This is a genomic window from Micromonospora pallida, from assembly GCF_900090325.1.
In the GTDB taxonomy this organism is placed as follows: domain Bacteria; phylum Actinomycetota; class Actinomycetes; order Mycobacteriales; family Micromonosporaceae; genus Micromonospora; species Micromonospora pallida.
This window is the reverse complement of record NZ_FMHW01000002.1, coordinates 6,625,341-7,462,500: the sequence shown is the minus strand read 5'-3', so window position 1 is coordinate 7,462,500 and position 837,160 is coordinate 6,625,341. Positions and strand designations below refer to the sequence as shown.

Sequence of the window (837,160 nt, the reverse complement as noted above, 5' to 3'; positions counted from 1 at the left end):
CGCCGAAGACGCGCTCCTGGGACTCCTCCTGCCGATCTGGCAGCTGGTCATCGCGCTCTTCGTGCTCTTCGCCGTCGTGGCCTCGGTGCGGCGGCTGGCCCGACGTGGTCCCTCCCGGATGACCACCGCGCTCCTGGTCACCGCCGCGGCCATCGCCGGGCTGGCCGTGGTCGGTGTCCTGCTCCAGGAGGCGTGACGCCGCCGGAAACTCCAGAGGGCGTGACGCCGCTCAGAGCCGGCGGTTCGCCAGGCTGGGCAGCTCGGCCCTGATCGTCCGGAGCCGTTCCAGGTCCAGGTCGGCGGTGGTGAGCCCGGTGCCGTCCGGGACCTGGGTGAGGACCGTGCCCCACGGGTCGACGACCATGCTGCGGCCGAAACACGTCCGGCCCGGCTCGTGGTCACCGGTCTGCCCGGCCGCCGCCACGAAGCACTGGTTCTCGATGGCCCGGGCCCGCAACAGGACCTCCCAGTGGTCCCGGCCGGTGTGCATCATGAACGCGGCCGGCACCACCAGCAGCTCGGCACCACCGGTGGTGGCCAGTTGCCGGTACAGCTCCGGGAACCGCAGGTCGTAGCAGATGGACAAGCCCACCCGCAGACCCTCGACCGACACCACCACCGGCTCGGTGCCGGGAGCGACCGTCGCGGACTCCAGGTACGAGACCCGTCCGGGGATCTCCACGTCGTACAGGTGGATCTTGCGGTAGCTGGCGGCCAGCGCACCGGAGCGGTCGAACACCAGGGACGTGTTGTACGTGTGCTCCGGGTCGGGCCCGCGCTCGTGGAACGAGCCCGCGATCACCCACATGTTAAGCCGTTCGGCGACCTTGGCGAAGAAGCTGCCCACCTCGCCGTCCACCGGCTCCGGCTCGGGGAGCCCGGCGCCCGGGCCGAGGTAGTCGACGTACTCGGGCAGGACGGCGAGGTCAGCGCCGGCTTCCGCGGCGCGGACCAGGAGACGCTCGGCGGTCGCGAGGTTGGCGGTCCGGTCCTCGCGGGCGTTCAGCTGACAGACGGCGACGCGCATGGGCACCAGCCTACGGCCGCAGCCCGGGTGCCCGCTGTCCCGAAAACGGGCGGCACTCCGGGCGACGAACGGCGGTCAGGCCGACTTCTCCTCGCGGTCCCGACGGGCCCGGCGACCGGTGAACTCGCGGGGCACGATCGTCGGGTTGACGTTCTCCAGGACCACCTCACGGGTGATCAGCACCCGCGCGGCGTCCGGGTTGCTCGGGACCTCGTACATCACGGAGAGGAGGACCTCTTCCATGATCGCGCGCAGGCCACGGGCGCCCGTGCCACGGAGCATCGCCTGGTCGGCGATCGCCTCCAGGGCGGGCTGCTCGAACTCCAGCTCGACCCCGTCGAGCTCGAAGAGGCGTTGGTACTGCCGAACCAGGGCGTTGCGTGGCTCGGTGAGGATCTGCACGAGGGCCTGGCGGTCCAGGCTACGGACATTGGTGATCACCGGAAGCCGGCCGATGAACTCGGGGATCAGCCCGAACTTGAGCATGTCCTCCGGCATGACCTGGCCGAAGATGTCGTCGGTCGAGCGCTCGGACACCGCCCGGAGCCGGGCGCCGAACCCGGTGCCCCCCTGCCCGGTGCGGGCCTCGATGATCTGGTCGAGGCCGGCGAAGGCGCCACCGCAGATGAACAACACGTTGGTGGTGTCGATCTGGATGAACTCCTGGTGGGGGTGTTTCCGGCCACCCTGCGGCGGCACGTTGGCCACCGTGCCTTCCAGGATCTTGAGCAGCGCCTGCTGGACACCCTCGCCGGAGACGTCCCGGGTGATCGAGGGGTTCTCGGACTTACGGGCGATCTTGTCGACCTCGTCGATGTAGATGATGCCCGTCTCGGCGCGCTTGATGTCGTAGTCGGCGGCCTGGATCAGCTTGAGGAGGATGTTCTCGACGTCCTCGCCGACGTAGCCCGCCTCGGTGAGCGCGGTGGCGTCGGCAATGGCGAACGGGACGTTGAGCATCCGGGCGAGGGTCTGCGCGAGGTGGGTCTTGCCGCAGCCCGTCGGCCCGATGAGCAGGATGTTGGACTTGGCCAGCTCGACGGCGTCGCTGCCGGAGCCCGGCGCGCCGGCCGCCTCGGCCTGGATCCGCTTGTAGTGGTTGTAGACCGCCACCGCCAGGGCCTTCTTGGCCTGGTCCTGGCCGACGACGTAGTTGTCGAGGAACTGGCAGATCTCCATCGGCTTGGGAAGCTCTTCCCACTTCACCTCGCCGGACTCGGCCAACTCCTCTTCGATGATCTCGTTACAGAGGTCGATGCACTCGTCGCAGATGTAGACCCCAGGGCCCGCGATGAGCTTCTTGACCTGCTTCTGCGACTTGCCGCAGAAAGAGCACTTCAGTAGGTCGCCGCCGTCACCGATCCGTGCCACCTACGTTCTCCCTGCACTCGTCGGCCGGCACGCCGGCCCTGGCTTGCGGACGTTGATCCCCGTGTCCGTGATCCCCGTGTCCGTGTCTGCACTCGCCGGTCCGACCCAGCGAAGGGGCACAGACCCGACGTTACCCGCTGCCGGGGGTTTCTCCGACCCCCAAAACCGGGTGTGTCAGAGGTCGGCCAGGGGCGCACCCCCGGGCCGACCTCTGACCCCTACTACTCAGCTGGCGGCGTTGGCGGCCAGCAGACCCTTCTTACGGCTGGTCAGGATGGTGTCGACCACGCCGTACTCGCGGGCCTCCTCCGCCGTAAGGATCTTGTCCCGGTCGATGTCCTTGCGGACCTTGTCCACCGGCTGGTTGCAGTGCTTGGAGTACATCTCCTCCAGCTGCGTACGCATCCGGAGGATCTCGCGGGCCTGGATCTCGATGTCCGAGCCCTGGCCGTAGCCACCCTCGGTGGCCGGCTGGTGCATGATGATCCGCGAGTTCGGCAGGGCCATCCGCTTGCCCGGCGTACCGGCCGCGAGCAGCACCGAGGCGGCGCTGGCCGCCTGGCCGAGGCAGACCGTCTGGATGTCCGGCCGGACGTACTGCATGGTGTCGTAGATCGCCGTCATCGCGGTGAACGAGCCACCCGGCGAGTTGATGTACATGATGATGTCGCGGTCCGGGTCGGTGCCCTCGAGCGTCAGCAGCTGCGCCATCACGTCGTTGGCCGACGCGTCGTCGACCTGGACGCCGAGGAAGATGATCCGGTCCTCGAAGAGCTTGTTGTACGGGTTCGACTCCTTCACCCCGTACGAGGTGCGCTCGACGAACGACGGCAGGACGTAGCGGTTGTGCACCGGCGCGAAACGCGGCGGCAGGCTCAGGTCGGTCATCGTCAGCTCCTCGATCAGCTCAGGGTCCCGGCGCCTTCCGGAACCTGGGTGGCTCCGGTGATCACCTTGTCGATGAAGCCGTAGTCCTTGGCCTCCTGCGCGGTGAACCAGCGGTCGCGGTCGGAGTCGGCCTCGATCTGCGGCTGCTCCTGCCCGGTGTGGAAGGCCACCCGCTCCTGGAACATCCGCTTCGTGTAGAGCATCTGCTCGGCCTGGATGGCGATGTCGGAGGCCGTACCGCCCATGCCACCGGACGGCTGGTGCATCATGATCCGCGCGTGCGGCAGGGCGTACCGCTTGCCCTTGGTGCCGGCGCAGAGCAGCAGCTGGCCCATGGAGGCCGCCATGCCCATCGCCACGGTCGACACGTCGTTGTCGATGAACTGCATGGTGTCGTAGATCGCCATGCCGGAGTAGACCGAGCCACCCGGCGAGTTGATCCAGAGGTTGATGTCGCGGTCCGGGTCCTCCGCCGCGAGCAGGAGCAACTGGGCGCAGATGCGGTTGGCGACCTGGTCGGTCACCTCGCTACCCAGGAAGATGATGCGCTCCTTGAGCAACCGGTTGTAGACCGAGTCGTCCAGGTTGCCAAGGGGGTCGCCACCGCGGGCTTCGATCGCCCGGAGCGGCATCGCTGGGATGTGCATGTCGGTCATGGCAGCCCTTCGCTCTCCGTACCGTCTTACCCGACACTAACCGCTCCACCGGTGGACAGACTCCCGGTCGGGGGCCTTTTCGCTCTAAGCGCAGCCACCCGGGATCCGTACCCGGAAAAGGGTTTCGGCCGCCGTCGCGCCGCGAGCGGCGGACGGCGGCCGAGCCGGTGATCAGTGCTCGTGGTCGTGGTCGTGGTCGTGCGCCTCGGCGCCCTCCGCCTTCAGGGCGTCGAGGGTGACCGGGTTGCCGGCCGAGTCCTTGATCGTGATGCGCTCCATCACGGCGGCCAGCGCCTTGCCCCGCCGGACGTCACCGAAGACGGCCGCTGCCGCGCCGGAGCGGACCAGCTGGTCGTAGTACTGCTGCGGCGGCATCCCGGCGCGCTGCGCCCGGTGGACGATCTCGTGGCCGAACTCGTCGTCGGAGACCTGGACGTCCTCGGCGTCGGCCAGGGTGTCCAGCAGAAGCTGGATCTTGACACCCTCGGTCGCCGCCGTGGTCAGCTCCTCGTCGATCTGCTCCTCGGTCTTCTCCTCGGCCGCGAGGTACTCCTCCAGCGAGGCGCCGATCCGCTCGAGCTGGTCGATCATCGCCTGCTTGCGGCTGGCGACCTCCTCGCGGACGACGCCCTCCGGCGCCGGCACCTCGGCCGCCTCGACGAGCTGCTCGAGGGCCTTGTCCCGGGCGGCGTAGATCTGCTCGACCCGCTTGCCCTTGGAGATCCGCTCACGCACGTCGCCCCGGAGCTCCTCGAGCGTGTCGAACTCGCTCGCCATCTGGGCGAACTCGTCGTTCAGCTCGGGCAGTTCCTTCTCCTTGACGGTGCGGACCGTCACCGCCACCTCGGCGTCCTTGCCGGCGAAGTCGCCGCCGACGAGCTGGGTGGTGAAGGTGGCGTTCTCGTCGGCGGCGAGGCCGACCACGGCCTCGTCCAGGCCCGGGAGAAGCTGCTTGCTGCCGACCTCGTGGGAGAGGTTGGTCGCCGACCCGCCCGGCACGTCCTCGCCGTCGACGGTGGCGTTCAGGTCGATCTGGACGAAGTCGCCCTCCTGGGCGGCGCGCTCGACGGTCTTCAGCGTGGCGAACCGCTCGCGCAGGTTCTTGACCTGCTCGTCGATCTCGCTGTCGTCGATCTGCAGCTCGTCGACGGTCACCTCGATGGTGGCCGCGTCGGGGAGGGTGAGCTCCGGACGGACGTCGACCTCGGCGGTGAAGTTCAGGCTGTCACCGTCGTTGAACTCGGTGATCTCCACCTCGGGGCGACCGAGCGTCTTCAGGTCGTGCTCGCGGACGGCGGCGAGGATGTTCTCCGGGATCGCCTCCTGCACCGCCTCGTTGAGGACGGCGCCCCGGCCGACCCGCTGGTCGATCACCGCGGCCGGAACCTTGCCCCGGCGGAAGCCGGGAACCTGGACCTGCTGGCCGATCTCCCGGTACGCCTTCCTGAGGCTCGGCTCGAGCTCGACGAACGGCACCTCGATGGCGAGCCGCACGCGCGTCGGGCTCAGAGTCTCGACGGTGCTCTTCACAGGCGTACTCCTTGAACGGATCTCGGTTTTTAGTCTGGGCGTGATTCAGCCCATCGAGTGTAGGCGAGCCGGCCTGGCACGCCGGCAGCCGCCCAGGTACCGCGACGACGGCACTTCGGCGACCCGGCCGCGGACGACAGTCGGGGTGGCGGGATTTGAACCCACGGCCCCTCGCTCCCAAAGCGAGTGCGCTACCAAGCTGCGCCACACCCCGTGGCGACAGAAGTGTATGCCGTCGGCACGGAGCCGGGACGTCCGGGCCGCGCAGTCAGTCACAGATTCCGACAAACCAGCCGGTGGGCGGGATGGTCCGCATGTCTTTCCGGGTACGCCGTGCGTTCGCCGGCTGGTTACGGAAGCCACACCTTCCCGCTGTTCTCCGCCAGCGGGTACGGCAGGTAGCGGAGCGGCCTGCTCGGGACGCGGCCATGGCGTGGCCGGCGGCCGAGGCGTCCGATGCGGCCCCGGGCGGGACGGCGCGCCGGGGGCAGGGTCGAACCGAAGGCGGATGCGCGGTGGAGTGGAACACGGGGTACGCTGTCGGCGCGACCCGGCGAGTCGGGGCGTACGCGGGCGTAGCTCAATGGCAGAGCTTCAGTCTTCCAAACTGACGGTGCGAGTTCGATTCTCGTCGCCCGCTCCACAAGCAAAGGCCCAGGTAGACCGCATGATCGCGGCACCTGGGCCTTTTGCCTCTCCCCCATGGTCGACTTTGCGGGCCATCCGTGGGCCACTAGCTTCCCTGGGCACCCTTGCGCCTGGCATGACGGGCGATCCGCTGGTCCATTGCCGAGGCGATTTCGCGGTCCCGTTCGTTGGTCGCGTGCTGGTAGATCCACGCGGCGCGCATGCTCGCGTGGCCCATCCGCTGCATCATCTCGCGGGTGCTGGCACCCGAGGCAGCAGCGAGGGTATTGCCGGTGTGGCGCAGGTCATGGAAGTGGAAGGCTGGCAAGCCCAGCGTTGCGACGGTCCGCGTCCACTTGACCGCTCGACCGAAGTTGCCGGAACGCAACAGCGCGCCCTTGTCGCCGGTGAAGACCAGGGCCTCAGCGTCGGCAGCGGTGAACTGGTCCAGGTGCACCCGGAGCGCATCCACCGCAGTAGCCGGCAGAGCGACGGCCCGTGCCCCGACGAGGAGATCCGCTTCAGCGCTAGCCGCCGTTGACACCACTCTTCGCCAAGTTAGTGAGGTACGTGCATGGTCGCTCGGCCCCCTGGTGCCAGGCGCTTCCCCTAACGGCGACGGGGTAGCTGACTTCTCTGACCTGTCGATCGGCGGTCTCAACCGAGAACCGTATCGACAATGGCTCGCTCTCGAACGCGGTAGAGCACTCGATACGCAGCTTGACACCGATCCAGCCGGTGCCGCCGGGGCGTAGCAACCGAGAGCGGCCGTTGTCACGAACCTGGATGCCTGGTCGTTGACCGGTAGCCGCACGAACCGTGATCGGCGCGGGGCCAGCGTTGATCACGGCCAGTTGCCCCTCCATCTGAAGGACGCCCGTGACGTCCGAACTCCCGCTACTGCTGGATGCAGGGAAGGCCACGAGCGAGACCGAAGCATTCCGCTTCCGCTCGTCCCGCGAGTCTCGCAGCTCGCTGACCCCGACACCGCCGAGCACAGCGCCGACCACGAAGGCAGCGACGAGCCGTGCATTCGTCTTTCGTCTGGCCATAAGGCGGTCAGGGGTGCCGCTCGACTCCGCCGGCCGTTGATCATGCTCGTCTAGGTCAATCACGTCGTGCTCCGCCGGCATGGGCGTCAGCCTAGGGCTCTCCCTGGCCACGCGTTGGCCGGCCGTACAGACAACACGGCCCGCAGACATCGGCGCTACCGGCAACCGCGGATGTACTGACCAGGGGTGCGCCGGACCACCATTCGCGATCTTCTTCTAATCCGAAGGCCAGCATGGGCCATCCGTGGGCCAGTAACCGTGGCGCGCAGCGGGCACGAGACGCAACCGGGCCGACCGCCGCGTCCTAATGAGTTCCGGCCGGGCTGCTCCCGGCCAGCGGCGCGGCAAAAGGCCGTAGCGTCCGAAGACCCGGAGCGCCGCCCGTCGGCAGCGTGAGCTTGACCGCTCGACCGATGTTGCCGGAACGCCAACAGCGCACCCTTGTCGCCAAGATCAGGGCGCACGACGGGGGCAGACTGGCGGCCATCCGTCCGAGGATCTGGACGGTCCACGACAGCATGTTGATCCAAAGGAGCAGCCTTGGACGTGAACAGCCGCGAATCAACGGTGACCGTCCCGCTTGACCGGGCGATCGAGGTAGCTCGCTTGCTCGAGTGCCTCACCCGCTCGATTGACCGAATCGGTTCACGGATGGCGGGCGGCGAAGCAGACGCCGAGACCCTCGACCGGTTCATCACCGAGTGGCTGATCGGCCCTCAAGCGTCTCGGGCGCGAATGGTCCTGTGGGATGCCATCAGCCAGGTGATCGGTGAGGAGGCGATGGAGGAAATCGCTGAAGCAGTGCCCAAGTTCCCGGACGCCCCACCTGAGGAGGTGAGACGGCTTCGGCAGAAGCTGTCGGCGTGGCAAGAGGCGGGCGGTGGGTAGCCGTCTCTCACGGGACGAGAGGGATGGGAGTCGGGCGCGTGCCAACCGCGTGCCATTCAGCGGCGGCGTCGGCCTCACCGGCAGCGCGACGACACGGACCAGCGTCGGCCCTCCTCAGAGATCCACAGCTCGCCTATTCCGTGCGGTAGACGAGGCGCCCAGTGTCGCTGAAGATCTTCGGGGCACCGCTTTCGGAAGGGCTGAAGACGAGGTAGTCGTAGCCGTCAGGTTGCGTCGCTGACGCCTCGGCGTAGTACCAGACCTGGCCGACGTACGCCCTGAACGTACGACTGGTTCCAGCTGGCACCTCGACCGCCTTGTATGGCTTGCAGTCAGCGTCCAGAAGCCAGAGCACGTATGGCTCACTGAATGTTGAGAGAGTGCCTCTAACCGGGTCTCCCCACCGGCTCTCAGGTATGTCGCGCAGGTAGAACTTGTACAGATCCTCGCTCTTGGTCTGCTTGATGCAAGCCTTGACGAGCTGCGCCTCAGGGGCCACCACGCCGGATGCCGGTTTCGCGGCCGGGTCTGGTCCAGGGGAAGCTGACGAAGACGGCCGGAGGCTGTTGAGGACGCCCCAGCCACCGCCGGTCGCGCCAGGGATCACCACCAGGAGGACCACGATTGCGGCGAGGGCTCCGCACAGCGCGATGGTGATAGCCAGACGGCGATGGCCCGCCGGGTTTGTGGGTGGCATCCGAGATGTCACGTCGCGCCCTCCAGCAGGTGCTTGCCCGGACCGTGTCACAGTGGCGGGAAACTTCCCAAGCCTTCACCCGAGCGCCGGGTCCAGAGTGTACGGCGCTTCCCGCCCGGGCGTTGTCCTGCGAAAGCGGTCTCCGTTGCGTGCGTGTCGGGCCGGAGTCCAGGGCAACGGCGGTCAGCTTCGCAGCCCAGAGGTCCAATGCACACCGGGCAAGAGCAACATGGCACAGTGGCATGCCCTCCTGGAGCCGTCGTGCGGGGGAAATGATGAGCAGAGCGACTGATCGCCACGTTGTTGGTGCGCTTGTCGCCTGGGTGGTGTTCGTCGCGCAGGCGCCCGTCATCTACGTCGGACTGCTCGTGTGGGCGTGGAACACCACCGGGGATCCAGGCGGTCCGCTCGCCGGGCCGGTGCTGTGCTGCTCGCTGGGGTGTTTGGGCGTCGCCCTGGTGCCGCTGCTGTTCGTGCCGGCGGGCTGGGTCGGCGAGGTTGCCGTGAAAAGCGGACGGCTCTCCATGAAGTTGCTGGTCGCGTCCGCCGTCGCCGCAGTGCTGGCAACGTTCTACGTGGCTGGCGTCGTAGTACTGACCGGCGGACCACCGGTCGGCACACTGTTGGCGTGCTTGGGTGGCGCCGTCGCTTCGCTTGGCCCTACTGCGGCCTACGTCGGCGTCGTCCACCGCAGGATGATTCCGAACTGACGGTGCGGATTCGATTCCCGTCGCCCGCTCCAGGCGGCTGTGGCCGAACGTGTGTGATCCTGCTGCCGTGGAAGTCTGGGATCACGACGGCAAGCTGTACGAGGTCAACTCGAACTACAGCCTGCCCGACGACGCGTGGCAGTACGAGCTGGTCGGACTGACCGGAGCACCGGGAACCGGGCCGTACATCGTTGTCACGATCCCGGACGCAACGCCGGATGATGGGCCGTTCACACCGCGCCCGGCAAACGAAGTGATGTTCAGAGCCGGTAGCGGCGAAGTCCCCTGGCCTATCCTGCGCCGTTTCATCGACCTGGTGGAGTCGTCCGGCGACATCGTCCAGGGCCGGTCCGCAGCGCCGCCAGTCAGTCCGCCGAGGTGAGCTGGGTGGGCTGGACGTTGCCGGTCTGTGCCCAGAGGCCGAGCAGCAGCCGGTTCACCTCGTTGGGGCGTTGTCGGTGTGGCGAGTGATCCGCCCCTGCGACCTGGTGGAAGCTGGCGCCGATGCGCGCGGCCACCGTCCGTGCTGTCGCCACCAGAGCGTCCCCGGTCGCCGACCGGTATTCCGCTGAGGCCGTCTCCCAGGTGCCGGCGAGCACCAGCTTCGGATAGCTGGTTCGGCGGATGTCGTCGACCGGTACCTCGGCCTCCCAGCAGGGCCGCTCCCGCATCGCGGTCCGCGCTGCCCGCAGGGCGTACTCGAACGGCTCGGGCATCGGCTCGTCGCTCCCGCTGTACGCCGTTCGCAGGTACTCTTCCGCCGACATCGATCGTGACGCGGCCACGTACCGCCGGTTGGCGTCGAGTGCTGCGGCGACGACGGGCTGGTCGGCCGCCACGGCGAGCGCCGACGGCTCGATGAGCGCCAAGGAACTCACTCGTTCCGGGCGGCGTGCCGCAGCGAGCATCGCGACCACCCCGCCGTACGAGTGTCCGACCAGGTGGCTGGGCCTGTCCATCAGCCCGACGATGTCGTCCGCGTCGACGTCGTAGTCGCTCTGGTCGGTGTCGGGACTGGCTCCGAAGCCTCGGCGATCCACGACGAGGATCCGCCGATCTTTCGCGAGCGAGCGCTGATGCGCGAACGACGCGAGCCCCCACGTCATGGTGCCGTGCACCAGGATGACCTGGTCACCGCGCTGAGCATGGTCGTCCCACACCGTCACGTGTATCGGCAACACGGGAATGATCGTACTGTGATGGCCGAACTACGCGCTGTCCGCGCAGGCGGCCGGCTGCCGACGGGGCCAGAGGGCACCGTCGGCAGCCGGCGTCAGTACGAAGGGGATCAGCGGCCGTTCAGCTTGCGCTGGACGAAGTCGTAGGCCCGGTCGCCGATCTGCGGCGCGTACTGCTTCGCGGCCTCGACCGACGACGGGAAGTTGTCACCGCCCCAGACCCTGCTCTGGCCACAGTCGCTGGCGAAGGCGCTCAGGCTGCTCCAGGACAGGGTCAGGTCGCTGGCCGGGGTAACGCCCGGTTCGACGAGCGAGGAACCCTTGGCCACCGGCCAGGCGATGTTCAACTGGTCGGTGCCGATGAAGCGTCGCGCCTGCTGGGTGTAGGCGAGGCAGAGCGCGGCGGAGGCGGACGGGTATTCGGGAGAGGCAAAGGCCAGGCTGCTCAGGTAGCCCTGCCACTCGTCACCGGTGATGTCGTTGACGGTGCCCTTCCCCGGGCCACCCCACGCCGTCAGCTTCTTCTCGCCGTACAGGTAACGGATCGCGCTGTACGGTCGCACCGAGTCGTACTTGCGCATCAGGTACCAGGAGGCGATGACCACGTCGACGCCGGCCACCACCGAGGCGGCGACGTAGCGGACGGTCTCCTCGGTGTTGAGGTGGACGTTCCCGCGGGCGATCGCGCCGGCGACGATCCCGAAGGGCCGGACGTTGTCGTTGAACAGCTCGGCGGTCACCTTCTGGCGGTCGTCCAGGTTCGCCGACGCCCTCAGGACGGCGTCGGCCTGACTGCGGTAGGCCCGGCGGTCGAGGTGGTTGCTGTTGGTCGGCGGAGCGACCCGAAACTCTTGGGGGCTGTCGTACGTGAACGGCTTCACCCGGCCGAACTGAGGGGTCGCGAACTCCTGGGCCGTGAAGACCTCCCGCGCCGAGGTGGTGTTCGGCTGCCAGCGGGACGGGTTGCGGAGCTGGTACGCCGTGTTGACCGGCCGGTAGCCCGTGTAGTCGGCGTAGGGCTGCTGGTTGTACTTGCGGTCGCCCGCGTCACCGTCCCGGTTGGAACCGTCGTTCTTCCTCGCCGCCGCGGCGTTCTTGGCGGCGAGAATGCCGATACCGCTGGCCGTGGTCGGGTCCTCCGCGGTGTTGTTCGGGTCGAGGCCCGCCAACTCCATCATTCCGAGCCAGGTCGACCGGTACTGCGGAAGGACCGCGTTGAACGAGGTGAAGGCCGAGTACGTGACGGCGATGTTCTTGTTACGCGTCGTGTGTTCCGCCGCCGGCCGCCGGCCGAGGTCCGAGAAGATGCCGACCGCCGTGGGGTGGTAAGGGGCGATGGCGTCGAACCACGGCAGTTCCAACAGCATGGCGTGGTCCAGGGTCCACGACTGTGGGCGGCCGAGGCTCTCCGTACGCGACACCATGTTGAAGGTCGGGTAGACGACCTCGAGCAGGACGTTCCCGTGGTCGAGGTCGAAGGCCGCCTCCTCCTGTGGCGCCGCCGACACGCCACTGGTCAGCGATCCCGCCAGGGCCATCGTCACGGCGAGGGCCACCACGCCCCCCAGGCGCCGTCTCCGTAGCCGCCTCAGAATCGTCACCGGAATTGTCCTTTCGATCGCCCGCCACGAGAAATCGCGCACCACAGCAAATATGATCAACGGAGTTTGATCGATATTAGTGGATTTGATTCGCCACCGTCCACTACCCGAACGGGTAGTGGGAACTACCCACAGTGGACGGGAAACGATGTTGCTCAGGCCGAGACCGCCCGCCATGATGCAGCAGGGCAGGCTTTCTGCTGCTCAGGGACGGCGTGTCAGAAGCGATGGTGACACCGGAACGGCCCCTGCCGCCAGCGGGACCGATTGCCGTACGTGCACGGGATCCTACCCATTGACAGGTGAGTGTTCGGATGTCGAGCAACCCGGAGATCCGGGAAATGGCCAGCGCCAGCAGGAAATTAGCCGGGCACGTAAATACGCAGGCCCCGATCGCGCCGGACGAGACGGATCCGGTTTCGGTACCGATATCGTCGCTGCGGCCCGGCTATTCACCCCGACTGGCCGGGGAGGATCCCGAACACGTACAACTGTTGGCTGCGGCGCAGAACCTTCCGCCGATTCTCGTACACCGGAGCACGATGCGGGTCATCGACGGCATGCACCGGCTCCGGGCGGCGCCGCCACCGGGCTGTCCCCGACCACGGTGAGCGCGGTCCGACGCCGCCTGTCCCTGCCCGAGGAGCGGGAGAGCAGTCGCGTGGGGAGAGACGGCCGGGTCCGTCCTCTGGACGGTTCGGCGGGACGGCTACGGGCGAGCGAGGTCATCGCCCGGGCGCCGCGCCCCTGCGCGCCATCGCCCGGGAGGCCGGCGTCTCGGTGGGGACGGCGCGCGACGTACGGGCTCGGCTACGAGCGGGCCAGGACCCGGTGTTGGCCTCGCAGCGCGGGACGTCCCTTCATGATCCGTACGGCCGTCCGCGTCCGGAGCCGACCGGCATCGTCGAGGAGCGCGAGCCATCCGTCGGTGGCCCGGCAGATTCGCAGCGTCGCAGAACGGGCATCGCCCGGCAGAGCATCGACTGGGCCTCGATGCGGGCCAACCTGAGCCGGGATCCGGCGGTGAAGTACACGGAGACCGGCCGCGCCGTCTTCCGCTGGCTCGACGGCCACGTGGTCGAGCCTGCGGAGTGGGGCGAACTCGTCGAGGCCGTGCCACCGCACTGGCGGAAGTCCGTCGCCGAGTGGCTCGGTCGTGCGCCGGGGCCTGGCTGGCGTTCGCGCAGAAGCTCGAGGACCGGACGTGAAGTCCGTACCGGAGCCCGGACGGACTCCCGGTCAGGAGCGGCCCGTCGTCGTTCCCGTGGCCCACGCCTCGATCAGCGCGGTGGCCTGGTTGACGTTGAGCCTCGGGTCACACAGCGAGGTGTAGTGGCGCGGTAGTTCGTCCTCGTTCTCGACGGATCCCCCGATGCACTCCGTCACGTCGTCCGCCGCCATCTCGATGTGGAGTCCGGCGGCGTGTTGCCGGTTCCCCTCGAGGATGTCGCGGAAGCGCAGCGCCTCGGTGATCACGTCGGTGAGGTGACGCGTCTTCAGGCCGACCTGCGACGTCACCGTGTTGCCGTGCATCGGGTCGCTCAGCCAGACGACCGGGTGTCCCGCGTTCACCACCGCGCGGACGATGGGCGGCAGGGCCTCCTGGATCCGGTCGCGGCCCATCCGGGGGATCAGGACGAGGCGGCCGGGTTCGCGCCGCGGATCGAGCGCCGCACACACCTCCAGGATGTCGTCGGGACTCGCGGTCGGTCCGATCTTGCAGCCCACCGGGTTGACCACGGCGGAGAGCAGGGCGACATGCGCCTCGGCCGGCTGACGGGTCCGCTCCCCCACCCAGGGCAGGTGGGTCGAGCCCAGGTACCGGTCGTCGGTGTCCGGGTCACGGCGGATCAGTCGGGACTCGTAGTCGACGACCAGGGCCTCGTGGCTCGACCAGGGCCCTTCCGTTGCCGCCGTGGGTCCGTTCTCCCGGCGGTACGTCCGCATCACCCGCTGCACCTGGTCGCTGGCCTCGTAGGCCCACACCATGCGCCGTGGGTTGGCCTTCCGGGCCACCGACGTGGCCAGATCCGAATTGATCATGTGCCCGCGGAAGGAGGGGATGCTGAGCGCGTCGTGCCACTCGAGCGCCTGCGACCGGGGTTTGGCGAACTGTCCGCCCATCCGGCCGACCCGGACGACACTCCGGCCGGTGAGTTCGCCGAGTCGGTCACCCAGCCAGTCGATGACCTTCAGCTTCTCCGCCGTGTGCCGAGGTGTGCACTCGTAGAAGCTCTCGGCGCAGTCGCCCAGTTGGAGCAGGAGGGCGCCGGTCGTCGCCAGTCTCGACAGCGCCTCCCGCAACTGCCGGATCTCGGTGGCCGTCACCAGGGGCGGAGCCGAGGCCAGCGACCGGCAGGCCTCCTGGTAGGCGGGGTGGTCACGCCAATCCGGTTGCTGGACTGCTGGTCGGCCCTCCCACGGCCCGAGCTGGATGGAGTCCGCCGTGAAGCTGGATTGCTGCATCTGTCCTCCGATCGAGAGATCAGCGACGGGCCCCGGGAGCCACGGCAGCCGTAGGCCGGTCGTCGGGCGGAATTCGTTCGCCCGGACCGGCCCGACCGCGCTGGAGCTTTCCGCCCGGTCGAGCAGTGTGCCGATAGCGTGCCCCAGCCGCCGAGGCCGGCACATCACGTCTTCGCGCTGCGGAAAGCGCCGTTTGCGGGCGCCTGGGCGCGACGTGGTCGACCGGACCGGGCGACTGCGTCCGGTGGACGGGTATGGCGCGTTCGCGCCATCGGTGCGAGGAAACCGCACCGGCCATCGTCGTCCCCGGACGTACTGCGATCCGGGCTCAGGTCGTCACCGGGCGGATCGGGTCACCGCGCACCTCGTACGCGATTCGGTCACCGCGTACCTCGTACGCGCCGAAGCACGGCGGCCGGGTCCGCGGGGGTCCGGTTTCCGCGCCAGGCCACGTGATGATCGGGGCGGAGCAGCACCAGGTCACGTTCCCAGACCTGCCGCGCGGCCGGGTCGGTCACCACGGTGTGGCTGACCGGCACGCTCTGGGCGGCGGCTTCGGCCAGGAGCGGGTCGGCGCGGCCGTCGCCGGTGAAGTCGACGAGGGTGAAGGACGGGGCGAAGCGATCGTAGATCGGGGTGCCGTCGGCGAGGAGGAGGCTGGGCGGACGGCTGCCGGGCCAGGTCGTCGGCGTGTACTCCCGAGGGCTCCACGGTGGTGCGGGGGAATCCTCGTGGCAGACGACGGGCGAGTCGTCGTACCGGTAGCCCAGCTCGATCCCCCGGTACTCGTTCTCGCCGCGCTCGGCCTGGAGGAGGGCTGCGACGGCCTCGCGCGACGCCCCCTCGCGCAGCAGTGTCCCTGCCCGGAGGTGCACCCCGAGGTGCCGGTGGGAGGTGTGCATGTTGCGCAGGCCCACCGGGCGGCGTTCCGCCTCGTAGCTGTCGAGCAGGCCGGGGCCGCCGAAGCCCTGGACGAGGGCGGCGAGCTTCCACGCCACGTCGACCGCGTCGCCGATGCCGGTGTTCATGCCGTAGGCGCCGGTCGGGAACATGCGGTGGGCGGAGTCGCCGGCGAGGAGCACCCGGCCGGCCCGGAAGCGGTCCGCGATCATGAAGCCGGGGCGCCAGCGGGAGGTCAGCAGCACCTTGTCGATCTTCAGGTCGGTCCGCATCGTGTCGAGCAGGAAGGCCGCCGGATCGGCTGGCGGGGTGTCGAACTCGGTGGGTTCCATCCCGTTGACGTGCGCGGTCCAGGTGTCCACCTCGTCCTGGGCGATGATGATGTACCGGAAGGCGAAGTAGTGCCAGAACCGCCCGTGCCGGTGCAGGGTGTCCAGGTCGCGGCTCTTGAAGTGCACCATGAATGCGCCCGGCAACCCGGGTACGTCGAAGCCCTCCTCGCCGATGCCCACCGCCCGGCGGACCTGGCTGGACGCGCCGTCGCACCCGATCACGTACCGGGAGCGCACCCGGACCTGGTCGTCGGTCAGCACGTCGACCAGGTGGCTGGTCACCGTGTCGTCGTCCTGGCTGAGGGAGTCGAACCGCAGCCCGCAGCGCAGGTCGACGAGCGGGTTGCGCCGGCAGTGGGCACGCAGCACCGGCTCCAGGTCGATCTGGGAGATCCGCTGGCCGGGCTCGGTGGGCTGGCTGCCGTCGTTCTGTTCGGCGATGCGTCGCCACTCCTCGGCCACCGAGGGAAGTCCCCACGTGGTGATCGGCTCACCGGCCAGGCCGGTCGACCAGATCACGTCGGCCCGGTGCTCGGGCGCGACCCCGGCGGACCGGACGTCGTCGGCGATGCCGAGTTGCCGGAGGAACTCCATGCTGCGGGCGTTGACGTAGTCGAGCTTGGGGTGGACGGACGTCTCGAAGCCCTGGTCGACGAGGACACAGGAAACACCCTGGCGGGCGAGCGCCAGGGCGGTGACCATGCCGACCGGGCCCGCGCCCACCACCAGAACCGGTACCGGATCCACGATTGGCCCTCCCGAAGGGGTGTGGGGCGGTGCGACCGCCCCACACCGTTCGCGGTCGTTCAGTTGGTTTCGCTGACCATCCGGGTCTCCCCGCCACGCTCGTCCGTGCCACGGACGGGCAGGTCCCTCCCGGCGGGCACGACGGCGCCCGTGAGGGCACGGACCTGCGCCTCGGCGAAGCGGGCGTCGTCGCGTTCCTTACTGGTGACCGAGCCGAGGTAGCCGAACAGGAAGCCGAGCGGCGCCCCGAGCAGGCCGGGCTCGAAGTCGACGAACTTGAAATCGGCGTCGGGGAAGATAGCGGTGGGGTCGCCCGACACCCCGTTGGAGAACAGGACCATGAAGAGGGTCACGGCGATTCCGCCGTAGACCGTCCACTGGAGTCCTCGGGTGTTGTAGCGCCGCCAGAACAGCGAGTAGACGACCGCGGGCAGGACACAGGCGGCACCCAGGTCGATCGACGTCGGGATGAAGATGTGGGTGAGCTGGGTCAGCATCACCACGCCGCCGACGAGGGAGGCGAGCCCGACGATCAGCACGTTGCGCCGGATGCTCTTGAGTTCGGCGGCCGGGTCCATCGTCCGGCCCCGCGCCGCGTTGAGGTCCTTGGTGATGGACGTGACCCCGTTGAGCAGCAGCGTCGCGAAGATCGCACCGGTCGCCATCAGGGCGATCCCGCCGAGCGCGCCGGTGGCCCAGCCGCCGCCGATCTCGTCTGCGATCTTGGGAAGGGTGATGTCGCGGTGGGCGGCGACCTGGCCGATGGCGTCCCCACCGAGGATCGCGACGGCGCCGAGGCCGAGGATGATCATGCACGTCCAGAACACGACGGTGATGATCGACGCCAGGCCGGCCGAGCGCCGCGACTCCCGCCCGTTGGGCGTCACGAAGTACCGCATGAACAGGAACGGCATCCCCAGTGCCCCGACGGCGATGGAGAAGGCCTTCGACAGGTGGACCCACGGGTCCTGGTCCGACGCGTAGGTGGAGCCCGGTTCGAACAGCCGGCCGGTGGTCAGCAGGTCGAGACCGCGCTTGTCCGGTCGCGCGTTGGCCTCGGCGTCGTTGAGCAGCTCGACGAGGTTGAGCTTGTACCGGGCGAGCACCACCGCGGTCAGCACCGCCACCAGGCCGCCCATCAGGACCACCTTGAGCACCAGGACCTTGGTGACGCCCTCCATGCCGCCCAGGTACACCCAGGCGATGGCGACCAGGCCGACGACGACGGTGATGCCGGCCACCAGCGGCGCGTTCACCGTGGAGCTGGTGGAGAACATCCGGGTGGCGACGAAGGCGACCGAGCCCACGGCGATGATCGTGAACATGCCGAAGATGAGCAGGGTGAGGACCGCCGACGCCATCCGCGCCGGCCGCTCCTGGGCACGCAGCGCGAACACGTCGCCCAGGGTGTACCCGCCCACGTTCCGCACCGGGCCGGCGTAGATCAGCACCCCGACCACGGTGGACATCGTGAAGGCGGTCAGCAGCAGGATGGCGTCGAAGCCGTTCAACGCGACGTGCCCGGTAATGATGATCACGGTCGAGTACATGATGGTCCCGCCGACCATCGCGAAGGCGTTCTCACCGGCGCCGATCCGCCGGCCGGCGAGGAGGAAGTCGTTCGGGTTGCGGATACGGCCACGGGCCGCGTTCGCCAGGACGAACACCAGGACACCGATGGCGACGGCGACCACGGTGGCGATCGCGGGCGCCGCCCAGGTGTTTTCGATCGGGGGTGGCGCGGGGGCCGCGAGAACACCGGTCATCGGAGGTCTCCTTCCAGGTCCGCCCGGATCTGCTCGCTGAGGGGATCGAGTCGTTCACGGGCGAAACGCAGGTACGAAACAGCGATCGCCACCACGAGGAGGAGCGACAGGAGGATGAACAGCAGGCCCACGTTCATCGGGCCGCCGAGTCCCGTCCGGAAGAAGTCCGGCACGAAGGCAGCGAGCGAGATGCCGACGAACCACCACCCGTAGAAGACGACGCTCGCCCAGACGATGAAGGAATTGGACCGACGCCGCAGGGTCTTGAACTGGGCGCTTTCATATACCGCAACATAACGGTCACCGTTCGCTGCCGAGTCCATCGTGCCCATGACACCTCCTCTACTGAGGACGCCGTGGTGACGGCGCCATGACATGGCGGTCGATCAATACGCGGCAGTCTGAGGCACCGATTGCCCCGTTGGCATGGCCCATTCACGGGATTTTCGGCGTGCAGTGGAGAAATGGCGCGCCGCTCCGGCCGAACCGCGTGAACGTGCGATGCCCATCGATGGCTGTGGGGCCGATCGTGTGGCCATGACCTCGGCGCTGGAGACGACCACCTGGACGTACGACGACTTCACGAGCGACAAGCTCGACCCCGCCCGCTGGCGGATCATGTCGATCGCGGGAGCCGACGGCGAGACGTACCGGTACCAGGACCGCAACGCCCGGATGCGGACCGGAGACGGGCACCTGGAGCTGACCGTCAACCCGTTCACCCGCTTCCACGACACCGACCCGAGGCAGAACAACGCCAAGCAGATGTACCGGTCCGTACGACGCCTCGCCGTACCGGCGGCGGGCCAGCTCGCGGTCGAGGTCGAGATGGCGGTACGGACCTACGGCCAGACCCCGTACGACCTGCTCGACGCCTACGGCACGGTGAACCTGTTCGACCTGCAGACCGGTGTCGTGCTCAACGCCGCCGCGACCAACGACACCGTGTACGCGGTCGTCGAGCGACTGGTGCTGCCCGGGGTGACCCGCCCCGACGAGTACTACATCCACCGGGTGGTCCTGGACGTGCCCACCGGGCCGGGGGACGCGCACGGCTACGCCATCACCTACCGGGCCGAGACGTCGGAGGTGGAGTTCCACGTCGACGGCCGGCTCGCCTACTGGACCCGGCTTCCGGTGCCGGTGACGGGCTTCACCGCCGGCATGGCCCTGTTCTCGGCCCGGAACCTCGCCCGCTACCCCCGCGCGCAGCGGGAGCACGGGCAGGGTGCGACCGGCCGGTGGGGGCCGTGGCGGGTCACGACCGGGATCAGATGAGCACCTCACCGCCGTCGATGTTCAGGTTGACCCCGTTGATCGAACGGTTCGTCAGCAGGAAGGTGATCGCCTCGGTACAGTCCTGCATCGTCACCGGCCGCCGGGTGAGCGCGCGAGTCGCGGCGGCCTCGCGGGCGGCCGGCTTGTCACTCCAGAAGGGCGTGTCGGCGACGATGCTCGGGTGCAGGGCGTTGACCCGGACCGGCGAGAGTTCCACCGCCAGCGTCCGAACCAGCGCGCCGATGCCACCGTTCGCGGTGGTCACGCTCGTGGAGCCCGGGTACGGCCGGTGGCTGGCCAGGCCACCGACCAGTACGACCGCGCTCTCGTCGGTCAGCCGTGGGGCGAGCGCCTGCAGGACCGCCGTGTAGCCGACGAGTTTCACCGTCAGCAGGCGCACCGCGTCGGCCGGGCGGTACTCGCGCACCGTGTTGTAGTCCCGGTCGAGCGCCGCGAGCACCAGGTGGTCGACGCGTGCCACGTCGGCCAGCGCGGTCACGACCTGCTCCGGCTCGGCCAGGTCCAGGGCGATCCCACGGGTCCGTCCGCCGATCTCGTCGGCGATGCCCTTGGTCCGATCCGCCGAACGGCCGGTGATGACGACGTCGTGTCCCTGTTCGGCGCAGGACTGGGCGAAGTGCCGCCCGATCCCCGACGTTCCACCGATGACGACGACCTGAGTGCGTTCGGACACGTGATTCCTCCGGGGTGGGTGATGGCCGGTGACCTGACGGACCCGGCCGGCTATTTCTCCAGCTCGGCCAGCACGCCGGCGGTGGAGAGCGGCACCGCGCAACGATCAGCCGCGTAGCGGAGCGCCATGAGATGGTCGTCGAGCGTGAGGTCGGCCAGCGCGTCCGCCACGAGGAACGGCTGGATGTCCCGGCTGAACGCGTCGCAGGCGGTGATCAGGCAGCCCATGTGCGCGTAGACGCCACAGACGAGAAGCTGGTCCCGGCCCGAGAGGCGCAGCCGGTCCTCGAGGTCGCTCCGGAAGAACGCGCTGTAGCGCCACTTGGTCAGCACCGTGTCGTCCGGCTCGGGGGCGACGTCGTCGACGATGCCGCGATCGGCGTCCTCGCTGCTCATACCGGGACCCCAGAGGTCGTGCAGCAGGCCCCGGTCCGCACGGCTCATGCCGCCCGGCTGCGCGGTGTAGAACACCGGCACGCCGGCCGCACGCGCCGCCGCGAGCAGTTTCATGACGTTGGCGACCAACTCGGTCAGCGGCGACTGCCCGGCCGGGAAGGGCCGCAGGAAGTACCGCTGCATGTCGTGCACCAGCACGGCGGCCCGGTCCGGACGCGGGCGCCAGGGCATCGCCGGGCTCGGCAGGTCGCCGTCGCCGGGCATCCGGTACGGCGCGATCGGAGCCATGGCCATGGTCCTTCGCCTCCTGGGTTCAGTCTGCGCTGTCACACGTACCGGCAAGCTCCGCCGTCACACGTGCGGGCAGTGCCGCCGTCACACGTGCAGGGCGGCTCCGCCTTCACACGTGCAGGGCGGCTCCGCCGTCCACGTACAGGTCGTGCATCGTGACGTGACCGGCCTGGTCGGACACGAGGTACGCGACCGCCTCGGCCACGTCCCGTGGCTGGGCCACCTTCCGCAGCGGGATGCCGACCTTGTACGCGGCCGGCGAGCCCTCGATCACCTGCCTCGGGTCACCGTCCTCGCCGAGCATCGCGCGCAGCATCGGGGTGTCGGTCGAGCCGGGCGAGACGACGTTGCACCGGATGCCGTAGTCCGCCAGCTCCAGCCCCAGGCACCGGGTGAAGTGGGCGGACGCGGCCTTCGAGGCGGCGTACGCGGCCATCTCCGTACGCGGCACGCCGGCGGCGTTCGACGCCACGGTCACGATCGCGCCCCGGCGGCGGGGGATCATCCGCCGGGCCACCGCCCGGGACAGGTGGAACACTCCGGTGGCGTTGACCGAGAAGGTCTCGCTCCACTGCCGGTCCGACAGCTCGACCACCCGGGCGGTGTGCAGCACACCGGCCGCGTTGACCAGGATGCCGATCGGCCCCAGCTCGTCCTCGACCCGCCGCACGAGCGCGTCCACGGCCGCGCTGTCGCACACGTCGACGCCGTAGCCACGGGCCGTCACGCCCTCGGCCTCGAGTTTGGTCACCACGGTGGCGAGCGCCTCGGCGTTGCGGTCCACCGCCGCGACGTGCGCTCCCGCACCGGCCAGGACGCCCGCCACGGCCGCCCCGATGCCCTGCGCCGCACCGGTGACCAGGGCGACGGTCGACTCGATTCCGGTCAGTTCCATCATGCGCTCCTGCTGGTCGTGGTGGCCTGCTCGGCGTCGTACCCGAAGAGCCACTCATGCCGGTCCAGACCCGACGCGGTCTGGGCAGAGGTGTCGCGGCGACGCTGCGCGTCCCCGTCGGCCAGGTGGAAGGTCTCCGCGTTGGCCCGGGACTGCTGCTGGATCCGCGTGGTGCGGGGCAGGCGGATCCGTTCGTAGCGGCGCAGGGCCGCGTCCAGGTCGTCCGGGCCGGCGTCGGCCAGGCAGAGCGCGAGCACGACAGCGTCCTCGATCGCCTGGTTCGCGCCCTGCGCCTGGAACGGCAGCATCGGGTGCGCGGCGTCGCCGATGACGACCACCCGTCCCGAGCTGAGCCGGTCGATGCTGTCCCGGTCGTGCAGGGCCCACCGGTTGACCGTCCCCGCCGCGCCGATCAGCCGGGCGACGTCCGGGTGCCAGCCCGCGTACGCCGCCGCGAGGTCGGCGACGTCACCCCGCGCCGACCACGACTCCGCCCGCCAGTCCGAGGCGGACACGGTCGCGCCGAAGCTCACCTGCCGGCCGGACGACACCGGGTAGCACACCAGGTGCTGGTCCGGTCCGAGCCACAACCGCACCCGGGGCTCGGTGAGCAGGAACGGCACCCGGTCGGCCGGGACCAGCCCCCGGTAGATCGTCTGCCCGGAGTACCGTGGCCGGTCGGCCACGATCTGGTCGCGCACGATCGAGTGGATGCCGTCGGCGCCGACGACCAGGTCGGCCGCGACCGTCGTACCGTCGGCCAGGTGCAGCCGGGCCTCGTCGGCGCGTTGCGTCACGGCGACGAGGCGGGCGCCGAGGTGCACCCGGTCCGGCGGCACGAGCGAGAGCAGGCCGGCGTGCAGGTCCGCCCGGTGCAGGGCGTAGTAGGGCGCCCCGAAGCGTTGGCGGCACAGGCTGCCCAACGGGGTGCGTTGCAGGATCCGGCCGTCGTCCCAGCGGCGCATCTCGATCGCCTGCGGGGCGACCGCGACGGCGCGCAGTTGCTCACGCAGGCCCAGTTGGTGCAGCAGCCGGGTGGCGTTGGGCGCCACCTGTACGCCCGCCCCCACCTCGGTCAGCCGCTCCGCCTGCTCGTAGACGTGGCAGTCGATGCCGGCCCGGCGCAGGGCGGCGGCGAGGGCGAGGCCGGCGATGCCGGCCCCGACCACGGCCACCCGGATCTGCCGCATGACGGCTCCCGTCAGTAGTAGAGGAGCGCTTTGCCCCAGTCCTCGTCGGGTCCGAACAGGCTGCGCGGCTTGACCACGTCCGGCATGTTGGTCAGTGCCTCGCGCGGTACCAGCGTCCCCGGGGCCAGCCCGACGACCTCGCTGTCGACCCCGAACGCGGCCCGTACCGAGGCGGTCAGCTCCGCCTGGGCGGCGGCCCGGTGTTCCTCGGCCACCTCAATCTCGATCCGCAGCGTCGTCGGTTCCGCCTTGGCCCGCCAGAACACCACCCCGTGGGACTCCGGCAGGGAGAAGACGATCTCCTCCAGCCGGTGCTGGGTGATCGTGGCGTTGCCGACCCGGTAGCCGAACGCCGCCCGGCCGAGCACCCGGACCGTGGGCAGCTTCCAGCCGCAGTCGCAGTCGTCGTAGGAGACCGACACGTCGTCCTCGAGGTTGTAGCGCAGCAGCGGCATCGCCTCGCGGAACAGCGGCGTGACCACCAGTTGGCCGTCCCCCTCCGCGCTGACCGTGCCGGTCTGCGGGTCGTACACCTCGAAGAGCGCCCGGTCGGCCCACAGGTGCATCCGGCCGTACTGGCACTCGCCGGCGAGGCTGCCGGTCTCCGTGGAGCCGTACTCCTCGATGACCGGCACCCCCCACAGCCGGCTGATCCGGCGACGGCGGGCGTCGGTGAGCGGCTCGCCGCCGACGAACAGCGCCCGCAGCGCGGGGAAGTCGGCGTCGGGGCGGTGTCCGGCCGCGGTCGCCGCGGCGGCCCAGATGAGGCATTCGGTCGGCACCGACCAGGTCAGCGTGACCTCCAGGTCGTGCATGACCCGGACCACCCGGGCGTACGGCATGGCCAGCGACCGGTTGTCGCCGGGCACCACGGTGGCCCCGCGCAGCCGTCCGGCGGCGTGCGCGAGATGCCCGGTCAGCAGCAGCGCGTACGGCGTACGCACCAGGAAGACGTCTTCGGCCGACATCCCGATCCACTTGCGGGCGAACCGCTCGGCCAGGTCGGTCCAGTCCTCTGCCGTGTAGTAGGAGGGCGTGGGCTTGCCGGCGGTCCCGCTCGACTCGTGATAGGTGGCCAGCCGTGCCTTCGGGACGGCGAGCATCCCGAAGGGGTAGTTGTCCCGTAGGTCCTGCTTGGTGGTCAGCGGCAGGCCGGCGAGGTCGGCGGCGGTGGCGGGCAGGGCCGCCGAGTTCAGCCGCTCGCGGTAGAACGGCGAGCGGGCCGCCCAGGTGACGGTCTGCGAAAGCTGCTTCTCCTGTAGGCGCTGCAGGTCTTCCGGCCCGTGCCACTGGCCGAGTTGGGGCAGGTCAGGGCTTAACTCGTTCACCGCTTCTCTTCTCCCAGCAGTCGATGCGCGTTGTCCCAGGCGACCTGCCGCCACTGCTCGGGCGGGATCCGCAGCGCCTGGTACTTGGCCAGTTCCACGGTCGGGTGCTGGAGCGGGTACTCGGAGCCGAACAGCACCCGACCGGCGCCGAGGCGGCGCAGCGCCGCCTCGACCACGCACGTGTAGCCGCCGGAGGTCTCCAGCAGGATGTTGGGTTCGTCCTGGATCAGGGTGAGCGCGTAGAGGTCGATGTTGCCGATGCCGCTGTGGCCGAGCACGAAGTTCACCTGTGGGAACCGGCGGCCCAGGGTGACCAGGTCGGCCACGCCCGCGCCCGGACGTTCCAGGCAGACCGTGTACACCGGGTGGTCGAACTCGGCCGCCACGGCGACGAGGTCGGCGACCCGGGGATCGGCCAGGGCGACGCCGTGCACGGCGGGCGAGACCTCCAGGCCGCGGAACTCGGCGGCCCTGGCGCGGTAGACCTCGGGCGGGCGGTACGGGTTGGCGAAGAAGAACGGCACCAGACGGCCGTCGGTGCCCGCGCAGGCGGCCAGCACCGCGTCGTTGTCGGCGTCGGTCTCGACGTGCCCGCCCTCGACGAGCTGGCGGGACAGCCGGTCCAGGTCGATGGTGCCGCCCGCGCAGACCACCGCCCGCTCCAGCCCGCACTCGTCCAACGTCGACAGCAGCCGCTCCCCGGCGCCCGGCCGGGGGCCAGGCGCACGTGGAAGTCGAGTACCTGCCCAATCATGGCTTGTTCCTCATCGCGCCGTCGCTCACTTCTCGATGCAGAACTCGTCGATCGGGTAGCCGACGTGCCGCTTCTCGACCGGTAGGTAGCCGAGGACCTTCGTGCCCGCGGTCAGCTCGGTGACGTTCAGCACCGTTCCGCCCGGCCCGAGCACCCGTACGTGCCAGTCGTCCTGGACGATGAGGTTCACCGTCACGCCCGACGGCGAGACCGCGTCGATCGCGAGCAGCGGACGCGTCTCGATCTTGACCCGGCCCACGGTGACGATCCGGGACTTCCCCTGCGAGTCGACGGCGAGCACCCGACCGCCGGAGGTCAACTCGCTGAGGTAGTTGGTCCGCCCGTTGGCCGACAGCGTGTACGAGTGCAGCGCGCCGGCGTTGACCCGGAACGGCCGGGTCGGCATGTACGGCAGGGGGTGGGTCTCGCTACAGCACAGGATCATGCCAGTGGAGTGCGAGCCGACCAGGATGCCCTCGTCCAGCCGGAAGTTCGTGCAGGTGTCCACGCAGGCGCGTTCGCCCATGCCCACCCGCCGGATTCCGGTGACCTCCAGCTCCACCAGTTCCAGGTCCGCCGCCCGGCTGACTGCGGCGGTCCGCAGCGCGGTGGCCTCCCCCGGGATGTGGGGGGCGAGCATCACGCCGTCGGAGCCGTGTTCGAGGACCCCGAAGACGATCTCCGCCTCCTCGACGTCGGCCACCTGGGTGATGATGCTGCCGTCCGCGCCGGCTGCGGCGGCCAGCACGATCTCCAGCGGGATCTTGGTGGGGTCCCGGAAGTACAGCAGGCTCCACCGCTCGTGGCGCGCGGCGCGGCAGGCGTCCTCGAGGCTGTCCGCGTCGACGATCTCCACGTACCGGCCGAACTCCACGTCCGGGTACTGCTGGGCCAGCGCGGCGGGATCCCCGTGCCGGGCCGGCTCGACGATGACCAGGTCGGCGGGGGCCAGCTTCTCCGGCAGCGGCTGGCCCTGCGGGAACAGCACCTTCTTCACCGTCGGGGGAAGCGGTTCCAGGTCGGCCGGGTCGGCCGCCACGATGGCGTCCACCCGCTGGTGGACGGCCTCCTCGACGATCGCCGCCTTGGCGCCGTCGACGTTACGAATGTCCAGCCAGCACAGCTTCACGGGGGTCTCCTCGGCGGAAGGGTCGGCGAGTCAGTAGGTGAGGGCGAGCCGGGTGTCGGCGTCGGCCCGGTCCGGGGCGTGCCGTGGTTCGTGCACCAGCCGCGCGACCTCGGCGGCCATCCAGCCGGGCCGGTCGGCCTGGAAGACGTTGCGCCCCATCGCCACTCCGACGGCACCGCCGCGCAGCGCGTCCGACACGTAGGCCAGTACGGTCGCGGGGTCGGTCGAGCGGGCGCCGCCGGCCACGATGAGCGGGATGGGACAGGCGCGGACGACGTCGGCCATCTGCTCGGGGGTGCCGGCGTAGTCGGTCTTGACGATGTCCGCGCCGAGGTCGGCGGCCAGGGTCGCGGCGTGTGCCACGAGTTCCGGTGCCCGTGGGTTGCTGATCTGCGGTCCCCGGGCGTACACCATGGCGAGCAGCGGGACGTTCCAGCGTTCACACTCCCCCGCCACGGCCGCCAGGTCGGCAATCTGCCGGGCCTCCTGGGGTGAGCCCAGGTTGACGTGCACGCTGACCGCGTCGGCGCCCAGCCGCAGCGCCTCCTCCACGTGCGCGACCAGGTACTTCGCGTCCGGATCCGGAGCGTGCCTGGTGCTCACGCTCAGGTGCAGGATCAGCGACATGTCGCCGAACCAGCCGTGGTCGACGTGGCGGAGACTGCCCTTGTGCAGGACCACGGCGTCGACCCCGGTGCCGGACAGTTCACCGAGCAGGGCGTTCAGGTCGCGACGCAGCGGCCCGTCGGTAACGGAATGGTCGAGCGGGACGACGAGCAGGCGGCCGTCGCCGTGCCGGAACAGGCGACGCAGGCGGAGGCCTCGGGCGAACGAGGCGTTGAGTACAGCCACTGGGTCCTGCCTCTCTCAAGCGGTGGCGGAACGGCCGGAGGTCGCGGACGTGCCGGTCTGCCGGGACGCGGTGGAGACGGCGGCTGCCGGCTCGTGCCGGTCGAGCTGGAACTCGCGGTGCAGGGTCTCGACGGCGTCGACGGTGCGTTCCAGCGGCACGATCACGGACAGCCGCAGCTGGGAGGTGGAGATCCAGCTTGTCGGGATCCCGGCCGCGGCCAGGGCCGCCATCAGCCGGGCGGTGTACTCGGGACGGCTGAGCAGGCCCATTCCGACCACCGACACCTTGCCGACGTTCTCGTCGAAGTGCACGCCCCCGCCGAAGGAGGCGGTCAGCTCGTGCAGGGCGGTCCGCACCGAGTTGGCCTGGCTGCGGCGGATGGTGAACCCCATCCGGAACTCGTTCTCGTACGGCCCGGACCGGGCCACCAGGTCCACCACCGTGCCCTGGGCGGCCAGCACCTCGAACACGTCGGGAGCCAGGTCCCGGTGGCTGTCCCGGCAGTGCACCAGCACCCGCGCCACGTCGGTGTCGTGGGTCACCGCCGTGACGGCCCGCCGGGTCTCCAGCGGCTGGCCGTCCGGGCGGTCCACGACGACGGTGCCGGGCGCCTGTGACGACGCGTTGCGGACGCGCACTTCGACCCCTTCCATGGCGGCGAGTTCGATGCAGCGGGAGTGCAGGATCCGCGCGCCGGCGAACGCCATCTCCGCCATGACGCCGGGCTGGACCCACGGCAGGCAGCGGGCCGCGGGCAGGATGCGGGGGTCGGCGCTGAAGACGCCGTCCACGTCGGTGTAGATCTCGCACGCCGAGGCACCGAGTCGCGCCGCCAGCGCGACGGCGGTGGTGTCGGAGCCACCCCGGCCGAGCGTGGCGACGTCCCCGGCGCGGTCCACCCCCTGGAAGCCCGTCACCACGGCGACCTCGCCACCGTCCAGTGCCGCCTGCACGCGGGTGGCCCCGATCCGCGAGATGAGCGCGTCGCCGTGCCGGTCGGTGGTCTGGATCCCGGCCTGGTGGCCGGTCAGCGAGACCGCCGGCACCCCCAGCCCGTTCAGGGTGAGCGCCATCAGCGCCGCCGACTCGCACTCGCCGACGGCCAGCAACTGGTCCAGTTCCCGGGACGGCTCGGTGGCACCGACGTCCGCTGCCAACCGCAGCAGCTCGTCGGTCCTGCTGCCGCGCGCCGAGACCACCACGGCCACCGCCGATCCGCACCGCCGCGCCGCCGCGACACGCAGGGCGGCCTGCCGAACGCAGTCCAGAGTCTGGAGCGAGGTACCGCCGTATTTCTGGACCAGCACATCCACAGTCGTATTCACCGCCCTCGTTGAACTGGTGTGCCGTTGACAGTAATCGCGGCACCCCTGTCCGGCTACGACCTGTGCGAGTAGTGGCCCCTCATTCATGTGTTTACGCCATACCGCTGGGGCGTTACCGGAGATACGGGACGGCGGCCTCACGTCATGTGCGACGTGTTTCGCCGCCGCAGTATCGACAGGGGCGATCCGAACTCATGCAAAGGGAGCGACATGGACGGGACGGATTCGCGCATGGCCAGCCTCCCGGACGTTCTGGCCGGCCTCGGCGAGGACGGGCGTGCCTTCGCCCTGCTGTACCGGCCCGGCTCGGACCGGGACGCGCGCGTGGAGGTGCTGACCGGCGAGGTATGCGGCGTGGACCGGCTCGCCGAACTGCCCCTGCCCGACGGGCTGGCGGGCGGCGCGCGGCACGACCTGCTCGTGGCGGTGCCGTACCGGCAGATCACCGAGCGCGGGTTCAGCTGCCACGACGACGGCGCGCCGCTGCTCGCCATGCGCGTCCACGAGCAGGCCGAACTCAGCCGCGACCAGGCCCTGGCCGGGCTGCCCGAGCAGGACGTGCCCGTCTCCGAGGCCGGCTTCGACATCAGCGACGAGCACTACGCGGAGATCGTCAAGCAGGTGCTGGGTGACGAGATCGGACAGGGCGCCGGGTCCAACTTCGTCATCCGGCGTTCCTTCACCGCACGGTTGGACGACCACTCGGTGCGTACCGAACTCGCCATCTTCCGGCGGCTGTTGACCGGCGAACTGGGGTCGTACTGGACGTTCCTGTTCCACACCGGCGCGGGAACGTTCATCGGCGCGTCGCCGGAACGGCACGTGAGCCTGACCGACGGCACCGTCTCGATGAACCCGATCAGCGGGACCTACCGGCACCCCGCGACCGGCCCGGAGATTTCCGGGATTCTGGAATTCCTGAACGACCAGAAAGAGGCCAACGAACTCTACATGGTCGTCGACGAGGAACTGAAAATGATGGCCCGGATGTGCATTTTCGGTGGCCGGGTGCACGGTCCGTTTCTCAAGGAAATGGCGCGCCTGACGCACTCCGAGTACATCCTGACCGGCGACAGCGACCTCGACGTACGGGACGTGCTGCGGGAGACCCTGCTGGCGCCGACCGTCACCGGCAGTCCACTCGAGAACGCCTTCCGGGTCATCACCCGGCACGAGACGACCGGCCGTGGGTACTACGGGGGCGTCCTCGCGCTGATCGGCCGGGACGCGGCGGGCAGCCGTACGCTCGACTCGGCGATCATGATCCGGACCGCCGAGATCGGCGACGGTGGCCGGCTGCGCCTGGGCGTCGGCGCCACCCTGGTCCGGGACTCCGACCCCGAGTCCGAGGTGGCCGAGACGAAGGCCAAGGCCGCCGGCATGCTCCGGGCGCTCGGCCTCGCACCCGCCGGCGCCGGAGGCGCGCCTGCCGCCCTGGCGGACCCGTCACCGGCCACCCATCCCCAGGTACGCCAGGCGCTGCGGGCCCGCAACACCACGCTGTCGCGGTTCTGGCTCGACGGGGCGCACCGGGCGGCCCCGGACCCGGCGCTGGACGGACGGCGCGTGCTGGTCGTCGACAACGAGGACCTGTTCACGGGGATGCTCGGCCACCAGTTGCGCGCCCTCGGGCTGCGGACCACGATCACCCGGTTCGACCGGCCGCTGCGTCCGGAGGGCTACGACCTCGTCGTCGTCGGTCCCGGCCCCGGCGACCCGAGCGACGCCACCGACCCGCGCATGAACACGCTCCGGGCCCTCACCCGGGAGCTGCTCGCCGGCACCGTGCCGTTCCTGGCCATCTGCCTGGGCCACCAGGTGCTCGCCGCCGAACTCGGCTTCGACATCGTCCGGCGCGCGCTGCCCAACCAGGGCGTCCAGAAGCGGATCGACCTGTTCGGCCGGTCCGAACTCGTGGGCTTCTACAACACCTACGCCGCCCGCGCCGAGCGTGACCTCGTACCCCACGGCCAGCAGAGGGCCATCGAGATCAGCCGGAACCCGGAGTCCGGCGAGGTGCACGCCCTACGCGGCGCGGGGTTCCGATCCGTGCAGTTCCACCTCGAATCCATCCTCACCCAGCACGGCCCGCAGATCCTCGGCGACCTGCTCGGCTCGCTGCTCAGCGAGGCGGGGGCCGGCGTTCCGGATGCCCGGGTGGCCGCGCCTCGCCGCTGAGCGGGCTGACCAGTCCGGTCTGGAAGGCGATGACCACCAGTTGTGCCCGGTCGCGGGCGCCCAGCTTGCCCATCGCGTGACTGACGTGCGTGCGGGCGGTGGCCGGGCTGAGAAAGAGCTCGGCGCCGATCTCGTCGTTGCTCAGGCCCTGTCCCACCAGGGCCAGCACCTCACGCTCACGTTGGGTCAGTACGGCCAGCCGGTCCTCGTTCACCCGGCTGACGGTCCGGGCGGCGGTGAACTGGGCGATGAGGCGGCGGGTGATCCGGGGCGCCAGCAACGCCTCGCCGGCGGCGACGACCCGGATGGCGTGCAGGAGTTCGGCCGGCCCGGCGTCCTTGAGCAGGAAGCCGGACGCGCCGGCCTGGAGCGCCTCGAAGACGTACGCGTCGGTTTCGTAGGTGGTCAGGATCAGCACGCGGACGTGTTGCAGCCCGACGGTCCGGGCGATCTCGTTGGTGGCCTGGATCCCGTCCAACCTGGGCATCCGGATGTCCATGAGGACGACGTCCGGGCGGGTGACCCGGACCTGTTCCACGGCTTCGGTGCCGGTGGTGGCCTCCCCCACCACCTCGATGTCGTCCTCGACGTCGAGCAGCAGCCGGAACCCCGATCGCACCAGCCGTTCGTCGTCGGCGAGCAGCACCCGGATCGGGGTGGACCCGTGCTCCGTCCTCACCGCCGTGCCGTTCCCGCCGGCGCGAGCGGCAGCCGGGCCTTGACCTCGAACCCGCCGTCCGGCAGCTCCTCGGCAGCCAGCTCGCCACCGAGGAGCTGACAACGTTCGCGCATGCCGAAGATGCCGTGACCGGGCTCGTCCGGGTCGCCGGGGCAGCCGCCGGCCACGGCGGTCGCCTGCCGGGGCGTACGGCCGTCGGTTGCCCCGGTGCGACCGGCCTCGTTGGTCACCCGGACCTCCAGAGTGTCGATTCCGTAGTCCAGCACCACGTTCACCCGGGTCGGGCCGACGTGACGGAGCACGTTGGTGATCGACTCCTGGAGGATGCGGTAGGCGGCGCTGCTCACCGCGCTCGGCGGCGGCGACGGCGGCGACGTCACCTCGAGGTTGATGTCGAGTCCGGCGTCCCGCGCCTTCGCGGTGAGCTCGTCGATCTCGGCCAGGCCGGGGGCGGGCGCCCGTTCCTCGTCGGAGTCACGCAGCATCCCGAGGATGGCCCGCATCTCCCGTAGCGCCTGGGAGCTCATCTGCTCAATGGTCCGCAGCGTCTCGCGGGCCAGTTCCGGGCGCTTGTCGAGCACGTACGCGGTGACCCCGGCCTGGACGTTGATGACGGCGATGGCGTGGGCGACGGTGTCGTGGACCTCGCGGGCGATCCGGAGCCGCTCGGCGTCGACCCGGGCCCGGGCCTCCTCATCCCGGGTCCGTTCGGCCGATTCGGCCCGTTCCAGTGCCCTGGCCGCGACGACCCGCCGGGACCGGACGGACTCGCCGAGGGCAGCGCTCATGATGCTGGCCCCGATCCGGAAGAACACCCAGCCGATCGCGGCACGGGGTTCGAGGTCGATCGCGGCGACCAGCCAGCACCCGGTCAACGCCGTGATGCCGACGCCGACGATCAGGAGGGACCGTTGCCCGTCGCCGAGAGCGGTGAGCGTGTAGGTGGCGACGAAGAGCCCGAGCCAGCCCGGACCGTCGGGAAAGTCGAGGGTGTAGTACGCCAGGCTGGCGAGCACGGTCGTGACGAACACCGCGAGCGGCCAGCGGCGGCGCACGGCCAGCACGGCGCCGCTGACGACCAACAGGACGAAGCCCAGGTGGCCGAGGTCGGCGAGTGGACGCAGCACCGTCTCGGGCTCCGCCGCCACCCGGCGGAGGGTCCCCTGGACCTGCATCGCGGTGACGAAGAGCGCGAGGATCAGATCCTGTGCCCACCCGGGCAGGCGAAGCGGCGTGGTGCGGTCCGGCATATCGCAATGGTAGATATCCAGGAGACGACGCGACTCCCGCCAGACACGCGGGCAACTACGACGAGAAGCGCGGTTCGAGCCGACCCGCTACGTCAGAACGCGTAGACACGTCCCATCCGCTGATGGAGGAATCACCCGATCCATCGTGCGAAACTCGCTTCCTTGGTACCACCGACGGGGCACCTGTGGCTGCACCACCTCGGCGTTCCGAACACCCCTCTGACCCAACCGACCTAAAGGGGTTTTCCCATGCGTAAAGCTTTCACGGGACTGGCGGCGTTGTTGATGTTCGTCGTCGTCGTGCAGTTCTTCCTGGCCGCCAGCGGCGCGATCAACAGCGCGCCCACCGACGAGGCATTCGGGCCCCACCGTGGCCTGGGATTCGTGACGATCCTCCTCGCCCTGGTGTTGACGGTGGTGGCCGCGGTGGTCCGGATGCCCGGTCGACTCATCGGCCTGTCCGGTCTGGTCGTGGGGCTCGGGATCCTGCAGCCCGTGATCGCGATCATCGCCAAGGCCCTCGGGGAATCGGGAGCCGGACAGCTCGTGTTCGGCCTGCACGGGGTCAACGGGCTGGCCATCATGGGCGTGGTGCTCATGATCATCCGGCGGTCGCAGGCGCTGACGGCCGCGCCCACCACGCCGGCCGGTACGGCTGCCGCCTCTCCGGCTGCCGGTTCGGCAGCGGGCCCGGCGCGATCGGCCTCATGACCACGGCCCAATGGATCCTTCTGGACCACGGGGTAGCACTGCTGGGGGTCGCCACCTGGTTCTCGACCGGGGTCACGGCGGCCCTCCGGCGCTATCGGCTCGCGTTCGGCCTGCTCGTCGGGGCGCTTCTGGTGACGGTGGCCCGGCTGGCCACCGTGGCGGCGCTGGCCGGTCAGGGCTGGTGGTTCGCGCAGGAGAAGGCGCTGCTGGGGCTTCCCCTGCTCGGAGCCGCCGGACTGGCCGCCGCGCTCATCGCCGGCCCCCGGCTGCGCACGGCGGGCCGGACGCCCGGTGCGGGCCTGCCGACCGGCGGTCTGGTCGCGCTCTTCACGGCCGGGTACGCCGCGCTGGCCGGCCTGGTGGTGACGTTCATCGCCGGGTCCCCACTGACCTGGAGCACGGCGCTGATCGCCGTGTCGTTCGTCTGCGCCGGTGCGCTGCTGACCTCGCGGGTGGTCACCGGACCGGCTGCCGAGCGCACCGAGGACCACACGCGAGCACCGGCACCGCCGGGTCGCTCGATGCTCTCGCGCCGTGGGTTCATCGGCATGGCCGGCGGAGTGGTCGCGGCGGGAGCCGGGCTAACCGGGGTCGGACTGCTGTTCCGGGCGCCCGAGGCGGTGGTCACCGGAGGTGGGCCGCGCCGCGCCGCCGGGTCGGGGGCCACGGTCTCGGTGGCGGACCTGCGCGGGGCTCGCGAACCGGCCCCGGGCGGCACCACCCGGCGACACACCCTCACCGCCCGGACCGCCACCGTGCGCCTCCCGTCGGGACATGACGTCGACGCGTGGACCTACGACGGCCAGTTGCCCGGCCCGGCGATCACCGCGACAGAGGGTGACCTGATCGAGTTGACGCTGCGCAACACCGACATCGAGGACGGCGTCACCCTGCACTGGCACGGGTACGACGTACCGTGCGGTGAGGACGGTGCGCCGGGCGCCACGCAGGACGCGGTGACTCCGGGCGGCGAGTTCGTCTACCGGTTCCGCGCCGACCAGGTGGGGACGTACTGGTACCACACCCACCAGACCTCGCACCCCGGTGTACGCAGAGGGCTGTACGGAACGCTCGTCGTCACACCACGGCAGGCCGAGCCGGCGGAGCTGGACCTGACGCTGCCCGTGCACACCTTCGACGACGCCGTGGTGATCGGAAACCAGGACGGACGCACCGTCCACCCGGCCCGCCCCGGCGCGCCCGTGCGCCTGCGACTGGTCAACACCGACTCGGATCCGCACCGGTTCGCGCTGACCGGCGCGGCGTTCCGCGTGGTGGCGGTCGACGGCCGTGACCTCAACCAACCGGGCGAGGTACGGGACGTCGGGCTTCGCCTGCCCGCCGGCGGACGGTACGACGTGGTGCTGACCATGCCGGACATCCCGGTGGCCCTCCTGCTCGACAACGACCGCGATCGGGGCGTGCTGCTACGCCCGACCGAACACACCGGAGACGACCCGGCCCCGCCGGACACCTCCGACTGGCCGGAACTCGACCTGCTGCACTACGGCGAACCCGCAGCCGTGCCGTTCGACGCGGACCACGCCGACCGGCACTTCACGGTCGTCCTGGACCGGGCGCTGACCCTGGTCGACGGCCGCCCGGCCTACGCCCAGGCCGTCAACGGTCGCGGGCATCCGTCGATCCCCGACCAGCTCGTCGCCGAGGGAGACCTCGTCCGCTTCACCGTGGTCAACCGGAGCCTCGAGACCCATCCCTGGCACCTGCACGGTCACCCCGTGCTGATCCTCTCCAGGGACGGGACCCGCTCCTCCGGCAGCCCGCTGTGGATGGACACCTTCGACGTACGGCCGGGCGAGGTCTGGGAGGTGGCGTTCCGGGCCGACAACCCGGGCATCTGGATAAACCACTGCCACAACCTGGTGCACCAGGACCAGGGCATGATGCTGCAGCTCGTCTACGACCGCGTCCGCACTCCCTTCGCGGACGCGAGCCACGGCCACTCCTGACCGGCCTGGCGTGCCGCTCCGATCCGAGGAGCCCGCGCCGCTCGACACCCTATTGTTTGCCGAGGGACGGTCCGATCCGCGATCGGACCGGAAGCCCCCTCGGCCCGACCCGACCACGGACGGAGGATCCCGATGACCGCACCCGACCCCAGCATGGCGAGCGTTCGCTACATCGTGGACGACGTACAGCAGGCGATCGACTTCTACACCGCCCACCTGGGTTTCACCGTGCTCAACGCCTTTCCGCCCGCCTTCGCCGACGTCGCACGTGGGCCGCTGCGACTGCTGCTGTCCGGGCCGCCCAGCTCAGGAGCCCGGGTCACGCCCGAGGACGTGGCCGGGGCCGGCCGGAACCGCATTCACCTCATCGTCGACGATCTCGACGCCGAGCGGGACCGGCTGCACCAGGCCGGGGTGGAGTTCCGCAGCGACATCATCTCCGGACCCGGTGGGCGTCAGATGCTGCTCGCCGACCCGGCCGGCAACCTCGTCGAGCTGTTCACCCCGGCCGCCCGCGGCTGAACCTGGTGGCGACCCCGCCCGCGACCGGCCAGCAGCGGCACCGGTAGCGCATCCGACCCCGCCTCGACGGAACGGACGCCCGGTCAGCGGGCTGCGTCACGGGCGGCGAGTCGCCTCGCCAGGATGGGGACGATCACCGCGGCGGCCAGCAGATGGGTCGCGCCCAGGACGAGCTGGGTGGACACGGCGGTGTCCTGGGCGAGGCCGGGTCCGGCGAGCGAGAGCAGGGTGAACCCGACGCAGGCCACCACGAAGGTGCGGGCGGGCCGCTTGGCCCAGCGGGCCAGGACCACCGCGAGGACGATCCCGCCGATCGACCAGAGCACGACGCTCTGGGCGACGGCGCCGACCCCGATCTTCTGCGCTTTCTCTTCCCAGACACCGGCTGCCGCCATCGGGACACCGGCACCTCGGGCGACGAGCGTGAAGGCCTCCGCCACGACCGCACCGACGAGGGCGGCCAGGACGCCGACCAGCCATACCGGGAGCGTGTCCAGGGACCAGGCCAACCGGGGCGAGGACGGGGATTGGGGAACGGACGCACCCACGGCAATGCCTCCTGTTCGGCGGCTGGGGCGATGTGTCTTTCGTAGCGTAGACGGGGCACCGCCGAGCCGCTAGATCCAGGCCAGCGAGAACATGAGATTTTCACTCACTCGCGTCGATCGGTAAATGCCGCCTTACCGGTACGTCGCACCGGCTATCGGCGCAGAAACCAGCCCCGGATGGCGGATTCCGACCAACCGCCAATGTGAGACCGTTCCGTGACCGAACCCGGCCCGTGGCCTTCGCCAACCAATTCGTCCCGGTAATTCGGAAAACGGCCGACCGGGCACCAGTCGAAGGTAGGTTGGCGGTAGGCCCGTGGTCGACTTCGGCATGCCGGCCGGCAACCACTCCATACGCACGCCGACGCCGGTGTCCGGCGTCCGGCCGAAGGGATCTTCGATGTCCGTCCGTGGTCTGCTCACTGCCGCCGTGGCTGCCCCGCTCGGCGGGTTCGCGCTCGCCGTACCGGCAGCGGCCCAGGTTCCGATCGCCGTCGACGGTGGTGGCGGCAGTGGCTCCGGACGGGCCGGGTCGGTGGTGGCCCTGGTCCTGGCGCTGATCGGGGTGGGCGTCGGCGCGTGGGCGCTGCGCTCCGCAGGTCGGGCCGGCGCCGGCAGCGGTCGGGGCGGTGCCATCGCGGCCGTGGTGCTGGGGCTGGTCGGCATGATCGTCGGCGTGCTGGCCGCCACCGGCTCCGGCGGCGCGGTCGGCACCGGCAACGGCCGAGGCGGCGCTGTCGCCGCCGTGGTGCTGGCACTCGTCGGCATCGTCCTCGGCGGACTGGCTCTCGCCCGTTCCCGCCGCACCGCCTGAACGCTTGATGCCACTCGTGCCGCGCCGCCGGAGCGGTCAGATGAAGTCCATCGCCCCGGGCTTCCACTTGTAGTGCGACTCGAGCTTGTAGTACTCGCCGTGCGGCGTCAACGCGACACCGTAGACGAACTTCCGATCCTCGCCACCGTACGGAACGCTCTTCACGAACGTCTCGATTTCCGGTTCGACCGGTACGGGAAGCGTCGTTAGATCCGTGGCGGCAGCGGCATAGCAGATCCGCTCGATGCGCGGTGAATCCCAGCCGAGCGTGACGTACAGGCCGAACGCCTGCTCGCCGAGCTTGAGCATCCGCTCACTCGGTTCGGCCATGCCGATCTCGCGGAGCGTCGACCGGATCGTCGACGATGCGAAGCATTCGGCCGGTACGTCGTTGAAGTAGACGTTCACCGTTCGGCTCGGGTAGTCGAATCCGAGCACGCCGACCCGGTCGTCCAGTCCGTGCCGGGCGAAGAACTCGCCGTTCTCGCCGAGACTGCGCGGCATGGTGGGGAGGTCGGCGAACCTCGACGCCTCCTGTAGGTCGTCCGGCCGGAAGAACGCGTAGATCTTCTTGAAGCCACCGACGGCTCCGAAGTCGATGCCGTAACTGTCGACGGAGCAACGCTTCTGGACGTCCGAGAGCAGGGTGCCGATGGGATGCTCCGTCTCCGGGGTGAGGCCGTTCGACCGGGCGAAGGCGTAGGGGTCCCGCTCGTCCGGGTGCGTCGTGAACCGGCAGTCCAGCTCACCGACGTGGCGTAACGCGGTCGCCACCCGGAACGCGACCACGGCGCCGGGGTGCGCGAACGCGTCTCCGAACGCGGAGAGAATGGGCCAGACCGTCTCCCGCGAACAGGCCACGTTCAGCAGCCGGGCCGATTCCTCGATGGTGGAGTAGAGCTCTGCGGCCTCAGAAGTTCCGGACATTGATCCTCCAATACCCCCGGTGGTACGTGACGACATCGGATCCCTAACCACCGATCTTCGCTGTCGTGCCCTTGCGTTCCAGTCGGACGTGCGCCCGCATGAGTTCGCCCGGATTGGTCTGCGCCGCGAGGAGGGAGAGTTCGCCGCAGAGCACCGTCGCGGCCGCGATCACCGCGAGCCGGCGGGCGTTCTCACCGGGTTCGCGGGCGGCCCGGCAGCCGAGTCGGGTCAGGTTCTCCTCGACGAACTCGATCCCCTTGCCGTTGCCGACGGTTCCCACGATCAGGTTCGGCAGGGTGCAGGAGAAGTAGAGGTCGCCGTCCCGGTCCTCGGCGACGGTCACCCCCTGTGAGCCTTCGACGATGTTGGCCGCGTCCTGGCCGGTCGCCAGATAGAACCCGAGCAGCATGTTCGCGTAGTGCGCGTTGGCCGAGCGGATGCCGCCGGCGAGCAGGGTGCCGATCATGTTCTTGTGCACGTTCAACTCGGCTATCGCGGCGGCCGTCGTGCGCAGCGACTTGTGCACGATCTCGCGCGGCACGAGCAGTTCGGTGACCACGTTCTTGCCCCGACCGAGGATGCCGTTGATCGCGGTGGCCTTCTTGTCGGTGCAGTAGTTTCCCGAGATAGAGCCGTACGAGATTCCCGGGATGCTCTGCAGGATGTGGGACAGGATCGCGTCGGCGGCCAGCGTCGCCATGTTGTGCCCGGAGGCGTCGCCGGTGCTGAAGTCGAACCGGAGAAACAGCAGGTTGGCCGTGATCTCGTGGTGGAAACCGATCAACTCGACGTACCTGCCGCAGGTCCGTACGATCTCGCGCAGTTCGTCCAGTCGCGCGTCGACCTCCAGCGAGGCCAGGTACGCGGTCCGCGCGTCCTTGGCCCGGACGAACACCGAGCGCGTCATCCGCTCGTCGACCAGGGTGGCGACGATGCCCGGCTCGACCATCATGGAGATCCTCGCCCCCCGGCCGACGGACGGCCAGAGCGGCGACTCGTAGGTAGCGAGCGGAACCTCCGTCTCGATCTCCGCCACATCTCCCGAAATGCGTACCGGACCCACCCATTTCATGGGAACGCCGGCGACCGCGTTCGTGTCGTTCAACGGATGCCTCCAATCGTCTCGTGGGTGGTGCCGTAAGACCTGGAACGGGTGGCGAGCCGGCTGGTCTCGATTCCCCGGTCGGCGCAGAACGCGCGCAGTTCGCCATGGACCAGCACGTCGCATCGGGCCAGGTCGGCCGGGGTCCGCGCGCCCAGCGCGGTCATCAGGGCGGCCAGTTGGTCGAGCCACCGGGAGATCAGCGCCACCAGCGCGGGCACGCCGCCGTCCAGCACCGTCTTGAGGAACAGGCCGGACACCCCGGCGGCGGACGCGCCGAGCGCCAGTCCCCGCACCACGTCCAGCGGATGGCGGATCCCGCCGGAGGCCAGCACCGGGATATCGACGCCCTGGGCGTCCAGCAGGCACGCGGGCGTGGACTGGCCCCAGCCGTTGAGGAAGGAGTAGTCGGCCCGGTCCCGCCGGTCGTTCTCGATGCGCGCGAAGTTCGTACCGCCGCTGCCGGCGACGTCGGCCACCCGTACGCCCAGGTCCCGCAGCGTCGACAGGGTTTCGCGGCTCAGCCCGAAGCCGACCTCCTTGACGATCACCGGGACGTCGACGCCGGCCACGATCTTCTCGATCCGCGGCCCCCACGAGGCGAACGACCGGTCGCCCTCCGGCATCACCGTCTCCTGGATGACGTTCAGGTGGATCTGGAGGGCGTCGGCCTGCAACAGGTCGACGGCCCGCCGCGCCTTCTCGACGGAGGCGGTCGCGTTGACGTTCGCCATGATGAACCCGGTCGGGTTCTCCCGGCGCATCACGCTGAAGGTGTGCGCCACCGACTCGTCGGCGAAGTACGCGCTCATGGAGCCCGTCGCGATGGGGACCCCGGTCTCGCGGGCGGCGATCGCCAGGTCGCGGTTGATGAGACCGGTCTTGACGCTGCCGCCGGTCATCGCGTTGATGCACAGTGGCACCGGCCATTCGAGGCCACCGAACCGGGTGGTCAGGGACACCTCGGACCGGTCGAGGCCAGCCAGGGCGTGGTGGACGAAGGACACCTCGTCGAACTGGTGGTGTCCGCCGAGTTGGCGTTGCTGCTCGGTGGCGAACCGGACGTGGTCGTCCTTGCGGTTGGCGATCATTCCGTGCTCCCGTTCGTCGGCTGGACATGAATCGGCATGGGGAGCACCCCTGCGGCGGCCCACTCCTTGTGTAGTTGCGAGATCTCCCGCTCCGCCGTGCCGTCCAGCAACGCGATGCCGCAGTCGCCGCCCCCGGCACCCGAGGGTTTGGCCGCCCCGCCGACGCTCTCGGCGGCGTCGCACAGCGCGGTCAGCCTGGTCGTGAAGATGCCCAGCCGAACCTCGTCGTCCAGCTCGGCGAGCACCTGGCGGGCATCACGGACCTGGTGCAGCAACTCGTGGTCGTCGCCCCGGTCCAGCGCGCGGATCGCGGCCCGCACGCACTCGTCGCTGCGCGCCAGGAAGCTCCGTTGGGACGTACTGCCCGGCCACTGGCCGGTGCGCAACCGCCCGGCCAGCGCGGCGGTGCTGACCGGTTGTCCCGTCCAGCCCACCTGTAGCGCAAGCCCGCGCGGCGGGGGCAGCCGGCGTACGGCGAACCCCGGCCACGGTGCCCGCAACGCCTCCTCGATGCCCCGGCGCTGCGCGAGGACGAGCACAGCGACCCGGTCGGGCGCGTGGTAGGCGATCCACCCGCCCCAGACGCTCGCGGCGAGATCGCCGCCGGAGGAGCCGGGATCGCGCCGCGCCGTCGCCAGCATCGCCAGCCGGAACCGCGCGTCGGGCGACAGCTCCACGCCGTGGTACGCGGCCACCGCCGTCACCACGGCGACGGTCACCGCGCCGCTCGACCCCAGGCCGAACTTGGTCCCGTCCCGGTGCAGCCGACTGGAGATCGAGACGTGGATCGGGGACGTGGGCAGTCCGCGCCCGGTCAGCAGCTCGTCGACCACGTCGATCGCCGACACCACGTGGCCGAGGCGGTCGGGCACCGGCTGCCCGTGGTCCGCGTCGAGCCCGCCCAGCCCGTCGGCGCCCCGGCGCAGTCGCGTCCGCCCCGGGCAGAGATCGGATTCGACCACGACGTCGGCGTCCCCGGCTTCGGCTCCGGCTCCGGCTTCGGCTCCGGCTTCGGCTCCGGCTCCGGCTCCGGCTCCGGCTCCGGACACGGTGACGGTGACCTGCCGATCCACCGCCACCAGGATCGCCGGGTGGCCCGGTTCCACCACCGCGTACTCGCCGGCGACGAAGAGCTTGCCGGGCGCGTGCCGGCGGACCGTGCCCCGGCCGGTCACCGCTCGGCCCCCGTTCGCAGGCGGGCGCCCGGCCCGCGCCGGGCGGTGACCACCGAGCACCCCGGGGCGGCGTCGCGCAGCGCCTCGGCCACCCGGGCGGCATCCGTGCGGTGGCAGAGCACCTTGACGTTCGGCCCGGCGTCCATGGTCGCGTAGGCCGGTACCCCGTTCGCTCGTAGCCACCCGACGCGGTCGAGCACGGCCACGGTGGCCGGCGACAGGTAGCGCACCGCCGGCCGTGCGGCCAGCATCGTCGCGTGCATGCCGAGGGCGTTCCGCTCGGCGATCTCTCCCACCGCGTCGAGATCGCCACGTCGCAGCGCCACCCGCATCTCGGTCAGGTCGGCCGCGCTCGAGGTCGCCCACGACCGGTAGAGCGGGGAGGTCTCGACGGTTCGCCGCATGGCGGCGCGGCTGGACACGGCCTTGGGGCCGGCGTCCACCAGCGCGATCACCAGCGCCGGGTCGAAGTCCGGGACCGGCACCGGCTCGGCGTAGGAGTCGAGGTCCGCGTCCTCGCTGGTCCCCCGGCCCGCGTGGCAGATCGCGAAGTCACCGAAGATCGACCGGGCGGCCGACACGGACCCGCGCCGGGCCAGGCGGGACAGCGCGGTGGGGTCGAGGTCGAGGCCGTACGCGGCGGCGCCGGCGAGGGCCAACGCGGCGAAGCCACTCGCCGAGGACGCCAGACCCGCTCCGGTGGGTACGGCGTTGCGGGTGTCGACCTCGGCCGGTTCGGTACGCCCCGCCAACTCCCGGACCAGGTCCAGGAAGGCGACGACGCGCCGCCGCTGTTCCCCCTCCGCAGGCGATCCGTCGAGCGTGACGCTGTCGGCCGGTGCCTCGGGACTGAGCCGGACGGTGGTGGTCGTCGGGAAGACGTCCAGGGTCATCGACAGGCTGTCGACGTACGGGATCATGAGTTGCTCGTCGCGCTTGCCCCAGTACTTGATCAGCGCGATGTTCGGATGGGCGACGGCGGTCGCGCCGGGGTCGAGGACCTGCCCAGCCGGTCCGGCCGGCGTCATCTGGTGGTCAATGGCCATGACTCGCGAACCTCCCCGTCGGTACGACCCAGGTCCGGATGGCGCCGGCTTCGTGCAGGCCCCGCACGACCGTCTCCGCCCGGCGGGGGTCCTCGGCCAGCGCGATCATGCAGCCACCCAACCCGCCGCCGGTGATCTTGGCGCCCAGACTGCCGGCCGCGAGCGCGGCGCCGACCAGCGCGTCGATCCGATCCGTGCTGATCCCGATCTCGCGGAGCAGCCGGTGGTTCTCGGTCAGCCGCGCGCCAAAGTCGGGCAACCGGCCGACGGTGAGGTCGCGCAGGGCCGCCCGGGTCAGGCTCGACACCTGACGTACGAAGGCCTCCTGCGTCTCCGCCTCGCGCTCGAACCGGTGCCGTACCAGCTCCACGGCGTCCTTGGTGCTGCCGCCGACACCGCTGTCCGCGATGACGAACAGCCCGTCGAAGCTGGTGGAGACGGGCGCCTGACGGCCGGCACGCGCGATCCGGTCGGGGTGGCCCTCGTCGGCGTGACCGTCGGCCCGCTCCGGTGGGTGCGCGGGGCACTGCCCCAGCATGGCGACGGGCAGTTCCCGGGCGGTGCCGGTGTGGAAGAGGAGGGGAGCCGTCGCACCGGTGGCGAGCGCGTCGATGCCGCTCGCCCGGCCGTGCGCCACCCGTTCCGAAGCCTGCACCAGATCGAACACCGTTCGCGCGTCGAGCCGGCGGTCGAAGACCTCCGCGAGTGCCAGCACGGCCGCTCGGGCGCACGCGGCACTGGAACCGAGTCCACGACCCTGCGGGATCGCGCTGTCGATGAGCACGTCGGCGCACATGCGCTCGACGACGGCAGCCCGCTCCTTGAACTCCGCCACCAGGTGTTGCAGGCCGTCGTTGGCCAGTGGTGTCACCGACGTGGTTCCCGGTCCCGTCATCGCGAAGGAGATCCGGTCCGCGCCGTCAGCCGGGATTCGCGTCGCGGTCGCGGTGACCGTCAACTGCGGAACCGGAATGACCAGCGCCGGAGCGCCGTACACGACGGCGTGTTCCCCGAGCAGGATGGCCTTGCCGTGGGCGCGGCCGACGCCGACCCGGCCGGGCGCGGCACCCGGGCCACCGGGACCACCGGGCACGGCGTCCGGGGCATCGGTACGGCCGTGGGCCGTACTCGGGGCATCGGTGCGGCCGTGGGCGACGCCCGGATCGCCGGCGGAGCTGGCGCGGCCGGCGAACGTGAGTGGATTCGTCGGTGACATCACTGGGCCCGCTGCGTTGCCTTGATCGCCATCTCGGCGAGCTGGTGTTTCGCGGCGCTGGTGGCGGTGCTGGCCGCCAGCACGGCCATGGCCCGGTCGAAGCGGAGCGCGATCTGCCCTTCGATGTGCTCGACGGCACCGACGCCGACCAGGATGGCCCGGGCGCGGGCCAGTTCCTCGTCGGAGAGGTCGGTGCCGACCGTCGCCCGGAGGAACGCCGCATCCGCCGGGTCGTGGGCGTCCGCCCGCTCGAGCGCCGTCGCCAGCAGCACCGTTCGCTTGCCCTCGCGCAGGTCGTCGCCGGACGGCTTGCCGGTCACCGTCGGGTCGCCGAACACGCCGAGCAGGTCGTCGCGGAGCTGGAACGCGATCCCGATGTCGGCCCCGAACGCCCGATAGGCCGCGACCAGGTCGGCGTCCGCGCCGGCGATCGCGGCACCGAACTGCAGCGGGCGTTCCACCGTGTACGAGGCCGTCTTGTACTGGTCGACGCGCAGTGCCGCGTCGACGTCCTCGTCGTCGCTCGCCTGGCTGACCAGGTCGAGGAGTTGGCCGTACATGACCTCCGAGCGGACCGCGCACCAGACCGGGGAGACCCGGGCGTGCGCGTCCGCCGACAGCCCGGAGGCGCGGACCAGGACGTCGGCCCAGATCAGGGCCAGGTCCCCGATCAGGATGGCGGTGCCCGTGCCGAAGGCGTCGGGGTCACCGGAGAACCGCCGCGCCCGATGCCGCTCGGCGTATGCCACGTGCGCGGCGGGATGGCCACGGCGGGTCCGGGACGCGTCGATGATGTCGTCGTGGATCAGGCACGCCGCGTGCAGCAGCTCGAATCCCGCACAGGCGCTCAGCACCGCCGTGGCGGCCGGGTCGTGGGGATCACCGCCGGCGCCGAGCCAGCCCAACCAGGCGAAGGCCGGCCGGATGCGTTTGCCGCCGCGCAGAACGTAGCCCTCGAGTTCCGCGACCATCGCCGCGAGGTCCGGACCGAGCGCCTCGGCTTCGGCGCGGCGTTCGGTGAAGAAGTCCCTGAGCGCGGCATCGACAGCAGCCACGTCCGCAGCCGCCCCGAGATAGCTGACGGTCATGTACCCCACTTCCGATCGAAGTGACGATCACCTTCACGCCCATACACCCCGGACTCCCACGAGTTGTCGGAAAACATGTAATTTCGGGCGCGAGACCTCTGGCCCGTTCCGGACGCACGAATCTCCGAGGAAAGCAGCACCAATTCCTGACCAGCACGACTACCATCTATGCACTGATCGACATCAACGACAGTAATCGCATCGCGCTGCCCTGCCCACTACTCACACGGGTAGTGCAGGCTAGTACATCCATTCACGTCACAGCGCCGTGAATCCCGTATAACTGAGGTGGCGCTTTCGCCGCGACGGTCGACCGAGCCCGACTCCGCGCCGGGTGTGCAACTGTCAGCTCCGGACAGTCGCACACCCGCGACGCTGGCCGGGCCCGTGGCACACGTTGGACGATCCACCAGAGATACCCGGGGTGGTAACCATGAATCCACTGGTAGGGCGTGAGCAGGTGCTGTCCTCGCTGGGCAGCCGGCTGGACGCCACCCTGCGGGGATCCAGCAGTTGCGTCATCGTCGACGGACCGTTCGGCGTGGGCAAGACCCACCTGCTGAAGGCCACGGGCGTGGAGGGGGCGGAACGCGGTCTGACCGTGGTCGCCGGGAGGGCCAGTATCACCGGCCAGCCGATCCCCATTCACCTGCTGATCAATTTCCTGCGACGGGTGATGTCCGGTGAAGCCGATTTCGACGATCTGGTCCGCCCGGACAGAAACCCCTTCTGGGTGATGGACCGGGTGGGTGAACTGGTCGAGAGCGCGGCCCGCAGACACCCCCTCGTGGTCGTACTGGACGACGCGCACCGGATCGACGACGTCAGTGCGCTGGCCCTCCGGGGGCTCGTCCAGTCGCTGGCCTCGTCACCGGTGCTGTGGCTGCTCGCCCGTCGACCGGTGCCCACCCAATCGCTGGCCCAGCACGCCATCGACTGGCTGATCGACCATGCCGCGGTACGGCTTCACCTCGGGGCGCTGGACGACGAGGCGGCAGCCGAGTTGTGCACCAGCATCCTCGGCGCCAAACCGGATGCGTCCGTACTCGACTGGGCGGCTCGGTGCGGCGGCAACCCGTGGCTGATGGAGCACGTGTTCAGCGCCCTCATCAAGGCCGGACAGATGATCATCATCGACGGGGCGGCCTCGGTGGTGGCCGAGCGGCTGCCCGAGGGCGTCCTCACCGCGGTGCACGGCCTGCTGGACGAGCTGTCGCCCGCGGTTCGGCGGCTGCTCGTGGCGGGCCGGGGGATCGGCCACACGTTCACGGTCGAGGAGGCGGCGGCCCTGCTCGACGATTCCGCCGAGCTGTCCTCCGGGGTCGACGAGGCGGTGCAGGTGGGCTTGGTACGACGGGTGGGCCCGGAGCTGACGTTCACCCACCAGGTGGTCGGCGAGGCACTTCAGCACGCCGCGTTCCGGGAGCGCTCCGCGGCCGGGCCCGCCCTCGGGTCGGCGGCCGGGCCGGGGACCAGCGCGGGAGACGCCGGCGGGGATCGGCGCGTACCGCGCTCGCCCGCTCCCGTGGTGCGCCCTTCCCTGGCCAGCGTGGCGGACACCCGTGTCGAACGGCCAGGCCCTGTCGCACCGGTCGGGACCTCCTCACCGGCACCCCAGCCGCCCGCCGGCTGCGACAACCTGGTGGCTCGGGCCGTCGCGCAACTGGGTGTTCTCTTCGACGACGCGCCGCGAACGCTGGCCCGTGCCCTGCGTCTGCTTGCCGGAGCGGGACGGGGCAGCGAAGCCTGCCGGCTGGCCGACATCGCCCTGCGCCCCGGTCTCGACGCGGCAGCCGAGTCGCAGTTGGTGCTCGAGCTGGGGCAGGGACTGCGGGACGCCGACAGCCCCGACACGGCGGCCGAGCTTCTCCAGCGGACGCTGGCGCGGCAGGACATCTGCGAGCTGGACCGCGCCAAGCTGAATCGGGCGTTCGCGGACACCGCGAAGCGCGTGCGCGACGTACCCGACCCGGTCCCGGCAGCGTGGCGCGGTGAGCCGGCGACGCCGCGATGCCACGGCGAACGGCCGCTCTGGACGTGGTTGGTCCGGGCGCTCGTCGCGGCCGACCAGTTCGAGGAGGCCACCGCCGTCCTCGCCGCCGTCCGGCAGGAGTCGGAGCCGCGCGGCGAGACCTGGTCGGAGTCCCTGTGGTACGGCCACCGCGCCGAACTCCTGGCTGCGGTGGGTCGACTCGAGGAGGCACGGGTCGACGCCGAGACGGCGCTTCGCCTGGTGGAGCGGTCGGCGCCGGAGGACGCCGTACCCGCGCGCCTCGTGCTGGCCCGGATCAGCATGGGTCGCGGCGATCTCGCCACGGCCAGCGACCAGTTGCGCCTGACCGAGCGGCTGACGACCGGTGACGCGCCAGCCGACCGGGCCCGCCTGGACTGGGCGCTCGCGCAGTTCCACGCCGCCAGTGGGCGCCCGGCGATGATGGTCCAGACGTTGATCAACATCGAGGGGCGGGTCGTACCCGATCCGCTGCTCTTCTCCGAGGCACCGACCGCGGCGGCGACGCTCGTTTGCCAGGCCCGGCAGGTGGGACTCGGCGCGGAGGCCGAACGGGCGGCCGAGTTCGCCCGGCGACTCGCCCAGCGCAACCCGCTGGTGCAGTCACTGGCGGGGGCCGCCGAACACGCCGAGGGCGTCCTGCGCAACGACCCGGTCGCGCTGCACCGGGCCGCTGATCTCCATCGGCTCGCCGGACGCCCGCTGGCGGCGGCCAGCGCGCTCGAGGACGCGGCGCGGGTCGAACAGGGCGTGCGGGACCGGACCCGGGCGGTTCGGCTCCTCGAGTCCGCCCTGGATCTCTATCTGGAATGCGGCGCGCAGTGCGACACAGACCGGGTGCAGCAGCAGCTTCGTCATCTCGACGCGCCCAACGTCCGTCGGCTCGCTGCGGAGCGGCCCAAGTCCGGCTGGGAGAGCCTCACGAGCGCGGAGCTGCGCGTCGTACGGGCAATCGTCGACGGCCGGACCAACCGGGAGGCGGCGAGCGTCCTGTTCCTGTCGCCGCACACCGTCGACAGTCATCTCCGGCGGGTGTTCTCGAAGCTCGACATCAACAGTCGCGTCGAACTGACCAAGCACTTCATCGCGCACGAGGCCTTCCCACCGGTACTGGCCGTCGCGCACCACCCGGCGTCCGCCGGCTGACCAACCCGGTCGGCGGACCGGGTCCCTACCCGGGTTGTCACCGTCGGTCAGACGGCCTCACCAGCGATGTGGCCGGAGTTCTCGTCGTCGCCCATCGAGTAGATCGCGACCTTGCTCGAGTAGCTCGCCGCTCCGTGCGCCAGTTCGACCCGGGTGTTGATGCCCAACTTCCGGTAGATCTTCCGGAGGTGGTAGTTCACGGTGTGCGCCGACAGATGCACCTGCTTGGCTATCTGTCGGTTCGTCAGGCCCACGCTCACCAGGTAGGCGATACGTCGCTCCATGTCCGAGAGAACGGACCAGCAGGCGGCGGTGTCCGGACCGACCTCTTCCGAGTAGGCCGGATCGGTACGCCGTGCGGCCAGCGGAGTTCTGGCGGCATAGAGCTTGGCGAGTTCCTCGGTCGCCAGGGCCACCGAGATCGGATCCGGCGACTGCACGATGATGAGCGCCAGGGCAGCCGAGGCGCTGTTCGCCAACGCTTTCGCGTGCATGGCGGTAAGACCGATGACCGAGATTCCGGGGTTGTCACCGGCGAGGCCGTCCACCGTCTCGAGCACGCTCCGCTCGAGGTCGCTGTCGCCCACGTCGCGGGCGAGCCGGACCAGGAACGCGGCGGCACTCGGATCCTCGATGTACAGGCTCCGCTGCGTCGGCAGATGGCCGTACCTGCCGGACAACAGTTGGGCAGCCGCCCGGGGCCCTTCCCGTTTGACGGTGATGAGCATGTCCGCCCAGGCGTACTGCACGGAGTCCAGCACCACCTGGCTCGCCACGGCACTGTGCGCCCGCCTCAGGTAGTCGACGGCGGCGGGGAGATCTCCCAGATAGAACGAGGCGGTGCTGAGCACGGAATAGGCGAGAGGTCGAAGCATGGGAACGGCGTCCTGCCCCGCCGCGGACGTCGCCAGCTCGGCCTCCCGGCGCGCCTCTCCTATTCGCCCGGCCTGGAGGGACAACCGGGACCGCATCACCGCCGGCGCCGCCGTCCAGACCGGCGTGGGCAGTCCGCGCAGGCCGGCCTCCGCATCGGCGATCAGCGACTCGGCCTTGTCGAAGTCACGGAGGTTCGCGAGTTTTCCGGCCAGCGCGAGCTGGAAGTGGAAACGCCAGACCGGATCGACATTTTCGCTGTTGTGCACCGCGGCACGCCCCAGGCTCAGGCTCTCCGCCAGCTTTCCCGCCCGCCAGAGCAGATTGGAACGCACCGCCAACGCCATCAGTGCGGCGACGTCCCCCGGCGCGGCCCCTCGTTCCCACAGAACCTTCTGGGCGACCTTCTCCGCTTCCTTCCTGCCGAGCAGGAAGTAACCCAGAATTACCGATGCCTCCGCGTCGAGCCGGTCGGCAGGCGACATGCCCGGGGTGGCGAGCATGCGCTCCGCGACACGTACCCCGGCTGCCGCGTCTCCGTTCATTATCAGCCGGTGCGCCCTCGAGCACGCTCCGCCCACGCCCTCCCTGTCCACACCGTCGGTCGGACGCTCGGTCATCCACAGGCTCTCGTACGACTGGGCGCCTCTCCCGGAGAGAGTCATCGCCTCACTCCGCAGGGCGTCGCGCGCGGGAACCGGGATCGACTCGATGATCCCCAGCAGGACGAACTCGCTCTGGAACGCGAGTTGCCGCTCGACCGCGACGACGAACCCCGCCGCCATCGCCTCGTCCAGTACGGTGAGCAGGGTAGCCGAGGATCGGCCCAGCAGACTGGACACGTCCGCCAGCATGAACGATCTGCCCAGTGCCGCCGCGACCTTGAGGAACTGCTGACAGTTCGCGCTCAGCTCACCCAACCGGCTCACCACGAATTCGAGGAGGCGACGCGGAACGCGGGGTTCGACCAATTGGACCACGCCACCGTTTTCCCTTACCAGCCCCTCCGCCACGAGACCGAGCGCGAGTTCGGCCAGCAGGCGCGGATTCCCGCCGGCCCCGGCCGCGAAATCAACCAGCTTCTGGTCCACCTCAGCCCCGAGGAGGTTACGCAGGGCCTGCTCGGTGCCATCCCCATCCAGCGGACCCGGTTCCAGTTCCTCGGTGACTCCCGCAGCGGCCGGTGTGCCCACTGGCTTCTGATTCCCTAGCATCGGTCTCGTCGCCATAATCCCCCCTCGAGATTATGTTCACGCTCCTGAAAACGGGTGCCGGTATGGTGTTATGTGGCGTCGCCGCCGTCGCCGGCGCTCGAAATTTGACCACCTTACCACACAGCAATGTCGTTCATCGATGCGCGCAACCCTGCCAACCGTCGGTTGACCGGCCATCGGGGGAAGCTATGAGATACCGGGAAGCCCGCCCGATAACGGGACCAACCGAACGATGCCAGGGGACGGGCTGACGGCACCCGGAAGGGAAGGGCCAGCGGCGGCCGCGGACCACCGACCCTGAAGTGGGCCAACAGGGTGATGTCGGCTACCGTCCGCGTCCGTGAAGCCATCTCGCCTCCTCTCCACTGTGCTCCTCTGCGCCTCTCTGACGACTCTCGCCGCCTGCGGCGGGGAGGACACCACGACGGAGTCCGCGCCCCCCGCCGCGTCGGCTCCCGCGTCGCCGACCACCTCCGCCGCCGAGCCGCCCTCCCCGTCGGCGGCAGCGGTCACCAAGAGCGACAAGGAACTCTGCGAAGCCACGAAGCAGATCGGGGAGGAGATGAAGGCATCCGTCGTCAAGGTCTTCCAGGGCGACGCGGCAGCGGCGCCGGCCGCGTTCGGCAAGATCCTGACCGACTTGGACCAGAAGATGACCGCCCTGGCCGCGTCCGGGGGTGACGGCGCGGTGACCGCCGGTCTGAAGCAGTTCGCGGCGGAGTCCGCCAAGGCGGCCAAGGCCGCGGACCCGGTGGCCGCCGCCGACAACCCCACCTTCGAGAAGGTCGGCACGGACCTCACCGCCGCCTGCAAGGCGGCTGGAGTCGACGTCAACTTCTGACGGCGCCCTCCCTCTCCCCACCCTCGCCCCAGGCGGCCCAGCCCGCCTGGGGCGACGCTGTTCCTACGCACCGGCCGGCGGACGCGGGGTGACAACCGCAGGGCCAGCCCACGGCGCCGGGCATGGCGACGTCCTGCCCGACAACTGGCCCAACCATCGTGTGTAACGCGTCCGTGACACCTGAGGCAATACCTAACGCTTAGAAGCTTGTCAATATCATCCTCATATCGCGAACATCGAAGAAATCCAGGTTCGTAAATATCGACGCTAGGATTCTCCCATCGTCCAGCGCCTCTGATGGGCCCCGAGTCCCACGAGAGGCCACCACAGTAGGAGGACCGGGAGATGACACTCCCCCGCACTCACCGGCGTACCTTCGCCGCGGTCGGCGCGCTTGCCGGCGCCGCCATGGTCACCGCCATGGTCGGCGTTCCCGCAACGGCAGCCCCGTCCGTCGGCGAGATCCGGAGCGCCGGTGGCGCGACGGCCGTGGCCGACAGCTACATCGTGGTACTCAAGGACAGCGCTGTCGGCGGCCGCGCCGGCACCCGGCAGGGCGCGGTGAAGAGCACCGCCAAGTCCCTGGCCGACCGCTTCGGCGGTACCGTCGGGAACGTCTACGGTGACGCCCTCAACGGCTTCTCGGTGAAGCTCTCGGAGCAGGCCGCCAAGCGCCTCGCCGCGCACCCGTCGGTCGACTACGTCGAGCAGAACCACACGGTGACGACGCAGGCCACCCAGTTCAACCCGCCGTGGGGCCTGGACCGCATCGACCAGCGGAACCGGCCGCTGAGCGCCTCGTACACCTACACCAGTACCGGCGCGGGCGTCACCGCGTACATCATCGACACCGGCATCCGGAAGAGCCACGTCGACTTCGCCGGCGCGGCCGTCGACGGCATCGACACGATCGACGGCGCGCTCCCGGCCGACGACTGCAACGGTCACGGCACCCACGTCGCCGGCACCGTCGGCGGCAACGCCTACGGTGTCGCCAAGGACGTCCGGCTGGTCGCCGTCCGGGTGCTGAACTGCGCGGGCAGCGGCACCTGGGACCAGGTCATCGCCGGCGTCAACTGGGTGACCGGCAACCACCTGCCGGGCCAGCCGGCGGTGGCGAACATGAGCCTCGGTGGCGGTCTCACCGCCGCCCTGAACACCGCCGTGGCCAACTCGATCGCCGACGGCGTCACCTACGCGGTGGCCTCCGGCAACTCGTACGGCGCCAACGCCTGCAACTACTCGCCGGCCTCGGTGTCGACCGCGCTGACCGTCAACGCGTCGGACAGCAACGACGCGCGGGCCACCTTCTCCAACATCGGCACCTGCACCGACCTCTTCGCCCCGGGCGTGAGCGTCCTGTCGGCCTGGTCCACCAGCGACACCGCCACCAACACCATCAGCGGCACCTCGATGGCCTCCCCGCACGTCGCGGGTGCGGCCGCCCGGGTGCTCCAGCTGAACCCGTCCTGGACCCCGGCCCAGGTGCACTCGTACATCGTCACCCAGGCCACGCCGAACGTGATCAGCAACGCGGGCACCGGTAGCCCGAACCGGCTGCTCTACGCGGCCCCCACCTCCTGACCCACCGCCACTCCACCGGCCCCGGGGCGACTCTCGCCCCGGGGCCGGACCCTCTTGGAGGAGAGATCATGATCAGATCACGCCTGCGGGGTCGACTGCTCGCCCTCGCCCTGGCGTCCGCCCTGACCGCCGTCCTCGCTCCGGTCGGCAGCGCCTCGGCCGCCCCGGCCGCCGAGGGCACGATCCGCCACGCCGGCGCCGCCGACGCCGTACGGGACAGCTACATCGTGGTGCTCCGCGAGGACGCGACGCGTCCGGCGGGCAGCGAGGTCACCCGGGTCGCGGAGCGACTCCGGGCCCGTTACGGCGGAACCGTCGGCCACGTCTACCGCAGCGCCCTGACCGGTTTCGAGGTACGCCTGTCGGAGCGGGCCGCCCGTCGCCTCGCCGCTGATCCGGCGGTCGCGTACGTGGAGCAGAACCGGGTGACTCCGCTGATCGGCCCCGGTACGCAGTTCGGCCCGCCGTCCTGGGGCCTGGACCGGATCGACCAGCGCGCCCTGCCGCTCGACAACCGGTACTCGTACCCGAACACCGCGCACAACGTGCACGCGTACGTCGTCGACACCGGCGTCCGGGCCACCCACCTGGACTTCGGCCCCCGGGTCACCGGTGGCATCGACCTGGTCGACGGCGCGCTGCCGGCGGACGACTGCAACGGCCACGGCACGCACCTGGCCGGCACCATCGGCGGCACCAGCCACGGCGTCGCCAAGGAAGTCATGATCCATCCGGTACGGGTGCTGAACTGCCAGGGCAGCGGCACCTTCGCCACGGTGATCGCCGGGATCGACTGGATCACCGCGAACGCCCTCCGGCCGGCGGTCGCGGAACTGGCCATCGGCGGGGGCGCCAACGCCACCCTGGACGCGGCGGTGACCAACTCGATCAACCACGGCATCACCTACGTCACGACCGGTGGCAGCTCGAACGGGAACGCCTGCAACTACTCGCCCGGCCGGGTGCCGGGCGCGCTCACCGTGGTCGGCGCCTCGGCGACCGACGCCCGGCTGTCCAGCGGCAACTACGGTAGCTGCATCGACCTGTTCGCCCCGGGCGTGAACATCACGTCCACCTGGCACACCAGCGACACCGCCGTCGCCACGATCAGCGGCGGCTCGACGGCCTCCGCGCATGTCGCCGGTTGCGCCGCGCTCGCCCTGTCGGCCAACCCGACCTGGTCCCCGGCGCAGGTGGCCAGCTACCTGACCAGCCGGGCGACGGCGAACGTCGTCACCGGCGTGCCCTCGGGCACCCCGAACCGGCTGCTCTACTGCGGCCCCTGATCCGGCCGTACCACGGCCCCGGGAACCCGTCCGGTGGCCGGCGGCGCGGCCCGTCCCCGCCGGGCATTGCCGCCGGCCATCAGCCCGACTACTGTCCAATACAGTGACGATTGACTATATGGTCATCGGTGGTGGCATCGCGGGCGCCACCGCCGGCTACCACCTCGCCCGGTACGGTCGCGTGCTGCTGGTCGAGATGGAGCAGGTACCGGGTCACCACTCGACCGGCCGCTCCGCCGCCCTGTTCTCCGAGTACTACGGCGGCCCGGCGGTCCGCGCGCTGACCCGGGCCAGCCGGGACTTCCTGGCCGACCCGCCCGCCGGTTTCGCCGCGCACCCGCTGCTCACCCCGCGTGGCACGCTGAGTCTCTGCCCACCCGGCGACGAGGACCTGTTCGACGCGTACCTGCGCGACGGGGCCGAGGTCGACCCGCCGGCCCGGGAGATCGACCTCGCCGAGGTCCCCGGCATCTGCCCGATCGTGCGGGTCGACCGGTTCCGGCGGGCGATGCTCAAGCCCGCCACCCGGGACGTCGACGTGGACGCGCTGCACCAGGGCTATCTGCGGGGCATCCGGGCGGCCGGCGGCACCATCGCCCGGCTGACCCGGGTCCGGTCCCTGCGCCGGGAACGGGACCGCTGGCGGGTCGACACCGACGGCGGGGAGGTGACCGCCCGTACCGTCGTCAACGCCGCCGGTGCCTGGGCCGACGAGATCGCCGAGGCCGCCAGCGTACGGCCGGTGGGTCTGACGCCGCTGCGGCGTACCGCCTTCCTGGTGGACGCGCCGCCCGGCCTGGACGTCACCGGCTGGCCGATGGTCGCCGACGTGGGCGGGACCTTCTACCTGAAACCGGAGTCCGGCCACCTGCTGGTGTCCCCGGTCGACGCCGCCCCTTGCCCGCCGGGCGACGCCCGACCGGACGACCTGGACGTGGCGCTCGGCGCGGCTCGGGTGGAGGAGGCGACGACACTGGCCATCCGGCGGATCCGGCACGCCTGGGCCGGGCTGCGCACCGCCGCCCCGGACGACGTACCGGTGATCGGGCCGGACCCGGACGCGCCCGGCTTCCTCTGGCTCGCCGGGCTCAGCGGTTACGGCGTGCAGACCGCCCCCGCCGCCGGCGCCCTCCTGGCCGCCCTCGCCACCGCCCAACCCCCACCCGTGGACCCCACCCCCCACTCCCCCGCCCGCCTGACCGGCGGCTGATCAAGGGGTTCGCGGCACCGTCCGGCCCGGACGGTGCCGCAAACCCCCCGGTCAACGCGACGCAGCAGGCGGCGGGATGCGGGAGAGGGGGGAGGCGGAGAGAAGGGCGGAGAGGAGGGCCGCCGCCAGGGTGGCCCAGAAGACCGCGGGGTAGCCGGCGGCGCTGGCGACCAGACCGGCGAGCGGCCCGCCGGCCACCAGGCCGATGTCCCAGAACGAGGTGAACGCCCCGAGCGCCGCGCCCTGGTGCGCCGGGTCCGTCCGGTTGATCACCAGCAGGGCCAGTGCCGGGAAGAGCAGCGAGAGCCCGGCCCCGATGACCAGCCCGCCGACGATCGCCACCCACAGGTTCTCCGCCACCGCCACCAGCAGCAGCCCGACCGCCTCCACCAGCGCGGACCAGAGCGCCACCCGGCCGGCACCGAGCCGGTCCGGCAGGCCACCGGCGAACAGCCGTACGCCGACGTAGGTGACGCCGAAGGCGTTGAACGCGGCGATGCCGTTCTCCACGCCCCGGTCCGCCAGGTGCAGCGCGGCGAAGGCGGCGAGGCCGGCGTACCCGAGACCGGCGAGCGAGAGCGCGACGCCCGGCGCGATCGCGCTGCGCGGCAGGAACCCGGCCCGACCGACAGCCGGGGCCTGGTCCGGTCGGGGCCGACCGGCGACCAGCGCCAGCCCGGCCGCCGCGGTCAGCACCGCGAAGACCCACACCGCCGGGTACCCGCCGGCGGCGCGGAGCAGGACCGTGCCGAGCAGCGCGCCGAGGGTGATCCCGGCCCACATGTGGATGCCGTAGAGCCCGACGATCCGGCCGCGCCGCTCGGCCGGCGCGAGCGCCACCAGCCAGGCCGCCCCGGCGGTGTAGACCGCGCCCTCCCCGACACCGTGCACGATCCGGACCGCGATCAGCCCCGGCACGTTCCCGGCGACCAGGTAGCCGAGTCCGGCGAGGCCGCAGAAGGCCGCCCCGGCGAGCATCACCGTCCGGTAGCCGTGCCGGTCGCCGAGGCGGCCGGCGATCGGCCGGGCGATCACCGCGGCGACCGCGATGGCCGCGACCACCACGCCCACCTCGAACCGGGTGCCGCCCAGTTCGTCGAGGACGAGGAAGGGCAGCACCGCCAGGGACGCGCCCACCCCGAGCAGGCAGCAGAAGATCGCCCCGAAGAGCGGCAGGTAGGGGCGGTAGAAGGTCAGGGTGCCGCCGGGCGCGGTCGCGGTCATCGGGCGGGCCTCTCCTAGGCGGGGACGACGTGGAAGAAGTGGGTCGGCAGGTGGATGGCGAGTCCTTCGTGGATCTCCGCGCAGACCGCCGGGCCGTCGGTGGCGAAGGTGCCGGGCGGCGGTATGGCGATCCGGATCGCCGAGCGCCCCGCGTCGAGCAGCCGGGCGGCCATCGCGAAGTCCCCCACCACCGCCTCCCCCGGCGCCACCATCCGGGTACGGGAGATCTGGACGCCGTTGCGGGCCAGGTCGTCGAGCAGGCCGCCCCGGCCGAGTAGGTGGGTGTAGTAGTCCCGGGGATTGACGATCATCGCGTGCGGGGTGGCCCCGGTCTGCTCGATCTCGTCGCAGGCGGCCAGCAGTCCGGTGAGGTAGTCGTGCCGGTACGGCAACTTCGCGATCTCCGGGTGCCGGAGCAGCCCGTGCTCGCCGATGGTGAGCGCCTGGTTCTCGGCGGTGGCGAGCCGGACCAGCAGCCGGTAGTCGACGAAGACCGCCAGCCCCTCCGGGTCCTTCGCCAGTTCCTCGGGGATCTGCACCCAGGCCCGGATCGGGTGCACGCCGGCCTCGGCCATGCCGAACCGGAAGGCGGCCTCCCGACGCAGGTCCGACTCGTGCACCGTCGCCGCCTCGCTGGCGTCCGGCCGGCCCTCGCACCAGAACCGGACCGGCTCCGTCCCGACCGACCGCTTCCGGAACAGGTTGCGGACGGTGACCCGGGGTCGTTCCTTGGTGGGCTGGAAGGCGTCGGTGATGGTGAAGTCGAAGCGGACCACGGCACCGGCCGGGTCAGCGGCGTAAGCCGCCGCGAACTCCTCGCCGGGCGATCGGGTGACGGGCGACGCGCTGACACTGGTCATGACGGCTCCTCGACCGGGATGGCGTGCTGGATGAGGCGCTGGTAGAAGGGGTGGTGGTGGTCGTAGTACGCGCGCAGGGTGGCGTTGTTCGCCACCGTCGTCGGGAAGTCCTTCGCCACCGGCTGGAAGCCGGAGGTGCGTTCGACGTCCAGGTGCCAGACGCGGGTACGGGCCCACTCCGTACGGTCCCCGGGGGCCCAGGTCAACGCCTCCGGCCGGTACGGCAGGTCGACCGCCGCGCACCAGGCCGCCACCGCCCGGGACGGGTCGCCCAGCAGCGCCTCGGCCGAGAGCACCACCGGCGGCCGGTGCGCGGTCGCCCGGACCAGCTCGAACAGCTCCCACTGGTGCTCGTAGCCGATCTCGTGGCAGGCCACCGTGGGTTTGATCGCGTAGTGCGAGCTGATCGTCCGGGCCGGGTGACGCACCAGGAAGGTGTGCGTGACGTCGGCGATCCGCTCCGGGGCGTCGAAGAGGTGCGCGTACCGGTACTCGAGGGTGTCCTTGACGAAGACCGGGCGGTCCCGGCCCAGCTCGAGCAGGTGTGCGGTGACCTCGTCGGGGCTGGTGACCGTCACCGTGCCCCCGTCAGCGGCGGGCAACTCGACCCGGCCGGTGTCCACCAGGGTCACCAGGGGTTCGTGCACCACCGTGACGTCGCCCCGGGCGATCATCATCCGCAGGAAGGCGGTGGAGACCGCCCGGGGATGCGCCCACATGGCGATCAGCGCCATACCGCCCCCACCGGCGCGAGCCGTCGGGCGGGGCGGGTGGGTGGAGTGGGCGCGGCCGGGCGGCGCGGGCCGGTCCGGACGGGCACACCGGGCGGCGGCGCGCAGCCTCCCGGCCGCCCCGGGGTCGCCGGGCTCACTGCGACCACCACGTCGGTTGGCGGTCCCAGCGGTGGGCGCGGAGCCGGGCCAGCAGGTCCGCATCGAGCGGCTGGCCGTCGCTGACCGCCAGGTTGGCCCGGACGTGCTCCGGCCGGCGCATGCCGGGGATCACCGTGCTCACCGCCGGGTGGTGCAGGATGAAGCGGAGCGCCAGCTCCGGCATGGTCGTCCCGGGCGGCACGTCGGCGGCGAGCTTCTCCGCGCGGGCCACGCTGGGCAGCAGGTTCTCCGGTCCGAAGTAGGTGTTGCGCCAGTCCTCCGGCGGCCAGGTGGTTTCGGCGGTGAGGGTGCCGGTGAGGGTGCCCTCGTCGAACGGGACCCGGGCGATGATGCCGATGTCGTCGCGCCGCGCCCGGTGGAACAGCTCGTCCTCGGGGGCCTGGTCGAAGATGTTGTAGATGACCTGGACGACGTCGATCAGGCCGGTGTCCAGGGCGGCCAGGCAGTTGGTCGGCTCCCAGCGATTGACGCTGATGCCCACCCCGTCGACCAGTCCCTCCCGCTTGAGGTCGGCGATCGTCTCCTGCCAGCGTCCGTCGGCGGCCCAGCGGTCCTCCCAGACGTGGAACTGCAGCAGGTCGATCCGCTCCACGCCCAGGTTGTCCAGGCTGTGCCGGGCGTACTCGCGGATGTGGTCGGCCGGGAAGACGTCGTCCAGGGTGTCCTGTGGGCCGGGCGGCCACTCCCGGTTCTTCGGCGGGATCTTGGTGGCCACGTGGAGCCGCCGGTCGGGGTGGCGGCGCAGCAGGTCGCCGAGGAGACGTTCGCTGACGCCCCGGCCGTACACCCAGGCGGTGTCGAAGAAGTTGCAGCCCTGCTCCACCGCCTCGTCCAGGCACCGGGGGGCAACGTCGTAGTCCCAGCCGGTGAAGCCGCCGGGACCGCCGCCGATGCCCCACATCCCGTACCCGACCTCGCTGACCTCCCAGCCGAGGCGACCCAACCTGCGATAGCGCATGCGCATGTCCCTTTCGTCACGCTGCTGGCAACGGGGTCAGTTCCCCGCCGGTCCGGTCCTGCCCGGTCAGCCATCTCCGGTACGCGTCGACCGACGGGCCGAGGTCCCCGTCGGTGAGGCCGTGCCGGCGTTCCAGCCGTGCACACTCGTCCCGACGGAACAGTCGGGGGTTGTCGGTGAGCAGCGCGGCGAAGACCGCCCGGAGCTGTTCCTCGTCCGCGCCGAGCCGGGTCGGGAAGAGCGCCAGCAGCGCCGCCGCGTCCCGGTCGCCGTCGGTCACCGCGTCGCGCAGCGCGGCGACGAACTGGGCGCAGCTCACCCGGGGTACGGCGGCACCGGGCGGCGGCCCGGTGAAGTCGACGCTGCGCGGGTGCAGCACGTGCAGCGCCCGTCCCCAGGTGCTCCGGTCGGCGACGCTGGCGACGATTCGGCGGGCCGCGTAGTCGACCGGGGTCCAGTCGGAGCGGACCGGCGCGTCGGGCCACATGCCGAGCCGGTGGCAGGCGGCGAGGAGCAGGTGGGTGAGAGCCCGCCGGTTCGGCGTCCCGTTGTCGCCCGCCGGCATGACCTCACCGAGGCGCAGCAGGGTGACCACCGCGCCCCGGCGGCGGGCGGCGGTCAGGTAGCGCTCGGCCACCCACTTGGAGCGGCTGTAGCCGCTGGTCGGCGCGGTGGCGGCGGCCGGGTCGAAGGTCTCGGCCAGCGGCATCCGGTGCCGGGCAGCCTCGGTGTCGAGGACGCCGAGGGTGGAGACGTGGTGCAGCGGCTTCGGCCGGTCCTGCATGGCCAGCCGGAGCAGTTCTGCGGTGCCGCGTACGTTGGCCAGCCGGTGGGCCCGGTAGTCGAAGAGGAAGTTGACCAGCGCGCCCACGTGCAGCACCAGGTCACAGTCACCGGTCAGGTACGCCCAGGTCCGCTCGTCGAGTCCGACGGCGGGCCGGGCCAGGTCGGCCGCGTAGCCGGCGAGCCGGTCGGCCAGGTGCGGCGCCCACAGACCCCGGTCGACCAGAGTGCGCACCACCCGGGCGGTGGCGTCGGCGTCGTCCGTGGCGCGGGTCAGGCAGTGCACCCGTACGTCGGTGGTGGTGAGCAGTTCGTGCACCAGGCGGCTGCCGACGAAGCCGGTGGCCCCGGTGACCAGCACACTGCGGATCTCGCGGCGCGGGTCGGCAGCGCGGACCAACAGGTCGACGGGGAGACGGGCGTCCCGCGCGACGAGGTCCGCCTCCGGCTCGACCGGGACGCGCCGACGCCGGGCGAGCAGGCCGGCCAACCGGCTGGGGGTGGGGTGGTCGAAGAGATCCTGGACGCCGATCGGGACACCGTGTTCCCCGGCGAGCGCGGTGGTGACCGCGAGGGCCTGGAGCGAGTCGCCCCCGGCGTCGATGAAGTCGGTGTCGGGATCGAGGTCGGGCTGGCCGAGGACGGCCCGAAACACCGCCAGCACCGCGTCCGGCAGCGAGCCGCCACCGTCACCGCCGGCGAGCCGGGTGGCCTGTTCCTGGAGCATCTCGGCGAGGCGGGCCTGCAACGCCCGCCGGTCCACCTTGCCGTTACGGGTCAGCGGGAGGGTGTCGAGGACCACCAGGTGCCGGGGCACGCTGGTCCGGGGCAGCAGCCGGCGCAGGTGTTCGCGCAGCGCCGGCCCGGGCACCTCGCGGTCGGCGGCGACGAAGAGGGCCAGGGACCGGGTGCCGCCGTCCCAGGCCACGATGACCTTGGCCTGGTGGATCCCGGGGAACCGGGTCGCCGCGGTCTCGATCTCACCGGCCTCGATCCGGACGCCGTTGACCTTGAGCTGGAAGTCCCGGCGGCCGGCGAAGTGCAGCCGCCCGTCCGCGTCGAGGCGACCCAGGTCGCCGGTGCGGTACAGCCGCCAACCGGGAATCTCCGGCAGCGGGTTGGACACGAACACCTCGGCGGTGCGCGCCGGCGCGCCGAGGTAGCCCGCGCCGAGGCAGACCCCACCGATGACGATCTCGCCGACCGCGCCGGGCGGCAGCGGACGCAGCTCGGCGTCGACCACCGCCGCGTAGCAGTTGTCGATCGGGCGGCCGATCGGGATGGCGTCGCCGTCGGCGGTGGTCACCGGATGGAAGACCATGCCGATGGACGCCTCGGTCGGGCCGTACCCGTTGGTGACCGCGATGGCCGGCAGCAGCTCGCCGAGTCGGTGCACGGTGGACGGATCGATCTCCTCCCCGCCCACGATCAGGTGACGGAGGGTGCCGATCGCCCGGCGGACGTCGGGATCCCGGTCCACCATGGCCACCAGCAGACCGAGGATGCTCGGTACGAAGTCGGTCACCGTGACCCGCTCGTCGGCGATGGTGCGGACGGTGGCCGCCACGTCAAGGAAACCGCCCTGCACCGGCACGACCACCCGGCCACCGATGGTGAGCGGCCAGAACAACTGCCACACCGAGGAGTCGAAGGTGTGCCGGCTGTTCTGGAGCACCACCTCGTCCCCGGTGGCCCGGAACCAGCGGGTCATGAAGCGGAACCGGTTGGCGAGTCCGGCGTGCCGGTTCATCGCGCACTTCGGAGTGCCGGTAGTGCCGGAGGTGAAGATCCCGTAGATCAGGTCGTCGGGCCCGACCGGCACACCGGGGCGGACGACGGTGGGCGTGATCGCGTCCAGCCGTACCGGCACCGTCGGCACGCCACCCGCAACGCCGCCGGCCACCGGGTCGGCGACGGCTCCGGCCAGGGCGGACACCAGGGCGTCCGGGTCGGGCGACGGGCCGGCCTGGGCGGACGACGCGCGGGCCTGGGCGAGCGACAGGCCGGCGGGGTCGGGCGACGGGTCGGCCTGGGCGAGCGACAGGCCGTCCGGTGCGGGCGGCGGGCCGGATCGGCTGGGGCCGGTGACCACCAGCCGGGGCTGGACCACTGCCAGCGCGGCCCGCAGCCGGTCGGCGGGCCAGCCCGGGTCGAAGGGGACGAACGCCGCCCCGAGCTTCATCAGCGCCAGGTACGCCACCGGCAGTTCCAGCCCGTCGGCGAGCAGGACGGGCACCACGTCACCACGGGCCACGCCCCGGGCGGCGAGCGCGGCGGCGAAGCCGTTGGCCAGCTCGTCGAGCTGGCGGTAGCTGAGCCGCCGGCCCCGGAAGGAGACGGCGGGCCGGTCCGGGTGCCGGTCCACCCGCTCCTCGATCATGGCGGGAATCGCCCGGAAGGGTGCGTCGTCGACGGGTCGCCCGGCCAGCCGGCCGAGCGCCAGCGTCCGGGTCGCCGGGCCGACCGCCGGGGCCCGGCCGGACGGCAGCCCGGGGTCAGCCAACAGCGCGGCGAACACCTCGGCGAAGATCTCGGCCACCGCCGGGACGCTCACCGACCACGGGTCGGCGGGGGCGCAGCGGACCACGACGGTGACCCCGTCGGCGGTCACCGTCGCGCCGACCAGCACCGGTACGGCGGCCAGGTCGGTGCGGGCGTCACCGTCGAGGAGCACGACCAGCGGGCCGGGGCGGTCGCCCTCGACGGATGGCCCCGGGGCGGGCCGGGGATCGTCGCGCGACGCCGTACGGGCGGCCAGCGACCGGACCGCGGCCCGGGCCGGTCCGCCGGGGAGCCGGCACAGGTCTGCCGGCCACTCGCATAGGTCCAGGGTCTCCGCGCCGGTCAGCACCCGGACGGGCAGTTCCCGGCCGAGCCGGTCGACCAGTTCGACGGCGGCCAGCAGCGCGACGGCGGCGTGATCGGCCGCGTGGTCGAGGGCGGCGTGATCGGTCACGGGATCGGTCGCGGGATCGGTCGCGGGATCGGTCGCGGGATCGGTCGCGTGGTCGGTCGCGTGGTCGAGGGCGGCGTGGTCGGCAGCGTGGTCGACGGCAGCGTGGTCGAGGGCCAACAACGCGTCGGCGACCCGACCGGCGGGGGCGTGGTCGGCGGGGGCGTGGTCGGTGGGGGCACGGTCGGCGGAAGCACGGGCCACCGGGCGGGCCACGGCGTACCGGTAGGTGAGGCCGTCGGCGGCGTGGACCGGTATCGCGGAGCCGGTGTCACCGGGTCTCATGCCGCCCTCCAACGTCCCGTGTCCGGGCCGGCCCGGACACCGACATCGATCGCGGGTGATCGATATCACTCCCCGCTGGGCAGGGACATTAGATGAGTCATTGAAGTATGGGAATATGTAACTTTCAGTGACGGGACTTTTGGGACGGAACTCCCTCGCACAGGGACGCCCGGATCACCCTCTGGACACACCGGCAGCCCGGTCGACGGGAGTTCCGTCGACCGGGCCACCGTACGAATCAGCCCGACCTGCCCGACCGGCCGGACGCGCCGGTCACCGGCGGTCAGCCACCGAGGCCGGCCGCCGCCGAAGCGATCGCCGAAGAGAAGTAGCTCACCTGCGTGTAGACGCCGGGGTAGCCCGCGCGGGCACAGCCGTAGCCCCAGCTCACGATGCCGATCTGGATCCAGGCGTTGCTGGCGTCCCGGCGGAACATCGGGCCACCGGAGTCACCCTGACAGGTGTCCACCCCACCGCTGGCGTAGCCGGCGCAGATCTCCTCGGCCGGGATGATGTCGCCGCCGTAGTTGGACTGGCAGGTGGCGTCGCTGACGAACGGCACGTTCGCCTTGAGCAGGTAGCGCTGCTGCGCCCCGCCCTCACGGTTGGCGCCCCAGCCGGCCACCGTGAACGTCCCGCTGTCGTACGCGGTGGTGTTCGCGATCTTCAGGGTCGGCAGCGTGGTGACCGGGGTGGCGAGTCGGATCAGCGCCCAGTCCTTGCCGGAGCCGTTGTAGCCGGGCGCCCGGTAGACGTAGTTCGAGCGGACCGTGATCCGGCTGGCCGACTGGAGGTCGACGACCCCGAGGGTGGCGGTGATGCTGGTGTTCGCGCCGGTCCCGCCGACGCAGTGCGCCGCGGTCAGCACCAGGTTCCGGCTGTAGAGCGAGCCACCACAGCCCATCGAGAGCCGGACCATCCACGGGAACTCGCCCTGGGCGGCCGGGGTGCCGCCGACGACCTGCGGCGCGATGTCGCCCTCGGGCTGGGCGGCGGCCGGAGCCGTCACGACGAACGAGCCGACGGTCACCGCCGCCAGTACGACCGCTGTGCGGTGGAGGAATCTGCGCCAACGTGCCATGGGAGCCTCCCGGACCTGGGGGTGGCACGCCGCTGGCGTGCCGGAGTCACGATGGCCGAAGCCTACGGCTTTTCATCGATGATTAACAATGGATGGCGACTATTCCGGATTCGTCATACCACGAGCCGACCCGCCCGAACGTTCACCAGCGAGCCGCGATCGACCCGGCGTTACGTATTGACGTTAATCGCTATACGGGGTGTGATGGGCGTAACCTGCCGGCCACCCGCTCCCGGAGGGTCCCATGCGTCCCCGACGTACGCGTACCGCGCTCCGCGCCGCCGTCCTGGCCCTGCTACTCGCCGGACCGACCGCCGCCGTCCCCGCACCGGCGCTCGCCACACCCCTGGCGGCCCCCACCGACACGGCCGCCGTGAGTCTCGCCGACGGCTGTGACCCGGTCGACCCGACCGCCTGCCTGCTGCCGTTCCCCAGCGATCTCCACACCGTGGCCGACCCGGCCACCGACACCGGAATCCGGGTCGACCTCCAGCGCTCCACGATGCCGGAGAACATCTTCGGCACCAACATCGACCCGACGGACTGGAACCGCAACGACGGATTCTCCCCCGGATCGATGTTGCTCACCCGGATACCGGGATTGGACCCGACGGTCTCCGGAATCGCCCCGGCCACCGACATCGGCCGCTCCCTCGCGCCGGACGCCCCGATCGTGCTGGTCAACACCCGCACCGGGGAGCGGCACCCCTACTGGGCCGAACTCGACGCGAACGCCGCCGACAACCCGGACCGCCAGGTGCTGGTCATCCGACCGGCCCGCAACCTCGACGAGAACACCCGGTACGCGGTGGGCCTGCGGCACCTGCGCGACTCCGCCGGCACGTCGATCCCGGCGTCGGACCTGTTCGCCACGCTGCGGGCGCCCACCGCACCGGCCGACCCGGCACTGCACCGCCGCTGGGAGTACGCGCAGCGCGCGATCGGCGCGCTGGACACCGCCGGTGTCGACCGGGCCAGCCTGTATCTCGCGTGGGACTTCACGGTGGCCAGCGGGCGCAGCCTGACCGAACGGATCCGGCACATGCGGGACGACGCGTTCGGCCAGCTCGGCACGCTCGCCCCGACGGTCACCGTCGACCGGGTCACCGACTACACCGCCGAACAGGACCCGGACGTCCGCCGGCAGGTCGAGGCGACCGTACGGGTGCCGAACTACCTCGACACCACGCTCGGCCTACCCGGTTCCCGGCTGAACTACGGCCCGGACGGGCTGCCCGAACGACGCGACCTGGCCATCTCGGCGAAGTTCTACTGCAACATCCCCCGCTCGGCGAGCGCCGCCACCCCGGCTCGACCGGCCCTGTACGGTCACGGCCTGCTCGGCTCCCCCACCGAGATCGACTCCCGCAAACTCAAGCAGTACGCCCGCGAGTCCAACTCGATGCTCTGCGCCACGCCGTGGATCGGCATGGCGACCGGGGACATCCCGAACGTCGCCCGCTCCCTCGGCGACTTCTCGCAGTTCGGCTCGATCCCGGACCGGACCCAGCAGTCCTTCCTGAACTTCCTCTACCTCGGCCGGGCCCTGATCCACGCCCGGGGCCTCACCGTCCGCGACGCCTTCCGGGACGAGACCGGACCGCTCACCCGCTCCGGCGCCGGGCAACTCGTCTACCTCGGCAACAGCCAGGGCGGGATCCTCGGCGGGGCACTCTGCGCCGTCGCCACCGACTTCACCCGCTGCTCCCTCGGCGTACCGGCGGCGAACTACTCCACACTGCTGGATCGCAGCGTCGACTTCGACCAGTTCCACCCGGTCTTCCACAATGCCTACCCCGACCCGGTCGACCGCCAGCTCTGCCTGGCCCTGGCCCAGATGCTCTGGGACCGAGGGGAGGCGAACGGCTACCTGCACCACCTGACCCGCGACCCACTGCCCGGCACCCCGACCAAGCGGGTGATCATGGTCGAGGCGTTCGGGGACCACCAGGTGGCCAACGTCGCGACCGAGGTGCAGGCCCGCACCATCGGGGCCCGCCTGCGTACCCCGGCGCTGGCGGCCGGACGGAGCGCCGACGTCGTACCGTTCTGGGGCATCCCGGCGGTCCCGGCGCTGCCCCACGCCGGTAGCGCGCTGGTCATGGTCGACAGCGGCTCACCGGCGCCCCCGGCCGGCAACACCCCGCCCCGCGAGGGCCCCGACCCGCACGGGCACCCCGCCAACTCACCGCAGATCCGGGCGATGATCGCGAACTTCCTCGACACCGGCGAACTGGTCGACACCTGCGCAGGAGCCCCCTGCACCGCCCCCACCGGCTGACCGCTCGGGTGCTTGGGTTTGGGGTTTGGGGTTTGGGTGTTTGGGTTTGGGTGTTTGCAGGGGTCCCCTGCTCGGCAAAAAGCGGTAACAGGGGACCCCTGCTACCGCCCACCACCCCCCGACGGGCCCGGTGGGATGAACTGCGGTCGGCCGGGTAAGCCCGGTCGACCTGGTGGAGGAGGACCGCTGTCGCGGTGGGCCGCGACGACGACGCCCGGGCGGGGCGGCACGGATGCCGACCTACCCGGGCGTCACGCCGGTCGCCGGTGGCCGGTCAGCCGCCGGTGACCCAGTTCCAGGCCGAGACCACCCAGTCGGTCTGCTGAAGGTAGGCGATCCCGACACCGACCAGGAAGATCGCGGTCACCGCATGGGCCCCCCGGGCGCTGCGCCGCACCCGGCCGAGCTGCCGCTCCCAGACCAGCCGTCCGAGCAGCCGGGCCAGCGCGAAGAGGCCACCGGCGACCAGGAGGGTCAGCAGGAAGGTCACCACCGGGGAGGTCAGGTCGCCCCGGGAGGAGATCGCCCAGATCCCCCAGCAGACGAAGGCGAAGAGGCCACCGGCGGCGGTCCACTCCGCCCCGTTGCGCCACTGCGCCAGGTACCAGCTCAGCGGGCGACTGGGGCCCGGCGAGAACCAGCCCGTCGGCTCCTGCTCGACCACGGGGAAGGGCTCGGTGCGCGACGTCTTGGGCCGGCCGACCGACGCCACCCCCCGCTGGAATCCGTCCCGCTGGGGAGGAACCACCGGGCCGGAGTCCTTCGGCACCTCGACGGTCCGCTCCGCCCACGGCTGGGTCTGGTCTGACATCTTGTTTCCTCCCTGACGCCGGGGTCGCCGGCCACCACCACGCCACCGTGATGGGCGCGCTGCGGATCGTTCTGTCCCTTTCGAGGGTAGCCAGCGCGCGCCGCACCCCCCGCGCGCGTACCCCCGGTGCGGTACCGTCGGCGGATGGCGGACACCGAGCGACGGCGACGGCGGCTGCGTCACCCGGCCGGGGCCGACCGCAGCCAGGCGAGCGGTTCGGCGGCGACCGCCGGGGTGCACGACGGGCCACCCACTCCGACCCGCCGGAGCGGCCCCGAGGAACGCGACGGCGACCGGGGCCTGCGCAGCCTGGTGGGTTCCGGCACCTCACAGGTCCGCATCACGGCCGCCCTGCGGGCGCGGGACGCCAGCCGGCCGACCGAGCAGGACGTGGCCGAGGCCGAGGCCCGGCTGGTACTGATCCGACGTAACTGGGTGCCGCGCGAGGACCTGCCCCGCCCCGGCCGCTGAGCTCCGGGCTCACGGTCGCGGGCAGCCGACGAAGCTCCCGGACCGCGCCGCTCCCCCCGGGGCGGGCGACGCGCCGCCCCGGGGTCGGTGGTGCGTCGTCAGGGCAGGTCGGGCAGTTGCTCCGAGGTCTCGTACGCGGCGACCTGGCCAATCCGACGGGAGTGCCGCTCGTTACCGGAGAAGGGCGTACCGAGAAACGCCTCGACGATCGCGGTGGCCTCGTCCAGGGTGTGCTGCCGGGCCCCGACCGCCACCACGTTGGCGTCGTTGTGCTGTCGGGCGAGCTGTGCGGTGTCGATGTTCCAGGCGAGCGCGGCCCGCACCCCGTGGATCTTGTTCGCGGCGATCTGCTCGCCGTTGCCGGAACCGCCGATGACCACCCCCAGGCTGCCCGGATCCTGCACCACCCGGTCTCCGGTGTGCAGGCAGAACGCGGGGTAGTCGTCGTCGGGGTCGAAGGCGTGCGGGCCGACGTCGACCAGCTCGTACCCCTGCTTGGCGAGGTGGCTGGCCAGGTGCACCTTCAACTCGAAACCGGCGTGGTCGGAACCCAGGTAGACGCGCATACCGCGCAGTCTGTCAGGCCGGTCTCCGCGGCGTCGCCGAGGGCGGCGCCACGGAGCCGGTTCGTCACATCACCCCGGTCCGGTCCCCGGTCCGGTCCCCGGTCCGGGTCAGCGGGACAGCTCCGCCAGCACCAGGCCGCCCCGGGCCTTCGGGGTGAACCAGGTGCTCTTGCGGGGCATCTTCTCCCGGGCCAGGTTGACCGCCACGAAGTCGTCCACGGTCACCGGGGCGATCAGGACGGCCAGTTCGGCGCGGCCCGCGTCGACCTCACCGGTCAGCCAGCTCGCCGGGTAGTCGCCGCCGACGTAGGTGATCCGCTTGTCACCCGGGTCGAGCCCGAGCGCGTCCCGCAGCAGCAGCCGCTCGACCAGCGCGTGGTCGAGGTTCTCCAACCGTTCGGCCCGCTCGTCGTGGGGCAGGGTGACCGCGTACCCCCGGCCGGCGAGGCGTAGGTGCACGGTGCCGCCGGCTGCCGGGACTTCGACCGGGCCGTCGATCGGGGTGACCTGGGCGCCCGTGGCGCGGAGCCGGTCGAGCAGCTCCTCCGGGGCGGTGGTCAGCTCGCTGACCAGCCGGTTGTAGGGCTGAATCGCCACCGAGCGGGGGGTGGTGACCACGGCCAGGAAGCGGGTTAGGCCGCCGGTCTGCGCGGCCAGGCTGCGGTGGTTGCCGTCCGCGACGACAAGTTCGCCCCCGCCGGCCAGCGCGGTCAGCTCGTCCTGCTCCGGACCCGGGCCGACCAGCCAGATCGCGTGGGTACGCCCGGCCTGGTCGGTGTCGGTGGCAGCGGGCGCGCCGGCCGCGTCGGTGGCCGCGGCGAGCCGGGCGTGCAGCTCCTCGCCCGTACCGGTCTGCAACAGCAGCACCGGCGAGAGCAGGTGGCCGAGCGACTCGGCCAGCGCGACCCGCTCCCGCACCTTGGCGATGAAGACGTCCTCGTTCCGGATGACCAGGCCCGGTTCGTCCCGGCTCGTGGAGATCTGGTCGGTGTCGACCATGGCGAAGATCCCGTACGCGGACTCCTCCCCCGCCGCGCTGATCCGGTAGAGGACCACCACCTGCTCAGCCGGGGTGTAGCTGCCGTCGGCCTTGGCCTCGGCGAGCCGGCCCACCGCGTCCGGCAGGGCGTCGAGGAACGACTTGCCCAGGCTGTCCGGCGCCCGGTGGGGCATCTCGATGCCCAGGGCACTCTGCGGATTCGCCTCGATGATCGCGGTGATCTCCGCGTCGTCGGCGAACTCGTCGTAGTTCTGCGCGCCGGTGCCGCCAGTGGTGATCCAGGCCCGGGCGATCGGATGCACGACCGTCATGTCCGTTGACGCTACCGGGTCCACCAGGTGAAAGGACGGGCCCCTGTCACCGCGGCCCGGAGCGCGGTACGCCCCCGCCGACGTGGTGCCCCGACCGACGGGGCGCCCGCGCCACCCCCACCACGATCGGCGGGGCCAGCAGGTCCACCAGATGCGCGGGCAGGCCTGGCCGCACCGACGACCAGGCCGCCCCGTCCACCGACCAGTACGACTCACCGGCCGGCTCGGCGACCGCCCGGTGGGCGGGCTCACGGGTGGACACACGGCGGTGGTTCGCCATCAGGATGCCTCCGGGTCGGGCACGGCCCGGTAAGGGCCGGCGGGAGCGACACCGGGTGCAACGACCACGCCGGTGGCCGGTGACGAGCTCTGGCCCCGTACCGGACACCGGGTGCGGCCCCCGGCCGTCCCCTCGGCGGGCGACGGCCGGGGCCCGAGGTCAGTCGAAGCTGGGCTCGACGTCCCGGGAGCGCTTCAGCTCGAAGAACCCGGGGGTGCCGGCGACCAGCAGGACGCCGTCCCAGAGCCGTCCGGCCGCCTCGCCCTTCGGGGCCGGGGTGACCACCGGGCCGAAGAAGGCGACCGGCTTGCCGTCCGGGCCGGGGGCGTGGATCACCGGCGTGCCCACGTCGTAGCCGACCGGGTCCATGCCGGCGTGGTGGCTGGCCCGTAGCGCGTCGTCGTAGTCGGTGCTGGTGGCCGCCGCGGCCAGCGCCGGGTCCAGCTCCGCGTCGGCCAGCGCCGCGGCGATGGTCTCCGGGCTGCGCTCCCCGCCGAGGTGGATCCGGGTGCCCAGCGCCGTGTAGAGCTTGCGGAGCACCTCCGGGCCGTACTTCTGCTCGGCGGCGACGCAGACCCGGACCGGACCCCAGGCGGACCGCATCAGCTCCTGGTAGCGCTCGGGCAGCTCACGTCCCTCGTTCAGGACCGACAGGCTCATCACGTGGAAGCGGACGTCCACGGGACGGACCTGCTCGACCTGCAACAGCCAGCGGGAGGTGACCCACGCCCACGGGCAGGTCGGGTCGAACCACATGTCGACGGTGACGCGTTCGGCCACGGTGATTCCCTTCGCGGTACCCGGCCGCGCCGGCGGCGCGGCACCTTCTTCGATCTTCGCGCCCCGCGCCACCGCCGGACACCGGATTCGACGGTGACCTCGGCCACCGACCGGGGACAACCTCCGCCACGGAACAGGGCGTCTCCATGGAAGACTCGAATCCGCTGTCGGTCCGGCCAACGGGCCGGCAAGCTGGCAAGGACGCCGTTTGACAGTGAGATGGAGACATACAGTGCCGGGAGTGCGCAACCTGACGCAGGTCGAGGCGGCCGAGCGAGCCCGCCTACTCGAGGTGACCGGGTACGACATCAGGCTCGACCTGTCGTCGGCGGTCCAACCGGCCGACGGCCACACGTTCAACTCGGTGACCGAGGTCCGGTTCCGGTGCGGCGAGCCGGGCGCGAGCACCTTCATCGAGGTGGCGGCCGAGTCGGTGCGTTCGGCGACGCTCAACGGCGCGTCCGTGGACACCGGCGGCTGGTCGGCGGAGAAGGGCCTGGTGCTGACCGACCTGGCCGCGGAGAACACGCTGGTGCTCGACGCCGACTTCGCGTACTCCACGAGCGGGCAGGGGCTGCACCGCACGGTCGACCCGGTGGACGGCGAGACGTACCTCTACAGCCAGTTCGAGACGGCCGACGCGCAGCGCGTCTTCGCCTGCTTCGACCAGCCCGACCTGAAGAGCGTCTACACCTGGCACGCCACCGTCCCGGAGCACTGGCGGGTGGTCTCCAACATGCCGGTCGAGCGGGAGGAACCGGCCGCCGACGGGTGCAAGACCGTCCACTTCGCCGAGTCCGCGCGGATGAGCACCTACATCACCGCACTCTGCGCCGGCCCCTACCACGAGGTGCGGGAGAGCCACGACGGCATCGACCTGGGCCTGTTCGTACGGGCGTCGATGGCGCAGTACCTCGACACGGACGACCTGTTCCTGGTCACCCGGCAGGGCTTCGACTTCTTCCACGAGCAGTTCGGGGTGCGGTACCCGCTGCCGAAGTACGACCAGCTCTGGGTGCCGGACTTCAACGCCGGAGCGATGGAGAACTTCGGCTGCGTCACGCACGCCGAGTCGCACTACATCTTCCGCTCGCAGGTCACCGACTACGAGTACGAGCAGCGCGCCAACACGATCCTGCACGAGCTGGCGCACATGTGGTTCGGTGACCTGGTCACCATGCGCTGGTGGAACGACCTGTGGCTGAACGAGTCGTTCGCCGAGTGGGCCAGCCACTGGTGCAACACCCACGCCACCCGGTTCACCGACGCCTGGACGACGTTCCTCTCCGTCCGGAAGAACTGGGGCTACCGCCAGGACCAGCTCTCCTCCACCCACCCGGTCTACTGCGAGATGCCGGACGTCGAGGCGGTCGAGGTCAACTTCGACGGCATCACGTACGCCAAGGGCGCCAGCGTGCTCAAGCAGCTCGTCGCGTACGTCGGGATCGAGCCGTTCCGGGACGGCCTGCGCAGCTACTTCGGCAAGCACGCGTGGGGCAACGCCACCTTCGACGACCTGCTCTCCGAGCTGGAGACCGCCTCCGGCCGCGAGCTGCGCAAGTTCGCCGCCCAGTGGCTGGAGACCGCCCAGGTCAACACGCTGCGGCCGGAGGTCGCCATCGGCGCCGACGGCAGCTACGAGCGGGTGGTGGTCCACCAGGACGCCCCCGCCGGGCACCCGACGCTGCGGACCCACCGGATCGGCGTGGGCCTCTACGAACTGACCGACGGCCGGCTGGTACGCCGGGACCGGCTCGAGGTCGACGTGACCGGCGAGCGCACCGAGCTCACCGCGCTGCACGGGCAGCCGGCCGCCGACGTGCTGCTGCTCAACGACGACGACCTCACCTACGCCAAGCTGCGCCTCGACGAGCGGTCGATGTCCATCGTGGTGCAGCACATCGCCGGGTTCGAGTCGTCGCTGGCCCGGGCGCTGTGCTGGACCGCCGCCTGGGACATGGTCCGGGACGCGGAACTCGCCGCCCGCGACTACGTCGCGCTGGTGCTCGCCGGACTGCCCGCCGAGACCGACATCAACCTGGTCACCGCGACGCTCCGGCAGGCGGCCAGCACGCTGATCTTCTACGCCGACCCGGCGTGGGCCCCGACCGGCTGGGCGGAGCTGGCCCGCACCGCCAAGACGGCGATGCAGGCCGCCGAGCCGGGCAGCGGCTTCCAGCTCACCTGGGCGCGGACGTACGCCTCGGCGGCCCGCTCCGCCGAGGACCTGGCCACCCTGCGCGGCTGGCTGGACGGGTCGAACGTGCCGACCGGGCTCACCATCGACACCGAGCTGCGCTGGTCGCTGCTCCAGTCGCTGGCCGCCAACGGTCGGGCCGGGGCCGCCGAGATCGAGGCCGAGCTGGCCCGGGACAAGACGGCCAGCGGCGAGCGGGAGGCGGCGTACGCGCACGCGCTGGTGCCGACGCCGGAGAACAAGGCCGCGGTCTGGGCCCAGCTCACCGGGGCGGCGGCGCTGCCGAACTGGCGTAACCGGGCGCTGCTCCAGGGTTTCGCGCACCCGACGCAGGTAGAGCTGGTCGCGCCGTACCGGGAGCGGTACTTCGCCACCGTGGCGCAGGTCTGGGCCAACCGGGACAGCGAGCCGGCGCAGGAGTTCACCCAGCTGGCGTACCCGGCGTACCTGGTCTCGGAGGACACGGTGGCCGCGACCGACGCCTGGCTGGCCGGCGCGGGACACCCGGCGTCGCTGCGCCGTCTGGTGGCCGAGGGACGCGACGGCGTGCTCCGGGCCCTGAAGGCCCGCGCGAAGGACACCCGCAGCGCCTGACACGCACGGACGGAACCGGGGCGGGCGCAGGGGTAACCCGCGCCCGCCCCGCCCCGTTACGGTTACCGACGGAGGTGGACGTGATGGCACAGCCAACCCACGGGTGGCAGTCGCCCGCGCGGGCCTGGCGCGAGGAGGACCTGCGCGGCCTGCCGGAGGACGGAAACCGCTACGAGATCGTCGACGGGAGCCTGCACGTGACCCCACCGGCCGAGGACGACCACCACGAGCTGGCGGACGACATCCGGATGGCGTTGCGGCAGGCCGCGCTGGAGGGGTGGCGGGTGATCCGGGAGATCGGGGTACGCGTCCCCGGCGGCAACCTGATCCCGGACGTGACGGTGCTCCGGCCTGGCGCACCACGAGGCCGCAGATGGGCCGAGCCGGCCGACGTCGCGCTCGTCGTCGAGGTGGAGTCCCCGAGCAGCCGGCGGCACGACCGGTTCACCAAGCCCGCGCTCTACGCCGAGGCCGGCATCCCGGCCTACTGGCGGGTGGAGCGGGGCGACTTCGGCCCGGTGGTCCACCGGTACGAGCTGGCCAAGGGAGACCACTACCGGCTACTCGGCACGGTCGGGCCAGACGACCCGGTCACGGTGACCGAGCCCTGGCCGCTGACCCTCGACCCGGCCGTCTGGCCCCGCTGAGTCACCCGACCACCTGGCCCTGCTGAGTCACCCGGCCGTCTGGCCTCGCTGGGTCCCCGGAACCCGAAGACACGGAACCCGGTCCGCCACGCGGCGGACCGGGTTTCGTCGTACCGGGGCCGGCTCAGCCCTTGCCGGCGTGCGTGGCGAGCTGGTCGAGACCGTTGATGATCCCGCCGGCCAGGTCGCCGCCGCCGAAGGCCGCGACCATGGAGAGGGCGGCGAGCTTGGCGTACGTGTCGGGGATCCGCTTGCGGGCCTGCTTGCCGGTGACGATCTCCAGCCGACGCTGGTTGGGCGACACGGCGATCAGGATCGAACGGTCCGGCTCGGCGAGCTGTCGGTGCAGCCGCTCGGCGTGCTCGCGGGTCGACTCGTCGAGGCCGCCGACGAAGATCGAGAAGACCAGCCCGGTGCCCTGGTCGGCGAGGCGCAGCGCCTCGTCGATACGGAGCAACTGCCGGGTGGTGAAGGGGCCGTCCAGCACCTCGGGCGGGTTGCCCGCCTCGATCTGCTTCTCACCAACGGTCACTTGCGCCTCCGGTTACCCCGACCGGCGCCTCGATGCCGGCCTGCTCCTGCTTGCGGCTGCTCAGCGCCGGCGCCTGCGCGCCCGCGGCCAGCGCCGTGCCGGCCGAGTCGGCCAGCTGCTCGGGCCGGCCGAGGAACCAGACCGGCGTGAAGTCGAAGGCCCGGCCGGGCCGGTAGCGCTTGGCGCCACCATGGCCGCCGCGACCACCACCGGCAAGGGCCAACCCGGCGATCACCAGCGTCGCCGCCGCCGGGATGCCGACGAAGACCAGCAACGTCTCGGTAACAGACAATCCCAACGCCCCCAGGCGGAAAGAGAAACCGGACCGACCGGGCCGATCGGACGTCAAGGTGCCGCCCGTCCGACCCCGTCGCTGTTCACGTTAGCGGAGCCCACGGCCCGCCATATCACGGGGTGGCGATGATCCCACCCCCCGTCGACCCGTTCCACCTCGGCGGCAGCCGCCAACAGCCGGGCGTCGTCACCGTACCGACCGGTCAACAGGACGCCGACCGGGAGGCCGGCGGCGGTGCGACCCACCGGGAGCGAGACGGACGGTTGACCGGTCAGGTTGAACACCGCGCAGTACGGCGAGAATCGCCGCTGCCGGTCGAAGTCCTCCGCCGGGTCGACGTCGGTGTGGAACCAGCCGACCGGCGCCTGCGGGGTGGCCAGGGTCGGGCAGAGCAGCAGGTCGTACCCGGCGCTGCGGCGGGCGGCCAGGCGGACCAGCGCCTGGAGTTCGGCGAGGGTGGCGGTCAGGGCGGCGACGCTGACCCGCGCGCCCCGCTCGCGCATCAGCCGGGTCAACGGCAGCAGGTCGGATTCCCGCTCCGGAGCGACCGGGGCGAGCGCCAGGACGTACCAGAGGGTCTCGAAGAGCGGCCACGACTCCGGGCCGACCGGCGGCTCCACCTCGACCACCTCGTGCCCGGCCCCGGCGAGCAGGGCGGCGGCCCGGTCGACGGCGGCCACGCAGTCCGGGTGCACCGGCCCGTCGACGAGCATCGGGCGGGTGAACCAACCCACCCGCAGCCGGCCGGGCGCGGCCCGCCGGGCGATCGCCAGGTGGCCGCCGGGCGGCGTCGGGGGTGGCAGGTAGGGCTCGCCGGGCACCGGGACGGCCAGCACGTCCAGCAGCGCGGCCACGTCGGCGACCGTTCGGCCGATCGGGCCGTTGGTGGGCAGCCCGAACGCGCCGAAGCCGAGCGGGCCACTGGAGACCAGGCCCCGGCTCGGCTTGTGCCCGACCAGGCCACACAGGGCGGCCGGGATACGCACCGAGCCGCCCCCGTCGGAGCCCTGGGCGACCGGCACCAGCCCGGCGGCCACCGCCGCGGCCGCGCCACCGCTGGACCCGCCCGCCGTGTACGCCAGGTCCCACGGGTTACGGGCCGGCGGCGCGACCAGCCCCTCCGAGTAGAGCGAGCAGCCCAGTTCGGAGGTGGTGGTCTTACCGAGGCTGACCAGCCCGGCGTCACGCAGGTGCCGCACCACGTCGGCGTCGACGGTGGGGACGAAGTCGGCGAAGGCGGCGGAGCCGAAAGTGGTGCGCACCCCGGCGGTAAGGGTCAGGTCCTTCACCGCCGTCGGGACGCCGTGCAGCGGCCCCCGCCCGCCGGCCGGCACCACGTCGGCGGCCCGGGCCGCGCGGCGGGCCTCGTCCGGGGTGACGGTGACGAACGCCCCGACGGTGTCGCCCAGCGCGTCCACCCGGGCGAGGTGGTGCTCGACCAGTTCGACGCTGGAGAGCTCGCCCCGGGCGACGGCGGCGGCCTGCTCCAACGCGGTCAGGTCGTGCGGCTCGGCCATGACGTCATCCTGCCCCGTCTGGGTGGTTTTGTGGTTGCAGGGGACCCCTCCTCATCGAAATTAGGTAACAGGGGACCCCTGCTACCACCTCAGCCGGGAGGTGGTCACATCGCGGTACGGGCAGACCAGAGTTCCGGGAAGACGACCCGTTCCATGCTGCGGCGCAGCCAGGTCAGCCCGGCCGAGCCGCCGCTGCCCACCTTGGCGCCCATGGCGCGTTGCACCGCCTTGAGGTGCTGGTACCGCCAGTCGCCGAACTGCTCGGCGACCGTGGTGAGCGCCTCGCCGAGCAGTCGGAGGTGGTTGTCCGGCCCGGCGTCGGCGTAGATCCGCACCCAGGCCGACTCGACCAGCGGGTGCGACTCGTGTTCCACCGTCACGTCCCGGTCGAGCAGGTCGGCCGGCAGGTCGAAGCCGTGCCGGCCGAGCAGGGCGAGCACGTCGTCCCACACGCTCGGCGCGTCGAGGGCGGCCCGCAGTTGCGCGTACACCTCGGTCTGCCGCCGGAACGGGCGGATCAGCGCCGGGTTACGGAGACCGAGCAGGAACTCCAGCTCCCGATACTTCGCCGACTGGAACCCGGAGCCCTCACCGAGCAGGTCGCGGAACCGGTTGAAGTCGGCCGGGGTCATCCACCGCAGGCTCTGCCAGGCGGCGTTGAGCCCCTCGAGGTGCAGGGCGGTACGGCGCAGCGGGGCCAGCGCGTCCCAGACCCGGTCGGCGCGGAGCAGCCGTTGGGCCTCCCGCAGCTCGTGGCAGGTCAGCCCGAAGTACAGCTCCATGATCTGGCTGACCATCAGGAAGGACATCTCGCCCGGGTCGCCGCTGAGCGGCTGTTGCAGCGTATGCAGGGTGCTGGCGTGCACATACGTGTCGTAGGGCACCCGCTCGGTGAACTCCAACGTCGGGCGGCCACCGTTGCGCGCCGCCCGCGCCGTGCGTTGCCGTGGGGTCAGCGGGCGCACCGTCGCGGCCAGGGCGGGCACCCGCAGGTCCGTCTTCTCCACCTGTCTCTCCCTCCGTGAGCCGGGATAACCTCATGATCTCGCGGTCGGAATGCCGAATGGAATGCCGGAACCGTGGTCCTACCCCTTCGTCCCCTGCCGAGGCGAAGGCGAAACCGCCAGCGGACTTCAGGAAAGGAAGGTCGGCCGTGGACGACATGGACTGGGCGCTGCTGCGGGAGTTGCAGGCCGACGCACGCCTGTCGTTCAGCGAACTCTCCCGCCGGGTCCACCTCTCCCCACCGGCGGTGGCCGAGCGGGTACGCCGCCTCGAGGAGTCCGGGGTGATCACCGGCTACCACGCCCACGTGGACCTGGCCCGCGCCGGACGGAGCGTCCTCGCCCTGATCCGGATGTCCTGCTACGGCCCGCGCTGCATCCTGCACGACCCGGCGGTCGCCGACTGGCCCGAGATCCTGGAGATCCACCGGATCACCGGCGACGCGTGCAGCATGCTCAAGGTCGCCGCCGGCTCGATGAACGGGTTCGAGGCGGTGATCGACCGGCTCGCCCCGTACGGCCAGCCGTCCAGCACCATGGTCCTCTCCACCCCGATGGGCTGGCAGTCGGTGACCCCGCTCGCCACGGACTCCGCCGACCGCCCGGACCCACCCGCCCGCCGCCGCTGACCTCGCCCGGAAACTCGTTGCCCGGTGCGAACGACGGCGCATAGCGTGCCCGGGGTGACCGTAGAGGTGCCGTTCTGTCCCCTTCCCGTGGACCAGTCGGACGTCCGCTATGCCCACGGTCCCGATTCGTATCGGCAGCCGGGCGTGCCCGCCGGTCAGACCATCGAGTTCGGCTGGGACGACAGCACCATCTATCCGGGCACCTCACGGAGGTTTTGGGTCCACCTGCCCGCTCAATACGACCCGTCGCAGCCCGCGTCGCTGATGGTGTTCCTGGACGGACAGTGGTATCTCGATCCGGAGGGCGAAGTCCGGGGCGCGACAGTCCTGGACAACCTCATCCACTGCGGTGACATCCCGGTCACCATCGGCCTTTTCGTCGACCCTGGCATCCGTGTTGGCGCCGAGAACCCCAAGAACCGCAACGTCGAGTACGACGCGTTCGACGATCGCCTGGTCACCTTCCTGCTGACCGAGATCATCCCGCAGGTCACGCAGCGCTACTCGATCACCGACGACGCAGACCAGTGGGGCATCTGTGGCGGCAGTAGCGGCGGCAACGGGGCATTCACTGCCGGATGGCTCCGCCCAGACAGGTTCCGTCGCGTGATGTGCTGCCTGTCCAGCTTCGTGCAGATGCCCCACGGAAACCCCTACCCTGAGTTGATCTCCAGCGTTGCCCGCAAGCCGCTACGCATCTTCCTGCAGGCAGGCCATCGAGATCTGCACTGGAACGAGCCCCAACGAAACTGGCTCGCCAACAACCTGCGCGTCGCGGCCGCCTTGGCGGAAGCGGGCTATGACTTCCGGCTCGTGCTCGGCGACGGCGGCCACAGCCCCAACCACGGCGGCGTCCTCCTGCCCGACGCGCTCCGATGGCTGTGGCGCCCCGCCGGCACCTGAACAGTCAACGCTCGACGTGACCACCCACCACCATCGGCCCTGGCGGGGTCGGACCGGGCCGGGTTTGCCACCGGGGCAGCGGGAATGCAGGGCGGGTCGCCCAGCACACCATCGGTGCCGGGAAGGGGAGGATCATGCGGGGTCACGGACCCGGCCGCGCCGGGTGGACGGCGCTGGTCATGATCGCGCTGGTCGGGGTCTTCGTCCTGGCCGGGCGCGCTCCCGCCCACGCGGGGGAGAACGTCTTCGTCGAGGTCAGGCCGAGCACGGTCCAGGCCGGCAGCCGGGTGGACATCCGGGCCAGTTGCGACCGGAACAACGACCGACAGGCGGAGGTGACGTCGGACGCCTTCGGTCGGGTGGTGCTCCGCCCGAACGACGACCGGTTGGGCAACGACCCCAACAGCGGTGGCGACCGTACCGACAACGGCTTCCTGACCGGCACGGTGACCGTGCCGAACGGCACCAACCCGGGTGATTTTCCGGTGGAGTTGCGCTGCCCGAACGGCAACCGGGCCAGCACCGTGCTGACGGTGCTCAACATGACCCAGCCGAGCAAGGGGCCGGCGACCGGCGGTGGGGGGACCGCCGACGGCCGGGGGATGGGCCCGCTGCTGCTGGTCGGCGGGCTGGTGGCCGTCGCCATCGTGGCCGGACTGGGTCTCTTCGGTGGCCGTCGCCGGCCCGGGAGCCCCTGACGGGGAACGCCATGGCCGGCTCCCGCCTGCGACGGCTGCTCGTACCGCTCGGCCGAAGCGCCGCCGGACTGATCCACCTCCTGTGCTGGTCGCTCGTCACGGTCACGCGGGGTCTACGGCAGGACGGCGTCCTGCTCGGGCTCGGCCTACGGCAAAGCGCCGCCCTGCTACGCCGCTCGGCCGTCGCCCTCGGTCGCGGAATCGTCGTCCTCGCTCAGGGTCTGGGGTGCTTCCTGGGCCGGCTCCGGAGGGTGGCGGCCCAGGCCAGCCAGGCGGGGGTACTGGTCGCCAATCCCGCCGGCCACCGGGGGCACCCCGGCCGCCAGGGACACCCCGACCGCCGGGGGCACACGGTCGCCCCGCGCCGGACACCGTTCCACCGCTGGGGACGCCGCCGGACGGCGCGCTCCGGGCCGGGCGCCCCGGTACTGGTGGTCGCCTCGTTGATGGTGCTGATCGTGGCGATGCTCGGGGTCGAGCAGGTCACCGGCACCAGCCTGCTGCCGGACCGGATCGGCGCCGGCCTGCGCCCGCCGCCCCGGAAGTTCCCGGTGCTGGCGGCCAGCCCGCCAGTGGAGCTCGAGATCCAGGCCCTGGACCTGCGTGCGCCCGTCCACCACGTCGGGCTCGCCGCCGACGGCACGATCGGCGTACCGGACGCGAAGCGCGCCCAGGAGGCCGCCTGGTACGACCAGGGTCCGACCCCGGGACAGTACGGCCCGGCAGTGATCGTCGGCCACGTGGACACCACGAACGGCCCGGCGGTCTTCCACGACCTGAAGCGGCTGCGGGCCGGGGACCGGATCGAGGTGGACCGGGCCGACCGGTCGGTGGCGGTCTTCGAGGTGAACGCGGTAGAGCGGTTCGGCAAGGAACGGCTGCCGGTGGACGAGGTCTTCGGCGACTTCAGCCGCCCCAACCTGCGATTGATCACGTGCGGTGGCCGCTGGGTGGGCGGCGCGACCGGCTACGCCGACAACGTCGTCGTCTTCGCCTCACTGGTCCAGGCCCGACACCCCTGACCCACCGACCAGCCACTGCCGTCTCCCACCCGAGCACCCAGACCCAGTCAGCTCTCACACACGATGCCGACCACCCGGCCACATCAGGGGTTCCGGGCAAACCGGTCAGCTCCCGCGTGCCGATCACCCGGACCAGGTCAGGGGTTCCGGGCAGCCCGACCCGCGCAGGGATCAAGCCTGACCGCCCGGAGCGGGTCGGGCTGCCCGGAACCCCACCCAGATCGACCCGGAACCCCCACACCCCACGGGGCGTCGTCAGGCAGCCGCCTCGCTCTCCCGCAGGTCGAGCCAGTCCGCCCACCGCGGATCGGGCGCGCGATGCCCGAGCACCCGCCAGGCCGTGCCCTTGGGGGCCGCCGGCATGGCGTTCAGCCGCCAGCCCATCTCCGCCGGCGTCTTGTCGCCCTTGGTGTGGTTGCAGCGGGCGCACGCGGCGACCACGTTCTCCCAGGCATGCCGGCCGCCCCGGCTACGCGGGAAGACGTGGTCGATGGTCTCGGCCGGCCCCCGGCAGTAGGCGCACCGCCAGCCGTCCCGAGCGAAGAGCGCCCGCCGGGAGAGCCCGACGTGGGTGCGGTACGGCACCCGGACGAACCGGGTCAGCCGGACCACCGAGGGGACCGGCAGCGCGTCGAAGGCGCTGTGCAGGACACCGTCACCGTCGGCCACACAGACGGCCTTGGCGGTGAGCACCAGGATCGCGGCCCGACGCACCGACACGACACACAACGGCTCGTAGGTGGCGTTGAGGACCAACGCGCCGGAGCCCATTGTGGGTCGTATGTCAGGCATCGTGCTCACCCTTCCGGTCCAGCCGCTTTCGCGTCCTTGCCCGGCCGGCCGCGGGCAACACGAGGCCAGCCGCGGTCGACGCCGGAAGGATCACCGACGTTCCGTGCGCCAATCGTCCCTGATCGGACCTCGGATTGCACGTACTAATCCGGGGTCCCTCGTGAAGCTTTTTGCGACTGTGCAAGGATGACCGGTTTCGCACCGGTTGATCTACGGTGCCGGCCCGGGGATCCGGGGCCAACCCCACCGATGGGCGGGGTGCCCGGCGGTCCCGGCGCACCGTGCGGTACGAAAGCAGACGTGACTGCTGCCCCGCTGACGCCGTTGGCCGCTGAGACCCCGAAGCCGGAGCTGAGCCCCGACTGTCTCTCCGACGCGCTCTGCAAGAACGTCTACGACCTGACCGGTTCCACCTGGTTCGCCGAGGGCAGCTACTGGATCCTCCTCAAACCGCTGCGGATCATGCTGATCCTCCTGCTGGCGGTCGCCGCCCGGTTCCTGTTGCAGCGGACGATCAGACGGCTGGTCCGGACCACCACCGAAGGCTCGGTGCCGACCCTGCTCAAGCCGCTGCGGGAGCGGATCCCCAGCACGGCGGCCGAAGGGGAGTTCGTCCCGGAGCGACGCCGGCAGCGGGCCGAGGCGATCGGGTCGGTGCTGAGCAGCCTGGTCACCGCGTTCGTGTTCGGCATCGCCCTGCTGATGGTCCTCCGGGAGTTCAGCTTCGACCTGGCCCCTCTGCTGGCCAGCGCCGGCATCGTCGGTGTGGCGCTGGGCTTCGGCGCGCAGAGCCTGGTCAAGGACCTGATCGCGGGGCTGTTCATGCTGCTGGAGGACCAGTACGGCGTGGGTGACACGGTGGACGTCGGCGAGGCGACCGGGGTGGTCGAGTCGGTGGGTCTGCGGGTCACCACGGTCCGTGACGCACGGGGCGTGCTGTGGTACATCCGCAACGGCGAGATCATCCGGGTCGGCAACAAGAGTCAGGGGTGGGCGCTGGTCGTGGTCGACCTGCCGATCGGCTTCGCCAGCACCGAGGAGGCCACTGCGGTGCTACGGACCGCGGCGGCGTCGGTGGCGCTCGACCCGGATCTGGCCCCGCACATCGTCGAGCCGCCGGAGGTGCTCGGCGTGGAGCAGGTGACGATCGACGGCGCGGTGATCCGTACGGTGGTCAAGACGAGCGCGGACGGACAGTTCGCGGTCGGTCGGGAGCTGCGTCGCCGGCTGGCCGAGTCGCTGGAGAACTCCGGCATCACCGCCAAGATCGCCGCAGCCCGCTTCTACCCCGGCATCCCCACGCCCGGGCCGGCCACCCCACCCTGACCTGCGGTTCTTCTGGTCGAACAGCCAGCGTCGAGGGAGCCGACCTCGGAGGGGTCGCGGTCCGCCCGGCCCCTCGGGTATCGTCCGTTCGTTCAGTCGGAGATGCGACGATCTATCCGTTCACCCTAGCCAGCCTTCAGACGATCGGGCAGAATCCGGAAACAAGCTCCTCGGAGCGTGATCACGTCCTCGCTGCTCCGTAGATCTGACGACGATTTCCGGCCAGGTCGCCACGAGTGGCCGCCGCCGGGAACGATGGAGGCCACGGTGTCCGACGAGCGACCCCTCCACGAAGGTCCGGCCACCTTCAGTGAAGTGTTCGCCCAGCGCGAGTACCGGGCGGTCCTCTCGGCCACCACCCTCTCCTGGATCGGTGACTACATCGCCAAGGCGGCGGTGACCGTCCTGGTCTACCGGGAAACCGACTCGGTGGCCCTCTCGGCGGCGGCGTTCGCGGTGAGCTACCTGCCGTGGCTGATCGGCGGTCCGCTGCTGTCCACGGTGGCCGACCGGTGCCGGTACCGGGCCGTGATGGTCAATTCCGACCTGCTTCGGATGGTGCTGATCGCGCTGGTCGCCATCCCGCACCTGCCGGTCTGGGCGATCCTCGCCCTGCTCTTCACCACCACGCTGGCCAACCCGCCGGCCCAGGCCGCGCGCTCCGCGCTCATGCCGGTGATCCTCACCGGCGACAAACTGGTGGTCGGCCTCTCCCTCAACAGCAGCGTCGGGCAGGCCGCCCAGGTGACCGGCTACCTGCTCGGCGCCGCCATCGCCACGGCCAGCCCCACCGCCGCGCTACTGGTCAACGCGGCCAGCTTCGGCGCGTCCGCGTTGCTCGTGCGGCTCGGCGTCCGCGACCACGCCCGGGTGAACACCGGCGAACCGCGCACGTCGCTGCTGCGGGAGACCGGGGCCGGCTTCCGGATCGTCTTCGGCACCCCGGTGCTGCGATCGATCGCCGTGCTGGTGTTCTGCTCGATGCTCTTCTCCATCGTCCCCGAGGGGCTGGCCGGCGCCTGGGCCGGTGAGCGCTCGGGCGCGGGCGTGGGCGCCGCCGCCACCCAAGCGGTGATCATGGCGGCCGCGCCGGTCGGTTTCATCCTCGGTGGCCTGATCATCGGGCGGGCCGTCCGGCCCACCCGTCGGGTGGCCCTGATCCGTCCGTTCGCCGTGCTGGCCCCCCTGGTGCTGGTGCCGGCCCTGTTCGACCCGCCGCCGGGCGTGGTGGCGCTGCTCGTCGCGGTCTGCGGCTTCTCGGTGGCCGGGCTGCTGCCGGTCGCCAACGGGCTCTTCGTCCGGGCTCTGCCCGACGGCTACCGCGCCCGGGCGTTCGGTGTGATGGCGACCGGCATGCAGGTGATCCAGGGCTTCGCGGTGATCGTCACTGGCCTGCTCGCCGAGCGGTTCTCCATCCCCGGGGTGGTCGGGCTGTGGAGCGCGGCCGGCGTGCTCCTGATGCTCGTGGTGGTGGCCCGCTGGCCGAGCGCCGCCGCCTTCGACGCCGCCATCGCCGCCGCGAAGGCACCCGGCGCACGCCCCCGCGGCGAGATGTCGACTACCGCCGGGACCGGGGCGACCGGAAGCGCCACGCCGACCGCGACCGCTGCCGGCACCGGGGCGACCGGCCGCGCCACGCCGGCCGGTGACGAGGGCCCGCTGGCGGGCCGGCGGGCGGCGGCGGGCGGCACCGCGACGCTGTGATCGAGCACGCATCCCGGCGCGGGCGACCGTACCCGCCGGGGCGAGGGACACCTGGCAGGATGGAACGGTGACTGCCGCAGGTGACTCCGACCGGACCCAGCCGACGACGACCCTCTTCGAGGCGGTCGGGGGTGAGCCGACCTTCCGCCGGCTGGTCGACGAGTTCTACGCCGGTGTTGCCACCGATCCGCTGCTGCGCCCGATGTACCCGGAGGAGGATCTGGGCCCGGCCGCCGACCGGCTGACGCTGTTCCTGATGCAGTACTGGGGCGGGCCGAACACCTACTCGGCCCAGCGCGGGCACCCACGGCTGCGGATGCGGCACGCGCCGTTCCGGGTCGGCCCCGCCGAGCGGGACGCCTGGTTGCTGCACATGCGTCGGGCGGTCGACTCCCTGGACCTGCCGTCCGACGTGGCGACGACGCTCTGGGACTACCTGGAGCGGGCGGCGTACTTCATGGTCAACGTGATGGAGGACCCGGCCGTCCGCTGACCTCGCCGACAGGCCGAGCGCCCGACGGCCCACGAGGCGCCCGGGCCGGCGGGCAGCCGACCAGCGGACCCCGCGGAACGACGCCGGCCGGAGGTCCGGCCGGCGTCGCCGACATCGTCGTCAGAGCAGAGCGCCCTCGTCGTGCAGCCAGTCGACGAAGTTCGTCGCGACCGCCGCACCGCAGTCGAGCAGCTCGACCAGGAGCGCGTCGTGCGTCCCCGCGCCGCGCGGCACCTGAAGTTCGGCGTAGATCGGCAGTTGCCCGCGCTCGGTCGGATCACCGATGTACGCCTTGCAGAACCGTCGGGTGTGGTTCCACTCGTTGACCACCCGGTAGGCCCGGTCGGCCCAGTCCGGTGGGACGGTCGCGTGTGGACGCGCCCGCATCACCAGGATCTCGTCCTCCGGCCCCTCCAGGGTGACCAGCACCGCGTGCCGTTCCCACATAGCCAGCAGGTTGCCGTCGCCGTCCGCCAGGTAACGGACGTCCAGCAGGTCGAGCGCGTCACAGACCCGACCGAGATTCACCGGCGCGACGGTGGCCGACATCTCCTTGCTGACCGGCCGGTCTGCGGCGGGGAGACAGTCGTCTCCCGGCTCGCGTGGTGCCGGTGGTCCGACCCGGACGCTGCCATCCACTGTGATCCCACTCCGACTTTCCGGCTCGCCACCACCGGCGTGACCGGGGCGCCATGACCACCACGGCATCGCTCGCGCACCTCACTCCCCAGCGGATCCATACGCCTACGGTGCGTTGGATCCGAGGATGGACGGTACCCGGACAGCCGGCGCGAAGCATCCCCCCAACGCCAGCCCCGGGACAGAAGAAGGATTAGGGGTCATCCGTTCGGATGATCACCCGATGGCTTTATGACAAGGTCTGCCACGTTCTGCGACCAACAGACTCCGTACGGCGCGGCCAGACCGACCCAGCGGTTGGCCAGGCGTACCTGTACCTCTCCCGGGACGGCCCCGGCGGCCGGTCCGAGGAAGCCCATCCGGACCACCCCCTGCACCAGCCGCTGGGGCACCTCGACCCGCTCCCCCGACTCGCCGGTGACGACCACCGCGACGTGGTCCAGCAGGGCGTCGCGGACCGCGCGCTGGCCGACCGCCCGCCCCGCCACGCCGTGCGTCGCGGCGGCGCGCAGGGTGCCGGCCGCCGCGTCGGCCACCCGACGCAGCTCGGCGGCGGGGATCGTCTCCACCACCCGTCCGGACCCCGACGGCAGCGGCCAGCGCCACTGCGCGTCCCGCCGCGCGGGCAGGGCGGTCCCGTCCCCGGCCAGTGCCGCCAGGAGGTCGGCGGCGGCGACCGTCGCGTCGCCCGGCCCCGGGCCGGCCACCGTCCGGCAGACCAGCACCCCCCAGGGCAGCCGGGCCCAGAGCGCCGTCGGCCCGGCTGGGTCGACCGGGCGGAGCCGGACCACCGTTGCCGGGTCGAACCGGACCAGCCGGGCCAGAAACGCACCGGCGTCGGCGACACCGACCAGGCCGTGCCCGCCCGACGCGACGGACGCCGCCCCGCCGGCCACCCCGGTCCCGGTCACGCCAGCGCCGGTCACGCCGGCTCCTCCGCCGGCGGCAGCAGGTAGTTGCCCAGGAAGGTCCGCTCGTCGTCGGTGAGCCGGCGCAGCCGCTTCTCCGCCAGGTCGTACGGGACCAGCACCGAGCGGGCCCGGCTGGCCAGCACCTCGCCGTCGTACAGCTCGTAGGCGATGGTGAAGGCGGACCGCCGGATCTCCTCCACCCAGAGTTCGATCCGGACGGTCGGGGCCGCGTCCGCGGTGGCCCGGCCGAGGGCGTAGTCGACCGGGCGCACGTAGTCGATCTCGTGCCGGGCGATCACCACGCCCTCGGCGAACGAGCCGACCCCCCACGCCCGGCCGCCGGCGAACATCAACGCCACCCGGGCCTCCTCGTAGAGGGTGAGGAAGCGGGCGTTGTTGACGTGGCCGTACGCGTCCAGGTCGGACCAGCGCAGCGTGCAGTGGTAGACGAACCGGTCGCTCATGGTCAGTCGCGGGTGAGCTTGCGGTAGGTGACCCGGTGCGGCCGGGCCGCCTCGGCGCCCAGCCGGTCGATCTTGTTCTTCTCGTACGCCTCGAAGTTGCCCTCGAACCAGAACCACTTGGACGGGTTCTCGTCGTCGCCCTCCCAGGCGAGCATGTGCGTGGCGACCCGGTCCAGGAACATCCGGTCGTGGGAGATGACCACGGCGCAGCCGGGGAACTCCAGCAGCGCGTTCTCCAGGCTGGAGAGGGTCTCCACGTCCAGGTCGTTGGTCGGCTCGTCGAGCAGGATCACGTTGCCGCCGATCTTGAGCGTCAACGCCAGGTTGAGCCGGTTGCGCTCACCGCCGGAGAGCACCTTGGTCGGCTTCTGCTGGTCCGGCCCCTTGAACCCGAAGGCGGCGATGTACGCCCGGGACGGCATCTCGACCTTGCCCACCATGAGGTGGTCCAGCCCGTCGGAGACGACCTCCCAGACCGTCTTGTCGCCGTCGAGGCCCTGCCGGTTCTGGTCGACGTACGACAGGGAGACCGTCTCGCCGACCCGCACCGCGCCGTCGGTCGGCTGCTCGAACCCGACGATGGTCTTGAACAGGGTGGTCTTGCCGACGCCGTTCGGGCCGATGATGCCGACGATGCCGTTGCGCGGCAGCGAGAAGGACAGGTTGTCGATCAGCACCCGGTCGCCGAAGCTCTTGGTCAGGTTGTTCGCCTCGATGACCGTGTTGCCCAGGCGCGGGCCCGGCGGGATCTGGATCTCCTCGAAGTCCAGCTTGCGGGTCTTCTCCGCCTCGGCGGCCATCTCGTCGTACCGGTCGAGCCGGGCCTTGGACTTGGTCTGCCGGGCCTTGGCGTTGGAGCGCACCCACTCCAGCTCGTCGGAGAGGCGCTTCTTCATCTTGGCGTCCCGGCGACCCTCGACGGAGAGCCGGGCGGCCTTCTTCTCCAGGTACGTGGAGTAGTTGCCCTCGTACGGGTATGCCCGGCCGCGGTCCAGCTCCAGGATCCAGTTGGCCACGTTGTCCAGGAAGTACCGGTCGTGGGTGATGGCGATGACCGTGCCGGCGTACTTGGCCAGGTGCTGCTCCAGCCACAGCACGCTCTCCGCGTCCAGGTGGTTGGTGGGCTCGTCGAGCAGCAGCAGGTCGGGAGCCTCCAGCAGCAGCTTGCACAGCGCGACCCGGCGGCGCTCGCCACCGGAGAGCTCGGTGACGTCGGCGTCCGGCGGCGGGCAGCGCAGCGCGTCCATGGCCAGTTCGAGCTTGGAGTCGATGTCCCACGCGTCGGCGTGGTCCAGCTCCTCCTGGAGCTTGCCCATCTCCTCCATCAGCTCGTCGGAGTAGTCGGTCGCCATCTCCTCGGCGATCTTGTTGAACCGCTCGAGCTTGGCCTTGGTCTCGGCGACCGCCTCCTCGACGTTGCCGAGCACGGTCTTGGCGTCGTTGAGCGGGGGCTCCTGCGCCAGCATCCCGACGGTGTAGCCGGGCATCAGCCGGGCCTCGCCGTTGCTCGGCCGGTCCAGCCCCGCCATGATCTTGAGCAGGCTGGACTTACCCGCGCCGTTCGGGCCGACCACACCGATCTTGACACCGGGCAGGAAGTTCAGCGTCACGTTGTCGAGCACGACCTTGTCGCCGTGCGCCTTGCGCGCCTTCTCCAGGACGTAGATGAACTGGGCCACGGTGCGGGCTACCTCCGTACGTTGCGATTGGGAGCCGGCGAGCGAAGGGCGGACCGGACCGCCCGCGTGCCGCCGGCCGGTCGGCCGCGCGCACGCACGCCGTCGTCAATCCTGACAGGTACGCCGTGCTCCGCCCACATCACCCCGCCCTCACCGGGGCATGTCACCCGGTACCGGTCGCCGAGGACCCGTCGCCGTCGTCGTGCCGGTCCGTCAAGGGAAGGTCGGGCAGATCACGTCCGGGTTCGAGGGCCGCTGACCGGGGAAGTAACTGCCGCACGGGGCCCCAGACAGCGCAGATACGCTCAGTACGCCGTGCGCTGGACCCGTCGTTGACCGGAGGTGGCCGATCGTGACCGTCCGTAGCTCCTTTGTCGTTGTGGCGAACCGTCTACCAGTCGACGAGGTGAGCACTCCGGAGGGCCGACAGTGGCGCCGCAGCCCGGGCGGTCTGGTCACCGCGCTGCACCCGGTCCTCGCCGAGCACCAGGGCACCTGGGTCGGCTGGGCGGGCGGTACCGGCGCCGCCCCCGACCCGTTCGAGGTGGAGGGCATCCGGCTGCACCCGGTGCCGCTGAGCGCCGAGGAGCTGGAGCGCTACTACGAGGGGCAGTCCAACGCCACGATCTGGCCGCTCTACCACGACGCGGTGGAGACCCCGGCGTACAAGCGGCGCTGGCGGGACGCGTACCGGCTGGTCAACGCCCGGTTCGCGGAGGCCGCAGCGGAGGTGGCGGCCGAGGGCGGGACGGTCTGGGTGCAGGACTACCAGCTCCAGCTCGTCCCGGCGATGCTCCGCGAGCTCCGGCCGGACCTCAAGATCGGCTTCTTCCTGCACATCCCGTTCCCGCCGATCGAGCTGTTCATGCAGATGCCGCTGCGGGCCGAGGTGCTGCGTGGCCTGCTCGGCGCCGACCTGGTCGGTTTCCAGCAGCGGCTGGCCGCGCAGAACTTCGTCCGGTTGGCCCGGCACCTGCTCGGCCTGCGCTACGAGGGGCAGATGATCCAGGTCGACGGCCGACGGGTCAAGGCCGGCGCGTTCCCGATCTCGATCGACGTCAAGGAGATGGAGCGGCTCGCCGCCGACCCGGGGATCCAGGCCCGGGCCAAGCAGATCCGCGAGGAGTTGGGCAACCCGAAGACGATCATCCTGGGCGTGGACCGGCTGGACTACACCAAGGGCATCGAGCTGCGCCTCAAGGCATTCCGCGAGCTGCTCTCTGACGGAAAGCTGACAGTTCCGGAGGCGGTCATGGTGCAGGTGGCCACCCCGAGTCGAGAACGGGTCGAGCACTATCAGGCGCTGCGGGTGAAGGTCGAACGAGAAGTCGGCCGGATCAACGGCGAGTACGGCCGGGTCGGCGTGCCGGCCGTCCACTATCTTCATCAGTCGTACTCTCGCAGTGAGCTCGCCGCGATGTATGTTGCGGCGGACGTGATGATGGTGACCCCGCTGCGAGACGGAATGAATTTGGTGGCCAAGGAGTACGTGGCATCGCGCGCCGACCAGGGCGGCGCGCTCGTGCTCAGTGAGTTTGCCGGTGCGGCGACGGAGCTGCGCCAGGCGTTTCTGTGTAACCCGCACGACCCCGAAGCGGTCAAGGAAGCCCTGCTGAAGGCTGTGCACGTGGAGCGGACGGAGGCCCGCCGCCGCATGCGAATCATGCAACGACACCTGCGTACCCACGATGTGGGCCATTGGGCCCGGTCGTTCCTCAGCGAACTCGGCACACCTGACGTGGAGGCGGCGTGAACACGACCGCCACCGAGACCACGCAGACCTCCGAGGTCATGGACCCCGAGCTGCGCGCGGCGATCGGCCGGATCGCCCGGGTCCCCCAACTTCTGGTCGCCTGCGACTACGACGGCACGCTCGCCCCGATCGTCGAGGATCCGAGCAAGGCCGTCCCGCTGCACGAGTCGGTGGCCGCCGTACGGGCGCTCGCCGCGCTGCCGCAGACCAGCGTCGCGGTGGTCTCCGGACGCGCGCTGCGCGACCTGGCCGCCCTGTCCCGGCTGCCCAGCGAGGTGCACCTGGTGGGCAGCCACGGCTCCGAGTTCGACATCGGCTTCGTCGAACGGCTCAGCCCCGAGCTGATCGCCGTACGGACCCGGATGCGCAACGAGCTGCGCGATATCGCCGCCGCCCACCCGGGCGTCCGGTTGGAACGCAAGCCGGCCAGCGTCGCGGTGCACACCCGGGGGGTGCCGCCGCAGATCGCGGCCCAGGCCGTCGAGGCGGTCCGCAACGGGCCGGCCACCTGGGACGGGGTCACGGTCACCCAGGGCAAGGAGGTCATCGAGCTGTCGGTGGTCGCCACCCACAAGGGCACCGCCATGGACCAGCTCCGGACCCAGCTCGCCGCGAGCGCGGTGCTGTTCATCGGGGACGACGTCACCGACGAGAACGCCTTCGGCAACCTGCACGGCCCCGACGTCGGCATCAAGATCGGCCCCGGGGAGACGAAGGCGCAGTACCGGGTCGCCGAGCCGATCGAGGCCGCCCGGGCGTTGGCCCTGCTGCTGGAGACCCGGCGGCACTGGCTGTTCGGTGAGCGGGCGGTGCCGATCGAGCGGCACTCAATGCTGGCGAACGGGCGGACCGTCGCGCTGCTCACCCCGGAAGCCAAGATCAGCTGGCTGTGCCACCCCAAGCCGGACTCGGCGGCCATCTTCGCCGACCTGGTCGGCGGCAGCCCGGCCGGGCACTTCAGCGTCGCCCCGGAGCGGGGCGGCATCCCGCTGGGGCAGCGCTACCGCAGCGGCACCATGACGGTGGAGACCCGTTGGTCGGGGCTGACCGTGACCGACTGGCTCGACCGGCCGTCCAGCGACCACGTGCCGAGCGAGTCGACCATGGTCTCCGGCGACTCGACCCTGATCCGGGTGCTCACCGGCTCCGGCCGGGTCCGGCTGGAGTTCGCCCCCCGGCCGGAGTTCGGCCAGGTGGCCGTGCAGCTCCAGCCGCTCGGTGACGGGCTGCTGGTGCTCGGCTCCAACGAGCCGGTGGCGCTCTACTCCCCCGGCGTGCAGTGGCAGGTGACCAACGACGGCGGGTACGAGACCGCCAAGGCGGTGGTCGACCTGGCCGCCGCCGGCGGGCAGGTCACCTGCGAGCTGCGCTTCGGCACGCACAGCCTGGAGCACCACCGGGTCCCGGTGCACGAGCGGCAGACGCTCGCCGAGCAGCCGTGGAAGGACTGGGCGGCCTCGCTGCGGCTGCCGCAGACCGCGCGTGACCTGGTCGTCCGCAGCGCGCTCACGCTGCGCGGGCTGTGTCACGAGGCGACCGGCTCGATCCTCGCGGCGGCGACCACCTCACTGCCGGAGGAGCTGGGCGGCGTCCGTAACTGGGACTACCGGTACTGCTGGCTGCGGGACGCGTCGATGACCGCGCGGGTGCTGGTCGACCTCGGCTCCATCGAGGAGGCCGAGGCGCTGCTGCGCTGGGTGGACGGCTGCATCGAGCGCACCGGTGGGCACCCGGAGCGGCTGCACCCGCTCTACACCGTCGACGGGTACGAGCTGGGCGCCGAGGCGGTCATCGACACCCTCCCCGGCTACGCCGGCTCCCGTCCGGTGCGGGTCGGCAACCTCGCCAACCACCAGCTCCAGCTCGACGTCTTCGGCCCGATCGCCGACCTGATCGCGGCCGTGGCCGACGCCCGAGGCTCGGTACGCGAGACCGAGTGGCGGGTGCTGGAGAACATGGTCGAGGCGGTCCGCCGCCGCTGGCACGAGCCCGACCACGGCATCTGGGAGGCCCGCCTCCCGCCCCGGCACCACATCTTCTCGAAGGTGATGTGCTGGATGACCGTCGACCGGGCACTGAACGTGATCCGGCAGCACGGCGAGGGCGACCGGCCGGAGTGGGTGGAGCTGCGCGAGCGGATCGCCGCGAACGTGCTCGAGCACGGCTGGCACGAGGGCGTCGAGGCGTACAGCGTCGCGTACGGGGACGAGGAGATGGATGCCTCGTCTCTCTGGATCGGCCTGTCCGGGCTGCTCCCCGGCGACGACCCGCGCTTCCTCTCCACCGTGCTCAAGATCGAGGCGGACCTGCGTAGCGGCCCGGTCGTCTACCGGTACCACTGGGACGACGGCCTGCCCGGCCGGGAGGGCGGCTTCCACATCTGCACGGCGTGGCTGATCGAGGCGTACCTGCGCACCGGTCGACGCACCGACGCGGAGGAGCTGTTCACCCAGATGATCGACACGGCGGGGCCGACCGGGCTGCTCCCGAGCAGTACGACCCGCTCGCCGAGCGTGGGCTGGGCAACCACCCGCAGGCGTACAGCCACCTCGGGCTGATCCGCTGCGCCCTGCTGCTGGACAACATGCTCAAGGTCTGACCCGACCCGACCGACGGCGGCGGGGGACTCCGGTCCCCCGCCGCCGTTCGTCGTCTCCGCCCTACGCGCCCCCCGCCCCGTGATCGACTCCGCCCCGCGCGCCGCCCGCCGGCCTCTCGGCCCCGTGATCGACTCCATTTCGCCGAAACGGGGGTGTCGCAGGGCTTCGGACACCGCCATTTCGGCGAGATGGCGACCCGGACAAGCCGGCCCGGACAGGCGGGCCGGGCGGGCGGGGCCGGGCCGGGGTCAGGGGTGGGGCCGGGGTCAGGGGTGGGGCAGGGCGGAGACGACGTCGCCGAGGACCACCACGGCGGGGGGACGCAGACCGGCAGCCGCCGCGTCGGCCGCCACGGTGGCGAGGGTGGAGTGGATGGTGCGCTGGGCGCTGGTGGTGCCCTCCTGCACCACAGCCGCCGGGGTGGCCGGATCACGGCCGTGCGCGAGCAGGGTGGCGGTGATCGCCGACAGGTTCTTCAGGCCCATCAGGATCACCAGCGTGCCACGCAGCGCGGCGAGCGCCGGCCAGTTCACCCGGGACTCCGGATGCTCCGGCGCGAGGTGCCCGGAGACCACGGTGAACTCGTGGGCCACCCCCCGGTGGGTGACCGGGATGCCGGCCAACGCCGGAACCGCGATCGAGCTGGTCACCCCGGGCACCACGGTCACCGGCACACCGGCCGCCGCGCAGGCCAGCAGTTCCTCGCCGCCCCGGCCGAAGACGTACGGGTCACCGCCCTTGAGCCGGACCACGAACGCGCCGGCCGACGCCCGCTCCACGAGGATCCGGTTGATCTCCTCCTGGGCCCGAGACGGCCCGTACGGGATCTTCGAGGCGTCGACCAGTTCCACGTCGGGGTGCAGTTCGTCGAGGAGCAGCCCGGGCACCAGCCGGTCGGCGATCACCACGTCCGCCTCGGCGAGCAGCCGCCAGCCCCGGAGGGTGATCAGCTCCGGGTCGCCCGGTCCCGCCCCGACCAGGGCCACCTGTCCGGCCCGCCGCCGTGTCCCCGTCCCCGCCTCCGGTCGCAGCGGGCTGTCCGGGCCGTCCAGCAGGTCGCGGACAGCGTCCCGGGTCGCCCGGGACCGGTGCGGGTCGCCGCCGCCGAGCACGCCGACGGTGACCGGGCCGTGCCGGGTGACCGCGGGGGTCCAGGCGGTGGCGGCGAACCGGTCGTCGGCGCGTACGCAGAAGATCCGACGTTCGGCGGCGACGGCACTGACCGCCGCCGCGGCGGCCCGGTCGTCCACGGCCACCTGGACCAGCCACGCCCCGTTCAGGTCGGCCGGGACGAACCGACGCGGCTCCCAGTGCAGCCGGCCGGCGTCGACGTGCGCCCGCAGCGCCGGGGTGAGTTCCGGGGCGACCAGCAGGACGTCCGCGCCGGCGTCCAGCAGCGCCGGCACCCGGCGGGTGGCGACCGTGCCACCGCCGACCACGACCACCCGCCGACCGGCCAGCCGCAACCCCAGCGGGTACGGATTCTCGCTCACGCCGCCGCCTCGCTTCGCTCCCCGGCAGCGCGAGGCGCCCCGCTACTGAGCCCCATGGTTCGCTCGCCCTGCTCGCTCACGCCGCCGCCTCGCTTCGCTCGCCCTGCTCGCTCATTTCTCGGCCACTCCTGCCGCGTCGAAGGTGGCCACCTCATGCAGTACCCGGGCCGCCCCGGTCACCACCGGCAGGGCGAGCAGCGCGCCGGTCCCCTCGCCGAGGCGCAGCCCCAGGTCGACCAGGGGGTCGAGGCCGAGGTGACGCAGTGCGACGGTGGCTCCCGGCTCGGCGGACCGGTGCCCGGCGATCATCGCGCCCACCGCGTGCGGGGTGAACGCGGCGGCGGCGAGCGCGGCGGAGACCGCGATCACCCCGTCCAGCAGCACCGGGGTCCGGCGGGCCGCCGCGGCCAGGATCAGCCCGGTCAGCGCGGCGTGTTCCAGGCCGCCGACGGCGGCGAGCACGCCGAGCGGGTCGGCCGGTTCGGGCTGGTGCCGGCGCAGCGCGCGCCGCACCACGTCCACCTTCCGCTGGTACGTCTCGTCGTCGACGCCGGTGCCGCGACCGGTAACCTCGGCCGGGTCGCTCCCGGTGAAGGCGGCGACCAGGGCGGCCGACGGAGTGGTGTTGCCGATGCCCATGTCGCCGGTGAGCAGGATGCCCGCCCCCGCCGCGATCAACTCGTCGGCGACCCGGATCCCGGTCTCCACCGCCGCCCGTGCCTCGTCCCGGGTGAGGGCGGCGGTGACGGTCAGGTCCCGGGTGCCGGCGCGGACCTTCGCCGCCACCAGCCGGGGCGCGTCGATCCCGGCCCCGGTCGCCGGTACGCCGGGAAGCACGTCAGCGACCGCCGGTGAACCGGGTGACGCGTCGGCGGCCGGCGGCGGGCCGGACACGGGCAGCGGGGTGGCCACGCCCACGTCGACCACGGTCACCGAAGCACCGGCCTGGCGGGCGAAGGCGTTCACCACCGCCCCGCCGGCCAGGAAGTTGCCGATCATCTGGGCGGTGACCTCCTGCGGCCAGGGAGTGACACCCTGGGCGTGGACGCCGTGGTCGCCCGCGAAGATCGCCACCGCCGCCGGTTCGGGCAGCGGCGGCGGGCAGGCGCCGGCCAGCCCGGCGAGGCGTACCGAAAGCTCCTCCAGGGTGCCGAGAGAGCCGGCCGGCTTGGTCAGCCGGGCCTGAAGGTCTCGGGCGGCGGCCATGGCCGCCTCGTCGAGCGGGCCGATCGCCGCGATCGTGGTCTCCACCGTTAAGCCTCCAGGATCTCCGCCAGTACCTCGGTGAACGCGTCGGTGGTCCGCGGGTCGCGGACCGCCACCCGCAGCCAGTCCGGGCCGAGCCCGGGGAAGGTGTCGCCCCGGCGCACCGCCCAGCCCCGCTCGCGCAGGGCGAGCCGGATCCGGTCCGCGCCGGTGATCTCCAAGAGTACGAACGCGCTGGCCGGACGGCCCGCGACGCGTACGCCGGGCAGGGCGGCGAGGCGGGCCACCAGGTGGTCGCGGTCGGTGGCCAGGCGCGCGGCGATGGCGCGTTCGGCGGCGACCGCTTCCGGTGCGGCACAGGCCGTCGCGGCGGCCAGCGCCGGGGTGGAGACCGCCCAGAGCGGCTGGACCCGCGCGAGCCGGGCCAGCAGGTCGGCCGCGCCGAGCAGGTAGCCGATCCGCAGCCCGGCCAGTCCCCAGGTCTTGGTGAGGCTGCGGAGCACCAGCAGGCCGGGCAGGTCGCGCCGGCTGGCGAGCGACTCCGGCTCGCCCGGCACACCCGGTACGGCGGTGGTGTCGGCGAACGCCTCGTCCACCACCAGGACCCGACCGGGGCGGGCCAGCGCGGCGATCGTGTCGGCCGGGTGCAGCACCGAGGTCGGGTTGGTGGGGTTGCCGATCACCACCAGGTCGGCGTCGGCGGGCACCCGGGCCGGGTCGAGCCGGAACCCGTCGGCCGCGTCGAGCAGCACCCGCTCCACCCGGTGACCGGCGGCGGCGAGCGCGGCCTCCGGCTCGGTGAACTGTGGATGCACCACCACCGGTCGGCGTACCCCGCGCAACGCCTGCGCGATCAGCACGAAGCCCTCGGCGGCCCCGGCGGTGAGCAGGACCTCCGCCGGGGGCCGGCGGTGCCGGGCGGCGACCGCCGCCCGGGCCGGGACCGGGTCGGGATAGCGGGCGAGGTCGCCCAGGGCGGCGGCGACGGGCTCGGCCAGCCAGGGCGGCATCGGGGCCTGACGGACGTTGACCGCGAGGTCGACCAGGCCGTCGCCGACCTCGGCGTCACCGTGGTGACCGAGGTCGGGTTCCGGCACGACGCCCACAGGCGCTCCGATCGGCTGACCACGCATGCCCGCGATCCTGCCGGGAAGCCGGCGCGCGGGACAGCGCATCGGAGAGTGTGGCGCGTCACCACCGCCGCAGGTCACCCTCCCGGGGCCGAAAATCCCTCGAGAGAATTATGAATACGACTCATCTCTTAACGGGATATGTCATAGCTTGACGGCGTGAGCATCCGACCCCTTGCTTCCCTTGGTCGTTGTGTCCCTCTCCTCCGCGCCGGGCTGATCGCCGGGATCATCACGGCGGCCGTGGCGTATCCGATCGTCGCCGCCGCCGGCATCGGCGCGCAGGCCGGCGCGGAGTTCTCCGAGCACAAGGCCGACCTGCTGCGCACCACGCTGCCCGCCGAGACGTCCTACCTCTACGCCGCCGACGGCAAGACCGTGCTGACCATGTTCTACGAGGAGTACCGGCAGTACACGAAACTCAAGGACATCGCGCCGAGCATGCAGCACGCCATGGTCGCCGCCGAGGACAATCGCTTCTACCAGCACCGGGGCGTGGACCCGAAGGGTGTGGTCCGGGCGTTCGTCGCCAACTCCCAGTCCGGTGGGGTCTCCCAGGGCGCATCGACGCTCACCATGCAGTACGTCCGGATGGCCCTGCGGGACAGCGCCACGACACCGCACGAGGTGCAGGCGGCCACCGCCCAGACCAGCATCCGCAAGGTCAGGGAGATGCGGCTCGCCCTCGACGTCGAGAAGCAGATGTCGAAGGAGGACATCCTCGAGCGCTACCTGAACTCGGCCTACTTCGGCCACCGGGCGTACGGTATCTACGCCGCCGCGCAGATCTTCTTCTCGAAGAAGCCGAAGGACCTGACCCCGGTCGAGTCCGCCACCCTGGCCGGCCTGGTCAAGTCCCCGTCCGAGTACGACCCGGTCACCTCCGACCAGAAGGACGCGACCGGCCGCCGCAACTACGTGCTGACCCGGATGAGCCAGCTCGGCTACCTCTCGCCGGAGGCCGCCGCGCAGGCCAGCACGGAACCGCTGCGGATAGACCAGAGCGACCCGCGCAACGACTGCGCCTCGATCCCGCAGCAGCACAACAGCCTCGGCTTCGCCTGCGACTACCTGAAGAACTGGTGGAGCGCCCAGCCCGCGTTCGGCGAGAACCGACTGGAACGCATCGACGAGCTACGCCGGGGCGGCTACCGGATCGTGCTCAGCATCGACCCGAAGATCCAGAAGGCCGCCGAGCAGAACATCGACGCGGAGGGCAGCACCGGCAGCCCGTACGCGCACGGGCTGGTCGTCGCCGAGCCGGGCACCGGCCGGGTGAAGGCGATGGCGGTGAACCGGACGTACTCCCTGGACACCAGCGAGAATCCGCCCACCTCCAACCCGGAGGCCGACCCGAAGGTCAAGGCCAACTTCCCGAACACGGTCGCCCCGCTGCTCGGTGGCGGCAGCCTTCCCGGCTACCAGGCCGGTTCGACGTTCAAGATGTTCCCGATGCTCGCCGCGCTGGACGCCGGGATGCCGCTCTCCACCTCGTTCAACGCCCCGCACAGGTACCGCTCCGAGATCTACGACGGCTGGGCGCCGTCGAACGCGAGTGGAGCGATGAGCGGTACGCAGACCATGTGGTCCGGCTTCGGCAAGTCGGTCAACACGTACTTCGTCTGGCTGGAGGAGCGGGTCGGCGCGGACCGGGCGGTCCGGCTGGCCGAGCAGCTCGGGCTGCGCTGGCGTACCGACGTCGACCGGCACCACGCGTCGCCGGAGAAGGCCAAGACGTGGGGCGCGTTCACCCTCGGCGTCTCCGACGCGACGCCGCTGGAGCTGGCCAACGCGTACGGGGCCATCGCCGCCGACGGCCGGTACTGCGAGGCGATCCCGGTGCTCTCGATCACCACCCGGGACGGCACCCCGGCGACCTACCGGACCCCGTCCGGGCTGACCCGGGAGGTGGCGAAGCCGCGCTGCCGGCAGGTGGTGGACGCCGGCGCGGCCCGCGCCGCCACCGACGCCGCCCGCTGCCCCACCGGCGACTCGCCGGCCCGGGGCGGGTGCGGGGGCTGGTCGACCGCGGACAGCGTCCGGGGCACCGTCGGCCGCCCGGTGGCCGGCAAGACCGGTACGACCGACAGCACCCGGTCCGCCTGGTTCGTCGGCTACACCCCGGAGCTGGCGGCGGCGAGCTTCATCGCCGACCCGGACAACCCGTTCAACGCGGTCGGTGACGGCCAGTCGCAGAAACCGATCAACGCGGTCGCCCAGACCCTGCGCGACGCCCTCAAGGACCAGCCCGTCCGCAACTTCACCCCACCTCCGGACCGCCTCGTCGGCTGATGCCGTCCGGAAGGCTGGCGGGTTGGCGCCCCCGCCAGCCTTCCCCGGTCCGGCCGGGAGGGCCGGAGTGCCGGGCGGGGAGAGCAGGCGGGCCGGAGGGCGGGGCGGCCAGGCGGGGCGGCCAGGCGGGGCGAAAGGCCAGGCGGGGAGGGCCGGAGGGCCCGGCAGGCGGGCGGTCAGCGGAGGTCGGCGGTGACGAAGGACCAGAGTTCGAGGTCGACGCGGTTGCCCCGGACGTAGCCAGCGTTACGCAGCAGTCCCTCGTAGCTGAACCCGGCCTTCTCGGCCACCCGGCGGGACGCCACATTGCCCGGGGCCACCCGCAGCTCGACCCGCTGGAACCCGTGCTCCATGATCAGCGCGATGGCCAGCGCGAGGACCGCCTCCGCCGCCAGGCCGAACCCGCGCGCCTCCGGCGCCATCGCGTACGAGATCTCGGTGAGCCGGGCCGCCCAGTCGGTCCGCTTGGTCCAGAGGCAGCCGATCACCCGGACGTCCTCCCGGCGTACCACCGCGAAGTGGTCGCCGTCGCCGCTGTCCCGCCGCTGCCGGGCCAGGTCGGTGCACCAGGACAGCCCGTCGATCTGCCCCGCCTCGTCGGCGATCGGCAGCCAGCGCTGGGTCAACCGGTCCGCGAAGATCGCCGAGACCGGTTCGGCGTCCAACGGGGTGTGCCGGCGCACCTCCGTACGCGGGGTGGAGACGGTCAGCCCCGGGAAGCGGCGCACCGCGACCTGGCCGATCACGCCGGGCCCCCGGGCCGGCGGCCCGCCTCGCCCGCAGCGGCGACCGACAGCCCGGCGGGCCTGGAGCCGGCAGGTGCCGAGGTGCGCTGGCCAGCGGGTCCGAAGCCGGTCGGGGCCGGGGCTCCAGCGGCCGGTGCCGGAGTACGGGCGGCGGCTCCGGAGCCGGCTACGTCACGCCGGGCGGCGGCCACGGCTGCGGCGACCAGTCGGGCGGCGATCTCCGGCGCGCCGGCCCAGTGCAGGGCGAGCTGGGAGCCGTAGCCGCCGGACCAGACGTACCCCTCCGGTGTGCCGCCGGGCCAACTCCACGCCGGGCGCTCCCCCGCCCGGGGCGTCAGCACGGCCCGATGCTGCTTGTAGCCGGAACGCACCGCGCCCCGGGGCGCCACCAGGCTCTCCGTCGCGGCCGTCGCCTCCCGGTAGCCGAGCACCACGCTGTCGCGGGTCACCCCGGCCGCGTCGAGCACCCCGCACATCGGCCGGCCGTCCCACTCCCGGGCCAGCCAGAGCAGCCCCGCCCCCTCCGCCAGCACCGGACGGCCGGCGCGGGCCAGCTCCGCCACCGCCTCGCGGAGCCGCCGGTTGGCGGAGAGCTGCTCCCCGTACGCCTCGGGAAGCCCGGCCCCGACGACCAGCGCGGCGGCGCCCGGCGGCAGGACCTCGTCACGGAGCGGGTCCACGGGGACCACCTCGGCCCCGGCGGCGGCGAGCAGTTCGGCGGTCTCGGCGTACCCGTAGCAGCCGCGCGGGGTGCCGGCGAGCGCGACCACCGGACGGTCCGGCCGGGCGACGGGCGCACCGGGCGACCAGGGTCCGACGGGGGTCGGTGCGCCGGGTGACCAGGGCTCGACGGCCAGCGGCGGCGCCGAGCGGGCCAGCCCGAGCAGTCCGTCCAGGTCGACCCGGTCGGTTATCCCCTCCCCCAGTCGCCGGACCGCCCGGGTCAGCTCCGGGTCTCCGGTCAGCGCCGGCACCAGCCCGGACGACCGGGCCGGGAACATCGGGGGCAGGTCGCCGGGGCGCAGCGTCCCGAAGACCGGTACGCCGATGTCGTCCAGCGCCTCCCCCAGCAGTTGCTCGTGTCGTGGCGAGGCGACCCGGTTCAGGATCACCCCACCCAGCCAGAGCAGTTCGTCGTACGAGCGGAAGCCGTGCACCAGGGCGGCCACCGACTGCCCCATCGCCGACACGTCGACCACCAGCACCACCGGGCTGCGCAGCGCGGTGGCGACCGCGGCGGTGGACTCGACCTCGGACGGGCCGACGACGCTGTCGTAGAGGCCCATGGTGCCCTGCACCAGGGCGATCTCCGCCCCGGACGCCCCGTGCGCGAAGAGCGGGGCGACACGTTCCGGCCCGACCAGCCGGGCGTCGAGGTTGCGGCCAGGCCGCCCCTCGGCGGCCACCCCGAGGTACCCGGCGTCGACGTGGTCCGGCCCCACCTTGAACCCGGCGACGTCCAGCCCACGTTTCCGGAAGGCGGCCACCAGACCGATCGAGACGGCGTTCTTGCCATGCCCCGACGAGGGCGCGGCGACCACGAGACGTGGCACGACGCTCATCAACGACTCCTCCGGGGCGGCGGTACGCGGCGAACGCGCACGGTCGGTGGCGGACGGGCGGCGGCCGTGTCACGCTGCTCGCCACGCCGCCCGGCGGTTCGTCCGCGTGACGATACCCAACCACCCCGCCGAATCGCGGTAACCGACCCGCCACGCAAACGACAGGTCCCGGACCCGCACCGCTCAGTGGCCACGGTCAAACGAGTAGCCTCGGGGCGTGTACCGGTTCCTCCTCACGCCACGCTGGCTGGGCTACCTCGTCCTGGCGCTGGTCGCCGCCGCCGCGATGGTGCAGCTCGGCAACTGGCAGCTCGACCGCTACCAGGGGCGCTCGGCGGCCAACGAGCGCATCGACGCGACCGCGCGGATGACGCCGGTGCCGCTACGCGACACACTCACCGCGCCGTCCGGCGCGGCGGGGCAGGTCGGAGCCGCGCCGGACGCGGAGGCCGTCTGGACCCGGGTCACCGTCACCGGCCGGTACGACGCGGCGAACTCCGTCTGGATCCGGCAGCGGACCCTCGAACGCCAGGTCGGGTTCGAGCTGCTCACCCCGCTGCTGCTGGCCGACGGCTCGGCCGTGCTGGTGAACCGGGGCTGGGTGCCGCCCGCCCCGGGCGGGGACGCGACCGCCCGGCCCGAGGTTCCCCCCACCCCGGCCGGTGAGGTGACCGTCGTCGGTCGCGTCCGGCCCAGCGAGAGCGGCGCGGGCACGGTCGAGCGGCGCGACGGACGGCTGGAGAGTCGGCGGATCGGCCTTCACCAGCTCGCCCGGGAGCTGCCCTACCCGGTCTACGGGGCGTACCTGCTGCTCGACGGGCAGACCCCGGCCGCCGACCCGGTCTTCGAGGCGGTGCCGGTGCGACACGAGAACAACTGGCAGAACCTCGGCTACGTGGTGCAGTGGTGGCTCTTCGCCGCGATGACGCTGGTCGCGTACGGCTGGGTGGCCCGCCGGGAGGCACACCGGCTGGCCGGCGTCCAACGTCCCTCGGGCGACCGCCTCGACGACAGTGACCAGGCCGGGGATGACGGCGGCCGGGCGGCCGAAGAGCCCACCCGGAGCGGCTCGGTCTGACCGCACCGGTCAGCCGCAGCCCGGCCCGGCGCAGGGCCGCCCCGAAGCCCGGCCCCGCTCCGGGGCGGGACCGGTCAGCCAGCAGCCGAGCCTGGGTGCAGGGCGCGGACCGCGTCGATGGTGTCCGCGTCGGCGGCGCTCTTGTCGTCGCGATAACGCACCACCCGGGCGAACCGCAACGCCACCCCGCCCGGATACCGGGAGCTGGTCTGCACCCCGTCGAAGGCAATCTCCACCACCTGCTCGGGGCGGACCCGCACCACGTGCTCGCCCCGGTCCACGGCCAGCGAGAGGAACCGCTCGGTCTGCCAGCGCAGCAGTTCGTCGGTGAGCCCCTTGAAGGTCTTGCCGAGCATGACGAACCCCCCGGTCGCCGGGTCGCGGGCCCCGAGGTGGAGGTTGGACAGCCAACCCCGACGCCGACCACTACCCCACTCCACCGCGAGGACGACCAGGTCGAGGGTGTGTCGGGGCTTCACCTTCACCCAGGCCGCGCCGCGCCGGCCGGCGTCGTACGGCGCGTCGGGAGACTTGACCACGACGCCCTCCTGGCCGGCGGCGAGCGCGGCGGTGAACGCCTCGGTCGCCGCCTCGGGGTCGTCGACCTCCGTCCGCCCGACCAGCAGCTCGGCGTCGACCGTGCCGGCCAGCGCGGCCCAGCGCTCGCGCCCCGGCGCGTCGATCAGATCCGCGCCGTCGAGGTGCAGCAGGTCGAAGAAGTACGGCGTCAGCACGGTGCCGCCGGTCGTGGCGGCGGCGGCGAGCACGGCCGGAGCGACCGGGGTACGGCCGGTGGTGCTGGCGGTGCTCCGGCGGGCGGCCCGGCTGGACGTCTCCTGGAACGGCAGCGGTCGCCCGTTGGCGTCGAGGCCGATCGCCTCCCCGTCCAGGACGAGTTCCCGGGCGGGCAGTGTGCGGACCGCCGCCACCACCTCGGGCACCCGCGCGGTGATCTCGTCGAGGCTGCGGGTGAAGACGGCGATGTCGGTGCCGGAGCGGTGCACCTGGATGCGGATGCCGTCGAGCTTGACGTCGACGACGGCGGGAGCGCCGGTGGCGGCGAGCGCCTCGGCCACCGTGGGCGCGCTCTGCGCCAGCATCGGGGCGAGCGGACGGCCGACCCGCAGCCCGAACCCGGCCAGGGCGGCGGCACCCCCGTCGCGGGCGGCGACCGCCACCGCGCGGAGGTCACCGGCGACGAGCAGGGCCCGGCGAACGGCGCTCAGCGGCACCTCGGCGGCCCGGGCGATGGCGTCGGCGAGCAGCCCGGCCTGCGCACCCTGGCGTAGCTCACCGCTGAACAGGCCGACCAGCATCCGCTGCTCGGCGGCGGTGGCCATGGCGAAGAGCGCGTGCAGCAGGGCCCGCCGACGGGCCTGGGAGCCGGTCCCGTGCACGGCGGCGATCTCGTCGATCGCCGCGTCGACCGCGGCGACGGTCAGGGTCGGCACGCCGGCCGGCGGTGGCAGGTCGCGCAGGCTGGCCCAGCCCACGCCGGTCTGGCGCTGCCGCAGTTCACCGGCGAGCCAGCCGGCACCGGCCGGCACCTCGGCCGGGTCGAGCGCGCGCAGCGCCCCCGCGAGCAGTTCCACCTTGGCCCGCCGGCCGCTGGTGGCGCTGACCGCGGCGGAGGTGGCCGCCAGGTCGAGGAACCGCACGGTCCCCATCCTGCCAGCCACCTCCGACAACGCCACCGATCCGGCCACAGGCCGAGCCGGGAACCGGCTGGCCCGGGCCGGTCGGAGTCGGGCTGGCAGGCGGAACCGGTGAGCCGGCCGGGGTGGGCGCGCTCAGGCCGAGACGGGCTCCTCGATCCGCAGACCCCGGTCCCGGACCTGGCCGGCGACCCGCGCCAGGAGGCCGTCGAGCGCGACCAGGGCGGTGGAAAGCTCGCCGAGCCGCTCGCGGAGCGTCTCGTCGGGCCAGGCGGAGACGTCGACGTCCCCCAGTGCGCTGACGGCGGCCTCCAGCCGCACCATCACCTCGTTCGTACTCATGTTCGAGAGGCTAGCGCACCACGGTCCGCGACGTGCCGTAATCCCGGAAATCGGACCCCGTGTCCGGTCAGTTCCGCTTCGTGCCCGCCTCGGCCACCCCGGCCAGCAGCAGCGCCTCGGCCAGGCAGACCCGGGCGAACTCGCCGAGGTGCAGGCTCTCGTTCGGCCCGTGCGCCCGCGAGTGCGGGTCCTCGACCCCGGTCACCATGATCGCCGCCTGCGGGAACATCTCCTGGAAGGTCGCGATGAACGGGATCGAGCCGCCGATCCCGGTCTCCACCGGCTCGGTGCCGTCCCAGGCGGTCCGGAAGGCCGCGCGGGCCGCGTCGAAGAGCGGGCCGGAGCAGTCGATGACGCAGGGCGCGCCGTCGTGCTCGAGGGTGACCTCCACCCGGGCACCCCAGGGGGCGTGCCGCTCCAGGTGGGCGCGGATCGCCTCGTACGCCCGCTTCGGTTCGTCACCGGCCGCCAGCCGTACGCTGAGCTTGGCCTTGGCCGCCGGGACCAGGGCGTTCGGGGCCTCGGCGGTGGCCGGGGCGTCGATGCCGAGCACCGCCACCGACGGACGCGCCCAGATCCGGTCGGTGATCCGGCCGGTGCCGATCAGCGACACCCCGTCGACCACCCCGGCCTCGGCGCGGAACCGGTCCTCCGGGTAGTCGACCGTCGCGTCCGGCGCGCGGGTCAGCCCCTCGACCGCCACGTCCCCCGCGTCGTCGTGCAGGCTGGCCAGGAGGCGGGACAGCGCGGTGAGCGCGTCCGGCACCGGACCGCCGAACATGCCGCTGTGCACGGGGTGCTCAAGGGTACGAAGTTCGACGAAGCAGTTGATGATGCCGCGCAGCGAGGTGGTCAGCGCCGGCACGCCGATGTCCCAGTTGGTGGAGTCGGCGATGACGATGACGTCGGCGGCGAGTTCGGTCCGGTGCTCGACGAGGAGACGCTCCAGGGAGTCCGAGCCGTACTCCTCCTCACCCTCGATGAACAGCACCACCCCGACCGGCAGCGCGTCACCGAAGGCACGCAGCGCGGCCACGTGCGCCATGATGCCCGCCTTGTCGTCGGCGGCGCCCCGGCCGTAGAGGCGGCCGTCCCGCTCGACCGGCTCGAACGGGTCGGACTCCCACAGCGACCGGTCACCGACCGGCTGGACGTCGTGGTGGGCGTAGAGCAGCACGGTGGGCGCGCCGGGCGGGGCGGGCCGCGTCCCGATCACCGCGGGCTGCCCGCCGGAGCGCACGATCCGTACCTCGAGTCCGCAGCCGCGCAGCAACTCGGCCACCGCCTCGGCGGAACGCTCCACCTGCGTGTGGTCGAAGCCGTCGAACGCGATGCCGGGGATGCGGACGAGGCGTTCCAGGTCCGCGCGGACGCCGGGCAGTTCCCGCTCGACGGCGGCCCGCAGCTCGGACTCGGTCATGATCGGAGGAGTCATGACCGGCATCGTATTCCGGCCTTACCGGATGTCGACCGCCGCACGCGCCGCCGCTCCCGACGCTGGTCCGTCGCCGCAACCGGCCCGGCCCACCCGGCATCGGCCCCGCGAACGCGCCACCGCCAGCCGTCATGTTCCGCCGCCGGGACCCCGCACGTAGTACCGCCGGTCGTCGTGCGGCAGCGTCGGTGCGCCGTCCACCACGAGGTCCACACCGGTGGCCGTCCCGTCGGCGGCGAAGTGGGCACCCTCCGCCGCGTGCCAGCGACGCAACTCCGGCAGGATCCCCGTACCGTCGCGGGCCACCGCCCGCGCCAACCGCAGCTCGGCCGGGGCGTCGACCAGGACCGTGAGGGTCGTCTCGGGCCGCACCGCCCGACGCCCCGCGCTGACCCCCTCGACGATCAGCACCGGCGTGACCGGCACCGGGACGACCCGGGGCAGGAACTCCCGGCGGACCCAGCTGTACCGCTGGTAGCCGCCGGGGCGGCCGGCGCGCAACGGCGCCAGCACCCGCACCTCGAGGCGGGGCCAGAAGGTGAACTGGTCGGCCCAGCCGTCGAGCAGGTCGTCGGTGTGCACCATCGGGGGTCGGCCACCGCCGGGCAGCGCGGCGAGGGCGTCCGCGAGCCGGTCGGCGAAGACGCTCTTGCCCGCGCCGCTCGGCCCGTCGACCGCCACCAGTCGGGTACGCCCCAACCGCGCCGGCCGGGCCAGCACCCGCCGGGCCAGTTCCGCGTACGCCTCCACCACCGCCACCACGTCCGCCGACGCTACCGATCGGGTGGCGGGACCGGGTTCGGCGGGCGGAACGCACACCGGCTCGGCATGCTCGGTTCGTGTCCCATTCCGTGATGAGTCCCGGTGTCGACGCCCTGCTCGAACAGGCGCGGGCCGGCGTACGTCGGTTGACCCCGCACGAGACGGTCCAGGCCGCCGGCCGAGGGGCGCTCGTGGTCGACACCCGTACCGATCTCCAGCGCCGTGAACAGGGCGAACTGCCCGGCGTGGTGGTGATCGAGCGGGTCGTGCTGGAGTGGCGACTGGATCCGGCCAGCGCCTGGCGGATCCCCGAGGCGACCGGGTACGACATGGAGATCGTCGTGGTGTGCCGGCAGGGCTACAGCTCCAGCCTGGCGGCGGCGAGCCTGCGGGCGCTCGGGCTGCACCGGGCGACGGACATGGTCGGCGGGGTCGACGCGTGGCGGGCGGCCGGGCTGCCGTTCTCCGAGCGCCCCGCCGACATCCGCCACTGAGTCGGCACCGCCACCGCCAGGCAAGTCCGACGGCAGGTCCGGGCGGTCAACCGCCGACCAGTTCGAGGGTCTGCCGCGCGTACCCGAGCAGGAGGGCCTCGACGTCGGCGACGGCCAGCGCGGTCCCACCACCGGTCCAGCGCACATGAAAGCGCACCGGCCCCTGAACGACCATGAGCGTGCCCGTCTGCGACTGGACCTGCTGGCCCTCGCGCACGGGGTTGTCCATGGCGAGGGTTTCAGCGATGTGGATCACCGCGTGGTCGCCCAGGTCCTTCACGGCCCGCTCTGGACCTCGCGGAGTCAACTCCTGGTCGGGGCCGTTCGCCGCATCGTCGAGTCGGATGTCGACCTGGACCGTGTAGACCCACGCTTTCTCCTTGTCTGCCGTCGACAGCCAGCAGCGCCGGTGCCGGTCTTCGGCGGACCGGACCGGCAGATATTTGGTCTCTGCGGTCGGGATGCCGGTCAGCGTGGTCAGTCCGGCGGGGTCGAGCCGGTCGCAGAGATCGTCGACCAGGCGGTATTCGCGGGCTGGCGTGGGGCTGGCGGCCTTCGGCGCCGGCGATCGGGATTCGGTCGCGCAGCCGGCGACGGCGAGGGACAGCAGCATCCCGACAAGCAGACACCGGACAGGCAGCATGTGCATCGGCAGATTCTCGCACCGTCCTTCGAGGACGGTTGTCCGACCCGAGGGACATGTCCGGTGCGTTGGGTCGGGCGTCTTCATCCCCCGCGTGCCACCCTCTCGGTGGTCCGGTCGACGCCTCTCGGAAGGGCCGGTGCCAGGGCCGGCGGACTCAGCGGGTGGGGGCGCCGGGCGGGATGAAGGGCAGGCCGGTCGGAGGGCCGGACTCGACGAGCTGCCAGAGCGCGTCGGTGTCCAGGTGTTCCTCGACCAGGTCACCGAGGAGGTCGAGGCTGCGTTCCCGGGCGGCGGCGAACGAGGTGGCCGGGGCCGGTCGGAAGCCGTGCCGCCCGGCCTGCCGCGCCACCTCGGCGAGGAACCGGCGGCGGAAGTCGTCGGACTCGAAGGCCCCGTGCCAGTGCGTGCCGTACACGGCACCGAGCAGGGCGCCCTCGCTCCGGCCGTCAGCGTAGGTGAGCAGCGGGGGCAGCTCCGGGTCGGCGGCGGAGACGTACCCGTGGTGGATCTCGTAGCCGTTGACCTCGACGCCACCGAAGGCGTTACCCGCCGACTGCCGGACCGTCTTGCGCGGGTCGAAGGTGATCTCGATGGGCAACAGCCCGAGCCCTGGCACGCTGCCGCGCCGGCTCTCCACCGGGTCGTGGATCGCCCGGCCGAGCATCTGGAAGCCGCCGCAGATGCCGAGCAGCGGCCTTCCCGCCGCCGCGTGGGCGAGGACCGCATCGGCGAGCCCGGTCTCCCGCAGCCAGGCCAGGTCGGCCACGGTGGACTTCGAGCCGGGCAGGACGACCAGGTCGGCGGCGGCGAGTTCGGCCGGCTCGACGGTCAGCCGGACCCGTACGCCCGGCTCGGTGGCGAGCGCCTCGACGTCGGTGGCGTTGCTGACCCGGGGTAGCCGGACGACGGCCACGTCGAGCCACTCGTCGCCGTACGGGGCGGCCGGCCGCCCAAGCACCCGGCCGTAGGCGAGCGAGTCCTCGGCATCCAGCCAGAGGTCCAGGTGCCAGGGCAGCACCCCGTACGTGGGGCGGCCGGTGACCTGACGCAGCATGTCCAGACCGGGCTGGAGCAGACCGAGGTCGCCCCGGAACTTGTTGATCACGAAGCCGGCGACGAGCGCCTGGTCGGCCGGGTCCAGCAGGGCCACCGTGCCGAACATCGAGGCGAACACCCCGCCCCGGTCGATGTCGCCGACGACGATCACCGGCAGCCCGGCGTGCCGGGCCAGCCCCATGTTCACGTAGTCGCCGTTACGCAGGTTGATCTCGGCCGGGCTGCCGGCGCCCTCGCAGATCACCACGTCGTACTCGGCGCGCAGTTCGGCGAGGGCGGCGTACGCCGTCTCCGCCAGTCGGGGGCGCAGCACCCGGAAGTTGCCCGCCGTGACCGTGTCGACCGCCTCGCCGAGGAGCACCACCTGGCTGGCCAGGTCGCTGCCGGGCTTGAGTAGCACCGGGTTGAACCGCAGGTCCGGGGTGAGCCCGCAGGCGGCGGCCTGCATGGCCTGGGCCCGACCGAGCTCACCGCCCCGGCCGTCCGGTCCGACCACCACGGCCGAGTTGTTGGACATGTTCTGCGCCTTGAACGGGGCCACCTTGACGCCCCGGCGGTGCAGCCACCGACAGATGCCGGCGGTCAGTACACTCTTGCCGGCGTCCGATGTGGTGCCGGCGACCAGCAGTCCGCCGCTCACGCCGCCCACCCCCGCCCCGCACCGGCCCGGGACACCCACGCCCGGATGCCGCGCGCCGACGTCACCGCGTCAGCGCCGCGTCCACACTGGTCGGCCAACCGCGAGCCCAGCACGGCCCGGGCCACCCCTCGTCGACCCCGGTCAGCCAACCGTGTGCCCAGTATCGCCCGGGTCACCGCGATGCCGGCGGCCAACGCGAGCGCGGACCGGCCGACCGCCCCGGAGATCCGGGCCGCCCGGCGCAGGTGTCGGGCCTCCGGACGCGGGCCGTCGCCGAGGAAGGGACGCGTCTCGGAGCGCCCGAAGTAGACGTTCCGCCCGCCCAGCCGGACCCCGAGCGCCCCGGCCATGGCCGACTCGCACTGCCCGGCGTTGGGGCTCGGATGGTCGTTGCGGTCCCGTCGCCACACGTGCCAGGCCCGCTCCCGGTCGCCCCGCGCCACCGGCGCCACCGCGATGGTGAGCAGCCCGGTCAGCCGCGCCGGAACCAGGTTGAGCAGGTCGTCGAGGCGGGCGGCGGGCGTGCCGAAGCGGGCGTACCGGGGTGAGCGGTGGCCGACCATGGCGTCCAGGGTGTTCACCGCGCGGTAGCCGAGCAGGCCGGGCAGCCCGGCGACCGCGCCCCAGAACAACGGGGCCACCACGGCGTCGGAGGTGTTCTCGGCGACCGACTCGACGGTGGCGCGGGCCAGTTCCGACTCGTCCAGGGCGGACGGATCGCGACCACAGAGGTGGCCGAGTCGACGGCGGGCGGCGGGCAGGTCACCGTCGCGCAGTGCCTCGCCCATCACCTCGGCCTCGTGGCGCAGGGTGCGACCGCCGAGCACCGTCCAGGTGCCGGCCGCCACCAGGACCGCGCGGGCCACCGGCCGCCGTCGGGTGGCGAGCACGCCGGCCACGCCGAGCAGCACGGGGGCTCCGACCGCGAGCGCGGTGAACGCCGCACCCGCCGTCCGGTCCGGACGGTAGAGGCGCCGTTCCAGCGCTCCGGCGGCCCGACCGAATCCGGCCACCGGATGCCACCGGCGCGGGTCGCCGAGCACCGCGTCCAGCGCGTACCCCGCCACCAGCCCGGCCGCGTCGGCGACGGTGACTGCCTGCCGCACCCGCACCACCTCCGGCCGTAGCGTAGCCCCCGCCGTCCGGCCTCCCCGGAGGACGCCGGGCTGATAACAAGGCTGCGAGAACCCGGTGGCGGAGCGTGCCCACCGGCCGGGTGGGGCGACGGCTGGTTGACGTCGTCGCCCCACCCCGACCCGGTCGCGCCGGCCGCCCGCCGTCGCCCTCGGCGAGTGCTCAGGCCGGCAGAGGTTGCCGGTCGGAGCCGGTCGCCCGCCGGAGCCTTCGGCGAGCGCTCAGACCGGTTCGGGTTGCCGGCCGAGCCGGCCGCCCGCCGGAACCCTGGACGAATGCTCAGGCCGGTACGGGTTGCCGGCTCCGACTGCCGTCGCCCCGGACCCCGCCGGCACCGCCACGGCCACCCCGCCGCGCCCGGCGCACCGGCGTCGCCGCCTCTCCGGCTTCCTCCGTCCCGCCGGGGAACCCGGCGTCCTCGGGCAACGGGTCGAGTTCCCCGACCGGGCTGTCCGACTCCACCCCGAGCGGCCCACCCAGCGCGCCCGGCCCCGTCCCGCCCGGCTCCGTCCCGGCCGGTACGCCCACCGCGACCGGCCGCTCGGGCAGTTCGGCCTCCTCGGGCAGCGCGGCCAGTTCGTCGTCGTCCTCGTCCCCGTCGAGAAGAGCGCTCGGGTGAGTGGTCGTCCGGATCGTCGAGCCACGCGCCGGCCCGTCGACACCGGCTCCGACCGGCTCGAACCCACCAGCCGGGGCGTCGAAGGGGTCGAGGTCGCCCGGGTCGACCGTGAAGCCGGAGGGGCGACGCGGGCCGCCCGGCACCAGCAGGTCGAAGTCGTCGTCCACCGGACGGTCGTCGAGGGAGACGGGCACCCGGTCGTCGGGCACCGGCTCGGTCAACTCGCCGTGGACCCGCCGCTCCGCCTCGGCGTCCTCCACCGCGCTGGTCGCCATGCTGGGCCGGTTGCGCAGGAACCGGCCCCGCCCCCGGGCGAGGTCGTGGCCGACGGTGACCGCCTCCAGTTCGTAGAGCGTGCGGTGGTTGCCGGCGTCGTCGATCCAGTCCCGGGTGTAGAGCCGGCCGGCGACCACCACCGGGTCGCCCACCATGACCGAGGCGGCGACCCCCTCGGCGAGCTTGCGCCAGCAGTTGACGCGCACCCGGAGGCTGTTGCCGTCGACCCAGCGCCCGCTCTCCCGGTCGAGCCGGCGGGCGGTCGAGGCGACCTTGAAGTTGGCGACCAGCGTCCCGCTCTGGGTGGTGCGCCGCCATTCCGGCGCGGTGAGGACGTTACCGACAATCGTTACATAGGTGTCGAACAATGTTCCTCCAGGGGAAGTCGGAAGATAACGGCAACGAGTCGACTCGGTTGCCGAGCCTGTCCGACCACTGGTTGCCGGTCCACCCACGCCCGCCAACCTGTGGACAACTCGACCGCCTGTGGAAAACGCCCTGATCAAGCCCCGATGTGGTAAGGCCATCGCCCGGTGCGGCGTACGGCACGACGGGCGACGACCGGATCACCAGGTCACCGGAGCGGTTTCCGCAGCGAGGACGGGTGGGTATGGACGCGATCAAGCGCGGAGCTTCCAGGCGTACCGCAGAAGAAGCCGACGCGACGCGGACCCGGAACCACACCGCGTCGTCCAACGGAAAGGTCAGCGACCATGTGCAGAACAGCCTCGTCGTCCGGTACCACCGTCGCCGCCCGGCGTGAGGTGACGCGATGAGCGCCGTGGCGAACCCCGCGACCGTCGCCGGGTGCCTGCGCGTGGGTGCCGGATTCTCCCAGGGTGACCGGAACTGGATCGCCGAGCGGTTCGCGCCGCTGGACGCCCGGCTGGCCACGTTCCACGCCGACGCCACCGAGCTGGAGGTGTCGGTGAAGAACCGGGAGGCCCGGGGGCAGAAAGTCACCCTGGAGTGCTGGGTCGCGGGTCGGCAGAAGATCGTCACCACCTCCTCGGAGGAGGACCTGCACGCGGCGCTCAGCGACGTCCGCGACGACCTGCGGCGGCGACTCAACGACGCCAAGACCCGGCAGGAGCCCCGGCACAACAAGCACCTGCGGGACGAGGGCCACCTCGGGAACACGTCGACCGCCGACCCCGGGCAGGAGGTTCCCGCCGACCCCGCGACCGCCTGACGACACCGCCCGTCGCCGCCGCCCGCCCGGGTGGCGGCGACGGTTCGTCCCGGGGATTCATCACGGGCAGAGGCGACGGTTCGTCCCGAGCAGGGGCGTCCGGAGCGGGACGGTTCATCGCGGCGGAGGCGTCCGGAGCAGGCTGGAGAGGCGGCCGGAAACCGAGGGCTACCGTCGGGTAACGAGGGCGCGTAGCGTGGCCGACGTGGAACTGGACGTGCTGGGATCGCCCTTCGAGCGGTACACGATCGAACTGGACCCGGACGACGAGGGCCCGGTCGTGGCGACGCTGGTCCGCCGCCGGGCCGAAGGGCCGAGCCGGCAGGCGGTGCTCTACGTGCACGGCTTCGTCGACTACTTCTTCCAGACCCACCTGGCCGACTTCTGGACCGAGCGGGGCTGGGACTTCTACGCCCTCGACCTGCGCAAGTACGGCCGCAGCCTGCTGTCGCACCAGACGCCGAACTTCTGCCGCGACCTCGCCGACTACTTCCCGGAACTGGACGCCGCCGCCGCGTTCGTCCGCGACCGGGACGACCACGACACCATGCTGGTGATGGGTCACTCCACCGGCGGTCTGCTCGCCGCCATCTGGGCCCACGCCCGACGCGACGCCGGCATCATCGACGGGCTGCTGCTCAACAGCCCCTTCTTCGACATCAACGCACCCTGGCTGATCCGCCGCCCGCTCGCCGCCGCCGTGACCCGGCTCGGCCGCGGCGCGCCGCACCGCGTCCTCCCCTTCGGCCTGGGCACCGTGTACGGCGAGTGCATACACGCCGACCACCGGGGCGAGTGGCGCTACGACCTGGCCTGGAAGCCGCTCGCCGGGTTCCCGGTCCGGATCGGCTGGTTGGCCGCGATCCGCCGGGCCCAGCGGCAACTCCGTGCCGGGCTGGACATCCCGGTGCCCGTGCTGGTCGCCTGCTCGACCCGCACCTTCCGGCAGCGACGCTGGCACGACTCGGCGATGCTCGCCGACGCCGTCCTGGACGTGGCGCACATCGTCCGCTGGGCACCCCGACTCGGACCCCAGGTGACCGTGGCCCGCATCGACGGTGGCATGCACGACCTGACTCTCTCCGGCCCCGCCGTACGCGGAAAGGTCTTCGCCGAGATCGAACGGTGGGTCGACACGGCGCTGGTCGGCGACCGGCGCTGACCGAGCCGGCAGGAGAGCGCGGCCCGCTCAGCCCCCGTACCAGCGCGACCCCACCGGTCAGCGGTACCCTCTTGGCGCACCACCGGTACGGCCCGACCTGTCGGACCAGACCACGCCATGCGCCTGTAGCTCAGCGGATAGAGCAGGGGACTTCTAATCCCAAGGCCGCAGGTTCGAATCCTGCCAGGCGCGCTGGACTTCGTTCAGTAGCACGATTCGCGTACGGCCAGGCGCGAACGAGCGCGCCACGGTTTGCCGCGTCGCGAGTTCACGCGCACGCCCCACTGAACTGAAAGGCGCTTGGAGCTACCGCGATTCGGCAGCCCCGCGCACACCCACTCGTCAGAGGTCAGGCCTCAGGTTCTTGGACCTCATCCAGGCGATGCCGCTCGCCGCACACGAACAATAAACCGAATCCCAGTAGTTGCCATCTGAGTCACGAGTCCAGTCACAGTTCCCGGTAACCCGGTCGCCGAGATTTTTGCGCTTCAAGATGGTCGCAGTCGTGTATGGCGACTTGCGGACCGGCGCACCGTCAGTCACAACGATGAACTCGCAAATCGCACTCACTCCCACCTGCGATTCGCTGGGCGAAACTGCGGCCCCCGCCGCAGGCGCTCCCACAGTCGCTCCTACCAGCGAAATCGCCAACATCAGGCTTGCCAGCTTCATTCGGGCTCCGCAAGATAGATTTCAATTTTTAACAGAGACACATCTATCACATAGTTTGATCCATGTCAACGTGAGCTCCCGCCGACCAGAAGATGGAACCGGCAGTCCCTGATTCCGACGCCATCCTCGCACCGCGCCTTGAGCAGCAGTTTCGCTGCATCTCGCCGCACACGCCTCAACGTACGCACATCCCGCCGGACTCCCCTTGCAACTACTCGGGAAGACGGGACGCCACCGAAAACCGACCGCCATGACAGAACCGCGCGAGGATAACCGCTTTCTCCTTCACATGCCCCACCGGCGGGCAAAACCCACCAACCCGGGCCACCCACAATCAATTCCGCCCTGCAAATATCCCCAACGCATGCGGCCTGCCCGTAAAGAACGCCACACGCTCCACTCTGCGATGTCGAAGCACGACCGGATTCTGGCTTTGCGTACGCGCCAGCCACATCCCTCGTAAGCTGACGGTAGGCGAACTGCGCGCCCAGACAGCGGAAGGGGAAAAAGGTGCAGAAAAAGCAACAGGTACAGGAAGAGAGGACGTACGGGCCGACGGTGGACAAGGAGTTCTTCGACGACCTGACCGCGCTATTCGCGAAGCATCCCGAAGCGAGGGGCAAGTACGCCATCAGCGCCCTCACCGAGAAAGAAAATCTGCAAGTCGACTACGGTCGGCAGTACGGAGTGACACGAATCGAAGACGGCCGGATGATCACGGAGTTCTACGATTTGGACGCTCCGCGAGCTGCCGGTGGCCGCCGGTGCTGCAAGTGGATAGACGAAGGAGGTCCCAGGTGCGTCGAGTACTGCTACATCCTGTTGTGATGTGACGTCACCAGCCAGCCTCGCGCCTGCGGTCGCCGTCTCTTACAGCACCAGCGCGGACGTGGCCCTCCGGGGGGCCGGTTGCACGATGTCTGGGCCACCGGTGTGCGGGGTCTGGACATACCCCGGGTACGGCTCGGGTAGCGCCGCCACACATGCCGCAGAACACGCGTTCACCAGAAACGGCAGCACGTCGGTGCCGACCAGGCCGGAAATCCAGACCTGACGAAGCTCGTTCTGGACCGGCCCGTCGCAGACGCTACAGTTTCGCACCGCATCGGTACCCCATACGAGCCTGTCGCACAGCTTTCGATCTTGAGTTGTCAAGCGGCCTTCGGTCTGGCGTCGTGACGAAAGATCTTGTTCAGGTTGTGCACGATGCCGAGCAGTTTGATCTCGGCGTCGACGTCGCTGGTGCCGCGGTGGTGCAGGCGGCGTCCGAACCGTTGGAAGAGTTGGGCGAAGCCGGGTTCGACGAGGGCGCCGCGGCGGGCGTAGAGCTGCTTGCCTTCGGTGGATGCCAGTCGGGCTGCCATGTCGCGGTGGCCGGCGGGGACGTCCTGGCTGCGTGGCGTGGTGGCCCTGGTCTGGTCGTACTCCTTGGTGAGCGACACGAGCAGCGGAAGGTCTGCCAGGGCGGTGAAGTTCGCGGTGCTGGCGTATCCGCTGTCGGCCAGCCACGCCTCGACATCGGCGGTGAGGCCTGCGGTCGCGCAGTTGTGCTGAGCGCGTCTGATGACCGGAACCAGGGCAGTGGTGTCGGACGGATTGTCGTGCAGCTCGATCGCGAGGAGGATCTGGTTGCGGGAGCAGGCGATCTGCACGTTGTAGCCCTGCACGTAGCCGCCGTGCTTGCCGAGCATGAGCCGCGACGCCGGATCGGTGAGTGATGCCCTGGCAGCCGCAGACGGGATTGGCCGAGGGTTGAGCGCATGGTGCAGCCCGGCCTGCGCCCTGGCCAGCCGGGCCTGCTGCCGGACGACCTTGGTCTTGGCCTCGATCGCAACTGGTGGGCGCCCGGTGGCGCGCCGCCGTCCCGCGGCCTGGTCCTGCAGGCTCCGGCGGGCGTAGTCGGCCAGCCGCTGCTGCTGGGCGGCGGTGACGTCGGCGAGGCGCTGGACGGCCCTGGCCACCATCCGCTCGGCGGCCTCGACCTTGATCCGGATCTCGCCGGCCGAGGGCAGCACGCGTTCATGCAGCTTGTCCCGGGCCATTCGGGCTCGCGCCAGGCGGTCGCCGAGTCGAGACAGCCGCCGCAGGCAGCTGCCGGCGGCGGTGTGCCAGGTGCTGTCTTCGGCGGCTGCTGGGGCGTCCATGTCACCCATCAACTGGTCAACCTCGGCTTCGCCATCGGCGATCATGGTCTCCAGCGCGTGGAGGCTGCGGTTGGTGGAGCGGGCGGCGGCGGCCTGCATCGGTGAACCGTCCACCGCCACCGCGGCCAGGTCCACCAGCCCACGCTGGGCGCAAAGCGCCAGGACCTGCACGAACAGCGCCTTCATACCGTCACGATGACGGCGCAGAAAACGCGCGACGGTGGCATGGTCGATGTGCTGGTTGCCGGTGATGATCCGGCAGCCCACATCGTCGAGGCACGCCGCCTCGATCCTGCGCGACGAGCGCACGCCCTTGCAGTAGCAGTACAACACCAAGGCCAGCAGCACCTGCGGTGGATACGCCGCCGCGCCCTGGCCATCGGCGCGGTAGCTCCGCAGGAACTCCGACAGGTCGAGCTCACCGACGACCTTCAGGACCTGCCAGCAAAGATGCTGCGGCGGCAGCCACCCGCGCAGGTCCTGCCGGGGCAAGAACGAGCCGTCCGAGCAGGAGATGAAGTTGTATGCCACGGCACGACATGATCGACCATCATGGACAAACCACAGCAACAACTCTTGACAACTCAAGATCGAAAGCTGTCCGACAGGCTCATACCGCCGGGTCGAGCGCACCGAAATCCGCCTCGCCTGCCTTGGTCACCGGCCGCAGCGTCGGAAACGGCGGCCGGAACTTGAAATTGCCGTAGAGGGCCCGCGTACTCACCCTGCTGTCGACCAACTTCGCGCACCTGGTCAGCTCGTACGGGTACCAGTGCAGCCGGTAGGACGTGTAGGGATCGAAGAATTCGAGGCTCGTCATGGCCCCGATCTCGGGTGGGATGCGAACCAGATTCGTGCCGTAGAGCACCAGACGTTTGACGGCGGTCAGCTTCGCGATCGTCGGCGGTAGCGTGACGATCTGCTGCCTTTCGGAGGAGCTCAGCTCCACGAACGGCTTGAACACCGTCCGTCCGTCCGCAACCGCCTCATCGATCAGCGCAAGCAGGTGCTGCCAGCCCGCCGCCTCGGTGTCGTGCCGCTCCCCGTGGAAGTAGACGGCAGGCGGAACCTCCTCCCAATCCCCAACGCACCGGCAGTGGTCGCGGGCAGGTCCGCCCCCACTGGGTCCGGCCGCATCCGCGAAGCGGTTCGGAAACACGTGCGGTGTGCCCTCGTCTGCTCCCACGCGCGGAGGATACCGAGTTTCCGTCGACCTGATGTGCACACCCGATCGGCACGACGGCGCACCCGCTGGCCGATGCGCGGACTCGGCGTGCCCCCTCCCACGCCGGTCTCGGAATCTGCGTTGAGGCCATCGATCGCGGGCACTAGCGTCGGGTGGCCGGGCGCGAGGAGGGTGTCGACTCGATGAGCACTTCGGAGCGGTGGTCCGACAGTTCTGAACCCGGGTTGTTCGCGGGCGACGTCGACGTCCGCGAAACCATGCGGTTGTTCGACTACGACGCGGACGTCCCCCTCGACGTGCAGGTCGGGTCCACCACCCAGGCCGACGACTTGTCCGCGGTGGACATTTCCTACGACGACTCGACCGGGCGTCGGGCCGTCGCCTCTCTCGTTTCCCGTCCTGGCGTACGTGGCCCGGGGATCGTCATTTCGCACGGGGGTTCGGCAGACGGGCGGCACTACTTCGTCCCGGAAGCGATCGCGCTCGCCGAGTTGGGCTTCACCGTACTGCTCACCGCCTCTTTCTTTCCCCGGCACGGCGACATCACGGCCTCCACCGACGCGACCCGGGCCAACATCCGGACCCAGCGACGCGGACTCGACGTCCTGGTCGAGTGGGCCGGGGCCGACCCCGCTCGCCTCGGTTTCTTCGGGCACAGTTCGGGCGCTTTCCAGGGGGCGTGGCTGTCGGCCGTCGAGCCCCGGTTGACCGGCCTGGTGCTCGTCTCCGGAGGAGCCGGCACCCTCGTCCGCGTGGCCGAATCCGACCTCACCGAGTCGGAGAAGACCGGTCCCTACCTCACCTACCTGCACCGATTCGACCCCGCGCACTTCGTGGCCGTGGCGGGTCGACGGCGACTCCTGTTCCAGCACGGCTCGAAAGATCCGGTCATCCCCCGCGCGGAGGCCCGGCGGCTGTACGAGGCCGCTGCCCCGCCGCGCCGATGGCTGGAGTATCCCTGCGACCACGGGATGACGGCGGTCCATCCGCAGGCGCGACGAGACCGGGCCGAGTTCTTCTCGTCCCTCTGACCCCCCTGCATCCTCGCCCGCCCGACTGCCCGACCGACCGGCCCGTCCGTCGTTGATCGACTCGGTCAGGCGGCCCGAGCGGTCAGCGGAGGTCGTCGAGAACCTGCGCGAGCGCGTGGGACGCCTGCCGGATCATGCCCGGGTTGGTGTCCCAGTAGTAGGGCAGCGCCGCCACCGCCTGCATCAGAGCCCAGCCCCGGCCCCGAAGCCAGGACGCGTCGTCGACGCCGAGTTCGGCACGGAACCGTTCCCGGCTGGTGCCCGTGAACACGTTCCAGGCCGGTTGCAGGTCGCAGGCGGGATCACCGACGTTCAGGCCACCGAAGTCGATGACCGCCGACAGCCGACCGTCGACGACGAGGAGGTTGCCCGGCAGCAGGTCGCCGTGCACCCAGACCTCCGGGCCGTCCCACACGGGCGCGTCGAGCGATTCCTGCCAGCAACGGAGCGTGGCGTCGCGGTCGATCCGGTCGCCGAGCTGCGCGATCGACCCTCGTACGCCTTCGTCGAACTCGGCCAGCGCGCCGCCCCGGTTGCCCGGCGGGCGCGGAAATGCCTCGCTGGTGTCGATACGACGGAGCGCGGCCACGAACCCGGCGAGGTCGACGGCGGCCTGGGCCAGGTCGTGGATCGTGCCGTTCGCGTTCTCGCCCGGCAGCCATTCGCAGACGGACCAGTCGAAGGGGTAGCCGTGCGCAGGACGTCCCATCGCCACGGGTACGGGCAGCGCGAGCGGTAGGTGCGGTGCCAGCTTCGGGAGCCACTCCGCCTCCCGCGCGGCCTGCTTGGTGGCCCAGCCGATCCGGGGCAGCCGAGCGACCAGTCGCTCACCGAGCCGGTAGATGTCGTGATCGGTCCCGTACGACTCCACCGGACGAATCGGTAGCCCGGACCAGTCCGGGAACTGCTCTGCCAACAGGCGACGCACCAGGTCGACGTCGGTCTCGATCTCATCGGCGTGCATCTTCATCGCGCCCATTCGGCTCATCCTCAGCGAGACGGCCCGACGCGGCAAACGGGTTTCGGAGCTTCGCGTACGGCCGGAAGGTGGCGCTAACCGTGGTGCGGGCGAGTCGTGCTCTCCAGCCAGAGGCGCTCGGTGAAGCCTCCGCGTTCGGCTCGTTTGCGGGCCGCAGCCGCCTCGACCTCGGCAGCGGTGAAGCCGAGCGCGGCCGTCAGCGCAGCCAGAACCTCGTGAAGGTCGGCGAGTTCTCCGAGCACCTCGGCCGCTCCGGCAGACCCGAGTTCCTCGGCTTCCTCGTGCAGCTTCGCGATGAGCGCCGGGACGAAGTCGTCCGGCCCGAGAACCCGGATCTCCGGTATCTCACCGCCGGCCCGGATGATCTCGGGTATGCGGTCACGCACGAGCTTGCCGTACGGAATCCTGCTGCCCTGAGCCATCCTGGCATCCTGCCACGACTGCCGTCGCCACCGAACGCGTCAGCGCAGGCGGACGTCCTCGATGACGGGGAAGTCGTACCAGGTCACGTCGAAGGACGACCCGGCTGCCGGCACCGCCGGGTAGAGCGCCCAGGTCGTCGCCTCGGCGCCGGACGCGAGGGTGAAGGACTTTCCGGGCCGCGTGGTGGCGCACCAACTGTTCTCGGGACGTACGGTCCGGCCGTCGGACAGGGTGACCTGTGAGGAGGTCCGGTCGACCTCGGCGGTCGGGCAGGCCAACGGCCAGTCGATCAGCGAGTCGTTGCGGTACCGGACGTTCAGCCGCAGCTTGCCGCCGCTGGTGACCTCGGCGCTGACCAGCGTGACGCTCAACGACAGCGCGTCGTAGACCTCCCGGTCGATCTGGTACGTCCGGGGTTCCGCCTCCCCGGCCGACTCGGACGGCTCCGGTGACTCCGACGAGTCGGGGTCAGCGGTCTCCGACGACGCGGGATCGATGGTCACCGACCTCGACGGGGTCGGGTCCACACTCGGGTCGTCCGACTGGGAATTGGCGCGGTTGGCGAGGTATGTGCCACCGACCGCACCGACGACGGCGAGGCACGCCATCAGCGCGATGACGGCCAACGTGCCGGCGTGCCTCTTCTCCACGATGGCTCCCACTATTCAGGGGGTGGCGACCGTCGTGAAGGTAGCACCGCCCGCACAGCCGAGGGCCCAACGCCCGCGCCGGAACTGACCACGCCGAAACCAGGGCTGTCCGCGCCGGGCTGGATACTCCAGGGCCCGGAACTCGGGCCACGGCCGAAGACGCCAGGCAGATGGCGAGGCCACGGCCTAACGTGTCGGGGCCGCAGGCTTCTGCGCCGGGGCCACGGCCCGCCGGGTCGACCGGCGGGGCGTGGGAGCCGGGATCGACCGCTGCACCCGCAGGCCAGCCGGCTGTACGAAGATCGAGCGCCGGGCGACCGCGTCGCCCTTCTTGTCGAGCTGGTAGCCGTCGAGCCACATCCACCCGTCGAAGGTGACCCAGTCGAGCACCCGGATCACCCGGAACAGCATCGGGTTGACGAACTGGACACTCGCCTCCCGGGTGACCTCCACCAGGTCACCGGCCTTGAGCCGCCAGGTCATTCTTCCTCCCCGGGCCAGCGGCGACGACTGATCGGGAGACGGTGGCGGACCTGGCAGGGCAGGTCCGCGCCACAGCGGCAGGTCAGCCGCCGGAGGAGGTGGTTCCAGACCGGACGGTGCCGACGCGCCAGGGTCAGCGCGGTGGCGGACAGGTAGTGGTCGTACGACACACGCATCGGGCGTCCTCCTTCCGGGAAATGGCGCCGCCCCGCCCGCGTGTCATTCCGGTGCAGGTTACGGCGGACTGTTGTCGACGCCATCTCGCCAGGGCCGCCGACAACCGCGCGATGTCGACAGAATGCGACACCCCGCACACCTTGCGCAACGATCCACCCCACTCCTACTCTCACTCCGAAACAATCCGCGATGAATGCAAGCGAAATGCGCGCGGAAAGAAACGTCCACGGTTGCATGAGGAGTGCGGTGATGTTGCATGACGGATGAAACAAGCGGTTCCACCGTCCCCCGACGGCAGCTCGGCCGCCTCCTCACTGAGCTGCGCGAGGATGCCGGCGTGACCCTCGACGCGGTGGCCGAGACGCTGGACTGTTCCCGGCAGAAGGTCTGGCGTATCGAGAAGGGGCTCGTTCCGGTACGGGTCGTGGACGCGCGGGCGATGTGCGACCGGTACGCCGTACCCGACGAGATGAGCGCCATTGTCGTCGGCCTGGCGAAGGAGACCCGCGCGAAGGGCTGGTGGCATTCGTACGGCGACGTGGTGCCGTCGTGGTTCTCGCTCTACGTCAGCCTGGAATCGTCCGCATCCCTGCTACGCCGATACGACTCCGAGTTGATTCCGGGATTGTTCCAGACCCGTGAGTACGCCACCGAACTGTTCCACCGGAAGAATCCGGCCCTGGGAGCGGAGGATCTGGAGAAACTGGTCGCGGTGCGGTTGCAGCGGCAGCACATCCTCGTCCGCCGGCTGCCCAGCGCCCCGGTCCTGAAGGTCGTGCTCAGCGAGGCCGTGCTGCGGCGCACCATCCCCGACCGGTCGGCGATGGCCGGGCAGTTGCGGCACCTGCTCGAAGTGGCCGCGCTGCCGAACGTCTCCCTGCGGGTACTCCCGTTCGCCGCCGGCCCGCCGCTGGCCAGCGAGAGCGGCACCTTCGTCCTGCTCGACTTCCCGCGCCCCTTCGGGCGGGCCGCCACCGAGCCGACCACGGTCTACGTCGAGAACATCACCGGCGCGCTGTACCTGGACAAGCCGGCGGAGGTCGCGGCGTACGAACACGTCTGGTCGGACCTCGAAACGCTCGCCTCGGATGAGGCAGAATCAAAGAGATTGATCAACAAGATCATCGAGGAGCATCATGACTGAGCTTGCCGGCGCCGTCTGGCGCAAGAGCACCCGCAGCGGCGGAAGCGGCGGCGACTGCGTCGAGGTCGCCGACAACCTGCCCGGCGTCGTCGCCGTACGGGACAGTAAGGACCCGCACGGCCCCGCGCTCGCCTTCGCCACCGGCTCGTGGTCCGCGTTCGTGCGCGGCCTTCCGCAACGCGGATAGCGGCGCACCTTCTTTCGATATTTCTGAGTCCGCAATCGCGAGGGGTCCCGCGGTCGGTGACCACGGGACCCCCGGCTCCAGCCGTCTGGATCAGCAGACGGTACGCGTGTAGTTCACGGTCCCCCAGTAGTGGGCCAGGTTGCCGTTGAACCGCACCTGGATGTCGCCGCCGTTCAGCCGCTGCTCGTAGTGCAGGTGCGAGCCGTCGGAGTTGCCGCTGTTACCCACGTAGCCGATGGTGGTGTTGTAACCGACGCTCTGGCCGACCGAGACGTTGAACCCGCTGAGGTGGGCGTAATAGGTGGTGTACCCGCCCCCGTGGTTGATCCGCACGTACCGGCCGTAGCTGGCGTTATCGAGGTCGGCGACGATGTCGACCGTGCCCGGGGCGCTGGCCTTGACCGCGTCACCGTGGTCGTTGGCCCGGTTGAAGTCGATCGCGTACGCCGGGCTGTGGTTGGTACGGGTCTCGCCGAGCCACGTCTGGCCGCACGGGAACGGCACCTTGAACGTCGGCGCGGCGGCGGCGGGCGACGCCGGGACCAGGAAGGCGGCGGTCGCCAGAGCGACAGCGCCGAGGAAACTCGCCAGACGGGTACGCATCGAAAAACCTCCACAATCACAGTCGTCGATCTTCCGCTGGGATGATGCCAGAAAGTCCGGCAGCCCGAAAGGCGATCATCGATCGACTCCACCGAGACTCCAGGCGAACACCTCCCACCCCGGGTGACCGACGCCGGCGCAACCACACCCCGGACCTATTGACGCATGACGTTCCATGCGTAAGATCACGCCCAGATAAATGGACGCCGATCTATAGGATCCGCGTCGCGACGAGAGGTGGAGCGCATGTCGATACTGCGTCGCATCGGTGCCGTGACGGTGGCGGTGGTCCTGGGCAGCACCGTGGCCGCCTCGGCCGCCCACGCGGACTTCACCTTCTATCGCACCGACCCCCACGTCGGGGCCTGCTGGAACAAGGTCACCGGCTACGGCGGGGTCTACCAGGTGGACAACAACCTGCTCAACAACACCGGTGGCTGGCACACCGCCCGGGTCGTGGTCAACCGCCCCGGCGTCGGCATCCAGTCCGACCAGACCTACACCGCCGCGCCCGGGGAGTGGAAGATCGGCGCGATCGCCCACGTGGCCATCGTCCCGAACGACGACTACCTGGTGTACCTCGACGGCGTCCAGGTGGTGGGCATCCCCGCCCACGGCATCCCGTACTACATGAACCACTGCAAGGTGAAGGAGTCGCCGTCGGTCAAGGTCCGGCAGGCGCTCAGCTACGGCCTGGCCCAGCTCGACTCGATCTACGTGGGCTGTGCGGCCGGGACGTACCGGTATGGGACCGTGCCCACCAGCACGCTCTACCACGACGGTAGGACCTGCGGTCAGAGCCGGGTCTACAAGCAGCCCGCCGGGGTCAAGGGCTTCGACTGCTCCGGCCTGATCTACAAGATGTTCCAGCACGCGGGGGTGTACTTTCCCTGGACCAGTTCCAGCGCCATGAAGTCGGGCATCCCCCAGGTCGCCAAGTCGCAGATCCAGGTCGGCGACCTCCTCGCCAAGAACGGCCACGTCGCGGTCTACCTCGGTGACGGGGACGGCGACGGGGTGCCGTCGGTCCTGGAGGCCACGCCCAAGTGGCAGAACCCGGACGGCACCTGGACGGGTGTGGTGATCAGCAATGCCACGACCTACCTGAACAGCTCCGAGTACACCGCCCACCGCGTCCCGGGAATCTGAGTCCGCACATGCCGGGGTCCCGCAGCACCGGCTGCGGGACCCCTGGCTCGAACCGGGTGGATCAGCAGCCGGCGGTACGGGTGTAGTTCTTGGTCCCCCAGTAGAGGGCCAGGTTGCCGCTGAACCGGACCTGGATGTCGTTGCCGTTGAGCCGCTGCTCGTAGTGCAGGTGCGAGCCGCTGGAGCCGCCGCTGTTACCCACGTAGCCGATGGTGGTGTTGTAGCCGACGGACTGGCCGACCGAGACGTTGAACCCGCTGAGGTGGGCGTAGTAGGTGGTGTACCCACCCCCGTGGTTGATCCGCACGTACCGGCCGTAGCTGGTGTCACCGAGGTTGGCGACCACGTCGACCGTGCCCGGGGCGCTGGCCTTGACCGGGTCGCCGTGGTCGTCGGTCCGGTTGAAGTCGATCGCGTACGCCGGGCTGTGTGTGGTGCGGGTCGACCCCGACCACGTCTGGTTGCACGGGAACGGCGTCCGGAACGAGGGCGCGGCCGAGGCCGGGGACGCCGGGACCAGGACGGTGGCAGCCAGCATCAGGCCAGCACTGAGGGCACCCGCCAAACGAAGACGCATCGAGAACCTCCACGATCAAAATTGTCGATCTTTCGCTGGATGATGCCAGAAAGTTTCGCCGACCAGAAGGTGATCTTCGATCAAATCCACCGGGCTAGCAGGTGAACGCGTTCCGCATCCCGGGTGACCGATGCCGGTGGGCGTCGCACCCCGGGCCTATGGTGGCCCGATGACCGAGATCCTGCTGTTCCACCACGCGCTGGGGCAGACCCCCGGCTTCATGGAGTTCGCCGACCGGTGGCGGGCCGCCGGACACACCGTGCACACCCCCGACCTGTACGACGGCACGACCTTCGGTTCGGTCGACGAGGGCGTGGCGCACGCCCGGTCCATCGGTTTCGACGAGATCGCGCGCCGGGGCACCGCCGCCGCCGAGGGGCTGTCGGCCGACCTGGTGTACGCCGGCTTCTCGCTGGGCGCGATGTCCGCCCAGTCGCTCACCCAGACCCGCCCCGGCGCACGCGGCGCGCTGATCATGGAGGGGGCCGCGCCGACCGCGACTTTCGACAGCCCCTGGCCCACTGGTACGCCCGTCCAGTTCCACGCGATGGCCGACGACGACTGGGCGGACGTCCCGGTCATGCAGCAACTCGTCCAGGAGATCGACACCGCCGAGCTGTTCCTCTACCCCGGCTCCGGGCACCTCTTCGCCGACCGCAGCAGCAAGGACTACGACGAGCAGGCGGCGGCCCTGCTCCTGACCCGCACCCTGGAGTTCCTCGGCCGCCTCGACTGATCGCCGGGACAGCCGCACGGCCGGTGGCGGGCGTGCCCCATCATGATCCGCATGTTCAAGAGCAAGGGCCACGACCACAACCGCAAACGGAAGAGCAGCTACGTCGGCGGGTGCGACGGCTGTGGCGGGTGCGACGGCTGCGACGGCTGCGACGGCCCGGGCGGCTGCAACTTCGGCCTCTTCTCGTTCCTGCTGACGCTCGGCGCGGCGACGGCCTCGGCGGTCCGCGTCCCGACGGTCGACCGGGCGGGCCGGGCAGCGATCCTCGGCTACCGCCGGTGGCTGTCGCACCGCTGGCCCGGCCAGTGCCGGTTCACGCCCACGTGCAGCGCGTACGGCCTCACCGCCGTCGAGCGGTACGGCCTCGCGCTGGGCGGCCGGATGGCCGCCGAGCGGGTCCGGCGCTGCCGGCCGGGCGTTCCCCGGGGCACCCACGACCCGGTCCGCTGACCCACCGCCACCCCGATGCCGCCTCCTGTGGGCGGCCGGCCTCGGACAACGCCTCCCCCTGATGGCCGCTCGTCCGGACACCGTCCGCGCCGGACGGGCCGCCACCAGGATCGCGTCCGGGTCCTTTCCGACCCGGAGCCGCTAGCATCCTTGGATGAGCCGGCACGCCGACCCGATCGAGGCCATGGAACGGTTCCTCGCCCGGACCGCCCCGTACGACGACCCGGCGGGTTCCCCGACGGCCACAGTGGAGCTGCGCACCGGGCGGCTACGGGAACGGTTCGAGCTGACCGACCGTCAGGCGGCGGCACTGGCCTCGGCGTTGGACGCCTGGCACGATCCGGACGACGTGGGACGCTGCGGGCACTGCCACGGTCACCTCGGGCGGGATCTGCGCTGCCGGGAGTGCGGCCACCTGGACGGGATCTTCGGCGCGACGGTCGCGCAGCACGCCGCCCGGGTCGCCGGCCGCACCGACTGATCCGACGTCATCACCATGGGCACACCGACCGGTCACCCGCCCACTGTCAGCCCGGCCGGCGACGCGTTGAACCGGGTCTTCACCACCCTGCCGATCATGGTCCGACTGACCTGTGGCCTCGCCGGTGCCGGCGCCGCCCTGGCGGTCCGTACCGAGCCGGTCGAGCCGGTGCTGCTGGTCGTCGCGGTCGTCGTGCTCACCGGCTGGTCGGTCTGGTTCGCCCAGTCCGGTCGCCGGTCCGGGCTCACCCCCGGGCTGATCGGGGTGGACGTGATGTTGACCGTGGCCGCGTGCCTGCTCCTCCCGCACCTGGTCGCCACGGAGGTGCTGCCCGGCGAGGTGAGCTGGGTGGCGATCCTGGCCAGCACCTCGGTGATCGTCGCCCAACTCGCCCTGCGTCCCCGCTGGGCGGTGCCCGCCGGGCTGCTGGTCACCGCCGCGTACGCGACCGGCGCCCACCTGGCCGGCAACGACACCGAGGCCGTCGCGCACGCGGTCACCCTGCTGGTGCAGACCGCCTCGACCACCGCCCTCACCACGGTGCTGCGCGGCAGCAGCCGCCGGGCGGACGCGGCCTTCGCCGAACGGCAGCGCGTGCTGCGGGAGGCCCTGATCGCCCGGACCGCCCGGGAGGTCGAACGGCGGCAGAACCGGGACCTGCACGACACGGTGCTCTCCACGCTGACCATGGTGGGGCTGGGTGCGGTCCGCTCCGGTTCCCCGCTGCTGCGCGAACGGGCCGCGGCGGACCTGCGTACCCTCGCCGCCACCGGGACTCCGACGGAGCACAAGTCGGACTCCCCGCCCGCTGGCGGCGACGCGACCCGGGCGGCCCTGGACGAGTGGCTGCGCCGAGCGGTCGCCCGTTTTCCGGACCTGCCGGTCGCCGTGGACCTCCCCGCCGGACACCCGGTGCCGATGGAGGTGGCCGTCGCGTTCGTGGAGGGCACCGCCGCCGCCCTGGCCAACGTGCTGCGGCACGCGCCGGGCGCGGCGGTGCGGGTGAGCCTGGACCGGGTCACCGACACCGTCGTGGTCGAGGTGGCCGACGACGGGCCGGGCTTCGCCCCGGCGCGGGTCCCGGCCCACCGGTACGGGCTACGCGAGTCGATCCGGGGCCGGATGGCGGCGGTGGGCGGACGGGCTCTGGTCGACACGGCTCCCGGGCGGGGCACCCGGATCCGGCTGGAGTGGCCGGATGCGGACTGACCCGCCGACCGCTGCCACCCCGCCGCCCGCCTGGCACGGCATGCCACCGCCCGCCGACCCGGCCGCCTGGGACGGCATGCCACCGGCCACCGACCCGATCGCCCCGGACGGCCTGTCGCCGGGGGTGGCCGGGGCGGTGGCCAGCGCCTCCGACCGGGGCGCCCGGATCGCGGCGGTGGTGATCGCGTACGGCTGGCACCTGCTGGTCAGCCTGCCGGCCGTACTGCTGGACTGGCCGGACCTGCGGTGGCCGTGGGTGGTCGGCGGCGGGTGGCTGGCGGTGGCGCTGGTCGGGGCGGTCGCGGCGGGACGGCTGCTGCGCGACGAGCCGCTGCCGGGGTGGCCGCTGGTGGTCGGGCTGCTGGTGGTCGACGCGGTGGTCTTCCCGGCCAGCGGCGCGGAGTTCCTGTTCTCCTCGGCGAACTGGGGTTGGGGAACGGTCGGCTGGTTCGCGGTGCTGTTCCTCTGGGGACGGCCGCTGCGGGAGCTGGTCGCCACCGTCACCGCCGGGGCGGTGATCGCGCTGGTCGCGGTGCTCGCCCAGGGCGCGGACGCCGCCGACCTGAGCCGCTACGCGATGTACGTCTATGGCGTGACGGTGCTGCCGTTGGCGCTCGCCGTCGGCGCCGCGACCCTCACCGCCCTCGCCGCCGAACGGGCCCACGCCGCGTCGGTCAACGCTGCCGTGACCGCCCAGCGACTGGCCGCCGCCCAGGCCCAGCGGGACCGGCGGGACCGGCTGGCCCTGGTCGACGCCACGGCCGGGGAGATCCTCACCGACCTCGCAGCCGGCCGGGCCGACCCCGGGGATCCGGCGGTGCAGCGACGCTGCGCCCTCGCTGCGGCCCGGCTGCGCCGGCTGATCGCCGAGTCCGACGACGTGCCCGACCCGCTGCTGCACGAGTTGCGGGCCAGCGCGGACCTGGCCGAACGGCGGGGCGTCGTGGTGGACCTGGTCGTCGTGGGGTCCCCGCCACCGTTGCCGGTGCAGGTACGCCGACGCCTGGTGGACCCGCTCGCCGCCGGCCTGGCCGACGCGCGGGACCAGGCCCGGCTCACCGTCGTGGCAGGACCGGACGCCGTGGAGATCAGTCTGATCGCGCCGGAACGGGGCATCCTGGAAGGCAGCCCGTTCCGGCGGGCCGACGACACGGTCGAATACGAGTACGAACGCGACGGGGAGGTCGGATGGACGCGGACACGGTGGCGGGCGCGGTGAGCGGTCCGGTACGCGTGGCAATCGTGGACGACCACCCGGTGGTGGTCGAGGGCATCCGGTCGTGGCTCGCCGTCGAGCCGCGACTGACGGTGGTGGCCACCGGGGACGATCCGGACGTGGTGCTGCGGGACGCCCCGGACGCCGACGTGGTCCTGCTGGACCTGCGCCTGCACGGCCGGATGGCGGTGGACTCCGTGGCCGGGCTCAGCGCGGCGGGCCGGCGGGTGGTGGTCTACTCCGAACACACCGAGCCGGAGACGATGCTCGCCGTGCTGGACGCGGGGGCGGTGGCGTTCCTCGCCAAGCACGAGGGGCGGGAACACTGCGTGGCCACGGTGCTGGCGGCGGCGAGCGACCGGGCGTACGTCCCGCCCACGCTGGCCGGGGCGATGGTCGGTGACGCCCGCCCGGACCGGCCGGCCCTGTCCGACAAGGAACGGGAGGCGCTGCTGCTCTGGTTCCAGTCGATGTCGAAGGCGTCGGTGGCCCGCCGGATGCGGATCAGCGAGCACACCGTGAAGCAGTACGTCGACCGGGCACGGATCAAGTACACCCGGGCCGGGCGTCCGGCCGCCACCAAGGCGGCGCTGCTCGCCCGGGCGATCGAGGACGGCCTGATCCGTCCGGAGGAGATCGGCGTCTACCAGTCGTACGCGTCGTCGGACCGGCCGACCCCCTAACGGCTGTCATGACAGCGGCCCGTCGGGCGGGAACGCTCGACGGCAGACCGCCCGCACGCCGTACGCCGGGAGGCCGTGGTGACATCCGACGACGGATCCCCGTTCTTCATCGCTCCGCACCGGTTCGACGCGGCCGGGACCGCCGACCGACCCGTGCTCGGCCGGCACCACGAGCCGGTCCCCGAGCCGGGCGAGCGGATGCTCGCGCGGCACCGGCTGACCCTCGCGGGCCACCTGCTCGGCCCGACCGTCGACCGTCGGCAGTGGCTGCTCGCCCCGACCGCCACGGTGACCGTCACCGACCGGCGGATCGTGTACGTCTGCGGTGACCTGGCCCTGGCCCCGGTCGATACCGGCCCCCGGCACCGGTCTCGCCCCCGGGCGGCCCGCCCGGCCAGTGGGCAGATCCGCTGGCAGTGGCCGTCCCGGCTGGACCTGCGGCCGACCGCCCCGGACGGTTCGGCCGACCTGCTGGTCGTCTGCGACTCGCTGCGGACCATCGCGCAGCCCGCGCTCGCCCTCAGTGGACCGACCCGGGAGATCGCCACGCTGACCCGGCTGGTCCGCCGCTCGGTGGCCGCGTTCCGGCTGGCCAACCCCGAGGTCGTGGAGTTGTCGGTCGCCGAGCGGGACGTGCTGCTCCGCCGGGCGGGCACCGGGGCGGCGGTACGTGGCGCGTCAGTCACCCTGCCCGCGTCGCTGCCGCTGGAGTTCCTCAGCCGCGACGACTACTACCCCGCCTCGGCCCGGCTCCGCCGCGTGCCCCGCCGGTCCCTCACCGACCGTCCCGGCTCGGCCTGCTGACGCCGTCCATCATGGACTGCGCCCTGGCCATCACCTAGGCTCCTCAACTCTGTGCCGGATGGCCTCCGGGTGGATCGGTCCACGGATGGGGAGCGTCGAATGCCGCTGATCGAAACCGCCGCGACCGGGTTGGCGAAGGCGGTGGTGACCCGCGCCGTCGGGCAGTGGCTGGGGCACCGACAGGCCAGGGACGCCCGCAGCCTCGACCTGTCGGAGCTGGTCGCCACGACGTTCCGGGACCGGATCGTGCGCCGCAAGGCCGAGACCCAGATGCAGAGCCTGGTCACGGAGGTCACCGAACGCATCGAGCAGACCTTCGAGACCGAGTACGGCAACCTGCCCGAGCACGAGGTCACGGCCACCCTCGACACGGTCAGTCGGGTGGTCACGGCGGGGGTGTCGTCCGACGAACAGCTCTTCGCCGCCGACGCCGACCCGGTCCGGCTCACCCGGGCACTCCAACCCGCCTACACCGCCGCCGCCGAACGGGCCGGGCTGAGCGAGGCGGCCACCCGGCTCGGCGAACGGGTGCTGGCCGACTGCGTACGCTGCCACGTCGAGCTGGTCCGGCACCTGCCGGAGTTCACCAACCGGGCCAGCCAGGAGATCCTCGCCCGGTTCTCCCGGCTCTCCGCCGACCTGGCCGAGGTGCTCGCCCGGCTGCCCGCTCCCCCGCGCACGGACGCGGGCGACGACGACTCCTTCGAGCAGCGGTACCTGCAGTTCGTCTCCAAGCACCATGACCAGCTCGAACTCTTCGGGGTGGACGTGCACAACTTCACCCCGGAGACGACGCTCAGCATCGCGTACCTCAGTCTCAGCGTCACCGACTCCAGCGGCGGCGCGGGTCGCCGGGCCTCCGCGGTCCGGCCACCCGTCCAGGGCGCCTTCGGCCGGCTGGTCAACGCCAGGTCCGGTAAGGGCCTGGTCGGTGACGGCCAGACCGGCCTGCGGGTGGAGGGAGCGCTCGGCCAGCACCGTCGCGTCCTGCTCCGGGGCGAGGCGGGCTCCGGCAAGAGCACTCTGCTGCGCTGGCTGGCGATCAACGCCGCCCGCCATGGGTTCACCGGCGAGCTTCAGGACTGGAACGGGCGGGTGCCCTTCCTCGTCAAGCTGCGCGCGTACGCCGACCGGCCGCTGCCCCTGGTCGGCCCGCAGCTCGGCGACGACATGGCCCAGTTCGCCACCGAGGCACCGGCCGGCTGGGTCGAGCGGATCTTCGCCGAGGGCCGGGCCCTGCTCCTCGTCGACGGGGTCGACGAACTGGTGCGCAGCCAGCGAGCCGCCGTCCGGGAGTGGCTGCGCCGGATCCTGCACCGGTATCCGGGGATAATTGTCGTGGTGACCTCCCGCCCCACGGCGGCCTCGGCCCGCTGGCTGGCCGGCAAGGACTTCGCCGCCCTGATGCTGGAACAGATGAGTCCCGCCGACATCGTGGTCTTCGTCGGCCGTTGGCACCAAGCCATCGGCGGCGCGCGCCACCTGCCGTGCCGGATCGACGAGCTGCCCCGGTACGAACGTCGGCTGTTGGCCCGGCTGGAAGCCAACCGGCACCTGCGGGGGCTGGCCACCAACCCGCTTATGTGCGCGATGCTCTGCGCGTTGAACCTCGACCGGGGCGACGACCTGCCGCACGACCGGATCAGCCTCTACCAGGCCGCCCTGGACATGCTGTTGGAACGGCGCGACACGGCCCGGAACGTGCCCGCGTACCGGCGGGTGGGGCTGGGCGCGCAGCACGCCCGGACGCTGCTCCAGGACCTGGCCTGGCGACTGGCGATCAGCAACCGGTCGGAGCTGGACACCGGGCAGGCCCAGGAGCACGTGACCCGGAAGCTGGCCACCATGCCGAAGGTCACCGCCGAACCAGCGGACGTGTTCGAGCATCTGCTGGACCGCAGCGGGGTACTCAAGGACGTCGCCGAGGACCGGCTCTCCTTCGTACACCGGACGTTCCAGGAATACCTGGCGGCGAAGGAGATCGCCGAGGAGAACTACATCGACGCGCTGCTGGAGATGGCCGGGCGGGACATCTGGCGGGAAACCGTCATCATGACCGCCGGCCTGGCCAACAGCGAGTACCGGCAGCGGCTGATCGGCGGACTCCTCGACCGAGCCGACGTCGCGCCCGGCCGGAAGCAGCGCTGGCTACGGCTGCTAGCGGCGGCCTGCGTGGAGACCGCCCCGGGGCTGAGCCCAACGATCCAGGACCGCATCGACGCCAGCCTGGTGGCGCTCCTGCCGCCCCGTAGCAAGGTGGAGGCACGTTCCCTCGCGCTGGCCGGGGATCGCGTCCTCGACTACCTCGCCGACGACCTCACCGAGCTCACCCCGTCGGTGGCGGCGGCCGTGGTTTTCACCGCCGCCTTCGTCGGCGGCCCCCGTGCGTTGGAAAAGCTCACCCGGTACGGCGCGGACGCCCGTACCCCGGTAGTCGATGCCCTGATCCAGGCCGCCGACTACTTCGAGCCCGACGAGTACGGCCGCCGTGTCCTCGTCGACTCCCCGCTACTGAATGGACGGATCACCGTTGACGAGTGGACCGCGCCGATGACCCATCACCTCCGGCACCTCCGCCACGTCCAGTTCAACGTCCAGCCCTCGCCGGAGGTCGTCCGCTCCCTTCCGCCGCTCCAAGGCCTGATCTTGGAGCGGGGGATCCGTGGACCCATCGACAGGGAGATCAGCGCCCTCCGTGCTCATCCCGCCCTGGAACAACTGGTCGTCCGCCTGCCGCTGGATCCCGCGGCGCTTCCCACCACCCTCGCCTCACTCCGAGACCTCAGCCTCGTTTTCCCGCCACCGCCCAGCGGAAGAACGGACCTGTCCTGGCTTGCCCGGTTCCCTCGGCTCACGTCGCTGGGCCTGTATGACATGTGTCGGCCGTACAGCTGGCGGCAGCTAACCAACCTGCCGGGCCTGCGTTCGATGGTCCTCAGCGCCGCTTCGGGCCGGCGCCCGCTGGACGACGTGGGATTCCTGCGGCAGCTTCCCGCGTTGGAGTTTCTCGGGCTCATCGGTTGCACGGACCCCCGCGTACTGGAGCACGTCGCCAACCTTCGGGGCCTGAAGACTCTGCTCCTGATGCAGCTCGACGTGCCAGGCCTGGATCTGGCGCTGTTACACGGCCTACCGCTCGATCACCTCGACCTCGACTCCTATCCTGGTCCACTCGATCTCGCCCCGCTGACCGGTCATCCCACCCTGGAGACGGTCGACCTGCAGAACTGCGCCGGTCTGACCGATCTGGGGCCGCTGACCACGATGCCCCGGCTGCGCACTCTGTACCTCGACGACGCGGGACCGCCCACCACCGGCCTCGACCTCGGGCCGCTCCGCGAACGCCGTCGCCTAACGGTGTTCGCCGACACTGACCAACGGCTTCACAATCGGGAGGGTGTCCGGGTCCGCTCGCGTTCCTGATTACTCAGCGGGCACGGCGCGCAGCCGGCGGGGCTTTCCTCAGCCCAGTCAGGCGGTTCGGGCGGGGCGTGGTGGCTTGCCGTCCAGGATGTCGGCCTCTTCGGGGGTGGGCGCGGTGCCGCCGAGGTGGGCCGGCTGCCACCAGGTGTCGTCCGGGCCGGATGGCTGCTCCGGGTACTCCCGCTGGGCCCGGTCGACCAGGGCGGCGAGTCGGGTCTTCAGGTCGGCGTTCATCTTGCCCGCGTACTGGTAGGCGGCCGGGTCCAGCGGCTCACCGATCAGGATGGTGATCGGCACGTGCCGGCGGGTGAGCGTACGCGGGCGGCCTTTGGTCCAGAGCCGCTGGCCGCCCCAGAGCGCGACCGGCAGTACGGGCACCCCGGCCTCCTGGGCCATCCGGACGGTGCCGGTCTTCAGGCTCTTCACGGTGAACGAGCGGCTGATCGTCGCCTCCGGGAAGACGCCGACCACCTCGCCGCGCCGCAGCGCGTCGACGGCCTCGTTGTACGAGCCGGTGCCGGCCTCCCGGTTCACCGGGATGTGTCGCATGCCGCGCATCAGCGGACCGGAGACCTTGTGCGTGAAGACCGACTCCTTGGCCATGAAGCGGACCAGCCGCTTCGACTCCTGCGCGCCGAGACCACAGAAGATGAAGTCGAGGTAGCTGACGTGGTTGCTGGCCAGAACCGCCCCGCCGGCGCGCGGCACGTGGTGCGCGCCCTCCACGGTGATACGCAGGTCGAGGACCCGGAACATCGTCTTGGCGGCGGCGATCACAGGCGGGTACACGAGTTCCGGCATGTCGTGACATTACCCTGCCGGCCGTGTCCCGAAGACCGAGCGGACGTCCGAGCGTGCCCGGCGCACGCCCCTGCGGGCCGGCGGTCACGCCCGGACGTCCCGGCTCACTCAGGGTGGTGCTCCAGCCGTAGCCGGCCCCGGGCGAAGGCGTCCACCCGGCCCCACCGACCGGGGATGTCCAGCACCTCGATCCGGCCCATGCCGACAGGCAGCCGGGGATCCACCGCGAGGTGCCCCTCGTGCGGCTCGATGCCGAGCATGGTCCGGATCAGCAGCAGCGGGGCTCCCGTCGACCAGGCCTGCGGGGAACAGGCCGTGGGGTACTCCACCGGGAACTTGGTCAGGTCGCGGTGGTAGCCGCCGAACGCCTCCGGCAGCCGCCCGTCGAAGTAGCCGGACGCCGCGATGATGCCGTCGGCGATCAGGGCCGCCTCCTCGGCGAAGCCATACCGGCGCAGACCCCAGGCGATGAACGAGTTCTCGAACGGCCAGATCGTGCCGTTGTGGTAGCCGATCGGGTTGTACCGGGCCTCTCCCTCGGCGAGGGTGCGCACCCCCCAGCCGGAGAAGAGCCGGGGTCCGACGAGGTGCTCGGCGACCTTCGCCGCGCGTTCCTCGGTCACGATCCCGCTCCACAGCAGGTGTCCGATGTTGGAGCTGAGCGTGTCCACCTGCCGCCCGTCGGGGTCCATGCCGATCGCGTAGTACTCGCCGTCCTCGACCCACCACTCGCGGTTGAACCGCTCCTTCAGCTCGGCGGCCTCACGTTCGAGCTGGTCGGCGTACGCCGGGTCGTCCCAGAACCGGCGGGCCAGTCGGGCGGCCCGTATCTTCGCGTCGTACGCGTACCCCTGCACCTCGCACGTCGCCCGAGGGAAGGGGGGCAGCCGGCCGTCCCGGTACGAGATCGAGTCCCAGGAGTCCTTCCAGCACTGGTTCTCCAGGCCGGTGTCGGTGTTGCGGCGTTCGTACCAGATGTAGCCGTTGCCCATCAGGTCGGCGTACTCGTCGATCCAGCGCAGCGCGGCCCGGCTCTCCCGCTCCAGTTCCTTGACCAGCGCGACGTCCCCGGTCCACTGCTCGTACTCGTCGAGCAGGATCAAAAACAGCGGGGTGGCGTCCACCGAGCCGTAGTAGGGCGAGTGGGGTTGTTCCTCGAACGCGGCCGTCTCGCCGTACCGCATCTCGTGCAGGATCCGACCGGGATCCTCGTCCCGGAAGTCGTCGAAGCGGCTGCCCTGCAGTGCGGCCAGCACCCGCAGCGTGGTCCGGGACATATCCGGGGTGAAGGGCAGTGTCTGGAGGCAGGTCAGGATGCTGTCCCGGCCGAACATGGTCATGAACCAGGGCAGGCCGGCGGCGGGGAGCGACCCCGGCACGGAGGTCGGCACGAACCGCAGCGCTGCCAGGTCGACCAGGCTCCGCTGGTACGTCCGGGCGAGCGTTTCCCACTCGCAGTTCACCTTCGGTGCCTGGGCGAGCCACTGCTGGAGGTCGTGCTCGAGCGCGAGCCGTTCGGTGGTGTGCGCCCGTACGCCGAGCCGCAGCTCCCGGCCGCCGGGGACCGGGATGAGCGTGTGCACCTCGATCTGGGTGTTCCACTGCTCGTTGGGTTCCAGCCGCACCGAGTACGCCAGGCCCCGCGCGTCGAACCGGGCGGCCTCGGACGACGTGACGACCGTCTCCCGGTTGAAGTTGCCGCGCCGGTAGCCCAGCCGGAGCCGGTCGGGCTGCACGTCGGTGTAGAGCTCGCCCTTCTTGTTCAGGATCTCGTCCTTGACCTGGAACAGGTCGGCGAAGTCCGAGGCCGCCTCGATCCGGATCTCCAGTTCCACCGGCTTCTCGTCGTGGTTGAGGACGGTCAGCTCCTCGCGGAAGCTGCCACCGACCGCCCGCTCCCGGATGATCGACAGCTTCGCGTCGGTGTAGTGGGTGGCCGTCCCCGGCACCAGGAAGAACCGGGCCTCGTAGTACTGGAGGTCGTCGTAGGAAAGCGCGTTGAGCCGTTCCCCGTTGACCGTCAGGACCCAGGTGGAGAGAAAACGCGTGTCGCTGTGGAAGAGCCCGGTCGGCTCGGTCGGCGTCGCCTCGATGTCGCCGGTGTCCTCACAGACCACGAAGGTGTTTCCGTCGAGGATCCGGACCATGTTGCTCTGTCCCATCAGGACACCTCCCTCACGTCGACCCGCCGCGGCCCCCGGGTGCCCGGCGCGCTGGGGAAGAGCCGCTCTATCCGCGCCATCAGCCCGTGGTCACCGGAGACGGTCAGGTCGCCGCGCAGCATCGACGCGATCCCGTCCTCCCGTCCGGTGACGAGTTGCTCGAACAGCGTCGGGTTCATCCCGATGACCGTGTCCGCCTCCCGGTCCTCCTGGTCGACCCGCACCCGCCCCCGGTCGATGTCGAGCAACCAGTGCGTCGTCCGCGCCCCTTCGTGCAGGTCGAAGCGGACCGTCCCGGACGTCGTCTCCAGCAACGGCTCGAATCCCCGTCGATTCAGTTCCTCGAAGAACCGAGTGATCGCGTCCGCCATCCGCCCTCCCCGTCGTTGCCGTCCGGTCTCCGGCGGCGGGCCTCGCTCCGCCGCCCGAGCAGGGTCCCCGCCGGGGAGCAGAGCAATCTCACCCGGATCGGGTGAAGGTCGCCCGCGAGGCGGGACACGCGGACGCGGCCGGCGCAGGGCCGGGCCCTGCGAACACGCGGGCCCAGGGCGGAGCACGCGGACGCGCCGGCCCCGTGGTGGGGACCGGCGCGTCCGCGTACGTGCTGCCGAGCGTCGTCGGCGGTCGGTCAGTTGTTCGGGTCGTCCGCGCTGATGTCGGCCAGCACCGACTGTGGCTCCCGCTCGACCGCGAGGTCGCCGATGGAGACCAGCCCGATCAGCCGGCCGTCCTCCATTACCGGCAGTCGGCGTACGGCATAGGTCCGCATCAGGTCGGTCGCGGCCACCGCGTCGTCGTGCTGGCTGACCGTGATCAGGTCGGTGCTGGTGATCTGGCGCAGCGTGGTGCGGTCCGGGTCCCGCTGCGCGGCCACCCCCCGTACCGTAATGTCCCGGTCCGTGACGATACCGACGACCTTGTCACCGTCGGTCACCACCACGTCCCCGATGGCACTGTCGCGCATCTCCTGGGCCGCCGCGGTGAGCGTGTCGTTGGCGTCCATGGTCACCAGACGGGTCGTCATGAATTCTCCGACGGTAGTCATGGTGCCTCCCTCTCTCCGGTGTCGGCCCGCCGTCTACCCGGCCCCGCCCCGGGGTAACACCCCGGAGCCGGAGGCAGGCCGGGGCCGGAGCAGGGCCGGAGCAGGAGGCAGGCCGAGACCGGGCGGGGGCCAGTCCCGGGCGGGGGTCAGTCCCGGGCGGGGGTCAGTCCCGGGCGGGGGTCAGTCCCGGGCGGGGATGCCGACCACCCGCTCGACACGCAGCCGCAGCACCATGCGGCCCTGCTCCACCATCGCGCGGCGATAGTCGTCCCAGTCCGGGTGTTCGCCCCGCACCGCGCGGTACAGCCCGACGAGTTCCTCGACCACCTCGTCGTGCGGGTCGGTGGCCACCCCGGTCAGTTCGGCCCGGACCTGCGCCGCCGTGTACGTCCAGCCGTCCCCGATGCTGACGTGGAAGCTGCCCCGGGGGTCACGGCGCAGGTTCGCCGTCTTGGCCCGGGTCCTGGTCACCGAGACGCGGATCAGGCGCTCGTCCCGGTCGAAGCTGTAGACCACGGTGGACTGCTGGGGACTGCCGTCCCGTCGGATCGTGGCCAGCACCCCCAGCGAGTGGGCGGCGATGGTGTCCAACAGCTTGCTCTCGCGCTCGGCGTCCGTCACGGATCTCCTCCAACGTCGCGGTCGGCCCGTTACCGCGTCCCATCCAACACGATCGACCTCGCGCGCCGCCGGAGGAGGGTGACCCCGGGTACGAGCGTGGCCACCCACCGTGGGGCGGCGGGTGGCCACGGGGCCGGCTCGGCGCGCGGGCGCTCGGCGTCTCAGGCGCGGGCGCTCGGTGTGCGGGCGCGTTCGGGGTCAGGCGCGTTCGGCGGCGACCAGCTCGGCGATCTGGACGGCGTTCAGCGCGGCGCCCTTGCGCAGGTTGTCGTTGGAGCAGAAGAACGCCAGTCCGTGCTCGACGGTCTCGTCGGCCCGGATCCGGCCCACGTACGTCGGGTCCTGTCCGGCGGCCCGCAACGGGGTCGGTACGTCGGCGAGCGTCACGCCCGGGGCGTCGGCGAGCAGCTCACGGGCGCGCTGCGGGGTGATCGGCCGGGCGAAGCGCGCGTGGATCTGCAACGAGTGACCGGTGAAGACGGGCACCCGTACGCAGGTGCCGGAGACCTTCAGCCCGGGGATTTCGAGGATCTTGCGACTCTCGTTGCGCAGCTTCTGCTCCTCGTCAGTCTCGCCGGACCCGTCGTCGACGATCGAGCCGGCCAGCGGGAGCACGTTGAAGGCGATCGGCTCGGCGAAGGACCGGGGCGCGGGGAACTCGACGGCGCGGCCGTCGTGGGTCAGCGCGGTCGCCTCACCGACCACCTTGCGGACCTGCTCGTCCAGCTCGGCCACGCCGGCCAGCCCGGCACCGGAGACCGCCTGGTAGGTGGCGACGACCAGGCTGAGCAGTTCGGCCTCGGCGTGCAGCGGACGCAGCACCGGCATCGCGGCCATCGTGGTGCAGTTCGGGTTGGCGATGATGCCCTTCGGGCGGACGGTGGCGGCGTGCGGGTTGACCTCCGCCACCACCAGCGGCACGTCCGGGTCCATCCGGTACGCCGACGAGTTGTCGATCACCACGGCCCCGGCCTCGGCGACCCGGGGGGCGAACTCCTTCGACGTGCCCTTGCCGGCCGAGAAGAGCACGATGTCCAGGCCCCGGAAGTCGGCGGTGGCCGCGTCCTCGACGGTGATCTCGCCGTCGCCCCACGGCAGGGAGCGCCCCGCCGACCGGGCCGAGGAGAACAGTCGCAGCTCGTCCACCGGGAAGCGCCGGTCCGCCAACACCTGCCGCATGACCCCACCGACCTGGCCGGTGGCGCCCACAATGCCGATCCTCATGTGGGCGAGGCTACCCAGGCCGGGGGCCGGACCGGGAACGCTTTCCCACGGCCCGGACCCCGGACGACGCACGTCACACCGCCAGCAGCAGCCTCGGCGGCGGTCAGAGCGTGGCGTCGACCACCTCGCCGAGGCCGGTGGCCACCAACTCGTCGCGGATGACCGCCGCGTCGCCCTCCACCACCAGGGTCAGCGCCTCGGGGCGCAGGTGCGCGGCGGCTGCCGCGGAGACCTGCTCGACGTCGGCGGAGAGCAGCGACTCCCGCAGCCGGGCGTGGTAGTCGTCGGGCAGCCCGTGCACCACCAGGGTGGTCAGGGCGGAGGCAATCGCCCGGGGGGACTGCAACTCGACCGAGAGCTGCCCGGCCCGCCAGGAGCGGGCCACCGCCAACTCCTCCTCGGTCACCCCGGTGAGCTGGGTACGCGCGATCTCCCCCACCGCCTCGACAAGCGCGGGGGCGGTCACCGCGGTCTGCACCCCGGAGGCGACCGCGAAGCGGCCGAACCGGCGGGAGGTGGCGAAGTCGCCCCGGATGCCGTACGTGTAGCCGTGCACCTCGCGGATCAGGTGGTTGAGCCGGGAGGTGAAGGCCCCGCCGAGGACCGTCCCGGCGAGGGTCGTCGGCACGTGGTCCGGGTGCGCCCGGTGCGGGGAGGGGTGGCCGAGCCGCAGCGTCGACTGCACCGACCCGGGACGGTCGACCAGCAGGATCCGCCGTCCCTCCCGCAGGGTCAGCGGGACCGGTCCCTCCTGCGGGGCCGGGCCGCCACCGGCACCGGCGAAGGCCGCCGCGCCGAGCGCGTCCAGGTCGATCCGTTCGAGGTCACCGGCGACGACCAGGGTGCCCGGCCGGAGGAACCACTCGGAGTGGAAGACCCGCACGTCGTCGACGTCGAGCCCGGCCACCGAGTCCGGGTCGCCGTACATCGGACGGCCGTGCCGGACGTCCGCGCCGTACAGGTCGGCGCGGAGCACCGCGTCGGCGCGCGGGCCCGGGTTCGCCCAGTCCATCCGCAGCGCGGTCGCCTCGTCGTCGCGGACCCGCAGGATGTCGGCCGGGTCTAGGCGCGGGGTGCGGACCGCCTCGGCGAGCAGTTCCACGGCGGCGCTCAGCCGGTCCACCGGCACCTGCACGCTGACCTGGAACGAGTCCCAGTCCAGCCCAATCACCAGCTCGGTGCCGAGGGCTTCGATGGCCAGCGCGTACGCGGTGGCGTCCCGCTGCGCGGTACCCTCCTCGACGGCCTTGGCGAGCACCCCGCCGAGCCCCTCCCGGCCGAGCGGTTCCCGGGCGGCCCCGGCGTCGAGCAGCAGCAACGCCACCGCCAGGTTCTGCCCGGGCAGGTGTGCGGCGACGACCTGCCCACCGGCCACCGTCCGGCGGGTCACCGTCGGGAACCGGTACGGGCGGGCGACCCCCGGACCCGGGCGTACGGCGATCAGGCTCATCGGGGCGTCCTTCCGTTCACGACTGCGGGCCCGGGGGTGGCGGCGGAGCTCACGCGCCCTCCTTGGGCAGGTAGGTCAGGACCGCCCGGTCACGGGCGGCGAGCACCTCGGCGGCGGCCTCGGCGATCTGGTCCGCGGTGACCGCGAGCCAGCCCGGCAGCCGCTCGGCGGCCCGGGCGGGGTCACCGAACTGCGTGGCGTACCGGCTCAGCGTGTCGGCCCGGCCGTCGACGGTGGACATCTGCCGCCACCAGGCCGTGGTGAGCAGCGCCTTGGCCCGGTCCAGCTCAGTGGCGGTGACCGGCACGGTGGCCAGCTCGTCGACCACCTCGGCCAGTCCGGCCTCGAGGCGGTCGGCGGTCACGCCGGGGCGGGCGGTGGCGGTGGCGATCAGCGGGGCGGGCGCGTGCGCCAGGTCCACCCCGTACGCGCCCACCAGGTCGGGCTGGGCGATCCGCTCCCCGTCGGCGAGGCGCTGGTAGAGGCGGCTGCCCCGACCGCTGCCGAGCACGGTGGCCAGGACGGTCACCACGTCGTACCCGGGGCTGCCGAAGGGGTGCGTGCGGTGCGCGAGGTACACGCGCGGCGCGGGAACGTCAGCGGTGACCACCTCCCGGACCGGCTCCCCGGCGCCGGCGACCGTGCGGCCGTCCGGCGCGGGCGGGATGTCGGCACGCGACGGGATCGCCCCGAAGTACCGCTCGGCCAGCGCGAAGACCTCGGCGACGCGGGCGTCGCCGACCACGGTCAGCACCGCGTTGTTCGGCGCGTAGTGGGTGCGGTGGAAGTCCTGGAAGGTAGCCAGGTCGGCGGCGTTCAGGTCGGCCATCGAGCCGATCGTGGCGTGGTGGTACGGGTGCCCGGGCGGGTAGAGCATCGGCAGCAGCCGCAGCCAGGCGTCGCCGTACGGAACGTTCTCGTAGCGCTGTCGCCGCTCGTTCTTGACCACGTCACGCTGGTTGTCCAGCGTCTCCTGGGTCAGCGCCGGCACCAGGCCGCCCATCCGGTCGGCCTCCAGCCAGAACGCCAGTTCCAGGTGCTCGGCCGGGACGGTCTCGAAGTAGTTGGTCCGGTCCGGGTTGGTGGTGGCGTTCAGCGAACCACCGGCACCCTGGATCAGCTTCATGTGTTCGGTCTTGGCGACGTTCACCGACCCCTCAAACATCAGGTGCTCGAAGAGGTGGGCGAATCCCGTCTGACCCGCCGGCTCGTGCCGGGAGCCGACGTCGTACCAGAGGTTCACCGCGACCGCCGGGGCGGTGCGGTCCTCGCTCACCACCACGCGCAGGCCGTTGTCCAGTCGGGTCGTCTCGATCGGCCAGGGGTAACCGCTGTCGGGCATGGCACGACGCTATCCGATCACCCCTGCCGATCAGGTGCCTACCGGCCCGGCACGCGGCGATCCCCGGCGGCGGGCGTCCCACTGCGCCACCGCGAGACACCGCGCCACCGCGAGACACTGCGCCACCGCGAGCTGACATCGCCCGCGTGCGGCATCGTCGCCGGCTACGTGCGGCATCGTCGGCGCCTGCGTGCGCATCTCCCCGAGCCGGCGCGGCCGGTCAGTCCGGCGGTTCGTTCGCGGTCACCGTCTCGTCCGAGGTACGCCGCTCCAGCGTGGTGTCCGGGGCGGCGTTGCGGCCCGCCTCCCGGAGGTCCGACTCGGCGAGGATGGCGGCGGCCTGCGCCTGGGGGTCATCGCTGCCCGCCGCCCGTTCCTCGGGCAGCAGGTGTCCGGCGCGGGACGCCACCCGGTCCTGGTCGATCGTCTGGTCGCTCATGGCGGCCCTGGTACCCCGATGGCCGCTCCACCAAGCCGCCCCGCCGGGTCCGCGTCCCACCATCCGGTACGCCCCGACGACAGGCTCCGCCGGCACCACGACGCACGTACCAGTGCCCCGGAACACACTCCTTCTCGAATACTGGAACACAAAACCCGGCTCCGGCCCGATCCGTCGGGTAGGGTGGTCGGCGTGACGCGCTCGTATCGATGGTTTAGCCAGCCGGCTCAGGAGCCGGTGACTCGACCATGAGCTGACGTCACCACTCTCCGAGCCGGCCAGGCGGGGACCACGCGGTCCCCCTGCCCCCTTGCCTACGAGCAGCCGGCTCGGTCCCGGGCGCCGGCCCCGGGAGTTGGTCGGCGGAAGGAACCTTCACCGTGACGACCCCGGACACCGGCCGCGTCATCGATCAACGGATCGAGCGCATCGTGCCGTTGACCACCCCGGCCCTGCTGCACCACGAGCTTCCCCTGGACGCCACGCTCACCTCGGCGGTGCTCACCGGCCGCCGGACGGTCAGCCGGGTGCTCGACCGCAGCGACGACCGGCTGCTGGTCGTGGTCGGCCCGTGCTCGGTGCACGACCCGGTCGCCGCTCTCGACTACGCCCACCGGCTGCGTGAGGCGGCCGAGCGGCACGCCGACGACCTGCTGGTGGTGATGCGCGTCTACTTCGAGAAGCCGCGCTCCACGGTGGGCTGGAAGGGCCTGATCAACGACCCGGACCTGGACGGTTCGGGTGACGTCAACCGGGGCCTGCGGCTCGCCCGGGCGCTCCTGCTCGACGTGCTCCGGCTCGGCCTCCCGGTGGGCTGCGAGTTCCTCGACCCGATCACCCCGCAGTACATCGCAGACACGGTGGCCTGGGGCGCGATCGGCGCCCGTACGGTGGAGAGCCAGGTGCACCGGCAGCTCGCCTCCGGCCTGTCCATGCCGATCGGGATGAAGAACCGCCCCGACGGCAGCATCGGCACGGCGGTGGACGCGATCCGCGCCGCCGGGGTGCCGCACGTCTTCCCCGGCATCGACGTCTCCGGTACGCCGGCCATCCTGCACACCCGGGGCAACGCCGACGGGCACCTGGTGCTGCGTGGCGGCAAGGGCCTGCCGAACTACGACGCCGACTCGGTGGCCGCCGCGCTGGCCCAGCTCGGGGCGGCGAACCTGCCAGAACGGCTGGTGATCGACGCCAGCCACGACAACAGCGGCAAGGACCACCGTCGCCAGCCGGTGGTCGCGGCGGACGTGGCCGCGCAGCTCGCCGCCGGTCAGCGCGGCATCGTCGGGATCATGCTGGAGTCGTTCCTGGAGCCGGGGCGGCAGGACCTGCACCCGACGCAGGAACTGACCTACGGCCAGTCGATCACCGACGCCTGCATCGGCTGGCAGGACACCGCCGAGGTGCTGGAGACCCTGGCCGGTGCCGTCCGGGCCCGCCGCGCCCACACCTCTCCGACCGCCCTGCCCACGCCCGCCTGAGAAGACAACGCCGCCCCGGGCAATGCCCGGGGCGGCGTTGGTGTCGGTGTGCAGGTCGCCTCTCGGCGAGTGGCGCGACGCGGCTCCAGCCGGACGGTATTCCGCGAAGGCATATTGGTGAGGCCCGGGGACACTGGACACACCGACACCTCAGTCAACCACCGGGGTGGCCGGGGTGTTCCGGAACCGAATGTGGCCTGGGTCACGTCCACTGCCCCGCGCGCGGCGGCCCGTTACGTCCACGTCCCGGACGGCCTCGGCCTCCGGACCACTGCCCGCGCGCGGCGGCCCGTTCGTCGGCGACCTGCGACCACGCCCCGCCTTTCGCCGACGGTCGCCGCGGGGTCCCGCGACAGCGGACGGGGTGGTCGTGACGTTTGACCGATTCCGGCACGGGTAGCCGATCGCCGTGACCGACGAACCAGGCAGCCGGATGATCGACGACCTGCTCGACGATATCTACCACGGGCAGGAACGGATCAGTCAGGCCGAGATCCAGCGCCGGGCGGTGGCCGCCGAGCTTCCCGCCGAACTGCTGACCCGGATCTCGGCGCTGCCCCAGGGCGAGTACGCGATGGACGAGGCGGCCGACCTGCTCGGCGGCTCGGCGGCCTGAGGCGCGGCCCACGGCCCGATCACGCTCAGGACAGCGAGCAGCCGACCACGGAGAGGACGACAGCGACCATGAGTGACCCGGACGACAAGCCGAAGCGGCCGACCGCACTCGGTCAGCCGACCGAGGAAGTGGACACCACCCCGGATCCCGACTTCGCCACCGAGCACGACCGTACCGCCGTCGACCGGGACATCATCACCGGCGAGGACGAGGAGGACCGGGAGCCGGAGTCACCGACCGGCTGGTCCGGCATGCAACGCTGACCACCCCGTCCCACCCGGCCCCCGGCACCCCGGCAGACACCTCGTCGATCATGGAGTTGAGGCACCGCACAAAGCTCACAATCGCCACCAATCCTGGCGCCACAACTTCATGATCGACGGGGTGTCAGTCCTCCTCCTGCTTGCCGCCCTCGGCGGCCTGCTGCGAGATGGCGTACGCCATCTGGAGGAAGTCGGAGGCGGCGACCGCGGTCAGCGCGGTGGCGACCAGCCGGGTCGTCCGGGGCGCGAGGACGAGCCCGCCGGTGAGTCCGGTGGCCACCCAGACGGCCAGACAGAACGGGCAGCTCAGCAGCTCGCCTATCGCGTGCCGGGTGGAGCTGCCCGAGTCCCGTACCTGCTCCATCACCTCACCGCTGCCACTCGGCCGGTCGTAGCGGGTGAACGGAGCGCGCAGCGGGCTGGTCACGGCGTCCTTGGAGAGCAGCCGGCTCAGCTTGTGGGTGGCGATGCCCAGCAGCACCACGTCGACGGTCGCCGGCCGCTCCGGAACCGGTCGGCCGGTGGCCTTGACCAGGGCGGCGAGCGCCCCGGCGACCCCGGCGTAGGTGCCCATCGCCGCGAGGTAACCGCCCAGCGGCCGGTGTTCGTGCGGCGCGTACGCCCGGCGCAACCGCGCCACCCTGTCCTTCAGGCCGCTCTGCGTCACCAGGTTCTCCTTGCCTCGATACGTCCGCCACGCCGATCCGGCGGACCGGCGTGGCTCGCGGCGGCCCGCACCGACGACCATGCCCGGACGGTGGGTCGGCGCGGGGCGGTCAGCCTGCGGCGAGGTTCTCGTCCACCTCGCGGGCGAGGTTGTCCAGGACCTCGCCGGCCAACGCGTCGGTGGCCTGGTGGTCGGCACCGCCGGTCAGCTCGAGCCGGACCCGGGCTCCGCCCGCGTCCTCCGATTCGACCCGGATCTCGGCCGACCATCCCGGTTCGGAGCCGCCGCCCCACCGGGCGCGTAGTTCGTCCGGCACGACCTCCGGCCGCTCGGCGCCGTCGGTGAGCAGCGGCTCCGGGAGCCAGGCCGACGCCCGGTCGGGGTCGGTGGCGGTGTTGAAGACCACCTCGGGCTCGGCGGACATGCCCCGCTCGACATGTGCCGCCATCAGACGTCCCGCAGCCGGCTCGGGTCGACCTCGCGGCCGGGGTGGCGCGCCAGGTACTCCGTCTCCAACTCGGCGGTACGCCGCAGGTGGGTGGCGAGCGCGGAGTCCGCCGCGTGGCGCAGCGTGTCCAGTCGGGTCCGGTGCAGGCTGTGCATCTCGCGGATCAGGTCCTCGTCACCCAGTTCGGTCGGGTCGACCCCGAGCAGTTCGGCCTCGGCTCCCCCGTCGGTGACGGCCATGTCGTGCAGGTGGTCGCCGTCCCACTCCGGTAGTCGCTGCTCGGGACTGGCCTCGGTCGCCCCGGCCTGCGGAAACCCGTTCTGTCGTACCGATCCGGTCATCGTCGCCCCCCTGATCTCGTTTGGGCTGGCAGCTAGACGGATGCCCACACCGGGGGGCACCAAACCACCCGCCCGGCACGGCACTACGACGTGGCGTCGGAGACACCGGACCGGCCCGGTACCCTCGATGCCATGAAGCGGCTCTGGACACCGGCGTGGATCGTCCGCCACGTGGCCATGGTCGCGCTGGTCGTCGGGTTCTGCGGGCTGGGCTGGTGGCAGATCAGCCGGGCCGCCGCCGGCAACACGCTGAGCTGGGCGTACGCGGTGGAGTGGCCGATCTTCGCGGCTTTCGTGGTCTTCGTCTGGTGGCGCGAGATCCGGCACACGCTGCGCGCCGCGTCGACTGCGGAAGACCCCGCCGATCCGGCTGTCACAGCGGCCTTGGAGCAGCCGGTCACGGCGGCGTCGGGGCAGCCGGTCACGGCCGCGGCGGGCGGTGGACCGGCCACCGCCGGGCCGTCGTCCCCGGCGTCCACCACCCCGGTGGTACGCCGCCCGGTGCGGGTCGCCCGGACGGCCGTACCGGCCGACGACGGCGAGGACGCCGACCTGACCGAGTACAACCGCTACCTGTCGTGGTTGACCGCCAACCCGGGCGCGCGACCCGGTGACTACCCCGGTTGAGCCGGGCGGAAGGACGGAAGGACCGTGGGCGCAGCCCTTACCCGGTACCGCGTGATCGCCTGGATCGTGGGCGTGGTGCTGATCCTGCTCGTGGTGATCGGGATGCCACTGAAGTACGGGTTCGACGAACCGGTCGTGGTCGAGACGATCGGGCCGGCCCACGGCTTCCTCTACATGGTGTACCTGGCCGCCGCGTTCGACCTGTCCCGTCGGGCCGACTGGTCGTTGAAGCGGATGGCGCTGGTGATGCTCGCCGGCACCGTGCCGTTCGTCTCGTTCTACGCCGAGCGCCGGGTCGGCCGCTGGGTCACCACGGACACGCGCACCCCCCAGCCGGTCGCCGGCTGACCCCCATCTCCGCCTTGTGGTAGCAGGGGTCCCTTGTTACTCATTAATGAGTAACAAGGGACCCCTGCTACCACCACAACGCTTTGTTCTCGGGAGAGGATTCGCCCCTCGTGTTGTCGTCGCCTCGGAACCTGCTGCGCTGCTTGGTGGTCGGCGGTCTGGTCGCCGTCCTGCTCGCCCCGGGCACGGTGGCCCGGGCGGAGCCGACACCGGCCGAGTTGACCCAGCGGATCGAACGCACCTCGACCGAGCTGGAACGGGTCGTCGAGTCCTGGAACAAGCTCAACGAGGACATCAAGGCGAACCGGGCGGCGGTGGCGAAGCTGACCGCCCGAATCGGACCGTTGGAGCGGCAGGTGGCGCAGGGGCGCGCCGACGTGGACCGGTACGCGGTGACCGCGTACAAGACCGGCGGGCTGACCACTGCGGAGGTGCTGCTGCGCAGCGGTGACCGGTCCGTCCTGCTCGCCCGGTTGGGCACCCTCGACCAGGTCGCCCGTCAGCGGGAGGCGCAGGTCGCCGACTTCGGCGCGGACCGCCAGCGGCTGGTCGACGCCAGGACGCGGCTGGAGGCCACCCTGACCCGGCAGGCCGCCCAGTCGCGGGAGCTGGCCGCCGGGAAGAAGCGGATCGAGCGTGACCTGAGCCGCCTCTACGAGCTGCGCCGACAGGCGTACGGGCGGGCCACCGAGAAGCCCGCGCCACCGACTGCCAGGCCGAAGACGCCCGCGGTCTCCGGTCAGGCCGGCGTCGCCGTCCGGTACGCCTACGGGGCGCTCGGCAAGCCGTACCGGTGGGGTGACGACGGTCCGAACGGGTACGACTGCTCCGGGCTGACCCTGGCCGCCTGGCGGGCAGCCGGGAAGTCGCTGCCGCACAACGCGGCGATGCAGTGGAACGCCACCGCCCGGGTCAGCCGCGCCAGTCTGCGCCCCGGTGACCTGGTGTTCTACCGGGGTCTCGGGCACGTGGCGCTCTATGTCGGCGACGGGAAGGTGATCCACGCCCCGACCTTCGGCCGGAACGTCGAGATTCGGGCCGTCGACCTGATGTCCCCGTACGGCTACGGCCGGGTGCGCTGAGTCCGCCCGAACGCGGGACGGCCGGCGTCCCCCTTCCGGACGCCGGCCGTACGCGGTTGCTCGCCTGTCGTTCGGGCGGGCGAACGCGGTTGCTCGCCTGTCGGGCGAACGCGGTGCTCGCCTGTTGTTCGGGCGGGGGTCAGGCCGCCTGGAGCCCTTCCGCCCGGGCCAGCTCACGCAGCCGGCCGAGCGCCTGGATCTCGAGCTGTCGGATCCGCTCGCGGGAGAGCGAGAAGCGCGACGCGACCTCGGTCAGCGAGTGCTCCCGCCCGTCCTCCAGGCCGTACCGGGCCCGCATGATGCCGGCGGACCGGTCGTCCAGGTGGTTGAGCAGGCCTTCGATGCGCTGCCGCTCCAACCCGGTGAGGACGATCTCCTCCGGCGAGGGGGCATCGCTGTCGGCCACCAGGTCACCGAGGTTGGTGTCCCCGTCGTCACCGACCGGGGTGTCCAGCGAGACGGTGTCCTGCGACCAGCGGATCAGCTCGTTGACCCGCTCGACGGTGACGCCGAGCGCGGCCGCGACCTGCTCCGGCTCCGGGTCGCTACCCAGCTCACGGGTGAGCTGACGGGCCACGTTGCGCATCCGGTTGACATCCTCGACCAGGTGCACCGGCAGTCGCACGGTGCGCTCCTGCTGGGCGATCGCCCGGCTGATCGCCTGGCGGATCCACCAGGTCGCGTAGGTGGAGAACTTGTAGCCCCGCTCGTAGTCGAACTTCTCGACCGCGCGCACGAGGCCGGTGTTGCCCTCCTGGATCAGGTCCAGCATGGGCATCCCGGACCGGACGTAGCGGCGGGCGATCGACACGACCAGCCGCAGGTTCGCCCGGATGAACAGGTCCTTGGCCCGCTCGCCCTCGACGACGATCCGCTCGAGGTCGTCCCGGTTTACGCCCTCGGGGACCCGGTCCTCGGCGAGCAGGTGCTCGGCGTAGAGACCTGCCTCGATCGCCTTGGAGAGGTCGACCTCCTTGGCGGCGTCCAGCAGCGGCGTCCGGGAGATCTCGTGAAGGTAGACTCCGACCAGGTCGCGCTCCTCGGCAACCTCGTCGGTTCGCATGCCGATGTTCTTGTCCACGTTACCCACGGTCCCCTCGCTCGCGCCGGTTGCCCGGTTCCTTGCCATCCCCACGTCCATCAGCCCTCCCCCGTAATCTCCGCTGTGCCCACCGGTCCTGACACCTACACAACAGATGGGACGCGTCGGGGATTCCATGTCATGAGTCGAAACTGTCACGAGTGCCTGAGTGCTAGCTGAAAGCAAGGTCTACGTTTGCTGTCAGCACCCCGCCGGATGGTCGTCGGCGGGCACGGCGCGGCGCTGCGGCGCGATCTGACGCCCCTATGACATGGCACCATCGGGCACCTTCCGCGCACAGCGACGCACATCACCAGCGAGCTGCGATTCCGGTCACTGTGACAGACGCACGGACTGAGCGGTCGGTTCATCCACGCCCGGATAGATACCCCGGCGCCCGGTGAAGTATCCCGATCGGGTGGGCACCCCGGCTGACCGCCGGGGTGGGCCGCCCGGCGGTCAGCCGGCGAGCAGGGCGAGCGCGCCGCGTACCTGGTCGGCGGAGCGGGCGAGCGCCACCCGGGCCGCCGCCACGTCGGCGCCGGACACCAGCGAGACCAGGGCGGTCTTCAGGTCACCGTCGGCCGCGTCCAGGGCCTGCCGGCAGATCTCCTCGTCGCACCCGGTCGCCTCGACCAGGATCGTGATCATCCGTCCCCGGAGCTTGGCGTTGGTGGCCACCACGTCGATCATCAGGTTCGAGTAGACCCGACCGAGACGGACCATCACGGCGGTGGAGAAGGCGTTCAGCACCAGTTTCTGCGCGGTGCCCGCCTTCATCCGGGTCGACCCGGTCACCACCTCGGGACCGGTGTCGACCCCGATGAAGACGTCCACGTCCCGGGCCGCCTCGGCCTCCGGGTTCGCGCAGAGCAGCACCGTCGCGGCCTGCCGGGCCCGGGACGCGGCCAGCGCCCCGAGAACGTACGGGGTGCGCCCGCTGGCCGCCACGCCGACCACGACGTCCCCGGCGGCCACACAGCCGGTCGCCTCGGCGGCCCCGGCCGGGTGGCTGTCCTCGGCGTTCTCGACCGCCTGCCACATGGCGTCCTGGCCGCCCGCGAGGTGGGCGCAGAACCAGTCCCGGGGAGAGCTGAAGGTGGGAATCAGCTCGACCGCGTCGAGCACCCCGAGGCGGCCCGAGGTGCCCGCGCCGAAGTAGTGCACCCGCCGCCCGTTGCGCAGCGCGGTCACCGCAAGGTCGACCACGGCGGCGATCTCGTCGAGCACCGCGCCCACGGCTACCGGCACCTGCTGGTCCGCCTGGTTGATGACCTCGAGCATGTCCCGGGTGGACATCAGGTCGAGATCGGCGCTGAGTGGGTTGCGACGTTCCGTCGGCGCCCCCACCCGCACCGTCGGTCGAACCTCGGACGGCACCTGGTCGGTGGTCATGCCTTCCTCCGGGTGGAGCCGACGCGGTGCGAGCGGACCGCGTCGGCGGTGACCTCCAGGGCCTTCCGGGCCCGGGCGCGGTTGCGGGCGGCGACCCCGACGAAGAGGCAGTCGACCACGGTGAGCTGGGCGAGGCGGCTGGCCATCGCCCCGGAGCGGTAGGTCGTCTCGCGGGCCGCCGTGGTGAGGACGAAATCCACACCTTCGGTGATCGGCGACCGGGGGTAGTTGGTCAGGGCGACGGTGACCGCGCCCTGGGCGCGCGCCTGCTCCAGCACCTCGATCACGTCGGAGGTCGTGCCGGTGTGCGAGATGCCCACCGCGACGTCCCCCCGGCCGAGCAGGGCGGCCGAGGTGAGCGCGGTGTGCACGTCCGGGAAGTAGAAGGCGGTGCGGCCGATCCGGTGCAGCTTCTGCTGGAAGTCCGAGGCGACGAAGCCGCTGGCCCCGGCGCCGTAGATGTCGACCCGACCGGCGTGGCAGATCGCCTCCACCACCTGCTCGCAGATGGCCGGGTCGAGTTGCTCGGCCGTCTCCTCGACGGCACGGGCGTCGTTGAAGGCGATGGTGGCGATGATCTGGGCGAGGTCGGCACCGGGTGGGATGTCGCCCCCGACGACCCGCGCGTCCGGTGGCTCGATCCGGCGCGCCGCCTCGGCGGCGAGCCGGATCCGCAGCTGTGGGTAACCGTCCATGCCGACCGAGCGGCAGAACCGGATCACCGTCGCCTCCGAGGTCTCGGCGGCGGTGGCGAGGTCGGTGATGGTCCGCCGCGCGGCGTCTGCCGGGTCGGCGACGACCAGACGGGCGACCCGTTGTTCGGCCGGCGAGAGCGAGGGCAGCAGGCCGCTGATGTGGACGATCAGGCCGCCGGGCTCGTGACTCTGACTGGCAGAACCGCCCGGTTCGTTTCGCGCTGAGCCACCGCGCTCGTTCCTTGCGGAAATCTTCGGACTCTTCGCCACGGATGAAACTTACTTTCATCAAGCGTAGGCGTCAACCACGATCCGCTTATCAGGGAAAACTCTGTGGGAGCGGTCACCCCTTACCGCCAGCGTGCCATTCCCGCAGGATGGCCGCCTCCTCCGCCGGCTCGAGTCCACCCTGCCGGACGGCCCCCGGGTGGGCGTCCATCCAGGTCAGGGTAGCCCGGGCGCTGTCGGCCACCGGCCGGGTGACCAGGCCTGCGGCGAGGGCAGGGGTGGCGTCCCGGGCGAGAAAACCAGCCCACTCCGTGCCGGGAACCCACAACGGCAGGGACCGCTTTCCCGACCACGGGCGGACCTCGTGGGCCTGGAGGAAGTCCGAGTCGACCCAGGTCAACCGGGGCTCGGGCGAGCCGACCCCGGCGGCGATCCCGCCCAGCGCCGCCACCCGGGGCACCGCCGCGCCGATGCCGTCGTAGGTGCCGGTCACGCCGGTGGCGGCGGCGTGCAGCAGCCAGGCGGCCAGGTCGTCGACGTCGACGTACTGCACCGGGTCGTCCGGCGCGCCCGGGGCGAGCACCTCACCGCCGGCCGCGAGCCGCCGCACCCAGTACGGGAACCGGTCGCTCGGGTCCTCGGGCCCGATGATCAGACCGGCCCGGCAGACGAAGAGCCGCTCGACCGCCTCCGCGTACAGGTTCTCGATGCTGACCTTGCACTCGCCGTACCACTGGAAGTCCGGTCCGGGACCGGTCACGCCGTCCGGGGCGGGCGGCAGCAGCGGGGTGTCCGCCACACCCCCGCCCGGGGCCGCGAAGCTGGCGTAGACGGAAATGCTGGAGACGAAGGTCCAGTGCCCGACCCGGTCGGCGAGGGCGGCGACGGTGTGCCGGGCCTGGTCCAACCACCGGGTCACGTCGATCGCCGCGTCGAACCGCTCGCCGTCGAGCGGGGCGAGCCCGGCGGGGTCGGACCGGTCCACCGGAACGAACCGGACGCCGGGTACGGGCGCACCGGAGGCGCCCCGGGCAACGCAGGTGACGTCGTACCCCCGGGCGAGGGCGAGGCGCGCCACCGCGCGGCCGAGGAACTGGGTGCCACCGAGGATGAGGAGTCGCATGGCGACGATGCTGCGCCCCGACGGGCGGGGCCGGCCAGGCCGGTTAGCCCTGGGCAGACGGGTTACGCCCTGAGCGCAACGGCTCCTGGGTTCGACGCGACCGGGTGTCCCGCCCGCAGCGCGACCGGCCTCGCGGCTCGGGCCGGTGCCGCGCACGGTCCCCCGACGCCCCGGGCCGCCGCCGGCACGGCGCCAACCACTAGCGTGGGGCGCATGGCGGAGCGGAGCGTACTGGTCACGGGTGGCTCGGGCGGACTGGGTGGCGCGGTGACCGCCGCCTTCACGGCGGCGGGGTGGCGGGTGGTCGTGGCCGACCTGCGGCCGGGCGACGGGGACGGCGCGCTCACCGTCGCCGCCGACCTCACCGACCCGGCCGGCGCGGCCCGGGCGGTGGAGGTGGCGGCGGGCGACCCGGAGGCGCCGCTGCGCGCGGTGGTCAACCTGGTGGGCGGGTACGCCAGCGGCGGGCTGGTGCACGAGACGCCGGTCGAGGAGTTCGACCGGATGTTCACCCTGAACCTGCGCCCGACGTACCTGGTCACCCGGGCGGCGCTGCCCCGACTGACGGCGGCCGGTGGCGGCGCGGTGGTCTGCGTGTCGGCCCGGGCCGCGCTCGCGCCCTTTCCGGGCGTCGCCGGTTACGTCACCGCCAAGGCGGCGGTGCTGGCGTTCGCCAACGCGGTCGCGGTGGAGTACCGCGCCAGCGGGGTGCGCTGCAACACCGTCCTGCCGAGCGTGATCGACACTCCGGCCAACCGGGCCGCCCAGCCGGACGCCGACCACAGCCGGTGGGTCGCCCCGGCGGAGATCGCCCCGGTGGTGCGGTTCCTGGCCAGCGACGAGTCGGCGCCGACCAGCGGCGCGGCCGTCCCGGTCCACGGCCGCGCCTGACCGCCGACCACCCCGGTCAGGAGGGGGCCGGCGCCGGCAGCGGTGCGAGCAGTGGCGGCCGGTGCACCGGGCACCCGGTCGCCGGCAGCCAGGCGGCCAGGTGGTCGCGGATCTGTCGGGTCACCTCGTCCGGGGTCCGGTTCGCGTCGATCACCACGAACGTCGGGAACTCCGGCAACGACCGGTACGCGGCGTCGGCCGCGACCAGGTAGTCGATCGGTTCGTGGTCGGTGCCGCGCCGTTCGATCCGCCGGTACGCCTCCCCCGGCTCCACCGCGAGCAGGAAGGTGACCTGCGGCGCCGGGAAGAGCCGGTAGGCCAGCCGGGCCAGCCGCTCACCGCGCCGCCGCCCCCCGTGGGCGCGGAGGCTGGCGTACTGGCAGACGGCGTACCGGTCCATCACCGCCGTCCGGCCGGTGAGCAGGGCGCCGAGCAGCGCCCGCGCGATGGCGAGCCAGCGCAGCACCGACTCGACGATGAGCATGCCCCGGTTGCCGAGCAGCGCCTGGGCGTCCCGGCGGCCGAGCCGTTGGGCGAGCCGGCCGAGCCAGGCCCGTCCGCCCGCGTTGCGGTGGTAGGTGGCCGGCAACCCGGCCACGGTGAGCACGTCGGCGAGCCGATGTGCCTGGGTCGTCTTGCCCGAGCCGTCGATGCCGATCAGGGCGACGGCACGCAGCCGGGCCGGGTCGCGCCGCGCCCGCAGTGATCTGACCACCTTCCCGAGGATATCCGAGTCACGCTTCATAAGTAGCCCAACTACTATTCAAACCGCCACTATCCGGATGTAGGGCTCTTTCTGCCCAGCCCCCGCCCGCGTGACAGGTGTGGCCGATCGGCTTGCCGGGTACGCAACTTCACTGCGAGCGCCTGTACCGCCCACCGACCAGGGAGAGTCCGATGGCCCAAAACGGGGACGCCAGTCTGTTGCACACCCTCAAGCGGGTCGCCGCTGTGCTGAAACAGTCCGACATCCCCTTCGCCCTGGGCGGCAGCTTCGCCGTCTACGCGCACGGCGGACACTCCAGCGAGCACGACGTGGACTTCCTGATCCGCCACCAGGACGTCGAGACGGCCCTCGAGGCGCTGGTGGCGGCCGGTTTCACCGCCGAGCGCCCGCCGGAGGACTGGCTGGTCAAGGTCTACGACGAGGGACGGATGGTGGACCTCATCCACCGCCCGATCGAGACCCCGGTGACCGAGGAGACCTTCGCCGACACCGTGGTCCGCCCGGTCGACGCGATCCACATGCCGGTGCTCTCGGCGACCCAGCTCATGGTGCACAAGCTGCTCAGCTTCTCCCAGCACTACTGCGACTTCGCCCGGGGTCTCCCCCTCGCCCGGTCCCTGCGGGAGCAGATCGACTGGGAACGGGTACGGAAGGAGACCCAGCACTCCCCGTACGCCGAGGCGTTCCTGGTGCTGCTGGACCGACTCGACGTGGTGCCGGACTCCGGCGCCCCGGACGGAAGGGAGACACCGTGACCGACCACCTCAGCGCCGCTGTCGGGCCGCCCGACGAGTACGTCGAGGCCGAGATCCAGCGCCTGCTGACCGAGGACCCGGACATCGCCGAGCAGGGCATCACCGTGGTCCGGCGGGAGCACGGCCTGGTGCTCTACGGCGAGGTGGAGAGCCCGCACCGCCGGGACGAGATCCTGCGCCGGGTGGCCGACCGCTTCCCGGACGTACCGGTCACCAGCGACATCGGGGTGACCCGCGCCCAGGCTCCGACGGAGATCGAGGAGCTGCCGTGAGGAGGACTGCGTCATGATCCGGATCGCCGCCGTCGGCGACGTACACGTCGACGAGGACGTGGTGGGCCGGTTCCGGCCGGCTCTGGAGGAGCTTCCCGAACACGCCGACGCGCTGCTGCTCGCCGGTGACCTCACCCGGCACGGCTCGGAGAGCGAGGCGCGCTGCGTGGCCGAGGAGTTCGGCGGGTTGGGCGTACCGGTGGTGACCGTGCTCGGCAACCACGACCACCAGTGCGACGAGGTCCCGCAGGTGGTGAAGGTGCTGGAGGACGCGGGCATCACCGTCCTGGAGGGCAACGGCGTCGTGCTGGACTGCGGCGGGCACCGGCTCGGGATCGCCGGGGTGAAGGGCTTCGGCGGCGGGTTCGCCGGGCGCTGCGCCAGTGACTTCGGCGAGCCGGAGATGAAGGCGTTCGTCCGGACCACCACCGACAGCGCCGACCAACTGGCCGCCGCCCTGCGCGGACTGGACTGCGACGTGCTGGTGGCGCTGACCCACTACGCGCCGGTGCCGGACACCCTCGCTGGCGAACCCCTGGAGATCTACCCGTTCCTCGGCTCGTACCAGCTCGGTCAGGCGATCGACTCGGCGCCCACCGCGCTGGCCCTGCACGGCCACGCGCACGCCGGCAGCGAGCGGGGCACCACGCCCGGCGGGGTACGGGTCCGCAACGTCGCGCACCCCGTGATCAAGCAGGCCTACAGCATCTTCCACCTGGGCAACCACACCGACTGAGCACAGGTTTCCCGAATCTGGCGGTCGGGTACCCAATCGTCATGGAGCTGATTCTCTGGATTCTCGCAGTCGTACTGGTGATCGCCGGCATCATGGCGTTGTTCCGCCGGCAGATCCTGTGGGGCGTCGTCCTCATCGTGGTGGGCCTGCTGGTGGGCCCGGGCGGCGTCAGCATCTTCACATGATGTGACGTCCGCCGTCCATACCCCCTGGACCCGCCGGGGTCGTCGTACCGGGTCTCCGTCCTCCCGACCTGAGACCCGGCACCGACGGCCCCGGCGCTTCGTTTCCGCGGGTTTGTTCCCGCACCGTACGGGGAGCATCCCGGCCATGACGACGACGCACGACGCCCGGCGGGCGCACAGGGCCCGGGCTTGGTGGGCCCTGCTCGGCTTCGGCACGGTGGTGGTCGTCGCCGCCGGGATCGGGGTGCTGGGCGTGTCGGACACCTCCGCCGAGTACGCGAGCCTGCGCCGGCCCGCCTGGGCGCCCCCGTCGTGGCTGTTCGGCCCGGTCTGGTCGGTGCTCTACGCGATGATCGCCGTCGCCGGCTGGCTGGTCTGGCGGCGGGTCGGTCTCGGCCCCGCGATCGGCGTCTGGACGGCGCAGCTCGCGCTCAACGCGGCATGGACCCCGATCTTCTTCGGCGCGGGCCGGTACGGGCTGGCCCTCGTCGACGTCGTCGTGCTCTGGCTGCTGATCGGGTTCACCGTCGTCCTGTTCCGACGGGTGTCCCGTCCGGCCACGCTGCTGATGCTCCCCTACTGGGCCTGGGTGGCCTTCGCCGCACTGTTGAACCTGGCCATCTGGCAGCTCAACTGACTGTGGCGGTGGGAATCGCGCGGCCGGAGCAGGGGTCGACGGTTGGGGGCGGGTGGTTGGGTTGGTAGCAGGGGTCCCTTGTTACCGCTTTCTGCCGAGCAGGGGTCCCCTGCAACCACCTCAGCCCGCACCGGCCGTGCCGGTGCGGACCGTGCCGGTGCGGGCTGTACCGCCGCCCCGACCGGGCTGTCGGCTCAGCTCTGCCGACAGCCGCGGATGAGGGCGGCGGGCGACGCTCAGCAGCGTGGTACGCCCGGGATGAACCCGTCGTAGCCGGTGTAGACGTAGGCGTCGGCGATGAACCGGCCGGAGCCGATCCGGTCCCAGATGTTGCTGGTGCCGTAGGTGCCCGTGACGGTGGTGCCGGTGGTCTGGCACTGGACGGTGACCCGGGTGCCGTCGGCCACGGTGCCCACCGCGGCGTAGCCGGTTCCGGGGCCGGAGCGGACGGTCAGCGGGCTGCCAGCCGTGTTGACCGTGGCGTTGCCGCCGCTGGAGCAGCCGTTGTCGCTGCCGTAGTTCTTGGTGCCCCAGTACAGCGCGAGGGCGCCGTTGAAGCGGACCTGGATGTCGCTGCCGTTGAGCCGCTGCTCGTAGTGCAGGTGCGGGCCGGTCGACCCGCCGGTGGTGCCGACGTAGCCGATGACCCTGCCGTAGCCCACGGACTGGCCCACCGAGACGTTGAACCCGTTGAGGTGGGCGTAGTAGGTGGTGTAGCCGCCCCCGTGGTTGATCCGGACGTACTTGCCGTAGCTGGTGCCGCCGAGGTCGGTCACCACGTCGACGGTGCCGGGGGCACTGGCCACCACCGGGTCGCCGAGGTCGTCGGTGCGGTTGAAATCGATGGCGTACGCCGGGCTGTGACCGGTCCTGGTCTGCCCCGACCAGGTCTGCCCACAGGGGAACGGCACCTTGAAGGTCGGGGCCGCCATCGCCGGGGCGGACGGCACCACGATCGCCGTGATCAGCAGCCCGGCAACCGCCGCCAAGCTGAGCAAACGCTTGCGCATCAACAGCCTCCTATGTTGAAAGCTTTCTATCCCTGAATGACAGGGTGGCAGAAAACTCCAGCCGTCGAAAGAGATCGATTGAGTCCTCTTTGGCTGACAGGAGCACGGTTAGGTAAACCTCGGGGTTTCCTGATTGTTACTTGCTCGTGTCCGGCAGGGGTCTGGACCCACGCCGATGCAAGCGCTTACATGTGGGAACGCCCAATCGGTTCGGCGAGGTCAGCGACGACGACCGCGCCGCCTAACGAAGGAGGACGGCATGGCGGTCTCTGCCAGACCACGCCAGGCCTTCGCGATCATCGGTGCGCTGGGGCTGGCGCTCGCCGCCACCGCCTGCAGCAGCGACGACGACAGCAGTGGCAACAACGCCGGCTCAGCCGAGTGCTCCGCATATGAGAAGTACGACGGCCACGACGGCAAGAAGGTCTCGATCTACGCGTCCATCCGGGACACCGAGGCGGACCTGCTCGAGCAGTCCTGGGAGCAGTTCGTGGACTGCACCGGCATCGAGATCGACTACGAGGGCAGCGGCGAGTTCGAGGCGCAGCTCCAGGTGCGCGTCGACGGCGGCAACGCCCCGGACATCGCGTTCGTCCCGCAGCCCGGCCTGCTGGCCCGGTTCGCCGAGGCCGGCAAGCTCAAGCCGGCGTCGGCCGACACCAAGGCGATGGCCGAGCAGAACTACTCGCCCGACTGGCTGAAGTACACCACCGTCGGCGGCCAGTTCTACGGCGCCCCGCTCGGCTCGAACGTGAAGTCGTTCGTCTGGTACTCCCCCAAGACCTTCAAGGAGAAGGGCTGGGAGGTCCCCACCACCTGGGACCAGCTCATCGCGCTGAGCGACAAGATCGCGGCGGACGGCACCAAGCCGTGGTGCGTCGGCATCGAGTCCGGTGACGCGACCGGCTGGCCGGCCACCGACTGGATCGAAGACCTGATGCTGCGGACGCAGACCCCCGAGGTCTACGACCAGTGGACCACCCACGGCATCCCGTTCAACGACCCGAAGGTCGCCGAGGCGCTCGACCGGGCCGGCACCATCATGAAGAACGAGAAGTACGTCAACGGCGGCTTCGGCGGCGTCAAGAGCATCGCCACCACCTCCTTCCAGGAGGCCGGCACGCCGATCCTCGAGAACAAGTGCGCCCTGCACCGGCAGGCGTCCTTCTACGCCAACATGTGGCCGGAGAACACCAAGGTGGCCGAGGACGGCGACGTCTTCGCCTTCTACTTCCCGGCCGTCGACGAGGCCAAGGGCAAGCCGGTGCTCGGTGGCGGCGAGTTCACCGTCGCCTTCGCCGACCGCCCGGAGGTCCAGGCGGTGCAGACGTACCTCGCCTCCGGTGAGCACGCCAACTCCCGCGCCAAGCTCGGCAACTGGGTGTCGGCGAACAACAAGCTCGACGTGGCGAACGTGGCCAACCCGATCGACAAGCTCTCCGTCCAGATCCTCCAGGACAAGGGCACGGTCTTCCGGTTCGACGGCTCCGACCTGATGCCCGGCGCGGTCGGCGCCGGCACCTTCTGGAAGGGCATGATCGACTGGATCAACGGCAAGGACACCGCCACGGTGCTCTCCACCATCGAGAGCAGCTGGCCCAAGTGAGTCGCCCGGGGGTCCGGTCCGCCACGTGCGGGCCGGACCCCCGGCACCGGGCCGTGATTCCCTGGGAGTGCGGATGAACTTCGAGTTCGCCGACGAGTCACCGAAGCTCGTCATGTTGCTGTACGGCCTGGTGGCCTTCGTCGTGGTGGTGGGTGGACTGCTCCTGCTGCTCGACGCGGTGCCGGCCTGGTTCGCCCGTCGTCGGGAAGCCCAACTGGTCGCCGCGTCGGCCAGCGGCACGCCCCTGCCCCGTCGCCGCGCAAAGCCCCGGGAGGGCGTCTTCGCGCTCTTCTTCCTGCTGCCCACCGTGCTGTTGCTCGCCATCGGCCTGGTCGTGCCGGCGGTCCGCACCACGCTCCTGTCGTTCATGGACGGCGGCAGCGAGAACTGGGTGGGGCTGCGCAACTACGGGTGGCTCTTCACCCAGGACGACATCCTGCGGGTGCTCATCAACACCATGGTCTGGGTGGTCCTCGTTCCGCTGATCGCCACCACGATCGGCCTGCTCTACGCGGTCATGGTGGACAAGGCGCGGATGGAGGCGCTCGCCAAGTCACTGATCTTCATGCCGATGGCGATCTCCTTCGTCGGCGCCAGCATCATCTGGAAGTTCGTCTACGCGTACCGCAGCGAGGAGCAGGAGCAGATCGGCCTGCTCAACCGCATCGTGGTGAGCCTCGGTGGGGAGCCGAAGCAGTGGCTGCTGGAGTCGCCGCTGAACACCCTGCTACTCATCGTGATCATGGTTTGGATCCAGGCCGGGTTCGCCATGGTGGTGCTCTCCGCGGCGATCAAGGCCATCCCCGCCGAGATCGTCGAGGCGGCCCGGCTGGACGGCGTCAACCCGTGGCAGATGTTCTGGCAGGTGACCATGCCGAGCATCCGGCCGGCGCTGATCGTCGTCGTGGTGACCATATCGATCGCTACGCTGAAGGTCTTCGACATCGTCCGGACCAGCACCAACGGCAATTACGACACCAGCGTGATCGCCAACGAGATGTACAACCAGGCGTTCCGGTACGGCCAGAACGGGCAGGGCGCCGCCCTGGCGGTCTTCCTCTTCGTCCTGGTCGTCCCGATCGTGATCTACCAGATCCGCAACCTGCGGCAGCAGCGGGAGGGCTGAGATGACCACCACCACTCCCCCGGTCGCCGCCGGCGCGCAGGCCGGCGCCCGGTCGACAACCGCCGCCGCCCGCGTCCGCAAGCGGCTGAGCAGTCGCACCGCGACGCTGGTCTCCATCGTCATCGCGGTGGTCTGGACCATCCCCACCTTCGGTCTGTTCGTCTCGTCCTTCCGTCCGGAGGACGAGATCAAGACCAGCGGCTGGTGGACGTTCTTCACCGACCCGCAGATCACCCTGGAGAACTACCAGCAGGTGCTCTTCGGACGGTCGTCCTCCTCCGGCCAGTTGGCGAGCTACTTCATCAACTCGCTGGTGATCACGCTGCCGTCGGTGCTGTTCCCGCTGGCCTTCGCGGCGCTCGCCGCGTACGCCCTCGCCTGGATCAACTTCCGGGGTCGGGACTGGGTCTACATCGCCATCTTCGCGTTGCAGATCGTGCCGCTCCAGATGGCCCTGGTGCCGCTGCTGAGCTTCTTCTCCAAGGGGGTCAGCGTCGGTGGAATCACCCTGATGCCGGCGTGGAACCTCGCCGACGAGGAGAAGTTCGTGCAGGTCTGGTTCGCGCACACCTGCTTCGCGCTGCCCCTGGCGGTGTTCCTGCTGCACAACTTCATCTCACAACTGCCGAAGGACCTGATGGAGGCGGCACGGGTCGACGGGGCCACCCACCCCAAGATCTTCCGCACCGTCGTGCTGCCGCTGATCACCCCGGCGCTGGCGGCCTTCGGCATCTTCCAGTTCCTCTGGGTCTGGAACGACCTGCTCGTCGCGCTGATCTTCGCCGGTGGCGGCGACGAGACGGCACCGCTCACCGTCCGGCTGGCCGAGATGGCCGGCACCCGGGGCAACGAATGGCAGCGGCTCACCGCCGGTGCGTTCGTCTCGATCGTCGTACCGCTGATCGTGTTCCTGTCCCTACAGCGCTACTTCGTGCGGGGCCTGCTCGCGGGAAGCGTCAAGGGCTGACCCCGGCGTCGGTCGCCGCCCGCGCATCCGGGCGGCGACCGACGCGGGCGGATCGGGGGAACCGTGACGAGGATTGATGATGTCGCCCGCCTCGCGGGAGTCTCCACGGCCACCGTGTCGCGGGCGCTGCGTGGACTTCCCACGGTCTCGGCGGCGACCCGGCGGCGGGTGCTCGCCGCCGCCGAGGAACTCGACTACGCCGTCTCGCCGAGCGCCTCCCGGTTGGCGGGGGGTCGCACCGGCACGGTCGCGGTGGTCGTCCCCCGGATCACCCGGTGGTTCTTCGGCACCGTGGTCGAGGCGGTCGAGGAGGTTCTCCACTCCGCCGGGTACGACCTGCTCCTCTACAACCTCGGTGGCCAGGCACAGGTCCGGCAGCGGGTGCTGCGGGCCGCCAACCTGCACAAGCGGGCCGACGCGGTGCTGCTGGTCGCCACCCCCCTGCGGTCCGCCGACCTGACCGCGCTCACCGCGCTCGACCGGCCCGGCGTCATCGTCAGCTCCGGCACCGTCGTCCCCGGCTGGCCGTGCGTACGGATCGACGACGTGGCCGCCGCCCGGACCGCCACCCAGCACCTGCTCGACCTCGGCCACCGGCGGATCGCGCACATCTCCGGCGACCCGGAGGACGAGCTGGCCTTCACCACACACGTCGACCGGCGGCGCGGCTACCACGAGGCGCTGCGCGCCGCCGGGGTGCGGCCGGACCCGAGCCTGGACGTGGAGTCCGAGTTCACCATCGACGGCGGCAACCAGGCCACCGTCGAGTTGCTGCGCCGGGGTGACCCGCCGACAGCGATCTTCGCCGCCTGCGACGAGATGGCGATGGGCGCGATCGCCGCGCTGCGCGAGGCCGGGCTACGGGTGCCGCAGGACATCAGCGTGATCGGCATCGACGACCACGACCTCGCCGCCGTGCTGGGGCTCAGCACCGTGGCCCAGCCCGCCGCCGAACAGGGCCGGCTCGCCGCCCAGATCGTGCTCGACCCGCTCGTCGGCACCCCGGGGAGCACACCCTCCGACTCGCCGGTGATTCTCCCCACTCGTCTGGTGGTGCGTGATTCCACCGCCCCGCCGAGGGCACACTGAACGGACTCGACCGCCCCTGCCGGGCAGGCCGGTCGGCACCGCCCGGCTCGACACTCGGGAGACGACCCTGAACACCCATCACGACCCGCAGGAAACCGTCAGCGACCCGGCCACCGGCTGGTGGACCGAAGCCGTCATCTACCAGGTCTACCCGCGTTCCTTCGCCGACTCCGGCGGCGACGGCGTCGGTGACCTGCCGGGCATCACCGCCCGCCTCGGACACCTCGCCGACCTCGGGGTGGACGCGGTCTGGTTGTCCCCGTTCTACCCGTCGCCGCAGGCCGACGCCGGCTACGACGTGGCCAACTACCGCGACGTCGAGCCGCTGTTCGGCACGCTCGCCGACGCGGACCGGCTGATCGCCGACGCGCACGCGCGGGGCCTGCGGGTGATCGTCGACCTGGTCCCCAACCACACCTCGTCGGCGCACGCCTGGTTCCGGGCCGCGCTGGAGGCCGGGCCGGGCAGCCCGGAACGGCAGCGGTACGTCTTCCGGGACGGCCTCGGTCCGGGCGGTGCCGAGCCGCCGAACGACTGGCAGAGCGTGTTCGGCGGGCCGGCCTGGACCCGGCTCGCCGACGGGCAGTGGTACCTGCACCTGTTCGACACCGCCCAGCCCGACCTGAACTGGGACAACCCCGAGGTCCGGACGGAGTTCCTGGAGGTGCTGCGGTTCTGGCTCGACCGGGGCGTCGACGGCTTCCGGGTCGACGTGGCGCACGGCCTGGTCAAGCAGGCCGACCTGGCGAACTGGCGGGAGCCGCAGGAGATCCTCTCCGGCCAGGAGGTCGACAAGCCCCGCCCGCCGATGTGGGACCAGGACGGGGTGCACGAGATCTACCGCGAGTGGCGACGGCTGCTGGAGACCTACGGCGGTGACCGCGTCCTGGTCGCCGAGGCGTGGGTGGAACCGGCCGAGCGGCTGGCCCGCTACGTCCGCCCCGACGAGATGCACCAGGCGTTCAACTTCGAGTACCTGCTCGCCGCCTGGACCGCGCCGGCCCAGTACGCGGTGATCACCCGCTCCCTGGAGGCCACCGACGCGGTCGGCGCCCCGACCACCTGGGTGCTGTCCAACCACGACGTGGTCCGGCACGCCTCCCGACTCGGGCTGCCGGTCGGTACCCCCCGGCCCAACGGCATCGGCGCGGACGACCCGCAGCCGGACGCCACCCTCGGCCTACGCCGGGCCCGCGCGGCCACCCTGCTGATGCTCGCCCTGCCCGGCTCGGCCTACCTCTACCAGGGTGAGGAGTTGGGGCTGCCGGAGCACACCACGCTGCCCGACGAGGTCCGGCAGGACCCGACCTGGGAGCGCAGCGGGCACACCGAACGTGGCCGGGACGGCTGCCGGGTGCCGATCCCGTGGGAGGCCGACGCCCCGTCGTACGGCTTCGGGCCCGCCGACGCGAGCTGGCTGCCGCAGCCGCCGTCCTGGGCCGAGTACGCGCTGGACCGGCAGCGCGGGGTGCCCGGCTCGACGTACGAGCTGTACCGGACCGCGCTGCGGCTACGCCGGGAGCACGGGCTGGGCCGGGGCACGCTGCGTTGGCTGGCCTCCGGCGACGAGGTGCTGCACTTCCGCAACGGCGCGTTGGGCGTGCTGACCAACTTCGGCGCAGCATCGGTGCCGCTGCCGGACGGCGTAGAGCCGCTGCACGCCAGCGGCCCCCTCGACGACGCCCTGGTCCCCACCGACGTCACCGTCTGGTACCGCGCCTGAGGGTTGTTTGGTTTCGTGGTTGGTTAGTTGGTTGGTAGCAGGGGTCCCCTGTTACCGCTTTTTGACGTGCAAGGGTCCCCTGCTACCACCCGACGGGTGCAGGGGACCCCTGCTACCACGCGGGCGGGGTGCAGGGGGTCAGAGGCGTTCGGCGCGGGTGTGCAGCAGGGTGTGCACGTTGGCGATGTCCCGGGGCGAGGTCCGTGAGGCGAACCAGTACATGATCCCGGTCGGGATGAAGAAGAGCTGGAACGCGGCCAGCCCGACGGCGAAGTTCAGCGGCGGCGGGAAGGCCCCCCGCAGGGCGTGGAAGGCCACCCCCACCAGGCCGTTCCCGGCCGCCCGGCCGACCCCGTTGACCAGGTTGCCGAGGCTGTAGACGGTGCCCCGGTGCTCCGGCGGGTTGACGTCGGCGATCAGGGCGAACCAGTTCGGCGAGTTCGCCGAGGTCAGCGCGAGCGCCAGCACCGCGGCGAGCAGGCTCAGCCCGACCGTCGGTTCGGTGAGGACACTGGCGAGCACCGCGCCGATCACCGCGCCAGCGCCCGCGCCGTCCGGCACGTCGATCCGGATCGGCACGAAGAAGAGCACCAGGTAGAACGGGACGGCCGCGAGGATGCCGACGGCCGCGACCATCGCCCGGCCCCGTGGGGTACGCCGTTGCAGCGCGTCGCCGACCAGCCCGCCGACGATGGAGAAGACCCCGCCGAGCTGGAACAGGGTGGCGAAGACACTGCCCACCACGATCGCGGTGGCCGGTGAGTAGCCCTGCTCCTCGGCCCGTTCGGTGAACAGCACCGGCAGCCAGACCAGCGAGCCGAAGGCGGCCTGCGCGGTGAGCCCCTGGAACACCAGCCAGAAGTTGGTCCGCCGGTGCAGGATCCGGGGCAGGTCGGCCCGGCTGATCCGGTAGTCGTACTCGGCGCCGTGGGCGAGCGCGCCGGCCAGCTCCGGTTCGCTCTGCCCGCGTCGCACGTCGTAGGTGAACACGTACGCCGCCGTGGCGGCCAGGCCGACCAGGCTGAGCAGCAGGAAGGGCCGACGCCAGTCCGCCGCGCCGAGGATCCCGCCGACCAGGGTGCCGGCGAGCGTACCGACGCCCTGGGACAGCCCCCAGAAGCTCATCACCAGACCCCGGCGGCGGGGCGAGATCAGGTCGGTGACCACCGAGAAGCCGACCGAGCCGACCGCGCCGAGCCCGACCGCCGCCACCATCTGGGCCACCAGGAAGAGCGGGTAGCCGGGAGCCACCGCGCTGCCCGCGGTGCCGGCCGCCCAGAGCAGGGTGCCGACCACGAGCAGCGGCTTCCGGTTGGTCCGGTCGCCCACGTACGCCCAGCCGACCGCAGCCACCGCGCTGACCAGGAAGCTGACCGCGGTTACCAGCCCGATCAGGCGCTGTGGCACGTCCAGCGAGTCGGCGATCGACCCGTACAGCGGGGGGACCAACCCGATCGCCACGTTGTCCAGCGATGCGAGGAGCACGAAGACGACGACGGTGTACAGCCGGTGGACCCGGGTACCGCCGCTGGTGGTGGTCATGTTCGTGCACTGAACCAGGATCAGATCACGACCGGGTGACGACGCGCGGAAGCCTCAGAGGTAACCGCCCAGTTCGTGCCGGTCGGTGGGCGGGGTGGGGGCTCCGGCGCGCAGCGCGTACAGCTCGGCGAGGGTGGCCCCGCTGGCCGGCACGGCGCTGGTGCCGTCGGATGCCACGGCGCTGGTGCCGCCGCCGCGCGCCACCCCGCCACCGCCGCGCGCCACCCCGCCACCGTCGGGCACCTCCCCGCCACCGCCGGACGCCACGCCGCCACCGTCGGGTGCCACTCCGGCGGAGGCGAGCCAACGGGTCGCCTCCGCGTACGACAGCGGGCCCACCTCGATCCGGGCGAGGCACCGGCCGGGGCGGGTCACCGCCGGGTGCAGCCGGGACAGATCCTCGTTGGTGGTGATCGCGACGAGCACGTCCCGGCCCTGGCCGAGCAGCCCGTCGGTGAGGTTGAGCAGCCGGGACAGGGCCTGGCCGGAGGTCTGCCGGGCCTCGCCCCGGATCAGTTCGTCGCAGTCCTCGACGATCAGCAGCCGCCAGCGGGGGCCGCCCTCCGGCTCGTCGTCGTTGCCGACCGCCACCTCGGACAGGTACCCGGCGTCGGCGAAGAGGACGTCCGGATCGAGGACGCAGTCGGCCTGACACCACTGCCGCCAGGCGTGCGCGAGGGCACGTAGCGCGGTCGTCTTGCCGGTGCCCGGCGCGCCGTGCAGCAGCACCAGCCGCCCCAGCACGTTTTCCGGGGTGACCGCCATCAGCCGGTCGAACTCCCGGCGGGCGGTGGCGGTGTAGTTGTCCCGGATGGTGGCCCACTCCGGGGTGGTCACGGTCCGGACGTCCCGCTGCGCGCCCCGGCGCGGACTCTGGTGCCAGAAGCCGATCCGGCCCGATCCGGCGTCCTCCGCAGCGGTCGCCCCGGCCACGATCCGGTCCAGCGCGGACTGGCCGACCTCGCCGCTCACCGCGGTGACGGTCACCTCCGCGCCGTGGCCCTTCCAGGTGACCACCCGTGCGGTCCAGCCGTCGCCGCCGAGGAGCTGGGAGCGTTGCCGGGCCTCGATGGCGGTACGCAGCAGGTGTCCGTCGGCGGGTACGAGCTGCGCGTCGGGGCGGGCCCGGGGCAGTCGGACGGTCTGCGACCAGGGGTGCCGCCCGGTGATGAAGTCGGCGAGCGCCAGGGCGTCGATGACGTCACACGGGGTGTCCGCGTCGTCGTAGCGCAGGACGGCCGGCAGGGGCACGACGGGCTCCGGCGGCGGTGCCGCACCGGGCAGGTCGAGCGGTGGGGTGGGAAGGTCGAGCGACGACATCTGTCGATAATCGCCAGTCCGGCCTTCCCCGTACAGTCTTTTACCCGTCAGTGGGACGGGCGAGGAACCGGTCCCGCGCCTCGGCGTACCGCTCGCGGATCGCCGGCACCGGATCGGCGGCGTACTCTTCGGTCTCGCCGACCGACCACTGTGGTGCTGTCGCGCCGCCCAGGGCGACCCAGGCGGCCTGCCGCGCCGCGCCGTCGGCGACGTACTCACCGGGCGGCGGGACCAGCACCGGGCAGCCGAAGACCTGCGGTGCGATGGCACGGACCGCCGCCGACCGGGCTCCCCCGCCGACCAGGATCACCCGGTCGGCCCGGGCACCCTGGGCGAGCAGGGCGTCGAGCCCGTCGGCCAGCGCGCAGAGCATCCCCTCGACGGCGGCCCGGGCCAGGTGCGCGGGGGTGGCGGTGCGCAGGGTGAGCCCGTGCACCGCCCCGGTGGCGTCCGGCCGGTTCGGGGTCCGCTCCCCCTCCAGGTACGGCACGAGGACCAGCCCGTCCGCCCCGGCCGGGGCGGCCAGCGCCAGATCGGCCAGGCCGGCCGGGTCGACCCGGAGCAGCGTGGCGGCGGCGTCCAGCACCCGGGCGGCGTTGAGCGTGCAGACCAGCGGCAGGTAGCGGCCGGTGGCGTCGGCGAACCCGGCGACCGCCCCGCTCGCGTCGGCGGCCGGGGTGTCGGCGACGCTGAACACGGTCCCGGAGGTGCCGATGGAGACGACCACATCGCCGGGGCGTGCCCCGACCCCGAGCGCCGCCCCGGCGTTGTCCCCGGCGCCGGGGCCGAGCAGCGGCCCACCGGAAGGCACCACGCCGGGGCCGAGCAGCGGCCCACCGGAAGGCACCGCGCCGGAGCCGGGCAGCGGCCCGCCGAGCCCCGCGAGGGTGCCGGCGGGCTCGGCGGGGCCGAGCACCACGGGCAGCTCCGGTCGCCGCCCGAGGGCCTGTTCCAGCAGATCGGGGCGGTACTCGCCGGTGGCCGGTGACCAGTAGCCGGTGCCGCTGGCGTCGCTGCGGTCGGTGCGCAGGGCGGACAGGTCGCGCGTACCGGCTCGGTTGTGGGCCGCGCCGCCGCCGAGCCGCCAGGTCAGCCAGTCGTGCGGCAGGCAGACCGCCGCCACCCGGTCGGCGTTGGCCGGCTCGTGCCGGGCCAGCCAGCGCAGCTTGGCGACGGTCAGGCTGGCCACCGGCACGGTGCCCACCGCGTCGGCCCAGAACCGCCGGCCGGCCTCCCCCGCGCCGGCCTCGGCGACCAGTTCGGCGGCGGCCCCGGCGGACCGGGTGTCGTTCCAGAGCAGCGCCGGCCGGACCACCCGGCCGGCGTCGTCCAGGCAGACCATGCCGTGCTGCTGGCCGGCGACCGAGACGGCGGCCACGTCGGCGAGCCCGCCGGCCGCGTCGACGGCCGTGGTCAACGCCCGCCACCAGGCCTCCGGGTCGACCTCGGTGCCGTCCGGGTGCGGGGCACGCCCCTGGCGGACCAGCACGCCGGTCTCGGCGTCCCGGACGACGACCTTGCAGGACTGCGTCGACGAGTCGACGCCGGCGACGAGCGGCATCCGGCCCCTCCTCAGCGCGCGCCGAGCAGGTGCTCGACGGCGAGCTGGTTGAGCCGGACGAAGCCGAAGCCCCGCGCGGCCACCGCGTCGACGTCCAGGTCCTCGAAGGCGGACCGGTCGGCGAGCAGGTCGGCGACACTTTCGCCGGGGGCGAGGGTCGGCTCGGCCAGCTCGGCGACCCGGCTGGCCGCAAGGGCGTCGGCCACCTCCGGGTCGGCGCGGAACGCCGCCGCGCGCTCCCTGAGCAGCAGGTACGTCCGCATGTTCGCCTCCGCCGACGCCCACACCCCGGCGACGTCCTCGGTACGGGATGGCTTGTAGTCGAAGTGTCGGGGGCCGTCGTAGCCGGATGCGCCGGTCACCCCGCCGTGCTCGAGCAGGTCGACCAGGGCGAACGCGTTGAGCAGGTCACCGTGGCCGAAGACGAGGTCCTGGTCGTACTTGACGCCGCGCTGGCCGTTGAGGTCGATGTGGAACAGCTTGTCCTGCCAGAGCGCCTGGGCGATGCCGTGCACGAAGTTCAGCCCGGCCATCTGCTCGTGCCCGACCTCGGGGTTGAGGCCGACCAGGTCGGGGTGAGCCAGGGTGGAGATGAACGCCAGCGCGTGTCCGACGGTGGGCAGCAGGATGTCGCCGCGCGGCTCGTTCGGCTTGGGTTCGAGGGCGAAGCGCAGGTCGTAGCCGGAGTCGACGACGTACTGGGTGAGCAGGTCGACGGCCTCCCGGTAGCGGTCCAGCGCGGCCCGGACGTCCTTGGCGACGTCGTACTCGCCGCCCTCCCGGCCACCCCACATGACGAACGTCTTCGCGCCCAGTTCGGCGGCGAGATCGATGTTGCGCAGCACCTTGCGCAACGCGTACCGGCGGACCTGCCGGTCGTTGCTGGTGAAGCCGCCGTCCTTGAAGACCGGGTGGGTGAAGAGGTTGGTGGTGACCATCGGCACGACCATGCCGGTGTCGGCCAGGGCCGTGCGGAACCGGGCGATCCGTCGGTCGCGGGTGGCCGTGTCCGCACCGAACGGCACGACGTCGTCGTCGTGGAAGGTGATCCCGTACGCGCCGAGTTCGGCGAGGCGGTGCACCGCCTCGACCGCGTCCAACTCGGGGCGGGTGGCGTCGCCGAACGGGTCGCGCCCCTGCCAGCCGACCGTCCAGAGGCCGAAGGAGAACTTGTCGGCGGGGGTAGGACGGGGTGCCATGGCGAACCTCCGGTGACGGGACGGGATATTTGTTCAGTGGTTGAATTATTTGATCGCCGTCGGTGTGGCAGTGTCAAGGGCGTGAGCAGCCCCGCCGACGCCGCGCCCGCCGGGGCGGTCCGTCAGGGCAGCCTCCGCGAGATCAACCTCGCCCTGCTGCTCGGCCGGATCGCCGCCGCGCCCCGGCCACCGTCCCGGGCCGAGTTGGCCACCGACACCGGGCTCACCCGGGCGACCGTCTCCGCCGTCGTCGACGACCTGATCGGCGGCGGGCTGGTCACCGAAGTCGACCCGACACCGCGTACCGGGGCCGGCCGACCCGCCCGGGGCCTGCTGCTGGCCAGCCGGGGTCCGGCCGGTCTCGGCCTGGAGATCAATGTCGACTACCTGGCGGTCTGCGTGCTCGACCTGGCCGGCGAGGTCCGGCACCGCACGGTGCACCGGGCCGACCTGCGTCCGGCCTCTCCCGCCGAGACCGTCGCCCTCGCCGCCGAGTTGGCCCAGCGGGCCCGGGCCGACGCCGCCGCCCAGGGGCTCACCCTGGCCGGGGCGGCGCTCGCCGTACCCGGTCTGGTAGCCGCCGACGGCGTGGTCCGGCTCGCTCCCAACCTCGGCTGGCGGGAGGTGGACGTACCGGTGTTGCTCGCCGCCCACCCGCCGCTGACCGATTCGGTGCCCGGCCTGCCCGCGCTGGTGGTCGACAACGAGGCCAACCTGGCCGCCCTGGGCGAACTGCACGCCGGGGAGCCGGGAGCCACCGACTTCCTGTACGTCTCCGGCGAGGTGGGCATCGGCGCGGGGATCGTGCTGGACGGCACGCTCTACCGGGGCGCTCGGGGGTTCAGCGGCGAGATCGGTCACCTCCCGGTCCATCCGGAGGGTCACCCCTGTCGGTGTGGCGGGCGGGGCTGCCTGGAGACCTACGCCGGCCAGGAGGCGATTCTCGCCGCCGCCGGGCTGGCCGGGACGGACGTGGCCGGCGACGCGGCCCGGCTGGCCCGACTCGCCGCCGGGGGCGACCCGGCGACCCTCGCCGCGCTGGGCGGGGCGGGGACGGCCCTCGGCGTGGCGGTCGCCGGGGTGGTGAACCTGCTCGACCTGGACACCGTGGTCCTCGGCGGCACCTACGCCCCGCTCGCCCGCTGGCTGAGCCCGGCGGTGACCGCCGAGATCTCCCGGCGGGTGCTCACCGCCGCCTGGCACCCGGTCACCGTCCGACCGACGGTGCTCGGTGCGGACGCCGCCGCGATCGGCGCGGCGGGTTCGGTGGTCCGCCGGGTCATCGCCCGACCTGCGGCCTGGCTGGCCGGAGCGGCTGACCCCGGCACCCGTCAGGGGCTCTCCTCGGCAGCAGCCGGCGGGCTCTACTCGGCCCCCGACCGGCGGGGCTGACGGCCGCTCTCCTCGGCCCCCGACCGGCGGGCGACCGAGCGATCTCCTCGGTACCCTTGCCGCAAGGCAACCATCCGCAGGCGAGGAGTTCCTTCCAGCATGGGCACAGGTCGGTGGCGCAGGGCAGCCGGCGCGCGATGGTGACCACCACCCGACGCGGCGGCCGCCCCAGCCCGGTCGGTGGCGAACCCACCGACTCCGCTCACCGCCGTGCCGGGAAGGCCGCCGTCCCCACCGACGCCGCGCTCGCCCGCGAACTGCTCGACGGGCTGGCCGAGGCGGTCGTCACCGTCGACTCCCGGGGCGTGGTGACCCTGGCCAACGCGATGGCCGCCGAACTGCTGCCCGAGGTCACCCCCGGTGGCCCGCTGGCGCTGGCCGCCGTGCCGGCGTTGGCCGAGGCGGCCCGCAGTGGGGCGGCCGGTTTCGAGGCCGAGCACCGGGGGCGGCGACTGCGCGGGATCTGCCGCCCGCTGCGCGCCAACGGCTGCGCCTGGTACGTCCGGGACGTCACCGAGGAGCAGGCCCGCACCGACGCGCTACGGGCCGAACGCGCCCACACCGCCTTCCTCGCCCAGGCCGGCAGCCGACTCGGGCTCTCCCTGCACCGTGACCAGACGCTGCGGGCCGCGGTGACGCTGGTCGTGCCGTACCTCGCCGACGCCGCGGTGGTGATCCACCGACCGCCGCTGCCGGCGCCACCCGACGCTGAGCCGCTCTGGGTACGCTTCGCCGACGGCGACCTGGAGCCGGTGTTCGGCAGCGGACCGGCCGACCTGGCCGACTCGGTACCCGGGCTCGCCGAGGCACTCGACGGGGACCACGTCGACGCCACCCCGTGGCTCGACACCGAACTCGCCGAACTCGGTCGGGTGCTGCCGGAGGACTTCGGCCGGTCCGGCGCCGTCCTGGTCACTCCGATGATCGGGACGAACGGCGCGGCGTTGGTCATGATGCGCCGGCCGGGCCAGGGTGGCTTCGACCAGCGGGACGTCGAGGTCGCCCGGGAGTTCGCCGCGCGGGCCGGGGCGGCCCTGGTCACCGCCGACCTGCACGGCGAGCAGACCCACCTGGCCCGGGTGCTCCAGGCGAGCCTGTTCCCGCCCGAACTGCCCGAGATCCCCGGCGTGGCGCTGGCCGGCGGTTACCGCGCGGCCGGCGACAGCCTGCGGATCGGCGGCGACTTCTACGCCGTCTCGGCCACCGCCGACGGCGGCACCTTCGCCCTCGGCGACGTCTGCGGCAAGGGCGTCGGCGCGGCCGTGCTCACCGGCCGGGTACGCCAGTCGTTGCAGACCCTGCGCCTGGTCGAACAGCGTCCGTTGGAGCTGATGGCCCTGCTCAACCGGGCCCTGTTCGACGCGCCCGAGGCGACCCGGCGCAGCCAGTTCACCACCCTGCTGCTCGGTACCTTCACCACCGAGGCCGACGGCGCGCTGTGCCTGCGCGTGGCCGGGGGCGGTCACCCGGCCCCGCTGGTCGTCGGGGTCGACGGGGCTGTCCGACCGGTCCCGGTCGGCGGGATGCCGGTCGGCGCGCTCAGCGACGCGCGGTTCGTCGAGACGCGGATCCGGCTGGCACCCGGTGAACTGCTGCTGGCGTACACCGACGGGGTGATCGAGGCACGCGGCGGCCCGGGGGCGCTCGAGATGTTCGGCGAGGACCGGTTGCGCCAGGCGCTGGCCGACGGGGCCGGACTGCCGCCCCGGGCCGTGGTCGACCGGGTACTGCGACTGCTCGACAAGTGGTTCGACGGCCAGAGCCAGGACGACATCGCCATGCTCGCCATCACCCCCGTCACCCCGCCCTCGGCCCGGCCCTGACCGATGGTCACCGGGACCGGTGGTCGCCGGGGCCGCTCGCACCGTCATGCGCCCGACGCCCGCGCGTCCGGTGGCTACGCCCGATGGTTCCGTCGTGGCATCGGTGGAAGTCAGGCGGGGCGGGCGGTGGGGGGCGCCGGAGGCGGAGCGGCGACCAGCGGGCGTGCCGGCCCCGGTCCGCTCGCCGGGCCGCGGGGTGCCGACACCGGGGCGCGCTGGCCCGCCCCCGCACCCGGATCGCCCGGCGTGGCCTGGGCCGACGGCTCGTACACCCGGTACGGCCCGGCCGGTGCCTGGTGCGGGTCGACCGGGGCGAGGTGCGGCCCGGCCGGTGCCTGGTGTTCGTCGGCGGGGGCGGGGGCCCGGTCGGCCGGTGTCTGGTGTTCGTCGGCGGGGGCATGGACCTGGTCGGCCGGTGCCTGGAGTTCGTCAGGCGCGGCGTGGGCCCGGTCGGCCGGCGGTGACCGGCGGGCGGCCGCCCGGAACTCGGCGAGTCCGTGCCGCAGTGCCTCCCGACCGGCCGGACTCATTCCGGCGAGCACCTCGGCCAGCCGCGCCTGCCGGGCGGCCCGCAGTTCGGCGAGGAACCGCGCGGCCTCCGGGGTCAGGTGCAGCGCGATCTCCCGCCGGTCGTACCGGCCGGGCTCCCGCTCGAGCATGCCGGCGGCGACCAGCCGGTCGCACAGCCGGCTGGCTGAGGGAAGCAGCGTTTTGAGGAGGGTGGCCAGGCGCCGGAGGTTGATCCCGTCGTGCTGCTCCACCACCATGACGGCCCGTAGCTGCGCGACGGAGAGCCGGTCCGTCGTCCGCTCCCGTGCTTCCTCCCACACAGACAGCAGGGTGGCCGCCGCGTCGTCGAGCGCGGCGACCATACTCGCTTCTGGTTCCGGCGGACGGGGTTCCTCGGCCATCGTGTGCCTGAGACTACCCCTGACCCGCAGGTGGTCGGGCTGTCAGAAGGAGCGACCATGAGCGAACCGGTCAACCAGGCACGGCGTGTCCTGACCGACGCACCAACGGATCTCCTGCTGGATCGGGTCGCCGCCGAGCTGGCCCGGTCGTACGCGATCACCAGCGCCGAGCTGTTCCAGGTCGACTACCGGTTGTCGGTGCTGCTGCCGCTGCGCGAGGGGGAGCCGCTGACCGAGCCCGGCCACCCGGCCTGGCGCTGCTTCGACCACCAGGAGCCGATCCTTGCCGCCGGAACGGGCTACTTCCCGGTCGGGATGCGGGGCGAGCGGCGCGGCGTGCTCCGGCTGACCCCGGTGCCGGACGACCGCACCGTCGTCGCCGACCTCGCCGAAATCGCCACCGCGCTCGGGCACGAACTGGCCGCCGTGTCGGATGGCACCGACGTCTACCGCACGGCCCGGCGCAGCCGGCGGCTCACCCTCGCCGCCGAGATGCAGTGGGAACTGCTGCCGGGGCGCAGCCGGATCCGGCCCTCGTTCAGCCTGGCCGGGCAGCTCGAACCGGCGTACGCGGTGCGCGGCGACAGCTTCGACTGGTCCGACGACGGCGATCGGCTCTGGCTGTCGGTCGTCAACGGGACGGGCGAGGGCGTCGCCGCCGCCATGCTGACCTCCCTCGCCGTACACGCGCTGCGCAACGCCCGGCGGGCCGGACTGCCCCTGGCCGACCAGGCCGCCCTGGCCGACCAGGCGGTCTACGCGATGCACCACGGCGACCAGTACCTCTCGGTGCTCCTGATCGAGCTGGACCTGCGCGCCGGAGCGGTGACCGTGGTCGACGCCGGATCGCCCCGGCTGGTGCTGCTGCGCCGGGGCGAGGTCGACGAGCTGCCGCTGGTGCCGCAGTTCCCGCTCGGCATGTTCGACGGGACCGACTACCAGCCCCAGCGGCTCCACCTGGAGCGGGACGACCGGATCTTCGTACTCAGCGACGGGGTGGTCGAGGCCGCCGGGCAGGACGTCCGGTACGGCGAGTCGGCGCTGGCCCGCTTCCTGCGCCGGACCGGCCCGATGGCACCGTTGGACGCCGTCCGGGCACTCATCGGCGACCTGCGGGCGTTCGTCGCCGGGGACCTGGTCGACGACGCCGTCGTGGTGTGCCTGGACTGGACCGGTCCCCAGCCCTGACCGGCCAGGCAGCGCCGCAGGCCCGGCGGGCCCGGCCGGGCCCGTCCCGGCCGGCTCTGTACGCACCGCGACTGTGCACGACCGCCTCAGTACGCGCCGCGACTGCGCAGGACCGCGCCGAAGGTCTTCCACAGGATGGTCAGGTCGGCGGCCAGCGACCAGTTCTCCACGTAGTACAGGTCGAGCCGGATGCCGTCCTCCCAGCTCAGGTCGGAGCGTCCGCTGACCTGCCAGAGCCCGGTCATGCCCGGCTTGACCAGCAGCCGGCGGGCGACGTCGCCGTCGTAGCGGGCCACCTCGGACGGGAGCGGCGGGCGCGGACCGACCAGGCTCATGTGTCCGATCAGCACGTTGGCGAGCTGGGGCAGTTCGTCCAGGGACCACTTGCGCAGCAGCCGGCCGACCCGGGTCACCCGGGGGTCGTCGCGCATCTTGAACAGCAGCCCGTCGGTTTCGTTGCGGGCGGCCAACTCGGCGAGCATCGCGTCGGCGTTGACCACCATCGTGCGGAACTTGAACACGCCGAACTCGCGTCCGCCCTGGCCGACCCGGGTCTGCCGGAACAGGACGGGGCCGGGGGTGTCCAGCCGGATCGCCAGGGCGATCAGCGCCAGCAGTGGCGCCAGCAGCGCCAGCGCGAGCAGCGAGAGCGAGCGGTCGACGAGCCCCTTGACCAGCTTGCGGGCTCCCCGGAACTCGGGGGCCTCGACGTGGATCAGCGGCAGCCCGGCGACCGGCCGGGTGTGGATGCGCGGGCCGGCCACGTCGGTCAGCGCCGGGGCCAGCACCATGTCGATCCCGGTGCCCTCCAACTGCCAGCCGAGCCGACGCAGCCGGGTCGCGGTCAGCTCGGCGGAGGCGGTGATGGCCACGGTGTCCGCCCCGATCGCGGCGGCGGCCTCCGGGATGCCCCGGATCGACCCGACGACGGGCACGTCCCCCAGCCGCTGCGGGACCGGGGCGAGCAAGGCGTCCGGGATGCAGGCGCCCACCACGTGGTAGCCGGCGTACGGCTCGCGGCGCAGGGTGTGCACGAGCTCCAGCACGTGCGGGGTGTCGCCGACCGCGAGCACCCGGCGCGACCAGCCGGCGCCCCGGCACCGGTCGAGGTGCAGCCGCTTGCGGGCGGCGAACCGGGCCACCAGCAGCAGGACCGTGCCGACCGCCAGGGTGATGGCGAGGAAGCCGCGCGAGACGCCCACGTCGGCGATGTAGCCGGTGATGGCGATCGTGGCGGCCAGCCGGAGGCTGGCGGAGGTGACCCGGCGGTACTCGTCCGCGCCGTAGCCGAGGACCCGGTCGTCATAGCAGCGCAGGATCTTGAGGGAGAGCAGCCAGGCGATCACCAGCCCGGGGGCCACCAGGACGTACGGCACCTCGGAGCCACTCGGTTCGTACTCGCTGAACCGGGTGACGTACCCCACCAGTACGGCCACGGCGATCATGGCGGTGTCGAGCAGCACCAAGGTGCGGACGTAGGCCCGTTCGTCGGCCCGGGTCGCCCGTGCCGGCCGGTCACCGGCGAACCTGGACGACGCCGAGGCGGGGGTCAGCAGCGCCGAGGTCAAACGACCCTCCCCAGTAGCGTCAGGTAGCGCTCCGCCAGGACCGGCCCTGGGTCGGCCGGTGGTGCGGAGCACCCGCACATCTTCCCCCGACAGGCCTTGTTCCCGGTAGCCACCGACAGAATGCCGTCAGTAGCACCATCTGATGTGGACACCATCGCCTGCCTCGGGTCGACCGGGTGGGGTTCCGGGCAGTCCGCTCCGGGTGGGTGGGTGGGTGGGTGGGGGTTCCGGGCAGCCCGACCCGCTCCGGGCGGTCAGGCTTGATCCCTGCGCGGGTCGGGCTGCCCGGAACCCCTGACGTGGTCCGGACTGGACGGGGACGGGGACGGGGACGGACTGCTGGCGTGGGCCGGACCGAGACGGGGTGCCCGGGCTGCTGGCGTGGGCGGGGCGGGACGGGGTGCCCGGGCTGCTGGCGTGGGCGGGGCGGGATGGGCTGCTGGAACTTAGATTGGACGGCGCGGGCGGGGAGCCGGCGCTTCGGTCAGCGCGGCGCGGTCGGACGGAGCGCGACCGCCCGGAGGAAGATCTCACCGATCTTGTTCGGGTCCTCGGTGACGAAGACCCCGCCGCCGGTGACCTTGGTGATCGCCTCCAGCTCGGTACGGCTGACGTCCCCGCCGATACCGATGATCACCACCTGGACGGGTCGTTCCGGGTCGGCGAGCCGGGCCAGTTCGGTGAGCAGTTCCCGCTGGCCGATCCCGTCGGCGTCCTCGTTCTTGCCGTCGGTGAAGAGCACGAGCGAGTTGACCCGGCCGGGCTCCCAGTCGTCCTGCACCGTCCGGTAGGCGGCGAGCACGGTGTCGTAGAGGCCGGTGTCGCCGTCCTGGGTGGGGCGGATCGAACCGAGCGCGGTCCTCAGTTTGCTCCGCTGGGTGGAGAGCGGCCCGATCGGGAGCAGTTCCCGGTAGTCGCGGCTGCCCACCATCTCGGTGGAGAAGGTCCACAGCCCGACCGCCCACGAGTCGTCGACGAGATCGAGACCCCGCAGGGCCGCGGCGACGGTGACCTGCTCGCGGGAGACGTTGCCGGCGGTCGGCACCGGTTGCCGCATCGAGCCGGAGACGTCGATCACGCAGAGCATCCGACCGGACTGGGTGGCGACCGACCAGCCGGACACGGCGGCGTCGAGCGCCGACGGGTCCGGCCCGCCGGCCGCCGTGCCGCCACCGGCGGCCAGCGGTGCCGGGCCGCCGGCCGGTGCCCCCACCGGAGCCTGGAAGCCGGCACCGCCGACCCCGTCCGGCCCGCGCAGCGCCTGTCCGACCAGCCGGTCCGGGAAGGTCGGGGCGGTGAGCGCCCCGAACAGGCCGGCCGCGGCGGACGCCTTGGCCGGCTCGATCCCGGGCAGCACCGCGTACGGGTAGTCCAGCGCCATCGGCGCCGGATCCAGGTAGAGCGCGGCGAGCGGGACCGGCGGCTGGGTCCGGTTGTAGGCGATCACGTCCTCTTCGGAGAGGGCGGCGGCGCCGAGACCGGCGGCGAGGGCGGCCGGGTCGGTGGAGCGGGGGAACCGGGCGAGCAGGTCCTGCCGCAGTGCGGACCGTCCGGTGGCCAGCGCCCGCAGGGCCGCCGTCCGGGCCTGCTGGCTGTCTCTCCCGCTCTTGCCCGCCGCCGCCGTCAGGGCGAGCAGCCCCGCCAGGCCGGCGGCGTCCCGGGTCGGTTCGACGATCCCGGTCCGCAGCTTCGTGTCGGTGTTCATCTGCCGCACCAGGTCCGCCCAGGTCAGCTTCTGCTGCGGCCAGCCAAGCCGGGTGGCGACCGGTTCCGGCATGGCGACCACGACCGGGCTCCGGGCGATCGACGCGCCGTTGGTCGGGTCGAAGGCGGCCGCGCCGCTGTTCTTGATGCGCAGCAGCCAGGTCGACGAGTCGGGCACCCAGACGTCGGGGGTGATCGCCGTACCGCTGGCCTGCCCCACCCCGGGCAGGGTGACGCCGTGCTTGCCGGCCACCGCCGCCGCCACCTCGACCGGCTCCTGCGTCGAGACCTCGACCGCGACGCAGGTGCCGTCGACCGCCGCGCCCTCGGCCACCCACCGCCCGGCGGCGGCCTGCACCACGGGCGCGATCTCGGGCGCGGCCGCGACCGTCAGTTTGACCTGCCCGGAGCAGGCCGGTCCGGTGAACTCTCGGTAGCCGAACCACGCCCCGGTGGCGACGACGGCAAGCGCCGTCGCCGAGGCGACGGCGCCTGCTCCGCGAAAACCCGAACGCATGCGATGGCGGCCCGACACTCTGACCATGTTGCGGACTGGTGAACGTCGCGGCTACCACCGTTCGGACGAAAGTCACGCAGGAGGAACAGTCGACCTGCGGTTTCGTGGAGAACGGTTACGCTGTGTGATCAATGGTGCGCAGACACCTCAGAGCAGGACGCAGGTCGGGCTCGGCACCGGCACCGGCTCACCCACCGGCTCGGGCACGCCGGTGGCCGGATCGACGCGAAACGTCCGGACCATGTCGGCCCGCTGGTCGGCCAGGTAGAGGTCGCGCCCGGACCAGACGAAGTGCCGGGGCCACTCCCCGCCGGTGTCCACTTCGGCGACGAGTTCCGGCAGCTCACCGTCGATGGCGAAGACGGCCAGCGTGCCGACCCCCCGGTTGGCGACGTACAGGAACCGCCCCTGCGGACCCACCGCGATCTCCGACGGCTGGACGTGACCGGTCCGCCCGCTCGCCGGCACCCGGCCCCGCTGGTGCAACGCGCCCTCGGCGTCCCGGTCCAGCGCGGTGACCGTGCCGTCCAACTCGCCGACCAGGTAGACCCGCCGTCCGTCAGGGTGCCGGGCCAGGTGCCGGGGACCGGTTCCGGCGGGCGTCCGCACCTGCGGGTCGCGGGGCACCAGCCGACCGGCCGCCAGGTCGTACCGGTACACCGAGTCGGTGCCGAGGTCGACGACGTAGAGCGGCCCTCCGGCCGGGTCCGGCGAGACCATGTGCACGTGCGGCGACCCCTGGCGCCCTGGGTCGGCCCCGTGCCCCTCGTGCACCACCAGGTCGCTCCGCCCGGCCGGCACGCCCGCCTCGTCGAGCGGGAAGACCGCCACGCTTCCGCCCCCGTAGTTGGCCGCGATCAGGTGCCGGCCGTCCGGCATGACGGCCAGGTGGCAGGGCTCGGCGCCGCCGGTGTCGCCGGTACCCAGCGGGGTCAGGTCACCGTCCGGCGCGATCCGCCAGGCGCTGACCTGCCCCTCCGGCAGTTCGTTCACCGCGTACAGCACCGGCAGGGTGGGGTGGCGGACCAGGAACGACGGTGACGCGGTGACCGCCACCGTGCCGAGCGGTGTCAGCGCGCCGGTGGCCGGGTCCCGCCGGGCCGCGACGATGCCGCTGCCCTTCCCGTCACTCTCCCTGGTGTAGCCGCCGATGTGGACGACGTCCCGCTGGTCGGTCACGGTGTCGCCTCTCCTCTCGTCCGGGTCGATCCCACCAGCCTTCCCGCGATCACCCGTCGGTGAACCCGGTTCCCGGATTTTCCGCCCCGGCCCCTATCCGGCGACCGTCTCGCCGCGCTGGGCGGCGACGTGCTCCACCAGGGCGACCAGCACCAGCTTGCCGGACTGGCGGTCGCGGGCGTCGCAGAGCACCAGCGGCACGTCCGGGTCGAGGTCCAGCGCCTGCCGTACGGAGTTGAGGCTGAACCGGCGGGCCCCGTCGAAGCAGTTCACCCCGACCACGAAGGGGATACCCCGCTGCTCGAAGTAGTCCACCGAGGGGAAGCAGTCGGCCAGCCGACGGGTGTCGGCGAGCACCACCGCGCCGAGCGCGCCGAACGCGAGTTCGTCCCAGAGGAACCAGAACCTGTCCTGCCCCGGCGTGCCGAAGAGGTAGACCTGGAGGTCCTCGTTGATGGTGATCCGACCGAAGTCCATGGCGACCGTGGTGGTGTTCTTGCCCTCCACGCCGTATGTGTCGTCGGTCCCGATGCTGGCGCTGGTGAGCACCTCCTCGGTCTGCAACGGACGGACCTCGCTCAGCGCACTCACCAGGGTCGTCTTGCCGGCACCGAAGCCTCCCGCGATCAGGATCTTCAGTGCCAGCGGAACCCGCTGGCCGGCTCCGTCACGGTCAGAGTGCACGGAGTCCATTCGCCACCGCCTTGAGGATGTTGTCGTCGGGAAGGTACGCAGTGGTCGGCGGCTCGTGCACGGTGACGAGTCCGCCGGTGAGCAGGTCGCCGAGGAGCACCCGGACCACGCCGATGGCGAGGTCGAGGTGCGCGGCGAGTTCCGCCACCGACACCGGCTCGGCCGCCAACTCCACCAGGTGTCGGTGTTCCGGGTGCAACTGGGGGTGGCCGTCCGGGTCGACATCCCCCGTGGCCAGCACGAACGCGACCAGGTCGAACTCACCGACGGCGGGCGCCACCCGACCGCCGGTGACCGCGTACGGGCGGACGACGGGCCCGGCCTCGTCGTCCAGCCACTCGTGCCGGGGCCCCGGCGACTCAGCCTGCATCGAGCACGCCCGCGGCGGATCGGGACGGGGTACTCAGCGTCTCGCCGACCCGGTTCACCAGCATCGCCATCTCGTAGGCGACCAGGCCGATGTCCGTGTCGGCGTCACTGAGCACGGCCAGGCACGCGCCCCGGCCGGCGGCGGTGACGAAGAGGTACGCCGACTCCATCTCGACCACCGTCTGCCGGACCGGACCGGCGGCGAAGTGTCGACTTGCTCCCTTCGCCAGGCTGGCGAAGCCGGACGCCATGGCGCAGAAGTGCTCGGCCGCGTCCCGGTCCAGCCCGGCGGAGGAGCCCACGAGCAACCCGTCGGCGGAGAGCACCACCGCCTGGCGCGCAGCCGGTACCCGGTCCACCAGTTCGTCCAGCAGCCAGTCGAGATCGGCCGCCTGCCTCGTGGGTTGCACCACTACCCGTCCCTTTCCGTTCCGCTGACAGTTTCGACGGTCGCTTCGCCGGGCCGCACCCGGGGTAGCTCCGTGGTCGGTTGGTCCGCCGTCGGACCGGCCGGCACGACCGGCATGGTCGGCACCGTGGGCGCGTCGACACCCTCGGTGGACGGGATCGGGTAGGCGGTCCCGCGTCGCCCCCGCTCGGTGCCGGACTGGAGCGCCGTCATCGCCGCCCGTACCTGCTCCGGCGTGCGCGCCGTCGGCTCGGCGGTGACCGGCCGCCGGGGCTGTCGGGCCGGGCCACGTTGCCGGATCCGGCGGGGCAAGCCGTCCGGGCCGACCGGTAGCTCCGTCGCCCCCAGCCGCGCCGGCGCCAGCGGCACCACCGAGGGGGACTCCGACCGCCGACGGGTCGAGCGGGCCGGACGGGGCCGGGGTAGGGTGCTCAGCTTCGTCACCTTGGCCATCCGCTCCGGACCCGACCGGTCGTCGGCCGGCCGGGGCGGCTCGGCCGTCACCAGTTCGGACGGCAGGAGCACGACAGCGGTCACCCCGCCCCGCGCGCCGGGCCGCAGGCGCACCTGGACACCGTGCCGGGCCGCGAGCCGCGCCACCACGAAGTGACCGAGTCGGGCGCTGACCGTCGGGTCGAACTCCGGGGAGCGGGCGAGCTGGCGGTTGGCCTCCTCGATCGCGTCGGCGGTCATCCCGAGGCCCTGGTCGGCGACCTCGACGACGTACCCGTGGGGCAGCAGCTCGCCGCGGACCTGCACCCGGGTGCGCGGTGACGAGAAGGAGGTGGCGTTCTCGACCAGCTCGGCCAGCAGGTGGATCGCGTCGCCGACGGCCCTACCGACCACCGCGGCGGGCCGTACCAGGGTGATGTCCACCCGGTGGTACGCCTCGACCTCGGAGATCGCGCCCCGGATCACGTCGAGCACGGGGATCGGGTTGCGCCAGCCCCGCCCCGGGGCCGCCCCGGCGAGAATGACCAGGTCCTCGGCGTGCCGACGCATCCGGGTGGCGAGGTGGTCAACCTGGAACAGTTCGGCCAGTTCCGTCGGGTCCTCGGTTCGGCGTTCCATCCGGTCGAGCAGGGCGAGTTGCCGGTGCACCAGCCCCTGGGTGCGCCGGGCGATGTTCAGGAAGACCTCGTTGAGCCCGTGCCGCAGGGCCGCCTCGTCCACCGCCGACCCGACGGCGGTCCGTTGCACGGCACCGAACGCCTGCCCGACCTGGCCGATCTCGTCGGTGCCGAACTCCGGAAGGAGCGGGGCTTCCCGGACGACATCGACCTCCTCGCCCCGGCGCAGCCGGGCCACCACGTCGGGCAGCCGCTGCTCGGCCAGCTCGGTGGCGGCCGTCCGGACCCAGGTCAACCGCTGGACCAGCGAGCGGCCGACCCGGAGCGCCACGGTCAGGGAGACCACGACGGCCACCAGACCGAGCAGCCCGGCGGCGGCGAGCCGGGCGAGGATGCCGAGGGCCGCCGGCACCGACCGCTCGGTGAGCGCCTTCGCCTCGGCCAGCTCGAAGTCACGCAGGTGGCGCTGGACGACGTCGTGGGTGGCCTGCCAGGTCCGCGCGTCCACCGGCGGCGGGGCGTCCGGGTCGGCGGCGATCAGTTCGTCCTGCATCTGCCGTAGCCGGAGGAAGTCCTCGCCCTCGATGAGGTGGTGGAAGGCGCTACGGGTGGGGCCCGGCAGGTCGTCGACGGCGATCGCGGTGGCGTACCGGTGCTGGCCGATGGTCTGCACGAGCGCGGCGTGCTCGCCCCGGGCGAACCGGCCGGCGGCGAACGCGCCGGCCGCCAGCGAGTCGGTCTGGCCGAGCAGGTCGCGGGCATGCCCGAGCGAGCTCAGCGCCCGCGCCTGCCGGTTCAGGCCACGGTCCGGTAGGGCAGCCATGGCGGAGAAGGTCTGGAACGTCGCGGTGAGCATTCCGGTGTAGAGACCGTGCGCGCTGGCCCGGTCCAGCTGCCGCCGGTCGATGAGCTGTCGGCCGGCGGGGAGCCCTTCCAGGGCGGTGAAGAGCCGGTCGACGCGGGCGTCGACCAGGTCGTCGGCGGCGTCCCGCAGGTCCTTGCTGCCGGCCCGTTGTCGCAGCTCGGCCACTGCCCGGTCGGTCCGCGGCCGTTGGTCGCGCAGTTCGGCCACCTCGCCGGCGCTGGCGAGCTGGATCACCGAAAGCCGGCGCTCCCGTTGCAGCTCGACCACCACCCGGTCGGCGGGCATGCCGAGCTCCCGCAGCAGGGTGCCGGCGGCGAGCAGGTCGAGAGCGGGGCCGAGAGCCAGGGTGGTGGCGAAGATCCACAGTGTCAGCAGGGCGGCCACCGGGACGACGACCAGCGCGGTCAGCTTGGTGCGGATCGGCCAGTCGCGGGAGTTCAATCAGCACCTCGCCCGGAGGGTGTAGCAGGAGTGGCGCCGGCAGCCGGCCGGGCAGCACCGCCCGACGTACCGGGCTCCGGTACGAGCACCTTGGGCAGGATACGTAATCGTGCGCTGATGCACTACCGTCCGCTCGGTTCCGGCCGGACCAGCTCCACGATGGACACGGGTACGCGGACACCCCGTCACGGGTGCGACGGGGTGTCCGGTGACGCGTTCCCGGTCGAGTACCGGTCAGTCGTCCTGGCCGGCGGCGGGCGGGGTCGCCATCTTGTGGTTCTGCCCCGGCGTGCAGAAGTGGTGGAACGTGACCGTGGCGCTCACGTCCAGCGCCTCCACCCAGTGCCACCAGCCCACCGGGACGAGCAGCATCTGACCGGGTTCCAGGACGGTTTCCAGCACGGTCGCCTCGGCGAACCGCGGGTGCCGGACGGGGTCCGGGTTGGCCGCGTCGACCGCGCTGAACGTGCCGCCCCGGGGGTAGACGAGGTGTCGTTCGTACGACGGCACGAGCCGGACGTGCTTGCGGCCGAACACCTGGCAGAGCAGCACGCTGCTGTTGTCCACGTGCAGCGGCGTGACCGTGCCGGCCGGACCGAGCAGCAGGTGTCCGACGGCCGTCGGATCCACGATGCCCGCCGGGTGCCGCACGTCGGCGGCGAGTGGCCGCAGCGGCCCGGACCAGTTCTCGTTGCGGGGGACCATGTAGTAGTCGTTGGTGCGGACGCCGGAGCCGAGGGCCGCCAGGTAGTCGCGGAACGACATGGTGGTGCGGTGCCGGTCGTACTGCCAGGCGTGGTCCGGGTTGGCGTCCCGACCGGTCATCACCTCGACCTGGGCGTCGCCGCACGCCGTGGCCAGGCTCTCCAGCGTCCAGTCGAGGGCGGGCCAGTCCGTCATCATGCCGTCGAGCACGACCGGGCGGTTCCCGAAGTAGTACCGGGAGAAGAACTCCTCCGGGGTGAGGTCCGCGCGGTGCTCCAGGGTCCGTCCCCCGTCGCTGTTGCGCAGCGACCGGTACGTGTCCAGCACGGACTCCATCCAGTCGTAGCGCAGCGCGAGCCGGCGACACACGGCGAAGTACGGATGGTCGGTGAGTTCCGCCAGTTCCGCGTCGACGGCGTCGGCGTCCCCGCACCCGGCGACGGCGGCCGCCCGCGCCTCCTCGACGGAGGCACCCATGGCCAGGTTCTCGGCGAGCCACTCCCGCCAAGTGCCGGCGAGCCGGGTGGGGGCGTGCAGCGTCGTCATGCCGCTGCGGGCGCGGCGGTGAGCTGCACCGTCCGCACCATCTCCTGGCAGGTCGGGTACGAGTTCTTGACGTGGGCCGGGAAGTGGTCGGCGGCCGGCGGCGGGGTGAGCCGCGCCTCACGGGCGTACTCGTAGCAGTTGACGTACGAGTTCTTGACGTGGGCCGGGAAGTGGTCGGCGGCCGGCGGCGGGGTGAGCCGCGCCTCACGGGCGTACTGGTCGCAGTTGATGTAGGAACCCTTGACGTGGGCCGGGATGTGGTCCGGAAGAGAGGTCATGACCGACAGTCAACGGGCCGCGCCGTCCCGGTCACCAGGGACCGGTGTCCCGTTCCGGCCGGGACACCCGGGATCATCCGAACGGCCGAACGGTGATCTGCGGCTGCCGGCGACGATCGACACAGTGGAGGGACCATGTCGACTCCCCGCACGTCCGACCGGATCGCCGCCTGGGTGGTCCTCGCCGTCACCGTCGGGTGCACCACCGGCGCGATCCTCGCCTGGTGTGTCGCGCTGCCCGCGTTCACCGACACCCAGCTGTACTCGCTGGTGGACCTCATGGACGGGATCGTCTACGGCGGCGTCGCCTGGCTCGTGCTGAGCCGGCGGCGGACCGGCGGCCGGCTCGCCGGGTGGATCGTCGCGGCCGCCGCGGTCGGCGGATCCCTGTCCGCGTTCGCCGCCCAGTGGGGCCTGCTGTCCACCGGCCCGTACTGGCTGCTGTCCGCGCACCACTGGGCCTGGGTTCCCGGTCTGTACGCGCTGGTCGTGGTGATGCCGTGGCTGCTGCCGGAACGGCCGCCGACCCGCGTCGAGCGGGTCGCGGTCGCCGTCGGCCTCGGGTACGTGGCCCTGACGTCGGTCCTCGTGCTGACCGCGCCGCCGCCGCGCGGGCTGGTCCCGCTCGGGCCCGCCGCCACGGCGGTCCGCGCCGCGCTCGCCGAGCCGGCCGGGTACGCCCTGGTACTGCTCGGTCTGCTCGCCGCGGCGGCCTGCGGTTGGCGCTGGCGGTACGGCCCGCCGGAGCAGCGCCACGGCATGGGCTGGGCGACCGCGGGTAGTACGCTGCTGACCCTCGCGTTCCTGGTCACCGTGCTGCCGCCGGTGCTGCCCGCCTCGGTGCCCGCCCTGCTGATGCTCGCCTCGCAGGCGTTCTTCCCGGCGGCGGTCGCCGTGGTGGTGCTCCGGCAGCAGATGTGGGGCCTGCGGTTGGCGGTCCGGCGGGCCCTGGTGTGGTACCTGTTGACCGCCGGGGTGATCGCCGGGTACGCCGCCGGGGTCACCGTGCTCGACCGGGTGCTGCCCGACGCATCGTCCGCGCCCCGGATCGTGGTGACCGCCGTCATCGCGGTCGCCTTCCAGCCGGTGCGGCAGTGGGTGCAGCGTGGCGTGGACCGGCTGGTGCACGGCGAGAGCCCGGAACCCCTGATGCGCCGGGTCGCCCACAGCCTGGACAGTTCCGCCGAGCTGGGTCCGGTGATCGCCGCCGCGCTGCGCCTCGCCGAGGTGCTGGTCACCGCCGACGGGCCCGAGCCGCCCCCGCGCGCCGGAGGGACGCCGGTGACCGTGCCACTGACCAGCGGGGGTCGCCAGGTCGGGTACCTGCACGCCTGGCCGCGGCCGGGGGAACTGCTCGGCGGCCGGGTCGCCGAAGCGCTCACCGGGCTCGCCCCGGTGGTCGCCGCCGTGGTGGATCTCGCCCGGACCAACGAGGAGCTGACCCGCTCGCGGCGGCGGCTCGCCGAGGCCCGCGACGAGGAGCGCCGGGCACTGCGTCGGGACCTGCACGACGGGCTCGGCCCGGCGCTCAGCGGCATCGGTCTCGGCCTCGCCGCCACCCGCAACCTGCTGCACCGCGACCCGGCCCGCGCGGACGAACTGTTGGAGCGGCTGATTGCCGAGCTGACCACACGCGCCGAGGACGTCCGGGATCTGGCGCACGGCCTGTTGCCGCCGGTGCTCGCCGACGGCGGCCTGGAACCTGCGGTGGACACCCTGCGCGACCAGTACGCGCGGGCCGGGCTGGACGTCGCCGTGCACGTCCCGGTGCCGCTCGACCCGCTGCCCGGCTCGGTCGCCACCGCCGCGTACGGGGTGACCGCGGAGGCGGTGCGCAACGTGCACCGGCATGCCGGGGTGGACCACTGCACGGTCACCCTGGACCGGCGGCCGGACCTGCTGCGGATCATCGTCACCGACCACGGTCAGGGGCCACCCGTCGGGCCGACCCGGGGCGTCGGCCTGCACGCGATGCGGGAACGGGCCGACGGCATCGGTGGGACACTCACAGTCGGCCCGGCCGACCCGCGCGGCACCATGGTGCGGCTGACCATCCCCCTGGAGTTGTCGTGAGCGCACCGATCCGGGTCGTCGTGGTGGACGATCACCCCGTCTTCCGGCTCGGCATGACGGCGTTGCTGTCCACGCTCGACGGTATCGACTGCGTGGGCGAGGCCGCCGACGTGGCGACCGCGTTGCAGGTCGTCACCCGCGTACGGCCCACGGTCGTGCTGATGGACCTGCACTTCGGGCAGGGGTCCGGCGTCGAGGCGACCCGGGTGCTCACCCGCGACCACCCCGACGTCGGCGTGCTGGTCGTCACCATGCTCTCCGACGACGCGTCGCTGGTCGCGGCGATGCGCGCCGGGGCCCGTGGCTACCTGCTCAAGGGCGCCAGCGCCGCCGACGTGGAGCGCAGCATCCGTGCGGTGGCCAGCGGGGACCTGGTTCTCGGCGCCGCTGTCGCGGGTCGCGCCGCGATGCTGTTCCGCGCCGGTCCCGGCCAACCGGAGCCGTTCCCGCAGCTCACCGACCGGGAACGGGAGATCCTCGGGCTGCTGGCCCGGGGCCTGCCCAACGCCGGGATCGCGCAGCGGCTCGGGCTGAGCCCCAAGACGGTACGCAACAACGTCTCCGCCATCCTGGTGAAGCTTCAGGTGAACAGCCGTGCCGAGGCGATCACCGCGGCCCGGGACGAGGGACTGGGCACCCCTTCGTCCGGGTGACGCCTCGGCGTGCCCGATGGCGGCAAACCGGCATAACTCAGCCCAAGCCAGCTTTCTTGAATCAATCAGGTTTTCGCGGAAGATCCGCATGTCGGCTCGGTCATGTCGGGCGCGTCAGCGGGAAAGTAGGCGCAATCGGGATTGGCGATCAGGTCGACGCGGGAATAGCTGGTGGCGAAGGAGGAGGCCATGTCGCCCACGCAGATAGTCGTCATCGTTCTCGTCGTACTCCTGATCGCCGCCGCCGTCGCGCTGGCCGTGCCCGCGAGTCGGCGCCGGCAGTTGCGCCGCCGGTTCGGCCCGGAGTACGACCGGCTCGTCGCCGAGCGGGCCAGCCGCAGTGAGGCGGAGAAGGAACTCCGCGACCGCGAACGCCGGCACGCCGAGCTGACCCTGACCCCGCTCAGCCCCGAGTCGCGCGCCCGGTACACGGCCGCGTGGGAGGAGGTCCAGCTCCGCTTCGTGGACACCCCCGCCGAGGCGGTCGGCGAGGCCGACGCGCTGGTCGCCCGGCTGGTCGCCGAGCGCGGCTACCCGACCGGGGACTTCGACGAGCAGGCCGCCCACCTCTCCGTCGCCCACGCCCGCACGCTGACCCGTTACCGGGAGGCGCACGAGATCCACCTGCGCAACGAGCGCGGCGAGGCGAGCACGGAGGAACTGCGGCAGGCGGTCGTCCACTACCGGGCGCTCGTCGCCGACCTGCTCGGCACCGAGCCCGTCCCGGCCCAGCCGTCGACGCCACACCGCACCGAGCCGGTCGCGGCCCAGCCGCCGGCGCAGCGCACCAAGACCGAGACCCCGGCCCAGCCGCCGGCGCAGCGCCGCACCGAGACCGAGACCCCGCACGACGTCACGAGCCGCTGAGGAGGCCGTTGCCATGCGCCAGCAGGAGCAGCAGACCGACCAGACCGAGGTCGTCCGTTCGGAGCCGGTGCCGATCCCACCGCCGGTCGCCACGGTCGACCGCCACGGCAACCGTGCCGGGCGGACCGAGGTGCCCGAGGACGCGCTCGACGACCGGGGCACCTTCGACGACCCGACCGGGACGGCCCGCCGGAACGGGAGCACCTCCGACGACGACGCCGTGGCAGACCGGCGGGAGCGGGGCCACCGGAGTCCTGCCGGCGCCGGTGCGGGACCCCGGGACGACCGGGATGGGGCCGACGGGCGGGCGGACTTCCACCCGCCGGGCCCGGTGCCGACCGCCTTCGGCGCGACCACCGTGGGCGGAGCGGTGGCCGCCTCGGCGCTGGCCAGCCCGATCCCCGCCGACGAGCCGGACCCCCGCGAGGAACGCACCGCGCGCCCCGGCGACGGCGCGGTCGGTGAACGGCGGGTCGACGGCCGCGCGGAGCCCACCCGGTTGCTGCACGGCCACCACCGCGCGCAGGTCACCGACGAGGCCGAGCCGGCCGTCCGGCACCGCGACGACGCGGCCGCCGACCGCCGCCCGGCCGCGACCGCCGCCCACCGGGACACCGGACCGCACTCGGACACCGGACCGCACTCGGACACCGGATCGCACCGGGACACGGGGGTACGCCGGAACGCCACGGCCGACGGTGCCGGCTACGGCAGTCCGGCCCCGGCGATGGTGGACCCGGACACCGCCCCGACGACGGCGGCTCCCACCGGTGCTCCGGACACGCTCACCGCCGCCGGTACCACCGGTTCCTCCGCGTCCGCCCTAGCCGAGCCGGCCACGCTCTTCGCCCCGGGCGCCGCGCAGGGGTTCCGGGACCGCTGGCGGGACGTCCAGCTCCGCTTCGTCGACGATCCCAAGGCGGCGGCCGGGCAGGCCCAGGGCCTGGTGGAGGAGGCGATCAACGCGCTCGCCACGGCGCTGGCCGAGCAGAAGAACCGGCTCGGCGGCTGGCAGGACGACGGCTCCGCCGACACCGAGCAGCTCCGGCAGGCGGTCCGCCGCTACCGCGACTTCCTCGACCGGGTCCTCGGGCGGTAACCCGACGGCCGGCGGCCAGACCGCCCGGTCCCGGCGACGGGGCCGGGCGGCCGGCCGTGGTGGCGAAGCCAAACTGCCCGGTCCCGGTCCCGGTCCCGGTGGCGGGGCCGGACGGCCGGCCGTGGTGGCGGGGCGGGCAGCGGTCGGGCGCATGGGGTGGGCTCTGCGGGGTACGCGAGAGGTTTCAGGTAACGCGCCTGGCGACAGGAGGGCAGAACCATGACGGATCGCGACCGCGCCGCCGACCGGCCGCTGGAGGAGAGCCCCGAGGTGGCCGCCGCGGTGGACGACGAGACGACGGTGCCACAGCTGGTGACCGGTGGCGGCCCGGACGAGGACACCCCGGCCTTCGTGACGCCCGGCGAGACCCCGGTGGAGCGCGCCGGCGCCGACGAGCTGATCGGTGACCCGTACGCCGGCACCAGCGGCGAGGGCCGCGTGTCCCTCCGTACCGGGGCGGAGCAGCCCTGGGACCCGGAGGACCTGGCGGCGGCCCGGGGCCAGGACCCGGACCGGAAGAACGTCGAACGGGCCCGGCGCGACCTGGAGCGGGACGGCCGGGCAGCGGTCGAGCGCACCGTGCCCTGACCTCGTACGAGCCCCGGCCGAGCCACCCGGTCGGCCGGGGCCGCGCGGGCGGCCTCCACCGCCGTACGACCCCGAGGCGGCGTTCCGAGCCGTCGACGTGACCGTCCAGGCCGGCCGTCACGCCCGGACCGGTGAACCGGTCCGGGTCACCCCAGCTGGTCGTCCCGCCCGGCCGGCCGGATAGCGCCACCCCAGGCTAACGCCGCGCCTGTTTCCCACCGTGCCGCCGAAGGCACGGTGGCCGTTCTGTTTCGGCCCTCCGCTCCGGACCGCCGTAGCCCGTTACCCGGGTCGTCACCGTTCCCCGCCGGGTAACCCACGCTCCTTTTTGCCGATCTCGCGGTGTCCGGGCCGGGGGAAGGCGCAGTATCGCCGAAAGGGAGTGGATCAACGCGAAGGCAGATGGGAGCGCTCCCGTCCGTTCCGGGCGATCGGCCGGTAACGACGCGTCGCAGGACCGGAAGAGCGGAACAGCCTGTACCACTCTGATCCCCCGATAGCCGAACCCACTCCTAAACACGAATCTTTCCCCGCAGAGTTCGCGAATCGGTCTAACGTCTGACCTAGCTCGGCTTCCGCCGGGTCAGGACGAAAAGGGATGGAGTGACGCAGGTCATGGCTATCAACAAGCTCGGGAAGGTCGTCGCAGGCGCCGCCCTCGGCGGGGCCTCCTTGCTGGTCTTCACGCCGGGGATCGCCTTCGCCGACAACGGCGGCGGGCACGACGACCACCACAAAAAGGGCAAGGTCTACGCCGATCCGCACGCCGTGAAGCCGGGCCACGATGTCTGGTTGATCGAGGTCTGCACGGAGCGCCAGGAGCACGCCGTCGTCTGGTCGGAGGTGACCGGCAAGGTCAAGCTCCACCCCCGGGACCACCACAAGAAGGACGGCAAGCACGACTGGAAGGGCGGCGGACACGACTGGAAGGGCGAGGAGTCCGGCAGCGGCGAGGAGTCCGGGGGCGACTGGTCCGGCAAGGACAAGGACCACAAGGGCAAGGACAAGGACCACAAGGACTCCGGCGGATGGGACGGCAGCGGCTCCCAGGACGACGGCGGATGGGGGAACGACGGGGGCTGGGGGAACGGCGGCAACACCGGGAACGGCAGCGCCACCGCGCCGAACGGCAACGCCACCGAGAACGGCAACACCACCGCGCCCAACGGCAACGCCAACCAGAACGGCAGCACCACCACGCCCAACGGCAGCACCACCACGCCCAACGGCAACGCCACCACGCCCAATGGCAACGCCACCGAGAACGGCAACACCACCGCGCCCAACGGCAACGCCAACCAGAACGGCAGCACCACCACGCCCAACGGCAGCACCACCACGCCCAACGGCAGCACCACCACGCCCAATGGCAACGCCACAGAGAACGGCAACACCACCACACCGAACGGCAACGCCAACCAGAACGGTGCCCCGGCCGGTAGCGGCTTGTCCAACGAGGGCAACCAGTCCGACGGGTGGGGCGACTCCGCCGACGAGGCCGGGCAGCCGAGCATGAACGGCGCTCCGGGCGGCGCGGGTGCCGGCGACGAGGTGAAGGACAAGGACGAGGAGGCCAAGAAGAAGGCCGACGAGGAGAAGAAGAAGGCCGACGAGGAGGCCGCGCGGAAGAAGACCGACGCCGAGGCCGCCGCCACCGGGGAGGAGGCTGCCGAGGAGGAGTCCGCCGAGGAGAAGTCGTGGCACAAGGAGCCGCGGTTCGTGTACTACGGCCGGGCCGAGATCCCGTGGGACGCCGAGCCGGGCAAGTACGAGCTCAAGGGCTCCTGCGGCGAGGGCACCCTGATCGTCACGCCTCGGGGGCACGTCAACGGCGGTGACGGCGGCGCCACCGGTGGCGTCGACCGCGATATGACCACCGGTGGAGCGGCGATGCTCGGTGCCGCCGCGCTCGGCGGCATCGTGCTGATGCGCCGTCGTCGGGCCGATGAACTGGTCTGACGTGAGGACGTCCGCCGGCGGCCGTCACGGGGTACCGTGGCGCGCCGCCGGCGCGGCCGTGGTGGTGGCCCTGATCGGGGTCATCGGTGCCGGACTGCTCGGCATGGGACTGACCGCATCGGAACCGTCCCGGCCGCCGCAGCCGGTGGTCGGGGCGGCCGCATCCGGCGCCGGCACCGAACCGGAGGCGACCTACCCGGACCCCACCGATCTGGCCAGCGACCTCGACCCGGACACCGATCCGGGGGCGATGGCCCCGTCCGAACCGACCACCATCTCCATTCCCCGAATCGGGGTGGACGCCAGGATCATGTCGCTCGGGGTGGAGGCGGACGGCACCGTGCAGGTGCCCCCGCTGGAGCAGGCGCAGCTCGCCGGCTGGTACCGGCTCGGTCCCACCCCCGGCGAGATCGGCAACGCGGTGATCGTCGGGCACGTCGACTCCAGCTACACCGGCCCGGCCGTCTTCTTCGACCTCGGCGCGCTGGTGCCCGGCGACACCATCTCGGTCGCCCGGAAGGACGGCAGCTCCGCCGTCTTCAAGGTCGACCTGGTACGGGCGTACCCGAAGACGGAGTTCCCGTCCGACCTGGTCTACGGCTACAACGACCGGGCCGCGCTGCGGGTGGTCACCTGCGGCGGGCAGTTCGACGAGGACACCCGTAACTACCCGGACAACATCATCGTCTTCGCCACCCTGGTGACGTGAGGGGGTGGCGGACGAAACGCGCCACGCGCCCGGTGACCGTCCCACCGGGCGCGTGGCGCGTCCGGCTCAGCTCGCCGAGGACGTACGCACCAGCGTACGGATCTGCCGGAGCAGGACGGAGAGCGCGGCGAGGTCCGCCCGGGACTCGTCGAACTCCCCCATCGCCCGGTTGGCCCGGTGGATCGACACGGCGTTGGACTCCTCCCAGACCTGCACCCGCTCCTGCGGCGGCAGGGCCGCGTCGGTGGAGTCCAGCACCTCGCTGGTGAGCGCGGCCAGGGCGGCGTAGAGGTCGTACCGCAACGCCATCCGGGCCAGGGTCTGCCAGCGGTCCTCCCGGGGCAACAGGGAGATCTTCGACAGCAGCGAGTCGACCCGGAACCGGTCGGAGAGGACGAAGTAGACCGAGGCCACCTCACCCACGTCCCGGCCGGTCTGCGCCGCCGTCTCCACCACGTCGAGCAGGCCGAAGCTGTACATCAGCCGGGTCGCCTGCTCGGCCAGGTCCCGGGGCAGCCCCCGCTTGGCCGTCATGTCGACGTGCGCGGCCAGGGCCTCCCGTTCGGCACCGTAGAAGAGGTGCTCCAGCTCCGGCAGGAGACGCGCCACGCCGTTCCGCAGACGGGCGATCTCGGCCGGCACGTCGATCGGCGAACGCCGGTTGGTGACCAGCCAGCGCACCGCCCGGTCCAGCAGCCGCCGGGTGTCCAGGTAGCCGCTGGTCTGCAACTCCGGGGCGACCCGGTTGTCCAGCGCCTCGACCGCGTCCCACAGCTCCCCGAGCCCGAAGACCTCGCGGACCACCACGTACGCCCGGATCACGTCCGCCGGGGAGGCCGCCGTCTCCTCGACCACCCGGAACACGAACGAGATGCCGCCCCGGTTGATCGCCTCGTTCACCAGCACGGTGGTGACGATGTCCCGGCGCAGCCGGTGCTGCCCCATCCGGTGGGCGAAGCGCTGCCGCATCGGGGTCGGGAAGTAGTTGACCAGAACGTCGGTCGTCCACTCCTCGTCGGCCAGCCCGTCGGTGAGGATCTCCCGCTCGAGCACGATCTTCACGTACGCGAGCAGCACCGCGAACTCCGGCGCGGTCAGCCCGGACTCGGCCCGGGCGGCCAGTTCCTCGTCCGACGGCAGCGCCTCCAGCGTGCGGTCCAGCGCACCCGAGCGTTCCAGGTCACTGATCATCCGCCGGTGCACCGGCAGCAGCGACGCGGACTGAGCCTGGGCGTTGTTCAACGCCCGCGCCTGGTCGTAGTTGTCCCGCAGCACCAGCTCGGCGACCTCGTCGGTCATCTCGGCGAGCAGCTCGTCCCGCTCCGGGACGGTCAGCTCCCCGTCGGCGACCGCCGTGTTGAGCAGGATCTTGATGTTCACCTCGTGGTCGGAGCAGTCCACCCCGGCCGCGTTGTCGATGAAGTCGGTGTAGATCCGCCCGCCGGCCTGGGCGTACTCGATCCGGCCGAGCTGGGTCCAGCCCAGGTTCCCGCCCTCGCCGGCCACCCGGCAGCGCAGGTCCCGGCCGTTGACCCGGATCGCGTCGTTGGACTTGTCCCCCACCTCGGCGTTGGTCTCGCTGGCCGCCTTGACGTAGGTGCCGATGCCGCCGTTCCAGAACAGGTCCACCGGAGCGGTCAGGATCGCCTTCATCAACTCCGGCGGCGCCATCTGGGTGACCCCGTCGTCGAGGCCGAGCGCCGCGCGGACCTGCGCCGAGATCGGCACCGACTTCGCGGTACGGGAGAACACCCCGCCGCCCTCGGAGATCAGCCCCTCGTCGTAGTCCTGCCACGACGAGCGGGACAGGTCGAACAACCGCTTCCGCTCGGCGTACGAGCTGGTTGGGTCCGGGTCCGGGTCGAGGAAGATGTGCCGGTGGTCGAAGGCGGCCACCAGCCGGATGTGCTCGCTGAGCAGCATCCCGTTGCCGAACACGTCGCCGGACATGTCGCCCACGCCGACCACGCTGAAGTCCTCGGACTGGGTGTCGTGCCCCAGCTCGCGGAAGTGCCGCTTGACCGACTCCCAGGCGCCCCGGGCGGTGATGCCCATCTTCTTGTGGTCGTAGCCGGCCGAGCCGCCGGAGGCGAAGGCGTCCCCCAGCCAGAAGTTGTGCGCGACGGAGATCTCGTTGGCGATGTCGGAGAAGGTGGCCGTCCCCTTGTCCGCCGCCACCACCAGGTACGGGTCGTCGCCGTCGTGGCGCACCACGTCGACCGGCGGCACCACGTCGCCGCTGACGATGTTGTCGGTGACGTCCAGCAGCGCCGAGATGAACTCCTGGTAGCAGGCCACCGCCTCGTCCCGGTCGCCCGGCTTCTGCTTGAGCACGAAGCCGCCCTTGGCACCCACCGGCACGATCACGGTGTTCTTCACCATCTGCGCCTTGACCAGGCCGAGCACCTCGGTACGGAAGTCCTCCCGCCGGTCGGACCAGCGCAGCCCACCCCGGGCCACCGGCCCGAACCGCAGGTGCACGCCCTCGAACCGCGGCGAGTAGACGAAGATCTCGTACTTCGGTCGGGGCGCGGGCAGGTCGGGGATGGCCTGCGGGTCCAGCTTGAAGGCCACGTACGACTTGGGCCGTCCGCCGTCCTCCATCTTCTGGAAGAAGCTGGTCCGCAGGGTGGCCCGGATCAGCGTCAGGTACGACCGCAGGATCCGGTCCTGGTCCAGGCTGGACACGTCGTCCAGGGCGGCGTTGATGGTGTCGACCAGCTCGTCGCCGCGCCGCTGACGCGCCTCGGCGTCCAGCTCGGCCGCCGGGTCGAAGCGCACCTCGAACAGTTCCACCAGCAGGGTGGCGATCCTCGGGTACGCGATGAAGGTGGACTCCATGTAGTCCTGCGAGAAGACCGTGCCCGCCTGGCGCAGGTACTTCGCGTACGCACGCAGCACCACCACCTGCCGCCAGGTCAGCCCGGAGCGCAGCACCAGCTCGTTGAAGCCGTCCACCTCTGCCTCGCCCCGCCAGGCGGCGGCGAAGGCGTTCTCCACGTGCGGGCGCACCTCGGCCAGCTCCTGGTGCCCCTCGGGCAGCCGCAGGCCGAAGTCGTAGAGGTAGATCCGCCCGTCGATCCGGTCCACCTCGTACGGGTGCTCGTCGACCACCCGTACGCCGAGCGAATGCAGCACCGGCAGCACGTCGGAGAGGAGCATCGGCTCGCCGTTGCGGTAGACCTTGAACCGGACGTCCATCGCCTCGTCGGCACCCGCCCGCCCGCCGTGGCGCGGCGCGAGCTGCTTGCGGAACAGGTGCATCTCGAGCTGGCCGGGTTCCTCCAGCAGCTCCAGCTTGGCCAGGTCCTTCATCGCCTCGTACGGCGTGTGCCCGTCCTTGTAGCCCTCCGGGAAGGCGTCGGCGTACCGGGTGAACAGGTGCTTGGCCTGCTCGTCGCCGAGCTTGCGTTCCAGCACCAGCCGGTAGTCGTCGTCCCACAGCCGGGTGGCGTCGGCCAGTTCCTCGGCGAGCAGGTCGGCGTCGACGTCCCCGGGGGGGTTGGTCGGGTCGGTCCGGACGATGAAGTGCACCCGGGCCAGCATCGACTCGGTGACCCGAGTGGTGTAGTCCACCCCGACGCCGTTCAGCTCGCGCAGCAGGATGTCCTGCATGCGCAGCCGGTTCTGGGTGGTGAAGCGGTCCCGGGGCAGGTAGATCAGGCAGGAGAGGAACCGACCGTAGCCGTCCCGCCGCAGGAACACCCGCAACTGCCGGCGGCCGGCCATCCGGAGCACGCCGATCACCGCGTGGTAGAGGTCGTCGGTCTTGATCTGGAACAGCTCGTCCCGGGGGTACGTCTCCAGGATCTGGAGCAGGTCCTTGCCGGAGTGGCTGCGCGGGCTCAGCCCGGAACGCTCCATCACCTCGGCGACCTTGCGGCGCACCACCGGCAGCTCACGCACGCTGGTCCGGTATGCCGCGGTGGAGAAGAGCCCGAGGAAGCGCCGCTCCCCGATCACCTCACCCGCGTCGTTGAAGATCTTGAAGCCGATGTAGTCGAGGTAGGCCGTCCGGTGCACGGTGGCCCGGGAGTTCGCCTTGGTGATGATGAGCAGGCGCTTCTCCAGCACCTTCTCGTGCGCCTCCGGCGTCATCGACGACAGCGTCCGGGGCTCGGTGCGGTCCTGCCGCAGGATGCCCAGGCCGGTGCCGAGCACCGCTTCGAGGGCCTGCCCGCCGGGCCGGTCGCCGTCCCCGCTCGGGATGTCGACGAGCTGGTACTCGCGGTAGCCGAGGAAGGTGAAGTGGTCGTGGGCCAGCCACCGCAGCAGCTCCACCGAGTCGGTGATGTCCTTCTCCGGCACCGGCGGCCGATGCTCCGAGGTACGCACCGCGGCCAGCTCGTCGGCGAGCGCGACGGCCCGCTGGCGCATCTTCGGCCAGTCCTCGACGGCCTCCCGCACATCGGTCAGCACCCGCTTCAACTCGGTGCGCAGCCGGTCCCGCTGGGCCGCGTCCCGGATCGGGTCGATCTCGATGTGCATCCAGCTCTCGACGATGTCACCGTCGATCGCGTCGTCCGGCTCGACGTCCGCCGCCACCTCGGCCAGCCGGCCCAGCGGCTCCCGCCGGACCACCACCAGCGGGTGCACCAGCAGATGCACGTCGAGGTGGTGGGAGTTGAGCAGGGAGGTCACCGAGTCGACCAGGAACGGCATGTCGTCGGTGACGATCTCGATGACCGTGTGGTGCTGCTCGGCGTCCGGTTCGTGGATGCGCAGTTTCAACTCGCCCGGGACCCGCTGCTCGGCCAGCTCCCGGTGGGCCCGGGCCGCGTCGAGCATCTCCTCGGCGGTGAACCCGATCAGCTCCTCGTCCGGCGCGAACCGCCAGAACCGGTCGACCAGGGTAGCCGCGCCATGGTCCCCGCCGGCCAGCGCGACCGCCTGGGCGACCAGGCGCTCCGCGTTGGGTACCGGCTCGTCGAGTTCGACGTCCTCCCCGTCGTAACCCACCGGTGGCAGGCCGGGGTCGATCAAGGTGTCGACACTCGCACCGGACATCCCGGTTGCTCCTGTATGAAGTCGGCCGTACCCGTTACGGTCGGTCGTCGACTCGAAACTGTCATCGCGGCCAGGGCCATCCGGCCGCAGGTCGGGTCCCGGTTTGATCGCCGGACGCCGGTCCATCGGTGCCACTCCCCTCGACCCACCGCGTTGTGGGTCACTCACCGCCCAGCCTAGGCCCTGTCGATCACGTTAGGTGCCGACCATCCACTGGCTGGACGTCCGGTTCGGGACTGTCGCCCATCCACCCGTTGCGGGTTCGAGGTAGCTGGCACACGAATACCCCGACGCGCGACGTTCATCACACCACCAACGGCGGACTTCGTGGGGCCACGGGAGGCGGGTTCGCGTACTACCGTGCAGGTCAGCCGAGATCGGAGGGTCCATGCCACTCACGTACCCGCCCCGGCGGTCGCGTACCCGTCGCCTGCTCGCCGCGGTCTTCGCGGTCGTCGTCACCGGCACCGTACTCGTCGGCTGCTCGGACAGCGACGGGCCGGAGGACAGCGTCGACGCGTTCCTCGCCGGATGGCGGTCCGGGGACCTCCACGCGGTCGGCTTCCGTGACCCGACCGGCGCCCGGGTGCCGGCCGAGCGGGTGGTCGAGGAGATCAGGGAGCTCTCCGGCGCGCTGGCCGACCAGCCGCCCACCCTGCGCCGGTCCGGGGAGCCGACGATCACCCGGGATTCGGCCGAGGGGCGGATCACCGTTGAGTGGACGCTACCGGGCGACACCCGGTGGGCGTACGAGCGACCGATCCGGTTGGTTCGGGGCGGGGACGACGCGTGGCAGGTCATCTGGGAGCCCTCCTTGGTCCACGAGGCGTTGCTGCGCGGCGACCGGCTCGCCGTACGCCGGGTCGTCGCGCCCCGCGCCGCCGTGCTCGACGGAGCGGGCGCGCCGATCGTCGCGGCCCGCCCGGTGGTACGGGTGGGCGTACAGCCCAACGAGGTCACCGACGCCGCGGCACTGGCCCGCCAGTTGGACGCCGCGTTCCGGGCCATTCGTCCGGCCATCACCCCGCCGGTCGACGTGTCCGACCTGCCCAAGCAACTGGCCGACGCGAAACCGGACGCGTTCGTCGAGGTGGTCACCCTGCGCGCGGAGGCGTACCAGCAGATCCGCCCGCGCATCTACGACCTGCCCGGCACCAAGTTCCGGGAAGAGAAGCTGGAGTTGGCGCCGACCCGGGAGTTCGCCCGCGCCCTGCTCGGCTCGGTCGACCCGGCCACCGCCGACGACCTGGCCGCCAAGCCCGACGTCTACGCCGAGGGTGACCAGGTCGGTCACGGCGGCCTCCAGGGCCGGTACGACGAGCGGCTGCGCGGCACCGTCGGACTCAGCGTGGGCACCGAACGCCGAGGGTCGGACGGCACCTGGGCCCGGACCGAGACCGAGGTGTTCCGGAAGGACCCGCAGCCTGGAGAGCCCCTCCGCACCACCCTCGACCCGGCGACCCAGAACGCGGCGGACGCCGCCCTGCGGGGTGAACGACGCCGGGCCGCCCTGGTCGCGGTCCGGATCAGCGACGGCGCGCTGCTCGCCGTGGCGAACGGCCCCGGCGCGGCCGGGGAGAACCTCGCGTTCAACGCCCAGGTGCCGCCCGGCTCGACCTTCAAGATGGTCAGCACGCTCGGCCTGCTCGACCGGGGCGCGGTGACCCTGGACGGCCCGGTCGACTGTCCGAAGACCTTCACCGTCGACGGCCGGACCTTCAAGAACTCGGACAACTTCGCCCTGGGCAAGGTGCCGTTCCGGACCGACTTCGCCAAGTCCTGCAACACCGCCTTCGCCGCGCTCGCCCCGAAACTCGACGCGAACGGCCTCGCCGACACCGGCCGGGCGCTCGGCCTGGAGGCCACCTGGAACCTCGGCGTGGACGCCTTCACCGGCAAGGTCTCCACCGGCGGCTCCCCCGCCGAGCTGGCCGCCGCCGCGTTCGGTCAGGGCACCACCCTGGTCAGCCCGGTCGCCATGGCCGCCGCCACCGCCGCCGTCGCCCGAGGCCGCTGGGAACAGCCGAAACTGCTGCTCGACCCGGCCCCCGGACAGCCCGCGCCGGCCGGCCCGCAACTCACGCCCGAGCATGTCGACCCGCTGCGCACGATGATGCGCGAGGTGGTCACCAAGGGCACCGCCACCGCCCTGCGCGGCGTACCCGGCGACCCGGTGCACGGCAAGACCGGCACCGCCGAGTACGACGACAACCCGGCCAACACGCACTCCTGGTTCGTCGGCTGGCAGGGCGACATCGCCGTCGCCGTCTTCGTCGAGAAGGGCGGCTCCAGCGCCGACTCGGCCGTCCCGATCACCGCCCGCTTCCTCCGCGCCCTCGCCTGAGGGTCGGTCCCCGAGGGCCGCTCCTGGCTCGGCGTGGACGAACCACGTGATGGCCCTGAGCGTCGACAATGGACCTGTGACGACGCGTGGTGGTAAGGGCTGGTGGCTGGCGGGCGTGGCCGTCGGGCTGCTGGTGTGTGTCCTGGGCGTGGTGCTGCTGGTACGGGCGGGGCTGGAGGACGCCGACCGGTGGGCCAGCGTTATCGGGGTGTTCCTGAACCTCGCTGGGGTGAGCGTGGCCGGGTACAGCGCAGTGCAGGCCCGCCGCGCGGCCACTGCCACGCCAGCAGTGGGCGGGGACGTGAATAACCGGATCGGCGGAGGCCAGTTCACCGGCGCAGTGGTGATGGGCCGGGACCTGGAACAGGTGAGCACCACCGGTGAACCGGCACCGGATCCGGCTGCGGGTCGGCCGCCGCTTGCGAGTGGCCCGCAGGCGGGGAACATGTCCAACACGATCGACGACGGCCGGTTCCACGGGCCGGTGGTCATGGGCCGGGACATGCGAGGCATCGTCCTGCCCCCTCCGACCAGCCAACAGCCTGACGCGGACGGAACGGCCCGGTGAGCGCCTCGACTCCTGATCCGCCGGGAGTGTCGAACCGGATCGCCGACGGGGTGTTCTTCAACGCGGTGGTGATGGGCCGCGACATCCAGGTGACCCTGCCGGCGGAGATCCGTCCCGCGTTGACCGGCCTACCCCGCCCGGCCGCGGTGTTCACCGGCCGCGAGCAACAGGTCGACGCCTTGCTTCGGAGCCTGTCCCCTGACGGTGAGGGTGGCAAGGTGCTGGTGTCGGCGGTGGCCGGAATGGCCGGGGTCGGCAAGACCGAACTGGTGGTGCAGACCGCGCAGCGGGCACTACGCGAGTCGGGCTGGTTTCCGGGCGGGGTGCTGTTCGTGGACATGTTCGGCTATGACCCCGACCGGTGTCTGTCCGCCGCTGACGCGCTGCAGGGCTGGTTGCAGGCCATCGGGATCCCCGGCGAACACATCCCCGCCAGCGAGCAGGACCGGGCCCGGCTGTGGCGCAGTGTCCTGGACGCCTACACCAGCCAGGACCGCCGGCTGCTGCTGGTCATCGACAACGCCCGCACCAGGGACCAAGTCGTTCCGCTGCTCCCGGCTGACCCGGCGATTGCGGTGCTGGTCACCTCTCGGCACACCCTGAACATCGACGCCCGCCTGCACGACCTCAATGTCCTCGATTCGGACGCAGCCGTTGCCCTGATCCGCGAGGTCATCGCGCAGCGGCGCGGTGCGGACGATCCGCGCCTGCACGCGCCGGACCAGCAACAGACGATGGCCGATCTGGCCGAGCTGTGCGCAGGTCTACCCCTGGCGTTGCGGGTCGTCGCCGCGCTGCTGGCCGACCGCCCACACCTGCAACCCGCCGCCCTGGCCGACCGGCTCCGCGACGACCAGGCCCGCCTCGACGGACTGTCCCGACAGGAAATCGCGGTGCGGGCCGCGTTCGACCTGTCATACCAGCACCTCACCGACGACCAAGCCCTGCTGTACCGGCTCATGCCGGTCAACCCCGGCCTCGACATCGCCACCGAAGCCGCCGCTGCCCTGACCGACCTGCCCACCGCTCGGGTCGCGGTGCTGCTGGAAGACCTGCACCGCGCGCACCTGGTCGACGAACCGGCCGCCGATCGGTGGCGCATGCACGACCTCGTCCGCCTGCATGCCGCCGGCCAATCCGCCACCAGCCCCGACGGGACCCACACCGCCCGGCACCGGCTGTTCACCCACTACCTGCACGCCACCCAAGCTGCGAGCACCCACCTGGTGCCGACCGGCCCGGCCGACACCACCCGGTTCCCCAGCCGGCAGGACGCCCTGCGCTGGCTCGACGCCGAACATGACAACCTGGTCAGCGCCTGCGTCAGCGCCCCCACCCACGACCTGCCACACATCGCCACCGGCCTCGCGTCCGCGCTCGGCCACTTCCTGTACTTCCGCCGCCACTTCATTGACTGGATCACCGTCGCCACCAACGCACGCGACATCTTTCACCAACTCGGCGACCGCCACGGCGAAGGCGCGACGTGGGGCAACCTCGGCATCGCCCTGCAACAGGTGCGCCGGTTCGACGAAGCCATCACGGCTCACACCAACGCACTCGACATCTTTCACCAGCTCGGCGACCACCACGGCGAAGGCCAGGTGTGGAGCAACCTCGGCATCGCCTTGGCCGAGGTGCGCCGGTACGACGAAGCCATCACCGCCCACACCTACGCACGCGACATCCTCCATCAGCTCGGCGACCGCCACGGCGAAGGCCAGGTGTGGGACAGCCTCGGCATCGCCCTGCAACAGGTGCGCCGGTTCGACGAAGCCATCACCGCCCACATCAACGCACGCGACATCCTCCATCAGCTCGGCGACCACCACGGCGAAGGAACGGCATGGGGCAACCTCGGCGTCGCCCTGACGGAGGTGCGCCGGTACGACGAAGCCATCACCGCCCACACCAACGCACTCGACATCCACCACCGGCTCGGCGACCACCACCGCGAAGGCCAGGCGTGGGGCAACCTCGGCATCGCCCTCCGGCAGGTGCACCGGTACGACGAAGCCATCACCGCCCACACCAACGACCTAGAGATCTGTCATCAGCTCGGCGACCGCCACGGCGAAGGCAGGGCATGGAACAACCTCGGCATCGCCCTCCGGCAGGTGCACCGGTACGACGAAGCCATCACCGCCCACACCAACGCACTCGACATCCACCACCGACTCGGCGACCACCACCGCGAAGGCCAGGCGTGGAGCAACCTCGGCATCGCCTTGGCCGAGGTGCGCCGGTACGACGAAGCCATCACCGCCCATACCAACGCACGCGACATCCTCCACCAGCTCGGCGACCACCACGGCGAAGGCCAGGTGTGGGACAGCCTCGGCAGCGCCCTGCAACAGGTAGGCCGGTTCGACGAAGCCATCACCGCCCACACCAATGCACGCGACATCCACCACCGGCTCGGCGACCGCCACCGCGAAGGCCAGGCGTGGGGCGCCCTTGGCATCGCCCTCGGGCAGGTGCGCCGGTTCGACGAGGCACGTAGCTGTTGGGAGCAGGCGGTGGATGCCTTCATCGAGACCGGAGACGCTGAAAGCGCCACACTGATCCGCACGCTCCTCGACCCACTGGAATCGTGAGGCCCAAGTGGCTGGATGTGGTCGGTCAGCGGTACAGGAACCATGCAGGATCCGTCCTCCGCAGCCACATAACATCACCAGCGGTCGTCTAGCGACGCGGTCCTTCAGCGCGAATCGATGGGGCGCGTCGGCGCCGCCGGCGACAACGCCGCCATGGAGTCCTTCTTCGGCCTCCTGCAGAACAACGTCCTGAACCGGCGCTCATGGGCCACCCGCGAGCAACTACGGATCGCGATCGTGACCTGGATCGAACGGACCTACCACCGCCGCAGACGACAACGGTCTCTGTCCCGGTTGACCCCCGTTGGATTCGAGACCACCCTGCACCCACCGGCCAGTCAGGCCGCGTGACTACACCTGTCACCTGTCGGTGCAGCAGACCCGACTGTACGGGCGCGCGGCCGTGCCGAGCGTCCCCGCCCACTCCGGTGCCACCGCCAGCCACCGCACCCGCCAGAGGAGGAAGCCGTGCCGCCGAACGACGGTCCATCGGACGATGTGCCCCTGCCGCCGTACGTCACGCGTGAGGACGTGCAGTTCGCGGTACGGGCGGTGGTCGTACACGCCAGGGAGGCCGGGCGGGACGGCCCAGTCTGGTGCGACTCCCGCACGACCGGCGGACGGTGTGTCCTACCCGCCGGTCACCTCGGCCCGTGCGGTCTGACGTCAAGCGGTAACGACCCGGAAGCCCGGACGTCGGCTGGCAACGACGGTCAGCGGCCGTAGACCTCGCCGTAGGTCATGCCCCCTCCAGGTTCCGCAGCACCTCGTCGAACGGAACCGGCTGCTGGCCATCCGCTACCCGCTCGCGCACCACGGCGAGGTCGTCGGCGTCATCCGGGGACGACCGGCTCGCAGTTGACGGGTCTGCGGCGGTCGGGAGCGACCGCTCCAGAAGGGCCTCGGGGAAGACGGCGGCGACGGCCGGGCGGGGTGTGGGGACCGGGGACGGCGGGAGCAGCCGGGGCGGGACCGCGCCCGGGGCGGTGACCGGGGCCAGGCCGGCGACCAGCGTGTTGACGATCTCGGCGGCGTAGGAGCCGTCCGGGTCGTAGTCGGGGTCGAAGACGGTGAGCTCGACGCCGAGGCAGTGCGGGGTGTCGACCAGGCCGGCGATCAGGATCTCCAGCTCGGCGAAGGCGATGCCACCCGGGTCGGGGGCGTCCACCGCCGGCATCACCGCCGGGTCGAGCACGTCCACGTCGACGTGCAGCCAGTAGCCGGCGCAGTCGGCGAGTTGCTCGTGGGCCCACTGCGCGGTGCGGGCCGCCCCCTCGGCGCGCAGCGCCGGCACCGGCCGGGTGACGATGCCGGCGGCCTGGAGGTCGAGGCGGTACTCGTCCTGGGCCCGGATGCCGAGCACCACCACGTCGACGTCCCGGAAGTACGGCCGGCGGCCCTCGATGGCGGCCAGGTCGGCCTGCCCGCGTCCGGTCACCAGGGCGAGGTCCTCGCCGGCGGCCGCGCCGACGTAGGAGGCGTTGCCGGGGTGCCGGAAGTCGGAGTGACCGTCCACGAAGACCAGGCCGATCCGGCCGCCGACCGCCTCACCGAGCCGGTGCATGGCCAGCGCGGAGCCGAGCAGGACGGAGCAGTCCCCGCCGAGCACCACCGGGAACTCACCCCGGTCGATGATGTCCCCGATCCGCCCGGCCAGCGCCACCGAGTACTCGGCGATCTCCCGGGCGTGGCACACCCCGTCGCCGGGGCGCCAGTCCTCCGGGTCGTACCGGGGTGGGGTGAGGCAGCCGGCGTCGCGGGCCCGCAGCCGGGCGAGCAGGCCCTGGTCACGCAGCGCCCCCGGGGCCTTGGCGCAGCCCGGCACGCTGGTCAGCGTGGGTGGGCGCAGGCCGAGGTTGGTCGGCGCGTCGAGGACGGCGATCCGGCGCATCATGGGCTCCCGTCCTCGGTCTGGTCGGGCGGGCCGGCCATCGCCGGCCCGCGCTGGCGTGAGGGGTGGTCAGAACAGGGCGCTGGCCAGGGCTCGGCGGGCCTTGCCGACTGCGGGGTCGTCCGGGCCGGCGATGGTGAACAGCGAGACCAGGTGCTGGCGGGCCTTCTCCCGGTCGTCGCCGGCCGTCCGCTTGACCAGGGCGATCAGCCGAGCGTACGCCGCTTCGGCCTGTCCGCTGAGCACCTCGACGTCGGCGGCGAGAAGTTGCGCCTCGACGTCGTCGTGGGCGGCCTCGGCGGCGGCGAAGACGGCGACCGGGTCGACGTTGCCCACCCGGCGGACCAGCCCGACCTGGGCCAGCCCGGCCTCGGCCGCGCCGTCCGCCGGGGTCTCGGCCAGGATCTTCCGGTACGCCGCCTCGGCCGCGTCGAGGTCGCCGGTCATCAGCGCGTCGTCGGCTTCGTCGAGGCGGGGGTCGCCGGCCGGCTCGACCGCGACGCCGCCGGCCTGGAGCACGGCCTGGATCCACTGCCGGAGCTGTGCCTCCGGCACCACGCCGGAGAAGGCGTCGATCGGCTGCCCGCCGACCACCGCGAAGACCATCGGAATGCCCTGCACCCGGAACATCTGGGCCAGCCGGGGGTTGGCCTCGACGTCGACCTTGGCGAGCACCCACGCGCCGCCGCCCTCAATGGCGAGCTTCTCCAGCACCGGGGAGAGCTGCTTGCAGGGTTCGCACCACTCGGCCCAGAAGTCGACCACGACCGGGGTGCTGAGGGAACGCTCCAGCACCTCGGACTGGAAGGTCGCCTCGGTGACGTCGATCACCGCGGCCCCGGCACCCGGTGTGGCACCGCCCGGCACGTTGGCGGGCGGGCCGCCCTGGGCGGGGGCGGTGGGGCGGGCGGGGGTGGAGGGGCGCAGGGCGCTGAGGTCGACCGCGCCGCGGGTGAAGATCGACGAGGTGATCCGTGGGTCGCTCATGGTTATCTAGTCTCGCACGTGCCACGCCCGGTTCAGTTCAGCCGACGTGCCGACACATGTGACTTCCACGGCTGGTCGTGGGCGGTGCGGGACGCCGGTGGGAGACCCGCACCGCCCACGCGGAAATCAGAACCGCGCCGGCTCCCGGTAGACGCCCCACTCGGCCCGCAGCGCGTCGCAGATCTCGCCGAGCGTCGCCTCGGCGCGGACCGCGTCGAGCATCGCCGGGATCATGTTCTCGTCGGTACGGCTGACCGCCACCATCCGCTCGACGGCGGCCCTGACCGCGTCGTTGTCCCGGCCGGCCTTGCGCTCGGCGAGCAGCTTGCGCTGCTCCAGCTCCACCTCGTGGGAGATGCGCAGGATCTCCAGCTCCTTGGCGATCGTGCCGGTGTGGCAGTTGACGCCGACGATCTTCTTCTCGCCCTTCTCCAGCGCCTGCTGGTAGACGAAGGCCGCCTCGGCGATCTGGCCGGTGAACCAGCCGTCCTCGATGCCCCGCAGGATGCCGGAGGTCATCGGGCCGATGGTGTGCGGACCGTCCCCGCCGAGCTGGCGGATCCGGGCGAAGATCTCCTCCGCCTCGGCCTCGATCCGGTCGGTGAGCGCCTCGACGTACCAGGAGCCGCCGAGCGGGTCGGCCACGTTGGTCACGCCGATCTCCTCCATCAGCACCTGCTGGGTACGCAGGGCGATCTCGGCGGACTCGTCGGTGGGCAGCGCGAGGGTCTCGTCTAGGGCGTTGGTGTGCAGCGAGTTGGTGCCGCCGAGCACCGCCGCCAGGGCCTCCACCGCCGTCCGGACCACGTTGTTGACCGGCTGCTGGGCGGTCAGCGACACCCCGGCGGTCTGCGTGTGGAACCGCATCCACATCGCCTTCTCGCTGGTGGCGCCGTAGACGTCCCGCAGCCAGCGGGCCCAGATCCGGCGGGCGGCGCGGAACTTGGCGATCTCCTCGAAGAAATCCACGTGCGAGTCGAAGAAGAAGCTCAGCCCGGGGGCGAAGACGTTCACGTCCAAGCCCCGGGACAGCCCCAGCTCGACGTAGCCGAAGCCGTCGGCGAGGGTGTACGCCAGCTCCTGCGCGGCGGTCGAGCCGGCCTCGCGGATGTGGTAGCCGGAGACCGACAGCGGCTTGTAGCGCGGGATGTCCCGGGCGCAGTACTCCATCAGGTCGCCGATCAGGCGCAGGTGCGGCTCGGGGTCGAAGAGCCACTCCTTCTGCGCGATGTACTCCTTGAAGATGTCGGTCTGGAGCGTGCCGTCGAGCGTGCCGATGTCGGCGCCCTGCCGCTCGGCGGCGACCAGGTACATGCAGAACACCGGCACCGCCGGGCCGGAGATGGTCATGCTGGTGGTGACCCCGGCCAGGTCGATGCCGTCGAAGAGCGCCTCCATGTCGACGGCGCTGTCGATGGCGACGCCGCAGTGGCCGACCTCGCCGAGCGACTGCGGGTCGTCGGAGTCCCGCCCCATCAGGGTGGGCATGTCGAAGGCCACGGAGAGGCCGCCGCCACCCGCGCCGAGGATCATCTTGTAGCGCTCGTTGGTCTGCTGGGCGTTGCCGAAGCCGGCGAACTGCCGGATCGTCCAGGCGCGTCCCCGGTAGCCGGTCGGGTGCAACCCCCGGGTGTACGGGTACTCCCCCGGCCAGCCGATGCGGTCGAAGCCCGGGTAGGCGACTCCCTCCGGCGGGCCGTAGACCGGCTCGACCTCCAGGCCGGAGAGCGTGGTGAAGTCCGCGTCCCGCTTGCGCGCGGCGTCGTACCGGGCCTGCCAGCGGGCCCGTCCGGCGGCGATCTCGTCGGCGTTCATGCGCAGGGCTCCTCCTCGGGTCCTTCGACTGCACGTCGAGTGTAGAGCGCAGCCTGAACGATCGCTAAGGCCAGTCGTGCCGTCCGCCCGGAGGCACGTCAGGCCGGCGGCGTCGCCAGGTCGCCCAGGGCCACGTCGTCGACCCGGATGTTGACCTCGTCGACCCGCAGCCCGTACGCCTCGACCGCCTGGGTGACGGCGGCCCGGACCCCGTTGGTCACCTCAGGCACCGGCCGACCGGCGTCGATCACGATCACCAGGTTCACCACCGCCGCGCCGTTGGTGACGTGCGCGGAGCAGCCGCGCCGAGCGTCGCCGACCTGGTCCAGACCGACCTTGTCGAGCACGGCGTTGAAGAACCGGGCCACGTCACCACCCAGCTCGGTCACCCCGGGGACGGACTTCGCGGCGGCCACCGCGATCTTCTCCACCACCTCGTCGGAGACCTGCGTCGTGCCACCCGCCACCGCGCCCGGCGTCCCGGTCAGCTCCTGTGTCGCCTCGTCAGCCATGCTCTCCCCCAAGACATCCATACCGCCCCAGGCCGTGCGGCGGTGCGAGCGTACTAGGCCGGGCGGGGCGACGGTGGACCTTCAGCTACCGAGCTGGGCCAGCAACTCGTCCGCCGCGGCGTACGGGTCCAGCGCCCCCTCGGCCACCCGGGCGGCGAGCGTCGGCAGCTCCGTACCGTCGCGCAGCGAGCCGATCCGGGCGCGGAGCACGCCGAGCGCGATCGCCTCGATCTCGGCGGCGGCCCGCGCCTCGCGCCGACGGCGCAGCTCACCGTGCTCGACCAGCCAGCCCCGGTGCTTGTCGATGGCGGCGGCGATGTCGTCGATCCCCTCGCCGCGCGCGGCGATCGAGCGGACCACCTGGGGCCGCCACTCGCCCGGCCCGCGCTCGCCCAGCGCGATCATGCCCTGGATGTCGCGGACGGTGGCGTCGGCGCCGTCCCGGTCGGCCTTGTTGACCACGAAGACGTCGGCGATCTCCAGGATGCCGGCCTTGACTGCCTGGATCGCGTCGCCCATGCCGGGAGCGAGCAGCACCAGCGTGGTGTCGGCGAGCGAGGCCACCTCGACCTCGGCCTGCCCGACCCCGACCGTCTCCACCAGCACCACGTCGCAGCCCGCGCCCTCCAGCACCCGGACCGCCTGCGGAGTGGCCGCCGAGAGCCCGCCGAGGTGCCCCCGGCTGGACATCGACCGGATGTAGACGCCGGGGTCGAGGGCGTGGTCCTGCATCCGGACCCGGTCGCCCAGGATCGCCCCGCCGGTGAACGGGCTGGACGGGTCCACGGCGAGTACCCCGACCCGGTGCCCGCGCGCCCGCAGCGCCCGGACCAGCTCGTTGGTGGTGGTCGACTTCCCCACCCCGGGCGAGCCGGTCAGCCCGACCACCTGGGCCTGCCCGGCGTACGGCGCGAGGGCCGCCGCGACCTGCGGCAGCACCTCGTCACCGGACTCGACCAGGGTGATCAGCCGGGCCACCGCGCGGGGGTCACCCGCGCGGGCCCGCTCGACCAGCAGGGGTACGTCCCGACTGCGCCGGATGGACGGCGCGGCGGTGCCCAGCTCGCTCACTGAGCGTTCTCGCCGGCACCGGGGACGTGGATGATCAGCGCGTCGCCCTGCCCGCCGCCACCGCAGAGCGCCGCCGCCCCGGTGCCGCCACCGCGCCGCTTCAACTCCAGCGCGAGGGTGAGCACCAGTCGGGCGCCGGACATGCCGATCGGGTGGCCGAGCGCGATCGCCCCGCCGTTCGGGTTGACGATCGCCGGGTCGACCCCGAGGTCGCGGGTGCTCTTGATGCCGACCGCCGCGAACGCCTCGTTGATCTCGATGAGGTCGAGATCCTCGATGCTCAACCCGCCCTTCTTCAGGGCGTGCACGATCGCGTTCGACGGCTGCGAGTGCAGGGAGTTGTCCGGCCCGGCCACGTTGCCGTGCGCGCCGACCTCGGCCAGCCAGGTCAGCCCCAGCTCCTTGGCCTTGGCCTTGCTCATCACCACCACGGCGGCGGCCCCGTCGGAGATCGGCGACGCGCTGCCCGCGGTGATCGTGCCGTCCTTGGTGAACGCCGGACGGAGCTTGGCCAGCGACTCGACGGTGGTGTCCGGGCGGATGCCCTCGTCCTCGCTGATCACCAGCGGGTCGCCCTTGCGCTGCGGGATCAGCACCGGGGTGATCTCGTCGGCGAAGTGGCCGTTCTTCTGCGCGGCGGCCGCCTTCTGGTGGCTGGCCGCGGCGAAGGCGTCCTGCTCCTCGCGGGTGATGTTGTGCTTCACGCCGTGCCGCTCGGTGGACTCGCCCATCGCGCAGCAGTCCCAGGCGTCGGTGAGGCCGTCCAGCGCCATGTGGTCCTTCACCGTCACGTCGCCGTACTTGTAGCCGCCGCGCTGACCGAGCAGCAGGTGCGGGGCGTTGGTCATCGACTCCATGCCGCCGGCCACCACGATGTCGAACTCGCCGGCCCGGATGAGCTGGTCGGCCAGGGCGATCGCGTCCAGCCCGGAGAGGCAGACCTTGTTGATGTTCAGCGCCGGTACGGACATCGGGATGCCCGCCTCGACCGCCGCCTGCCGGGCCGGCATCTGCCCCGCACCGGCCTGGAGCACCTGCCCCATGATCACGTACTGCACCTGTTCCGGGGCGACCCCGGCACGCTCCAACGCGGCCTTGATCGCTACTCCGCCGAGCTTCGTCGCGGAGAGGTCCTTGAGGTTGCCCAGCAGGCGCCCCATCGGGGTCCGCGCGCCGCTGACGATCACCGAAGCCATGTCTGCCTCCGAGGGGGTACCGAACCTGTACGCCTTAACGACTGTTCGGTCAGACTAACGCCATGGCAGAGATCTCCCCCGACAAGCCCGCTGCGGACTACGTCACAGACATCGGTATCCGCCGAATCGACCACGTGGGTGTGGCGGTCGCCGACCTTGACAAGGCGATCGACTTCTACCAGCAAACCTTCGGCATGCGCTGCGTGCACACCGAGACCAACACCGAGCAGGGGGTCCGCGAGGCGATGCTGGCGGTCGGCCCGACCACCGAGGGTGGCTGCCTGCAACTGCTCGCCCCGCTCACTCCGGAGTCGACGATCGCGAAGTTCCTGGACCGCAACGGGCCGGGGGTGCAGCAGGTCGCGTACACCGTCACCGACATCGACGCGGCCTGCGCGGCGCTGCGCGAGCGCGGCCTGCGGTTGCTTTACGACACCCCGCGCCGGGGCACCGCCGACTCCCGGATCAACTTCGTCCACCCGAAGGACGCCGGCGGCGTCCTCGTCGAGCTGGTCCAGCCCGCCTGAGGTGGCCGCCGGGGCCCCGGTCACCGCTCAGCGTCGGGCCGGGGCCCCGGCCACCGATCGAATCGAGGTCCCGGAGCCGGGCTCCGCCGCGCGGCGCCGGACGCGGTCGGCCGGTGGCGGCCATCGAGGACCTCCGGGGGAACCGGATCGTCATTGCGTGTCCGGCATTGGCTTTCGTCGGTGCTCGACCGGCACCGAATCGATCGATACCGACGGTGACCCGAAAAACGGCGACCCGGCGGGCGGCGGTTCTTTTCCGGTCTACCAGGTACGCCGCACACCCCGGCCCGGAGCTGCCAAGATCGCCTGTCCGGTACCGGCCACCGAGCGCGTGGGAGGTGACCAGGTAAAGAGGACAAAAAGCTCCGCACCGCTCTTGCGAAGCACCCCGGGGCGTCTGCGAGTATGGGCCAATGCCCCAGCAGCAGTCCTCCCCTCTCGCGTTCTTCGATAACGCGAACTCCCAGCCGGATTTCACCGTTGGCCTGCGCGGATACAACACAGGACAGGTCGACGACTTCATCGGACGGCTGACCGCCGCGCTGACCCAGTCCGAGCAGGCCCGCGCCGAGGCCGAGCAGCGGATGAACGACGCACAGCGTCGGCTCCGCCAGGCTGAGCAGCGGCTCGCGGCGCTGGAGCAGAAGCTCGCCGAGACCAACAAGCAGCTCGAGGAGAACAACCGGCCGACCCTCTCCGGCCTCGGTACCCGGGTCGAGCAGATCCTGCGGCTCGCCGAGGAGCAGGCCAACGACCACCGCAACGAGGCCAAGCGCGAGTCCGAGGGCATCCTCTCCGCGGCCCGCCTCGAAGCCCGCGAGATCACCGACAAGGCGCGGGCCGAGGCGGCGGCGATGAAGGCCACCGCCGAGCGGGAGGCGGGCGGCGTCCGCACCACCGCGGAGCGGGAGGCGGCCGAGGTCCGGGTGCAGGCCCGCCGCGAGGCCGACACGCTGCGCGCCGACGCCGAGCGGGAGACCAAGCAGCTCCGCACGGTCACCGCGCACGAGGTCGCCGAGCTGAAGTCCACTGTCGAGCGTGAGGTGGCCACCCTGCGCGCCACCGCCGAACGGGAGATCACCCAGCAGCGGGCCAAGGCCGCCCGCGAGGCCGAGGAGAAGCGCGCCGAGGCGACCAAGCTCCTCACCGACGCCCGCGACAAGCGGGACAAGGACCTCCAGGCCCTGGAGCTGCAGCTCGCCGAGCGGCGCGAGAAGGCCGAGCGCGAGGAGTCCGAGCGGCACGCCGCGCAGGTCGCACAGACCCAGAAGCTGGTCGGCGAGGCCGAGCAGCGGGCCCGCGCCGCGCAGGAGCGCGCCAAGGAAATCGAGCAGCGCGCCGAGACCCGCCGGGTCGAGTCCGAGCGCACCGCCGCCGACACCGTCGACAAGGCCAAGTCACTGGCCGAGAAGACCCTCAACGAGGCGAAGGCCGAGGCGCAGCGCCTGCTCACCGAGGCGCGCACCGAGGCGGAGCTGACCACCCAGGCCGCGCGTCGGGAGGTCGACGACCTCACCCGCCAGAAGGACGCGGTCACCGCGCAACTCGGTCAGATGCTCTCCGGTCTCGCCGGCATCGTGCCGGGCGTGCCCCCGCAGCAGAAGGCCGAGACGCCCGCCCCCAAGAAGGCCGAGGAGGCCGCCGCCGAGCCGGTGTCCGCGGAGAAGTCCAGCTGACGGCCCGCGCATCGATCGGGGCATGAGTCGTACGGCGCGGGGTGTCACCTTGAACGGGTGCACCCCGCGCCGTACGCTGCCCACCGAAGCCGATCGACACCTCCCCCCGCGCGGGTGAACTGGGTCCCATCGTCGCCGTGCGTATTGCCGCACCGGGGCCGAAGCCGTGTGAGGATGGGGATATGTCGCACGGCGAGGAACTGTTCGCTCTCGGCGGGGAAGTGACCACGGAGCCCAGCTTCGAGTCCGCCCTGCGGGGGTACGAGAAACGACAGGTCGACCGGTACGTGGCTCGTGCCGAGCACGAGATCGCGGCGCTGACAGCCGAACGGGAACAGGCGTACACACACATCCACAAGCTCGCGGGCCAGGTGGAGGTGCTCCAGCGCGACCTGGCGCAGGTGCGTAAGCAGAACGCCGTGGTGGACCGGGCGTCGTTCCGGCATCTGGGGCCCCGGGTGGAGCAGATCCTCACCCTCGCCGAGGAACAGGCCGACGACATCCTCGCCTCGGCCAGCGAAGAGATCGAGGCGCGGCGCACGGCGGCCGAGCACATCATCGAGGAAGCCCGTGAGCAGGCCGCGAAGGCCCTGAAGGACTTCGAACTCGCGCTGACCGTCCGGCGGGCCGAGGAGGAGCAGCACAGCAAGGCCCGACGGGCCGAGGCGGAGGCGACGGTCACCGCCGCCCGGGAGGAGGCGGCCCGGATCCGGGAGGCCGCGCAGACCGCGCTGACCAAGGCCCAGCAGGAGGCCACCCAGCTCCGCGACGCCGCCAAGGAGATCCACAACCGGGCTCAGCAGGAGGCGACGAAGCTGCGCGAGGCGGCCCGGGAGGCGCACGCCAAGGCCCAGCAGGAGGCCACCCAGCTCCGCGACGCGGCCAAAGAGGTGCATCTGAAGGCGCAGCAGGACGCCAAGCGCCTGACCGACCAGGCCACCGAGGCCGGCCGGGCGACGCACGCCAAGGCCCAGCAGGAGGCCAAGAAACTCACCGACCAGGCCGCCGAGGCGGCGCAGGCCACCCGGGCCAAGGCCCAGCAGGAAGCGGACCAGCTCACCAAGCAGACGGCCGAGACGGCCAAGCGCAACCGGGCCGAGACCGAGGCGTACGTGCAGCGGATGCGCACCGAAACCGAGGCGTACGTCCAGCAGGCCCGCGCGCAGACCCAGCAGGAACTGGGCACCTGGCGGGCCGGGGTGGAGAAGGAGCTCAAGGCGCAGCGGGAGACGGCCGAGCGGGAGCTGACCCAGCGCCGGGAGACCGCCGACCGGGAGTTCACGACCCGCCGCGAGGAGCTGGAGCGGGAGTACACCGCCCGCCGCGACGAGATCGAGCAGGGGGCGGCCGGGATCCGGCAGGAGGCCGAACAGGCTGCGGCGGCCCTGCGGCAGACCGCCGAACAGGAGGTCACGACGCTGCGCCGGGACACCGAGCAGGAGGTGGCGACGCTGCGCCGTGAGGCCGAGGAGCGGGCCGAGCAGGTGCTCCGCGAGGCCGAGGCGGAGGCCGTCACGAAGCGGCGCAAGGCCGACGAGCACATGGTGACGTCCCGCCGGCAGTTCGAGGAGTACGCGGCCACCACCCAGCAGCACCTGGCGACGACCCAGCAGCACCTGGCCGCCACCCAGCAGGAGGTCGCCGCCGGCCGGCAGCAGTTGGCCCAGGTGATGCTGGAGATCGCCCAGGCCCAGCAGGAGCTGGCCGACCTGCGGCAGGAGACCTGGCAGTCCCGGCAGGAGTCCGACGACCTCCAGCAGGCCCTGGAGGAGATCCGTCAGCAGCTCGGCGGCGAGCGGTCCCGGCTGGCCGAGACGGACACCTCGGTCCGGCAGGCCGGCGAGTCGGCGGCCCGGGCGCAGGCGGAGGCCCGCCGGATCGCCGAGGTCGCCGCCGACGGCGACGCCGGCAAGCCGAAGGCCCGGCCGGTGGCCGAACCGGTGACCACCCTGGACGGCGGGGCCGCCAGCTCGGGGGTCGACGGTGAGCCGACGGTGGCGGCGGTTCCCGGTGAGGGAGGCCGCGGTGCCACCCCGACGAAGATCACCAGCACCGGTGAGGGCGGGAAGCGACCGACCAAGCCGACCACCGACGAGCGCAGCGCGAAGCCGACGAAGGTAACGGTCGAGTCGGAGTAACCGATACTCCTGGCATGAATCCGACGAAACGCGTTCGGCTGGCGGTGGCGGGTGCCACCGCCGCCGGGCTCCTCGGGTTGGTCGCCTGCGGCACGGGGGTACCCGCCTCCCCTGCTCCGGCACCGACCAACGCCATCGCTCCGGTACCGACCAGCACCACCGGGTCGACACCGGCCGTGGACCCGGGGTTCGGTGCGCTGGAGGCACGGTTCGGGGCACGGCTCGGCGTCTACGCGGTCGACACCGGTTCCGGCGTCACCGTCGTCCACCGCCCCGACGAGCGCTTCGCCTACGCCTCCACGTTCAAGGCGCTGGCCGCCGCCGCCCTGCTGGACGCGACCAGCACCGCGGAACTCGGCCGGGTCGTCCGCTACACCCGGGACGACCTGGTGCCGCACTCCCCGGTCACCGAGCGGCACGTCACCACCGGCATGCCGCTGCGCGACCTCGCCGACGCGGCGGTGCGGTACAGCGACAACACCGCGGCCAACCTGGTGCTGGCCGAACTCGGCGGACCGCCCGGGTTCGCCGGACACCTGCGGGCACTCGGCGACCGGACGACCAGGCCGGCGCGTACCGAGCCCGCCCTCAACCGGACCGCCCCGGGCGACGACCGGGACACCAGCACGCCCCGGGCGCTCGCCACCAACCTGCACGCGTACGTGCTGGGCGACGCGCTGAGCGCCGAGGACCGCGCGCTGCTCACCGACTGGCTGCGCCGCAACACCACCGGCCACAAGCTGGTCCGGGCCGGCGTGCCGGCCGGCTGGACGGTCGGCGACAAGACCGGCACGGCCGGCTTCGGCACCCGGAACGACATCGCGGTGCTCTGGCCGCCCGAGGGCGCCCCGGTGGTGATGGCCGTGCTCTCCAGCCGGGACGTCCGGGACGCGAAACCCGACGACGCCCTGATCGCCGAGGCCACCCGGCTGACGATCGACGCCCTGGGCCGCTGACCCCCGGGCCGGGTGGCGGTCCGGCGCGGGGTCGGCCCGGCACCCGACCGGTCGCGGGCCCGGGTCCGCTCAGGGGTTGGGGCAGCTCAGGGATCGGCGGCCAGCGACACCGGCCGGCTTCAGCTCAGGAGTTGGGTCAGTTCGCGGGCGGGCCGGGGACCGGCCGGTCGGCGAACGAGGCCACCGTCCGATCGGCGTATGTGCTGGCGTCACCGGTCTCCATCGGGCCGTCCCAGGTGGTGGGCAGCGGCACCGGCACCGCCGGGTTCACCCGACGGACCACCTCGTCGAGGACGGTCTCGGCGTCCCCCACCCAGAGGTGCTTCGCCCCGGGCACCCCCACCACCTCGGCCTGCGGCACCGCCGCGAACCGCTGCCGGGCCTCGTCCGGGCGGAGGTAGTCGTCGAACTCGGGCACCAGCGCGACCAACGGCTTGCCGTTGGCGGCCCAGACGGCCAGGTCCTCCGGGGTGGAGAAGCGCAGTGGCGGGGAGAGCAGGATGGCACCGGTGACCGCCGGGTCGCAGCCGTACTTCAGGGTCAGGTCAGTACCGAAGGACCAGCCGAGCAGCCAGACGTTCGGCAGCTCGGCGAACTCGGCGTACTCGATCGCGGCGGCCACGTCGTACCGCTCGCCGACCGCGTTGTCGAACTCGCCCTCGCTGCTGCCCCGGACGCTGCTGGTGCCCCGCGTGTTGAACCGGAGCACGGCCAGGTCGGCCAGGGCCGGCAGCCGCCAGGCGGCCTTGCGGAGGACGTGGCTGTCCATCATCCCGCCGTGGGTGGGCAGCGGATGCAGGCAGACCAGGGTGGCCACCGGCGCGCGGTCGAGCGGTCGGGCCAGCTCGCCGACGAGGGTCAGGCCGTCCGCGGTGTGCAGTTCGATGTCCTCGCGGTGCCCCGGCAGGATCGAGGAGGCACGGATCGGGGTGCTCACCCGTCCAGTCTCCCGCCTGAGCGGTCCGCGCGTCGGGCGAGGGGCCACCGGGTGACCGAGATCGCTCAACCGTGGCGCGGGGCGCCGCGTCCGCGCTGGACCACCGGCCCGCGCCGGTCCCGGGCCCGCCAGCACCCGCTGTGCCAGTGCCGGCGGTCGGTGAGGTCGCCCCGCCCGTCCGCCGGCCAGGCCACCAGGTGCGCCACCCCCGGGCGGATCTCCTGGTCACACCCGGGGCAGCGGTACGTCTTGGTCGACGCGCCGCCGCTGATGCCGCGTACCTGCCACTCGCCGTCCCGCCACTGCTCCACGCTGGGGACACCGTGACGGGCCCGGTCGGAGTCCAGGTGGGCGGTGTCGTCACGGCGGGGGCGGTTGCGACGCGGGCTCACGCCGTCCAGCGTACGGGCGTGCGCCGACCCCCAGCACCACGGCCGGGTCCGGCCACCGCGCTGCCGCGACGGCCGTGCCCGGTGCGGTCAGCGCTGGGTGTGGTCGCGGAACCCGCGACCGCTTTCGCGGCCCAGGTAGCCGGCGGTGACTAGGTGTTCCAGCAGCGGCGCGGGCGCCAGGCCGGGCTCCCGCAGCTCCCGGTAGAGCGCCCGCTGGGTGTCCAGGGCGACGTCCAGGCCGACCGTGTCCAGCAGTTCGAAGGGACCCGTCGGGTAGCCGCAGCCCAGCTTCATCGCGTGGTCGACGTCGTCGACGGTGGAGTAGTTCGCCTCCAGCATCCGCACCGCGTCGTTCAGGTACGGGAAGAGCAGCGCGTTGACGATGAACCCGGCCCGGTCGCCGCAGACCACGCCGGTCCCGCCGAGCCGCTCGACGACCGCGCGGGCGGTCGCCAGCGCCTCCGCCGAGGTGCGGATGGTCCGGACGATCTCCACCAGCGGCACCATCGGGACCGGGTCGAAGAAGTGCAGCCCGACCACGTCGGCAGGGCGCTGGGTGGCCGTCGCCAGCTCGATCACCGACAGCGTGGCGGTGGTGGTGGCCAGCACCACGCCCGGCTTGCAGATCTCGTCGAGGCTGGCGAGGAGGGCCTTCTTGGCGCCGACCTCCTCGGCCACCGCCTCGATCACCAGGTCGACGTCGGCGAGGTGGTCGAGCGTCGTCGACCAGGTGATCCGGGCGAGCGCGGCGTCCCGGTCGGCCTCGGTGGACCGGCCCCCGGCCACGCCCTCGTCCAGCGCGGGCGTGAGCGCCGCCCGGACCGGACGCTCCTCGCCCCGGGTCACCGACACCACGTCGTAGCCGGCGTGGGCGAGGGCCTCGACGATCCCGGTGGCCGTCGGGCCGCCACCGACCACACCGATCTTGGCGACCGCCCGCGCGCCGTCGGCGGGCGCGGTCTCCGTCGCCACCGGCGTCCGGTCGTCCGGTACGACCACCGGCGAGCCCGGCCGCTCGTAGGTGTAGAAGCCCCGGCCGGACTTCCGGCCAAGCAGCCCCGCGGTGACCATCTGCCGGAGCAGCGGCGCGGGCGCGTGCCGCCGGTCCCGACCGCCCCGCCGGTACACCGTGTCGAGGATCTCGTACGCGACGTCTAGGCCGATCAGGTCCAGCAGCGTCAGCGGACCCATCGGCAGGCCGCCGCCGAGCTTCATCGCTGCGTCGATGTCCTCCCGGCTGGCGTACTGCGCCTCGAGCATCCCGATGGCCTGGTTGAGGTAGCCGAAGAGCAGGAAGTTGGCGATGAAGCCGGCCCGGTCACCGATGGTGACGCCAACCTTGCCCAGCCGGCGGCAGAACGCCTCGACGTCGGCCACCACCTCGGGGGCGGTGACCACCGTCCGGATCACCTCGACCAGCTTCATCACCGGTGCCGGGTTGAAGAAGTGGACGCCGACCACCCGCTGCGGGCGCTCGGTGGCGACGGCGATCTCGGTGACGCTCAGCGAGGAGGTGTTGGTGGCGAGGATGGCCTCCGGCCGGCAGATCCGGTCGAGTTCGGCGAAGAGTCGCCGCTTCAGGTCGAGTCGTTCGGGGACGGCCTCGATCACCAGGTCCACCGCGTCCAGGGCGGCCAGTCCGACGGCGAAGCGCACCCGGCCCAGCAGGGCGTCCCGGTCGGCGGGGGTGAGCCTGCCCCGGGCCACCGCCCGATCGGTCGACCGGGTCAGCGTCGCGCGGCCGCGCTCCAGCGCCTCCTCGGAGATCTCCACCGCCACGACGTCGACGCCGTTGCGGGCGAACACCTCGACGATTCCGGCACCCATGGTGCCCAGTCCGACAACGCCCACGCTGGTGAACTCGCGCGCCACGACCGGCCTCCCGTCGCTTCCGGACCGCCACATGAACGGTCGCTAAGGTTCTGCGCGCGAGTCTGCCACGTGGCGTCAGGTGACCGACACACGGTGCGCGATGTCACCGGTTCCGCTCGGCCACCTCGGGTGCCGCTGCGGACAGGGCCGGCGGCCCGGCGGCCGGCAACGGCAGGGACGGCGGGGCGGCGACCGGCAGCGTCTGGGCCGGCGGGTTGGCGACCGGCAGCGGCAGGGTCGGGCGCTGGTGCCGGCGCATCACGCCGAAGGTCAGCCCCACCGGGTCGGTCATGGCCACCCCGGGATCGAAGAAGCGCAGTTCCGTCCGGCCGAGCCGAACGACGTCGCCGTCGGTGAGCGGTTCCACGCCGCCGATGCGGCGGTCGTTGAGCCAGGTGCCGTTCGTCGAGCCGAGGTCGTTCAGGAGCACCAGAGCGCCCGCCAGCCGGATGACGGCGTGCCGCCGGCTCAGGTGCGCGTCGTCGACGACGATGTCCACGGTCGGCGCGCGACCGATCACCAGCGGACCGGGCCGGAGCCGGAACCGGGCTCCCCGCATCGGCCCACCAGCCACCGTCAACACCGGCACCAGCTCCGGGTGCTCCTCCATGGACAGTCCGCCCTTCACCCACGGGTACGCCCAATGGCCCAGCCTGCCACCGGACGGCCGCCGATCGCACCACCGGCCGGACACCTCGCCGACCACGGACGGCCACCACGCGTTCACCAATTCGGCCGGAACGTCCGCCACCCGGCCACCGGCCGACCGCCCCGGGGACGGCACCGCGCACCGGAACCCCGGGAGGTCGACGGCCGGGGGCGCGTCCGCACCGGAGGCGAACGGAACCGTGTGTGGCGGCAGCGCTCCGCGACGTGACCCTATCGACGGGTCTGGCTCCGGTCTAGACTTCGGCCATGACGGTTGCGAACGCCCCGGGGACGCCGGTCGTCGGCGACGGCCGACTCGTCTCGACCAGTCCCGCGACCGGTGTCGAGGTGGGCCGCCTCCCACTGGCCACTCCGGAGGACGTCCGCCAGGCGGTGGACCGGGCCCGGGTAGCGGGTGCCTGGTGGGCGGGGCTCGGCTTCACCGGCCGCCGTGCCCGGCTGCTGCGCTGGCGGACACTGCTGGCCCAGCGGATCGAGCAACTCGCGGAGCTGATGCACGCCGAGGGCGGCAAGCCGATCGCCGACGCCGTCGTCGAGGTGGTCACCGCCGTCGAGCACGTCGACTGGGCCGCCCGCAACGCCGCCCGGGTGCTCGGGCCACGCCGGGTCCGGTCCCGCCTGATCCTCGCCGAGTTCTCCGCCCACCTCGAATACCAGCCGTACGGCGTGGTCGGGGTGATCGGCCCGTGGAACTACCCCGTCTACACCCCAATCGGCTCCGTCGCGTACGCCCTGGCAGCCGGGAACGCGGTGGTGCTGAAGCCCAGCGAGTACACCCCCCTGGTCGGGCAGTGGCTGGTCGACAGCTTCGCCGAGGTCGTCGGCGAGCAGCCGGTGTTCACCGCCGTACACGGGCTCGGCGACGTGGGCGCGGCGCTCTGCCGGTCCGGTGTGGACAAGCTGGCCTTCACCGGCTCCGCCGCCACCGGCAAGAAGGTGATGGCGGCCTGCGCCGAGTCGCTGACCCCGGTACTGATCGAGGCCGGCGGCAAGGACGCAATGATCGTCGACGGCGACGCCGACCTGGACGCGGCCGCCGAGGCGTGCGTCTGGGGCGCGCTGACCAACGCGGGTCAGACCTGCATCGGCATCGAGCGGGTGTACGCGGTCGAGCCGGTCTTCGACAGCTTCGTGGCGAAGGTGGTGGAGCGCGCCGGCCGGTTGACCGTCGGCGCCGACGACGCGGACATCGGTCCGATCACCATGCCCGCCCAGATCGACGTCATCCGCCGCCACATCGACGACGCGCTCGCCCGGGGCGGCCGGGCCGTGCTCGGCGGGGCGGACGCGGTCCAGCCGCCCTTCGTCCACCCGACCGTGCTGGTCGACGTGCCGGAGGACTCGGCCGCCGTACGGGAGGAGACCTTCGGCCCGACGCTCACCGTCAACCGGGTCCGCGACATGGACGAGGCGGTGGCCCGCGTCAACGCCGTCCCGTACGGCCTGGGAGCTGCGGTCTTCGGCCGGCGGCGGGCGGTCGCGGTCGCGCGGCGGATGCGCTCCGGGATGACCTCGGTGAACTCGGTGCTCTCCTTCGCCGGCATGTCCACCCTCCCCTTCGGCGGCGTGGGCGAGTCCGGCTTCGGCCGGATCCACGGCGAGGACGGCCTGCGCGAGTTCGGCCGGGCGAAGTCGATCACCCGGCGGCGCGGCCCCTCGCTGCTGCCCGCGGCGACCTTCGAGCGGACCCCACGGGACATCGCCCGCATAGTCAAGGCCGCCAAGATGATGTACGGCCGCTGAGGGCCAGCCGCCGCCGGCCCCCGACGCGGTACGTCAGAAGAGGGTCAGGTCGTTGCGTTCGATGCCGCGCAGCTTGTCGTAGTCGACGACCACGCAGCGGATGCCCCGGTCGGTGGCGAGCACCCGCGCCTGGGGCTTGATCTCCTGGGCGGCGAAGACGCCGGCCACCGGGGCGAGCAGCGGGTCCCGGTTGAGCAGTTCCAGGTACCGGGTGAGCTGCTCGACGCCGTCGATCTCGCCGCGTCGCTTCACCTCGACCGCGACCGCGCCCTGGTCGGCGTCCCGGCAGAGCAGGTCGACCGGGCCGATCGCGGTCATGTACTCGCGCCGGACCAGGGTGTACCCCTCACCGAGGGTCTCCGGGCTGGCGGCGAGCAGCTCCTGGAGGTGCGCCTCGACCCCGTCCTTGCGCAGCCCCGGGTCGACGCCCAACTCGTACGAGGTGTCCTGGAAGATCTCCTCCAGGGTGATCCGCAGTTCCTCGCCCGCCTTGTTGACCACCCGCCACACGCCGGGGGCCTCCTCCAGCCGGCACGGCGGGCTCATCCAGTTCAACGGCTTGTACGCCCGGTCGTCGGCGTGGATCGACACCGACCCGTCCGCCTTCACCATCAGTAACCGGGTGGCCAAAGGCAGGTGGGCCGAGAGCCGTCCGACGTAGTCCACGGAGCACTTCGCAATCACCAGACGCACCCGACGAGGGTAGCGGAGCGGTCGGCCGTCGCCACCGAGCACCGCTGGCGCGCCGGTGCCATCCTGGACGGGTGTTCGAAGTCCTCACCGGAACCGGTCTGGCTGCCTCCGCCGGTCTGAACGCCTACATCCCGCTGCTCACCATGGGAGTGCTGGCGCGATACACCGACGTGATCACCCTGCCCGCCGGCTGGCAGTGGCTCGACGACGGGTGGGTCATGGCGATCCTGGCCGTCCTGTTGGCCGTGGAGGTGGTCGCGGACAAGGTGCCGGTGGTCGACCACGTCAACGACATCGTCCAGACGGTGGTCCGGCCGACCGCCGGTGGGCTCGCCTTCGGGGCCGGCTCCAGCTCGGAGACGGTCACCGTCAGCGACCCCGGGCAGTTCTTCGCCTCCAGTGACTGGGTGCCCGTGGTGGTGGGCGTGCTGATCGCGTTCGGGGTGCACCTGCTGAAGTCGGCGGCCCGACCCGTCGTCAACGCCACCACGGCGGGCGTCGGCGCGCCGGTCGCGAGCACCGCCGAGGACGCCACCAGTGTGGTGATGTCCGTCGTGGCGATCCTGCTGCCGGTGCTGGTGCTGGTCTTCCTGGTCGGGCTGCTCGCCTTCGTCTTCTGGTTCCTGCGCCGCCGCGCCGAGCGTCGGCGGCGCCGGCCATGATTCCTGGCCACCTGGCCGACGGGCGGGCGGGGCCGAGACTGCGATCATCTTCCGGTGTTCCTGAAGAAGTTCCACGTCCTCCTGCTCGCCACCGCCCTGGTCGCCGGGGTCGGTGTCGCCATCCTGAGCTGGGACGGTGGGCAGCGGCTCACCGAGACGGGCGCCTGGGTCACCCGGGCACCGGCCACACCCGAGCCGAGTGACGACCCCGCCTCCCGGCCGACCCCGGACGCCCCGGCTCAGCCGGAAGGTTCGACCGGAACCCCGGGACGGATCCCCGGTGCGACGCGGCCCGGGACCCGACCGCCGGTCGTCGACCACGGCCCCCGCACCGGCAACAAGGTCGCGCTCACCTTCGACGCGGACATGACGGACGGGATGCTGCACCAGTTACGGACCGGACGGGTGCGGTCGTACGCGAACATGCGGATCATCGAGCTGCTGGAGCGGGAGGAGGTGCCGGCCACCTTCTTCCTCACCGGCAAGTGGGTGGAGCGGTATCCGGAGGTGACCCGGCGGCTGGCCGGGAACCCACGCTTCGAACTGGCCAACCACACCTACGGACACCTGGCCTTCACGTCGGACTGCTACCAGCTGCCCCGGATCCCCGCCGCCCAGATGACCACAGACGTGGCGCGCACGTTCGAACTGGTGGAGGCGTACGGCGGTCGGCAGACCCGGTACTTCCGCTTTCCCGGACTCTGCCACGACGGCCCGGCGCTCGCCGCGCTCGCGCCGCTGGGCACGACCGTGGTCGACGGGGACGTGGTGAGCGGGGATCCGTTCGCCACCGCCTGGCGGCCGATCGTCCGGGCCGTACTCAGCCAGGTGAAGCCCGGTTCGGTGATCATCATGCACGTCACCGAGGCGAACGCCGCGATGACCGACGAGGCGTTGCCGCACATCCTCGCCGGGCTGGCCGAGCGCAATCTGACACCGGCTCCGCTCTCCGAGGTCCTCGGGGACTGACTTCCCGCCAAATCCTCCTGAACGGAAGGAACAAAGACGTAAAATCCGTTCATAACGACCAGAGGAGGCCACGATGACCAGCGCCGTCCAGATGCCCCCCGTCGAGGAGTGCACCGTCACCCGGTGCTCGTACAACGAGAACGGCTGTCGGGCCTTCGCCATCACGGTCGGCAGCAGCGACCACGCCCGCTGCCACACCTTCGTGGAGATGCCAGTACGGGGCGGCATCGAGATGCTCGTCGCCCAGGTCGGCGCGTGTCAGCGGGCGGACTGCCAACACAACGCCGAACTGGAGTGCCACGCCCCGGCCATCCGGGTGGGCGAGGCCAGCGCCGACTGCCTGACCTACGCGCCGGCCTGAACCAGCCCGCCGCCCCGGCCGCGCCCGGGCTGGCCGACGGGACGGGACGTGGGCAGGCCGTTCGCCGCCCGGATCACCGTGACCAGTTCGTCGACGATGCCGGTCAGCGCGAAGTCCTTCGGGGTGAAGACCCGGGCCACTCCGGCGGCCCGCAGGTGCTCCGCGTCGGCGGGCGGGACGATCCCGCCGACCACCACCGGCAGGTCTGGGCGACCGGCGGCGCGCAGCCCGGCCAGCACCGCCGGCACGGCGGCCAGGTGCGAGCCGGAGAGGACCGAGAGCCCGACCAGGTCCACGTCCTCCTCGACGGCAGCGGCCACGATCTGCCCGGCGGTCAGCCGGATGCCCTGGTAGACCACCTCGAAGCCGGCGTCGCGGGCGCGTACCGCGATCTGCTCCGCGCCGTTGGAGTGACCGTCCAGGCCGGGCTTGCCGACCAGCAGCCGCAACCGGCCGCTGCCCAGCTCCCGCGCGGTCGTCGCGACCCGCTCGCGGACCTCGGTCAGGGTGGCGTCGCCGCCGACCCCGGCAGCTCCGGAGAGCCCGGTGGGCGCGCGGTACTCGCCGAAGACCTCCCGCAGGGCGCCGGCCCACTCCCCCGTGGTCACCCCGGCCCGCACGCACTCGTACGTGGCCGGCACCAGGTTCGCCGTGGTCGCGGCGTCCGCGCGCAGCCGGGCGAGGGCGGCGTCCACCGCCGCCGTGTCCCGAGCCGCCCGCCACTCGCGTACGCGGGCCACGGCGACCGCCTCGGCGGCCGGGTCCACCGTCTCGACCGCGTTCGCGCCGGCCTCGGTCAGCGGGGAGGGTTCGGTCTCGGTGAACCGGTTGACGCCGACCACGACGTCCGCGCCGGACTCCATCCGGCGGCGCCGTTCGGCCAGGGAGGCGACCAGGGCGCTCTTCAGGTAGCCGGTCTCGACGGCGGCGACCACGCCCCCCATCCCCAGCACCGTCGCCAGCTCCTCCCGGGCTCCGGCGACGATGCCGTCGACCAGCGCGGTGACCACGTGCGAGCCGTCGAAGAGGTCCGGGTAATCCAGCAGGTCCGACTCGTGGGCGAGCACCTGCTGCATGCGCAACGACCACTGCTGGTCCCACGGCCGGGGCAGGCCGAGCGCCTCGTTCCAGGCGGGGAGCTGCACCGCGCGGGCCCGTGCGTCCCGGGAGAGGGTGACGCCGAGCATCTCCAGCACGATGCGCTGGACGTTGTTCTCCGGCTGCGCCTCGGTCAACCCCAGCGAGTTGACCTGGACGCCGTACCGGAAGCGGCGCTGCTTCGGGTCGGTGACGCCGTACCGCTCCCGGGTGATCTCGTCCCAGAGCCGGCCGAAGGCCCGCATCTTCGCCATCTCCTCGACGAAGCGCACCCCGGCGTTGACGAAGAAGGAGACCCGTCCCACCAGATCGCCCATCCGGTCGGCCGGCACCTGCCCGGAGTCGCGGACCGCGTCGAGCACGGCGACCGCGGTGGCGAGGGCGAAGCCGACCTCCTGCACCGGCGTCGCCCCGGCCTCCTGGAGGTGGTACGAGCAGATGTTCACCGGGTTCCAGCGCGGCATCTCGCGCAGCGCGTACGCCACGACGTCGGCGGTCAGCCGCAGCGAGGCGGCCGGCGGGAAGATGTACGTCCCCCGGGAGAGGTACTCCTTGACGATGTCGTTCTGGGTGGTGCCGACGCAGGTGGCCAGGTCGGCGCCCTGCTCGGTGGCGACTGTGCCGTAGAGGGCGAGCAGCCACATCGCCGGGGCGTTGATCGTCATCGAGGTGTTCGTGTCGGCGAGCGGGATGCCCTCGAAGAGGGCCCGCAGGTCGCCGAGATGGGCGACCGGGACGCCGACCCGGCCGACCTCACCGGTGGCGAGTTCGTGGTCGGGGTCGTACCCGGTCTGGGTGGGCAGGTCGAAGGCGACCGACAGGCCGGTCTGCCCCTTGGCCAGGTTGCGCCGGAAGAGCGCGTTGGTGGCGGCGGCCGAGGAGTGCCCGGCGTAGGTGCGCATCACCCAGGGGCGGTCGCGCTCCGGCAGCCGGCGGGAAGGGGTGCCCGGAAGGGAGTCCGGAGGGGCCTTCTCGTCCATAGGCGGGAGTCTAAGTTACCGGCGAGTCACCGAAGTCGGTGACAAACCACACAGGGCGGTGGCCTGGCGATGTGCCGGACACCATGCCCGAAACGGCGCGGAGTGATCTGGCCCCGGCGGCCGCGCTACGCAACGCGGGTCGCACACTTGACGGCATGGATGACGAGCTGGCGATCTCGGTACGGGGGCTGCGCAAGGCGTACGGCGACAACGTCGCGGTGGCCGGCGTGGACTTGGCCGTCCGGCGCGGTGAGGTGTTCGCGCTGCTCGGCCCGAACGGGGCGGGCAAGACCACCACCGTCGAGATCCTGGAGGGCTACCGGCAGCGGGACGCGGGCGAGGTGAGCGTGCTCGGCGCCGACCCCGCGCACCCGACCCCCGACTGGCGGGCCCGGATCGGCATCGTGCTCCAGGGCACCGGGGAGTTCGACGAGCTGACCGTCGCCGAGGTGGTCGGGCACTTCGCCGCGTTCTATCCGGACGCCGACGACCCGGCCAAGATCATCGAGCGGGTCGGGCTGACCGGCAAGGCGAAGGCCCGTACGCACACCCTCTCCGGCGGGCAGAAGCGCCGCCTCGACGTGGCGCTCGGCATCGTCGGCCGTCCCGAGCTGCTCTTCCTCGACGAGCCGACCACCGGCTTCGACCCGGAGGCCCGGCGCGAGTTCTGGGAGCTGATCCGGGACCTGAACGCCGCCGGCACCACCATCCTCCTGACCACCCACTATCTGGACGAGGCGGAGGCACTCGCCGACCGGGTCGGGGTGATCGCCGCCGGCCGGGTGGTCGAGGTGGCCACGCCGGGCCAGCTGGGCAACCGGCAGGAGGCCCTGGCGACGGTCTCCTGGCGTACGCCGGACGGGGTGGCGCAGAGCGCGGAGAGCGCGACGCCGACGGCGCTGGTGGCCGAACTGGCCGCGCGGTACGGCGGCGAGGTGCCCGGCCTCACCGTGACCCGGCCGACCCTGGAAGACGTCTACCTGCGCATGATCGGACAGCGATGACCACGACGACGAAGCCGGCCCCGACCGCCGCCGACGCGACCCGGACCCGGCGCGCGGGGCCAGTCGCCCTCGGCCTGCGTCAGGGGCGGCTGGAGATCACCCAGTTCCTGCGCAGCCGGGAGTCCGTCGTGTTCACGATGGGCTTCCCGGTCGTCATGGTCCTGATCTTCGCGGCGATCTTCAACGACGAGATCGCCCCCGGGGTCAGCTACACGCAGTACTTCGTGACCGGCATGATCGCGGCCGGGCTGATGACGGTGAGCTTCCAGAATCTCGGCATCTGGATCCCGATCGAGCGGGACCGGGGGGTGTTGAAGCGCTACCGGGGCACCCCGATGCCGAAGTGGGTCTACTTCGCCGGCAAGGTGATCATGGTGGTGGTGATCGGCGTCGCCGAGACCGCCCTGCTGCTCGCTGTCTCGGTGGCGCTGTTCGACCTGAAGCTGCCGGCCACCGCCGGGAAGTGGCTCACCTTCGGCTGGGTCTCGGTGCTCGGGGTGACCGCCTGCACCCTGTGCGGCATCGCCATCTCGTCGCTGGCCCGTACGGCGCGCAGCGGCTCGGCGGTGGTGACGCCGGTGGCCCTGGTGCTCCAGTTCATCTCCGGGGTCTTCTTCGTCTTCACCAACCTGCCAGGCTGGATGCAGCAGGTGGCCGCGCTGTTCCCGCTGAAGTGGATGTGCCAGGGGCTACGCGCGGTCTTCCTGCCCGACGGTTTCGGCGCCCGGGAGCCGGGCGGCTCCTTCGAACTGGACCGGGTCGCCCTGGTCCTCGCCGCGTGGTGCGTGATCGGGCTGCTGCTCTGCCTGGGCACCTTCCGCTGGACCACCCGCCGCGACGGCTGACGGTCGGGCTGAGGTGGTTGCAGGGGTCCCCTCCTACCGCATTTTGATGAGGAGGGGACCCCTGCTACCACTCAAGCCGCCCGCGGCGACCTCAGTACGTGTAGAAGCCCTTGCCGCTCTTGCGGCCGAGGTCACCGGCGGTGACCATGCGCTGGAGCAGCTCCGGCGGGAAGAACTTCTCGTCGGCGGTGTCGGTGTAGATGTTCTTCGTCGCGTGCATCAGCACGTCCACGCCGGTCAGGTCGGTGGTGGCCAGCGGACCCATGGCGTGCCCGAAGCCCAGCCGGCAGGCGGTGTCCAGGTCCTCCGCCGACACCACGCCGGACTCGACCAGCTTGACCGCCTCGACCACCAGCGCGGCGATCAGCCGGGTGGTGACGAAGCCAGCGATGTCCCGGTTGACCACCACCACGGTCTTGCCGATCTCCTCGGCGAAGGCCCGCACGGTCGCCAGCGTCTCGTCGCTGGTCTTGTAGCCCCGGACCAGCTCGCAGAGCTTCATCATCGGCACCGGCGAGAAGAAGTGCGTGCCGACGACCGACTCGGGCCGCCCGGTGACCGCGGCGATCTGGGTGACCGGAATGGCCGAGGTGTTGGTCGCCAGCACCGCGTCCGCCTTGCAGATCTTGTCCAGCGCCCGGAACACCTCGTGCTTGACCTCCAGCCGCTCGAAGACCGCCTCGACGACGATGTCCGCGTCGGCGGCGGCCTCCAGGTCGGTGGTCGGGGTGATCCGGCCCAGCGTCGCCTCGACCTCGGACGCCTCGATCCGGCCCTTCTCGGCGAACTTCTCCAGCGACTTCCGGATGCCGGCGACACCGCGTGCGGTGGCCGCGTCGTCCAGGTCCCGCAGGGTCACCTGCCAGCCCGCCTGTGCCGCCACCTGGGCGATGCCCGAACCCATCAGCCCGGCCCCGACGACCGCGAGTCGACCCGCCATCTGCTTCTCTCCCTCGCCTGGTGTTGAGTGCTCTCCCGAGCACCCTAGGGGACTCCTTAGCGAAGGTTAAGGCCGACCGGTCGCGTTCCGGCCGGGACGGGGACCGGCCGGGACGGGCAGCGGTGGGTGGACGCGGGTTGCGGTGACGGGTGGCCGTCGCGGCTGGGGACGGGGACGGTCAGATGGTGAGCGTGGGCTCCTCCGGGGCGCGGCCCCGCTCCACCTGTACGCCGAGCGCCCGCAGGTCGGCGACGAAGTCGGGATAGCCCCGGTCCACGTGGTGCACGTGGGAGACCTCGGTGTCCCCGTCGGCGCAGAGCCCCGCGATGATCAGACCGGCTCCGGCCCGGATGTCCGTGGCGCGGACCGGCGCGCCGGAGAGCCGTTCCCGACCGCGTACCACCGCGTGGTGGCCGTCGGTCTTGATGTCGGCGCCCAGCCGCATCATCTCGTTGGCGAACATGAACCGCCCGTCGAAGATGTTCTCGGTGATCAGCGACGCCCCGTCGCTGACCGAGGCGAGCCCGATCGCCATCGGCAGCAGGTCGGTGGCGAAGCCCGGGTACGGCAGGGTCACCACGTCCACCGCCCGGGGCCGGTCGTCCGTCCGGACCCGGAAGGCGTCCTCCCGGGTCTCCACCAGCGCACCGGCGGCGACCAGCTTGTCGAGTGCCACCTCCAGAAAGGCCGGGCTGACCCCGGTGACCGTGACGTCCCCCCGGGTCATCGCCGCGCCGAAGGCCCAGGTCCCGGCGACGATCCGGTCCCCCACCGTGGCGTGCCGCACCGGGCTCAACTCCGGTACGCCCTCGATCTCGATGGTCGACGTCCCGGCACCGGAGATCCGCGCGCCCATCTGGTCCAGCATCGAGCAGATGTCGACGATCTCCGGCTCCCGGGCGGCGTTCTCGATCACCGTCACTCCCCGGGCGAGCACCGCGGCCATCAGCAGGTTCTCGGTCGCGCCGACGCTGGGGAAGTCGAGGACGATCTCGGCGCCGTGCAGCCCGTGCGGGGCGGCGGCGATGACGAAGCCGTGCTCGCCGGAGATCTCGGCACCCATCCGGGTGAGCCCGGAGACGTGCATGTCCAGCCCCCGGGAGCCGATCGCGTCGCCGCCGGGATGCGCCACCCGGACGTATCCCCGGCGGGCCAGCAGCGGGCCCAGCACGCAGATCGAGGCACGCAGCCGGCGTACCAGCTCGTAGTCGGCCTCGGAGCCGGGCTGTGCCGGCACGTCGATGGCGACCGAACGGGACCGGGCCACCCCGCCGTACGCGACCATCGGGTCGACCGGGTCGTCGTCGGCGAAGCGGACGTCACAGCCCAGCCGGCGCAGCACCTCCCCCATGATCGCGATGTCGGTGATCCGGGGGACGTTGGTGATCACGCTCCGCCCGGGGGCGAGCAAGGCGGCGGCCATCAGCTTCAGGGCGGAGTTCTTCGCCCCGACGACGTGCACCGTTCCGGCGAGGCGGGCCCCGCCCCGGACCCGGATCACATCGATGTCTCTGATCCCCAGGTCGTCCCCGTCGCCGGGGCCCGGACCCACCAGGGTCGGAACGACCGGCTCCGGACGGGCCGGCATCTTCAGGTCAGGTATCCGTAGGCTGTGCGTCATGGCCGTCCACCTCACGCGCATCTACACCAGGGCCGGCGACGCCGGCACGACCAGGCTGAGCAACAACGAACAGGTAGCGAAGACCGATCCGCGGATCGCGGCGTACGCCGACGTCGACGAGGCCAACGCGGCGATCGGGGCGGCACTGGCACTGGGCCAGCTCCCGGAGGAGTTGCGGTCGGTCCTGGCGGCGATCCAGAACGACCTCTTCGACGTCGGCGCCGACCTGGCCACCCCGGTCGAGCCGGAGCCGGCGTACCCGCCCCTCCGGGTGACCGAGGGGTACGTGGAGCGCCTGGAGGGCTGGTGCGACGAGTTCAATGCGCGCCTGGGCAAGCTCGACTCCTTCATTCTTCCCGGCGGGACCCCCGGCGCGGCACTGCTGCACGTGGCCCGGACCGTCGCCCGGCGTGCCGAACGGGCAGCATGGGCCCTGGTCAGCTACGATCCCGAACGAACCAGCACTATTCCGGCAAAGTATCTCAACCGACTCTCGGATCTGCTCTTCATCCTGGCAAGAACGGCCAATCCGGACGGCGATGTGCTATGGGTTCCCGGCGGCAAGCGCTGACCGGCGACCGGCCCGGCAGTGTTGACCGCCGACCGGCCCGGCAAGCGCTGACCGGCGCACCAGCCCGGCAGTGTTGACCGCCGACCCGGTCCAGAAAGGCTGACCGGCGCACTCTGTCGAGGGCCGGATACCCGGATCGGCCGTCTCCAACCACGCCGGAACCGGCTGCCCCGGGCGTGCCCGGTGTCGACCGTCTCCGGGCCTGTTCACCGGAGAGGGCAGGTCAGGCGGCCGGCCAGTCCTGGTGGGCCAGACGCGGCGAGGCCGCCCCGGGCGGGGCGGCCTCGAGCCAGGAGAGGAAGCCGGTGACCGTGGAACGCTCCATGGCGATCTCGATGGGAGTCTGCTGACTCGTACAGTTCAGGATCACCCAGTCGGCGGGCATGGAGAACCGTTCCTGGCCCTCCGGTAGCCGCCGTCGGCGCACCACCAGGGTCTCCCGGGAGAGCACCCGCTTCGGGCGGATGGCGAAGCTGAACATCCGGTACCAGCGCAGTTCGTCACCGGCGAACCGGCCGAAGCCCGGCGACCAGCCTCGGCCGTCGAGCAGAGTGGAGACCCGGACGTGGAGTCGGATGGTGCCACCGGTGCGGGTCACCAGGGCCCGCCGGAGGAAGAGGATCAGAATCGCCCCGATCAGGACGCCGAGGCCGATTCCGATCCCTTCCACGATCTCCATCGGCGGGACGACTCAGCGACCCTGTGCGGCGGAGACCGGGGTAGCGCTCTCGGCGAGCACCGTGACGCCCTCGCGGGTGACGGAGAGGAAGCCGCCGGCCACCTCGTACGCGACCTGCTCGCCGCTGGGCAGCTTGATCCGGACCTGACCGGGCTCGGCGAGCTGACCGAGCAGCGGTGCGTGACCGGCCAGGACGCCCAGCTCACCCTCAGTCGTCCGGGCGACGACCATCTCGGCCTCGCCGGACCAGACCTTCTCCTCGACGGCTACGAGCTCGACGTGAAGCTGCTGTGCCACGCTGTCTCCTTGCTGCGGCGGGCGGTTGGCAAAAGTCTAGTCGCGCGCCCCATGACTCCCTAACGCGGGTGCCGAGAGCTGCGACACGCCCTACTTGGTGGTGTTCCGGAAATCCGGGTGCTCAAGCATGAACGCGTCGATCGTCCCGTTGTTGACTGAGGCGAAGAAGTCGTCCGCCCCGGGCAGGAACCGCTCCCCCGGTACGCCGACCCGGTGCCGATGCCCTCCGCCGGCAGCTTGACCATCTGGATCGCGTCCGGCCGCAGACCCTTGAGGGAGAAGGCGAAGTCGGCGATGCTGTTGCCCCGGCCGCTGAAGACCAGCGACTGCCCGGCGGCCCGGAGCACCCGGTCCAGCTTGATCGGATTGGTCACCACGTCCGCGCTGAACGCCTGGCTGGCCATCGCCTTGACGAACTGCTGCTGGTGCCGCTGCCGGCCGTAGTCGCCGTCCGGGACGCCGTTCTTGGGGTAGCGCTGCCGGACGTAGTCCAGCGCCTGCCAGCCCTTCAGCTGGTGGGTGCCCTTCTCGTACACCGCCTGCGGGCCGAGATAGCCGCCGCCGCCCGGCCGGGCCTTGCGGTGGGTGCCGTCCGGCTCACGGTGCTCGGAGCGCACTTCCCGCTCGACGTACATCTCGACGCCGCCCATCGCGTCGACGATCTTCTGGAAACCGCTGAAGTTGATGATCGCCCCGGCGTCGAAGCGCTTGATGCCGGTCTCCTGCTGGATGGTCTTGGCGAGCAACTCGAAACCGGTGTTGTGGTCCGGATTCCGGCCGGGCACCCGGCTGCCGTACGACATCGCGGCGTTGAGCTTGTCGGTGCCGCCGTCGAACCCGGTCTTGCTGAACGCGGGGATCTCCACCCGCAGGTCGCGGGGCATCGAAAAGAGGTACGCCCGGTCGTGTTCGGCCGGGATGTGCATGATCATGATCGAGTCGGCCAGCGGCGGGGCCTCCGGCGTCCGAGGGTCCACGCCGACCAGCAGAATGTTGAGCGGGCCCTCGATCTCCTTGCGCGGTTCCTCGGCTCCGGCGGCCTGGTCGCCGAAGAGGTCGCCCTTGCCGACCGAGCCCTCGTACCGGGAGAGCAGGGCCTCGTAACCCACCAGCACCGCGCCGCTGAGCATCAGCAGCACGGCGCCGAACACCGTGCACAGCCGAGCCCACCGGGGCACCCCCGTCCAGATGGACGGCTTCGCGCCACGCTTACCGCTCCGAGCCACGGACATCTCCATTCATCACGCCCATGAAGAGGAGACGGGCGCAAGCCACCAGATCACTGTGAGAGTCAACGCTGACAGGTGAATGTTGCGGATCGACGGTACCTCGCCGGCCCGGCAACTGTCGCATCGACCAACTCGGGCTTGTCAACGCGACACGCCGAAAGACCGAGGCCGCCCCGGCGAACCGGGACGGCCTCGGACAAAGCTGACCGAAGAGTCAGACTGATCGGTGGATCAGTCCTCCTTCATCAGCTCCGCAGCCTTACGCTCGAGGTCCTCGAGGCCACCGCACATGAAGAAGGCCTGCTCAGGGAAGTGGTCGTACTCACCCTCGGCAATCTTCTTGAACGCCTCGATGGTCTCCTTGATCGGGACCGTCGAGCCCGGCACGCCGGTGAACTGCTCGGCGGCGTAGGTGTTCTGCGACAGGAAGCGCTCGATCCGGCGGGCCCGGCCGACGGTGAGCTTGTCCTCCTCGGAGAGCTCCTCGATACCGAGGATGGCGATGATGTCCTGCAGGTCCTTGTACTTCTGGAGGATCCGCTTGACCTCGGTCGCGACCGCGAAGTGCTCGGCGCCGACGAACTCCGGGGCGAGGATCCGGGACGAGGACGCCAGCGGGTCCACCGCCGGGTAGATGCCCTTGTCGGAGATCGACCGCTCCAGGTTGGTGGTGGCGTCGAGGTGGGCGAACGTGGTGGCCGGGGCGGGGTCGGTGTAGTCGTCCGCCGGCACGTAGATCGCCTGCAACGAGGTGATGGCCTGGCCCCGGACGGAGGTGATCCGCTCCTGGAGCTCGCCCATCTCGTCGGCCAGGGTCGGCTGGTAACCCACCGCGCTCGGCATCCGGCCGAGCAGGGTGGAGACCTCGGAACCGGCCTGGGTGAAGCGGAAGATGTTGTCGATGAAGAGCAGCACCTCCTGCTTCTGCACGTCGCGGAAGTACTCCGCCATGGTCAGCGCGGAGAGGGCGACCCGCAGCCGGGTGCCCGGCGGCTCGTCCATCTGGCCGTAGACCAGCGCGGTCTTGTCGATGACGCCGGACTCGGTCATCTCGGCGATGAGGTCGTTGCCCTCACGGGTCCGCTCCCCCACGCCGGCGAAGACCGAGGTACCACCGAAGTTCCGGGCCACCCGGGTGATCATCTCCTGGATGAGCACCGTCTTGCCCACGCCCGCGCCGCCGAACAGGCCGATCTTGCCACCCTTGACGTACGGGGCGAGCAGGTCGATGACCTTGATGCCGGTCTCCAGCATCTCGGTCTTCGGCTCCAGGTCCGCGAAGGCCGGGGCCTTGCGGTGGATACCCCAGTGGTCGTCGGCCTGGAGGGTCTCGCCCTCGGGCAGGTTGAGGCACTCACCGATGGCGTTGAAGACCCGGCCCTTGACCGCGTTGCCCACCGGCACCCGGATCGGCGAGCCGGTGTCGCGCACCTCGGTGCCACGGACCAGACCGTCGGTCGGCTGCATCGAGATGGCGCGGACCAGGTTGTCACCCAGGTGCTGGGCGACCTCCAGGGTCAGCGTCTTCTCGCCACCGGAGAGGTTCACGTCGACGTGCAGGGCGTTGAACAGGTCCGGCATGCCGTCGCGCGGGAACTCGGCGTCGACGACCGGGCCGATGACCCGGACCACGCGACCCGTGGCCGTCTTGGTCTCAACTGCGGATACAGTCATCACACTTCACTTCCCGACGCGGCCAGCGCGTTCGCGCCGCCGACGATCTCACTGATCTCCTGGGTGATCCCGGCCTGGCGGGCCGAGTTCATCTCACGCGTGTACTTCTCGATCATCTCTTCGGCGTTGTCGGTGGCGCTCTTCATCGCCCGCCGTCGGGCCGCCGACTCGCTCGCCGCCGACTCCAGCAACGCCGCGTAGATCCGCGTGTTGATGTACTTCGGCAGCAGCCCGTCGAGCAGCGCCTCCGCATCCGGCTCGAACTCGTAGGCCGGCAGCAGACCCTCGGACCGCGGCCGGTCCTCGATCTGCATCGGGCCGATGACCTTCGCCACCGGAACCTGGGTGATGAGGGACTTGAACTCGGTGTAGACGATGTGCAACTCGTCCACCCCGCGCACCCCGTCCGCACCGGCCCCGCCGTCGACGTCGTCCGCACCGGCCGCGAACGCCCGGATCAGGGTCTCGCCGACCTCCCGGGCGGAGGCGAAGTCCGGCTGCTCCGAGAAGCCCGTCCAGCTCGCCTCGACCGGGCGGTTGCGGAACTTGTAGAAGCCCACGCCCTTACGGCCGATGACGTAGAGCACCGGCTCCTTGCCCTCGGCCTTGAGCCGGGCGACCAGCGATTCCGCCATCTTGATCGCGTTGGAGCTGTAACCGCCGGCCAGGCCCCGGTCGGAGGTCACCAGCAGGACGCCCGCCCGCCGCACCCGCTCACGCGGGGTGAGCAGCGGGTGGTCGATCCGCGCGTTGGAGGCCAGCGCCGTGAGCACGCCGGTGATGGCCTGGGCGTACGGCAGGGACGCCGCCACCCGGGCCTGGGCCTTGGCGATGCGGCTCGTCGCCACGAGCTCCATCGCCTTGGTGATCTTCTTCATCCCCTTCGCCGAGCGGATCCGTTGACGAAGAACGCGTACCTGGGCCGCCATCAGTCAGCCCTACTTCTTCTCGACGTCGCCGCTGTAGCGGGTGACCGACTCGCGGGCCTGCTCGCCCTCCATCGGCTTGGCCGGCGCCTCGTTGATCCGGGGCTCGTCCGCCTTGCTGAGGAAGCTCTGCTTGAACTCGCTGATCGCCGCGTCGAGCGAACCGATGATCTCGTCGTTCCATTGGTTGTCGCCGATGCCGGCCAGGATGCCCTCGTGCCGGTGCCGGAGGTGCTGGAGGAACTCCGACTCGAACCGCTTGATCTCGCCGACCGGGACGTCGTCCAGCTTGCCCTCGACGCCGGCCCAGACCAGGACGACCTGCTCCCGCACCGGGTACGGCGAGTAGTTCGGCTGCTTGAGCAGCTCGACCAGGCGGGAACCCCGCTCCAGCTGGGCGCGGGAGGCCCGGTCCAGGTCGGAGGCGAAGGCGGCGAACGCCTCCAGCTCGCGGTACTGGGCCAGGTTGAGCCGCAGCGAACCGGCGACCTTCTTCATCGGCTTGACCTGCGCGGCGCCACCCACCCGGGAGACCGAGGTACCGACGTTGATCGCCGGCCGGACGCCCTGGTTGAACAGGTCGGTCTCGAGGAAGATCTGACCGTCGGTGATGGAGATGACGTTGGTCGGGATGAAGGCGGAGATGTCGTTCGCCTTCGTCTCGATGATCGGCAGACCGGTCATCGAGCCGCCGCCCAGCTCGTCGGAGAGCTTCGCGCAGCGCTCCAGCAGCCGGGAGTGCAGGTAGAAGACGTCACCCGGGTACGCCTCACGGCCCGGCGGGCGGCGCAGCAGCAGCGAGACCGCGCGGTACGCCTCGGCCTGCTTGCTCAGGTCGTCGAAGACGATCAGGACGTGCTTGCCGCCGTACATCCAGTGCTGGCCGATGGACGAACCGGTGTACGGAGCGAGGTACTTGAAGCCGGCCGGGTCGGAGGCCGGGGAGGCGACGATGGTGGTGTACTCCATCGCGCCCGCCTCCTCCAGCACGCCCTTGATCGAGGCGATGGTGGAGGCCTTCTGACCGACCGCGACGTAGATGCAGCGGACCTGCTTCTTCGGGTCGCCGGAGCGCCAGTTGTCCCGCTGGTTGAGGATGGTGTCCAGGGCGACCGTGGTCTTGCCGGTCTTCCGGTCACCGATGATCAGCTGCCGCTGGCCCCGGCCGATCGGGGTCATCGCGTCGACCGCCTTGATACCGGTCTGCAGCGGCTCCTCGACCGACTTACGGGCCATCACGTTCGGAGCCTGCAGCTCCAGCTCGCGGTAGCCCTCGTTCGGGATGTCACCGAGGCCGTCGATCGCCTGACCGAGCGCGTTGACCACGCGGCCGAGGAACGCGTCGCCGACGGGCACGGAGAGCACCCGGTTGGTGCGCTTGACGCGCTGCCCCTCCTCGATCCCGGCGAAGTCGCCGAGGACGACGACACCGATCTCCCGGACGTCGAGGTTCAGCGCCACGCCGAGCGTGCCGTCCTCGAACTCCAGGAGCTCGTTGGTCATGGTCGAGGGCAGGCCCTCGACGTGGGCGATGCCGTCACCGGCGTCGGCGACGGTGCCGACCTCCTCGCGGGAGACGTCGGGCGAGTAGGAGGAGACGTAGCGCTCCAGGGCGCCGCGGATCTCCTCCGTCGAGATGGTCAGCTCGGCCATCCTCTGCTTCCTTAAGTATCAGGGGCCCGGGATACCTAGTACCGACCGGTCCGAATGGCGTCTGTCATTCAGGGCGCTGAGCGGTTTGGCTGGTCAGCGCTTCGCGAGCGCGTTGCGGGTCTCGTTGAGCCGGCGCAGGACGGTGCCGTCGTACAGGTCGGAACCGACCCGCACGCTCGCTCCACCGAGGATCTCGGGGTCCACCGTCTGCTTGACGGAGACCTCTCGACCGTATATCGCGGCGAGGCGGGCACCCAGGCGCTGCTCCTCGTCCTCGGTCAGCGGGGCCGCCACGGTCACGTAGGCGACCTGCCGGTCCCGGCGTTCCGCGACCAGCTCGACCAGCCGGGTGAGCGCACCGGTGAAGGAGCGCCCGCCGAACCCGCTCAGCGCCACCTCGACGAGGCGGACGGTGACCGGGCGGGCCTTGCCGGCGAGCAGGTCCCGGGTCAGGACGGCCCGCTGCTCGACCGGGGCCATCGGGTCGCCGAGCGCCACGGCCAGGCCCGGCTCGTTGGCGACCACCTGGCCGAAGCGGAACAGCTCGTCCTCGACCTCGCCCAGGTCACCCGCGGCGTCGGCGCTGGCGAGCAGCGCCTCCACCCCGAGCCGCTCGGCACCGTCGAGCAGTTCCGACGGCGCCGACCAACGGCCGGAGACCAGGGTGGAGAGCAGGTCGAGCGCGTCCGCGCCGATCTTGCCCCGCAACATGTCGCCGAGGAGCCCGGCCCGGTCCGAGCCGGCCCGAGCCGGCTCGGAGAGCGCCCGGCGCAGCCGGGGCTCCCGCCGCAGCAGACCCGCCACGGCGAGCAGCTCGTCCGCGGTGGCGGCCACAGCGTCCGGCTGCGCGCCGCGCGCGTACGTCGCCAGGTGCTCGGCGGCGACCCGGTACGACTCCCGGCTGGCGGCCTGCATCAGCGGGCCCCCGTGCTCTCGAGGTCGGTGAGGAACCGCTCGACGGTGCCCTTGCGACGGGCCTCGTCGGCCAGCGACTCGCCGACGATCTTGCTGGCCAGGTCGACCGCGATGGTGCCGACCTCGGTGCGCAGCTCACGAACGATGGTGGCCCGCTCGGCGGCGAGCTGCTCCTTGCCGGCCGCGATGATCCGGTCGGACTCCTCCCGCGCCTTGGCGAGGATGTCCTGCCGGATGCCCTCCGCGTCGGCCCGGGCGTCGTCCCGGATCTTGGCGGCGTCGGTGCGCGCCTCGGCGAGCTGCGCACGGTACTGCTCGAGGAGCTGGTTCGCCTCGGCCTGGGCGGCCTCGGCACGCTTGATACCGCCCTCGATGGCGTCGACCCGGGCCTGGTACATCTCCTCCATCTTGGGGAAGACGAACTTGCTCAGGACCCACAGGACGAGGCCGAACGCGACGAGACCGACGATGATCTCAGCCAGGGGCGGGAGCAGGATGTTCCCGCCCTCTTCCGCTGCTAGGTACATGGACACTCCCCTTCGCCGGCGGCCGACCACCAGGGGCCGGCCGGTTCAGCTGAATGCTGACCGGGCCTCAGCCCTGGAGGGCGAACGCGAGGACCAGACCGAGCAGGGCCAGCGCCTCGACCACGGCGAAGCCCACGAACATGTAGACCCGGGTCAGGCTGGCGCTCTCCGGCTGGCGGGCGGTCGCCTGGATGTAGGCGGCGAACACCAGACCCACACCGATGCCCGGGCCGAGCGCCGCGATGCCATAGCCGATGACGTTGACGTTGCCTGAGATCTCGGCCAGGAACATGGTTGGTTTCCTCCTGCGGGGAACGCGTGACCGTCACGCGTTCGACTAGGTGAACTTTTCAGTTGTCGTACCGGGGGGATGGAGCGGTGCGCGCGTCGACGGCTCAGTGGTCGTCGGCGAGCGAACTCTGCAGGTAGGTCGCCGTCAGCAGGGTGAACACGTACGCCTGCAGGACCAGGATGCCGAGCTCGAAGAAGGTCATCAGGATCGCCATGGCCCAGCTCAGCAGCGCGACCGGCTTGATGAAGATCGACTCCGCGTTCAGCAGCGCGACGCCACCGAGGGTGAAGACCAGCAGGATCATGTGGCCGGCGAACATGTTGGCGAACAACCGGACCGCGAGGGTGACCGGGCGCAGCACCAGGTTCGACACGAACTCGATCGGCACCAGGATCGGCTGGACCCAGAGCGGCGCACCACTGACCCAGCAGCTCGACTTGATGTAGCCGAGGACACCGTGCTTGCGGATACCGACCCCGATGTAGACCAGCCAGCTCGAGACGGCCAGCACGATCGGGAAGGCGATGTGCGAGTTCGGCGAGATCTGCGCGAACGGGAAGATGCCCCAGATGTTCAGCAGCAGGATGAAGACGAAGAGCGAGGCGAGGTACGGCGCGAAGCGCACGCCCTGGTGCCCGATGATGTCCTTGGCGATGTTGTCCCGGGCCAGGCCGTAGACCGACTCGGCCATCCACTGCCGCTTGGTCGGCACCAGCTGCGGGTTCCGGTAGCTCACCAGGAAGAAGATGATGGCGATGGCCGCCGCGATCCAGACCAGCAGGGCGATCTTGGTGAAGGCCGGCTCCAGGGCCGTCCCGTGGAAGCCGGGGATCAGGCTGCGGTAGTTGAAGCTGTCAACACCCGGGGGGAATTCCGCCGCCAGAATGTCCGCGGCGGCATAGGTCGGCAGCTCAGTCAACTCGAACCCTCCGTCGGTCGGGCATGGTCAGGCGCCCAGCCTCTTCATGGTCAGGTAGACCCCCGCAGCCGTGCCGCCGATCAGACCGATCAGCAACCCGACGTTCGGAAGATCCAGCCACCGGTCGACGAGCCAGCCGGCTCCGCCCCAGACGGCCATGCCGCCGAGGAGGTAACCGACCGCAGCCCAACCCGCGTCCGCACCCTGGGGTCCGGAACGTTTGTCGGATCGGTCGTCGGCCATGACGGAGCGAACGGTATCAGCCGCTTGAACGAGGCTGTGAGTCACCCCCCGCACAACCTCGTCGTGTGGGTCAGGGAAGCCTCGGCTGGCGGATAGGCTACGCCTGTCTCGCGTCTGACGAAACTCCATCCCCGGCGTGGCGACGGCAACCCGACAGTCGAATTCAGTCGCCAGTGGTGGTCACCTGCGGACGGTGGTCGCGGAACGTCCACCAGACCTGGGCGGACACCCAGCCGATGGTCGCCACGATCATCGCGGCGGCCATCATCCGGACGCCGCCCCAGTCACCGTCGACGAGACCGAACATCACCACCCCGAAGAGCATGAACTTGGTGATGTAGGTGGCCAGTCCGACGCTCATCACCATTTTCGGGTGGACCGAGTCGGCCCAGGCGATCGCCAGGCTCGACAGCGCGTACGAGAAGGTCACCAGGGCCACGCCCGCCGCCCCGCCGACCGCGCCAGGGCCACCGTCGAGCAGCCAGCCGGCGGCGGTGGCGAGCACCAGCAGCACCGCGGAACTGAGCAGCGGCACGACCAGGTGCCGCAGTCGCTGGCGGATCACCGGGGGTACGCCGGGAACTCGCGGACCAGCTCGGCCACCTCGCCGGCGACCCTGGTCAGTTCGGCCCGCCCGGTCGACCCGTCGGGGTCGGTCCGCACCGCCCGGGCGATCAGCGTCGCGATCCGCCCCATCTGCGGCTCGCGCATGCCCTGGGTGGTCACGCTGGGCGTGCCGACCCGGATCCCGGAGGCGACCATCGGCTTCTGCGGGTCGTACGGGATGGCGTTCTTGTTCAGGGTGATGCCGGCGGCGTCGCAGCGGGCCTCGGCGTCGGCCCCGGTCACTCCGACCCCGCGCAGGTCGACCAGCGCGAGGTGGGTGTCGGTGCCGCCGGAGACCGGCCGCATCCCCTCGGCGGCCAGCCCGTCGGCGAGCGCCCGCGCGTTGCGCACCACCTGTTCGGCGTACGCCCGGAACTCCGGCTGCGCGGCCTCGCGCAGCGCGACGGCCTTGGCCGCGACGGCGTGCATCAGCGGACCGCCCTGGGTGAACGGGAAGACCGCCTTGTCGATCCGGGCGGCCAGTGACTCCCGGCAGAGGATCATGCCGCCGCGTGGGCCGCGCAGCACCTTGTGGGTGGTCGCGCAGACCACGTCGGCGTACGGCACCGGGGAGGGCACGGCCCGCCCCGCGACCAGGCCGATGAAGTGCGCGGCGTCCACCATCAGGTACGCCCCGACCTCGTCGGCGATCTCCCGGAAACGGGCGAAATCGATCAGGCGTGGGTACGCGGTCGCGCCACAGATGATCATCTTCGGGCGGTGCGCGAGGGCCAGTTCCCGCACCTCGTCGTAGTCGATCAGCTCGGTGTCCGGCCGGACGGTGTAGCCGACCGTGGCGAACCACCGGCCGGAGAAGTTGACCCGGCTGCCGTGGGTGAGGTGGCCGCCGTGCGGCAGGTCCATCGCCAGCACGGTGTCGCCCGGCTGCACCAGGGCGGCGTACGCGGCCAGGTTGGCGCTCGCCCCGGAGTGCGGCTGGAGGTTGGCGTGCTCCGCCCCGAACAGCTCCCGTGCCCGGGCGATGCCGATCTCCTCGGCCCGGTCCACCTCGGCACAGCCGCCGTAGTAGCGGCGGCCCGGATAGCCCTCGGCGTACTTGTTGGTCAGCGTCGAGCCGAGCGCGGCGAGCACCGCCGGCGAGGTGAGGTTCTCGCTGGCGATCAACTGGAGGCCGCCGCGCAGCCGGTCCAGCTCGCCGAGCACCACCGACGCGATCTCCGGGTCGGTGGCCCTGAGCTGGTCGAAGTCCGGCCCCCAGAAGGTGGGCGTCGTATTGTCCACAACGCCAGAGTCTATTGGGCTCCGGACCGGAGGCCGTGAGCTGCCCGCTCACCGGCGCCAGCCTGACCGCCCGGCCCGCTCAGTCCCCCCGGCCGGTGCCGTACCGGGCGATCTGCTCGGTCGGTGGCGCGAAGTCGCGGACCGGCTGGTCGCGCAGGGCGGTGCCGAGGATGCCGCCGACCACGTTGACGACCCCGACCTGCGCCTGCTCGCCGGCCGGATCGCGGGGGTCGTCCGGGTTGGTGGCCATCGCGGCGACCACGAGCTGCGGGGTGGCGGCCACCACGGTCTCCGTGCCGTACCCCTCGGAGCTGCCGGTCTTGCCCATCACCGGGCGACCCAGCCGGGGCCGCAGGGTGGCGGCGGTGGCGCCGTCGCAGCGCCCGAACGCCGACTGGTCGCCGAGCGGACAGCGCGCCGCGTCGGTGGCGGCGCGGGCCACGTCCACGTCCAGCACCCGGCGGCAGTCCGGCCGGGCCACGTCGAGGGTCCGGCCCGCCCGGTCGGCGACCGAGTTGACCGGCAGCGGCGTGCAGCGGATCCCCTCCGCGGCCACCGTGGCGTACGCGCTGGCCAGGTCGAGCGGGGTGGTGGACGCCACCCCCAGCACGAACGGTCCCCAGTCCCGGGCGCTGTAGCGGGCGCGGCGGGCGTCGTCGTCGGAGCGGAACACGATGCCGAGCCGTTCGGCCATCTCCACCGCCCGGTCCGCGCCGACCTGCTCGGTCAGCCAGACGAAGTACGTGTTGACCGACCGGCCGAAGGCGGTCCACATGGTGCGGTCGCCGTCCATCCACTCCGGGTTGGCGTTCCCCGGACACCACTGTCCGCCACAGCTCACCGGCCCGGAGACCGGCCACCGGGTGACGATCCGCGACGGCGAGTCGAAGTGGGTGTTCAGCGGCATCCCGGCCTCGAGCGCGGCCAGCAGGGTGAACATCTTGAAGGTCGAACCGCCCTGGTAGCCCTCGATGCCGTCGCCCCCGGCGACCAACTGGTTGACGGTGTTCGGGCGGTTCTGCTGCCCGGCCGGGTTCGGCTCGACACCGTACGTGCGGTTGACCGCCATGGCGAGCACCCGCCCGGTGCCGGGTTGCACGACGGCGGTGGGCAGCGCGTGCGGGCTGTCCAGGTCGTACACCGTCAGCACCCGGTCCTGCGCGTCCCGCTGCACCTTCGGGTCGAGGGAGCTGACGATCCGGAAGCCACCCCGGCGCAGCGTTCGATGGCGTTCGTCCACCGACGCGCCGAACGCCGGCTGCGCGTTCCACCAGGTGGTGAAGTAGTCGCAGAAGAACGCCCAGTCGTTGCGGTCCTCGGGCACCGCCGCGCAGTCGTCGGGCTCCGAGCTCGTCTTCAGGGTGAGCCCCTCCGCCCGGGCGCGGGCCGCCTCGGCGGCCGGGATCGCCCCGGTCTCCACCATCCGGTCCAGCACGTGCGACCACTGGCGCAACGCCGCGTCGGCGTCGCCGTTGATCGGGTCGTCGGTGTGCGGCGACCGGACCAGCCCGGCGAGCAGCGCCGCCTCGGCCAGGGTGAGGTCGGCCGGGGACTTGGAGAAGTAGCGCCGGCTGGCCGCCCCGATGCCGTACGCCCCGGCGCCGAAGTAGACGATGTTGAGGTAGCGGCCCAGGATCTCGTCCTTGCCGAGTTCCCGTTCGAGCGCCAGGGCGTAACGGATCTCCTGGATCTTGCGGGCGGTGCTGACCTCGGTGGCCGCCTTGCGCTGCTCCTCGCTCAGGGTCGGGTCGCCGCTGAGCACGTTCCGGACGTACTGCATGGTGAGCGTCGAGCCACCCTGCCGGACCGGACCGCCCTGGTTGGCGGTGAACGCCCGCACGATGCCGCGCAGGTCGACGCCGCTGTGCTCGTAGAAGCGGGCGTCCTCGGCGGCGAGCAGCGCCTTCCGCATCACCGGGGCCACCTCGGTCAGCGGCACCTCGACCCGGTTCTCCTCGTAGAAGGAGGTGATCAGGGTGGCGCCGTCGGCGGCGTACAGCTCGGAGCGTTGCGCCGTGGGGGGCGTGACCAGGTGCTCGGGCAGCTCCGAGTACGGGGCGGCGAGGCTGGAGAAGCCCAGCCCCAGCACGAGTCCGAGCGGTAGGGCCGCTACGGCGAGCACCAACCCGGCCAACGTGCCGGCCATCGTGACGGTCAACAGCTTGTGCAGACGGGCCTGGATCATCAGCTCTCCCCCGCGCAGGAGCTGGGCTAGGACCCGTTCAGCATGGCCCGCAGCGTCCCCGGTCAGCCCGGTTTTCCCGCAAATCCGCAGAAAATTCGCAGAGCCTCACAAACCAGGACGGAAGCCAGACAGGCTCACGGCAACAGGACCGCGGCGAGCGGCTGCACCGTCTCCTCGATCTCGTCGGCGACCCGGCTGAAACACTGGTCCCCCCGGCCCCACGGGTCGTCCAGGTCGTCCCCGGACAGCGGAGCCACGCCCTCGCGGGCGGCGTGCGCCGCGGCGACCAGGGCCACCCCACGGGCGTACACCGCCTCCGGGGACCCCTCGGCCGGCGGCAGCGCGGCGGCGTCCACCACGCCGAGCAGCCGGCCGAACTCACCCAGCACGAAGGTCCGCGCGACGGCGTCCGGACGCAGGGCCAACACGTAGTCCTGCTGGTCGGCGGTGGCGGTGAGCACCAGGTCGGCGGCGTCGATCTGGTCGGAACGCAGCCGACGGGCGGCGAACCCGACGCTGTCCCCACCCCGGGCCGCGACCTGCCGGGCGGCCGGCGGGTTCATCTCCGACCCGACGTGCCAGCCGCCGGTGCCCGCGCTGTGGCTGTAGACCAGTTCCTCGGCCCGCTCGGGGTCGAGGTCGCGTCGGACCAACCGGTCCCGGACGGCCAGCACCAGCAGGCGCTCGGCCATCGGCGACCGGCAGATGTTCCCCATGCAGACGTGCAGGACGGTGAAGGGCGGCACCTACGCCACCCGGCTGTCGATGTCGGGGACCACGTCGCGCAGCTTGTCCAGCGAGATGGCGCCCTCCCGGACCACCAGCGGCACCTCGCCGGTCAGGTCCACGATGGTGCTCGGCACCGGGTCCGGACAGGGCCCGGCCTCCAGGTAGGCCCGGACCGCGTAGCCGAGCTGGTCACGGGCCTGCTCGGCGGTGACCGCGGCCGCCTGGCCGATCTTGTTGGCCGAGGAGACCGCCATCGGGCCGGTCTCCCGCAGCACCTCCAGCGCCACCGGGTGCAGCGGCATCCGGACGGCGACCGCGCCGTTGGTCTCGCCCAGGTCCCACTGGAGGCTGGGCGAGTGCTCCACGACGATGGTCAACGCCCCCGGCCAGAACGCCTCGACCAGGTCCCGGGCCGCGCGGGGCAGGGTGAACACCAGCCCGTCCAGGGTGTGCCGGGAACCGATCAGCACCGGCGGCGCCTGCCGCCCCTGGCCCTTCGCGTCCAGCAACGCCTTCACCGCGAACGGGGTGAAGGCGTCCGCGCCGATCCCGTACACCGTGTCGGTCGGCAGGACGACCAGCTCGCCGTTCTTGACGGCCTCGATCGCCGCGGCGATGCCGCGGTCCCGATCGGCCAGCGACCGGCAGTCGTAGAGCATCACGAGGAGCCAGTCTGCCACGCCGGGTCCGAGGAGTGGTCAGGGCGGCGCAGTGCGGTGGCGAACCGGGGCCGACCGGTGAGGTCGGCGCGGCCGGTGACCGCCTCGAACCGGCCGTCGGCGGTGATCAGCTCCGGCACCGCGCGGCCGTGCGTGTCGTCGTGCTCGACGGCCAGCGCGCCGCCGGGACGCAGCAGTCGGGCCGCCCGCGCGACCACCGGCCGGACCACGGCGAGACCGTCCGCCCCGCCGAAGACCGCCTCGGCCGGGTCGCCGGCCACCTCCGGCGGCACCACGGTCCCGGCCGGCACGTACGGCGGGTTGCAGAGCAGGACGTCGACCCGGCCGGTCAGCCCGTCGAGCAGCCCGGGATCGGTGACGTCCGCCTCGACGACCTCGATCGGCCGGTCCCCGGCGGCGGCCCGCTCCGCCGCGTTTCGCCGCAGCCAGGACAGCGCCGCCGCCGACCGTTCCACGGCCACCACCCGGGCCGTCGGCACCTCCTGCGCGACCGCGAGCGCGATCGCGCCCGATCCGCTGCACAGGTCCACCACTAGCGGCTCGGCGCTCCGCCGGGCCCGCGCGATCCCCCATTCGACGAGCAGCTCGGTCTCCGGCCGGGGGACGAAGACACCGGGGCCGACCGCCAGCTCCAGATGCCGGAACCCGGCGCTCCCGGTCAGATGCTGCAACGGCTCGCGGGCGGTCCGACGCGCCACCAGGGCGTCCAACCGGTCGAGCTGGTCGTCGGTGAGGCCGTCGGCCAGCAGCAGCCGGCCCCGAGGCACCCCGAGCACATGGGCGGCGAGCAGTTCCGCCTCGGCACGGGGGGCGTCGACGCCCGCCCCGGCGAGAATCCGGGACATCCGGGCGAGCACCGGCGGGCACGGGTGCCGGTTGTTCATACCTTCGGACGGCTGTTGCGGCTTGTTCGTCCCTTCGGACGGCTGTTGCGGCGTGGCGGTCACGACATAATCATGAAGCGTCGCGCACATCACCCCGAACGGGCGCGCCCGTTCCGGCGCGCCAACTGGCGTCGGTCGGGTGCCGGGCGGGGCTCACCGGGTATGTCACCGGGCGACCACGGTGCGGCGCCGAAGCCGGCGCGGACGGGAGGCTGCGGGTGGGTTGGCTCGACCGGGTCACCGACCAGGTTGACGCTCTCACGAAGGCGCGCGACCTCCAGGAAGCGAGCCGGTCCGCCGAGGCGTGCGGCCTCCTCGACCAGGTGATCCACACCACCGCCGACCCGTTCGCCCGGGCCGACGCCCGGGTCCAGCGCCTCTCCGCGCTGATCAACCTCGGTCGGACGGCCGAGTTCACCCGGGCCATCGAGGAGGCGTCCACCGCCGTCCGGGACCTCCCCGAGCCGTACCTGCACGGGCACCTGCACGCGCTGGCCGCGCTGGCCGCGCACCACCAGGGCGCCCTCGACCGGTGCGTCACCCACCTGGTCCGGGCCGCCCGGATGTTCGACGCGGTGGAGGACCCGGACCGGGACACCGCGTGGGGCTGGCACGACCTGGCGATGACGTACTCCTACCTCAGCTTCCACGGGTACGCGCTGACCGCCATCGAGAAGGCCCGGCAGCTCGGCCTGGCCGCCGGCATCCCGGAGGAGACCTTCGCCGCGCCCGGTATCCGGCTGCGCAACGCGGTCGCCCTGGACCACAACGGCGACAGCGACGGCTGCCTGCGGGTGCTCCGGGACATCGCGGCCGACCTGGACCGCCACCGGCGTACCGGGCGGGCCGGGCGGCTGCGTCCGAGCAGCCTCGCGGCGTACGGCTACGCCGCCGCGCGCCGGGCCGCCCTGGGTGACCCGGTGGAGACCGGCACCGAGAACGACCCGGTCCGGCTGCTCGGGTTCGGCGGGGACAGCGCCCGCGCCCGCGACTTCCGGCAGCTCGGGCAGGTCTGCCTCGCCATCGCCGCCGGTCGGCCGGCCGAGGCGGTCACCCGGCTGGACACCGCCTCGGTCTCCACCGAGACCCTCGGCGCGGCCGAGCCGGCCCGGTTGCGCAGCATCGCGCTCTCCTCGGCCGGGGACCACGCCGGGGCGCACCGGGCCGACCGGATGGCGTTCCGGCTCGCCGCGCAGCGCAACGACCGGCTGCGGGACGTCTACATCGACGGCGTGGCGGCCCGGATCGACCACGAGGAGATGCGCCGGGAGGCCGCCCGGTTCGAGGGCGAGGCGTTGACCGACCCGCTGACCGGGCTGCCCAACCGTCGCCGGTTGGAACGGCACATCGCCGGCCTGGTGAACCGGGGTGAGCGGCTGGTCATCGGCGTCTGCGACCTGGACGGCTTCAAGGCGGTCAACACGCGGCACGGGCACCACTCCGGCGACCTGGTGCTACAACGGGTGGCCGGGGTGATCAACCGGGTGATGCGACGCGGCGACTTCGTGGCCCGCTACGGCGGGGACGAGTTCGTGGTGGTGCTCTCCGGCACCTGCGTCGAGGAGGCGGCCGAGGTCTCCCGCCGGATCGACGCGGCGATCCGGACCGAGGACTGGGAGTCCCTGGTGCCGGGCACGCCGGTCCGGGTGACCATCGGCTTCGCCGAGGTCAACGCCGCCGCGCCGCTGGTCCGGGACGCCATCCGCGCCGCCTTCGACGCCGCCGACCAGCAGATGCTGCGGGCCAAGTCCCGCTCCCGCCCACACTGACCCCGGGCCGCCCAACCCCACCGGCACCACCGCCCGCACTTCCCGCTCGCGCGTGCCGCGTCCCCGCGCCGACGCCCGGGTGGTTGCAGGGGACCCTTCCTCGGCAGAAAGCGGTAACAGGGGACCCCTGCTACCACCCGACGGGCGGGTCGCCGCGCCCGCTCAGCGGCGGCCGAGTTCGGGGTCGCCGGCCAGGCGGGCGGCGCGGTCGGCCTCGGTGAGGGCGTCCAGCACCCCGTCCAGCTCGCCGGCGAGAGCCAGGTCCAGGTTGTACGCGGTGTAGCCGATCCGGTGGTCGGTGATCCGGTTCTGCGGGAAGTTGTAGGTGCGGATCCGCTCCGAACGGTCGACCGTCCGTACCTGCGCCTTGCGGGCGTCGGAGGCGGCGGCGTCGGCCTGCTCCTGGGCGACGGCCAGCAGCCGGGCCCGTAGGATCCGCATCGCCTGCTCCCGGTTCTGCAACTGGGACTTCTCGTTCTGGCAGGAGACCACGATCCCGGTGGGCACGTGGGTGATCCGGACCGCCGAGTCGGTGGTGTTGACCGACTGCCCGCCCGGCCCGGACGAACGAAACACGTCGATACGCAGCTCGTTCGGGTCGATGGTGACGTCGACCTCCTCGGCCTCGGGCAGCACCAGGACGCCGGCCGCGCTGGTGTGGATGCGGCCCTGCGACTCGGTGACCGGGACGCGCTGCACCCGGTGCACGCCGCCCTCCCACTTCAGCCGGGACCAGACCCCGTTGCCGCCCTCCGGGACTCCCTTGGTCTTGATGGCGAGAGAGACGTCCTTCACCCCGCCCAGGTCGGAGTCCTGCGCGTCGAGGACCTCGGTGAGCCAGCCGCGCCGCTCGGCGTACCGGGTGTACATCCGCAGCAGGTCGCCGGCGAACAGCGCCGACTCCTCGCCGCCTTCGCCGGCCTTGATCTCGACGATCACGTCCTTGGCGTCGTGCGGGTCGCGCGGGATCAGCAGCTCCGCCAGGCGCTCCTCGAGGGTGGGCAGGGTCACCGCGATGGAATCCACCTCGGCGGCGAAGGACGGGTCCTCGGCGGCCAGCTCCCGGGCGGCGGCCAGGTCGGCCCGCGCCTGCGCCAACTCGCCGGCCGCCTTGTGCAGCGGCACCAGCTCGGCGTACCGCCGCCCGACCCGGCGCGCCGTGCCCTGGTCGGCGTGGATGGCCGGATCGGCCAGCCGCTTCTCCAGGTCGGCGTACTCGTCGAGGAGGGCCGCCAGTCGCTCGCTGCTCATGTGCTCGTTCTCCCTGCGGGTCGGCGCGGAACGGGGGCGGATACGGACGACGCCCGCGCCCGGTGCGAAACCGGACGCGGGCGTCGAACGAACAGCTACTTGGCCTTCTTCGCCTGAACCTTGGCGTACTTCTGCTGGAACTTCGCGACCCGACCAGCGGTGTCGAGCACCCGCTGCTTGCCCGTGTAGAACGGGTGGCAGGCGCTGCACGTCTCGACGTGGATCGAGCCGCCCTTGGCGGTGCTGCGGGTCGTGAAGGAGTTGCCGCAGGAGCAGGTGACCTGCGTGGTCACGTACTCCGGGTGGATGTTGGCTTTCATGTCGCCTTCGGTCCTCTCGTGGATGGTCGCCGGGTCGCCATCCCCGCGCGTGATGCCCGCGCCGGGTCGGGCGTGAACCGGAACCGGTGGCCGATTGACCAGTGTGCCATGGGCCTCCGCCAGCCCGGAAACCGGGCCGCACAGCTCCCCCAACGCACTCCTCTCCACCCGCATTCCCGCCCCGGCCGGGCCCATTACCGTGACCGGAGTGACCCGTCTCATCGCCACCCGGGGGTTACCCGCCTCCGGCAAGACCACCTTCGCCCGGACGCTGCAACCCTCGGTCGTCCGGGTCAACCGGGACGACCTGCGTCGGATGCTGCACGGTGCCCGACTGTTCACCCAGTGGGCGGAGTCCCAGGTCAACACCGCCCAGCGGGCACAGGTGGAGGCACTGCTGCGGGCCCGGGTGGACGTCTGCGTGGACGACACCAACCTGCCCGCCCGGACCCTGCGCGAGTGGGCCCGGCTGGCCGCCCAGCACGGGGCCACCTTCGAGGTGCACGACTTCACCGACGTGCCACTCGAGGAGTGCCTCCGGCGAGACGCGGCCCGCCCGGCCGAGGACCGGGTCGGCGAGGAGCCCATCCGCCGGCTGCACGAGCGGTTCCTGGCCAACCGCCCGCTGCCGCTGCCGGTGCCCGAGGTGACCCCCGGCCGCCCGGCCGCCGTGCACCCGCCGACCGGGTCATCGGGTTCCTCGACGACCGCCTGACAACGCTTTCCCCGCCGGACACCTTTTCGACGATTTCCGCTCACCAACAATTCAGGAAATCGTCGACGCTGCCGCGACAATTGACTCCCGCTAATAGCCTGACAATGACCTGCTCCACCATTGGCAGAATTCGACAACGGGCGGTCGAGAAAGGTCCGGCGCGCATGAACGGGGTCCGGGACGCGGCACTGCAAGCCCTGCTGGGGCAGAGTTCGGCGCTGGGCCTGCTGGTGCTGCTGGCCGCCAGCGTCGGTTGGGGCACCTGGAAGGAGGTGCGGGCCCGGCGGGCCCAGCGCAAGGGACTGTCGTACAACGTGCTGTTCAACTCCCCGCTCGGCCCGCCGGAAACCGGCCGGCTGATCGAACTGCGGGACCGGGAGAGCGGCGCTGCCATCGCGGAGCCTTCGATGGCGGTAATCAGGATCACCAACGTCGGCAGCCGGGACATCGCCGAGGCCGACTACCAACTGCCGGTACGGGTCCACTTCGGACGACGCAAGGTCCAGTTGGTGGACGTCACCGACGGCCACCCGACGGACATCGAGCAGGTCTTCGTCCCCACCGTCGACGGCGACGGGACCGGGGTGGTCCTGCCGCCGGCCCACTTCAACGCCGGCTACCGTTTCAAACTGCTGGTCCTCCTCTCCGGGCACCACGACGACGGCACGGTCCGGGTCGGCGGCCTGCTCCGGGGCGGTGAGATCGTCGACGCCCGGGCACAGGACAAGAAGAACCGGATCTGGCGGTGGCGGATCGGCACCGCCGGCGTGGCGTCGCTCGCCGCCGGGGCACTGACCATGGTGATCCTCGCCCAGTCGGCCGATCTGCGCCCGCCCCGGCCCGGCGACCCGACCTGCGTACGCGGCACCGGACAGGTGGTCGGGTCAAGCGCCTTCGCCAGCGCCGCCCTCCAGGCGATCGGCTCGTACAACCGGTTCTGCGCCGACGCCGGCGCCCACCTCGGCTCGGACTTCGTGGACAGCGCGGACGGGATCCGGCGGGTCAGCATGCCCGAATCGCCGGACGTCGCCCTGCACGACGGCCCGGCCCTGCTCGACGACCAGCAGCGGCGGGACCTGGTCGGGCAGCCGGTGGCCATCGTGCCGTACAGCCTCGTGGTCAACGCCGGGGTCCGGGGCAGCGCCACCGGCCCGGTCGACCTCTCCCTGGCCCAGGTCCGGGACATCTTCGCCGGCCGGATCCGCACCTGGCGCGACATCGACGCCCGGTACTCCGCTGCCGAGATCATCCTCGTCGGGCGGAACAGCCGGTCCGGCAGCCGGCGAGTGTTCGAGCAGTACGTGCTGGGCGACGGGTCCACGCCGGGCCGACAGCGCGGGCTGAACGCGCCGGGCTGCCGCCCGCCCGGCCCCGGCGTCCCGCCGCCGTACCTCTGCGAGACGGACACCACCGGCGACCTGCTCGACCGGGTCGCCGGGGTGCCCGGGGCGATCGGGTACGCCGACACCCCGCAGGCCCGCAAGGCCGGCGACGACGTGATCGAGGTACGGATCGACGGGGTCAGCCCCAGCCCGGAGCAGCTCGACCGGTACCCCTTCTGGACCGTCGAGTACGCCTACCACCGCAGCCCGCCGGCCGGGACGTCGAGCCTGGCGGCGGAGTTCGTCCGGCACCTGACGTCAGCCGTCCCGGCGGACTCGGACACCACTCCGGCCCGTCTCCTCGAGCAGGAGGGCTACCCGCCCTGCGGGGACCACCGATTCCGCGACCTCTGCGCCCGCCGAGCCTGAGGGTTCGGACGGGACGGGCGGGCCCCCGCTGACGCGGGGACCCGCCCGGGAGGGGTCAGGGTCAGGCGGCGGGGGTAGCTGCGGCTGCGGCGGTCAGGGTGACCGTCGCCTCCGCGCGGACGCCGTTGACGGTCACCGCGAGCACCACCGAATCCGCCGGACGCAGCGCGGTGAGCGTGCCGGTGGCCGGGTCGAAGCGGGCCACGTGCCAGGGCTTCACCCCGTCCTCCGTACCGATGTGGACGCTCGGCGAGGCCGACCAGTCGGCGCTGACCGGACCGGCCACCGGCACCACCCGGTTACCGGGCTGGGTGATCGTGGCGGTGACCGACGCCGGGGTGCCGACCGCGACGGTGTCGGGCGCGGTCAGGGTGAGCCGGTCGACGTGCGCCCGGAACTCGACGGCCACCCAGCGCGGCCCCTCGACCAGCGGGTCACGGCGGGCCCGTTCGGCCTCCTGCCGGGTGACCGGGTCCACCCCGACCATCGTCCAGCCGGTGAAGCCGCCCTGGTCGGCGGGGCTGGACGGGCCCTTGCCGGCGTTGCCGTTGATCACGAACGGCACCCCGTCGACCCGCTCGGCGTGGAACGTGCCGACGTGGCCGCCGACGAAGAGCGCGCCCTTGCCGGTGCGGTGCTGGAAGTCGGTCAGCCACTGCTCCACCAGCGCCGCCTCCTTCCGGTCGGTGAGCTGGCTGGCCTTGGCCGCGCCGGGGTCCCGCGGCGGGTGGTGGTGCAGCACGACCACCGAACCGACCGCGTCGTCACCGGCGGCGGAGTCCAACGCGGTCCGCAGCGCACGGACCTGGTCGAAGCCGCCACCGCGCAGGGTTCCGGCCGAGGTGTTCAGCGTGACGAAGCGGGTTCCCCTGTGGTCGAACACCCGCGAGGGCGCGCCGAAGACCGCCTCGAAGTTGGCGATCGGGGCACCCATGATCTCGTGGTTGCCCGGCACGTAGTAGTAGGGCAGCTCGCCGCCGAGTTCCTCGTCGAGGATCCGCTTGGCCAGGGCGAAGTCCGCCGGGTAGGCGGTGTCCACGAAGTCTCCGTTGATGACGAGGAAGTCCGGCTTCGCCGCCTTCACCTCGCGCAGCGTCCGGCGGGCCTGGGCGACCAGGTCGCTGTCCGGGTTCGCCGCGACGAACTGCGCGTCGGAGAGGACCGCGAACCGCCAGGGCGCGCCGTCCACGGTGCCGTCGCGGAGTACCACCCGGTCGGTCCGGTGCGGCTCGGCCGGGACCTCCACCGTGGGCGACACCTTCGCCACCAGGTCGTCGATGACCACCTCGCTGGTGTACTTGGCGGCAGGGTCGGTCTCGGCCACGTAGAACCGGCGCACCCGCAGCGGGTACTGCACCCCGGCCGGCACGTCGAACTGGACGTACCGCCAGCCGGTCCAGGTGAGGTACGGGCCGCGCAGCACGTGCTGGGTGTCCTGTGCGTCGTGCAGGTGCAGGCTGGGCCACTCGCCACGACCGTTGCTCTTGATCCACATGCCGAACGCCTGTGGCTGCCCCGGCACGGTGATCCAGGCCGGCGGGTCGGCGTACGCGGCCCGGGTGCCGGTGGACTGACCGAAGTCGTACGACATCCGCAGGCCGGTGCCGGTGTACCCGGCCACCGGCGCGACCGAGCCGGTGGCGCGGGCGGCGCTGAACTTCCACTTCGCGGCGTCGTCGAACCCGGCGACCGGCACGTCGGCGAGACCGACGGTCACCGGCAGCACGGTGCGCTGCCCGGCCACGGTGACGGTGACCAGGGCCGAGCCGCTGTCCTTCAGCGCGACGACGGTCAGGTTGCCGTCGGCCGTGGGGGTGATCCGCAGCAGGTCCCGGTCGTAGTCGAGGGACAGGTCGGCGGACTCGATCGGCGCGGTGTTCCCCTCGGCGTCGTAGCCGACCACCCCGAAGACGCCGGTGCCGCCAGTGCCGTCGAGCCCCACCCGGTCGACGGTGGCGTCGACACGGGCCAGCGGGCCGAGCACGGTGAGGTCGAGGGTGCCCCGGGCCTCGTCGCGCCAGGCGGTGACGGTGGTCCGACCGGGACGGATGGCCCGGAAGACCCCGTCGGCGTCGACGGTGCCCTGGGCCGCCGGGTTGGCCCGCCACTTCGGCGTGCCGGCCGCCGGGCCGTACGTCTCGTCGTGGCCGGCGGCGGTGAGCCGGCGGGTCAGGCCGGGGAAGACCCGGTCGGGTCGGCCGCCCCGGACCGGGGCGACGCCGGGCGCGGCGGTCGGGTCGGTGGCGGTTTCCAGCCAGTAGCCGGTGAGCCGGCCGCTGCCCTTCGGCGCGTAGATGGCCAGGCCGTTGGGGACGGCCCGCTCGCTGCCGTCGGAGGGGCTGTTCTCCACCTGGACGGTGGCCGCGCCGGGCTCCCGGGCGAGCAGCGTGGAGGAGCCGCCGCCGTCGAGGTTGAGCGCGTGGTGCGCGCCGAGTTCGGCCATCATCCGGCCCATCTCGGTCTGGGTGACGCCCCGGCTGTCGACCTGCCGGCCGTCCACCGTGAGCATGATCATCTTGCGTCCGTCGGCGGTGAACCCGACCGAGGTACGGGGCGCCAGCGAGGCGTCCGCGATGTTCTGCACCACGCCGTCGCGGACCAGCACGTTGCCGCCGCCGACTGCGGCGTGCAGGCTGCTGCCGTCGGACGGCCTGGGCCGGTAGGCGACGGTGACCGCGTCGTCCGGTCGCAGCGCGGCGAGCGCGGCGGCCCCGGCGTCCCGGCCGAGCAGGATGGTGGTGCCGGCCGGGATGGGTCCGCTGCCGGCGCGGTCGGCGACCGTGGCGACCCGACCGTCGACCAGGGTGACCTCGGTGACCCGGGCGGCGCCCTCCACCGCCCGACCCCGGTCGTACGAGCCCCAGAGTGCGGTGAAGACGCCGATGCCGTTGCCCTGGACCATGTTGTTGAACTGGGTCAGGTTCACCGGCCCGCCGGGCAGGGTCGCGGTGCCCTCGAAGTGCACCTGGATCACCCGGCCGAGTCCCTCGGCGGTGACCGCCACCGCGTTGGTGTGCCCGGCGACCGGCGACTGGACCAGCTCGCCAGCGCGGATGCCGACGCCCTGGGCGGCACCAGAGTTGTTGATGTCGAAGAAGTCGCCGTTGACCGCGGCGACCGCGCGGGCGGCGTCCACCGCGCCGCGCAGTGGCTCGGCCCGGCTGACCGCGCCGGAGTTGACGTAGTCGACGGTGAGCCCGCCGGTCAGGTCGGCGGTGAGCGCGTCGGCACGCAGCCAGCCCTGCTGGTCGTACCGGTCGAAGGAGGTGAGGTCGAGCCCGGGGGCGACCGGGCGGGTGGTCTTCGCGGTCTCCAGGCCGTCGGCGGGCGCGACGCCCGCGGCGGCCAGGGTGGTGACCGTGCTCGGGTGGGAGGAGGCGCGGGGGACGTCCTCGGCGGCCGTGTCAACCTCGGGTGGCGCGGCGACGACCGGCATCGGCGCGGCCAGGCCGAGCAGCGGCGTCAGCAGCAGCACGCCGGCAAGTCGGGCGGATCGGGTACGCATGGATGCCAGTCAACCGGACAGCGAACAGAACTTTCAATACCCTGCCAGCCAACTGAAGGAAAACTTCAGCGGGCGATCTCTCGGTGAGCAGCGGAAAGGGGCACGACCGCGAACGGTCGTGCCCCTTTCCGCATGTGTGCCGACCGCCAGCGCCTCGACGTCGAGTGCGGCGGCCCTGCCGACGGGCTACTCGCCCGGCGTCGACTTGGCGATCTGCATCAGGAACTCGATGTTGGTCCGGGTCTGCTTGAGCTTGTCCAGCAGCAGGTCCAGCGCCGCCTGCGAGTCCAGCGAGTGCAGGACCTTGCGGAGCTTGCGATTGATGGCCAGCTCCTCCGGCGCGAGCAGGATCTCCTCCTTACGGGTGCCGGAGGTGTGGATGTCGATGGCCGGGAAGACCCGCTTGTCGGCGATCTTCCGGTCCAGCTTCAGCTCCGCGTTGCCGGTGCCCTTGAACTCCTCGAAGATGACCGTGTCCATCACCGACCCGGTCTCCACCAGGGCGGTGGCGAGGATGGTCAGCGAGCCGCCGTTCTCGATGTTCCGCGCCGCGCCGAGGAAGCGCTTCGGCGGGTAGAGCGCGGTCGAGTCGATACCACCGGACATGATCCGGCCGCTGGCCGGCGCCGCCAGGTTGTACGACCGGCCGAGCCGGGTCACCGAGTCGAGCAGCACGACCACGTCGTGCCCCAGCTCGACCAGGCGCTTGGCCCGCTCGATCGCCAGCTCGGCGACGGTGGTGTGGTCCTGCGGCGGACGGTCGAACGTGGCCGCGACGACCTCGCCCTTCACCGACCGCTGCATGTCGGTGACCTCTTCGGGCCGCTCGTCGATCAGCACCACCATCAGGTGGCACTCCGGGTTGTTGTGGGTGATCGCGTTGGCGATCGCCTGCAACACCATGGTCTTACCGGCCTTGGGCGGCGACATGATCAGCGCCCGTTGGCCCTTGCCGATCGGCGTGACCAGGTCGATGACCCGGGTGGTGAGGATGTGCGGCTCGGTCTCCAGCCGCAGCCGCTCCTGCGGGTACAGCGGGGTGAGCTTGTAGAACTCCGGACGGCGGCGGGCCTCCTCCGGCTCCATGCCGTTGACCGTGTCCAGCCGCACCAGCGGGTTGTACTTGTCCCGCCGCTGCTCACCGTCGCGTGCCGTGCGCACCGCACCGGTGATGGCGTCGCCGCGCCGCAGGCCGTACTTCTTGACCTGGGACATCGAGACGTACACGTCGTTCGGACCGGCCAGGTAGCCGGTGGTCCGGACGAAGGCGTAGTTGTCCAGCACGTCGATGATGCCGGCCACCGGGACGAGCACGTCGTCCTCGCTGACCTGCGGCTCGCGCCCGCCGCCGGTGTCGCCGGCCTCGGTGCGCTCGCCACGGCCCCGGCGACGGTCCCGGAACCGGCTGCGCCGGCCGCGCCGGCCGCCGCCCTCGCCGTCGTCGTCGGTGTCGGTGTCCCGGTCCCGGTCGCGATCCCGGTCGCCGCGCTGGCCCCGCTCGTTACGGTCGGCCCGCTCGCCCCGGTCGCCGCGCTCGTTGCGGTCCGCCCGCTCGCCGCGCTCGGCCCGTTCGCCACGCTCGGCCCGTTCGTTGCGCTCGGCCCGTTCGTTGCGGTCGCCACGCTCGGCCCGCTCGCCGCGTTCCGCGCGGTCACCGCGCTCGTTGCGCTCGGCCCGGTCGCCACGCTCCCCGCGCTCACCCCGCTCCGCCCGCTCGCCGCGGTCCGCACGCTCGGCCCGCTCCGGACGCTCGGTGCGCTCGGCGGTCTCCGGGGCGGCCTCACGCGGCGCCGCCTCGGTGCTGACCGGGGCGGCGGCCGCAGTCGCGGCGGCGCGCTCGGCGGTGGCGGCGGCCCGGCTGCGCCGGCTCCGCGGCCGGGGCTCGGCCTCGGCCGGCGGGGCCGCCGGCTCGGCGGTCTCCCGCACCTCCGCCCGGACCTCCTCGCGGACGGGGGTGGCTGCGGCGGCCGCGACCTCGGCACGCGGTCGAGGGGCCCCGGCGGCGGCGCCGCCCTGCCGCTCGGTGATGGCGCCGATCAGCTCGACCTTGCGCATCCGCGCGGTGCCGGAGATGCCGAGCGACGCGGCCAGGCTCTGCAGCTCCGGCAGCAGCATCGCGGACAGGCCGGTGCCGGTCCGCCGACGACGGGCAGGGGCGGCGGTGGCTTCGCCAGCGACGTTGGAAGCATCCGACGTCACGTCGGTGGTGTCGCTCAATGGATTCCTTCCCTCGATAGGCCGGGGTCGCCCGGAGTCAAGAACTCAGGTGGCCGGGCGGCCTCGGTGCACCCGTGTCGCGTGACGCGTCGCGGGAGTCTGTGACACAGCAGCCGGTCGGTTTCCCGACCCACCAAACCTCGGCGGGTAGGTCTCGCCGTCTGCGGCGACCTGCGGAAACTGCGGTACGGCGTGGGCCTAGGCAGGAGTGAGACGGGCTGACCGCCGATAGCTTCGGGGGTGCGCCGACCCGCAGGAAGATCGCATGCTTCGCGGCTGTGCTAAGTCTAGAGCGTAATCAACTCATACGACCTGCGGCAACAGGGTCCCGCTCGGCGTGTCCCAGTCTACCCCGACTGACCTGTGCGCCGCTGCCGTCCACTGGTAACCGCCAGACCTGCCATCCTGTTCCCGGCTCGAAGTCCGCGCCAGGATCGGTCAACGCCAGCACCGTCGGCCCCGCCCCACTGACCACGGCCGCCACACCCGCCTCCCGCAACGCGGTGACCAGGGCGTACGTCGCCGGCATCCCCTCGGCGCGGTAGTGCTGGTGCAGCCGGTCCTCGGTCGCCGGCAGCAGCAGCGCCGGCTCGGCGGTCAGCGCGTGCACCAGCAACGCGGCCCGACCAGCGGTCAGCGCGGCGTCCGCGTGCGGCACCGACGCCGGCAACGCCGCCCGGGCCGTCGCGGTCAGCCCGCGCTCGTCCGGCACGAAGACCATGGGGCTCACCCCGGCGGCCGGGGCGAGGGAGACCGCCCGCGCGCCGGTCGGCTCCGTCCATGCCACGGTGAAGCCGCCGAGCAGGCAGGGCGCCACATTGTCCGGATGGCCCTCGATGTCGGCGGCGAGCCGCAGCAGCGCGGCATCGTCCAGGCGTTCCGCCCCGTCGTCCACCAGCGCGCGGGCGAGCAGGACCCCGGCCACGATCGCCGCCGAGGAGGAGCCCAACCCCCGCGCCTGCGGGATCCGGTTGACACACTCCACGGCCAGTCCGGCGGGCTGTCCACCGAGGGCGTCGAAGGTGGCCCGCATGGCCCGCACCACCAGGTGCCGGTCGTCGGCGGGCAGCTCACCGGCCCCCTGGCCGGTGACCGCCACCCGGACGCCGTCGCTGGTCACCTCGGCGGCCACGTCGTCGTGGAGACCAAGCGCGAGGCCGAGCGCGTCGAAGCCCGGCCCCAGGTTGGCGCTGGTCGCGGGGACCCGGACCCGGACCGGGCCGGAGGCGAAGTTCAGGGGCACGGCTAGATGTTAGGGGGCGGGACCGACAGGTGGGGGCGCGGGACGCCCCGGGTTCACCGGGACGTGACCTGGTCCGTCACCGGGCCGGGACCGGACCCTTCACCAGGCCGGGACCGGACCCTTCACCGGGACGTGACCGGCTCCGCCGCCGACGGTTGCTCGGTCAGCGACAGCCGCCGGGTGGCGATCCGCCAGCCGACCGCGTACACGAGGGTGGTCAGGCCGCAGCCGGCCAGCACGATCCGCTCGTCGATGGTGTCGACCAGCGCGGCGACCACCAGTTGGCTGACCGAGATGGCCAACGTCGCCAGCATCATGTCGGTGGCGAAGACCCGGCCGCGCAGCCGGTCCGGCACCTCACCCTGGAGCGCGAAGTTCGACATCACCCAGTTGCCGCCACCGGCGAAGTGCGCCACAAAAACCAGCGCCAGGACCAGCGGGAACCAGCCGGTCACCGAGACGCCGACGTAGGCCAGGCCGTAGGTGGACATGGACAGTGCCAGCCCGGTCAGCAACCAGCGGCGGTTGGTCAGCACCCGGCGCATCAGGATCGGGCCGATCAGCGCCCCCGCGCCGCGCACGGCGAAGAGCAGTCCGGTGCCCACCGCGCCCACCCCGTACAGGCCGGCGAGCAGGGGGAAGACGGTCAACACCCCGTTACCGAGGCCGACCGCCGACTTCACGGTGACCAGGGCGAGCACCCGGGGGCGGTGGGCGATGTAGGCCAGCGCCTCGCGGATCGCCGCCCAGGTCCGCTGGACCGGCTCGGCGTGGTCGCGGGGCGCCTGCAACGGCCGGCGGATCAGCGTGGTCAGGCCGGCGGCCGTCAGCAGGGCCACCGCCGCCACCCAGAAGCAGACGTACGGGCCAAAGGCCGCGCTGATCAGACCGCCCAGGGACGCCCCGACCACGGTCATCGTGCCCCACGCGGAGCCGGCGACGGCGTTGCCGGCGGCCAGCTCGTCCGGGTCGAGGACGTTCGGCAGGGCGGCCTGCGCGGCGGGCGAGTAGAACGCCTTCGCCACCGCGATGATGGAGATCGCGAGCATCGCCAGCCAGGCCGTGCCGGAGCTGCGGACCGCGAGCAGCAGCAGCGCCCCGACCAGGGCGGCACCGTTCGCCGCCATGAGGATCCGCCGCCGGTCGAACCGGTCGGCGATGGTGCCGGTGTACGGCAGCAGCAGCGCCACGACCCCGGTGTCGACGGCGAGGACCAGCGCGCCCCACACCCCACTGCCGGTCAACTGCGGCAGGAGCACCAGCAGGGGCACCATGACGAACCAGTCAGCGCCGAAGACCACCAGTTCGGCGAGGAAGAGGGTGCGGAAGTTCCGGTTCCGGGTCAGGACGGAGAGGGTCGACGCCACGTGCCCAGACGCTACCCCCGCGACGGACGTCGGTGGGACACCGGTCGGCGCGGAGGTGGGGCCCGGTTCCGGTGGCACACCCGTACCCGATGCCCAGGGTGTCCCCGGTACGGCCTACCGCCGTACCGGGGACACCGTCGGTCAGTCCTGCGGGGGCAGCGGCGAGTGCCGGGTCTTCGGCAGCCGCAGCACCTCGAACTGGTCGGTGCCGTCGACCAGTGCCGCCGAGGGCGCCGGGCGGGCCGCCCCGTTGCCGGATCCCGACGTCGGTCCGGCGGCCACGGTGGCCGGCTCGGGCGCGGTGGCCTCCGCCGTGTCCCCGTCGGCCGGGACGGTGCCGTCGCCGGCTCCCACCCTCCGGGGCCGGGCCCGCTCCCTGCGGCCCTCCACCATGGTGTAGAGCGTCGGCACCAGCACCAGCGTGAGCAGTGTCGAGCTGATCAGGCCACCGATCACCACGATGGCCAGCGGCTGGGAGATGAACCCGCCCTCGCCGGTGAGGCCGAAGGCCATCGGCAACAGCGCGAAGATGGTCGCCACCGCGGTCATCAGGATCGGACGCAGCCGACGCCGGCCACCCTCGACGACCGCCTCCCGGACGCTCATCCCCTGGTCCCGGTACTGGTTGATCAGGTCCAGCAGGACGATCGCGTTGGTGACCACGATGCCGACCAGCATCAGCACGCCGATCAGGGCCGGCACGCCCATCGGGGTGCCGGTGACCAGCAGCAGTCCGATCGCGCCGGTCGCCGCGAACGGGATGGACACCAGCAGGATCAGCGGCTGCACCAGGCTGCGGAACGTCGCCACCATGATCAGGAAGACGATCGCGATCGCGGCCAGCACCGCCAGGCCCAGGTCGGCGAAGGCCTCCGCCTGGTCGGCGCTGACCCCGCCGACGCTCAGGGTCGCCCCCGGTACGTCGATCCCGTCCAGCTTGCGCTGCAACTCGGCAGTGATCGCGCCGAGGTTGGAGCCGCTCGCCGTACCGGTGACCGTGACGCTGCGCTCGCCGTCGATCCGGGTGACCTGCTGCGGCCCCTCGACCTGCTGGATGTCGGCGACGGCGTCCAGGGTGACCGCGCCGACCCGCATCTGGCGGAGCTGGTCCACCGAGGTCGGCGCGGGGGCGGTGAACCGCAGCACCACGTCGTGCTGTCCACTGTCGAGGTTCACCCTACCTACCGGGCTACCCCGGAACACCTGCCCGACGAGCTGCCCGACGGCCGCCTCGGTCAGGCCGGCCCGGGCCGCCGCGACCCGGTCGACGGTGACGTCGATCCGGGGCACCCGCTCGGCCAGGCTGGACGAAACGTCCTCGACGCCGTCCAGCTCGGCCATCGCCTTGCGGGCCTCCTCGGACGCGCGGGCGAGCACCTCCGGGTCACTGGCCTGGACGATCACCGCGAGCTGGTTGGCCGAGGTGCCGCCCTGGGCCGCACCGAAGCTGATCTCGCCAGCGCCCGCGCCGAGCGCGTCGAACTCCCGGCGCAGGTCCTCCCGGAGCTGCTCCGTGTCGGTGTCCTCGGCGAGCTGGACGACGTGGCTGGCGGTGCTGTTGCCGCCCCCGCCCTCCCAGGGCAGGCCGCTGCCACCGATGGTGACCTGGTACGTCTCGACGCCCTCGGTCCGCTCCAGCACCGCCTCGACCTGGCGGGCCGCCTCGTCGGTGCCGTCCAGCCCCGTCCCCACCGGCAGCTTCTGGCTGATGTTCAGGGTGCCCTGGCCGGAGTCGTCGATGAAGTTGGTCTCCAGCCGGGTGGCCAGCCCGAAGGTGCCCAGGAGCACCACCAGGCCGATAGCCACCGTGGTCCACCGCCGCCCGGTGGCGAACTCGATGACCGGCAGGTACGCCCGCTGGAGCGGGTTGCGCAGCTCCTTCTCCTCCGCCTCGCGGCGGACCGTCTCGGCGTCGACCGAACCGCCGGCCGGCTTGAGGAACCAGTACGCCAGCACCGGGATGACGGTCAGCGAGACCAGCAGCGAGGCGAGAAGCGCCACCGTGACGGTGATCGCGAACGGCGCGAAGAGCTGCCCGACGAAGCCCCCGACCAGAGCGATCGGCGCGAACACCGCGACCGTGGTGAGGGTCGAGGCGGTCACCGCGCCGGACACCTCCCGGACCGCGGTGAGGATCGCCTGGCGCTTCGGCTCGCCGTACTCCAGGTGACGCTTGATGTTCTCCAGCACCACGATCGAGTCGTCCACCACCCGGCCGACCGCGATGGTCAGCGCGCCGAGGGTGAGCAGGTTGAGCGAGTAGTCCCCGCGCCAGAGCGCCAGCAGGGCCACCAGCACCGACAGCGGGATGGAGACCGAGGTGACCAGGGTGGAGCGGACCGAGACCAGGAAGACCAGGATGACGATGACCGCCATGACCAGGCCGAGCAGCCCCTCGGTGGTGAGGCTCTCGATCGACTTCTCAACGAACGGCGCCTGGTCGAAGGTCACGGTCAGCTCGGTTCCGGAGGCGGCCTTCAGCTCGGCGAGCCGGTCCCGGATCTCGTGGGAGATGGTCACCGCGTCGCCGTCCGGAGCGGCGGTGATCGCGATGCCGAGGCTGTTCCGGCCGTCGGTGCGGGTGATCGAGGTGGGCGGCCCGAGCTGCTCGGTCACCGTGGCCACGTCGGCGAGGCGGACCGGGGCCGCGCCGGGCCGGGTGAGCACGATGCCGCGCAGGTCGTCCAGAGTGGCGAGCGGGGCGCCGACCTGGACGGTCAGCGACCGTCCACCCTCGACCACCGCACCGGCCGGCATGGTGACGCCGCTGGTCTGCAACGCGGTGCCGATCGCGGTGGGCTGCACCCCGGCGGCGGCCAGCTTGGCCGGGTCCGGTGTGATCACCACCAGTTCCTCGCGGGCGCCGGTCAGTTCGACGGTACGGACACCCTCGACCGCCTCCAGCTCGGGCACCACCGCGCTCTCCAGCTTGTCCGCCAGGGCACGCGGGTCGTCACCAGCACCGGACGCGGCGATCACGACGGCGGGCAGGTCGTCCGTGCCGCCAGCGAGCACCTGCGGTTCGACGCCTGCGGGGAGCTGCCCCTGGACCCGGTTCACCGCGGTCTGCATCTTGCTGACCATGTCGTCGACGTCGTTGCCGAACTCGTACTCCACGACGACGGTGGCGGAGCCCTCACGGGAGGTGGAGGTGATCTCCTGAACCCCGGGGATGCCCTGGAGGCTGGTCTCGATCGGCTCGGTGACCTGGGATTCGACCACCTCCGGACCGGCGCCGGGGTAGGTCGCCATCACGAAGGCGGCCGGGAACTCCAACGACGGTAGGAGTTGCTGCTTGAGCGACGGTACGGCGAACAACCCGAACGCCGTGGTCACCACCGCGATGAGGGCGACCAGCCCTCGGTTGGCGAGGCTCAATCTGGCGAGCAGCGACATCGGCGTGGCTCACTCCTGGAGTAAGGGTTGGCTCGGTACCCGTAGTCTGCCTGACCTGGGTACGGCTCCCCCCGCCGGGGTCACCACTCCAAAACCGACTGTGACCAGCTCTTTTCCCCTGCGTGTCCGGCCGGCGTCGGTCGAACGTCGGGCCGGGGCACGCCCGAATCCGGCCGAGGCCGGCCCGATCCAGACCGCGCCGCAGGCCGAGCCGGGCTCGGGCGGGCCGGGCGCAGGAGCTGGTCGGGCCAAGCCGGGGGGAGCTGGCCGAGCCTCAGGCCAGGTCGAGGGAGCGGGCCGCGGCGAGCGGGTCGTTGGCGATGGTGATCGGGGCGGGCGCGGTGGAGATCGCCCACTCCGGATCCTTCAGACCGTGCCCGGTCACCGTGCAGACCACCGTGGAGCCGGCCGGCACCCGGCCCGCCGCCGCCTGCTGGAGCAGCCCCGCCACGCTGGCCGCGCTGCCCAGCTCGACGAAGGCCCCGACCTCCCGGGCCAGCAGCCGGTACGCGGTGAGGATCTCCCGGTCAGTGACCGCGTCGATCAGGCCACCCGAGGCGTCCCGGGCGTCGATCGCCCTGGTCCAGCTCGCCGGGTTGCCGATCCGAATCGCGGTGGCGATGGTGGACGGCTCGTGCACCACCTGGCCGGTGACGATCGGGGCCGCGCCGGCCGCCTGGAAGCCGTACATCCGGGGGGCGCGGGTGGTGGTGCCGGCGGCCAGTTCCTCCGAGTAGCCCATCCAGTAGGCCGAGATGTTGCCGGCGTTGCCGACCGGCAGGCAGTGGATGTCCGGAGCGTCGCCGAGGGCGGCGACGATCTCGAAGGCGGCGGTCTTCTGCCCGTGCAGCCGGTCGATGTTGACCGAGTTGACCAGGGCGACCGGGTAGTCCTGGGCGAGCTTGGCGGCCAGCGCCAGGCAGTCGTCGAAGTTGCCCTGCACCTGGAGCAGCTTCGCGCCGTGCACCAGCGCCTGGGCCAGCTTGCCCAGCGCGATCTTGCCCTGGGGCACCAGGACCGCGCAGGTCAGCCCGGCCCGGGCCGCGTACGCCGCGGCGGAGGCACTGGTGTTGCCGGTGGAGGCGCAGATGATCGCCTTGTTCCCCGCCTCGATCGCCTTGGAGACGGCGAGGGTCATCCCCCGGTCCTTGAACGAGCCGGTCGGGTTCGCCCCCTCCACCTTGAGGTAGACGTCACAGCCGAGCCGGCTGGAGAGCACCGGCGCGGGCAGCAGGGGCGTGTTGCCCTCGTGCAGGGTGACGACGGGCGTGGCGTCGGTGACCGGCAGCCGCTCCCGGTACTCCTCGATCAGACCCCGCCACATATCGCTCTCCTCGTGTTCCGCGTCGACCCGCCGACCAGCCCAGCGTGGACCAGTCTCCCGGTGCGCGGGAGGGCGGACCCGGGAATAACCACCTGGCGGGACGGGGTGAGCCCGTCTCACCTACCGTCCGGCGACCGCCGGGCACAGCGGTCCGCCCCGGCGGATCCTGACCGGGCATCCGGCCATCCGCCCCGGCCGTCCGGCGACCGCCGGGCACAGCGGTCCGCCCAGGCCGGGTCCCCCGACCGGGCGTATGGTCACTCGCCGCCCTCGACCCGCAGCACGCTGGCGATCGAGCGGACCGCGTCCAGGCCGCGCAGGTCCTCGACAGTGGCGGCGAGGGCGGCGTCCGGCGCGGTGTGCGTCACGATCACCAGCACCGCGTCCGCGCCCCGACCGGCGGACTCGGTGCCGGCCGGTGCCTGGCGGACCGTGGCGATCGACACGTCGTGCCGGGCGAAGACACCGGCGACGGCGGCCAGCACACCCGGCTTGTCGGCCACGTCCAGGCTGACGTGGTACCGGGTGAGGGCCTCCCCCATCGGCCGGACCGCCAGGTCGGCGTAGGCGGACTCGCTGGGCGCGCGCACCCCGGCGAGCCGGTTGCGGCCGACCGCCACCACGTCGCCGAGGACGGCGCTCGCGGTGGCCGCGCCACCGGCGCCCCGGCCGTAGAACATCAGCGGCCCGGCCGCCTCCGCCTCGACGAAGACCGCGTTGTACGCGTCCCCGACGCTGGCCAGCGGGTGGCCGAGCGGGATCATCGCCGGGTGCACCCGGACGCTGACCGATTCCCGGCCGGTCGCGTCGGCACCCCGGGCGGCGATGCAGAGCAGCTTGATCGTGCAGCCCATCGCCTTGGCGCTGGCCACGTCGGCGGCGGTGACCTCGGTGATCCCCTCCCGGTACACGTCGGCCGCGCCGACCCGGGTGTGGAAGGCCAGCGAGGCGAGGATCGCCGCCTTCGCCGCCGCGTCGAAGCCCTCCACGTCGGCGGTCGGGTCGGCCTCGGCGTACCCGAGTTCGGTCGCCTCCTCCAGCGCCTCGGCGAAGCCGGCGCCGGTGGCGTCCATCGCGGAAAGGATGAAGTTGGTGGTGCCGTTGACGATGCCGGTGACCCGGTTGATCCGGTCGCCGTGCAGCGACTCGCGCAGCGGGCGCAGCAGCGGGATCGCCCCGGCCACGGCGGCCTCGTAGTAGAGGTCCGCGCCGCCGTCGGCCGCCGCGTCGTGCAGGGCCGCGCCGTCCTCGGCGAGCAGTGCCTTGTTGGCGGTCACCACGCTCTTGCCGGCCCGCAGGGCGTCGACCAGCCAGCTCCGGGCCGGCTCGATGCCGCCGACCACCTCGACGACCACGTCGACGTCGTCCCGTTTGATCAGGCCGAGCGCGTCGGTGGTGAAGAGCTCCGGGGCCACCGGCAGGTTGCCCCGGTCGCGGCCGAGCCGCCGTACGGCGATCCCGGCGATCTCCAGCGGCGCGCCGATCCGGGCCGCCAGGTCGGCCGACTGCTCGTGCAGCAGCCGGACCACCTCGCTGCCCACGGTGCCGCAGCCAAGTATCGCCAAACGCAGGGGTGAGGTCATCCGACATCCAATGCGAGCAGGTCCGCTTCCGTCTCCCGCCGGACGATCAGCCGGGCGCGCCCGTCCCGCACGGCCACGACCGGCGGCCGGGGCACGTGGTTGTAGTTGCTGGCCATGCTCCGGCAGTAGGCGCCCGTACCGGGCACCGCGACAAGATCTCCGGGCTGCACGTCGGCGGGCAGGAATTCATCCTTCACCACGATGTCCCCGGACTCACAGTGCTTTCCCACCACGCGGGCGAGCAGGGGCTCGACCGTCGATGCCCGGGAGGCCACCGTGGCCGAGTACGAGGCGTCGTAGAGGGCGGTCCGGATGTTGTCGCTCATCCCGCCGTCGACGCTGACGTACGTCCGGATGCCGTCCACATCCTTGACCGTGCCCACCTCGTAGAGGGTGAACACCGCCGGGCCGACGATCGCCCGGCCGGGCTCGATCGACAGGTGCGGCACGGCCAGCCGCTGGACCAGGCACTCCGCCTCGACGATCCGGCGCAGTCGCTTGGCCAGGTCCTGCGGGGTGGCCGGGTCGTCCTGGGTGGTGTACGCGATACCGAAGCCGCCGCCGAGGTCCAGCTCGGGCAGTTCGACGCCCCGGGCGTCGCGGATCTGCGCCTGGAGGTCGAGCACCCGTCGGGCGGAGACCTCGAAGCCGCTGGCGTCGAAGATCTGCGACCCGATGTGCGAGTGCAGGCCGCGCAGCTCCAGCACGTCCTCGTCGAGGACCCGGAAGGCCGCCGTGGCGGCGGCCCCGCCGGCCAGCGAGAAGCCGAACTTCTGGTCCTCGTGGGCGGTGGCGATGAACTCGTGGGTGTGCGCCTCCACGCCGACGGTGACCCGGACCAGCACCCGGGGCCGGACCCCCCGCTCCCGGGCCAGCGCGGTGAGCCGGTCGATCTCCTCGAACGAGTCGAGGATGATCCGGCCCACCCCGGCGTCCAACGCCCGGGCCAGCTCGGCCACGGACTTGTTGTTGCCGTGGAAGCCGATCCGCTCCGCCGGCATGCCGGCGGAGAGCGCGACCGCCAGCTCACCCCCGGTGCAGACGTCGAGGAACATGCCCTCCTCGGCGATCATCCGGACCACCGCGCGGCAGAGGAACGCCTTGCCCGCGTAGTAGACGTCCTCGGTGTCGAACGCGGACCGGAAGTCGCGGCAGCGCGAGCGGAGGTCGTCCTCGTCGAGCACGTACACCGGGGTGCCGAACTCGGCCGCCACCGTCCGGACGTCCAGGCCGGCGACGACCAGCGCGCCGTCCGCGCCGCGCGCCACGTTCCGCGGCCAGAGCTGCGGCACCAGGGCGTTGACGTCGGCCGGGGTACGCAGCCACGCCGGCCCCCGGCTGCCGATGTCACCGTGCAGCGCACCGGCCTCGTGTGCCCGCATTATTGGTCTCCGCTTCGCGACTGCGGGGCTCGCAAGCTCGCTCCTCGCGCTCGCACTACTTGATCCCCGCTTCGCGGCGAGTGGGCTCGCATCGGGTGTTACATCCTCTCCGGGGCGGTAACGCCGAGCAGGTGCAGCCCGTTGGCGATCACCGTGCGGGTGGCGTCGTTGAGCCAGAGCCGGGCCCGGTGCAGGTCGGTGACCTCCTCGTCGCCGCGCGGCAGGATCCGGCAGTTGTCGTAGAACCGGTGGTACGCCCCGGAGAGGTCGTCCTCCAGGTAGCGGGCCACCCGGTGCGGCTCGCGCAGCTCGGCGGCGGCGGCCACCACGGCGGGGAACTCGGCGAGCGCCTTGAGCAGCTCGTTCTCCTTCTCGTGGTCGAGCAGCTCCGGCCGGAACGCCTCGGCGTCGCCCCGGTCGAAGCCGACCTCGGCGGCGTTGCGCCCGACGCTGGCCGTCCGGGCCGCGACGTACTGCACGTAGTAGACCGGGTTGTCCCGGCTGGCCCGGGTCCACAGCTCGACGTCGATGTCGATCGGGGAGTCGGAGGAGTAGCGGGCCAGGGCGTACCGGGCCGCGTCCACGCCGATCGCGTCGACCAGGTCCTCCAGGGTGACCACGGTACCCGCCCGCTTGCTCATCCGGACCGGCACGCCGTCGCGGACCAGGTTGACGAGCTGCCCGATGAGGATCTCCAGGTTGCGGGCCGGGTCGTCGCCGAAGCAGGCGGCCATCGCCTTCATCCGGCCGATGTAGCCGTGGTGGTCGGCGCCAAGCATGATCACCACGCGCTCGAAGCCGCGCTCGCGCTTGTCGAGGTAGTACGCGCAGTCGGCGGCGAAGTACGTCCACTCGCCGTTGGACTTGCGCAGGACCCGGTCCTTGTCGTCACCGAAATCGGTGGTCCGCAGCCAGACGGCGCCCTCGGTGTCGTAGATGTGGCCCTGCTCACGCAGCCGGGCCAGGGCGGCGTCCAGTTCGCTCCGGTCGTGCAGCGACTTCTCGTTGAAGTAGGTGTCGAACTCCACCCCGAAGTCGCGCAGCGACGACTTGATCTCGGCGAACATCAGCTCGACGCCCTCGACCCGGAAGACCTCCTGGGCCGCCGCGTCGGCCAGGCCGAGCGTGTCCGGCCGGCGGGTGAGCACCTCGGCGGCGATCTCGGCGATGTACGCCCCGCCGTAGCCGTCCTCCGGGGCCGGCTCGCCCTTGGCGGCGGCGAGCAACGACCGGGCGAAGCGGTCGATCTGGGAGCCGGCGTCGTTGAAGTAGTACTCGGTGCCGACGTCGGCCCCGGTGGCGCGCAGCAGCCGGGACAGCGCGTCGCCGACCGCCGCCCACCGGACCCCGCCGATGTGCACCGGGCCGGTCGGGTTGGCCGAGACGAACTCCAGGTTGATCCGCTCGCCGGCGAGCCGGTCGCTACGGCCGTACGCCGGACCGGCCTGGACGATCGACCGGGCGAGCACCCCGGCGGCGGCGGCGTCGAGCCGGATGTTGAGGAAGCCCGGGCCGGCGATCTCCACCGACTTGATCCCCGGGGCGCGGCCGAGTTGCTCGGCGAGGGCGGCGGCGAGCTCCCGTGGCGGCTGCCCGACCTTCTTGGCGAGTTGCAGCGCCAGGGTCGAGGCGTAGTCGCCGTGCTCCGGGTTACGGGGTCGTTCCACCGTCGCTCGCTCCGGCAGCGCGGAGCGGTCGAGCCCACGGTCGGCGAAGACGGCGTGGGCAGCGGATAGGACGACCTCGGCGAGTTCTGCGGGAGTCACCGATCCATGTTATCGGGGGTAGACTCGGTCACTCGTGGGCGACCCTGCACGTCATCGGCCCGCCACACTCCCCTGACCGACCGACCTGACGAGGCACCATGAGCATCAGCACCCCGGGCGGCGACCAGCGCCGTCCGTCCGTGGTCAGCACCGGCAAGAAGCCGGCCGCCGGCAGGCCCGCGTCCGGCGGGAAGGCGTCCACCGGCAAGACCGCCGCCGCTCGCCCCGGAGGCAAGGGCCCCCGGAAGCCGATCGCCCCGGTGAAGGTCAGCCAGGGTCGCTCCTGGGGCCCGATCGCACTCTTCGCCGCGGTCGGTGTGCTGGCCGCCGCGATCCTCGGCTACGGCGGTTGGGCCGCCTTCCAGGGCTCCAAGCCGTGGGACGAGCGGGCTGCCGCCATCTCGGGCATCAGCAACTTCCGGGAGAGCGACCCGGAGCTGGTCAAGGGGGGCAACCACCAGACCGGCACGGTCCAGTACACGGTCCTCCCGCCGGTCGCGGGCGCACACAACGCCGCCTGGCAGAACTGCCAGGGTGACGTCTACGACGCCCCGATCGCCAACGAGCACGCGGTGCACAGCCTGGAGCACGGCGCGGTCTGGATCACCTACCGCCCCGACCTCCCGGCCGACCAGGTCGAGAAGCTCGCCGAGCGGGTGCGCGGCCAGGAGAAGACCCTGCTCAGCCCGTACGAGGGGCTCGACAAGCCGATCTCGCTGCAGGCGTGGGGTTACCAGCTCAAGGTCGACAACGCCGACGACGGCCGGATCGACGAGTTCGTCAAGACGCTGCGGATCAACGCCTCGATCGAGGGCCCGAACGCCAACTGTGGTCAGGGCGTCACCGCGACCGGCACCACCCCGCGCGAGCTCGGCACCCAGGGCTGAGTCGATGACCACGGCCATCACGAGGGAGAACACGAACCCGGCCGCCGGTGACGGCGGCCGGGGGACGGCCCCGGCACGACGCTGGGGCACCGTCGCGCTCGCCGTCGCCGTCGTGCTCGGGCTCCTCCTCGGGTACACGGCCGGACTGCTCACCCCCGGACTCACCAAGCCGGGCGACACCTCGGCGGAGGCCGGGTTCGCCCGGGACATGACCACCCACCACGCGCAGGCCGTGGAGATGGGGCTGATCGCGTTCGACCAGGGCACCGACTCCGAGGTACGCCAGATCGGCGGCGACATCGCCACCGCCCAGCAGGGCGAGATCGGTGCGATGCAGAGCTGGCTGCGCTCCTGGGATCTGGACCCGACCGGCTCCGGCAAGCGGATGGCCTGGATCCCGGACGGCACCGAGATGGTGCGCGACGGGCTGATGCCCGGCATGGCCACCCCCGAGCAGATGGCCCAGCTCCGCGCCGCCCAGGGCCGGGAGTTCGACATCCTCTTCCTGGACCTGATGATCAAGCACCACATCGGTGGGGTGCACATGATCGACGCGGTACTGAAGGCCACCGACGACCCCGAGGTGCGCCGGACCGCCCAGACCATGAAGAACACCCAGCAGAAGGACCTGACCAACCTGGAGAACGCGCTGAAGCGGCTGCGCGGCTGAGCCGCTCACCGACTGCACTCCGACGATCGCCGTCCCGACAGCGGGGCGGCGATCGTCGTTCCGGGAGGAGGCGTCCGAAGGCCCGGAAGGGGCCGCACCCGGGCCGCTAACGGTGGTGGCAGCCGCTCCCCACCCCCACCCCACCCCCACCCCACCCCCACCCCCACCCCCCGTCGATCATGGAGTTGTGGCTCCTGATTAGTGACGAATGTGAGGTTTGAGTGGTGCCACAAATCCATGATCGACAGGGCTACGACGGGGTCTTAGCGGGTCCGGAGTAGGGCTGCCAGGGCGTGGACGAGCAGGAGCAGGCCGGCGCCGGTCCCACCGTGCACACCTTCGCCACCTTTGACCGATTCGACGGGTTCAAGCTTTTTCTACCCACATATCGTGACCAGTAGTGATTCGGGGTCGTTGCGCAGGACGTGGGGGTTGCACTCAGAGACGCACGGCGCTCGGTCACCAGTTGGTGCCGGCGACACACCATTGGCGGTGACGGAACGGTGGCAGCCGTCCGTCGCGGACAGCGGTCGGGCGAGCCGGGATTGCTCAGCCGCGAACAGGAACTCGACCTGATCGACGCCCTGCGGGGCGTCCACCCCGACGAGTTCGACCTGGACGAGGAGCTGTGGACGCGGCAGAGCCTCACCAGCCTCATCCAGCGCCGCTACGACCGGACCATGGACACCGGGACGGTCGGGGCGTACCTGCGGGCCTGGGGGCTGGGCCCCCGGGAGCCGCGGGAGCGGGCCTGCGGGCTCTGCGTCGGCGCGGTGGAGCACTGGGTCCGGACCGAGTACCCGGCGATCACCCGGGCCGCCCAGGAGCACCTCGCGGAGGTCTACTGGCTCGGCCGGGTCCGGCTGCGCGGCACCATGCCGGCGGCGGACGTGGTCTCCGCGGTCTCGTCCCGGGGCCGGGTCCGCTTCATGATCACCACACCGTCGGTGGATCCGCCGCTCCCCCGGGACTTCGTGCTCCGGCTCAGCGGCGCGGAGGAGCGGACGGTGCACGTGATCGTGGACGGCTCCTGGCCACGGAACGAGTGGCCCCGGCGCCTACCTCGACGCATCGCGATGCACCCGCTGCCGAGCTGCGGACGCGCCGGGGCCTCCCGGCCCGGGCGACTCGGACCGGCGGCGTGACCGTCCCCGCCGCCAACGACCGACGGCCAGAGTCCCGTTGGACGGCGGCAACCACCTCCCCCGGTCGCTGCCGCCCGACGGGCCTGCCGCCGCCCGACGGGCGGTAGGCCCGTCGGGCGGGTCGAGGCACCGCGTCTGCCCAGCTACGGCGCGGTGCCGCAGGCTCGGCGGACGGATCGCCCGATACCGATTCGGCGCTTCCGGGAGGCGTTTGCTACGCTTTCCCGGTCGCTGAGCCCCCGTAGCTCAGGGGATAGAGCACCGCCCTCCGGAGGCGGGGGCGCAGGTTCGAATCCTGCCGGGGGCACCACCGATAAGCAGTACGAAAAGGCCGCTGACCAGGGCAAACCAGGTCAGCGGCCTTACTCGTGTGTCCGGCTGCGTCCGGCCGTTGGCGGCCCTCTGTGCCGACTACGTGCCGAACTCCGGGCGGCCTCAGCCGTGGCCGAGCGTGCGCTCCACCCGCTGGCCCAAGAGGCAGCACATCACCGACTTGGCCTGACCGTCGGGACACCCGGCAACTAGCCGGCGCTGGGGCAGGGGCGCCGTCAGGGGCACAGGCGACGCGGTGCCTGGCGGGACGCACGCGGAAGAGGAACTGGGAGCTCGCCGCCAGCGTTACCGCGCTGATCCGGGTTCCGCCCCCGGTATGTTTGGTGGCATCTTCGGGGACATCACTCGACAAGCCAATCCCCGACGAAATGCACCTCCTCCACGATCTTCCCCTTCTCGGTCTTCCGGTAACTGCGGTATTCCTTCTGCGGGTCGACGTCCGACCACTTTATCGATGCGATCAGGTCGTTCTTGTGGTGCTCCAGTCGATCTGTGCTCAGGTAACCCTCGTCGGGCTGCCAGTCCCTGGGCAGATCGTCGCTCTCCCGGTAGAAGTACATGTGGAAGAACCTGTTCTTGCCTTCCACCACCTTGACCTCTGCCTCAATCGGGTGGTCCCTGCCGTACCTCTCGGCCGCCTCTTTCAGTTCGGCCAGACCTTCGGGTGGGTTGAGAATCATGTAGTGCCTCCTCACCGTCACCCCTCCCTCATCCGGTTTACCGAAGACTTCCTCCGTGTTGTCGATCTCAAAAATCTCCACCTCCCCACCCGATTTCTCGCCCACCGCACATCCGGCCAGGCTCAACGGAATGAAGAGCGCACCAATGATCAGAGCCAGAATCTTCACATCAACCACCCGGTCTGCACGGATCGACGGCAGCGTTCCTCGTCGTCGTCGTCGCCGGCGGCGACAAAGAGCGCGGTCAGGATGGCGGGCGCGTGGACCATGAGCGCCTCCCGGGGCAGCACTCCGGTAATCGCCAGCATGGTCAGACCGTGGCCGGCGGCCCACATCTGCGTGGCGACGTCCTCCGGGTCCGCGCCCTTCGCGAAGCGGCCCTGCTCGCGGGCCCGGGCGGCGGCGGAGACGAGCACGCCGAAGGCCCCCGCCGCGGCCTGCGGGTCGTCGAGGTCGGCCACCGTGTCGTACATCGCCCGGTACAGGGCCGGGTTGGCGAGCGCGTTGTCGACGTAGGCGGCACCGAGCGCCGCCAGATCGTGCACCGGGTCGGACGTGGGCCGCACCTGATCCAGCCGAGCCGCCAATCGGGTGAACCCCTCCTGACGTACCGCGCGCCACAGCCCGGGCATGCCTCCGAAGTGCGTGTACACGGCCATCGTCGAGGCGCCCGTCCCCTCGACGAGCGCGCGCAGCGTGACCGGATCGCGGCGGGCGAGCAGCTCCGCCGCCCGCTCCACGAGGAGCAGACGGACAGCCGCTGAGGCGGTTCTCGGCACGCGCCAGATGATACATAGCACCGCTATGGCCTCCGATCCATAGCAGCGCTATGCTTCGGTCCACCGCACGGCCCAGCCGAGGCCGCGTGCCGGCGAAGGAGGACGCATGCCCGTACAACTGTTGAACCCCGACGGCCTGCCCAAGCCCGACATGTACCGACAGGTGGCGGTCGCGTCCGGCGCGCGCATGGTCTTCCTCGCCGGGCAGGTGGCCCGCGACGCCGAGGGCCGACCGGTCGGCGCCGGAGACCTCGCCGCCCAGGTCGAGCAGGCGTACCTCAACGTCGCCACGGCCCTGGCCGCGGTGGGCGCCAGCTTCGACGACGTGGTCAAGCTGACCGTGTACGTCGTGGAGTGGGACGGCGGGAAGCTGCCTGCACTCGGCGCGGGCGTCCAGCGTGCCGCCGCACAGCTCGGCGTCGACCTGATCAAGCCGATCACCCTGCTCGGCGTCGCCAGCCTCGGAGAGCCCGACCTCCTCGTCGAGGTCGAGGCGATCGCCGTCGCGGACTAACCCGTCCCGTCAGCAGTCTCCGCTGCGGCGGCCCGGCGGGCCCGGGCACGCCGCTTCCCCTCGTGCATGGCCTGGACCCGGGCCACCGGGATGGTGTGGCCCTCGGCCACCAGGTCCGCCGGGAGCCGCTGCGGCGCGGGCATCCCCGCCGACCACGGATCACGCCCGGCGACCAGCCCCGGCACGGTTCGGATGGTGAAGTCGCCCGGACTGACGTCGGCCAGGTCAGCCCAGTCGACCGGGAACGAGACCGGCACACCGGGACGCAGTCGCGGGCTGTACGCGGCGACCACGGTCGCGCCGCCGGCCCGGGTCGAGTCGACGAAGACGCGGCCACCCCGGTCCTCCCGGATGAAGGCGGTGGTGGCCAGCGCCGGGTCGATCCGGGCCGCGCGGACGGCGAGGGCCCGGGTGGCGGCGGCGATGTCCGCCGGGTCGGTCCCCGACTCCAGCGGGACGAAGACGTGCAGACCCTTCGCCCCACTGGTCTTGACCGCACCGGCGAGACCCGCGTCGGCGAGTGCCTGCCGGACCAGCCCGGCGGCGGCCACGACCAGCCGGAAGGCGTCCCCCTCCGGCGGGTCGAGGTCGAGCACCAGGTGGGTGGGGCGGTGCGGGTCGTCGGCGGTGGCCAGGGTCGGGTGGTACTCCACCGCGCGCTGGTTGGCGAACCAGAGCAGGGTGCGGCGGTCGTCGCAGAGGGCGTACGACACCTCGCGGTGGGACGCCTCCGCCCAGATCGTCACCCGGCGTACCCAGTCCGGGGTGTACCTGGGCACGTTCTTCTGCATGAAGGGGGCCTGGCCCCGGAGCACCCGGATCACCGAGAGCGGTCGGTTCCGCAGCTCCGGAAGGAGCCGGTCCCGGACGGCGTCGAGGTAGTCGACCAGATGCCGCTTGCTGAGGTCGGAGCCGGCGACGAGCGGCTGGTCCAGGTTGGTCAGGGGGACGCCGTCCCGCACCTCGTCCGCAGCCGCCATCAGCCCACCCTCCCGGCCACCCGGCCGGAGCGCAACCGGAACACGGCGTTTTCGCCGGCCCTCAGGCATGCGACGGCGGCCGAGTGGAGTGAGCCCCCGGATTCGAGCGGAACGTGGCGAAGGCCACGATCTTCGTCTGACCGATCGGTCAGCTCCTGACCGATCGGTCAGGAATGCTCGATGGTGGGAGGTGGCCAGGTTGGCACGGTCGGTACCGGAGACCCGGGACGGGATTCTCGCCGCAGCCGCGAGGCGGTTCGCGGTGACCGGTTACAAGGGCACGTCGTTGCAGGACATCGCCCGGGAGGTCGGCTGCTCCAAGGCAGCCGTGCTCTACCACTTCGCCAACAAGGAAGCCATCCTCACCGAACTGATGGCCCCCGCCATCGCCATGCTGCTGGCCCTCGACGAACGGTTGGCCGGGTCGACCGGGCCGGCCGCGCAACGCGACGCCGTCGAGGGCTTCGTCGAGCTGGCGCTGCGCTTCCGCCGGGAGATCGCGCTGCTGCACGGCGAGTTCCCGGAACTGCTCCAGCACCCCGCCTTCGCGCACGTCCAGCGCAGCTCCGACCGGCTCCGGGACGCCCTGGCCGGCGGATCCGGCCGGGCCGAGGCCCAGGTGGGCGCGCTGATCGTGCTCGCCGGGGTGGCCGCCGCCTGCGCGGAGTTCCCCGACCTGCCCGACGACGAACTGCGCGCCGCGCTACTGGCCGTCGCCCGCCGGGCCCTCGCGCCCCTCGACTGATCCCCCACGGCGTCCGTTTTGCATCCACGACCCCGAGGACAGGACTAGAAAACCATCATGGCGACCTTGTTGTACCGGCTCGGCCGGGGCGCGCTGCGCCAGCGGCGACTCGTCGTCGCGCTCTGGCTCGTCGCGCTCATCGGACTCGGTGGGGCTGCGGCGCTGTTCCGCGGCCCCACCTCGAGCGACTTCACCATGCGCGGCACCGAGTCGCAGAAGGCCCTCGACCTGCTGGCGAAGGAGTTCCCGGCGGCCAGCGGCGCCACCGGCACCATCGCGGTCAGGGCACCCGCCGACGGGCAGCTCGGCACCCCGCAGGGGCAGTCCGTGGTACGGGAGCTGGTGCAGGAGGCCAGCCGCCTGCCCGGCGTGGTCGGCGCGGTCGACCCGTTCCAGGCCGGCGCGGTCTCGCCGAACGCCCGGTACGCCCTGATCCAGGTGCAGTTCTCCGCCGGCGCGGACGAGATCACCGACGAGCAGCGCGAGGCGTACGAGGAGGTCGGCGCGCGGGCCGAGAGCCAGGGTTACCAGGTCGCCCCCGGCGGCGAGGTGCTCAACACCGAGCCGGAGGTCGGTTCCACCGAGGCGCTCGGCGTGGTGGTCGCCCTGCTCGTGCTGGTGGTGACCTTCGGCTCGCTGGTCGCGGCGGGGATGACCATGCTCAACGCGCTGATCGGCGTCGGCGCGGGCATGGCCGGGCTCTACGCGCTCAGCAGCGTGGTCGGCCTGACCAGCACGGCCCCCATCCTCGCGCTGATGCTGGGCCTCGCGGTCGGCATCGACTACTCCCTCTTCATCACCTCCCGGCACCGGCAGAACCTGCTCTCCGGGCTCTCCCCCGAGGAGGCCGTGGGGCGGGCGGTGGGGACCGCCGGCTCGGCCGTCGTCTTCGCCGGGGCGACCGTGGTCATCGCGCTCGCCGGGCTCGCCGTGGTCAACATCCCGTTCCTCACGGTCATGGGTCTCGCCGCAGCCGGCACGGTCACCGTGGCGGTGCTGGTCGCGATCACCCTTCAACCGGCGCTGCTCGGCTTCGCCGGTCGCCGGGCGCTGCCCCGCAGCCTCCGGAACGCCGTCCCCGCCGACACGGCCGCGCCGGGCGGGACCTCCACGCTCACCGGGACTTCCGCGCCGGCCGCCGGTGGCCCGACCGCCGGGCGCGCTTCCGCCGCCGAGGACCGTTCCGGGTTCGGATTCCGCTGGGCCGGGTGGGTCACCCGGCTGCGCATCCCGGTCATCCTGGTCGGCCTGCTCGGGCTGGGGCTGCTCGCCGTCCCGGCCACCGACATGCGGCTGGCCCTGCCGGACGCCGGCACCGCTCCGCTCGGCTCCCCGGCCCGGACCTCCAACGACCTGATCACCGAGGGCTTCGGGCCGGGCTTCACCGGCCGGCTCGTGGTGGTGGTCTCCGGTGACTCCGCCGAGCGGACCTCAGCCGCCCTGCCCCGGGTCACCCAGGAGGTGCAGGGCACCGGGGGCGTACTCGCGGTCGCCCCGCCGCAGCTCAGCCCGGACGGCCGGACCGCGCTGCTGGCGGTCGTGCCGAAGACCGGCCCGACCGACGAGGCGACCGAGAGGATGGTCCACGACATCCGTGGCGCGGTCCGCGGGACCGACGGGGTGGACGTACTGCTGACCGGCGTCACCGCGATCGGCATCGACGTGTCGGAAAAGCTGTCCGCCGCGCTCCCGGTCTACCTGCTGCTCGTCGTCGGTCTCTCCGTCCTGCTGCTGATGCTGGTGTTCCGGTCGATCCTGGTGCCGGTCAAGGCGGCCCTGGGCTTCCTGCTGACCGTCGCGGCGACCTTCGGCATCACCGTGGCCGTCTTCCAGCAGGGCACGCTGGCCGACCTGGTCGGTCTGGACACCCCCGGTCCGCTGATCAGCTTCCTGCCGATCCTGCTCATCGGCATCCTGTTCGGGCTGGCCATGGACTACGAGGTCTTCCTGGTCTCCCGGATGCGGGAGGACTTCGTACACGGGGACACCGCCGCGCAGGCCACCATCAGCGGGATGGGTCACGGGGCCCGGGTGGTCACCGCCGCCGCCCTGATCATGATCTCGGTCTTCGGTGGGTTCGTCTTCCTCGACGACCCGGTGATCAAGTCGATGGGTTTCGCGCTGGCCGTCGGCGTCGCCATCGACGCCTTCGTGGTACGGATGACCATCGTCCCGGCGGTGATGTCGCTCCTCGGCGACAAGGCGTGGTGGCTGCCCCGCTGGCTGCAACGGGTCCTGCCGAACGTCGACATCGAGGGCGAGGGCCTGCGCGCCCACCTCGACGAGAAGGCCGCAGCCGGCACCCGCTGATCTCCCCCACCCCGGCACCGGTCCGCACCAGACTGCGCGCTGGGGTGGGTTGGTTGGTAGCAGGGGTCCCCTGCACCGCAAAAAGCGGTAGCAGGGGACCCCTGCAAACACCCCAGCCGCATGCGGCCTACATGCCAGCCGGGTAGGTCTCCAGTTCCCCCGGGGCGGTCAGGGCGGGCAGCGGATGCAGCGCGGTGGTCTCGTCACACCAGACGAACGCGTCGTACCGCTCACCGAGCCGGGTCGGCACGTAGTTGGACTGTGCCTCCAGCGTCGGGTCGTAGACCACCCCGATCGCCCGGTGGTCCACGGTGCCGGTGACCCAGCCCGGCTGGTCCGCACCGCCGAAGACCAGCACCGCCCGCTCCGGCAGCAACTCGTGCAGCCGGTGTTCGAGGGAGCCGGGGCGGGCCGGTGGCGCGGTCATCGCCTCCGCCGCCGACCCCCAGCGTGGTGCGGCCACCACGCCGCCCCGGTAGCTGCCGAACCCGACCAGTACCACCGCGTCGTCACCGTGCCGCTCCCGGGCGACCTGCCCGAGGTTGACCAGGCCGGCGTCGGCCATGTCGGTCGCCCGGGCGTCGCCGACGTGGGTGTTGTGCGCCCAGACCACGGCCCGGGAGCCGGTGCCGTACCGCTCCAACAGCCGGTCCAGGGTGTCCGCCATGTGGACGTCCCGGACGTTCCAGGACTCTCCCCCGCCGGACACCATGGCCCGGTAGTACCGCTCCGCGCCGGCCACCACCTCCGCGTTCTGCCAGGCCGCGAAGCGGTCCGGTCCGTCGAGGGAGGCCTGTTCCCGGGTACGCGACAGCAGGCGGATCACCTCCTCCTCGCACCGCGCCGAGACGAACCGGCTGGCCAGCCCGTACTCCTCGGGTCGCTTGCCGTACGGCTCGAAGCAGCGGTACGCCTCCTGCGCGGCCTCCAGCGACGCCGGATCCTCCTCACCGAGGTAGTCGAAGATGGCCTGCATCGACTCCCAGAGGCTGTAGACGTCCAGCCCATGGAAGCCGGTGCGGCGGCCCTCCGACCGGTCCACGTTCCACGCGCGCAACCACCGGCAGAAGCGGGCCACCTCGGCGTTCGCCCACATCCAGGTCGGCCAGCGCTCGAAGCGTTCGAGGGCGGCCAGCGGGTCGGCGGCGCCGTGCCGGGCGGCGGTGACCGAGCGGTGCACCCGGTCGCAGTCCGGCCAGTCCCCCTCCACCGCCACGAAGGAGAACCCGCACTCGGCGACCAGCCGGCGGGTGAGCTGTTCCCGCAGCCGGTAGTAGTCGTAGGTGCCGTGTGTCGCCTCGCCCAGCATGACGATCCGGGCGTCGGCGACACGGGCCAGCAACGGGTCGAAGTCGCTCGGCGCGCCGAGCCGCTGGACCAGCATGCCCGCGGCTACCCGGGGCGGGTCCGGACAAACCAGGTGTGTCCCGACCGTCAGCGGGTAGCCGCCGTCCATGACGGGCAGCGGCGGGCAGTGGCTGGAGTACCTGGCCGGACTGGACTACCCGGTCTCCCGGGAGGACCTGGTGCGCCGGGCGCAGGAGTTCGGCGCGAGCACCGAACTCCTCCAGGCCCTCCGGGCGCTGCCGGTCGAGCAGTTCGCCTCCGCCGACGAGCTGGCCGACGCCCTGACCACCCTGGCCTGACCGACCGACCGGCCCGCCAGCCACCGGCCCGCCAGCCACCGGCCTGCCACCTGCCACCGACCCGCCACCTGCCAATGCCGGCGCGCCGGCTACCGGTCAGCCCCGTCGGGCGTGCAGCAGGCGGAACAGCACCAGCCACTGCTCGGGCCACACCTCGCCCACCGGAGTCGCCGGGTCGAGCCGGACCGCCCGCAGCGCGGCGTCCACCCGGGGCCGGGGATACGCCGTCCGCAGTGAGGCCGCGAGCGAGCCGCCGACCCCGCCGAAGCCCAGCTCCACCATGCCCCGGTACGCCGGCAGCGCCCGCGTCGGCAGCAGCGGCTCCGGTCGTCGTTCGACCCGCAGGATCCCGGCGTCGACCCGGGGCACCGGACGGAACGCTGTTCGGGGCACCCGACCGGCCAGCCGCCAGGTGAACTCGGGCCAGGTCGAGACGGTGAGCCGGGTCCACCGGCCGTAGTCGCCGCTGCGCTTACGGGCGTACTCGAGCTGGGTCAGCAGGGTCGCGGTTCGCAGTCGCGGGGCGGCGAGGCACCAGCGGACCACGGCGGCCGTCAACGACCAGGGAATGTTGCCGACCACGGCGAACGGCTCCCCCGGCGGGGCCGCCGCGAGGAAGTCCTCCGGCCGGTGGTCGACCCCGGGCAGGGCCGCGCAGACCGCGGCCAACTCGCCGGTGACGGCCGGATCGACCTCGTACGCGACCAGCCGGCGGCAGCGGGCGGCCAGTGGTCGGGTCAGTTGCCCCCGGCCGGCGCCCACCTCCAGCAGCAGGTCGTCCGGGTTCGGATCGGCGGCCCGGACGAACCGCGCGACGGCGGCCGGGTCGGTGAGAAAGTTCTGGGACAGTACGCGACGGGACCGGTCGCGTGCGGTGGTACGGATTCGGCGGGGCGCCACGGGTTCGTCCTGTCTGCCGCCGGGCGGCGGCGGGGCGGACAGGCAGCACGAGGCGGGGCCTGTCCGAGCGGATCGGGACTCGGACGACCCTGGGGACGGCGGGATACGCGGGCACCACACACCGGCGGCCCGCGAGGCGTGGGCCACGCGGGGACCGGTGGTTCAGGAACGCGTCAGCTCGGACGCGGAGCGGTCAGGCGCGGTGGGCGTACCGGCCGGCCAGGGCCGGACGCCGGACTCGCGGGCGGGCCGTCAACGACTGACCCCACGCGGCCGGCGTCACGGCCACGTCGATCAGGGCATGCGTGCACATGCCCGCACCGTAGCCCCCACCCCCGCACCCCCGCGCCCTGTTTTCCAGCGGTTGATCAAGAAGGCGGCGTCAGTGTCGAGCACCTGACGCAACCTTCTTGATCACCGGGGCGAAACGGGGTGGGGAGTGGTGCGGGAGTGTTCGGCGGCGGTGAGGACGGCGACCACGTCGCGGCCGAAGCGGACGTCGCAGCGGTGGTCCCGGGTGCCCGCGTCGATCTCCTCGAGAAGTTGGTCGACGGCGAGGCCGAAGGCGGTGACCGGGCTGCCGTCCCCGGTGGCACGGCCTCGGTGCCGTTCTCGCCGAAGAAGATGATGTCCCGGGCCCGCGCCTCCGGCGGCGCGTCCAGGGTCAGCGAGATGGAACTGGTCGCGCCACCCTCGTGGGTGAGCAGCAGGTGCACCAGGCCGCGCGGGCCGTCCACGGCGGTCACCCCGGTCACCCCGCCGAGCACCGGCAGGACCAGCGAGAGCGCGTGCGGGCCGACGTCCCAGAGCGCGCCGTGCTTCTGCCGCCAGGCCGAGTCCGCGTACGGGGTGCTCGGCTGGAAGATTGAGGAGAACATGGTGACCCGGGCGTGGTGCCAGCCGCCCGCCGCAGCGGTCGCCCCGAGGAAGCCCACCACGTTCGGGTGGAAGCGTTGGGTGAAGAAGACGACCGAGGCGACCCCGGACTGCTCGGCGGCAGCGACCACCCGGTCGGCGTCGGCCAGGTTCAGGGCCAACGGCTTGTCCAGCAGCAGGTGCCGGCCGGCGGTGGCGGCGCGGACCGCGATCTCCGCCTGCACGTCCGGGGGCAGGGCCACGGCGATCGCGTCCACCGCCTCGATCAGGGCGTCCGCCTCGCCGTACGTGGGCACGCCGTGCCGCTGCCCCAACGCGGCGGCCTTCTCCGGGTTGCGTCCCCAGACCCCGACCAGTTCGGCGCGCGGGTGCGCGGCCAGCGCCGCCGCGTGCGTCTCCGCCGCCCAGTAACCGGTGCCGAACAGTCCGAACCTCAGCAACCTGCACCCCCATCGTCGTCGACCCCGGCCCCTGCCCGGTCCGCGCTCCACGCTAGTGCGCCGGCGGAGCGGACGCAGCCGGCTGCATCAGCTCAGCCACCCCGGACGGGCCACTCCGGGGGTCACCGGGGAGCTGAGTACGCTGTCCCGATGACCAGTGCCGCCGCAGCCGGCTCACCGGTGGACGGGATCCTCGCGACCGTCACGATCGTGCTGTCGCTCGTACTCGCGGCGTGGAGCCTGGTGACGGCGGCGCGCAACCGACCCCCGGACCGTACCCATCTGCTGGGCCTGGTCGTGCTGGAGGTCGCGCTGCTGGCGCTGACCGTGGTCGCCCTGGTGGCGCTCGGCGGGGGCGAACGACCGGGCGAACCCGGCGCGTTCGCCGGCTACCTGGTGACGCTGGTCTTCCTGCCCCCGCTGGCGGCCGTGCTGGCGAAGATGGAGCCCACCCGGTGGGGCGCGGCGATCGTCGGCGTGGTCTGCCTGGTGCTGCCGGTGGTCGTTGTCCGGCTCCAGCAGACCTGGGCGGTCGCCGGTGGCTGAGACCCGGACGCCCGAGCGCGCCACCAGCCAGGGGCCGGGGCGGCTGTTGATCGCCGTCTACCTGCTCTTCGCGATCGCGGCGACCTCGCGGGCCGGGCTCCAGATCGTCACCAGGTTCAACGAGGCCCCGCTGGCCTACCTGCTCTCCGCGCTGGCCGCGGTGATCTACATCGTGGCCACCGTCGGGCTGGCCCGGGGCGGCCACACCGGTCGCCGGATCGCCCTGGCCTGCTGCACCGTCGAACTGGTCGGGGTGCTCGGCGTGGGCGTACTCAGCCTGGTCGACCCGGCGCTCTTCCCGGACGACACCGTCTGGTCCGGATTCGGCAGCGGTTACGGGTACATCCCACTGGTGCTGCCGGTGCTCGGCCTGGTCTGGCTCTACCACACCCGGCACGAGCGGGCCTGACCCCGCCGTGGTCCGGCGGACCACGCCACCGGACCACGAAACACGGACACACGGATCACCGGTCCGGGGTCGCGGGGAGCGTCCCGCGACCCGGACGACGGCTCAGTCGCGGGGACCGCCGGCGACGTAGACCACCTGGCCGGAGACGAAGCCGGCTCCCTCGCTGACCAGGAACGAGATGGTGTGGGCGATGTCGTCCGGCCGGCCGACCCGGCGGACGGGGATCTCGGCCGCGGAGTGCTTCTGGAGCGCGTCGAAGTCGACCTTCATGCGGGCGGCGGTCGCCGCGGTCATGTCGGTGACGATGAAGCCGGGGGCAACCGCGTTGACGGTCACCCCGAACGGGCCCAGTTCGATCGCGAGGGTCTTGGTGAAGCCCTGGAGCCCGGCCTTGGCCGCCGCGTAGTTCGCCTGCCCCCGGTTGCCCAGGGCGGAGGTGCTGGAGAGGTTGACGATCCGCCCCCACTTCTGCTCCACCATGTGCTTCTGAGCGGCCTGGCTGAACAGGAAGGCGCCGCGCAGGTGCACCCCCATGACCGTGTCCCAGTCGGTGTCGGTCATCTTGAACAGCAGGTTGTCCCGGAGCACCCCGGCGTTGTTGACCAGGACGGTCGGCGCGCCCAGTTCGGCGGCGACCCGCTCCACCGCCGCCTCCACCTGGCTCCGGTCGGAGACGTCCGCGCCGACGCCCAGCGCCGTGCCACCGGCCGCGCCGATCGCCGCCACCGTCTCCTTCGTCGCGGACTCCTCGATGTCCACCACGGCGACCGCCAGTCCGTCGGCGGCCAACCGGCGGGCGGTGGCCGCGCCGATTCCCCGCGCGCCTCCCGTGACGATCGCGACCCGCTGCGCCATACCTACCTCCCAGTAACAAAGCGACCCCCGCACCCTACCGCGCATGCCAGGGCGGCGCGGACCCCGCGCGGGAGGGCGCGCTGCGGCCGTCACCGCCGTCCCGCGGCGAATCCTCGCGGCCGTGGGAGGGTGCGCCCGCCTCAGGAGGACCAGGCGCGACGCAGCCGGATCCAGCGGTAGCCGTAGCCGGTGATCCGGAGTGCGTCGAGCTTGCCGACACCGCCGTAGTCCCGGTCGGTGAGCACGTCGTTCGGCAGGTCGGCCTCCGGCTGGAGCAGGCTGAGGTCCACCACCGCCTCCTGCGTGCCCAGGTTGTGCAGGAAGACCATCGTGCCGGTCGCTCCGTCGGCCCGGTGGGCGAGCACGCCGGGGGGCATCGGTACGTCGATGTGGGTGGTCGAGCCGGAGCCGATCTCGGGAGCCTCGCGCAGCGTACGGATCATGCGCTCGAACCAGGCCAGCAGGGAGTTACGGTCCGCGCGCTGCGCGGTGACGTTGACCTTCTCGTAGCTGAACTCACCCTTGTCGATCACCGGGCGGACCAGCTTCTCCGGGTCCGCCGTGGAGAAGCCGGCGTTCGGCTGGTACGACCACTGCATCGGGGTACGGATCGCCTGCCGCCCGGCCAGGGACAGGTCGTCCCCCATCCCGATCTCCTCGCCGTAGCGGAGCACCGGCGTGCCGCGCAGGGAGAACTGGAGGGCGTACGCCAGCTCGATCCGGCGACGCTCGTTGCCGAGCATCGGGGCGAGCCGGCGACGGATGCCCCGGTCGTAGATGCGCATGCTCTCGTCCGGGCCGAACTGCGTGTACACCTGCTCGCGCTGCTCGGCGGTGAGCCGGGACAGGTCGATCTCGTCGTGGTTGCGCAGGAAGGTGGCCCACTGTCCGCCCGATGGCAGGGCCGGGGTGTCCCGCAGCGCCTCGATCACCGGTTCCGGGTCCTGCCGGGCCAGGGCGAGCATCAGCCGCCCGTTGAGCATGAAGTCGAAGAGCATGTGCAGCCGGTTGGCCGAGCCGGCGGCGTCGCCGAAGAACTGCGGCAGTTGGTCCGGCTCCACGTTGGCCTCGGCGAGCAGGACCGCGTCGCCCCGACGCCACTGCACGTGCTGGCGCAGTTCGGTGAGGAACTCGAGGTCCTTGGGCGCGTTGGCGTTGCCCGGCTCGGTCAGCTCGATGATGAACGGGACGGCGTCCATCCGGAACCCGGAGACCCCGAGCTGGAGCCAGAACGACATGATCTTCTTGACCTCGTTCCGGACCTCCGGGTTGGCCATGTTCAGGTCCGGTTGGTACCCGTAGAACCGGTGGTAGAACCAGGCCTTCGCGGTCCGGTCGTAGGTCCAGGTCTCGTGCTGTTCGCCCGGGAAGACCATGCCCTGGAAGCGGTCCGCCGGCTCGTGCTCGGACCAGACGTACCAGTTCCGGTACGGCGAGTCCGGTGAGGAGCGGGCCGACTGGAACCAGGGGTGTTCGTTCGAGGTGTGGTTCACCACCAGGTCGATGATCACCCGGATGCCCCGGTTCTGGGCCTGGTGCAGCAATTCGGCGAAGTCGCCCAGGGTGCCGAAGCGCGGGTCCACGTTGTAGAAGTCGGTGACGTCGTACCCGTCGTCGCGGTTGGGCGACGGGTGGATCGGATGCAGCCAGAGGCACGTCACGCCCAGCCGGGCCAGGTAGTCGAGCCGGCCGATGAGGCCCCGGATGTCGCCGACCCCGTCACCGTCGGAGTCCGCGTACGTGTCGATGTCGAGGCAGTAGACGACGGCCTCGGAGTACCACCTGTCACCCATGCCGTCGTACCTTCTCCTGTCGATCGCCTCGACAAACCCGAGTACGCCTCGCCCGGCGGACAGCGGCGCGGTCCAGCCCGGACGGCCGGACGGATAACCTGCCGGTATGGAGCATGAGCAGGCGCCGCAGCCGGTCGACTGGACGGCGGGAAGCTGGCTGGGCCAGCCGGTACGCGTCGAAGCCACCCCGGCCGGTGAACTCCTCGTCGAACCCGCTGCCGGCAGCGACCTCTGGCGGCACACCAGCTACGGCTTCGTGCACGACGACGCCCCGGCCCTGCTCGCCCCGTTCGCCGTCGGCAGCGCGGTCGAGGTGAGCTTCCGGCTCGACTACACCGAGCAGTTCGACCAGGCCGGTGTGCTGGTCCGGGTGGACGAGGAGCACTGGGTCAAGGCCGGGGTCGAGGTCTCCGACGGCCAGCCGCAGGTCGGCGCGGTGGTCACCCGGGGCGTCTCGGACTGGTCGGTCGCGCCGGTGCCGGAGTGGGCCGGCCGGGAGGTGACGGTGCGGGTCAGCCGGGCCGGCGACGCGCTGACCGTACGGGCCCGGGTGGCCGGGCAGCCCTGGCGGCTGGTCCGGCTCGCGCCGCTGGCCCCGGAGGCGGTCGCCACCGCCGGGCCGTACTGCTGCGCGCCGACCCGGGGTGGCCTCACCGTACGCTTCACCGGCTGGCGGCACGGCCCGCCCGACGCCGCCCTGCACGAGTGACCCGGGGGTCGTCGAGGACGGCCGCCCCACCGCGCCGGGCCCCGGTTGATGGCGAGGTTTGCGGACCGATGCGGTCGCGGGTCGGTGGCGGGGCTCACGGACAGGTGTGGTCGCGGCCGAATCGGGTACGACCGTCGGATCGAGGGTCCCCGGTGGCGGAAGGACACGCATGGCACTCGCCGACAACGTCGACCCGGCTCAACTCGGCGGGCTGACCGGCTGGGTGGCCGGCGTCATCGAGGCGATGGGGACGCCCGGGGTGGCGCTGCTGGTCGCTCTGGAGAGCATCGTCCCACCGATCCCCAGCGAGATCGTCCTGGCGATGGCCGGTTACCTGGCCGGCGAGGGACGCTTCAACCTGGTGGTGGTCTGGCTGGCCGCCACCGTCGGTTCCCTGGTCGGCGCGCTCGTCCTCTACTGGATCGGCGCGGGGCTCGGCGAGGAGCGGCTCAAGCGCTGGCTGGACAAGCTTCCCCTGGTGGACCGGGACGACCTGGAACGCGCCGACCGCTGGTTCGAGCGGCACGGCCGCTGGGCGGTGCTGTTCGGCCGGATGGCGCCGGTGGTGCGCAGCCTGGTGTCGATCCCGGCCGGAACGAACCGGATGCCGCTGGTGGAGTTCAGCCTGCTGACCACGCTGGGCAGCGGGGCCTGGAATGCGATCTTCGTCGGGCTCGGGTACGCCCTCGGGTCGCGCTGGGAGCAGATCGACCGGTACAGCTCCTGGTTCGACTACGGCATCCTGGCCCTCTTCGCCCTCATGATCGCCCACTGGGCGGTGAAGAAGGCGCGCCGACGCCGAGCCCGGCGCGACCGGCAGTCGATGACCGCCGGCCGCTGAGCACGGCCGGGCACGGGTGACCATCAGCCGTTGACCACCGACCGGGCGTGGGTGACCGCCGGCCGCTGAGCACGGCCCGGACGCCGACGGCGGCTTCGACGTCCGGGCCGGTCGGGTCAGGGCAGCGTCGCCAGGTGCGGCTTCACCGTACGGGCGAAGCCGTTGCCGTTGCTGATGTCCCAGTTGATCGACCAGGTCATCGCCCCCCGCAGCGCGGGGTAGGTGCGCGGCGGCCGGAAGCTGCCGCAGTTGGTGCCCTTGGCGAGGCAGTCCAGCGCGGCGTTGACCACGCTGGGCGGGACGATTCCGCCACCGGCCGCGCCCGGACCGGCGGGCAGCCCGAGCGCCACCTGGTCGGGGCGGAGCCCGGCCTCCAGTTGGATGCAGGCCAGCGCGACGATGAAGTTCACCGTGCCCTGCGGGTACGCCGCGTTGTTGTCGCAGCCGAGCATCGCCCCGGAGTTGTAGTACTGGGTGTGCACGACGGTGAGGATGTCCCGAATGTCCAGGGCGAGCTTGAAGTAGCTGCCCGCCGGGGACTGCATGTCGATGGTCTGCGGCGCCATCGTGATGATCAGGTTCGCCCCGACCTTCGCCCGCAGCGAACGCAGCGCCTGGCCCATGTAGGTCGGGTTCAGGCCGTTCTCCAGGTCGATGTCGACCCCGTCGAAGCCGTACCGCTGGATGAGCGCGTGTGTGCTGTCGGCGAAGGCGGTCGCGCTGGCCGCGTCGTTGACCGCCACCCGGCCGGTCTCCCCGCCGACCGAGATGATCACCTTCTTGCCCCGGGAGCGGAGGGTCTGCACGTCGGCTCGGAAGTCGGCGTCGGTGTAGCCACCGAGGGACGCCGACAGCCCGGGGTCGACGGCGAAGGTGACCGCGCCCGGGGTGCTGGTCGCCTCGGCGAAGGCGACCGCGATCACGTCGTACTCGCCCGGCACGTCGCGCAGCCGCAGCTCGACCGCCGGGTTGTCGAAGTTGTGCCAGTACCCGGTGAGCGCGTGCCTCGGCAGGCCGGAGGTGGGCGGCGGGGTCGTCGGGGGTGGGGTGGTCGGGGGCGGAGTCGTCGGCGGCGGTGTGGTGGTGGGCGGCGGGGTGGTCGGTGGAGTGCCGCCGCCGCAGGCCGCGCCGTTGAGGGTGCAGTTACGCGGCGTGCCGGAGCCGGTGGCGATGAAACCGAACGACACCGACGCGCCCGGGGCGATGGTGCCGTTCCAGGAGCGGTTGGTGAAGGTGTACCGCTGCCCCGAGGAGGTGAGCAGGGCGTCCCAGTAGGTGCCGACGCTGGTTCCGGTCGGCAGGTCGAAAATCAGGCTCCAGCCGTTGACGGTGCTGCCGCCACCGTTGGTGATGGTGTACTTCCCCTCCCAACCGGTGCCCCAGTCGGCGGTCTTGGTGAAGGTCGCGGTGGCACCGGCGGCGAACGCGGGCAGCGCCGCCCAGGCCGCGCCGAGCGTCGCCACCAGGGCGGCGACCAGCGAGATGACAAGAGTTCGGGAACGCTTCATTCGGCCCTCCAGGCCCGGACAGGCATCCATGGACGTCGACAGGTGCGGTAATTATCAAGAAAGTTAACTGTTTCTGTCCAGGGTTGCCGGCGAGACCGTCTGGCCACGGCGCAACACGGTGTGCTCCAGAGCGGTGAAGGCCGTGGTGGTGACCAGGTAGAGCACGCCCGCCAGGGGCAGCACCACGGCGAACGGCACCGTGGCGTACGGCAGCAGCGGCATGATCCGGCCGATCACCGCCGCGCCCGCATCCCCGGCTGCCCCACCCGAACCCCTGCGTGGCGCCGAGCCACCACCCAGGGCGGCCGACCCACCGGGGACGGCCGGGCCACCGGGGACGGCCGGGCCACCGGGGAGGACGGCGCCACCGGGCAGCGCCGACCCGGCAGCCATGGTCCGGCGCATCCGCCGCGAGGCCAGCCAGGCCAGGGCCACCAACGCCGTCAGCAGTACGCCCCAGACCGGGCCGGCCGCCCCGGCCAGCCCGTCGGTGAGCTGGTGGCCCAGCGGCACCCCGGCCAGCCGTCCGGCCAGCGGCGCCTGGCCCTCGGTGCTGAACAGGCGGTACATGACCAGGAGGAACGGCGCCTGGAGCAGCGCCGGCAGGCAGCCCGCCAGCGGAGTCGACCCGGCGGAGCGGTACAGGTCGAGCAGTTCCCGCTGCAACCGGGCGGGGTCGCTGCCGTACCGGCGACGCAACTCGCCGACCTGCGGGGCGAGGGCCGCGCGCCGCCGCTCCCCCCGGACCTGGGCGACGGTGAGCGGCGCGATCAGCAACCGGACGATGACGGTGAATCCGACGATGGCGACGGCGGTGGCGGTCCCGCCGGCCAGCGGCGCGAGCGCGGTGGCGAGCGCGTGTACGGCCTCGGAGGCGACGCCGACAGCGGCGTCGAGTGGCGCGAAGGCGAGCATGAACGTACCCCTCGGTGCGATTCCGGTCGAATGTCCTCGATGGACGGATGACAGACGGAACCGACCGCGTGACGCGGAACGGGCGGACCGGACCCGATGGTGCGGTCCGGGCGGCAGGACGAAGAAACCGGCGGAGAGCCGGCGACGCGTTACGCGGTCGCGGGGCGTACGCCGGGCGCGCGGGGGCGGGGACGACCCGGCGCATCCGGGTCGAGCTGGCGGGGCATCCGCCGTCGGCGGGCGCGTTCCCGCAGCGAGCGGGCCTGCCGGACGGCGCGGGGCCCGGCCGGGCCGACCGCCGTCACCAGGATGGCCACCACCGTGGCGAGCAGCAGCGCGGCGCCGACCGCCGCACCGGCGAGCAACTCGGCCGGCCGGTCGGCGAGCACGACGACCTGGCTGAGCGCGTACGCCCATACCCAGGTCGTCAACGACAGCAGAGCCGGCACGCGCACAGCCTAGAACCCGCTGTCACGTTCCCGACCCCGGCGAGCCCGAACCGACACGCCGGGGTGACGTTTTCCGGCCGCGTACCCCTGGGTAGCCCAGAGCGCAGCCCCCGCGAGCGGCGCGGGCCGGAAAAAGGTGGTGAAGGCCGTGGCCGGCCAGGTGGCGACCCAGGACGTGACGAGCACGCCGGACGGACCCGACCTGCTCACCGTCGGCGTGGAGGAGGAGTTCCTCCTCGTCGACCCGCACACCGGCGTGGCCGTGCCCGCCGTCGACCTGGTGATGGAACAGGTGCCCCCGGAGCTGAGCGGCCAGGTCGAGCGGGAGTTCCAGACCAGCCAGATCGAGATCGGCAGCCCGCCCGGGCTGGACCTCGGGGCGATCCGGCACTCCCTCGGGCTGCTCCGCGCCGGACTCGCCGACGCCGCCGAACGGGCCGGCGTCCGGCTGCTCGCCATCGGCACCGGCCCGGTCGAGGGCCCGGTCCCCCCGGTGGTGGACAAGCCACGCTTCGACCGGATGGTCGAGCGGTTCCGGCTGCTCGCGCCCGGCCCGGGCAACAACGGCATGCACGTGCACGTCGGCATCCCCGACCCGGACACCGGCGTGCAGGTGCTCAACCACGTCCGGCCCTGGCTGCCGGTCCTGCACGCGCTCACCACCAACTCCCCGTTCTCCGCCGGCGAGGACACCGGGTACGCGAGCTGGCGCTCGATCGAGTGGGAACACTGGCCCTCGGTGGCCCCCACTCCCTGGCTCGACTCGTACGCGCACTACCAGCGGCTGATCCGGCAGCTCATCGACAGCGGCGTGATGCTGGACGAGGGGATGCTCTACTGGTACGCCCGACTGTCGGCGAAGTACCCGACGGTGGAAATCCGCATAGGCGACGTCTGCCCGTCCCTGGACGACACGATCCTGGTGGCCGCGCTGGTCCGGGCCCTGGTCGGCACCGCGCTGACGGAGATCGCCGCCGGCCGTCCCGCCTCCCGGGTCGACCACCACCTGATGGTCGCGGCGCACTGGCGGGCCGCGCACGACGGGCTGACCGGCAAGGCCGTCGACCCGCACTCCGGCAAGGTGGGTCCGGCGTGGGACCTGCTGGACCGTCTGGTCGACCACGTCCGCCCCGAACTGGACCGGCACGGCGACACCGACCAGGTCGACGAACTGCTCGCCGGGGTACGTCGGCACGGCACCGGCGCCGAGCGGCAGCGCGCGGTGTACGCCCGTACCGGACGCCTGCTCGACGTGGTCGAGGACGTGGCGCGACAGACGCGCGGCGGCTCCCCGACGGTGACAGACTGACCCGATGGCGGAACGGTTGATCGTGGTGGGCGCCGACGCCGGCGGCATGGCGGCGGCGTCCCAGGCGCGGCGGCGGCGCGGTCCGGACGACCTCGAGATCGTGGCGTTCGACCGGGGACGGTTCACGTCCTACTCGTCCTGCGGCATCCCGTACTGGATCAGCGGGCTGGTGGACGAGCGGGACGACCTGGTCGCCCGCGACCCGGCCACCTTCCGCGAGCAGTTCCACGTGGACGTCCGGCTCCGGCACGAGGTCACCGCCATCGACCTCGACCGGCGCGAGGTCGTCGCCCGGGACCTCACCGGCGGCGGCGACGTCCGCGAGCGGTTCGACACCCTGGTGTACGCCACCGGCGCGACCCCGGTGCACCCGAAGTGGGCCCGCACCGACGCGGCCGGAGTGTTCGGGGTGCAGACCCTCGACGACGGCGACGCGCTGCGCGACTGGCTGGAGGGCGACCCGCAGCCCCGCCGCGCGGTGGTGGTCGGCGGCGGCTACATCGGCGTGGAGATGGCCGAGGCGCTGATCGTGCGCGGGCTGTCGGTGATCCTCGTCGAGCAGGCCGACCAGCCGATGTCCACCGTGGATCCGGACATGGGCAAGCTGGTCGCCGACGCGATGCGGGGACTGGGCGTGGACATCCGTACCGGGGTGACGGTCACCGGGCTGGAGACCCACGACGGCCGGGTCACCGGTGTGTGCACGGACGCCGGCGAGTTCCCGGCCGACGTCGTCGTCCTCGGTCTCGGGGTACGCCCGAACACCGCGCTCGCCGAGGCGGCCGGCCTGCCGGTCGGTCCGTCCGGCGGGATCCGGGTGGACCGCCGGATGCGGGTGGTCGGGGTGGACGGGGTGTGGGCGGCCGGGGACTGCGTGGAGACCCTGCACCGGGTCAGCGGCCAACCGGTCCACATCCCCCTCGGCACGCACGCCAACAAGCAGGGCCGGGTGGCCGGCATCAACATCGGCGGCGGGTACGCCACCTTCCCCGGCGTGATCGGCACGGCGGTGACCAAGGTCTGCGACCTGGAGGTGGGGCGGACCGGCCTGCGGGAGTCCGACGCCGCCGCGGCCGGCTTCGAGTTCGTCTCGGTGGTCACCGAGTCGACCAACCGGGCCGGCTACTACCCCGGGGCCCGCACCATGACCGTCAAACTGATCGCCGAGAAGCCCAGCGGCCGGCTGCTCGGCGCGCAGATCGTCGGCTGGTCCGAGGCGGCCAAGCGGATCGACGCCCTGGCCGTGGCGCTGTGGAACGGCATGACGGTGGACGAGATGACCGGCCTCGACCTCGGCTACGCGCCGCCGTACGCTCCGGTCTGGGACCCGGTGCTGATCGCCGCCCGCAAGGCCGTCGACGCGCTCACCTGATCGGCTCCGGCCGGAAAACGGTTGTCCGACCGGGTCGGATCGGCCCGAGGATGGGCCGATGGAACTGGAGATCCCTCAGCGGCTGGACTGGATGCGGCGGGTGCCCGCCGGCCGGGAGTGGTTGGCGGTGCTGCCGGAGCGGCTGGCCGCCTGTGTGGACCGGTGGTCGCTGCGGCTCGGCCCGGCGTACCCGGGGTCGCTGGTGTCGCTGGCGCTCCCCGCCGAACTGCCGGACGGGACGTCGGTCGTGCTCAAGCTCCAGTATCCCGACTGGGACAGCGAGCACGAGGCGGCTGCGCTGGCAACCTGGGCCGGCGACGGCGCGGTCCGGCTGCTGGCGCACGAGCCGGCATGGCGAGCCCTGCTGATCGAGCGGTGCGCACCCGGGGAGCCGCTGTCCGGCCGCCCGCCCGAGGAGGCGCTCGGGGTGGTCGTCGACCTGCTCCCCCGCCTCTGGCAGCCGGCGGGCGCCCCCTTCACGTCGCTGGTTGACGAGGCCGCCGGCTGGGTGGAACGAATGCCGGGCAACTGGGAGCGGGCCGGCCGGCCGTACGAGCGGCGGCTGCTCGACGCGGCCCGTGACCTGCTCACCGACCTGGCCCCGAGCCAGGGTGACCAGGTGCTGGTCAACCAGGACCTGCACGCCGGGAACGTGCTGCGCGCCGAACGGGAGCCGTGGCTGGTGATCGACCCGAAGCCACTGGTGGGCGAGCGCGAGTTCAGCGTGGTGCCGATGGTGCGCGGCGCGGAGCTGGGTCACTCGGCGGCGGCGGTACGCCACCGGCTGGACCGGCTCACCGCCGAGCTGGGGCTGGACCGGGAACGGGTGCGGGGCTGGACGGTCGGCCAGACGCTGGCCTGGAGCATCGGCGAGGGGCAGGTCTTCCCGGCGCAGGTCGAGGTGGTCCGCTGGCTGCTCGACGACGCGTGAGGTTCCGCCCGCACGGCCGTTCCTTGTCGGTGGCGGGGGTTAGCGTGTGCGCGCTGTCGACGTACCGGTCGGATCGCCGCCGGTCGCCCCGCCCCCGGAGGATTCCCCATGCCGCAGGAGACGACCTACCTCGAGCTGTCCGAAGAGGGCGGTGGAGCGCACAAGTTCTACGAGACCGTCGTCGACGGCTCCGAGCTGACCGTCCGGTACGGCCGGATCGGTGACCAGGGGCAGGTCAAGACCAGCAGCTTCGCGGACAATGCCAAGGCCCGCGCCGCCGCCGCGAAGAAGATCGGCGAGAAGGTCCGCAAGGGGTACGCCCCGGCGGTGCCCGGCGTGCGCCAGAAGCGCGCGGTCAGCCGTCGCCAGATCGTCAGCACCCGCTCCACCGCGCGGACCGCCCCGGTGCTCTGGCGGTACCACTCGGGTGCCCCGGCGTTCGGCATCTTCGTTGACGACCAGCACTGCATGGTGGGCAACGAGCACGGGATGATCACCACCCTCGGCCACGACGCCCAGGTGCTCAGCCAGGTCCGACTGCCGGACGGGGTGAAGTGCATCGTCGCCGACGACGCCTGGATCTACGCCGGCTGCGACGACGGCAACGTGTACGACCTCTCCGGCAAGGTGCCCCGGGTGGCGTACGCCATCGCGCCGGAGATCGACATCTACTGGCTGGACATCCACGACGGGGTGCTCGGCGTCTCCGACGCGGGCGGCGGGATCTCTGCGGTCGACCACGAGGACGAGTTCCTCTGGCGGCGGCCGGGGCGCGGCTCGTCGGCGTGGATGGTGCGCTGCGACGACGACGCGATCTACCACGGCCACTCGGCCGGGGTGACCGGCTTCGACTGGCGTACCGGCCAGGAGTTGTGGAACACCCGTACCGGCTCGGTCCTCTTCGGCTGGCAGGAACGTGACCACGTCTTCGCCGGCACCGGCACCCGCCAGGTCGTCCGGCTGACCAAGCGCGGCCAGGCCGACCTGACGTACCACTGCGACGCCCCGGTCTTCTCCTGCGCCGCCACCGAGAACGGCCGGTACGTCTTCGCCGGGGACAACCACTCCTCGATCTACTGCTTCGACGAGGCCGGCAACCGACTCTGGAAGCTCGGCACCGGCTGCGGTTCGGCGTACTCGATGCAGTACCACGACGAACGCCTCTACGTGGTCACCACCGGCGGCTACCTGGCCTGCATCGACGCCAGCGAGCCGGCGATCCGGGCCGCCGAGTCGGGCAGCGTGCCGCAGGTGGTGGACGTCAAGGCACCGCCCCGGATGCCGGCCACGGCACCGTCGACCACGGTCGAGGTGGTCAACCACACCGACGGTGGAATCGTGGTGCAGTGCGTGGAGGTGCGGGGGCAGCTACGCATCCAGGTGATCTCCGACGGCTTCCACCGGGACTGGTCGGTGCAGTTCCCCAAGGGCATCCGCGAGCCGGGCGCCCGCTACCTGGTGACCGAGGTCCGCGAGTCCGGCCGGGGCGGCTTCTACCGCGCGTACGGCGACATCCGCCGCCTGCGTTGAGCCCGAGACGGGCAGAAACGGTGGCACGTCGCGCGCGGCCGGCACCACAGGCACGCCCGTCGGTACCGGGCCGTTCACCTCGTTGGCCGTCGAACGCCCTCGAACCTGCCACGGTGAGAGTCCCCGTTGGACGTACCGTATGGCAGGGGGAGGGAGGTGCCGGGTGCCGGATCGCCAGTGGCGGCGGATCGGGCTGCTGGTCGTGGCGTTCTCTGCGGCCGCTGCGGCGGTGACGATGACGTCTCTCGCGGTCAATGTGGCAACCGGCGGCAGTAGTCCCTGGTTTCCGGCGCTTGAGGCAAGGCCGTTGTGGTGGGTGGCCGGGATGACGACAGCGTCGGCTGGTGCGGGTCTGCTGGGGTGGTGGGCGCAGAGACTGGCTCATGACACCGGCAAGACCGTCAGGTCGACGACGAGCGGCGGCCGGCGAGACGCCGACCCGACGGGACCGGGGTCCTGGGGCAACAGCAGCACCGACCAGACCCCGTTCACCGTGGATGCCCTGCTGCCCCGGCTCTTCAGCACCGACAAAGCCATCAAGTTCGCCCGGGTCGCCGGAGGCGCTCGTCCCTGCCACCACGCGGCATCCGGCCCCGGCTCGCTCACTGCCAGCGACGTCGTCAGGGAACTCAACTACCGCGGTTGCACGCAGGTGATGACCGGGGTCTACCTGGAGTGTTCCAGCAGCATCACCATCGCCCGCAACCCCGTCCTGGTCGCGGTAACGGTCTTCGCGCTCCCCGACACAGCAGCGGCCAGCGACTTGTACAGCTACCTGAGCGGTCCCACAGGTGCGGTCTGGAATCTCACCCTCTGGCGCACCCGCAGGGGCGTCGGCAGCAAGCCGTGGACCACCGGCATGAATCCCGGCTACCGCCACCAGTACACCCGTTTCGGCCAACGCTATGTGGTCGCCGCAGTCGCCCACCGGGTCGACCTTTCCACGGACGGCAGACTCAAACCCCGGCTCGAATCGGCCGCTGTCGCCGCCGCGTACTGCAGTGGACCACAGAACCACCGGCGTGGCTGAACCGAACCGCACCGACTGGAAGATCAGGCGGTGGACGCCGAGCGGATCGGTCGAGCGAGGTCAGCGGCCTGGCAGGCGGCGCACCAGTAGAGGTTCCGCCCGCCCAGCTCGCCCCGGCCCGACCACCTCGCCCCGGGTATAGCGGTTGCTATACTCGCAGGATGGCGACCGACGAGTGGGATATCTACCTCGTCAACGAGGTACAGGAGTGGATTGAAAGCCTCGATCCACTCACCCACGCCCGCGTCGTGCAAGCCATCGACCTGCTCGCCCAGGCTGGCCCCGGACTCGGCCGGCCGCTGGTCGACACAATCCACGGCTCGTCGATCGCAAACCTCAAAGAGCTGCGCCCTGGCACCGTCCCCGCATCCTGTTCGCCTTCGACCCATGGCGCTCCAGCATCCTGCTCGTCGCCGGAGACAAGGCCGGACGTTGGCAGCAGTGGTACACCGAAGCGATCCCTCTGGCCGAGCATCGCTACGAGATCTACCTGAAGGAACGCGCCGAGGAGGGCCGACAGCCATGAGCAGCTACGTACGCTGGCGTGACATCCGCAGCGCCCACATCGAGCGCGCCGGCGGCGAGCAGGCCGTCGAAGCAGGCAAACAGGAACTACTCGCCACCGTCGTCGGACACCGCCTCGCCGAGGTACGCCGCGCCCGCGGCCTGACCCAGAAGCAGGTCGCCGACCGCATGGGCGTCACCAAGGGCCGCGTCTCCCAGATCGAACAGGGCAAGATCTCTGGCCAAGACGTCGTCGCCCGCTACGCCGCCGCTCTCGGCGGACGCCTCCACCAGGCGATCTACTTCGACGACGGCGACATCGCCGCTATCGCTTAGCCCACCCCACGATCCCGCCCCGTCAAGGTCGGCAGCTTCTACCGCGCGTACGGCGACATCCGCCGGCTGGTCTGAGCGGTGGCGGTGGTCGGGCCGGCGGTGCGGGGCTGGGCTACCCGGTCAGTGGCAGAGCACCGCCACGTTGGCGAAAAGGCCGCACGAGGCGATCGTCGTCAACGAGATCGCGCCGGCCGCCCGGAGTGCGAAGTCGGCGCGACCTCGTCCGCGCCGGGTGATCGACAACGTCTGTTCCATGAAGACCAGGAACACCCAGCCGAACAGCAGGGCCGTCAGGTAGAAGTCCCAGGCGGGGTTCGCGAACGCGCTCGCATTGCCGTTTCCGCCATAGTTGGGGCAGTCCTCGAAGCGGGTGATCGGCTGGAGGACCGCCAGCAACGCGAGAAAGAAGGCGCTGCCGAGGAAACAGACCCGGAAACCGCCGAGACGAGAGGGCCGCTGGCGGTCTTCGATCATCAGCTCAGCCTAGTGGCGTGCCGGTTCGCGACATCATGACCAGCATGGGCCTCGGCGCGGCAACCACCAGCCGCTATCGTGAGCCACCCTGCATGCCGTCGACCACCGGGCGGGACCACGAGCGGTCGGCCCGCCCAAGGCGCGGGGCACCGTCCGGGTCAGCCGGCCTGGCAGGCGGCGCACCAGTAGAGGTTCCGCCCGCCCAACTCGCCCCGGCTGACCGCTGTGCCACAGACGTGGCAGGCTGCGCCGGGGCGGCGGTAGACGTACACCTCGCCCCCATGCCGGTCGACGCGCGGGGCACGACCCATCGCCTCGGGCAGGTGGGCGGGACGGACGGTGTCGATCCGGCCCCGCTCGACGGCGAGGGTCATCAGCTCGACCAGGTCGGCCCAGAGCGCCTGCCAGCCCGCCGGGGTGAGGTTCCGACCGGGCAGCAGCGGTGGCAGCCCGGCCCGGAACAACGCCTCGGTCACGAAGATCAACCCGGTGCCGGCCACCACCGACTGGTCGAGCAGGAGCGCGGCGAGCGGCGTCGGGCTGCGGGAGATCCGCGCGTACGCCCGTGCCGGATCGGCGTCGGCGCGCAGCGGATCCGGGCCGAGCCGGACCCGCAGCGCGTCGACCTCACCGGGGGTGAGCACCTCGCAGGCGGTCGGGCCGCGCAGGTCCAGCCAGTGCCGGTCGCCGACCATCCGCAGCCGCACCTGCCCCACCGGGGGCGGCGGCTCCCCCGTCCCGTCGGTGAACTTGCCGTACAGCCCGAGGTGTACGTGCACGGTCAGGTCGTCGACGTAGTGGTGCAGCAGGTGCTTGCCGTACGCCTCGGTGCTCTCCAGCAGGGTGCCGGAGATGCGCGCCGCGCCCTCGGCGAACCGGCCCTGCGGGCTGCTGACCTGCGGCTTCTCCCCGGCGAACAACTCGGCGTGCCGGGCGGCCAGGCGGTGGATGGAATGTCCCTCGGGCACGACCACCAAGCGTAGTCACCCGTCGAACGTCGCCGACGAGGCACCGGGGCGTGGGATCAGGCGCGGCTCACCGGTGCCTGTAGCTCCGTCACCCAGTCGTCGCGGTCCGCCGGGCACTCCAGGTTGACCTCTCGCGGGTACCCGTTCGACTGGTAACCGTTGCCGTCGATCCAGCGGGCCAGGGCCTGGACGGTGGGAACGACCGCGTCCATCGCGCCCCGGTGCACGATGGTCGCCGCCTGCTCGATGGGCGGGAGGTCTAGCACCCGGACGTCACCGTCCTGGCAGGGGGCGGCGACCTGGACGGCGGCGTGCACGATGATCCGGCCGGTTGCCTGCGGCTCGTCCTGGTAGTAGGCGATCCCGGGGCCGGTGGGGGTGATGCCGGCCGCGTCGAGGCGGCGGAACAGTTCGTCGTACAGGGGCCCGATGACCGGGCCGATGTCCTCCGGGTCGAAGCTGGCGGCGGTCGCGGTCAGTTCGGCGACCCGAACCGCTGGGACGTTCTTGATGACGATGTCGTCGGTGGGCATCTGCCCCTCACTCTCGATCGCTCGGAGCCTCGCCTCGATCTGCACCATCCGGGCCGCTGCCGCCACCACGGTGCTCTCCAGCTCGGCCCGCCGCAGCCGCAGCATGCCGCGCAGTTCCTCGGTGGTGACGGTGCCGTCCACGATCTCCCGGACCTGCTGGAGCGTAAAGCCGAGATCCTTGAGCGCGATGATGCGGTTGAGCCGGGCGAGCTGGGCGGCCGTGTAGTAGCGGTAGCCAGTGGATGGGTCGACGTGGGCCGGGAGCAGCAGACCGGTCGCGTCGTAGTGACGCAGCATCCGGACCGATACGCGGCCGTGCCGGGCGAAGTCTCCGATGGTGAACATGATGTCCTCGAGTTGACCGCCTGACACGGTGTGAGAGTCAAGAAGCCACCAGCGCACCACCTGGTGGCCTGACGGTTTGGCATGAACCACCCATGGTCACACTAGGTGTCGATGGCCGGGCGGCGGGGGATCGTCACGGTGGGTGAACCTCCGTCGGACGGCACCGACCCTCAGGTTTTCCTTTGCTCTGCACCCATATACGCAACACCGGCTCCGAGCAGGCGTCTTAGCGTGTCGGAGAATTTCGATGTGGGGGATGCCGCTCACCGAGAGCGTCTGGCGCGTAGAGGGGTGCAGAGCAAAGGACACGCGGGGATGAGGCGGCATGCCGGTCTGTGTAACTCAGAGCGATACCCAGCCGTGGCCAGCAACAAAATCCGCGAAGCGGACCTGGGCCCGTTTGGCGGCTACGCGCCCGTGGCCTCGTCCTCATCAGGATCGGTCAGATGGGGGCGGTGCTTCCCGATCCATTCTTCGATGTCTTCCTTGCGCCAGACCGTCCCCATGGCCAGCCGGTCGTAGGGCGCGGGCCAGTCCGGGCGGAGGGTCAACTGTCGGACCCGCTCCCGCGAGACGCCGAGCCGGTCCCCAATTTCCTGCGGCCCGTACAGGTGCTCTGGCACGCCCGCAGGTTAGCCACGCGCAAAGTTGGCAAACGTGTAGTGCACGCATGACAAGTTGGCAAGCGCGGACTACACGCTTGACAAGGGGCCTGCTGGGCGAGAGCGTAGAGCCATGCTGCGATCCCAGAGAGAACAGCCGGTCCCGTTCGCCCCCACACACCGCCCGGTGCTGCGCCGCTGGCTGCGCCTCGGGTGTTCCTGCGGCCTCTCCTCCTGGCGGCGCTGCCCGGACCGCCGAACGCCGATCCCGCTCGGGCCTCTCGCCGACCGACCACGGCGCGAATCGCGTTCCTCGCGGCTGCCGCCGTCAGCCAGGTCGAACAATGCCTCCGGACGGGTTCACTCCCAGATCGGGCCGACTGATGACCTTCGCCGGACAAGGGTTACCGACTGGCAGGACGCACCGCGTGGGCGGCGCGAGGTGCCCTTCCTGGTGCAGTCGGCCTGGTACTGCCTGGACCACCACCGCCACAGCCGCTGCCAGAGATGCACAGCAACCGGGTTCTGTCCCGCTATCGAGGCTGCCCGTACCCGGATCCGCGAATGGCGCAGGTACCGCGCCCTGCTGGGCAGACGGTGAACGCTCCCCTGCCCGGAGCCGGTGACCTGGTGCTGGTGACGCGCGCGGCCAGCGTGCAGTTCGTCACGCCGATCATGTTCCGGGTGATCCGGGTGCTCGACTGGGTCACCTTCGACGGGTGGGTCTGGCTCGACGGCTACCAGCTCGACAAGAAAGGTGACGCGGTCGCCCGGCGGTCGATCTTCGTACAGCCGGCCGGGCTGCGGATGCAGCTCAGCCGGTCAGCCCGCCCGCGAACGGCGTCGACCGCCACTGCTCGATGAGCGGCCGGATGGCGTCTGCCAGCATCGGCAGTTGCGGCGCGAGCGCGAGACAGGCGACGCCCCGCAGCATCCCCACCGCGTTGACGAAGCCCAGGACGTCCTTGTTCAACTCCCGCATGCCCCTGCTCCGGGCCGCCTGGTCGTAGGCGGCCTCACAGTCGGGGCCGAGGCCGGCGAGGTCCCACTCGACGGGCCCCAACGTCACCATCTCGAAGTCGGCGTACAGGTGCCCGCGCACCTCCGGGACGATGTTCACCGCCGGGCAGTCGCCGTGGATGGGCTGGAGGTCGATCCCCGGGAACGTGCGCTCGAACGTCGCGCGGGAACGCACGACAGGTTCCAGGACCTGCCACTCGCGACGGGCGCGGTCCAGGTCGGCCGGGTCGAGGAGGTCGGGGTGATCCTTGAGCAGAACTAGGCCGTCCTCGATGAACCGGGGCTCGGCCGCCGACAGGAACGACAGGTCACCCGGATAGTCGCGCATGGCGGCGTGCAGGTCGGCGACGAGGCCGGCGTTCGCCACGTAGTCGGGCTCAGCGTCCGGGGCCACGTTGACGAGCTGCCAGAACGTCATCGAGAACCCGTCGCGCTGGACGGGTTCCCGTGGCACGAGCGGGCTGGGCGGGATGACGGGGGTGCCCCGGTCGGCGAGCCACCGGGTCACGCCCAACTCCGCCCGTTGCCGGACCGCCTGGCTGTCGAGGTCCGCGTAGTGCGGCAACACCGTGAGCACCCGGGCCACGACCGGTGACGGCGCGAGGTGGACGACCACCGAGAACGCCTCGTACAGCACCTTCGGCTCGGTCACGGTGAGCCCGAGGCCACGTCCGGCGTGGACAGCCGCGTCGACGGCACGGGCGGTTCGGTCGGCGATCTGCTCCGGTGGCATGAACACGGTCACGACATGATCGTCCCATTTCCGATTCAACGGTCAACGGGCAGCGGGCAGTAGGCAGCGATGACCCGGCCACGATGAATGGCAGCGATGTTCATCTGGGTGTGGGGTGGTCGCAAACTGCGTACGCCAGCGTGATGAGGCGTGAGCAGTGCTGACCTGTCCTCGGGACAGCCCCGGATCTCCGTCGTCGTGCCCGTCCACGGCGTGGAGGCGTACCTGGCGACCTGCCTCGACTCGATCCTCGCCGAGCCGTACGCGGACGTCGAGGTGGTCGCGGTCGACGACGCCTCGCCGGACGGCTGCGGCGCGATCCTCGACGGATACGCGGCGCGCGACCCCCGGGTCCGGGTCGTACACCTGGCCACCAACGTCGGTCTCGGTGGCGCCCGCAACGCCGGTCTGGCCCAGGCCACCGGCGAGTACGTCTGGTTCGTCGACGGTGACGACTGGCTGCCGGCGGGCTCGCTCGCTGCGGTCCGGGAGCGACTCGCGGCGACCCGTCCCGACGTACTGATCATCGACCACGCCGAGGTGTTCCCCGGTGGCCGGGTCGTGCCCCGTCCCTCGGCCGGGGCGCTCGCCGGGCATGCCACTCCGCTGCGGCTGGCCGACCGTCCGCACCTGCTCCGGCTGGCCCAGTCGGCCTGCACGAAGGTGGTCCGGCGCGGGCTGCTGGACGAGGCCGCGCTGCGCTTCCGGGGCGGCTGGTACGAGGACGTCGCCTACAGTCACCCGCTGCTGATGGCCGCCGACCGGATCGACGTGCTGGAGCGGGTCTGCTACCACTACCGGCAGCAGCCGCAGGGGCGGATCACGGTGACCCGCAGCGACCGGCACTTCGAGGTCTTCGACCAGTACGCGGCGGTCTTCGCCGCCGTGGACGCCGCTGGGGGACGGCACGACGTCTTCCGTCCCGAACTGTTCCGCCTGATGGTCAACCACTACCTGGTCATTCTCGGCAACGAGGCCCGGCTGCCCGACGCGTCCCGCCGGGAGTTCTTCCGCCGGATGGTCCTCGACCACCGGCGCTGGCTGCCGGCCGGCGGGTACGCCGTGCCCGACGGGGTGACCGGCCTGAAGCACCGGCTGGTCGAACGGGACAACTACCTCGCGTGGACGACCCTGCGGTCGGTCCACCGGACCCTCGGCCGGGTACGGCGGGGCCGTACCCCGAGCGCACCGGCTCCGGCCGCCGCCGCGACCACACCCGTACCGACAGTGTCGACCGGCTGAGGCCGGGCGGCGAAGCGAAGCGAGGAGGAGAGCCGGTGAAGGTGCTGATCACGGGCGGGGCCGGCTTCATCGGCAGCACCGTCGCGTCCGCTCTGCTCGACCGGGGGCACGTCCCGGTGATCCTGGACGACCTGAGCACCGGCCGGGAGTCGTTCACCGCCGGCCGGATCTTCTACCGGGGGGACATCTCGGACGGCCCGCTGGTCGACCGGATCTTCGCCGAGCACCCGGAGATCACCGCGACGGTGCACTGCGCCGGGGTGATCGTGGTGCCCGAGTCGGTCCGGGAACCGGTGCGCTACTACCGGGAGAACCTCGCCAAGGCGGTCAGCCTGGTCGGCCACCTGGCCCGCAACGACTGCCGGCGGCTGCTGTTCAGCTCCACCGCCGCGCTGTACCAGCCCGGCCCGGACTTCGCCGTCGACGAGTCCTCCCCGGTCGCCCCGGTCAGCCCGTACGCCCGGAGCAAGGCAATGGTGGAGACGGTGCTCGCCGACGCGGCGGCGGCCGGCGAGCTGAGCGCGGTCGCGCTGCGCTACTTCAACCCGATCGGCGCGGACCCGCAGTTCCGGACCGGCCTCCAGCTCCGCGACCCGAGTCACGCCCTCGGCCGGATGATCGAGGCGTGGTTCACCGGCGGGAAGTTCTGCCTGACCGGCACCGAGTGGCCGACCCGGGACGGCACCGCGATCCGGGACTACGTCCACGTCTGGGACCTCGCCGAGGCGCACGTGGCGGCCCTGACCCGCTTCGACGTGGTGACGGCCGACGGTGGCGGCTTCGCCGCGTTGAACGTCGGCACCGGCACCGGCACGACCGTCCGTGAGCTGGTCGACGCATTCTCCGAGGTCGTCGGAGAGCCGCTGCCGGTACGGGAGACCGGTCCCCGGCCCGGCGACGTGGCGGGGGTGTTCAACCGGAGCCGCCGGGGCCAGCACGTGCTGCGCTGGCAGCCCCGGTACACGGTCGCCGACGGCATCCGGCACGCGCTGCGCTGGCGGGAACTCGACGCCCGGGTCTGACCCGGACCGAACGACCGCTCCGGCCCGACGCGGGCCCAACCCCCGGACCACGCGCACCGACCCCCGGGCTACGCGCCGCCGGGCAACAAGACCGGCCGGCGGACGACGGGGGCGGGCGGTCAGCGGCGGCGGGTGAGCCGGGCGACGATGCGCCGGGGGGTGAACGGCACGACGGAGAGCATCAGCCGGCCCGAGTCGTCCCGGCTCGGGCTGACCGCGAACAGCCGTCGACCCCGCCGGACCAGCACCGGCCGGGGTGCCCGCAGCCGGGCCACCCGCAGGGGCGCGGCCCCGGTCCGGCCCGCCACGGTCGCCTCGGCCCGGACCGCCCGGCGTTGGCCGGTGACCGCGCTCGCCGCGACCAGCGCGTGCACGTCGAAGGAGACGGTCACCGAGGTCCCGCCGTCGACGGTGGTGATGCGCGCCGGCCCGCCGGCCACCTCCTCGGCGAGCAGCCGCAGATCGGTGCAGCGGTCCGCCAGGTCGGGACGGGGACTGCGCGCCTCGACGGTCAGCGCCGGCCGGCCGGTCGGCCCCCGGTCCCAGCCGACCGCCGTCACGTCGAGCGTGGCCAGCCACTCCGGCAGCCCGTCGGTGACCTCGAAGACCGTGTCGGGCAGCGCCCCGGCGCGGAAGCCCGGGTACGCCGCGTACCACCGGTCCCCGTCGACCACGCTGGCCGGTACGCCGTCCCCGGTGTCCTGCCGGAGTATGGCGAGCAGGTCGTCGAGGTCGCCGTGCCGGGTGACCGCCAGGCGCAGCCGGGTCCGTACCGTCAGCCGGGCGGCGACCGCCGGACTCAGGTGCCGTTCGGCCAGCGACCGGACTGCGTCGTGCAGTTTCTCCTGGGTCAGCCGGTCCAATCCGAGGAGGTCGTCGGGCAGCAGCGCCGCGATCTCCAGCGCGAAGTACCGGGCCATGACGGTGTCCCGCTCCGGTCCGGGTGGCAGCAGCCCATCGGCGAAGTCGACCAGGGCCTCGGCGCAGGCCAGCCGGTCCTCGACCCGGCTCAGGTAGGTGATGTTCCGGGCGTCGAGCCGGCGCACCGCGTAGTAGTAGTCGTAGTCGGCGAGCACCGAGATCCGCTTCGCCCGGTGGCACGCCTCCAGGGTGAAGGGCTGGTCGCTACCGATCGGCATGTCCTCCGGGTAGCGCAGCCCGTACCGCTCGATCAGGTCCCGGCGGAACAGCTTCGTGTTCGCCAGCGACCAGGACAGCCCCGGGTCGTCCAGGCCGATCTCGGCCCGGGTCTCGGCGAACACCTCCTGATGGATGAAGCGGCTGTTCACCCCGACCACCCGGCCGAGGACCACCTCGGCGTCGTACCGGTCGGCGGCGTCGACCAGTCGCCGCAACGCCTCCGGTCCCAGGTGGTCGTCGGCCCCGAGGAAGAAGACGTACCGGCCGGTGGCGTGCTCCAGCGCCCGGTTGCAGGGGGCGGCCGGGCCGCCGGAGTTGGCCTGCCGGAGCAGCTTCACCGTGCCGGGAAAGCGCCGCGCGAACCGGGCCAGCTCGCGCGGGCCGGTGTCGGTCGAGCCGTCGTCGACCGCCACCACCTCCATCCGCTGCGCGCCGATGGTCTGCGCGGCCAGGGAATCCAGGCACCGGGTCAGGTACGGCATGGCGTCGTATACCGGCAGCACCACGGTGACGTCCGGCGTGCTCACGCCTGCCCACCGCCGTCTAATGAGACCGCCGGCCGGTCCGGGAGCAGCGCGGTGTAGACCCGGTCGAGCACCGCCGCCTGCGCCGGCCAGGACCAGCTTTCCAGCAGCCCCGGGGCCTCGTATGCGGCCCGGTGCCGGCCCGGGTCGGCGAGCACCGCCCGGACCGCGCGGACCAGGTCGGCCGGGTCGCCGGCCCGGAAGACCTCCCCCTGACCGGTACGGCGGACCGTCTCCGCCATCGTCCGTACGTCGCTGACCACGATCGGCAGCCGGGCGTGCGAGTACTCGAAGAACTTGGTGATCAGAGCGATCTCGTGGTTCGGCCAGTGCTCGATCGGGATCACCCCGACATCCGCCCCGGCCAGCAGCGGCACCACCTCGTCGGCGGCGACGTACCCGCCGACGTGCAGCCGGTCGGCCACCCCCAGCTCGGCCGCGCGCCGGACCAGGCCCTGGACGTAGTCGCCGTCCGGCCGGTTCACCACGAACGCGACGTGCGCGTCGGGGAGCGCGGGCAGCGCCTCGACCAGGACGGCCAGGCCCCGCTGCGGTGCCGCCGCCCCGCTGTAGACCAACAGCGGCACGTCCGGGCCGATCCCGCACCGCTCCCGCAGCGACACCGGCCCGCCACCCGGGGCCCCGGCGTCACCCGGCCCGGCCGCCGCCGACGGCCCGGCCTCACCCGGTCCGGCGGTGGTGGACGGGGTGGTCAGGTCGGGGGCGTTGAGCACCACCGCCGGCCGTTCGGTCAGGCCGTGCTCGGCCTGCAACAGTCGGGCCAGTTCGTCGGAGACGGTCACCACCGCGTCGGCGTACGGGGCGTACTCCCGCTCGTGCGCGCGGTGGGCGGGCAGCCAGCGGACGTTGTCCCGCCACGGCTTGATGCCGGGGAGGAACTCGTGAGCGTCCCAGAGCAGCTTGACCGACCGGCCCTGGTCACGGGCCCGCAGCTTCGCCCGCGCGGCGACGCCGAGCATCCGGAAGTCGTGGGCGTGGATGAGGTCCGGGTCGAGCGCGTCCACCACCGGCCCGTACGCCCGCTCGTACTGCCACAGCGACGGCTCCAGCCGCCGCCACGCCCGCTCCCGCATGGCAACCGACCAGAACCGGGTGTACGCCAACTCCACCGGACGGCGCAGGCCACCGAGGGCGGCCACCGCACGTCGCCGCCGGGCCTGTGCCCCGGTGGACGGACCGCCCATCGGCAGCAGCCGTACCTCGGCGCGGCCGAGCCGCCACCGGCGCGGCTCGCCGTCCGGGGAGCGGCCCAGCAGCGTCACGTCCCAACCGGCCACGGCGGCCGACCGGGCCGCCTTCTGCACCCGCGAGTCGCCGTGCACCCCGTTGTCGACCAGCATCACCACGCGCCCCCGGGCTGCGGGAGCACGGCCGTTCTCTCTGCCCGCACCGGTCACGGCTGAGGATCCTACGGCCGCTTTCCCCGCGCCGGCGCACTCTGGGCGGAGCTGTCAACCCCCGTTCACCTAGACGTCGATTGGCCGACGCCGACAGCGACAGGTGTGCCGGAAGAGCGCGGAGGGTACGTCACGAGTATCACCGCGTGGCAGCCGCTGGCGCGTCCGAGGTCTCCACGCATCGACCAGGAGGTGTTCGTCGTGAAGATTCCTTCGCTGTCACGTCATAGCGAACCGGCCGCCCGGGACGGGGACGAGGCCGCCCCCGGCGCCGCCGACCGGGGCTCGTCGACCATGCTGGACACCGGTGACGGCCGGGTCGCCGCGCCGGTGGTCACCGACCGGGGCGAGGACCGCACCACGTACCGCAGCGCTGCCGCGACGGTTGACGGCCGGGACCAGCGGACCGGACCGGCGTCGACGGACGGCCGGCACCGTGACCCCCGGGACGCCGAGGCGGAGCGGCAGGCCGAGGCACGGGCGGCGGCCGCGCGGGCCGCGACCGCCCGGCCGGCGGAGGCGGACCGGATCGCCGACCGCGAGCCCACCGGACCGGGCCTGGACCCGGCCACCGGCACCCCGGACCGGACCGTCGATCTGGACGAGCAGACGCGGAAGCGCATCCTCCACCGTGCTCGCCCGGACATCGACCGGGACGCCAGCCATCCGGACCTCGACCGGGACGTCGCCGACCCCACCCGCGACGACGACCGCGTCCCGGAGCCTGCGACAGTGGCCGCGAAGAAGCCGCGCGCCAGCCTGCTCGCCACCCTGGGGCTGATCGTCGGTGTGGCCGGGCTGTTCTGCGTACTCACCGGCGCCCTCGCCGGGTACGGCATCGCGGTCGGCGCGATCGGCGCGGTCCTGTCCGTCCTCGGCCTGGTCGCCACCCGCCGCCGGCACGTCGCCGGCAAGACGGACGCGCTGCTCGGCATCGTGGCCGGCCTCGCCGCCGTGGTGCTCGGCGTGCTGGCGATGACCGGCCAGTACGACTGGCCGACCGCCGACGGCGACTGGATCAACCGCTTCCGGGAGTGGCTTGACTCACAGTTTGCCAACCGGCTCTGACGGGCACTGTTGGCGGCGCCGGTGGTGCACCGGCCGAGCCCGGTCAGAACTGGTGGTTCACCAGCGGGGGGAACATCTCTTTCGGGGGCGGCGGTCTCGCCGCCCCCGAAGTGTGTCCGGGCCGTCCGGCAGCGCAGCGAGCCGAACGCTTCGCCCTGGCCCCGCGCGCCACCGGGGCGCAACGCGTTCGTCTACCGGAGCACGGGTGTATCCGGCGGGTTGGTTCACCGAACCTCCAGATCGTCGGTCGCCACGCCTTTCATCCTCGTCGCGGGTGCCGGCCACCTGGGCACGCTGGGCGTACGCAACGAATCGCACATCTACTCCCCCACAGACGCAATGAACGTGCGCTTCACGCAATCCTCACGGGTGGTTATCGCCGCCACCGGGCGCATAGCGTTGGGACAACGGCGCCAGCCCGCAGGCCGGGAGTGGCCGGGCGCGCCCGACCCTCGGGAGCAGGACAATGACGATGGACGCCACCAGCCAGCGCTTCCTCATGTGCCGGCCGACGTACTTCGCCGTCGACTACGCGATCAACCCCTGGATGGACCCCACCGCACCGGTCGACGCCGACCTGGCGATCCGGCAGTGGGAGCAACTGCGGCAGACCTACCACGACCTCGGCCACACCGTCGAGGAGATCCCCCCGGTTCCCGGCCTGCCCGACATGGTCTTCGCCGCCAACGGCGGCACCGTGATCGACGGCAGGGCGATGGCCGTGCAGTTCCGCGACCCGCAGCGGGCCGACGAGGCCCCCGCCTACCGGGCCTGGTTCGAGGCCGCCGGCTTCGAGATGTACGACCCGAAGCACGTCAACGAGGGCGAGGGCGACATCCTGCTCGCCGGTGACCTGCTGCTCGCCGGCACCGGCTTCCGCACCGCGCACGCCTCGCACGCGCAGTTGCAGGAGGTCTTCGGCTATCCGGTGATCACCCTCCAGCTCGTCGACCCCCGCTTCTACCACCTGGACACCGCGCTCACCGTGCTCGACGAGCACACCGTGGCGTATCTTCCCGAGGCGTTCTCCCCCGGCAGCCAGGCCGCGCTGCGTCGGCTCTTCCCCGACGCGGTGCACGCCACCATGGCCGACGCCGAGGTGCTGGGGCTGAACGCGGTCAGCGACGGTCGGCACGTGGTGCTGCCCGTCCAGGCCACCGGTCTCGCCGCAAAGCTGCGTGACCGGGGCTACCAGACCATCGGTGTCGACCTGTCCGAGCTGCGCAAGGCCGGCGGTGGCCCGAAGTGCTGCACGTTGCGACTCCGTCAGGGAAAGAAGGCAGGCAAGTGATCGTCGACGACATGCTGCGGACGCCGGACGCGGTCCGGGACGCCGAGCGGTGGACCGCGCACAACTACCACCCGCTGCCGGTGGTGATCTCGTCCGCCGAGGGTGCCTGGCTCACCGACGTGGACGGGCGCCGCTATCTGGACTGCCTCGCCGGCTACTCCGCGCTGAACTTCGGCCACCGGCACCCGCAGCTCGTCGCCGCCGCACACGCCCAGCTCGACAAGCTGACCCTGACCAGCCGGGCGTTCATCCACGACCAGTTCGCCACCTTCTGCCGTGAGCTAGCCCAGCTCTGCGGCAAGGAGCTGGTGCTGCCGATGAACACCGGCGCGGAGGCGGTGGAGACCGCGATCAAGGTCGCCCGCAAGTGGGGCTACCAGGTCAAGGGCGTGCCGGCCGGGCAGGCGAACATCGTCGTCGCCGAGGGCAACTTCCACGGCCGGACGACCACCATCGTCAGCTTCTCCACCGACGCGGACGCCCGGGACGACTTCGGGCCGTACACCCCCGGGTTCACCGTGGTCCCGTACGGCGACCTGGCCGCGTTGACCGCCGCCATCGACGACAACACGGTCGCGGTGCTGATCGAGCCGATCCAGGGCGAGCAGGGCGTGGTGGTGCCCCCGGAGGGTTACCTGCCCGGCGTACGTCAGGTCTGCACCGAGCGCAACGTGCTCTTCCTGGCCGACGAGATCCAGTCCGGCCTCGGCCGCACCGGCACCACCTTCGCCTGCGACCACGAGGACGTCGTGCCGGACATGTACCTGCTCGGCAAGGCGCTCGGCGGCGGCATCGTGCCGGTCTCCGCGGTCGCCGCCAACGCCGACGTGCTGGGTGTGCTCAAGCCCGGCCAGCACGGCTCGACCTTCGGCGGCAACCCGCTGGCCTGCGCGGTCGCCACCGAGGTGGTGCGGCTGCTCGCCACCGGCGAGTTCCAGCAGCGCTCCGCCGAGCTGGGCGAACGCCTGCACGCCGGGCTGCGCGGGCTGATCGGCCAGGGCCTGGTCGCCGTCCGGGGTCGGGGTCTGTGGGCCGGTCTGGACATCGACCCGGCGCTGATGACCGGCCGGCAGGCCTGCGAGCGGCTGATGGAGCTGGGGATCCTCGCCAAGGACACCCACGGCTCCACGATCCGCCTGGCCCCGCCCCTGGTCATCACCCCCAACGAGATCGACCACGCCCTGACCCAGCTCACCACCGTCCTCACTGCCTGACCCTAAGTTTGATCAAGAGGTTTGCGTCACCGATCGGCGTTCCGCCTGACGCAAACCTCTTGATCAACATGGGACGGGTCAGGGGTGGGGGAGGCGGATGGCCATGGTGGGGGCTTCGGCCATCACCGAGGTCGGCGTGTAGGGGGCCCCTGCGGGCAGCTCACCCGGACGACCGATCTGCACCCCGGGATACAACTCGATCATGTCGCCCGGATCCAGTACCCGGGACTGCTTCGGGGCCAGCGGAATCCGCTCCGCCTCGTTCATCGAGCCGCCCGGCCGGATACCGCTGCCGTTGGTGCTCACGTCGGTGACCACCACCGTGCCCGCCCGCAGCTCGAACCTGACATGGCTGCGGCTGATCCAGCGTCGGGCCTCGTCGTTGAGCCACTGCCCGAGCATGATCCCGCCGGCCTGGTCCGGTGCCCGGCCGACCAGCACCGACTCGTCCGAGGTGAGCACGAACCGCCGCCGGACCAGCCCACCGATGCGGACCGCGAGAACCTCGGTCCGGGGCCGGGCCCCGGCGTCACCGAGCCGGGCGCCGTGCCGGGGGCAGGTCGGCGCGCCGGTCCGCAGGGTCGGCGGCGACTGGGCGGCCGGGCTCCGCTCCGTACGGGGAGACAGGTCGGCGAAGGCGCCCCCGCCGCCACCGGAGCCGAAGAGCGCACACCCCTGCTCGGGGCAGCGCCACAGCCGGGAGAGCAGCTTCGTCCCGACCGGCGACGGCTCACCGGCGACCGGGGTCGTCCCCGAGCCGACGTGCGCGACGAAGGTCGGTCCGCCCTGGCCCGGCACCGGCGCGACCACCCGACCTGGCTGCTCGACCACCCACGGGAAGCGTCCGCGCAGTCCGTCGAAGCGGGCCCGGCTGAGCACCGGCAGGCCGAGCAGGTCGGCGACCTCCAGGATCCGGTCGTTCGGTTGGTCCAGCACCTCCACCAGCCCGTCGTCGGCCCAGCGTCGGACCACCATCCGCTCGTTCGAGGTCAGGTCGGCGTCGGAGAGCAGGGCCCGGTGCACGACCGCGTAGACCGGGACGCTGTCCTCCTCGAGCTGGCGGGCCAGCGCGTCGATGACCATGCCGAGCCGCAGCAGGCTCGCCGGCCGACCGGCGTCCAGATCCTGGTAGCGGATCACCTCGGCCAGGTCGACGACCGCGCGGGCCAGGGCGGGGTCGGTGCAGACACGTCCCTCGATCGCGTCCAGCACCTTGCTGATCTCGAATCTCATCGCGCGCTCCGGACGATCTCGTCGATCCGCCGGGCCAGGTCGATGTCACGCTGCGTGACACCACCGGCGGAGTGAGTAGTGCAGCGGAACGTCACCGTCCGCCACCGAATGTCGATGTCGGGGTGGTGGTCCCGCGCCTCGGCTACCTCGGCGACCCGGTCGACGACCGCGATCGCCGCTGGGAAGCTACCGAGCTGAACGGTGCGACTGATGCCGGCAGGGTCGCCCGTCCAGTCCCCCAGCGCGGCCAGCTCGTCTCGTACCGCCTCCGCGGTGAGCACCTCTGCCATGGTCAGCACCCTACCGGGGCCATGCCGCCCACCGTCCGACCCGAACGCCGCCCAGCGGCAGCCGTCACCCTCCCGCTCCTGCCGGTCACGGCGGGTGCCCCCGGTTGGCTGGTAGCAGGGGACCCCTGTTACTCGTTTTTGTCGTGCAGGGGTCCCCTGCTACCACCACAGCGGCGGGCGGCGCGCGGCGGCGGAAGCGGGGAGGGTGGGGCTGGGACGGTCAGGGGCGTACCGGACGGCCGGCCTTGTGCAGATGGGCCAGCGCCTGCCGGTACGAGTCGGCCAGGCCGGTCTCGGCGTACGGGATGCCGTGCTCGGCGCAGTACGCGCGGACGATCGGCCGGGCCCGGCGCAGGTTGCCCCGGGGCATGTTCGGGAAGAGGTGGTGCTCGATCTGGTGGTTGAGGCCGCCGAGGGCGACGTCGATCAGCCAGTTGCCCCGTACGTTGCGCGAGGTGAGCACCTGCTTACGCAGGAAGTCGAGGTCGTCGGCGGCAGCCGGCATCGGCATGCCCTTGTGGTTCGGGGCGAACGAGCAGCCCATGTAGAGCCCCCAGAGCCCCTGGTGGACGGCGACGAACGCCAACGCCCGTACCGGCGACAGGACGGTGCCCACCAGCGCCAGGTAGCCGACGAGGTGCGCGGTCAGGAGCAGCCCCTCCACCGCCCGGTGCCGTATCGGCGTCTGGAACCGACCCTCCGGGCTCCGCCCGACGAGGGCCCGCACGCTCGCGACGTGCAGGGCGAACCCTTCCAGCAGCAGCATCGGGAAGAACAGCCACGCCTGCCATCGGGCCAGCCACCGGCCGAAACCCCGGGTCGCCGCCGCCTGTTCGTGGGTCCAGACCAGCGCGCCCGCGCCGACGTCCGGGTCCTCCCCCTCGTGGTTGGGGTTGGCGTGGTGCCGGTTGTGCTTGTCCACCCACCAGCCGTAGCTGAGCCCGACCGCCAGGTTGCCGGCGAGTAGCCCGACCACCTCGCTGGGGCCACGCCGGCGGAACATCTGCCGGTGCCCCGCGTCGTGCCCGAGGAAGGCGATCTGGGTGGTGGCGACGGCGAGCAGCACGGCGACGCCGATCTGGGCCCAACTGTCGCCGACCGCCACGAACACCGCCCAGCCGCCGACGAAGAGGGCCACGGTCAGCGCCACGCTCGTCACGTACCAGCCGGGTCGCCGCGCCAGCAGGCCGGCCTCGCTGATCCGCCGCGACAACCGCGCGTAGTCGCTGCCCCGCCGTACCGGCGGATCGGTCACCGGACCGAGCGTCATCTGTGTCCCCGTCTCCTCGGGCGGTCGGGCCGCCGGCCGGCGGCCCGACTCCAGTCTCCGCACGACGGTTGCGCTGGGTAATCCTGCGACCCCCCGAACAGCGGGTAGGGCAGGCCCTACCCCATCCTCCCCACCACGGACCGCAGCCGGGCCAGATCCCGGCGACGGCGTTCGTAGGTGGTGGCGAGTCCGAGCAGCGCGAGGCCGCCGACGGCGAGGAAGATCCACCGGGGCACCAGGTCCCAGCTACGGACGACCTCGTGCAGCGCGAGCGGGACGAGGACGGCCCCGCCGAGGACGACCGGGGCCTGCCAGCGCCGGACCGCGCCGAACAGCACCACACCGAGCGCGCCGGCCCCGAGCAGCAGCCGCCGCCACGGTTGCGGCTCCGCACCGACCAGCACCGACACCAGGCTCGGCAGCAGCGCCGCGGCAAGGCCCGGGCCGAGCGCGATCCAGCTCGTCAACCCCGGCCGGGTACGCAGCGCGACCAGCCCGGCGAGCACGGCCAACCCAGCCGCCGGCAGGGTGTACGCCTCCAGCAGGGTGACCTCGGCGACGGTCAGCAGCAGCCATGCGCCGAGCAGTTCGCTGCCCCCGGCGACGGCCGCGAAGATCCACCGTCGACCGACCGGCTCGCCCGGGCGCAGCGCCCGCAGCGCGACGGCGGCGCCCCAGAGCACGCAGAGCACGGCGGCGTGGCGGCGCGACCCGACGGCGAGCAGGAATGCCGTCAGGGCGATGCCCTGGGCGGCGGCGTCCAGCACCAGCCCCTCCGCCGGGCGGCGGTGCGGGCGACGCGGGGCGGCGGCTGGCGGCGAGGTCGAAGCCAGAGGGGCCAGCGGGACGGCGGGTGGCGACGGAGTCGAAGCCAGAGGAGCCAGCGGGACGGCGGGTGGCGACGAGGTCGAAGCCGAAGAGGCCAGCAGGGCGGCGGCACCCAGCACGAGTACGGCCACGGCGAGCACGGCGGAGCCGGCGGTACGCAGCGGCAGGTCGGCGGCGGCCGTGGCGGTGACCGCGAGGCCGGTGGCGGTGAGGGCAGCGCCCGCCCAGCCGACCGGACGGACCGCATTGGCCCGCCCGGCGATCCCGACCACGACCGCGACGACCAGCACCAGACCCAGCCCGGCGAGCGTGCCGGCGCGGGTCGGCAGCAGACCGGCCAGCCCGGCCCCGGCCAGCATCAGCCCGGTGCCGCCCAGCACCGGCAGCACCGGCCGGAGCGCGGGCGAGGCCGGGCTCACGGCGGCCGGAGCGACGGCCGGCGCGGGACTCCCGGTGGGGAATGCGGTGGGCGCGGCCACGGGTTTCGCAGGCGGCTCGACGGTGGGCCGACCGGGCGCCGGGGCCACCGCGCCCGACGGGGCCGGTGCACCCAGCGGGGCCAGTGCGCCCAGCGGGACCACCGCGCTCGACGGGATCGGGGTGAGCGTGGCGAGCAGCAGTAGGGCCGCGCCGAGCAGCAGGGAGGCCGCCGGCAGGGCCGGCCAGGGGGCGCCGGTCCCGGCGAGGAGCACCGGCACGGCGACCGCACCGAGCGGCGGGGCGAGTAGCAGCACGCCCTGGCGGCCGAGCGGGGTGGACCGGCCCGCCACCGCCACGGCCAGGAGCAGCACCAGGAACGCCACCCCGGCAGCCAGCCGTACCGGGGTCACGCCGGGGGCCAGCCCGACCCCGTCCGGGGCACCGGACCAGATCGACCCGAGCCAGCCGTACGGGGTGACCAGCACCCGGAAGCCGGCCGGAACGAGCGCCGCGCCGGCCGCCACCGCCAGGGCTAGCCCGACCCACCGCAGGCCGCCGTCCGGGCGGGCTACGGCGGATCCCACCACGGCCACCAGCGCCGCCACCGCGAGGTAGACCGCCACCGGCTCACCCGCCGGTACGACCAGCGGCGCGACGCCGACCAGCGGGAGCGCCCCGGCCAGCGCGGCGCCGGCGTACCGCTGGAGGTCGGGCCAGTGGCGACGGACCGCGACCAGAGCGACGGGCAGCAGCCCGACGGCGAGCCCCGGCCCCCGCAGTCGCCACGGCAGCGACGAACCCAGTTCGACCTGCGTCACCACCACCAGGGCCGGTACGGCGAGCAGCGCCACGGTCAGCGCCGGACCGGCGAGCCACCGGGCCGTCCCGGTGAGCCGCCGCGCCCGACCGGCCACCACCAGTCCGGTGAGCGACACCCCGACCAGGACCGCACCGGCCCCCACCGGCGCGGCGAGACCGACGAGCAGGGCGTGTCCGAGCAGGATCACGCCAGCGGCGGCGGTGAGCGGCGGCCGGTACGCCGGGCCGCCCGGCCGGAACACCGCGACCAGCAGCAGGGCCGCCCCGGCGACCAGCCCGAGCGCCACCACCGCCGGCCAGGGCGCGGGTCGTACGGCCGGCGCGGCGAGCACCGCGACCAAGCCCCCGCCGAGCGCGACCGGGAACCGGGCGGCCCGGGGCAGCAGGAGCAGCCCCGCCCCGACGGTCAGCAGCACGGCGGCCGGGAGCTGCCAGCCCCAGGGCAGGTCCGGCCCGTCCGCCGCACCCCGCCACGGCGGGACGGAGCCGAGCACCCCGGCGACCGCCAGCACCCCGGTCAGCACCAGGACCACGTGCGCCAGCACCCCGGTCACGACGAGCGCCCCGGCCCGGGGGCCGACCCGCAGCCGGCCGGGCAGCCCTCGGACGGCACCAGCGAGCGCGAGCACCACCACCGCCGCGACAACGAGCAGCACCGACCGGCGCAGCTCGGCCACCGGGCGGAGCACCGCCAGGGCCAGCAGGACCACCAGCAGCGCGGCAGCGACCGCCCGGAGGACCGGACCGCCGGCGACCAGTGCGGCCCCGAACAGGACCGCCCCCACCACCAGCAGCGGCAGTCCGGCGGCGAGCGTCGTACCGAAGGCCTCCCCCAGCACCAGGGCGGCCACCGCGCAGACCGCCGCCGTGGCCAGGGCCAGGGCGTATCCGATCCAGGCGGTGACCCGCCCGGCGACGACCAACGGTCCCGCCGAGCCGACCGGACCGCCCCACCGCACGATCTCGGTCGCACCGCCTGGCGGGACGGAGCGGGCCGGAGCGCCCCACGGGGCCGGCACGCCAGCTGGGGTCGGCGCCCCCGGTGAGGCCGGAGCACCCGACGGGGCTGCGGCGAGTCGGCCGGCGCCGAGCCGGCCCGACAGCACCCCGAGCACCGCCAGGTCGACCAGGGCGACCCCGGTGAACACCAGGGCCCAGCCGGCAACGCCCGGTCGGGCCTCGACGGCAAGCAGCGGCAGCACCGGCTGCGCGGCGACAAGCGCCCCGAACCAGGGCACCGCGAGCCGGGTGAGCAGCGCGTATCCGACCGCGATCGTCGCGCTGGCCCCCCCGACCAGCGCGACGTACCGGCTCGTCGGCCAACCGGCGACGCCGGCCAGGTCGACCGTCCAGGCGGCGTACCCGTCGAGGAGCACCAGCAGCAGGCCGACGGCGGCGACGGTCTCCGCGGTGCCCCGCAGTCCCCGCCGGACCACGAGCGGCGGCACGGCCAGCGCGAGCGCGGTGACCGCCGCCAGGATCGCCGCCCGGCCCACGAGACCGACCGCCGCCCAGGCGACCGCGGTGAAGACGATCGCGGCGGTGCCGAGCAGCAGTCCACCGAGGACGAAGAGCACGCCCTGCACCGTCCGGGTCGAGGTCTCCCGTCGCCCGGCGGCGGTGCCCCCCACCGCCGCCGGGCCGACCAGAGGCGGACCGGCCGGAACCGGCCCCGCCGGAACGGGACCGCCCAGAACCGGACCGCCCAGAACAAGGCCCGCCGGAACCGGACCGCCCGAAACCGGCCCCGCCGGAACGGGACCGCCCGAAACCGGGCCAGTCGGAACAGGGCCAGTCGAAACGGGGCCAGTCGAAACGGGGCCGCGAGGAACGGGGCCGGCCGGAACGGGGCCGCGCACCGCGAAGCCCGCCGGGGCTGTCCGGCTGGCCCGTACCCGCGCCGCCAGGTCCGCCCGGCGGCGCTGGGCCGCGTTTAGGGTCGCGCCGAGGTCCAGGTACGCCCGCCGCGCCTGCTCCACCCGTCCGGTGAGGACGGTGATCTCGGCGTCGAGGCGGACCACCTCGGCGGCGGTGGGGTCGGGGCCCCGGCCGCAGGCCCGGCAACCGACGATCAGGTCGGCCGGTGCCGCGCACCCGGGGCAGGGGTAGCCGCTGGTCTGCACGCGGTCATCCTGCCGTGGGTGGGCAACACCGACCCAGAGTGCGCGTACTCAGGGCCGGGTCTGCTCGTGCACCCAGGACGAGTAGTCCGGGTTGCCGCACTCCACCCGGCTGACCAGGATCTCCGGGACCTCGTACGGGTGGCTGGCGCGGATCTGGTCGACGAGGGCGGCCACCCGGTCCGGGGCGGTCTTGAACTGCACCGACCACTCGACGCTGGTCTCCATCCCGGACTGCCACCAGTAGGTGCTGTCCACCTGACCGCCCACCTGGGCACAGGCCGCCAACCGTCCGGCCACGGCGGTCGCCGCCAGTACGTCCGCGACCGAGCGCGCGTCCACCACGGTCGTCACCACGCAGATAAGATCCACACGCGCACCCTACGCGTCGACCGACCCGTCGTTGTCAGACGCGGCCGGGCCGTCGCGGTTGGCCGCGATCCACGCGTCGATCCGCGCCCACCAGTCGAAGAGCCACTCGATGCGCTCCTGCCGTCCGGTCGGGACGTCCTCCGGCGGGACCGACCAGAACCGCATGACGATCCGCTTGTCCATCGGCAGTTCCCGCCAGACGTCCGCCACGGTCAGCATCCGGTCCAGTCCGGTGTGCGCCACGAAGATGACCCCGGCTTCCGGGGCGGCGTCCAGAGCGGCGAGCACCCCGCCCGGCTGGGGCGCGAGCACATGCCGCATCCGCTCGGCGCGCCGCGCCATCCGCTCCAGGCCACGGGAGCGGAGCCGGTCGATCGCCCGCAGGCGCCGCCGGGGGGTGAAGTTGCCGCCCTCCGGGAAGATGACGAACGCGTCGTTGTCGTCGAGCCCGGTGGCGAGGTGCCCGATCTGCTCGAGCACCGTCCCGTCCCGGCGGGCCCCGGGGGCGAGGAAGCGGGTCGGCAGCCGGTTGAGCAGGACGTCGATCGCCGGATCCCACTGGAGGGCGTCCTTCAGCACGATCCTCGGCTCCCGGTAGAACCAGTTGACCAGCGCGTGGATCAGGATGAACGAGTCACCCGGTCCGGCATGCCGACAGAGCACCAGCTCCGGGCGACCGGGCAGGGCGGTGTCCGGGTCGGTGCCGGTCACGTCGATGGTCAGCCGCAGCGTCCACCGAGCCTGCCAGAAGAGCACCCGCAGGAACCAGCCGGCGAGTAGGTAGTGCGCCCGTTGGAAGGCCGGGGCGCGGGTCCGCCAGCCGAAGCCGGAGGCGATCCAGAGCCCGAAGAGCGCGAGCAACGCGACGGCGTCCCAGACGAGGTAGACGACGCCGATCCAGACCAGCCGCAACGGACGCAGCCGGCCGGGGACGAACGGCGACAGCCCCGCCGCGACCAGCAGCCAGACCGGCAGCGTGGTGACCACCGTGAAGGCGAGGAACACCACGGCCGGGGCGAGCAGCACCCGACGGAGCCACCTCGGCGGCAACGGCATCAGCGGTCCAGCGCGGCAAGGTAGTCGCGGGAGGCGGTGTACGCGCGGCTGATCCGCCGGCCCACCGCGGCCATGTCCCGGTACGCCCACGGCGAGTCCTCCCGGGGCTCCAGCCCTCCGGTCGGCAGGACGTGCACCTCGACCCCCTCGGGCAGCGCCGCCAACTCCCGGGCGAACCGGTGCCGGCGGGCGATCTCGAACGCGACCTGGGCCACCTCCCACGGCCGGCGGGGCGGGGTCAGCGCCCGTTCGATCCGGCCCACCTGGAGGACGAAGATCCGTTCCGCGCCGAGCGTCACCGCCTCGCCGACCGGGACCGAGTTGACGATGCCACCGTCCACGTAGTGCTCACCGTCGATCTCGCACGGCGGGAGCAGCCCCGGCACGGACGCCGAGGCGACCACGGCGGGCACCACCGGGCCGGTCGCGAACCAGTGCTCGGCGGCGCGTTCGATGCTCGCCGCGCAGCACCGGAACGGAACCTTCAGGTCCGCGAAGGTGGTCTCCGCGCCGAGTTCGCTCTCCAGCAGCCGGCGCAGCGGGCGGGGCGAGTGCAGGTGGGTCCGGGCGGCGAACCGGCGCAGCTGCCGGGCCACGGAGTCGCCGTACACCTCGCTCGCCTCGGGCGAGGCCCAGAGTCGGACCAGCCGATCGGTCACCGCCTCGGTCGGGTCGGCGGCCACCAGGGCCCCGTTGACCGCGCCGATCGAGGTGCCGAGCACCAGGTCGGGGCGGATCCCGGCGCGGAACAGGGCGCGCAGCATGCCCACCTCAACCGCGCCCAGCACTCCCCCGCCACCCAGTACGAACGCCACCGGACCGCCAGCCATGGCGTTCATCCTGGCACGTACGCGCCCGTCGGCAACTGACCGGTGGCCGGGGAGCGGCACCCGCTGGCCGGTGCGGCCGGTCAGGGGACGGGCGTGCGGACCGGCTCGGCGGGGACGGTGTGCGGTCGGGCGACCAAGCGCCGGTACACGGCCTCGTACCCGCGCGCCATCCCGGCGGTGGAGAAGTGCTCCGCCACGTGTGCCACGCAGTCCTCCGGCCGCAGCCGGCCCGCCTCACGCAACGCCGCCGGCAGCTCCTCCGAACGCTCGCAGACCAGCCCGGTCACCCCGGGCCGGAGCAGCTCGGGCACGGCGCCCCGGTTGAGCGCGACCACCGGCGTGCCGGTCGCCATCGCCTCGACCATCACCATGCCGAACGGCTCGTCCCACTGGATCGGCATGATCAGACAACGGGCGTCCACCAGCAGCCGCAGACAGGTGTCCCGGTCGGCGTTGACCACCACCCGCACGTCCGGTCCGAGCAGTGGCTCGACCACCTCCGCGAAGTGGCGGCGCTCGCCCGGCTCGTTGCACTTGCCGGCCAGCACCAGCGGCAGTCCCGCCGCCCGACAGGCCGCGACGGCCACCTCCGGGCCCTTGTCCGGGCTGAACCGGGCCAACCAGAGCACCGCGCCCCCGCCCGGTGCGCGTTTGCGCGGGAAGTCCGCCGTCTCCAGGGCGTTGTGCACGGTCCCGGCCCAGCCCAGGCCCGGGTTCAGCCGGCGCTGGGCGTGTGAGATGGCGACCAGCCCCACCGAGGGGTGCACCTGGCTCAACACGTCGCCGTACTCACCGACCGGGTTGCCGTGCACCGTCGCGACCGTGGGCAGGGTCCGCCGGTCGGCCAGCAGCGGTCCGATCGTGGTGTGGTCGTGGACCACGTCGAAGCGGGCCGGGTCGAGCTCACGGTGCACCCGGGCCAGGTGGGCCAGCTCCGGCAGGGACTCGCCCAGGCGTTCGTGCTGGAGTTCACCGACCGTCGGTACGTACGTCGCGCCGGTGCCGTGGCCGGGACCGGCGCCGAAGAGGGTCACCGAGTGCCCCCGGTCGACCAGCCCGTCGACCAGGCCGGCCACCACCTGTTCGAGACCGCCGTAGCCGGAGGGCGGCACCGGATACCAGGGTGGCACCACCATGGCGATCCGCAACGGCCCCTCCCGCACGGCGGACGAGTGGTTCACGACGACGACGCCTCCCCTGTCAGTCCCGGGCGGCGTCTTCCCGACACCACCGGAGGTAAACGACCGGACGGCGGGTCAGCCGGCGACGGTCACCTCGTTGCGGGCCTCCCGGACGCCCGGCGTCGACCAGGCGATCCGTTCCGCCTCGTCCCGGTCGGCCACGGTGGGCACCATGCCCACGAGCAGTACGGCGTCCCCGGCCACCTCGACCGTGACCCCCTCCGTGCCGGTGCGCCGCCGCAGCGTCCGCCGGATCCGCTGGCGCAGTTCCTGGCCGGTGGGCGCGCCGGTGGGGCGTACCCGGATCAGGTTGGTGATCCCCCGCACGCCCCGCAGGCGGCGCAGCTCGCGCTCGGCGGTGCGGCTCTGGTAGCCGAACTCCACCTGGCCGCGCAGCATCACCCACCCGTTGGCGACGGTGACGTCGAGCTGGTCGGCCGGCACGTAGCTGTCCCACTCCAGCGCGCGGACGACGGCGAGCGCGATCTCGGCGTCGGTACGCTCCGCGTCGGCGGTGAGGCGCACCTCCAGGTCGTCGGCGACCGCCCGGACCCCGCGCACCCGCTGCGCGCTCCGCTCGGCGGCCCACCGCTCCGCGTAGCTGCCCACCTGGCCGGTCAGCGTCACCACCCCGTCGTCGACGGTCACCCCGATGCCGGGCGACGGGACACCGGCCGCCCAGATCAGCTCCTCGGACACGTCCTGCTGGATCTGCCGGTCGGTATGCCGGACCGCCCTGGTCATGCCGTCCCCTCCCCTGCCGTCCCGGATGTCCCCCGACGTCGGCCGCCGCCGGTCGGACGTGGTCGATGCTGCCCACCGGCGGGGTGAGCGGGCCTCACCCGGTGCGGGTGGGCGACAAGAGACGGCGGGCGACGGAACCGACCCCCTCGGTACCCGTCGCCCGCCGTCAGCGGGAGGAGAAAGCTTCGGTCAGGACGCCTCGGCGAGCGTCGCGGTGGTGGTGGCGGCCGCGCCGTTCCGGCGGTACTCGATCTTCACCTGATCGCCGACCTTGCCGGCCTGCACCGCCGCCACCAGGTCGTTCGAGTCGTTGATGGCCTTGTCGCCGAACTTGGTGACCACGTCGCCCTGGCGCAGCCCGGCCTTCTCGGCGGCACTGCCCGGGGTGACCGAGCCGACCAGCGCCCCGCCGCCCTCGGCGCCGGTGACGCTGACGCCGAGCGACGGGTGGCTGACGTCCTCGCCCCGCTGGAGCTGCTCGGCGACGAGCTTGGCCTTGTTGCTCGGGATGGCGAAGCCGACCCCGATGTTGCCGCTGCTCTGCCCGCTGGTGGCGATCGCGGTGTTGATGCCGATCACCTCGCCCCGGGTGTTGACCAGTGCACCGCCGGAGTTGCCCGGGTTGATCGGGGCGTCGGTCTGGAGCAGCCCGGAGATGGAGCTGGCACCGGCCTGCGGGTCCTGCTGGCTGCCGGCCTGGATGGTCCGGTCCCGGGCGCTGATGATGCCGGCGGTGACCGAACCCTGGAGGCCGAGCGGGCTGCCCAGGGCGAGCACCTGGTCGCCGACCTGCATCGCGTCGCTGTCGCCGAGTTTGGCCGGCTGGAGGCCGGAGACGTTGGCCGCCTTCACCACCGCGAGGTCGGTCCGCGGATCGGTGCCGACGATCTCCGCGTTGGCCGTCTTGCCGTCGGCGAAGACCACCTGCACGGTGTCCCGGCCGGCGGAGGCGACCACGTGGTTGTTGGTCAGCACGAATCCGTCGGCGCTGAGGATGACCCCGGATCCCTCGCCGCTGCCGGCCTGGATCGAGACCACGCTGTCCTGCACGGCGGCGGCGATCTTCGGCAGGTCGGCGCTGTTGATCACCGGCGCTGCGGAGTAGGTACGGGTGGCGCCCTGCTCCTCGAAGAGGGCGAGGGCGAGCGCACCGCCGCCAACCCCGGAACCGAACATCAGGGCCACCACGGCGACCCCGGCCGCGGCGAACTTGGCCACCCGACCCGGCTGGGCGGGCCGGTGGGTCGGGCCCTGCGCCCAGGGCGGCACCGGCTGCCCGGCGGGCGGGTACGCCCCCGGCTGGCCGACGTATCCGGGCTGGCCGGCGTGACCCGGCTGGCCGACGGGTCCGGGCTGACCAACGGGTCCGGGCTGCTGGCCGGCGGCCCAGGGGCCGGCGTGTCCGGGCTGCCAGGCACCAGCGGGCGGGTACGGGCCCTGCGGGGAAGGGTGACCGGGGTGCCCGGCCACCTGCCCCGGGTACGACGGGGCCGGGCCGCTCGGACCGTCGGCCGGCCGCCAACCCGACGAGTCGCCGGTCGGGCTCGGGCCACCAGCCGGAGCTGTGGTCGGGGCAGCGCTCGGGCCGCCGATCGGGGTGCCGCTCGGGGCAGTGCTCGGTGCGCCGGAGGCGGCGGGGAAGGCGGAGGTGGGGGCATCAGCCGGGCTCGACCCGCCAGCCGAGGCTGCGGGAAAGCCGGAGGTAGGGGCGTCGGCCGGGGAGGCGGAGGCGGCCGGGAAGCCGGAGGTGGGGGCGTCAGCCGGGGTGGTGGCCCCGGGCGCCGGCGGGTCGGTGGCGGGGCGAGTCGCCGTGGGCTCGTCGGTGGCGGAAAGCGTCACCGTGGGCTCGTCGGCCCCGGAACGCTCGGCGGCCGCCGCGGTGGTGGCGTCCGGGGCGTACGGCGACGGCGCGTCCTCGGCGCGGGGCAGCTCGGCGGTGGGGTCCGCCGGCGCGGTGTCGGCCGGTCGCCGCTGCGGGTCGGTCTCGTACTCGGTCATGTAACCACCTTGCCCCCGGGGACTGCGTCCAGCCTGGAACCCGCCTGAATGTTGCCTGAAAATCACTGCCCGTCGCCGGCCGGCTCCTCCAGGGAGTCACCCGGCTCCTCGGCGGCGAGCGGCAGTCGTACCCGGAAGGTCGCCCCGCCGCCCGGGGTGGCGTCCACCTCGACGCTGCCCAGGTGGGCGGCGACCAGCGCGGCGACGATGGCCAGCCCCAGCCCGGTGCTGGTGGTCCCGCCGGCCCGCCGGGTCCGCGCGGCGTCGGCCCGGTAGAACCGCTCGAAGACCCGTTCGGCCTGCTCTTCGGAGAGCCCCGGCCCGGTGTCGGCGACCTCCACCACGGCCGACCCCTCCTCGACCCGCAGCCGCAGGGTCACCGAGGCGTCCGGCGGGGTGTGGGTCAGCGCGTTGGTCATCAGGTTGCCGATGATCTGGCGCAGCCGGGCGTCGTCGCCCCGGACCACCAGGGAGCCGGAACCCGGGGCGATGTCCAGGCTGATCCGGCGATCCGGGGCGACCACGCGGGCGGCCTGGACCGCGTCGGCGGCGAGCACCGGCAGCTCGACCGGGGCCAGCGACAGCGGACGCTCCCGGTCCAGCCGGGCCAGCAGCAGCAGGTCCTCCACGAGCAGCCCCATCCGGGCGGCCTCGTCCTCGATCCGGCGCAGCAGTCCGGCGGTCTGCTCCGGCTCGCGGGCCGCCCCCTGCCGGTACAGCTCGGCGAAGCCCCGGATGGTGGTCAGCGGGGTACGCAGCTCGTGCGAGGCGTCCGCGACGAACTGCCGCATCCGTTCCTCGGAGCGGATCGCCCGGGCCTCGGATGCCTTCGCCGCCTCGGCGGCGTCCCGGGCGGCGACCTCGGCATAGCGCGCCGACGCCTCGGACGCGGCCCGGGCGGTGAAGGCCGCCTCGATCTGGGTGAGCATCGAGTTCAGTGCCCGGGAGAGCCGGCCCAGCTCCGAGGTGGGGCACTCGTTGCCCTGTTCCGGGTCGGGTACCCGGCGGGTCAGGTCACCCCCGGCGATCGCGGCGGCCGTCCGCTCGATGTCGACCAGCGGTTTCAGGCTGGTTCGGACGATCGCCGCGCCGATCGAGGCGAGCAGCACCAGCACCGCGCCGCCGACCAGCAGATCTATCCAGATGAGTTGCTTGACCGCCTGGTCGACGTCGGTGAGGTGCTGCCCGATGGCGAGCACCGTGCCGTCAGGGAGCTGGATGAAGAGCATCCGCCAGCGGATGTCACTGCCCTGGGAGCGCACCGTGAACGGCTCGCCGACACGCTCCTGGGCCTTGGCGAGGTTGTCGGACAACGCGGGCAGGTCCTCGGGGTCCAGGTTGCTGCTGTACCGCACCACGGCGACCCGGTTGGCATCGATCACCGCGACCATGTAGTCGGTCGGGAGGTCCGCCTTCTGCCTGGTCCCCTCGGACATCAGCCGGTCGATTGCCCCCCGGATGGACGCCTCGCTGTTGCGTAGCTCCGCGTCCACCTGGTCGACCAGGTAGCTGCGCAGGAAGAAGGTGGTCAGCAGGCTGATCACCAGCAGCGCGGCGGCGACCAGGGTGAGTACGGCCGTGACCAGCTTGACCCGTAGCGGTACCTGCCGTAGTCGTCCCTTCGCCTGGTCGACGGCGTTCACGCCGGCGGCTTGCGCAGCACGTAGCCGACCCCGCGGAGAGTATGGATCAGTCGGGGCTGGGTGTTGTCGACCTTGCGCCGCAGGTAGGAGATGTAGGACTCGACGATGTTGTCGTCGCCCCGGAAGTCGTAGTTCCAGACGTGGTCGAGGATCTGCGCCTTGGACAGCACCCGGTTGGCGTTGAGCATCAGGTAGCGCAACAGCTTGAACTCGGTCGGCGAGAGCTGCACCCGCTGCCCGGCGCGGTGCACCTCGTGGGTCTCCTCGTCCAGCTCCAGGTCGGCGAAGGTGAGCCGGGAGGGGGCGTGCTCGCCGGTCACCGTACGCCGCAGCACGGCCCGGATCCGGGCGGTCAACTCCTCCAGGCTGAACGGCTTGGTGACGTAGTCGTCGCCGCCCAGGGTCAGCCCCCGGATCTTGTCGTCCGTGGCGTCCCGCGCGGTGAGGAAGACCACCGGTGTCCGGGTGCCCCCCTCGCGGAGCATCCGGATCACCTCGAAGCCGTCAAGGTCGGGCAGCATCACGTCGAGGACGACCAGGTCGGGGCGGTGGTCCTTGGCGGCGTTCAACGCCGCGCTGCCGCTGGTCGCCGTCGCCACGTCGAAGCCGGCGAAGCGCAGGCTCGCGGAGAGGAGTTCGAGGATGTTCGGGTCGTCCTCGACGACGAGCAGTCGCGCCTCGGTCTGGGTAGGGGCCATGCGTGCCATCATCCGCGACGACGCTGCGCCGGGGCTGGACGCTTCCTGCAAAAACCCTGAAAGCGTCGGCGGTGCGCGGAAACGGACTCAGGCACCACCCTTCCACACCGGCATCAGCCGCAGCGCGGACTCCGCCGTCCGAGCCAGGGCACGCCGGTCCGCGCCCGACGCCGGGTGCAGCGCCACACCGACCGTCACCGACACCACCAGGTCCCGCATGGCGAGCACCCGACGCATCGACCGCCAGAGGGTCTCCTCGCCGAGGAAGGCCGGGGCGGTGGTGTCGACGCCGGCGTCGGCGCACCGGTAGCCGATCCGGACCGGCACGACCGGCGTACCCGTGTCGACCGCCGCCTGGAACACCGCTGGCCGGAACCCCGGCCGGGGGCGGACGTGGACCGGGTCGACCGTACCGCACCAGGTGGTTCCCTCCGGATAGACCGCGACCGGCCGACCCGCGCGGAGCAGGTCGGCGACCCGCCGTACGGTCACCGGCAGCTCACGGGGCCGGGACCGGTCGACGAAGACCGTGCCGGCCGCCGCCGCCAGGAGGCCGACCAGCGGCCAGCCGCGTACCTCCCGCTTGGCCAGCATCCGGGCCGGGGTGACCGCGAGCAGCGCGACCACGTCCAGCCAGGAGACGTGGTTGGCGACCAGCAGCGCCCGGCCGCGCGGCGGCCGGCCCCGCACCACCAGCCGCGCCCCGAACGCCCGCACCGTACCGCGCGCCCAGGCCCGACACCCGGCCCGCCGGGCGACGGCGGGCAGCAGCGGGAACGCGGCCACCAGCCCGATCCCGGCCAGGAGCATGCCGAGTACGGCCAGCAGGCGGGCCGCCCGCCGGGTGACCGGTACGGCCGGCAGGTGCCCGGCGGCCGGCAGGCAGTCCGCGCCACACGCGGAGAGCGGACGCCACAGGTCGTACCCGACGGTGGTCACGTCGTGGCCCCGGCCCTGCGCCCGGGCGAGCCCCCGCCAGCCCGCAGCGCCGCCCCGGCGGTCACGGGTGCACCGGCGGGCCGGCTCCTCGCCGCGTCGGTCGCCGACTCGCCGAGGAAGTGCCGCAGGTAACGCGGGTTCATCCGGTCCAGGCTGAGCAGTACGTAGAAGTCGGCCACCGCGAAGTCCGGGTCGTACGCGGGTTCGCCGCAGACCCAGGCCCCCAGCCGCAGGTAACCGCGCAGCAGCGGTGGCACCACCGACCCGCTGGTGTCGAGGGCGACGCCCGACTGGTTCCGCTCCCGTTCCCCCGCGACCGCAGCCGCCTCGGCGAACCAGGGGCGGTGCGGCCGGACCCGCAGCGGCGGGGGCGCGAGGTGCCCGGCCCGGACCCGTTCCCACACCCCGGCAGCGGTGAGCCCGCCGTCGGCCACCGACACCGAGGCGCAGCCGCCGAGCCACCGACGGCCCCGCAGGTGCAGGTAGCGGACGATGCCGGCCCACATCAGGTTGATCACCGCACCGGAGCGGTGGTCCGGGTGCACGCAGGAACGGCCGACCTCGACCAGGTCGTCCCGGAGCGGGTCGAACGCGGTCAGGTCGAACTCCTGCTCGGCGTACCGCCGGTCGGTGCGCCCGGGCGGCAGCAGCCGGTACGTGCCGACCACCGCACCGGTCCGCTCCTCGCGGACGATCAGGTGGTCGCACCAGGGGTCGAGGTCGTCGGTGTCCAGCCCGACGGTCCCGGAACGCAGGGTCGCGCCGAGTTCGACGGCGAAGACCTCGTGCCGCAGCCGCTGGGCGGCTGCCACCTCGGCCGGGTCGTCGGCGATGTGCAGGGTGTATCCACTGGTCGTCAGTGGGGTGCCAGTGGCATGCGGAACGGCCATGAGCACTGTGTAGGCGACCCGGGTTGCCAGGTACCGGTTCGGCGGGTGTCGATCAAATGAACGCCCGCCAAGCGCCCGCCCCCGCCCGTCCCCGCCGGCGGGAGAGGTGGAAGGCTGCCGGATAGGGCGGCATCGGTGCCGACCTGGGGTACGGAGGGTCCACCGGATGATCATCGAGGCGCGCTACAACGGACCGCCCGGGTCGGGCAACGGCGGCTGGAGTGCCGGGGTCTTCGCCACCACCGTCGCGGGCGGTGGCCCGTCTGGTGCAGACAGCCTGACGGACGGCGCTCGCTCCGGCGGGGACGCCGTCGGCGCGCCGGGGCCGGTCGAGGTGACCCTGCGCCGACCGCCGCCCCTCGGTGTGCCGCTGCGCTCGGCGCCCTCCACGGACCGGCCCGGGCGACACGACGTCCAGGACCCGGACGGAACGTTGGTCGCCCAGGTGGAGCGGGTGGCGGGGTTCGCCCCGAGCGTGCCGGCGGTGGACCCGGCCACGGCGCGGGCCGCCGCCGCCGACTATCCCGGGTTCACCGACCATCCCTTCCCCGGCTGCTACGTCTGCGGTCCGGAGCACCCCGACGGGCTGCGGATCTTTCCGGGGCGCCTCCCCGACGGCCGGACGGCGGCACCGTTCCGGGCACCGGCCGAGGTGCGTCCGGAGACCGTCTGGGCGGCGCTGGACTGCCCCGGTGGCTGGGCCGTGATCGCGCCCGGCCGTCCGTACGTGCTGGGCCGGATCGCGGTGGCCGTCGCCGCGCTGCCCCGGCCCGGCGACGAGTGCGTGGTGACCGGTGCGGCGAGCGGTGGCGAGGGGCGCAAGGCCCTGGTGCACTCCAGCCTGTACGGCCCGGACGGCAGTCTCCTCGCCCACGCGCGGGCCACCTGGATCGCCCTCCCCGCGGGCTGACCACCGGCAAGCCGCGCTGGGCGGGCAGCACCAACACGCACAACGAGGCCCCTCCCGTGATGGAGCGACCACCGAAGGTGGTGCTGTAGTCCCTGCGGAGGACCGGCTCCTGCCTGAGGTGGAGACACATCTCGGAGTCGAGCGTGATTGACCTTGCCCGGCGCAGCCATCACGCTGGGTAACGGCGCTTCTCTGCGCCAGGGGAGGAGAAAGATGTCTGACGGGCAGCGGAGCCCCGCCGACAACGGTCGGATCGTGGTGTCCGGCCTGACGAAGCAGTATCGCAACGTGCGAGCGGTCGACAACCTGTCGTTCACCGTGCAGCCGGGCCGCGTGACCGGCTTCCTCGGTCCGAACGGCGCCGGGAAGACCACCACGTTGCGGATGCTGCTGAACCTGGTCACCCCGACCTCGGGTACGGCCACCATCAGCGGAGCGCGGTACGCCGACCTGGCTCAACCGCTCCGGCACGTCGGTGCGGTGCTGGAGGCGTCGAGCGCACACAAGGGGCGTACCGGAATCAACCACCTGCGGGTGATCTGCGCGGCGGCCGGTCTGCCGAAGCAGCGGGCCGACGAGGCGCTGGCCATGGTCGGCCTGACGCCGGCCGCGGAGCGCAAGTTCAAGGGCTACTCGCTCGGCATGAAGCAGCGGCTCGGCATCGCCGCGGCGATGCTCGGCGACCCCCGGGTGCTGATCCTGGACGAGCCGGCCAACGGCCTCGACCCGGAGGGAATCCGCTGGATGCGCGGCTTCCTCAAGGGGCTGGCCCAGCAGGGGCGGACCGTGCTGGTCTCCAGCCACCTGCTCTCGGAGATGCAGCTCCTCGCGGACGACGTGGTGATCATCGCGGCCGGCCGGCTGGTCCGGCAGGGGCCGGTGGACGAGGTCGCCGGGTCGATGGTCCAGGGCGCGCGCGTGCGGGTGCGCACGCCGCAGGCCGAGGAACTGACCACCGCGCTGCGGGAACTCTCCGCCACCGTCGAGCCGGACGGGCAGGGTGGCCTCCTGGTCGCCGGGGTGGACGCCCCAGCCGTCGGCCGGGCCGCGCTGACCGCCCGGGTCGAACTGCACGAACTGACGACCGAACGACCCGACCTGGAACGGGTCTTCCTGGACCTGACGGCCGGAAAGGCGGACATCCGATGATGAACCTGGTCCGCGCCGAACTGGTCAAGATCCGTACGACCAGCACCTGGTGGCTGCTGGCGATCGGGGCCTTCCTCGCGGTGGTGATCGCGTTCGCCTTCAACGCCTGGCTCGCCCACCTCGCCCTCTCCGGCGACGCCGGCGAGCTCGGCCTCCCCCCGGAGGCGGGTGCCCAGGCCGACGTGGCCGGGCAGGCGGCGAACATCTACACCTCCGGCCAGTTCTTCGGCCTGCTGTTCGTGATGCTGATCGGCATCCTGATGGTGACCAACGAGTTCTTCCACCAGACGGCCACCACCACGTTCCTCAGCACCCCCCGACGCACCTCGGTGATCCTCAGCAAGCTGGTCGCCGCGTCCCTGGTCGGCTTCGCCTACTGGCTGGTCACCACGGTGGTCGACCTGGTGGCGGGGGCGGTTTACCTGTCCCTCAACGACTACGGCACCCAGCTCGGCGAGTGGACCGTGCAGCGCGCCCTGCTGCTCAACCTGCTGGCGTACGCGATCTGGACGGTCCTCGGCGTCGGTCTGGGCACGCTGATCACCAACCAGCTCGGCGCGGTGATCACCGCCTCGGTGGTCTACCTGGTCGGCACGCAGGTCGTGGGGCTGCTCTTCCTGCTGCTGTCCAACCTGCTCAAGACCCAGAGCATCTTGGAGTGGCAGGTGCTCTGGCCCGCCATCGCCTCGCAGGTCATGATCAGCGGTGTCGACTCGCCGCTGCTGCCGGCCTGGTGGACCGGGGCCCTGGTATTGATCGGATACGCGATCGCCTCCGGCCTGGCCGGCATCCTGATCACCCGCCGCCGGGACATCTCCTGAGCGTGGGTGGGGGCGGCGCGCCAGCGCGCCGCCCCCACCCGGGGAAGAAGAGCCGCGCCCAGGAGGAGCCGCCCCACCGGGACGAACCGCACCGGCGAAGAGCCGCTCCACCCAGGGCAGACTCGCTAGCAGGCGGCGACACCGTACCCGGCAGTTGGTGAATTTCTTGCGCCTTCTGTGAAACGTGACACGGGTTGGAGGCGGCAATGCCTCCGGCAGGCGCACGGCGTAGCCTGGGACCCGTCTGTCCGCTCCCCCAGGGGATTAACCCGCGGACGTCGCGAGACACACAACGCGCGTGAAAGAGGCGATTACCGGCCGTGTCGACCCAGCAGACTTCGCAGGAGAACCCACTGGCGGGTTTCGGCCCGAACGAGTGGATCGTCGAGGAGATGTACCAGCGCTACCTCGCCGACCCCAATAGCGTCGATTCGGCCTGGCACGACTTCTTTGCCGACTACCGACCCGGTCCGGGCGCCGGCACCCCGGCGACGGCGCCGACGAAGACGCCACCGGCCCCGCCCGCGCAGGCGGAGCCGGCCGGGCAGCCGGAACCCGCAGCCGCCGTGGCCCAGCCCACCGCCCGCCCGGCCGCCGGTCAGCCGGACAACGGCCGCGCGGCCAAGCCGGCCGCCGAGCCCGCCAAGGCCACCAAGCCCGCTCCGGCGAAGCCGGCCGCCAAGGCCGCGCCCGCCAAGGTCAGCGCCCAGCCGTCGCCGAACGGCGCCCGCACCACCCCGCTGCGCGGCGTGGCCGCGAAGATCGTCCAGAACATGGACGCCTCGCTGGCCGTCCCCACCGCGACCAGCGTCCGGGCCGTGCCGGCGAAGCTCCTGGTGGACAACCGCATCGTGATCAACAACCACCTGGCCCGGGGGCGCGGTGGCAAGGTCAGCTTCACCCACCTGATCGGGTACGCGATGGTCCGGGCGCTGGTCCAGCACCCGGAGATGAACAACTCCTTCACCGAGGTCGACGGCAAGCCGGCGATGGTCTCGCCGGAGCACGTCAACCTCGGCATCGCGATCGACCTGACCAAGCCGGACGGCAGCCGCAACCTGGTGGTCCCCTCCATCAAGGCCTGCGAGCAGATGGACTTCCGGCAGTTCTGGCAGGCGTACGAGGACGTCGTTCGGCGCGCCCGCCGCAACGAGCTGACCATGGAGGACTACTCCGGCACCACGATCTCGCTGACCAACCCGGGCGGCATCGGCACCGTGCACTCGATGCCCCGGCTGATGCAGGGGCAGAGCGCGATCATCGGCGTCGGCGCGATGGAGTACCCGGCCCCGTACCAGGGCATGAGCGAGGCCACCCTGGCCGAGCTGGCGGTCAGCAAGGTGATCACGCTGACCAGCACGTACGACCACCGGATCATCCAGGGCGCGCAGTCCGGCGAGTTCCTCAAGGTCATGCACGAGCTGCTGCTCGGCGAGCACGGCTTCTACGACCAGCTCTTCACCTCGCTGCGCATCCCGTACGAGCCGGTGCGCTGGGTGCGCGACGTCGCGGTGAACAACGAGGGCCAGATCAACAAGACCGCCCGGGCGCACGAGCTGATCCACGCGTACCGGGTGCGCGGCCACCTGATGGCCGACACCGACCCGCTCGAGTTCAAGATCCGCAAGCACCCCGACCTGGACGTGCTCCAGCACGGGCTGACCCTGTGGGACCTGGACCGCGAGTTCCCGGTCAACGGCTTCGCCGGCCGGCAGCGGATGAAGCTGCGCGAGATCCTGGGCGTCCTGCGTGACTCCTACTGCCGTCGGGTCGGCGTGGAGTACATGCACATCCAGGACCCGGAGGAGCGGCGCTGGATCCAGGAGCGAATCGAGCGCAAGTACGAGAAGCCGACCGCCGACGAGCAGAAGCACGTGCTCAACCGGCTCAACGCGGCCGAGGCGTTCGAGACCTTCCTCCAGACCAAGTACGTCGGGCAGAAGCGCTTCTCGCTGGAGGGCGGCGAGTCGCTGATCCCGCTCCTCGGTGAGGTGCTGGAGTGCTCCGCCGAGGCGGGGCTGGACGAGGTCGTCATCGGCATGGCCCACCGGGGCCGGCTGAACGTGCTGGCCAACATCGTCGGCAAGCCGTACGAGAAGATCTTCTCGGAGTTCGAGGGGCACCTCGACCCGCGCTCGACGCAGGGCTCCGGCGACGTCAAGTACCACCTCGGCCAGAACGGCAAGTTCAGCACCCCGGACGGCGAGCACGCGGTCAAGGTCTCGGTGGTGGCGAACCCGTCGCACCTGGAGGCCGTCGACCCGGTGCTGGAGGGCATCGTCCGGGCCAAGCAGGACCGGATCGACCTGAAGCTGGAGGGGTACACCGTGCTGCCGCTGGCGGTGCACGGTGACGCCGCCTTCGCCGGCCAGGGTGTGGTCGCCGAGACGCTGAACCTCTCCCAGCTGCGCGGTTACCGCACCGGCGGCACGGTGCACGTGGTGGTCAACAACCAGGTCGGCTTCACCACCGCCCCGGAGTACAGCCGGTCCAGCCTCTACAGCAGCGACGTGGCCCGGATGATCCAGGCGCCGATCTTCCACGTCAACGGCGACGACCCCGAGGCCGTGGTCCGGGTCGCCCGGCTGGCGTTCGAGTACCGCCAAGCGTTCAACAAGGACGTCGTCGTCGACATGGTCTGCTACCGGCGGCGTGGGCACAACGAGGGCGACGACCCGTCGATGTCCAACCCGCAGATGTACCAGATCATCGACTCGAAGCGCTCGGTGCGGAAGCTCTACACCGAGGAGCTGATCGGTCGGGGCGACATCACCGTGGAGGACGCGGAGGAGCTGCTCCGCGACTACCAGGCCCAGCTCGAGCGGGTCTTCAAGGCCACCCGGGACGCCGCGTCGGCCCCGAAGCAGGTCACCCGACCGCGCCGGGAGGACGAGCCGGAGCCGCAGGTGGAGACCGCGACCAGCGCCGAGATCGTCAAGGCGATCGGCGACGCGCACGTCAACCTCCCCGAGGGCTTCAACCCGCACAAGCGGATCCAGCAGTTGCTCGACCGCCGGGCGAAGATGGCCGTCGAGGGGGCATCGACTGGGGCTTCGGCGAGATCATCGCCTTCGGCTCGCTGCTGCACGACGGGGTCACCGTCCGGCTCGCCGGGCAGGACTCCCGCCGGGGCACCTTCGTGCAGCGGCACGCGGCGGTGGTCGACTCGAAGACTGGTGAGGACTACCTCCCGCTGCGGTCGCTCACCGGCGACGGCGAGCGGTCCCGGTTCTTCGTGCACGACTCGCTGCTCAGCGAGTACGCCGCGATGGGCTTCGAGTACGGCTACTCGGTGGAGAACGTCAACGCGCTGGTCGCCTGGGAGGCCCAGTTCGGTGACTTCGTCAACGGCGCCCAGTCGGTGATCGACGAGTTCATCTCCTCGGGCGAGGTGAAGTGGGGCCAGCGCTCCGCGGTCACTCTGCTGCTGCCGCACGGCCACGAGGGCCAGGGCCCGGACCACACCTCCGGCCGGCCGGAGCGGTTCCTCCAGATGTGCGCCGAGGACAACATGCGGGTGTCCATCCCGACCACCCCGGCGAACTACTTCCACCTGCTGCGTCGCCAGGCGCTGTCGCCGAAGCGCAAGCCGCTGGTGGTGTTCACGCCGAAGTCGCTGCTGCGGCACAAGCTCTGCATCTCGCAGGTGGCGGACTTCACCTCGGGCACCTTCCAGCCGGTGCTGCGCGACGGGGCCGCGCCGGCTCCGGAGCAGGTGAAGCGGGTGCTGCTCTGCTCGGGCAAGGTCTACTACGACCTGTTCCAGGCACGCGCCGACCGGGGCGTCACGGACACCGCGATCGTCCGCCTCGAGCAGCTCTACCCGCTGCCGGTGGAGGAGATCCGGGCCGCCCTGGCCGAGTACCCGAACGCCGAGGACTTCGCCTGGGTGCAGGAGGAGCCGGCCAACCAGGGTGGCTGGAGCTTCGTCGCGCTCAACCTGCTGGAGCACCTGTCCGACGTCCGGCTGCGCCGGATCTCCCGCCCGGCGGCGGCGGCCCCGGCCGTCGGGTCGGCCAAGATGCACGACGTCGAGCAGACGGCGCTCATCGAGGCGGCCCTGCCCCGTCCCTGACCCCGTCCCACGCTGGGGCAGCGTCCGCCGACATCGGGCGGGCCTGCCCCAGCGGCATGTTCGAGGAGAACATCGTGTACTTCACCGACCGCGGTATCGAGGAGCTGGTCCAGCGGCGCGGAGAGGAGTCCGTGTCGGTCGAGTGGCTGGGCGAGCGGCTGCGCGACTTCGTCGACCTGAACCCGGAGTTCGAGACGCCGATCGAGCGGTTCGCCACCTGGCTGGCCCGGTTGGACGACGAGGACGACGACTGATCTCGCCAAGGGGGTGTCGACCCCGCGATTGACACCCAGCGTCACCGTCGGGTGCACTGGTAGGCAGCGACCACGGTCCGGTCCGTCCGGCCGGACCGTACGCCGCCCGAGCCAGGGAGGCGCAAGTGAGCCCCGAACCCCGCAAGCCGCCCCAGGACGCGGTCACCGTACGCCGGCTCCGGGTCGGCATCGGCTCCGTCGGTATCGCCCTGCCGATCGCGCTGATCGTCGGGTACGCCCTCGTCGCCGACCGGTTCGTCCTGCTCGGCTCGCTCAGCGGCTACTACCACAGCCCGCTGCGGGACGTCTTCGTCGGCGGGATGTGCGCGATCGGCGTCTTCCTGATCAGCTACCGGCACCGGCAACCCGACGACCTGATCAGCACGATCGCCGGGGTGTTGGCGATCGGGGTGGCACTGTTCCCGACCGCGACCGGTGACCCGACCGACACCGAACGGCTCGTCGGCGTGGTGCACCAGGTCTGCGCGGCGGTGCTGTTCCTGCTGCTCGCCGTCTTCTGCCTGGTCCTGTTCACCCGGTCCGACCCGACGGTCCGCCCCGACCCGGTGCCCGGGAACCGGTTCTACCGCACCTGCGGGTATCTGATCGTCGCGGCGATCGCGCTCGCCGTGGCCAGCAACGCCCTGCCCGACGACCTCCGCGACACGCTCCGGCCGGTGCTGTGGTGCGAGGCGGTGGCGGTGTTCGCCTTCGGCGCGGCGTGGCTGGCCCGCAGCGACGCGATCTTCCGGGCGGCCCAGCCGCCCCGGGAGGAGAGCAGCGCCGGCCGGGACCACGGACCCGGGCGTTGACCAGGCACGATCTTGTAACGTGAGGGCGTGGCGCGCAGTGTCTACCTCACCGGCGTGGGCGCGGGCGGCGGCAAGTCGACCATCGCGCTCGGGCTCGCCGAGCTTCTCTCCCGGCAGGTCGAGCGGATCGGCGCGTTCCGGCCCCTGGTGTCCGGCACCACGCCCGACCCGATCCTCACCCTGCTCGGCGACCGGTACCCGATCGACCTGCCGATGGCCGACCGGTACGGCACCACGTACGCGGAGGCGGCCACGCTGGTCGGCGAGGGCCGGCGGGAGGAGCTGATCGGCCGGATCGTCGAGCGGTACCGCGCGGTGGAGCGACGCTGCCCGGCCATGGTGGTGGTGGGCAGCGACTTCGACGACACCGGTGACCCGGGCAACCCCCGCGCGCTGGCCTTCAACGCCCGGCTGGCGACCGAGTTCGGCAGCGTGGTGGTGCCCGTGGTGGACGGCTTCGGGCAGGAGCCGGAGGCGGTCGCGGCGGCGGCGCGCGGGGCGTACCACGATCTGGCGGACCTGGGCGCGACGGTGCTGGCGGTGATCGCCAACCGGGTGTCCGGGCCGATGACGCTGCCGGAGCTGCCCGTCCCGGCGTACGCGATCCCGGAGGTGCCGACCGTGTCGGCGCCGACGGTGGCCGAGGTGGCGGCGGCGCTCGGCGCGACCCTGCTCGCCGGCGACGACGCCGCGCTCGGCCGGGACGTGCTCGACTACGTGGTCGGCGCGGCGCACGTGCCGACCGTGCTGGAGCACCTGACCGACGGCTGCCTGGTGATCACCCCCGGGGACCGGGACGACCTGCTGGTGGCGGCGAGCGCCGCGCACGTCGCCGGCCAGGTGTCGGTGGCCGGGTTGGTGCTCACCCTGGGCGCGCGGCCCGACCCCCGGGCGATGCGGGTCTTCGACGGCCTGAACACCGGGTTGGCGGTGCTGTCGGTGCCGACCGACAGCTACGACACCATCTCCGCGTCGAGCCGGATCCACGGCCGGCCCAGCCCGGCACACCCGCGCAAGGTGGAGGCCGCGCTCGGCGCGTTCGAGTCGCACGTGGACACCGTCGACCTGGCCCGCCGGCTGGCGGTCAGCCGCTCCGCGCGGGTCACCCCGCTGATGTTCGAGTACGACCTGATCGACCGGGCCCGGGCGCGGCGGCGACGGGTGGTGCTGCCCGAGGGGTCGGAGGAGCGGATCCTGCGGGCGGCGGAGGTGCTGCTGCGCCGGGGCGTGGCCGACCTGACCCTGCTGGGCCGCCCCGACGACATCGCCCGACGCACCCGTGAGCTGGGCATCGACGTCGGCGACGCGCAGGTGGTCGACCCAATCACCAGCGAGTGGCGGGACGAGTTCGCCGCCGGATACGCCAAGCTGCGGGCCCATCGGGGCATGACGGTCGAGTTGGCGCACGACGTGATGGCGCAGCCGAACTACTTCGGCACGATGATGGTGCAGGCCGGGCACGCCGACGGCATGGTCTCCGGGGCGACGCACACCACCGCCGCCACGATCCGCCCGGCCTTCGAGATCATCCGTACGCTGCCGGAGGTCTCGGTGGCTTCCAGCGTGTTCTTCATGCTGCTGGCCGACCGGGTGCTGGTCTACGGCGACTGCGCGGTCAACCCCGACCCGGACGCCGCCCAGCTCGCCGACATCGCGATCTCCTCGGCCGAGACCACCGCCCGGTTCGGCATCGAACCCCGGGTCGCCATGCTGTCCTACTCCACCGGTGGCTCCGGCGCGGGCGCAGACGTGGACAAGGTCGCGGCGGCCACCGAACTGGTCCGCCTGCGCCGGCCGGACCTGCTGGTCGAGGGGCCGATCCAGTACGACGCCGCGATCGACCCGCTGGTCGCTGCCACGAAGCTGCCGGGCAGCCCGGTGGCCGGACGCGCGACGGTGTTCGTCTTCCCGGACCTGAACACGGGCAACAACACGTACAAGGCGGTGCAGCGTTCGGCGGGCGCGGTCGCGGTCGGCCCGGTGATGCAGGGCCTCCGGCGGCCGGTGAACGACCTGTCCCGGGGCGCTACCGTCGCCGACATCGTCAACACGGTGGCGATCACCGCCATCCAGGCCGCCGGGGAGCCGTCGTGACCGATCGGGTGCTGGTGCTCAACTGCGGGTCGTCGTCGGTGAAGTACCGCCTCTACGCCGGGGACGCCGTCCTCGCCAAGGGCACCGTCGAGCGGATCGGCGAGCCCGGTGGTGGCCCCGCCGACCACACCGACGCCGTCCGGGCGGTGCTCGCCGGGCTGGACCTGACCGACCTGGTCGCGGTCGGGCACCGAGTGGTGCACGGCGGCCAGCGCTTCACCGAGCCGGTGCTGGTCGACGACGGGGTGCTCGCCGCGATCCGCGACCTGTTCCCGCTCGCCCCGCTGCACAACCCGGCGAACCTGGCCGGCATCGAGGTGGCCCGGCACCTGCTGCCGGAGACCCCGCAGGTCGCGGTCTTCGACACCGCGTTCCACCACACCCTGCCCGAGGCCGCCGCCACCTACGCGATCGACCGGGAGACCGCCCGGCGGTACGGCGTCCGCCGGTACGGCTTCCACGGCACCTCGCACGGGTACGTCTCCCGGCGCACCGCCGAACTGCTCGGCCGGGCGTACGAGGAGACCAACACCATCACCCTGCACCTGGGGAACGGGGCGAGCGTCTGCGCGGTGGCCGGCGGACGCAGCGTCGCCACCTCGATGGGCATGTCCCCACTGGAGGGCCTGGTGATGGGCACCCGCAGCGGTGACCTCGACCCGACGATCGTCTTCCACCTGCGCCGCGAGGGCGGTCTCGGCGTGGACGAGATCGACGACCTGCTCAACCACCGCAGCGGCCTGCTCGGACTGGCCGGGGCCAACGACATGCGGGAGGTACTCGCCCGCCGCGCCGACGGCGACGCGGCGGCGGTGCTCGCCTTCGACGTGTACTGCCGGCGGATCACCGGCTACGTGGGGGCGTACTACGCCCTGCTCGGGCGGGTCGACGCGGTCACCTTCACCGCCGGGGTGGGCGAGCACGCCGCGCCGGTCCGCGCCGCCGCGCTGGCCGGACTGGAGCGATTGGGGATCAGCGTCGACCCGGCCCGCAACGCCACCGGCGACGGGGACCGGATCATCTCGCCGGACGGTGCCGAGGTGGCGGTCTGCGTGGTCGGCACCGACGAGGAACGGGAGATCGCCCGCGCGGCCCGCGCCGTGGTCGCCGAAAGCTGAGCCGGCGGAGCGAGCCGGATACGCGGGGCGGGCCGGCCGATCGCCGGTTGCGCGGGCCGGCGGAGGTCGGCCGCCGGGCCGGCGGGGCGGTCAGCTCAGGGCGATCCAGAACGCCATGGCGAGCATGACCGCGGCCATCACGACCGCGACGGGCAGGGGCAGTCTCGACGGTTCCCGCACCGGATGGCCGGCCTGGGTGGCCAACTCCGGAGCGGGGACGAAGGCGCGGAACACCTCGCTGGTCCCGCTCGGGTCGACGTACTCGTCCGCCATGGTGACGACCCTAACGAAGCCGCGCCACCCCGGCCGGGCGAGCGCGCCGGGCGCCCACCCTGCGGACCGATGGTCGGGGCATCACGGGCCGATCGATGGTCCACCGGAGGGCCGGCGGGCGACGCGGGGCCGGTCGGCCCAACCGGGTCGGCGGGGTCGGGTCGGCCGGGTGGTGGGCGTACCCGGTCCGGAAGGCGGGACCGCGCCGCCCCGTCGCCACCTACCGTCGATTTATGAGGATGCCGCGCCTGCTCGTCGCGTTGCTGACGGCGCTGCTCGCCGGCTGCGGCCCGGCCACCGCCGCGACCGGGCTGAGCCCGTCGCCCCGCCCGGTCCCCCGGGAGGCGTACGCCGTCGGCGTGCGGACGCTCACCGTCGAGCCCGGGTCGGCCCGCCCGCTGCCCGTGACGGTCTGGTACCCGGCGGCCGGCCGGTCGGTCGCACCGGGCCGTTTCCCGTTGGTGCTGTACAGCCACGGACTGCACAGCCTGCCCGTGCTGCACGCCGAGGTGACCAGCCGGTGGGCGGCGGCGGGCTTCGTGGTGGCCGCGCCGGCGTACCCGCACACCAACCGCCGGTCGGCCCAGTTCGACCGGGCCGACGTCCGCAACCAGCCGGCGGACGCCTGGCGGGTGATCCGGCATCTGATCCGGTTGGACGGTCTCCGGGGCGATCCCCTCGCCGGGCACCTGGACACCGACCGGGTGGCCGCCGCCGGGCACTCCGCCGGAGGTTTCACCACCGCCGGCATGTTCACCTCGGGACACCCGGCCCGGCTGCGGGCGGGCATCGTCATCGCCGGGGGCGGCATGGCGGGCAGCTTCGCCGGCCCGCCGGCCACCCTGCTCTTCGTGCACGGCGAGGCCGATCGGATCGTGCCCTGGCACGTCGGCCGGGCCGGGTACGACCGCACGGACTGGCCCCGGGCCTTCCTGACCCTGCCCGGCCAGGGACACGGCGAGTACCTCACCCCCGGCCGTCCCGGGTTCGAACAGGTCATCGCCGCCACCACCGATCTGCTGCGCTGGCGGCTCTACGACGACCCGGCGGCCGGACGGCGAATCGCGACCGGCGCGCGGCTGCCCGGGGTGACCGCCTTCGAGGACCAGCTCGGCATCTCCCGCTGAGCCGCCCGACCGGCACGACCTCCCGACTGGCACGGCCTTCGTCGCTGAGCCGCCCGACCGGGGTCGGCTTTCGTCGCTGAGCCGCCCGACCGGGTCGGCCCGGGGGCGCGAGGCACAATCGAGGGCATGCCCCGCCGTCGTACCCCTGCACTGGTCGTCGCCGCGCTGCTCACGGTGGGCCTGGCCGCGTGCTCGACGGAGGCCGCCCCGGCCGTCTGGTCCCCGCCGGCCGAGCCGTCGCCGTCCGCCACGCCCACTGCCGCCGGGATCCCGCCGGGGCAGGCACCGGAGGAGGCGTTCGCGGTCGGGGTACGCCAGCTCCGGGTCAACCGGGACGGTGACCGGCCCCTGCCGGTGACCCTCTGGTATCCGGCCAGGGGCGAGGCCGGTGGGGCGGCGGAACGGTCGGCCCCGGTCGCCGGGGGCCGGTTCCCCGTGGTCGTGTTCAGCCACGGCCTCAACGCCCGCCCGACCGACTACGCCACCCTGCTCACCCGGTGGGCGGCGGCGGGCTTCGTGGTGGCCGCGCCGACCTTCCCGAACACCAGCCGGGGCGCCGCCCAGGTCAACCCGCTCGACGTGCTGAACCAGCCGGCCGACGTGTCGTACGTGCTGACCGAGGTGCTGGCGCTCGACCAGCGGGCGGGCGACCCGCTGCGCGGGCGGCTGGCAACCGACCGGGTGGCCGCCACCGGGCACTCGGCCGGCGGGGTGACCACCATCGGCCTGTTCACCCTCGGCCGCGACGAGCGGCTCGACGCCGGGGTGGTCCTCGCCGGCACCGCGCTCGGCGTGGGCAGCACGTTCGCCGGCACCGCCGCCCCGCAGCTCTTCGTGCACGGCGAACTCGACGAGGTGGTCGACTACTCCTCCGGCAAGGACGCCTACGACCGGGTGCCCTGGCCCAAGGCGATGCTGAGCCTGCCGCAGGGCGACCACGGGCGGGCCCTGCTCACCGACCGCGCGTCCCTGCGGGTCGTCTCGGACACCACCGTCGACTTCCTCCGCTGGAGCCTCTACGGCGACCAGGCGGCCAAGCGCCGACTGCCGGCGAACGCGACCCGGGGCGGCCTCGCCACCCTCGACAACCGCCTCTGAGGGCGTTCCCGGTGCCCCGGCTCGGGGCGGCCGGGGCGCTGCCACACGGAGTGGTGCTCGTACGTGTGAGGTGGTAGCAGGGGACCCTTGTTACCGCTTTTTGCGGAGGAAGGGTCCCCTGCTACCAACCCAGCCGGCGAGGTCAGCGGTTGTGGTCGACGACGACCTTGCCGAAGACGTCACCGGAGTGCAGCCGGGCGAACGCCTCCGACACCTGGCTGAACGGGTGCACGCTGTCGACGACCGGCCGCACGTCGCGCTCGGCGCAGAAGGCGAGCAGCTGCGCCAGGTCGTCCCGGGTGCCCATCGAGGTACCGAGGATCTGCAACTGCATGGCGAAGATCCGGCGCAGGTTGACCTTCGGCTCGTGCCCAGCGGTCGCCCCGGAGACGACGATCCGGGCCATCGGCGCAGCCGACTTCAGGGAGTGGTCGAAGGTGGCCGCGCCGACCGTCTCGACGACCACGTCGACCCGCTCCGGCAGCCGGGCTCCCGGCGGCACGGCGGTCGCGCCCAGCGCAGCGATCCGCTCGCGCTTGGCCTCGTCCCGACTGGTCGCGTAGACCCGCTTGCCCATCGCCAGGGCGAGCGCCACGGCCGCCGTGGCGACCCCGCCGCCGGCGCCCTGCACGAGCACCGCCTCGCCCTCGTCGACCCGCCCCATGGTCGTGAGCATCCGCCAGGCGGTGAGCCAGGCGGTGGGCAGGCAGGCGGCGTCGGTGGCGGAGAGCTTGTCGGGCAGCGGCAGCAGGTTCGACCGGGGTACGGCCACCCGCTCGGCGAGGGTGCCCTGGGCGTGCTCGGAGAGGAGGGAGGTGCCGCGCGGGTCGCCCGGGTCGGGGATCACCGGGTAGACGACGACCTCGTTGCCGTCCGGGTCGATGCCCACCGCGTCGCAGCCGAGGATCATCGGCAGCCGGTCCTCGCCCAGGCCGACGCCGCGAAGCGACCAGAGGTCGTGGTGGTTGAGCGAGCTGGCCACGACCTGGACGGTCACCCAGTCGTCGGCCCAGTGGGTCGGTTCGGGCTGCTCTCCCACGGTGAGCGCGGCGAGCGGGTCGGCGTCGTCGAAACGGGAGGCGAAGGCGGCACGCATGATCGGCACGGTAACAAGGATGGCGGTGCCGCGCAGCCCCCCAACCCGTGACGCTGAGCAGTCACCTCACTCCGCCGCGTCGAACGACGGTCGCCCCGTTTCACCCACCTCGTCCAACTTTCCGGCGGGGTCCCTCCCGGTCGGACGACGGTAGGGACCCCTTCGGACTTCGCGACGGGCCAGGCGCGGCCTCCCGGCGGGGTCAGGCGCGGGCAACGCCGTCGACGCGGGCCGCCTCGGCGACCGCCTCGGCTACGGCGGGGGCGACCCGGGGGTCGAGCGGGGAGGGCACGATCGCGTCCGCGGTCAACGTCTCACTGACCACCCCGGCGATCGCGTCGGCCGCCGCCACCTTCATGTTCTCGGTGATCCGGGTGGCCCGGGCATCCAGCGCGCCCCGGAACACGCCGGGGAAGGCGAGCACGTTGTTGATCTGGTTGGGGTAGTCGCTCCGGCCGGTGGCGACCACCTCGACGTGCCGGGCGGCCACCTCGGGGTGCACCTCCGGGGTGGGGTTGGCCAGGGCGAAGACGATGCCACCGGAGGCCATCCCGGCGACCGCCGCCTCCGGGATCTGACCGCCGGAGACGCCGATCAGGACGTCGGCGTCGCGCAGCGCCTCGGTGATGTCCCCACGCCGGCCGGCAGCGTTGGTGATGGCGGCCAACTCGGCCTTGGTCGCGGTGAGATCGGTGCGGTCCCGGCCGATGATGCCCCGCGAGTCGCAGACCACCACGTCGTCCGGGTTGACGCCGCCGGCGATCAGCATCTTGGTCACCGCGATGCCGGCCGCGCCCGCACCGCTGACCGCGACCCGCAGGTCACCGAGCTTGCGGTTGAGCAGGCGGGCGGCGTTACGCAGGGCGGCGAGCACGACGATGGCGGTGCCGTGCTGGTCGTCGTGGAAGACCGGGATGCCGAGGGCCTCGTCGAGGCGGCGTTCGATCTCGAAGCAGCGCGGCGCGCTGATGTCCTCCAGGTTGATCCCCCCGAACGACGGGGCGAGCGCGGTCACCGCCGCGACGATCTCGTCCGTGTCCTGTGTGTCCAGGCAGATCGGCACGGCGTCCACACCGCCGAACTGCTTGAACAGCACCGCCTTGCCCTCCATCACCGGCATCGCGGCGCGGGGCCCGATGTTGCCCAGGCCGAGCACGGCCGAGCCGTCGGTCACCACCGCGACTGTGTGCGACACCCAGGTGTAGTCGTCCACCAGGGCGGGGTCGGCGGCGATAGCCTCGCAGACCCGGGCCACCCCGGGGGTGTAGGCGAGGGAGAGGTCCTCGCGACTCGTCAGCGGCACCGTCGAGGCGACGGCCATCTTGCCGCCGGCGTGCAGCCGGAAGACGGGATCAGCGGGATCCACAGAAGACGATGACATGGTGACTCCAGGATCTGTCGAGGCAGATGGACCGGCCAACCGGGCCACGTGGTCAGCGGCAGCGGGCAGCGCGCGGTACGGGGGTCACCCGGACACTGCCCGAGCATAGTGTCCGACGCGAACCTCGAATGTGAGTAGGGTCATAACCGTCGCGCACTGAACCGTCGAGGTCGCGGCCAGTAGCGGGCCACCACCCGTCCCCGCACGTCGGCCACGCCGTGGACGCGGGAGTCGTCGGTGACGAGTTCGTTGTCGCCCCGTACCCACCAGCCGCCGTCAGCCGGACGGACCGCGCGCTTGACGACCAGCAGGTCCGGACGGCTACGGAAGACCGCGACCACGATGTCGCCCGGCCGGACGGCGCGGCCGCCGCACCGGACCAGCAACGCGTCGCCGTGCCGCAGCGTCGGGGCCATGGAGGGCCCGGTCACCAGTACGGCGGTGAGCGGTCCCCGCAGCCCGGGAGTTCCCGTGCCACCAGCGGTCACCGGGTTTCACCTCCGCGCCGTCGGGGAGCATCTCCAGGAGTAATGTCATCTCGGATCATCGCAAACGTCTCATGGAGGATCCCGATGCGTCTTCCTCGCATCTTCACGCCGCGCGTGATTGTCAGTGCCCACTGCGACCTGCCGTGCGGCGTCTACGACCCGGCCCAGGCCCGGATCGAGGCCGAGTCGGTCAAGGCGATCTGCGAGAAGTACCAGGCGAACACCGACCCGGAGTTCCGCACCCGCGCCCTGATCATCAAGGAGCAGCGCGCCGAGCTGGTCAAGCACCACCTCTGGGTGCTGTGGACGGACTACTTCAAGGCCCCGCACTTCGAGAAGTACCCGAACCTGCACACGCTGTTCAACGAGGCCACCAAGCTGGCCGGCGCCACCGGTGCCAAGGGCACCGTCGAGCCGGCCAAGGCCGACGAGCTGCTCCAGAAGATCGACGAGATCGCCAAGATCTTCTGGGAGACCAAGCAGGCGTGACCTCCGGCGCTGCCGCACCGAGGATCCGGCCGGTACGTCCCGCGGACGTACCGGCCGTCGTCGCCATGGTGCACGAGTTGGCCGAGTACGAGCGGGCCGCCGACCAGTGCCACCTGACCGTCGGGCAACTCGACGCGGCGCTGTTCGGTCCGGAGCCGGCTCTCTTCGGTGACGTGGCGGTCGACGAGACGGACCAGCCACTCGCGTTCGCCCTCTGGCTGCTCAACTTCTCCACCTGGGCGGGCACCCACGGCATCCACCTGGAGGACCTCTACGTCCGGCCGTCCGCCCGGGGCACCGGGGTGGGTCGGCGGCTGCTGGCGACCCTCGCCGCGCGCTGCGTCGAGCGGGGCTACCGGCGACTGGAGTGGATGATGCTCGACTGGAATCCGGCCGCGGGCTTCTACCGCGCGATCGACGCCAGCACGATCGACGACTGGGTGCCGTACCGGCTGGACGGGGCCGCGTTGCGGCGGCTCGCGGCGGAGGCCGCCGCTGACGAAGCGGCACCGGGCTCGACCGGGTAGAGTCCGCGACCGGGGGGATGAGCGTGACTCAACTGACCGGGCGGACGACGGCCGACGAGGACGTCGTACACCTCACCGTGCCCGCCGACGGCGGCTACCTCAGCGTGCTGCGGACCGCGACCGCGGGCCTCGCCGCGCGGCTCCAGTTCGCCCTCGACGAGATCGAGGACCTGCGGATCGCGGTCGACGAGGCCTGCGCCATGCTGCTCGCGATCGCCACCCGCGACGCCGAGTTGGAGTGTTCCTTCGCGGTCACCGAAGACGCGCTGACCGTCGAGGTGACCGTGCCCACGGTCCGGGGCGCGAAGCTGCCCGCCGAGTCCTCCTTCGCCTGGAAGGTGCTCACCGCGCTGACCACGGCCGCCGCCGCGACCGCCGCCGACGGCCGGGCGACCATCTCCCTGCTCACCCGTCGCGCCGCACACTGATTCCGCACGCCCCCGGCAGCAACGTCTCCACCCGCCGCGCCGCACACTGATCCCACGCGCCCCCGGCGGTGACGTCTCCACCCGCCGCGCCGCACACTGATCCCACGCGCCCCCGGCGGTGACGTCTCCACTCACCCGCCGCCCCGCCTGTCCCGTGCCCGGCGATGGCCGCCGTGGCCGTCCCAGGGTCAGTGCGGCAGACCGAGCGCCCGGGTGCTGGCCGGGGCGAGCAAAAGCGCGCACACCCCCACCCCGAGGACCATCAGCGGCACCCCGAGCCAGCCCAACCCGCCCTGGATCATGTACCAACCGACCGGCAGAAGCATGAGCTGGAGGACGATCGCGGGGGCCCGGGCGCCGGCCCGGCGGCGGGCCAGCGCGGTGCCGAGCGCCCAGAGCGCCAATGCGCCACCGGCCGCGAAGACGGTGATCAGCACAGCCGAGGCGAGGTCGAACGCGTCCGCGGTCAGGTTCTCGTAAGCCAGCCAGACGGCGACCAGCCCGAGGGCGACCGCCTCTCCCCACAGCAGACGGGCGGCCCAACTCAGCGTGGTGGGCAGCGGGTCCGAGTCGATCGTCACGGCGACACGATACCCGCGCGGCAGCGCGGTACAGTCCGGCCATGCGGGCCGTCCTGGTAGTCAATCCGAAGGCCACCACCACCAGCGAACGCAGCCGGGACGTGCTGGTCCGGGCGTTGCGCAGTGAGGTGGACCTCTCGGTGCGGTACACCCGACGCCGGGGGCACGCCACGGACCTGGCCCGGGAGGCGGCCGAGGAGGGCGTCGACCTGGTCGTCACTCTCGGTGGCGACGGCACGGTCAACGAGGTGGTCAACGGGCTGATGACCGCGGAGCCGCCGACCGTCACCGGCGGCACGTCCGCCGACCGGCTGCCCGCGCTCGCCACGGTGCCGGGCGGTTCTACCAACGTCTTCGCGCGGGCACTGGGTCTGCCCCGGGAATGGGCGGAGGGCACCAGCATGATCCTGGAAGGGCTCCGACTGGGCCGCTCCCGGACGATCGGGCTCGGCCGCGCCGACGACCGGTACTTCACCTTCTGCGCCGGCTTCGGGCTGGACGCGGCGGTCGTGCATCGCGTGGAAATGGCACGGAAGCGGGGCCGGGTTTCCACTCCCGCGCTATATCTGCGCGCCACGGTGAATCAGTACTTCCTCGCCTCCGACCGACGGCATCCGTCGATCCGACTGGAGCGTCCGGGGACGGAGTCAGAAGATGAGTTGGCGACGGTGATCATCCAGAACACCGCGCCGTGGACGTATCTCGGCGAGCGGGAGATCAACCCGAACCCGGACGCCTCATTCGACCTTGGTCTTGACGTCATGGCACTTCGTCAGCTAAAGGTGGCGAGTACGTCACGGACGGTCACTCAGATGTTCTCCCGCCAGCCGGACCCCCGGGGTCGACAGGTGCTCCGGCTCCATGACGTGGCCGAGTTCACCTTGGTCGCGAGCCGTCCGCAGGCGTTCCAACTCGATGGGGACTACCTTGGACAGCGGGAAAAAGTTAGATTCACATCCGCACCAGCCGCACTGAGAGTAATCTGCTGAGTCTGGGGTAACACCCTTGGCTGACGGTGGTGGCGACGCGCCGGAGGGTGAGGTGCCGGATATGCCTGCAATGTCGCGCGGACTGTACTATATTGATTCCCGGCTACGGGCGGCATCGCCGGGGCGGTTCGGGAAACCGGACAAATGGGTCGTGAGCCTGCTCACCTCCTAGAAGTTTTTCGGAGCGTCACCCTTGACATTCCAGTAGTTCGTGAAAGTATTCACAAGCGGACTTGAGTTACCGGGACATTGCGGGGATATGCTCGACATGTTGAGCCTCTCCACGTCGCCCCAGAGCCAACAGCCTGCTCACGCAATGCTGATTTGATGAACGCGAACCGTCACCATCGGCACTGCGGATGCATTTAGGAAAACGAAGCAAGAACTGCCACCCATCCAGAATGAGGAGTGTTGCCGCCATGGACTGGCGCCACCATGCTGCCTGCCGCGACGAGGACCCGGAGCTGTTCTTCCCGATCGGGACGTCCGGTCCGGCTCTGCTGCAGGTCGAGCAGGCCAAGGCCGTCTGCCGGCGTTGCTCCGTGACCGACGGGTGCCTGAAGTGGGCACTGGAGTCCGGTCAGGACGCCGGCGTCTGGGGTGGAATGAGCGAGGAGGAGCGTCGCGCCGTGAAGCGTCGCGGTGGCCTCCGCGTGCTGCGCGCTCACTCCGCCTCCTGACCACACACCACCGAACGCCCCGCCAGCCCACCCTGGCGGGGCGCTTCACTTCCCCACCCCCTAATTCAGCACGTTGATCAAGAAGCTGGCGTCAGGAATCCGCACCGGACCTGACGCCAGCTTCTTGATCAGCCGCTGAAAGCGTGGAGACGGCGGAGGATCAGGTGGGCCAGGTCGGGGGTGTCGGTCAGGGGGGCCGAGACGGCCACCGCGCTGGCCTCGCGGGCTGCCGTCGTGACTGCGTCGTGGAACAGGCCCGGGGCCAGGAAGTACGCCGACACCGCCACCCGTCGGGCCCCGTCGGCCCGGAACCGGGCCACTGCCGTACCGGTGGTCGGCGCGGCGGCCGAGGCGTACGCCACCCGACAGGGCACGCCGTAGCTCGCTCCGAGCGCAGCGGCGACCCGCCCCACCGAGGCCCGTGCGCCCGGATCCCGGGTACCCGCCGCCGCCAGCACCAGCGCGTCGAACCGCCCCGGCTCCGCCTCGGCCAGCCGCTGCCGCAGCCCGGCCAGCAGGAGGGGGTCCACCCGCTCCCCGACGGGGCCGAGCACATCGGTGACCCGTACCGCCATCGCGCGGCCGACGGCACCGGCCTCCGCCACCGCGGCCGGGATGTCCACCCGGCGGTGGTACGCGGCGGTCAACAGCAACGGCACCAGTACCGCCCGGGCGTGCCCGGCCTCGGCCAGCCCACACAGCACCTCGGCCGGGGTGGGCGCGGTGTGGTCCAGCCAGCTCGGCAGGACCACCGTGCCGGGACGGGCAGCGGCGACGGCCCGGGCCAGCGCCCGGGTCGCTGCGGCAGCCCGCGGATCCCGGCTGCCGTGGGCGACCAGGACCACCGGATCGGCCCCGGACACCGGCCCCCGAAACGCCGGCAGGCGCCCGGGTACCAGCACCGGGGACGCCGGTGCCGGCACCAGCGGGCTCAGGTGTGCAGTCCGCACTCGGTCTTCTCGAACATCGCCCAGCGGCCGGCGCGCGGGTCCTCCCCCGCCTTCGTCCGCCGGGTGCAGGGCCAGCAGCCGACCGAGCCGTAGCCCTGCCGGAACAGTTCGTTGACCGGCACCCGGTGCCGGGCGACATAGCCGTCCACGTCCGCTTGCGTCCAGGCCGCGATGGGGTTGACCTTCACCTTGCCGCGCCGCTCGTCGTACCCGACCACCGGGGTGTTCGCCCGGGTGGGCGACTCGTCCCGGCGCAGCCCGGCCGCCCAGGCGTCGTAGTCGCCCAGCGCGCGCTCCAGCGGCTCCACCTTGCGCAGCCGGCAGCACTCGTCCGGCGACTTGTTGAACAGCCGGGGACCGTACTCGCCGTCCTGCTGGCCGACGGTCAACCGGGGACGGATCGACCGGACGTTCACCGGCAGCGTACGGACCACCTCGTCGCGAACCCGCAGCGTCTCGGGGAAGTGCAGCCCGGTGTCGAGGAAGACCACGTCCACCCCGGGAGCCACCCGGGAGACCAGGTGGGCCAGGACGGCGTCCGCCATCGAACTGGTGACGCAGAGCCGGTCGCCGAAGGTCTCCGCCGCCCAGCGGACGATCTCCAGGGCGGGCGCACCCTCCAGTTCCCGGCCGGCCCGGGTGGCCAACTCGCGGAGTTCCTCGGGACCACGCCGGCCCGACCCGGCCGGAACGGTGTGGCCGGTGCCGACCAGTCCGAGCCCGGCCGCCGACACCAGGCCGCTCATCGTGTCACCGCCTCGGCCACCGGCCCGGAACCCGCCTCTTCCACCGGCCCGGACACCGCCCGGGAGAGCAGACCGGTGAACTTCACCGCGAAGACCCGGAGGCAGGCGTGGCACTCCCACGCGCCGTGCCCGGTCTCGTTGGGCCGCAGGTCCTCCTCGCCGCAGTACGGGCAGTACAGCGGCACCGATCGGGTTTCACTCATCGGAGTTCCTCCTCGTCGACCCGGATCACCCAGTTGGCGAACGTCTCACCTTCGGTCCGGCCGGCCAGGTACCGCCGGGCCACCCGCTCCACGTACTCGGGCAGTTCCTCGGCGGTGGTCTTCAGGCCCCGCAGCTTGCGGCCGAACCCGGCGGTCTGCCCCTGCGCCATGCCGAGCCCACCGCCCAGGTGCACCTGGAAGCCCTCGACCTGCCGGCCGTCCGGGCCGACCACGAGCTGCCCCTTCAGGCCGATGTCGGCGACCTGGGTACGGGCGCAGGCGTTCGGGCAGCCGTTGATGTGGATGGAGATGTCCGCGTCGAAGCCGCGCAGCCGCTCCTCCAGCCGGGCCACCAGCTCCTCGCCCCGGGCCTTGGTCTCGACGATCGCGAGCTTGCAGTACTCGATGCCGGTGCAGGCCATCGTGCCGCGCCGCCAGGCCGACGGATGGGCCTCCAGGCCGATCCCGCGCAGCGCCGCCACCAGCGAGTCGGTCCGCTCCGGCGCCACGTCCAGCACCAGCAGCTTCTGGTACGCGGTGAGCCGCACCCGGTCGCTGCCGTGCGCCTCGACCACGTCGGCGAGCTGGGCGAGCTGGGTGCCGGAGACCCGTCCGACCACCGGGGCGGCCCCGACGTAGTACCGGCCGTCGGCCTGCTCGTGCACGCCGATGTGGTCCACCGGCTTGGCCGGGAGCTGCGGAGCGGGGCCGTCCAGCAGGGCCCGGCCGAGGTACTCCTTCTCCAGCACCTCGCGGAACTTCTCCACGCCCCAGTCGGCCACCAGGAACTTCAGCCGCGCCCGGTTACGCAGCCGGCGGTAGCCGTAGTCGCGGAAGATGCCCACCACACCGGCCCAGACGTCGGGCACCTCGGCCAGCGGCACCCAGACCCCGAGCCGCTTGGCGAGCATCGGGTTGGTGGAGAGCCCACCGCCGACCCAGAGGTCGAAGCCGGGGCCGTGGTCGGGGTGCTCGACGCCGAGGAAGGCGATGTCGTTGGCCTCGTACGGGGTGTCGACCAGCCAGGAGATCGAGGACTTGAACTTGCGGGGCAGGTTGGCGTACTGCTTGTCGCCGACGTACCGGCGGACGATCTCGTCAAGCGCCGGGGTCGGGTCGAGCACCTCGTCCTTCGCCACCCCGGCGACCGGGCTGCCGAGGACGATCCGGGGACAGTCCCCGCACGCCTCGGTGGTCTGCAGGCCGACCGACTCCAGCCGTCGCCAGATCTCCGGCATGTCCTCGACCCGGATCCAGTGGTACTGGATGTTCTGCCGGTCGGTGATGTCGGCGGTGTCCCGGGCGAACTCCCGGGAGATGTCCGCGACCACCCGGAGCTGCGCCAGGCTGAGCTGCCCGCCGTCGACCCGCACCCGGAGCATGAAGAACTCGTCCTCCAGCTCGTGCGGCTCCAGCACGGCAGTCCGTCCGCCGTCGATGCCGGCCTTGCGCTGCGTGTAGAGGCCCCACCAACGGAACCGGCCGCGCAGGTCCTGCGGGTCGATCGAGGCGAACCCCCGGTGCGCGTAGATGTTCTCGATCCGGGCGCGGACGTTGAGCGGATCGTCGTCCTTCTTCATCCGCTCGTTGGGGTTGAGCGGCTCGCGGTGTCCGAGCGCCCACTGCCCCTCACCCCGAGGCCGGCGGGGAGCCCGGGCGGCGACTGCCGCCGGGCGCTCGGGCCGAGCCGGGGTGCTGTTGACGGCCATCGCGGCGTCCTCCGTTGTCTGGGTGGTCGCCTCGGTATGCGCGCGGGACGCGGCGGCTCGCCCGGGGTGCCGGGCGGAAAGACAACGGTGTCGTGGAGCCGGCGCGGATGCGCGCCCGAGACGGATGGGTCGGGCGTCGTCAGTAGGCCGGACAGATGGCGCTGCGAACGCGACCGTAGTCGACGTGGCGGCGGGCCACGAAGCGGCGCTCGACAGCGGCGGTCATGTCGACCATGCTGCCACACCTGCGAGAACCCGGCCAAGGTCCTGGTGCGCCATCCCACATCACGGGCCACCTCGGAACATGCGCGCCGGACGGCCCGGGGTGATCGACCTGTCCCGATCACTCCACGGGCGGGGCGCGGCCCGTGCGACGCTTCGGGGGTGGTCGGTGGATCCGACGTACCGGGCGGCGGGTGGCGGGAGCGGGTACGGCGCGCCGCTGGCCCGTTCCGGACACGCGAATCTCCGCGGAACGGCCGCCCGGTGTGGCTCTGGCCGACGGCGCTGACCCTCGTCGTCACCGCCACCGGCGTCGGGCACGCCCAGCCGTGGCGGGACGAGTTGGCCACCTGGAGCGCCGCCACCCGGCCGCTGCCCGACCTGGCCCGGCTGGCGGCCACCGTCGACGCCACGCTCGCCCCGTACTACCTGCTCATGCACGGCTGGGTGGCGGTCTTCGGCGACTCGCCACCGGCGCTGCGGGCCCCCGCTGTGCTGGCCATGACCGGGGCGGCCGGCCTCACCGCCGTCCTCGGGGAACGGCTCTTCGGCGACCGGGCCGGCCGGCTGGCGGGCTTGCTGTTCGCCGTGCTGCCGAGCACCTCCCGGTACGGGCAGGAGGCCCGGCCGTACGCGCTCGCCACGCTGCTCGCGGTCGCCGCGACCGTACTGCTGGTGGCGGCGCTGCGCCGGCCGGGCCGGGGCCGCTGGGCGGCGTACGCCGGGGCGGTGGCCGCCCTCGGCCTGACACACCTGGCCGCGCTGACTCTGCTCGCCGCCCACGCCCTGGCGGTACGCGGCGGGGGCCCGGCAGTGGGCGGGGGCCCGGCAGTACGCAGCGGGCCAGTGTTGCCCGCTGGGCCGGTGTTGCGCGGTGGCTTGGGAGTGCGCGGTGGGGCGGCGTGGCGTTGGTTGCTCGCCCTGCTGCCGGCGGCGGTGCTGCTGGCCCCGCTGGCGCTACTCGCCCGGGGGCAGCAGTCCCGCCAGTTGAGCTGGGTGGACCGTTCCCGCCTCGGTGACCTGGCCGGACTGCCCGGTTCGCTCACCGCCAGTGCGGTGGTGGGTGGACTGCTGGTCGGACTGGCCGTGCTCGGCGCCGCCCGTACCGGTCCAGTCGCCGACCGCGCCGGACCTCCTCGTACCGGCCCGGTCGCCGTCCGTACCGGACCTCGTACCGACCCGGTCGCCGCCGGCGCCCAGGAGCACGCGAACCCTCGTACCGACCCGGTCGGCTGTCCGGGGCGGTGGGGATGGCTCATGCTGGCGGCGGTGGCGGCACCGGTCGCGCTGCTCTTCGTCGCCGGGTTGGTGACCTCCGTCTGGGTGCCGCGCTACCTGGTCTTCACCACACCGTTCCTCTGCCTGCCGGCCGGGGCCCTACTCGCCTCGGTACGTCTGCCGCCCGCCCTGGCGGTGGTCGGCCTCGCCGCCGTCCTCGGCGCGCCGGCCCAGCTCGACCTGCGGCGTACCCACGACTGGCCGCGCTCCGCCCCGGTGGACTACCGGGCGGCGGCCCGCGTCGTCGCCGCCGGACAGCGCCCCGGCGACGCGGTCGTCTACGGGTCCCGGGACGGTTTCCTCTTCCTCGACCTCGGCCTGGCGTACCACCTGGGCGACGAGCGTCCCCGCGACGTGCTGGCGGTGCGGGACCCGCGCCGGGCCGGCGACCTGCGGGCGGTGGAGTGCGACCGGCCGGTCCACTGCCTGGCGGGGGTGGACCGGGTGTGGCTGGTGGTGGCCGGCCACCGGGCCGATCCGGTGGCCGCGCTGTCCCCGGCGAAGCGGGCGGCGCTCGACGCCTTCTCCCCCACCGACCGTTGGACGGTGCCAGGCGTCACCCTCGTTCTGCTCACCCAGCCGGGCTGAGGTGGTTGCAGGGGTGGTTGCAGGGGACCCCTGCTCCTCAAAAAGCGGTAGGAAGGGTCCCCTGCAACCACCTCAGCAGCAGCCGCGCAACCACCTCAGCGTGAACGGGGGCCAGCGAGGGGGACGACCAGCACCGCCTCGGTGCCGCCACCGGCCCGGTTGCGCAACTCGATGCTGCCCCGCAACTCCCCGGTAGCCAGGGCGCGGACGATCTGCAGGCCCAGGTTGCCACCGCGTTCGGCGTCGAAATCGGCGGGCAGCCCCCGACCGTTGTCGGCGACGGTGACGTGCAGTTGCTTGCGGAACCGGTGCGCGGAGACCACCACCTCGGCCGCCACAGGACCAGCGGCGGAGCCGGTGGGCGCCTCGGCGGAGCCGGTAGCGGGACCGGCGGCACCAAGCGACCCAGTGGCACCAAACGCCCCAGCGGCACCGGACGCTTCGGCGGCGCCGGACGCTTCGGCGGCGCCGGACGCTTCGGCGGCGCCGGACGCTTCGGCGGCGCCGGACGCTTCGACGGTGGGAGGGACCTCGGGGGCGGTGTCGCTGGGTGGGAAGCCGTGCTCCACCGCGTTGAGCAGCAGTTCGTTGAGGATCATCACCAGCGAGGTGGCGATCTCGGCGGGGAGCACGCCGAAGCTCCCCTCCCGACGCATCCGCACCGGGGTGTCGGTCGCCGCGACCTCGGCCGCCGCGCTGGCCACCCGGTCGACGATCCCGTCGAACTCCACCGCCTCGTCGCTGGACATGGAGAGGGTCTCGTGCACCAGCGCGATCGAGGCGACCCGGCGTACCGACTCCTCCAGCGCGGCCTTCGCGGCCGGGATGCCGACCCGGCGGGCCTGGAGTCGCAGCAGGGCCGCCACGGTCTGGAGGTTGTTCTTCACCCGGTGGTGGATCTCCCGGATGGTGGCGTCCTTGGTGATCAACGCGCGGTCCCGGCGACGGACCTCGGTGATGTCCCGCACCAGCACCAACGCGCCGATCGGCACCCCGGCCGGCATCAGCGGCAGTGCCCGGGTGAGCATGGTCGCGCCCCGGGCGTCGATCTCGCGGCGCGGCGGGGCCTCGCCGCGCAGGGCGGCGAGGATGCCGTTGGCCGCGTCGGTGCCCTCCAGCGGGTCGGTGGCGAGCCTGCGGTGCAGCGCCGCCAGGTCCTCGCCGACCAGGTGGGAGGCGGACCCGAGCCGCCGGTACGCCGACTGCGCGTTCGGGCTGGCGTAGGTGACCTTCCCGCTGGCGTCGAGGCGCACCAGCCCGTCGCCGACGCGGGGCGCGGAGGTCGTCTCGCCCTGGTGCCGGGGCGGTGGAAAGGTGCCGTCGGCGAGCATCTGCGCCAGGTCGTCGGCGGTGGTCAGGTAGTTCAGTTCGAGCTGGCTGGGGGTACGGGCGGTGGAGAGGTTGGTGTCCCGCCCCACCACGGCGATCACCTCGCCGGCCTCGCCGTCGGCGGTGCGCAGCCGCACCGGGATCGCCTCGTGCCGGGCCGGAACGTCGCCGTACCAGACCGGGTCGCCCTCCCGCCAGATCCGGCCCTCGCTGTACGCGATGGTCAGGTGTGCCACCTCCGGTCCGCCGACGATCCGTCCCACCTGGTCGTCCAGGTACGCGGTCGGGGCGGTCGTCGGGCGTACCTGGGCGACGCAGAGGAAGCTCTCGTCACCGTCGACCGGCACCCAGAGCAGCAGGTCGGCGAAGGAGAGGTCGGACAGGAGCTGCCAGTCACCGGCGATCCGGTGCAGGTGGTCGACGTCGGCCGGACGGAGCTGGGTGTGCTCGTCGGCGAGTTCGCGCAGCGTGGACACCCCAGAAGCGTGCCACGCCGAGCGGCCCGTCGCCCGGCCGGCCGTCGTCCGGGGGCCGCCGGTCACATCGTCGTGGTGACCTTCTTCAGGCCGCGCGGGGCGTCCGGGTCCTCGCCCCGGGCGAGCGCCAGGCTGAGCGCGAGCCGCTGCAACGGCAGGATGTCGAGCAGCGGCGCGTACCGCTCGTCGACCTCGGGCACGACCATCCGGGTGGCCCCCTCGACGTCGGCGGAGCCGACCACCACCACGTCGGCACGGCGTTCGCCGAGCCGGGGCAGCACCTCGCGCATGGCGCGCCCGCCGGGGCCGGAGCCGACCACGGCCAGCACCGGCACGTCCGGGTCGGTCATCGCCAGCGGACCGTGCAGCAGGTCGGCCCCGGAGAAGGCCAGCGCCGGCAGGTACGAAGTCTCCATCAGTTTCAGCGCCGCCTCCCGGGCGGTCGGGTAGGCGTACCCCCGGCCGGTGGTGACCAGGCGCGCGGCGAACCGGTAACGGGCGGCGAGCTGGGCCGGGGTGGGGTCGGCCAGGGTACGCGCGGCGAGGTCGGGCAGGGCGTCGAGCGCCGCGCGCTCGTCGGCCGGCAGCGTGCCGTCGCCGGCGCGGATCCCCTCGACCAGCAGCAGCAGCGCCAGCAGCTCGGCGGTGTACGTCTTGGTGGCGGCGACCGCCCGCTCGTGCCCGGCGGCGATGTCCACGCTCAGCTCGGCGGCCCCGGCCAGCGGAGACTGTGGCGCGTTGGTGACCGCGAGGGTGAGCGCCCCGGCGGCGCGGGCCACCCGGATCACCTCGACCAGGTCGGGTGAGCCGCCGCTCTGGCTGACCCCGACGACGAGGGCGTCGGAGAGATCGGGCCGGGCGCCGAAGACGGTGATCGTGCTCGGCGAGGCGAGGCCGGCGGGGATACCGAGGCGAATCTCGGTGAGGTACGCGGCGTAGAGCGCGGCGTGGTCGGAGGTGCCGCGCGCGGTGAACACCACGTGCCGGGGGCGGCGTCGGGCGACCGCCTCGGCCACCCGGGCGATCGGCCCGGTGTGCTCGGCGGAGAGCAGGCGCGCGTAGCCGGCCGGCTGCTCCTCGATGTCGGCGGTCATGCCAGCCCCCGGAACGGTCACCGGAACCTCCTCCTTCTGCGCGTTACCGCGCGCTTCATGCTCAGTCTTGCATCTTTTGCTCTGTCAGGGCAACGCAACGAGCAGGAACGCGCAAGGGGGGTCACAGGAGGTCCGTCAACCCCTACGCTGACCGCACACCCCAGAAACACACCGAGTGAAAGGTCACCGTGTCCGAGGGAGAGGACGACCCCCACCTTTCCGCCGAGGGCGAACTCGCCCTGGCCCGACTCGCGCTGGCCCAGGGCGACCTGCGGCACGCCGCCGGTCACGTCGCGGGCGCCATCGCGTACGCCCCGACCATGCCCGAGGTGCACGAGACCCTGGCCCGGATCGCCGCGGTCAGCGACGGCGGCATCGACCTCTTCCCCCTCGAACAGCACGTCTTCGTCGGGGCCGTGGTCGCCCGCGCGCACCTGCTCGCCGCCGCTGGCCGCCCCGGCGAGGGGCTGGAACTGCTCGCCGCCGCCACCGGCCACGCGCCACAGGCCGACTGGGCCGGCGTGCCCTGGGTCACCGCGCCCGAGCTGGCCGAACGACTCGACCCGGAGCGGAGCGCACGGATCCTCATGCAGGTCTGCGCGGCCGTGCCCGACCCGGTGCCGAAGGCCGCCCGGACGCCGCTGCGGCCGTACCTCACACTGGCCCGGCACGCCGTCACCGCGCACCCCGAGCACGGCCTGCTGCTGGGCGCGGCGTCCGCGCTGGCCCGCCGAGTCAGCGAGATCGAGCTGGCGATCCAATGGGCCAGCCGGGGGGTCCGCGCGCAGCCGTCCAAGCTGGGCGAGGTCTGGCTCGGGTACGCGTACCGCAGCGCCGGCCGCACCCGCGAGGCGCTCGCCGCGCTCGGCCGCGCCGTCGACCACGACCCCGACGACCTCGCGGTCTACGCGGACATCGCCGGCACCCTGGCCGACAACGGTCGCCTGGACGAGGCGCTGACCTGGATCGACCGGGCGCTGGCCCGGGACCCGACCTTCGACTGCGCGGTGCACACCGCCCACCGGCTGCGCCACCAGCGGGACGGCCGGGTCGGTCACCTGGTGGCGCTCGCCGACTTCGCCCGGGACCACCTCGACGACTCCCACGAGCACGGCGACCTCGCCGAGTGCTGCCGGGGCCGGCCCTGGCTCGGGCAGCTCACCCCGGCCGGCGGGCCGGCGGTGGAAGCCCTGCGCCGGCTCACCGCCACCGACCGGACCGCCGAGGGGCCGCCCCTGCGGCTGCCCGCCCCGCCCCCGCCGAGCGCACTGCGGACCCTCGCCGTGGCCCGGCCCGGGCTGCGGGTACTGACCGCCGGGGTGACCGGACCCGATCCCCGCCTGCCCCGACGGGCCGGGGTACGACCGCTGTGGCGCTACTCCGGCGACGGCGTCGTACCCCTGGTGTCGACGCCGTCGGCCGAGGCGGTGGAACGGATCCGGCAGCTCGCCCACCCGGCCTGGCCACATCCCCCGGCCGCGTACGACGCTGCGGTCGGGCTGGCCACCCTGGATGGCAGCGACCTGCTCGGCCTGCTGGCGCACCCACCGACCGCCCCGCCCACCGCGCTCGGCCGGGTGCTCGGCCAGGATCCGGCGCTCTGGGTGCGCTGCGTGCAGGTCTGGACCTGCCTGGGGCTGCTGCACCACCGCACCGACGAGCCGTGGCCCGACTCCGCCCGCCGTCGGATGCTGCTCGACCTGGTCTGGGGAGTGGAGGACTGGACCACCGAGGCCGCCCTGTTCGCGCTGGTCACCGCCGCCTGGGTCGACCCCTCGGTACGCCCCGACGTCGCCGGGGTGGTGGCCGCGCGACTCGCCGACGCGGTCGCCGTGGGCCGGGATCGTCCGGTGCCCATCCTCGTCTCCCTGGCCCACCTGGCGCTCGCCACGCCCGACCTGGACGAGGCCAGCACCCTGCTGGCCTGGCAGGCTGCCGGCGTTCCGCCGAGGAGGGGCCGGCTGCGCCGGCTCTGGGAACGACTCGCCCGGCCTTTCCGCCGCTGACACGACAGCCGGTCGGCGTGGTGCCGACCGGCTGTCGTGGCGCGAGGACGATGTCCGTCAGTTGAAGTTGTAGCAGTAGAGCTGGACGGTCGCGCTGTAGTAGTACTGCGAGATCTGCTGGACGTTGCTGTACGTGACCCGGCAGTCCAGGAACGAGTTGAACCCAGCCAGTTCCGCCTTCCACTCGGCGTCGTCCTGCGCCCACATGAGGGCCAGCGAGGAGGTGGAGCTCGACCCGTAACCGGTGTACCAACCGCTCGCGTTCGTGCCCTCGCTGGCGGCGGATGCCGGGGCGGCGCCGGCCAGCAGCGAGGCCGTGAACGCCCCGGCGACGGCGGTGGCCGCGAGGGCCTTGCGGAAGGTGCGCATGGCAGCTCCGTTCTGCTCGGTGGTTGGCTGCGCCGATCCTGCCATTCCCATCGACGTCAATCAACTTATGTAGAGAAACAAGTCGATGGGATTACCACGGTGTTTCGTTGGACGTGACTCAGTCGATCACCGCGATCAGGTCGCCGTCCTGGACGACGCCACCCTCGTTGACCGCGAACTGCTCGACCACGCCGCCACTCTCGGCCAGCACCACGTACGGCGCGCCCGTCGATGCCGACGGACGCGCCGTACGTGGTGGCGCCGAGGAGGGCCGCCGTCAGTTGAAGCAGCTGATGCGGACGGTCGCGTTGTAGTAGGTGGGAGTGACCTGGGTCGCGCTGCTGTAGGTCGTGAAGCAGTCGAAGAACGGGTCGAAGCCACTCATCGACGCCCACCGCTCCGCATCGAGTTCGGCCAGCCAGATGGCCTGCGAGGCGATCGAGCTCGACCCCCAGCCGGTGAAGGTGCCGAATCCGGCGGTCCCCTCGGTCGTGGCGGACGCGGGGGCCGCGCCGGCCAGCAGCGACGCGGTGAACGCCCCGGCGACGGCGGTGGCCGCGAGGACCTTGCGGATCGTGCGCATGGCAGCTCCGTTCTGTTGCGGTGGGATACCCGCGAGCCTGCCATCCCAATCGATATTGGTCAATCAGTCGAACGGAAGGGGTCGATCGGGTTGCCCGGGTTTTTCAGTGTCGTCCGATCGGACGCCGACGCGGGCGCGCCCGGTGACGCGCCCGCGTGTTCCCACTGCCCACGGAGTGTCGGAGGACGTCAGTCGATCACCGCGATCAGGTCGCCGTCCTGGACGACGTCACCCTCGTTGACCGCGAGCTGCTGGACCACACCGTCGCTCTCGGCCAGCACCGGGATCTCCATCTTCATCGACTCCAGGATCACCAGCGTGTCCCCTTCGGACACGGTGTCCCCGGCCGACGCGACGACCTTCCAGACATTGGCCACCATCTCGGCGCGGATCTCCTCGGCCATCGGACGGCCCTCCCTCTCCACGGATTGCTTCGCCGTATCCAATCACGTGGCGGCCCCTCCCGGGTCCCACCCGGACCGACCACGCGGCACCTCGGGAGAGTCGGGCCGGCGCCGGGCGGCACGGCCCGTCCGGCCGGATTCCGCCCCACCCGGTACGACGGACGCCAACCGCACTAGCATCAGCGGGTCGGACCGCAGGCGCCGGGAGACCGGTGCAGGGAGCGGCTCCACGGTCGCTCGGCGGCCGACAGAACGTCACGAGGAGGTCACCATGGCGAAGAAGGCCCGTAAGAAGAAGGCCCGTAAGAAGAGCGGCGCCAACCACGGCAAGCGCCCCAACTCCTGACCGTCGGCCACCAACCGCCGGTCGAGCTGACCGGTGGCACGGTGATCGGGTGTCAGGACAGCGGTGGCCCGGGTCGGACTCCGACCCGGGCCACCGGTATGTAGTAATCGTTTCCCAGCCGCCGCGTTCCCGTCCCGCCGGTTTCCCGCCTGGCGGCGTTCCGGGCCGGCGCGCTTCCCGGCCGGCGCGTTTTCCCGTCCGGCCGCGCGGCTGCGGTCGAGAGCTGCGGTCGACTGCGCGGGACCTGCGGTCAGTCGGTCAGTTCGCGGGACTCCGAAGACTCGAAGACCACCAGTTCGCTGATCCGGATCCGCAGCCTCTCACGCAGCTCGACGGGGGCGGTCTCGTTGCCGCAGCAGCGGGCCACCAGCGCCTTGACCTCCTGCTCGATGCCGTACTCCCGCAGGCACGGACCGCACTCGTCCAGGTGCTCGCTGATCAGCCGGCGGCGCTCGTCCGCGCACTCCAGATCCAGGTAGAGGTACATCTCCTCGAGCACCTCGCGGCAGTCCGTCTCGTGCGGCTCACCACAGCTCACGTCACACCTCCCGGCCGGCGCTGGTCGGACCACCGGAGGAACGGGCCGCGGAGAACCCGCGCTCCGCCGCGTAGCGCTCCAGCAGCTTTCGCAGATTACGCCGACCCCGGTGCAGACGGGACATCACGGTGCCGATCGGCGTACCCATGATGTCGGCGACCTCCTTGTACGAGAACCCCTCGACGTCGGTGAGGTAGACGGCCAGCCGGAACTCCTCGGGAAGCTGCTGGAGCGCTTCCTTGACGTCGGTGTCCGGGAGCCGGTCCAGCGCCTCGGTCTCGGCGGAACGCAGGCCGCTGGAGGTGTGCGACTCGGCCTCGGCGAGCTGCCAGTCGGTGATCTCCTCGGTCGGCGCCTGGACCGGCTGCCGCTGCCGCTTCCGGTACGAGTTGATGTAGGTGTTGGTCAGGATCCGGTAGAGCCAGGCCTTGAGGTTCGTCCCCTGCTCGAACTGGTGGAAGGCGGCGTACGCCTTCAGGAACGTCTCCTGGAGCAGGTCCTCGGCGTCGGCCGGGTTGCGGGTCATCCGCAGCGCGGCCGCGTAGAGCTGGTCGACGAAGGGCAGCGCGTCACGCTCGAAGCGCGCCCGGCGCTCGTCCGTCTTCTCGGTGGTCAACCGCGCTTCCCCTCGTGTCGGATGCCTTCTGGCCGAGGATACGCGCAAGTACCTGTCCGTAGATTCACTTTCCGCCGGTGTGCTCGTGCTCACCGCGCCGCGGACCGCCCCGACCGCGGCGGGCCACCCTGGCCCGTCCAGCAGCCGGCGCAGTCGGCGCGCGTCCTGCTCGTCCCGTTCCCGGCTCCGTGTCCCGGTCGACACCCGGTCACCCCCTCAGCTGTCCGCAACCGTCCAGGGGGTGCAACACCGCCTGACCGGCGCAACATTCCGCCCCCGTTCCCGGCCCCAGCGGCACCGGGGGGTGACGTTGGGACCAGGAAGGGCCTGGGAGGGCGGCGCCAGCCACGGGCCGGCACCAATCGATGCAACGACCCGCCGCCGTCGGGGGTCACGGTGGGACCGACCCCGGAGGGAAGCCGGCCCTGGGCAGGCAGCCGGGCCTGGAGGCCCGTCAGGGGTCACCCCAGGGCCCAGCCTCGGGCGTGCAGCCAGTCGAGAACCACGGCGGCGGCCCCCGCCGGATCACGGCGTAGCTCGTGCCGCTCCCCCGGGCGGACCACCACCCGCACCTCGGCTCCGGCGTTCGGCACCCCGAACGGGTCCAGGTCGCCGTTGACGACCAGGGTGGGCAGCCCGGTGTCGAGTTCCGCCGCCCGGGAACGCTCCGGCCGGCCCGGCGGATGCAGCGGAAACGCCAGGGCGACCACGCCGTCCGCGCCGACCGCCCGGGCCGTACGGCAGGCCACCCGCGCGCCGCTGGAGCGTCCACCCACCAGCAGCGTCGGCACGGCGGGGTGGCGGCGGCGCAGTTCGGCCAGCACCGCCGTCCAGGCTTCGTCGAGGTGACCGGCCGGGGCCGGGGCCCGCCGGCCGGCGACGCGATAGGGCTGGGTGACCCGGACGACGAGCACCCCGGCCCGGACCGCCGCGTCGCGGAGCGCGACCAGGTCGGGCGCGTCCACCCCGCCGCCGGCACCGTGTCCGAGCACGAGCAGGCTCGTCGGCTCTCCGGCGGGCGGATCGGTGTCCAGCCACGCTGGCCCCCGGGGCGTCTCGATCTCCACACGGTGCCGCACCGGCCCATTCTGCGCCGGCGCGCCCGACTGCCGTACGTGGTCCCCGTCGGACGAGGGGTCACCCGACCGCCCGGCGGCCTCGCCGGACGCCGTCACCCGGTGGCGGAACGGCGAGGCCGGCTGGTGGCTGGCGAGGCGGCCGGTGGCAGTCCGGCGACGCCGCCCGTCGCGGGCCGGCGAGGCGGCCGGCGGTCGCGATGGCCCGCCCGAGGGTCAGGCGAGCGGCACCAGGGCGAGCAGGTGGTCACGGACCGGCGGGCCGGCCTCGTCAGCCGCGTCCGGGTCCGGCTCCACCTCGCTACGCCAGGCGACGAGCATGGCCCGCCGTTCCCGGGGTGTGGTGCCACCCCACACGCCGTGATAGTCCCCGGCCTCCAACGCCCAGGCCAGGCAGGACCCCTGCACGTCGCAGGTACGGCAGAGCGCGACCGCCGCATCGGCTGGTTCGTTCGGCGCCGGAAAGAACGTCTCCGGATCCACGCTGCGGCAGGTTCCCTTGGTACGCCACGCGTCGTCCTGCCGTCGTTCGCGCAGGGCCCGCAAGAGTCGCGGATCGCGGCGCGCGGCGGCCACTTCGTGCGGGCGGGGCATTCGCGCCCGAGTCATCAACCCACCTCCCCCGTGGGACCGGCCATATCGGCGACAGTCGATCACACGGTGCGATCGACACCCACTACCGGCGCTGTGTTCTATCGCACTTGGACACACGGGGACAAGAGTCTGCCGGAAAAACGGCAAACATTCGTACGACGATTCGCCCGCAACTCTGGCAAATCAGCACCCGACAATGCGCTGACGCGGTTCAGAACAGCGTCATTTCGTCCGCCGTCTCCACGGTGGACGGACGGCGGCGCGGCAGCGGCACACCGGGCACCCGGGCGGTCAGTTCCGGCCCGTCGTTGCGGACGTTGCCCACCGCCGGCCCGACCGGACGGATCTCCAGCCCGGCCAGCCAGTCCTCGTCCGCGCCGAGCAGCGCGGTCGGGTCGGCGGTGGGGGCGAGCCACCGGCCCCACCGCTGCGGCGGGAGGAGCACCGGCATCCGGTCGTGCACGTCGGCCAGCGCGCCCACGGCGGAGGTGGTGAGCACGCTACAGGTGAGCCAGGGGCCGTCCGGGCCCCGCCACACCGACCAGATCCCGGCGAGGGCGAGCACGTCGCCGTCGGTCCGGGTCAGGTAGTAGGGCTGCTTGCCGCCATCGGTACGGGTCCACTCGTACCAGCCGTCGGCGGGAACCAGGCAGCGGCGGCGGGCGAACGGGGTGGCGTACGCCCGGCTGGTCGCGACCGTCTCCGCCCGAGCGTTGATCATGCGCGCCCCGGCGGACGGGGACGTCGCCCACGGCGGCAGCAGCCCCCAACGGGCCAGCGACAGGGCCCGGGTGCCCTTGTCGTCGACCCGGACCACCGGCACGGGTTTCGTCGGCGCGACGTTCCAGTCCGGCCGCAGCCGGCCGTCGGTGTCGTCGTACGCCTCGAAGAGCTGGCTCAGCGCCCCGGAGTCGCGGGTGGTCGCGTACCTGCCGCACATGACGGACACGCTAACCCGCCGGACCGACGCTGGCTGTCCCGTCGGTCAGCGACGACCCGTGCCGCCGACCGGCGACGACCTCGCGCCCGCCGGTCCGGAGACGCTTCACCCCGTCGGCCGTCCCGCCCGTCGAGGGCTGTCCGTCCCGTCCCGCCGGTCGAGGGCTGTCCTCCCGTCCCGCCGGTCGAGGGCCGCCCGCCCCCGGCTCGGCTGGCGGCGGACCTGTCCCGCCAGCCGGGAGACGACGCGACGAGTTCGTCCGCCGGTGCCGGGAACCGGCAGAATGTGACCGTGGGGAATCTGACCGCGACCCGTCCGTTGCAGCCGTGGACCGCGCCGACCGCCAGTGACCCGGTCACGGCCACGCTCCGCCTGCCCGGCTCCAAGTCGCTGACCGCGCGGGCCCTGGTGCTCAGCGCCCTGGCCAACGGCCCGTCCACCCTGTTGGGGGCGCTCCGGGCCCGGGACACCGAACTGATGGCCGGCGCGCTGCGGGCGATGGGCGCGCACATGTCGATCGCCGACGACGACCGGTGGCTGGTCCGGCCGCACCGCCTGGTCGGGCCGGCCCACGTGGACGTCGGCCTGGCCGGCACGGTGATGCGCTTCGTCCCGCCGGTGGCCGGGCTGACCGACGGCCGGGTCACCTTCGACGGCGACCCGGCGGCCCGGACCCGTCCGCTCGGCCCGTTGGTCGAGGCGCTGCGCTCGCTCGGCGTCCGGATCGACATCACCGGCCCGGGGAGCCTACCGCTGACCGTGCTCGGCACCGGCCGGGTGACCGGCGGCGAGGTGGTGATCGACGCCTCCGCGTCCAGCCAACTCGTCTCCGGGCTGCTGCTGGCCGCCGCGCGCTTCGACCGGGGCGTGGTGGTTCGGCACGTGGGTCCACCGGTCCCCTCCGCGCCGCACCTGCGGATGACCGTGCAGATGCTCCGGGCCGCCGGGGCGGCCGTGGACGACGGCACGCCGGACGTCTGGACGGTCGAGCCCGGTCCGCTCAGCGGGCGGGTCTGGGAGATCGAGCCGGACCTCTCCGGTGCGGTGCCCTTCTTCGCCGCCGCCCTGGTCACCGGCGGTGAGGTCACCCTGCGCGGCTGGCCGCGCAGCAGCGCCCAGCCGGTCGAGCGGCTGCGCTCGCTGCTGCACGAGATGGGCGGGCAGGTGAGCCTCTCCACCGCCGGGTTGACCGTCCGGGGCACCGGCCGGGTGCACGGCATCACCGGCGACCTCTCCGACGTCAGCGAGCTGACCCCGGTACTGACCGCGCTCGCCATGCTCGCCGACTCCCCGTCGACGTTCACCGGGATCGGGCACATCCGGGGTCACGAGACCGACCGGATCGCCGCGCTGGCCCGCGAGTTCACCACGCTCGGCGCGGACGTCACCGAGTCCGCCGACGGGCTGGAGATCCGCCCCCGGCCGCTGCGCGGCGGGATCTTCCACACCTACCACGACCACCGGATGGCGCACGCCGCCGCGGTGACCGGGCTGGCCGTGCCGGGCGTCGAACTCGACGACGTGTCGTGCACCTCCAAGACCATGCCGGAGTTCCCGGCACTATGGTCAGGGATGGTGACCGGGGGAACTGACGGACAGGGGGCGGTCCTGGCGACCAGACGACGCGAGTACGACGAGGAGGACGTCCGGGTCCGACCCGGCAGGTCCTCGCGTCCACGTACCCGAACCCGCCCCCGGCACGCCGACGCCGTCGACGGGTTCGTGGTCGCCGTCGACCGGGGCCGGTACACCTGCGTGCTCCCCGACGACGGCCCGGACGGGCCCACCATCACCGCGATGCGCGCCCGCGAGCTGGGCCGCCGGTCGGTGGTGGTCGGCGACCGGGTCGGGTTGGTCGGCGACACCTCCGGGGCACCCGGCGCGTTGGCCCGGATAGTCCGGATCGCCGAACGCAGCTCGGTGCTGCGACGCACCGCCGACGACGACGAGACCACCCCCGAGGGGCGGCTGGAGCGGGTCGTGGTGGCCAACGCCGACCAGTTGGTGATCGTCAGCTCGCTGTCCGACCCGCCGCCGCGTACCGGCTTCATCGACCGCTGCCTGGTCGCCGCGTACGACGCCGACGTCGAGCCGCTGCTCTGCCTCACCAAGGCCGACCTGGCCGGTCCGGAGGCGGTCCTCGACTACTACGCCGAGCTGGACCTGCCGCACGTGCTCGTCCGGCCGGACTCCGACCTGACCCGGGTACGCGAGCTGCTCGCCGGGCGGATCTCGGTGCTGGTCGGGCACTCCGGTGTGGGCAAGTCGACGCTGGTCAACCGGCTGGTGCCGGCGGCCGACCGGGCGGTGGGCACGGTCAGCGCGATCGGTCGGGGCCGGCACACGTCGACCAGCGCGGTGGCGCTGCGGCTGACCCCGGTGCCCGGCAGCGACGCCGACCCCGGCTGGATCGTCGACACACCCGGGGTGCGCAGCTTCGGCCTGGCACACGTGTCGGCGGAGAGCCTGCTGCACGGCTTCCCCGACCTGGTGGAGGCGACCGCCGACTGCCCGGCCAACTGCGAGCACACCGCCGACCAGGAGAACTGCGCGCTGGACGCCTGGGTGGCCGCCGGAAAGGCGGATCCGCGCCGACTGGCGTCGTACCGCCGGCTGCTCGCCTCGCGCGCCGGGGAGACCGACCCACGGGCGGAGACCGACCCGCCGGCCCCGGCCTGACCCCGGGCGGCGCGGTCTGACCCGGGCGGCGCGGTCTGACCCGGGCGGCGCGGTCTGACCCGGGCGGCGCGGTCTGACCCGGGCGGCGCTACCGTCTCCCCATGCCCGGGTACGCCGACGACCTCGCCCTCGCCCACCGGCTCGCCGACGCGGCCGACGCCGTCTCCACGGCCCGGTTCCGCGCGCTCGACCTGCGGGTCGAGGCGAAGCCCGACCTGACCCCGGTCTCCGACGCGGACACCGCCGTGGAACGGGAGATCCGCGCTCTGCTCGCCGCGCACCGCCCAGCGGACGGCCTGGTCGGCGAGGAGTACGGCGAGCAGCCGGCGACCGGCCCGGCGGGACGGCGCTGGGTGGTCGACCCGATCGACGGCACCAAGAACTTCGTCCGGGGGGTGCCGATCTGGGCCACCCTGATCGCGTTGCTGGAGGGCGACCAGCCGGTGCTCGGCCTGGTCTCCGCCCCGGCCCTCGGACGGCGCTGGTGGGCGGCGCGCGGCGCGGGCGCGTACGCCGGCCCGGACGCGGTGCACGGCGAGCCGATCCGGGTCTCCCGGGTGAGCCGCCTCGCCGACGCGAGTTTCTGCTACGCCTCGCTGGACGGCTGGGAGGCGACCGGCCGGCTGGACGCGATGCTCCAGATCATGCGGGACACCTGGCGCAGCCGGGCGTACGGGGACTTCTACGGCTACATGCTGCTGGCCGAGGGCGCACTGGACGTGATGGTCGAGCCGGAGCTGTCGCTGTGGGACATCGCCGCGCTGGTGCCCATCGTCACCGAGGCCGGCGGCACCCTCACCGACCTGGCCGGCGCCCCCGCTCCCGGTGACGGCAGCTCCGTGGCGACCAACGGCACCCTGCACCCGGACATCCTCGACCGGCTCCGTCGGCCTGCCGAGCGCTGACCCGGGACACCATCTATCCTCGCCGGGTGTCTTCCTCTGGTTGGTGTTTCCTCGCGGCGATGATCGTCGCGTACGGCATCGCCAACCTCCTCCAGTCCGTCGCCGCCACGCGGACGACCGTGCACCACAGCTTCCACCCGGGGCTGCTGCTGCGGCTGGCCTGCCACCCCACGTACCTGGTCGGGCTCTTCTGTCAGGTGGCCGGTTTCGTGCTGGCCTTCCTGGCCCGACGGGACCTGCCGTTGTTCCTGGTCCAGGCCAGCGTGGCCGCCGGGCTGGGGGTCACCGCGGTGCTCGGCGTGCTGGTGTTGAAATGGCGGCTACCGAGGGCCGAGGTGGCGCTGCTCGGCCTGCTCTTCGGTGGCATCACCGCGCTGGTGCTGGCCGCCCGTCCCGCCCCGTCCCGGCAGCTCGGCGCGGCCGGGCTGGTCGGCCTGACGGTCGCCCTGGCCGGCGTCGCGCTGCTCGGCTTCTTCGCGGTACGCCTGCACGGCGCGCCGGGCTCGGTGGCGCTCGGCTCCCTCGCCGGGCTGGCCTTCTCCGCCGCCGCGGTGGCCGCCCGCCCGCTGGCGTCGGCGGACTCGACGGAGGCGTTCCTCCGTGACCCGCTGCTCTACCTGCTGATCGCGCACTCGCTGGTCGGGCAGCTCCTGCTCGGGCTGGCCATGCAGCGCGGGTCGACCACGGCGGCGGTGGCCGCGATGGACGCCGCCGGGGCGGTGCCCGCCGCGATCGTCGGTCTGCTGCTGCTCAACGACAAGATCTGGCCCGGCCGGGAGTGGCTGGCCGCCGTCGGTTTCCTGGGCACGCTGGTCGCGGTGATCGGGCTGACCCGGTACGCCGAACCGCAGCACCACCGGCCGGCCGCCGAGCGCCGCACCCGCCCGACACTCCCCATCGCCCGGGTGCCGGGGGGTGCGGGTGCTGCTGCTGGTGCTGGTGCTGAGGTGGTAGCAGGGGTCCCCTCCTCATCACCAGGCGGGAACAGGGGACCCCTGCTACCAACCCGGCACGGCGCGCGCCCACACGTTTCTCACGCCTCCACCGGTTTGCGGCGGCCGACCACCCGTTCGTAGAGCCGCTCCAGCGCACCGGCCGTCCGTTCCCAGGTATAGCTGCACCGCACCCGGTCCACCGCCGCGTGTCCGTAGGCGAACCGGCCGGCGTGGTCGGCGAGCAGGCGACGCAGGGCCATCCCCAGGGCGCGAACCTCGCCGGGCGGCACCAGTTTGCCGGTGACCTCGTCCACCACGGCGTCGGCGATCCCGCCCCGGGCGTAGCCGACCACCGGCACGCCGCACGCCATCGCCTCCAGGGACACCCGACCGGCGGAGGCGTAGTGCGGGGTGCAGGCGACCACGTCGGCCGACCGGTACCAGGTGGCCATCTGGTCGTGCGGCACGTCACCGACCAGGTGTACCTGCTCGGCGACGCCGGCCCGTTCGGCCAGCTCGCGCAGCCGGCGGGCCTCGGCGTGGCCGTCGAGCCGCTCGGCCGGCGGTCCCCCGGCGATCACCAGTTCCGCGTCACCGACCAGGCGCAACGCCCGGACCAGGTCGTCGTGGCCGCTGGACGGCGTCAGCCCGCCGACGGTGAGGATCCGGGGCCGCTGGTCCCGGGGCGCGGCTTCCCCGTCCGGGTGGAACTGCTCGGTGTCCACCCCGGTGGGCACCAGCGCCACCGAGGCCCGTTGCAGCCCCATCCGGGTCAGTTCGTCGACCTCGTCGTTGCACTGGGCGACGGCCATGTCCACCGCGCGGGTCAGCGCCCGCTCCAGCGGGATCCGCTCCCCCGGGCCGGCGTACTCCCGGCCGAGGTGGCGCAGTTGCTCGATGCCGAGGGAGTGGAAGGTCTGGACCACCGGCACGTCGGTGCCCCGGGCGGCGTGCGCGGCGGCCAGTCCACCGACCCAGTAGTGCCCGTGCGCCACGTCGGGACGCCAGTCGCCGGCCCATCGGTCGGTCAGCCACTGTCCGAACTCGGCCACGTGGGGCACCAGCCGGGCGGTGGGGGTGGGCGAGGGCGGCCCGACCGGGACCAGCTCCAGCCGGTAGCCGTCCTGGTCCAGGAACGCGGGCGCGTCGGGGTCGTCGCGTCGTTCGTAGACCCGTACGTCGTGGCCCCGGCCGGCCAGTTCGGCGGCGATCCGGGCGATGTGCTGGTGGGTGCCGACGACCGGGCCGTCGGCACGCCGGCCCGGCCCGGCGTGCGCACAGACTAGGCCGACGAGCATGGTCACCTCCATGCGATCACGAGCTACGGTCCTCCGGTCAGAGGGTCCCATTAACCTGGGGCCAAGGAGTCGAAACCTGGCAGATCAGGATCGGTCGGACCAGTCGCGCCCCGCGTGCCAGCCGACCCGAGGGCGACCCGCGTGGCCGGCGGCAGGGCCGGATGGCCGGCCATGCCGGCGGCGAGGCCGGATCGCCGCCACCCTCGACGGCAGGCATGCAACCGGCGGACCGGGGTACGGGTGGAGGATGCCTCTCACCCGCAGCCTCGACGAGTCGACCGTGGTGGTCACCGGCGCGTCCAGCGGCATCGGTGCGGCCACCGCCTGCGCGTTGGCCCGCCGGGGCGCCGACGTGGTGCTCGCCGCGCGCAGCGCGGGCGCCCTGGCGGAGGTGGCCGAGCGTTGCCGGCGGCTGGGCGGCCGGGCGCTGGTCCTCCCCACCGACGTCACCGACCCGGAGCGGGTCGGGCACCTCGCCGCCCGCGCGGCGGCCGAGTTCGGCCGGATCGACGCCTGGGTGAACAACGCGGCGGTCAGCGCGGTGGGGCTGTTCGACGAGATCCCGGCCGACGAGTTCCGCCGGGTGGTGGAGGTGAACCTGCTCGGCGTGGTGCACGGCACCCGGGCCGCGCTGCCGCACCTGCTCGCTGCCGGCGGCGGGGTGGTGGTCAACAACGCCTCGGTGCTGGCCGAGGTGGCGATGCCGTACCAGTCGGCTTACAACGCCACCAAGCACGGGGTCCGGGGGTTCGCCGACACGGTCCGGCAGGAGCTCCGGGTCACCGGCCGGCACACTGTCTCGATCTGCACCGTGCTGCCGGCCAGCATCGACACGCCGTTCTTCGCGCACGCGGCGAACCACACCGGCCGGGAGCTGGCCCCGCCACCGCCGGTCTACCCGCCGGGTCTGGTGGCGGAGACGATCGTCCGGCTGATCCGCCGGCCCCGCCGGGAGGCGTACGCGGGCGGGGCCGCCCGCCTGCTCGGCCTGCAGTGGCGGATGGCCCCGGCGCTGACCGAACGGGCCCTCGGCTGGTACGCCGCGCATACCCAACTCGGCGCGGCGGCCCACCCCGACGACAGCGGCAACGTGTTCCGCGCCGACGCCACGGCCGAGCCGGAGGGCGGCTGGCACGGTCGCCGCCGGCAGCTGGTCCGGATGGGCACCGCGCTCGGCCTGGCCGCCGCCGGCACCGCCGTCGTCCTGGCCCGACGGGTCCGGTCCGGCCCATGAACCGACCGCCCGACCGACCGGATGCGCGTCCCCCAGGTGGCGTGCACAATAGGGCAACTATGCCGACGGACGTGCGATGCCAGGTGGAGACGGACGGGCCGGCGCTGGTTCGGCTGACCGGCGTGCTCGACCGCACCGACGTCGGCACGGTGCGGGACACGCTGCTCGCCCGACTCGGCGACCACACCGGCCCGGTGGTGGTGGATCTCTCCGGGCTCCGGATCACCGACCCCACCGTCCGTACGGTGTTCACCGAGGTACGCCGGACCATCGCCGACTGGCCCGCGGCGGACCTGCTGGTCTGCGATCCGGCCGGCGGCTGGACGGTCGACGGGGCTCCGGTCTGGTCGAGCCCGGCCCTGGCGCTCGCCGGCCTGCCGTCCGGGGGGTCGCTCACCGTGGACCTGGCCCCCACCGTCGGCGCGGCGCGGCAGGCCCGCGAGTTGGTCACCGCCGGCTGCGCCCGGTGGGACCTGGCCGACCTGGTGGAGGCGGCGACCATCGCGGTCACCGAGATGGTCAACAACGTGGTGGCCCACGCGCGGACCGCGATGACGGTACGGCTCGCCCCCGGTCACCGCGTGCTGCGGCTGGGCGTACGGGACCACAGCCCGCACACGCCCCGCTTCACCGGGCAGGCTCCGCTCACCTCGACCGGCGGCCGGGGACTGCTGCTGATCGACACGGTGGCCCGCCGCTGGGGATGCACCCCGCTGCGGGACGGAAAGCTGGTCTGGGCGGTGCTGCACGCCGAGGACGAGGCCGGTCTGCCCGGTTAGTCCCCCGGTGGGGTCGGCTCCGGCCCACCGGACGCGGTTATCCCGGGTGGGCAGTGGGTAGTGATCAGCCATGCGCGACGACCAGTACCCGACCCCGGTGTCCGATCCGGAGGCGGAGGGCCTGCCCGACACCGCCGACGACGACTCCACCGCCAACGACGACGTCGAGACCGGTCGCGAGGCGGACGGTCCGGAGCCGGCGCAACTGCCCGGTGACCGTACGCCGGTGGCCGTGGACCGGTTCGGGGCCACCGCCCAGGAACAGCTCGACGGCGAATCGCTGGACTACAAGCTCGACCGCGAACAGTACGAGCGTCCGGCCGACGACCCGCTGGCGGGGCCGGTCGACCCGGACATCGCGGCCGAGGCGGACAGTGAGGAGGCCGCCGCGCAGGCCCAACTCGACGCCGACGTGGTGAACGCCGGCCCGACCTCCGACCCGCACTCCCCGGTCTCCCTCTACGACCACGGTCAGCTCGGCGGGGTCGCCGACGCCCAGGTCGGTCGGCTCGTCGAGCCGGACGAGGGGGTACGCAGCGACAGCGAGACCGACTCCGTCGCGTACGACGCCGGGTCGGCCGGGGGCGGCGCGAGCGCCGAGGAGCTGGCCGTCCACGAGACCCGCCCGCCCGAGTCACACTGACCCCGCGCCGCCGCCCTCTGCCGCGCCCGCCCTCTGCCGCGCACGACATACGGCAGAACGGGCTGTCAGCGGCCTTCGACACCCCGTTCTGCCGCATCCCGAGCCGGCCCGGGTCCCGAGGTCGCGGGGGGCGCGGTCAGTCGTCGAGGCCGCGGGCGATCGCGTAGCGGGTCAGCTCGACCCGGTTGTGCAGGTGCAGCTTGCCCAGTGTGTTCTGCACGTGGTTCTGCACCGTCCGGTGCGAGAGCCCCAGCCGCTCGGCGATCTGCTTGTACGACAGCCCCTTGGCGACCAGGCGCAGCACTTCGGTCTCCCGGTCGGTGAGCCGGGGCGTGCCGCCGTCACCGGCTGGTGCTCCGGGCCGGGCGGCCAGTCTCCGGTACTCGCCGAGCACCAGACCGGCCAGTCCCGGGGTGAAGACGGCCTCACCGCGCGCGGTGCACCGGACGGCGTCCAGGAACTCCGCCACGGCGGCCGACTTGAGCAGGTACCCGGTGGCGCCCGCCTTCACCGCCTCCAGCACGTCCTGTTCCTCGCCGCTGGCGGAGAGCATCAGCACTCGCACCTCGGGCAGCGCCGCCCGCAGGCCCCGGATCACCTCGACCCCGCCCGCGTCCGGTAGGTGCAGGTCGAGGACGACCACGTCGGGTCGGGCCGCGGAGGCGATCCGGACGGCCTGGTGGCCCTCCCCGGTGGTGGCCACCACCAGATGCCCCGCCTCGGTCAGGTCGCGCGCCACCCCGTGCCGCCACATCGGGTGGTCGTCGACCACCATCACCCGGACCGCCTCGACCTCGCCCATGCCGCCACCCTAGGCCGCCGCCGCGACCCCCGTCCCGGTCGGGCACGCCGACCTGCCGGCGAGGGCCGGGCGGGACAGCCGGCCGGACGTGGCGGCGGTGCGGGACAGCCCCACGACGTGGCGGGTGGGCGGCTCAGTCGCGCGGCAGCACCAACTCGATCTCGGTGCCCTCACCGGGGGCGGAGGTGATCGTGGCGGTCCCGCCGAGGTCGGCCAGCCGGCCCCGGATGGACTGGGCGACGCCGAGGCGGCCCTGCGCGGCGGCCTCGTCGAGTCGGCCGGGCGGGATACCCGGGCCGGCGTCGCGCACCGAGACCCGTACCACCGTTCCCTCGTCCTCCAGCAGCACCCAGGCCCGGCCATCGGCGTGCCGGGCGACGTTGTCCAGCGCCGCCGCGACGGCGGCGGCCACCTCCCGGGCGGCGTACGCCGGCAGCGGCACGGTCGTGGCGGGGGCGGCCACCGACACCGCCGGGCCGGCGAACGGACGGATCAGGTCCCGTAGGTCCCGCCGCCCGTCCAGGGTCGGACCGTGCCCCGCCGGCACCGGAACACCCGCCGGCCCGAACCCCGGGCCCACCGACGGCCGGGGAACCACCGGCCCGCACGGCGCGCCGGAAGCCGACGCCGGACCGGCCGACGCGGAACCGGCCGACCCGGACGGCGGGCCGGCAGCGATCAGGGCGCGCAGGGCTGCTTCCTGTTCGCCGGCGAGCCGGGCGAGTTGACCGGCCTCACCGTCGAGGTGTGCCCCCCGCCGCTGCACCAGCGCGAGCACCTGGAGCACCGAGTCGTGGATGTCCCGGGCGAGCCGGTCCCGTTCCCGGGTCGCCGCCTCCAGTTCGACCGCCCGCTGGAGCCGTTCCTCGGCGGTCACCGCCAGCCGTGCCACGTGCCCGACCACCACCCCGGCGAGCAACAACAGGACCGCGCCGTTCAGCGCCGACGGGGTGATCCAGCCGCGGACCGCGAGGTCTCCGGCGCCGAGCACCAGCGCGGCCACCGCGCCGCGCCGCCGGCCGCCGGAGACCGCCCAGGCCAGCACCGGGCCACCGAGCCAGGCGACCGCGAGGGCGGGCACCCCGGCGGCGAGCGCCGCGCGGCCGACCACCCAGGGGCTGAGCAGCAGGATCCCGAGGACGACGCCGAGGTCGGCCAGGAGCAGCGGCCACCCCCGCCGGGCCGGTCGGGCGTACGCGTACGCGGTGACCACCGTCCAGCCCGCCATCGCCGCCAGCGCCGGCCCGGCGGCCAGCGGGTGGGCGTACCGATCGAGGTCGCGGAGCATGACGACGCAGACGTACCCCAGCGCGGCGACGCGGTAGACGGCGATGGCCCGCCAGAGCGGCACCTCCAGCCCGCCGGGCGGGGTCGGCATGGCCAGCAGGATGCCACATCGGCGGGAACGAACCCGTCTGGTTGGCGACGGGTTCGCATGACATACCGTGACGTAGGGTGGAAATGCCACGAACAACCTCGGGAACGCAGGGGCGGTACGGGCCATGACGAACGCCGAGCGCCCCACAGCGCGTACGGTTGTGCCCATCGAACGTTCCTTGCTGATCGCCGAAGCCTTCGACCAGGCTCAGGTGACGGAGCTGCGGCACTCCGTCACCTCCTGCGTGCATGCCGCCGGCCTGTCCGGACAACGCCTCGACGACTTCGTCCTGGCCGTGAACGAGCTGATCACCAACGCCGTCCGACACGGCGGTGGCCAGGGCTGGCTACGGCTGTGGCGGGAAGCCGCGAGCGTGCTCTGCGAGGTCTCCGACCACGGCCGGGGCATCAGCGTCCAACGCCTGCACGACCGGCAACGGCCGGCGCCGGACACCGCCGGCGGCTGGGGACTCTGGCTGGCCCGGGAACTCAGCGACACCATGCAGGTGGAGACCGGCACGGCCGGCACCACCGTACGGATCAGCGCCGTCCTGGAAGCCCCCCAGCGCGCCGGACACGGGGACTGACGGGGACCGCCCGAACCGGTACGGTGCTCCGGGTGAGCCCGGAACATGTCGCCGCCATCGATCAGGGCACCACCTCCTCCCGCTGCATCGTCTTCGACCGCTCCGGCGAGATCGTCGCCGTGGCCCAGCGTGAGCACCGGCAGGTCTTCCCCCGGCCCGGCTGGGTGGAGCACGACGCCGAGGAGATCTGGGCCAACGTGGAACGGGTCGTCCAGGAGGCACTGGCCGGCGCCGGCCTCGGCCCGGAGGGGCTCGCCGCGGTCGGCATCACCAACCAACGGGAGACGACCCTCGTCTGGGACCGCGCCACCGGCCGGCCGGTGGCCAACGCGATCGTCTGGCAGGACACCCGTACCGAGCCGATCCTGCGCGGGCTGGACGAGGAGCTGTTCCGCTCCCGCACCGGGCTGCCGCTGGCCACCTACTTCGCCGGACCGAAGCTGCGCTGGCTGCTCGACCACGTCGACGGGCTGCGGGAGCGCGCCGAGGCCGGCGAGGTGCTCTTCGGCACCATGGACAGCTGGCTGATCTGGAAGCTCACCGGCCGGCACGTCACCGACGTGACCAACGCCAGCCGGACGATGCTGATGGACCTCACCACCCTGGACTGGGCTCCGGAGCTGCTCGACGCGCTGGACGTGCCGGCCGGGATGCTGCCCGAGATCCGCTCCTCCGCCGAGGTGTACGCCACCGCCACCGGCGTGCTCGCCGGGGTGCCGGTGGCCAGCGCTCTCGGTGACCAGCAGGCCGCCCTGTTCGGGCAGACCTGCTTCCAGCCCGGCGAGGCGAAGTGCACCTACGGCACGGGCAGCTTCCTACTGCTCAACACCGGGGCGAGCCCGGTGCCGTCGAGCCATGGCCTGCTCACCACGGTCGCCTACCGGATCGGCGACCAGCCGGCGGCGTACGCGCTCGAGGGGGCGATCGCGGTCACCGGGTCACTGGTGCAGTGGCTACGGGACAACCTCGGGTTGATCTCCACCGCCGCCCAGGTCGAGGAGCTGGCCCGCAGCGTCGACGACAACGGGGGCTGCTACGTCGTCCCGGCCTTCTCCGGGCTGTTCGCGCCGCACTGGCGCAGCGACGCCCGGGGCGTCGTCGCCGGGCTGACCGGCTACATCACCAAGGGGCACCTGGCCCGGGCGGTGCTGGAGGCCTCCGCCTGGCAGACCCGGGACGTGGTGGACGCCATGAACGCCGACTCCGACGTGGCGTTGCGCCGGCTGCGGGTGGACGGCGGGATGACCGCCAACGCGCTGCTCATGCAGTTCCTCGCCGACGTGCTCGACGTGCCTGTGGTGCGTTCCCGGATCACCGAGACCACCTGCCTCGGCGCCGCGTACGCGGCCGGCCTGGCCGTCGGCTTCTGGCCGGACCTGGCCACCCTGCGCGGGCAGTGGCGGGCCGACGCGCAGTGGACGCCCGGCATGGACGCCGGCCACCGCGAGCGGGAGCTGCGCAACTGGCAGAAGGCGGTGCGACGCACCCTCGATTGGGTCGAGTGAACACCCCGGCCGACGGGCCTCACTGCCAGCGGTTGCCGGTCAGCTTCTCGTAGACGTCGACGTAGCGGGCCCGGGTCGCCTCGACCACCTCGGCCGGCACCTCGGGGGCCGGGGCCTGCTTGTTCCAGCCGCTGCCCGCCGCCCAGTCCCGGACGTACTGCTTGTCGTAGGAGAACTGGGGGCGGCCCGGCTGGTACGACTCGGCCGGCCAGAACCGCGACGAGTCGGAGGTGAGCACCTCGTCGGCGAGGACGAGGGTGCCGTCCGGCGTCCAGCCCAGCTCGATCTTGGTGTCCGCGACCAGGATGCCCCGGTCGGCGGCGATCTCCGCACCCCGGCGGTAGACGTCGACGGTGATCTGCCGCAGCCGCTCGGCGGTCTCCGGGCCGACCTTCGCCACCACCTCCTCGTAGGTGATCGGCTCGTCGTGCTCCCCGATCGGCGCCTTGGTCGACGGCGTGAAGATCGGTTCGGGCAGGATCGACGCCTCCACCAGCCCTCGGGGCAGCTCGACCCCGGACACCGCGCCGGTGCGCTCGTACTCCTTCAGGCCGCCTCCGGTCAGGTAGCCACGGGCGACGCACTCGACCGGGACCATCTCCAGCCGACGGCAGCGGATCGCCCGCCCGGCGAACTCGGCCGGCACGTCGGTGGTGGAGATGACGTGGTTCGGGACGATCTCCGTAAGCTGCTCGAACCACCAGACCGAGAGCGCGGTGAGCAGTCGCCCCTTGTCCGGGACCGGGGTGGGCAGCACCACGTCGTAGACGGAGATGCGGTCCGAGGCGACCAGGAGGAGGTCGTCTCCGTCGGCGTAGACGTCCCGTACCTTGCCGGAGTGCAGAAGTTCCACGCGGCCTAGTAGACCACGAGACGGAGCGGCCCCCGTCTCCTGTCCGTCCGCACCGCACCCCCGTGGGACCGCACCGGCCACCAGGACCCACGTCCCGACACACTGGCTTTCCGGGCCGCAGGTCCCGTCCCGCCGGACGTTGACACCTGCTGACGTCACCTGGGTGAATGGGCCGATCCCACCCGGCGCCCCAGGAGTCGACCGTGCCCGCACTCCCGTACCCGACCACCCGCCGCACCGGCGTCGACCCGGGGCGACGACGGATGCTCGCCGGTCTGCTCGGCCTGCCGGTCGTCGCGGCGGGCGGGCTGACCGGCTGCCGGGGCGAACCGGCGGCCCTGACCGAGAGCGGGCCGGTCGAGCTGTCGGTGTTCTGGTGGGGCAACGCGCGCCGCGCCCAACTGACCGAGCGGGCGCTGCGGCTCTACTCCGACCAGAACCCCCAGGTGACCTTCCGGGTCACCTGGCAGGGCCTCGACGGTTACTACGAGCGGCTCGCCACCCAGGCGGTGGGCGGCAACGTCCCGGACCTGTTCCAGATCGACGACGCCTTCCTCACCGAGTACGCCCGCCGCGACATCCTGCTGGACCTGACCGGTTACGTGGCCGACCGCCGGCTCGACCTCCGTGGTCTGCCCGCCGGGCTGGTCCGGTACGGCCAGGTCGAGCGGCGCACCATGGCGGTGGCCGCCGCGCAGAACGCGGCTGCCCTGGTCTTCAACCGGGACCTGCTGGCCCGGCTGGACCTACCGGCCCCGCGCACCGGGATGAGCTACCCGGAGTACCTCACCTGGGCGGCCGAGGTGACCCGGGCCAGCGACGGACGGGTCGCCGGCACCATGGATCCCTCCGGTGACCACCGGGCCCTCTGGCTCTGGCTGCGGTCCCGGGGCAGCGAGTTCTACCAGGGGCGCAAGCTCGGGTTCGACTCCCCCGAGCTGATCGACTGGTTCGAGCTGTGGCAGCGGGCCCGGGCCGCCCGGGCCACCCCGAGCGCGGCGCTGGTACGGCGGGCGAACAGCGGCGGGCCGGCCCGACAGCTCGTGGTCACCGGGCACACCGCCGCCTCGTTCGCCTGGTCGAACGAACTGGTCGAATTCCAGCGCCACAGCCGCGACGAACTCGGCATCGTCGGCTGCCCCGGCCCGGCGGCCGCGCAGTGGGCCCGGGCGTCGATGTACTGGGCCGGTTTCCGGGGCACCCGCCATCCGGACCTGGTGGCCGACGTGATCAATTTTCTGACCACGAACGTCGAGGCCGGCCGGGTGCTCGGTTACGACCGTGGCCTGAGCCCGCACCTCAACATCCGCAAGTTCGTGGAGCCGACCATCCGGGACGCGGCGGTCCGGGCCTCGGCGACGTTCGAACTCGGCGTCACCGACACGTTCGGTGCCGCACCCCCGCCGCCGCCCACCGGGCACGCCGATGTCAGCCACCTGCTGGTCGCCGCCGCCGAGAGCATGCAGTCCGGCCGGTCGACGATCCGGGCCGCCGCCTGGCGGTTCATGGCGCAGGCCGCCGCCGCGCTGGCCGTCTGACCATCCGGTTAGCGCAGTGGCCGGCTACCCGCCCGCCGCGCCAGCCGACTGACCGGCCGCGACCCGATCTCCCGGGCCGTCTGACCAGCCGGCGCGGCGGTACCGGGCGGGTGGGTCGCCGCCCGCCCTCACCCGGCCGAGCCTCAGCGCGGGCCGCGCCGGCCCCGCATCATGCGCACCAGCAACAGCACCACCACTGCCACCACCACGAGACAGCAGAGCAGGCCGACCAGGCCGAAACCACCGCCGCGGGAGCGCCGCCGCGCGGCCTCCACGACCAGCTCACCCGGGCCGGTGGACGCCCACGCGGCGACCGGCACGAACACGGAGAGCACCACCGCACCGAGGACGGCACCGAGCCGGCCCCACCACCTGTTCCAGGAAGACATGTCCCCATCCTCGCCGAGGCAGGCAAGAACGGCACCCCGATCGCCGCCCCGGCTGGCCCACCCTCCCCACCGGCCTCGTCCAGTTTCGGCGTGGCCGATCGCAGCCGGTGGGCGTCCGGGGGTACGCCGGCTCGGGACCCCTTCCAGGTGTGCGCGGCTCGGAGCCCCCATCCGGGGCACGCCGCTCGGGCCCGCCGGGCCGCGTGGGAAGGACACGGGGAACGGAAACAACGAGGGCCCTCGGACAGTTTCCGAGGGCCCTCGTTGCGTGGTAGCGGGGACAGGATTTGAACCTGCGACCTCTGGGTTATGAGCCCAGCGAGCTACCGAGCTGCTCCACCCCGCGTCGGTAGAACCACTCTATCGCACTCCGTCCGGCCGTATCGGGCGGGGTGCCGGACCGGGCGTTCGGCGCTGCGTTCGGTGCCGAGCCGAGCCGTTCGGTGCCGCCCGCACGGCGGCTCGGGTGCCGGACCGTGATCGGCCGGCGGCAGTACGGGCATACCGCGCCGAACGGGCGGGGGTGGGTCCGGACGTGCGACAACGGGCCGGCCCCTGTCGCAGGGGGCCGGCCCGGTCATGCTGTTCTCGTCAGGCGGAGTAGCCGCGGGTGGCGGTCCAGTCGGCGAGGGCGTCGGTGGTGATCCAGTACGAGGACTGGTCCGGGTTGGCGGAGTCGGAGATCTTCACGGTCTCGCCGCCGTCACGGTATCCCACGACGCTGATGTAGTGGCCGCCCTCGAAGGAGTGGACACCGCCTTCAGTGTCGGTGGCGGTGCCAGCGATGTTCGCCACGATGCCGTGACCGTTGTCGACGGCCTTGACGACATCCTTGCGCAGGGTGTCGGTCTGCGCGTCGTCGGCCTTGGCGCTGGAGATCTCCACCGTGCGGAAGGTGTCCTTACCCGCCTTGACGTTCAGCGCCTTGGTGATCTGGTGGGCGCTGTCGGTGCCGTTCTCGGTGGTGCCCATCTCGTGGGCCATGTCGTCCTGCGAGACGTTCTTGTCCATCGTGGTGAGCGCGTTACGCGCCGCAGCGGGACCGCAGTAGTAGAAGTTCGGCTGAGCCTCGTACCGCACCCGCAGCTCCTTACCGCCCTTGCCACCACCGTCACGGTCGTGGCCGCGGTCAGTGGTCACCGAGGCGGTCGGGGTGTGCGTGCTGGCGGGGGCGGCGAAAGCAGTGGCCGGGGCGGCCAGGGCGCCACCGACGAGAGCGGCACCAGCAGCGGTCAGAGCAGCCTTACGGATCAGCGTGGTCATGGGGGTGTCCTGCCTTTCCGTCACGGGGGATGGCACGGGCGCGGGGACGCCACACGCCGAAAAGGGGGAAAGATTCTGGGCGCCTGTCCCGGGGCCTCAGCCCGCACGGGGTGCGCCAGCCATATACAACACCCGCAGGCCGGCCGGCATTCCAGGCTCGGAAGCCGGCGTGCAGAGCATCGGCCAGCGGGCACGACGCCCCCGGGGTGCCGGCATGATGACGCCGGTCGGGGTGCTCGGGGGTGAACCCTGTACAACACCCCCACCCCCAAGCCGATTCCCGCCCCGCACCCCGCACCCGGCCCCCGGACCGGCCGTACCGCACGCCAAACACGACACCCCGGCACACACCCCCCGCCACCCCCCGCCGTGCCCCGCCGCGCCCCGTCGATCATGGAGTTGTGGTGCCATGGTTGGTGACGATTGCGAGGTTTGGGCGGTGCCCCAACTCCATGATCGACGAGGGGGCCGGGGGCCGCCCTCGAAGGAGTGGACACCGCCGTCGGTGTTCGGTGGCAGTGCCGGCGATGTTCGCCACGATGCCGCGCCGGTTGTCGACGGCCTTGACGACATCTGTGCGCAGAGTGTCGGTCTGCGCGTCGTCGGCCCTTGGCACCGGAAATCTCGGGCGAGGCGTACGAGGACAGAAAGCGGAACGGCCCTCCGGTGGTTACCGGAGGGCCGTTCCGTCGTGGTAGCGGGGACAGGATTTGAACCTGCGACCTCTGGGTTATGAGCCCAGCGAGCTACCGAGCTGCTCCACCCCGCGTCGACTCACTAACCTTAGCGCAACCCGACGCGGACCCGCAAAACGGGCCCCTCCCCGTGGTCACCGGGGCCCCTCCTCCGACCGGATCGGCAGGACGGGCCCCGGCAACCGACCGGATCAGCCGCTCGGGCTCGGTGCCGGTGAGGACGGAGCGCTGCTCGGCGCGGGCGCGGACGGACTGCCACTGGGTGCCGGGGTGGCCGGGGTGGCCGCCTGCTGTGCCTGCTGGAAGGCGTTGATCGCCTCGTCCAGGGCCTTCAGCGCCCGGCCGTACCGCTCGAAGTCACCGGAGGTCTGCGCGGCCCGGACCTCGGCGATGGCGGTCTGCACCCGCTGGGCGGCCGTGGCCAGTTCCCCGGTCAGCGGCGGAGCGTTGCCGCCGGCCGGCGGGGGCGGAGTCTCGCCTTCCCCGGCCGGCGGCGGGGTGGTGCCCGGGGCGGCCTGTTTGCCCTGCTCGACGAGCTGCTTGATGCCCTCTTCCAGGTTGTTGGCGAGCACCACGTACGAGCCGCCGTCACCGTAGGAGAGCAGCACCTTCTGCAACAGCGGGTACGCGTCCTGCTGGTTGCTCTTCACGTAGACCGGCTCGACGTAGAGCATCCCGTTACCGAAGGGCAGCGAGAGCAGGTTGCCGTACTGCACCTGGGCCTGGTTGGAGGAGAGCAGGTTGAGCTGCTGCCGGATGTTGGCGTTGTTGGTCATCTGCTGGTGCACCTGGACCGGACCGGAGACCCGGGTCTGGTCCGGCAGTTCCAGCACCTCCAGCCGGGGCTTCCCGTCGACGTACGACCCGGAGATCAGCGCGGCGAGGTTCTGTCGGCCGTTCGGGGTGACCGCCGAGGTGAGCTGGAAGCGCGGCGCGTCCTGCTCCGGAAGCTGCGTGTAGAGGTAGTACGGCGGCTGCTTCTGCCCACTGTCCGGGGCGTCCGGGACATTCGGCACCTGCCAGAAGTCCTGACCGGAGTAGAAGTCGCCCGGGTTGGTGACGTGGAACTTGGTCAGCAGGTTGCGCTGCACCTTGAACATGTCCGCCGGGTAGCGGAAGTGCGCGGCAAGCTCGGCCGGGATCTCCGACTTCGGCGTCACCAGGTCACCGCCGAACGCCTTGTTCCACGCCTTCAGCACCGGGTCGGCGTCGTCGAACTCGTAGAGCCGGACCGTGCCGTCGTACGCGTCGACGGTGGCCTTCACCGAGTTGCGGATGTAGTTGACGTTCTCCCGGGCGAGCTGGAAGGTGCCCCGTCCGGTCAGCTCGTCGGTGGTCTCCTGCTGGAGGTTGACCCGCTCGGCGTACGGGTAGGTCGCCGACGTGGTGTACGCGTCGATGATCCACTGGATCCGTCCGTCGACCACCGCCGGGTACGGGTCGCCGTCGATGGTGAGGAACGGGGCGACCTTCTCCACCCGGTCCCGGGGGTTACGCACGTAGAGCAGCTTGGAGTTGTCGTTGACCGCCTCGGAGAGGAGGAAGTTCGACTCCTGCTCCTTGATCGCGTAGAGCAGCCGGCGGCTGAACGAACCGACCTCCACCCCACCCGAGCCGGTGTAGGTGTAGTACTGCTCGCCCCCGGTGGTCGGGGTGGGCCGGTCGAACTCGGCGTGCCGGTCCTCGTCGGTGGAGCCGACGATCGCGTAGTCGTCGGCGGTCATCCGCTCGCCGTAGTAGATCCGGGGCTGCTCGGTCGGGATCTGGTCGGTCTGCGCGGAGCAGCGCTCCTGCTCCTTCTCGCCGAGGAAGCCGGAGACGAAGAACGGCTGGCCACCGCAGACCACCTGGTTGGCCGGGGCCCCGACCAGCCCGAAGCCGTGGGTGTAGACGGTGTGCCGGTTGATCCAGTTGCTCTGCTGGTCGGTCAGCTCGCCGTAGTTGATCTCGCGCATGCCGACCACGTAGTCCTGGGTCTGGCCGCCCACCGTGTACCGGTCGATGTCCAGCTTCGGGCCGAAGTCGTAGAAGCCCCGGACCTGCTGCAACTGGGTGTACGTCTCGGAGACCAACTGCGGGTCGAGCAGCCGGGCGTTCGGCACCACGGACTTGTCGGTGGCCAGGGTGGCCGGCGGGGTGAGGTTGTTCGCCCCGTACGGCGTGGCCTTGACGTCGGTCAGCCCGAACGCGTCCCGGGTGGCGTCGATGCTGCGTTGGATGTACGGGGCCTCCTTGTCCCGGGCGCTCGGCTTGACCTCGAAGGTCTGCACCGCCCAGGGGTAGATGCCGCCGATCGCCACCGCGGAGACCCCGAGCAGGGCCAACGAGATGCCCGGCCAGACCAGGTTCCGCATCACCGCGTTGGAGAAGACGATGATCGCGATGGCCACCACGATCGAGATGTAGGCGAGGATCTCCTTGGCCGGCAGCAGCGCGTTGACGTCCGCGTACCCGGCGCCGTAGAGCTTGGCGCTGTCGTTGTACTCCAGCAGCATCGCCCGCCGGTCCAGCACGTACGCGACCGCCTTGAGCAGGACGAAGACCGCGACCAGGGTGGTCAGGTGGGCACGCGCGGCGTTGGTCATCCGGTCGCCGACCCCTTGGAGGCGCACGCCGCCGAAGACGTAGTGCACGGCCAGCGCGCCGACCACGGACAGCACCACGGCGGTGAAGCCCACCCCGAGCACGTAGCGCAGGAACGGCAACTGGAAGACGTAGAAGCCGACGTCCACCCCGAACTCGGGGTCCTTCACACCGAAGTCCCCGCCGTTACGGAAGAGCAGCCACTGGCTCCACCGGCTCTGCGCCGACAGCCCGGCGAAGAGGCCCACCACGGCGCTGACGACCAGGATCCAGGTGCCGATCCGCGGCCCGAGGACCATCCGGTACCGCTCAAGGGTGGCCTGCTCGGCGGAGTGTGGCCGCAGCCCGGGGCGCAGCCGGTGGGCCAGCCACAGGTTGACGCCGATCACTGCGGCCATGCCCAGGCCCACGGCCAGGAAGAGCAGCACCCGGGTGAGCAGGACGCCGGTGAAGACCTCGGTGTAGTCGACCTCGTCGAACCAGAGCCAGTCCGTCCACGCCTGTACGCCCCAACCCAGCAGGGTGAAGAGTACGAACACCCCGATCAGGACACCGATCGTGACGCGTCCGCGTCGGCTCATCCTTGGCAGGGGGGTGCTACGCATGACCACTGTTGGGCTCCGCACGCTCGTTGTGACCGGATCCGACCAGGCCACAAGAGTACGTGGTGTTCCTGGACACCTCGGGTCAAGGTCACGCCGCTGACGGTCACGGTTCGATCGACCGACCTCCGGTCCCCCCGGCGGAAGTCAGCAGCGGGTCGGCTCGCCCCCGGCGCGCAGCGTCTCCAGGGCGGTCAGCGCCTCGTCCAGGCTGCTCACCTTCAGCAGCGGAAGCCCGGGCTGCGGGTTGGCCAGCGCCTCGGCGCAGTTCGCCGCCGGCACCAGGAACACCTTGGCCCCGGCCTCCTTGGCGCCCACCAGCTTCTGGGCAATGCCGCCGATCGGCCCGACCTGGCCCTCGTCGTCGATGGTGCCGGTGCCCGCGATGATCCGGCCGCCGGTGAGGTCGTCGGGATCCAGCTTGTCCACGATGCCCAACGCGAACATCAGCCCGGCGCTCGGCCCGCCGATGTCCCCGAGGTCGATCTCCAGAGTGAACGGGTGCGGCTGCTGCTGCTCGATCTCGATGCCGACGCGCGGCCGGCCGTCCTGCTCCCGGCTGGTCACGGTGGCCGTGCCGGCGACCCCGCCCCGGGTGTAGCCGACGGCCAGCGGCGAGCCCGCCGGACGCGCCCGGATCAGCCCGGTCAACCCGTTCGCGCTGGTGACCGGCTCGCCGTCGACCGAAGTGATCAGGTCACCGACCTGGAGCTGGCCGGCCGAGGGGCCGTCCGCGCTCACCGTCCGGACCACCACCTGGACCGGGTAGCCCAGCTTCCGCAGCGCGGCCGTCTCGGCGCTGGTCTGCGACGCGGTGAACTCCTCGGCGTTACGCTCCTCGACCTGCTTCCGGCTCTGCCCCGGCGGGTAGACCAACTCCCGGGGCACCACCGCCCGGTCCGGCGAGAACCAGCCGGCGATCGCCGACCGCAGTTTCACCGACGGCTGCACGCCGACGGTGGTCAGCCGGAGCTGTCCCGCCGAGGTGGAGGTCTCCCGGCCGTCGACCTTGATGATCTCCTCCCCGTTCTCCGTGCCGAGGGTGTCGACGGTCGGCCCGGGTCCGAGCACCACGTACGGGATCGGCGCCGCGAGCACTCCGATGCTGAGCAGGGTGGTGAGCAGAGCACCGAGCAGGACCGTGACACCGCGACGTCTCATGCGGCAGAGCGTACCGACCGGTGTGGCGTCCTCCGGGGCCGACGAACCGACCGGCGCGGCCCGCCCGTCACCGCGGCCGCCGGGCCCGTACCGCGGTCGGCGACTTCGCCCTCAGCGCAACGCCGGTGGCGGCGACCAGCGGCGCGCCGCGCGTACCGTAGACCCGTGCCTGATATTCCGTTTGGCTTCGCGCTCCCGGGTGGGCAACCACCAGACCCCAACGACCCCGCGCAACTGCAGCAGTTCATGAGCCAGTTGCAGCACCTGCTCTCGGCACCGGGCAGCGGTCCGGTCAACTGGGACCTGGCCCGTCAGGTGGCGGCCAGCCAGCTCGCCGCCTCGGGCGACCCGGCCGTCACGCCGTACGAGCGCAACGCCGTGGAGGAGGCCCTGCGCCTGGCCGACCTGTGGCTGGAGCCGGTCTCGTCGTGGCCGTCGGGCATCCAGACCCCGGTCGCCTGGAACCGCAACGAGTGGATCTACAAGACCCTCGACGTCTGGCGCAAGCTCTGCGACCCGGTGGCCAGCCGGATGGTCGGCGCGATGGGCGACCTGGTTCCGCCGGAGGCGCGGGCCCAGCTCGGTCCGATGCAGTCGATGGTGGCCACCCTGGGCGGGGCGCTCTTCGGCGGGCAGCTCGGGCAGGCACTCGGGTCGCTCGCCGCCGAGGTGCTCTCCGCCGGCGACATCGGCCTGCCGCTCGGCCCGGCCGGCACGGCGGCGCTCATCCCGGCCAACATCAAGCAGTACGGCTCGGGCCTGGAACTGCCCGAGGACGAGGTACGCCTCTACGTCGCCCTGCGCGAGGCCGCCCACCAGCGCCTCTTCCAGCACGTCCCGTGGCTGCGCGGGCACGTGCTCAGCTCCGTCGAGACGTACGCCGCCGGGATCCGGGTCAACCGGGAGGCGATCGAGGAGGCGATGGGCCGGGTCGACCCGACCGACCCGGAGTCGATGCGGGCGATCGCCCTGGAGGGCATCTTCACGCCGGAGGACACCCCGGCGCAGAAGGCGTCCCTGGCCCGGTTGGAGACCGCCCTCGCCCTGGTCGAAGGTTGGGTCTGCCACGTGGTGGACAACGCGGCCGGCGGGCGACTGCCGAACGTGGTCGCCCTCGGTGAGGCGTTCCGCCGGCGGCGGGCGGCCGGCGGGCCCGCCGAGCAGACCTTCGCCGCCCTGGTCGGCCTGGAGCTGCGGCCGCGCCGGCTGCGCGAGGCGGCGGCGCTCTGGTCGGCGCTGACCGAGCACCGGGGGATCGCCGGCCGGGACGCCGTGTGGGGCCACCCGGACCTGCTCCCCTCGGGCGAGGACTTCGCCGACCCGGAGGCCTTCGCCCGTTCCCAGCTCGACTTCGGCGAGCTGGAGGAGTTCCTCGCCGCCCCGGGCGGCGCGGCGGAGCCGGGCGGCCCGGAGGAGCAGCCGCCGGGCGGCGACGGCACGCCCCCGCAGGACACCGACCGGTCCTGACCAGCCCGATCACCTCGTCCGCGTCCCGCTTCCGCCGACCGGCGCGCCCCGCTGCGTGGTAGCAGGGGACCCCTGCAGTCGTTTTTTGATGAGCAGGGGACCCCTGCTACCACCTGGGCGGTGGGCGCCAGGACGGTGAGGCGGTGTGGCCGCAGGGCGTTCAGGCAGTGATGCGGTCAGACGGAGAGGTGGCCGGTTGCGAGCAGCGCCCGGGTCGCCTCCCACCCCTCCACCGCCGGGTCGAGGGTGGCGAAGTCGGCCGGGCCGCGTACCCGTCGCCAGGCGGCGGTGACCGCGAGGTCGGCGGGACGGGGGGCGGCGGCCCGGATCGCGGTGGGCAGCGCGGTGTCCAGGTCGACCGCCGGCAGCCACGCCGGCGCGGGGAGCCGGGCGGCGAGGCCGAGCAGCCCCGGTCCGGTCCCCTCGGCCGGAGCCACCGCGACGGGCCGGGTGGTCAACGGACGCAGCAGCTTGCCCACGGTGAGCCCTGGCAGGTCCGGCGCGTCGGCCGCGATCACGGCGGCCTGGTCGTACCCGTCCAGCGCGGCGAGAACCGCGTCGACGGTCGGTGCCGGCACCTCGACGACCGGGGTGCCGGGCCAGACCACCGCGTCGGCCAGCGACCGGTCCGCAGGCGTCACCGCGACCGCCGTCTCGACCTCCTGGAGGGTGGCGAGGAGGTCCACCACGTCCTCGGCCAGGGCATGTCGCCAGTCCGCCGGGTCGATGCCCGGCGGCGACCAGGCCACCGGGGCGAGCAACGCCACCACCACTCGTCGGGTCACGACCCGACCCTAACCTCCCCCGCTCGGGCCGTCCGCGCCGTGGACGGCGGCGACCCCGCAACAGCGGCCCGGCAGCGGCCCGGCGGCGGGTCAGCCCTGTCGGCAGCGTCCCGGCGGCGGGTCGGCAACGGTCCGGCGGCGGGTCGGTTCAGTCGGTGAGCGGCCCGCCGGCCACCGACGCGATTCCCTCGAGGTAGCCACGGGCCCGCTCGGCCTTCGGGTAGCGGCAGACCAGGGCCCAGAACGAGGCGTTGTGGCTCGGCACGATGAGATGGGCCAGCTCGTGCAGGAGGACGTAGTCGATCACCCAGTCGGGCATGTCCTGAAGTCGGTGCGAGAGGCGGATGGTCCGGTCGGCCGGTGTGCACGAACCCCAGCGGCCGTTCTGGTTGGTCACCCACCGGACGCTCGCGGGGACCGCTGCCCGACGGTGCTCCGGCAGGTAGAGGCCGATCAGCCGGTGGGCTCGTTGGAGCAGTTCGGCGTCGCTCCGGGCCGGCCTGTCCTCGCGCGCCGCGAGCCGGGCGAGCATCCGGTCGACCCACTCGGTCTCTTCGGCCCGGGAGAACTGGTCCGGGATGAGGACGACCACCCGTTCCCCGTCCCGGTACGCGGACACCGTACGTCGCCGACGCTGACTGCGCCGCACTTCGACGACGGGTTTCCGCGCGCCTGCCATCACTGGCCCGCGCAGCCTCGGGTGCCGGTCACATGGGAAAGCTAATGCGTTCTGACCAGGGGTCCGCAAGGGTCAACCCACCGACACGCGCCCGGAAACTCCAGGTTGATGGCGTCCAGTCCGAAAAAAAATGTTTGCGGGCCCATCCGGCAGGCCGCCACCCGACTCCGGACGGCGCGCCGATCACCCTCGGTGGCGGGTCGCCGGGCTGGCCTTGACCCGGACCTTTCCACGTTAGGTGATCTTCCCTGGGACGGCGGCACCGGGGGTGCCCGTCGACCACTTCGGGACGGTTCACCCGGCGTGTCCCCGCCAAACTGACTTATCCGACCTAATTCGGCATGCACACTCTCGACGTCGACTAGCTCACAGTGTCGATAGATCGCTGACATGGAACCACCCACACCTGGGTAGGGTCCGCCGGACCAGCGGTCACGAGCGTGACCGCGCAGAAGATCCCAGCGCCGGTGCCCCCGAGGCCCGCCGCCGGGCAGCCGCCGGCATCGAACCGGCGGACGAGACGAGGAGGGCACCGTGGCCGACCAGGCCCAGACCTACAACGGTTACTGCGTCAAGTGCAAGGAGAAGCGCGACTTCGAAGGCAAGGTCGAGGTTTCCAAGACCGGCATGAACATGGCCAAGGGCAAGTGCCCGGTCTGCGGCACAACAGTGAACCGGATTCTCGGCAAGGCGAAGGTCTGACCGTCAGACCGACCGGGGAGGGGGCGACGCTGTGGGGCCGCCTCCTCCCCGTTGTGACCGTCCGGTGACCAAGATGGTTACCCGCCGGTTGTGGAAAACCCGCCAGCGGGTTGTGGATAACCCTGGAGAGAACGCCGTCGGGCTGTGGACAACGATCGACGGATGGTCTGGACACGGTCACCATTGGTCACCATGACCCATGCCACACTTCCCCGGCCGACGCTGCTGCCCGGACTCACCCGACTCTGGCGCGACCGTCACACGCTGCAGCTCGGCCTCGATCCCGGCCGGGCCGTCCTGCTCGAGGTGGCCAACCCGCGCGCCGTCCGGCTGCTCGACCTGCTCGACGGCGCGCACAGCGAGCGGCACATCCTCGACCACGCCACCCGGATCCGCGTCGACCGCGACGACGCGCGCAGCCTGCTGGAGACGCTCCGGGCCGCCGGGCTGGTGGTCGCCGCGCACACCCTGCTCCCCACCGGTCTCGCCGACCCGGACCGGGCCCGGCTGACCGACGAGGCGGACGCGCTCGCCCTCAACGCCGCCGACCTGCCCGGCACTCCGGCCCAGGTGCTCCGGCGTCGCCGGGCCGCCCGGGTCGTGGTCAGCGGCGGGGGACGGCTCGGCGGGCCGGTCGCCGTGGCCCTGGCCCAGGCTGGCGTCGGGCACGTCGAGCCCGACCTGGGCGGCCGGGTGCGCCCGGCGGATCTGGTCGGCGCCGGGCTTCTGCCCACGGATGTCGGCCGGCACACCGCCGAGGCGGTGGCGGACGCGATCGCCCGTACCGCGGCCAGCACGGTCACCCGTCCGGTCCGGCGCCGCCGGGCCGACCTGGTGGTCCAGGTGGGCGTCGACCGACCGGCCGCACTGCTCGCCGCCGGGTTCGCCCGCCGTCGGCAGCCACACCTGATGCTCGCGCTCCGCGACGGCGTACCGGTGATCGGTCCCCTGGTCCGGCCCCCGGTCGGACCGTGCCTCAACTGTCTCGACCTGCACCGGTTGGACCGCGACCCGGCCTGGCCGGCGCTCGCCGCCCAGCTCGCCGGCGACGATCCGGCCCCGGCCTGCGGGGTCGCCACCCTCCTCGCCGCCGTCGCCCTGGCCACGGCGGAGTCGCTCAGCCACGTCGACGGCGGGGTTCCCGAGACCGTCGGCGCGGCGATCGAGGTTGCCGGCGCCGGCCGGTTCGGGCGGCGGTTCTGGCCGCCACACCCCGACTGCGGCTGCGGTCACTCCGTCCGGCGAGCGAGGCGCGCGGCGCCGGCGACCGGGCCCGTCGCCAGCGCGAGACCCACCCCACTACCTCGGGCCCGGCAGCAGAGCAGCACCGAGGCGGCTCGGTCAGTAACAATGGCCGGGTGACGGATATCCCGCGCCGGGCCGTGTCCCGGACCGCCAAGCTCGCCGCACTGCCGCTCGGCTTCGCCGGACGGACCGTCCTCGGCATGGGAAAGCGCGTCACCGGGCTGGCCTCCGAGGTGATCTCCGCCGAGATCCAGCAACGAACAGCCGAGCAGTTGTTCAGCGTGCTCGGGCAGCTCAAGGGCGGGGCGATGAAGTTCGGCCAGGCGCTGTCGGTGTTCGAGGCCGCCCTGCCGGAGGAGGTCGCCGCGCCGTACCGGCAGGCGCTGACCAAGTTGCAGGAGGCGGCTCCGCCGCTGCCCGCGGCCACCGTGCACCGGGTGCTCGCCGAGCAGCTCGGACCGGACTGGCGGAACCGGTTCCTGGAGTTCGACGACACCCCCGCCGCCGCGGCCAGCATCGGCCAGGTGCACCGGGCGGTCTGGCGGGAGGCGACCACCGGACGGCGGAAGTCGGCCGCGCCGACCGGGCGTCCGGTCGCTGTCAAGATCCAGTACCCGGGCGCCGGGGACGCCCTCCTGGCCGACCTGAAACAGCTCTCCCGGCTGGGTGGCATGTTCCGGGCGATCCAGCCCGGCCTGGACGTCAAACCGCTCCTCGCCGAGCTGCGGGAGCGGATCACCGAGGAACTCGACTACGAGCTGGAGGCCGAGTCACAGCGGGCGTTCGCGGCGGCGTACGCGGACGACCCGGAGATCTTCATCCCGGCGGTGGTCGCCGCCGCCCCCCGGGTGTTGGTCACCGAGTGGGTGGCGGGCACCCCGCTGGCGCAGATCATCCGCGAGGGCACTCCGGAGGAGCGCGACGAGGCGGGCCGGTTGATGGCCGTCCTGCACCTCTCCGCCCCGGCCCGGGCCGGGCTGCTGCACGCCGACCCGCACCCGGGCAACTTCCGGATGCTGCCCGACGGCCGGCTCGGTGTGATCGACTTCGGCGCGGTGGCCCGGATGCCGGAGGGTACGCCGGAGCCGATCGGCCGGCTGGCCGGGTTGGCCCTGCGCGGCGAGGCCGAGGCGGTGGTGGAGGGGCTGCGGGTCGAGGGCTTCGTCCCCGCCGACGAGCCGATCGACGCGCAGGCGGTGCTGGACTTCGTCCAGCCGATGCTGGCACCGGTGGCGACCGAGGAGTTCCAGTTCACCCGGGCCTGGCTTCGCGCCGAGGCGGCCCGGATCGCCAGCCCCCGGTCGTCGGCCTACCAGTTGGGCCGGCAGCTCAACCTGCCCCCGTCGTACCTGCTCATCCACCGGGTGACGCTCGGCTCCATCGGGGTGCTCTGCCAACTGGAGGCGAAGGCCCCCTACCGGGGAATCCTCGAACGCTGGCTCCCCGGCTTCGCGCCAGCGGGCTGAGAACACCAGCTCCGCGCCGGTGGAGCTGAGAACGCCGGCTCCCCGGCTACACGCCGGTGAGGCCGAGAATGCCGGCTCCCCAGCCATGCGCCGGTGGGGCCGAGAATGCCGGCTCCCCGGCTTCGCGCCAGCGGGGGCGGAACGCCACGCGGGGGCGGTCGGGCCGGCACCGGCCCGACCGCCCCCGCGGTTCATGGTGGTTACAGAACGCCCAACTCGCGGGCCGATCGCTGACGGCTGGCCATGGCGACGGTACGGGCGGATCGGGTTGCCTCAGTGCTCGTGGTGGTACGACCGGCCTGAGGCCGACGCATTCGAGCCCGGGACAACGCTTCTTGAAGTAGTTGCATCTCAGTAACTCCGTAACGGACGTTCGGGTTGATCAATTTGCTGGCCGGTGCGACACCGGCGCGAGCGCGGATCGGGTTCATGTCAGGCCGCCAGCCGGACCGTGTTGCGGGACGTGGCCAGCCCGGTGGCCGCCAGTCGCGCCTCGGCCTCGACCCGGAGCGCGGCGTCCCGGGCGACGTCCTCCTTGCGCGGGCGACCACGGGGCCGCTTGCGCGGGACGACCGCGCCACGCTCGAAGATTTCGCCGCCCCAGACACCCCACGGCTCGGCCCGCTCCGCCGCGCCGGCGAGGCACTCGACGCGCAGCGGGCAGTCCCCGCAGAGCGACTTGGCCACTTCCAGCTCGGTGGGCGAGTCGGAGAACCACAGGTCGGGGTCGAACTTCCGGCAGGGCAGGTTCGCCTCCAGCTCGACGTTCGCGTCGAACGGGGCCAACGCCAGACTCATCGCCCGGTCACCTCTCTCTCACTTCGATCTCGTGGATCGCGTTTCCGACGTTCTTCGGCGGGACAAAAAACTGAGGCCGCGGATCCCGGTAGCGGGTTCCGCGGCCTCGAGGTGAGCCGGTGGTCTGATGATCAGACCGGTCTCCCTCGAGGTGGAACACCGCGGACGTCCAGCCGCCGCTTCATGGCGGTTTCGACACCCTTGCCCGTGAAGCCACTGATCCCCTCAATTCCATTCGGCGCGACGGTCAGGACCAGCTCGGCCTGATCCTGGGTCTGGTGCGCCTGCGGAACTGGGAGCCCAACGGTCAGGGCGGCCCAGGCAGCCGACAGCGGAGCGAGGACGGCGGGCAGCGCCGCCGGGCGCTCGTAGACGAAGCTCTCCATCGGTGCCACCTCCTCCATGTGTTCGCTCGTTAATCGACTCGGTTCATCCCCCGTGAGCAGCCACGATGGGCCGCGCGCGAGGTGTGTCCTGAGGCTATGCCGCCTCCTGGGGCGAGGGCAAACGAATTACGACGGGTTTTCCAAACTTTCTTCCGGGCAGACCGCGTCGACCGTCGCACCACCCACCAGGGCCAGCACGGATTCGCCGTATAGGCCCAGCTTGCGGGGGCCGATACCGGCAATGGCTATCAACTCCTCGGGGCGCTCCGGCCGCCGCTCGGCCAGCGCGGTCAGGGTCGCGTCGGTGAAGACCACGTACGCCGGCACCCGCTGCGTCCCGGCCACCCGCTGCCGCCAGTCCCGGAGCCGTTCCAGCAGCTCCTCGTCCACGTCGGACGGACAGGTCGGACAGCGGCCGAGCTTACGGTCCGCCCCGGCGAGCAGCGTCGCCCCGCAGATCCGGCAGGAGACCACCAGGTTCCGGCGGCGCTCGCCGCGCCGGACCGTACCGCCGCCGCCGGCCCGTTCGGTGCCACCTGAGCGGTCGAGCTGCGGCAGGAAGCGCGAGGGACGCCGGTTCCGCCCACCCGGCGAGCGCGCCGAGGCGTACGACAACCAGAGCGACTGACGGGCCCGGGTGATCCCGACGTAGAGCAGCCGCCGCTCCTCCTCCACCTGCTCGGCGGTCTTGGCGTACCCGGTCGGCAGGGTGCCCTCGGCGAGCCCGACCAGGAAGACGGCGTCCCACTCCAGCCCCTTGGCCGAGTGCAGCGAGGCCAGGGTGACCCCCTCGACGGTGGGCACGTGCTGCTGGGCGGCCCGCCGGTGCAGTTCCTCGGTGAAGTCGGTGAGGGTGACCGGCCGTTCCACCGTCGCCGCCTCGCCGATGGGCAGCACCGGCGGGGTCGCCGCGTACTCCTCGGCGAGCTGGACCAGCGCGGCGAGCGCCTCCCACCGTTCCCGGGCCGCGCCGCCGGCCGGGGGCGTGTCCGGTGCCCAGCCGACGCCGGCGAGCGCCTCGACCACGGCGGCCGGCAGCGGCGTCTCGCCCGGGATCGACCGGGTGGCGGCGCGCAGCGCCACCATCGCCTGGCGTACCTCGACCCGCTCGAAGAAACGTTCCGCGCCCTGCACCACGTACGGGACCCCGACCTCGGTGAGCGCCTCCTCGTACGCCTCGGACTGCGCGTTGGTGCGGAACAGCACGGCGATCTCCCGGGCCGGGGTGCCGGCGGCGACGAGCTGCCGGCAGCGCGCGGCGACCGCCGCCGCCTCAGCCGGCTCGTCGGTGAAGATCCGCAGCTCCGGCTCGGGGCCGGTGGGACGCTGCCCGACCAGTTCCAGCCGGAGCCGGGCCTCGGTGCCGCGCGCCTGGGCGATCACCGCGTTGGCCAGCCCCACCACCTGCGGGGTGGAGCGGTAGTCGCGGACCAGCCGGACCACCACCGCCCCCCGGTGCCGACGCGGGAAGTCCACCAGGTACGCCGAGGTCGCGCCGGTGAACGAGTAGATGGTCTGGCTGGCGTCCCCGACCACGGTGAGGTCGTCCCGCCCGCCGAGCCAGGCGTCCAGCAGTCGCTGCTGCAACGGGTTGACGTCCTGGTACTCGTCGACCACGAAGTGCCGGTACTGGGCCCGGATCTGCTCGGCGACGTCCGGATGCTCCTCGATCCCCCAGACGGCGGCCCGGAGCAGGTCCTCGAAGTCGATCACGCCGTTGGCCCGCTTGACCGTCTCGTACGCGGTGAAGACCTCGGCCACCTTCGCCGGCTCGTGCGGGGTCTCGCGCTGCGCCTTGGCCGCGGCGACGACGTACTCGCCCGGTTCAACCAGGGACGACTTGGCCCACTCGATCTCGCCGGCCAGGTCGCGGGCGGCGGCCCGGTCGGTCCGCAGCCCGGCCCGGGTGGCGGCCATGGTGACCAGCCGGACCTTGCTGTCCAGCAGTTCGGGCAGTTCCCGGCCGTGCAGCAGGCGGGGGGCGAAGTAGCGCATCTGGCGCAGCGCGGCGGCGTGGAAGGTGCGTGCCTGCACCCCGGCGACGCCCAGCGCGGTCAGCCGGGCACGCATCTCGGCGGCGGCCCGCGCGGTGAAGGTCACCGCGAGCACGTGCCGGGGCGAGATCGCCCCGGTCAGCGCCCGGTGGGCGATCCGGGAGGTGACCGCGCGGGTCTTCCCGGTGCCCGCGCCGGCCAGGACGCAGACCGGCCCGGCGGGCGCGGTCACCGCCGTCCGCTGCTCGGGGTCGAGCCCGGCCAGCACCTGTTCCGCCGCTGAGTGCACGCCCACAACGAGGAATCATCCCAGCCGCGCCGGGCGTTACAGCCGATACCCTGGCGGGCGAAGCCGCCCGACCCTGGCCCGATGGAGGTTCTGACTGATGTTGACGATGTATTCCACGCCGTGGTGCGGCTACTGCCACCGGCTGAAGTCGCAGCTCGACCGGGAGGGCATCGCGTACCAGGTGGTGGACATCGAGCAGGACACGGCGGCGGCCGAGTTCGTCATGAAGGTCAACGGCGGCAACCAGACGGTGCCGACGCTCCGCTTCACCGACGGCTCCGCCCTCACCAACCCCTCGATCAACCAGGTCAAGCAGCACCTCGCGAGCCTGGCCGACGCCTGACGCACCGGCGCGGGGCGGCGGTGGGCCCGCCCCGCGCCGACCGGTCGGCACCGTCGGCGATCCCGACGGGTCCGCGCGCCGGTCAGGTGGTCGTCAGCCGTCCTGCCGGGTCGGGACGACGACCTCGTGCTCGACGCGGGTGGCGGACCGGGCGCGGCGCGGCCCGGACAGCGGACGACGCGGAGCGGGGATCACCGGCCCGGCCGGGACCGATCCGGCCGGTGCCGGGGCGAGCCGCCGGGCCCGCCACAGGTACGCCGCGGCGGCCAGCATCACCACGCCGACGAGGGCGAAGAGCAGCCGGTAGTCGAGCACCGCCACCAACACCGCTCCGGTGCCGATGGAGATCGCCTGCGGTCCGCTGACCAGCGCGTCCGTCGCGGCGGTCGCCCGACCGATCAGCCCGGGTTCGGTCCGCCGCTGCACCAGCGTGTGCAGTCCGACCCAGCTCAGCGGGAGCGACAGGCCGGCCAGCAGCAACGCCGCCACGGCGAGCCACAGACCCGGGTACGCCAGGGTGAGCGCCGCCGTCCCGAACAGCCCCACCCCGGCGGCGAGCGCGCCGACCTCGCCGAAGCGGCGTACCACGGCCGGGGAGAGCAGCGCGCCGGCCAGTCCACCCACCCCCTGCACGCTGAACAGGACGCCCACGAAGGCGGGCGGCCGACCCAGCCCGTGTTCGACGTAGGCGAAGAGCAGTGCCTCGCTGAACCCGATCACCAGCGCGGCCACCCCGTACCCGAGCAGGGCCCGCCGCAGCAGCGGCTCGGCGCCGAGGTGACGCAGCCCGGCCCCCAGTTCGGTCAGGCTGCGCGCCAGCCGCTGCGGACGGGTGGGCTCGACCACCCGGAGCAGGCCCGCCACGGCGGCGGCGGTGACGAAGCCGGTGACGCCGATGACGGTGAGCGCCCAGCCGCCGACGGCGGCGTAGAGCGCCGCCCCGACCAGCGGACCGCCCAGCCGCAGGCTCTGGCGTACGGTCTGCATGGCCGCGTTCGCCTCGGCCAGCAGGTCGAGCGGGAGCAGGGTACGCAGCAGCCCGCTGAGCGCCGCGCCGAGCGCGATGGACGACAGGCCGTAGAACGCGCCGACCAGGTAGACGATCCACACGTCGCCGGAGTCCCGGACGGTCAGCAGCGGGGTGAGCAACGCGGCGGTGACCACGTTCGCGGCGACGAAGGAGGGGCGGCGGCGGTACCGGTCGACGACCCAGCCCACCAGCGGGGCGAGGATCCTCGGCGCGACCACCGAGAAGATCACCGAGGCGGCCATCCGGTCGGACCCGGTCAGGTCCTTCACCCAGATCGCCAGGGCGAGCACCAGGATCGACTCGGCGGTCATGCTCGCCAACAGGGCACCGAAGAGCAGTCGGAAGTCGGGGCGGCGCAGGACGGTGTGCATCGGGATCCTTCCGCAGGAGGGTGGGGGGCCGGTCAGGGGATCCGGACCGGGTCGCGGGGGCGGGCGGAGTCGTACCGACGTCTCCTTTTCGAGACACGCCGGTCGCGGGACGTCGGGTCGGGGGCGCGACGGCCATACTGACCGTGGGGGGCCAGTCTCATACAGTTACCGTCGCGTCCGCGACGGCCCGACGGAGAAGAGGTCGACGTGCCTCCTGCCGTACCCAGCCCGATCCTGCGACGACGCCGGCTCGGCACCGAACTACGCAGCCTGCGTGAGGCGTCCAGCCTCACCGGGGAACAGGTCATCGAGCGGGTTGGCTGGGCCTCGGCGTCCAAGCTCTCCCGCCTGGAGAACGGCCGCAGCCGGCCTGATCCGAAGGACATTCTCGCCCTGCTCGACCTGTACGGCGCGGACGACGAGACCCGCGCGGAGCTGACCGCCATCACCCGGGAGGCGGGGGACATCCGGGCCTGGCTGAAGTCGTACGGGGCGATGACCGAGCAGCAGCGCAGCTACGCCGAGTTGGAGGCGGGCTGCGCGGAGATCCGCGAGTACAACCCGGTCCTGGTGCCGGGCCTGCTCCAGACCGCCGCGTACGCCCGGGTCCGGATCGCCTCGACCCGGCTGACCGACGAGGACGCCGACCCGCAGGGCATCGAGACCGAGGTGGACGCGCGACTGGCCCGGCAGGCGCTGTTGCGGCCGACCGACGCGCCCCGCTACACGGCGGTGCTCGAGGAGGGGGCCCTGGGCCGGCGGGCCGGACCGCCGGAGGTGATCCGGGAGCAGCTCGGCCAGCTCTGCGAGCTGGCCGCGTGTCCGAACGTGACGATCCTGGTGCTCCCCCGCGACGCCACCATCGGCGACTGGTACCTCCCCCCGACCGCCTTCTCGCTCTACCGCTTCCCGGACCCGGCGGACCCGGAGGCGCTGGCGATCGAAGGGGGCTTCACCGACGTCGTGTCACATGACGCAAATGCCCTGAATCGCTATAAAATGGTCTTCGAGTGGCTAAGCGCGGCGGCGCGCTCCCCATCGGATTCCCTCGACTGGCTGACCGAGATGGCCGGACGAACGACCGAGACGGCGGCACCGCCCACGGCGGCGTACGGGTCGCCACCGGCACCGGCCCAACGTCGCGGCGTCTCCGGGCGACTGACGGGGCGGTGACCGGGGCTCCGCCGTACCGGAGCCGGCCCGACCACTCGTCCCATCGGAGCACACGAGCAGGAGCCAAAGCCATGAACCACGTCCCCAACCCCCTCTCCGTCGGCACCGACGAGCTCACCGGCGCCGCGTGGCGCACCAGCACACGGAGCCAGCTCTCCAACTGCGTCGAGGTCGCCCCGCTACCGGCCGCCGTGGCCCTGCGGGACAGCAAGGACCGCGGTGGGCCGGTGCTGCTGTTCCGTCGGGAGCAGTGGCGGAACTTCCTGACCGGCGCCCGCAACGGGGAGTTCGATCTCGCCTGACAACCGTCGAAAGTCACAGGGCCGCCGGTATCCGTCACGGACCGGCGGCCCTGGCGTCTGCCCCGGACCGACCGGCGGGCCAGAGCGACATCCGCCGATCAGTCGGTACGCGCGTCAAGGGCGGTGTTTCCCTTGCCGGGACGCAACGTCGGCGTAACATGACGGCGAGAGTTCACGTGAAAGTTCCACCTCACGCTCGCACCCCGTCCGCACCACGACTCCGTCAGTGCATCGGGAGACACCCATGCGGTTCCTGATCGTCCGGACCGACATCCGTACCGCAGACGACGCCGACCTCGCTGCCGCCTGGTCCTCCGGCGGCCGGCTCCGCGACGAGACCACCACGCCCGAACCGCGCCGCCAGGTCCTGCACGCCGACGACCGGGACGCCGCCCTGCGGCTGGCCCGGGCGCTCGCCTCGGTGGGCCGGGTCCGCGCCGGCCGGCAACGGGTCAAGGTGCTGCCAGTCGTCGCGTCCCGCGCCACCCGCCCCGCCCGTCGGGGCCGCACCACCACCTAGACCGCACCGACGCCCGTCGCGGCCGGACGGCGCTCCCCCGCCGTGCTCCACGCCACCACCGACCCCGACGGTGCCAGTTCTTGGCCCGTGACCGTCGCGGCAACGACGGTCACGGGCCAAGACGAGCCTCTCCGGTGGCCGCGTCCAGCCAGTGTCCGACCAGGAAGTGCGCGATCGACAACGGCGGCGGCAGCACCAGGCGCGACCCGTCCCCCACGTCCACCGCACCACCGGCGACCGCCTCGGCGATCTCCCGGCGGGAGAACCAGCGGGCGTGGGCGATCTCGGCCGGGTCGAGGCGCAGTGGCTGTGCCGGGTCGGCGGCGGCCAGGAAGCCCAGCATCAGCGAACCGGGGAACGGCCAGGGCTGGCTGCCGGCGTACCGGATCCCGGAGACGGTGAGACCGACCTCCTCGGTGACCTCGCGGGCGACAGCGGCCTCCGCCGACTCGCCCGGCTCGACGTAGCCGGCGAGGCAGGAGAAGCGGCGCCCGCCGGGGGTCGCCGGCCAGGTCGCGTTGTTACCGAGCAGGCAGCGGCCGGCCGGGCCGGACACCCCGTCGTGCACCAGCACGATCATCGCCGGATCGGTCCGCGGCCAGACCCGGTCGCCCTGCGCGTCTATCCGGGACCAGCCGCCCTCGTCCGGGACGGTCGGCTCACCGGTCACTGCCGAGAAGCCGTGCCGCACGTGCCAGTTGGCCAGCGCGATCGCCGTGATGAACAGGCCGGCGTCCCGGTCGTCGAGCAGGTGCCCGACGTCCCGCAGGGACGCCCCCCGGGTGCCGGGGACCGTGGGCAGGGCCGCGTCCACCGCGAAGATCGGCACCCCGTCCGCGCCGACGCCGAGGAACATCGGCGGCGCGTCCGGCACCTGCCCGGGGTCGAGCAACCGCAGCGCGGGCGGGTCGCCGTCCGTGGTCACCAGGGTCCGGCCGCCGGCGCTGGTGGTGTCCACCACCAGCACCCGACCTCGCCGCCAAGCCCCGGCCAGCCAGTCCGGTTCGGTACGCCGGTGGGCCGCCCGGTCCAGGACCGCCCGGGCGAGCGGCGGCAACGCCGGACCGGCCCCGGCTCCCCCGGTACGGGTCATGTCGAGGCCGGCGCTGTCTCCACCGGGCCGAGCACCGCCAGCCCCGGCGCGATCCGCTCGGCGTCGCCGAGCACGACGGTGACCGCCTGGGCGGGGGCGAGGTAGCGGGCCGCCGCCTCGGCGACGTCGTCGGCGGTCGCCTTCGCCAACCGGGCGGCGTGCTCGGCGAGGAAGTCCAGGCGCAGTCCGCTTCCGGCGTACGCGCTGGTCAGCGAGGCAAGGCCGGCCTGGGTCGCCATGCCGAGCTGGAGGCTGCCCAGCGCGTACCGGCGGGCCTGTTCCAGCTCCTCCTCCCCGGGCGGGAGCGAGGCGAGCCGACCCAGTTCGTAGACCGTCTCCAGCAGGGCCGGCCCGGTCACCTCGGTGGCCACGTCGGCGCTGGCGACCAGCACCGAACCAGCGGCCGAGTGCTCCACCACCGAGTGCGGCCCGTACGTGTAGCCCTTGTCCTCGCGGATGTTCTCCACCCAGCGGGACGAGAAGTAGCCGCCGAAGACCAGGTTGGCCAGTTGCAGGGCGGCGTGGTCCGGGTGGGTGCGGGGGACCGCCGGCAACGCGACCCGCAGCGACGACTGCACCGAGCCGGGCCGGTCCACCAGCCGGAGCGGCCCCGGCTCCAGCGGCGGCGTCGACGGCAGCTCGACCGGCTGGCCGTCCCCCCGCCAACCGGCGAGGGCCCGCTCGGCGGCGTCCAGCGCCCGTTCCGGCTGCACGTCACCGACCAGCACCAGCACCGCGCCCTGCGGGTGCACCCGTTCGGCGTGCAGCCGGCGCAGCGCCGCCGGCCGGACCGCGCGGAGCTGATCCGGCTCGGGGGTCTGCACCGCGTACGGGTGGCGGCCGTAGATCCGCCTCAGCAGCGCGACCCGGGCCAGGTGCGCCGGCTGGCTCTGCGCCATCTCGATCCGGTCGACCGTGTGCGCCCGCTCGGTGGCCACCTCGTCGGCAGGGAACGTCGCCCCGGTCAGCACGTCGGCGAGGATCTCCAGCATCCGGTCCAGGCCGGTGACCAGGCCGAACCCGGAGACCATCAGCCGATCCGGGTCGACCCCGGCGGAGAGCCCGCCGCCGACCGCCTGCAACTCGGCGGCGATCCGGTTGCTGGACATCGCCGCCGTGCCGGCGAGCAGGGTCTGCGCGAGCAGGGTGCCCCGGGCCAGGTGGGCACGGCCGAACGGCACCCCGAGCCGCAGTTCCACCAGGGGCACCGCCGGTCGGCGCACCACGATGACGGTGAGCCCGTTGTCGAGCGTCCGCTCGACCTGACGGGGCAGCTTCAGCCGGCGTACCGGGCCGAGCGGCGGCAGCGTCCGGGTCGTGGTCTCCGTCGTCACCGGGCACCTCCGGGAATGACCTCGATCGACGCGCGGCGTTCGGGCCGCAGGGTGGCGGCAGCGGTGCGGACCTGCTCCTCGGTGACCTCGCCGACGAGCCGGGGCAGGTCGTTGAGCAGGCCGGGCTCGCCGCGCTGCTGTTCCAGGACCGCCATCCGCAGCGCCCGGCCGAGCACCGCGTCGGTGTCGCGCAGCAGGTGGGTCGCCATCCGGGCCTGGGTCCGGGCCAGCTCGCCCTCGGTGAGCCCGTCGCTGGCCAGCCGGTCCAGTTCCTCGTCGACGGTACGCAGGACCTTGTCCACGTCGCCGCCGGGCGGCAGGTGGTGCTGGAGCACCAGGACGGTGGGATCCCGGACGTCGAACGGGTCGCCCATGAAGCCGAGGTACCCACCGATGCTGGTGACCGTCCGGTCCCGTTGCACCAACCGCTCGACCAGCCGGGACGCGTCGCCGTCGGTGAGCACCTCGGCGAGCACCACGTACGCCAGGTAGCCGGCGACATCGGTGATCGGGTCGGGCACCCGCCAGGCGCTCGCCACCGCCGGCATCGGGGCCAGCTTGTCGGTGTACGCGCTGCGCCGCTCGACGGTCAGGTCGGGTTCACCGAAGTCGGGCCGGTCCGGGGCGGGCCGGGCCGGCACGTCGCCGAAGTGCCGCTCGACCAGCGCGGTGGCCTCGGCCACGTCGAGGTCCCCGCTGACCGCCAGGACGGCGTTGCCGCTGGCGTAGTAGCGCTGGAAGAAGTCGACCGCCTCGTCCACCGTCGCCGACTCCAGGTCGTCGAAGGAGCCGTACCCGTCGTGCGCGTTGGGGTAGGTGTCGAAGACCACCGGCGACAGGGTCAGCCAGGGGAAGCCGCCGTACGGGCGGTTGAGCACGTTGACCCGGATCTCCTCCTTGACCACGTCGACCTGGTTGCGCAGGTTCTCTTCGGTCAGCCGGGGACCGCGCATCCGGTCGGCCTCCAGGAAGAGCGCGCGTTCCAGCGCGTTCGCCGGGAGGTACTCGTAGTAGTCGGTGTAGTCCAGGTGGGTGGAGCCGTTGAAGGTGCCTCCGGCGCCCTGCACGTGCCGGAAGTGGGCCAGCTTCTCCAGGTTCTCCGAGCCCTGGAACATCAGGTGCTCGAAGAGGTGGGCGAAGCCGGTGCGCCCCTCCGGTTCGGAGCGGATGCCGACGTCGTAGACGACCGCGACCCCGACCACCGGGGCGCTGCGGTCGGGTGTCAGCACCACCCGCAGTCCGTTGTCGAGGGTGAAGCGCTCCACCGGGTACTTCGTCGCTGGAATTCTGGATCTCCGCGCCGCCACGCGTCGACCCTAGCGCGTCGGGGCCTTCCCGCGCGGGACGCGGTGTTCAACATGGCGGCGGTGACAGGGGCAGCCGGCCCGAAGGCAAGTCCGCCCGAAACCCCGACTGGCGCTTGACGCCATCCACTTCCTAGTCCACTCTTCCTACCTATCAAGTAGGAATACTGAGGATTGGATGGCGGGATGAGACGGCACCCCCTCGACCAGGCGGGCGCCTGACGTGCACGTCTCCGCCCGCGCCGACTACGCCCTCCGGGCCCTGCTCGCCATCGCCGACACCGGCGGAGGCGAGTTGGTCAAGGCCGCCACCCTGGCGGAGGTCCAACAGATCCCGCTCAGCGTGCTGCACGGAATCCTGCTCGACCTGCGCCGGGCCGACCTGCTGGTCAGCCACCGGGGCACGGAAGGCGGCTACAGCCTGAGCCGGCCCGCCGACCAGATCACCGTCGGCGACGTGCTGCGCGCCGTCGGCGGCACCCTGACCACCGTACGCGGCCTGCCCGCCGGAAGCGCCGGCTACCAGGGGGTGGCGACCGGGCTTCGGGACGTCTGGCTCGCCGTACACGGGGCGGTCGAGCAGGTCGTCGACCGGATCACCCTCGCCGACCTGCTCACCCCCGAACACCGCCCCGCCGACCCGGCCCACTGGTGACCGCCGCCGGCCGCCCCTGACGGGTCACGCCGGCCAGCCGGGCGGCTGCCTGGCGTGGCGCCGTCGGTCAGCCCGCGTTGTCGGCGACACCCCCCGTGCCCACCGACCGGACCGGGCTGTGCAACTCGACCACCACGGCCGGGTGCCGGTCGGCCGCCCCGGGATGCCAGGGACCGAACGCCGCCAGCAACGCGAGCAGCAGGCCGGTTCCGGCCACCACGAGCACCACCAGCAGTTCGCGGACCGCCCCAGCGTGAACCCCCATCGTCACTCCTCCTGACACGGACCGATCCCCATCAGCCCGGATCCGACGCGGGTCGGTCCCCACCGACCCGCTCCCCCCAACCTCACCATCAGCCCCCCGACTGATCGGTGCTGTCGGCCACCCGACGCTCCCCTTGCTGATCCCCGACTCAGCACGGCGCTCGACGGCCGACGTGAGGGAAACTACCGTCCGCATCCGACATCGGCGCGACGGCGCGAGCGACAGTGACCGAGCCGAAACCATCCGGCCCGGACGCCCCACCCCGGCGCCTCCCCAGCGGTCCCGACGGACGACCGTCTGTGTCGCACCGCACAGACAGACGTTGACCACCTTGCGCACCCTGGTGGCGGCGTTCGTGTCCTCGTCGGGCTTCCGCTCGGAACGCTGGTCCAGGCGGCGACCGAGGGAACGGTCTCGTCCGGCCACGAGGGAAACCTCGAGGGCTGGGTGTTCGCCCTGGTCTACGGCGGCTTCGGGGTCCTCGCACTCGCGCTCGCGGCGCTACTCGTGTTGCACGTCACGCAGCGCTGGGGGTGGCTGCTGACCGATCCACCGCGACCTCCCCGACAGTGGTGGGCCCAACTGGCGGGCGTCGCGGTGCTCCCCTTCGGTCTGGCCATGTGCTACTGGGGCATCGCCGGGCCCGGTGCACACGGCCCCGCCGGCATGGACGCGATCGCACCGCGCGCGGTACTCACGGCCACCGGACTGCTGACGCTGATCGGGGCGGCGGCGCCGCACCTCGCCGGACGTGCTCCGTTCTCGCCAGCCGTGCTGTGGACGCTGACCTGGACCGGCTGCGCCACGGCGGCGCTCCAGGGGCCGACGCAGCTTCTCCTGGCCAACGCGGGACGACCGGCCGTGCTCGTCGCGGTGCTCGGCCTCGTCGCCACACCGGCAGCCTGCGCCTACGGATTCACCGTCCTGCACCAGCACATCCCCCGGAACCGGCTGGTTGATCAAGAGGCTCGGGTCGCCCAGAAGGCTGGACGATGACGCAAATCCTCGATCAACGTGCGGGGCGGCGATCCTCACCACTAGCGGAAGTCGGCGCTGGCGGCGGCGAGTTCAGCCCTGTCAGGGGATGGCTTGGCGCACCCAGGACCGGGCGCGGCGGTGAATGGACGTGGCGACCTTGGACCTACTCGGCGGGGCGGTGCACGACGTTCTCCCCGGTCACGACCCGATTCGGCTCGTCATCGAGTTCGCGAGTGCCACGTTCTGCGGTTCCCCGGGCTCCGCTGTGCTTGACGCCTGGCTGCACGAGCAGGTCCGCGCGCCGGTCGATGGCCTGTGCCTGCGCGGTCACCTCGTCGCCGAGGGCGTGCAGTCGCGTGGTGGTGGTCGGGTTCGGTACTTCCTCGGCGCTACGGTGCAGAATGGTTTCGGCCACTTCCAACTGCTCTGCGGTGCCGTGCAGGGCCGCGGCAGTCCGTCGCCGGCAGGACGTCTCCTCTTCCGAAGTCATCCCACCGATCTACCCGGGAAGATTGAGCGACAAACGGTCCCTCTGGTGGGGAGGGACCGTAAGGCGATGGAATCAGGCAGCGCCCGCTTGCCGTCAGCGCTGGTTGTTCTGGTTGTGCCGGAGGGCTTCTTCGAGCTGGTCTTCGAGAAGAATGATCCGGCAGGCGGCTTCCAGGGCGGTACCTTGGTCGACCATCTCCCGGGCCCGCGCGGCAAGGCGCAGTTGGTGACGGGAGTAGCGGCGGTGGCCGCCGGACGACCGGGACGGAGTGATCAGCTTCGCCTCGTCGAGACGACGCAGAAAGTCCTGCGACGCGCCGGTGATCTCCGCGGCGCGGCCCATCGTGTAGGCGGGGTAGTCGTCGTCACCGAACATGTCGTCGGGTTGAGCCATGCATTACCTCTCCATGACGAGGGCCCCGGCGCGGAAGCACCGGGGCCCGGGGTTACGGGTCAAAAACACCATCTACCGACAGGTTTGTCGGGTTGTCGTATCCGCACCTGCCGCCGTCGGCGGCGTGGGGTGCGAGGATCGCATAAGCGTGACCGGAGACCACCTCTCGTTCGATGGAAACTGCGGTGTCCGCTCCAGAGTGGAAGTGCATTCTGAAGACGGGCGATCCAACGGTGTTCAGGCCCTCCCTTTCCTCTGCTTCCGATTTCTGTGGTGCTTTTGGTGCTGCCCGCCGATGTCGGAGCCCACGCGACTTCATGGCCCCGTCCACGTGCGGCGGACTGTCCTGCCAGGCGAGCCCTGAACCAGCATCGGCCCGCCTGCTTGCCCTGACCTGGAACTACGTCAGGGTCTTGACTTTCCATTTCCACGTGCCTTACTGCGTGCGGTGATGAGCACTTCCACCGCCATGCCGAGCGGGCCACGAGATGTATCCGCGGCGCTGCGTAACGCTCGGCCCACTTCGTCTGCGTCTTTGATAGTCCCTGCTGCCAACGACAGGAACGCTACCCGGACCTACCGAGGATGTCTAGTGGTTTGGACCTAGATTCTCTCGGTGGCCGCCCCTGCTTTCAGCATCGCATCGACGGATGTCTCGACGGCTGGTAGCAGCCGTCAAGCTACAGATGACGCCCCTGGCGTACGCCAACCAGCCGGTGATGCGGCGGCTGACCGCCGGCGCCCGGCAGCGCCGCTTGTTGATCAAGAGATTTGCGTCAGCCAGAGGGCCATGACACAAACCTCTTGATCAACCTTGGTGGGGTGGGTGGTCAGGAGGCGCGGGGGCGGCGGGGGCGGCGGGAACGGCCCGAGGAGCGGTGCGGGCTGCGGCCGCCGGCCGATGCCGCACCGAGGGCGGAGCCTGCGCCGGACCTGGCAGCCGTACCCGACGTGGACGCCGCGCCGGACTTGACGGAGGCCGGGGTGGCGGCCGGCACCGGGATGGTGACCGGGACACCGGAGGGCTCCCGGGCGCCGGTCACCCGGGTCAGCGCCTCGTCGCCAGGACGCACCGCGACGACGTGCGGTTTGATGCCGGCCACGTTCATCAGCTTCGCGACGTCCCGGCGCTGCTCCGGCAGCACCAGGGTGACCACCGTGCCGGACTCCCCGGCCCGCGCGGTACGCCCGCCCCGGTGCAGGTAGTCCTTCGCCTCGGTCGGCGGGTCCACGTTCACCACCAGGTCGAGACCGTCCACGTGGATGCCCCGGGCCGCCACGTCGGTGGCGACCAGCGCGGTCACCGCCCCGGTCTTGAACTGCTCAAGAATCCGGGTGCGCTGCGGCTGCGATTTGCCGCCGTGCAGCGCGGCCGCACGGACCCCCCGGGCGAGCAGTTGCCGGGCGACCCGGTCGGCGCGGTGCTTCGTACCCATGAACAGGATGGTGCGGCCCTCGCGGGCCGCGATGCGGGCGATGGCGGCGGGTTTGTCGTCCAGGTCGACGTGCAGCACGTGGTGGGTCATCGCGGTCACCGTGGCGGTGCCGGGGTCGACCGAGTGCGTGACCGGGTTGGTCAGGAAGCGGCGGACCAGCCGGTCCACACCGCCGTCGAGAGTGGCGGAGAAGAGCATCCGCTGACCGTCCGGGGCGACCTGCTCCAGCAGCTTCGTGACCTGCGGCAGGAAGCCCATGTCGGCCATCCGGTCGGCCTCGTCGAGAACGGTGGTCCGCACCTCGCCCAACCGGACGTCACCCCGGTCGATCAGGTCGTGCAGCCGGCCCGGGGTCGCCACGACCACCTCGGCCCCGGCCCGCAGGGCGTCCGCCTGACGCTGCAGGGACAGCCCGCCGACCACGGTCGCGCAGCGCAGGCCGAGCGCGGTCGCGTACGGCATGAGCGCGGTGGTGACCTGCTGGGCCAGCTCCCGGGTCGGTACCAGGACAAGCGCCCTCGGCCGGCCCGGCCGGGCCCGGTGGCCGGCGGTACGGTGCAGCGTCGGCAGCCCGAAGGCGAGGGTCTTACCGGAGCCGGTACGACCTCGCCCGAGCACGTCCCGACCGGCGAGCGAGTCGGGCAGTGTGGCCGCCTGGATCGGGAACGGCCGGTCGATGCCCTGTGCGACGAGCGCGGCGAGCAGTTCCGGCCGCAGGCCGGTTTCGGCGAACGACGGAATGATGGTGGTCATGGGGAAGCCTTCCTCGACGCGGCACGTGTCGAGGAAGGGCGCCGGTAGGCAGCGCTGTCACCGGCGCGGCCGATGGTCAGGCGCGCAGCGGTGATCACAAGCACGAACCGAAGGGGTACGCGGCCGGTCCACGCGAATCGCTGCGGACCGGCCGCGTCACCGCGCCCGGAGGGTGCGGTGGGTGGCGCTGGGATCCTGGAGGATCAGAGCGGGCGGATGTTCTCCGCCTGCGGGCCCTTCTGACCCTGGGTCACCTCGAACTCGACCCGCTGGTTCTCGTCCAGGCTCCGGTAGCCGGAGGACTGGATCGCCGAGAAGTGGGCGAAGACGTCGGGACCGCCGCCATCCGGGGTGATGAAGCCGAAGCCCTTGTCAGCGTTGAACCACTTGACGGTGCCAATTGCCATGTGTTTCGTCTCCTTGACGGAACGTCGTGCCCGCACCTGTTGCGGACTCGATGAGTGGCGCACCGCTTGCACGGCTCGCCTGTCGCTGCTGGTCGCCCCGCCCGGAGAACTCCGGACACAACAAAGAGCGCCTGGGGCCACAATTCACCAGGCGCACACAGAGTCTCTGGTAACCAAAACTGCAACATCGTCAAGCTATCACGGATCCGTCTCGCCGGCACCAGGTTCCTCCGACAATCCAACTACCAGGGCGGTAAGCCCCGCCACATCCAGCAGGTCCGCCGGACGGACGGTCACCCCGTCCCGGACGTAGTGGAACGCCGCGCCGACCTGCTCCACCGGCACGCCGGCCAGCTCCGCCCAGGCCAGTCGGTAGACCGCGAGCTGCACCGCCGCCGCGTCGGCCTCCGCCCCGGCCGGTTGCCGGCCGGTCTTCCAGTCGACCACGTCGTACCGCCCGCCGGGGCGGGTGAAGACCGCGTCCATCCGGCCCCGGATCACCACCCCGGCGACGACCGTGGCGAACGGCACCTCCACCTCCAGCGGCACCCGGTCGGCCCACTCGCCGGCCAGGAAGCGCTCCTGGAGGGCGAGCAGCTCGGCGTCCGGGGCAGCGTCGGCGTCCGCCGCGCCGGGCAGCTCGTCCACGTCGAGCAGCCGGTCGACCCCGAACCGCTGCTCCAGCCAGGTATGGAAGGCGGTGCCCCGGCGGGCGTACGGGCTGGGTGGGGTGGGCAGCGGACGGCGCAGCGTACGGGCCAGCGCCTCCGGGTCACGGCGCAACGCGACGAGCTGGGAGACCGACAGGTGCTCCGGCAGCGTCACCTCGACCGTCCCCGCCCCGCGCAGCGCCTCCGCCCGCTCGGCGAGCAGCAGGTCGGTCTCCCGCCGCCAGCGGGCCACCTCCGGATCGTCCACCCCGGCCGGTTCGTCCACCTGGGGGTCGTCGCCGAGCGCCGCAGTGGCGTCGGCCGGGTCGTCGGCGGCCAGCAGCCGCCGGACCAGGGCCGCCGCCTCGGCGAGCACCGGACGACGGACGCCCAGCGGGTCGGCCGGCCACTCGGCGCGGAGCACCACCTCGGTGGTCGGGTTGACCGCGTCCCCGGCCGGCTCGGGTGCCCACGCGTCGACCACGTGCCCCTCCCCGCCGTCCAGGCAGGCGTCGTGCACCTCACGCAGGAAGACCGACGGGCCCCGGGGCCGTTTCGTCCCCTCCCCCCACCAGTAGCCGGAGCAGAGCAGCAGCCGGCGCGGACGGGTCACCGCCACGTACGCCAACCGCCGTTCCTCCCGCTCGTCGTGCGCCCGCCAGGCGTCGGTGAAGTCGGCCAGCGCCCGGGCCACCGCACGCTGGTCGGCCGCCTCGGCCAGGGCCAGGTCGGGCAGACCGTCGGCGTCCCCGCGCAGCGGGAACGGCAGCACCCCCAGCCCGCCCAGGTAGTGGTCGGAGCTACGGACCTGCCCCGGCCAGGCGCCCCGGGTCAGCCCGGCCACCGCTACCACGTCCCACTCCAGCCCCTTGGCGGCGTGCGCGGTGAGCACCTGCACCGCGCCCTCGACCACCTCGACCTCGCCCGGGGTGAGCCCGCGTTCCTCGTCCTCAGCGGCGGCGAGGAAGGCCAGGAAGCCGGCGAGGGTCGCCCCCGGCGTCTCCCCGCTGAACCGGGCCGCCACGTCCCCGAGGGCGTCCAGGTGCCCCCGGGCCAGGCCGGCGTCACCGGTGCCGTCCCGGCCGGCCCGGACGGCGACCTCCACGTCCAGGCCGGTGGTCCGCTCCACGTCCGCGACCAGCTCGGGCAGGGACTGGTCCAGCCGGTAGCGGAGCAGGGCCAACTCCAAGGCGTACGCCTTCAGCCGCGCGTACCCCTCCGCCGAGTACGCCTGCGCCGGACCGAGGTCGGCCAGCGCCTCGACCAGCGTCGCCTCGTCCAGCGCGTCCCCTATCTCCGGGTCGGACCGGGTGGACGCCGCGCCGGCCAGCTCCCGCCGGGCGGCGGCGAGCTGCCGGGCCCGCCGGTGCAGGGCCACCAGGTCCCGGGGGCCGATCCGCCAGCGCGCCCCGGTGAGCAGGCGCAGCAGCGCCGCCCCGTCGGTCGGGTCGGCGAGCACCCGCAGCGTGCACACCACGTCCCGGACCTCCGGGGTGTCCAGCAACCCGCCCAGACCGACCACCTCGACCGGCAGGCCCCGGGCGCGCAGCGCCGACTCGATCGCCGGGATCTGGCTGCGTACCCGGACCAGCACGGCGGTGGTGGGACGGTCCGGCACCGGGATGTGCTCGGCCAGCGCGCCGGGCATCCGGGCCGCGCCACGCCAGGCGGCGAGGACGCTCTCCGCGATCCACTCCGCCTCGTCGACGTACGTGGGCAGCAGCGCGCAGTGCACGGTTCCGCCGGCCGTGCCACCCGGGGTGCGGTGCGGGATCGGGTCGGCAACGGTCGACGCGGCGCGCAGCTCCGGCACCCGCGCCCCGGCGGCCCGCAGCGGGGTGGCGAGCGCGTTGGCCACGCCGAGGATCTCGGGCCGGTTCCGCCAGCTCGTGGTCAGCCCGAGCACCCGGGCCGGCTCCCCGTCGGCGCGGGCGAACCCGGCCGGGAAACGCTCCAGGGTGCCGGCGCTCGCCCCCCGCCAGCCGTAGATCGACTGGCACGGGTCGCCGACCGCGGTGACCGGGTGGCCGCCGCCGAAGAGCGAGTTCAGCAGCACCACCTGGGCGTGACTGGTGTCCTGGTACTCGTCGAGGAGCACCACCCGGAACCGGTTCCGTTCGATCCGGCCGACCTCCGGGTGGTCCCGGGCCACCCGGGCGGCGCGGGCCAACTGGTCGGCGAAGTCCATCGCCTCGAAGTCGGCCTTGCGCTGGGCGTACGCCCGCACCAGCGGGAGCAGTCGCAGCCGGTTCTGCTGCCCGGTGAGCGCCTTGCGCACGTCGGCGTAGACCTTGCCGGGGCGGGACTGGACGTCGGCGAAGAACCGGCCGGTCCAGGCGGCCAGGTCGTCCGGGTCGACCAGGTGCTCGTCCAGCTCGGCGGCGAGCGCCAGCACCGCGTCGGTGACCGTGCTCGGCGTCCGCTGGAGTTCGGACAGGTCCCCGTCGTGGTTGCGTACCAGCAGGTCCACCATCTGCCAGCGGGACGCCTCGGTGAGCAGCCGGGTGGCCGGCTCGTAGCCGGAGCGCAGCCCGTGCTCGGTGACGATCCGGGCCGCGTACGAGTGGTAGGTGGCCACCGTCGGTTCCCCGGCGAACGGGTCGTCGAGCGGGTCGCGCCCCGGCCGTCCGAGCTGGCGGATCAACTGGTCGAGCCGGGTCCGTACCCGGTGGGCCAGCTCACCGGCCGCCTTCCGGGTGAAGGTCAGCCCGAGGATCTGCTCGGGCCGGACGTACGAGTTGGCCACCAGCCAGACCACCCGGGCGGCCATCGTCTCGGTCTTGCCCGAGCCCGCGCCCGCCACCACCAGCAGCGGTTCCACCGGCGCGGCGATGATCGCCGCCTGCTCCCGGGTCGGTGCGACCGGCAGCCGGAGCAGCCGGGCCAGCTCCACCGGCGTGTACCGGGGGCCGGCGTCGGCGACCCGGGGCGACGGCGCGGGGCTGGTACCGAACAGCGCGGGCTGGGTCAAGATTTCTCCGGAGGAGGACCGACGGTCGGCGGTTCGACGACCTGGCGCCCCTTGCCGGAAACCGGACAGCTCGTGCGTACCGGGCAGACCCGGCACTTCGAGTTGGCGACGGCGGCAAAGGTGGCGGCGGCCATCGTATCGGCGGTGCGCCGGACCAGCGCGGTCGCCCAGCCAGCCTCCGGCCCCTGGCCCACCGGCGCCTGGCCCTGCTCCCGTGCCTCCTTGGACCCGGTGCCGAGCTGCACCAGGGCCGCTCCGCCGGACTCCTCACCGTGCTCGGCGAACGCCCCCGCCTCCACCGCCGCCTGGTACGCGCCGAGCTGCGGGTGCTCGGCCAGCTCGGCGGCGACGGCGGTGGACCGGCCGGTCTTCAGGTCGACCACCACCAGCCGGCCGTCCGCGTCGACCTCCAGCCGGTCCACCCGGCCCACCAGGTCGACCGGCCGGTGCGGGTCGTCCAGCCGGACGGCGAACTCGTGCTCGATGGCGAGCAGCCGACGCGGGTTCACGGCCAGCCAGCGGAGCAGCTTGTCCACCATGCCCTCGGCACGGGCCTGCTCCGGACCGGCCATCCAGCGGGCGGCCAGCTCGATCGCGTCGAACCGCGCGGTGACGTACTCCAGCAGCGCGGTGCGGTCGACGCTGGCGTTCTCGGCGAGCATCGCGGCGGCGTGCACCAGGTTGCCCACGCTCTGCGCGGTGCTGGGCGGTCCGCTGCCGCCGTGCCGTTCCAGCAGCCAGCGCAGGCTGCACCGCAACGCGCTCTCCATGGCCGACGGGGTGACCCGCACCGGTTCGCCGTCGTCGACCAGCGGCCGGTCGTCGGAGAGGCCGCGCAGCCCCCACCAGTCGTCCGGGTGTGCGCCGGGTACCCCGGCGGCGGCGAGCCGGGCCAGTTCCGCCGCCGCGGCGTGCCGCCGGGCCACCGGTGCCGCCGGGTCGGCCACCGCGGTACGCAGCTCCGCGACCAGGGCGGGCAGGGTCAACGCCCGGGGTGGCCGACCGACCGGCAGCTCCCCGGCCCGCCCGCCGGTCGGGTCCACACCGCCGTCGCCCCGGTCCGGCCCGTCCGGGCCGGTGCCGTCCCGCGCGCCGCCGTCCGGAACGCCGCCGGCCGGGGTGTCGGCGGCCGGAACACCGCCGGCCGGGCCACTGCCGACCGGACCACCGCTGTCCCCCGGTGACGGCACCGGTCCGCGACCGGTTCCGCCGTCGTCCCTCGGTGGTTCGGCGGCGAGTTCGTACAGGAAACGGCTCGGCTGCTCCTCGTGGTCGTCGCCCCCCACCGAGGCGGAGGAGACCGCGCTGACCAGCAGCCGGTGCCGGGCCCGGGTGACCGCCACGTAGCAGAGCCGCCGCTCCTCGTCGAGCAGCGCGGAGGTCTGCCCGGCGAGCACGGCGGCCGTGCCCGCGCCCTCGCCCCGGCCGGCGAGTACGTCCACCAGCCGCTCGGAGCCGAGCAGGCTGCCCCGCAGCCGCAGGTCCGGCCAGATCCCCTCCTGCACCCCGGCCACCGCCACCACGTCCCACTCCAGCCCCTTGGCGGCGTGCGCGGTGAGCAGCCGGACGGCATCGCCCCGGTCGGCGGCCGGCGCGATGGTGTCGGCGGGGAGGTCCTGCCCGAGCACGTGGTCCAGGAAGACCTCGGTCCGCGCGCCGGGCAGCCGGTCGACGAACCGGGCCGCCGCGTCGAAGAGCACCAGGACGGCGTCGAGGTCCCGGTCGGCCGCGTCGGCCCGCCACCGCCGGGCGCTCTCCCCCTCCCCGCTGTCGGCCCGTCCCTGAATCGCCGCCGACCAACGCTCGGCCAGGCCGCTACCGGCCCACACCGCCCAGAGCACGTCCTCGACGGTGGCCCCCGGCCGGGCCGCCGTATCCCGGGCGGTGACGAGCAACCGGGCCACCGCCTGGGCCGGTTCGGCCCAGCGCCGCTCGACGCCGGCCAGCCCGTCCGGGTCGTGCAGCGTCTCGACGAGCAGCTCGCCGGAGGGACGGCGGTCCCCGGCGGCCTGCGCGAGGGCCCGCAACCCCTGGCGCAGCCGCCGCTCGGCCAGCGGGTCGGCCCCGCCCAGCGGGGAGTGCAGCAGCGCGACGGCCGCCTCCTCGTCCAGCCGTTCCGGTTCCAGGGCGCAGCGCAACAGGAGCAGCAGCGGGGCCACCGCCGGTTGCAGGTGCAGCGGCAGGTCCTCGCCGTGCACCACGGTCGGTACCCCGGCGGTGTGCAGCGCCCGGCGCAGGGTGGGCAACTGGAGGGTGGTCGACCGGACCAACACCGCCATCCGGGACCAGGGCACCCCGTCGAGCAGGTGCGCCGCGCGCAGCGTGTGGGCCAGGTAGGCCGACTCGCTGGTCGCCGAGCGAAAGGTGCGGACCTCGACCGTGCCGGACGGCGCGTCGGGCAGCGGCGCCAACTGCCGGTGGGTGACCGGGCCGCGCAGTCGCCGGGCCAGCCGGCCCGCCGCCGCCAGCAACTCCGGCCCCGCCCGGTACGAGGTGGTCAGCACCACCTGCGCCGCCGGTGCCCCGGAGGCGGTCCGGAACCGGTGCGGGAAGTCCGTCACCCCGGCCGGGTCCGCGCCCCGGAAGGCGTACGTGGAGGAGTCCGGGTCACCGAAGGCCACCAGGGACTTGCCACCCCCGGCCACCACAGCGAGCAGCTCGAGCTGGGCCGGGTCGGTGTCGGCCAGCTCGTCGACGTAGACGTGCGCCAGCCGGCGCCGCTCCGCCGCCAGCAGCTCCGGGTCGTCCAGCAGCAGTCCGGTGGCGGCCCGGACCAGCTCGGCCGGGTCGTACGCGACCGAGCCCCGGTTGCTGACGTCGCGGAGCGCGAGCACCGAGACGTACTCCCGGAGGAAGCGCGCGGCGGCGGGCCAGTCGGCGCGGCCCAGCCGTTCGCCCAGCCGGGCCAGCTCGACCGGTCCCACCCCACGCTCGGCGGCCCGCATCAGCAGGTCACGTAGCTGCCCCGCGAACGCCCGGGTGCGCAGCGCCGGCCACAGGTCCACCGGCCAGCCCACCGGGTCGTCCTCGGGGTCCTCCCCCACCGCGTCGAGCAGCTCCCGGATGATCAGATCCTGCTCCGGGCCGGTGAGCAGTCGGGGGGACGGCTCGCCGCGCTCGGCGGCGGCCCGGCGCAGCAGGCCGAAGGCGTACGCCGGAAAGGTCCGCACCAGCGGCTCGCGGACCACGCGGTTGCCGGCGGCGACCCGGGCCTCGATCCGGTGGCGCAGCGTGGTGGCGGTCCGGCGGCCGAAGGTGAGCACCAGCACCCGTTCCGGGTCCACCCCCTCGGCGACCCGCGCGGCGACCGCCTCGACCAGGGTGCTGGTCTTGCCGGTGCCGGGCCCGCCGAGCACCAGCATCGGCCCGTCGGTGTGGGCGACCACCTCCGCCTGCCGGGCGTCCTCCCGCCACCCCGCCGGTGCCGGGGACGGACCGTCCCCGCAGGTCAGCCCCTCGGACCGGCGCACCAACCGGTACGTCTGCATCCGACCATCACACCACGCGGCCCCGACACCTTCTCCTCACCATCCCGCCGTCCCCACCTGCCGCCCCGCCGGTCCCACCTGCCGCCCTGCCGGTCCCACCTGCCCCCTTGCCGGTCCCGCCTCTCGACCCGCCGGTCACGCGGAGGGGGAGGTGGGCGCGGGGATCAGGTGGGAGTCGAGAGTGTCCAGGGCTTCGGGGAGGCTCCGGGCCACCCGAACGAGGTCCTGGCCGGCGGGCTTGACGAAGTGCTGGTCGGTGAGGGAGGTGATCCAGTCCACCAGGGGCCGGTAGAAGTCGTCGGTGTCGAGCAGGACCATCGGCTTGTCGTGCATCGCCAGGGTGGCGGTGGTCCACACCTCGAACAGCTCGTCCAGCGTGCCCAGCCCGCCGGGCAGGGTGAGGAAGGCGTCCGACCGCTCGATCATCACCGTCTTGCGGCTGGCCATCGAGTCGGTGACCAGCAGCTCGTCGGAGGCCAGGTCGGCGACCTCCAGGTCGACCAGCGCCTGCGGGATCACCCCGACGGTACGCGCGCCCCCGGACCGCGCGCCGTCGGCCAGGGCGCCCATCATGCCGACGCAGCCGCCCCCACTGACCAGCGTGTGTCCCCGCCGGCCCAGCTCCATTCCGGTGTCGAAGGCCAGGTCCAGCCAGCGCTGGTCGAGGGTACGGGAGGAGGCGCAGAACACTCCGATCGCGGCCACCGGCTCAGCCCTCCCGGCTCTCGTCGGCGGCGGCCTGCTGGTCGGCGGCGAGCCGGGCGACCGCCTCCTCGCGTACCGCCTCCTGCTCGCTGGAGAGCTGCGCCTCGGCCTCGACGATGTGCCGGACCGCCGCGTCCACGTCGTCGGTGAGGCAGATCAGCTCCAGGTCCACCGGACCGATCTTGCCGTCGGCGGCCATGGTGTCCCGCAGCCAGTCGAGCAGTCCCCGCCAGTAGTCCGTCCCCATCAACACCACCGGGAACCGGGTCACCTTGCCGGTCTGCACCAGGGTCAGCGCCTCGAAGAGTTCGTCCATGGTGCCGAACCCGCCGGGCAGGACGACGAATGCCTGGGCGTACTTGACGAACATGGTCTTGCGGGCGAAGAAGTACCGGAAGTCGATGGCGAGGTCGACCCAGTCGTTGAGGCCCTGCTCGAAGGGGAGTTCGATGCCGAGGCCGACGGAGAGGCCCCCGGCCTCACTGGTCCCCCGGTTCGCCGCCTCCATGACCCCCGGTCCGCCGCCGGTGATGACGGCGTACCCGGCCCGGGCCAGCGCCGCGCCGAGCTGCTCGGCGAGCCGGCACTCGGGGCTGTCCGGCTTGCTCCGGGCCGAGCCGAAGACGCTCACCGCCGGCGGCAGGTCGGCCAGGGTGTCGAACCCCTCGACGAACTCGGAGAGGATCCGCAGCGCCCGCCAGGCGTCCCGGGTCTTCCAGTCGGCCCGCCCCCGCGAGTCCAGCAGCCGCTCGTCGGCGGTGCTGGTCGACAGGGCCCGGCGACGCAGCGTCACCGGACCCCGGTGTCGGGTTTCGGTCGGACCGGTGTCCGGTCCGTTGCTTCGGCTCATGCAAGCCACCGTAGTGGAGCACAGCACCGCAGGTCGGGAGGGCCGCCCGACGAATCACGGCCACCCGGACGGGGGCAACCGGCAACCGAAACGACGATCTTTCGCGAGTGCACGCAACTAATTCGGTCGCACGTGCGTCCTAGTATTCACACACGGGGACGACCCCGGCGCGCCTTCGGGGGAGGAGCAGCGTGATCAGCAGCAACGAGAGGATCCGGATCCGGCGACAGATGCAGCGGCGGATCCAGGACGTGGTGGCCGAGCGCCGCCGAGCCCGTCAGCTACAGACCATCGAGCCGGCGGAGGCCGAGGCCCGGACGGAGCTCGACGCGCCCGTCCTGACCAACGGCTGACCGACCGAACCACGGCCGAGCGCGCCCATCGGGGGGTGACCGCGCGCCACGGCTGCCCGCCCCGGGGTGACCAGATCTCCTGGTCACCCCGCCGGGTCGCGGGTCAGGCCAGGGCCAGCCAACGGTGCAGCGTCGCCGCCCCGTCGCGGATCTTGGAAATCTCGACGTGCTCGTCCTTGTGGTGGGCCAGGTTCGGGTCGCCGGGGCCGAAGTTCAGGGCCGGGATGCCCATCGCCGCGAACCGGGCCACGTCCGTCCAGCCCAGCTTGCCGATCGGCGCGGCGCCGACCGCCGCCAGGAACTCCTGTGCCGCCGGCGCGTCCAGCCCCGGCCTCGCCCCGGCGGCCACGTCGGTCACGGTCAACGCGAAACCGTCGAAGACCTCCCGCAGGTGCGCCTCGGCCGCCACCGGGTCCCGGTCCGGCGCGAACCGGTAGTTGACCTCGATCTCGCACCGGTCCGGCACGACGTTGCCGGCCACCCCGCCGGAGATCCGGACCGCGTTCATCCCCTCCCGGTACGCGCAGCCGTCGATGGTGACCCGACGTGCCTCGTACGTGGCCAGCCGGCGCAGCACCTCGCCGGCGCCGTGGATCGCGTTCACCCCGTGCCAGGACCGGGCCGCGTGGGCCCGCTCGCCGAGCGTGGTGACGACCGCCCGCATGGTGCCCTGGCAGCCGGCCTCCACGATGCCGTACGTCGGTTCGAGCAGTACGGCGAAGTCCGCCTGGAGCCACTCCGGGTACGCCTCGGCGACCAGGTACAGGCCGTTGTACTTCTGCTCGATCTCCTCCCCCTCGTAGAAAAAGTACGTGACGTCGTACCGGGGGTCGGGCAGGGTCACCGCCAGGTGCAGCGCGTACGCCACCCCGGACTTCATGTCGGAGGTGCCGCAGCCGTACATCAGGTCACCCCGCATGCTGGACGGGAAGTTCCCGTTCAGCGGGACCGTGTCCAGGTGACCGGCGAGCACCACCCGCTGCGCGCGGCCCAGCTCGGTGCGGGCCATCACGGTGTTGCCGTACCGGTGGGTGGTCAGGTGCGGGACCGCCCGGAGCACCTGCTCGACACAGTCGGCGATCGCCTTCTCGTTCAGGGACACGGACTCGATGTCCACCAGGGCACGGGTCAACGCCACCGGATCGGCGAGGACCTCGGGGGTCAGCGGGTTCTCCATGGTTCGCACGGTACCGTCAGGGCGGTAGAAGCCGGCTGTGAGCTTGCGCGCGCCCGCCGGCCGTGACACGGAGGGTGAAACACAGTGACATCCGCACAGTCTGCCTGGGGTATCGGCGTGGCCACGGTCACCGCCGACGACCAGGTCCTCGACACCTGGTACCCGACCGGCAAGCTCGGCCTCGGCGAGTTGCCCCTGGTTTCCGGCGAGGAGAAGGCCGACGTGCTGGACCTGCCGCCGGGGGCGATCGGCGAGCGGGCCCTGCCGGGTCTGCGCACCGTCGAGGTGGTCACCGTGCTCGGCTCGCTGGACGACCCGATCAAGGACGCCGCCGACGCGTACCTGCGGCTGCACCTGCTCTCCCACCGCCTGGTCCGGCCGAACGGCCTGAACCTGGACGGCATCTTCGGCAAGCTGGCGAACGTGGCCTGGACCTCGGCCGGGCCGTGCCCGCCGGAGCGGGTGGACGAGCTGCGGGTGATCGAGCGGGCCGCCGGCCGCCACCTGGCCGTGTACGGGGTGGACAAGTTCCCCCGGATGACCGACTACGTGGTCCCGTCCGGGGTGCGGATCGCCGACGCCGACCGGGTCCGGCTCGGCGCGCATCTCGCCGCCGGCACCACGGTCATGCACGAGGGCTTCGTCAACTTCAACGCCGGGACGCTCGGCACCTCGATGGTCGAGGGGCGGATCGTCCAGGGCGTGGTGGTCGGCGACGGCTCCGACATCGGCGGCGGCGCGTCGATCATGGGCACCCTCTCCGGCGGCGGCACCGACCGGATCAGCATCGGCGAGCGGAGCCTGATCGGGGCGAACGCCGGCGTGGGCATCTCGCTCGGTAACGACTGCGTGGTCGAGGCCGGCTGCTACGTCACCGCCGCGGCGAAGATCACCCTGCCGGACGGCCGGGTGGTCAAGGCCCGCGAACTCTCCGGCGTCGACGGGCTGCTGTTCCTGCGCAACTCGGTCACCGGCGCGCTGGAGGCCCGGCCGCGCACCGGACAGGGCATCACTCTGAACGCCGCCCTGCACGCCAACGACTGACCTCCGGGCGCCGTCCGGACCCCGGCCCTCGGCCGGCACCACGGCCGACGACAACCGGGGGTCCGGACGGACGCCGTCCCGGCCCGTGGCGACCACGGGCCGGGACGGCACGCCTCACCGCAGCCGGTACGCCTGCGTGATCTGCTGGTGCACCGTGCTGCCGCCGCTGTCGGTGGCGTTGGCGCGCAGCGACACCCAGCCCGGTCCGGCCGGGTGCCGGACCGTGGCGACCCAGCCCGAGCCCTGCTTCCGCAGTTGGGCCGGCTGCCAGTTCTTGCCCCCGTCGTACGAGACGTCCACGGTCAGCGCGGTGACCGTGGCCGCTGGCGTGCCGGGCTGCCGCTGCACCGTCACCGGGATCGGGAAGACCTGCCCGGCCGGGGCGGCGCTGGATCCGTCCAGCCGGGGCGCGAAGCCGATCACCGTTACCGGCTGACCGACCCATTCGTCACCGGTGGCGTGTTCGGAGCGGAAGGTCCAACTGCCGGTCACCCGGGTGCTCAGGTCGGTGAAGTCCCGGTCGGCGACCGTCTCCACCCGGTACTCGGCCGGCTCCGGCGGGACGGCGAACTCGCCGTACCAGGCGGTCGGGCTCTCCCCGACCAGCTCGCCGTTGCGGTAGAGGCGGGTGTGTTCCGAGTCGGCCAACGAGTACCCGGAGTGGCCGTTCGCGTCGCCGTACGTGGGGACGTCGACGACGAGGAGGTCCCCGGACCGGCTGACACCCAGGCTCGACGGGTGCAGGGCCGGTCCGAACGGCGCGGCGTTCCACTCGTCCCGGTAGGTGCGGCCGGCCCGGTAGGCGACCTCGTCGGACCAGAGCCTCGTCCGCGCATCCAGCCACCCCTCGTCCTGCCGCTCCCCGGTCTCGAGCTGCGACCACCAGCGCAGCCCGGTGGCGGCGTTGACGTACTCGGTCCGGCTGCCGGGCAGACTCGTGGGAATCCCCGTCCCCGAGGCGAACATGGTCCCGTCCGCGTGGGGGAAGAGCACCCGGTCGGCGGCGACCTCGGCGTCCCCGTGGAAACGCTGGCTGAGGGCGGCCAGGTCACCCCGGCGGTAGTCCCGCACGAATCCGTTCGGCATGGTGCCGCCGAAAGACTCGCTCAGCGCGTACTGGTACGGGCTTACCTCCGCCTCGCCGTGGACCCACTGGCTGGCGATCACGCCGACGAACCGGTCCGGGGCGCTGTTCCCGCCGAGTTGGCCGGTCCGCAGGCCGTCGAACCCGTCGAGCCAGTAGGCCGTTCCGTACCCGGCGTCCGCCTCGTTGAAGTGAGCGGAGACGTCGACCAGAGCCGGCACAGCGGACTTCTCCGGCACGGACATCCGGACCGGCGCGGTGCGTCGGGCGTCGACGGTGAGCCGGGTGGCCCGGTCGACGGTCAGCTCCGGCCCGGCGACCACGGCGAACCCGTTCGCCTCCCCGACGGTGATGACACCGCTGAACAGCCCGTACCGTCCCTTCGGGAGCCGAAGCGTGGCCAACCCGTCGGAGCCGTACACATCGGCCGACAGGTACTGGTCCAGCCCGTAGACCGAGGTGAGGTGGGCGTCGGTACGGGTCCCGGTCTGGTCCAGGGTCTCGATGGTCACGTCGTAGCTCTCCACCTCCCGGTCCACGGCCAGGGCGGTCGTCACGGTCACCGGGCCGGAGCGGGCGACCAGGCGGCCGGTGTAGTACCCGTCCGGGCCGGCCACCTTCGTGTCGGCGATGAGCGCGACCTCCGCCCGCCCGCCGGCCGGTACGGTCACCTGGTCCGCGCCGAGCCGGAACATGCCGGCCGGGGCGGGCTTGCCGTCCGGGCCGGTGACCTCCAGGGTCAGTGCCAGGGTGACCGGATCGTCACCTGAGTTGTGGTACGCCACCGTACGGTCGACCGGCACGTCGTCGTGGTGCGGCCACTCGATCCGGCCGAACGAGACGCTGGCCGGGGCGGTGGTGATCGTCTGCCCGATCGCGGCGGCCACGTCGACCCGACCGGCACCCTGCTGGAAAACCGTCTGCTCGGGGTGCGCCTTCGCCGAGTTCATCACCAGGGCCTTGAGCTGCCCGGCGGTCGCGTCCGGGTGCCGCTGGGCCAACAGGGCCACCGCGCCGGCCACGTGCGGGGCCGCCATCGAGGTGCCGGAGAGGGCCACGTACCGCTCCCCCACCGGGGTACCGATCTGGCCCTTGGCCGCCCGCGCCGCGACGATGTCCACGCCGGGTGCGGTGATGTCCGGCTTGAGCCCCCCGTCGTACGGGCGGGGACCCCGGCTGGAGAAGTCGGCGAGGCGGTCGTCCCGGTCGACCGCCCCCACGGTCAGCGCGGCGTCGGCGCTGCCCGGGGAGCCGACCGAGGCGTCCGACCCGTCGTTGCCGGCGGAGACCACGAAGAGCGCCCCGGTCTGCGTGGTGAGCCGGTTGACCGCCTCCTCCAGCGGGTCGATCTCGGGACCGTCGTAGCCGCTCAGGCTCAGGTTGACCACCGTCGCCTGCTGGTCGACGGCGGCCCACTGCATACCGGCCAGGATCGCCGACTCGCTGCAGAAATCGGATTCGCAGACCTTGCCGGAGAGCAGGGTGGCGTCCGGCGCGATCCCCCGGTACCGACTGCCGGCTGCGGCCCCGCTGCCGCCGATGATGGACGCGACGTGCGTGCCGTGCCCAACGGTGTCGTCCGGATCGGTCACCTCGGTGAAGTTGTGGCTGGCGGAGACCCGTCCGACCAGGTCCGGGTGCGTGGCGTCGACGCCGGTGTCGAGCACCGCCACCCGTACGCCACGTCCGGTGAGCCCCTCGCGGTGCGCCTCCGGCGCGCCGATCTGGGCCACGCTCCGGTCCAGGGTGAGCTGGCGTTTGCCGTCCAGCCAGATCCGGTCGACATCCCCCGCCGTGTCGACTCGGTTCGTGGGCGTACCAGTGGTGAGCGCCGTCCACACGGCGCCGGCCCGGTCCTTCGGGGCACTGACCGCCGTGCCGCCGATGGCGGGCAGGTCCCGGGTCACCCGGGCCCCGGCGACGGCGGGGCCACCCTGCCGCTTCGTCCCGGCGCGGTAGCGGACCAGCAGCGGCAGGGTGTCCCGCCGCGCGTCGTCGTACCCGACGGCGGTCAGTTCGGTGACGTCGAAGAGCCGCTGGTCCACCCGGCCGGCCCGGACGAGCGGCACCGCGTCCCGGGGCAGGACGGTGAGGTGATCGTTCACCCGCTGCGTCACGAAGGTCATGCCCTTCCGTCCCGGTCCGGGACGGATACTGATCGAGTCGCCGCCGGTGACGGTGACCCGGTCACCGGTGAGCAGCGTGACGGTCACCGGACGCTTGGCGCCAGTGGTCGAGCCCGGGCCCGGACCGATGGCGGGCGGAACACCCGGACCGGGGCCGATGGCGCTGGCCGGTTGACCACCGGGCACGACGGCAGCGGAGACACCCAGCAGCAGCCCCAGGGCGATCCCGATGGCGGCTTTCCCTGTTCTTGACACACGACCTCCTCACGAGGGTTACATCAATGTCGATCACATTGAAGAAGTTCACGTTTCCACAAGGGACACTGATGCCCGGTCGGGAACGCGACCGAGAAGACGGCAACCTTTTCGCTGGTCCAGAGCGTCCTGGGGGACGGTCGACAGACGATGCCCGCAGTCGGCGCCGGGGCGGCGGTCACCCGCGACCCGCCCGCCAGCGTGGTGGCGGGCGGTAACCTCGCACCGCCCGATCCGGACCTTGAACCGATTCCACATATCCCGCCTGAACTGCGAAAACAGCCGAAAAAGACTGGCCCCGCCCACCCCAGTAAGAGCACTCTGGGTAGTGACACGGTCACCGGGAGGCAGGGATGACTGGTCGGGTGCTCGAACTGCGCGTACACGGTGTGTCGAACACGCCGCCGGACGAGTTGCTCGGTCTGCTGCCGGAACCGGGCGAGCCGGCACCGCAGCCGTGGCTGGTCGCCGGGGACGAGGTCACCGGCTTCTACCGCTGCCCAGAGCCGGGGCCGGCGCCGAGACCAGAGCCGGAACCGGGGCCGGAACCGGACGAACCGGTTGTCGTCGAGGCGTACAGCTGGGGTCGACTCACCTCGGGCGCGCGGACCGCTCGGGACGTCGAACGCGCGCTCTGGACGGTGCTGCTGCCCTTCACCATCGCCAACGTCGCCCTGCACGCCCGACCGGAGATCCCCGCCGACCCCACCCGGGAAGGATGGTCCGGTCGCGCCGGGATCGCCGGCTGGCTGATCCGGCTGTTCTGCCTGAGCCTGACCGGCACCCTGGTCCTCGCCGCCACCGGCATCGGGGTCGACCTGGTCGGCTGGCAGTGCGTGGACCGGACCTGCCTGGGCCGGGTGCCCGGCCCCTGGGAGTTCCTCGGTCACGGCTGGTGGAGCGAGGGCGCGCACGCGCTCGCCGTCGGGCTGCTGGTGCCGCTCGCCCTGATCGCGCTGGTCGGCCTGCTGAGCTGGCGCACCTACCAGTACGAGGCGGAGATGCCGGTCGGCCCGGGCGTCGTCCCCCCGGTCGGGGTGCCGCTGGTCAACCCGTTGCAGGATCCCACCTTCTGGTGCGGTGAGGGGCAGTTGCGGCGGGCCGCCGTGCTGCACCTGTGCACCGGTACGGTGATCGCGGCGGCCGTACCGCTCGGCGCGGTGCTCGTCATGGACCCGCCGCAGGGGCCCAGGGTCGCGCTCGCCGTACTCACCGTGGCCCTGCTGGTGCTCCCGGTGGCGGTGGCCGTGGTGGCCCTCGGCCGGCCGTACCTCACCCGCCGGGGCGGGCACACCCCGCTCGGCCCGTACAGCGCCATGGTCGTGGTCAGTGCCCTCGGTGGGCTGGCCGGCACCTTCGTACTCCTGCTCCTGCCCGACGGCCCGGCCGGGATCCCCCTCGCCGAGCTGCGCCCACCTCCGGGCTGTCTCGCCGCACCGGACACGCCCGGCTGCCTGGTCGACCGCTCCCTGCCCGGGTACGACGGGGTGATCGCCGGCTGGGGTGTCGGGCAACTGTTCCTGCTGATCGCGATCGGCGCGGTGTCCCGTTCCGGCCGGCGGGCCCTCGTCGTCCCGGCCGGCGCGGGAATCGCCCTGCTGGCCGGGGGCGCCTGGCTCGCCGGTTGGCTGCCCGGCCCGGTCCCGCCACCCGAGGGACTCGACCTGTGGATGCTGGTGGCCCCGGCCGTCGCGCTGGCCGGCGTCGGGCTCCTGCTGCCCCGGGCCGTCCCGGTCGACCCGCCCGGAGCCGGGCACGACGGGCTGGCCTGGGGCGGCCGGGGGCCACTGCTGATCGCCGGCGTCGGCTGGCTGCTCGGCGTCGCGTACTGTGCCGGGCTGCTCTACTGGGTCGGTAACCGGCTCAACCCGACCGACGTGGTCGCCGTCGCCCCGCCGGTGCCGGTGACCTGGGCCGGGCTCGTGTTCGCGGCCTCGCTGCCGGTCGTCCTCGGTACCGCCGTCCACGCCGGGCTGCTCTTCGCCCGGCTGCGGCACCAGGAGTACCTGCGCCTCAGCACGCCCGGCCGTGGGCTCTCCGCCCACGACCTGCGCCGTTGCCGGGACGTGAGCACGTTCCGTGCCCTGCACCGGCTCGTCGGGGAACACGCGATCCGGCTCGTCGGGCGGTGCGGCGCGGCACTGATCGTCCTCGCCGCGCTCGGCTGCGCCGCCGCGTCCTCCGGTACCCGGCCGCACCGGATGCCGGAGAGCGGCTGGACGGTGCTGGTCGACGCGGCGAACGGCGCCGGGGACCGGCTCCTCGGCTGGTTGCCCGTGGTGGTCGCGGCACTCGGGCTGCTGGTGTACCGCAACGACACCGTCCGCCGGTCCGTCGGCGTGGTCTGGGACATCGGCACGTTCTGGCCCCGGGCCGCGCACCCGTTCGCGCCGCCCAGCTACGCCGAACGGGCCGTACCTGAGTTGCAGACCCGCACCGCCGGCCTGCTCGCCCTGCCGGAGGACGACCCGCGCCGGGTGACCGGCATCATCCTCTCCGGGCACAGCCAGGGAGCGGTCCTCTGCGCGGCCGTGGTCCTCCAGCTTCCGGCCCGCTGGCGCCGCCGGGTCTGGTTCTTCTCGTACGGCTGCCAGCTCACCCGGCTCTACGGGCGGGTCTTCCCGGCCTACTTCGGTCCCCGCCGGTTGCCGGTGCTCGCCGACGCCCTCACCGACCCGCACGGCCGTACCGGCTGGACGAACTTCTGGCGGGAGACCGACCCGCTGGGCTGGCCGGTGACCGGCGCCCGCCGGGAGGTCACCGTCCGGGACCCGGAGGGGCTGCACCCCACCGGCGGGGAGGTCGTCGACCCGCCGATCCGTAACCACGGCGGGTACCCGGAATCCCCGGAGTTCCTCGTCGAGCGGGACCGGGTGGCCGGCCTGCTGCGGCGGTGTGTGCCGTCACCCCGGGAGGGGGTCGGCTAACCGGACCACCAGGTCGGCGCGGGGCGCGGTGCCGGCCACCAGAGCCGCGTTGGCCTCGTCGGAGCCGCGCGCCCAGCGTTCCGCCTCGGCCGGCGACCGGCCGTACGACACGTGCCGGGCGGTGAGCCGGCGCAGCCGCAGCTCGGCGTCGAGGTCGAGGAACCAGGCGTCGTGCAGCAGGGCGCGGACCTCGTCCCACGGATCCTCGGGGAGGAGGAGATAGTTGCCCTCGGTCACCACCAGCGTGACCGAGGGCGGCACGCCGATCGACCCGGCGACCGGCTCCTCGATCTCCCGGCGGAAGGCCGGCGCGTACACGGTGACCGGCTCCAGCCGGTGCAGCCGCCGCAGCAACGCCGCGTAGCCGTACGCGTCGAAGGTGTCCACCGCGCCCTTGCGGTCGGCCCGGCCGAGCCGGTGCAGTTCCGCCTGGGCCAGGTGGAACCCGTCCATCGGCACCAGCCGGGCAGTCGGGCCGACCTCGGCGACGACCCGCTCGGCGAGAGTCGACTTGCCCGCCCCCGGTGCCCCGGCGATACCGAGCAGTTGCCGGGGACCGGCGGCGGCCAGCGCGCGGGCCCGCGCGACCAGCTCGTCGACCGGACACTCCCGGGCCGGAAGCGGACCGTACGCGGGCTGCCGGGCCAACTCGGGCCCGGACGCGAACTGCCGGGCCGGGACCGGACCGGACGCGGGTCGCCGGGCCGGACCGGAACTGGATCCGGACTGCGGGGCCGGACCGGGATCGGACCCGGACTGCTGGGGCATCAGTCCAGGACCGGCTCGCTGATCGCGAACCGTGCCTCGACGGCGGCCTGCACGGTCTGCTGCTGCGGGTCGAGGTCGATCTCGGGGCTGGGACCGGCCTCCTTACCAGCGGCGAAGCCGGCCGCCCGGAACGTCATCGGTTGGGCGGCCATCCCGGAGTCGGAGAGTTCGATCAGGCCGGTCACCCGGGCGCCCAGCGCCTCGGCGTACTCCCGGGCCCGGTCGAGCGCCTCGGTGATGGCGGCCTGCCGCGCCTCGCGGTGCACCGGGCTGTCCGGCCGCAGCGACCACCACGGGCCGGCGACCGAGACCTGGTCCTGGTCGGCCAGGCGGAGCATCAGTTCCCCGAGGACGGCGAAGTCGCTGACCGTGACCGTGGTGGTCATGCTGCCGTGGTAGGCGACCACCCGCTCACCGGAACGCTTCAGCTCGGGACGGACCCGCAGCTCGCCGGTCTCCCGGCGGTCCACCGCCGGGCCGTAGCCGTCGAGCAGCACCCGGATCGCGGCGGCCCGCTCGGCCAACCGGGTCAGGGTCACCTCGCGGTCCTTGTCGCGGGCCATCGCGGTCACCGCGAAGCGGGCGATCTCGGGTGCCACCTCCCGGTACGCCTCGCCGCGTACGGTAACCACCGGTCCGTCCACCATGTGCCCCACCCTAGTCGCGCGCGGTCGCCCCCGCCGGGGTGTGCGCGGTGTACCGCACCGTCGATCCGGTGACCTGGCAGTCGCTGAGGTAACCCCCGGCGGCCCCGAGAGTGAGCAGGAACCGCAGCTCCCCGGCTGCTCCGTCGTCACCCGGCCGGGCGTCCGCCGTAGGCGAGGCGGCGGCCCGCTCCCGGTCGGCTCCGGCGGTGACCCCTTCCCGGCCGGTGCCGGGGGTGGTCGGGAAGTCGTGTCCGGAGGCGAGGAACGGGCGGTCGAACAGGGCCGTCCGGGTGGCCCGGGCCGCCCGGTGCCCGGCGGTGAGCGCCTCGGCGTCGGCGGCGGCGAGCGCGGCGGCCAGCTCGTCCAGGACGGACCGCACGGTGGCCAGCTCCCGCAGCACGTGCTCCCGGTTGCCGAGCAGCATGTTCGCCGTCCGCTCGGCGGGGGTGCCGGCCACCCGGGTGCCGTCCCGGAAGCTGCCGGCCGCCAGGGCCAGCACGGCGTCCCGCAGCGGAGACCGGCCGGCCGCCCCGGCCAGCGCCCCGGCCAGCAGGTGCGGCACGTGTGAGGCGAGCGCCACCACCGCGTCGTGCTCGTCGGGCGCCATCGGCACCACCCGCGCCCCGAAGACCGACACCAGCAGCGTGGCGAGCCGGTGGAACGCCGGCAGCCCGTCCGGGGCCGGGCAGAGCACCCAGGCCGCGCCGTCGAAGAGGTCCGGCACGGCCGCACCGATGCCGGCCCGGTCGGTGCCGGCCATCGGGTGCCCCGGCACGAACCGGTCGGTCAGCCCGTACGCGGCGGCGAACTCCGCCACCTCGCCCTTGGCGCTCCCCACGTCGGTGAGGACGCAGTCCGCGCCGACCGCTCCGGCGACGGTGCGCAACGTCTCCGGCAGGGTCGGCAGCGGGCCGCAGAGGAACACCACCGCCCGGCCGTCCACCGCCACGGTCAGCTCGTCGGGGCAGGCCACACCGGTGTCCCGGACCGCCTGGCGGGTCGCCGGGTCCGGGTCCCAGCCGGTGACGTCGAGACCGGCCCGGTGCAGCCCGAGCAGGATCGAACCACCGATCAGACCGGTACCGACCACCGCGACCCGGGGCCGCGTGTCGGGGCTTGCCACCATCTGCGTACCTCGGGTTCCGCTCGATCGCGGGTCGTACCTCGGGTTCCGCTCGATCGCGGGCCGCCGGACCCGGGGCCGAGGATATCGCCTGGTGCGCGGCCGGGACCGGGGCCGGTCGGGCTTCGACGACCCGCCACCGGCCGGAGGAGCCGGTCGACCGCGTCGGCCCGCTGGGCTGGACGATCGGACCTCGAATGGGATTGCCGTCGAAACGTCCACGTCATACGGTCCCTGCGCCGCCCACCGGATCAAGGTGGGCCACGGGGAAGGAAAATCACGATGGCAGCGACGTACCGGGCTCTCGCCTCGGTGCTCATGTTGATTGGCTTCTACGTCGTCGCACTGCTCCAACTCGCCGCCGTCATCGCGTTCGGCGTCTGGTTGCACGACGTCGCCAACGGGATCGTGACGGCGAAACTGGTCGTGCCGCTGCTGATCGCGCTCGGCGCGGTCGTGGTGGCCCTCTGGCGGGCCCTGCGCGCCACGTCCGAACCCGATCCGGGGCTGATCGTCGGCGACCGGGAGGCGCCCGCGCTCTGGGCCACCGTCCGCGGGCTGGCCGACGCGGTCGGCACCCGCGCGCCGGACGAGATCCGGATCGTGCCGCAGGTGAACGCCGCGGTCAGTGAGCAGACCCGTCTGCTCGGCCTGCTCGCCGGGCGACGGACCCTCTACGTCGGGCTGCCGCTGCTCCAGACCATGCGGACGGACCAGCTCCGCGCGGTGCTGGCGCACGAGCTGGGCCACTACTCCGGGCAGCACACCCGGCTCGGCGAGGTCGCGTACCGGGGTCGACTGGCCATCATCGGCACGGTCAACCGGATCGGTGGGCGCAACCCCGTCGGCCTGGTCTTCAAGGCGTACGCCCGGCTGTACCTGCGGGTGGACAACGCGGCGTCCCGACGCCAGGAGCTCGAGGCGGACCGCTCGGCGGTGCTGCTCGCCGGCCCGGAGGCCGCCACCTCCGCGCTGCGCGCACTGCCCGGGCTGGATGCCGCGTGGCACTTCTACATGCAGCGGTACGTCGAGCCGGGCTGGCAGGCCGACCTGACCCCGGAGGACCTGTTCGGTGGGTTCGCCGAGTTCGCCGCCGCCCGGGAGGAGGAACTGGCCGCGCTCCGCGAGGCCACCCCGGAGGAGGAGACGTCGCCGTGGGACACCCACCCGCCGATCGGCGTCCGGATCGCCGCCATGGGCACCGTACCGGCGGACACGGTCGCTCCGGACCCGCGCCCGGCCGCCCACCTCCTCGCCGACATCGCTGCGGCGGGACGCCAGCTCCAGCAGATCGTGGTTCGCACGGACGGGCGGCAGCAGCTGCCCTGGCCGGAGTTCACCGCCGCGATGGTGGCCGCCATGGTGCAGCGGCGGGCCGACACGGTCTACCGGGCTGCCGGACGGTTCACCGGCACGCCGGAGCCGGCGCTGTCGACGATCCTGGGCCTGGTGCGGGACAACCGGCTCGGCGAGTTCGCCGAGGGTTTCTTCCGGGACGCCCCCCGCGAGGATGCGGCGCTGCGCTTCGCCGACCCGATGGAGGTCCTGTTCGAGAACGCGGCGGTCCGCTCCGGCGTGGCCCGGTGGGAGCACTCCTGGACCGGGCCGGCGCGGCTGGTGGGTCCGGCCGGCGAACCGCTGGACCTGGCCGAGGCGGCGAAGCTCGCCGTCTCCGCGCAGACCCTCGACGAGGCGCTCGCCCGCCTCGACCGGTTCGGCATCGACCCGGAGCGGGCGTCGGTGGTGCAACGACGGGTCGACACCCGGGACGCCGGCCTGGTCGGCGCGATCGCCAACGTCAAGATCGACGGGGTGCAGCATGACCTGCTGATCCTCGACCGGGGCCTGGTGCTGGTCGCCGATCCGGGACGGGCCGGCGCGGGAGAGAAGCGACTGCGGGCGCTGGTCGGCTCCACCCCGGTGGCCCAGCTCGTCGCCGACCACACCTTCCTGCCGTACGAGGAGATCGCCTCGGCCACGGTCCGGAAGCGGATCCCGCTACGGGCCGAGCTGACCCTCAGCGACGGTCGGACGCTCAACCTGCACGAGCTGTACGGCAGCGAGCTGCTGGAGAAGCACAGCCGGGACAACCTGCTGATCGTCCTGGACAGGTTCGCGGACTGAGCAGGCCGGGTGCCACCGTGCGGTGGCACCCGGCCTCCCTGCGTTCGACGGTCCGCCCGGCCCGGCCCCCTGCGTTCGACGCGAGCCAGCCGGAGTCCGACCGCCGTGAGCGGTGGGCACCCGGCGCCTGCGTTCGACGGGCCAGCCGAGGGTGAGCGGGGTCAGCGTTCGGCGAGCCGGGCGGGAACGGCGGCGACCTGCTCGTCGGTGGCGGTGAACGCGATCCGGACGTGGTGGCTGCCACCGGGCCCGTAGAGCGCACCCGCGGCGGCCAGGATGCCCCGGCGGGCCAGCCAGTCGACGGTCTGCCAGCACTCCTCGCCGCCCCGGCTGAGCCAGAGGTAGAGCCCCGCCTCGGAGTGCTCGACGGTGAACCCGGCGCCGGTGAACGCGGCGAGCAGCGCCTCCCGCCGGGCGCGGTAGCGTTCCCGCTGCTCGTCGGCGTGCCGGTCGTCGGTCAGCGCGGCCACCATCGCCGCCTGCACCGGTGCCGGCACGATCATGCCGGCGTGCTTACGGATCTTGAGCAGCTCGGCCACCAGGGTCGGGTCGCCGGCGACCAGCCCGGCGCGGTACCCGGCGAGGTTGGAGCGCTTGGACAGCGAGTGCACCGCGAGGACGCCCTCGTACGAGCCGCCACAGACCTCGGGCGAGAGCACCGACACCGGCTCGGCGTCGGCGGACCAGCCCAGCGGCAGGTAGCACTCGTCACTGGCCACCACCGCGCCGCGCTCACGCGCCCACTCGACCACCTTGCGCAGGTGGGCGGCGGGCAGCACCCTGCCGGTCGGGTTGGCCGGCGAGTTCACCCAGACCAGGCGTACCCGCGAGGTCGGCCCGACCGCGGTCAGCGAGTCCGTCCGCGCCTCGGTGGCCCCGACCAGCCGCACCCCGTCCGAGTACGTCGGGTAGCAGACCGACGGCACCACGACCACGTCACCCGGGCCGATGCCGAGCAGGGTCGGCAGCCAGGCGACCAACTCCTTGGAGCCGATCGTCGGCAGCACGCCGAACCCGTCGTCGGCCGTCCCGCAGGTGCGCCGCACCCAGGTCGAGATGGCCTCCCGTAGCGCCGGGGTGCCAGCGGTCAGCGGATACCCGGGCGCGTTCGACGCCTCCGCCAGCGCCCGCCGGACCACCTCGGGCACCGGGTCGACCGGGGTGCCGATGGAGAGGTTGATCAGCCCGTCCGGGTGCGCCGCGGCCAGGGCGGCCGCGGCGTCCAGGGTGTCCCAGGTGAAGTCGGGCAGCCGCGACGAGACCGGCGCGGGCCGGTTCAGTGGCCCTCTCCGCGCGGCGGCTGGGCGGCGACGAAGGTGGCGTCCTTCTCGATCTTGCCGATCTTCGAGGCGCCGCCCGGGGAGCCGAGGTCCTCGAAGAACTCGTAGTTCGCCGGGGTGTAGTCCTTCCAGTTCTCCGGGACGTCGTCCTCGTAGAAGATCGCCTCGACCGGACATACCGGCTCACAGGCACCGCAGTCGACGCACTCGTCGGGGTGGATGTAGAGCATCCGGTTGCCCTCGTAGATGCAGTCGACCGGGCACTCCTCGATGCAGGCCTTGTCGAGTACATCCACGCACGGCTCGGCGATGATGTAGGTCACCGGTCTTCTCCTCCGCAAGACGCGTCGCGATCGCCGCGACGGTAAGAGCCTAGTATCTCGCCGGGGAGGAGGTCGATCGTGCTCCGACAGCAGGATGTGGGACACCGGATCGTGGTCCGTCGGATTGTGGGGATTCGTGAGGGCAGACCACTCTTCTCCGACGCGCTGGGGGAATTGGTCGAGCTAAATGAGACCCACATCACTCTCGCCACCGACCAGGGTCGGGTGGAGGTACCCCGGAACGAGGTGCACCGGGCCAAGCGGGTGCCGCCGGCCCGCCGGCCCACCGCCGGCGCGGTGATCGCCCTCGAACTCGCCGCCGACGAGGCCTGGCCCGCCCCGGTACGCGGACGCCTCGGTGACTGGCTGCTGCGCAGCGCCGCCGGCTGGACCGGACGCGCGAACACGGCGCTGCCGATCGGCGACCCCGACCGGCCGCTGTCCGCCGCCGTCGACGCCGTCGAACGCTGGTACGCCGACCAGGGGCAACCGGCGATGGTCAACACTCCGCTGCCACTCGCCGCGCCGGTCGGCGCCGAGTTGGACGCGCGGGGTTGGGGCACCCGGCCGCCCACGCTGGTGCAGACCGTGGCGATCAGCCGGCTGCGTACCGAGCTACCAGCGCCCGCACCGGGCCAAGCCGACCTTCCGACACCCGAGCCGGGCAGGAACGGCTCAGCGCCCGACCCGGCTGGGGTCGAGCTGGCGACCGCGCCGTCGGCGGAGTGGCTCGCCATCGCCGCCGGCCGCAAGGGCGGTCTCCCCGACGCCGCACGCCACGTACTCACCGCCGTGGACCAGCTCCGATTCGCCCACCTGTACGTCGACGGCACGCTGGTCGCGGTGGGGCGGGGGACGGTCACCGGGCAGGGCCGCTGGCTGGGGCTCAGCCTGGTCGAGGTGCTGCCCGGGTTCCGTGGCCGGGGGCTGGCCCGGCAGGTGATCCGGGCGCTCGCCGACTGGGCCGCCGACTCCGGCGCCACGGACGCCTTCCTCCAGGTCGAGCAGCGCAACACCCCGGCCGTCACCCTCTACCGGAGCCTCGGCTTCACCACCCACCACACGTACCTGACCCGGGTCGCCCCGCCTGAGGGTTGATCCACTCCGTTTGCGGCACGTCGGGGTGTCCGGTCGATCGGACACCCCGACATGCCGCAACTTGAGTGGATCACCGACCGACGGCCCCGGCGGCCCGGGTCAGCGCCGGGTCAGCGGCGGACGGGTCGGCGGGGCTTGACGCTCTGCCCCTCGGCGTACCGCTTGAGCTGCTGGGACCGGTAGTCGACACCGAGCGCGGTGGCGATCAGGTAGCCGACCAGGACGCCGGCCCCGGTGGCCAGCAGGTAGAGCCCGAGTTGGGCGAAGAAGGTGCCCGCGCCGCCGGCGAACGGGTTGTTGCCGACCAGCAGCGGCCCGACCAGGACGGTCAGCAGCATCGCGGCGCCCACGGCGGCGGCGAGGTCGCCGCCCCACAGGGCCACCGGGGTACGGCGGGCCCGCCCGAAGGTGACCACCGCCAGGATCACCCCGATCACCAGGAACATGGCCAACGAGACCCGGTCCGCGGCGACCGGCTCCTCGTCGAAGGCGAACCGGGTCACCAGTCGGGCGGCCACGTTGACCGCGAACAGCGCGCCCGCCAGCACGCCGATGGACTGCCACCGGTCTCTCATCGCACGTCTCCCGCCGTACCGCCCGCTCCGGCGGCGGGCTTCCTGGCACGAATATCTACCACCAGTGCGGGGCCGACGTCACCCGTCCGTTCGGGCCGGTGGTGCCAGCATCAGCCGGAAGCCCAGCACCGCGAAGGTCATCGCGCCCGCCACGATCATCGCCAGGCCGACCCAGTTGTCCCCGGAGAGGAGCACGTCCCCCTCGTCCGTACGACCCGCCGCGACGACCATCATCGCGAACCAGGGCAGCGCCGGCAGCACCACCGCCCAGCGACGTCCCACGGTCGCGTGGGCGAACCAGCCCAGCGCGACGTTCGCCACGATCGCCACCAGCACCGACACCCCGATGAGCTGCCCGGCCACCCGGACCCCGGCGAGCACCAGTTCCACCACTGCGGTCAGCACGCCACCGAAGACGGCGAGCGCGCCACCGACCACCCGCAACGCCAGGTCGAACGTCCGTGCCAGCGGTCCGGGGGGCGACGGCGGGCGGGCCTGTTCCGGCTCCGGGGTGACCGACATCGACACGGCGGGCAGGGTCACCGGAGACCGGCCGACGCGGCGGAAACGTCCACGGCGCGCGCCGTGTCCAGCCCGGCGAAGAGGTCGTCCTCCCAGCCGTACGGGCCGCCGCCGGGCCCCTTCTCGCCGACCGCGAGGAAGAAGTACTCCACGCCCATGAACTCGCTGCCGAAGTTGCCGGCGATGGAGTACAGCCAGGAGGTGTCCGGGATCTGCGTGGCGTGCGCCCGCATCGCCGCCTCCTTGGCGACGTGCTGGTCGGTGGCGTCGATCCGCGCGGCGATCTGCTCGTCCGGCGTACCGAAGGGCAGCTCGGCGAGGTCGGTGACATCGGCGAACGGGTTGTCCGAGGAGTCGGCGAAGTGGCTCAGGCCGGCCTCCAGCACGCTGCGCGGCATCGCCGTCCAGTAGACCTTGGCGGGAGCGATGCCCTCGGCCCGGGCCAGTTCGACGGCACGCATCGCCACCCGGTGCGCCTGGATGTGGTCGGGGTGGCCGTAGAAGCCGTTCTCGTCGTACGTGACCAGGACCTGCGGGCGGACCTCGCGGATGACCGTCAGCAGGTGCCCGGCGGCCTCGTCCAGGTCGGCCTGCCAGAAGGCCCGGGGGTTCTCGTTGGTGGACAGGCCCATCATGCCGGAGTCGCGGTAGCGGCCCGCGCCGCCGAGGAAACGGTGATCGGTGACGCCGAGCGCCGCGCAGGCGGCGGCCAGTTCCGCGATGCGGTACCCGCCGAGCTGGTCGGCCTCGGCGGCGGCGAGCCCGGCCAACTCCGGTACGTGGATCTCGCCCTCCTCGCCGAGGGTGCAGGTCACCAGCGTGACGTGGGCACCGGTCGCGGCGTAGTGCGCCATCGTCGACCCGGTGCCGATCGACTCGTCGTCGGGGTGGGCGTGGACCAGCAGAAGCCGGCGGTCGGGCAGCGTCGTCACGCCGGTCACTCTATCCGTCGCGGCGGCCCGCGCCGGTTCCGACGCATACCAGCAGGCCCGCAGGCAGGCCCAGCGTCGGTTCCGACGCCCAACCCAGCAGGCTCAGCGTCGGTCTCGACGCATCCCGGCCGGCCCGCACGCCGGGTTCCGACGCGAACAGCGCAGGTCGGCCACATCAGCCCCGGTACGCCTCTACGATCTGCCATGTGGACTATCCGGAGCTGGCCGCTCGTACCCGCCGGTTCAGCCACGGGGCGCCGCGCGCCGTGACCGTGGCCGACGACGGATCGCGGGTGGTCTTCCTGCGCTCGGGCGGTCCGCAGGACCCGGCCGACGCGCTCTGGCTGCTCGACGTCGCCACCGGTGACGAGCGTCTGGTGGCCGACCCGGCCATACTGCTCGGCGACGGCGGGCAGGCCGGTGAGCTGCCGGCGGCGGAGCGGGCGCTGCGCGAACGGCTGCGGCTCAGCGCCGGGGGCATCGGCTCGTACGCGACCGACCCGGCCGCCCGGGTGGCCGTCTTCACCCTCGCCGGCCGGCTGTTCCGGGCCGACCTGGTGCACGGCGACGTGGTCGAGGTGGCCACCGCCGGGCCGGCGATCGACCCGCGACCGGACCCGACCGGGCAGCGGCTGGCGTACGTGACCGACGCCGGGGCCGCCACGCGCCGGGGCGAGCTACGGATCCTCGGGCCGGACGGGTCGGACACCATGCTGGCCGGCGAGGACTCCGGGGTGACCTGGGGACTGGCCGAACACATCGCCGCCGAGGAGTTCCACCGGTTCCGGGGCTACTGGTGGGCCCCGGACGGCCGGTCGGTCCTGGCCGCCCGGGTCGACGAGTCCCGGCTGCCCCGCTGGTACCTGCACGATCCGGCCGACCCGACGAGCCCGCCGAGCAGCGTCGCGTACCCGGTGGCGGGGGGTCTGAACGCGGAGGTGAGCCTGCACCTGCTCGACCTCGACGGCGGCTGGGTGGACGTGCACTGGGACCGGGAGACCTACCCGTACCTGGCCTCCGTCGACTGGGTCGACGGCGGACCGTTGATCACCGTGTTGCGGCGGTCGCAGCAGCACGGCCTGGTGCTGGCGGTGGACCCGCGTACCGGGGAGACCCAGGTGCACGCCGAGCTGGCCGACCCGCGCTGGGTGGACCCGATTCCGGGCACCCCGGCACACCTGCCGGACGGCCGGGTGCTGGTCGGTGGCGAACTGGCCCACGACGGGTACGACGCCCGCTGTCTCTTCGCCGACGGCACCCTGCTCACCCCGCCCTCCCTCTACGTACGCCGGGTGGTGGGCCGGCTCGCGGCCGGCGGCGGCCCGGCCGACCTGCTGGTGGAGGCAAGCGACGGGGAGCCGAGCCAGCGGCACCTGTTCCGGGTCCGCACGGTGATCGGCGGCGGGGTGGACGCCCGTCGGCTGACCCAGGACGACGGCTGGCACACCGCCGCCGTCGGCGGGGACGTGCTGGTGGTCGGGTACGCCTCACTGGACCACGCCGGGGTGCGCTGGACGGTGCGCCGGGGCGACGAGGAGGTCGCCACGCTGCGTTCGTACGCGGCCACCCCGCCATACGCGCCCCGGCCGGCGCTGGAACGGGTGACCGACCGGCAGTTGCCCGCCGCTGTGCTCTATCCGGCCAGCCACGTCGCCGGCCGGCGGCTGCCGGTGCTGCTGGACGTCTACGGCGGCCCGGGGCACCAGGAGGTGGTGACCGCGCGGGCGGCCTGGCTGGAACGGCAGTGGTGGGCCGACGCGGGCTTCGCGGTGGTAACCGTCGACAACCGGGGTACGCCGGGCGTCGCGCCCTCGTTCGAGAAGGTGATCCACCGGCGGGTGGCCGACGTGGTCCTCGCCGACCAGCTCGACGCGCTGACCGCGCTGGCCGGCAAGCACCCCGATCTCGACCTGGGGCGGGTCGCGGTGCGCGGCTGGTCGTTCGGGGGGTGGCTGGCGGCGCTGGCGGTGCTGCGCCACCCGGAGCGGTTCCGCTGCGGGATCGCCGGGGCGCCGGTGTCGGACTGGGCGCTGTACGACACCGCGTACGCCGAGCGGTACCTGGGCCAGCCGGACGAGGCCACGGACGTCTACAGCCACCACAACCTGGTCGAGCTGGCCGCCGAGCGGCCGGTCCGCGCGGACGACGTGCGTCCGTTGCTGCTGGTGCACGGGTTGGCCGACGACAACGTGGTGGCCGCGCACACGCTGCGCCTGTCGGCGGCGCTGCTGGCCACCGGGCGCCCGCACGCGGTGCTGCCGTTGACCGGGGCGACCCACATGGCGGCGGGCGGTACGGCCGAGCAGCTGCTCCGGCTGGAGCTGGACTTCCTCCGTACCCACCTGTGAGCAGGGGTCCCCTGCTCGGCAAGAAGCGCGAACAGGGGACCCCTGCTACCACCCCGGCCGCACCCGGGGTCGTTCGGTCACTGCTTCACGTGCACGTTCACCATGGACGGGTAACCGAAGATGCTGGAGATGAAGATTCCGCCGACCTTGGATCCGTGCAGGTAGTAGCCGTTCTCCACGAACAGCGGCACGGCCGGGGCCAGTTCCTTCATGATCCGCTCGTCGAGCTTGGCCCACTCCGCGCCCTGCTCGGCGACGGGCATCGCGAGCACCCGGTCGAACTCGGCGTTGATCGCGTCGTTGTTGACGTACGACGTGTTGCTGTTGCTCTCGGCCTTGATGCTGCGGCCGTCGAAGAGCACCGGCAGGATCGCCGCGCCGCTGGGCCAGTCCGCCGCCCACTGGTCGATCCAGATGTCCCAGGGGTTGCCCTTCTTGCCGACCTCGTCGAGCTTGGCGTCGGTCGGGATGGTCTTCACCGTGATCTTGAAGCCGGCCTTCTCCAGGTTGCCCTTGAGCTGGGTGGCCAGTTCGGTGGAGTCGTCGCTGATGCCGAGCACCAGTTCCGGGGTCTTGCCGGCGAGCAGTTCCTTGGCCTTGTCCACGTTGCCGCTCGGCCCGGCCGGGTAGACGTCGTGCTTCTGGTAACCGATCGTCGACGGCGGCAGCAGGCTGGTCACCGCGCGGGCGGAGGCCTCACCGCCGTACGCCTTGATGAAGCCGTCCCGGTCGATGGCGTAGTTGAGGGCCTGCCGGACGGCCAGGTCGGTGACCCGGCTGGTGTTGATGGTCAGTCGCCAGAGGCTCGGGGTCGGCCCCTGCACGCTGCGCGGCTTCAGCGCGGCGTCCCCGGCGACCCGGGCGACCAACGCGGAGGGGACACCGTTCCAGCCCAGCGCGGTCTGGTCGTCGCCGTTGTCGGCGATCACCCGGTTGGCGCCCGCCTCCGGGTCCGGGCCGAAGTTCCAGACGATCCGGTCCGGGTACGCGTGCCGCACCGGGTCGGTGTTCGCGTCCCAGTGCTCGTTGCGCTCCATCACCAGCTCGACACCGGAGGTGTTCTTGGTGATCTTGTACGGGCCCGAGGAGAAGGGCTGGTTGTCCAGGTTGACCCCGGTGTCCTTGTCCGCCTTGAGCGGCGCGGTGTACGGCAGCGAGGCGGCGAACGGCAGGTCGCAGTGCGGCTTGGCGAACTCGAAGCGCAGCGTCTTCGCGTCCGGGGTGGTCAGGCCGGGCGGCAGGGAGGTCTTGTTGGCCTTGAAGTCCCACTTGGTGTCGTACTGCGGGGTGTCGGCGAGCCACTCCTGCAGGTACGTCGGGCCGCCGGTCAGGTCGGGGTCGAAGGAACGGGCGATGCCGTACGCGATCTCCTTCGAGGTGATCGGGCTGCCGTCCTCGAACTTCACCCCGTCCTTGATCGTGAACTCCCACACCTTGCAGTCGGAGTTCACGTCCTTGCCGGGGGTGGTTGCCAGGTCGCCGACCAGGGTGACCTTGCCCGAGCCGTCGTCCTTGAACGTGGTCAGGAAGCGGCTGTAGAGCTGCGCGTTCATCAGCCCGGCGAACGAGTAGACCCGCTGCGGGTCCAGGTGCGAGATCTTGACCTCCCGGATCACCCGGAAGGTCCCGCCCTTCGCCGCGCCCGGCACCTCGGGCGCCGGGCCCATCGACTCCTTCGGGTCGGTGGCGATCGAGCCACTCTGCACCCGGTCCTCGTCGACCGAGGGTCCGGTGCCCTTGTTCTCGCTGCACGCGCCCATGACCGCGAGCAGTGCGAGCGCTCCGCCAGCGGCGGCTGCCCTCTTCAGGCGCATCTCGCGCCCTCCTCCCCTGCCTGTAAGAAAACTACGAGTGGTGTAACAGAACCGGTGGATACTTCTCCACGGGTGGAACGCGGTCGATGCGTTATCGCAACCGCACCCGGGGGTCGATGGCCGCGTAGAGCAGGTCGACGATGACGTTGGCCAGCACGATGAAGACCGCCGAGATCAGCACCGTGGCCATGATGGTGGGCAGGTCCCCGGAGCGGACGGCGTCGACGGCGGTCCGTCCGAGCCCCTGGATACCGAAGGTCGTCTCGGTGATCACCGTGCCACCGAGCGCGCTGCCCACGTCCAGCCCGGCGATGGTCACCACCGGGGTGATCGCCGCGCGCAGCGCGTGCCGCCCGTACACGGTGCGTTTGGGCAGCCCCTTGGCCCGCGCGGTGCGGACGAAGTCCTCCGACAGCGTCTCCAGCATCTGGGCCCGGGACAGCCGGGCGTAGATGGCGGAGAACAGGAACGCCAGTGAGACCCAGGCCAGCACCAACCCGCTCGCCCACTTCAGCGGGTTCTCGAATATCGACGTGTACCCGGGCACCGGGGTTATCCGCAGCGAGTAGGTGAAGATCAGCAGCAGCACCGCGCCGACGAAGTAGAGCTGCAACGACGCCCCGGTCAGCGAGAAGCCGATCGCCGCCTTGTCCAGCCAGGTGCCGCGGCGCAGCGCGGAGACCATGCCCAGCCCCACCCCGACCAGCAGCCAGAGGATCGCCGCCGGGAAGACGATGCTCAGCGTCACCGGCAGCACCCGGACCAGCGTGTCGGTGACCGCCTCGTTGTTCACGTACGACCAGCCGAGGCAGGGGGCGTCGCACCGGCCGCCCTGGGCACTGCCCAGGTCCCGCCCGGTGACGATGCCCTTCATGTAGTTCGCGTACTGCTGCACCAGCGGGTCGTTCAGGCCCAACTCGTCGCGGACCCGTTCGAGCCGCTCGGCGTTGCAGTTCTTCGGGCACATGCCGCTGACCGGGTCCCGGGGCAGCGCGAAGAACATCAGGAAGCTCAGCACGCTCACCGCGAAGAGGGTGATCACGGCACTGAGCAGCCGACGAACCAGAAATCGCGTCATGGAGATTCGGGCCCCCTCACCGGGACGACTTCGGGTCGAGCGCGTCGCGCAGCGAGTCGCCGAACAGGTTGAACGCGAGCACCAGCGCGAAGATCGTGATGCCCGGGAAGAAGACGTAGGCCGGGTCGGTCTGGAGGTACGGGATGCTCTGGAAGATCATCCGGCCGAAGTCGGCGGTGGGTTCGAGGATCCCGATGCCGAGGAACGACAGCGCCGCCTCGCCGGTGATGTACTGCGGCACGGCGAGGGAGAACGCCACCAGGATCGGCGCCCAGAGGTTCGGCAGGAGTTGCCGGAACACCATGTGCCCCAGCCCCGCACCGCTGGCCCGGGCCGCCTCCACGAACTCCCGTTCGCGCAGCGAGATCACCTGGCCCCGGACCAGCCGGGCGGTGCTGGTCCAGCTGAACGCGGCGAAGACGCTGATCAGCACGGCGACCTGGAACCAGGCCGGCACCTCCTCGCGCGGCCCGTAGAAGCGCAGCGCCGCGGTCGGCACCACGGCCAACGCGAAGATCAGGAACGGCAGGGCCAGCGCCACGTCGGTGATCCAGCTGATCACGGTGTCGACCATGCCGCCCAGGTAGCCGGCGAGGATACCGGTGATCACACCGATCGTCGTGGTCACCACGGCGGCGGCGAACGCGATGAAGAGCGAGGTGCGCAGCCCGTACACCATCCGGATGAAGATGTCCCGGCCGAGGCCGGGCTCCAGCCCGAACCAGTGGTCGCCACTGACCCCGCCGACGTAGCCGAGCGGCATGCCGTTGCCGTCCAGCAGTTCCTGGAACTGCTCGTTCGGGCCGACCCCGTACAGCTTCGAGATCAGCGGCGCGGCGAGCGCGACCACCACCAGCACCAGCAGCACGGCGCCGCTGACCACCGCCGTCCGGTCCCGGCGCAGCCGGGCCCAGGCGAGCTGTCCGGGTGACCGGCCGACGACCTCGCGCTTCGCGGCACCGCCGCCGTCGACGGCCGGGTCGATCTCCGCCCGGACCTCACCCTCCACCGGGGACAGGCTCATCGCGACACCTCATTCGGTACGGCCACCGCGTCGCCGCTCGACGCCAGCGGCCCGGTCTCGGGGTGGTGGCAGGCGGTGGCCTGCCGGCCGCCCTCCCTCGGCACGAGGGCGGGAGTCTCCGTCGCGCACCGGTCGGTCGCCTTCCAGCAGCGGGTCCGGAACCGGCAGCCCGACGGCGGATCCAGCGGCGTGGGCACGTCCCCGGCCAGCCGGATCCGCCCACCGACCCCCTGGCCGGTCACGTCCGGCACCGCCGACAGCAGCGCCCGCGTGTACGGGTGCTGCGGACGCTGGTAGAGGTCGTCCCGGTCGCCGATCTCCACGATCGTGCCCAGGTACATCACCGCGACCCGCTGGCTGAAGTGCCGCACCACCGCCAGGTCGTGGGCGATGAACACGAACGCCAGCCCCAGGTCGCGTTGCAGCCCGCGCAGCAGGTTGACCACCTGCGCCTGGATGGAGACGTCCAGGGCCGAGACCGGCTCGTCGGCCACGATCAGCTTGGGCTCCAGGGCCAGCGCGCGGGCGATGCCGATACGCTGCCGCTGGCCGCCGGAGAACTCGTGCGGGTACCGGTTGTAGTGCTCCGGGTTCAACCCGACCAGTTCCAGCAGTTCCCGCACCCGGTTGCGTACGCCACCGGGCGGCTTGATCCCGTTGACCTCCAGCGGCATCGCCACGATCCGCCCCACCGTGTGCCGGGGGTTCAGCGACGCGTACGGGTCCTGGAAGATGATCTGGAGGTCCTGCCGCAGCTTCTGTAGTTCCCGACCACCCGCCCGGGTGATGTTCCGCCCCGCGAAGCTGATCGACCCCGCGGTCGGCTCCATCAGGCGTACGAGCATCCGGCCGGTGGTGGTCTTGCCGCAGCCGGACTCGCCCACCAGGCCCAGGGTCTCCCCCGCGTCGACGGTGAAGTCCACCCCGTCGACCGCCCGCACCACGCCCGACCGGCGCAGTCCCTCCCGGACCGGGAAGTGCTTGGTCAGCCCGGTGACGCTCAGCAGCGGATCCGGGGAGCCGGCCACCGGGGCGCTCACCGCGCCACCCCGACCCGCTCGGCCTCGTCGGCCCAGATCCGCGCCCGCTCGTCCGTGGTCAGGTGGCAGGCCACCCGGTGCCCCGAAGCGCCCACCGGCACCAGTTCCGGCACCTCCGTCCGGGACCGGCCGTCGGTCCGGTCCGCCCAGCGGCAGCGGGGGTGGAAGGCACACCCCGACGGCAGGTCGATCAGGCTCGGCGGGTTGCCGGCGATCGGCCGCAGCTCGGCGTCCGCGTCCCCGCGCAGGGACGGCACGCTGCCGAGCAACCCCCAGGTGTACGGGTGTGCGGGCGACCGCAGCACCTCCGCCACGCTGCCGTGCTCCACCGCCCGGCCCCCGTACATCACCAACACCTCGTCCGCCACCTGACTGACCACCCCGAGATCGTGGGTGATCAACACGATCGCCGAGCCGAACTCCTGCTGGAGGTCGGCCAACAGGTCCAGGATCTGCGCCTGCACCGTCACGTCCAGGGCCGTGGTCGGCTCGTCGGCGATCAGCAGCTGCGGGTCGTTCACCAGCGCCATCGCGATCATGGCCCGCTGCCGCATGCCGCCAGAGAACTCGTGCGGGTACTGCTCGGCCCGCCGTCCCGGCTGCGGGATCCCGACCCGGTCCAGCATCTCCACCGCCCGCGTCCACGCCGCGCGGCGGCGCGCCTCCGGATGGTGGACCCGGTACGCCTCCGCGATCTGACGGCCGACCGGGTAGAACGGGTGCAGCGCCGACAGCGGGTCCTGGAAGATCATCGCCACGTCCCGGCCACGCAGCCGGCGGACCTCCTCCTCGGGCAGCCCCACCACCTGCCGGCCCCCGACCAGGATCTCCCCGGACACCGTGGTCCGGCGCGAGTCGTGCAGGCCCAGGACCGCCAGGGACGTCACGCTCTTGCCCGACCCCGACTCCCCCACGATGCCCAGCGTCCGACCGCGCTCCACCGCGAACGACACGCCGTCCACCGCCCGTACCACGCCGTCCTCGGTGTCGAAGCGCACCCGCAGGTCGGTCACCCGCAGGTACGGTCCGTCCCCGGTACGCTGCCGAGGCGCGTCACGGCGGTCGTCCGGCTGTTTGGCCGGCACCGGCTCAGGTCTGCTCACGACCGACCGCCCCTCTGGTTGACGAAGAGAACTTGCAGCAAATCCCAGAGGGCGAAAATAAGCTACAAGCAGTCGTTCTGTCAGCCGTCGGCCCCGTAACGAGTCGGCATCACCACGTTCACTGCCTGCGCCCGAGGCCGCACCCGGACGCTGCCGGAAAGGGCCGCAGGTCGCACCGAGGGTGCGACGATGGGGCGGGCCGCCACGCGAGACTTCCCGCGCCCCGAGGTGGAGGTGACGACCATGACCGCAGCGCTGTTCGATCACGACGGACCGTGGACGGAGGAGGAGTACCTCGCCCTCGGAGAGACGCAGCAACGCGTCGAACTCTTCGACGGGAGCCTCCACGTGACCCCAGCCCCCACGCCCCGCCACCAGCGCATCGCCCGCAGGCTCGGCAACGTCCTCGAACCGGCCGCCGAGGCGGTCGGGCTGGAGTTGTTGGAGGCGGTGAACGTACGGCTCAGGCAGGATCGCATCCCGATCCCCGATCTCGTGATCACCAGCCCCATCGACCTCGACGAGGTGAACGTCGACGCGGCCGACGTCCAACTGATCTGCGAGATCGTCTCGCCGGGCAACGCGGCGACCGACCGGGTGCTCAAGATGCACTACTACGCCGAGGCCCGCATCCCCTGGTATCTCCTGGTCGAGCAGGACACCGGCAGCCTGCACCTCTACCGCGAGAAGAACGGACACTACGTCGAGGAGTCGACGGCCCGCCGAGGCGACGTGCTGGAGCTGACGGAGCCGGTGCACGTCACCATTCGGCCGGAGCGGTTGCTCGACTGACAATGTCGGTGGGCTCGCCTAGGGTTCGGTCCATGACCGAGTTCGACGCGGCGACCGCCGCCGTGCAGGCCGCGCTCGACGCCGGCGCCCGGTACGCCGACGTCCGGGTGATGCACCGCCGCTACGAGTCGATGGCGGCCCGCAACGGCGAGATCGAGGAGCTGACCCGGGACTCCGACCTCGGGCTGGGGGTACGCGCCCTGGTCGGGTCGAGTTGGGGCTTCTACGCCGTACCCGATCTGTCGGACGCCGCGGCCCGCGACGCCGGCCAGCGCGCCGCGCGGATCGCCGCCGCGAGCGCGCGGGTCCCCGGCCCGCCGATCGAGCTGATGACGTCCACCCCCACCACCGCCTCCTGGGCCTCCCCCTGCGCGGTCGACCCGCTCGGCGTACCGCTGAGCGACAAGGGCGACCTGCTGGTCCGGGCGACCACGACGATGACCGAGCACGGCGCCGACCTGGCCGAGGGGCTCTACCAGATCTGGGACACCACCAAGTGGTTCGTCTCCAGCGAGGGCCATCGGATCGACCAGCACATCCGGGAGTGCGGCGCGGGCATCTCGGCCACCTCGATCGGCGACGGCGAGACCCAGCGCCGGTCCTGGCCGAGCTACCGGGGCCAGTACGGCACCACCGGCTGGGAGCTGGTCGACTCGCTCGACCTCACCGACAACGCGGCCCGGATCGCCGAGGAGTCCCGGGCCCTGCTCACCGCGCCGCTCTGCCCGGCCGGCGAGACCGACCTGATCCTCGGCGGCGAGCAGCTCGCGTTGCAGATCCACGAGTCGGTCGGGCACGCGATCGAACTGGACCGGATCCTCGGCTGGGAGGCCGCCCTGGCCGGCACCTCCTGGCTGGACCTCGCCCAGCTCGGCTCGCTGCGGTACGGCTCGGAGCTGATGAACGTCACCATCGACCCGACCATCCCGGGCGCGCTCGGCAGCTTCGGCTTCGATGACGAGGGCTCCCCGGCGGTCGCCCGGGACGCGGTCCGCGAGGGACGCTGGGTCGGCGTGCTCGCCGGCCGGGACTCGGCGGCCGTCGCCGGCCTGGACTACGGCGGCAGCGTCCGCGCCGACGGCTGGGCCCGGCTGCCGATGGTGCGGATGACCAACGTCGGCCTCGAGCCGGGGCCGCACACCCTGGAGGAGATCATCGCCGCCACCGACGACGGGGTGCTGATGGACATCAACCGCTCCTGGTCGATCGACGACAAGCGGCTCAACTTCCAGTTCGGCTGCGAGATCGGCTGGGAGATCAAGAACGGTCGGCGCGGCCGGATGCTGCGCAACCCGACGTACACCGGGATCGGGCCGCTCTTCTGGCGCTCGATGGACATGCTCTCCGCCGAGATCGTGCCCTGGGGGACGCCGAACTGCGGCAAGGGCCAGCCGGTCCAGGTCGGACACACCGGCCACCCGGCCGCCCCGGCCCGCTTCCGCAACGTCCGGGTAGGAGTTACCGCATGAGCGAGCTGGAGATCGCCGGGCGGGTGGTGGAGCTGGTCCGGCAGCTCGCTGGGCCAGCCGCCCAGGCCGAGGTGACGGTGACCCGTACGGAGCTCGCGCTGACCCGGTTCGCCAACTCCTTCATCCACCAGAACGTCGCCGACTCGAGCGTCGCGGTGCGGCTGCGGATGCACGTGGACGGCCGGACGGCCACCGGCGGTGGCAGCCTGACCGATCCGGCGGCCCTGCGGGAACTGGTCGAGGGCACGATGGTCGCCGCCCGGCTCTGTCCACCCGACCCGGGCTGGCCGGGGCTGGCCGTCGCCGCCCCGGTGCCGACCGGTCCGGTCTACGACGAGGCCACCGCGTACGCGGACCCGGACGAGCGGGCCGACCGGGTCCGCGCCTTCGTGGACGCGGCCGGTGGGCTGGAGACGGCCGGCTACTGCCGGACCGCGCACCGGGTCGCCGCGTTCGCCAACAGCGCCGGGCACAGCGCCGAGGGCCGGACGGCGGAGGCCGCGATGGACGGCGTCGCCCGGGCCGGCGGGGCGGACGGGGTGGCCCGGCTCGCCGTCGACCGGCTGGCCGACCTGGACGGCGCGGTCCTGGGTGGCCGGGCGGCGGCGAAGGCCCGCGCGGCTGTCGACCCGGTCGAGTTGCCGCCGGGCCGTTACGAGGTGGTCTTCGAGCCGGCCGCCATGGCCGATGTCCTGATGAACCTGGCCTGGTACGGGTTCAACGGCAAGATGCACGCCGAACGCAAGTCCTTCGCCGAGCTGGGCGCGGCGCAGTTCGACCCGGCGGTGACGCTGGTCGACGACCCGCTCGCCGGTTCCGGCCTGCCGTTCGACACCGAGGGCACGGCCCGGGGGCGCTGCCACTGGTCACCGGGGGCACGACCCGGGCGGTGGCGCTCGACCGGCGCGCCGCGGTGGCGGTCGGCGGCGCGTCGACCGGGCACAGCGGGCCGGGTTCGACGACGTTCGGCCCGTTCCCGCTCAACGTCCGGCTGGTCCCCGGCTCGGGGCCGGCCCCGACCGGCGGCGCGGCGGCCGGGCCGCTGCTCGACCTGGACACCGCCGCGCTGGTCGCCGGAGTACGCCGTGGACTGCTGGTGAGCGACCTCTTCTACACCCGGGTGCTCGACCCGAAGGCGCTCACGGTGACCGGGCTGACCCGCAACGGGGTCTGGCTGATCGAGGACGGTGTGCCCACCCGGGCGGTCCGGGACTTCCGCTTCACCCAGGCGTACCCGAGGGCCCTGGCTCCCGGCGCGGTGCTCGGCCTGGGCTGCACGGCGGTCCGGCAGCCGGACATGGCGGAGGGCGTCTGGTGGAGCACGCCACCCGTCCGGCTGGCGGAGTGGAACTTCACGGGTGGCGCGTCGGGCTGAGCTGGCAGGCTGTCCGAGCGGGTTCGGTACGTACCGGGCGTGAGGTTCTTAACATCCGCCGTCGATCGGTGCGCCACAGCTTTCAAACCGGTCGCGTACGAGCGACACTCCCTGCGCGAACGGCTCGCACCGAGCGGCGTAACGTGTGTCACTTAGCTGCGTCGGTACGCCCCGGCGTGGTTGTGGGTGTGCGCAGGGGACGTGGCTGCGGGGGCGGTGCGCCGGCCCGCGTGCCCGGCCGGAACCGATCCGTGCCCGCGAGGGCCCCGTCAGGGAGACAACTGGAATGACTTCAACGGCAACGAGGCCGCGGGGTGCGCGAGCGCGCGCCGCCATCGCGGCGAAGACGTTGCGTACCGACCGCTGGTGGTTGGCGCCGCTGATCACGGTCGTCGGCCTCACCGCGTGGGTCACGTACTCGACGGTCCGGGTCTTCATGCACAAGTGGTACTGGGTCGAGGACTACCACTACCTGACCCCGTACTACTCGCCGTGTGTGACCGACCGGTGCATCGAGGAGGCGTCGCACTTCGGGCAGTTCCTGCCCGGCTGGTGGATCATCCCGGACGCCGCGATGACCCTGCCGTTCCTGCTGCTGTTCCGGTTGACCTGCTACTACTACCGCAAGGCGTACTACCGGTCGTACTGGCTGTCGCCGCCGGCCTGCGCGGTGCCGGACGGTCACAAGACCTACTCCGGCGAGACCCGCTTCCCGCTGCTCGGGCAGAACCTGCACCGGTACGCCTTCTACGCCGCCGCGATCATCTCCCTGATCAACACCTGGGACGCGATCCTCGCCTTCCACTCGCCGAAGGGCTTCGGCTTCGGGCTCGGCAACGTGATCCTGCTGGTCAACGTGATCATGCTGTGGGCGTACACGCTCTCCTGCCACTCCTGCCGGCACATCATGGGCGGCCGGTTGAAGCACTTCTCCAAGCACCCGTTCCGCTACCGCGCCTGGACGGGCATCTCGTGGCTGAACGTCCGCCACATGCAGCTCGCCTGGATCACCCTCGGCACCCTGGCGCTGACCGACTTCTACATCATGGCGCTGGCCGCCGGCTGGTTCAACGACCTGCGGTTCATCAACTAAAGGGCCCGGACACAGATGACTACGCGAATCGAACGACACCACTACGACGTCGTCGTGATCGGGGCCGGCGGCGCCGGCCTGCGGGCGGCGATCGAGGCCCGGCTGGCCGGCAAGAAGACCGCGATCATCTCGAAGTCGCTCTTCGGCAAGGCACACACGGTCATGGCCGAGGGCGGCGCCGCCGCCGCCATGGGCAACGTGAACAGCCGGGACAACTGGCAGGTGCACTTCCGCGACACCATGCGCGGCGGCAAGTTCCTGAACAACTTCCGGATGGCCGAGCTGCACGCCAAGGAGTCGCCGCAGCGGATCTGGGAGCTGGAGACCTACGGTGCGCTCTTCGACCGCACCAAGGACGGCAAGATCTCGCAGCGGAACTTCGGCGGGCACGAGTACCCCCGGCTGGCGCACGTCGGTGACCGGACCGGCCTGGAGCTGATCCGCACCCTCCAGCAGAAGATCGTCTCCCTTCAGCAGGACGACAAGAAGGAGTTCGGCAGCTACGACGCGCGGATCAAGGTCTTCGCGGAGACCACGATCACCGAGCTGCTGCTGGACGGCGACCGGGTCGCCGGGGCCTTCGGCTACTACCGGGAGTCCGGCGAGTTCGTCCTCTTCGAGGCCCCGGCCGTGGTGCTCGCCACCGGCGGCGTCGGGCGGTCCTACAAGGTCACCTCGAACTCCTGGGAGTACACCGGGGACGGGCACGCGCTGGCGCTGCGCACCGGGGCGACGCTGATCAACATGGAGTTCCTCCAGTTCCACCCGACCGGCATGGTCTGGCCGCCCTCGGTGAAGGGCATCCTGGTCACCGAGTCGGTCCGGGGTGACGGTGGCGTCCTGAAGAACTCCGAGGGCAAGCGGTTCATGTTCGACTACGTGCCGGACGTGTTCCGCAAGCAGTACGCGGACAACGAGGCCGAGGCGGACCGCTGGTACAAGGACCCGGACAACAACCGGCGTCCCCCGGAGCTGCTCCCCCGCGACGAGGTGGCCCGGGCGATCAACAGCGAGGTCAAGGCCGGTCGGGGCACCCCGGCCGGCGGCGTCTACCTGGACATCGCCTCCCGGCTGCCGGCCGACGAGATCCGTCGTCGCCTCCCGTCGATGTACCACCAGTTCAAGGAGCTGGCCGACGTCGACATCACCAAGGAGCCGATGGAGGTCGGGCCGACCTGTCACTACGTGATGGGTGGCGTCGAGGTCGATCCGGACAGCGGGGCCGCGTACGGCAGCGTGCAGGGGCTCTTCGCCGCGGGTGAGGTCTCCGGCGGCATGCACGGCTCGAACCGGCTGGGCGGCAACTCCCTGTCCGACCTGCTGGTCTTCGGCAAGCGGGCCGGTGGGCACGCGGCCACCTACGCCGAGCAGCTCACCTCCCGGCCGAAGGTGTCGGTGGCGACGGTGGAGGCGGCGGTGGAGACCGCCCTCGCCCCGCTCCAGCGGGACACCGGCGAGAACCCGTACACGTTGCAGCAGGACCTCCAGGCGGTGATGGGCGACCTGGTCGGCATCATCCGGCGCGAGGGCGAGCTGGCCGACGCGCTGGTCCGCCTGGCCGAGCTGCGCGAGCGGGTGGCGAAGGTCAGCGCGGCCGGCGGCCGGCGCTACAACCCGGGCTGGCACCTGGCCCTGGACCTGCGCAACATGCTGGTCGTCTCGGAGTGCACCGCGAAGGCCGCCCTGGAGCGGCAGGAGTCGCGCGGCGGGCACACCCGGGAGGACTTCCCGAAGATGGACCCGACGTGGCGCCGGGTGAACCTGGTCTGCTCGCTGGACGGCGACGCCGTCCGCCTGGAGCACAAGCCGCTGCCGAAGATGCGGGCCGAGCTGATCAGCCTCTTCGACCGGGCGGAGCTGGCCAAGTACCTGACCGACGAGGAGCTGGCCGACTTCGACGCCCTCGTCGCCGACGCGCACGCCGAGGAGGCGAAGTAAGTGGGCACGAAGCGCCAATTCCGGATCTGGCGGGGCGACGAGAACGGCGGCGACCTGCAGGACTACACCGTCGAGGTGAACGAGGGCGAGGTCGTCCTCGACATCATCCACCGCCTCCAGGCCACCGACGCGCCGGACCTGGCCTGCCGGTGGAACTGCAAGGCCGGCAAGTGCGGGTCCTGCTCCATGGAGATCAACGGCATGCCGCGGCTGGGCTGCATGACCCGGATGTCGACCTTCGACGAGAACGCGACCGTCACGGTGACCCCGCTGCGGACCTTCCCGATCATCCGGGACCTGGTCACCGACGTCTCGTTCAACTACGAGAAGGCGCTGGAGACCCCGGCCTTCGACCCTCCGGAGGACCTGGCCCCGGGCGAGTACCGGATGCAGCAGGTCGACGTGGAGCGGTCGCAGGAGTTCCGGAAGTGCATCGAGTGCTTCCTGTGCCAGAACACCTGCCACGTGATCCGGGACCACGAGGAGAACAAGCACGCCTTCGCCGGGCCGCGCTACTTCATCCGGGCGGCCGAGCTGGACATGCACCCGCTCGACAGCAGGACCGACCGCAAGGAGTACGCGCAGGCGGAGCAGGGCCTCGGCTTCTGCAACATCACCAAGTGCTGCACCGAGGTCTGCCCCGAGCACATCAAGATCACCGACAACGGGATCATCCCGATGAAGGAACGGGTGGTCGACCGCAAGTATGATCCCCTCGTGTGGCTTGGTAGCAAGATTCTTCGTCGGGGTCAGAACGAGCCGGTGGGAGCCCCGCAGATCGGGGTGCACCACGGCCTGCACTCGCACGCGGGCGGCTCGCACGACCCGGGTGCCGAGGCGCAGGCGCAGCGCGGTGTCAACTGGAACCGCGAGGTGCCGCACCCGACCGCACCGGCCGTGGACACGCGGGGTCGCCTGCCGCTGAGCGAGCTCACCTTCGACCGGGCCGCCGCGCCGTCGCCGTTCGGTGACGACGTGACCTTCCCGATCCCGGCCGAGCACCTGAACTACGCGCACCCGAAGCAGGACGAGAAGAAGCACTGAGCGACACCAGAAACGACAACGGGGGTCGTGCGGCGCGTGCCGCACGGCCCCCCGCCGTTCTGGGGCGAAACGGTTAGGTCAGTCGCCCGGGCCTGGGGACCGGGGGGCACCGAGGAGGGGACGGAGAGCGGCGACGATGGGCACGTCCGCGGGAAGCCACTCGACCGTGTCGAGTTCGTCGGCCGAGAGCCAGCGCAGCGCGGCGTGCTCCAGCGCCTGCGGCTGGTCGCCGCCGACGAGCCGGGCCGCGTACACCCTGAGCACCGAACGGCCGTGCGCCATCCGTACGTCCCGGCCGACCCGGTCACCGATCTCGACGCGTACGGCGAGCTCCTCGGCGCACTCGCGGACCAGCGCGGCGGTCTCGCTCTCCCCCGGCTCGACCTTCCCGCCGGGGAACTCCCACCGGCCGGCGACCTCCGGCGGGGCGGACCGGGCACAGGCCAGCACCCGGCCGCCAGCGACGATGGCCGCGCCGACGACCACCCTGACGTCCCGACGTTCGGCCTGCCCGTCACCACTAACCCGTTCGGTTCGCACGGCTGACCAGCGTGCCAGATCAATCGGCGGTTTGGGTAGCGTCACCGACCCGCTAGGCCAGTAAGAGAGGGAAGTGTGGGCGTGGACACACCCCCCACGCGACGACAGACTAGGGAGCACCAACAGGGCAACAGAATGGCGGCGATTTGGCCACGAGCCGACAACGACGCCTGGGAGGTGCGGTAATGCGCGCGCTGTTCCGCAGCCGAACCAAGCGCGACTACCTGAGCGACGCACTCGCCCTGCTCTCCGGATGGACCCGCGAGGGGGAGCAGATCCGGCGCACCCTCGTGATCGACGAATCCCAGCACGCGGCGCTGACCGAACGGGTCAAGGTCGTCGCGGACGCGCTGCGCCTGCGCCCCGAGATCAGCCGCTCGGCCGACCGTACCCTGATCCGGGTCGGGCACGGCGACGACGAACCGCTCGGCGAGGGCGAGGTCCTGCTGGCCGCGCGGATCGAGGACGCGTACCGCGCGGTCACCGCCTCCTGAGCTCCCCCGGCGCAGCCCTCCCTCCGAATTCATCCACCATGGACAGCGGCCATACTCGTCCGATGCGCGTGCTGGACGTCGTCGTACCCCTGCTGCTCGTGGCGGGCGCCGCCTCCACCCTGCTGGCGGCCGGACGGGAGCGGGTCCCCATCGCCCACGACACGTCCCGCCCGTACTTCTGGCTGCTGGTCGTGATCTGGCTGATGCTGGCCGGGGACGCTGCCCTCGGCGAGAACCGACCCCCGTTCGAGCGCGCCTGGAAGGGGACGGTCGCCGTCCTGCTGGCCGTGAGCTCCGGCGTCAACCTGTGGCGGCGTCGACGTCTCGCCCGGACGACTCCACCCCCGCCGGCCGACGACTGACCGTCAGGGGCGCTGGCACGCCCCGCCTACCGTGGGAATCATGGCGAACGCGACGTACGACCGGAAAGAGCAGTACAACCAGATTGCCAGCGGCCTGCTCCAGGGTGAGCAGATCATCGCCGTCTACGACGCCATCGGCACCGGCACCGGCTTCATCGGCCTCACCGACCGGCGCGTGATCATCCAGGACCGCTCCTTCGTCGGCAAGAAGTACGCGATCACCAGCATCCCGTACTCGAAGGTCACCAGCGTCAGCGTGGTCAGCAACAAGTCCTGGGGTGGTCAGTTCTTCTCCACCGGGGCGATCGCCGTGCACGTCGGCACGCACACGTACGAGGTCGAGTTCCGGGGCTCGGACAAGGCCCACCACGTGCACAACGTGATCCTGCACTACATCAGCTGAGCTAAATGGCTTGCCGGGGTGGCGCCGGTGCCGGTTGGCTGGCGGGACGTGGAGCGAAGGGAGCTCGCTGGTGTCGATCTTCGACGATCCCGGACTGTTCGGCCGGCTCTGCGCCGACGACTACGACGGCCCCGGCAACCCGGAGCCGGCCCCGGCCGTCGACTTCCTCGCCGACCTGGCCGACGGTGGCCCGGTCCTCGAACTCGCCATCGGCACCGGCCGGGTCGCCCTGCCGCTCGCCGGACGGGGAATCCCCGTCGAGGGCGTCGAGGCGTCACCGGAGATGGTGGCGAAGCTACGCGCCAAGCCCGGGGGCGACGGCATCCCGGTCGCCATCGGGGACATGGCGGACGTGCCGGTCACCGGCCCGTACCGGCTGGCGTACCTGGTGTTCAACACGCTGTTCAACCTGGTGCGTGCCGAGCGGCAGGCGGACTGCTTCCGTAACGTGGCCCGGACTCTCGCGCCGGGTGGCGCGTTCGTCATCGAGACGTTCGTGCCGGACCCGGCCGGCTTCGATCGGGACGAACAGGTCCAGATGCGGGAGGTGACCGAGGACTCGGCCACCATCCGGCTGCACCAGTACGACCGGGCTGCCCAGACGTTCGTCCGGCAGACCATCCGGTTCGACAGTACGGGCGTCCACCTGCATCCGTTCGCGATGCGCTACCTGTGGCCGCAGCAGATCGACGAACTCGCGGCGCAGGCCGGCCTCCGGCTCGCCGAGCGGTACGCCGACTGGCACCGTACGCCCTTCGCCCCGGACAGCCGTTCGCACATCTCCGTCTACCGCAAGCCGTAGTCACGAGCGGCAGCACCATGGCGGCACCACGACGGCGCTCCGGCCGCCGTAGTGCCGCCACCCACATGAAGATCACCTGTCGCCCGGCCCTGGGATACTCGACCGCATGCGGGGACGGTGGGGCAGGGTGGCCGGGATCTGGCGTACGACGGTCGGGGCGGTCCCCCGCTGGCTCCGTCTCGCGGTCGGCGTCGCCGTCGCCGGCGTGGTGCTCCTGACGGCCGGCACGGTGACCAGCGCGAACTGGATCCGGCGAGGTGCCGAGGGGCGCATCTTCACCGCCGAGACCGTGCCCGAGGCACCGGTGGCCCTGGTGCTGGGCACCCGGGTCCAGCCGGACGGAACGCCGGCACCGTTCCTCGCCGCCCGCCTGGAGGTCGCCCGCCAACTGTTCAGCACCGGCAGGGTCGGCGCGATCCTGGTCTCCGGCGACAACATGAACCCGGAGTACGACGAGCCCGGCGCGATGCACCGCTGGCTGGTCGAGCGCGGCGTACCGGCCGACAAGGTGGTACGGGACCACGCCGGCTTCGACACCTACGACTCGTGCGCCCGGGCCAAGCGGATCTTCGGGGTGGACCGGGCGACCGTCGTGACGCAGTCCTTCCACCTTGAGCGCGCGGTGACCGTCTGCCGGCAACTCGGCGTCGACGCGAACGGCGTCGGGGACGAGACGGCCCGCGCGTACCGCACGACGTGGCGGGTCAGCTCCGTCCGCGAGTACGGGGCCGGTGTGAAGGCCGCACTGGACGTCCTGTCCGGCCGTGACCCGGTCCACCTCGGCCGCCGCGAGACCGGCGTCGAAGAGGCGCTGCACGCCGGCTGACGGCGCTCGCCGGGCCGGCGCCCCCTTGGCCGTTCCCGACTCAGCCGCGCTGAGGCTATCGGGGCAGTCGACGGGTGCAGGGACCGTCGTGGTCGGCCCGGAGCAGGCACCGCCCGCCGGGCAGCCGGGTGTCGCAGAAGACCCGATGGTGGACGCCCTGCTCGTCCTCGTACGACACGGTGGCCTCCTCGGGGTCGGCGTACGGCAGGATGCTCGCCCACCGGGCCACGACCCGGGCGAGACGGACCGCGCCGGCCAGGTCCCGCGCCTGCACGGGCAGGTGGATCACGAAACGCTCGGACATCAGCGGTACGCCCGCTCGTTGACCCGGGGCGCGTACTCGGACTGCCAGCGGCGCAGCGCATCCTTGACCCGGCCGGTCTCCTCCCGGCTCTGGTCCAGGCTGTCGTAGAGAGCGGTCAGGTCGTCGGCGACCCGGCCGAGGAACTCCTGCACGTCGGCCGGATCCAGCCCGCGCCGGAGCGGGCCGACACTGCGGAACCGCCGTCGCCGGACCTGCCAGGGGCGCAGCGGATCGTACGCCCGGGACCGGTAGACGGCCCCCGGCTCGGCCGGGCGCGCCGCGCCCAGGTCGCCACCGCCACGTCGGTGACTGCCGCCGGTCGGCCGCTGGTTGTCACCGGCCCGCCGGGAGAAGAACCCCATGCCCGCTCCGCCTCTCTGTCGCTCTCCGTCACCGGGACCTGGAAGGGGTGGCCCACCCGCCCGCCGCGCACGGGCGGACCACCCCGCCCTGCCGCCGCAGCTCCAATCAGCAGTACGACACCAGGGCCGACCAGCAGTTCGACGGGCTGATTGTGAGCTGCGATCAGCCGTTCTCGCCCGAACACGAGCCGTGATTGCGAGACTACAAACATCCGGACATCCGCACAACCCCTGTGGGACAGGGGCATGTTTGTGGTCCAGACAGGGGCGCGTTCCGACGTGCCCATAAGGCGATGAGGCTTCAGGGGTATGAGGATCGATCCCCGCTCGCACACGCCGATCTACATCCAGCTCGCAGACCTGCTGCGCGAGAAGATCGAATCCGGGGAGTTCGCTCCGGGCGCTACGCTCCCGAGCGAGCTGCAACTCAGCCAGGAGCACGAGATCGGCAGGGAAAGCGTCCGCATGGCCGTGGCGCTCCTGCGGTCCGAGGGCCTGCTCAGGACGAGCCGGGGTCGCGGCACCTGGGTGCGGGAAGCACCACAGCGCGAACACGTCGAGCTGACGCCCGGCAGCTCGGCAGTCGCTCGTATGCCGTCGAACCGCGAGCGGCGCGAGATGGATCTGGACGAGGGCGTACCCGTAATCGAGATCCGGGGTCCTGAGGGTGACGTGCGGGTCCTACCCGGCGACCAGACCGAGCTGATCCGTCCGTAGTCCACCGGAACTCAGGGATCAGTCACCACCGCCGCCGTGGCCGTCGCCCGAATCACCCCCGTCGTCCACGAAGTCGTCGTCCTCCGGAATCCCATCGGTCTCGTCCCTACGCCTGTCCCGGGCCGGTCGCGGCGGACGGTCTTCTGACCCGGTCGCTGGGTGCCGCGCCGCGTTCGACCAGCGCCGGATGTCGCGTCCTGCCCGCAGCGACGTCAGGACGACCAGGCCAGCGAGGCCGCTGAAGCCGGACGTGTATGCCGCTGTCCACAGCCCCGGATTGCGTCGCTCCGGGTCGGACGACCGGACCCAGTCGCGCGGATCGGCGAGGACCCGCACCTCGTCACCGACCCGCACATCCCGCTCATCGGTCAGCGTCAGCAACCCCAGGTCCCCGCCGGTGGTCACCTCGCTCACCCGGATCCTCTGGCTGGAACCCGGCTCGGCCGTGCCACCGAGATCCTCCGTGACAACCGCGACCACAACCTCGCCGTAGCGGTCCTGGTACAGGGTCGGCAGACCGTAGATCACGGGGATCACGATGGCGAGCAGACAGACCGACAGCGGAAAGAGCCACTTCCCTCCGGCGTCGGCCTCGTCCTCGCGCCACATCCACACTCCCATCGAGGTGGCGACAGCCGGAAGAAAGAGGAGCACACTGACAACCTGCGCCCAGATCCGCTGGTGGCTGAAGAGCATCCCGGCCAGGCCGCTCAGAACCACACACGTCACCACGGTCGCGATCAGCAGCAGGATCTGCCGCAGCGTCAGCCAGATTGGTCGGGCAACCCTCGTCACCGCCTCATCGTAGGAACCGTGGCAATCGGCGACTCATGCCGTCGGCGATCGATGCAGTCCGGTCAGCAGTTCGGTGCGCGCCAGAACTGGGTGGACTTGTTGCCGACGTGGACGTGGTCGTTGTGGTCGGGGTAGCCCGGCCCGAGGATCTCCTTGAAGCCGCAGTAGCGGGCCATCCGCCACATCTCGCAGAGGCTCGGCCCGCTCGACGTGCTGAGGTCGGCGGCCTTGCCGTACGTGTGCAGGCTGCCGGACGCTCCCCCGACGCTGCTGTTGCAGGAGAGGCTGCGGAACCCCGACGAGATGACGATCGGGCGGTCGCCGAGCTTGTGCCGCAGGGCCTCCAGTTGCCACATGGCCAGCAGGAGGTTCTCCCGCACAGTGGTGGCACCGACCGCACCACCGGAGAAGCCGGCCTGACCGCATCCGCCGTCGAATTCCGAGTACGCGAAGTGGCGCGGTGTGCAGTCGTCGTCCTGGATGGAGTAGATCAGGTTGAAGGTCGCCGGCCCGGCGGTCTCCGACGTGTCCGCCAGGTCGTAACCGGCCTTGAAGCGCTTGACGGCGGCCCCGGTTTTCGGGCCGAAGACGCCGTCGATGACAAGGGTCTCGCCGTAGGCGACCCAACCGGCGATACGGATCTGAAGCTGTCTAACGTCGTTTCCGGTGGCCCCCCGGCTGAGGGTACGGGTCCAGGTGAAGCATCTCGTGGTCATGCCAACTCCCGTGGTGCGGCGACAGATCTCTCCCGTCGGCCCGCGAATCCACGAAAGCTCGCCACACGCGAATGTCTCTCATTCCCGGGGCTGCGTTTCCGGGACGAGAGTGGAAGCGGCCTCACTTTTCGGGTTCCGTGCCGACGCGATTCCACGGTGGCGCGGTCATCCGGATCCCACCAATACCGATCACACTATCGGCAGTTGGCGTCATTTTGACGAACTGGTGACGAGCGGTGTGTGATCCTTACCGCCGGTTGCGCCGCGTACGGAATGGCGACGGCTGTCGGTCAGTCCCCGGCGACCCGGCCTGCGCGTCGGTGCACCGACTGCGGGCCAGCAGAAGGGCCTGGCGGCTGCGTTCGTTGGTCCGGGGCTCACGCAGCAGGCGGGCCCGGACCGGCAGGTCGGCCTGCTCCAGCAGCTCGGCGACCCGGTCCGGTTCCAGCCGACGGAAGTCCAGCGCGATGTCCTTACCGAAGGCACTGCTCAAGTGCAGGATGTCCGTGCCCACCTGGAAGGCGACCAGCAGGTGACCAGCGGGGGCCAGCACCCGGCGGAACTCGGCGAAGACCGTCGGCAGCATGTCCGGTGGGATGTGGATGATCGAGTAGTTCGCCACCAGGCCGCCCAGGACACCGTCCGCCAGCGGCAGCGCCAGCATCGACCCGAGCTGGAAGCTCAGCTCCGGGTACGTTCGCCGGGCCACCGCCACCATCCCCGCCGACAGGTCGACACCGAAGGCGTCCAACCCCAGCGTGCGCAGGTGCGCGGTCAACTGCCCGGGGCCGCAGCCCACGTCGGCGACCGGCCCGCCACCGGCGGCCCGGACCATCTCGGCGAAGGCCGCAAACATGCCCCGGTCCAACGGCATGTCGGCCAGTTCCGGCCTGAAGTGTTCGGCGTAGTCGGCGGCGATGGCGTCGTAGCCGGCCCGGGTGGCAGCCAGGAAGTCGGTCACGATGCCAGCTTCCCACTGGTACGACGGCCACCCGGTGGCGCGGTCAGTCCCACCAGAACGACCAGGAGTGCACGCCGAGGATCTGCTCGGCGTAGGCGGTCAGCGTCCCGCTGCCCTGCCAGATGTTGTCCGGGCAGCAGGCGAAGTGCTCGGCGGCGACCCACAGCGCATGCTCGGGTGAGGTGGGTGGGGCGGCGACGCTGAGGTGGAGGGTGTCGAACCCGAGGCCGACCACCCGCGCGCCGAAGCGTTCCTCCCAGCTCCGCACGACCGCCGCGATCTTCCCAGAGTCGTTGGTGAAGTTTGTCGGGCCGGTCCAGCCGGTCACCACCAGCGCGTCCGCGCCTCGGGCCGCCGGCACCAGTCCGAGCCGCGCCTTCCCGTCCGCCAGGAAGTCCACGTACTCGTCGGCGAACTCCTCGGCCGGGCCGGCCGGCTCGCCGGACTCGGCCGGGCCGGGCCAGTCAACACCGAACGGCGCGGTGGCCTCGGCGGCCTCCGGATCGTCGTCGTCGGACTGCCCACGGTCCCACCAGCCGGCCAGCAGTTCCGCCGGGTCGTGGCGGTCCGGCGACGACATCCGCGCTGGCCGCACCTCACCGTCCACCCATGGTCGGTTCTCCTCGAGGGACAACCCGCTCAGCACCAGCGGCCACAGCCCACTCTCGGGGTGCTGGGACCGCAGCCGCGCCCAGAGCGCCGGCTCGACCGGAGCGTCACTCAACCAGTACGGCGGCGGCCCGCCGTCCTCCGGCGTGACGAGGCGACCCGGCGGCAGCATCCCCGCCGGCAGGGCGTCCACCAGCCGAGGCAGGTCAGTGATCATGGCGGGACGGTAGACGACCCGTACGACAGGGTGTGCGGATCGGATCTCGGAGCGGACAGGCAGCGGGGCCACAATGACGAAGCGCTTCCGGGCCGACGTCTCGTCGACCCGGAAGCGCTTCGAGTGGAGCTACGCCACGAAGCGGGTCCGGCGTCGGCGCGCGACCAGGTAGCCGACACTGCCGAGGACCAGGAGCACGCCGCCCACAACCGCCACGGTCGCGGTCCCCGCACCGGTTACGGGCAGCCCGCCGCCCTCGCCGCCGGTACCCGGGCTGGCGGAGGGAGCGGCGGTCGGCTCGCCGGTGGGCATGGCGCTCGGCGTGGCCGACGGAGTCGGCGTCGCGGTCGGCTCGCCGGTGGGCGGCGGGACGAGCCCGACGCCGACGAAGCCGATCGGACCCCCGATTCCCCCGAGCTCGCCGGACGGGGTGGTCAACGGCAACGGATCAACGGTGCCCTGGACCGCCTTGGTGCCCTGCCCGGCCCACTGGTCGGCCAGCGCCTGGATGCCGCCCCGTGCGTCGGCGTACTCCTTGCTGAACCACTGGTGGACGATGGTCGTGATGTTCTCGGCCACGGCGTCCGGCTTGGTGGAGACCCCCGCCCCCGTCACGGCCAGGCTGGCACCCGGCGCCAGTTCGGCGTCGAACTCACACCAGGCCGTCTCCTGGTTGCTGTCCACGGCGTACCAGCAGTTCTCGTACTTGGTGGTGATGTCGAGGTCGTTGAGGACACGCACCTGGACGACGAGGCCGTCGACCGGCGCGTCCCCGAGGTTCGTCACGCCGAGCACGGCGGGCACGTCCTCGCCCTGGCCGACCAGGTACTTACGGTTCTTTCCCGTCTGCGGGTCTTTCTCCGAACCGGCGGCGAGCTTCGCCGCGTCAGATTCGTTCGGCGCTGGAGCGGCCGCAACGGGTGTCGCGGCGAGCCCGGCCGCGAGGACAGTGGCAGCTACGGCAGAGCCGGCGTACCAGCGGATCGTCATGAAAACCCCCCGTGGATCTCCGTCGATAACCGCGACACCATACAGCCCCCGACCTGCGCCACTTCGCCCGCAAAATCCGGCAAAGTGAATCAAGTGCAGCAAGATCAATGTAGCGTGACTGACCTCACAGGACAGCTACTCGGTTCGATGGGACATATCCGGCACCACGTAATCACCCCGAGTGCGGACACTGGCAGAGTCAGGGCGTGGACTCAGGAGGTCTGGTCGCTCTCGTCATTCGGCTGAGCCGTGCAGCCTTACTCAAGCTCAGCCAGAGCAGCTCGAATACGTACGCCGAGTTTCTCAAGTTCCGGTGGCGTGTACCGCAGGATGCCGTTCTCGGCCATGAGCGCGTGATACTGCTGCCGCTCATAGGGCACCCCAGGTGGTAGCGGTGCGACGTGCCAGTGCACATGTGCGTTGCCCTGACGGCTGCCCAACGAAAGCAGATAGGTGCGCTCGGGCCGGGCCACCTTCGCGACAGCTCACCCACGACGTCCTCGACATGCCTGCGCGGAGCGACAAGCGCGTAGCCGGGCAGGGTGGGATAACGGTTGAGGAAAGCCACGTGCCGGCCATCGTCATACAACAGCACGTGCTCGTAACCTGGTTCACCTGCCAGAAAGGCGCAGATGAAACACCGCCCAGCGCGTGCCCGCCGCTCGTAGCTGACGCGATCCATCGACACGCGATCCGGATTCCCCATCCGAGGACCATAGCCCCAGAGCCATACCGGGCTGAGCTGCAAACACGGGCCCCACGAGGAGTTCGAGGCAGGTCCGGAACCATAACCTCGTGGATGAAACTCAGCTATGGCACCAGCACCACCTAGCGTCCTGGCTCCGGCTCGCCGCCACCCTGCGGACCGAGGGCTGGGAGACGCAGGTGACGTGTACGGCAGCTCCAGTGCAGGTGGACGGGGCTCTGCCCAACGGGGAGCGGTTCTACTTCCGCGCCCGACACAGTGACGTGTCATTGGGCATCGGTGGCGACGACCCGGCAGACATCCCCGAGTGGGAAGCCAGCGAGCCACATCAAGAAGCCAGCTACCTGCCCGCCGTCGACGGCGAGGCCATCATCAGACGGCTTGCCCGCCGCTACCTCGAGGAACACCGACACTGACTGGACGAGCACTCTCAGCTTGAGAATCAAAAGCGCCCCGGGGCCTGGTCCCGGTCACCGGGCCGCGTCTGTCATCCTTCGCCGATGGTCATGGTGTCGATTCACCCCAGCGGCGACGGTGATCCCGCCGTCGTGATGGTGATGCTTCAAGCACCATCGTGGGAGTTCCATTTCTGGGCCCACCTCAGCGAACTCGCTCGCCTGCGGTCCATCCGCCAAGCTGACTGGTCCGCCCGACGCGCGTTGCGGATCGGCGACGCCGCCGGCATACCGGTGCACTGGGCCATCAACGATGACACCGTCACCGCCCTGATCGGCCACGACGACGAGACCTGGCACATCGCTTTCCTCATGCCTGTCGAGACGATCGACCGTCTGGCCGCCGAGGCCGCAGAACTCTTGCCGGAGCCGGACCCGCCGACCCCATACCCTGGCCAACTCGGAATCTTCTGAACGCGGCTCCGGCTCCGGTCAAAAGAGCAGCACAGGTCTGTGCTCACCTCCGCCACAACCCGGCTCCGGCTCCGGCTCCGCTCAGAGGTTGAACCGGAACTCGACCACGTCACCACGCTTGGGAACAAGCCCGCGCGCCTCACCCACTGGAGCACTACCCATCGGCTTTACAGACCAGTAAGTTAATGTGCATGAACTACTCAGCGGGCGGAGAGCGCATCCTCGAGGTCGCGGCTCGACTGTTCTACGCGGAGGGCATCGGCGCGATCGGGGTCGACCGCGTGGTCGAGGAGTCCGGGGTGTCGAAGCCGACGCTGTACGCGCAGTTCGGGTCGAAGGCCGGCCTGATCGCTGCAGTGCTCGACCGCCGCCGCGAGGACCGAGAGCGCACGATCAGGGAACACCTCGATCAGCTTCCCGAAGACTCAGGGAGTCGCGTGCTCGCACTGTTCGACTGGTTTGCGATCGGGCACGCGAAGCCCGGATTCCGCGGCTGCCCGTTCACAAACGCGGCCGCGGAGCTGCCCGACCCGGAGCACCCGGCGCGCGCGGTGATCGCCGCGTACAAGATCTGGATGCGCGAGACGCTCGCCGATCTGGCCGCCTCCGACGGCCTGCCCGATCCCCAGTGGTGGGGATCGACGCTGATGCTCCTGATCGACGGCGCGAACGCCCGCGTCATCACCACCGGCGACACGACAGCCATCGTGGACGCCCGTAAGAGCGCGGAGGCGATGGTCGCCGCGGCCCCTGCACTGCCCCTGAACCGCGAGGAGGCCCCGTGAAGGAAACGTTGAGACTCGGACTGGCACACACGATGCGCTACACCGTGCCCGAGAACCGGACCGTGCCGCATCTGCTGCCCGAATCGCCCGACTTCGCGGCCAGGCCGGAGGTCCTGGCGACCGGTTACCTGGTCGGGATCATCGAGTGGGCCTGCATCGAGGCGCTCCACGGGCATCTGGACGAGGGCGAGCTGACGCTGGGCACCCACGTCAAGCTCTCCCACCTGGCTCCCACCGTTCCTGGCTCGACGGTGACCGTCGAGGTGCGGCTCGTCGAGGTCGACGGGCGCTCTCTCTTCTTCGAGGTCGATGCCAGCGACGAGCACGCCGTGATCGACCGCGACCGCTTCGAAGCCCGCCTCGCCCGCCAGAACGAAGCAGCCCGCCAGTGACGCAGCCCGTCTTCGACTCGCACCTGCACATCATCGACCCCGCCCACCCCCTGGTGGCGAACAACGGGTTCATGCCCGAGCCGTTCACCGTCGCCGACTACCAGGCACGCATCGACGGACTCGGCATCGCCGGCGGCGCGGTCGTCTCCGGATCGTTCCAGGCCTTCGACCAGGGCTACCTCGTCGACGCTCTCCGATCCCTCGGCCCAGGCTACGTCGGCGTCACCCAGATCCCCGCCGACACCGGCGACCAGGAGATCCGCGCACTGCACGAGGCAGGGGTGCGCGCCGTGCGCTTCAACGTGGCCCGCGGCGGATCGGCGGACCTTGAGGACATGGACCGGCTCGCTCGCCGCGTGCGCGACCTCGCCGGGTGGCACGCCGAGCTCTACATCGACGCGCGCACTATCGACGACGACCTCATGGGCCGCATCGTCGGGCTTCCCGCCGTCAGCATCGATCACCTCGGGATGCACCGAGACGGCCTGCCGAACCTGCTCCGCCTCGTCGAGCAGGGCGTGAAGGTCAAGGCAACCGGGTTCGGACGCGTCGACCTCGACCCCGCAGCCGTGATCGAGGCGATCATGGACGTCGACCCGACCGCGCTCATGGTCGGCACGGATCTGCCCTCCACCCGCGCCCGCCGCCCGTTCCAGGACGAGGACTTCGAGTACATCGCGCAGGTGCTCGATCCGTCGCACGTCGCCGACGTGTTCTGGAACAACGCGGCCGCGTTCTACTTGGGATCGTGACAGCGGTCGAGCGAGGGAACAGCGTGTGAGCTGCAAGGCTCCGCATCATCCTCTTGAGTGCCGCCACTCGCATGCGTCGCCACGGTTTCGGAGGAGGCGGTGGGGCGCATGGGATGACGCAGCGCACGGGACGGCATCAGCATGCCAGGGTCGCACTGCCGGCGTCGGCCATGCGGATCGCACGTGGAAGGCGGTCCCGGCCTGGCGGCCGGCCGGGCATTCCGCGGCATCGGGGCCGCGGCTACTCGACGGCGATCCCTGCGGCCGCGAGTGCGGCACGGGCCCGGGGGCCGAGCAGCCCTCCGATGTCTTCGATGGTGCGGAGCCGGGTGAACGGCGCGAGATCTTCGACCTTGAGGGTCTTGATCATGAAGCTGTCGTCCTCGCCGTCCCACAGCGGGATCAGCTGCAGATAGATGTCGTTGCCGCCGTCGAGCACGAGCGTCTCGACGCTCTCCGCGAGACGAGCAGGGATCGGCAGCCTGCGGAACCAGCTGCGCACCGCAGGGACCATCCGGTCGCCGAACGAATGCGGGTCGAACGACTTGGCTCCCTGATCCTGCGCGAAATCATGGACATCGAAGCGCGGCTCCAGCAGTTCCTGCTCGTACATCAGCTCCTGGATGATCGCCAGCCGGAACGGGAACGAGGCGAACTCGAGCACCGGCTCGGTGGCGGCCTGCAGCTTCCACTTGCCGGAGGGCTTCTTGACCGGCTTCGGCACCCGGTGGAGGATCGACGCCCTGCTGAACGGATGCGCCGCGCTGCGAACGATCTCGGCGAGCTCTCCGCTCTCACTCTTGGCATACCACTCGGGGAACTCCATGCGACGGATCTCGCCGCACTCTGTCTCGCTGAGGAAGAGCTCGGCTTCCCGCTGTCCGACCTTCGTGCTGAGGAAGGCCCGCGCCTTGCGCAGCTTCTCCTCGGAAACCGCCTCGATCGGTGGGCGTCCGTCGATAGTGAACGTCCCGGGGAAGCCGCCGGCCGGGAAGAACCGGCTGGCGGCGCGTTTCTCGTTCTCGACGGGGTCGTCGGCGAGCTCGATTGACAGCTCGCCTGCCTGTTCGCCGTCTTTCGTCGTCGCGCGGATGCCCGACTCATCCCAGATCACCCAGCTGCTTCGAACGCTCCCGTTCGCATCGGTCGGCTCGTCGGGCGGCTCGACCCGAGGAGTTCCGAGCAGCGCGGTCAGCGCCGGGACAGTCAGCAGCTCGAGCAGGGTGCCGTCGATGCGCACGCCTGCGGCGCTCACGTCGATCGCCCGCGACCCGCCCGCCGATCGCGGTGCGACACCTCGCGTGCCCGATGCTCCGTCTTGATTCTGCATCTCGCTCACAGCGGTTTCCCTCATGCAGTCAGATCCTGGAGCCACGATCCTCGCATGAGGATTTCGAGTGCCGCCACACGCACACGTCGCCACACCCGGAGACCGTGCCGGCACGGCGCACCAGGGCACCTCTACGGCCACGACTCCGGCACTACGAACCGGCTCATGGCATCCGTCGCAGTGACCGCAGCCATGAAGTCCGTTTCAGGGACCAAGGCCGACAGATCGGCTGAACGCTCCGGGCTCATCGAACCGGTCGCGCGCACATCCGTCGAGCAGCGCGCGTGCCCTGGCTTGCTTGCAGCGGATGTGCGGAAAGCGAGTCGAGAGACTCACCCGAAAGACATAGCCTCATCCAAGATAGACGTCAGTCGAATAGCGGGCGCAGCTCCTCGCGGATCTGCTTGTAGTTCTTCGGCCGCGTCTTCCAGCGGCCCTCGTCCGTCTCCTCGAACGTCGCGTTGTATCGTCCGGATGCGCGGTCGAATTGCAGGAGTATCTTCACGGGCAGCGCATCGCCAGGTGCGTAGTGACTGTCCATGTACGCATCCACGGCCGAACGGATATCGCGCCAACTGCAGGCCACGGGCGTGACGACGCCTCCGGGTGAATACGCGTACCCCGATGCGTTGCGGAACCCCTCGCCGAACTCCAGGATGATCGCAAACGACTCCCAGTCCTCCCCCATGACCGGGGAAGGGCTCTCCATGGCGTCGATCAGCGATCGGATGAGATCGACGGCGACGTCACCGGCCATGCGCGTTCCTTTCGGTCCGGAGCCCGGCCGGGTCGCCACCATCTCACTCGCACACCGTCAAGAGAGGCCGCGCTCCGGGACCATCCTCGACGACCGCCGCGAGCGTGTGCTCACGCGAGCTCGCAAGTCTCCGAACACACGTTGAATCGGAATACGACTACACGTTGAAGCGGAACTCCACGACGTCGCCGTCCTGCATGACGTAGTCCTTGCCCTCGATGCGGACCTTGCCCGCCGCCTTGGCCGCCGCCATCGACCCGGCCGTGACCAGGTCGTCGTAGGAGACCACCTCGGCCTTGATGAAGCCGCGCTGGAAGTCGGAGTGGATGACCCCGGCGGCCTCCGGGGCGGTCGCGCCGACCGGGACGGTCCAGGCCCGCGCCTCCTTCGGCCCGGCGGTCAGGTACGTCTGGAGCCCGAGCGTACGGAAGCCGACCCGGACGAGCTGGTCAAGCCCTGGCTCGGACTGTCCGATCGACTCCAGCAGCTCGCGGGCCTCCTCCTCGGGCAGGTCCACCAGCTCCGACTCGATCTTGGCGTCCATGAAGACCGCCTCGGCGGGAGCGACCAGGGCACGCAGCTCGTCGAGGAACTCGGCGTTCGCCATCTCCTCCTCGTCGACGTTGAAGACGTAGAGGAACGGCTTGGTGGTGAGCAGGTGCAGCTCACGAAGGTGCTCCAGTTCGACGCCAGCGTCCTTCGCGCCCGCGTAGAGCGTCGTACCAGCGTCGAGGACCTCGACCGCCTTCTTGGCGGCGGTGACGGCGGCGGCCCGGTCCTTGCGGAGCTTGGCCTCCTTCTCCAACCGGGGCAGCGCCTTCTCGAGGGTCTGAAGGTCGGCGAGGATCAGCTCGGTGTTGATCGTCTCGATGTCGTCGGCCGGGGAGACCTTGCCGTCGACGTGCACCACATTCGGGTCGGAAAAGGCCCGCACGACCTGGCAGATGGCCGAGGCGTCCCGGATGTTGGCCAGGAACGCGTTACCCCGGCCCTGTCCCTTGGACGCGCCCCGGACCAGGCCGGCGATGTCGACGAACGACACCGGCGCGGGGAGCACCTTCTGCGAGCTGAAGATCTCGGCGAGCTTGTGCAGCCGCTCGTCGGGCAGGCCGACCACGCCGACGTTCGGCTCGATCGTGGCGAACGGGTAGTTCGCCGCCAGCACGTCGTTCTTGGTCAGCGCGTTGAACAGGGTGCTCTTGCCGACGTTGGGCAGGCCGACGATCCCGATGGTCAGACTCACGACCAGCCAGCTTACGCGTCGACCGTCGGCCCCTCACGCCCGGCGTACCGGGTACGCCGACGGGGACCCCGCGCCCGACGTGCCGCGTCCGCCACCGGGGACCACGCCCGGCGTACCCGGAAAAAGCGGTCCGGCCCCGGCCCGACCGTTGGTAGCCTGCGCTGCCGGAGATCGACGGGAGGCATGATGGCACGGCAGGATCAGGAGAAGCTGCCCGAGCTGTACGTGGCGACGGACGTCGAGGCCGACGGGCCGATTCCCGGCCCGTACAGCATGCTCTCGCTCGGCATGGCGGTCGCCGGCCGCCCGGAGCTGGCCTTCTACACCGAGCTGAAGCCGATCTCCGAGGAGTACGTCCCGGAAGCGCTCGCCGTCTCCGGGCTCGACCGGGAGCGGCTGCGCCGGGAGGCGCCCGCCCCGGCCGCCGCGATGTCCGCCGCCGCCCGCTGGGTCAACGGGCTACGCCGGATCGGGCGGCCGGTCTTCCTCGCCGCGCCCGCCGTCTGGGACGGCATGTTCGTGCACTGGTACTTCGTCCGGTTCACCGGCCGGAGCCCGTTCGGGGCCACCGGCTCCGGCGTGGACCTGCGCAGCTACTACATGGGGGCGACCGGCCGGGAGTGGTCCCGCAGCCACAAGAGCACCGCCAAGCGGGAGCTGGGGCTGACCGACCTGCCGCACACCCATCACGCCGGGGAGGACGCCGCCGAACTGGCCCAGGTCTTCGACGCCCTGCGCCACGCCCGGCAGGGGCAGCAGCCGGAGTTCAGGCCAGCCGGCGAGGCGTGATCGGAGTCTCGGTGACCGTGCCATCGGCGTTGCGGGTCACCTCGTACGCGGACACCCCGTCCCGGTCGGCGACCGCCTCGACCAGCGTCGTCCCCCGGTAGACCAGCCCCACCCCGTCGTCGGTGCAGTGCGCGGTGGGCAGCGTGCCGTCGCCGACCATTTTCTGGATCAGGGGACGGCGCTGCGCCTCGCTGTTGTAGTGCACCCCGTTGCCGTACGGGAGGAACCCGAGTCCGGCGGTGAACGGGCGCAGCGTCGGGCCGTAACTGTCGGTGGTCCCGCCGACGTGCCAGCAGAGCGAGCCGGCGGAGACCCCGCCCAGCACCACCCCGGCCTGCCAGCACTCCCGCAGGATCTCGTCGAGCCCGTGCACCCGCCAGACGGCGAGCAGGTTGGCGACGCTGCCGCCGCCGACCCAGATGACGTCCTGGGCGAGCAGGTGAGCCCGGATGTCCTCGACGTTGGGCATCGGGAAGAGGTTGAGGTGGGACAGGCGGAACCGGGTGTCGGCGAACGCCCCGTAGAGGGCGGTCAGCGTGGTCGGTTGGTCTCCCTCGGCCTGCCCGAGGAAGCACATCTTCGGTTCCGGGCCGGCCTGCGCCAGCTCGGCCGCCAGCTCGAAGACCGGGCCGGGCCGCCAGTCCCAGGGACCGCGTCGACGGCTGAAGAAGCCGATGCTGGTGGCGACGATGGTCGGTTCGCTGGCGGGCACGGGGCCTCCCCCTTCGGTCCGGGTTACCGGGACCCGATCATCCTGCCGTACCGCCACCGGCCACCGCTGACCGCACGACCTGGCGTTTCCCGGGGCCGGGCGCTCACTGGGCCCGGGCCCGGCGCTCACCAGGGCTGGCGCTCACTCGGCCCTACGCTCACTCGGCCCGGCGTTCACTCGGGCAGGCGCTCACTCGGGCAGGACAGCCGGGTCCAGTTCGCTCGCGGCAGCCCCGGGCAGGGTGAACCGGTCGTCGACGGTGGGCGGGGCGGCGTACGACTCGCCCAGCATCCAGCGCACCTCGTCGGCCGTCCAGCCGAGCCCGGCGCGACCGGCGATCTCCGCGACCAGCCGGCGACCGACCCGGGTGTCGTCGTCGTAGAACCGCAGGCACCAGTGGTGCGCCCACATTCCCAGCGCCCGCAGCCCGGCGTCGTCCAGCGACCGGACGAGTCGGCCGCAGGCCGTGTCGGCGAACGCGCCGCCCGGATCGTCGGCGCGGTCCCGTTCGATCGCGCCGACCGCCGCCGGTGCGACGGCCCGCATCCGGTCGTAGAACCTCTGCACCACCGCCCGATCCAGCGCGGGAGGCGCCGACCGCGCCTCCACCCGTCCCGGCCCGGCCACGCTCCCCATCGACGCACCCCTTCTTGAGTTGGCCCCGGACGGTACCCGCCCCCTCCGACACTTTCGCCGCGGACAGGCCGCAAACGGGCTGGGGTGGTGGCAAGCAGGCTCGGATGGTGGCGAGCAGGCTGGCTGGGGTGGTTGCAAGGGCACCCTGCACGACAAAAAGCGGTAACAGGGGTCCCCTGCTACCAAACAACAGCGGGCGAGGTCCGATTTCCGCGAGCCGGACGCCCCGACTGCGGGGCAGGATCGGTGGCGTGGAGTTGGACTTCGAGCGGTGCTACCGGGCGGTCGACAGCCGTGACCAGCGCTTCGACGGCTGGTTCTACACCGGCGTGACCTCGACCGGGATCTACTGCCGGCCGTCCTGCCCGGCGATGACACCGAAACGGGAGAACGTCCGGTTCTTCCCCTCGGCCGCCGCAGCGCAGGGCGCAGGGCTGCGCGCCTGTCGCCGGTGTCGGCCGGACGCCGCACCCGGCTCGCCCGAGTGGGACGTCCGGGCCGACGTGGTGGGGCGGGCGATGCGCCTGATCGCGGACGGGGTGGTCGACCGGGACGGCGTGCCCGGACTGGCCGCCCGACTCGGATACACCGAACGTCACCTGCACCGGATGCTCCGCGCCGAACTGGGCGCCAGTCCGCTCGCCCTGGCCCGGGCGCAACGCGCGCAGACCGCCCGGGTGCTGATCGAGACGACCGGGCTGGGCATGACGGAGATCGCCTTCGCCGCCGGCTTCGGCAGCGTCCGGCAGTTCAACGACACGGTACGGGAGGTCTACGCGCTCAGCCCGTCCGAGTTGCGCACCGCCGGGGCGCGGGGACCGGTGGTCGGCGGCGCGGGCACCATCACGGTACGGCTGGCGTACCGGCCGCCGCTGCACGTCGGGTCGCTGCTGGAGTTCCTGGCGCTGCGGGCGGTCCCCGGCGTCGAGGAGGTACGCGACGGGACGTACCACCGGGGGTTGTCCCTGCCGCACGGTCCCGGCGAGGTGGCGCTGACCCCGGCGGCCGGGCACGTCTCGGCGACGCTCCGCCTGGCGGACCTGCGCGACCTGGCCCCGGCGGTGGCCCGCTGCCGCCGCCTGCTGGACCTGGACGCCGATCCGGTCGCCGTTGACGCCACCCTGGCGGCGGACCCTGCCCTGGCGGCGCTGGTCGCGGCCGAACCCGGCGTCCGCCTCCCCCGTACTCCGGATCCCTTCGAGGCAGCCGTCCGGGCCGTCTTCACCCAGCAGATCTCCCCCCGCTCCGCCCGCCCCCTCATCACCCACCTCCTCAGCCACTGCCCTCCACCCCCACCCTCCCCTGGGCGCGACGAGGACCGTGGGTTGCGGGGGTTTGCGGGGGTGCGGGAGGTGTTGGGGGTGCCGGATGAGGGGTTTCGGGGGCCGGCGGGGCGGCGGACGGCGGTTCGGGCGGTGGCGCGGGCGGTGGCAGACGGGGAGCTGTCCCTGGACGGGGACTGGGCAGCGGCCCGCCGGCAGTTGCTGGCGTTGCCGGGCATCGGACCCTGGACCGCCGGTTACGTCGCCATGCGGGGACTCGGCGACCCGGACGTGTTCCTCCCCACCGACCTCGCGGTCCGTCGGGGCGCCCGTGCCCTCGGCCTCCCCGACGACCCGAAGACCCTCGACGCGTACGCCGAACGCTGGCGTCCCTGGCGCTCGTACGCGGTGGTCCGACTCTGGCGAGCGGCAGCGTGAGAACGACGGAGGAACGAGCGGCAGCGTGAGAACGATGGAGGAAGCAGCATGACCGGAACGAACACGATCGACAGCAGTGTGCTGGACACCCCGGCCGGGCCGTTCAGCGTGCTGGTCACGCCGGGCGGGGCGGTCCGGGCAGCCGGGTTCACCGGCGACCCGCACGGGCTGCTCGGCCTGGTCCACCCGACGCTGCGCGGGGACCTGCGCAGCCGACCCGACCTGGGGGCGGTGACCACGGCCGTGACCGCCTACCTCGACGGCGACCTCACCGCGATCGACGGGGTGCCGGTCGAGCAGCACACCACCGGGGCCTTCCTGGCGCACGCCTGGGAGATCCTGCGCGACGTCAAGCCGGGCGACCCGGTCACGTACACCGCCTTCGCCGCGCTCGCCGGTCGCCCGGCGGCGGTACGCGCCGCAGCGGCGGCCTGCGCCCGCAACGCCGCCGCGCTCTTCGTCCCCTGTCACCGGGTGCTCCGTACCGACGGGAGCCTCGGCGGCTACCGGTGGGGACTGGACGTGAAAAAGTGGCTTCTCGGTCACGAGCGGCGGTTGACGGCAAGTTGACCGTCATGGAACTCACGTTTCCCGATACCGTCATGGGGTGGTTGCGGATCGTGATCGCGTTCCGGCCACCAGGGGGAGCATGCACAACCTGTGGCGGCTGCGCGGTTACCTGCGCCCGCACGTCACCGAGTTCTGCTGGCTGCTGGTCGCGGGACTGACGGCCACTGCGGCCGGTCTCGCCGTGCCGCTGCTGGTGCAGCGGGTGGTGGACGGCCCGCTGGCCCGACGCGACTCGGCCGGGCTGGCGCAGTTCGGCGGCCTGGTCCTGCTGCTCGGCGTGGTCGAGGCGGCGCTGATCTTCGTCCGGCGGTGGACGCAGACCTCCTCGTCGGTGGGCATGGAGGCGGCCATCCGGGCCGACCTCTACGCCCACCTGCAACGCCTGCCGGCCAGCTTCCACGACCGCTGGCAGTCCGGTCAGCTGATCGCGCGGGCCACCGGCGATCTGTCGATGATCCGCCGGTTCCTCTCCTTCGGGTTGCTCTTCCTGATCCTCAACCTGGCCACCTATCTGGCCGTGGTGGTGCTGCTGATCCGGCTGCACCCGGCGCTCGGGCTGCTGGTCGCGGCGAGCGCCGTACCGCTGTTCCTGATCAGCCGCCGGTTCGCCCGGGCGTACCACGCCGCCGCCCGCCGGATGCGCGAGCAGCAGGGGGACGTGGCGACGCTGGTCGAGGAGACCGCGCAGGGGATCCGGACGACCCGCGCGTTCGGCCGGGGACCGGTGCTGGCCGTCCGGTTCGGTGCCGGCGCGCGGGCCCTGCACGACACGGCCGTCGGCAAGAGCCAGCTACTGGCCCGCACCTCGGCCCTGTTCGACCTGGTGCCGAACCTGACCCTCGGTGTGGTGCTGGTGAGCGGGGTGGCCGCTGCCGCCCGGGGCACGCTCACCATCGGCGAGCTGGTCGCCTTCGTCAGCCTGCAACTGATGCTGATCTGGCCGGTCAACTCGCTGGGCTGGATCATCGCCAACGGACAGGAGGCGGCGACCGCCGCCGACCGGATCCAGGAGGTGCTGGACACCCCACCGACGATCACCGACCGGCCGCATGCGGTGGTGCCGCGCCGCGCCGACATCCGGGGACGGCTCTGCTTCGAGCAGGTGGGCTTCGGTTACCCGGGCGGCGCCGTCCCGGTGTTGCGGGGGGTCGAGCTGACCGTCGAGCCGGGCGAAACGCTCGCCCTGGTCGGCGCGACCGGCTCCGGCAAGAGCACTCTGCTCTCACTCGTCCCCCGGCTGCACGAGGTGGGGACGGGACGGATCACCCTGGACGGTCACGACCTGCGCGACCTGCGGCTCGCCGCGCTGCGCCAACTGGTCGGAATGGCCTTCGAGGAGCCGGCGCTGTTCTCCATGTCGGTCCGGGAGAACCTCACCCTCGGCCGACCCGACGCCGACGATGAGGAGGTACGCGCGGCCCTCGCGCTGGCCCAGGCCGACTTCGCGTACGACCTGCCGTGGGGGTTGGCCACACGCGTCGGTGAGCAGGGACTTTCCCTCTCCGGCGGGCAGCGGCAGCGGCTCGCCCTGGCCCGGGCGGTGCTCTGCCGCCCGGCGGTGCTGGTGCTGGACGACCCGCTCTCCGCGCTCGACGTGCACACCGAGGCGCTGGTCGAGCAGGCGCTACGTCGGGTGCTGCGGGGCACCACCGCGCTGCTGGTGGCACACCGACCCTCCACGGTCGCCCTGGCCGACCGGGTGGCCCTGCTCGACCAGGGGCGGATCGCTGCCGTCGGCACCCACTCGGAGCTGCTCGCGACCGAGCCGGCGTACCGCGCGCTGCTGGCCCTGGAGCCGGCGACGACAGCGACCCCGGGTGCGGCGATCACAGTGGAGGAACCGACGGCGACGCGGGGACCGGCGATCGTGGTGGAGGGACCGCCGGCGACGCGGGTGACGACGATGGCGTCGCCGGTCGTGCCGGCGGGTGGTGGGTTGGTCGGGCTCGTGGCGGGGGTGGAGCCCGTGGACGGGGTGGTGCCGTCGTGACGACGTTCGAAACCGCCGGCCCCGACCGCCCCGTGGATCTGGAGCGGTGGCGGGGGCTCGCCACCGACCCGGACGCCGACCGGAGTCGGGCCGAGGAGGGCGGTCCGGAGGCGGTCGCCCGACTCCGGTCCCGTAGCCGGGCCCTCCTGGGCGGCCTGCTGCGACCACACCGGGGCCGGCTCGCGGTGGCCGTGTCGCTGCTGCTGGCGCAGAACGCCGCCGGATTGGCCGGACCCTACCTGGTGATGTACGGCATCGACCACGCGATCGCGCCACTGCGCGCCGGCGACCCCGGACCGCTGGTCGCCGTCGCGGGGGCCTTCGCGGTGGCCGCCACCGCCGAGTACGCGGCCAAACGCGGCTTCCTCACCCTCTCCGCGCGGATCGGCCAGGCCGTCCTGCTCGACCTCCGTCAGCGGGTGTACGGACACTTCCTGCGCCTGTCCGTGGCGTTCCACGAGCGGTACACGTCGGGCCGGATGGTCTCCCGGCTCACCAGTGACCTGGACTCGATCGCGGAACTGCTCGACGGGGGCGTGGACAACCTCCTGCTCGCCGCGCTGTCGATCCTGTCGGTAGCCGGCGTGCTGCTCTGGCTGGACCCACCGCTGGCCGCGGTGACCCTGCTCGCCTTCCCGCTGCTGTTCCTGCTCTCCCGCTGGTTCGCCCGCGCCTCGGCCGCCGCGTACCGGCACACCCGGGAGGCGGTGGCGCTGGTGATCGTCCACCTCGTCGAGTCGTTGCGCGGGATCCGGGCCGTGCAGGTGTACCGGCGGGAGGCCCGCAACCAGCGCATCTTCGAGGCGGTGAACGACGACTACCGGCGGTCCAGCGTGCACGCGTTCCAGTTGATCGCGGTGTACTCGCCGGGCATCAAGCTGGTCGGCAACGTCACCGTGGCGGGGGTGCTGACGTACGGCGGCTGGCGCGTCCTCGACGACCGGCTCGAGCTGGGCGTACTCGCCGCGTTCCTGCTCTACCTGCGCCGGTTCTTCGAGCCGATGCAGGAGCTGAGCCAGTTCTACAACACGTTGCAGTCCGCCACGGCGGGGCTGGAGAAGCTCGCCGGGGTGCTCGACGAGCGGCCCGAGGTGGCGGAGCCGGCGCATCCCCGGCCACTGCCGGTCGGCGGGGTCCGGGGCGCGGTGCGATTCCGCTCGGTGACCTTCGGCTACCGGCCGGGCACACCGATCCTCACCGACTTCGACCTGGCGGTGCCGGCCGGGCAGACCGTCGCCCTGGTCGGCGCGACCGGGGCGGGCAAGTCCACCGTGGCGAAGCTGCTCGCCCGGTTCCACGACCCGGACGCCGGCTCGGTCAGCCTGGACGGGGTGGACCTGCGCGACGCGGCCGACGCCGAGCTACGCCGGGCGGTGGTGCTGGTCACCCAGGAGAACCACCTGTTCAGCGGCTCGGTGGCGGAGAACATCCGGTTCGGCCGACCGGACGCGGACGACGCGGCGGTGCGCGCGGCGGCACGGGCGGTCGGGGCGCACGACTTCATCGCCGCGCTTCCCGACGGGTACGCCACCGAGGTGCACCGACGCGGTGGGCGGCTCTCCGCCGGGCAGCGGCAGCTCGTCGCGTTCGCCCGGGCGTTCCTGGCCGACCCGGTGGTGCTGATCCTCGACGAGGCGACCTCGAGCCTGGACGTGCCCACGGAACGGGTGGTGCAGCACGCGCTCGGCACCCTGCTGCGGGACCGGACCGCGCTGGTCATCGCGCACCGGCTCTCCACGGTGCGGATCGCCGACCGGGTACTGGTGCTGGACCGGGGCCGGATCGTCGAGGACGGCTCCCCCGCCGACCTGGTCGACGGCGGGGGCCGGTACGCCGCCCTGCACCGCCAGTGGCGCGACTCCCTGGTCTGACCGTCGTCGGACACCCAAGAGGCGGTGTGCGGTTGCGGTCGACCGGGTACGGCGTGTCGAGCCGCGGAGCTGCCAGGGCCGGGGCCGAAGCCGGGATTAGTCGACGGGACCCGGGATCACTCGGTGGGGCCCGATCGGGTCGGCGTGCTCAGGTCCCGGCGGAGGCCGTCGACCACCCGACCGAAGGCGAAGAGGAGCACCAGCAGCAGGGCGGCGGCACCGACCAGCACCGGGAGCGTGAACGTGGGCTCCGCCCGGATGTGGAACTGCGCCGGGACCGCGATCGGTGCCAGCGCCTGGACGGTGAGCGTCCAGGCGACGAAGCCGAGCACCAGCGTCGCCGGGAGCCACCCCCGCTCGGTGGGCTCGACGGAACGGTCCTCGGCGTCCCGGGTGGCCGCGGAGGTCAGCCCGAACCCGAGGGCCAGGCCCAACCCGAGGGCGGCGAGCAGCGGCCCGACGAGGAGCGCCGAGGGGAGTTCCTCGCGTACCACCGGGAGGGCCAGGGGAAGCGCGGCGGCGGCCACCGCGACACCGAGGGCGTCCCACGGCAGGATCCGCTCCGCGTGCCGCGCGACCATCGCACCGGCCGTCACCGCCGTGAACCCCACCACCGCCACCAGCAGCACCCGTCGGGACGAGATGGTGAGGTTGAACGCCCAGCCCGCCAGGCTCACCGGGGCGGCCGCGAAGCCGAGCACCACCCAGCGCGTACCGACCAGACCGACCGCGCGGTGGGCGTACAGCAGCAGGGCCAGCGTCGCGACCACCGCGATGACGACGGTCGAGTGGTGGGTGAACGTCTCGACGGCCTGTGCCCGGCGCGGCCCGACGAGCCCGTCCGGGCTGGCCCGGAACGCCCGGACCACCCACGAGCGGACCAGGAACCCGCCGAGCACGAGGAGTCCGGCGAGGAGGACCACGACCACCGGCGTCCAGCGCAGCGGAGAGGGCACGGGTCGCGGTGCGGCACGCCGCCGTCGGTACGCGAGCAGCCCGGCGACCAGGGTGAACCCGAGAGCCAACCAGAGCTGCGCCGGCAACGGCTGGAGCGGACCGCGAAACAGCGCGACCCCGACCACGGCCGCGTACGCCGGTTGGCAGGTCAGGCCGACGGCGAGCCCGGCGGCCAGCGGCGTGCGGGCCCGACGGGTGGCCTGGCCGACCGCGAGCAGCACGCCACCGACCGCCAACCCCAGGCCGACCGCCGCGCAGAGGTGGGCCACGAGCCGCCCCAGGGTGGGCGCGTCCGCCGGAAACAGCAGGGTCGCCGCTGTGAACTGGTCCGCGACGGTGACCAGGAGCAGCCCGGCGGCGGCGACCAGCCAGCCGGTCACCCGGTACAGCGTGAGGGCGCTCGCCGCGGCGAGCGCGAACACCGCCGGGCCCAGCACACCGGCCCGGAGCGGCTCGGACGGGACCAGGTCGGTGAGCCCGGTCGACAACACCAGGTACGGCAGCGCGGACACGAAGGCCGCCCCGACCATCGCCGCGGCGATCGCTGCGACCAGTGTGCTGCCGTTCCCCGGCTCCCGCCGGGTCTTCACCTCGTCCACCGGTCTGGCGGCCGGGTCGTCGTCCACCGGTCTGGCGGCCGGGTCGTCGTCCATGGCAAGCCTCCCCCGCGTCCAGGACACCGCCGATGCTGTCAGAGTGGACGCTCCCCCGCTGTCCGTCGCACGACGGCCGGCGGGGGGCGACCGAGGTGCGCCAGGGCGTGCGGTGGCCGTCGACGCGGGCCGGACCTCGGGCCGGCCGATAACCCGGAGCGCGCTGGTCCGGTCCGGTCCTACCATCGACCGATGACTGATACGGCGAGGACGGCCCGCGCCGGCGTCCCCGAGCGTCCGACCCTGGACGGCATCGAGGAGACCTGGACGCGCCGCTGGCAGGAGGAGGGCACGTACGCGTTCGACCGCAGCAGGGAGCGGGCGGACGTATACGCGATCGACACCCCGCCGCCGACCGTATCCGGCGAGCTGCACATGGGACACGTCTTCTCGTACACGCACACCGACACGGTGGCCCGGTTCCAGCGGATGCGCGGCAAGGCGGTCTTCTACCCGATGGGGTGGGACGACAACGGCCTGCCGACCGAGCGTCGGGTGCAGAACGTGTACGGGGTGCGCTGCGACCCGTCGCTGCCGTACGACCCGGACTGGACGCCGCCGGACGCCCCGGTGGACGACGCGGCCCGCAAAAACCCGACGTCGATCTCCCGGCGCAACTTCGTGGAGCTGTGCGAACGGCTGACCGGCGAGGACGAGCAGGTCTTCGAGGCGCTGTGGCGGCGGCTCGGGCTGTCGGTGGACTGGTCGCTGACGTACACCACGATCGGGCGGGTGGCTCGGGCCACCTCGCAGCGGGCGTTCCTGCGAAACCTGGCGCGCGGTGAGGCGTACCAGGCGGAGGCTCCGACGCTCTGGGACGTCGGCTTCGCCACCGCCGTGGCCCAGGCGGAGCTGGAGGACCGGGAGCGGCCGGGGGCGTACCACCGGCTGCGGTTCCACGGGTCCGGCGGGCGGGAGGTGCTGATCGACACCACCCGGCCGGAGCTGCTGCCGGCCTGCGTGGCGCTGGTCTGCCACCCGGACGACGAGCGCTACGCCGACCTGGTCGGCGCGTCGGTGCGTACCCCGGTCTTCGGGGTGGAGGTGCCGGTGCGCGCGCACCCGCTGGCGGACCCGGCCAAGGGCACCGGCATCGCGATGGTCTGCACCTTCGGCGACCTGACCGACGTGACCTGGTGGCGGGACCTGGACCTGGACACCCGGGTGGTGATCGGCCGGGACGGGCGGCTGCTGCCGGAGCCGCCGGCCGGGGTGCCCACGCAGCCCTACGCGACGCTGGCCGGCCAGACCGTCAACGCGGCCCGCAGGGCGGTGGTGGAGCTGCTGACCGGCACGGGTGACCTGGTCGGCGAGCCGCGTCCGATCACCCACCCGGTGAAGTTCTACGAGCGCGGCGACCGGCCGCTGGAGATCGTCTCCACCCGGCAGTGGTATCTGCGCAACGGCGGCCGGGACGCGGAACTCCGCACGGCGCTGCTGGCCCGGGGCGCGGAGCTGAACTGGGTGCCGGGGCACATGCGCCACCGGTACGAACACTGGGTGGGCGGCCTGACCGGCGACTGGCTGGTCAGTCGGCAGCGGTTCTTCGGCGTGCCGGTGCCGGTGTGGTACCGGCTCGACGACGCTGGCGAGCCGGTCTGGTCCCAGCCTCTCACACCGGCGGAGTCCACACTGCCGATCGACCCGTCGAGCGAGCCGCCGCCCGGCTTCGACGAGGCGCAGCGCGGCCGACCGGGCGGTTTCATCGGAGATCCGGACGTTCTGGACACCTGGGCCACGTCGTCACTGAGTCCGCAGATCGTCGGCGGTTGGGAGACCGACCCGGACCTGTTCGCCCGGGTCTTCCCGATGGACCTGCGCCCGCAGGGGCAGGAGATCATCCGTACCTGGCTCTTCGCCACGGTGGTCCGCGCCCACCTGGAACACGGGGTGCTCCCGTGGCGGGACACGGTTCTGTCCGGGTGGATCCTCGACCCGGACCGCAAGAAGATGTCTAAGTCCAAGGGGAACGTGGTGACCCCGATGGCGTTGCTGACCGAGCACGGGTCGGACGCCGTGCGGTACTGGGCGGCCAGCGGCAAGCCCGGGATGGACCTGGCCTTCGACCCGGGGCAGATCCGGATCGGGCGGCGGCTGGCCACGAAGGTGCTGAACGCGTCGAAGTTCGCCCTGGGACTGGGCGCCGCCGACGCGTTGCGCGCCCCGGCCACGGAACCACTGGACACCGCCATGCTCGCCGAACTCTCCGGCGTGGTCGCGGCGGCGACCGCCGCCTTCGAGCGGTACGACCACACGGCCGCCCTCCAGGCGACCGAGGCGTTCTTCTGGCGGTTCTGCGACGACTACATCGAGTTGGTGAAGGAGCGCGCCTACGGCACCGGACCGGGGGCGGACTCGGCGCGGGCAGCCCTCGCCACCGCGCTGTCGGTGCAGTTGCGGCTCTTCGCGCCGGTGCTGCCGTACGTCACCGAGGAGGTCTGGTCGTGGTGGCGGTACGGGTCGGTGCACCAGGCGCCCTGGCCCACCACCTACGAGGTGGAACGGGCGATCCGGGGCACCGGCGACCCGGCGCTGCTACGGCTGGCCGGGGACGCGCTCAGCCAGGTGCGGCGGGCCAAGTCGGAGCGGAAACTCTCCATGCGGACCGAGGTGCCGCTGGCTGAGGCGCTCGCCCCGGCCGCCGTCCTGGGCCAGCTCACCCTGGTCGAGGACGACCTGCGCGCCGCCGGCCGGATCAGCAGACTCGACCACCTGCCCGACCGCACGACCGAGTTGGTCATAGCCTGCGCCTTCTGACCGTCCCGCCGGGCGGTGCGCTTGGTTGGTAGCAGGGGTCCCCTGTTACTCCTTTTTGATGAACAGGGGACCCCTGCTACCACCTGACAAGGAGCAGGGGCCCCCTGCTACCACCTCAGCTGGTTTCGCCGGCGACGCTGAAGGAGCGGAGCCGGTCGACCGCCAGGGCAGTGAAGCCGACGACGACCAGGATGGTCATCACCACTGAAACCGGTACGGAGACCTCGGTGGTCAGCAACGGGGTGGGGGCGATCCGGTCAGCGAGCGTGATCACGTACTGCTGGATGGAGAGCACCTTGGTGCCGCTGACGAAGTTGCCGAGCAGCCCCTCCCAGATCAGCACGTACACCAGGCCGAGCAGCACCGGCCGCCGGGTGACCAGGCTGAGCGCCACGAACAGCGCCGAGTAGGCCAGCGCCCCGACCGCCGAGGCCAGGACGAGCGCCAGGCCGAGGCGTACCGAGTGGGCGAGCACGGCCGCGACGTAGAGCGGCAGGGCGACGGTGACCGCGCTGACCCCGAACGCCACCGCGAGCTTCGGCAGCACGATCTGCCAGCGCGGCAGCGGCTTGGTGAGGATGTGCACCACCGTGCCGTCGTCGATCTCCGCGCCGAGCACGCCGGTGCCCACGATCAGGGCGATCACCGGCAGCACCACGGCCAGGCCGAGGCCGACCAGGACCGGCGGCCCCCACTCGCCCGGGTCGACGCCGAGGGCCCGGGACAGCACCGCCAGTCCGACCAGGATGGCCGGCAGCGGGACGAGCAACAGGAACCGGCGGCGGCCGAACAGGCCACGGGCGGTGATCCAGGTGACGGTCGACATGAGGTTATGCCTCCACCAGGTACGAGAAGACGCTCTCCAGGGACTCGTCCTCGGGCAGCAACCGACGCACCCGGATCCCCTCCTTCAGCGCGATGCGGGGCAGGGCCCGGGTGAAGGCCCCGTAGTCGCCGGCCCGTACGGTCAGCCCGGACCGGTCCAGCTCGACGCCGTTGACCGAGGGTTCGGCCATCAGCGCGACGGCCAGCGCGCGGTCGTCGGTGGACTGCACCGCGAACACGTGCGGCCGGTTGGTCATCAGCCGGCGGATGGTCCGGAAGTCACCGGAGGCGGCCAACCGGCCGGCGACCATCACCTGCACGGTGCCGGAGACCTGCTCGACCTCCTCCAGGATGTGCGAGCTGAACAGGATCGTCCGGCCCGCGTCGCCGAGGGTGTGCAGCAGACCCATCATGTGCAGCCGTTGGCGCGGGTCCATGCCGTTGAACGGCTCGTCGAGCAGGAGCACCTGCGGGTCGTGCACCAGCGCGGCGGCCACCCGGGCCCGCTGCCGCATGCCCTTGGAGTACGTGCCGATCCGCCGGTCCTGCGCGCTCTCCAGCTCGACCAGGCCGATCGCCCGCCGGGCCGCCGCCTCCGGGTCGGGCAGCCGGTGCAGCTTCGCGCTGGCCAGCACGAACTCGTACGCGGTGAGGAAGGTCTGCACCGCCTCGCGTTCGCTGACCAGGCCGAGGCGGCGGTAGACGTCCGGGTTGCGCCAGGTCCGGGTGCCGTCGAGGGTGACCGTGCCCCGGGACGGGGCGAGGAAGCCGGCCATCATGTGCAGCAGGGTGGTCTTGCCGGCGCCGTTCGGACCGAGCAGGCCGGTCACCCCGGGGCCGAGGGTCATGGTGACGTCGTTGACCGCCACCACGTTGCCGTACCAGCGGGAGACGCCGGTCAGAGTCAGGTCACTCATCAGGAGGCCACCTTCCGGTAGCGGGCCAGCAGCAGCGCGACGCAGAGACCGACCAGGGCGATGGTGTACAGCCCGTACACCGGTCCCAGGTTGCCGATCTGCACCCCCATCCCCTCGGTGTTCAGCGCCCACCGGCCGGTGCCCTGGACCAGGGTCGTCGGCGAGACCAGCCCGGCCAGCTCGTTCACCGTCTCGGACGGCATGATCGTCAGCGTGCCGCCGACCGGGATGGTCATCAGGAAGACCGCCACGACGCCACCGGCGGCGAACGCCCGCTTGCCGGTGAACGAGGCCACCAGCAGCCCGATCGAGGCGAAGACCACCGCCCAGATCCCGGCGTAGAGCAGCCCGGGCAGCAGGTCGAGCAGTTCGTTCCAGGCGCCCCGCAGGCCGTCGCCGGTGGTGAACGCGGCCCCGACGAACATCAGCACCTGCGGCGCGCCGAGGAGCAGCCACAGCGCGGTCACCAGGGCGGCGAGCTTCGCCAGCGGGTAGTCGGCGCGGGGCAGCGGCCGGGAGAAGTACAGCGGCAACACACCGCTGCGCAGGTCGCGGGAGACCAGTTCGGGCGCGACCACCGCGACGAAGAAGATCACCAGCCAGCTCATCGAGTTGGCGAAGTCGGGGTACGAGAGCACGACCTGGCCGATCTGGGTGCGGACCGCCGTCGCGCCGGCGGCGACCACCACCACGATCGCCACGATCAGCCAGGGGAAGATCTTGGCCTTGGCGCTCCGGCCGAGGCCGAACGCGGTACGCAGACCGTGCCCGTAGAGCGCCCCGAAGACCTGCCGCCGGCCGAGCCGGGGTCCGGTGTAGCGCTGGTAGCCGATGTCATGGATCACGCCGGTCGGTGCGGACGACGACGTCGACCTGCTCACGGACTCGGACGCCGACCGGCTCGTTCGGTCAGACATTGCTCGGCTCCCTCGGTGCGAAGAGTTCGGCCACCCGGTGCCGGCGCTGGTCGAGCCGGTGCAGCGGCAGGTCCAGCTCGGCGACCGCGCCGAGGATCAGGTCGTAGGTGCGCTCCTCGGCGAGCGGGACGAGCAGCATCCGGCCGTCCCGGGTCACCGGCAGTTCGAGCGCGGCGAGTCGGGCGGCGAGTTGCTCGGTACCCTCGCTGACCTCGACGGCGAGCACGTCGGTGGCGGAGGTCATCGCGGAGATCCGGTCGGCGCGCAGCAGCCGCCCGCCGTCGATGGCGACCAGGGCGTCGCAGATCCGCTCGACCTCGCCGAGCAGGTGCGAGCAGACCACCACGGAGATGCCGAACTCGGTGCCGATCCGGTGCACCAGGTTGAGCATGGCGTCCCGGCCGGCCGGGTCGAGACCGTTGGTGGGTTCGTCGAGCAGCAGCAGATCGGGGTCGTGCACCAGTGCCTGGGCCAGTTTGACCCGCTGCTTCATGCCGGTGGAGTAGCCGCCCACCGGGCGATACCGCTCCTCGTAGAGACCGACGTGGCGCAGCGCCTCGGAGGCCCGCTCACGGGCGACGCTGCGCGGCAGCCCGCTGATCCGACCGAGGTGGGTGACGAACTCGGCGGCGGACAGGTCGGGTGGAAGGCAGTCGTGTTCGGGCATGTAGCCCACCCGGGCGCGGACCGCCGCCGGGTCGGTGGTGGGGTCGAGGCCGAGCACACTCACCCGGCCACTGGTCGGGGCGAGCAGGCCCAGCAGGATCTTGATCAGGGTGGACTTGCCGGCACCGTTGGCACCGACCAGCCCGATGATCCCCGGTTCGACCGCGACGGTGAGGTCCGCCAGCGCGGTGACCCGTCCGCCGTAGGTCTTGGTCAGCGACTCGGTCGCGAGCAGTGTCACGGCGTTCAGCCTAGGGAGGTGGCGCATCCCCGGACATCAGGTCCGCCCCTGATCCTGCGTGTCGCGGTCCACTAGGGGCGATCCGGTGTGTGTTCGACGGGGTCACCGAGGGTGGTGACGAGAGGGTCGGGGCGACGGCCGGCACGGGTCGGGCCACCCCGGACGGCGGGACGGCACGGACCGGGCCACCCCCCCCGGCCGACGGACGGCCGACGGGCGGACGACGGGCGGACGACGGGCGGCCGACTGACCGGTTCCCGACCACGAATCGCCGGGGTGCGGTGGCGGCCCGGACGACCGGGTACCGTCGGCCCGCAGGCGGCGACGGCATCGCGCTGACCAGCGTCGATATCCGGTCGGACGGTTCGCGGCCCCCGCGCCGGACGGCGGCGACGGACGCCGTACGACGGTCCGGCGGCCACGATCGTGGGGTGGCGCTCTCGACCGATCGCCGGTCGGCTGCGAAACTGTGTGCCGGTCAGCGAGTGGGGGGTGTGATGAGCAACGGCTGGGTGCTGCCCGACGACGTGCTCCGGGACGCGCCGGTGTTCACACCGCGCCCGGGTGAACTGGCCGACCTGGAACTGCTGCTCAGTGGGGCGTACGCGCCCCTGAGTGGCTTCATGACCCGGGCCGACCTGACCTCGCTCAGCCGCCGGGGCCGACTCGCCGACGGGACGCCGTGGCCCGTCGCGGTGACTCTCCAGGTGCCGGCGACGGTGGCCGACGGGCTACGGCCGGACGACCCGGCGAAACGGGTGCTGGTGCTCACCGACGGCGAGGGCGCTCCGCTCGCCGCGCTCGACGTACAGGACGTCTGGCCGGGTCGGGACGGCACCGCCGGGCTGGGTGGCCCGGTGCTCCGGCTCGGCGACGGCGGCCACGCCCCGTTCCAGCGGCTGCGGCGCACCCCCGAGGAGGTGCGGTCGCTGCTGCCCCCTGGGCGGGTGCTCGGGGTGATCGCGGACCGCCCGCTGCACCGGCCGCAACTCGCCCAGATCGCACACGCGACCCGTACGCTCGGCGCGCACCTGCTGGTGATGATCCCGGTGGGTGAGGAGGCCAGCGGTGGGCTGCCGCCCGAGGCGCTGGTCCGCGCGGTCTTCGCCGCCCGGGACCGGATGCCTCCAGCGACCCTGATCACCGTGCCGCTGGCCCGGCGGCGGGACGAGATCAGCGACGCGTTGCTGCGGGCCCGGGTCTCCGCCGCGTACGGGGTGACCCACCTGCTCTCCACCCAGGAGATGCTCTCCGGGGCCGGGCTGCGGGTGCTGGTGCCCCGGGAACTGGCCTACGACAACCGGGACGGACAGTGGCGCTGGCGGGACGACATCCCGCCGCGCAACCGCCGGCTGGCGTTCAGCCAGGCGGAGATCGACGACCACCTGGACCGGGGCTTCCCGCTGCCGGAGTGGCACACCCCACCGGCGGTGGCGAAGGAGCTGGCCCGGGCCCAGCCGCCGCTGCGGCACCGGGGACTGGTGGTCTTCCTGACCGGGCTCTCCGGGTCGGGCAAGTCGACGATCGCCAGCGGCCTGGCCGACGCGCTGCGGGAGTCCGGGGACCGGACGATCACCCTGCTCGACGGCGACGTGGTGCGCCGGGAACTCTCCGCCGGGTTGACGTTCAGCCGCGCCGACCGGGATCTCAACGTCCGGCGGATCGGCTGGGTGGCCGCCGAGATCGCCCGGCACCGGGGGGTGGCGATCTGCTGCCCGATCGCGCCGTACGAGCAGGCCCGGGCGACCGCCCGGGAGATGGCGGCGGCGGCCGGCGCGGGTTTCGTGCTGGTCCACGTCGCCACCCCGCTGGAGGTCTGTGAGCAGCGGGACCGCAAGGGCCTCTACGCCCGGGCCCGGGCGGGGCTGCTCACCGGCATGACCGGCGTCGACGACCCGTACGAGGAGCCGACCGACGCGGACCTGGTGGTGGACACCTCGGACATCTCCATCGAGGAGGCGGTGCAGCAGGTGCTGCACCTGCTGACCGAGACGGGCTGGATCGAGCTCCGCCTGTCACCGGCCTGACCTGGAGCGCGTCCCGGTTGTCTATCGCGCGGTGCATCCTTCGCGCTAGTGTTCGTCTTTGTTGGAACGCGTTCGAGAACGTCCGACAGCACGGGTAGCGGACGGCACCGGAAGCGGACGGCACGGCAAGCGGACGGCACGGGAAGCGGAGGCTGGAGATGCTGGCGCGGCAGCGGCAAGCGGCCATCCTGGAGCGGGTCCGGGCGACCGGCGGTGTACGGGTCAGCGAACTGGCGGCCGAGTTCGGCGTCTCCGACATGACCATCCGCCGGGACCTGGACGCGCTGGACGCCCAGGGGCTGCTCGCCAAGGTGCACGGCGGGGCGACGGTGGCCGACACCTCGGCGGCCGACGAACCCGGCTTCGACGCGAAGTCGGTGCGCCAGCCGGCCGAGAAGGGGCTCATCGCCACGCACGCCGCGCGGCTGGTCCGCCCCGGTGCGGCCGTCGCCCTCTCCGCCGGGACGACCACCGCCGCCCTGGCCCGTCGCCTGGTCGACGTGCCGGGGCTGACCGTGGTGACCAACTCGTTGCCGGTGGCGGAGGTCTTCCACACCGGCGGCCGGTCGGACCAGTCGGTGATCCTCACCGGCGGCGTACGGACGCCCTCCGACGCGCTGGTCGGTCCGCTCGCGGTGGCCGCGATCCGCTCCCTGCACCTGGACGTGCTCTTCCTCGGTGTGCACGGGATCAGCGAACGGGCCGGCTACACCACGCCGAACCTGATGGAGGCGGAGACCAACCAGGCGCTGATGGCCTCCGCCGACCGGCTGGTGGTGCTCGCCGACCACACCAAGTGGGGTCTGGTCGGCCTCTGCTCGATCGGCGAGCTGGGCTGCGCGGACGTCGTGGTGGTCGACGACCGGCTGCCCGAGGAGGGTCGCCGGGTGCTCGGCGAGCGGGTCACGGAACTGATCGTCGTGGAACGGGCGACGGGTAACCGCGCGGCGGCGACCGAAGGGACACCGGCATGAAGCGTACGGTCACCAAGCTGGCCGACGGCCGTGAGCTGATCTACTTCGACGAGCGGGACGACGTCCTCCGGGACGCACCGGACCGGCGGGAACTCCCCCGCCCCCGCCCGCGTCACAGCTCCGCTACGACCCGCTGCTCGACGAGTGGGTGGCGGTCGCCGTGCACCGGCAGACCCGTACCTTCCTCCCCCCGGCCGACCAGTGCCCACTCTGTCCCTCCCGGGGCGACCGGCTCAGCGAGATCCCGGCCTCCGGGTACGACGTGGTGGTCTTCGAGAACCGGTTCCCCGCGCTGAGTCAGCGGATCGCCGACGAGCCGCCGGCGATCACCCCGTTCACCGAGATCCAGCCCGGGCTCGGCCGCTGCGAGGTGGTCTGCTTCACCGACGATCACCACGCCGCGTTCGTCGACCTGCCGCCCGGCCGGGTGCGGACCGTCCTCGACGCGCTCGCCGACCGGACCGCCGCGCTGGCCGAGGTGCCCGGCGTCGAGCAGGTCTTCTGCTTCGAGAACCGGGGCGTGGAGATCGGCGTGACTTTGCACCACCCGCACGGCCAGATCTACGCGTTCCCGTTCGTCACGCCCCGGACCCGGGCGATGCTGGCCGCCGCCCGCCGGCACGCCGACCGCACCGGTGGCAACCTCTACGCGGACGTGCTCGCCGCCGAGCGGGCCGCCGGGGAGCGGGTGGTGGCGAGCAACGAGCACTGGACGGCGTACGTGCCGGCGGCGGCGCGCTGGCCGTTCGAGGTGCACCTGGCCCCGCACCGGCCGGTGCCGGACCTCCCGGCGCTGACCGACGCGGAGCGGGACGCCTTCGGTCCGCTCTACCTGGACGTACTGCGCCGGTTCGACGGCCTGTTCGACCTGCCGATGCCGTACATCGCGGCCTGGCACCAGGCCCCGGTACGCGTCGACCGCGACCTGGCCCACCTGCACCTACAGGTGTTCAGCATCCGCCGGGCGGCGGACAAGCTGAAGTACCTCGCCGGCACCGAGTCGGGGATGGGCGTCTTCATCAGCGACGTCGCCCCCGAGCAGGCCGCCCACCTCCTCCGTACCGCCACCTGACCTCCCCCACCCGGACAGGGTGCGGGGGGCCCGGGACAGGGCCCCCCGCTGGGAAGGGACGGCTGGCTGTGCGCGACAGCCGGGGAAGGCTGGCTGACTCGATCACGTACCGCAGGCGACCGTGGGTCAACCTTCCTGGACGCGACTGGCATCACGTCCAGCCTGTCAACGACCGGACGGCGCGTCCGGTGACGCCGGGCCGTCGACGCCGAGGCGGCGGCGACCCAGGCGGAACGGGTGGAGCCCGCCGGCGACTGCCGACGGGCTCCGGTGGTACGGGAGAGGATCAGGCGCCGAGCTTGCGCGCCAGGTTCTCGTCCAGGACGTTCATGAACTCGTCGGTGGTCAGCCACGGGGCGTCCCGCCCGATGAGCAGCGCCAGGTCCTTGGTCATCTGGCCGCCCTCGACGGTGTCGACGATGACCTGCTCCAGGGTGTTGGCGAACTCGGTGACCGCCGGGGTGTTGTCCAGCTTGCCCCGGTGGGCCAGGCCCCGGGTCCAGGCGTAGATCGAGGCGATCGGGTTGGTCGAGGTCTTCTCGCCCTTCTGCCACTGCCGGTAGTGCCGGGTGACGGTGCCATGCGCGGCCTCCGCCTCGACGGTGCGGCCGTCCGGGGAGAGCAGCACGGACGTCATCAGGCCGAGCGAGCCGAAGCCCTGCGCGACGGTGTCGGACTGCACGTCACCGTCGTAGTTCTTGCAGGCCCAGACGTAGCCGCCCTCCCACTTCAGCGCGGCGGCGACCATGTCGTCGATCAGCCGGTGCTCGTAGGTGATGCCGGCGGCGTCGAACTCGGCCTTGAACTCGTTCTCGAACACCTCGGCGAAGATGTCCTTGAACCGGCCGTCGTACGCCTTGAGGATGGTGTTCTTGGTCGACAGGTAGACCGGGTAGCCGCGGTCCAGGCCGTACCGGAACGAGGCACGGGCGAAGTCCCGGATCGACTCGTCGAAGTTGTACATGCCCATCGCGATGCCGCCGCCGGGGAAGTTGGCGACCTCCATCTCGACCGGCGCGCCGCCGTCGGTCGGGGTGTAGGTGATGGTCACCGTGCCCGGGCCGGGGACGACGAAGTCGCTGGCCTTGTACTGGTCGCCGTGGGCGTGCCGGCCGATGATGATCGGCTTGGTCCAGCCGGGGACGAGCCGCGGCACGTTCGACATGATGATCGGCTCACGGAAGACCACGCCGCCGAGGATGTTCCGGATGGTGCCGTTCGGCGAGCGCCACATCTTCTTCAGGCCGAACTCCTCGACCCGCGCCTCGTCCGGCGTGATGGTGGCGCACTTGACACCGACGCCGTGCTCCTTGATGGCGTTGGCGGCGTCGACGGTGACCTGGTCGTCGGTCTCGTCGCGGTACTGGATCGAAAGGTCGTAGTAGTGGAGGTCGACGTCGAGGTAGGGCAGAATCAGCTGCTCCCGGATCTGCTTCCAGATGATCCGGGTCATCTCGTCGCCGTCGAGCTCCACGACCGGGTTGTTTACCTTGATCTTCGCCATCGGCCGGCGCTCCTCTCAGGGGACACATGCTCAAGCAGTACGAGCGTACTGGAACTTGCCGAGCCCCCGGCACCCCACCCTCCACCTCCCCCGGAAGAGCAACGATCCTCCGGCCCGCCCCGCCGCGATCGGGGGATCGCGGGGGACGGCGGGCCGGAGGATCAGCGTCGCGGCAGGGTCACATGTTGGCGACGTCGGACTGCTTGGCGCGGACCGCCTCGGCGGCCTCCTTCAGGCTGGCCAGCTCGTCGGCGTCCAACTCGGTGGTGACCACCCGCTTCACGCCCTCGGCCCCCAGCTCGGCCTCCACGCCCAGGTAGACACCGGAGATGCCGAACTCGCCGTCGACCCAGGCGCAGACCGGCATGACCTCGCCGGAGTCCTCGGCGACCGCCTTGGCCATCCGAGCGGCGGCGGCCGACGGCGCGTAGTAGGCCGAACCGGTCTTGAGCAGGGCGACCACCTCGGCACCACCGTTGCGGGTCTTGACCACCAGCTCCTCGATCTGCTCGGCCGGCATCACGTCGCGCAGCGGCTTGCCGTCGACGGTGCTGCGGGACGGGACCGGGACCATGGTGTCGCCGTGCGAGCCCAGGGTGAGGGTCGTCACCGACTTCACCGGCACGCTGAGCGCCTCGGCGACGAAGTTGGTGAACCGGGCGGTGTCGAGCATGCCGGCCTGGCCGAGCACCCGGTTCTTCGGGAAGCCGGTGGCGATCTGGGCCAGCGCGGTCATCTCGTCGAGCGGGTTGGACACGACAATGACCACGGCGTTCGGGGCGTACCGGGCGACGTTCTCGGAGACCTGGCGAACGATCTTGGCGTTGGTCTCCAGCAGGTCCATCCGGCTCATGCCCGGCTTACGGGGCAGGCCGGCGGTGATCACGACGACGTCCGAGCCCTCGATCGCCTCGTAGCCCTCGCCGTTGGGGCCGGTGGTGACGCCGACGACCTTGGTCTCGAAGCCCTCCACCGCCCGCGACTGGTTGAGGTCGAGGGCGAGGCCGGCGGGCTTGCCGTCGACGATGTCGGTGATCACAACGGTGTCGAAGACGTCGTACTCGGCCAGGCGCTGCGCGGTGGTGGAGCCGTAGAAGCCGGCCCCGACGACAGTGACCTTCTTACCCATGGTCGTCCCACTCCCTGCTACCAGTCGGTTTTCCGGACCGTATCAGTCATGGTGGCACCGGACCGGCCAGGGGCGGACGGTTATGACGTAGTCGGCACCAACCGCTCGGCCCGCTCGACCACGTTGGTCAGCAGCATCGCCCGGGTCATCGGCCCCACCCCACCGGGCATCGGGACCAACGCGCCGGCCACCTCGGCCACCTCGGGGGCGACGTCACCGGTGTAGCGGCCCTTGCCGTCCGCGCCGATCACCCGGGTGATGCCCACGTCGACCACCACCGTGCCGGGGCGCACCATGTCGGCGGTGAGCAGGCCCGGCACCCCGGCGGCCACGATCACGATGTCGGCTCCCCGGGTGTGCGCGGCGAGGTCGAGGGTCCCGGTGTGGCAGAGCGTCACCGTCGCGTTCTCGCTGCGCCGGGTGAGCAGCAGGCCGAGCGGACGGCCGACGGTGTTGCCCCGGCCGACCAGGGCGACGTTCGCCCCCCGCAGTGGTACGTCGTACCGGCGGAGCAGCTCCACGATGCCGCGCGGGGTGCAGGGCAGCGGGCCGTCGTAGCCGAGCACCAGCCGGCCCAGGTTGACCGGGTGCAGGCCGTCGGCGTCCTTCTCCGGGTCGATCAGCTCCAGCGCCCGCTGAGTGTCCAGGTGGCTCGGCAGCGGGAGCTGGACGATGTAGCCGTGACAGGCCGGGTCGGCGTTCAGCTCGGCGAGGACCGCGTCGACCTGCTCCTGGGTGGCGTCGGCGGGCAGTTCACGCCGGATCGAGGCGATACCCACCTCGGCGCAGTCTCGGTGCTTGCCGTTGACGTACGCCTGGGAGCCGGGGTCGGCACCGACCAGGACCGTACCCAGGCCGGGGGTGATGCCCCGCTCCGCCAGTGCCTTGACCCGCACCCGCAGCTCGTCCTTGATCTCCGCTGCGGTCGCCTTGCCGTCCAGGATCGTCGCCGTCACTCCCCGATCGTCTCACGCCCGGCACCCGAGGTTCCGCCGACCCGTTCGTTGTGCCCGTCCCACCCGCGTCGACCTGGGGCGATCCAGGACTGCGACGGGCGGCCGGAACACGTACCGGCACTCACCCTCCGTCACTTTCCCCGCCCGACGCGCTGGGTGTGGGGTGCCGGCTGGGTTGGTTGCAGGGGACCCCTGCTACGCAAAATCCGGTAGTAGGGGACCCCTGCAGGCACCCGAGGAGCCCGCCGTCAGCGGGCCGGCGGCGACTGTGCGCAACGGCCGGCGACCGTCGGTGGAGCGTCAGTGGAAGAAGTGCCGGGTGCCGGTGAGGTACATGGTGACGCCGGCCTCGGTGGCGGCGGCGATCACCTCGTCGTCCCGGATCGAACCGCCGGGCTGCACGACGGCGCGCACACCCGCGTCGACCAGCACCTTGAGCCCGTCCGCGAACGGGAAGAACGCGTCGGAGGCCGCGACCGAACCCCGGGCCCGGTCGGCCCCGGCCCGGTTGACCGCCAGGTGGGCCGAGTCGACCCGGTTGACCTGCCCCATGCCGACCCCGACGGTCGCGCCGTCGGCGGCCAGCAGGATGGCGTTGCTCTTGACCGACCGCACCGCCCGCCAGGCGAAGGCCAGGTCACGCAGGAGGTCGTCGTCGGCCGGCTCGCCGGCCACCAGGCGCCAGGCGGTCGGGTCGTCGCCGGGCGCGTCCACCCGGTCGGCCGTCTGCACCAGTACGCCGCCGCCGACCTGCCGCCACTCGGCGGGCGGTGGGGCCCAGGCCGGGGCGCGCAGGAGGCGCAGGTTCTTCTTGGCCTGGAGCACCTCGACCGCGCCCGCCTCGAACTCCGGAGCGACCAGGACCTCGGTGAAGATCTCCGCGACCTGCTTGGCCAGCTCCACGGTGACCGGCCGGTTGACCGCGATCACCCCGCCGTACGCCGAAACCGGGTCGCAGGCGTGCGCCTTGCGGTGCGCGTCGGCCACGTCCGCGCCGACCGCGATGCCGCACGGGTTGGCGTGCTTGATGATCGCCACGGCCGGCTGGTCGACGAAGTCGTTCGCCGCCCGCCAGGCGGCGTCCGCGTCGACGTAGTTGTTGTACGACATCTCCTTGCCGTGCAACTGCTCGGCCTGCGCCAGCCCGGCCGGGGCGTCCGGGTCGAGGTAGAGGGCGGCCTGCTGGTGCGGGTTCTCGCCGTAGCGCAGCGCCCGCTGGGCGCGTAGCCCCAGCCCGGCGAAGGCGGGCCACTCGGTGCCCTCCGGGTCGAGCTGGACGGCACACCAGTTCGCCACGGCCACGTCGTACTCGGCGATGTCGGCGAAGGCGCGGGCGGCGAGCGCGCGGCGCTGCGCCAGCGAGAAGCCGCCGTAGTCGAGGGCGGCCAGCACCATCGGGTACGCCGCCGGATCGGTCACCACGGCCACCGAGGCGTGGTTCTTGGCGGCGGCCCGGACCATCGCCGGCCCGCCGATGTCGATCTGCTCGACGCACTCGTCGACGCCCGCGCCGGAGGCGACCGTGGCCTGGAACGGGTACAGGTTGGAGACCAGCAGGTCGATGCCGACGATGCCGTGCTCGTCGAGCTGGGCGGCGTGCGAGTCCTTGCGCAGGTCGGCCAGGAGGCCGCCGTGGATCTTCGGGTGCAGGGTCTTGACCCGGCCGTCGAGGATCTCCGGGAACCCGGTCACCGTCTCGACGGCGGTCACCGGCACCCCGGCACCGGCGATCGTGGCCGCGGTGCTGCCGGTGGAGACCAGCTCGACGCCGGCGGCGTGCAGGGCCCGGGCCAGCTCGACGAGCCCGTTCTTGTCGTAGACGCTGACCAACGCCCGCCGGATCGGCCGGCGTCCGTCCTCAGGGGAACTCACGGAATCGTGACCTTTCTTCCGGTGATCGTCCAGCCTTCGCGGACCAGGCGGCCGACCTGCTCGACCAGCTGCCGCCGCTCGGCGGACTTGATGCGCTCGGTGAGCGCCTCCTCGTCGTCGCCGTCGAGGACCGGCACCGCGACCTGGGCCACGATCGGCCCGGTGTCCATACCCGCGTCGACGAAGAACAGGGTCGCACCGGTGACCTTGACGCCGTAGGCGAGGGCGTCCCGGGGCCCGTGGATGCCGGGGAAGGCCGGCAGCAGGGTGTTGTGGGTGTTGAGGTAGCGGTCCCCGAAGGCGGCCAGGAAGTGCGGGCCGACGAGCTTCAGGAAACCCGCGGACACGACCAGGTCGGGGCGGTGTTCGGCGACCCGGGCGGTGAGCGCGGCGTCCCAGTCCTCGCGGGTGGGGTGGTCCTTCACCCTCTCGACGAAGGTGGGCACCCCGGCGGCCGTGGCCCGGTCCAACCCGGCGATGCCGTCCCGGTCGGCGCCGACCGCGACCACCCGGGCTCCGTACGCCGGGTCGGTGCTGACGTCCAACAGGGCCTGAAGGTTGCTGCCGGAACCGGAGACGAGGACGACGATGCGGGCGGACGCAGGCTCGGTCACCAGGTCACCCTATCGGGCCGGTGACGGCCCTCCTCCGCTGGTCGGCCCACCACCAGCCGGTCCTGTCCGTGAGACCGGGCACCGCCGGTGATCACGCTTGTCGTCCCGAACAGGTACTCTGCCGTCGCTCGATACTCGACGCGCGAACGGCCGACGCCCCCTCCGCGGGTGGCCCCGGTTCGCGGTCCCCGATCAAGGAGTTCACCCCATGCAGCCCGGATACCAGCCCCAGCCGCCGCAGCAGATCAACAACAACATGACCATGTCGATCGTGGCGATCTTCCTCTTCTGGCCGCTCGCCATCCCCGCCCTGATCAACGCCTCCAAGGTCAACCCCCTGGTGCAGCAGGGCAACTACGCGGCGGCCCAGGCCGCCGCCGCGGAGAGCAAGAAGTGGTCGAAGTGGGCCATCATCATCGGCGTCGTCTGGTACGTCATCTCCCTGATCTGCTGCGTGCTGGGTGGCCTCGGCGGGCTGATGGGCGCTGACACAACCGTCTGACGACTGACCCTCCCAACGCCGTACCGTAAGGAGAGCAGCCCGTATGCAGCCCGGTAACCCCGGTCAGGACCCGTACGGCCAGCAGCCGCCGTCGGACCCGACCTCGCCGCAGTACTCCGACCCGTACGCCCAGCCGCCGCAGGCACCGTACGGCCAGCAGCCGCACGACCCGTACGGTCAGCAGCCGCAGGCACCGTACGGTCAGCAGCAGCCGGATCCGTACGGGTCGCCCGCCTCCGGGCAGCCGTACGGGCAGCCGCCGACGTCGGGGCAGCCGTACGGGCAGCCCACCTCCGGCCAGCCGTACGGGCAGCCCACCTCCGGCCAGCCGTACGGGCAGCCCATCTCCGGGCAGCCGTACGGGGACCCGTACGCGCAGCAGCAGCCGTACGGTGCGGCACCGGGTTACCCGGCGGGTCAGTACGGTCAGTTCGGCCCGACGCCGCAGAACAACAACCTCGGCCTGATCGGCATGATCGCCGGTATCGCCTCGGTCGTCTTCGCGATCTGCTGCGCGTTCCTCGGCATCATCCTCGGTGTCGCCGCCGTGGTGCTGGGCGTCATGGGCCAGAAGAAGGCCGCCCAGGGCCTGGCCAGCAACAAGGGCCAGGCGACGGCCGGTCTGATCACCGGCGCGGTGGGCATCGTCATCGGACTGCTCAACGCGGTGCTCGGTGTCGCGCTGAACCTGGGCTCGCTGAACCTGTCCTGACCCGACAGCCAACGGGGGCGGGGCGGCCGGAGGAATCCGGCCGCCCCGCCCCCGTTCGACTAGGGACGGGTGAAGGCGCGGGTGGCCGCGGCACCGATCACGGCGCCGACCGCCACGACCGCGGTGGCCACGGCGGTCACCTGCCAGGCCAGCGGCCCGACCTCGGCGAGCCGGCCGCCGCCGAGCGGACCGCCGGAGACCGCCGCCGCCGTGCCCACCAGCAGCCCGGCCACCGGACCGGCCAGCGCCGCCGCGCCGAGCAGCGGCCCCCAGGCCGCAGGCGTCCGGTCGTCGGCGGCCGACCGCAGCAGCCGACGGGCGAGCAGCCAGCCGGCCGCCATCCCGATCAGGACCGGCACCGCGAGCAGTACCGCCCCGACCCCGTCGACCGGTCCGCGTGGCAGGCCGGCGAGCAGCGGTACGGTCGGCAGCGCGCCGACGGAGACCTCGCTGGTGCGTACCGCCGTGTCGGTGCCCACGGCGAAGCCGGGACCGAGCAGGTAGCTCGTCGCCCAGATCGCGACGTTCGGCGCGTAGGCGAGGCTGACCAGGGTGATTCCGGCCTGCCCGGCCACCCCCGTCTGGTACGCGCCGATCATGTCGGCGGCGTCCCCGCCACCGGTGGCGATGGCCAGCCCGGCGGACCCCGCCCCGGCCCCGACCAGCAGCAGTCCGGCGACCAGACCGGTGCGGACCCCGTCGTGCAGCCCGGTGGGCACCCGCCGGACCAGGTCGTCGGGGACGCCCGTGGTCCGCAACGCGCCGACCAGGGCGGCGACCGCACCGACGGCACCGAGGGTCACCCCGGCCCGGAACGGGGACGCCCCCGTCCCGCCGCTGTCGGCACCGGTCGCGGCGAGCACACCGAGCAGCGCGTACCCGAGACCCACCGCGCCGGCCGCGACGAACGCCGGACGGAGCTGTCGGCTGCCCCGCGCGCCCAGTGCCCGGGTGGTGTGCACCCCGGCCCGGGTCAACCGCCAGACCACCAGGGCGGTCAGGGTCAGCGGGACGAGGCCGAGCGGGCCGGCGCTGGTGCCGAGTGGCACCCCGTGGCCGAGCAGCCAGCCGGCCAGACCGGCGCGGAGCGCGCCGGTCAGCGACGCGGCGTCCTCGCTGAGCTGGATCAGCCCGAGCACCACGACGACCGGCAGGTACGAGGTGAGGGCGGCCCAGCCGGCGGCCACCACTGCGGCGACGGCCAGCGGGGCATGCCGGCGGCGGGACGCGCCGGGCCGGTCGGACGCGCCAGGTCCCCGGCCACGCGTCCGGGGAACCGGACCGGCGCGACCGGTCGGCCGGTCGTCGGAATCGACGTCGGCGGAACGGCGGGGCTGATCAGGGGTGATGGAGGTCATCGGGTTCTACTCTGGCACGCCGGACGAGCGGGGGCAGTCCGATAACCCGGCGGATCGGGACGAGTTCGCTGATCCTTCCGCCCGGGACGGTACACCCGGTCTAACCTCGGCGCAGGCGCGGCCTTCCGCGGCCGTGGCCCCGACCGTTCCGGAGGAAGCCGTGTCCGCTCCCTACGCCCCGCCCCCGCCGCCCGCCGCCGGTAAGAACCGGACCACCCTCTGGGGCGTACTCGGCATCGTCCTCGGCCTGCTGTGCTGCGGCATCCTGGGGATCGTCTTCGGCTACCTGTCGATCCGCGACGCCCGGCGGTACGGGCAGTCGCCGGTGCTCGGTTGGCTGGCCATCGCACTCGGCGTGATCAACATCATCGGCAGCGCGGTCCTGCGGGCCACCGGCAACTACCCGCTCGGCGGCTTCGGCAACTCCGGCAACTACTGACGACCTGGTGCCACGACAACACGAAGGGGGCCGCCCGTCCGGTCGGCCCCCTTCTGGGTACGTGTCGTCGGCTCAGCCGGCGGACATGATCTCCCGCATCAGCTTGGCGGTCTCGGTCGGCGTCTTGCCGACCTTGACGCCGACCGCCTCCAGCGCCTCCTTCTTGGCGTCGGCGGTGCCCGCCGAGCCGGAGATGATCGCGCCGGCGTGCCCCATGGTCTTGCCGGGGGGCGCGGTGAAGCCGGCGATGTAGCCGACCACCGGCTTGGTCACGTTGGCCTTGATGAACTCGGCGGCCCGCTCCTCGGCGTCGCCGCCGATCTCACCGATCATCACGATGGCGTCGGTGTCCGGGTCGGCCTCGAAGGCGGCCAGCGCATCGATGTGGGTGGTGCCGATGATCGGGTCGCCACCGATGCCGACGCAGGTCGAGAAGCCGATGTCCCGCAGCTCGTACATCATCTGGTAGGTCAGCGTGCCGCTCTTGCTGACCAGGCCGATCCGGCCGGTGCCGGTGATGTCGGCCGGGATGATGCCGGCGTTGGAGGCGCCCGGCGAGGCGATGCCCGGGCAGTTCGGGCCGATGATCCGGGTGCGCTCACCCTGGGCCACGTTGTACGCCCAGAAGGCGGCGGTGTCGTGCACCGGGACGCCCTCGGTGATCACCACGGCCAGCGGGATGCCCGCGTCGATCGCCTCGACCACCGCGCCCTTGGTGAACTGCGGCGGTACGAAGATCACCGTGACGTCGGCACCGGTCTGCGCCATGGCGTCGGCGACGCTGGCGAACACCGGCAGCTCGGTGCCGTCGAAGTCGACGGTCTGCCCGGCCTTGCGCGGGTTGACCCCGCCGACGACGTTGGTGCCGGCGGCGAGCATCCGCCGGGTGTGCTTGGAACCCTCGGAACCGGTCATCCCCTGGACGATGACCTTCGAGTCCTTGGTCAGCCAGATCGCCATTGTCAGACCCCCGCAGCCGCCAGCTCGGCGGCCCGCTCGGCCGCGCCGTCCATGGTGTCGACCCGCTCGACGAGCGGGTTCTTCGCGCCGTCGAGGATCGCCCGACCGGCCTCCGCGTTGTTGCCGTCGAGACGGACCACGAGCGGCTTGGTGACCTTCTCGCCGCGCTGCTCGAGCAGGGACAGCGCCTGGATGATGCCGTTGGCGACCTCGTCGCAGGCGGTGATGCCGCCGAAGACGTTCACGAAGACGCTCTTGACCGACGGGTCGGACAGGACGATCTCCAGGCCGTTCGCCATCACCGCGGCGCTCGCGCCACCGCCGATGTCGAGGAAGTTCGCCGGCTTGACGTTGCCGTGCCGCTCACCGGCGTACGCCACCACGTCGAGGGTCGACATGACCAGACCCGCGCCGTTGCCGATGATGCCGACCTCGCCGTCGAGCTTGACGTAGTTGAGGTCCTTCTCCTTGGCCCGCTGCTCCAGCGGGTCCACCGTCGCCTGGTCGACCAGGGCCTCGTGGTCCGGGTGCCGGAAGGCCGCGTTCTCGTCCAGGGTCACCTTGGCGTCGAGCGCGAGGACGGTGCCGTCCGCCGTCCGGGCCAGCGGGTTGACCTCGACCAGCGTGGCGTCCTCGGCGACGAACGCCTGCCAGAGCTGGACGGCGATCGCGACGACCTGGTCGGCCACCTCGGCCGGGAACCCGGCGGCGGCGACGATCTCCCGCGCCTTGGCCTCGTCCACCCCGATGTTGGCGTCGATCGGGGCCTTGACGACCTTATCCGGGGTCTCGGCGGCGACCTGCTCGATGTCCATCCCCCCGGCCACGCTGGCGATGCACAGGAAGGTGCGGTTCGCGCGGTCGAGCAGGTACGAGAAGTAGTACTCCTCGGCGATGTCCGCGGTCACCGTGATCATGACCTTGTGGACGGTGTGGCCCTTGATGTCCATGCCGAGGATGTCGGTGGCCCGGGCCACCGTCTCGTCGGTGCCCTCGGCCAACTTCACGCCGCCGGCCTTGCCTCGGCCACCGACCTTCACCTGGGCCTTGACGACCACCCGCCCGCCAAGGCGCTCGGCGATCGCGCGTGCCTCCTCCGGGGTCGTCGCGACGCCGCCGGCGAGCACGGGCAGCCCGTGCCGCTCGAACAGGTCCCGCCCCTGGTATTCGTACAGGTCCACGATTGCGCGTCCCGTCCCGTCTCCGCGGCGCGCCGTCGCGCCGCCACCAGCGTTGGAAAAAGCTTGACGCCTGCCGTCACAGAAGACAGGCCGTTTGCGGCAGCCTAACGAGCAGGCCACCACGGGCAACCGAGCGGGTGCGTGGTGTGCCGAAACGCACAGTGACGTGCGGGGCGACGGACGCCGGGCAGGAGGCGGCGGGACGGCGGGCGGCAGCAGTCGGCGCGAGGCGCGCGACGTGCGGAGTGACGGACGCCGGCGACGGGGCGAAGGTCGGCGCGGGGCGGCGGATCGGGGCGGCGCGACGGCGCGGGGCGGCGTGGCGCGACGACGCGGGGCGACGGGGGCGGCGGGGCGGGGCAGGGCCGCCGGTCCGCCGGGTCGGCCAAAACTTGCCGCGCGAGGGCGTAACCCCTGGTGCGAGGGGTCGTTGAGTGAAGTGTCGGAGCGCTGGTCAGCGCGATGACGGGAGACGGCCGATGCCCTGTCGGTCGAGGGGTGGCGGCGGGGCATCGTGCATAGAGGGGCCGGACGTGTGAGGGGTGCGTCCGGTCCCTCCCCCCGTTTCCGACCCGTCGGGACCGGGAGTCTCCCGCCGCTGTTCCTTCGCCTCGCCGTTCAGCCTGCCTCGCTGTTCAGGCTGCTTCGCCGTTCAGCCTGCCTCGCCGTTCAGTGGCCGAGTGGGTGGCGCGCCGGCACTGCCCGGGTCAGCCGACCGGCTGGGCGATGTTGTCCCGGACCCACTCGACGATCGCCTGGGTGGTCGCGCCCGGGGTGAAGATCTGCGCCACGCCGAGCCGCTCCAGCTCGGGGAGGTCGGCCTCCGGAATGATGCCCCCGCCAAAGACGACAATGTCCCGGGCATCCCGCTCGGCGAGCAGTTCCAGCACCCGGCGGAAGAGCGTCATGTGCGCGCCGGAGAGCACGGAGAGCCCGACCGCGTCGGCGTCCTCCTGGATCGCCGTCTCCACGATCTGCTCCGGCGTCTGGTGCAGCCCGGTGTAGATGACCTCCATGCCGGCGTCGCGCAGGGCGCGTGCGACCACCTTGGCACCCCGGTCGTGCCCGTCCAGGCCCGGCTTCGCGACGACGACCCGAATACGAGAGCTCATCAGCGCACACCTTTCACAGGCTCGGCGGTTCCACATGCTCGGCGGCAGATCACCTGAACGAACGGTAACCGACGGACCCCCGTCGGGAAATCCGACCAACGATCCATCGATGGGTGGCATGCCTCACGTCGATCGGACATCCGCAGCGTAGTGATGACGCAGAGCAACGAAAATGCGCTAACGAGGGCGAATAGCAAAGGTGACGAATCGCACTAACTCATCACCCAACTGGACAAAACAAAACTTGAATATGGCGCTCCGGCTTGTGGGGCGTCCGGGGGTTGGCTACCGTGTCCACGGTTGTCATCAGGTCCACGGACGGGTGACGACGCGGCCAGTCGGAGTTCAGCTGAGCGTCACGAACCCGACGAAGCCGCATCGGAAACCCGACAACGGAGGGTGTGCGTGCGCCAGCGCCTGTTGGATGAGCCCGATAGATATCGCGGTCGTCGCCGGGTACCCACTCCACCCCGGAGCCGTTACGCCGCTGTCGTCACCACCGCCTTCGTCGGCGCAGGTCTCGTCGCCCTCGGTGCCAGCGCGATGCCCGACGCCAAGGGCGTCAGCCCCTCGGCTCTCGACGAGCTGCGGCAGGCATCTGTCACCAGCCAGGACTTCGCCGACCGGGCCAGCGACGCCGAGCGCGCCAGCCGGGACACCACCCGCCTCGCCGCCGACGAGGCCGCCGAGCCCGAGGTCTGGCTGCTGCCCCTCCAGGGCTACGAGTTCACCACCCCGTACGGCATGCACTGGGGCGAGCTGCACACCGGCATCGACCTGGTCGCCCCGGAGGGCACCCCGTACGTCTCCATCCACGACGGCACGGTCACCAAGGCCGGCTGGTACGGCGGGTACGGCTACACGGTGATCGTCCGGCACGCCGACGGCAGTGAGGCCATCTACGGCCACTCCTCCCTGGTCAGCGTGCAGGAGGGCCAGCAGGTGAAGGCCGGCGACCAACTCGGCCTGGTCGGCAACACCGGCCACTCGTACGGCTCCCACCTGCACCTCGAACTCCACGTCAAGGGCGAACCACTCGACCCGGTGCCGTGGCTCCAGGAGCGCGGAGTGGACATCAAGCTACAAGTCGAGGCAATCTACAGCGACGTAGCCGCCTCCTGACGTAGCGCAACGATCGTTTACCGCCCGGGTCCGCCGACCCGGGCGGTTTTCTGTGCGCAAACCTCGACCAAAGTGATCTGCGCCACTCCAGTGGGTGTGAGCAAGGGCACCACCCAGCATGATCACTTATAGGGGCGTACACCGCCACACAGGGACATAGCCGGGCAGCAGCACCCTTCCCGCGTCGAGCCGCAGCCGGACCCAGGGATCGCTCGCGTCGGCCAACCGCCGACGATTTCCAGGTCCCGTAGCCCACCCGACTGTGAAGGTCACCGTGCAGGAAGACAGCTTCAGCCAGAACGAGAACAGCCGTGACGAGTCCGTCCCGTCCCGTGTCGTCCGGCTCCGGCAGCGTCGGCGCCGGACCCGGTACCTCGTCGCGGGTGCGGCCGCCCTGGTCGGCCTCGGCCTCACCGGCGTGACCGTGATCGCCACCGGCTCCGACGACTCCCCCGCCCCGACCACGGTCGCCCTCGACACCGAGGAGCGCGCCGCGGCCGCCGCGCGGGCCGACCGCGCCGATCGCCCGCCGGTCACTCCCTCGGCGACCGCGACCACCCCGACGCCCGCCCCGACCTCGGCCAGCCCCAGCCCCAGCACCACCCCGAAGCCCCGGGCCAGCACCACTCAGAAGGCCACCGCCGCCCCGAAGTCCACCCGGACGACAGCCGCCAAGCCGAAGGCGTCGTGGGTCAACCCGATGCCCAACGCACCCGTCACGTCCTGCTACGGGCAGCGGTGGGGCACCCTGCACGCCGGCATCGACCTGGCCCTCCCGTCCGGCACGCCGGTCCGGGCCGCCGCCGCCGGCACCGTGGTCAAGGCCGGCGACGTCGGCGACGGTTACGGCATTTCGATCTTCGTCGACCACGGCAACGGCTACCTGACCCAGTACGCCCACCTCAGCGCGACTGTCGTCTCGGTCGGCGCGAAGGTCAGCGCCGGCACCACCATCGGCAAGGAGGGCTCCACCGGCGACTCGACCGGCCCGCACCTGCACTTCGAAGTGCACCAGGGCATGTGGAACCAGATCGACCCGGCCCCGTTCATGCGGGCCCGTGGCGTCGATCTCGGCTGCTGACCCGGGCTGAGACGCCGCCCGGCAGCGCGGCGGATCGTGGTGCCGGAGGGCCCCCCGGGAGGGCCGTCCGGCACCACGATCACGGACAGACCCCGGGACGCCGCCCGGCCCCGGCTCGGCACGACAGCGTGCGGAACCAGGGCCGGGGGATCCCGGTCGGGACGGGTCAAACGGCCGGAACGGGCTTCGCCCGGCCCAGCGCCGGCGGGCTCACCGGCGACGACTTCTCCAGGTAGCGCCAGAGCGCGTCGCCGCCGTTGTAGAGGCTCCGATCCTGCCGCGCCGGCCGTCGAGGCCGCCGCGAGGGACAGGGCCAGGCCGGCGGTCACGGCCCCCAGCATGGACGGTTTCCGGCGTCGCACCGGGTTGGATCGGAACGGTAGTACGGTCTTGCGCATACGGTTGAGCTCCCAGCCTGGCTAGGCGGTTCGGTTTGCGTCCCGAGCCTGCCGGCGACCCCCGAACAGCCGATGAACGATGGGTGGGATGGGCGCGACAAGGCGCTTGCGGTCCGCCGACGATCCGCCCCGTTTCCGCAGCCCAAAGGGGTAGACCAACGGCAGCGGCTCGGTCGGTCCAGGCCCGGGCGGCGGCCAGGTCGGCCAGACTGCACCAGTGAGGGTACGCACGGTCAGGTGGACGCCGTGGCGGTTCGTGACCGTGTTCGGCGTGGTCAGTCTGCTCTCCGACATGGTGTACGAGGGCGCCCGCTCGGTCATCGGGCCCTACCTGGCCACCCTCGGCGCATCCGCAGCCCTGGTCGGGCTGGTCACCGGCGTCGGAGAGGCGTCCGCCCTGGTCGGGCGACTAGCCACCGGCCCCCTCACCGACCGCACCCGGGCCTACTGGCCGCTCGTCATGATCGGTTACGCCGTGACCATGGTGGCGGTGCCCACGCTGGGGCTGACCACCGCGCTCTGGCTGGCCGCGTCCCTGTTCGTCGCGGAACGCGCCGGCAAGGCGATCCGTGGCCCGGCCCGGGACGTGATGCTCTCCCACGCCGCCACCGCCGTCGGCCGGGGCAAGGGCTTCGCCGTCCACGAGGCGCTCGACCAGGCCGGTGGGGTCGCCGGACCGTTGCTGGTCGCCGCCGTACTGGCCGGCACCGCCCACCACTACCGGCCCGCGTTCCTCGCCCTGGCCGTACCCGCCGTGGCCGCGCTGCTCCTGCTGTTCTGGCTACGCGCCAGTGTGCCCGATCCGGCGCGCTTCGAACCGCGCCGGCCAGCCGCTCCGACAACCGCCCCGTCCGGCGGACGGCTGCCCCGGGTGTTCTGGACCTATCTGACGTTCACGGTGCTGACCACGGCCGGCTACGCCACCTTCGGCGTGCTCAGCTTCCACCTCGCCACCCGCCACGTCGTACCGGTGGCGGTGGTCCCGGTCGTGTACGCCGCCGCGATGGGCGTCGACGCGGTCGCCGCCCTGGCCTCCGGGTGGCTGTACGACCGGGTCGGCGTCCGGATCCTGGCCGCCGTACCCGTGCTGACCGCCCTGATCCCGCTGGCCGCGTTCACCACCACCTGGGCGACCGCGGTCGCCGGTGTCCTGGCCTGGGGGGCCGTGCTCGGCATCCAGGAGTCCACCATGCGGGCGGCCATCGCCGACATCGTCCCGGCCGACCGGCGGGGCACCGCCTACGGGATCTTCGCCGCCGGCCTGGGCGGGGCGACCCTGGTCGGTGGGCTGCTCACCGGCACCCTGTACGAGTACTCGGTCACCGCCGTGGTCGGCGCCGTGGCCGGCATCCAGGTGGTCGCCCTGGCGGTGTTCGTGGCGTTCGTCCGACCGGCTCGCCACGCCGTGGGGTGACCCGGCCGGTCAGAGCTTCTCGATGGGGGCGTGCCGGAGCACCAGCCACAGCTTCTGGTCGCCGAAGTCGATCTGCGCCCGCGCGCCCGGCCCGTGTCCCTCGACGGCGGTCACCCGACCCAGCCCGTATCGCTGGTGGTTGACCCGGTCGCCGACCGCCACCTTGGGTGCCTGCGGCAGCTCGCTGGCCGTGGCGAGGCGACTGCCGTCCACGCCGAGCCGCTTGGCGAGCTGGGCCGCGCGAGGCGTACCGCCGGTGAAGCCACCGCCGCGACCGGCGTCGAACCGGTCACCGGTGCCCGCCCGGCCGCCGACCCCGCCGCCCCCACCGGCCCAGGAGGTGTAGGAACCCTCGGTGCGCTCCCAGCGGACCAGCTCGGTCGGCAGCTCCTCCACGAAGCGCGACGGCGGGTTGTAGGCCGGCTGCCCCCACGCGGTGCGGGTGACCGCCCGGGAGAGGTAGAGACGCTGCCGGGCCCGGGTGATGCCGACGTACGCCAGCCGCCGCTCCTCCTCCAGCTCCCGGGTGTCGCCGAGGGCGCGCAGGTGCGGGAAGACGCCGTCCTCCAGGCCGCTGAGGAAGACCACCGGGAACTCCAGGCCCTTGGCGGTGTGCAGGGTCATCAGGGTGACCACGCCTTGGTGGTCCGGATCATCGCTGGGAATCTGGTCGGCGTCGGCGACCAGCGCGACCTGCTCCAGGAACCCGGCCACGGTGGCGCGTTCCCCCTCGGCACCGAGCGCCTCGACCCGCTCGGTGTACTCCCGGGCGACGCTGACCAGTTCCTGGAGGTTGTCCACCCGGCCGGCGTCCTGCGGGTCCAGGCTCTCCTCCAGCTCGGCCAGGTAGCCCGAGCGGGTCAGCAGCGCCTCCAGCGCCTCTTCCGGCGTGCCGGTGGCGGCCAGCTCGCGCACCCCGTCGAGGAGCGCCACGAACTCGGTGATCGCGTTCGCCGCCCGCGTGGAGATGCCCGGGGCGTCCTTCGCCCGGCGCAGGGCCGCGCCGAAGGAGATCCGATCCCGGGCGGCCAGCGCCTCCAGGCACGCCTCGGCCCGGTCACCGATCCCCCGGCGCGGAGTGTTGAGGATGCGGCGGGTGCTGACCGTGTCGTCCTCGTTGACCACCGCGCGCAGGTAGGCGAGCGCGTCGCGGACCTCCTTGCGCTCGTAGAAGCGCACCCCGCCGACGACCTTGTACGGCAGGCCGACCCGGATGAAGACCTCCTCGAAGACCCGGGACTGGGCATTGGTGCGGTAGAAGACCGCCACGTCACCGGGGCGGGTGTCGCCCGCGTCGACCAGCCGGTCGATCTCCCGGGCCACCCAGTCCGCCTCGGCGTGCTCGGTGTCCGCGACGTACCCGACGATCTGCTCGCCGTCCCCCGCGTCGCTCCACAGCCGCTTGGGCTTGCGGGAGGTGTTCCGGTCGATGACCGCGTTGGCCGCGCTGAGGATGGTCTGGGTGGAGCGGTAGTTCTGCTCCAGCAGGATCGTCCGGGCGTCGGTGAAGTCCCGCTCGAACTCGAGGATGTTGCGGATCGTCGCGCCCCGGAAGGCGTAGATCGACTGGTCGGCGTCGCCGACCACGCAGAGTTCGGCCGGCTCGAGCCCTTCGGTGCCGGAGACCAGCTCCTTGATCAGCACGTACTGGGCGTGGTTGGTGTCCTGGTACTCGTCGACCAGCACGTGCCGGAACCGGCGGCGGTAGCTCTCCGCGACGTGCGGGTGCGACTGGAGCAGGTGCACCGTCGTCATGATCAGGTCGTCGAAGTCCAACGCGTGCGCCTCGCGCAGCCGCCGCTGGTAGAGGGTGTACGCCTCGGCGAGCGCCCGCTCGTTGGGCCCCTTGGCCCGGTCGGCGAACGCCTCCGGGTCGACCAGTTCGTTCTTAAGGTTGGAGACCTGGGCGGCCAGCCCTCGGGCCGGGTATCGCTTCGGGTCGAGGTCCAACTCCCGGGCGACGAGCTGCATCAGCCGGCGGGAGTCGTCGGCGTCGTAGATCGAGAAGGTGGACTTCAGCCTGGCGTGCTCGTGCTCGGCCCGCAGGATCCGCACGCAGGCGGAGTGGAAGGTCGACACCCACATCAGCCGGGCACGCGGACCGACCAGGGCGGTCACCCGCTCCTTCATCTCCCCGGCGGCCTTGTTGGTGAAGGTGATCGCGATGATCTCGCCCGGGTGCACGTCCCGCGCGGCGAGCAGGTACGCGATCCGGTTGGTCAGCACCCGGGTCTTGCCCGAGCCGGCGCCGGCCACGATCAGCAGCGGCGACCCGGCGTGGGTGACCGCCTCCCGCTGGGGCCCGTTCAGCCCGGCGAGCAGACCCTCCGGATCGGGCCGGGACGGACCGGAGCCGGCGTGGCGCGGCACGGCGGACGGGGCCCCCGGCGTGGGCTGGGACCCCGGCGTGGGCTGGCGTGGGGGGATTTCAAAGAGAGCATGCATCGCACGGCGAGTCTATGCCGCCGGGCCGACACTTCCCGCCGCGGTGCGCTCCGGACCCATGCGTGGCGCCGCTGACCTGCGGCTGCGTAAACGGTTCGACCGGACTGCGGCGCGCTTGCGCCCCGGGCCACCGGATGGGCATACTCGACGGCGTGTTCGGTCGGCGTTACTACTTTTACTACGGCTCCGGGAGTCCGGCAGCCGTAGGTCACGCCTGATCGACCAGACCTACGAAGGCCCCGGGCTCCTGGAGTCCGGGGCTTTTTCGTCCCGGGATCCGGGCACCGGGCACCACAGTGCGAGAGGTACCCGATGATGACAGACGTGGTGGAACAGAACGGGGAGTCGACCGGGACGGCGCGGCCGGGCGAACAGGGTGACCGGCCCGCGGCGCAGACCGGTACGCAGGAGCCGGGCGCGGCGGCCCGGATCGTCGCCATCCGGGAGCGGATCGACGAGATCGACCAACAGTTGATCGATCTCTGGCAGGAACGGGCCGGGCTGTCGCAGCAGGTCGGCCGGACCCGGATGGCCTCCGGCGGCACCCGGCTGGTGCTCTCCCGGGAGCAGGCGATCCTGGAACGCTTCCGGACCGCCCTGGGCGCCGACGGCGTCCAACTCGCCCTCCTGCTGCTGCGCGCCGGCCGCGGGCCGCTCTGAGCCGTCGGGCGGCATTGCCGCCGGGGTGAGGACCGCCTCACCGGAAGCCGGCCGGTTTCGGCGAGGACCGCTCCACCGGAAGCCGCTCGGTTTCGGCGACGGTCGCCATGCGGCCGGCCGGGGCGGCAGTCGACACAGATCCGGGGCGCCGGCCGAATGACCGACGCCCCGGACCTGAGGAGGCACTTCCTTTCACCGCTGGCCCGGTACAGGTGGCCGGGACAACGGCGCCTGGTGCGCTACTCGACCGCGTGGACCACGTCGCGGGGCTCCGCGAAGTGGCAGGCGCTCGGGTGAGCGGAGTGTTCCCGTGCCTCCAGGGCCGGCACCTGCTCGGCGCAGATGTCCTGCGCCTTCCAGCACCGCGTGCGGAACCGGCAGCCCGACGGAGGGTTGGCCGGCGACGGCACGTCGCCGGTCAGGACGATCTGGTCCCGCAGCCCACGAAGCTTCGGGTCGGGGACCGGCACCGCCGAGAGCAGCGCCTGGGTGTACGGGTGGGTCGGGTTCTCGTAGATCTCGTCCTCGGTGCCGATCTCGACGATCTTGCCGAGGTACATCACCGCGACCCGGTCGGCGATGTGCCGGACCACCGACAGGTCGTGCGCGATGAAGATGTACGACAGCCCCAGCTCGTTCTGGAGCTTCTCGAGCAGGTTGACCACCTGGGCCTGGATCGACACGTCCAGCGCCGAGACCGGCTCGTCGCACAGGATGATCTCCGGGTTCAGCGCCAGTGCCCGGGCGATGCCGATGCGCTGCCGCTGGCCGCCGGAGAACTGGTGCGGGTACCGGTTGATGTGGTCGGGGTTGAGCCCGACCAGGTCGATCAGCTCCTGCACCCGGGCCCGCCGCTTACCCTTCGGCACCACGTCCGGGTGCACCTCGAACGGCTCGCCGATGATGTCGCCGACGGTCATCCGAGGGTTCAGCGAGGTGTACGGGTCCTGCATGACGAGCTGGATGTTGCGCCGGCCCTTCCGCCGCTCGGCCGGGCCCACCTTGGACATGTTCCGGCCCTGGACGAACAGGTCGCCCGAGGTGGGCGTCTCCAGGCCGACCAGCAGCCGGGCCAACGTCGACTTGCCGCAGCCCGACTCGCCGACGATGCCCAGGGTCTCGCCCCGCCGCAGCTCGATGTTGATCCCGTCGACCGCGCGGACCGCCCCGATCTGCTTCTTGAAGACGATGCCCTTGGTCAGCGGGAAATGCTTCACCAGGTCGCGGGTCTCGAGCACGAGGTCACTCATCGCCCTTGACCTCCTTCCAGAAGTGGCAGGCGGCCGTCCGGTCCGACGACACCGTGTACAGCTGCGGCGCGGGGTCCTTCCGGCAGACGTCCTGCACGTAGCGGCACCGGGGGTTGAACGAGCAACCCGGCGGGATGTTCGTCAGCACCGGCGGGAGCCCCTTGATGGCGCTGAGCTCCTGGCCCTTGAGGTCGAGGCGGGGGATCGACTCCAGCAGGCCCTTGGTGTACGGGTGCGCCGGGGTGGCGTAGATGTCGTCGACCCCGGCCTCTTCGATCACCCGGCCGGCGTACATGACCGAGATCCGGTCCGCGACGTCGGCCACCACGCCCATGTCGTGCGTGATGAGCAGCAGGCCCATGTTCCGCTCCTGCTGGAGTTCGGCCAGCAGCGCCATGATCTGGGCCTGCACGGTCACGTCGAGCGCCGTGGTCGGCTCGTCGGCGATCAGCACCTCGGGGTCGAGGGCCAGCGCCATGGCGATCATGACGCGCTGCCGCATACCGCCGGAGAACTGGTGCGGGTAGTCGTTCACCCGCTGCTTCGCCGCCGGGATCCGCACCAGGTCGAGCAACTCGACCGCACGCGCCTTGGCGTCCTTACGGGACATTCCCCGGTGCTTGCGGTACAGCTCGGCGAGCTGGAACCCGACGGTGAAGACCGGGTTCAGCGCGGAGAGCGCGTCCTGGAAGATCATGGCGATCTTGTTGGCGCGGACCTTGCGCCGCTGCTCCTCGGGGAGCTTGAGCAGATCCACACCCCGGTAGAGGATCTCGCCGCCGGTGATGAAACCGGGCGGGCTGTCCAGGATGCCCATGATCGCCTGGGCGGTCACGCTCTTGCCGCAGCCGGACTCACCGAGGATCGCCCGGGTCTGGCCGGGGGCGACGTCGAAGCTGACCCCGTTCACCGCCTTGGCGATGCCGTTGCGGGTGCGGAACTCGACCTGAAGGTTCTTGACCTGCAGCAGAAGCGCGTTGGGGTCGAGGCCGGGCAGAGCGTCCATCTTGACGTTGACGTCAGTAGTCATGCTGCTCACCGGAACTTCGGGTCGAGGGCGTCACGCAGGGCGTCACCCATGAGGATGAAGGACAGCACCGTGCCGACCAACAGCCCACAGGGGAAGAACAGCAGCCACGGGTCCTCCAGGAAGTAGACCTGGTGAGCGTTGATCATGATGCCCCAGGACTGGGCGGGCGGCTGGAGGCCGACACCGAGGAAGGTCAGGGTGGCCTCGGCGGCGACGAACCCACCGAGCACGATCGTGGCGTAGACCAGCATCGGCGCCATGGCGTTCGGCAGGATGTGCCGGAACATCAGTCGGCTGTTGGTCGCGCCGACCGCCTTCGCCGCGTGTACGTAGTCCAGGTCCTTCGAGGCGATCACGCTACCTCGGATGATCCGGGCGATGGTCGGCCAGCCGAGCACCACCAGGACGATGGTGAGCGTCAGCACGTTCTGCCGCTTGATCACGGTGAGGAACACGATCGCGCCGAGCAGGAACGGCAGCGAGAAGAAGATGTCCATCACCCGGGAGATGACCGAGTCGACCCAGCCGCCGTAGTAGCCGGCGAGCAGGCCGAAGAGACCACCTACCACCACGATGCCGACGGTGGCGAGAACCGCGATCTGCATCGATGGCCGGGCCCCGTAGATGGCGTGCGAGTAGTAGTCGCAGCCGAGGATGTCGTAGCCGAACGGGTGGTCGCCGCTCGGGGGGATCCGGGACCGACCGGTGTCGCAGTCCCGCGGGTCCTGGCTCGTCCACAGCTTCGGGAAAACTGCCATGGAACTGACCACGAGAATGTAGAGCGCCGCGATCATGAAGATCGGGTCGCGGACCAACTGCCGCCCGGCGTCCGCCCAGAGGCTCGCGCTGCGCTCCTTGCCGCCCTTGCCCGGCGTCGGCGCGCCGGCCACGGCCGCGGCGGATGACGAGTCGCCGCTCAGGGCGGTACCGGCGCTACTCAAGTCGCTCATGTCACACCTCGTTTCGCTTCGACCTGCCGCAGCCCGGCCGGACCGGGGGGGCCTGCTCCTGCTCCTGCCGCCGGTCACTCATAGCGGATCCGCGGGTCCAGCACGGCGTAGAGGATGTCGACCAGCAGGTTGGCGACCAGGAAGACCAGGGCGAGCATGGTGACCACCCCGACCACCACCGACGACTCGCCGGTCCGAGCAGCCTGGGTCACCAACCGGCCGATACCCGGTACGTTGAAGATGGTCTCGGTGACCACCGCACCGCCGAGCAGACTGCCGATGTCGACGCCGAGCAGGGTGATCACGGGGATGAGCGAGTTGCGCAGCGTGTGCACGCCGATGACCCGCTTGTTCTTCAGGCCCTTGGCCTTGGCGGTCCGGACGAAGTCGGCCCGGATGTTCTCCATGATGCTGGTTCGGGTCAGCCGGGCGGTGGTGGCCAACGAGGTGGCACCGAGCACCAGGCCGGGGATGATCAGGCTGGCCCACGGGTAGTCGGGCTTGAAGACGGGGCTGAACATGCCGTCGGCGATCACCTCGGGCACCCAGTCCTGCTCGCGTAGCACGTTGCCGAACTGAACACCGACGTAGTTACGGACCAGGACGCCCAGCACGAAGATCGGCACCGAGATCACGAAGACCGTGGAGATCTTGACCAGGTAGTCGGTGAAGCTGCCACTCCGCAGACCGGCCAGCACGCCGGCGATGATGCCGACGATGGCCTCGAAGAGAATGGCGATGATGACGAGCTTCACGGTGTACGGCATGGCGTCCGCCACCAGGTCTTTCACCTCGTACTGGCGGAGGTTAACCCCGAAGTCGAAGTGGAGGAAGATGCCCTCCAGCCGGCTGCCGAACAACTTGATGCACCAGTTGCCGCGCTGGTCCAGACACGGGTCGTCGTAGCCGAGCCGCTCGGTCAGGGCGTTCAGGATCGACTCCGGCGGCGTCCGGTCGCCGAACAGCGCCCGGACCGGGTTCCCGCTGAACTGGACCGCCAGCGAGGTGAGGTAGTGCAGCAGGAACATGGTGCCCAGCACGGTGGGTATGAACTGGAGCAACCGTCGGACGACGTAGCGCCCCATGTCTGTTTCTCCTCTCGGCGCTGACGTGGCGGCAACGCCCTCCCTCGTAGGGAGATCGTTACCGCCACGTCGTGTCTTACGGCTAGATCAGGGAAGCGAAGCTCACTTCTGCTTCAGCGTGGTCTGGCCGTAGTCAGCGTCGGCGACGGCGTTCCAGACGAACTTGTCGACGTTGTCGCTGTAGACCGCGCCCACCTTGCCCCACCACATCGGGATGACCGGCAGGTCCTCCAGGAGCATGTCCTCCGCCTTCTGGTAGAAGGGGATCGCCTCCTGGATCGACTTGGCAGCGTCACCCTGCTTCAGCAGAGCGTCGAACTCGGGGTTCGCGTAGGCGGAGTTGTTGCTGTCCGCACCGGTGCTGTACAGCGGGGCGAGGTAGCTCTCCAGGTACGGGTAGTCCGCGCTCCAGCCGAGGCGGAACGGACCGGTGAACTTCTTGTTGTCCGCGGTCTCCAGGTACTCGGCGAACTGCAGGTTGACCTTCAGCTCGTAGTCGATACCGAGGGCGGCCTTGATCTGGTCACCGACGGCCTGCAGCCAGGCGTCGTGGCCGGCACCGGCGTTGGCCCACAGGGTGAGCTTGCCACCCTTCCAGCCACCCGCCTCGGCGAGGAGCGCCTTGGCCTTCTCGACGTCCTTCTTGCAGTACTGGCAGACGTTCTCGCGGGCACCTTCGAAGGACGGCGCGACGTAGCCGCTGGCCGGGGTGAACCGGCCGTTGAACACGGCGTCGATGATCGACTGCCGGTCGATGACCATCGAGATGGCCTGGCGGATCCGCTTGTCCTTGAAGTTCTCGTTGTAGGTCGGCATGCCGACGTAGGTGAAGCTGTCGCTCGGCTGCTCGTAGAGGCGGTCACCGTAGGTGGTCTTGGCCTCCTGGAACCGCGCCGGCGGCAGGGTGTACATCACGTCCAGCTCGCCGGCCTGGAAGGCGGCGTAGCCGGCGTCGACGTCGGCGAAGATCCGGTAGTTGATCTTGTCCGGCTTGCCCGGCTCACCCTTCCAGGTGTCGCTACGGACGACGGTGACGCCGACGTTGTGCTGCCAGCTGCCCTCGATCTTGTAGGGGCCGTTGCCGATCGGGGTCTCGTTGCACTTCGCGGTGTCCGCGATGCACGCCTCGGCCATCGGGGAGAAGCCCGGGTAGCCGATGGTGGTCGGGAAGCCGGAGAAGGGCGCGTCCAGCTCGACGGTGAAGGTCAGGTCGTCGACCTTCTTCAGGCCGGAGAGCTCCTTGGCCTTCGGCTCGGGGGCCTTCTGCGGGCCCTCGCCGTCCGGGTCCTCGGACGAGACGTCCTTGATGCCGGCGATCCGCTTCATGAAGTACCCGTTGTTCTGGGCATTCGGGGCGTACGCCGCGAAGTTCCAGGACCGGATGAAGGCGTCGGCGTTGACCTTCTCACCGTTGTCGAAGGTGTAGCCGTCCTTGATCTTGATCGTCCAGGTCTTCTGGTCCTGGGACTCGATCGACTCGGCCAGGTCGTTCTCCGGGGCGCCGGTCTCGGCGTTGTACTTGACCAGACCACGGTAGATCTGCCGGATGACGTACAGCGACGGCTCGTCGTCCGCTCCGGACGGCAGCAGGAACGCCGGCTCCGACGCGTAGACGCGGAGCTCACCGCCGCTGCTGCCGGTCTCCGCCGGGTCGTCGCCGCCACCGCTGCATGCGGTGGCCAACATTGCGGTGGCGGTCGCGGCGACCGCCACCTTCAGGAATTTCCCGCGCATAGGAGTGCCTCCTCAGGGCGCTCGGCTCACGAGGGGGTTGTGAGGTGGTTGCCACTGTGACACCCGATGCGCCACAGCGGAAAGCGGTGTTATCAAGCCGATACCCGGCCGGGACGGTGCCGACATCGGGCCGCCCGGGACCCCGATTCCGTCCGGATTCCCGTGCGCCGACCGGCCCCGCGACGCTGCGTGAGGGGCGCCACCACGTCGAACGTCCGGGCCGGCAGTCCTCCGCACGACACCCCTCACCACGCTGCGCAGCCTCACGGACGCGCACTGTTTCCATCCGTCCAGATGATGTCGGATTCGCCGGTACGGACACCGCTGCCGGCTGGTCGGACGAGGGCATCGAGGTGGCGAAGCCTGCCCGGACGGCGCACTCAGCCGCCTGACGAGACGGCACGGTCGCCGTCGGGTCGGGCCGGTTCGCCCGTCCGGGAGGTGGGATCGGCCCACCCGGAGGAGGGCGACCCCGGATCATGCGACACGGCGGGGGCGGTTGTCAGCCGAAAATCGGCCCCGTGGCGGTGACACCAGCCAGGGTCACCCCAGCCGGGGTCACACCAGTCCGGGTCACACCAGCCGGCGGTCCGCCGCCCAGCGGGACAGCTCGTAACGGTTCGACATCTGGAGCTTGCGCAGCACGTTCGAGACGTGCGTCTCCACCGTCTTGATGGAGATGTACAGCTCCTTGGCGATCTCCTTGTACGCGTACCCCCGGGCCAGCAGCCGGAGCACCTCGCGTTCACGGTTGGTGAGCTGGTCCAGCTCCGGGTCGGCCACCGGGGCGTCCGGCCGGGCCGCGAAGGCGTCCAGCACGAACCCGGCCAGCCGGGGCGAGAACACCGCGTCGCCGTCGGCCACCCGGCGGATCGCCGCAGCCAGCTCGTCCGGGGAGATGGTCTTAGTGACGTACCCCCGGGCACCGGCCCGGATCAGTCCGATCACGTCCTCCGCCGCGTCCGAGACGCTCAACGCCAGGAACCGCACCTGCGGATGGGTACGCCGCACCGCCTCCAGCACCGCCCGGCCGCCGCCGTCGGGCATGTGCACGTCCAGGAGCACCACGTCCGGCCGGGTCGCGGCGATCCGGGTGACCGCCTCGGCCACCGTGCTCGCCTCCCCCACGACCTCGACGTGCGCGCCCAGCTCGGCGCGGACGCCGGCGCGGAACATCGCGTGGTCGTCGACGAGGAAGACCCGCAGCCGCCCGTCCTGGCCACCCGCCTGCTCGACCTGCTCGGACATGGTCATTTGTCCCTTTCCGCCGTGGAACCGTTCCCGGAGACCGGCAGGATCAACCGGACCTCGGTTCCCTCCCCGGGCCCGGAGCGGATCTCCGCCCGGCCGCCGTGCCGCTTCATCCGCCCGATGATGGAACCCCGTACCCCGTGCCGGTGATCATCCACCGTCTCCTGGTCGAACCCGACGCCCCGGTCCCGCACGAAGACACTGACCTGGTCCGGCTCCACCTCGGCGTAGAGCGAGACGGTCTGCACGCCGGCGTGCCTCGCCGCGTTCACCAGCGCCTCGCGGGCGGCGGCGACCAGCGCGCCCACCCGCTCGTCGGTCTCCCGGTCGCCCACCACCACTGCCTCCACGGTGATCGCGAAGGTGTCCTCCACCTCCGCCGCCGCCTGTTCCAACGCGGCGGCGAAGCGTTCGGTGGGCGAGGCGGTCGGCTTGTAGAGCCAGTTACGCAGCGTCCGCTCCTGCCCCCGGGCGAGACGTTGCACGGCCTTGACGTCGGCGGCGTTGCGCTGGATCAGGGCCAGGGTGTGCAGCACCTGGTCGTGGATCATGGCGGCCAGTTCGGCCCGTTCCTGCTCCCGGATCCGCCCCTCCCGCTCCGAGCGGAGTTGGTTGAACGTCCGCCAGAGCAGGGGCGCGGCCACCACCCCGACCCCGGCCAGCCCGACCAGGGCGAAGATCACCCCGTTGATCACCGCGTCGACGTTCTGCACCGGCGAGTAGACCGCCGCGACGCCGATGATGCCGACCGCGACCAGCACGCCACCGCCGACGAAGCGGAGCACGAAGGCCCGCCGGTCGGTCTCCTCGACCACCGCGCTCAGCCAGGGCAACGGCAACGAGCCGTTGGCCTGACCGCGACGTTCCGGCGACTGGTGCCAGATCACCCCCGCGCCGACCGCGATGATCGCCACCAGCCAGCCGGCGGTGCCGGCGACCCCGACCGAGCCGAAGAGCCGCATCTGCGCCAGCAGTACGGCCAGGCCGATGACCACGAACGGCAGCAGTTGGGCGATGTCCCGTCGGGGCGGCGTGGCGGTGTCCCCGGGCCGGACCGGGACCACCGCCCAGAACGCGGCGTAGAGGAGCAGGCCGAGCCCGCTGAGGCCGAGCAGCACCAGGAAGGCGATCCGCACCCGCACCACCGAGACACCGATGTGCTCGGCGATGCCGGCTGCCACCCCCACGGCCATCCGGTGCTCGCGGGCCCGGTAGAGCCGGGGTGGCTGGGTCACGGTACTGATCGCGGGCTCCCTGGTCGCGAGGTCCGACGCCGGTCCGCTGCGGGCGTCGTCACCGATCGTCACACGGGTCACCGGCGCGGGGCCACGGGGACGCCCCCGAGTTTCCGGGTCGCCGGATCTCAGGGTGTGCTCAGGGTGGGTCCCGAGGACGGCCCGTCCCGGCACCTAGCAGGATCTACCGGTATGACCGAGGAATCCGCCCGGTCGCCTCACAGGGAGGCGACCCAGCCGGGTATGCCACCGCCGGCGACGGGCGGGACCGGACCGTCCGCCCCGCCGCCACCTGCCGGGTCCGGGCCGGAGGCCGTCCCCGGCGGCGTCGCCTTCACCTCACGGTACGGCCTGGTCCGGCCCCGGGAGGGGCGTTACCTGGCCGGGGTCTGCGCGGCGGTCGGGCGGGCCACCAACACCGACCCGGTGCTGTGGCGGGTGCTCCTCGCCGTGCTCGGTTTCTTCGGTGGCGTCGGAATCCTGGTCTACGTCTCGGCGTGGCTGATCATCCCCGGCGAGGGGGACAGCGCCTCCCCGATGGAGTCGATGCTGGGTCGGGGCCGGTCGAGCATGTCCCCGATCACCGTGATCGTGCTGAGCATCCTGGTCGCGGTGAGCTTCGGCTACATCGTGACCGACGCCTTCCGGGCGGTGCTGCTCGGCGCGGCGATCCTGATCGGCGGGGCGCTGCTGCTGAACCGGGACCATCCGGCCCGCGTCCGCTCCGGCGGTACGCCCTCGTCCGTCGCGTCCCCGCCGGGGCCGGTGCCTCCGGTGGCCTACCCCGCCCCGGACCGGCTCCCGCCCCCGGCGACCTGGCCGCCGGGCCCGGTGTCCGTACCCGTACCGCCGCCTGCCGGCCCGCCGTGGCCGCCGGCCCCCGGAACGGTGCCCGCCAACGCGTCCGGGTGGTCGGTCCGCGAGCCGGCGGTCGGCCCCGTACCGCCGGCCCCGGTCGGACCGCTGCCGCCGGTCGCCACCGCGCCCACCCCACCCGGTTACCGTCCGCCCTTCGCCCCGCACGGCCCGTACGCCGGCTCCGATCCGACTCTGCCCCCACCGCCGTCGCCCATACCGCGCCGGGTGCCGAAACGGCCCCGGGACCGCTCGTCGCTCGGCGCGGTGACGTTCTCCCTGGTCTTCCTCGCCTGCGGGGTGGTCGGCGTCCTCGACCTGCTCGGGGTGGTCCGGGTCAGCGCGTCGGCGTACTTCGCGGCCGCCCTGGCCACCATCGGGCTCGGGCTACTGGTGGGCGCCTGGTTCGGTCGGGCCCGCTGGCTGATCGCGCTGGGACTGGTCACCGCGGCGGCGCTCGGCTTCGCCACCGCGGCCGAGTCGTTCGCCGACTGGCGGCGCGTGAACGGGAACGTGACCTGGACCCCGGCGAGCTACGACGACCTCGCCCCCCGGTACGAAAACACCTTCGGCGACGCGGTGCTGGACCTGCGTACGGTGGACTTCGACCAGCGCGACACCCGGACCACCGTCGTCGTCTCCTTCGGGGACGTGACCGTGCTGCTGCCACCGGAGGTCGACGTCGTCACCCACGCCGAGATGCAGGCCACGGAAGCGGTCATCTTCGGCGTCCGTTCCGGCGGGCTGGACCGCCAGGTACGCGAGGCGACCGACCTGGGCACCGACGGCGTGGGCGGCGGCACCCTGCGGCTGTACATCCAGGTCAACGCCGGCGCGTTGGAGGTGACCCGGTGAAGGCGCACCGCACCGACCTGCTGTCGCTCGCCTTCGGCCTGCTCTTCCTGGCGGCTGCGGCATGGTGGCTGCTCTCGCAACTGCTCGACCTGATGGTGCCGATCGGCTGGTTCCTGGCCGGCGCGCTGGTCGTGGTCGGTGCGCTGGGCCTGCTGGGTGCGCTGCGCGCCACCCGGTCCTCGGCGCCGGCCGCCGGTCCGGCGGCCGGCGTGCCGAAGGCGGGAAGCACGGCCGACGCGGTCGGCACGAGCGACACGAGCGGCACGAGCGACACGGGAAGCACGAGCGGCACGAGCGGGTCGGACACGGACCGGGACCAGCCGGCCGACGGCCTCGGCGACCGTCGTGGCTGACCGCGCCGACACGGCCGTCGGCGCGCGCCGCCTATGCTGGCCGGTGGAAGCCCCGCTCCCGCCGTCGGCGCCCTGGCCGCGCCGACCCGGCCCCTCCGCCGCGATTTCCGTCTCGATGCCGCTAGGAGCTCGTCCGTCATGACTCAGTCCCCCGCCGTGCGCAGCCTTGGCCGCTTCGGTGAGGTCCGTATCGGCGAGCGTGCCGCGCGCACCCTCACCGCCGAACTCGCCCGCTGCGACGACCGCAAGGCCGCCCTGCTGGTCGGGGCGGCCCCCGACGTCCCGGTCCTCCCCGCGGCGATCGACGCGCTGCTGCCCGGGGACAGCCTCACCCTGGTGCCGGCCGGCTCGACCAGCTCCGCCGAGCTGCGCCAGCACGTGTCGACCCTGGGTAGCTGGGTCGCCGACCGGGTCCGCGTCGTCGACACCCTGGCCGAGGCCGACGCCGCCGATGTGGTGATCGTCGGCGAGGCGCTCACCGGCACCGGCGAGGAGGCCCGGGCGACGCTGGACAGCCTCACCAAGTACCTCACCGAGGGCGGCGTGCTGAGTGTGGCGACGCCGGCCGGACCGGGCCGGACCTCGGGCGCGGCGGCCGAACTCGACCGGCAGGGTGCGCTGCACGGCGTCGGGGTGGACCTGGTGCTGCGCAACCAGCCGCCGGTACGCGTGCACCGGCTCCGGTTCACCCCGGTCAGCGCGGCGGTGGCGGCCCGGCTCGCTCCGGCGTACCGGCCGTCGAGCGTGCCGCTGACCCGCGACATGCACATCGACTCCAACGGGGTGGCCGCCGCCGGGATCGCCCTGGGCCTGGCCGCGCTGGCCCGGGTGGCCCGGCCGAAGTCGAAGCTGTGGCTGGTGCCGGCGCTGGCCGCCGCCCCGGTGGCGGCGTTCTTCCGCGACCCCGAGCGGGACGTCCCGGAGGACCCGTCGACCGTGGTCGCCGCCGCCGACGGCCGGGTGCTCTCCGTACAGCGGCTGCACGACGAGCGGTTCGGCGCCGGTGAGTGGCTGCGGGTCGCGGTCTTCCTGTCGGTGCTCGACGTGCACGTCAACCGCTCCCCGGTGGCGGGCAAGGTGGTCGACTACTTCGTCGCCGACGGTGGCTTCGCCAACGCGATGAAGCCGGCGGCCGAGCACAACGTCGCGGCGTACACGGTGTTGGAGACGGAACACGGCACGGTGGTGGTCGCGCAGCGTACCGGCCTGATCGCCCGTCGCATCGTGCAGCGTGCCCCGATCGGTTCGTTGCTGGCCCGGGGCGAGCGCTTCGGCCTGATCCGGTTCGGCTCGCGCACCGACGTCTACCTTCCGGCGGACGCGGCGGACCCGCTGGTGGGGCCGGGCGACCGGGTGATCGGCGGATCCTCGGTCATCGCCCGCTGGCGCTGATCTACACGCAGAGGGGGCGCCGCGATCTCGCGGCGCCCCCTCTGCGTCGGGTACGTCAGGCGGTCCGCCGCCGGTGCAGCCAGAGCAGCGGCCCGCTGGCCAGGTAGGCGACCACGACCAGGGCGAAGGTGAGCCTCGGGTCGACCAGGGCACCGACCACCGGGGCCAGCCACAGCCACGGCGGCAGCTTGATCAGTCGGGCGAGCTTGGCGTACGGGAAGCTGGACACCATGGCGAAGGCGAGCAGGGCGACGCCGGCGACCTGGATCACCGCAGGGACCGGCAGGTCGATGACGACCGCGAGTGCCAGCACCATGGCGGCCATGGTGGTCGGCACGCCGCAGAAGAACCGGCCGTCCTTCGGCGAGACGTTGAACCGGGCCAGCCGGATCGCGGCGCACGCCGCGACGAGGGCACAGGCCAGCGCGGCGGCGGCGGTGGGCACCGCGCCGGCCAGCGAGGCGTAGACCACCATCGGGGCGGCGAGGCCGAACGAGCACATGTCGGCCAGCGAGTCCATCTGCGCGCCGAACGGGCTGGCCACGTTGAGCTTGCGGGCCAGCGCGCCGTCGAGCCCGTCGAAGACGACGCAGGCGATCAGGAAGAGTGCCGCGAGCCGCACCTCGCCCTGCATGGCCAGGAAGATCGCGTTGACGCCGAGCATCAGGCTGGCCAGTGTGCACGCGTTGACCAGGGCGAACTTCGCCCGCCGAGCGGCCGTACGCTCCCCGGGGAGCAGCGGGATCGAGTGCGCCGATGTGTCGTCCACCGGTGTTGTCGGAGCGATCGCCGGGCTCACCGGCATGGCTGCCTCGATCTCGGCCCGGTTCACCCGGTCCGAGGCGTACCGCCGGCGCAGCCGGTCGGCGTAGCGGTGCTCGGGCAGGGCCACGTCGGTCGCGTGGCGGGATTCGCCGTCCCGGCGTCCCACCCGGACCAGCAGCACCTGGCGGGCGAACGTACTGCTGCGACGCAGCGGCCCCGCCCAGCGGCGGCCTGCGGGGCGCGGACTGTCAGACGTACGACGCCGGCGCCATGGGGCTCTCGGCACGTTTTCCTCCATCACCGGATCGGCTGACCACCCTGCGGGCGGGCGTCCGGCTCTCTCGTGCCGGGCCGCTGCTGGCCCGGCAGCCGTCAAAGCGGAGTACACCATCGCACAGTGGTACGGGACTTGGCGATAGCTCCCGGCGGTACCTATCTCCTAGAAACCGGCTGAATCGCCCGGTTGTTCCCATCGCGGGCTGAGTGCCCTTTCTCCGCCGATCTCAACTGCCGACTCTACCGGAGCAGATCGATGGCGGCTCAGCGAGCGACGGCTACCCGACCAGCCGGAGGGCCCGCTCGGCGATGTCGGTCAACGGCAGGTCGGCGGCCTCTTCCCGGCTGAACCAGGCGGCCCGTGCGGTGGAACCGCCGGCCGCTTCGGTCACCTCGGGTTCGGTCGGCGCCGCCACCACCACCCGGTAGAGCGCCCGGACGCCGTGCCAGTCCAACGGCCGTCCCTCCGGCCCCAGCGCGGCGGGATTGTGCAGGTGGTCGACGTCGAGCAGCTCGGTAACCCGGCCGAGCTGGCCTGCCTCCTCGACGATCTCGCGCAGCAGCGCGGGGACCGGCTGCTCGCCGTGGTCGGTCCCGCCGCCGGGCAGGTGCCACCGGCCGGCGCCCGGGTACCCGTCGGCGATCAGGGTCAGCAGCACCCGCCCCTGCGGGTCGGTGACCAGCCCATACGCCCCGAAGCGCTGCCGCCGGTCCGGCGACGGCGGGTCGTACGGGAGGCGCGGCGTCACCGGGGGCACGTCCTCGGGCAACGGCGTGACCGGCAGTCCGAGCAGGTCCGCGGTGAACGGCATCAGCGGCAGACGGGCCGCCTCCGCCGGGGCGATCCACGACACCAGGTCGGTCGTTCCGTCCGACTCGTGGCGGAGTGCCCCGGACACGCCGGTGAGGTGATAGATGATCCGATCGGAGTGCAATGCCACCCCGAGGTCGGGGAGCCGGACGACGTCCGCGACCACCGCCTCAAGTCCACTCACCTCGACCACGAGGCCGGTCTCCTCGGCGAACTCACGGACCACCGCGTCCGCCGGATGCTCGGCGTGCTCCAGCCCGCCACCGGGCACCTGCCAGACGCCGGGAAAGTCGGCCAGTGCGGATCCCCGGGTCAGCAGCACCCGCCCGTCCGCCCCCGTCAGCAGCCCGTACGCCCCGATCCTCCGCCGCTGCGCCAACTCTTCCACCGGTGATCCCCCGCCCGTGTGCCCCCGCGCCCGCCGCGCTCCGCGCCGATCTTGAGGTTAACCGCGCCTGTGCCCGCCGACGGCTGGGGTCCGGTGGAGGTCAGGTGAGCTTGGCGGCCTGGACGGCCTCGGCGGTGACCTCGGTGAGGCGTTCGGCGGGGATGGTCTCCAGTTCGTGGCGGGCGAACCAACGGGCCTCGCAGGTGGAACCGCCGACGTCGGCCACGGTGGGCGGAGCCGGCTGGTCGACCACCACCCGGTAGAAGGCGCGGACGCCGTGCCAGTCGATCGGGTAGCCCTCCGGGCCGAGCGACGCGGCGTCCCGGTGGCTGGCCACGCCGAGCAGCCCGACCAGGCGACCGGTCTGCCCGGTCTCCTCGACCAGTTCCCGGATCAGCGCCGCGCCCGGCTGCTCGCCGTAGTCGGTGCCGCCGCCGGGCAGGTGCCAACAGCCCGCGCCCGGGTAACCGTCGGAGACCCGGGTGAGCAGCACCCGCCCCTCCGGGTCGGTGGCCACCGCGTACGCGGCGAAGCGCTGCGCCCGGTGCAGCCCGTCCGGGCCGGGCACCGCGTTGAAGGAGGGAAACTCGGGGGCCTCGTCCGGTACCACGTCGGCGGCACCGGCCGGCAGGCCCAGGGCACGCGCGGTGAACGCCCGCAGCGGCAACCCGCGGGCCTCGTCGAGGGTGAACCAGCGGGCCAGGTCGGTCGGGCGGTCGACCCGGTCGGTGAGCGTCCCGCCCCGCACCGAGACCCGGTAGATGAGGCGGTCGGTGTGCAGGGTGATGCCCCGGTCGGGCAACGCCCGCATGTCGGCGAGGACGTCCGCCAGGCCGGAGACGGCGACCGAGAGCCCGGTCTCGGCGGCGGTCTCCCGGACGACCGTGTGGTTCGGGTCCTCACCGTGGTCGACCGCCCCGCCGGGCAGCGACCACGTGCCGGGGGTGCCGGAGTGCTGCGACGCGCGGACCAGCAACACTCGGCCGGATGGGTCGGCACAGACTGCGTACGCCGCGATCCTGCGGAGCGGTTCCAGCATGGTGGTCACAGGGCCCAATTCTCCCCCGGCCCGGTAACGACCATCGAAAAGAGTCAGATTCCTGACTGAAAGCTTCCCTCAGGGATTGGTCAGGGTATAGGTCGGGGCCCTCACCGAGGGCGGCCGGGCGGTGACCGGAGGAGGGTGGAGCCATGATGCCACCGAACCCCTCCGCCCAGTCCCCGTACGAGCAGCCGGGTCCGCCGCCCCAGGCGCCGTACCGGCAACTCCGCCGGCCCACCACCGACCGGATGGTGGCCGGGGTGGCCAGCGGCCTCGGCCGCTATTTCGACGTCGACCCGACCCTGGTCCGGGTGGTCTTCGCCGTGGCCACGCTCTTCACCGCCGGGGTGGCGCTGCTGGCGTACCCGATCATGTGGTTCCTGATGCCCGAGGAGCCGCCGGACGCGCCGGCCTGGCCGCACTCGACGCAGGTCACGCCACCCCGGTGACCCTGGCCGGCGCGACCCGACGGACGCCCGACCGCCAGCCCGAACCCCGCGACGCCGACCGCCAGCCCGGGCGTCGGCGTCAACGGGGCTCGGCGGTCACTCCCACTCGATGGTGCCCGGGGGCTTGCTGGTCACGTCCAGCACCACCCGGTTGACCTCGGCCACCTCGTTGGTGATCCGGGTGGAGATCCGGGCGATCACGTCGTACGGCAGCCGGGACCAGTCGGCGGTCATCGCGTCCTCGCTGGAGACCGGACGGAGCACCACCGGGTGGCCGTAGGTGCGCCCGTCGCCCTGCACCCCGACGCTGCGTACGTCGGCCAGGAGCACCACCGGGAACTGCCACACGTCCCGGTCCAGCCCGGCGGCGGTGAGTTCCTCACGGGCGATCTGGTCGGCCTGGCGGAGCAGGTCCAGCCGCTCCCGGTCGACCGCGCCGATGATCCGGATGGCCAGGCCCGGCCCCGGGAACGGGTGCCGCCAGACCATCGCCTCGGGCAGCCCCAGCTCCAGCCCGAGCGCCCGGACCTCGTCCTTGAAGAGCGTGCGCAGCGGCTCGACCAGGGCGAACTTGAGGTCCTCGGGGAGACCGCCGACGTTGTGGTGGCTCTTGATGTTGGCGGTGCCGGTGCCGCCGCCGGACTCGACCACGTCCGGGTAGAGGGTGCCCTGCACCAGGAACTCGACGTCGCCGTGCGCGGCGATCTCCCGGGCGGCGGCCTCGAAGACCCGGATGAACTCCCGGCCGATGATCTTCCGCTTCTGTTCCGGGTCGGTCACCCCGGCGAGCGCGCCGAGGAACCGCTCCTGCGCGTCGACCACCTTCAGCTTGATGCCGGTGGCCGCCACGTAGTCCTTCTCCACCTGCTCGGCCTCGCCGGCGCGCAGCAGACCGTGGTCGACGAAGACACAGGTGAGCTGGTCCCCGACCGCCCGGTGCACCAGCGCGGCGGCGACCGCCGAGTCGACCCCGCCGCTGAGGCCGCAGATGACCTCCTTGTCGCCGACCTGGGCGCGGATCTGCGCCACCTGCTCGTCGATGATGTTGGCCGGGGTCCAGGTCGGCTCGATGCCGGCGATGTCGTAGAGGAAGCGCTGGAGCATCTCCTGCCCATGCGCGGTGTGCCCGACCTCCGGGTGGAACTGCACACCGGCCCGGCGGCCGGCGACGTCCTCGAAGGCGGCGACCGGCGCGCCGGCCGACTCGGCGGTCACCGTGAAGCCGCTCGGCGCCTCGGTCACACAGTCACCGTGGCTCATCCAGACCGGCAGCTCGGCCGGCAGCTCCCGCAGCAGCACCCCGGCGTCGACCCGGGGACGTAGCGGCGTGCCGCCGTACTCCCGGCTGCCGGTGTGGGCGACGGTGCCACCGAGGGCCCGCGCCATCGCCTGGAAGCCGTAGCAGATACCGAAGACCGGCACGTCGGCGGTGAACAGTCCGGCGTCGATCTGCGGCGCGCCCGGTTCGTAGACGCTCGACGGGCCGCCGGACAGGATGATCGCCGCCGGGTTCTTCGCCAGCATCTCGGCGACCGGCATCGAGTGCGGCACGATCTCGGAGTAGACCCGCGCCTCACGCACCCGGCGCGCGATGAGCTGGGCGTACTGGGCTCCGAAGTCCACCACGAGGACAGGGCGAGGCGTGCTCATGGCAGCAAATCCTACCGACGACGCGGGCAGGTCCCCCACCGGTCCGCGGGGGTTCCCCCCGCCTGGCCGAGCGGCATCGCCCTCGGCGGCCGGGCGTGCCCCTCGGCGGCGCTGACCGTGAGCGCGACGAGGCCGAGCAGCGCGCCGTAAGCCACATTACGGGTGATGTCGGCCACTACGCCGGCCCGGACGGTGCACCCGAAGGGGTCTGCAGGTCGAGAACCTCGGCCCAGTGTACCGTGTTCATACGATTTGATCCTTTTGTCGGTATGGAATCTCCATCCGCAGGGCAGGGCGCCACGGCTCGCCTGGGTGTCGGCCCGTGCCCGGCCGCTGTCGGCACGGGTGGCGCTGCTGGTGGTCTACTCGGCCGCCGCCGGTGCCGGGCTGGCGGCCTTCCGGACCGCGCCGGACCTGGCGCTGGCCGGGTTCCTCATCGTGTCGGTCGTGCACTTCGGCACCGCCGACGTGGCGTTCCATGCCGAGCGGGACTGCCAGCCGATCCGACCGAAGGTGTCCGTCGTGCTCGCGTACGGGGGACCGCCGGTCGTCATCCCGTTGGCGCTGTGGCGGGACCAGGTCGACCCTTTGCTGGCGGCGGTGGCCCCGGGTGCGCCGGCGCTGCTCACCGTCGAGGTGCGGGCGCTGGCTCTGGTCACCGTGTTGTGCGCGGTCGCGGTCACCGCGGTCCGGGACGTCCGCGCCGGGCGCGCCCGCGACGCCGCCCAACCCGTCCTCCTTGCCGGGCTGTTCACCACTGTCCCGCCGTCCCTGGCCGTCGGCGCATACTTCGCGGCCTGGCACTCCTGCCGTCACGTCGCCCGGCTACTGAGACACGATCCACGCAACACTGTCGACCTGCGGGCCGGAAGGGTCGGACCGCCGCTGCGTCGCTTCGCCCGCCAGGCGGTGGTCCCCACGGTGGTCGCCGTCGCCGCCCTGATCGCCCTGCTCACCTGGTCGGGGCACCGGGCGGATCCGCTATCCGCGACGGTGGCGGTGCTGGCCGCGCTGACCCTCCCGCACGCAGCCCTGGTCGCCTGGACGGACCGACACTGACCCGGCCTGCCCGCCCGAGGGGTTGCTTCCGGAGGCGGACCCGGTCACCGCCGCAGGGCGCCAGGGGCGCCGGCCGGAACCGCCGGTTGGCGGGGCGGCACCGGCTCCAGCCGGCGGTACGGCTCACCCATCGGCGGCCGAGTATCCACGTCGCCCTTGTTGGGCCAGAACGCCATCGCCCGCTCCGCCTGCGCGGTGATCGTCAACGATGGGTTGACACCCAGGTTGGCCGAGATCGCGGCGCCGTCCACCACGTGCAGCCCCGGATGCCCGAAGACCCGGTGGTACGGGTCGACCACCCCGTCCGCCGAGGAGGCGCCGATCACCGCGCCACCGAGAATGTGCGCGGTCATCGGGATGTCGAACGGCTCGGTCAGCGACCCGCCCGGCACCCCGCCGATCTCCTCGGCGAGCAGCCGGGCCGCCTGGTTACCGGCCGGGATCCAGGTCGGGTTCGGGGCGCCGTGTCCGGGTCCGGAGACCAGCCGCCGGCCGAGCGGGCCGCGCCGGATCCGGGTGGTCAGCGAGTTGTCCGCCGACTGCATCACCAGCGCGATCACCGTCCGCTCCGACCAGCCCCGTACGGACAGCAGCTGGGCCGCCAGCCGGGGCTGCCGGACCAGCGTGCCCAGCCAGCGACGCAGCCGGTGCGGGCCGCCGTCGACCAGCAGGGACTGGAGCAGCCCCATGGCGTTGGAACCACGCCCGTAGCGAACCGGCTCGATATGGGTCTGCGCGTCCGGGTGGAACGAACTGGTGATCGCCACCCCCTCGGTGAAGTCCAGCCCCTCCGACCGGGCCCGGCGGCGGGACACCGACGCGCCGAGGACCGCCTCGGAGTTGGTCCGGGTCAGCTCGCCCAGGCGGGGTGAGAGCCCGGGCAGCGCGCCGGTGGCCCGCATCTCGTGCAGCAGCCGCTGGGTGCCGAGCGCGCCAGCCGCGAGCACCACCTGGTCGGCCTCGAAGACCTGCCGCCGCCGGCGCAGCCAGGCCCCGGTCCGGATGGTCTCCACCCGGTAGCCACCGCCGGGAACGGGCCGGACCGAGGTCACCGTCGTCAACGGGTGCACCCGCGCGCCCAGCCGCTCGGCGAGCCAGAGATAGTTCTTGACCAGGGTGTTCTTCGCCCCGTGCCGACATCCGGTCATACAGGAGCCGCAGTGCGTGCAGCCGGTACGCTCCGGGCCGGCCCCGCCGAAGTACGGGTCGGCGACCCGCTCACCGGGGCGACCGATGTGCACGGCGACCGGAGTCGAACGCACGGTGTGGCCGACTCCCATCCGCGCGGCCACCGCCCGCATCGCCCGGTCCGCGCCGGTCTCCACCGGGTACGTGGTGACCCCGAGCATCCGCTTCGCCTGGTCGTAGTGACCGGCCAGTTCGGCCCGCCAGTCGGTGATGTCCCGCCACTGCGGGTCGTCGTAGAAGGCGTCCAGGGGTTCGTAGAGGGTGTTCGCATAGACCAGGGAACCGCCGCCCACCCCGGCCCCGGAGAGCACCAGCACTCCCCCGCCGGCCTTCCGGTCGGCCGGTCGGAGCAGGCTGATCCGCTGGATGCCGTAGCAGCCCAGCCCGGGTGCCCAGAGGAACCGCCGCAGGCGCCAGGAGGTCTGCGGGAACTCGTGGTCGGCGAACCGCCGGCCCGCCTCCAGCACACCGACGGACCAGCCCTTCTCGGCCAGCCGCAGGGCCGCGACGCTGCCCCCGAAGCCGGAGCCGACGACCAGTACGTCGTACCGCATGCAGGCATCATCTACCGATCGGTAACCCCGACGCCAGGGGCACGTGTCCGGGAATCCCGTTCGTCCCAGTTCGCTCCCAGCCGGCAAACCGGCCCGGGTCCGCAGCGTTCCCGGACCGGCAGCGTGGTGCGCTGCTGACTAACGCGGACGGTCTGGGCGTTCCCGGCCGGAGAGCCACGCGTCGAAGAGGGCGTCGAGCTGCCGGCCGGAGACCCGCTCGGCCAGGAGCACGAAGTCCTCGGTGGTGGCGTTGCCGTCGCGTTTCTCGGCGGCCCAGGTGCGCAACAGACGGAAGAACGCCTCGTCGCCGATGGTCACCCGCAACGCGTGCACGGTCATCGCGCCCCGCTGGTACACCGAGGCGCTGAACAGCTCGTCCGCTCCCGGGTCCCCCGGCGGGACCCGCCAGATCTGCTGCCCGGCGCCGGCGTACGCGGAGTCGAACGCCTGCTGGGCGGTCCCGTCGCCCTGGTGTTCCGCCCAGAGCCACTCGGCGTAGGTGGCGAGGCCCTCGTTGAGCCAGATGTCCTGCCAGCGCTGGAGCGACACGCTGTTGCCGAACCACTGGTGCGCGATCTCGTGGGCCACGATGCCGGTGTTCTCGCCCGCCCGGAAGAACCCGGCGGAGTACACCGGCCGGCTCTGCGTCTCCAGGGCGTACCGGATCCGGCTGTCCGAGACGACCACCCCGCCGTACGCCCCGAACGGGTACGGCCCGAAGACGCTCTCCAGGTAGTCGGCGACCTCGACGGTCCGCTCCATCGACGTGTCGACCGCGCCCCGGGGCACCCGGGTACTCACCGCCGTGACCACCGGCCGGCCCCGGTGCTCGCCCGTCTCCATCCGGTACTCGCCGATCACCAGCGTGCTCAGGTAGCTCGCCATCGGGGTGCGCTCGGCCCACTTCCAGGTGGTCCAGCCGTCGGCGCTGGCCCGACCGGTCGGCACGCCGTTGCTCACCGCGACCAGCCCCTCCGGCACGGTGACCTCGATGTCGTACGTCGCCTTGTCCGAGGGGTGGTCGTTGACCGGAAACCAGGTACTGGCCGACTCCGGTTGACCGAGGGCGATCGCCCCGTCCTCGGTGTGCAGGAACCCGCCCTCGCCGAGGGTCTCGTTCTCCAGCGGCGCGGGCTTGCCGTCGTACCGCACCTCGACCTCGAAGCCGTTGCCGGCGGGCAGGCCGGCGGCGGGGGCGACGGTCAGCTCGGCTCCGCTGTGCTCGTGCGTGGCGGGCGCGCCGTCCACACTCACCGCCCGGACGGTCAGCCCGGCCAGGTCCAGGTTGAACCGGGACAGGTCGGCGGTGGCGGTCGCCCGGACGGTGACCACGCCGTCGAGCTGGTCCCGCGCCGGGTCGTAGCGGACCCGGATCGCGTACTCGCGGACGTCGTAGCCGCCGTTGCCGTAACTGGGGAAGTAGGCGTCCCCCGCCCCGGGCTGACCGGGAGCGAACCTACGGACGGTCGGCGAGGCGGACGACTGTGGGGTGGGCTCCGGCTCGGGCGGGGACGACTCACAGCCGACGGCCAGCAGTCCTGTCACCAGCAGCAGTGCGGCGCGGCGGGCGGCGGTCGTACGCCGTACCTGTGTCATCGCTACCTCCCGAGGACGGCGAAGTGACCGCAGCCAGGCTGGCCTGGCGGTCCGATGATCACATACCGGCCCTGGGGAGCTCCGGGCGGCGGTGCCCATCGACGCGTGGCGTCCAGGCGGCCGGTGGGGCCGTCCGGACGCCACGGGTCGGCGGGGTCAGCGGTCGAGGACCAGACCGACCTTCTGGAACTCCTTCAGGTCGCGGTAGCCGCACTTGGCCATCGCCCGGCGCAGGCCGCCGAAAAGGTTGAGCTGGCCGTCCGGCTCGTCGGCCGGGCCGAACAGCAGCCGCTCCATCGAGCCGAGCGGCTCGCCGGCCACCTCGAACGCGCCCCGGGGCAGGGACGGATGGCTGGCCGCCGAGTGCCACCACGCGCCGCCGGCCGGGGCCTCCTCGCAGAGCGAGAGCGGCTCGCCGAGCATCACCGCGTCCGCGCCGCAGCCCAGCGCCTTGGCGATGTCGCCGGAGGTCTGCACGTCGCCGTCGGCGATCAGGTGCACGTACCGGCCGCCGGTCTCGTCGAGGTAGTCCCGACGGGCCGCCGCCGCGTCCGCGATGGCGGTCGCCATCGGCACCCGGATGCCGAGCACCGACTCGGTGGTCGACCAGCCGTCGCCGCCGATGCCGACGATCACCCCGGCCGCGCCGGTACGCATCAGGTGCAGCGCCGTCTTGTAGTCGGTGCAGCCGCCGACGATCACCGGCAGGTCGAGGTCGGCGATGAACTCCTTGAGGTTCAGCGGCTCGTCGGTGGTGGAGACGTGCTCGGCGGAGACGATGGTGCCCTGGATGACCAGGATGTCGACCCCGGCGTCCAGGATCACCGGGGCCAGCGCCAGGGTGTGCTGCGGCGAGACCCGGACGGCCACCGTGCCGCCCCCGGCCCGCAGTTCCCGGACCCGCTCGGCGATCAGGTCCGGGCGGATCGGCTCGGCGTACACCTCCTGGAGGCGCTTGGTGGCCCGGGCGTCCTCGCCGAGCGCGGCCAGCTCCTCCAGCACCTTGGTCGGGTTCTCGTACCGGGTCCAGAGGCCCTCGACGTTGAGCACGCCCAGCCCGCCGAGCTGGCCGAGCCGGACCGCCGAGGCCGGGCTCATCGTCGCGTCCGACGGGTGCGCGACACAGGGAATGCCGAACGGGTACGCGTCGAGCTGCCAGGCCGTGGAGACGTCGTCGACGTCGCGGGTCCGGCGGCTCGGCACGATGGCGATGTCGTCCAGGTGGTAGCCGCGCTGCGCGGTCTTGCCCAGTCCGATCTCGACCACGTCACGCATGAGGGTCTCCAGTTGTCGAAAGGGGGGTGGGGTCAGCGGGTGTGGTAGTTCGGCGCCTCGACGGTCATCTGGATGTCGTGCGGGTGGCTCTCCTTCAGCCCGGCCGCGGTGATCCGGATGAGCTGGCCCCGCTGGTGCAGCTCGGGGATGCTCTCCGCGCCGGCGTACCCCATCGCCAGCCGCAGGCCACCGATGAGCTGGTGAGCGACCCGGGAGAGCGGCCCCCGGTACGGCACCTGGCCCTCCACGCCCTCCGGGACCAGCTTCTCGTCGCTGGTCACGTCCTGCTGGAAGTAGCGGTCCTTGGAGTACGACTTGGCCTGCCCCCGGGACTGCATCGCACCCAGCGACCCCATCCCCCGGTACGCCTTGAACTGCTTCCCGTTGACGAAGATGAGCTCGCCGGGGCTCTCCTCGCAACCGGCCAGCAGGCTGCCGAGCATCACCGTGTCGGCTCCGGCGACCAGCGCCTTGGCGATGTCGCCGGAGTACTGGATGCCACCGTCACCGATCACCGGCACGCCGGCCGGGCGGGCGGCCCGGGCCGCTTCCATGATCGCGGTGATCTGCGGCACGCCCACGCCGGCGACGATCCGGGTGGTGCAGATCGCACCCGGCCCGACCCCGACCTTGACCCCGTCGGCACCCGCGTCGACCAGCGCCTTCGCTCCGGCGTACGTGGCCACGTTGCCGCCGACGATGTCGGCGGTGGTGTCCTTCTTGAGCTGGCGGACCATCTCCAGCACGGCCCGCTGGTGCCCGTGCGCGGTGTCCACGATCAGCACGTCCACGCCCGCGTCGACCAGCGCCCGGGCGCGCTTGTACGCGTCCTCGCCGACCCCGACGGCGGCGGCGACCCGGAGCCGACCAGCCTCGTCCTTGGTGGCGTTCGGGTACTGCTCGCTCTTGGTGAAGTCCTTGACGGTGATCAGCCCGCGCAGCCGGCCGGAGTCGTCGACGATCGGCAGCTTCTCGACCTTGTGCTGACGCAGCAGGCTCAGCGCCTCGTCCTTGCTGACCCCGACCGGGGCGGTGACCAGCGGGGTACGGGTCATGATCTCCCGGACCGGGGTGCCCGGCTCGGAGACGAACCGCATGTCCCGGTTGGTGACGATGCCGACGAGCTGGCCCTCGGCGTCCACCACCGGCACGCCGGAGATGCGGTACCGCCCGCAGAGCGCGTCGACGTCGCGGAGGGTGTCGTCCGGGCTGGCCGTCACCGGGTTGGTGATCATGCCCGACTCGGAGCGCTTGACCAGGTCGACCTGGAGCGCCTGGTCCTCGACGGAGAGGTTGCGGTGCAGCACGCCGATGCCGCCCTGGCGGGCCATGGCGATCGCCATCCGTGCCTCGGTCACCGTGTCCATCGCGCTGGAGAGCAGCGGTACGGAGAGGGTGACGTTACGGGTCAGCCGGGTGACCGTGTTGACCCGGCTTGGCACCACGTCCGACTCACCGGGCTGGAGCAGCACGTCGTCGAAGGTCAGGCCGAGCGGGATCACCCGCGCCGAACCGGCGGGCAGTTCCGGCAGGTGGCCGCCCAGCTCGCCGGGCTCGGCGCCCGCCGGACGATCGGTGCTGGGCGAAATATCCACGATTGCTCCCCTGAGCTGCTTGAACGGGCTTCGTGAGGTGGTGCGCGGCACCGGAACACGCCGGAGAACTCGGGCGCGTCGCCCCATCGTACCCACTGAGCTGGGCGGCCCCGGGCGGCGCGGCCAGCGGGCGACGGCCTGGGGCAGGCGGGCCGACGGGCTTGGGTCTACGGTGAGGGGGTGCACGACGAGCCCATCGATCCGTTCAACGGCGACCCGGCCGACCCGGCCGCCGGCCTGCACGACCCCGGTGACGACGCCTCGCTCGAACCGCTGACCGACGTCGAGCGGCAGGACGTCCTGGAGGATCTTGCGGACCTGGAGATCTACCAGGCGCTGCTGGCGCCGATCGGCGTCCGTGGGTTGGTGATCGAGTGCGAGGACTGCCGCGAGCCGCACTACTTCGACTGGGACCTGCTCCGGGGCAACCTGCGCCACCTGCTCAGCTCCGGGCGTCCCCGGGTGCACGAGCCGGCCTACGACCCGGATCCCGACCACTACGTCACCTGGGACTACGCGCGCGGCTACGCGGACGGGGTGCACGACACCCTGACCGAGTCCGGCGAGGACGACACCGAACCGGCCACGGACTGACCTGCCGGCGGGCTCTACTGCCCCGGCCGGCCGCGCCGCCGCGGGCGGTTCAGGCGACCAGGCCAGCCCGGAAGCCGGCGGCGACGGCGTGCGCCCGGTCCCGGGCCCCGAGCTTGCGGAAGAGCCGCCGAGCGTGCGTCTTCACGGTGTCCTCGGAGACGAACAGCTCCCGGCCGATCTCGGCGTTGCTCTTCCCCTCCGCCATACCGAGCAGCACCTGGAGTTCCCGCTCGGTCAGTCCGAGCCCGCCCCGGCCGCGTCCGGTTGGCTCGGGTCGGCGGCCCTCCTGCGCCGTCCGGGCGGCCTCCGGCTTCGCGTCCTCGTCCAGCTCGTCGTCACCGCGCTGCACCGGAACCATCGCCGGCCCGCCGCCGGGCGCGTCCTTCCCCGGCCAGTCTCCCGGTGCTGTCGCCGGGGTGCGACCACCCGGCCGGCCGGCCGCGCCGATGACGGCGGTGTCGAGGGCCGGGTCGGCGATCCGGCGGCGGGAGGACCGTCCCGGGGCGGAGAGCAGCAACAACGCCTTGGCGACCGCACTGGTCAGGTCGTGGTCGGTGCCCTGGATCAGGCCGCGCGCCCCGGCGCTGATGGTCGCCGCCGCCGCGCCGGACTCCTCCGCGCCGAGCAGCAGCACCGCCGCCTGGGGAGCGCGGGCCAGGACGCGCCGGACGAATCCGGCGCTGTCCGGTCGGGTCAGGGCGGTGTCGGCGAGCACCACGTCGGGCGGCTGCTCGGCGAGGCGCAGCATCACCTCGGGATCGGAGACGGCGGTACGGACGACGGCGGACAGGCCGAGTCGGGCTGCCGCGGAAGACAGGTACTGCGCCGCCAATGGGGTCCGGACGCAGACGAGAACCGTACGCACAGTGGGGTCTCCTCTCCGTCAGAGAGCAGACCACGGGCGGCTCTGATCATGAGGGGGTTCCGGGCAATTCTCCGAACTTTTCCGACATATGGGGTCTTTGCCGCGAGTTGCCGGAACTTTCTGATCACCTACGTGTGAGGACGCGAGCGACGGGGTATCGGAGGGGCCAGGCCGGACACGGCGCGCTCGCGCGACCCGTCGCCCGGGACCGGCCTTACGGACCATCGCGGCGGTGCCGCGCGGGAGGAGGGGTGCTGATGTCGAACGTACGTAGACTGCCCGGACCCATCGTCGATCTCTGGGACTGGCAGCGGCTCGGTGCCTGCCGGGGCCGCGACAGCGCCCAGTTCTTCCACCCCGACGGCGAGCGCGGCTCCTCCCGCCTGCGCCGCGAGTCCGGGGCCAAGGCGGTCTGCCGGGCCTGCCCGGTGCGCGCCGAGTGTGCCGCGCACGCCCTCGCCGTCCGCGAGCCGTACGGGGTGTGGGGTGGGTTCAGCGAGTCCGAGCGTCTGCGTCTGCTCGCCATCGGCTGGGAGGACCTGGCCGACCGGCGACGCAGCCGGGTGGACGTGGCGCGGCTGGAGTCCCGCCTCGGCCGCCCGCACAAGTCGACCGTGCCCGCCCAGCGCAAGATCGCCTGACACCGGCGACCCACCGACCACCGCTGCCGCGTCCCCCACCCCGGGGGCGCGGCAGTGCGCTGTCCGTTGACCGAAGGCGCCGCAGCACGCGGTCCCGCCGGAGACGCCACAGCGGCGGACCGCCCCACCGGAGACGCGCGCTGCCCACGTGACGACGCCGCAGAGCGCGGTGGTGGGTGTCCCGCTGGAGACGCCGCAGGGCACGCCGTCGCGGTGGACGGCGTGCCCTGGGCCAGCGGGCGCTCCGGGGGAGCGGAACACCCGCCATGGGTGTCGCGGGTGGATCAGAAACCGGGGCCGTGCTGGTGGCTGTGCCCGTGACCGTGGGAGTGGCCGTGGCCACCGGCGGCCGGCTCGGCCTTCTCCGGCTTCTCCACCACCAGGCTCTCGGTGGTGAGCAGCAGGCCGGCGATCGAGGCGGCGTTGGTGACCGCGTTGCGGGTCACCTTCACCGGGTCGAGGATGCCGTTGCCGACCAGGTCGACGTACTGGCCGGTGGCGGCGTCGAGGCCGTGGCCCCACTCCTTGCCGGCGACCTTCTGCACGACGACGTAGCCGTCGTGTCCGGCGTTCTGGGCGATCCAGCGCAGCGGCTCGACCAGCGCCTTGCGCACGATCGAGACGCCGACCTTCTCGTCGCCGGTGAAGCCGAGGTCGTCGTCGAGCACCGGGAGGACCTGCGCGAGGGCGGCACCGCCACCGGGCACCGTACCCTCCTCGACCGCGGCCTTGGTCGCCGCGATGGCGTCCTCGATGCGGTGCTTGCGCTCCTTCATCTCGACCTCGGTCGCCGCGCCCACCTTGATGACCGCGACGCCGCCGGAGAGCTTCGCCAGCCGCTCGGCCAGCTTCTCCCGGTCCCACTCGGAGTCGGTGGCCTCGATCTCCTTGCGGATCTGCGCGACCCGGTCGGCGACCTCGGTGTCCCGGCCACCACCGTCGACGATGGTGGTGTTCTCCTTGTCGACGACCACGCGGCGGGCGGTGCCGAGCGCGTCCAGCCCGATCTGGTCGAGCTTGTAGCCCAGCTCCGGCGCGACCAGCTCGGCGCCGGTCTGGATCGCCATGTCCTGGAGCATCGCCTTGCGCCGGTCACCGAAGCCCGGAGCCTTGACGGCGCAGACCTTGATGGTCTTGCGCAGCGAGTTGACCACCAGCGTGGAGAGCGCCTGACCCTCGACGTCCTCGGCGATGATCAGCAGCGGCTTGCTGTCGGCGAGGACCTTCTCCAGCAGCGGCAGCAGCTCCTCGATCGCGGAGATCTTCTGCGTGGTGATCAGGATGTACGGGTTCTCCAGAACCGCTTCCTGCGACTCGAGGTCGGTGACGAAGTTCGGCGAGATGAAGCCCTTGTCGAACTGGAGACCCTCGGTCACGTCCAGCTCGGTGTGCAGGGCGGAGCCCTCCTCGACGGTGATCACACCGTCCCGGCCGACCTTCTCCATCGCCTCGGCGATCAGGTCGCCGATGGTGGCGTCCTGCGCCGAGATCGTCGCCACGTGGGCGATCGACTTCTTGTCGGCGACCTCGACGGCCCGCTCCAGCAGCGCTTCGGAGACCTTGGCCGCCGCCGCGTCGACGCCGCGCTTGAGCCCGGCCGGGTTGGCCCCGGCGGTCACGTTGCGCAGGCCCTCGCGGACCATGGCCTGGGCGAGCACGGTGGCGGTGGTGGTCCCGTCGCCGGCGACGTCGTTGGTCTTGGTCGCCACCTCCTTGACGAGCTGCGCGCCAAGGTTCTCGTACGGGTTGGTGAGCTCGATCTCCTTGGCGATGGTGACCCCATCGTTGGTGATCGTCGGCGCACCGAATTTCTTGTCCAGGACGACGTTACGCCCGCGCGGGCCGAGGGTGACCTTGACCGCGTCCGCGAGGGCGTTGACACCGTGCTCGAGCAGGTGCCGGGCGTCATCCGAGAAGCTCAGGATCTTCGCCATGGATATCCCTTCGAAGCGTTGCTGCCCCGGCCCGGCGAGCCGGACCGGGGCAGCGACACTGATCGGTTGCTTACTTCTCGATGACCGCGAGGACGTCGCGGGCGGAGAGCACCAGGTACTCCTCGCCGGCGTACTTGACCTCGGTGCCGCCGTACTTCGAGTAGATGACGGTGTCGCCGACCTGCACGTCAACCGGGATCCGGTTGCCCTTGTCGTCGACGCGGCCCGGGCCGACAGCGAGGACGGTGCCCTCCTGCGGCTTCTCCTTGGCGGTGTCGGGGATCACGATGCCCGACGCCGTGGTGGTCTCAGCCTCGTTCGCCTGGACCAGGATCCGGTCCTCGAGCGGCTTGATCGCAACCTTGGTCGCGGTAGTCACGGGCATACCCTCCTGGGGTACTGGTTTCGTTACCGGTCGGCGGGGCCGGCCAGTGTCAATCTGCCACATGCCACCGGGCGGGGCCGTCGTCGCGGGTGCCGGTCCGCCTGGCGTTGAACCTCCGGGGCGAGCCCGGAAGCTGGCACCCTCGATGGGAGAGTGCTAATCGCAGATTAGGCCCGCCGCTAGCACTCCGTCAAGGAGAGTGCCAACGACGGCCAGTGTGTCGCACCCGACGGCGAGCCGGGCAGGCGCCCGCCGCCCGGCCGCGGGCCCCACGACCAGGTCGACAATCAAGTAGTCGACACATCGACACAGGCCTACCGACGCCCCCCTACGCTGAGCCGGTGCGGAGGACACGCTGAGCACCACCCGGGCCGACCCCGGGCCGCGCCGAACGGGTCCGGGACTGGCGCTCACCGCCGGGGCCGCGTGCGCGCTCGCCGCCGCCGGCATGGCGGTCTCGGCCCCGGTCGCCCCGCCGGGCTGGAGCACGACCGCGTTACGCAGCTTCGGGCTGCTCACCATCGTCGCCGGACTGGCCGTGCACACCTGGTCGCGGGTCCCCTGGATCGGCTGGTTCATGGTCCTCGCCGGGGGCCTGTACCACCTCGGGGACTTCCGGGCCAGCGGCGAGCCCGCGCTCTTCGCGGCCGGGTTCTGCCTCGCGTACGCCTGGACCTCGGTGCTGACCCACATCGCGCTCGCCGTGCCGACCGGCCGGACCCGCGGCCACCTGGACCGAATCCTGGTGGCCGGCTCCTATCTGGCCTCCATCGGCACCCAGGTGGGCCGCTACCTGGCAGAACACCCCCGACCTCCGCTCTGGTGGCACAGCCTCCCGCCGGCGGACTCGACCTGGGCCGACGTGGGCAGCATCGTCTTCGCCAGCTACACGGTCGTCGTCCTGGCGGTGGTGCTCCGACGCTGGCTCACCTCCTCCCGGGCACGCCGCCGGCCCGCCGGACCGCTCTGGGCGGCCATCGTGGTGGTGGGACTGGCCAGCCTGGCGGCGGCAGCGGCGGCGCTGGTGGAGGCACCGGCCGGCGTCTACACCGGCACCCTGGTGACCGCCCTCGTGGTCGACCTGCTGATCATTCCCCTCGTGGTGCTCGCCCGCCGGCTCCGGTCCGGCCTGGCCCAGGGCCAGGCCACGCGCACGCTGCTGGAGCTCGAACGACCCGGCGCCGAACTCCCGAACCCGGCGGAACTGGAACGGGCGCTCGCCGAGGCGGTGGGCGACCCGACCCTCGCCATCACCTACCCGGCGCCCGACGGCTCCTGTCCCGACATCCGGGGCCGGCCCGTCGCCGAGGGCCCCGACACCCCCGGGCGAACGGTCAGCCCGATGCTGAGCCGCGGAGTCCCCGTCGCCTGGGTCGAACACGACGAACTCCTCGGCGAGCAGCGGGAGGTCACCGAGGCCGCCTTCGGCCTGGCCGCGCTGGCGATCGAGAACGCCCGACTGCACCGGGCCCAGCAGCGGCAGATCGAGGAACTGCGCCGGTCCCGGCTCCGGGTGTCGACCGCGGCGTTCGAGGAACGCCAGCGCATCCAGCGCGACCTGCACGACGGCACCCAACAGCGGTTGTACGCGGTCCTGCTGCTGCTGGACACGCTGCGCGCACCGGGACCGGCCGGGGCCGACCGGATCAGCGGCACCGCCGACCGGGCGCACCTGCTGCTCCGCGACGCCATCGCCGGCCTGCGGGACCTGACCCGGGGCATGTACCCGGCGGCACTGCTCGGACACGGCCTCGCCGCGGCGGTCGGGCAACTGGTGGAGATCGCGCCGGTGCCGATCGAGGTACGGATACCCGCCGAGCGGTGGCCGTCCCACGTCGAGCTCACCGCCTACTTCTTCATCGCCGAAGGGCTGGCCAACACGTACAAGCACGCGCGGGCGGACCGGGCGAGCGTGACCGTACGACGGGTCGGCGCCACCCTCACGGTCGACGTCTGCGACGACGGCCGGGGCGGCGCCACGCCCCGACCCGGCTCCGGCCTGACCGGTCTGCTCGACCGGGTCGCGGCGGCCGGCGGTGCCATGACCATCGACAGTCCGCCGGCCGGTGGCACCCGACTGTCGGCCAACCTGCGCCTGGAGGACCCGTGCGAATAGTCCTCGTCGAGGACCAACCACTCCTCCGCGACGTCCTGGCCGAGGCGCTGACCGCCCGCGGCCTGCACGTCGTCGGCACCGCCGGGGACGCCGCCACGGCGCTGCTCCTGGCCGAGCGGCTGTCTCCGGAGGTGATGCTCCTGGACATCCGGCTCCCGCCGACCTTCCTCGACGAGGGGCTGCGGGTCGCCGAGGAGGTGCGCCGCCGGCATCCGGGGGTCGCCCTGCTCGTGCTCTCGTCGTACGCCGAGGTCGCGTTCGCGTCCCGGCTGCTGAGTATGGAGGCGGACACCCGTTCGGTGGGCTACCTGCTCAAGGACCGGGTCGGGGAGATCGCCGAACTGGTGGCCGCGATCCGCCGGGTGGCCGCCGGCGAGGTGGTGATCGACCGCCACCTGATCCAGCGGCTGATGGTGCGGCCCCGGATCGACAACCCGCTCGACCGGCTGAGTCCGCACGAACGGCGGATCCTGGCGCTGGTCGCCGAGGGCCGGTCCAACCTGGGCATCGCGGAGCAGATGGAGTGCCAGGTCAGCACGGTGGAGAAACACCTGTCCACCATCACCGGCAAACTCCGGCTCACCCCACCCGACGCTCGGACCCGGCGGGGGGTGAACGTCCGGGTCCTGGCCACGTTGGCGTTCCTGACCGGGGTGAACAGCACCAGCGGTTGACCGGTCGGTTCGGGCTGGGGAGCAGTGCCCGCGGACGTCCACCCGGTTTTCCGACCCGTCCGGTCCGGTCAACCGGGAGCGGACGGGTCCGGCTAGCCGGATGCCCCCCAGGTGGCGGGTCGCGGATCGTTGTTCCTGCCCGACACCACCGAGAGGAAACGATCAATGCGTACCCGAATCAGTCGCCTCCGGGCCGCCGCCCTGCTGATCACCGCCACACTCCTGGCCACGCTGGGCGTGACCGTGATCGCCAGCCCCGCCAGCGCCGGTCCGATCGCCTGCAACAGGCTGAGCTATCTCAACTTCTACTTCCGCACCGGTGGGGACGACCTGCGCGGGAACTCGGAGGTCATCCCGTACCTGATCACCACCAGCGGCGACGTCGAGCTGCAGCACGTCTGGGGAGGTTTCGGCGGCGAGACCACCAACTTCCGGACCCTCCGGTTCCTGGATCCGGGCGCCTCGGTGAACGCCTGCTCGGTCACCGGTCTCCGGCTGCGCATGGTCAGCCACCCGTCGTGGCCCGAGACCACCGACAACTGGAACATGGACACGGTCTCGTTCTACGGCTACTCGGCCACCAACGTCTACAGCTACCACTTCTACGCGCCGTCGTTCTTCCGGTTCACCGGCTCCCAGCAGTGGTGGCCGGCGGCACCCTGATCTGACCACCGGACGACCGGGACCGGCGCGCTCGCGTCGGTCCCCTCCGTTCGTGGTCGGGGCGAGGACCGACAATGGGCCGGTGGATCTCGACCAGTTCGCCGCGCTGCGTACCGCCGAGGGGTCGGCCGCGCTCGACGCGGCGACGCGGGTGACCGGCGGCGACCCGCTGACCGCGGCGGCGGCGCTCCGTACGGCCGGTGTGCCCGCCGGGTTGGCTGCCGCCGCGCTCACCCAGGCCGAGCTGCGGCGACGCGCGACCGGCAAGTTCGGCCCGGAGGCGGCCGGGATGTTCCTCACCCGCGCCGGGTTGGAGCAGGCGACCCGGCGGGTGGTGACCGACCGGCGCGCGGCCCGGTTGCGCGCCGCCGGGGTCCGCACGCTCGCCGACCTGGGTTGCGGTCTCGGCGCCGACGCGCTCGCCGCCGCCCGGGCCGGCATCCGGGTGTACGGGGTCGAGGCCGACCCGCTGACCGCCGCGATGGCCGCCGCGAACGCCGAAGCCGCCGGACTGGCCGAGATGTTCACCGTGGAACACGGCGACGCCACCGCGTTCGACGTGTCCCGGGTCGACGGGGTCTTCTGCGACCCGGCCCGCCGCAGCACCGGCACCGGCCGGCGGATCTTCGACCCGAAGGCGTACTCGCCGCCCTGGGATTTCGTGACCGCCCTCGCCGAACGGGTGCCGCACGCGGTGGTCAAGGTGGCCCCCGGCCTGGACCACGCGTTGATCCCGTCCGGCGCGGAGGCCGAGTGGGTCAGCGTCGACGGCGACCTGGTGGAGGCGGCCCTCTGGTGCGGCCGGCTGGCCGACGTCCCCCGCCGCGCGACCGTGCTGCGCGGCACGCGGGTGCACCAGCTCACCGGCTCCGGTGCCGTCGAGGCCCCGGTCGGGCCGGTCCGGCGGTTCCTGTACGACCCGGACCCGGCGGTGGTCCGCGCGCACCTGGTCGCCGAGCTCGCCACCACCCTGGACGCGACGATCGCCGACCCGAGCATCGCCTACCTGTACGCCGACTCCCCCGCCGGTACGCCCTTCGCCCGTTGCCTGGAGGTCACCGACGTGCTGCCGTTCTCCCTGAAACGGCTGCGCGCCCTGCTACGCGAACGCCGGGTGGGCCGGGTGGAGATCCTCAAGCGCGGCTCGGCGCTGGAACCCGAGCGCCTCCGCCGCGACCTGAGGCTCTCCGGCGACCAGGCGGCGAGCGTGGTCCTCACCCGAATCGCCGCCGCCCCCACCGTGCTCCTCTGCCACCCCGCTGGCTGACCACCCTGGCTCGTCCCGGTGGCTGGCCACCCCCTGGCTCGCCCCGCCCAGTCGCCCCGAGGTTAGGTTGGTGGTGTGGGGGGACGGGGGACGCCGGCGACCGGGCTGCTGGTGAAGCGCGGGGTGGCGCACAGCGTCCACCCGTACGACGTTTCGCCGGACACCCCGAACTACGGGGCCGAGGTCGCCGCGGCGCTCGGTGTGCCGGCCGACCGGGTCTTCAAGACCCTGGTGACCGAGGTGGACGGCGAGTTGACCGTGGCGGTCGTCCCGGTCACCGGCGAGTTGGACCTGAAGGCCCTCGCCAGCGCGGCCGGCGGGAAGCGGGCGGTCCTCGCCGACCGGGTCGTCGCCGAGCGCGCCACCGGCTACGTACGGGGCGGCATCAGCCCGTTGGGCCAGCGCAGGCGGCTGCCGACGGTGCTGGACGACTCGGCCCCGGGCCTGCCGACCATCTACGTCTCGGCCGGGCGGCGCGGGCTTCAGCTCCAGCTCGCCCCAGCCGACCTGGTCGCGCTGACCGGGGCCATCACCGCACCCATCGCCACCCGCTGAGCGACGGCTCGGCGGGCCGACGTCCGGTCGGCGAAACGTTGATCAACTTCGTTCGGTGATCCACCGACACGGGCGCGCGACCTGCACGTTTCGGCAGCGTTGCCGAATTGTTACCGCAGCCAACAAATCCAACCCATCGACAGTCTTGCGCTCGAAGTGTGACGGGGAATACGTTGCCGGACACAACAAAACGACACACCCCCACCCCGAAAGGAACCCCGCACATGCGCAGAGGGATCCTCACCATCGCGACCGTGGGCCTACTCGTCACCGGTGGCGTGGCCGCCTGCGGCGACGACTCGGGCACCGACAACGACGCCGGCTCGGACAAGAAGCCCAAGATCGGTGTGATCCTGCCGGACAGCAAGTCCTCCGGCCGGTGGGAGAACGCGGACCGCAAGTTCCTGGAGGCGGCCTTCAAGGCAGCCGGTGTCGACTACGACATCCAGAACGCCCAGGACGACAAGAACCAGTTCCAGACGCTCGCCGACCAGATGATCACCGGCGGGGTGACCGCCCTGATGATCGTCAACCTGGACTCCGGCACCGGCAAGGCCGTGCTGGAGAGGGCGAAGTCGCAGGGTGTGGCGACCATCGACTACGACCGGCTCACCCTGGGCGGCAGCGCCGAGTACTACGTCAGCTTCGACAACGAGGCGGTCGGCAAGCTCCAGGGCGAGGGCCTGGTGAAGTGCCTGACCGACAAGGGTGTCCAGAACCCGGTGGTCGCGTACCTGAACGGTTCCCCCACCGACAACAACGCCACCCTGTTCAAGAACGGCTACGACTCGGTGCTCAAGCCGAAGTTCGACTCGAACGAGTACGTCAAGGGACCGGAGCAGTCCGTCCCGGCCTGGGACAACGCCCAGGGCGCCACCCTGTTCGAGCAGATGCTGACCCAGACCGGCGGCAAGATCGACGGGGTGCTGGCCGCGAACGACGGCCTCGGCAACGCGGCCATCTCGGTGCTCAAGAAGAACAAGCTCAACGGCAAGGTCCCGGTGACCGGGCAGGACGCCGACCTCCAGGGCCTGCAGAACATCCTCGCCGGTGACCAGTGCATGACCGTCTACAAGGCGATCAAGCAGGAGGCCGACGCCGCCGCCGAGCTGGCCATCGGGTTGGCCAAGGGCGAGCGGAAGGAGACCGGGCAGACGGTGAAGGACCCGGAGAGCGGCCGGGACGTGCCGTCGGTCCTGCTCACCCCGAAGCTGATCTACAAGGAGAACGTCAAGGACGTGATCGCGGACGGCTTCGTCACCAAGGAGGCGCTCTGCACCGCGCAGTACGCCAAGCTCTGCGCCGAGGCCGGGATCAGCTGAGCCGTACCGGTTTCCGGTGCCCCCACCGGAGCGCGGGCGTCACCCGAGGACCGCAACCCTCGGTGACGCCCGCCGCCCGGCGGCTCCACAGACCTGAAGGAGACCCGTGTCCACCACCCCCCTGCTGGAACTACGTGGGATCGACAAGAGCTTCGGGCCGGTCCAGGTCCTGCGGGACGTGGCCTTCTCCGCCCACCCGGGGGAGGTGACCGCCCTGGTCGGCGACAACGGCGCCGGCAAGTCGACCCTGGTCAAGTGCATCAGCGGCATCTACTCGACCGACGCCGGTCAGTTTCTCTTCGAGGGCCGGCCGGTCACCATCAACAGCCCCCGCGACGCCGCCGCCCTCGGCATCGAGGTCGTCTACCAGGACCTCGCGCTCTGCGACAACCTCGACATCGTGCAGAACATGTTCCTCGGCCGGGAGAAGCGCAGCGGCATCGTGCTCGACGAGCCGACCATGGAGCAGATGGCCGCCGAGACCCTGGCCGGGTTGAACGTCCGGACGGTGAAGTCGCTGCGTCAGCACGTCTCCAGCCTCTCCGGCGGCCAGCGCCAGACCGTGGCGATCGCCAAGGCGGTGCTCTGGAACAGCAAGCTGGTGATCCTGGACGAGCCGACCGCCGCGCTCGGCGTCGCCCAGACCGCCCAGGTGCTCGAACTGGTCCGGCGGCTCGCCGACAACGGCCTGGCCGTCGTGCTCATCTCGCACAACATGAACGACGTCTTCGCGGTCTCCGACCGGATCGCCGCGCTCTACCTCGGGCAGATGGTCGCCCAGGTGAAGACCACCGACATCACCCACGCCCAGGTGGTCGAGCTGATCACCGCCGGCCGGTCCGGCGCGCTCGGCCTGGCGACCGGCAACGGCGCGCAGCCCCCCGACAACGGCACGTCCGCCGACAGCACCCCAGGAGCGCTCCGATGACCAACACCGCCGTGCGTAAGGTCGGTCCGGTGGCGGTCACCGGGACGCCGACCGTGGGCGGCCACGTCCGCAACTACCTCAGCCGGGTACGCGGCGGCGACATCGGGGCGCTGCCGGCCGTCCTGGGACTGGCCGTGCTCTGCACGGTCTTCTCGATCATGCGACCGTCGTTCCTGTCGGCGCAGAACTTCGCCAACCTCTTCACCCAGGGCGCGGCGGTCACGCTGATCGCGATGGGGCTGGTCTTCGTCCTGCTGCTCGGCGAGATCGACCTCTCCGCCGGCTTCGCCAGCGGGGTCTGCGCCGCCGTGCTGGCCAACATCGTCACCAAGGCGGGCTGGCCGTGGTACGTGGCGGTGCTCGCCGCCATCGCCACCGGCCTGGTCATCGGGCTCACCCTGGGCTTCCTGGTCGCGAAGATCGGCATCCCCTCGTTCGTGGTCACCCTCGCCGCCTTCCTCGCCTTCCAGGGCATCGTGCTGCTGCTGATCAGCGGCGGCAGCAACATCTCCGTACGCGACGAGGTGCTGGTGGCGATCGCCAACCGCAACCTGACGCCGGTGCTCGGCTGGCTCCTCGTCGCCGTCGTGGTGGGCGGGTACGCGGCGGTGCAGCTCCTACGCCACCGCAAGCGGACCGCCCGGGGCCTGGTCACCGACCCGTTCCCGGTGGTGCTGGCCCGGATCGGCGGGCTGGCGGTGATCCTCGGCGTGGCGGTCTACATCCTCAACCTGGAGCGCAGCCGCAACGTCCTGATCAGCTCGCTCAAGGGCGTGCCGATCGTGGTGCCCATCATCGCGGTCCTGCTGATCTTCTGGACCTTCGTGCTCCAGCGCACCAGCTACGGGCGGCACGTCTACGCGGTCGGCGGCAACCGGGAGGCGGCCCGCCGGGCCGGTATCAACGTCGACCGGATCCGGATCTCGGTCTTCGTGATCTGCTCGACGATGGCCGCGATCGGGGGCATCGTGGCCGCCAGCCGGGCCAACTCGGTCGACCCGAACACCGGGGGCAGTAACGTACTGCTCTACGCCGTCGGCGCGGCGGTGATCGGCGGGACCAGCCTCTTCGGCGGCAAGGGGCGGGTGCTCGACGCGGTGCTCGGCGGCGCGGTGGTCGCGGTGATCGACAACGGCATGGGTCTGATGGGCTACGAGGCCGGGGTCAAGTACGTGGTCACCGGGGTCGTGCTGCTGCTCGCCGCGAGCGTCGACGCGTTCTCCCGACGACGCGCCGCCGCCACCGGCACCCGCTGACCACGTCCCTCGACCGGAGTACCAGGAGCATGCGCGCAGGACCCAGCCAGGACGAGATCCGCCGGCAGAACCTCGGCGCGCTGCTCCGCTACGTCCACGTGCACGGGGCGACCTCGCGGGCGGAACTCACCACCGCCCTCGGGTTGAACCGCAGCACCATCGGCGCGCTCACCGCCGACCTGGCCGGGGCCGGCCTGGTCAGCGAGGGCGCCCCGAAGGAGACCGGCCGGGCCGGGCGACCGTCGCTGGTCGTCCGGCCGGAGTCCGAGCGGGTCTTCGCGTACGCGTTCAGCATCGAGGTGGACCGGCTGCGGGCCGCGCGGGTCGGGCTCGGCGGCGAGGTGCTCGACTGCCGCGAGCTGCCCCGACCGCACGGTCCGGCGGCCGGGGAGGCCGCGCCGCTGCTGGCCGCGATGGTCAAGGAGATGCACCAGGGCGCGCCGGCCGGGGCGATCTGTGTCGGCGCGGGCGTGGCGGTGGCCGGCATGATCCGCCGGGACGACGGTCTGGTCCGGCTGAGCCCGACCATCGGCTGGGTCGACGAGCCGCTCGGCGAGCTGCTCAGCGCCGAGTTGGGCGGTGTGCGTCCGGTCGCGGTCGGAAACGTGGCCGACCTGGCCGTCCTGGCCGAACACGTCCGGGGGGTCGCGGTGGGCTGCGACAACGTCGTCTACCTGCACGGTGACGCGGGCGTCGGGGCCGGCATCGTCGCCGGTGGGCGGCGGGTCACCGGACACGGCGGGTACGCCGGCGAGGTCGGCCACATGGTGGTCAACCCCGGCGGCCATCCGTGCGGCTGCGGTTCCCGGGGCTGCTGGGAGACCGAGATCGGCGAGCACGCGCTGCTGCGGGCCGCCGGCCGCGACGGCGTGGAGGGGCGGGACGCCATCCTGGCCGTGGTCGACCCGGCGGCCCGCGGGGACGCCAGCGCCCAGGCCGCGGTACGCCAGGCCGGCGACTGGCTCGGGTTCGGCGTCGCCAACCTGGTCAACGTCCTCAACCCGGAGATGGTCGTCTTCGGTGGCACCCTGCGTGACCTCTACCTCGCCGCGGCGGCCCAGGTCCGCAGCCGACTCAACTCGATGGCGCTGGCCGCGTCCCGGGAACACGTCCGGCTGCGCACCCCGAAGCTGGGCGACGACGCGCCGCTGATCGGCGCGGCCGAACTGGCCTTCGAGCGACTGCTCGCCGACCCGCTCGACGTCTGACCCCGAACCGGCCCCGCCCCGTCCCACCGAATCGGGTCGCCCTGCTGCCGAGCAGGTCGTGCCGGCCAGCAGAGTTGCCGCGCAGGCGTGGGACCGAGTGCGGAAGTTCCGTGAACCATCCCACCCGAGGCAACCGTGTCTCTGGTAGACGAACGCGTTATGCGGTGTCTGGACTGGTCCACGGCAACATCCCACTACTAGGCCCTTAGGAGCCGAAATGGCAGCTTTGACTCGTATGCGCAAGACGTGGCGACCGGTCGTGGTCGGCGCTCTGGTCCTGGCCGGGTTGACCACCGCGGCGACGCCGGCAGCGGCGGCGACCACCAACCGCACCGGGCTCTGCAACAAGGGCACCGGCTTCTCGGCGACCCTGCAGTTCCCCGCGCGGGGCGGGTTCTCGAGCCATGTGGTGGAGCCGGGCAAGTGCTGGAGCATCACGCTCGCCGGCGGCAGCACCGAGCCGGTCTACGTGTACGCCCACGGCAACGGCGCGAAGGTCTTCCTCGGCTCGAAGACGATCAAGACGGGCGAGCACAACGTGTTCCGGACCAAGGGCACCTCGGTCTGGTCGGCCCAGTGGTGGTTCTCGCACAGCTGACGGCTATGGAAGCCCCGCGCGCGTCTCTGGCGCGCGCGGGGCCAGGGCGAACCGCGTAGTCGGGCGGTAAGGCTTTGAACAGGAGTGTCACCGGGCCCGCCGCAGCGGTGGCCGCTGCCACCACGTCGCCCACCGCCAGAGCCATTCCACCGGACCCTGGCGGTACCACCGCAGCCAGAGCACCGACCAGAGCCACTGGAGGGCGAGGATGGCTCCGGCGACGACGACCACCGTCCCGGCCGACCAGGTGTCCGACCCGGGAACGAGGCTGGCGACGGCCAGGACCAGGACCGTGGCGGACAGGTAGTTCGTCAGTGCCATCCGTCCCAGCGGCGCGAGGACACCGGTCAGCAGGCCACGCAGCGGGGTCCTGAGCAGCAGCAACAGTCCACACACGTAGACCCCGGCGAGCAACAGTCCCGCCGTCGGGTAGGCGATCCGGAAGATGCTCCCCTCCGGGTCCGAATCGCTGTGCAGCTGCGCCAGGACGGCGGGAACCGCACCCAGGGCGAACGCCAGTCCGAGCAGCACTGGGCCCCGCACCGCACGGTCGACCGCCTCGATCACGCCGTACCGGGTGAGCGCCGAGCCCAGCAGGAACAGTCCGGGGATCAGCGAGTACCAGCCCCCGAGGACGGTCAGGGAGAGCACGGTCAGGACGCCACCCAGCGCGGCGACCACCGCCCGGGGCAGCCACGTGGAGGGCAGGAGCACCAGCAGGCCGACCGCCGCGTACGCGGTGAGCACGTCGCCCCGCCACAGCCCCAGCAGGTGCACGAGGCCGATCAGGAGCAGCACCGACAGCCGGCGGGCCAGGACCGTCCTCGGACGATCGGTGCGCGCGCGGGCGGATCGCAGCAGCATCGAGAAGCCGATGCCGAACAGCAGCGAGAAGATCGGGAAGAACCGCTGGTCGACGAGCACGTGCAGGATGTCCGCCAGGACTGACTGCTCCGCCCCGGGGCCGGAATCGAGTTCCGTGTCCCGATGGGCGATCGGCTTCACGTTCGCCAGGAGGATGCCGCACAGCGCGAAGCCACGGAGCACGTCGAGGGCGACGATCCGCTCCCCCGCCGCTCGCGGCCCCGACGCGTCGCCGGTTGTCTGCTGACGTCTGCTCGGAGGTTGGGGACGAACGGGGGACGGCGGCGTACCTGGGCTGGTGTCGACCACGCCGACGGGGTTCGGGTCGTTCGATGGCATGGTGACCAGACTGGGCCAGGCGAGGCCGAACGCCCTCGGTCACCGGTACGGTTCCGCACGGTCGGCGTCGTACTTCTGACCGGTTCCCGCACGGGCGGGTCAGGAGCGCGGTCCGTGCCAGGAGCGCCAGAGGTCCGCGTACGAGCCGCCCCTGGCGAGCAGTTCGGCGTGCGGGCCGAGTTCGGTGATCCGCCCGTCCTCCACCACCGCCACCCGGTCGGCGTCGTGCGCGGAGAAGAGCCGGTGCGCGATCGCGATCACCGTACGGCCCTCGAGTACTGCGGCGAGCGAGCGTTCCAGGCGCCGCGCGGCACGCGGGTCGATCAGCGAGGTCGCCTCGTCCAGCACCAGGGTGTGTGGATCGGCCAGCACCAGCCGGGCCAGCGCGAGCTGCTGCGCCTGCGCGGCGGTGAGCGGGTGCCCACCCGCGCCGACCACGGTGGCCAGCCCGTCCGGCAGGGCGTCGGTCCAGTCCAGCGCGTCGACCGCGGCCAGCGCCGCCCGGACGTCCGCGTCGGTGGCGGACGGCCGGACCATCGCCACGTTCTCCCGCAGCGTGCCGATGAAGACGTGGTGCTCCTGGGTGACCAGGGCGACGTGCCGGCGCAGCTCGGTCAGGGGCAGTCCGGTCAGCGGCCGGCCGTCGACGGTGACCGCGCCGAGGCGGGCGGTGTGCACCCCGGCGAGCAGCCGGCCCAGCGTGGACTTGCCGGCCCCGGACGGGCCGACCATGGCCAGCCGCTCGCCCGGCTCCGGCACCAGGGTCACGCCGTGCAGCACGTCCCGCCCCTCACGGTAGGCGAACGTGACGTCCCGGGCGGCGAGCCGCCCGGTGCCGAGCGGATAACCCGTCCCGTCGCGGGCGGGTCCGGCCGGCGCAGCTCCAGTAGGCGCGGGGTTGGCCAGGGCGAAGTCGGCCGGCGCGGGGTCGGCCGGCGCGGCCACGCCGAGCAGTCGGGCCAGTGACGCCCCGCCGATCTGGAGTTCGTCCAGCCAGGCGAGCAGCCGGTCGACCGGCTCGATGAGCTGCTGCGCGTAGAGGGTGGCCGCGGTGACCTGTCCGAGGCTGACCCAGCCCTCCAGGTAGAACCAGCCGCCGACGACCAGGGTCGTCACCACCGGCACCAGGTACCCGATCTCGGTGACCGGGAAGAAGATCGTCCGCAGCCAGAGCGTGTACCGCTCGGCCGCGTACGACCGGCGGATGTCGGCGTCGGTGCGGGCCCGCCGCCGCGCCTCCTGCCGCAGCGCCTCGGTGGTCCGCGAACCCTCGACGGTCTCGCTGATCCCGTCGGTGATGTCCGAGTAGGCGGCGTTCTCCCGCAGGTAGCCGGCGGTGGCCCGGCGCAGGTACCAGCGGGTGCCGGCGACCAGCACCGGCACGGCGACCAGGCAGGGCAGCACCAGCAGCGGGCCGACCAGCAGCAGCGCCCCGAGGACGAACCCGGCGGTGACCACCGCGATCAGCGTTTCGGGCACCGCGAGTCGCACCGTCCGGGACAGCGCGGAGACGTCCCGGGAGGTCCGGGTGAGCAGGTCGCCGGTGCCGGCCCGTTCCACCGTGGCCAGCGGCAGGGCCAGGATCCGGTCGACGAACTCCTCCCGCAGCGCGGCGAGCACCCGCTCCCCGAGCCGCGCCGAGGCGATGTGCGCGAGGCGCAGCAGCACCGACTGGGCCACCACGAACCCGACGATGGCCAGCACGATCTGGTCCACCGGCGTGCTCCGGTCGCCCTGGGAGACCCCCTCGACCAGCGCGCCGAGCAGCCGTGGCCCGGCCAGCCCGGCCGCCGCGGCCAACCCGTGCAGGGCGAGGGCGGTGGTCAGCGCGCCGGGGTGTCGGCGGGCCAGCGTACGGGCGTACCGGCGGACCTGCGCCGCGTTCGCGACCGGCAGGGCGGTGGCCATCAGCTCTCCCCCCGGCTGACCGTCGCCGCGTACCTCGGTTCGGTGGACGACAGTTCCTCGTGCCGGCCCTCGGCGACCACCTTGCCGTCCTCCACGAAGACCACGTGATCGGCCCGGCCGAGCACCAGTGGACTGCTGGTGCAGACCAGCGTGGTCCGGCCGGACCGGGCCGCACCGAGCCGGGCCGCGATCCGCGCCTCGGTGTGCGCGTCCACCGCGCTGGTCGGCTCCACCAGCAGCAGGATCTCCGGGTCGGCGACCAGGGCCCGGGCCAGCCGCAGGCGCTGCTGCTGACCGCCGGAGAACTCCCGGCCCCGCTCGGCCACCAGGCTGTCCAGGCCGTCCGGCAGCGCCGCCACGATGTCGGTCGCGCTCGCCGCCGTCAGCGCCGCCGTGATCGCGGCGTCGTCGGCGGCGTCGTGCGGGTCCAGCTCCGCCCGGAGCACGCCGGTGAAGAGGTGCGCGTCGTTGTCGGCCACCAGGATCCGCTCCCGCACCGTCGCCAGCGCCAGGTCCCGCAGCGGTACGCCGTGCAGCGTCACGTCCGAGTCCACGTACCGGCCGAGCCGGTCGGTGATCGCGACGGCGTCGGCGGGCTCGGCGGCGACCAGCGCGGTGACCCGGCCGGGCCGGACCACCAGCCCGGAGGCGGGGTCGACCAGTTCCCCCGGCCCGGCCGGCAGCGGAACGGGGTGGGCCGGGTCGGTCAGCTCCGGAGCCTGCCGGAGCAGGTCGACCACCCGGCGGGCCGCCACGTGCCCCCGGGTGAGCTGGTCGATCGTCTCGGTGATGGTGCGCAGCGGGGTGACCAGGAACGCGGTGTAGCCGTAGAAGGCGACGAGCTGGCCGGCGCTGATCTCGCCGCGCAACGCGAACCGGGCGCCGAGCCAGGTGACCAGGGCGAGGAAGAGACCGGGCAGCAGGATCTGCACCGCCGCCAGCAGCGAGTCGACCCGGGCCACCCGTACCCCCTCGGCGCGCAGCGCCTGGGACTCGGTCCGGTAGCCCGCCGCGAGCATCTGCTCGCCGCCCACGCCGCGCAGCACCCGCAGGCCGCGCACGATGTCCCCGACCCGGGTGGTCAGCCTGGACTCCTGGTCGCGGTAGGCGCGCTGGCGCCGGTGCAACGGCCGGATGAGCAGCCCGACCGTCGCCATCAGCACCGGCACGCCGAGCACCACCACCAGGCCGAGCGGCAGGGAGGCGGTCAGCAGGATCACCGTGATGGTGACCAGGGCGACCACCGCGCCGCTGCCCCGGGCCAGGATCTCCATCGCCGAGCCGATCTGCCCGATGTCCGACGTGCCGATGCTGACCACCTCACCGGCCGCGACCCGTCGGGGCAGGGTGGCGCCGAGCCGGTTCGCCGCCCCGACGGTGAGCTGCACGGTGCGGTACGCGGCGGCGAGCCAGTTGTACACCGCGCAGCGGTGCCGCAAAACGCCGGCGACCGCCTGGACCACCCCCAGCCCGAGCAGCACCGACCCCCAGGTGACCAGGGCCCGTGGGTCACGGGCGGTGAGGCCGGTGTCGATGGCCTTGCCGATGGCCGCCGGGGCGAGGGCCTGGGCCACCATCCAGACGACGCCGAGCAGGACGCCGGTGACCAGGGTCGGGCGGCTGCGGTTGGCCAGCCAGACCAGGAAACGGACGGCCGACCGGGAGTCGGGGATGCCGGGATCGCCGGCGGGCAGGGAACGCATAACAGGACGAACCTAGGCGACAAACACGGAACGCGCCCGTCACGTTACCCAGCGAACACCCGGCGTGTCAGCGGTCTACCTGCGTGAAGTCCCAGGAGTGGGCGGGCCGGGCGACCAACGTCGGCGGCGGCTCGGGCAGCGAGTGGGGCGAGTTGCGCCACTTCGAGATGACCACCACCCGGTGGTCGGTGGAGGTGAAGACCTCGCTGGACAGGTGCAGCGGGTCGTGCTCGAACTCCGGCAGCACGATGTCGCAGACCCAGGCCAGCAGGTCGGCGAAGCCGTACGGCTCGGCGCGGGCCTCCCACATCCGTACGATCACGTCGCCCGTCCCCTCTGCCTCCGGTGGAAGGTCACTCGCTGACCCTGGTCAGCGGCATGGCCGAATCGGCGGGCAGGTCGAGCCGGCTCGGCGCGACCCCGGCGGCGACCAGGTGCGAGCCCAGCGCGGCGACCATCGCACCGTTGTCCGTGCACAGCTTCGGCCGGGGCACCCGGACCCGGATCCCGTGCTTCGCGGCCCGGTGCTCGGCCATCGCCCGCAGCCGCGAGTTGGCGGCCACTCCCCCGCCGATGACCAGCGTGTCCACCCCGTGCGACCGGCAGGCGTCCAGCGCCTTGGTCACCAGCACGTCGCAGACCGCCTCCTGGAACGACGCCGCCACGTCGGCGACCGGCACCGGCTCGCCGGCCCGCTGCCGGGCCTCCACCCAGCGGGCCACCGCCGTCTTCAGCCCGGAGAAGGAGAAGTCGTACCGGTGTGCGGCGAGATCCTTGGCGGCGGTGAGCCCACGCGGGAAGGCGATCGACGCCGGGTCGCCGGCCCGGGCCTCCCGGTCGACGTACGGGCCACCGGGGAAGGGCAGGCCGAGCAGGCGGGCCACCTTGTCGAACGCCTCACCGGCCGCGTCGTCGATGGTCGCGCCGAGCGGCGTCACCCCCCGGGCCAGGTCGTCGACGAGCAACAGGGAGGAGTGCCCGCCGGAGACCAGCAGGGCGACCGCCGGCTCGGGCAGCGGACCGTGCTCCAGGGTGTCCACCGCGACGTGCGCGGCGAGGTGGTTCACCCCGTACACCGGCTTCTCGGCGGCCAGCGCGTAGCCCTTGGCGGCGGCCACGCCGACCAGCAGCGCGCCGGCCAGGCCGGGACCGGAGGTGACCGCGATCGCGTCGATGTCGGCGAGGGTCACCCCGGCCTCGGTGAGCGCCCGTTCCATGGTGGGGACGATCGCCTCCAGGTGGGCGCGGCTGGCCACCTCGGGCACCACGCCACCGAACCGGGCGTGCTGCTCCACGCTGGAGGCGAGCGCGTCGGCCAGCAGGGTGTGGCCCCGGACGATGCCCACGCCGGTCTCGTCGCAGGAGGTCTCGATGCCGAGGATCAGCGGTTCGTCAGCCATCGCGTGTCGTCAGTCCCTGCTGTTCGTCATTCGCTGGTGCGCCGCATGACCAGCGCGTCGGTGTTGGACGGTTGGTAGTAGCCGCGCCGGACGCCGATCGGCTCGAAGTCGTACCCGGCGTAGAGCTTCTGGGCCGGACCGTTGTCCACCGCGACCTCCAGCAGCACGTCCCGGACGCCCCGCGCGTCGGCCTCGGTGAGCAACGCCTCCAGCAGGGCCCGGCCGACCCCGCGCCGCTGGGCGTCCCGCCGGACCGCGATGTTCTGCACCCACGCCTCGTCCGGCCCCGCCACGGCGAGCCCGGCATAGCCGAGCACGTCGGCTCCGGGGCCCGGGGCGGTGGCGTCAGCGATGGCGGAGCCAGTGTCGGCGGAGTCGACGCCTGTGGCGGTGTCGACGCCGGTGGCGGTGGCCGAGCCGGTGGCGGGGCCAGCGCCCGTGGCGGTGGCGGGGTCGACGGCGACCAGGTAGTGGTGCCGGTTGGCCAGCTCGTTCCAGAACATCGCCGCCGACCACTGCTCGGCGCCGAAGAGGTCGGCCTCGATCGGCAGCACCGCGTCGATGTGCCACCAGCGGAACCGGCCGATGCGGATGGGCCCCGCCTCCCCGCCCGCCGTCACGCCTGTGGTCCCGGCAGCACCGGCTTGCGGGCAGTCGCCGCCACCGCGTCCGGTCGGCGCAGGTAGAGCGGGGTGAGCCGCTCGCTGGGGGCACCGGCCCGGACCCGCTCGGCAGCCAGCCCGGCCAGCCCGGCGGCCGACGGGTAACGTGGCTCGGAGCGCAGCGGCAGGCCGAGCACGTCGGCGTAGCGGTGCGCGCCGTCGCCGACCATGGCGGTGACCCCGAGGTCACGGGCCCGCTCGGCGGCGACCGCCGGGACGTCGACGTTCGGTCCGGCGATCCGCTCGCCCGCCCCGTCGTACACCGCCCAGTAGACCTCCCGGCGGCGCGCGTCGCTGGCAGCCAGCACCGGTTCACCGGCGGCCGCCGGGTGGCCGATGGCGTCCAGCGAGCAGACCCCGTACGTGGGAATGCCGAGCGCCTGGCCCATGGTGGCGGCGGTGATCAGCCCGACCCGCAGCCCGGTGAACGGCCCCGGCCCGAGCCCGGCGACGATCGCCGCCAGGTCGGTGGTGCGGGCGCCCACCTCGGCGAGGGCCGCCGCGACCTGCGGCGCGAGCAGTTCGCCATGGGCCCGGGCGTCGACGGTGCAGCGCTCCACCCGGAGCCTGACGCCGTCCGCCGTGATCTCCGCCAGCGCGGCGGTCACCGCCGGAGTCGAGGAGTCCACCACCAGTACGAGCACGTGCCCACCCTAGTCGGGCCCGCCGCCGCCCCCACGCCGACTCGTCAGCCGGCGGACCGCTCCCAGTCGACGGTGGGCAGGCCGGCGTCGGCGAGGGCCTTGTTCGCCGCGCTGAACGGACGACTGCCCAGGAAGCCGCGCGGGTTCATCGGGCTGGGGTGGCCGGCCTCCAGCACCACGTGCTGCGGGTTGGTGACCAGCGCCGCCTTCTTGCGGGCGTACCCGCCCCAGAGCATGAAGACCACCCGGTGGTCCAGCGCGTCGAGGGCCCGGATGGTGGCGTCGGTGAACTCCTCCCACCCCTTGTTGCCGTGCGAGCCCGGCGTCGCCTGCCGGACGGTCAGCACCGCGTTGAGCAGCAGCACGCCCTGGGCCGCCCAGCCGTCGAGGTTGCCGCTGCGCGGCTTCGCCACGCCGAGGTCCTCGCTCATCTCCTTGAAGACGTTGCGCAGCGACGGCGGCACACTCACGCCGTCCCGGACGCTGAAGCTGAGCCCGTGCGCCTGCCCGGCCTTGTGGTACGGGTCCTGCCCGAGGATCAGCACCCGGCAGTCCTGCGGAGCGCAGTGCCGGTACGCCGAGAAGAGGTCCTCGACCGGCGGGAAGACCGTCTGGGTGGCGTACTCGCCGGCGACGAACTCGCCGAGCGCGGCCGTACGGGCCGGGTCGAGGTGCGGGGTGAGCACGCCACGCCACGCCTCCGGCAGCAGGTCGAGCAGGGCGAGGGTCGGCACGTCCGCGGGCATGGGCCACCTTTCGTCGAGCGGTCGGCTCTGAACACCGACCAGATCGCTACTTCTACCAGTCCGCACCGACAGTTCCCACCCCGGCCGGCCCGGCAGAGCCGGACGCGATCCCACCCGGCCGGTCCGGCAGAGCCCGAGGTCATCCCACCCGGCCGGCCCGGCAGAGCCCGAGATCATCCCACCCGCCGGCCCGGCCCTGCCCGGTTCGGGCCGGTTCGCCCCGTGGCGGTGGCGCACTACGCTGCGGCCACCTCACGAAAGGATCCTTGATGCGCAAAACCCTGCTGCCCCTCCTGGCCGTCGCCCTGTTCACCGGGCTGGCCTGCGGCTTTGGCGGCGAGACCGGTTCCAGCAGCGGGACGAAGAGCACCGACCAGGCGACCAGCGCACCCCAGCCGGACGACGACAACGACGCCGTCGACGCCACCCCGGCCGCCGCGCCGAGCAGCAAGCCGAGCAGCAAGCCGCCGGCGCAGGTCAAGCCGCTCACCTGCAAGCAGTTGGAGACCGCGCGGCTCGGGAGCGCGGCCCAGCCGTACAACGGTTATCGCGACCCGATCCCGCTGCTCGACGGGCTCTGGTCCGGCGAGGACGGCGTGGTCGTCCAGTTGCAGTGGCCGTGCGCGATCGGCGAGCTGACCGGCGACGGCGCCGCCGACGCCGTGGTCCCGGTGCTGATGGACGGTGGGGGCACCGGCAAGTTCTGGCAGCTCGCGATGTTCCGCAACGTCGACGGCAGGCCGGCGTACCTGACCATGGTCGACATCGGGGACCGGACCCCGATCGAGAAGGTGATGATCAGTGCCGGGCAGGCGAGAGTGGAGTTCCTGAAGCGCCCTGACGACCCGTCGGCGGCGGCGGACGTGGTCCGCCGGACCTCCGTGTACCGGCTCGACGGGAACAACCTCGTGGAGATCGGCTACTTCGACGACCCCGCCTGAGGCGTCCCGCCGCGAGGGTGGGGCTACCGTCCGGGCGGCCAGCCCCACCTGACCACGCTTCCTCGACCTGCTGCGCTGACCGGCACCGGCAGCCCCGCCTCACTCCGGCAACCACGGAGTTGACGACGGCCACGTCCCGACCCGCCTTATCAGGCTTCAGTTGACGCTCGACAGTCCCGGTCCGGACGAAGGTTTCCGCCTAAGCGTGCCCGCCGCCCTCCATCCGGGCGACGACGGGCACTGGGATTGGATCAGAGGTGCCCGATGTCGTTGAAGCAGACCAGGGCGGGAGGTCGGTTGGTGTCCCACCGCACGATCGTCAACCCGCAGTTCTCCTGGTTGAGGCTCATCCAGCGCCACGTGGGAGCGTCCAGGACGTGCCGGACGAACCAACCGATCACGAAGTTATGCGTGACCACGAGTTCATACCGGTCCTCGGCGCTGTCGGCACCGAAGTGGTCTACAGCGGCCCGTAGGCCGACAGCGTCCTCGTCGGGCTGTGGTGCATGGTCGAGAACGTCATCCGCCAGCCGCCGGCCGAGCCGATCCGCCTGCCGACGGCCCCGTTCGGAGAGGCCGCCATCTGTCGAATGACCGAGCGCTGGGTCCTGCTCACCATGGCGGACCAGATACAGGAGCGTGCGAGCCACCGTAGTTGACCTCCGGTCGTGTCGATGCTTACACAGGCATGTCGAACGTCGGGTGGGCCCCGGTGTCGGGCATCAGCCGACGGAGGACATGCCGAAGACGTAGGACGGCGCGGGCCGAGCCACTCGCGGGCACCCTGTGTCGTCATCGGTTTCGAGCGCAGGTCGGGTCCGCGCGAGTCAGGTTCGCGCTGTACGGCGGAACGTCGTTGGGCTGGGCACCGGTGCCGACATCCGTAAAATAGTCCTGTCATAGCGTTACTTCTGGAGGCCTGATGGTTCGGACCCTCACGGCGGCGGTTCACCAGGAAGAAGACTGGTACGTCGCCCGCTGCCTGGAACTCGACGTGGCCAGTCAGGGCGGAACGCTCGAGGAGGCGCTGACGAACCTGCGCGAGGCCGTCGAGGTCTACCTGGACGAGGTGTCCCAGCCAACGATCGAGGCAACGCCCCTGGTGACGTCCTTCCAGGTGGGAAGGGCTGCGTGAGTCCCGCCCTCGCCGACCTTCCGCTTCGCAAGGTGCTGGACGCGCTCAAGCAGGCCGAGTTCGATCATGTACGGACCAAGGGCAGTCATGCCGTCTACCGGAATCCCGCCGGCAACGTGGTCGTGGTCCCGCAGCACGGCACGATCAAGCGGGGCACCCTGGCCTCGATACTCCGCCAGGCCGGTCTGACCCCGGCGGAGTTCCTCGACTTGCTGCGCTGAGTCCGTCCGGCGGCCCGGCCCGCACCGGCGGCGCGTTCAGAGCCGGAGCCGGGTCAGTCGGTCGGGCCAGGTGCCGCCGACGGCGACCAGCTCGGCGGTACGGCTGTCGTCCTCGTGACGGTCGAGCCGGATGTGCAGGTGGGACTCGGTCAGGTGCTCGGCCAGGCCCTCCCCCCACTCGACCACGGTGACCGAGTCGTCCAGCGAGGCGTCCAGGTCGAGGTCGTCGATCTCGGCGCGCGGGTCGGTGGCGTCACCCAGGCGGTACGCGTCGGCGTGCACCAGGCCGACCGTGCCGCCGCGCGCCGGATCGGGCCGGTGCGCCCGAGCGATCACGAAGGTCGGCGAGGTGATGTCGCCCAGCACCCCGAGACCCGCGCCGATGCCCTGGGTGAGCGCGGTCTTGCCGGCCCCGAGCGGCCCGGTGAGCAGCACCAGGTCACCGGCGCGGAGCAGCCCGGCGAGCCGGCGGCCGAAGGCGTGCGTGTCGGCCAGGGTGGGCAGCTCCACGACGACTGACGCTGTCCCTACACCGCTCACAGTCGCTCCAGGAAGTCCGTCAGGGCGGCGTTGACCTCGTCCGCGTGCTCCAGCATCACCACGTGCCCGCTGTCCGGGATCCGGACGAACTCGGCGTGCGGCAGTCGGCGCACGATCTCCTCCGAGTGGGTCACCGGCGTGATCATGTCCTTCTCGCCCGCCACCACGAGCACCGGGGTGCCGGCCAGCGCGGCGAGCGCCGGATAGCGGGCGTGGGTGGCCAGGGTACGCAGGTAGCGGGTGACCGTGTCGGCCGAGGTACGCGAGTTCATCTCCTCCACGTATGACACCAGGGCCGGGCTCGGCTTCGGGGTGCCGAAGCCGTACCGGCGGGTGAGCAGCCAGGCCACGTTCGAGGTGGAGCGGCGGGCCTTGTCGATGATGGTGCCGCCGTACCGGGTGGTGGTGTTGACCATGTAGAGCACCGGCGGGCCGACCCGGCCGAGCAGCGCCGGAGCGACCAGCTTGGTCTCGGCGAGCAGTCCGCCGGAGGTGGCCATCAGCACCGTCCCGACCACCCGGTCGCCGAACATCTCCGGGTACAGCTCGGCGAACGCCATGATGGTCATGCCGCCCATCGAGTGCCCAACCAGCACCAGCGGCCCCTCCGGGGTGGTCCGGTCGATCACCCGCCGCAGCGCGTGGCCGAGCGCGGTCAGGTCGTACTCGCCGCTCTCCAGCTTGCCGGAGCGGCCGTGACCGGGCTGGTCGTACGCGACGACGCGGTGCTCACCCCGCTGGGCGAGCAGTTTGCGCTGGAAGTGGAAGGTCCCCATGTCCAGGCAGAACCCGTGCACCAGGACGACAGTGGGCCGCCCGGCACCGGATCTGGTCGGCTCGACCACCTCCACGTGCAGGTCGGTGCCGTCGGGCAGCTCCATCCGGAACGACTCGTCGTACCGCTGCTGGCCGAAGACCTCGTCGGCGTACCGATCGGTGGGGTCGGCCTTGTACCGGCGGACCAGGACCCGTTCGGTGGCCACCCCGGCCGCGAGCCCGGCGGCGGCCACCCCGACGGCCGCGCCGACCAGTCCGGCGACCTTCCCGGCGGCGGTACGTGGCCGGGGCACCCGGCCGAGCAGCGAGGTCATGTCCGCTCGCCGTCGTACACCCGGGCGACCCGGCAGCCGCCGAACCGGGTGACGATCTCGTAGTTGATGGTGCCGACCGCCTCGGCCCAGTCGTCGGCGGTCGGCTCGCCGTCGGCGCCGCTGCCGAAGAGGGTGGCCACGTCGCCGGCCGCCACCGGGTCGTCGCCGCAGTCGACCATGAACTGGTCCATGCAGACCCGGCCGGCGACGGTCCGGTTACGCCCGGCCAGCCGAACCGGGCCGACGCCCGAGGCGTGCCGGGGTACCCCGTCGGCGTAGCCGAGCGGCACCAGGGCCAGGGTGGTCTCCCGTTCGGTGGTGTAGGTGTGCCCGTACGAGACGCCGGTCCCGGCCGGGACCCGCTTGGCGAGGGTGATCCGGGCCCGGGCGGTCATGGCGGGGCGCAGGCCGTACCGCTCGCCGGCCACCGGGGAGAGACCGTAGACCGCCAGACCGGGACGAACCAGGTCGAAGTGGGTGTCGGGCCGGGTCAGGGTGGCCGCCGAGTTCGCCAGGTGCCGGTGCCGGGGGCGCAGTCCCGCCCGCTCGACCATGTCCAGCCCCTCGTGGAAGACCGCGATCTGCCGGTCGATGGTCGGATGGCCGGGCAGGTCGGCGTAGGCGAAGTGGCTCCACACCCCGACCACCTCGACCAGACCGTCGGCCTGGGCCTTGGCGGCGGCCTCCAACAGCGCCGGCCAGTCGGCGACGGTCGCGCCGTTGCGGGAGAGCCCCGTGTCGATCTTGAGGTGCAGCCGGACCGGGCGCTCCGCCCGGCGGGCGGCGGCGGCCATCTCGTCGACCTGGGGCAGGCTGGCCGCGGAGAGGTCGACGTCGGCCAGCACCGCCTCGTGCAGCGGCAGCCCGGGGCTGAGCAGCCAGGCCAGCACCGGCGCGGTGATTCCGGCCCGGCGCAGCGTGAGCGCCTCGTCCAGGGTGCAGACCCCGAGCCAGTCCGCCCCGGCGTCCAGCGCCGCGCGGGCGGCCGGAAGCATGCCGTGCCCGTACCCGTCGGCCTTGACCACCGCCATCAGCTCGGCGCTGGTGCCGGAACGCAGCCGCGCCACGTTCTCCCGGATGGCATCAAGATCAATCCGTACCTCGGCCTGCCACATGGTCCCAGCCTACTGACCACGGTGATCAACGCGCTCCAGCGCCGCTGAAGGAGTTCCGACCGGTCCGGCCAGCACCACCAGGTCGGGCACCATGCCCGCCGGTCGCCGCCGGGTCGGCCGGCACCCCGGATCGGACGCCGCGCTCGCAGGGCACCCCCCGGGTCGCACCCGGCCAGCACCGCCGGTCGGCGGCACCCTCGCGGTCGCCGCCCGGGTCAGCCGAGTTCGGCCAGCACCGGGCGGAGCGCGACGGCCACGTCGGTGGCGGTCACCGGGCCGTGCCGGGCCGCCTCCCGACCGGCCAGCCCGTGCAGGTACGCGGCCAGCGCGGCGGCCCGCTCGGCGGGCAGCCCGGCGGCGAGCAGCGACCCGAGCAGCCCGGCCAGCACGTCGCCGGTGCCCCCGGTGGCCAGCGCCGGGGTGCCGGTCGGGTTGACGTACGCCCGCCCGGCCGGCGTGCCGACCACCGTGCGGTTGCCCTTGAGCAGCACCACGGCGTTCATCCAGGCGGCCAGCCGCAACGTCGCGCCGACCCGGTCGGCCCCCGGTTCCTCGCCGCAGAGCCGGGCGTACTCCCGGTCGTGCGGGGTCACCACGATCGGCGCGTCCCGGCGCCGCAGCCGGTCCGCCATCGAGCCGTCCACCAGCATGGTCAGCGCGTCCGCGTCGAGCACCACCGGCACCGGCGCGGCAAGTACAGTGCGCAGCTCGGCGGCAGCCTCCGCACCGGTGCCGAGCCCGGACCCGCAGACCCACGACTGCACCCGCCCGGCATCGGCCACCCGCCCGGTGGCGATCACCGACGGATGATGGTGCAGCACCTCGGCGGCGGCGGTGCCGGCGTACCGGACCAGTCCGGTCGGGCCGGCGAGCGCGCCGGCGACGGAGAGCACCGCCGCGCCCGGGTACGTCGCCGAACCGGTGGCCAACCCCACCACGCCCCGGACGTACTTCTCCGACTGCGGGCCGAGCCGGGGCCAGCCGTCGACCACGTCCGACCATTCCGTGACGTGCAGCGCCGGGGTGCCCCGCAACCAGGGGTCCAGCCCGATGTCGACCAGCTCGACCTGGCCGGCGTACGCCGCCGCCTCCCCCACCACCAGGGCCGGTTTGAGCGCACCGAAGGCCACCGTCACGTCGGCGCGCAGCGCGACCGGCCGGCCAGCGGTGTCCCGGGGCACGTGGCCGGTGTCGACCTCGACCCCGCTGGGCACGTCCACCGCGACCACGGTGGCCCGTCCGCCGTCCCGGCCGACGACCTCCCCCAGCCGTTGCACCAGCCGCGCGGCCGGCTCCCGGAGCCCGCCGGTGCCGCCGATCCCGACGATGCCGTCGAGCACCAGGTCGGCCCGGGCGGGCAACTCGTCGACGGTCCGGCCGCCGGCTGCCCCCAGCGCGGCGAGCCCGTCGGCGTGCGCCCGGTCGGGAGTGAGCAGCAGCGCCTCGACCGCCGCGCCCCGGCGGGCCAGGTGGGCCCCGGCGAAGAGCGCGTCGCCGCCGTTGTCACCGCTGCCGACCAGCAGCAGCACCCGGCTGCCGTACACGCCGCCCCGGTCGGCGAGGAGCAGCGCGCAGCGCCGGGCCAGCCCGGCGGCGGCCCGCGCCATCAGGGTTCCCGCCGGCAGGGTCGCCAGCAACCCCGCCTCCGCCGCCCGTACGTCTCCGACCCGCCACACCGGCCTCATGCCCACCCCATCCTGTCGGCCCGATCGTCCCACTTCCGCCCCGGCCGGCGCCGGACGTCGCACGACCGGCCAGCAGCCGCCGCCTTGCTCGTACGCTCCGTCCAGGGTCGGTCGCGCGGAGGCTAACGGTCGGCCCCGCCGCAAGCAACACCTGTGGACAACCGGCAGGCCAGGCCCTCGCCGGTTGTCCACAGGTGGTTCCACGACCGTTCCACCGGCCCTAGCGTCGACGCACGTCGGGGTCGTCGAGCGGGAGGTGTTCTGTGGACGAAGCACACGAGCCGGGTGGGCCGCCCCTCACCGTCGACCTGCCGGCGCTGCGCGCCGCCGCCGGCCGGCTCGCCGACGAGGGGTACCCGTTGGGACACGGGCTGGCCGGGGTGCCCGGGTTGGCTCTCGCCGAGCCGAGGTGGCGCACCGCACGGGCCCTGGCCGACCTGGAGTCCGCGGTACACCGCTGGTTCGGGGCGCTCGGTGGCCGGGTGGCCGACACCGCGACGGCGGTCCGCACCGCCGCCGACCAGTACGCCGCGACCGACGAACGGGCGGCCCGCCGGCTGCCCACGCCGACCCGGTGAGCGGTGGGTACGCCCGGCTCTGGGCGGCCGACCCGGCGGCCTGGGCGCACTGCGGCGCCGCGTGGCGGGGTGTGAACGCGCTGGTGGACCGGCGGGCCGTCGGGCTGTCGGCCGGGGCCGTCCGGCTGCGGGATGCCTGGGTGGGCTCTGCCGCCGGGGCGGCCGGCGACCGGCTCGCCGCCCTGCGTGCCGAACTGCTCTCGGTTTCCCCGGTACCGATCGAGGTCGACCAGGTCCTCGCCGAGTTCGCCACCCGACTCCGGCAGGCCCGGGCCCGGCTGGCCGACGCGGTCACCCGGATCGACACGGCCGGGCTCCGGATCGACCGGGAGGGCCGGGTCACCGTGCCTGCCACGGCCCCTGCCCCGCCCGGGGCCACGGTGGGCCGGGAGGCGGGGCCGGGTCGGGCCGGTCGGCCGGTGGACCGGGCGGCCGAGGCAGCCCGGCTCTCGGCGGAGATCGGCGACGCGCTCGCCCTGGCCGAGCTGGCCGACCGGGAGGCGACGGCCCGGTTGGGCGAGCTGACCACCGCCGCGCGGACCGGTTGGGTGACGCCGCCGCCCGCGTACCGACCGCCGCCGGGGGCCCCACCGGAGGTGGTCCGGCGCTGGTGGGCCGGCCTGACCCCGGCCCAGCGTCGCTGGCTGGTGGTGCACGAACCGACCCGGGTCGGCGGGTTGGACGGGGTGCCCGCAACCGCGCGTGACCAGGCGAACCGACTCCTCCTCGACGACCATCGGGAACGGCTCCTGGCCCGGCGACGGGAGCTGCTGCGCCACACCCCGCCCGGGCCGTCCGAGCTGGCTGGGCTGACCCGGATCGACGCCACGCTGGGCGGCCTGGCCGCGCTCACCGACCGGCTGGCCGCCCCCGGCACGGCCGACTCGCCCCGGGCGTACCTGCTCGGGTTGGACCCGGCCGGCGATGGCCGGGCGGTGGTCGCGCTCGGCAACCCGGACCGGGCCGACCGGGTGCTCACCTATGTTCCCGGGATGACCGCCGACCTGGCCGACGCCGACGGGGAGTTGGGCCGGGCGGCCCGGGTGGCGGCGCGGGCCACCGCACTCGATCCTGGCGGGGAGACCTCGGCGGTGCTCTGGTTGGACTACGACGCCCCGGACTTCGTCCACGAGGCGTACCGGAGTCGGCAGGCCGACGACGCCGCCACCGGACTGCACCGCTTCCAGGAGGGCCTGCGCCTGACCCACGAGGGGCCGCCGGCCCGGCAGACCGTCCTCGGACACAGCTACGGTTCGCTGGTGGTCGGCACCGCCGCCCGGGAGCACGGCCTGGCCGCCGACGCCCTGGTCTTCGTCGGCTCCCCCGGCGTCGGGGTGGACCACGCCGCCGACCTACGCCTGCCACCCGGTCAGGTCTGGGCGAGCACCGCCGCCGACGACGTCATCGGCCTCGTCCGGCCGCCGGTCGAGCTGGCTGGCCGGGCAGCGGTCGGCGCGGTCCTACCGTGGCTGGCCGGGGACGTGGTCGGGCGCCCCGACGACGACCTCTGGTTCGGCCGCGATCCGACCGACCCGGGCTTCGGCGGACGCACCTTTCCCAGCGGTCGGTACGGCCACACCGGCTACTGGGATCCCGCCAACCCCGCCCTGGACAACATGGCCCACATCGTCCTAGGCCGCTAGCCTCCTCCACCCCATCCCGCCTTCGCGAGTTGACCAAGAAGGTCGCGTCAGGACCCGTCGGTGTCCCTGACGCGACCTTCTTGATCAACGCTCGCAGCTTGGCGGGCGCTACTCGACGGTGACGGACTTGGCCAGGTTGCGGGGCTGGTCGACGTCGTGCCCCCGGGCGGCGGCGATCTCGGCGGCGAGCACCTGCAACGGGACAGTGGTGACCAACGGGGCCAGCAGCGTCGGGGTGCGCGGCACGTAGATCAGGTGGTCAGCGTACGGGACGACGGCCTGGTCGCCCTCCTCGGCGATCACGATGGTCCGGGCCCCCCGGGCGCGCACCTCCTGGATGTTCGAGACGACCTTGTCGTGCAGCATGCCCCGGCCGACCGGGGACGGCACGATGCAGATCACCGGGGTGCCCTTGTCGATCAGGGCGATCGGGCCGTGCTTCAGCTCACCGGCGGCGAACCCCTCGGCGTGCATGTACGCCAACTCCTTGAGCTTGAGCGCGCCCTCCAGAGCGACCGGATAGCCGACGTGCCGGCCGATGAACAGCACGGTCGGTTCGGCCTTCAGGTCGCGGGCCAGCTCGCGGACCGGCTCGATCCGGTCCAGCAGCTCGCGCAGTTTGCCGGGCATCTGGTGGAGCTGCTCCACCACGGCGGCCACCTCGTCGGCGAACTTGACCCCGCGCACCTGGGCCAGGTGCAGGCCGATCAGGTAGCAGGCGACGAGCTGGGTGAGGAACGCCTTCGTGGAGGCGACGGCGATCTCCGGCCCGCCGTGGGTGTAGAGGACCGCGTCGGACTCGCGCGGGATGGTGGAGCCGTTGGTGTTGCAGATGGCCAGCACCCGGGCCTTCTGCTCCTTGGCGTGCCGCAGCGCCATCAGGGTGTCCATGGTCTCGCCGGACTGCGAGATCACCACGATCAGCGTGGACCGGTCGAGGACCGGGTCGCGGTAGCGGAACTCGCTGGCCAGCTCCACCTCGCAGGGGATCCGGGTCCAGTGCTCGATGGCGTACTTGGCGACCAGACCCGAGTGGTACGCCGTGCCGCAGGCAACGATAAAGATCTTGTCGACGTCACGGAGGTCCTGGTCGCTGAGGCGTACCTCGTCGAGCATGATCTCGCCGGTCTCGGTGAGCCGGCCGAGCAGGGTGTCGGCGACCGCCTGCGGCTGCTCCTCGATCTCCTTGAGCATGAACCAGTCGTAGCCGCCCTTCTCGGCGGCGGAGGAGTCCCAGTCGATGTGGAAGTCCTTGCCGCTGGCCGGCTGCCCGTCGAAGTCGGTGATCTCGATGCTGTCCGGGGTGATCAGGACGATCTGGTCCTGCCCCAGCTCGACCGCCTCCCGGGTGTGCTCGATGAACGCGGCGACGTCGCTGGCGAGGTAGTTCTCCCCGTCGCCCCGGCCGACCACCAGGGGCGAGTTGCGCCGGGCGCCGACCACCGCGCCGGGCACCCGGGCGTCCACGGCGAGCAGGGTGAAGGCTCCCTCCAGGCGCTGGCAGACCGTCCGCATCGCGGCGGCCAGCAGCGCGGGACCGTCGGGCTCACCAGCGGCGCGCAGCTCGGCCAGCGCGGCGGACAGCAGGTGGGCGGCGCACTCGGTGTCGGTGTCGCTGAGGAAGATGACCCCGTCGTCCTCCAGCTCGGCGCGGAGCTTGGCGAAGTTCTCGATGATGCCGTTGTGGATCACCGCAACCCCGTTGTCCGGGGAGAGGTGCGGGTGGGCGTTCCGGTCGGTCGGACCGCCGTGGGTGGCCCAGCGGGTGTGGCCGATGCCGGTAGTCCCGTCGCCGATGCCGGCGCCCTGGCAGCCGGTGGGGTCCGCGCTGACCCGCTCGGCCAGCACCTTCTCCAGGTTGGCCAGCTTGCCGGCCTTCTTCTCGGTCAGCAGCTCGTCGTCACAGACGACGGCGACGCCCGCCGAGTCGTAGCCGCGGTACTCCAGCCGCCGCAGCCCGTCGAGCACGATGCCGAGCGCCGGGCGAGCGCCGGCGTAACCCACGATTCCACACATGCCTCGCAGCCTAACCCAGCTTCACTCACCATGCCTGCGCAGAACGGGGGTTATCGCTCACCGAAGTTGAGCGATCTAGCCGCATTGCGGGATACAGAGGGACAAGTCACCGCCGTCCGGCCTGCCCCCGGAACCAGCACGACAAGCCACGCAGGCACCCGAACCGGGCACGGAAGACGGCCCGGACGAGCCAGGCAAGCGGCGGACCGGGCACGGAAGACGGCCCCGGACGAGCCACCCGAGCGGCGAAACGGGGGTGCGGAAGGCGGCCGGAACGGGGGCGTGGGGCACCGCCGGAAACCCGTAGGCTGGCCGACGTGACGACGACCACGAATGCCGATGTGCCGACGAGTGCAGATCCACTGGTGGCCCGGATGCGTCCGTTCGGTACCACCATCTTCGCCGAGATGTCCGCCCTGGCGGTGCGGACCGGCGCGGTCAACCTCGGGCAGGGCTTCCCGGACAGCGACGGTCCGCCGGAGATGCTCGCCGCCGCGGTCGACGCGCTGCGCGGCGGCCAGAACCAGTACCCGCCCGGCCCGGGAATCCCGGCGCTGCGTACCGCGATCGCCGCGCACCAACGTCGGTTCTGGGGACTGGAGTACGACCCGAACGGCGAGATCGTCGTCACGGCGGGCGCCACCGAGGCGATCGCGGCGGCGATCCTCGCCCTCTGCGAACCCGGCGACGAGGTGGTCTGCTTCGAGCCGTACTACGACTCGTACGCGGCCTCGATCGCGCTGGCCGGGGCGGTCCGCCGGCCGGTGACCCTGCGCCCGGACGCCGACGGCCGGTACGCCTTCGATCCGGACGCGCTGCGCGCCGCGTTCGGTCCCCGGACGCGGCTGGTCCTGCTCAACTCCCCGCACAACCCCACCGGCAAGGTCTTCACCCCTGACGAGCTGCGCCTGGTCGCTGAGCTGTGCCAGGAACACGGTACGTACGCGGTCACCGACGAGGTCTACGAGCACCTGGTCTTCAGCGACACCGGACACGTTCCCCTGGCCACCCTGCCCGGCATGCGCGAGCGCACCCTACGGATCTCCTCGGCCGGCAAGACGTTCTCCTGCACCGGCTGGAAGGTCGGCTGGGCGAGCGGCCCGGCGGCGTTGGTGTCGGCGATGCTGCGGGTGAAGCAGTTCCTCACCTTCGTCAACGCCGCGCCGCTGCAACCGGCGGTCGCAGTGGCGCTGGCCCTGCCGGACAGCTACTACACCGGGTTCGCCGCGGACCTGCGCCAGCGCCGGGACCAGCTCGTCGACGGACTCGCCGGGGCGGGCTTCGACGTGCTCACCCCGGAGGGGACGTACTTCGTCACCGCCGACATCACTCCGCTCGGCGGAACGGACGGGGTCGACTTCTGCCGCTCGCTGCCGGAGCGCTGCGGGGTGGTGGCCGTCCCGACCCAGGTCTTCTACGACGACGTCGCCGCCGGCCGCCCACTGATCCGGTTCGCGTTCTGCAAGCGACCGGAGGTGCTCACCGAGGCGGTGACCCGGCTGCGCACCCTCGCCACCGGCTAGGCACCGTGCGCCGGAGGTGATCCACACGGTGTGCGGCATGTCGGGGCTTCCGGCCTTCCGGAAGCCCCGACATGCCGCAACTCGAGTGGATCACCGACCAACTCGAGTGGATCACCGACCTCGGGCGGGGACGGTCAGGCGGTAGGGCTGGCGACGCGGACCTGCGCCGCGATGCGCTCGGCGACCTCCTGGGCGCTCTGCTGGGTGGCGGCCTCGACCATCACCCGCACCAGCGGCTCGGTGCCGGAGGGACGCAGCAGCACCCGACCGGTCTCGCCCAGTTCCGCCTCGGCCCGTTCGACCTCGGCGAGCACCGCCGGCGCGCCCGCGCCGACCGTCCGGTCGCCGACCGGCACGTTGATCAGCACCTGCGGCAGCTTCGTCACCGCCGAGGCCAGCTCGGCGAGGCTGCGGCCGGTGGCGGCCATCCGGGACATCAGGTGCAGTCCGGTCAGCACTCCGTCACCGGTGGTCGCGTACGCGGGCATGACGATGTGCCCGCTCTGCTCCCCGCCGAGGGCGAGGCCGGAGGCGCGCAGCTCCTCCAGGACGTACCGGTCACCGACCTTGGTCTCGACCAGCCGGATGCCCTCGCGGGACATGGCCAGGCGTAGGCCGAGGTTGCTCATCACCGTGGCGACCAGGGTGTCCTCGGTGAGGGTGCCGGCCTCGCGCATGGCCAGCGCGAGGATCGCCATGATCTGGTCGCCGTCGATCTCGTCGCCGTCGGCGCTGACCGCCACGCAGCGGTCGGCGTCGCCGTCGTGGGCGATGCCCAGATGCGCGCCGTGCTCGACCACGGCGGCGCGGAGCGCGTCGATGTGGTTCGAGCCGCACTCGTCGTTGATGTTCAGCCCGTCCGGCTCGGCGTTGATCGCGATGACCTCGGCTCCGGCCTCCCGGTAGGCGACCGGGGCGACGTCGGCGGCCGCGCCGTTGGCGCAGTCGACGACGACCTTGATCCCGTCGAGCCGGTGCGGCACCGTGCCGATCAGGTGCTGCACGTAGTGGTCGGCCCCGTCGAGCAGGTCGTGCACCCGGCCGATCCCGGCCCCGGTCGGCCGGTCCCAGGCGCCGGTGGCATGTGCCTCGACCGCGCCCTCGATCTGGATCTCGATGTCGTCCGGCAGCTTGTGCCCACCGGCCGCGAAGAGCTTGATGCCGTTGTCCGGCATGGGGTTGTGCGACGCGGAGAGCATCACCCCCAGGTCGGCCTTGGCCTCGGCGGTCAGGTACGCCACCGCCGGGGTGGGCAGCACCCCGACCCGGACCACGTTGGCCCCGGCGCTGGTCAGCCCGGCCACCACCGCGGCCTCCAGCATCTCGCCGCTGGCCCGCGGGTCCCGTCCCACCACGGCCAGCGGTGGGTGACTACGGTCCGACTCGGCGAGGGTGTGCGCGGCGGCCACCGCCACCGCCAGTGCCAGTTCGGGTGTGAGGTCGACGTTCGCCCGCCCGCGTACCCCATCCGTGCCGAACAACCGACCCATACCCGCCAACCTCCAGGAAACGGTTCATGCCAGGAATAGCGAAACGGCCGGTCCACCTCCCAGGAATCGAGGGGAGGCGGACCGGCCGTCCGTCAGACGTACAAGGTGTCGGCGCTGATCAGCGCTTCGAGTACTGCGGAGCCTTACGGGCCTTCTTGAGGCCGTACTTCTTGCTCTCCTTGACCCGGGCGTCCCGGGTGAGGAAGCCGGCCTTCTTCAGCGCCGGGCGGTCGTCGGGCTCGCTGACGATCAGCGCGCGGGCGATGGCCAGGCGCAGCGCGCCGGCCTGGCCGGTGGTGCCGCCGCCCCGCAGGTTGGCGATCACGTCGAAGGCCTCGGGCTTCTCGGCGGTGACCAGCGGGTCCTTGATGAGCTGCTGGTGCACCTTGCTCGGGAAGTAGGCCTCGAGGTCGCGGCCGTTGCAGGTGATCTTGCCGCTGCCGGGGACGATGCGCACCCGGACGATGGCCTCCTTGCGGCGGCCCACGGTCTGGATCGGGCGGTCACCGCGGGGCGCGCGGGCGACGGGCGCCGGCGCCTCGGCGGCCTCGACGGCAACCTCGGTCTCGGTGATGTCGGTCATGCTGCTTCCTTCGCCCGCGCTCACTGCGCGATCTGCTTGATCTCGAACGGCACCGGCTGCTGCGCGGCGTGCGGGTGCTCGGCGCCGGCGTAGACCTTCAGCTTCTTGATGAGCTGACGGCCGAGCTTGTTGTGGGGCAGCATGCCCTTGACGGCCAGCTCGATGGCGCGCTCCGGACGCTTGGTCAGCAGCTCGTCGTACCCGACCTGCTTCAGACCACCCGGGTAGCCGGAGTGGCGGTAGGCGATCTTCTGCTGCCGCTTGTTGCCGGTCAGCGCGACCTTGCCCGCGTTCACGATGACGACGAAGTCGCCCGTGTCGACGTGCGGCGCGAAAGTCGGCTTGTGCTTACCACGCAGCAACGTGGCGGCGTGGGTGGCCAGGCGGCCCAGCACGACATCAGAGGCGTCGATGACGTGCCACTGACGCTCGATCTCACCCGGCTTCGGGCTGTACGTACGCACAGGTCTACCTTGTCTCGTCGTCGGTCTGGGGTCGCGCGCCGAGGTGACCAGGGGTTCCAGGCCGGACCAGCGCGCACGAACGACCAAGCGTACCTGAAGCGGTACGCCGCTGAATGTCGTACAACAGCAGGCAACGATACCCGGCGGCCAGCGGGCGGGTCAAAACGGGGTCGGTCTCGCCCGCCGGCCGCCGGTCACGTGGCACGAATCACACTCCGGCGAGCTGTCGGCGGCCCGGCCGCAGGTAGACCAGCCAGGTCACCAGCAGACACACCGCGTAGCAGCCGATGAACGCCAGGTACGCGGCGTCCGCGCTCTGCCAGGTCAGGAACGACTGGCGGAAGGCGATGTTGACCAGCACCCCACCGAAGGCGCCCACCGCCCCGGCGATGCCGATCAGCGCCCCGGTGAGTCGACGCGCCCGGCGTTCGGCGTCGGCCGGGTCGAGCCGCCCGCCGGCCACCTCGGCCGCCGCCCGGGACCGGAAGATCGCCGGGATCATCTTGTACGTCGACCCGTTGCCGATCCCGCTGGTCACGAAGAGGGCCATGAACCCGGCCAGGTAGAGCGGCAGCGACCGCTGGCCGGCGGCGTACAGCACCAACGTCGCGCTGGCGGCCATCGCGGCGAAGTTCCAGAAGGTCACCCGGGCCCCGCCGTACCGGTCGGCGAGGTGACCGCCGACCGGACGGATCAGCGAGCCGACCAGCGGACCGAGGAAGGTCAGCCAGGCCGCGTCGACCGGGGTGGCGAAGCGGTCGGCGAACTCGATCTGGAGCACCTGGCCGAAGGCGAACCCGAAGCCGATGAACGAGCCGAAGCTGCCGATGTAGAGCAGGGACATCACCCAGGTGTGCGGCTCCCGGGCCGCCTCGCGCAGCGCCCCCGGCTCGTTGCGCGCCGCCGGCACGTTGTCCAGCCAGCGCGCCGCGGCCAGCGCCGCCAGCACGATCAGCGGCAGGTAGACCGCGGGCACCAGCCGGGGGTACGCGGCCCCCGCAGTGGCCAGCACCGCCAACCCGACCAGTTGCACGGCCGGTACGCCCAGATTGCCACCCCCGGCGTTGAGGCCGAGCGCCTTACCCTTGAGCCGCTCCGGAAAAAAGAGGTTGATGTTCGCCATCGAGGAGGCGAAGTTGCCGCCGCCGACACCGGTGAGGCAGGCCAGCACCATCAGCGTGGAGTACGACACGCCCGGTTCGAGCAGCACCGCCATCGGCACCGCCGGCACCAGCAGCAGCAGCGCGCTGACGATCGTCCAGGTCCGCCCGCCGAAGCGGGCCACCGCCAGGGTGTACGGCAGCCGCAGCGCCGCGCCCAGCGCGGCCGGTACGGCGGTGAGCAGGAACTTGCCGGCCGGGTCGATGCCGTACTCGGGACCGAGGAAGAGCACGGTCACCGACCAGAGGCTCCACACCGAGAAGCCCACGTGCTCGGCGAAGATCGACACCCACAGGTTGCGGCGGGCGACCCGCGCCCCGGTGACCTGCCAGAACTCCGGATCCTCCGGACGCCAGTCGTCGAGCCGGTGCCGGCGGCCCGGCTTCGCGGGGGCGTCGGTGACCGGCGCGGTGGAGAGGACGCTCACGCCACGGCTCCTTCTCGTCTCGGGGCGGGACGGGGGGAACGCTAGACGGAAGCGATTTCCCATCGGTGCCCGTCTCGCGTCGCCGCGGATACGGACGGCGCACGAGTCGGGCGGACCCGCCGTGAGAGCGGGGTGTCCCGGCGGACACCGCTGCTCGACGCGGTGTGTCCCCTTCCCGGGCGTCGACCGGCGCCGATCCGCTGCCCGGACCCGATGTGAGCGGCTCTTGACAGGGCCGAAACAAACGGGACCCGGAGCGGAAACCCCCCGGCGGCACGCTTTGCCGTCATGACAGACGGTGCACGAGCTGCGACCAGCCCGGGGCAGCCGCCCCGCGAGGCGGCCACGCACTGCCCGTACTGCGCCCTCCAGTGTGGAATGGTCCTGCGCGACAGTGCCGGGCGCGTCGAGGTCCTGCCCCGCGACTTCCCCACCAACCGGGGCGGCCTGTGCCAGAAGGGCTGGACCGCCGCCGAGTTGCTCGACCACCCGGAGCGGCTGACCACCCCGCTGCTGCGCGGCCCCGACGGCCGGCTGCGCCCGGCGACCTGGGCCGAGGCGTACGACCGGATCGTCACCGGGATCCGCGGCCTCCAGGCCGCGCACGGCCGGGACGCGGTCGCGATCTTCGGTGGTGGCGGGCTGACCAACGAGAAGGCGTACGCGCTGGGCAAGTTCGCCCGGGTCGCGCTGCGTACCCGCAACATCGACTACAACGGACGCTTCTGCATGTCCTCGGCGGCGGCGGCTGGGATGCGCGCCTTCGGCGTCGACCGGGGTCTGCCCTTCCCCCTGGCCGACCTGGGTCGGGCCGACACGCTGCTGTTGGTCGGGGCGAACCCGGCCGAGACCATGCCCCCGCTGGCCCGCTACCTGACCGAACAGCGCGAGCGCGGCGGGCGGCTGATCGTGGTGGACCCCCGGGTCACCGCCACCGCCCGCCTGGCCGACCTGCACCTGCAACCACTGCCCGGCACCGACCTGGCGGTGGCGAACGCGCTGCTGCACCTCGCCCTGACCGAGGGCTGGGTGGACCGGGAGTACGTGGCGAGCCGTACCGAGGGCTTCGACGCGGTCCGGCGGATCGCGGCGGGCTGGTGGCCGGCCCGCGCCGAGCGGCTCTCCGGAGTGCCGGTGGCGGACCTGGAGGCGGCGGCCCGGGCGCTGGGCACCGCGCGCAACGTGATCATCCTGACCGCGCGGGGTGCCGAGCAACACGCCAAGGGGGTCGACACGGTCAGCGCCTTCGTCAACCTGGCGCTCGCGCTGGGCCTGCCCGGCCGCCCCGGCTCCGGGTACGGCTGTCTGACCGGTCAGGGCAACGGCCAGGGTGGCCGCGAGCACGGGCAGAAGGCCGACCAGTTGCCCGGCTACCGGAAGATCGACGATCCGGCCGCCCGGGAGCACGTGGCTGCCGTCTGGGGGGTCAATCCGGACGACCTGCCCGGCCCCGGCGTCTCCGCGTACGAGCTGCTCGACTCCCTCGGCACCCCGGACGGGCCGAAGGCGCTGCTGGTCTTCGGCTCCAACCCGGTGGTCTCCGCACCCCGGGCGGCCCGGATCACCGGCCGGCTGCGCGATCTGGACCTGCTGGTGGTGGCCGACTTCCTGCTCTCCGAGACGGCCGAGCTGGCCGACGTGGTGCTGCCCACCGCGCAGTGGGCCGAGGAGGACGGCACGATGACCAACCTGGAGGGACGGGTGCTCCGCCGTCGCGCGCTGCGCGAACCGCCACCGGGCGTCCGTACCGACCTGCGCATCCTCGCCGACCTCACCACCGCCCTCACCGCACCCTCCGCTCTGCCCGCGCTGTCCGCGCCGTCGGCTGAGGTGGTTGCAGGGGACCCTTCCTACCGCTTTTTGCCGAGCAGGGGTCCCCTGCAACCACCCGACACGGCGGCAGACAGCGCCGACAGCGCCGACCCGCGGGTGGTGTTCGCGGAGCTGCGCCGGGCCTCGGCCGGCGGGCTGGCCGACTACGCCGGGGTGACCTGGGAGCGGATCGACGCCGCCGACGGGGTCTTCTGGCCCTGCCCCGACGAGGACGGGCCGGACAGCCCGCGCCTGTTCGCCGACCGCTTCGCCACGCCGAACGGCCGGGCCCGGTTCCACCCGGTGGAGCACCGGCCGGCGGCCGAGGAGGTGTGCGACGAGTACCCGCTGTACCTGACCACCGGCCGGGTGTTGGCGCAGTACCAGTCCGGCACCCAGACCCGCCGGGTGGGCGCGCTGCGCCGGGCCGCGCCGGGGCCCTTCGTCGAGCTGCACCCCGACCTGGCCGCCCGCCTCGGCGTCGAGGAAGGGGACGAGCTGCTGGTCCGCTCCCGCCGGGGTGAACTGCGGGCACCGGCCCGGGTCACCGCGACGATCCGCCCGGACACCCTCTTCACCCCGTTCCACTGGGGTGGCGACGGGCGGGCGAACTCGGTGACCAACGACGCCCTCGACCCGGTCTCCCGGATGCCGGAGTTCAAAGTCTGCGCGGTCCGGGTGGAGAAGGTGACCCCGTGACCGGCCGGATCGTGATCATCGGGTACGGCATGGCCGGCGCCCGCCTCGCCACAGAACTGCACGCCCGCCCCGGCGACCACAAGGTCACTGTGCTCGGGGCGGAGCCGCACCGGGCGTACAACCGGATCCTGCTCTCCACCCTCCTCGCCGGAAAGATCGACGAGGCCGACGTGGAGCTGACCGACCTGGCCGGGCAGGGGGCGGACGTTCAGACCGGGACGGCGGTCACCGCGATCGACCGGGCCACCCGCACGGTCCGGACCACCACCGGCGAGCAGATCGGGTACGACCACCTCGTCCTCGCCACCGGCAGCCGGGCCGTGGTGCCGCCGCTGGCCGGGCTGGACCCCGACCAACTCCCGGACCGGGTGGTGCCGTTCCGCACCCTGGACGACTGCCGGCGGATCCTGGCCGCCGCCCGGGACGCCCGGACCGTGCTGGTGCTCGGGGGCGGACTGCTCGGGCTGGAGGCGGCCCGGGGGCTCGCCGCCCGGGGGCTGGACACGCACGTCGTGCACCCGCTCGGCCACCTGATGGAACGGCAGCTCGACCCGGCCGCCGGGGCGGTGCTCGCGGAGACCCTGGCCGGCCTCGGGGTGCGTACCCACCTGGGGGTGTCGGCGACCAAGGTGGCCGCCAATCCGGACGGTGTCCGCCTCGACCTGGCCGACGGCCGCTCGCTCGACGCCGACCTGCTGGTGCTGGCCTGCGGGGTACGCCCGGACACCGCGCTCGCCGCCGCGGCCGGGCTCGCCGTGGAGCGGGGCGTGGTGGTCGACGACCGGCTGCGCACCGACGACCCGCACGTCTCCGCGATCGGCGACTGCGCCCAGCACGACGGGGTGGTCGGCGGCCTGGTCGCCCCGGCCTGGTCGCAGGCCCGGGTGGTGGCCCGGCTGCTGACCGGCGAGGACGCGCACGACCGGTACCGGCCCCCGCCGGGGGTGACCCGGCTCAAGGCGGCCGGCATCGACCTGGCCGCGATGGGCGAATTGCCCCCGCCGGGCGCCGGTCACGCACCATCGGGTGACAACGGTGGCCCGTCGGCCCGGTGCGAGGAGTTGACGTTCGCCGACCCGGCCCGGGGCACGTACGCCCGGCTGCGGATCACCGGCGACCGGTTGACCGGCGCGATCCTGCTCGGCGACAACCCGGCCGTCGGCACGGTGATCCAACTCTTCGACCGGGGTGCCCCGGTGCCCGCCGACCGTCGGGCCCTGCTGCTCGGCCGGTCGGTCGACGGGCCGGTCGGCGGGACGGAACCGGCCGCGTCCCCGGCACTGATGCCGGACGCGACGACGGTCTGCCGGTGCAACGCGGTCAGCAAGGCGGACCTGGTCGGCTGCTGGCGGGCCGGCGCACGTTCGGTGGCCGAGGTGGTCACCGCCACCCGGGCCGGCACCGGCTGCGGAAGCTGCCGGGACGCGGTCGCCGGGATCGTCGAGTGGCTGTCCGGGGTGGACCCGGTGGAGGTGACGCGATGAGTGGGACTGACCCGACGGACACAGGGGGCGGGATGGACGACAACGACACGACGACCAGCGGCCGGCTGGTGGTCGTCGGCAACGGGATGGTCGGTCAGCGCCTCGTGGAGGCGCTGCGCGCCCGGGACACCGCCGGGCGCTGGCAGATCACGGTGCTCGCCGAGGAGGACCGGCCGGCGTACGACCGGGTCCGGCTCTCGGCGTTCTTCGACGGGGCGGACGCCGACGAGCTGAACCTGCACACCCCGGACGACGGGGTCGAGCTGCGGCTGGGCGAACCGGTCACGGCGATCGACCGGGCCCGCCGAGTGGTGACCACGGCCGGCGGCGAGCACCTGTACGACGCGTTGGTCCTGGCCACCGGCTCGTACGCGTTCGTGCCTCCGGTGGCCGGCACGGACCTGCCCGGGGTCTTCGTCTACCGGACGCTGGACGACCTGGAGGCGATCCGGGAGCACGCCCGGGGTCGTCGGGTCGGCGCGGTGATCGGCGGTGGGCTGCTCGGGCTGGAGGCGGCGAACGCGCTGCGCCTGCTCGGGCTGGACACCCACGTGGTCGAGTTCGCGCCCCGGCTGATGCCGGTGCAGGTCGACGAGGCGGGCGGGGCGATGCTCCGGCGGTACGTCGACGAGCTGGGGGTGGGTACCCACCTCGGGGTGGCCACCACCGCGCTGCGTGCCGGGGCGGACGGCACGGTCGCCGGGCTGGTCCTCTCCGACGACACCACGGTCGACGCGGAGCTGGTGGTGGTCGCCGCCGGCATCCGCCCCCGGGACGAGCTGGCCCGGGTGGCCGGTCTGCCGGTCGGCCCGCGCGGCGGCGTGCTGGTCGACGACACCTGCCGGACGGAGGACGCGCGGATCTGGGCGGTCGGCGAGTGCGCGGCGGTCGACGGGACCTGCTTCGGCCTGGTCGCGCCGGGGTACGCGATGGCCGAGGTGGTGGCCGACCGGCTGCTCGGTGGGACGGCCGTCTTCCCCGGGGCGGACACCGCGACGAAGCTGAAGCTGCTCGGGGTGGACGTGGCCTCGTTCGGCGACGCCCACGGCGCCACCCCCGGGTGCCTGGACGTGACGTTCACCGATCCGGCCACCCGGGTGTACGCCAAGCTGGTCCTCTCCGACGACGCGCAGACCCTGCTCGGCGGGGTGCTGGTCGGCGACGCGACCGCGTACCCGACGTTGCGGGCGAGTGTCGGCGGATCGCTGCCGGCCCCGCCGCTGGCGCTGCTCGCGCCGGCCGGTGAGGCGGCGTCCGGCGGGGTGGCCATGCTGCCCGCCGCCGCCCAGGTCTGCTCGTGCAACGCGGTGACCCGGGAGCAGGTGGACGCGGCGATCGCCGACGGCTGCGCCGACGTGCCCGCCTTGAAGACGTGCACCCGGGCCGGTACGAGCTGCGGCTCCTGCGTGCCGCTGCTCAAGCAGTTGCTCGACGCGGCCGGGGTGGTGCAGTCGCGGGCGCTCTGCGAGCACTTCGACGTCAGCCGCCAGGAGCTGTTCGAGATCGTCCGGGTGCGGGGCATCCGCACCTTCTCCCAACTCGTGGCGGAGCACGGCCGGGGTCGGGGCTGCGACATCTGCAAGCCGGTGGTCGCCTCGATCCTGGCCTCCCTCGGCAACGGCTACGTGCTCGACGGCGAGCAGGCGTCGTTGCAGGACACCAACGACCACTTCCTGGCCAACCTGCAACGCGACGGCAGCTACTCGGTGGTGCCCCGGATCGCCGGCGGTGAGATCACCCCGGAGAAGCTGATCGTGATCGGCGAGGTGGCGCGGGATTTCAACCTCTACACGAAGATCACCGGTGGGCAGCGGATCGACCTGTTCGGCGCGCGGGTGGACCAGTTGCCGGCGATCTGGCGGCGGCTGGTGGACGCCGGTTTCGAGTCCGGTCACGCGTACGGCAAGGCGCTGCGCACGGTGAAGTCCTGCGTCGGCGAGACCTGGTGCCGGTACGGGGTGCAGGACTCGGTCGGGCTGGCCGTGGCGCTGGAGCTGCGCTACCGGGGGCTGCGCGCCCCACACAAGCTCAAGTCGGCGGTCTCCGGGTGCGCCCGCGAGTGCGCCGAGGCACGCAGCAAGGACTTCGGCATCATCGCCACCGAGACCGGCTGGAACCTCTACGTCGGCGGCAACGGCGGCTTCCGCCCCCGGCACGCCGACCTCTTCGCCACCGACCTGACCACCGAGGAGCTGGTCCGCTACATCGACCGGTTCCTGATGTTCTACATCCGCACCGCCGACCGGCTGCAACGTACCGCCGCCTGGATCGAGGCGATGGAGGGCGGTCTCGACCACCTCCGCGCGGTGATCGTCGACGACTCGCTCGGGCTGGCCGCCGAACTCGACGCGGCGATGGCCCGGCACGTCGAGTCGTACTCCGACGAGTGGCGGGACACCCTGGCCGACCCGGAACGACTACGCCGGTTCACCTCCTTCGTCAACGCGCCGGAGGTGCCCGATCCGTCGATCACCTTCGCGGTGGAGCGGGGTCAGCCGGTGCCGACGGTGGCCGGTCGGCAGCCGGTCGCCCTGGGCCTGCCGGAGGTGCGGCGATGAGCACGACGCACGGCTGGACCCCGGTCTGCGCGTACGACCGGCTGGAGCTGGACCGGGGCGTCGCCGCTCTGGTCGACGGGGCGCAGGTGGCCCTGTTCCGCACCCCCGACGGGCTGTTCGCACTGGACAACCGCGACCCGCTCTCCGGCGCGTACGTCCTCTCCCGGGGCATCGTGGGCAGCCGGGACGGGGTGCCGACCCTCGCGTCGCCGCTGCACAAGCAGGTGTACGACCTGCGCACCGGCGAGTGCCTCGACCGCCCCGGGGCAGCCGTGCCCCGGCACGGGGTGCGCTGCCGCGACGGCCTGGTCGAGGTCCGTCTGCACGGGCCGACAGCGGGCGGGGTAGCGCCGCACGCGCCGACAGCGGGCGGGGTGTCGCCCGGCAGGGCGGGGACAGCCGAGCCGGCGGTCGCCGGGGTCGGGGGGCGCCTCGGGGGGCACGGTGGCTGACGAGCTGGCCGGCTTCACCATCGGCGTGACCGCAGACCGGCGGCGCGACGAACTCGCCGCGATGCTGGAGCGGCGCGGCGCACGGGTGGTGCTCGCCCCGGCACTGCGGATCGTGCCGCTCGCCGACGACAGCGACCTGCGCGAGGCCACCCGCGCCTGCCTCCAACGGCCACCGGACATCCTGATGGCCAACACCGGCATCGGCATGCGCGGATGGTTGGAGGCGGCCGAGGGGTGGGGGCTGGCCGAGTCGCTGCGGTCGGTGCTGGCCGACACGTACGTGGTGACCCGGGGACCCAAGGCACGCGGCGCGATCCGGGCAGCCGGCCTGCACGACCAGTGGTCACCGGACTCGGAGAGCTGCGAGGAGGTGGTCGACCACCTGCGTCGGCGCGGGGTGGCGGGTCAGGTGATCGCCATGCAGCTGCACGGCGAGCGCCAGCCGGAGTGCACCGAGGCGCTGGAGTCGGCCGGGGCGACGGTGATCGAGGTGCCGGTCTACCGGTGGGCCCCGCCCACCGACTCCGCTCCCCTGCACCGCCTCGTCGACCTGGTCGCTTCTCGACTGGTCGACGCGGTCACCTTCACCTCGGCTCCGGCGGCGGAGGCGATGCTCCGGGCCGCCGGGGACCGGGCCGAGGCGGTCCTCGGGGCGTTCCGCGGCGACGTGCTGGCCAGTTGCGTCGGGGCGGTCACCGCCGAGCCGTTGCAGCGCCGGGGCGTGCCGGTGAGTGTGCCCGCCCGGGCCCGGCTCGGCGCGTTGGTCCGGCACATCGTCGACGAGCTGCCCCGTCGTACGGTGACCCTGCGGGCGGCCGGCCACCAGCTCACCCTGCGCGGCCACGCGGCGGTGATCGACGGGGAGCTACGCCCGCTCGCCCCGGCGCCGATGGCGGTGCTCCGGGCGCTGGCCCGCTCCCCGGGCCGGGTGTTCTCCCGGACCGCCCTGCTGCGCACCCTGCCACGCGGCGCGGACGAGCACGCGGTGGAGATGGCGGTGGCCCGGATCCGGGCGAGCCTCGACGCCCCCCGCGTGGTGCAGACCGTCGTCAAACGCGGCTACCGCCTCCGGGTGGACTGACCGGTGGGCGCGAGCACGTGTCGCAGTGGATGCAGGCCGGCGAACTGGACGAAGAGTTCCCGCTTGGTGGTGGCGAGGCCGGCGGCGTCGAGCACGTAGCCGGTCAACCAGACCCAGCCGTCGAAGGTGGGCCGGTCGAGGTGCACGGCCACCACCCTCAGCGTCAGCGCCCGTTCGCCGCCGAACTGCACCGAGGCACAACCGTCGACCCGCAGCAGGTCGCCGGGCTTGGGGCGCATGGCTACCAGTGCCCCCGGTTGGGCCGGCACTCCCGCGTGTGCAGGGTCTGCCAGTCACGCAGCACTCGCTTGAGCCGCTCGTTCTCCTGGTCGAGCAGGTTCAGCCGGCGGTACAGGTCGGCCACCTCGTCGGCCACGTCGACCAGGAACGCGCGTACCTCGTCGCCATCGACACCGCGCCGACGCGGGCTGAACTCGCGGGTGCGTACCTCGTGCGGAGTCAACCGGTTCGGCAGGCCGGTGCCGTAGGGCTGTCCGGAGCGATACACCTGGGCCACGTCGGTCCTTTCCGGGGCGGGGAGAGCGGAGGGTCCGTGCGGTTGGTGCGGGGAAGGGCGGGTCGCCGCACGCCGGCATGCGCCGACCCGCCCGGCCCTGCCACCGCAGCCCTCATCAGCGGTATGTGATCGAATTCGGGTTGCCACACGAGGAGTGACATGCCCGAATCAGCCGCATATCTCCAGATTGCCGATCAGGTGATCGCTGACGTCAGATCCGGAAAGCTGAAGGGTGGCGATCAACTGCCGTCCGTCGACGAGACACGAGCGACCTACGACGTCAGCTATGGCACCGTGCAGATGGCCTACGCCCGGCTGGAAGCTCTACGGGTGATCCGGCGACAGCAGGGCAAGGGGGTCTTCGTCAACGACCCAGCACTCCGGATGCGGGAGCCCTGACACGGGGAGACGTCCTGCCGAGAATCGCCGGCGTACCGCCGGCAACCGCCATCCGCCCAGGCCTGGACGAGGGATGCTCGGTGTCGGTGCGGCGTACGGGTGCCGCGGGGTGCCGAAACTGGTGGGCTCGACGCAACGGGCCACACCGCCCCCGTCGATCATGGAGTTCGGGCACCTGACAAGCCTCTACAAAAGCCGCCGATCGGGCACCACAACCCCATGATCGACGAGGCGGGTGTCACCGGGGCGTACTGGGCCTGGCGGGCCTTTCCAGAGTGGTTGCAGGGGTCCCCTGCTACTCGAAAAGGAGTAACAAGGGACCCCTGCAACCAACCCAGGGTCAGCCGACCGGGGCGGGGTAGCCGCGACCCCGGCCGTGCTCGGACTGGAGGCGGAGCATGGCGTGCTGGACGACGTTCACCAGGACCTGCTTGACCGACTCCCGGTGCCGGGCGTCGGTCAGGATCAGCGGCACCTGGGGCGAGATCGCCAGCGCCTCCCGGACCTCCTCCAGGTCGTAACGCGGCGCGCCGTCGAAGCTGTTGAGCGCCACCACGTACGGCAGCTTGCGGTTCTCGAAGTAGTCCAGCGGCGCGAACGCGTCCGTGATCCGGCGGGTGTCCACCAGCACGGCGGCCCCCACCGCACCCTTGATGATCTCGTCCCACATGAACCAGAACCGGGTCTGGCCCGGGGTGCCGAAGAGATAGAGGATCAGGTCCTCGGCCATGGTGATCCGGCCGAAGTCCATGGCGACCGTGGTGGTCTGCTTCCCCGGCACCTTGGACGGGTCGTCGATACCGACGCCCGCCGCCGTCATCACCGCCTCGGTGGTCAGCGGGGTGATCTCCGAGACCGCGCCGACCAGGGTTGTCTTGCCCACGCCGAACCCGCCCGCGATCACGATCTTCGCGGAGGTGATACCCCGGTTACGGCGTGCCCCGGCGGGGTCATAGCCTGCGAAGTCCACTTAGCACCCTCTCAAGCAGTTCCATCCGCTCCTCGTACGCCTCGGCGGGAGCGGCAGTGTGTAGCGTCAGCAGACTCTCGGCCACCATGTCGGCGACCAGTACCCGGGCCACGCCCAGCGGCATACGGGTGTACGCGGCGATCTCCGCCAGAGACTGCGGACGCCCCTCGCAGATCGTGGCGATGCGATGCTTGTCATGGCCGGCGAATCGGGATTCGGCGACGGCGGTGGGGCTCGCCGTCATCACCGCCTCCAGGGCAATGTCCTGGCGCGGCTCTGTTCGTCCCCGGGTGACCGCGTACGGACGCACCAACGCGCCGCGCGGGTCCTCTCGCCTCCGGTCCATTCGCGATCACCTCCTTCCGCCGGCGCCGCCTGTCGGCACCGGGTAACTCTGCTCGTCGGCTACTACCGGACCACGGCCTCTCGGGGCAGCGGCACCAGCGCCGCCCCGACCCGTTCCACCAGCAGCGCCATCTCGTATCCGACCTGGCCGACGTCGCAGCTGCGGGCGGCGAGCACCGCCATCGACGAGCCATCGCTGATGGACATCAGGAACAGGTACCCGCTGTCCATCTCGATGACCGTCTGGAGCACGCCACCGGCGCTGAACATCCGGGCCGCGCCCTCGGTCAGGCTGACCACACCGGAGGTGATCGCGGCGAGCTGGTCCGCGCGGTCTCCCGGCAGGTCACGCGAGGAGGCGAGCAGCAGCCCGTCCGCGGACACCGCGACGACGTGGGCGATACCCGCCACGCTGTCGGCGAAGTTGGTGAGCAGCCAACCCATGTCCTGCATAGCCGCTGGCCTGTTCATCGGCTCGTCTCCTTGGTCGAATTGCTGTTCAGGTCCGCACCGGCCGTCCGACCGCGCTGTACACCGCGGTGGTAGGCCGACAGCAGACCGCGTACTTCGTCAGGGGTACGCCGGGTGCTGGCCCGGGTGCCCTTGGGCTCGACGCCGCCGGGAACGAGCTGCGCCTGCGGAACCCGCTTCGGTAGCCCGGACCGGGTGGTACCGGAGGGTGCCGGCTCGGCGGCCTTCACCGCCCGCGACCATCCCTCGTCCGCCGCCGTACGCCAACTGTCCGCGCTGGCCGGGGCCGGAGCCGGCACCGGTTCGGCCTGGGCCACCGGGGCGGGGATCGGCGTCGGTTCCGGAGCCGGGACGGGCGGGGTGGCGACCGGCTCGAGGACCGGTGCCGGCGTGGGTGCCGTCGGCACGGCCGGCGGCGTGTACGACGGCGGTGGCGGCTGCGTCGCCGGAGCAACCGTGGCACCCGGCGTGCGGCCGGGCAGCTTCGGCAGCTGCGGCACCTCCGTGGTCGGGGCGGCGGCCGGCGCGCTCGCCACCGGCTCGTCGAACTGCGGACGGGCGAAGATCGCCGTCGCGTCGTTGCCGTGCGTCCGGAACCAGGCGGTCTCCATCTCCCGGAAGATCGGCGCCTCGGCCGGCTCGTCCGGGCGCCGCGCCGGCACGGCGGGCGCGGTGAGCGGGGCGACCGACGGCGGTGGGGCGAGCGGGGCGACCGCCGGCGACGGGGTGACGACCGGCCCGGCCACCGGGCCGGCGGGCAGCGCCGAGGGCGGCTGCGTCGGCTGCGGCCGGTCCTGCGCCGGGCTCCGCTGCGGCAGCGGGTTGAGGGTCGGGAACGCGGTGGTCGGCGTTCCCGCCAGTCCGTTGCCGGTGGCCGGCGCCGTCGGGTTGAACGCCGAGCCGGCCAGGGACGGGCTGGCCGTGGTGTGTCCGCCCACGTTCACCGCCGGTCCGGTGTCGCGAGCCTCGTTCGAGGCCGGCCACCGGGTCGGCGTCGGGTTGGTACGCCACTGGTCGCTGGTCAGGATGGCCGACGAGGTACGCCCGGCACCGGCCAGCGGGTCGCCGAACGGGGCCGGCGGCCCGGCCGCCGGGGCCTGCTCGACGGCGAGCGGCTGACGCGGCCGGGGCAGGGCCTGGTCCCGACCACCGCCGCGACCCTGCGGCAGCACCACGGTCGAGTTCGGCAGGGTGACCTGGGCGACGGTGCCGCCCTCCACGTTGCGCCGCAGCTCCACCCGGATGCCGTAGCGGGAGGCCAGCCGGCTGACCACGGCGAGACCCATCAGCCGGAACGCGGCGACGTCCACGGTCGACGGGGCGGCCAACCGCCGGTTGAGCGAGTCGAGCTGCTCGTCGGTGAGGCCGAGACCCCGGTCCTCGATCTGGATCAGCACGTAGTCCCGGATCCGCCGACCGTCGGCGACCACCGTGGTGGTCGGCGGGGAGAACCGGGTGGCGTTGTCGAGCAGCTCGGCAACGAGCCGGACCACGTCGTTGACGGCGTGCGCGGCGACCGAGATGTCGGTGTCGACGGTGCCGAACTCGATCCGGTTGTAGAGCTCCACCTCGGACTGGGCGGCGCGCAGCACGTCCACCAGGAGCGCGTCGTCGCGACGCGGCACGGCCGAGTCGGCACCGGCGAGGACCAGCAGGTTCTCGTCGTTGCGGCGCATTCGGGTGGCCAGGTGGTCCAGCTCGAAGAGCTGGGCGAGCCGCTTCGGGTCCTCCTCGCCACGTTCGATGGCGTCCAGCTCGCCGATCATCCGGTCGACCAGGGTCTGACTACGGCGGGCCAGGCTGAGGAACATCGCCGAGACGCTGGCCCGCAGGGCGGCCTGCTCGGCCGCGATCCGGACCGCCTCCCGGTGAACCACGTTGAAGGCGAGCGCCACCTGGCCGACCTCGTCCTTGTTGGTCAGCTTGATCGGGTCGCGGACCTCCCTGACGACCTCCTCCACGCCGTTGTCACCGACGTTGCCCATGTCCTGCAGCCGCTTGACCGCCTCCGGCAGGTCGTGGTTGGCCACCGAGAGCGCGCCCTCCCGGAGCCGGCGCAGCGAGTGGTTGAGCGACCGGGCCAGCACGATGGCGAGGGTGACGGCGATGACGAGGGTGAGTAGCACCAGCAGCGACTCGACGACGGCCTGCCGGATGACCGCCGTGCGGGCGTCGTTGGTCTGGTTGAAGAGCCGGTCCTGAAGCTGCACCTCGGTCCAGCGCATCAGGTCGTTGACCGCGCCGATGGCGAAGGTCGCGTCCTCGGCCCGGACCAGGGCGCGCGGCTGCCCGACGGAGCGGGTGATGTCGGCCCCGACCCGGTCGGCGAGGACCACCGCGTCACCGGTGACCGTGTTGTCGACCAGGGAACGCTGGGTCGGGTCTGCGGCGAGGGTGAACGCGACCAGCGCCTCCTGCTGGCTGGTGAGCGTGGCGACGAAGGAGGAGAACTGCTCCTCGTCGATCCGGTTGGCGGCGAGCGCGGAGAAGGCGACCGCCTCTTCCTCGGCCACGGCCGCCTTGGCGCGGCCGAACGCGGCGACCGCCCGGCGGCTGTCGGCGAGCGCGCCGTCACCGGGGAGCTGGGCCAACGCGTCACCGTAGGCGACCATGTCGGCCAGGACGACGCCGTACCGCAGCACGGCCGCGGAGACCGGCATCTGCCGCCGGTCCACCACCTCCTGCCGGGTGGCGTTGAGGGTGGCCAGGTGGTCGTCGATGATCCGGAGCCGGTCGCGGACCGCCGTGGGCGGCTCGCCCAGCTCGCGCCGCTGGGCGTTGTACTGCTCGACCCGCTGGTCCGTACGACGGACGTGCAGGTTGAACGAGTCCGGCTTGGCGGCGGGCGAGGCGAGGTAGGTGGCGGCCGCCATCCGCTCCCGGTGCAGGTCCTGGGTGAGCGCCGAGATGTCGACCGACAACGCGGTCAACGTGCGGGCCGCGTTGGCCTCGTAGGCGCCCTCACCGACCGAGACGAGACGTACGGTGGCCAGCGCGATGACCGCGGCGACCGGCACGACGAGGATCAGCGCCAGCTTGGACCGGATCCGCGCGTCGCGCAGCCGGGGTAGCCGACGCCGTCGCTTCTCCTGAGTGGGCTGACCGCTCTCGGGCAGGGTCGTAGGTGCGGTGCTCACGACATCGCCTCCGTCGTTTCTTCCACGCATGACCCGCCGACCCGCGCCTGGTGCAGCGGACAGCGCCACGCGCGGCACGGCCGCGATTTCATCAGAAGAGATCGGATTTGGGAAGCCGCAGTGAGACAGGAAACGTTAGCCGAGCGCCAAACCGCTGAACTGGTCAACTATTACCTTCATTTCCACATGCCCCTGAACAGGGCAGATGATCCACAGTATTCGTCCGCTTCTGCTAAGTGAGCATTTGCAAACCTCCGTTGCCGCCAGCATGTGGGACGGCTATCCCGAAACGCCCAGGCCACCCGCGCTTGACCACGGGGCCTCGACATTGGCAAGGTTTTGCAGGCTTCGCGCACACCGTACGGCAGACCCATCCCGTCCCTCCACTGAGGACGGATATAGCGGGGATCGGGCACCGCCCACCCGCCTTCTGGAGGACCAAGTTGAGCCCCTTCCGCACCGTGACCACCGCGGCGCTCGCATCGGCCGTCCTGGCCACCACGCTCACCGGCTGCCAGTTCGGCGAGGAGCCCCAGGACACCAGCCCCATCGTGATCGGCGCCGACCTCGAACTCTCCGGCCCTCAGGCGGCGCTCGGCAAGGCGTACCAGCGTGCCCTGGAGCTCAAGGTCGATCAGCTGAACGCCTCCGGCGCCCTGGGCAGCCGCAAGGTCGATCTCAGGGTCAAGGACAACCGCTCCGACGCCGCCGAGTCGCAGCGCAACGTCGGTGACTTCGGCAACGACTCGTCGATCGCCGCGGTCATCATGGGCGGCTGCAACGAGTGCGCCGCCGGCGCGGTCCGCACCATCAACGAGAAGCGGGTCCCGACCATCGCGCTGGCCGCGACGAGCGCGACCGTCGCGGACAGCGAGCAGCGCTCGTACGTGTTCAAGCTCGCCCCGAACGCCGTCGACAACGCCAACGCCCTCGCCAGCGAGCTGACCCGGCGCGGGGTCAAGGAAGTGGCGCTGCTGCACAGCGACGACGACTACGGGCGGGAGGGCCGTACCGCCCTGGAGGCCGAGCTGACCAAGGCCGGAATCGAGCTGCCGGCGATCGAGGCGGTCAAGGCCACCGACACCGACGTCACCCGGCCGGTGGAGACGCTGATCGAGGACAAGCCCGATGCGCTGGTGCTCTGGACCCCGTCCGAGCAGGCGACGCTCGCCACCACCGCGGCCGCCAAGGCGAAGTTCAAGGGCTCGGTCTTCTTCGACGCGGCAGCCGCCGGGGAGCTCTTCCTCGGCTCCTCGGCCCGCTCCGTGGAGCAGGCCACCCTGGTCTTCACCCAGACCATGGTGATCGACGACGTGATCGCCACCACGCCGGCCAAGGCCGCCCGCCGGCAGTGGTTCCGGGAGTACACCGCCCGCTACGGCGGGTACAACGGCTTCTCCTCGTTCGCCGCGGACGCCGTACAGCTGATCGTGGACGCCGAACTGCGGGCCGGTGGCGAGCCCGGCCGGGTCGACCGGAACGTCCTGCGCGACGTGCTGGAGACCTCCCAGATGGACGGCCTCTCCGGACCGATCCGGATGACCCCGGACAACCACTCCGGGCTGATGCCCCAGGCGCTGACCACCCTGGTCGCTCAGGGCGGGCGGTGGCGGCTCGCCGGGTGATCTGTGGGTGGGACGGTGTGGCCCACCACAACCAGCTCCGGGCGGTCAGGCTTGATCCCTGCGCTGGTTGTGGTGGGCCACACCTTTTGGTGAGCTGAGGGGTGCCCGGTCGACGTTGGGTTGCCGGTCGACGGGGTCTCTCCGCTGGTGCCGTGGGTTCCTGCTGGTGCCGCGTTCCTGCCGGCCGATGTGCGTCTTCCCGCTGTCGTTGGTTGGTCAGCGGCTGGAGGTGGTGGCGCGGACCCAGGGCAGGGCCAGCCGTTCCAACAGCACCAGCGCGAAGTAGAGCAGGATGCTCATCGCCGCGATCAGGACGATCGCGGCCCACGAGGTGGAGTAGGCGCCGACGCCGTTGAACTGGAGGATCTGGTAGCCGAGGCCGGCTTCACCGGCCTGGAACTCCCCGATCACCGCGCCGATCGCGGCCAGCGGCATGGCGACCTTCAGCCCGACGAAGATCTGGGGCAGCGCCGCCGGGAAACGCACCTTGCGGAACGCCTGCCACCAGGAGGCGTTCAGCGATCGGGCCAGTTCCGCGAGATCGGCCGGCGTGGTGGTCAACCCGGTCGCCGTGGAGAGCACGATCGGGAAGAAGCAGAGCAGGAACACCATGGTGAGGATGGGCCTCTGCCCCCAGCCGAGGGAGACCACCAGCAGCGGTCCGAGCGCGATCTTCGGCACCGCGTTGACCGCCACCAGCAGCGGCGAGAACATCCGCTCCACCCGCCGGGACGCGGCCAGCGCCAGGCCGATCAGGACACCCGCCACCGTCGACAGCAGGAAGCCGACGACGGTGGAGAGGGTGGTCGCCCCGGCCGCCTCCAGCAGCACCGACCAGTTCTCGACCAGCGCCCGGTAGACGTCCTGCGGCGGGGGCAGCGAGGCCGGGTGGACCAACTCGAACACCGACGTGACCAGCCACCACGCCGCCAGCGCGACGAGGACGCCGAGCAGTGGCAGGCCGATGGCCGCCGACCCGGGACCGAGTTGACGGGACACCACCTGGCCCGGGGTCAGCTTCGTTGTCGCGGGCTCCGCAGCCCGCTCCTGCAAGTCCGTCATCAGATGCCTTCTGTGGAAACCCTCGCCGTCAGGCGGGGGAGGAAACGGATCGCCTGCGGAGCAGGACAGGGAAAGCCGGTTCGCCTTGGCGGCGAACCGGCGTCAGGTTTCTGTGGTGCGCGATCGAACGCATGTGCTAATCTCCATGAGCCCGGCCGGTGACGACCAAGCCGGCCAGGCCGGTTCTTCGACCAGAGAACGAGCGGGGGTGCGCTCCGCCGGTCGCGACGGAACACACCCCCGGGGATCGGTCAGGCCTTCGGGGATCGGTCAGGCCTTCGGAGCCAGGTTGAAGTCGACGACCTGCTCCGGGGTGATGTTCTGCTTGAGCGCCCCGGCGCCCTGGAGGATCGCGATGCTCTTGGCGACCCGGCCGCTGTCCAGCGCGCCGAGGGCCGTACCGGAGTTGCTGGACCGGACGTAGCCGGCCATCAGCTCCAGCTCGGCGGCGGCGGCGGCCGGGTTGGCCTCGGCGACGTTCTTCTTCAGGATATCGCCGGCCTCCTTCGTGTTGGCCAGGCTGTACTCGAGGCCCTTGAGCAGCGCGGCGGTGAATCGCTTGACCATCTCCGGCTCCTCCTTGGCGATCTTCTTGGAGGTGATCAGGGCGTTGCCGTAGAGGTCGGTCATCACGTTGCTGTACGGGAGCACGACCGGCTCCTTCTTCGCCACCGCCCGCACCGTGGGCGCACCCACGACGAACTGGCCGATGCCGTCAACCTGGCCGGAGGCCAGGATGCCCATCAGGGCCTGGGCCTCGCCGTTGACCCACTTCACCTTGCTGTTGTCGATGCCGGCCAGCTTGGCGTAGGTCGGGAAGAGGTTCCGGACGACGGAGAACGGGGTGTCGGCGAGGGTCTTGCCCTCCAGGTCCTTGGGGGACGCGATGCCCCTGTCCTGGGTGGTGACGATGGCAGCCATGGTGCGCTGCTGGATGGCAGCCACGGCGACGAAGTCCTTGGGCTTGTCGTCCCCGCCGCCGAGCTGGAGGATGCCACCGGTCAGGTCGATCGGACCGAAGTCGGCCTGTCCGCCGACGATGGTCTGGATGACACCACCGGTGCCCTGGCCCGGCTTGATGTCGACGTCGAAGCCGGCCTCCTTGAAGAAGCCCTTCTCCTTCGCCACCCAGACGTAGGAATCCCGGCCGAAGTTACCGAACGAGGTGAGATACGTCACCTTGCGCATCGATGCGCCGTCGCCACTGCCGGAGCCGGAGTCGGAACCACTGCTGCAAGCGGAGACCAGAGCCAGTGCCGTGGCCAGCGCGGCCACGGCAACAGTGCGGGTCAACCTTCTCATGTTGTGCACCATGTCCTTTCAGGCCGGCGGCGATGGGCCACCGGAGGAGTTGTCTAACCCGATGACGCCGTGGTGAGAGGGGGTGGGAACGGCGGCATCCGTCGCGGGGGAACTCTTCGCGGCACAGCGTACGAGAGAGTCGCCTTGGCGACACCAGGTGGATCCGGTTACGGAACGACAACAGATTGTTGTCCATCCTGGATGGTGTCAAGCCCCCGTGATGCCGCTAGCCTTGCGTCGCTCGCAATTCCGCAGATGGGAGAACGTCGGATGATACGACTGTCGGGGGTCTCCCGCACTTTCTCCGGTCGCTCGGGGCAGGTCGAGGCGCTGCGCGGTATCGACCTGGACGTCGCCGAGGGCGAGTTCGTCGCCGTGCTCGGGCGATCCGGCTGCGGCAAGTCCACCCTGCTCAGGCTGATCGCCGGGCTTCTCCCGGTCACCGGCGGAACGGTCGAGGTGGACGGCACGCCGATCACCCGTCCCCGGCCCGACATCGCCATGCTGTTCCAACGCCCGGCGCTGCTGCCCTGGCGCAGCGTGCTGGACAACGTCCTGCTGCCCGTGGAGATCTTCGGCTGGAGCCGGCGCAAGCACCGGGACCGGGCCCGTGACCTGCTCGACGTGGCCGGACTCGCCGGCTTCGAGAAGCGGCTGCCGCACGAGCTCTCCGGCGGCATGCAGCAGCGGGTGTCGCTCTGCCGCTCGCTGATCGCCGAGCCGCGCGTCCTGCTGATGGACGAGCCGTTCTCCGCCCTCGACGCGCTCACCCGCGAGGAACTCTCCGTCGAGTTGCAGCGCGTGCACATGCAGAACCAGGCCACCATCGTGTTCGTCACCCACTCCATCGACGAGGCGGTGCTCCTCGCCGACCGGGTGGTCGTGCTGAGCCCTCGGCCCGGCCGGATCCGCAAGGTGGTCGACGTCGACATCCCCCGGCCGCGCAGCCTGGGTCGCAACGCGCACCTGGCCGACGTCGCCCGGGTCAGCGCGGACCTGCACGAGCTGCTGATGGAGCGCGAGCCGACACCGGCCGGGGCGAAGGAAAGCTGACCGTGCGGGTCTGCGTCTTCGTCGAACCGCACCGGGGAGCCACCTACGACGACCAGCTCCGATTCGCCCGTTCGGTGGAGGAGAGCGGCTTCGAGGGATTCTTCCGGGCAGATCACTATCAGTCGATGGGGACGGACCCCGGCCTGCCCGGTCCGACGGACGCCTGGCTGACCCTGGCCGCGCTGTCCCGGGAGACCTCCCGGATCCGGCTGGGGACCCTGGTCAGCTCCGCCACGTTCCGCCTGCCCGGTCCGCTGGCCGTACTGGTCGCGCAGGTCGACCAGATGAGCGGCGGCCGGGTCGAGCTGGGCATCGGCGCCGGCTGGTACGAACGGGAGCACACCTCCTACGGCATCCCGTTCCCACCAGTGGTGGAACGCTTCGACCGGCTGGCCGAGCAACTGGAGGTCGTCACCGGCCTCTGGCGGACCCCGGTCGGCGGGACGTACCACCACGACGGCAGGTACTACCGGCTGGTGGACGCTCCCGCCCTGCCCAAGCCCACGCAGGTGCCCGGCCCGCCGATCATCGTCGGCGGCAAAGGGCCGAAGCGCACCCCCGAACTGGCCGCCCGATACGCCGACGAGTTCAACATGCCGTTCCGGAGCGTGCCGGATACCGCCACGGCGTACGAGCGGGTGCGCGAGGCGTGCGACCGGCATGGCCGGACCGCCTCGGGACGCGCCCCGCTGGTGCTCTCCGCCGGGATCTCGGTGGCGGTCGGGCGCACCGACGCCGAGGCTCGGCGACGGGGCACACCGCTGCACGTCAGGAGCGCGCTGCCTGCGGAGGACGCGGTGATCGGCTCGCCCGCCCAACTCGTCGACCGGCTCGGTGAGTTCGCCGCCGTCGGCACCACCCGGGTTCACCTGCGCCTGATAGAACTCGACGACCTGGACCATCTCGAACTGATCGCCGCCGAGGTACTGCCCCAACTGGAGGACCGATGAGCATGGAACTGGGCCCGGTGGGCCAGGAAATCGTCCTGGAGAACGACAAGGTCCGGGTCTGGCACATCCGCCTCGCACCGGGCGAGCAGCAGCCGCTGCACCGCCACGACCACCCGTACCTGGTCATCGCGGTGCAGGGCGGGAAGAACGTCATCCAGACCATCGACGGGACGCGGATCGACGCCGACGAGCCGACCGGTGGGGTGGTCTACCGGGACCCGGGCGCGGTCCACATGCTCACCAACGTCGGGGACACGACGTACCTCGCGCGCCTCGTCGAACTGAAGTAACCAACACCGAGTGATTGAGTAACCGTCACGCGAGGACGGAGGTATCAGGTACTCACGAAGTTGAGTAATTGGCATCGGATTACTTGAGTTGCCATCACCTTCGGACATCATGGACGGCGCGTCGCCACGTGGATGCCTGGTTTTGGTGGCGGGCAGGGTCAACGGGCCGTAACGTGCCGCACATGGCAATCCGGACCTGGGGCAGATCTCTGCTGGTAGCGCTCGGGGTGAGCCTGCTGGCCGGGGCCAGCCAACTCGGCATCGCATACGGCCTCGGCCTACTCCGGTTCACCCGCTCGTTCGCCGATGTTCCCGGCCACTGGCCCGCACAGCTCGTCTGGGTGGGCTGGCTCACCGTCGGCGCCACGCTGATCGGTGCCGTGCTCGCCGAGCGGCACGCCCGCCGCGACGACCTGCCGGTCACCGCCGTCGTGCAGGCCACCATCGCCGTGGCCGCCACGCTGGGCGCGACGGTCGTCGCACCGTTGTGCATGCTGCCGGCCCGAAACGCGCAGGTGCCGCTGGCGAACCCGGTGCTGGCTGTCGCGGTCAGCGCCCTCTTCGGCGCGCTGGTCGCCGCGGTCGCCGCGGTCGCCGTACTCCGGTACGCCCCGGTGCGCTGGAACGTCGTCGCGACCACCGCCACGCTCTGGCTGTTCGCGCTGCTGTCGGTCGTACCGTCGCTGGGCGCGGCCGACCCGCTGCGTGCCGTACGCCTGGGCACGCTGGACCCGACCTGGCTCGCGCCGGACACGGCCGGCCGCCTGGCGCTGGTGATCCTGCCCGGCATGGCCCTGGCCTGCGGTGCGGCGGTGGCCGGGCTGGAGCGCCGACACGGCCGGCCACCGCTGCTCGGCATCGTCAGCGGGGTGGCGGGGCCGGTGCTGGTCGCGGTCGTCTACCTGCTCGCCGGCCCGGGGCGGGGCGACGACGGCTACCAGTCCACGCCCTACCGCGCCGCGCTGCTCGCGGTGCTGGCCGGGGCGCTCGGGGCGGCCGGTGCCGCCCTGCTGGGCCGGCCGCCGCTGACCGCCGACAACCTGCTGCGCTGGCCTCCGCTGGGCTGGGGCCGGTCCCGCAGTGACGCCATCGCGCCGACCGACATCCTGCGGCCCCTGCCGGTCGACAGCGGCGTGCCGTCCGTGCCGTCGCCCCGCCCGACCGGCGAGACCGACCCGACGCCGGCGTCCACCGGACTCCCGCCGGGACCGGACGCGTCGGCGCGCTCCGGCCCCGATCCCGACCCGACGCCGGTGTCCCACCAGGTGCCGACCGGACCCGACGCGCCCTGGGGACACGTCTCCGGCTCGACCGGTGCCGGGGCGGCCGGGACGTCGTCCGTCGACACCGACCGTGAGCCGGCCGGCAGGTTTCCCGAGGCTCCCCGTACCGAACCGGGCCTGTGGGGGGCACGCGAACAGCCGGGGCCGTCCGGCGGCGCGGAGCCCGGTGGCCTGAACTGGTCGCTGCCCACCCAGGGTCGACACGCCGCCGACGAGGGGCCGGCCCGGCCGCCCAGTGATCCGACGGGCAGCGTGGTCGACACCGGCCCGGTGGGCGAGGCGGTCCCGACCGGTCCCGCCGGGAGCACCGGTGACCAGGGCGACCCGACCACCGGAGGGCTCCGCCGACTGCGTGGCCTGCTCCGGCCTGACCGGCTCCGGGGCGGCTCGGCCGCCGGGGACCGGCCGGAGGCGGACGAGACGGCCCTGCTCCCACAGGACGAGGAGTACGTCGACTGGGTCGCCCAGTTGGGCCAGCCGGACAGCGCCCCCCTGGAACCGGGTGAACGGCGCACCCTCCGCTCCACCGGACGGCACCAGCAGGACTGAGATCGGCGGGGTTCCCCGACCGACGGTCAGGCCAACGGCAGATAGACCCGACCTCCCGAGGCGGCGAACTCCGCGGACTTGTCCCGCATGCCCCGGGCCGCGTAGTCCTTCAGCTCCTGCGTGATCTTCATCGAACAGAACTTCGGCCCGCACATCGAGCAGAAGTGCGCGGTCTTCGCCGGCTCGGCGGGCAGGGTCGCGTCGTGGTACGCCCGCGCGGTCTCCGGGTCCAGCGAAAGGTTGAACTGGTCCTCCCAGCGGAACTCGAACCGGGCCTTGGAGAGCGCGTCGTCCCGGGCCTGCGCACCGGGGTGCCCCTTGGCCAGGTCCGCCGCATGCGCCGCGATCTTGTACGCGATCACGCCGGCCTTCACGTCGTCCCGGTCGGGCAGTCCGAGGTGCTCCTTCGGCGTCACGTAGCAGAGCATCGCGGTGCCGAACATGCCGATCATCGCCGCGCCGATGGCCGACGTGATGTGGTCGTACGCGGGCGCGATGTCGGTGGTCAGCGGGCCGAGCGTGTAGAACGGGGCCTGGTGGCACCACTCCTGCTGGAGGTCCACGTTCTCCTTGATCTTGTGCATCGGCACGTGCCCCGGACCCTCGATCATCACCTGCACGTCGTGTTCCCAGGCGACGCGGGTCAGCTCACCGAGGGTGCGCAGCTCGGCGAACTGGGCCTCGTCGTTGGCGTCCGCGATCGAGCCCGGCCGCAGCCCGTCGCCGAGGGAGAAGGTGACGTCGTAGCGCGCCAGGATCTCGCAGAGTTCGGCGAAGTGGGTGTAGAGGAAGTTCTCCTCGTGGTGGGCCAGGCACCAGGCGGCCATGATGGACCCGCCCCGGGAGACGATCCCGGTCACCCGGTCGACGGCCAGCGGCACGTACGGCAGCAGCACCCCGGCGTGCACCGTCATGTAGTCGACGCCCTGCTCGGCCTGCTCGACCACGGTTTCCCGGAACACCTCCCAGGTCAGCTTCACCGGGTCACCGCCGACCTTCTCCAGCGCCTGGTAGATCGGCACCGTCCCGATCGGCACCGGCGAGTTGCGGACGACCGCCTCCCGGGTCTCGTGGATCCGTTTGCCGGTGGAGAGGTCCATCACGGTGTCCGCGCCCCACCGGGTCGCCCAGGTCAGCTTCTCCACCTCCTCGGCGACCGAGGAGGTGACCGCCGAGGTGCCGATGTTGGCGTTCACCTTGACCAGGAACGCCTTCCCGATGATCGCCGGCTCGCACTCCGGGTGGTTGATGTTGAGCGGCAGCACCGCCCGCCCGGCCGCGATCTCGTCCCGGACGAACTCCGGGGTCACACCCTCCCGGATCGCCACGAACTCCATCTCCGGGGTCACGATCCCCGCCCGCGCGTACCCGAGCTGGGTGGGCCGCCGCCCGGCCACGCCCGCGAGCGGGGTGCCGGCCCCGCGCACCGGGGCGACGTCGCCGCGCTCGGCGATCCACGGCCCGCGCAGCGGCGGCAGCCCGACCTCCGGGTCGGAGCCGGGGCCGGAGGTGTCGTAGAGCCGCACCGGCGGGTTGTCCCCGGTCAGCTCCACCTCGGCAAAGGGCACCCGGACATCCGGTCGGGACCCCTCGACGTAGACCTTGCGTCGTGCCTGCATGACAGCCTCCCTGGTGGTCGTCAGGACCAGCCGAAGTGGTCCAGCGGGCCGCGTCCCGCGCCCAGTTCCCAGTCCCGCGCGCCGGTCAGCGCACGGGTGACGTACTCCTTGGCGGTCGCCACCGCCGTCGGCACCGGGTCGCCCGCTGCCAGTCGGACGGCGATCGCCGCCGAGAACGAACAGCCGGTGCCGTGGTGGTGCCGGGTGTCCACCCGGGGCGCACGGAGCACGGTGGTGCCGCCGGGCCCGTGCAGCACGTCGACCGCCTCGTCGTCGGCGGCCACGTCGCCCCCGGTGACCACGACGTACGCCGGGCCGCCGGCGGCCAACGCCTCGGCGGCGACGACCATCTCCCCGACCGTGGTCACCGGCGCTCCGGTGAGGGCCTCGGCCTCCGCGCGGTTCGGCGTCACCACCAGCGCGTACGGCAGCAGCCGCTCGACCGCGCCGACCACGCCGAGCCGGTGTCCGCTGGTGGCGACGAGCACCGGGTCGACGACCAGGTTCGGCAGCCGCCCGGCCCGGGCCGCCCCGGCCACCGCGTCGGCGATCGCCGGGGTGCCGAGCATGCCGGTCTTGACCGCCCGGACCCGGAAGTCGCCGAGCACGCTGTCGAGCTGGTCGGTGACCGTGGCCGGCGGCAGCGGCAGAACGGCGTCCACGCCCCGGGTGTTCTGCGCGGTCACGGCAGTGACCACGCTGGTGCCGTACGCGCCGAGCGCGGCGAAGACCTTCAGGTCGGCCTGGATGCCGGCACCGCCACCGGAGTCGGAGCCGGCGACGGTGAGCACGGTCGTCGGGGTCACCCGTTCACTCCAGGTGCGTACGGTCGGAGGCTGCGTCGGGGTCACTGTCTGCGTCCGTCCTGCGCGGCTCCCTCGGTGGTTGCGGTGGAGGGCCGCGGTTGGCCGCCCGGCGCGGTGGTTGCGGTGGAGGGCTGCGGCCGGACGTGCCCACTCTGGGCGGTCAGGCTTGATCCCGCCGTGGTCACGCCCGGCCGCAGCCCTGCGTTGGAGACGGCATCCGTGGCCACGGCTGGCCGCTGCCCTGGGTCGGAGATCTTCGGCTCGGCGTGCCGGGTTCGTGGTTCGGGGGTGGCCGCCTCCGCGAAGGCGCGGGTCAGCGTGGTGACCGCCTCTTCGAAGGCGCGGGTCAGTGCCGTTGCTGCCTGGGCTGGGTGTTCGGCGCGCATGAGGGCGCCGAGCACTGCCACGCCGACGGCGCCGGCCGCGACGCAGGCGTGCACCTGGTCGGGGGTCTCGATGCCGCCGAGGGCGAGCACCGGCACCGGGCTGGCCCGGATCAGGTCGGCGAGTCCTTCGGGGTGCAGGGGTGGTCCGTACCCGGGTTTGGTGCGGGTGGGATGGACGGGCGAGACGGTGACGTAGTCCTCGGTGGTGAGTCGGGCCAGTTCGGCCCGATCGTGGCCGGATCGGCCGACCAGCGGGAGGTCCGGCGGCGGGTACGGGCCGGCGGCCGGCAGGTGGACGGCGTCCCCGTCCAGCGGGTCGGGGCCGGCGACGACCAGGGTGCCGCCCGCCTCGGCCAGGATCGCCCGGAGTTCGGCGGCGAGGGCGGCCCGCTCGGGCCGGGGCAGGTCCTTCTCGCGCAGCACCACCCAGCGCACTCCCCCGGCCACCGCCGCCGCCACGACCTCGGGCAGTGGCCGTCGAGCCAGCCGCCGGTCGGTCAGTGCGACGACCCCGGTGGGGATGGCGCCCATGGACGGCCCCGGTCGGGGCTCGTGCGTGCTCCGATCCACCCGGGCGGTCTGCGTCGTCACAGGTCTGGCCGTCCTTCGTCGGGTGTGGAGGCCAGGGCGTGGAAACGACGCGGGATCCGACCGGCCCGGTACGCGAGACGTCCGGCCTCGACGGCGTGGCGCATCGCGCCGGCCATCGCCTCCGGGTCTGCGGCCCGGGTGACCGCGCTGGCCAGCAGCACCGCGTCACAGCCGAGTTCCATGGCGAGCGCGGCGTCGCTGGCGGTGCCGATGCCGGCGTCCAGGATCACCGGCACGTCGACCTCCTGCCGGATCAGCCTGATGTGGTGTGGATTGGTGACGCCGAGGCCGGAGCCGATCGGCGCGCCGGCCGGCATCACCGCCGCACAGCCCACGTCGGCCAGCCGCCGGGCCAGCACCGGATCGTCCGAGGTGTACGGCAGGACGGTGATCCCGTCGTCGACGAGCTGTTCGGCGGCGCGCAGCAGTTCCACCCCGTCGGGCAGGAGCGTCCGCTCGTCGCCGATCACCTCTAGCTTCACCCAGTCGGTGTCGAACGCGTCCCGGGCCAGGTGGGCGACCTTCACCGCCTCCCCGGCCGTGTAGCAACCGGCGGTGTTGGGCAGCAGCCGCACCCCGCACCGGTCGAGTAGGTCCAGCAGGCCGCCGTGCCCGCTGGTCGGGTCGACCCGGCGCAGCGCCAGGGTGACCAGTTCGGTGCCGGAGGCACGGATCGCCCGTTCCAGCACGTGCAGGTTGGCCGCGCCACCGGTGCCCAGGATCAGCCGGGACGTGAACGTCGTACCGCCGAGGAGGAAGGACACCGCGCTCACCCGCCCTGCGCCGCGCTGAGCACCTCGACCCGGTCACCGTCGCGCAGCGCCGTGGCCGGCCAGCCGGTCCGGGGCACCACCTCGCCGTTGACCGCGACCGCCACCCCGCGATGGTCGGCGGTGACCGCGCGAACCAGGTCCACCACCGTCGCCGTGTCGGGCAGGCTCCGCCCGACGCCGTTGACCGTCAGTTCCACCTGTCGTCCTTCCGTTGCAGATCACGGGCTCCCGTGTCGCGCTCCGAGTGCACGGACCCGTGCGGGACACGCCTTCGTGGAGTCACGGACCGGTCGCCGGCCGCATGGGCGGGGCGAACCGGTCCGGGGTGAAGGGGGCGAGCATCGGGTCGGGGGCCCCGGTGGTGACCAGGTCGGCGACCAGGTCGGCGGTGACCGGGGTGAGCACGATGCCGTGCCGGTGGTGGCCCGCCGCGACGAGCACCCCGGGTCGGCCGGGGAGCGCGCCGAGGACCGGGGCGTTGTCCGGGGTGCCGGGACGGAATCCGACGGTCGTCTCGACCAGGTCGTACTCGGCCAGCTCGGGCAGCAGGTCGACGGCCGCCCGGAGCAGCCGCAGCACCGCCCCGGCGGTGACGGCCGGATCCGTCCGCTCCTCGACGGTCGCCCCGACCACCACCTCCCCGTCGGCCCGGGGCACGACGTACACCTGCTCGCCGTCGACGTACCCCCGGACGACGTGCCGGAAGCCCGGCGGGCCGCCACCGGGCGCGCGGAGCCGGAGGATCTGCCCCTTCACCGGCCGGATCGGCAGGCCGGTGAGGGCGGCGGTGCCGCAGCCTGCGGCGACCACGACGGCCGGCGCGGCCAGCTCGCCGAGCTGGTCGACCGAGGCCTCGACCAGCACCGCGCCGGCCCGCTCGGCGGCGGACCGCAGGGCCACCAGCAGGCGGCGGGGGTCGACCTGGTGGTCGCCGGGGGCGAACGCACCGCCGCGCACCCGGGGGGCGAGCGCCGGCTCGCGGACCCGCAGCCCACTGGGGCGCAGCAGAGTGACCGGCAGCCCCAGCTCCTGCTGGTACGCCCCGAGCCGGCGCACCTCGGCCAGGTCGTCACCGGTGAGCCCGACGATCAGGGTGCCCTCGGTGCGGTACCCCAGGTCGACGTCGCTGGCGGCGGTCAGCTCGGCGGCGAACGTCGGCCAGCGGGCGGCGGACGCGACGAGCAGCCCGGTCAGCGCGCTCTCCCCGAAGTACGCCTCGGCGACCGGGGCGAGCATCCCGGCGGCCACGGTGGACGCCCCCGACCCGGACGCCGGGTCGTGCACGGTCACCGACATTCCCCGGGCGGCGCAGCGCCAAGCCACCGCCCACCCCACGGCCCCACCCCCCACCACCGCCACCTCCGGTGCAAGGAGGGGACCCCTGTTACCGCTTTTTGATGAGCAAGGGTCCCCTGCTACCACCTGAGGGCTCCGAGCAGTTCGGCGGTCACGCGGGCCGGGTCGGCGGCGGTGGAGAGCGCCCCGACCACCGCTACCCCGTACGCCCCGGCGGCGCGCAGCGCCGGCACCGTCGCCGCGGTCACTCCGCCGATGGCGATCACCGGCACCGGTACCGGTACCGCCTCGGCCACCGCGCGTATCCCGTCCACACCGATCGGTGCCGGCAGGCCGTCCTTCGTGGCGGTCGGGTGACAGGGGCCGACGCCGAGGTAGCCGGCCCCGGCGGCGACCGCCCGCGCAGCGACGACCGGGTCCCGGGCGCTCGCGCCGAGCACCGCGTCGGGGCCGAGTATCCGGCGGGCCGCGTCGACCGGCAGATCGTCCGCGCCCACGTGGCCGCCCGCCGCGCCGACCGCGATCGCCACGTGCAACCGGTCGTTGACCAGGCACGTCGCGCCGGCCGGCGCGCACAGGTCGAGGATCCGGCCCGTCAGGTCGTACGCCTCACGGTCGGTGGCGGAGTCCTCGACCCGGACCTGCACCACCAGCTCGGGACCGGCGATGCCGAGGGCGGCCCGGACCACGGCGAGCGGATCGCGTCCGGGGCGGGTGTCGGTGACAAGGTGCAGTCGGCCAAGGGACGGCATGGCAACTTCTCCTCCCTGCGCCGGCATTACCCGGATCAGGTTCGACGGTCGGGGGCTCCCAGCCCCCCTCTCAGCCCGGTCCACCGGGCTCCCGTGGGTTACTTGCGTGCCACACCGTACGACGGATCAGGAAATCCGCCAAGCACGCGGCGGCCACATTTCCGCAGGTCGGGACGGTTTTCCGGCAGTGGCGACAGTGGAAAAAATCTCACAATTACCCTTCGGGGGCAGCGCGTCACCCTCTGGTCACGTCATGCTGTCCTGATGCCGCGCCTACCCCAGGTTCCGCCCGGTCTCGAATCCCGGCCCTTCCGCGGTAGCACCGCCGTGGGCAACGGCCTTCTCACCTGGACGATGTTGCGCGGGCTCGCCTGGCAGCGTCTGCTGCCCGATGTCTACGTGCACCGGGCCGCCCACCGGCCGGACAACCATCGCATGTGGTGCGAGGCCGTGGCGCTGGTGCTCCCGGCCGGGGCCGCGCTCGCCGGACCGAGCGCGGCGTACCTGTGGGGCGCGGGACTGCCTCCGGGGGACGCGCCGGTCACCGTGGTGTTGCCCCGCGCGGCCCGGATGCGCCCGCACTCCCGGGTCGCCGTCACCCGCTCGGTCCTGGCGGAGTCCGATCTCACCGTCCACGAGGGACTACCCGTCACCACCGCGCTCCGGACGGCCTTCGACCTCGGTCGCCGGCCACCCCGCACCGAGGCGGTGGTGGCTGTCGACGCGCTGCTGCACCACCGCGCGGTGGATCTGTCCGCACTGCGCGAGTACGCGACCCAGCGCGCCGGCTGGCCCGGCCTGCCGCTGCTGCGGGAGGTGCTCTCCGTGGTCGAGCCGGTCGCCGGCGCCCCGATGGAGACCCGGCTGCGACTGCTCCTGCTCGACGCCGGGTTGCCCACACCACTCGTGCGGTACGACGTGCACGACGCCGGTGGAAAGTTCGTCGGCCGGGTGCACCTCGCCTATCCCGGCCGGCGGGTCGCCGTCGAGTACGAGCCCGGCCCGCCTCGGGAACCGGACCTGCTCCGCCAGGAGGCGACCCGGTTCCACGCGCTCCGCGCGGCGGGCTGGCGGGTGGTCCGCTGCACCGCCGACGACGTACTCCGACACCCCGTCCGGACGGTCCGGATGGTGGCCGCCGCGCTGCGCGGACGACCCGCGACCCAGGTCAACGGCCTGGGCTGATCCGACCGGCCCGCCGCCCCCGGAGTCGGGCGGCGGGGTCCGGGGTTGGTCAGAGGAGCGCGCGCAGGGCGGCCAGGTCGTCGGCGTCCGGCTGCCAGGCGCCGGCCGCGGCGTTGGCGCGTACCTGCTCCGGCGTGGTGGCGCCAGCGATCACCGACGTCACCGCCGGCTGGGCGGCCAGCCCGCCGATGGCCACCTGGAGCAGGGTGAGCCCCCGCTGGTCGGCGTACGCCCCGATGGCCTCGATGGTGTCCCAGTCGGCGGTGGCGAGGCGCTGCGCGTACCGTCCGCTCCCGGCGAGCCGGCTGCCCGACGGCGGCTGCTCCCCACGCCGGTACTTGCCGGTGAGCAGGCCGTCGGCGAGCGGGAAGAACGGCAGCAGGCCGAGGCCGAACCGCTCGCACGCCGGCACCACCTCGGTCTCCACCTCCCGCTCCAGCAGGCTGTACCGGTTCTGCGCGCTGACGAACCGGTGCGTGCCGGCGGTCCGGGCGGTCCAGTCGGCGTCGGCGATCTGCCAGCCGGCGAAGTTGGAGTTGCCCAGGTAACGCACCTTGCCCGCGCGAACCAGGTCGTCCAGGGCGGCAAGCGTCTCCTCGATCGGCGTGCCCGGGTCGGGTTCGTGCAGCTGGTAGAGGTCGATGTGGTCGGTGCCGAGCCGGCGCAGCGACGCCTCGACCGCCCGGACGACGTACCGGCGGGCCCCCCGGGCGTCGTGGTCCGGGCCGTTCAGGCCCTGCATGTCCATGCCGAACTTGGTGGCCAGCACGACGTCGTCGCGGCGGCCCTTCAGCGCCGCGCCGAGCACCTCCTCCGACGCGCCCTTCGGCTCGCCGTAGATGTCAGCGGTGTCGAAAAGGGTTATGCCGGCGTCGATGGCGGCGTCCACCACCGCCCGGGTGCCGGCCTGGTCGAGCTTGCGACCGAAGTTGTTGCAGCCGACACCGACCACGGACACCACGAGCCCCGAGTCGCCCAACCGGCGGTAGGTCATCTCTGTCACGAGATCAACTCTAGGGTGCGCTGGTTGCAGGGGTCCCCTGCTACTCAAAAAGCGGTAACAAGGGTCCCCTGCTACCACCCAAAGCTGCTACCACCCCAGAACTGCTACCACCCCGCCTGCTACCGCCCCAACCCGCAACCGCCCGAGGTCAGCTGACGTCCCAGACCGGCTCGGGGGTCTCCCGGACCTCGCCGTCACCGGCGAAGAGGAGGAAGCGGTCGAAGGAGCGGGTGAACCAGCGGTCGTGGGTGACCGCGACCACCGTGCCGGCGAACGCCTTCAGCCCCTCCTCCAGGGCCTCGGCGGAGGCCAGGTCGAGGTTGTCGGTGGGCTCGTCGAGCAGCAGCAGGGTCGCGCCGGACAGCTCCAGCAGCAACACCAGGAACCGGGCCTGCTGCCCGCCGGAGAGCGTGCCGAACCGCTGGTCGCCCTGGGCGGCCAGCTCGTACCGGCCGAGCGCGGCCATCGCCGCGTGCCGGTCCAGGCCGGCCCGGTGATCGTCACCCCGCCAGAGGACCTCGACGAGGGTCTTCGCCATCAGCTCGGGGCGGTCGTGGGTCTGCGAGAAGTGGCCGGGGCGGACCCGGGCACCGAGGCGGGCCACCCCGTCGTGGGCGACCGGCGCCAGCGCGGCGGCCCCGTCGACCGGGCCGTTGGCCGGGTCCGGATCGGTGCCGCCCCGGGCCAGCAGCCGCAGGAAGTGCGACTTGCCGGTGCCGTTCGCGCCGAGCACCGCGATCCGGTCGCCGTACCAGATCTCCAGGTCGAAGGGGTAGGTCAGGCCGTCCATCTCGAGCTGGTCGCAGACCACCGCGCGCTTGCCGGTCCGTCCGCCGGTCAGGCGCATCCGGATGTCCTGCTCCTTCGGCGGTACGGGCGGCGGCCCGGCCTCCTCGAACTTGCGCAACCGGGTCTGCGCGGACTGGTAACGCGAGGCCATGTCCGAGTTGTACGCGGCCTTCTGCTTGTACATCAGCATCATCTCGCGCAGCTTCTGGTGTTCCTCGTCCCACCGCTTGCGCAGTTCGTCGAGGCGGGCATGCCGGGCCACCCGGGCGTCGTACCAGGTCGTGAAGCTGCCCGGGTGCACCCAGGCGCTGCCGCCCTCGACGGCGACCACCCGGTCGGCGGTCTGGGCCAGCAGCTCCCGGTCGTGCGAGACGTAGAGCACCGACTTGGCGGACTCGCGCAGCCGCGCCTCCAGCCAGCGTTTGCCGGGCACGTCGAGGAAGTTGTCCGGCTCATCGAGCAGGAGCACCTCCTCGGTGCCGCGCAGCAGCAACTCCAGGGCGAAGCGTTTCTGCTGGCCTCCGGAGAGTGTCCGGACCGGACGCTCCCGGGCGGCGTCCCAGGGCAGGCCGAGCACGATGGTGGCGACGGTGTCGAAGAGCACCTCGGCCTCGTACCCGCCGGCCTCGCCCCAGGCGGCCAGCGCGTCCGCGTACGCGAGCTGCGCCTTGCCGGCGGCGGTGCTGTACTTGCCGCGGATCTCGGCGGTCCGCATGGCCGCCTCGGTTTCGGCCAGCCGGCGGCCAGCGTCGCGCAGGGTGGGCGGGGTGAGGCCGAGCGCCTGGTCGGCGAGGGTGGACTCGTCGCCGATCATGCCGATGAACTGGCGCATCACGCCCAGCCCGCCGAACCGGGCGATGCTGCCGACCTTGACCGACAGGTCACCGGCGACCATCCGCAGCAGGGTCGTCTTGCCAGCCCCGTTCGGCCCGACCAGGGCGACCTTGGCCCCCTCACCGACCCGGAACGACACGTCGGCAAAGAGTTCCCGCCCGTCCGGCAGGGTGTGCGCCACGCCAGCCACGTCCACGTATCCCACGTCGGCATCCTGCCCGAGCGGACCGGGGACGGGACAACGATTTACCGGGTGACGCGAAGCACTCGGTAGCCCTTCTGACTGGCGTGCCGGCCGACCTGCCAGCCCTCGTCGGTGAGCCAGCGGTGCAGGGAGTCGCCGCCCAGATGCCGGGCCACCACCAGCCAGGCCACCCCGTCCGGGGCGAGCCGGGGCAGCCAACGCCGCAGCAGGGTGTGCAGTTCCTCCTTGCCGACCCGGATCGGCGGGTTCGACCAGAGCTGCGCGAAGCTCACCCCGTCAGGTACGTCGTCCGGTGCGGCCACCCGTACCCGGCCGGTGGCCCCGACCCGGGCGGCGTTGCCGGCGGTGAGTTCCCGGGCGCGTTCGTTGACGTCGACCGCCCAGACCGTCGCCCCGGGAGCGTGGGTGGCGAGGACACAGGCGATCGGCCCGAACCCGCAGCCGAGGTCGAGCAGGGTTCCGCTGGTCTCCGGCGCGGGCAGCTCGGCCTTGCGCAGAAGGACGGCGGTGCCCGCGTCGAGACGGTCGGCCGAGAAGACGCCGCCGGCGGAGTCCAGGGTGTAGTCGCGCCCGGCGACGGAGAACTCGACCTGCCGTGGCTGGGACGGGCTCGCGGGATGCGAGCTGAAGTAGTGGTCGCCGGTCACGTCCGCATTCTCGCGTACCGGGGTGGAGGCTCCGGCACCGGCGGTGGATCGACCCGACTTCAAACGACTTTCAACGACAATTACCCCGTTTTACGCCTTAAAAAGGGGCAATGCCATTAATCTATGGCACATGGTGTACCGGTACGAGTCCGATGAGGACGCGCTGCACGGGCTTCCGCACGCCGGAGCCGACCCGTCGGCGGGTGGCGCGCGACGCGCCTCCGCTGGCCCCTCACCCTCCCGCTTCCCGACGCCCGACCTGCCGGTCGTGCCCCGGGTGGTCGAACCGGCCCGGGATGTCGTCCCGGTGCCGCCCCCGGTCGTGCCGGCCCCCCTACCGTCCGCGCATGCTCGGGCCGCGCATCGTCCGGCTGCGCCACCGCCGGCCGCACCATCGTCAGCCGGGCTGCCGCCGGCTGTGGCCCCGCCACCCCACGCCATGCCCACATCCCCACCGGCCACACCGCCGTCGGCCATGGCAGCACCGCACCCCACCATGCCCACGGCCCCACCGTCCCCGTACGTGGCCGCACCACCCGCTACACCGCCGACCCCGCACCCGGTCGAACCAACGCCGGTCGAGCCGTACCTGGCCGCGGCAGCGCCGTACGCCACGTCGACGCCACATCCGGCCGAGCCGACACCGGTCGAGCCCTACCCGGCCGCAGCAGCGCCGTACGCCACATCGACGCCACATCCGGCCGAACCGACACCGTTCGAGCCGACACCCGTCGGGCCGCACCCAGGCACGGCGGTACCGCTCCATGACGCCATGCCCCCACCGGCCACCACGCCGATCCCACTTCCGGTTGAGTCGACACCGGTCGCGGCAGCGCCACACCCCACCACGCCGATCCCACTTCCGGCAGAGTCGATGCCGTTCACACCGATCGCGTCGCCAGCGGCGGCGGTACCACATCCCGAGTCGGCCCCGCACCCGGCCGACCCGGCACCGCACCCGGTCGCACCGCACCCAGGCGCGACAGCACCACCCCACGGCATGCCCATGCCCCCACCGGCCACCATGCCGGCCCTGCTCCCGGTCGAGCCGACGCCGCCCGCACCGGTCGCGCCGGCCCCGGGCGTGGCAGCGCCACACTCTTTCGCGCCGGTGGCGGCGCCTGAGGAGACGGCTCAGGCGTCCGACGAGATGGCTCAGGCACCCGCCGGGCCGGTCGGACCTCAGTCGAACGGGCCGGAGGCGACACCACCACTGGCGCCGGCGTCCGCCGTGGTGCACCCGACCCTGCGCCTGGGCCGACTGGGCGGGCGGCTCTGGCAGGTGGTGGTGGGTGGCGCGGCGGTCGTGGTGCTGCTGGCCATCTGCGGCCTGGGCACCGCCGCCGTGCTGTTGGAACGGCAGTCGACGACCGACCCGCAGAGCCCGCCGGCGACGCAGCCCGACACGGCCCGCACCGAGGCGCCGGCGCAGGCCGACCTGGACTCCCGCGACACCGACCCGTTGCCGCTGACCGCGAAGGAGGTCTTCCCGGGCCGCCAACTGGTCGTCGCCGACGGGCAACCGGCGTACCAGGTCCTCCGGACCCACTCCAGCGCGAGTTGTGCGGTGGCGGCCACCGACGAAATCGCCGACCTGTTGGTCCGGCTCGGCTGCAACCAGGTCGTCCGCGGCACCGTACGGGCTCCGGACGGGGCACACCTGGCCACCGCCGGGTTGTTCAACCTCACCGACCGGACCACTGCCGAGCGGGTGCGGGAACGGATCCGGGAGATGCTGCAACAGGGTCAGGGCCGGTTCCTCGCGCTGGAGGCCGGCGACGAAACCGAGGTGCTGACCAGCTCCGCGGCCCGGGTGGCCTGGCAGGTACGCGGCCACTACATCGCCTACTGCCTGGTGGTCCGGGCGGACGGACAGCAGGTCGGCGCGGACGACCCGGAAGCGAAGCAGGTCTTGCACGACCTGATCAAGCTCCACCTCGACCAGGGGGTGCTGGAGCGTCGGGCCGACGGCGACCTCGTCCAGCCCAACCCGGAGTCGACCGGGAGCCGCCGGCCCGGCCCGTCCAGCTCGAACGACGACTGAGCCGGTACCGGTCAGCCGGACCGGCACCGGGCAGACCGGCCAGCCGGCCTCGGTCAGGAGGCGGTCGGCACCCGCAGGCGACGGGTGAGGTCGGCACGGCGGGCGTACTCGGTCGGGTCGTCCGGGTAGCCGACCGCGACCAGGGTCAGTCCGTGGGCGGGGGCCACGGTCACCTCGTTCGACCGTTCCCGTCGGGTGAGCAGGCCCGCCGGCCAGTCGACCGGTCGCCGGCCGTCCCCGGCGACCAGCATCGCCCCGACCAGGCTGCGCACCATCGCCTGGCAGAACGCGTCCGCCTGGACGGTGGCGACCAGCAGCCCGTCCGGGTCCCGTCGCCAGTCCAGCCGGGTCACCTCGCGCAGCGTGGTGGCGTTGTCCTTGCGTTTGCAGTACGCGGCGAAGTCGTGCTCCCCCACCAGTCCGGCCGCCGCCGCGTTCAGCGCGGTCAGGTCCAGCGGCCGCGGCCAGGCGAGCACCTCGTGCCGGCGCAGCGGCTCCGCGCCCCACCGGGCGTCCGTCACCCGGTACTCGTAGCGGCGGAAGGTCGCCGAGAAGCGGGCGTCGAAGTCGGCCGGCACCTCGGTCATCGCCCGGACCCGCACGTCCGCCGGGAGCAGTCGGGCCAGCCGGCGCAGCAACGCGCCCTGGTGCGTCTGCCACACCTCGGCGGGCAGGTCGAGGTGACACACCTGCCCGGAGGCGTGCACCCCGGCGTCGGTCCGGCCGGCCACGGTCAGCCCGGTCGCGGTGCCCGCCCCGAGGACCAGATCCAGGGTCGCGGTGAGCACCCCGGCCACCGTCCGCCGCTCCGGCTGGGCGGCCCATCCGGAGAAACCGCCGCCGTCGTACGCAACGTCCAGCCGGAGCCGGATCCGCTCCTCCACTCGTACCTCCGTGTCATGCGTCGGGCCCGACACCCCGAAGGGTGCCGGGCCCGATGGTGGGGCAAACTGCTCAGGCCTTGTCGTTCTCGCCGGCCTCGTCGCTGTCCTCGCGGGCGGCGGCGGTGTCACCGGACGCCGACACCGGCGCCTCGGCGTCCTGGTCGCCCTTGGCCTGCGGCGCCTCCTCGGCCGGGGCGAGCGCCTCGACCTTGTCCTGCTGCGCGGCCTTGCGGGCGGCGGTCTTCCGGTTCGCCTTGGCCTCGGCGACCTGAAGCTCCTCGACCAGCTCGATGATCGCCATCGGCGCGGCGTCACCCTTGCGCGGACCGGTCTTCACGATCCGGGTGTAGCCACCGTTGCGGTTGGCGTACCGGGGCGCGATCTGGTCGAACAGGGCGTAGACCACGTCCTTGTCCTTGACGACGCCCAGCACCCGCCGCCGCGAGGCCAGGTCACCGCGCTTGGCCTTGGTGATGAGCTGCTCGGCCAGCGGACGCAGCCGCCGGGCCTTCGTCTCGGTGGTCTGGATCTTGCCGTGCTGGAACAGCGCGGTGGCCAGGTTGGCCAGCATCAGCCGCTCGTGCGCGGGGCTGCCGCCGAGGCGGGGGCCCTTGGTGGGCGTGGGCATGGTTGGTGCTCCTCGTTTAGATGCTCAGCCGCGGTTACAGCTGCTCGGTCTCGCGGTAGTCGTCGGTGTCGTAGTCAGCCTCGCCGAAGGTGTCCACGACGTGTGCCGGGTCGAAGTTGGGCGCGGAGTCCTTCAGGCCCAGCCCCATCCCGGCGAGCTTCATCTTGACCTCGTCGATCGACTTCTGACCGAAATTGCGGATGTCGAGGAGGTCGGCCTCGGTGCGCCCGATGAGCTCACCAACGGTGTTGATGCCCTCACGCTTGAGGCAGTTGTAGGAGCGGACGGTGAGGTCCAGCTCCTCGATCGGCAGGGCCAGGTCCGCCGCCAGCTGCGCGTCCTGCGGGGACGGCCCGATGTCGATGCCCTCGGCGGTCTCGTCCAGCTCACGGGCCAGCCCGAAGAGCTCCACCAGCGTCGAACCGGCGGAGGCCAGCGCGGTACGCGGGCCCATCGACGGCTTGGTCTCGACGTCGATGATCAGCCGGTCGAAGTCGGTCCGCTGCTCGACCCGGGTCGCCTCGACGCGGTAGGTGACCTTGAGGACCGGCGAGTAGATCGAGTCGACCGGGATCCGGCCGATCTCCGCGCCGGCCTGCTTGTTCTGCGCGGCGGTGACGTAGCCACGACCCCGCTCGACGGTCAGCTCCATGTCGAGCCGGCCCTTGCCGTTGAGGGTGGCGAGCTTCAGGTCCGGGTTGTGCACCGAGACGCCGGCCGGGGGCTGGATGTCGCCCGCGGTCACGTCGCCCGGCCCCTGCTTGCGCAGGTACATGCTGACCGGCTCGTCGTGCTCGGAGCTGACGCAGAGCTCCTTGATGTTCATGACGAGCTCGACCACGTCCTCCTTGACGCCGGGGATCGTGGTGAACTCGTGCAGCACGCCGTCGATCTTGATCGAGGTGACCGCCGCACCCGGGATGGACGACAGCAGCGTACGCCGCAGCGAGTTGCCCAGGGTGTAGCCGAAGCCCGGCTCCAGCGGCTCGATGGTGAACCGGGACCGGGTCTCGTTGATCGACTCTTCGGAGAGGGTCGGTCGCTGGCTGATGAGCATGTCTTCTCTTCTCTTCCGGGGCGCCCGCCATATGACGCCCACGACAAACTGTTCCGGTGGTCCGCCCCGGAACGGGACGGACCACCGCAACGAGCTCCGACTACTTCGAGTAGAGCTCGACGATCAGCTGCTCCTGGACCTGCGTGTCGATGACCTGCCGGGCCGGGAGCGAGTGCACCAGAACCTTCATCTGGCTGGGGATGGCCTCCAGCCAGGCCGGCACCGTCTTCGAGCCGGCCTCGGCCTGCGCCACGATGAACGGGGTGAGCTCCTTGCTCTTGCCCCGGACCTCGATGATGTCGTGCTCCTTCACGCGGAACGACGGGATGTCGACCTTCTTGCCGTTCACCGTGAAGTGGCCGTGCTTGACCAGCTGACGGGCCATGTCCCGGGACTTGGCGTAGCCAGCCCGGTAGACCACGTTGTCCAGCCGCGACTCGAGGATCTGCAGGAGGACCTCACCGGTCTTGGCCTGCTTGGCCACGGCCTCCTCGTAGTACCCGCGGAACTGCTTCTCCAGCACGCCGTACACGCGGCGGGCCTTCTGCTTCTCGCGGAGCTGGAGCAGGTACTCCGTCTCCTTGGTGCGGCCCCGGCCGTGCTGTCCGGGCGGGAACGGCCGCGACTCGAACGGGCACTTCGGGCCATCGCACTTGCTGCCCTTGAGGAACAGCTTCATCTTCTCCCGCCGGCAACGGCGGCAGTCAGCACCGGTGTAACGAGCCATCTCTCTCTACCTCTCAGACCCGGCGACGCTTCGGCGGACGGCATCCGTTGTGCGGCTGCGGGGTGACGTCGGCGATCTGGCCGACCTCCAGCCCGACGGCCTGCAGCGAACGGATCGCGGTCTCCCGGCCGGAGCCGGGGCCCTTCACGAAGACGTCGACCTTGCGCATGCCGTGCTCCATCGCCCGGCGCGCGGCGGCCTCGGCGGCCAGCTGCGCGGCGAACGGGGTCGACTTGCGCGAGCCCTTGAAGCCGACCTGACCGGCGGAAGCCCAGGAGATGACCGCACCGGTCGGGTCCGTGATGGACACGATCGTGTTGTTGAAGGTGCTCTTGATGTGCGCCTGCCCGTGGGCGACGTTCTTGCGTTCCTTGCGCCGGACCTTCTTGACGGCGGCTCCGGCACGAGCCTTCGGTGGCATAAGTCTGTGCGCTCCTAGTTACTTCTTGCCGGGCTTCTTCTTGCCGGCGACGGTCCGCTTCGGGCCCTTCCGGGTCCGCGCGTTGGTCCTGGTCCGCTGCCCCCGGACGGGCAGACCCCGGCGGTGCCGGATGCCCTCGTAGCAGCCGATCTCGACCTTGCGGCGGATGTCAGCGGCGACCTCGCGGCGCAGGTCACCTTCTACCTTGTAGTTCCCCTCGATGTGGTCGCGGAGCTGGACCAGCTCCTCGTCCGTGAGGTCCCGAGCGCGCTTGTCCGGCGAGATGCCGGTGGCGGCGAGCGTCTCCAGGGCGCGGGTGCGGCCCACGCCGAAGATGTAGGTGAGCGCGATCTCCATCCGCTTTTCGCGGGGGAGGTCGACGCCGACTAGACGTGCCATCTGCGGGCGTACTCCTTGTGGTGTTCTGGCGGAGGTCTGAGCCCGCCCCACCCCGTTCCGACCGCTCCGCCGACCGGACGCGTCGTGACGCGTCGCGACCGGGGTGGTCGTTGCCCGAACGGGCCCCGGCCTCCGACCGGGGGTCAGCCACGTGGGAGTACGCGGTGCGTACCGCTCGCGGCTGGGACAAGCTGATGATGTGGTGTCAGGATCCGCGGCCCGGACCGGATCGACCGACCGTCGGACGGTCGGTCAGCCCTGGTTCAGCCCTGGCGCTGCTTGTGGCGCGGGTCGGAGCAGATGATCATGACCCGGCCGTGCCGACGGATGACCCGGCACTTGTTGCAGATCCTCTTGACGCTCGGCTTGACCTTCACGGTTGCCTTACTTCCCATCTGGCCCGGAGACGCGACGAAGCGCGACACCGGACGTCGAAGACGGACACGGGGACTACCCGGCCGCCGTCAGGCGTGGTTACTTGTAGCGGTAGACGATGCGCCCGCGGGTCAGATCGTACGGCGAGAGTTCGACGACGACCCGGTCCTCCGGCAGGATGCGGATGTAGTGCTGCCGCATCTTGCCGCTGATGTGAGCCAGCACCTTGTGGCCGTTCGCGAGCTCCACCCGGAACATGGCGTTCGGCAGGGGCTCGATGACTCGACCCTCGATCTCGATGGCTCCGTCTTTTTTCGGCATGTCCTCCGCTGTCCTGACGTCGGTTCCTCCGGACGGCTCACAACGCCTTACACGAACCCCTGATGGTCATCAGAAGGCTCGAGCCAGCCGCGGCTCCGACTCCCACCGAAGCGCAGGGTGGGCATGCCGGAGTGGACGCTGTGCGCCGATCTGAAAGTGTACGCTCGCCTACCGGCGCACGCCAAACCGGCCACCCCGGTCACCTGAAATCGGGACGAAGAACCCGGACCGGGCGCTGCCAGCGTCGGGTCCTCGACCCGGGCCGACCGCCCGGACGGATGACTCCGGTCTTGGGGACCCGGCGGGGCGACCCCGGTCCGGTGGGCCCGGTAGGAAGATGTCCGGTTCTGCGGGATCCGGCAGGGTGGCTCCGGGCCGGCGGTTCCGGTAGGAAAGAGCGCGGTTCCGGCGGATCCGGCAGGGAGAGTCCGGTCCGGCAGACCCCGTGGAAACCCGGTCCGGTGGGTCCGGCGGGGATCAGATCACGGGCGTGTCGGCGGGCTGGCGGGAGGTCACCAGGTCGCCCAGCCGGGCCCGGCCACCGTCGGGCGCGGTGAGCACCCAGACGCCGTCCTCCAGCAGCGCCATGGAGTGCTCGACGTGCGCGGCGACCGACCCGTCCCGGGTCACCACCGTCCAGCCGTCGGCGAGTTCCGCCGTCCGCGGCGAGCCCATCGTGATCATGGGCTCGATGGCGAGCGCGATCCCCGGGACCAGCCGGGGCCCGCGCCCCGGACGGCCGTGGTTGAGCACGTGCGGGTCCTGGTGCATCTCCGTGCCGATGCCGTGCCCGCCGTACCCGTCGACGATGCCGTACCGGCCACGCTTGCGGACCGCCGTCTCGACCGCGTGGGAGATGTCGGTGAGCCGGCCCTTGCCGCTCGCCGCGCCCCGGGCCGCCGCAGCGATCCCGGCCCACATCGCGTCCTCGGCCACCTCGGCCATGCGCAGCAGCGCCGGGTCGACCGCGCCGACCCCGACGGTGATCGCCGCGTCGCCGTGCCAGCCGTCCAGCACCGCGCCGCAGTCGATCGAGATCAGGTCGCCCTCCCCGAGGACCTGGTTGGGCGAGGGGATGGCGTGCACGATCTGCTCGTTGACCGAGGAGCAGATCGAGGCGGGGAATCCGTGGTAGCCCTTGAACGAGGGAACCGCGCCCGCACCCCGGATCACCGACTCGGCGATCGCGTCGAGGTCGGCGGTGCTGACCCCCGGGGCCACCGCCTCGCGCATCCGCTGCAGGGCGGCGGCCACCACCAGGCCGGCGGCGCGCATCTTCTCGATCTGCTCGGGGGTCTTCAGCTGGATGTCCAGCTGGGGACGGCGCATGGCGCGGTTACCTTTCGTCGACGAGGAGTGTGGGCACGACAGAAGCGCCCACCCTCCTCGCACTCTAGCCGCCGTGGAACGCGGGGCCCCGGCCGTCGCCGGAGCGCGGGACGTCAGCCGCCGTAGGAACGCAGGGCGTCGATCGCCCGTACGGTGACGTCCTCGACCGGCCCGGTCGCGTCGATCCCGACCAGCTTGCCCTGGGCGCCGTAGTAGTCGACCAGTGGAGCGGTCTTCTCGGCGTACTCCCGCAGCCGGGCCGCGATCGTCTCGGGCTTGTCGTCGTCCCGCTGGAACAGCTCCGCGCCGCAGCGGTCGCAGATGCCGTCCCGGGTCGTCGCGTCGAACTCGACGTGCCAGATCTTGCCGCAGCCCCGGCAGGTACGCCGGCCGGAGAGCCGCCGGATCACCTCGTCGTCGTCGACGACCAGTTCCAGCACCACGTCCAGCGCGGTACCCAGGTCGGCGAGGAGCTTGTCCAGGGCGGCGGCCTGGGGCGTCGTCCGCGGGAAGCCGTCGAGCAGGAAGCCCTCGGCGGCGTCCGGCTCGGCGAGCCGGTCCCGGACCATGTTGATGGTCACCTCGTCCGGAACCAGCTTGCCCGCGTCCATGAAGCTCTTGGCCTGGACCCCGAGTGGGGTGCCCTGCGAGACGTTCGCCCGGAAGATGTCACCGGTCGAGATCTTCGGGACCGAGAGGTGGGCGGCGATGAACTCCGCCTGTGTGCCCTTGCCCGCGCCCGGCGGGCCAACCAGAACGAGTCGCATCTACCGCAGGAACCCTTCGTAGTTCCGCTGCATGAGTTGGCTCTCGATCTGCTTCACGGTCTCCAGACCCACGCCAACCATGATCAGCACGGCGGTGCCACCGAACGGGAAGTTCACGTACGCCTGGCTGTCCAGCCAGATGAAGAAGAAGTTCGGCAGGACCGAGATGATCGCGAGGTAGAACGCACCCGGCAGGGTGATCCGGCTGAGGATGAAGTCGAGGTACTCCGCGGTCGGCTTGCCGGGACGGATGCCCGGTACGAACCCGCCGTACTTCTTCATGTTGTCCGCGACCTCGGTCGGGTTGAACGTGATCGAGACGTAGAAGTAGGTGAAGAAGATGATCAGCAGGAAGTAGACCGTGATGTAGATCGGGCTCGTCGGGTCGGCCAGGTTGTTCTGGATCCACGCCTGGGTCTTGCCCGGGTTGTTCTGGTCGAAGAACTGGAGCGCCAGCTGCGGCAGGTAGAGCAGCGACGAGCCGAAGATGACCGGGATGACACCCGCCTGGTTGACCTTCAGCGGAATGTAGGTGGAGGTACCGCCGTACATCCGCCGGCCGATCATGCGCTTGGCGTACTGCACCGGGATCCGGCGCTGCGCCTGCTCGATGAAGACGACCGCGGTGATGACCACCAGGACCAGCAGGACGACGAGGCCGAACCAGCCCCAGCCCTTGGTCTGCTTGATCTGCCAGCCCTCGCTGGGGAGGCGGGCGGCGATCGAGGTGAAGATCAGGACGGACATGCCGTTGCCGACGCCCCGGTCGGTGATCAGCTCACCGAGCCACATCACCATGCCGGTACCGGCGGTCATGGTCATGACCAGGATGGTCAGGGTCAGCCAGTCCGGGATACCGGTGCTCTGGGGGATGATCGGCCACTGGTCGCACTGGTTGTTGAAGAGCTGGCCCGAGCGGGCCAGGGCGACGAAGGCGGACGCCTGGAGGACGCCGAGGCCGAGGGTCAGGTACCGGGTGTACTGGGTGATCTTCGCCTGGCCGGCCTGGCCCTCCTTGCGGAGCTGCTCCAGCCGGGGGATCACCACCGTCAGCAGCTGCAGGATGATCGACGCGGTGATGTAGGGCATGATGCCCAGCGCGAAGACCGAGAGCGACAGCAGCGCGCCGCCGGAGAAGAGGTTCAGCAGGTTGAAGACCCCGTTGGAGCCTCCCTCCATGCTGTCGATGCACTTCTGCACGTTCGCGTAGGAGACACCGGGACTGGGGAGCGTCGCACCGAGCCGGTAGACCGCGATGATGCCTACTGTGAACAGCAGCTTCTTGCGCAGGTCAGGCGTACGGAACGCACTGAGAAAGGCGGACAGCAACTTCTTCCTCCTGCGCGAGGCGGGCCGCCGGTGGAACCCTGGCGGGACGAGGCGGGGTGGCGGTCGGGCGAGCGCCCGATATCCATAGCTGGGAACGGACTCTAACAGTCCGACCGCCGTCCGGGCAGGCTTGCCCGGCAACATATACCGGTAACGATGTGATTCGGAACACTGACCCGGAGTAGACCGTGGCGCCCGTCAGTTGTCGTCAACTGAACGAGCGCCACGGTCCCGGGTGCCTTACAGCTCGGTGGCGGAACCACCGGCGGCGGCGATCTTCTCCTTGGCCGACGCGCTGAACGCGTGCGCCGACACCTGGAGCGCCACCCCGTTGAGCTCCCCGCTGCCGAGGACCTTGACCAGCTGGCCCTTGCGGACCGCGCCGGCGTCGACCAGCTCGTCGGGGCCGATCTGACCGCCGTTGGGGAACAGCTCGGCGAGCCGGTCCAGGTTGACCACCTGGAAGACCACCTTGAACTTGTTCTTGAAGCCCTTCATCTTCGGCAGGCGCATGTGGATGGGCATCTGCCCACCCTCGAACGCCGGCGAGATGTTCTTGCGGGCCTTGGAGCCCTTCGTACCGCGACCGGCGGTCTTGCCCTTGGAGCCCTCACCACGACCCACCCGGGTCTTGGCGGTCTTGGCACCGGGCGCCGGGCGCAGGTGGTGGACCTTGATCGTCATTACTCGACCTCCTCGACCTTCACGAGGTGGTTGACCGCGAAGATCATGCCCCGAATCTCGGGCCGGTCCTCCTTGACCACCACGTCGTTGATCCGCTTGAGACCGAGCGAACGCAGCGACTCACGCTGGTTGTGCTTGGTCCCGATCCCGGACCGGACCTGGGTGACCTTCAGGCGTGCCATCAGGACGCCACCCCCGCCCGCGCGGCCAGCATCGCGGCCGGCGCGACATCCTCGACCGGCAGGCCACGACGGGCGGCGACCTGCTCCGGGGACTCCAGCCCCTTCAGGGCCGCCACGGTGGCGTGCACGATGTTGATCGGGTTCGACGAGCCGAGGCTCTTGGAGAGCACGTCGTGGATACCCGCGCACTCCAGCACGGCACGCACCGGGCCACCGGCGATGACGCCCGTACCGGCGGAGGCCGGCTTGAGCAGCACCACACCGGCGGCGTCCTCGCCCTGCACCGGGTGCGGGATCGAGGCGCCGATCCGCGGCACCTTGAAGAAGTGCTTCTTGGCCTCCTCGACGCCCTTGGCGATCGCCGCGGGCACCTCCTTGGCCTTTCCATAGCCCACGCCGACGGTGCCGTCGCCGTCGCCCACGATCACCAGGGCGGTGAAGCTGAAGCGACGACCACCCTTCACGACCTTGGCGACGCGGTTGATCGCGACGACCCGCTCGAGGTGCGGGGTCTTCTCGACGGGCGCGTTTCCGCGGCCGCCCTCACGGCGGTTGTCGCGGCGACCACCCTCGTTGCCACCGGACCCGCCGCCACGGCGCTGTTGACCTGGCATCAGCAGCCTTCCTTCTCTCTCGTGACGGGGTTGTTAGAACTCGAGTCCGGCTTCGCGAGCGGCGTCGGCCAGCGCGGCGACTCGCCCCGCGTACCGGTTGCCACCACGGTCGAAGACGACCTTCGAGATGCCGGCGGCCTTGGCCCGCTCGGCGAGCAGGGCGCCGACCTTGCCGGCCAGGGCGCTCTTGTCGCCCTCGCTGCCACGCAGCGAGGCGTCCAGGGTCGAGGCCGACGCCAGGGTGTGTCCCTTGGTGTCGTCCACGATCTGGGCCACGACGTGACGCAGCGACCGGGTGACGACCAGGCGCGGACGCTCGGGGGTGCCGCTGATGTTCTTGCGGACCCGGAAGTGCCGACGCGCACGCCCGACGGCACGCTTGGCGGCGACGCCGCGGCGGCGCTTGAGCAGCGTGGCGCTCACTTCTTACCTGCCTTTCCAGCCTTGCGGCGGATGACCTCGCCCTGGTACTTCACACCCTTGCCCTTGTAGGGCTCCGGCGGGCGGATCTTCCGAATGTTGGCGGCGACCTCACCGACGAGCTGCTTGTCGATGCCGGCCACGTGGAACACGGTCGGCTTCTCGACGGTGAAGGTGATGCCGTCCGGGGCGGGGACCAGCACCGGGTGCGAGAACCCGAGCGCGAACTCGAGGTCCTTGCCCTTGGCGGTGACCCGGTAACCGGTGCCGGCGATCTCCAGGCTCTTGCGGTAGCCCTCGGTGACCCCGACGATCATGTTCGCCACCAGGGTCCGGCTCAGGCCGTGCAGCTCCTTGGACTTCCGCTCGTCGTTCGGGCGGCTGACCTGGAGCTCGCCGCCCTCCGCCCGCTCCACCGTGATCGGCTCGGAGACGGTGTGCGACAGCTCGCCCTTGGGGCCCTTGACCTTGACGGTCTGGCCGTCGATCGTGACGTCGACGCCGGCAGGCACCGGGATCGACTTACGTCCAATACGCGACATTTCTACCTGTCTCCCGTTACCAGACGAAGGCGAGGACTTCCCCGCCAACGCTCCGCTTGCGGGCCTGCCGGTCGGTGAGCAGCCCCTGGGACGTCGAAATGATCGCCACGCCGAGGCCGCCGAGCACCCGCGGGAGCCCATCCGACTTGGCGTACACCCGCAGACCGGGCTTGGACACACGCTTGATGCCGGCCAGGCTCCGCTCCCGGTTCTGGCCGTACTTCAGCTCGACGACCAGTCGCTTGCCGACGGCACCCTCCTCGGGCTCCTCGGCCGACCAGGTGGCGATGTAACCCTCGGCCTTCAGGACCTCGGCGATGTTCGCCTTGATCTTGGAGTAGGGCATCGTCACCCGGTCGTGGTACGCCTGGTTGGCGTTACGCAGACGCGTGAGCATGTCTGCGATCGGGTCGGTCATCGTCATGGATTTCGTCTACCTTTCTCGCCGGGGTTCCCGCGGGTACGCCCAGGGCCTACGGCGAAGAGACAGTGCAGCTGACGCGCGGAGCACGCCGGGCTATTACCAGGAAGCCTTGGACACGCCGGGCAGCTCACCGCGGTGGGCCATCTCCCGGATGCACACCCGGCAGAGACCGAACTTGCGGTAGACCGCCTTCGGACGCCCGCACCGCTGGCAGCGGGTGTACGCGCGAACCGAGAACTTCGGCTTCGCGGCCGCCTTGAGGATCAGCGCCTTCTTGGCCATCTCAGTTCTCCTTGAACGGGAAGCCCAGGAGCTTGAGCAGCGCCCGGCCCTCGTCGTCGGTCGTGGCGGTCGTGACCACCGTGATGTCCATGCCCCGCTGGCGATCGATCTTGTCCTGGTCGATCTCGTGGAACACCGACTGCTCGGTCAGACCGAACGTGTAGTTGCCGTGCCCGTCGAGCTTGCGCCCGTCCAGACCGCGGAAGTCCCGGATACGCGGCAGCGCGATGGAGAGCAGCCGGTCCAGGAACTCCCACATCCGGTCGCCCCGCAGGGTGACCTTCGCGCCGATCGGCATGCCCTCACGGAGCTTGAACTGCGCGATGGACTTGGTCGCCCGCCGCACCAGCGGCTTCTGGCCGGTGATGGTGGCCAGGTCGCGGACCGCGCCGTCGATCAGCTTGGCGTCGCGGGCGGCCTCGCCCACACCCATGTTCACGACAATCTTGACCAACCGCGGAACCTGCATGGGGTTCGCGTAGTTGTGCTGCTCCTGCAGCTTGGCCACGATCTCGTTGCGGTACCGCTCCTTGAGGCGCGGCAGGGTCTTGGTTTCGGTAGCCGTGGTCATCACAGGTCCTTACCGGTGCTACGCGCGATGCGGACCTTCTGGCCGTTGTCGTCGATCCGGTACCCGATGCGGGTCGGCTTCCCGTCGGAGTCCAGGACCTGCACGTTGGAAACGTGGATCGGGGCCTCCTGGGTGACGATGCCACCGGTCTTGGCGCCACGCTGGGTGGTGCGGATGCGGGTGTGCTTCTTGACGCGGTTCACGCCCTCGACCAGGACCTTGTCCTGCCGCGGGTAGGCCGCGATGACCTTGCCCTTGGCGCCCTTGTCCTTGCCGGCGATGACGACGACCGTGTCGCCCTTCTTGACCTTCACGGTCACAACACCTCCGGCGCGAGAGAGATGATCTTCATGAACCGCTTGTCCCGCAGCTCCCGACCAACCGGGCCGAAGATACGGGTACCGCGCGGGTCCCCACCGTCCTTGATGATGACGGCGGCGTTCTCGTCGAAGCGGATGTACGAGCCGTCCGGCCGCCGCCTCTCCTTGGCGGTGCGAACGACGACAGCCTTGACGACGTCGCCCTTCTTGACACCGGCACCCGGGATCGCGTCCTTGACGGTGGCCACGATGACGTCGCCGATGCTCGCGTAGCGCCGACCGGAGCCACCGAGAACGCGGATGCACAGGATCTCCCGGGCACCCGTGTTGTCGGCGACGCGCAGTCGCGACTCCTGCTGAATCACGTCTATCTCCTATGTCTGCCGGTTCTCCGGCCGCTGCACGCGGCCGGAGCCTGGCGGAACCTGCGCCCGGCTGACGCCGGGCGAGATCGAGCCTTCGCTACTTGGCCTTTTCCAGGATTTCCACGAGCCGCCACCGCTTGGTGGCCGACAGCGGCCGGGTCTCCATGATCACGACCCGGTCGCCGATGCCGGCGGCGTTCTGCTCGTCGTGCACCTTCAGCTTGCGGGTCCGGCGCATGATCTTGCCGTACAGCGCGTGCTTGACCCGGTCCTCGACCTCGACGACGACGGTCTTGTCCATCTTGTCGCTGACCACGAGGCCCTCACGGACCTTGCGGCGAGCCCGCACGGTGGCGGTGGTGTTCTCGGTCTCGCTCATGATGCAGTCACCTCAGTCGGCGCGGCCGAGAGCCCCAGCTCGCGCTCACGCATGATCGTGTAGATCCGGGCGATCTCCCGACGGATGACCTGGAGCCGCCGGTTGTTGTCGAGCTGACCGGTGGCGGCCTGAACGCGGAGGTTGAACAGCTCCGCCTTGGCCTCCCGCAGCTTCGTGACCAGCTCCTCGTCGGAGAGCTCACGCAGCTCGGCGGCCTTAACGCCCGCTGCCATCAGGATTCACCCACTTCGCGCGTCACAATGCGGCACTTCATCGGGAGCTTGTGGATCGCGCGACGCATCGCCTCTCGCGCGATCTGCTCGTTGGGGAAGGACATCTCGAAGAGGACCCGCCCCGGCTTCACGTTGGCCACCCACCACTCGGGCGAGCCCTTACCGGAACCCATCCGGGTTTCCGCCGGCTTCTTGGTCAGCGCCTGGTCCGGGAAGATCGTGATCCAGACCTTGCCGCCACGCTTGATGTGACGGGTCATCGCGATACGAGCCGACTCGATCTGCCGGTTCGTGACGTACGCCGGCTCGAGAGCCTGGATCCCGAACTCGCCGAACACCACGCGGTTACCGCCCTTGGACGCGCCACTGCGGTCCGGGTGGTGCGGCTTGCGGAAGCCCTTCGGGGGCTTGCGCGGCATCAGCATCTGTCAGCCCTCCTGCTGCGTTTCTGCCGGAGTCGAAGCGGCCGAAGCAACAGCAGCGCTGTCGATCGGCTCGCCGCTCGGCGTCTCGGCCTGCTGCGCGACGGTGGTCGCGGCAGCCCGGCCGGCCTCGGTGCCACCGGACGTCGTACCGGAGGACCCGGAACGACCACGGCGCGGACGGTCGGGACGGTCGCCACGCTCACGGCGCGGGCGGGACGGGGCGGCCTCGGCGGGGGCCTCCCGGCCGGGAACCGCGTCGCCCTTGTAGATCCAGACCTTCACGCCGATCCGGCCGAAGGTGGTACGGGCCTCGAAGAAGCCGTACTCGATGTTGGCCCGCAGCGTGTGCAGCGGAACCCGGCCCTCGCGGTAGAACTCGGTCCGGCTCATCTCGGCGCCGCCGAGACGACCCGAGACCTGGACCCGGATGCCCTTGCAGACCGGGTTCTTCATCGCGGACTGCATGGCCTTGCGCATCGCCCGACGGAAGCTGACCCGGCTGGAGAGCTGCTCGGCGACGCCCTGGGCGACGAGCTGCGCGTCCGACTCGGGGCTCTTCACCTCGATGATGTTGAGCTGCACCTGCTTGCCGGTGAGCTTCTCCAGCTCGCCACGGATCCGGTCGGCCTCGGCACCCTTACGACCGATGACGATGCCCGGACGGGCGGTGTGGATGTCGACCCGGACGCGGTCGCGCGTGCGCTCGATGTCGACCTTGGAGATGCCGGCCCGCTCCAGCCCCTTGGACATCATGCGGCGGATCTTGACGTCCTCGCCGATGTAGTCCTTGTAGAGCTTGTCCGCGAACCAGCGGGACTTCCAGTCGGTCGAGATGCCGAGCCGGAACCCGTGCGGGTGAACCTTCTGACCCATTACTCGGCACCCTCCGTCGTGCTCTGCGTCTCCGCCGGCTCGGCCTGCTTCGCCGGCTCAGCCTTCTTCGCCGAAGACTTCTTCGGCGCGGCCGGCGCGACCGCCTCGACCGCCACGGTGATGTGGCACGTGCGCTTGCGGATCCGGTACGCCCGGCCCTGCGCCCGCGGCCGGAACCGCTTCATGGTCGGGCCCTCGTCGACGAACGCCTCGCTGACGAGCAACGCGTCGGGGTCCAGCCGCTCGTTGTTCTCCGCGTTGGCGATCGCGCTCGCGAGCACCTTGTACACCTGCTCGCTCGCAGCCTGCGGCGCGAACTGCAGCACCGTGAGCGCCTCCTTCGCGGGCAGGCCGCGGACGAGGTTGACCACCCGGCGCGCCTTCGTCGGCGAGATGCGCACGTGCCGCGCAATCGCCCGCGCGCCCGGAAGCACCGGAGCGTCGCCCTTTCCTGGCATCGCTGTAACCCCTTGTTCCTCTATCCGTGGCTCGCCTAGCGGCGGCGGCTCTTCCGGTCGTCCTTCTCGTGACCCTTGAACGTGCGGGTCAGCGCGAACTCGCCGAGCTTGTGCCCGACCATCGCCTCGGTGACGAACACCGGGACGTGCTTGCGTCCGTCGTGCACGGCGATCGTGTGCCCGAGCATCTCCGGGATGATCGTCGAGCGCCGCGACCAGGTCTTGATGACGTTCTTGGAGCCCTTCTCGTTCTGCACTTCCACCTTCTTGAGCAGGTGGTCGTCGATGAACGGGCCCTTCTTCAGGCTGCGAGGCATCTTCTATCTCCCTCAGCCGCGCTTACGCGTGGCGTAGCGGCGGCGGACGATCAGCCGGTCGCTCGGCTGGCCCTTACGGCGGGTACGGCCCTCGGGCTTACCCTGCGGGTTGACCGGGTGGCGACCACCGGAGGTCTTACCCTCACCACCACCGTGCGGGTGGTCCACCGGGTTCATGGCCACACCACGGACGGTCGGGCGCTTGCCCTTCCAGCGCATCCGGCCGGCCTTGCCCCAGTTGATGTTCGACTGGTCGGCGTTGCCGATCTCGCCGACGCTCGCGCGGCAGCGGACGTCGACCCGCCGGATCTCACCGGACGGCATCCGGAGGGTGGCGTACGCGCCCTCCCGGCCGAGCAGCTGGATGCCGACGCCGGCCGAACGGGCCAGCTTGGCGCCGCCGCCCGGACGCAGCTCCACGCTGTGGATGGTGGTACCGACCGGGATGTTCCGCAGCGGCAGGTTGTTGCCCGGCTTGATGTCCGCGCCGGGGCCCGACTCGACGGCGTCGCCCTGCTTCAGGTCCTTCGGCGCGAGGATGTAGCGCTTCTCGCCGTCGGCGTAGTGCAGCAGCGCGATGCGCGCGGTGCGGTTCGGGTCGTACTCGATGTGGGCGACCTTCGCCGGCACGCCGTCCTTGTCGACCCGCTTGAAGTCGATCAGACGGTACTGGCGCTTGTGGCCACCACCGTGGTGCCGGGTGGTGATCCGGCCGTGGGCGTTCCGACCGCCCTTCTTGGGCAGCGGCGCCAGCAGCGACTTCTCCGGGGTCGACCGGGTGATCTCAGCGAAGTCGGCGACGCTGGAGCCACGCCGGCCCGGCGTCGTCGGCTTGTACTTACGGATAGCCATTGTCTACACCCCTCAGCTGACCGGGCCGCCGAAGGCCTCGATACGGTCACCGTCAGCCAGCTTCACCATCGCGCGCTTGGTGGCCTTGCGCTGGCCGAACCCGGTCTTGGTCCGCTTGCGCTTGCCCTCGCGGTTGAGCGTGTTGACCGTCAGGACGCGGACGTTGAAGATCTGCTGGATAGCGATCTTGATCTCGGTCTTGTTGGCGTCCGGGTGCACCAGGAAGGTGTACCAGTTGCGGTTCAGCTCGCTGTAGCTCTTCTCCGAGACGACCGGCGCCACGATGATGTCGCGCGGGTCGGCGATCGTGCTCACTTGCCACCCTCCTCGGTGGTCTCGGCGGGCACGCCGAGGAACTCGTCCAGGGCGTCCTTGGTGAAGACCACGTCGTCGGCCACCAGCACGTCGTACGTGTTGAGCTGGCCGGCCTCGATCAGGTGCACCCGGCTGTCCCGCCCGTTGCGCAGGTTCCGCAGCGACACCCAGTTCAGCTCGTCGGTGCTGCCCAGCACGACCAGGACCCGCCGGGCCTCGGTCAGCTTCGTCAGCGTGGCCAGGGCCGCCTTGGTGGACGGCTTCTCGCCGGAGACGAACGCCTCGACGACGTGCACCTGGCCGGCGCGGGCCCGGTCGGAGAGGGCGCCCCGCAGCGCGGCGGCCTTCATCTTCTTCGGGGTCCGCTGGCTGTAGTCGCGCGGGACGGGGCCGTGCACCACGCCACCACCGGCGAACTGCGGCGCCCGGGTCGAACCCTGGCGGGCGCGGCCGGTGCCCTTCTGCTTGTACGGCTTCTTGCCGCCGCCGGAGACCTCACCGCGGGTCTTCACCTTGTGCGTGCCCTGGCGGGCGGCCGCAAGCTGGGCCACCACGACCTGGTGCATCAACGCGATGTTGGCCTGCACGTCGAAGACGTCTGCCGGGAGCTCGACGGAGCCCTTCTTGGTGCCGTCGACGGTGAGCACGTCAACCGTGGTCACTTCGCCGCACCGCCCTTCTTCGCCTTGGTCTTGGCCGCGGTCCGGACCAGGACCAGCGCGCCCTTGGGGCCGGGGATGGCGCCACGGACGAGCAGGAGGTTGTTCTCGGTGTCGACCGCCTGGACGGTCAGGTTCTGGACGGTGTAGCGCACGCCACCCATCCGGCCGGCCATCCGGGTGCCCTTGAAGACGCGACCCGGGGTGGCGCAGGCGCCGATCGAGCCGGGCGAGCGGTGCTTGCGCTCGACACCGTGGCTGGCGCGCAGACCGTGGAAGCCGTGCCGCTTCATCGGGCCGGCGTAGCCCTTGCCCTTGGTCTTGCCGGTCACGTCGATCGAGACGCCGGCGGCGAACTCGGAGACGGTGACCTCCTGGCCGAGGGTGTACTCGGCGGCGTCGACGGTACGCAGCTCGACGATGTGCCGGCGCGGCGCCACCTCGGCCTTCGCGTAGTGCCCGCTGATCGGCTTCTTGACCTTGCGCGGGTCGATCGCGCCGTAGGCCAGCTGGATCGCGGAGTAACCGTCCTTCTCGGCGCTACGCACCTGGCTGACGACGCACGGGCCGGCCTGCACCACGGTCACCGGGACAACCTTGTTGTTGTCCCAGACCTGGGTCATGCCGAGCTTTGCGCCCAGGATCCCCTTTACTTGCCTGTCCATTTGTCCGGTCCCTACAGCTTGATCTCGATGTCGACGCCAGCCGGCAGGTCGAGGCGCATGAGCGAGTCGACCGTCTTGGGGGTCGGGTCGATGATGTCGATCAGCCGCTTGTGCGTGCGCATCTCGAAGTGCTCGCGCGAGTCCTTGTACTTGTGCGGCGAGCGGATAACGCAGAAACGGTTGATCTCCGTGGGCAGCGGCACCGGGCCCGCGACCTGCGCCCCGGTGCGCGTCACCGTCTCGACGATCTTCCGAGCCGAGGAGTCGACGACCTCGTGGTCATAGGCCTTGAGCCGGATGCGGATCTTCTGTCCCGCCATGGTGGCTTCTGTTCCTTCTCTCGATGCCGCTGTGTTGCGGGCGCCTGCACCGGCTGGCACAGGCCCACTTCCGCCGACCCCCGCGGTCGGGCGTGTCGCGCCCTCGGGCCAGGCTCCGCCCCGGGAGGCCGGAGCGATACTGACCGCGCGGTGGGTCAAGGCGCCGATCGCACTACCGCGACCTGAACGCCGTGCGAGGGTGGTTGGCGGCCTGGCCGCCAACCACCCTACGCCCGACTGTTCTCCCGCCCGGAGGTTCGGAAGAATCCGAACGCAGGCGACGAACTGTCGTTACGCAACCTGACTAGTATGCCGCACGACCGGCGGCGGGTCTAATCGGGGTTACCCAGCTCACTTGATGATCTTGGTGACGCGACCAGCGCCAACCGTACGGCCACCCTCCCGGATCGCGAACTTGAGGTTGTCCTCCATCGCGATGGGCTGGATCAGCTTCACGGTCATCGTGGTGTTGTCGCCCGGCATGACCATCTCGGTGCCCTCGGGCAGCGTGACGACGCCGGTGACGTCCGTGGTCCGGAAGTAGAACTGCGGACGGTAGTTCTGGAAGAACGGGGTGTGCCGGCCGCCCTCCTCCTTGGAGAGGATGTAGACGGTCGCCTCGAACTCCGTGTGCGGGGTGGTGGTGCCCGGCTTGACGACCACCATGCCGCGCTCGACGTCCTCGCGCTTGATACCCCGCAGCAGCAGACCGACGTTCTCGCCCGCGCGGGCCTCGTCGAGCAGCTTGCGGAACATCTCGATACCGGTGCAGACCGTCTTCATCGACTTCTCCTTGATGCCGACGATCTCCACCTCCTCGTTCGGCTTGAGGATACCGCGCTCGGCGCGGCCGGTGACGACGGTGCCACGACCGGTGATCGTGAAGACGTCCTCGATCGGCATGAGGAACGGCTTCTCGGTCTCGCGCTCCGGCTGCGGGATCGCGGTGTCGACCGCGTTCATCAGCTCCAGGAGCTTCTCGGTCCACACGGGGTCACCCTCGAGGGCCTTCAGCGCCGAGACCTGGACGACCGGCAGGTCGTCGCCCGGGTACTCCTGGTTCGAGAGCAGCTCACGAACCTCGAGCTCGACGAGCTCCAGGAGCTCCTCGTCGTCGACCATGTCGCTCTTGTTGAGCGCCACGACGATGTACGGCACGCCGACCTGGCGGGCCAGCAGCACGTGCTCGCGGGTCTGCGGCATCGGACCGTCGGTCGCCGCCACCACCAGGATCGCGCCGTCCATCTGCGCGGCACCGGTGATCATGTTCTTGATGTAGTCGGCGTGCCCGGGGCAGTCGACGTGCGCGTAGTGCCGGTTCTCGGTCTGGTACTCGACGTGCGCGATGGAGATGGTGATACCGCGGGCCTTCTCCTCCGGCGCCTTGTCGATCTCGTCGAACGGCGTGTACGGGTTCAGGTCCGGGAACTGGTCGTGCAGGACCTTCGTGATGGCCGCCGTCAGCGTCGTCTTACCGTGGTCGATGTGACCAATGGTGCCGATGTTGACGTGCGGCTTAGTCCGCTCGAACTTCGCCTTCGCCACTGGTGTCCTCCTGTGGACTTCTTGGTTCGTACGCCCCGGCGCGCCGATCGGCGCTTAGGACTCTGTCGACAGCCTTTCCGGCCAGGCGGCCGGAGAGCTTGTGGGACTTGCGGCGGTGAAGCCTACAGGCCCGGTCACACAGTTCCGCGGAGACCGCGGGCGAGAAACTACTCGCCCGTGGCCTTCGCGATGATCTCCTTCGCCACGTTGGTCGGAACCTCGGCGTAGGAGTCGAACTGCATGCTGTAGCTAGCCCGGCCCTGGGTCTTCGACCGCAGGTCGCCGACGTAGCCGAACATCTCCGACAACGGCACCAGAGCCCGGACGACGCGGGCGCCACTGCGCTCCTCCATCGCCTGGATGATGCCGCGGCGGGAGTTGAGGTCGCCGATGACGTCACCCATGTTCTCCTCCGGAGTGGTGACCTCAACGGCCATCATCGGCTCGAGGAGAGCGGGGTCGGCCTTGCGGGCCGCCTCCTTCATCGCCATCGAGCCGGCGATCTTGAATGCCATTTCCGACGAGTCGACCTCGTGGTACTGGCCGTCCACCAGGGTGAGCTTGACGCCCACCACGGGGAAGCCGGCGAGGATGCCGTACTGCATGGCGTCCTGCGCGCCCGCGTCCACCGACGGGATGAACTCCCGCGGGATGCGGCCACCGGTCACCGCGTTGGCGAACTCGTAGGTCGGGGCGTCGTTGCCGAGCGGCAGCGGCTCCAGGCTGATGATCACCCGGGCGTACTGGCCGGAACCACCGGTCTGCTTCTTGTGGGTGTACTCGACCTTCTCCACCGCACGGCGGATGGTCTCGCGGTACGCCACCTGCGGCTTACCGATGTTCGCCTCGACGTTGAACTCGCGGCGCATCCGGTCGACCAGGATGTCCAGGTGCAGCTCGCCCATGCCGGAGATGACCGTCTGACCGGTCTGGTCGTCGAGCTTGACCCGGAAGGTCGGGTCCTCCTCGGCGAGCCGCTGGATGGCGGTGCTGAGCTTCTCCTGGTCGGCCTTGGTCTTCGGCTCGATGGCGACCTCGATGACCGGCTCCGGGAAGGTCATCGACTCCAGGATGACCGGGTTCGCCGGGTCGCAGAGCGTGTCACCGGTGGTGGTCTGCTTCAGACCCTGCACCGCGATGATGTCGCCAGCCTGGGCCGAGCTGCGCTCTTCCCGCTTGTTGGCGTGCATCTGGTAGATCTTGCCGATCCGCTCCTTGCGGTCCTTGGTGGAGTTCACCACCTGGGAGCCGGACTCGAGCGTGCCGGAGTAGATCCGGACGTAGGTCAGCTTGCCGAGGTGCTTGTCCGTCTGGATCTTGAAGGCCAGCGCGGAGAAGGGCTCCGACTTCGACGGCTTCCGCTGCAACGGGGTCTCACCGTCGGTCGCGGTGCCCTCGATGGCCGGGATGTCCAGCGGCGACGGGAGGTACGCGACCACCGCGTCGAGCATCGGCTGGATGCCCTTGTTCTTGAAGGCGGTGCCGGTGAGGACCGGGTTGGCCTTGCCGGCGATGGTGGACCGGCGGATGGCGGCCTTGACCTCGTCGACCGAGATCTCCTCGCCCTCGAGGTACTTCTCCATCACCGCGTCGTCGACGTCGGCCAGGGTCTCCATCAGCTTCTCGCGCCACTCGGCGGCGGAGTCGGCCAGGTCGGCCGGGATTTCCTCGATCGCGTAGTCCTCACCCTTCTGGGTCTCCCCACGCCAGGTGAGGGCGCGCATCTCAACCAGGTCGACCACGCCGATGAAGTCGGACTCGTTGCCGATCGGGATCTGGAGCACCAGCGGGGTGGCGTTGAGCCGGTCGATCATCATCTGCACGCAGCGGAAGAAGTCGGCACCGGTCCGGTCGAGCTTGTTGACGAAGCACATCCGGGGGACGTTGTACTTGTCGGCCTGACGCCAGACGTTCTCCGTCTGGGGCTCCACGCCGGCGACACCGTCGTAAACGGCCACCGCACCGTCCAGCACCCGCAACGACCGCTCGACCTCGACCGTGAAGTCGACGTGGCCGGGCGTGTCGATGATCTGGATCGTGTGGCCCTTCCACTCACACTTGGTGGCGGCGGAGGTGATGGTGATCCCCCGCTCCTGCTCCTGCTCCATCCAGTCCATGACGGCGGCGCCCTCGTGGACCTCACCGATCTTGTACGTGATGCCGGTGTAGAACAGGATTCGCTCGGTGGTCGTGGTCTTACCGGCATCGATGTGCGCCATGATGCCGATGTTGCGTACGTTGGCAAGCGCGTCTGCGGCGGCCACTTCAATCCCTACTTATCGTCGTCTCGACTCAACTGGCGGCGGTTCCGGTGCCCGCCAGGGGCACCGGAACCTGTGGTGTTACCAGCGGTAGTGCGCGAAGGCCTTGTTGGACTCGGCCATCTTGTGCGTGTCCTCGCGCCGCTTGACGGCGGCGCCGAGGCCGTTGCTGGCGTCGAGCAGCTCGTTCATCAGCCGCTCGACCATGGTCTTCTCGCGCCGGGCGCGGGAGTAGGTCACCAGCCAACGCAGGCCCAGGGTGGTGGCCCGGGCCGGACGCACCTCGACCGGCACCTGGTAGGTGGCGCCACCGACCCGGCGGCTGCGCACCTCGAGGGTCGGCTTGACGTTGTCCATCGCCCGCTTCAGGGTGACGACGGGGTCGGTGCCGGACTTCTCGCGGCAGCCCTCCAGGGCGGCGTACACGACGCGCTCGGCGAGCTGGCGCTTGCCGCGCAGCAGGATCTTGTTCACGAGCTGGGTGACCAGCGGCGAGTTGTACACCGGGTCAGCGACCAGCGGCCGACGCGGAGCGGGTCCCTTACGCGGCATCTCAGCTCTTCTCCTTCTTCGCGCCGTAGCGGCTGCGTGCCTGCTTGCGGTTCCGGACACCCTGGGTGTCCAGCGAACCGCGAACGATCTTGTAACGCACGCCGGGGAGGTCCTTCACCCGGCCGCCACGGACGAGCACGATCGAGTGCTCCTGCAGGTTGTGACCCACGCCCGGGATGTAGGCGGTCACCTCGATCTGGCTGCTGAGCTTGACCCGAGCGACCTTGCGCAGCGCCGAGTTCGGCTTCTTCGGGGTGGTGGTGTACACGCGGGTGCACACGCCGCGGCGCTGGGGGGAACCCTTCAACGCCGGGGTCTTGGTCTTGGTCGTCTTGGCCTGTCGGCCCTTGCGGACCAGCTGCTGGATCGTGGGCACCGGGTTTCTCCGCTCCCTTCGGCCGCCTGTCGCGGCCGCGCCGTCTGCTCGTAGCCGCCCAGGTGGACGACTCTCCTACATTCCGGCCAGGGCCGCCTCGCGGAGGTCCCGGCACCCGCGGTCGGGCGTGTCGCCCAACTCACGGTTTCCGGTGCCGACGCGGACGCCGCACCGGGTGTGTCCCTGGCACACGGTCGCCCGCTCGCCAGGTGTTGTGGCTTTGTGGTGCTGCTGCTCGGCGACCGGGTCGCCGGGTCCAGCGCACGCACGAGATGCCCGGACGGGCCGGGCACAAGGGGGAAGATTACCTACCACAAGCGTGCAGGTCAAAACGGGGTGGTCCGGTCGGAATGCGTGCCCGCTTTCCCGGCTCCCGTCGGCCTGCCCGCCCGCGTCGGGCATCTACGAGTCACAAGTGTAACGGCTTCCCCGCGTGCCGGCCCGGCGACCCCGGGGCCGGGCTCAGGCGAGCTGCAGGAGCACCGCAGCACCCAGCCCGAGCAGGGAGAGCGCCAGCCCGGTCGCACCGCAGCTGATCCCCGCGACGGCCAGCCCCCGACCGGTGAACCGGACCGCCGGCGGTGGTGCCGGCCGCCGGACCTGTCGCGCGCCGAGCAGCCCGGCGACCAACGCGCCCGCCCCGGTGAGCGCGCCCAGCAGGGTGAACGCCCCGGCCGCCCAGGCGCCCCAGCCCCCGGCGGCGCCGGCCAGGCCAAAGCAACCGACCAGCAGGGCGACCAGGACCGAGACGATGCCGGCGACCAGCGAACCCACCGCGAGGCCGGAGGTGACCGGCGGCACCTCCAGGTGCGCCACACCGAACGGCGTACCGGGAACCGCGTCGATCCGCTTCGGGGGGAGCACCGCATCCCGGGGCGGCGGGGGCACCGGGCGGCCGTCGGGCCGGAACGGAAAGCCGCCGTACCCCGGTGGCGGGAACAGCCCGCCGGGCACCGGCCCGGGTGACCCGACCGCCGGCCCCACGGGGTGCGGCTGCGGCGAGTGGCCAGCGGTCGGCGCCGGCTGCGCTCCGACCGGACCGACCAGCCGGTCCGCTTCCGGAGCGGCCGGGACCTGAGCCGACGGAGCCTGGGATGCCGGTGCCGGGACCGGCTCCGATGCCGCCGGCCCCTGGGCCGTCGGGGCCGGATCCCACGCCGGCGAGGCCGGGACCGCCGGGATCGGATCCCACGCCGGCGGGGGCGGAACCGTCGGCGCTGGATCCCATGCCGCCGGCCCCGCAGGATGCGGCTGCGGCGTGGGACCGGCGGTCGGCGCCGGCTGCGCCGGGGCGTCCGCCGACGGCCGCACCGGTTCGGTCACTGGGTCCTCCTGTCGACGCGCACCGGCCACCGCCGGGCGACGGGTGCCGGGCTCAGGCTACCGTCGCGCCGCCCGGCCCAGCCGGCTCAGTTGACGGTCGGGGCGAAATCCTGGGTGTAGGGCGCCTCCGCGAGCCGGACCACGGCAAGCACCACCGCGACCACCACGGTGACCGCGGCCAGGCCCAGCCCGGTCCAGGCGAGCCGCTCCCCCCGCCGCAGCCAGGCTGCGCCGGTCAGGAAACCCCCCGAGGCGTACGCCTCCCGGCGCGCCTGCCGGGAGAGTTGGAGTGCCACGGTCGCCGGCACGACGCCACCGAGGAAGAGGCCGGTGAGCGCGGCGACCAGCCCAAGGGCGAACACCGCCTGGGCCTTCGTCGAGCGGGCCGGGTCAGGGTCGAGCGGGTGGCGCAGCCCCTGACGCACGGCGGGTGGCTGCCCGGGCGCCGTCGTCATGCCCTCCATCATGCCCCGACCCGCCCGTCGGGGTGGCAGCGGAGGCCACCCGCCCGGTACGCGACGAGGCCCCCGGCGGATGCCGGGGGCCTCGTCGTGGCACTGCCTAGCGGTACGACCCGAAGTCGAAGTCGTCCAGCGGCACCGCCTGGCCGCTGGCCGGCCCGAAGCCGTAGTCGGTCTCCGGGTAGCCGGTCATCGAGTAGACCTTGGCCTTCGCCTCCTCGGTCGGCTCCACCCGGACGTTGCGGTACTTGCTGATACCGGTACCGGCCGGGATGAGCTTACCGATGATCACGTTCTCCTTCAGGCCGATCAGCGAGTCGCTGCGGGCGTGGATCGCCGCGTCCGTCAGCACCCGGGTGGTCTCCTGGAAGGAGGCCGCCGACAGCCACGAGTCGGTGGCCAGCGACGCCTTGGTGATACCCATCAGCACCGGGCGTCCGGCGGCGGGCTCGCCGCCCTCGGAGACGAGTCGGCGGTTCTCCGACTCGAACAGCGCCCGGTCGACCAGCACGCCCGGCAGGAACTCGGTCGAGCCGGAGTCGATGACCGTCACCCGCTTGAGCATCTGGCGGATGATGATCTCGATGTGCTTGTCGTGGATGAGCACACCCTGCGAGCGGTAGACCTCCTGGACCTCCTGGGTCAGGTGGACCTGGACCGCGCGCGGGCCGAGGATGCGCAGCAGCTCGTGCGGGTCGATGGTGCCCTCGGTGAGCTTCTCGCCGACCTCGACGTGACCGCCGTCGTGGACGCCCGGGCGCAGCCGGACCCGCTTCGAGATCTTGTCGTAGACGATCTCGTCGCTGCCGTCGTCCGGGATCACGATGATCTTCCGCGAACGCTCGCCGTCCTCGATCCGGATCCGGCCGGGGGTGTCGGCGATCGGCGCCTTGCCCTTCGGGACCCGGGCCTCGAAGATCTCCGTGACACGGGGCAGACCCTGGGTGATGTCCTCACCCGCGACACCACCGGTGTGGAAGGTACGCATGGTCAGCTGCGTACCCGGCTCACCGATGGACTGCGCGGCGATGATGCCGACCGCCTCGCCGATGTCTACGGTCTTGCCGGTCGGCAGCGACCGGCCGTAGCAGGCACCGCAGACGCCCAGCTTCGACTCGCAGGTCAGCACGCTGCGCACCCGAACGTTCTCCACCCCGGCCGCGACGATCTTGTCGACCAGGATCGAGTTCAGGTCCGCGCCCCGCTCGACGACGACGGTGCCGTCCGGCCCCTTGATGTCGTCGGCCAGGGTCCGGGCGTGCACGCCGGTCTCGGCGTGCTCGTGCACCACCAGCTTGCCGTCGATCCGCTCGCCGACCTGCATCGGGATCGCCCGGTCGGTGCCGCAGTCCTCCTCGCGGATGATGACGTCCTGCGACACGTCCACCAGACGACGGGTCAGGTAACCCGAGTCGGCGGTCCGCAGCGCGGTGTCCGCCAGACCCTTCCGGGCGCCGTGCGTGGAGATGAAGTACTCCAGTACGGACAGACCCTCCCGGTAGCTCGACTTGATCGGCCGGGGGATGATCTCGCCCTTCGGGTTGGCCACCAGACCACGGATCGCGGCGATCTGCCGGAGCTGCAGCAGGTTACCGCGGGCACCCGAGTGGATCATCTTCCACAGCGGGTTCTCCCGGGGCAGCGAGGTCTCCAGGTTCTTGGCGACCTCGTTGGTGGCCTTGGTCCAGATCTCGATGAGCTCGCCGCGGCGCTCCTCACCGGTCATCAGACCACGCTGGTACTGCTTGTCGATCCGGTCGGCTTCCTTCTCGTACCGGGCCAGGATCTCCTGCTTGCTCGGCGGAGTGACGACGTCCTCCATGCCGATGGTCACCCCGGACCAGGTGGCCCAGTGGAAACCGGCCTCCTTGAGCCCGTCCAGGGTCGCCGCGAGGGCCACCTTCGGGAACCGCTCGGCGAGGTCGTTGACGATGGCGGAGAGCTGCCCCTTGCGCACCTCGTAGTTCACGAAGCGGTAGCCGACCGGCATGGTCTCGTTGAACAGCACCCGACCGAGGGTGGTGTCGACGATCAGCGGCTCGCCCTCGACCCACTCCTCCGGCGCGACCCACGGCTCGGCCCCGGCGCCGTTGTCGACACCGGAGACGCCGCGCAGCCGGATCCGCACCGGCGACTGCAGGTGCAGCTCGCCGTTGTCGAAGGCCATCCGAGCCTCGGCGTCCGAGCTGAACGCCCGGCCCTCGCCCTTGCCACCCGGGGTGAAGTGGGTGAGGTGGTACAGACCGATGATCATGTCCTGGGTGGGCATGGTCACCGGCTTGCCGTCCGCCGGCTTCAGGATGTTGTTCGACGACAGCATCAGGATCCGCGCCTCGGCCTGCGCCTCGGCGGAGAGCGGCACGTGCACCGCCATCTGGTCACCGTCGAAGTCGGCGTTGAACGCGGTACAGACCAGCGGGTGGATCTGGATGGCCTTGCCCTCGACGAGCTGCGGCTCGAACGCCTGGATGCCCAGTCGGTGCAGGGTGGGCGCCCGGTTGAGCAGCACCGGGTGCTCGCCGATGACCTCTTCCAGCACGTCCCACACGACCGGCCGCTGCCGCTCGACCATCCGCTTCGCGGACTTGATGTTCTGCGCGTGGTTCAGGTCGACCAGCCGCTTCATCACGAAGGGCTTGAACAGCTCCAGCGCCATCTGCTTGGGCAGGCCGCACTGGTGCAGCTTCAGCTTCGGGCCGACGACGATGACCGAACGACCGGAGTAGTCGACCCGCTTGCCGAGCAGGTTCTGCCGGAACCGGCCCTGCTTGCCCTTGAGCATGTCGGAGAGCGACTTCAGCGGCCGGTTACCCGGACCGGTGACCGGACGACCACGACGGCCGTTGTCGAAGAGCGCGTCGACGGCCTCCTGGAGCATCCGCTTCTCGTTGTTGACGATGATCTCGGGCGCGCCGAGGTCGATCAGTCGCTTGAGGCGGTTGTTCCGGTTGATCACGCGGCGGTACAGGTCGTTCAGGTCGGAGGTGGCGAAGCGGCCACCGTCGAGCTGCACCATCGGCCGCAGGTCCGGCGGGATGACCGGGACGCAGTCGAGCACCATGCCGAGCGGCGAGTTGCGGGTGTTCAGGAACGCCGCGACGACCTTCAGCCGCTTCAGCGCCCGGATCTTCCGCTGCCCCTTGCCGGTACGGATGATCTCGCGGAGGTTCTCCGCCTCGGCGTCGAGGTCCATGTTCTGGACCAGCGCCTTGATCGCCTCGGCGCCCATGCCGCCGGTGAAGTACTCGCCGAACCGGTCCCGCAGCTCGCGGTAGAGCAGCTCGTCGGTGACCAGCTGCTTCGAATCCAGCTTGCGGAAGGTGTCGAGCACCTCGTCCAGACGGTCGATCTCGCGCTGGGCCCGGTCGCGGATCTGGCGCATCTCGCGCTCTCCGCCCTCCTTGACCTTGCGCCGGACGTCCGCCTTGGCTCCCTCGGCCTCCAGCTCGGCCAGGTCGGCCTCGAGCTTGGCGGCCCGCTTCTCGATCTCCGAGTCGCGGCTGTTCTCCGCCTGCCGCTTCTCGGCCAGGATCTCGTTCTCGATGGTGGAGAGGTCACGGTGACGCGACTCGGCGTCCACGCTCGTCACCACGTACGAGGCGAAGTAAATGATCTTCTCGAGGTCCTTGGGGGCGAGGTCCAGCAGGTAGCCCAGCCGGCTCGGCACGCCCTTGAAGTACCAGATGTGGGTCACCGGCGCGGCCAGCTCGATGTGCCCCATGCGCTCACGACGCACCTTGGAACGGGTCACCTCGACGCCGCAGCGCTCACAGATGATGCCCTTGAACCGGACCCGCTTGTACTTGCCGCAGTAGCACTCCCAGTCCCGCTGCGGACCGAAGATCTTCTCGCAGAAGAGCCCGTCCTTCTCCGGCTTCAGGGTGCGGTAGTTGATCGTCTCAGGCTTCTTGACCTCGCCATGCGACCACTGACGGATGTCGTCGGCGGTGGCGAGGCCGATGCGCAGCTCGTCGAAGAAGTTGACGTCGAGCACTTGGTTATCCCTCACATCAAGTCAGCTCGGTTGATGGTTCGGCGGGAGGGGTGCGGCGGCGCGCTCGCGCCGCCGCACCCGGCCCGATCAGACTTCGTCGACGCTGCTCACACCCTCGTTGGGCCGGCGGGAGAGGTCGATGCCGAGTTCCTCCGCCGCCCGGAACACCTCGTCGTCGGTCTCGCGCATCTCCAGCGCCACACCGTCGGAGGAGAGCACCTCGACGTTGAGGCAGAGCGACTGGAGCTCCTTGAGCAACACCTTGAACGACTCCGGGATGCCCGGTTCGGGGATGTTCTCGCCCTTGACGATCGCCTCGTAGACCTTCACCCGGCCCAGGACGTCGTCGGACTTGATGGTCAGCAGCTCCTGGAGCGCGTAGGCCGCACCGTAGGCCTGCATGGCCCAGCACTCCATCTCGCCGAACCGCTGGCCACCAAACTGCGCCTTACCACCCAGCGGCTGCTGCGTGATCATCGAGTACGGGCCGGTCGACCGCGCGTGGATCTTGTCGTCGACCAGGTGGTTCAGCTTGAGGATGTAGATGTAGCCGACCGCGATCGGGTCCGGCAGCGGCTCGCCGGAACGACCGTCGAACAGCTGCGCCTTGCCGGAGGACCCGATCAGCTGCTTGCCGTCCCGGTTGGGCAGGGTGGCGGCGAGCAGACCGGAGATCTCCTCCTCGCGGGCACCGTCGAAGACCGGGGTGGCCACGTTGGTGTCCGCCTCGGCCTCGGCGGCCTCGATCCCGCGCAGCGCGCGCTTCCAGTCCTCGTCGTCACCCTCGACCTTCCAGCCGGTCTTGGCGACCCAGCCGAGGTGGGTCTCCAGGACCTGGCCGATGTTCATCCGGCCCGGCACGCCGAGCGGGTTGAGCACGATGTCGACCGGGGTGCCGTCCTCCAGGAAGGGCATGTCCTCGACCGGCAGGATCTTGGAGATGACGCCCTTGTTGCCGTGCCGGCCGGCGAGCTTGTCACCGTCCTGGATCTTCCGCTTCTGGGCGACGTAGACCCGGACCAGCTCGTTGACGCCCGGCGGCAGCTCGTCGCCGTCCTCGCGGGAGAAGGTGCGCACGCCGATGACCGTGCCGGTCTCACCGTGCGGCACCTTCAGCGAGGTGTCCCGGACCTCGCGCGCCTTCTCACCGAAGATCGCGCGGAGCAGCCGCTCCTCCGGGGTCAGCTCGGTCTCACCCTTCGGGGTGACCTTGCCGACCAGGATGTCGCCGGGGACGACCTCGGCGCCGATCCGGATGATGCCGCGCTCGTCGAGGTCGGCGAGCATCTCCTCGCTGACGTTCGGGATGTCCCGGGTGATCTCCTCCGGGCCGAGCTTGGTGTCCCGGGCGTCGACCTCGTGCTCCTCGATGTGGATCGAGGTGAGCACGTCCTGCTGCACGAGGCGCTGCGACAGGATGATCGCGTCCTCGTAGTTGTGGCCCTCCCAGGTCATGAACGCCACGAGCAGGTTGCGCCCGAGCGCCATCTCGCCCTCGTCGGTGCACGGACCGTCGGCGATGACCTGGCCGGCCTCGACGCGGTCGCCCTCGAAGACCACCGGCTTCTGGTTGACGCAGGAGCCGGCGTTGGAGCGGCGGAACTTGTGCAGCAGGTACGTCCGGCGGTGGCCGTCGTCCTGGTGGATGGTGATGTAGTCGGCGCAGAGGTCCTCGATCACCCCGCCGACCTCGGCCACCACGACGTCACCGGCGTCGACCGCGGCACGGTACTCCATGCCGGTGCCGACCAGCGGCGACTCCGCCTTGACCAGCGGCACGGCCTGACGCTGCATGTTCGCGCCCATCAGGGCCCGGTTGGCGTCGTCGTGCTCGAGGAACGGGATCATCGCGGTCGCGACCGAGGTCATCTGCCGCGGCGAGACGTCCATGTAGTCCACGGCCGACGGCGCGACGTCCTCGGTCTCGCCGCCCTTACGGCGGACCAGGACGCGGTCCTCGGCGAACGTGCCGTCGGCCAGCAGCGGCGCGTTGGCCTGGGCCTTGACGAACCGGTCCTCCTCGTCCGCGGTCAGGTAGTCGATCTGGTCGGTGACCCGACCGTCGACGACCTTCCGGTACGGCGTCTCGATGAAGCCGAACGGGTTGACCCGGGCGAAGGTGGAGAGCGCGCCGATCAGGCCGATGTTCGGGCCTTCCGGCGTCTCGATCGGGCACATCCGGCCGTAGTGCGACGGGTGCACGTCCCGGACCTCGAAGCCGGCCCGCTCCCGGGACAGACCACCCGGGCCGAGCGCGCTCAGCCGCCGCCGGTGGGTCAGGCCCGCCAGCGGGTTGGTCTGGTCCATGAACTGGGAGAGCTGCGAGGTGCCGAAGAACTCCTTGATCGCCGCCACCACCGGGCGGATGTTGATCAGGGTCTGCGGCGTGATCGCCTCGACGTCCTGGGTGGTCATCCGCTCGCGGACGACCCGCTCCATCCGGGAGAGACCGACCCGGACCTGGTTCTGGATCAGCTCGCCGACGGTACGCAGACGACGGTTGCCGAAGTGGTCGATGTCGTCGGCCTCGTAGCCCTCCTCACCGGCGTGCAGCCGGCAGAGGTACTCCACGGTGGCGACGATGTCGTCCTCGGTCAGCGTGCCGGTGGTGATCGGGACGCTCACCTCGAGCTTCTTGTTGAACTTGTACCGACCGACCTTGGCGACGTCGTACCGCTTCGGGTTGAAGAAGAGGTTGTCGAGCAGGGTCTGGGCGTTCTCCCGGGTCGGCGGCTCGCCAGGGCGCAGCTTCCGGTAGATGTCCAACAACGCCTCGTCCTGCCCGGCGATGTGGTCCTTCTCCAGGGTGGTCATCATCAGCTCGGACCAGCCGAACCGCTCGCGGATCTGCTCGGCCGACCAACCGACCGCCTTGAGCAGGACGGTGACGGCCTGCCGACGCTTACGGTCGATCCGGACACCCACGGTGTCGCGCTTGTCGATGTCGAACTCCAGCCAGGCACCCCGGCTCGGGATGACCTTGACGCTGGAGAGGTCGCGGTCGGAGGTCTTGTCCGGCTGCTTGTCGAAGTAGACGCCCGGCGAGCGGACGAGCTGGCTGACCACCACCCGCTCGGTGCCGTTGATGATGAAGGTGCCCTTCGGCGTCATCATCGGGAAGTCACCCATGAACACCGTCTGGCTCTTGATCTCGCCGGTGGTGTTGTTGGTGAACTCCGCGGTCACGAAGAGCGGCGCGCAGTAGGTGAGGTCCTTCTCCTTGCACTCCTCGATCGAGGCCTTCACCTCGTCGAAGCGCGGGGCCGAGAAGGAGAGCGACATGGTGCCGGAGAAGTCCTCAATGGGACTGATCTCGTCGAGAATCTCCGCGAGACCCGAGCGTGCGTGCGGGTCGTCGGCCGACCGGCCCTGCCAGGCCTCGTTGCCGACGAGCCAGTCGAAGGACTCGTTCTGGATGGCGAGGAGGTTGGGGACCTCGAGATGTTCGGTGATCCTGCCGAATGAGACACGGCGGGGAGCGAAAGCGCTCGACGTACGACTGGTCTTCGCAGGGCGGGAAGCTGCCAAGATGCGTCCTTCCGAGGACCGGTGCTGCAGAACGGCTGGTACGCGTGCACTCCAATGACCCCACCAGGAATACCCATAATTGGACATTCCGAGCAGGGGTCAATATCGGAAGGCAGCGCAAACTAGCAGTGTAGCCGAAAGGCTAACCGCTGTCCAGCCCACCCCGCAGGTCGCCACGGAACGCGCCTCGGGACCCCCGAAACGGGGTCTACCGGGCCGCTCGGAACGCGGCGCTCCCGCTGGACCGCTCGGGTCTACTGCGGCATGGTGCCGCCGCAGCCCTTACCCGGGCGTGGCCGTCGCAAGCGTGGAAGGTCTTGCAGGTGTCAGCGTGCCTGCCCGGGCGGGCTCGCGTCAAGGGCTGATCACCTTCCGGAGCCCTCTTTCCCACCGCCGTGCGACCATCCGACGTCGCTGAGTCACCGGACAGCGGAGCCAAATCCCAGCTCACACCCATCGCCACCAGGTGACCGAACGACAACGGGCGGTGACCCCCATTCGGGGATCACCGCCCGTCGCAGCCGTCGTGTGCCTCAGCTCACGTGAGCCGGGCACCGTCGAGGCACGCTCAGGTCACTTGAGGGTGACCTTGGCGCCCTCACCCTCGAGCTTGGCCTTCGCCTTCTCGGCGGTCTCCTTGTTGACCTTCTCCAGGATGGCCTTCGGGGCGCCCTCGACGGCGTCCTTGGCCTCCTTCAGGCCCAGGCCGGTCAGCTCACGCACGACCTTGATGACCTGGATCTTCTTGCCACCGTCCGACTCGAGGACGACGTCGAACTCGTCCTTCTCCGGCTCGGCCTCGACGGCCGGGCCAACCGGGCCCGCGCCGGCGATGGCGACCGGGGCCGCGGCGGTGACCTCGAAGGTCTCCTCGAACTGCTTCACGAACTCGGAGAGCTCGATCAGCGTCATCTCCTTGAACGCGTCGAGCAGCTCGTCGGTGCTGAGCTTCGCCATGTCTGGCGTCCTTTCCTAATCTACGGAAGATCGAACCGGGGTGCCGGGAGGCCGTCAGGCCGCCTCGGCGCCCTCCTTCTCGCGCTTGTCCTGCAGAGCGGCCGCCAGTCGGGCGGTCTTCGACAGCGGGGCCTGGAACAGGGCCGCGGCCTTGCTCAGGTTGCCCTTCATCGCGCCGGCCAGCTTGGCCAGCAGCACCTCACGGGACTCCAGGTCGGCGAGCTTCGTGACCTCGGCCGCGGAAATGGCCTTGCCCTCGAAGACACCGCCCTTGATGACGAGCTTCGGGTTGGCCTTCGCGAAGTCGCGAAGCCCCTTCGCCGCCTCGACGACGTCGCCCGAAACGAAAGTCAGCGCGGTAGGACCGGAGAACAGCTCGTCGAGGCCGGTGATGCCAGCGTCCGTCGCGGCGCGCTTGGCCAGCGTGTTCTTGGCGACCGTGTAGGTGGTCTCCTGGCCCAGCGAGCGCCGCAGCTGGGTCAGCTGGGCGACCGTCAGGCCGCGGTACTCGGTCAGCACGGTGGCGCCGGCGCCCCGGAACTGCTCGGTCAGCTCGGCGACGGCCGTGGCCTTGTCGGCCCGAATCGGCTTGTCCGCCATGTCCCTCCTCTCTCGTTGCGCCAGGCTGGTCACCAACGAAGCCGGGAGGCGTCGGTGGTGGCGGAGGAATCGCGGGTAACGAGAAAAGCCCCGGCGCAGGGCGCACGGGGCGAGGGCCGGTGAATCGGGACGCAGTCGGCGGACCACGTACCAACGAACCGATTTTCGCTTGCCGCCCTACGCGGGTCGCCCGTCATTCGCGGGACCTTCGACCGTGCCGAAGCACGGTGACCAGCGGTCTCTGGGTGGTACCTCATCCATGAAAGCACGGATGACGGTTGAAGAGTACGCGACCCCTCCCCCACCGCCAAATCGCCCCCGACGTGGGCCCGGTCACCCCGGTCCGCCCCGACCGGTGCCGAGCCGCGACTCGGCACTCAGCCCCGTAGGCGGCGCCGCCAGGCGTAGCCGGCCAGCACCGCGCCGGCCCAGAGCACCGCCCAGGCGGTGAGCAGCAGCCCCGTCGACACCGCCGCCCCGGTCGCGGTGGCCCGCGCGGTCGGCATGATCGGCGGTACGAGCCACGGCAGCACCGACCCGGAACGGCCGAACACCAGCGCGGCGACCGTACCGACCGCGAGCACCGCGACGCCGTACCCGGTGCTGCCGGCGCAGGCACGGCTGGCCAGCGCACCGAGCGCCACGGCGGCCGGCACGGCGAGCAGGTGGGCCCAGAGCCCCAGCGCGATCCCCAGCGGCACCGACCGGTCGTCGACATTCACCGGACCGGCCAGCCCGCCCAGCGGCCACGGCAGCACCAGGGCCAGCGTCACCGTGCCGAGCGCCGCCACCGCCGCGGCGAGCAGTCCGGACACCTGCTCCCGGCGGTGGCCGCCGACCGCCACCAGCGCCAGCCGGCGCTGCACGTCCGGTTCCACGTCGAGCAGCAGCTTGGTCTGCCAGGCCAGCACCGGGAAGAGCAGCACCGCCGAGACGCCGTACGCCTCGGCCGGCTGGGCGCGACCGCCGCCGTAGAGGACGCCGAGCACGACCAGGCCGGCGAGCAGGGGCCCGAGGACCCGTCCGGTACGCAGGAAGCCGGCCAGCCGGAGCCGTACCAGGGCGGTCACCGGGAAGCCCCGTCCGCCGAGCCGGTCAGCCCGTCGGCGCGAGCAGCGTCGCCGGCGGCCGGCTGTCGTGGGCAACCGCTGTCGTCCGCCCCACCACCGCCGTCACCCGTCGACCCAAGATCCGGCACGGGGCCGTCGGCGCGTACCCGGAGCACCTGGTGGCCTGCGGCGCGCAGCCGGGCGACGGTGCCGGCGACCCGCGCGGCCGGCACCGCCACCTCGATCACCGCCAGCTCCGCCGGCTCCTCCGCTGCCCGCTCGGTCACCGTGCCATCGGCGACCGTCCAGTGCCGTGCGCCGGGCAACCGGACCGTCTCGTTGCGGTGATCACTCACCAGCACCCGGCCACCGGCGGCGAGCACCTCGTCGACCACCAGCGGCACCAGGTCCCGGGCGGCGGCGTCCAGGCCCTCCCAGGGCTCGTCCAGCACCAGCAGGCCGGGCAGCCGGAGCATCGCCTGCGCCAGGCCGACCTTCTGCGCCGTCCCCTTCGACAGGTCCGGCAGGCGGACCCCGCGGAACGCGGCGATGCCCAGCCGGGACGTCCACTCGTCCACCGCCCGATCCGCCTCGGCGGCGGACAGCCCGGCCACCCGGGCCATCGCGGTCAGGTAGTACGCCACCGGGAACGGCTGGTCGGCGGGGAACCGCTCCGGGACCCAGCCGACCTGACGCGGGCGGTCCACGACCCGGCCCCGGGTGGGCCGGAGCACCCCGGCCGCCACCTGGAGCAGGGTGGACTTGCCGGCCCCGTTGCGGCCGAGGACGACGGCCACCTCCCCCGGATCGACCCGGGCGGTGGCGTCCCGCAGTACCCACGGCCCCCGTCGGTGGTAACGCACCGAGACGCTCTCCAGCCGCATGGCGGAAAGCCTGCCACAGGGAAGACGGATCGGGGCGCCGCCACCGACTGGTGACGACGCCCCGATCCCAGGGTGTTCTGGTGATCAGCCCTCGGAGGCTGCCTCGTTCAGGTTCTTCACCACGTTCGGGTCGACCGGAACGCCCGGACCCATGGTGGTGGTGAGGGTGACCTTCTTGAGGTACTTGCCCTTGGCGGCCGACGGCTTGACCCGCAGCACCTCGTCGAGGACTGCCGCGTAGTTGTCGATCAGCTGCGTCTCGGAGAAGGACGCCTTGCCGATGATCAGGTGCAGGTTCGAGTGCTTGTCCACCCGGAAGGCGATCTTGCCGCCCTTGATGTCCGTGACGGCCTTGGCGACGTCCATGGTCACCGTGCCCGTCTTCGGGTTCGGCATGAGACCGCGCGGGCCCAGGATCCGCGCGATCCGGCCGATCTTGGCCATCTGGTCCGGCGTGGCGATCGCCGCGTCGAAGTCGAGCCAGCCCTCCTGGATCCGGGCGACCAGCTCGTCGGTGCCCACCTCGTCGGCACCGGCGGCGGTGGCCTCTTCGGCCTTCGCACCGGCGGCGAAGACGATCACGCGGGCGGTCTTACCGGTGCCGTGCGGCAGGTTGACCGTGCCACGGACCATCTGGTCCGCCTTGCGGGGGTCGACGCCGAGGCGCATGGCGACCTCGACCGTGGCGTCGAACTTGACCGCAGTGGTCTCCTTGGCGAGCTTGACCGCCTCGGCCGGGCTGTACAGCTTCGACCGGTCGATGACCTCGGCGGCCTTGCGGTAGCTCTTGCTGCGCTGCATGTTCTGACTACTCCTGTGGTCTCTGGCGGGCGCCGTGCATCATGCGCCCTCCCACGAACGGGTCTGGTGTCGGGTCGCCGAGGTCAGTCGTTGACGACGATGCCCATCGACCGGGCGGTGCCGGCGATGATCTTCTCAGCCTGGTCGAGGTCGTTGGCGTTGAGGTCGGCCATCTTCTTCTCGGCGATCTCGCGCAGCTGGGCGCGGGTGACCGAGCCGACCTTGTCCTTCTGCGGGACCCCGGAGCCCTTCTGCACGCCGGCGGCCTTGATCAGCAGCCGGGCGGCGGGCGGGGTCTTCAGCACGAAGCTGAAGGTCCGGTCCTCGTACACGCTGATCTGGGCGGGGACGATGTCGCCCCGCTGCGACTCGGTCTGCGCGTTGTACGTCTTGCAGAATTCCATGATGTTGACGCCGTGCTGACCGAGCGCGGGACCGACCGGCGGGGCCGGGGTCGCCTGGCCCGCCGGCAGCTGAAGCGTGAACGTCTTGACGAGCTTCTTCTTCGGAGGCATGTCTCTTCCTGGGGCTTGGAACGGGAAAAGTGATGCTTGGCGCGTCCCGCGCGACCGCGCACGGTCAGCACGACAGGCGGGAGCGACGTTCTAGGGTAGCGCAGCCCGCCGTCCCCCCTTGCGGCGAGGGCCGACGGCGGGGTACGGCACGGGGCGGCGGGCCACGCCCACCGCCCCGTACGGCACGTCAGATCTTGGCGACCTGGTTGAAGTTCAGCTCCACCGGAGTCTCCCGGCCGAAGATCGACACCAGCACCTTGAGCTTCTGCTGGTCGGCGTTGATCTCGCTGATCGTGGCCGGCAGCGAGGCGAACGCGCCGTCGGTGACGGTGACCGAGTCACCGACCTCGAAGTCGAGGACCTTGACCTCGGGCTTCGCCTTCTTCTGCTCGGTCTCCACCGCCGGGGCCAGCCACTTCAGCACCTCGTCGAGGGAGAGCGGGGCCGGGCGGTCAGCCCGGTCGGTCGCCCCCACGAAGCCGGTGACACCCGGCGTGTTGCGGACGCAGGAGTACGACTCCGGGGTCAGCTCCATCCGGACCAGGATGTAGCCCGGGAAGACCTTGTTCTGGACCTGGAGGCGCTTCCCGTTCTTGACCTCGACCTCTTCCCGGGTCGGCACCTCGACCTGGTAGATGTAGTCCTCCATGTCGAGGGACGTGATCCGGGTCTCGAGGTTGGTCTTGACCTTGTTCTCGTAGCCCGCGTAGGAGTGCACCACGTACCAGTCACCCGGCGCGTAGCGCAGCTTCTGACGCAGCTCGGCGACCGGGTCGAACTCCTCTTCCGGGGCCGGCTCGGTCAACGCGAACTCCGGCTCGCTGGCGGCCTCGACCGACTCGTCACCCGCCGCCGTCACCACCGAGGACTGCTCGTCGGCGGGTCCGGCGGTCTCGTCGTACTCAGGCACGCTCGCTCACTTCCGTCACTATCGCTTGGTCAGCTGGATCCGCCGAAGACCACCAGCGCACCCTTGGCGAACACGAAGTCGAGTCCGACGACGAGCGCGGTGACCACCGTCACGAACACGACCACCACCGCGGTGTAGGTCAGCAGCTCCTTGCGGGTCGGCCAGATGACCTTACGCAGTTCGGCCACGACCTCGCGGATGAACCGCGCGAAGCGCCCGAACAATCCGACCTTGTCGTCCGACTTGGTCTTCGGCTTGCTGTCGGCGGACTCGGCCTTGGTCCGCGACCGGGTCGCGGTACCGCCCCGGGAAACCGGCTCGTCCGCGTCCGTGGCGTCGCTGTCGGTGGCGTCGTCGTCGGCCACGCTCTCGACGGTCTCGTCGTCGAGACGGTCGTCGCCGGCGTCCTCGCCGCGCCGCTTGTTGTCGGCCACTTCGCCCTCCGTCGCGGATGTCGGGTCGCACGTTGTCCAACGTGCGCGGCGCTGGTCACGCCGGCCGGACCAACCGTCCCGCGACGGGCCGCGGCCGGCGGATCAGCCGGGAGGGCCCGATGCCTCGGAGCCACCCCGCCGATGCCACCACCGCGGGCCGAACGCCGCCGGCGGGCGGCGCGACCCACGAAACGGTCAGGCCTGAGGCGCAGGGGTGACAGGACTTGAACCTGCAGCCTGCGGTTTTGGAGACCGCTGCTCTGCCAATTGAGCTACACCCCTGTGCGGCAACGCTCACCCCACACCGACACGCAAGACGGTGCAGGGGTCACTTGCCCCACGGCGGACCAGTGTACGGGTAGCGGGTCCACTTTCCCAACCGGTCTGCCCCTATCGGGCCGAAACGCAGGTCAGCGAGGTGTCCGGAGGACTGCCCGGGCCTGGGCGAGGACCTTCTCGCCGCCGCAGGTGGCGGTCAGGTCGAGCCGGGTCAGCCCGTCCTCGGTGACCTCCCGCACCTTCGCGGTGACCTCGATCTCGACCCCCTCGTCGTCGTCCGGTACGACCACCGGACGGGTGAAGCGGACGTTGTAGTCGAGCACCGCGTCCGGCGCGCCGGCCCACTCGGTCACCGCCCGGCCGACCAGCGCCATGGTGAACATCCCGTGGGCGATCACCCCGGGCAGGCCCACCCCGGTGGCGAACCGGTCGCTCCAGTGGATGGGGTTGAAGTCACCGGAGGCGCCCGCGTAGCGGACCAGGTGGGCCCGCGTGATCCGGTACGTCTTGGCGGGCAGCTCGAGCCCACCCTGCCACGCGTCGGTCGTCGTGGTTGCCGCGTCCATCTCAGTCCTCCCCGCGTACGACGAGCTTCGACCAGGCGGTCACCACGGGCTCGCCGGCCACCGTGGAGACCTCGGTCCGGATGGTCAGGAAGCCGTGCCCGCCCCGGTTGTCGATCGCCTCGACGTGGTTGACGCAGACCAGCTCGTCCCCGGCGACCACCGGGCGGGTGTAGGCGAACCGCTGGTCGCCGTGGACCACCCGGCTGTAGTCGACCGCGAGGTCGGGGTCGTCGACGACCTGGCGGCTCGACGCCATGGTGATCGACACAGGGAAGGTCGGCGGGGCGACCACGTCGGGGTGGCCGAGGGCCCGGGCGGCCTCCGGGTCGTGGTACGCGGCGTCGGCCGCGCCGATGGCCGTGGCGAACTCACGGATCTTCTCTCGGCCCACCTGGTAGGGGGCGGTCGGCGGGTAGCTCCGGCCGACAAAGGACGGGTCCAGTGACATGCCGAGAACCTACACGCACGAAAAACGCCGATCCGGCGCGCACGGGCGGCAAAAGCCGTGCCCTGCGCGCCGGATCGGCGTCGGAAGCTGCTGCTGACCGGACCGGCTCAGGCCGGTCGCCGGATCAGCGGGTCTCGCGGTGGACGGTGTGCTTGCCGTCCCGGGGGCAGAACTTCTTCAGCTCGATGCGGTCCGGGTCGTTCCGGCGGTTCTTGCGCGTGATGTAGTTGCGCTCCTTGCACTCCACACACGCCAAAGTGATCTTCGGCCGAACATCGGTCGCCTTCGCCACGGCGGAGTGCCTTCCTCGCTAACGGATCAACTACGGCGCAGAAGCTTACGCGCTTGCTACGCGGACACGCAAAGTGGGCGCCAGTGGCGCCCGTTCCACCGACCACCGGACACCGGCCCGGAGGACGAGAGTAGCGGTGGCCGGACTTGAACCGGCGACACAGCGATTATGAGCCGCTTGCTCTGCCATCTGAGCTACACCGCCGCAGGTGGGTCTAGCCGGACCCGCTGAGCCCCCTTACGGAATCGAACCGTAGACCTTCTCCTTACCATGGAGACGCTCTGCCGACTGAGCTAAGGGGGCCTACCCGATCACCCCGGGGGGTGCCGCGCAGGGGTAACAGTACACGGCGGAGCCCCGGAGGTGAAATCGGATCCCCCCTCCCCCACCACGGACCGCGTCACCGCAGGTCAGGGCACCACACGGAGGCGGCGCACGTCGGCGGCGGGCAGCGGCTCGACCTCCGCCTGGGCGCCGAACCAGGCCTCCAGCCGCTCGTACGGCAGCGGACGGCTGAACAGGAAGCCCTGGCCGATGTCGCAGCCGATGTCCTGGAGCAGTTCCAGGGTCAACTCGCTCTCCACCCCCTCGGCCACCACGGCCAGACCGAACTGCTGCGAGAGGGTCACCACGGCGTTGACGATCGCCAGGTCCCCGGGATCGGTCGCCATGCCCTGCACGAAGGACCGGTCGACCTTCACCTCGTGCACCGGTAGCCGGCGCAGGTACGCCAGGGAGAACGAGCCGGAGCCGAAGTCGTCCACCGAGAGGCGTACACCGAGGTCGCGCAGGCGGCGCAGGGTGGGGATCGGACGGTCCGTGCCGTCCAGGACCCCGGTCTCCTTGATCTCGAAGGTGAGCCGGTGCGGCGGCACGTCGTACTCGTCCAGCAGCTCGCGTACCTGGTCGGGGAAGTGCCGGTCGGTGAGCGTACGCGCGGAGAGGTTGACCGCGACGGAGAGCGGCTGCTCGACGTGCGTCCAGTCCCGACAGCGCCGCAGCCCCTCGCGGAGCACCATCTCGGTGAGACGGCCGAGTTGGCCGGTGTGCTCGGCCACCGCGACGAAGTCCTCCGGCGTGACCGTGCCGTGCGCCGGATGCTCCCAGCGGGCCAGGCACTCCACGCCGACCAGCCGCCGGTCGCGCAGGGTCACCTTGGGCTGGAAGTAGACCTCGACCCCGCCCTCGTCAAGGGCCTGCCGCAGATCACCGGCGACACCGAGGCGGCGCAACGACCGGGACTCCAGCGCCGGACTGAACAGTTGGATGCTGCCCGGCATGGACTTCGCCGCCGTCGCGGCCAACTCCACCCGTTGCAGCAGGGTGGCCGGGTCGCTGCCGTGGTCCGGGTGGACGGCGACCCCGACCGCGGTGTCCACGTCCAGGGTGAGCGGCTCGAAGACCATCTCGTCGCGGATCTGCTCGCGCAGCCGAGCGGCCAGCTCCAGGGCCGCGTCGGCGCTCTCCACCCGGAGGGTAAGCAGGAACTCGTCCCCGCCGAGCCGCCCGACCAGGGCCGACGACGGGGCCGACGCCCGCAGCCGCTCGGCGACCTCGGCGAGGACCTTGTCCCCAGCGACGTGGCCGAGGGACTCGTTGACCTGGCGCAGCCCGTCGACGTCGAAGAGGAGGACGGCGACCACCTCGCCCGGGGCGCGGATCTGGACCGCCTCGCCGAGCGCGTCGGTGATCCGTCGCCGGTTCGGCAGCTTGGTCAGCCCGTCGTGGTACGCGTCGTGCCGGAGCCGGTCGACCAGCCGGGAGTTCTCCAGGGCGACCGCGGCGTGCGCGGCCACCGTCTCGAACACGGGAACGTCGTCCGAGGTGAAGTGACCCGCGTCACTGAGCCGGTTGACCACCTCGAGCGTCCCGATCACCGCCTGACCGGAGCGCAGCGGCACTGCGATGACGTCCTTGACGCCGGTGCCGCGCAGGGCGGCGCCGAGCAGGTCGTCGCCGTCGAGCCGGGCGCCCCAGACCAGGGTCCGCCGCTCCCGACGGGCCTCCTCCCGCACCACCACCGGAGTGGGGGCGACGTCGAGCAGGCCCGGAGTGTCCACCCGGGCGGTGAGCAGGACCTCGGAGTGCCGCCCCTGGGCGGGCAGCCAGAGGATGGCGTACTCGGCCTGCATGAGCTTGCGGATCCGGCCCAGCAGGACGTCGATCAGGGTGCCGTCCTGCCCGCTGGCGGTCATCGCCCGGGTCAGCTCGTACATGTCGCCGAGAGTGCGGTGCTGGCGGAAGAACTGCGCGTAGGAGCGGTAGACCAGCACCACCGCGAAGGCCAGCACCGCGATGAGCACCAGGGCCCACCAGGTGGTCTCGATCGCGATCAGGACCACCAGGCCCATGACCACGTTGATGCCCGACGTCAACAGCGGTGGACCCGCCGTGCGGATCACCTCCCGCCCAGCCTGCCACCCGTGCATCAGGGAGATCACACCACCGACCGCCGCCAGGGAGGCCAGGGTGTTCAGGATGACCGCCCCGAACAGGGTCAGCCAGGTGCGTGGCCCGACGTCGTCCAGAGGCGGCAGCGAAACCAGCAGCAGCCCGGCCAACGACACCGAGGCGCCCGCCTTGGCGACGTTGAACCACAGCTTGGTGGGTGGGGTGCGGCGGCTGAACTGCACGAGGAGCACCGCCGTCACGCTCAACACGACGACCGTCAGCGGCGGCAGCCAGAAGAAGGCGAGGACGAGCGGTAGCTCATTGATGGTGAAGGTCAGTCCCTGCCGGCGGATGACGAAGTGCAGCACCTGGCTGACGGCCGCGACCGTCACGACCAGCAGGGCGAGCGTCAGTACCGGATTACCGAAGGACGGGTCCGAGACAAGCCCGAGGACGACCGAACAGACCACGGCGAAGATGGCCAGCGGACCGGTGATCAGCCAGGCCTGGTCGGTCGATCTGCGCGACGACGGGCGAGCGCTCGTCATCCGGCTCCCTCGTTACTCGTGTCTCGAACGGACCTCCAACCAACGACCTCTCGACGACGTCGGACCGACCTCAGGGGACGAGGACGGAGGCCATCGACACCGGGGCACTCCACTCGAAGTCGGAGTCCGGGTTGACACTGTCCGTGCCGAAGAAGCCGGCGGCCACGGCAAAGGCCATCAGCGCCATGACTACGGCAAACCGAAAGGGCTTCCGACCAGACATCGTTGCGCTCCTGTCAACAGGGGTGGGGGAGAAGACGGATGGAGGAGGTTCCACGATCGTGCCACAGAGGCCCGATGGAGCAAAGAGGTGTGGGAACGGGCCCGCCGTGGATTGGTCAGGTTCGGACCGTTCTCACCTACCCCGATTTCTAATGTCTACCCCCGGTTTCAGTGTTCATCTCACCATGTGCACCTTCCCACGGATGTTGCCGTAGTACGTGATTCGCCATCAATCACCAAGATCGCCACCACTCGTACACCCGCCGCCACCTGCCCCGATGCGCCTTCAACCGTAGCCCCCAGGACCGACAGAAATCGAGAGATGTCGAACGCCGGGAATTGGTGCGGGCGGGAACCGCCGCCGGCAAATGCTCACCGTCCCCGGCGAGTCGCCAGCTCTTCCCACCCGTCGCAACGCCCGGCCACAGTCGCGAGGCCGCCCACAACCAGTCCACGTACCGCCCCGACGTCCACATAGTGGGCGGCGCGTCGCGCCGGACGGAGCGGCCACAGTGCACCACCATGCCGTGGACCGCCACCGTTCCGTCGACGTGCCACCGCGCCACTGTGCCGTTGACCCGCTACCGGGCCGTTGACTCGCTACCGGGCCGACGGCCGGGCGGCGCGGACCGCCTCGGCGAGCGAGGTCGGCTCCCGGCCGATCAGCGCCCGCAGGTCGTCACCATCCACGTACAGGTCACCCTCGGCCAGCCCCCGGTCGGCGTCGGCGAGGACGGCCGCGTACGACTCGGGCAGGCCCGCGCCGACCAGGACCTCGGTGTACTTCTCCACCGGCAGGTCGGTGTAGCCGACGTCCCGTCCGCTCTGCCGGGACACCTCGGCGGCCAGGTCGGTCATGGTGAACGGCGCGCCGCCCAGCTCGTACACCCGGCCGGCGTGCCCCTCGGTGGTCAGCACGGCGGCGGCGGCCTCGGCGTAGTCGGCGCGGGCCGCCGCGCTGACCCGGCCGTCGCGGGCCGCGCCGAGCACCCCGTGCTGGAGGTACGTGGCAAGCTGGCCGGTGTAGTTCTCCAGGTACCAGCCGTTGCGCAGCAGCACGTACGGCAGGCCCGATCCGGCCAGCTCCCGCTCGGTGGTCAGGTGCTCGGCGGCGAGCACGAGACTGGAGGTGTCGGCCTTGACGATGCTGGTGTACGCGACCAGCCCGACGCCGGCCTCCCGGGCCGCGGTGACCACGTTGCGGTGCTGCACCGTCCGGCGCCCGGCCTCGCTGCCAGAGACAAACATCAGCTTCTCGGCGCCGTAGAACGCGGTCCGCAACGACGCGGGATCGTCGTAGTCGGCCGTCCGCACCACCACGCCGCGCGCTTCGAGGTCGGCGAGGCGGGACACGTTGCGGCCGAGCGCGACGATCCGATCCGCCGGAACGCCGCGACGCAGCAGCGACTCGACGACGAGACGGCCGAGGTGACCGGTGGCACCGGTGACGACGATGGACATGTGCTCTCTCCTCTGGGTTCCCGGGTCTGACCTGTGTCACCTGGCCTCAACGGGAAGACTCTCTCATCACTTCCCGTTGGAGAGTAGGCACCTTGAAGTAACTTACTTACTGAGAGAGAGTAAAGGCGTGGAACCGGACCTTTACCAGCGGAACTGCGGCAGCCGGCAGGTTCTCGACCGGATCGGCGACCGGTGGAGCGTGCTCGTCGTACTCACCCTCGCCCACGGCGGCAAGCGCTACGGCGAACTGGCCCAGCGCATCGACGGGGTCAGCCAGAAGATGCTCACCCAGACACTGCGCGGCCTGGAACGCGACGGGCTCGTCACCCGCACCGTGCACGCCACCGTCCCGCCCCGGGTCGACTACGAGCTCACCGACCTCGGCCGCAGCCTGGTCGACCTGCTCGCCGGCCTGGAAGCCTGGGCGACCGGTCACCTGAGCGAGATCGAAGCCGCCCGCGCCTGCTACGACACCCGCTGACCGGCACCGGCAGGGGGTCTGGCACCTGCTCCCTACCCTCGGGGCCATGGCGTACCAGCAGATTCCGGCCCCCTCCGGTCCCCGCCGCACCACACGGACCATCCTCATCGTCGTCGCCGTGGTCCTGGTCCTCTGCTGCCTCGGCGGTTCGATCGGCGGCTTCTGGCTCTATCGCACCGTCAACGACGCGGTAGCACCGGTCTCGGACAGCGCCACCACATACCTGGACGCGGTACAGCGTGGCGACCACTCGACCGCCTACCGGCAGCTCTGCGCGCCCACCAGAAACCGGATCAGCGAGGACGAGTTCACCCGGATGCAGGCAGCCCAACCCCGCCTGCGCAACTACGAGATCACTTTCGTGAACGTCGCCAGCACCAACGGCCGGACCCAGGGCTCCGCGACCGTCCGGCTGATCCAGGAGAACGGCACCGAGACCACCCAGATCTTCCAGCTGGTCAAGGAAGATGGCGCCTGGCGCGTCTGCCAGCAGTAGCCGCGTCGGTAGAAGTGCCGCCGGCCAGGGAACGTTGGTAGCAGCGCCCGCAGCTGTGGGCGCTGGTAGCAGGGGACCCCTGTTACCGCTTTTTGAGGAGCAGGGGTCCCCTGCTACCACCTGAGCGCCGGTCACCGGAGGGTCAGGCGGCGGGCGCAGGGGCCGTCGTGGTCGGCGCGGAGCAGGCAGCGCCGGCCACCTGGCAACTGGGCGTCGCAGAAGACCCCACGTACCGCTCCGGCATCAGCGGCACGCCCGCAGTGGGGCGTACGAGCGCGGCCGGTAGATGTCCGGTCTCGTTGCTCCCCCGGATCGGTGACGTTGACGACCGGGTCGGAATACGATTCGCATTCCGTTCCGCCTCTCTGTGCTCCTCAGCCTGGAAGGGCGGCCCACCCGCCCGCCGCGCACGGGCGGACCGCCCGGCACCCACCGCCGCAGCTTCCATCAGCAGTACGGCAACAGGGCCACATCGTCGAACAACTGGCTTAAGCCAGTTATCCGTGAGGCCACCTTGCCGCGCCGCGGTGAAGTTGTCAACGACTGGCTTAAGCCACTTGAGGTAGTCTCACGAAGCCAGGACGAAAGGGCAGGTGATCACATGGGTGGTCAGGAGGACCGGCGGCCGCCGAGCCGGCGCATCGCCGACGAGCTGCGAGCCGCGATCAAGAACGGCGACCTCCAGGACGGCGACCGGCTGCCGTCCGAGCGCGAACTGTCCGCGAGGTACACCACCGCGCGTAACACTGCGCGGGAGGCGGTGGGCATCCTCCAGGCCGAGGGACTTGCCGTCGCCCAGCACGGCCGTGGGGTCTTCGTCCGACTTCGCCGGCCCCTGATGCGGCTCGGCCGCGAGCGGTACTCGCGACAGGCCCGTACCGAAACCGGCCTCTCCCCCTTCCGGATCGAGGTCGAACGCCAGGGCCGGATTCCCCACGTCGAATGCCGTTCGGTCACCACCGTTCCACCACCGCCCGAGGTGGCCGATCGACTCAAGCTCAACGACGACCAGTTGGTCGTACGCCGAGAGAACTGGTACTTCGCCGACGACGAGCCCGTCCAGGTGGGTGTCACCTACATCCCGGCTGCCCTGGTGGAGGATTCACCACTGGGGCGGGAGAAGAAGCTCGGACCGGGCAGCATCTACCAGCGGTTCGAGGATCTCGGCCATCCCATCGTCCGCATGCGTGAGGAGGTGAGCGCCCGGATGCCCACGCCCGAAGAGGTCAAGGACCTCGGCATACCACCCGGAGTGCCAGTGCTGGACGTACTCCACACCAGTGTCGACGACCAGGGACAGCCGTTCGAGGTAACCCGGTTCGTCATGCGGGCCGACCTCAACGGCCTCGACTACGAGATGCCCGTTGACGACTGACCACCGGGCCGTCAGTCGGGCCGGGCTCGTCCGGGTGGTGGGCCTGGCCCTGCTCTGGGGGTCGGGCTTCCTCTGGATCAAGCTCGCCCTGCGCGGCTTCGACCCCGTACAGATCGTCTTCGCCCGGCTCCTGCTCGGTTTTGTCGTCCTCGCGCCGCTCGCGCTGGCGCGCGGCGCACGGTTCCCACGAGACCGGCGGCTGTGGGGGCACCTGTTCGTCGCCGCGCTGCTCGCCAACGCGGTCCCGTATGTGCTGTTCAGCGTCGCCGAACAGACCGTCGGGTCGAATGTCGCCGGGGTGCTCAACGCCACCACCCCGCTGTGGACTCTCCTTCTCGCGTTCCTGGTCGGGGTAGACCGCTCGGTGAGCTGGGCGAAGGCCGGTGGGTTCGTGCTCGGTTTCCTCGGCGTCGTCGTGGTCTTCTCCCCGTGGGAGTCCGCCAACGAGATCGCGAGCTGGGGTGGGCTCGCCTGCCTCGCCGCGGCCGTCTGCTACGGAATCAGCTACGTCTACATGGGCCGTTATCTGGCCGGCCGCGGAATCAGTCCGGTCATGCTGTCGGCGAGCCAGCTCGGCGCGGCCACCGTCCTGCTCGCCCTGGCCATGCCGGTCGCCGGGCTCGAGCCGCCCACCTGGCGCTGGGACGCGGTGACGAGCCTGCTCGTGCTCGGCGTCCTCGGTACCGGCGCGGCCTATGTCCTGAACTACCGCATCATCGCCGATGAGGGTGCGACCGCCGCTTCCGTCGTCGGGTACCTGCTGCCGCTGGTCGCCGTCGGTCTGGGCTGGCTCGTCGTGGACGAGGCCGTCACCCCGGCGATCCTGGCCGGCGTCACGATGGTCCTCGTCGGCGTCGTGCTCACCCGCCGTACGCCGGGCGAGGCGGGGCGGGCGGCATCCGGCGTCCGGTCAGTCGGCCGGCGGGAGACGGTAGACGGAGACGTGCGAACGTGACTCGGCGGTGAACTCCGACCGCACCCAGTCCGCGTGCCGGCTTTCCAGCTCGAAACCGGCCAGTTGTGCCATGAGGTCCAGCTCGGCGGGCCAGATGTAACGGTGTGGGCTCCGGAAAAGCTGCGCCTGCCGTCCCTCGCCGAACTGGAAGTGGTGCGAGACCACGTGCTGGTGCAGCAGGTCATAGGTGTCCAGGCCGATGTAGCCGGGCTCGGAACCCCAGACCACGGCCTGCTGACCCGGTGGGAGCTTGCGCAGCTCCGGCACCCACAACTCGATCACGAACCGCCCGCCAGGGGCGAGGTGACGGGCCGCGTTACGGAAGCACGCGACCTGTTCGGCCTGGGTGAGCAGGTTGGAGATCGTGTTGTAGACGAGGTAGACCAACGAGTACTCGCCGGGCGCGACGGTGGTCGCCATGTCACCGACGACCACGGGGATCGTCGCCTCGTCCACCTTCGTCCGGAGCTGGTCGACCATCGGACGGCACAGCTCGATACCGGTGACGGACACTCCCCGTTCGGCGAGCGGGATGGCCACCCGGCCGGTGCCGATGGCGAACTCCACCGCCCGCCCGCCGTCAGCGAGTTCGGCGAGGCGGTTCACGGTCGGGCCGAGTACCTCGGGGGCGAACATCCCGGTACCGGGTGTGTCGTAGCTGCGAGCCGCGTCGATGTTCCAGATGTCCTCTTGGCGCACATCCCCGACGGTGTCAATGAATGGTGCAGGTGTCGACTTGTTTTACGCCAGGGACCGGGATCGCATCTGGTGCGGGAGCACTCACGGTCCGTTGCCGTAATCGGTGCACGACTGAGGTCCTCCGAGAGGGAACGTGCACAAGCTGCAGAACCTCGGAGGGAAAGCACCATCACGGTTGGACGCCGGAGACGACGAGGGGCCCGGTCGGTTGACCGGGCCCCTCGGTGGAGCGGGTGGAACAGGTGGAGCGGGTGGTCAGCGGAGCTCGGCCAGCCGCTCCCGCACCGACTCGGCCGCCTTCGCGGCATCCTCCGGCGTACGCACGGCGGAGGTGTCGGTCGCGCCGGCGGTACGCGCACCCGACCCGGCGACCCGGGCGACGTCCGTCGGGTTGTTCACCGCGTTCGCGCCGAGCGGACCGCCGATCCAGTACCCGGCCTGGTTGCGCTGCCGGTCACTGATCACCGGCGCGGAGCCGAAGACCAGCACGTCCCGGGTGGAGGCGCTCGACTCGGCGAGCAGTAGCTCGGCCTCGAAGGCGAGGTCGGTCGCGGCGCCCTGGGTGAGCATCAGCGGTCCGTTGACCACCGCCATCAGCGCGCCGCCGGAGAGCGCGTCCGGCCAGTTGGCCCCGGTGGCGAGACCGACGTGGTGACTCCCGCCGAAGAAGGTCCAGGCGGTGTAGAGCGCGGTCTCGTACCGACTATCACCCCACACGTCGACGGCGTCCGGGCCGTCGTAGGCGGCGGCCGCCTGGGCGGCGTACCGGCCGATGCCGTAGAGAGTCCGGCTGTCCCGGTCGAGACCGTCCAGGTACGCCTTGGTGGACACCGGGAGCTTGGCGTCGTTGGTGAGGATCACCACGGCCGACCAGTTGCTCGTCGGGTGACTGTACGAACCGGCGGCGGCCCCGGCGGCGAGCGCATCCGGGTAGTTCATGCCGGTGGCCATGAGCACCAGGTCCGGGCTCGGGTCGATCGCGTTGGCGATCGCCACCGAGGTGGAGAAGCGGTCGCTGCCGGCAAGCCGTACCGGGTTGTAGCCGAGAGCCCGGACGGCGTCCTCGACCCCGGTGGAAAGCGCGCCGGGGCTACCGAGCAGGTAGACCGTCCCACCCGGGGCGAGCACCCGCTGGATCTCGGCCTTGGTGCTGGCCTCCAGCGAGGTGGGCGGCGTCATCAGCAGCGGGCCACGCTTGAAGGCGGCCAGCGCCGAACCGCTCAGCGCGTCGGCGAAGGTGTCCGACCGGGAGAGCACCACCGAGTTGGCCTGCTCGCGGGTGTCCGCCGCGTTGCCGTACGTCTTCCAGTGCGACTGGGAGACAGCGGCGGCGGTGGTGAACCGGTTCGTACCGGCGAGCCGGGCGACCCGGTCCTTCTTGCGCGGCTGGTAGGCCGGGACCCCGCTGGCACCGTGGATCGGGACCGGGAAATCCGCCTGCGTACCGTCGGCCAGCGCAGTGGCGACCCCGCTGCCCTGGCTGAAGGCGATGGTCTTGCCGTCCGGCGACCACACCGGGTTGTCGTGCGCCGGCGTGTTGCGGGTGACGACGACCTCGTTGTTCCCGGCCAGGTCGGAGACGATGATCTGACCGTTACGGACGAACGCCACCTTCGTACCGTCGGGCGACAGGGCCGGGTTCGAGCCGTTGTCGTCGATGACGGTGATCCACTCGGCCTCGGGCTTTGAGCCGTCGAAGAGCACCACGCTGGACGGTCCGGTCGGCGAACCGGCGCCGTTGTCCGCCTGCCGCTGGAAGACCACCCGGTGGTCGTGGCCGCCGTCCGGGTTGCGGTAGTGCTGGGTGTCACCGGGCGGGCTGAGCTGGTTCCCGAAGTCGGTGAAGGACGAGCTGGGAGCCATCCGGATCCGCCACGACTGACCGGCGGGCTTCTCCGCCCAGATGATGCTGGACCCGTTACCCCGCCAGGTGGGGCTCTCCCGGACGGTGCCCGGCTCGCCGGGGATCTGCCAGAAACCCCACTCGCCGTCCCAGCGGAGGGTGCCGATCCCGCCGTCCCCACTGACGAAGGCGGCGATGCTGCCGTCCGGGGACCAGGCGGCGTGCTTGATTGACTCGGGCTCCGGGAAGCCGAGCTCGGTGCGGGAGGGGTCGTTGTAGAACCGGATCAAGCTGCTGCCGATGCTGGTGGTCAGGACGTTGCCCGTGCCCGGCAGGCTGGCGCTGGCGCCCGGCGCCGCCGCCACGAGCGCGGTCGAGCCGACCGCGAGGGCCGAGGCGAGCGCCACCGACCCACGAAGGGTAGAAGAAGACAAGAGGGGACTCCCCGTCGAAGACCGCGCCGCAGCACTCCAACCGTCGGCCGGCCAATCCGGCCCGGGGCGGCGCAGTTGCCCAGAACCTTAGGGAATTCTTAGGAAGCGCGCTGTCCCGATCACCACCGGACGTCGATCTCTGACCGAACGGATGATCATGGAGGGCGTCCCCCGGACAGCCCTCGGTCGATGTCACACGCTCCGTTCGGCCGGTAACCGCACTGCGTGACGCGGTCGAACGATCGTCACCTTTCCGTACCCGGTCAGGGGTGCTGCCGGCGTTGGTGTGACAGCTCGGTGTGGTGGTGTCCGCCGGGGTGGCTGTCCGGATCGGTGTGCACGGTGGCGGTGGTCAGCCGGGGTACGGCGTGGGTGAGTTGGTGTTCCGCGTCGGCTGCGATCTCGTGAGCGGCGACGAGACTGAGACGGGCGTCGACGACCAGCTCGGCTTCGGCGTGCAGTCGGTGACCGATCCAGCGGAGGCGGATCGCGGCCACGTCGCGGACTCCGTCGACGGCCCGGAGTGTCGTCTCAGCCTGGTCGACCACGGCGGGGTCCACGGCGTCCATGAGTCGCCGGTACACCTCGCGGGCGGCGTCCTTGAGGACGAAGGCGATGGCGACCGCGATGACCAGGCCGACGACGGGGTCGGCCCACCGCCAGCCGAGCGCGGCCCCGCCGGCGGCGAGGAGTACGGCGAGGGAGGTGTAGCCATCGGTGCGGGCGTGCAGGCCGTCGGCGACCAGGGCGGCGGAGCCGATACGGCGGCCGACCCGGATGCGGTAGCGGGCGACGAGTTCGTTGCCGACGAAGCCGACGAGGCCGGCGGCGGCGACCCAGGGCAGGTGGCTGACCTCGGCCGGGTGCAGCAGACGAGCGACGGCGGTCCAGGCTGCGGCGACAGCGGAGGCGGCGATGACCGCGACGATGAAGATGCCGGCGATGTCCTCGGCCCGGCCGTAGCCGTAGGTGTAGGCGCGGGTGGCTGCCCGCCGGCCGAGCAGAAAGGCGATGCCCAGGGGTACGGCGGTCAGCGCGTCGGCGACGTTGTGCAGGGTGTCGCCGAGCAGGGCGACCGAGCCGGACAGCACCACGATGACCGCCTGGGCCACGGCCGTGACACCAAGGCCGACCAGCGAGATCCACAGCGCGCGTAGCCCCTCGCGAGAGGACTCCAACGCGGGGTCGATCTTCGTACGGGAGTCGTGCGAGTGCGGAACGACCGCGTGGGTCAGCCGGTGCCACCAGGCAGCGAGCCGGCCCCCGTGGTGAGGGCCGTGGCCGTGGTCATGGCTGTGACCGTGCTCGCGGTCGTGGCTGTGCTCGTGGTCGTGGTCGTGGTCGTCCACCGCGTCCCCCGTGTCGTCGAGCGGGTCGGCACATCTGACAGCGGCGATAATATGTGCTCATGTACGCACGCGACAATGATGCAGGTGCCGCTGACCTGCAACAACACCTTCCTGCCGACAGCCAGGTGGAGGCGGCAACGGAGATGTTGCGGATGCTGGCCGATGGCACCCGGCTACGGTTGATGCGGCTACTCACCGACGGCGAGCACGACGTGACCACGTTGGTCACCGCGCTGGGGGTCGCCCGGCCGGCCGTGTCGCAGCACCTCGCCAAGCTACGGCTGGCGGGACTGGTGACGGCACGACGGGAGGGCCGGCGATCCCTCTACACAGCGCGGGGCGGGCACGTACGCCGGCTGGTGACCGAGGTCCTGCACGCCGCCTCCCACCGGGTGACCGGCCTCCCCGACCACGAGTGAACCCGCGAGGCTCACTCGGTGGGCTCGGAGCGGAGGTCGGCGCAACTCCGCCAAATGATGTACGACAGGGTCCGGCGATCGAGGGCGGCAGGTCGAGCCGGTACGGTGCTGCGGGTCTCCGGGGGCCTTTGCCGACCAACGTCCTGTCATGTCGATGTCCGGGTGCTGCCGCTGAGGCGCCTACACCAAAGGCTGGTACCAGACGTAGGGCCGGGTGTCGCCCGGCAAGGAGAGACGGGTCTTCCGAAGGTTCAGTCGGTCGAGGGCCGCGCATGATGACCGCTCATCGGGCAGGACGCGAAACAAGTGCGTCGCCAAGGGCCACTCGGTGAGCAACCAGTCGTTCACGGCCTCAACCACAACGTCGGCCAGACCGGTTCCCTGCTGGTCTTGGCGAAGCCAGAAAGTGACCATCGCAGAAGCCGCCGGTACGGCGTCAAGGATTCGGCGATCGGCCCCAGCGCGTTGGAGGTACTCGCGGAGTGGATTCACGTACAGGCAGCCCAGCGCCTCGCGCAGAGACGGGGCGAGGAGGACAAACGTGAACGCGCGGCGGTTCTCGTGATCAGCCTGGTGCTTCGCGACCAGTTTCAGGTCATCCTCAAGGGTGAACCCATCGATGGGCCACCGGCCGTCGCTGTGTGCGCGGATGACGTGCGGGCTTGCCATGTACGACGCGTAATCCAAGGCAGCCGTGTCGGTGGTCAGCGGCGTCGCAACGAATCGTTCGTGGTGCAGTCCGGATGGAATCGCCGCAGTCTCGTCGAACATTGGTCCTTCTTTCGTCCATACGAAGCGGAACCGTAATCGACAGGAAGGCAACACGCGGACCTGCCGCGATCAGCGCGCTGAGATGTCGCAGATCAGTTGGCGGACGCCTGTCGCATATCAGCGACGGAGAAAACAGCCCTCATCGAAGATGACTGCCGAATAAGCCTCTTAAGAATCAAGGCGGCCCGGCCCCGGCCTGCTGGCGACCTCCGGCCGGCATCGGCCGGGCCGGCCGGCCACACTAGGCGGACACAAGACCTTGAAGACCTCGGGGCTCCGCCCCGAACCCCGGCCCTCCTCAGAGATCAGCCACCAGACGGATCGCCCTTCTTCAAAAACACGGTCGAGACCCTTCCCTCGCGATCACACCAGCCGACGCAGCAGCGACCCCCGCACTGACTGCCGTTGCAATCGAGCTCACGGCCGTCCAGTCAACCGCCACGCTCAGCTCCGTTCCGCGTGCCCGCTGCGTGCCCGATAGGCCGGACAAGCAGAGGTAACCAAGGTCAACACCAGCACACGACGACAAAGTCCCCTGATCTGCGTTTCCGCAGGTCAAGGGCCTTACCGTTCCCTGGTGGCGGGTAGAGGATTCGAACCTCTGTAGCTTTCGCGACGGAGTTACAGAGCGCCAAGCTCGACGCGCTGAGCAGGCAAAACAGCCTCCTGGCCAGCCCGTGTGACACGCATACGACACACGGGCAGTCAGCCACCGCACCTAGCCATGCCCAGGTCGACCACGCCTGCTCTCCCCACAGTCGGGGGCACCAAGCACCGCCTGCCAGTGTCGAACACGCCGTCTGGCAACGAGCGGCTGTATCATCACCGCCTGCTGCAACCTTGGGCGCCGACCGATCGACGCCGAGCGGATGGCCGACGCCGTCAGGCTGGCGGAGTTCTTCGCCGCGCACTACCGGGCCGCCGTCGCCACCATCGGCACCGACACCGCGATGGAGAACGCCCGCTACGTACTCGGCGTGCTCACCACCAAGGGCATGACCACCTTCACCCGCCGGGAACTGCACCGCCGCGTCTCCCGCCGACTACCCAAGTCCGACGAGGTGTCGGCGGTGCTCGCCGAACTGGCCGCCCTCGGATGGGTCCGCCACGGCCCGGACGGCCGCTACGAACTGCACCCCCGCGCCACCGCAGAGGACCCCGGAAGAGTTGACACGCTGACACCCACCCCCGACAGCGGTGTTTCCGCAGGTCAGCACGGCCGGGAGGGTGTCAACGGGGCGCGTTGACACCTGTTGACAGGCGTTGACAACCCACCGGTCACCGACGCCGCGCCGGGAGCCCGAGCCTTCTCGCCTTCGCGATCATGAGGCCACCGACGATCATGACCACGTAGCCGAGGAGGTAAATGCCGCCCTCGCTGACCTGGATGGCCGTAAAGCCTGCCGCCGCTCCGGCGGCAGCAAGCCCACCACCGACAGCAAATAGGACCCCGCGCTTCGTCATGTCATGAGCCAAGCACGACCTCACCTGGTGAGCAATCGCCTGGCAGTGCCCTGCCGCTGGCCCGTTCGGTGTCAACGGGTGTCAACGCCTGTCAACGCCCGGCGTTGACACCCTGATACCGGCTTCCACCTGCGGAAACGTCCACGTGGCGGCCGATTGTCAACGTGTCAACGCTTCCCGCCCCTCTCCCGGCCACGTCCGGCCCGCCGGTCGCCCGCCGCACCCGGAACGACTCACTGAGAGCCACGGAGACGGATAGGCCCTACGCCCCTTACACCCGGCTGCCTCGGATCTTGGCTCTACGGCGCTCTCAGTGGGCCGCTCTGCACGTTCTGTGGCTATGCATCCCGAACCCTCCACATATGGCCAGCGCACACCGGAAGGTCCCCACGATCCGAATCAGGCTCCACGGCACCCCCACCGAAACCGCCGCAGCACTGGCCGCCATCGCACGAGTGCTGCACATCCACCAGGTCAGCCGGCCCTACCCCGACCGCCGATCCCCGATGTTCCAGCGCATCTACCTCGACGCCACCCCGAGGGAGGACACCCGCCAATGACCACCCGACCGCAGCGCACCACCCCCACCGGCAACCTGCTCACCCTCACTGAAGCTCTCGCCGAGCTGCGCGTACCCCGGTCGACCTTCTTCCGCTGGAAGGCCACCGGCCGCGCACCCCGAACCATCAAGTACCCCAACGGCAGCCTGTACGTCCGCCGCCGCGACCTGGACGCATGGCTCACCGACCACGAAGAGGCAGCATGAGCACCTACGACGTACGCGTACACGGCATCCTCAAGAACCAACTCGCCAAGGGCTACTCCTACGTGGTCCGGTGGAAGGTGGCTGGTCGCGCGTTCCGCAAGACGTTCGCGACCCGCGCACTGGCCGAGAGCTTCCGGTCAAAGCTGGTCGTGGCCCAGCGGGAAGGCGTCGCGTTCGATGAGGCCAGCGGCCTACCCGAGCCGATGGCGCGGGCGCTCAACACCCGATCCTGGTACGAGCACGCCGTGGCCTACGTCGATATGAAATGGCCCCGCGCATCGGCGAAGCATCGCAAGGGCATCGCCGAAACGCTGGCCACTGTCACGCCGGCCCTGCTCGCGACCGACCGGGGCACACCCAACGACAAGGCCCTACGGGCCGCGCTCTACGGGTGGGTGTTCAACAAGGCCCGCCGCGACGCCGGGGGGCCACCCGCCAATCTCGCCACCGCCGTGCGCTGGCTCAAGGTCAACACGGTTGACCTGGCTGCGCTCGCCGACGCCGCGTTGATCCGTAAGGCCCTCGACACGCTCGCACTGCGGATGGACGGCGCTCCCGCCTCACCGAGCACCATCGCCCGCAAGCGGGCCGTCTTCTCCGGCGCACTCAAGTACGCCGTAGAGCTGCGTCTACTCGACGCGCACCCGATGTCCCTGGTGAGCTGGACCGCACCGAAGACGGCGGATGAGGTGGACCGCCGGGCGGTGGTCAACCCCGATCAGGCACGGGCGCTTCTCGCCGAGGCGGGGCGCGCGGTACCCGAACTGGAAGCGTTCTTCGGATGCATGTACTACGCCGCGCTACGGCCCGAGGAAGTGTTGCATCTACGCGAAGACGAGTACGAGCGGCCCGCCCAGCGTGGAGGATGGGGCGTGCTGCACCTGACCGGCTCGACAGTGGCCGTGGGTCGAGACTGGGGCGATGGCGACAACACCGCCGAGGATTGAGAGCTGAAACACCGGGCGAAGACGGCCACGCGGGATGTGCCGGTGCCGCCGCCGCTCGTGCGGCTGCTCGATCATCACATCAGGGAGTACCCGCCCGGATCGAACGGCAAGCTGTTCGTCACCCGGCGCGGCCCCGGCGGGCGGTACGTGCCCACTGCCGGCCAACCGATCCCGAACAACACCTACGGCAAGGCATGGCGGGACGCGCGGGCAAAGGTGCTCACGCCGGCTCAGCAGCGCTCACCGCTGGCCCGGCGTCCGTACGACCTGCGGCACGCGGCCGTGTCGCTCTGGCTCAACGCCGGGGTGCCGGCTACCCAGGTCGCCGAGTGGGCCGGGCACAGCGTGCACGTCCTCATGCGTGTCTACGCGAAGTGCGTCTACGGCCAAGAGGAGGCGGCCCGCCGCCGGGTAGAGGCGGCGCTCGGCCTGCCGCCGGCCACCGCCGCAACCCCACCAGCCGATGACGATTCCACCAGACCTAACCCGACAACTACGCCCTGACGGAACCCGCCTGGCGGCTTCCGTCACCCGCTGATCTCGGCGACACGTATACGACACAACCAGCGAGATTGAGCGGGTTGGAGCGAGACTGAGCGAGACTCACGAAAGAGGCCCCTGACCGGCGTTCATGCTGGTCAGGGGCCTCTTTGTGCACCTGGTGGCGGGTAGAGGATTCGAACCTCTGTAGCTTTCGCGACGGATTTACAGTCCGCTCCCATTGGCCGCTCGGGCAACCCGCCAGGGCGTACTGCCACGCCGTAACGCGGCAGCGGAGCAAGGATAGCGGCTCCACCCAGGGTCCGTGCAACCGGGTACGGTCAGGGGGTCGTACCGCTGGTCAGTGACGGCCACGACACAGTCAGACAGCCGGACAAGCAGGAGCATGAGCATGGCAGCGAACCCGTCGTTCGACATCGTCAGCAAGGTCGACCGTCAGGAGGTCGACAACGCCCTCCGCCAGGCGGAGAAGGAGCTCGCGACGCGGTTCGACTTCCGGGGCACCGGCGCGGAGATCTCCTGGTCGGGCGAGGAGGCGATCAGCCTCCAGGCGGAGACCGAGGAGCGGGTCCGCGCCGCGCTGGAGGTCTTCAAGGAGAAGCTGGTCAAGCGCAACATCTCGTTGAAGTCGCTGGACGCGGGTGACCCGCGCCCGTCGGGCAAGATCTTCAAGATCGACGCCAAGGTGATCCAGGGCATCGAGTCGGACAAGGCCAAGGCGATCAGCAAGAAGATCCGGGACGAGGGGCCGAAGGGTGTCCAGGCGCAGATCCAGGGCGACCAGCTCCGCGTCACCGGCAAGAAGAAGGACGACCTCCAGGCGGTCATCACCCTGCTCAAGGCGGAGGACTTCGGGGTCGCCCTCCAGTTCACCAACTACCGCTGACGGTCCCCGACATGCGGCTCCGCGACGTCCAGGCCGACGACGTGGAGGCGTACGTCCGGATGCGTTGCGACCCGGCGATGACGGCCCACCTCGGTGGGCCGTTTCCCCGGGACCGGGTGGAGGCCCAGGTGGCCCTGGACGTCGAACTGGTTGCCCGGGACACCAGCCTGATCAAGATGATCGTCGTCGACTCCCCCGTGGCGGACACGGTGGCGGGCACGGTGACGCTCTGGCCGCACGAGGTCGACGGCGAGCCCGGGGCGGAGATCGGCTGGATGGTGCTCCCCGAGCACCAGGGACGCGGACTCGGCCGGCGAGCGGTCCGGAGCCTGCTCGACCTGGCCGGCTCCGACGGCCGGTGGGGCGTGGTTCATGCCTTCCCGGCCGTCGACAACGTCCCCTCGAACGGCATCTGCCGGGCCCTCGGCTTCACGTCCCTCGGCGAGCGGGAGTGGCCGTTCCGGGGGCGGGTCTTCCGCGTCCACCACTGGCGGATCGACCTGCGTGGCTGAACCGCCCCCGGAGGTACCGCGCGGGTCAGGCCGCCTCGGCAGCGAGCGCGTGCTCGGCGCGTACCGATCGGGCCTCGGCGCGGGCGATGGGGCCGGCGGGGCGGGCCGCCACCCCGGCCGCGACGGCGACCGCCGCCCCGGCGAAGACGAAGGCCCACGACACGCTGCCGTGGTCGACGATCAGGCCAGCCGCCGCGCTGCCGGCCGCGCTCCCGCCGACCGACACGGTCACCACCCAGGTGTACGCCTCGTTGAGCATGCCGGCCGGGGTGACCCGGCCGACCAGGGTGTTCTCCAGGGTGAGCGCGGGTGCGATGGTCGCGCCACCGACCACCAGCGCCGTGCCGAGCGCCAGCGGGGTGGGCATCACCGCGAAGACCAGGAAGCTGGCCGCCACCCCGCCGAGCAGCCAGGCGAACTGGCGGGTCATGTTCCGGGGCGGGCGGCGGGTGCCGTACCAGAAGCCGCCGACCGCGCTGCCGACGCCCCAGACGGCGAGCAGCACACCGGCGAGGCTCTCGGCGTCGGTGTCGATCGAGGTGCTCGCGTACGCGGGCACGGTCACGCCCGCCGCGCCGAACGCCAGGCCGAGCCCTGCGACGCAGACCAGCAGCGCGGGGAATCCCGGGGCGCGCAGCGGGCCGAGCCCTCGGGCATGGGCGTGCCGGGGGTGCGGCTGCCAGGCCCGCATCACCCGGCCGAGGGCGACCACGCCGGTGCCGACCAGGGTGACCACGGCCGACCCGACCAGGGCCGCCGTGGCGTCGGCGACCAGCACGAACCCGGCCACCAGCAGCGGGCCGAGGACGAAGACGACCTCGAAGAGGGTGGTCTCGGCGGCCAGCGCGGTGTTGCGTAGGTGGTACCGGCCGCTGGCGACGGTGGTGAGGTCGTTCCAGGCACCGCGGATCGCGGCGGTGAGCGGCGGGTACGTGGCACCGGCCAGCGCGGACGCGACGTAGATCAGAGGCAACGCCTCGGCCCCGGCGCGGCTGGCCAGCAGCAGGCCGACCAGGGCGAGCGGGTGGGCCGTCCCGGTGGCGAGCAGGACCGGCGTGGGGCCGATCCGGTCGGCGATCCGTCCGGCCACCGGGCTGAACGCGGCCCCCGCGATGGCATACGTCGCTCCGGCGACGGCGGCCAGCGAGTAGCGTCCGGTGACCTCCTCGACGAGCAGCAGCAACGCCAGCGAGGTCATCCCGATCCCGAGCCGGCCGATGATGCCGGTGACCAGCAGCACCGGCGCTCCGGGGATCTGCCATATGTCCCGGTACCGACCCAGTGCGGCCACGGTGTCTCCTCTGCTGCGGACGCAGCCGTTCGCGCCCGCGGTGAGCGGTGATGGTGTGTGGCGGCGCGGTAATGGGCGGACGGCTCTACGACCCTGACGCCGGACAGTCCGACCATAACCTGTTCCGGGAGCACGGAGAAATGGTTACCGCGCCCACCGGGGACGGACGGGTGACAGGGTTCCGCCCGCGACCGGGACCTGGTCGCGGGCGGAACGGGTGGCGTTCAGGGCGGTCGGGGCGGTCCCCCGGTGCACGGAAGGCGCGCCCGGCGGTCCCCCGGCATATGGGATAGGCGCGCCCCGCACGCCGGCGGGTCAGCGCTGGAACTGCACGGGACCGCTGGACGCCGCCATCTGCTCCAGGCGGCGTACCCGCTCCTCCATCCTCGGGTGGGTGGAGAAGAGAGCGGCTACGCCACCCCCCTTGAACGGGTTGTCGATCATCAGGTGCGCGGTGCTGGTCAACTGTCCCTGGGCGGGCAGCGGCCGGCGCTGGGTGCCCATGTGGATCTTGCGGAGGGCGCTGGCCAGGGCCAGCGGGTCACGGGTGAGCTGGGCACCCGAGGCGTCCGCCTGGAACTCCCGGCTCCGGCTGATCGCCAACTGGATCACCGTGGCCGCGATCGGGCCGAGAATGATGGTCAGCAGCAGCACGATCGGGTTCGGCGCGTCCTCGTCGTCCCCGCCGCCGAGCGGGATGAACCAGGCGATGTTCGCCAGCATGGTGATGATGCCGGCCAGGCCGGCGGCCACGCTGGAGATCAGGATGTCCCGGTTGTAGACGTGGGACAGCTCGTGTCCGATGACGCCCCGCAGTTCCCGGTAGTCGAGGATCTCGGTGATGCCCTGGGTGACGCAGACGGCCGCGTTCTGCGGGTTACGGCCGGTGGCGAACGCGTTCGGCTGGGTGGTCGGGCTGACGTACAACCTCGGCATCGGCTGCCGTGCCTCGGTCGCCAACTCGCGCACCATCCGGTACAGCTCCGGGAACTGCGCCTCGCTCACCGGCTGGGCCCGCATCGACCGCAGAGCCAGCTTGTCGGAGTAGAAGTAGCTGACACCGTTCATGGCCAGGGAGACCAGGACGGCGATGACCAGTCCGCCGCTGCCGCCGAACCAGTAGCCCACCGCCAGGATCAGGGAGGTGAGCAGGCCGAGCAGCGCGGCGGTCTTGAGACGGTTGTGATGCACGATCACTCCTTCGGTGCCCGGATCCGAGGGGGATCCGTCGACCGGAACAACCGTCCGGTACCCCGCAACCATCCCTCTCATGACTGTGAGTTACCTGAGAAGGGCACGCGAAGGCAGCGACAGCCGCCCGAACGACGATCCGCCGGCTACACCAAACCAAACAGGAGCTGCGGGGCGAGACCGAGCACCGCCGCGACAGCGGTGGCGACCGCCAGCGTCGCGACTACGCTGCGCGACCGCCGGAGGGTGGGCGCCGGTTCGGCTGCCGGCGCGTACAGGGTCGCGGCGACCCGGAGGTAGTAGGCCAGGCCGACCACCGCGTTCAGGGCCACCACCAGCGCCAACCAGCCCGCCCCGCCGGTCAGCAGCGAGCGGACCACGGTCACCTTGGCGAAGAGCCCGGCCAGCCCCGGCGGCAGTCCGGCCAGCCCGACCAGGGCCAGTCCGTACGCCGCCCCCGTCCACCGGTGTCGCCGGGCCGCGCCCTGGTACTCCGCCACCGTGCCGCCGTCCGCCCCGTCCGGACGCAGCGCCACCACGCCCGCGAAGGCACCCAGTTCCAGGACCACGAAGAAGACCGCGTACGCGACGGCGGCGGCGTACGCGGCGGCGCGGGCGTCGGTGGTACGCCCGGCGGCCAACGCCAACGCGCCCAGCGGGGCGAGGATGTAGCCGGCCTGGGCCACCGAGGACCAGGCGAGCAGCCGGACCATGCGCCGCTGCCGCAGCGCCACCAGGTTGCCGACGGTCATGGTCAGGGCGGCCAGCAGGGCGAGCACCGGGCCGGTGACGGTCGCCGGCAGCGCGTGCTGGACGACCGCGAGCAGCGCGACCACCCCGCCGAGCTTCGAGGCCGTCGACAGGTACGCGGCCACCGGCACCGGTGCGCCGTCGTAGGTGGCCGGCGCCCAGGCGTGGAACGGCACCGCCGCCACCTTGAACGCCAGCCCGAGCACCACCAGCGTCACGGCGACCGTGGTCAGCGGCAGGTCGAGCAGTGCCGCGTCCTCGGTCAGCGTCGCGCCGAGCGGACGCAGGTGCAGCCGTCCGGTGACCGCGTAGAGCAGTGCCGCGCCGAGCAGGGTGACCGTGGTGGCCACCACGCTGACCACGAAGAAGGTCACCGCCGCCTCGGCCCCGGCCACGCTGCCCCGGCGCAGCCCGACCAGCACGTACAGCGGCAGGGTGAGCGTCTCCAGCGCCACGATCAGGGTGATCAGGTCACCGGCCGCGCCGAGCACCACGCCGCCGGTCATCGAGCAGGCGAGCAGGAAGCAGAACTCCCCCACCGGCATCCGCCCGCCGCGTAGCAACGGACCGGCCAGCGCCAGCACCCCGAGGGTGAGCAGGGCGAAGACCGCCCCGACCAGCCCCGCCCGGTCGTCGGCCACCCAGGAGCAGCCATCGGCGACGCAGAACGTCCCCCGGTCGCCGTCGGCCCCGACCAGGGCCGCGCCGAGCGCGGTGGCCGTCGCGCCGACCGCCCCGGCCGCCACCGTGGCGCGTGGTCGGGCCAGCAGCAGGTCGGTCAGGAGCACGAGGACGGCGGTGCCGGCGGCCAGGTACCCGGGCAGCAGCGCCACATGGTCGACGGACTGGACCAAACTCACGGGACTCGCGCTCACGGATGCACCACCTCCAGGAGGGCGGCGACCGGGGCCTCGGCGACCCCGAGCACCAGCGTCGGCACCAGGCCGATCGCCAGGGCGAGCAGCACCAGCGGGGCCCAGGCGGCGAGTTCCGCTCCGGCGATGCCCGGGGAGAGGCCCGCCACCGTCGGAGCGGGCCGCCCGTGGGTGACCCGGCGCAGCAGCCGCAGCAGGTACGCGGCGGTGAGTGCCCCGCCCACCGCGGCGAGCACCCCGAGCGTGGTCCACAGCGCCCCGCCGACCTGGATCGCGGCCACCACGGCGAACGCCTCGCCCCAGAAGCCGGCGAGGCCGGGCAGGCCGAGCGAGGCGATCGCGGCGAAGGCGAGCAGCCCGGCGAGACGGGGCGTGGTCTCCCGCAGCCCGGACAGGCCGGCCAGTTCGCCGGTGTGCGTACGGTCCTTGACCGCCCCGGCGAGGAAGAACAGCAGGCCGGTGATGACGCCGTGCGCGACGTTGCCGATCAGTGCCGCCTGGATGCCGGTGGCGGTGAGCGTGGCGATGCCGAGCAGCACGAAGCCCATGTGCCCGACGCTGGAGTACGCGATCAGCCGCTTCAGTTCGTCCTGGGCGAGACAGACCAGTGAACCGACGACGATCGCGGCGACGGCGAGCACGCCGAGCACCGGCGCGGCCCAGCGGGCCCCCTCCGGGGCCACTCCGACGGCGACCCGGACCAGGCCGTACGTGCCCATCTTGAGCAGGACCCCGGCGAGGATGACGCTGCCGACGGTGGGTGCCTGGGTGTGCGCGTCGGGCAGCCAGGTGTGCAGCGGCCAGAGCGGGCTCTTCACCGCGAAGGCCAGCCCGAGCAGGGTGAACGCGGCGAGCTGGGTGCCCCGGGACAGTCCCGTCCCGCCGGTCAGCGCGACGATGTCGGCGGTGCCGGCGGCCGACACCACGACGTACACCCCGACCAGCAGCAGCACCGAGCCGAAGAGGGTGTAGAGGGCGAACTTCCGCGCCGCCGCCCGGCGGGTCGTCTCCGAGTCCTCACCGGATCCGCCCCAACCGGCGATGACCGCGTACATCGGCAGCAGGACGACCTCGAAGAAGAGGAAGAAGAGGACCAGGTCGAGGGCGAGGAAGGTGCCGAGGATGCCGACCTCGATCACCAGCAGCAGGGCGACCAGGACGTTCCCCCGCCCACCGCCGGGCACCCGCCAGAGGGAGTACCCGCAGCAGAGCAGGGTGAGCAGGGCGGTCAGCACGACCAGCGGGTACGAGATGCCGTCCACCCCGAGGTGGAACCGCAGGTCCAGGTCGGGCACCCAGGCCACGTCGAGCCGGTGCCAGGGGAGCACCCCGGGTGTGCTGGCCGTGTACGCCGTCCAGCCGCTGTCGCCGCTGGCGAGCAGCGCCGCCGCCACCAGGGTCAGCGCGGCGGCGGCCGTACCGGCCAGTCGACCGACCCGGTCGGGCAGCGCGGCGGCCACGGCCGCACCGAGCGCGGGCAGCGCCAGCACCGCGACCAGCAGGAACTGACCGGTCGTCACGCGACACCCCCGAGCGGGCAGAAGCGGTGGGCGATCACCCGGCACCTCCGATCAGGGTGGCGGCGAGGCCGATGAGCAGTACGCCGGCCAGCACCGCCACCGCCGCCCGGGGCAGGGCCGCCCGGTGCAGCGCGGCCAGCCCGCCGCCGAGTCCGCGCGCGGCGCGTCCGCTGCCCTCGACCGCCCCGTCCACCACCCGCTCGTCCCCGGTACGCGCCAGGCGGGCCAACCCGACGACCGGGCGTACCACCAGGGCGTGCTGGACCGCGTCGAGCCGGAACGCGGACGCGAACACCAGCCGCAGCGGACCCAGCGCGGTGGCCGGGTCGGCGGCCCGGTCTCGCTGCCACCGCCACCCGGCGAGCCCCGCCCCGACCAGCAGCAACGCCACCGGCAGCAGCAGTTCGGGACCGAGGTGGATGAGCGTGTGCTCGGTTCCCGGCAGGCTGGCGGTCGGCGTGTGGAGCAGCCGTCGGGCGAACGCCCAGTCGAAGCCGGCCAGCCCGAGCAGGGCGGCGGGCACGGTAAGCAGCAGGATCGGCCAGCGCATCAGGGCCGGCGGGTCGTGCGGGTGGGCCAGCGGGGCCCGGCTGGCGCCGAGGAAGGTGCGCAGCAGAAGCCGGGTGGCGTACCAGGCGGTGACCGCGACACCGACCAGCCCGGCCAGCCAGACCAGCCAGCCGACCCAGGTCGGGGCGGGGCCGGTGCCGTGCCGGGCCGCCTCCTCGGCGACGGCGAGCACGCCCTCCTTGCTGAAGAAGCCGGACAGCGGCGGCACCCCGGCCAGCGCGCCGAGCCCGACCAGCGTGCACCAGAAGGTGACCGGCATGGCCCGACGTAGCCCGCCCATGCCGGACATCAGCGTGGTGCCGACCGCGTGGATCACCGCTCCGGCGGCGAGGAACAGCAGCGCCTTGAACGCGGCGTGGGTGAGCAGGTGGAACAGGGCAGCGGACGGGGAGCCGACGGCCAGCGCGCCGGTCATGTAGCCGATCTGGGAGACCGTGGACCAGGCGAGCACCCGCTTCAGGTCGTCCTGTGCGGTGGCGGCGAACGCGCCGAGCAGCAGGGTGACCGCGCCCATGACGCCGAGCACGGCCAGCGCGACCGGGGCCGCCTCGAACAGCGGGTACAGGCGGGTGACCGCGTACACCCCGGCGGCGACCATGGTCGCGGCGTGGATCAGCGCGGAGATCGGGGTGGGGCCGGCCATCGCGTCCGGCAGCCAGGTGTGCAGCGGGAACTGGGCGCTCTTGCCGGCCACCCCGGCGAGCAGCAGCAGGCAGGCGGCGGTGAGCGTACCGGTGGTGTGGTCGTGGGCGAGCACGTCGGCGATCCGGAAACTGCCGGCGCTCACCCCGAGCAGCGCGATGCCGAGCAGGAACCCGACGTCACCGACCCGGGTGACCAGGAACGCCTTCATCGCGGCGGCCGGGGCCTCCGGCAGCCGCCGGTCGTGGGCGATGAGCAGGTAGGAGCAGATACCCATCACCTCCCAGCCGACCAGCAGCGGGATCAAATCGCTGGCGACCACCACCAGCAGCATGGACCCGGTGAAGAGGCTGATCTGCGCCGCGTAGGGCGGGTAGCGGTGGTCGACCTCGACGTCGTCGTCCGGACCGCGCCGCAGGTAGGCCACCGAGTAGACCTGCACCGCGAGCGCGACCGTGGCCACCGCGACCGCGACCAGCGCCGCCGCGCCGTCCAGTCGGACACCGAGGGTCACCCGCAGCCCGCCCAGCTCGATCCAGGTCCGGGCGTACTCGGTCGGGCCGTCGAGGCTGACCAACAGGGCCACCGCGAGCAGCAGCGACCCGACCGCCCCGACCACGCCGAGGCCGATCGCCGTCCGCCGGGCCCGCTCCCCGCCGCCGACCCGGCCGCGCGGGGAGGGCGCCAGCAACAACCCGGTCAGCCCCGCCACCAGTGGTACGGCCGGCAGCAGCACGCCAAGGGTCTGGACACGATTCACCGGGCGACCTCCTCGGAGTGCCCGGGGCGTTCGGGCTGTTCGGGGCGCTCAGTCTGTTCAGGTCGCTTGGCCTGTTCAGGGCGCTCGGTGAGCGGGACCTCGTCCACGGCGACGCTGGCCCGCAGCCGGTAGAGCTGGAGCACGATGGCCAGTCCCACCCCGATCTCGGCGGCGGCGAGGACGATCACGAACAGCGCGAAGACCTGCCCACCGTGCGGCAGCGCGGCCCGGACGGTGGTGTCGGCGGTGACCAGGATCAGGTTGACCGCGTTCAGCATCAGTTCGACGGCCATCAGCACCAGCACGGCGTTGCGCCGCCGCAGTACGCCGTAGACGCCGAGCCCGAAGAGCAGCGCGGCCGTGACGTACGGGATGACCGGCCTCACCGGGCCACCCCCTTCCCCCGGCTGTCCCCGTCCTCGGCCCGGTCGGCCCGCTCCGGAGAGTCGTGACCCTTCGGAGAGTCGTGCCGCTCCGGAGAGTCCCCCGGAGCCGGATGGTCGTGCCGCCCCGAGAGTCGCCCGGCTCCGGGCGGGTGCCGATCTCCGGACGGGAGATCACGATCGCCCCGACCAGGGCGGCGAGGAGCAGCACCGACAGCACCTCGAACGGGAGCACCCAGCGGGCGAAGACCTCCGTGCCGATCCGCTCGGCGGTGCCCGCCTCGGGCAGTTCCACCGTCGACCACCGGTACGCGTCGACCAGCAGGGCGCTCAGCCCGAGCGCGGTTCCCCCGCCGACCAGGGCGGCCGGCCAGCCGGGCCGGTCCAGATCGTCGGAGGCCCCGATCGGGGCACGGGTGAGCATCACCGCGAAGAGCAGCAGCACCACCACCGCGCCGACGTAGATGAGCACCTGCACCCAGGCGACCAGTTCGGCGGTGAGCACGAGGTACAGCCCGGCCAGCGCACCGAGGCAGACCACCAGGTGCAGACCGGCGCGGACCAGGTGTCGCGTGGTCACCACCAGGGCGCCCGCACCGACCGCCACCGCGCCGAGCGCGAGCAGCAGCACGTCCACACCGGTCACCGGTCCGTTCCCTCCGTGCCGGCTTCGGGGCGTACCCGGGGAGCGGCTGGACGGGCGGCGGGGCCGGCCGGGGCGGCGGCCTTGCGCGCGGCGGTGGTCTCCTCCTTCGAGGGCTCGCCGTTCGGGTCGTGCGCGGGCGGCGGTGGGACGGTGGCCATCCACTGCCCGAGGTGGTCCTTGTCGTGCAGGAGATCCCGGATGTCGTACTCGGCGTACTCGAACTCCGGGGACCAGTAGAGCGCGTCGAACGGGCAGACCTCGACACAGATGCCGCAGTACATGCAGAGCGAGAAGTCGATGTCGAAGCGGTCGAGCACGTTGCGCTGGCGGGGGCGGGCCGCGCCGGGCACGGCCACCTCCTCCTTGTGCGAATCGATGTAGATGCACCAGTCCGGGCACTCCCGGGCGCAGAGCATGCAGACCGTGCAGTTCTCGGCCAGCAGGGCGATCACCCCACGGGACCGGGGCGGCAGTTCGGGGGCCACGTCCGGGTACTGCTGCGTGGTCGAGCGACGGGTCATCGTCTTCAGCGTGACCGCCAGTCCCTTCGCCAGTCCGCTTCCGGGCACACCGCTGTCACTCATGTCGCCATCCTGCCCTGTGTCCCCGACGTGCGCGACCACCACCCGGCAGTTACCGGCGCTACCGTGACCGGTGGGGAGAACGACGCACCGGCAAGCACCGGAAAAGGACCGCCCGATGACCGCCGCGCTGCATCCGCCGGATGGCGGGTGGACGACCGACGATCTGGACGCGCTATCCGACGATGGCCGCCGCCGCGAACTGCTCGATGGAGTGCTGCTCGTGTACCCCCGGGGCCGGTGAGCGGAGCCGACACCAGCGGGCCGGGCGTCGGGAGATCCGCCATGATGAGGGCGACAGGCGACCTTGGGCACCGCAAGGGGGCGACGTGAACGAGAGCACCGCAAGCGACTCGGCGACGAGCGACGAGGAGGTCCTGGAACGGACCGGAGGGAAGTACGTCGAGCCGGGTGGTGAGTTCACCCGCGACCAGCGCTACATCGCCACCCGGATCACCGCGGACGGGCGGGACGGCTATCCGGTCGAGCCCGGCCGCTACCGGCTGGCAGTCAGCCGGGCCTGCCCGTGGGCAAACCGGCTGATCATCGTACGGCGGCTGCTCGGTCTGGAGGACGCCCTCTCGATGGCGGTGGCCGGCCCGACCCACGACAAGCGGAGCTGGACCTTCGACCTGGACCCGGACGGCCGGGACCCGGTGCTCGGCATCGAGCGACTGGCCGCCGCGTACTTCAAGCGCTTCCCCGGATACGAGCGGGGGATCACCGTTCCGGCGATCGTGGACGTGCCGACCGGGCAGGTGGTGACCAACGACTACGCGCAGATGAGCCTGGACCTGTCGACGGAGTGGACGGCGCACCACCGCGACGGGGCGCCGCAGCTCTACCCGGAGCAGCTGCGCGCCGAGATCGACGAGGTCAACGCGCTGGTCTTCAAGGACGTCAACAACGGCGTCTACCGGTGCGGCTTCGCCGGCAGCCAGCAGGCGTACGAGCGGGCGTACCACCGGCTCTTCGATCGGCTGGACTGGTTGAGCGACCGGCTGGCCGGGCAGCGCTACCTGGTCGGCGACACGATCACCGAGGCCGACGTACGGCTCTTCACGACGCTGGTCCGCTTCGACCCGGTCTACCACGGCCACTTCAAGTGCAACCGGCAGAAGCTGAGCGAGATGCCGGTGCTGTGGGCGTACGCGCGGGACCTGTTCCAGACGCCCGGCTTCGGCGACACCATCGACTTCGACCACATCAAGCGGCACTACTACGAGGTGCACCGGGACATCAACCCGACCGGGGTGGTGCCGGCCGGACCGGACCTGGCGAACTGGCTCACGCCGCACGACCGGGAGGCGCTGGGCGGCCGTCCGTTCGGCGACGGCGCGCCGCCTCCGCCGCCCGCGTCCGCCGAGCGGGTCGACCCCGCCCACACCCCCCTGCGCTGACCGCGGACCCCGGCCAGCCCCCGGGCTGGTCGGGCTCGTCCGGGCGGCCCGCGCCTCGACATGCGGCATGTCGGGGTGTCCGGGGCGGACGACACCCGACATGCCGCAAACCGTGTCGATCACGTGGGCCGGGGGGCGGGGGCGGGCCGGGTCGGACCGGGGAGCGGAGGGCGGGGCGAGGTCCGGGCAGGGCGAGGTCCGGGCGGGGTCTCAGGTGGCCACGCGGACGGCGGCGGTCAGGACGAGCTGCCCGAGCGAGACCGGGACCAGCACCAGCCAGCAGAGCCGCTGGAGCTGGTCCTCGCGGAGCCGGGGGTACGACACCCGCAGCCAGATGATCACGAAAGAGACGGCGAAGACCTTCAGCAGCGTCCAGAGCCAGCCGAGGTACGCGTCGCCGAACGGCCCCTGCCAGCCGCCGAGGAAGAGCACGGTGGTCAGCGCGGCGATCACCACGATGCCGACGTACTCGGCGAGGAGGAAGAAGGCGAACCGCAGGCCGGTGTACTCGGTCATGTACCCGAAGACCAGCTCGGAGTCGGCGATCGGCATGTCGAACGGTGGCCGTCGGATCTCGGCGAGCCCGGCGACGAAGAACACCACCATCGCGGGGGCCTGCCAGAGCAGCCACCACGGCTGCCACGCCTCGACGATGCCGGACAGGCTCAGCGTGCCGGCCGCCATCGCCACCGACGCGGCGGCCAGCACCAGGGGCAGCTCGTAGCCGAGCAGTTGGGCCGCACCGCGCAGGCCGCCGAGGAGGCTGTACTTGTTGGCCGACGCCCAGGCCGACATGAGCACCGCCACCACACCGATCCCGACCACGGCCAGGACAAAGAAAAGGCCGATGTCCAGCGGCTGCCCGACCAGGTCGCCGGGGCCGAGCGGGATCACCAGCAGGGCGAGCAGGTACGGCACCAACGCCACCGCCGGGGCCAGCCGGAACACCGGCCGGTCGGCCTCCCGCGGGGTGACGTCCTCCTTCTGCACGAACTTGATGCCGTCGGCGACGAGTTGCGCCCAGCCGTGGAAACCGCCGGCGTACATCGGGCCGAGCCGGCCCTGCATGTGGGCCATGACCTTGTGCTCGGTCTGCCCGACCAGCAGCGGCAGGATCAGGAAGGCGGCGAGCACCCCGACCACCCGGAGGGTCAACTCCAGCCAGAGCGGCATCAGACCGCACCTCCCTCGTCACCGACGGAGGGCTCGGGCCGCTGCTGGTGGCCGTCGGCGGTCGGCTGGTTCTGCGGGGCTGCCCGCCCGGGTCGGTCGCCCGGGGCGCTCTGTCCGGGTCGAGCAGCGGGGGTGGTCCGGTCGCCCCGGGCCGGCCGCTCCCCGGGGGGTCGGCGGGCCGGGCGGGCGGGTGCGCCGCCGCGCGGCCCCTCCCCCACGCCACCGGCACCGGCCGGGGTCGGCGTCGTGCCCCACTCGCCGGGTGCGGGGACGCCCGGCGGACGGGCCGCCCGCCGGCCACCGCCGGCCTCCGACTCGCCCGGCTCCTTCGCCCCCGGCCACGGTTTCGCCACCCGGGAGGCGAGCACGAACTCCTTGCGCAGCGGGTGCCCCTCGAACTGCGGCGGCAACAGCAACGGGCGGAGCGCCTCGTGCCCGGCGAACCCGATGCCGAACATCTCGTGTGTTTCCCGCTCGTGCCAGGCCGCGCCGGGGTAGAGGTCCACCACCGACGCCACCTCGGCGGCCTCCCGGGGCACCCGGGTACGCACCAGCAGACCGTGCCGGTGCGCGGTCGACCACAGGTGGGCCACCACGTCGAAGCCGCCGTCCAGTTCGTCGACGGCGGAGAGCCAGTCGAAGAAGTCGCAGGCCAGTTCGGCGTCGTCCCGTGCCGCGCGTAGCGCGTCCCGCCAGCGGGCCGGCGGCACGTCGACGGTCGCGCGGGCGTACGCCTGACCGCCGGAGACTCCCGCGACCACCGCCTCGTCCACGACCAGTTCGACCAGCCGCCGCCCGACCCCCTCCGCCTCCATGCCCCGATCCTATGGCCCACCCCACTCCCCGTCCCCCCTCCCCGTCCCGCCCCCTGCCCACCGCCCCGCCCGCCCGTCGCCCAGCCTCGCCCACCACCACCGCCACCGCCCGGCCTCGCCCACCACCACCGGCCGCCGGCCGGCCGCCGCCGCCCGCCGCCTGCCGGCGTCGATCAAGAGGTTGGACGTCACGCGGATCGCCGTCTCGTGACACAACCTCTTGATCAACGCGGGTAACCGGGTACACGTGGGAGTGGGAGCGGGCAGGATCGGGGGGTGCGCGCGATAACGGTGGCACCCGGGGTGGTCGGGTCCCTGCGGCTGGACGAGGCGTGGCCGGAGCCACACCCCGAGGAGGGGGCGATCCTGGTCGAGGCCCTCGCCGTGGGCATCTGCGGCACCGACCACGAGATCATCGCCGGGGAGTACGGCGAGGTGCCTCCGGGCACGGACCAGCTGGTGCTCGGCCACGAGTCGCTGGGCCGTGTCCTGGAGGACCCGACCGGCACCCTGCACCCCGGCGACCTGGTCGCCGGGATCGTCCGGCGCCCCGACCCGGTGCCCTGCGCCAACTGCGCGGTCGACGAGTGGGACATGTGCCGCAACGGCCGCTACACCGAGCACGGCATCAAGGCGCTGCCCGGCTTCGCCCGGGACCGCTGGCGCGTCGCCCCGAAGTTCGCCATCGGCCTCGTGCCCGCCCTGGCCAACGTCGGGGTGCTCCTCGAACCGACCAGCGTGGTCGCCAAGGCGTGGGACCACATCGACCGGATCGGCCAGCGAGCCGAGTGGAAGCCGCAGACCGTGCTGGTCGCCGGGGCCGGGCCGATTGGCTTGCTCGCCGCGCTCCTGGCCACCCAGCGAGGGCTGACGGTACACGTGCTCGACCGCGCCGAAACCGGGCCGAAACCGACGCTGGTGGCGGCTCTCGGCGCGACGTACCACACCAGCCGGGTCGACGAACTGGACTTCGAGCCGGACATCATCGTGGAGTGCACCGGTGCGCCGAGCGTGGTGCTGGAGGCGATGTGCAAGGCCGCCCCGGTCGGCATCGTCTGCCTGACCGGTGTCTCCAGCGGTGGTCGCACCGTCGACTTCGACGCGGGCGCGCTGAACCGGGCGATGGTGCTGGAGAACAACGTCGTCTTCGGCTCGGTGAACGCCAACCGCCGGCACTGGGAGCTGGCCGCCGAGGCGCTCGGCCAGGCCGACCCGGCCTGGCTCGACAGCCTGATCACCCGTCGCGTCCCGGTCGAGGCGTACGCCGAGGCGTACCACCCCGGCCAGGACGACATCAAGGTGGTGCTGGAGTTCGCCCGCTGACGTGACCTCGACGCGAGCCGACCGGACCGGCACCGGGCGGGGTCCGGTCAGCCCACGGCAGACGGCGGCCAGGCCGGCAGGCGGCAGGCAGCGGCGAAGGTCAGAGGCCGGGTAGCTGGCCGTTGCGGAACAGGTCGACGAAGAGCTGGTGGTCCTGGCGGGCCTGGCTGCCGTACGTGTGGGCGAACTCGGTCAGGTACGTCACGAAGCCCGGCTCGTCGGCGTCGACGGCGGCGACGACCGCCTCCTCGGTGGAGTAGTCGACCAGGTCGTGGCTGGACTCGTCGTCGGCGACCGAGTGCATCCGGGCGACCGCCCGGCCCAGGTCGGCGATCACCCCGGCCAGGTCCTCCGGCTCGTTGACGTCGGCCCAGTCCAGGTCGGCGGCGTACGGGGAGACCTCGGCGACCAGTTGGCCCACCCCGTTCAGCTCGGTGAAGCCCAGCCACGGGTCGGCGTGCGCCTGGAGCGCCCGCTGCGACTCGGCCGTCCGGTGCCCCTGATGCTTGAAGTAGCCACGGACGCCCTCGTCGTCGATGTGCCGGGCCACGGCGGGCACCTGGGCCTGCTTCATGTAGATGACGACGTCGTTCTCCAGCGCCTGGGTGTGCCCCTCCAGCAAGAGGTTGTACGACGGCAGCCCGGCCGAGCCGATCCCCACGCCCTTGCGCAGCACCACGTCCTTGACGTGCGCGGAGACCGGGCGCAGCCGCGCGCTGGAGGCGGGCAGCGTGTCCAGGTAGCGGCCGAACGCGTCGCAGACCGCCTCCCGGGTCGCCTCGTCGACCTCGAAGACCCCGTCGCCGAGGGAGAACCGGCGCTCGTAGTTGTCGATGGTGGTCTGCGCGGCGAGCAGGTCCACCCGGGTGTTCAGCCGGGCCTGCTGGAGCACCCGGCGCAGCACGCCGTCGGCGTTCTCCAGGGTGATCGAGCCGATCGCGTCGTCCCCGCCGTGGGCGATGGCGCGCAGCTCGGTCAGGTACGACCGGGCGAAGGTCTCCACCAGGTCGCTGATCACCTGGTCGGAGAGGGCCTTGGCGTACCCGATCAGCGCCACGCTCGCCACGAACCGCTTCAGGTCCCAGGAGAAGGGGCCGACGTACGCCTCGTCGAAGTCGTTGACGTTGAACACCAGTTGCCCGGAGGCGTTCATGTAGGTGCCGAAGTTCTCCGCGTGCAGGTCTCCGTGGATCCACACCCGGCTGGTCCGCTCGTCGAGGAACCGGTCGTCGGCGTACTCGCCGACCTGGTCGGCGTAGAAGAGCGAGGCACTGCCCCGGTAGAAGGCGAACGGGGAGGCGGCCATCTTGCGGAACTTACGACGGAAGGCCGCCGGGTCGAGGGCCATCGACGGTCCGAACTCCTCGATCAGGACGTCGACGATGTGGGCGGACCGACGGTCCAGGGTCTGGCTCATGGACGCCCACGCTAGTGCCCGCCCGCCACGGTCCGACCCCCGCCCGCCGGCCCTGTGGGACCGGCCTGCTCACCCGGCGGAGGCACCCAAAGCAGCGGCGGGTGGACGGATCAGTCAGCCGGCGGGCGGACCACCGGCGCGGTGAGCGACTCGACCGGGCGGTGCGCCTGTGCGGCGTCCGCCGGGGAGGCCAGCCGGTCGGGGCGCGGGACCCCGCCGATCCCGGACTGTTCGGCGGCGATCCGCTCCTGGAGGCGGAGGATGCCGTGCAGCAACGCCTCCGGCCGGGGCGGGCAGCCGGGCACGTAGACGTCGACCGGGATGAGCTGGTCGACCCCCTTGGTGACCGAGTACGAGTCCCAGTACGGCCCACCGCAGTTGGAGCAGGCGCCGAAGGAGATCACGTACTTCGGCTCGGGCATCTGGTCGTAGAGGCGTTTGATGGCCGGGGCCATCTTGTCGGTGACCGTGCCGGAGACCACCATCAGGTCGGCCTGGCGGGGACCGTGCGCGAACGGGATCACCCCGAGCCGCATGAAGTCGTGCCGTCCCATGCTGGTCGCGATGAACTCGATCGCACAGCAGGCCAGCCCGAAGTTGAAGACCCAGAGCGAGTAGCGACGGCCCCAGTTCAGTACGAACCGGATCGGCTCGCCGAGAACTCCCGGTAGCTGCACGCCCGCTCCTCCCGTCTGTCCCCGACTTGACAGTCAACCACAGGCCCCGACCGGCAACCTCCGCAACCGATGGGCACTGCCGGGCGTGTCAGTGGAGTCGCCGCGGTCGACACGGTGCGGTGCGCAACGGGAGGAACAGGTGACGGTGATCAGGGATTCGAGGGTCGACGAGCCGCCACCCCGGCTGAGGCCGGGTGGGACAGCTCCGGCGGCGTCGACGGGGGCGGACTTCGACGAGATCTACCATGCGCACTTCCGGTCGCTGACCATCCAGCTCACCGCCTACTGCGGTGAGCTGACCCAGGCCCAGGAACTGGTCCAGGAGGCGTTCTGCCGGGCGTACGCCCGCTGGTCCCGGGTCTCCCGGTACGACGACCCGGTGGCCTGGATCCGTCGGGTCGCCTGGAACCTCGCGGCGAGCCGGTGGCGACGGCTCCGGACGGCCCAGCACTTCCTACGCCGGCAGCGGGAGGAACACGTACCCGGCCCGAGCCCGGACCGGGTGGCGCTGACCGCCGCGCTGGCCCAACTGCCCGCGCCGCAGCGACGGGCGGTGGTCCTGCACTACCTGGCGGACCTCTCCGTCAGTCAGATCGCGCAGCAGGAGGAGGTGCCCGAGGGCACGGTCAAGTCCTGGCTGCACCGGGGTCGGGCGGCACTCGCCGCCCAACTCGCCGTGACCAGTGAGGTGAAGCACCATGACTGAACCCGAGGACATCGTGGTGGGCGCGGAGTTCGCCGCGTACCGGGACGGGCTCCTGGACGCGGTCCGGCCGGCCGGCCCCACGGCGGTACGGACGACCGTCCGGCGGCGTCGCCGGCGTACCACCGTCGTGGCCGCCGCGGCCGTGGCGCTGGCGGTGGCCGTGCCGGTGGTGGCGAACGCGGCGCTGCGCCCGCCACCGGCACCCCCGGCGGGGACGCCGACGCCGGAACCGACCCCGTCGACAAGCGGCGGGCCCAGCGCGACCGCCCGGCCGGAGCCGACCACCCCCACCTCCACGAACGTCGCCCCGCCCGCACCCGGCGGCCGGCTGACCCGCGCCGACCTGCTCGCCAACATAGTGGATGTGCCGGCCTGGCTGCCGGAGACCGGCTGCCCCGGCGGGCGGATGCGGTTGTCCGACCGTCTCCAGGAGGAGGGCGACATCACGGTGGCCGGGATGGACCACGGCGACGTGGACGGCGACGGGGACGTCGAGACGGCCGTGCTGCTGCGCTGTCTGTCCGGCACGCACGGCCCGACACAGGTGGTGGTCTTCGACCGCGACGACGACGGCCGGATCGTCACCCTGGGCCGGGTGTTCCGGTCCGCCGACCCGACCCCGCAGGTGCTGCTCGCGGTGGACGTCCGGCCGGACGGGACGGTCCGGGTGGAGGTGGCGGACATCGCCCGGCCAACCGCCGGCGGTTGGCCGCTGGAGTGGTCCCAGCGCCAGTGGCGTGGCTACCGCTGGGACGGCGACCGATTCGAGCAGGTCAGCGGCGACACCACCTTCGGCGAGAACAAGCACGCGGTGAATCTGAGCGTCACCGTCGAGCCCCTGCGGTGGGGCCCGCCGGACGCGGCGGGCGGCCGGACCGGAACGCTGACGCTCACCGTCCACAACGCCAGCAGCCAGCCGGCCAGCGGGTTCTACGTCGAGGTCTGGATGCAGGCGGGCATCGGACCCGACGGCACAGGCTGGTCGGTCTGCGAGGACCCGCCACCGCCGGTCAGCCAGAAGGGCGAAAACCTGCCCTGCCGGGTGGGGCCGTTGGCGGCGGGCGCGAGCCGGACGCTCCGGCTCGGCCTCCGGACCAACTCTCCGAGCAGTGGTAACGGGCTCGTCGACGTGGCGGTAGCTGGCACACCGGACCACCCCCTGTCCGACCCCTGGACCGAGGACAACAAGGTGCGGTTCAGCTACCGCTGACGAGTCGGCCAGCCGACAGAAACGATCGCAACCACTGGCCGTGTCCAGGGGTGTTACCAGCAGTCAGGGCGGCGGGAAGCTGCCGCCACGGGGATCACGGAGGACACGACATGACCACACGTACCGGTCGACGGCTGACCACGGCCTTGCTCGCCGTTTGCGGCGGGCTGCTGCTCGGGGCGGCGGGAGTCGCCCCGGCATCGGCCGCCCCCACCGGCGACCCGGCGTCGCTCACCCTGGGCCGCCTGGTGCTCGACCCGACCAGCCGTGGCTACCAGGGCTCGCTCCCGGTGACGGTGACCAACGAGAGCGACGTGGCCGAGTACTTCTACGTCCGGATCGTCGAGCCGGTCGCCGGGTCGTTCCGGGCGCTCGACCCGGGGAGGCCTGCACCTTCGGCCCGCTGGTGCAGAACCGGCGGATCCTGGAGTGCAGCGTGCCGGGCGGCTCGCTCGATCCGGGCGAGCAGCGCAGCTTCGAGGTCGACTACGAGGTGTTGACCACGACCCGGACCTACCCGATGGCGGCGTCCGGCGGCACGGTCGAGGTCGGGGTCCACGGCAGCGGAACCGGGTACGACCGGGCCGCGTACCCGGCGCGGTTCCGGTCCACCAGCGGCTCGCTGGGCAACCCGGTGCCGTACGTGCAGGACAGCCAGGCGGAGGCGTCCGTCACCTCGGCCGGGGCGGTCACCCTCATCCGGCAGCCGGACGGGAGCTTCACCGGGCGGCTGCCGGTGACCGTCCGCTGGTCCGGTGACGCGGCGCACGACATGCTCTACGTCAACGCGACGCTGCCGGGCGGGGTCCGGATCTGGGGCACCGACCCGCAGGACGCGCCGAGCTCCTTCACCTCCTTCGAAGTACCGGGTGGTCGCCTCATGCAGGACGAGGAGCGCACCTTCGACGTCATCCTCCGCGCCCCGGCCACCACCACCCCCGGTGAGCTGGGCAGTGCCACCTTCTCGCTGACCACCAACTGGAACGCCCAGCCGCTGGTGGACGCCGACCCCACCGACAACACCACCTCGTTCACCGTGACGGCGACGAACTGACCCGCTCCCGGCACTCGGCCGGGGCGACACGGTCACCGGGTCCGGGGCGCACCGACGCCCCGGGCCCGGTGACGTTCTCAGTAGGTCGGTCGCTGGAGCAGGCCGACGAACTCGATCAGCAGCCGCTCCCGCAGGGCCGGCGAGGCGGCGTTGAGCAGTGTGTTCACCGTGGCCAGCCGGTCCGGCAGCCCGCCTCCGCCCAGGCCGAGCCCCTCGGCGAGACCCGCCACCAGCTCGGAAGTGAGCGCGTCCGGGCTGAGCCCGGCTGCCAGGCTGAGCAGTTCCGCCGGGAGTCGGACCGGGCCGGTAGCCCGGGTTGCCGCCACGGCGTCGGCGAGGTCCGGACCGAACTCGGCCACCCTCGGGGCCACCGAGGCGGTGACCGTGAGATGCACGCTCGCCGGCAGGTCGCCGTACGCCATCTGGGGTTGGGTGTGCCAGCCCCGCGCGGTCAGCTCGTCGACCAGCACGAACAGGTCGAGCCCGGGGTCGGTGCTGGTGAAGCAGACCACGGTCGACTCCGGTTCGGCCATAAGCCGCAGCCCTTCGACGCTGCGCACCCCGGCGGCCAGGTACCGGACCGCCTCGACGGTACGGCCGACAAGCTCGACGTAGCCGGCGTCACCGAGGTGCCGCAGGGCGGCGTACGCGGCGGCGATCGGCCCGCCGGAGCGGGTGGAGGCGATCACCGGATTGATCATCGTGTAGCCCGGCCAGTCGGCGAAGGCGAAGTACTGCGGGGCGCGCAACGCCGGGTCACGGTGCAGCAGCACCGAAACGCCCTTCGGGGCATAGGCGTACTTGTGCAGGTCGACCGAGATCGAGGTGACCCCGGGCACGGAGAGGTCGAAGCGGGGCACCGGCATCCCCAACCGACGTAGGTACGGCAGGGTCCAGCCGCCGAAGCAGGCGTCCACGTGGCAGCGCACCCCGGCCTGGGCGGCCACCGCCGCGATCCCCTCCACCGGGTCGACCACCCCGTGCGCGTACGAGGGCGCGGAGCAGGCCACCAGCACGGTCTCCGGCCGGATCGCGGCGGCCACGTCGGCCACCTCCGGGCGTAGCGTCCGGGGGGAGACGGGCACCGCGTCGAGGGCCACCCGCAGGTAGTGCGCCGCCTTGGCGAAGGCCGCGTGCGCGCTGACCGGAACCACGATCCGGGGTTCGGCGACCTCGGGGCGGGCGTCCCGGGCCGCCTTCACCGCCAGAATCAGCGACTCGGTGCCGCCGCTGGTGACGCTGCCGACCGCGTCCGGGGCGGCGGTGCCCGGCCCACCGCCGAGCAGCGTCACCGCTGCCCCGACCAGCGCGTTCTCCATCGCCAGCAGGGACGGGAAGGCGGTCGGGTCGAGCCCGTTGACGTGTGCGCTGGCCGCATGGGCGGCGCTGGTCAGCTCGTCCAGGCCGGGCACCGCCGGGTCGTAGACGTAGGCGAAGAGGCGTCCGCCGTGGGTGGGGCGGTCGGCGGCCCGCAGCGCCCGGATCTCCTCGAGCACCCGGTCTGCGGGTACGCCCAGGGCCGGCAGCGCGGACGGCGCGGCGGCCGAAGGCCCTGGCTGGACGGTGGTCTCCGCCGGGTCGGGCGGCGCGGAGGCCGGTGCCCCCGGCCGATCAGCCGGTCCCGCCGGGCCGGTCCCGGACCGGTCCGCTTCGGCGTCCGTTCCCGCCGGGTCGGCACCGGCCGTCGTCCCGGCCGGGTCGGTCGCGGCCGTCCGCATGTCGTCGGTCATGGGGTGGTGACGCCCTTCTGTGCGTCGGCGGCCCGCTCGGCGGCGGCGAGCCGCTCGGCGGTCAGGTCGTAGCGGCGCAGCAGCAGCACGGCCGGGCCCACCAGAAGCGCAGGCAGCACGGTGAAGCCGAGCAGCACGCCGAGGCGTGCGGTGTCGGACTGGCTCGCCGCCGCGCCGGTCGTCGAGGAGACGTACCCGGAGAGTTGGAGCACCAGCCCGTAGAGGCCGGGTCCGAGGGCCAGCCCGAAGGTCTCCCCCGCCGTCCACAGCCCGGTGAAAACGCCGGCCTGGCGGCGGCCGGTGCGCGCGGTGTCGTAGGCGACGCAGTCGGGGAGCATGGCCAGCGCGAAGACCTGCTGCCCGGCGTAGCCGCAGCCGATCACCGCGACCAGCGGGTAGACCACGGCGGGGGGCAGCACCGGCGCGGCGGCCAGCGCCAGCGCGCCGGCCGCGAAGAGCACCGACGCGGCGATCAGTGCGGCGCGCTTGCCCACCCGCGCGCCGACCCGGGTCCAGAGCGGCATGACCAGCAGGGCGGGGCCGACGAAGCCGGCGAAGAGCAGGGTCGGCCCGGTCTCCGGCGCGACGAGAATCTGGTCGGCGAAGTAGTTGACCCCGGCGAGGATGGTCGCCACCCCGGCCGACTGCACCACGAAGCAGACCAGCAGCAGCCGGAACGGACGGTTGCCGGCCGCGACGGCGAGCTGCGCGCGCAGGGTCGGCTCGCTCTCGCCGACCTCGCCGGCCGGGGCGCCCCGGGTGCCGACAAACGCGCCGACTGCCCCCGCCGCGATCAGCCCGGCGACGAAGAGGCCCAGCCAGCGGTGCCCGGGGAGGCCGTCGCCACCGGCGGTGACGACCAGTGGCGCGACCGCCCCGGAGACCAGGATGGCCACCGCCAGCACGGCGATCCGCCAGCTCATCAGCCGGGTCCGCTCGGCGTAGTCGCCGGTCAGCTCGGCGGGCATCGCCACGTACGGCACCTGGAAGAAGGCGAACGCGGTGGCCGCGGCCAGGAACGCGATGGCCACGTACGCCCCGGCGGCCGGGCCGGTGCCGAACGGCGCGGCGAAGATCGCGGCGAACAGGCCGGCGAGGGCGAGGCCACCGAAGAGCAGGTACGGCCGGCGCGGGCCCCAACCGGAGCGGGTCCGGTCGGAAATCCGCCCCGCGACCGGGTTGACCAGCACGTCCCACGCCTTGGGCAGGAGCACCAGCAGGGCGGCCACCCCGGCCGCGACGCCCAGGGTGTCGGTGAGGTACGGCAGCAGGAGCAGTCCCGGCACCGTCCCGAAGGCCCCGGTCGTCAGGGAGCCGAGGGCGTAGCCGAAATGCACCCGGCGGGGCAGCACGGCCGACGGCGCATCCATGGAGCCGAATGATACTCACATTGTGTCCGTCGTCACGCCCTTGACACGGCGTGCTGGGTGGTAGCAGGGGCCCCCTGTTACCGCTTTTTGCGTAGCAGGGGGCCCCTGCAACCACCGGAGCGCTCAACCCGCCGGCTGCCAGCAGGCGTTGGCCATGTCCACCCGGTCCCCGCGCAGCGGGGTCCCCTCGGCCCGCAGCCGGGCCCGCGCCTCGATCTCGTGACCGGGTGGCAGCCGTCCCGCCGCGTTGACCACCCGGTGCCAGGGCACCCCACCGCCGTGCCGGGCCATGATCGATCCGACCAGCCGGGCGGAGCTCCGACCGGAGCGCTCGGCCAACGCGTCGGCGACCGCGCCGTACGACATCACCCGCCCCGGCGGAATCCGCTCGACCAGTTCCAGCACCGCCTCGACGTACTCTTCCGAGTCCATGGCCAGCCACGATATGGGAACGGCAGCGGGCGAAGCGGGACCGACGGCGCAGAATGGGCGGGTGCGCGAAGCAGTCACCGCAGCCCGACGTGTCGTCGTCAAGATCGGCTCCTCCTCGCTGACCACCGCCGACGGCGGGCTGGACGAGGCACGCGTACGGGCCCTGGTCGACGCCCTCGCCGCGCTCGCCGGGCAGGGGCGCGAGGTGGTCGTGGTGTCCTCCGGCGCGATCGCCGCCGGCCTGGCCCCGCTCGGCCTGCCCCGCCGCCCGCGTGACCTGGCCACCCAGCAGGCCGCCGCGAGCGTCGGCCAGGGCCTGCTGATCGGCCGGTACGCGGACAGCTTCGCCCGGCACGGGCTGACCGTCGGGCAGGTGCTGCTCACCGTCGACGACGTGACCCGTCGGGCGCACTACCGCAACGCGTACCGGACCCTGCGCAAGCTGCTCGACCTGGGGGCGGTGCCGATCGTCAACGAGAACGACACGGTGGCCACCCAGGAGATCCGGTTCGGCGACAACGACCGGCTCGCCGCGCTGGTGGCCGCCCTGGTCCACGCCGACCTGCTCGTGCTCCTCTCCGACGTCGACGCGCTCTGGACCGGCGACCCGCGCCGACCGGAGTCCACCCGGATCACCGAGGTCCGGGGCGAGGCGGACCTGGCCGGGGTGGAGGTCGGCGGCGCCGGCCGGGCCGGGGTGGGCACCGGCGGCATGGTGACCAAGGTCGAGGCGGCCCGGATCGCCACCGGCTTCGGTATCCCGGTGGTGCTCACCGCCGCGCCGCTGGCCGCCGCCGCGCTGGCCGGCGAGCCGGTGGGCACCTTCTTCCACCCGGTACGCCAACGGCCGACCGCCCGGCTGTTCTGGCTGGCCCACGCCACCTCGCCCCGGGGCCGGCTGCACCTCGACCCGGGTGCGGTGCAGGCCGTGGTCGGCCGGCGCAAGTCCCTGCTCCCGGCCGGCATCACCGCCGTCGACGGGACGTTCACCGCCGGGGACCCGGTGGACCTGGTCGACGCCGGGGGCGCGCCGGTCGCCCGGGGACTGGTCAACTACGACGCGGTGGAGCTGCCCGGCCTGCTCGGGCGGTCCACCGGCGAACTCGCCGCGGCGCTCGGCCCGGCGTACGAACGTGAGGTGGTCCACCGCGACGACCTGGTGCTGCTGTAACGACGGACGGGTGGCGCCGGGGTGAGGTGGTTGCAGGGGTCCCCTGCTACGCAAAAAGCGGTAACAGGGGGCCCTTCCTAACAAGGAAGGTAGAAAGATGAGCGTTGTCGAGCAGGCCCGCCGGGCCCGGGTGGCGGCGGGGGCGTTGGCGGTGGCGACGCGTACCGCGAAGGACGCCGCCCTGCACGCGATGGCCGACGCGCTGGTGGCGCGTACCCCGGAGATCCTCACCGCGAACGAGGCGGACCTGGCGGCCGGGCGGGAGGCCGGGCTGAGTGCGGCCGTGCTCGACCGGCTGGCGCTGGACTCGGGACGGGTGGCCGGGATCGCCGACGCGCTGCGGCAGATGGCGGCGCTGCCCGACCCGGTCGGCGAGGTGGTACGCGGTTCGACCCTGCCGAACGGGCTGGAGCTGCGGCAGATCCGGGTGCCGTTCGGGGTGGTCGGGATCATCTACGAGGCCCGCCCGAACGTCACCGTTGACGCCGCCGGGATCTGCCTGAAGTCCGGCAACGCCGCGCTGCTGCGCGGGTCGTCCTCGGCGGCGCACTCGAACGCGGCGCTGGTGGCGGTGCTCCGGGACGCGGTCGCGTCGGCCGGGCTGCCGGCGGACGCGGTGCAACTGCTCGACGCCACCTCACGCGACTCGGTCAAGGAGCTGATGCGGGCCCGTGGCCTGGTGGACGTGCTGATCCCGCGCGGCGGGGCGTCGCTGATCCGCACCGTGGTCGAGGAGTCGACGGTGCCGGTGATCGAGACCGGGGTGGGTAACTGCCACGTCTACGTGGACGCCGCCGCCGACCTGGCGAAGGCCGTCGCGATCACCCTGAACGCGAAGACCCAGCGCCTCTCCACCTGCAACACCGCCGAGTCGCTGCTGGTGCACGCCGACGTCGCGGACGCCTTCCTGCCGGCGGTGCTGGCCGCGTTCGCCCAGGCCGGGGTGACCGTGCACGGCGACGCGCGGGTGGCCACGTACTCGGACGCGGTGGTGCCGGCCACCGACGAGGACTTCGCCACCGAGTACCTGTCGGCGGACATCTCCGCCACCGTCGTCGACTCGCTGGACGCGGCGGTCGCGCACATCCAGCGGTACGGCAGCGGCCACACCGAGGCGATCGTCACCGACTCGCAGCCGGCGGCCCGGGAGTTCGTGGCCCGGGTGGACGCGGCGGCGGTGATGGTGAACGCCTCGACCCGGTTCACCGACGGTGGCGAGTTCGGCTTCGGTGCGGAGATCGGCATCTCCACGCAGAAGTTGCACGCCCGGGGGCCGATGGGGCTGCCGGAGCTGACCAGCACCAAGTACGTGGTCACCGGCGACGGCCACCTACGCGGCTGACCCCTCCGCCGTTCGGTGGATGGGCTGGCCAAGTTCGAGCTTCCCGAGCGGCCGGCCGACCTGCTGCTCAACGACGAGCGGACCGGCCCACCGGCCGCCGCCCTGATGGGCATGACCATGCTGGTCGAGACCGCGGGCGGCCGGAACTACTCCGGCGCCGAGTACACCGCCTGGCTCACCGACGCCGGCTTCACCGGCATCCGGACGATCAGCTTCGACGCGCCGGGCGCCAACGGGGCGGTGGTGGCCCGCCGCCCCTGACCCGGCTCGGACGGCCCGGGACGGACATGTCAGAGGCCCCGCCGGTCGGCGGGGCCTCTGTTCGACGACTCAGTACGTGGGCAGCGAGGGGTCGATCTGCCTGATCCAGGAGAGCACCCCGCCCTGGACGTGCACCGCGTCGGCGAAACCGGCCGCCTTGAGCGCGGCGAGCGCCTCGGCGGAGCGGACGCCGGACTTGCAGTGCAGCACGATCTGCCGGTCCTGCGGGAACCGCGACAGCGCCTCGCCGGAGAGGATCTCGCCCTTGGGGATCAGGGTGGCCCCCGGGATGCGGACGATCTCGTACTCCGCCGGCTCCCGGACGTCGACCAGGAAGACGTCCTTCCCGGCGTCCTGCCACTCCTTCAGCTCGGCGGCGGTGATGGTCGCGTCGACCACCGCCTCCTGCGCCTCGACCGAGACCGCGCCGCAGAAGTCCTCGTAGTCCTCCAGCAGGTCGGTGACGGTCGGGTTCTCGCCGCAGAGCACGCAGTCCGGGTCCTTCCGGACCTTGATCTTGCGGTAGCTCATCTCCAGGGCGTCGTAGACCATCAGCCGGCCGACCAGCGGATCACCGATGCCGGCGAGCAGCTTGATCGCCTCGTTGACCTGGATCGACCCGATCGACGCGCAGAGCACGCCGAGCACGCCGCCCTCGGCGCAGGAGGGGACCATGCCGGGCGGCGGGGGCTCCGGGTACAGGCAGCGGTAGCAGGGACCGTGCTCGGCCCAGAACACCGACGCCTGGCCGTCGAAGCGGTAGATCGACCCCCATACGTACGGCTTGCCGAGCAGCACCGCCGCGTCGTTGACCATGTACCGGGTGGCGAAGTTGTCGGTGCCGTCGACGATCAGGTCGTACTGGGAGAAGATCTCCCGGACGTTCTCCCGGTCCAGCGCGGTGTTGTGGATCTCGACGGTGACCAGCGGGTTGATCTCACGGACCGTGGCAGCGGCGGACTCGGCCTTGGACCGGCCGACGTCGGACTGACCGTGGATGATCTGGCGCTGAAGGTTGGACTCGTCCACCGTGTCGAAGTCGATGATGCCGAGCGTGCCCACGCCGGCCGCGGCCAGGTACATCAGGGCGGGCGAGCCGAGCCCGCCCGCGCCCACACAGAGCACCCGGGCGTTCTTCAGCCGCTTCTGCCCCTCCACCCCGACGTCCGGGATGATCAGGTGGCGCGAGTAGCGGCGGATCTCGTCAACGGTCAGCTCGGCGGCAGGCTCGACGAGCGGGGGCAACGACACGGTGGACTCCCCGGGATCGGCGTTGGTTGCCGCGCCATTGTTGCTCGCCGGGCCGCCGGTCGGCCATGAGGAGGGACACTCGCCCGACATGCGGGAGCGGGGAATATCAGCGGGCGGGCCGCCTGCCCTGCTTCGCTCGGCGATCTCGCGAGCCGTCCGGCGGGCAGCGCCGCCGCGATCGACGCCGGCTGTGCCGCCGTCCGGGTCGACCCGCGCGCCGGGCGACCGGCGGTGACGGGTCAGGGGACAAGGTCACCGGCGTACCGGCGGCCGTCGAGGTAGGGCCAGGCGTTGGCGACGCAGCCGACCAGGCCGTACGTCTGCTGCTGCATGACCGGAGCCGGCTGGCCGGGGCCGGGGCACGCCTCGTGCAGTTCGCCGAACTCGTGCCCGACCTCGTGGTTGATCACGTACTCGCGGTAGACGTCCAGCGACGCGGTGTAGTCCGGCACCGCGGTCCGCCACCGGTCCAGGTTGATGATGACCTGCCCGGGCAGCCGGCAGGAGCTGTACCCGGCGGTGTGCAGGCCGCCCTCGGCGCACATCTGCTCGGAGGTGGCGGCGCTGGCCAGGTAGATGGTGAAGTCCTCGACCTCCGGCCAGGCCACCCGCTGCACCCGTAGCCCGCCGGAGGCGATCCAGCTCCGGGGATCGGCCAGCGTCGCGTCGACCGTGGCGGCGAAGGCGTCCGGGTCCTCGCCGACGCCGGCCTCCACGACGACCCGGTAGCGGTGGAGCGGACCGCCCGTGCCGGCGACCGGCGACCCACCGGCCGCCTCGACGAAGCGACCGGTCCCGCGCTCGGGGGGAGCGGCCGAGCCGGTCGCCTCCGCCGACGCCGTCGGTGCTGCCGACTCCGTTGGGCCGTCCAGGTCGGTGGGGTCCGTCGCCGGCTCCGGTGCCGGCCCGTTCGCCCCCGTCCCGGGGAACACCCGCTCCGTCGCCACGTCCAGGACGGTCGGCGCGGCCCCGGACCAGACCAGGGTCAGCGCCGCCACCCCGGCCACCAGCAGGGCCACCAGCGCGGTGCGGCGGAGCCGCCGACGCCGGCCACCGGTTGCCGGACCGGGCGGATCCGCGGCAGGACCGACGGACGGATCGACGGGGTCGCCGAAGGGATCAGGCGGGTTGGACGGGGCAGAAGACCGCATACCGGCAGCATGTCAGCCCTATTCGGCAATGAGTGACCATTCCCCGAAAAGCCCTCATATGTGACCTCCGAGGGCTTCCGGTGGCCTCAGAGTGGAGGGCCCTTGTACCGCCGGCCGTCAAGGTGCGGCCACGGGTTCGCGACGCAGCCCTTCAGAAAGAGCGTCTGCTGCATCATCACCGGTGCCGGCCGGCCCCGCCCGGGGCAGCGCTCGTGCCGGTGGCCCAGCTCGTGACCGACCTCGTGGTTCACCACGTACGTCCGGTAGACCGTCAACGGCACCCCGACTTCGACGAAGTGCGGCACCGACGTCCGCCACCGGTCGAGGTTGAGGATCACCTTGCCCGGGGCCCGACACGAGGTGTACGGCCGACCGCCGACCCGGATGTTCACCCCACCCGCCGCGCACATCCGACCTGCCGTCCGGGGCGTCGCCAGGTAGACGGTGAAGTCGTACGGCGCGTTCCCCGGAACCTGTCGCAGGCGGAGCCGCCCACTGCCGATCCAACTGTCCGGGGCGGCGAGCGCCTGTTCGACCTCGATGCCGAACGCCCGGACGTCCTCCCCGGAGCCCGACTCCACCGCCACCCGGTACCGGCGCAGCGGGCCGGCGCGGCCCAGCAACGGGCCCGTCCGGTCGTCGTAGCCGAAGGTGCCCCGCCCGGCGGACGGCACCGGACCCGGCATCCGCAGCAGCGGCGCGGGGGACGCGCTGACGCTCGGCGAGGGGGTCGCGGCGGCGAGCGGGGCGGGATTGTCGAGCGACCCGACCAGAGCCGGCTCGGTGGTGGTCGGTCCGGTGGCGGTCGGCGCGGTGCCGGACCGGGCGGGCAGCACGGCCGCGGCCGCCACGACCACGGCCGCGACGGCCGACGCGACCAGGGCGTACGCCACCGCCCTCCGGTGTGGACGGCGCAGGCGGGGAAGCAGGGCAGACATCCCGCTCAGACTGCCACGACAACCCATGTTCCGCAGTTCTGCCACGTCGGCCGAGTTCTGCGCGAGCCGCCCAGGCCGGGCAGGTGGGAGGCTCAGGCCAGCAGCGCTTCCAACCGGCGGTTGACCGCGGCCAGGGTGGCCCGGACCACGGCCTGCCGGGGATCGGCACCGGAAACCAGCGCCGAACCGGCGAGCTGCTCGACCCAGCCGTCGCAGACCAGCAGGACGACCACCGTCGCCACGTCGCAGGTACCGAAGGGCACCACGGCGGCGTGCTCGACGAAGCACCGCCCGCGCCCGGCGCCGGCGACCCGGAGCAGCTCGTCGACGGCCGCCGCGGCGGCCACCGCGCAGAGGCGCAGGACGTACCCGTCGACGGCCGGCCCGACGGCCCGGCCGGCGGCGTTGCGCGCGCCGGCCAGCAGGCGTACCTCGACGTCGGCGTCGAGGCCGAACGTGCTGACCTGCACGTGGTCGATCACCACTCGGGGTCCGGCGACGCCGCCGGTGTCCAGCGGCCGGGACGGCGCGGTCTCCGTCGTGGTCCGCTGCCCACCCGAGTACGAGGCGGCCAGCGTGGCCGGGCTTCCGGTGGCGGCCTCGGGGCCTGCGGTGGCCGCGCCGGTGCGGGCGGGCCGGAGGGCGGACGGCTCCTCCACGCTGGCCCGGCCCCGGGGCGGGTCCGGTTGCCGGCGGCGTACCTCGCTCGACGCCTCGGCCCGGCCCTCCGCCGGGGGCGCGACACGGCGGCGCGCCTCGGCCGACGCCTCCGACGGGGATACGGTGCGGCGGCGCGCCTCGGCCGGCGCTTCCGGCGGGAACGGGGTGCGGCGACGTACCGGCGGGACGGGCTCGGTCCCCGCGCCGGTGACCTCCTGCGGCGCGGCGGCCAGCCCCATCCGCTCGTGGAGCAGACGCGCGACGTGCCGGCTCACCTCCGCCGCGTCCGCCCCGTCGGCGAGGTCCAGCCGCAGGCTGTGCGCGCCGGCCGGGGTACGCCGCAGCGACGCGCCACGCACTCCGGCCACGTCCCGGACGGCGTCCAGGATCGCGTCGACGTCGAATCCCTCGGGCCGCTCCTGCGGTGGGGCTGGCTCGTCCTCCCGCCGCAGGTGGGTGGCGCTGCGGGCGAGTTCGGGGGTGTGGGCGTGGGGATCCACGGCTGGCGGCTCCGGCACGACGGGCACATCCGGCTCGGCGGGTACGCGCTGGGGCAGCACCGGCGGGGTGCCGCCCGGGTGGCGGTCGGCGACGGGTGACGGAGCCGGGGCCACCGGGTCGGGCGCGGATCGACGGGCCGTGTACGGGGGCGCGCTCGCGACGGCGGGCGCGGACGGGACGGGGTCGACGCGCCCGGCACCGGCGTGGTCCGGCTGGTGACCGGGCGGGGCACCGGCCGACGGGGGATGGTCGGCCGCAGCGGGCTCGGGCCGGAGCCGGAAGGGCCGGGCGGCATGGGTCTCGGGACGGACGCCGGCCGACTCCGTCGGGTCGACCGGGGACGGCACAGGCGGGGCGCTGGCGGGCGCTGCCGCCGGCCGGCCGGCCGCCCAGGGGCTCTGGTCCACCGGCGGGTACGGCCGGCGCGGCTCCGCCTCCGGCTCGTAGGAACGCCGCCCGGCGGTCCGGTACGCCGCCTCGGTCTCGGCTGACGACGCCCGGCCGGAACCAGGGTCGGCCGACGGTGTTCGACCGGCACCCGGCTCGGTCGACGGGGTGCGGGTGGGGTCGGCAGGACGGCGCGGCGCGGCGTCCCGGGCGTCGGACGTGGCCCAGGTCGGCGGCGCGTCCTCGTGAGGCCGGTCCTCCCCGGACCGGCGACCGGCCGGCTCGTCGTCACGGTGCCGATCGGCCCGGGAGCGTCGGCCAACGCCCTCGTGGGACCACGACGGTGTCCAGCCACCCCCGGCCCAGGCCGGCCGCTCCGGTTCGGTGGCGGGCGACTGCGCCGGGGGCACCGACGTCGGGCGGTCCGGCTCGGGCCAACGCTCCGCGTGGGCCGCCGTCGGCTCGTCCGAGGCGTGTCGCGCCGACAGCGCAGGGTGCCCGCCGGTGGGATGACGCACCGCCCCGGTGGCGTCCGGTTGGGCCCTCGGCCCATCGGATTCCACTACGGGATACCCGCCGGTCGGATGCCGGACGGCGGTGTCCGGGGACACGACCGGCTGCCCGCCGGTCGGGTAGCGCAGGGCCGTGTCGGGCGCCGGCTCGCCCGGCTGCTCGACCGCGGGCGCGGGTCGCTGCGCCGGGACGGCCAGCCGGCCGTGGTCGGATTCCCGTGGCTCACCGGCGCGGCCGGGAGGCGCGCTGACCGGAGCCTGCCGGCCGGCTGGGAGCTCGTCGCGGTGGGCGTGGCCGTTGAGCCGTCGGCCGTTGACCCGGCTCGGCAACTCGCTCACCTCGTCCGCGCCGGGCACCGGGGCGGGCAGGTCGCCGTACTGCGGCGACGACGAGGCCCAGCCGTGGCCCGGGTCGGCGGGCGGCCACGGGGAGCGGACCGCCCCCGCCCGGGATCCGCCGTCGGCCGCACGGGCCCAGCCGGCGCCCGACGACGCCCATGCGCTGGCCGAGTGAGCCAGGTCATCCTGCTGACCCGGCCCATCGCCGTGCTCTCCCGGGGTGGCGGCACCGGGTTGCCCTGTTTCATCCACCGCGCGCTCCTTGGTCGCCCCCGCTGAGGCTACCGTGTGGTGACAGTGGCGATAAGTTACAGCGGCGGGCCAATTCCACGGCGGGGCTAGGGACCGGCCGGTTCGGGTAGTAGGTACCGGCTCGTACGAGGAAATTCGGAGGTTCCCATGACAGCGGTGGGGAACGGCTCACAGACGGCCGGCCGTCCCACGCGCCTGCCCAGGTCAGCGCGGCGCAAGCAGCTGCTCGCGGCCGCGCAGGAGGTGTTCGTCGCGCAGGGCTACCACGCGGCGGCGATGGACGACATCGCCGAACGGGCGGGGGTCTCCAAGCCCGTCCTGTACCAGCACTTCCCCGGGAAGCTCGAGCTGTACCTGGCCCTGCTGGACACCCACTGTGACGCGATCGTCGCCAAGGTGCACGAGGCGATGCGGGAGACCAGCGACAACAAGGAGCGGGTCGGCGGGGCGGTCCGGGCGTACTTCGACTTCATGGACCACGAGAGCGAGGCGTTCCGCCTGGTCTTCGAGTCGGACCTGCGCAACGATCCGGCCGTGCGGCAGCGGGTGGAGCGGGTGGAACAGGGCTGCATCGCGGCCATCACCGACACGATCATCTCCGACACCGGGGTCAGTCGGGCACACGCCGAACTACTCGCGTCCGGGCTGGTGGGGGCGGGGAAGACCGCCGCGCAGTTCTGGCTGGCCGGGGGCGGCAGGTGCCCAAGGCGGAGGCGGAGGCGTTGCTCGCCGCGCTCTCCTGGCGGGGCATCGCCAGTTTCCCGCTCCAAGGGGAGCCGGCGGCCGGAACGGCGCAAACCGAGTCAGCGTGACCATCGCCTCCCCGGATCGGCTAGCCTTCCCAGGGCGGTCGTTTCGCCCGGATGAGGAGGCACAGTGGAGGTCAAGATCGGCGTGCAGTACGCGCCGCGTGAGCTGGTCGTGGAGAGCGCGCAGTCGCCGGCCGAGATCGAGCAGATCGTGACCGACGCCATCGCCGGCGACGGAACGCTCTCGCTGACCGACGAGAAGGGCCGGCGGATCATCGTGCCGGTCAGCAAGCTCGCCTACGTGGAGATCGCCGAGGCCGCGCCGCGCTCGGTCGGGTTCACCGTCCGCTGACGGTCGGATCCACCGTCCGCTGGTCCCGCCCGGGTCGCCGCGGCAGGTGCCGAAAGCTCACCTGCCGCGGCCGGACCACCAACCCCAACTCGGTCGTCCGGACCACCGGCCCCAGCTCAGTTGTTCAGACCGACCGCGCCCATCCGCTCGGTGTGGGCGTCGGTCAGCCGCCGGAACAGCGGCTGCGCGTCCCCCTCCTCGCCCCGCCCGATCAACGCGGTGAGCGCGCCCCGGTCGGCGGCGGCGGCCCGCCCCGCCTGGGAGAGCCCCTCCCCCACCAGCCGCCGCGCCCACATGGAGAGCCGGTTGGCCACCCGGGGGTCCGCCTCGATCGCCGCCCGGATCTCGGCGGCGGCGAAGTCGGCGTACCGGGACTCGTGCAGCACGTCCAGGACCAGTTGCCGGTCCGGTTCGGCCAACGCCTCGGCGATCTCCCGGATGAAGTCGTCGGCGATGGCGTCCCCGACGTACGCCTTGGTCACCGCCTCCAGCCAGTCCTTCGGCTCGGTCGAGTCGTGGTACGCCTGCAACGCCGCCAGGTACGGCGCCATCGCGTGGTCGGGTGACGCGCCCAACTCGGTGAGCCGGTCGGCGAGCCGCCGATAGTTGACCATCTCCGCCGCGGCCATCGCGCTCAACTCGGCCCGTCGCCGGAGGTCGGGGGCGAGCCGGGCGTCGGCGGCCATCCGGTCGAAGGCGAGCAACTCGCCGAGGGCCACCAGGCCGAGCAGGTCGACGACGGCGGACTCGGGGGCGGGGGCTGCGGACACGAGCGCAGGTTACTCCTCGGCGGGCCTGGGCGTGGGGTAGCCGATCACGAATTCCCGAACCCCACATAATGTGATCCAGGCCACAGTATGGACCCCCGGGTGGACCGCCTCCGACGCAGATCCGGATGACATCCCGGTTAACCAGGTAGTATGGAGCAGTTGTCGTGGGCGCCGTCTGGATGGGCCGTCTGGAATTGGATGGGCCGCCTGGACTGGATAGGCCGTCTGGATCTGTCAGCCGCCCCGGGGCGGTGCTCGTGCTACTGCCCGCCGCAGGTGCGGCCGTCGATCCGGCCGAACGTCCTGCCCACGACGCGCGTGCGGCCCGGTCCGGCACGGCGAACAACCGCCGCCGACCGTGTGGCCCGCGCCATACCGAACGCGCCCTGCGGACATGACGGGGCGCACCACGAGAGGGCACCCCTAACACCACATGAGCGAACAGAATCTCCGCACGGACGGCCAGGAACTGGCCCTGACAGAACTCCACACCGACGGCCAGGAACTGGCCCCGACGGCTCCGGTCCGCCCGGAGGCACCCACCTTCGCCGAACTGGGCGCGCGCCAGGAGACCGTCGAGGCGCTCGCCGCCGCCGGCATCACCCGCGCCTTCGCCATCCAGGAGTACGCGCTCCCGATCGCGCTGCGCGGCACCGACCTGATCGGGCAGGCCCCGACCGGCACCGGCAAGACCCTCGGCTTCGGCGTCCCGCTGCTCGAGCGGGTCTTCGCGCCGGACGAGGGCGGCGACGGCGTGCCGCAGGCGCTGGTCGTCGTACCCACCCGTGAGCTGGGCATCCAGGTGGCGAAGGATCTCGCCGCCGCCGGCCGTACCCGGAACGTCCGGGTGCTGCCGATCTACGGTGGCGTCGCGTACGAGCCGCAGATCGAGGCGCTGCGCAAGGGCGTCGAGATCCTCGTCGGCACCCCGGGCCGCCTGCTCGACCTGGCCAAGCAGAAGCACCTCCGGCTCGACCGGGTGCACGCCCTGGTGCTGGACGAGGCCGACCGGATGCTCGACCTGGGTTTCCTCGACGACGTCGAGAAGATCCTGTCGATGCTGCCGGAGGACCGGCAGACCATGCTCTTCTCGGCCACCATGCCGGACCCGATCGTCACCCTCTCCCGGCGCTTCCTGCGTCGGCCGGTGACGATCCACGCCGGGCACACCGCCGAGACGGGCCCGTCGCCGCAGACCCAACAGCTCGCCTACCGCACCCACTCGATGAACAAGATCGAGATCGTGGCGCGGATCCTCCAGGCGGAGGGGCGCGGCCTGACCATGATCTTCACCCGGACCAAGCGGGCCGCCGACCGGGTCGCCGAGGACCTCGACTTCCGGGGCTTCGCGGTGGCCGCCGTGCACGGCGACCTGGGCCAGGGCGCGCGGGAGCGGGCGCTGCGGGCGTTCCGGGCTGGCAAGATCGACACCCTGGTCGCCACCGACGTGGCCGCGCGGGGCATCGACGTCAGCGGCGTCACGCACGTGATCAACTACGACTGCCCGGAGGACCAGGACACCTACACCCACCGGATCGGCCGGACCGGCCGGGCCGGGGCGACCGGAGTCGCGGTGACCTTCGTCGACTGGGACGACATGCCGCGTTGGCGGATCATCGACAAGACCCTCGGGCTGGACCTGCCCGAGCCGCCGGAGACGTACCACACCTCCGCCCACCTCTACACCGACCTGGGCATCTCCACCGAGATCACCGGCACCCTGCCCACCGCCGAGCGGACCCGGGCCGGGCTGTCCGCCGAGGTCGAGGAGGACCTCGGCGGTGGTCGCCGCCGGGGCGAGGGAGGCCGGCGCGGCGAACGCCCGCGTCGCTCCCGCCGACGCGACTCCAGCGCCTCGGACGACGCGCCGTCGACCGAGGTCGCAGCCGATGAGGAGACCCCCCGTACCCCGCGTCGCCGGCGACGTCGCCGGGCCGGGGAGGTGGTCTCCGCCGGTGAGCCGACCGCGATGATCGCCGACGACGCCAGCGGCGGCACGCCCACCACGACCGCCACCGAGGGCGAGGCCAAGCCGCGTCGCCGCCGTCGCCGTCGGTCCGGTGCCGGTACGCCCGCCGAGGCGACCGCCGACTGACGCACCACCCGACACGTCCCCCGTACCGGTCCATCGGTACGGGGGACGTTCGCTTCGCTGCCGGACACCCCGATCGCCGGCCGGCCGCCCGACGAGGATGATGAACCGATGCCCGTACCCCTGGACGACGCCCTCACCGACCTCCGGGCCCTGCTGCTCGACCCCGCCCTGACCAGGGCGGTCGCAGCCGGACGACGCCGTGGGCAGCGCCCCTCGGTGGTACGCGCCGAACTCCGGCCGGTCACTCTCAAGGCCGGTCCCCGACTCCAGATCGCCACCTCCGACGGCAGTCGCCCGCACACCCGCAACGTCACCCCCGGACCCGAGGCGGACGCGGCCGTCGACGCGCTGCTGGCCGAGCCGTTCGGCAACTGGCACGTGGAGACCACCGAGGCGACCGTCCAGCTCCGGGTGACCAAGTCGGGCGAGGCGCAGGTGCACCGGGCCGCCGCCACCCGACCTGCCACCGCATCGGTCAGCCACGACCGGGAGAAGGAGTACCTGCTCGACCCGGGTGATCCGATCTTCGCCGAGATCGGTGGCTCGGCCGCCAAGCGCCGCCAGGTGGACGCCTTCCTCCGCGCGCTCGCCGCCGTCCTCCCCGACGAACTGACCGGGCCGCTGCGCGTGGTCGACCTGGGCTGCGGCAACGCGTACCTGACCTTCGCCGCGCACCGCTACCTGACCCAACGTGGCATCGACGTGGACCTCGTCGGCGTGGACGTCCGGGAGGACCAGCGGCAGCGCAACACCGCGCTCGCCGAGCGGCTCGGCTGGGCCGACCGGGTCCGGTTCGTCGCCGGCACCATCCTCGACGCCGAGGTCGACCCGGCCCCCGACCTGGTGCTGGCGCTGCACGCCTGCGACACGGCGACCGACGAGGCGCTGGCCCGGGCGGTCCGGTGGGGTGCCCGGTGGGTGCTGGCCGCCCCGTGCTGCCACCACGACATCGCCGCGCAGTTGCGCGCCCGACCCGCCCCGGCCCCGTACGAGTTGCTTACCCGGCAGGGCATCCTGCGGGAACGCTTCGCCGACGTGCTCACCGACGCGCTCCGGGCCGGGCTGCTGCGGTCGCATGGCTACCGGGCCGAGGTGGTGGAGTTCGTCGACTCCCGCCACACCCCCCGGAACCTGCTGATCCGCGCTCGCCGTACCTCGACGGCGGCCACCGACGAGCAGCGCGCCGACTACCGTGCCCTGGTCGACCAGTGGCAGGTCACGCCCCGCCTGGAGACCCTCCTCGACGGCCACGGCACGGCGTAACCCGGCCGCGCCAGTTGTGACGGCTGTCGAGGGGCACTCGCCGGGGTGGCTCGTCGGCGGGGTGACCAGCCGGGCAATCGGGCGCTCCCCCGCCCCGCCGCTGGTATTACCCTCGAAGGCGCACCGTCCGGTGCAACCGGCCGGAAAGGGACATCCGAGCATGGGCTCCGCAGAGGTTTCGCCACAGATGGCCTTCGCGCGCTTCGTCCGCCGGGCCATCGACGATGCCCGCGAGCAGCACGGCTGGACCGTCACCGACCTGGCCGCCCACACCGGGGTGGGCCGTTCCACGGTCTTCCGCTGGCTGGCCGGCGACTGGCAGGACTATCCCGAGCTGGCCAAGGTGCGTGGTTTCTGCGCCGCCCTGGACGTGCCGGTCGCGGCGGCGTTCCGGGCGCTCGGCGTGCCCGACGCTGCCCCGACGGCGAGTCGGCGGGTCGACGACGCCCCGGTCGAGGCGGACGTCCGGATCATCCTCGACCGGCTGGCCGACCCGACCGTGGCGGCCGAGGAGAAGCACCAGATCCGGGACATGCTGCGGTATCTCGCCCAACGCCCCGCCCGCCGGGCCGGCTGACGCTCCGGCCGGTGCCTCAGGGCATCGTCACGGTGTACTCGGCGGTGTGCACCTCACCGGCCACCTGGAAGTCGAGGTAGAACCGGTAGCGGCCGGGGCCGGGCACCGTCAGCCGGAACATCACCGCGTTCCCGGCCAGTTCCGTCTCCGGGTGCACGTGCAGGTAGCCGAGGTCGCCCTCGCGGAGCACCACCAGGTGCCCGTACGCGCCGAGGTAACGCTCCAGCGTGGGCGTACTGTCACCGACCCGCACCCGGAACGCCAACGGCGCGTTCACGCCGATGCGGGGGTCGCCCTGGAAGTCGACGGTGAACCGGTCGACCGTCGCGGTCCGGGCCGCCGGGGGCAGTTCCCGGGGGGTGTACGCGCCGGGGGCCACCAGGTCCACCCCGAGGGTCACCGCGGTCTGGCTGCCGTCGGCGGTCAGCGCGGTGAAGTCGGCGTACGCCCGCCAGATCCCCGGCTCCGGCAGGGTCAGCGGCACCGACCAGGTGCCGTCGGCGGCCATCGTCGGATGCAGGTGCTGGTAGCCGGTGAGGTCCCGGCGGACCACGATCAGGTGCAACGGCTTGTCGTGCACGATCGCGAATCGGGTCACCGGCCGCTGTCCCAGGTCCCGGATCTGGAAGCGGAACTCGTCGGCCCGGCCGGCGGTGAACGTCCCGCCCAGCGGGGCGAGGGTGTACCCCGCCGAGGTGACGGCCAGGCCGCCGACCTCCGTCGTCGCGGAGTCGGGGTGCTCGTGCGCGAGGGTGCCCGGCGGGTGGCTGTGGTCGGTGTCGACAGCCGTGGAAAGCCCGGCTGCCGTCGACGGATGGGGGTTGAGCCGGCCGATGCCGAAGCCGGCGATCAGCGAGATGACCAGCCCGGCCACCACCAGCGCCAGCCGGAGCGTGCTGACGGGGAACTGGTCGTTCATGCGGTTTACGGTACCGTCGGAAGGACCGGTCACCGGGCGGCCACCGCGGCGGCGTGGTAACGGTCGCATTCCGCCTAGTCCGGGAACTTTCCCGCCCCGGCCGTTGCCGTAGGCGCCGCCCTGCCACAGCCGTGGGTGCCGCCCTGCCACAGCCCTGGGTGCCGCCCGGTCACAGCCCTGGGTGCCCGCCCGGGTCAGCCGGCGACGGCCAGGGCCAACGGCAGGACGTCCGGCGCGCCGTGGCGGCGCAACAGCCGTGCCACCAGGGCCACCGTCCAGCCGGAGTCGACCAGGTCGTCCACCAGCAGCACCGGACCGGCCAGTCCGGCGAGCGCGGCGGCCAGGTCGTCCGGCACGGCGAAGGCGTCGTGCAGCGCGCGTACCCGCTGGGCGCTGTTGCCGCGCGGACCGTCCGGACCGGCGACGCCGGTCGGCGTGACCTGCCCGAGCAGGGGCAGTCGGCCGATCGCGGCGATCCGCTCGGCGAGCGAGCCGACCAGCCGGGGGCGACGCCGGGAACCGACCGCGACCACGCCGACCGGACGGCAGGGCCAGGGGTCGGCGCCGTGCGCCCACGCCTTGAGCACCTCGACCACGGCCGCCGCGACGTCGTCCGGCACCGGAACGTCGGCGGCGTCCGGGCCCACCAGGGTCCGCAGCCGCCCGCCCCACCCGAGGTCGGACAGGCGTCCGACCGCGCGCCCCGGCAGCGCCTGCTCCGCCGGGGGAATGCGCCCCTTCAGCGGTACGCCCACCGCGTCCAGCCCGGTCGGCCAGAGCTTCTTCGGCGGGATCTCCACGCCGGGGCGACCGAGGAACGCCTGCGCGCCGGCGAGCGCCGGCCCGGACACCGTGGCGTCGAAGAGCGGGCCAGCGCATCGGTCGCACCGGCCGCAGTCGGTGGCCGTACCGTCGTCCAGGCACTCGCGCAGGTACCGCATCCGGCAGCCGGGCGTGGTCGCGTACTCGCGCATGGCCTGCTGCTCGGCGGTGCGGGCCTGGGCGACGCGGCGCAACCGGGGCTCGTCGTAGACCCAGGGTTCGCCGGTGGCGAGCCAGCCACCGCGCACCCGGCGGACCGCGCCGTCGACGTCGAGCACCTTGAGCATCAGCTCCAGCCGGGCCCGGCGCAGGTCGACGAGGGGTTCGAGGGCCTGGGTGGAGAGCGGCCGGTCGGTACGCAGCGCGGCCAGCACCGAGCGGACCTGCTCCTCCGGCGGGAAGGCGAGCGAGGCGAAGTACCGCCAGATCGCCGCGTCCTCGGCACCCGGCAACAGCAGCACCTCGGCGTGCTCGACCGCCCGGCCGGCGCGGCCCACCTGCTGGTAGTAGGCGATCGGCGAGGGTGGCGCGCCAAGGTGTACGACGAAGCCGAGGTCGGGCTTGTCGAAGCCCATGCCGAGCGCGGAGGTGGCGACCAGGGCCTTGATCTTGTTGTCGAGGAGGTCCTGTTCGGCGGCGCGCCGGTCGGCGTCGTCGACCTGGCCGGTGTAGGCCGCGACCGGGTAGCCGCGCGAGCGGAGGAACTCGGCGGTCTCCCCCGCCGCCGCCACGGTCAACGTGTAGACGATGCCCGAACCGGGGAGGCGGTCCAGGTGGTCGGCGAGCCAGCCGAGCCGGTGCGCCGGGCTGGGCAGGTCGAGTACGGCCAGCCGCAGCGACTCCCGGTCCAGGCCGCCCCGCAGCACCAGCACGTCACCCCGGTCCCCGCCGGGCTGCTGTTCGTCGGCGGCCGGGCTGGTGTCGAGTTGCTCGGCCACGTCGGCGGTGACCCTGGCGTTTGCGGTGGCCGTGGTGGCGAGCACCGGGGTCCGCGCCGGCAGGTTCGCCAGGAACGTCCGTAGCCGGCGGTAGTCGGGACGGAAGTCGTGCCCCCAGTCGGAGACGCAGTGCGCCTCGTCCACCACGAGCAGACCGGTGGTGGCGGCCAGCTTCGGCAGGACCGTGTCCCGGAAGTCCGGGTTGTTGAGGCGTTCCGGGCTGATCAGCAGTACGTCGACGGTGCCGGCGTGGATCTCGGCGGTGATCTCGTCCCACTCGTCGAGGTTCGCCGAGTTGATGGTGCGGGCCCGGATGCCGGCCCGCCCAGCCGCCTCCACCTGGTTGCGCATCAGCGCCAGCAGCGGCGAGACGATCACCGTGGGGCCGGTCTCGGTGCCGTCACCGGCCAGGCCGGTGTCGGCGTCCCGCCCGCGTAGCAGGGCGGTGGCGACGAAGTAGACGGCCGACTTGCCCCAGCCGGTGCGCTGGACGCAGAGCACCCGCCGCCGGTCCACGACGAGCGCCTCGATCGCCCGCCACTGGTCCTCGCGCAACCGGGCGTGCTCACCGGCCAGCCGCCGCAGCACCGCCTCGGCCCGCTCCCGCACCTCCCGCACCCGCCCTTTCTACCAGGTACGAGGAGTAACCCCGGAGTCGCTGTCGCCGGGCAGGGGTCCCACTCGCGGACGGAGGAGGCTAATGCCGGGCCGACAGGTCGGCCGGCGGGAGGAAGACCAGGACGTCCCGGAGCGAGTCGGTCAGCGCCGGTGGGAGCAGGCAGCGCCCGGCCAACTCCTCCATCGAGGAGAACGGCCCACGCAACCACCGGTCCGTGCTGATCTGCTGGGCCTGTGCCGCCGTCACGCCGGGCAGGCCGGCGATCACCCGGTCGGCCACCGCGTTGATGTCGACCAGACCACCGTCGTCGTGGTCCCGGGCCAGGTCCGGCCGCCCGATACGCAGCTCGTGCCGCGCCGCCGGGTAGTGGTAGAGCAGGTACCGTGCCTGTTCGCGCCGGATTCTGCGCTCGTCGTCGGCGGCCTTCCGGCTGGCCGACGTTCCGGTGAGCGCCGCCCACACGCCCCGGCTGAGCAGCACCACGTGTACCGCTCCGAGCAGGCCGCAGACCGCGACCGCCCCGATGAAGAACAACGCCTCGGCGTCCGACACCGGGCCGTCGGGATTCTGCTCCATCAGGTAGATCACCACGACGCTGAACGCCAGGTAGCCGAGGGCGGCCACGCCGAGCCGCCAGCTCCGACGCCAGATCGCGTACGCGAGGATCACCAGCCAGGTCAGGCAACCGAACGACAGCGCGGCCAGTGCCGTGCCGGCGACCGTGGCGGTGATGCTCACCCAGCGGGACAGGGGCGGGCGCGACCTGCGGGGGTTGGCCCTGGACGGCGACAGCGGCGGGATCGGCGGCAGGGTGGGCCGGTCGCCGTACCCCGGGACCGCTGGCCTGTCCGTCCCGAAGCCCGGGGCGGACGGCGCTGGCATCCCCGTGGGGTACCCGGGTGCGAACGGCGGCGTGGCGGCCGGAACCGACGCGACGGTGACGGCGGGCGAGGCCGGCACCGGACGAGCCGCCGGAAGCGGCTCGGCCGGGGCCGGACGGACCGACGACGAGGGTGGCTCGCCCGGGGCAGCCGGAGTCGGGGCTGGGGCGGGAGTCGGGGCCGGAGCGGCAGCCGGGGCCGGAACGGTAGCCGGGGCCGGAGCGGCGGCCGGAGCTGCTGGAGGCGTCGAGGGTGACGGGGCCAGCGTGGGGTCGGAGCGCAGAATGCGGCCGTGCAGCTCCTGGAGCGCGCCTCCCGGCTCGATGCCGTGTTCCTCGCGGAGCAGGTCGCCGATCTCGCGGTATGCGGCCAGTGCCTCCGCCTGCCGTCCGCTCCGGTAGAGGGCGAGCATGAGCTGATGCCGCAGCCGTTCGCGGACCGGGAACTCGACGACCAGTTCGACCAGCTCACCGACGATCTCCCGGTGCCGACCCGCATTCAGCTCCAGCCCGATCCGGTCCTCCAGGGCGGCGGCGCGCAACTCCACCAGCCGTTGGCGGGCGGCCTCGAACGACGGTCCGGCGAAGCCGCTCAACGGCTCCCCCCGCCAGAGATCCAGCGCCGCCTTCAGCTCCGCGAGGGCAGTGGACGGCCGCCCCTCCGCCACGGAACGTCGCGCCCGCCGCACGCCGCGCTCGAAGCGGACGAAGTCGACGGCGTCCGGGTCGACGCGGAGCAGGTACCCGGCGTCGGTCAGGGTGAGCACCTGACCCGGGCTACGCGGGGACCGTTCGGGCTCCAGCACGCGACGCAGTCCGGCCACGTACTTCTGCACCACGTTGGTGCCATTCGCGGGTGGCTCCTCGGGCCAGACGGCGTCGACGATCTGCCCGGTCGGCACCGCCCGGTTGGCGGCGAGCAGCAGTACGGCCAGAACCGCCCGTTGTTTACCGGGGCCAAGGTCGATCTCGCTGTCGGCGTACCAGGCCCGCTGAGGCCCGAGGATCTCGAAACGCAGCATTCCTGACATGCGAGTTTCCGCTCCTGACACCCCCCGCGGCACCGGACGGCAGTGCCCGGCAGTCGGACGGCAGCATAACCGCAACGATCCGGCCGTCGCGGCCCACAGCATCGTCATCGGCAACCGCCACGAACGCGAGAAAGAGAAACCGATGACACGCAACACCGGCAGCGCAGGTACGACCCGACGGCTGGCCGGCACGGCCGCCGCCCTGCTGGCCACGGCTTCCCTGGTCGCCGGGTGCGGGCCGGAGATCGGGCCGGCCGCGGCGCCGTCGTCCCCGGCCCCCACCCCGAAGGAGGCCCTGCTCGCCTCCGTGCCGGACGGAACCGAGGGGACGTTCCGCTTGACGGGCAGGGACTCGACCAGCAACGTGTCCGGGCTGGTCGACCCGACCGCGAAGGGCATCCAGCTGGACACCTCGATGAAGGATCCGGAGCTGGGCTTCACCATGACGATGTCCTTCCTCGTGCTGGACGAGGAGCTCTGGATGAAGGTGGCCTTCAGCGGCACGAAGGGACTGACCGGGCTGCCGAAGCTCCCGAAGCGGTGGATGAAACTGGACCCGGCCAAACTCGATGACCCGGCGAGCGTGCCGCAGTACGACGGCGCGGACGTGGGCAACGCCGGTCCGCTGATCCAGGCGGCCACCGACGTGCGCGAGGAGGGCACCGGCCGGTACGCGGGCACGGTCGACCTGACCGCCGGTGAGGCGGCGAAGGTGCTGGAGGCAGAGGAGATGGCCGGCCTCGGGGACGCGGCCAAGCAGATCCCGTTCACCGCGGTGGTCGACGCGGACGGCAACCTGACCTCGCTCAGCCTGGCGATGCCGAAGAGCGGGTCAGGCAAGCCCTGGACGTACGAGATCGGCTACACCGACTACGGCGCGGCTCCGGCGATCGCCGAGCCGAGCGGGAGCGCCGCCCAGGACGCCCCGTCCGTGGCGTACGAGTTGCTGAACGGCTGACACGAGTTGCTGAACGGCTGACACGGCAAGGGGGCGGCGGCCACACGGGGGGCCGCCGCCCCCTTGCTCGTCCTCGCGGGAGAGGGTCAGCTTCGGCGGCGGGTGAGGGTGGCGCGGAGGGGGGCCAGGCGGGTGGCCAGGGTGGCGAGGCCACCGGGGAAGAAGTAGACCGCCAGGATGAAGACCGTGCCGAGCACGAACAACGGCTGGGAGAGCGGGCCGCTGAGCCAGCCGGGCAGCGAGTTCACCGCCTCGGACGCGCCGAAGGCGGTCAGCCGGTGGTCCAGGTACATGTAGAGGATGCCGCCGAGCACCGGCCCCCAGCGGGTGCCCGGTCCGCCGAGCACCACCATCACCAGCAGGGAGAGCGTCAGCTCGCTGGAGGTGATGTGCGGCGAGGCACCGCCGACGATCAGGCAGTAGACCACCCCACCGGCCGTCGCCAGCCCGCCGGCCAGGGTGAACGCGACCAGCTTGAACCGGTACGGGTCCAGCCCGAGCACGCCGATCCGGCGCTCGTCGTCGCGCAGGCCGGCGAGCACCCGCCCGGTCGGTGAGGCGGAGACCCGGTGCACCACGGCGACGACCACCGCCAGGTACGCCAGCGCCAGCCAGTACAGGTTGACCGTGTTCGTCACGCCGACCAGCGCCGCCGGCAGCCCGGAGACGTCCAGCGGCAGCCCCTCCTCGCCCCCGGTCAGCCCGCCGAAGTCGCGGGCCACCAGGATCGCCCCGACCTGGGCGAAGGCGAGGGTGACCATGGCGAAGGCGATCCCCACGGTCCGCAGCGCGACCGCGCCGAGCAGCGCGGCGAGGGTCGTCCCGCCGGTCACCGCGAGCACCGCCGCCAGCCAGAGCGGCAGCCCGGCCCGGGTGACCAGGATGTCGGTGCCGTACACCCCGGCGGCGAAGTAGAGCGCGTGCCCGAAGGAGAGCATGCCGGTCCGCCCGAACAGCAGGTCGTAGCCGGCGGCCAGCCCACCGAAGATCAGGCAGATGGCGAGCAGTTGCAGGGTGCCGGGCGAGTTCAGCGGCCCCTCGAAGATCCCCGGCAGGTGCACCGTTGAGTACGGCACGATCAGCGCCACCGCCAGCGCCACCAGCGGCAGGAACGGCCGCAGCCGCTGCCACGCCGTGGGGCGGGGCTCCGCCGGGACGGGCGTCGGTGTCTTGAGCGCGGTGCCGCTGGTGTCGTCGACCACGGAGTTCGTCATGCGGTGGCCACCTTTCCGGCGATGCCCTGCGGGCGGAGCAGCAGCACCACGGCCAGCAGCGCGACGACGCAGACGTCACCGAGGCCGGAGGTGCCGTAGTAGTTGACGAACTGTTGCAGCAGCCCGACTGCGACGGCCGCGTACGCGGAGCCGACCACCGAGCCCATCCCGCCGATCACCACCACGATGAAGCCGAAGATCAGCAACGAGCCACCCTGCCCCGGCGAGACCGAGCCGAAGTAGATGCCGCCGAGCGCCCCGGCCAGCGCGGCGGCGGCCCCGCCGATCGCGAAGACCAGGGTGAACGCCTTCCGCACGTCGATGCCGAGCGCGGTGACCATCTCCCGGTTCTCCACCCCGGCCCGGATCACCAGGCCGTACCGGGTGAAGCGGAGGAAGGCCAGCAGCCCGGCGAGCACCAGCGCCGCCGCGACGATCAGCAGCAGCCCGGCGTTGGGCACCTTCGCCCCGAACACCGAGGTCACCTGGCGGGTCCACTCCGGCCGGGGGAACGGACGCGGATCGGCGCCCCACACCGCCTGGAGCAGCGCCACCCCGGCCAGCGACAGGCCGACGGTGACCAGCACCTGCGCGATGGTGCGGGAGTAGAGCGGCCGGATCAGCACCAGCTCCACCAGCACCGCGACCAGCACGCCGGCCAGCACGCCGAAGCCGGCGGCCACCACGAACCCGAAGCCGTCGGGGCCGGCGCCGGGCAGGTTCCCCGCCGCCCACCAGGTCGCGTACGCCCCGACGCCGAGGAAGAGCCCGTGCGCGAAGTTGAGCACGTCGGCCAGGCCGAAGACGAGGGAGAGCCCGGAGGCGACCAGGAAGTAGAGGGCGGACAGCCCCAGCCCGGTCAGGGTCAGCAGCACGATCGTGCTCATCAGGCGTTTTCCTTCCTGACGCCCACGGCTTCGCCGCCCGCGCCCGGGGTGTGCGACGTCTCGGCCGAGCCGACGCCGAGCAGGGACTTCGTCAGCTCCGCCTCGGCGAGCAGGTCCTGGGCACTGCCGCTCCAGGCGACCCGCCCGGCGTCGATCACCACCGCGTCGGTGGCGAGCCGGCGTACCACGGCGAGGTTCTGCTCGACGAGCAGAACCGGCACCGTCTCGGCGACCCGTTCCAGTACCTCGGCCACCTCGGTCACCACCTTCGGGGCGAGCCCCTTGGTCGGCTCGTCAACCAGGAGCAGCCGGTTGTCGTTGAGCAGCACCCGGCCGATGGCGAGCATCTGCTGCTGGCCACCGGAGAGCGAGCCGGCCCGCTGGCGTCCGCGCCGGTCCAGCTCCGGGAAGAGGGAGTAGACCCGGTCGTACGCCGGGGTGGTGCCGCGCCGTTCGGCGAGCCGCAGGTTCTCGGCGACGGTGAGGCCGGCGAAGACGCACCGGTCCTCGGGCACGTAGCCGAGCCCCTCGCGGACCAGCCGGTGGGTGGGGCGGTCGAGCAGGCTCCGCTCCCCCATCCGGACGCGGCCGGTCACCTCCCCGTTGGCCGGGGTGAGCCCGACGACCGCGCGGATCGTGGTGGTCTTGCCGACGCCGTTGCGGCCGAGCAGCACGGTCACCCCGGTCGGGGCGACGGTGAAGGACACCCCTTGGAGGATGTGCAACCCGGCGATCCGCACCGACAGGTCCTCGACAGTCAGGATCGCGGTCATAGGGACTCCCCCAGGTAGGCCTCCTGGACGGTGGCGTTGGCCATCACCGTCTCCGGGGTGTCGCAGGCCAGCAGCGCGCCGTGGTGCATCACGGCGATCCGGTCGGCCAGCTCCAGGATCACGTCCATGTGGTGCTCGACCATGAGCACCGCCCGGCCGCTCTCCCCGGTCAGCGACTTGATCACGCTGACCAACTCGGGGACGTCCTCGGCGCTGACGCCGGCCATCGGCTCGTCCAGCAGCATCACCCGGGGTTCCCCGGCGAGCAGCAGGGCGATCTCCAGCTTGCGCTTCTCGCCGTGGGCGAGTGTGCCGGCGAGCGCCGTACCCCGGTGGGTGAGGCCGACCCGGTCGAGCGCCGCGTCGGCGGCGGCGACCACCTCCCGGTCGGTCACCGCCCGCCGCCACAGCTTCATCGAACCCCCGCGGTGCGCCTGGACGGCGAGCCGCACGTTCTCCTGCACGCTCAGCGAGCCGAAGACCGAGGACGCCTGGAAGGTGCGTCCCAGCCCGAGCCGGGCCCGCCGGTGCGGCGGGAGGGCGCTGATGTCCTTCCCGTCCAGCAGGACCGCCCCGGCGGTGGGACGGCGCAGGCCGGTGATCAGGTTGAACAGTGAGGTCTTGCCGGCGCCGTTCGGCCCGATCACGCCGAGGAACTCCCCGGGTGCGAGTTCGAGGTGCACGTCGTCGACGATGGCGACCTCACCGATCCGCCAGGTCAGACCGCGGGTGGCGAGCATCGTCGGATCAGCCCTTCATCGCCACGACGGGCGGCGCGGTCTCGTCGGCGGTGAGGCTCTTCTGCGCGGCCGCGGTGAAGGTGGTGCCGCTGCCGGACAGCTTGGCCTGGTACATCGGCTGGAGCAGGGCGTGGTCCTCCTTGCGGATGGTCATCTTGCCCTTGACCCCGTCGAAGCTCCAGCCCTCAAGGCCGGTGATCATCTTCTCCACGTCGTCGCCACCTTCGGCGACCGCGCGGACCACCATCTGGGCGGCGGCGAAGCCGTCCGGGTGGAACAGGTCGAGCGCCCCGCCCGTGACCTTGGCCTTGAGCGCCTTGGCCGCCTCGGTGTCGCTGGCCCCGTCGAAGTAGTGCGACAGGAATGAGACCTTGGTGCCGGCCGCGCCGAAGGTCGCCCAGGAGGCGCGGATGTCGAGACCGGTGACGACCGTGGTGGAGGTCAGCACGCCCTGCTGGTCGAGGGTCTGCCACATCGCCGGGGCGGTGGTGCCGGCCCAGGCGACGAAGAGCAGGTCCGGCTTGGCGGCGGTGATCTGGCTGGCGAACGGGGTGAAGTCGGTCGCGCTGGCCGGGGCCCGGACGCTGCTCACGGTCGCGCCGGCGCCACCGATCACGGCCTTGACGGCGGCCTCGTTGGCGTCACCGAACGCGCCGTCCTGGGCGAAGACCACGACCTTCTTGCCGGTCGGGTCGCCGATGAACGACTTCGCGGTCACCACGTCCTGGTACGACTGCCGGCCGGACCGGAAGGTGTACCGGTTCGCGCCGGTCACCGCGTCGGTGGCGGCGGGCCCGGAGATGAAGAGAACCTTGTTCTGCGCGGCGATCGGGGCGACCTGCAACGCCACCCCGGAGGCGGTCGACCCGGCGAGGATCTTGTGCCCCTTGCCGATCAGGTCCTTGGCCGCCGACACCGCCTTGGCCGGGTCACCGGCGTCGTCGACCTCGGTGATCTCGATGGTCCGGCCGTCGACCTTGCCGGTGCCGTCGGTGGCGAAGTCCAGGCCGGCCTTGAATCCCTCGATGTACTGCTTGCCGTAGGTGGCCAGGGCTCCCGACTGGGAGTACACCAGACCAACCTTCACCGGGGCGGCGTCGTCACCGCCGCCGGAAGCGGTGTCCTGCGGGCTGCCACAGGCGGTCGCGGCGACCGCCGCGGCCATCATGGTGGCGGCGGCGAGGACCGCGCGCCGGGTCGTCCGGACCGTCATTGCGACTCCACGTGAGGACGAAGGAAGAGAAATCCGTTGTCGGCTCACGCTAGGAGTGACGTCACCCACGGGCTATGTGGCTGCAACACACAAGTAACGTCGATCAGGTGGCCGGTCATGACAATTGGTCACTCCAGTGTTTCCAATCGATAGCCAGTGACGCCACGGGGACCCTGGTCATCGTGTCGATGCCCGCCACCTACCGGTGTCGCTCGGCACCACAATCGCCGTCGTGGCGGGCCGGCCGTGGGCAGCGCCGACCCCGCGCGTACGACCGGTCGCAGAAGACCCGGTGCCGTACGCCCTGCGCGTCCTCGGCGGAGACCGTCGTCTCACCCCGGTCGATGTCCGAGAGGAAGCCCACCGCCCGGGTGATCGACCGGGCGAAGCGCAGCGCGGCGGCCAGGTCGGTGGCGACCACCGGCAGGTGCACCACGAAGCGCTCCCGTTCCCACGCCGCCAGCGCACCCCCACCCCGGCCGACCGGCGCGTCGGCGTGCTGGTCAGCCGGTTCCTCTCCGGCGCGGCTCACCGGTGCACCCTCGGCGCGAATCGAGACTGCCAACTCCGTAGCGCCCGCTTGATCCGGACGTTCTCCTCGGTCGTGTAGGTCAGTTCGCGCCGGGCGGTGGCCAACTCACCGGCGACCCGGTGCAGGAAGGCGTACACCTCCAGCGGGTCGAGGCCGCCTCGGCCCACGCTGCGGAACTGCCGTTCGCGGACCTGCCCGGCGGTCAGTGACCGGCAGGCGGCCGACCGGTACCACCCCTCGTTCGGCGCCCGCCGCCGCTCATGCGACGCCTGCCCACCCCACGCCCGATCGCGCCGCGACTGCGCGGGCCACGTCCGTTCGCGCTGGACCTGTTCGTGCCGCACCTGTTCACGCTGGACCCACTGGACCTGTTCGTGCTGCACCTGCTGGATCTGTTCGTGCTGTGCCTGTTCACGCTGTGCGTGCCGTGGCTGATCGCGCCGCGGCCGCTTCCTCGGTCGGAGCAGCCTCGCCAGAAATCCCATCCGGACACCTCCCGTACCCGTCGTCGGTGGAAGGCGGCCCGGTCCGCAGAAGGGGGATGCGGACCGGGCCGCCGGCCCCGCGACCGCATCCCTCCTCGGCGGTACGACCCCGGAGCCCACTCAGCTGTCCACTCCGAGGCTTTGCCGAACCAACCGGAGCCAGACACCCAGCAACTTACGCCACTTACTCGCCTGAGTCTAGCCCAGCGTGCCGATGGGGTTACTTATTGCAGCTACTGGAGTAGGTCAGGCATGATCGGGGATGCCGAACCAACCGGAGTCCTCACCATGCCCACAGCACAGCCATCGTTCCGCCTGATCGTGGACGAGATCGTCGAGAAGATCCGGACTGGCGACCTCAAGCCCGGCGACAAGCTGCCCTCAACCAGCCAACTCGCTTCGGCTTACGGCGTCAGCAACAACACCGTCTACCGCGCCCTGGCGATCCTGCACGACCGCAACCTGATCATCGGTCAACAAGGGCGAGGCACGTACGTCGCCGAGCGCCCGGCGCAGTAACCAGGCGGGCCACCCGCAATCTTGGACACTTACCGTTCTCCGAGAACGGTAAGTGTCCAAGATTCACCTCACGCGAGGGGTAGCTATGGCCGGAACGGCGACGAACTGCGCCCGAGCGCGGCCATAAGCCGGAGCAGCGGCCAGCACCGATGGCTTTGTGGCATTTGCCCCAAGGCGTCTAGTGGGCTGTTTCCCGGACGACTCTGCTTCCTGGACAACTCTGCCTGCGCCGCCAGTTGGTCAACCGCCTGGGCGGGCGAACCGCCGGGCCGGTCGACCAGCGACACAAACACGCGGGCGGACGCAAGCCCAGACGCGAGCACGCGCCGACGCAGGGTGGCGGCGGTTGACGGCGGCACTGTGCTCAGCGTGGCCAACCCAGACGCGAGCGCGCGCCGACGCAGGGTGGTGGGGGTCGGTGACGTACGGACGCGGGCCGGCCGTCGATCCACCGCCGCCCCGCGGTGCGTGACCCGGTCGCCGATGGCCGGCGTCGGGCGTTCGCTCATGGAACCCTCTTCCGGCCCCGGTGCCTTTGGGCGTGTGGAGCGGCCACACGGGGTGGCGCGTCCGCACGAGGAGGACGTCGATGACGGAGCGGATCAGGGCACTGCTGGATTCGGCGGTCGCCGACACCCACCCGACCAGCGTCGACCCGGTACCGGAGGTGCTGAGACGCGGTGCCGCCGCGCGCCGCCGCCAGGTCACCACCGGACTGGCCGGCGTCCTGACGGTCGCGCTGCTCATCGGCGGCGGTCTGGCCGCCACCGGCTGGTCGACCGATGACGCGTCCGGGATCGCCCCGGCCGCCAGCCCGAGCGGCCGCCGTGCCCCTGACCCACTGCCGGACGCCACCAGCGGCAAAGGCACGCCTCGTCCGTTCCTGGTCGAGATCGGAGACGACGAGCAGGTACGGGTCAACGGGCTGGTCGTGCCGGTGCCGCCCGACTGGCGGGTCAACCGGGACGTCAGCCGGCCGCTGACCTACTGCGAGGTGCCCGCCCGGTCGATCGTGGTCGACGTCAACATCAGCCCTGGTGGCGACTGCGACGCGCAGCCGATGGTCATGGTCCGTCACTGGCAACCCTGGTACAGCCGGCCGAACCTACCGCCCCAGACCTTCAGCTCGGGTCTGACCGAGGTGGTCCTGCCCGGCGGGCAGCCCGCCTGGTTCGACGACAACGAGGTCGACAACCTCGCGGCGGCCGAGCGAGGCCGCTGGGCTGCCTTCAACGTGGAGATGCCCTGGTCGGGCGCGGGGCTCACGGTCGAGATGACACCGACGGAGTTGGACCCGTTCGTGGCGTCGATCCACAGCGCGACGGAGAAGCCCGGCCGCCTGGTGCTGCCGGAGGCCGCACCGACCGCCCAGCTCGGCCAACGGGGGCACGACCGGATCGACTCCAGCGACGCGGCCGCCGTCGCAAAGGTGCTGAGCCGGCTGCGTGAGCTGGACCGGCCGGTCGACGAGGACGAGCTGACCTGCTCCCCGGCGAAGCCGCTGACCCCGGCCTGGAAGCCGGCCGCCCGGGACATGGCCGCGCTCACGCTGACGTACCCCTCCGGGTCACCGCAGGCGGTGGTGGCGATCAGCGGCACCGACGACTGCGCTTTCGCCACCTCCTCGATGGGTGGCCGGGTCTGGCTGCCCGAAGGCTTCCTCGCCGAGATCCGCGCCCTGCTCGCTCCGGGAGGGCGCTGATGCCCCCCGCCACCACCGCCGGGCCGCCGGGGTTCGCCGAGTTCGTCAACGCCCGGTACGTCCCGCTGGTGCGGCACGGCACGCTGCTCACCGGCGACCACGGGCACGGCGAGGACCTGGCACAGGAGGCGCTGGTCAAGACGTACCGGGCCTGGCACCGGCTCCACCCGGACGGCGACGCCGAGGCGTACACCCGGCGGGTGATGGTGCGGGCGGCCTGGCGGGCCGGACGGCGGCTGTGGCGGCGGGAGATCCCCACCGGGGAGCTGCCGGATCGGCTGACCGAAGACCCGTACGAGCCGCGGGACACCGCCCGCCTGGTGCTCGCCGCGCTCCGTGCGCTCCCCGCCCGGCAGCGCGTGGTGCTGGTCCTGCGGTACTGGGCGGAGATGCGCGAACAGGAGATCGCCGAGCTGTTGGGCTGCTCGACGGGAACGGTGAAGAGCCGGGCCAGCCGGGCGATCGCCAGCCTGCGACGGCTCGACGGGCCCCTGGCCGAGCTGTTCGAACCCGCCCGGGTGGACTGACGGGTCAGCCGGTCCGGCGCTCCTGTCAACGGGGGCTGGCCCGCCACCCGGGCGGTCGGGTGGCGGGCCAGCAGGAGGAAAGTCGGATCGGACGGGCCAGCAGGAGGAAAGACGGATCGGACGGGTCAGGACAGGCCGGCGCGGGCGGCGACGGCGGTGTCCGGGTGGTCGGAGAAGATGCCGTCCAGGCCGAGCTGGAAGAACAGCTCGTACTCGGCGATGATGTCGCCCCGGGCGTTCGGGTCGGTGCCGATCCGGTGGTCGACGGCGAGGAACTGGTTCTCCGCGCGGAACGTCCAGGCGTAAACTTCCAGCTTCTCCCGGTGCCCGTCCTGGACGATGGTGGTCGGCGCGAGCAGCTTGCCGGTCGCGTCCCGGGGCACGATCAGGTTCTTCTGCGCGCTGACGATGTCGGCGTACCCGGCGATCCAGCGCAGGCCCGCCGGCTTGGCCAGGTCGGCGTAGGTGCGCGGGTCCCCGGCGACCCGGAAGTCGTACGGGCGGCCGGAGGCGTCGAGGAGCTGGGCCAGCTTGACGTCGATGACCTTGTCCAGCTCACGCAGGTTCGCCGTCTCGAAGGACTGGATGACCACCGGCGAGCTGGGCTTGGTCAGCTTGTTGGCCTGGAGCACCTCGACCAGCGGCTCCTCCAGCGGCAGACCGATGGAGGCGAAGTAGGTGGGGTGCTTGGTCTCCGGGGCGACGCCGATCACCCGGCCCCGCTTCTTGCCCTCCTCACGGGCCAGGTCGATGACCTCCTGGAGGGTGGGCACCTCGAACTGGCCGTCGTACGCGGTGTTGGAGACCCGGACCTGCGGCAGCCGCTCCTTGGCCCGCAGCGTCTTCAGCTCGGCGAGGGTGAAGTCCTCGGTGAACCAGCCGGTCACCGCGACGCCTTCGATGGTCTTGGTGGTCTTCCGGGCGGCGAACTCGGGGTGCCCCGACACGTCGGTCGTCCCGGAGATCTCGTTCTCGTGCCGGGCGACGAGCACGCCGTCCTTGGTCGGGACGAGGTCCGGCTCGATGTAGTCCGCGCCCATCCGGATCGCCAGGCGGTACGCCTCCAGGGTGTGCTCGGGCCGGTAGCCGCTGGCGCCGCGGTGGGCGACCACCACCGGCCGATCGGTGGCCCGCGACCGGTCCGGGCGGGCCTGCGCCTCTTCGGCGCCGACGGCCGTGACGGTGGGCACGGCCACCGCGACCGTGAGCAGCGCGCCGGCCACACCGAGAGCGGAAAGGGTACGTCGCAACGCCGTCTCCTGTCATCGAGAGGAATCGCCATCAGCCAAGCGGCAGCCGGCGACCGGGAGGTGGTCTCCGACTGACCGGCAGGTGAATGTCGGGATGGGCGTTTCCGCACCCGGGAGCCGGGTCGGCCACGAAGATTGGCTGGTGCGCCGGTTCTTCCGTCACCCCGTGCGGATCGTGCCCATCGGTTTCCTGGTCGCGATCCTGCTCGGCACGGGCGCGCTGATGCTGCCCCCGGCGACGGAGGAGCACCGGTACACCCCCTTCGTCACCGCCCTCTTCACCGCCACCTCGGCGATCTCGGTCACCGGCATGGTCGTGGTCGACACCCCGGCCTACTGGACCCCGTTCGGACTGGTGATGATCACCGTCCTGACACAGGTCGGCGGGCTGGGCATCCTCACCGGCGGCACCCTGGTCATCCTGGTGGTGGCCCGGCAACTGGGGCTGCGCACCCGGCTGCTGGTGCAGGCGGAGACAGCCGAGTTCGGCATCGGTGACGTACGCCGGTTGCTGCTCAGGATCGGCCTCACCATGCTGGTCTGCGAGGCCGTGATCACCACGATCCTGACGATCCGCTTCGTCGTGTCCTACGGTTACTCACCCGGCCGGGCCCTCTGGCACGGCTTCTTCCACGCCGTCCAGGCGTTCAACAACGGCGGCTTCTCCCTGTACCCGGACAACCTGGTCGGCTTCGCACACGACGGGTGGGTCACGCTGCCACTGGCGTTCGGTTCGATCATCGGGGCGCTCGGCTTTCCCGCGCTCTTCGAGGCCACCCGGAGCTGGCGACGACCGGGCCGCTGGACGATCAGCACCAAGCTGACCGTCTGGGGCAGCCTGGTGCTGCTGGCAGGCGCCTTCGTCGTCCTGCTGGCCGTCGAGTGGGGCAACCCCCGCACGCTCGGCCCGGTCGGCTGGGAGGGCAAGGCGCTGGCCGCCTTCACCCAGGACGCGTTCATCCGCACCGGCGGGTTCAACACGCTGGACATCACCACGTTGGAGGAGGCGAGCTACCCCCTGCTGATCGCCCTGATGTTCATCGGCGGCGGCAGCGCCAGCACCGCCGGGGGCATCAAGGTGGCCACCTTCTTCCTGCTGGCCTTCGCCATCTGGGCCGAGTTGCGGGGCGAACCGGACGTGACGATCGGACACCGCCGCGCGGCCACCGCGAGCCAGCGTCAGGCGATCACCGTGGCCCTGCTCAGCGTGGCGCTGGTGGTGGCCGGCACGGTGACGCTGATCCTGCTGACCGAGGGGGTGGGCTACGACCGTGCGTTGTTCGAGGTGACCTCGGCGTTCAGCACCACCGGGCTCTCCACCGGGGTCGCGCCGACGCTCCCACCCGCCGGGCAGCTCACCCTGATCGTCCTCATGTACATCGGGCGGGTCGGCACCCTCACCCTCGGGTCGGCGATCGCGTTGAACACCCGTAGACGGCTGTACCGGTACCCGGAGGAGCAACCCATTGTCGGCTAGACGGAACCCCGACGCGAAGGGCCACGGCGTCGTGGTGGTCGGGCTGGGCCGGTTCGGCACGTACCTGGCCACGACCCTGACCCAGCTCGGCCACGAGGTGCTCGCCATCGACCGGGATCCGCAGACGGTGCAGCGGTGGTCGTCCGCGCTGGACCGGGTGGTGCAGGCCGACGCGACCGACGAGGCCGCGCTGCGCCAGCTCGGCATCGCCGACTACGAGCGGGTGGTCGTGTGCATCGGCGCGGCGGTGGAGGCGAGCATCCTCACCGTCCTCGCGCTCATCGAGGTCGGCGGGTCGCCGATCTGGGCCCGCGCCACCTCCCGGAAACACGCCCGGATTCTGTCCGCGATCGGCGCGCAGCACGTGGTCTTCCCCGAGGCGGAGACCGGGGAGCGGGTCGCCCACCTGCTCGTCAGCAACATGCTCGACTTCATCGGGTTCGGCGACGACTTCGCCATCGCCAAGGTCCGGGTGCCACCGCCCCTGGTCGGCCGCACGCTGGCCGAGGTGGCGCCGGCCGCCCGCTACGGCGTCATGGTCGTCGGCGCGAAGCCGCCCGGAAAGCGGTACGAGTACGTCACACCTGGCACGGTGCTCAGCGAGGGTTCCCTGCTGATCGTGGAGGGCACCATCGACCAGGTGCAACGCTTCGCCGGGATGACCTGAGGTCCGTCCAGGGCTCGACGTACATCGCCCACTCCTACGGGGCCTCACTCCTCGACCGGGTCCTCCCCGCCGTCGTCGTCGCCACCGCCGTCGTCGCCACCGGTGTCATCGGGACTTGGGGTTACGCTTGGAGTTGGCTCCGGATCCGGAGTCGGATCCTCTACCGGGGGCGTCGGCTCGGGAGTCTCGTCTTTTTTTCCCTCACCGTCCTTGTCCTTGTCCTTCCCCTTGCCTTTGTCCTTGCCCTTGCTGTCGTGGTCACCGGAGTCCCGGGGGGTCGTGTTCGTGCCGGATCCGCTGGTCCGGTTCGTGCCGCCGCCGGTCCCGGCAGCCTGGGCCGGCGGGGGTGTGGGTGAACTGCCGGCCACCCCGGCGACCTGAACCTCGCAGGTCTCCGTGCCGAGTTGGAACCGCACCGGCAGCGGGTTCGCGCCGCCGTACCGGCCGGTCAGGGCGATCTTCTCGGCGGCGCCGGGCGCCAGCGTCGTCCGTCCGGCGGCCGGCCGGACCTCGACCGTCTGCCCCTCCTGCCGGACCACGGTCGGGTCCGAGCCGGCGACCGTCTGGTCGCCGGGCAGCGTGAAGCTCATCGTCCAGTCCCGCAGCTCCGCCGAGCCCGTGTTGGTCAGGGTCACGTCGGCGGTGAAGGTCCGGCCGTCGTCGCGGCGCAGCGCGTAGTCGACCGTGCAGGGGGCCGGGCGATCCAGCCCTATCCGGGCCTCGTCCGGGCTCACCTGGTCGCCGCTCGCCGGTCGCTGCGCGCTCATCCCCCACACCACGCCGGTCACCGCGAGCAGGCCGGCCGCCACCGCGCCGGCCTGCGCGTGCCGCCGTCGCCGGCCCGCCGCGCGCCGCCCCCGGCTGACCGACAGCGGCAGCGCGTCGGTCGCCGCCGACCAGGGCAGGATCGTGGTGTTCGCGGTCGCCAGCAGCGCATGGTCGGCCGGACCGGCCGGCGACACGGGTACGGCGGCGGCCAGCCCGGCCGCCTCGGCGAGGGTACGGGCCAGCTCGACCGTGCTCGGCCGGTCCTCGGGCCGCTTCGCCAGGCAGCGGTGCACCAGTTCGGATACGTCGTCGGGGAGGCCGGGCACCGGTGGCATCGGTTTGGGGTCGGTGTGCACGTGGGCGCGGAGCATCTGGGTGGTGGTGCTCGCCCGCCAGGGCAGCCGGCCGGTCAGCATCCGGTACAGCAGCAGGCCGAGCGCGTACACGTCGGTGGCCGGGGAGACCTGGCCGTCCTCCAGCCGCTCCGGCGCGAGGTACGCCGGGGTACCGAGCAGGGTGCCGTCCGGGTCCTTCTCGCTCTCGCCGACCAGGGCGGAGATACCGAAGTCGACGACCTTCACCCCGGTCGGGGTGAGCATGATGTTCCCCGGAGTGACGTCCCGGTGCACCACACCCCGGGCGTGCGCGACGGAGAGGGCGGAGGCCGTCTCGGCGGCGACGGTCACCGCCTCCCGCCACGGCAGGTGCTGGTCCCGGCCGAGCCGGGCGGTCAGCGGCGGGCCGTCGACCAGTTCCATGACCACGTACGGCACGGTCAGGCCGACCTGCTCCGACTCGCCGTAGTCGTAGACGTTGGTGATGTGCGGGTGGACCAGCCGGGCGGCGGCCTGCGCCTCGGTGCGGATCCGGTGCCGGAAGGCCCGGTCGCTGGCCAGCCGGGACGCGAGCACCTTGACCGCCACCTGGCGGCCGAGCACCTCGTCGTAGCCCCGCCAGACCACGGACATGCCGCCTGCGCCGAGTTGTTCGATCAGCCGGTACCGGTCCCCGAGCAGTTGCGCGTCGTTCCTGACCCCACCCATGGCAGATCTGTTGCCCGAGGGGACGAACGGTTACACCAACCCCGGCAAAATCGGTCAGCACCGTCACCGAACGGAATGGCGACGGTACCCTGGGCGATGCCGCCCGACGCGTTCAGGCGGTGGCGAGAAGCTGGTCGACCGGGGCGTAGTCGTCGGTCAGCACCAGCGCGTCATCAACGAACGCGGTCAGGTCGGCACCGGACAGCAGCCGGGTCGGCGCGTCGAGCGTGCCGAGCCGCTCCCCGACGGCGGCCAACGGCAGCGGCGCGTCCGAGGCGACGATGAGGAAGTTGGCACCGTACTCACCGGCCAGCGCGGCCGGCGGCGCGACCAGCGCCACGTGCCGGAACTCGGCGGCGACGGTGGCCGTCTCGGCGCGGACGAACCGCAGCGGCGGGTAGTCGATGACGTTCTGCACGTAGATGCCGCCGGGACGGAGCACTCGATGGATCTCGGCGGCCATCTCCCGGGTCGCCAGGTGCCACGGCACCACCAGGTGTCCGAAGGCGTCTCCCACCACGAGGTCCCGACTGGCGGCGGGCTCCCCGGCGACCAGCATCCGGGCGTCGCCGACCTCGGCGCGCATCTCCGGTCCGGTCCGCAGCCCCAGCTCCGCCCGACCCAGGTCGACCAGTCCCCCGTCGATCTCGAAGACCAGGTTGTCCGTGCCGGGTCGGGTGGCGGCCAGGTAGCGGGGCATGGTGAACCCGCCCCCGCCGACGTGCAGCGCGTCCAGGCGGTGCCCGGTCGGGGCCACCACGTCGGCGACCGCCCCGATCCACTGGGTGTACTCGAACTCCAGGTGCGTCGGGTCGGCGAGGTCGACGTAGGAGTGCTGGGCCGAGTTGAGCAGCAGCGTCCGGCCGGTCGGCCGGCTGCCGTCCGCCTCGACCGACGCGCAGTGGTACGCGGTCTCGAGGTCGCACGGGTTCGGCGCGACAGCGGCCAGGCCCGCCCCGGCCAGCCCGAGCACCGCCAGCGCGGACCGGGCGCGGGCCGGGCCGGGCAGCCTGCTGCGGTCCTGCCGGTACAGGTACGCGCCGAGGATGAGCCCGGTCAGGCCGAGCGCCACCGCCAGACCGACCATGATGACCGAGCTGGGCAGCGTCGCCACCAGCACGAACCCGGTGGCCAGGGTGGCGGTGATGCCGCCGAGGGTGCCGATCCCGGAGAGCCGCCCGACCACCTGCCCGGTCCGGCGCAGATCGGCGAGCTGGAGTTTCACCACCAGCGGACTGACTGCCGACAGCAGCGCCGCCGGGACGAAGACGGCAGCCGCGACGAGCAGCAGGATCGCGCTCGCCGCGCCGCCGCGCAGCACCTCACCGGCGTACCGGACCACCGGCAGGGTGATCGCGGTGGCGATGCCGGCCAGCACCAGCGCCGGGCCGAGCAGGGGACGCGGGTCGCGGCGGTCGGCGAGCCAACCGCCGGTCCACGCCCCGTACGCGATGGCGGCCAGCGCGATCCCGATCACCGAGCTGGTGACCTGGAGGGTGACCCCGACGTACGGGCCGACCAGGCGCAGCGCCACGGTCTCCAGCACCAGGACGGCCCCGCTGGAGAAGAAGACCAGAAACGCGGCGAGGCCGTTCGGCAGGGCGCGGACCGGGACCGGCTCCGGCGGCGTGACATCGACGTCGACGGGGGACTTCGGGGAGCTCACCGCTGCGATGGTACGCAGCGTTCCTGGTAGCGGCGGTCAGTACATGGAGAGGTGAACGTGGTTCGTGTGGTCGGCGGCCGGGCTGCCGCTCCCGCCGTACGCCCGCCAGCCGGTGCCCGGATGCCAGATCTGCCGGTACCAGATCACGTAGAGCACCCCGAGGCGACTGGCGTTGCGCACGTACCAGGCGGCCAGCCGGTCACCGTAGTCCTTGTCGCCGCCGGTCGCCGTCTCGTCCTTGAAGCCGTTGGTGGCGGCCGAGAAGTCGCAGGCCCGCCCCTTGGGATGCTCGCCGGACCCGCCGCTGCGGTAGCAGGAGACATGTCGCCGGTAGCCGGCCGACTGGGCCTGCTGGAGCGCGTTGAGGGTGCGGGCGGTGATGCAGCCGGAGGTGGTCGGATCGTTCACCGAGCAGGACTCCGGCGGCCAGGAGCCGTCCGGGTTACGCGGGGCCGGCTTGGCGGTGGCGGACCCGCCGCTGCCGAAGCCGCCGCTCGCGCCGGAGCTGACCGCGGCGAGCGCCCGCTCGGCCTCCCGCTTCCGCTTGGCCAGCTGGTTGACCTGCTTGACCTGCTCGCGGACCTCGGCGTCGAGGGCCAGCTTGGCGGTGTTGGCCCGGCTGCGTTCCTCGGCCAGCGCCCGCAGCCGCCGGCCGTCCCGCTGGGCCATCACCTCCAGCTCGGCGGCCCGCTTGAGGAACGCCTCCGGGTCGCTGCTCTGCAACAGCAGCCCGGTGGCGGTCAGCCGCCCCTGCTTGTACGACTCGACGGCCACCTCGGCCGCCTGCGCGGTCAGCCCGACCAGCCGAGACTCGATCTTCTTCAGCTCGGCGGTCAGCAGGACCTGCCGCTTCTTGGAGTTCTCCAGCTTGGCGGTGGCCTCGATGTGCCCCTTGGCGCTGGCCTCCAACGCGTCCCGCAACTTCTTGGTGCCGCCCTCGGCCGGCTCGGCGTGGGCCGGGACGGGCCCGCCCAGCACGAGTGCCACCACGGCGAGCAGCGCGACCAGTGGCCGGAGGCCAGACCACTGGCGGAGAGCCGTCCTACGCACGAAAGTCGATGTCCTCTCGTCAGCCGGACCGTCGTGGGCGCGGGGCTCCCGGCCCTGGGTGCGTCCGGCGTGGACCGTCGGTCACAATACCGGACCGGGATCCGCCGGAAGATCCACCGACGGGCGGGGCGTGGACGACCGGGTGGCCCGCCTCAGGCGGCGAGTAGTGCGGCGTGCACCTCGTCCCAGACCTGTTCGTTCGCGGCGACCAGCAGCCCGTGGTCGTCGGCCGCCGGATGGTAGTCGGTGCCGTCGAACCGGCGGACCACCCCGCCGGCCTCCCGGACCAGCAACGCACCGGGCACGTGGTCCCAGGGGAACGTCCGCCAGAAGATGGCGAAGTGCTGGGTGCCGGCGAGCACGTCGAGGTACTCCCGGCCGGCGCAGTGCTGGCTGGGGAGGAGTTCACCGATCCGCCCGCCGCCGTCGGTCACCCGGGAGCGGATGTGCGCCGGCAGGTAGCGGCTCGTCGTCGCGCCGCGCAGCTCACCGACCGGCGGCACCCGACCGGCCAGATCGACCGGCCGGCCGTCCAGGCGTACGCCCGCGCCGGCCCGGGCCACCGCCAGCGTGTCGGCCAGCGGGTCGAGGATCCAGGACGCGGTCGGCTCGCCGTCGGTCAGCAGGGCCACCATCAGGGCGAACGGCCGCCGCCCGGCGGCGAAGTTGGCGGTGCCGTCGACCGGGTCGACCAGCCAGACGTCACCGGTACCGCGTAGGTGGTCAAGGAGGGCGGGATCGGCGGCGACCGCCTCCTCGCCGACCACCACCGAGTCGGGACGCAGCCGGAGCAGCCCCTCGGAGATCAGCTCCTCGGCGCGGCGGTCGGCGACGGTGACCACCTCGCCCGGGGCCTTCTCGGTGACCTCGTGTTCGCCGAGACGCCGGAACAGCGGCACGACGACCTGGTCGGCGGCCTCGCGGACGAGAGCGCCGACGTCGTCGAGCAGGGTGTCAGCCACGCGGCGGCAACTTGACCACGCTGACGAAGAACTCGTCGATCTGCCGGACCACCGAGATGAACCGCTCGAAGTCGACCGGCTTCGTCACGTACGCGTTGGCGTGCAACTGGTAGCTGCGCAGGATGTCCTCGTCGGCCTGGGAGGTGGTGAGCACGACCACCGGGATCCGGCAGAGGTTCTCGTCCTTCTTGATCTCCTCCAGCACCTCCCGGCCGTCCCGCCGGGGCAGGTTCAGGTCGAGCAGGATCAGGTCGGGCGCCACCGCGTCGGCGTACTGGCCCTCACGCCGCAGGTAGGCGAGCGCCTCGGCGCCGTCGGAGACGACGGTCAGCCGGTTGCGGAGCTTGTGCTCCTCGAACGCCTCCTGGGTCATCAACACGTCACCCGGGTCGTCCTCGACGAGCAGTACCTCGATCGGGCTCTTGCCGTCCGCCGGAGCGGTCATCGCACTGTCTCCTTCGTACCACCCGTTGTGTCGCCCGCCGCCGGGTCCCGCTGGTCGGCAGCGTTCCCGGCGGGGTCAGCGGTCGGCCCGGTCGTTGCCGTGCCGTCAGTCTCGGCGGCCCGGACGCGGTCCGCGCCGCCCGCCGCGTCGGCGCTTCCGTCGGACCGATCGCCCCCGGCCGCGCCGCTGCCCCCGGCGGGCTCGCCGTCCCCGGTCGCGTCGCCGTCTGCGGCGGTCTCGCTGCCCCCGGCGTCGGCCGCTGTCCGCGCGGCCTCGATGTCCGCGGGCAGCGCCGGGAGGGTGAACCGGATGGCGGTGCCCTCCTCGGTGTCGGTGTCGGTGTCGACCCAGACCCGACCCCCGTGGTACTCGGCGATCTTCTTGACGATCGCCAGGCCGATGCCGGTACCCGGGTAGGCGTCCTTGGAGTGCAGCCGCTGGAAGATCACGAAGATCTTGTCGGCGAACTCCGGCTCGATCCCGATGCCGTTGTCCCGGCAGGTGATCTCCCACTCGTCGTCGCACAGCCGCGCCGAGACGTGCACCTTCGGCGGCACGTCCGGCCGGCGGAACTTCACCGAGTTGCTGACCAGGTTGGCCAGCAGGTTGGTCAGCAGAGGCTCCTCACCCCGGATGGTGGGCAGCTCCGACCAGGTCAGCTCGGCGTCGGCGTACTGCCGGGCGGCCTCGGTCTGACCCGCCACGTCCCCCATCACCTTGTTCAGGTCGACCTCGGTGAACCCGGTGGTGAGCCGGCCGATCCGGGAGAAGGCGAGCAGGTCGTTGATCAGGCGCTGCATCCGCTGGGCGCCGTCCACCGCGAAGGCGATGTACTGGTCGGCCCGCTCGTCGAGCTGACCGGCGTAGCGCCGCTGGAGGAGTTGGCAGAAGCTCGCCACCTTACGCAGCGGCTCCTGGAGGTCGTGCGAGGCGACGTAGGCGAACTGCTCCAGGTCACGGTTGGAGCGGACCAGCTCCTCGGCCTGCTTCTGGAGTTGGTCGTTGACCCACTCGATCCGTTCCCGGGCCTCGCGGACCTCGGCCAGGTCCCTGGCGATCTTGCGTCGCATCGCGTCGACGTCGTCGGCGAGCTGGCGGAACTCCGGTGGCCCGCTCCCGCTGATGTGGTGCTGGTAGTCGCCCTCCGCCACCTCCCGCACCTGGTCGGCCAGGCCGGTCAGCGGCCGGACGACCATCCGCTCCAGCGAGACCAGCAGAACCGTGCCGGCCACGACCACCACCAGTGCCGCGATGATGAGCAGGACGACCAACTGGTTGCCGGTCCGCTGGATGTTCCGGGCCCCGGCCTCCCGCTCGGCGGTGATCTCGGCGTCCAGTCGGGCGACGGAGGCGCGTAGCTGGTCGAACTGCTGCCGGGTCTGATCGGTGATCAGCGCCTGGGCGGCGGCGGTGCCCTCCTGCTCCACCGCCGCGATCACCGGTACGGCCACCGTCCGCCGCCACTGCTCGGCCTGCGCCCGGACGGCGTCCAGGTCCCGCCGGATACCGGGGAAGTCTTCGGCGAGCCGGCCCATCGACTCGGTCCGCTCCTGCTCCAGCCGGACACCGCTGTCGTACGGCACGAGGTCCTGCCGGTCGCCGCTGACCGCGTACCCGCGGACCGCGGTCTCCTGGTCGAGCAGCGCGTTGAGTAGTTCCTGCACCTGCACACGCAGCGGGGCGGTCGTGGTCAGCAGCGTGTCGGTGTGCGTCCGGTTGCGGGCCGCCACCGTCGCCTCGGCGCCGGCCAGCCCGATCAGCAACACACCGACCACGGCCAGCAGGGTGACCACCCGCTGGCGCAGCGTCCAGCCCTGGGTGACCGTCACCGACCACCACCACCCCGGGTGACCAGCAGCATCGCCACGTCGTCGGCGAGCGGACCACCGTTGATCTCCTCGGCCCGGCCGACCAGCCAGCCCGGCAGCTCGGGCAGGGGCACCGTCCGACTCGCCGGGTCACCGACCAGGGCACTCAGCCCCGGCACGTCGAGCCGCTCCTCGCCGTCACCCACGCGCCCCTCGATCAGCCCGTCGGTGTACATCAGCAGGGACCAGTCATCGGTGGAGAACTCCAGGTCGAAGGCGACGGGCCGGCGGGGTCGTACGCCGAGGAGCAGCCCGCCCGGGGCGGGCACCGGGGCGACCCTACCCCCGGCGATCAGCAGCGGTGGCGGGTGTCCCGCCAGCCGTACGGTGGCCCGGTTGGCGTCCAGGTCCAGGCGGGTGGTGGCCACCGTCGTGAAGATCTCCTGGAGCCGCCGTTCGCTCATCAACACCTGTTCGAGTGCCGGCAACACCTCGTCGTCGGGCACCCCGGCGAGGATCAGGGCACGCCAGGCGACCCGTAGTTCCACGCCGAGCGCGGCCTCGTCCACCCCGTGTCCGCAGACGTCGCCGACGATCAGGTCGATCCGACCCGGTCGGGTCTGCACCACGTCGTAGAAGTCGCCGCCGATCAGGGCGGCGTGCCGGCCCGGCCGGTAGAAGGTGTGCACCCCGATCCGGTCGCGCTCCATCAGCAGCGGGGTGGGCAGCAGACCCCGCTCCAGACGGGCCGACTCGGCCTGCCGCAGCTCCACCTCGCGGAGCCGGCGGGCGTTCTCGTCGGCCCGCTTCCGCTCGACGGCGTAGCGCAGCGCGCGGGCCAGCAGGACGCCGTCGACCGTGCCCTTGACCAGGTAGTCCTGCGCGCCCTCGGCGACCGCGACGATGCCCAGGTGCTCGTCCGAGCGGCCGGTGAGCACGCAGACCGCGGCCCCGCCGGCCATGTCGAGGACCTGCCGCAGGCCGTCCAGCCCCTGCGCGTCGGGCAGGCCGAGGTCCAGCAGGACACAGTCGACCCCGACCACCTGCTGCCGGGCCTCGCTGAGGCTCGTGGCGACCAGCAGGTCGATCATCGAGTTGGTCTCGGCGAGCAGTTCGCCGACGAGGAAGGCGTCCCCCTCGTCGTCCTCGACCAGCAGGACCCGCAACCGCTCACCCGGCGGCAGGGTCGGGTGTCGCCCGAGACCGCCGTGCGGATACGCCGGCGGCGCGACGGTGGAGCCGGTCAGCCCAGCACCCGGCCCGGACCGGGTCACCGCCGCGAGACGCGGAAGATCACTACTGATGTCGGGCTCCTTCCGAGTGCCCTGCTGATCCTGTATTAGACAACGGTCGCACACAACACGACGGCCTCGGCACCGGCGAGGATGGGGTCCGTCACTACGCATCAGCGGACAAAACGATCCGCTGCCGCCGGGTCCCTCACCAGCGCGCACGCGGGCCGGACGCGCTCCCACGGACCGCCCGTCACGGCCCCCCGCCGGGGGCGCGGGCGGGAGAGGATGATGCCCACCCCGGCCCCACCCCCCGCGAGGAGACCCCAGTGGGCGCACCCCCTGCCACCCCCGCCGCCGACCGGGCGCTGGCCCGGCCGCGCCGCCGACCGACCGCCGCCGTGGCCGCGCTCGCCGCACTCGTCGCGGTCGCCGCCGGCACCCTGCTCGACCTGCGTACGCCCACCCCGGCCCCGGCCGACGCCCCGGCCACCGAGTTCAGCGCCACCCGGGCGTACGAGCACGTGAAGGTCGTGGCCGCCGAGACCCACGCCGCCGGCAGCCCGGCCAACGACCGGGTCCGCGACCACCTGGAGCGGACCCTGCGCGGGCTGGGCCTGGAGACGTCGGTGCAGGACACCGTCGCGCCGGAGGCCGGCCAGCTCAGCGGCTCCGCCGGGGGCACCACGCTCGCCCGCGTCCGCAACGTGGTGGCCCGGCTCCCCGGCACCGATTCGACCGGTCGGGTCTTCCTGGTGGCGCACTACGACTCGGTGCAGTCCGGGCCGGGCGGCAACGACGACGCTGCTGGCACCTCCGCGATCCTGGAGACGGCCCGGGCGTTGACCAGCGGCCCCCGCCCCCGCAACGACATCGTGTTCGTACTGACCGACGCCGAGGAGGCGTGCCTCTGCGGGGCCGCCGCGTTCGCCGCCGAGCACCCGCTCGCCGCCGACGGCGGGGTGGTGCTCAACCTGGAGGCGCGCGGCCGGACCGGTCCGGTGATCATGTTCGAGACCTCCCGCCGCAACGCCGCCCTGGTGGATGCCTTCGGTCGGGCCGCACCACACCCGGTGGGCACCTCGTTCGCCGTGGAGGTCTACCGGCTGCTGCCCAACGACACCGACTTCACCGCCTTCCTCGACGAGGACTTCGCCGGACTGAACTCGGCGTACCTGGACGGCGGGGCGATCTACCACACCCCGCTGGACACCCCGGCGGCGATGGACCGGCGCAGCCTCCAGCACCACGGCGACAACGCGCTCGCGTTGGCCCGCGAATTCGGCCGGACCGACCTGGACACGCTGACCGCCGCGCACGACGCCACCTACTTCCCGGTGCCCGGTGGGCTGGTCCGCTACCCCGGCTGGCTGACCTGGCCGCTGGCCCTGGCCGCGCTGCTGGCGGTCGCCGTACTCGGCTGGGCGGCCCGTCGACGCGGCCGGACCAGCCTGCCCCGGCTCGCCGGCGCCTTCGGGCTGGCGCTGGTGCCGCTCGTCGTCGCCCCGCTCGCCGCCTGGCTGCTCTGGGCGGCCGTGCTCGCCGTCCGCCCCGGCTACGCCGAGCTGCTCGACCCGTACCGGCCGGGGTGGTATCGGCTGGCGGTGGTGGCGCTCGCCGCCGCCGTCCTCTTCGGCTGGTACGCGCTGACCCGCCGCGCGGTCGGCCCGGCCGCGCTGGCGGTCGGCGGGCTGGGCTGGCTCGCCCTGTTCGGGGTGGGGCTCGCCGTGGTCGCGCCCGGTGGGTCGTACCTGGCGACCCTGCCCGCCCTGGCGTGCGCGGTCGCCGGCCTGGTCGCCCTGGCCACCCGGATCGACGGCCCCGGGCCGGTGGTCGCGGTGACCGGCGCGGCGGCCGTCGCGGTGCTGATCCTGCTTCCCACGGTGGTACTGCTCTTCCCGGCGCTCGGCATGGGGATGGGTGCGGTGGCCGCGCTCTTCGCGACGCTGCTCGGGCTCGCCGCGCTGCCCGTGGTCGACCTGCTGCACCCGCAGGCCGGCGGCGAACGCGGCCTGGCCGCCGCCCGAGCCCGCCGCCGCGGCGTGCTCCCGGCGCTCGCCGCGACGCTCGCCGCACTGGTCTTCGCCGCCGTGGGCCTGACCGTCGACCGCTTCGACGCCGCGCACCCGATCCCGACCCACCTGATGTACGCCCTGGACGCGGGCACCGGGCAGGCCCGCTGGCTCAGCCACGAAATCGACCCACAGCCCTGGACCGACGGGTACGTCGACGGGGTGGAACGCGTCGACGACGAGTTCCCCGGCCTCGGCGACACGGAACTGCGCACCGGCCCGGCGCCCCGCGCCGACCTGCCCGCCCCAAAGCTCGAGGTGCTCGCCGACACCCGCACCGCCGGTCAGCGCGAACTGCGGCTGCGGATCCTGCCCCAACGGCAGGTACGCCTGCTCACCCTGCACGTGGACGCCACCACGGCAACCGTGCAGTCGATGGTCGTCGGCGGTCGCCCGGTTCACTTCGACCGGATCACCGGCGAGCAGCGCTGGGACTTCGGCCTCGTCTTCCACGCCCCGCCGCCCGAGGGCATCGAGATCACCCTGACCGTCACGCCCAAGGCGGAGCGGGTCGCGCTACGCGCCATGGACGCCAGCGACGGCCTGGACGCCCTACCCGGCTTCCGCCCCCGCCCGCCCGACGTCGGCGTAGTCGGCTCCCACACCTCCGAAATGCTGGCCGTAGCCCAGACCTATTCGTTCTGACCCACCCCACACGCCGCGCCTCGCCCGGTTGATCAAGAAGTTGGTGTCACCGTTCCGGCCTTGGCCTGACGCCAACTTCTTGATCAACGGGAGCGGTGGGCCGGAATGGCGGCAGATGCTCTTGACGCTGGCATGGCTACGCGTAGGCGCGCCATGGACGCCAGCGACGGCCTGCCCGACTTCCATCCCCGCCCAATGTGCGCGAATGATCCACTGAATATGCGGCATCTTGGGTGATCATCCTGCTCGGAGACCCCGAGATGCCGCATATTGCGCCCGCGAGAATTGCCCGAGCGGCCGATTCGCCATCGCACCGATCCGCAGGAAGGTAACGGCATGACCGTCGTCGATTGAACGGGAAAGGAGCTCCGATGGACCCACTGAGGAGGACCGCGCTGGTCGCGGGCGGGTTCTACGTGCTCACCTTTGCCTCGATTCCCACCCTCGCCCTGTACGAGCCGGTGCGGGATCCGGACTACATCGTCGGCACCACGCCGGAAACCCCGGTCGTCATCGGTGGCGTCCTTGAGGTGATCGTTGCCCTCGCCTGCATCGGCACCGCCGTCGTGCTGTACCCGGTGGTCAAGCGGCAGGGCGAAACCCGAGCGCTGGGCTTCGTCAGCGCCCGGGTTCTCGAAGCCGCCAGCATCTTCGTCGGCGTCGGGAGCCTCCTGACGGTCGTGGCCCTGCGGCAGGCCGGAGCCGGAGCAGATGCGCTGGTCACCGGCCAGGCGCTGGTCGCCTTCTATGACTCGATCTTCCTTCTCAGCCAGGGCTTCATTCCGGCCGTGAACGCCCTGTTGCTGGGTTCCCTGCTGTACCAGTCACGCCTCGTGCCGCGGGTTCTTCCGGTGCTCGGACTCGTCGGAGCGCCCCTGCTCGTCGTTTCCGACGCCGGCATACTGTTCGGCCTCTGGGACCGACTGTCGCCGGTGGCGGCGATCGCGGCCATCCCCATCGCCGTGTGGGAGTTCTCGTTGGGCGTCTACCTGATCGTCAAAGGCTTCCGGCCCTCCCCGATCACCGCAGGAATGGTCGCCGCCAGTGCCCGGCCCGTCCAGGACTCCGCCGTCTGACCGTCGAGGACGCGGCCGGGCCTCCACGGCCCGGCTGCCACGCGGCGAGGCCAGTAGCAACGATCGCCCACCCGACGACTGGCCGGCCGCGCGCCCGCAGGTTCTAATGCCCCCGTGTCCAAATCTTCTGTTTCCATCCTTCGGCGATTCCTGCGGTACCCCTTGTGGCTTTTCCTGCTGCCAATACTCCTGTTCGCCGGTCTTCCTGCCCTGGTCTTGGCCAGCCAGGATCACTTGGGTACGGCCTTCCTGATTCTCATGGGCAACCTGTACGCAGTTCTTCTCGGTGCTCTACCTTCTCGCCAGAGACCTCCTCGAGAAGGTGAAGGTGACGCCCGAGGATCTACCCTGACGGCAGCTCCCAGCTGCGTAGCCGCCGAGTTTCGTCATCCGCCAAGCGCGGCCAGTCGGATAGGCGACTGTGCGCATGCACCGGCCTGCGGACGCACCAGGCTTGTCTGATGACGCGACGGATCGGCCGGATCACCTGTGCGCTGCTGCTCACCATGCCACTGCTGACAGCGACCCCGGCCTGGGCCGCCGGACCGGGGGACCTGGTCGCCCGGGACATCCACCCGGCAGGCTGGATGTCGAGTTCGGCGTCCGACGTCAACGAGCGCGGTGAGGTGATCATCACCGCGACCAAGATGGTCGACTTCGAGATCCAGCCGCCGCTCGGCTACATCTGGCGGGCCGGGAGGCACACACCGCTGCGTCCCCTGCCCGGTGGGACCGGCAGTCTCGCGCGCGACATCAACGAGCGCGGCGAGGTCGTCGGCTTCTGCCAGTCCGACCTCCATCCGGCGCGTCCGTGCCTGTGGCGGCAGGGCCAGCCGCACGACCTCGGCACGCTCGACGAACGCGGTACGGGCACCGCGCTCGCGGTGAACGACAAGGGTGAGGTGGTCGGTGACAACCAGACGTACATCCGTGGCGGCGAGACCCGGGCCTTCCTCTGGCGGCGCGGCGTCCTGATCGATCTCGGCGGCATCGGTGACCGCTCCGCCGTCGGCATCAACAACTCCAGCCAGGTGATCGGCGTCCACTACACGGAGGCTGGACGGCGGGCCTTCCTCTGGCAGCGGGGCACGCTGACCGACCTGGGCACCCTGGGCGGAAGCGAGTCGGTGCCGACCGACATCAACGAACGCGGACAGATCGTCGGGACGAGCACCACGGCCGACGGCATCCAGCACGCCTTCCTCTGGCAGGACGGCCGGATGATCGACCTGGGCACGCCGTCTGGCGAGAGCGGCGCTGTGGCGGTCAACGACCGTGGTCAGGTGACCGGGTGGACGAACTCGGCCAACGGAGTGCTCGGCTCGTTCCGCTGGCACCGTGGCGTCCGCACCGACTTCGCCGGGTACCTGAGCGACATCAACGAACGCGGCTGGGTCGCCGGCACCACCACCGGCGACCCGCGGTACGCCCTGGTGTGGCGCAACGGCCGTACGGTCACCGGTGATCCGGCGGCCGCCGTGATGGTCATCAACAACCGGGGGCTGCTGGCCGGATGGACGAACACCCCGGGCGGAAACCACGCGACCGTGTGGCGGTGACGCCCGGCTCCCGGCCTCGGCCCTTCGACCTGTCGGGGTGGGCTGTAGTGGCGGCGGCGGCCGATCATGTGGTGGTGCGTTCGGGACGGTGGCTGATCATCGGGGTTGGTGTGACGGTCGCTGGTGGGTTGGTGGCGGCGGCGGTGCTGTTCGGTCTCCAGGGGGTGGAGGTGGCCAGTTGGCTGGCCGGGGTCGCCAGCCTGGCGGTCGCCGTCAGCGCGGTTGCGCTGGCCCCGTCGGGAGTTCGCGCATCGGACTCGGGTGGTGCGGACGCGGTGACACCACCGTCCGGGCCAAGATCTGTCGCCGTGGGTGGTGACCTCACGGGGATCGCCTCGACCGGCGACAACACGACGAACACCCAGCAGCGGTGAGCCGATGGTCTCGACGCGGACGGTCGGTGCCCGCGCACACTGATCCCGCGGCGCCAGCACCCGCGAGTGATTCCGCCGCGCTGGGCGGGGCGGGCGCGATCACAGCTGGCAGCATCCCTGGTATCGCCTCCACGGGTGACCATGCGACCAACACCCAGCACATCACGGTGTTACCCGCAGAGGCGCTGGTCGCGCCGGAGGCGGTGCCGGCACCGGCCGGGCTGGTCAACCTGCCGATGCGGCTGCGGCTGTTCGTGGGTCGCGAGGACGCGCTGGGCCGGCTGGATACGGCGGTTGAGGATCCTGGTGTGGTGGTCGTGCAGGCCGTCCACGGGCTTGGCGGTATCGGCAAGAGCACCCTGGTGGCCCAGTGGGCGCACACGCATCGCGACGGCCACCGGCCGATCTGGTGGATCACCGCCGACAGTCCCGCCGCCCTCGACGCCGGACTGGCCGCCCTGGCCGCCGCGCTGCGGCCGAGTCTCGGCGCGGCGATGCCGGCACCAACCTTGCGGGAGTGGGCCGTGCAGTGGCTGGCCTACCACGACGGTTGGCTGCTCATCCTCGACAACGTCACCGATCCCGGCCACATCACCGGCCTGTTGGCCCGGCTACCCCGAGGTCGAATACTGGTGACCAGCCGCCGCGCCACCGGCTGGCCCGACATCGTGACCCCGCTACGCCTGGATGTCCTCGAACCACACCAGGCAGTCGACCTACTGACCGGAATCGTGTCTCGCTCCGGCGCCGTCATCGACCCCGTCGACGCCGCCGCCGTGTGTACCGAGCTGGGCTGCCTGCCGCTGGCAGTGGAACAGGCTGGCGCCTACCTGGCCCAAACCGGTGTCACCGCCGCCGACTACCTCCGGCTTCTCGCCGAGTATCCCGCCCAGATGTACCGCGACGGTGAAGAAGGCCGCGCCGCCGAACGAACGGTCGCCCGGGTCTGGCAGGTCACCCTCGACGCCCTCGCCGACGACCCCCTACCCGGCCACCTGCTACGGACCCTGGCCTGGTACGCACCGGAAGCCATCCCCCGCAGCCTGTGGCACCGTCTCGGCGACGTGGAGCCGGCGGTGGTGCGGGCGATCGGCCGACTGGCCGCCTACAACATGCTCACCATCGACCCCACCACCCAAGCCGTGACCGTGCACCGACTCGTCCAAGCCGTCGCCCGCACCCCAGACCCCGACAACACACACCGCCAACCCGACGACATCACCACCGCCCGAGTCGCGGCCGCCATTGGCTTGATCGCCGCACTACCCGACGACTGGCGTGCCCCCACCACCTGGCCGACATGGCACGCCCTGACACACCACATCGACGCCCTGGTCACCCACACCAGGCCGCATGCCACCGACGCCGACCGCGCAGCACAGGCGTGTCTACTCAACTCGGCCGGGATGTTCCTTGAGGGCCAGGGAAACCTGTCCCAGGCCATCGCCTATTTCGGGCAGGCCCTCACCGACTATCGGCGGACACTCGGCGACGACGCCCCCGAGACACTGTCCTCGATGAACAACCTCGCCACCGCCTACCAAGCGGTCGGAGACCTGAAACGGGCGATCCCGCTGTACAAACAAGTCATCACCGAATGTCGGCGGACACTCGGCGACGACGCCCCCGAGACACTGTCCTCGATGAACAACCTTGCCGGCGCCTACCAAGCGGTCGGGAACCTGAAACGGGCGATCCCGCTGTACAAACAAGTCATCACCGAATGTCGGCGGACACTCGGCGACGACCACCCAGACACGTTGGGCTCGGTGAACAACCTTGCCGGCGCCTACCAGGCGGCCGGGGACCTGAAGCAGGCGATCTCGCTGTACGACCAGGCCATCGCCGCCGGTCAGCGGACGCTCGACACCGACCACCCGCAGATGCTGACCTTCCGGAATGGCCTCGCCAACACCTACCATCTGGTTGGAAACCTTCCGCAGGCGATCTCGCTACTCAAGCAGGTCCTCACCGACGGTCGACGGTTATTCGGCCCCAGGCACCCAGAGACCTTGATCTTTGCGAACAACCTTGCCTACGCCTACAAGTCGGCCGGAAATTTGAAACGGGCGATCCCGTTGTACGAACAGGTTCTCACCGACCGGCGGAAGGTGCTTGGCGACAACCACCCGGATACGCTGCTCTCGGTGAACAACCTTGCCGGCGCCTACTGGTCAGCCGGAAGCCTGGAGCGGGCGATTCTCCTGCTCAAGCAGACCCTCACCGGCTGTCAGCGGGTGCTGGGCACCGACCACCCACAAACACGGATCGTCTACAACCGCCTACAAGCTGCCGTCGCGTCGCGACGAGGGTAAGCATCAGCGGCGGCATGGAACCCAGAAATGCGGGCTGTGTGACCCGGCATTGATCTAGCGGGGGGAGGTAGTCGATCAAATGACTACTTCCAGCGGAAGTGGACGAAGAGGCGGCCGAAGTTCTTGGAGTCCTTCTCGACCCGGTGGTAGAGCTGCTTGACGTCCTTCTGGTCGAGGAACCGCAGCACCCGCTTCTTGAGCTGGCCGGAGCCCTTGCCCGGGATGATCTCGACCAGGGTGGCCTTCTTCGCCACCGCCTCGTCCATGATCCCGCGCAGGGCGCGGTCGATGTCGTGGCCCCGGTTGAAGATGTCGTGCAGGTCCAGCTTCAGTTTCATGCCACGCCCCGGTCGAGTGTCGTGCCGCCCGCCGGCCGGATGCCCCGCGTGACTGCGGTGCGGGCACCGACCGGCAGCTCGGCTCCCATGCCGGCAATGGTAGGTCGGCGGGGGTCGCCTGACGGGGTCGGCGGCCTCCCGGTAGCCGCACCGGAAGGCCGCCGACCCCGTTCGTCAGCGGGTGCCGCCGACCCGCGTCTCGACCCGTTGCAGGGCCTTGCGGTACTCGTCGTTGGCCGAGTTCATCGCGGCGGCGATGCGCAGGTACCGCAGCGCGTCCGCCGGTCGGTTCAGCCGCTCCAGCGTCCGGCCCAGCACGTGGTGCGCGTAGTGGTCGCTCGGGTCCTGGTCGACCAGCACCCGGAGCTGCTCCTCGGCCCGGCCGAGCTGCGCCGTCTGGAAGTACGCGCGGGCCAGCAACTGCCGCACCGAGGCATTGCCCGGCTCGGCCGCCACGATCGGCTCCAGCAGTCGTACGGCTCCGGTCGGGTCTCCGGCCTCGAAGAACATGGCCGCCCGTCGGTACTCCTCCAGAAGGTCCATCGAACCCACCCCCTCGTGTCGTGCCGCCCGGTTCTTCTTCCGACGCTGACACAAACACCGTGTGGGAAGCTAGTGTTCCCGTCCCCGGTCAGCCGGCCGGACGCCGGTCGACGGAAGCCGGCGGGGTGAGCTGCCAGGCCCGGACCCCACCGACCAGGGCGGCGGTGTTCGGAACGACCACCACGTCCTCGCCCATCCGCGCGAGCTGCTCCGGCCGGATCAGTCGGGAGTTGCCGCCGCCCAGGTAGATCCGGTCCCAGCGGAACACCGGCCGCAGCCCGTCCACCACCTGCCGAACCCGTCGGGACCAGAAGCCGTCGCCCAACCGGCGGCGCTCCGGCTCGCCGACGTAGGTGTCGTAGGTCATCCCCCAGCGCACCGGGGCCTGGGACAGTTCCAGGTGCGGGGCGAGCACCCCGCCGTCGAAGAGGGCGCAGCCAAGCCCGGTGCCGAGAGTCAGCACCAGCTCGCAGCCGCTGCCGGCGACCACACCGGCACCGTGCACCTCGGCGTCGTTCAGCACCAGCGCCGGCACCCCGAAGGCGTCGGCGAGCGCGGTACGCACGTCGTACCCGGACCACTCGGCGAGCAGTTCCGGGTCGACCCGGGAGCGGGGCCCGGACCGGGTGACGTAGTGCGGGGTGGCCACCACCACTCCGTGCCGGAGCATGCCGGGCATGCCCACGGTCAGCCGGTCGGCGGTCGGCAGCTGCCCGGCGAGGTCCAGCAGCGTCTTGACGAAGAGGCTCGGCGGCAGCGGGTACGGGGTGGGCACCCGCATCGGTCGGGCCCGCATCGTCCCCGCCTCGTCGAGCACCGTCGCCTTGATGCCGCCGCCACCGCAGTCGATCGCCAACGTGGTCACCACGGCCGACAGTCTGCCTAATCCGTTCGGCCCGCGGTGGCCCGGACGGCTAGGCTTCGGCTTCTGATGAGCGCCACGATGATCGTCAAGGACCTCTCCGCCGGCCACGGCGACCGGCTTCTCTTCGCCGGGCTCGACCTGGTGGTGGCCCCCGGTGACGTGGTCGGCCTGGTCGGGCCGAACGGCGCCGGCAAGTCGACGCTGCTGCGTACCCTCGCCGGGCTGCTCCCGGTGGAGGCCGGTGGCGTCACGCTGAGCCCGCCCACCGCGAACGTCGGGCACCTGCCGCAGGAGCCGGAACGTCGCCCCGGCGAGTCGGTCCGCGACTTCCTGGCCCGCCGGACGGGCGTCACGGCCGCGCAGGCCGCGCTGGACGCCGCCACCGAGGCGCTCACCGCCGGGGCGGCCGGCGCGGACGACGCGTACGCCGAGGCGCTGGAGCGCTGGCTCGCCCTCGGCGGCGCGGACCTGGCCGAACGCGCCGAGCAGGTGGCCGCCGAGCTGGGGCTCGGTGTCGGCCTGGACCACCCGATGACCGGGCTCTCCGGTGGGCAGGCGGCCCGCGCCGGGCTGGCCTCGCTGCTGCTCAGCCGGTATGACGTCTTCCTGCTCGACGAGCCGACAAACGACCTCGACCTGGCCGGGCTGGCGAAGCTGGAGGAGTTCGTCACCGGGCTACGGGCCGGCACGGTGCTGGTCAGCCACGACCGCGAGTTCCTGACCCGCACGGTCACCCGGATCCTGGAGCTGGACCTGCACCAGCAGCAGGTCAACCACTTCGGCGGTGGCTACGCCGCGTACCTGGAGGAACGTGAGGTGGCCCGCCGGCACGCCCGCGCCGAGTACGAGGAGTACGCCGACACCCGCGCCGGGCTGGAGGAGCGGGCCCGGACCCAGCGGGCCTGGATGGAGAAGGGTGTCCGGAACGCCCGGCGCAAGGCCACCGACCCGGACAAGAACGTCAAGCACTTCCGGGGCCAGACCAGCGAGAAGCAGGCGGCCAAGGCCCGGCAGACCGAGCGGTTGATCGAACGGCTGGACGTGGTCGAGGAGCCACGCAAGGAGTGGGAGCTGCGGATGGAGATCGCCGCCGCGCCGCGCGCCGGCGCCGTCGTGGCCGCGCTCCGCGAGGCAGTGGTACGCCGAGGCAGTTTCACCCTCGGCCCGGTGACCCTTCAGATCGACTGGGCCGACCGGGTGGCGGTGACCGGGGCGAACGGGTCGGGCAAGTCGACCCTGCTCGCGGCGCTGCTCGGTCGGGTGCCGCTGGAGTCCGGGCACGCCTCGCTCGGGCCGGGCGTGGTGGTCGGTGAGGTCGACCAGGCCCGGGGGCTCTTCGTCGGCGACGAGCCGCTGTTGGACGCCTTCCGGGCCGCCGTACCGGAGATGTCGCCGGCCGACGCGCGGACCCTGCTGGCCAAGTTCGGCCTGCGCGCCGACCACGTGTTGCGGCCGGCGGCGACCCTCTCCCCCGGTGAGCGGACCCGGGCGGCGCTGGCGTTGTTGCAGGGGCGCGGGGTGAACCTGCTGGTGCTGGACGAGCCGACCAACCACCTCGACCTGCCCGCCATCGAGCAGTTGGAGTCGGCGTTGGCGGGCTACCCCGGCACGCTGCTGCTGGTCACCCACGACCGACGGATGCTGGCGGCGATCGAGACCAACCGGCGGCTGCACGTCAACGGCGGACGGATCGCCGAACTCTGATCCGTGCGGACCGGCTACCGGCAGGTCACAATCGATACATGCTGAGGTGGGAGTACGCGCTGCTGGTGCGCCGCCGGCAGGCGTCCAGCGACGACATCGGTTGGGAGATCACCTTCCACTGGTACGGCCCGGACGGCACCATGCTCGACGTCACGCCGTACGGCGACACCGCGCTGGCCCACCTGAACCGGGCCGGCGACCAGGGCTGGGAGCTGGTGGCGATGAGCGAGGACCCGTCGCTGCCCGGCAACCACGAACTGCACCGCTACCACCTCAAACGTCCGAAGGCGCAGCTCGCGCCCCGGCAGCGGGCGGTACGCGGAGTCGGCCGTGGCGGCCGACGCAGCGTCACCGGCTGACGCCGTAGCACCGGCTGACCGGGCGTCACCGGACCGTTCTGCAAGGCGTGCATGACGTGCGCGGATGCGGGTAACGGGCGGCGGGAGGTGGCCCGCATGGTCGCGTTGGCGCAGGCACCGCCCTCGGCCGAGCGGCTGAGGGCGATCGACGTCTTCCTCACCCAGGCGTGGACGGACCAGGCCCGGCACGACGACCGGCTGCGCGACCTGGCGGTCGACGTACGGTTCGACCGGGGGGTGGCGCACCTGACCGGTGAGGTGCCCTCGGCGGCGGACCTGCGGCTGGTCCGCGACCGGGTCGGCCGGCTGGCCGGGGTGTTCGGGGTCTGGTCGCGGGTCGTCGTCGCCGGCCGGGCGCCGGTTGTCGTCGACCTGGGCTGTGGTGGCACCAAGCAGTACCCGGGCAACCTCGGGCTGGACATCTTTCCCGCCCCGGGCGTGGACGCGGTGGCGGACCTGTCCGGGGCACTGCCACTTGCCGACGACTCGGTCGACGTCCTCTTCGCGGTGCACATCCTCGAACACCTGCTCGACTTCCTGCCGCTGGTGGACGAGTGCCACCGGGTGCTCCGGCCCGGCGGTGTCCTGCACGTGATGAGTCCCTGGTGGCGGCACGTGAACGCGGTCGCCGACCCGACCCACGTACGGCTGCTCGACGTACAGACGATCAAGGGGGTCTGCGGGCAACGCCCACCCGGCACACCGCGCTGGTACCCGCTGCACGCCGGCTGCGACGGGGCGTCGATCTTCGCCGACCTGACGCCGCTCGACGCCGACGCCCCGGGACCGGAACCGTCCCACCTGGCCCGCTTCTTCGACTGACCCGGTGCCGCTGTCCCGCTGGCCCGTCACCACCAGACCGCTCTAGGCGGGCTGATAGCCCGGTGGGCGGGGCCACTGTTCCGCCTCCGGGTCCACCGGCCGCGTCACCGCCGGCGCCGGCACGGCCGGTGGAACGGGCAGCGGCAGCGGCGGGGTGGGCAATGGCGGTGGGCCGGCGAGGGCTGGGACGGGAGCCGCGGCCGGAAGCGGCGGATCGGTCGGGGACGGTGGCAGGACGGCCGGGGGCGGGTTCGGGCTGGGCGGGGCCGTCCGGCGGGGTTGCCAGAGTTGCTCACCGGCGAGCAGGCCACGGAAGTCGAACCGGCACTTCGCGCAGGTGCGCAGGGCCGTCTCGGCCCGCCGGTCGCCGCACCGCTGGCAGTACGTCACCACCGTCTCGTCGGCGTCCATGCCCTGGCAGCGTGGGCAGGCGAAGCTCGGCCCCTTACCGTTGAGCTGCGCCAGCCGGCCCGCCAGCACGTACGGGGTGACCACCGCGCTGAGGCCGGTGGCCAGTTCCCGGGTACGCCGGGTCCGCTCCTGCATCCGTTCCAGATCGGGGTTGGTCACCTTCTCCAGCCGGCAGGTGGTGCAGGTGCGCAGGTTCCGTACCGGCAGCATGCTCCGGAGCCGGGCCTGCTGGTGCAGGAAGGTAACCACCGGCACGTCCGCCGGTTCGACGGCGAACCGGGCGACCGGGACCGCCCCCGGGGCGGCGGCCGAGGCGAGGTGTTCCTCGACCCGGAACACCAGCGACTGGACCTGGGCCACCAGGTTCGGCGGCATGTCGCCGGGGCGGCTGGCGATCAGCGCGCCGACCATCAGCATGCCGTCGGCCAGCTCCGCCGGCACCTCCGCGACGGCCTGCGGCGTCTCGAAGGCGAACGTCTCGGTACCGGCCCGGCTGACCGCCGCCCGCCGCTGGGTCGGGGAGTCCCCGTCGAGCAGGCGGGACGCCTGCCGGGAGAGCACGGCGCCGGCCCGGTTGGCGAGGCTCGCCGCGTTCTGCATGATCGCCACGTCACCGGGCCCGGTCTGTCGCCACCAGCCAGGGAAGGCGGCGGCACCGGCCGGATCGAGGCGGCCGAGCACTCCGTCGACCGCCCCGAGGACGGACTCGAAGAGCTGCACGTAGACGGAGGTCAGGCCCCAGTTCCGGCCCATCCTGCCGGACCAGCGGTCGGCGAGCACGACGGTGACCCGGCTGCCGGTGTCGTCGGCTTCCAGGCCGATCCGCAGCACCACCGGCACCCGGGCGGCGGACAGGGTGACCCCGCCCAGCGTCGAGCCGCGTACCGCCTCGAGCAGGCTGAGCTGCTCGGTGCGTAGCTCGAAGGAGAGATCCCGGACGACGCGGAGCAGGTGTTGCCGGGCCACGCTCGGCGGTATGGCGATCCGGCGTTCCGCGCCGGCCACCAGTCGGCCCGCCTCGGCGGCGAGCACGGCCGGGTCCGGCCGCGCGCCGGGGTCCGGCCCGGCAGTCCAGCTCATTCCGCGAGGTCGAAGCTCGTACCGGCGCCGTACGTGTCGTACGGGGCGACCTCCGCCACGGCGGTGTCGAGGTGGGTGGCCGCCTGGGTGGAGTAGTCCAGGGACACGTCGTAGTTGCCGTCGGCGATGTCGGCGTGATTGGCGGCGTGCGCGAAGGCACTGTCGGCGACCTCGTAGTTGCCGGCGGCCAGGTTCTCGTTGGCGTAGTCGACCCAGTCCTGCGCCGAGTCGGCCCACTGGTCGCCGCTGGCCGCGTGCCAGTCGGACCAGTCCTGGTCGGCCACGGCCCCGGCGACCTCGGTCTCGACGACGTCCAGCACCGGCTCCGGAAGCACCGGCTCGACGGTCGCCGCGTCGACGGTCACCGGGTCGTACGCGGCGACGCCGACGTCCGGGAGAGACGTGTCGGTGGACAGGTAGTCGCCCCAGCTCGAATCGGTACTCAATGTCGCCCCCAGGTCTCGTGACGGCGCGCGACGCGCCCGTACATCATGGCGACCGGGGACACCGCGCCCATCCTCCGATCGGTGTCGCGCCGCCGCCACCCAGCACTGTCCCATGTGGACACATGGTCGGGTCGGCCAGGTGGCAGGACGCCGGGGCGGTCAGCGGCCGAGGGTGCTCTCCCGGAGTTCGAGCCGGTACGGAGCGGTGAGCGTACGGGGCGGGGCGTCCCGGTCACCCGCGATCCGGCCGGCCAGCAACTCCACCGCGAGCCGGCCGATGCGCTCCTTGTCCGGGGCGACGGTGCTCAGGGTGGGGATGGAGAACCGGCCGTCCTCGATGTCGTCGAAGCCGGCGACCGCGACGTCCTCGGGCACCCGCAGGGCGTGCTCGTGCAGGGCACGCAGCGCGCCCAGGGCGAGGGTGTCGTTGAAGCAGAAGACGGCGTCGGGGCGTACCCCGGCGGCGAGCAGGTCACGCATGGCGGCGGCGCCGTCGGCGCGGTGCCAGACCGACGCGGGGGCGACCAGCCGCTCGTCGTAGCCGATACCGGCATCGGCGAGGGCGGCGCGGTAGCCAGCGAGCCGCAACCGCGCGGTGGCCCCCTCCTCGGTGCGCTGCGAGCCGATCGCGGCGATCCGGTGCCGGCCGAGTCCGGCCAGGTGGGCGGTGATCTCTCGGGCGGCGGCCACGTTGTCGACCATCACGTGGTCGGCCGGTCCGTGGTCGACCCGCTCCCCGAGCAGCACCATCGGGGTGCCGTCCAGACCGGCGAGGTCCTCGGCGGTGAGCGCGAGCGGACTGAAGATCAGCCCGTCGATGAGGTGGTCGCCGATGCCGCTGGCGGCCACCCGTTCCTGCTCGCGACTGCCGCCGGTCTGGTCGATCAGCACCGTCCAGCCCTGCTCGGCGGCGGCCACCACGACGTGCCGGGCCAACTCGGCGAAGTAGGGAATGTCCAGCTCCGGCACGGCGAGGGCGATCACCCCGGTACGCCCCTTGCGCAGGTTGCGGGCGGAGAGGTTCGGCCGGTAGTTCAGCTCCGCGATCGCCTGCTCGACCCGCGCCCGGGTGGTCGGCCGGACATGCTGGTATCCGTTGACGACGTTCGATACGGTCTTCACGGACACGCCGGCCTTCTCGGCCACGTCCTTGAGCCTGTGCCGCACCGCGCCAACCTCCCGACCCCGTTCTGCGGGGGCACTCTACCGCGCCACCTGCTCTTTACAACGTTGACTACAACGTTGTAGAAAGGCGCACAGGAGAGTGACCACGGTCACTAGCCGTAGTCCGGCGTGGAAGTCAGGCAACGAGGAAAGGTGGCCCCCTCTTGCGTACCGCTCAGGTGACGGTCGATCCCGCCTTCGCGATCGGCGCGGCCGACCGCCGACTCTTCGGGTCGTTCGTCGAGCACATGGGACGCTGCGTCTACGGGGGTGTCTTCGAGCCCGGTCACCCCGAGGCCGACGCCGACGGGTTCCGTACCGACGTCCTGGGGCTCACCCGCGAACTGGGCGTCTCGGTGGTCCGCTACCCCGGCGGCAACTTCGTCTCCGGCTACCGCTGGGAGGACGGCGTCGGCCCGGTCGGCGACCGGCCACGCCGGCTCGACCTGGCCTGGAAGACGATCGAGACCAACGCCTTCGGCCTCCACGAGTTCATGACCTGGGCGGCCCGGGCCCAGGTGGAACCGATGATGGCGGTCAACCTCGGCACCCGGGGCGTCCAGGAGGCCTGCGACCTGCTGGAGTACACCAACCACCCGAGCGGGACGGCGCTGTCCGACCTGCGCCGCAAGCACGGCGCGGAGCAGCCGTACGGGGTGCGGCTCTGGTGCCTCGGCAACGAGCTGGACGGCCCCTGGCAGGTCGGACACAAGACCGCCGCCGAGTACGGCCGGCTGGCCGCCGAGACCGCCCGCGCGATGAAGCTGGTCGACCCGTCGATCAGCCTGGTCGCCTGCGGCAGCTCCAACCGGGGCATGCCCACCTTCGCCTCCTGGGAGGCGACCGTGCTCGAGCACACCTACGAGCACGTCGACTACATCTCCGCGCACACCTACTACGACCCGTCCGACGGCGACCAGGCCAGCATCCTGGCCTCGGCGGTCGACATGGACAGTTTCATCCGCGAGGTGGTCGCCACCGCCGACCACGTCGCGGCGAAGCAGCGCCACCGGCGCAAGCTCAGGATCTCCTTCGACGAGTGGAACGTCTGGTACCAGTCCCGCCTCCAGGCCGACCTGGACCGGCGCGGCTGGGTGGAGGCCCCGGCGCTGATCGAGGACACCTTCACCGCCCTCGACGCGGTGGTCGTCGGCGACCTGCTGGTCACCCTGCTCCGGCACGCCGACCGGGTCGGCGTGGCCTGCCAGGCGCAACTGGCGAACGTGATCGCCCCGATCCGGACCCGCACCGCCGGCCCGGCCTGGCGGCAGAGCATCTTCCACCCGTTCGCGCTCACCGCCCGGTACGCCCGCGGCACGGTGCTGCGTACCGAGCCGGTCTCCCCGACCTACCCCACTGCCCGGTACGGGGACGTACCGGTGCTCGACACCGTGGCGGTGCACGACGAGGAGCGCGGCGAGCTGGTCGTCTTCGCGGTCAACCGGGGCGATACGGACCTCGCGTTGGACCTCGACCTGCGCGGCCTGCCCCGACCCTCCGGTCAGTCCCACCTGACCCTCGCCGCCGGGGAGGACCCGACGGCGAGCAACACCGAGGCCGAGCCCGACCGGGTCACGCCCCGGGAGACCACCACCCCCACGGTCGACGGCGGCCGGTGCGCGGTGCGCCTGCCCGCTATCTCGTGGAACCTGCTGCGTTTCGCCACCCGCCCCTGACCAGCTCCACCACCCCACCTCCGCCCATCCGTCCATCCGTCCAGGGAGGCAACAGCATGATGCGCAACGAGATGAGCCGACGTCGTCTGCTCGGCCTCGGTGTCGGGCTCGGCACGGCGGCCACGCTCGCCCTGGCGGGCTGCGGCGGCGACGAGGAGCCCAGCACCGCCTCCGGCAACGGCGGCAAGGAGTACACCGGCCCGAAGGTCGACCTGAAGCTGTGGAACGGCTTCACCGGCGGTGACGGCGACATCTTCAAGAAGCTGGTCGAGACGTTCAACGCCGAGCACGGCAACATCGCGGTGGCGGTCACCACCTACCAGTGGGACGACTACTACAGCAAGCTCCCCGGCGCGGTCAGCAGCGGCGCCGGACCGGACATCGCGGTCATGCACATGGACCAGCTCGCCACCTTCGCCGCCCGGGGCGTCATCACCGAGTTGGACGACGTGGCGACGGCGCTGGGGCTGACCGAGGCCGACTTCGCCCCGACGGTCTGGGCCGGTGGCCTGTACAACGACAAGCGGTACGGCATCCCGCTGGACATGCACCCGCTCGGCTTCTACTACAACAAGGCCGTCATGCAGAAGGCGGGCCTCGACCCGGAGAAGCCGCCAACCACCCGGGACGACTACACCGCCGCGCTGACCGAACTGAAGAAGTCCGGCGTCCAGGGCTTCTGGGTCAGCCCGTTCCAGTTCACCGGCGGCATGACCTTCTACTCGCTGCTGCACCAGTGGGGCGGCACGCTCTTCGACGCCGACGCCGCGAAGGCCACCTTCAACTCCGACCCGGCGGTGGAGGCGTGCACCTGGCTGGTCGACATGATCAAGCAGGGCCACTCCCCCGCCAACGTCGGCCAGGACGCCGACTACCTGGCGTTCAAGGCCGGCAAGAACGCCTTCAACTGGAACGGCATCTGGCAGGTCAACGACCTGAAGAAGAGCCCCGACATGCAGTGGGGGGTGGCCCCGCTGCCACAGATCGGCAGCAAGCCCGCGGCCTGGGCCAACTCGCACAACTTCACCATCGTCAAGCAGCGCAGCGCCAACGCGGACAAGGTGGCCGGGGCCAAGGTCTTCATCAACTGGCTGAGCCAGCACTCGCTGGACTGGGCCGCCGGCGGCCAGGTGCCGGCCCGCAAGGCGGTCCGCGAGGACGCCGGCTTCGCGGCGCTCGCCGAGGTGAACGCGCTCGCCCCCGAACTCGAGTATGCGGCCTTCCCGCCGGCCGCGCCGGGCATCGGCGAGGTGCTGCTCACCTTCTACTCCTCGTTCAACGAGGCGGCGCTCGGCAAGAAGTCGCCGAAGCAGGCGCTGGACGACGGCGTGGCCAAGGCCGACAAGCAGCTCGCGGACAACCGCAAGAAGTACGGGAACTGAGGCGGTCGTGGCCGGCACCAGCACGGTCGGGGCGGCGCGTGGGGGGACGCCGCCCCCGCCGGTGGGGAAACGACGCCGGGAAGCTGGCCGGCGCGGCCGAGCCACCACCCCGTACCTCTTCCTCGCGCCGTACCTCGTCCTGTTCCTGGTCTTCGGGTTGGCCCCGATCGGGTTCGGGCTCTGGCTGAGCGTGCACCAGTGGGACCTCCAGCTTCCCCACCGGCCCTTCGTCGGGTTGGACAACTACCGGGACCTGTTCTCCAGTGACTCGGCAATCTACGGGGACTGGTGGTCCAGCGTCCGGGCCACCGGCGTCTTCACCCTCTTCTCGGTGCCGCTGCTGCTGGTCGTACCGCTGGGGTTGGCGCTGCTGCTCAACGAGAAGTTCCCCGGGCGGACGTTCTTCCGGGCGGTCTACTTCGCCCCGTACGTGCTCGGTGTGGCGGTGGTCGGCCTGCTCTGGCGGTTCCTGCTCGACGCCAACCTGGGCCTGGTCAACCGGCTGCTCGGCGCGGTCGGGTTGCCGGCGGACACGCCCTGGGTGACGGACGTGCCGTGGGCCTGGGTCTCCCTGGTCGGGGTGACCGTCTGGTGGACCTCCGGCTTCAACGCGGTGATCTACCTGGCCGGCCTCCAGGACATCCCCTCCGAGCTGTACGAGGCGGCGCGGGTGGACGGCGCGGGCGCCTGGGACCGGTTCCGCAACGTCACGCTGCCCGGCCTGCGCCCGGTCCTGCTCTTCGTGCTGACCACCACGATCCTCGCCTCGGCCAACGTCTTCGGCCAGTCCTTCCTGATCACGCAGGGCGCGCCGGGCGAGCAGACCCGGACGGTGGTCTGGCGGATCGTCGACGAGGGGCTCCGGGACAACGACGCCGGCCGGGCCGCCGCGATGAGCATCCTGTTCGCGCTCGCCCTCGCCGTGATCAGCATCGTCAACTTCCGGTTCCTGCGGTACCGGGAAGACTGAGGGGGCCAGCCGTGACGTCACTCCGCCGTGCCGGGCGCTACGCCGTCCTGGTGCTGCTGGCCCTGGTGTTCCTGGCCCCGCTGCTCTGGATGGTCCTCACCTCGCTGAAGACCTACGGGGGCGCGCAGAGGATCCCGCCGGACTGGCTCCCGAACCCGCTCTCCGGGTACGGCTACGAGCGCATCCTCACCGACTCGGCCAACCCGGTGCTGCGCTGGTTCGTCAACAGCATGCTGGCCGCCACGCTGCACGCGCTGCTGGTGCTGGTGACCGCGTCGATGGCCGCGTACGCCCTGGCCCGGATGCGGTTCCGGGGTCGTACGGTGAGCTTCGCGCTGATCGTGGGGACGCTCTTCATCCCGCCCACCTCGCTGATCATCCCGAACTTCGTGATCGCCGACCGGCTGCACTGGCTGGACACCCTCGCGGTGCTGGTGGTGCCCGGCGCGGCCAGCGCGTTCGGGGTGTTCTTCCTCCGACAGTTCTTCCTCTCCATCCCGGCCGAACTGGAGGAGGCCGCCGTCCTGGACGGGGCGAACCACTGGCAGATCTTCGTGAAGGTGCTGCTGCCGCTGTCGAAGCCGGCGCTGGCCACCCTCGCCGTCCTGTCGTTCCTCACCAACTGGAACGACTTCCTCTGGCCGGTCTACGTGCTGTTCAGCCCGGAGAAGCTGACCGTCCCGGCGGGCCTGGGCCTGCTCCAGGGCGCGTACGTCACCGACTATCCGGTGATCATGGCGGGCGCGGTGCTGGCCAGCGTGCCGGTGCTGGCGCTCTTCGTCCTGGCCCAGCGGCACATCATCCAGGGCGTGTCGCGCAGCGGGCTGAAGGGCTGACCGCCCGGCGGAACGCGACCGCGACGGTACGTGCCGATCCGGTGACGGCGCGCGGAGCCGCCCAGCCGCGCCGGAGTGTCGATCTCCGGCGGGGTCTTGCGCGGGACGGCCGGGTGTGAAAATTTCCTTCTGACGGTGTATTGCTGGCGACGAATCTTGCCGTCCAGCCGCCGTCCGCTCCCCCGCCCAACGAAGGGACGCACATGAAGGCACCTCGGCTCAGAGCCGCCGGGCTGGCCGTCGCGCTGCTCGGCGCGCTCGTCGCCGCGACGCCCGCGCAGGCCACCCCGGCCGCCGACACCACCGGCACCATCACCACCGCCGACTGCACCACCGACCCGGCCACCCCCAAGCGCCAGTTCCGGGCGATGTGGATCGCGTCGGTGACCAACATCGACTGGCCCACCAAGGCCTCCTGGACCGACCCGAACCGGATCGCCGCCCAGCAGGCCGAGTACCTGCGCTGGCTCGACCTCGCCGAGCAGCTCAACCACAACGCGGTGGTGGTCCAGGTCCGGCCGACCGCCGACGCCTTCTGGCCGTCGCCGTACGAGCCCTGGTCGGAGTACCTGACCGGAGTGCGCGGGCAGGACCCGGGCTGGGACCCGTTGGCCTTCCTGGTCGAGGAGTCGCACAAGCGGAACCTGGAGTTCCACGCCTGGTTCAATCCGTACCGGGTCTCCATGCCCGCCCCGGGCGGCGCGGGCGCGGACATCAGCAAGCTCGCCCCGAACCACCCGGCCCGGCAGCACCCGGAGTGGACCTTCGCGTACCCGCCGGCCAACGTCGCCGGCAGCCGGCTCTACTACAACCCCGGCATCCCCGAGGTCCGCGAGTTCGTCCAGACCGCGATGCTGGACGCGGTCAAGCGGTACGACATCGACGGCGTGCACTTCGACGACTACTTCTACCCGTACCCGAGCGGCACCCACCAGGTGCCGGACGACGCGACGTTCGCGCAGTACAACCGGGGCTTCACCAACAAGGCCGACTGGCGGCGGGACAACATCAACCTGCTCGTCAAGGAGATGAACGAGCAGGTCAAGGCGGCCAAGCCGTGGGTGAAGTTCGGGGTCAGCCCGTTCGGCATCTGGCGGAACAAGTCGGTCGACCCGCTCGGCTCGGACACCACCGGCAGCCAGTCGTACGACATCATCTCCGCCGACACCCGCAAGTGGATCAAGGAGGAGTGGGTCGACTACGTCGTGCCGCAGCTCTACTGGTACATCGGCCAGTACCCGGCGGCCGACTACGCCCGGCTGGTGCCGTGGTGGGCCGAGGTGGTGCGGGGCACGAAGGTGCAGCTCTACATCGGTCAGGCCGACTACAAGAGCGGTGACCCGGCGTACGGCTCGTTCTGGATGAACCCGCAGGAGCTGTCGAACCACCTGACGCTCAACCGGTCGTACCCGGAGGTGCTCGGCAACGTGCACTTCTCCGCGGTGCAGGTGCGGGCGAACCGGCTCGACGCGACCGACATCTACGCGCAGGAGCACTACTCGAAGCCGGCGCTGGTGCCGACCATGTCGCACCTGCCCGCGAAGCCGCTGCTGTTCCCGGTGGTCACCGGCGTGCAGCGGACCGACGAGGGGGTGCGACTGAACTGGCGGCAGCCGGCCGACGGCGCGGGCCCGTTCGGGACCGCGACCTCGTACGCGATCTACCGGCTGGACGGCAACCAGCAGCCCGGTCAGTGCGACCTGGCCGACGCCACGCACCTGGTCGACACCGTGCGGGCGACCGGCGGCGCGCAGTCGTACGTGGACACCACCGCCGAGCCGGGCCGGTCGTACACGTACCTGGTGACCGCCCTGGACCGGCTCTACAACGAGAGCCCGGCCAGCCCGGCGCGCTTCGTGCGCTGACCTGACGAACACCGGGATGCCCCGGGGCGGCCCGTCCGCCTCGGGGCATTCGTCGATTTCAGCGCATGGCGCAAAGTTTGAGCGACACTAGATCATTAATCCATAGTGGTCGATGAAAACTGTTCTCCAACCGGAACCCCGACCGGTGACCTGTTCCCCCTCGTTCACCCCCGGAGGAGATCCCCTCATGCGCCGTCGCCTCACCACCATGCTCGCCGCCAGCGCGTTCGCGCTGCTCACCGTGCTCGGGGTCGCCTCGCCGGCCGCCGCGGTCACCCGTGACCAGAAGCTGTCAGTGATGTACAGCTGGACGCAGACCAGCGCCAGCAGCTACAACGCCTGGAACTCGGCCCGGCAGAACCAGGGCGCCTGGGCGGCGTACGCCTTCAACTGGTCGACCGACTACTGCTCGTCCAGCCCGGACAACCCGCTCGGGTTCAGCTTCAACCTGTCCTGCTACCGGCACGACTTCGGCTACCGCAACCACAAGGCGATGGGCGTCTTCACCAGCGGCAACAAGGCCCGCGTCGACAGCGCCTTCTACGAGGACCTGAAGCGCGTCTGCGCCACGTACCCGAGCTATGTCAACCCGGCCTGCTACAGCCTGGCCTGGACGTACTACCAGGCGGTCAAGGCCTTCGGCTCGATCGCCGCGGTCAGCCCGGCCGACATCGACCGGGCCGCCAAGATGAAGGCCGACCTCGAGCGGGCCCACAGCGCACGCTGACCCCCTACCAGGTCTCACTAGCTCGACTGTGACCCTCTACCAGGTCTCGCCAGCTCGACTGTGACCCATACCGGGTCTCACCAGCTCGACGTGAACCGGGAGGAGGCGGGGGACAGGTCCGGGTGCTCCACCGCCAGGGCCAGCGCTGCCGCCTCCTCCAACCCCAGTTCCGCCCCCGCCCGGTACCCGGCGTCGAAGGCCGCGTCGCCCAGCACCCGGCGCAGCTCCGTCTGCCACCGCAGCCAGTACGGCCCGAACAGCCCCGGCGTGGACCGGATCCGGGCCCGCGTCGCCTGGGCCGCGCCGAACAGCCGGGCCGCGGTCAGCGGGTCGCCCCCGTCGGCGCACCGGACCGCGAGCGCGTTCACCGTGTCGCAGGCCCGCCCGTGGTAGCCGTGGCCCATCCGGGACCGGAGCGCCACCTGGAGATGCTCGTGCGCGGCGACCAGATCCCCCCGGCCCAGCGCCACCATGCCGAGCAGCATGTCCACCGAGCGCTGGCCCCGCTCCACCGGACGGGTCGCCTCCACCGTCCGGGCCGAGCCGAGCAGCTCCGCCGCCTCGTCCAGCGCCCCGCGTCGCCACAGCAGCTCGGCCAGACTGAAGACGGCGAGCAGTGCGTCCCCGGCCACCCCCCGTTCCCGGGCCCAGGCGATGACCTCCCGGCACACCTGCTCCGCCTCGACGAACTGCCCCATGTCGACCAGGGGCGCGGCCCGGCCGGCGAGCACCCGGGCGAGCAGACCCGCGTCCCCGGCCTGCCTCGCCGCCGCCTCGGCCCGCTGGGCGAAACGCAGTTCCTCGGCGAACTCGCCGTCGGCCCCGGCGTGCAGCGAGTGCATGTGGTACGCCGCCGCCAACTCCGCCTCGGGGATCCGCTCGCCGGTCTCGGCGATCCGGCCGTAGAGCCGGAACAACCAGAGGCGCCCCTCCCGGGCCAGCCCCCGCTCCCGCCACCACAGGTCCAGCCCAGCGGCCAGCCGCAGCCCGTCCCGGGCCGTCCCCCCGGTCGCCGACCAGCGCAGCGCGGCCCGGAACTCACCCGCGAGCGGGTCGAGCGAGTAGAGCGACAGGTTCACCGGCCGCCCGTCCGGGCCGAAGTATGCCCGCCACAGCACGTGCTGTGACCAGGCCACGTGCCGGTCCCGGGCGGCCTGCTCCTCGCCGTCCGCCGCGAGCCGGCGGGCCGCGTACGCCCGAATCGGGTCGAGCATCCGGTACATGCAACCCGAGGCACTCGGCTCGGCCAGGATCATCGACTTGTCCACCAGCACCGATAGCGAGCCGAGCGGGTCCCCGTCGAGCAGCCACTCCACCGCCGCCAGGTCCACCGGCCCGGCGAACACCGCCAGCCAGCGCAGCAGCCGGGCCGACCGGGGCCCGAGCGTCCGGTACGACCAGGTGACGGTGGCCTGCATGGTGGCGTGCCGCTCCACCGTCGACCGGGTGCCGTCGTCGGGCAGGTCGGCACGCAGGTCCACGGTCGCGTCCGGGTCACCTGACCAGGGGCGGGGCGGGTCCGGCTCGTCCCGCCCCGCGTCCAGCGCGCCGAGCACGTCGGCCAGGCGTTCGGCGAGCTGACCGGCGGAGAGCACCCGCAGCCGGGCGGCGGCCAGCTCGATGGCGAGCGGCAGGCCGTCCAGCCGATGCACCACCCGGCGCAGGTCGACCACCTCCCCCGGGCCGGGACGGCGCCCGCCCCGGGCGGCCGTGGTCCGGTCGAGCAGGAGGGCCACCGCGTCGCTCTCGCCGCCGCCCGGCGACGGGTCGATCGACAGCGGGGGGATCCGCCACACCACCTCACCGGGAAGACCGAACGACTCCCGGCTGGTGGCGAGCACCCGAACGCCACGCGCACCGGTCAGCAGCCGGGCGATCACCGCGGCGGTGGCGGCCGGCTGGGCGTCACAGGTGTCCAGCACGACCAGCACGCGACGGGTGGCCGCGTACTCGACGAGGGTGTCCATGATCGGGCGTCCCGGCTCCGGCCGGAGGCCGAAGGCGGCGGCGACCGCGAACGGCACCAGGCCCGGGTCGGTCACCGTGGCGACGTCGAGGAACCACACCCCGTCCGGGTACGCCTCGACCAGCCCGGCGCACAACTCCACCGCGAGACGGGTCTTGCCCGCGCCGCCCGCGCCGAGAACGGTGACCAGCCGGTGGTCCGCCACCAGCCGCCGCAACTCGATCCGTTCCACCTCCCGCCCGACGAACGAGGTGGCCCGGGTGGGCAGGTTGTGCGGCGGTGTGTCGGCGGTACGCGGGCGCGGGAACTCCCGCTCCAGGCCCGGGGCGAGGACCTGGAAGAGCCGCTCCCGGTCGTCGAAGCCGCGCAACTGGTGCAGCCCGAGGTCGAGCAGGGACGCCCCGGCGGGCAGCGGCTCGGCGTGCCGCACCGTCGACGCCGAACAGAGCACCTGACCACCGTGGGCGGCGGCGGCGATCCGGGCTGCCCGGTGCACCTCCGGGCTGGCGTACTCGCCGTCGCGCGGCTCGGCGTACCCGGTGTGCAGTCCCATCCGGACCCGGGGGGCCGACTCCGGGGTGGGCCAGTCGTGCCCGGCCAGCGCCCGCTGCGCGGCCAGGCAGGCGGCGACGGCCGCGGCGGCGTCGGCGAAGGCGACGAAGAACGAGTCACCCTCGGTGAGCAACTCCGCGCCGTCGGCCGCGACCAGGGTGTGCCGCAGCAGCCGACGGTGTTCGTGTAGCACCGGTCGGTAGCCGGCACCGAGCATCCGGGCCAGGCGCGTCGAGCCCTCGATGTCGGTGAACAGGAAGGTCACCCATCCGCTCGGGAGGCGGATCCGTGGCGACATGCGTGGAACCTCCGCCCCTGACGTCGCCGGCCATGCTGCCCTATGCCGCAGCCGTCACGCATCGTGAGAACGGCCGGACGGGATCGACCGCAACGTACCGCAACCGACCGACGCGGGCGCGGGAATCAGCAGCCGCAACCGCCGCCGCAGCAACCGCCGCCGGCCGGGGCGCCACCTCCGCCGACGGGGCCGGCTCCACCCCGACCGGTCACCGCCACGGTGGAGAGCAGCTTGACTGTGTCGTCATGGCCCTGCGGACAGGAGGCAGGCGCACCAGCCTGCGCCATCGGCCGGTTGACCTCGAAGGTGGCACCACAGGAGCGGCAGCGGAACTCGTACCGGGGCATGGCAACAAGGGTACGACCGGTCCTGACGTCGCCGCTGACATGGGTAATACTCGACGGGTGGTGGACGGAGAGGACAGCGCGCGGACTCGGCCCCTACGTCCGGCCGCGCCCCCCGGCGGGTCGCTCGCCACGTCGGGCGCCGCCGCCGAACCCGCGCCGTCGCACGGCGCCGGGGCGGTGCCGCGTCCCCGCCTCCCGGTACCGCCGGACACGCTCCGGCCGAGCGTCCCGACGCCGGCCGACACCCCACCGTCCGACATCCCGCCATCCGTCACCTCACCGGACGGCACCCCACCGGACGGCACCGCGCCGTCCGACACCCCGCCGGCCGGCACCACAGCCCCCGCCGCGCCGGAGGGCGACGCCGTCCGCGCCGGAGCCACTCCGGACGACGCCCCGACGGCCCCGACGGCCCCGACGGCCCCGACGGACAGCGCCGGCGACGCCCCGGCCGCGTCGACCACAGTCACCCCGGCCGAACCCGCAGCGACGGAACCCGACGCGAAACCGGAGTCGGACCCGAAGACCGAACCCGACGCGAAAGCCGACCCCGACGCGAAAGCCGACCCCGACGCGAAGTCCGAACCGGACGCGAAGGCTGAACCGGACGCGAAGTCCGACCCCGACACGAAGACCGAACCCGACGCGGAAGCCGGACCCGACGCGAAGTCTGAGCCAGACGCGGCCTCCGAGCCAGACGCTCAGGTCGGGGCGGGGCGGGCTACGCGCCGTCGGTACCGGGTGCCGTTCGGGCGCGCCGTACGCCTGCCGCCCCGGCAGGTCGCGGTCGGTGCGGCGCGGGCGACCCGGGCCTGGTCGAAGCGCCCCAGCGGCCGGTTCGCCCTCTCCGGAGTCTTCCTGCTGGCCCTGGTCTCCGCCACGGCGGCGGCCGGCGCGCTGCTGGTCCCGGCGACCGCCCCCGCCCCGCGCCCAGCCGCCGAGAACGGCACCGACAGCCCGTCCGCCGGACCGACGCTCCCCGGTGGTCTCGTGCCGCCCGGGACGCTGCCGCCCGGTGGGGTCACGCCCGGGGGCGTCGTCCCGATGCCGACCGGCCGCCCCGCCGACGCGCTCGCCGACTGGGCCCGGGTCACCGGGGAGAAGGTCGGCATCCCGCCAGTAGCCATGCAGGCGTACGGCTACGCCGAGCTGGTGCTCGCCCGGACCACCCCCAACTGCGCGCTGAGCTGGACCACCCTCGCCGCAATCGGGTACGTCGAGTCGCGGCACGGGGCGGCCAACGGCGCGAAGCTGCTGCCGGACGGGCAGGCCCTACCGGAGATCCGCGGCGACGCGCTCGACGGCAATGGTGGCCGCATGCGGATCCTCGACACCGACCAGGGCCGGCTCGACAAGGACCTCACCTACGACCGGGCCGTCGGCCCGATGCAGTTCATCCCGACCACCTGGGCGGAGGTCGGCGCGGACGCGGACAACGACGGCGCGCAGAACCCGCACGACCTGGACGACGCCGCGCTCGCCGCCGGCAACTACCTCTGCAAGGGCGGGCGGAACATGACCGTGTCCGGGGACTGGTGGGGGGCGATCCTGTCCTACAACGATGTCCGTCGTTACGCGCAGGACGTCTTCGACAAGGCCAACGAGTACGGCGTGGCGAGCCGGGGCTGATCCGACACCGACCACCCCGGACGGTCCGGATACTTCCCCCGGGCTGCGCTTGACGGCAAGCTGTACGGGTGATGGTGCGCGAGTGGGATCCCCGGAACGCGTCGTCCGCCGAGATCGCGTCCCTGCTGGCGACGCTGAACGCGGTCCTGACGACCGACCTGCCCGACGATCCGCTGTGGCGGGAAACCTCCCTTCGCGAGTACCTCTCCGAGGTGATGCCCGGTCAACGGCGGATCTCCTGGGTGATCCAGCCGGACCCGACCGGGGCGATCCTCGGCCACGTGCAGGTGCTCCTGCTCGGCGACATCGGCGTGCTGGAGGTTCTCGTACACCCGGACCTGCGCCGCACCGGCGCCGGTCGGACCCTGGTCCAGTTGGCCGCCCGCCGGGCGTACCAGGAGGGTTTCCGGTCGGTCGGGGTCGAGGTGGTCGGTGGGACACCGGCGATCGCGTTCTTCGAGGCGCTCGGCTTCAGCCGGGACTACGTGGAGACCCGGAGCGTGCTCCGGCTCGCCACGGTGGACTGGCCGGCGCTGGGTGGGATGGCCACCGGCATCGGCACCGGCTACCGGATCGAGTTCTGCCCGGGCGGGCCGCCGGACGAGCTGGTCGAGTCGTACGCCCGGGCCAAGGCCGAGTCGCGCGACATCGAGGACGGCGAGCTGCGGCCCAGCTCGTGTGACCCGCAGCGGCTCCGGGACAGCCTGGACTGCCTGCACCGGCGGGGCATGAAGCCGTACATCGTGTGCGCCATCCACGAACGCACCGGTGAGGTGGCCGGGCTGACCGAGGTGGTGGTGCCGGCGCAGCACCCGACCCGGGCCGACCAGTACGACACCATCGTCGTGCCGGACCACCGGGGCTACGGCATCGACCGGGCGATCAAGGCCCGGATGCTGCTGGAGCTGCGCGCCGTCGAGCCGGAGCTGGTCGAGGTGCAGACCTGGAACGCCCAGGCCAACGAGGCCATGCGCCAGGTCAACGCCGACCTGGGGTACCGTCCCGATCGCCAGTGGTGCGAGTACGGTGCCGACGTGGCGGAGCTGGTACACCGGTTGGACGCCCAGGCGCACTGACCGGTCGTTCACCGGCCGGACCGGCGGGGGATGGACGCCGTACAGCATCGACGCCTAACGTGCGTCTGTTCCCTGTCCACCTTTCGTGGAGGCCCCATGCGCCCGCGCCGCACTCTCGCCGCGCTCGCGACCGCCACTGCCGTGACCAGTGTCGCGGCCATCGGTGTCGCACCCCCCGCGGCCAGCGCCGCGCCCACCGACCTGTTCATCTCGGAGTACGTCGAGGGCTCGTCGAACAACAAGGCGATCGAGCTGTTCAACGGCACCGGTTCCGCCATCGACCTGACCGCCGGCGGATACCAGCTCCAGCTCTACTTCAACGGTTCGACCACCCCGACGAACCTGGCGCTGACCGGCACGGTCGCCGCCGGGGACGTCTTCGTCTTCGCCAGTTCCTCGGCCAACGCGGCGATCCTCGCCCAGGCCGACCAGACCACCGGGGCGAGTCTCTACAACGGCGACGACGCGATCGTGCTGCGCAAGGGCAGCACCGTGCTCGACTCGATCGGCCAGGTCGGGTTCGACCCGGGCACCGAGTGGGGCAGCGGCGTCACCAGCACCGAGAACAACACCCTGCGCCGACTCCCGTCGGTCACCGCCGGGGACACCAACCCGTCGGACGCGTTCGACCCGGCCGCCCAGTGGGCCGGCTTCGCCACGGACACCGTGGACGGGCTGGGCACGCACTCCGTCGACGGGGGCGGCCCGGTCGACCAGCCGGCCACGCTGACCTGCGGCCCGGCCCTGGTCACCCCGGCCGGCACGGCGGCGACCCGGGAGGTCACCGCCGTCGACGTCGACGACCGGATCGTCGACCTGGCGGTCACCTCGGTCAGCCCGACGCCGACCGCCGGCACGATCAGCCGGACGGCGGCCACCCCGGCCGACGCGGTGGGCGGCACCGCCCGGGCCACCGTGACCGCCAGCGCCGACCTGGCCGGCGGGGCGTACACGGTCACCCTGACCGCGACCGACGCCGAGGGCGGCACCGCCACCTGCACGCTGGCCGTGACGGTCACCCGCGAGCTGACCGTCGGCGAGGTGCAGGGCCCGACCACCGATGCCGAGTCCGGCCCGGCCGACCGCTCCCCGCTCGCGCCGGCCTCCGGCAACGGCACCAGCAGCACGCTGTACGACGTCCGGGGCGTGGTCACCCAGCGCACCCTGGCGCGTACCTCGGCCGGGGCCGACCAGCACGGCTTCTTCCTCCAGAGCCGCGCGGACGCCACCGACGGCGACCCGACCTCCTCGGACGGCATCTTCGTCTTCATGGGCAACTTCAGCTCGCTGATCGGCGGCTACGTGCCGACGGTCGGTGACGAGGTGGTCGTCCGGGCCCGGGTGTCCGAGCACTTCAACATGACCCAGCTCTCCTCCGCCTCGCTGGCCCGCACGATCACCTCCGGGCTGGACGTGGACAGCGTCGTGGCGGTCACCGACGCGGTGCCCCCGGCCGACCTGGCCGCCGCCGGGCGGTTCTGGGAGCGGCACGAGGGTGCCCGACTGCGGGTCCGCGCCGGCAGCGGCGCGGTGAGCGGGCGGGCCGTCTTCCCGTCCACCATGGACGGCGAGACCTGGCTGGTCGACCGCGACGACCCGCTGCTGGACCGCACCGACCCGTACGCCCGCCGGGTGTTCCGGGACACGCACCCGCTGGACAACGACCCGACCCGGCTCTTCGACGACGGCAACGGCCAGCGGATCATGCTGGGCAGCATGGGCGTGAAGGCCACCGCCGGGGACAGCACCGCGCTGCTGCCGCCGGCGAAGACCTTCGACACCCTGAGCGAGGACGCGTACGGCGCCCTCTACTACTCGTTCGAGAAGTACGGGGTCCAGGTCGAGCAGGCGGCCTTCGCCGCCGGGGCCGACCCGTCGAAGAACAACCCGCCGCAGCCGGCCAAGCGGTCCGAGGAGATCGCGATCGCCGCGTACAACGTGGAGAACCTGTACGACTACCGGGACGACCCGTTCGACGGCTGTGACTTCACCGGCAACGCCGGCTGCACCGGCGTCCGGCCGCCGTTCGACTACGTGCCGGCGAGCGAGGCCGACTACCGCGAGCACCTGACCGCGCTCGCCGACCAGATCGTCACCGACCTGCACGCACCGGACCTGATCCTCGTGCAGGAGGCCGAGGACCAGGACATCTGCACCGTCTCCGGGGGCGAGCTGGTCTGCGGCGACACCGACAACGCCGACGGCGCGCCGGACACCCTCCAGGAGTTGACCCTGGCGGTGGCCGCCGCCGGTGGCCCGGCCTACGCCGCCGCGTACGACCGGACCGGCGCGGACGACCGGGGCATCGTCTCCGGCTTCCTCTACCGCACCGACCGGCTCTCGCTGGCCGAGGCGACCGCCACCGACCCGCTGCTCGGCGCCAACCCGACAGTGCAGTACCGGTCGGCGGGGCTGCCGTCCAACGCGGACGTACAGAACCCGAAGTCGCTCAACGCGGTGCTGCCGCCGGACGTCGACACCTCCACCGGCAAGGACGGCGACGACGTCTTCACCCGGGCTCCGCAGCTCGCGAAGTTCACGGTGCGGGCCACCCCGGGCGGCGCGGAGTCGTACACCCTGTGGGCGCTGAGCAACCACTACTCGTCCGGGCCGGACAGCCGGGTCGGGCAGCGGACCGAGCAGGCCCGGTACGGCGCGGCGATCGTCACCGCGATCGAGGCGTCCGACCCGCACGCCCGGGTGGTGTACGGCGGCGACCTGAACGTCTTCCCCCGCCCTGACGACCCGATCGCCACGGCGGCTGACCCGACCCCGTCGGACCAGCTCGGCCCGCTGTACGAGGCGGGTCTGCGCAACCTCTGGGACGACCTGGTCGCGGACGTGCCGTCGTCGGCCTACTCGTACAGCTTCGAGGGGCACGCGCAGACGCTGGACCACCTGTTCGTAAACGAGACCCTGCACGCCGACCTGGTGCAGGTGCGGGCGGCGCACATCAACGCGGACTGGCCGGCGGAGCACGCCGGGGACGGCTCGCGGGGCTCCAGCGACCACGACCCGCAGGTGGCCCGGTTCCGCTCGCGCGCCTCGCTGAGCGTCGCCGACGTCACGGTCACCGAGGGGGACAAGGGCGACACCGCGGCCACCTTCACGGTCACGGTCTCCCGGCCGCTGTCCCGGCCGGTCGTGCTCTGCGCCGCCACGCTCGGCGTGACCGCCCGCTCCGGGCAGGACTTCACGCCGTACGCCGGCTGCCAGACGCTCGCCGCCGGACAGACGTCGGCCGAGTTCACGGTGGCCGTCCAGGGTGACCGAAAGCGGGAGTCGGACGAGAAGTTCGCCCTCGTGGTGGCCGGTGTGCCGGGCCTGGACCTGGCCGACCCGATCGCCTTCGGCACCGTCGTCGACGACGACTGAGCAACCTGTTCCATCGACGGCCCGTCGCCCTGGTCTGGACCGGGGCGGCGGGCCGTGGTCGTTTCCACGGTCCCCACCTCCCCGTTCCGCAACAAGCCTCCGACTACCCGTCGCCAGATCCATATTTATGATCTACGATTTGTTCGCCCGTCGGTCCGGCGAGCCGACCGAACCCGCGCGAACCAGGGGTGGACCATGTCCGAGAACGACCGTCCCATCGGAACATCCGGATCGGCCGTCAGCCGCCGTGCGGTGTTCACGGCTCTGGGCGTCGGCATCGGGATCGGGGCCGTCGGCCTGCCGACTGCGGCGAGCGCGGCCACCCCCGGCTGGAGCAACCCCACGCTCGGCACCCTCACCTCCGGGTACAAGACCCCTTCCCGGCCGGACCACGCCGGATGGGACATCGCCAACAGCCAGGGCACCCCGGTCTACGCCATCGCGGCCGGCACCGTGCGCGACATCCGCACCGGTTCCTACCCGGGCGACCCGACCAGTGGGCCGCTACCCGGCCGCACCGGCAACAGCGTGCACATCGACCACGCCGACAGCTACTTCTCCTACTACGGCCACCTGCACCGGGTGCTGGTCAGCGACGGGCAGCGGGTGCTCGCCGGCCAACTGATCGGCCTGATGGGCACCACCGGCAACTCCACCGGACCGCACCTGCACTTCGAGGTACACCGGCCCCGGCTGACCACGACGGACCCCCGGACGTTCCTCGCCAACCGGGGCATCAGCCTGGGTTCGACGGCGCCACTGGGCAGCACGGGCTGGCCGAGCGTGTCGCAGGGAACCACGTCATGGGTCGCCCGGGTGATCCAGTACCTGCTGCGGGGCCGGGGCATCTCCGTCGTCGTGGACGGTTACTTCGGCTCGGGGACCACCACCTCGGTCCGGACGTTCCAGAGCAGCAAGGGCCTCTACGTCGACGGCGTGGTCGGCCCGATCACCTGGACCGCGCTGATCCTGCCGTTGCAGCAGGGCAACTCCGGCGACCTGGTGCGCGGCCTCCAGGTGGCGCTCAACGCCCGGGGCGCGAGCCTCACCGTGGACGGCGCCTTCGGTTCCGTGACCGCCACCGCCGTACGGAACTTCCAGAGTTCCCGGGGCCTGGCGGCGGACGGAGTGGTCGGCCCGGTCACCTGGAGCACACTCATCTGAGCGGTCGCGTGCTGAGATCGACGGCCCGTCGCCCTGGTCTGGACCCGGGCGGCGGGCCGTGGTCGTTCTAGATCGACACGAGTTACGGCATGTCGGGGTGTCGGCAGGCCGGGAGAGCCCGACCTGCCGCATTCCGAGTGGATCTCGGCGGGTGGGGGCCGGCGGAGGGCCGGTGGTGGCGGGCGGGGCCCGCCGGTGGTCAGTAGCCTTCGCGCAGCAGGCCGGCGGCCTCGACCGCCCAGTAGGTCAGGATGATCTGCGCGCCGGCCCGGCGGATCGAGGTGAGCGTCTCCAGCATCACCCGCTCGCGGTCGACCCAGCCGTTGGCGGCGGCGGCCTCGACCATCGCGTACTCGCCGGAGACCTGGTAGGCCGCGACCGGGACGTCCACCGTGGCCCGGACCGCCGCCACCACGTCCAGGTAGGGCAGCGCCGGCTTGACCATGACCATGTCGGCGCCCTCGGCCACGTCCAGCTCGACCTCGCGCAGCGACTCGCGCAGGTTCGCCGGATCCTGCTGGTAGGTGCGGCGGTCCCCCTCCAGGGCCGACTCCACCGCGTCCCGGAACGGGCCGAAGAACGCCGAGGCGTACTTCACCGCGTACGCCAGCACGGCCACGTCCTGGTGGCCGGCAGCGTCGAGCGCCCGGCGGACCACGCCGACCTGGCCGTCCATCATCCCGGACGGCCCGACCACGCCGACCCCGGCGGCGGCCTGGGCCACCGCCATCTCGGCGTACGCGGCCAGGGTGGCGTCGTTGTCCACCTCACCGCCGGGGGTGAGCAGCCCGCAGTGCCCGTGCGAGGTGAACTCGTCCAGACACAGGTCGCTCATCACCACCGTGGCGTCCCCGACCTCGCTGACCACGTCCCGGATGGCGACGTTCAGGATGCCCGCCGGGTAGACACCGGCGGAGCCGGTGGCGTCCCGCTGTTCGGGCACCCCGAACAGCATGATCCCGCCAACGCCGGCCTGGACCGCCTCCACCGCCGCCTTGCGCAGCGACTCCCGGGAGTGCTGGACCACCCCGGGCATGGAGGCGACCGGCCGGGGCTCGGTCAGCCCTTCCTTGACGAACATCGGCACGACCAGGTCCGACGGCGCGACCCGGGTCTCGGCCACCAGCCGCCGCACGGCCGCGTTGCGACGCAGCCGGCGGGGCCGGATGTCGGGGTACGGCATGACTACTGCCTCCTGTACGGCGGGTGGGCTGGCCCCCGCAGCGGGTTAGCGGAACCGCAGGGCGGTCGGCCCCTGCACCTTGGAGCCGCGACGCTGCTTGGCCGGCATGGCGGCCAGCTTCTCCCGCAGCTCGACGGCGTAGGCGGCGAGCGCCTCGACCAGGTCGGGCACCGAGGCGTGCGGGGGCTGCACGTCGACCCGCAGGCCGAACTCGGTCGCCGTCTCCGCCGTCTTGGGCCCGATCACCGCGACCACGGTACGCGCGTGCGGCTTGCCGGCGATACCGACGAGGTTGCGCACGGTCGAGGAGGACGTGAAGAGGACCGCGTCGAAGCCGCCCGACTTGATGGCGTCCCGGATCTCGGCCGGCGGCGGCGCGGCGCGGACCGTGCGGTACGCGGTCACGTCGTCGACCTCCCAGCCCCGCTCGGTGAGGCCGGCGGCGAGGGTCTCGGTGGCGATGTCGGCGCGGGGCAACAGCACCCGGCCGACCGGGTCGAGGATCTCGTCGTGCGGGGAGAACTCGGCCAGCAGCCCATCGGAGGACTGCTCCCCCGACGGGACCAGCTCCGGCTGAATGCCGAACGCGCGGACCGCGTCGGCGGTCGCCTCGCCGATGCAGGCGATCTTGACGCCACCGAAGTGCCGGGCGTCCAGGCCGTGCTCGGCGAACTTCTCCCAGACCGCGCGCACCGCGTTCACCGAGGTGAAGATCACCCAGGCGTACCGGCCGTCGACCAGGCCCTTGACCGCCCGCTCCATCTGGGCGGGGGTACGCGGCGGCTCGACCGCGATGGTCGGCACCTCGCACGGGATCGCCCCGTACGCCCGCAGCCGCGCGCTCATCACGCCGGCCTGCTCCTTGGTCCGGGGGACCAGCACCTTCCAGCCGTACAGTGGGCGGTTCTCCCACCAGCTCAGCTTGTCCCGCTGGCCGACGCCCTCGCCGACGGTGAGCACGACCCGGCCGGTGAAGCCGAGCGCGGCGGCGACGAAGGAGTCGACGCTCGACGTGGTGGTGTACTGGGTCTCCCCGGTGCCGTCCCCGGTCACCCCGACCCCGGTGGTGCCGTCGACACCGGCGGAGAGCAGGCCGTCGCGGATCGCGGCGAGGTCGCCCGCGTCCACGGCCAGCGCCAGCGAACCCCGGCCGATGGCCGCGGCGAGCGCCTCGAAGTCCAGCGTGGTGACGTCCTCGACGTCGGCGGCGGTCCGTACGCCCGGCAGCGGCACCCCGGCGTAGGTGGCGACGCCCTCGGCCTGGCCGACGCCCGGCACCACCTCGAAGTGCGCGGCGGTACGCGCCACCGCCTGCACCTCCTTGACCACGGAGTCGTGCCCGAACGGGTCACCGGCGACCAGGTGCACCGCGTTCAGCCCGGACCGGGCCGCCGAGATGAGCACTTTGGCCACGTCACCCGGTGCGCCCTCCGCCGGGGTGAACTGGGCGTCGGAGCGGGCCTGGGCGCGGACGGCGTCGAGCAGCGACTCGGGTACGCCCCGGTCGTACACGACCTGGTCCGCGTCGACCAGGGCGTCGTGCGCCCGACGGGTCAGCAGGCCCGGGTCGCCGGGTCCGGCCCCGACGAACGCGATGTGGCCTACGGGCTTACGGGTGCGGGTCATTCTGTGCTCCCAAATTGCTGGGTCCCCGGGCCGGTGTGGTCTGGACGGCCGAGGATCGAGTCGGCGCCACGGGCGAGGAGTTCGGCGGCGAGTGCCTTGCCGATCTCCGCCGCGTCGGCGGGCGTACCGGTGCGGGACAGCCGGATGTCTCGGGTGCCGTCCGGGCTGATCACCGCCCCGCGCAGGTAGATCTCATCGCCGGTGTCGCCCTCGGCGACCTCGGCGTAGGCGGCGACCGGAGCGGAGCATCCGGCCTCCAGGGTGGCCAGCAGCGCCCGTTCCGCGGTCACCGCGGCCCGGGACGGCGCGTGGTCGAGTACGGCGAGCAGCTCGACCAGGTCCAGATCGTCGGCCCGGCACTCCACGGCCAGCGCACCCTGGGCGGGCGCGGGCAGCATCAGCATCGGGTCGAGCGTCTCGGTGATCTCGTCGGTCCGGCCCAGTCGGGCCAGCCCGGCACGGGCCAGGACGACCGCGTCGAGATCGGCGTCGGGCCCGAGTGCCCGACGTATGCGGGTGTCGACGTTGCCACGGATCGGCACGACGGTCAGCTGCATCCCGAGGGCGTGCAACTGGGCGATGCGCCGCAGCGCGCCGGTCCCGACGGTGGCCCCGGGCGGCAGTTCGGCCAGCGTACGGCCGTCCCGGGCGACGAGCGCGTCGCGCGGATCCTGCCGGGGTGGCACCGCCGCGATGTACAACCCCCCGTACTCGGCGGTGGGCAGGTCCTTGTACGAGTGCACGGCGAGATCGATCTCACCGGCGGTGAGGGCGTCGCGCAGCGCGGAGACGAAGACCCCCACCCCGAGCCGGTGCACCGGCGCGGAGGACCGGTCGCCGGCAGTGACGATCTCGACCAGCTCGACCGGACGGCCGGTGGCGGCGGTGAGGGCGTCGGCGACGTGACCGGACTGGGCCATCGCCAACGCGCTGCCCCGGGTGCCGAGGCGCAGGGGGGCGGTCATCGCTCTCCTTGGTCGGAAGTGATGTCGGGCACCGTGTCGACCGGGGAGGTCTGCGGCACCTGGAGGTCGAAGAGTTCCCGCAGCAGGGCGGCGTACTGGTCACCGCCGGGTTCGGCGGCGAGCTGGCGCACCCGCACGGTGGGCTGGTGCAGCAGCCGCTGCACCACCCGGTGGACCGTCCGGGCCACCTCGGCCCGCTGGTCGTCGGTGAAGTCCGGGCGGCGTTGGACGAGCCGGCCCAGCTCGGCGGCGACCACGTCGTCGGCGCGCCCGCGCAGGGCCGCCACGGTCGGCGCGACGTCCGCGCCCCGCAGCCAGGTCAGGAAGGACTCGACCTCGGCGGTGACGATCCCGTCGACCGCCGCCGCGTCGGTGGCGGCCGGCCCGCCGGCCAGCACCGTGGCCATCCGGTCGATGTCGATCACCTCGACGCCGGGCAGGTCGGCGACCCCCGGCCCGACGTCGCGCGGCACGGCCAGGTCGAGCAGGACCAGCGGTCCCCGGCCGGCACCCCGGCCGGCGAGCGCCCGGCGCACCACCGGTTCGGTGAGGACCGGTTCGGTGGCCGCCGTGGCGGCCACTACGATGTCCACTGTGGAGAGCGCGTCGGCCAGCTCGGTCATCGGGACGGCGCTGGCCCCGTACGACTCGGCCAGCCGCTCGGCGCGGCCGGTTCCCCGGTTCGTGACGGTCAGCGGCCCGGCGCCGAGCCTGGAGAGGGTGGCCACGCCGAGCGCGCCCATCGCGCCGGCGCCCACGACCAGCGCCGGCCGGCCGGCCAGCGTGCCGTCGAGCTGCTCGGCGGCGAGGTTCAACGCGGCGCTGACCACGCTCTGGCCGGCCCGGTCGATTCCGGTCTCGGCGTGAGCGCGCTTGCCCACCCGCAGTGCCTGCTGCATCAGCTCGTGCAGCAGCCGACCGGCCGAGTCGGCGCCGGTCGCCCAGTGGTAGGCGTCCCGGAGCTGGCCCAGGATCTGCGCCTCGCCGACGACCATCGAGTCCAACCCGGCGGCGACCCGGAAGACGTGGTCCACCGCGGCGGCGTCGTAGTGCACGTAGAGGTGGTTGGCGAGGGTGGCGGGCGCGGCGTCGGCCTGTTCGGCGAGGACGGCGCAGATGTCACCGAGGCCACCGTGGAAGCCGGAGACGGCGGCGTACACCTCCACCCGGTTGCAGGTGGAGACGAGCACCGCCTCGCTGACGTACGGCTGGGCGACCAGGCGGTCCAGGGTCCGGGTGAGGTCGGCCGGGGCCACCGCCAACTGCTCCAGGACAGCGACCGGAGCAGTGCGGTAGGACGCGCCGACGGCGAGCAGTTTCACGTGCCGATCGCCTCCTGGGGGTCGGTGGTGGGGGCGCCGCCGGCAAGGCTGGTGAGGGCGGACGGGCCGCTGCCCGGCAGGGCGGTGAGCGACGCCTTACGGTGCTCGTGGAAGGACAGGATCTGCAACTCGATGGCGAGATCGACCTTGCGCACGTCGACCCCGTCGGGCACTGCCAGGACGCACGGAGCGAAGTTCAGGATGCTCGTCACGCCGACCGCGACGAGCTGGTCGGCGACCGCCTGGGCGGACCCCGCCGGGGTGGCGATGACCCCGATGGCGAGCCGCTCCTCGACCGCGATCCGGGGCAGCTCGTCGATGTGGTGCACGACCAGCCCGTTGATCTCCTCGCCGACCCGGGTCCGGTCGGCGTCGAAGAGCGCGGCGATCCGGAAGCCACGGCTGGCGAAGCCGGCGTAACCGGCCAGCGCGTGACCGAGATTACCGACGCCGACCAGGGCCACCGCCCGCCGCTGGTTGAGCCCGAGCACCGACTCGATCTGCTCGATCAGCAGCGCGACGTCGTAGCCGACCCCCCGGGTGCCGTACGACCCGAGGTGGGAGAGGTCCTTGCGGAGCTTGGCGGAGTTGACCCCGGCGGCGGCGGCGAGCCCCTCGCTGGAGACGGTCTCGTGGCCGGTTTCGGCGAGTTGGTGGAGGGAACGAAGGTACTCGGGGAGCCGCGCGACGGTCGCTTCCGGTAGATCCGGGAGCGCCGGTACGGCACCGGCGCGGCTGGGCACGCCTGGGTGACGGTGCTGACTCATGAGACTCCGTGCGGTGCGATCCTGGACCAGCTCCGACCGCCGGCCGTTTCGGGACTCCCGCTGGCGACCGATCTTGCCGGCTGTGCTAGCAGGGCGCGTCGGAACTACAGAGTAGGCGCTTGTGAAGATGTGCACAAATCGCGATCTTGCGAATGCGCGACGCGACAACACCAGGCCCCTCCGTTCCGCACCGACCTTCGCGCGGGCGCTGCCGCACCGCGACGCGATTATTGCTTAATTCCGACTTCTCTGACCAATTACGCTGGCGTCGATCCGCCGTGTCCTGCGAGGTAGGGCCAGCCCCACCACCGGTACGGCGGTGCACGGGATGGGTCGGCCACGTCCACGCACCTAGCCTCGAACCATGACCACGGCCAATCCCGCCACTCCAGTGCCAGCCCGTTCCCCGGGTTTCCACCGACGTATCCTCAGCGATTCCGGCTACGTCCTGCTCGGTCTGCCGCTGGCCGTGGTGAGCCTCACGGTCCTGCTGGTGGGGCTGGCGTTGGGGGTGGGACTGCTGGTGCTGGTGGTCGGCCTACCGATCCTCACCGGGACCCTCTACGCGGCCCGGGGACTGGCCGACATCGAGCGGCTGCTACTGGCCACCGTCCGTCGCCGCCCCCGGATCCGGCCCCGGTACCGACTCCCGGAACCCGGTGCGCGCGCCTGGCGGCGGATCTTCCTGCCGATGCGCGACATCCAGTCCTGGCTCGACCTCGTCCACGGCATCCTCCGGCTGCCCGTGGCGATCGTCACCTTCGTGCTGACCGTCGTCTGGTGGGCGGTGGCCCTCACCGGCACCCTCTACTGGGCGTACGACTGGGCGATCCCGCGCGGTCCGGACGACGTTGGACTGAACGAGCTGATCGGGCTCGGCGACACCACCCGGGCGCGGGTCGGCCTGCACACCGCCATCGGACTGTTCTTCCTGCTCACCCTGCCGGTCGTGGTCCGTGGCTGCGCGCTGCTCCAGGCCGGTTACGGCCGGGCGCTGCTGACCGGGGTGGCCGAGATGCGTGACCGGATCACCGTGTTGGAGGAGCAGAAGCGGGCCGCGGTCTCCGCCGAGGCGTCCGCCCTGCGCCGGCTGGAACGGGACATCCACGACGGCCCCCAGCAGCGACTGGTCCGCCTCGCCATGGACCTCGGCCGGGCCCGCCAGCAGCTCGCCAACGACCCGGAGGCGGCCCGCCGCACCCTCGACGAGGCGCTCGACCAGACCCGCGAGACCCTGGCCGAGCTACGCGGCCTGTCCCGGGGCATCGCTCCGCCGATCCTGGTGGACCGGGGGCTGCCCAGTGCCCTGGCCGCCCTGGCCGGACGCGGGCTCGTTCCGATCGAGCTACGCGTCGACCCGGACCTCGGCACCCCGGACGGCCGACCGGAGCCGGCCGTGGAGCACGCCGCCTACTTCGTGGTCGCCGAGGCGCTGACCAACGTCGCCAAGCACGCCCACGCCACCGAGTGCCGGGTGACCGTCAGCCGGGCGGGCCGGTACCTGGAGATCAGCGTGGTCGACGACGGACAGGGCGGCGCGCACCTGGCCAAGGGCCACGGCCTGGCCGGCATCGCCGACCGGGTCCGCGCCGGCGGAGGCACCCTGGAGGTGACCAGCCCCACCGGCGGCCCCACCGAGGTCCGCGCCTTCCTCCCCGGCTGACCACAGCCATCGCACCCCGGGCTGGTGTTCCAGTCCGGGGTGCGTGTCCCGCCCGACGCTCGCGTCCCGCCCGACGTGGTAGACATCAGGACCATGCGGGTGGTGATCGCCGACGACGCCGTACTGCTCCGGGAGGGGCTGGTCCGGCTGCTGACCGAGAACGGCCACCAGGTGGTGGCCGCCGTCGGGGACGGCGACGCCCTGGTGGAGGCGGTGACGACGCACCGACCCGACGTCTCGATCGTGGACGTGCGGATGCCGCCGTCCCACACCGACGAGGGGCTACGCGCCGCGGTGACCGCCCGGACGCTCGTCCCCCGTACCCCGGTCCTGGTGCTCTCCCAGTACGTCGAGGTGTCGTACGCCGACGACCTGCTCGCCACCACCGGCGGCGCCGGCGGTGGCGGGATCGGCTACCTGCTCAAGGACCGGGTCGCCGCGATCGACGAGTTCCTGGACGCGCTCGCCCGGGTGGCCGCCGGGAGCACCGTGCTCGACCCGGAGGTGGTGGCGCAACTGCTCGTCCGGCGGCGGCGCGACGACCCGCTGCGCGAGCTGACCCCCCGGGAGCGCGAGGTGCTGGCCCTGATGGCCGAGGGCCGCTCGAACACCGCGATCGCCCGGACGCTGGTGGTCAGCGACGGCGCGGTGGAGAAGCACGTCCGCAACATCTTCACCAAGCTCGACCTGCCACCGGACACCCAGCACCTGCACCGCCGCGTCCAGGCCGTCCTCACCTACCTCCGCACCCCCCTCCCCCCGCGTTGATCAACCCGCCTGGGTCGCCAGGTGGACTGCTTCGGTGAGGGTGTCGGCTACCGGGTGGCGGGAGGCACGCAGGCGGGTGGGATCGGTGAAGCCGCCGGTGTAGAGGACGGCCCGGCCGCCGACCGCCTCGGCGGCGTCCGCGTCGTCCAGCGAGTCCCCGATCAGCACCACCGAACTGCCGTCGACGCCCAGCTCGGCGAGGTGCCGTCGGAGCGACTCCGCCTTCCGGTCACCGCCGATGTCGGCCCGCAGCCCGTCGACCCGGGTGAAGTGCCCGGTCAGCCCGTACGTGTGCACCGCCGGCACCAGTTCGTCGTGGAACCACATGGACAGCAGCGACTGGCTGCCGGGCCAGGCCGCGATCGCCGAGCGGGCGTCCGCGGCCAGCGCACAGGTGGTCAGGCCGACCCGGTACGCGTCGTGGAAGACCTTGTCCAGCCGGCCGAACGCATCCTCGTCGACGGCCCGGCCGAGCACCTCGGCGTAGTAGTCGGCGATCGGGCGGCGGAACCGCACCCGGTGCTCGTCGGCGGTGACGGCCGGACCGCCGACGCTGGCGAAGGCCGCGTTGGTGCAGGCCACGACGAGGGTGAGGTCGTTGAGCAGGGTTCCGTTCCAGTCCCACACCAGGTGGCGGTCAGCAGGGGTCATCCGGCCACGATAGGACGGGCCCCGCGCTGGTCAGAGCTGTGGGGTGGTGAGGTCGCGGAGCAGCCGTTCCTCCTCGACCCGCCAGTAGCCGTGCTCCCGGCCGTCGAGGAGCACCACCGGCAGCCGGTCGCCGTACTCGCGTTCCAGTTCCACGTCGCCGGTGACATCGCGTTCGGTCCACCGGTCGCCGGTGACGGCGACCACCCGGGCGAGCGCCTCGCGGGCGTCGTCGCAGAGGTGGCAACCGGGCCGGGTGATCAGGGTGAGCCGGGCGTCAGTGGACATCGGAACCTCCGTGGGCGTCTCCGGCGGCGGGCGGCCGGAGCAGGGTCTTGCGTACCTTGCCGATCACCGAGTGCGGCAGCGCGTCGACGAACTCGACCGACGTCGGGCACTTGAACCGGGCCAGGTGCCGGGCACAGTGGGCGTGCAGTTCCCCGGCGTCCACCGTACCGGGCGAGGTCGGCACCACGTACGCCTGGACGGTTTCCCCGGTGCGCGGGTGCGGTGCGCCCAGCACCGCCGACTCCACCACCGCCGGATGCGCCTGGAGCACCAGCTCCACCTCGTGCGGGTAGACGTTGAACCCGTTGACCAGGATCACCTCGCGCAGCCGGTCCACCAGGAAGAGGTCGCCGTCGGCGTCGGCGTAGGCGACGTCCCCGGTGGCCCACCAGCCGTCCGGGTCCGGCCCGCCCCGCCCGTCCGGCCAGTAGCCGGCGAACAGGTTCGTCCCCCGGACCACGATCTGGCCCGGGTCGGTGCCGGGCGAGGAGACGTCGAGGTCCATCTCGTCGGTGTCGTCGTCGGGCGCGGCCAGGCCGTCCCGCCACAGCTCCGTCCCGTCCCGCGCGACCAGGCGCAGCGCCACCCCGGGCAGCGCCCGCCCGATCGACCCGGCCTTCGGTGCCCCGCCGACCAGGGTGGAGGTGAGCACCGGGGCGGTCTCGGTGAGGCCGTACCCGACGTGCACCGGGCGGCCGGCGACCGCCGCGAAGCGCGCCGCGTCCGCCGGCTCCAGCGGTGCCGCGCCGCAGACCGCGACCCGGACCGACGTCATCGCCGTCGCCACCGGATCACCCGCCGCCGACCAGGCCTGGAACATCGACGGTACGCCCACCAGCACGCTCACCCGGTGCCGGGCGATCTCGTCGAGCGCCCCGACGGTGGTGAACTCGTCGACGAGCACGCCGGTCGCTCCGTGGTGCACGACCGACCCGAGCCCGGTGTTCAGCCCGTACGCGTGGAACAGCGGCAGGGCCAGCAGCACGGTGTCGTCCGGCCCGACCACCGCCGGGGTGATCCGGTCGACCTGCTCGTGGTTGGCGGTCAGCGCGTGGTGCGACAGCATGGCTCCCTTGGGTCGCCCCTCGGTGCCGGAGGTGTAGAGCAGCACGGCGAGGTCGTCCCCGCCCCGGCCCGGCGACACGGTTCCGGAGCCCGGCTCGGTCGGCACGCCTGTGTGCACGGCGGTGAGGGCCGGTAGGTCCGGGGCGATCCCGGCGACCAGGTCGGCCACGGCCGGCGTGGCGATCAGCACGGTGGCGCCGGAGTCGGCCAGCACGTACCGCAGTTCGGTGGCGGTGAGGCCGGGGTTCAGCGGCACGGCGACCAGGCCGGCGCGGAGCGCGCCGAGGAAGCCGAGCACGAAGTCCGGACAGTTGGGCAGGGCGACGGCGACCCGGGCCGGCGGCGCACCGGAGTCTGGATCGGTCGCGGGAACGGCCCGGCCGAGCGCACGGGCCACCCCGTCCACCGCAGTGTCCAGTTCGGACCACGTCAGGGTCTGGTCGCGCCAGTGCAGCGCGACCCGGTCGGGACGACGGTCGGCCGCCTGGCGTACCCGGTCGGCGAGGTTCGGCGTGGAGCTTCCCGCTGTCTGCTGCTGCACGGTCGCTGAGTCTGGCACAGTGGGCGGTCGGCAGACCATGCCCGTCGATAGGTCGTCCTTCAGGCGGGGCGTTCGGCACCGTCCAACAAGCCCGTTACCAGCGAGTTCACCCCTAATCCTTCGTTGGAGGAAAGTCAACCAGGGGGCGACGCACAACGGGTCCGGCAGCGGTGCGACGCGACGGCAAATACTTCGGCTCTGTGTAACGGACTTGCCACACATGGGTGACGTTGGCCTTATCATCACTCGGGTCGACTCACCCCATTTGCCGTGAGTCGACACCCCTCAGCCCGAGGAGGCCGCCGTGCCTGTGACCGTATTGGACCAGCACCCCACCGGGGTCTGCCGTCAGCCGGCAGCCCCGGGAGCAGCGCCGACCGTCCGGATCGGCGGCGCGGTCGCCTGCCCGGCCCCGCAGCGGGCCGACCGGACGACGTTCCCCGGCTGGAGGGAGGCCCGGTGACCACGTTCGGTTACGCCGAGCAACCGACGGGAGTGGCCCCGCCGCGCCAGTTCGACGACACCCAGAGTCCCGGGGAAAGCGACGAGGGCACGTCCAGACGGACGCGCAACCGACACCACCAGAACGAGCCACCGCCCCGCCCGGCACCGCCCGGCGGCAACGCGAAGCCGACCGGGGGCCGGGTCGCCGTGTCAGCCCGGCCGAGCATGCCGGCGCAGGGCCGCCGGCCCGGTGACGGGGAGCAGCCGGCCGACCCGGCGGCGGCCGAGACCGCAGTCATGCCGGCGGTCCCGGCGGCCGAGACCACGGTCATGCCGGCGGTCCCGGCCGCCGCCGCGCCGCCCGAGCCGCCCACCGCCCAGCCGAGCCGTCCGGATCCGTCCGACCCGGCGACCGAGGTGTGGGCACTGGTGGAGCGCGCCAAGGCCGGCGAGGCCGAGGCGTTCGGCCTGCTCTACGACCGGTACGTGGACACCGTCTTCCGGTTCGTCTACTTCCGGGTCGGCAACCGCCAGCTCGCCGAGGACCTGACCTCCGACACGTTCCTGCGGGCGCTCAAGCGGATCAGCAGTTTCACCTGGCAGGGCCGGGATCTCGGGGCATGGCTGGTGACGATCGCCCGCAACCTGGTCGCCGACCACTTCAAGTCCGGCCGGTACCGGCTGGAGGTGACCACCGGCGACGTCATGGATGCCGACCGCGAGGACCGTGGCCCCGAGGGGAGCCCGGAGTCGGCCGTGGTCGAGCACATCACCAACGTGGCCCTGCTGACCGCCGTCAAGCAGCTCAACCCGGAGCAGCAGGAGTGCATCGTGCTCCGCTTCCTCCAAGGGTTCTCGGTGGCCGAGACGGCGAAGGCGATGGGCAAGAACGAGGGAGCCATCAAGGCCCTCCAGTACCGTGCGGTACGCGCCCTGGCCCGCCTGCTACCAGACGGATTCCAGCCCTGATCCGGTCGTCGCTCCGGCACCGGCGGGCCACCCCGCCGGCAGACAGTGATGGTCGTCACTCGAGTTCATTTTCGCCATCCTCGGCCCGTAACCACGGCCCGTCACCGACCGTTTCTCCGGGTGCGACCAGCGCCCGCCTCGGCGAGATCCTCGATCCACGTGGCGGGCGACGCCGCCCGCCACGACTCCCGGCGGCCGGCGTCCCATCGACTCCCGCCATCGGCGGCAGCGGGGACCGCTCGGTCGTCGGCGACCCGCCGGCCACGGCGGTCGTCGGTGTCGACGAGACCCAGCCGGCCGACGGGTGACGACAGCGGCCGGACGACCGTGACCAGTGAGAGGAGATGCCTGCGGTGGACAGCAACCTCTTCTCCCGTCGGCGTGCCGAGCGTTTCGCCCAACTGCTCGACGAGGCCAACGGCGGTCGTCGGCACCACGTCCGCTCCCGGGTCGACGACCAACTGGGCGACCTGGTCGGTCTCGGCCGACAACTCGGCGCTGCCGCCCCGCCGGTCGACGTGGACGCGGACTTCCGTACCGGCCTGCGGGCGATGCTGGTGGCCACTGTGGAACGCGAGGGGGTCGGCGCGACAACGACCCCGACGACCGGGACCGAGCCGGCCGGTCGGCGCACAGCTGCCGGGGCGACGGCGCGGGGTCCGCTCCTGCCTTCGGTCACCGCCCGACGGGCCCGTGCCCGGTGCGCCATCCTGGTCGGGGTCGCCGCCGGTGCGGTGGCTGTCTCCGGGATCTCGGCGGCGAGCGAGAACGCCATCCCCGGTGACGCCCTGTACGGCATGAAGCGCTCCACCGAACGCGCCCAGCTCGCCCTGACCGGCTCCGACCTGAGCCGGGGGCAGCTCTTCCTGGACTTCGCCCGGACCCGGCTCGCCGAGGCGGACGCGATGCGGGAGGACCGCGCGGCCTTCGAGGCGATCCTCGACGACATGGACGAGGACACCCGGCAGGGTGTCCGGCTGCTGACCACCGCAGCGATGCAGCGCACCGACCCGGCCGGGCTGGACGCCGTCGACACCTTCGTCGCCGGCCAGCGCCGGGCGGTGGCCGAACTGCTCGACGGACTGTCCCGCGCCGAACGGGATCGCGTCCGCCACTCGCTGACCCTGCTGGACGCGGTGGAGCAGCGGTCCGACGCATTGCGGGTGGCGCTGACCTGCGGCACCACGCTGGCGGGAATGAACGACCCGCTCGGTCCGACCGCCGGCCCCTGCCCACCCCCGCGGACCGCTGACCGTCCGCCAGCCCGCCGCGCGCAGGCCGCAGACCGTCCGCCAGACCGCAACCCGCGTCGATCGCGACCGGCCTTGGCTACGCTCGCGGTTGGCCGGCGTCGTGCCGCTCGCGGCGGGACGCCGGGCCGGACCGGGCCGCCGCACACCGCGCCGGCCGGGCGTCGAGCGGAGGGAGTTCTGCGTGGCCCGGACCCGAAAGGTGACCGTCAGCACGGACGCGCACGGTCACACCGCAGGTTGGGCCCCCACCGACGCCGAGCCGCCCGCCCGTCCCGAGCCCGACCCGACCGCCGCAGCCTTCTTCGACGTCGACAACACGATGATGCAGGGCGCCTCGATCTACTGGTTCGCCCGGGGCCTCGCCGCCCGGAAGTACTTCACCACCGGCGACCTGGCCCGGTTCGCCTGGCAGCAGCTTCGGTTCCGGCTGCTCGCGACCGAGCACGCCGGGGACATGACGCACGCCAGGGAGGCCGCTCTCGCGTTCGTCGAGGGTTGGCGGGTCGACGACGTCGAACGGCTCACCGAGGAGATCTTCGACGAGCTGATGGCCCCACGCATCTGGGCCGGCACCCGGAAGCTGGCGCAGCGCCACCTCGACGACGGGATGCGGGTCTGGCTGGTCAGTGCCGCGCCGGTGGAGATCGGCCGGGTGATCGCCGCCCGGCTCGGCCTGACCGGGGCGGTCGGCACGGTGGCCGAGATCGTCGACGGCGTGTACACCGGACGGCTGGTGGGTGACCTGATGCACGGGCCGGCCAAGGCGGAGGCGATCACCCAGCTCGCCGCCGTGGAAGGGCTGCACCTGTCCCGCTGCGTCGCCTACAGCGACTCGGTCAACGACCTGCCGATGCTCTCGGCGGTCGGGCGGGCGGTCGCGGTCAACCCGGACGGGGTGTTGCTGCGTACCGCCCGGGAGCGGGGCTGGGAGGTGCGCGACTTCCGTACCGGCCGGCGGGCGGCCCGGATCGCCGTACCGTCGACGGCCGCCGTCGGATTGCTGGCCGGGGCGGTCAGCGCCGGGGTGGCCCTGCACCGCCGGCGGCGGCTGCGGTGACCCATCGGTGGCGGCAGCCGTGAAGTCTCCGGCGGTGGCAACCATGAACCCCCGGCGGCGGCAGCCGTGAACCTCCGGCGGTGGCGCGGGGCGGCACGGTTGCCGGGCGCGGCCCGGCGTTACCGTCCCGGGCTGGTCGGCCTCGCCGTGGCGGTCGCCGCCGGCACCGCGCTGGTCACGGTGCCGCAGGCCGGTCCCCGGACCGCCGACCCGGCCCCACCGCCCCGCCGCGTCACGCAGGAGTGGCCCGGGGCCGTACGACACGACCTGCCGGCCCGGCTCGCCGGCGGTACGGCGTACAGCCCGGTCTGGTTCCTCGACGCGGCCACCTCGATCGGCACCGCGCCCAGTTCCGACGGACGATACCTGCGCCTGCTGCGGCGGGCCGCTGACGGCGCGGTCCGGGAGCTTCGTCGGCTGCCCGCGACCGGGAGCCCGGAGTACGCGGGGTTCACCGGCTCCGGCGCGGTGCTGGCCTGGGCAGAGCTCACCACCGGCCGGGATGGCCGGGGGCACACCGAGCTGTGGACGGCGGAACCGGGCTCGGACCGGCCGGCCCGGCGGGTCACCACGGATGGCGGTGACGTCCTCTTCGCCAGCTCCCGGCACGACCTGGTGATCGGGTCGGGACGGCTGCACTGGGTGGCGGCGGCTCCCGGCGGGGCCCCGGCGACCGAGGTGCGCTCGGTGCCGCTGGCCGGCGGCCGGGTCGCGGTGCGGACCGAGCCGGGAGCCTGGACGCTGTCGGCGTGGCCGTGGCTGGTCAGCGCGGCAACCGGCGGCACCGGCCCGGTACGGCTGCGTAACCTCGTCGAGGGTACGGAGCGCACGGTGCCCGCCGGGCCGGACGAACTGCTCAGTTGCGGTCCGGTCTGGTGCCGGACGCTGCTGCCCGCCGGGGCGGGACCGGGCCGGCTGGACCTGCTCCGCCCGGACGGCCGGGACCGGCACCGGGTGGCCGGTGGCAACGTCAGCGCCGCGCTGGTGGACGTGGCGGTACGCGACCGGTTCGAGGTGCTCCGTCACACCGAGCCGTCGGCCCCGACCGACGGCACCACGCAGTTGCGGCTCTACGACGTCACCCGGCGGCGCACGCTGCTGGTGGCCGACGGGGTGGGGCTGGTGTTCTGCCGGGGCGACGTGCTCTGGTGGTCCACCGGCGGGCGTACGGTCACCGGCTGGCACGCCCTGGACCTGCGCACCCTGACCTGAGCCGGGGGCGGTGCCCCCGGGCCGGTCAGACGTTCACGTGGAAGTGCACCGCGAAGTAGCCGGCGTTCGCCGTGGAGTTGGATGCCTCCACGCCGACCCACCCGTGGAACGTCCCGTTGTCGCCGATCACCTGGAGTTGCGGCTTGCGGTGCGATCCGCCGGTGTAGCAGGTGCTCGACGTCAGGCAGGTGCACCAGTGCTCGTAGAAGTTCCGTCGGCCCGCTCCCGCGAGGTAGTAGCGGATCGGGGAGGATGTCGCGCCGTTCGGGCAGGACGAGCAGGTGGCGGTCGGCGGGCTGAGCCAGCTCAGGCAGTTGCCGTTGCACCGGGAGAACGACCGGAGGTCCATTCCGCTGGGGCCGGCGGCGCCGACGCTTCCGCTGTATCCGGCGTACCGGCCGGTGTACTGGGTCAGCGGGATGCTGCTGACCGGCGTGTACGCGTCGTTCGAGGCGGAGCTGCCGAAGCCCCAGCCGACGGTGACCCCGTAGTTGGAGCTGACGAAGTCGAGCCGGGCCAGGTCGCTGGCGGGCTCGCTGACCCGCCAGGTCTCCTGGACGTCCCCGCTCCAGGTGATGGTAATGGAGTCACCGGAGTTGGTGTACGTGCCGCTCAGGCTCTTCACCAGGCCACCGGGCTGGAACCCGGCGGCGGTCCGCACCTCGCAGTCGTGGCCGGCGCAGCCGGTCGTCCGGACACCCGAGCCGGCGGCCCCGACGACGGTGGCCCGGTTCCAGTACCAGAAGCTCTCGGTGACCGTGCCGTCGCCGAAGAAGTAGTAGGTCGCCAACCGGACCCAGACCGGACCGGTGGCGGGCGCGCCGGCCGCGGGGATGGCCCCGAGCGCGACGCTGTAGATGCGCCGCCCGCCGGGGTAGTCCACCGCCTGCGCGGGTGCGGGCAGGATGACCGCTCCCATGGTCAGTGCCAGCAGTGCGGCGGCGAGGTGCCGCCGGACGGTCCGCCATCGACTACCCATGTCAGTCCCCCTGTGGTCAAGTGGCCAGACACATCGTAACCGGTCGATACCGACCGGGTGGTCCCGCAGGACACCCGGGGCAGCCGCGCCGGGTCAGGGGCCGAACGGGTCGGGCCGGCGTTCCAGGAGTTCGTGCAGGGTCTGCTGGATGGTCTCCCGGACCTGGTCGGCGAGGTTGAACACGACCAGCGGGTCGTCGGCCGAGTCGGTCAGGTGCGCGGTGGGGATCGGCGGGCAGAACTCGATCAGCCACTTGCTCGGCAGCGGCACCAGGCCCAGCGGCCCGAGCCACGGGAAGGTCGGGGTGATCGGGAAGTAGGGAAGCTTGAGCAGGCGGGCGAGCGGCTTGATGTCGGCGAGCATCGGATAGGTCTCCTCGGCGCCGACGATGGCCACCGGAACGATCGGGGTGCCGGTGCGCAGCGCCGCCGAGACGAACCCGCCCCGGCCGAAGCGTTGCAGCTTGTACCGGTCGGCGTAGAGCTTGCCGATGCCCTTGAAGCCCTCGGGCCAGACGCCGACCAGCTCACCGTTGCGCAGCAGCCGCTCGGCGTCCGGGTTGCAGGCGACCGTGCCGCCGGACTTGCGGGCCACCTCGGAGACGACCGGCATCCGGAAGACCAGGTCGGCGCCGAGCAGCCGGAGGAACCGGTGCGCCGGGTGCCGGTCGTGCAGGGCGGCGGAGACGATCAGCGCGTCCAGCGCCACGGTGCCGGAGTGGTTGCCGACCACCAGGCCGGCCCCCTCGGCGGGTACGTGTTCCAGCCCGGTGATCTCGGTTCGGAACCAGTCCCGGTAGAGCAGGCGCAGCACCGGGTGGAAGAGCGCCTCGGTGAGTTCCGGGTCGAACCCGAACTCGTCGATCTCGTAGTCCCCGGCCAGCCGACGGCGCAGGAAGGCCAGGCCCTGGGCGACCCGGCGGTCCCACTGGTCGAGCGGGCCGTCCGGCACGGCGGGGGGTGCCGGGTGGTGACCGTTGCGGCGGGCGGGTCGGGCCAGGTCGGCGGCGTCCGGCGGATCGAACGGACGCCCCACCGTCGCGTCCCGCCCGGTCTCGTCCGGCCGGCTCACGACTGCTCCCGAACGGCTTCCCGGACCTGCCGGATACCGGCGAGGACGGCCTGCTCGGCGGCGGCGATCTGGTCGCGGGTCACCACCACGCCACCGTGGTGGGCGCGGATGAAGTCGTCGAAGGCGGCGGCGGTGGAGCGGGGGGTGAAGCCGTACTCCGCGACGAGCCGGCTGGTGTCGACCACCCGGCCGTGCACGAAGAGGTCGACCTGGTCGAGGCCGAGTCGGCCGTACCCGAGCGTACGGGCCAGTGCGATCGCCCCGGACAGCCCCGGTTCCAGCACCGGCACCTCGATCCGGCCGGCCCGGCGGATGGCCTGCGAGAGCGAGAGCACACCGGGACCGGCGACGTTGTAGGTGCCGGGGTGGTCCTCGACGACCGAGCGGTGCAGCACCTCCAGGGCGTCGTCGAAGTGGACGAACTGCAACCGGGGGTCCCGACCGAGGACGGTGGGGACGACCGGCTGGCGGAAGTACCGGGTGAGGGTCGTGTCGGCGGTGGAGCCGATGAACGGCGCGAAGCGCAGCACGGTCGCGGTGACGTCGGGACGGCGCCGGCGGAAGCCGCGGACGTACCCCTCGATGTCGAGGATGTCGCGGCCGAACCCGCCCCGGGGCAGCTCGCGCGGCTCGGTCTCCTCGGTGAACACCGCCGGGTCGCGGAAGGAAACCCCGTAGGCGGCGGTCGACGACCGGACGACGACCTTGCGCAGCCGGGGCGCACGCTGGCAGGCGGCGAGGAGCTGCATGGTGCCGATGACGTTCTGTTCCTTCATCGCCGCCCGTCCGCCCTGCTGCCGATCGGGGGCGGTGACCAGGGCCAGGTGGACCACCGCGTCGACCGCCAGGTCGGCGAGGAGGTCGCCGAGCGAGCCGGCGTCGACGTGCACCCGCTCGATCCGGTCGAGCAGGTCGGCCGGCTCCGCCGCGCCGGGCGGGTCGACGCCGATCACCCGGTCGATCCTCGGGTCGGCGGCGAGCCGGGCGGCGACGTGCGCGCCGAGGTAGCGGCCGACCCCGGTCACGACGACGACCCCCGGAGCACCCGAGGTGCCACCGGGGGTCATGTCGCGCACCCTGCCCGGCAGGCCGGATCATCGAGCCGGGACATCCACGGCCTTCTCATCTGAGCCTCCGAGGTCGACAGATGGCAAGTGGTACCGGTGCCGGGTCGCGCCCGGCGCCGGTCACTTGCCGAGACGGCGACGCTGGACGCGGGTCTTGCGCAGCAGCTTGCGGTGCTTCTTCTTAGCCATGCGCTTGCGGCGCTTCTTGACCACCGAGCCCATACGACAGCCTTTCGATGCAACGTGCGGGGCGGACCAGAGGCACCACGACATGGTGCTGGTACCGCTTGCGGACAACGGACCGGACCTGGTGGGTGGGCGTCGGGGCGCACCGCTGGGTGGTCACGGTCGGAACCAGGGTAGCCGGAGAGCGTCAGCAGGACCAACGCGCCCCCGTCGATGCTCGTCGTCACGTACCCCGCGGGCCGTCCGACACACCACCGTCGCAGGCCGCCGTACGCCACGTCCACCCCGCCGTACGCCGCGTCGGTCAGGCGGTCTCGGAGAACGCTCCGCGCAGGTACTCGTGCACCGCGTGTTCGGGCACCCGGAACGACCGTCCGACCCGCACCGCGGTCAACTCACCGCTGTGCACGAGCCGGTAGACCGTCATCTTCGACACCCGCATCACCGCCGCCACCTCGGCAACGGTGAGGAACTTGACCTCCGACAGCCGCCCGTCGGACTGCGACCCGGCCATGGCTCACCGACCCATCCCATGCCCAGCGCGGCCTGCGACGGGGTCCGTCCCGCCACGAGGGCAACGCGCGTGTTACCAGTACGGTAACGGGACGGCTGTGAACGGCGCGATCCCTTCGCGCATTTGATCTCGTGACGGTACCGCTTCCACCCCCGTTGAGCTGCACCGGAAGACGCTCGGTGGCTGACGGACGACGCCCGGTGGCGGTTGAGCTCAGGGAGAACGCCCGGTGCCTGTCGAACTCAGGGACGACGCCCGGTCCCTGTCGAACCGCGGCGGAGGACGCCCGGTGGCTCCGGTGGCGCCACCGGGGCCACCGGGCGGGCGCCCCGGGCCGCTTTGCGGACACGGGGCTCCGCACTGGGAGCGCACTCAGTGTCCCAGACCCGCCCGGCGGTCCGGGAGGTGGTCGATCATGAGCGTGGTCCGGTGCAGGGGCATCGGGTCGTACCTTCGCGGATGGCCCGCGTGGATGGCCGGGTCGCTCGGCCGCCACGGCGGGAAGAGTACGCCGTTCGGCTGTCCGGACTGCCGTTTGCGCCGGCTTACCGGGGGCTTCCCCTTACCTAGACTCCGGTCATGGCGCGTACCGGGCCTCGGCTCACCCCGCAGACGGTCGAGGTGCTGCGGCTGCTCCTCGCCGAGCCGGACCGGCCCCGGTACGGCCGGGACATCGCCCACCAGACCGAGCTGAAGACCGGCACGCTGCACCCGCTCCTGGCCCGGCTCGAGCTGGCCGGCTGGGTGGAGAGCTTCTGGGAGGACCCGGCGGCGCACGAGGTCCAGGGGCGGCCGCGCCGTCGGTACTACCGGCTCACCACCGACGGCGTACGGGCGGCCCGCTCGGCGGTCACCAACCCACCCGGTGACGACCCGGCCACCGCCGCGCCGACCACCCCGCGCCCCGAGCCCAACTGTTGACGTCCCGCTCCGTCAAGAGCCACCGGGCCACATTGGCGGTACCCGAAAGAAAACCTTCTAGATAGACTCGTCGATATCTAGCTAGATAGTTTTCAGGGGCGCCCGCTGACCGTCACATCGGCCAGGTACCGGCCGGTCGGCCGGTCAGCGGACCCCACCAGCCGTACGGCACGTCGACCCGCCGGGGAACGGGGGCGGTGGGTCGAGAGGGGGCGCCCGCCGGGCTCCACCGGAAGCCTCGCGCGACGCGGGCCATCAGAGGCCCGGTGCGGCGTGGGCCGGTGGAAGCCCGGTGTGCGGCGTGGGCCGGTGGAAGCCCGGTGTGCGGCGTGGGCCACCGGAAGCCCGGCCGGCGGAGGCTCGGCCGGCGGAGGCTCGGCCGGCGTGGCCCGGGCGGCGTGGCCCGGGCGGCGTGGCCCGGGCGGCGTGGCCCGGGCGGCGTGGGCCGGCGGAGGCTCGGCCGGCGTGGGCCGGCGGACAAGGGGTCTCCGCCGGCCCACGCCGGGCGGCCGATCCGGCAGAGCAGAGGGGTCACTCACTCCGGGAGAGCAGGGCCGGTCACTTCCGGGAAGCGGGGGCGGTCACTTCCGGGAGAGCAGGGCGCGACCGAAGAAGGCGAGGTTGGCCGGACGCTCGGCGAGGCGCCGCATGAGGTAGCCGTACCACTGGTCGCCGTACGGCACGTACGTCCGCACGGTGAAGCCGGCGGCGACCAGCCGGGCCTGCTCCTCCGGCCGGATGCCGTAGAGCATCTGGAACTCGAAGGCGCCCGGACCCCGGTCGAACCAGCGCGCCCGGTCCTCGCCGATCGCGATCAGACGGGGATCGTGGGTGGCGAGCATGGGGTAGCCCTCGCCGGACATCAGCACGTTCATGCAGCGCACGTAGGAGCGGTCAACGTCGCGGGCCGACTGGTACGCGACCGACTCCGGCTCCCGGTACGCGCCCTTGCAGAGCCGGACCCGGGAGCCGGCGGTGGCCAGGTCCCGGCAGTCCGCCTCGGTCCGCCGCAGGTACGCCTGGAGCACCGCCCCGGTGCGCGGGTGGTCCTTCCGGAGCTTGGCGAGGATGTCCAGCGTCGAGTCGGTGGTGGTGTGGTCCTCCATGTCCAGGGTCACCGTGGTGCCCGCCTCGTCGGCGGCGACGCAGATGGCCCGCGCGTTGTCGAAGGCGAGCTGCTCGTCGAACTTCTGACCGAGGGCGGAGAGCTTCACGCTCACCTCGGCGGCCGGGGTGAGCCCGGCGTCGCGCAACGCCCGCAGCAGGGCGAGGTACTCCTCCCGGGTGGCGATGGCCTGCTCGGGGTTGACGGTGTCCTCGCCCAGGTAGTCGAGGGTGACAGTGCAGCCATCGGCGACGAGTTCGCGGGTCGCGCGCAACGCGTCGTCGGTGCCGGAGCCGGCGACGAACCGGCGGACGACGTCCCGGGTGTAGGGGGCCGTCTCGACGAGCCGCTCGACCCGGGATGACCGGGCAGCGGCGAGGATGACCGAACGGAGCATGAGCCGAGCGTAACGCCCGGGACGGGAACCCCGCCCGCCCAGCGGCCACCTCCATACTGGTCCGATTCGCCCTGAATAGTCGACGGGAAAAGCGATGACCAGGGCCATTTCCCTGCCGACCGGGGGACGACGTGCTGGCAACCATGGGCTACAACGAACGGGTGGAAACTCGCACCCCTCGCCGACTCCGGTCGACCACCGTGCAACTCGGCGCGCTCACCGTGCTCGCGCTGGCCCTCTCCGGCTGCAACATGACCTCGGACGACGACGATGACGACTGCGCCCTCGGCCCGACCGGCGGAGGCGGCACCGTGGCGTTGGCGTTCCAGGAGCCGGTAGCGACCAGCAACGTCGCCGCCCCGGAGCCGGCCTCGGCGGCCGTCCCGGAACGCGGCGGTTTCGGCACCCACCTGGCCGACTGCGGCGGCTGACGTGCGTCGGGAGACCCGGGAGCCGCGACCCGGCTGGCAGGCGAGCATCCGCGAGCAGGGGCTGGTCTACGCCGAGACCGAGCTGCCCGACGGCGAACTCATGTCGTACTGGGACGAGACCGCCGCGTACGCCTTCGACCTGGACGAGGTGCTCCGGCTGGAGGAGGCGACCGAGGAACTGCACCGGATGTCGGTCGCCGCCGCCGAGTACGTGGTGGCCCGCAACCGGTACGCCGACTTCGGCATCCCGGCGTGGGCCGCCGAGGCGGTGGCCCGGTCGCTGCGGGAACAGCCGCCCAGTCTCTACGGCCGGTTCGACCTCTGGTACGACGGCTCCTGGCCACCGAAGATGCTGGAGTACAACGCCGACACCCCCACCTCGCTGGTCGAGGCGGGCATCATCCAGTGGTACTGGCTGGAGCAGACCCGGCCCGACCTGGACCAGTGGAACAGCCTGCACGAGCGGCTGGTCGCAGCCTGGCACCGGATCGGCCGGGAGCTGCACGACCCGGCCGTGCACGTGTTCTGGTCGCGGGAGGAGGACTCCGGCGAGGACCAGATCACCGCGGGGTACATCGCCGAGTGCGCCCGGCAGGCCGGGCTCAAGGCGGAGCTGATGCCGATCCAGGAGATCGGCTGGGACGGTCGCCGGTTCGTCGACCGGCACGACCGGCCGATCACCACCTGTTTCAAGCTCTACCCCTGGGAGTGGATGGTCGCCGAGTCGTACGGGCGCCTCGCCCTGCAACCGGGCACCCCGACCACCTGGATCGAGCCGGCCTGGAAGCTGCTGCTGTCCAACAAGGCGCTGCTGGCCGTCCTCTGGGAGCTGTACCCCGGGCACGAACTGCTACTTCCGGCGTACCTCGACTCACCTCGGGGGATGTCCGAGTACGTGGTGAAGCCGCTGCTCGGCCGGGAGGGCGCGTCGGTCCGGATCGTCACCGCCGGGGGCACCGAGATCAGTAACCCGGGCATCTACGGCGACGAGGGTTGGTGCTATCAGGAGTTCCGGGCCCTACCGGAGTTCGCCGGCAACCGGGTGGTGCTGGGTAGCTGGATCGTCGACGGCGAATCGGCCGGCGCGGGCATCCGCGAGAGCGAGAACCTGATCACCGACGGATACGCCCGGTTCCTGCCGCACTACATCGATGCGCCACGGACCTGACGAGTCGTCTACCGTTGGTGTGTGAACTTCGACGCGTACGCCCGGAATGGGGTTGACCTCGTCAACGCCCGCCTGGACGACCTCGACGATCTCCGGTCCCTGCTCCCCGCCGCGGACGCGGGGCTGCGCGAGGAGATCACGGAACGGGATCTGGCGACCTTCCGGCGGGCGCGGAAACGGCTGCGCGGCGTCTTCGAGTACGGTGCCTCGGCCCGCGACGCCGAGGCGGTCGCCGAGCTGAACGCCCTGCTGGAGGCGTATCCGGTGCACCCGCACATCTCCGGGCACGACTCCAGCGACTGGCACATGCACCCGGCGAGCCGGGGCGCCTCGATCGCGGTCGACTACCTGGCCGGCGCGGTCTGGGGGCTCGCGGTCTGGCTCTGCGAGTACGGCAGCGCCCGGTTCGGGGTCTGCGCGGACGAACGGTGCGGCAACGTCTACCTGGACACCTCGTCCAACTGTTGCCGCCGGTTCTGCTCGGAACGCTGCGCCACCCGGTCGCACGTGGCCGCCCACCGAGCCCGCAAACGCGCCGCCACCGCGGACACCCCCTGACCTCCGTGAGCTGACCGCCTCCCACCCCTGCGGCGTTGCGGTCACCGCAGGAGGCGGTGCCGGTCAGGCGCAGGAGGCGGTGCCGGTCAGGCGCAGGAGGCGGTGCCGGTCAGGCGCAGGAGGCGGTGCCGGTCAGGCGCAGGAGGCGGTGCCGGTCAGGCACGGCCCGGCCGGTGGTCAGGCGTCGACTGGGGACGGGGCGGCGAGGTGCTGGCGGGCGAAGTCGAGGGCGGCGCGCAGGTCGGCCTCGCGCACCGCGCGGCTCTTCGCGCCCCGGGTCGCCACCTCGACGGCCACCGAGCCGGTGAAGCCCCGACCGGCCAGCGACGAGAGCAGCTCGGCGCAGGGCTGGGTGCCCCGACCCGGCACCAGGTGCTCGTCGCGTCCCTCGCCGGTGCCGTCGCCGAGGTGGACGTGGGCCAACTGGTCCCCCATCCGGTCGGCCATCGCCAGCGCGTCCGTGTGCGAGGCGGCACAGTGCGACAGGTCGAGGGTGTACGCGTCGTACCCGGTGTCGGTCGGATCCCAACCGGGGACGTACGGGACGAACTGCCGCCCTGCCATCCGCACCGGGTACATGTTCTCCACCGCGAAGCGCAGCCCGCCGTGCCGCCGACCGACCTCGGCCAGGCCGTCGGCGAAGTTCCGGGCGTAGTCGCGCTGCCAGGTGAAGGGCGGGTGGACGACCACGGTCGGAGCCTCCAGCGTCTCGGCCAGCTCCGCCGCCTTGCGCAGCCGCTCCCATGGGTCGGCGCTCCACACCCGCTGGGTGACCAGCAGGCAGGGCGCGTGCACCGACAGCACCGGCACGCCGTAGTGCGCGGCGAGACCGCGCAGCGCGCCGGCGTCCTGGCTGACGGCGTCCGTCCAGACCATGACCTCGACGCCGTCGTAGCCGAGCGCCGCGGCCATCTGGAACGCCGCCGCGGTCGGCTCGGGGAAGACGGAGGAGCTGGATAGGAGCACCGGGACGCGGGGAGTCACCCGACCAGGGTAACCCGCATCGATGCGGGCATCATGACGAGCGCTCCCAAACCCCCCGTACCCTCCGGATCCGGATCACACCGGCCCGAGCTGGTCCAGCCGGCGGAGGATGACCCCTTCCCGCAGCGCCCAGGGGCAGATGTCCAGGGCCTCGACGTCCAACCGGCGCAGCACCGCCTCGGCCACCACCGCCCCGGCCAGGAGCTGGTGCGACCGGCCGGCGCTGACGCCCTCCACGCCGACGAGCTGGGCGGGCGGGATGTGCCGGATGAAGGTGAGCACCTGCCGCAGCCCGGTGCGGGTGAGTTGGCGGGGTGCCCAGAGACCGGCGCTGGACGGGGCCGCGCCGGCCAGCCGGGCCAGCGTCCGGAACGTCTTGGACGTGGCGACCGGTCGTTCCCAGCCGACCCGGGTCATCTGCTCGACCACCCGGTCGAGCGACTTCTCCACGTACTGCCGCAGGTCGTCGACGACCTCGGCCGGGGGCGGGGTGGCGGTGGTGGGGTCCACCCCGAGCCGCTCCCGGGTCAGCCGGCCCGCGCCGAGCGGCAGCGACACCGCGACGTCGGGGTCCTCGTCGATGCCGGCGGCCACCTCGAGCGAGCCGCCGCCGATATCCAGCACCAGCAGCCGGCCGGCCGACCAGCCGAACCAGCGCCGCACCGCCAGGAAGGTCAGCCGCGCCTCGTCCGCCCCGGACAACACCTCCAGCCGTACGCCGCTCTCGTCCCGGACCCGGGCCAGCACCTCGGTGGCGTTCGTGGCGTCTCGGACGGCGGAGGTGGCGAAGGCGATCAGGTCGTTGGTGCCCAGGTCGACGGCCGACTTCCGCGCCGTGCTCACCGCCTCGACCAGCGCGTCCGCGCCGGCCCGGGTCAGCGCGCCGTCCGGGCCGATCTGCTCGGCGAGGCGGAGCACCGCCTTCTCGGAGTGTGCCGGCCACGGGTGCGCGCCGTGGTGCGCGTCCACCACCAGCAGGTGCACCGTGTTGGAACCGACGTCGAGGACACCAAGTCGCATGGTGAAGACCCTAGAGCCCGCCCGCTCCCCCGGCTCGCCTGCCGGAGGGCGACACCGGGCGTAGGCTGGCCGGATGGAGATCCGAGTGCTGGTGGACGACCCGACGGACCCCCGCAGCCGGGAGGTCCCGCTGGAGTTCCCCCGCGAGTGGATCGAGTTCGTCGACCCGGCCGACGACCGGCACGTCGTCCGCGCGGACCTGACCTGGCTGCTCTCCCGGTGGACGTGCGTCTTCGGCCGGGGCTGTCACGGCATCGTGGCCGGCCGGGCCGCGGACGGGTGCTGCTCGCACGGCGCCTTCTTCACCGACTCCGACGACGAGAGGCGGGTCCGGGCCGCCGCGAAGCGGCTGACGCCGCAGACCTGGCAGCACCACCGGCGCGGGTTCAAGAACTGGACCGAGATGGACACCGTCGACGGCAAGACCCCGGCCCGGCGGACCGCCACCCAGAGCGTCGACGGTCCGTGCCTCTTCCTCAACGACGCCAACTTCCCCGCCGGGGGCGGGTGCGCGTTGCACGCCCAGGCGCTGCGGGACGGGGTGCACCCGCTGGAGTACAAGCCGGACGTCTGCTGGCAGTTGCCGATCCGCCGGGACCAGGAGTGGAGCAAGCGGCCGGACAACACCAAGGTGCTGGTCACCACGCTGGCCGAGTTCGACCGCCGGGGCTGGGGCGCGGGCGGACACGACCTGGACTGGTGGTGCACCTCGTCGCCGGAGGCGCACGTCGGCGGCGAGCCGATGTACCTGTCGTACGGGCCGGAGCTGACCGCGCTGATCGGCGAGCCCGCGTACACGAAACTCGCCGAGCTCTGCGCGGCCCGCCACCGGCAGGGCCTGGTCGCCCCCCACCCGGCCAGCCCGGCCTGACCCACCGCCGAGCGGTGCCGTCGTCACCGTCCCTGCGTCCCGGGGTCGTTCCGGACGGGCAGGGGCAGGACGACGATGCCGTCGTCGTCACTGTGGACCTCGGCGCCCGACGCGAAGGTGCAGCCCCCGAAGGAGACCGGCACGTCCCGCTCGCCGGCTCCCGTCTTGCCGCTCTTGCGGGGGTTCGACCCGAGTGCCTTGATGCCGATCGGGAGGGTGCCCAGGGCGGCGACGTCGCGGACGGCGCCGTTGACGACCACGCCCGCCCAGCCGTTCGCCACCGCCAGGCCGGCGATGACGTCGCCCATCAGCGCCGTGTGCACCGAGCCACCGCCGTCCACCACGAGCACCCGGCCGTCCCCCGGCTCGGAGAGCACCGACTTGAGCAGGGCGTTGTCCTCGAAGCAGCGTACGGTGGCCGCCGGTCCGTGGAAGGCGGGCCGGCCACCGTACTGACGGAACTGGGTGTCGCAGGAACCGAGCGCGTCGCCGTACCGGTCGACGAGGTCGGCGGTGGCGGGATCAGGCATGGTTCTCCCTCTCTCGGTCGCTCTTGACCAGGAACTCTCGGTCGCTCTTCACCACGAACTCTCAGTCGCTCTTCACCGCGAGCACCGGGCAGGGCACCCGAAGCAGGATCTCCTGCGCGGTCGAACCCATGATCAGCTTGCCCACCGGGGTCCGGTGCCGCACCCCGATCACCACCAGCGACACGTCCTCCGTCTCGGCGATCTCGACGATCTCCTCGGCGGCGTCCCGTCCCCGCACGAGCTGCCGGACGGTGTACGGCACTCCGGCGGCGGTCAACTCCCGGCCGACCCGCTCCAGCTCAGGCTCCGGCGCGAACCGGGGGTCGACGTAGGCGTCCCCGCGTGAGGTGTTCACCACCAGCAACGGCTCACCGCGGAGCCGGGCCTGCTCGACGGCGGCCCGCAGCGCCGCCCTGCCCAGCGGCGACGGCACGTATCCCACCAGCACGGTCATCCGGTCACCAACCTTTCCCTCAGCGGGCGGGCCACGAACCGCCCGATCACCGGCCAGAGCAGCACCACCGCCACGACGGCGTAGATCGTCCAGGCCACCCAGCCACCGAGCAGGCCGTGCAGCTCGCCGCCGGAGAGCTGCAACGCCCGCCGGCCCTGCAACTCGGCGCGCGGGCCGAGGATGGCCCCGACGATCAGCGGCAGGATCGGTAGCCCGAACCGGCGCATGCCGAAACCGATCAGCCCGAGGGTGAGGAGCAGGAACAGGTCGAAGGGCTGGGCGTTGACCGCGTAGGCACCCATCGACGCGAAGAAGAGGATCCCGGCATACAGGTACGGGCGCGGCACCTGGAGCAGCCGCGCCCAGGCGGGTGCGAGCGGCAGGTTGAGCACGAGCAGCAGCAGGTTGCCCACGAAGAGGCTGGCGATCAGTGTCCAGACCAGGCCGGACTCCCGCTCGAAGAGCAGTGGGCCGGGCTGGATGCCGTACTGCTGGAAGGCGGCCAGCATCACCGCGGCGGTGGCGTTGGTGGGCAGGCCGATCGCGAGCATCGGCACCAGCGTGCCGGCGGCGGAGGCGTTGTTGGCGGCCTCCGGGCCGGCGACCCCCTCGATCGCGCCCCGGCCGAACTCCTCCGGGTGCTTCGTGAGCTTCTTCTCCGTCGCGTACGACAGGAAGGTCGGGATCTCCGCCCCGCCCGCCGGCAGCGCCCCGAACGGGAAGCCGTACGCGGTGCCGCGCAACCAGGGCTTCCAGGACCGCTTCCAGTCCTGCCGCCCCATCCACGGCCGCCCGACCGGGATCACCTCGGCCGCCCGACGACGCAGGTGCGCGGCGATCCAGAGCGCCTCGCCCACGGCGAAGATGCCCACCGCCACCACGACCACGTCGATACCATCGGCGAGTTGCGGGATCCCCAGGGTCAGCCGCTGCTGGCCGCTCACGGTGTCGATGCCGACCAGGCCGATGACCAGGCCGATCAGCAGTGAGGCGAAGCCGCGTACCCGGGACGCGCCGAGCACCGCGGTCACCGCCACGAACGACAGCAGCATCAGCGCGAAGTATTCGGGTGCGCCGAGGCTGATCGCGAAGGACACCACCGGCGGGGTGACCAGCACCAGCAGCAGGGTGGCGATGGTGCCGGCGACGAAGGAGCCGATCGCGGCGGTGGCCAGCGCCTGCGCGGCCCGACCCGACCGCGCCATCTTGTTCCCCTCGATGGCGGTCACCACGGAGGACGACTCGCCGGGGGTGTTGAGCAGGATCGACGTGGTCGAGCCGCCGTACATGCCGCCGTAGAAGATGCCGGCGAACATGATGAACGCCTGGGTGGGCTCCATCCCGTAGGTGACCGGCAGCAGCAGCGCCACCGTCATCGCCGGGCCGATACCGGGAAGTACGCCGACCGCAGTGCCGATAGTGACGCCGAGGAGCGCGATCAGCAGGTTCATCGGGGTCACCACGTTGGCGAACCCGTCGAGCAGAGGTCCGAGGTTGTCCATCACAGGATCCCTTGCAGTACGCCGGCGGGCAGGTTGACGCCGAGCCCGATGGCGAAGGTGTAGAACGTGACCAGCGACAACGCGACCGCGATCAGCAGGTTCCGGACGTGGTGGCGGTTCCCGAGGGCGAACGCCGAGCCCCAGAAGAGCAGCGACCCGCTGATCACCCAGCCGAGGCGGTCGATGAGCACGGCGTTGACCAGGAACGCGCCGATCAGGAGCAACACGGTCCGCCAGTCGATCGGGCTGCTCAGGTCGACGTCCTCGCCGGCCTCCGGTTCACCGGCGCCGCCGCGGGCCACGTCCACCGCATAGACCAGCGCGACCAGCAGCAACAGCACACCGAGCAGGATCGGCACCGGCTTCGGACCGATCGGGTCGGCGCTGCTCACCGCCTGCCCGACGCGGGTCGCGTCGATGATGACCAGCGCACCGACCAGGGCGAGGAAGGCACAGACGGCGTACTGGGCCCGGTCCGGCTTCGGCGGTGGCGCGGCATCGCCGTCCACCCCCGGCTCTGGCGTCGGAGGCCGTCGGTCGACGTCGTCCGCCACGGGTTCGGTCGTCGAGGTCGGGCGGGGCGGCAGGTCGCCACCCCGGCCCTGGCGGGTCGTCATGTCGGTCATGCCAACCCGAGCTGCTTGAGCAGTTCGGCCACCGCACGGTCCTGCTCGGTCAGGAAGGTGGCGAACTCGTCGCCGGTGACGAAGGCGTCGGTCCAGCCACGCTTGGCCAGCTCGGCCTTCCACTCGTCGGAGTCGTGCATCTTCGTCAGCGCGTCGATCCAGACCTTCTTGTCGGCGTCGCTGATGCCGGGAGGTGCGACGATCCCCCGCCAGTTGGTGAAGACCAGACCGATCCCGGCGGACGTGAGGGTCGGCACGTCCTTGAGCGCCTCGATCGGCTGTTCGCTGGTCACCGCGAGCACCCGGATCTGACCGGCCTCGACCTGGTCGAGGAACTCGCCGAAGCCGCTGGCGCCGAAGGCCACCTTGCCGCCGAGCACCGCCGGCAGCAGCTCGCCGCCGCCGTCGTACGAGACGAAGTTGACCTGCCGGGGGTCGATCCCGACGGCCCTCGCGAGCTGCATCGGCAGGAGGTGGTCCGGGCCGCCGGGCGACGAGCCGCCGCCGACCGCGACGCCCTTCGGGTCGGCCTTCCAGGCCGCGACCAGGTCACCGATGGTCCGGTACGGCGAGTCCTTCGGCACCACGATGGCACCGGCTTCCTCGATCATCTTGGCGAGCGGGGTGGTCTGGGTGAGCGTCGCCGACGACTTGGAGGTGTACGAGGCACCGACCACGCCCAGCCCCATCTGCATGGCGAGCTTGCCGTTGCCCTTCTCGTTCACGGTCCGCTGGAGGCCGACCGTGCCACCGGCACCGGGCAGGTTGAAGACCTGCACGCCGGTGGCGATCTTGGCGTCCTCCATCACCTTCGCGGCGGTCCGCGCGGTGGTGTCGTACCCGCCGCCGGGGCTGTTCGGCACCATGATCCGCAGGCCGCTGACCGGTTGCCCGTCGTCGCCCGAGCCGGCGTCCTCCTTCCCGGCGGTCGCACCGCAGGCGGCCAGGGCGAACGCCGTGGCGGCGGCGACGCTGATGAACAGCACGTTTCTCCTGGTTGCCATCTTGTTACCCTTCCGTTTCGAGTGAGTCCAGCGGCAAGATGATGGCCCCAGGACAGACCGTCCGTCTGCGTTGTGTCACCAGCGGAAGTTGAGGTCTTTGTGGTCGCGATCACATCCCGTTCCCGTAGCCTCGCCGGGCAACTGTTGGTCCTCCAGCTCGCGATCATCGTGGTGGTGCTGGTGGCCGTCGCCGCCGTGTCGCTGGCCCAGTCCGCGGCCACCTTCAACCGGGTCGAGGGACGCCGGGTCGCCGCCCTGGGCGAGCAGCTCGCGGGGAACCCGCTGCTCCGCGACCGGCTCACCCGACCGGCGCCCCGGGAGACGATCGCTCCGCTGGTGCAGAACGCGCTGACCCAGGCCGGAGTGACCTCGGTGACCGTGGCGGACGGCCGCGGCCGGGTGGTCAGCTCCACGAACCCGACCCTGGTGGGCAGCCCGGTGGTGCTCGGTGACCCCCGCGTGGCGCAGGGGCGTAGCTGGTCCGGCGAGCTGGAGACCAACGGGTCGCGCGAGCTGGTCGCCCAGGTGCCCGTGCTCGGCGCCCGGGAGGAGAACCTCGGACGACAGCTCGGCGTGGTGGTGATCGGGGAGGCGTCACCAACCTGGTCGGAGCGGCTGGTCGGTGCCTCCTCGTACCTCTTCACCTACCTGGGGATCGCCAGCGCGCTCGGGGTGATCGGGTCCTGGCTGCTGACGCGGCGGATCAAGCGGCAGACCCTCGGCCTGGAGCCCCGGGAGATCGCCGGGCTGGCCGAACACCGGGAGGCGCTACTGCACGGCATCGCCGAGGGGGTGATCGCGCTGGACCCGCAGCAGCGGGTGACCCTGATCAACGTGGTCGGGCGGCGACTGCTCGACCTGCCCGAACACTGTCTCGGCCGCAGCCTCGCCGAGCTGCGTATCTCCGGCCGGCTGCGGGATGTGCTGGCCGGGGCCGGCAGCGGTCCGGAGGCGCGCGACCAGGTCGTGGTCCGGGGTGGCCGGGTGCTGGTGATGAACCGGATGACGGTCGACAAGGCCGGCCGGCGGCTCGGCTCGGTGACCACCCTGCGGGACCGGACCGAACTGGCCCGGCTGGAGCAGGAGATCGGCTCGTTCCGCAGCACCACGGAACTGCTGCGGGCGCAGACCCACGAGTTCGCCAACCAACTGCACACCATCTCCGGGCTGATCCAGATCGGCGAACACGACGAGGTGGTGCGGTACGTCGACGCGCTGAGCCGGCACCGGGCCTCGCTGGACCTGACCGTCACCAGCCGCATCCACGACACCGCGGTGGCCGCCCTGCTGATGGCCAAGTCGGCGGTGGCCGCCGAGCGACGCGTCGAGCTCCGGATCTCCGAGCGGACCGGATTGGGCCGGCTGGCCCCGGACGTCGCCGCAGACATCGCCACGGTCCTCGGCAACCTGGTGGACAATGCCGTCGAGGCGGTCGCGGGCGGTCGGGACGGGAGCCCCGGCACGACGGCGAACACCACCGGGGACGCGTGGGTGGAGGTCGAGCTGCGCCAGGACGCCTCGTCGGTGGAGATCGTCGTCCGCGACTCCGGTCCCGGGGTCGCCCCGGAGCTGGCGCAGGAGGTCTTTACCCACGGCTTCACCACCAAGGCGGCCGAGGGCGGCGAACGCGGCATCGGGCTGGCCCTGACCCGGCTGGTCTGCACCCGCCGCGGTGGCGAGATCGCGGTGACGAACACCGGGGAGGGTGCGATGTTCACCGCCCGGATGTCGGTGCCGCACGAGCGGGAGGAGGCCCGGTGATCAGCGTGCTCGTCGTCGACGACGATTTCATGGTGGCCCGGATCCACTGCGGTTTTGTCGAACGGATCGCCGGTTTCCGGGTGGTCGGCACCGCGAGCACCGGCGAGCAGGCGGTCGCCGCGGTCGACGAACTCCGGCCCGACCTGGTGCTGCTCGACCTCTACCTGCCCGACATGTTCGGTCTCGACGTCGTGACCCGGCTGCGGGCGGCCCGGCACGACTGCGACGTGCTGGTGATCAGCGCCGCCCGGGAGGCCGAGGCGGTACGCCGAGCAGTCCGCTACGGCGCGGTCAACTACCTGCTCAAGCCGTTCGGCTTCGACGAGCTGCGCACCCGCCTGGAGCAGTACGCGGCCCGGCGCAGCGCACCACGCGCCACCGTGGTCAGCGACCAGGCCGACGTCGACCGGGTGCTCTCCCGCAGCGGCTCGGTCGCCACCCCGGCCCTGCCCCGAGGCCTCAGCACGGAGACCGCCGAGCTGGTCGAACGCGCGCTGCGCGAGCACGAGGGCACCCTGTCGGCGGCCGAGTGCGCCAGTCAGGTGGGCATCTCCCGGGTCAGCGCCCGTCGCTACCTGGAGCACTTCTCCGGCACCGGCCGGGCCGAGGTGACCCTGCGTTACGGCGCTGCCGGTCGGCCCGAACGCCGCTACTGCTGGGTCGGCTGACCCGGCCGGCCGTCTCACCCAGATGTTCGCAGGTGGAACCCCTGCCATACAGAAAGCGGCTGCAGGGGCCCACCTGACCCCTACGGCTCGAACTTGTAGCCGAGGCCACGCACGGTGATGATGTAGCGCGGCGCGGACGGCTCCGGCTCGATCTTCGAGCGCAGTCGCTTGACGTGCACGTCAAGGGTCTTCGTGTCGCCGACGTAGTCCGCACCCCAGACCCGGTCGATGAGCTGGCCCCGGGTGAGCACCCGACCGGCGTTGCGCAGCAGCAGCTCCAGCAGCTCGAACTCCTTGAGCGGAAGCTGCACCGGCGCGCCGTCGACGGTCACCACGTGCCGTTCGATGTCCATCCGGACCGGGCCGGCGGCCAGCGTCGGCCCCCCGCTCTCCACCGCCTCGACGCTCTGCCGGCGCAGCACCGCCCGGATCCGGGCGACCAGCTCGCGCGGCGAGTACGGCTTGGTCACGTAGTCGTCCGCCCCGATCTCCAGGCCGACCACCTTGTCGATCTCGCTGTCCCGCGCGGTGACCATGATGATCGGCACGTGGGAGCGCTGGCGGAGCTGCCGGCAGACCTCCGTACCGGACATCTCGGGGAGCATCAGGTCGAGCAGGACGATGTCCGCGCCCGTCCGGTCGAACTCGGTGAGGGCGGACGTCCCGGTCGCGGCGACCGAGACCTCGAAGCCCTCCTTGCGGAGCATGTACGACAGGGCGTCGGAGAAGGACTCCTCGTCCTCGACCACCAGAACGCGGCTCACCAGGGGTTTCCTTTCGGTACGGTCAGACCTGCCGGAGCTCGGCCGGGCCGGCCTCGATCTCAGCAGACTGGAGTGTCGCCGCCAGGTCGTCCGGCGGACGGGCGGGCAGCCGAAGGGTGAACGTCGAACCACCACCAAGAGTGCTCGACACCTCGACCCGTCCGCCATGGTTGCTGGCGATGTGTTTGACGATGGCCAGGCCCAGGCCGGTGCCCCCGGTGGAACGCGATCGGGCCTGGTCGGCACGGTAGAACCGCTCGAAGATCCGGTCCACGTCGGTGGGGGCGATACCGATGCCCTGGTCCGTGACGGCGATCTGGACGTGCTCGTCGTCGCTACGGACGGTGACGCTGACGGTGGTGTCCTCGCCGGAGTAGATGATCGCGTTCTCGACCAGGTTCGCCACCGCCGTGGCGATCTGGTTGTCGTTGCCGTACACGGTCAGGCCCCGCTCGCCCCCGACGGCGATGGCCACCTGCCGGGCGGTGGCCCGGGTGCGGGTCCGGTCGAGCATCTCGGCGACGACCCAGTCCACCGCGACCGGCTCGGGGGCGGGCTGCGGCTCGGCGCCCTGCAACCGGGTCAGCTCCAGCAGCTCGTGGACCAGCCGGCCCAGGCGGGTCGACTCGTGCTGGATCCGCTCGGCGAACCGGCGGGCGGCGGCCACGTCCTCGGACGGGTCGGCGGCGTCCGGGCCGACCGGTTCGGTAGCGTCGAGCAGCGCCTCGGCGAGCAGTTGCAGCGCGCCGATCGGGGTCTTCAGCTCGTGGCTGACGTTGGCCACGAAGTCACGGCGGACCCGGGCGAGGCGGTGCGACTCGGTGACGTCGACGGCCTCGACGGCCACGTGTCCGCCGCCGATGCCCATCGCCCGCAGGTGCACCCCGAGCGGGTCCGGCCCGACGTTGTCGCGGCCCCGGGGCAGGTCCAGCTCGATCTCGCGGCGCACGCCGGTGCGCCGCACCTGCCCGGCGAGGGTACGGATCAACGGGTGTGCGGCCATCGAGCCGGGGGTGCTGCCGGTACGGAGCAGACCCATCGCCCGGGCCGCCGGGTTGACCAGCACCGGCCGGTCGTCGGCGTCGAGCACGACCACGCCGGCCCGGAGAGAGTCGATCGTCTTGCGGCCGAGCCCGGACAGGCCCCCCTGCTGGTCGTCGGGCATGACGGGCCTTTCTGCCGTGTTCCACCCGGATCCTGCGACGCTGGCGTACGGGGCGCGCCGCCGGCCGGCGTACCGGGCCAGCAGGAACCCGGCGACCAGTCCGGCCACCAGTCCCAGCGCCACGCCAACCGTCGCTGCCCAGTCCACCCGGCGATCGTAGGGTCATTGTTCACCTGGCAACCGCGCATAATGGGGCGAATCACGCTCGCTTTTGGCAGAGTTCACCATTCCGACCATGGCGGTTCACCGGGGTTCACCCCAGGCCCGCCGCCCATCCCTACGGTTGGCGACACACCGCACCACCGGGCCGGCACCGGCGGTGTCCCATCCGCCGCCCGGACCGCCAGGCAACCAACCAGCACGCCGTCCCGGCCCAACGGGCGGCGACCGACGACAGGACGTGACGATGCGCGACGAGTTCCGGGCCGAACTACAGACCGTCAGCCAGTTGCTGGTCGACATGGCCGAGGGGATCCGGGCCGCGATGCGGCAGGCCACCCGGGCGCTGCTCACCGCCGACCGGAAGGCGGCCGAGGTGGTGATCGCGCGGGACGCCGAGATCGACGGACTGTACCGGGACGTGGAGGAGCGGGTCTGCGAGCTGCTCGCCCGGCAGGCCCCGGTCGCCTCGGACCTGCGGGCCGTGATCACCGCGCTGCACGTCGCCGCCGACCTGGAGCGGATGGGCGACCTCGCCGACCACGTCGCCAAGACCGCGTTGCGGCGGCACCCCTCCCCCGTCGTCCCCGCCGAGCTGCGGCCGATCTTCACCGACATGGCTGACATCGCGGACCGGATGGCCGCGAAGATCGCCTCGGTGTTGGCCGATCCGGACGCCGACCTCGCCGCCGAACTGGACCGGGACGACGACGCCATGGACGACCTGCACCGGGGTCTCTTCGCCGTCCTGCTCGACGACGCCTGGCCGTACGGGGTCGAGACGGCGATCGACGCCACCCTGCTGGGCCGGTTCTACGAGCGCTTCGCCGACCACGCGGTGAACGCCGGCGAACACGTGGTCTACCTGGTCACCGGCGAACCGGTCTGAACCCTGCCGCCCGCCCGAATGGGGTGGGCTGGGCTGGGGTGGGCTGGGGTGGGCTGGGCTGGGGTGGTTGCAGGGGTCCCCTGCTACTCAAAAAGCGGTAACAAGGGGCCCCTGCTAACACCCAACTGCTAACACCCAACTGCTAACAACCAACTGCTCACGCCCAACTACTCGCCTGCGACTGCTCGTCCGCAGGAACCGTGGGCGGCTACCGGTCGGACGGGCGGTTCAGCGACCCTGGTTGGCGACGGCCGCGGCGGCATCCTTGGCGGCGGACGGGTCGAGGTAGGTGCCGCCCAGGGTGAGCGGACGCAGGTGCGGGTCGAGGTCGTAGCGCAGCGGGATCCCGGTGGGGATGTTCAGCTTCGCGATCTCGTCGTCGGAAATCTGGTCCAGGTGCTTGACCAGCGCGCGCAGCGAGTTGCCGTGCGCGGCCACCAGGACCGTCCGGCCGGCGAGGATGTCCGGCACGATCGAGTCGTACCAGTACGGCAGCATCCGCTCGACGACGTCCTTGAGGCACTCGGTACGCGGCATCAGCTCGGTCGGCAGCAGCGCGTACCGGGGGTCGCCGACCTGGGACCACTCGTCGGCGTCGTCGATCGGCGGCGGCGGGGTGTCGTACGAGCGGCGCCAGAGCATGAACTGCTCCTCGCCGTACTCGTCGAGGGTCTGCTTCTTGTTCTTGCCCTGAAGGGCGCCGTAGTGGCGCTCGTTGAGCCGCCACGACCGGCGCGCCGCGATCCAGTGCCGGTCGGCGGCGTGCAGCGCCAGCTCGGCGGTGCGGATCGCCCGACGCAGCAGGCTGGTGTGCACGACGTCCGGGAGCAGGTCGTGCTCACGCAGCAGCTCGCCGCCACGCCGCGCCTCGGCCTCGCCCTTGGCGGTCAGGTCGACGTCGACCCAGCCGGTGAAGAGGTTCTTGGCGTTCCAGTCGCTCTCGCCGTGCCGCAGCAGGACCAGCGTCCCGACGGTGGGCCCTTCGCTCGCAGTCATGGGGATCATCCTGCCCGAACCCCGGGTCGGACACGCGGCGGGAGGCGGTGACGACCACCACGTGGAAAAGCGGATGACCCGGTCAGGGGACGGGACTAGGTTGCGTAAGGCATCAAGACAGTTGTTGGTCATTACGAGGCGGGGGTGCGCGGCGTGCGGACGGTACGGGGCTGGTTCCGGGAGACGACCGGCGGCCTGCCCGCCACCTTCTGGTACCTCTGGACCGGCACCCTGATCAACCGGCTCGGCTCGTTCGTGGTGATCTTCCTCGCCATCTACCTGACCCAGGAGCGAGGCTTCTCCGAACTCCAGGCCGGCCTGGTGCTGGGGCTCTGGGGTGCCGGTGGCGCGGTCGGCACGACCGCGGGCGGGGTGCTCACGGACCGCTGGGGGCGCAAGCCCACCCTGATCACCGCACACGTCGGCGCGGCCGGCATGATGCTCGCGCTGGGCTTCGCCCGTCCGCTGTGGGCGGTCGCCGCCGGGGCGCTGCTGCTCGGCCTCTTCGCCGAGGCCGCCCGGCCCGCCTTCGGCGCGATGATGATCGACGTGGTCCCGGAGCGGGACCGGCTGCGAGCCTTCTCCCTCAACTACTGGGCGGTCAACCTCGGCTTCGCCAGTGCCGCCGTGCTCGCCGGCTTCGCCGCCGAGGTCGACTACCTGCTGCTCTTCGTCGTCGACGCGGCCACCACGCTGGCCACCGCCCTGGTCATCTTCGTCAAGGTCCGGGAGACCCGGCAGCACGGCGTGGCCCGGGCCGGCGGGGCGGGCGTTCCCCGGGGTGCCCTGCGTACCATCCTCACCGACCGGGTCTACCTCGGCTTCGTGGCGCTCAACCTGCTCAGCGCGCTGGTCTTCCTCCAGCACATCTCGATGCTTCCGATCGCCATGGGCGAGGACGGTCTCTCCACCTCGACGTACGGGTCGGTGATCGCGCTCAACGGCGTCCTGATCGTGTTCGGGCAGCTCTTCGTGCCCCGGCTGATCCGGGGTCGCAGCCGGTCCCACGTCCTCGCCCTCGCCTCGGTCGTGATGGGCGTCGGCTTCGGCCTGACCGCCTTCGCGGGGGTGGCCTGGTTCTACGCGCTCACCGTGCTGATCTGGACCCTCGGCGAGATGCTCAGCTCCCCGTCGAACTCCACACTGATCGCCGAGCTCTCCCCGGCCGAGATGCGCGGGCGCTACCAGGGGGTCTTCTCCCTCTCCTGGCAGCTCGCCGGGGCCACCGCGCCGATCCTCGGCGGCCTGGTCCGGCAGGAGGCGGGCAACGTCGCACTCTGGCTGGGCTGTGCCGCGATCGGCGGGGTCATGGCCGCCGCCCACCTGCTCTCCGGCCCAGCCCGGGAGCGGCGCGCCGTCGCGCTGCGCCAGCCGGTCGTCGAGCCGGCCACCGTCCTGGTGCCGCCCGTCCCGCAGGCGGCGGAGGCGGCGGCGACCGCCCCGGCGGAGCCCACCCCGGCCCGCTGACACCCGGCAAAGCCCACTCCGGGCCGCACGTTCCCGGCCCCGAACGTCGGGGACGTGTTGCCGGGACACGAAAGCGGGCGTCCAGCCCGACGTGGTCGGATCCGGACGCCCGCGTTGGTTCACCCGGCGGCGGCGGGCGACACTCACCCCCGTAAGCGTCGCCCGCTCGCGCCGCCGGTTCAACAGGTGGGCGCCGTCCCCCAACGGCGATGGTCCACCTGTCCCCCTACGTCACACCTGGTGCGCGGATCTGATCGATCCGCCGCTCCCCCGAACGTTTCCAAGCGTGTCGTAGGGCAATAAAGCTAGTTCGGTCAGTTTCCCGTGACAACCGTTTCGAGCTGTCTCACCGGTCACAGCCGGTTACCTGACTCCACCGTTGACAACGAGCGCATACCCGTCCCGCATTCCACTAAACGGCTCAGGCATCTTCTCGATCGGGTGATTCGGTCCGGAAGAAGTTACTGGGCCGACCGTCCCGCAGCTGCTCCTGGTAGATCAGGTTCAGCCGCCGCTCGTCAAAGGTGCGGAACCACTCGTTCCAGGTGACCTGACGCAGCCGCCGGCTCGTCCGGTAGCCCGGGAGGTCGAAGGTCAGCACCCCGACCCGGCCGTCGCGCTCGGTGCCGGCGATGGTGGCCGGCTTCGCCCCGCGCGCCCGCGCCCACCGCTGGATCACCTCGTGGCTAGTGGTGACCAGGCTGCGCCCGGGACGCTCCGGCCGGTCCGCCGTCGAGTCGATCCGCTGGGACGACCGTACCGACCGGGATGAGGCCCGCCCGGTACGCGTACCCGCCCGGGTCGACGTCTTGCGCTCCGCCCGCCCCTGCCCGGCGCGGGTGCCGGTCGCCCGTGCCGGGGCGGCTCCCCGACCGCCCCCGGCCGCACGCCCGGACGGCCCGGTGCTCCGCTTAGCGGGACCGCCGCGCCGTTCCGCCCGGACCAGTTCCCGTACCAGGTCCGGCTTGCGCAGCCGGGAGACGCCCGAGACCCCGTACGCCCGCAGCCGCGCGCGGATCTCGTCCACCCGTAGCTGGGCGATGTCCGACGAGGAGCCCTGTCGACTCCCCACCCGCTGCCTCGTCGCGGTCGCGGTCCCACCGCGACCAGAGCTGTTCCGCTGAGCCATGGACGCTCACGCTCCTCGACAGTCCGTCGTCGCGGTGGATCCCCGTGCCACACCGCGCGCAGCGGCATACCCGTCAGGCCGGTTCCGAACCTCCGGCCGCCGCGGAACCCTCGCCCGACGACGGGGCGAAGAGGTGGGCGAACGCGGCGAGGTTCGCGGTGGACTCGCCCCGCTTGACCCGCCACTCCCACTCCCGGCGGATCGCCGTGCCGAAGCCGATCTCCAGCATCGTGTCGAACGACTCGTCGGCGTAGGTCAGCACCGCGCCCAGGAGCCGGTCGAGTTCGTCGGCGTCCAGCCCGGTGAGGTTGACCCGGCCGGTCAGGTAGACGTCGCCGACCGCGTCGACGGAGAAGGCCACCCCGTACATGCGGGCGTTGCGTTGCAGCAGCCAGGCCCAGAGCTCCTCGCGCCGTTCGTCCGGCTGGCGCATGACGAACGCCTCGATCCGCAGCGCGTGCTCGCCCACGATCAGGTTGCAGATCGTCTTCAGCTTGTGCGTGCCGGGCAGGGTGACCGCGTACGACGTAGGGCCGGTCGCCTCGTGCTCCAGCTCCCGCTCCGCGCAGTAGTCCTCGATCAGGGCGGCAACGTCGCTCTTCGCGCTCATCGACCCCACTCTACGACCGGCCGACGCGGCCAGCCCGACGACCGGGCCGGGTCGACGTGGAGGTCTGGGCGGAATCGGCGCCGACGACCGGGCGCGAGGATTCAGCCGCAGGAGAGCACCGCGCCGTCGGCGGCCAGTTCGGAGGTGAGCCGGTTCCGGCAGTCGGCGATGGTCTCCTGGTAGACGGCGAGCAGCCCGTGCACCGTCCGGTCCCAGGAGAAGTGCGCGGCGTGCCGTACCGCGCCCCGGGACAGCGTCGTCAGCCGGGGCCGGTCGGGCAGGAGCTGCCGGATCGTGTCGGCCCAGTCGGCCGGGTCATGCCCGTCGACCAGAACCCCGCTGACCTGGTGGCGGACCGCGGTGACCAGGCCGCCGACCGCCGCCGCCACCACCGGGGTCCCGCAGGCCTGCGCCTCCAGGGCCACCAGCCCGAACGACTCGTTGTACGACGGCACCGCGACCAGGTCGGCGGCCCGGTACAGGGCCGGCAGGTCGTTCCCGGTGCGCGGCGGCAGGAAGCGGACCCGGTCGGCGACTCCGAGGGTGGCGGCCAGCTCGATCAACGAGGTCGGCCGGTCCAGGCCACTCCCACTCGGACCACCCACGATGGCCACGGTCACCTCACCGGCGAGGAGCGGGTCCCGGTCCCGCAGCGCGGCGATCGCCCGGACCAGCACGTCCGGGGCCTTCAACGGTTGGATCCGGCCGACGAAGGCGACCACGTACCCCTCGGTGGGCAGGCCCAGCCGACGGCGCGCGGCGTGCCGGGCCAGGACGGGGTCACCCACGGCGGGCCGGAAGCGGTCCAGGTCGACGCCGGGCTCGACCACGGTGACCCGGGCCGATTCGGCGTCGTACCGCCCGATCAGGTCGTGCGCCTCCACCCGCGTGTTGGCGACCAGTCGGTCCGCCTCGGCGACGACCTGCTCCTCGCCGATCACCCGGGCCTTCGGCTCGGGCCGGTCTCCCGCCGCGAGCTGGAGGTTCTTCACCTTGGCCAGGGTGTGCGCGGTGTGCACCAGCGGCACCCCCCAGCGTTCCTTGGCCAGCCAGCCGACCTGTCCGGAGAGCCAGTAGTGGGAGTGGATCAGGTCGTACCAGCCGGGCGGGCGGGCCGCCTCAGTGCGCAGCACCCCGGCGGTGAAGGCGCAGAGCTGGCCGGGAAGTTCCTCCTTGGTGAGCCCCTCCAGCGGACCGGAGGTGACGTGCCGGACGTGCACACCGGGCGCCATCTCGACCACCGGTGGCAGGTCGCCGGAGGTGGCCCGGGTGAAGATGTCGACCTCGACACCGGCTGCGGCGAGCCGACGGGCGACCTCCACGATGTAGACGTTCATCCCGCCCGCGTCGCCGGTGCCCGGTTGGTGCAGCGGCGAGGTGTGTACGGAGATCGTGGCGATTCGTCGGGGCCGCGGCCACGGCCGGATACCCCGCTGACGACCGACACCGGTGTGCATTTCCGCCACGTCCGCTCCCTCAGCCACGGTGAATGCCGTCCGCACGACCGGCGCTCCTCGGTCAACCCGCACGCCGAATCCCATCTTCCCGATCAGCGCCGGGAAATGTGTCGCGGCAACCAGCGAGCGTGACGGACCTCATCGGTGACGCAGGTCATCCGACGCCGGCAGGGCCGCGCCGGGGCGTCCCCCGCGCCCGAGGGACGACAATGACCGGATGACCCCAGTCGCCATCGTCACCGGAGCGTCCAGCGGGATCGGGGCGGCCACCGCCCGCCGGCTCGCCACCGAGGGCTTCCACGTGCTCGCCGTCGCCCGCCGCGCCGACCGGCTGGCCGACCTGGTCGCCGGGATCGTCGCGGCCGGTGGCTCGGCCACCGCCGTCACCTGCGACGTCACCTCGGACGACTCGGTCGCCGGGCTGGCCGCCGCCGTCGACCAGGCCCCCGGGCCGGTCACCCTGCTGGTCAACAACGCCGGGGGCGCCCGCGGGCTCGACCCGGTGGAGTCCGGCTCGGTCGGCGACTGGCAGTGGATGTACGACGTGAACGTGCTCGGCACGCTCCGGGTGACCAAGGCGGTTCTGCCCGCGCTGGAGCGCTCCGGCGCCGGCACCATCGTCATCGTCAGCTCCACCGCCGGCCTCGTCGTCTACGAGGGCGGCGGCGGGTACGCCGCGGCGAAGCACGCGCAGACCGCGGTGGCCGGCACGCTCCGGCTGGAACTCTGCGGCCGGCCGATCCGGGTGGTCGAGATCGATCCGGGCATGGTGAAGACCGACGAGTTCTCCCTGACCCGGTTCGGCGGCGACGAAGAGGCCGCAGCGGCGGTCTACGCCGGGGTGGCCGAGCCGCTGGTCGCCGAGGACGTCGCGGACTGCATCGCCTGGTGCGCGACCCGACCCCAGCACGTCAACGTCGACCGTCTGGTGGTCCGTCCGCTGGCCCAGGCCGCCCAGCACAAGGTGCACCGGGCGAGCTAGTGGCACAGCGGCCCCAGGGCGTGGTCACCCGGGGGACGACCAACCCGAACCGGCTCCGCCGGGTGGACAACTGGATCGTCGCGACCTGCGGTGACCGGCTCCACGCGGCAGCCGACCCGCTGGTGGTCGACCTGGGTTACGGCGCGACGCCGATCACCGCCGTCGAACTGCGGGCCCGGCTGGCCGCCGGGGTACGCGCCGACGTACGGCTGGTCGGGTTGGAGATCGACCCGGCGCGGGTGGCCGCCGCCGCGCCCGCCGCCGACCCGCCCGGGCTCACCTTCGCCCGGGGCGGGTTCGAGCTGGCCGGGCTCCGGCCCGCCCTGGTCCGCGCGTTCAACGTGCTCCGCCAGTACGACGAGCACGAGGTCGCCGCCGCCTGGCGGACGATGACCGCCGCGCTCGCCCCGGGTGGGTTGCTGGTCGAGGGGACCTGCGACGAGTTGGGCCGGCTCGGGGGCTGGGTGCTGCTCGACGCCGACGGGCCGCGTTCACTGACCCTGGCCGCGCGGCTGGGCACCCTGGACACTCCGGCCACCCTGGCGGAGCGGCTGCCCAAGGCGCTGATCCACCGCAACGTCCCCGGCGAGCGGGTGCACGACCTGATCCGGGCGCTCGACGACGGTTGGCGGACGGCGGCGGCGTACGCGCCCTTCGGCCCCCGGCAACGCTGGCTGCGAACGGTGGCAGGCCTACGCGAGGCGGGCTGGCCGGTGCTGGACCGTCCCCGCCGCTGGCGACTCGGCGAGCTGACCGTCCCGTGGTCCGCCGTGGCCCCCGCCGGTTGGTAGCAGGGGTCCCCTGTTACTCAAATAGCGGTAACAGGGGACCCCTGCTACCACCTCAGCGTGCCGCGGGTGGCTCAGAGGACGCAGTTGACCAGGACGGGTTCCGGGTGCAGGGTGACGCCGAAGCGGTCGTGCACCCCGTCACGGATCTGCCGGGCCAGGGTGATCAGGGCGGTGGTGCTGGCGGTGCCGGAGCGGTTGGTGAGCGCCAGGGTGTGCTTGCCGGAGATCGCCACCCCCTCCGGGCCGGGGTGGCCCTTGCCGAAGCCGGTCTTGTCGATCAGCCATGCAGCGCTGACCTTGACCACGTCCCCTTCGCCCGGCCAGGACGGCGGCTCGCCCAGGTCGGTGGCGCGCTCCCGGAGCAGCTCGTACGCGGTCCGGTGCAGTACGGGGTTGGTGAAGAAGGAACCCACCGAGCGGGTGTCCGGGTCGGTCGGGTCGAGCACCATGCCCTTGCCGGCGCGCAGCCGGCGGACCGTGTCCCGGGCGTCGGCCAGCGGCACCCGGTCGCCGACCTCGACGCCGAGCGCCCGGGCCAGTTCGGCGTAGCGGACCGGGGTGGACAGCGGCGAGCGGTGCAGCCGGAAGTCGACGGAGAGCACCACCCAGCGGTCGCTGTACCGGAAGACGCTGGACCGGTACGCGAACCCGCAGTCGGCGGCGTCGATCCGGCTGACGCTGCCCTCGTGGCGGTCGTACACCTGGACGCCGGTGACCGTCTCGGCGACCTCCTGGCCGTACGCGCCGACGTTCTGGATCGGGGTGGCGCCGGCCGAACCGGGGATGCCGGATAGGCACTCCACCCCGGACCAGCCGTTGGCGACAGTGGTGGCGACCAGGTCGTCCCAGGGCTCACCGGCGGAGACCCGGAGGGTGACCGTGTCGGCGTCCTCGGCGACGACCTGGAACCCCCGGGAGCGGACCAGGACGACGGTGCCGTCGAACCCGACGTCCCCGATCACCACGTTGCTGCCCCCGGCGAGCAGGAGGACCGGTTCTTCGCTCCGGTGCGCCTCGCGCACCCTCTGTACGATCTCCTCGGCGCTGGCAGCGGTCACGAGCCGGCTCGCCGCACCACCGAGCCGCAGCGTGGTGTATCTCGCCAGGGAACGGTCGTCGGCGGAATCGGTGTCGGCTGTCGGCTGGGCGTAGACGTCTGGCACGCCTTTCACCCTAGGCTGGGGAACAACCGTGGCGCGGCACAGGTGGCACGGTCACCCCGGGAGGATCGCGATGAGCAGACCGCACGTCAGCAAGGATTTCTGGATTGGCGCGCTCCGGACGGAGGGCCCGGCGTTCGCTGCCGCCGCGGGCGAGGCGCCGCCGGAGACACCCGTCCTCTCCTGCCCCGGCTGGACGGTCACCGATCTCGTCCTGCACCTCGCCGGGGTCTACCGGTTCGCGCACGAGCGGGTCAGCGCGGGTCAGGCCACCGCACCGGCGGCACCTCGCCCGGAGCGAGCCGAGGTGCCCGCCGACTCCACCCCGTTGCGGGTCTGGCAGGAGTCGTACGACCGGTTGATGGCGCTCTTCGACGGCCTGGACCCGGAGGTGCCGGCCTGGAACTGGGCGCCGCAGCCGAAGCGGGCCGGTTTCTGGCTGCGGCGGCTGGCGCACGAGACCGCGATGCACCGCTGGGACGCCCAGCTCGCCATCGCGGCCGGCGAGCCGGTCGAGGCGAAGCTCGCGGCCGACGGGGTGAGCGAGGTGCTGGACACCTTCCTGCCGGCGGGTCGCCGCCCGACGCCCGGCCAGTGGCGTGGCGTGGCGCAGTTGGTGGCGACGGACGCCGGGCAGGAGTGGTTCCTGCGGCTGCGCGGCGAGGGGGTGGCGCTGCTGGACACCGGCACCATCCTCGACCACGACGACCACCACGCGCGGGCGCACGCGGTGGGCACCGCCAGCGACCTGCTGCTGGCGCTGTGGGGACGGGTGGACTTCGGCACCCTGGAGGTGACCGGGGACCACTCCCTGTTGGCGGGGCTGCGGGTGGGCTGATCGTCGGGTGGTGACGAAGCGGGGGCGGTCCGCCCCCGCTTTTTCGGCATACGACTGAGAGCGCTCTCTTGACAGCATCCGGTACACCCACCACCCTTGCGTGAGAGCGCTCTCCCAGCGCTTTCACATACCCACCCCACGCCGCAGCACACACCAACCTGAGAGGGGTCCGATACAGATGGGTGTCATGCCACGCCGCCGCCTCGCGGCGGTCGCCCTGGTGGCGGCCACCGCGTTGCTCGCGCCCACCGCCTGCGGCGGGAGCGACGAGCCCGCCGAGGGCGGTCCGATCACGCTGACCGTCGATGTCTTCGGCCAGTTCGGCTACGAGGAGCTGTACCGGGAGTACGAGTCCACCCACCCCGGCATCAAGATCGTCGAACGGGGCACCGGCGGCAACCTCGACGAGTACTCCCCCAAGCTCACCCAGTGGCTGGCCGCCGGCAAGGGTGCCGGGGACGTGGTCGCCATCGAGGAGGGGTTGATGGTCGAGTACAAGGCCAACCCCCAGCACTTCGTCAACCTCCTCGACCACGGTGCCGACGCGCTGAAGGGCAACTTCCTGGAGTGGAAGTGGAACCAGGGCCTGACCGCCGACGGCAAGCACCTGATCGGCCTCGGCACCGACGTCGGCGGCATGGCGATGTGCTACCGCAAGGACCTGTTCGCCAAGGCCGGCCTGCCCACCGCCCGGGACGAGGTGTCCAAGCTCTGGCCGACCTGGGCCGACTACATCCGCGTCGGTGAGCAGTTCACCGCGAAGAAGACCGGTGCGTCCTTCCTCGACGCGGGAACCAACATCTTCAACACCATCGTGCTCCAGACCGCCGGCGGCGGGCCGGGCTACCACTACTACGACACCAGCGACAAGCTGGTCGTCGACAGCAACCCGGCGGTCCGGCAGGCCTGGGACACCACCATGGACATCGTCGACTCCGGCCTGTCCGGCAAGTACGGATCCTGGTCCGAGGAGTGGGTCTCCGCCTTCAAGCAGGCCAAGTTCGCCACCATCGCCTGCCCGGCCTGGATGACCGGGGTCATCGAGGGCAACGCCGGCCCGACCGCCAAGGGCCAGTGGGACATCGCCCGGGTGCCCGGCGACGGCGGCAACTGGGGCGGTTCGCACCTGGCCGTGCCCAAGCAGAGCAAGCACCAGGCGGAGGCGATCGAGCTGGCCAAGTTCCTGACCAGCGCCAAGGGGCAGATCGGCGCGTTCAAGGCCAAGGGCCCGCTGCCGTCGTCCCCGCAGGCCCTCGCCGACCCGGCGATCGTCGACTCGAAGAACCCGTACTTCTCCGACGCCCCGGTCGGGCAGATCTTCGCCGAGGGCGCCAAGACCCTGAAGCCGGTCTACATGGGTCCGAAGAACCAGGCGGTCCGGACCGAGGTGGAGAACGCCGTCCGCACCGTCGAGCTCGGTCAGCGCAGCCCCGAGGAGGGCTGGAAGGACGCGGTGAACAACGCCAAGAAGGCCGCCGACAAGTGACCGTCGGACTCGAACGGCCACCGGTGGGGGTCCCGGTGCCCCACCGGACCGGCCGCCGAAAGGGGTACGCCTCAGCCGGCTCGACCAGCGCTGGTCGCCGTACGTCTACATCGCGCCGTTCTTCCTGCTCTTCGGGGTCTTCGGGCTCTACCCGCTGGGCTACACGTTCTGGGTGTCGCTGCACGACTGGGACCTGCTCGGCACCGAGCACGCGTTCGTGGGCGCGGAGAACTACAGCCGGCTGATGGCCGACGCGGACTTCTGGCACGCGGTGGTCAACACCCTCGGCATCTTCGTCATCTCCACCGTCCCGCAACTGCTCGCCGCGCTCTGGCTGGCGAACCTGCTCAACCGCCAGTTGCGGGCCCGGACCATGTTCCGGATGGCGGTGCTGGTGCCGAACGTGACGTCGACCGCCGCCGTGGCGATCGTCTTCGGGGTGCTCTTCGGCCGCGAGTTCGGCATGGTCAACTGGCTGCTCGACCTGGTCGGCGTCGACCCGGTCGCCTGGAAGTCCGACCGGTTCGCCTCCTGGGTGGCCATCTCGACCATGGTCGACTGGCGGTGGACCGGCTACAACGCGCTGATCTTCCTGGCCGCGATGCAGGCCATCCCCCGCGACCTGTACGAGGCGGCGGCGATCGACGGGGCCAACCGGGTCCGGCAGTTCTGGTCGATCACCGTGCCGCTGCTCAAGCCCACCATCATCTTCACCGTCATCATCTCCACCATCGGCGGGCTGCAACTCTTCACCGAGCCGCGTCTGTTCCACTCCGGCACCAACCCGATCCGGGGCGGACCGCTGCGGGAGTCGCAGACGGTGACCATGTACATGTTCGAGAACGCCTTCGCCCCCCACTACAACTTCGGCTACGGCTCTGCGGTGGCCTGGCTGCTCTTCGCGCTCATCGCGGTCGTGGCGGCGATCAACGTACTGATGCTGCGCCGGCTCGCCGGCGGCGGCCGGAAGAAGGAGGGCGGCCGATGAACCGGCTCTGGTCGGCCAGCCGGCTCACCTACGCGGCGCTGATCGTCGCCGGCCTCATGTCGATCTTCCCCATCTACTGGATGTTCGTGGTGGCCAGCCGCTCCAGCGACGCGATGGGGCAGGTCCCGCCCCCGGTCACCCCGGGCGGCAACCTCGGCGCGAACATCGCCCGGCTGTTCTCCAACACCGACGCGTACTTCCTGACCGGGCTGATCAACTCGGCGATCGTGGCCACCACGGTCACCGTCTCGGTGGTGTTCTTCTCCACCCTGGCCGGGTTCGCCTTCGCCAAGCTGCGTTTCCGGGGACGCAACGCGCTGCTGCTGGTGATCGTGGCGACGATGATGGTCCCCACCCAGCTCGGCGTCATCCCGCTCTACCTGCTCATGACGAAGCTGAACTGGAACGACCGGCTGCCCGCGGTAATCGTCCCGGCCCTGGTCACCGGCTTCGGCGTGTTCATGATGCGGCAGTACGCCGGCCAGGCGGTCAGCACCGAGCTGATCGAGGCAGCCCGGGTGGACGGCTGCAACACCGCCCGGATCTACTGGAACGTGGTGCTGCCCGCGCTCCGGCCGGCCGCCGCGGTGCTGGGGCTGCTCACCTTCATGACCACCTGGAACGACTTCCTCTGGCCGTACGCGGTACTCAACGACCCGGAGAACCCGACCGTGCAACTATCGTTGCGGGCGCTGTCGGACGGGTACTACCAGGACATGTCCCAGGTGTTCACCGGGACGGCCATCGCCACCCTGCCCCTGCTGCTCGTCTTCGTCCTGTTCGGCCGCCAGATCATCGGCGGAATCATGGAAGGTGCGGTCAAGGCGTGAAAGCGTTGCGATTTCCCGAGAACTTCGTCTGGGGAGCGGCCACCGCCGCGTACCAGATCGAGGGCGCGGCCCACGACGACGGCCGCGCTCCGTCGATCTGGGACACCTTCAGCCGTACGCCGGGGAAGGTCTTCCAGGGGCACACCGGCGACGTGGCCTGCGACCACTACCACCGGCACCGCGACGACGTGGCGCTGATGGCGGAGCTGGGGCTGCGGGCGTACCGCTTCTCCGTCGCCTGGCCCCGGATCCGGCCCGACGGCACCGGCCCGGTCAACCCGCGCGGCCTGGACTTCTACGACCGGCTGGTGGACTCCCTCGCCGAGCGGGGCATCGACCCGATCGTCACGCTCTACCACTGGGACCTGCCGCAGACCCTGGAGGACCGGGGCGGCTGGACCAACCGCGAGACCGCCGAGCACTTCGCCGAGTACGCCACCGCGGTGTACGCCCGCCTCGGCGACCGGGTGCGCACCTGGACCACGCTCAACGAGCCGTGGTGCTCGGCGTACCTCGGCTACGGCAGCGGGGTGCACGCCCCCGGCGTACGGAATCCGGGTGCCGCGTTCACCGCCGTCCACCACCTGCTGCTCGGGCACGGCCTGGCGACCCGCGCGCTGCGCGCGGCCGGCGCGGAGACCATCTCGATCACCCTCAACCCGGCCGACGTCCAGCCGGCCGACCCGACCAGCGCCGCCGACGCCGCCGCCGTACGCCTCGTCGACGGGTTGCAGAACCGGATCTTCCTGGATCCGCTGCTGCGCGCCGGCTACCCGGAGGACATGCTGGAACACGTCGCCCGGTTTGTCGAGCCGACCTTCGTCCGCGACGGCGACGAGAAGCTCATCGCCGCCCCGATCGACCTGCTCGGGCTGAACTTCTACCAGCCGACCTACGTGGCCGGGCGGCCCGGCGCGGACGGGGACGACGGGACGTACCCGGGCACCGAGGGGGTGGTGGAGTTCCTGCCGCCGACCGGAACCCTCACCGACATGGGCTGGCTGGTCGAGCCGGCCGGTCTGACCCGGGTGCTGGAGCGGATCGCCACCGACTACCCCGGCGTACCGCTCATGATCACGGAGAACGGCGGGGCGTTCCCGGACACCGCCCGCACCGAGGACGGGCAGGTGGCCGACGACGACCGGATCGCCTACCTCGACGGGCACCTGCGGGCGGCGCACGAGGCGATCAGCCGCGGCGTGGACCTGCGGGGCTATCTCGTATGGTCGTTGCTGGACAACTTCGAGTGGGCCGAGGGGTACCGGAAGCGGTTCGGGATCGTCCACGTCGACTACCTGACCCAGCGGCGCACACCGAAGGCCAGCGCCCGGTGGTACCAGGAGGTGATCTCCCGGAACGGGCTGTGACGAGGCGGTGGTGACAGGGATGACGACGGCGCAGCGACCCACGCTGGAGGCGGTGGCCCGGCGGGCCGGGGTGTCGCGGGCGACCGTGTCGCGGGTGGTCAATGGCTCCACCACGGTCGCCGAGCCGATTCGGGCCGCGGTGCACCAGGCCGTGGCCGAGCTGGGGTACGTGCCGAACCTGGCCGCCCGCAGCCTGGTCACCCAGCGGACCGACTCGATCGCGCTGATCATGCCGGAGGCGGCCACCCGGGTCTTCTCCGACGACCAGGTCTTCCCCGGCATCATCCGGGGGGTCAGCCAGGAGTTGGAGGCCGCCGACAAGCAGCTCGTGCTGATGCTCGCCGGCTCACCGGCCGGGCGGGACCGGGTGGAGCGGTACACCACCGGGCGCCACGTCGACGGGGTGCTCTTCGCCTCGCTGCACGGCGCCGACCCGCTCCCCGCCCGCCTCGCCCGGCTGGGGATCCCGGTGGTGTCCAGCGGCCGGGGGCTCGGCGACTCCCCGGTCCCGTACGTCGACGTCGACCATGTCGGCGGGGTGACCCGGGCGGTGCGGTACCTGATCGAGAACGGCCGGCGGCGGATCGCCACCATCGCCGGCCCGCAGGACATGGTCGCCGGCATCGAACGACTCACCGGCTACCGGGACACCGTCGCCGCCGCCGGGCTGCCCGAGCTGGTCGCGTACGGCGACTTCACCCGAGAGTCCGGGGCGGCGGCGATGCGGACGCTGCTCACCGAGCACCCCGACCTGGACGCCGTCTTCGCGGCCAGCGACCTGATGGCGCACGCCGCCCTACGGACGCTCCGCGAGGCGGGCCGGCGGGTGCCGGCGGACGTGGCCGTGATCGGCTTCGACGACATCGAGACGGCCGCCTACACCGAGCCGCCGCTGACCACCGTCCGGCAGCCGATCCTGGAACTCGGCCGGGCCGGCACCCGTCAGGTGCTGCGCATCGCCGCTGGCGAGACCGTCGAGCCGGCCCTGATCCTCCCCACCGAGTTGGTGCTGCGCGCCTCCGCCTGACCCTCCCCGCCCCGGCCCCCGCCTCCTCGGCCTCCCTCGGCCGCCTCCTCGGGCTGGCCGCGCCTCGACATGCGGCATGTCGGGGTCTCCGGGCCGGGCGACACCCCGACATGCCGCAAGTCGTGTGGATCATGTGGGCCGAGGGGCGGCCGAGGGGGAGGGCGGCCCGCCCGGGGCGCGGGCGGGCCCGGGCGCGGGCGGGAAATGCCGTGGCTCGGGGCGTGGGCGGGCCGTACCGTACCGGGGTGACTGCTCCCGACCTGGTCCGCACCGCCCGTCCCGACGACGCGGCGGGCGTCGTCGCGCTCCGCGCGGTCGTCCACCCGTACCTGGTCCGGGGCGTCGAGTCGACCCGCCAGATGATCAGCGAACCCCCGCCCGGGGAGGAGTGGACCGCCTTCGTGGCCGAGGTCGACTCGACGGTCGTCGGCTGGGTGTCGGCGTACCGGAACGTCCGCACGTCGGCGACGGGCTCCGGGGAGATCGCCATGCTGCACGTCCATCCCGGGCACCGTGGGCGTGGGCTGGGCACCGCCCTGCTGGACGCGGCCCTGGACCACCTCGCGCCGCTCGGCCTCCACCGGCTGCGCACATGGGTATCGGTCGACTCGCTGCCGTTCGCGGAGAAGCGCGGCTTCACCCCGAGCCGGGCACTCCGCTACGCCCTGCTCGACCTACGGACGCCACCACCGGCGCCGGCCCTTCCCGCCGGGGTACGGACACCCACGCTGACCAAACTGGAACCGCGCCGCCTGTACACGACATACGCCGCGGCGAGCGCGGACGAGCCGGAGGACGTGGCCTCCGACGCCCTCAGCTACGAGAACTGGTGCTACGAGGTCTGGAACAACGTCGGGCTGGACCGCCACGCCAGCACGGCGGTGGAGGTCGACGGCGAACTGGTCGCGTTCAGTCTGGTCAAGCGGGACGGTGATCGGATGTGGTCGGACATGACCGCCACGCTGCCGGCGTACCGGGGACGGGGGCTGGCCCGGCTGGCAAAGCTCGCGGCGCTGCACCGGGCCGGTACCAGCGGCGTGACCCGCGCGTTCACCTCGAACGACGAGGCGAACGCGCCGATGCTGGCGGTCAACGCGCGCCTCGGCTACCAGCCGGTCGCCACGCTCTGGTCCTGCCTGCGCGACCTGCCGGCGGGGGGCTGAACCGGCCGGTCAGGACAACGCTGCGCGCCCGCGCGCAGCCCTCCACCCCCGGCCCGGACCGCCCCGCCTGGACCGCCTGGACCGCCCCGCCTGGACCGCCTGGACCGCCCCGCCTGGACCCCCGGACCGCCCGGATCGGCTGGGCCGCCCGCCTGGACCGCCCGGACCGCCCGGACCGCCCGCCTGGACCGCCCCGCCTGGACCGCCTGGGCCGCCCGCCTGGACCGCCCGGCCTGGCGCCGGCGGGGCGGCGGTCAGGTGGCTACGCGCTGGGCGGTGCGGAAGGTGTCGACGCCGAAGAGCACCAGCCGGGCCTCGGTGACGGTGGTCGGGGTCGCGGCGCGCAGCACCGACAGCGCCTGCCCGACGGCATCCTCGACCGGCCAACCGAAGATCCCGGCCGAGATCAGCGGGAAGGCGACCACGGTCGCGCCCAGTTCGTCGGCGACCCGGAGGCTGTTGGCGTAGCAATCGCGCAGCAGCGCCGAGCGGTCCTCGGCGGCCGAGAAGACCGGGCCGACGGTGTGGACCACCCACCGGGCGGGCAGGTTCCCTGCGGTGGTGGCGACCGCCTGCCCGGTCGGCAGACCGCGACCGTAGCGGGAGGCGCGCAGTGCCCGGCACTCGGCGAGGATGGCCGGCCCGCCCCGGCGGTGGATCGCGCCGTCGACGCCGCCGCCGCCGAGCAGGGACGAGTTCGCGGCGTTGACGACGGCGTCCACCTGCTGTCTGGTGATGTCTCCCTCGACCAGGTCGATTCTCACGGCCGGGCCACCTCCTCGATTTTCACGGCCGGGCCGCTTCCTCGATGGGCTGGCCGAGGATGCGCCGGGTGAGCAGTGCCGCGCCGGCCACCGCAGCGGGCATGATCAGCACCGCGCCGAGCGGGATCAGGAAGCAGACGAAGACCGCCACGCCGAAGCCGAGCGAGGTCGGCAGGTCGGCCCGGAGTACGCGACGGCGGTCCGGCAGGCGCATACCGCGCCGGTAGAAGGGCGCCCCGACCAGTTCCAGGGCGAGGACCCAGCCGCCGATGACCGCCCCGACCACCGGGACGACCGTCTGCCCGACCACCGGGATGAACCCGGCCACGAAGAGTGGGATGCCGATCAGCACCGAGATCGCGACGAGCCGCAGCGAGTCGACGACGCTGCGGCGCAGCGACCCCCAGAACGGCACCTCCACCTCGCCGGGGGTGCCGCCGTACCGCTGCTCGACCCGCTCGGAGATCTTCTCGTAGAACGGGTCACCGACGACCAGGGTGACCGCGGTGAAGGTGAGCACCCCGACCAGGCCGCCGATCCCCAGCAGGGCCAGCCCGGCCATCACCCGTACCAGGTTGCGCGGGGTCGCCGACCAGTCGTCGGCGAACGGGGTGACCAGCGCGGCCAGGTCGTCGACGAAGTACACCAGCGCGGCGAAGGCGCCCAGGAAGAGCACACCGGTGATCAGCGCGGGCAGGATGCCGAGCAGCATCAACCGGGGGCTGCGGGCGTACAGGGCGAGACCGCGCAGCAGCAGCCCGACCCCGGAGAAGAACCGGCCGACGGCGCTCGCCGCCGGGGCGGTGACCCTGGTTGTGTCCACGAACCGGAAGCCTAGTGGCCGCCGCCCACATCCACCGATTGGTGGATTCTCCGCCTCCACCGGAGCCGCTGCGGATCATCTCCCGCTGGTCGATTCGGGGCCGGGCCGACGCCACGACCATGGAGGGGTGAGCAAGGTCCTGGCGAAGGGGCGCGTCATGCCGGCCATCGAGGTGGTCAACCTGCACAAACGGTACGGCGACCGGGTGGCCGTGCACGACGTCTCGTTCGCCGTGGCGGCGGGGGAGGTGTTCGGCGTCCTCGGTAGGAACGGCGCCGGCAAGACCACCACCGTCGAGTGCGTGGCCGGGCTACGCGTCCCGAACGGGGGTACGGTGTCAGTCCTCGGACTCGACCCGCACGGGGACGCGTCCCGGCTGCGCCACCGGGTCGGCGTACAGCTACAGGAGAGCCAGCTACCGGACCGGATCCGGGTACGCGAGGCGCTCGACCTGTACGCCTCGTTCTACCGCGCGCCGATCCGTCCCGACCGCCTCCTCGACGAGTTGGGGCTCGGGGCGCAGCGCGACGTCGCGTACCGGAAACTCTCCGGCGGGCAGAAGCAGCGGCTGTCGATCCCGCTGGCCCTGGTCGGCGACCCGGAGGTGGCGATCCTGGACGAGCTGACCACCGGGCTCGACCCGCACGCCCGGCAGGACACCTGGGCGGTGGTCGAGCGGCTCCGCGAGCGGGGGGTGACCGTACTGCTGGTCACCCACCTGATGGCCGAGGCCGAGCGGCTCTGCGACCGGGTCGTGGTGCTCGACGCCGGCCGGGTGGTCGCGCTGGACACCGCCGCCGCGTTGACCCAGCGCCTCGGCCGGTCCAGCCTGGACGACGTCTTCCTGGAGCTGACCGACCAGGCGGGACGGACGCCCTCATGACCGCCCGGGACAACGGGCCGGACCAGGCCGCCGGGGGCAACGGGCCGGACCAGGCTGCCGGGAAACCCGCCCGGCTGGCCGGCTTCGCCCGGATCCTCCGCGTGGAGGTCCGCCTGTTCCTGCGGGAACCACTGGCGGTCTTCCCGTCGGTGGCGCTGCCCGCCGCCATCCTCGCCCTGCTCGGGTCGGTGCCCGCCCTGCGCCGGCCGGACGACCTCTTCGGCGGGCACACCCTGGTCGGCCCGGCACGGGGTGCCCGCCGAGGTCCGCACCACCGGTACGCCCCGCCCGCTGCACCCGCAGGTCGAGGTCACCCTGCTCCGGGCCGCGCAGGAGGCGCTGACCAACGCGGCGAAACACGCGGACGCGACCCGGGTCGGGCTGACCCTGTCGTACATGGAGGACGTGGTGACCCTGGACGTCCGCGACGACGGGGCAGGCTTCGACCCCGCGCTCCTCGCCGGACTGCCCGCCGACGGGCCGGTGGACGGCGGATTCGGGCTGGTCGCGATGCGGCAACGGGTCACCGGCGTCGGCGGCCACCTGGCGGTGGAGTCCGAGCCGGGTGGCGGCACCGCCATCTCGGCCACCGTCCCGGCGCTGCCTTTCGGCGCTGCCGGATGAGCGTGGACGGGCCGATCCGGCTGCTGATCGTCGACGACCATCCGGTGGTCCGGGACGGGCTGCACGGCATGTTCGACGGCGATCCCGGGTTCGTCGTGGTCGGCGCGGCGGCCGACGGGGCGGAGGCGCTGGCCGTGGCGGCGGCGACGGGCCCGGACGTGGTCCTGATGGACCTGCGGATGCCGGGCATGGACGGGGCCACCGCGACCCGCCGGCTGACCCGGGCCCACCCCACCGTCCGCGTGCTGGTGCTGACCACGTACGACACCGACGTCGACGTGCTCCCGGCGATCCAGGCCGGGGCCACCGGCTACCTGCTCAAGGACGCGCCCCGGAACGAGCTGGTCCGGGCGGTACGGGCGGCGGCGCGCGGCGAGTCGGTCCTCTCCCCCACCGTGGCGGCTCGGCTGATGGGGCGGCTGCGGGAGCCGGGGCACGAGGCACCCAGCCAGCGGGAGCTGGAGGTGCTCACCCTGGTCGCGCAGGGCCTGGCGAACCGGGAGATCGCCGCGCGGCTGTTCGTCAGCGAGGCCACGGTCAAGACCCACCTGCTGCACCTGTACGCCAAGCTCGGCGTCAACGACCGGGCCGCCGCCGTGGCGACCGCGTACGACCGGGGCCTGCTCACGCCGGGCGGGCGGTGACCCGGGCAGGATGGTCGGGTGCGCGCGTCCCGGTTGATCTCCCTGCTCCTGTTGCTCCAGTCGCGGGAGGCGATGACCGCCGCCGAGTTGGCCCGGGAGCTGGAGGTCTCCGAGCGGACGGTGTACCGGGACGTGCTGGCGCTCTCCGCCGCCGGGGTGCCGATCTACGCGGACCGGGGCCGGGCCGGTGGGTACCGGCTGCTCGGCGGGTACCGGACCCGGCTCACCGGGTTGACCCGGCAGGAGGCGGAGGCGCTCTTCCTCGCCGGCCTACGCGGGCCGGCCGGGGACATGGGCCTCGCCGACGCGGTCGCCGCCGCCGAACTGAAGGTGCTGGCGGCGCTCCCGCCGTCGCTGCGGGACGCGCCGGCCCGCACCGGGCAACGCTTCCACCTGGACGTGCCGGGCTGGTTCCGGCACGTCGCGCCGCCGGAATGGCTGGCCGAGCTGGCCGGCGCGGTCTGGCGGGACCGGGTGGTCCGGCTGCGGTACCGGCGCGGCGAACAGGAGGTCGACCGCACGGTGCAGCCGTACGGGCTGGTGCTCAAGAGTGGCACCTGGTATCTCGTCGGCCGAATCGGCACGGGATACCGGACGTACCGGGTGGACCGGGTGCTCGACGTGGTGGTGGACGGGGACACCTTCGACCGGGACGACCGGTTCGACCTGGGCGGGTACTGGCGGGAGCAGGCCGAGGCGTTCCTCCGACAGATGCTCGCCGAGCGGGTCACCGTCCGTCTCACCCCGGCGGGCCTGCGCGCGCTGCGGTACGTGGCGCACGCCCCGTTCGCGTACGACGAGGCGGTCGAGGGGGCCGGCGAACCCGACGGGCAGGGCCGGGTGGTGACCCGGCTGCCCGTCGAGTCCATCGAGGTGGCGTACGACCTGCTGCTCGCGCTCGGGCCGGAGGCGGAGGTGCTCGACCCGCCGGAGCTGCGGACCCGGCTGGCCGACGCCGCCGACCGGCTGGCCGCGCTCTACCGGGACGGTCAGCGGTAGCCGGTGACGTCGGCCGGTTTGCCGGCGTCCTGCACCTCGACCAGGTACCGCCAGGCGTCCGGCTGGCTGCCGTCGACGTCGGTGAAGCCGTACTCCCGGGCCAACTCGCCGCTGGAGACGGACCGCCCGTTCCACCGGGCCCGGTCCGCGTCGGCGGCCAGGGCCGCCACCGCCCGCCCCACCAGGGCCGGTGTCTCCGAGATGGCGAAGTGCGGCTCCTTCGCCAGCGCGTCCCGCCAGTTCTCCTCGGTGACCCCGTAGTGCGCCAGCATCATCTCCGACCGCAGCCAGCCCGGGGTGAGCGCGACTGCGGTGGCGCCGTGCGGCTTCAGCTCGTGGGCCTGCGCGAACGCCAGCCGGTTGACCGCCACCTTGGCGAGGTCGTAGAAGAGCGAGTCGCGGTAGTTGTCGGCGTTGTACGCGGTGGTGCCGTCGCCGACCTCCACCACCAACCCACCCGGCCGGCGGATCAACAGGGGCAGGGCGAAGTGGCTGGTGGTGATGTGGGTGTCGATCGCCAGCCGGAGCGTACGGAACCCGGCGTCGAGCGGCTGCTCCCAGACCGGCGTGTCCCAGGTGATCAGGGGGTCGGCCCCCCAGACGTCGTTGACCAGCACGTCGAGCCGGCCCTGCTCGGCGTCGATCCGGGCGACCAGGTCGCGTACCTGTTCGGGCACGAGATGGTCGACGCGGACGGCGATGCCGTTGCCCCCGGCGGCGGTGACCAGGTCGGCGGTCTCCTCGATGGTCTCCGGCCGGTCCAGTTCGGACCGGCCCGCCCGGCTGCTCCGGCCGGTCGCGTAGACGGTCGCCCCGGCCGCGCCGAGTTGGACCGCGATCTGCCGGCCGGCGCCCCGTGTCGCCCCGGCGACCAACGCAATCTTCCCGGTCAGTGGTTTTGTCGTCATGCCCCGACCCTGCCAGCGTTACCTGACACGTCAGGTCAGCTTTTCCGCGCCGATCGCCGACGGAAAGCAGATCGCTCGTGGGAAGGCAATCGCTCGCGGGAAGGCGATCGCTCGTGGAAAGCGATCAGTCGTTGAGGAAGGTCGAGATCCGGTCCCGGAGGTCGGCGCGGTCGGTCCAGAGAACGCCCGGCCGGTCGTACACGTGCAGGGTGGCCTGGGGCAACACGCCGGCCAGCGTCTCGGCGACCTCGACCGGGTGTCGGTCGTCACCGGCGCAGCCGATCACCAGGGCGGGCGCGGTGACCGTTTCGAGTGCCCGGGCGTCCCGCAGCGGAGCCTGTTCCAGCAGCCCGGCCAGCTCGGCCGCGAGTCCGTCCCGGAGCAGGTGGTCCAGCCGCTGCCGCAGGTACGCCCAGCCGGCCGGGGTGTTGCGGACGGCCGGCGGCAGCTCGACCGAGACGACGTCCGCCACGGCCGACGCCTCCCCGCTCTCGACGGCGGCCAGCAGCTCGGCCAACCACTGGCGGGCGCGGGTGTCCCGGGGCCGGTCCAGCACCGCCGGCAGGAAGAAGACCAGCCGCTCGAAGCGTTCCGGGCTCTCCACCAGCAGCCGGCAGAGCGCCCCGGCGCCCAGGCTCGCCCCGAAGGCCTGGGTCGCCCCACTGAGGTCGGCGACCGCCCGCAGGTCACGGGCGAGGTCGAGGTAGTTCCACGGCCCGGGGGCGTGTCGGAGCGGCCGTGCCCCCGGAACTGGAAGAAGACCCGGCGACCGGCGACCGCGCTGCCGAACGGTCGGGTGGTGGCGATGCCGTTGGCGAGCCCGTGCGCGAACACGGTGGTCCGGTCGCCCGCCCCGGTCACCAGCCGTTCCAGCCGGACGCCGTGCGGGGTGGCGACCAGCTCGGTCTCCGGCTCCGGCAGGGCCGGACGACCGGTACGCGGCGCGCCCGGGCCCGGTCCCCACGTCCGTGGCCCGCCGTCGGGCGGCGGTGGCCAGCGGAAATCTCTCACCAGAAACCCTTGCCGTCGGAGAGGTCACGCAGCCCCGTCCGGACGTCGAGCAGGTAGATGAGCCCGGCGGCGATGCCGATCAGTCCGAACAGGCTGATCGGGCCGAATCCGAGCAGGGTGAGCGCCAGGCAGACCGCCAGGATGGCGATCCACCCGCCCTTGGGCAGGGTCCCGATCGCGGGGAACGCGTCGGCGCGCTGGGTGATGGCGTGCACCAGCGCGACGCCCTGCACGATCAGCGCGAAGACGAGCAGGATCAGCTCGATCACGGAGCGGACATCGAGGAAGAAGATCGGCGCGGCGTTGGCCATGTCGGCAAGCTTATGCCGGCGACCCCGGAATCGTCCGACAGGACGCTTCCGGGGTCGCCGGTGGTGAATCTGTTCAGGTGCCGCCGGGTGCCGTACCCGAGGGGCGGGCGGGGTCGACGGTCGCCCGGCGGGCGGTCGGGCCGCTCAGTCGACGGCCGGGCGAGTCCGCTTCGTCGCCTTCGGCAGCTTCGCCGACGGGGTGTCGGCACTCGCCCGAGTAGCCCGGGCCCGCTTGACGGTGGCCGGCTTGGCGTCGGCGACCTCGGCCACGTCGGTCGGCGTAGCGGCCACCTCGGTCACCTCGACCACCTCGGTCACCTCGGCTGCCGGGGCTGCCGGGGCTGCCGCCTTGGAAGCGGTGGTGGTGTCCGTGCTGGCCTCGGTCGTCTCGATGTCGGCGTTGACGGTCTCGGCGGCCTCCAGCACGCCGGCGCCGACCACCCGCTCGCCCCGGGCGACCAGCGCGCCGTACGCGGCCAGCGCCCGCTCCTGGGCGGCCTGGGCGCCGGCCAGCACGACGGCGGCGTTGCGGCCGGCGGCCTCGCGCACCTTGTCCAGGTCGAGGTCGCCCGAGGTCGCCTTCTCCCGCAGCCCGGTGGCGGTGAGGTTGGCGGTCTTCAGCGTCTCGGTGGCCTTCTGCCGCAGCTCGAAGCCGGTCACCACGGCCTTTCCGCCGAGGTCGGCGACCACCCGGACGCCCAGGTCGGTGACCACGGACGGAAGCTTGCGAAGCTGCTCGAGCGCCAGGTCACCGGCGCCGGCGGCGGCGTAGATCGGAGCGGGGATGCGACTGGTCTTCGGCTGGGTCATGACGGATTCTCCTCCTCGACCGCCGGGGCGGTCGCCTTCTTGGTGGTCTTCCGGGAGTTGGTGACGCGGGTCCGTCCGGCCGGACGGGTGCCCGGGGCGGGAGCCGGCCCGGCCTCGGTAACGGCGACCGACTCCAGCACCGCCTCGGTCGGGGTGCCGCTGTCGGTGGTCGGACCGGTGGCCGCCGGGTTGACCATCGCCGCCGCACTGGCGAGCTTGTCCGCCGCCCCACGGGCAGCGAGGCTGTCCGGGGCCGTACCGGCGAGGTTGTCCGCCGCCGCACGGGCAGCGAGGCTGTCCGGGGTCGTGCCGGCAGCGGGGCCGCCAGCCGGGCCGGTACCGGCGGCAGCCGGAGCGCCGGGAGCCGCCTCGACGGCGTCCTCGCGGTCGGTGCCGGCGGTGGGGCCGGCGGCAGCGGTGGCCTGCTCGGCGGTGGCGGTCGCCTCGGCGAGCCGGACGTTCTCCCGGCGGAACGTCTCGTAGATCTGGGTGAGCGACTGCTTCTGTGCCATCGTCAGGTCCGGGTCGACGGCGATCGCGGCAAGCACCCCCTGCCCCTCGCGGTCGTCGAGCAGACCGGCCCGCAGGTACATCGCCGGGGTGGAGACCCGCAGCGCGCTGGCGAGCTGCTGGAGCACCTCGGCGCTGGGCTTGCGCAGGCCGCGCTCGATCTGGCTGAGGTACGGGTTGCTGACCCCGGCCTGCTCGGCCAGTTGCCGGAGCGAGATCTTCGCGTTGCGCCGCAGGTCACGGATGAAAACACCGACGTCGCGGGGCAGATCCTTCGGGGTGGCCATGTCTCCGACGCTAACCCCCGACGCTAACTCCTGCAAGCAGAACGCTAACCAGAGTTAGCGACGTCTCAGATCGTTTCCGCCCCGGTGTCCGCATCCGCGCGGCACAGCCGGTCCGATAGCGTCCCCCAATGGCCATGATCGAAGTGAACGGCACCCGACTCGGGTACGAGGACACCGGCAACGGCTCCCCGGTTCTCCTGCTGCACGCGGGAATCGCGGACCGCCGGATGTGGCGGGAGCAGGTGCCCGCCCTCGCCACCCGGCACCGGGTGATCACCCTGGACCTGCGTGGATACGGCGACTCGGAACTGCCCCCGGCCCCCTTCGCCCACCACACGGACGTGGTCGGCCTGCTCGACGCGCTGGGTATCGAACGGGCGGCCCTGGTCGGCTGCTCGTTCGGCGGGGCGGTGGCGATCGACACCGCGCTGACCCACCCGGAGCGGGTCACCGCGCTGGCGCTCCTCGGCACCGCCGTGACCGGGTACGAGTGGTCCGACGACACGAACGACCTGTGGGACGCCCTGGTCGGCGAGGTCGACCCGGACGACTACGCGGCCAGCGCCGCCGCCGAGGTGCGGTTCTGGGTGGTCGGTCCGAAGCGGCAGCCAGCGGACGTCGACGCCGCGCTGCTGCGTTTCGCCGAGGAGATGGACGAACGGGCGCTCGCCACGGAACACGTACTCAGCGCGCTCGACGTGACCGTACCGGAGCCGCCCGCCGTCGAACGGCTGGCCGAACTGCGCATGCCGGTCCTGGTGACGGCCGGCGCGGCGGACCTGCCGGACATCAGCCGGCTCGCCGACCTGATCGCCGCGAACGCCCCGGACGCGGTGCGCCTCCCCGACGTACCGGACGCCGCCCACCTGCTCCCGCTGGAACGGCCCGGACCGATCAACGCCGCCCTGCTCGACTTCCTCCCCTGAACCCGGACGCCCCCGTGCGGCCGGGCCGCAGGCCGGGGCCCTGTCGCCGCCCGGGCGGCAGGGCGTCCGGCGCCCCGGGCTGCGGTGCGACTACCAGACCGGACGGACCACGCCGACCGGCACACCCCCGCCGAGCAGCGGAAGCTCGGCGTACTCGGACAGGATCGGGGCGTCCTGGCCGAGCCGACGCAGCGCCGAGACGAGCACGGGCATCCGGGCGCGGGCCGCCCCGTCGTCGATCTTGACGGCGACCGCGCCGACCCCGGGCAGGCCGGCGGCGATGATCCCCTCCGCGCCGACCTTGGCGAGGGTGCCCGGCAGGCCACGCATCAGCCGGCTGTCCTCCGCCCGGGTGCCCCGACGATCTCGGGATTGGCCCGCATCGCGTCGGCGACGCTCCGCTCCGGCGTGCCGGGTTCCGCCTGCACCAGCCGCAGGTACGCCCGGGCCAGCCCGGTCAGGGACACCGCCAGCACCGGGGCCCCGCAGCCGTCCACCCCGACCGCCGCGGCCGGTTCGCCGGTGAACTCCTCGACGGTGGCCCGGAGCCGCTGTTGCAACGGGTGCTCGGGTGCTGGTACCCCTGGGTGGGCCAGCCGGCGGCGAGGCAGGTGAGCAGCATCCCGGTGTGCTTGCCGGAGCAGTTCATCCCGATCGGGGCAGGGCCGCCGCCGGCCAACAGCACCGCGTTCCGGGCGGCCTCGTCTAGGGGCAGGTCGGGCGGGCAGGCCAGCGCCGACTCGTCCAGCCCGGCGGAGGCCAGCAGCGCGGCCACCCGGGCCAGGTGGAACTCCTCCCCGGCGTGGCTGGCCGACGCCAGGGCGAGGTCCGCCGGATCGGTCAGCCGCAGTCCGGCCCGGAGCATGCCGACGCTCTGCATCGGCTTGTTCGCCGACCGGGGGAAGACCGGACCGGCGACGTCACCGGCGCCGGCGAGCACCGCGCCGGACGCGTCCAGCACCACCACCGAGCCCCGGTGGAGGCCCTCCACGAATCCCGACCGGACCACCTCGGCGAGCAGCGCGCCACCTGCGTATGTCGTCCCCACGTGGTGGAACGGTACCGGTGCCACGCTCGCCGCCGCCCGGCCCCCACCTGCGGTTACAGGCCGAGGAGCTGCCGGGCCTCGATCGGGGTCAACGGCGGACGCTGGGCGAGCTGGGCGGCGGCGACCGCGCGGGCGACGAGCTGCATGTTCGACTCGACCGGCTGCCGCCTGGCGTAGGTGACGGTGTCCTCCATGCCGACCCGCAGGTGACCCCCGGTGGCCAGCGAGGCCAGCATCACCGGGATGGTGCTGCGTCCAATGCCGGTGGCCGAGAAGGTGGTGCCCTCCGGCAGGTCCCGCACCGCCTGGCGGCACGCGACCAGCGCCTCGGCGGTGCCCGGCATCCCGCCCGGCACCCCCATCACGAAGTCGACGTGCACGTGCCCGCCGGCCGGCAGCCCGTACTTGCCGAGCAGGCGTTGCAGGGCGGTCAGGTGGCCTAGGTCGAAGATCTCGTACTCGGGGACGACGCCGCGCTCCTGCATCCGGGTGTGCAGGTCGACGATGAACTCCCAGCGGTTGAGGAAGACGTCGTCTCCGAAGTTGACCGTCCCCATGGTGCAGGAGGCCATGTCCGGGCCGGCGTCGAGCACGGCCAGCCGGGCGGCCTCCGGGTCGGTCACCGCGCCACCGGTGGAGAGCTGCACGATCAGCCCGGTGCTCTCCCGCAGCGCGGCCACCGTGTCGCGCAGCCGTCCCTGGTCGAGGGTGGGCTTCGCATCGTCGTCCCGGATGTGGACGTGGATCACGGCGGCACCGATCGCCTCGCACTCCTTGGCGGTCAGCAGCAGTTCGTCGAGGGTCACCGGCAGGGCCGGCACCTCCGCCTTGGCCGACTCGGCACCGGTCGGGGCAACCGTGATCAACGTCCCTGTTGTCATGTCGGCGATCCTAGACCGCAGGTCACGCCAGGTCACTCGTGCGCCACTCGGGAAACGTGTCGTATGAACGTCGATCCAGTTGCAGGGCTGAGGTGGTTGCAGGGCTGAGGTGGTAGCAGGGGACCCCTACTACTCAAAAAGCGGTAACAGGGGTCCCCTGCTACCACCCCAGCGCGGTGCGGTGCAGCGCGGTGCGGTGCGGTCCGGGGCAGCCTGCTACGGCGACGGGGTGGGGTCGATCGCCGCCGCGGCCTCGCCGACCAGGAGGCGGGCGTCGTCGGGCACGTTCCGCTTGACCACGGCGAGGGCGATCTGCCCCAGCTCGAAGTGCTGCACGGCGGTGCCGAGGAAGCCGACCGCCCGGCCGTCCTGGGTCACCGGCGTGCCGGCGGCCGGGAGCCGGTCGCTGGTCACCCCGTCCAGGTGCAGCAGGACGAGGCGACGCGGCGGACGGCCGAGGTTGTGCACCCGGGCCACCGTCTCCTGGCCCCGGTAGCAGCCCTTCGCCAGGTGCACGGCCGGGGCGATCAGGTCCACCTCGGCGGGGATGGTCCGGTGGTCGGTGTCCACCCCGACCCGGGCCCGGCGGGCGGCCACCCGCATCGCCTCGTACGCCCACAGCCCGGCCACCGGCACCCCGGCGCCGCGCAGCGTGCCGACCACATCGTCCATCGACTCCCGGGGGACCAGCAGGTCCACGCCGAGCGGGCCACGTCGCGCCCAGCCACCGGCGGGCAGCGGACGGACGTCGTACCGGGCGGTGGCGCGCGGCGGCACGGAGCCGGTGGCGAACTTCGGACCCGGCACGGCGAGGGTGTCCGGTTCACCCAGCCCGGTCACGCCGAGCGCGCCGAGCGCCTCGGCGGTGTCCGGGCCGACCAGGGAGAGCAGCGCGCGCTCGGCGGTGGCGTCCCGGGGTTCGACCTTGCTGAAGAACCGCATCCGCTCCAGGTACGTCAGCAGACCGGTGGTGCCCCCCGGCTCGGTGTCCAACCAGGTGGTGTCGCCGTCCTCGGCCACCGACGCGTGCTGCTCGACGTGGCCGTTCGGGGAGAGCACGAGCAGTTCGGTGCCCTCGCCGGCGGTCAGGTCGGCCAGGTGCTGGGTGGTCAGGGTGTGCAGCCAGGTGGCCCGTTCCTCGCCGGGCACCGCCACCACGCCCCGGTGCGACCGGTCGACCAGACCCACCCCGGTGGCGAGGGTGCGCTGCTCGCGCAGCGGGTCACCGTAGTGGGCGGCGACGCCGCGTACCCCGGCCGACCGGTGGGCCGGGTCCGGCTGGTCCCGGGTCTCGGTGTCGATGGCCTCGACCGGTACGGCTCCCGCGATCTCGATCATGCCTGTTCCCCGCTTTCACACTGGCTGCTACCACAGTCCCCGCAGATGCCGAAGAGCGCCACGTGCCCGACGTCGGCGGCGAAGCCGCGCTCGGCGAGCAACCGGTCGGCGACCGGACGCAGCAGCTCCGGCTGCACCTCCTCGATCTTGCCGCACTCCCGGCAGACCAGGTGGATGTGCTGGTGCTCACCGGCGGCGTGGTAGGTCGGCGAGCCGTGCGAGAGGTGGGTGTGTTTGACCAGACCCAGCTTCTCCAGCAGTTCCAGTGTGCGGTAGATCGTGGTGATGTTGACCCCGGCGGCCACCTCGCGGACCGCGGTATGCACCTGCTCCGGTGTGGCGTGCTCCAGGTCCAGCACCGCTTGCAGGACCAACTGCCGCTGCGGGGTCAGCCGCAGCCCACGGGAGCGCAACAGCTCGGCGAGGGAGGCTTCGGACACCGTCCGATCATAGATCGGTCTCCGCGTGGGTCCGGCTCTCCACCGCGGTACGCCGCTACGCTCGGCGTTCGTGACCGAACTGAGCGGGACGACGGAGCGGACCCACCAGGCGGAACCGCCCCGGGTGGCGGTGCTGGGCCGGGGTCTCGTGCCAACCGGCGAACCGGTGCTGCGGGGCGACGACCTCGGGGTGCTGCACGGCGACGGGGTCTTCGAGACCATGCACCTGCGGGACGGGCGACCATGGCTGGTCGGCGAACACCTGGCCCGACTCGCTCACGCGGCGGACCGGCTCGACCTGCGGCTTCCCCCGGTCACGGCCCTGCTCGACCTGCTGAACACGATCACCGTCGACTGGCCGGCCGAGGTCGAGGGGGCGCTCCGGCTGGTCTGCACCCGGGGACCGGAGGGCGGCGGCCCGCCGACGGTCTACGCCACGCTGGGCGAGGTGCCGCAGCCGACCCGACGGGCCCGTCGACTCGGAATCTCCGTGGCGACGCTGCCGCTGGGCGTCACCGCCGACTGCCGCGCCACCCTGGACTGGCTGCCGACCGGGTTCAAGTCCACCTCGTACGCGCTGAGCAGCGCCGCCCGCCGGTGGGCGGTCCGGAACGGGGTGGACGACGTGCTCTGGGTCTCCACCGACGGGTACGCCCTGGAGGGGCCGACGGCGAACCTGGTCTGGCTGGAGGGGGACACCCTCTGCACGGTGCCGCCCGCACGGACCGGGATCCTGCCCGGCGTGACCGCCGCCTGGCTGCTGGCGCACGCGCCGGAACTGGGGTTCACCGCGGCGGAGCGGATGATCGCCCCCGGTGACCTGCGCGAGGCCGACGCCGCCTGGTTCACCTCGTCACTACGCGGAATCGCCGAGATCCGCGCCCTCGACGGCATCCCCCTGCACCACTTCCCCTCCCCGCACACCGCCCGCCTCGTGGCCCTCGCTTCGCGGGGTTGACCGAGAGGTTCACGTCAGGGATCCGGGGTCCGGGTGACGCAAACCTCTCGATCAACCGCGAAAGGCGGGGAGATCAGCCGGCGACGCGGGTGAGGCGGGCGGAGAGGTGCGAGGTGAGCGGGTGGCCGACGGCGGCCATGTCCTGGGCGTACAGCAGGGCGCCCTCGACGATGCCGAAGAGGCGGTGACCGGCGGTCACCTCCTTGGCGGTGGCGGTCCGCACCACGGCGTCGGTGACGAACTCGAGCTGGGTGCCCTTGCGCTTCCCGATGTGCAGCTCCATCACCCCGGTGGGGGTGGTCATCAGGGCTTCCAGCTCGTCGGTCGCCCGACCGTCAGCGCCGAGCACCGGTCGCCACCAGCCGACCTCCCGACCGGCCGGGCGCACCGGTCGGCTCTCCTCGTCGAGGATCCACGCCCGGGACTCGTAGTGGAGGAACGGCCGCCCGTCGTGGCTGATCCGGATCTCCTGCGCGAAGTCGAAGTCCTCGATGGTGGGGAAGCCGCCCCGGCCCCGACCCCGCCAGACCCCGACGTACGGCAGCAGGCCGTCCACCGCCGGGTGCAGCTTCGGCCCGACCCGCAGGTCGTGGCTCTCCTCGTACGGGTACGGGTCGACCGGCGGCGCGTTCAGCCACGGCGGCGGGGCCAGGGGGTTGTCGCTGTCGCTCACCGGACCACCTTCGTTCGCGACTGCGGGGCTCGCAGACCCGACTCGCTCCTCACACTCACCAATGACCTCTCGAAATGCGTACGGCAACGTAGACCAGACCACCGGCGAGCGCGCCGAGGCCCGCGACCAGCAGGCTGACGAACCCGATCTCGGTAACCATCGCGGTCATCCTATGCTGGCCCACATGGCACGTACTCTCGTCGTCAAGGTGACCGCCGGCGCGGACGCCCCGGAGCGGTGCGCGCAGGCGTTCACCGTCGCCGCCACCGCCGCAGCGGCCGGGGTGGACGTCTCACTCTGGTTGACCGGTGAGTCGACCTGGTTCGCGCTGCCCGGCCGGGCGCAGGAGTTCGAGCTGCCCCACTCGGCCCCGCTGGCCGAACTGCTGCACGTCATCCTCGCCACGGGGAAGGTCACCGCCTGCACCCAGTGCGCCGCCCGCCGCGACATCGGCCCTGACGACGTGCTGCCCGGGGTACGGATCGCCGGGGCAGCGGTCTTCGTCGAGGAGACGATGGCCGACGGGGCTCAGGCACTGGTCTACTGACGCCTTCCCCGGACGGGACGCACCGGACCCGGACGAACGGCGCACCGCCGATCCCGTCCAGATCTGCCCGATTCGCACCTACCATGCGGATGTGGGTGAGGCGACCGAGCAGTTCTTCGCGTCTCTGCCGGCCCGCGCCCCGGACATCGTTCGCGGACCGATCGACGGGACGATCCAGATCAACCTGTCCGCCGGCGGACGCACCGAGCACTGGTACGTGGTGCTGCGCGACCGGGAGATCCGGGTCAGCCGGGAACAGCGGCCGGCCGACGCGGTCTGGGAGAGCAGTGCCGACCTGTTCGACCTGCTGGTCACCGGCAACGCGCAGGGCGTCGCCGCGATGTTGCGCAACGACACCACGATCAGCGGGAACGTGCTGCTGTTCCTGGTCTTCCGGACCTTCTTCCCCGCACCGCCGGGCACCCGCGATCCACGCACCGTCGTCCGGGAACGGCACACGCCCCCGCCGATCCGGCCACAGAGTGGACGGCCCGAATGAATCGGCTGGTCAGCATCCTCGACGGCAACACCTTCCTGGTGTGCGACGAGCGGGGTGACCTGGAGCCGTCGCTCGACGTCGCGACCGGGTTGTTCTCCTTCGACACCCGATTCCTCTCCACCTGGCAGCTGACCCTCGACGGCGAGCGGTTGCGCACGCTCTCCGTCGACGAGGAGCAGTCGTACCGGACGCGTTTCTTCCTCAGCTCCGACCGGTCGGCGCGCGTCCAGAATTCCAAGGTGTCGGTGATCCGGAGCCGGACCATCGGGGGCGGGCTGGACGAGGAGGTGGCCGTACTCAACCACGCTGGGCGGGACGTGGACTTCACCGTCCGCGTCGACATGGGCTCGGACTTCGCCGACCTGTTCGAGATCAAGGAGGCCCCCCGGCAGAAGGGCAACTCGACGGCGACCATCGGGGCACGGGAGCTGCGGTTGACGTACCGCCGGGGCCGTTTCCTCCGGGAGACGGTCGTCTCGGCCAGCGAGCCCGGCCACATCGACGAGCGGGGCATGACCTTCACGGTCCGGGTGCCGGCGCACGGAGAGTGGAGCACCCGGCTGCACGTGGCGACCATCATCTACGGCGCACGGGGCGAGGACGCGCGGGCGTCCCTGCCGCTCGGCGGCTCCCGCACCCCTGCGGTCATCGAGGCGGAGCACCGCCGGCTGGTCGAGCGCGCACCGAAGCTGGGCTGCGACTTCACGCCGCTGGAGCAGGCGTACCGGCGCAGCCTCAAGGACCTGACCGCGCTGCGCTACGAGTCCCTCGCCCTGGGCGTGCACCTGCTCGCCGCCGGGCTGCCCTGGTTCATGACCCTCTTCGGGCGGGACAGCATGCTGACCGGCCTCCAGATGCTGCCGTTCATGCCGGACCTGGTGCCGCCGACCATGAACCTCCTGGCCGGGCTCCAGGGCGCGCGGCTCGACGACTTCCGCGACGAGGAACCGGGGAAGATCCTGCACGAGCTGCGGTACGGCGAGACCGCCGGCTTCGAGGAACGGCCGCACTCCCCCTACTACGGCGCCGCCGACTCGACGGCACTCTTCGTGATCCTCCTCGACGAGTACGAACGCTGGAGCGGTGACGGCGAACTCGTCCGGGCGCTGGAGTTCTCGGTCCGGCACGCGCTCGACTGGATCGACACCTACGGCGACCTGCTCGGCACCGGCTACATCTGGTACCAGACCCGGAACCCGCACACCGGCCTGGAGAACCAGTGCTGGAAGGATTCCTGGGACTCCATCTCGTACGCCGACGGCCGGCTGCCCGGCTTCCCCCGGGCCACCTGCGAACTCCAGGGCTACGCGTACGACGCGAAGATGCGCGGGGCTCGGCTGGCCAGGACCTTCTTCGGCGACCCGGCCTGGGCCGAC

Annotated in this window: 756 protein-coding genes, 10 tRNA genes, 32 pseudogenes and 1 riboswitch (2 of these 799 only partly in view); of the genes and pseudogenes, 315 read left to right on the top strand and 483 right to left on the bottom strand. The window is 72.2% G+C overall.

The genetic code is table 11. The annotated features are described in order from the left end of the window. Positions 1-196, top strand: the 3' portion of a protein-coding gene (locus tag GA0074692_RS32155; protein ID WP_091651804.1) for a hypothetical protein. The gene continues 35 nt to the left of window position 1, outside the view; only the last 196 of its 231 coding nucleotides appear in the window; its start codon lies off the left edge, out of view; the stop codon is at positions 194-196. 33 nt (positions 197-229) lie between these two features. Here GA0074692_RS32155 and GA0074692_RS32150 read toward each other — a convergent pair whose 3' ends face one another. The 6 genes from GA0074692_RS32150 to GA0074692_RS32125 form a co-directional block, all read right to left on the bottom strand. Continuing rightward, a complete protein-coding gene (locus GA0074692_RS32150) occupies positions 230-1,027 on the bottom strand; it encodes a carbon-nitrogen hydrolase family protein (protein ID WP_091651800.1) in 798 nt (265 codons plus the stop codon). 75 nt (positions 1,028-1,102) lie between these two features. Next, positions 1,103-2,398 (bottom strand): ATP-dependent Clp protease ATP-binding subunit ClpX, encoded by a 1,296-nt coding sequence (gene clpX, locus GA0074692_RS32145; protein WP_091651797.1) that lies wholly within the window; start codon positions 2,396-2,398, stop codon positions 1,103-1,105. 225 nt (positions 2,399-2,623) lie between these two features. Then, positions 2,624-3,286 carry an ATP-dependent Clp protease proteolytic subunit gene (locus tag GA0074692_RS32140; protein WP_091651792.1) on the bottom strand — a complete coding sequence of 221 codons (663 nt, stop codon included), beginning with the start codon at positions 3,284-3,286 and terminating at the stop codon, positions 2,624-2,626. 14 nt (positions 3,287-3,300) lie between these two features. After that, positions 3,301-3,942 carry a ClpP family protease gene (locus tag GA0074692_RS32135; RefSeq protein ID WP_091651789.1) on the bottom strand — a complete coding sequence of 214 codons (642 nt, stop codon included), beginning with the start codon at positions 3,940-3,942 and terminating at the stop codon, positions 3,301-3,303. Positions 3,943-4,113: 171 nt separating this feature from the next. After that, positions 4,114-5,472: a trigger factor gene (gene tig, locus GA0074692_RS32130; RefSeq protein ID WP_091651786.1), complete on the bottom strand. Its 1,359-nt coding sequence runs from the start codon at positions 5,470-5,472 to the stop codon at positions 4,114-4,116. A 140-nt stretch (positions 5,473-5,612) separates the two neighbouring features. Beyond that, positions 5,613-5,686 (bottom strand) — tRNA-Pro (locus tag GA0074692_RS32125). A gap of 355 nt (positions 5,687-6,041) precedes the next feature. On the opposite strand from GA0074692_RS32125, the gene GA0074692_RS32120 reads away from it, so the two are divergent. Next, positions 6,042-6,115, top strand: a tRNA-Gly gene (locus GA0074692_RS32120). 90 nt (positions 6,116-6,205) lie between these two features. On the opposite strand, the gene GA0074692_RS35485 is transcribed toward GA0074692_RS32120, so the two are convergent. After that, a complete protein-coding gene (locus GA0074692_RS35485; RefSeq protein ID WP_281199146.1) occupies positions 6,206-6,643 on the bottom strand; it encodes a tyrosine-type recombinase/integrase in 438 nt (145 codons plus the stop codon). Next, a complete protein-coding gene (locus GA0074692_RS35480; RefSeq protein WP_218106734.1) occupies positions 6,627-7,232 on the bottom strand; it encodes a hypothetical protein in 606 nt (201 codons plus the stop codon). The genes GA0074692_RS35485 and GA0074692_RS35480 overlap by 17 nt, the downstream gene beginning before the upstream one ends. Before the next feature lie 465 nt (positions 7,233-7,697). Between GA0074692_RS35480 and GA0074692_RS32110 the strand changes: the two genes are divergently transcribed. Continuing rightward, entirely contained in the window at positions 7,698-8,039 is a 342-nt protein-coding gene (locus tag GA0074692_RS32110; protein WP_245730788.1) for a hypothetical protein, read from the top strand. A 133-nt stretch (positions 8,040-8,172) separates the two neighbouring features. Here GA0074692_RS32110 and GA0074692_RS34385 read toward each other — a convergent pair whose 3' ends face one another. Next, on the bottom strand, positions 8,173-8,748 hold the full coding sequence (locus GA0074692_RS34385) for a hypothetical protein (RefSeq protein ID WP_141725462.1): 576 nt from the start codon (positions 8,746-8,748) through the stop codon (positions 8,173-8,175). A gap of 263 nt (positions 8,749-9,011) precedes the next feature. On the opposite strand from GA0074692_RS34385, the gene GA0074692_RS32100 reads away from it, so the two are divergent. After that, positions 9,012-9,446: a hypothetical protein gene (locus GA0074692_RS32100; RefSeq protein WP_425413412.1), complete on the top strand. Its 435-nt coding sequence runs from the start codon at positions 9,012-9,014 to the stop codon at positions 9,444-9,446. 67 nt (positions 9,447-9,513) lie between these two features. Next, entirely contained in the window at positions 9,514-9,828 is a 315-nt protein-coding gene (locus tag GA0074692_RS32095) for a hypothetical protein (protein ID WP_091651768.1), read from the top strand. On the opposite strand, the gene GA0074692_RS32090 is transcribed toward GA0074692_RS32095, so the two are convergent. From GA0074692_RS32090 to GA0074692_RS32060, 6 genes are all read right to left on the bottom strand, one after another. Further along, the gene (locus GA0074692_RS32090; RefSeq protein WP_218106733.1) at positions 9,812-10,627 is read right to left on the bottom strand and encodes an alpha/beta fold hydrolase; all 816 of its coding nucleotides are present in this window, start codon (positions 10,625-10,627) and stop codon (positions 9,812-9,814) included. The two genes, GA0074692_RS32095 and GA0074692_RS32090, sit on opposite strands and share 17 nt — an antisense overlap. 107 nt (positions 10,628-10,734) lie before the next feature. Next, a complete protein-coding gene (locus GA0074692_RS32085; RefSeq protein ID WP_218106732.1) occupies positions 10,735-12,225 on the bottom strand; it encodes a DUF6851 domain-containing protein in 1,491 nt (496 codons plus the stop codon). Positions 12,226-13,464: 1,239 nt separating this feature from the next. Next, positions 13,465-14,691, bottom strand: coding sequence for a 3-deoxy-7-phosphoheptulonate synthase (locus GA0074692_RS32075; RefSeq protein WP_091651762.1), 1,227 nt, complete (start codon positions 14,689-14,691; stop codon positions 13,465-13,467). A 380-nt stretch (positions 14,692-15,071) separates the two neighbouring features. Continuing rightward, positions 15,072-16,670: an FAD-dependent monooxygenase gene (locus GA0074692_RS32070; protein ID WP_218106730.1), complete on the bottom strand. Its 1,599-nt coding sequence runs from the start codon at positions 16,668-16,670 to the stop codon at positions 15,072-15,074. Positions 16,671-16,729: 59 nt separating this feature from the next. Next, complete coding sequence (locus GA0074692_RS32065) at positions 16,730-18,436, bottom strand: solute symporter family protein (protein WP_091651759.1); 1,707 nt, start codon at positions 18,434-18,436, stop codon at positions 16,730-16,732. Next, positions 18,433-18,768 (bottom strand): DUF485 domain-containing protein, encoded by a 336-nt coding sequence (locus GA0074692_RS32060; protein WP_091651756.1) that lies wholly within the window; start codon positions 18,766-18,768, stop codon positions 18,433-18,435. Before GA0074692_RS32060 ends, GA0074692_RS32065 begins: the two co-directional genes overlap by 4 nt. Before the next feature lie 205 nt (positions 18,769-18,973). Here GA0074692_RS32060 and GA0074692_RS32055 point away from each other — a divergent pair, with 205 nt between their 5' ends. Beyond that, entirely contained in the window at positions 18,974-19,714 is a 741-nt protein-coding gene (locus GA0074692_RS32055) for a DUF6081 family protein (protein ID WP_091651752.1), read from the top strand. On the opposite strand, the gene GA0074692_RS32050 is transcribed toward GA0074692_RS32055, so the two are convergent. The 9 genes from GA0074692_RS32050 to GA0074692_RS32010 all read right to left on the bottom strand — a co-directional run bounded on the left by GA0074692_RS32050 (position 19,707) and on the right by GA0074692_RS32010 (position 28,568). Then, entirely contained in the window at positions 19,707-20,408 is a 702-nt protein-coding gene (locus tag GA0074692_RS32050) for an SDR family NAD(P)-dependent oxidoreductase (protein ID WP_091651749.1), read from the bottom strand. The genes GA0074692_RS32055 and GA0074692_RS32050 overlap by 8 nt on opposite strands. Before the next feature lie 50 nt (positions 20,409-20,458). After that, positions 20,459-21,091: an isochorismatase family protein gene (locus tag GA0074692_RS32045; RefSeq protein WP_281199086.1), complete on the bottom strand. Its 633-nt coding sequence runs from the start codon at positions 21,089-21,091 to the stop codon at positions 20,459-20,461. A gap of 112 nt (positions 21,092-21,203) precedes the next feature. Then, positions 21,204-21,989, bottom strand: coding sequence for a 2,3-dihydro-2,3-dihydroxybenzoate dehydrogenase (locus tag GA0074692_RS32040; RefSeq protein ID WP_091651743.1), 786 nt, complete (start codon positions 21,987-21,989; stop codon positions 21,204-21,206). Beyond that, positions 21,989-23,179 (bottom strand): FAD-dependent monooxygenase, encoded by a 1,191-nt coding sequence (locus GA0074692_RS32035; RefSeq protein ID WP_091651739.1) that lies wholly within the window; start codon positions 23,177-23,179, stop codon positions 21,989-21,991. The genes GA0074692_RS32040 and GA0074692_RS32035 overlap by 1 nt, the downstream gene beginning before the upstream one ends. 11 nt (positions 23,180-23,190) lie before the next feature. After that, positions 23,191-24,507, bottom strand: a complete 1,317-nt coding sequence (locus tag GA0074692_RS32030) for a phenylacetate--CoA ligase family protein (protein ID WP_091651736.1) — start codon at positions 24,505-24,507, stop codon at positions 23,191-23,193. Beyond that, positions 24,504-25,187 carry an amidohydrolase family protein gene (locus tag GA0074692_RS32025; RefSeq protein WP_245730549.1) on the bottom strand — a complete coding sequence of 228 codons (684 nt, stop codon included), beginning with the start codon at positions 25,185-25,187 and terminating at the stop codon, positions 24,504-24,506. The genes GA0074692_RS32030 and GA0074692_RS32025 overlap by 4 nt, the downstream gene beginning before the upstream one ends. Positions 25,188-25,286: 99 nt before the next feature. Further along, positions 25,287-26,390 (bottom strand): 3-dehydroquinate synthase II, encoded by a 1,104-nt coding sequence (locus GA0074692_RS32020; protein ID WP_091651733.1) that lies wholly within the window; start codon positions 26,388-26,390, stop codon positions 25,287-25,289. A 30-nt stretch (positions 26,391-26,420) separates the two neighbouring features. Then, the gene (locus GA0074692_RS32015; protein ID WP_091651730.1) at positions 26,421-27,242 is read right to left on the bottom strand and encodes a 2-amino-3,7-dideoxy-D-threo-hept-6-ulosonate synthase; all 822 of its coding nucleotides are present in this window, start codon (positions 27,240-27,242) and stop codon (positions 26,421-26,423) included. A gap of 15 nt (positions 27,243-27,257) precedes the next feature. Then, positions 27,258-28,568, bottom strand: a complete 1,311-nt coding sequence (locus tag GA0074692_RS32010) for an aspartate kinase (RefSeq protein WP_218106729.1) — start codon at positions 28,566-28,568, stop codon at positions 27,258-27,260. A gap of 231 nt (positions 28,569-28,799) precedes the next feature. On the opposite strand from GA0074692_RS32010, the gene GA0074692_RS32005 reads away from it, so the two are divergent. Then, complete coding sequence (locus GA0074692_RS32005) at positions 28,800-30,746, top strand: anthranilate synthase family protein (RefSeq protein WP_091651724.1); 1,947 nt, start codon at positions 28,800-28,802, stop codon at positions 30,744-30,746. On the opposite strand, the gene GA0074692_RS32000 is transcribed toward GA0074692_RS32005, so the two are convergent. Further along, positions 30,691-31,425, bottom strand: coding sequence for a response regulator transcription factor (locus GA0074692_RS32000; RefSeq protein WP_091651722.1), 735 nt, complete (start codon positions 31,423-31,425; stop codon positions 30,691-30,693). The two genes, GA0074692_RS32005 and GA0074692_RS32000, sit on opposite strands and share 56 nt — an antisense overlap. After that, positions 31,422-32,675, bottom strand: coding sequence for a sensor histidine kinase (locus GA0074692_RS31995; protein WP_091651718.1), 1,254 nt, complete (start codon positions 32,673-32,675; stop codon positions 31,422-31,424). Before GA0074692_RS31995 ends, GA0074692_RS32000 begins: the two co-directional genes overlap by 4 nt. Positions 32,676-32,924: 249 nt before the next feature. Here GA0074692_RS31995 and GA0074692_RS31990 point away from each other — a divergent pair, with 249 nt between their 5' ends. The 3 genes from GA0074692_RS31990 (at position 32,925) to GA0074692_RS31980 (ending at position 35,878) form a co-directional block, all read left to right on the top strand. Then, a complete protein-coding gene (locus tag GA0074692_RS31990) occupies positions 32,925-33,386 on the top strand; it encodes a DUF6220 domain-containing protein (protein WP_091651714.1) in 462 nt (153 codons plus the stop codon). After that, positions 33,383-35,356, top strand: coding sequence for a multicopper oxidase family protein (locus GA0074692_RS31985; RefSeq protein WP_091651710.1), 1,974 nt, complete (start codon positions 33,383-33,385; stop codon positions 35,354-35,356). The genes GA0074692_RS31990 and GA0074692_RS31985 overlap by 4 nt, the downstream gene beginning before the upstream one ends. A 132-nt stretch (positions 35,357-35,488) precedes the next feature. Next, positions 35,489-35,878, top strand: coding sequence for a VOC family protein (locus GA0074692_RS31980; RefSeq protein ID WP_091651708.1), 390 nt, complete (start codon positions 35,489-35,491; stop codon positions 35,876-35,878). A gap of 83 nt (positions 35,879-35,961) precedes the next feature. Here GA0074692_RS31980 and GA0074692_RS31975 read toward each other — a convergent pair whose 3' ends face one another. Next, positions 35,962-36,426, bottom strand: coding sequence for a DUF6069 family protein (locus GA0074692_RS31975; RefSeq protein ID WP_091651706.1), 465 nt, complete (start codon positions 36,424-36,426; stop codon positions 35,962-35,964). Positions 36,427-36,826: 400 nt separating this feature from the next. Here GA0074692_RS31975 and GA0074692_RS31970 point away from each other — a divergent pair, with 400 nt between their 5' ends. Continuing rightward, positions 36,827-37,240 (top strand): DUF6223 family protein, encoded by a 414-nt coding sequence (locus GA0074692_RS31970; protein ID WP_091654437.1) that lies wholly within the window; start codon positions 36,827-36,829, stop codon positions 37,238-37,240. Positions 37,241-37,276: 36 nt separating this feature from the next. On the opposite strand, the gene GA0074692_RS31965 is transcribed toward GA0074692_RS31970, so the two are convergent. Genes GA0074692_RS31965 through GA0074692_RS31935 form a run of 7 tightly spaced genes read right to left on the bottom strand, consistent with a single transcriptional unit; the run spans position 37,277 to position 44,885 of the window. Further along, on the bottom strand, positions 37,277-38,167 hold the full coding sequence (locus tag GA0074692_RS31965; protein ID WP_091651703.1) for an aromatic prenyltransferase: 891 nt from the start codon (positions 38,165-38,167) through the stop codon (positions 37,277-37,279). A 43-nt stretch (positions 38,168-38,210) separates the two neighbouring features. Beyond that, positions 38,211-39,272: a hydroxymethylglutaryl-CoA reductase gene (locus tag GA0074692_RS31960; protein ID WP_245730548.1), complete on the bottom strand. Its 1,062-nt coding sequence runs from the start codon at positions 39,270-39,272 to the stop codon at positions 38,211-38,213. After that, on the bottom strand, positions 39,269-40,360 hold the full coding sequence (fni, locus tag GA0074692_RS31955) for a type 2 isopentenyl-diphosphate Delta-isomerase (RefSeq protein ID WP_091651698.1): 1,092 nt from the start codon (positions 40,358-40,360) through the stop codon (positions 39,269-39,271). Before fni ends, GA0074692_RS31960 begins: the two co-directional genes overlap by 4 nt. Next, positions 40,357-41,535: a phosphomevalonate kinase gene (locus tag GA0074692_RS31950; RefSeq protein ID WP_091654432.1), complete on the bottom strand. Its 1,179-nt coding sequence runs from the start codon at positions 41,533-41,535 to the stop codon at positions 40,357-40,359. The genes fni and GA0074692_RS31950 overlap by 4 nt, the downstream gene beginning before the upstream one ends. Next, complete coding sequence (gene mvaD / locus GA0074692_RS31945) at positions 41,532-42,581, bottom strand: diphosphomevalonate decarboxylase (protein ID WP_245730546.1); 1,050 nt, start codon at positions 42,579-42,581, stop codon at positions 41,532-41,534. The genes GA0074692_RS31950 and mvaD overlap by 4 nt, the downstream gene beginning before the upstream one ends. Beyond that, positions 42,571-43,797, bottom strand: a complete 1,227-nt coding sequence (locus GA0074692_RS31940) for a GHMP family kinase ATP-binding protein (RefSeq protein ID WP_091651695.1) — start codon at positions 43,795-43,797, stop codon at positions 42,571-42,573. Before GA0074692_RS31940 ends, mvaD begins: the two co-directional genes overlap by 11 nt. After that, complete coding sequence (locus GA0074692_RS31935; protein WP_091654426.1) at positions 43,797-44,885, bottom strand: polyprenyl synthetase family protein; 1,089 nt, start codon at positions 44,883-44,885, stop codon at positions 43,797-43,799. The genes GA0074692_RS31940 and GA0074692_RS31935 overlap by 1 nt, the downstream gene beginning before the upstream one ends. 433 nt (positions 44,886-45,318) lie before the next feature. On the opposite strand from GA0074692_RS31935, the gene GA0074692_RS31930 reads away from it, so the two are divergent. Further along, positions 45,319-48,042, top strand: a complete 2,724-nt coding sequence (locus tag GA0074692_RS31930; protein ID WP_091651692.1) for an AAA family ATPase — start codon at positions 45,319-45,321, stop codon at positions 48,040-48,042. A gap of 47 nt (positions 48,043-48,089) precedes the next feature. Here the strand turns inward: GA0074692_RS31930 and GA0074692_RS31925 are convergent, their stop codons facing one another. Further along, on the bottom strand, positions 48,090-50,108 hold the full coding sequence (locus GA0074692_RS31925) for a LuxR family transcriptional regulator (protein ID WP_218106727.1): 2,019 nt from the start codon (positions 50,106-50,108) through the stop codon (positions 48,090-48,092). 361 nt (positions 50,109-50,469) lie between these two features. On the opposite strand from GA0074692_RS31925, the gene GA0074692_RS35105 reads away from it, so the two are divergent. The 4 genes from GA0074692_RS35105 to GA0074692_RS31905 all read left to right on the top strand — a co-directional run bounded on the left by GA0074692_RS35105 (position 50,470) and on the right by GA0074692_RS31905 (position 55,050). Beyond that, positions 50,470-50,970, top strand: coding sequence for a hypothetical protein (locus GA0074692_RS35105; RefSeq protein WP_176738639.1), 501 nt, complete (start codon positions 50,470-50,472; stop codon positions 50,968-50,970). A 345-nt stretch (positions 50,971-51,315) separates the two neighbouring features. Beyond that, the gene (locus GA0074692_RS31915; protein ID WP_091651680.1) at positions 51,316-52,554 is read left to right on the top strand and encodes a S8 family peptidase; all 1,239 of its coding nucleotides are present in this window, start codon (positions 51,316-51,318) and stop codon (positions 52,552-52,554) included. Between the two features lie 68 nt (positions 52,555-52,622). Beyond that, the gene (locus tag GA0074692_RS31910; RefSeq protein ID WP_091651676.1) at positions 52,623-53,840 is read left to right on the top strand and encodes a S8 family peptidase; all 1,218 of its coding nucleotides are present in this window, start codon (positions 52,623-52,625) and stop codon (positions 53,838-53,840) included. A 103-nt stretch (positions 53,841-53,943) separates the two neighbouring features. Beyond that, the gene (locus GA0074692_RS31905) at positions 53,944-55,050 is read left to right on the top strand and encodes an NAD(P)/FAD-dependent oxidoreductase (protein ID WP_141725461.1); all 1,107 of its coding nucleotides are present in this window, start codon (positions 53,944-53,946) and stop codon (positions 55,048-55,050) included. A gap of 51 nt (positions 55,051-55,101) precedes the next feature. Here GA0074692_RS31905 and GA0074692_RS31900 read toward each other — a convergent pair whose 3' ends face one another. From GA0074692_RS31900 to GA0074692_RS31875, 6 genes are all read right to left on the bottom strand, one after another. Beyond that, positions 55,102-56,274 carry an MFS transporter gene (locus GA0074692_RS31900; protein ID WP_091651668.1) on the bottom strand — a complete coding sequence of 391 codons (1,173 nt, stop codon included), beginning with the start codon at positions 56,272-56,274 and terminating at the stop codon, positions 55,102-55,104. A 14-nt stretch (positions 56,275-56,288) separates the two neighbouring features. Continuing rightward, positions 56,289-57,134: a family 3 encapsulin nanocompartment shell protein gene (locus tag GA0074692_RS31895; RefSeq protein ID WP_091651664.1), complete on the bottom strand. Its 846-nt coding sequence runs from the start codon at positions 57,132-57,134 to the stop codon at positions 56,289-56,291. Further along, positions 57,131-57,868, bottom strand: coding sequence for a sulfotransferase-like domain-containing protein (locus GA0074692_RS31890; RefSeq protein WP_091651662.1), 738 nt, complete (start codon positions 57,866-57,868; stop codon positions 57,131-57,133). The genes GA0074692_RS31895 and GA0074692_RS31890 overlap by 4 nt, the downstream gene beginning before the upstream one ends. A 133-nt stretch (positions 57,869-58,001) precedes the next feature. After that, complete coding sequence (locus GA0074692_RS31885; RefSeq protein ID WP_091654424.1) at positions 58,002-58,985, bottom strand: aldo/keto reductase; 984 nt, start codon at positions 58,983-58,985, stop codon at positions 58,002-58,004. Positions 58,986-59,001: 16 nt separating this feature from the next. Further along, a complete protein-coding gene (locus GA0074692_RS31880) occupies positions 59,002-63,006 on the bottom strand; it encodes a non-ribosomal peptide synthetase (protein WP_091651658.1) in 4,005 nt (1,334 codons plus the stop codon). A 283-nt stretch (positions 63,007-63,289) separates the two neighbouring features. Further along, on the bottom strand, positions 63,290-64,087 hold the full coding sequence (locus GA0074692_RS31875) for a S1 family peptidase (protein WP_091651654.1): 798 nt from the start codon (positions 64,085-64,087) through the stop codon (positions 63,290-63,292). Positions 64,088-64,331: 244 nt separating this feature from the next. On the opposite strand from GA0074692_RS31875, the gene GA0074692_RS31870 reads away from it, so the two are divergent. Further along, on the top strand, positions 64,332-66,368 hold the full coding sequence (locus tag GA0074692_RS31870) for a hypothetical protein (protein WP_091651652.1): 2,037 nt from the start codon (positions 64,332-64,334) through the stop codon (positions 66,366-66,368). 274 nt (positions 66,369-66,642) lie between these two features. Here the strand turns inward: GA0074692_RS31870 and GA0074692_RS31865 are convergent, their stop codons facing one another. Continuing rightward, positions 66,643-67,179, bottom strand: coding sequence for a hypothetical protein (locus GA0074692_RS31865; protein ID WP_091651649.1), 537 nt, complete (start codon positions 67,177-67,179; stop codon positions 66,643-66,645). Between the two features lie 144 nt (positions 67,180-67,323). Between GA0074692_RS31865 and GA0074692_RS31860 the strand changes: the two genes are divergently transcribed. Next, the gene (locus GA0074692_RS31860) at positions 67,324-67,650 is read left to right on the top strand and encodes a hypothetical protein (protein ID WP_091651645.1); all 327 of its coding nucleotides are present in this window, start codon (positions 67,324-67,326) and stop codon (positions 67,648-67,650) included. Positions 67,651-67,748: 98 nt separating this feature from the next. On the opposite strand, the gene GA0074692_RS31855 is transcribed toward GA0074692_RS31860, so the two are convergent. The 4 genes from GA0074692_RS31855 to GA0074692_RS31840 all read right to left on the bottom strand — a co-directional run bounded on the left by GA0074692_RS31855 (position 67,749) and on the right by GA0074692_RS31840 (position 70,587). Further along, positions 67,749-68,216, bottom strand: coding sequence for a ribose-5-phosphate isomerase (locus GA0074692_RS31855; RefSeq protein WP_091651641.1), 468 nt, complete (start codon positions 68,214-68,216; stop codon positions 67,749-67,751). Positions 68,217-68,324: 108 nt separating this feature from the next. Next, positions 68,325-69,527: a DUF1015 family protein gene (locus tag GA0074692_RS31850; protein ID WP_091651639.1), complete on the bottom strand. Its 1,203-nt coding sequence runs from the start codon at positions 69,525-69,527 to the stop codon at positions 68,325-68,327. A 46-nt stretch (positions 69,528-69,573) separates the two neighbouring features. After that, entirely contained in the window at positions 69,574-69,789 is a 216-nt protein-coding gene (locus GA0074692_RS31845; protein WP_141725460.1) for a hypothetical protein, read from the bottom strand. A 177-nt stretch (positions 69,790-69,966) separates the two neighbouring features. Continuing rightward, positions 69,967-70,587 carry a DsbA family protein gene (locus GA0074692_RS31840; protein WP_091654422.1) on the bottom strand — a complete coding sequence of 207 codons (621 nt, stop codon included), beginning with the start codon at positions 70,585-70,587 and terminating at the stop codon, positions 69,967-69,969. 241 nt (positions 70,588-70,828) lie between these two features. Here GA0074692_RS31840 and pepN point away from each other — a divergent pair, with 241 nt between their 5' ends. Together pepN and GA0074692_RS31830 are read left to right on the top strand one after the other, a co-directional pair. Next, a complete protein-coding gene (gene pepN, locus GA0074692_RS31835) occupies positions 70,829-73,378 on the top strand; it encodes an aminopeptidase N (RefSeq protein ID WP_091651633.1) in 2,550 nt (849 codons plus the stop codon). Positions 73,379-73,461: 83 nt separating this feature from the next. Beyond that, positions 73,462-74,025, top strand: a complete 564-nt coding sequence (locus tag GA0074692_RS31830) for a Uma2 family endonuclease (RefSeq protein WP_091654420.1) — start codon at positions 73,462-73,464, stop codon at positions 74,023-74,025. Positions 74,026-74,149: 124 nt separating this feature from the next. Here the strand turns inward: GA0074692_RS31830 and GA0074692_RS31825 are convergent, their stop codons facing one another. The 4 genes from GA0074692_RS31825 to GA0074692_RS31810 all read right to left on the bottom strand — a co-directional run bounded on the left by GA0074692_RS31825 (position 74,150) and on the right by GA0074692_RS31810 (position 77,376). Further along, positions 74,150-74,557 carry a DUF5130 family protein gene (locus tag GA0074692_RS31825; RefSeq protein WP_091651630.1) on the bottom strand — a complete coding sequence of 136 codons (408 nt, stop codon included), beginning with the start codon at positions 74,555-74,557 and terminating at the stop codon, positions 74,150-74,152. Continuing rightward, positions 74,544-74,849 carry an aa3-type cytochrome oxidase subunit CtaJ gene (gene ctaJ / locus GA0074692_RS31820; RefSeq protein ID WP_483819085.1) on the bottom strand — a complete coding sequence of 102 codons (306 nt, stop codon included), beginning with the start codon at positions 74,847-74,849 and terminating at the stop codon, positions 74,544-74,546. The genes GA0074692_RS31825 and ctaJ overlap by 14 nt, the downstream gene beginning before the upstream one ends. Before the next feature lie 53 nt (positions 74,850-74,902). Then, the gene (locus GA0074692_RS31815; RefSeq protein WP_091651625.1) at positions 74,903-76,369 is read right to left on the bottom strand and encodes an amidase; all 1,467 of its coding nucleotides are present in this window, start codon (positions 76,367-76,369) and stop codon (positions 74,903-74,905) included. Between the two features lie 104 nt (positions 76,370-76,473). Further along, the gene (locus tag GA0074692_RS31810) at positions 76,474-77,376 is read right to left on the bottom strand and encodes a tryptophan 2,3-dioxygenase (protein WP_091651621.1); all 903 of its coding nucleotides are present in this window, start codon (positions 77,374-77,376) and stop codon (positions 76,474-76,476) included. Between the two features lie 146 nt (positions 77,377-77,522). Between GA0074692_RS31810 and GA0074692_RS31805 the strand changes: the two genes are divergently transcribed. The 4 genes from GA0074692_RS31805 (at position 77,523) to GA0074692_RS31790 (ending at position 80,625) form a co-directional block, all read left to right on the top strand. Beyond that, on the top strand, positions 77,523-78,002 hold the full coding sequence (locus GA0074692_RS31805) for an Lrp/AsnC family transcriptional regulator (protein ID WP_091651618.1): 480 nt from the start codon (positions 77,523-77,525) through the stop codon (positions 78,000-78,002). Between the two features lie 54 nt (positions 78,003-78,056). Beyond that, positions 78,057-78,905 (top strand): alpha/beta hydrolase, encoded by an 849-nt coding sequence (locus tag GA0074692_RS31800; protein WP_091654417.1) that lies wholly within the window; start codon positions 78,057-78,059, stop codon positions 78,903-78,905. Positions 78,906-79,084: 179 nt separating this feature from the next. Beyond that, on the top strand, positions 79,085-79,603 hold the full coding sequence (locus GA0074692_RS31795; RefSeq protein WP_091654415.1) for a hypothetical protein: 519 nt from the start codon (positions 79,085-79,087) through the stop codon (positions 79,601-79,603). Between the two features lie 11 nt (positions 79,604-79,614). Further along, a complete protein-coding gene (locus GA0074692_RS31790; RefSeq protein WP_091651613.1) occupies positions 79,615-80,625 on the top strand; it encodes a class F sortase in 1,011 nt (336 codons plus the stop codon). Positions 80,626-80,880: 255 nt separating this feature from the next. Here the strand turns inward: GA0074692_RS31790 and GA0074692_RS31785 are convergent, their stop codons facing one another. Then, positions 80,881-81,417 carry an HNH endonuclease gene (locus GA0074692_RS31785; RefSeq protein ID WP_091651608.1) on the bottom strand — a complete coding sequence of 179 codons (537 nt, stop codon included), beginning with the start codon at positions 81,415-81,417 and terminating at the stop codon, positions 80,881-80,883. 300 nt (positions 81,418-81,717) lie between these two features. On the opposite strand from GA0074692_RS31785, the gene GA0074692_RS31780 reads away from it, so the two are divergent. The 3 genes from GA0074692_RS31780 to GA0074692_RS31770 all read left to right on the top strand — a co-directional run bounded on the left by GA0074692_RS31780 (position 81,718) and on the right by GA0074692_RS31770 (position 84,940). After that, complete coding sequence (locus GA0074692_RS31780; protein WP_483819084.1) at positions 81,718-82,743, top strand: mechanosensitive ion channel family protein; 1,026 nt, start codon at positions 81,718-81,720, stop codon at positions 82,741-82,743. 267 nt (positions 82,744-83,010) lie between these two features. Next, positions 83,011-84,447, top strand: coding sequence for an MFS transporter (locus tag GA0074692_RS31775; RefSeq protein ID WP_425413370.1), 1,437 nt, complete (start codon positions 83,011-83,013; stop codon positions 84,445-84,447). A 67-nt stretch (positions 84,448-84,514) separates the two neighbouring features. Beyond that, positions 84,515-84,940, top strand: coding sequence for a globin (locus GA0074692_RS31770; RefSeq protein ID WP_091651601.1), 426 nt, complete (start codon positions 84,515-84,517; stop codon positions 84,938-84,940). A 120-nt stretch (positions 84,941-85,060) separates the two neighbouring features. Here GA0074692_RS31770 and GA0074692_RS31765 read toward each other — a convergent pair whose 3' ends face one another. The 4 genes from GA0074692_RS31765 to ettA form a co-directional block, all read right to left on the bottom strand. Beyond that, positions 85,061-85,648, bottom strand: a complete 588-nt coding sequence (locus GA0074692_RS31765; protein WP_091651599.1) for a type III secretion system chaperone family protein — start codon at positions 85,646-85,648, stop codon at positions 85,061-85,063. A 131-nt stretch (positions 85,649-85,779) separates the two neighbouring features. Beyond that, on the bottom strand, positions 85,780-86,490 hold the full coding sequence (locus GA0074692_RS31760; protein ID WP_091654412.1) for a DUF8185 domain-containing protein: 711 nt from the start codon (positions 86,488-86,490) through the stop codon (positions 85,780-85,782). A gap of 11 nt (positions 86,491-86,501) precedes the next feature. Continuing rightward, positions 86,502-86,954, bottom strand: coding sequence for an acyl-CoA thioesterase (locus tag GA0074692_RS31755; protein WP_091651596.1), 453 nt, complete (start codon positions 86,952-86,954; stop codon positions 86,502-86,504). Between the two features lie 2 nt (positions 86,955-86,956). Continuing rightward, positions 86,957-88,633: an energy-dependent translational throttle protein EttA gene (gene ettA, locus GA0074692_RS31750; protein ID WP_091651594.1), complete on the bottom strand. Its 1,677-nt coding sequence runs from the start codon at positions 88,631-88,633 to the stop codon at positions 86,957-86,959. Between the two features lie 352 nt (positions 88,634-88,985). Between ettA and GA0074692_RS31745 the strand changes: the two genes are divergently transcribed. Then, positions 88,986-90,386, top strand: a complete 1,401-nt coding sequence (locus tag GA0074692_RS31745) for an alpha,alpha-trehalose-phosphate synthase (UDP-forming) (protein ID WP_091651591.1) — start codon at positions 88,986-88,988, stop codon at positions 90,384-90,386. 38 nt (positions 90,387-90,424) lie between these two features. Further along, positions 90,425-92,985 (top strand): annotated as a pseudogene (gene otsB, locus GA0074692_RS31740) (trehalose-phosphatase). A gap of 267 nt (positions 92,986-93,252) precedes the next feature. Here the strand turns inward: otsB and cobA are convergent. The 3 genes from cobA to cobC form a co-directional block, all read right to left on the bottom strand. Next, positions 93,253-94,479, bottom strand: coding sequence for a uroporphyrinogen-III C-methyltransferase (gene cobA, locus GA0074692_RS31735; RefSeq protein ID WP_091651588.1), 1,227 nt, complete (start codon positions 94,477-94,479; stop codon positions 93,253-93,255). Between the two features lie 111 nt (positions 94,480-94,590). Beyond that, positions 94,591-95,685, bottom strand: a complete 1,095-nt coding sequence (locus GA0074692_RS31730) for a nicotinate-nucleotide--dimethylbenzimidazole phosphoribosyltransferase (protein ID WP_091654409.1) — start codon at positions 95,683-95,685, stop codon at positions 94,591-94,593. A gap of 47 nt (positions 95,686-95,732) precedes the next feature. Continuing rightward, a complete protein-coding gene (cobC, locus tag GA0074692_RS31725) occupies positions 95,733-96,818 on the bottom strand; it encodes an Rv2231c family histidinol phosphate aminotransferase CobC (RefSeq protein ID WP_091651585.1) in 1,086 nt (361 codons plus the stop codon). A 156-nt stretch (positions 96,819-96,974) separates the two neighbouring features. Here cobC and GA0074692_RS31720 point away from each other — a divergent pair, with 156 nt between their 5' ends. After that, the gene (locus tag GA0074692_RS31720; RefSeq protein ID WP_091651582.1) at positions 96,975-99,107 is read left to right on the top strand and encodes a transglycosylase domain-containing protein; all 2,133 of its coding nucleotides are present in this window, start codon (positions 96,975-96,977) and stop codon (positions 99,105-99,107) included. A gap of 176 nt (positions 99,108-99,283) precedes the next feature. On the opposite strand, the gene GA0074692_RS31715 is transcribed toward GA0074692_RS31720, so the two are convergent. Both GA0074692_RS31715 and GA0074692_RS31710 read right to left on the bottom strand, forming a co-directional pair. Beyond that, positions 99,284-99,853 (bottom strand): GNAT family N-acetyltransferase, encoded by a 570-nt coding sequence (locus GA0074692_RS31715; RefSeq protein WP_091651578.1) that lies wholly within the window; start codon positions 99,851-99,853, stop codon positions 99,284-99,286. Next, the gene (locus tag GA0074692_RS31710) at positions 99,850-101,415 is read right to left on the bottom strand and encodes a cobyrinic acid a,c-diamide synthase CobB (protein WP_091651573.1); all 1,566 of its coding nucleotides are present in this window, start codon (positions 101,413-101,415) and stop codon (positions 99,850-99,852) included. Before GA0074692_RS31710 ends, GA0074692_RS31715 begins: the two co-directional genes overlap by 4 nt. 217 nt (positions 101,416-101,632) lie before the next feature. On the opposite strand from GA0074692_RS31710, the gene GA0074692_RS31705 reads away from it, so the two are divergent. Next, entirely contained in the window at positions 101,633-102,493 is an 861-nt protein-coding gene (locus GA0074692_RS31705) for an SURF1 family cytochrome oxidase biogenesis protein (RefSeq protein ID WP_245730542.1), read from the top strand. Positions 102,494-102,567: 74 nt separating this feature from the next. Here GA0074692_RS31705 and GA0074692_RS31700 read toward each other — a convergent pair whose 3' ends face one another. From GA0074692_RS31700 to GA0074692_RS31685, 4 genes are all read right to left on the bottom strand, one after another. Beyond that, positions 102,568-104,160 carry an ATP-dependent DNA ligase gene (locus tag GA0074692_RS31700; RefSeq protein WP_176738638.1) on the bottom strand — a complete coding sequence of 531 codons (1,593 nt, stop codon included), beginning with the start codon at positions 104,158-104,160 and terminating at the stop codon, positions 102,568-102,570. A gap of 123 nt (positions 104,161-104,283) precedes the next feature. Further along, a complete protein-coding gene (locus tag GA0074692_RS31695) occupies positions 104,284-104,490 on the bottom strand; it encodes a hypothetical protein (RefSeq protein WP_091651571.1) in 207 nt (68 codons plus the stop codon). Between the two features lie 67 nt (positions 104,491-104,557). Then, positions 104,558-105,925: a dipeptidase gene (locus GA0074692_RS31690; RefSeq protein ID WP_091654403.1), complete on the bottom strand. Its 1,368-nt coding sequence runs from the start codon at positions 105,923-105,925 to the stop codon at positions 104,558-104,560. 129 nt (positions 105,926-106,054) lie between these two features. Further along, positions 106,055-106,744 (bottom strand): uridine kinase family protein, encoded by a 690-nt coding sequence (locus GA0074692_RS31685; protein WP_342672859.1) that lies wholly within the window; start codon positions 106,742-106,744, stop codon positions 106,055-106,057. Between the two features lie 35 nt (positions 106,745-106,779). Here GA0074692_RS31685 and GA0074692_RS31680 point away from each other — a divergent pair, with 35 nt between their 5' ends. Continuing rightward, positions 106,780-107,181, top strand: a complete 402-nt coding sequence (locus GA0074692_RS31680) for a rhodanese-like domain-containing protein (RefSeq protein WP_091654400.1) — start codon at positions 106,780-106,782, stop codon at positions 107,179-107,181. 46 nt (positions 107,182-107,227) lie between these two features. Here GA0074692_RS31680 and GA0074692_RS31675 read toward each other — a convergent pair whose 3' ends face one another. The 4 genes and pseudogenes from GA0074692_RS31675 to ssb form a co-directional block, all read right to left on the bottom strand. After that, positions 107,228-107,794 carry a hypothetical protein gene (locus tag GA0074692_RS31675; protein WP_141725458.1) on the bottom strand — a complete coding sequence of 189 codons (567 nt, stop codon included), beginning with the start codon at positions 107,792-107,794 and terminating at the stop codon, positions 107,228-107,230. A 187-nt stretch (positions 107,795-107,981) separates the two neighbouring features. Then, positions 107,982-109,523, bottom strand: a complete 1,542-nt coding sequence (locus GA0074692_RS31670) for a cobyric acid synthase (RefSeq protein ID WP_091654397.1) — start codon at positions 109,521-109,523, stop codon at positions 107,982-107,984. Then, the gene (locus tag GA0074692_RS31665) at positions 109,520-110,629 is read right to left on the bottom strand and encodes a cobalamin biosynthesis protein (RefSeq protein ID WP_091654394.1); all 1,110 of its coding nucleotides are present in this window, start codon (positions 110,627-110,629) and stop codon (positions 109,520-109,522) included. Before GA0074692_RS31665 ends, GA0074692_RS31670 begins: the two co-directional genes overlap by 4 nt. Before the next feature lie 850 nt (positions 110,630-111,479). Continuing rightward, positions 111,480-111,920: pseudogene (ssb, locus tag GA0074692_RS36790) on the bottom strand (single-stranded DNA-binding protein); the annotation flags it as partial. A gap of 404 nt (positions 111,921-112,324) precedes the next feature. Between ssb and GA0074692_RS31655 the strand changes: the two are divergent. From GA0074692_RS31655 to GA0074692_RS31640, 4 genes are all read left to right on the top strand, one after another. Then, positions 112,325-112,744, top strand: coding sequence for an HPF/RaiA family ribosome-associated protein (locus tag GA0074692_RS31655; protein WP_245730541.1), 420 nt, complete (start codon positions 112,325-112,327; stop codon positions 112,742-112,744). Positions 112,745-112,949: 205 nt separating this feature from the next. After that, positions 112,950-113,906, top strand: a complete 957-nt coding sequence (locus tag GA0074692_RS31650) for an alpha/beta hydrolase (protein ID WP_176738636.1) — start codon at positions 112,950-112,952, stop codon at positions 113,904-113,906. A 119-nt stretch (positions 113,907-114,025) separates the two neighbouring features. Beyond that, a tRNA-Arg gene (locus tag GA0074692_RS31645) sits at positions 114,026-114,098 on the top strand. Positions 114,099-115,088: 990 nt separating this feature from the next. Continuing rightward, positions 115,089-115,406: a hypothetical protein gene (locus tag GA0074692_RS31640; protein ID WP_091651557.1), complete on the top strand. Its 318-nt coding sequence runs from the start codon at positions 115,089-115,091 to the stop codon at positions 115,404-115,406. Between the two features lie 323 nt (positions 115,407-115,729). Here the strand turns inward: GA0074692_RS31640 and GA0074692_RS31630 are convergent, their stop codons facing one another. Continuing rightward, positions 115,730-117,253, bottom strand: coding sequence for a transposase (locus GA0074692_RS31630; RefSeq protein WP_141725125.1), 1,524 nt, complete (start codon positions 117,251-117,253; stop codon positions 115,730-115,732). A gap of 79 nt (positions 117,254-117,332) precedes the next feature. Continuing rightward, positions 117,333-117,908, bottom strand: a complete 576-nt coding sequence (locus GA0074692_RS31625) for a hypothetical protein (RefSeq protein ID WP_218106726.1) — start codon at positions 117,906-117,908, stop codon at positions 117,333-117,335. Between the two features lie 182 nt (positions 117,909-118,090). Between GA0074692_RS31625 and GA0074692_RS31620 the strand changes: the two genes are divergently transcribed. After that, positions 118,091-118,939, top strand: a complete 849-nt coding sequence (locus GA0074692_RS31620) for an alpha/beta hydrolase family protein (protein WP_141725457.1) — start codon at positions 118,091-118,093, stop codon at positions 118,937-118,939. Positions 118,940-119,021: 82 nt separating this feature from the next. Here the strand turns inward: GA0074692_RS31620 and GA0074692_RS31615 are convergent, their stop codons facing one another. The 5 genes from GA0074692_RS31615 to GA0074692_RS31595 form a co-directional block, all read right to left on the bottom strand. Further along, positions 119,022-119,918 carry an aminoglycoside phosphotransferase family protein gene (locus tag GA0074692_RS31615; protein ID WP_091651545.1) on the bottom strand — a complete coding sequence of 299 codons (897 nt, stop codon included), beginning with the start codon at positions 119,916-119,918 and terminating at the stop codon, positions 119,022-119,024. Between the two features lie 74 nt (positions 119,919-119,992). After that, complete coding sequence (locus GA0074692_RS31610) at positions 119,993-120,340, bottom strand: nucleoside triphosphate pyrophosphohydrolase (protein ID WP_091651542.1); 348 nt, start codon at positions 120,338-120,340, stop codon at positions 119,993-119,995. Between the two features lie 39 nt (positions 120,341-120,379). Further along, complete coding sequence (locus GA0074692_RS31605; protein ID WP_141725456.1) at positions 120,380-120,991, bottom strand: hypothetical protein; 612 nt, start codon at positions 120,989-120,991, stop codon at positions 120,380-120,382. A 186-nt stretch (positions 120,992-121,177) separates the two neighbouring features. Next, positions 121,178-121,474 carry a hypothetical protein gene (locus tag GA0074692_RS31600; protein WP_091651536.1) on the bottom strand — a complete coding sequence of 99 codons (297 nt, stop codon included), beginning with the start codon at positions 121,472-121,474 and terminating at the stop codon, positions 121,178-121,180. Beyond that, entirely contained in the window at positions 121,471-121,650 is a 180-nt protein-coding gene (locus tag GA0074692_RS31595; RefSeq protein WP_091651533.1) for a hypothetical protein, read from the bottom strand. Before GA0074692_RS31595 ends, GA0074692_RS31600 begins: the two co-directional genes overlap by 4 nt. 257 nt (positions 121,651-121,907) lie before the next feature. Between GA0074692_RS31595 and GA0074692_RS31590 the strand changes: the two genes are divergently transcribed. Further along, the gene (locus GA0074692_RS31590) at positions 121,908-122,795 is read left to right on the top strand and encodes a helix-turn-helix domain-containing protein (protein WP_091651527.1); all 888 of its coding nucleotides are present in this window, start codon (positions 121,908-121,910) and stop codon (positions 122,793-122,795) included. Continuing rightward, entirely contained in the window at positions 122,788-122,982 is a 195-nt protein-coding gene (locus tag GA0074692_RS31585) for a DUF397 domain-containing protein (RefSeq protein WP_091651522.1), read from the top strand. Before GA0074692_RS31590 ends, GA0074692_RS31585 begins: the two co-directional genes overlap by 8 nt. A gap of 90 nt (positions 122,983-123,072) precedes the next feature. Here GA0074692_RS31585 and GA0074692_RS31580 read toward each other — a convergent pair whose 3' ends face one another. Next, on the bottom strand, positions 123,073-123,585 hold the full coding sequence (locus GA0074692_RS31580; RefSeq protein ID WP_091651519.1) for a M23 family metallopeptidase: 513 nt from the start codon (positions 123,583-123,585) through the stop codon (positions 123,073-123,075). Positions 123,586-123,831: 246 nt separating this feature from the next. Between GA0074692_RS31580 and GA0074692_RS31575 the strand changes: the two genes are divergently transcribed. Further along, complete coding sequence (locus GA0074692_RS31575; protein ID WP_091651515.1) at positions 123,832-124,734, top strand: NlpC/P60 family protein; 903 nt, start codon at positions 123,832-123,834, stop codon at positions 124,732-124,734. Positions 124,735-124,795: 61 nt separating this feature from the next. Here the strand turns inward: GA0074692_RS31575 and GA0074692_RS31570 are convergent, their stop codons facing one another. Beyond that, on the bottom strand, positions 124,796-125,311 hold the full coding sequence (locus tag GA0074692_RS31570) for a M23 family metallopeptidase (RefSeq protein WP_091651513.1): 516 nt from the start codon (positions 125,309-125,311) through the stop codon (positions 124,796-124,798). 169 nt (positions 125,312-125,480) lie between these two features. Between GA0074692_RS31570 and GA0074692_RS31565 the strand changes: the two genes are divergently transcribed. From GA0074692_RS31565 to GA0074692_RS31530, 8 genes are all read left to right on the top strand, one after another. Further along, complete coding sequence (locus GA0074692_RS31565) at positions 125,481-126,047, top strand: dienelactone hydrolase family protein (protein ID WP_091651511.1); 567 nt, start codon at positions 125,481-125,483, stop codon at positions 126,045-126,047. Positions 126,048-126,098: 51 nt separating this feature from the next. Then, a complete protein-coding gene (gene yidD / locus GA0074692_RS36295; protein ID WP_176738635.1) occupies positions 126,099-126,497 on the top strand; it encodes a membrane protein insertion efficiency factor YidD in 399 nt (132 codons plus the stop codon). 154 nt (positions 126,498-126,651) lie between these two features. Further along, positions 126,652-126,978: a hypothetical protein gene (locus tag GA0074692_RS31555; protein ID WP_091651508.1), complete on the top strand. Its 327-nt coding sequence runs from the start codon at positions 126,652-126,654 to the stop codon at positions 126,976-126,978. 15 nt (positions 126,979-126,993) lie between these two features. Further along, positions 126,994-128,187, top strand: coding sequence for a sensor histidine kinase (locus GA0074692_RS31550; RefSeq protein ID WP_091651506.1), 1,194 nt, complete (start codon positions 126,994-126,996; stop codon positions 128,185-128,187). A 40-nt stretch (positions 128,188-128,227) separates the two neighbouring features. Further along, positions 128,228-129,406 carry a hypothetical protein gene (locus GA0074692_RS31545; RefSeq protein ID WP_425413411.1) on the top strand — a complete coding sequence of 393 codons (1,179 nt, stop codon included), beginning with the start codon at positions 128,228-128,230 and terminating at the stop codon, positions 129,404-129,406. Further along, the gene (locus GA0074692_RS31540; RefSeq protein ID WP_091651502.1) at positions 129,376-130,086 is read left to right on the top strand and encodes a response regulator; all 711 of its coding nucleotides are present in this window, start codon (positions 129,376-129,378) and stop codon (positions 130,084-130,086) included. Before GA0074692_RS31545 ends, GA0074692_RS31540 begins: the two co-directional genes overlap by 31 nt. A gap of 78 nt (positions 130,087-130,164) precedes the next feature. After that, complete coding sequence (locus GA0074692_RS31535) at positions 130,165-130,890, top strand: hypothetical protein (RefSeq protein ID WP_245730540.1); 726 nt, start codon at positions 130,165-130,167, stop codon at positions 130,888-130,890. Positions 130,891-130,989: 99 nt separating this feature from the next. Continuing rightward, positions 130,990-134,313, top strand: a complete 3,324-nt coding sequence (locus GA0074692_RS31530) for an NACHT N-terminal Helical domain 1-containing protein (RefSeq protein WP_091651498.1) — start codon at positions 130,990-130,992, stop codon at positions 134,311-134,313. A 48-nt stretch (positions 134,314-134,361) separates the two neighbouring features. Here GA0074692_RS31530 and GA0074692_RS31525 read toward each other — a convergent pair whose 3' ends face one another. The 9 genes from GA0074692_RS31525 to GA0074692_RS31485 all read right to left on the bottom strand — a co-directional run bounded on the left by GA0074692_RS31525 (position 134,362) and on the right by GA0074692_RS31485 (position 143,397). Next, the gene (locus tag GA0074692_RS31525; protein WP_091651492.1) at positions 134,362-135,114 is read right to left on the bottom strand and encodes a lysophospholipid acyltransferase family protein; all 753 of its coding nucleotides are present in this window, start codon (positions 135,112-135,114) and stop codon (positions 134,362-134,364) included. A gap of 104 nt (positions 135,115-135,218) precedes the next feature. Continuing rightward, positions 135,219-137,276, bottom strand: a complete 2,058-nt coding sequence (locus tag GA0074692_RS31520; protein ID WP_091651489.1) for an amylo-alpha-1,6-glucosidase — start codon at positions 137,274-137,276, stop codon at positions 135,219-135,221. After that, the gene (locus tag GA0074692_RS31515) at positions 137,276-137,647 is read right to left on the bottom strand and encodes an SCP2 sterol-binding domain-containing protein (RefSeq protein WP_091651486.1); all 372 of its coding nucleotides are present in this window, start codon (positions 137,645-137,647) and stop codon (positions 137,276-137,278) included. The genes GA0074692_RS31520 and GA0074692_RS31515 overlap by 1 nt, the downstream gene beginning before the upstream one ends. 257 nt (positions 137,648-137,904) lie before the next feature. Next, positions 137,905-138,321 carry a CBS domain-containing protein gene (locus tag GA0074692_RS31510; protein WP_091651482.1) on the bottom strand — a complete coding sequence of 139 codons (417 nt, stop codon included), beginning with the start codon at positions 138,319-138,321 and terminating at the stop codon, positions 137,905-137,907. 180 nt (positions 138,322-138,501) lie between these two features. Beyond that, positions 138,502-138,942 (bottom strand): PPOX class F420-dependent oxidoreductase, encoded by a 441-nt coding sequence (locus GA0074692_RS31505; RefSeq protein ID WP_091651477.1) that lies wholly within the window; start codon positions 138,940-138,942, stop codon positions 138,502-138,504. 198 nt (positions 138,943-139,140) lie between these two features. Next, positions 139,141-140,166: an aspartate-semialdehyde dehydrogenase gene (locus GA0074692_RS31500; protein WP_091651474.1), complete on the bottom strand. Its 1,026-nt coding sequence runs from the start codon at positions 140,164-140,166 to the stop codon at positions 139,141-139,143. 103 nt (positions 140,167-140,269) lie between these two features. After that, positions 140,270-141,616, bottom strand: a complete 1,347-nt coding sequence (locus GA0074692_RS31495; RefSeq protein WP_091651471.1) for a M16 family metallopeptidase — start codon at positions 141,614-141,616, stop codon at positions 140,270-140,272. A gap of 49 nt (positions 141,617-141,665) precedes the next feature. Continuing rightward, positions 141,666-142,958: a M16 family metallopeptidase gene (locus tag GA0074692_RS31490; protein WP_091651467.1), complete on the bottom strand. Its 1,293-nt coding sequence runs from the start codon at positions 142,956-142,958 to the stop codon at positions 141,666-141,668. A gap of 220 nt (positions 142,959-143,178) precedes the next feature. Next, the gene (locus GA0074692_RS31485; protein ID WP_091651465.1) at positions 143,179-143,397 is read right to left on the bottom strand and encodes a hypothetical protein; all 219 of its coding nucleotides are present in this window, start codon (positions 143,395-143,397) and stop codon (positions 143,179-143,181) included. Positions 143,398-143,777: 380 nt separating this feature from the next. On the opposite strand from GA0074692_RS31485, the gene GA0074692_RS31480 reads away from it, so the two are divergent. From GA0074692_RS31480 to GA0074692_RS31470, 3 genes are all read left to right on the top strand, one after another. Continuing rightward, positions 143,778-144,878 carry a 3-deoxy-7-phosphoheptulonate synthase gene (locus GA0074692_RS31480; RefSeq protein ID WP_091651462.1) on the top strand — a complete coding sequence of 367 codons (1,101 nt, stop codon included), beginning with the start codon at positions 143,778-143,780 and terminating at the stop codon, positions 144,876-144,878. Positions 144,879-145,311: 433 nt separating this feature from the next. Then, positions 145,312-145,494: a hypothetical protein gene (locus GA0074692_RS31475; protein ID WP_091654389.1), complete on the top strand. Its 183-nt coding sequence runs from the start codon at positions 145,312-145,314 to the stop codon at positions 145,492-145,494. A gap of 68 nt (positions 145,495-145,562) precedes the next feature. Continuing rightward, positions 145,563-145,757, top strand: a complete 195-nt coding sequence (locus GA0074692_RS31470) for a hypothetical protein (protein ID WP_091651459.1) — start codon at positions 145,563-145,565, stop codon at positions 145,755-145,757. A gap of 124 nt (positions 145,758-145,881) precedes the next feature. Here GA0074692_RS31470 and GA0074692_RS31465 read toward each other — a convergent pair whose 3' ends face one another. From GA0074692_RS31465 to GA0074692_RS31455, 3 genes are all read right to left on the bottom strand, one after another. Further along, positions 145,882-146,424 (bottom strand): DUF1360 domain-containing protein, encoded by a 543-nt coding sequence (locus tag GA0074692_RS31465; RefSeq protein ID WP_245730539.1) that lies wholly within the window; start codon positions 146,422-146,424, stop codon positions 145,882-145,884. Positions 146,425-146,533: 109 nt separating this feature from the next. Then, the gene (locus tag GA0074692_RS31460; RefSeq protein WP_091651452.1) at positions 146,534-146,872 is read right to left on the bottom strand and encodes an SRPBCC family protein; all 339 of its coding nucleotides are present in this window, start codon (positions 146,870-146,872) and stop codon (positions 146,534-146,536) included. After that, a complete protein-coding gene (locus tag GA0074692_RS31455; RefSeq protein ID WP_091651448.1) occupies positions 146,872-147,213 on the bottom strand; it encodes a DUF6158 family protein in 342 nt (113 codons plus the stop codon). The genes GA0074692_RS31460 and GA0074692_RS31455 overlap by 1 nt, the downstream gene beginning before the upstream one ends. Before the next feature lie 132 nt (positions 147,214-147,345). On the opposite strand from GA0074692_RS31455, the gene GA0074692_RS31450 reads away from it, so the two are divergent. From GA0074692_RS31450 to GA0074692_RS31440, 3 genes are all read left to right on the top strand, one after another. Beyond that, positions 147,346-147,840, top strand: coding sequence for a hypothetical protein (locus GA0074692_RS31450; protein WP_091651443.1), 495 nt, complete (start codon positions 147,346-147,348; stop codon positions 147,838-147,840). A gap of 24 nt (positions 147,841-147,864) precedes the next feature. Then, entirely contained in the window at positions 147,865-148,188 is a 324-nt protein-coding gene (locus GA0074692_RS31445) for a DUF3817 domain-containing protein (RefSeq protein WP_091651439.1), read from the top strand. Positions 148,189-148,301: 113 nt separating this feature from the next. Continuing rightward, positions 148,302-149,270, top strand: a complete 969-nt coding sequence (locus GA0074692_RS31440; RefSeq protein WP_091654387.1) for a C40 family peptidase — start codon at positions 148,302-148,304, stop codon at positions 149,268-149,270. Between the two features lie 139 nt (positions 149,271-149,409). Here GA0074692_RS31440 and GA0074692_RS31435 read toward each other — a convergent pair whose 3' ends face one another. The 4 genes from GA0074692_RS31435 to GA0074692_RS31420 all read right to left on the bottom strand — a co-directional run bounded on the left by GA0074692_RS31435 (position 149,410) and on the right by GA0074692_RS31420 (position 153,792). Continuing rightward, on the bottom strand, positions 149,410-150,399 hold the full coding sequence (locus GA0074692_RS31435) for a sigma-70 family RNA polymerase sigma factor (protein WP_176738634.1): 990 nt from the start codon (positions 150,397-150,399) through the stop codon (positions 149,410-149,412). 411 nt (positions 150,400-150,810) lie between these two features. Next, positions 150,811-151,746, bottom strand: coding sequence for an N-acetylmuramic acid 6-phosphate etherase (murQ, locus tag GA0074692_RS31430; RefSeq protein WP_091651432.1), 936 nt, complete (start codon positions 151,744-151,746; stop codon positions 150,811-150,813). Further along, positions 151,743-152,612 (bottom strand): MurR/RpiR family transcriptional regulator, encoded by an 870-nt coding sequence (locus tag GA0074692_RS31425; protein ID WP_091654385.1) that lies wholly within the window; start codon positions 152,610-152,612, stop codon positions 151,743-151,745. The genes murQ and GA0074692_RS31425 overlap by 4 nt, the downstream gene beginning before the upstream one ends. Positions 152,613-152,784: 172 nt before the next feature. Further along, entirely contained in the window at positions 152,785-153,792 is a 1,008-nt protein-coding gene (locus GA0074692_RS31420) for an NAD-dependent epimerase/dehydratase family protein (RefSeq protein ID WP_091651428.1), read from the bottom strand. Positions 153,793-154,005: 213 nt separating this feature from the next. Here GA0074692_RS31420 and GA0074692_RS31415 point away from each other — a divergent pair, with 213 nt between their 5' ends. Beyond that, on the top strand, positions 154,006-154,683 hold the full coding sequence (locus tag GA0074692_RS31415; protein WP_091651424.1) for an SDR family NAD(P)-dependent oxidoreductase: 678 nt from the start codon (positions 154,006-154,008) through the stop codon (positions 154,681-154,683). Between the two features lie 16 nt (positions 154,684-154,699). Here GA0074692_RS31415 and GA0074692_RS31410 read toward each other — a convergent pair whose 3' ends face one another. Continuing rightward, positions 154,700-155,428 carry a thymidylate kinase gene (locus GA0074692_RS31410; protein ID WP_091651420.1) on the bottom strand — a complete coding sequence of 243 codons (729 nt, stop codon included), beginning with the start codon at positions 155,426-155,428 and terminating at the stop codon, positions 154,700-154,702. 152 nt (positions 155,429-155,580) lie between these two features. On the opposite strand from GA0074692_RS31410, the gene GA0074692_RS31405 reads away from it, so the two are divergent. The 5 genes from GA0074692_RS31405 to GA0074692_RS31390 all read left to right on the top strand — a co-directional run bounded on the left by GA0074692_RS31405 (position 155,581) and on the right by GA0074692_RS31390 (position 157,995). Beyond that, positions 155,581-156,165: a nucleotidyltransferase gene (locus GA0074692_RS31405; protein ID WP_091651416.1), complete on the top strand. Its 585-nt coding sequence runs from the start codon at positions 155,581-155,583 to the stop codon at positions 156,163-156,165. Next, positions 156,162-156,437, top strand: coding sequence for a hypothetical protein (locus GA0074692_RS31400; RefSeq protein ID WP_091651412.1), 276 nt, complete (start codon positions 156,162-156,164; stop codon positions 156,435-156,437). The genes GA0074692_RS31405 and GA0074692_RS31400 overlap by 4 nt, the downstream gene beginning before the upstream one ends. 13 nt (positions 156,438-156,450) lie before the next feature. After that, positions 156,451-157,173 carry a metallophosphoesterase family protein gene (locus tag GA0074692_RS31395; protein ID WP_091651407.1) on the top strand — a complete coding sequence of 241 codons (723 nt, stop codon included), beginning with the start codon at positions 156,451-156,453 and terminating at the stop codon, positions 157,171-157,173. A 41-nt stretch (positions 157,174-157,214) separates the two neighbouring features. Continuing rightward, positions 157,215-157,358, top strand: a complete 144-nt coding sequence (locus GA0074692_RS35100; RefSeq protein WP_176738633.1) for a GPGG-motif small membrane protein — start codon at positions 157,215-157,217, stop codon at positions 157,356-157,358. Positions 157,359-157,503: 145 nt separating this feature from the next. Next, the gene (locus GA0074692_RS31390) at positions 157,504-157,995 is read left to right on the top strand and encodes a TspO/MBR family protein (protein WP_091651403.1); all 492 of its coding nucleotides are present in this window, start codon (positions 157,504-157,506) and stop codon (positions 157,993-157,995) included. Between the two features lie 236 nt (positions 157,996-158,231). On the opposite strand, the gene GA0074692_RS31385 is transcribed toward GA0074692_RS31390, so the two are convergent. Further along, positions 158,232-159,005: a M23 family metallopeptidase gene (locus tag GA0074692_RS31385; protein WP_091651400.1), complete on the bottom strand. Its 774-nt coding sequence runs from the start codon at positions 159,003-159,005 to the stop codon at positions 158,232-158,234. A 259-nt stretch (positions 159,006-159,264) separates the two neighbouring features. Between GA0074692_RS31385 and GA0074692_RS31380 the strand changes: the two genes are divergently transcribed. From GA0074692_RS31380 to GA0074692_RS31360, 5 genes are all read left to right on the top strand, one after another. After that, the gene (locus GA0074692_RS31380) at positions 159,265-160,611 is read left to right on the top strand and encodes an ABC transporter substrate-binding protein (RefSeq protein ID WP_091651395.1); all 1,347 of its coding nucleotides are present in this window, start codon (positions 159,265-159,267) and stop codon (positions 160,609-160,611) included. 73 nt (positions 160,612-160,684) lie between these two features. Continuing rightward, positions 160,685-161,737, top strand: coding sequence for a carbohydrate ABC transporter permease (locus GA0074692_RS31375; RefSeq protein ID WP_091654383.1), 1,053 nt, complete (start codon positions 160,685-160,687; stop codon positions 161,735-161,737). A 1-nt stretch (position 161,738) separates the two neighbouring features. After that, complete coding sequence (locus tag GA0074692_RS31370) at positions 161,739-162,704, top strand: carbohydrate ABC transporter permease (protein WP_091651390.1); 966 nt, start codon at positions 161,739-161,741, stop codon at positions 162,702-162,704. Between the two features lie 63 nt (positions 162,705-162,767). Continuing rightward, the gene (locus tag GA0074692_RS31365; RefSeq protein ID WP_091651388.1) at positions 162,768-163,793 is read left to right on the top strand and encodes a LacI family DNA-binding transcriptional regulator; all 1,026 of its coding nucleotides are present in this window, start codon (positions 162,768-162,770) and stop codon (positions 163,791-163,793) included. 67 nt (positions 163,794-163,860) lie between these two features. Further along, on the top strand, positions 163,861-165,516 hold the full coding sequence (locus GA0074692_RS31360) for a glycoside hydrolase family 13 protein (protein ID WP_091654380.1): 1,656 nt from the start codon (positions 163,861-163,863) through the stop codon (positions 165,514-165,516). A gap of 138 nt (positions 165,517-165,654) precedes the next feature. On the opposite strand, the gene GA0074692_RS31355 is transcribed toward GA0074692_RS31360, so the two are convergent. Genes GA0074692_RS31355 through xylA form a run of 4 tightly spaced genes read right to left on the bottom strand, consistent with a single transcriptional unit; the run spans position 165,655 to position 171,138 of the window. Then, positions 165,655-167,058 carry an MFS transporter gene (locus GA0074692_RS31355; RefSeq protein ID WP_091651386.1) on the bottom strand — a complete coding sequence of 468 codons (1,404 nt, stop codon included), beginning with the start codon at positions 167,056-167,058 and terminating at the stop codon, positions 165,655-165,657. Between the two features lie 54 nt (positions 167,059-167,112). Next, positions 167,113-168,378: a DUF5925 domain-containing protein gene (locus tag GA0074692_RS31350; protein ID WP_091651381.1), complete on the bottom strand. Its 1,266-nt coding sequence runs from the start codon at positions 168,376-168,378 to the stop codon at positions 167,113-167,115. Positions 168,379-168,418: 40 nt separating this feature from the next. Next, entirely contained in the window at positions 168,419-169,939 is a 1,521-nt protein-coding gene (locus GA0074692_RS31345; protein WP_091651378.1) for a xylulokinase, read from the bottom strand. Between the two features lie 11 nt (positions 169,940-169,950). Next, positions 169,951-171,138: a xylose isomerase gene (gene xylA, locus GA0074692_RS31340; RefSeq protein WP_091651372.1), complete on the bottom strand. Its 1,188-nt coding sequence runs from the start codon at positions 171,136-171,138 to the stop codon at positions 169,951-169,953. Positions 171,139-171,219: 81 nt separating this feature from the next. Here xylA and GA0074692_RS31335 point away from each other — a divergent pair, with 81 nt between their 5' ends. Beyond that, on the top strand, positions 171,220-172,530 hold the full coding sequence (locus GA0074692_RS31335; RefSeq protein ID WP_091651368.1) for an ROK family transcriptional regulator: 1,311 nt from the start codon (positions 171,220-171,222) through the stop codon (positions 172,528-172,530). A gap of 113 nt (positions 172,531-172,643) precedes the next feature. After that, positions 172,644-174,353: a PP2C family protein-serine/threonine phosphatase gene (locus GA0074692_RS31330; protein WP_245730538.1), complete on the top strand. Its 1,710-nt coding sequence runs from the start codon at positions 172,644-172,646 to the stop codon at positions 174,351-174,353. 110 nt (positions 174,354-174,463) lie between these two features. Here the strand turns inward: GA0074692_RS31330 and GA0074692_RS35465 are convergent, their stop codons facing one another. Further along, on the bottom strand, positions 174,464-175,264 hold the full coding sequence (locus tag GA0074692_RS35465) for a MarR family winged helix-turn-helix transcriptional regulator (protein ID WP_245730537.1): 801 nt from the start codon (positions 175,262-175,264) through the stop codon (positions 174,464-174,466). Between the two features lie 57 nt (positions 175,265-175,321). Here GA0074692_RS35465 and GA0074692_RS31320 point away from each other — a divergent pair, with 57 nt between their 5' ends. Next, entirely contained in the window at positions 175,322-176,452 is a 1,131-nt protein-coding gene (locus GA0074692_RS31320) for a PP2C family protein-serine/threonine phosphatase (RefSeq protein ID WP_091651364.1), read from the top strand. 86 nt (positions 176,453-176,538) lie between these two features. Here the strand turns inward: GA0074692_RS31320 and GA0074692_RS31315 are convergent, their stop codons facing one another. From GA0074692_RS31315 to GA0074692_RS31275, 9 genes are all read right to left on the bottom strand, one after another. Then, complete coding sequence (locus GA0074692_RS31315; RefSeq protein WP_245730786.1) at positions 176,539-178,008, bottom strand: sugar transferase; 1,470 nt, start codon at positions 178,006-178,008, stop codon at positions 176,539-176,541. Between the two features lie 496 nt (positions 178,009-178,504). Continuing rightward, positions 178,505-180,241, bottom strand: a complete 1,737-nt coding sequence (locus GA0074692_RS31310; protein WP_091651357.1) for a VWA domain-containing protein — start codon at positions 180,239-180,241, stop codon at positions 178,505-178,507. Between the two features lie 147 nt (positions 180,242-180,388). Then, positions 180,389-181,420 carry a lactonase family protein gene (locus GA0074692_RS31305; RefSeq protein ID WP_091651354.1) on the bottom strand — a complete coding sequence of 344 codons (1,032 nt, stop codon included), beginning with the start codon at positions 181,418-181,420 and terminating at the stop codon, positions 180,389-180,391. A gap of 93 nt (positions 181,421-181,513) precedes the next feature. Beyond that, on the bottom strand, positions 181,514-182,113 hold the full coding sequence (locus GA0074692_RS31300; protein WP_091651351.1) for a GTP-binding protein: 600 nt from the start codon (positions 182,111-182,113) through the stop codon (positions 181,514-181,516). After that, complete coding sequence (locus GA0074692_RS31295) at positions 182,094-182,483, bottom strand: DUF742 domain-containing protein (RefSeq protein WP_091651347.1); 390 nt, start codon at positions 182,481-182,483, stop codon at positions 182,094-182,096. The genes GA0074692_RS31300 and GA0074692_RS31295 overlap by 20 nt, the downstream gene beginning before the upstream one ends. Continuing rightward, entirely contained in the window at positions 182,473-182,895 is a 423-nt protein-coding gene (locus GA0074692_RS31290; RefSeq protein ID WP_091651342.1) for a roadblock/LC7 domain-containing protein, read from the bottom strand. Before GA0074692_RS31290 ends, GA0074692_RS31295 begins: the two co-directional genes overlap by 11 nt. Further along, positions 182,895-185,267: a sensor histidine kinase gene (locus GA0074692_RS31285; protein WP_091651337.1), complete on the bottom strand. Its 2,373-nt coding sequence runs from the start codon at positions 185,265-185,267 to the stop codon at positions 182,895-182,897. The genes GA0074692_RS31290 and GA0074692_RS31285 overlap by 1 nt, the downstream gene beginning before the upstream one ends. A gap of 234 nt (positions 185,268-185,501) precedes the next feature. Beyond that, positions 185,502-186,518: a cupin-like domain-containing protein gene (locus tag GA0074692_RS31280; RefSeq protein WP_091651334.1), complete on the bottom strand. Its 1,017-nt coding sequence runs from the start codon at positions 186,516-186,518 to the stop codon at positions 185,502-185,504. Then, positions 186,515-186,796, bottom strand: coding sequence for a hypothetical protein (locus GA0074692_RS31275; protein ID WP_091651331.1), 282 nt, complete (start codon positions 186,794-186,796; stop codon positions 186,515-186,517). The genes GA0074692_RS31280 and GA0074692_RS31275 overlap by 4 nt, the downstream gene beginning before the upstream one ends. A 135-nt stretch (positions 186,797-186,931) precedes the next feature. Here GA0074692_RS31275 and GA0074692_RS31270 point away from each other — a divergent pair, with 135 nt between their 5' ends. Continuing rightward, positions 186,932-188,869 carry a sensor histidine kinase gene (locus tag GA0074692_RS31270; RefSeq protein WP_091651327.1) on the top strand — a complete coding sequence of 646 codons (1,938 nt, stop codon included), beginning with the start codon at positions 186,932-186,934 and terminating at the stop codon, positions 188,867-188,869. Beyond that, positions 188,866-189,522, top strand: coding sequence for a response regulator (locus GA0074692_RS31265; protein ID WP_091651323.1), 657 nt, complete (start codon positions 188,866-188,868; stop codon positions 189,520-189,522). Before GA0074692_RS31270 ends, GA0074692_RS31265 begins: the two co-directional genes overlap by 4 nt. 65 nt (positions 189,523-189,587) lie before the next feature. Here GA0074692_RS31265 and GA0074692_RS36620 read toward each other — a convergent pair whose 3' ends face one another. Next, entirely contained in the window at positions 189,588-189,722 is a 135-nt protein-coding gene (locus GA0074692_RS36620) for a hypothetical protein (RefSeq protein ID WP_281199078.1), read from the bottom strand. Between GA0074692_RS36620 and GA0074692_RS31260 the strand changes: the two genes are divergently transcribed. The 5 genes from GA0074692_RS31260 (at position 189,712) to GA0074692_RS31240 (ending at position 194,744) form a co-directional block, all read left to right on the top strand. Beyond that, complete coding sequence (locus tag GA0074692_RS31260) at positions 189,712-190,389, top strand: periplasmic substrate-binding domain-containing protein (RefSeq protein ID WP_091651318.1); 678 nt, start codon at positions 189,712-189,714, stop codon at positions 190,387-190,389. The genes GA0074692_RS36620 and GA0074692_RS31260 overlap by 11 nt on opposite strands. Positions 190,390-190,402: 13 nt before the next feature. Beyond that, positions 190,403-191,488, top strand: a complete 1,086-nt coding sequence (locus tag GA0074692_RS31255) for a hypothetical protein (RefSeq protein ID WP_091651315.1) — start codon at positions 190,403-190,405, stop codon at positions 191,486-191,488. Between the two features lie 219 nt (positions 191,489-191,707). Then, a complete protein-coding gene (locus GA0074692_RS31250) occupies positions 191,708-192,076 on the top strand; it encodes a hypothetical protein (protein ID WP_091651311.1) in 369 nt (122 codons plus the stop codon). A 615-nt stretch (positions 192,077-192,691) separates the two neighbouring features. Next, positions 192,692-194,035, top strand: coding sequence for a hypothetical protein (locus GA0074692_RS31245; RefSeq protein WP_141725455.1), 1,344 nt, complete (start codon positions 192,692-192,694; stop codon positions 194,033-194,035). Further along, positions 194,022-194,744, top strand: coding sequence for a class F sortase (locus tag GA0074692_RS31240; RefSeq protein WP_091651305.1), 723 nt, complete (start codon positions 194,022-194,024; stop codon positions 194,742-194,744). Before GA0074692_RS31245 ends, GA0074692_RS31240 begins: the two co-directional genes overlap by 14 nt. Positions 194,745-194,810: 66 nt before the next feature. On the opposite strand, the gene GA0074692_RS31235 is transcribed toward GA0074692_RS31240, so the two are convergent. Beyond that, positions 194,811-199,877, bottom strand: a complete 5,067-nt coding sequence (locus tag GA0074692_RS31235) for an NAD-glutamate dehydrogenase (protein WP_091651302.1) — start codon at positions 199,875-199,877, stop codon at positions 194,811-194,813. A 262-nt stretch (positions 199,878-200,139) separates the two neighbouring features. On the opposite strand from GA0074692_RS31235, the gene GA0074692_RS31230 reads away from it, so the two are divergent. The 4 genes and pseudogenes from GA0074692_RS31230 to GA0074692_RS31215 all read left to right on the top strand — a co-directional run. Next, a complete protein-coding gene (locus GA0074692_RS31230; RefSeq protein WP_091651300.1) occupies positions 200,140-202,095 on the top strand; it encodes a penicillin-binding transpeptidase domain-containing protein in 1,956 nt (651 codons plus the stop codon). A gap of 76 nt (positions 202,096-202,171) precedes the next feature. Continuing rightward, a complete protein-coding gene (locus tag GA0074692_RS31225) occupies positions 202,172-202,663 on the top strand; it encodes a hypothetical protein (protein WP_141725454.1) in 492 nt (163 codons plus the stop codon). Next, complete coding sequence (locus GA0074692_RS31220) at positions 202,660-205,260, top strand: ATP-binding protein (protein WP_141725453.1); 2,601 nt, start codon at positions 202,660-202,662, stop codon at positions 205,258-205,260. Before GA0074692_RS31225 ends, GA0074692_RS31220 begins: the two co-directional genes overlap by 4 nt. A 114-nt stretch (positions 205,261-205,374) precedes the next feature. Further along, positions 205,375-205,611: pseudogene (locus GA0074692_RS31215) on the top strand (integrase core domain-containing protein); the annotation flags it as partial. Between the two features lie 388 nt (positions 205,612-205,999). Here GA0074692_RS31215 and GA0074692_RS31205 read toward each other — a convergent pair. From GA0074692_RS31205 to GA0074692_RS31180, 6 genes are all read right to left on the bottom strand, one after another. Beyond that, positions 206,000-207,154 carry an arginase family protein gene (locus tag GA0074692_RS31205; RefSeq protein ID WP_091651286.1) on the bottom strand — a complete coding sequence of 385 codons (1,155 nt, stop codon included), beginning with the start codon at positions 207,152-207,154 and terminating at the stop codon, positions 206,000-206,002. Between the two features lie 66 nt (positions 207,155-207,220). Further along, positions 207,221-208,138 carry a tetratricopeptide repeat protein gene (locus GA0074692_RS31200; RefSeq protein WP_091651281.1) on the bottom strand — a complete coding sequence of 306 codons (918 nt, stop codon included), beginning with the start codon at positions 208,136-208,138 and terminating at the stop codon, positions 207,221-207,223. Positions 208,139-208,264: 126 nt separating this feature from the next. After that, positions 208,265-209,953 (bottom strand): coenzyme B12-dependent isobutyryl-CoA mutase large subunit, encoded by a 1,689-nt coding sequence (icmA, locus tag GA0074692_RS31195; protein WP_091651278.1) that lies wholly within the window; start codon positions 209,951-209,953, stop codon positions 208,265-208,267. Between the two features lie 98 nt (positions 209,954-210,051). Continuing rightward, complete coding sequence (locus tag GA0074692_RS31190; protein WP_091651275.1) at positions 210,052-210,465, bottom strand: Asp23/Gls24 family envelope stress response protein; 414 nt, start codon at positions 210,463-210,465, stop codon at positions 210,052-210,054. Positions 210,466-210,546: 81 nt separating this feature from the next. Continuing rightward, positions 210,547-211,536, bottom strand: a complete 990-nt coding sequence (gene meaB, locus GA0074692_RS31185) for a methylmalonyl Co-A mutase-associated GTPase MeaB (RefSeq protein ID WP_091651269.1) — start codon at positions 211,534-211,536, stop codon at positions 210,547-210,549. Then, entirely contained in the window at positions 211,533-212,732 is a 1,200-nt protein-coding gene (locus tag GA0074692_RS31180) for an acetyl-CoA C-acetyltransferase (RefSeq protein WP_091651267.1), read from the bottom strand. Before GA0074692_RS31180 ends, meaB begins: the two co-directional genes overlap by 4 nt. 62 nt (positions 212,733-212,794) lie before the next feature. On the opposite strand from GA0074692_RS31180, the gene mce reads away from it, so the two are divergent. From mce to bla, 4 genes are all read left to right on the top strand, one after another. Further along, positions 212,795-213,259: a methylmalonyl-CoA epimerase gene (mce, locus tag GA0074692_RS31175; protein ID WP_091651264.1), complete on the top strand. Its 465-nt coding sequence runs from the start codon at positions 212,795-212,797 to the stop codon at positions 213,257-213,259. 413 nt (positions 213,260-213,672) lie between these two features. Continuing rightward, complete coding sequence (locus GA0074692_RS31170) at positions 213,673-214,935, top strand: DivIVA domain-containing protein (RefSeq protein ID WP_091651261.1); 1,263 nt, start codon at positions 213,673-213,675, stop codon at positions 214,933-214,935. A gap of 182 nt (positions 214,936-215,117) precedes the next feature. Further along, entirely contained in the window at positions 215,118-217,073 is a 1,956-nt protein-coding gene (locus GA0074692_RS31165; protein WP_091651258.1) for a coiled-coil domain-containing protein, read from the top strand. A gap of 14 nt (positions 217,074-217,087) precedes the next feature. Further along, entirely contained in the window at positions 217,088-218,029 is a 942-nt protein-coding gene (gene bla, locus GA0074692_RS31160; RefSeq protein WP_091651257.1) for a class A beta-lactamase, read from the top strand. A gap of 136 nt (positions 218,030-218,165) precedes the next feature. On the opposite strand, the gene GA0074692_RS31155 is transcribed toward bla, so the two are convergent. The 4 genes from GA0074692_RS31155 to GA0074692_RS31140 all read right to left on the bottom strand — a co-directional run bounded on the left by GA0074692_RS31155 (position 218,166) and on the right by GA0074692_RS31140 (position 221,840). Next, the gene (locus tag GA0074692_RS31155; RefSeq protein ID WP_091651255.1) at positions 218,166-218,966 is read right to left on the bottom strand and encodes an alpha/beta hydrolase; all 801 of its coding nucleotides are present in this window, start codon (positions 218,964-218,966) and stop codon (positions 218,166-218,168) included. A gap of 65 nt (positions 218,967-219,031) precedes the next feature. Then, entirely contained in the window at positions 219,032-219,358 is a 327-nt protein-coding gene (locus GA0074692_RS31150; protein WP_091651252.1) for a hypothetical protein, read from the bottom strand. Positions 219,359-219,445: 87 nt separating this feature from the next. Further along, a complete protein-coding gene (locus GA0074692_RS31145; RefSeq protein ID WP_091651249.1) occupies positions 219,446-221,230 on the bottom strand; it encodes a 3-hydroxyacyl-CoA dehydrogenase family protein in 1,785 nt (594 codons plus the stop codon). 103 nt (positions 221,231-221,333) lie between these two features. Beyond that, the gene (locus GA0074692_RS31140) at positions 221,334-221,840 is read right to left on the bottom strand and encodes an FHA domain-containing protein (protein ID WP_091654375.1); all 507 of its coding nucleotides are present in this window, start codon (positions 221,838-221,840) and stop codon (positions 221,334-221,336) included. 305 nt (positions 221,841-222,145) lie between these two features. Between GA0074692_RS31140 and GA0074692_RS31135 the strand changes: the two genes are divergently transcribed. Continuing rightward, positions 222,146-223,642, top strand: a complete 1,497-nt coding sequence (locus tag GA0074692_RS31135; RefSeq protein ID WP_091651246.1) for an aldehyde dehydrogenase family protein — start codon at positions 222,146-222,148, stop codon at positions 223,640-223,642. A gap of 33 nt (positions 223,643-223,675) precedes the next feature. On the opposite strand, the gene nucS is transcribed toward GA0074692_RS31135, so the two are convergent. After that, positions 223,676-224,335 (bottom strand): endonuclease NucS, encoded by a 660-nt coding sequence (nucS, locus tag GA0074692_RS31130; protein ID WP_091654373.1) that lies wholly within the window; start codon positions 224,333-224,335, stop codon positions 223,676-223,678. Between the two features lie 71 nt (positions 224,336-224,406). Between nucS and GA0074692_RS31125 the strand changes: the two genes are divergently transcribed. From GA0074692_RS31125 to GA0074692_RS31115, 3 genes are all read left to right on the top strand, one after another. Further along, positions 224,407-224,997: a DUF4126 domain-containing protein gene (locus GA0074692_RS31125; RefSeq protein ID WP_091651243.1), complete on the top strand. Its 591-nt coding sequence runs from the start codon at positions 224,407-224,409 to the stop codon at positions 224,995-224,997. A 54-nt stretch (positions 224,998-225,051) separates the two neighbouring features. Continuing rightward, positions 225,052-225,966 carry a polysaccharide deacetylase family protein gene (locus tag GA0074692_RS31120; RefSeq protein WP_091651241.1) on the top strand — a complete coding sequence of 305 codons (915 nt, stop codon included), beginning with the start codon at positions 225,052-225,054 and terminating at the stop codon, positions 225,964-225,966. Positions 225,967-226,039: 73 nt separating this feature from the next. Further along, positions 226,040-226,327, top strand: coding sequence for a DUF1540 domain-containing protein (locus GA0074692_RS31115; RefSeq protein WP_091651238.1), 288 nt, complete (start codon positions 226,040-226,042; stop codon positions 226,325-226,327). Here the strand turns inward: GA0074692_RS31115 and GA0074692_RS31110 are convergent. Beyond that, the gene (locus tag GA0074692_RS31110; RefSeq protein WP_091651236.1) at positions 226,312-228,405 is read right to left on the bottom strand and encodes a protein meaA; all 2,094 of its coding nucleotides are present in this window, start codon (positions 228,403-228,405) and stop codon (positions 226,312-226,314) included. The two genes, GA0074692_RS31115 and GA0074692_RS31110, sit on opposite strands and share 16 nt — an antisense overlap. Positions 228,406-228,560: 155 nt before the next feature. Between GA0074692_RS31110 and GA0074692_RS31105 the strand changes: the two genes are divergently transcribed. After that, positions 228,561-229,409 carry an ABC transporter ATP-binding protein gene (locus GA0074692_RS31105; protein ID WP_091651232.1) on the top strand — a complete coding sequence of 283 codons (849 nt, stop codon included), beginning with the start codon at positions 228,561-228,563 and terminating at the stop codon, positions 229,407-229,409. Beyond that, positions 229,406-230,254 (top strand): ABC transporter permease, encoded by an 849-nt coding sequence (locus GA0074692_RS31100; RefSeq protein WP_091651230.1) that lies wholly within the window; start codon positions 229,406-229,408, stop codon positions 230,252-230,254. The genes GA0074692_RS31105 and GA0074692_RS31100 overlap by 4 nt, the downstream gene beginning before the upstream one ends. A gap of 91 nt (positions 230,255-230,345) precedes the next feature. On the opposite strand, the gene GA0074692_RS31095 is transcribed toward GA0074692_RS31100, so the two are convergent. Together GA0074692_RS31095 and murA are read right to left on the bottom strand one after the other, a co-directional pair. Further along, positions 230,346-231,194: a 3-hydroxyacyl-CoA dehydrogenase family protein gene (locus GA0074692_RS31095; RefSeq protein WP_091651227.1), complete on the bottom strand. Its 849-nt coding sequence runs from the start codon at positions 231,192-231,194 to the stop codon at positions 230,346-230,348. 178 nt (positions 231,195-231,372) lie between these two features. After that, entirely contained in the window at positions 231,373-232,815 is a 1,443-nt protein-coding gene (gene murA / locus GA0074692_RS31090; RefSeq protein WP_091651223.1) for a UDP-N-acetylglucosamine 1-carboxyvinyltransferase, read from the bottom strand. On the opposite strand from murA, the gene GA0074692_RS31085 reads away from it, so the two are divergent. After that, on the top strand, positions 232,814-233,386 hold the full coding sequence (locus GA0074692_RS31085) for a cob(I)yrinic acid a,c-diamide adenosyltransferase (RefSeq protein ID WP_091651220.1): 573 nt from the start codon (positions 232,814-232,816) through the stop codon (positions 233,384-233,386). The genes murA and GA0074692_RS31085 overlap by 2 nt on opposite strands. A gap of 223 nt (positions 233,387-233,609) precedes the next feature. Here GA0074692_RS31085 and GA0074692_RS31080 read toward each other — a convergent pair whose 3' ends face one another. From GA0074692_RS31080 to prmC, 17 genes and pseudogenes are all read right to left on the bottom strand, one after another. Then, a complete protein-coding gene (locus tag GA0074692_RS31080; RefSeq protein ID WP_091651217.1) occupies positions 233,610-234,065 on the bottom strand; it encodes a DUF2550 domain-containing protein in 456 nt (151 codons plus the stop codon). 12 nt (positions 234,066-234,077) lie between these two features. Further along, on the bottom strand, positions 234,078-234,362 hold the full coding sequence (locus tag GA0074692_RS31075; protein WP_091651214.1) for a F0F1 ATP synthase subunit epsilon: 285 nt from the start codon (positions 234,360-234,362) through the stop codon (positions 234,078-234,080). A gap of 90 nt (positions 234,363-234,452) precedes the next feature. Continuing rightward, a pseudogene (locus tag GA0074692_RS31070) lies at positions 234,453-235,594 on the bottom strand (LCP family protein). Between the two features lie 228 nt (positions 235,595-235,822). Then, the gene (atpD, locus tag GA0074692_RS31065; RefSeq protein ID WP_425413369.1) at positions 235,823-237,268 is read right to left on the bottom strand and encodes a F0F1 ATP synthase subunit beta; all 1,446 of its coding nucleotides are present in this window, start codon (positions 237,266-237,268) and stop codon (positions 235,823-235,825) included. Next, positions 237,265-238,194, bottom strand: coding sequence for a F0F1 ATP synthase subunit gamma (locus GA0074692_RS31060; RefSeq protein WP_091651207.1), 930 nt, complete (start codon positions 238,192-238,194; stop codon positions 237,265-237,267). The genes atpD and GA0074692_RS31060 overlap by 4 nt, the downstream gene beginning before the upstream one ends. A 9-nt stretch (positions 238,195-238,203) precedes the next feature. Continuing rightward, positions 238,204-239,844, bottom strand: coding sequence for a F0F1 ATP synthase subunit alpha (gene atpA, locus GA0074692_RS31055; RefSeq protein ID WP_091651203.1), 1,641 nt, complete (start codon positions 239,842-239,844; stop codon positions 238,204-238,206). Between the two features lie 93 nt (positions 239,845-239,937). Further along, positions 239,938-240,759, bottom strand: a complete 822-nt coding sequence (locus GA0074692_RS31050) for a F0F1 ATP synthase subunit delta (RefSeq protein ID WP_091651200.1) — start codon at positions 240,757-240,759, stop codon at positions 239,938-239,940. Next, a complete protein-coding gene (locus GA0074692_RS31045; RefSeq protein WP_091651197.1) occupies positions 240,759-241,286 on the bottom strand; it encodes a F0F1 ATP synthase subunit B in 528 nt (175 codons plus the stop codon). The genes GA0074692_RS31050 and GA0074692_RS31045 overlap by 1 nt, the downstream gene beginning before the upstream one ends. Positions 241,287-241,353: 67 nt before the next feature. Then, positions 241,354-241,578: an ATP synthase F0 subunit C gene (atpE, locus tag GA0074692_RS31040; protein ID WP_091651192.1), complete on the bottom strand. Its 225-nt coding sequence runs from the start codon at positions 241,576-241,578 to the stop codon at positions 241,354-241,356. A gap of 103 nt (positions 241,579-241,681) precedes the next feature. After that, positions 241,682-242,497: a F0F1 ATP synthase subunit A gene (atpB, locus tag GA0074692_RS31035; RefSeq protein WP_245730536.1), complete on the bottom strand. Its 816-nt coding sequence runs from the start codon at positions 242,495-242,497 to the stop codon at positions 241,682-241,684. A 27-nt stretch (positions 242,498-242,524) separates the two neighbouring features. Then, entirely contained in the window at positions 242,525-242,740 is a 216-nt protein-coding gene (locus GA0074692_RS31030; RefSeq protein WP_091651189.1) for an AtpZ/AtpI family protein, read from the bottom strand. A 163-nt stretch (positions 242,741-242,903) separates the two neighbouring features. Beyond that, on the bottom strand, positions 242,904-243,305 hold the full coding sequence (locus GA0074692_RS31025; protein WP_091651186.1) for a Cg1360 family ATP-synthase-associated protein: 402 nt from the start codon (positions 243,303-243,305) through the stop codon (positions 242,904-242,906). After that, the gene (locus tag GA0074692_RS31020; protein ID WP_091651183.1) at positions 243,302-244,588 is read right to left on the bottom strand and encodes a serine hydroxymethyltransferase; all 1,287 of its coding nucleotides are present in this window, start codon (positions 244,586-244,588) and stop codon (positions 243,302-243,304) included. Before GA0074692_RS31020 ends, GA0074692_RS31025 begins: the two co-directional genes overlap by 4 nt. A gap of 79 nt (positions 244,589-244,667) precedes the next feature. After that, on the bottom strand, positions 244,668-246,773 hold the full coding sequence (locus tag GA0074692_RS31015) for a transglycosylase domain-containing protein (protein WP_091651179.1): 2,106 nt from the start codon (positions 246,771-246,773) through the stop codon (positions 244,668-244,670). Positions 246,774-246,907: 134 nt separating this feature from the next. Further along, the gene (locus tag GA0074692_RS31010; RefSeq protein ID WP_091651174.1) at positions 246,908-247,519 is read right to left on the bottom strand and encodes an arsenate reductase/protein-tyrosine-phosphatase family protein; all 612 of its coding nucleotides are present in this window, start codon (positions 247,517-247,519) and stop codon (positions 246,908-246,910) included. Beyond that, positions 247,520-248,161 (bottom strand): L-threonylcarbamoyladenylate synthase, encoded by a 642-nt coding sequence (locus GA0074692_RS31005; protein ID WP_091654369.1) that lies wholly within the window; start codon positions 248,159-248,161, stop codon positions 247,520-247,522. After that, positions 248,161-249,066 (bottom strand): peptide chain release factor N(5)-glutamine methyltransferase, encoded by a 906-nt coding sequence (prmC, locus tag GA0074692_RS31000; protein WP_176738756.1) that lies wholly within the window; start codon positions 249,064-249,066, stop codon positions 248,161-248,163. The genes GA0074692_RS31005 and prmC overlap by 1 nt, the downstream gene beginning before the upstream one ends. 218 nt (positions 249,067-249,284) lie before the next feature. Between prmC and GA0074692_RS30995 the strand changes: the two genes are divergently transcribed. Beyond that, a complete protein-coding gene (locus tag GA0074692_RS30995) occupies positions 249,285-250,835 on the top strand; it encodes a GGDEF domain-containing protein (protein WP_091651171.1) in 1,551 nt (516 codons plus the stop codon). Positions 250,836-250,997: 162 nt separating this feature from the next. Here the strand turns inward: GA0074692_RS30995 and prfA are convergent, their stop codons facing one another. Next, positions 250,998-252,086, bottom strand: a complete 1,089-nt coding sequence (gene prfA / locus GA0074692_RS30990; RefSeq protein ID WP_091651168.1) for a peptide chain release factor 1 — start codon at positions 252,084-252,086, stop codon at positions 250,998-251,000. A gap of 95 nt (positions 252,087-252,181) precedes the next feature. Then, positions 252,182-252,406 carry a 50S ribosomal protein L31 gene (rpmE, locus tag GA0074692_RS30985; RefSeq protein ID WP_091651165.1) on the bottom strand — a complete coding sequence of 75 codons (225 nt, stop codon included), beginning with the start codon at positions 252,404-252,406 and terminating at the stop codon, positions 252,182-252,184. Positions 252,407-252,614: 208 nt separating this feature from the next. On the opposite strand from rpmE, the gene GA0074692_RS30980 reads away from it, so the two are divergent. Together GA0074692_RS30980 and GA0074692_RS30975 are read left to right on the top strand one after the other, a co-directional pair. Beyond that, on the top strand, positions 252,615-253,121 hold the full coding sequence (locus GA0074692_RS30980) for an AAA family ATPase (protein WP_245730535.1): 507 nt from the start codon (positions 252,615-252,617) through the stop codon (positions 253,119-253,121). Positions 253,122-253,285: 164 nt separating this feature from the next. Next, positions 253,286-254,872 (top strand): PstS family phosphate ABC transporter substrate-binding protein, encoded by a 1,587-nt coding sequence (locus GA0074692_RS30975; RefSeq protein ID WP_176738632.1) that lies wholly within the window; start codon positions 253,286-253,288, stop codon positions 254,870-254,872. Positions 254,873-254,933: 61 nt separating this feature from the next. Here GA0074692_RS30975 and GA0074692_RS30970 read toward each other — a convergent pair whose 3' ends face one another. The 9 genes from GA0074692_RS30970 to argS form a co-directional block, all read right to left on the bottom strand. After that, positions 254,934-258,377 carry a phosphodiester glycosidase family protein gene (locus tag GA0074692_RS30970; RefSeq protein ID WP_091651157.1) on the bottom strand — a complete coding sequence of 1,148 codons (3,444 nt, stop codon included), beginning with the start codon at positions 258,375-258,377 and terminating at the stop codon, positions 254,934-254,936. Between the two features lie 186 nt (positions 258,378-258,563). Beyond that, complete coding sequence (gene rho / locus GA0074692_RS30965) at positions 258,564-260,594, bottom strand: transcription termination factor Rho (protein WP_091651154.1); 2,031 nt, start codon at positions 260,592-260,594, stop codon at positions 258,564-258,566. A 298-nt stretch (positions 260,595-260,892) separates the two neighbouring features. Continuing rightward, positions 260,893-261,837 (bottom strand): homoserine kinase, encoded by a 945-nt coding sequence (gene thrB / locus GA0074692_RS30960; RefSeq protein WP_091651150.1) that lies wholly within the window; start codon positions 261,835-261,837, stop codon positions 260,893-260,895. 122 nt (positions 261,838-261,959) lie between these two features. Beyond that, complete coding sequence (locus tag GA0074692_RS30955; RefSeq protein ID WP_091651147.1) at positions 261,960-263,204, bottom strand: MFS transporter; 1,245 nt, start codon at positions 263,202-263,204, stop codon at positions 261,960-261,962. Positions 263,205-263,345: 141 nt separating this feature from the next. Then, positions 263,346-266,600 (bottom strand): efflux RND transporter permease subunit, encoded by a 3,255-nt coding sequence (locus GA0074692_RS30950; RefSeq protein ID WP_091651144.1) that lies wholly within the window; start codon positions 266,598-266,600, stop codon positions 263,346-263,348. A 274-nt stretch (positions 266,601-266,874) separates the two neighbouring features. Then, positions 266,875-267,924 (bottom strand): threonine synthase, encoded by a 1,050-nt coding sequence (thrC, locus tag GA0074692_RS30945; protein WP_091651142.1) that lies wholly within the window; start codon positions 267,922-267,924, stop codon positions 266,875-266,877. A gap of 257 nt (positions 267,925-268,181) precedes the next feature. Further along, positions 268,182-269,495, bottom strand: coding sequence for a homoserine dehydrogenase (locus GA0074692_RS30940; protein ID WP_176738755.1), 1,314 nt, complete (start codon positions 269,493-269,495; stop codon positions 268,182-268,184). An 8-nt stretch (positions 269,496-269,503) separates the two neighbouring features. Then, complete coding sequence (gene lysA / locus GA0074692_RS30935) at positions 269,504-270,889, bottom strand: diaminopimelate decarboxylase (protein WP_091651136.1); 1,386 nt, start codon at positions 270,887-270,889, stop codon at positions 269,504-269,506. A 98-nt stretch (positions 270,890-270,987) separates the two neighbouring features. Continuing rightward, positions 270,988-272,655 carry an arginine--tRNA ligase gene (gene argS / locus GA0074692_RS30930; protein ID WP_091651133.1) on the bottom strand — a complete coding sequence of 556 codons (1,668 nt, stop codon included), beginning with the start codon at positions 272,653-272,655 and terminating at the stop codon, positions 270,988-270,990. Positions 272,656-272,753: 98 nt separating this feature from the next. On the opposite strand from argS, the gene GA0074692_RS30925 reads away from it, so the two are divergent. The 4 genes from GA0074692_RS30925 to GA0074692_RS30910 all read left to right on the top strand — a co-directional run bounded on the left by GA0074692_RS30925 (position 272,754) and on the right by GA0074692_RS30910 (position 275,667). After that, positions 272,754-273,542, top strand: a complete 789-nt coding sequence (locus tag GA0074692_RS30925; RefSeq protein WP_091651129.1) for a thioredoxin-like domain-containing protein — start codon at positions 272,754-272,756, stop codon at positions 273,540-273,542. 4 nt (positions 273,543-273,546) lie between these two features. Beyond that, positions 273,547-274,212: a DUF305 domain-containing protein gene (locus GA0074692_RS30920; RefSeq protein ID WP_091651126.1), complete on the top strand. Its 666-nt coding sequence runs from the start codon at positions 273,547-273,549 to the stop codon at positions 274,210-274,212. Positions 274,213-274,637: 425 nt separating this feature from the next. Then, the gene (locus GA0074692_RS30915) at positions 274,638-275,357 is read left to right on the top strand and encodes a winged helix-turn-helix domain-containing protein (RefSeq protein WP_091651123.1); all 720 of its coding nucleotides are present in this window, start codon (positions 274,638-274,640) and stop codon (positions 275,355-275,357) included. 235 nt (positions 275,358-275,592) lie between these two features. After that, a tRNA-Arg gene (locus tag GA0074692_RS30910) sits at positions 275,593-275,667 on the top strand. Between the two features lie 364 nt (positions 275,668-276,031). Here the strand turns inward: GA0074692_RS30910 and GA0074692_RS30905 are convergent. Both GA0074692_RS30905 and GA0074692_RS30900 read right to left on the bottom strand, forming a co-directional pair. Continuing rightward, complete coding sequence (locus GA0074692_RS30905) at positions 276,032-276,547, bottom strand: hypothetical protein (protein WP_141725451.1); 516 nt, start codon at positions 276,545-276,547, stop codon at positions 276,032-276,034. Next, positions 276,535-277,149 carry a TetR/AcrR family transcriptional regulator gene (locus tag GA0074692_RS30900; RefSeq protein ID WP_091651115.1) on the bottom strand — a complete coding sequence of 205 codons (615 nt, stop codon included), beginning with the start codon at positions 277,147-277,149 and terminating at the stop codon, positions 276,535-276,537. Before GA0074692_RS30900 ends, GA0074692_RS30905 begins: the two co-directional genes overlap by 13 nt. A gap of 106 nt (positions 277,150-277,255) precedes the next feature. On the opposite strand from GA0074692_RS30900, the gene GA0074692_RS30895 reads away from it, so the two are divergent. Then, positions 277,256-277,663 (top strand): RidA family protein, encoded by a 408-nt coding sequence (locus GA0074692_RS30895; RefSeq protein WP_091651111.1) that lies wholly within the window; start codon positions 277,256-277,258, stop codon positions 277,661-277,663. On the opposite strand, the gene GA0074692_RS30890 is transcribed toward GA0074692_RS30895, so the two are convergent. Continuing rightward, the gene (locus tag GA0074692_RS30890; protein WP_091651109.1) at positions 277,660-278,643 is read right to left on the bottom strand and encodes a DNA polymerase domain-containing protein; all 984 of its coding nucleotides are present in this window, start codon (positions 278,641-278,643) and stop codon (positions 277,660-277,662) included. The two genes, GA0074692_RS30895 and GA0074692_RS30890, sit on opposite strands and share 4 nt — an antisense overlap. A 199-nt stretch (positions 278,644-278,842) precedes the next feature. On the opposite strand from GA0074692_RS30890, the gene GA0074692_RS30885 reads away from it, so the two are divergent. Together GA0074692_RS30885 and GA0074692_RS30880 are read left to right on the top strand one after the other, a co-directional pair. Continuing rightward, positions 278,843-279,388: a TetR/AcrR family transcriptional regulator gene (locus GA0074692_RS30885; RefSeq protein WP_176738631.1), complete on the top strand. Its 546-nt coding sequence runs from the start codon at positions 278,843-278,845 to the stop codon at positions 279,386-279,388. 57 nt (positions 279,389-279,445) lie between these two features. Beyond that, positions 279,446-281,698, top strand: a complete 2,253-nt coding sequence (locus GA0074692_RS30880) for an MMPL family transporter (RefSeq protein ID WP_091651102.1) — start codon at positions 279,446-279,448, stop codon at positions 281,696-281,698. 127 nt (positions 281,699-281,825) lie between these two features. Here the strand turns inward: GA0074692_RS30880 and GA0074692_RS30875 are convergent, their stop codons facing one another. After that, positions 281,826-283,082, bottom strand: coding sequence for an erythromycin esterase family protein (locus GA0074692_RS30875; RefSeq protein ID WP_091654365.1), 1,257 nt, complete (start codon positions 283,080-283,082; stop codon positions 281,826-281,828). 70 nt (positions 283,083-283,152) lie between these two features. Between GA0074692_RS30875 and GA0074692_RS30870 the strand changes: the two genes are divergently transcribed. Then, entirely contained in the window at positions 283,153-283,344 is a 192-nt protein-coding gene (locus tag GA0074692_RS30870; protein ID WP_091651099.1) for a DUF2795 domain-containing protein, read from the top strand. Positions 283,345-283,440: 96 nt separating this feature from the next. On the opposite strand, the gene erm is transcribed toward GA0074692_RS30870, so the two are convergent. Further along, positions 283,441-284,244, bottom strand: coding sequence for an ErmE/ErmH/ErmO/ErmR family 23S rRNA (adenine(2058)-N(6))-methyltransferase (gene erm / locus GA0074692_RS30865; RefSeq protein ID WP_091651094.1), 804 nt, complete (start codon positions 284,242-284,244; stop codon positions 283,441-283,443). Between the two features lie 414 nt (positions 284,245-284,658). Continuing rightward, a pseudogene (locus GA0074692_RS30860) lies at positions 284,659-285,560 on the bottom strand (Gfo/Idh/MocA family protein). 150 nt (positions 285,561-285,710) lie between these two features. On the opposite strand from GA0074692_RS30860, the gene GA0074692_RS30855 reads away from it, so the two are divergent. Then, positions 285,711-286,106 carry a hypothetical protein gene (locus tag GA0074692_RS30855; RefSeq protein WP_091651091.1) on the top strand — a complete coding sequence of 132 codons (396 nt, stop codon included), beginning with the start codon at positions 285,711-285,713 and terminating at the stop codon, positions 286,104-286,106. Further along, positions 286,099-286,515, top strand: coding sequence for a hypothetical protein (locus GA0074692_RS30850; protein ID WP_091651086.1), 417 nt, complete (start codon positions 286,099-286,101; stop codon positions 286,513-286,515). Before GA0074692_RS30855 ends, GA0074692_RS30850 begins: the two co-directional genes overlap by 8 nt. A gap of 102 nt (positions 286,516-286,617) precedes the next feature. Here the strand turns inward: GA0074692_RS30850 and fabG are convergent, their stop codons facing one another. Together fabG and GA0074692_RS30840 are read right to left on the bottom strand one after the other, a co-directional pair. After that, the gene (gene fabG, locus GA0074692_RS30845) at positions 286,618-287,370 is read right to left on the bottom strand and encodes a 3-oxoacyl-ACP reductase FabG (RefSeq protein ID WP_091651083.1); all 753 of its coding nucleotides are present in this window, start codon (positions 287,368-287,370) and stop codon (positions 286,618-286,620) included. Positions 287,371-287,510: 140 nt separating this feature from the next. Beyond that, positions 287,511-289,163, bottom strand: coding sequence for an alpha-amylase family protein (locus GA0074692_RS30840; protein ID WP_091651080.1), 1,653 nt, complete (start codon positions 289,161-289,163; stop codon positions 287,511-287,513). Positions 289,164-289,269: 106 nt separating this feature from the next. Between GA0074692_RS30840 and GA0074692_RS30835 the strand changes: the two genes are divergently transcribed. Then, positions 289,270-289,872 carry a DUF1349 domain-containing protein gene (locus GA0074692_RS30835; protein ID WP_091651077.1) on the top strand — a complete coding sequence of 201 codons (603 nt, stop codon included), beginning with the start codon at positions 289,270-289,272 and terminating at the stop codon, positions 289,870-289,872. Positions 289,873-290,041: 169 nt separating this feature from the next. After that, the gene (locus GA0074692_RS30830) at positions 290,042-290,713 is read left to right on the top strand and encodes a DedA family protein (protein ID WP_091651075.1); all 672 of its coding nucleotides are present in this window, start codon (positions 290,042-290,044) and stop codon (positions 290,711-290,713) included. A gap of 116 nt (positions 290,714-290,829) precedes the next feature. Here GA0074692_RS30830 and GA0074692_RS30825 read toward each other — a convergent pair whose 3' ends face one another. From GA0074692_RS30825 to GA0074692_RS30815, 3 genes are all read right to left on the bottom strand, one after another. Further along, the gene (locus GA0074692_RS30825) at positions 290,830-292,221 is read right to left on the bottom strand and encodes a chitinase (RefSeq protein ID WP_091651073.1); all 1,392 of its coding nucleotides are present in this window, start codon (positions 292,219-292,221) and stop codon (positions 290,830-290,832) included. A 63-nt stretch (positions 292,222-292,284) separates the two neighbouring features. Continuing rightward, positions 292,285-293,136 (bottom strand): YidC/Oxa1 family membrane protein insertase, encoded by an 852-nt coding sequence (locus tag GA0074692_RS30820; protein ID WP_091651070.1) that lies wholly within the window; start codon positions 293,134-293,136, stop codon positions 292,285-292,287. Positions 293,137-293,285: 149 nt separating this feature from the next. Beyond that, positions 293,286-293,585, bottom strand: coding sequence for a DUF6412 domain-containing protein (locus tag GA0074692_RS30815; protein WP_245730533.1), 300 nt, complete (start codon positions 293,583-293,585; stop codon positions 293,286-293,288). A gap of 148 nt (positions 293,586-293,733) precedes the next feature. Here GA0074692_RS30815 and GA0074692_RS30810 point away from each other — a divergent pair, with 148 nt between their 5' ends. The 7 genes and pseudogenes from GA0074692_RS30810 to GA0074692_RS30780 all read left to right on the top strand — a co-directional run bounded on the left by GA0074692_RS30810 (position 293,734) and on the right by GA0074692_RS30780 (position 300,597). After that, the gene (locus tag GA0074692_RS30810; RefSeq protein WP_425413368.1) at positions 293,734-294,894 is read left to right on the top strand and encodes a carboxylate-amine ligase; all 1,161 of its coding nucleotides are present in this window, start codon (positions 293,734-293,736) and stop codon (positions 294,892-294,894) included. A 4-nt stretch (positions 294,895-294,898) separates the two neighbouring features. Then, positions 294,899-296,266, top strand: a complete 1,368-nt coding sequence (locus GA0074692_RS30805; protein ID WP_091651067.1) for an FAD-dependent oxidoreductase — start codon at positions 294,899-294,901, stop codon at positions 296,264-296,266. 58 nt (positions 296,267-296,324) lie between these two features. Then, positions 296,325-297,197 carry an aminoglycoside phosphotransferase family protein gene (locus GA0074692_RS30800; RefSeq protein WP_091651063.1) on the top strand — a complete coding sequence of 291 codons (873 nt, stop codon included), beginning with the start codon at positions 296,325-296,327 and terminating at the stop codon, positions 297,195-297,197. A 108-nt stretch (positions 297,198-297,305) separates the two neighbouring features. Further along, entirely contained in the window at positions 297,306-298,727 is a 1,422-nt protein-coding gene (locus GA0074692_RS30795; RefSeq protein WP_091651061.1) for a WGR domain-containing protein, read from the top strand. Positions 298,728-298,890: 163 nt separating this feature from the next. Then, entirely contained in the window at positions 298,891-299,757 is an 867-nt protein-coding gene (locus GA0074692_RS30790) for a hypothetical protein (RefSeq protein WP_141725450.1), read from the top strand. 161 nt (positions 299,758-299,918) lie between these two features. Beyond that, positions 299,919-300,283, top strand: a pseudogene (locus GA0074692_RS30785) (type II toxin-antitoxin system RelE/ParE family toxin). Beyond that, positions 300,280-300,597 carry a helix-turn-helix domain-containing protein gene (locus tag GA0074692_RS30780; protein ID WP_091651056.1) on the top strand — a complete coding sequence of 106 codons (318 nt, stop codon included), beginning with the start codon at positions 300,280-300,282 and terminating at the stop codon, positions 300,595-300,597. Before GA0074692_RS30785 ends, GA0074692_RS30780 begins: the two are co-directional and overlap by 4 nt. A 120-nt stretch (positions 300,598-300,717) precedes the next feature. Here the strand turns inward: GA0074692_RS30780 and GA0074692_RS30775 are convergent, their stop codons facing one another. From GA0074692_RS30775 to GA0074692_RS30760, 4 genes are all read right to left on the bottom strand, one after another. Then, positions 300,718-301,071: a hypothetical protein gene (locus tag GA0074692_RS30775; RefSeq protein WP_091651052.1), complete on the bottom strand. Its 354-nt coding sequence runs from the start codon at positions 301,069-301,071 to the stop codon at positions 300,718-300,720. A 158-nt stretch (positions 301,072-301,229) separates the two neighbouring features. After that, a complete protein-coding gene (locus tag GA0074692_RS30770) occupies positions 301,230-302,039 on the bottom strand; it encodes an Fpg/Nei family DNA glycosylase (protein WP_091654356.1) in 810 nt (269 codons plus the stop codon). 56 nt (positions 302,040-302,095) lie between these two features. Then, the gene (locus GA0074692_RS30765) at positions 302,096-302,917 is read right to left on the bottom strand and encodes a MerR family transcriptional regulator (RefSeq protein ID WP_091651048.1); all 822 of its coding nucleotides are present in this window, start codon (positions 302,915-302,917) and stop codon (positions 302,096-302,098) included. A gap of 407 nt (positions 302,918-303,324) precedes the next feature. After that, positions 303,325-303,540 carry a helix-turn-helix transcriptional regulator gene (locus GA0074692_RS30760; protein ID WP_091651044.1) on the bottom strand — a complete coding sequence of 72 codons (216 nt, stop codon included), beginning with the start codon at positions 303,538-303,540 and terminating at the stop codon, positions 303,325-303,327. A gap of 543 nt (positions 303,541-304,083) precedes the next feature. Between GA0074692_RS30760 and GA0074692_RS30755 the strand changes: the two genes are divergently transcribed. Next, positions 304,084-304,383 (top strand): hypothetical protein, encoded by a 300-nt coding sequence (locus tag GA0074692_RS30755; RefSeq protein ID WP_091651041.1) that lies wholly within the window; start codon positions 304,084-304,086, stop codon positions 304,381-304,383. Here the strand turns inward: GA0074692_RS30755 and GA0074692_RS30750 are convergent. Further along, positions 304,334-305,284, bottom strand: a complete 951-nt coding sequence (locus tag GA0074692_RS30750; RefSeq protein WP_091651038.1) for a phosphotransferase — start codon at positions 305,282-305,284, stop codon at positions 304,334-304,336. The two genes, GA0074692_RS30755 and GA0074692_RS30750, sit on opposite strands and share 50 nt — an antisense overlap. Positions 305,285-305,422: 138 nt before the next feature. On the opposite strand from GA0074692_RS30750, the gene GA0074692_RS30745 reads away from it, so the two are divergent. Then, positions 305,423-306,514 (top strand): glycosyltransferase family 2 protein, encoded by a 1,092-nt coding sequence (locus GA0074692_RS30745; protein ID WP_091651036.1) that lies wholly within the window; start codon positions 305,423-305,425, stop codon positions 306,512-306,514. Between the two features lie 35 nt (positions 306,515-306,549). Beyond that, positions 306,550-307,536, top strand: coding sequence for a UDP-glucose 4-epimerase GalE (galE, locus tag GA0074692_RS30740; protein ID WP_091651032.1), 987 nt, complete (start codon positions 306,550-306,552; stop codon positions 307,534-307,536). A 119-nt stretch (positions 307,537-307,655) separates the two neighbouring features. Here the strand turns inward: galE and GA0074692_RS30735 are convergent, their stop codons facing one another. Then, a complete protein-coding gene (locus GA0074692_RS30735) occupies positions 307,656-309,203 on the bottom strand; it encodes a glycosyltransferase family 2 protein (protein WP_091651029.1) in 1,548 nt (515 codons plus the stop codon). Next, positions 309,200-310,561, bottom strand: a complete 1,362-nt coding sequence (locus GA0074692_RS30730; protein ID WP_091654354.1) for a glycosyltransferase family 4 protein — start codon at positions 310,559-310,561, stop codon at positions 309,200-309,202. Before GA0074692_RS30730 ends, GA0074692_RS30735 begins: the two co-directional genes overlap by 4 nt. Before the next feature lie 258 nt (positions 310,562-310,819). Between GA0074692_RS30730 and GA0074692_RS30725 the strand changes: the two genes are divergently transcribed. The 3 genes from GA0074692_RS30725 (at position 310,820) to rocD (ending at position 314,191) form a co-directional block, all read left to right on the top strand. Further along, positions 310,820-311,686, top strand: coding sequence for a DUF4190 domain-containing protein (locus GA0074692_RS30725; RefSeq protein WP_141725449.1), 867 nt, complete (start codon positions 310,820-310,822; stop codon positions 311,684-311,686). A gap of 472 nt (positions 311,687-312,158) precedes the next feature. Beyond that, on the top strand, positions 312,159-312,977 hold the full coding sequence (ddaH, locus tag GA0074692_RS30720; protein WP_176738753.1) for a dimethylargininase: 819 nt from the start codon (positions 312,159-312,161) through the stop codon (positions 312,975-312,977). Next, entirely contained in the window at positions 312,977-314,191 is a 1,215-nt protein-coding gene (rocD, locus tag GA0074692_RS30715) for an ornithine--oxo-acid transaminase (protein WP_176738752.1), read from the top strand. The genes ddaH and rocD overlap by 1 nt, the downstream gene beginning before the upstream one ends. A 78-nt stretch (positions 314,192-314,269) precedes the next feature. On the opposite strand, the gene GA0074692_RS30710 is transcribed toward rocD, so the two are convergent. The 14 genes and pseudogenes from GA0074692_RS30710 to GA0074692_RS30640 form a co-directional block, all read right to left on the bottom strand. Next, the gene (locus GA0074692_RS30710; protein ID WP_091651017.1) at positions 314,270-315,424 is read right to left on the bottom strand and encodes an FHA domain-containing protein; all 1,155 of its coding nucleotides are present in this window, start codon (positions 315,422-315,424) and stop codon (positions 314,270-314,272) included. Continuing rightward, complete coding sequence (locus tag GA0074692_RS30705) at positions 315,421-315,714, bottom strand: 4a-hydroxytetrahydrobiopterin dehydratase (RefSeq protein WP_091654349.1); 294 nt, start codon at positions 315,712-315,714, stop codon at positions 315,421-315,423. The genes GA0074692_RS30710 and GA0074692_RS30705 overlap by 4 nt, the downstream gene beginning before the upstream one ends. 220 nt (positions 315,715-315,934) lie before the next feature. Next, entirely contained in the window at positions 315,935-316,984 is a 1,050-nt protein-coding gene (locus GA0074692_RS30700; protein WP_091651014.1) for a fatty acid desaturase family protein, read from the bottom strand. A gap of 116 nt (positions 316,985-317,100) precedes the next feature. Further along, on the bottom strand, positions 317,101-320,682 hold the full coding sequence (locus tag GA0074692_RS30695; protein WP_091651011.1) for an SCO7613 C-terminal domain-containing membrane protein: 3,582 nt from the start codon (positions 320,680-320,682) through the stop codon (positions 317,101-317,103). Positions 320,683-321,222: 540 nt separating this feature from the next. After that, positions 321,223-321,543: a divalent-cation tolerance protein CutA gene (gene cutA, locus GA0074692_RS30685; protein ID WP_091651008.1), complete on the bottom strand. Its 321-nt coding sequence runs from the start codon at positions 321,541-321,543 to the stop codon at positions 321,223-321,225. A 9-nt stretch (positions 321,544-321,552) separates the two neighbouring features. Then, entirely contained in the window at positions 321,553-322,599 is a 1,047-nt protein-coding gene (locus GA0074692_RS30680; protein ID WP_091651004.1) for a 1-acyl-sn-glycerol-3-phosphate acyltransferase, read from the bottom strand. Next, positions 322,599-323,429, bottom strand: coding sequence for a patatin-like phospholipase family protein (locus GA0074692_RS30675; RefSeq protein WP_091650999.1), 831 nt, complete (start codon positions 323,427-323,429; stop codon positions 322,599-322,601). Before GA0074692_RS30675 ends, GA0074692_RS30680 begins: the two co-directional genes overlap by 1 nt. Before the next feature lie 80 nt (positions 323,430-323,509). After that, complete coding sequence (locus GA0074692_RS30670; RefSeq protein WP_091654348.1) at positions 323,510-324,565, bottom strand: glycosyltransferase family 4 protein; 1,056 nt, start codon at positions 324,563-324,565, stop codon at positions 323,510-323,512. 120 nt (positions 324,566-324,685) lie between these two features. Next, complete coding sequence (locus GA0074692_RS30665) at positions 324,686-325,354, bottom strand: BON domain-containing protein (RefSeq protein ID WP_091650996.1); 669 nt, start codon at positions 325,352-325,354, stop codon at positions 324,686-324,688. A gap of 189 nt (positions 325,355-325,543) precedes the next feature. Continuing rightward, on the bottom strand, positions 325,544-327,352 hold the full coding sequence (locus GA0074692_RS30660; protein ID WP_091650992.1) for a S1C family serine protease: 1,809 nt from the start codon (positions 327,350-327,352) through the stop codon (positions 325,544-325,546). A gap of 62 nt (positions 327,353-327,414) precedes the next feature. Further along, positions 327,415-328,995, bottom strand: coding sequence for a sensor histidine kinase (locus tag GA0074692_RS30655; protein ID WP_091650990.1), 1,581 nt, complete (start codon positions 328,993-328,995; stop codon positions 327,415-327,417). Then, positions 328,992-329,693, bottom strand: a complete 702-nt coding sequence (locus GA0074692_RS30650; protein WP_091650987.1) for a response regulator transcription factor — start codon at positions 329,691-329,693, stop codon at positions 328,992-328,994. Before GA0074692_RS30650 ends, GA0074692_RS30655 begins: the two co-directional genes overlap by 4 nt. An 87-nt stretch (positions 329,694-329,780) precedes the next feature. Next, a complete protein-coding gene (locus GA0074692_RS30645) occupies positions 329,781-330,632 on the bottom strand; it encodes a lysophospholipid acyltransferase family protein (protein WP_091650986.1) in 852 nt (283 codons plus the stop codon). A 110-nt stretch (positions 330,633-330,742) separates the two neighbouring features. Continuing rightward, positions 330,743-331,522, bottom strand: a pseudogene (locus GA0074692_RS30640) (GNAT family N-acetyltransferase); the annotation flags it as partial. Between the two features lie 166 nt (positions 331,523-331,688). On the opposite strand from GA0074692_RS30640, the gene GA0074692_RS30635 reads away from it, so the two are divergent. The 8 genes and pseudogenes from GA0074692_RS30635 to GA0074692_RS30600 all read left to right on the top strand — a co-directional run bounded on the left by GA0074692_RS30635 (position 331,689) and on the right by GA0074692_RS30600 (position 342,755). Then, a complete protein-coding gene (locus tag GA0074692_RS30635; RefSeq protein ID WP_091650980.1) occupies positions 331,689-332,432 on the top strand; it encodes a hypothetical protein in 744 nt (247 codons plus the stop codon). 213 nt (positions 332,433-332,645) lie between these two features. After that, complete coding sequence (locus GA0074692_RS30630; RefSeq protein ID WP_091650977.1) at positions 332,646-333,581, top strand: ABC transporter ATP-binding protein; 936 nt, start codon at positions 332,646-332,648, stop codon at positions 333,579-333,581. Beyond that, entirely contained in the window at positions 333,578-334,402 is an 825-nt protein-coding gene (locus GA0074692_RS30625) for an ABC transporter permease (RefSeq protein ID WP_091650974.1), read from the top strand. The genes GA0074692_RS30630 and GA0074692_RS30625 overlap by 4 nt, the downstream gene beginning before the upstream one ends. 320 nt (positions 334,403-334,722) lie before the next feature. Continuing rightward, positions 334,723-338,477 (top strand): annotated as a pseudogene (locus GA0074692_RS30620) (multifunctional oxoglutarate decarboxylase/oxoglutarate dehydrogenase thiamine pyrophosphate-binding subunit/dihydrolipoyllysine-residue succinyltransferase subunit). A 56-nt stretch (positions 338,478-338,533) separates the two neighbouring features. Further along, on the top strand, positions 338,534-338,731 hold the full coding sequence (locus tag GA0074692_RS30615; protein WP_176738630.1) for a DUF6104 family protein: 198 nt from the start codon (positions 338,534-338,536) through the stop codon (positions 338,729-338,731). A 125-nt stretch (positions 338,732-338,856) separates the two neighbouring features. Next, positions 338,857-339,543 (top strand): hypothetical protein, encoded by a 687-nt coding sequence (locus GA0074692_RS30610; protein WP_091650970.1) that lies wholly within the window; start codon positions 338,857-338,859, stop codon positions 339,541-339,543. A 27-nt stretch (positions 339,544-339,570) separates the two neighbouring features. After that, complete coding sequence (gene pta, locus GA0074692_RS30605) at positions 339,571-341,637, top strand: phosphate acetyltransferase (protein WP_091650969.1); 2,067 nt, start codon at positions 339,571-339,573, stop codon at positions 341,635-341,637. Beyond that, on the top strand, positions 341,634-342,755 hold the full coding sequence (locus tag GA0074692_RS30600; RefSeq protein WP_091650965.1) for an acetate/propionate family kinase: 1,122 nt from the start codon (positions 341,634-341,636) through the stop codon (positions 342,753-342,755). The genes pta and GA0074692_RS30600 overlap by 4 nt, the downstream gene beginning before the upstream one ends. 90 nt (positions 342,756-342,845) lie before the next feature. Here GA0074692_RS30600 and GA0074692_RS30595 read toward each other — a convergent pair whose 3' ends face one another. After that, positions 342,846-343,028: a hypothetical protein gene (locus GA0074692_RS30595; protein ID WP_091650960.1), complete on the bottom strand. Its 183-nt coding sequence runs from the start codon at positions 343,026-343,028 to the stop codon at positions 342,846-342,848. A 233-nt stretch (positions 343,029-343,261) separates the two neighbouring features. Here GA0074692_RS30595 and GA0074692_RS30590 point away from each other — a divergent pair, with 233 nt between their 5' ends. Next, positions 343,262-344,155, top strand: a complete 894-nt coding sequence (locus GA0074692_RS30590; RefSeq protein ID WP_091650957.1) for an alpha/beta hydrolase family protein — start codon at positions 343,262-343,264, stop codon at positions 344,153-344,155. Positions 344,156-344,281: 126 nt separating this feature from the next. After that, a complete protein-coding gene (locus GA0074692_RS30585; protein ID WP_091650953.1) occupies positions 344,282-345,253 on the top strand; it encodes an alpha/beta hydrolase family protein in 972 nt (323 codons plus the stop codon). Between the two features lie 142 nt (positions 345,254-345,395). On the opposite strand, the gene GA0074692_RS30580 is transcribed toward GA0074692_RS30585, so the two are convergent. From GA0074692_RS30580 to GA0074692_RS30570, 3 genes are all read right to left on the bottom strand, one after another. After that, positions 345,396-346,358 (bottom strand): zinc-binding dehydrogenase, encoded by a 963-nt coding sequence (locus GA0074692_RS30580; RefSeq protein WP_176738629.1) that lies wholly within the window; start codon positions 346,356-346,358, stop codon positions 345,396-345,398. Positions 346,359-346,551: 193 nt separating this feature from the next. Next, complete coding sequence (locus GA0074692_RS30575) at positions 346,552-347,730, bottom strand: NAD(P)-dependent malic enzyme (RefSeq protein ID WP_091650945.1); 1,179 nt, start codon at positions 347,728-347,730, stop codon at positions 346,552-346,554. A 140-nt stretch (positions 347,731-347,870) separates the two neighbouring features. After that, positions 347,871-348,218 (bottom strand): S24/S26 family peptidase, encoded by a 348-nt coding sequence (locus tag GA0074692_RS30570; protein ID WP_091650940.1) that lies wholly within the window; start codon positions 348,216-348,218, stop codon positions 347,871-347,873. 84 nt (positions 348,219-348,302) lie between these two features. Here GA0074692_RS30570 and sodN point away from each other — a divergent pair, with 84 nt between their 5' ends. From sodN to GA0074692_RS30555, 3 genes are read left to right on the top strand one after another with little or no spacing between them, the layout of a single operon-like run. After that, complete coding sequence (sodN, locus tag GA0074692_RS30565) at positions 348,303-348,707, top strand: superoxide dismutase, Ni (RefSeq protein ID WP_091650936.1); 405 nt, start codon at positions 348,303-348,305, stop codon at positions 348,705-348,707. Then, positions 348,704-349,234 (top strand): GNAT family N-acetyltransferase, encoded by a 531-nt coding sequence (locus GA0074692_RS30560; RefSeq protein ID WP_245730531.1) that lies wholly within the window; start codon positions 348,704-348,706, stop codon positions 349,232-349,234. The genes sodN and GA0074692_RS30560 overlap by 4 nt, the downstream gene beginning before the upstream one ends. A 23-nt stretch (positions 349,235-349,257) precedes the next feature. Beyond that, positions 349,258-349,662: an ATP-binding protein gene (locus GA0074692_RS30555; protein WP_091654344.1), complete on the top strand. Its 405-nt coding sequence runs from the start codon at positions 349,258-349,260 to the stop codon at positions 349,660-349,662. 188 nt (positions 349,663-349,850) lie between these two features. Here the strand turns inward: GA0074692_RS30555 and GA0074692_RS30550 are convergent, their stop codons facing one another. Then, entirely contained in the window at positions 349,851-350,243 is a 393-nt protein-coding gene (locus GA0074692_RS30550; protein ID WP_091650933.1) for a hypothetical protein, read from the bottom strand. A gap of 41 nt (positions 350,244-350,284) precedes the next feature. Here GA0074692_RS30550 and GA0074692_RS30545 point away from each other — a divergent pair, with 41 nt between their 5' ends. Together GA0074692_RS30545 and GA0074692_RS30540 are read left to right on the top strand one after the other, a co-directional pair. After that, the gene (locus tag GA0074692_RS30545) at positions 350,285-351,232 is read left to right on the top strand and encodes a diacylglycerol/lipid kinase family protein (RefSeq protein ID WP_091650931.1); all 948 of its coding nucleotides are present in this window, start codon (positions 350,285-350,287) and stop codon (positions 351,230-351,232) included. A 419-nt stretch (positions 351,233-351,651) separates the two neighbouring features. Further along, positions 351,652-351,912, top strand: a complete 261-nt coding sequence (locus GA0074692_RS30540) for a WhiB family transcriptional regulator (RefSeq protein ID WP_091650927.1) — start codon at positions 351,652-351,654, stop codon at positions 351,910-351,912. 128 nt (positions 351,913-352,040) lie between these two features. Here the strand turns inward: GA0074692_RS30540 and GA0074692_RS30535 are convergent, their stop codons facing one another. Genes GA0074692_RS30535 through GA0074692_RS30520 form a run of 4 tightly spaced genes read right to left on the bottom strand, consistent with a single transcriptional unit; the run spans position 352,041 to position 355,520 of the window. Next, positions 352,041-352,811: a sirohydrochlorin chelatase gene (locus GA0074692_RS30535; RefSeq protein ID WP_425413410.1), complete on the bottom strand. Its 771-nt coding sequence runs from the start codon at positions 352,809-352,811 to the stop codon at positions 352,041-352,043. Between the two features lie 32 nt (positions 352,812-352,843). Next, positions 352,844-353,608 (bottom strand): phosphoadenylyl-sulfate reductase, encoded by a 765-nt coding sequence (locus GA0074692_RS30530; RefSeq protein ID WP_091650925.1) that lies wholly within the window; start codon positions 353,606-353,608, stop codon positions 352,844-352,846. Continuing rightward, positions 353,605-353,811 (bottom strand): hypothetical protein, encoded by a 207-nt coding sequence (locus GA0074692_RS30525; RefSeq protein WP_091650922.1) that lies wholly within the window; start codon positions 353,809-353,811, stop codon positions 353,605-353,607. The genes GA0074692_RS30530 and GA0074692_RS30525 overlap by 4 nt, the downstream gene beginning before the upstream one ends. Beyond that, positions 353,808-355,520 (bottom strand): nitrite/sulfite reductase, encoded by a 1,713-nt coding sequence (locus tag GA0074692_RS30520; RefSeq protein WP_091650919.1) that lies wholly within the window; start codon positions 355,518-355,520, stop codon positions 353,808-353,810. Before GA0074692_RS30520 ends, GA0074692_RS30525 begins: the two co-directional genes overlap by 4 nt. A gap of 486 nt (positions 355,521-356,006) precedes the next feature. On the opposite strand from GA0074692_RS30520, the gene GA0074692_RS30515 reads away from it, so the two are divergent. After that, positions 356,007-357,608, top strand: coding sequence for a glycosyltransferase family 39 protein (locus GA0074692_RS30515; RefSeq protein ID WP_245730529.1), 1,602 nt, complete (start codon positions 356,007-356,009; stop codon positions 357,606-357,608). Positions 357,609-357,703: 95 nt separating this feature from the next. On the opposite strand, the pseudogene GA0074692_RS36785 reads toward GA0074692_RS30515, so the two are convergent. The 3 genes and pseudogenes from GA0074692_RS36785 to GA0074692_RS30505 all read right to left on the bottom strand — a co-directional run. Beyond that, positions 357,704-357,940 (bottom strand): annotated as a pseudogene (locus tag GA0074692_RS36785) (ATP-binding protein); the annotation flags it as partial. Positions 357,941-358,027: 87 nt separating this feature from the next. Next, a pseudogene (locus GA0074692_RS30510) lies at positions 358,028-359,413 on the bottom strand (histidine kinase N-terminal domain-containing protein); the annotation flags it as partial. A 62-nt stretch (positions 359,414-359,475) separates the two neighbouring features. Continuing rightward, entirely contained in the window at positions 359,476-360,507 is a 1,032-nt protein-coding gene (locus GA0074692_RS30505) for an SIS domain-containing protein (RefSeq protein ID WP_091650912.1), read from the bottom strand. A gap of 188 nt (positions 360,508-360,695) precedes the next feature. Between GA0074692_RS30505 and GA0074692_RS30500 the strand changes: the two genes are divergently transcribed. Further along, complete coding sequence (locus tag GA0074692_RS30500; RefSeq protein ID WP_245730527.1) at positions 360,696-362,513, top strand: tetratricopeptide repeat protein; 1,818 nt, start codon at positions 360,696-360,698, stop codon at positions 362,511-362,513. Between the two features lie 57 nt (positions 362,514-362,570). Here GA0074692_RS30500 and GA0074692_RS30495 read toward each other — a convergent pair whose 3' ends face one another. The 4 genes and pseudogenes from GA0074692_RS30495 to GA0074692_RS30485 all read right to left on the bottom strand — a co-directional run bounded on the left by GA0074692_RS30495 (position 362,571) and on the right by GA0074692_RS30485 (position 363,869). Beyond that, positions 362,571-362,882: a hypothetical protein gene (locus GA0074692_RS30495; protein WP_091650909.1), complete on the bottom strand. Its 312-nt coding sequence runs from the start codon at positions 362,880-362,882 to the stop codon at positions 362,571-362,573. 118 nt (positions 362,883-363,000) lie between these two features. After that, positions 363,001-363,093, bottom strand: a pseudogene (locus tag GA0074692_RS34360) (biotin/lipoyl-binding carrier protein); the annotation flags it as partial. Between the two features lie 66 nt (positions 363,094-363,159). Continuing rightward, a complete protein-coding gene (locus GA0074692_RS30490; RefSeq protein WP_091650905.1) occupies positions 363,160-363,465 on the bottom strand; it encodes a hypothetical protein in 306 nt (101 codons plus the stop codon). Between the two features lie 188 nt (positions 363,466-363,653). Beyond that, positions 363,654-363,869: a biotin/lipoyl-binding carrier protein gene (locus GA0074692_RS30485; protein ID WP_091650902.1), complete on the bottom strand. Its 216-nt coding sequence runs from the start codon at positions 363,867-363,869 to the stop codon at positions 363,654-363,656. Between the two features lie 271 nt (positions 363,870-364,140). Between GA0074692_RS30485 and GA0074692_RS37065 the strand changes: the two genes are divergently transcribed. Further along, positions 364,141-364,215, top strand: a complete 75-nt coding sequence (locus tag GA0074692_RS37065) for a 50S ribosomal protein bL37 (RefSeq protein ID WP_369700219.1) — start codon at positions 364,141-364,143, stop codon at positions 364,213-364,215. Positions 364,216-364,465: 250 nt separating this feature from the next. Here the strand turns inward: GA0074692_RS37065 and rsrA are convergent, their stop codons facing one another. The 5 genes from rsrA to GA0074692_RS30460 all read right to left on the bottom strand — a co-directional run bounded on the left by rsrA (position 364,466) and on the right by GA0074692_RS30460 (position 367,979). Next, positions 364,466-364,753 (bottom strand): mycothiol system anti-sigma-R factor, encoded by a 288-nt coding sequence (gene rsrA / locus GA0074692_RS30480; RefSeq protein WP_091650899.1) that lies wholly within the window; start codon positions 364,751-364,753, stop codon positions 364,466-364,468. Position 364,754: 1 nt separating this feature from the next. Further along, positions 364,755-365,573 (bottom strand): sigma-70 family RNA polymerase sigma factor, encoded by an 819-nt coding sequence (locus GA0074692_RS30475; RefSeq protein WP_091650896.1) that lies wholly within the window; start codon positions 365,571-365,573, stop codon positions 364,755-364,757. 257 nt (positions 365,574-365,830) lie between these two features. Further along, complete coding sequence (locus GA0074692_RS30470) at positions 365,831-366,448, bottom strand: alpha/beta hydrolase family protein (RefSeq protein ID WP_091654334.1); 618 nt, start codon at positions 366,446-366,448, stop codon at positions 365,831-365,833. Between the two features lie 213 nt (positions 366,449-366,661). Continuing rightward, positions 366,662-367,054: a WhiB family transcriptional regulator gene (locus GA0074692_RS30465; RefSeq protein ID WP_091650891.1), complete on the bottom strand. Its 393-nt coding sequence runs from the start codon at positions 367,052-367,054 to the stop codon at positions 366,662-366,664. 196 nt (positions 367,055-367,250) lie between these two features. Further along, positions 367,251-367,979, bottom strand: a complete 729-nt coding sequence (locus GA0074692_RS30460; RefSeq protein ID WP_091654331.1) for an SOS response-associated peptidase — start codon at positions 367,977-367,979, stop codon at positions 367,251-367,253. A 291-nt stretch (positions 367,980-368,270) separates the two neighbouring features. Here GA0074692_RS30460 and aroA point away from each other — a divergent pair. The 4 genes and pseudogenes from aroA to GA0074692_RS30445 all read left to right on the top strand — a co-directional run. Beyond that, positions 368,271-369,563: pseudogene (aroA, locus tag GA0074692_RS35095) on the top strand (3-phosphoshikimate 1-carboxyvinyltransferase); the annotation flags it as partial. Next, entirely contained in the window at positions 369,552-370,658 is a 1,107-nt protein-coding gene (gene rsgA / locus GA0074692_RS35090) for a ribosome small subunit-dependent GTPase A (RefSeq protein WP_176738751.1), read from the top strand. The pseudogene aroA and the gene rsgA, both read left to right, overlap by 12 nt. Positions 370,659-370,759: 101 nt before the next feature. Further along, positions 370,760-371,563, top strand: a complete 804-nt coding sequence (gene hisN / locus GA0074692_RS30450) for a histidinol-phosphatase (RefSeq protein ID WP_091650888.1) — start codon at positions 370,760-370,762, stop codon at positions 371,561-371,563. A 59-nt stretch (positions 371,564-371,622) separates the two neighbouring features. Beyond that, positions 371,623-372,639 (top strand): DUF3999 domain-containing protein, encoded by a 1,017-nt coding sequence (locus tag GA0074692_RS30445; RefSeq protein WP_245730783.1) that lies wholly within the window; start codon positions 371,623-371,625, stop codon positions 372,637-372,639. Here GA0074692_RS30445 and GA0074692_RS30440 read toward each other — a convergent pair. Then, complete coding sequence (locus GA0074692_RS30440; protein WP_091654326.1) at positions 372,597-373,796, bottom strand: glycosyltransferase; 1,200 nt, start codon at positions 373,794-373,796, stop codon at positions 372,597-372,599. The genes GA0074692_RS30445 and GA0074692_RS30440 overlap by 43 nt on opposite strands. Positions 373,797-374,043: 247 nt before the next feature. Here GA0074692_RS30440 and GA0074692_RS30435 point away from each other — a divergent pair, with 247 nt between their 5' ends. The 3 genes from GA0074692_RS30435 to GA0074692_RS30425 all read left to right on the top strand — a co-directional run bounded on the left by GA0074692_RS30435 (position 374,044) and on the right by GA0074692_RS30425 (position 376,452). Further along, complete coding sequence (locus tag GA0074692_RS30435) at positions 374,044-375,030, top strand: SDR family oxidoreductase (protein ID WP_091650884.1); 987 nt, start codon at positions 374,044-374,046, stop codon at positions 375,028-375,030. 59 nt (positions 375,031-375,089) lie between these two features. Further along, positions 375,090-375,809 carry an ATP-binding protein gene (locus GA0074692_RS30430; protein WP_245730524.1) on the top strand — a complete coding sequence of 240 codons (720 nt, stop codon included), beginning with the start codon at positions 375,090-375,092 and terminating at the stop codon, positions 375,807-375,809. A gap of 70 nt (positions 375,810-375,879) precedes the next feature. Then, positions 375,880-376,452 carry a DUF5709 domain-containing protein gene (locus GA0074692_RS30425; protein WP_091650876.1) on the top strand — a complete coding sequence of 191 codons (573 nt, stop codon included), beginning with the start codon at positions 375,880-375,882 and terminating at the stop codon, positions 376,450-376,452. 136 nt (positions 376,453-376,588) lie between these two features. Here the strand turns inward: GA0074692_RS30425 and GA0074692_RS30420 are convergent, their stop codons facing one another. Both GA0074692_RS30420 and macS read right to left on the bottom strand, forming a co-directional pair. Further along, the gene (locus tag GA0074692_RS30420; RefSeq protein WP_091650873.1) at positions 376,589-377,254 is read right to left on the bottom strand and encodes a response regulator; all 666 of its coding nucleotides are present in this window, start codon (positions 377,252-377,254) and stop codon (positions 376,589-376,591) included. Positions 377,255-377,387: 133 nt separating this feature from the next. Then, positions 377,388-378,632 (bottom strand): MacS family sensor histidine kinase, encoded by a 1,245-nt coding sequence (gene macS / locus GA0074692_RS30415; protein WP_091650870.1) that lies wholly within the window; start codon positions 378,630-378,632, stop codon positions 377,388-377,390. A 124-nt stretch (positions 378,633-378,756) separates the two neighbouring features. Here macS and GA0074692_RS30410 point away from each other — a divergent pair, with 124 nt between their 5' ends. Together GA0074692_RS30410 and glpK are read left to right on the top strand one after the other, a co-directional pair. After that, on the top strand, positions 378,757-379,218 hold the full coding sequence (locus tag GA0074692_RS30410) for an ATP-binding protein (RefSeq protein ID WP_091650866.1): 462 nt from the start codon (positions 378,757-378,759) through the stop codon (positions 379,216-379,218). Between the two features lie 32 nt (positions 379,219-379,250). Further along, positions 379,251-380,723 carry a glycerol kinase GlpK gene (gene glpK / locus GA0074692_RS30405; protein ID WP_091654323.1) on the top strand — a complete coding sequence of 491 codons (1,473 nt, stop codon included), beginning with the start codon at positions 379,251-379,253 and terminating at the stop codon, positions 380,721-380,723. A gap of 19 nt (positions 380,724-380,742) precedes the next feature. Here the strand turns inward: glpK and GA0074692_RS30400 are convergent, their stop codons facing one another. Next, entirely contained in the window at positions 380,743-381,576 is an 834-nt protein-coding gene (locus tag GA0074692_RS30400) for a phosphoribosylaminoimidazolesuccinocarboxamide synthase (protein ID WP_091650862.1), read from the bottom strand. A 203-nt stretch (positions 381,577-381,779) separates the two neighbouring features. Between GA0074692_RS30400 and GA0074692_RS30395 the strand changes: the two genes are divergently transcribed. Further along, positions 381,780-383,114, top strand: a complete 1,335-nt coding sequence (locus tag GA0074692_RS30395) for an ABC transporter substrate-binding protein (protein ID WP_245730522.1) — start codon at positions 381,780-381,782, stop codon at positions 383,112-383,114. 143 nt (positions 383,115-383,257) lie between these two features. On the opposite strand, the gene GA0074692_RS30390 is transcribed toward GA0074692_RS30395, so the two are convergent. The 7 genes and pseudogenes from GA0074692_RS30390 to GA0074692_RS30360 form a co-directional block, all read right to left on the bottom strand. Then, a complete protein-coding gene (locus GA0074692_RS30390; RefSeq protein WP_091650855.1) occupies positions 383,258-383,503 on the bottom strand; it encodes a hypothetical protein in 246 nt (81 codons plus the stop codon). Positions 383,504-383,772: 269 nt separating this feature from the next. Then, positions 383,773-383,849 (bottom strand) — tRNA-Met (locus GA0074692_RS30385). 245 nt (positions 383,850-384,094) lie between these two features. Beyond that, the gene (locus tag GA0074692_RS30380; protein ID WP_091650852.1) at positions 384,095-384,766 is read right to left on the bottom strand and encodes a C39 family peptidase; all 672 of its coding nucleotides are present in this window, start codon (positions 384,764-384,766) and stop codon (positions 384,095-384,097) included. A 474-nt stretch (positions 384,767-385,240) separates the two neighbouring features. Next, a pseudogene (locus GA0074692_RS36290) lies at positions 385,241-385,379 on the bottom strand (C39 family peptidase); the annotation flags it as partial. A 79-nt stretch (positions 385,380-385,458) separates the two neighbouring features. After that, a tRNA-Met gene (locus tag GA0074692_RS30370) sits at positions 385,459-385,535 on the bottom strand. Positions 385,536-385,652: 117 nt separating this feature from the next. Beyond that, positions 385,653-388,655 carry a UPF0182 family membrane protein gene (locus GA0074692_RS30365; protein WP_176738628.1) on the bottom strand — a complete coding sequence of 1,001 codons (3,003 nt, stop codon included), beginning with the start codon at positions 388,653-388,655 and terminating at the stop codon, positions 385,653-385,655. 138 nt (positions 388,656-388,793) lie between these two features. After that, the gene (locus GA0074692_RS30360) at positions 388,794-389,807 is read right to left on the bottom strand and encodes a YlbL family protein (protein ID WP_091650847.1); all 1,014 of its coding nucleotides are present in this window, start codon (positions 389,805-389,807) and stop codon (positions 388,794-388,796) included. A gap of 165 nt (positions 389,808-389,972) precedes the next feature. Between GA0074692_RS30360 and GA0074692_RS30355 the strand changes: the two genes are divergently transcribed. Next, positions 389,973-391,274 carry a zinc-dependent metalloprotease gene (locus GA0074692_RS30355; protein ID WP_091650843.1) on the top strand — a complete coding sequence of 434 codons (1,302 nt, stop codon included), beginning with the start codon at positions 389,973-389,975 and terminating at the stop codon, positions 391,272-391,274. 176 nt (positions 391,275-391,450) lie between these two features. Here the strand turns inward: GA0074692_RS30355 and GA0074692_RS30350 are convergent, their stop codons facing one another. Then, positions 391,451-392,059 (bottom strand): hypothetical protein, encoded by a 609-nt coding sequence (locus tag GA0074692_RS30350; protein ID WP_091650838.1) that lies wholly within the window; start codon positions 392,057-392,059, stop codon positions 391,451-391,453. Between the two features lie 148 nt (positions 392,060-392,207). Continuing rightward, positions 392,208-392,738, bottom strand: coding sequence for a M48 metallopeptidase family protein (locus GA0074692_RS30345; protein WP_091650835.1), 531 nt, complete (start codon positions 392,736-392,738; stop codon positions 392,208-392,210). Between the two features lie 534 nt (positions 392,739-393,272). Here GA0074692_RS30345 and GA0074692_RS35085 point away from each other — a divergent pair. From GA0074692_RS35085 to GA0074692_RS30335, 3 genes are all read left to right on the top strand, one after another. Next, a complete protein-coding gene (locus GA0074692_RS35085) occupies positions 393,273-393,440 on the top strand; it encodes a DUF5679 domain-containing protein (RefSeq protein ID WP_170107818.1) in 168 nt (55 codons plus the stop codon). Positions 393,441-393,632: 192 nt separating this feature from the next. Continuing rightward, positions 393,633-394,802 carry a PqqD family protein gene (locus tag GA0074692_RS30340; RefSeq protein WP_091650833.1) on the top strand — a complete coding sequence of 390 codons (1,170 nt, stop codon included), beginning with the start codon at positions 393,633-393,635 and terminating at the stop codon, positions 394,800-394,802. Beyond that, positions 394,799-396,151 carry an ABC1 kinase family protein gene (locus GA0074692_RS30335; protein ID WP_091650830.1) on the top strand — a complete coding sequence of 451 codons (1,353 nt, stop codon included), beginning with the start codon at positions 394,799-394,801 and terminating at the stop codon, positions 396,149-396,151. Before GA0074692_RS30340 ends, GA0074692_RS30335 begins: the two co-directional genes overlap by 4 nt. 432 nt (positions 396,152-396,583) lie before the next feature. On the opposite strand, the gene GA0074692_RS30330 is transcribed toward GA0074692_RS30335, so the two are convergent. From GA0074692_RS30330 to GA0074692_RS30320, 3 genes are all read right to left on the bottom strand, one after another. Beyond that, the gene (locus GA0074692_RS30330) at positions 396,584-396,949 is read right to left on the bottom strand and encodes a WhiB family transcriptional regulator (protein ID WP_091650825.1); all 366 of its coding nucleotides are present in this window, start codon (positions 396,947-396,949) and stop codon (positions 396,584-396,586) included. A gap of 131 nt (positions 396,950-397,080) precedes the next feature. After that, positions 397,081-397,335 (bottom strand): hypothetical protein, encoded by a 255-nt coding sequence (locus GA0074692_RS30325; protein WP_091654321.1) that lies wholly within the window; start codon positions 397,333-397,335, stop codon positions 397,081-397,083. Positions 397,336-397,461: 126 nt separating this feature from the next. Next, complete coding sequence (locus GA0074692_RS30320; RefSeq protein ID WP_091650822.1) at positions 397,462-399,624, bottom strand: ATP-dependent DNA helicase UvrD2; 2,163 nt, start codon at positions 399,622-399,624, stop codon at positions 397,462-397,464. Between the two features lie 91 nt (positions 399,625-399,715). Between GA0074692_RS30320 and GA0074692_RS30315 the strand changes: the two genes are divergently transcribed. After that, the gene (locus tag GA0074692_RS30315; protein WP_091650817.1) at positions 399,716-399,961 is read left to right on the top strand and encodes a mycoredoxin; all 246 of its coding nucleotides are present in this window, start codon (positions 399,716-399,718) and stop codon (positions 399,959-399,961) included. A gap of 93 nt (positions 399,962-400,054) precedes the next feature. Here GA0074692_RS30315 and GA0074692_RS30310 read toward each other — a convergent pair whose 3' ends face one another. Beyond that, complete coding sequence (locus tag GA0074692_RS30310; RefSeq protein ID WP_091650813.1) at positions 400,055-401,362, bottom strand: MFS transporter; 1,308 nt, start codon at positions 401,360-401,362, stop codon at positions 400,055-400,057. Positions 401,363-401,569: 207 nt separating this feature from the next. Between GA0074692_RS30310 and GA0074692_RS30305 the strand changes: the two genes are divergently transcribed. The 3 genes from GA0074692_RS30305 to GA0074692_RS30295 all read left to right on the top strand — a co-directional run bounded on the left by GA0074692_RS30305 (position 401,570) and on the right by GA0074692_RS30295 (position 403,357). After that, on the top strand, positions 401,570-402,535 hold the full coding sequence (locus GA0074692_RS30305) for a helix-turn-helix domain-containing protein (protein ID WP_091650811.1): 966 nt from the start codon (positions 401,570-401,572) through the stop codon (positions 402,533-402,535). Positions 402,536-402,606: 71 nt separating this feature from the next. Next, positions 402,607-402,837, top strand: a complete 231-nt coding sequence (locus GA0074692_RS30300; protein WP_091650808.1) for a DUF397 domain-containing protein — start codon at positions 402,607-402,609, stop codon at positions 402,835-402,837. A gap of 244 nt (positions 402,838-403,081) precedes the next feature. Continuing rightward, entirely contained in the window at positions 403,082-403,357 is a 276-nt protein-coding gene (locus GA0074692_RS30295) for a hypothetical protein (RefSeq protein WP_091650806.1), read from the top strand. A 109-nt stretch (positions 403,358-403,466) separates the two neighbouring features. On the opposite strand, the gene nudC is transcribed toward GA0074692_RS30295, so the two are convergent. The 3 genes from nudC to GA0074692_RS30280 are packed head-to-tail and all read right to left on the bottom strand — an operon-like array spanning position 403,467 to position 407,091. Further along, the gene (gene nudC, locus GA0074692_RS30290) at positions 403,467-404,450 is read right to left on the bottom strand and encodes an NAD(+) diphosphatase (protein WP_091650803.1); all 984 of its coding nucleotides are present in this window, start codon (positions 404,448-404,450) and stop codon (positions 403,467-403,469) included. Next, positions 404,447-405,784 carry a M16 family metallopeptidase gene (locus GA0074692_RS30285; protein ID WP_091650798.1) on the bottom strand — a complete coding sequence of 446 codons (1,338 nt, stop codon included), beginning with the start codon at positions 405,782-405,784 and terminating at the stop codon, positions 404,447-404,449. The genes nudC and GA0074692_RS30285 overlap by 4 nt, the downstream gene beginning before the upstream one ends. Next, positions 405,781-407,091 carry a M16 family metallopeptidase gene (locus tag GA0074692_RS30280; protein WP_091650795.1) on the bottom strand — a complete coding sequence of 437 codons (1,311 nt, stop codon included), beginning with the start codon at positions 407,089-407,091 and terminating at the stop codon, positions 405,781-405,783. Before GA0074692_RS30280 ends, GA0074692_RS30285 begins: the two co-directional genes overlap by 4 nt. Before the next feature lie 220 nt (positions 407,092-407,311). Between GA0074692_RS30280 and GA0074692_RS30275 the strand changes: the two genes are divergently transcribed. Next, entirely contained in the window at positions 407,312-407,743 is a 432-nt protein-coding gene (locus GA0074692_RS30275; RefSeq protein WP_091650793.1) for an RrF2 family transcriptional regulator, read from the top strand. Positions 407,744-407,810: 67 nt separating this feature from the next. Here GA0074692_RS30275 and GA0074692_RS30270 read toward each other — a convergent pair whose 3' ends face one another. After that, complete coding sequence (locus GA0074692_RS30270; RefSeq protein WP_091650790.1) at positions 407,811-408,008, bottom strand: hypothetical protein; 198 nt, start codon at positions 408,006-408,008, stop codon at positions 407,811-407,813. 447 nt (positions 408,009-408,455) lie between these two features. Between GA0074692_RS30270 and GA0074692_RS30265 the strand changes: the two genes are divergently transcribed. Continuing rightward, complete coding sequence (locus GA0074692_RS30265; protein WP_091650788.1) at positions 408,456-409,004, top strand: hypothetical protein; 549 nt, start codon at positions 408,456-408,458, stop codon at positions 409,002-409,004. Positions 409,005-409,149: 145 nt separating this feature from the next. On the opposite strand, the gene GA0074692_RS30260 is transcribed toward GA0074692_RS30265, so the two are convergent. The 8 genes from GA0074692_RS30260 to GA0074692_RS30225 form a co-directional block, all read right to left on the bottom strand. Next, positions 409,150-409,476, bottom strand: coding sequence for a hypothetical protein (locus tag GA0074692_RS30260; RefSeq protein WP_141725445.1), 327 nt, complete (start codon positions 409,474-409,476; stop codon positions 409,150-409,152). A gap of 93 nt (positions 409,477-409,569) precedes the next feature. Beyond that, complete coding sequence (locus GA0074692_RS30255) at positions 409,570-409,869, bottom strand: MerR family transcriptional regulator (protein ID WP_091650781.1); 300 nt, start codon at positions 409,867-409,869, stop codon at positions 409,570-409,572. An 830-nt stretch (positions 409,870-410,699) separates the two neighbouring features. Continuing rightward, positions 410,700-412,058 carry a DEAD/DEAH box helicase gene (locus GA0074692_RS30250; RefSeq protein ID WP_141725444.1) on the bottom strand — a complete coding sequence of 453 codons (1,359 nt, stop codon included), beginning with the start codon at positions 412,056-412,058 and terminating at the stop codon, positions 410,700-410,702. Positions 412,059-412,261: 203 nt separating this feature from the next. Then, positions 412,262-412,465, bottom strand: a complete 204-nt coding sequence (locus tag GA0074692_RS30245; protein ID WP_088982211.1) for a cold-shock protein — start codon at positions 412,463-412,465, stop codon at positions 412,262-412,264. 198 nt (positions 412,466-412,663) lie between these two features. Further along, a complete protein-coding gene (locus GA0074692_RS30240) occupies positions 412,664-416,086 on the bottom strand; it encodes an ATP-dependent helicase (RefSeq protein WP_091650778.1) in 3,423 nt (1,140 codons plus the stop codon). Further along, the gene (locus GA0074692_RS30235) at positions 416,083-419,574 is read right to left on the bottom strand and encodes an ATP-dependent helicase (protein WP_091650776.1); all 3,492 of its coding nucleotides are present in this window, start codon (positions 419,572-419,574) and stop codon (positions 416,083-416,085) included. Before GA0074692_RS30235 ends, GA0074692_RS30240 begins: the two co-directional genes overlap by 4 nt. Before the next feature lie 135 nt (positions 419,575-419,709). Further along, positions 419,710-420,279, bottom strand: coding sequence for an LOG family protein (locus tag GA0074692_RS30230; protein WP_091650772.1), 570 nt, complete (start codon positions 420,277-420,279; stop codon positions 419,710-419,712). A 4-nt stretch (positions 420,280-420,283) separates the two neighbouring features. Further along, entirely contained in the window at positions 420,284-421,129 is an 846-nt protein-coding gene (locus GA0074692_RS30225) for an LOG family protein (RefSeq protein ID WP_091650768.1), read from the bottom strand. 191 nt (positions 421,130-421,320) lie between these two features. Between GA0074692_RS30225 and GA0074692_RS35080 the strand changes: the two genes are divergently transcribed. Beyond that, positions 421,321-421,482, top strand: coding sequence for a hypothetical protein (locus GA0074692_RS35080; RefSeq protein WP_176738233.1), 162 nt, complete (start codon positions 421,321-421,323; stop codon positions 421,480-421,482). A 103-nt stretch (positions 421,483-421,585) separates the two neighbouring features. Here GA0074692_RS35080 and dapE read toward each other — a convergent pair whose 3' ends face one another. Then, complete coding sequence (gene dapE / locus GA0074692_RS30220) at positions 421,586-422,659, bottom strand: succinyl-diaminopimelate desuccinylase (protein WP_091650764.1); 1,074 nt, start codon at positions 422,657-422,659, stop codon at positions 421,586-421,588. Positions 422,660-422,743: 84 nt separating this feature from the next. Between dapE and dapD the strand changes: the two genes are divergently transcribed. Next, positions 422,744-423,703, top strand: coding sequence for a 2,3,4,5-tetrahydropyridine-2,6-dicarboxylate N-succinyltransferase (gene dapD / locus GA0074692_RS30215; RefSeq protein WP_091650761.1), 960 nt, complete (start codon positions 422,744-422,746; stop codon positions 423,701-423,703). A 114-nt stretch (positions 423,704-423,817) separates the two neighbouring features. On the opposite strand, the gene GA0074692_RS30210 is transcribed toward dapD, so the two are convergent. Then, complete coding sequence (locus GA0074692_RS30210; RefSeq protein ID WP_425413409.1) at positions 423,818-427,120, bottom strand: S8 family serine peptidase; 3,303 nt, start codon at positions 427,118-427,120, stop codon at positions 423,818-423,820. Between the two features lie 401 nt (positions 427,121-427,521). On the opposite strand from GA0074692_RS30210, the gene GA0074692_RS30205 reads away from it, so the two are divergent. Beyond that, the gene (locus GA0074692_RS30205) at positions 427,522-430,095 is read left to right on the top strand and encodes a hypothetical protein (RefSeq protein ID WP_091650755.1); all 2,574 of its coding nucleotides are present in this window, start codon (positions 427,522-427,524) and stop codon (positions 430,093-430,095) included. On the opposite strand, the gene GA0074692_RS30200 is transcribed toward GA0074692_RS30205, so the two are convergent. The 3 genes from GA0074692_RS30200 to GA0074692_RS30190 are packed head-to-tail and all read right to left on the bottom strand — an operon-like array spanning position 430,072 to position 432,636. Beyond that, positions 430,072-430,863: a nucleoside/nucleotide kinase family protein gene (locus GA0074692_RS30200; protein WP_091650747.1), complete on the bottom strand. Its 792-nt coding sequence runs from the start codon at positions 430,861-430,863 to the stop codon at positions 430,072-430,074. The genes GA0074692_RS30205 and GA0074692_RS30200 overlap by 24 nt on opposite strands. Then, positions 430,863-431,510: an SIMPL domain-containing protein gene (locus tag GA0074692_RS30195; RefSeq protein WP_091650743.1), complete on the bottom strand. Its 648-nt coding sequence runs from the start codon at positions 431,508-431,510 to the stop codon at positions 430,863-430,865. Before GA0074692_RS30195 ends, GA0074692_RS30200 begins: the two co-directional genes overlap by 1 nt. Positions 431,511-431,520: 10 nt before the next feature. Then, on the bottom strand, positions 431,521-432,636 hold the full coding sequence (locus GA0074692_RS30190) for a prephenate dehydrogenase (RefSeq protein WP_091650741.1): 1,116 nt from the start codon (positions 432,634-432,636) through the stop codon (positions 431,521-431,523). Positions 432,637-432,915: 279 nt separating this feature from the next. Between GA0074692_RS30190 and GA0074692_RS30185 the strand changes: the two genes are divergently transcribed. Beyond that, positions 432,916-434,757 carry a M48 family metallopeptidase gene (locus tag GA0074692_RS30185; RefSeq protein ID WP_091650738.1) on the top strand — a complete coding sequence of 614 codons (1,842 nt, stop codon included), beginning with the start codon at positions 432,916-432,918 and terminating at the stop codon, positions 434,755-434,757. A 161-nt stretch (positions 434,758-434,918) separates the two neighbouring features. Here GA0074692_RS30185 and dapC read toward each other — a convergent pair whose 3' ends face one another. Then, positions 434,919-436,037, bottom strand: a complete 1,119-nt coding sequence (dapC, locus tag GA0074692_RS30180; RefSeq protein ID WP_091654316.1) for a succinyldiaminopimelate transaminase — start codon at positions 436,035-436,037, stop codon at positions 434,919-434,921. Next, entirely contained in the window at positions 436,034-436,360 is a 327-nt protein-coding gene (gene fdxA, locus GA0074692_RS30175) for a ferredoxin (protein ID WP_091650735.1), read from the bottom strand. Before fdxA ends, dapC begins: the two co-directional genes overlap by 4 nt. 78 nt (positions 436,361-436,438) lie before the next feature. Here fdxA and GA0074692_RS30170 point away from each other — a divergent pair, with 78 nt between their 5' ends. After that, positions 436,439-437,458, top strand: coding sequence for a GNAT family N-acetyltransferase (locus tag GA0074692_RS30170; protein WP_091650732.1), 1,020 nt, complete (start codon positions 436,439-436,441; stop codon positions 437,456-437,458). 110 nt (positions 437,459-437,568) lie between these two features. On the opposite strand, the gene GA0074692_RS30165 is transcribed toward GA0074692_RS30170, so the two are convergent. From GA0074692_RS30165 to mshB, 3 genes are all read right to left on the bottom strand, one after another. Further along, positions 437,569-438,033 carry a hypothetical protein gene (locus GA0074692_RS30165; RefSeq protein ID WP_091650729.1) on the bottom strand — a complete coding sequence of 155 codons (465 nt, stop codon included), beginning with the start codon at positions 438,031-438,033 and terminating at the stop codon, positions 437,569-437,571. A 78-nt stretch (positions 438,034-438,111) separates the two neighbouring features. Beyond that, a complete protein-coding gene (locus GA0074692_RS30160) occupies positions 438,112-438,555 on the bottom strand; it encodes a hypothetical protein (protein WP_091654314.1) in 444 nt (147 codons plus the stop codon). A gap of 17 nt (positions 438,556-438,572) precedes the next feature. Next, on the bottom strand, positions 438,573-439,496 hold the full coding sequence (gene mshB / locus GA0074692_RS30155) for an N-acetyl-1-D-myo-inositol-2-amino-2-deoxy-alpha-D-glucopyranoside deacetylase (RefSeq protein WP_091650726.1): 924 nt from the start codon (positions 439,494-439,496) through the stop codon (positions 438,573-438,575). Between the two features lie 197 nt (positions 439,497-439,693). On the opposite strand from mshB, the gene GA0074692_RS30150 reads away from it, so the two are divergent. Then, the gene (locus GA0074692_RS30150) at positions 439,694-441,835 is read left to right on the top strand and encodes a S9 family peptidase (protein ID WP_091650724.1); all 2,142 of its coding nucleotides are present in this window, start codon (positions 439,694-439,696) and stop codon (positions 441,833-441,835) included. Positions 441,836-441,912: 77 nt separating this feature from the next. Here GA0074692_RS30150 and GA0074692_RS30145 read toward each other — a convergent pair whose 3' ends face one another. The 5 genes from GA0074692_RS30145 to GA0074692_RS30125 all read right to left on the bottom strand — a co-directional run bounded on the left by GA0074692_RS30145 (position 441,913) and on the right by GA0074692_RS30125 (position 447,894). After that, a complete protein-coding gene (locus GA0074692_RS30145; RefSeq protein ID WP_091650721.1) occupies positions 441,913-443,649 on the bottom strand; it encodes an ABC transporter substrate-binding protein in 1,737 nt (578 codons plus the stop codon). A 91-nt stretch (positions 443,650-443,740) separates the two neighbouring features. After that, positions 443,741-444,727, bottom strand: a complete 987-nt coding sequence (locus GA0074692_RS30140; RefSeq protein WP_091650718.1) for an ABC transporter permease — start codon at positions 444,725-444,727, stop codon at positions 443,741-443,743. A 16-nt stretch (positions 444,728-444,743) separates the two neighbouring features. After that, complete coding sequence (locus GA0074692_RS30135) at positions 444,744-445,751, bottom strand: ABC transporter permease (protein WP_091650714.1); 1,008 nt, start codon at positions 445,749-445,751, stop codon at positions 444,744-444,746. Next, positions 445,748-446,791, bottom strand: a complete 1,044-nt coding sequence (locus GA0074692_RS30130; RefSeq protein ID WP_245730518.1) for an ABC transporter ATP-binding protein — start codon at positions 446,789-446,791, stop codon at positions 445,748-445,750. The genes GA0074692_RS30135 and GA0074692_RS30130 overlap by 4 nt, the downstream gene beginning before the upstream one ends. Next, on the bottom strand, positions 446,788-447,894 hold the full coding sequence (locus GA0074692_RS30125; protein WP_091650711.1) for an ABC transporter ATP-binding protein: 1,107 nt from the start codon (positions 447,892-447,894) through the stop codon (positions 446,788-446,790). Before GA0074692_RS30125 ends, GA0074692_RS30130 begins: the two co-directional genes overlap by 4 nt. Positions 447,895-448,137: 243 nt before the next feature. Here GA0074692_RS30125 and GA0074692_RS30120 point away from each other — a divergent pair, with 243 nt between their 5' ends. The 6 genes and pseudogenes from GA0074692_RS30120 (at position 448,138) to GA0074692_RS30095 (ending at position 455,605) form a co-directional block, all read left to right on the top strand. Beyond that, positions 448,138-448,686, top strand: coding sequence for a Uma2 family endonuclease (locus GA0074692_RS30120; protein WP_091654311.1), 549 nt, complete (start codon positions 448,138-448,140; stop codon positions 448,684-448,686). Positions 448,687-448,718: 32 nt separating this feature from the next. Then, on the top strand, positions 448,719-450,155 hold the full coding sequence (locus tag GA0074692_RS30115; RefSeq protein WP_091650706.1) for a TldD/PmbA family protein: 1,437 nt from the start codon (positions 448,719-448,721) through the stop codon (positions 450,153-450,155). Further along, positions 450,152-451,530: pseudogene (locus GA0074692_RS30110) on the top strand (TldD/PmbA family protein). Before GA0074692_RS30115 ends, GA0074692_RS30110 begins: the two are co-directional and overlap by 4 nt. Before the next feature lie 286 nt (positions 451,531-451,816). Next, positions 451,817-452,623 carry a hypothetical protein gene (locus GA0074692_RS30105; protein ID WP_091650702.1) on the top strand — a complete coding sequence of 269 codons (807 nt, stop codon included), beginning with the start codon at positions 451,817-451,819 and terminating at the stop codon, positions 452,621-452,623. A gap of 15 nt (positions 452,624-452,638) precedes the next feature. Next, positions 452,639-454,561, top strand: coding sequence for a fumarate reductase/succinate dehydrogenase flavoprotein subunit (locus GA0074692_RS30100; protein WP_091650699.1), 1,923 nt, complete (start codon positions 452,639-452,641; stop codon positions 454,559-454,561). Further along, positions 454,562-455,605, top strand: coding sequence for a succinate dehydrogenase/fumarate reductase iron-sulfur subunit (locus GA0074692_RS30095; RefSeq protein ID WP_091650696.1), 1,044 nt, complete (start codon positions 454,562-454,564; stop codon positions 455,603-455,605). It abuts the gene before it with no gap. Between the two features lie 78 nt (positions 455,606-455,683). Here GA0074692_RS30095 and GA0074692_RS30090 read toward each other — a convergent pair whose 3' ends face one another. Then, a complete protein-coding gene (locus tag GA0074692_RS30090; RefSeq protein WP_091650691.1) occupies positions 455,684-456,145 on the bottom strand; it encodes a (deoxy)nucleoside triphosphate pyrophosphohydrolase in 462 nt (153 codons plus the stop codon). Positions 456,146-456,330: 185 nt separating this feature from the next. Here GA0074692_RS30090 and GA0074692_RS30085 point away from each other — a divergent pair, with 185 nt between their 5' ends. From GA0074692_RS30085 to GA0074692_RS30065, 5 genes are all read left to right on the top strand, one after another. Continuing rightward, positions 456,331-456,639: a 4a-hydroxytetrahydrobiopterin dehydratase gene (locus GA0074692_RS30085; RefSeq protein WP_091650688.1), complete on the top strand. Its 309-nt coding sequence runs from the start codon at positions 456,331-456,333 to the stop codon at positions 456,637-456,639. A gap of 62 nt (positions 456,640-456,701) precedes the next feature. Beyond that, entirely contained in the window at positions 456,702-457,001 is a 300-nt protein-coding gene (locus GA0074692_RS30080) for a hypothetical protein (RefSeq protein ID WP_091650685.1), read from the top strand. 40 nt (positions 457,002-457,041) lie between these two features. Then, the gene (locus tag GA0074692_RS30075) at positions 457,042-457,404 is read left to right on the top strand and encodes a PH domain-containing protein (protein WP_091650679.1); all 363 of its coding nucleotides are present in this window, start codon (positions 457,042-457,044) and stop codon (positions 457,402-457,404) included. A gap of 70 nt (positions 457,405-457,474) precedes the next feature. Then, a complete protein-coding gene (locus GA0074692_RS30070; RefSeq protein WP_091650674.1) occupies positions 457,475-458,206 on the top strand; it encodes a class I SAM-dependent methyltransferase in 732 nt (243 codons plus the stop codon). 106 nt (positions 458,207-458,312) lie between these two features. Beyond that, on the top strand, positions 458,313-459,032 hold the full coding sequence (locus GA0074692_RS30065) for a SanA/YdcF family protein (protein ID WP_091650671.1): 720 nt from the start codon (positions 458,313-458,315) through the stop codon (positions 459,030-459,032). Positions 459,033-459,087: 55 nt separating this feature from the next. Here GA0074692_RS30065 and GA0074692_RS30060 read toward each other — a convergent pair whose 3' ends face one another. Together GA0074692_RS30060 and GA0074692_RS36285 are read right to left on the bottom strand one after the other, a co-directional pair. After that, entirely contained in the window at positions 459,088-459,336 is a 249-nt protein-coding gene (locus GA0074692_RS30060; RefSeq protein ID WP_091650666.1) for a hypothetical protein, read from the bottom strand. Further along, entirely contained in the window at positions 459,336-459,698 is a 363-nt protein-coding gene (locus tag GA0074692_RS36285; protein ID WP_245730517.1) for a DivIVA domain-containing protein, read from the bottom strand. Before GA0074692_RS36285 ends, GA0074692_RS30060 begins: the two co-directional genes overlap by 1 nt. A 309-nt stretch (positions 459,699-460,007) precedes the next feature. On the opposite strand from GA0074692_RS36285, the gene GA0074692_RS30050 reads away from it, so the two are divergent. Further along, positions 460,008-460,415 carry a GntR family transcriptional regulator gene (locus GA0074692_RS30050; RefSeq protein WP_091650659.1) on the top strand — a complete coding sequence of 136 codons (408 nt, stop codon included), beginning with the start codon at positions 460,008-460,010 and terminating at the stop codon, positions 460,413-460,415. An 18-nt stretch (positions 460,416-460,433) separates the two neighbouring features. Here GA0074692_RS30050 and GA0074692_RS30045 read toward each other — a convergent pair whose 3' ends face one another. The 5 genes from GA0074692_RS30045 to GA0074692_RS34345 all read right to left on the bottom strand — a co-directional run bounded on the left by GA0074692_RS30045 (position 460,434) and on the right by GA0074692_RS34345 (position 464,703). Next, the gene (locus GA0074692_RS30045; RefSeq protein ID WP_091650656.1) at positions 460,434-461,210 is read right to left on the bottom strand and encodes a hypothetical protein; all 777 of its coding nucleotides are present in this window, start codon (positions 461,208-461,210) and stop codon (positions 460,434-460,436) included. Positions 461,211-461,272: 62 nt separating this feature from the next. Beyond that, positions 461,273-461,926, bottom strand: a complete 654-nt coding sequence (locus GA0074692_RS30040; protein ID WP_091650653.1) for a D-Ala-D-Ala carboxypeptidase family metallohydrolase — start codon at positions 461,924-461,926, stop codon at positions 461,273-461,275. A gap of 247 nt (positions 461,927-462,173) precedes the next feature. Beyond that, positions 462,174-462,887: a class I SAM-dependent methyltransferase gene (locus GA0074692_RS30035; RefSeq protein WP_176738627.1), complete on the bottom strand. Its 714-nt coding sequence runs from the start codon at positions 462,885-462,887 to the stop codon at positions 462,174-462,176. A 43-nt stretch (positions 462,888-462,930) separates the two neighbouring features. After that, positions 462,931-463,713 (bottom strand): DUF4253 domain-containing protein, encoded by a 783-nt coding sequence (locus tag GA0074692_RS30030; protein WP_091654306.1) that lies wholly within the window; start codon positions 463,711-463,713, stop codon positions 462,931-462,933. A gap of 129 nt (positions 463,714-463,842) precedes the next feature. Continuing rightward, on the bottom strand, positions 463,843-464,703 hold the full coding sequence (locus GA0074692_RS34345) for a PT domain-containing protein (protein WP_141725443.1): 861 nt from the start codon (positions 464,701-464,703) through the stop codon (positions 463,843-463,845). A gap of 795 nt (positions 464,704-465,498) precedes the next feature. Here GA0074692_RS34345 and GA0074692_RS30015 point away from each other — a divergent pair. The 5 genes from GA0074692_RS30015 (at position 465,499) to GA0074692_RS29995 (ending at position 468,207) form a co-directional block, all read left to right on the top strand. Further along, positions 465,499-465,825 carry a hypothetical protein gene (locus tag GA0074692_RS30015; protein ID WP_176738626.1) on the top strand — a complete coding sequence of 109 codons (327 nt, stop codon included), beginning with the start codon at positions 465,499-465,501 and terminating at the stop codon, positions 465,823-465,825. Between the two features lie 84 nt (positions 465,826-465,909). Next, complete coding sequence (locus GA0074692_RS30010; RefSeq protein ID WP_091650650.1) at positions 465,910-466,278, top strand: hypothetical protein; 369 nt, start codon at positions 465,910-465,912, stop codon at positions 466,276-466,278. 191 nt (positions 466,279-466,469) lie between these two features. Continuing rightward, positions 466,470-467,063 (top strand): TetR/AcrR family transcriptional regulator, encoded by a 594-nt coding sequence (locus GA0074692_RS30005; protein WP_091654303.1) that lies wholly within the window; start codon positions 466,470-466,472, stop codon positions 467,061-467,063. Positions 467,064-467,095: 32 nt separating this feature from the next. Beyond that, positions 467,096-467,455, top strand: a complete 360-nt coding sequence (locus GA0074692_RS30000) for a thioesterase family protein (RefSeq protein ID WP_218106725.1) — start codon at positions 467,096-467,098, stop codon at positions 467,453-467,455. After that, a complete protein-coding gene (locus tag GA0074692_RS29995) occupies positions 467,452-468,207 on the top strand; it encodes an amidohydrolase family protein (protein ID WP_091650641.1) in 756 nt (251 codons plus the stop codon). The genes GA0074692_RS30000 and GA0074692_RS29995 overlap by 4 nt, the downstream gene beginning before the upstream one ends. Positions 468,208-468,448: 241 nt before the next feature. On the opposite strand, the gene GA0074692_RS29990 is transcribed toward GA0074692_RS29995, so the two are convergent. The 3 genes from GA0074692_RS29990 to ychF form a co-directional block, all read right to left on the bottom strand. Continuing rightward, positions 468,449-469,537 (bottom strand): DUF6892 domain-containing protein, encoded by a 1,089-nt coding sequence (locus GA0074692_RS29990; RefSeq protein ID WP_425413408.1) that lies wholly within the window; start codon positions 469,535-469,537, stop codon positions 468,449-468,451. 367 nt (positions 469,538-469,904) lie between these two features. After that, positions 469,905-470,294: a hypothetical protein gene (locus GA0074692_RS29985; protein ID WP_091650631.1), complete on the bottom strand. Its 390-nt coding sequence runs from the start codon at positions 470,292-470,294 to the stop codon at positions 469,905-469,907. 157 nt (positions 470,295-470,451) lie between these two features. Continuing rightward, positions 470,452-471,537, bottom strand: a complete 1,086-nt coding sequence (ychF, locus tag GA0074692_RS29980) for a redox-regulated ATPase YchF (RefSeq protein WP_091650627.1) — start codon at positions 471,535-471,537, stop codon at positions 470,452-470,454. 186 nt (positions 471,538-471,723) lie between these two features. On the opposite strand from ychF, the gene GA0074692_RS29975 reads away from it, so the two are divergent. Continuing rightward, positions 471,724-472,326 carry an exonuclease gene (locus GA0074692_RS29975; RefSeq protein WP_218106723.1) on the top strand — a complete coding sequence of 201 codons (603 nt, stop codon included), beginning with the start codon at positions 471,724-471,726 and terminating at the stop codon, positions 472,324-472,326. On the opposite strand, the gene GA0074692_RS29970 is transcribed toward GA0074692_RS29975, so the two are convergent. Next, positions 472,304-473,038 (bottom strand): Type 1 glutamine amidotransferase-like domain-containing protein, encoded by a 735-nt coding sequence (locus tag GA0074692_RS29970; protein WP_091650618.1) that lies wholly within the window; start codon positions 473,036-473,038, stop codon positions 472,304-472,306. The genes GA0074692_RS29975 and GA0074692_RS29970 overlap by 23 nt on opposite strands. A 189-nt stretch (positions 473,039-473,227) precedes the next feature. Then, positions 473,228-473,674 carry a hypothetical protein gene (locus GA0074692_RS29965; RefSeq protein WP_091650615.1) on the bottom strand — a complete coding sequence of 149 codons (447 nt, stop codon included), beginning with the start codon at positions 473,672-473,674 and terminating at the stop codon, positions 473,228-473,230. 251 nt (positions 473,675-473,925) lie between these two features. On the opposite strand from GA0074692_RS29965, the gene GA0074692_RS29960 reads away from it, so the two are divergent. The 4 genes and pseudogenes from GA0074692_RS29960 to GA0074692_RS29945 all read left to right on the top strand — a co-directional run bounded on the left by GA0074692_RS29960 (position 473,926) and on the right by GA0074692_RS29945 (position 479,805). Continuing rightward, positions 473,926-475,374, top strand: a complete 1,449-nt coding sequence (locus GA0074692_RS29960) for a DNA-3-methyladenine glycosylase 2 family protein (protein WP_091650612.1) — start codon at positions 473,926-473,928, stop codon at positions 475,372-475,374. Between the two features lie 48 nt (positions 475,375-475,422). Further along, a complete protein-coding gene (locus tag GA0074692_RS29955; protein ID WP_091650607.1) occupies positions 475,423-475,944 on the top strand; it encodes a methylated-DNA--[protein]-cysteine S-methyltransferase in 522 nt (173 codons plus the stop codon). Between the two features lie 79 nt (positions 475,945-476,023). Next, positions 476,024-477,742, top strand: a pseudogene (locus GA0074692_RS29950) (ABC transporter ATP-binding protein); the annotation flags it as partial. Positions 477,743-477,930: 188 nt separating this feature from the next. Continuing rightward, positions 477,931-479,805 (top strand): ABC transporter ATP-binding protein, encoded by a 1,875-nt coding sequence (locus GA0074692_RS29945; protein ID WP_091650598.1) that lies wholly within the window; start codon positions 477,931-477,933, stop codon positions 479,803-479,805. Positions 479,806-479,921: 116 nt separating this feature from the next. Here GA0074692_RS29945 and GA0074692_RS29940 read toward each other — a convergent pair whose 3' ends face one another. After that, complete coding sequence (locus GA0074692_RS29940; RefSeq protein WP_091650595.1) at positions 479,922-481,415, bottom strand: hypothetical protein; 1,494 nt, start codon at positions 481,413-481,415, stop codon at positions 479,922-479,924. Between the two features lie 192 nt (positions 481,416-481,607). On the opposite strand from GA0074692_RS29940, the gene valS reads away from it, so the two are divergent. Beyond that, a complete protein-coding gene (valS, locus tag GA0074692_RS29935) occupies positions 481,608-484,172 on the top strand; it encodes a valine--tRNA ligase (RefSeq protein ID WP_091650592.1) in 2,565 nt (854 codons plus the stop codon). A 115-nt stretch (positions 484,173-484,287) separates the two neighbouring features. Here valS and GA0074692_RS29930 read toward each other — a convergent pair whose 3' ends face one another. The 4 genes from GA0074692_RS29930 to GA0074692_RS29915 are packed head-to-tail and all read right to left on the bottom strand — an operon-like array spanning position 484,288 to position 487,738. Beyond that, a complete protein-coding gene (locus GA0074692_RS29930) occupies positions 484,288-484,998 on the bottom strand; it encodes an ABC transporter permease (RefSeq protein ID WP_091650589.1) in 711 nt (236 codons plus the stop codon). A 4-nt stretch (positions 484,999-485,002) separates the two neighbouring features. Then, positions 485,003-485,914: an ABC transporter ATP-binding protein gene (locus tag GA0074692_RS29925; RefSeq protein WP_091650584.1), complete on the bottom strand. Its 912-nt coding sequence runs from the start codon at positions 485,912-485,914 to the stop codon at positions 485,003-485,005. Further along, positions 485,914-486,831 carry an ABC transporter permease gene (locus GA0074692_RS29920; protein WP_245730514.1) on the bottom strand — a complete coding sequence of 306 codons (918 nt, stop codon included), beginning with the start codon at positions 486,829-486,831 and terminating at the stop codon, positions 485,914-485,916. Before GA0074692_RS29920 ends, GA0074692_RS29925 begins: the two co-directional genes overlap by 1 nt. Then, positions 486,824-487,738: an ABC transporter ATP-binding protein gene (locus GA0074692_RS29915; protein WP_091650576.1), complete on the bottom strand. Its 915-nt coding sequence runs from the start codon at positions 487,736-487,738 to the stop codon at positions 486,824-486,826. The genes GA0074692_RS29920 and GA0074692_RS29915 overlap by 8 nt, the downstream gene beginning before the upstream one ends. A 497-nt stretch (positions 487,739-488,235) precedes the next feature. On the opposite strand from GA0074692_RS29915, the gene cysC reads away from it, so the two are divergent. From cysC to galT, 3 genes and pseudogenes are all read left to right on the top strand, one after another. Beyond that, positions 488,236-489,765, top strand: coding sequence for an adenylyl-sulfate kinase (gene cysC, locus GA0074692_RS29910; protein WP_091654301.1), 1,530 nt, complete (start codon positions 488,236-488,238; stop codon positions 489,763-489,765). 158 nt (positions 489,766-489,923) lie between these two features. Continuing rightward, positions 489,924-490,739: a DeoR/GlpR family DNA-binding transcription regulator gene (locus GA0074692_RS29905; RefSeq protein ID WP_091650573.1), complete on the top strand. Its 816-nt coding sequence runs from the start codon at positions 489,924-489,926 to the stop codon at positions 490,737-490,739. Next, a pseudogene (galT, locus tag GA0074692_RS29900) lies at positions 490,736-491,811 on the top strand (galactose-1-phosphate uridylyltransferase). The gene GA0074692_RS29905 and the pseudogene galT overlap by 4 nt, the downstream one beginning before the upstream one ends. Before the next feature lie 286 nt (positions 491,812-492,097). On the opposite strand, the gene GA0074692_RS29895 reads toward galT, so the two are convergent. From GA0074692_RS29895 to purN, 5 genes are all read right to left on the bottom strand, one after another. Then, a complete protein-coding gene (locus tag GA0074692_RS29895) occupies positions 492,098-493,315 on the bottom strand; it encodes an NADP-dependent isocitrate dehydrogenase (RefSeq protein ID WP_091650570.1) in 1,218 nt (405 codons plus the stop codon). 178 nt (positions 493,316-493,493) lie between these two features. Continuing rightward, positions 493,494-494,444 (bottom strand): malate dehydrogenase, encoded by a 951-nt coding sequence (locus tag GA0074692_RS29890; RefSeq protein ID WP_091650567.1) that lies wholly within the window; start codon positions 494,442-494,444, stop codon positions 493,494-493,496. Positions 494,445-494,524: 80 nt separating this feature from the next. Continuing rightward, entirely contained in the window at positions 494,525-495,400 is an 876-nt protein-coding gene (locus tag GA0074692_RS29885) for a bifunctional methylenetetrahydrofolate dehydrogenase/methenyltetrahydrofolate cyclohydrolase (protein ID WP_091650564.1), read from the bottom strand. Between the two features lie 300 nt (positions 495,401-495,700). After that, the gene (gene purH, locus GA0074692_RS29880; protein WP_091650560.1) at positions 495,701-497,272 is read right to left on the bottom strand and encodes a bifunctional phosphoribosylaminoimidazolecarboxamide formyltransferase/IMP cyclohydrolase; all 1,572 of its coding nucleotides are present in this window, start codon (positions 497,270-497,272) and stop codon (positions 495,701-495,703) included. Beyond that, positions 497,269-497,886, bottom strand: a complete 618-nt coding sequence (gene purN, locus GA0074692_RS29875) for a phosphoribosylglycinamide formyltransferase (protein WP_091650556.1) — start codon at positions 497,884-497,886, stop codon at positions 497,269-497,271. Before purN ends, purH begins: the two co-directional genes overlap by 4 nt. A gap of 208 nt (positions 497,887-498,094) precedes the next feature. Here purN and GA0074692_RS29870 point away from each other — a divergent pair, with 208 nt between their 5' ends. Together GA0074692_RS29870 and GA0074692_RS29865 are read left to right on the top strand one after the other, a co-directional pair. Next, positions 498,095-498,388, top strand: coding sequence for a CD225/dispanin family protein (locus GA0074692_RS29870; protein WP_091650549.1), 294 nt, complete (start codon positions 498,095-498,097; stop codon positions 498,386-498,388). 43 nt (positions 498,389-498,431) lie between these two features. Next, positions 498,432-499,100 (top strand): DUF4190 domain-containing protein, encoded by a 669-nt coding sequence (locus GA0074692_RS29865; protein ID WP_091650543.1) that lies wholly within the window; start codon positions 498,432-498,434, stop codon positions 499,098-499,100. A gap of 59 nt (positions 499,101-499,159) precedes the next feature. Here the strand turns inward: GA0074692_RS29865 and GA0074692_RS29860 are convergent, their stop codons facing one another. Further along, entirely contained in the window at positions 499,160-500,458 is a 1,299-nt protein-coding gene (locus GA0074692_RS29860; protein WP_091650539.1) for a cell division protein PerM, read from the bottom strand. A gap of 160 nt (positions 500,459-500,618) precedes the next feature. On the opposite strand from GA0074692_RS29860, the gene GA0074692_RS29855 reads away from it, so the two are divergent. Continuing rightward, a complete protein-coding gene (locus GA0074692_RS29855) occupies positions 500,619-500,897 on the top strand; it encodes a hypothetical protein (protein WP_091650537.1) in 279 nt (92 codons plus the stop codon). A gap of 72 nt (positions 500,898-500,969) precedes the next feature. Here GA0074692_RS29855 and sucD read toward each other — a convergent pair whose 3' ends face one another. The 3 genes from sucD to icmB all read right to left on the bottom strand — a co-directional run bounded on the left by sucD (position 500,970) and on the right by icmB (position 504,150). Beyond that, complete coding sequence (gene sucD / locus GA0074692_RS29850) at positions 500,970-501,857, bottom strand: succinate--CoA ligase subunit alpha (RefSeq protein ID WP_091650532.1); 888 nt, start codon at positions 501,855-501,857, stop codon at positions 500,970-500,972. A gap of 2 nt (positions 501,858-501,859) precedes the next feature. Beyond that, positions 501,860-503,038 (bottom strand): ADP-forming succinate--CoA ligase subunit beta, encoded by a 1,179-nt coding sequence (gene sucC / locus GA0074692_RS29845; RefSeq protein WP_091650529.1) that lies wholly within the window; start codon positions 503,036-503,038, stop codon positions 501,860-501,862. Between the two features lie 707 nt (positions 503,039-503,745). Then, a complete protein-coding gene (icmB, locus tag GA0074692_RS29840; RefSeq protein WP_091650524.1) occupies positions 503,746-504,150 on the bottom strand; it encodes a coenzyme B12-dependent isobutyryl CoA mutase small subunit in 405 nt (134 codons plus the stop codon). A 405-nt stretch (positions 504,151-504,555) separates the two neighbouring features. On the opposite strand from icmB, the gene GA0074692_RS29835 reads away from it, so the two are divergent. The 3 genes from GA0074692_RS29835 (at position 504,556) to GA0074692_RS29825 (ending at position 508,165) form a co-directional block, all read left to right on the top strand. Beyond that, positions 504,556-505,272, top strand: coding sequence for a M23 family metallopeptidase (locus tag GA0074692_RS29835; protein WP_091650521.1), 717 nt, complete (start codon positions 504,556-504,558; stop codon positions 505,270-505,272). Between the two features lie 274 nt (positions 505,273-505,546). After that, the gene (locus tag GA0074692_RS29830; protein ID WP_091654298.1) at positions 505,547-506,353 is read left to right on the top strand and encodes a M23 family metallopeptidase; all 807 of its coding nucleotides are present in this window, start codon (positions 505,547-505,549) and stop codon (positions 506,351-506,353) included. 615 nt (positions 506,354-506,968) lie between these two features. Further along, positions 506,969-508,165: an MFS transporter gene (locus GA0074692_RS29825; RefSeq protein WP_245730513.1), complete on the top strand. Its 1,197-nt coding sequence runs from the start codon at positions 506,969-506,971 to the stop codon at positions 508,163-508,165. Between the two features lie 9 nt (positions 508,166-508,174). On the opposite strand, the gene pcrA is transcribed toward GA0074692_RS29825, so the two are convergent. Next, a complete protein-coding gene (gene pcrA / locus GA0074692_RS29820; protein ID WP_091650517.1) occupies positions 508,175-510,610 on the bottom strand; it encodes a DNA helicase PcrA in 2,436 nt (811 codons plus the stop codon). A gap of 312 nt (positions 510,611-510,922) precedes the next feature. Between pcrA and GA0074692_RS29815 the strand changes: the two genes are divergently transcribed. Further along, positions 510,923-511,270 carry a chorismate mutase gene (locus GA0074692_RS29815; protein WP_091650515.1) on the top strand — a complete coding sequence of 116 codons (348 nt, stop codon included), beginning with the start codon at positions 510,923-510,925 and terminating at the stop codon, positions 511,268-511,270. Between the two features lie 239 nt (positions 511,271-511,509). Here GA0074692_RS29815 and GA0074692_RS29810 read toward each other — a convergent pair whose 3' ends face one another. From GA0074692_RS29810 to GA0074692_RS29780, 7 genes are all read right to left on the bottom strand, one after another. Further along, the gene (locus GA0074692_RS29810; RefSeq protein WP_091650512.1) at positions 511,510-512,520 is read right to left on the bottom strand and encodes an ABC transporter ATP-binding protein; all 1,011 of its coding nucleotides are present in this window, start codon (positions 512,518-512,520) and stop codon (positions 511,510-511,512) included. Then, positions 512,513-513,550, bottom strand: coding sequence for an ABC transporter ATP-binding protein (locus GA0074692_RS29805; RefSeq protein ID WP_091654294.1), 1,038 nt, complete (start codon positions 513,548-513,550; stop codon positions 512,513-512,515). Before GA0074692_RS29805 ends, GA0074692_RS29810 begins: the two co-directional genes overlap by 8 nt. 5 nt (positions 513,551-513,555) lie before the next feature. Beyond that, positions 513,556-514,500: an ABC transporter permease gene (locus GA0074692_RS29800; RefSeq protein WP_091650508.1), complete on the bottom strand. Its 945-nt coding sequence runs from the start codon at positions 514,498-514,500 to the stop codon at positions 513,556-513,558. A 74-nt stretch (positions 514,501-514,574) separates the two neighbouring features. Next, positions 514,575-515,585: an ABC transporter permease gene (locus tag GA0074692_RS29795; RefSeq protein WP_091650505.1), complete on the bottom strand. Its 1,011-nt coding sequence runs from the start codon at positions 515,583-515,585 to the stop codon at positions 514,575-514,577. 102 nt (positions 515,586-515,687) lie between these two features. Then, entirely contained in the window at positions 515,688-517,319 is a 1,632-nt protein-coding gene (locus tag GA0074692_RS29790; protein WP_091650501.1) for a peptide ABC transporter substrate-binding protein, read from the bottom strand. A 573-nt stretch (positions 517,320-517,892) separates the two neighbouring features. Further along, entirely contained in the window at positions 517,893-518,567 is a 675-nt protein-coding gene (locus GA0074692_RS29785) for a response regulator (protein ID WP_091654291.1), read from the bottom strand. 2 nt (positions 518,568-518,569) lie between these two features. Beyond that, on the bottom strand, positions 518,570-519,805 hold the full coding sequence (locus GA0074692_RS29780) for an ATP-binding protein (RefSeq protein ID WP_091654289.1): 1,236 nt from the start codon (positions 519,803-519,805) through the stop codon (positions 518,570-518,572). A 192-nt stretch (positions 519,806-519,997) separates the two neighbouring features. On the opposite strand from GA0074692_RS29780, the gene GA0074692_RS29775 reads away from it, so the two are divergent. The 3 genes and pseudogenes from GA0074692_RS29775 to GA0074692_RS29765 all read left to right on the top strand — a co-directional run bounded on the left by GA0074692_RS29775 (position 519,998) and on the right by GA0074692_RS29765 (position 523,260). Next, entirely contained in the window at positions 519,998-521,515 is a 1,518-nt protein-coding gene (locus tag GA0074692_RS29775) for a PspC domain-containing protein (RefSeq protein WP_091650498.1), read from the top strand. After that, positions 521,512-521,751: pseudogene (locus tag GA0074692_RS29770) on the top strand (hypothetical protein); the annotation flags it as partial. The gene GA0074692_RS29775 and the pseudogene GA0074692_RS29770, both read left to right, overlap by 4 nt. 255 nt (positions 521,752-522,006) lie before the next feature. Continuing rightward, the gene (locus GA0074692_RS29765) at positions 522,007-523,260 is read left to right on the top strand and encodes a phosphatidylserine decarboxylase (RefSeq protein WP_091650495.1); all 1,254 of its coding nucleotides are present in this window, start codon (positions 522,007-522,009) and stop codon (positions 523,258-523,260) included. 55 nt (positions 523,261-523,315) lie between these two features. Here GA0074692_RS29765 and GA0074692_RS29760 read toward each other — a convergent pair whose 3' ends face one another. The 3 genes from GA0074692_RS29760 to GA0074692_RS29750 all read right to left on the bottom strand — a co-directional run bounded on the left by GA0074692_RS29760 (position 523,316) and on the right by GA0074692_RS29750 (position 526,548). Further along, positions 523,316-524,236: a CDP-alcohol phosphatidyltransferase family protein gene (locus GA0074692_RS29760; protein WP_091654286.1), complete on the bottom strand. Its 921-nt coding sequence runs from the start codon at positions 524,234-524,236 to the stop codon at positions 523,316-523,318. Positions 524,237-524,579: 343 nt separating this feature from the next. Beyond that, a complete protein-coding gene (locus GA0074692_RS29755; protein ID WP_091654283.1) occupies positions 524,580-525,491 on the bottom strand; it encodes an NUDIX hydrolase in 912 nt (303 codons plus the stop codon). A 109-nt stretch (positions 525,492-525,600) separates the two neighbouring features. After that, positions 525,601-526,548, bottom strand: a complete 948-nt coding sequence (locus GA0074692_RS29750; RefSeq protein ID WP_091650492.1) for an NUDIX hydrolase — start codon at positions 526,546-526,548, stop codon at positions 525,601-525,603. A gap of 146 nt (positions 526,549-526,694) precedes the next feature. Between GA0074692_RS29750 and GA0074692_RS29745 the strand changes: the two are divergent. Continuing rightward, positions 526,695-527,034: pseudogene (locus GA0074692_RS29745) on the top strand (PspC domain-containing protein); the annotation flags it as partial. A 53-nt stretch (positions 527,035-527,087) separates the two neighbouring features. On the opposite strand, the gene guaA reads toward GA0074692_RS29745, so the two are convergent. Then, on the bottom strand, positions 527,088-528,641 hold the full coding sequence (gene guaA, locus GA0074692_RS29740) for a glutamine-hydrolyzing GMP synthase (RefSeq protein WP_091650490.1): 1,554 nt from the start codon (positions 528,639-528,641) through the stop codon (positions 527,088-527,090). A 261-nt stretch (positions 528,642-528,902) separates the two neighbouring features. Here guaA and GA0074692_RS29735 point away from each other — a divergent pair, with 261 nt between their 5' ends. Beyond that, entirely contained in the window at positions 528,903-529,700 is a 798-nt protein-coding gene (locus GA0074692_RS29735) for a Brp/Blh family beta-carotene 15,15'-dioxygenase (protein ID WP_176738625.1), read from the top strand. Between the two features lie 44 nt (positions 529,701-529,744). Here the strand turns inward: GA0074692_RS29735 and GA0074692_RS29730 are convergent, their stop codons facing one another. From GA0074692_RS29730 to guaB, 4 genes are all read right to left on the bottom strand, one after another. After that, positions 529,745-531,442, bottom strand: a complete 1,698-nt coding sequence (locus GA0074692_RS29730; protein WP_091650482.1) for an FAD-dependent oxidoreductase — start codon at positions 531,440-531,442, stop codon at positions 529,745-529,747. A 138-nt stretch (positions 531,443-531,580) separates the two neighbouring features. Further along, the gene (locus tag GA0074692_RS29725) at positions 531,581-533,038 is read right to left on the bottom strand and encodes a M1 family metallopeptidase (protein WP_091650480.1); all 1,458 of its coding nucleotides are present in this window, start codon (positions 533,036-533,038) and stop codon (positions 531,581-531,583) included. A gap of 156 nt (positions 533,039-533,194) precedes the next feature. After that, positions 533,195-534,313 carry a GuaB3 family IMP dehydrogenase-related protein gene (locus GA0074692_RS29720; protein WP_091650477.1) on the bottom strand — a complete coding sequence of 373 codons (1,119 nt, stop codon included), beginning with the start codon at positions 534,311-534,313 and terminating at the stop codon, positions 533,195-533,197. Between the two features lie 32 nt (positions 534,314-534,345). Continuing rightward, on the bottom strand, positions 534,346-535,908 hold the full coding sequence (guaB, locus tag GA0074692_RS29715; protein WP_091650474.1) for an IMP dehydrogenase: 1,563 nt from the start codon (positions 535,906-535,908) through the stop codon (positions 534,346-534,348). Positions 535,909-536,088: 180 nt separating this feature from the next. Here guaB and GA0074692_RS29710 point away from each other — a divergent pair, with 180 nt between their 5' ends. After that, complete coding sequence (locus GA0074692_RS29710; RefSeq protein ID WP_091650471.1) at positions 536,089-536,502, top strand: DUF5319 domain-containing protein; 414 nt, start codon at positions 536,089-536,091, stop codon at positions 536,500-536,502. A gap of 49 nt (positions 536,503-536,551) precedes the next feature. Here GA0074692_RS29710 and GA0074692_RS37060 read toward each other — a convergent pair. After that, positions 536,552-536,746, bottom strand: a pseudogene (locus tag GA0074692_RS37060) (response regulator transcription factor); the annotation flags it as partial. Between the two features lie 77 nt (positions 536,747-536,823). Continuing rightward, a pseudogene (locus tag GA0074692_RS29705) lies at positions 536,824-537,367 on the bottom strand (helix-turn-helix transcriptional regulator); the annotation flags it as partial. Positions 537,368-537,624: 257 nt separating this feature from the next. Between GA0074692_RS29705 and GA0074692_RS29700 the strand changes: the two are divergent. Then, on the top strand, positions 537,625-538,008 hold the full coding sequence (locus GA0074692_RS29700) for a WhiB family transcriptional regulator (RefSeq protein WP_091654280.1): 384 nt from the start codon (positions 537,625-537,627) through the stop codon (positions 538,006-538,008). 284 nt (positions 538,009-538,292) lie between these two features. Here GA0074692_RS29700 and groL read toward each other — a convergent pair whose 3' ends face one another. Together groL and groES are read right to left on the bottom strand one after the other, a co-directional pair. Beyond that, entirely contained in the window at positions 538,293-539,942 is a 1,650-nt protein-coding gene (gene groL / locus GA0074692_RS29695) for a chaperonin GroEL (RefSeq protein ID WP_091650464.1), read from the bottom strand. 70 nt (positions 539,943-540,012) lie between these two features. Next, a complete protein-coding gene (groES, locus tag GA0074692_RS29690; protein WP_088976050.1) occupies positions 540,013-540,327 on the bottom strand; it encodes a co-chaperone GroES in 315 nt (104 codons plus the stop codon). Positions 540,328-540,775: 448 nt separating this feature from the next. Between groES and GA0074692_RS29680 the strand changes: the two genes are divergently transcribed. The 10 genes from GA0074692_RS29680 (at position 540,776) to GA0074692_RS29635 (ending at position 550,914) form a co-directional block, all read left to right on the top strand. Next, on the top strand, positions 540,776-542,443 hold the full coding sequence (locus GA0074692_RS29680; protein ID WP_091650458.1) for a sensor histidine kinase: 1,668 nt from the start codon (positions 540,776-540,778) through the stop codon (positions 542,441-542,443). Next, entirely contained in the window at positions 542,434-543,117 is a 684-nt protein-coding gene (locus GA0074692_RS29675; protein ID WP_091650455.1) for a response regulator, read from the top strand. The genes GA0074692_RS29680 and GA0074692_RS29675 overlap by 10 nt, the downstream gene beginning before the upstream one ends. A gap of 165 nt (positions 543,118-543,282) precedes the next feature. Continuing rightward, entirely contained in the window at positions 543,283-543,780 is a 498-nt protein-coding gene (locus GA0074692_RS29670) for a hypothetical protein (protein ID WP_091650453.1), read from the top strand. Between the two features lie 82 nt (positions 543,781-543,862). Further along, positions 543,863-545,047 carry a THUMP-like domain-containing protein gene (locus tag GA0074692_RS29665; RefSeq protein ID WP_091650450.1) on the top strand — a complete coding sequence of 395 codons (1,185 nt, stop codon included), beginning with the start codon at positions 543,863-543,865 and terminating at the stop codon, positions 545,045-545,047. A gap of 75 nt (positions 545,048-545,122) precedes the next feature. Beyond that, entirely contained in the window at positions 545,123-545,602 is a 480-nt protein-coding gene (gene ybaK, locus GA0074692_RS29660; protein WP_091650445.1) for a Cys-tRNA(Pro) deacylase, read from the top strand. 224 nt (positions 545,603-545,826) lie between these two features. Continuing rightward, the gene (locus GA0074692_RS29655) at positions 545,827-546,924 is read left to right on the top strand and encodes a sugar ABC transporter substrate-binding protein (protein WP_091650442.1); all 1,098 of its coding nucleotides are present in this window, start codon (positions 545,827-545,829) and stop codon (positions 546,922-546,924) included. 106 nt (positions 546,925-547,030) lie between these two features. After that, the gene (locus GA0074692_RS29650; RefSeq protein ID WP_091650440.1) at positions 547,031-547,852 is read left to right on the top strand and encodes an ATP-binding cassette domain-containing protein; all 822 of its coding nucleotides are present in this window, start codon (positions 547,031-547,033) and stop codon (positions 547,850-547,852) included. Then, positions 547,849-549,108: a sugar ABC transporter permease gene (locus tag GA0074692_RS29645; protein WP_091650437.1), complete on the top strand. Its 1,260-nt coding sequence runs from the start codon at positions 547,849-547,851 to the stop codon at positions 549,106-549,108. Before GA0074692_RS29650 ends, GA0074692_RS29645 begins: the two co-directional genes overlap by 4 nt. Before the next feature lie 29 nt (positions 549,109-549,137). Further along, positions 549,138-550,316 carry an ROK family protein gene (locus GA0074692_RS29640; protein ID WP_091650433.1) on the top strand — a complete coding sequence of 393 codons (1,179 nt, stop codon included), beginning with the start codon at positions 549,138-549,140 and terminating at the stop codon, positions 550,314-550,316. Between the two features lie 217 nt (positions 550,317-550,533). After that, positions 550,534-550,914, top strand: coding sequence for a hypothetical protein (locus GA0074692_RS29635; protein WP_141725441.1), 381 nt, complete (start codon positions 550,534-550,536; stop codon positions 550,912-550,914). Positions 550,915-551,001: 87 nt separating this feature from the next. Here GA0074692_RS29635 and GA0074692_RS29630 read toward each other — a convergent pair whose 3' ends face one another. From GA0074692_RS29630 to ung, 8 genes are all read right to left on the bottom strand, one after another. After that, positions 551,002-552,117: a DUF418 domain-containing protein gene (locus tag GA0074692_RS29630; RefSeq protein ID WP_091650426.1), complete on the bottom strand. Its 1,116-nt coding sequence runs from the start codon at positions 552,115-552,117 to the stop codon at positions 551,002-551,004. Between the two features lie 99 nt (positions 552,118-552,216). Next, positions 552,217-554,025 carry an ABC transporter ATP-binding protein gene (locus GA0074692_RS29625; RefSeq protein WP_091650423.1) on the bottom strand — a complete coding sequence of 603 codons (1,809 nt, stop codon included), beginning with the start codon at positions 554,023-554,025 and terminating at the stop codon, positions 552,217-552,219. Continuing rightward, positions 554,025-555,728, bottom strand: a complete 1,704-nt coding sequence (locus tag GA0074692_RS29620) for an ABC transporter ATP-binding protein (protein ID WP_091650419.1) — start codon at positions 555,726-555,728, stop codon at positions 554,025-554,027. The genes GA0074692_RS29625 and GA0074692_RS29620 overlap by 1 nt, the downstream gene beginning before the upstream one ends. A gap of 67 nt (positions 555,729-555,795) precedes the next feature. Continuing rightward, positions 555,796-556,050: a hypothetical protein gene (locus GA0074692_RS29615; RefSeq protein ID WP_091650416.1), complete on the bottom strand. Its 255-nt coding sequence runs from the start codon at positions 556,048-556,050 to the stop codon at positions 555,796-555,798. A 31-nt stretch (positions 556,051-556,081) separates the two neighbouring features. After that, positions 556,082-557,128, bottom strand: a complete 1,047-nt coding sequence (gene tsaD, locus GA0074692_RS29610; RefSeq protein WP_091650413.1) for a tRNA (adenosine(37)-N6)-threonylcarbamoyltransferase complex transferase subunit TsaD — start codon at positions 557,126-557,128, stop codon at positions 556,082-556,084. 26 nt (positions 557,129-557,154) lie between these two features. Continuing rightward, the gene (locus tag GA0074692_RS29605; protein WP_342672875.1) at positions 557,155-557,721 is read right to left on the bottom strand and encodes a GNAT family N-acetyltransferase; all 567 of its coding nucleotides are present in this window, start codon (positions 557,719-557,721) and stop codon (positions 557,155-557,157) included. 23 nt (positions 557,722-557,744) lie between these two features. Next, complete coding sequence (gene tsaB / locus GA0074692_RS29600; RefSeq protein ID WP_091650411.1) at positions 557,745-558,434, bottom strand: tRNA (adenosine(37)-N6)-threonylcarbamoyltransferase complex dimerization subunit type 1 TsaB; 690 nt, start codon at positions 558,432-558,434, stop codon at positions 557,745-557,747. Positions 558,435-558,478: 44 nt separating this feature from the next. Then, complete coding sequence (ung, locus tag GA0074692_RS29595; RefSeq protein WP_091650407.1) at positions 558,479-559,180, bottom strand: uracil-DNA glycosylase; 702 nt, start codon at positions 559,178-559,180, stop codon at positions 558,479-558,481. Positions 559,181-559,449: 269 nt separating this feature from the next. Between ung and GA0074692_RS29590 the strand changes: the two genes are divergently transcribed. Then, complete coding sequence (locus tag GA0074692_RS29590) at positions 559,450-560,121, top strand: hypothetical protein (protein WP_091650405.1); 672 nt, start codon at positions 559,450-559,452, stop codon at positions 560,119-560,121. A 251-nt stretch (positions 560,122-560,372) separates the two neighbouring features. On the opposite strand, the gene GA0074692_RS29585 is transcribed toward GA0074692_RS29590, so the two are convergent. Continuing rightward, on the bottom strand, positions 560,373-560,771 hold the full coding sequence (locus tag GA0074692_RS29585) for a histidine phosphatase family protein (protein ID WP_091650402.1): 399 nt from the start codon (positions 560,769-560,771) through the stop codon (positions 560,373-560,375). Positions 560,772-561,043: 272 nt separating this feature from the next. On the opposite strand from GA0074692_RS29585, the gene GA0074692_RS29580 reads away from it, so the two are divergent. Next, positions 561,044-561,256 (top strand): type II toxin-antitoxin system HicB family antitoxin, encoded by a 213-nt coding sequence (locus GA0074692_RS29580; RefSeq protein ID WP_091650399.1) that lies wholly within the window; start codon positions 561,044-561,046, stop codon positions 561,254-561,256. Beyond that, a complete protein-coding gene (locus tag GA0074692_RS29575) occupies positions 561,253-561,477 on the top strand; it encodes a type II toxin-antitoxin system HicA family toxin (RefSeq protein WP_091650396.1) in 225 nt (74 codons plus the stop codon). The genes GA0074692_RS29580 and GA0074692_RS29575 overlap by 4 nt, the downstream gene beginning before the upstream one ends. A 36-nt stretch (positions 561,478-561,513) precedes the next feature. Here the strand turns inward: GA0074692_RS29575 and tsaE are convergent, their stop codons facing one another. From tsaE to GA0074692_RS29555, 4 genes are all read right to left on the bottom strand, one after another. Then, positions 561,514-561,987 carry a tRNA (adenosine(37)-N6)-threonylcarbamoyltransferase complex ATPase subunit type 1 TsaE gene (tsaE, locus tag GA0074692_RS29570; protein ID WP_091650393.1) on the bottom strand — a complete coding sequence of 158 codons (474 nt, stop codon included), beginning with the start codon at positions 561,985-561,987 and terminating at the stop codon, positions 561,514-561,516. 26 nt (positions 561,988-562,013) lie between these two features. Beyond that, a complete protein-coding gene (locus GA0074692_RS29565; protein ID WP_091650390.1) occupies positions 562,014-563,108 on the bottom strand; it encodes an alpha/beta fold hydrolase in 1,095 nt (364 codons plus the stop codon). Further along, a complete protein-coding gene (gene alr, locus GA0074692_RS29560; protein ID WP_091650386.1) occupies positions 563,105-564,223 on the bottom strand; it encodes an alanine racemase in 1,119 nt (372 codons plus the stop codon). The genes GA0074692_RS29565 and alr overlap by 4 nt, the downstream gene beginning before the upstream one ends. 215 nt (positions 564,224-564,438) lie before the next feature. Further along, complete coding sequence (locus GA0074692_RS29555) at positions 564,439-565,908, bottom strand: NAD(P)H-hydrate dehydratase (RefSeq protein ID WP_091650383.1); 1,470 nt, start codon at positions 565,906-565,908, stop codon at positions 564,439-564,441. Positions 565,909-566,171: 263 nt separating this feature from the next. On the opposite strand from GA0074692_RS29555, the gene GA0074692_RS34340 reads away from it, so the two are divergent. Continuing rightward, positions 566,172-566,486 (top strand): hypothetical protein, encoded by a 315-nt coding sequence (locus GA0074692_RS34340; RefSeq protein ID WP_245730510.1) that lies wholly within the window; start codon positions 566,172-566,174, stop codon positions 566,484-566,486. Next, the gene (locus tag GA0074692_RS29550; RefSeq protein WP_141725440.1) at positions 566,483-568,129 is read left to right on the top strand and encodes an alpha/beta hydrolase; all 1,647 of its coding nucleotides are present in this window, start codon (positions 566,483-566,485) and stop codon (positions 568,127-568,129) included. Before GA0074692_RS34340 ends, GA0074692_RS29550 begins: the two co-directional genes overlap by 4 nt. A 108-nt stretch (positions 568,130-568,237) precedes the next feature. On the opposite strand, the gene glmS is transcribed toward GA0074692_RS29550, so the two are convergent. Then, positions 568,238-570,145 (bottom strand): glutamine--fructose-6-phosphate transaminase (isomerizing), encoded by a 1,908-nt coding sequence (glmS, locus tag GA0074692_RS29545; RefSeq protein WP_091650375.1) that lies wholly within the window; start codon positions 570,143-570,145, stop codon positions 568,238-568,240. A 317-nt stretch (positions 570,146-570,462) separates the two neighbouring features. Between glmS and GA0074692_RS29540 the strand changes: the two genes are divergently transcribed. After that, on the top strand, positions 570,463-571,668 hold the full coding sequence (locus GA0074692_RS29540) for a pyridoxal phosphate-dependent aminotransferase (protein WP_281199063.1): 1,206 nt from the start codon (positions 570,463-570,465) through the stop codon (positions 571,666-571,668). A 134-nt stretch (positions 571,669-571,802) separates the two neighbouring features. On the opposite strand, the gene glmM is transcribed toward GA0074692_RS29540, so the two are convergent. The 4 genes from glmM to GA0074692_RS29520 form a co-directional block, all read right to left on the bottom strand. Next, complete coding sequence (gene glmM / locus GA0074692_RS29535) at positions 571,803-573,158, bottom strand: phosphoglucosamine mutase (RefSeq protein WP_091650371.1); 1,356 nt, start codon at positions 573,156-573,158, stop codon at positions 571,803-571,805. A gap of 118 nt (positions 573,159-573,276) precedes the next feature. After that, entirely contained in the window at positions 573,277-573,741 is a 465-nt protein-coding gene (rpsI, locus tag GA0074692_RS29530) for a 30S ribosomal protein S9 (protein ID WP_091650368.1), read from the bottom strand. Between the two features lie 20 nt (positions 573,742-573,761). Further along, on the bottom strand, positions 573,762-574,205 hold the full coding sequence (rplM, locus tag GA0074692_RS29525; RefSeq protein ID WP_088982094.1) for a 50S ribosomal protein L13: 444 nt from the start codon (positions 574,203-574,205) through the stop codon (positions 573,762-573,764). 208 nt (positions 574,206-574,413) lie between these two features. Further along, positions 574,414-575,793, bottom strand: coding sequence for an MFS transporter (locus GA0074692_RS29520; protein ID WP_245730509.1), 1,380 nt, complete (start codon positions 575,791-575,793; stop codon positions 574,414-574,416). Positions 575,794-576,081: 288 nt separating this feature from the next. On the opposite strand from GA0074692_RS29520, the gene GA0074692_RS29515 reads away from it, so the two are divergent. The 5 genes and pseudogenes from GA0074692_RS29515 (at position 576,082) to GA0074692_RS29495 (ending at position 583,879) form a co-directional block, all read left to right on the top strand. Then, entirely contained in the window at positions 576,082-578,304 is a 2,223-nt protein-coding gene (locus tag GA0074692_RS29515; RefSeq protein ID WP_091650363.1) for a molybdopterin oxidoreductase family protein, read from the top strand. Next, on the top strand, positions 578,301-579,788 hold the full coding sequence (locus GA0074692_RS29510; protein WP_091650360.1) for an FAD-dependent oxidoreductase: 1,488 nt from the start codon (positions 578,301-578,303) through the stop codon (positions 579,786-579,788). Before GA0074692_RS29515 ends, GA0074692_RS29510 begins: the two co-directional genes overlap by 4 nt. 32 nt (positions 579,789-579,820) lie before the next feature. Then, on the top strand, positions 579,821-582,346 hold the full coding sequence (gene nirB, locus GA0074692_RS29505; protein ID WP_091650358.1) for a nitrite reductase large subunit NirB: 2,526 nt from the start codon (positions 579,821-579,823) through the stop codon (positions 582,344-582,346). Continuing rightward, positions 582,343-582,669: pseudogene (gene nirD, locus GA0074692_RS29500) on the top strand (nitrite reductase small subunit NirD); the annotation flags it as partial. The gene nirB and the pseudogene nirD, both read left to right, overlap by 4 nt. Before the next feature lie 121 nt (positions 582,670-582,790). Then, a complete protein-coding gene (locus GA0074692_RS29495; protein ID WP_091650351.1) occupies positions 582,791-583,879 on the top strand; it encodes a uroporphyrinogen-III synthase in 1,089 nt (362 codons plus the stop codon). Here GA0074692_RS29495 and GA0074692_RS29490 read toward each other — a convergent pair. Further along, positions 583,858-584,118, bottom strand: a complete 261-nt coding sequence (locus tag GA0074692_RS29490; RefSeq protein WP_091650349.1) for a hypothetical protein — start codon at positions 584,116-584,118, stop codon at positions 583,858-583,860. The two genes, GA0074692_RS29495 and GA0074692_RS29490, sit on opposite strands and share 22 nt — an antisense overlap. 2 nt (positions 584,119-584,120) lie before the next feature. Continuing rightward, complete coding sequence (locus GA0074692_RS29485; RefSeq protein ID WP_245730508.1) at positions 584,121-584,396, bottom strand: DivIVA domain-containing protein; 276 nt, start codon at positions 584,394-584,396, stop codon at positions 584,121-584,123. 159 nt (positions 584,397-584,555) lie between these two features. Here GA0074692_RS29485 and GA0074692_RS29480 point away from each other — a divergent pair, with 159 nt between their 5' ends. Beyond that, positions 584,556-584,795 (top strand): GntR family transcriptional regulator, encoded by a 240-nt coding sequence (locus GA0074692_RS29480; RefSeq protein WP_091650346.1) that lies wholly within the window; start codon positions 584,556-584,558, stop codon positions 584,793-584,795. A 340-nt stretch (positions 584,796-585,135) separates the two neighbouring features. On the opposite strand, the gene GA0074692_RS29475 is transcribed toward GA0074692_RS29480, so the two are convergent. The 4 genes from GA0074692_RS29475 to GA0074692_RS29460 form a co-directional block, all read right to left on the bottom strand. After that, complete coding sequence (locus GA0074692_RS29475; protein WP_091650343.1) at positions 585,136-585,765, bottom strand: GTP-binding protein; 630 nt, start codon at positions 585,763-585,765, stop codon at positions 585,136-585,138. After that, positions 585,746-586,111 carry a DUF742 domain-containing protein gene (locus GA0074692_RS29470; protein ID WP_091650340.1) on the bottom strand — a complete coding sequence of 122 codons (366 nt, stop codon included), beginning with the start codon at positions 586,109-586,111 and terminating at the stop codon, positions 585,746-585,748. Before GA0074692_RS29470 ends, GA0074692_RS29475 begins: the two co-directional genes overlap by 20 nt. A 62-nt stretch (positions 586,112-586,173) precedes the next feature. Beyond that, positions 586,174-586,581, bottom strand: coding sequence for a roadblock/LC7 domain-containing protein (locus GA0074692_RS29465; RefSeq protein WP_091650337.1), 408 nt, complete (start codon positions 586,579-586,581; stop codon positions 586,174-586,176). After that, the gene (locus GA0074692_RS29460; RefSeq protein ID WP_091650334.1) at positions 586,578-589,718 is read right to left on the bottom strand and encodes a sensor histidine kinase; all 3,141 of its coding nucleotides are present in this window, start codon (positions 589,716-589,718) and stop codon (positions 586,578-586,580) included. Before GA0074692_RS29460 ends, GA0074692_RS29465 begins: the two co-directional genes overlap by 4 nt. Before the next feature lie 443 nt (positions 589,719-590,161). On the opposite strand from GA0074692_RS29460, the gene GA0074692_RS29455 reads away from it, so the two are divergent. Further along, positions 590,162-591,343 carry an ABC transporter substrate-binding protein gene (locus tag GA0074692_RS29455; RefSeq protein WP_091650331.1) on the top strand — a complete coding sequence of 394 codons (1,182 nt, stop codon included), beginning with the start codon at positions 590,162-590,164 and terminating at the stop codon, positions 591,341-591,343. Between the two features lie 216 nt (positions 591,344-591,559). On the opposite strand, the gene GA0074692_RS29450 is transcribed toward GA0074692_RS29455, so the two are convergent. Both GA0074692_RS29450 and GA0074692_RS29445 read right to left on the bottom strand, forming a co-directional pair. Continuing rightward, positions 591,560-592,405, bottom strand: a complete 846-nt coding sequence (locus GA0074692_RS29450) for an ABC transporter permease (protein WP_091650328.1) — start codon at positions 592,403-592,405, stop codon at positions 591,560-591,562. Positions 592,406-592,675: 270 nt separating this feature from the next. Beyond that, positions 592,676-593,707, bottom strand: coding sequence for an ABC transporter substrate-binding protein (locus GA0074692_RS29445; RefSeq protein WP_091654272.1), 1,032 nt, complete (start codon positions 593,705-593,707; stop codon positions 592,676-592,678). 270 nt (positions 593,708-593,977) lie between these two features. Between GA0074692_RS29445 and GA0074692_RS29440 the strand changes: the two genes are divergently transcribed. The 4 genes from GA0074692_RS29440 to GA0074692_RS29425 all read left to right on the top strand — a co-directional run bounded on the left by GA0074692_RS29440 (position 593,978) and on the right by GA0074692_RS29425 (position 597,832). Continuing rightward, entirely contained in the window at positions 593,978-594,760 is a 783-nt protein-coding gene (locus GA0074692_RS29440; protein ID WP_091650325.1) for an ABC transporter ATP-binding protein, read from the top strand. Between the two features lie 2 nt (positions 594,761-594,762). Further along, a complete protein-coding gene (locus GA0074692_RS29435; RefSeq protein WP_091650322.1) occupies positions 594,763-595,710 on the top strand; it encodes an LLM class F420-dependent oxidoreductase in 948 nt (315 codons plus the stop codon). Further along, on the top strand, positions 595,707-596,000 hold the full coding sequence (locus tag GA0074692_RS29430; RefSeq protein ID WP_091650320.1) for a cupin domain-containing protein: 294 nt from the start codon (positions 595,707-595,709) through the stop codon (positions 595,998-596,000). The genes GA0074692_RS29435 and GA0074692_RS29430 overlap by 4 nt, the downstream gene beginning before the upstream one ends. A gap of 182 nt (positions 596,001-596,182) precedes the next feature. After that, positions 596,183-597,832 (top strand): hypothetical protein, encoded by a 1,650-nt coding sequence (locus tag GA0074692_RS29425; protein WP_141725439.1) that lies wholly within the window; start codon positions 596,183-596,185, stop codon positions 597,830-597,832. Positions 597,833-597,858: 26 nt separating this feature from the next. Here the strand turns inward: GA0074692_RS29425 and thiC are convergent, their stop codons facing one another. From thiC to thiE, 7 genes and pseudogenes are all read right to left on the bottom strand, one after another. After that, positions 597,859-599,451, bottom strand: coding sequence for a phosphomethylpyrimidine synthase ThiC (gene thiC, locus GA0074692_RS29420; RefSeq protein WP_091650314.1), 1,593 nt, complete (start codon positions 599,449-599,451; stop codon positions 597,859-597,861). Between the two features lie 20 nt (positions 599,452-599,471). Beyond that, positions 599,472-600,257, bottom strand: coding sequence for a bifunctional hydroxymethylpyrimidine kinase/phosphomethylpyrimidine kinase (thiD, locus tag GA0074692_RS29415; RefSeq protein ID WP_091654267.1), 786 nt, complete (start codon positions 600,255-600,257; stop codon positions 599,472-599,474). A gap of 326 nt (positions 600,258-600,583) precedes the next feature. After that, positions 600,584-601,174, bottom strand: a pseudogene (locus GA0074692_RS36780) (thiamine phosphate synthase); the annotation flags it as partial. 56 nt (positions 601,175-601,230) lie between these two features. Then, a complete protein-coding gene (locus GA0074692_RS29405; RefSeq protein WP_091650311.1) occupies positions 601,231-602,007 on the bottom strand; it encodes a thiazole synthase in 777 nt (258 codons plus the stop codon). Further along, entirely contained in the window at positions 602,004-602,204 is a 201-nt protein-coding gene (thiS, locus tag GA0074692_RS29400) for a sulfur carrier protein ThiS (RefSeq protein WP_091650308.1), read from the bottom strand. Before thiS ends, GA0074692_RS29405 begins: the two co-directional genes overlap by 4 nt. An 82-nt stretch (positions 602,205-602,286) precedes the next feature. Next, the gene (gene thiO, locus GA0074692_RS29395) at positions 602,287-603,429 is read right to left on the bottom strand and encodes a glycine oxidase ThiO (RefSeq protein WP_176738623.1); all 1,143 of its coding nucleotides are present in this window, start codon (positions 603,427-603,429) and stop codon (positions 602,287-602,289) included. Further along, a complete protein-coding gene (gene thiE / locus GA0074692_RS29390) occupies positions 603,423-604,055 on the bottom strand; it encodes a thiamine phosphate synthase (protein WP_091650303.1) in 633 nt (210 codons plus the stop codon). Before thiE ends, thiO begins: the two co-directional genes overlap by 7 nt. Beyond that, positions 604,051-604,160, bottom strand: a riboswitch (TPP riboswitch). (Overlaps the previous gene by 5 nt.) A 159-nt stretch (positions 604,161-604,319) precedes the next feature. Here thiE and GA0074692_RS29385 point away from each other — a divergent pair. Further along, positions 604,320-605,240 carry a hypothetical protein gene (locus GA0074692_RS29385; RefSeq protein ID WP_091650301.1) on the top strand — a complete coding sequence of 307 codons (921 nt, stop codon included), beginning with the start codon at positions 604,320-604,322 and terminating at the stop codon, positions 605,238-605,240. A 49-nt stretch (positions 605,241-605,289) separates the two neighbouring features. Here GA0074692_RS29385 and GA0074692_RS29380 read toward each other — a convergent pair whose 3' ends face one another. The 3 genes from GA0074692_RS29380 to GA0074692_RS29370 all read right to left on the bottom strand — a co-directional run bounded on the left by GA0074692_RS29380 (position 605,290) and on the right by GA0074692_RS29370 (position 608,718). Then, positions 605,290-606,234, bottom strand: a complete 945-nt coding sequence (locus tag GA0074692_RS29380; protein ID WP_091650298.1) for an aldo/keto reductase — start codon at positions 606,232-606,234, stop codon at positions 605,290-605,292. A 157-nt stretch (positions 606,235-606,391) separates the two neighbouring features. Beyond that, positions 606,392-608,071: an ABC-F family ATP-binding cassette domain-containing protein gene (locus GA0074692_RS29375; RefSeq protein WP_091650296.1), complete on the bottom strand. Its 1,680-nt coding sequence runs from the start codon at positions 608,069-608,071 to the stop codon at positions 606,392-606,394. Positions 608,072-608,112: 41 nt separating this feature from the next. Continuing rightward, positions 608,113-608,718 carry a class I SAM-dependent methyltransferase gene (locus GA0074692_RS29370; RefSeq protein ID WP_091650293.1) on the bottom strand — a complete coding sequence of 202 codons (606 nt, stop codon included), beginning with the start codon at positions 608,716-608,718 and terminating at the stop codon, positions 608,113-608,115. A gap of 1,000 nt (positions 608,719-609,718) precedes the next feature. Between GA0074692_RS29370 and GA0074692_RS29365 the strand changes: the two genes are divergently transcribed. Beyond that, a complete protein-coding gene (locus tag GA0074692_RS29365) occupies positions 609,719-610,762 on the top strand; it encodes a hypothetical protein (protein ID WP_141725438.1) in 1,044 nt (347 codons plus the stop codon). Positions 610,763-610,815: 53 nt separating this feature from the next. Here the strand turns inward: GA0074692_RS29365 and truA are convergent, their stop codons facing one another. From truA to GA0074692_RS29085, 56 genes are all read right to left on the bottom strand, one after another. Then, a complete protein-coding gene (truA, locus tag GA0074692_RS29360) occupies positions 610,816-611,646 on the bottom strand; it encodes a tRNA pseudouridine(38-40) synthase TruA (RefSeq protein WP_091650288.1) in 831 nt (276 codons plus the stop codon). Between the two features lie 70 nt (positions 611,647-611,716). Continuing rightward, positions 611,717-612,274, bottom strand: a complete 558-nt coding sequence (gene rplQ / locus GA0074692_RS29355; protein WP_091650285.1) for a 50S ribosomal protein L17 — start codon at positions 612,272-612,274, stop codon at positions 611,717-611,719. Positions 612,275-612,308: 34 nt separating this feature from the next. Then, entirely contained in the window at positions 612,309-613,331 is a 1,023-nt protein-coding gene (locus tag GA0074692_RS29350) for a DNA-directed RNA polymerase subunit alpha (RefSeq protein ID WP_076466647.1), read from the bottom strand. A gap of 100 nt (positions 613,332-613,431) precedes the next feature. Beyond that, entirely contained in the window at positions 613,432-614,058 is a 627-nt protein-coding gene (gene rpsD, locus GA0074692_RS29345) for a 30S ribosomal protein S4 (RefSeq protein WP_091650283.1), read from the bottom strand. Between the two features lie 13 nt (positions 614,059-614,071). Next, positions 614,072-614,479, bottom strand: coding sequence for a 30S ribosomal protein S11 (gene rpsK, locus GA0074692_RS29340; protein ID WP_030329919.1), 408 nt, complete (start codon positions 614,477-614,479; stop codon positions 614,072-614,074). Positions 614,480-614,497: 18 nt separating this feature from the next. Then, complete coding sequence (gene rpsM, locus GA0074692_RS29335; RefSeq protein ID WP_091650280.1) at positions 614,498-614,878, bottom strand: 30S ribosomal protein S13; 381 nt, start codon at positions 614,876-614,878, stop codon at positions 614,498-614,500. A 263-nt stretch (positions 614,879-615,141) separates the two neighbouring features. Next, entirely contained in the window at positions 615,142-615,255 is a 114-nt protein-coding gene (rpmJ, locus tag GA0074692_RS29330; protein WP_088982067.1) for a 50S ribosomal protein L36, read from the bottom strand. A gap of 97 nt (positions 615,256-615,352) precedes the next feature. Then, complete coding sequence (gene infA / locus GA0074692_RS29325) at positions 615,353-615,574, bottom strand: translation initiation factor IF-1 (RefSeq protein ID WP_007073013.1); 222 nt, start codon at positions 615,572-615,574, stop codon at positions 615,353-615,355. 477 nt (positions 615,575-616,051) lie between these two features. Continuing rightward, positions 616,052-616,903: a type I methionyl aminopeptidase gene (map, locus tag GA0074692_RS29320; protein WP_091650276.1), complete on the bottom strand. Its 852-nt coding sequence runs from the start codon at positions 616,901-616,903 to the stop codon at positions 616,052-616,054. Between the two features lie 113 nt (positions 616,904-617,016). Beyond that, a complete protein-coding gene (locus GA0074692_RS29315; RefSeq protein ID WP_091650274.1) occupies positions 617,017-617,670 on the bottom strand; it encodes an adenylate kinase in 654 nt (217 codons plus the stop codon). Continuing rightward, positions 617,671-618,999, bottom strand: coding sequence for a preprotein translocase subunit SecY (gene secY, locus GA0074692_RS29310; RefSeq protein WP_091650271.1), 1,329 nt, complete (start codon positions 618,997-618,999; stop codon positions 617,671-617,673). A 240-nt stretch (positions 619,000-619,239) separates the two neighbouring features. Continuing rightward, a complete protein-coding gene (gene rplO / locus GA0074692_RS29305) occupies positions 619,240-619,683 on the bottom strand; it encodes a 50S ribosomal protein L15 (RefSeq protein ID WP_091650268.1) in 444 nt (147 codons plus the stop codon). After that, the gene (gene rpmD / locus GA0074692_RS29300) at positions 619,683-619,865 is read right to left on the bottom strand and encodes a 50S ribosomal protein L30 (RefSeq protein WP_088982062.1); all 183 of its coding nucleotides are present in this window, start codon (positions 619,863-619,865) and stop codon (positions 619,683-619,685) included. The genes rplO and rpmD overlap by 1 nt, the downstream gene beginning before the upstream one ends. Beyond that, positions 619,865-620,479 carry a 30S ribosomal protein S5 gene (rpsE, locus tag GA0074692_RS29295; protein ID WP_088982061.1) on the bottom strand — a complete coding sequence of 205 codons (615 nt, stop codon included), beginning with the start codon at positions 620,477-620,479 and terminating at the stop codon, positions 619,865-619,867. The genes rpmD and rpsE overlap by 1 nt, the downstream gene beginning before the upstream one ends. A 33-nt stretch (positions 620,480-620,512) precedes the next feature. Beyond that, positions 620,513-620,902, bottom strand: a complete 390-nt coding sequence (gene rplR / locus GA0074692_RS29290) for a 50S ribosomal protein L18 (RefSeq protein WP_091650265.1) — start codon at positions 620,900-620,902, stop codon at positions 620,513-620,515. Beyond that, positions 620,899-621,441, bottom strand: a complete 543-nt coding sequence (rplF, locus tag GA0074692_RS29285) for a 50S ribosomal protein L6 (protein ID WP_091650261.1) — start codon at positions 621,439-621,441, stop codon at positions 620,899-620,901. The genes rplR and rplF overlap by 4 nt, the downstream gene beginning before the upstream one ends. 16 nt (positions 621,442-621,457) lie before the next feature. Continuing rightward, on the bottom strand, positions 621,458-621,865 hold the full coding sequence (rpsH, locus tag GA0074692_RS29280) for a 30S ribosomal protein S8 (protein WP_091451909.1): 408 nt from the start codon (positions 621,863-621,865) through the stop codon (positions 621,458-621,460). A 96-nt stretch (positions 621,866-621,961) separates the two neighbouring features. Then, positions 621,962-622,147, bottom strand: coding sequence for a type Z 30S ribosomal protein S14 (locus GA0074692_RS29275; RefSeq protein ID WP_007073023.1), 186 nt, complete (start codon positions 622,145-622,147; stop codon positions 621,962-621,964). A gap of 1 nt (position 622,148) precedes the next feature. Continuing rightward, positions 622,149-622,718 (bottom strand): 50S ribosomal protein L5, encoded by a 570-nt coding sequence (rplE, locus tag GA0074692_RS29270; RefSeq protein WP_091650258.1) that lies wholly within the window; start codon positions 622,716-622,718, stop codon positions 622,149-622,151. Then, positions 622,718-623,038, bottom strand: a complete 321-nt coding sequence (gene rplX, locus GA0074692_RS29265; protein ID WP_176738622.1) for a 50S ribosomal protein L24 — start codon at positions 623,036-623,038, stop codon at positions 622,718-622,720. Before rplX ends, rplE begins: the two co-directional genes overlap by 1 nt. Further along, entirely contained in the window at positions 623,035-623,403 is a 369-nt protein-coding gene (gene rplN, locus GA0074692_RS29260) for a 50S ribosomal protein L14 (RefSeq protein WP_007465279.1), read from the bottom strand. The genes rplX and rplN overlap by 4 nt, the downstream gene beginning before the upstream one ends. 97 nt (positions 623,404-623,500) lie before the next feature. Then, positions 623,501-623,782 carry a 30S ribosomal protein S17 gene (gene rpsQ / locus GA0074692_RS29255; protein WP_091650255.1) on the bottom strand — a complete coding sequence of 94 codons (282 nt, stop codon included), beginning with the start codon at positions 623,780-623,782 and terminating at the stop codon, positions 623,501-623,503. Next, the gene (rpmC, locus tag GA0074692_RS29250) at positions 623,779-624,015 is read right to left on the bottom strand and encodes a 50S ribosomal protein L29 (RefSeq protein WP_091650250.1); all 237 of its coding nucleotides are present in this window, start codon (positions 624,013-624,015) and stop codon (positions 623,779-623,781) included. The genes rpsQ and rpmC overlap by 4 nt, the downstream gene beginning before the upstream one ends. Beyond that, positions 624,015-624,440 (bottom strand): 50S ribosomal protein L16, encoded by a 426-nt coding sequence (gene rplP / locus GA0074692_RS29245; protein ID WP_007465292.1) that lies wholly within the window; start codon positions 624,438-624,440, stop codon positions 624,015-624,017. The genes rpmC and rplP overlap by 1 nt, the downstream gene beginning before the upstream one ends. Before the next feature lie 3 nt (positions 624,441-624,443). After that, the gene (gene rpsC, locus GA0074692_RS29240) at positions 624,444-625,313 is read right to left on the bottom strand and encodes a 30S ribosomal protein S3 (protein ID WP_091650247.1); all 870 of its coding nucleotides are present in this window, start codon (positions 625,311-625,313) and stop codon (positions 624,444-624,446) included. Then, a complete protein-coding gene (gene rplV / locus GA0074692_RS29235) occupies positions 625,313-625,771 on the bottom strand; it encodes a 50S ribosomal protein L22 (protein WP_091650243.1) in 459 nt (152 codons plus the stop codon). The genes rpsC and rplV overlap by 1 nt, the downstream gene beginning before the upstream one ends. 35 nt (positions 625,772-625,806) lie before the next feature. Further along, a complete protein-coding gene (gene rpsS / locus GA0074692_RS29230; protein WP_020520478.1) occupies positions 625,807-626,088 on the bottom strand; it encodes a 30S ribosomal protein S19 in 282 nt (93 codons plus the stop codon). A 12-nt stretch (positions 626,089-626,100) separates the two neighbouring features. Next, positions 626,101-626,940, bottom strand: coding sequence for a 50S ribosomal protein L2 (gene rplB, locus GA0074692_RS29225; RefSeq protein WP_091650237.1), 840 nt, complete (start codon positions 626,938-626,940; stop codon positions 626,101-626,103). Between the two features lie 12 nt (positions 626,941-626,952). After that, complete coding sequence (gene rplW / locus GA0074692_RS29220; protein WP_088982052.1) at positions 626,953-627,255, bottom strand: 50S ribosomal protein L23; 303 nt, start codon at positions 627,253-627,255, stop codon at positions 626,953-626,955. Next, on the bottom strand, positions 627,252-627,917 hold the full coding sequence (gene rplD, locus GA0074692_RS29215; RefSeq protein WP_091650233.1) for a 50S ribosomal protein L4: 666 nt from the start codon (positions 627,915-627,917) through the stop codon (positions 627,252-627,254). The genes rplW and rplD overlap by 4 nt, the downstream gene beginning before the upstream one ends. Further along, complete coding sequence (gene rplC, locus GA0074692_RS29210) at positions 627,914-628,579, bottom strand: 50S ribosomal protein L3 (protein WP_091650230.1); 666 nt, start codon at positions 628,577-628,579, stop codon at positions 627,914-627,916. Before rplC ends, rplD begins: the two co-directional genes overlap by 4 nt. A gap of 11 nt (positions 628,580-628,590) precedes the next feature. Then, on the bottom strand, positions 628,591-628,899 hold the full coding sequence (gene rpsJ / locus GA0074692_RS29205) for a 30S ribosomal protein S10 (RefSeq protein WP_007073037.1): 309 nt from the start codon (positions 628,897-628,899) through the stop codon (positions 628,591-628,593). Positions 628,900-629,250: 351 nt separating this feature from the next. Continuing rightward, the gene (gene tuf, locus GA0074692_RS29200; RefSeq protein ID WP_091650227.1) at positions 629,251-630,444 is read right to left on the bottom strand and encodes an elongation factor Tu; all 1,194 of its coding nucleotides are present in this window, start codon (positions 630,442-630,444) and stop codon (positions 629,251-629,253) included. A 167-nt stretch (positions 630,445-630,611) separates the two neighbouring features. After that, the gene (gene fusA / locus GA0074692_RS29195) at positions 630,612-632,708 is read right to left on the bottom strand and encodes an elongation factor G (protein ID WP_091650223.1); all 2,097 of its coding nucleotides are present in this window, start codon (positions 632,706-632,708) and stop codon (positions 630,612-630,614) included. A gap of 78 nt (positions 632,709-632,786) precedes the next feature. Next, entirely contained in the window at positions 632,787-633,257 is a 471-nt protein-coding gene (gene rpsG / locus GA0074692_RS29190) for a 30S ribosomal protein S7 (protein ID WP_091650217.1), read from the bottom strand. A gap of 1 nt (position 633,258) precedes the next feature. Then, a complete protein-coding gene (rpsL, locus tag GA0074692_RS29185; protein WP_007465318.1) occupies positions 633,259-633,633 on the bottom strand; it encodes a 30S ribosomal protein S12 in 375 nt (124 codons plus the stop codon). A gap of 462 nt (positions 633,634-634,095) precedes the next feature. After that, positions 634,096-634,479, bottom strand: coding sequence for a hypothetical protein (locus GA0074692_RS29180; protein ID WP_091654263.1), 384 nt, complete (start codon positions 634,477-634,479; stop codon positions 634,096-634,098). A gap of 563 nt (positions 634,480-635,042) precedes the next feature. Continuing rightward, on the bottom strand, positions 635,043-635,411 hold the full coding sequence (locus tag GA0074692_RS29175) for a hypothetical protein (RefSeq protein ID WP_091650213.1): 369 nt from the start codon (positions 635,409-635,411) through the stop codon (positions 635,043-635,045). A 106-nt stretch (positions 635,412-635,517) separates the two neighbouring features. Beyond that, the gene (locus GA0074692_RS29170) at positions 635,518-639,411 is read right to left on the bottom strand and encodes a DNA-directed RNA polymerase subunit beta' (protein ID WP_091650211.1); all 3,894 of its coding nucleotides are present in this window, start codon (positions 639,409-639,411) and stop codon (positions 635,518-635,520) included. Between the two features lie 87 nt (positions 639,412-639,498). After that, positions 639,499-642,939: a DNA-directed RNA polymerase subunit beta gene (gene rpoB, locus GA0074692_RS29165; protein ID WP_091650208.1), complete on the bottom strand. Its 3,441-nt coding sequence runs from the start codon at positions 642,937-642,939 to the stop codon at positions 639,499-639,501. A gap of 573 nt (positions 642,940-643,512) precedes the next feature. Further along, on the bottom strand, positions 643,513-643,896 hold the full coding sequence (gene rplL / locus GA0074692_RS29160) for a 50S ribosomal protein L7/L12 (protein WP_091650206.1): 384 nt from the start codon (positions 643,894-643,896) through the stop codon (positions 643,513-643,515). 54 nt (positions 643,897-643,950) lie between these two features. Then, positions 643,951-644,496 (bottom strand): 50S ribosomal protein L10, encoded by a 546-nt coding sequence (gene rplJ / locus GA0074692_RS29155; RefSeq protein WP_091650204.1) that lies wholly within the window; start codon positions 644,494-644,496, stop codon positions 643,951-643,953. A gap of 377 nt (positions 644,497-644,873) precedes the next feature. Continuing rightward, positions 644,874-645,566 carry a hypothetical protein gene (locus GA0074692_RS29150; RefSeq protein WP_091650201.1) on the bottom strand — a complete coding sequence of 231 codons (693 nt, stop codon included), beginning with the start codon at positions 645,564-645,566 and terminating at the stop codon, positions 644,874-644,876. Further along, the gene (locus tag GA0074692_RS29145) at positions 645,563-646,429 is read right to left on the bottom strand and encodes an ATP-binding cassette domain-containing protein (protein WP_091650197.1); all 867 of its coding nucleotides are present in this window, start codon (positions 646,427-646,429) and stop codon (positions 645,563-645,565) included. Before GA0074692_RS29145 ends, GA0074692_RS29150 begins: the two co-directional genes overlap by 4 nt. Before the next feature lie 84 nt (positions 646,430-646,513). After that, the gene (rplA, locus tag GA0074692_RS29140; protein WP_091650195.1) at positions 646,514-647,230 is read right to left on the bottom strand and encodes a 50S ribosomal protein L1; all 717 of its coding nucleotides are present in this window, start codon (positions 647,228-647,230) and stop codon (positions 646,514-646,516) included. A gap of 83 nt (positions 647,231-647,313) precedes the next feature. Next, positions 647,314-647,745, bottom strand: a complete 432-nt coding sequence (gene rplK / locus GA0074692_RS29135) for a 50S ribosomal protein L11 (protein ID WP_091650192.1) — start codon at positions 647,743-647,745, stop codon at positions 647,314-647,316. A gap of 187 nt (positions 647,746-647,932) precedes the next feature. Further along, on the bottom strand, positions 647,933-648,655 hold the full coding sequence (gene nusG, locus GA0074692_RS29130; RefSeq protein WP_091650188.1) for a transcription termination/antitermination protein NusG: 723 nt from the start codon (positions 648,653-648,655) through the stop codon (positions 647,933-647,935). A 29-nt stretch (positions 648,656-648,684) separates the two neighbouring features. After that, positions 648,685-649,089: a preprotein translocase subunit SecE gene (gene secE, locus GA0074692_RS29125; protein ID WP_091650185.1), complete on the bottom strand. Its 405-nt coding sequence runs from the start codon at positions 649,087-649,089 to the stop codon at positions 648,685-648,687. Between the two features lie 209 nt (positions 649,090-649,298). Beyond that, positions 649,299-649,371: transfer RNA gene (locus GA0074692_RS29120), tRNA-Trp, on the bottom strand. 128 nt (positions 649,372-649,499) lie between these two features. Next, positions 649,500-649,934 (bottom strand): MaoC family dehydratase, encoded by a 435-nt coding sequence (locus GA0074692_RS29115; RefSeq protein WP_091650182.1) that lies wholly within the window; start codon positions 649,932-649,934, stop codon positions 649,500-649,502. A 1-nt stretch (position 649,935) separates the two neighbouring features. Beyond that, positions 649,936-650,382: an FAS1-like dehydratase domain-containing protein gene (locus GA0074692_RS29110; RefSeq protein ID WP_091650176.1), complete on the bottom strand. Its 447-nt coding sequence runs from the start codon at positions 650,380-650,382 to the stop codon at positions 649,936-649,938. Positions 650,383-650,506: 124 nt separating this feature from the next. Then, positions 650,507-650,674, bottom strand: a complete 168-nt coding sequence (gene rpmG, locus GA0074692_RS29105) for a 50S ribosomal protein L33 (protein ID WP_013288652.1) — start codon at positions 650,672-650,674, stop codon at positions 650,507-650,509. A 131-nt stretch (positions 650,675-650,805) separates the two neighbouring features. Further along, a tRNA-Met gene (locus GA0074692_RS29100) sits at positions 650,806-650,878 on the bottom strand. 26 nt (positions 650,879-650,904) lie between these two features. Then, a tRNA-Thr gene (locus GA0074692_RS29095) sits at positions 650,905-650,977 on the bottom strand. Between the two features lie 107 nt (positions 650,978-651,084). Further along, complete coding sequence (locus GA0074692_RS29090; protein ID WP_091650173.1) at positions 651,085-653,613, bottom strand: putative bifunctional diguanylate cyclase/phosphodiesterase; 2,529 nt, start codon at positions 653,611-653,613, stop codon at positions 651,085-651,087. 822 nt (positions 653,614-654,435) lie between these two features. Then, complete coding sequence (locus tag GA0074692_RS29085) at positions 654,436-655,296, bottom strand: SDR family oxidoreductase (RefSeq protein ID WP_091650169.1); 861 nt, start codon at positions 655,294-655,296, stop codon at positions 654,436-654,438. 127 nt (positions 655,297-655,423) lie between these two features. Here GA0074692_RS29085 and GA0074692_RS29080 point away from each other — a divergent pair, with 127 nt between their 5' ends. The 4 genes from GA0074692_RS29080 to GA0074692_RS29065 all read left to right on the top strand — a co-directional run bounded on the left by GA0074692_RS29080 (position 655,424) and on the right by GA0074692_RS29065 (position 658,603). Beyond that, a complete protein-coding gene (locus GA0074692_RS29080; protein WP_245730506.1) occupies positions 655,424-655,777 on the top strand; it encodes a winged helix-turn-helix transcriptional regulator in 354 nt (117 codons plus the stop codon). Positions 655,778-655,823: 46 nt separating this feature from the next. Further along, positions 655,824-656,273 carry an Rv0361 family membrane protein gene (locus GA0074692_RS29075; protein WP_091650163.1) on the top strand — a complete coding sequence of 150 codons (450 nt, stop codon included), beginning with the start codon at positions 655,824-655,826 and terminating at the stop codon, positions 656,271-656,273. A 601-nt stretch (positions 656,274-656,874) separates the two neighbouring features. Continuing rightward, positions 656,875-657,648 carry a GntR family transcriptional regulator gene (locus GA0074692_RS29070; protein WP_091650161.1) on the top strand — a complete coding sequence of 258 codons (774 nt, stop codon included), beginning with the start codon at positions 656,875-656,877 and terminating at the stop codon, positions 657,646-657,648. Next, entirely contained in the window at positions 657,638-658,603 is a 966-nt protein-coding gene (locus GA0074692_RS29065; RefSeq protein WP_218106722.1) for a DMT family transporter, read from the top strand. Before GA0074692_RS29070 ends, GA0074692_RS29065 begins: the two co-directional genes overlap by 11 nt. Here the strand turns inward: GA0074692_RS29065 and GA0074692_RS29060 are convergent. The 3 genes from GA0074692_RS29060 to GA0074692_RS29050 form a co-directional block, all read right to left on the bottom strand. Beyond that, positions 658,559-659,302 (bottom strand): class I SAM-dependent methyltransferase, encoded by a 744-nt coding sequence (locus GA0074692_RS29060; RefSeq protein ID WP_091650158.1) that lies wholly within the window; start codon positions 659,300-659,302, stop codon positions 658,559-658,561. The two genes, GA0074692_RS29065 and GA0074692_RS29060, sit on opposite strands and share 45 nt — an antisense overlap. A gap of 255 nt (positions 659,303-659,557) precedes the next feature. Then, complete coding sequence (locus tag GA0074692_RS29055) at positions 659,558-661,552, bottom strand: cell wall-binding repeat-containing protein (RefSeq protein ID WP_091650153.1); 1,995 nt, start codon at positions 661,550-661,552, stop codon at positions 659,558-659,560. A gap of 290 nt (positions 661,553-661,842) precedes the next feature. Beyond that, positions 661,843-662,928, bottom strand: a complete 1,086-nt coding sequence (locus GA0074692_RS29050; RefSeq protein ID WP_091650150.1) for a cation diffusion facilitator family transporter — start codon at positions 662,926-662,928, stop codon at positions 661,843-661,845. 59 nt (positions 662,929-662,987) lie between these two features. On the opposite strand from GA0074692_RS29050, the gene GA0074692_RS29045 reads away from it, so the two are divergent. Continuing rightward, positions 662,988-663,347 (top strand): ArsR/SmtB family transcription factor, encoded by a 360-nt coding sequence (locus GA0074692_RS29045; protein ID WP_091654259.1) that lies wholly within the window; start codon positions 662,988-662,990, stop codon positions 663,345-663,347. Between the two features lie 180 nt (positions 663,348-663,527). On the opposite strand, the gene GA0074692_RS29040 is transcribed toward GA0074692_RS29045, so the two are convergent. Then, entirely contained in the window at positions 663,528-664,118 is a 591-nt protein-coding gene (locus tag GA0074692_RS29040; RefSeq protein WP_091650146.1) for a GNAT family N-acetyltransferase, read from the bottom strand. 869 nt (positions 664,119-664,987) lie between these two features. Between GA0074692_RS29040 and GA0074692_RS29035 the strand changes: the two genes are divergently transcribed. Then, positions 664,988-665,365 carry a hypothetical protein gene (locus GA0074692_RS29035; protein WP_245730505.1) on the top strand — a complete coding sequence of 126 codons (378 nt, stop codon included), beginning with the start codon at positions 664,988-664,990 and terminating at the stop codon, positions 665,363-665,365. A gap of 31 nt (positions 665,366-665,396) precedes the next feature. Here the strand turns inward: GA0074692_RS29035 and GA0074692_RS29030 are convergent, their stop codons facing one another. Continuing rightward, entirely contained in the window at positions 665,397-665,582 is a 186-nt protein-coding gene (locus tag GA0074692_RS29030) for a hypothetical protein (protein ID WP_091650143.1), read from the bottom strand. A 362-nt stretch (positions 665,583-665,944) separates the two neighbouring features. Between GA0074692_RS29030 and GA0074692_RS29025 the strand changes: the two genes are divergently transcribed. The 3 genes and pseudogenes from GA0074692_RS29025 (at position 665,945) to GA0074692_RS37055 (ending at position 667,891) form a co-directional block, all read left to right on the top strand. Then, complete coding sequence (locus tag GA0074692_RS29025) at positions 665,945-666,142, top strand: hypothetical protein (protein WP_091650140.1); 198 nt, start codon at positions 665,945-665,947, stop codon at positions 666,140-666,142. Next, the gene (locus GA0074692_RS29020) at positions 666,139-666,348 is read left to right on the top strand and encodes a helix-turn-helix transcriptional regulator (RefSeq protein WP_091650135.1); all 210 of its coding nucleotides are present in this window, start codon (positions 666,139-666,141) and stop codon (positions 666,346-666,348) included. The genes GA0074692_RS29025 and GA0074692_RS29020 overlap by 4 nt, the downstream gene beginning before the upstream one ends. After that, a pseudogene (locus GA0074692_RS37055) lies at positions 666,345-667,891 on the top strand (tyrosine-type recombinase/integrase). Before GA0074692_RS29020 ends, GA0074692_RS37055 begins: the two are co-directional and overlap by 4 nt. A 63-nt stretch (positions 667,892-667,954) precedes the next feature. Here the strand turns inward: GA0074692_RS37055 and GA0074692_RS29010 are convergent. Further along, positions 667,955-668,038 (bottom strand) — tRNA-Tyr (locus tag GA0074692_RS29010). 149 nt (positions 668,039-668,187) lie between these two features. Here GA0074692_RS29010 and GA0074692_RS29005 point away from each other — a divergent pair. Then, a complete protein-coding gene (locus tag GA0074692_RS29005; RefSeq protein WP_091650132.1) occupies positions 668,188-668,682 on the top strand; it encodes a YajQ family cyclic di-GMP-binding protein in 495 nt (164 codons plus the stop codon). Between the two features lie 11 nt (positions 668,683-668,693). Beyond that, positions 668,694-669,194: a GNAT family N-acetyltransferase gene (locus GA0074692_RS29000; protein ID WP_091650128.1), complete on the top strand. Its 501-nt coding sequence runs from the start codon at positions 668,694-668,696 to the stop codon at positions 669,192-669,194. A 25-nt stretch (positions 669,195-669,219) separates the two neighbouring features. Here the strand turns inward: GA0074692_RS29000 and GA0074692_RS28995 are convergent, their stop codons facing one another. The 8 genes and pseudogenes from GA0074692_RS28995 to GA0074692_RS28960 form a co-directional block, all read right to left on the bottom strand. Beyond that, complete coding sequence (locus tag GA0074692_RS28995) at positions 669,220-670,485, bottom strand: MFS transporter (protein WP_091650125.1); 1,266 nt, start codon at positions 670,483-670,485, stop codon at positions 669,220-669,222. 315 nt (positions 670,486-670,800) lie between these two features. Further along, positions 670,801-671,676 (bottom strand): zinc metalloprotease HtpX, encoded by an 876-nt coding sequence (gene htpX / locus GA0074692_RS28990; protein ID WP_091654257.1) that lies wholly within the window; start codon positions 671,674-671,676, stop codon positions 670,801-670,803. A gap of 146 nt (positions 671,677-671,822) precedes the next feature. After that, positions 671,823-673,286 (bottom strand): NADH-quinone oxidoreductase subunit N, encoded by a 1,464-nt coding sequence (locus GA0074692_RS28985; protein ID WP_091650120.1) that lies wholly within the window; start codon positions 673,284-673,286, stop codon positions 671,823-671,825. An 11-nt stretch (positions 673,287-673,297) separates the two neighbouring features. After that, positions 673,298-674,821, bottom strand: a complete 1,524-nt coding sequence (locus GA0074692_RS28980) for a complex I subunit 4 family protein (protein WP_091650117.1) — start codon at positions 674,819-674,821, stop codon at positions 673,298-673,300. A gap of 34 nt (positions 674,822-674,855) precedes the next feature. Next, entirely contained in the window at positions 674,856-676,793 is a 1,938-nt protein-coding gene (locus GA0074692_RS28975; protein WP_091650113.1) for an NADH-quinone oxidoreductase subunit 5 family protein, read from the bottom strand. Next, complete coding sequence (gene nuoK, locus GA0074692_RS28970) at positions 676,790-677,179, bottom strand: NADH-quinone oxidoreductase subunit NuoK (RefSeq protein WP_245730504.1); 390 nt, start codon at positions 677,177-677,179, stop codon at positions 676,790-676,792. Before nuoK ends, GA0074692_RS28975 begins: the two co-directional genes overlap by 4 nt. A gap of 121 nt (positions 677,180-677,300) precedes the next feature. Further along, positions 677,301-677,822: pseudogene (locus tag GA0074692_RS28965) on the bottom strand (NADH-quinone oxidoreductase subunit J family protein); the annotation flags it as partial. Further along, positions 677,819-678,406, bottom strand: a complete 588-nt coding sequence (locus tag GA0074692_RS28960; RefSeq protein WP_091650110.1) for a NuoI/complex I 23 kDa subunit family protein — start codon at positions 678,404-678,406, stop codon at positions 677,819-677,821. The pseudogene GA0074692_RS28965 and the gene GA0074692_RS28960, both read right to left, overlap by 4 nt. Before the next feature lie 115 nt (positions 678,407-678,521). Here GA0074692_RS28960 and GA0074692_RS36615 point away from each other — a divergent pair, with 115 nt between their 5' ends. Together GA0074692_RS36615 and GA0074692_RS28955 are read left to right on the top strand one after the other, a co-directional pair. Next, positions 678,522-678,647, top strand: a complete 126-nt coding sequence (locus tag GA0074692_RS36615) for a hypothetical protein (protein ID WP_281199060.1) — start codon at positions 678,522-678,524, stop codon at positions 678,645-678,647. Positions 678,648-678,732: 85 nt separating this feature from the next. Next, the gene (locus tag GA0074692_RS28955) at positions 678,733-679,803 is read left to right on the top strand and encodes a glutathione S-transferase family protein (protein ID WP_425413367.1); all 1,071 of its coding nucleotides are present in this window, start codon (positions 678,733-678,735) and stop codon (positions 679,801-679,803) included. 210 nt (positions 679,804-680,013) lie between these two features. Here the strand turns inward: GA0074692_RS28955 and nuoH are convergent, their stop codons facing one another. Next, the gene (nuoH, locus tag GA0074692_RS28950; protein ID WP_091650107.1) at positions 680,014-680,976 is read right to left on the bottom strand and encodes an NADH-quinone oxidoreductase subunit NuoH; all 963 of its coding nucleotides are present in this window, start codon (positions 680,974-680,976) and stop codon (positions 680,014-680,016) included. Positions 680,977-681,194: 218 nt separating this feature from the next. Next, a pseudogene (locus tag GA0074692_RS28945) lies at positions 681,195-681,811 on the bottom strand (NADH-quinone oxidoreductase subunit C); the annotation flags it as partial. 256 nt (positions 681,812-682,067) lie between these two features. Between GA0074692_RS28945 and GA0074692_RS28935 the strand changes: the two are divergent. Then, complete coding sequence (locus GA0074692_RS28935; RefSeq protein ID WP_091650101.1) at positions 682,068-683,114, top strand: glucose 1-dehydrogenase; 1,047 nt, start codon at positions 682,068-682,070, stop codon at positions 683,112-683,114. Positions 683,115-683,214: 100 nt separating this feature from the next. On the opposite strand, the gene GA0074692_RS28930 is transcribed toward GA0074692_RS28935, so the two are convergent. Together GA0074692_RS28930 and GA0074692_RS28925 are read right to left on the bottom strand one after the other, a co-directional pair. Beyond that, positions 683,215-684,531, bottom strand: coding sequence for a DUF2252 domain-containing protein (locus tag GA0074692_RS28930; RefSeq protein ID WP_091650097.1), 1,317 nt, complete (start codon positions 684,529-684,531; stop codon positions 683,215-683,217). Positions 684,532-684,641: 110 nt separating this feature from the next. Next, a complete protein-coding gene (locus GA0074692_RS28925; protein WP_091650094.1) occupies positions 684,642-685,208 on the bottom strand; it encodes an NADH-quinone oxidoreductase subunit B in 567 nt (188 codons plus the stop codon). Positions 685,209-685,347: 139 nt separating this feature from the next. Between GA0074692_RS28925 and GA0074692_RS28920 the strand changes: the two genes are divergently transcribed. The 4 genes from GA0074692_RS28920 to GA0074692_RS28910 all read left to right on the top strand — a co-directional run bounded on the left by GA0074692_RS28920 (position 685,348) and on the right by GA0074692_RS28910 (position 688,178). After that, the gene (locus tag GA0074692_RS28920) at positions 685,348-685,914 is read left to right on the top strand and encodes a SigE family RNA polymerase sigma factor (RefSeq protein ID WP_176738621.1); all 567 of its coding nucleotides are present in this window, start codon (positions 685,348-685,350) and stop codon (positions 685,912-685,914) included. Then, positions 685,907-687,124 carry a hypothetical protein gene (locus GA0074692_RS28915; protein ID WP_091650091.1) on the top strand — a complete coding sequence of 406 codons (1,218 nt, stop codon included), beginning with the start codon at positions 685,907-685,909 and terminating at the stop codon, positions 687,122-687,124. The genes GA0074692_RS28920 and GA0074692_RS28915 overlap by 8 nt, the downstream gene beginning before the upstream one ends. Positions 687,125-687,234: 110 nt before the next feature. After that, positions 687,235-687,624: a hypothetical protein gene (locus GA0074692_RS34320; RefSeq protein WP_141725436.1), complete on the top strand. Its 390-nt coding sequence runs from the start codon at positions 687,235-687,237 to the stop codon at positions 687,622-687,624. Then, positions 687,561-688,178 carry a hypothetical protein gene (locus tag GA0074692_RS28910; protein WP_141725435.1) on the top strand — a complete coding sequence of 206 codons (618 nt, stop codon included), beginning with the start codon at positions 687,561-687,563 and terminating at the stop codon, positions 688,176-688,178. The genes GA0074692_RS34320 and GA0074692_RS28910 overlap by 64 nt, the downstream gene beginning before the upstream one ends. A gap of 77 nt (positions 688,179-688,255) precedes the next feature. Here the strand turns inward: GA0074692_RS28910 and GA0074692_RS28905 are convergent, their stop codons facing one another. From GA0074692_RS28905 to GA0074692_RS28895, 3 genes are all read right to left on the bottom strand, one after another. Then, positions 688,256-689,908, bottom strand: a complete 1,653-nt coding sequence (locus GA0074692_RS28905; RefSeq protein WP_245730503.1) for a pyridoxal phosphate-dependent decarboxylase family protein — start codon at positions 689,906-689,908, stop codon at positions 688,256-688,258. Further along, complete coding sequence (locus GA0074692_RS28900) at positions 689,905-691,278, bottom strand: MFS transporter (RefSeq protein WP_091650084.1); 1,374 nt, start codon at positions 691,276-691,278, stop codon at positions 689,905-689,907. Before GA0074692_RS28900 ends, GA0074692_RS28905 begins: the two co-directional genes overlap by 4 nt. Before the next feature lie 123 nt (positions 691,279-691,401). Beyond that, a complete protein-coding gene (locus GA0074692_RS28895) occupies positions 691,402-691,710 on the bottom strand; it encodes an MGMT family protein (RefSeq protein WP_091650081.1) in 309 nt (102 codons plus the stop codon). Positions 691,711-691,723: 13 nt separating this feature from the next. Here GA0074692_RS28895 and proB point away from each other — a divergent pair, with 13 nt between their 5' ends. The 3 genes and pseudogenes from proB to GA0074692_RS28880 all read left to right on the top strand — a co-directional run. Beyond that, entirely contained in the window at positions 691,724-692,881 is a 1,158-nt protein-coding gene (gene proB / locus GA0074692_RS28890; RefSeq protein ID WP_091650076.1) for a glutamate 5-kinase, read from the top strand. Between the two features lie 97 nt (positions 692,882-692,978). Next, positions 692,979-694,223, top strand: coding sequence for a glutamate-5-semialdehyde dehydrogenase (locus GA0074692_RS28885; RefSeq protein ID WP_091650072.1), 1,245 nt, complete (start codon positions 692,979-692,981; stop codon positions 694,221-694,223). Between the two features lie 54 nt (positions 694,224-694,277). Then, positions 694,278-694,484 (top strand): annotated as a pseudogene (locus tag GA0074692_RS28880) (methyltransferase); the annotation flags it as partial. A 69-nt stretch (positions 694,485-694,553) separates the two neighbouring features. Here the strand turns inward: GA0074692_RS28880 and moeZ are convergent. The 4 genes and pseudogenes from moeZ to GA0074692_RS28860 all read right to left on the bottom strand — a co-directional run bounded on the left by moeZ (position 694,554) and on the right by GA0074692_RS28860 (position 700,475). Continuing rightward, positions 694,554-695,802: pseudogene (moeZ, locus tag GA0074692_RS28875) on the bottom strand (adenylyltransferase/sulfurtransferase MoeZ). A 172-nt stretch (positions 695,803-695,974) separates the two neighbouring features. Beyond that, positions 695,975-696,886 (bottom strand): DUF3152 domain-containing protein, encoded by a 912-nt coding sequence (locus GA0074692_RS28870; protein ID WP_091650064.1) that lies wholly within the window; start codon positions 696,884-696,886, stop codon positions 695,975-695,977. Positions 696,887-696,972: 86 nt separating this feature from the next. Continuing rightward, the gene (locus tag GA0074692_RS28865; protein WP_091650061.1) at positions 696,973-697,824 is read right to left on the bottom strand and encodes a DUF3152 domain-containing protein; all 852 of its coding nucleotides are present in this window, start codon (positions 697,822-697,824) and stop codon (positions 696,973-696,975) included. A gap of 92 nt (positions 697,825-697,916) precedes the next feature. Beyond that, a complete protein-coding gene (locus GA0074692_RS28860; RefSeq protein ID WP_091650058.1) occupies positions 697,917-700,475 on the bottom strand; it encodes a hypothetical protein in 2,559 nt (852 codons plus the stop codon). Between the two features lie 147 nt (positions 700,476-700,622). Here GA0074692_RS28860 and GA0074692_RS28855 point away from each other — a divergent pair. Continuing rightward, positions 700,623-701,287 (top strand): annotated as a pseudogene (locus GA0074692_RS28855) (TetR/AcrR family transcriptional regulator). Positions 701,288-701,351: 64 nt separating this feature from the next. Continuing rightward, on the top strand, positions 701,352-701,576 hold the full coding sequence (locus GA0074692_RS28850) for a DUF3107 domain-containing protein (protein WP_091650054.1): 225 nt from the start codon (positions 701,352-701,354) through the stop codon (positions 701,574-701,576). Positions 701,577-701,692: 116 nt separating this feature from the next. Here GA0074692_RS28850 and GA0074692_RS28845 read toward each other — a convergent pair whose 3' ends face one another. Beyond that, positions 701,693-702,346 (bottom strand): ferritin-like fold-containing protein, encoded by a 654-nt coding sequence (locus GA0074692_RS28845; protein WP_091650049.1) that lies wholly within the window; start codon positions 702,344-702,346, stop codon positions 701,693-701,695. A gap of 433 nt (positions 702,347-702,779) precedes the next feature. On the opposite strand from GA0074692_RS28845, the gene GA0074692_RS28840 reads away from it, so the two are divergent. The 3 genes from GA0074692_RS28840 (at position 702,780) to GA0074692_RS28830 (ending at position 706,281) form a co-directional block, all read left to right on the top strand. Then, complete coding sequence (locus tag GA0074692_RS28840) at positions 702,780-704,441, top strand: DEAD/DEAH box helicase (RefSeq protein ID WP_091650046.1); 1,662 nt, start codon at positions 702,780-702,782, stop codon at positions 704,439-704,441. A 108-nt stretch (positions 704,442-704,549) separates the two neighbouring features. Then, positions 704,550-705,704 (top strand): class I SAM-dependent methyltransferase, encoded by a 1,155-nt coding sequence (locus GA0074692_RS28835; protein ID WP_091650043.1) that lies wholly within the window; start codon positions 704,550-704,552, stop codon positions 705,702-705,704. Between the two features lie 160 nt (positions 705,705-705,864). Beyond that, positions 705,865-706,281 carry a helix-turn-helix domain-containing protein gene (locus GA0074692_RS28830; protein ID WP_091650039.1) on the top strand — a complete coding sequence of 139 codons (417 nt, stop codon included), beginning with the start codon at positions 705,865-705,867 and terminating at the stop codon, positions 706,279-706,281. Positions 706,282-706,297: 16 nt separating this feature from the next. Here GA0074692_RS28830 and GA0074692_RS28825 read toward each other — a convergent pair whose 3' ends face one another. The 3 genes from GA0074692_RS28825 to GA0074692_RS28815 form a co-directional block, all read right to left on the bottom strand. Beyond that, positions 706,298-707,200 carry a hypothetical protein gene (locus GA0074692_RS28825; protein ID WP_091650036.1) on the bottom strand — a complete coding sequence of 301 codons (903 nt, stop codon included), beginning with the start codon at positions 707,198-707,200 and terminating at the stop codon, positions 706,298-706,300. Between the two features lie 194 nt (positions 707,201-707,394). Then, positions 707,395-709,578 carry a RecQ family ATP-dependent DNA helicase gene (locus GA0074692_RS28820; RefSeq protein WP_091650031.1) on the bottom strand — a complete coding sequence of 728 codons (2,184 nt, stop codon included), beginning with the start codon at positions 709,576-709,578 and terminating at the stop codon, positions 707,395-707,397. A gap of 79 nt (positions 709,579-709,657) precedes the next feature. Further along, the gene (locus GA0074692_RS28815; protein ID WP_245730502.1) at positions 709,658-711,481 is read right to left on the bottom strand and encodes an AfsR/SARP family transcriptional regulator; all 1,824 of its coding nucleotides are present in this window, start codon (positions 711,479-711,481) and stop codon (positions 709,658-709,660) included. Positions 711,482-711,632: 151 nt separating this feature from the next. Here GA0074692_RS28815 and GA0074692_RS28810 point away from each other — a divergent pair, with 151 nt between their 5' ends. Next, positions 711,633-712,448, top strand: a complete 816-nt coding sequence (locus tag GA0074692_RS28810; protein ID WP_141725434.1) for a hypothetical protein — start codon at positions 711,633-711,635, stop codon at positions 712,446-712,448. An 86-nt stretch (positions 712,449-712,534) separates the two neighbouring features. On the opposite strand, the gene GA0074692_RS28805 is transcribed toward GA0074692_RS28810, so the two are convergent. The 7 genes from GA0074692_RS28805 to GA0074692_RS28775 all read right to left on the bottom strand — a co-directional run bounded on the left by GA0074692_RS28805 (position 712,535) and on the right by GA0074692_RS28775 (position 718,151). Then, positions 712,535-713,662 (bottom strand): branched-chain amino acid ABC transporter permease, encoded by a 1,128-nt coding sequence (locus tag GA0074692_RS28805; RefSeq protein WP_342672857.1) that lies wholly within the window; start codon positions 713,660-713,662, stop codon positions 712,535-712,537. Then, positions 713,659-714,549: a branched-chain amino acid ABC transporter permease gene (locus GA0074692_RS28800; RefSeq protein WP_091650020.1), complete on the bottom strand. Its 891-nt coding sequence runs from the start codon at positions 714,547-714,549 to the stop codon at positions 713,659-713,661. Before GA0074692_RS28800 ends, GA0074692_RS28805 begins: the two co-directional genes overlap by 4 nt. Beyond that, on the bottom strand, positions 714,549-715,322 hold the full coding sequence (locus GA0074692_RS28795; RefSeq protein ID WP_091650017.1) for an ABC transporter ATP-binding protein: 774 nt from the start codon (positions 715,320-715,322) through the stop codon (positions 714,549-714,551). Before GA0074692_RS28795 ends, GA0074692_RS28800 begins: the two co-directional genes overlap by 1 nt. Continuing rightward, the gene (locus GA0074692_RS28790) at positions 715,319-716,062 is read right to left on the bottom strand and encodes an ABC transporter ATP-binding protein (RefSeq protein ID WP_091650014.1); all 744 of its coding nucleotides are present in this window, start codon (positions 716,060-716,062) and stop codon (positions 715,319-715,321) included. The genes GA0074692_RS28795 and GA0074692_RS28790 overlap by 4 nt, the downstream gene beginning before the upstream one ends. Positions 716,063-716,069: 7 nt before the next feature. Then, entirely contained in the window at positions 716,070-717,275 is a 1,206-nt protein-coding gene (locus GA0074692_RS28785) for a substrate-binding domain-containing protein (RefSeq protein WP_091650011.1), read from the bottom strand. Positions 717,276-717,474: 199 nt separating this feature from the next. After that, on the bottom strand, positions 717,475-717,738 hold the full coding sequence (locus GA0074692_RS28780; RefSeq protein ID WP_091654246.1) for a hypothetical protein: 264 nt from the start codon (positions 717,736-717,738) through the stop codon (positions 717,475-717,477). Positions 717,739-717,803: 65 nt separating this feature from the next. Then, positions 717,804-718,151, bottom strand: a complete 348-nt coding sequence (locus GA0074692_RS28775; protein ID WP_245730501.1) for a DivIVA domain-containing protein — start codon at positions 718,149-718,151, stop codon at positions 717,804-717,806. Between GA0074692_RS28775 and GA0074692_RS36770 the strand changes: the two genes are divergently transcribed. The 3 genes from GA0074692_RS36770 to GA0074692_RS28760 all read left to right on the top strand — a co-directional run bounded on the left by GA0074692_RS36770 (position 718,143) and on the right by GA0074692_RS28760 (position 721,040). Continuing rightward, entirely contained in the window at positions 718,143-718,811 is a 669-nt protein-coding gene (locus tag GA0074692_RS36770; RefSeq protein WP_342672856.1) for a GntR family transcriptional regulator, read from the top strand. The two genes, GA0074692_RS28775 and GA0074692_RS36770, sit on opposite strands and share 9 nt — an antisense overlap. Before the next feature lie 589 nt (positions 718,812-719,400). Then, positions 719,401-720,513: a hypothetical protein gene (locus tag GA0074692_RS28765; protein WP_091650005.1), complete on the top strand. Its 1,113-nt coding sequence runs from the start codon at positions 719,401-719,403 to the stop codon at positions 720,511-720,513. Further along, the gene (locus GA0074692_RS28760; RefSeq protein WP_091650002.1) at positions 720,513-721,040 is read left to right on the top strand and encodes a SigE family RNA polymerase sigma factor; all 528 of its coding nucleotides are present in this window, start codon (positions 720,513-720,515) and stop codon (positions 721,038-721,040) included. Before GA0074692_RS28765 ends, GA0074692_RS28760 begins: the two co-directional genes overlap by 1 nt. A gap of 125 nt (positions 721,041-721,165) precedes the next feature. On the opposite strand, the gene GA0074692_RS28755 is transcribed toward GA0074692_RS28760, so the two are convergent. Beyond that, a complete protein-coding gene (locus GA0074692_RS28755) occupies positions 721,166-722,290 on the bottom strand; it encodes a glycerophosphodiester phosphodiesterase (protein WP_091649999.1) in 1,125 nt (374 codons plus the stop codon). Positions 722,291-722,384: 94 nt separating this feature from the next. On the opposite strand from GA0074692_RS28755, the gene GA0074692_RS28750 reads away from it, so the two are divergent. Together GA0074692_RS28750 and GA0074692_RS28745 are read left to right on the top strand one after the other, a co-directional pair. Then, a complete protein-coding gene (locus tag GA0074692_RS28750) occupies positions 722,385-723,767 on the top strand; it encodes a TrkH family potassium uptake protein (RefSeq protein ID WP_091649994.1) in 1,383 nt (460 codons plus the stop codon). Beyond that, positions 723,757-724,434: a potassium channel family protein gene (locus GA0074692_RS28745; RefSeq protein ID WP_091649992.1), complete on the top strand. Its 678-nt coding sequence runs from the start codon at positions 723,757-723,759 to the stop codon at positions 724,432-724,434. The genes GA0074692_RS28750 and GA0074692_RS28745 overlap by 11 nt, the downstream gene beginning before the upstream one ends. 44 nt (positions 724,435-724,478) lie before the next feature. Here the strand turns inward: GA0074692_RS28745 and GA0074692_RS28740 are convergent, their stop codons facing one another. The 7 genes from GA0074692_RS28740 to GA0074692_RS28710 all read right to left on the bottom strand — a co-directional run bounded on the left by GA0074692_RS28740 (position 724,479) and on the right by GA0074692_RS28710 (position 733,450). Next, the gene (locus GA0074692_RS28740) at positions 724,479-726,245 is read right to left on the bottom strand and encodes a serine/threonine-protein kinase (protein ID WP_091649986.1); all 1,767 of its coding nucleotides are present in this window, start codon (positions 726,243-726,245) and stop codon (positions 724,479-724,481) included. 112 nt (positions 726,246-726,357) lie between these two features. Further along, positions 726,358-727,911: a fused MFS/spermidine synthase gene (locus GA0074692_RS28735; RefSeq protein WP_091649982.1), complete on the bottom strand. Its 1,554-nt coding sequence runs from the start codon at positions 727,909-727,911 to the stop codon at positions 726,358-726,360. 36 nt (positions 727,912-727,947) lie between these two features. Then, positions 727,948-728,961, bottom strand: coding sequence for a coiled-coil domain-containing protein (locus GA0074692_RS28730; RefSeq protein ID WP_091649979.1), 1,014 nt, complete (start codon positions 728,959-728,961; stop codon positions 727,948-727,950). Between the two features lie 152 nt (positions 728,962-729,113). Then, positions 729,114-729,923 (bottom strand): inositol monophosphatase family protein, encoded by an 810-nt coding sequence (locus tag GA0074692_RS28725; protein ID WP_091649975.1) that lies wholly within the window; start codon positions 729,921-729,923, stop codon positions 729,114-729,116. Continuing rightward, complete coding sequence (locus GA0074692_RS28720; RefSeq protein WP_091649969.1) at positions 729,916-730,368, bottom strand: response regulator; 453 nt, start codon at positions 730,366-730,368, stop codon at positions 729,916-729,918. Before GA0074692_RS28720 ends, GA0074692_RS28725 begins: the two co-directional genes overlap by 8 nt. Next, on the bottom strand, positions 730,365-732,197 hold the full coding sequence (locus tag GA0074692_RS28715; RefSeq protein WP_245730500.1) for a sensor histidine kinase: 1,833 nt from the start codon (positions 732,195-732,197) through the stop codon (positions 730,365-730,367). The genes GA0074692_RS28720 and GA0074692_RS28715 overlap by 4 nt, the downstream gene beginning before the upstream one ends. Further along, entirely contained in the window at positions 732,194-733,450 is a 1,257-nt protein-coding gene (locus GA0074692_RS28710) for a PP2C family protein-serine/threonine phosphatase (RefSeq protein WP_245730499.1), read from the bottom strand. Before GA0074692_RS28710 ends, GA0074692_RS28715 begins: the two co-directional genes overlap by 4 nt. 287 nt (positions 733,451-733,737) lie before the next feature. On the opposite strand from GA0074692_RS28710, the gene GA0074692_RS28705 reads away from it, so the two are divergent. From GA0074692_RS28705 to GA0074692_RS28685, 5 genes are all read left to right on the top strand, one after another. Then, entirely contained in the window at positions 733,738-736,125 is a 2,388-nt protein-coding gene (locus GA0074692_RS28705) for a M28 family peptidase (protein WP_091649961.1), read from the top strand. 371 nt (positions 736,126-736,496) lie between these two features. Further along, a complete protein-coding gene (locus GA0074692_RS28700) occupies positions 736,497-737,201 on the top strand; it encodes a DUF4386 domain-containing protein (RefSeq protein WP_091649957.1) in 705 nt (234 codons plus the stop codon). 461 nt (positions 737,202-737,662) lie between these two features. After that, entirely contained in the window at positions 737,663-738,760 is a 1,098-nt protein-coding gene (locus GA0074692_RS28695; RefSeq protein ID WP_091649954.1) for a hypothetical protein, read from the top strand. Between the two features lie 74 nt (positions 738,761-738,834). Next, positions 738,835-739,134 (top strand): hypothetical protein, encoded by a 300-nt coding sequence (locus tag GA0074692_RS28690; protein ID WP_091654241.1) that lies wholly within the window; start codon positions 738,835-738,837, stop codon positions 739,132-739,134. Between the two features lie 167 nt (positions 739,135-739,301). Then, complete coding sequence (locus GA0074692_RS28685; protein WP_141725433.1) at positions 739,302-741,449, top strand: tetratricopeptide repeat protein; 2,148 nt, start codon at positions 739,302-739,304, stop codon at positions 741,447-741,449. Positions 741,450-741,532: 83 nt separating this feature from the next. On the opposite strand, the gene GA0074692_RS28680 is transcribed toward GA0074692_RS28685, so the two are convergent. From GA0074692_RS28680 to GA0074692_RS28670, 3 genes are all read right to left on the bottom strand, one after another. Next, positions 741,533-741,787, bottom strand: coding sequence for a Smr/MutS family protein (locus tag GA0074692_RS28680; protein ID WP_091649947.1), 255 nt, complete (start codon positions 741,785-741,787; stop codon positions 741,533-741,535). Positions 741,788-741,961: 174 nt separating this feature from the next. Then, the gene (locus GA0074692_RS28675) at positions 741,962-742,330 is read right to left on the bottom strand and encodes a tetratricopeptide repeat protein (RefSeq protein WP_091654239.1); all 369 of its coding nucleotides are present in this window, start codon (positions 742,328-742,330) and stop codon (positions 741,962-741,964) included. Between the two features lie 88 nt (positions 742,331-742,418). Then, positions 742,419-743,198: an ROK family protein gene (locus tag GA0074692_RS28670; protein WP_091649944.1), complete on the bottom strand. Its 780-nt coding sequence runs from the start codon at positions 743,196-743,198 to the stop codon at positions 742,419-742,421. A gap of 63 nt (positions 743,199-743,261) precedes the next feature. On the opposite strand from GA0074692_RS28670, the gene GA0074692_RS28665 reads away from it, so the two are divergent. The 3 genes from GA0074692_RS28665 to GA0074692_RS28655 all read left to right on the top strand — a co-directional run bounded on the left by GA0074692_RS28665 (position 743,262) and on the right by GA0074692_RS28655 (position 746,080). Then, positions 743,262-744,899, top strand: a complete 1,638-nt coding sequence (locus GA0074692_RS28665) for an ABC-F family ATP-binding cassette domain-containing protein (protein WP_091649941.1) — start codon at positions 743,262-743,264, stop codon at positions 744,897-744,899. Positions 744,900-744,937: 38 nt separating this feature from the next. Next, on the top strand, positions 744,938-745,258 hold the full coding sequence (locus tag GA0074692_RS28660; protein ID WP_091649937.1) for a hypothetical protein: 321 nt from the start codon (positions 744,938-744,940) through the stop codon (positions 745,256-745,258). 96 nt (positions 745,259-745,354) lie between these two features. Next, a complete protein-coding gene (locus GA0074692_RS28655; protein ID WP_091649935.1) occupies positions 745,355-746,080 on the top strand; it encodes a methyltransferase domain-containing protein in 726 nt (241 codons plus the stop codon). 42 nt (positions 746,081-746,122) lie between these two features. Here GA0074692_RS28655 and GA0074692_RS28650 read toward each other — a convergent pair whose 3' ends face one another. From GA0074692_RS28650 to GA0074692_RS28640, 3 genes are all read right to left on the bottom strand, one after another. Then, complete coding sequence (locus GA0074692_RS28650) at positions 746,123-747,571, bottom strand: hypothetical protein (protein ID WP_091649932.1); 1,449 nt, start codon at positions 747,569-747,571, stop codon at positions 746,123-746,125. Then, positions 747,568-748,017, bottom strand: coding sequence for a hypothetical protein (locus tag GA0074692_RS28645; protein ID WP_091649929.1), 450 nt, complete (start codon positions 748,015-748,017; stop codon positions 747,568-747,570). Before GA0074692_RS28645 ends, GA0074692_RS28650 begins: the two co-directional genes overlap by 4 nt. Positions 748,018-748,176: 159 nt before the next feature. Then, positions 748,177-749,184, bottom strand: coding sequence for a LacI family DNA-binding transcriptional regulator (locus GA0074692_RS28640; protein ID WP_091649924.1), 1,008 nt, complete (start codon positions 749,182-749,184; stop codon positions 748,177-748,179). Between the two features lie 161 nt (positions 749,185-749,345). On the opposite strand from GA0074692_RS28640, the gene arfA reads away from it, so the two are divergent. The 6 genes from arfA (at position 749,346) to GA0074692_RS28610 (ending at position 756,637) form a co-directional block, all read left to right on the top strand. Next, positions 749,346-750,857 (top strand): arabinosylfuranosidase ArfA, encoded by a 1,512-nt coding sequence (arfA, locus tag GA0074692_RS28635; RefSeq protein ID WP_091649922.1) that lies wholly within the window; start codon positions 749,346-749,348, stop codon positions 750,855-750,857. A 56-nt stretch (positions 750,858-750,913) separates the two neighbouring features. Continuing rightward, positions 750,914-752,239, top strand: a complete 1,326-nt coding sequence (locus GA0074692_RS28630) for an ABC transporter substrate-binding protein (RefSeq protein WP_091649919.1) — start codon at positions 750,914-750,916, stop codon at positions 752,237-752,239. A 61-nt stretch (positions 752,240-752,300) separates the two neighbouring features. Next, positions 752,301-753,209, top strand: a complete 909-nt coding sequence (locus tag GA0074692_RS28625; protein WP_245730498.1) for a carbohydrate ABC transporter permease — start codon at positions 752,301-752,303, stop codon at positions 753,207-753,209. Between the two features lie 11 nt (positions 753,210-753,220). Further along, positions 753,221-754,045, top strand: a complete 825-nt coding sequence (locus GA0074692_RS28620; protein WP_091649913.1) for a carbohydrate ABC transporter permease — start codon at positions 753,221-753,223, stop codon at positions 754,043-754,045. Positions 754,046-754,248: 203 nt separating this feature from the next. Continuing rightward, entirely contained in the window at positions 754,249-755,910 is a 1,662-nt protein-coding gene (locus GA0074692_RS28615) for a glycoside hydrolase family 10-like protein (RefSeq protein WP_091649908.1), read from the top strand. Positions 755,911-756,097: 187 nt separating this feature from the next. Beyond that, a complete protein-coding gene (locus GA0074692_RS28610) occupies positions 756,098-756,637 on the top strand; it encodes a phospholipase (RefSeq protein ID WP_091649904.1) in 540 nt (179 codons plus the stop codon). A 77-nt stretch (positions 756,638-756,714) separates the two neighbouring features. Here GA0074692_RS28610 and GA0074692_RS28605 read toward each other — a convergent pair whose 3' ends face one another. Both GA0074692_RS28605 and GA0074692_RS28600 read right to left on the bottom strand, forming a co-directional pair. Beyond that, positions 756,715-759,453, bottom strand: coding sequence for an ATP-binding protein (locus GA0074692_RS28605; RefSeq protein WP_091649901.1), 2,739 nt, complete (start codon positions 759,451-759,453; stop codon positions 756,715-756,717). Between the two features lie 125 nt (positions 759,454-759,578). Further along, positions 759,579-759,800: an FmdB family zinc ribbon protein gene (locus GA0074692_RS28600; protein ID WP_091649898.1), complete on the bottom strand. Its 222-nt coding sequence runs from the start codon at positions 759,798-759,800 to the stop codon at positions 759,579-759,581. 57 nt (positions 759,801-759,857) lie between these two features. On the opposite strand from GA0074692_RS28600, the gene GA0074692_RS34315 reads away from it, so the two are divergent. From GA0074692_RS34315 to GA0074692_RS28580, 4 genes are all read left to right on the top strand, one after another. Then, entirely contained in the window at positions 759,858-761,429 is a 1,572-nt protein-coding gene (locus GA0074692_RS34315; protein ID WP_245730497.1) for a lytic transglycosylase domain-containing protein, read from the top strand. A 71-nt stretch (positions 761,430-761,500) separates the two neighbouring features. Next, complete coding sequence (locus GA0074692_RS28590; protein ID WP_091649896.1) at positions 761,501-762,505, top strand: GNAT family N-acetyltransferase; 1,005 nt, start codon at positions 761,501-761,503, stop codon at positions 762,503-762,505. Between the two features lie 96 nt (positions 762,506-762,601). Beyond that, positions 762,602-765,880, top strand: coding sequence for a lamin tail domain-containing protein (locus GA0074692_RS28585; RefSeq protein WP_091649892.1), 3,279 nt, complete (start codon positions 762,602-762,604; stop codon positions 765,878-765,880). 252 nt (positions 765,881-766,132) lie between these two features. Beyond that, positions 766,133-767,044, top strand: a complete 912-nt coding sequence (locus GA0074692_RS28580; protein ID WP_218106721.1) for a peptidoglycan-binding protein — start codon at positions 766,133-766,135, stop codon at positions 767,042-767,044. 199 nt (positions 767,045-767,243) lie between these two features. Here the strand turns inward: GA0074692_RS28580 and hemB are convergent, their stop codons facing one another. The 5 genes from hemB to GA0074692_RS28555 are packed head-to-tail and all read right to left on the bottom strand — an operon-like array spanning position 767,244 to position 772,907. Next, positions 767,244-768,227: a porphobilinogen synthase gene (gene hemB, locus GA0074692_RS28575; RefSeq protein ID WP_091649888.1), complete on the bottom strand. Its 984-nt coding sequence runs from the start codon at positions 768,225-768,227 to the stop codon at positions 767,244-767,246. Between the two features lie 45 nt (positions 768,228-768,272). Continuing rightward, complete coding sequence (locus GA0074692_RS28570; RefSeq protein ID WP_091649885.1) at positions 768,273-769,853, bottom strand: bifunctional uroporphyrinogen-III C-methyltransferase/uroporphyrinogen-III synthase; 1,581 nt, start codon at positions 769,851-769,853, stop codon at positions 768,273-768,275. After that, positions 769,850-770,818, bottom strand: a complete 969-nt coding sequence (gene hemC / locus GA0074692_RS28565; RefSeq protein ID WP_091649880.1) for a hydroxymethylbilane synthase — start codon at positions 770,816-770,818, stop codon at positions 769,850-769,852. The genes GA0074692_RS28570 and hemC overlap by 4 nt, the downstream gene beginning before the upstream one ends. Then, complete coding sequence (locus GA0074692_RS28560; protein WP_091649877.1) at positions 770,815-772,140, bottom strand: glutamyl-tRNA reductase; 1,326 nt, start codon at positions 772,138-772,140, stop codon at positions 770,815-770,817. The genes hemC and GA0074692_RS28560 overlap by 4 nt, the downstream gene beginning before the upstream one ends. Continuing rightward, positions 772,137-772,907 carry a redox-sensing transcriptional repressor Rex gene (locus GA0074692_RS28555; RefSeq protein WP_091649873.1) on the bottom strand — a complete coding sequence of 257 codons (771 nt, stop codon included), beginning with the start codon at positions 772,905-772,907 and terminating at the stop codon, positions 772,137-772,139. Before GA0074692_RS28555 ends, GA0074692_RS28560 begins: the two co-directional genes overlap by 4 nt. A gap of 364 nt (positions 772,908-773,271) precedes the next feature. Here GA0074692_RS28555 and GA0074692_RS28550 point away from each other — a divergent pair, with 364 nt between their 5' ends. Both GA0074692_RS28550 and GA0074692_RS28545 read left to right on the top strand, forming a co-directional pair. Continuing rightward, positions 773,272-774,570 carry a sensor histidine kinase gene (locus tag GA0074692_RS28550; RefSeq protein WP_091649870.1) on the top strand — a complete coding sequence of 433 codons (1,299 nt, stop codon included), beginning with the start codon at positions 773,272-773,274 and terminating at the stop codon, positions 774,568-774,570. A gap of 93 nt (positions 774,571-774,663) precedes the next feature. Further along, positions 774,664-775,338, top strand: a complete 675-nt coding sequence (locus GA0074692_RS28545) for a response regulator transcription factor (protein WP_091649866.1) — start codon at positions 774,664-774,666, stop codon at positions 775,336-775,338. Here GA0074692_RS28545 and GA0074692_RS28540 read toward each other — a convergent pair whose 3' ends face one another. From GA0074692_RS28540 to GA0074692_RS28530, 3 genes are read right to left on the bottom strand one after another with little or no spacing between them, the layout of a single operon-like run. Further along, positions 775,339-775,989, bottom strand: a complete 651-nt coding sequence (locus GA0074692_RS28540) for an HAD family hydrolase (protein WP_091649862.1) — start codon at positions 775,987-775,989, stop codon at positions 775,339-775,341. Positions 775,990-776,019: 30 nt separating this feature from the next. Continuing rightward, positions 776,020-776,274 (bottom strand): glutaredoxin family protein, encoded by a 255-nt coding sequence (locus tag GA0074692_RS28535; protein WP_091649859.1) that lies wholly within the window; start codon positions 776,272-776,274, stop codon positions 776,020-776,022. After that, positions 776,264-777,919: an AMP-binding protein gene (locus GA0074692_RS28530; RefSeq protein ID WP_091649856.1), complete on the bottom strand. Its 1,656-nt coding sequence runs from the start codon at positions 777,917-777,919 to the stop codon at positions 776,264-776,266. Before GA0074692_RS28530 ends, GA0074692_RS28535 begins: the two co-directional genes overlap by 11 nt. 265 nt (positions 777,920-778,184) lie before the next feature. Between GA0074692_RS28530 and GA0074692_RS35070 the strand changes: the two genes are divergently transcribed. Together GA0074692_RS35070 and GA0074692_RS28525 are read left to right on the top strand one after the other, a co-directional pair. Beyond that, complete coding sequence (locus GA0074692_RS35070) at positions 778,185-778,343, top strand: hypothetical protein (RefSeq protein ID WP_176738619.1); 159 nt, start codon at positions 778,185-778,187, stop codon at positions 778,341-778,343. Next, positions 778,340-779,293: an ECF subfamily RNA polymerase sigma factor, BldN family gene (locus GA0074692_RS28525; protein ID WP_091649853.1), complete on the top strand. Its 954-nt coding sequence runs from the start codon at positions 778,340-778,342 to the stop codon at positions 779,291-779,293. Before GA0074692_RS35070 ends, GA0074692_RS28525 begins: the two co-directional genes overlap by 4 nt. A gap of 101 nt (positions 779,294-779,394) precedes the next feature. Here GA0074692_RS28525 and GA0074692_RS34310 read toward each other — a convergent pair whose 3' ends face one another. Beyond that, positions 779,395-779,754, bottom strand: coding sequence for a hypothetical protein (locus GA0074692_RS34310; protein ID WP_141725430.1), 360 nt, complete (start codon positions 779,752-779,754; stop codon positions 779,395-779,397). Between GA0074692_RS34310 and GA0074692_RS36280 the strand changes: the two are divergent. From GA0074692_RS36280 to GA0074692_RS28510, 3 genes and pseudogenes are all read left to right on the top strand, one after another. Continuing rightward, positions 779,647-780,537: pseudogene (locus GA0074692_RS36280) on the top strand (DUF5667 domain-containing protein); the annotation flags it as partial. The gene GA0074692_RS34310 and the pseudogene GA0074692_RS36280 sit on opposite strands and share 108 nt — an antisense overlap. Before the next feature lie 109 nt (positions 780,538-780,646). Then, positions 780,647-781,603 carry an HAD family hydrolase gene (locus GA0074692_RS28515; RefSeq protein WP_425413407.1) on the top strand — a complete coding sequence of 319 codons (957 nt, stop codon included), beginning with the start codon at positions 780,647-780,649 and terminating at the stop codon, positions 781,601-781,603. A 66-nt stretch (positions 781,604-781,669) separates the two neighbouring features. Continuing rightward, positions 781,670-782,815: a hypothetical protein gene (locus GA0074692_RS28510; protein WP_091649846.1), complete on the top strand. Its 1,146-nt coding sequence runs from the start codon at positions 781,670-781,672 to the stop codon at positions 782,813-782,815. Positions 782,816-782,840: 25 nt separating this feature from the next. Here GA0074692_RS28510 and GA0074692_RS28505 read toward each other — a convergent pair whose 3' ends face one another. From GA0074692_RS28505 to GA0074692_RS28485, 5 genes are all read right to left on the bottom strand, one after another. Beyond that, positions 782,841-783,794, bottom strand: a complete 954-nt coding sequence (locus tag GA0074692_RS28505) for a hypothetical protein (RefSeq protein WP_091649842.1) — start codon at positions 783,792-783,794, stop codon at positions 782,841-782,843. A gap of 93 nt (positions 783,795-783,887) precedes the next feature. After that, positions 783,888-784,793, bottom strand: coding sequence for a lysophospholipid acyltransferase family protein (locus GA0074692_RS28500; protein WP_425413406.1), 906 nt, complete (start codon positions 784,791-784,793; stop codon positions 783,888-783,890). Positions 784,794-784,861: 68 nt separating this feature from the next. Continuing rightward, positions 784,862-785,932 carry an NAD-dependent epimerase/dehydratase family protein gene (locus tag GA0074692_RS28495; RefSeq protein ID WP_091649838.1) on the bottom strand — a complete coding sequence of 357 codons (1,071 nt, stop codon included), beginning with the start codon at positions 785,930-785,932 and terminating at the stop codon, positions 784,862-784,864. A gap of 120 nt (positions 785,933-786,052) precedes the next feature. Continuing rightward, positions 786,053-786,154: a 30S ribosomal protein bS22 gene (locus tag GA0074692_RS28490; protein WP_007465623.1), complete on the bottom strand. Its 102-nt coding sequence runs from the start codon at positions 786,152-786,154 to the stop codon at positions 786,053-786,055. A 268-nt stretch (positions 786,155-786,422) separates the two neighbouring features. After that, entirely contained in the window at positions 786,423-786,632 is a 210-nt protein-coding gene (locus GA0074692_RS28485) for a helix-turn-helix domain-containing protein (protein WP_088981934.1), read from the bottom strand. Positions 786,633-787,211: 579 nt separating this feature from the next. Here GA0074692_RS28485 and GA0074692_RS28480 point away from each other — a divergent pair. Continuing rightward, positions 787,212-787,553: a PadR family transcriptional regulator gene (locus tag GA0074692_RS28480; protein ID WP_091649835.1), complete on the top strand. Its 342-nt coding sequence runs from the start codon at positions 787,212-787,214 to the stop codon at positions 787,551-787,553. A gap of 581 nt (positions 787,554-788,134) precedes the next feature. On the opposite strand, the gene GA0074692_RS28475 is transcribed toward GA0074692_RS28480, so the two are convergent. Then, entirely contained in the window at positions 788,135-789,055 is a 921-nt protein-coding gene (locus GA0074692_RS28475) for a proline dehydrogenase family protein (protein ID WP_091649831.1), read from the bottom strand. Between the two features lie 161 nt (positions 789,056-789,216). Here GA0074692_RS28475 and GA0074692_RS28470 point away from each other — a divergent pair, with 161 nt between their 5' ends. From GA0074692_RS28470 to GA0074692_RS28460, 3 genes are read left to right on the top strand one after another with little or no spacing between them, the layout of a single operon-like run. Then, entirely contained in the window at positions 789,217-789,486 is a 270-nt protein-coding gene (locus GA0074692_RS28470; protein ID WP_245730495.1) for a hypothetical protein, read from the top strand. A 1-nt stretch (position 789,487) separates the two neighbouring features. Beyond that, on the top strand, positions 789,488-790,654 hold the full coding sequence (locus tag GA0074692_RS28465; protein ID WP_091649827.1) for a glutathionylspermidine synthase family protein: 1,167 nt from the start codon (positions 789,488-789,490) through the stop codon (positions 790,652-790,654). A 21-nt stretch (positions 790,655-790,675) separates the two neighbouring features. Further along, positions 790,676-791,212 (top strand): CGNR zinc finger domain-containing protein, encoded by a 537-nt coding sequence (locus GA0074692_RS28460; protein WP_091649824.1) that lies wholly within the window; start codon positions 790,676-790,678, stop codon positions 791,210-791,212. Positions 791,213-791,389: 177 nt separating this feature from the next. Here GA0074692_RS28460 and GA0074692_RS28455 read toward each other — a convergent pair whose 3' ends face one another. Both GA0074692_RS28455 and GA0074692_RS28450 read right to left on the bottom strand, forming a co-directional pair. Beyond that, on the bottom strand, positions 791,390-792,196 hold the full coding sequence (locus GA0074692_RS28455; protein WP_176738618.1) for a sugar phosphate isomerase/epimerase family protein: 807 nt from the start codon (positions 792,194-792,196) through the stop codon (positions 791,390-791,392). Positions 792,197-792,271: 75 nt separating this feature from the next. Further along, positions 792,272-793,216 (bottom strand): Ppx/GppA phosphatase family protein, encoded by a 945-nt coding sequence (locus GA0074692_RS28450; RefSeq protein WP_091649819.1) that lies wholly within the window; start codon positions 793,214-793,216, stop codon positions 792,272-792,274. A gap of 73 nt (positions 793,217-793,289) precedes the next feature. Between GA0074692_RS28450 and GA0074692_RS28445 the strand changes: the two genes are divergently transcribed. Beyond that, on the top strand, positions 793,290-794,087 hold the full coding sequence (locus GA0074692_RS28445; RefSeq protein ID WP_091649815.1) for a DUF3109 family protein: 798 nt from the start codon (positions 793,290-793,292) through the stop codon (positions 794,085-794,087). A 23-nt stretch (positions 794,088-794,110) separates the two neighbouring features. On the opposite strand, the gene rraA is transcribed toward GA0074692_RS28445, so the two are convergent. The 5 genes from rraA to GA0074692_RS28420 form a co-directional block, all read right to left on the bottom strand. Continuing rightward, on the bottom strand, positions 794,111-794,617 hold the full coding sequence (gene rraA / locus GA0074692_RS28440; protein WP_091649810.1) for a ribonuclease E activity regulator RraA: 507 nt from the start codon (positions 794,615-794,617) through the stop codon (positions 794,111-794,113). A gap of 61 nt (positions 794,618-794,678) precedes the next feature. Continuing rightward, on the bottom strand, positions 794,679-795,071 hold the full coding sequence (locus tag GA0074692_RS28435) for a universal stress protein (protein WP_091649807.1): 393 nt from the start codon (positions 795,069-795,071) through the stop codon (positions 794,679-794,681). Beyond that, positions 795,068-796,573, bottom strand: coding sequence for a tripartite tricarboxylate transporter permease (locus GA0074692_RS28430; RefSeq protein WP_091649804.1), 1,506 nt, complete (start codon positions 796,571-796,573; stop codon positions 795,068-795,070). The genes GA0074692_RS28435 and GA0074692_RS28430 overlap by 4 nt, the downstream gene beginning before the upstream one ends. After that, complete coding sequence (locus GA0074692_RS28425; RefSeq protein ID WP_245730494.1) at positions 796,573-797,199, bottom strand: tripartite tricarboxylate transporter TctB family protein; 627 nt, start codon at positions 797,197-797,199, stop codon at positions 796,573-796,575. Before GA0074692_RS28425 ends, GA0074692_RS28430 begins: the two co-directional genes overlap by 1 nt. Beyond that, the gene (locus GA0074692_RS28420) at positions 797,196-798,203 is read right to left on the bottom strand and encodes a Bug family tripartite tricarboxylate transporter substrate binding protein (protein ID WP_091649799.1); all 1,008 of its coding nucleotides are present in this window, start codon (positions 798,201-798,203) and stop codon (positions 797,196-797,198) included. The genes GA0074692_RS28425 and GA0074692_RS28420 overlap by 4 nt, the downstream gene beginning before the upstream one ends. Before the next feature lie 99 nt (positions 798,204-798,302). On the opposite strand from GA0074692_RS28420, the gene GA0074692_RS28415 reads away from it, so the two are divergent. Together GA0074692_RS28415 and GA0074692_RS28410 are read left to right on the top strand one after the other, a co-directional pair. Beyond that, positions 798,303-799,964: a sensor histidine kinase gene (locus GA0074692_RS28415; protein WP_091649796.1), complete on the top strand. Its 1,662-nt coding sequence runs from the start codon at positions 798,303-798,305 to the stop codon at positions 799,962-799,964. Beyond that, a complete protein-coding gene (locus GA0074692_RS28410; protein WP_091649793.1) occupies positions 799,961-800,632 on the top strand; it encodes a response regulator in 672 nt (223 codons plus the stop codon). The genes GA0074692_RS28415 and GA0074692_RS28410 overlap by 4 nt, the downstream gene beginning before the upstream one ends. 80 nt (positions 800,633-800,712) lie before the next feature. Here the strand turns inward: GA0074692_RS28410 and GA0074692_RS28405 are convergent, their stop codons facing one another. Together GA0074692_RS28405 and GA0074692_RS28400 are read right to left on the bottom strand one after the other, a co-directional pair. Further along, positions 800,713-801,396, bottom strand: coding sequence for a response regulator transcription factor (locus GA0074692_RS28405; RefSeq protein WP_091649789.1), 684 nt, complete (start codon positions 801,394-801,396; stop codon positions 800,713-800,715). Between the two features lie 22 nt (positions 801,397-801,418). Continuing rightward, positions 801,419-802,708: an ATP-binding protein gene (locus GA0074692_RS28400; protein WP_091649786.1), complete on the bottom strand. Its 1,290-nt coding sequence runs from the start codon at positions 802,706-802,708 to the stop codon at positions 801,419-801,421. Positions 802,709-802,967: 259 nt separating this feature from the next. Between GA0074692_RS28400 and phoU the strand changes: the two genes are divergently transcribed. After that, positions 802,968-803,609, top strand: a complete 642-nt coding sequence (gene phoU / locus GA0074692_RS28395) for a phosphate signaling complex protein PhoU (RefSeq protein WP_091649783.1) — start codon at positions 802,968-802,970, stop codon at positions 803,607-803,609. Positions 803,610-803,837: 228 nt separating this feature from the next. Here phoU and GA0074692_RS28390 read toward each other — a convergent pair whose 3' ends face one another. After that, positions 803,838-804,605 (bottom strand): phosphoglyceromutase, encoded by a 768-nt coding sequence (locus tag GA0074692_RS28390; RefSeq protein ID WP_091649779.1) that lies wholly within the window; start codon positions 804,603-804,605, stop codon positions 803,838-803,840. 153 nt (positions 804,606-804,758) lie between these two features. Between GA0074692_RS28390 and GA0074692_RS28385 the strand changes: the two genes are divergently transcribed. Then, the gene (locus GA0074692_RS28385; protein ID WP_091654228.1) at positions 804,759-806,072 is read left to right on the top strand and encodes an MDR family MFS transporter; all 1,314 of its coding nucleotides are present in this window, start codon (positions 804,759-804,761) and stop codon (positions 806,070-806,072) included. 421 nt (positions 806,073-806,493) lie between these two features. On the opposite strand, the gene GA0074692_RS28380 is transcribed toward GA0074692_RS28385, so the two are convergent. From GA0074692_RS28380 to mshA, 3 genes are all read right to left on the bottom strand, one after another. Then, positions 806,494-807,201, bottom strand: a complete 708-nt coding sequence (locus GA0074692_RS28380; protein ID WP_091649775.1) for a hypothetical protein — start codon at positions 807,199-807,201, stop codon at positions 806,494-806,496. A 73-nt stretch (positions 807,202-807,274) separates the two neighbouring features. Next, positions 807,275-807,811, bottom strand: coding sequence for a type III secretion system chaperone family protein (locus tag GA0074692_RS28375; RefSeq protein ID WP_091649770.1), 537 nt, complete (start codon positions 807,809-807,811; stop codon positions 807,275-807,277). A gap of 101 nt (positions 807,812-807,912) precedes the next feature. Then, complete coding sequence (mshA, locus tag GA0074692_RS28370; protein WP_091654224.1) at positions 807,913-809,277, bottom strand: D-inositol-3-phosphate glycosyltransferase; 1,365 nt, start codon at positions 809,275-809,277, stop codon at positions 807,913-807,915. Positions 809,278-809,485: 208 nt separating this feature from the next. Here mshA and GA0074692_RS28365 point away from each other — a divergent pair, with 208 nt between their 5' ends. Further along, the gene (locus GA0074692_RS28365) at positions 809,486-810,250 is read left to right on the top strand and encodes an SDR family oxidoreductase (RefSeq protein WP_091649761.1); all 765 of its coding nucleotides are present in this window, start codon (positions 809,486-809,488) and stop codon (positions 810,248-810,250) included. Further along, the gene (locus tag GA0074692_RS28360) at positions 810,250-811,041 is read left to right on the top strand and encodes an SAM-dependent methyltransferase (protein ID WP_091649759.1); all 792 of its coding nucleotides are present in this window, start codon (positions 810,250-810,252) and stop codon (positions 811,039-811,041) included. The genes GA0074692_RS28365 and GA0074692_RS28360 overlap by 1 nt, the downstream gene beginning before the upstream one ends. Positions 811,042-811,112: 71 nt before the next feature. Here GA0074692_RS28360 and GA0074692_RS28355 read toward each other — a convergent pair whose 3' ends face one another. Further along, complete coding sequence (locus tag GA0074692_RS28355; protein ID WP_091649755.1) at positions 811,113-812,204, bottom strand: UDP-N-acetylmuramate dehydrogenase; 1,092 nt, start codon at positions 812,202-812,204, stop codon at positions 811,113-811,115. Positions 812,205-812,274: 70 nt separating this feature from the next. Between GA0074692_RS28355 and GA0074692_RS28350 the strand changes: the two genes are divergently transcribed. The 7 genes from GA0074692_RS28350 to GA0074692_RS28320 all read left to right on the top strand — a co-directional run bounded on the left by GA0074692_RS28350 (position 812,275) and on the right by GA0074692_RS28320 (position 819,900). After that, positions 812,275-813,039, top strand: a complete 765-nt coding sequence (locus GA0074692_RS28350; protein ID WP_091649752.1) for a maleylpyruvate isomerase family mycothiol-dependent enzyme — start codon at positions 812,275-812,277, stop codon at positions 813,037-813,039. Positions 813,040-813,217: 178 nt separating this feature from the next. Beyond that, entirely contained in the window at positions 813,218-814,525 is a 1,308-nt protein-coding gene (locus tag GA0074692_RS28345) for an ABC transporter substrate-binding protein (RefSeq protein WP_091649749.1), read from the top strand. Between the two features lie 109 nt (positions 814,526-814,634). Then, a complete protein-coding gene (locus GA0074692_RS28340) occupies positions 814,635-815,513 on the top strand; it encodes a carbohydrate ABC transporter permease (protein ID WP_091649745.1) in 879 nt (292 codons plus the stop codon). Next, positions 815,510-816,343, top strand: a complete 834-nt coding sequence (locus GA0074692_RS28335) for a carbohydrate ABC transporter permease (RefSeq protein ID WP_091649743.1) — start codon at positions 815,510-815,512, stop codon at positions 816,341-816,343. The genes GA0074692_RS28340 and GA0074692_RS28335 overlap by 4 nt, the downstream gene beginning before the upstream one ends. Continuing rightward, positions 816,340-817,710, top strand: coding sequence for a GH1 family beta-glucosidase (locus GA0074692_RS28330; protein WP_091649739.1), 1,371 nt, complete (start codon positions 816,340-816,342; stop codon positions 817,708-817,710). The genes GA0074692_RS28335 and GA0074692_RS28330 overlap by 4 nt, the downstream gene beginning before the upstream one ends. A gap of 19 nt (positions 817,711-817,729) precedes the next feature. Further along, positions 817,730-818,737, top strand: coding sequence for a LacI family DNA-binding transcriptional regulator (locus GA0074692_RS28325; RefSeq protein WP_091649736.1), 1,008 nt, complete (start codon positions 817,730-817,732; stop codon positions 818,735-818,737). A gap of 245 nt (positions 818,738-818,982) precedes the next feature. Next, positions 818,983-819,900: a GNAT family N-acetyltransferase gene (locus GA0074692_RS28320; RefSeq protein ID WP_245730493.1), complete on the top strand. Its 918-nt coding sequence runs from the start codon at positions 818,983-818,985 to the stop codon at positions 819,898-819,900. Positions 819,901-820,154: 254 nt separating this feature from the next. Here the strand turns inward: GA0074692_RS28320 and GA0074692_RS28310 are convergent, their stop codons facing one another. Both GA0074692_RS28310 and GA0074692_RS28305 read right to left on the bottom strand, forming a co-directional pair. After that, the gene (locus tag GA0074692_RS28310) at positions 820,155-820,664 is read right to left on the bottom strand and encodes an O-acetyl-ADP-ribose deacetylase (RefSeq protein WP_091649730.1); all 510 of its coding nucleotides are present in this window, start codon (positions 820,662-820,664) and stop codon (positions 820,155-820,157) included. A gap of 22 nt (positions 820,665-820,686) precedes the next feature. Continuing rightward, on the bottom strand, positions 820,687-821,487 hold the full coding sequence (locus GA0074692_RS28305) for an EI24 domain-containing protein (RefSeq protein WP_091649726.1): 801 nt from the start codon (positions 821,485-821,487) through the stop codon (positions 820,687-820,689). A gap of 157 nt (positions 821,488-821,644) precedes the next feature. On the opposite strand from GA0074692_RS28305, the pseudogene GA0074692_RS28300 reads away from it, so the two are divergent. From GA0074692_RS28300 to GA0074692_RS28285, 4 genes and pseudogenes are all read left to right on the top strand, one after another. Beyond that, positions 821,645-822,304: pseudogene (locus GA0074692_RS28300) on the top strand (ABC transporter ATP-binding protein); the annotation flags it as partial. Positions 822,305-822,622: 318 nt separating this feature from the next. Next, a complete protein-coding gene (locus tag GA0074692_RS28295; protein WP_425413366.1) occupies positions 822,623-822,994 on the top strand; it encodes a sensor histidine kinase in 372 nt (123 codons plus the stop codon). Continuing rightward, positions 822,991-823,638, top strand: coding sequence for a response regulator (locus tag GA0074692_RS28290; protein WP_091649724.1), 648 nt, complete (start codon positions 822,991-822,993; stop codon positions 823,636-823,638). Before GA0074692_RS28295 ends, GA0074692_RS28290 begins: the two co-directional genes overlap by 4 nt. A gap of 18 nt (positions 823,639-823,656) precedes the next feature. Next, complete coding sequence (locus tag GA0074692_RS28285) at positions 823,657-824,637, top strand: helix-turn-helix transcriptional regulator (RefSeq protein ID WP_091649719.1); 981 nt, start codon at positions 823,657-823,659, stop codon at positions 824,635-824,637. Here the strand turns inward: GA0074692_RS28285 and GA0074692_RS28280 are convergent. The 5 genes and pseudogenes from GA0074692_RS28280 to GA0074692_RS36610 all read right to left on the bottom strand — a co-directional run bounded on the left by GA0074692_RS28280 (position 824,628) and on the right by GA0074692_RS36610 (position 828,474). Then, positions 824,628-825,545 carry an SDR family oxidoreductase gene (locus tag GA0074692_RS28280; RefSeq protein WP_091649716.1) on the bottom strand — a complete coding sequence of 306 codons (918 nt, stop codon included), beginning with the start codon at positions 825,543-825,545 and terminating at the stop codon, positions 824,628-824,630. The two genes, GA0074692_RS28285 and GA0074692_RS28280, sit on opposite strands and share 10 nt — an antisense overlap. 124 nt (positions 825,546-825,669) lie before the next feature. Then, a pseudogene (locus GA0074692_RS28275) lies at positions 825,670-826,556 on the bottom strand (alpha/beta fold hydrolase). Then, a complete protein-coding gene (locus GA0074692_RS28270) occupies positions 826,553-826,867 on the bottom strand; it encodes a DUF2516 family protein (RefSeq protein ID WP_091649710.1) in 315 nt (104 codons plus the stop codon). The pseudogene GA0074692_RS28275 and the gene GA0074692_RS28270 overlap by 4 nt, the downstream one beginning before the upstream one ends. A 144-nt stretch (positions 826,868-827,011) precedes the next feature. Next, the gene (locus GA0074692_RS28265) at positions 827,012-827,677 is read right to left on the bottom strand and encodes a hypothetical protein (protein ID WP_091649705.1); all 666 of its coding nucleotides are present in this window, start codon (positions 827,675-827,677) and stop codon (positions 827,012-827,014) included. Further along, positions 827,674-828,474 (bottom strand): helix-turn-helix domain-containing protein, encoded by an 801-nt coding sequence (locus GA0074692_RS36610; RefSeq protein WP_091649700.1) that lies wholly within the window; start codon positions 828,472-828,474, stop codon positions 827,674-827,676. The genes GA0074692_RS28265 and GA0074692_RS36610 overlap by 4 nt, the downstream gene beginning before the upstream one ends. 128 nt (positions 828,475-828,602) lie before the next feature. Between GA0074692_RS36610 and GA0074692_RS28255 the strand changes: the two genes are divergently transcribed. Further along, on the top strand, positions 828,603-829,400 hold the full coding sequence (locus tag GA0074692_RS28255) for an alpha/beta fold hydrolase (RefSeq protein WP_091649697.1): 798 nt from the start codon (positions 828,603-828,605) through the stop codon (positions 829,398-829,400). 90 nt (positions 829,401-829,490) lie between these two features. Here GA0074692_RS28255 and GA0074692_RS28250 read toward each other — a convergent pair. The 4 genes and pseudogenes from GA0074692_RS28250 to GA0074692_RS28235 form a co-directional block, all read right to left on the bottom strand. Beyond that, positions 829,491-830,448, bottom strand: a pseudogene (locus GA0074692_RS28250) (asparaginase). A 53-nt stretch (positions 830,449-830,501) separates the two neighbouring features. Further along, positions 830,502-831,329 (bottom strand): beta-keto acid cleavage family enzyme, encoded by an 828-nt coding sequence (locus GA0074692_RS28245; RefSeq protein ID WP_091649693.1) that lies wholly within the window; start codon positions 831,327-831,329, stop codon positions 830,502-830,504. Between the two features lie 216 nt (positions 831,330-831,545). Beyond that, positions 831,546-832,667, bottom strand: coding sequence for a CAF17-like 4Fe-4S cluster assembly/insertion protein YgfZ (ygfZ, locus tag GA0074692_RS28240; RefSeq protein ID WP_091649689.1), 1,122 nt, complete (start codon positions 832,665-832,667; stop codon positions 831,546-831,548). Next, positions 832,664-833,107 (bottom strand): Fur family transcriptional regulator, encoded by a 444-nt coding sequence (locus GA0074692_RS28235; RefSeq protein WP_091649687.1) that lies wholly within the window; start codon positions 833,105-833,107, stop codon positions 832,664-832,666. The genes ygfZ and GA0074692_RS28235 overlap by 4 nt, the downstream gene beginning before the upstream one ends. Before the next feature lie 79 nt (positions 833,108-833,186). On the opposite strand from GA0074692_RS28235, the gene GA0074692_RS28230 reads away from it, so the two are divergent. Next, the gene (locus GA0074692_RS28230; protein WP_245730773.1) at positions 833,187-834,065 is read left to right on the top strand and encodes an aminotransferase class IV; all 879 of its coding nucleotides are present in this window, start codon (positions 833,187-833,189) and stop codon (positions 834,063-834,065) included. A 73-nt stretch (positions 834,066-834,138) separates the two neighbouring features. Here GA0074692_RS28230 and GA0074692_RS28225 read toward each other — a convergent pair whose 3' ends face one another. Together GA0074692_RS28225 and mtfM are read right to left on the bottom strand one after the other, a co-directional pair. Continuing rightward, the gene (locus GA0074692_RS28225; RefSeq protein WP_091649685.1) at positions 834,139-834,738 is read right to left on the bottom strand and encodes a heme-binding beta-barrel domain-containing protein; all 600 of its coding nucleotides are present in this window, start codon (positions 834,736-834,738) and stop codon (positions 834,139-834,141) included. 55 nt (positions 834,739-834,793) lie between these two features. Then, positions 834,794-834,898 (bottom strand): small membrane protein MtfM, encoded by a 105-nt coding sequence (gene mtfM / locus GA0074692_RS36605; protein ID WP_269148487.1) that lies wholly within the window; start codon positions 834,896-834,898, stop codon positions 834,794-834,796. A 12-nt stretch (positions 834,899-834,910) separates the two neighbouring features. Between mtfM and GA0074692_RS28220 the strand changes: the two genes are divergently transcribed. The 3 genes from GA0074692_RS28220 to GA0074692_RS28210 form a co-directional block, all read left to right on the top strand. Beyond that, complete coding sequence (locus GA0074692_RS28220) at positions 834,911-835,285, top strand: DsrE family protein (protein WP_091649682.1); 375 nt, start codon at positions 834,911-834,913, stop codon at positions 835,283-835,285. Positions 835,286-835,376: 91 nt separating this feature from the next. After that, on the top strand, positions 835,377-835,784 hold the full coding sequence (locus GA0074692_RS28215) for an SCP2 sterol-binding domain-containing protein (protein WP_091649679.1): 408 nt from the start codon (positions 835,377-835,379) through the stop codon (positions 835,782-835,784). After that, positions 835,781-837,160, top strand: the 5' portion of a protein-coding gene (locus GA0074692_RS28210; protein WP_091649675.1) for an amylo-alpha-1,6-glucosidase. 654 nt of this gene lie beyond the right edge of the window; only the first 1,380 of its 2,034 coding nucleotides appear in the window; it begins with the start codon at positions 835,781-835,783; its stop codon lies beyond the right edge, outside the window. Before GA0074692_RS28215 ends, GA0074692_RS28210 begins: the two co-directional genes overlap by 4 nt.

Excerpts from the sequence above, each read along its gene's own strand:
- GA0074692_RS32150 (WP_091651800.1), bottom strand. The coding sequence starts at position 1,027 with ATGCGCGTCGCCGTCTGTCAGCTGAACGCCCGCGAGGACCGGACCGCC.
- GA0074692_RS32140 (WP_091651792.1), bottom strand. The coding sequence starts at position 3,286 with ATGACCGACCTGAGCCTGCCGCCGCGTTTCGCGCCGGTGCACAACCGC.
- GA0074692_RS32135 (WP_091651789.1), bottom strand. The coding sequence starts at position 3,942 with ATGACCGACATGCACATCCCAGCGATGCCGCTCCGGGCGATCGAAGCC.
- GA0074692_RS35480 (WP_218106734.1), bottom strand. The coding sequence starts at position 7,232 with ATGCCGGCGGAGCACGACGTGATTGACCTAGACGAGCATGATCAACGG.
- GA0074692_RS32100 (WP_425413412.1), top strand. The coding sequence starts at position 9,012 with ATGAGCAGAGCGACTGATCGCCACGTTGTTGGTGCGCTTGTCGCCTGG.
- GA0074692_RS32075 (WP_091651762.1), bottom strand. The coding sequence starts at position 14,691 with ATGCAGCAATCCAGCTTCACGGCGGACTCCATCCAGCTCGGGCCGTGG.
- GA0074692_RS32065 (WP_091651759.1), bottom strand. The coding sequence starts at position 18,436 with ATGACCGGTGTTCTCGCGGCCCCCGCGCCACCCCCGATCGAAAACACC.
- GA0074692_RS32060 (WP_091651756.1), bottom strand. The coding sequence starts at position 18,768 with ATGGGCACGATGGACTCGGCAGCGAACGGTGACCGTTATGTTGCGGTA.
- GA0074692_RS32055 (WP_091651752.1), top strand. The coding sequence starts at position 18,974 with ATGACCTCGGCGCTGGAGACGACCACCTGGACGTACGACGACTTCACG.
- GA0074692_RS32045 (WP_281199086.1), bottom strand. The coding sequence starts at position 21,091 with ATGGCTCCGATCGCGCCGTACCGGATGCCCGGCGACGGCGACCTGCCG.
- GA0074692_RS32040 (WP_091651743.1), bottom strand. The coding sequence starts at position 21,989 with ATGGAACTGACCGGAATCGAGTCGACCGTCGCCCTGGTCACCGGTGCG.
- GA0074692_RS32035 (WP_091651739.1), bottom strand. The coding sequence starts at position 23,179 with ATGCGGCAGATCCGGGTGGCCGTGGTCGGGGCCGGCATCGCCGGCCTC.
- GA0074692_RS32005 (WP_091651724.1), top strand. The coding sequence starts at position 28,800 with ATGGCCAGCCTCCCGGACGTTCTGGCCGGCCTCGGCGAGGACGGGCGT.
- GA0074692_RS31995 (WP_091651718.1), bottom strand. The coding sequence starts at position 32,675 with ATGCCGGACCGCACCACGCCGCTTCGCCTGCCCGGGTGGGCACAGGAT.
- GA0074692_RS31990 (WP_091651714.1), top strand. The coding sequence starts at position 32,925 with ATGCGTAAAGCTTTCACGGGACTGGCGGCGTTGTTGATGTTCGTCGTC.
- GA0074692_RS31985 (WP_091651710.1), top strand. The coding sequence starts at position 33,383 with ATGACCACGGCCCAATGGATCCTTCTGGACCACGGGGTAGCACTGCTG.
- GA0074692_RS31980 (WP_091651708.1), top strand. The coding sequence starts at position 35,489 with ATGACCGCACCCGACCCCAGCATGGCGAGCGTTCGCTACATCGTGGAC.
- GA0074692_RS31970 (WP_091654437.1), top strand. The coding sequence starts at position 36,827 with ATGTCCGTCCGTGGTCTGCTCACTGCCGCCGTGGCTGCCCCGCTCGGC.
- GA0074692_RS31965 (WP_091651703.1), bottom strand. The coding sequence starts at position 38,167 with ATGTCCGGAACTTCTGAGGCCGCAGAGCTCTACTCCACCATCGAGGAA.
- fni (WP_091651698.1), bottom strand. The coding sequence starts at position 40,360 with ATGATCGCCAACCGCAAGGACGACCACGTCCGGTTCGCCACCGAGCAG.
- mvaD (WP_245730546.1), bottom strand. The coding sequence starts at position 42,581 with ATGGCCATTGACCACCAGATGACGCCGGCCGGACCGGCTGGGCAGGTC.
- GA0074692_RS31940 (WP_091651695.1), bottom strand. The coding sequence starts at position 43,797 with ATGTCACCGACGAATCCACTCACGTTCGCCGGCCGCGCCAGCTCCGCC.
- GA0074692_RS31935 (WP_091654426.1), bottom strand. The coding sequence starts at position 44,885 with ATGACCGTCAGCTATCTCGGGGCGGCTGCGGACGTGGCTGCTGTCGAT.
- GA0074692_RS31930 (WP_091651692.1), top strand. The coding sequence starts at position 45,319 with ATGAATCCACTGGTAGGGCGTGAGCAGGTGCTGTCCTCGCTGGGCAGC.
- GA0074692_RS31915 (WP_091651680.1), top strand. The coding sequence starts at position 51,316 with ATGACACTCCCCCGCACTCACCGGCGTACCTTCGCCGCGGTCGGCGCG.
- GA0074692_RS31910 (WP_091651676.1), top strand. The coding sequence starts at position 52,623 with ATGATCAGATCACGCCTGCGGGGTCGACTGCTCGCCCTCGCCCTGGCG.
- GA0074692_RS31900 (WP_091651668.1), bottom strand. The coding sequence starts at position 56,274 with ATGACCGCGACCGCGCCCGGCGGCACCCTGACCTTCTACCGCCCCTAC.
- GA0074692_RS31895 (WP_091651664.1), bottom strand. The coding sequence starts at position 57,134 with ATGACCAGTGTCAGCGCGTCGCCCGTCACCCGATCGCCCGGCGAGGAG.
- GA0074692_RS31890 (WP_091651662.1), bottom strand. The coding sequence starts at position 57,868 with ATGGCGCTGATCGCCATGTGGGCGCATCCCCGGGCGGTCTCCACCGCC.
- GA0074692_RS31885 (WP_091654424.1), bottom strand. The coding sequence starts at position 58,985 with ATGCGCTATCGCAGGTTGGGTCGCCTCGGCTGGGAGGTCAGCGAGGTC.
- GA0074692_RS31880 (WP_091651658.1), bottom strand. The coding sequence starts at position 63,006 with ATGAGACCCGGTGACACCGGCTCCGCGATACCGGTCCACGCCGCCGAC.
- GA0074692_RS31875 (WP_091651654.1), bottom strand. The coding sequence starts at position 64,087 with ATGGCACGTTGGCGCAGATTCCTCCACCGCACAGCGGTCGTACTGGCG.
- GA0074692_RS31870 (WP_091651652.1), top strand. The coding sequence starts at position 64,332 with ATGCGTCCCCGACGTACGCGTACCGCGCTCCGCGCCGCCGTCCTGGCC.
- GA0074692_RS31865 (WP_091651649.1), bottom strand. The coding sequence starts at position 67,179 with ATGTCAGACCAGACCCAGCCGTGGGCGGAGCGGACCGTCGAGGTGCCG.
- GA0074692_RS31860 (WP_091651645.1), top strand. The coding sequence starts at position 67,324 with ATGGCGGACACCGAGCGACGGCGACGGCGGCTGCGTCACCCGGCCGGG.
- GA0074692_RS31855 (WP_091651641.1), bottom strand. The coding sequence starts at position 68,216 with ATGCGCGTCTACCTGGGTTCCGACCACGCCGGTTTCGAGTTGAAGGTG.
- GA0074692_RS31850 (WP_091651639.1), bottom strand. The coding sequence starts at position 69,527 with ATGACGGTCGTGCATCCGATCGCCCGGGCCTGGATCACCACTGGCGGC.
- GA0074692_RS31830 (WP_091654420.1), top strand. The coding sequence starts at position 73,462 with ATGGCACAGCCAACCCACGGGTGGCAGTCGCCCGCGCGGGCCTGGCGC.
- GA0074692_RS31815 (WP_091651625.1), bottom strand. The coding sequence starts at position 76,369 with ATGGCCGAGCCGCACGACCTGACCGCGTTGGAGCAGGCCGCCGCCGTC.
- GA0074692_RS31795 (WP_091654415.1), top strand. The coding sequence starts at position 79,085 with ATGATCGCGCTGGTCGGGGTCTTCGTCCTGGCCGGGCGCGCTCCCGCC.
- GA0074692_RS31790 (WP_091651613.1), top strand. The coding sequence starts at position 79,615 with ATGGCCGGCTCCCGCCTGCGACGGCTGCTCGTACCGCTCGGCCGAAGC.
- GA0074692_RS31785 (WP_091651608.1), bottom strand. The coding sequence starts at position 81,417 with ATGCCTGACATACGACCCACAATGGGCTCCGGCGCGTTGGTCCTCAAC.
- GA0074692_RS31765 (WP_091651599.1), bottom strand. The coding sequence starts at position 85,648 with ATGCCGTGGTGGTCATGGCGCCCCGGTCACGCCGGTGGTGGCGAGCCG.
- GA0074692_RS31755 (WP_091651596.1), bottom strand. The coding sequence starts at position 86,954 with ATGAGCGACCGGTTCGTCTACCACTGCACGCTGCGCTGGTCCGACCTG.
- GA0074692_RS31730 (WP_091654409.1), bottom strand. The coding sequence starts at position 95,685 with ATGGCCGCCGCCCGAGACCTTCAGGCCCGGCTGACCAAGCCGGCCGGC.
- cobC (WP_091651585.1), bottom strand. The coding sequence starts at position 96,818 with ATGCGTGGTCAGCCGATCGGAGCGCCTGTGGGCGTCGTGCCGGAACCC.
- GA0074692_RS31710 (WP_091651573.1), bottom strand. The coding sequence starts at position 101,415 with ATGAGCGTCGTGCCACGTCTCGTGGTCGCCGCGCCCTCGTCGGGGCAT.
- GA0074692_RS31700 (WP_176738638.1), bottom strand. The coding sequence starts at position 104,160 with ATGGGGACCGTGCGGTTCCTCGACCTGGCGGCCACCTCCGCCGCGGTC.
- GA0074692_RS31695 (WP_091651571.1), bottom strand. The coding sequence starts at position 104,490 with ATGAGTACGAACGAGGTGATGGTGCGGCTGGAGGCCGCCGTCAGCGCA.
- GA0074692_RS31690 (WP_091654403.1), bottom strand. The coding sequence starts at position 105,925 with ATGACTCCTCCGATCATGACCGAGTCCGAGCTGCGGGCCGCCGTCGAG.
- GA0074692_RS31680 (WP_091654400.1), top strand. The coding sequence starts at position 106,780 with ATGAGTCCCGGTGTCGACGCCCTGCTCGAACAGGCGCGGGCCGGCGTA.
- GA0074692_RS31675 (WP_141725458.1), bottom strand. The coding sequence starts at position 107,794 with ATGCTGCTGTCCCTCGCCGTCGCCGGCTGCGCGACCGAATCCCGATCG.
- GA0074692_RS31655 (WP_245730541.1), top strand. The coding sequence starts at position 112,325 with ATGAGCGCCGTGGCGAACCCCGCGACCGTCGCCGGGTGCCTGCGCGTG.
- GA0074692_RS31620 (WP_141725457.1), top strand. The coding sequence starts at position 118,091 with ATGAGCACTTCGGAGCGGTGGTCCGACAGTTCTGAACCCGGGTTGTTC.
- GA0074692_RS31615 (WP_091651545.1), bottom strand. The coding sequence starts at position 119,918 with ATGGGCGCGATGAAGATGCACGCCGATGAGATCGAGACCGACGTCGAC.
- GA0074692_RS31610 (WP_091651542.1), bottom strand. The coding sequence starts at position 120,340 with ATGGCTCAGGGCAGCAGGATTCCGTACGGCAAGCTCGTGCGTGACCGC.
- GA0074692_RS31600 (WP_091651536.1), bottom strand. The coding sequence starts at position 121,474 with ATGACCTGGCGGCTCAAGGCCGGTGACCTGGTGGAGGTCACCCGGGAG.
- GA0074692_RS31595 (WP_091651533.1), bottom strand. The coding sequence starts at position 121,650 with ATGCGTGTGTCGTACGACCACTACCTGTCCGCCACCGCGCTGACCCTG.
- GA0074692_RS31590 (WP_091651527.1), top strand. The coding sequence starts at position 121,908 with ATGACGGATGAAACAAGCGGTTCCACCGTCCCCCGACGGCAGCTCGGC.
- GA0074692_RS31585 (WP_091651522.1), top strand. The coding sequence starts at position 122,788 with ATGACTGAGCTTGCCGGCGCCGTCTGGCGCAAGAGCACCCGCAGCGGC.
- GA0074692_RS31580 (WP_091651519.1), bottom strand. The coding sequence starts at position 123,585 with ATGCGTACCCGTCTGGCGAGTTTCCTCGGCGCTGTCGCTCTGGCGACC.
- GA0074692_RS31575 (WP_091651515.1), top strand. The coding sequence starts at position 123,832 with ATGTCGATACTGCGTCGCATCGGTGCCGTGACGGTGGCGGTGGTCCTG.
- GA0074692_RS31570 (WP_091651513.1), bottom strand. The coding sequence starts at position 125,311 with ATGCGTCTTCGTTTGGCGGGTGCCCTCAGTGCTGGCCTGATGCTGGCT.
- GA0074692_RS31565 (WP_091651511.1), top strand. The coding sequence starts at position 125,481 with ATGACCGAGATCCTGCTGTTCCACCACGCGCTGGGGCAGACCCCCGGC.
- yidD (WP_176738635.1), top strand. The coding sequence starts at position 126,099 with ATGTTCAAGAGCAAGGGCCACGACCACAACCGCAAACGGAAGAGCAGC.
- GA0074692_RS31555 (WP_091651508.1), top strand. The coding sequence starts at position 126,652 with ATGAGCCGGCACGCCGACCCGATCGAGGCCATGGAACGGTTCCTCGCC.
- GA0074692_RS31550 (WP_091651506.1), top strand. The coding sequence starts at position 126,994 with ATGGGCACACCGACCGGTCACCCGCCCACTGTCAGCCCGGCCGGCGAC.
- GA0074692_RS31545 (WP_425413411.1), top strand. The coding sequence starts at position 128,228 with ATGCCACCGCCCGCCGACCCGGCCGCCTGGGACGGCATGCCACCGGCC.
- GA0074692_RS31540 (WP_091651502.1), top strand. The coding sequence starts at position 129,376 with ATGGACGCGGACACGGTGGCGGGCGCGGTGAGCGGTCCGGTACGCGTG.
- GA0074692_RS31530 (WP_091651498.1), top strand. The coding sequence starts at position 130,990 with ATGCCGCTGATCGAAACCGCCGCGACCGGGTTGGCGAAGGCGGTGGTG.
- GA0074692_RS31525 (WP_091651492.1), bottom strand. The coding sequence starts at position 135,114 with ATGCCGGAACTCGTGTACCCGCCTGTGATCGCCGCCGCCAAGACGATG.
- GA0074692_RS31520 (WP_091651489.1), bottom strand. The coding sequence starts at position 137,276 with ATGGGACAGAGCAACATGGTCCGGATCCTCGACGGAAACACCTTCGTG.
- GA0074692_RS31515 (WP_091651486.1), bottom strand. The coding sequence starts at position 137,647 with ATGGCGGACGCGATCACTCGGTTCTTCGAGGAACTGAATCGACGGGGA.
- GA0074692_RS31510 (WP_091651482.1), bottom strand. The coding sequence starts at position 138,321 with ATGACTACCGTCGGAGAATTCATGACGACCCGTCTGGTGACCATGGAC.
- GA0074692_RS31500 (WP_091651474.1), bottom strand. The coding sequence starts at position 140,166 with ATGAGGATCGGCATTGTGGGCGCCACCGGCCAGGTCGGTGGGGTCATG.
- GA0074692_RS31495 (WP_091651471.1), bottom strand. The coding sequence starts at position 141,616 with ATGAGCCTGATCGCCGTACGCCCGGGTCCGGGGGTCGCCCGCCCGTAC.
- GA0074692_RS31490 (WP_091651467.1), bottom strand. The coding sequence starts at position 142,958 with ATGCCCGACAGCGGTTACCCCTGGCCGATCGAGACGACCCGACTGGAC.
- GA0074692_RS31485 (WP_091651465.1), bottom strand. The coding sequence starts at position 143,397 with ATGAGCGACCAGACGATCGACCAGGACCGGGTGGCGTCCCGCGCCGGA.
- GA0074692_RS31475 (WP_091654389.1), top strand. The coding sequence starts at position 145,312 with ATGATCGACGACCTGCTCGACGATATCTACCACGGGCAGGAACGGATC.
- GA0074692_RS31470 (WP_091651459.1), top strand. The coding sequence starts at position 145,563 with ATGAGTGACCCGGACGACAAGCCGAAGCGGCCGACCGCACTCGGTCAG.
- GA0074692_RS31460 (WP_091651452.1), bottom strand. The coding sequence starts at position 146,872 with ATGGCGGCACATGTCGAGCGGGGCATGTCCGCCGAGCCCGAGGTGGTC.
- GA0074692_RS31455 (WP_091651448.1), bottom strand. The coding sequence starts at position 147,213 with ATGACCGGATCGGTACGACAGAACGGGTTTCCGCAGGCCGGGGCGACC.
- GA0074692_RS31450 (WP_091651443.1), top strand. The coding sequence starts at position 147,346 with ATGAAGCGGCTCTGGACACCGGCGTGGATCGTCCGCCACGTGGCCATG.
- GA0074692_RS31435 (WP_176738634.1), bottom strand. The coding sequence starts at position 150,399 with ATGGCAAGGAACCGGGCAACCGGCGCGAGCGAGGGGACCGTGGGTAAC.
- murQ (WP_091651432.1), bottom strand. The coding sequence starts at position 151,746 with ATGACCACCGACCAGGTGCCGTCCGAGGTTCGACCGACGGTGCGGGTG.
- GA0074692_RS31420 (WP_091651428.1), bottom strand. The coding sequence starts at position 153,792 with ATGCGACTCCTCATCCTCGGTGGCACCCAGTTCCTCGGCCGCGCGGTG.
- GA0074692_RS31415 (WP_091651424.1), top strand. The coding sequence starts at position 154,006 with ATGGCGGAGCGGAGCGTACTGGTCACGGGTGGCTCGGGCGGACTGGGT.
- GA0074692_RS31410 (WP_091651420.1), bottom strand. The coding sequence starts at position 155,428 with ATGAAGCGTGACTCGGATATCCTCGGGAAGGTGGTCAGATCACTGCGG.
- GA0074692_RS31405 (WP_091651416.1), top strand. The coding sequence starts at position 155,581 with ATGGCCCAAAACGGGGACGCCAGTCTGTTGCACACCCTCAAGCGGGTC.
- GA0074692_RS31395 (WP_091651407.1), top strand. The coding sequence starts at position 156,451 with ATGATCCGGATCGCCGCCGTCGGCGACGTACACGTCGACGAGGACGTG.
- GA0074692_RS35100 (WP_176738633.1), top strand. The coding sequence starts at position 157,215 with ATGGAGCTGATTCTCTGGATTCTCGCAGTCGTACTGGTGATCGCCGGC.
- GA0074692_RS31390 (WP_091651403.1), top strand. The coding sequence starts at position 157,504 with ATGACGACGACGCACGACGCCCGGCGGGCGCACAGGGCCCGGGCTTGG.
- GA0074692_RS31385 (WP_091651400.1), bottom strand. The coding sequence starts at position 159,005 with ATGCGCAAGCGTTTGCTCAGCTTGGCGGCGGTTGCCGGGCTGCTGATC.
- GA0074692_RS31380 (WP_091651395.1), top strand. The coding sequence starts at position 159,265 with ATGGCGGTCTCTGCCAGACCACGCCAGGCCTTCGCGATCATCGGTGCG.
- GA0074692_RS31375 (WP_091654383.1), top strand. The coding sequence starts at position 160,685 with ATGAACTTCGAGTTCGCCGACGAGTCACCGAAGCTCGTCATGTTGCTG.
- GA0074692_RS31370 (WP_091651390.1), top strand. The coding sequence starts at position 161,739 with ATGACCACCACCACTCCCCCGGTCGCCGCCGGCGCGCAGGCCGGCGCC.
- GA0074692_RS31355 (WP_091651386.1), bottom strand. The coding sequence starts at position 167,058 with ATGACCACCACCAGCGGCGGTACCCGGGTCCACCGGCTGTACACCGTC.
- GA0074692_RS31350 (WP_091651381.1), bottom strand. The coding sequence starts at position 168,378 with ATGTCGTCGCTCGACCTTCCCACCCCACCGCTCGACCTGCCCGGTGCG.
- GA0074692_RS31345 (WP_091651378.1), bottom strand. The coding sequence starts at position 169,939 with ATGCCGCTCGTCGCCGGCGTCGACTCGTCGACGCAGTCCTGCAAGGTC.
- xylA (WP_091651372.1), bottom strand. The coding sequence starts at position 171,138 with ATGGCACCCCGTCCTACCCCCGCCGACAAGTTCTCCTTCGGCCTCTGG.
- GA0074692_RS35465 (WP_245730537.1), bottom strand. The coding sequence starts at position 175,264 with ATGGCCGAGGAACCCCGTCCGCCGGAACCAGAAGCGAGTATGGTCGCC.
- GA0074692_RS31320 (WP_091651364.1), top strand. The coding sequence starts at position 175,322 with ATGAGCGAACCGGTCAACCAGGCACGGCGTGTCCTGACCGACGCACCA.
- GA0074692_RS31310 (WP_091651357.1), bottom strand. The coding sequence starts at position 180,241 with ATGCGTTCGGGTTTTCGCGGAGCAGGCGCCGTCGCCTCGGCGACGGCG.
- GA0074692_RS31300 (WP_091651351.1), bottom strand. The coding sequence starts at position 182,113 with ATGGACTCCGTGCACTCTGACCGTGACGGAGCCGGCCAGCGGGTTCCG.
- GA0074692_RS31295 (WP_091651347.1), bottom strand. The coding sequence starts at position 182,483 with ATGCAGGCTGAGTCGCCGGGGCCCCGGCACGAGTGGCTGGACGACGAG.
- GA0074692_RS31280 (WP_091651334.1), bottom strand. The coding sequence starts at position 186,518 with ATGACGACGCTGCACGCCCCCACCCGGCTCGCCGGCACTTGGCGGGAG.
- GA0074692_RS31275 (WP_091651331.1), bottom strand. The coding sequence starts at position 186,796 with ATGACCTCTCTTCCGGACCACATCCCGGCCCACGTCAAGGGTTCCTAC.
- GA0074692_RS31270 (WP_091651327.1), top strand. The coding sequence starts at position 186,932 with ATGTCGACTCCCCGCACGTCCGACCGGATCGCCGCCTGGGTGGTCCTC.
- GA0074692_RS31260 (WP_091651318.1), top strand. The coding sequence starts at position 189,712 with ATGTCGCCCACGCAGATAGTCGTCATCGTTCTCGTCGTACTCCTGATC.
- GA0074692_RS31255 (WP_091651315.1), top strand. The coding sequence starts at position 190,403 with ATGCGCCAGCAGGAGCAGCAGACCGACCAGACCGAGGTCGTCCGTTCG.
- GA0074692_RS31250 (WP_091651311.1), top strand. The coding sequence starts at position 191,708 with ATGACGGATCGCGACCGCGCCGCCGACCGGCCGCTGGAGGAGAGCCCC.
- GA0074692_RS31245 (WP_141725455.1), top strand. The coding sequence starts at position 192,692 with ATGGCTATCAACAAGCTCGGGAAGGTCGTCGCAGGCGCCGCCCTCGGC.
- GA0074692_RS31240 (WP_091651305.1), top strand. The coding sequence starts at position 194,022 with ATGAACTGGTCTGACGTGAGGACGTCCGCCGGCGGCCGTCACGGGGTA.
- GA0074692_RS31235 (WP_091651302.1), bottom strand. The coding sequence starts at position 199,877 with ATGGACCGGCGTCCGGCGATCAAACCGGGACCCGACCTGCGGCCGGAT.
- GA0074692_RS31230 (WP_091651300.1), top strand. The coding sequence starts at position 200,140 with ATGCCACTCACGTACCCGCCCCGGCGGTCGCGTACCCGTCGCCTGCTC.
- GA0074692_RS31205 (WP_091651286.1), bottom strand. The coding sequence starts at position 207,154 with ATGATGCGCCGGATCGCCGTCCTCGACGCGCCGACCAACCTCGGCCTG.
- GA0074692_RS31200 (WP_091651281.1), bottom strand. The coding sequence starts at position 208,138 with ATGAGCGACCCACGGATCACCTCGTCGATCTTCACCCGCGGCGCGGTC.
- icmA (WP_091651278.1), bottom strand. The coding sequence starts at position 209,953 with ATGAACGCCGACGAGATCGCCGCCGGACGGGCCCGCTGGCAGGCCCGG.
- GA0074692_RS31190 (WP_091651275.1), bottom strand. The coding sequence starts at position 210,465 with ATGGCTGACGAGGCGACACAGGAGCTGACCGGGACGCCGGGCGCGGTG.
- GA0074692_RS31180 (WP_091651267.1), bottom strand. The coding sequence starts at position 212,732 with ATGGCTTCGGTGATCGTCAGCGGCGCGCGGACCCCGATGGGGCGCCTG.
- mce (WP_091651264.1), top strand. The coding sequence starts at position 212,795 with ATGGCAGAGATCTCCCCCGACAAGCCCGCTGCGGACTACGTCACAGAC.
- GA0074692_RS31170 (WP_091651261.1), top strand. The coding sequence starts at position 213,673 with ATGCCCCAGCAGCAGTCCTCCCCTCTCGCGTTCTTCGATAACGCGAAC.
- GA0074692_RS31165 (WP_091651258.1), top strand. The coding sequence starts at position 215,118 with ATGTCGCACGGCGAGGAACTGTTCGCTCTCGGCGGGGAAGTGACCACG.
- bla (WP_091651257.1), top strand. The coding sequence starts at position 217,088 with ATGAATCCGACGAAACGCGTTCGGCTGGCGGTGGCGGGTGCCACCGCC.
- GA0074692_RS31140 (WP_091654375.1), bottom strand. The coding sequence starts at position 221,840 with ATGGAGGAGCACCCGGAGCTGGTGCCGGTGTTGACGGTGGCTGGTGGG.
- GA0074692_RS31135 (WP_091651246.1), top strand. The coding sequence starts at position 222,146 with ATGACGGTTGCGAACGCCCCGGGGACGCCGGTCGTCGGCGACGGCCGA.
- GA0074692_RS31115 (WP_091651238.1), top strand. The coding sequence starts at position 226,040 with ATGACCAGCGCCGTCCAGATGCCCCCCGTCGAGGAGTGCACCGTCACC.
- GA0074692_RS31110 (WP_091651236.1), bottom strand. The coding sequence starts at position 228,405 with ATGGACGAGAAGGCCCCTCCGGACTCCCTTCCGGGCACCCCTTCCCGC.
- GA0074692_RS31105 (WP_091651232.1), top strand. The coding sequence starts at position 228,561 with ATGGATGACGAGCTGGCGATCTCGGTACGGGGGCTGCGCAAGGCGTAC.
- GA0074692_RS31100 (WP_091651230.1), top strand. The coding sequence starts at position 229,406 with ATGACCACGACGACGAAGCCGGCCCCGACCGCCGCCGACGCGACCCGG.
- GA0074692_RS31095 (WP_091651227.1), bottom strand. The coding sequence starts at position 231,194 with ATGGCGGGTCGACTCGCGGTCGTCGGGGCCGGGCTGATGGGTTCGGGC.
- GA0074692_RS31085 (WP_091651220.1), top strand. The coding sequence starts at position 232,814 with ATGGCCGTCCACCTCACGCGCATCTACACCAGGGCCGGCGACGCCGGC.
- murA (WP_091651223.1), bottom strand. The coding sequence starts at position 232,815 with ATGACGCACAGCCTACGGATACCTGACCTGAAGATGCCGGCCCGTCCG.
- GA0074692_RS31080 (WP_091651217.1), bottom strand. The coding sequence starts at position 234,065 with ATGGAGATCGTGGAAGGGATCGGAATCGGCCTCGGCGTCCTGATCGGG.
- GA0074692_RS31060 (WP_091651207.1), bottom strand. The coding sequence starts at position 238,194 with ATGGCGGCCCAGGTACGCGTTCTTCGTCAACGGATCCGCTCGGCGAAG.
- atpA (WP_091651203.1), bottom strand. The coding sequence starts at position 239,844 with ATGGCCGAGCTGACCATCTCGACGGAGGAGATCCGCGGCGCCCTGGAG.
- GA0074692_RS31050 (WP_091651200.1), bottom strand. The coding sequence starts at position 240,759 with ATGCAGGCCGCCAGCCGGGAGTCGTACCGGGTCGCCGCCGAGCACCTG.
- GA0074692_RS31045 (WP_091651197.1), bottom strand. The coding sequence starts at position 241,286 with ATGTACCTAGCAGCGGAAGAGGGCGGGAACATCCTGCTCCCGCCCCTG.
- atpE (WP_091651192.1), bottom strand. The coding sequence starts at position 241,578 with ATGTTCCTGGCCGAGATCTCAGGCAACGTCAACGTCATCGGCTATGGC.
- GA0074692_RS31030 (WP_091651189.1), bottom strand. The coding sequence starts at position 242,740 with ATGGCCGACGACCGATCCGACAAACGTTCCGGACCCCAGGGTGCGGAC.
- GA0074692_RS31015 (WP_091651179.1), bottom strand. The coding sequence starts at position 246,773 with ATGATCCAGGCCCGTCTGCACAAGCTGTTGACCGTCACGATGGCCGGC.
- GA0074692_RS31005 (WP_091654369.1), bottom strand. The coding sequence starts at position 248,161 with ATGCTCTACGACTGCCGGTCGCTGGCCGATCGGGACCGCGGCATCGCC.
- prmC (WP_176738756.1), bottom strand. The coding sequence starts at position 249,066 with ATGAACAACCGGCACCCGTGCCCGCCGGTGCTCGCCCGGATGTCCCGG.
- prfA (WP_091651168.1), bottom strand. The coding sequence starts at position 252,086 with ATGAGCAGCGAGCGACTGGCGGCCCTCCTCGACGAGTACGCCGACCTG.
- rpmE (WP_091651165.1), bottom strand. The coding sequence starts at position 252,406 with ATGAAAGCCAACATCCACCCGGAGTACGTGACCACGCAGGTCACCTGC.
- GA0074692_RS30975 (WP_176738632.1), top strand. The coding sequence starts at position 253,286 with ATGAACGGGGTCCGGGACGCGGCACTGCAAGCCCTGCTGGGGCAGAGT.
- GA0074692_RS30970 (WP_091651157.1), bottom strand. The coding sequence starts at position 258,377 with ATGCGTACCCGATCCGCCCGACTTGCCGGCGTGCTGCTGCTGACGCCG.
- GA0074692_RS30950 (WP_091651144.1), bottom strand. The coding sequence starts at position 266,600 with ATGTCGCTGCTCGCCAGATTGAGCCTCGCCAACCGAGGGCTGGTCGCC.
- thrC (WP_091651142.1), bottom strand. The coding sequence starts at position 267,924 with ATGTGGCGGGGTCTGATCGAGGAGTACCGGGAGCGGCTGCCGGTCACC.
- lysA (WP_091651136.1), bottom strand. The coding sequence starts at position 270,889 with ATGCGGGCACACGAGGCCGGTGCGCTGCACGGTGACATCGGCAGCCGG.
- GA0074692_RS30925 (WP_091651129.1), top strand. The coding sequence starts at position 272,754 with ATGAGCATCAGCACCCCGGGCGGCGACCAGCGCCGTCCGTCCGTGGTC.
- GA0074692_RS30920 (WP_091651126.1), top strand. The coding sequence starts at position 273,547 with ATGACCACGGCCATCACGAGGGAGAACACGAACCCGGCCGCCGGTGAC.
- GA0074692_RS30895 (WP_091651111.1), top strand. The coding sequence starts at position 277,256 with ATGCCCGTACAACTGTTGAACCCCGACGGCCTGCCCAAGCCCGACATG.
- GA0074692_RS30890 (WP_091651109.1), bottom strand. The coding sequence starts at position 278,643 with ATGGCGGCTGCGGACGAGGTGCGGGACGGCGTCCCCCTGACCAACCTG.
- GA0074692_RS30880 (WP_091651102.1), top strand. The coding sequence starts at position 279,446 with ATGGCGACCTTGTTGTACCGGCTCGGCCGGGGCGCGCTGCGCCAGCGG.
- GA0074692_RS30875 (WP_091654365.1), bottom strand. The coding sequence starts at position 283,082 with ATGCTGGTCCAGCGGCTCGGCGCGCCGAGCGACTTCGACCCGTTGCTG.
- GA0074692_RS30870 (WP_091651099.1), top strand. The coding sequence starts at position 283,153 with ATGACGGGCAGCGGCGGGCAGTGGCTGGAGTACCTGGCCGGACTGGAC.
- GA0074692_RS30855 (WP_091651091.1), top strand. The coding sequence starts at position 285,711 with ATGACCAGTGCCGCCGCAGCCGGCTCACCGGTGGACGGGATCCTCGCG.
- fabG (WP_091651083.1), bottom strand. The coding sequence starts at position 287,370 with ATGGCGCAGCGGGTCGCGATCGTCACGGGAGGCGCGCGGGGAATCGGC.
- GA0074692_RS30840 (WP_091651080.1), bottom strand. The coding sequence starts at position 289,163 with ATGGGTGACAGGTGGTACTCCGAGGCCGTCGTCTACTGCCTCGACATC.
- GA0074692_RS30835 (WP_091651077.1), top strand. The coding sequence starts at position 289,270 with ATGGAGCATGAGCAGGCGCCGCAGCCGGTCGACTGGACGGCGGGAAGC.
- GA0074692_RS30830 (WP_091651075.1), top strand. The coding sequence starts at position 290,042 with ATGGCACTCGCCGACAACGTCGACCCGGCTCAACTCGGCGGGCTGACC.
- GA0074692_RS30825 (WP_091651073.1), bottom strand. The coding sequence starts at position 292,221 with ATGAAGCGTTCCCGAACTCTTGTCATCTCGCTGGTCGCCGCCCTGGTG.
- GA0074692_RS30820 (WP_091651070.1), bottom strand. The coding sequence starts at position 293,136 with ATGCTCGCCTTCGCGCCACTCGACGCCGCTGTCGGCGTCGCCTCCGAG.
- GA0074692_RS30805 (WP_091651067.1), top strand. The coding sequence starts at position 294,899 with ATGGCGGAACGGTTGATCGTGGTGGGCGCCGACGCCGGCGGCATGGCG.
- GA0074692_RS30800 (WP_091651063.1), top strand. The coding sequence starts at position 296,325 with ATGGAACTGGAGATCCCTCAGCGGCTGGACTGGATGCGGCGGGTGCCC.
- GA0074692_RS30795 (WP_091651061.1), top strand. The coding sequence starts at position 297,306 with ATGCCGCAGGAGACGACCTACCTCGAGCTGTCCGAAGAGGGCGGTGGA.
- GA0074692_RS30780 (WP_091651056.1), top strand. The coding sequence starts at position 300,280 with ATGAGCAGCTACGTACGCTGGCGTGACATCCGCAGCGCCCACATCGAG.
- GA0074692_RS30775 (WP_091651052.1), bottom strand. The coding sequence starts at position 301,071 with ATGATCGAAGACCGCCAGCGGCCCTCTCGTCTCGGCGGTTTCCGGGTC.
- GA0074692_RS30765 (WP_091651048.1), bottom strand. The coding sequence starts at position 302,917 with ATGTTCACCATCGGAGACTTCGCCCGGCACGGCCGCGTATCGGTCCGG.
- GA0074692_RS30755 (WP_091651041.1), top strand. The coding sequence starts at position 304,084 with ATGGCGCAGGTACCGCGCCCTGCTGGGCAGACGGTGAACGCTCCCCTG.
- GA0074692_RS30730 (WP_091654354.1), bottom strand. The coding sequence starts at position 310,561 with ATGCTGGTCGACAACGGGGTGCACGGCGACTCGCGGGTGCAGAAGGCG.
- ddaH (WP_176738753.1), top strand. The coding sequence starts at position 312,159 with ATGGACGCCACCAGCCAGCGCTTCCTCATGTGCCGGCCGACGTACTTC.
- GA0074692_RS30710 (WP_091651017.1), bottom strand. The coding sequence starts at position 315,424 with ATGAGATTCGAGATCAGCAAGGTGCTGGACGCGATCGAGGGACGTGTC.
- GA0074692_RS30705 (WP_091654349.1), bottom strand. The coding sequence starts at position 315,714 with ATGGCAGAGGTGCTCACCGCGGAGGCGGTACGAGACGAGCTGGCCGCG.
- GA0074692_RS30700 (WP_091651014.1), bottom strand. The coding sequence starts at position 316,984 with ATGACGCTCGGTCCGGTGACCGATCCGCCGGTACGGCGGGGCAGCGAC.
- GA0074692_RS30680 (WP_091651004.1), bottom strand. The coding sequence starts at position 322,599 with ATGCCGTTGCCGCCGAGGTGGCTCCGTCGGGTGCTGCTCGCCCCGGCC.
- GA0074692_RS30675 (WP_091650999.1), bottom strand. The coding sequence starts at position 323,429 with ATGGCTGGCGGTCCGGTGGCGTTCGTACTGGGTGGCGGGGGAGTGCTG.
- GA0074692_RS30670 (WP_091654348.1), bottom strand. The coding sequence starts at position 324,565 with ATGGTGGTGCCACCCTGGTATCCGGTGCCGCCCTCCGGCTACGGCGGT.
- GA0074692_RS30665 (WP_091650996.1), bottom strand. The coding sequence starts at position 325,354 with ATGACCAGGGCGGTCCGGCATACCGACCGGCAGATCCAGCAGGACGTG.
- GA0074692_RS30660 (WP_091650992.1), bottom strand. The coding sequence starts at position 327,352 with ATGACCGAGTACGAGACCGACCCGCAGCGGCGACCGGCCGACACCGCG.
- GA0074692_RS30650 (WP_091650987.1), bottom strand. The coding sequence starts at position 329,693 with ATGGCCCCTACCCAGACCGAGGCGCGACTGCTCGTCGTCGAGGACGAC.
- GA0074692_RS30635 (WP_091650980.1), top strand. The coding sequence starts at position 331,689 with ATGATCATCGAGGCGCGCTACAACGGACCGCCCGGGTCGGGCAACGGC.
- GA0074692_RS30630 (WP_091650977.1), top strand. The coding sequence starts at position 332,646 with ATGTCTGACGGGCAGCGGAGCCCCGCCGACAACGGTCGGATCGTGGTG.
- GA0074692_RS30625 (WP_091650974.1), top strand. The coding sequence starts at position 333,578 with ATGATGAACCTGGTCCGCGCCGAACTGGTCAAGATCCGTACGACCAGC.
- GA0074692_RS30615 (WP_176738630.1), top strand. The coding sequence starts at position 338,534 with ATGTTCGAGGAGAACATCGTGTACTTCACCGACCGCGGTATCGAGGAG.
- GA0074692_RS30595 (WP_091650960.1), bottom strand. The coding sequence starts at position 343,028 with ATGGCGGACGAGTACGTCGACCCGAGCGGGACCAGCGAGGTGTTCCGC.
- GA0074692_RS30590 (WP_091650957.1), top strand. The coding sequence starts at position 343,262 with ATGAGGATGCCGCGCCTGCTCGTCGCGTTGCTGACGGCGCTGCTCGCC.
- GA0074692_RS30585 (WP_091650953.1), top strand. The coding sequence starts at position 344,282 with ATGCCCCGCCGTCGTACCCCTGCACTGGTCGTCGCCGCGCTGCTCACG.
- GA0074692_RS30575 (WP_091650945.1), bottom strand. The coding sequence starts at position 347,730 with ATGTCATCGTCTTCTGTGGATCCCGCTGATCCCGTCTTCCGGCTGCAC.
- sodN (WP_091650936.1), top strand. The coding sequence starts at position 348,303 with ATGCGTCTTCCTCGCATCTTCACGCCGCGCGTGATTGTCAGTGCCCAC.
- GA0074692_RS30545 (WP_091650931.1), top strand. The coding sequence starts at position 350,285 with ATGCGGGCCGTCCTGGTAGTCAATCCGAAGGCCACCACCACCAGCGAA.
- GA0074692_RS30540 (WP_091650927.1), top strand. The coding sequence starts at position 351,652 with ATGGACTGGCGCCACCATGCTGCCTGCCGCGACGAGGACCCGGAGCTG.
- GA0074692_RS30530 (WP_091650925.1), bottom strand. The coding sequence starts at position 353,608 with ATGAGCGGCCTGGTGTCGGCGGCCGGGCTCGGACTGGTCGGCACCGGC.
- GA0074692_RS30525 (WP_091650922.1), bottom strand. The coding sequence starts at position 353,811 with ATGAGTGAAACCCGATCGGTGCCGCTGTACTGCCCGTACTGCGGCGAG.
- GA0074692_RS30520 (WP_091650919.1), bottom strand. The coding sequence starts at position 355,520 with ATGGCCGTCAACAGCACCCCGGCTCGGCCCGAGCGCCCGGCGGCAGTC.
- GA0074692_RS30505 (WP_091650912.1), bottom strand. The coding sequence starts at position 360,507 with ATGACCGCCGACATCGAGGAGCAGCCGGCCGGCTACGCGCGCCTGCTC.
- GA0074692_RS30495 (WP_091650909.1), bottom strand. The coding sequence starts at position 362,882 with ATGCGCACCTTCCGCAAGGCCCTCGCGGCCACCGCCGTCGCCGGGGCG.
- GA0074692_RS30490 (WP_091650905.1), bottom strand. The coding sequence starts at position 363,465 with ATGCGCACGATCCGCAAGGTCCTCGCGGCCACCGCCGTCGCCGGGGCG.
- GA0074692_RS30485 (WP_091650902.1), bottom strand. The coding sequence starts at position 363,869 with ATGGCCGAGGAGATCCGCGCCGAGATGGTGGCCAATGTCTGGAAGGTC.
- GA0074692_RS30465 (WP_091650891.1), bottom strand. The coding sequence starts at position 367,054 with ATGACTCGGGCGCGAATGCCCCGCCCGCACGAAGTGGCCGCCGCGCGC.
- GA0074692_RS30460 (WP_091654331.1), bottom strand. The coding sequence starts at position 367,979 with ATGTGCGGCAGGTACGCGACCACCCGCGACTCCGGGGCGCTGAGCCAG.
- rsgA (WP_176738751.1), top strand. The coding sequence starts at position 369,552 with ATGGTGACCGGGGGAACTGACGGACAGGGGGCGGTCCTGGCGACCAGA.
- hisN (WP_091650888.1), top strand. The coding sequence starts at position 370,760 with ATGCCCGGGTACGCCGACGACCTCGCCCTCGCCCACCGGCTCGCCGAC.
- GA0074692_RS30445 (WP_245730783.1), top strand. The coding sequence starts at position 371,623 with ATGATCGTCGCGTACGGCATCGCCAACCTCCTCCAGTCCGTCGCCGCC.
- GA0074692_RS30440 (WP_091654326.1), bottom strand. The coding sequence starts at position 373,796 with ATGCTCGTCGGCCTAGTCTGTGCGCACGCCGGGCCGGGCCGGCGTGCC.
- GA0074692_RS30435 (WP_091650884.1), top strand. The coding sequence starts at position 374,044 with ATGCCTCTCACCCGCAGCCTCGACGAGTCGACCGTGGTGGTCACCGGC.
- GA0074692_RS30430 (WP_245730524.1), top strand. The coding sequence starts at position 375,090 with ATGCCGACGGACGTGCGATGCCAGGTGGAGACGGACGGGCCGGCGCTG.
- GA0074692_RS30425 (WP_091650876.1), top strand. The coding sequence starts at position 375,880 with ATGCGCGACGACCAGTACCCGACCCCGGTGTCCGATCCGGAGGCGGAG.
- GA0074692_RS30420 (WP_091650873.1), bottom strand. The coding sequence starts at position 377,254 with ATGGGCGAGGTCGAGGCGGTCCGGGTGATGGTGGTCGACGACCACCCG.
- macS (WP_091650870.1), bottom strand. The coding sequence starts at position 378,632 with ATGCCGACCCCGCCCGGCGGGCTGGAGGTGCCGCTCTGGCGGGCCATC.
- GA0074692_RS30410 (WP_091650866.1), top strand. The coding sequence starts at position 378,757 with ATGACGAACGCCGAGCGCCCCACAGCGCGTACGGTTGTGCCCATCGAA.
- GA0074692_RS30390 (WP_091650855.1), bottom strand. The coding sequence starts at position 383,503 with ATGTCTTCCTGGAACAGGTGGTGGGGCCGGCTCGGTGCCGTCCTCGGT.
- GA0074692_RS30380 (WP_091650852.1), bottom strand. The coding sequence starts at position 384,766 with ATGACCACGCTGATCCGTAAGGCTGCTCTGACCGCTGCTGGTGCCGCT.
- GA0074692_RS30360 (WP_091650847.1), bottom strand. The coding sequence starts at position 389,807 with ATGAGACGTCGCGGTGTCACGGTCCTGCTCGGTGCTCTGCTCACCACC.
- GA0074692_RS30345 (WP_091650835.1), bottom strand. The coding sequence starts at position 392,738 with ATGGCAGGCGCGCGGAAACCCGTCGTCGAAGTGCGGCGCAGTCAGCGT.
- GA0074692_RS30340 (WP_091650833.1), top strand. The coding sequence starts at position 393,633 with ATGACCCATGCCACACTTCCCCGGCCGACGCTGCTGCCCGGACTCACC.
- GA0074692_RS30330 (WP_091650825.1), bottom strand. The coding sequence starts at position 396,949 with ATGAGTCTGGCGTTGGCCCCGTTCGACGCGAACGTCGAGCTGGAGGCG.
- GA0074692_RS30325 (WP_091654321.1), bottom strand. The coding sequence starts at position 397,335 with ATGGAGAGCTTCGTCTACGAGCGCCCGGCGGCGCTGCCCGCCGTCCTC.
- GA0074692_RS30315 (WP_091650817.1), top strand. The coding sequence starts at position 399,716 with ATGTTGACGATGTATTCCACGCCGTGGTGCGGCTACTGCCACCGGCTG.
- GA0074692_RS30310 (WP_091650813.1), bottom strand. The coding sequence starts at position 401,362 with ATGCACACCGTCCTGCGCCGCCCCGACTTCCGACTGCTCTTCGGTGCC.
- GA0074692_RS30300 (WP_091650808.1), top strand. The coding sequence starts at position 402,607 with ATGAACCACGTCCCCAACCCCCTCTCCGTCGGCACCGACGAGCTCACC.
- GA0074692_RS30295 (WP_091650806.1), top strand. The coding sequence starts at position 403,082 with ATGCGGTTCCTGATCGTCCGGACCGACATCCGTACCGCAGACGACGCC.
- nudC (WP_091650803.1), bottom strand. The coding sequence starts at position 404,450 with ATGACCCGTACCGGGGGAGCCGGGGCCGGTCCGGCGTTGCCGCCGCTC.
- GA0074692_RS30270 (WP_091650790.1), bottom strand. The coding sequence starts at position 408,008 with ATGGGGGTTCACGCTGGGGCGGTCCGCGAACTGCTGGTGGTGCTCGTG.
- GA0074692_RS30260 (WP_141725445.1), bottom strand. The coding sequence starts at position 409,476 with ATGACTTCGGAAGAGGAGACGTCCTGCCGGCGACGGACTGCCGCGGCC.
- GA0074692_RS30255 (WP_091650781.1), bottom strand. The coding sequence starts at position 409,869 with ATGGCTCAACCCGACGACATGTTCGGTGACGACGACTACCCCGCCTAC.
- GA0074692_RS30250 (WP_141725444.1), bottom strand. The coding sequence starts at position 412,058 with ATGACCACCATCATTCCGTCGTTCGCCGAAACCGGCCTGCGGCCGGAA.
- GA0074692_RS30245 (WP_088982211.1), bottom strand. The coding sequence starts at position 412,465 with ATGGCAATTGGCACCGTCAAGTGGTTCAACGCTGACAAGGGCTTCGGC.
- GA0074692_RS30235 (WP_091650776.1), bottom strand. The coding sequence starts at position 419,574 with ATGCAGACGTACCGGTTGGTGCGCCGGTCCGAGGGGCTGACCTGCGGG.
- GA0074692_RS30225 (WP_091650768.1), bottom strand. The coding sequence starts at position 421,129 with ATGAGCCGAAGCAACGGACCGGACACCGGTCCGACCGAAACCCGACAC.
- dapE (WP_091650764.1), bottom strand. The coding sequence starts at position 422,659 with ATGGAGAACCCGCTGACCCCCGAGGTCCTCGCCGATCCGGTGGCGTTG.
- GA0074692_RS30205 (WP_091650755.1), top strand. The coding sequence starts at position 427,522 with ATGACTGGTCGGGTGCTCGAACTGCGCGTACACGGTGTGTCGAACACG.
- GA0074692_RS30200 (WP_091650747.1), bottom strand. The coding sequence starts at position 430,863 with ATGCCCCAGCAGTCCGGGTCCGATCCCGGTCCGGCCCCGCAGTCCGGA.
- GA0074692_RS30195 (WP_091650743.1), bottom strand. The coding sequence starts at position 431,510 with ATGGTGGACGGACCGGTGGTTACCGTACGCGGCGAGGCGTACCGGGAG.
- GA0074692_RS30190 (WP_091650741.1), bottom strand. The coding sequence starts at position 432,636 with ATGGTGGCAAGCCCCGACACGCGGCCCCGGGTCGCGGTGGTCGGTACC.
- GA0074692_RS30185 (WP_091650738.1), top strand. The coding sequence starts at position 432,916 with ATGGCAGCGACGTACCGGGCTCTCGCCTCGGTGCTCATGTTGATTGGC.
- GA0074692_RS30165 (WP_091650729.1), bottom strand. The coding sequence starts at position 438,033 with ATGAGAGACCGGTGGCAGTCCATCGGCGTGCTGGCGGGCGCGCTGTTC.
- GA0074692_RS30160 (WP_091654314.1), bottom strand. The coding sequence starts at position 438,555 with ATGTCGGTCACCCCGGAGCCGGAACAGGCCCGCCCGCCGTCGCCCCCC.
- GA0074692_RS30145 (WP_091650721.1), bottom strand. The coding sequence starts at position 443,649 with ATGCGCCTGAAGAGGGCAGCCGCCGCTGGCGGAGCGCTCGCACTGCTC.
- GA0074692_RS30140 (WP_091650718.1), bottom strand. The coding sequence starts at position 444,727 with ATGACGCGATTTCTGGTTCGTCGGCTGCTCAGTGCCGTGATCACCCTC.
- GA0074692_RS30135 (WP_091650714.1), bottom strand. The coding sequence starts at position 445,751 with ATGAGCCTGTCCCCGGTGGAGGGTGAGGTCCGGGCGGAGATCGACCCG.
- GA0074692_RS30120 (WP_091654311.1), top strand. The coding sequence starts at position 448,138 with ATGACCGCAGCGCTGTTCGATCACGACGGACCGTGGACGGAGGAGGAG.
- GA0074692_RS30115 (WP_091650706.1), top strand. The coding sequence starts at position 448,719 with ATGACCGAGTTCGACGCGGCGACCGCCGCCGTGCAGGCCGCGCTCGAC.
- GA0074692_RS30105 (WP_091650702.1), top strand. The coding sequence starts at position 451,817 with ATGACTTCAACGGCAACGAGGCCGCGGGGTGCGCGAGCGCGCGCCGCC.
- GA0074692_RS30100 (WP_091650699.1), top strand. The coding sequence starts at position 452,639 with ATGACTACGCGAATCGAACGACACCACTACGACGTCGTCGTGATCGGG.
- GA0074692_RS30085 (WP_091650688.1), top strand. The coding sequence starts at position 456,331 with ATGCGCGCGCTGTTCCGCAGCCGAACCAAGCGCGACTACCTGAGCGAC.
- GA0074692_RS30080 (WP_091650685.1), top strand. The coding sequence starts at position 456,702 with ATGCGCGTGCTGGACGTCGTCGTACCCCTGCTGCTCGTGGCGGGCGCC.
- GA0074692_RS30075 (WP_091650679.1), top strand. The coding sequence starts at position 457,042 with ATGGCGAACGCGACGTACGACCGGAAAGAGCAGTACAACCAGATTGCC.
- GA0074692_RS30065 (WP_091650671.1), top strand. The coding sequence starts at position 458,313 with ATGCGGGGACGGTGGGGCAGGGTGGCCGGGATCTGGCGTACGACGGTC.
- GA0074692_RS30060 (WP_091650666.1), bottom strand. The coding sequence starts at position 459,336 with ATGTCCGAGCGTTTCGTGATCCACCTGCCCGTGCAGGCGCGGGACCTG.
- GA0074692_RS36285 (WP_245730517.1), bottom strand. The coding sequence starts at position 459,698 with ATGGGGTTCTTCTCCCGGCGGGCCGGTGACAACCAGCGGCCGACCGGC.
- GA0074692_RS30050 (WP_091650659.1), top strand. The coding sequence starts at position 460,008 with ATGAGGATCGATCCCCGCTCGCACACGCCGATCTACATCCAGCTCGCA.
- GA0074692_RS30040 (WP_091650653.1), bottom strand. The coding sequence starts at position 461,926 with ATGACCACGAGATGCTTCACCTGGACCCGTACCCTCAGCCGGGGGGCC.
- GA0074692_RS30030 (WP_091654306.1), bottom strand. The coding sequence starts at position 463,713 with ATGATCACTGACCTGCCTCGGCTGGTGGACGCCCTGCCGGCGGGGATG.
- GA0074692_RS34345 (WP_141725443.1), bottom strand. The coding sequence starts at position 464,703 with ATGACGATCCGCTGGTACGCCGGCTCTGCCGTAGCTGCCACTGTCCTC.
- GA0074692_RS30010 (WP_091650650.1), top strand. The coding sequence starts at position 465,910 with ATGGTCATGGTGTCGATTCACCCCAGCGGCGACGGTGATCCCGCCGTC.
- GA0074692_RS30005 (WP_091654303.1), top strand. The coding sequence starts at position 466,470 with ATGAACTACTCAGCGGGCGGAGAGCGCATCCTCGAGGTCGCGGCTCGA.
- GA0074692_RS30000 (WP_218106725.1), top strand. The coding sequence starts at position 467,096 with ATGCGCTACACCGTGCCCGAGAACCGGACCGTGCCGCATCTGCTGCCC.
- GA0074692_RS29990 (WP_425413408.1), bottom strand. The coding sequence starts at position 469,537 with ATGCAGAATCAAGACGGAGCATCGGGCACGCGAGGTGTCGCACCGCGA.
- GA0074692_RS29985 (WP_091650631.1), bottom strand. The coding sequence starts at position 470,294 with ATGGCCGGTGACGTCGCCGTCGATCTCATCCGATCGCTGATCGACGCC.
- GA0074692_RS29975 (WP_218106723.1), top strand. The coding sequence starts at position 471,724 with ATGGCACGGCAGGATCAGGAGAAGCTGCCCGAGCTGTACGTGGCGACG.
- GA0074692_RS29965 (WP_091650615.1), bottom strand. The coding sequence starts at position 473,674 with ATGGGGAGCGTGGCCGGGCCGGGACGGGTGGAGGCGCGGTCGGCGCCT.
- GA0074692_RS29955 (WP_091650607.1), top strand. The coding sequence starts at position 475,423 with ATGACCGGAACGAACACGATCGACAGCAGTGTGCTGGACACCCCGGCC.
- GA0074692_RS29940 (WP_091650595.1), bottom strand. The coding sequence starts at position 481,415 with ATGGACGACGACCCGGCCGCCAGACCGGTGGACGACGACCCGGCCGCC.
- valS (WP_091650592.1), top strand. The coding sequence starts at position 481,608 with ATGACTGATACGGCGAGGACGGCCCGCGCCGGCGTCCCCGAGCGTCCG.
- GA0074692_RS29930 (WP_091650589.1), bottom strand. The coding sequence starts at position 484,998 with ATGTCGACCGTCACCTGGATCACCGCCCGTGGCCTGTTCGGCCGCCGC.
- GA0074692_RS29925 (WP_091650584.1), bottom strand. The coding sequence starts at position 485,914 with ATGAGTGACCTGACTCTGACCGGCGTCTCCCGCTGGTACGGCAACGTG.
- GA0074692_RS29920 (WP_245730514.1), bottom strand. The coding sequence starts at position 486,831 with ATGTCTGACCGAACGAGCCGGTCGGCGTCCGAGTCCGTGAGCAGGTCG.
- cysC (WP_091654301.1), top strand. The coding sequence starts at position 488,236 with ATGAGCAACGGCTGGGTGCTGCCCGACGACGTGCTCCGGGACGCGCCG.
- GA0074692_RS29905 (WP_091650573.1), top strand. The coding sequence starts at position 489,924 with ATGCTGGCGCGGCAGCGGCAAGCGGCCATCCTGGAGCGGGTCCGGGCG.
- GA0074692_RS29895 (WP_091650570.1), bottom strand. The coding sequence starts at position 493,315 with ATGGCGAAGATCAAGGTAAACAACCCGGTCGTGGAGCTCGACGGCGAC.
- GA0074692_RS29890 (WP_091650567.1), bottom strand. The coding sequence starts at position 494,444 with ATGGGTAAGAAGGTCACTGTCGTCGGGGCCGGCTTCTACGGCTCCACC.
- GA0074692_RS29870 (WP_091650549.1), top strand. The coding sequence starts at position 498,095 with ATGCAGCCCGGATACCAGCCCCAGCCGCCGCAGCAGATCAACAACAAC.
- GA0074692_RS29865 (WP_091650543.1), top strand. The coding sequence starts at position 498,432 with ATGCAGCCCGGTAACCCCGGTCAGGACCCGTACGGCCAGCAGCCGCCG.
- GA0074692_RS29860 (WP_091650539.1), bottom strand. The coding sequence starts at position 500,458 with ATGACCTCCATCACCCCTGATCAGCCCCGCCGTTCCGCCGACGTCGAT.
- sucD (WP_091650532.1), bottom strand. The coding sequence starts at position 501,857 with ATGGCGATCTGGCTGACCAAGGACTCGAAGGTCATCGTCCAGGGGATG.
- icmB (WP_091650524.1), bottom strand. The coding sequence starts at position 504,150 with ATGAGCTCTCGTATTCGGGTCGTCGTCGCGAAGCCGGGCCTGGACGGG.
- pcrA (WP_091650517.1), bottom strand. The coding sequence starts at position 510,610 with ATGCATGCTCTCTTTGAAATCCCCCCACGCCAGCCCACGCCGGGGTCC.
- GA0074692_RS29815 (WP_091650515.1), top strand. The coding sequence starts at position 510,923 with ATGATGACAGACGTGGTGGAACAGAACGGGGAGTCGACCGGGACGGCG.
- GA0074692_RS29810 (WP_091650512.1), bottom strand. The coding sequence starts at position 512,520 with ATGAGTGACCTCGTGCTCGAGACCCGCGACCTGGTGAAGCATTTCCCG.
- GA0074692_RS29805 (WP_091654294.1), bottom strand. The coding sequence starts at position 513,550 with ATGACTACTGACGTCAACGTCAAGATGGACGCTCTGCCCGGCCTCGAC.
- GA0074692_RS29800 (WP_091650508.1), bottom strand. The coding sequence starts at position 514,500 with ATGAGCGACTTGAGTAGCGCCGGTACCGCCCTGAGCGGCGACTCGTCA.
- GA0074692_RS29795 (WP_091650505.1), bottom strand. The coding sequence starts at position 515,585 with ATGGGGCGCTACGTCGTCCGACGGTTGCTCCAGTTCATACCCACCGTG.
- GA0074692_RS29790 (WP_091650501.1), bottom strand. The coding sequence starts at position 517,319 with ATGCGCGGGAAATTCCTGAAGGTGGCGGTCGCCGCGACCGCCACCGCA.
- GA0074692_RS29785 (WP_091654291.1), bottom strand. The coding sequence starts at position 518,567 with ATGTCCGAGCAGGTCGAGCAGGCGGGTGGCCAGGACGGGCGGCTGCGG.
- GA0074692_RS29775 (WP_091650498.1), top strand. The coding sequence starts at position 519,998 with ATGACCGAGGAATCCGCCCGGTCGCCTCACAGGGAGGCGACCCAGCCG.
- GA0074692_RS29765 (WP_091650495.1), top strand. The coding sequence starts at position 522,007 with ATGACTCAGTCCCCCGCCGTGCGCAGCCTTGGCCGCTTCGGTGAGGTC.
- guaA (WP_091650490.1), bottom strand. The coding sequence starts at position 528,641 with ATGAGCACGCCTCGCCCTGTCCTCGTGGTGGACTTCGGAGCCCAGTAC.
- GA0074692_RS29730 (WP_091650482.1), bottom strand. The coding sequence starts at position 531,442 with ATGCGGTACGACGTACTGGTCGTCGGCTCCGGCTTCGGGGGCAGCGTC.
- GA0074692_RS29725 (WP_091650480.1), bottom strand. The coding sequence starts at position 533,038 with ATGACACAGGTACGGCGTACGACCGCCGCCCGCCGCGCCGCACTGCTG.
- GA0074692_RS29720 (WP_091650477.1), bottom strand. The coding sequence starts at position 534,313 with ATGCGTGACGTGGTCGAGATCGGACTGGGCAAGACCGCGCAGCGCGGC.
- GA0074692_RS29700 (WP_091654280.1), top strand. The coding sequence starts at position 537,625 with ATGTCGAACGTACGTAGACTGCCCGGACCCATCGTCGATCTCTGGGAC.
- groL (WP_091650464.1), bottom strand. The coding sequence starts at position 539,942 with ATGGCGAAGATCCTGAGCTTCTCGGATGACGCCCGGCACCTGCTCGAG.
- groES (WP_088976050.1), bottom strand. The coding sequence starts at position 540,327 with ATGCCCGTGACTACCGCGACCAAGGTTGCGATCAAGCCGCTCGAGGAC.
- GA0074692_RS29680 (WP_091650458.1), top strand. The coding sequence starts at position 540,776 with ATGGCGGTCTCGGCCCCGGTCGCCCCGCCGGGCTGGAGCACGACCGCG.
- GA0074692_RS29670 (WP_091650453.1), top strand. The coding sequence starts at position 543,283 with ATGCGTACCCGAATCAGTCGCCTCCGGGCCGCCGCCCTGCTGATCACC.
- GA0074692_RS29655 (WP_091650442.1), top strand. The coding sequence starts at position 545,827 with ATGCGCAGAGGGATCCTCACCATCGCGACCGTGGGCCTACTCGTCACC.
- GA0074692_RS29645 (WP_091650437.1), top strand. The coding sequence starts at position 547,849 with ATGACCAACACCGCCGTGCGTAAGGTCGGTCCGGTGGCGGTCACCGGG.
- GA0074692_RS29640 (WP_091650433.1), top strand. The coding sequence starts at position 549,138 with ATGCGCGCAGGACCCAGCCAGGACGAGATCCGCCGGCAGAACCTCGGC.
- GA0074692_RS29635 (WP_141725441.1), top strand. The coding sequence starts at position 550,534 with ATGGCAGCTTTGACTCGTATGCGCAAGACGTGGCGACCGGTCGTGGTC.
- GA0074692_RS29630 (WP_091650426.1), bottom strand. The coding sequence starts at position 552,117 with ATGCCATCGAACGACCCGAACCCCGTCGGCGTGGTCGACACCAGCCCA.
- GA0074692_RS29625 (WP_091650423.1), bottom strand. The coding sequence starts at position 554,025 with ATGGCCACCGCCCTGCCGGTCGCGAACGCGGCGCAGGTCCGCCGGTAC.
- GA0074692_RS29620 (WP_091650419.1), bottom strand. The coding sequence starts at position 555,728 with ATGCGTTCCCTGCCCGCCGGCGATCCCGGCATCCCCGACTCCCGGTCG.
- tsaD (WP_091650413.1), bottom strand. The coding sequence starts at position 557,128 with ATGGCTGACGAACCGCTGATCCTCGGCATCGAGACCTCCTGCGACGAG.
- ung (WP_091650407.1), bottom strand. The coding sequence starts at position 559,180 with ATGCCCGCGGACGTGCCGACCCTCGCCCTGCTCGACCTGCTGCCGGAG.
- GA0074692_RS29590 (WP_091650405.1), top strand. The coding sequence starts at position 559,450 with ATGCGCAAAACCCTGCTGCCCCTCCTGGCCGTCGCCCTGTTCACCGGG.
- GA0074692_RS29580 (WP_091650399.1), top strand. The coding sequence starts at position 561,044 with ATGGTTCGGACCCTCACGGCGGCGGTTCACCAGGAAGAAGACTGGTAC.
- GA0074692_RS29565 (WP_091650390.1), bottom strand. The coding sequence starts at position 563,108 with ATGACCTCGCTGCTCGGCCGGGTGCCCCGGCCACGTACCGCCGCCGGG.
- alr (WP_091650386.1), bottom strand. The coding sequence starts at position 564,223 with ATGTGGCAGGCCGAGGTACGGATTGATCTTGATGCCATCCGGGAGAAC.
- GA0074692_RS29555 (WP_091650383.1), bottom strand. The coding sequence starts at position 565,908 with ATGAGGCCGGTGTGGCGGGTCGGAGACGTACGGGCGGCGGAGGCGGGG.
- glmS (WP_091650375.1), bottom strand. The coding sequence starts at position 570,145 with ATGTGTGGAATCGTGGGTTACGCCGGCGCTCGCCCGGCGCTCGGCATC.
- glmM (WP_091650371.1), bottom strand. The coding sequence starts at position 573,158 with ATGGGTCGGTTGTTCGGCACGGATGGGGTACGCGGGCGGGCGAACGTC.
- rpsI (WP_091650368.1), bottom strand. The coding sequence starts at position 573,741 with ATGACCGACATCACCGAGACCGAGGTTGCCGTCGAGGCCGCCGAGGCG.
- GA0074692_RS29515 (WP_091650363.1), top strand. The coding sequence starts at position 576,082 with ATGACAGACGGTGCACGAGCTGCGACCAGCCCGGGGCAGCCGCCCCGC.
- nirB (WP_091650358.1), top strand. The coding sequence starts at position 579,821 with ATGGACGACAACGACACGACGACCAGCGGCCGGCTGGTGGTCGTCGGC.
- GA0074692_RS29490 (WP_091650349.1), bottom strand. The coding sequence starts at position 584,118 with ATGCGCCCCAAGCCCGGCGACCTGCTGCGGGTCGACGGTTGTGCCTCG.
- GA0074692_RS29480 (WP_091650346.1), top strand. The coding sequence starts at position 584,556 with ATGCCCGAATCAGCCGCATATCTCCAGATTGCCGATCAGGTGATCGCT.
- GA0074692_RS29470 (WP_091650340.1), bottom strand. The coding sequence starts at position 586,111 with ATGGACCGGAGGCGAGAGGACCCGCGCGGCGCGTTGGTGCGTCCGTAC.
- GA0074692_RS29465 (WP_091650337.1), bottom strand. The coding sequence starts at position 586,581 with ATGAACAGGCCAGCGGCTATGCAGGACATGGGTTGGCTGCTCACCAAC.
- GA0074692_RS29450 (WP_091650328.1), bottom strand. The coding sequence starts at position 592,405 with ATGACGGACTTGCAGGAGCGGGCTGCGGAGCCCGCGACAACGAAGCTG.
- GA0074692_RS29445 (WP_091654272.1), bottom strand. The coding sequence starts at position 593,707 with ATGAGAAGGTTGACCCGCACTGTTGCCGTGGCCGCGCTGGCCACGGCA.
- GA0074692_RS29440 (WP_091650325.1), top strand. The coding sequence starts at position 593,978 with ATGATACGACTGTCGGGGGTCTCCCGCACTTTCTCCGGTCGCTCGGGG.
- GA0074692_RS29430 (WP_091650320.1), top strand. The coding sequence starts at position 595,707 with ATGAGCATGGAACTGGGCCCGGTGGGCCAGGAAATCGTCCTGGAGAAC.
- GA0074692_RS29425 (WP_141725439.1), top strand. The coding sequence starts at position 596,183 with ATGGCAATCCGGACCTGGGGCAGATCTCTGCTGGTAGCGCTCGGGGTG.
- thiC (WP_091650314.1), bottom strand. The coding sequence starts at position 599,451 with ATGCAGGCACGACGCAAGGTCTACGTCGAGGGGTCCCGACCGGATGTC.
- thiE (WP_091650303.1), bottom strand. The coding sequence starts at position 604,055 with ATGCCGTCCCTTGGCCGACTGCACCTTGTCACCGACACCCGCCCCGGA.
- GA0074692_RS29385 (WP_091650301.1), top strand. The coding sequence starts at position 604,320 with ATGCCGCGCCTACCCCAGGTTCCGCCCGGTCTCGAATCCCGGCCCTTC.
- GA0074692_RS29380 (WP_091650298.1), bottom strand. The coding sequence starts at position 606,234 with ATGACCTACCGCCGGTTGGGCGACTCGGGGCTCGTGGTGTCCGTGGTC.
- GA0074692_RS29365 (WP_141725438.1), top strand. The coding sequence starts at position 609,719 with ATGCCCATGCCCCCACCGGCCACCATGCCGGCCCTGCTCCCGGTCGAG.
- rplQ (WP_091650285.1), bottom strand. The coding sequence starts at position 612,274 with ATGCCCACGCCCACCAAGGGCCCCCGCCTCGGCGGCAGCCCCGCGCAC.
- GA0074692_RS29350 (WP_076466647.1), bottom strand. The coding sequence starts at position 613,331 with ATGCTCATCAGCCAGCGACCGACCCTCTCCGAAGAGTCGATCAACGAG.
- rpsD (WP_091650283.1), bottom strand. The coding sequence starts at position 614,058 with ATGGCTCGTTACACCGGTGCTGACTGCCGCCGTTGCCGGCGGGAGAAG.
- rpsK (WP_030329919.1), bottom strand. The coding sequence starts at position 614,479 with ATGCCACCGAAGGCTCGTGCCGGAGCCGCCGTCAAGAAGGTCCGGCGC.
- rpsM (WP_091650280.1), bottom strand. The coding sequence starts at position 614,878 with ATGGCACGTCTAGTCGGCGTCGACCTCCCCCGCGAAAAGCGGATGGAG.
- infA (WP_007073013.1), bottom strand. The coding sequence starts at position 615,574 with ATGCCGAAAAAAGACGGAGCCATCGAGATCGAGGGTCGAGTCATCGAG.
- map (WP_091650276.1), bottom strand. The coding sequence starts at position 616,903 with ATGCGCCGTCCCCAGCTGGACATCCAGCTGAAGACCCCCGAGCAGATC.
- GA0074692_RS29315 (WP_091650274.1), bottom strand. The coding sequence starts at position 617,670 with ATGCGACTCGTTCTGGTTGGCCCGCCGGGCGCGGGCAAGGGCACACAG.
- rplO (WP_091650268.1), bottom strand. The coding sequence starts at position 619,683 with ATGACGATCAAGGTCCACCACCTGCGCCCGGCGCCCGGTGCCAAGACC.
- rpmD (WP_088982062.1), bottom strand. The coding sequence starts at position 619,865 with ATGGCACGCCTGAAGGTCACCCAGGTCCGGTCCGGGATCGGGACCAAG.
- rpsE (WP_088982061.1), bottom strand. The coding sequence starts at position 620,479 with ATGCCAGGTCAACAGCGCCGTGGCGGCGGGTCCGGTGGCAACGAGGGT.
- rplF (WP_091650261.1), bottom strand. The coding sequence starts at position 621,441 with ATGTCGCGTATTGGACGTAAGTCGATCCCGGTGCCTGCCGGCGTCGAC.
- rpsH (WP_091451909.1), bottom strand. The coding sequence starts at position 621,865 with ATGACGATGACCGACCCGATCGCAGACATGCTCACGCGTCTGCGTAAC.
- GA0074692_RS29275 (WP_007073023.1), bottom strand. The coding sequence starts at position 622,147 with ATGGCCAAGAAGGCGCTGATCCTCAAGGCGGCCGCGAAGCCGAAGTTC.
- rplE (WP_091650258.1), bottom strand. The coding sequence starts at position 622,718 with ATGACCACGGCTACCGAAACCAAGACCCTGCCGCGCCTCAAGGAGCGG.
- rpsQ (WP_091650255.1), bottom strand. The coding sequence starts at position 623,782 with ATGAGCGAGACCGAGAACACCACCGCCACCGTGCGGGCTCGCCGCAAG.
- rpmC (WP_091650250.1), bottom strand. The coding sequence starts at position 624,015 with ATGGCAGCGGGCGTTAAGGCCGCCGAGCTGCGTGAGCTCTCCGACGAG.
- rplP (WP_007465292.1), bottom strand. The coding sequence starts at position 624,440 with ATGCTGATGCCGCGCAAGCCCCCGAAGGGCTTCCGCAAGCCGCACCAC.
- rpsC (WP_091650247.1), bottom strand. The coding sequence starts at position 625,313 with ATGGGTCAGAAGGTTCACCCGCACGGGTTCCGGCTCGGCATCTCGACC.
- rplV (WP_091650243.1), bottom strand. The coding sequence starts at position 625,771 with ATGCCAGGAAAGGGCGACGCTCCGGTGCTTCCGGGCGCGCGGGCGATT.
- rpsS (WP_020520478.1), bottom strand. The coding sequence starts at position 626,088 with ATGCCTCGCAGCCTGAAGAAGGGCCCGTTCATCGACGACCACCTGCTC.
- rplB (WP_091650237.1), bottom strand. The coding sequence starts at position 626,940 with ATGGCTATCCGTAAGTACAAGCCGACGACGCCGGGCCGGCGTGGCTCC.
- rplC (WP_091650230.1), bottom strand. The coding sequence starts at position 628,579 with ATGGACAGGCAAGTAAAGGGGATCCTGGGCGCAAAGCTCGGCATGACC.
- rpsJ (WP_007073037.1), bottom strand. The coding sequence starts at position 628,899 with ATGGCGGGACAGAAGATCCGCATCCGGCTCAAGGCCTATGACCACGAG.
- rpsG (WP_091650217.1), bottom strand. The coding sequence starts at position 633,257 with ATGCCGCGTAAGGGACCCGCTCCGCGTCGGCCGCTGGTCGCTGACCCG.
- GA0074692_RS29175 (WP_091650213.1), bottom strand. The coding sequence starts at position 635,411 with ATGACGACGGCGCCCGGGCAGCCACCCGCCGTGCGTCAGGGGCTGCGC.
- rplL (WP_091650206.1), bottom strand. The coding sequence starts at position 643,896 with ATGGCGAAGCTCAGCACCGACGAGCTGCTCGACGCGTTCAAGGAGATG.
- rplJ (WP_091650204.1), bottom strand. The coding sequence starts at position 644,496 with ATGGCGGACAAGCCGATTCGGGCCGACAAGGCCACGGCCGTCGCCGAG.
- GA0074692_RS29145 (WP_091650197.1), bottom strand. The coding sequence starts at position 646,429 with ATGCGGCTGGAGAGCGTCTCGGTGCGTTACCACCGACGGGGGCCGTGG.
- rplA (WP_091650195.1), bottom strand. The coding sequence starts at position 647,230 with ATGCAGCGCAGCAAGAGCTACCGCAAGGCCGCCGAGGTCATCGACCGG.
- rplK (WP_091650192.1), bottom strand. The coding sequence starts at position 647,745 with ATGCCTCCGAAGAAGAAGCTCGTCAAGACGTTCACGCTTCAGCTGCCG.
- GA0074692_RS29115 (WP_091650182.1), bottom strand. The coding sequence starts at position 649,934 with ATGGACGCGGCAACCACGACGACCGACGCGTGGCAGGGTGGGCTCGAG.
- GA0074692_RS29110 (WP_091650176.1), bottom strand. The coding sequence starts at position 650,382 with ATGTCACTGGACCCGTCCTTTGTCGGCCGGAGCTACCCGCCGACCGCC.
- GA0074692_RS29090 (WP_091650173.1), bottom strand. The coding sequence starts at position 653,613 with ATGACGAGCGCTCGCCCGTCGTCGCGCAGATCGACCGACCAGGCCTGG.
- GA0074692_RS29085 (WP_091650169.1), bottom strand. The coding sequence starts at position 655,296 with ATGTCCATCGTCGTCACCGGTGCCACCGGTCACCTCGGCCGTCTCGTC.
- GA0074692_RS29075 (WP_091650163.1), top strand. The coding sequence starts at position 655,824 with ATGGCGTACCAGCAGATTCCGGCCCCCTCCGGTCCCCGCCGCACCACA.
- GA0074692_RS29070 (WP_091650161.1), top strand. The coding sequence starts at position 656,875 with ATGGGTGGTCAGGAGGACCGGCGGCCGCCGAGCCGGCGCATCGCCGAC.
- GA0074692_RS29045 (WP_091654259.1), top strand. The coding sequence starts at position 662,988 with ATGTACGCACGCGACAATGATGCAGGTGCCGCTGACCTGCAACAACAC.
- GA0074692_RS29040 (WP_091650146.1), bottom strand. The coding sequence starts at position 664,118 with ATGTTCGACGAGACTGCGGCGATTCCATCCGGACTGCACCACGAACGA.
- GA0074692_RS29035 (WP_245730505.1), top strand. The coding sequence starts at position 664,988 with ATGGCCGACGCCGTCAGGCTGGCGGAGTTCTTCGCCGCGCACTACCGG.
- GA0074692_RS29030 (WP_091650143.1), bottom strand. The coding sequence starts at position 665,582 with ATGACGAAGCGCGGGGTCCTATTTGCTGTCGGTGGTGGGCTTGCTGCC.
- GA0074692_RS29025 (WP_091650140.1), top strand. The coding sequence starts at position 665,945 with ATGGCCAGCGCACACCGGAAGGTCCCCACGATCCGAATCAGGCTCCAC.
- GA0074692_RS29020 (WP_091650135.1), top strand. The coding sequence starts at position 666,139 with ATGACCACCCGACCGCAGCGCACCACCCCCACCGGCAACCTGCTCACC.
- GA0074692_RS29005 (WP_091650132.1), top strand. The coding sequence starts at position 668,188 with ATGGCAGCGAACCCGTCGTTCGACATCGTCAGCAAGGTCGACCGTCAG.
- GA0074692_RS29000 (WP_091650128.1), top strand. The coding sequence starts at position 668,694 with ATGCGGCTCCGCGACGTCCAGGCCGACGACGTGGAGGCGTACGTCCGG.
- GA0074692_RS28960 (WP_091650110.1), bottom strand. The coding sequence starts at position 678,406 with ATGAGTGACAGCGGTGTGCCCGGAAGCGGACTGGCGAAGGGACTGGCG.
- GA0074692_RS36615 (WP_281199060.1), top strand. The coding sequence starts at position 678,522 with ATGACCGCCGCGCTGCATCCGCCGGATGGCGGGTGGACGACCGACGAT.
- nuoH (WP_091650107.1), bottom strand. The coding sequence starts at position 680,976 with ATGCCGCTCTGGCTGGAGTTGACCCTCCGGGTGGTCGGGGTGCTCGCC.
- GA0074692_RS28930 (WP_091650097.1), bottom strand. The coding sequence starts at position 684,531 with ATGAGCCAGACCCTGGACCGTCGGTCCGCCCACATCGTCGACGTCCTG.
- GA0074692_RS28915 (WP_091650091.1), top strand. The coding sequence starts at position 685,907 with ATGACTGAACCCGAGGACATCGTGGTGGGCGCGGAGTTCGCCGCGTAC.
- GA0074692_RS34320 (WP_141725436.1), top strand. The coding sequence starts at position 687,235 with ATGACCACACGTACCGGTCGACGGCTGACCACGGCCTTGCTCGCCGTT.
- GA0074692_RS28905 (WP_245730503.1), bottom strand. The coding sequence starts at position 689,908 with ATGACCGACGACATGCGGACGGCCGCGACCGACCCGGCCGGGACGACG.
- GA0074692_RS28900 (WP_091650084.1), bottom strand. The coding sequence starts at position 691,278 with ATGGATGCGCCGTCGGCCGTGCTGCCCCGCCGGGTGCATTTCGGCTAC.
- GA0074692_RS28895 (WP_091650081.1), bottom strand. The coding sequence starts at position 691,710 with ATGGACTCGGAAGAGTACGTCGAGGCGGTGCTGGAACTGGTCGAGCGG.
- proB (WP_091650076.1), top strand. The coding sequence starts at position 691,724 with ATGGGAACGGCAGCGGGCGAAGCGGGACCGACGGCGCAGAATGGGCGG.
- GA0074692_RS28885 (WP_091650072.1), top strand. The coding sequence starts at position 692,979 with ATGAGCGTTGTCGAGCAGGCCCGCCGGGCCCGGGTGGCGGCGGGGGCG.
- GA0074692_RS28870 (WP_091650064.1), bottom strand. The coding sequence starts at position 696,886 with ATGCGGTCTTCTGCCCCGTCCAACCCGCCTGATCCCTTCGGCGACCCC.
- GA0074692_RS28865 (WP_091650061.1), bottom strand. The coding sequence starts at position 697,824 with ATGTCTGCCCTGCTTCCCCGCCTGCGCCGTCCACACCGGAGGGCGGTG.
- GA0074692_RS28840 (WP_091650046.1), top strand. The coding sequence starts at position 702,780 with ATGAGCGAACAGAATCTCCGCACGGACGGCCAGGAACTGGCCCTGACA.
- GA0074692_RS28835 (WP_091650043.1), top strand. The coding sequence starts at position 704,550 with ATGCCCGTACCCCTGGACGACGCCCTCACCGACCTCCGGGCCCTGCTG.
- GA0074692_RS28830 (WP_091650039.1), top strand. The coding sequence starts at position 705,865 with ATGGGCTCCGCAGAGGTTTCGCCACAGATGGCCTTCGCGCGCTTCGTC.
- GA0074692_RS28825 (WP_091650036.1), bottom strand. The coding sequence starts at position 707,200 with ATGAACGACCAGTTCCCCGTCAGCACGCTCCGGCTGGCGCTGGTGGTG.
- GA0074692_RS28815 (WP_245730502.1), bottom strand. The coding sequence starts at position 711,481 with ATGCTGCGTTTCGAGATCCTCGGGCCTCAGCGGGCCTGGTACGCCGAC.
- GA0074692_RS28810 (WP_141725434.1), top strand. The coding sequence starts at position 711,633 with ATGACACGCAACACCGGCAGCGCAGGTACGACCCGACGGCTGGCCGGC.
- GA0074692_RS28805 (WP_342672857.1), bottom strand. The coding sequence starts at position 713,662 with ATGACGAACTCCGTGGTCGACGACACCAGCGGCACCGCGCTCAAGACA.
- GA0074692_RS28800 (WP_091650020.1), bottom strand. The coding sequence starts at position 714,549 with ATGAGCACGATCGTGCTGCTGACCCTGACCGGGCTGGGGCTGTCCGCC.
- GA0074692_RS28795 (WP_091650017.1), bottom strand. The coding sequence starts at position 715,322 with ATGACCGCGATCCTGACTGTCGAGGACCTGTCGGTGCGGATCGCCGGG.
- GA0074692_RS28790 (WP_091650014.1), bottom strand. The coding sequence starts at position 716,062 with ATGCTCGCCACCCGCGGTCTGACCTGGCGGATCGGTGAGGTCGCCATC.
- GA0074692_RS28785 (WP_091650011.1), bottom strand. The coding sequence starts at position 717,275 with ATGACGGTCCGGACGACCCGGCGCGCGGTCCTCGCCGCCGCCACCATG.
- GA0074692_RS28765 (WP_091650005.1), top strand. The coding sequence starts at position 719,401 with ATGACGGAGCGGATCAGGGCACTGCTGGATTCGGCGGTCGCCGACACC.
- GA0074692_RS28760 (WP_091650002.1), top strand. The coding sequence starts at position 720,513 with ATGCCCCCCGCCACCACCGCCGGGCCGCCGGGGTTCGCCGAGTTCGTC.
- GA0074692_RS28750 (WP_091649994.1), top strand. The coding sequence starts at position 722,385 with ATGGGCGTTTCCGCACCCGGGAGCCGGGTCGGCCACGAAGATTGGCTG.
- GA0074692_RS28740 (WP_091649986.1), bottom strand. The coding sequence starts at position 726,245 with ATGGGTGGGGTCAGGAACGACGCGCAACTGCTCGGGGACCGGTACCGG.
- GA0074692_RS28720 (WP_091649969.1), bottom strand. The coding sequence starts at position 730,368 with ATGACCGCTCCGGCGGACGGCAAGAGCCCGATCGAGGTACTGCTCGTC.
- GA0074692_RS28700 (WP_091649957.1), top strand. The coding sequence starts at position 736,497 with ATGGACCCACTGAGGAGGACCGCGCTGGTCGCGGGCGGGTTCTACGTG.
- GA0074692_RS28695 (WP_091649954.1), top strand. The coding sequence starts at position 737,663 with ATGACGCGACGGATCGGCCGGATCACCTGTGCGCTGCTGCTCACCATG.
- GA0074692_RS28680 (WP_091649947.1), bottom strand. The coding sequence starts at position 741,787 with ATGAAACTGAAGCTGGACCTGCACGACATCTTCAACCGGGGCCACGAC.
- GA0074692_RS28675 (WP_091654239.1), bottom strand. The coding sequence starts at position 742,330 with ATGGACCTTCTGGAGGAGTACCGACGGGCGGCCATGTTCTTCGAGGCC.
- GA0074692_RS28665 (WP_091649941.1), top strand. The coding sequence starts at position 743,262 with ATGAGCGCCACGATGATCGTCAAGGACCTCTCCGCCGGCCACGGCGAC.
- GA0074692_RS28660 (WP_091649937.1), top strand. The coding sequence starts at position 744,938 with ATGCTGAGGTGGGAGTACGCGCTGCTGGTGCGCCGCCGGCAGGCGTCC.
- GA0074692_RS28655 (WP_091649935.1), top strand. The coding sequence starts at position 745,355 with ATGGTCGCGTTGGCGCAGGCACCGCCCTCGGCCGAGCGGCTGAGGGCG.
- GA0074692_RS28650 (WP_091649932.1), bottom strand. The coding sequence starts at position 747,571 with ATGAGCTGGACTGCCGGGCCGGACCCCGGCGCGCGGCCGGACCCGGCC.
- GA0074692_RS28630 (WP_091649919.1), top strand. The coding sequence starts at position 750,914 with ATGATGCGCAACGAGATGAGCCGACGTCGTCTGCTCGGCCTCGGTGTC.
- GA0074692_RS28615 (WP_091649908.1), top strand. The coding sequence starts at position 754,249 with ATGAAGGCACCTCGGCTCAGAGCCGCCGGGCTGGCCGTCGCGCTGCTC.
- GA0074692_RS28610 (WP_091649904.1), top strand. The coding sequence starts at position 756,098 with ATGCGCCGTCGCCTCACCACCATGCTCGCCGCCAGCGCGTTCGCGCTG.
- GA0074692_RS28605 (WP_091649901.1), bottom strand. The coding sequence starts at position 759,453 with ATGTCGCCACGGATCCGCCTCCCGAGCGGATGGGTGACCTTCCTGTTC.
- GA0074692_RS28600 (WP_091649898.1), bottom strand. The coding sequence starts at position 759,800 with ATGCCCCGGTACGAGTTCCGCTGCCGCTCCTGTGGTGCCACCTTCGAG.
- GA0074692_RS28590 (WP_091649896.1), top strand. The coding sequence starts at position 761,501 with ATGGTGCGCGAGTGGGATCCCCGGAACGCGTCGTCCGCCGAGATCGCG.
- GA0074692_RS28585 (WP_091649892.1), top strand. The coding sequence starts at position 762,602 with ATGCGCCCGCGCCGCACTCTCGCCGCGCTCGCGACCGCCACTGCCGTG.
- hemB (WP_091649888.1), bottom strand. The coding sequence starts at position 768,227 with ATGCCGTACCCCGACATCCGGCCCCGCCGGCTGCGTCGCAACGCGGCC.
- GA0074692_RS28570 (WP_091649885.1), bottom strand. The coding sequence starts at position 769,853 with ATGACCCGCACCCGTAAGCCCGTAGGCCACATCGCGTTCGTCGGGGCC.
- hemC (WP_091649880.1), bottom strand. The coding sequence starts at position 770,818 with ATGACCGCCCCCCTGCGCCTCGGCACCCGGGGCAGCGCGTTGGCGATG.
- GA0074692_RS28555 (WP_091649873.1), bottom strand. The coding sequence starts at position 772,907 with ATGAGTCAGCACCGTCACCCAGGCGTGCCCAGCCGCGCCGGTGCCGTA.
- GA0074692_RS28550 (WP_091649870.1), top strand. The coding sequence starts at position 773,272 with ATGACCACGGCCAATCCCGCCACTCCAGTGCCAGCCCGTTCCCCGGGT.
- GA0074692_RS28545 (WP_091649866.1), top strand. The coding sequence starts at position 774,664 with ATGCGGGTGGTGATCGCCGACGACGCCGTACTGCTCCGGGAGGGGCTG.
- GA0074692_RS28540 (WP_091649862.1), bottom strand. The coding sequence starts at position 775,989 with ATGACCCCTGCTGACCGCCACCTGGTGTGGGACTGGAACGGAACCCTG.
- GA0074692_RS28535 (WP_091649859.1), bottom strand. The coding sequence starts at position 776,274 with ATGTCCACTGACGCCCGGCTCACCCTGATCACCCGGCCCGGTTGCCAC.
- GA0074692_RS28530 (WP_091649856.1), bottom strand. The coding sequence starts at position 777,919 with ATGGTCTGCCGACCGCCCACTGTGCCAGACTCAGCGACCGTGCAGCAG.
- GA0074692_RS28505 (WP_091649842.1), bottom strand. The coding sequence starts at position 783,794 with ATGGGTAGTCGATGGCGGACCGTCCGGCGGCACCTCGCCGCCGCACTG.
- GA0074692_RS28495 (WP_091649838.1), bottom strand. The coding sequence starts at position 785,932 with ATGACCCCCGGTGGCACCTCGGGTGCTCCGGGGGTCGTCGTCGTGACC.
- GA0074692_RS28490 (WP_007465623.1), bottom strand. The coding sequence starts at position 786,154 with ATGGGCTCGGTGGTCAAGAAGCGCCGCAAGCGCATGGCTAAGAAGAAG.
- GA0074692_RS28485 (WP_088981934.1), bottom strand. The coding sequence starts at position 786,632 with ATGGCCGGGTCGCAGTCCGACGGGCGGCTGTCGGAGGTCAAGTTCCTC.
- GA0074692_RS28480 (WP_091649835.1), top strand. The coding sequence starts at position 787,212 with ATGGCGCGTACCGGGCCTCGGCTCACCCCGCAGACGGTCGAGGTGCTG.
- GA0074692_RS28475 (WP_091649831.1), bottom strand. The coding sequence starts at position 789,055 with ATGCTCCGTTCGGTCATCCTCGCCGCTGCCCGGTCATCCCGGGTCGAG.
- GA0074692_RS28450 (WP_091649819.1), bottom strand. The coding sequence starts at position 793,216 with ATGCGACTTGGTGTCCTCGACGTCGGTTCCAACACGGTGCACCTGCTG.
- GA0074692_RS28445 (WP_091649815.1), top strand. The coding sequence starts at position 793,290 with ATGGAGATCCGAGTGCTGGTGGACGACCCGACGGACCCCCGCAGCCGG.
- rraA (WP_091649810.1), bottom strand. The coding sequence starts at position 794,617 with ATGCCTGATCCCGCCACCGCCGACCTCGTCGACCGGTACGGCGACGCG.
- GA0074692_RS28435 (WP_091649807.1), bottom strand. The coding sequence starts at position 795,071 with ATGACCGTGCTGGTGGGATACGTGCCGTCGCCGCTGGGCAGGGCGGCG.
- GA0074692_RS28430 (WP_091649804.1), bottom strand. The coding sequence starts at position 796,573 with ATGGACAACCTCGGACCTCTGCTCGACGGGTTCGCCAACGTGGTGACC.
- GA0074692_RS28425 (WP_245730494.1), bottom strand. The coding sequence starts at position 797,199 with ATGACCGACATGACGACCCGCCAGGGCCGGGGTGGCGACCTGCCGCCC.
- GA0074692_RS28420 (WP_091649799.1), bottom strand. The coding sequence starts at position 798,203 with ATGGCAACCAGGAGAAACGTGCTGTTCATCAGCGTCGCCGCCGCCACG.
- phoU (WP_091649783.1), top strand. The coding sequence starts at position 802,968 with ATGCGCGACGAGTTCCGGGCCGAACTACAGACCGTCAGCCAGTTGCTG.
- GA0074692_RS28390 (WP_091649779.1), bottom strand. The coding sequence starts at position 804,605 with ATGACTGCGAGCGAAGGGCCCACCGTCGGGACGCTGGTCCTGCTGCGG.
- GA0074692_RS28380 (WP_091649775.1), bottom strand. The coding sequence starts at position 807,201 with ATGGCTCAGCGGAACAGCTCTGGTCGCGGTGGGACCGCGACCGCGACG.
- GA0074692_RS28375 (WP_091649770.1), bottom strand. The coding sequence starts at position 807,811 with ATGAGCGCGAAGAGCGACGTTGCCGCCCTGATCGAGGACTACTGCGCG.
- GA0074692_RS28365 (WP_091649761.1), top strand. The coding sequence starts at position 809,486 with ATGACCCCAGTCGCCATCGTCACCGGAGCGTCCAGCGGGATCGGGGCG.
- GA0074692_RS28350 (WP_091649752.1), top strand. The coding sequence starts at position 812,275 with ATGAGCAGACCGCACGTCAGCAAGGATTTCTGGATTGGCGCGCTCCGG.
- GA0074692_RS28345 (WP_091649749.1), top strand. The coding sequence starts at position 813,218 with ATGGGTGTCATGCCACGCCGCCGCCTCGCGGCGGTCGCCCTGGTGGCG.
- GA0074692_RS28335 (WP_091649743.1), top strand. The coding sequence starts at position 815,510 with ATGAACCGGCTCTGGTCGGCCAGCCGGCTCACCTACGCGGCGCTGATC.
- GA0074692_RS28325 (WP_091649736.1), top strand. The coding sequence starts at position 817,730 with ATGACGACGGCGCAGCGACCCACGCTGGAGGCGGTGGCCCGGCGGGCC.
- GA0074692_RS28290 (WP_091649724.1), top strand. The coding sequence starts at position 822,991 with ATGAGCGTGGACGGGCCGATCCGGCTGCTGATCGTCGACGACCATCCG.
- GA0074692_RS28280 (WP_091649716.1), bottom strand. The coding sequence starts at position 825,545 with ATGACGACAAAACCACTGACCGGGAAGATTGCGTTGGTCGCCGGGGCG.
- GA0074692_RS28270 (WP_091649710.1), bottom strand. The coding sequence starts at position 826,867 with ATGGCCAACGCCGCGCCGATCTTCTTCCTCGATGTCCGCTCCGTGATC.
- GA0074692_RS28265 (WP_091649705.1), bottom strand. The coding sequence starts at position 827,677 with ATGACCCAGCCGAAGACCAGTCGCATCCCCGCTCCGATCTACGCCGCC.
- GA0074692_RS36610 (WP_091649700.1), bottom strand. The coding sequence starts at position 828,474 with ATGGCCACCCCGAAGGATCTGCCCCGCGACGTCGGTGTTTTCATCCGT.
- GA0074692_RS28255 (WP_091649697.1), top strand. The coding sequence starts at position 828,603 with ATGGCCATGATCGAAGTGAACGGCACCCGACTCGGGTACGAGGACACC.
- GA0074692_RS28245 (WP_091649693.1), bottom strand. The coding sequence starts at position 831,329 with ATGACAACAGGGACGTTGATCACGGTTGCCCCGACCGGTGCCGAGTCG.
- ygfZ (WP_091649689.1), bottom strand. The coding sequence starts at position 832,667 with ATGATCGAGATCGCGGGAGCCGTACCGGTCGAGGCCATCGACACCGAG.
- mtfM (WP_269148487.1), bottom strand. The coding sequence starts at position 834,898 with ATGGTTACCGAGATCGGGTTCGTCAGCCTGCTGGTCGCGGGCCTCGGC.
- GA0074692_RS28220 (WP_091649682.1), top strand. The coding sequence starts at position 834,911 with ATGCTGGCCCACATGGCACGTACTCTCGTCGTCAAGGTGACCGCCGGC.